A 922,746-nucleotide genomic window follows, 5' to 3' on the forward strand; every position below is an offset into this window, starting at 1 on the left:
AAGCCCAGCTGAAACAGGCGCATTGGAACGTGAAGGGGCGCGATTTCTTCCAGCTGCATGAGCTTTTCGACAAGCTGCATGGCGAAATCGAAGACCTTACCGATACCCTGGCCGAGCGCATCACCACCATTGGCGGCATTGCCGATGGCCGGGTGCAGACCACCTCTGCCAAAACCACGCTCTATGAATACCCGCTGCAGGCCAAAGGCGGCGCGGCGCATTTGAAGGCCGTCGCGGCGGCGCTGGCCGAATTCGGCAAGCATCTGCGCGCCGACATCGACAAGGCGGCCGCCATCGGCGATGCCGATACCGCGGACGTTTTCACCGAGGTCTCGCGCGCGGTGGACAAGCAGCTCTGGTTCGTGGAAGCGCATCTGGTCGAGGAATAATCACCCCGCCAGCATCTCCAGAAGTGTTTTTGCGTCCCGCATGTCACCGGTCCCCCACCCTTCGGTGAAAAGCCGGACGCGCTCTTCCAGGGCCGTCGCAGCCTCTTTGCGGCGGCCTTGGGCGAGCAGCAGCCGCGAAAGAGTAATCGCGGCTTTCAACTCCCAAGCCAGGGCGCCTTGTTTTCGCGCTAAAGCCATCGCCTCTTCCAGCAAGGCTTCGGCTGCAAGCGAATTGCCGAGTCCGGTCAAGACATCCGCCTTCATCCGCATCACTTCCGGCACGCACCACAGCTCGCCATTACCTTGAAGATCGGCACGCATGCCATCGAGCAGGCGTATCGCCTTGTCGCTCGCCCCCGCCCGGCCCATCGCCCAGCCATAAGACCACAACAACACCTTGTAGCGGGGATGCGCATTATTGGGCGGCAGATTCCCCATCGCCTGCTCATAGGCGGCGAAGCCTTCCGGTGTGAAATTCTTGTGCAAGCCCAGCAGCGCTTCAAAGGCCAGCGCCCAGCGCCGCCACACCTCCAGCCCGTGACTGTCTGTCTGCTCCAAGAGCAGCGCGGTATAGCGCAACGCCGCATCGAGATTGCCAGTGAACAATCCCAAGGGACAAGCGTAATGGGCGAGCAGATTACACAGCGTGAAGGCATGCGGCTCGGCCAATGCGCTTTCCATGGCCTTGCGGATCAATTCCCAAGAGCGATCCGCTTGTCCACATAACCACTGCACCGAGGCGAGCGCCCCCTGGCTCAACAGTTTCTGATCCAAAAGGAAGCGTACATTGGCGCCGGGCACTGCAGGCTTGTCGTAATAGGTCAGCGAGCGTTCCAGATGCGCCAAGGCTTTGGTCTGGTCGCCCAATACATGCAGCACCGTGCCCACCATGCGGTCGGCGACGCATTCATCGGCATCCGAGCCGGTCTGGACACGGAAGCGTTCCGCCGTCACCAGCGCCTCTTGATAATTGGCGGTATAGCACTGCGTCGCCCATAGCCCGACCAGGCTGCGCACTTGGTTTTCGCGATCGCCGAGTTGCTCGGCAATGCCATAGGCCTCACGCCACCAGGATTCGACCTCGCGCCCCACCCCCAGCGTGGCCGGAACCGTCTGCCCCAAGGCTTGCAGCAGGATCATCCGCGGGCGCGCGTTGCGCGCATCCCCCGCAGGCACGCGCTGCAAGGCAAGTTCGACGTAACGGCGGCAATCTTCCAACAGCGACAGCCGGTGCCACAGCGCCAGAACCTTCAGCGTCATCGCGACACCGAGCTCCGCCGCCGTCGCCTCCGTCAGCGCCCATTGCAGCGCAGCGTGGATATTGTCGAGCACATGCCCATGCGCCCGCGTCCACTGCACCGGCGTCAGCCCATCACGCTGAGCCAGAATGCTATCCAATAAACTGGCATAATACTCGGCATGGCGCCGCGCGATGGTGGGATAGACCTCCGCCGCCTCCAGCTTTTCGCGGGCATAGGCGCGCGTCGTCTCCAACAGCCGATAAGTGACGCGTTCCTCGCCCATACTGATCGCGACCAGGGATTTGTCGATCAAACAGGCAAGGTCATCGAGTACATTGGCGCTGCGTCCGCACAGCGCTACCGCACGCACATCCGCGGCCTCAAATGGTCCGGCAAAGATCGCTAGTTCCAACAGCAGCGCCTGCTCTTGCGGCGGAAGATTTTCGAAACTCCAATCAAGGGTTTCCAGCAAGGTGCGATGACGCGGCAGGGCGCGGCGCTTATCGCGCATGACCAGCGCGAATTTTTCTTCCAGCAGTGCCGCGAGCCCACGCACGCCAAACACTTCCACCTGCCCCGCCGCCAGTTCGATGGCGAGCGGAATGCCATCCAGGCGGCGGCAAATCTCAGCAATCAGCGGCAGATCGCTGCTTTCGACCTGCGCACGCTCATTGGCGCGTTCGATGAAAAGCTCCACCGCAGCGTAAACAGAGAGATCCGCGTCCTTGGCGCCTTCTAGCGGCGGCATCGCCAAAGGCTGAAGCCGGAACACCCGCTCTCCCTCAATGCGTAATGGCTCGCGGCTGGTGACCAGAAGCCCGGTTTGTGGCGCACCGTTAAACAGTGCCAGCGCCAGCTCGCCCGCCGCGTCGCGCAGATGCTCGCAATTATCAAGGATGAGCAGCATGCGCTTGGGCCTCAGCACCGCGATGATCGCGGCAATCGTTTTTTCGCCGGCCCCACTCACGCCCAGGGCGGAAAGCACGGCCCCTGGCACAGCCTCGACATCCGTCAGCGCCGCAAAATCGATAAACCGCACCCCATCGGGATAGGTTTGGAGCGCCGCGTCGGCCACCGCGAGTGCCACCGAAGTCTTGCCGATACCGCCTGAGCCCGTCACCGTGACCCAGCGGCGTTGTGCTAGCTCGCGTGTGAGGGCGGCCACGGTTTCGCCGCGCCCCACCAACCTGGTGCCGAGCCGCGGATAATCGCGCTGGCTCGGCAATTCGACGGCTTGCGCCGCACTCTCTGCAGGCATTTCCGTTACGGATACCCGCGGCATGAAGCGATAACCGCGCCCTGGCACATTGGCGATGTAATGGGACACCGGCCCCGTGCCGCCGAGCAGACGGCGCAAGGCTGTAATGTGCACACGCAGATTCGCTTCCTCAACAAAAATGCCCGGCCAGACCTTGGCCATCAGGTCATTTTTGGAAACGACGTCTCCGGATCGTTCCACCAGCACCGCCAGAATGGCCAGCGCGCGCGATCCCACAGCGACCGGTACATCGCCTTCATAAAGGCGATCCTGCGACGGGATGAGGCGAAAATTCTCAAACCTATAAACGCGGATAGATCCGGCTGCAGCGTGCTGCAATTCCCCTGTCCTCAAATCCAGCAAAAGCAATTTACAACTATTAACACGCGTTACTCTGTCCCGTCAGGCAACATGTGCGTGTTCTTCGATACGGGCAAATATGGGCGCGCTTACGGCTGAACTCTGTAATTCTGCATTAGAAGAAGGCACGCGCACGTCTGCCGTTACGGCAATCAGCTATCCTGAGCAGCATTGGGATGGCCTTACCGTTCAAGTGGATTTACTCCAGGGACCTGGGCGCCACCTCGCGCAAAAATGCGCCGAATGCCCGTGGCTCGCGGTTTGTCTGGAGACTCGCGGCGGCCAAGTCGAAATGCAGAGCCAACCGCATGGCGCCAAAGCAAGGCCTCGGCGTGGCAATGCCGAGCTTTACCTTGTTCCGGCAGGAAAGCCGGTATGGGAGAGTGCGGACCATATCGCTTTTGCCCGCCGCATCTTCATCTTTTTCGATGCCGCCAAATTGCAGCGAGCCGGGCACAACATGGCCGCGTTACAAGAGATATCGCAGCTCGCGACGTTTTCCGATCCGGTCGTCCGCCAGCTTGCCGCCATGCTGGCCGACGAAACCCAGCAAGGCGGACCTAACGGGCGAATGTACGGCGAAAGCCTCGCGCATGCCCTGACCGCGGCATTGCTTGCCATCACCGAGCGGGCGCAGAAGCCGGCCAAAGGCGGCCTTGCCCCGCGCGCCTTGCAACGTGTGATCGCCTATCTGGAAGAGCATTGGCGCGAACAGCTTTTCCTCGCCGATCTCGCGCGCCTCGCCGGAATTTCGCAATCCCATTTCGGCCGTGCGTTCAAGACCTCTACCGGCGTGGCCCCCTCACGCTGGCATATGAACATCCGCATCCGCCGGGCCCAGGAAATGCTGCTCGCAGACACCCAGAGCCTTGCCGATATCGCGCTTTACGCTGGCTTCTCTGATCAGAGCCATTTCACCCGCGCCTTCCGCCAAGTCGCGGGGCTCACGCCGGGCGCCTGGCGCAAAGCGCAGCAGGCCTGATCGCCTCAAATCTTTTCCGCGCGCAGGAACAGAAGCCCCGCCGCGAAAAACGGCGGCAAGGCATATCCCCACATGCCGCCGAAATGGATCACCAGCGCCGCAAGCCCGCAGCCAAACGCAAAAGATAAAATGCTGACGCCAAGCTTCTGAAGCCGCGCGCTGATGACACCGCGCTCCTCGCCCGCGTTACCCACGATCAGATCGGCAACATCGAGCATGGCTTGCGTGGTTGAGCCCGTCATCAGCGTGGAAGGCGGCAACTTTGGCAGATGCACCCGCTGCGCCCCGTTCTGGATTGCCATGGCAGAAACCAGCACCATACCTGTCACCAGCGCCATCCAGCTATCGCCACTCGTAAATGGCCCAAAGGCAAAGGCCAGCGCGGTCGCACCCGCGAACAATACCACCATGACACCAAACATGATGGGCAGCGGCGCACGCCCCGCCTTGGCCAGACGATGCCCCAGCAGGCGCGACAGCACGATCATCAGGCAGAACATCGGCAATGCCAGAAGCTTGGCCGTAATACCCGAACGGCTCAGCACCAGCGCCGCTCCCAAGGTGACGAAATTGCCCGTGACATGGGCCGCGAAGAGGCCCTGCAAGGTGAGAAAGCTCAGCGTATCGACATAGCCGCCCAAAATGCTGAGAAGGATTGCGATGCGCGTGGCCATAATAGTCTCCTCACCAGCCGGATTTGAATTCAACACCGATATAATTGGAAGGCCGCCCGCCCGCCTGCCGTATCGCCTCGCCTGCGGAAAACCGCACCGCCTCGACCGCGGCGGAAAGCTGACCGGAAATCTGCCAATCCATCCGCGCTTGGTAATAGGTTCCGGTATAGGCCGAGCCCCGCCCCGCCGTACCCGCCACCGGGTTCATCGGCTGGGTATAGACCGCATCGGCGGTGGTCTGGCGCCACTGCATCGCGCCCGCCAGCATCAGCGAGACATCACTGCGGGGTTTCAAAGTCAGCGACGGCTTGAGATGGATGAAATTGGTATAGCCGGTATAGCCCGCCAAGGCGACGTAATAGCCATTCGGAAAAAGCGGATTAAAGCTGCCGATCTTGCCGTCATTGGGGTTCTTATCGCCCGACGCCGCATCGGCTTGCAGACCTAAGCGCGGCTGCCAGACGGCCTTACTGAAGCGATAGCCCGCGCGGCTGCCAATCGCCCAGGCGTTAATCGGATGCTCCGCCAAATGGCCGCTTTGCAGCATGCCTTCCACATCCCAATCCCAGCCCGACACCGCACCCGCCGAACGTAAGTCCCAGATATTGCGCCGCTCGCTGCCTTTGAGGCTGCCCAGCACCGCGCCATCGCGGCGGTATTGCGAATAATAGAGCGCCACACTGCCCGGCCCGAATTCATATTCGCCGCGCAAGCCGCCATAGCTCAAATGCGCATTGCTGCTATCGTCAAAGGCGGCGCTATCGCGGTTCTGCACCGGATGGCTGAAGAAGCTGATGAAGCGCCAGCTCCCGATTTCGTAATTGGCCCACAGCGCATCATAGGATTGGCGCACATTCGGCCCATCACGCAACGACACGAAACGCTGCAAGTCGAAGGCAAATTGTTGCCGCCCCGCCCGAAGCCGCAGCGTACCCGCGCCCACAGGCTCCACCAGCGCGACAAAACCTTGCTCCAGATCCAGCCGGTTCTGATCCACCGGCGTCATGCGCGCTTTGCCGGGCGCGAAAGCACTGTCGAGCTGCACAAAAACCTGCACGCCTTGGCTGAGGCGCAGGTCGGCATGCGCTTCGAGGCGCGAGATCACATAGGATTGCGAGCGCGTATCGCCGACGCCGAAATTGGGCGCGTCATTGCTTTCATAGCGCAGCCGCAGCCCCGCCCCGAGCGAGAGATAAGTTTTGGCATCACCAAGCGGAATATATTTCAGCGTATCGAGCGACTGGCGCGGCACGGAAGGATCGGCCAGCACCGACCAATCCTCCTGCCAGCGGTTCATCAAGATCGAAGGGCGCTCCGCCGCGGCAGTGTCTGGGCTGAAAAGACATGCAGCCACAGCCGCCGGAAAGAGCGCCCGTTTCATCACGGCACGAGCGCGTGGATTTCAGCGATATAGCCGCCGGGAAACTGCACCATCGCGGCGCGGCGGCCATCGGAGTTGACGGGTTCGCTGATCACGCTCGCACCAGCCGCTTTCGCTTTGGTCAGCGTGGCATCGAGATCGGCGACTTCATAGCCGGTCAGCTCGCGCCCATAAGGCCACGGTAATTGCCCGTCGGTCACCAGCACCACCATCTTGCCATAGCCGGATTCGATGCGAATGCGATGATAGCTCGTGCCCGGCTTGCCGATTTCCGCACCCGGGGCCTTGGCCGTATCCGAGGTCACTTTGCCATGTGCGAAAGCGACAAAGCCTTTCACGAAAGCCTTGGCGGCATCGGGGGAAACATAGACGCGGTTCTCCGGCACGGTGGCAAGGGCGGGATAATTCGGCGGCGTCGTATGCCAATAAAGCTGCATGTTCACCCCACCCGGCCAAGTGATCACGGCGTCCTTGCCAATTGGATCAGGGAAAGTCGACACCATCACCGTCGCACCCGCCTTCTTGGCGGCCTTCACAGCGGCATCGATGTCCGTCACGAGATAGCCGGTGCGTTCGGCGCCAAACGGATATGGGATCGGTGTCTTGAAGCCGAAAGTGGAGATCGTGCCCGCCGGTGTCAGTGCGATTTGCGACATGGTCTGGCTCGGCGTCGGCGTCACCTGGAACACGCCCTGCTTGGAAAGCGTGCCGCCAAAGGTCGCCACGAAACTCGCCATGAAGCGATCATAGTCCTCCGGCGCGACATAGACATGGGTGGTGTCGTATTGCGGCCCCACCGAGAAATCTTTCGCGGCGGCATCTTTCGCACCCGCAGGCAGCGCCAGAAGAGCAATGAAGGCCGAAGCCAGAAAGGCCTGTGAGAGACGCATGGAATACTCCTTCCCGTCGTTAGCGCTGACGCTTGGCATGTTCGGCGATGAGCGCCGCCATGACGAGCCCCGCGATCAAGCCGATATGTTCGAAGAAACTGTTCAGCGCCATGAAATGCGCTTCACCCGTCTTATTCCAGAAATCATTGGCGAGAAGGCTGGCGATGAAGGTGAGCACACCCAACGCCCCCGCGGCGAGCCAGACAAAGCGGCCCCACACGATCAGCACCGGCGCCACAAGCTCGCACACCACCGCGACGCCAGCCCATAGAACGGCGGGCTGCATGCCGAAATGCGCCTGCTCCGCCACCGCGGCTGGAAAATCCAGCGCCTTATTCACCCCGCCAATGAAATACGCGCTGGTGAGGCCCACACGTGCCAACAGCCATGTCCAGCGCCATTCCAGAATGGCATCCACCCAACCGGGGTCGCGTTCCGTCCAGCTCTGCATCACACAGCCCAGCAGGCGCAACCGAGCACACCCCAGAAGGATTTAAGATCATCCGTAGGCAGATCGGCGCTCCAGGCGCTGGCATGGTTGTGGCCATGCACATTGCAGGAATGGGCGCAGCCGCAAGCAGAGGCCATTTGGGCAACGGTCTTTTCGCTATCGCCCCAGCCGCCATAGCCGCCGAAGCTTTTTACGGGCGACCAATCGGGCACCGGCGTCGGCAGCGCAGGCGCGTCATGGCTCACGAAATCGCCCGCCGCAAAAACGATTTTCCCGCCCACCATGGTGAGATCGGAGGTAAGCCCGGAAATCTCCGATTCCGGCACCGAGAAGTAATCTGCCGAGGGAATGATGAGATCGGCGAACAGCCCTTCCGCGATACGCCCCTTCTTGCCTTCCTCATTGGAAAACCAGGTGACGTTCTCGGTCCACATCCGAAGCGCGGTTTCGCGATCCAGGCAATTGTGACTCGGATAGAGCGACAGCCCGCCCACCGTCTTGCCCGTCACCAGCCAGGAGAGCGACACCCAGGGATTATAGGAGGCAACGCGCGTCGCATCGGTGCCCGCCGAAACCCGCGCGCCTTTTTCCAGCATACGTGCCACCGGCGGGGTTGCCTGAGCGGCCTTGGGCCCATAGCGCTCGACGAAGTACTCGCCTTGATAAGCCATGCGGTGCTGCACCGCCACGCCGCCGCCCAGCGCCGCGATACGGTCGATGGAGCGTTCTGAAATCGTCTCGGCGTGATCGAAGAACCAGTGAATCCCGTCCAGCGGAATATCGCGGTTCACCTTTTCGAACACATCCAGCGCACGGGTGATGGTTTCGTCATAGGTCGCGTGCATGCGCCAAGGCCAGCGGTTCTCGGCCAGAATGCGCACCACCTCTTCAAGCTCGCCTTCCATTTCCGGCCCCATATCGGGGCGCGGCTGGCGGAAGTCCTCGAAATCGGCGGCGGAGAAAACAAGCATCTCGCCCGCCCCATTATGGCGGAAATAATCCGTCCCCTGCTTGTATTTGGAGTTCTGCGTCCAGCGCAGGAAATCCTCTTTCTCACCCTTGGCCTTCTGGGTGAAGAGATTATAGGCGAGGCGGATGGTGAGCTGATCCTCATCAGCCAGCTTCTGGATGACCTGATAGTCTTCGGGATAATTCTGAAAGCCGCCGCCCGCATCCAGCGCGCCGGTCACGCCGAGGCGGTTCAGCTCGCGCAGGAAATAGCGGGTGGAATTGACCTGATAATCGAAAGGCAGCTTGGGTCCGCGCGCCAAAGTCGCGTAAAGCAGCCCGGCATTGGGTTTGGCGAGTAGGAGCCCGGTGGGATTGCCCGCCGCATCGCGCACAATCTCGCCGCCCGGCGGGTTGGGCGTATCCTTGGTATAGCCGACAGCGCGCAAAGCCGCGCCATTCAGCAGCGCACGATCATAGAGATGCAAGATGAAGACCGGGGTTTCCGGCGCCACCGCATTCAGCTCTTCAATCGTGGGAAGCCGTTTCTCGGCGAACTGATGCTCGGTGAAACCGCCCACCACGCGCACCCATTGCGGCGGCGGGGTGATCGCCACTTGCCGCTTCAGCATGCCCATGGCATCGGCGAGGCTCTTCACCCCATCCCAGCGCAGCTCCATATTGAAATTGAGCCCGCCACGAATGATGTGCAGATGGTTGTCGATCAGCCCCGGCAACACAAGGCGGCCCTTGAGGTCGATCTTTTTGGTTTTGGGGCCAGCCAGCGCAAGAATTTCTTTATCGCTGCCGACCGCCGTGAAAATTCCACCCGAAATCGCCACCGCTTCTGCTTCGGGATTGCTCCGATCCAGCGTGGTGACACGGCCATGATGAAGAATGAGATCCGGCACAAGCATCACACCGTCTCCTTCTTCTTTTCCGGTGCCTTGGCGGGATGGCCCGGCAGCATGCCGAAGAGATGCGCGCTAGTGATGGTTTCGGTGCAGGCCGTCTTGAGGCGTTCCCCCGCCAGAAGCTGTTTCCCAAGTGGGATGATCTGCTCGCCCACCAGAATGCCCAAAAGCCCCAGCAATGCGATCAGCGGCGGCGCCGGAGAGCGCACCTGCAACAGGCTATAGACAATCCCCACCAAAAGACCGGCGGCCAGAGAGGCAAGATAGATTTTCATGGTTCATCCCGCGGGAAAAAGCTTCGGACGGCGAAAGCTAGGGCGTGGCCCTAGCCGCCATGGGCGCCGAACATGGCGCGGGCGTAGATGATGCCTAGGCCATAGGCGCCGCCGACCTCTTTGGCGATGCCCGTGGTCATGTCATAGGTCTCAGCCCGCGCCCAATCGCGCTGCAACTCGAGCAGATACTGCAAGCTGGTCATCGGGCGGGCGCCCGCCTGCACCATGCGCTGCACCGCACGCTCATGCGCTTCCTCGGAAATGTCGCCGCAAGCATCGGTGATGACATAGACCTCGAAACCCTGGCTGATCGCCGACAGCGCCGGGCCGACGATGCAGACCGAAGTCCACAGCCCCGCCAGCACGATACGGCTTTTGCCGATGCGGTTCACATCGGCGATCACGGCTTCATCTTCCCAGGCATTCATCGAGGTGCGGTCGAGAAGCTCCTGCTTGGGAAAGGGCGCGGTGATTTCTTCATACATCGGGCCGGAGAAGGTCTTTTCCGCCACCGTGGTCAGAATCGCGGGCACGCCGAACCCGGCGGCAGCTTTGGAAATCAACGAAGCGTTGCTGCGCAGCAGCACCGGGTCGATCGACTTTGTCGCGAAGGACATCTGGGATTGGAAATCGATCAGCACCAGGGTGTGATCATTCGGCTTCAAAAGACCAGCACCCGGCTCGGCCTTGGCAGTCACGCCCATTGCAGCGCTCCTTCAGCGTTAAATTCGCCGCGGAGTGTGCAAAACGGGCCCGAGGGCTTCTTGAACGAAGCCGCCATGCTTGAATGCAATGGCCGTGAAAGCGCGCGAAGTCCTTCGCCAGAAACGAGAGCTTCGCGCGGCAAACAACGTTATTTCGGCTTCACCTCAAGCGCGTGGCGCATAACTTGATACAAATAGGTCGACTCGAAGCTGCCCGACACCAGATAGGCCTGCGGACCTTGGGCATAAACCGGCACATCCTCGCCCGCATGCGCGGCGCTGTTCATCGGAACCAGCGCGGGCTGCTTGAAAGCTGGGTCGGTGGCTGTCTTTTGATCCAGCATGGGGTGTTCGTCTCCGCCGCCCTCGCCCGGCCCGGTGGCATAGGTCAAAGCGGGATAGGTGTTGCCCTGCCGGTCGCGCTTAGGTTGGCCGTCGCTCTGGGCAAGCCCCATTACCGGAGCCCCAATCGCCAAGCCGCCGGAAAGCGTCAGGCCATGGCTGTGGTCGGCAGTGAGGATGATCAGCGTATCCTTATCGCTGGTCATCTCGGCGGCAGCCGCCACCGCATTCGACAATTCATCCACGTCGGTCAGCGCCCGATAAGCGTTGTTGCGATGATGCCATTTGTCGATAGAGGCGGACTCCACCATCAAAATGAAGCCGTTCTTGTTTTTCTTCAGCACCTCGATGGCCTTGCGGGTCATGGCGGCGAGATCAGGCACGTTCTTATGGTAATCCTTATCCACCGGCGACGGCAGATCGCCATCCGCAAACAAGCCCAGCAGATGATCCGTCTTGGCCGCATCCACCGCCGCGAGATCTTCGGCGTTCGCCACATAAGCGGCCTTGGCGCTTTGCTTCTTCCACGTTTCAATCAGGTTGCGCCCATCCTGGCGCGCACCAGCCACCTCCCCGCCCGCAGGCAGAAAGTCCAGCCGATCGCCGCCCAGCGCCACATCCATGCGGATGGCGGCGGGAGCATCCACCAATTGCCACGCCAGATCGGTGCAGCCCGCCGCCGCCGCCTCTTTCGGCAGATCGGCATCGGAGCGCCAGCCGCGCGTCGAGGTATGGCCATAAGCGCCTGCGGGCGTCGCATCGGTGATACCCGAGGTCGTCACCACACCTGCCGCAAGCCCGCGCTTCTTGGCGTCTTCGAACAAGGTCGGAATGCTAGCCTTGGCGACGCCCGCGCAGCTTTCGGATTTCACATTGGCATCCACACCGATGGCGCCATTGATCGTCTTCACGCCCGTGGTGATGGCGCTGATGCCATTGGCGGAGTCGGTGACATATTGATCCGCCGAATGGGTGCGGGAGAAGCCGGAATAGGGAAATTTCTCGAAAGCAAGATCATAGGCGATGCCATCGCCGCCGCGCTGCTGGCTGGCGAAGATGCGCCCCGCCGTAACGCTGTTGATGCCCATGCCGTCGCCGATGAAGAGAATAATGTTCTTGGGCTTATGGGTATCGGGCACGCGCTTCAGCGCGGTGGCAAGCCGGGCCGCGTCCGCTGCCGTCCCTTGCGGCTCACCTGCCACGGAAGCAGCCATCATGCAGCCGAAAGCCAGTACACTCTTCATCCAAATGCGCATCGCGGGTTTCTCCCCAGAAAAGACGGCACCCCGCCGGCTACAACCGGCAGGGTGCGTAACACTCACATATTAGCCGGCAAACTTCACGGCTCTGCGACAGTTCTGAAACCCAGCCATCACAATTCCGCGCGCAGGCCCAAGCTGATCCGGCGGCCCGAGAACTCATACATGGTCGGGTAGGACGGATCGATGGTGTAGCCCTTGGTCGGGGTATCGCTCATATTGATACCCTTGAGCTCGATCTGGAAATGCTCGTCGATGCGATAGCTCGCCGAGATATCGAGCTGACCATAAGCGCTGCGGTAGATCGGATACATTTCATAGCCGATGCTTTCTACATAGCGGTCCTTATAATTGTAGGAGGCGCGCGCCTCGAAGGGACCGTTTTCGTAATAGAGCGTCAAGTTGAAGGTGTTCTTGGCCAAGCCCACCGGCGGGGTCGGAATGTTAATGATCGACTGCCCCGTCAGCGAACTATCAAGCAGCGTATAGTTCGCGTTGATGCCGAAGCCTTCCAGCCAGGGATGGATCATGCCAAAAGGCACCACCGCGGCAATCTCGAAGCCGTTGACGTCATAGGAGCCATCGGCATTGACCGGCTGATAGACGTCGAAATCATAGACGCCGTCGACCGAGCCATTGGCATTGTACTTGGTCACGTTCTTGACCGTCCCCGTCAACGCGCTGCGCACCACGCCCGCTACACGCTTGAAGAAGTAGGAGCCGGAGACCAGCGCGCCATTATCGAAGTATTTTTCCAGGCCCACTTCCCATTGATCGGCATAGGTGGGCTTCAGGCCCGGATTACCATCAGTAAAACGGAAGGAGTTCCAACTCGCGGTGCGCTTATAGGCAAGATCGGTCAGCGCCGGACGCATCAAGGTCTGCGAGGCGGCGGCGCGCAGCACCAAGCCATCCCAAAGATCGGCATGGGCGTTAAATGACGGCAGGAATTCCTTATAGCTGCCCTCGCTCGAAACCGGCGCAGAGGTGTAGCCGGTGCCGCCATTCGAGGTTTGAATCTGGTGATAGCCAGCCGACGTCACGGTCGTGTCAACATAGCGCCCGCCCGCATTCACCGAGACCGGCACGCTCGCGATATGGAAATCGAAATTGGCCATGCCGTAGAAGCTAAAGATCTCTTCCTGCACCTTATAATAGCCATCCGGTGCGAAGGGGCTGACAAATCCTGCTGGGCGGAAGGTGGCGCGGGCATAGTCGTTCGGAATCTGCGCCCAGGAGATATCGCGCACCGAATAGGCACCGCCGCCAACAATATCGGAGGCTTTCACCAGCGTGGAATCCGCCAGAGTGCGCACATTCAGCCACGCCGTGCTGCCACGCGTCGGACCCTGGATCTTTTCTTCGCCGTAATTACGTTCCTTGGCGGTATTGGTGTAACGCATGCCAAGATCAACGCTCGACAGTGCCGGGAAGAAATCCAGGTTGAAAGCGCGGTTAACCTGAGCCTGAGCGGCGTATTTGTCATCCGCTACTTCTTCATAAGTCGTCTCATAGGCTTCGAAGAGATAGGCTTTGGGCGTATTGTACATGTCGAAGGTGTTGGGATCGGCGCTCGGAATGGTCTCGCCGCCCTTCTCCGTCCAGCGCGTGCGCGTCGGCTTATAGGCGACGTGCTTGGTGTTGCCGTAATCATGGCTGGAATTGGCGCCGGAATAGCCCGCCAGCGCGCTGATCTTCCAAGCGCCCGTCTGCCAATCCATATCGAGTCCAAATTGGCGGTAATCAGTCTTGTTGACATATTCGGTGCTGAGGAATTCGTGCTGGGTCGCGGTATAGGAGACGTCGCGCAGCACCACCATCCCGTATTCGGAAAGGGTCTTGTTATCGAAAGCATGGATGGTTTGTAGCGTGGATTTGCTCGAGGCGGAATAAGCCGCCGCGTCATAGGTATCCTGATGCGGCTTATACCCGCCGAACAAGGCATCGAACGAAACGCTGAAACTGTCGGACGGCTTATATTGCAGCGAGGTCGAGACACCCCATTTGTGCTGCTTGTCGAGATAGATGCGATCACCGACCTTGTCCTGGAAAATGATGCGTCCAGTTTCGTTGCGATCCTTCATATTCTTGACCACGACGCCGGCATCGCGCGCCAGCACGGCGGCGGCTTGCGTATTACGTGGCGCCGAGGCTTCCAGGAAGCGGAACATCGGGCGGAAATTGATGCCCGAGTTGGAATCCGTGCGGTTGGTGCGATCGCCCATCGAGGCGGAGACCAGCACACCCCAGGCCCCCCAGGTATTGGAAGCCAGCACGGAATATTTGGGATCAAGCGCTTCGGAAATCGAGTTGTAGGCGCCTTCCGCGGAGCCCACCAGCTTCAAGCCGGTGAAGTCGAAAGGGCGCGCGGTACGGATGGCGATAGAACCCGCGATACCGCCCTCTTCATCCGCGGCGGTCGGCGATTTGTGCACCGTGATACGCTGCATCAACTCGGAGGCGAACATATCGAAATCCACCGCACGGCCGCCATTACCGGAAGCCGTCGCGAGATTGTTGATCGTCACCTGGGTGAATTCGGTGGGAAGGCCGCGTACCGCCGCGCGGGTACCAAGACCTCTGGTACGCTCGATCGTAACGCCCGGCAAACGCTGCAGCGCTTCGGCGAGGTTCTGTTCCGGGAAATCGGCGATATCGGTGGCGATAATGCTATCGGAGAAACCGATGGTTTCGCGCTTGATGTCGACAGCCTTTTCCAGGCTCTGGCGATAGCCAGAGACGACAACCGTCTCGGTGTCGCCCATCATTTCGGCGTGCGACGGCATGACAAACGCGAGCACGCTCATGGAAGCGGCGCTCAGCGCGGCGGCGCGATGACGACAAAAAACCTTCATAAAATCCCCCACGGAGAGTTGAACATGGGCTTGCGCCCAGCCGGTTCTCACGTTCCGACATGGAGGAGACAGGAAGCCCTGGTGCAGCTTTCAGCGCGCGCGCTGATTTCACGAGAACTTCACAAAAGGAATGGAAACAACCTCAAAACCGTCCGCGTACGCCAATGTTGAAGCTGCGGCCATAGTCATGAATCTGATACAGACGTGCCGCGCGTCCCAGATAGGCCGTCTGATGCTGATTGGCGATGTTCACGCCTTCCGCGAAAATCTCAAGGCTTTCTCCCAGCCGCAAGGCCGCGCCGAAATCAAGCGTGCCGAAACCAGCAGCAATCGCGGTTTCATTGGGGTCGGTCTCCACCGTGCTCGCAATGGTGACATTAGCGTTGGAGTCGAATTTGCTGCGATAGGTATAGCTGAGATAGGCGTCGAATATTCCGCAATCGAAAAATGGCGTAATCGAATATGCGGTGCGCGAGACGCCTTGCAGACTGCCGCTCTTGGATGTGCCATCAGCAAGATGGAGCCGCACGGCATAGGAGGTGAGCATCGCGCTCAGCGCCAGACCAAAGCCGTTTTGAAGCCGGCCCGAATAGCCAAGCTCCAGCCCTGCCAAGGATGCATCGCCGATATTTTGTGGCCGGTTGACGGCGATGTCCAAATTCAGGCTACCGCCACTGCGCATATCGAAAGGCATTTGTTCGTGGCTGACATCGCCTGCGATAAAATTCGACATGCGCTTATAGAAAGCGGAAATCGTCACCGCACCGAATGATTCGAAATAGCGCTCCAGTGCGGCATCGCCATTCCAGGAGGTGATCGGCGCGAGTTTTGGGTTGCCGCCTACCGCCGTGATATCGAGGTCTGGATTTGTCAGTGCGGCCGCACCACGCTCGAAAATATCGGACGTCGTGGCGCTGCTTGGCACCGTGGCATCGCGCAAGCTCGCAAGCGATGGCCGCGTCATGGAGCGTGAACCCGCCAATCGCAACGCGAGATTCTCCGCCAAATTCGACTTTAGATTCAGGCTGGGCAGGAATTCGCTATAGGCGCTTTGCGTCACACGCGGCTCGCTCGCCATCTCCATCCCGCCTTGGGCGTTGGCGACGGCAAAAACACGGCTGCCGAAAACCTTGGTATCGGTATGCACAAACCGCAGCCCCACATTGCCGCTGAGTGGAATCCCGTCATCTCTCGCGAAATCGAGCCTCGCATAAAACGCCCGCACCTCTTCTTCCACGCGGTAGGATTGGCGAAGATCGGCAGCATTGGGCACAAGATCGCGTGCTTGCGGGGCTACCCCGTCATATTCCCCCGCCACCACAAAGGCCCGCGCGAATTTCTCGAAATTCGGTCCAACCCAAGTGGAGCGAGCGCCCCGGATGATATGCTCCATCGCGCTTTGCGGCACCCTGCCGGTGAAAAAGCTTGCATCCACCACCGCGCCCTGGCGCGGCGTGAGCATGCGGTCGCGCCGCTGGTAATCGCGATAGCGGCTCGTCCACTGCCCGCCCAGGCGTAACTCGGTGAAGGTTACCCCAGCCACAGACACATCCAGCGGACGCGCGAGATTGAAAAGCGCGGTGGCATCCTGATCCTGCGAATTTGTCGGCCGAATGCGATAGCGCTTGAACTGCGTCGCGGCGGGGTCGTTCAAATCCAACTTTGTATGCAGGGATTGGATATATCCCGCTCCTGCCGGATAACGCCCCAGATCGAAGCTGTACTCCAACCCTGCCAGATCGCCCGTCTGCGATTCAATCCGCTGCAGCGGGGTTTTGAGCTTGGAGTTGGCGCCGGACAGGCTGAGCGTTGAGGACAGTACAAATCCCCCCACAGCCCAATCCGCCCCAACGCTGAGCGCGAGATTGTCATGCACTTGTGCGGAGAATTCGGCATTGCGGTCGATGCGCCCGCCACGGATTTCCCCCGCATAAAGCACGCCATCCTTGATCCGCGCGGACCCCGGCAGCAGCGCGGCCGAGGCGTAGCTGCCCAGCCCATAGCTGACGCGGTTTTCCGCGATCTCGTTATTAAAGCGCGAATACAGCATATCCGTGCGCAGATCGAAACCGGCAGTGGGCCGCCATTGCGCGCCAAGGGAAAGGCTGAAGCGCTCGCGCTTCTCCTCTTCCACCGTCGTGCTCCAATCATCGGGCACTTGCACGCCGTCGATGCCGTCAACCTTGCGCGCTGCATAGCCGAAATTCTGGAAGCGATCGAACTTGGCCTCGCGGCGCTGCAGTGAAAGCCCGCCGGTCACGCCAAACCGCGCATCCGGCGACTTCCAACAGGCCGACACCGAGCCATTCGGCAAGACGCTGCCGACGCGCTCATCGCTGCTCGCATAGGCGCGGAATGACAAAAACGGCTCGCATTGCAGCGGGCGCAGCGTCCTGATGTCGATATTGGCGCCGATGCCGCCATCGATCAGATCCGCCGTAGGAGCCTTGGTTACGACAATCGCGCCAATCAGATCGGCGGGTAGCACGCGGAAGCGGAACTGCCGCCCGGATTGATCCGAATTGCGCACATTCTCATTCACCGCCAGCGGCACGCCATTAAAGGTGACCGATTGAAAATTCGGCCCCAGCCCGCGCACACCAATGAATTCGCCCTCGCCCGCCTCCCGCGAGATCGTCACGCCCACCAGATGCTGCAAGGCTTCGGCGGCATTCACCGCGGGCAATTTACCGATATCGGCGGCAACCAGCGCATCGGCAATACTGGCCGCGTTCTGTTTTATATCTAACGAGCGCGCCAACCCGCCCGAGATAGTACCATAGACGGTCACGATCTCTCCTGCCACCTCCAGCGGAGCCTCTTTGGCAGCGAGCGCATGCGTGATGATGAAGGCGCCGCTCGCATCAAGCCGCGCCGAAAGCCCCGCGCCTGTCAGCATTTGATCCAACGCGGCAGCGGCGCTCAATCGGCCTTGGACTGGGCTGGAACGCTTGTCATGCACTAACCCCGCGGGCGCCAGGATCGGCACATTGGCCTGTTCGGAAAGCGCCGCGATGGCATCGGCGAGCGGCAACGCGGGAATGTTGAAATCTTCGGCGCGCGCGCCCGCGGCCAAGGCGAAAACCGCCGAGACCACAGCGAAAACCGTCCCCGGCACCGCGCACTTCAAAACAAACTACCCCGCCGTAATCTGCGCGCACCACCCGCGCGCAACACCTTGAAACGGCAGGTATACAGGCGGATTCCATCGCTTTCTTAACACTCGCCAACCTAAGCCAGCCGGATCGCGCTTAGTTCTTGGCGCGCAAAATCACGCCACCCTGACTTTTTTCGAGGCGAATGGGCTGGCTGGCGGCAAGCCCGGCTAGAACTTGCTCACTCTGATCGGCCCGGAAGGCCGCCGTCACCCTGAGCGCCCCCGCTTTGGGGTCGAGGATTTTGACCGGCAGCGCGCGATAGCGGTTCATGTCGGCCACCACATCGGCCAGTGCCGCATCACGATAGACAAGCCGCCCCTGACGCCACGCCAAAAGGTCTTTCTCCGCGAAAGCGGCGATTTTCGTCAGGCTGCCATCTTCATGGATCACGATCTGCTCGCCCGCGCCCAGGCTCGCGACATAGGCCGGCGCCGCGTTTACGCCCACCGCCACACGCCCGCGCGTTACCGAAAGCCGCACCCCACTCGGCCCTTTCCAGACCTCAAAAGCGGTGCCGAGCACATGCAGGCTGGCATTACCCGCTGTCACCGTCAGTGGACGCGCGGCATCATGGGCGATATCGAAATAAGCCCGGCCATGGTCCAGCGTAATCGCGCGCGCGGTCTTGCTGAAGTTGGCCGCCATCGCGCTATCGGCACCCAGCGCCACCGTACTGCCGTCCGGCAGGTTCACCGTACGGAGTTTTCCGATTTCAGAGGCATAAGCGAGCCCGGCCTCGTTCCCGGTCGTAGAGGCCTTCCACGCCACGCCCAGCCCCAGGCACAGCAGCAGGCTCGCCGCCAAAGCCGCGGGCACGAACCAGCGCTGCCGCGCCCCCACTTTGCGGCGTATCTCCACATCCAGCGCCTCGGATAAGGGCAGATCGCGCCACGCCTGCTCCAACTGGCGATAGGCGCGCGCATGCGCGCTCGATGCCGAAAGCCAAGCATGAAAGCCCGCCTGATCGGCCTTGCCCGCATAGACCGCCATCAGCCAGTCCCGGGCTTCCGCCTCGATTTGGCGTTTGGCGCTTAAGCTTTGATCCTGCTCTGCCATAGCTCTTCTAGGTTATTCCTCTCCCGAAGCCATCGCCTGCTGCAAAACGGCCAGCGCGGCGTTGAGCTGACGACTGATATCAGCTTGGCTCCATCCTGTTTCTTCCCCGATTTGGGCATAGGTCTCGCCCCGAAACCGGCTGCGCACCAGGATTTCCTTTTGCTTGTCTGTCAGGCGCGACATGGCTTTTTCCACAATCGCCATGCGCTCCCGTATGGAATAGACATCTTCGGGCGTGTTTTCTTCCACCACCGGCTCGCAGGCTTCCACCAACTCGCGCTCGACAAAGCGCCGCGCGGTGCGGATGCGGTCAATGGCGTTGAGCCCAAGATTGGTCGCGATACGGATCAGAAAGGCGCGCGGATGCAAAATGCGCTCGTGATCCTCAAGCTGGGCGAATTTTTCGAAGGCGGCTTGGGCCAGATCTTCCGGCTCCGGCGGGCCATTACCGTAAATCCGGCGCAAGCTGCGGCAGATATCGCGCCAATGCGCGCGATAAAGCCGTTCAATCACCACCGGCGGCGCGGAGGAACGGGAAGCAACGACAGGCTTCGCCTCGCCGTCTTCGCTCTCCTCCGCCAACGCCATCGTAACCCGCACGAGCTGCCGCGCGATCCCTGCTGACCGCCGCCGCAGCAGCTATGGGGTGCAGAGGGAGCTTATGCAAGATGTTCACAATACTGTCATATCAAAGCGCGCGCGAGGAATGGCTGGGTTTCGGCTATGTCGCTGCATAACGAAGGTCCCGCCAATCTGGCCGTTCCCACACACAATTTGGCGATAAAAAGCTCTTGGTGACTCCGAGCCCGACGACACAGTACACCTAGATAGCTTTTCTTGCTCCCGTCAATTTCCACCATCAGCAGCCTCGCTGGCGGAGGCCGCAGCGACTGCAAGCCGTGCCAACGCTGGAAGCGATTTCACACCCGTCTTCTTCATGATCGCAGCGCGATGATTTTCCACTGTGCGCTGGCTGACGCCGAGGTCCGCGGCGATATTCTTGCTGGGGTGGCCAGCAAGAACCATCTCCATAACTTGGCGTTGGCGCGGAGTAAGCCCCTCCAGGTGATGGGCCGCCTCCTCTCGCCACTCCGAAAGCTTTGATGTGTCCTTCCACTGCTCCAGGGCGCGCCGGACACTGACAACGAGATCGACGGCGCTGACCGGCTTTTCGAGAAAGTCCAGCGCACCCGCCTTCATGGCTTTCACCGCAATCGGTACATCGCTGTGGCCGGTAATCATGATCGCGGGAAGCCGATGCCCCACGCGATGCAGCCTGTCCAGCAACTCAAGCCCGCTGAGCCCAGGAAGATAGGCATCGATGAGAAGACAGCCTTCGCGGGCGGGGCGATAGGTGCCAAGAAACTCCTCCGCGTCAGCATAATCCTCAACCGCCAAGCCCTCCCCTTCGAAGGTTGTGCGAACCCCATCGCGAATGTCGGCGTCATCATCGATAACATAGACGACCGGCTTTTCAGGCGCACTCGGCACCGCCGTCTCTTGCACACCAAGGGGATGCGCCTCAGCCGCGGGCAAAAGCCGCCGGATGGCCGCCATCAATTCTTTGAGCTTCACCGGCTTATTGAGGTGCAGGCAGTTGCGTTCTGCGATATCGCGCAATGCGCCCGTCGACGTGTCGCCCGTGAGAATGATAACAGGAACTTCGCGCCGCAGCTTCTCGCGCAATTTCGCGGACGCTTGAAGCCCGTTCAAGCGGTTGGGAAGATTGAAATCGGCCAGGACGAGGTCAGGCTTGACCACACCGCGCTCAACAAGATCAAGCGCAGCGGCCCCGTCGCAAACTGCAGCCGTGACGAAACCCTCGTCCTGAATCGTCAGATCGAGCAGCTCACGAACCTCAGGATCGTCTTCAATCACCAAGACCGTACCGGAACGACCTCTGCCGTCGGCGATTGGACTGTCCATCGCAGGCCAAGCAAGATGGGGTTGCGCGATCTTCTCGACACCTGGAAGATCGAGTTCGATGCAGAACACAGAGCCCCTGCCTGGCCGGGATTGAACGCGCACCCGGTGACCCAGCAAGGCCGCCAGCCGCTGCACGATGGATAAGCCAAGCCCCAGGCCACGGCTGCGTTCGCGCGCATCGTTGTCCAGTTGATGATATTCCACAAAGATCGCTTGAAGCTCTTCTTGAGGAATACCAATTCCGGTATCCCAAATCTGGATACTGAGCTTGCCCCGCTGCCGTCTGCAGCCGAGCAGAATCTTGCCGCGTGCCGTGAATTTCATCGCGTTCGCCAGCAGGTTACGGATCATCTGCTCGAGGAGGCGCGGATCGGTGTAGATCGACAGATCACAGGGAATAACACGCAGCGTTAATCCCTTGGCCTGCGCGTGATAGGAAAATTCGTCCCGCAGACGCTCGAACAGATCGTTGACCTTAAATGTGCTCGGCTCTGCCTGAACCGTTCCGGCATCAATCTGGTTGATATCGAGCAATGTGTTCAGCATGTCCGACATTGCCGTCAGCGTGTCGTCGAAGCGATCAATCAGCTTTTGTGCTTTGGGTCCATCCACCGCTTTAGCCAAAAGCCCCTGAAGCAAAGCGAGCGTCTGAAGCGGCTGGCGCAAATCATGGCTGGCAACCGCGAGGAAGCGGGACTTGGCGATACTGGCCTGCTCTGCTTGGGCTTTGGCTGCCAACAACGCCTCCGCCACCTGGCGGCGCTCGGTCGAGTCGACAAAGGTGATGATGACACCTTCCACCACATCGTCCTTGGTGCGGTACGGCAGCACACGGCGAACATACCAGGCGCCGCTCTGCGCTTCGATCTCGCGTTCGATCGGCTCGAAGGTCTTCAGCACGGTTTGCGCATCGCTTATGAGCGCGCTATCGACTGCCACCGAACTCAAATCGGCGAGCGGCCGCCCGACATCGCCGGGAAGAACGCGGAACAGAAGCTTGGTGGCCGGCGTGAAGAAACGAATGGCGAGCTCGGTGTCGAGGAATAGCGTTGCGACATTGGTGCTGTAGAGGACGTTCTGCAGGTCGTCCGAGGTACGCCGCTGAAGTTCCAACGTTTCTTGAAGCTGGGTATTGAGGGCCGTCAGCTCCTCATTGAGCGATTGCAGCTCCTCCTTGGAGGCCAGCAACTCCTCATTTGTCGATTGGAATTCCTCGTTGACCGACAAGGCTTCTTCGTTGATGGCGTTCTGTTCCTGAACCGAAAGCTCCAGGTTTCGAACGGCGCCCTCGAGCTCCTTTCGCGCCGCCCGAAGCTCACTCTCCAGCTCTGCAACCCGCGAAGCATCCTTGGCCGCAACCCGTGCCCCCGGCTTGCGCGTCTCCTTGGGTTCATCAACGAAACAGATCAGCAGCAGCTTTTCGGCCTCGTAGGTAATCGGGCGCACAACGATATTAAAAGCGGGTAGCCCGGCGCGCAGCCCTCCTCCGGCGACCATAATCAGGGTGTTTTCCTGAAAGGCCTGCTTGACGGCAGACCGCAGCTTGGCGCGCAAGTCGGCACGCGTCATGGCGAAGAGATCGAGGGTCGGAAACCCCGGCGCCATCTGCATGTACCTGTCAACAGGTCCAAGCGAATAGAGGCATTCGAATTTTTCGTTGATCAACACAGCCGCCGGTGCATAGGCGTCCATCACCGCCCGCCGGCATAATTCGGCGATCGCGACTTGACGCGACACGACAGGTTTATGCCAAGGCGTCACAGACAGGCGCGTGTGGTAATCGAAGGTCCGATCCGCAGGAGACGCTTCCGGCTGGCTTCGACCGATATGCCTGTAAACGCGCTCCGCCTCGGAGACGATTGTGTAGTAGCCACTCTCGGTGGCAGCGGATTCCGACCCACCGAGCAGAAGAATGCCGCCATCGCGCAGGGCGAAATGGAACCGCGCCAAGGCTCGCTTCTGGGCATCCGGCCCCAGATAGATGAGAAGGTTGCGGCACGAAACCATGTCCAGGCGCGAAAACGGCGGGTCGGAAAGCACGTCCTGCACAGTGAAAACAACAGCCGCGCGCAGATCAGGCGATACACGATAGCCGCGCCCCTCCTTCACAAAAAAGCGGGAGAGACGTTCCGGTGAAATTTCGGCGCTAATGGTGCCTGGATAGAGCGCATCGCGCGCGGTGGTGATCGCGTCGGGATCGATATCGGATGCAAAGATCTGAAGCCGGATCTCCCGCTTTGCCGCGGTGATCTGCTCGCAAAACAGAATAGCGAGCGAATAGGCTTCTTCGCCCGAACTGCATCCCGCAACCCAGACACGCAAAGGCCGGTCTACTGGATGATTTTTGATCAGGTCAGGAATGATTTTTTCCGCCAGCAGATCGAATACCTTGGGATCACGGAAGAAACTCGTGACGTTGATCAGCAAGTCCTTGGCAAGAAGGTCCAGCTCTTTGATGTCCCTGCGCAGCAGATCGACATAGCGGCCAATCTCGCCGCTACCGCCAACCGTCATTCCCATACGGCGATCAATGCGCCGCCGCAATGTGCCGGGCTTATATAGCGAGAAATCATGCGCGGTCTTGGTGCGCAAAAGCTCGATGATCTCCGGCAACCTGTCGTCGGTGTCTTCCTGCGCGGCGGCCTGCGCCTGCGGGCGTGCCCCAAGCCCCTTCGCATATCTGATGAGCGCGCCAGGGATTCTCTCCACGGCAAGCACGACGTTCACGTCCCCCGTGGCAATGGCATTGGTTGGCATTCCGTCATAGCCAGCATCGCCGGGGTCTTGCGCTATCACGTATCCGCCATTTTCCCGGATCGACCTCAATCCAAGGCTGCCGTCAGAACCCGTTCCCGACAGAACCACGCACATAGCGCGCCTGCCGCAATCGCGCGCCAGAGAGTGCAGAAGGTAATCGAAAGGCAGCCTTGCGCCTTGCCGCGGCTTAGGTTGCGTGAGCTGCAAGCTACCGTTGGCAACCGCGAGATATGTACCGGGGGGAATGACATAAACATGATCACGCTCGATCGGCATCCCATCCACCGCCTGCTGAATGGTCATGGCGGTGTTGCCGACCAACAGATCCACGATCATGCTTTCGTGGGTGGGGTCGAGGTGCTGCACAAGAATAAAAGCCATGCCGGTGTCAACCGGCAGCGCGCCGAGGAATTTTCGGAAAGCTTCGAGCCCCCCCGCCGACGCGCCGATCGCCGCCACCGGAAAATCGCCGGAAGTGGGACGCACAGGTCTTATTGGGCGAGGTTTCGATCGCGCACTGGCCTGTTTGGCCTTTTGCGGACGACTCTTAGGCATCAGGTATGTCTCGAAAAGCTGCTTCCAAAAACGAAGCGATGTCTAACGTTATCAGGTCTTTGCGGCCACCGCGATGCTAGCGGGCGATCTAAGCCGCCACTCTGAGTAGATTCCGAACCTTTCAGCTCTTTACCATGGCGTGCAGCCTGTCAACACCTGTGCTGAACGGATCGCATCGCTTTGCCGTTGCGGCACTTTCGCCGGGCTGAGGGAGGAAGTCATTGTTCAGAGCAAATTTCGAAAGTGCCGCAGAACGGGCCTGGAAGCATCATTTCGCACAGACCCTTTTCGAGGCATTTTGCGCAAGCGGGATGGAACGGGCCTTGGCGATTGAAGATGCCTACGCCCATGCCGATGCCCAGTATTTGGTCCGCGGATTAAAAAGCCCCGAAGATGAGGCAAGATCATCATTGCTCTGGATACGGGACGAAGAAGCGGGATTGCACGCGACCGGCACGGACACCACCACACAATCCCAAAGTAATGGCACGCACCCAAAGTAATGGCACGCATCATATCGACGCCTGGAAGCGAATCCGACGGATTTACGGACCAGATGAGTGTGCCTAAAGCGATTGGTAACATAATGATACGCCCCACGCGTAACACCCTTTCTGAGAACATTCGAACACAGTCCGTCGACCTCTTAAACAAGCATCTCGCGGCAGTGATCGACCTTCAGTCTCAAGCAAAGCAAGCCCATTGGAATGTGCAGGGCCCGAACTTCATTGCCATTCACAACTTGTTCGACACCGTCTCTGGGGAGGCTGGAAACTACGCAGATCTGATCGCGGAGCGGACACGGGGGCTGGGTGGCATAGCGGAAGGAACCATCCATTTGGCCGTAAGGCGGTCATTCCTCGTGCCGTATGGCCTCGATATCTCGGACGAGCAGGAACATGTCTGCGGGATTTCGGCAGCGCTCGCCGCCTTCGGCCAGTCTGTACGCGAAGCCAGCGATCAGTCAGCTGATTTCGGCGACACCTCCACGGCAGATCTGTTCACCGAGATTTCACGCGGCATCGACCATCAACTATGGCTCGTCGAGTCTCACGCTGAGCCGGGATATATTACTCCCCACAGGCTGAGTAGATTCCGATCCTGAGCAGCGCAGCCCAACTGGGCTAGGTTCGCGATCAGTTGGAAGGCCGCCCCGCTCGCGGCCCCATACTGCTAAAACAGGATCAAAGAAATGATGAACTTCCGAACAGCCCTACTTGCCACATCGCTCGCCACGGCGTCATTGATGACGGTAGGCATGACAGCTCCCGCCTCCGCGGCGTCGGAAGCCAATCTCAACTCAGATTCCGCACAGGCGCTTCAGACGCTGTACAAACTGCACCCCTTAGCAGAACGGCTCTCCCACAGCGCCAAGGCCATCCTCATTTTTCCGAATGTCGTCAAGGCCGGATTGATCTTTGGCGGCGCCTATGGCGAAGGCGAGCTGCTGCGGGGATCCAAGGTGGAAGGCTATTACAACACCGTCACCGGCTCTTGGGGGCTTCAGGCAGGCGCCCAGTCCTATTCCTACGTCGTATTTCTGACCAGCAACAAGGCGCTGCGCTACATCCACCAATCGCGCGGCTGGGAAATCGGCGTCGGACCGACGGTAGTGGTTGTCGACGAAGGCCTTGCGAAAAATCTATCGAGTTCAACGCTGAAAGACGATGCCTATGCTTTCATTTTCGGCCAGCAAGGTTTGATGGCCGGCGTCAGCCTGGAAGGCACGAAAATCTCCCGCATCAAACAGAAGACGGCCGGAAATTAACCTCCGGCGAGGCCATCGGGTTCACCGCCTTGCGCGCCTGAACGCGGGCGGGTGCCGCCGATCATCGGTACTCCTTGCATTTGCGGACGAGCAACCACCGGCGAAGGTGCACTATGACCGAAATCACGCTAGCTGCTAAGATCCCTGGTAGCCGAACGGAATTCGCCACCTTCCTGTATGCGGACATCGGGACTGAAAAGAACGGATCCGTACTCACCGTGCTTTCCGCCATGGCACGGATGAACCTCGATCCCTGGCGAGAGGCCGCAACTCTTGCCGAATTACCTGCAAAGAAGGCGGTGAAAAGGCTCACCGACTTGATCGCTTCGCTGCCCGAAAATGCATCCCCAGCCGCCGAGCAGGAAGCGACTGCCGAACGCTTGGTCAAGCTTCTTCCCCGTCAAGGCCTTCTCGACACGCTGCCGGCGTCTCAAGGGCACACCAACATTCCGCCCTATCTGCAGGGCGTCGCCGAAATGTGGTCGTCAAAGGCCCCCGTTTATATTCTCATCCTGTTGATCGCTCTAACACTCGCAGCCGGATGGTTCGTAGCGGACACACCTGCGTCCATCCAGGTCCGCCCGACGGCATCCGAAACAGCCGCAAAGCCAACCCTGCCCGCCGCGACATCGAAAGACCAAAAACAATGAAAGCGCTTCTCTATCTGGGGCCGGGACGGAAATCCTTAGAAGAGCGCCCGAAGCCGGATGTCGTGGCGCCCACCGATGCCGTCGTAAAGATCACCAAGACGACCATTTGCGGCACGGATCTGCATATCCTGAAAGGCGATGTCGCCAGTTGCATGCCTGGCCGTATTCTGGGGCATGAAGGCGTCGGCATCGTCGATAAAATCGGACCAGGCGTCACCGGTTTCAAACCGGGCGATCACGTCCTGATTTCCTGCATCAGCGCCTGCGGGCGCTGTGTGTATTGCCGGAAGCAGATGTACTCGCATTGCATAAGCGGCGGCTGGATCCTCGGCAATACCATCGACGGCACCCAGGCCGAATTCGTCCGCATTCCGCATGCCGATACGAGCCTCTATCCCATTCCCGCGGGAGCAGACGAAGAAGCCTTGGTCATGCTGAGCGACATCCTGCCAACCGGCTTTGAATGCGGCGTGCTCAACGGCAAGATTCAACCCGGAAGCACCGTAGCCATCGTGGGCGCCGGACCGATCGGCCTTGCCACGCTGCTTACGGCACAATTCTATTCACCGGCCAAGCTGATCGTGATCGACCTCGATAGCAATCGTCTGGACGTCGCCAAGCGGCTGGGCGCGACCGACACCATCAACAGCTCTTTTGGAAAAGCCTCCGAAGCCGTCAAGGAGATGACGAGCGGTCTAGGGGTCGACACCGCCATTGAGGCGGTCGGCATTCCCGCGACCTTCGAGCTATGCCAGGAGATCATTGCCCCTGGCGGCACCATCGCTAATGTTGGTGTCCATGGAACGAAAGTCGATCTTCACCTGGAAACACTGTGGGATCGCAATATCACCATCACGACACGGCTGGTCGATACCATCAGCACGCCGATGCTGCTGAAGACCGTCGGGGCTCGTAAGATTGACCCCAAACGCCTCATCACCCACCGCTTCAAGTTCGATCATATTCTGGAGGCGTATGACACCTTCACGCATGCGGCCGATAACCGGGCCCTGAAAGTTATCATCGAGGCCTGACGTAGCGCCGCTCGCCTCCCCTCTGTGTACATTCCGAACCTGTCGGCAGTGAAGCGCGGCCTGTATATCTGGCGGCGCTAAAGATCTGTTGCGCAGATCTTGGGGAAGCTGCGCCCGACGCGCACATCATCCAAAGGAGAATGGATATGGGACCAGAAACCAGCAAGCAGGCAGAGACCGGAGCACGGGCCGAAGAAATGGCCCGATATGGCATAACCTGCATTCCAATCGATAATTTCTACTACCGGCAATTTCACTATACGAGCCTGAAAGACGCGGTTGCTCAGGCCATGCGTGACAAGGCGCAGGCGCAGCAATCGCCTGCCGATTGACGGCTCTTCCCTGCCGCGTCCGGCGCATCCTTTTGTGGAGGTCTTCGTGAGCTATACCATCACCTTTCGCCGTCCAGAATTGTGGCATGTGCTGACCACCATGACCGTTCCCTCGCAAGCGGATACTCTTGCCCAAATCCACCGCTTGGAAGATCTCGGCTACAAGATCATCACCGTGATCCCGCCACTTGACGTCCATCGCTCGCCGCAAGATCCGGGCTCACGCATGCCTGCATCCATCGGCCTGCGCGAAGCCAAAACCTCTATCCGGCACAGGATTGAGTAGTTTCCGATTCTGCCTAAAACTGCGCGATAGTGACATCCTTGGCTCCGCCTGATCGCCGCCCGGCCGCTATGGTTCGCGCGAGAAGGCCATCCGGTGTGCGGCGAAAGCACTGCCACCGCCTCCCAGAGAAAAGGAAACTCAGCCATGATGTCCGCAAGAGCTCTTATGTTTGCGCGTCCCCTCCCCGTCAGCTTCGCATTTTTCCTCTCGCTCGCCGCCCCCGCCGCCGCCCAGCCCGTTTCTACCCCCGCTGAACAAACGCAGACGCAGCAGCTCAATCAAAACATCACCGATGCCAACAGAGCCGCAGATGCGAAAAAAGCCGAGAACAATGCGCTCTATCAACAACAGCAGGCCCGCTATCAGGAGCAGCTTACGGTCTATAAAGCGGGCCAGAAGAACTATCAGGAACGTGCCGCGATCTATCTGGCGGCGCGCGATCGCTACATTGCTGGGCACGCCCAATATCAGCGGGCAACCTGGCCGGCGCGCTACCAGCAAAGCCTTATCGTCGATACCAACGATTTGTTGGGGGCACGAGTCCGCACGTCTAACGGCCGTACAGTCGGTCAGGTGGCGGAAATAGCCTTACTTGACGGTCGCGTCGACGCGCTGCGCGTCACACTCGACAATAGGCGTGGCGATGTATGGGTCGACTCCGGCGATCTGCGATTTGATGCAGACAAGAAGGTTGTCATGACGAACCTGAACCGCCGGGATTTGTATATCATGACGCAAGAGACTTACTAAACCAAGGGCCTGCCCACGCCGCTGACAAAGAAAAGCCGCCGACCTAAGGGGGCTTGGTGTCGGCGGCCGAGGGGAAGGCCCAACCGTTGTGCGTGTCAAAAAGACGGTGGCACATCGATCGTCTGATTGGTTACTGGGCCTTTTTGTATCCTAGCGGACGCATATTACGCCGGGGAGCTTCGGAAACTACTCATACGGCACCTTCGCGAAACTGCCGCGACATAACTCGAAAGTCCGCGCCCGAACTAGACTTTCGCTTTCTTTGGCTTGTGCCCAACCAACCCCAGGATAACGCCGGTCAGCGCACCAGCCCCAGCTGCCAGGGCGAGCGCCGCAATTGGTTGGGAGCGTATCGAGCTTCGTGCAGATTTGAGATTGCTGTCGGTCCAAGCTTCCACATCATTGGAAGCTTGCGTGGCTGTGTCTTCGGCATAACGGTAGGCCCGGCGAGCCACGTCTTCAGCCTTGTGCAAGGCATCGTGCACCCGAGCATCTGCAATGCCTTCAACATCTCCTGCTAAGGTCTTTATATCGGTCCCCAGCGTTTCGATTTCGGCGCGCAACGTGCTGAGATGGGCGCGCTCATTCTTCGTGCCGTTCGGGTTTGAATATTCTGCCATTTTAGTGGAGGCCTTTCATGCCGGCATAAAACGCCGTAGCTCAGGCATAATCGCATACCCCCCAACCCGGCGAGGAGCTTCGGAATATACTCAGCGATTTCTGCGTTCAGACCTCGATGAAGCGGAAACGATTGACGGTGGAAAGCATTGTCGCCTCATCCGCCCGCGCCTCATCCTCGCCCGCTTTGATCCCGTAACGGGAATCAAACTTGAGCACGATCGTACGTGCTTCCCGGCCGATCACCGTTGCCAAAAGCCATTGCCTGCGACCTGGGACCCAGGTGGCCCATTTCTGTCCAATCACAACATTTAAGGGCATACTCCGGCCTCTCCAAACACTGGCCCGCGCTCAGGATGAGGTGGTGCCTGCCGCGCGATGCGCATAGATTTCATCCCACGTCGCCTCTTTCGGCAGCCCCTCCTTTGCGGCACATTCCTCGCGAACATCTTCGGAAGCGCAGAAGGCGCGAAGCTCGTGCCTGATCTGGACCGTTGACGGGATCGGAAGGCGCCTGCCAAAGCGGATAATCTTGTTCATCTGAGCCTCTCGCTTTCACCGCCTTTAGCGGATCAGCACCACATATTGAAAACCCATCAATCCGACGAGTACCGCTGCGACAGCAAATACGCGCCAATTGAGACCGCGGAGAAACTCCGGCATAAACCAACCTCACTTCGACGCATTTTTGCACATCACATTGCCGGCCGGGATTAGAGCCGTTCAGCTACCTATGGCTTTTGCGAAACCTTCCATCCAGCGGGAGCGTTCGGGTTCGGCGCCGTAGGGATTGAGCGCAGCCATGCTGTCCTTTTTTAAGCCCGCGGTTTGTTCTTCCGACAATAATTGCGCCTTGTTCCAGCCTTCGGCGTAGATCCGGCTCAGACGATAGTTGGCCATATCCATGAGCATACTCCTTGAAAAGCAGAAGCGACGGGGAGATTTCTCTCCATCGCTGATGTTTCGTTAGGCGGGCTGAATGTTGACGGCTTTGGGGCCTCTGACATCGGATTCAACCTCGTAGGAAACGCGCTGACCTTCAGCCAGAACGCGCATGCCAGATGTTGCCAGCGCGCTCGAGTGAACGAACACGTCCTTACCGCCACCTTCAGGTGCGATAAAGCCAAAGCCCTTGCTCGCGTTGAAGAACTTCACGATGCCGATGGTCATGATTTATCCAGATACGTCGAGTTGCACTCAAGCCATTGCTTGAGCGGCGAGAAACGAAGCAATCAGCCTGAAAGTTCTTCTGTTTCTGCCGGATTTGCGCGGTGCAAGCCGGGAGCACGAAAGTGCGATTCATCTGACGGGGACGCCGCCGCCTATCGGATGTAGGCTTGCAATACGCCTATTACAAGGCAGCAATACCTGGAGCCTTGGGGGATTAACTGACGACTAGCCACTAAGTTTGTCTTAGCCCGCATCCTGTAGGGGCAACAAGTATAAGAAATAAACAAAATTCCATTCGACGGATAATAAGGTGCTATAGTCCGTTTAACAGATCTCGCTGTATTCCCGGGCTACTCAGAGCTTGGCGACGAGAAGATCATTCCGAGAAGCTTAAGGTGAAACGTGGAGCCCCTTTCGGGCGATCCATGCCTGCATACTCGGTGGAAAGGCTAAATTGCACTTGTCGTCCCAGATTTTTTTTCGACCCTCCTCGAAAATATCCCCTTGGAATACGGAAGAGTCTATCCGCGAGGAGCTCTTCAGTATTGACCGACTGGAACAACACGCAGAGAGCCTTGCAGCCGCTCAGCCCGTCACCCCATCACCGCTATCACGCCGCTCCTTGAGCGCGCGTCTGAAAGACAATGAGGCGGTTCTGCTGATGGCCTATCGCGATATCGGGCGAACAACGCGCAATGGCCAGCCCGCGACGCCCGCCGCCGAATGGTTACTCGACAACTTTCACCTCGTCGAGGAGCAAATTCGTGAAGTGCGGGACGACCTGCCGCCGCGCTATTACCGCCAGTTGCCCAAATTGGCGGACGGCCCTTTTGCCGGCTATCCCCGCATATTTGGTATTGCCTGGGCCTTCGTCGCCCACACCGACAGCCGCTTTGATCCCGATATGCTGTGCCGTTTCGTGCACGCCTATCAGCGGGTGCAGCCGCTAACCATCAGCGAACTTTGGGCGCTCGCCATTACCCTGCGTATTGTGCTTGTCGAGAATCTGCGGCGGGCGGCCAAACGCATTGTCAGAAGCCGCGCCGAACGCCAAGAAGCCGATGACGTTGCCGATCGTCTCCTGGGGGTGAACGGGCGTACCGCCGAGCCCATAGACTCCGTGCTTCGCGATTACGAAGGCGCCACACTGCCCAAGACCTTTACTGTCCAGCTCGTTCGCCGGTTACGCGATCAGGACCCGCGAGTGACACCGGCCATCGTTTGGCTGGAGGCCCGCCTTTCGGCGGAAGGCACAACGGCTGACGAACTCGTGCATCAAGAACATCAGCGTCAAGGCGCGGCCAGCGTGACGGTGCGCAATATCATCACCAGCATGCGCATGGCATCGGGCGTGGATTGGGCGGAGATGTTCGAAACCATCAGCCTGGTCGATGCGGCGCTGCGCTCGGGCAGCGATTTCGCGGCGATGGATTTTTCAACCCGCAATCTTTACCGCAACGCCATCGAAGAGCTGGCACGCGGCTCAACCCTGACGGAATTGGAGATTGCGCACGCCGCCCTTACCGCCGCGGCTGGCCAGGAGAATGAGCGCGCGCGCGATCCGGGCTATCACCTTATCTCGGGCGGACGCCGCGACTTCGAAAAGCGCATCGGATTTCATGCGCCGATACGAAGCTGGCTGGCGCGCTGTAACATGCGGATCGGTATCGCGGGTTATATCAGCGCTGTTGGCGCCGTTGCCACGCTGGTGCTGCTCCTCCCGCTGCTGGCAGTTCATACCGGCGGCTTCGCCCTCGGGCTGTTGCTGCTTTTCGGCGTCTTCCCCGCAACCGATTTGGCCGTGGCGCTGATCAACCGTCTGGTCATGGCCATATTCCCTGCGGCGCCCCTGCCCGGCTTGGCGCTCCGCGACGGCATACCGCCCCATCTGCGCACCCTTGTTGCCGTTCCGACGCTGCTCACAACGCGCGAAGCTATTGAGGAACAGATCGAGCGGCTGGAAGTCCATTATCTTGCTAGCGTCGAAGGCGACCTGCATTTCGCGCTGCTCACCGATTGGACCGACTCCGCCTTGGAACACAGCGCGGACGACCAAGCCCTTCTCGATGAAGCAGCAAAAGGCATCGACCGCCTCAACGCCCAATATGGCCCGGCTCCCGGTGGCGAACGCTTTTTATTGCTCCATCGCAGGCGCATGTGGAACCAAGGACAGCAAAGCTGGATCGGCTGGGAGCGAAAGCGCGGCAAGCTCCATGAATTGAACAGGCTGTTGCGGGGGACGACCGATACAAGCTTCATCCCTGCTGCGGGCCGCCCGGTCACCGTCCCGCCGGGTATCGCCTATGTCATAACCCTCGATGCCGATACCCGCCTGCCCCGGGAAACCGTCCGGAAGCTGGTGGGCAAGATGGCGCATCCCCTCAACCAGCCGCTCTTCGATGCTGCGGCCGGATGGGTGGTCGAAGGCTATGCGCTGCTGCAGCCGCGCGTGACCCCGTCATTACCTGTAGGACGTGAAGGATCGCTGTTTCAGCGCATCGTCTCCAGCATGAACGGCATCGATCCCTATGCGTCCGCCGTTTCAGATGTGTACCAGGATCTGTTCGGCGAAGGCTCATTCGCTGGAAAAGGGATATACAATGTGGACGTGTTCGAAGCGGCGCTGAAGGATCGCGTGCCGGAGAACACGCTTCTCAGCCACGATCTCTTCGAAGGCACATTCGCGCGCGCTGGTTTGGCCTCCGACATCGAAGTCATTGAGGAATATCCCGCGCGCTTCGACGTCGCCATGGCGCGGCAACATCGCTGGGCCCGTGGCGACTGGCAGTTGCTGCCCTGGATTTTCGGCCGCCGCGATGCGTCACGCACCGCAAAGCTTCCCCTCATCGGGCGCTGGAAGATGCTCGATAATCTGCGCCGGACTTTATCGGCGCCTGCGAGCATCGCGGCACTGCTGGTCGCCTGGACGCTGCCGGAATTCGACGCCGCCCTGTGGACTTGCTTCGTTCTGGTAACCATCGCCCTCCCAACAATGCTGCCCGTATTTGCCGATATCGTGCCGCGCCGGGCCCGGACCGCACGCAGTTATCTCGACACGCTCGCTGACGATTTCGGCACAGCCCTGACCCAAACCGCCTTGACCATGACCTTGCTGGCGCAACAGGCATGTTCAATGTGCGATGCCATTGGCCGCACCCTATTCCGCCTCTTTATCAGCCATCGCAATCTGCTCGAATGGGTGACAGCGGCACATGCGAATTTGAGCCCGCGGCTGGATCTTGCAGGCGCCTATCGCAAGATGACCCACGGCGTCATAATCGCGGGCGTTTCGGTACTGGTTCTTTTGCTTGCCGGCGGCAGTGCCTGGCCGATTGCCCTTCCTTTCATTCTCTTGTGGCTTGCCGCCCCTGCCATTGCGCGGTGGATGAGCATTTCCCCGTTGGTCGCGGGCCGCGTTGCGGTATCGCAGACAGACGCTCAAAGCTTACGTCTCGTTGCCCGCCGCACTTGGCGCTACTTCGAGACCTTCGTCACGGCAACGGACCACATGCTGCCGCCGGATAATTTCCAGGAAGACCCGAAACCGGTTCTGGCGCGGCGAACCTCGCCTACCAATATGGGGCTCTATCTTCTATCGGTGGTCAGCGCGCGCGACTTCGGCTGGGTAGGCACGAGCGAAGCGGTAGACCGTTTGGAAGCGACGTTTGCGACAATGGCGGGTCTGCAACGCTACCGTGGGCATTTCTTGAATTGGTACGACACCTGCGACTTACATCCGCTTGAGCCGCGCTATGTCTCCACCGTGGATAGCGGCAATTTAGCAGGGCATCTGATCGCGGTCGCCAACGCAGCAAGAGAATGGATTGGCGCTCCCGCGGCCTACGCTCAGCTTAAGGCTGGCATCGACGACGCCGCTCAACTGGCCCAAGCGGCGCTCGAAAGCCTTCCCCCCACCTTACAAACAGAGTTCGTTTCACGCCACCAACTCGAGACCGCCCTGATTGCCCTCGCGACAGGCAGCGGCCCCAAGGCGAATGGGTTACCAGAGCATCTTCACAGACTCGCGCAACACGCAGAGACTGTGGTGGATATGGCGCAGGCGCTCGCCAGCAGTGATCAAGCCAGCATCGAAGTCCTCTTCTGGGCACGCGCGATCCAGCGCTCGATCGACAGCCATCTGCGCGATATATGTCAAACCGTAGAACAAAGACGATTGCTCGACCTTCGCCTTCTCGCCCTCGAAACAAGCGCGCGGGCAATGGCGGAGGCGATGGAGTTCGGCTTCCTTCTGGATCCGCGCCGCGAGCTCTTCGCGATCGGCTACCTCATTGCTGAAGGACGACTCGACGAGAGCTGCTACGATTTGCTGGCATCCGAAGCGCGCCTCGCGAGCTTTTTTGCCATTGCCAAAGGCGATGTGGCAACCCGGCACTGGTTCCGGCTGGGGCGCGCCGTCACCCCGATCAATCACGGCGCCGCGCTAGTGTCTTGGTCGGGCTCGATGTTCGAATACCTAATGCCGTCACTGGTCATGCGGGCACCTGCGGGGAGCCTGCTGGAAGAGACCAGCCATCTCGTCGTACGCCGGCAGATCGCCTATGGCGCCGAACGCAAACTCCCCTGGGGAATTTCGGAATCGGCCTACAACGCACGCGATCTGGAGTTCACTTATCAGTACTCCAATTTCGGTGTGCCAGGGCTTGGATTAAAGCGTGGCCTGGGCGAAAGCGCCGTACTCGCGCCTTACGCGACCGCGCTCGCTACGATGGTGGAACCTGCTGCAGCAACACGCAATTTTGCCCGGCTCACGGCAGAAGGCGCTCTCGGCCGCTTTGGCTTCTACGAAGCGCTGGACTACACACGCGCCCGTTTGCCCGAAGACACGGACCACGCCGTCATTCGCGCGTTTATGGCGCATCACCAAGGAATGACCATCGTCGCCATTGCCAACACCCTTCTCGACGGGCAGATGCGCGCGCGCTTCCACGCTGAACCTTCCATCCAAGCCACCGAGCTCCTGCTGCAAGAACGCACACCGCGTGACGTGACCGCGGTTCGCCCTTGGGCACATGACGCCAGCACCAGCGTGACCGTTGCGGTACCGGACCGCCCCAAAGTACGCCGCATTGGCTCACCACATGGCCAAACACCCGAGCTCCACCTCTTATCGAACGGACGCTATAATGTGATGCTGACGGCTGCCGGTTCCGGCTACAGCCGCTGGCGCGATATCGCCGTCACCCGCTGGCGCGAAGACACGACCCGCGACGACTGGGGATCCTATATTTTCCTGCGCGACGTCAAAAGCGGCGATGTCTGGTCGGCGGGGTATCAGCCCTGCGCTATCGAACCGGCCAGTTATGAAGCCAATTTCAGCGAGGACAAGGCCGAGATTTCGAGGCGAGACGGCGCCATCACCACAACTCTGGAAGTCGTCGTCTCATCTGAAAGCGATGCTGAAGCCCGCCGCGTGACCGTCTCCAATGCCAGCTTGCGTCCACGCGAAATCGACATTACCTCTTTTGCAGAGCTGGTGCTGACACAGCCTGCCGCCGATACGGCGCATCCCGCTTTCTCAAAACTCTTCGTTCAAACCGAATTCGACGCCAAGTCTGGCGCACTGCTGGCAACGCGGCGACGCCGCTCCCCTACCGAACCCGAAATCTGGGCGGCGCACATTGCCGTGGTTGAGGGCGAAACCATCGGTGATCTTGAATTCGAAACCGACCGCGCCAAGTTTATCGGCCGCGGCCACGAGGCAAGGTCACCGGTGGATATCGCGGAAAATCGCGCCCTGTCCGGCAGCGTCGGCACCGTGCTCGATCCCGTTTTTGCTTTGCGCCGGCGCGTGAGGGTACAGCCTGGCGGGACCGCGCGCATCGCGTTCTGGACCATCATCGCCCCCTCGCGCGCAGAAGTGATGGATTTGGTCGACAAGCACCAGGATACCAACGCGTTTGACCGAGCCACCACACTGGCCTGGACGCAAGCACAGGTGCAATTGCGCCACCTTGCGATCGATGCAGAAGAGGCGACGCTCTTTCAGCGCCTCGCCGGCCATGTGGTTTATGCCAGCCCCGCCATGCGCCCCTCCAGCGAGGTGATCCGCCGAAGCAGCGGCGGACCGACAGGCCTCTGGTCCCAGAGCATTTCCGGCGATCTTCCCATCGTGCTGGTACGGATCGATGCGATTGAGGACATCGCGGTGATCGGACAATTGCTGCGTGCGCATGAATACTGGCGCATGAAAGGAATGGCGGTCGATCTCGTCATCCTGAATGAACGCTCGTCCTCTTATGTGCAGGATCTACATGTCGCCATCGAGACCATGGTGCGCAAAAGCCAGTCCCATCCCTTGCCGGGTGTGGGGGCCACGCGCGGCCGGGTTTTCGTGCTGCGCACCGACCTCATCTCACAGGAAACGCGTGCGTTGCTGCCTGCGGTGGCTCGAGTGGTTCTTGCCGCGCGCCAGGGAACGCTCGCTCATCAACTTGACCGGCTGCGCAAGGCGAGCATCTCCATCCCGCCGCCGCCAAGGCACCAAAAACCCGCCGCGCCCCCGCAAGCCGACCATTCCGCGACCTATGGGCTTGAGTTCTTCAACGGGCTTGGCGGCTTTGCCGCGGATGGCCGCGAATACATGACCATCCTCAACGGCGGACAGGTAACGCCCGCGCCTTGGATCAATGTGATCGCGAATGAGGCGTTCGGCTTCCAGGTCTCCACGGAGGGCACCGGCTATACATGGTGTGGCAACAGCCGGGAAAACCAATTGACGCCGTGGTCAAACGATCCCGTGTCGGATCGTCCAGGCGAAGTTCTTTACCTGCGGGACGAAGACAGCGGCATTGTCTGGGGCCCCGCCGCCCACCCCATCCGCGACGAGGACGCGCCCTATATCATTCGCCACGGTCAGGGGTATAGCCGCTTCGAACACGAGGCGCATGGGATTAAGCTTGATCTTCTTCAATTCGTGCCGCTCCATGATCCGATCAAGATCTCACGGCTTAAGCTGCGCAACACCTCGCCCCGCACGCGACGGCTTTCGGTCACCGCCTATGTCGAATGGGTGCTAGGGACCTCACGGTCCGCATCAGCCCCCTTCATCGCAACCGAAGCAGACTCGGCAACGGGCGCCATCTTCGCCCGCAATCCCTGGAGCCAGGCATTTGGTGGACGGGTTGCATTCATCGATCTATTGGGCCGCCAAACAGCCTGGACCGCTGACCGGCGCGAATTCATCGGACGCAATGGTGCGCTCGACAGTCCCGCAGCGCTTGCCTCCGATGCGCCGTCCCTCTCCGGCCGCACCGGCGCGGGTCTCGATCCTTGCGGCGCGCTGCAAACCTCATTGACGCTCGCCCCCGGTGAAAGCACTGAAATAGTGGTCTTGCTGGGCCAGTCCGCCAGCGCGGCCGATGCGCAATTCCTCATCGCTCATTATCGCGAGACCGACCTCGATGGCGTCTTTCGCGAGATGACCGAACACTGGGATGGATTGCTGGGCGCCGTCAGCGTGAAAACACCGGACCGCGCGATGGACGTCATGCTCAATCGCTGGCTGCTCTATCAAACGGTCGTCTGCCGCTTGTGGGCGCGCTCGGCCTTCTATCAGTCGAGCGGGGCTTACGGATTCCGCGACCAGCTTCAGGACGGCATGGCGCTTGCTCTGACGCGGCCCTCTATGACGCGCGAGCATCTCTTGCGTGCCGCGGCCCGGCAATTCGTCGAAGGCGATGTTCAGCATTGGTGGCTGCCGCCCTTCGGCCAAGGCGTGCGCACCCACATTTCGGATGATCGGGTTTGGCTCGCCTATGCTGTGGCGCAGTATGTGGAAACATCGGGGGACGTTTCCGTTCTCGACGAGCAAATCCCGTTCTTGGAAGGACAATCGCTGCAGCCAGATGAACATGATGCCTTTTTCCAGCCGATCGTATCCGAACACAGCGCCTCGCTATACGAACACTGCGCCCGCGGGCTCGACCAAAGCCTCTCGGTCGGCATGCACGGGCTGCCGCTGATCGGCACCGGCGATTGGAATGACGGCTTCACACGGGTTGGCGATCAAGGCAAAGGCGAAAGCATCTGGCTGGGCTGGTTCCTCTATGCAACCCTTGCCGCCTTCAGGCCGCTGGCCAAAGCGCGCGGGGATACGTCTCACGCTACCCGCTGGCAAAACCATGCGGATGATGTGCAAGCCGCTCTGGAACAGGATGGCTGGGACGGAAGCTGGTATCGTCGCGCCTATTTCGACGATGGAACACCGCTCGGCGCCTCGGCCAATAGCGAATGCCGTATCGACTCTATCGCGCAATCCTGGGCGGTGATCTCCGGCGCTGCCGCCCCCGCCCGCGCCGCACAAGCGATGGCTTCCGCAGACGAACAACTTATCCGGCATGATTTTGGGATAGAGCATCTCTTCACGCCTCCCTTCAACCATTCGCCGCTCGATCCCGGCTATATCAAGGGCTATCCGCCGGGCATTCGCGAGAACGGCGGGCAATATACCCACGCCGCAACCTGGTCGATCATCGCCCATGCCTCGCTCGGCCATGGTGACAAGGCGGCAGAGCTGTTTTCGCTGCTCAATCCCATCAACCACGCCAAAAACCGCTCCGGCGTGCAGCGCTATAAGGTTGAGCCTTATGTTATTGCCGCGGATGTCTACTCCGAACCACCGCATACCGGGCGCGGCGGCTGGACCTGGTATACGGGTTCATCCGGCTGGATGTATCGCGCGGGTATCGAGTCCATTCTCGGCTTGCGGCGGCGCGGGGCGTTCCTGATCCTCGATCCCTGCATTCCCTGCCATTGGCCGCGCTATGAAATCACCTACCGCCACGGCGCGACCAGCTATGACATCGTGGTCGAAAATCCGAGCCGCATCTGCAGCGGCGTAGCCACCATGGAATTGGACGGGCAATTGCTCACGCAAAAACAGGTGCCGCTCGCCGAAGACGGGCTACCCCATCAACTCCGCGTCGTTCTTGGCTGACCGCTTTGGCCGGGCAAAGGGAATGCTGAGAAGCGCCGCGGGGGTCAACATCGCCACCACGAAGCTGAGGCGAGCGCAGCCACAATCCGGCCAGCCATACCGCATGCATCGCAACAATGAGGGGATAATGCCCCGGCGCGACTTCCGTGGCACTAGGCTCGATGAGGCGGGCCGTATTTACGCTTTGCCCGTAAAAGCTCCGCCAGCCGCTCTAGCGCGACGGAGCCAGGAAGGACGATAGACCCAATCAAGCGGCCCTCTTCAGCGCAACGCAGCTCGCACTAAATCCGGGGCCCATAGCCGTCATCACCGAGCGCGGCGGCAATCCGGCCCGCAAGGCACGGTCCAGCACAAACAGCACTGTGGGCGCGGACATATTTCCATACTCGCGCAGCACCGCGCGTTCATGGTCCAGTCCGCCTTGGGGGATTTTCAAGGCTCGCTCTAGTGCCGCGAGGACCTTCGTGCCGCCGGGGTGACAAACGAAGCGGTCAACCTCATCCATCCGTATCTGGGCGCGATCAAGAATTCTCGCCACCGCCGGTCCCATATTGGCTTCGGCAAAGGAAGGGATCGCCTGGGCAAAAATCACTTCGAAGCCCTGCCCGTCGAGATCCCAGCCCATGATATCGAGCGTATTAGGCCAAGTGTGCTCGCCTGCGACTTCCACCTCGGCAATACCACCTTCTCCCGCCCGCAGGACACAGGCTGCCGCGCCATCTCCAAAGAGAGCGCAGGCGACGATACCGGCCTTTGAGAGCTGATCCATGCGAAAGGCCAGCGTGCAAAGCTCCACGACAACCAGCAGAACATTCGTCCCTGGCTCGGCTTTGGCAAGGCGCGCAGCTATGGCGAAGCCGGAAACACCTCCTGCACACCCCAAACCGAAAACCGGTACTCGCTGAATATTGGTGCGAAATCCCATCGCTTGGGCGGCCCGGGCTTCTAGGCTCGGCGTGGCGATACCGGTGGAGGACACCGTGACCACGACATCCACCTCGGCCGCCGTGATCCGGGCCTCATCCAAGGCTTTGTTCGCGGCATCCACAAAAAGGCCCTGGGCAACCTCAAGATAGGCCGCGGTTCTTTCTTTCCATCCACGTGGTTTGGAATACCAGTCGATCGCGCGCGCGGCATGGCGTTTGCGGATTCCAGCCGTGAGGAATACCGGAGCCATACGATCGAATGCCTCATATCGCTTACCAAACATCTCGCGCGCGGCGGCTGCGACATCCTCCTGATGCAGGATGTGCTCCGGAACCGCGGTTGCAAGCGAAATCAACTTTGCAGTTTTCCTCAATGAACAGCCTCGCATGGGTACCTAACCACTGCCAGCTGGAACATCTGCCAGCGCGCCGGTGCATAAAAATTGCGCCTTCCGCGTGCGGCGTGAAGCTTCGGAATCTACCCATGCATGACTGCGGCGTGCAGCCTAAGATATGGTCACCTTTGCGCCGCCGCAGTCGCTGCCAGATCCGGGTCTCCCCTATATCTAGCGTAAGCCTAAACCTCCAGATGGCGAGGGACGGGCCCCTCCATCACCGACCATCCTCTTCGTCCTCATCCTCATCGTCCGTCAACTCCATGTCGCCGGTATAGCGGTCAAACTCTTCGGCATAGCGGTTTGTCATGAGTTCCTGGTCGGCAGGCGTGGCATTCTTCTTCAGCGCCAAAAACCAATCGCTCTCTTCTTCGTACATATGATGAAGAAGCGCACCTTTGACGGCCTCCAGCTTGTCCTCGAATTCCTCGCTTAAGGGATCCAGTTGCTCCAGCACCGCCATTTCAATTTTCACGGCAGCCTGCTCTGAATATGCCATATTCGCATGGCCTGCTTCAGAATGGGCCGCCAGAGCGGGGTAAATCACCCCTTCTTCCGCGATCGCATGCCCCACCAGAAAAATGGAAAACTCCTTGAAGGCGTCACGCCGTTCGCCTGGCGTGGACAATTCTTCAATGGCGGCCAAGGCATCTTCAAGCTCCAGATGGTGATTGAGCACAAGCGAGAGCCAATCGCCCGGTTCGGCGGCGGCAAACGCCTTGGCACGGGCATCTGCGCGGTCCTTCTCGCTTTCCATCGGCGTAACTGCGGCGATGAATTTATCGACGATAAGCATGTGCTCTCTCCTTGACGGATGGGGAATGCATGGCGGGCAGCGCCCACCCACATCAACATAGGGGCCGGCGAAAGCCCGCGTGGTTAGGTTCGCGTGACTTCCCGCTCGCGCCGCGCTTGGTCGGGGCCATAAGCGGGGGCGCTTGGATCATACCCCTTCCACCCCTCGGCGCGATAAGTGGACGCCCGCTGGGTCATGTCGACCGCCGAACGATCGAGAATGGCGGCGTATTTTGCTTCCTCATCCGTCGGCACTTTCGCTGTGACGATGGATCCGCCGCGCCTCAGGGCTTCGGCATAGAGCTCCGCATTCTCTTTGCTAGTGCCTGATTGAACAAGGGCACCGATGATGCCGCCGCCTGCACCGCCTGCGATAGCGCCAGCCGCAAGCGTGGCGAGCCATCCCATAGCGACGACGGGCCCGATGCCCGGAATGGCCAGCATGCCCAGCCCAGCCGCAACACCAGCCGCACCGCCAGCAATGGCCCCTATGCCGCCACCGGCAGCAGCACCTTCCGTGCGATCATCTTTGCCGTCGCGGTCTTTATCGTGCTTAGGATCTACTTCGCTACTGCCGGGCTTGTGCCAGCCATCCGCATTGGAAGCGACGATAGCGATGTGGCTGTCGCTCAACCCGGCCGTTTTAAGATCTTGGACAGCTGCGTTGGCCGTCGAATAGTCATTGAATACGCGCGTGAGTGTTTTTGTCATAGAAACTCCTGAACCATGTAGCAAATGGAGGGTGGGGCGCATGTGATCAGTTCACATTGCCCTGGTAATCGACACTGACGGGACCAGCCGAACCGTCCTTCGTCGCTGTGCCCCGCCATACCCCCTGGTTGTCCTTCTTCAATTTGACAACATGGGTATAGCCCTTGGCTTCGATCGCCGATTTCGCTTGGGCCTTTGTGAAGCTGTTGGCGCCCTGAACAGGCGTCGCCGAGTTGTTCTCGTGCATCGATTTGACGGCGGGATTTTGAGGCCCGTTTTCGGCCGGCATCGTTTGGGCGATTGCAGCGGACGATAAAAGAGCACACGCAGCGACTGCCGCGAGGAAATGGCGCATAGACGATCTCCGGGGTTTGGGACTTACAGGAACGTCCCCCCGCCCGCCTCGTTCCGCAGTTGTGCTAATAATAAAGTCAGATCGCACCCTGCGAAGGCAGAGCCGCAGAACGGGTGAGAACCATTTGAACCCCGGCACGTTAGTATGTGGCTTTTACGCGCGCAGACTCTGCGTGGACGCCAGACGCGGCAAAAGCTATCTGCGCCAACACCGAGCGAGCCGAAATGAGCCATGTCGAGAATGCACGCGCAACCATTCACACGCTCCACAGCACGCATAAAGAATCGGCAACCGCACTGGAGCGCTGGGTTGATCGGGGAACAGCGATCCTAGGACGCCCTCTCGCACTCATATTCCTGGTCGCAGCCGTTATCGTATGGATAGGCGCCAACATTCTCGCAGGACCCGAAGCCTTCGATCCGCTCCCTTTCCCGGAGCTCGGATTGGTCATCTCTACTGCCGCTTTGGCAATCGCGGTCTTGATCCTGGCCAGTCAGCAGCGCGCGGATCGATTGGCAGATGCGCGCGAAAAAATGACTCTGGAACTCGCTCTGCAGAGTGCTCAGATGGTTTCGAAAATCATCGCATTGCTTGAAGAGTTGCGGCGCGATACCCCTTCGGTACCAAATCGCATCGACAGCGAAGCCGTCGACATGGCGGATCGCCGGGCAGAAACGGAAATCGTCACGCCTTCGGGTTCAAAGCAATGCGTCCAGCAGCACCCCTGAGGCACTCTTCGCCCAAACGCCTCCGCTATGCATCGCCAAAGCAAACAAGGCGGCCCAGCTCTTCATCCCACAGCGTCAGTCTGCTGGCGTGGAGCGCACGCGCTAGCGTCAGAGGCGTTGCGGGGCGGAGGATGGCATCGCTGCTGTGGCATTCCGCGAGCCGGTAATTGGGAACATGCTGCGAAAGATGATGGATATGGTGATATCCGATATTGCCCGTTAGCCAATGAAGCACCGGCGGGAGAGCCAGAAAGGACGAGCCTTCTAAAGCCGCTTCAGAGAACTTCCATTGATCTTTGCGTCGCCATTGCGCGCCTTCAAAGCGGTGTTGGACGGAGAACAGCCACACACCCAATATTGTCGTTGTCACCACAATGGGCAGATGCACGAGAAGCACAGCAATTGGTCCGAACAGGACAGCCAAGGCTCCAAAAAGAATAACGATGGCCAGATCGGTCATCCAAACGCTGCGGCGCTCCCGGCTCCAGCTCTTGGGCGTATCGAAGGGAACCCGGTAGAGCAAAAGAAATACTAAGGGCGGGAAAAGCACATTCGCCATCAACGGATGTCGCCAAAGTCGGTAAAAGAAGCGCTGGCGCGGAGACAGCGCGCGATACTCCGCAACCGTCAAGCACACCGAATAAATATCAGCGCCGGACTCCCGCCGGTCGAGATTGTTCCAATTGGCGTGATGTCCCGCGTGTTGGCGCCGCCAATGGGCGTAAGGCGCCAAGGTCAGAACACCGCAGATCGCCCCCAAAACGGCGTTGGCGCGCTTGGACGCAAAGAACGAGCCGTGCCCGCAATCATGTTGAACAATAAAGGTACGCACCAGGAAGGCGGCGGCCGGAAAAGCCAGAAGAAAGGTCAAAAGATAGGAGACGGATAAGGACCAATACATCAGCGCCACCGTAGCGACATAAAACCCAATCGAGGTCGCAATTTGAACTGTGGCGCGGATCGGATTGGATTTTTCAAACGGCGCCACCGCGGCGCGCAACGCTATCCTTTCGCTATGAAGCCGGTCATCACGGAACATGATTTTCAGTGCTCGTCTCTTGCATAAATCATCTCGAGACTGAAGGCGCTACAACATCAAATGAACGCTGACGGAGATAACGCCCCAACCCGCGCCATGTATCGCCAGCCTAGGTGCCAATCACCAAATCGGCCATTTCGGAATCTACCCTGCCCCATTCGTATGTATCGCCACAGTTTGGCGCCATAGCCCTGAGTACATTCCGAACCTGTTGCGCTCACCTGCGTGCGCCTATCTCTCCTTCTTCGTGAGCATCGGCCAAAGACCCGCCAGATCGCGCAGGCTTACCGTCGGGAAGATCGTCTCTTCCTATCGGTTCCAGAAAGATAGAAAACACAGATGAGAATTCGTACCCTCGCGCTAGCGGGCGCAGCACTGCTTGGCTTGGCAAATTCAGCGACAGCTAAGGATACCGGCTGGTATGTGGGAATTGGCGGTGCTTACAGCATGCCTGAAGCCGTCAAGCTCCCCACCACGGCTTTGATCACCGCCAATGGACAGTCCGTTCTTGCTGATCAGGCGCAGCCTAAGAACACATGGCGCGCCATCGGCACGATGGGGTATGCCTGGAGCAATCACTTCCGCTTCGAAGCCGAAGGCGGTTACACCGATCCAGATATTGGAGCGCTGAAACTGTCTGGCGTGAAGTTGCCGCTTTCCAACGCCAATGTCCGCCAATTCACGGCGATGGGAAATCTCTTATACGATATCCCGATTTCCAGCCGGTGGTATCTCACCTTGGGCGGCGGCGGCGGCTGGAGCTGGACCAAGCTCGACCTTGGCCGCAGTGGGATAAAATCCGAAGGTCTCACCTGGCAAGGCATCGGCGGCATCACCTACAAGCTGACCAATGCCTTAAACCTGCAGGCGGATTATCGCTATATCACCACCAGCGGATTGGAGAATTTTGATCCTGGGCACAGGGTGAATATGGCCTCCCACAATGCGATGCTGAGTTTGCGCTGGTATATTGATCAGCGCACGGCTGCTCCGCCGCCCCCACCACCGCCGCCGCCGCCTCCTCCTCCTCCGCCACCACCGATGCCGGCTGCACCGCCGCCTGTCACGGCGTATATCGTGTTCTTCGACTTCAATAAGGCTGACCTTACAGAATCCGCCCGCAACGTCGTCGCCGATGCGGTCAAGACAGCCAAGAACAACGGCTTTGTGAAGGTTCAAATTGTCGGCCACACCGATACGGTGGGTTCCAACAAATACAACATGGCGTTGTCGTTGCAGCGGGCGCAATCGGTGAAGGATGAAATGGTGCGCGAAGGTCTGGACGGAACAGCCATCTCCCTTAGCGGCCGCGGCTTCGCCGACCCGCTCGTTCCAACGGCGCCGGGCGTAAGAGAACCGCAAAACCGGCGTGCGGTCATCGATCTAGGCCGCTAACTCCGGTCCGCGCCCGACCCGCGAATATAGACGCGAGATCCGTGCCCTTGGCATGGATCTCGGCGGGCGTGGAAACATCCTCGCGCGGAAGACGTTGTAGCCAGCGAGCACCCGTAGAAACTTTGCAAGAGCGGTATTGATCCGATGCGCATTTTGGAAATTGCCGCGGCGTTGATCGTCGCGCTGCTGGCTTTTGCCATCATCAAGCTGATCGGATTTGTGCTGCAAATCGCGCTGGTCGGCGCGGTGATGGGTTTGGTGATCGGCTTTCTTCTTGCCCGCCTGCTGCGCCGAAGCTGAGCCGCACTATGTGCGCGCGCCTTTAGCGCCGAAAGCCCCAAGAGTTTAGTATTCTGAGCGGCTGCCCCGGTTGGGTGGTTTACAAAAACCCTCACCGCTTGACGCCGCCGCCTTTCCTGAAAAAGATGGTTTGGGAAGAGAAAGGGCGGCAAAAAAAACGCCCGAGCCTGGTGAGAAGCAGAAGGCCAGCTTGACCACACAGGCGCAAAAACGGACGCTCAGCACATGCGAAGCGATGCGCGATGGTGGGATGGTCCCTGGCCCTGGCTGGCCTATCTCGTTACCTACGGCATCCCTTGGCTGTGGCTGCCTCCCAGCGGCGAACAACTCCTGCTGTCTGCTGTCGCGCTCGGCATATTCCTGACGGTGTATTTTCGCTCCTTTCATCTGACCGGCAAGGCGCAGGCCGGATCGGTTGCCCTTATGGTTGTGATTGGTGTTGCACTGGTGCCGGTGGGTGGGGGATGGAGCGGCCTCGCGGTTTATCCCGCCATGCAAGCCGCCCGCCTTCGTCCGCGGCGCGTCGCCATATGGGCGATCCCGCTCTGCATGGCCGCCTTTCTTGTCGCAGGGCTCCTCTCCAGGCAACCGCTGATCTGGTGGCTGCCAAGCCTGATATTGCCGGCCTGGATCGGCGGAGCGGCATTGTCACGCGAAGCCTTCTACGATCGCACGCGCGCGCTACTGGCTACACAGGAAGAAGTCAGGCGGCTCGCAGGCTTAGCCGAACACGAGCGCATGGCACGTGACCTCCACGACGTGATCGGCCGCACACTGACGCTGATCGCGCTGAAAGCTGATCTTGTCGAGCGCTTGGCTGTGAAGGATGGGGATGCGGCCGCGCAGGAAGCCCGAAGCATCGGCGAGCAGGCACGCGCCGGTTTCGCCGAGATACGGGCCGCGCTCGACGGTAAGGCCGGAGGAAGCCTCGCTGGCGAGATAACCGCGTCGATCGCGGCGCTCAAAGCCGCAAGCATTCAGGTGGAGGTCCGCGGTGACCAAACAGCAATCCCGCCCGACGCCGGGGCGATCCTCGCCATGACCCTGCGCGAAGCAGTGACGAACGTCATTCGCCATGCGGGCGCGGGCCGATGCGAGATCGAGTTGGCGCGTCAGGCCCGGGAATGGACTCTGATCGTTATCGATGACGGCTCGGGAACAGCGATCGTCGAAGGGAACGGCTTGACCGGAATGCGGCAGCGGCTGGTGGCGGCGGGAGGCGCGTTGGTCATCCAGTCGGAATCCGGCACGACCCTGGTCGCAAGTGTGCCGGCATGAGCGCGCAGATCCGCATCGTCATCGCCGAAGACCAAACGCTGGTGCTTGGAGCCATCGCCGCCCTGCTCGGACTTGAAGACGATCTCCATGTCGTTGGCCGGGCATGTAACGGCGAAGACACGTTGACGATGGTGCGCGCGTTGCGACCCGACATTTTGCTGACCGATGTGGAGATGCCGGGTCTTTCCTGCATTGAGCTCGCCCATGCCATTGAGGCGGAGAAGCTGCCGGTACGGGTCATCGTTGTCACGACCTATGCGCGGCCCGGATACCTCACGCGGGCGCGGGCGGCGAAGGTGTCCGGCTACCGTCGGCGGCAAGGCCGGCATGCCCGACACACCTTCAAGCATAGCGAGGCCGGAGGCGGCGGAGCCCAGCATGTCGAATCCGCCGCGGTCGAACCACGGTCCATCCCAGCCATAACAGCGCACGCTGACAACGATAATTCCTGGGCGGAGCGCTGCCAGTTCCGCAGGCGACAAACCGAATTCCGCCATCTTGCGTCCGCGATAGCTGTCCACAAACACATCTGCGGTCTGCGCGAGAGCTTTGCAGGTTCTGTTCTGCTCAGGGTCATTGAGATCGAGAAAGGTCGAGCGTGCGCCGACATTGGCATCGTCATAGACCCACGCATGCTCAAAATCGTTGGGACGATTGACACAAAGCACGTCGGCGCCCTGTTCGGCGAGAGTGCGACCGACGACCGGCCCGGCAATGGCATGCGTCAGACTCAGCACGCGGATACCCTCAAGCGGGCGCTTCGCCGGGGCGAGAGGCACAAGCGGGCCTTCGCCGATTTTTCTGACAACGATCACCGGCTCGTTCGCGAGATATCTCCCCTGCGGATGCGCTAACCACTCTTCGGCAGACCGCGCAATGCACAGGGTATGGCCTTTGGCGTTTGCAGTATCTTCCAGCTCTGCTGCGTTCCATTTTGCAATCGCCGCGGCGATGTTCGCGTGGCTCAGCCCGCAATTGAAGAAATTGCTCCATGCAAAATGCTGATGCGGGTAGACACCTGAAGGATAGACCCAACGCCCGTCCGCCGTGCGAAAAGGAAATACGCCGAACGGGTGCATGTTTCCCATCCAGTTCGGATAAGAGTGCCCGTTGATTGTGGGGTGGAACGTGAATTCCGGCACAATGCTGTGCGCGGCCTGCCGAATGTCGACGCAGAGATTCTGCCCTTCTCCAGTCCTTTCCCTCCAAATCGCGGCGGCTCCCACTGCCTGTGCCATCGCGGCAATGGAAAATGCTTCGCCCAGTCGAACCGCGCTGGGAAATAGCGGATCCGCGCCGAATATTTCGATACAGCCTCCGGTATCAGCAACGCTCAATCCCAACGGCTCGATCAGCTCGCTCAACGCATGAAGAACTCGGGTGTTGGATTGCTTGGCTTCCATGGAAGGCTCCTGTGACGGATACAGCGCGAAGCAGGGAGTAAGTCTCGGCAGATACCGCGGCCTGTGGCGGCCATCCGGGAGCGTTCCCTTACAATCAGGAGCGTATTCGCATACATTGTGCGTTGCTATGTATACATAGAGGCATTCTTAGGTGCGCGCTCGCGTTTCAGAGGACATCCGCAGGCAAATCGAGAAAGACATCGCCGACGGCCGGTTGGTGCCGGGGGATAAAGTCGACGAGCAGTATCTCTCGAAGCGTTTTTCTGTTTCGCGGACTCCTGCGCGTGAGGCCCTGTTTGCCCTGGCCGCCGACGGCTTGATTGTATTCAGGTCGAGAAAGGGCACGGAGGTTTCCGGCGTCAGTCCGCAGGAAGCAATTGGAATGGTCGAGGTCCTGACCGCCCTTGAAGCGGAAGCGGCAGGATTGTCGTCCCGACGCATGACGGAGAGTGATCGGTCCTCCTTAAGGAATCTGCACCTGCAGGCTGAGACCGCCGTGCGTTCAGGCGACACGGCAACGTATGCAAAGTACAATGCGGATTTTCATGCGGCCATTTATGCCGGAGCACGCAACGAATATTTGACCAGAGAGATCACCGGGCGTTTGCGGACACGCGTGTACCGCCAGATCAGTCTCTCGCGTCGCGCTTCGCTCTCTGCATCATGGTTGGAGCACGCGGCAATCGTTGAAGCGATCATGATTTGTGACGAAGCGTCTGCTCGCCAAACGATGCGCACACACATCAGCGCCGGCGGAACCCTCTTTGCCGACATGGTGTCATCGATCACTTCACATCATCGCGCAGACAGGCCTTGAAATTTGGACGCGCCGGATACCTGGAATTTTCTAGCCTGCCGCGGTCCCAAAAGCGGGGAGCTGGTCAAAACCCGATAGGGTTAGGAAACTGACCCTTATGTCGCTCGATAACCAAAAGGTCGAACCCGGCAGCATGAGTGTCGAAGAATTTGGTGAGGATGGCGCATCACATACCCACCCCATCCATTTCTTCTTTCCGGCTCTTGCGGGCGAACAGCCGCGAGACCACGACGAAGAACATCGGCACGTAGAAGATCGCGAGGATCGTCGCCGTCAGCATGCCGCCGACCACCGCCGTTCCGAGCGCGATACGACTCTGAGCGCCCGCCCCTGTGGCGATCGCCAGCGGAATGACACCAGCGACGAAGGCCAGCGAGGTCATGATGATCGGCCGGAGCCGCACACGCGCGGCCTCAAGCGCGGACGCCAGCAGGTCTTTGCCCTCCCGGTGCGCCGCTTCTGCGAATTCGACGATCAGGATGGCGTTTTTCGCTGCCAAACCCACAGTCACAAGCAAACCGACCTGGAAGTAGATGTTGTTTTCGAGGCCGCGCACGGTCACCGCCAGCACCGCCCCGATCACCCCCAGAGGGATGACCATCAGCACCGCGAGCGGGATCGACCAGCTCTCGTAGAGCGCGGCCAGCGCCAGGAAGACGACCAGCACAGACACAGCGTACAGCAGGGGCGCGCGCCCGCTGCTCAATTGCTCCTGATACGACAAGCCGCTCCAGGCGACACTGGTGCCCGGCGCAACCTCCTTCTGGAGTTCGCTCATCCGCTGCATGGCCGCGCCGGAGCTTTGCCCTGCCGCCGCCGAACCTTGGATTTCATAGGACGAAACACCGTTGAACCGGCTGAGAGAGGTCGGGCCTTTTGTCCAGGTCGCGGTAGCGAAGGCGGAGAATGGTGTCATTGTGCCGTTTGAGCCGCGCACGAACAGAGTGTCGAGGTCGCTGGGCAGGGCGCGGTATTGCGCGTCGACCTGCATATAGACCTTTTTCACCCGGCCGCGATCGACGAAGTCATTAATGTAGGTCCCACCCCAGGCTGAACTGAGGGTGGTGGTGACGTCGGACTCCGAGAGGCCGAGCACCGCCAGCTTCGCTTCATCAAGTTCGACGTGGAGCTGCGGTGTGTCTTCCAGTGCCGAGGCGCGAACAGATGACAGCTTGGGGTCTTTGTTGGCGGCCGCGATCAGGGCATCGCGGGCTTGCAAGAACTTCTCGCTGCTCAGGCCGCCGGTGTTGAGCAGCTCCATGGTGAAGCCATCGCTCTGGCCGAGGCCGGAGATGGCAGGAGGGGTCAAGGCGAAGACCATGGCGTCTCGAATGGCAGATAAGCTCATGGTGGCCCGGCGGGCGATCATGCCTGCCTCGTTGGCCGAACCTTTGCGATCATCCCATGGGGCCAAACTGAGAAAGGCCATGCCCGCATTTTGACCTGAACCGGAGAAGCCGAAGCCCTCGATGCTCATCATGGCCGCGACGTTCTTGGCCTCGGTGCCAAGGAAATGGTTCTCGATCCGGCGGGCGACGGCGGCGGTCCGCTCGGAGGTCGCCCCGGCCGGCAAGGTGTACTGAACGATAGCCTCTCCCTGATCTTCCACCGGCAGGAAGCCAGTCGGAAGCCGCACGAACAGTACCGCCAACAGGGCCATGATTGCCGCGAAGACCCCGAGATGGATCAGTCGGCGCGCCACCACGGATTCGACGGTGCCGACATAGCGGCGGGTGGCGTCGTCGACGAAGCGATTGAACCGGCCCAGCACGCCCTTGCCGCTGTCGTGATGCGCGCCGGGCTTTAGCAGAGTGGCGCAGAGCGCCGGCGTCAGTATCAGGGCGACCAGCACCGAAAGGGTCATGGAGGCGACAATGGTGACCGAGAATTGGCGATAGATCACTCCGGTCGAGCCGCCGAAGAACGCCATGGGCAGGAGCACAGCGCTCAGCACCACGCCGATGCCGAGCAGGGCGCCGCTAATCTCACCCATTGACTTGATAGTCGCCTCGCGGGCCGAGAGCCCCTCCTCGGCCATGATCCGCTCGACATTCTCGACCACGACGATGGCGTCGTCGACCAACAGGCCGATGGACAGAACCATGCCGAAGAGCGTGAGGGTGTTGATCGAGTAGTTGAACAGAGCCAGGACCCCGAAGGTGCCCAGCAGCACCACGGGCACGGCGATTGCCGGCACGAGGGTTGCGCGCCAGCTCTGCAGGAAGACGAACATGACCAAGACAACGAGGACGATAGCCTCGATCAGAGTCTTCACCACTTCTTCGACTGAAAGCTTGATGAAGTCGGTGGTGTCGCGCGGGTAGGCGATCGCGTAGCCAGCCGGCAGGTCCTTCGACAGCTCTGCCACTCGCGCCTTCACCGCTTCAGCGGTCTTTAGAGCGTCGGCGCCCGGCGCCAACTGCAGGGCAATGCCCGAAGCCGGGTGGCGATTCAACCGCGCCGTCGAGGCGTAGGAGTCGTTGCCAAGTTCAACGCGCGCCACGTCCGACAACCGCACGATGGCGCCGTCCGTCGTGGTCTTCAGGATAATGTTGCGGAACTGCTCGGGCGTCTGCAGGCGTGACTTGGTCGTTACCGTAGCGTTGAGCCGCTGGCCCTTCACCGAGGGATTCTCGCCCAGCTGCCCGGCCGAAACCTCGGCGTTCTGAGCCCGCACTGCCGCGGAGACATCCGAGGGCATCAGGCCTACGGCCGCCAGCTTCATTGGGTCGAGCCACAGGCGCATGGCGTATTGCGAGCCGAACACCTGGCTTTGACCGACCCCGTCCACACGGGCCAGATCGTCCTGGAAATGGTTGACAAGGAAGTCGGCGATATCGGTCACGGTCGCCTTGTCGGTCGTGTCGTACAGCGCCAAGATCATCAGGAAGTCGCTCTGCGACTTGGTGACCGTGACGCCCTGCGACTGCACTGCCTGCGGCAAGCGCGTCATCGCCTGCTGCACCTTGTTCTGCACCTGTACTTGAGCCGTGTCCGGGTCCGTGCCCTTCTCGAACGTCACGGTGATGGTGGCCGAGCCGTCGGCGCTGCTGCTCGACGAAAAATATATCAGGCCGTCTAGCCCGGTGAGCTGCTGCTCGATGATCTGGGTGACGCTGGTCTGCAGGGTTTCGGCAGAGGCGCCAGGATATGTCGCGCTGATACGCACTTCCGGCGGCGCAATATTCGGGTACTGCGCGACCGGCAGCGATAGGATCGAGGCGACGCCCGTCAGCATGACGACGATGGCCAGCACCCAGGCGAAGATCGGGCGGGTGATGAAGAAGCGGCTGAACATGCGATCAGCGCCCCGTCGACAGCGACACGACCGTCGCCTTCACAACCGCGCCGGGCTGGGCCTTAGATACCCCTTCGACGATCAACCGGTCACCGGCCGCCAGGCCAGAGGTAATCAACCACCGATCACCGACGGCGCGTTCGGCAGTGACTGTCTTCAGCACCACCTTGTTGTCGGCACTAAGCACGAGCGCGGTCGCCGCGCCCTTGGCGTCGCGGGTGATGCCCTGTTGGGGCGCGAGGATCGCCTTGGGCACAACAGCCTCAGGCATGATTGCCCGCACGAACATGCCCGGGAGAAGCACGCCGTCGGGATTGGGGAAGCGGGCACGGATCGTCACCGTTCCGGTCGCCTCGTCGACCGTCTGCTCGGCGAACTGCACCACACCGGCCAGCGGATAGTCCGTGCCGTTCTCGAGCTTCAGCCGCACCTGGGTGCTGGCCGGTAAAACCCCGCCAGATGCGAGAGATTGGCGTAACTCCAGCATCTTGCTGCTCGACTGGGTAATGTCGACGAAGATCGGATCCAGTTGCTGGATGGTGGCCAGCGCGCTGGTCTGGCTGGCGGTGACCAGTGCGCCCTGGGTGACGGTCGAACGGCCGATGCGACCGCTGATCGGAGCGGTGATCCGGGTGTATGCCAGGTTGATCTCGGCGGTGCGCAAGCTTGCCTGAGCCTGCGTCACCGAGGCCTGCGCCTGCCGCTCGGCGGCCAAGGCGTCGTCGGCATCCTGACGGCTGATCGCATCGCTTTCACGCAGCGCGCGATAGCGGCGCGCCTTGGCCTGAGCCGTGGCGAGGCTGGCCTGAGCACTGGCAAGTGAGCCCTGCGCCTGGTCTCGCGCGGCCCGCATCAGCGAAGGGTCGATCTGGTAGAGCGGCTGACCTGCCTGCACCAAAGCCCCCTCCTCGAACAGCCTCTCCTTGATGATGCCGGAGACTTGCGGCCGGACCTCCGACGTCCGATAGGCGTTCGTTCGCCCCACCAGTTCCGCGGTCAGCGACACCGGCTCCGTCTTCAGCACGACAAAGCCGACCTCTGCGGTCGGCGGCCCGGGAGGCGCAGACTTGCCACATCCGGCGAGGGTCAAGACCAGGGGGGCCGAGAGCACAAGGCCGAGCAGCGACGTGCGCTTGGAAGCAATAAAGTTAATGGGCCACATGGTCGTCTCGATCTCCTCGACGATTGGCCGAGGCCCATCGCAAGAGAATAAATGGCCAGGATATGGCCGCTGCGGTAGGACCAGTTGGTGTCCGATCGCAGCGTTTCGTTACGCCCCGCATCGCCGTCTTTCGGTGTGTAGCGGTTTGTATCGGTCTGTAGGGGCAAGGCCTTCAGGGAAGACGGCGGCGCCCTTGAATGCTAATGTTCCCGGTTATGAAAACTGCGCTCCCCGCTTCCATTCTGGTCGTCGACGATGACGCCGACATCCGCGAGATGATCGTACGCCAGCTGAAGCAAGCGACCTTCGACGCGACCGGCGCAGGCGATATCGCCGAGATGCGCGCCGCTCTCCAGGATCGGCCGGTCGATCTCGTTGTGCTCGATCTCAACCTGCCCGACGGCGATGGCCTGGCTGTCTGCCGCGAACTGCGCGCCGACGGTTTTGCAGCCGCGGTGATCATGGTCACGGCCCGCGACAGCGCCATTGATCGCGTGCTGGGCCTGGAGCTGGGTGCTGACGACTACCTGACCAAGCCCTTCGAGCCGCGCGAACTGCTGGCCCGCATTCGCAACCTGTTGCGCCGCATGCAGGCGCCCGAGACCGCCAAGCGGGTGGCTAACACAGTGAAGTTCGGCCCCTGGCGGCTCAATCGCCTAAATCGCCGCCTCATCGGACCCGACGAGGGTATTGTGATGCTGTCATCCAGCGAGTACCGGCTCCTCGACCGCTTTGTCGAGTCGCCCAATACGGTTCTCTCCCGCGAGGAACTGCTGCCTGAACGCCGGCAGACAGTCGCCTATGACCGCTCCATCGATTTGCAGATCAGCCGACTGCGCCAGAAGCTCGCCTTGGCGCCCGGCGGCGAGGACCTTATTCTGACGGTGCGCAGCCAAGGCTATCTGCTCGCTGCTTCGGTTGACGCGGAATGAAGAATATTGGCGAGCAGTTTCGCCGCCGTCACGACACATTGGCGGCGCGCATCTTTCTCCTGATCGCCCTCGGCATGGTCACCGCTGTGATCATTTCGCTTCTGGCGGCGGACCATGCCCGCAGGCAGGATTTTGCCCGCATAACGTTGGAACGCGTGGTCGCGAGCACCGAAGACATTATCAGCCGCTTTCAGCGCGCCCCGGTCGAGACCCAGATGATGCTCGCCGAAGGCCGCATCATTGGCGCGCATGCATCGCCGGCCGGCGCTAGGCCGACCGCAACCGATCAAGCTCTGACAGCCCTGCTCGCCAAACGCCTCGGTGCAAGTTTCCACCCTACCGCTGGCCAAGCGCCGGTTGAGGCGTGCTGGGACAAAGAGCAAAATGCTTCAGGAGCCGTAGCAGCGGGCCTCAACGGCGCACTGCGCCCCCAATGCTGGATCGTGACATTCACCGACCCTAACGGCGTGCGGCGCGCTTTGGCCATCGACCTTCCGTCGCTAACGCTTCCCCGAAGCGCCGCCTTGTCCCCTATTTTCCTATTGATCATCGTCGCAGCCGGGGCTGTCCTTGCCCTGCTCGCCGCGCGCTTAGCCGCCGCGCCAATCGCCCACCTATCACGCGCCGCTCAGTCCTTCTCGCTCTCTTCCGACCCAGAACCTCTGCCGGAACATGGCCCAGAGGAGGTACGCGCGGCCCTATCGACCTTCAATCTGATGCAGAGCCGCATCCGTGAGGGCTTCCGCGAGCGCACCCAGTTGCTGGCCGCCATTAGCCACGACCTTCAGACACCCCTCACCCGCCTGCGGCTGCGGCTCGAGCAGGTCGAGGATGAAGCTCTACGCGAACGCCTAATCTCCGACCTGGCGGCCACCCAGAAATTGGTACGCGAAGGTCTTGATCTGGCGCGCAGCACCGAAAGCGAAGAGGACCCGTCGACTGTTTACCTCGACCCTCTGCTGCAAAGCGTGGCCGAGGACGCCAGCGAGTTCGGCGATCGGGTGACTTTCGCCGATGGCTGCGGAGCCAGCGTACGGGTCAAACCCAACGCCTTGCTGAGATGCCTCGGCAACCTGATCGACAACGCCGTGAAATACGGCGGCGATGCCGAACTGCGCTGCTTCCGCGAGGAAGGGCAGTTCGTTATCACAGTGCGCGATCATGGTCCCGGCGTGCCTCCAGATGCGCTGGAGACGCTGTTCAAGCCCTTCGTGCGCGGAGAGACCAGCCGGTCCCGAACCACCGGCGGCACCGGCATCGGCCTGACCATCGCCCGAGCCCAGGCCCGGACCTTCGGTGGGACCGTCACTCTGGAAAACCATCTGCAAGGCGGCTTAGTCGCACGGGTGACGATACCTGCTTAACGGGCTTTCGATTTGAGGTCGCGCCTCGATGCAGCGCACATTTTAGGGCCTGTCTGAGACTCGACCTGTGCGTGCTACGGCAGCCGCTCACTTAAACTGATACGCCGTTGCCGCTTTGATCGCCAAGAAAGCCAAAACGGCTTCCGCAAAAACCACCAACAATCTTCTCATCTCGTTGCGCCGTCTCGTTGAGCGGGCAAGGTCATTTATGGCGAAGGGCTGATCTTCAAAGGCGGCTCGCATGCCAGCGAACAAGCAAGTTATCGGCAATGCAAAGGCCGCGGCCCTGCTTGCAGGCACCCAGCCACGCAAGGAATGGGAAACCTATTACAAGCTTTGAACTCGATAGCTGCCATGGCCGGGAGACCGGCAATGGCAGAACCCGCTGTATATACCCGCTAAATCTTTTGCCGATTACGTCCTGGCATCGTCCAGAGATTAGCGAGAGTTCTTTAAAACCGGTTCGACCAGATCCACGCCATATCCTTCAAGATGGATGGCTTTGCGATATTTCGCACCCGTCAGGATGCCATTCTGAGGGCTGTCGATCAGAATATCCTTCGCCTCGGTGGTCGTATTGACATAAAGCGTACGACCATCGACTACGCGCGCATAGACCCCGACGGGCGTCTCCGGCCCGCGCTTGATCCCGAGCTTGGCGTATAGGGAATGCAGAAGCGGCCCCATGACCGCTTCCTGAGAGGCCGTCGCGACATAGATCGCCTGACCTTTGCCATAGGTATTGACCGTGATCGCGACCGGCTTATCAGGCATGTTGGCCAGCCAAGCCAGCGGCTTCGCCGTATCGAGATGCAGGATTTCGTAGTAATTGTCCGTCAGCGGAACAATCTTACCCTCGAACATCATTTCAAGCCGCTTGTCGGCGCGTTCGAAAACACTTGTGTGCAGGCCGAAGACATCGCTCAACCGTCCGGGCAGCGGCGTCTCAAACCATCTCGAATGCTCGTCCGCCTTGGCGGAATAGCTGGTCATCACGACAGTCCCGCCGCTCTTCACATAAGCGCGCAGCGCAGCGGCGCTCGCCTCGTCCATGATGTAATCGGCGGGCACAACAACCACCTTGTAAGCGGACAAATCCTCATGCCCGAGGCCAATCACATCCGCATCGATGTTGTCGTTATAGAATGGCGCAAAAGCTGCTTGAGCCTGCTCCGCATAGGGAAGCTTGATGTAGTCCTTCACCATACTGCCATAGGGCGGCGCAGAGGCTACCGCGCTGTCAAAGGAATATGCGATCGCCACATCGGCCTTTTCCATCCGGGGAAAACCGAGAGATTGGAGTTTCTTGAATTCGGTGGCGATCTGGGTGAACTCGTCCATTTTCCAAAGCGACGTCCCATCATGATCCAGAAGACCAAACAGCGCCTGCTCTTCGCCGCCCCGATGGGTGTTGAAGGTCCAGGCCAGCAATGCCTGGCTTCCGTCGATCAACCCCATGTAGGCCCACATCCGGCTGCGACCGCGCGTGCCGTAGCGCGCTCCATCTCCCATGACGGTGAACTCGTTAAACCATAGCGGCGTATCGAGGCCGGCCTTCATGCGGCGCACGTCAAACGCAGAGCTCACCGGCGTACCGGGATAGAAACCCCACGCACCGTATGAGACGTATTTGCGATAGCTCGAAAGATAGTCGAAGCCCTTGCGCGGGCTCGTATCCCACAGGTTGGAAAGCGCGGGTTTATCCGGCGCATTCTTCTGACGCACCGCTTCAAGATCTTCCAGCGTTGCAATGATCTGATCCGACCAGAACTTATGCAGGTCGAGATAACGCTCCGGCGGACCGCCCGGATCGTTCTTGTAAGGAAGCGCTACCTGATCCCAGCTGGATACGCGCCGCGACCAGTTCTGGCTCAGCCAAGCGGCATTCAGCGCTTCTAGGGTGCCATATTTCTTCTTCAGCCATTCCACGAAGCGGGCCCGTGTCGCAGGCGACCAGGACATATAGCTATTGCCGATTTCGTTATCGTAGCCGATCGCAAAAAGCGCGGGGTGATGCGCGTAACGTTTGAGTAGATGTTCGGCGAGTTCCTTCGCCTTGCGCCGGTAATCGGGGTCCGAGATGTCCTGCATATACCGGTCGGAAGGATAAAGCGTGGCGCCTTCCTGATTGATGATGTTCACGCCAGGATATTTCTGATGCAGCCACAACGGGGCCGGCAACCCAGGAATATCCAGGATCACCTTGATGCCAGCAGCTTGCATCTGATCCATGATCGCGTCGAACCATGCGAAACTATAACTTCCGTCTGCCGGTTCGAAGGAATCCCAGGACAGATCGCCCATCCGCACGACCGTGAAACCCGCCTTCTTCATGATGGCGATGTCGGATTTTATCTGCTCCGGCGTGCGCTCAATCGGTTGATAGCAGGTGCCGACAAAGAGCTGTCCCTTGCCCGGCCAATCGGGATGGCCCGCAGCCGATTGTGCGAAGGCTGGAAACACAGCCCATCCCAGAAGTGCTGCCGCCGCAGCGGCGCGGCCCAATGAACGCCACTTGGCTAGTTCTTTTCTCATCGTCCAACTTCTCGTCATGCCAGAAAGAAACTAGCGGAGTGGTGCCATGTAAGGCGGTGCCAAATTTTCAGTATCAACGCACTGCCAGACGCCGCTTGGCCGGTTTCACCCGAACCGAAATGGCAGCTGGCGTTAGTGTTCCGTCTTCTGAAGCCGCCGCGATGTGGATGATACCCGGCTGATTTGTGGCCTGGACGATAATCTGCGCCAAGCCGTTGAAGAGCGAACGCCTCGGGTCCTTGTCGCTTTCCAGGCAGTTGGGGTCGCCATTGCCGACACCGATCAACCTGCCCGAACCTGAAACCCGGAAGGCTAGCTTGTTGCCCGCCGTCGGCACCGGACGGCCATGACTGTCGAAGGCCTCAACCCTGACCAGCACCACATCTTCGCCGTCTGCATTGATCTCTTTGCGATCCGTGGAGAGACGAAGCCGCGCTGCGCCTCCACTGGTTTCACGCTTTTCCACCAGCACGATGGTGTCGCCTTTATACCCGCGCGCCTCGATAACGCCCGGCTGATACGCCACCTTCCACTGAACATGCCCGAGATGCGGCACGTTCTGGCGCCCAAGGCTTCTGCCATTCAGGAAAAGCTCGACGGACTCAAGGTTGGTATAGACCCAGACGGCAACATCTTGGCCTTCCTTGCCTTGCCAATTCCAGTGCGGGAAGAGGTGCAAGGACGGCTCCTTCCGCCACCACGCTTTGTAATAGTAGAAGTAGTCCTTCGGAAATCCGCACATATCGACGATGCCGAATTGCGAGCTGATGGAAGGCCAGCCATAAGGCGTCGGCTCACCACGATAATCGAAGCCGGTCCAGGCAAATCCCCCAGCCAGCCAGTCGCGCGTGCCGTAGAAATTCCACCAGGCTTCAGGCGTCTTTCCCCAATCGGCCGCGCCGTCATAGCTGTTCACGGTATTGCGCTTTGGATCGGTAATGTACTCGCCGCGCGTGGAAAGTGCGCTCGAGGTCTCCGAGCCCACCACGGGGCGCTTGGGATGGCTGGCGTGGAATTTGTCGGGCCATTTCTCTTCGTTGTAGTTGAACCCGATCACATCGACCGCCTCAGACACGCCTTTCTCGTTATCCCCATTCACAGCGGTGGTCACCTGCCGGGTCGGGTCCAACTCATGGCAGCGGCGCACCATCGTGGCGGCGATCTTCTCGCCCTGCTCGGCCATTTTATCCTGCAGCAGCCACTCTTCATTGCCTATGGACCAGATGATGATCGACGGCGCATTGCGGTAGCGCTTGATCATGGCCTCAAGTTGGGCCATGCCTTCCGGGTTCGAATTCATCAGCCGCGTTTCGCACATCATCATGACACCCGAGTGGTCACAGGCCTCCACCCATTCTGGCGCAGGCATATTGTGCGAAGTGCGCACGGCATTGCAGCCCATCTCGCGCAGCACCGACAGGCGGAAGTTTTGCAGCGCATCCGGTAAGGCGGCGCCAACACCGGCGTGATCTTGGTGATTGCAGGTGCCCTGGATTTTCACCACCTCGCCATTAAGCAGAAAGCCCTTATTCGCATCAAACTCCGCCGTGCGAATACCGAAGGAAACAATCTCCCCATCACGCTGCTTGCCGCCAGTCGAAACCGTTACGGCTGCCGTGTAGAGATTAGGGGTCTGCGGCGACCACAGAAGCGGATGGGGGACTGGCGCCGAGGCCGAGAATTCCGCCAATCCATCCGCTGGGACATCTTGCTCCGGGCTTTGCACCGTTGCGACCGTGGTGCCCGCCGCATCGCGGATCACCCATGTCACTTTCGCCCGCGTGGCCACGGCTTCGCGGTTCTCCACAATCGCGGTCAGCGCAAGGCTGGCAGTGTCGCCGTTCAAGGTTGACCGTACAACGCTTTCCCAGCGGCCCAGATGAACCGCATCGCTCTTAGTCAACCAAACATGGCGATAAATACCGGCGCCTTCGTAAAACCAGCCATCGCCGAAACTCGCATCAACCCGGATCGCGATAACATTCTTGCCGCCATACACGAGAAAATCGCTGAGGTCGAATTGGAACGGCGCATAGCCATTGGTGTTGCGGCCGATGAAGCAGCCATTGACGAAAACGAGCACGTCGCGGAAAGCACCATCGAACGCGATCACAATCCGGCGCCCAAGCTCTGCCGCCGCGATGTCGAATTCGCGGCGATACCAGCCGACGCTGGTCTCAGGATAGCGCCGTCCAAGCGGCTTATAGCCATGGGATCTGAGCTGGCTGTCGCCTTTTGCGGTATCGTCTTTGACAAAGGGCAGTTCCACGGCCCAGTCGTGCGGCAAATCGAGCGGCCGCCACGCGGAGTCGTCAAACCCCAATTTTGCGAAAGAAAATTCGCCGGTCTTGGCAAAATCGCCCTGCCCCATACCGAAGCCGAGATCCTTCGCCGGATCGCTGCCGTGACCAAAAGTGAATTTCCAGCCGACATCGAACAGAAGCTGTTCACGGGGCGCGATTGCGTTTTCTGCTGCTGCGGGCATGGACGCGTTGGCGGCAGCGAGCGCTTGCCTTCCCAGCAGCGCCGGGGCCGACAAGGCGACACCGGTCGCGACGAGATCGCGGCGCGTGATCTGAACCATCAAAACCTCCCTAAAATTTATTTGGCCGGATCAGACGGCAAAACGCTGATTTCGGCAATGCCCGCAACTTGGCCTTTAGCTAACTTCAGCGCGGTAAAACGGAAGTAGCGCGCCGTAACGGGCGCAAACGTGACCTCCTGAAGTGCCGGATCATTCGCAATATTACCGAAGCGATCATTGGCAATAACGGTTGTCCAGTTTCGCCCGTCGGTGCTGGTTTCGAGGCTATAGCTATCCACGGCGCCAGACGCATCACTGCTCGGCAGATAGGAGAAGCCTCCAATCCGAAGCGCCCGCCCCATATCGACTGTCATGGACGCCGGCAGGGTTCCATTCTTTGCGTGCCACACGGTCGCCGAATTGCTGTCGATAGCGGCATTATCCTGGCTGCTGCCAACCAGCTTCCACCCTTTTGGCCTGAAGCCCGCGAAGCGACGGGAGGCGAGCATTCCAAGACGGCCGTCCTCCGCCACACACGCAGCACTCACCGTTCCACCCTGTTCCAAGGCAAGCGGGCCGCTATAGACGGGCGATTGCAACGTCGGCACCGATCCATCCGTCGTGTAGACGATCTTGAGGCCGTTGGAACTGTTGAGCGTGACCACACCATCCAGGCTGCGTTCGGATATGACCGGCGGCTGCACAATTTCGGCCTGCTTGAAGAGACCGATCTCGGCCAGCGAGGGTTCCAGCCGCGAGCTGGTAATACGAATGCGTATCCGATCGCTCGTCACAGGCTCATTCCAACGCAGCAGGCGCTTGTGGCCGATGGTGGTCTGCGCGTCCATCTGCTTCCAAGCGGAACCATCCCAAATATCGACGGCAAAGGCTTCGATCCGCTGCCCGCGATGATCCACGGCTTCCTGCAGCGAAACTACATCAAATGTTTTCGCCTTTGGGAGCGTCAGGATGAGCGTGACCTGTTTATGGCCCGGCGCGGCTGCCCACCAGCTGTCGAGATTTCCGTCAATTGCGCTTCCAGGTTCGTGTCCCTTGGCCGATGTATCGGCAGAGAGCGTCGCACCGGCTGCAAGGTTGTTGGCGAAGGTTTCGCGAATGACCTGTGCCATCAGCCGCAAAGAAGCGAGTTGATTTTCGGGAATGAGCCCACGCGTATCCGGCGGCAGATTGAGCAGATAATTGCCGTTGCGGCCAACCGATTGGTAATAGAAGTCGATCAAATCCGATGCGGTCTTGACCCGCTTTTTCGGATGCCAGAACCAGCCATAGAGGATGGAGGTATTTACCTCCGCCGGGTACCACCACAAATGCGATCCAGGCACCAGCTTGGCCCGACTGCCCAAATCCTCGTCCTGCATATCGGGCCAATTGAAATTCTGCGGCGCAGTCGGCAAAGGAATAACGCTCCATTCCGTCTTCCGCCCTACGCCGCTTTCATTGCCAACCCAGCGTGCATCCGGGCCCTTCCCAAAAATGATAGCGCCAGGCTGAAGCTTGCGGATGAGATCGTACCATGCGGTATAATCATAGGCTTCCTGTACGCTTGGATCCGGATTGGCGCCATCGAACCACACTTCCTGGACCGGTCCATATTCGGTGAGCAGCTCATAAAGCTGGTTGAGGAAATAGCGGTTGTAATCGTCGACCGTATAGCTATAGCGCGCGAAGCCCGGTGTCGCGGCACGCCCCTGCGAGGGATCGGATTGGAACCGCGCGGGGTCGGTCGGAATCACCGAGGGGCGCTTGGTGCTGCCATTGCCATATAACGGATTAGGGTTCTTGGGATTGGTCTTGAGCTGCCATAGATCGGCAGGCGAGAGATAGATGCCGAGCTTGAGACCATATTTGCGCGCCGCATCGGCGACTTCACGGACCAGATTTCCCTTGCCGCCGCGCCACGGACTCGCCGCCACCGAATGCTCGGAATAACGTGTCGGCCACAAATTCAGGCCATCATGATGCTTGGCGACCAGAATGATCATCCGCCCGCCCGCCTCTTTCATCGAGCGTACCCACTGTTCGGCATCGAGCGCCGTCGGATTGAAGATGGCGGGGTCTTCGCGGCCGTCGCCCCACTCCAGGCCACGGAAGGTGTTCGGCCCAAAATGCAGGAAGAACGTGTTCTCCAGCCGCATCCAAGCCTTCTGGTTTTCCCGCGGCAATACCTTGGCGGCCTTTTCCGCGATGACGGCATCGGAATCACCTGCTGCGATCACCTGGGTATCGCCATAGGCTAGCGGGGGCGTGCTTTTCGCACTCGCAAGCTGCCCGGCTGCCAAACATAACGCCGCAAATCCCACGGCAAGTCGCGTTGTTGAAGGCTTCATTTCAAAGGTCCAGAGCGGGAGTAAACACGAAATGGCGTGAACTCGCCCCCATTAACGCGGGGCCTTTTCCAACCTGACGAGCACAACATCATTCTGCCGAAGCGCGATCGTGCGATGGAAGGTTCCATCTGCGCCAACCGTCACCGTCTCGCTGCGCTCCGGACTGTCGGCGGAGAGCCGCTGCAATTCGGCAACCTGATCCGCCGAGAGATCCTTGGGCATGCCCCACTTCAGATATTGTGTGTAAGCGTCATTAGCCGCGTATCCCGTGCGGTACACCGAAAGCCGGTAAGAACCCGGCGAAAGATTGGAGATATTCAGCTCGGCGGGCGCGACTGCCACAGACGGCCTGATTTTGCGGAAGAAGGGACGGTTGCTCTCCTTCTGGTCCGGCATTGTGTAATCCCAGATGAGACCGGCGAAGCCGTTCTCGGTCTTGGTCAGAACCGATCGTGTATCGGCGCCAATCAGGGCCTGAGCTCCGAGTTGGTTGAGGTATTTGTACGCGAAAAATGCCGCCTTGCGGATGCCCTCGCGATTGACCAGACCGAAGCCGCCATGGAATGACGAAGGCGGCGGACCAGCCTCCTCGAACAGATCGGTATAGGTCCAGTAGCTCATCGACTGGGCCCCACCTTCGGTCTTCTTCAGCTTGTCGAGGATGAAGGCCGCGCTCAGATAATCGTCGTGAATTGGGTCGCGCGGATTATAACTCGTGCTCCACTCCGTGAAATAGAGCGGCAGGCCGGGCGCATCAGCCTGAATCTCGCGGCGTACATTCCAAACATCATTGCTGATCGACCCCGGCTGCGGCGCCAGCTTATTGTCGCCCTCGCCTTTTTCGTCGAGAAAACCCCCATTAACACCGTAAGCATGGGTAGTAATAAAATCGACGGCGGCACCAGATTCTTTTGTGTGGGCGAGAAATTCTGGAACCCAGGCTGCGCCAGCCGTCGAGGGGCCGCCGATCAGCAATGCCGGATCGACCGCTTTAATCGCCTTCGCAGTCACATCATAGAGTTTGAAATAGGTCTGCTGATTACCGTCGGTCCAGAAACCGTCCAGGTTCGGTTCGTTCCACACCTCGAACCGCCATGAGCGCACCTCGGCCACACCGAAGCGAGTTTCCAGATGGCGCGCGAAGGCCGTCATAAAGTCCGACCACTTGCCCCAATCTTTGGGCGGCGAACCATTGCCCTGCCAATAGAAGATCGTTTTGGTTCCACTGGCCAAATCATGCGGCATAAAACCAATCTCGACAAACGGCTTCATGCCCGTCTTCAGGATCGCATCGTAGACCGCATCGATCTTGTCGAAATTATAGACAGGCTTGCCGTTCACTTCATGATAGGCATCCATATCGTCGTGCAGGATGCCGTGGAAACGAATGAACTTGAACCCGATTTCATCATGCACCAGCTTCAGCTGGGCGAGATTATCGGGCCGCAGCAGAATACCGGGATGATCGGCACCAACACAGTCCTGCCAAGCCATGTCGCGCTGCCCGGCCACCATGTTCATATCTAAAGAAAACTGGCGCGCGGGCGGCTGCGCCATGAGAGGCAGCGTCATGAAGGCAGCTGCGGCCAGGCCTAAAAGCGTACGACTAGAATAGATCACCCGTTCCCTCCCGCACTCTTCGAGAGACGTTCAGACAAGACTTCCCGCTAAAGCCGACCGGACGCATGCGCGGCCAGCAAGCACTCTATGGCAAGTCTTCGGTGGCCATGACCCAGCCACATCCGAAATCTCTTCCCTTTGCGCCGTACTTCGGTCGGTCGGCGCATTTATATGACATCTACTATAGAGCTCGCGCGATGACCTCTGGAAAATGTTCCGGGGTGGATTTGGGATATGCAGAGAGGACTGGGCCTGACATGAACCGGACCACCTAAGTTGCAGGCACGCCTTACAAAGACTGGCCTAGACGCTTTTCAACTTCTGCCCGAAAATTCCTGCTCAATGTCAAACGCGTTCCATCGCGCAACAAAACCTCGAACTCCCCGTGAGAGATGGGCTCAAGATGCGTAATCGCCCTGATATTAACGACACTCGACCGATGTATGCGCACAAAGCGCATTGGATCGAGGCGCTTCGTGACGGCGGCCAGTGACGAGCGGTAGACGCACTCCTTGCCCTGGAAATGCAAATTGACATACACCCCCGCCGCCTCGATCCAATCGATCTCGGAGGCCATGAGCAGCTTGGTCACACCACCCGTTTTGATCACCAGCCAGTCCCATAATACACCCGACGCTTCGCGCTTGGACACAAGCCCCATGACATTCGGGCCAATGCTTTTGCAGTCCGAATTGCGAAGACGGGCCTTCGCGCGCGCCACGGCTTGATGGAAACGCTTGTCGCCGAAAGGCTTCAAGAGATAGTCCACCGCATCTGCCTCAAACGCCTTAAGCGCATACTGGTCATAGGCGGTGACGAAGATCGTCAAAGGCATGAGATCGCTGCCGATGGCGTCGATTACGCCAAAGCCGTCGACCTCCGGCATTTGCACATCCAGGAATATGATATCGGGCTTTTCACTTTCGATCGCCGCGACGGCAGCCAAGCCGTTCTCGGCTTCGGAAATAGTGCTGATTTCAGGATCGTCAGAGAGCAAATCATGCAGGCGCCGGCGAGCTGGCGCCTCATCATCTACAAGAAGAACTCTGAACGCCTTAAGCCGCTGCTGTTCCATCATCCCCTGCTCCAGAAAATCGCAACGGCACGCGCATAACAACGGCTACGCCACCAACATCACGGCTCCCGATCCAGAAGGAGTGTCTTGTTCCGGGATAAAGCCCGGCAAGACGCTCGCGAGTTGCCCGAATCCCGAGCCCCTTGGCATTTTCGAGATTGCAGCCGTTCGACAGCCCCACTCCGTCGTCCACCACCACAATTTGCAGTATGCCGCCTTCCCGCATCGCGGATATGTTCACACAGCCTCCCTGCGCACGTTTTCCAAGGCCATGACGTATAGAGTTTTCGACAATCGGCTGAAGCAACATGCAGGGCACCATCGCTTCCATCAACTCTGGCGGAATGTCCATACCGGTCTGAATACGGTCTCCGAACCGCACCCTCTGAATCGCCAGATAATGTTCAAGCAGGATGATCTCCTGTGCCAGCGATATTTCCTGGTTATCTTTGTAGTCAAGCGAGAGACGAAGCAGAGCCCCGAGATCCTCGATCATATCCCGCGCCAGCTCCGGGTTTGAGATCACTTCAGAAGATATCGTATTCAGGGCATTGAACAGGAAGTGCGGCTCGAGCTGCATCCGCAGCGTGTTGAGATGCGATTCCAAAAGCCGCCTCTCAACGCGCTCCAGTTCGATCTGCCCTTGCATGAAGCTGCGGTGATATCGAAGCGCCTCCAACATTCCGATAATGGCGAAGCTCATCAGCCAGCCGCCGAGGAAATAGTAGGTGACGAACTCCGGCGTTCGAAGCGGGTTCCACCAAATCTGGGGGTCGGCATACAGCAAAAAAGCCGTCAAATAGACGTGAACGAAACTGAAAGGACCACTCAACAGCAGGAAAATGGCAACGCGCAGCACTGGCCTGCCGTCATAACGCGAAAGTACACGATCCACATACAGAAACAGGGGAGTTAGCAACGCCCATGCCCAATACTCAATCAGCTTGTTGATGACATTCGGCCAATCAAACTTTGCGACAGCATGCGGTACAGCCATCAGCAAGCCGATGAATGTCCACCCAAGAAAGACCAGCAGTACCTTTTGCCAGCGCGACAGGCGCCCCACAGCAACTCCCCCGGTTGAAGCTATTGGCTTTGCCGCTCCCAGTCTTACGCTTCCGGTCAGGTCCATTTCGAGTAACCGCCCGTACAATCGTTCGCCCTAACCGTAACCCAGCCAATTATCGACGCTAATCTCCCTTTCGTCGCAGCCCAAGCAGGTCCGGCAAGCACCCAACCTATTTCAACCTTCACGGAGCGCATTCCTCAGCGGCTCGAGAAAAGGCTGATAAGGTGCGGCCCGCCCCACCGCGCGGGCATAGAGCGGCTCGCGTACCTGAGCAGCGCTCAATGTGTGGACCACACGATCTGTACGATAGAAATCGAGACAATCGGGATTCCACTCAAGCCCGACATGGGCGACGATGCGGCGGGCCTCAGTTTCGAAGTCTGCGACCAGCCTTTCATAGGAGACATCGAGGATGGTTCCGGGCGGCAACACGCGGTGCCAATGTTCCATCAATACCGCATAACCGCGATAATACCTGCCCAACTCGCCAAGATCGTAACTGTAGTCGATCTGCTGCGAGAACAGATTGGCAAAGCAGGAAAAGCAGGTATCCAGCGGATCGCGTTTGACGTGCAGTATCCTCGCCCTGGGCAGCACAAGATGGATAAGGCCCGCGAGAACAAAATTCGTCGGCAACTTGTCGACGATGCGCGCAGCCTCTGGCGCATGCGTTTTCAGCCGTGTGGCGTAAGTGCCCCCAAAACGGCGTAAATCCGCAGGCTTTAGCGCGGCAAGCGAATGAGGAAAATCTGCACCCAGAAGGCCCTGCCCCAAGAATTGATGCAGATAAAGTGGCTCACCGGCACCAAACACCTTGGGGTGGCTGGCGAGAATCTGCTCCACCAGCGTCGTGCCGGAACGTGGCATTCCAATCACAAAGATGGGCACATCAGATGGGTCACCCACGCCATGAAACGCGGCAATAGCCTCGGGCGTGAAGACGTCCTGCATGGCCTGAAACAGCCCCAGCCACATCGCCTCGTCATACTGGATTTGGGCGCGGCGCAAGAGGTTTCCCGCGGCGAAATGGTGAAAAGCCTCTTCAACACGACCAAGATCGTCATAGGCTTTACCCAACGCGAAATGCAGCTCGATTTTTTCGACATCGCTTAGCCGGTAGATGTTCTTCGCCAGCATTTCTAACTTGTCGAGATAGAAATCACCCGGCCGAAACCGCACGAGGCGCGAAAGGCCATAATAATGGTGCACCGCGGCCGGGGCGAGCGCTATCGCCTCCTCGAAAGCACGCCGCGCCTCGTCAATTCGGCCAAGCTGCTCTAAGGATTGCGCTGCCAAGTGGTAATATTCCGGCCTTTTACCATGGTGTCGCCGCGCCTTTTCGCAGACCTCAAGCGCATCCGCCGCCCGCCCCATCGCATTGAGGGTGATCACCATTGCTCGCATGGCATCATACTGGTTGGGAGCCTGGGCGAGAATTCTCTCGAAGCAAATCAGCGCTGCATCGTACCGGCCGACATCAAAGAAGCGTTTGCCGGTCAGAAGGTCGTCTGCGAGACTCATGATGGCTCCCGGATACGCGCGTGACGACGGTATATCCAAAAAAACGCCCCCTGGAGTTACTGCCAAGGGGGCGCACGGCATTCAAGTCATAAAATCAGAAGAGGGAACGGAACACGAGTGAGAACCTGCGGTCGGCTTCCACCCAGTTACGCTGGGGGTGATAGTCGGAGGTACCGTTGTCCGCGTAATATTTGGCGCCCGTGATGTTGGTGATCTGGACGCCAACTTTGTAATGCTCCCAGAAGCTATACAAAATGGACCCATCGAGCTGGCCATAGTTCTCCACCCAAGCGGGCTGCTTGCTGTCCGCGTCCGAAGTCGCTGACAGGTATTTGGAGCGCCAGTTCCATGCGAAACGCGCGTCGATGTCGTACTTGGAGTACAAAAGCGCAAGATTGTAGGTGTCGTTCGACATGCCTTCAATCGGAAGCTTCGAGCTTTGGGCGAAGGCGGTGGCGGACGTATTGCTGATATCGCCCGAGCCGTTCACGCCACCCGAATTGTAGATCTTGGTGTAGTTCGCCTCGACACCAAGCCCGCCAAAGATGCCAGGCAGTTGATCATAGAATTGCTGGTACCCGAGTTCGAAACCCTCGATCTTGCCCTTTTTGCCGTTGATGGTGGTGGTGTAATTGAAGCTCATCGCCTGGCCAGACGTCGGATGGACGATGGTTTCTTTCACCGTCGCCGAATGGAAGTAATCCGACAGGTCCTTGTGGAACACCGAGAAGGTCAGCGACCCTGTCGGTGCGAAGTACCATTCGATGCTGGCATCGTAGTTGTTGGCCCGCATCGGCTTCAGGCTCGGGTTCCCGCCCGAACCCGACGGATCCGCGTTCCAGATGCCCTTTTGATAAGTGTTCGCGTCATAGAAATTGAAGTTCAGCGACGCGCTGGAGTTCATAGAGGCGAAGTCCGGACGGACGATGGTCTGAGAATACGCCAGTCGCGCTTGCAGCTTGTCGTTCAAATGCGCGATCAAATTGAAGCTCGGCGTGATATCTGTATAGCCGTTGGACATGGCCGGGCGGGCAATCGTGGCGCCTTGTCCGGCGATACCGCCAAGGAATTGCACTGCTTTGTTGTAGTCGGCGCACGTCGTGACCGTCTTTTTGTCGTTTGGAACTTCGCCCACTGTGCAGGTGCGGTTCAGGTAAGGCATGACCAGCAAGCCGCCACCGACCTGATCTTCGGTGCGGATGATGCGCACGCCGATATTACCGTCGATCGGGATGTCAGCCCCAAAGAGCGAGTCGACCGCATAGTTGAACTGAGCGTAGCCTGCGTAGGTCTGTTCCTTGATTGTGCTGCTGCGGTTACCGGAGCTATTGCTGCCTTTGGCGTTCTGATAGGCATTGAGGCAGGTCACATCGGCGCCGGTACATCCGGCTACCGCCGCAAACGGAATCCAGCGCTGCCAGTTCTGGTCGTTGCCGTTGGCGGCCAACTCGACCGAGGAAAGAAGCTTATAAGAGTCGAGTGTATTCATCCTTGCGAAGGACGTGCTGGGGAGCCACAGGCTCGGCATGGAATTGCCCAGGATCTGCGCGTAATTGAAATACTCCGCCTGCTCGTTGACCTTGGCCATGGTGCCGGTAGCGGTAGTATAGGTCACGCCGTCAGCCGCCGCGAAGGAACAATTGCTGCCGGCTTTGCAGCCGATGGTGCCATCGAGATAGGCCAGACCATCGCCTTGCCATGTTTGGGTCAGAGCACCCCAGTTATAGCCCGCTTGCCGAGTGACCGAGAGTTTCTGCTCGGTGCGGAAACCAGTATCGACGCTCTTGATGATGCCAAACAGGCCATTGCCGGGCAGCTTGTAACTGGCATCGAGACGGGCGTTGAAAGCGTGGGCCGAGTCGTACTCAAGGTGGTCCATCGCTGCGCTCCAGTAGTAATTACTCCTCTTGGAGAGAGTACTGGGGCTTGTGTAGGTGATTTTCGGATCGCCACTCGAGACATCGATTGTATAGGTCGGCTTGTCCTTTGCCGTCGTATACAAAGTCATACCTGTTTGGGTCGAATCCGATTCCACAAACTGCACGTCGGCCGTGATTTCCAAGGAATCGGTCGGATTGTATTTGGCGTTGAGGCTGAAATCACTGGAGCGGTTATGGCCATAGCCGGCGCCCGTATCGAAATCGTTTAGGCTTGACTGGCTGCTATACCAGTTCCCAGCACTGTCGAACTTTCCAGCCTTGAACTGATCGCCACTGATATTCACGGATACATAATGTTCGAGATTTTGGTGATTGGCTAAGGAGTTCAAGCCGCTAAGTGTGAACTCCAGCTTATCGCTCGGACGCCATTGCAGCACGAGATCGGCGGCGAGGCGCTGCTGATGATAATCGAGCTGGCGATAGTCCCATCCCTTCGGTCCCATCAACCGGCCAGCGGTAGCGCTGACAGGCTCCGCCATGCAGGTGTCATAGCCGGTATCGGTCAGGCTCTTTCGATCCAAGCTGGCGCTTGACATGTCCCAACAGTCATAGGTGGCGAGCCGGATGCCTGTGGTGCGGGTACGTTGATCCTGCCAGTCGACGGAGGCCAGAATGCCAATTTCGCCGATCCCCGTGTTCCAGCGATTGCTATACAATCCGTTGACGGAAGGCACCATGCGGTCGGACAGATTGCCATAGGTGAGGTCGCCCGAGACGGCGATCATCTGGCCATCCTGGTCAAAAGGCTTGCGGGTCTTCAGATCGATCACGCCGCCAACGCCACCTTCAATCATTTTGGCGGTCGGGCTCTTATAAACATCAACACCGGACAACAGATCAGCCGACACGTCCGAGAAGTTCAAGGAACGGCCATTGATAGCGGTGAATTCATCATGCCCGTTGACCAGCGATTTCACCCACGCAAGGCCGCGGATCATAATCGAAGTATTGATAGAGCCCATCGCGACGAGATTGTTTCCTGCATCGTTGCGGGTAAGCGTCACACCGGGAACACGCTGCAATGCTTCGGAAACGTTACGATCCGGAAGTGCGCCAATGTCGACGGCAGAGATCGAATCCACAACTTGATCAGAGTTCTGTTTGATGGCTTGCGCCGACTGCAAACTGGCACGGATGCCTGTCACCGTCACGGTTTCGACCTGCTGCGCCAATACAGGGCTAGCGGCCATAATTGCCAAAATACTGGCGGACAGCCAAAGACTGCCACGGATTGACGTAGATGATTGAGTCATTGTTTTCCTCCCAGCTCGGCGACTGCTGCCGCCCGCATTTTTCTGACTCTTTGACTGCACCGGCGCTCGCAAATCGCCACGAGCGACGCCTTCCAGTTTCAAGTTGAGTTAACCGGCGATCCTCATTTGGCTGTTTTGAACCAGCCACGAATGTCTGTTGCGGCTAGCAGAAGCACCGAAATTTCTGCTCGGCCTGAGCTGCACGGTTCCCATGTCTATCGACACCTCGCTACATCCCTATCCCCTCCAATGTCCCAAGCACGCGAAATGCGTAAGCGCTGTCAGCCGCGTGCGCGCCATTCTTTCAGATGCAAGCAGTCCCTCTTCGTCCGTCCCGCGTGCGCCGTGTCTTAAGGCTTCATGGCGCGTTTTCTTTGGTATGATAATTGTGCCGCCCAGTTGCCTGCGCCGAAAAATGTTCCAGGGCGGACTAGTGCTTTGCAGGGCGGTTTTTTGTTGGTGCGAAGCGGCAGACGTGATTTGAACGCCCACCCAAAATGGCAAATAAGGCTAAAACCAGCATGAAATGCGTCCTGCTTGTAGGTTAGCCAAACGAATAGGCGTGAAGGCAGACCGCTGCGGAATCTGTGAAAAAAAATGGGCCCTCGGGAATACCGAGAGCCCAGTCGCGCAAACGGGAGGGCATTAACCACCTGCTTGCGAAAGCTCGTTTGCATTTAGCCGATCAGCGACCGCATCCCTCTCCCGCCCCGCGCAGGGAAAGATCGATCCCCTTGAAATCGCCCGCGCGATAGTAGGGATTTTAAGGGCGGTTGCGATAAATGTTGCAGACAGGACCACGCACTTGCAAAGCGGCTCAGGTGAGTGTTGAAACGGATTTTCGAAGCCCCATAGGGCTCGATACTCATTCAAGTGGCTGAAGAAACCATATTCTGTACTCTGCCAGCCCAGCTGCCTACGCAAGCCGTTGCACCCATGATGTCCACGCTCGATCTTGAATCGCATCGAGCATGGTGTGACCGTGCTCCTACCCCGTGAATGCAAGTGTCGCGAAAACGAGGCGCATCTTCGCCAAATGGTGCGACCGGCAGCGCCTTAGGTCCGGCAGTTACCTGTGACCAGAGCCCCTGAACTACCTCCAAATTTTTGTAGAGTCTGGCACCTTCTTCAAGTGGAAGGCCAAGTACGGCGGGATGGATGTCTCGGATGCCAAGAAGCTAAAGGCTTTGGAGGAAGAGAACCGCAAGCTGAAGACACTGTTGGCCGAGACTATGCTCGACGTTGCGATGTTAAAGGACCTCAATTCAAAAAATGTATGGCCCGCCCGTCCGTGCAAGGGTCGTGGCAGTGCTAACGGGGACAGTCTGCATAAATGTATCCGGCCTCTGGCGAGTGGACCGCTGTTGCGGCCAGGCCATGATGAGATTCGCACGCATCGTTCTCAGATACATGGTTCGGGTAAGCACCCGCTTTTTTGAACAGAGCTTACGATGCGTTGATCAACTGTTTCGCCATCATCTTCTCGAACCTCGCAGTCAGGCGAGCGGCACTCCGTCAATTTTATCGAGGGGCGGAGTTGATGAATTGGCCCCAGCGCACAAAATGGCAACGCAAAAAGCGGCCTGAGGCCGCTTCGCGAAATGCCAAATTTTCTTTGAAAATCAGAGACTTGGTGCCCAGAAGAGGACTCGAACCTCCACGCCTTGCAGCGCTAGTACCTGAAACTAGTGCGTCTACCAATTCCGCCATCTGGGCACGGGCTTGGGAGCGGGGTGTTTATTGCCCTCGGGGGGCCAAGTCAACGCGGCGCGCGCGCTTAAAGGGGTGTTTGGGCAACTTTTTTTGGCTTTGCGGCGCGGCGTAGGCGCGCTCCCCTTAAAATCCTCGCCCCCACCCCGAAAATCCCAACACTGCACCTCGAAATCGCGCCACCGCCTCCGAACCCCCTGTCCAGGCCAGCAAATTTCCGTCCCCCTCTCAGAATCGCGGCACCTGCCCTGCCGTCCGCCCGAAAATTTGCGCCGTACCCCACAAAAACTTCCCTGCCGCCCCGTCACGCCCGCCTTTTGCCCCCTATATTATGTCTTATGGGTGCTTCGCCCGCCCGCTGCGGGCGGGTCGGGTCAGGGAGGTAAAACATGCTGGTTGCAACCACGGAATCGGTGCCGGGCTTTCGCCGGGCCAAGACATTAGGCCAAGTATTTGGCGTGGTGGTGCGCTCGCGCGGGCTGGGCGGCAATATCATTGCCAGCTTGCGCTCGCTCTTCGGCGGCGAAATCCATGAATACACCCAGCTTCTGGAAGAAGCGCGCCGCCAGGCGGTAGACCGGCTCGTCGCCAACGCCACCGCCATGGGCGCCAATGCGGTGGTGATGATGCGTTTTGATTCCTCCGAGATCGGCGAGAACATGAGCGAGATCGTCGCTTACGGCACCGCGGTCGTGCTGGAGGAAGAGCATGCTGCGTAACATCCTCCTCACCCTGGGCGGCGCCCTTCTGGTCACCGGCGCCATGGCGGGTATTTCCGGTCATTGGCAGGCCGCCGCCTTCATGCTCGTTTGGGGTGCAATCCTGGTTTTCGGCATCCTTTACGAGCGGGTGGCCTATAAGAAAATCCTGGATCAGGCGCCCACCGGCTCTGGCTGGCAGCGCACGGCGGAGCGCTTTGTCGATCCCAAAAGCGGCAAGCTGGTCACGGTTTATGTCAAGCCGCTCACGGGCGAACGGGCCTATGTGGCGGAGGGCAGCGCCGCTTAGCATGGCGGCGCCTAAAGCCCCTAAAGTGATGACATAACCGGCCCTTCGTGCCATAGAACGAGTCTAAACCGTTTAGGACCTCGTCATGCAGAACGATCTGGTCGTCGTGTTCGGCGCTTCGGGATTTTTGGGCCGCCATGCCGTGCGCGCCCTGGCCAAGGAAGGCTATCGCATCCGCGCGGTGACGCGCCGGCCCAACCTCGCCAATTTCCTCTTGCCGGCCGGCCAAGTCGGCCAGATTCAGATCGTGAAAGGCAACATCAACCGCGAGGAAGATATTGCGAAAGCCGTGGCGGGCGCCGCCATCGTGGTCAATTGCACCGGCGTTCTCTATGGCCATGGCAAGCAGGGCTTTGAGTCGATCAATTGCGACGCGCCCGGCCGCATCGCCCGAGCTGCGCTGGCGGCTGGCGTGACCAGCTTGGTGCATGTCTCGGCGCTCGGCGCCGATACTGAATCCGATTCCGGCTATGCCCGCTCTAAGGGGCTGGGCGAGCGCAACATGCGCGAGGCTTTCCCGCGCGTGACCATCTTGCGCCCATCGCTGGTCTTCGGGCCGGAGGACAGCTTCTTCAACCGCTTCGCCCAGATGGCGCGCTTTCTGCCTGCCCTGCCCCTGATTGGCGGCGGCCAGACGAAGTTCCAGCCGGTCTATGTCGCGGACGTGGCCGCGGCCATTCTCAAAGCGGTGCAGGATGTGCGCACCGCAGGCCGCACCTATCAGCTTGGCGGCCCCAAGACCTACAGCTTCAAGGAGCTGTTGCAGTTCATCCTGGCCGAGACCGGCCGCAAGCGCCTGCTCCTGCCCCTGCCCAGCTTCATCGCTTCGGTGATGGGCTTTGTCGCGGAGCTGCCGAGCTTCCTTCTGCCCATCCGCCCGGTTCTGACCGTGGATCAGGTGCGTCTCTTGAAGGCCGATAATGTGGTGCAGCCGGGCGCCTTCACGCTTGATGATTTGGGCATCACGCCGGCCAGCGTGGAATCGATCGTGCCGGGATACCTCTGGCGCTTCCATCCGAAGGGCCAGTTCAAGGATCAGGTCGCGATCAGCGCGCGGTAAGAAACAGCTTCTGCATACCTGTAATAGCGTCATGGCCGGGCATTGACCCGGCCATTTTCGTTTAGGCGATGCGGTGATCAAGCATTCCTGTCATCCCGGACGCGCCTCGGCGATTTCTTCGCCAGGCACTATGGCGCGATCCGGGACCCACTCAGAAATCTGAATGGTGTTGGAGTGGGTCCCGGGTCTCTCAGCCGACGCTTCGCATCGCCTGCTCGCCCGGGATGACATTCCCCGTTACCCCAAATACAGCCATGCCAGCAGCGCCACGCCGGAGGCGATGCGGTACCAGCCGAAAGGCTTGAGGCCGTATTTGCCGACAAAGCCGATAAAGCCCTTCACCACCACATAAGCGACGATGAAGCTGACCACGAAGCCAATGGCGATGTTAGTGGTGTCGGAGCCGGAGAAGTTGTGCCACTCCTTATAGAGGTCATAGACCGTCGCCCCCAGCATGGTCGGCACCGCGAGATAAAAGGTGAAGGCCGCGCCCGCCTTGCGGTCGACGCCTAAAAGCTCACCGCCCAGGATGGTCGCACCCGAACGCGAAACACCTGGGATCAGCGCCGCACATTGGCAAAGCCCGATCTGAAACGCCTTCGCCAGCGGCAGCGCATCGCCATCGGTATAGCGCGGCTTGGGCGCGGCGCGCTCCAAGATGAGGATCAGGATACCGCCCAAGACCCAGCAGGCGCCGATCACCGGCATGGCAAGGCTCGGCTGCAGCAAATACTCCTTGAGGAATTTGAACACCGTCGCGCCAAGCACCGCGGCTGGCAGGAAGGCGACAAGGACATTGAGGGTGAACTGACGCGCTTCGGGCTTAGAAGGCAGCCCGATCAGCACATCCCAGAACTTCTTCCAATAGACAGCGACCACCGAGAGGATGGCGCCGAACTGAATGATGATGGTGAAGGATTCCCATTTATTGTCGGGCAAGCCCAACAGCCGCTCACCCACCAAGAGATGTCCGGTGGACGACACTGGCAGAAACTCCGTCAGCCCTTCGAGAATGCCCAGAAGAATGGCATTGATAATATCGTGCATAAAACCCCGCAAACGCGACCCACATCTGATTTTGACCTATCACAGCCGCGCATAGCTAGCCATGCCGGTGCACCACCTTGATAAATTGTAACCGATACCCACCTCATTCCTGCCCCGTGTGGGCTTAGGTCTAGGAGGGACTTCATGAAATCGTTGTTGTTCGCAGCCTTTACGGCAGTGGGGGTCGCGGTTTCATCCGTTGCCCTCGCAGCAGGGGACATACCGCTGATCGAGCGCCAAAAGTTGTTTGGCAATCCAAGCCGCAGCCAGGGCAGGATCAGCCCGGACGGCAAATGGCTTTCCTATTTGGCGCCGCGTGACGGGGTGATGAATATCTGGGTCGCGCCGGTGAGCGATCCCTCCGCGGCCAAAGCGCTGACCTCGGAAAAGAAACGTCCGATCCGCGGCTATTTCTGGGCTCCGGATTCCGCCACCATCCTCTTTATCAACGACAAGGGCGGTGACGAGAACTTCCTGCTCTATAGCGTGAACGTCTCGAGCGGCGAGCAGAAGACACTGACGCCTTTTGAGAAGACGCGCGTCGAGGTGATTGGCGTTTCACCAGAAGTCAAAGATCGCATTTTGATCGGCCTCAACAATCGCGATCCGCACTGGCACGACGTCTACAGCCTGTCGCTTAAGGACGGCGCGTTGACCAAGGTGCTGCAGAATGACGGCAATTACGCGGGCTTTCTCGCCGATGCGCATTTGACCTTGCGCGGCGCGGTACGCTCCCGCCCCGATGGCGGCAGCGACTATTTCAAGGTTATCGATAACAAAGTGGAGACCAAACCCTTCGCGGATGTGGGGCTCGACGACTCCATGACCACGGGGCCGGCCGGTTTCACCACCGATGGCAAGACGCTGTACTGGGTGGATTCCCGTGGCCGCGATAAGGCGGCCCTCATCGCCGAAGATGTGGCGAACGGCAAAAAGACGGTGATTGCCGAAAGCGATAAAGCCGATATCGGCGAAACGCTCGCCAATCCCAAAACCGGCAAGGTGGAAGCCTATGCGGTCGATTATCTGAAGACGGAATGGACCGCGGTTGATCCGTCCGTCAAAGGCGATCTCGATTTCCTGCAAAAGAGCTTGAAGGGCGAAATCGCCATCACCTCGCGCAGCTATCAGGACGATCTTTGGACCGTCTCGGTGGATGCGGTAACCGCCCCGCCGGCGGTTTATCTCTATGACCGCAAAGCCAAGAGCCTGAAGCAGCTCTACGTCTCGCGTCCCGAGCTTACCGGTCTTCCGCTGGCCGCGATGCATCCGGTGGAGATCAAGACCCGCGACGGGCTGACGGAAGTCTCCTATCTCAGCTTGCCGCCGGGCAGCGATGCCAACGGCGATGGCGTTCCCGATAAGGCCTTGCCGATGGTGCTGTTCGTGCATGGCGGACCTTGGGGCCGCGATAGCTATGGCTATAACAGCGTGCATCAATGGCTGACCAATCGCGGCTATGCCGTGCTCAGCGTGAACTATCGCGCCTCCACCGGCTTCGGCAAATCCTACATCTCTGCGGGCAATCTGCAGTGGGGTTTGAAGATGCACGACGACCTGATCGATGCCGTCGATTGGGCCATCAAGAAAGGCGTCACCACCAAGGATAAGGTCGCCATCATGGGCGGTTCTTATGGCGGCTATGCCACCCTGGCGGGGTTGACCTTCACGCCCGACACCTTCGTTGCCGGTGTCGATATCGTGGGCCCCTCCAATCTTGCCACCTTGCTGAAAACCATTCCGCCCTATTGGGAAGCGGGCAAGGTGCAGTTCTATAAGCGCATGGGCGATCCCACTACGCCCGAAGGCCAGAAGATCCTGCACGACGCCTCACCGCTCTTCAAAGCGGACAAGATCAAGAAGCCGCTGCTGATCGGCCAAGGCGCCAACGATCCGCGCGTCAACCAGGCTGAATCCGATCAGATCGTGAAGGCGATGCGGGAGAAGAACATTCCGGTCACCTATGTTCTGTTCCCGGATGAAGGCCATGGCTTTGCCCGGCCGGAAAACTCCATCGCCTTCTGGTCCGTGACCGAGCAGTTCCTGGCTAAGAATCTGGGTGGCCGCGCCGAGCCCATCGGCGATGCCCTGAAGGCATCCACCGCGCAGGTTCCCAACGGGATCGAGTTCGTGCCGGGCCTGAAAGAGGCGCTGAAATAGACCTACGCACTATCTATTTTGAAGAGAGCCGCTCGCGAGAGCGGCTCTTTGTATTTGTACTCGATGTCATCCCCGGCCGAGTGCAGCGAACGAAAGTGAGCGGAGCGAGGGGAAGGGGACCCAGGTAGCAAAACCTGCTACGATGCAAAAAGCATCGATCATATAGTGAAATGGGGGGAGCTAATGATCATAGCCTGCATTGGATGGGGCTCATTAATATGGGACCCAAGAGGTCTGCCAATTCAGCGTCAATGGTTCAATGACGGTCCATTCGTGAAGGTCGAGTTCGCACGACAGTCGACGGACAACAGGATCACCCTCGTGATTCAGGATACTGCCAAGCCCGTTCGTGCGTTATGGGCGATAATGGACTGCAGTGATTTGAATACCGCTCGCCAAGCCCTAAAGCTCCGCGAGGGCATAGGCGATAAAAACTTCGAAAAAGATATTGGCCACTGGAAAGACGGCGACGCTGAGCCGAGCACGATTCAAAACCTACCGGAATGGGCGAAAGTACATAGCCTTGATGCTGTCGTGTGGACTGCGCTGCCGCCTAAGTTCAAAGGCCCTCCCAAAATGGAGAACCCAACGGTTGAACAGGTCATTGCTCATTTACGCAGTCTTGATGGCAATCAACGCGAAAACGCCGAGCGCTATGTCCGCCTCGCCCCTCGCCAAATCGACACGCCATATCGCCGACGCATAGAAGCCGAGCTTGGCTGGACGCCCAAAGAAATTTGGCCTGCCTAGCCTATTGCGGCCCTGCGAGCCGTTCCACCTGGGTCCCCTTCCCTCGCGCTTCGCGCTCGCCGGGGATGACACGAAGGGGAATACCCCAATCCGACCAGAGGCCGTCCGAGAGGGCGGCCTTTTGCTTTACGCGCGCCCCGATTCGCGGCGCGCCCGTCATTTATGACAGCATTTTTTACTTATAGCGCAATCCATCCAGCCCACACTTCTGCGCCTCGCAAAATCTCGCATTTTTCTAGACAGCATTGCTGTCTTTCTTATGAGAATCCGCTGGATTCTTGCCTGCGACTGCCTTACGCACCCGTCATGGTCGAGAAGATGCTGAAATTCGTGAGCCTGGGTCGCGCGATGCCAGGCAAGCGCCCGCCGGAAGACCGCGCCCGCGACTTCCACGAGATTTATGCTGAGTTCGCCGCCGAGAAGGCCGCCGAGCAGGCCTCGCGCTGTAGCCAGTGCGGCGTGCCCTTCTGCCAGCAGCATTGCCCGCTCTCGAACAACATCCCGGATTGGCTGAAGCTGACCGCCGAGGGCCGCCTGCAAGAGGCCCATGAGCTCTCCCAGGCCACCAACAACTTTCCTGAAATCTGCGGCCGCATCTGCCCGCAAGACCGGCTCTGCGAAGGCAATTGCGTTATCGAGCAGTCCGGCCATGGCACCGTGACCATCGGCGCTATCGAGAAATACATCAACGACACCGCCTGGGAACAAGGCTGGGTCAAGCCCCTCGCCCCTACCCGCACGCGCGCGGGAAGCATCGGCATCATCGGCGCGGGCCCGGCGGGCCTCGCCTGTGCCGAAGAGTTGCGCAAGAAAGGCTATAGCGTCACCGTCTATGACCGCCACGACCGCGCGGGCGGGCTCCTCACCTATGGCATCCCCGGCTTCAAGCTGGAGAAGGATGTCGTGATGCGCCGCGTCAAGCGCCTGGAAGATGGCGGCATTGCCTTCAAGCTCAATTTCGAGGTTGGCCGCGACGCAACCCTCGCCGACATTCGCGCCTCTCATGATGCGGTCTTCGTCGCCACCGGCGTCTATAAGCCCCGCGAAATCGATGCCCCAGGCGTCGGCCTTCGCGCTATCGTGCCCGCGCTCGAATTCCTCACCGCCTCCAATAAGACCGGCTTCGGCGATACCATCACCGATGGTGAAAAGCTCAACGCCGCGGGCAAGAATGTCGCCGTGATCGGCGGCGGCGATACCGCCATGGACTGCGTGCGCACCGCGCTCCGCCAAGGGGCGAAATCCGTCACCTGCCTTTATCGCCGTGACCGCGAGAACATGCCCGGCTCCTTGCGCGAAGTGACCAATGCCGAGGAAGAAGGCGTCGATTTCCAATGGCTGACCCTGCCCAAGGGCTTCCTTGGCGATGCCGCCGTCGAAGGCGTGCGCATCTCGCGCATGCGCCTCGGCCTGCCCGATGCCACGGGCCGTAAATCGCCGGAAGAGATCAAAGGCGCCGATTACACGCTTCAAGCCGATCTCGTCATCAAGGCGCTCGGCTTTGATCCCGAGCCGCTGCCGGAACTCTTCAAGGAGCCGACGCTCGGCGTTTCCAAATGGGGCACGTTGCGCGTGAAGCCCTCCACCATGATGACCAATATCGAGGGCGTCTTTGCGGGCGGCGATATCGTGCGCGGTGCTTCTCTGGTGGTTTGGGCCGTGCGCGATGGGCGCGATGCCGCCACCGCCATCCATACCTATCTCGAAAACAAAGCGGCCCAGCCGCAAGCCGCGGAGTAGTTCCGATGACCGAGTATAACGGCGAGCAGGAAATCCAACGCTTCATCGCCAACGCCAAGAAATTGGAAGAGGCCCACGCCTACTCTCCCGATCAGGAGCACGATGCTTGCGGCGTCGGCCTCATTGCGGCGGTGGATGGCAAGCCCCGGCGCGAAGTCGTCACCCGCGCGATTGAAGCCCTTAAGGCGGTTTGGCATCGCGGCGCGGTGGATGCGGATGGCAAGACCGGCGACGGCGCTGGCATTCACATCCAGGTGCCGCAGGAATTCTTCCGCGCCCAGGTCAAGCAGACCGGCCATGCCCAGCGCTCGGGCCGCATCGCGGTTGGCCAGATCTTCCTGCCGCGCACCGATTACAACGCGCAGGAAACCTGCCGCACCATCGTGGAATCCGAAATCCTGCGCTCCGGCTTTTATCTTTATGGCTGGCGCCAGGTGCCGGTGAACATCTCCATCATCGGTGAGAAGGCCAATGCCACCCGCCCCGAGATCGAACAGGTGATGTTCGACACCGGCACCGACGACAATCTCGAAGAGCTCGACCGCAAGCTCTATCTCTGCCGCCGCCGCATCGAGCAGGCGGTGCGCGCCGCCCATATCGCCGATTTCTATGTCTGCTCGCTGTCCACGCGCTCGCTCATCTATAAGGGCATGTTCCTGGCCGAGCAGCTCGACAATTTCTATCCCGACCTCACCGACGAGCGCTTTGTTTCGGCTTTCGCCATCTTCCATCAGCGCTATTCGACCAACACCTTCCCCACTTGGCGCTTGGCGCAACCCTTCCGCATGCTCGCCCATAATGGCGAGATCAACACCGTCAAGGGCAACATCAACTGGATGAAGAACCACGAGGTCAAAATGGCCTCCGACCTCTTCGGCAGCGCGGGCGAGGACATCAAGCCGATCATTCAGCCGGGTTCCTCCGACTCCGCCGCGCTGGACGCGGTGTTCGAGACGCTGGTGCGCGCGGGCCGTCATGCCCCGCTCGCCAAGACCTTGCTGGTGCCGGAAGCCTGGAACAAGCAAGCCTCCACCATGCCGGAAGCCCACCGCGCCATGTATGCCTATGCCAATGCGGTGATGGAGCCGTGGGACGGCCCTGCCGCCCTCGCCGCCACCGATGGCCGCTGGGTGATCGCCGGCATGGACCGTAACGGCCTGCGTCCGCTGCGCTACGCCCTCACCGATGACGGGCTTCTCGTGGTCGGCTCCGAGACCGGCATGAACGCGCTCGACGACAATCACGTTACCCGCAAGGGCCGCGTCGGCCCCGGCCAGATGATCGCGCTCGATTTGCAGGAAGGCGAATTCTACGAAGACCGCAAGATCAAGGACAGCCTCGCCGCCCAGTACCCGTATGAAGAATGGACCAAGCGCATTGTGGCTCTGGACCCCATCATCGGGCCCGGCGATGAACCCTTGATGTTCGACGCCGAAACCCGCCGCGCCCGCCAGATCGCGGCGGGCTACACCATGGAAGACATGGAAACGGTGCTGCAGCCGATGGTCGAAGACGCCAAGGAGCCGATTGGCTCCATGGGCGATGACACCCCGCTGGCTGTGCTGTCAGAGAAATACCGCCCCCTCTCGCATTATTTCCGCCAGAACTTCTCTCAGGTCACCAATCCGCCGATCGATCCCTTGCGCGAAGAGCGGGTGATGAGCCTGAAAACCCGCTTCCAGAATCTCGGCAATGTGCTCGAGCAGGATGGCAAGCAGGCCGAGGTTTTTGTGCTGGAAAGCCCGGTCATCTCCACCGGCATGTTCCTGCGCATGAAGGAGCATCTTGAAGGCCGCTTCTTCGAGATCGACTGCACCTTTGCCACCGCCGAAGGCGGCGAAGGGCTGCAACAAGCCATTGACCGCGTGCGCACCGAAGCGGAAGAGGCCGTGCTGCAAGGCTATAACCACCTCATCCTCACCGATGAGAAGATCACCGAAGCGCGCGCCGCGCTGCCGATGATTTTGGCGACCGGCGCGGTGCATTCCCACCTCGTCCGCCGGGGCCTTCGCACCTATACCTCGATCAATGTGCGCGCCGCCGAATGCCTCGATACCCATTACTTCGCGGTCTTGATCGGCGTCGGTGCCACCACGGTCAATGCCTATCTCGCGCAGGAATGCATCGCCGACCGCCATGCGCGCGGGCTTTACGGCAATCAGCCGCTCGGCCAATGCGTGAAGAAATATCTCGACGCGATCAGCGCCGGGCTGCTCAAGATCATCTCCAAGATGGGCATCTCGGTGATCTCGTCTTATCGCGGCGCCTATAATTTCGAGGCCGTGGGCCTGTCGCGCTCCATGGTCGCCGACATCTTCCCCGGCATGCCCAGCCGCATTTCCGGCATCGGCATGACCGGCATCGCCAAGAAAATCGCCCGCCTGCACGCCCGCGCTTTTGATGGCGAGGCAGCCACCCTTCCCATCGGCGGCTTCTATAAGGCGCGCGCTGCGGGGGAAACCCATGCCCATAAGGGCGATCTCATTCATCTCTTGCAGACCGCCGTCGCGACCGAAAGCTACTCCACCTATAAGCGCTTCTCGGATGGCGTGCGCGCCATGCCGCCGGTCTCCTTGCGCCATCTGATGGATTTTCGCGAAACCGGCCAGCGCGTGCCGCTGGAGGAAGTGGAATCCATCACCGAAATCAGAAAACGCTTCGTCACCCCCGGCATGAGCCTGGGCGCCTTGTCGCCCGAAGCCCATGAAGCCCTCAACATCGCCATGAACCGCATCGGCGCCAAATCCGATAGCGGCGAAGGCGGTGAAGACCCGGTGCGCTTCAAGCCCAAATCCAATGGCGACAACGCCAATTCCGCGATCAAACAGGTCGCCTCAGGCCGTTTCGGCGTCACCGCGGAATATCTCAACCAATGCCGCGAGCTGGAAATCAAAGTCGCCCAAGGGGCCAAGCCCGGCGAAGGCGGCCAGCTTCCCGGCTTCAAAGTCACCGAGATGATCGCGCGCCTGCGCCATTCCACGCCCGGCGTGACGCTGATCTCGCCGCCGCCACATCACGACATCTATTCCATCGAAGACCTCGCCCAGCTCATCTATGACCTCAAGCAGATCAATCCGATTGCGCGGGTTTGCGTGAAGCTGGTCGCGGCCACCGGCATCGGCACGATTGCTGCGGGCGTGGCGAAAGCCAAAGCGGATGTGATCCTGATCTCGGGCCATAATGGCGGCACCGGCGCTTCTCCTCTCACCTCCATCAAATATGCGGGTGCGCCGTGGGAGATGGGCCTGACCGAAGCCAATCAGATCCTGACGCTGAACAATCTTCGCCACCGCGTCACGCTCAGAACCGATGGCGGGCTGCGCACCGGCCGCGATATCGTCATGGCGGCGATGATGGGGGCCGAGGAATATGGCATCGGCACCGCCTCGCTGGTCGCGATGGGCTGCATCATGGTGCGCCAATGCCAGTCCAACACCTGCCCCGTCGGCGTCTGCACCCAGAATGAAAAGCTGCGCGAGAAATTCACCGGCACGCCCGACAAGGTGATCAACCTCTTCAGCTTCATCGCCGAGGAAGTGCGCGAAATCCTGGCCTCCCTTGGTTTCCGCAAACTCGAAGACGTCATCGGCCGCACCGATCTTCTCACTCAGATCAGCCGCGGCGCCGAAGAACTCGACGATCTCGACTTGAATCCGCTGCTGGTGCAGGCCGACCCCGGCACCCATGCGCGCTATTCGACGCAAAAGGGCCGCAACGAAGTGCCCGACACCCTCGATGCGCAAATCGAGAAAGACGCCTGGGCGCTGCTGGATCACGGCGAGAAGATGCAGCTCACCTATACGGTGCGTAACACCATGCGCTCCATCGGTGCCCGCACCTCGTCACATATCGTCAAGAAATACGGCATGACCGGCCTGCCGCCGGGCCATCTCACCTTGAAGCTGCGCGGCTCTTGCGGCCAATCGCTGGGCGCCTTCGCGGTACAAGGCCTGAAAATCGAAGTCTTTGGCGACAGCAACGATTATGTCGGCAAAGGGCTTTCGGGCGCCACCATCGCCATCCGCCCACCGGTTTCGGCGAAGTTCATCGCGCGCGATAACACCATCATCGGCAATACCGTTCTCTACGGTGCCACGGCGGGTAAGCTCTTCGCCGCGGGCCAGGCGGGAGAGCGTTTCGCGGTGAGAAACTCTGGCGCCACCGCCGTCATCGAAGGCTGCGGCTCCAATGGCTGCGAATACATGACCGGCGGCCTGGTCGCGATCCTCGGCCGCGTTGGCGACAACTTCGCCGCGGGCATGACCGGCGGTATGGCGTTCGTCTATGATGCGGACGAACGTTTCACCGATCACGTCAACCCCGATAGCGTCATCTATCAGCGCGTCTCCACCGTGCATTGGGAAAATGTGCTGCGTAGCCTGATCGAGGAACACAAAACCGAAACGGCCTCGGCCTGGGCGGCGGAACTCCTCACCAATTGGGATGTGGAACTCGCCCATTTCTGGCAGGTAGTGCCGAAGGAAATGGTCTCTCGCCTCTCCCACCCGCTCGCGGACAAGGTGGAAGCGGCAGAATAATACATCTTTCACCTCCCCCTTGCGGGGAGGTGCTTTTGCGAACCCATATTGTCATCCCGGACGCGCCCGCGAAGATCACGACATCTGGCACAAGGGCGCGATCCGGGACCTACTCAGAAATATGAACATTGTTGAAGTGGGTCCCGGCTCTGCGCGCTCCCTGCTCTCGCAGCGAACGCTTGGCCGGGATGACAGATTGGTCAATTCCCCCCAAAAGACCTCCCCGCAAGGGGGAGGTAAAACGCATATTGCGCATCGTTGCCGCGCGGCATCCCTGTGCCTTAACCACGGTAGCGCGCTCAGGCATTTTGGGGAGCAATCTTCCAAAAGCCTGAGACTTCCTTGGCCAGCAAACGCATCTTTCTTCTGGATGGGCATCCCGATCCCTCGCCGGAGCGCCTTTGCGCCGGGCTGACAGATGCCTATGCGGCAGGCGCTTTGCGCTCAGGCCATGAGGTGCGGCGTTTCGACCTCGGCACCATGACCGTGCCTTTGATGCGCACCAAGGGCCAATTCGAAACCGGTATGGCGCGTGGAGACGCGGCGCATGTGCAGGATGCCATCGTCTGGGCCGATCATGTCGTGATCATTCACCCGTTATGGATGGGCAATGTTCCGGCCATGTTGAAAGCGCTGATGGAACAGGTCTTCCGCAACGATTTCGTGCTCACCGATCCCGCCGACAAGACCTCGCCCAAAAAGCTGAAGGGCAAAACGGCCCATCTCGCCGTCACCATGGGCATGCCGAGCCTTCTCTATCGCTGGTATTACAGCGCCTGCGCCGTGCGCGCGGTGGAAAACAACCTCCTCGCCTTCTCCGGCATCCGCCCGATCAAGCGCACCCTGATTGGCGGCGTCGAGACCATGAGCGACGAGGATTGCCAGCACTGGTTCGCGAAAATGCAACAAGCCGGCGCGCGGGCGCGGTAGCAACATTTTCGTCATGGCCGGGCTCCGACCCGGCCATGACGGTTAGGTTTAGGATCACTTCTTCCCCCGCACCTTCCTTTTCAGCCTTGGCATTTTCCTGCGCTCCGGCATCACCTCGTTGGCGAGCTTCCTCACCTTCAGATACCGTTCGACAAGATCGAGCTTGGCCAGGAACGCCGCTCTCGGATCGGGGCGCCTGCAGCTTTCCTCAAACGCCGTCAGTTCCTCTTCGAACAACAACAGCATGCGCTGATTGAGCGAATCCATCCAATCATTGGTGAAATCATAAGCGCCTTCGGGACGCGGCAGCTTTTTCACCATGCTCTGATCCAGCGGGTTCATGTACGCCCCTCCTTTGCCTCTTCCTCGAAATGGGAAGGCGGGCTCGGCGGGTCAAGACTATATTCCGTACACGTACCAAAAAACCGCTCTATCCCCCTCGTTAAACATTTCCAAAGAGCGGCCTAACCGTTTGCCTTGCTGCCCATTTCGCCTCATGCACCAGGGCGCAAAAAATAAATCTATCCCCCTCTTTCAGACCGGCCTTACACTTCCCCGCGTTACAGCTCAAAAGAGGGGGCGAACCGGTCGTCCGATTTGCGAGCTGTGATCGGCGCCCTGCGAAGCTTGGACTAACGAACCAAGCGAAGCAGGGGGTGTGCTCGGTCGCCCCGCCTGCTCACCAATGGAGACGCTCCAGAGAGCAGATGCGCGCGAGACGTCGCTGGTCGGAAGATGTGAACATCTTTCGGGTGATAGCGCGACCGATGTCACGTCATAGAACGCCGGGTGCGGAACGCCGGAAGGCGGATATACGCGAAAGGCTTCAAGTTACCATGCTTGAAGCGAACAACCTGTGCTGCACGCCGCCTCCGGCGCCCGCACCGCCCCTCTACTCTCCGCGCGCAAGCGGCGGAGCGCGTTGCCGTGCCATTCACCTCCCCCTTCCCCTCTTCGCCTCCCGGTGCTATACCCCTCCCCGGTATATACCCCCCAGGGGTACAAGAGAGGCGCCGTGACTAAGGCCGATCCCAAACTTCTTTCCCGCCTCGCCCGTATCGAGGGCCAAGTGCGCGGTGTCATCCGCATGGTGGAGGAAGAGCGCTATTGCATCGACGTCTTGAACCAGACCCAGGCGATCAAGGCCGCGTTGAGTAAGGTCGAGGCCGAGGTTTTGAAGGGCCATGCCGCGCACTGCGTCGCCCATGCCATCAAATCCGGCAATGCGCGCGATCAGAAGCAGAAATTCGACGAGCTTGTGGAGTTGTTCAGCCGCTATGGAAAATGAAACGCTGAATCTCAAAGACCCCGTTTGCGGCATGACGCCGGCCCCGGAAAAAGCCATCGCCAAGGGCAACACCTCGGTGCGGGACGGCGTGCGCTACATCTTCTGCTGCGCTGGCTGCAAAACAAAATTCGATGCCGAGCCTACACGCTATGTGGTGTCATCGCCCGCGACTGCGGGCGACCCAGGTGGAGTTGCTGAGCCCTCAACGCCGATACATCGGTCTATTCTAAAGCCTGCTGAGCCGCGAGACCTGGATGGCCCGCAGTCGCGGGCCAAGACACATGGGGGCACGTGCTGCGAACATCACCACCACACCGCGCCAAAACCGCCGCCCGCCAACGCCAAGAACATCCTCTACACCTGCCCGATGCACCCTGAGGTGAAGCAGATGGGCCCGGGCGATTGCCCGCTGTGCGGCATGGCACTGGAACCGGCTGATCCCACAGCCGCGCAGGATGACAGCGAACTCAAGGATATGAGCTTCCGCTTCAAGGTTTCGCTGGCACTCACCTTGCCGGTTTTCCTTCTCGCTATGGCGGGCGATGCGATCCCGCTCTCGCACCAGATCAAGGCCATCATCGAAGCGGTGCTCGCCGCCCCCGTGGTGGCCTGGCTGGGCTGGCCGTTTTTTGTGCGCGGCTGGAAAGGCGCTATCAGCGGTCACGCCAATATGTTCACCCTGATCGGCTTGGGCGTGGCGGTGTCCTATCTCTACAGCCTCGCGGTGTTGATCGCGCCCGGCATTGTGCCCATGGCGGTGCATGGCAAAATGGGACCGCCGGTCTATTTCGAAGCCGCCGCGGTCATCATCACTTTGGTGCTGCTCGGCCAGGTCTTGGAGTTGAAAGCCCGCGCGGGCACAGGCGCCGCCTTGCGCGCCCTTCTTGATCTGTCGCCCAAAACCGCTTTGCGCCGCACGGCAAATGGAACGGAGACCATCGCCCAGGCCGATATTCAGCTCGGCGATGAATTGATCGTCCGTCCCGGCGAGGCCGTGCCCACTGATGGCGAGGTGATCGAAGGGATGAGCGCCATCGATGAATCCCTTCTCACCGGTGAATCCATGCCCGTCGCCAAACACACCGGCGATGCCGTCACCGGCGGCACGCTGAATGGACAAGGCGCGCTCACCATCCGCGCCACCCGCATCGGCGCTGATACCATGCTGGCGAAAATCGTCGCTCTGGTGGCCGAAGCGCAAAGAAGCCGCGCCCCGACGCAAAGCCTCGCCGATGCGGTTTCGGCCTGGTTCGTGCCGATTGTCACCGGCGTGGCGATCCTTGCTTTCATCGCTTGGCTCGCGGCCGGATACAACTTCGATTATGCGCTGCTGGCAGCCGTCTCAGTGCTGATCATCGCCTGCCCTTGTGCGCTGGGTCTCGCCACACCGATGTCGGTGATGGTGGCGGTCGGTAAAGGCGCCCATTCCGGTGTGCTGGTGAAAAACGCCGCCGCGTTGGAGAAATTCGCCGCCGCCGATGTGCTGGTACTGGATAAGACCGGCACCATCACCGAAGGCCGTCCCAGCCTCACGGCCATCTATGCGCCGCAAGGCGAGAACGAACTTCTCACCCTCGCCGCCGCGCTGGAAGTCAAAAGCGCCCATCCCTTGGCGAAGGCGGTACTGGAAGCTGCCAAAGATCTCACCTTACCCGCGGTCGAAAATTTCGAAAGCATCACCGGGCAAGGCCTCAAGGGCCGCATCGAGGGCGCCGAGATCCGCATCGGCAATGCCGCGTTCATGGCGGGGATCGACCTCTCGGCCCTTGAAGCCGAAACCACGCGCCACGCAGGCGCTACACTCCTCTATGTCGCGCGCAACACTGAGGCGCTGGGCTTCCTCGCCGTGCAAGACAAGCTGAAGCCGGATGCCGCCGTGCTGCTCAAGAGCCTCGATCTGAAAATCGTGCTCGCCACCGGCGACAGCGAAGAGGCCGCCGCCGCCATCGCAGCCGAAGCAGGCATCAGCGAACCTCATGCCCGGCTTATGCCCGAAGGCAAGGCCGAGCTTGTCCGCAACCTGCAAGGCCAAGGCCATACCGTCGCCTTCGCGGGCGATGGCGTGAATGACGCCCCGGCGCTCGCCGCCGCCGATGTCGCCATTGCCATGGGAGGGGGCTCTGATGCCGCCATTGAGACGGCGGGGCTGGTGCTGTTGAAGGGCGATCTTTCAGCCCTCCTCAAGGCCCGCCACCTCGCCCGCGCCGCCCGCACCAATATGAAACAGAATCTCGCCTTCGCCTTTTTCTACAACGCGCTGGGCGTGCCTTTGGCGGCGGGGGTGCTCTATCCCTTCACCGGCTGGCTGCTCTCGCCCATGATCGCGGCTGCGGCGATGAGTTTCAGTTCGGTCTCGGTGATCGCCAATGCGTTGCGCCTGAAGGGGGCTAGGCTTTAAACTCCGGCGCGACAAGAGGGGGCGCCGGTGGTTAAACGGGTGTGGAGTAAGAGCAAGCGGCCGTCATGGCTCCGCCGGATCCTGTGGGCCGTGTTCGCCCTCCTGGTGCCGCTGCCACTCGCCTATCTGGTGATCTTCCGCTTTGTCCCCATCCCCATCACCCCCCAGATGATTGGCGATTACGTCACGCTGCAAGAGGTGCATCAGAGCTGGCGCTCGATCGATGATATGTCCCCCGCGCTGCGCCACGCCGTCATCGGCTCGGAGGATCAGCTTTTCTGCACCCATCACGGTTTTGATTGGGATGATATCCAGCTCGCCTTGAAGCAGCATGATGAGAAGCCCGGCAAAAAGCTGCGTGGCGCATCCACCATTTCCCAGCAGGTCGCCCGCACCCTGTTCCTCGCCCCGGTCCGCAGTTGGGTCCGCAAGGGGCTCGAGGCTTACCTGACCGTGCTGGTGGAATTCACCTGGCCGAAAAAGCGAATTTTAGAGGCCTATCTTAACCTCGTGGATTGGGGGCATGGGAACTATGGCGCCGAGGCTGCCGCCCAGGCCTATTTCCACAAAAGCGCTGCCAAGCTGACGGCTTCCGAGGCGGCACGGCTGGCCTCCATCCTGCCTAACCCAGACAAATGGAAGGCGCAAAAGGCTGGTAAAGCCCGGATGAGCCGCGCCATGGCCCGCGAGCATGAAGCTTCGCGCGATGATCTCGATCGCTGTGTGAGGTAGTACTAGGAGTATCGAGGCAGTTTTATTACACTACCCGGATGCGCCGTTTGACCCACCTCGTATTTCAACCCGCCTCCCGGCTGGTCCGCCTCGTCCTTGGGGAGAAGCGGCTGGTTGTTGACCTGCAACCTGGGGAGGATTTCCACGCCCAGCTCCCGGTCTTCGAGGATGAGGACGAGACGCGCTGCGTCGGGCTATGGGCCATTCTGGATCACGTCGAAGGCAACTACCCCGACGCCCCGCTGATCCCCGAAGATGCCGCCGAACGCGGCGAGGCGTTGCGCTGGCTCGATTGGACTGCCACCGTCTTTACCGACCAAGTGACCCGTCGCGTGGTGTTCGAGAAAGCCAATCCGCGCTTCACCGGCAACCCCTCCCGCTCCACCCCCGACATGAACGTGATCCGCGCCGGGCGCGATGCCTTGCGCGACATGATCCCCATGCTCGCCGCCACCATGGATGAGCGCGGCAATCTTGTCAGCCGGGCTTGCACCATCGCCGATCTGGCGCTCGCTGCGCATATCTCCTCGCTGGATTATTTTGGCGAGATTGCCTGGGACCAGAGCGCCCCCTTGAAGGAGTGGTATATGCGGATGAAGTCGCGCCCTTCTTTCCGCTCGCTTCTGGCCGATCGCGTGCCCGGCCAGCCGCCGATCAAATATTATGCCGATCTCGATTTCTGAGCTTTCCGAGGCCGTCCGCCAGCGGGCGAAAGAGGAAGGCTTTGATGTGGTGCGGCTCGCAAAAGCCGTCGCCCCGCCCCATGCCACGGAACGCCTCAGCGAGTTCTTGGAGGCCGGTCGCCACGGCGAAATGGAATGGCTCGCCAAGAATGCTGAGAAGCGCGCCGATCCTTCCGTTCTATGGCCGGAAGCAAAAAGCATCATCGTGCTGGGTGTGAATTACGGTCCTGATCACGATCCGCGCGATGATCTTGGCGATAAGACACGCGGGGCGATTTCGGTTTATGCCCGCGGCGATGATTATCACGATGTCATCAAGAAAAAGCTCAAGAGCTTCGCAGGTCATCTATGCGCAACCTATGGCGGCGATGCCAAGGTGTTTGTCGATACCGCGCCGGTCTTGGAAAAAGCCATCGCCGAACAATCGGGCATGGGCTGGCAAGGCAAGCATACAAACCTCGTCAGCCGCGACTATGGCTCCTGGCTATTTCTAGGTTCGGTCTTCACCACCCTTGAACTCGAAGCAGACGAACCCCATCTCACTCATTGCGGCCAATGCCGGGCCTGTTTGGATGCCTGCCCGACCGAGGCCTTCCTGTCGCCCTTCCGCATGGATGCGCGGCGCTGCGTGTCTTACCTCACCATCGAGAATAAGGGCCCCATCCCCGCCGAGTTTCGTATCGCGATTGGCAATCGCATTTATGGCTGTGATGACTGCCTGTCGGCCTGCCCATGGAACAAATTCGCGCAAACCTCGCAGGAAGCCCAATTCGCCGCGTGCGCGATCACGCAGCAGCCGAAGCTCGCCGACCTCGCCCGCCTCGACGACGCCGAATTTCGCACCCTCTTCCGCGCTTCGCCGATCAAACGCATTGGCCGCGACCGCTTTATCCGGAATGTGCTGATCGCGATTGGCAATTCAGGCGATCAGACCCTCGCCGCCGAAGCCGAACGACTTCTCACCGATGCCTCGCCCTTGGTACGCGGCATGGCAGTCTGGGCGCTTTCCCGCCTCAGGTCCAATTTCGAAAGTTTGCGCGCGCGCCATCGCCCGAGCGAAACCGATCCGGCGGTGCTGGAGGAATGGGATCGCGTTTAGCGCGGCAGGCTCGAAAGATAGCGCTTGGCGTCCGCCGCGGTTTCGCCTTGCCCCGAACTCGCCGCCTTCTGCCAATCCTTGCGCGCGCCCACATTGTCGCCAGCGGAGAATTTCATCTTGCCGCGTTCCAGAAGAGCTGGCGGATAATCGGGATAGACCTCCAAGGCGCGCACAATATCGCTGGCGGCATCGGCCTTTTTGTCCTGCGCCCAACGCGCCGAAGCGCGCAGGACCAGAAGATCGGCGCGATTACTATCCTGCCCCAGAACGACGGAAAGATCGGCTTCGGCACCCTTCCAATCCTTCATCAGCCCGCGTGCCCTGGCGCGGTCCGCGTAGGTGGCCATATCATTCGGCAAATCCGACAGCGCCGAGGAATAAGACGCCACCGCATCGCGCGGCTTATTGGAAAGCATCCAGGCGGCGCCTGCCTGCTGAAACAGCGCGGCGCGTTCGCCCTTGGGCACATCGCGGTTACGGCCGAGAGCATCGAGTACCCGCGCAGCCTCGTCGTAACGCTTCAAGGCATAAAGCGCGAGGGCGTGGCAATGCATCGCCGCGCCACCACCGCCATGGGTTTGCCATTCCGCGGCTTTGCGCTCCGCCGTCTGAGGGCTCCTATCCACCATGGAAACACAACCGCTGTAATCGATATCTTCGGCAAAAGCGGGCGTGGCTACGACCATCAAACCCAACAACGCGGCGCGCTTCAGCATGCGTCCATCTCCTTCAGCAGTGCTTCCAGCGTGATCTCGATCAGCTTCAAATTGGTGGGGGAGGAGATGCGATGATCCGCGCCTTTGACCAAAGTGAAGGTCACATCGCCCTCGATCTGGTCCACCAGCTTGAAGCCTTGTTGCCAAGGCACGTCGGTGTCCGCGGTGCCATGCAGGATGCGCACAGGCCACTTGGCCCGCAGAATTTTATTCAGCACCAGATTGTTGCGACCGTCTTCCAGCAGCGTCCGCGTGATAGGATAACCGCCCTCCGCATAATTCCAGACGCCTTTTTCCTGCACCACCGCCTGCACTTCCGGCGGCATGCGCGACCAGATGAGGTCTTCGGTGAAATCCGGCGCCGGAGCAATCAGAAGCATTCCAGCGACACGCTCCGGCCGCGCATGGGCCAGAAGCGTAGAAATCCAGCCGCCCATACTGGAGCCGACCAACATCTGCGGCCCTTCGGTCAGTTCATCAAGCACGGCCAAAGCATCATCGCGCCAGCGCGAGATGGTTCCGGCGGCAAAATCGCCCGAAGACTCGCCATGGCCGAAATAGTCGAAGCGCAAGAAGGCGCGGTCATTCTTCTCGGCCCAATCGGACAAAGCTTGCGCCTTGGAGCCGGACATGTCGGAATGGAAGCCGCCAAGCCAGAGAATCCCGGGCCCGCGCCCGGCTATGCGGCGATAGGCAATCGTCTCGCCACCATCGCGCGCAAAAGTGAAAGGATCGGCCATTGCAACTTCCCGGAAAATCCCACAATGCGTCAAAGCACGTCCGGCCTCAAAGCACCAGCCGGAAGCTGTTCATGAAACATGTGTTAGGCCTGGGGAGGTCCGCATGAGGTTCAAGGTTCTTTTCCTTTTGGCGGCCTTCCTGTTCGGGATGGCGGCCCCCGCCTCTGCCCAAGCCGTGCCTCTGCGCGCACCGACCTCGCATATTGAAGTGGGCACCCTGCCCCCCGCCGGGGTCTCAAGCTTCGACCCCGTGAAGGCGACCGATGCTTATCTCGCCCAAGTTCCTGCTGCCAAGCGTGCCAAGACCGACGCCTATTTCGAAGGCGGCTATGTGCTGCAAGTGGTCGATCTGATCTATGGCTTGGTGATCGCGGGCGTCCTGTTATGGGGAAAATTCTCCAGCCGCATGCGCGAGTTCGCGGAAGGCGTCACACGCCATCGCTTCTGGCAGGCACCGATCTACATTGCCCAGTATGTGGTGGTGACGACGGTGCTAATGCTGCCGCTTGCGGTCTATGAGGGCTTTTTTCGCGAGCATAAATACGGCCTCTCCAATCAGACCCTCGGCCAATGGGCAGGCGAGTTCGGTATTGGGTTTGTGATTCAGCTCATCGGCATGACGGTTCTGTTGACCCTCATCTACGCCGCTGCGCGCGCGGCGCGCCGGGCCTGGTGGATATGGGGCGCGGGCATCACCATCGCCGGCATGGTGTTCATGATGCTGATCGCGCCGATCGTTGTCGAACCGCTGTTCAACAAATATACCCCGCTGCCGGATAGCGGCATGAAGAACGCCATCCTCTCCATGGCGCGCGCCAATGGCATTCCCGCCAAGAATGTCTATGTCGTGGATGCGTCCAAACAGACCAAGAAGGTTTCGGCCAATGTCGCAGGCCTGTTCGGCACGACCCGCATCGCGCTGAACGACAACCTTCTGAACCGCGGTACCCCCAGCGAGGTTCTCTCCGTTCTTGGCCATGAGATGGGTCATTACGTGATGAACCATGTCGGCAATTTCGTCGTCTGGATGGGTCTTCTGATCCTGTTCGGTTTCTGGTTCGTGGATAAGGCGTTCTATGGGCTCGCCGGTATCTTCGGCGGCAATTGGGATGCGCGCAGCATTGACGACCCTGCGGGCCTGCCCGCGGTAATGGCGCTGATTTCAGTGTTCTTCTTTTTCGCCACACCCGTGACCAACACCATGATCCGCACCCAGGAAATCGAGGCGGATATCTATGGCCTCAACGCGGTGCGCCAGCCCGATGCCTTTGCGAAGGTGGCCCTGATGGCCGGCGAATACAGGAAGCTGGAACCCGGCAAGCTCGAAGAAACCGTCTTCTTCGATCACCCATCGGGGCGCAATCGCATCCTGATGGCGATGCGCTGGAAGGCGGAGCATCTGAACGACCCGGACATCATGGCCGGGCCGATCTCCCCGCAGTAACTATTTAAGGCTTACGCCCAGCGGCACCAAAAACGCCGCTGCGGCGCTTCTCTGCTCCGCCGACCATTCGGCCATCAGGCTTTGGGCGAGCGTCGCCTGGCTTTTCAAGATCACCCCGTCATCCAGGATTTTCAGGCCATTGGCCTTGAGCGTCGAGCCGGTGGTGGTGATGTCGACGATGGCTTCCGCGGTGCCCGCAGTGGGAGCACCTTCGGTGGCCCCGGCACTCGGCACAATGCGGTAATCCGAAATACCGGCGCTGGCGAAATAGCTGCGCGTCAACTGCGTGTACTTCGTCGCGATGCGCAAGCGCTTCTTGTGACGGGTCGCGTAGGCGGCACAGATGTCATCGAGGTCCGCCATGGTGGAGACATCGATCCAGCTTGCGGGCACGGCAACCACCACATCGGCAAAGCCAAAGCCGAGCGGCTGCAACAGCGCGATGCGGCGGTCGAGTTCCGGCGCAGCCTCGCGAATAAGGTCTTCGCCCGTAACGCCGAGATGCACATCGCCATTGGCGAGCGATGCGGCGATTTCGGAGGACGACAACAGCATCACATCGATGCCGGGATGGCCTTCCACGGTCGCGCGATAGCCGCGCGCACCCGCAGTTTGCTTCAAGGCAATGCCAGCGGTGCCAAGATAGGCATCGAACTGTTCTTTCAAGCGTCCCTTGGAAGGAACGGCAAGAGTCACCATATCTGTCATTGTGCCGCTCTCGCTGCGATGAGGCGCTCAGTGCGGATGGCACAGCCCACCGCGGTGGTGCCACGCGGCGCGCCCAGCGTTTCCATGAGCGTATCATAACGCCCGCCACCAGCGACCTCGCCGCTATGGGTCCAGAATTCGAAGACGAAGCCGGTGTAGTATTCAAGATTGCGCCCGAAATGGGCGACGAAGCGCACGCGGGCAGGATCGATATCCATCGACTTCAAGGCATGCAGGCGATCCGCCATAGCCGAAAGCGGCTTCAGCATTTTGACCGCCACAGGCTTGGTCAGGGCCCGCAACCGCTCGAGCGCCTCCTCGCAAGGCCCACTCACCTTCAAGAATTCACTGATGAGATCGGCGACATCGGCATCAAGGCGCACGCTTTCGCCTTCGCAAGCCTGCAACGTCAGACGCTCAATGATTTCATCGCGCGTGCGGCCGCCGAGCGGGGCATCGCCAGCCGCGTCGATCATATTCTCGATGGTGGGCTTCAGCTCCATCAACTTGAGACCCGCGAGCTTATCCACGGTGCGCTCTGCATCGCTGCCCTCGCCCGCCACCATGCGCGCCAAGAGTTTTTCGAAATAGCCCGTGCGCCAGACATGACGCTTCAGCCGTCCGCGCCATTGGGCGGGTACATCGAGGGCATCGATCAGGGTGTTGAAGAGGCCGAGATCGCCCACGATCATGGAGAAATTGTTTACACCGCCCGCGCGCACCGCCTCGGCGGCAAGGCCCATCATTTCGGCATCGCCCGCGGCACGATCCGGCAAGCCGAGCAACTCAGCGCCCGCTTGCCAAAACTGGCCTGCACCAGGCTGATGGCGGAAGGCAGGACCGTGATAGCAAAGCCGCGCCGGATAAGGATTTCCGCTCTCCACCTGCCACTTACAGGTCGGGATGGTGAGGTCGGGGCGCAGACACAACTCCTGGCCCGACGGATCAGTCAGCTCGAAAGTGCGGCGGCGGATATCCTCGCCCGAACGGTCAACGAAAAGGTGCGCGGGCTGAAGGATCGCAGGCTCGTGCCGCGTATAGCCTTTAGCGCCAAAAACGCCGAGCACCGCATTGGCGACACCATCCAGCGCCGCAATCTCGTCAGGACCATAGGTGGGAAAGGACGGCATTTATTGCCCCAGCATGGAAAGCACCTTGGCCACCATGTCTTCGCGTTTGACGGTTTCTTGCGCAGCCCGCGCGCCGACCCATTCGGCCCGACTTTCGACCGATTTGGAAAGCTCCGCACCGAGCTTCAGGTCTTTGATGGTGACGACACCTTGAGCGCGTTCGTCATCGCCTTCCATCACCACCAGCGCCGCGTCGCGCTTATCGGCATATTTGAGCTGGTCTGGGATTTTCTTAGTGCCGACATAGGTCTCCGCACGAATACCCGCGGCGCGCAGTTCTTTGGCGAGGCGGAAGGAAGAAACCGTATCGCCCATGGCGAGCACGATCACCAGGGGCTTCACCTCGCCCACCAGCCCGCGCGAAGTCAGCGCGGCAAGAAGACGGGAAACACCAATGGAAATGCCGGTAGCCGGAACCTGCTGGCCGGTGAAACGCGCGACGAGATCATCATAACGCCCACCGCCCGCGACCGAACCGAACACGACCTCCTGGCCGTCTTCGTTTTTCACTTTGAAGGTGAGCTGGGCTTCGAATACCGGGCCGGTGTAATAGTCCAGACCGCGAATGATCGAGGTATCGGGCGCGATCTGATCTTCGCCATAGCCATTCTCACGGCAGAAACGCACTATCTCGAAAAGCTGATCGATGGCGGCGTTAGCCTTGGCATCTTCGCCAACAATCTCACGCAGCACGGGGCGGAAGTCGCCCTGCACACCGCCAATTTCCAGGAAACGCAGGATTTTGGCAGCAGCCTCATCCGAAAGTTGCGCGCCCTTGGTGTAGTCGCCGGATTCGTCCTTGCGACCTTCGCCGAGCAGCGCGTTCACACCATGGACACCCAAACGGTCGAGCTTATCAATCGCCCGCATGGCAATGCCGCGGCGCTCGCGCTCTTCCACCGGCAGACCGACCGCATCAAGTACGCCATCAAGAATGCCGCGGCTGTTGATCTTCACGACATATTCGCCGCGCTTGAGGCCCAGCGCCTCCAAGGCATCGCAGACCATCATCAGAAGCTCGGCGTCGGCGGCGGGGGAATTGGACCCCACCGTGTCGGCATCGAACTGGGTGAATTCGCGATAGCGGCCCGGGCCGGGCTTCTCATTGCGATAGACTAGGCCCGTCTGATAGCGGCGGAAGGGCTTGGGCAGGTTCTGGAAATTCTCGGCGACATAGCGGGCGAGCGGCGCCGTCAGGTCATAGCGCAGGCTCATCCACTGCTCATCATCGTCCTTGAGCGAGAACACCCCCTCATTGGGACGGTCCACATCGGGGAGGAACTTTCCGAGGGCGTCGGTATACTCAAAGGTCGGGGTTTCGAGCGGCAGGAAGCCGTAAGACTCGTAAACACCCCGGATGGTCTCGATCAGGCGGCGCTCGGCGGCGATCTCAGCACCCGACCGGTCACGAAACCCGCGCGGCAGGCGCGCCTTGGGCTTGGACCCTTTCTGAGCAATTTTCTTGTCGGATGCCATGATCTGCTTTCGTAAAACGCTGCCCAATTCAGTTGGGGGCCTTGTAGCGGGTGGAACCAGGAGCGGCAAGAAAAAGGGCAGAGACAGAACGGCATAGGCCGTCTTGCCCTCCGGGCAAAAGCCCGACACGGCGATAAAATCCCAAGACGATACACGCTAGGCGGGCGCCAGGTTAAGGGCTTGGTTAAACCAAGCGTTTATCATCTTCGGCAAAGGATTGCCTTCATGCCGGACTACGAAAACTGGGCCACGAGCCCCCGGGCGATCACCTGGGACGAAAGCCTCGCCTTTGAATCCCCCCTGCTGGCGCAAGCCTACCAGACCTGGGCGGAACTGGGCGCAGGCGCTATCCCAGCCCGCAGCCGGTTCACGCCCCGTGCGGTGAAGGCCTTTGTGGGCCATCTGACCATTTTCGAAAAGATGGCCGATGGAGGTTATCTCATTCGGCTGATGGGCACACGCATCGCGGCTACTCTCGGCGAGATGCAAGGCAAGCGGCTGGAAGAGGCTCTGCCCGCCCTCGTCGCCACCCGCTGGTCCACGGCCCTCACGCGCGCACTGGACGAGAAAAAACCGCTCCGCATCGTCACCGTCGTCAGTCTCAACGACCTGCATTTCCTGGAGGCGGAGATTTTTATCGCGCCGCTCAGCGATGATGCAGGCGCGCTCAATATGGTGTTCACGACCACGGTGTTCCGCGCCGGGGTCGCCAAATCCACTGCCGTCGCCGATCTGGTGGGCCAGAAATAATTACGCCGAACAAACAAGACCAATAAAATTGGTGTGGGAGTAAACATGGTGCCGCGTAGACATCTCATCGGATTTTTCTGCGACACCCCGATGGTGGGTTCGGGCTACCTCGCCATGTTGCAGATCGGACTGATGGCTGGTTGCCGCAAATGGGATAGCGCACTTCTGATCAAATCCTTCGAGTTCGCGGAAAAGGATATTCCCGACCAAGTGCGGCACGTGATCTTGCGCAATCCCCTAGACGGCGTCGTCCTGCCCGAGCCGATGTGCGATATGGAAGACGTGCTGGATGTACTTTTTGCAGCGGGCATTCCCGTGGTGCGGATCACACCGCATTCCCCCAACAGCCGCACGCTTGATATTTGCATCGATAATTTTCAGGCGGGATATGACCTCACGACCTATCTGATTGGGCTTGGGCACAAGCGCATCGGTTTCGTCCGGGGTCCGTCCGATCATCGCGACGCACAGGTGCGCTATGACGGCTTCTGTCAGGCAATGGGCGATGCAGGCCTTCCCATTACCGAAGCGTATTGCCCAGCGGGCAATTTCGAATTCAGTTCCGGCCTGCAATCGGCGGAAAAGCTCTTAAGCCTCGCCGAACCGCCCAGCGCGATATTCGCCTGCAATGACGAGATCGCCGCGGCGGTGTTGGCGGTCTGCCATAGCCGCGGCATCAACGTGCCAGAGGACCTTTCGCTGGCGGGCTTCGACGATGCGCCGATTGCCCGCGTGGTCTGGCCACCGCTCACCACCTGTCGCCAGAAGATGGAACTCACTGGCTACATGGCCGTGGACTTCCTCATCGAGCCGCCTCATAGCGCCGAGATGCGCCGCCGCCCGCAGCAGCATGAGCTGGTTATCCGCAAATCGACCAGTCGCCCAAAAGGCTGACCCGCGATTTCAAAACGTGAAAACAAACCCGCAAAAATCCTCCTAAGAGACTTATAATACTTGATTTTCGCCTTTCTGGCGGGACCACCACCAAGCACCATGAAGCCTGTGCTTGACACACTATATGCCACACAGTATGTGTAGCACAGGATGTGCAACACAGCTTGTTGGCAGGTATGGGCGAGACAGCATCGATTTTTGAAAATCTCCGCATGGAGCTGCGCCGGGGCAGTTTGATCCTGGCGGTGCTGGGGGCCCTGCAGGCCGAGCAATACGGCTACACCTTACGCAAAACGCTGGAGGACTGCGGCCTGCCGGTGGACGAAGGCACGCTTTACCCGCTGCTGCGCCGTCTGGAGTCGCAAGGCCTGCTCGAAAGCCAATGGCGCGAGGAGGACAAGCGCAAGAAGCGCTTCTACCGCCTCAGCACCCAAGGCGCCGAAATCTACACCCGCCTGTTGGCGGAGTGGAAAGGCATCGGCGAGGCCATCGCCGAACTCAATCGCACCACCTAACGATTAATTGGGCAAACTGGGGAATTCGATCATGGAGCTTGTCGACCGCTATATCGCCGCTGTGAAGTTCTGGCTGCCGTCGGATATTGAAGACGACATCGCCGCCGAACTCGCCGAGGACATCCGCTCGGAAATCGAAGAGGCCGAAGCCGAAAAGGGGCGGAAACTCACCGATGATGAAATCTCGGCACTCTTGAAGGAGCGCGGTGCGCCCTTGACGGTTGCCCGCCGCTACCTGCCACAAAGAAGTCTGATCGGGCCTGAGCTTTTCCCGGTCTACATACTGGTCTTGAAAATCGCGGGCGCGGTGGTTGTCGGCCTTTGGTTGATCGGCAATATCGCCTCAGGCGCGATGCATGGACGCTGGGGCTCGTTCAATGTCGATTTCAATGGGCTTTTGATGGCCTTCGCGGTGGTGACCATCATCTTCGCCATCATCGAGCGCAATGACGTCTTGGCGGCTAAGACGAAGGAGTTCAATCCGAAAACCCTGCCGCCGGTGGTCGATAAGAACCGCCTGCGCCGTTCGGATCTAATCGGGGAAATCGCCGGCAATCTCGTCTTCGTCTGGCTGTTCTTCGCAGGCTATCTCTCGCGCAGCGAATACTGGCTGTTCAACATGCACATCGTGCTGAGCCCGGAATGGGTGGGCTTTTGCCAGATATCGCTAGCGCTGGCACTGGCCGAAATTGCCCTAACCGGCTTTCAGCTCTTCCGCCCGAGCTGGAACTGGCCGACCATTCTCTTCCGCCTGCTTTTCGACCTCGCCAAGACCTTTGTACTGGGCTGGTTCCTTTCCAGCCACGCCATCCGCCTGATCGAGAGCCCTGGCATCAAACCGCATGTCGTCGAGAAGATCGTCTTCTATTCAGACATGCTGGCTCAATACGCCATCCCGTTCTGCGCCCTCATCGCCTTCGGCATTCTGATAGCCGCCACCGTCCGCTTCGTCCGGCTGCGCTGGAAGGGGTTTTAGAGACGCCAATGTCCGCACCGCCTGTCAGTCCAGGGCGGCGGAAGGCCGGATTTTTTAGGGGAAGAAGGGTGGTACAGGCGACTGGGGTTGAACCAGTGACCTCCGGATCCACAATCCGGCGCTCTAACCAACTGAGCTACGCCTGCACGCTTCGGGGGGCGGAAACTAGTGAGGCGGGGGCGCAAAAGCAAGCGCCCAAATACCCAGAATTTGCGGAAAAAACCGCCGCAGGCCACCTCCGCCCCTCCTATCCCCAGCCACATCTCGCCCTTTTGGCCGAAACCGCCCTGCGGCACCCTGGCGCCGTCACATCAGCCGGTTATGATCCCACCCCATTGGGACGGTTCAGGGGGAGCTTGTCATGAGCAAAATATGGCGCCGTATTCTCATCGCCGTGGGGGTGCTTGCCGCTCTCGCCGTGCTCGTCCTGGCGATTCCCTTCCTGGTGCCGATGGATGCCTATCGCGGCCAGATCGAGACCGCAGGCGCCACTGCCACCGGGCGAACGATGAAGATCGAGGGGCCTGTCCGGCTCACCCTCTATCCCCATCTGGGGCTCAAGGCTCAGCAGGTCACGCTCGCCAATGTGAAGGGCGGCAAGGCCTCGGTGATGGTGGATGTCGGCGATATCAACCTGTCGCTGCAACTCTGGCCGCTGCTGCATGGCGCCATCGCCCTCGACAAGATCGTGCTAGTCAAACCGGTGATTGCCCTCGAGGTCGATAACGACGGCAACCCCAATTGGCAGTTCGGCAAAAAGACCGACAAAAGCGAAAAGAAGGGCACGCTCACCCTGCCCTCGGGCACACGCTTCAACGGTATCGAGATCAGCGATGGCATGGTCACCTATGACAATGCCAAAACCAAAACCCACCGCGCGGTCGAGCATGTCAATCTCGTGGTCGGCATCACCGAGATCGACCAGCCGGTTTCCTTGACCGGCGATCTTTTCATCGAGACGCGCAAGCTCGGTTTCCAGGGGCGGCTCGCCACGCTGAAAAGCTTCCTCTCCTCGGGCACCACGAATTTTGCCTTGGCGCTCGACTCCGAGCTTTTGAAAGCTGATTTCAATGGCCAGATGCTGCCCGATGGCACCACGGATGGGCGCTTCCAAATGACGAGCCCCTCCTTGCGCGAGCTTTCTGGATGGCTGGGCCAGAAGCTTCCGGCAGGCGGGCTTGGCGCACTGAACCTCAAGAGCCGGATCATCAATAAGGAAAAGGTCACCCATCTCGAGGCGCTGAAAGTGAGTCTCGACGGGCAGAACATGACCGGCGACCTCACCATCGATGCAAGCAACACGGTGCCGGTGTTGGGCGGTACGCTAAATGCAGATCGCTTGAATCTGACGCCCTATCTGGAAGGCGGAAAGACGCGGGCCGCGCCGCGCCCCAATGAAGCCTGGAGCCGGGAACCAATCAGCTTTGCCTTGTTGAAGGAGTTCAATGGCAAGCTCGCCTTCTCGACGGGGTCGTTGACGGCGCAGAGCCTGCACCTCGGCCGTGCCAGCCTCCATCTCACGGTCGATAATGGCTTGGCCAATATCGTGCTGGATCAGGTCTCGCTCTATGGCGGCTCGGGCCAAGGCGATATGACGATTGATGCGCGCGGAAAGGTGCCGCAATTTTTGAGCCGCAGCACCTTGCACAATGTCGAGCTGCAGCCGCTCTTGAAGGACATGCTGCAAGTCGATGCCATCAGCGGCGTCGGCGCCTTGACGCTGGACCTGCGTTTCGCGGGAAGCTCGCCCAACGCGATCCTGCATAGCCTTTCCGGCAAAGGCAGCCTCTCGGCGCAGAATGGGCGCGTCAAAGGTGTCGATCTCGGGCGTGTCGCCAAGACGGTTTCCATCGTTCTGGGCGGCGATGCGACAGGTGATGTCGCCAGCACCGATTTTCATGATCTCGGCGCGAGCTTTGTTCTGGCCCAAGGCGTGATGTCCACTAACGACTTCCGGCTCGCAGGCCCCGTGGTCGAGATGACGGGTCACGGCGGCATCGATATCGGCAATAAGACCATCGATTTCCGCGTTAAGCCGGGCGCGCATGTAGCAGGTTATGGGCTCGCGGTGCCCTTCCGTATCAGCGGAAGCTGGTCCAAACTGCACTACGCACCCGATGTGGGGGCAATTATGGAAGGTGCGTCAGATAGCCTGAAAAATGGGGCTGCGGCGATTGGAGCACTCTTCGGCGGCGGTCAAAAAAACGGCCAAAAGCCGGAGGACAAGAAGAAAAACACTGGAAACGCGTTGAAAGACCTGTTCGGCATACATTGAGGACATGATGAAGACATGGAGAGTGGTGGCGGCGAGCGCTGCCGGATTCGTCGTCCTTGCGAGTGTGTTCGGATATCTCTTCATGACGCGGCCCAAGCCCGAATTGCGGGTTGCGACCTGGCCGGGCAGCTATGGTCATGCGCAGGCGAGCGCGCAGCTCGTCCCCTTCGGCAATGCCAGCGGCACCAATGTGCTGCTCGCCATCTATGACGGCGGCACCAGCGATCTCGCCCGCCAAGTCGCCTCCAAACAGTACAAATGGGATGTTATTGATTTCGAATATCCCGACGTGGTTTCGGCCTGCGCGCAAGGCCTGCTCGAGCCCATTAATGCGGACGATCTGCCCGCGGGCGCCAATGGCCGCCCGGCCCGGCTCGATTTCGTGCCCGGCGCCATCGGGCCATGCTGGGTGGCGAGCGTGGTCTATTCCCAGGTGATCGCCTATACGCCCACCGTGGCCCAGCCTCAGAAAGCCGCGGATTTCTTTGACGTAGCGCATTTTCCCGGCAAGCGCGCCCTTTCGGCGACGAGCGGCAAATACGCACTCGAGCTTGCGCTGCTCGCCGATGGCGTCGCACCCAAGGATGTCTACCCCACGCTGGCGACGCCAAGCGGCTTAAAGCGCGCCATTGCCAAGCTGCAGAGCCTGAAAGGTGATCTTGTCTGGTACAAAGGCGCAGCGGATGCCGCCGCGATGCTCTCGGACGGGCGCGCAGCCATGGCGCTGATGCCCAACTGGGCGGTGTTCGACGCCGACAATTCCCCCGACGCGCATGGCAAGCTCGCCATTCTCTGGGATCGACAGCTCTATGAAATGGAAGCTTTCGGCATTCCGAAGGGGAGCCCCAAGACGAAGGCGGCGAATGACTTCCTACGCTTTGCTACGCGCTCGGAAAATCTCGGCCGCATGGCGAGCTGGATTCCCTATGGCCCCGCTCGCCGCAGCGGATTGGCCTTTGTGGTGACCAATCCGGACCTCAAAATCGCGATGCAGCCCTACCTGCCGACCGCGCACATGGACACCGCCTTCGCCGTCGATGCGGGGTGGTGGCGGAGCCATGGCAGCGAGGTCGCTGCTGCCTGGCAGGGTTTCGCCGCGCCGTAGCGCTTATTTCACTCGGCGGACTTTGAAGAGCGTCATCTCACGGCCCTCAAACACAAGGTTGTAGCTGCCCAAAAGCCCATGCGAAATCACCACCGTGTCGCCCTGTTTGCTGAAACGGGCGCGGCCGGTGTCGGATTCAATCTGGCGCCAGACCTGGCCGTTATCGAGGGTAACGGTGAACTTGCCGGTCTTGCCTAAATCGACCGCCGTGACTTTGCCACGCACCTCCTGAACTTCCTGCGGTTCCTTGGCGGCCTCTTCGCGGGTCTGAGTCTTGCGGATGGTTTCGGCACCGAATTCATCCACCTTGCTGGGACTACGCGAAACCGGCGCGGCAGACGGGACTGCGACGGGCGCAGGCACCACGGACGGAGCGGCGGCAGGAGCAGCGGCCACTGGCGCAGCGCCCTGGTTTGGCAGGGTCACGAAGGGCTGAGCCTCGGGCGGCTTCGGGGCCGCCACGGGAGCGACGGGTTGTGTGCGCGCGGCACGGGCGGCCAAACCGTCGAAACAAGCCAGACGGGCACGATCATCACTCACCCCGGCGCAGATATTCACATTGGCCGGCAAATCTTCCGCAGCAGCGGAGACAGCGCAAAACCCTAAAGTCGCGATCGCGAGAATATTCTTCATGGGAAGTAGTTTACCCCTCATTCACTAGCCGAGCTCGGCTCCGGCGATGTTCCATAGCATGCGCTAGTCCGAAAGTGTGCCAAGCCAGCCCCTAAGTCCACTATTTCGGCCAAAAACCTGAGCCCCCACCACGCCGCCAAAATCAATTTATAAGCGTACGAGCGTTGCGCACAAATCAAAATGCCCCGCCCGGACCACACGTGAAAGTAGCCTGTGCGGCTTTTTCCGCCTCAAGCCCAAGAAAAGATACGAATGCCCTTCCGCCACGCATGAAATAAAGCTGAAATCATGGGCAGTGCGTTGCGAGTGGGGAGATCATCATGGGCAGGCAGTCAAACGGGAATGGCAATGGCGGCCCCGCGCCGTTCGACGGCAGCCAACGCCCCCTGGCGCGCAGCCCGCTCGACGACCCTCGCCTGCTTAGCGGGCCCTTCTGGGGGGAGCTTCGGGTCTTTCTCGCCGTCGCCAAGGCCAAGTCCTTTAATCGCGCGGCGCGCCAGCTTGGCATGTCGCAGCCAACGGTGAGTCGGCAGGTCCGTCGCTTGCAGGATGTGATTGGCTCACAGCTTGTCGTCTCCTCGGCTAACGACATCACCCTGACCGATAAGGGGCTGGAGCTAGCCCAGGCGCTGATTTCGCTCGACGAAAAGCTGTTCGAAATCGCCCATGAACTCAAAGCCGAAAGCCGCGACGCCGAAGGGCTGGTGCGCGTCTCCGTTACGGAGGCGCTGGCGGGGCTGTTCCTCGCCCCTAACCTCGCCGCCTTCAGCGAGCGCTATCCCAAAATCCAGCTTCACATCCGCAACCCGGCCAACCTCGCCGCCTTCCGCGACAACCAGACCGACATCATGATCAGTTTTCAGCCGGGCACCGGCAGTGTGGTGTCGCAACGCTGCGGCGTGGTCCACCTTATCCCCCAGGCAAGTCGCGATTATGTGCAGCGCTTCGGCATGCCGACGCGCTCCAACCTGGAATCTCATTTCTTTCTCGATACAGAGTATTACTCGGCCAAGACCGGGGTCTGGGATGGCTGGCAGAAGGCGGTCGCGCGCGGCGAGGTCTCGCATTACTGCGACAACTCCTTCGCCTACGCGCTGATGGCCAAGTCCGGCCTCGGCATCGCGCTTTTGGGCTCCTACACCCTCGCCGATCCGATCTCGATACCGCTCGACATCGACGTGCATGTGCCGCTGCCGATTTTCGTTCTTGCCATGGGTGAGCGGCTGCAAGCCAAGCCCATCAAGCTGGTGTTCGATTGGCTCTGCGAAATCTTCGCGCCCACGACGCCCTGGTTCTCGCCTCAGCTCAACCTCACCAATATCCCCCGCGCGATCGGGGCGACGCTGGACCGCGCCGCCGTCATCCCACCCTCAGGCGATCCATCCGAAGACTGACCCCTCTATTGTTCGTGCTTGGCAGGGATTTCCCACTTGCCTTCGGTGCGGAAGAGCACCGCAACATCGCTGGCAAGCGAAATCGCATCGCTCGGCGGGACAAGATCGCGGATGAGCTCAACATGGGGCTCTCCGTGATAAATCGCAGGCGCCTTGCCCTCGACCTCGCGAAAGCCGAGCACGGCGCGCCAGAGCCGTGCATATTCCGGCGAGGCATGGGTGATGACCTTGGTGTAGCCCTTGCGCGCGATGTGGTCGAAAATGAACTCGGCGCACATTTTCAGATAGCGCGGATGACGATGTGATTTGCGGAAGGCCGACCGCTCGATCTTGGCGAAATCCGAGAACCAGCGCACCCTTAGCGCTCCTACGGGCTCGTCATTCAAATAGGCCACCGCGTGAGTCGCCTGCAGATCATTGCCATCAAAGGCATGATCGACCGGCAGCCCCGTCTCTTCCATGAAACAGATCGCTCGCACTGAATAGGCGTGCTGCAACTGCTCCATGGTCGTGACGATCTCCGCCCGAAAAGAGTTGTGCCCCTCACCCGCCATTAACGCCTCCCGTTTACATTCCCAACGCACGACGGGTAGAATTGCGCGGCTAAGCGGTTTTGCGGAGCCGGGGTAATTTTGAGCATCTCTTCAAATAAGCTGTGCATCGAATGAACACAAAACCGGAAATCGCTGGTGTGAGCCTTGCGCAACTGGTGGCCGCTTGGTCGGCCGAGGCGGTGGCTGCTTTCGGGCAGGATTGGCCAAAAATCACGGCGCATATCAGTGCCCGCTTCGAGGCCTTGCCGATGGAGTTGCGCTTGCGGCTGCAGGCCGAAGCGGCCCACACTATTGCTGCCGACAGGTTGGGTGCCGCCGCGCTTCGCCATTGATTTTCGCGACGAAAACAGCGATTTCCCTTTTGCTTGCAGTTTTGGGCGCCATGGTCTGTTCTAGGCGCCGCCGGTACGCGACCCCGTAGCTCAGGTGGATAGAGCATCAGTTTCCTAAACTGAGGGCCACAGGTTCGAATCCTGTCGGGGTCGCCAGCCGGATATCTCTCCGGCCCCCTCCTGAGAATCTGGAACCATGTGCGGGAAGTTCACCCAGATGCTCCGCTGGAGCGAGCTTTGCGAGTTTGCCGATTTGCAGGAGAGTATGGGGGGGGGCCCGGAAGAGACCGCCACTCCAATACGCCTGGTAAGCGTGATCGCCATCGGTGCGGATGGCAAACGCAAGGCGGTGCGCATGCGCTGGGGCCTTGTGCCGCCGGGCGCAAAAGACCCCACCGCCGTCAAACCACATATTCACGCGCGCGCGGAAACCATCGACACCAAGCCCACTTTTCGCGAGGCCTTCGCCAAACGGCGCGGGCTGGTGGTGGTGAATAGCTTCAATGAAGGGCTCGAAATCACCCCCACCAAGACCGAGCAATATGTGCTGACACCAAAGGATGGCGCACCCATCGCCATCGCGGTGGTGTGGGAGCACTGGCGGGAGCCCCTAGGCGGCTCGCTCCTCTCTTTCGCGATGGTGACGGTGCCGCCGAATGCGCTGATCGCGACGATCACCGACCGCATGCCTGCGCTGATCGAGCCGAAGGACTGGCCGCTCTGGCTTGGCGAAACCAAAGCCGATCTCGCCGACGCCAAAGCGCTGCTGAAATCCTCGGCGCGGGATCTCGACATGCAACGCGCCAAGAAGCCGCCAAGCCGGACCCAGCCGGATTTGTTTTAGTCCTGCCCTGCTTTTGCACTGAGGCGGGGCTTACGCCCGGCTGCCTTTTTCTTCTTGGCGGCGGCGGCAACCAAAAGCTCCAGCTCATCATCGCCGAGCCCGAATACCCGCGCCAAAAGATCAAGACGTGCGATGGCGAGCATCTCGGCAGTCTCAGGATAGCCCGCCGTCTGGACCTTCTCGATACACGAGGTCAGAAGCGCGACTAGATCCTCGCCCGATCGCCGGCTTGGGCGCACATCCGGACGGACCGCAGACGGCCTCGCCGGCCGAACCCTGGCTTTTGCCCTCGCGGGCACGATTCGCGAATACGACTTCACCCCAGCCACCCCTGGAAACCTTAGCCGATCATCCCAGCGCGCGGGAGCACGGCATATGTGATCAAAGGTTACTCGGATTCAGCGAGCGTGCGAATATAGGTCAAGGCGCTCTTACGTTTCTGCGGGTCCTTGATTTTCATGAAGGTCGTCAAGAGCTGACGCCCCATCAGAACAGCTTCACCATCGCTATGACCTTCAGGGTCATGTCCAGTTTCGAAGAAACTCGAAACCGGAATGTTGAGAATCTCTGCGATCTCCATGAGGCGACCAGCGCCCACACGATTTACACCTGTCTCATACTTCTGGACCTGCTGGTAGGCGATGCCGAGACGGTCCGCCAAACCTTGCAAGGTCATCTTCGCGCTCTTGCGGTGCTGGCGGATGGACTGGCCGACTTCGGCATCAAGGACACGAGAACGCTTTCTTCTATCGGTAGAGGATCCCGAACCCTGAGCGGACTTCATTGTGTTCTCATTCTTCTGTGTGCTGTTCATTCTTCTTCTCGGACAGGATAGGCCTTGGTGTTCAGGCGGTAATGAAAACCCAGAAACGGACACCACCCTTTACGAGACGCGAGGCAGCAAATCGGTTTCGCATCTCATTCAAGAGAAAGCCAAGAACCGCAACAAGCTGCAAGAGTCGTGATGACATTTTCCCTTATACGGTGTAGATGTATTTCACTTACATGTTTTCCGGGACTTTGAAGCCTTTGAAGCGGACCCACAAGAGTAGGACGCGAAAACCTCGATGAGGCAAGACTTCGGGTGGTCCGTCGCCCAAATTGTCGTGCGTCAGGACAATCTGAAGCACCACACTGGGTTATGTCGGCTCAAGTGAAAGTGATCACTACGTCAAGCAAGCCCGCAGCTTGCTCCGTCTACGGAAAGCCTGGCGTGAGAAGGATTTCGCGTTTTTCGCGGGACGCTTTTTCTGCCAAGGCTAGCAATTTCATAACCAGGAAGCCTTCGCGAGCAGGAACAGCGAGCGGTGCTATCCCCTTCAAACAATCGCGCAGGTTTTCGTAAAACGCCCTGTAGTCGCCCTTTTCCGCGATCACTGGAACTTCGCGGCCATCAGGCAGAACGAGATATCCCGGGTTCGGATCCACACCAAAACCCACATCGCCGATGGAGCTCCCCCCCACAAGCATCGTCTGCTGCGGATCAAGCCCGCGCTTGATGTAGCTAGCCCTACTGCCATGGACGATCCAGCGCTGATCGCTGCGCGCGAGATAATTTCCAACCAGCATGACGCGTTGCTGACCATATTTGAGCACTACACGGAAGTAATCGGTCGTCGTTCCACCATCCCGCAGGATGCTGAGGTCCGCCGCGATGGCATCTGGTATACCAAACAGATTCAGAGCTTGGTCCAAGAGATGCGAACCAAGATCGTACCAAGCACCCGCAGACGGCCCGGGCGTTTCGCGCCAACGCGTTGAAACATTTGGGCGATAAAGATCGAAATGAGATTCGACATAGGTCAAATCGCCGAGCACGCCTTCACGCAGAAGACGTTTGAGGGTCAGGAAATCCCCGTCCCAACGGCGGTTATGAAAGACGGTTAGTATACGATCTTTCGTTTCAGCCTTCGCCAGTTCCATCAGCGCATGGGCGTCTTCCACTGTCTCAGCGAAGGGCTTGTCGATCACGACATGCTTGCCCGCCTTCAGCGCGACCGTGGCCAAAGCGGCATGGCTAGCATTCGGCGTCGATATGACGACAACATCGATTCCTGGATCAGCCCAAATAAGAGCAGGATCGTTATAGACGGGAAGCCCGGGATAGGCTTGTGCGATCTCCTCCTTACGGCTTGAGACAATGGCCGCCAAGCGGAGCCCCTCCACCGCACTGACATAGGGGGCATGGAACACACGCCCGCCAAGCCCATAGCCGATCACCGCGACATTAAAAGGCATCACAGCGCGATCTCCCGCTTTTCGGCCGCGCTTCTCTCGCCCGCTTCCAGAAGGTCCATCACCGCGATGGCCTCATCCAGCGCCACGGGACTTTGTGTACCTCCCAGAATGGCGTCGCGCATGGCGATATAGAAGGCGCGCCCATCGGCGGTATCGTGCGGCGCCTCTTTCTCAAGGCCATCCGAGAACACCAGCCTGCCCGGCCAGCGGTCCGGGCCTTCGCGGGTATCGATGCCCTTCTTGAAGAAACTCGCCTTGGAACCATGCACAATGAAGCGGATTTCCTGTTCTGGGGCGAGGAAACAGCTTGTCAGGATCACACGCAATTTCTCATAGCGAAGCAGAGCGTGAAAATAATCGGTGGCCCCTGAAGCCGAACGCTGCACAGCGAAGTCGGCATAGATCGCTTGCGGCATGCCAAACAACTGCAGCACTTGATCAAGCAAATGCGGCGCCAAATCCCACCAGGTTCCCGCGCCGGGGCCTGGCCTCTCGCGCCAGGCATCGGGCACGTTCGGCGCATAGCGATCAAAATGGCTTTCGAAGCTCACGATCTCGCCCAGCGTACCGTCTGCAATAAGACGCTTGAGAGTGAGAAAATCGCTGTAATAGCGAAAATTGTGAAAAACTGTGAGAAGCTTGCCCGCCTTCTCGGCCCGCTGTTTCAGCTCGCGCGCTTCCGCGCTGGTCACCGTAAAGGGCTTGTCGACCACGACATGTTTGCCCGCTTCGAGCGCGGCTGCGGCAAGTGGAAAATGTGCCGTGTTAGGCGTAGAGATCGCAACCAGTGAAATGGACGGATCAGCAAACACCTCTTCGGGATGAGCGATTGCCTTGGTACCGGGATGGGCTTTTTCGATTTCGTCTTTGCGCGAAGAGACAATCGCGGCGAGCTTAAGCCCTTCGGTGCGCGAAATCGGATCGGCGTGGAACACCCGCCCGCCAAAACCATAGCCGATCACAGCGGCATGCAAAGGCTCACTCATCCAAAAAAGCTCCGCGATGTTTTATTGAAGAGGAAGACATAATTCACGCTCAGCCAAAGCAGCGAAAGCAAAAAGCGCGTGAAGGCAGCTTGCACGAAAGCCCCCTCGTAGCCGGTCTGGACTGACCACAAGAGCACCGCCGTGCTTTGCACCACTACCAATCCAAGAAACAGGCTGAGAAGCGCCAGAAGCGCGGTGCGCCCGAGTTTATAGCCGAACCATGCGGCGTGGGCGGCGAGGGAGATGCCAAAGCCGCAGATACCGCTGATGGCGGCCTGCCATGGCTCAAAGCCGCGCGTTTGCGCGATCAGGCTGGCTGCGATCAAAAAAACCGCGAGTAAGCCATTACCCAGACACAAGACCCAAACCGCAAGCGGTCGCTTCACCATTTTCCCCTCCCCAACTGCACCCCATCATAAGTCAGGGCGCGTCCCTCGGGGAGGCTGCGACATTTGTGATTTTTATGGGACTTATATCCGGCGATAAGCGCCATGCGACTCGGCACGGACGATCTGGAACACCCGTGCCAGGGTAGCGTCGGCCAGCGCCTCTGCCGGCGGGCCTTCCGTGTCGAGGCGGCCGCCGGACATCACCAGCACCCGGTCGCAATGGCTGCCCGCCAGGGCCAGATCGTGCAAGGTCAGGATCACCGCCGTGCCCCGCGCCGCCTCTTCCCGCAGCAGATCCATCAGACGGAGCTGGTGGGAGGGATCAAGATAGGCGGCAGGCTCATCGGCGATCAGGATATCGGCCCCGGTCGCCAGCGCGCGGGCGAAGAGCACGCGGGCGCGCTCGCCAGCCGAAAGCTGGTCCATGCGGCGGGCGACGAATTCGGCGGCGTCGGCACGGGCCAGTGCATGGGCAACAGCCAGCTCGTCAGAGGCAGCCGATCGCTGGAATGGCGCGCGATGCGGCAGGCGGCCGAGCATCACCACCTCGCTCGCCAGCATGGGCCAGCGCGCATCCCCGCCTTGCGGCAGATAGGCCATATGGCGGGCCAGAGCTGTGCGATCCCAATCGGCGAGCGGACGACCGAGGATACGGATATTGCCGCGCGTGAGTTTCTGAAAGCCCAGCACAGAGCGCAGCAGCGTCGTCTTGCCCGCGCCATTAGGGCCGACAATGCCGGTCACCTCGCCCGCATTGATGGCCACCGAAACAGCGGAGACTGCATTGCGGCCCGCAAAGGCGACCGAGACGTTTTCAAGCTCAAGGGCGCTCATACGTCTCTCCTAAGCTTCAGGATCAGCCAGAGGAAGAAAGGCGCGCCAAACATAGCCGTGACGACGCCGAGAAGGAGCTGCCCATCGGGCGCGATCAGGCGCAAGGCGACATCCGCCCCTGCCACAAGTGCGGCGCCACCAAGCGCGGATGGCAGAATGAGGCGGGAGGGCTGGTGGCCATAGAAGGGGCGCAAAAGATGGGGCACGACGAGGCCAACAAAGCTTACCGCGCCCGCCACCGCCGTGGCCGCGCCCGTCGCCAGCGCCACACCAATTACCACCCGGCCCCGGATCGAGCTCACACGCACGCCAAGGCTCTCAGCGGTTTCCTCACCTAGCGTGAGGGCATCAAGGCCGCGCCCCGTCGAGACCAGAAGCGCGAGCCCAAGGGCCGCGAGCGGCACGGCATAAGCGAGATCGTGAAGGGTGCGGTCTTTCAAGGAGCCCAGCATCCACAGCACCATCTCGCTCATGGCGTAGGGATTGGCGGACATGGAGAGCGCAAGCGCGGTGAGCGCGGTGGCGAAACTGGAAATCGCGACACCGGCCAAAACCAACGCCACCGGCCCTGCTCCGCTTTTGGAGAGTGCGAAAAGCAGACCTGCGGAGACCAGCGCCCCCAGGATCGCAAACAGCGGTAAGGCTAAGGGATGAGTGGCGACAAGGCCGAAATAGAGCGCCACCACAGCGCCGAGTCCAGCGGTGGAGGTGACGCCTGTGACGCCAGGCTCTGCCAGAGGATTGGCAAAGAGGCCCTGCAGCGCGGCGCCGCTCGCCCCCAACGCCGCGCCGACCACTAGCGCGAGGGCCGCGCGCGGCAGACGGATTTCCTGCGCCACGATGCCAGCCGTGCCATGACCATCGATGAGGCCTTGCAACAGCGCCATGGGGGAAAGGCCGGTCGGGCCCAACAAGAAAGACCACGCCCCGAAGAGAAGCGCGGTCAAAAGCAGAAGCAGCGTGAGGCGGGCGTCTCTGCTGACGCTTTTGCCTCGCACCGAGGAAATCACTGTCGCGTCCATCGCGGCCTTTCTGTCGCCGCGGCCGTGAAAACGGCTATCCCCCGGCACACCCCGGCCGGATGATGGACGACACGCGCCGGCAGGTTTCCTGGCTTTGCGGCTCGATATGCGGGGCCTTCCCAGTCAAAGACCAGTGGCCGACCGCGCGAGGCGCCGCTGACAGTTGCGGGGGCAGCCACGGGATTTCCACCCGCGTTCCCTTTCCGGTGCGCTGGGGTCGAATCTAAGCCATCACGGCTCAGCCGCCAACCCCAGGGCTAGTCCCTAGAGGTGCGCGCCCGCTTGGCGAGGCCGAGAAGTGGGGCGGCGCTCTGAACCGACCAGGGGCCGGGGCACATCAAGGGTGTGAGGGTGAGGAATTCCATATGGGTCCGCCCCTCCAGCGCCTTAAACGCCGGGTGGTGCAGGACGGCATAGGCCCGGGCGGAGCCGCTTTTCTCCTCCCCCCCCAGGATGAGAAGCTCGGGCGCGGTGGCTATCACCGCCTCGACCGGCAGTTGCCCGGCCCGGGTCAAGGCATTGGGCGGGGCGGCATTAACGATCCCGGCAAGGCGCAGAACCTCGTCGGTCACCCCCTGCACCTGGGCATAGCCTTGCGGCTCGTAAAGAATGGCCGAGACTGGGGGATGGGGCGCGGCTGCCTTAGCCCGCGCCACCCTCACATCCATTTCTGCCACCAGCGCCTTGGCCTTTCCGGGGGCGCCGAGTTCATCGCCCAGCATCAGGGTGATCTGACGGATTTCGGTAAGGCTGTTGGCCCAAGGCACGTCCAGGATCTGCACCCCGAGCCGCTGCAAATTCTGATGCAGGCGCGGATTGGTCCCCGCATACATCACGACGAGATCAGGGTTTTTCGCCATCACCGTTTCAGTGGAGGGGCGGATGACCGGCAGGCCAAGGGCCGCATCGGCGATGGTTGAGACGACCGGGTGGCGGTCCACCGCTTCATAGGAGAGCGCGGCAATGCGCTCCTTCGGCAAAAGCCGGAAGACATACTCGTCGGTGCAGAGGAAGGTGGAGACCACGCGCTGGGGCGCCGCCTCGGCATTACAAGTGAGGAAGCTCGTAAAAAAACAGGCAAGAACGGCAATGGTCCTATGATGGCTACGCATATTGTCGTTTCCTGATCCCGTTCCTACATCCTGGCGATCCAGAGGGGATAGCACATGAAATCGAAGATTGCCGCACTCGCGTTCTTAACCGCGACCAGCATGGCCGCGCTTGCCGCGGGCGCACCAGATGAAATCTTGAAGGCCAATAAAACAGCCATGGGTGGCGTGGCCTGGGATAGCAAAGCCACGCTGAAAACCGAAGCCAGTTATGACGGTCAGGGCTTGAAGGGCATCACCCACAGCCTTTCCGATCTGAAGGACGGGCGCACCATTAGCGATTTCGATCTTGGCCCCTTCAAAGGCGCCGAAGGCTTTGACGGAACCGCACCATGGGAGCGCGATAGCTCGGGAGACATTTCCGAGAAAAAAGGTGGCGACGCGCTGGTAGTGGCGGTGAACGATGCCTATCGCACTTCCAACAAATGGTGGCTTGCCGATCATGGCGGCGCCAGCATCGAAGGCAAAGGCGAAATCGCCGATGCGAACGGGCGCTATGACGTGCTTATCATCACACCCAAAGGCGGCAAGGCTTTCGAAGCCTGGTTCGATGTGAAGACGCATCTGCTTGCGAAAATCGTTGAACAGCGGGGCTCGCAGAAAATCATTACCCAGATTTCCGATTACCGCCCCGAAAGCGGCGTGCAGGTGCCGCATAAGATCGTCATCGATCAGGGAGCCGGCGAAAAATATCTGCAGACCCTGATGACGACAAAGGTCGAGTTCTTAGGCCCGCAGCCCGCCAGCGCCTATGCCAAGCCGGTATTCGCGATCAACGACTTCGGTATCGAGGGCGGCGCGTCCTCTGCCACAATGCCGATCAAGATCATCAACAACCATATCTATGGCGAAGCGAAGGTGAACGGCAAAGGTCCTTACACCTTCATCTTCGATACCGGCGGGCGCAACATCATCACCCCTGCCGTCGCCAAGGAAATCGGACTGAAGGTGGAAGGCAGCCTGCCCGGCCAAGGCGCGGGCGAAGGCGTGATGGAAGGCGGTTTCTCGAACGGGCTTAATCTTTCGGTCGGCAAGGCTTTTGTGAAAAACCAGCTCGCGATCGTCTTCCCACTCGATAAGCTCGGCGATATTGAAGGCATTCCCATGCCCGGCATGGTGGGCTATGAAACCTTTCGCCGCTTCGTTACTCGCATTGATTACGGCGCAGAGACCTTGACCTTGATCGATCCCGCCAAGTTCGATCCCAAGGACGCGGGCACACCAATCAAATTCGAGCTCAACGATCACATACCGGAAGTGACGGGCACCTTCGAGGGTATTCCGGCCAAGTTCGATATTGATACGGGTTCGCGCTCTGAAATCACGATCACCAAAGGCTTTTCTGAGCAGCATGGCCTGCGCGCCAAACATCCCAAGGGTGTCGATGCGGTGGATGGCTGGGGAGTCGGCGGGCCGTCAACGGGCTATATCACGCGCGGCGCCGAGCTGACCCTTGGCAGCGTGAAGGTTGGCCCGGTTGTCGCCGGACTCTCCGATCAAGGCAAGGGAGCGTTTTCGGGCAATGACTTCTCCGGCAATGTCGGCGGCGGCGTTCTGAAGCGCTTCATCGTCACCTTCGATTATCATAATCAGGTGATGTATCTGAAGCCGCGTACCGACAAGATCGAAGACACCGGCACCTATGATCGCGCCGGGCTTTGGATGAATGTCGGCGAAGGCGGCTACAAGGTCGTTGCCGTAACCAAGGGCGCGCCGGCCGAAGAGGCCGGGCTGAAGGCAGGCGATATCATTCAATCTGTCGACGGAAAACCTGTAACCGGCGTTAGAGTCGGCGATTTGCGTAAACGCCTGCGCAACGATAAGCCCGGAACCGTCGTGATTTTCGGCATCAAGCGCGGCGAGGCTACGTCCGAGGTGAAGGTCACCTTGCGTGATCTGATCTGACGGAACCTATAGCGAGACGATCACAGAGGCCTGGGAAGGTGATCTTCCCAGGCCATACCCTTACCAGATTATACGCCCCCTATACCGACGTCTGATCTTGCGCGCACGGCCCTTGAACCGGCGCCAGCTTGGGCCCATCTATGGCGTCACAGGTTCTGAACCCACAATAAGGGGATAGCTTCGATGACTGCGCAAAAATCCGGCACTTTCAAAATTGGCGGCGAATTAGAAGTCCACCGCCTCGGCTTCGGCGCGATGCGCATTACCGGCCCCGGTATCTGGGGCGATCCCACCGATGCCGAGGAAGCCAAGCGCACACTGCGCCGCGTGCCGGAACTCGGCATCAATCTTATCGATACGGCGGATTCTTATGGCCCGACCGTTTCCGAGGAACTCATTCGCGAAGTCTTACATCCCTATAACGGCCCGCATGGCAAGATCGTCATCGCCACCAAAGGCGGTCTCGTCCGCCCTGGCCCGGATGTTTGGGTTCCCTTCGGCCGCCCCGATTACCTCATTCAGGAAGCCCATGTCAGCCGCCGCCGCTTAGGCGTTGAAAGCATCGATCTTTGGCAGCTTCATCGCATTGACCCGAAAGTGCCGCGCGACGAGCAATTCAGCGCTATCAAGCAGCTTCTGGACGAAGGCGTGATCCGCTACGCTGGGCTTTCCGAAGTGGGCGTGGACGATATCGAAGCGGCGCGCAAAGTCTTCCCCGTGGCGACGGTGCAGAACCGCTATAACCTCGTCGATCGCGGCAGCGAGGATGTGCTGAAATACTGCGAGGCCAATGGTATCGGCTTCATCCCATGGTATCCCCTCGCCGCCGGATCGCTGGCCCGTGAAGGTTCGGTGCTCGATGTTATCGCCAAGAAGCATCACGCGGCGCCGAGCCAGGTCGCGCTGGCCTGGGTGTTGAAGCGCAGCCCCGTGATGCTGCCCATCCCCGGCACTGGCAAAGTCAGCCACCTCGAAGAAAATGTGGCGGCCACGGAAATCGAATTGTCCGACGAAGAATTCTGGCGTCTCGACAATCGCGAAGCTTAAAAAGGAAAAGCGGGTGGAGATCCCACCCGCTTCCCTGCCAGATTATTTGCCGCCGAGATAGTCAAGCTTACCGAGTTCCACGCCCATATGGCGCAGGATCGCGTAAGTGGCGGTGATATGAAAATAGAAATTCGGCAGCGCGAAAGTGGTCAGATAAGCCTCGCCCGTGAAGGTGAGTTCGCGCTGCCCTGCCTTCAAAGTGATCGTCTTATCGTCGGAGCCCTCGATGCTGGCAGGCTCAACACTTTGGATATATTCCAGCGTCTTGGCGATACGCGCCTGAAGCTCGGGAAAGCTCGTTTCAGTGTCGGGAAAACTCGGCACCTCGGAGCCCGAAAGACGGGCCGCGACGCCCTTAGCGGAATCGCAGGCAATCTGAACCTGGCGGGTGAGCGGGAACATGTCCGGCGACAAACGCCCGGTGGTAAACACCGAGGGGTCGATCTTCTTGGCCTCGGCGTGCTGGGCGGCCTTGCCCAGGATAGCCGAAAGGTTGGTGAGGAACTGCACAAAAACCGGGATCGAAGCCCGGTACATCGAAATCGCCATACTTCTCCCCGGAATTGGTTTGATCTGCCTTAGCTACGCGCGCCTGGGGGCGGCTGCAAGCCTGCCTGCGGCCGGAAAGCCTTCTCCACACATCCTGCGCAAACCGTGAAACTATTGTCATATGCGATAGGCTAAAGTCCGGCGCCTTTTGCATGAGTCTCGGAGATTAACCCATGAAACTACGCGCCAGTCTTTGCGCCGCCGCGTTCGGGCTGATGACGGCTGCCGCCAGCGCCGCGCCCGTTCTGATGATTTCTCTCGATGGGCTGCGCCCCGCCGATGTGATCGAGGCCAAGAAGAAGGGTCTCAACCTGCCGCATTTGACCGCGTTCATGAAGGAAGCGGCTTATGCGACAGGCGTGAAGAATGTGCTCCCGACCGTGACCTACCCCGACCACACCACGCTGATCACCGGCGTCTGGCCCGACAAGCACGGCATCGCCAATAACGAAACTTTCGACCCCTACAATAAAAATCTCGGCGGCTGGTATTGGTATTCGAGCGATATCAAGGTGCCGACCCTGTGGGACGCGGTGCATGACAAAAAAGGCATCGTCGCCTCCATCGGCTGGCCGGTGAGCGTGGGCTCATTGTCGATTGACTATAATCTGCCGGAATATTGGCGCGCGTTGACCGCGGACGACGTCAAACTCATCGTCGCCCTCTCGACGGACGGGCTTGTGCCGCGCCTTGCCAAGGAAACGGGACTGCCGCCTTATGCCCTTTTCGGCGAAGATCCCAAACATGATGTCGGCCGCACACGCTATGCCCAGAAAATGCTGGAATTCACCTTTCCCGAATTCATGACTGTGCATCTCGTCAGCCTGGACCATTACCAGCACACCTATGGGCCGGATTCCGCGGAAGCCAAACAGGCGCTGGAACAGCTCGATACGGATGTCGGCGATCTTGTTGCTACGGCGCGCCGGATTGAGCCCAATGTGACAATCGCCATTGTCTCCGATCACGGCTTTGCCCCGGTGGTGCACCCGGAAATCAACTACACCAAGTATTTCGTGGAAGCGGGCCTCATCACCCTCGACCCCAAATCGCATAAGGTCGTGTCCTGGGATGCCGCGCCTTGGGCGGCAGGTGGTTCGGTGGCCGTAGTGCTCAACAAGCCCGACGACCAATCCGTGAAGGATCGCGTCGTGGCGTTGCTCAACAAGCTGCAAGCCGATCCTAATGCGGGCGTGGCGCGCTGGATCGATAAGGCAGGCATTGTCGAACGCGGCGGGGCGCGCAATGCCTCGTTCTGGTTCGACCTCAAGCAGGGCTATTCGGCCAACTCCAACTTCACCGCGCAGATGCCCGCCGTGTTGAGAGGCACGCATGGCTTCTTCCCGGACGACAAGGAAATGCGCGCGACCTTCATGATCGCGGGCCCCGGCATCAAACCGAAGAAGCTCGGCGAAATCGACATGCGCGATATCGCCCCTACCCTGGCAAAAATCCTCGACGTGCCGCTACCCAAGGCCGACGGCAAGCCGCTATTCTAGTTTTTTTCACCTGAAACACGAAAGGCCGGGTTCGCCCCGGCCTTTTTGTTACGCCACCAGCTTTACCAGCGCGGTGAGCACGCCCTGCACGCCTTTGAGGCGCTGTTCGGGGGTTTCCCAAACCCTGGAAATGACGATCTTCTGATCGGGGCGGACCTTCACGGAGGTCGGGCTTTCGCTGATCAGCTTCACCAGCCCCAAAGGATTGGCGAACTGGTTGTTGCGGAAGCCGATGACGCCGCCCTTCGGTCCCGCATCGATCTTGTCCACGCCCGCCTTCTTCGCCATCTGCTTGATCTGCACGATCTCGAAGAGATGCTTTACCTCTTCCGGCAGCGGCCCGAAGCGGTCGATCAATTCGGCGGCAAAGCGATCCATATCGGCGCGCGTCTCAATGGTGGAAAGACGGCGGTAAAGCGCCATGCGGACATTGAGGTCCGGCACATAGGCTTCCGGGATCAAGACGGCCGCGCCGATATTGATATTGGGCGACCACTGCTCCGTAGCTTCCTTCTCAGGATCGCCGCCTTCCTTGAGCGAGGCCACCGCCTCTTCCAGCATCTCCTGGTAAAGCTCGATGCCGACTTCCTTGACGTGGCCGGATTGCTCTTCGCCCAGAAGATTGCCGGCGCCACGGATATCCATGTCGTGGCTGGCCACGGTAAAGCCCGCGCCCAGCTGATCGAGGGATTGCAGCACTTCCAGGCGCCGCTCGGCCGTCTCGGTCGGCTTATGATCGGCGGGCGTCGTCAGATAGGCATAAGCGCGCTGCTTGGAGCGGCCGATGCGCCCGCGGATCTGATAGAGCTGCGACAGGCCGAACATATCGGCGCGATGCACGATCATGGTGTTGGCATTCGGCACATCGAGGCCGGATTCCACGATATTGGTGGAAATCAGAACGTCGATCTTGCGGTCATAAAAGGCCGTCATGATCTCTTCGAGGGCGGTCGCCGCCATCTGGCCATGCGCCACCGCTGCCTTCACCTCCGGCACATTCTCTTTCAGGAATTCGTCAGCCTCGCGCAGATCGGAAATGCGCGGGCAGACATAGAAGCTTTGGCCGCCGCGATAATGCTCCCGCAGCAAAGCTTCGCGGATCACCATGGGATCGAAGGGTGTCACATAAGTGCGCACCGCGAGGCGGTCGATCGGCGGGGTGGTGATGAGCGAGAGATCGCGCACACCCGAGAGCGCCAATTGCAACGTGCGCGGGATCGGCGTCGCCGTCAGGGTCAAGACATGCACATCGGCCTTGAGGTTCTTCAAGCGCTCCTTATGCGAGACGCCGAAATGCTGTTCTTCGTCGACAATGACGAGACCAAGCCTGGTGAACTCAATGTTCTTGGCGAGCAAGGCATGGGTGCCAATGACGATATCGATATCGCCGGATTTGAGCCCTTCCTTGGTCTCGCGCGCCTCTTTGGCATCCACGAAACGGGAAAGCTGGCGCACCTTCACCGGGAAGCCCGCAAAACGCTGCGCGAAAGAGCGGTAATGCTGGCGGGCCAGAAGCGTGGTCGGTACCACCACCGCCACCTGGCTGCCGCTCATCGCCGCGACAAAAGCGGTGCGCAAAGCGACTTCGGTTTTGCCAAAGCCTACGTCACCGCAAACGAGGCGATCCATCGGGCGGCCCTTGGCGAGGTCTTCCACCGCATCGGCGATGGCTTTTTCCTGATCCTCGGTCTCTTGATAGGGAAAGCGGGCGCAGAATTCGTCCCACAGCCCTTGCGGCTTTTCGATTTCGGGCAAGGTCTTGAGTTCGCGCGCCGCGGCAATGCGGATGAGTTCGCCCGCGATTTCACGCACGCGTTCGCGCGCTTTGGCCTTGCGCGATTGCCAAGCGGTGCCGCCAAGCTTATCGAGCACCGCATTGCTGTCGTCGCCGCCATAACGGGTCAGAAGCTCGATGTTTTCCACCGGCAGAAACAGCTTGCCGCCATCATATTGCAGCTCGAGGCAATCATGCGGCGCACCGGTGACATCGATGGTCTTAAGCCCGAGATAGCGCCCTACTCCATGTTCGATATGGGTGACGAGATCGCCCGGCGCCAGCCCCGCTGCTTCGGTGAGGAAGTTCTGGGCTTTGCGGGCGCGCTTATGGCTGACCATGCGGTCGCCGAGAATGTCCTGCTCGGCGATGACCACGAAATCGGGCGCTTCAAAGCCATGCTCGATGCCGAGCACGGCAAGGCCGATGGCACTCGGCGCCATCTTGGCGGCGTCATGCCAATCAGCGACGGGGCGCAGCGCCTTCACACCGTGATCGGAAAGAACTCCGCCCATGCGCTCGGAGGAGCCTTCCGTCCAAGCGGCAATAATGACCCGCTTCTTTTCTTTCTGGACCTCGACGATGTGCTCGGCAGTGAGTTGGAAGACGTTGACATTGCCTTGCGCGCGTTCGGGAGCGAAATCGCGGCCAAGCTTGCCATGGGCATCGACGGATTTCATCGATTCCGGCGCCTGGAAGGGCGTCAACTCGCGCACCGGGAAAGCCTTCAGCATCGCCTCCCACTCCTCATGTGTGAGGTAGAGGGTTTCGGGCTTGAGCGGCTTATAGGGCGGGGCTTTCAACGCGCCTTTCTTATTGGCGTCGCTGTCGAGAAACTCACGGCGGGTTTGATAGTAATCGGTGACCAGCTCCAGTCGTGCCTTGCGGGCTTCCTCGCTGTGATGGCTGAGCATCACGAGGCTGCGCGGCGCGTAATCGAAGAGGGTTTCAAGCTTTTCGTAGAAGAGCGGCAGCCAATGCTCCATGCCCGGCGCTTTGCGGGCGGCGCTGACGCTTTCATACAAGGGATCGTCAATCGCAGGACCGAAAGCGGCGACATAGCCGCGGCGGAAACGCGACACGCCCGCTTCATCCAGCGGCACTTCGGAGGCAGGCAACAAATCGATGTTCTGCACCTCGCCGGAGGAAAGCTGGGTCTCGGCATCGAAGGTGCGAATGGCATCGAGACGATCACCGAAAAAATCGAGACGCAAGGGATCAAGCCCCGGCGGCCAGAGATCGACAATACCGCCCCGCACCGCGAAATCGCCCGGCTCACGCACTGTAGAAGCGCGGGCATAGCCATTGGCGGCGAGAAAGCGCGCCAGATCCTCATGGGAAACCGTATCCCCGATCTTGGCGGCGAAGCTGGCAGTCTTGATGACATCGCGCGGCGGCACGCGCTGCAACACGGCATTGATGGTCGTCACCACCACCGCAGCACCGCTGTCTTTACCCCGGCGGGCCAAGGTGGCGAGGGTGGCGAGACGCTGACTTTCGATGTCAGGGCTCGGGCTCATGCGGTCGTAAGGCAAGCAGTCCCAAGACGGAAAGGTCAGAAGCTGCACTTGCGGCGCGAAGAAACGAATTGTCTCCACCGCGCTCGCCGCCTTGACGCCATCCTGCGCCACAAACAGCACTACGCCCTTGCGGCTTTCGGCGGCATGGGCCGCGAGCCACGCATCATAACCTTCCGGCGCGCCGGAGACCGTGAGGCGGCCTTCCTGGCGGGCGATATAATTTACACGGTCCAAGTCGGGTCCTTGCGGGAACAGAGCGCTTGCAGGCGCCGGAAAGTTGACGTGTCGAATGCGGGCGGCACGGCCACCTCGCCTTTCAGCCAAGTGAAGACGTCCTGATCCGGCGCTTTCAAAAGCGCATCGAGGTCATCGAGTTCCTGTTCGCCGAGCGTATCGATCTGGTGCGCGGCAAAGGTCCCGAAGATCAGATCGACCTCCTTGAAGCCACGGCGCTGGCAACGGAACAAAAGTTGTTTGCGGCGGACCCCGAGGGACCCTCCGTTTTCGTCATTCGTCATGGGGTGGATATAGCGCCGGACCGGGCGGTCTGAAAGGGCTAGACGCCGGTTTCCTGCACCAGATCGTAAGGGTTTGGCGTTGTACCGCCGCCGAGGCGCACGCGTGCCTGGATTTGTTTCAGGGGCTCGCCGCTGAGGTAATAGCGTCCGCGTTTTTCGCCCACCGCCTCCAAAAGCCCCAGATCGCAAAGGCGGCGCAAGTCCCGGCTGGCGACGACATCGGAAACGCCATTCTCGCTCTGATAGCGCCCGGCCCGCAGCATGTATCCAAAGACTGCATCGAGCAGCGCCGGTTGCATGCGGTCGTGGAGATCATGGGTGCGGGAAAGGTGCATCACCTCTTCCGCCGCGCGGGCCACCGCCTGACTGCGCTGAGCCAGTTGCGCGGTCTGTTCGTATTGGGCGCGCAGAATGAATTTCAGCCAAGCGCCGGGGCCGTTTTCCGTGATGCACTGCTGGACGTAATCGTCCTTATGGCGGGCGAGCCATTCATCGAGAGCGCAAAAGACGGGGCTGAGCGCACTGCCGCAAGAAGCGATCAAAACATAGGCGAGCCGCGCCAGACGCGCATTGGCGCGCCGAAAGGGACGGATTTCGAGGAACTTCAGATGCACCAGAGCGGCGCGAACCAAGGGATCGCCGGTATCTTCGCGTAAATAGTCCATCACCTCGCCCATCAGCTTCGGCAGATCGGCGGCATCGGGTTCCGAGCCACCGCCGAGGCTGGCACCGGAGCGGTATTGGCCTGGAGCGGCGGGCATCTCTTCACTGGTGAGGAGAAAATGCAGGCTTTTGAAAAGCTGCGCGTTCCATTCGAGATAGGGATCGGTTTGGGCCTGCGAAATGAAGCGTAACGCATTGCGAGTGCCACTCAGCGCGCGATAGGCTGGATCTGTCAGCGATTCGGGCTTCTCCCCGTCCACCACGGCAAGCGCCTCGGCGGGTGAGGCTTTGATCCCGGCAAGGCTGGCCGAGCCGTGCAAGGTCCTGGCAAAGGCGTTGCGCTGCAGGAAACCCGGCCAAAGGCCCGGCAGTTGCGCCGCGCGGTACAGAAGCTGGTCCTGCTGGGCACGGATCAGTGCCAAAACCGCCAAATCGGCCCCATCCAACGCAAAAGACGGATAAATCATGTCGAGAATATAAAATTTCTCGTGCTAAAAGTCAATTAATAATTATACTTCGGACGGATATATACCGTCCAACTCCGGGCCAAGACGGCCTGCCCAAGAAGGCCTATTTTTCTCTCCATGCGCCCGTCGATTCTGTTCCCCCTTTTCGCGGATACCAGGAGCCTGCCCGGGGTTGGGCCGAGGCTGGAAAAGCTCATCAGCCAGGTCGCCGGGACGCGACTGAAGGACCTGATTTTCCACCTGCCGACCGGGGTGATCGACCGCTCCTACCGCCCCAAGCTGATCGCAGCAGAGGCCGGGCGCATCGTGACGGCGAGCGTGAATGTGCTCGACCACTTGCCTCCGCGCGACAAGCGCCAACCCTTCAAAGTGCGCTGCAGTGATGACACCGCCACCATTGAGCTGGTGTTCTTTCACGCCCATCAAGACTGGCTGAACAAATCCCTGCCCGTCGGCAGCCAGCGGGTAATTTCGGGCAAGGTGGAGCGGTTCAACAACCGCCTTTCCATGCCGCATCCCGATTTCATCGCAGCACCGGGCGAAGAGATGCCCTTGCATGAGCCCGTCTATGCCCTGACCGAAGGGCTTTCGGGCAAGGTGCTTTCCAAGGCCATCCGCGGGGCGCTGGAAAAAGTCTCACCCCTGCCGGAATGGCTGGACCCGGCATATCAGAAAAAGATGAAATGGCCGGCCTTTCATGAGGCGATCAAAGCCGCGCATAGCCCGGTGAAGGAAGCTGACCTCGCGCCCGAAACGCCGGAGCGCCAGCGCCTGGCCTATGACGAGCTTCTCTCCAACCAGCTCGCGCTGATGCTGGTGCGCAAGCAGATGCGCGAAGTGAATAAAGGCCGCGTGCTGAAGGCCGAAGGCCGCCTGAAGGCAAAAGCCCTTGCCGCGCTGCATTTCACCCTGACCGAGGCACAACAACAGGCCATTGCGGAAATCGAAGCCGATATGGCCTCACCCCAGCGCATGTTGCGGCTTCTGCAAGGCGATGTGGGTGCGGGTAAAACCGTGGTCGCCTTCATGGCGCTTTTGGATGCGGTGGAAGCCGGCACCCAAGGCGCGCTGATGGCGCCGACGGAAATCCTTTCGCGCCAGCATATGGCGGGGCTGGAAAAACTCGCCGAGGCCTCGGGCGTGAAAATGGCGCTGCTGACTGGCCGCGAAAAAGGCGCACCGCGCGCCGCTTTGCTGAAAGCCTTGGCCGAAGGCGAAATCGATATTCTCATCGGCACCCACGCCCTCTTCTCCGACGATGTGGTGTTCAAGGATTTGGGGCTGGTGGTGGTGGATGAGCAGCACCGTTTCGGGGTGCATCAACGCATGACCCTGCAAGGCAAGGGCGAGCACGTCACCGATGTGCTGGTGATGACCGCGACGCCGATCCCGCGCACCCTCGCCCTCACCGCTTATGGCGATATGGAGGTTTCGCGCCTCTTCGGCCGCCCGCCGGGGCGCCAGCCCATCGAAACCCGCGTACTGCCGGTCTCGCGTCTTGAAGACGTGGTGGAGCATTTGAGGAAGGCGCTGGCGGCTGGCACGCGCGCCTATTGGGTTTGCCCGCTGGTGGAAGAATCCGAGAAGATCGATCTTGCCGCTGCCGAGGACCGCGCCCGCGAGCTCAGCGCCACGCTGGGCCCCAAGGTTGGCCTCGTGCATGGCAAAATGAAAGCGGCCGAACGCGATGCGGCGATGGCGAAATTCAAGGCGGGGGAGCTGCAGCTTCTGGTCGCCACCACGGTAATCGAAGTGGGCGTGGACGTGCCGGAAGCCACCATCATGGTGGTGGAACACGCCGAGCGCTTCGGCCTTGCCCAGCTGCATCAGCTGCGCGGACGTGTCGGGCGCGGTTCGGGCAAATCGAGCTGCCTGCTGGTTTATGCCCCGCCCTTAGGCGAAACCGCCAAGGCGCGCCTCTCCACCTTGCGCGATACCGATGATGGCTTTGTCATCGCCGAAGAGGATTTGAAGCTGCGCGGTCCGGGCGAGCTTTTGGGCACGCGGCAAAGCGGGCAGCTTGAATTCCGCCTTGCCGATATTTCCGCACACGGAGAGCTTCTGGCCTGCGCGCGCGACGATGCCGCCTTGATCCTCAGCCGCGACCCCGATCTCAAATCAGACCGGGGCGTGGCGTTGCGCGTGCTACTCTACCTCTTTGGACAAGACGAAGCGGTGAAGTATCTGCGAGCAGGCTAAAGCCTATTTGCGGTAGTCAGGCACGGTATAGAAATACGCGCCCTCGCCACGATCGCCATTGGCCTTGTCGAGCCCGGTGATGCGCACCTCCACCGTTCCCTCGATAGGCTTGGCGGGCTGAAAGTGGACGAGATATGATACCATTGTCGGGCCTTTGCCAAAATATTCCTGCACACGTTCGACAGTATCGATCACAGCAGGCGCGCCGTTCACCGCAACCTTTAAATCCAGCTCATTTGGCAAGGGCGCGATATCCGGGTCCTTCTTCGTGTCCTTGGAGAGTGCCCGCGTCAGACTCATGGGCCGGAAATAAGCAAAATAGCCAGGCCCCGCACCCTGCACCTTGAAGACATTGACGCCGTAAATCTCGAGCCGGTGATAGCGCACATCGATGTTCATGTCGGACGCGACCGGCACATTCCAGGCCCAGAATTCAAGCCGCGACTTGCCGTAATCGGCCGTGGTGATGGATTCGAGCGCCATATAGCGCCCATCTTCCACAATCATGCGGTAGTGGCCATCACCATCGGATTTGACCGTGTACAGATCATTGAAGGCAGACGATTTCAGGACCACCTCGGCACCGGCTACCGGTTTGCCGTCAAAATCGCGCACCGTGCCGCTGATCACATGTTGGCCCGCCTGCGCCGCCCCAAAGCTCAGCATCGCAAAAGCGGCCATCATCCATTTTGCCATATCAATCCCCCTAAGAAAGATATGGGCTTAAGACTCTGCTGGCCGCATGACAATGCGCGATTGCGGCCACACAAAAATGCACACGCGACATGGACTGAAACTAGTGTTCAGGCTTTTCTCTCGTTGAGCGCAATCTGCGTGATGGCCACGATCCAAGCCACCATTGCTTCGGCCCAGGAAGCTGCGGGCGACATCCAGGTGGGATCGGTGTGCAGCGGCAAGAACAGCGCCCGTCCAGTGCCGTATTGTAGCCCGCCGATAATCGACGGCAGGAGTAAATAGAGCAGCAGCAACACTGCGAGCGCTAAAAGATCGCCGCCACGGCGTCGCGCCAGCATGTTCATCAACACGACGATGCCAAGGTCGCGAACGAGAAAGCCGAGAATTGAGGTGACAAGGGCTGCATCCGCCGGAAAGCCCGGCTCCATTGTATTGGAGAGAATGAGATGCGCGACAAGAACCCCACCCAGGATCAAAGTGGCGAAGACCGACATCATCCAGCATTGCAGCCGCGACAAAGCCGAGCCGATGCGGAAATGGCCGATCTCCGATCCGAACCAGCGGAAGGCGACACGATCCTTAGCTTCCAGGAAAATGTTGATATAAGTGAGCCCCGCACAGACCAGGACGACGAGATAGAGACGGCGCGAGTCCGCATCGGCGATCGGCAATTGCTTCGAGACCCAGGCGTCGAACCCGCCGACATAGCCCGCCACGAAAGTCAGAAAGGCGAGCCACACTAAGGGGCCGTTGACCTGTTTCAGCTCGCGCCGCATCAGCCGATAAGAGCCGAGCAAAATCCAGCCCGCGAAAACGGCTAGCGAGACGAGAAGAAAGACTTCCGTCGGCAGGCTGGCGTTCCACCATGCAATATGATCTGAGCGCAGAAAACCGCCTAAGACAGGCCCGTTCGGATCGGCGATCGCCCATACCGCCAGTCCAACAGCCAGTCCGACGATCTGATAGATGAAGACCTCATATTGGGCGCGACCGTGACGGCGCACCACCCCGATAAGACTCGCCAGCAAGGCGGCGGCTTGGGCAATCACGCCGAGTGCGATGAAATAGAAAAGATCGGCCACTGCCACAGCCGGGCCGGAGCGGTTGAAGGCATCCGCCACAATCACGACCAAGCAAATCGCCCCGCCCACCCAATTGAAGATAGTCGAGCCGAAGAGCTTGCCCCACATCAAGGTGGAGGCGCTCAGCGAAGAGAGGCGCTGGAAATCCCAGGTGCGATCGCGAATTTCACCCACCACGCTGCGCGCCGCGTTACGCGCGCCCCAGAACACCACAACGATGTAGTAGAGCCAGCGTGCCGCGGTGCCAGGGCCATTCATGCCATCGGTCACCGCTGCCGCGAAAAACGCGAGCGAGAGCAGCGCCACCAGGACCACCAAACGGAGCGGTGTCAGTTCCAGCCAAACATTGCGCCGAAATTCCGGGTTCATCGCCCCTGCCCCACTTGGCTGAAATAGGCATCTTCCAGAGCCCGTGTGGACTCAGCAAAGCTCGACACCTCGAACCCCGCACCGAGGAGTTCGCGGATCAACCGAGCCCGCGAGGCCGCGCTGCGCGGATGGGTGATCAGCGCGTGGTATTCATCGGCCTCGATCACGTCCACCCCGGCGCGCGCATCGAGAAAATCGCGCAAATCAGCCCGGGCGGTGGCGATTTCGACAATGTAGCGGGGCCGCGCCACATCTTTGACCTTGATGGCATTGCCGCCGACGATCATCCCCTCTTCGATGATGATCATTTCCGAACAGTAATCTTCGAGCTCCGCGAGAATATGGGAGGACACAACCAGGGTCATGCCGCCGTCTTTAAGGGAGACCATAAGCGCGGAAAGATCGCGCCGGGCCTGAGGGTCGAGACCGGCCGCAGGTTCGTCCAGAAGCAGGACCTTGGGTTCGTGGACGATGGCCTGAGCAATGGCGAGGCGCTGGCGCAAGCCGCGGGACAAATCCCCAGCCCGCTGATCGAGCCGATCAGCCAACCCCACCCGGCTGGCCGCCTTATCCACCGCGGCGGAGGCCAAATCCGAGCCGATGCCGCGCGACCGCGCTGTATAGGTGAGAATGCGCCGCACGCTGAGGGTATCATATAGGCCAAAGAAATCGGGCAAATAGCCGAGCATGGCGTGGATGCCGCGCGGGTCGGTGCGGGTATCCAATCCCCCGACCGTAACGGAACCCGAATAGGGGTCATCCAGCGCGGCCAAGCAGCGCAAAAGCGTAGTTTTGCCCGCGCCGTTAGGGCCGACAAGCGCCGTTATGGTCTGGGCGGGTACCGTTAGGGACACGCCTTTCAGCGCCCGAACGGAGGGGTACTCGTAAACGAGATCGCGTACGTCGATCATGGCTGCTTCGTTGGTGAACCGAAGGATGGTAGCCTGAAATTGTCAAAGATTGATAATATTCGTGACCAAAGGGGTAAATTTTCCCGCCCGGATCACATTGCCTCCCGCGGGCGATCTTGCCACAAGCTAGGGCATTATTTTGAGGGATGAACCATGCGCATCGTGATGATCGGTTCGGGCTATGTGGGCCTTGTCTCCGGCGCCTGCCTTTCCGAGTTCGGCCATCATGTGACCTGCGTGGACACCGACAAGGCCAAGATCGAGGGGCTGATCAACGGCGTAATCCCCATCTATGAACCCGGCCTGGATGAGGTGGTCGCCGCCAACGTCAAGGCGGGGCGGCTTTCCTTCACCACCGATCTTGCCTCTGCCATGCCGAGCGCCGATGCCGTCTTCATCGCGGTGGGTACGCCCAGCCGCCGTGGTGATGGCCATGCCGATCTCTCCTATGTCTATGCGGCGGCAGAGGAGATCGCCAAATATCTCGACCGCTATATGGTGGTGGTCACCAAGTCGACAGTACCAGTCGGCACCAATTCCAAGGTCGCCGAAATTATCCGCAGGGTGCGGCCAGACGCGGATTTCGACGTCGCCTCCAATCCCGAGTTTCTGCGCGAAGGCTCTGCCATCGAGGATTTCCGCCGCCCCGACCGCGTGGTGGTGGGCTGCACCAGCGAGAAGGCGCGCGGCGTGATGCGCGAAGTCTATCGCCCGCTCTATCTCAACGAGACGCCGATCGTCTTCACTAGCCTCGAAAGCGCGGAGATCATCAAATACGCTGCCAATGCTTTTCTCGCGGCCAAAATCACCTTCATCAATGAGATGGCCAATCTCTGCGAAGTGGTCGGCGCCAATGTGCAGGATGTGGCGCGCGGCATGGGGCTGGACGGCCGTATCGGCGGCAAGTTCCTGCATGCCGGTCCCGGCTTCGGTGGCTCCTGCTTTCCGAAAGACACGCTGGCACTTCTGAAGACCACCCAGGAGTTCGGCGTTACGACCAAGATCATCGAAGCGGTGGTTGAGGTGAATGATGCCCGCAAGGTTCAGATGGGCGAGAAGATCGAGAAGGCTTTCGGCGGCGTCGCCGGCAAGACCATCGCGGTCTTGGGCCTCACCTTCAAGCCGAACACCGACGATATGCGCGATGCGCCGAGCCTCGTGATTGTGCCTTACCTCAAAAACAAGGGCGCCAAGATCAAAGCCTTCGATCCCGAAGGCATGAAGGAAGCCAAGAAGCATTTCGACGTCGAGTTCTGCAGCGAAACCTATGAAACGCTGAAGGATGCCGATGGCGTGGTGATCCTGACCGAATGGAACGAGTTCCGCGCCCTTGATCTGGCCCACGTGAAAGAGCTGCTGAAAAAGCCCCTGATGGTCGATCTGCGCAACATCTACAAAGCCGATCTCATGGAAAATGCTGGCTTTTCCTATGTCAGCGTGGGCCGCCCGCCAGTTCTTTAAGGCTTTAAACCCGGACGAATTCTTCTGCTCGGTCGCGGACGCTTCCGATTGTCGCAGAGTTTAGGTAGGCTCCGCCCCGGCTAGGCCAATGGGGGTTGGGGATGGGCACACTTTGGGTGGTTGCACCGCTCGTCGTCGCGGGGCTGGGATTCATCGGATTTCTTTTCGGCGCCGGGCATTTGGTACGCGGCCGTTTCATGCGGGCGGGCGCCGGTCTTGGCGGCGGCGGCCTGATCACCATCGCGGGTCTCGCGGTGGGGCTGATCGGTCTCAATCTGCAATCCTATCAGCGCCTCACCTATGAGGTGCCGCTCGCTCAGGTGAGCGTGCATGTGGTCAATCCGGCCTTAAAAATCTACACCGTGGCCGTGACCCGTCTCGACGGCACCAACCGGGTGCAGAACTGCACGCTACAAGGCGATTCCTGGGAAGTTGGCGGGCGGTTCCAGAAATGGAAGCCCTGGGCCAATGAGATCGGTCTTGATGCCACCTACACGCTCGATCAGATCACCAACCGCTATAATTCGGCGGCTGAAGGCAACGGCAAGCGCATCACAGCCTGTGATCTGCAAAGCCAACCCTCGGAAGTGAGCAAAGTGCTGCCTCGCGTGGTAAGCAATTGGATTCTTGCTCATATGATGGTGAAGCAGCGCGAGTTCGGTTCCGCGAGCTACATGCCGCTGGTGGATGGCGCTAAATATACTGTCATTGCCACCCAATTCGGCTTTAACGCTGAACCGGCAAATGCCATCGCCAACCGCGCCAACGAACGGGTTGGTTTCTAAATTCGGCTACTACATAAAAAACGGAAAGGGCGGGGTTTCCCCCGCCCTCTTGCTTATTTCTTGACCGCACCAGACTTCTTATCGCTGAGACCGCGATAATAGAGATACGGTCCGATATCGGGATCCTTGCCATAGAAGGCGCGGAACATCTCGCCGTAATCCATCGTATGCCCCTTGGAGAGGATCATATCGCGGAAACGCTGGCCGTTTTCACGCGTCAGCCCGCCATGATCCTCGAACCAGGAATAGGCGTCGTGATCGAGCATCTCGGCCCATTGATAGGCGTAATAGCCGGCCGAATAGCCCTGGCTCCAGATATGGGTGAAGTAGCTGGAACGATAGCGCGGCGGCACTTCGGAAAGCGCAAGGCCCGCACTTTTCAGAGCATCCGCTTCAAAGGCATCGACATCGATCTTCGGCGCGCCGGGCCCGCGGAAGTGCCATTTCAGGTCGAGTTCCGACGAAGCCACCGCTTCGGTCAAGGCATAGCCCTGATTGAAACCCTGCGCCTTCTTGATCTTGGCAACCAGCGCATCCGGGATCGGCTCATGGGTCTTATAGTGCTTGGCGTAGTTCTTCAGCACTTCGGGATAAAGCGCCCAATGCTCGTTGAACTGGCTGGGGAACTCCACCACATCGCGCGCCACCGCCGTCCCGGAGGTGGTGGGATATTTCTGGCTGGCGAAAAGCCCATGCAAGGCATGGCCGAATTCGTGGAAGGCCGTGCGCACATCATCAAAGCTCATCAGCGCCGGATCACCCGCCGCAGGCTTGGTGAAGTTGCAGACGTTGAACACGACGGGCTTGGTACCGAGCAGCTTGGATTGATCGACAAAGGTGTCCATCCAGGCGCCGCCCGCCTTGTTGTCGCGCTTGAACCAATCGAAATACATCAGGCCGAGGGTTGAGCCATCCTTATCGAAGACTTCGAAAACGCGCACATCAGCCTGATAAACCGGGATGTCCTTGCGCTCTTTAAACGTGATGCCATAGAGCTTGTTGGCCGCGTAGAAGACACCATCTTCCAACACCGCCTTCATCTCGAAATAGGGCTTCACTTCCGCGTCATTCAGATTGTACTTCGCCTTGCGCACTTCTTCGGCGTAATGCTGCCAATCCCAAGGCTCGAGCTTGAAAGAACCGCCGCTCTTCTTGATCGCGGCCTGGATGTCCTTGGCTTCGGCGAGTGCCTTTTTCTTGGCGGCAGGCGCGAGTTTGCCGAGGAAGGCGAGCGCGGCTTCCGGCGTCTTCGCCATCTGGTCTTGCAGCTTATAAGCCGCCCAATTGGGATAGCCGAGCAAAGCGGCCTTCTCGGCGCGAAGATCGGCGATTTCCGCGATAGTGGCGCGGGTGTCGTTGGCATCACCCTTTTCGGCGCGGGTCCAGGATTTCTCGAAGAAGGCCTGGCGCACCTCTCGATCGTTTAAGGACTGCAGCGCGGGCTGCTGGGTGGTGTTGCGCAAGGGGAGCATCCACTTGCCGGTAAGGCCGCGATCTTCGGCGGCTTTCTGCGCAGCGGCGATCTCGCCATCGCTGAGGCCTGCGAGCTTGGCTTTATCGTCCACCACCAAAGCACCAGCCTTGGTTGCCGCCAGGAGCTTGTCGTCATAGACGGTTTCGAGGCTGGAGAGTTTCTGGTTGATCTCCATCAGCTTGACCTTGTTAGCCGGGCTGAGCTGGGCGCCCGACTGCACAAAGCCGAGATAATCAACATCCAGAAGCGTCGCATCCTCGGCATCGAGGTGCAGGCTGGCGCGCTGGTCATAGATCGCCTTCACGCGCGCGAAGAGCTTGTCATTCAAGAAAATCGCATCGTGATGGGCGGCAAGCTTCGGGGCAACAGCCCCCTTCACCTTCTGCAATTCCGGGTTCGTGTTGGACTGCGCCAGGGCAAAGAAAATCTTCGAGGCGCGGGTCAGCATGGCGCCTGATTTCTCGATCGCCACAATAGTGTTTTCAAGGGTCGGCGCCGCCGGGTTATTGGCGATCGCCTCGATTTCTGCGAGCTGGATCTTCATGCCCTGTTCGATCGCGGGCTGGAAATCGCTGTCCTTGATGCGGCCAAAATCCGGCGCCTGCAGCGGCAGCGAGGAGACTTCGGCAAAAGGATTAGGCGGGGGTGGCGGCGGTGCGGACGGCGCGACAGGCGCTGTGGAACAAGCCGTCAAGGTGAGCACGGCAGCAGCGCCGAGCAGCGCAGGGCGAATATTAAGCATAGAGAAACTCCGGACAGCGGCGCCAAGTGGCGCTTTCAGATCACCTTCACTTTAGCCTGCCGGTTCGCGCCCTGTCTTTACGATGACGATAACTTGAAAGTGGAGGACTTCAGCGCCCCTTCTTTCAACCCTGGGTAATGTTCGCGATTCTTGACGGGCCACGCTCCGCCCAGCTCTGGCGCGCACATAGGCGGCGACAAAACGAGGCTCCTTTATAAGAAAAGACGTGAAGACAATTACTTAGCACGGGTTGACCCAACGCGTCCGAGCCCATATGTTCCGGCCTCCCGAAATTGCGTCGAGCCCGTAGCTCAGGGGTAGAGCATCTGACTTTTAATCAGAGGGCCCTGGGTTCGAACCCCAGCGGGCTCACCATTTCCGGGAAAAGAAAAAAGCCGCGCGATCTGCGCGGCTTTTTTTTCAGGTCAGGCGGTGGAGGCCATAGGCCGGCATGCCGGCCTATGCTCCCCAATATCCGCTATTGCTTGGACAGCACCGCGAGCGAAGCGGCGGTGACCGCGAGCTGGCTCACTACACTCACAATATCCACGATGCTCTGGTGCAGATCGACGCCGCTCAAGTCACGGGCGACATAGATCGTGCTGCCCGGCGGCACCGTTTCGGAGGAGAAATTGAACCAGGAACTCTCGACCCGCCGCGCGGTACCATCCGGCAGAACCAGCACGGTCTGGCTCTTTTCGGCGAACTGCGAATAGCCGCCAGCCGCATCAATGTAATCCTTCGCCGACATATCCGGTCGGAACGGAATGCTGGTGGGCTGGAGAACCTCGCCAAGCACAGCGACCGAATAGGGACGCGCGGGGATGTAAATGACGTCGTTGGGCTCCAAAATCGGATCCGCAGTGGGATTGGCGGCAAGAAGTGCGGGATCAGCAATTACCGTCATGCGCCCCAGCGGCTTCTGGTTGCGTACCTCTTCGACATAAGTCTGCAATGACGAGAAAGAATCCGGCGCCATCTTCGAACCCGCATCACGACGGCTCATGGCCATGACGAGTTGGGTCTGAATCTCTGCCGCCTGACGGCGGAAAGATTCCTGCTCCTTCAACGCCGCCGAACGGCGCAGGAAGACGGTGCCATAGGGATAGGCCGAATCCGTCAGCCCGCCCGCCCGCGCAAGAAGCTCCGAGAGCCGTTCCCCACGCACGATCTGGAAGGTGCCCGTCCGGCGCACCTGCCCTTGTACGGTCACGGAGCCAATACCGGCATTCGAGAAGACCTCGCCTACCCGCAGCTCATCGCGAGGAGCGAGAATGAAACTCGACCCGGCGGGGTCCGCCAACGAAAGCACGCGCCGTTCAGTACTTGAGCGCCCCGCGGTGGGGTCCACCGTGGTGGTGAGAATCTCGATGTTGGTCCGGTCAGCCCAGCGCGCCAAGCCGCCCGCAGCCAGCAGAACCGACTGCACATCCGCATCCGGCCCGATCAGATACAGACCAGGTCCCTGCACCGCGCCATCAACATTGATCGCACGATCATTGAGGAAATTGATCAGCACCAGATCGTCAACGCGCAGCTGCTTAGCCAGATCATTCAAGCGCCGCATTTCCTTGGAGACGGAAACCAGATTGAGACCTGGAAGCTGATTCTCCGCATCCTGCGCGGGCGCAAAACTTTGCCCGGGCAGGTTCTGCGTCTGCGGGAACGTTTGGTTTGCGTCACCCGTCTGCGGATAGGACTGCTGCGGGTAATTTTGCTGCTGATAGTTCTGCTGCTGGTAGTTCTGCTGCGAATAATTCTGCTGCGGATAGGCCTGCTGGCCATAGGCCGAGCTAGCATCCGTCTGCATATCCATCCCGCTATTGTTGAAGCGCGGATCGACACCGTCCGCCGACTGCGGCACAGGCATCTGCTGACGGGCATCCGGGTTAGAGGGATCGACAGGCTGACGCAGGTTTTTGCGCTGGCCCGTCCCGCTTTGATCGGTTTGGTTCTGCAAGGAACCAAACTGTGCTGCGGGTTCCGTCGAAGAACCACCCAAAGTGGATTGCGGATTGATCGCTCGTTCCTGTTCCGCCGACCTGCGCAAGCGATATTGTTTGACCACAGCGAACAGACGCCGCGCTTCCGCAGCTGTGAAGACGCGCACGATATCATCGCTCTGCAGTGTCATATCCTCGACACCGTTCAAGACAGCCACCGGCGTAAAGGGAATGAGGGTGCGCAGTTTGGTAACCGGATCGCGATGCGAGATGGCGCCAAAAAGCGTATAGGGCTCCGTTCCGAGCGCACCCGGCGCTTTCAAGACCTGCGAGAGCTTGGTGCCATTGGCAGCATATTGGCCGGCCATGGGCGTGTTGCCGGACAGCGTCGCCACGCTGCGGCTTTCATTCGCTGCCGGCTGCACGAACAGGATATCGCCGTCGTTCAAGGTCGAACGCTCGTTTTCGATCTGGGTCATGTTTCCACGACCGTCGGCACCGACGCGCAACACCGACATGCGGTAGTTTCCGCGCACTTCCGTGCCGCCCGCCAGATTGATGAATTCGCGCACGCCGATGCCGCCGCGACCCACGGGCAACTCGTAGACACCTTGCTTACGTACCCAACCAGCGATCGCCACCGTCTTGCCGAGCGGGGAGACAACGATCCGGTCGCCATCGGCGAGCGCCGCCGTGCTGGCGTGCGCCTGACCGGTCAAGACGCTGTAAAGATCTACTGTGATCTCGCGGCTGCCGCGCAGAATTTTCACATTGCGCAAGCTGCCCGTCTTCTTCACGCCCCCAGAGACCAAAATGGCGTCCACAGTGGTGGACAAGCCCGTCAGGGTACGAACACCAGGGCTGCGCACTTCGCCGCTCACCAACACGCTGATCTGACGGACGCGGCCGATGGAGACGAAGCCCTGAGTTGAGACGTAAGCGCGCTGGATCGCAGCGACCACGTCCTGACGGAACTGGCCGAGGCTGCGGCCAGCAGCGGAAACGGGGTTCAAGCGCGGCAAGACGATCTGGCCGTCGCGGTCCACCGTGGCGCGATATTCGTTGTTTTCCTGGCCACGCAGTGTGACTACAACTTCATCGCCAGGCCCCAGGATGTAGCTATCCTGCATAGCCCCCATTTGCGGGATATTCACCGACCGGCCGATGCCAAGCTGGTCATAGCCGAAAAGCTGCAGCCGCATCCCGGCCCGCTCCGACATGATCTGCTCAAGGCGAGACGGCGGCTCGCGATTGGCCTGCATCGGCGCAGGGGCCATTTGCGGCTCGATTACCGTGGTCTGGGGATAAACACCCGGCTGAAGGTTGGTTACCGGATTGCCGCGGTTTTGCTGAAGCTGCTGGAGCTGATCGGCGGAGATGCCGGGTAAAGACTGCGCATTGGCCGCGACCACGCAGCACCCTACAGCTGCCACCGCAAGCCCTCTGGCCATAACCCAACGTGCCGTACCCGCAGCACAGCGAATCCGGCGCGACATCCAGCCGTCAAAATGCATCCCAACTACCTCGAACTGCCCAGTGAAAAAGGCCGAGGCAACCCCCTAGGCCCTAGCTAAAGGTTGTCTAGCACGGCCAATTCGCGATTTGAAGCTGCGTCATGACCGGGGGCATGGCGTTAAATAGTTGCAATATCGAGGAAAGCCCGCCCCATTTGCCAGTTAACACCTGCCACCCGGGGCTATGGGACGTAGCCCCCTCTGCGCAGGAAATCCAGAATCCGGCTCGCCTCGGCCGCGGGATCCGCGGCGACGGTGGTCAAGGTCAATTCCGGCTGCTCCGGACGCTCATAGGGGCTATCGATGCCGGTGAAATTCTTGATCTGCCCAGCCTTGGCTTTGGCGTAGAGCCCTTTGACGTCGCGCTGCATGCAGACCTCCAGGGGGGTGTCGACAAAGACCTCGATAAACTCCCCTGGGCCCAGGAGCTCCCGCGCCATACGCCGCTCCGATTTGAAGGGCGAGATGAAGGACACCAAGACGATCAGTCCGGCCTCCACAAAGAGCTTGGCCGCCTCCGCCACACGCCGGATGTTCTCCACACGGTCGGCATCTGTGAAGCCCAGGTCACGATTGAGGCCATGACGGACGTTGTCACCGTCCAGGATGTAGGTATGGCGGCCCTCGGCATGGAGCTGGCGTTCCACCAGATTGGCGATCGTCGATTTGCCCGATCCCGACAGGCCTGTGAACCAGAGCACGGCCGGTTTCTGATGCTTGAGCCCGGCGCGGGCATCCTTATTCACGTCCAGGGCTTGCCAATGCACATTGGTGGCGCGGCGCAGACCGAAATCAATCATCCCCGCCCCGACAGTCGCGTTGCTGAAGCGGTCGATCAGGATAAAGCCGCCCATATCGCGGCTCTCGCTATAAGGATCGAAGGCCAATGGCTGGGCCAGCGAGACATTCACATAGCCGATCTCGTTCAGCCCCAAGGTCTTGGCCGCCGAATGACCGAGCGTGTTGACGTCTACCTTGTGTTTCAGGGCGGTGATCTGGGCCGGAACGGTAGAAGTGGCAAGCTTGAGCAAATACTGGCGACCTGGAAGTAGCGCCTCCTCCGCCATCCAGATGAGATGGGCGGCGAATTGGTCGGACACTTCGGGCCGGGCTTGCGCGGCGACCAGCACATCTCCTCGTGAAATATCGATTTCATCCGCCAGTGTCAGCGTGACCGCCTCCCCCGCACCCGCAGCAGGAAGATCGCCATCCTGGGTCACAATACGTTTCACAGTCGAAGTGCGGCCCGAGCCCGCCACGGCAATCGTATCCCCGGGTGCCACGCGCCCAGCCACGATCGTGCCCGAGAAGCCGCGGAAATCGAGATTGGGTCGGTTCACCCATTGCACCGGCAGGCGGAAGGGTTTCTCCGTCAGGGCCGTATCCACATCCACCGTTTCGAGATGCTCGAGCAGCGAGACACCCTTGTACCACGGCGTGTTCTGGCTTCGCGCCATGACGTTGTCACCAAAGCGCGCCGACATGGGAATAGGCGTGAGGCTAGCGAAGCCAAGCGGCGCGGCGAATTTGCCGAATTCCGCCACGATGGTGTCGAAGACGGATTGCTGGAAACCGACGAGATCGATCTTGTTCACCGCCAGCACCACATGGCGGATGCCGAGCAGCGAGGCGATATAGGCGTGGCGGCGCGTCTGGGTCAAAACGCCCTTGCGCGCATCGATCAAGATTACCGCGAGATCGGAATTGGAGGCACCAGTCGCCATGTTGCGGGTGTATTGCTCATGGCCGGGCGTATCGGCGACGATGAATTTGCGCTTATCGGTGGTGAAGAAGCGATAGGCAACATCGATGGTGATGCCCTGCTCGCGCTCGGCCTCAAGCCCGTCGACCAGAAGCGCGAAATCCATATCGCCGCCAGTGGTGCCGTGCTGCTTGGAATCCTTTTCCAGCGTGGAGAGCTGGTCGTCAAAGAGCAGCTTGGTATCGTAGAGCAGCCGCCCAATCAGCGTGGATTTGCCGTCATCGACGCTGCCGCACGTCAAAAAGCGCAAGAAGGACTTGTTTTCCTGCTGCGCGAGGTATTCGCGCAATTCAGAGGGCGCCTGCATCAGAAATATCCCTCTTTCTTTTTCTTCTCCATGGAAGATTTTTCGTCGCTGTCGATGAGCCTGCCCTGGCGCTCAGAGGTGCGTGCGGTCAGCATTTCAGAGACGATGGCTTCCAGCGTATCGGCCTCACTCTCAATGGCGCCGGTCAAAGGATAGCAGCCCAGCGTGCGGAAGCGCACCAGGCGCTCCTCAATCTTCTCGCCAGGCAGAAGCTTCATGCGCTCGTCATCGACCATGATGAGCGTTCCGGAGCGTTCCACCACGGGGCGTTTTTTGGCGAAATAGAGCGGCACGATCGGGATGTCCTCCGCCATGATGTATTGCCAGATATCGAGCTCAGTCCAGTTGGAGAGCGGGAAGACACGGATGCTTTCGCCCTTATTCACGCGGGTGTTGTAGACGCGCCAAAGCTCCGGACGCTGATTTTTCGGGTCCCAGCCGTGGGACGCGTTGCGAAATGAGAAGATGCGTTCCTTGGCGCGCGACTTTTCCTCGTCGCGGCGCGCGCCGCCGAATGCAGCATCGAAGCCGTATTTATCGAGCGCCTGCTTCAAGCCTTCGGTCTTCATTACCTGGGTATGCAAGGCCGAGCCGGAATCAAAGGGGTTGACGCCACGACGCACGCCATCCTCGTTGATATGCACCAACAGATCGATGCCGAGCTTTTTCGCCATCGCATCGCGGAAGCTGATCATCTCCCGGAATTTCCAGGTCGTGTCGACATGGAGCAGCGGGAACGGCGGCTTGGAGGGGTAAAACGCCTTCATCGCCAGATGCAGCATCACCGCCGAATCCTTGCCGATCGAGTAGAGCATCACCGGCTTCTCAAAGGAGGCCGCAACCTCCCGCATGATGTGGATGCTCTCCGCCTCGAGGCGCTTCAAATGAGAAACAACAGCTAATTTAGTGTCCAATTTAACGAACCCCGATGTTGTTCAGTGAAATACACCCGGGCAGCCCGATATACAAGCCAGACAAAACCCCGGCTGGCGAAAGACAATTGAGAAAGGCTGAGCAGCGGCCTAGGCGCGGGACCGGCACAAGGCCATGGTCCAAGGGAGCGGCCGGCGAACTTCCATCACCGTATAACGAGAAGACAGGAAATCCAGGAACCCCGTGGCACTCCAATGCTGGATGTGCCCAGGCGTATTACCCCAATCTGACCAATAAGCGCCTCGGAGCATATTCAAAACCCGCCAAACGGGTTCCCGAGGTACACTGAAGAGGGCAAAAGGCGCCGCTTTCGAGAGCTTATCGAGCGCATCGCCCGGCTGCTCGACATGCTCCAGCACCTCGCAGCACAAAAGCAGATCGGCTGGCGGAACCGCTACTTCGTGGATATCCGCGCTAAAAAATGTGGTCGTCGCGCCTGCCCGCGCAGCCCGTTCCTTGGCGATCGCAATGACATCGGGAGAAACATCGAACCCGGTCGTCTGCCAGCCCCGCAGCGCCAAGCGCCGGATCAACTCGCCCTCACCACAGCCGACTTCTACCGCAGCCCCAACTGGCACCTTAGCGGTGAGCTGATCAAAGGACTGCAGGAAGCCCCGCATCAGATAAGCTGCTACGGGATTACGCGCGTTGTATTTGTCGTAGAGGTTCCCGCCCAAACCGCCCCCCCTGCTCTGGCTGTGAGAAAGAGGTTATAGGGCCATTCGAAGAACCAGCAAAGAAAACCTGCATCAGCAGCGCTGGCCGACATACCACTCATATGCGGCTTTGATGCCGTCTTCGAAGCGGGTCTGCGCCGTCCACCCCAAGGCGGTCATGCGGGACACATCCATCACCTTGCGCGGCATGCCGTCGGGCTTGGTGGTGTCGTAGACGAACCGGCCTTCCCACCCCGCGGCCTTGGCGATGGCTTCGGCGAGCTGGCGGATGGTGTGCTCCACCCCGGTGCCGAGATTGACATGGGGTGCGCCGGAATAATGCTTCATCAAGTAGACTAGGCCATCAGCGAGATCTTCCGTGTAAAGAAACTCTCGCAGCGGCGTGCCGGTGCCCCAGAGCACGACTTCCTTGTTACCCGCCTTCTTGGCGGCGTGGATTTTCATGATCAGCGCGGCGACGACATGGCCATGTTCGAGATCATAGCGGTCTCCGGGACCATAAAGATTGGTCGGCATCGCCGAAATGAAATCCGCGCCGTATTGTTTGCGGTAGGTTTCGCAGAGCTTGATGCCTGCGATTTTTGCGAGCGCATAAGCGTCGTTGGTCGGCTCCAGAGGTCCCGTCAACAGCGCCTCTTCCTTGATCGGCTGGGCTGCACCGCGCGGATAAATGCAGGACGAGCCCAGGAACAGAAGTTTTTTGACGCCGGCCTTATAGGCGTTGTGAATGACATTGGCCTCGATGATGAGGTTGTCATAAAGAAACTCAGCAGGCCTGGTGCTGTTGGCATGAATGCCGCCCACCTTGGCTGCCGCCAGGAATATCGCGTCAGGCTTGATCGCCGCCAGCCAATCCTCGACCTCGGCTTGGCGAGACATGTCGACCTCCTCGCGATCGGCGGTGAGGATGGCGCAATTCTCCCGCTCAAGCCGCCGGACGACCGAGGATCCCGCCATACCCTTGTGGCCCGCCACCAGGACGCGTTTGCCCGCCAGCGGAAAAAGCACAGGCGCGGTCATTCGACGTGCCCGCATTTGCGCGCGATGGAGGCCATATCCGACCGCATCATTTCAGCAACCAAATCCTGAAAACTCGTCGCTGGGGTCCAGCCAAGCTGGTTTCGGGCTTTCGACGCATCCCCGCAGAGATATTCAACCTCTGTTGGACGAAAATAGCGCGGATCGATTTCGACAAGCACGCGACCGGATTTGGCATCCACCCCGCGTTCCTCAACACCCTTGCCTTCCCAGCAGAGCGTTGTGCCGACATGGGCAAAGCACAGTTCTATGAACTCGCGCACGGAATGGGTTTGCCCCGTCGCCAGCACATAATCGGACGGATTGTCCTGCTGCACCATCCGCCACATGCCTTCGACATAATCGCGGGCATGGCCCCAGTCGCGCACGGAATCGATATTGCCCATATAAAGCTTGTCCTGAAGCCCTTCATGGATCGCGGCAACCCCGCGACTGATCTTTCGGGTGACGAAGGTTTCACCGCGCAACGGGCTTTCATGATTAAAGAGAATGCCGTTAGACGCGTGAATGCCATAAGCCTCGCGGTAGTTCACGGTAATCCAATAGGCATAGAGCTTGGCAACGGCATAAGGGCTGCGTGGATAAAAGGGCGTGGTCTCGCGCTGTGGCCGCTCCTGCGCCAAACCATAAAGTTCCGAGGTAGAGGCTTGGTAATATCGTGTCGTCTTGGTCAGCCCCAAAAGGCGGATGGCTTCCAAAATGCGCAGCGCGCCGACGCCATCGGCATTCGCCGTATATTCGGCGGTATCGAAGCTCACCTGAACATGACTTTGAGCCGCGAGATTATAAATCTCGTCCGGCTGCACTTCCTGCACCAGACGGATCAGATTGGTGGAATCCGTCATATCGCCGAAATGCAGGACAAAGCCGATCTCCGGCTCATGAGGGTCTTGGTAAAGGTGGTCGACCCTGCCCGTGTTAAAGGAGGACGAGCGGCGCTTTACGCCATGGACCTCATAGCCTTGCTTCAACAGAAAGGCCGCCAGATACGCCCCGTCCTGCCCCGTTACGCCGGTGATAAGAGCACGCTTTCTCATAACAAACCCCGTCCGCCGTACTCACAGTACACCGGACAGGGCCTAACTGGAACACGCGCTGGGGCGGCTACGGCTTGCCGTAATAATCCTCGAGACGGTCAATGTCGTCGCAACCAAGATAGGGTCCCGACTGCACTTCGATCAGGCGAACAGGTTCCCGCCCAGGGTTTTCAAGGGTGTGCTTTTCGCCGATCGGGATGAAGGTAGAGGCGTTTTCGTGCAGGAGGCTGACCCTTTCGCCACACGTCACCTTGGCGGTTCCCTGCACTACGACCCAATGCTCCGCCCGATGATGATGTGCGTGCAAGGAGATGCGCCCGCCGGGCTTGATCATGATGTGATTGACGAGAAAGTTCTCGCCACGATCCACCACTTCATAGCTGCCCCAAGGCCGAAAGATCGTGGTGTGCTCCATCCGCTCGACGCGATCCGCGGCCTTGAGCTGATCGACAATATGCTTGACGTCTTGCGAATGCGACTTGTCGGCTACCAGCACCGCGTCCTTGGTCGCAATCACCACAAGATCTTTGACGCCCACCAGCGCCGTCAGGGTCTTACCACTCAGGACCAGCGAGTCGCGCGTGTCATGCGCGAACACATCGCCTTGAAATACGTTTCCGGCCTCATCCTGCGCGCGCACTTCCCAAAGAGACGACCAGGCGCCGACATCATTCCAGCCGATGGAACAAGGCACCAGGACAGCCTTGTTGGTCTTTTCCATGATGGCGTAGTCGATGGAGATGTTCGGGGCGGTGGAAAAGCTGTCCTTGTCCAGCCGCACGAAATCGAGGTCGTGCGCAGCCTTGTTAAGCGCCTCTCGTACCGGGGGCAGAATATCGGGCGCCAAACGCTCGATTTCTTCGATCATTGTCTTCGCCTTGAAGACGAACATGCCGCCGTTCCAGAAATATCCACCATCCGCAAGGTATTCAGCCGCTACATCTGCGTTGGGCTTTTCCTTGAAGGCATTCACGCGGAAGGCGCCCGGAACAGCTTCAACCGGCGCACCACGCTGAATATATCCATAGCCTGTCTCGGGCGCGGTGGGAGACATGCCGAAGGTCACGATATATCCGGCTTCAGCAGCACGAATAGCGACGTCCAGCGCAGCTCGGAACGCAGCCTCGTCAGAGACCACATGATCGGACGGCAGCAGCGCGATCACGGCCTCGGGATCGTGTTCATGCGCCACCAGTGCGGCAACCGCCGCCGCAGGCGCCGTGTTGCGCCCAACCGGCTCAAGCACGATCGCGGTGGGCTTAACCCCAACCTCCTGCATCTGTTCGGCGACAAGAAAGCGATGACTGTCATTGCACAGAAGAATGGGCGCCGAAGCGCCCGGCACCTGCGCCCGCAGTACCGTTTCCTGGATCATCGTTTGCTGGCCATGGAGCGCCAGCAATTGCTTGGGCAGTGAATTGCGCGAAAGCGGCCAAAGGCGAGTTCCGGACCCCCCGGATAAAATGACGGGAACGAGAGCCATAGCTGATATCCTACAAGCGAAGCGCCAGCGCGGTTTGACCTGACGCTGCGGGAATTTGACGGTTCAAAGGCCGATACGCAAGGCCGCCTCTGCAGTGGCCATTGATCCCCGGTTTGGCCGGGGCTGATCATCTTGAAACCGTCCTTCCAGATCCAGACGCACGTTCTGGCCCGTAAAGCGCAGCGGCAAACTGAAGCGAGCCTGCCCCAGATTGTAGGATACAGGGGATGTCGTCACCACGTTGCCGGACGAGTTCAGCGGGTCAGAGATCCTCACCCGGCTATACGTTAAGGTAAAACTGCGCTGCGCCGCATCCGTGAGAGAGGCTTGAACCGTCATCAATCTCGAATCGCTGTCGAGGCTGAAACCAAGCGTCCGGCCGCGATAGCGCATTCCATCAATGTAGCTGTAATTGTTGTACACCGCGCCGTGCCAAGCGCTTCCGCCAAACATGTTCATGGACGCGGTGCTGTCGGCATATTCGACGGTGAGGCGGCCAATGACATCGTCAAATCCATGCCACACGCTCGCGCCGTAAAGGTGCGCCGTGCCGGAGTGAACAAAGGGATTGGTGTCTTCGTTCAAAAGCTGTGTGTAGACGGAATAATTGAGACCTTTGAACGCGCCGGTATAGCGAATATCAATCGAGCCCTCGTCGTTGACGATGTCCGTATGCGAGGGATCGTTGCGAGGATCGAAGTATCCCGCGATAGGCTTACAGGGATGGCCCGAGCCGCACATCATATCCGTGCGCGATACCCCGATTTCGAGACCGGGCAGCGGATTAAACGCGAACCGCAAGCCATCATATATCGTGTTGTGCGCGACGCGGGGGCCATCCAATACGCCCACAAAAAACTCGAAATGCCATGGCCCCAGCCAGCTCAGCCATGGGCTTTCGAAAGCCTCAGTAGAGACGCGGGATATCCCGATTTGCGGTATGGGGCGCGCATTGGTTGAGAGAGGCAGCGCCGAGATCCAGCCCGGCCCCCACCAATGCTGCAGATAACCCGCATAGATGTATGTATCCCCCAAGCGCTGCGCGATATAGCTGCCGTCCGGCACAAAAACTTGATGGTCGAATTTGTTTACGCTTTGCGCCCCGAGGCTGAGGTGCACGGTCGTATCACGCCACATGTACTCCATCGAGACCTGGCTTTGCAGTGTTGCACGGCCGAGCGCGCCATAGCCGCGAACCACTGCGGGTGACCCCGTTGCGTCCCAGAAAAGCTCCGTTCGCAAATGATCACGCTGGGTCGCGGATGCCGATTGCTGCAAAACCCTGTCGGCCACGTTTTGGATATAGCCGGGCTGTGTGCCAAGCCCACCCGCCGTCTCCAGACTGTCTTTGAGACCCTGCCATGGCAGCGGCCAGTGCATGGCGATGTTGTCGATCAAGCCCGCGCTTGCCAAGAGCTCGATATCGGAGCGAAGCTGAGCATCTTGGATGTCGGTCCAGTTTCCTGCGAACGCCGCCCCGGCCAAACCAGCCCATGTTCCGAGCGATGCCACAAATCGCAAAGCACGCACTATACTCACCTCAACACTCTGGAATTCGACAACGAAAATGGGCCCAATGGGGCCCTCCCGGTCCATAAAGACACACCATTGCACCGGAATTTTGACTATCGCGGGGCCGGCGGCCTTCGCATTGCGATAATAACAGTTCTTGCCGGTACATCCACCCGCAGGGCGGTGATCACCGCCCCCCAAATGCCTCCTCTGCCCGACTGCCACACTTCCAATCGCGAATACGTGAATTCCATCGGGAGGTGAGCGCCGAGGCTCGGAGCCCAAGAGAATCGCTAGCCAATGGCTCGCGCGAGATCCAGCATGCGGGAACGGCAAAGTTCCTTATCAAGATATCTCCACGAAATCGCCAGTAGCTGGCACTCAAGTTGCGCGCCCTTAGGGCAGGCCATGCACAAAAGCGAAGACGCCGTACGGTCGTTTCGCCGACAAAATCGCGAGTAGACGGAAACGACCTTAATGTGCGAATAAAGAGTTGAAACAAAACCAACTTAGCCACAGGTCCCTATGGTCAATCCGAAGCCTGTTCGCAAGGCCGTACTCCCCGTCGCAGGACTTGGAACCCGCTTTCTTCCCGCCACCAAGGCCATCCCGAAAGAGATGCTTCCGGTAGTCGACAAACCGGTTGTGCAATATGCGGTGGAGGAAGCACGTGAGGCGGGCATCGAGCAATTCGTGTTCGTGACGGGACGTGGCAAGACGGTTATTTCGGACCACTTCGATCACGCCTACGAGCTGGAATCTCAGCTCGCAGCGCGCGAGAAGAACGACATCCTGAACAGCTTGTTAGAAATGCTGCCGCCAACCGGCTCCGTCGGCTTCGTGCGTCAGCAAAATCCTCTCGGACTTGGCCATGCGGTTTGGTGTGCGCGCCACTTCATCGGCAACGATCCTTTTGCCGTACTGCTGCCCGACGATCTCATGGTGGGAAAGCCCGGCAGCATCGCCCAGATGGTCGAAGCGTATAATCAGGTCGGCGGTGGCTGCATTGTCGCAGCCGAGCAGAAGACCCGCGAAGAGACCAAGCGCTATGGCGTCGTCGATCCAGGGGCGAAGACGGGCAATGCCACGGAGGTGAAGGCGCTGGTCGAAAAGCCTGAGCCGGAGAATGCGCCGTCTACCCTCTGCATTATTGGCCGTTACATTCTGCAGCCTGAGATTTTTGCCATCTTGGACCGCCAGGAACGCGGCGCCGGGAACGAAATTCAGCTCACCGACGCGATGGCTCAGCTCATCGGCACCATGCCGTTCCATGCCGTCGAAACCAACTGCGCGCGCTTCGATTGCGGCGATAAGGTCGGCTTTCTGCATGCCAACATTGCCGTCGGATTACAGCGCCCCGACATCGCCCCTGCCTTGAAAGCCATCCTTAAGTCCTTGGAGGTCTGACCTCCCACCCGCTCGCTTGGTTGTGTCGAACTAACTTCCTGACTAGCCTTGAAAATGCTAGACAGTTGAGCTTTGTTGCGCACATTCGTTGGCGGGGAAATTGGGGGCGATTATTCCTATTCTGGGCGATAACAGCGGCGTTCTGTGCCAGAACTCCCCCTCCTATTCAGGTGGTTTCAGGTTGAAGTTCCGGGCGCTACTGGCGAGCACCGCTATTTTTGCTGGGCTGACGGGATCTGCTGCGGCGCAATCATTATCGCCCTCCCCGCCATTGCTGCGGACCACCTATGGCGATGTCGGCCTGTTCGACATGCCTTCGGCGCGCATGGCCCCGGATGGGCAGCTCTCGTTCACCGCGTCCGCCCTCTCCATATCCGAACGCTTCACCCTGTCCTTCCAGGCGACACCGTGGCTCGAAGGGTCGTTTCGGTATGCCCGCGTCGGCCATTGGGGCGATGACGCCCATTATTACGATCGCAGCTTCGGGGTGAAGGTCCGGCTTCTGCAAGAGTACGGCCTTCTGCCATCCGTCTCTGTGGGCTCACGCGACTTTGTCGGCAGCGGCGGCTATGGCTCAGAATATGTTGTTGCCTCCAAGCAAGTTGGCGATTTCGATTTTACAGCGGGTTTGGGCTGGGGACGTTTGGCTGACACACAGGCCATTGCGAACCCCCTCGGAGAGCTTGTCTCCTCCTTTAACGACCGATCTGCTCCCAATAACCGCCCAGCAGGTGAGCTTGGCTTCAACTCGCTATTCCATGGCTCAAAGGCTGGTGCTTTCGGGGGCTTGACTTGGCGCACCCCGATCGAAGGTCTGACCCTGATCGGGGAATACAGTTCCGACAAATACGTTGGCGAACGATCCGCCGGCGGATTGAAAGTTCGGTCACCCACCAATGTGGGCCTTGCCTACAGGCCAGCCGACAGCCTCATGATCTCTGCAGGCTGGATGTATGGGACCACCTATGGCCTCACCATAGCCATCAGCAGTGATCCTACCCAGAACTATCCATCGGCTGTACGCATCGGCCCGGCACCGACTGAACCGGTCATACGAACCGAGAGCGAGCGCCAAGCCGCCCTTTCCGCATTGCAGCGCCGCTCGTCGGGTGCGGAGGCGGCGAAGAATGGCGGCGTGTGGGTGTCCGTCCCCGCCCCTCGCGCACAAATCCGCAATGAACTGCTGCAGAACTTCCGCTCCGGCTCCTCCGATATCCGAGACATCACACTCGAGGGTCAGTCCTTGCTGATCGATGCGCGGCTCCACTCCGATACGCACGAGCAGTGCAATCGGTACGCGCGGATCGCAGCCGCCAGTTCCGCCAATATCCGCTGGCTTGCCATATCCGACCTTCAGAATACGACCGGGCAAACCGTCATGTGCTCGACCGAGATAAATCGAACGCAATTTGCCAGCGCCGTTTCTGTTGGCCAATCGCTGGCCGCGAAAGATGCCGATACCGCCGCAGGGCTGCGCGAGGCACTCGCCGAGCAGGATATTACGTTCGAAATGGTAAAGCCCGCCGAGAGCGAGTGGATCATTTATTACGAGAATAACCGGTACAACCGTTCAACCGAAGCCGCGGGCCGCGTGACCCGCGTTCTTATGGCGAAGGCGCCGGCGCAGATTGAAATATTCCGGCTTATCGAAACGCGTCTCGGGATGCCTGTCCGCGAATACCGAATTCTGAGGAGCGCGATGGAGCGGGGATTGTCCGATGTTTCTGGACAGTTCTTGGCGCAGGAAGCGGTGAAGCTGCGTCTGCCATCCATGGAAACGACACCGCTCATCACACAGGATTTTGTAAATTATCCCACCCTAAGCTTCACGCTCGACCCCAAGCTGACGCAACATGTATTCGACCCCGCAGCGCCAATCCAATTCCTTGTCTATGGGGATGCGACGGGGCTTTTACAGATCGCACCTGGGCTTGCCATTGAGGCGGAAGCCACGGCGACGTTGTGGACGAATTACACGTTCACGCGTGATCCAGGCAGCGACCTGCCACACGTCCGCACGGACATCTTGCAGTATCTGGACCACGGAAAATACGGGATCGCGGCACTCGCCGCGGTATATCGTGCGCGGCTAACGCCGACGGTTTTCACCCAGGTTCGCGCCGGTATGCTGGAAGACATGTACACTGGCGGCGGCCTTGAAATGGTCTGGCGACCCGAGGAAAGCAGATTCGTTCTTACGGGCGACATCTACAAGGTCTGGCAGCGCGATTATCAACGGCTCTTCAATCTGCGCAATTATAGCGTTGTGACCGGGCATGTGGCTTTGCACTACAATTCGCCCTGGTACGGAATGCATTTTGCGGTTCGCGCGGGCCAATATCTGGCGGGAGACCGCGGTGTGACCTTTGAGATGTCACGGCGGTTTGCGTCGGGTATCGAGGTAGGTGCCTGGGCTACCTTCACCAATGTCCCCTATGCCAAATTCGGCGAAGGCAGCTTCGACAAAGGCATCATGATTCATATCCCATTTGAATGGGGTCTGCCGATCTGGAGTCAGTCGTCCTACAATTTGTGGCTTTCTCCGCTTACCCGTGACGGTGGCCAGCGCCTTGGAGGTGATGATTCGCTGTACGAAGCCACGGAGCGCACATCCTATGGGACGATTTCGGAGCACATTGATGATGTCACGAATCCGTAAGCTGGCTCCTCTCGTTGGCACGATCTGCATCACGGCGCTGAGTGGTGGATGCGGCGCGATTTCGCAGCAAAGCGACGCAGTTTCGCTGATCGACTATATGCGGCAGTCCTACGGTAAGCGGAGCGAGGTCACGCTGCAGGAAGCAGCCTCCGTTCCATATGCATCAATCGGTGTGCGCGTTGGCGATAGCAACCAAGTGATTCTGGTTCTCGGCACCCAGGAACAAGATACGCTGCTATGGACTTCCGCTGCGCGGATTTCGCTTATTACCAAGAATGGGCGCATTGTTCGGACCGGTGGGCTCTCGCCCGATCTGACGTATTATCGCAATATGGGCGAAAGCCGCGACAAAAATGGTCGTCTTATAACCCGCTGGAGCGCTGACTTTCGCGAGTTGGGCCTCTACGGAATCGTCATCGCCTGCGCCGAGCAACAGCCTGAGGGCGAAACCATCAGCATTCTGGGCAAAGAGATTCAGACGTTGCGTGTAGAAGAGCGCTGCAAAAGCCAGGATTCGCAACTGGACTGGTCATTCAAGAATATCTTTTGGCGGGATGCTCAAACCCAAATGGTGTGGCGCTCGCTTCAGCACGTCTCACCAAAGCTTGACGCCATATCGGTTGATATCCTTCGCCCGCTAGCGGCTGATTGATTTCTCTCCACCCCAAAAAGCCTCGCGTGAGGCCTAGCGGCGCCCGCATAAAAGCACCAACCGGAGACAACATTCCGGCGCAAAAATCCGATGCCTCTAGATGCGTATAAAGCCACTTAGGACGGCGAATCGTCCAACCCAGCTAATAGGCCAATCTCACTGGCACACCACACCACGGCGCCCGCGCCGATGAGGTCGCAACAAAAAGAAACGGCCCCGAAGGGCCGCCAACTAACGCAGGAGAGAACTCCTGCATTTACAACAGAAACAACGCCAAACCGTCGACGACGCCTCACCTCCAAGCGAAAGTTTGGTCATCGTCGGCACCGGCGCCCCCACCTTAAGCCCCCCCCCACCAACAGCAGAGGGCAGGTCACCCTGCCCTCTATGGGTGCGAGAAGATTGCCTCCAGAAGAGGCATCCCAATATTAATGGGTCGTGGTGGTCGTCGTCTTCTTGGTCGTCGTAGTCGTGGTCGGCTTCGTGGTCGTAGTCGACGAAGTCGTTGTGGTCGACGTGCAGCCATTCAGCACGCAGCCAGAAACCGACCCGTTGCTCTGCCCAGTCGCGACCAGAACGATGCCACCAACAACGGCGCCACCACCGGCCAACCAAAGAAGATTGTTTTTGCTGTGAAACCACTGAGCCTTTTCGACACCAGCCGCCCCACCCGACGGAAGGGCTCCCTGCGCGCTATCAGCCGCACTGGCCGCTTGAAGCGCTCCCAGAGCAAGACCTAAGCCCGCGAAAACCACCCACCTTAACGACATAAATCCCTCCACTCGCAACAGATGTTGATTAAGTTACCACACGCGTAAAGAGCCAGTCAACCTAGTCGGTAGCAGTAAAAGAGCAACGATTACAACGAGAACTGAAATCAAAACGCCCTGATACGGACGGAATCCTGGCGAAGCGGACAAAACAATTACACGAGATTCGTGACACCTGCATTATTCAGACATGCATCACTGAATGCGATCTCGCCTGAACGGACAGATAGTATCATTGAACCTACCTGTGGCTAGACTGACCTTGACACACCACCTCACGGACAGTTTAGAACGTTCGTGTTGAGGGGGATAGTGCCATCGTCGGCGGAGTAAACCAATGGCGCTCAAGCCGCTTTATAGCCGCAGCAGCAGCCCCTCCACTGAACAGGAGTTAAGATGGCATTTCGGACGTTCCGCTCAGGCTTTAATGAGCGCTTTCCCCGTTTAGCAGCCATCGCAATGCCCTGGCTGGACGAACTCGGTCAGAACAAAAGTTTACAAACTGCGTCTACTGAGATGACGATAGGAGAAATCGCTGCCGTCCTCGGGCGCCGTTGGCGAACGCTTCTGATATTCGGTATTGCAGGCTACCTTGCTACACTGTTGTTCATATTAGCTGCCCCCCCCCTTTACTCAGCCTCCGTTTTAATCACAGCGGCAGAGGATAACGCCAATAGCAGCCAGAGCAGTTCTACGGTGAGCTCTTTTCTTCGTTTAGGAGGCATCGGGGGGCAAGAAGATAAGCGTTTCCAAAACTTTCTTATCCAAATGTACTCTGTACAGACAGCTGAGCGTCTCGACAAAGACTTCGGCCTGCTTCGGAAACAGAATGCAAAAATTTGGGATCCGGAACACAACACATGGAAGCGCCCAGAGGGGGCATTCTTCGCGTTCAAGCAGTTCATCCACAAAACGTTGAAGACGGCGCTGTGGTCGCCTCCAGATGCCTCAGACGTTGTCAATTATCTTAAAGAAAACTTGGACACCTCTCAGACGAAAACTCCAAACGTCTATATGGTAACTCTGCGCAATCCCGACCCCAAACTGGTCGGGCCCCTTCTCGAAGGTGTCCTGCGCGAAACAAACGCGATTATCCGCGATGTTGATCGTAAGCGAGCGCAAGAGGCAGAAGCTTACCTTGTATCTAAGTTATCATCTGGAACCGTCACCTCGGTCGACCAACGCCAAGCACTTGCTCAATTGCTTGCGACCGAAGAACAGAGATTACTATTGGTCAATTTACGCCCGAATTACGCGAGCGAGCCGCTGGACGTGATTACCGTTTCAAAAGGCCCCGTGTGGCCGATGACGGGGTTATTTCTAAAGATCGGGCCTATCTTCGGGATTTTTGTTGGTGTGCTCTTCGTCGTGCTCCGCGCCACCATGGGAAACCGCGCGAAGGATGAACGGATAAGCGTCGTATGACCCCCCCCCAAAAAAAAGGAGTGGCAGCGTGAGACGGCCCGTCTTGCTACAATTGGCGGCTCAACGCGCACTCCTCTGGATGGTCTTCATTCACCTGACCCTTGGCAATCTGCCCCGGTTCATTCCTTCAGGCATCCGCAACACAAATGCACTGCTCACCGAACCGGTGCTCTATCTGATCACGATTATCTATTTGTCGGCCAATCTACGCCGGTTAAAGCTTCCCGGCGAGAACAGCGTGATCATCGTCATAACCCTCATGTCCGCTCTCTACGGGACATTTCTACTCGGGCTCAATTTAAATTTTGTGGCCTACTCCATTCGCTTCGTAATGATGCTACTGACCTGCGCAGCGACTGGGCACGCCCTTTATTGTGCGTTCCAGGCTGACATATACCGAGCTCTGCGAGCGTATGTCGTCTACCCTATAGTGGGTAGTACGGTTATAGGGTGGATACTTTACTTCGTTTTTCCAAAGGCGGAAATGCTCTACATGGCCTTGCGCCTCATGGGCATTGAATTCGCAGGCGACCCTCATATCCGCCGTCTAATTTCTTCGTACTTCGATCCAAATCTATACTGTGCGATACTTGGGCTACCGCTGATCATCAGTATATCTTCATACAAAAGATACCACGATACTAAATCGGCTCTGTTGATAGTGTTTATTTTAGTGTCGGCGCTATTCACGGTTTCCCGTTCCGGCATTGCCAGCCTTATTTTGATTCTCGGAATTTATGGTTCCATTCGCTTGTTCACGATCCGTCTGAACCGAGCGGCGATCATTGGCTCCGTTGCTGCCGCTGTTGCCGTGGTTGCGAGCTATCCGCTCTATAGCACTGCGTTTGATCGCATGGTGTCACGCTTCGGCACAAACATGTCTACCGATGCGTCATCGCTAAACCGGATTTATCAAGCTGAATCGGCATTCAAGCTAATTAACGCACATCCGTTGTTCGGCGTCGGCTACAACTATGTTCAAGCAGTGGACATTGACCATTATTCCTACGACCAATCGCTTCTATCTCTTATCGCGATGTTAGGTTTTGTTGGGGGCCTCATCTTTTTTTCGTTGCATTTCCTTTTTGCGTTTAGATCTCTTTCATCTCTCACGAGGCTGAACGCGATTTTGAGCGCGAAGGGTGACGACCTCGTACTTTTGCTCACGATCTATATACTTGTGTCAGTTGTCTTCGCCTCATTGTTCAACAATCTTCTTTTTTATCAGTTCTGGTACATCCCAGTTTTCGTTGCAATTTTCTATTTTTATTATGCTTTTACGTTTGAATATGAAAAGACATCCGAGGGCAAATAACTGGACCCGCAATGGAAGCCATTCTGACAATCCTGATCCCGACCTATGATCGTCCGGATAAGGTCAAAGCGCTCGTAAATCAGCTCCTGCCGCAGCGATCTGGGCAATGGAAGCTTGTGATCTTTGACAATCACTCCCCGACCCCAGTGCGCGACCTCGTGCCAGAGGATGTGGAGGTGGTGCGGCACTCTGCGAATATCGGATCAGGTGGAAACTTTCCGCGTTGTTTCGAATATGCGCAGACCGAATGGGTTTGGTTGATTGGTGACGATGATACGATCGATCCGGACGGCGTGCAGCGCGCCCTTGATGCCATTGCAATGTACCCCGACGCGGCAGTGATAAATTTCGGCGCACCGGGTTTTACTGATTCGCGTACAACACCCGTTATCTGCCACGGAATGGACGAATACCTCGCACGCTGCGACTCCCCAACGCATATGGTTTGGATGTCGGCTAACATTTACGCGCGGAAACATTATCTAGCCAATCTGCGCTATGGCTACCGCTTCGGCAACACCATGAGCTGCCAATATGTATTGCTCTTGCTTGCCCTCCTTGATGGCAAGGAGGTGGTGTTGCTTCCTGATGTCGTGACCCGTCCGCCCGCAGAGGCGCCGCCGGATGCGGGCAATCATGGCGAACGCGTGCTGAGCCAGGTCGCGCTGTTGGATTTGCCCTTCACCGCAAGGCAGCGCAAAGCCTTTGCGCAAATGCTGCACAAGAGCTTTGCCAAGCTCATCAGTGACGCGATCCACACCTGCTATTTAGTTGATAGCGGCATAGAACGCAGCGAAACGCTCTACCTGTTTTCCTTGCGTTGGTCCCATATGGTGATCGCTGAGCGCTCTTTCGTAGTTGGCGCTGCTGCGCTCGCATGCCGGATTATGCTTGGCAATAAGCTGGGGCGTTTTTTGTTGAGGTCCCTCGCCTATGCCAAAGGCAAGCTGACCGGAAAAAAATTCGTTGCAGAGGCCGCCCGCCCCCGCTTTTTCCGCGCGTAACGCAGCTTCGTTGCGGTGCGCATATTCGGCGTGCCGCCATGCCTGCGGCTCCACGGAAACAAAGGTTAAAGCTTCTTATGTCGATGCCCGCGTTGAGTTTTCAGCGGATTAGCAAAGCGGCACTCTCCGTGCTCGACCCGGCCACGGCTTGGTTCATTGCTACGCGCCTATTTGGAATTGTCATGTCGCCATTGACCCTAGCGATCGTGGCGGCCTTCCTGTCCCCTATAGAGCAAGGCTATTTTTATACGATTTTCAGCATCCTTAGCCTGATCGTTTTCTTCGAACTCGGCTTGGGCGGCGTCGTGATCTTCATCGTCGGCCACCGGGGTGCAGAAATAAGCTGGGGTAAAATGAAGCAGCTTACGGGCACCCCCGATATCCTAAGCTGGATAGGGGCCGTCTATCGCAAGATTGCAGCTTGGTACGGAGTAATGGCGGTCGCCTTTTTTGTCGTGGTCGCTCCAATCGGATGCCTGCTCTTGTCGAGTAAAACTGCTCTTCCGCCTGCGACTTACTTGGTACCCTTCATCTTCGTGGTTCTACTGTTCTCGGTGAACATCTTTCAGGATGGGACCGCCGCCTTCCTAGAGGGCACTGGACGCATTAAGGAAGTAAAACGCGCTCAGTTTATGAGCGGAGCTGCAGGTTCACTGGCGCTGCTGCTCGCGCTGCTCCTCCATTCCCGCCTCTGGTCCATTGTGATCTCAGAAATCGCCACGGTGACGGTGCTTGGCGTATGGCTCTACTCCTATCGCAGCGCGCTCTTTGGCCTTCTAAAATCCGTCTCCAGCGACACGTCCGCTGTAAGCTGGAGGGACGAAATCCTGCCGCTGCAATGGCGCATAGCGCTGACTTGGCTGAGCGGATATTTCATCAACATGGCCTTTGTGCCGATACTGTTCGCCTTGAGAGGTCCTATCGAAGCCGGACAAATGGGCATGGCGCTCAAGATCAGCGGCGCCCTTTACACCCTAAGTATCGGCTTGGTTAGCGCTAAAAGCGCCAAGCTCAGCGCCATGGCCGCAAGCGATTATCCGGGATTTCTGCGCCTCTTGCGTCATAGCGCGCTTGCCGCAGCCGGGCTCAGCGCGGCGGGCGCACTGGCCGTATTGGTGGCGATGATAGTTCTGAAATTTGTCTGGCCCGCATTCCTGGACCGCCTACTGCCCATGGGGCCCATGATGGCCATCATGGGCGTTCCGGTTATTGGAGCGATAGCAACTTCGATGCAGATCTATGCGCGCACCCAGAAACAGGATCCATTCGTCTGGGCCAACATGATCACCGCAGTCTGCGTTACATCTGTGACTCTGTTTACGGCCTACAAAATGGATGCATCAGCTATGGCATACGGTTACTTCGCCGTGCTGGCGCTCATTTCCATACCACTACATATTTATTCACTACGCCATGTGAAGCGACTGCCCCGAGCCTAATAAGCTGAGCATCCCTCCCATAACTGCTCATCATGCAGGCCGGGGAACCCCCGTCCATTGAGATTTCAGATTGAGTGCAAACCGCACAACAGCACGCGCAGCCCGGATTCCTGCCGAGGGAATGAATGTAATTGCTACGAGGCAGTAATAGTCCAACGCTGACTTTAAGGGTATTTGCCGCATTGCGGCACGCATCTCCCGGGCAGTCTCAGCAGTTGGCTGGGAAAGCTTCCACATTGCCAAATTCCGAGACAAGTCACGCCAAGCCCCGCGTGTCAGCACTTCCTTGGCTATATTCTGTGAACACGCCAAGGAAAAGACGCGGTTAACCTCATGAATCTCGTTCATCAGCCGCCGATGGACGGAGCCGAAATACGCTACTTGGTCGCCGAAACTTGCACTGCGATAGAAAAACATCGGACGATCGTCGCGATACCACACCGGCTCCGACTGGCCGAACGCGATTTTAACTACGAGGTAAAAGTGGATATAGCCGCCGCCGATGCAGCTTTCCCATTTGCCATCAGCAAGAGCGTTCTCAACGCAATCACGCCGGAATATCTGACGCGAGAGAAATCCGAAATCCGGGCTAGCGCGGAACAACGGCTTGCCCCGCAATTCCTTCGCAGCACTCCCAGTGGTCTGCAGATGGTCTGGAACGACCGGGACCGACGTCTTGAACCCGAGATAACCGACCAGCATTCCCGTTGGCTTGGTCGCATGTAGATCAGCAAGTATGCGCGCAATGCCCCCTGGAGCAATGAGATCGTCGCTCCCGAAGAGCCAGCAATAGTCCTGCGTCGCTATTTCAACGACTTTCAGCAGGTTGCGATCGTATCCGACATTTTCCGGCCACTCATGGAAAACAACGCGTCCTAACTTGGGGCCCCATTCCGCAACCAGTTCTCGCGTGCCGTCATTGGAGGCGTTGTCGGAAATACAAATCTCCACCTCCGACAGGTCTTCGCCCGCCAAACTCGCGAGCAACTCCCGCAGCGTGTCCTTGCGCCTATAGGTCGGAATACAAATGGATAACATCTACGCCCCCGGGGCGAACAAACGATTAAGCAACAAACACTAGGCCTTGTTCCCAACCAAAGTACCGATCTGCTCGGCCACATAATCGATATGCGCTTTACCCAGCGCCGGGAAGACGCCGACCCAGAAGGTTGACGTCGTCACCTTGTCGGAATTGGTGAGATCACCCACCACGCGATAATTTCGTCCCTTCATGTAGGGCTGGCGCAAGAGATTGCCGCCGAACAGCAGCCTGGTGTGAACTTTGTTCAGATTGAGGTACTGCACCAGCTCGTCGCGCGTGAAGGGCGCGCCATCGCGCACCGTGATGGGATAACCAAACCAGGACGGATTCGATTTCGGCGTCGCTTGCGGCAGGATGAGGAAGTCCTCGAACGGCTTCAGCACTTCGGTGAGATAAGCAAAGTTGGCCCGACGTGCCGCAATGAACCCTTCCAGGCGATCCATCTGGGAAAGACCGACAGCAGCCTGCATGTCTGTGATCTTCAGATTATAGCCGATATTGGAATAGGTATATTTGTGGTCATAGCCTTTCGGCAGATCACCCAGCGTCCACTGATAGCGCTTCTTGCAGGTGTCGTCCTTGCCCGGGGCGCAATAGCAATCGCGGCCCCAATCGCGCATCGATTCCAGCGCCCGCTTGATGATGCCATCATGCGTAAAGACGGCACCGCCCTCCCCCATGGTGATGTGATGGGCGGGATAGAAGCTCAATGTACCGACATGACCGAAGGTGCCGACCAGCTTATCGTTATAGGTCGCGCCAAGCGCGTCGCAACAATCCTCGATCACCCAAAGATCGTGTTTCTTGGCGACCGCCATAACTGTATCGAGATCGAAGGGGTTGCCCAGCGTATGGGCTACCATGATCGCGCGGGTCTTTTCCGAAATCGCGGCCTCGATCATTTCCGACTTGATGTTGTAGGTCGGAATGTCGACATCGACGAACACCGGCACCAGACCGTGCTGAATTGACGGGTTGACGGTGGTGGGAAAGCCCGTGGCGCAGGTGATGACTTCGTCGCCTGGCTTCAAATGCTTCTTGCCGACCATGGGAGACGTCAGACCGCTCAACGCCACAAGATTGGCGGAGGATCCAGAATTCACGGTCAGGGCAAACCGGCGCCCGAGGAAAGCGGCAAGCTTGGCTTCGAAAGCATCATTGAAGCGGCCGGTAGTCAGCCAGAAATCGAGTGCAGAATCGACCAAAGTGCGCATCTCTTCAGCGCCATAGACTTTTCCCGACACAAGCACCGGCGACTGGCCAGGCACGAATTCCTTGGGAGCATGGGCAAGCTTGGCATAACGCTCGGTCAGTTCCAGAATCTGCTCACGCAGAAGCTCGGCCTCGCTTTTGGGCGTTGCAGATGAATCACTCATTTCATGCTCCCATCGCGGGCTATACTCGTGGCAAAATACTACAAGCTGATTTTCTCAGCCGGACTAAGAGCTCACAGATCAGTTCAACTTCCGAACCAAAAATCTGCCGATCCGCGCCTTAGCCCAGCCAAAATCTACGACATCCGACGCCGCATCTATCATCTCTGCCCCGAGAGATTTCGCCAAGACCGGCACACTTTTCATCCCAAACATATTCAGGTGTTCATGCAACAATAGCGGATTGTCTATCAACCGAGCTTCAAATGCATGAAGCCATTCGTCGGTTAGATCAACTGGAATTTCAACATACATGAGACCTCCGGTCCGCAGGGAGGTAAACGCGTCAGCCAAAAAAGCCCTCGGATTACCGACGTGTTCCAGCACATGCATACAAGCAACAAAATCGTACGCATTATCCTTGACGGAGGAAACTTTCGAAACCAGCGTGCGATCTATGGAAGGGTGAAGTGGGGCCTCAGACGGGTCAAAGATATGGAGGCTGCTGTATCGCTCGTAAATGATAGGAGGCAGAAAACGCCCATCACTGCCTCCGAAATCTAACATCGAAGTGCCTGCCAAATAGTCGACGTTCTTACGCAAGAAAGCTTCGACAGATGAATTACGATTGACAATTTCTGAGGGGTGGTTGCCAACATCTTTAACAATCGCGGCGTAAGATGGCTCCACCGAAATGCGGTCACGATTATATGTTGCGGAGCGGTAATCGTGATACAAGCCTCGCAAGTCCTCAAATGGCCACTCGTGAGCAGGGAGAACACTCTGACAGGCATCGCAGTATTCAAGTAGCGTCCTAAATGTCCAGGGCCTATCGTCCTTGGCAGAACCAAAGATTTTTCCCAGCCGCTTTAACACTTTGGAGAAAACGGAAATTTCGGGTCCACCGAGCAGCGGTGCTCTAGAATAGAGCAAATACTTGTCATTCCGGATATTGACCCTCAGACGAAAGAACGGCGCATAGGCCCCGAGTGGTAGCGCTTGAACATCCTTGTTCCCGCAGACACGACACACCATTGAGTGGCTGTTGGTCATAGCTTACCTCAGATATGTGAGTTCAAATCCGCCATAATCCTGATCAAGTTGTGCAGTGTGTCCTAATCGGGGATATCCCTTCAGCTACTACTTCGAATGCCCCCGCTCATAGGCCGCGATCTGCTGCAAAGTTACTTCACGCATATCCGCGCCATCTTTAAAGGCGCGATACCACTCCACCGTGCGAGCAATACACGCCTCGAAATCCCATCGCGGGCGCCAGTGCAAATGCACCTTGGCCTTGGTGGAATCGAGCTTCAAAAGTCCCGCTTCATGCACGGCGTTGGGATCAGGCTGAATTTTCAGCGCACCCGGATTGCCCCACAATTGACAGGTCAATTCGGCGAACTGCGCCACCGTGCGGTTACTGTCTTCCTCCGGCCCGAAATTCCAGCCTTCCCATGCGAGCGGACCGGCCACGCAAAGATGCTCCGCGACTTCGAGATAGCCGGAGAGCGGCTCTAAAACATGTTGCCAGGGGCGCACAGAATGGGGACGGCGGATGATCACATCCTCACCGGCCATCAGCCCGCGCATGAGATCGGCCATCAGGCGATCCTTGGCCCAATCACCGCCACCGATGACATTACCCGCGCGCACCGAGGAGACCGAGCCCTTGCCCATTTCCGGCGAGAAATAAGAACGCCCATAGGCGGCCGTGACGATTTCCGCAGCACCTTTGCTGGAGGAATAGGGATCATGGCCGCCCATCGCATCGTATTCACGATAAGGCCAGATTACCTCGCGGTTCTCGTAGCATTTATCCGATGTGATGATCACGGTGGCGCGCACCGAAGGCGTGCCGCGCACGGCCTCCAGAAGGTTCACAGTGCCCATCACATTGGTCTCGTAGGTTTCGACCGGGATGGCATAGGATTCGCGCACAATCGGTTGGGCCGCGAGATGAAAAACGACATCCGGCGCGAAAGCCTTCAACGCGGCAGACATAGCCGCGAGATCGCGAATATCGCCGATCTGATGCGACATGGCCTTTCCCACCTGCGCGATGGAAAAGAGATTCGGCGTGGTAGGCGGCTCAAGCGAATAGCCATGAACCTCCGCGCCCATGCGCTGAAGCCAAAGCGCCAGCCATCCACCTTTGAAACCTGTATGGCCAGTGAGGAATACGCGCTTACCGGCCCAGAATGAAGGGTTCATCGGGATTTCTCGCCCCAAACCCTCCAGGGCGCCTCGCCAGAGGCCCAGAGCGATTCCAGATGTTGCTTGTCACGCAAAGTATCCATCGCCTGCCAGAAACCGCCGTGTTCGAAAGCAGCCATCTGCCGCTCACTGACAAGTTTCTCCATGGGATCACGCTCCCACACAGTCAGATCGTCAGCAATGTAATCAATAACTTTGGGCGACAGCACAAAAAAGCCACCATTGATGTACCCACCCTCGGTGACAGGCTTCTCTTCAAAGCGATGAACAACGCCATCTGCTCCGTAAACCAGAGCACCGAAACGAGCCAGAGGGCGGACCGCAGTTACGGTTGCGAGCTTGCCATGGGATTTATGGAACGCGACGAGCTTGTCGACTGGAACATCCGAGACCCCATCGCCATAAGTGAAACAGAAGGCCTCTTCGTCCTTCACGTATTCGCGAACGCGCCTTAGCCGCCCACCCGTCATCGAACCTTCGCCAGTCTCAACCAACGTCACGCGCCAAGGCTCAGCTTTTGAAGAGTGAACGACGATCTCGTCCCTGGCCATGTCGAAGGTCAGATCGGAAAACTGCATCCTGTAGTGGAAAAAGTATTCTTTGATCTTCGCGCCCTTATACCCAAGGCACACGACAAAGTCGTTGATCCCATAATACGAATAGATCTTCATGATGTGCCAAAGTATCGGGCGCCCCCCGACTTCAACCATTGGCTTCGGCTTACTCTCTGTTTCCTCGCTCAGGCGAGACCCCAGTCCGCCAGCAAGAATAACCGCTTTCATCATCCCCCCCAAATACTTAACGAGGCAATTTACAAGTATAGGCAATTCTACTGCCACCAATACTCTATGGGAGTGATTTTGCCAAACGTTATGCGTTAGTTACGGGCGCGCGGTTCGGCGCAGACCAGCGCAGAAAGGCCGGAAAGGGCGGAAAATCGCCCCCACTCGGAACCAGCTCTGCCTCGAGCAGGACAGCCCCTCCGAGAACCTGAGCACACGAGTCAAGCGTTCCGCAGTATCACAGCAGCTTACAAATAGCCGGACACAGCTCATCAAAATGCTCAATCATGGCTCCACGAGGAATATCCTCGATCTCACCCAGTGGGTAACCGAAGTTCACCAGAATAAAAGGTAAGCCCGTGGCAGCAGCGGTTTCAGCATCAACTTCGCTATCGCCAACAAAAGCGGCGCGGTCCGGCTTTACCGGAAGTCGGGACATCGTAAGTTCAACGATGGACGGATCGGGCTTCAGCAGCCGCCCAACAGCTCCGCCGACAATTGCATCAAGATGGGGCGCGATCCCCAAACCCGAGGCCAGCGGAACCGCAATATTCTCACGTTTATTGGTACAGATAGCCGTATAGAGACCATTTTCTTTCAGGGTCTTCAAGGCATCAATAACACCAGGAAACAAATCGGACGGGTCAGCCTTCTGCCCTCGCAGTATCTCTCGCAGCGTATCGAGTTCCTGCTCCAAATTAGCGATGTCCTCGCCAAATGTCCCACGCAGCATATTCTCGCCGCCAAGGCTCACCCATTTGCGCACCTCCGTAACGGCCACTTCCGGCACGCCGCGCTCGCGCGCCATTTGGTTTAACGCCCGTGTTAAAGACGGTGCGCTATCTACCAATGTGCCGTCGAGATCAAATAGAACGGCCGCACCGCTCAGCGAAGACAAACCACTCACCGGCGCACTACCTATCAATTCGGGTCATCTATGCTGGTACGGCATAGCAAATCATATCGAAGAAGTCCCGCTCGTGCGCACGGAGATAAAAGCGGTAGTCCGACGCGATGGCGTTGATTTGCAACGGAATCCTCCAGAGATGGTTCTGGATATGATAGGCCGATATCGCCAGCTTTGGCCGGCACCGTTTAATCGTCTTCTCCAACCCCGCAATAGCTTCTGGCTCGTATCCTTCGATATCCATTTTGACTAGTGAGACGGCTTCCCCGCCGAGCACATCGTCAAGTGCAATGCAAGGCAAGGTCGTATCACCCACGCCGGTGACCGAGTTGTCGTTGCCGAACGACGAAAATTTGACGATACCTTTTTCCCGGCCGACGCAGGCCTGATAAGTAAACACCCGACCAGAATCGGCTATAGGTTTGACGCTATCATTCAAGCGCGCAAAATTGGTCGGATCCGGCTCAAACGCATAGATCGCACCGAATTTACCGCCGGTTTCCGACAGGAAGGCCTGTACAGAATCTCCGTCATACGCGCCGCAATCCACAAACACCTCGTCAGACCGAAGCTTATAGATATCTTTTGGGAAATATATGGGTTGTGCCTCGCGGTCCCCCATATCGAAATCCATAAATAGGCGCCAGCGAACTTGGGCAAGGTATTCCGCACGCGATCGATCATCAGCCCATAGCTTGTCAGCCGCAAGGACTTGGCTTGCTTCATCATGCACATACTGCGGTAGGTCAGCCGGGAAATAGGGCAGAAGCGTTTCCGAAAATTTCCAGTAGAGCGACCCCAACGGCAAGACAACCCTACAGCCAAGAGCGCGATAGCGCTCGATCCGGTCACTTAGTTTGTCAGCCGGTGTCGATTTCCACATCGTGAAAACAAACACAGCATTATCGCCAAAAGTCTTCGCGCCCTCTTCGGCGGAGTAGACAGGAACACCTTCAACGGTATTGCCCCATAGCTTCGCGTTGCCATCGCAAAATGCGATAGGCTCGATTCCGGCCTTACGAAGCCCCGCCAATGTGCGACGGCCAAGACCACCAGCACCGCAAAGCACGATGCGCGAACCGAGCGGGCCGCTCAGGCGATCAAATTCAGTCTGGGCACGTCTCACGGCCGCATCACGACCTTCAGCAAAAAGCTGTTCAAGCGTATCCATTAGCCCCTCCAAAATGATCGACGACTATGAACTCGACCTTGGCCACCCCTAGTCAATCGAGCTGAATGCGCCATATCAGGCTTTGGCTGCATTCTTCGATTGTTCAATTAGCTGCGGGGGCAAATTTTCGGATGCCGGATCCAGCGGTACAATCATGTTCGCCTTGAACTCATCGCGCGGCAAAAGCGGCGACATGTCCTCCAGCGGCATGGACCGCATGGTGCCATCCGCCTGCGGCAGCGCCATCGATTTCGGCCAAAGGGATTCGTCAGTGATGATTCGCACATCGACGATCAATGGCCCCTTATGGGCAAGCGCATAACGGACACCGTCAGTCAGTTCGGCAGCATCTTCGATACGTATGGCATCAATGCCGTGTGCTCGGGCCACGGTCACGAAATCGGGAAGCCCCAGATTCCCCTCCGGTCCAGTCGCCACATAGCGTCCTTTGAAGTAGTTGCGCTGCGTGTTGCGAATAGATGCGTAACCGTGATTGTCGAAGAGGAAGATCTTGATCGGCAAATCAAGGTTTTTCAGAGTCGCCAATTCCTGCAGGTTCATCATGAAGCTGCCATCGCTCTCGACGGCGACATAGGGTTTGCGGCCGTTGGCGATACCGCAGCCAATCATGGTCGGGAGACCGTACCCCATCGCCCCAAGACCGGTATTGATGAAAATCCGCTGCCCTGGTTTATTGGAAAAACCGGTGTAGAAAACCTCGATGGATAGCCCAGAAGTGCCGGTAGAGACCAGAATGTCTTCCGGGAACTCGTCCATCAACACCTTGGTGAGATGATAGGAAGAGATGGGGCCTGATTGCGGGAATGGCTTGCCGTCGTTAATCGGATAACGCGCCTTCCAATCCTGGCAACGCTTCACCCAGGCGGACCGATCTACACCGCCAACCTTTCCTTTTTGCGCCAACAACGCCTTCAGGAAATCCTTCGCATCCGCGGTCACCCCCTTAGCGATGTTCATCGCCGGGGAGAACTTCTTGAGTTCGTTAGGGTCGATATCCACGAAGATTTTTGCCGCGTGTCGCCCGAACTTCTCAGGGTTATAGGCTGTGGTGAGATTTTCCAGCCGCGCGCCGAGCACAAGAATAAGATCGGAATTCTGGACAGCAAAATTCGGCCCGCGCAGCGCCACCACGCCAGGCTTGCCGACGGCAAGCGGGTGGTTAGACGGGATAAGGTCCATCGCATTCCAAGTCGTCAGCACCGGAACGCCGAGCGCCTCGTAGAACTCACGAAATTCCCTTTCGGCGCCGGCGAGCCGCACACCATGCCCTGCAAGGACGATCGGACGCTCGGCTTTATTGAGCAGGCCGATGACATCGGCGGCGTCGCCAACATAGTCCGGTTTAACCGTGACTGACGCCTCATATCCACGCAGACTATCGTAATCTACCAAGGTGGCTTGGACATCGAGAGGGATGTCGACCCAAACCGGACCTTTACGGCCCGACAAAGCGATGTGTGCCGCCTTTTCGAGCTCGTAGCGAATATCCGCCGGGTCCATGACCATTACCGAGTACTTGGTGATAGGCTTGACTACAGAGACGATGTCAACTTCCTGCACCCCCATCTGGCGCACACCGCGGCCGCCCACAAGATCGGCGCGCTTAGCCTGCCCGGAAATGATCATCAGCGGAATAGATTCAATCCAAGATCCTGCGACTGCCGTTACGGCGTTCGTACCGCCCGGCCCAGTGGTCACCAGAGCTACGCCAAGACCGCCTCGCGTGCGCGCATAGGCTTCGGCGGCAACGGCCGCAGCCTGCTCATGGTGATGAGCGACAAACTCGATGTCGGGGTTCTGCCCCAAGGCATCGACCAGAAACATCGCGCCGCCGCCAGGAACCAAAAAGACAGCGTCCACGCCCTGTTTGGTCACAAAATCAAATACGTAGTCCGCGACCCTCTTACGATCCGACATTTCCTGCTCTTTGCTAAAGCGATGCGCGCGAAGGCACTGCCCTCGCGCGCTCATTACCCCGACAATTCATAACCGCAGTGGAGGATAGAGGCAATTGCACTGTCATTGCCCCATAAATACCACTACCCCAGCCAGTGGGTCAGGAAGGTCTTGCGACCCTCGTACTTGCCGATGGCTGGATCGGTATAGAAGGTGTCTTCTTTAGCATAGTTGGAGGAGATTTCCTCAATCACAGCGCCACCCTTAGAGGTGAAACCATGTCGCACCTCGCGCTCCACAGTGACAACTTCGCCGACCTGGACCTCTTCAGCCTGGCCGTTCAGCGTCACAGTCAGATCACCATATAGCACATGGAAGCTCTCTTCCTTGACCTTGTGCCATTGCTCGGGATGGGTTTGGCCCGGGAGCACAACGATCAGGCGCTTGCAATAGGCCCGATTCACGACGGTGATAACAGTGATGCCGTGTTCGTCGAACTTGTCGAGCCCATAATGGTGCGAGATCTCCAAGTCGACCTCGCCCGGCACCGGGATAGCGGCGCGGTTCAACAGGGATTTGACCCGTTGCACGATGGAATATACCTTCTCACGCACTTCCACGCGACGTGAATTATCCTGCAGCACCGGCTCTTTCGCCTTGAGATCGGTCGTGGCGTAGAAATGGGTGTACTTTGACCAATCGTGGGCAGTGATATGCCCCTTCTGGGTCGGAATAGCGAAGAACACATCTTCGTTGGTGAGCTTTTCACCAGCTTTGACGTCACGCTTTACAAACACACCGCGAGCCAGATCTCCCAACGTAGCCCGTTCGCCGTCAGTGGCCCTAGAACGCTCGGTGAGAGCGCCATTGATGATGCGTGCCTGACGTGCCGCCTCCAGCCAAGCGCGAGCCTGCTGCGGATTGGCAGAATAGCCGTTGAGCTTGATAGTATCGGTCGGAACACCAACGTGCTTTTCGAATACCTGCGCGCCCTTCGTGATCGCGAGCGACACCGGAAGCAATTCGTTAGGATCTTCATGCGTCGAGAAGCCGATGCGCACGCCGGGATAACGCTGCTTCAAGAATTCGATTTGGCCGAGCTGCAGCTTTTCATTCGTGGTCGGATATTCGCCGACGCAATGCATCAGGACGAAGTCCTTCTTGCGGTGCTTCAGGAAAGCGACGACGTTATCAAGACCTTCCAGATTGGCACCGGCGCAAGAAACAACGATCGGCAGATTGGTCTGACCAATCTTTTCCAACAGCGGCCAGTCGGTGAACGCACAGCTCGGAATCTTCAAGATGTCGTAGCCATCAGCAACGATGTCATCGACCGACTTCTCATCGAACGGCGTACACATCGAAATGAAGCCATACTGCTTGATGGCACCGAGCAGAGCAGAGCGCTGCTCTTGAGAGAGGTTTGTTTCCGAAAACCGTTTGACGAACTTAAGATCAAAACGGTCCTGATAATCCGGATGCACGAAGGTTTTGATATCGCGATACTGCAGCTTGAAGGAGAACTTGAATTCAGGGAAGTCCTTCGCGACATCGGCGAATTCACGAATAATACGAATACCGTGCTCAACATCTCCCATATGATTGTTCGCCATTTCGAAGATGAACAGCCAATCTGGAATCTGTGACTCCGCCACGCCTACCGGGGCCTTCGCCTCATGCAACATCTGGTTCTCCGTGGATTATCAAGTATTAAACTGATGATACACTAGATCAAACTAGAACCACAACCAGATCGGCGGCGAAAACCACTTCCCGCGACATGGGATCGTTACCAGCTTAAATCCGGTTCTGCGCAAAGCGCTGCTTCAAGTCTGACACCGTATCGAGGATAGCGCACTGCAGAGGCTTTAAAGCGATCCCAAGCGAATCCGCATGTCGGACAAATGCCGCACGGTCGCCAACATAGTAATCGATCGGTTCCGCTTTCATCTCCGGCCGCTCGATCGGATACCCCGAAAGCCCCATCGCATCCGTGATGCGCCTTGCCAATACACCAACCTCTACAACTTCTTCCCCCGCAGTATCAAACACAGCGGGAACACCCCAACTATCCGACATCAGCCCAGAAAGAACCATCTCGATAAGATCGACGATATGGACATATGAGCGGTAAACTGGCGCAATTGCGCGCAGTGTAACTGGTTTATCCTTTAAAATATCCGAGATAATCGAACTCAAGGCGAAAGCGGGAACGTTATTAACGCAAGGCCCGGCCACATTGAACACTCTGATCGGCATCAATGCGCAACCGATCTCTTTGCACATTGTGCGAAACCTTGCCTCGTCCTCCAGCTTCATAAAACCGTAAGGGTTCTCGGCAAGGACGGTGTGCACCCCGCCCTCCTTGCGATAAACGGCACCGGATGAGGGAAGGAACAAGCCCCGCGCTCCAACACGCCGGGCAGCCCCCTCGGTGAGGTCCGCGATCTCTGCGTTGAGACGAACAAATTCCTGAAGCGAATGCTCGCCGACATGTCCCTTTGTGATGAAAGCGTAGTGCAGGAAAATATATTCTCCCTGCGGAAGGTTCTCGATGCTGGACAGTGCAGCGCTCTCGATAATCCGCCCAGAGGAAAGGGACAGGCTACGCGCCTGGCTGCCAAAGACAGCTACCCGGTCCGGGAGCTGATCTCCGAACGCGTTCTCGAGCACCAACAGAGACGCCTGGCCAAGCCAGCTGCCGCCACCCGTAATCACAAACCGCAAGTTGCTCTGCTGTAATTGGCGCGCCAATACCGGCGAAAACATAAAGCCCCCTCATTTACAGCGTCGCGTTTCCTACAAAGACCTATCTTTGGTGTCAAACAAAACCGGGCCAAGGGCTTTCTTGCCATCGGCGCGCACCAGAACTGTCACAGAGGAGCGCAGAACATGCGGGCTTGCTGCTGGGGGCCGTTCTTACTATGACGGGTTCAAGGGGCGAAGGGGGAAATTCCGTGTCCGACAATCGAGGTCAAAAGCGCTTACGCGTGGTGGATCGGTACGCAGGCCCGCCGCTTTTGAAGGTGGTAAGTTTATTGCGGCGCAAGCGCAGCGTGCCAGATCCCGCCTCGGTGCGTTCCATTGCCATCATGGTCCTGGCGGCCATCGGCGACACCGTGATTGCCACAGCCCTGATCGCGCCGTTGCGGCGCCGCTTCCCCAATGCCTCGATCATCGCTGTCACCACATCTGCCAATCGCGGCATCGCGGAACTTTCAGATTTCGATTCCGTAGTGACTATTCCGGTCGTCCAGCCAAGCAAAGCCATCAAGTTATTGCGCGAGTTGCAGCTCGATATTGCCATTGATTGCGGCCAGTGGGCTCGACTGAGTGCGATTTTAACCTACGCCTCAAAGGCACGTTTCACCGTCGGATTTCGCACAGAGGGGCAGGCACGCCATTTTGCCTTCGATGCGGCCCCGCCCCATCTGGCCACCCGCCACGAGCTCGACAATTTCCTAGCCCTGATCGCCCCGCTCGGCGCCGAAACGAATGGACGCCCGAGCCTTAATCCACCGGCCAATCCGCCTCTTCTGACGCCCGAGCGCCAGTGGATCGCTTTTCACCCCTGGGCTGCGGGCGTGCGCTGCGAATTGCGCGAATGGGCCAGGGAGCGCTGGATTTCACTAGGCAAAGCCCTGGTGTCCAGAGGCTACGACATTGTGATCACAGGCGGCCCTGCAGACGCCGTGGCCTCGACAGAGCTCGTCAACGCCATCGATCCGGAGCACGCGCGGACCATCGCTGGGCGTTCCTCCTTGCGTGATTCACTGGCAGTCCTGGGCGATGTCAAAGCGGTGGTTTCGGTCAATACCGGCTTGATGCACATGGCCGCTGCGGTGGGCGTGCCGCTGGTAGCGCTGCATGGCCCGACAAATCCGCTGCGCTGGGGGCCGGTGAGCGATCGCGCCATTGTTTTGGGGCCTGGGCCGGGTGGCGGCTACCTCAACCTTGGCAACGAATACCCGGAAAACCCGCCCGATACGATGGCCGAGATCAGCGTTGAGGACGTCGAAAACGCTCTTCTGCGCCTCCTAGCCTCTCCCTGAAGCCTTCTGGGCGTTGATGCGGCCAATCGTCTTCGTGGTACTTACGCCATCTACTAGATCGCATAAGGCAACCCTGCCGCCGCGCGCCAGGACGATATCGGCTCCAACGACCTTATCGACCGTATAGTCCGCGCCTTTGACCAGCACATCGGGCTCCAGGGCCTTGATCAGTTCGAAGGGCGTATCTTCGTCGAAGGCCACTACCGCATCGACATTGGCAAGCGAGGCAAGCACCGTCGCACGCACGCCTTCGCCCTGCACCGGCCGGTCAGGGCCCTTCAAACGGCGCACCGAATCGTCAGAGTTGAGACCCATCACCAGGCGATCGCATTGGCTGCGGGCAAATTCGATCAGGCGTACATGGCCGGTGTGCAAAAGATCGAAACAGCCATTCGCAAAGCCCACTTTCAGGCCCTGCGCACGCCATTTCTTCACGCGGTCCGCCGCCATGCTTGTCGACAAAACCTTGGCTGTAGCCGATGTGGAATCCACGTCATGCAAGGCGTGCAGAAGTTCCTCGGGATGGACGACGGCCGTGCCCACTTTTTCCACCACGATCCCGGCAGCAACGTTCGATAAGTGGACCGCCCCGAGCGGCGGCAACCCGGCGGCAAGACCGAGCGCCAACGTCGCCACCACTGTATCCCCCGCCCCCGATACATCGAAAACTTCACGCGCTTTGGCGGGAAGATGCGCAGGGGTCCCTTCAGCCGGGATAAGGCTCATCCCTTCCTCGCTTCGTGTCACCAAAACCGCACCAAACCCAAAACGGGCGATCAGACTGCGCGCGGCCAGCTCGATTTGCGCATCATCGCCAACCGGCATGCCGCTGGCCTCGGCCAGTTCCTTGCGATTGGGCGTGATGATCCCCGCCCCGCTGTAACGCGCATAATCGCGCCCTTTCGGGTCCACGATCACGAAGGCACCTGCCTCTTTGGCCATCACCAGGGCCATGCCGCAGAATTCCGCATCCAGAAATCCTTTGCCGTAGTCGGAAAGGATCAGAATCTTGGCGTTGGCGAGAGCGTGGCGCAGCGCATCGCCGAACTGCTCCCGGCTGGCGGCCAAATGGCAAAAGCTTTTCTCTTCATCGACGCGCAGCATTTGCTGATCGCCGGCGATGAAGCGCGTCTTCACGATGGTCGGCCAACCGGAAACCTTGGGCAGGCCCTCATCCAGCTTCAAAAGATGGCTGAGCTCCGCACCATTGGCGTCGCTGCCAACGGGCCCGACAAGATCAGCCTGCCCGCCTAGCGCCCGAATATTCCACAACACATTGCCCGCACCGCCAGGCGTCGTCACCACCCGCGACTGGCGCAGCACTGGCACAGGAGCTTCCGGAGAAATGCGGTCAACCGAGCCATAAATAAAGCGATCAAGCATCACATCGCCGACAACGACGATAGGGCAGCGCGAGAACGCTTCGATGGCTCCCCGCAGAAGATCATTGGAAGGCAGCATGGGCCGGATACTCAAAAAGTTGCGTTCAGTCGAATGCCTCATCGATCATGGCGCACCATAAATGGCCCACCGCGATGTGCATTTCCTGGATGTTGTTGGTGACAGCGGACGGCACGCAAATGCAAAGATCACAGGCGGTTTTCATTTTGCCCCCCGCCGCGCCCGTTAATCCGATCGTGCGGATACCAACGGTTTTGGCAACATCAATCGCCCGCAAGACATTCGCGCTATTCCCGCTGGTGGAGATGCAAATGGCGACATCGCCCGGACGGCCCAATGCGGCGAGTTGGCGGGAAAAGACCTGCTCATAGCCGTAGTCATTGCCAATCGCGGTGAGAGCCGAGGTATCCACGGTCAGGGCGATGCCCGGAAGCGCCACACGCTCCTTTACGTAGCGACCGGTGAGTTCAGCGGCGATATGCTGGGCGTCGGCAGCCGACCCGCCATTGCCCATGAGAAGGACCTTATTGCCCTCTTTGAGCACCCCAACCAGAAGGTCTCCGGCCTCGCGAATCTGATCCGCCTGCTCGCGCAATGCGAGGAAATTCTCCGCAATTGTCTCCAATGCGCCGCGCACTGCGTTTGCGTTAAGCTCAAGCCCTTTCATGCTCTGCCCCTGTGCTTGCTCACGACGCCCCCTAACCACGCATCCGCCTGTTGTCTATGGCATATCATCGCGCCCATCCCCTGCAAACGCAACCATCAGGCCCGCGTCTGTGCGGGCGGCGATTTCTGCGCCAGAACCCGATCGATCACGGCCAAATTACCGGAGCAATACCGTCCCCAGGAAAATTGCCTCGCATAGCTCTCACAGGCACTGCGATCGGGCAATTTTGTCCGGCCACTGAAGATGTCGACCAGAGCGTCCGCCAGGGCGCGCGCAGTGGCCTGCGGCACCACGCATTGCGGCGCGATGGCAGCGACAAGATCGGAATGACCGCCGCCACTGGTGGCCAGAACTGGTACGCCACAGGACATAGCCTCGATCACCGGTAGCCCAAATCCTTCCACCGCTAAGGAGGGCATCACGAAAAGATCGGCAGCGGAATAAAAATCCGGTAATTCCGCATCAGGCACGAAGCCTGCAAACGCAAGCTCATTGCTCGATAAGCCACGTTCATAAGCGAAACGTTCGAGATAGTCGCGTTGGCTGCCTTTGCCCACGATGACAAGCTTAACCTTTTTTTCCGAGCGCTGCCGCAGGTCCGCATAAGCCTCAATCAAACAGTCCAAGCCCATGCGCTCTTCCAGCCGCCGCACCGAAATGATCATACTGGTATCGTCGTCCACACCGAACCGCGCGCGGATACGCGCACGCCCCTCGGCGGAATGGCTGAAATGCTGCGTGTCACAACCGCCTGGGACCACGACAATGCGATCATCCTTTACCCCCAGATCGTCAATAAGCTGGCGGCGGGTGTAATTGCTCAATACCACGACGGGAAACCGACCATGTCCCAGCACCCAGCGTTCGACGGGGATCATCATGGCCCCGTAAAGCGCCCCAAGCAGATCGGACACTTTCAGGCTGCGCTTGAACCTCGGCCAAAGCTGGGTCCACATCTCGCGCGCATAGGAGCCATGATAGACATAGTAAAATGGGGGGAGTTTCGGCACGTTCCAGATCAATCCAAGAAGCGACGGAAACATCTGTACCGATAGGCAAGCGACAGGCTCCCCGCCCTTTTCACGCAGAATGGCGCCGATAATACGGGCGGGTTCGGTGATAAACCCTAGCGCCTTGGCAAGGCTGTTTTCGGAGCGCCGGTAGGTCGAAAGATAAAAACCACCCGGCTCTTGCACGCGCGCAACGGCGGCCTCGTTGGCCGTCACACAAACAACATCGTGACCGAGCGCGGACAGCTCACGGCACTGCTCGAAAACACAGCGATGACTTCCCCCCATGGTGAGGGGATAAACCGAGTCATTGACGACGATGATTTTCATGTGCGCGCGAGCAGTTCGAGTGATCGGTTTGCGGCCTTGGGCCTGTCAAGCACCCCATGTGCCGCCGGATAACGCAGGAAAACTCTTCTTTAACAGAGACATAGCCTCAACGAGATCATCTGCAGGAAGAACCGGGAATTCCGGCGTGGCGACTTTTAGCGCCCGCGCGCGGTGCTCCCCACCATGGCCGGTGAGCAGGTGAATTGCCCCCGCCAGCCCTCCCTGCCGGGCCGCCTCCATATCACTGTCTTTGTCACCTATAGCCCATGAAGAGGCCAGATCGAGGTTTAACTTTTCAGCCGCGAGCACATACATCGCCGCACCCGGCTTGCGCCAGTTCGCGTGCCGCTCGGAGTAACCAGGGGTGTATCCAGGATGAAACGGCGCCACAAATGTGGCATCCAGGCTACAACCCGACTGCGCGAGCTGGCGGGCGATTTCGGCTTCCACATCGAAATAATCGTCCCAATCCATCAAACCGCGTGCCAAGCCGGACTGGTTGGACAAAACTATGCTTGGTACGCCGTTTGTGCGGGCCATTTTCAGGATATCCACGGCCCCAGCCGCAAGCCGCACGTCTTCGGGGCGTCGTAGATATCCGACCTCCTCCACCAGCACACCATCACGGTCCAGCAGCAAGGCCGGCCTGGCGGCGCTAAAGCGCGCGGCATCGAGCGACACCCATACGCCCTCTTCGACAAAGCCACGTTCAGCCATAATACATCTCGAATTCCAAAACCCAGGTATTTCCGAACGGCCATCTATGCGTCTGGTGTCGACAACTGCTCCACACTAGAGTACGGCGCGTGCCGCTACCTATCAGAAGGCGAATCCCCCTTGCCAGCGTTTTCCAGTACTGCCGACGCGGAAAATCCGGCGCCAGCGTGGACCGTTGGCCTCGCCACTTTTGCCCTCTGGATCCTGTTCTTGCAGTTCACGGATGAATGGCCATTCCACGGCTTCTATCTGCAAACGGGCCTGATGTTGGTCGCCGTAATGCTCATCAGCCGATTACCGGGAAGCGCTGCAGCGCTGCGCCCCTTTTTGGTGTTTATTTCTGTTTTGGTATGCCTCGGCACTATCCAATGGGTGATCATGAAAGGGGGCGTATTTTCCCCTCCCGGCCTCCTGGTCGACGGATTGACCCTCCCGCAACTCTTCATCCAAGTTCCTGTGAAATATGCGCTATTCGCTATATCCCTACTTGGCATGAGCCATTTGTATGAGAATATGGTGGGGGGAAGGGTCAGCGCTCTGCTGCTGCATAAGCGTGATGCGCTACCTCCCCAACCTAACACTCTGCCGCGATAAGATTTCATCATGAGCACAGCTTTGCATTTGGCCGTCGACGCCCGCATGATCGCTCACACTGGCATTGGCACCTATTTGCGCAATGTGCTCACCCGGCTTGTGGCCACCCACCCGGATTGGAGATTTCATCTCGTCGGTGATCCAGCTAAACTGGGAATCTTCGCCGAATGCGAACAGGTGAAAATCCATCCCTGTACTGTTCCCATCTACGGCATCCACGAACAATTGTGGTGGGCCAAGGCGCGCATAAAGGCCGACCTTTTGTGGGTGCCGCATTACAACGTTCCGCTGGCATGGCGCGGCAGGTTGGCCGCCACAGTTCATGACATGGCGCATCTGCGCTTGGCGGAAATCACCGCCAGCCTGCCGCGAAGACTGTATGCGAAGACGCTGATGCATGCGGTTAAAACGAAAACGGCAGGACTGATCTTTGTCTCGAAATTCACTGCAGGTGAATTTCGAGAACTGGTCGGAGAGCCGCGAGCCGGATATCGCATCATTGCCGAAGGCGTCGATGAAGAATGGTATTCGCCGATCGAGAAGACCCAGCAGAGTGACGGTTATGTCGTGTTCGTCGGCAATGCCAAGCAGAGTAAGAATCTCACACGCTTGCTGAAGGCTTTCGCCCGTATCCAGGACCAAATATCCCAGAAGCTGTTGATTATTGGGCAGCGTGGCGGCTTTCTGACTGGGGCAACAGAGGTCGACACCTTAGCCACACAGCTTGGGGCGCGCATTGAGTTCGCCGGTAGGGTGGACGATCCTGCCTTGCGAAAATTCGTGGCAAACGCAGATTTACTCGTTATGCCCTCCCTGTATGAGGGCTTTGGCTTGCCTGTGGTGGAAGCAATGGCTTGCGGCTGCCCTGTTTTGTCCTCCTCGGCCGCCTCTTTGCCGGAGGTAGGGGGTGAAGCCGTAATTTATTGCGATCCCATGTCCGAGGATGATATTGCCGCGAAACTGCTTGCTGTGCTGAAAGATAGCGAGCTGCGGGCAATCCTGTCTCGGAAAGGTCTCGCTAGAGCCGCCCAATTCGACTGGAACAAGGTGGCCGCCGAGACCGGCGCGTATTTTGCCGAAATTTGTGCCTGAACCAGCGTGGAGAATTCAAAGTGTCAGAAAACGGGGTTCAAATCATCACCGGCGGGGCAGGCTTCATCGGGCGCTGCCTGACCAAAAGATTGCTCGGCCGTAATTTACGGGTCGCCGGTCTGGATAATTTTTGCCGCGGCAACGCCAGAAATATTGCCGAATTCGCAGACAACCCCAATTTCTCGATGCGCCGGGTGGATGCCGCGGATGGCACGGCTCTTGAGGGTGCCATGTGTGAAGCCCTTGCTGGCGATGATCCTGCCTCGGCGACGGTTTGGCATTTGGCGGCCAATTCGGATATTCCCGCCGGTGTCAGCGACGCTGGCATTGATCTGCGCGACACGTTCATGACGACCTTCAATGTCCTGCAGACCATGCGCAAGCTGGGGATGAAAAAGCTCGCCTTTGCTTCGACTTCGGCAGTCTACGGAGCATTGGACACGACCCTGCACGAGGATCTGGGACCGCTTTTTCCTATTTCCAACTATGGCGCGATGAAGCTCGCCTCTGAGGCGGCTATTTCGGCGGGCGTCGAATCTTTCTTGTCACAGGCTTGGCTCTATCGCTTTCCCAACGTCATTGGCGGTTATGCCACCCACGGCGTGATTTACGATTTTGCCCGCAGGCTGCGCGACAATCCGGCCCGTTTGGAGGTTCTCGGCGACGGCACCCAGCAGAAGGCCTATCTGTTGGTGGACGAACTTGTCGATGCCATGCTCTTTATCCGCGACAAGGCTACCTCCCCCCTCAACTACTACAACATCGGCCCGATCGACGACGGCGTGACGGTGAAGTTCATTGCCGAAGAGACCGTGCGCGTAGCCTCTCCTTCCGCCGCCATCCAGTACGGGAAGAGCAAAAAGGGCTGGGTCGGCGATGTGCCGAAATTCGTCTACTCAACCCGCAAGTTGAACACATTGGGTTGGACACCAAAAGTCAGCTCCGCCGAAGCGATCCGCACAGCCATTCCTCTGATTTGGCAGGAGAGCGCGTGAGCACGGTAAAGCAGGCTGTCATTTTAGCCGGCGGCCGGGGTACGCGCCTGAAATCCGTCACGGGTGATCTTCCAAAACCTCTGGTGGATGTCGACGGAAAACCGCTGCTTGTGCACCAGTTCGAATTGCTGCGTGCGCAAGGCATTGAGGATGTCCTGCTTCTCACAGGCTATCGCTCGGACGCCATTCGCGAGGTAGCTGGAGACGGTCGCGCATTCGGCCTGAATATTTCATATCAGGACGAGAGCGAAGAAGATCCACTGGGCACCGCCGGTGCGCTTCTGGCGTGCTTTGACCGGCTCAAAGAGCGCGCCATCGTTGCCTATGGCGATTGTATGTTGAATGTCGATCTGGGCCGCTTGAGCGCATGGCACGAGGCCAAGGGCGCCGCCGTGACCCTGTTGGTTCATCCCAATAGCCATCCAGAAGATTCCGATCTGGTGGAGCTTGACGGCCAATGCCGCGTCAAGAGGTTCCATCCCTACCCACATGAGCAAGGGCGTTATCTCGCCAACCTCGTCAATGCCGCGCTTTATGTCGTGAACAAGGCCGCGCTCGCGCCTTACCGTAATTGGGACGGACGCCCGAAGCCCGATATCGCAAAGCATCTCTTTCCGCGCATGGTGGCCGATGGCGTGGCGTTGTTCGGATATCGCAGCCCAGAATATATCAAGGATATTGGTACGCCCGCGCGTCATGCCACGATTTTGCGGGACCTGCGCAGTGGCCGTATCGCCCGCTCCAGCCTGAACCATCCTCAAAAGGCGATTTTCCTGGATCGCGATGGCACCCTGAACGTCGAAGTCAACCGCGTCTCCAGGGTTGAAGATTTCGAGATGATCAGCGGGGTGCCTGCGGCCATCAAGAAAATAAACGAAAGCGAATTTCGCGCGATTGTCGTCACCAACCAGCCGGTGCTGGCGCGGGGCGATTGCGATGAGGCCACGCTTGATCACATCCATGCCAAGCTCGATACATTGCTGGGCCATGACGGCGCGTATCTCGACGCGCTCTATTATTGCCCACACCACCCTCACAAGGGATATGAAGGGGAAGTCGTGGCTTTGAAATTCGACTGCGAATGTCGCAAGCCAAAACCAGGCCTGCTGCTGCAGGCACAACAGGATTTCAATATTAATCTGGCGCAATCCTGGATGATCGGCGACACGACGGTGGACATTCGTACGGCGAATACCCTTGGCATTCGCTCCATACTAGTTGGCACTGGTAAAGCCGGCCAAGACGGGCAATATCCAGATGAGCCGACCTATCGCTTCGCCACACTCGCCGAAGCCGTCGATTTCATTCTGAGCCAACCTGATTAGGTAAGGCGAGCAACGCATGGGGCGATTGCCCAGTTGCAGGGAACAGGATGACACGACAAGTCGCAGGATGATAACGCAACCACGTACCATCTGCCGGTGCCGTCAGGCGACATTCAGATTGTATTCTCTACCCGCTCGGAATATGTAGAAGGAGGGTCGACAGACCGGTTTCCCACGCAGTTGGAAAGCGGACAACTCCTTGACGAGATGGGATAATTCGGCTTGCGGAAATCGGCTTGATGTCTGACAAAATCGGACATCTATAGGGGGACTTCGTGATTATTTCCCGGACACCTTGCCGGATGAGCTTTGCTGGCGGCGGGACCGACCTGCCTGCACATTACCTGCGCCATGGCGGCGCCGTGGTCAGCACCTCGGTCGATAAATACATCAACATTTGCGTCAATGCGCGCTTCAACAAGCAACTGCGCGCGAGCTATTCGATCACCGAGATTTGTGACCACCTGGAACAGCTGAAGCACCCGCTGGTCCGCGAATGCCTCCGCCTTGTCGGCATTACCGAAGGTATCGAGGTGGTTTCGTTGGCCGACATCCCAGCCAACGGCACGGGACTTGGTTCATCAAGCTCTTTCACTGTCGGCCTGCTCCACGCGCTCTATGCCTATCTTGGCCATCGCCCGACTAAGCATCAGCTTGGCTGCGAAAGCTGCCGGATCGAACTCGACATTTGCAAGGAGCCGATCGGCAAGCAGGATCAGTACGCAGCGGCTTTCGGCGGGATGAATTTCATCAAATTCAACATAGACAACACGGTTGAGGTCGAGCCGCTAGATTTTCACGAACACATCCGTGACCGCATCGAAAGTTGCATCCTTCCCTTCTATACTGGGATTACACGCTCTGCCTCTCGACTGCTGAAAGCGCAGAACGAAGTCATTGAAACCGGTAGCCGCACCAATGTCCTTTGCCAGATGACCGAGCAGGCCTACGAGTTGCGCGATGAGCTGCGCCGGGGCAATGCCGATGCCATTGGCACGATCATGCATAAGGGCTGGCAGCTCAAGAAAAGCATCGCCAAAGAAATCTCGAGTTCGGTGATCGACGACTGGTACCAGAAAGGGCTCGATGCCGGCGCTCTTGGCGGCAAGCTTCTTGGCGCGGGTGCAGGAGGTTTCCTGTTGTTCTATGCAGCACCCGAGCGTCACGACGGCATCAAGAAAGCCCTTTCTGAGCTGAGCTTTGTTCCCTTCCGCCTGGACCGCGAGGGCAGCAAGATCGTTTTTCGGGAATAATGTTTTCCACGCAAAGAGGCGGTTGATGTTTCCGGACAAAAAGTACGATCACGCGGGCACCTATGCGGGCGACTATTTTGGCGAGCTGAGCCGAGCCGCTGCGCAGATCAATGGCCAGGCGGTGGAAAGAGCTGCCGCAATCGTGCTTGCAGCGGTCCAGGCCGACCGGACCGTTTATGCCTGCGGCAATGGCGGCTCGGCAGCCATCTGCAATCATCTGCTTTGCGACTTCGCCAAGGGCATGCAGTCCGATACCACCTTGAAGCCCAAAGTGGTGAGCTTGAGTTCCCCGGTGGAGCTGATCACCGCGATCGCCAATGACATCAGCTACGACGAAGTTTTTGCCTTTCAGATGAAAACGGCCGCCCGCCCTGCCGATGTGCTGATCACGGTCAGTTCATCCGGAAATTCGGAGAACATTGTGCGCGCCGTACAGTGGGCCCGAAACAACGGCGTCCGAACCATCGCGTTCACCGGCTTTGAAGGCGGGCGCAGCGCCGAGCTGGCGGAGGTGAATGTCCACGTGCCGTCCGGCAATTACGGGATAGTGGAAGACTTGCACCAGGCCGCTATGCACATCATGGCGCAGTATATGCGCATGCAGAACATGGATGCCGGCTTGATCGGCCAACGAAAATTCTAGGGTAAGCAGGAAGGCGCTCCCGGCTGCGTCGCGCATGACATCAATCCTGGCTGCCGGATGTTGCGTGAGCTTGGACCCGCAAGGGCTCAACCCTCCACCTTGGATTGTAAGCCATCTAGCGCGACACTCACGGTTTCGTGATACACATATATACAATTCTGGATGAGCTTGGGTAGCAGGGATCGCCTCCAACCAACCCTCGAAGCGGATAACGTCGTGCGACATGCTTGATATCTTCACGAACCGGGTCAGAGGTAATGGCCCTATTCAGGCCGTGCCCCACACCCGTGTTGCGCGAGAAGAAGCTCGCGTTTCAGCTCGAGAACGCCTTGCGGCCGCTGTAGCCCTCTTCCTCGTACTGATCACGGTCATTTTTATAGTTGGGCCCGAATATGCCCAGGCTAGGCTTTATGCCGATGCCCTCAACTACTGGATCATGGCCGAAGCCATTGTGAGATCTGGCTCTCCTAACGTCTCTCTTTTGGATGGCGTCCCACCCGAAGTATATGCGCCCGTGGTATCCTATCTCAGGGCTCCAATTTTCTGGCTCACACAGGATACGGCTATCCGGCTCGCGGCCATCCAGCTTCAGAACGCATTTTTCCTGACGTTATTCGCCACTCTGAGCTCGATCTATTTGCAATGGCGGGGCACCAGCCGCAAATGGCTTATTTTTTCGCCATTTCTGTTTTGCGCCATCGCGACACCCTGGCCGCAGAACGTGCTTTTTCTGCTCTCCGACACGACTTTTGCTTGTCTCACGATGGCTGCGCTCGTTCTCTACATGCGCAGTTGGCGCCAGCGGCGGTTCGCCGCGCTCACGGTCTGCGGTTTTGTGATCTGTCTGATCCTGGCGATCCTCGCGAAGTTCACCGCCATCGCGGTCTTGGCGTATGCCCTGGTCGATTTGGCGCTGCGCCCGAAAGGCCAGCTACGCCGCCAATGGGTTGTATTGCTTGGCGCGTTAGGGGCCGCCGCTGTTCTCGTTGTTTTCGGCACGCCATATGCCGCGCATTATGTTGCTTCGGGGCTGCATAAAATAAGCCCCCACGCCCCTCTCTGGACGCTCGCAACAGCCAGCCTGAACTTCATTAGCTCGACGATTCCGAGCCTGATCGTTCCCAACTACATTTTTGTGTATTTGCACAATGACATTGCCAATGTGGCAACCCCAGAACTCCTGCATCGCAAGGAGGTCGTTTGGCTCCTGATCGGCACGCTTATCTCGGCGCTTATCCTGCGGGGGGCCATTCGCCTGCGCCGCGAGGCCTTGCCTGAAGTCGCCGCGCTTCTGGTCTGCAGCCCCGTTTTCGCGCTGATTTTCGGAAGCGCGCTTCGGTACACGGCGGTCTTTCAGGCATTCTTCATCCGCTTCTTCGAGAACGGCATTGGGGATTTACTGGAAAGCGCCGAGGCAAAAAAAATCATCCCAGTTCTTCGTTTTTTGGGGGGCCTCAGTATTGCGATTTTTGTACTCGGCTCGGCCTGGCAAATTTCGCGGCTATGGCAAGCCTCGCGGCAAGCCAATACGATATACGCCGCCGAGGAGCGGGTTTTGCGCGCAATCGCCAAGCAGAATGACCCCGTATTCGTTCCATATGCCTATTCCGCGCGCTGGGTGGCGCTGCTGAAGCTGCATGGCGTGACCACGTCCCGGGCCGCGGATATGCTTGCGGCGGGCAAGCGTGCCTATGTGATCGAGGATTGCGAAAGGCAGTACTGCGCGGGCGTGGCAGCTTTCCGCAAGACCTTTAGTAGCGAGATGAAAGCCCGCTGCGGGAAAATCGATCTAGTGCCAGTTGCCCAGCTTGCCGGGGGACACATGCACGCCCTCATTCAAGAGGTGAAATCCGCCGGCCCCTGCACCTCCAAACACGCCAGGTGACGGGTACAGACGGAAAAATGGCGGAACTAGGGTTAATTCATCGCAGACTGGTACAGCTTAGACATACCGCGCCCCTGGCGCGCGTGCGTCGATGCACCAGCGGTAGTATATAGGATTTCGGTGTCCACGAAAGTTGTGGTGATATACTGCTGTAACAAAGCGTGGGCGCAATCGTCGCTGGCAATTAACGCTGGTTTCAACGGCGTAAATCCCATAATCGTGTGTACTTCGGTATTGGAGGGGGCGGTGAGTAATCCTGTGGACTCGATTCAAGCGAACTCTGAATGGGCATCGCCGTCCAACCGTTCGTTGTTACGCGGTGGACGTATCTGGATCAGCATCGCCGTTCTGGCCACCGCCGACATTTTGGCCTTCGTGTTCGCCAGCATCCTGTTCCGAGTTGGCAGGCCTGTTCCCGAAGTCATCTTCCTGAATAAGTTCAGTTCCCAGCGCGCGGTAGATCTTCTCATCTTTCTCGCGGTGATCTTCCTGATCGTGCGATATATCAGCGGTGACTACAGCCGCCGCCGCCTTTTCTGGGAAAGCACCCGAGTTACGGTCCTCGCGGTCTTGGTGACCTCCTTGCCCTTCTTTTTGGTGGTCGCAGCCTTCCCCAACCAATATTCACTTTGGGCCGAAGTCGGCACCTGGGCCAGTCTCGCGGTAACCATTCCACTCTTTCGCCAGGCCGGGCGCAAGCTGATGTCGATGGCTGGCCTGTGGCAACTGCCGACGATCCTCATCACCTCGCCTGAACGACTTCACTCCATTGGCAGCGCTCTGCGCCAAACACTTTCGCTGGGCTACGACGTCAAATGGCTGGCGGTCGAAGGCGACAAGGACGTTGCCGTAGAAGATCTGACAGGCGTTAAGCGGGTCTCCATCTCCGATCCGGTCGAACTCTTCGCACAACTTGCCGAGGAAGGCTGCGATCAGGCCGTGGTGGCAACGGAAGATGCGCAGTCGCCGGAAATCATCAGCATGATGCAGCGGCTGATGGAATTCGGCATTACGGTATCTCTAAGCCCCTCTGTGAGCCGGTTGCCGCTGGTGAACGCGACGACGAGCTTCTTCTTCGGCCGGGACATCTTCCTCTTCCAGATGCGCTCTAGCCTTCAGCGCTTCCCCCATCGCGTTATCAAGCGCGTGTTCGATGTGGTGATGTCAGCCGTGGCATTGCTGATGTTCTCGCCTGTTTTCGCCGCGATCGCGGCCATCATCAAGTTGCGCTATCCCGGCACGCCGGTGTTTTTCGGACAGAAGGTGGTGGGTCGCTATGGCCAGCCCTTCTTGATGTGGAAATTCTCCACAATGCGCAAAGACGCCCATCTCGTGCTTGAAGAAGTCCTCGCCAAAAGGCCCGATCTGCGCCGCGAATGGGAAGAGACATTCAAGCTCAAAGAGGATCCGCGCGTCCTACCGGGCATTGGCGATTTCCTGCGCCGTACCAGCCTTAACGAACTGCCCCAGCTTCTGAACGTGCTGACCGGAGAAATGTCCCTCGTAGGCCCCCGGCCTGTGAAGAACGCAGAGCTCATTCAGTTCTATGGCCCGGCGGCACGCCTCTACAAACGCGTTCGTCCCGGCATCACCGGTCTGTGGCAGGTGAGCGGGCGCAGCGACACCAGCTATGACGAGCGTATCGTTTATGACGAATGGTACATCCTGAATTGGTCGTTCTGGTATGACATGGTGATTGTGCTGCAGACTGTTTCGGCGGTGTTGTTGCGCAAAGGCGCGTATTGAGGTCCGGGCGTTCCGGTTTACCTCGCGGGGGTGCGGGATGAAGCTGAATACTAACCATACCTGCCCCTCAGCCCGGACGTCCGGGACGTTTGTGGCATGAAAAAGCTTATCATCCAGATTCCGTGCTTGAATGAAGCGGAGACCTTGCCGCAAACGCTTGCAGATCTACCGCGTGAGGTGGATGGCTTCGACCGCGTTGAATTTCTCGTCATTGATGATGGCAGTACTGACCAGACGGTAGCGGTGGCACGCGCCCAAGGCGTTGATCACATTCTGTCACTTGGCCATCGCCATGGCCTGGCAACAGCCTTCTCCGAAGGCATCATGCACTGTTTGCGGCACGGTGCGGACGTTATCATCAACACAGATGGCGACAATCAATACCAAGGGGGCTGCGTCGCCACTCTGGCCGCTCCCATCCTGGCCAACCAAGCCGATATCGTCATCGGTGCCCGCCCAATTTCTGATATCGAGCATTTCAGCTTGCCGAAGAAAATACTTCAGAATTTCGGTAGCTGGATCGTTCGCATCATCAGCCACGCCGAGGTTCCGGATGCCCCCAGTGGCTTTCGCGCCTTCAGCCGCGAGGCCGCGATCCAGCTTAAGGTCTTCGGGTCCTATACCTACACTCTGGAGACCATCATCCAGAGTGGGCTCAGGAATATCCGGATTGTATCCGTTCCCATCCAGGTGAACCCGAAAACACGTCCTTCACGCCTGATCGGCAGTACCGCATCCTATATCCTGCGCTCCACCATCACGATCCTGCGTGTATTCGCCATTTATGCGCCGTTGCGCTTTTTCATGCTACTTGCGGCAACCGCGTTCGTTCCGGCGGTTGCCATTTGGCTGCGCTTTGGCATGGAGTATCTAAATGGCGGCGGCCACGGCCATGTTCAATCGCTGATCCTCTCCAGTGTCTTGTTCGGATTGTCCGGCGTGCTGGCACTGGCCGGCATTGTGGGCGATATCATGTCAGCCAACCGGCGCCTCTTGGAAGATGTCCGCGTCATGCTCATCCGCCGCGAACTTGACAGTACACATACGTCTCGAGAGGACGAACCTGAGCTTCACGTCGTGAAGAAATGGCCGGAGCATCGGGGCGATATCACTTCGGCCCGCTATTAGGCTCACCGTCTGCAGGCTCGTGCGCGGCTGCAATAAACGGCAGCCCAGCCGCATATTCCTTTAGCCGCCCTTCCGCTATCGCCCCGCGCAGCCCCGCCATCAGGTCCTGATAGAAGGTCAGATTGTGCCAGGTGAGCAGCATAGAGGCGATGATCTCCTGGGCCTTCACCGTGTGGTGCAGATAGGCGCGGGAGAATTTACGGCAGGCCGGGCAGCGGCAGTTTTCGTCGATCGGACCCGGATCTTCAGCATGGCGTGCGTTACGCAGGTTCAGCGTACCGTTCCAGGTGAAGGCCTGGGCATTGCGGCCTGAACGGGTCGGCAGCACGCAATCGAACATGTCGATGCCGCGCAGCACCGCGCCCACGATATCGGAGGGTTTGCCGACACCCATCAGATAGCGCGGACGGTCGGCGGGCAGATGTGGCACCGTGAAATCGAGGGTCTCGAACATCATCTCTTGTGGTTCACCCACCGCGAGGCCGCCGACCGCATAACCATCAAAGCCGATCTCTTTCAGCCCCAGCGCCGAACGCTCGCGCAAATGCGCAAAAGTGCCCCCCTGTACGATGCCGAAACAGCCCCGGCCCGGCTGCTCGCCGAAGGCTTCCTTAGAGCGCTTGGCCCAGCGCAGCGTCATGGCGAGGGATTTCTCGATCACCGCTTCGGTGCCGCCGAATGCCGGGCATTCATCCAGCACCATCTGGATGTCGGAGCCGAGCAGGCGCTGGATCTCCATCGAGCGTTCCGGCGACATGAAGAAGGTCGCGCCATCGACATGGCTTTGGAAGCGCACGCCCTCCTCGGTGATCTTGCGCAGCTTGGCCAGACTCATCACCTGAAAGCCGCCGCTATCGGTCAGGATCGGTCGTTCCCAGCCCGCGAATTTGTGCAGCCCGCCGAGCTTGGCGACGCGTTCGGCACCGGGGCGCAGCATCAGGTGATAGGTATTGCCGAGGATGATGTCAGCGCCGGTCTCGCGCACGCTTTCGGGCATCATCGCCTTGACCGTGGCGGCGGTGCCGACGGGCATAAAAGCGGGGGTGCGGATGTCGCCGCGGCCAGTGTGCAGAACGCCGGTGCGAGCAGCGCCGTCCGTGGCATGAAGATCGAAATGAAAGTCAGTCATAGGCGGCGGAATAGCAGACAGGCATCGCCATAGCTATAGAAGCGGTAGCCGAGCCGGATCGCCTCGGCATAGGCGTGGCGCATCACCTCCAGCCCCGAAAAGGCCGAGACCAGCATAAAAAGGGTCGAACGCGGCAGGTGAAAATTGGTCAAGAGCACCTCTGCCGTGCGGAAGCGGTAACCCGGGGTGATGAAAATCCCGGTTTCTTCCGAGAAAGGCCGCACGGCGCCATCCTCCCCCGCCGCGCTTTCCAAGGTGCGCAGGCTGGTGGTGCCAACCGCCACAATCCGCCCGCCCGCCACTCTCAAGCCATTCAGCCGCGCCGCCGTCTCCGGGGTCACCAGGGCCATTTCGGCATGCATCTTATGGGCGGCGGTATCTTCCACCGAAACGGGCAGAAAGGTGCCCGGCCCGACATGCAGGGTCACGGTTTCGCGGGAAATCCCCGCGGCGGCCAAGCGGTCCAGCAGGGCTGGCGTGAAATGCAGCCCGGCGGTGGGGGCGGCCACTGATCCCGCCTCGCGGGCGAAGACGGTCTGATAATCGGCCAAATCGCGGGCGTCAGCGGGGCGCTTACCCGCGATATAGGGCGGCAGCGGGGTCTCCCCCTCCGCGGCGATGGCGGCGTCCAGCTCGGCCCCAGAGAGCGAGAAGGTGATCGCCACCTCCCCCGCCTCGCCGCGCGAATCCACCCGCGCCTGCAGATGGGCGCCAAGATGGAGCGCATCCCCCGTCATGAGCTTGCGGGCGGGGCGGGCGAAACCCTCAAAACTGGCCGGGCCGGTGCGGCGGTAGATCAAAATCTCGATTTTGGCTTCGAGCGGACCATCTGGCCCCCCTGCCCGCTGGCGAAGGCCTCTGAGCCTTGCGTTGATCACTTTGGTGTCGTTGACCACCAGCCCGTCGCCGGATTTGAGGAATTCCGGCAGGTCCGAAACCCTGGCATGGGTGAGCTGGCCATCCTCATGCACCACCAAAAGCCGGGCGGAATCGCGCGGTTCGGCCGGGCGCAATGCGATGCGTTCCTCGGGCAGGTCAAAATCGAACAGGCCAACATCCATAAGCAAAAGGGTCCAGCGTGATACCGCCGGACCCTATAGCGGCCCGAATGGCCGCCCGCCACCCATTCGTTCAGGCTATTGAATAACCACCCGAGTGCCTTCGAAATCGAAGTTAAAGCGCACTTCCTTCAGGCCCGAGCCCAGCATGGCCCGGCGCAACCGCGGCTTGTCATTGGTTTGGAACAGCAAGAAGCCGCCGCCGCCCGCGCCTAAAAGCTTGCCGCCCGTCGCTCCGTTGAGCATGCCGAGCTCGTACCACTCATCGATTTTGGCGTTGGTGATGTGCTTGGAGCGGGTGCGCTTGCGCTGCCAATGCTGGTCCATCAGCTTGCCGAATTCGGAGAGATAGCCGCCTTCCAGCGCCTCCAGACTGCGCAGGCCCAGATCCTTCACGAAGTGCAGATTGGCGATCATCTCCTCGTCGGAGCGCAAGGTACGCTCATTCTGCTCCTGGCCGATCTCCAGCGATTTGGCGGGCATGCCGGTATAGAACAGCGCAAGACTGTCCTCGAGATTGGCCCGCGTCTCGTCGCTCATCGTGATGGGCCAGCTTTCCACCCGGTTGTCACGGCAGAAGCGGAAAGCCCGAAGCCCGCCCAGCGCCGAAATATACTGATCTTGCGCGCCAATCGGCTCCTTCAGCTTTTCGAGCTGGATGTCGCTCGCCATCTTGGCGATTTCGGCGGTGCGAATGCTGCGTTTTGCGTAAACATGCAAGGCCCGCAACAGCGCCGTCGTGAAGGCCGAAGAGGCGCCAAGTTGGTTGCGCGACGGCACGTCGAGCATCACGTTGATTTCGAGACCGCGCCAGTTGATATCCATGGTTTTCAGGACTTCGCGGAAAACCGGATGCTCGATTTCGTCGAGCGATTTCACGCGTTCCACCTTGGAGTATTTGATCAAGAGATCGTCGCCGAACCCCTGGTGCAGGGTGACATAGACATATTTATTGATGGCCGCCGAGATCAGAAAGCCTTCATATTCGCGGAAATAGGAGGGGTGATCGGTTCCCCCGCCGCCCAGGGTGATACGCAAGGGGCTTCGCACAATTATCATATCAATCTCCGCTGTGCTTCGCGTGACCGGCACGCGAGCGTGAATGTACCGGGAACATGACACCAATGTCCACGCAAGGTACGGATATTAAAGATAAAATGTCGCCCCTCTGTTGAGAAACACTCCAATGATAGCGTTCTCAAAGACCTCTCGCATCGGCTGCCATCGCGCGCGCCGCGACGTCTTGCGCGCTGGGACATTTTAAGGCCCGGGAAGATTTACGCAGGGGCTTCGCCGCTTCGCCCGTTTCATGACGGATCGTCATCTTTGTATGCGGCACTTACGGACTTTCCTGCGCTGTTCTGTCTTTGTAATTCTGCTTAATGAAGATCAAGACAGGTGATGCGTTGGACGAGCAGGTGTTTGCCGATGGCATTGCTGCGATCTCTGTGATCCAGGGAACGGTGCGCATCGATTTCATCGCCTATTCCCCCACCAAAAGTGACGCCTCCGGCCAGCCACTGCCGGAATTTCGCCAGCGGATCATCATGAGCGCGGAAGCCTTCCTCGCGACAGCGGAAAAATTTCAGGAAGCCGCGCAGCGCTTGAAAGATAAGCGCCCCCCCGCAGAGGCCCCCGCGGAACGGCCCGCGGCAAAACTTGAGACCGACATAGAACCGCGCCGCTTTCGCCCGCCCTTCCCATGAGCTCACCCGCCATGACTGACACCCCCGATTTTCCTAAGGCCGATGCAACCGCACAAACCGGCCTGAAGGGCTTGGTTTCCATCGCGCGCCATCTTCAGCTCGATTGGAGCCTGGAACGGCTCACCCATCTTTATGGAAAAGAGGAAGAACCCTCGGCCGAAGATCTTGCCCGCCATGCCAAGGCCGAAGGGTTGCACGCGGCGGTACATCGCCTCGATTTTGCGCGGTTGCAGCGTTTCAAGAAGCTGACGCCGTTTCTGGCGCGCCTCACCAATGGCGCATATGTCGTGGTGCTGCAAACCGAGGTGCCGCAGCAGGCCGGGCAGAAGGAAGTGCCGCCGCCCGAAGGCTGCATCATCGTATTTAATCCGCGCGTGCCAGAAGCAAGCCTGTTTCCCATTCCCAATAGCGAATTCCAGGCGCATTGGACGGGCGAAATCATTCTTCTGAAGCGCCCTTACACGCTCGACGACAAACCCCGCCGCTTCGATCTTTCCTGGTTCCTGCCCGAATTCTGGCGCCAGCGCGATCTCTTGCGCAATGTGGTGATCGCAGCCCTCGCCATGCATGTCTTGGCGCTCGCGGTGCCGATTTTCTTCCAGATCGTGATCGACCGGGTGCTGACCTATCTCAGCGTCTCCACCCTCATCGTGGTTTGCATCGGCGTAGTGATCGCCATCAGCTTCGACGCGGCACTCTCCTGGCTGCGCGGCTATTTCATCCTCAACACCGCGAGCCGCATCGACATCCGCGTCGCCAAAAAGACCTTCGATCATCTTCTGCATTTGCCGATTGGTTTTTTCGAAGCCTCGCTCGCAGGTGTCATCACCAAGCATATGCAGCAAGGCGCGCAGATCCGTGAATTTCTCACCGGACGGCTTCTAACCACCCTGCTCGATCTGCCCGCGCTGATCGTCTTTTTGCCGCTGATGGCCTGGTATTCGGGCTGGCTGACCGGCGTGGTGCTGCTCGTCACCCTGCTTCTGGCGGGCGTCATCGCGGCCATGATCGGCCCCTATCGCCGCCGCTTGCGCAAGCTCTACGCCGCCGAGGCGCAGCGCCAGTCCCTGCTGGTGGAATCTGTACACGGCATGCGCACGGTGAAGTCCTTAAACCTCGAGCCTCGCCGCCAAGAGGCTTGGGAAAATGCTGCCGCAGACGCGGTGCGCACTTATATGCAGGTCGGCAAAATTTCGCTCGCCGCCAATACGCTGTCGCAATTCATCGAGCGCGGCCTGACCATCATCATCGTCACCGTCGGCGCATTCCTTGTCTTTGGCCATGATCTGACGGTTGGCGGGCTGGTCGCCTTCAACATGCTGGCGGGGCGCGTGGTGAGCCCCGTGCTGCAACTCATCGGCCTTCTCAACAACTACCAGGAAGTCTTGATGAGTGTTGAAATGCTCGGAGAGGTGATGAACCGCCCCACCGAGGGCGCGCGCCGTGGCCTGACCCCGCCGCTCAATGGCGAGATTGTGCTCGACCGCGTGACTTTCCGTTATCCCAACACCGACAGGCCCGCGCTGCGAGAGCTTTCCTTGCGCATTCCGGCGGGCAGCATGCTCGGCATTGTCGGGCGTTCCGGCTCCGGTAAAACCACCCTCTCCGCCTTGCTGCAAGGGCTTTATGGGGCAAGCGAAGGCGCCATCCGTATCGATGGGCATGATATTCGCGATCTCGACCTTGCCTATCTGCGTGCCCAATCGGGTGTGGTACCGCAGGAGCCGTTTCTCTTCCGTGGCAGCATCAAAGACAATATCCGCATGGGCCAGCCCTCGGCGAGTTTCGAGGATATCGTGGATGCGGCAAGGCAAGCGGGCGCGGATGAATTCATCCAGCAACTGCCGCATCGCTATGACACGCTGCTTGAGGAAGGGGCAGTCAACCTTTCCGGCGGACAGAAGCAGCGCCTTTCCATTGCCCGCGCACTGCTGCGCCGCCCGCGCATGATCATCTTTGACGAGGCGACCAGCGCGCTCGATCCCGAAAGCGAGGCCGTAGTGGTGCAAAACCTTGCCGCCATCGCCAAGGGACGCACAACCATCGTCATCTCTCACCGCTTGCAGACCATCTGCGAAGCCGACGCCATTCTGGTGCTGGATAACGGTGAGCTTTCCGATCTCGGCACGCACAGCCAGCTACTGCAACGCTCCCCCGTCTACCGCCAGCTCTGGTCGCAGCAAATGTCGAGGGCCGCATGACCATTTTCAGCCCCCACACACGCGAGAATTTCGGCAAGCTGCGCTATGCCGCCGAGGACCATCTGAAAGCCTCTTGGGCCAAGCTTGATCACTGGATCGAAGAGCGGTTCGAGGATGGCGATGTCGCCCAAGCCTTCAAGCCCGATGCCACCGCCATCGAGGAAGCGCCCATCCCCGTCTCCGCCCATGCCGCGCTTTACGCCGTGGTGGCGTTGTTGGCGATCTTCATTTTGTGGTCGGTTCTGGGTTCGGTGGATCGCATCGTGGTGGCGCCAGGTAAAATCGCGACCCGCACCCCCATGGTGGTGATGCAGACCTTCACCACCTCGCGCATACTTTCCATTCCGGTCCGCCCTGGCGATCACGTTCGAAAAGGCCAAGTTCTGGTCTCGTTTGATCCAGCTTTCGCAGAAGCCGATGTCGCCTCGCTGGAACACAAGGTGAGGAGTTTGTCGGCGCAGACCGAGCGCCTGGAAGCCGAACTCGCAAACACGCCCTTCACCGCCCTTCCAACAGACAGCCGCGAACGGCGCACCCAAGGCGATATCTATGCCCAAGAGATGGCAAGCTATAGCGCCGAACTGACACAGCGTGATAGTCGTCTTGCGGCTTTGGACTCGCAGCTTAAGGCCAATTACGCGGCCATCTCGGGGCTGAAACAGCAGCAGGAGATGTCGACAAAAGTCGTGGGCATTTATCAGCGCTTGGTAGATCAGAAAGCGGGCGCGCCGCTGGACGTGATGAAGGCGCAATCCAATGCCGTCGATGTCGGCATGAAGCTGACCACCACCATCGGCGACACCCGCAAACTCACCGAGCAGCGCACCGAAGCGCAAGCCGAACGCCAGGGCTTTCTCGACAAATGGCGCAGCGACCATAACCAGCAGCTCGTGCAATCGCGCCAGGATCTGGCGGAGGCGAGCGAGACCCTCACCAAGGCGCAGCGCATGAAGGAATTCACGGCCTTGCGGGCGCCTGCCAGCGGTACCGTGCTGCAGATCGCCGACCGCTCTATGGGCTCCGTGCTGCGCGAAGCTGAGACCGCGGTCACGCTGGTGCCTGATGGTGCCGATCTTTACGTAGAGGCGAATGTACCCTCGCGCGATATCAGCTATTTGAAGGTGGGGCAGGAGGTGCGCGTCAAACTCGAGGCCTATCCCTTCCAGCGCTACGGAACCTTGAACGGCACATTGATGGTACTCGCCCCGGATTCCATTCCGCTTAAGGAAGGCGATGAATCCAAGCTTGTCTATCGCGCCCAGGTGCGGTTATCGGAGAATGCGGCAGAACTCGCAAAAAAGGGCCTGCATCTGCGCCCGGGCCTTGTCGCTTCCGCCGAAATCAAGACTGGCAAGCGCTCCATCGCCTCTTATGTGCTGAACCCGATCCTGCGCACAGCGGATGAGGGAATGCGCGAACCTTAAACCATCACCCAAAGACAGGTTTGGACGAACAGGGCTTCCCCGCGTGCTACGTCCAAGCCGTGACAAATGCAATGTGGCGGCGACAAGCGATTGCCGCCGGCACCCACTCCCGCCTAAACACATCCGTCATTGTACGCATCCAATACAAGATCATCCGGAGGCGGGATTTGCGGGGACGGATTCTGGTAACGGGCGGGGCTGGCTATATAGGCAGCCACATGAGCTACGCACTTCTGGATCGTGGCGAAGAAGTTGTCGTGCTCGACAACCTTATGACCGGCGTGTCATCACTCGTCAGCCCGGACGCGGAGTTTATCGAGGGCGACATCGGCGATCTGGCGCTGGTGCGCGCGCTTTTGCGCTCCCGCAAGATCGACACCATCATGCATTTCGCGGGCTCTGTGGTGGTGCCGGAATCTGTTTCCGACCCCATGAAATACTACGCCAACAACACCGCGGCGACGCGTAGCCTGATCGAGGCGGCGGTCCGCGAAGATGTCCCCCACATTGTGTTTTCATCCACCGCCGCCGTCTATGGCATGCCGCCCGTCCCGGTCATGGCCGAAGATACGCCGCCCCGGCCTATCAACCCCTATGGCCGTTCCAAACTGATGACAGAGTGGATGCTGGCCGATGCCGCAACGGCCCATAATCTCAGCTATATTGCGCTACGTTATTTCAATGTCGCGGGCGCCGATCCCTTGGGACGTACCGGCCAATCCACACCCAACGCCACCCATCTCATCAAACGCGCCTGCCAGGCCGCGCTTGGCCGGGTCAGTCATCTCGACATCTACGGCACCGATTTCGACACGCCAGATGGCACGGGCGTGCGCGACTACATCCATGTCACCGATCTGGTTGAAGCCCATTTGGCGGCGCTGGATGCTTTGCGGCGCGGGACAGAGTCGGGAATCTACAATTGCGGTTATGGCCACGGCATGAGCGTGCGCCAGGTCATCTCTGCGGTGGAAAAGGCGAGCGGTCGGCGCGTTCCCCTACGCGAAGCACCACGGCGCGCGGGCGACCCAGCAATGGTGATTGCCGATGCCACCAAGCTCAGGCGTAATCTGGATTGGAGCCCCCGCTATGACGATATCGATGTCATCGTCAGCGCCGCCTTGCGCTGGGAGCAGCGCCTTAATCATTAGGCGCGGCGGCGATCCCTTGCTGGCGATGAATATGCTCATACCATACTTCTCCCGCCAAAAGTCCGGCGGAGATGCCCAGGAAGCTTCCCGCGATCACGTCGCTCACGAAGTGCCAAACGCCCGCGACTAGAAGCGTGGCGGCCAGCAGCATAAAGATGCCGAGCGGCACCACGCTGGAGCGATAAAGGCGGAAAAACACGCCGCAAAACGCACCGGCAAGAGCCATATGCCCTGAGGGAAAACTGCTGTTACCGGTTCCTTTCAGGAAGTGTATGCCGTGATGTGCCCCGCTCCAGACTTCCCAAGGCGCGGGCACGCCGAACGCCACCTTCAGAACGGTGCTATTGACAGCATAAGCGCAAACCGAAGCGAGCGTGGCCAGAGCGAGAGTTCTGCCAAACGGGCGAAGCGATCCCACGACCACCCGCGTGATGGACAAGTACAAGAGCAGCAGCGCCTCGATGGAGAGCAGAATAGCGCTCCCCAGCCCCTCCCCCAAAGGCGCCAAATGCGTCGCCCAAGGGCGCATGCGCAACGCAATGGCGAGATCGAGATGACGAAACACCAGCGGCACGAAAATCGCGCACAGCAGCAGCGACAGCAGCCAGAGTTTTGCTCCGGCGGGAAGTTGCGCCCTTGTCATTGGCGAAATTACGACGCCTCCACGCTTTCCAACACAGCCGAAATTACCGTGTCTTGGGTGCTGCGGTCCATATAAGGATGCATCGGCAAGGCGACGACATGCTTGGCGATCTTCTCAGACACCGGCGTCGGCGCGCTCGGATAATGGGCATAACCCTTCTGCAGCGAGAGCGGGATCGGATAATAAACCGCCGTCGGCACGCCTTTTGCCTTCAGATCAGCCTGCAGCTTGTCGCGATTGGGCACCTGGATCACATATTGTGCCCAGACCGACTGGCAGCCATCGATCACCAGCGGCACGGCGATTTTGTCGGAGGCGACGAGGCCTGCATTATAGCGGCGCGCCACCAATTCGCGCTTTTCGATTTCATCGGCGAAGATTTTCAGCTTCTCCGACAAGATCACCGCCTGAATGGTGTCGAGGCGGGAATTAAGGCCGATGCGTACGTTTTCATAGCGATCCGAGCCTTGGCCATGCATGCGGATAGACTTCAGAAGCTCGGCGGTTTCGTCGTCATTGGTGAAGCACGCCCCGCCATCGCCATAGCAGCCAAGCGGCTTGGCTGGGAAAAAGCTAGTGGCGGCGGCATCACCAATCGAGCCCGTCACCTTACCCTTATAGGTCGCACCAAAGCCCTGCGCGGTATCGCAGAGCAATTTCAGCCCTTCGCGCGCGGCAATCGGGGCAATCGCGTCGTAATCGGCAGGCTGGCCAAAAAGATCGACCGGGATGATCGCCTTGGGCTTCAGCTTGCCCTCTTTCTTCACCATGGCGATCGCAGCTTCCAGCGAGGCCGGATCGATATTGTAGGTGTCTTCCAGCACATCCACGAAAACCGGGGTAGCGCCCACCAGCGGCATCACCTCACCGGTGGCGCAGAAAGTGAAGGCCGGGCAGAAGACGGCATCGCCGGGTCCGATGCCCCAGGCCATCAGGATCAACTGCAGCGCGTCCGTGCCATTAGCGCAGGCCACGGCATGTTTCACACCTGCGAAATGGGCGAGTTCCTCTTCCAGCTTCGTCACCTGCGGCCCCAGGATCCACTGTCCACTGGCCACCGCAGCGAGGATTGCCTGGTTCAAGGGTTCGCCAAGACGGGCGCGTTGGGCTTGCAGATCAATGAAGGGGATGGCCAAGGATACTCTCCCACAAAAAAGGACGGGAAGACTTTTAGGCGCGCCGCCCGCCTCTGCCAACCGAGCCCGCGACACATTATGTTGCCGAATGCGTCAAGGGCGGGAGATTTAGCGTGAGAACGGCCATCAGTTTGATGCTCGCGGGGGCCCTTCTGGCGGTTGTGGCCCTGCTGATGCTGCGCCCGAACGATATCGCACAGCCAGCGGACATCTTGGTCGGAAAACCCGCGCCCCACCTGCCCGAAACGCTGCGCGGCCGCGTAGTGGTAGTGAATTTCTTCGCCTCCTGGTGTCTTCCCTGCAAAGCGGAGCATCCCCTGCTGAAAAAGCTCGCCCAAAACAGCGGAGCGGTGGTGGGGATTGCTTTCAAGGATAGCGGCACCGCTCAGTATCTGGCAGAGAACGGTAATCCTTACAAATTGGTCATTGCCGATCGGGATGGGCGCATCGCACGTGCTTATGGCGTCGCGGGCGTGCCGGACAGTTTCATCATAGACAAAAGCGGCACCATCCGATTGCGCATCGCCGGTCCATTGACCGAGACAACACTGCAAAAGGATGTAATGCCGCTTCTGGAAAAACTGCAGAAAAACTAGCGGGGCAAAACCACCCCGCCGTTCATCAGCCCGCTTCGACCCGCATGGAGATGATCTTGTCAGGCTCGCCGGAGATGGCGCCGTTGTTGTGCTCGCCGCCCTTCTTGATGGCGTCGACATGTTCCATGCCTTCGATCACCTTGCCCCAGACGGTGTACTGCTTGTCGAGCCAGGGGGCGTCGGCAAAGCAGATGAAGAACTGGCTGTTGGCGCTGTTGGGATTGGCCGAGCGAGCCATCGAGCAAGTGCCTCGCACATGACGCTCAGGGGAGAATTCCGCCTTCAGATCGGGCTTGTCCGAACCGCCCATGCCTGTGCCGGTGGGATCGCCGGTCTGGGCCATGAAGCCCGGAATGACGCGATGGAAAACGATCCCATCATAGAAGCCGCTATTGGCCAGCTCCGTGATGCGGGACACATGGTTTGGCGCGAGGTCGGGGCGAAGCTCAATCACCACCTTCCCCGCTTTCAATTCCATGATCAGCCGGTCTTGGCTCATTTTGTGGCTCCCAAATGTTTGGCACGTTGTTTCAAGAGGTCGGCGACATGGGGGCTGGTGAAAGCCGAAACATCTCCGCCCAATAAAGCGATTTCCTTGACCAGCCGCGAGGCGATGGCCTGGTGATGCGGATCGGCCATCAGGAACACGGTTTCTATATCGTTCCTGAGGCGCTGGTTCATGCCCACCATCTGGAACTCGTATTCGAAATCAGACACCGCGCGCAAGCCGCGCACGATCATCTTGGCCCCCACGGTCTGGGCAAAATCAATCAAAAGGCCCTTGAAACTCTTGACCTCGATCGTGGCATGGCCGTTTCCCGAGAGTTTCTCGACGTCATGGCGGATCATGCCGACCCGCTCGTCGAGGTTGAACATCGGGGTCTTGGCCGAATTGTTCGCCACCCCGATGACGAGATGATCCACCAGTTTCACGGCCCGGCTGATGATGTCGTAATGCCCCAGCGTCAGGGGATCAAAAGTCCCCGGATAAAGAGCGATGCGTCGTTGCGGCGCCTTGGTCATGCGGAGTCGTCCGTTCCTTCCGAGACAATCCGTTCCACCGACACCACGCGTTCGGCGCCTTCCATTCGGAACACGACCACGCCTTGCGCCGAGCGGCCCTGCACGCTGATGCCGCTCACCGGCACGCGGATGGTCTGCCCCGTATTGCTGACCAGCATCAGATCATCGCTTTGTTCAACTGGGAATGCGGCAATGATGGCGCTGTTTTTGCGGCCCATGCCCATGGCGACAATGCCCGAGCCGCCACGCCCCGTAACGCGGTATTCGAAGGACGAGCTGCGCTTGCCAAAACCGTTTTCCGACATGGTGAGCACGAACTGTTCGGAGGCGCCGAGTTCCGCATAGCGTTCCGGCGTCAGCGTCGCCTCTTCGGCACCCGCATCATCGGCCTCATCCGGTGCAACATCCTCACCACCGACTTCTTCGCCGGAGGCTCTTCGGGCAGCGCTCGCCTGCTTGAGATAAGAGCGGGCTTCCGGTGAGGTAGCGTCGGAATGGTTCAGCAGCGTCAAGCTCACCACTTCATCATCCTTGGCGAGCTTGATGCCACGCACACCGGTGGATTCACGACCCTTGAAGACGCGCACATCGGCGAGCGGGAAGCGGATACATTTGCCCAGCTTGGTGGTGAGCAACACGTCATCGCGATCGGTGCAAACCGCTACGCCGACAATGCCATCCCCCTCTTCCAGCTTCATGGCGATCTTGCCGGATTTGTTTATCGAGACGAAATCCGAAAGCTCGTTACGGCGCACATTGCCGTTCTTGGTGGCAAAAACGACGTTGAGCTTTTCCCATTGGGCTTCATCTTCCGGCAGCGCCAGAATGGTGGCGATACGCTCGCCTTCCGACAGCGGCAGGATGTTCACCATGGCCTTGCCGCGGCCGGTGATCGGGGCATCGGGAAGACGCCAGACCTTCAGCTTATAAGCCATGCCGGTGGAGGAGAAGAACACCAGCGGGGCATGGGTAGAGGCGGCGAAGATCGAGGTGACAAAATCCTCGTCCTTGGTCGCCATGCCGGAGCGCCCCTTTCCGCCACGGCCCTGCACCCGGTATTCGGCAATGGCGGTGCGCTTGATATAGCCACCATGGGTGACGGTGATGGCGACGTCCTCACGCTCAATGAGGGCTTCGTCCTCGATCTCGACATCGGCATCGATAAGCTCGGTCTTGCGCGGGGTGGCGTATTCATCGCGCACCAGCGTGAGCTCTTCCTTGATGATGGCGAGAACGCGCGCGCGCGAGGACAGGATATCAAGATAGTCCTGAATGGCGGCAGAAAGCTTTTGCACTTCGTCGCCGATTTCATCGCGCCCCAGCGCGGTCAAGCGCTGTAGACGCAGATCGAGAATGGCCCGGGCCTGTTCCTCGGAAAGATAGATGGTGCCGTCTTCCGAAAGCTTGTGACGCGGATCGGCGATCAGCGCGATCAAGGGCGCCATATCCTTGGCGGGCCAGGCTTTACCCATCAAGCGGATACGCGCTTCGCCAGCATCGGCGGAGGTGCGGATCATCATGATCACCTCGTCGATATTGGCCACCGCGACGGCGAGACCGGCCAGGATATGGCCGCGATCGCGCGCCTTGTTGAGCTCGAAGCGGGTACGCTTGGTCACCACCTCTTCACGGAAGCCCACAAAGGCCTGGATCAGGCTTTTCAGGTTCAAGAGCTGCGGGCGACCATCATTCAGCGCCAGCATGTTGACGCCGAAGCTCGTCTGCAGATCGCTGAAGCGGTAAAGCTGGTTCAGCACCACTTCGGCGCTGGCGTCACGCTTCAATTCGATCACCACGCGCATGCCATGGCGGTCGCTCTCGTCGCGAATGTCGGAAATGCCTTCGACGCGCTTATCGCGCACCAGCTCAGCCATGCGTTCCTGCATGCGGGCCTTGTTCACCTGATAGGGGATTTCGTGCACGATAATGGCGTCGCGATCCTTGCGGATTTCCTCCACCGTGCAGCGCGCCCGCATCAGGATCGAACCGCGGCCGCGGGCCAGCGCTGCACGCGCTGCCGCCTTGCCGATAATGAGACCGCCGGTCGGAAAATCCGGGCCCGGTACGATCTCGGTCAACTGATCCATGGTGATGGAAGGATCTTCGATATAGGCGAGGCACGCATCGATCACTTCGCCGAGGTTATGCGGCGGGATATTGGTCGCCATGCCGACGGCGATGCCCGAAGCGCCATTGACCAAGAGGTTCGGAAAGCGCGCCGGCAGCACCACCGGCTCTTTTTCCGAGCCGTCATAGTTGTCGCGGAAATCGACCGTTTCCTTGTCGATATCCTCGGTCAGGGAATGGGCGATCTTGGCGCGGCGGGCTTCGGTGTAACGCATGGCCGCGGGCGGATCGCCGTCGACGGAGCCGAAGTTACCCTGGCCATCGACCAGCGGCACGCGCATGGAAAATTCCTGCGCCATACGCACCAAGGCATCATAGATGGATTGGTCGCCATGGGGATGGTACTTGCCCATCACGTCGCCGACGATCAGCGCGGATTTGCGATAGGGCTTATTCCAGTCGCGCCCGTTCTCATGCATCGAGAACAGAATGCGCCGGTGCACCGGCTTCAGCCCATCGCGCGCATCGGGCAGCGCGCGGCTGACGATCACACTCATCGCGTAATCGAGATAGGAGCGTTTCAGCTCGTCTTCGATTGCGGTGGGGTTCACGCTCGAGCCCGAAGGGGGCGTGGGTGAAGGCGTATCGCTCAAAACGTAAGTCCTCTGACGCGCTAATGGCGGGCGGTGTCTGGCCGCATAAGACCCGGGAACAGGCTACCGAACGGGGGGCAAAACCAAGCCGGAATCACGGCCGCGGCCGCCCCGCAAATCGACCCGATTTCGTAGCATTTTCGTGACCGATTCTGCCAGCAAAAGATGACCTTGGGATGGGTCGGAAGGCCTAGTTTTTTCAACCGCTTCCGCTCCGGCGGGAAGGCTTTGGCCGGGGGCGCGTTTCAAACCCTGGCGACACCTCCTAAATGCCTCTTTCCGAACCGCTTTGGGATGTGATTAGCTCCACTTCAACGGGGGCTTGAGAAGGACCGCTTCGCGTATGTTCGCTCAGCAACAGAAGAGCCCTGATAAAGGCGGTCCCGATCCGGTGACCTCGCGTCTCGGGCGTGGCTTGAAAGTCACGGGCACCATCGACATGCAAGGGGACATTACGGTCGAAGGCAGTGTTACAGGCCGCATCAATGCCGAACGTGTCGTTTTGGGAACCGAGAGCCACGTCGAAGGCGATGTGGTCGCGCGCGAAGTCCATGTCGAGGGGCGCTTCTCGGGGCGCATTTTTGCGCTCAATGTGACCGTGGAAAGCTCCGCGAATGTCACGGGACGAATTTTCCATAACACGTTATCGGTGGCCAAGGGCGCACGGATCGATGGCAGAATGCCGTGGCGGCCTCCGAATTACTTCGAAACCCTGACCCAACTCCCGGAGACACGGCCATGAGCAGCATGTTCACGCGCAACGATCCGCCTAAGCCAGACGTCAAACCACCTGCACCTGCCCCCGAGATCAAGCAACCCGAGCCTCCCCCGGCGCCGGATTCGGTACGCCGCGCACAGGTGGCCGCAGCACAGCCCTTGACCCCGCCCTCTCAAATGAGCGGCAAAGGCGTCTCGGTGATTTCGCGGGCACTTCGGATCACAGGCCAGCTCGAAAGCTCCGAGGACATTGAGATTTTGGGCGAAGTGGAAGGCGATGTGCGCGCCGCCACCGTGCGGGTGGGCACTGGCGCCAAGGTGCGCGGTACGGTTTCCGGTGAGGAAGTAGAGCTCGCCGGCTCCGTGGAAGGCAAGATCGAAGCCCGCAAAGTGGTGCTCACCAACACCGCCCATATGGCGGGCGATATCATTCATCAGGATGTCGCCATCCAGTCGGGCGCCTATATCAACGGCCATCTGAAGCCCGAATATGGCAAGGGCAATGTGCAGCAGCTAAAGGCCAAGGCGGAGTAATTACTTCGCCTGGATTTTCTTCAGCTCTTCACGGACCCGGTCCATGGGATAGGCATAGAGAAGGCGCGTGCCATTATCGAGGTCGCGATAGCCGAATAATATGCCGATAAGTTTGCCGCTATCCACCTCGATGACGGGCCCGCCGCTATAACCGGGCCCGGCATTGCCCTCGAAGACAAAGGCCTTCTGCTCGACGCAGCCCTCGCAGAAAGGCAAGACAAGCGCATTGAGCGCAGTAATTTTACCCTCCGCCTTGTAAAGCACGGGGCCGTAATGGGCATAGGCCACCACTTTGGCGCCAAGCCGGGGTTCGGCTTGGGCGAGAGCCGCCTTATCGCGATCCGTATGAAAGAAAGCCAGATCGTATTCGTGGGCGCTACCGATCAGCAACGCGACGGGAAGCATGTGGGCGGCATGGGCGGCGGTAACCGCGACGCCGTCCCCAAGAACCACCGCCCCCGCATCATTCTCAGGCAGAAGCGTCGAGGGGCGCTTCAGGGGGATGTAGGCATAATCGACATCGGGCGGCAGCGCGCCCTCAAGCGGCACGCCCGATTTACCGACGCAACCCGTTAAGCCGAGAAGCAGAAGGAGGCCAAGTACGGCCCCTCCCTGCTTAGAACGGGATTTCGTCATCCAATTCGCCGCGATCGAAGCTGGCCGGGGCATCCGAGCCGCCGGAAACACGACCCTGACCGCCACCGTAGCTGCTGCCGCCGCCGAAGCTCTGGCCGCCGCCAGCGCCTTCACCACGCCCATCCAGGAGCACCAACTCACCGCGGAAGCGGTTCAGCACCACTTCGGTCGAGTATTTCTCCTGCCCGTCCTTATCGGTCCATTTGCGGGTGGCAAGCTGGCCTTCGAGATAGATCTTGGAGCCCTTGCGCAGATACTGCTCGGCGACTTTGGCGAGGTTTTCGTTGAAGATCACCACGCGATGCCACTCGGTCTTTTCCTTGCGCTCGCCTGAGGCCTTGTCCCGCCAGGATTCCGAGGTGGCGACCGACAGGTTGACGATCGGCTCACCGCTGGTCATGCGGCGCACTTCCGGGTCACGCCCCAGATTACCGACCAAAATCACCTTATTCACGCTGCCTGCCATGATGACACCCTTTAACGGACAAGAGGGAGGACATTAGCGTCTGGCGCCCCGTTCCTCTCCTGGGAACTTAGCGTCTGTTCTTATTATGTTCTCATTGCCGGAGTCAATCCCCAGCATTTTGGCCCCAACAGTCGGCACATGCTACTGCCCTTCCGTCAGACGCGTCTCCTTGCGGTGCGCGACCCATTTTTCCGCGATGCGTGCCAGAACCAACAGGCCGAGGGTCAACACCGCGCCAATGGTCAAAACCGGCCAAGCCGCGAGACCCGCGCCCGCCCCCAACACAGCAGCGATCCATACCGCCGCCGCGGTGGTCAGGCCTTTGACGTGATCCTCATGGCGCAGGATCACCCCGCCGCCGAGAAAACCAATCCCGGTGACGAGGCCTTGCAGCACACGCGAATCCGCTGCCCCGTCGCGCGCGGGCAGCACCATCACCGCCATCGCGGCGCCAAGGGACACCAGCGCGATCGTACGCACCCCCGCCGATTTATGATGCAGCTCCCGGTCAAGCCCGATGGCAAAGCCGATCAGCGCCGCCACACCAAGCCGCAACAACACTTCCTGCCAAGCCATCGCTCATCCTGGCCAAATCACGAGGAAAGAATACGCCATTCTGTTGCGTGCGCGACGAGAAAGAACTCTCTCCTTGCGCTACTTGGGATTCTGAGAAATGCTCTCATTCATGAGCGACCAGACCTTCCCCGCCGCCGCCAAGGCGATGACCTTCATCGTCACCAGCGACCGTGAAGCCGCCAAAACCTTCTATGGCGATATCCTGGGCTTTAAAGAGATCGGCGAAGACGATTACGCCGTGGTCTTCGATCTCAACGGCATCATGCTGCGGGTCTCGACCGTGAAGCAGCACGAGGCAGCAGAACACACAGTACTTGGCTGGGAAGTGCCCGACATCACCAGCGCCGTGAAAACCCTCACGGACAAGGGCGTGGTCTTCAATCGCTATCCCTATTTCGAGCAGGATGAACTCGGCATCTGGACCGCGCCAGGCTCTACCAATCGCGTTGCCTGGTTCAAAGACCCTGATGGCAACGTCCTCAGCCTGGCGCAATTCTAGCCCTACATCTTCTTCACATCGGCTTTTACGCTGCCCTCGGCAGACATCATCGCGACAAAGCCGTCGCGGCTCCAGGTCAGCGTCACCGGCCCGAAGGATTGCACCGCGCCGGAGATCATGACGCCCTCACCTTGCGGACGGGAAAGCGAGGCGCGCACGCTATCCTGCACGCCTTTGATTTGGCCCGAGACGTTGAATTGCAGCGCCTTTTCCATCGCCTTGGCGAGATCGCCGCCCGCGAGGCCACGCATCACCGACAGCATCCAGTTCTGGGTCAAGACGTCGTAATGGACATTGACGATGCGGATGGTTTGGCTCGCGGTATCAAATTGCGGCACGCCGCGCAGATACCCGCTGCCGCAGCCGGAAAAGGTGTCGGTCGGGTCCCATTTCTCAGCGATACAAAAGCCCGCTTCGATCACCACATCCTGGCCGGAGGGCATGATTTTCAGCGCATTGATCTGCAAGAGATGGCTGCCGACGCGCGGCGGGTTCTTCTTCAAGGCATCGAGCGCCAGCTTGGCCGCTTCGTCATAGGGCAGTACCGCGGGCACGCTGACCGCGAAGCGATTGGCGGGGCCATTCACCAGCGCGGGCGGCGGCAGCGGCGTGGGCACAAGATTGGGCCGCGCATCGGACACAGCAAGCCGCGCCCGCACATCAACCCCTAATCCCATGGTGAGGGTATCGTTCTGCACGCGCGGTGTGCCGACACGAATACGTTCCGGTTGCAATACCAGCCAAGTGGTGGGCTTGGTGTTGAGCTTGATGGGCGTGAACACACCGGCCCAAATCTGCGCCACTGTCTTTTGCTGCGCCAGTGCGGGCGCCATTTGCGCTTCGATCTGGCTTAAGAGCGGGCGCGACAGAAGCTCCGCATTGGCATTCCAGAGAGTTGCGAAATCGGTGTCGAGCGGACCCGTCTTCAGCCGCCCATTCTGGAACTGCACCGAGCCCGAGGTGTTAGGCCGGATAGACCAGTCGGGGCCAAGGCTGACCGCCGTCACTGCATTCAGCTGGCCCGCCGTATTCACACCAGCATTGACCACCGACAAAAGCCCCGGCAGCGCGATATTGGCCGAGACCGCGAAAGGCACGCTGATCGCCAAGGCACCATTGCGGTTGGTGAAAGTGATGGGACCGGTGCGCGAGGCCGAGAGCGACGTCGTGCAACTGCCAATCACGCATTTCAGTTTCTGGTTTTGAATATCGGCGAAGCGCTGCGGCACCTTCTCATTGACGAGGCGCTGCAAATCGGAAAGCGGAATGGAAAGCGTCGCGCTGACGCTCGAAACCGGCGGCAAAGGTTGCGCGGGCGGCGGGGTCAAGGCAGGCGGCGGGGCACTTGTCTCGGAAACACCGCCGCAACCGGCCAAAACCAAAAGAGCTGCGCTTACCGCGCCCACACGCAACATATTCATGAGAAAATCCGAAACGCAAAATCGCGCGGGACCATAGGCGCGTGTTTCCGCTTGGGCAACGCGCCTGTGATGGCAAAATCTAAACTTTGCGAAACTTAATCCAACGCCGACAAAATGCTGACCGAAAGCGGGCCATCGACCTTGCCTGCCACGCCAGCGACCAGTGCTTTGAAATGCGGCTCTTGCTCATGCGCGGCCAAGGCTTCGCGGCTGGCCCAGCGCTCGACAAACACATATCGGCCCGGTTCATTCACATCGCGATGCGCAACATAAGAGATATTGCCAGCTTCCTTGCGCGAGGCTTCCACGCAGGGGCGGATTACCGCTTCAAGCGCGGCTTCCATGCCAGGGGCAGCCTTCAGCGCGGCAACGACGGAAATTTCAGTTTTCATGATGAACTCCAATATGCGCTAGGAAAGCTTGAACAAGGGATCGATGGCCTTGTCGAGCAAGGGCTCAAGCTTCTTGGCGCCGTAATCGCTCAAGTGATGCTCATCCTTATAGAGCGGAATGCCTTCCTTGCGCACAGCGCAACGTCCGCTCTTGCAAAGATAATCATGGGGAAACACCGCAGAAACCCCTTGCTGTTCCGCCATAGCGTGGAAGAGCGGCAGCACTTCGGCCTCGCGCTCATAGAATTTCTTCGCAGGCGGAGAGACGACCACATGCTCGCGATGTTCTTGGGCGAGCCGAGCCAGGACTTGCGGCACCGTCCAGCCGATTTCCGGCACAGGCCCAACCAGCAGCACCTGCTTGCCGCCGGCGCGCAAGGCGTCCACCGTGCGCTTCAGCCCGCGGGCAAAAATCGGCGCATTCTCGGCAGGTGCCTGGGCGTGGGCCTCGTCATCGCCGATGGCGACAAAACCGTTGCCTTCATTGCCATAAGCGGTGCCTTGCGCGGCCTTGCCCCAGCGCGCCATCAAAATGACGGTAGTGATTTCCTTATGCCGCAAGATCATCGCCAGCACGCGATCATTGAAAGCGCGGCAGGCGGGCACGTCATAGCGATCCACCCCCACCAGCGGCACGCAAGAGGGCGAGCCCGCGAACAGCCCGCGGCGATTATGCCGCTTGGCGATATCGGCGATGGCGGGCTCAATCGCCTCGGCATGGCTATCACCCCAGAGAACGAAGCTCGCGGGCTGGCGCTCTTCACCGATGCCGCAGAGGCGATGCACCGAGACATCCTCAGGCTTGATGCCGAAACAGTGATCCCGCACCGCGTCGCGCGGGGCCTGCTGCGCAGCGATGGCGACGATCTTGCTATCGAAACGCCCCGGCAATCCGTTGGTGGTGATGCCCACGCCCGCGAAAATACACAACAGCGCCATCGCGGCGGCGGCCATGGCGAAAAGCGGCTTGCGGGAGACAGCATCCTTGGCGCGGAAAGGCTGTTCGATGAAGCGCCAGGACAGCACCGAGGCAGCGAGGGTCAGCGCCACCAGGCCGGCGGTTTCGAGCGGCGTCGGCGCGCGTGCCAGAAGGTGATTGGCAAAAACCCAGATCGGCCAATGCCAAAGATAGAGCGAATAGGAAATCAGCCCGATAAAGGCGATGGGCCGCCAGGACAGCGCGCGCGAGACGCTATTCTCCGGCCCCGCCGCGATCAGCAGCGCCGCACCAAGACAAGGCAGCACCGCGCCAAGCCCCGGAAAATTCGCACCCGGCGTCAAGGTGAGCGCGGCCACAACGATCATCACGAGACCGGCCAACGCCGCGGCGTCGCTCCAGCCCTTAAGGCGCGCAAACACGTCCGGTGCAATCGCGAGCCCCGCCCCGATCAGAAACTCCCAGAAGCGATAGGGCGCGAGATAGAAGGCCCCGGTCGGATCGGCCTTCACCGCCCAAACACTGGCAACGAAAGACGCTACGCCCAACACGCCCAGAACCGCAGCCCGCCGCGAAAGGCTCCACTTGCGGATCGCGAACAACACCAGCGGGAAGACGAGGTAGAACTGCTCTTCCACCGCCAGCGACCAAGTGTGCAGCAAAGGTTTGGAACTTGCTGCCACATCCCAATAGCCTGCGGTGGCGTTGAAGAAGATGTTCGACCAGAACAGCGCCGCCGCGCCCACGCTTTCGGCGAAGCGCTGAAAATCGGCTGGAAACAGCCAGAGGCTCGCGGCCACCGCACTCGCGCCCAACACCGCGAACAGCGCCGGAAAAATGCGCCGCACCCGCCGCTCATAAAAGCGCGTCAGGCTGAAACGGCCTTCGGCCAATTCGCGATCAAGGATGCCGCCGATCAAAAAACCCGAAATGACAAAGAAGATGTCGACGCCAACAAAGCCACCGGAAAGCTGCGACAGCCCGAAATGGTAGGCGATGACCAGCAGCACCGCGATGGCGCGCAACGCATCGATGTCGTGACGGTGAGAGGAAGACCGCATGCCGAACCAAGCCCGCTAAGCCAAAAGTGAGTCTTTGCCCAACCCAGCTAGCCTCACTATTGTTCCCCTTGCCTAGCCAGCCAATGCGCCTAAATAACGGCATGGACGACGGCTTACGTTCCCTATATGTTCCAAAGCCAATCTGTCCAGGACATAGCGGGGTTGCGTTCCGGGCTCTAGCAGACCCGGGCGGGTTGGGCCCAGTTGCGGAAGGGATTTGCGGGTTTAGGCATGCAAAAGAACATCGTTATTCGCGGCGCGCGGGAACACAACCTCAAGAATGTGGATGTGGAGATTCCGCGCGATAAGCTGACCGTCATGACCGGCCTGTCGGGCTCGGGCAAATCCTCCCTCGCCTTCGACACCATCTATGCCGAAGGCCAGCGCCGCTATGTAGAATCGCTTTCCGCCTATGCCCGCCAGTTCCTTGAGCTGATGCAGAAACCCGATGTGGATCACATCGAGGGTCTTTCGCCTGCCATCTCGATTGAACAAAAGACCACCTCGAAGAACCCGCGCTCGACGGTCGGCACCGTCACCGAGATTTACGACTATCTACGCCTGCTCTTTGCCCGCGTCGGCGTGCCTTATTCGCCCGCCACCGGCCTTCCCATCGAAAGCCAGACCGTCTCCCAAATGGCGGACCGCATTCTAGCCCTGCCCGCGGGCACACGCCTCTATCTCAACGCCCCGATCGTGCGCGGCCGCAAGGGTGAATACCGCAAGGAATTTGCCGAGCTGCAGAAGAAGGGCTTTCAGCGCGTCAAAGTGGACGGCAAATATGTCGATATCACCAATGTGCCCGCCCTCGACAAGAAGCTGAAACACGACATCGAAGTGGTGGTGGACCGCGTCGCGGTGAAGCCCGATATGGGCAATCGCCTGCCGGACTCCATTGAAACCGCGCTGGGACTTTCCGACGGCCTGCTCGTGGTGGAATTCGCCGATGAAAAGGAGAAGGACGGCAAGCCCAAGCAGATGCTGCTGTCTTCGAAATTCGCTTGCCCGGTTTCAGGCTTCACGATTCCCGAAATCGAGCCCAGGCTTTTCTCCTTCAACAATCCCCATGGCGCTTGCCCGGCCTGCGATGGCCTCGGCACCCAGCTTTATTTCGATCCCGCCTTGGTCGTGCCCGATGAAAGCCTGACGCTGAAGAACGGCGCGCTGGCGCCCTGGCACAAATCCTCATCGCCCTATTATCTGCAGACCCTGGAAGCGCTCGCCAAGCACTACAAATTCTCGCTGAACCTGGCCTGGGAAGACCTGCCCAAGAAGGTGAAGGACGTGCTCCTTTATGGCTCGGGCGAGGACGAGATCAAATTCATCTATGACGACGGCATGCGCCGCTACGAGACCAAGAAAACCTTCGAAGGCGTCATCCCGAATATGGAGCGCCGCTTCAAGGAAACCGATAGCGCCTGGATTCGCGAGGAGCTCGAACGCTTTCAGGATGCGAGCCCCTGCGAGGTCTGCAAAGGCTATCGCTTGAAGCCGGAAGCCCTCGCGGTGAAGATCGGCGGGCTGCATGTCGGCGAAGTCTGCGAAAAATCGATCAAGCTGGCCGATCAATGGTTCCGCGACATCGACAAGACACTCAACAAACAGCAGAAGGAAATCGCTGCCCGCATCCTCAAGGAAATCCGCGACCGGCTGAAATTTCTGGTCAATGTCGGCCTCGAATATCTCTCGCTGTCGCGTTCCTCGGGCACCTTGTCCGGCGGCGAAAGCCAGCGCATCCGGCTTGCTTCCCAGATCGGTTCGGGCCTCACCGGCGTCTTGTATGTGTTGGATGAGCCCTCCATCGGCTTGCATCAGCGCGACAATGTCAAGCTCCTGGAAGCCCTGCAAGGCTTGCGCGATCTCGGCAATACGGTCGTGGTGGTGGAACATGATGAGGAAGCCATCCGCACCGCCGATCATGTCATCGATATGGGGCCTGGCGCCGGTGTGCATGGCGGCGAGATCATTGCCGAAGGCACGCCCGAAGAGATCATGGCCAATCCGCGCTCGCTGACCGGCAAATATCTGGTCGGCCTCGAACAGATTGCTGTGCCGAAGAAACGCCGCCCGGCCTACCAGGATCGCTGGCTGAAAATCGTCGGTGCCAAGGGCAACAACCTGAAAAACGTCACCGCCGAAATCCCGCTCGGTACGCTCACCTGCATCACGGGCGCCTCGGGCGGCGGCAAATCCACCCTCACCATCGAGACGCTGTTCAAAGCGGCTTCGCGCAAGCTCTCCCAAGGCCGCGAGCATCCCGCCCCGCATGACCGCATCGAGGGGCTCGAATTCCTCGACAAGGTGATCGATATCGACCAATCGCCCATCGGGCGCACGCCGCGGTCGAATCCCGCGACCTATACCGGCGCCTTCACCCCGATCCGCGATTGGTTTGCCGAGCTGCCGGAAGCCAAGGCGCGCGGTTATGCGCCGGGGCGCTTCTCCTTCAATGTGAAGGGCGGGCGCTGCGAGGCTTGCCAGGGCGATGGCGTCATCAAGATCGAGATGCACTTTTTGCCCGACGTTTACGTGCAATGCGATGTCTGCAAAGGCAAACGCTACAATCGCGAAACCCTGGACGTGAAATTCCGCGATTACTCGATTGCCGATGTCCTCGATATGACGGTGGAAGCCGGCGCCGAGCTGTTCCGCGCCGTCCCCGCCATTCGCGAAAAGCTCGATACCCTGGCGCGCGTCGGCCTCGGCTATGTCAAAATCGGCCAGCAGGCGACGACGCTTTCCGGCGGCGAGGCCCAGCGCGTGAAGCTTTCCAAGGAGCTCTCACGTCGCGCCACCGGCCGCACCCTCTACATCCTCGACGAACCCACCACCGGCCTGCACTTTCATGACGTGAAGAAGTTGCTCGAGGTGCTGCAGGAGCTGGTCGACAATGGCAATACCGTGGTGGTGATCGAGCATAATCTCGAAGTCGTCAAAACGGCCGACTGGATCGTGGACCTCGGTCCCGAAGGCGGCGATGGCGGCGGCGAAATCGTCGCCCAAGGCACGCCCGAAGAGGTGGTGAAGGTCGCCCGCAGCTATACCGGTCAATACTTAAAACCGCTGCTCAAAGGCGTAGCCCCCGGCAAGATCGCTGCGAGCGGAAAGAAGAAATAGCACACCATAGATAAGGTGCCGCATTGCCCAGAAATCAATCCATGGTAGCATTCTAATAATTTAATCATAGACGGAGAGGAATAGTGCAAACCAAAGGCGCACTTACTCTGCACACTCAATTGCTGTTTCCATTACTTCCTTTTGTAGTGGATACCTTTGCACGCGCTCTTTTCCTTTTCGGCAAAGTATCCTGGTTTGAAATACCCGACCTAGTTACGTGGCTTGCCACATATGCGTTCTTCTGCTTTGGAGTCATGTTTTCAATCACCCCAACAAGCTTGCCCTCAGATAAAGAGAAAAACATAAATACCGAATTGGTCCGCCAAAAGTTACTCGCAATTGCCATTCTCTCCATAACGTTCGCAGGCGGGATTTCCTTCATGCGCGCTATCGCGGAGACTTATCCGTCTTTAAAAATTGTCGAAGACAAATCAGGAATTTTGCTCGCCTGTACAATTGCGTTCTGCGGCACCACTTTTTACAAAATTCACGCTAACTACATTGACTACGTAAACCGGATTTGAGGCCCGCACATGGAAACCGTGCATTCATTTTTAAAGGCCTCACTTGAAGCGCTTTCTAATAACAGCAACTTCTTAGCTGCGCTCGCGATTGCAGTGCTGATTGCACAGTCTCTGTCGTTATTAACTGCACGTCTCCGGCTTAGAAGCCAGATACCTATATCTCATAAAATCGCAGTCATAGGCTTCCCGGGAGCGGGAAAAACCACATTGATTACTGCACTCTTCGAATTAATTCAGCGCGGACAGCACCTACCTCCGGTCAAGCTGCACGGCTACAATACGATCAAGCGAGTCAATCAATACATTGCTAAATTAACTTCCGGCGATAACGTCGGCCCAACGACCGAACAAGATACTTTTATATATCGCTTTTCCTATTCGAAATCATTTTTTTGGGGTGCCACTACTTATGATGTAGAGCTCGCAGATTTTCCTGGGCAGTACACTGACAAGATCGCAAAGGAAGATGGGAACGAAGAAGCCCAGCGGGAACATGGTTTCGAACTAGACGAAGCATTATTCGATAGAGAATTTTTCTCTTGGATCGCGTCTGCTCGTGAGTACTTGTTCGTCATCGATCTCGCTGAGATATATTCTAATCAAGATGTGATACGCAGAATTGCCGATACAACGGCAAGAATGCGGACATCCTGGCACGTAATAGAAGACGCAGTGAGCGAGCGCGGTGTATCGGATCCGCGGAGAAGGAATGTCCATATAATCTTTACAAAGCTAGACGCCTTACTGGCAGTTCCGATGACACAAGTTGATTTCTCAAAGCTCTGTACCACGGACTACGGTGAAGATACGGAAGAATTCAAAAAGATTGAGAATGCTAAAATTGCGATTGGAACAGTAGGTCATTGCGGGGTCGACGTCTGGAAACTGCCGTTCGGCGACCTACCCGATCTTGCCCCTCTTCAGAAAGAGAACGAAGAAAATTTCCGAGATCTGATTCAGTTCTTCCAAACCCGTACAAAATTCGACGGTTGCATTTACTCGAGCGTCAAGTTGCGGGGCGTGGATGGAGAAAGAATGGGAACCTCTGCAATACTTAGTGCAGTCTTACCTTGACCTGATGGGCGAAGCGCAGAAAACGTAATGGAGGCTGAATTTCTGCGGTGAGCCTGCCTATGCTCTTGGGGTTTTGCGCTACGAGAAGCGATGAGCGCCGGATGCCCCATGGCCGCTAGAGTTGAGCACTAACGGGCTAACTTCGATTGTATCTTTCCTTCGCGACCGCCCGCTTTCTCACAAACTCTCCATCCGCCTCACTGATCCGTGACGACGGAAGCCTGCGTTCCCGCGTGCAATCTGGGACGCCCGCCGGGAAGACCGTCATGGATTCGAGCCTTCTCTTACGCCTCAGCCTGCTGTTTCAGATGGGCCCACTGCTTCTCAAGGACCGCGAATTCGTGATCGCGCTTCTCAAAGGCATGTGGCTCTAACCCACAAAATGACGAGGGTTTAAGGAGGCCGCCCGACGGACCGCGTCGATCTCTCCCCTTTAATAGCTGCACAAATCGAGAGGTGGAGCCTCATGAAACGTATTCTCACAGCGGCGCTGCTGGCACTTTCCGCTTTGGCGTTCCCCGCAATGGCCGAGGAGACGCCCGCGCCCGGCGTCATCACCTGCTGGTATAACGATAATGGCAAGCTGACCGGCGTCACGCCCGCCAGCACATCCGAACACGTCAATTATCTCTATAATACCGGGCGTGGCGGCGATCAGGCTTGGGCCTATGCGGTGCATGGCGCCAAGACCGAGGATTGCCCCGCGCGCCGTCCACCGGTGCGTTAAGCGAGCTTATTTTTCAGCCAGAGCAGACCGATCAAGGTCTTGCCGTCGTAGATTTCGCCGCTCTCGACCATCGCGAAAGCCTCTGCGAAAGGAAGTTCGACGATCTCGATATCCTCGTTCTCTTCGGCAAGGCCGCCGCCTGCTTCCACCGGCTCGGCGCCATCGGTTTCGCCATAAAAGAGGATACCGCGTTCCGAGGTAATCCCCGGCGAGGGATAAAAAGTAAAAAGCCGTTGCAGCGGACCTACCTTATATCCCGCCTCTTCCAGGATTTCGCGGCGGATGGCGTCTTCGGCGGGCTCGCCGTCATCGATCAGCCCCGCCACCAATTCCAAGGGCCAGGCTTGGCCCCGCGAGAGCGCGGCATAGCGGAACTGGCGCACCAGCACCACCGTGCCCTTATGCTGGTTGACGATCAGAGCACAGACCGCATCGTCGCGCTTCAGATCGAGACGGCGCACCGTCTTGCTCATCTCGCCATCCTTCTTTTCGAAGGCGACATAGGCTTCTTCCAGCTTAAAGAAATCATCCACCAACAGGCGGGTCTTTTCGATTTTCGTTTTCTTGGTCATTGCGGCATCCACCCGTCGAGCACCAGCTTCGCATCGTAGGCTTTGGCTTGCTCTGCCGACAAGATGCGGCGGCGCGGCGAAGCAGGTCTCGCCCCGGGCCCGGTCGAGCCGAATTCGAAAAGCCGCGCCTCTTCCGGCATCAGTTCCGTGCGGGTGCCGTCTTTCTTGCTGTAGCCCATCGGATACCAGCCTTCGGGCACGATGTGATCATCCATCCAGCAATTGATATAGACCGTGGCGCCCACCGCTTCCGGATCGCCATATTTGCCATCGGGGAAGGTGCCCGTGCGCCGCCAGGCGCGACCGAGCGCGACCGTATGCGCAGCCACGCCCGCCTGCTTCATCAGCTTGCAGTTCACCAGCACGAAGCCATAAGGCTGATAGACATTGGTGTCTGGCGCCACGACAAAGCCGTTGAAGTCCTGGTTTGGGCGCAGTAGCGAAACGATTTCGCAGGCGTCGAACACCGCGCGCCCGGCGCCGAAGATGAAATCGACATTGCCTTCGATGCGGCAGCCACGGAACACACTGCGCCCCGTATTGACGAAGAGCGTATCCTGATTGCCGGTAAGCCGCACATCTTCGAGATAGACGCGGTCCGCCTTGTCCTGAATCGCGAGTGCCACGGCTTGCGAGCCGGAGGCACCAGTTTTGTCGTCCGGCACGGGCTTGGGCAGATGGCCGGCATAGTCGAAATCATTGGAGATGGTGAGATGGCGCGCGGTGAAATCGGGCGCCTTCACATAAATGGTCGGCGTGCCGAAAGTGCCGATAGGCTTGCCATTCTCGCCCTTATCGCCCGCCGACGCATTGGAGACGATCACCGTCTTGTCGCGGCCTTCGCCAATTAACTCAACGAAAGGCTTTTCCACGTTGACGCGCTCGCGCCATTCGCCTGCGGTGACCAGTATGCGAAACGGCTTATCGCCCGGCGCCGCGGCAAGCGCCGCGGTGATGCTTGCGAATTCGCCTTTGCCAGGCGTTTTGCGCACCACCGCATCAAAACGGGAAGACGCCGCGCGGACCGGCGAAAAAAGCGCCGCGCTTGTCATGGCAGCAAGGAAAGCGCGGCGTCTCATCATTAAAGCCCTTCAGGAAGACGCTGAAACTCAGCCGGTGTCAAAGCACGCCGGGTGAAATAGAGCGAATGCACGGCGCCCTTGAACGGGGTGGCTTTATTGATGCGCATGCCAATCGCGGTGCGCCCGGCGGCTTGCGGCACATAGGCGATCTCGGCTTCGGCTTGCAGTACGCCATCAACATAGGAGCGGTAGATCTTGCCATCAAAGCTCTGCTGCACCGTATACCAGCGGCCGAGCGGAAAGACATTTTCCGGCACGATCAGCGCCTTGTTGTAGCCCGGCCCGGTGGTGAAAGCATCGGAATACCAGCCACCTTCCACGACCCGCAGTTCAAAGAGGGTGCGGGGCGTTTGCGCGTCGCCGTTCACCGGATCGGCCTCGGCCAAATGCAGCCAGCGCTGCTCGAAAGCGCCGCCATCGGGGCGAAAAACGGCTTCAATGGTCCAGGTTTCGGCGCCTGCGAGCGGATGATCTGCGACATAGACAATGTCCTCAACGCCATCAAAAGCCACGGCTTTGCCAGCAGGCGTATCGATCAGCTTGGGCGAGCCTTCCTGGCTCACCGCATGTCCCCCGATCTTCTCGAGGGAATCCAAAGTCCAAATCGTCTTTTCCACGGCTGTTTCCATTTTGTTGTTTGATGCTACGGGACTGATTTCAATTCAGCCCTTGCGGCATGGCTTCAAATGCATCCGGCGAGAGCGCGTACGGCGTAAAGCGCAGCTTCAAAATCGCGCCGTGGTAATAATTTACCCGGTTCATGCGCACGCCAATCGAACTATGTCCCTGGCCTTGCGGTTTGAAGGCGAGCGGGCTTTCGGCTTGCTCCACGCCATCGACATAGCTCTTGAAGCTCTTGCCGTCATAGCTCATGGCGACGCGATACCAGCGCCCCAGTGCGAAAGTCTTGGAAGGATCGATCAGCGTCACCTTATAGCCTTCGCCGGTAGTGAAGGCGTCAAGATACCAGCGATCATCCTTCACCCGAATTTCAAAAAGAAACCGCGTGGCGCTGTCCTGCCCGGTTTTGGGATCGATCTCGGCAAGATGCAGCCAGCGCTGTTCGAAAGCCCCGCCATCGGGACGGATCACTGCCTCGATAGTCCAAGTCTCGGCCCCCGCCAAAGGATGGGTATCGACAAATAGCGCATCTTTCGCGCCATCGAACTGCACAGCCTTGCCTGCCGGCGTATCGATCTGCTTTGGCGCCCCCTCCACACGCGCAGAGACGCCACCAATCTTATCCAGCCGGTCGAAATTCCACAGCGCAGAAGGCGCGGCGCAGCCCTGGGTAACAAGAAGCAACCCAACGGAGAAAAGCGCAGGAACTAACCGCATGACAGGTCCCGGATTCGCGATGCCGCCAAGTCTTAGCACACCAGCGCGAAAGCCTCGACGCGGCAATCACACCCGGTAATAGCTGCGATACCAATCGGCGAATTTGCGCACGCCTTCACGCATGGGGGTCTTGGGCGAGAAGTCCAGCGCGGCCCGTGTCGCCTCGATATCGGCATAGGTCGAAACCACATCGCCCGGCTGGATCGGCTCGAACACCTTCTCAGCTTTCACCCCCAGCGCGTCTTCCAGCGCCGCGATGAAATCGGTCAACTTCTCGGAATTGTTATTGCCGAGGTTATAGACCGCATGCGGCGGCGTAGCTTCGGGGGGCGCGTCCATCGCGCTCAGCACGCCCGCAACGATGTCGTCGATAAAAGTGAAATCGCGCCACATCTCGCCGTCATTGAAGACCTTGATGGGATCACCCGCGAGCATTGCCTTGGCGAACAGCATCGGCGCCATATCCGGTCGGCCCCAAGGCCCATAGACGGTGAAGAAGCGCAGGCCCACCAGCGGAATATGATAGAGGTGGGCATAGGTATGGCTGATCAACTCGTCAGCCCGCTTGGTCGCCGCATAGAGCGAGACGGGATGATCCACCGCATCGCCGACCGCGAAAGGCAGTTTGGTATTGCCGCCATAGACCGAGGAGGAACTGGCATAGACCATGGTCTTCAGCCCCTTGAGGCGGCGCGCCAGCTCCAGCATCACCACCTGCCCCATCACATTGGCGGTGACATAGCTATAGGGATTTACAAGCGAATAGCGCACGCCGGCTTGTGCGCCGAGATGCACGATATGCGTGATATCCTCATCGGCGAGCGCCAGCATGGCGTCCTTGTCGGAGAAATCGCCTTTGATGAAGCGGAAACCGGGTTGGCCTTCAAGCTGCGCCAGCCGCGCTTCTTTCAACCCCACATCGTAATAATCGTTGAGGTTATCAATCCCAATAACGGCCTCGCCCCTGGCCAAGAGAGCCTTGGTGGTGTGGAAGCCGATGAAGCCAGCGGCGCCGGTGACAAGCGCGGTCATGTGCAAATCCAAAACAGAAGACAAAGCCGAAAAACGGCGTAGCCATAGCCGAAAGCGGGGCCTCTGCCTATCTCGCCCCCCGCATTTTCAACCCAGCCCGCCTTTCCGGCCTAATCCTCGCGTTCGGACAGGAATTTGAAGGCAAATGCCGGAGCGGAAAACACCAGACCGTAGAAGAAAGGCGCCAAGAGAAACTCGATCCCCTTCAGCAGGGGCAGATGCGCCGCCATTTGACGCGCCTGCTCCACAGCCGCACGGTCGATAGCTGCCTTGTTGTTCCACAACTCCAAATGGGGATTAAGCGTCTCCGGCCCCAGCACGAACACATTGGCCAATTGGCCGATCAGAAGCGGGGGAAGCCCGACGGCAAGGCTGATCGCAATAATGCGCAGCACATTGCCCTTGGTGAGGGTCCAGCTCGCCTCGAGGCCGAATTTGCTGTCCGAAAGCACCGCCGGAAAAATGAAATAGCTAAGCCGGGCCAGGATCGGAACAAGAACCGGCAACGCAACCATGAAAATGAACACGGCGAGCCGGATCGCCGCCTGATCGCCGCCGCCCTTGCCCAGCGCGCCCGCCAGGAGCAGCCCCGCAATGACCACCACCACCGAAACCAGCACCACGAAGAGATAGACGCCGATAAGCCCGCCCGCGGCGCGCAATTCGGTCATGCCTAGGGAAAAGCGAAAAAAACTGGGGCGCTGCTCCATCGGGCTCAAAATCTCGCGCGTAATGGCAATGCCAATGACGCACAGGAGCACCAGCTCAAGCACAGCGAAGCCGAATTGCGCCGCAACAACCGGCTGCATACCGGCGCTATCGCCGCTTTCTATGGCGAAGGCCCGGCCGGACAGCATGGCACCGGAGGTGAAATAATCCCCGATCGTGATCACAATCATGGGCAGCCAGATCAGCGCGATCACCTTCTCGAGCCCCGCGAAAGTGAAGCGATAGGCCGCCGCAATGGTCCGCCCAACCGGAATCTTCTTCATTCTTTGTCCTTCTGTGCCCATGGAACCTTATATAGGGGGTTCCGGCGCCCCCCGCCATCGCTCCGGGCGAGTTAATCATGTGCGGGACGCCCCCAAGCTCCGCGCAAGAGTTAGGGCTTGCGCTGACGGTCCGCCAAGGCTCTAACCCCGCCTGAAAGGGTAGGTTTCATGACGGATAGCATCCACATCATCGGCGGGGGATTGGCGGGGAGCGAGGCGGCCTGGCAGGCGGCGAGCGCTGGTAAACGCGTCGTGCTCCACGAGATGCGCCCGGTCAGGAATACCGACGCCCATGAGAGCGAGGGCCTCGCAGAGCTGGTCTGCTCCAATTCTCTGCGCTCAGATGATTTCGAGAATAACGCCGTCGGCCTCCTGCATGAAGAGATGCGCCGCGCGGGCTCGATCATCTTAAAATGCGCCGATGCCCATCGTCTGCCTGCGGGCGGCGCTTTGGCGGTAGATCGCCATGGCTTTTCGGCTGGCGTGACCGAGGCCCTTGCCTCCCATCCCAATATCGAAATCCGCCGCGAGGAAATTACCGCGCCGCCCGCCGACTGGCAGAATGTCGTAGTGGCGACCGGCCCCCTCACCTCGCCTTCCCTCGCCGATTTCGTGCGCCAACTGACCGGCGCGGAATCCCTCTCCTTCTTCGACGCCATCGCACCCATCGTCCATCGCGAGAGCATCGACATGGATAAGGCCTGGATGCAGTCGCGCTATGACAAGGGCGAAGGCAAGGACTACATCAACTGCGCCATGGACAAGGAGCAGTACGCAGCCTTCATCGAGGCACTGCTGACCGGCGAGAAAACCGAATTCAAGGAATGGGAAAAGTCGACGCCCTATTTCGAGGGCTGCCTGCCCATCGAGGTGATGGCGAGCCGTGGTATCGACACGCTGCGCTATGGCCCGATGAAACCGGTGGGCCTCAAGGATCCGCGCGCCGAGAAGCGCCCCTATGCGGTGGTGCAGCTTCGTCAGGATAATGCACTCGGTAATCTTTGGAACATGGTCGGCTTCCAGACCAAGCTGAAACATGCCGAGCAGGTGCGCATCTTCCGCATGATCCCGGGCTTGGAGAATGCGCAATTCGCCCGCTTGGGCGGTTTGCACCGCAATACCTTCCTCAATTCGCCGACGCTTCTGGATGGCGAGTTGCGGCTGAAGGCGCGACCCTCTTTGCGCTTTGCGGGCCAGGTGACGGGCGTGGAAGGCTATGTCGAGAGCGCCGCGATCGGGCTTTTGGCGGGACGTTTCGCGGCTGGCAAATCCGCTCCGCCGCCGCCGACCACCGCGCTTGGCGCGCTGCTCGCCCATATCACCGTGGGCGCGGAGGCCGAGACCTTTCAGCCGATGAACGTCAATTTTGGCCTCTTCCCGGAACTGCCCGCAGGCCCGCGCGGCCGCGATCGCAAGAAGGCGCACAGCGCCCGCGCGCTCGCCGATCTGGCGGGATGGTTGAACCAATAACAGTCATCCCGGACGCGCCACGGCGATCACTTCATCTGGCACGAAGGCGCGATCCGGGACCTACTTAGCAATCTGAGCTGACGTAAAAGTGGGTCCCGGCTCTGCGCTTAGGCGCGGTGCGCCACGCTCCGGCCGGGATGACAACTCTATATCTTTCCCGTCACCGCACATCGTAAATACGCGATCTGCTTGCGCCAGAGCGGCGGGTCGGCGCGTTTGAGATAAAGCGGCGTCAGGCTGGCGGGCATCACGACCGGCAGCACCGCTTTCGGGATGCGCTTTTTGCGCGCCACATTGTAATGGGTTTGCGCCAACGCCGCATGTTCGCTCTGGCCAGCAAGGCCATAAGCGATGGCAGCATCGCGGCAGTCGATGTCCGGCACACCACACACCATTGCCCCAAGCCGCATCAAGGCGCCGATACGCGCCTCGGCATTGGCGACGGCTTCGTCTGGCGCGAGGTCTTGCAGCGCGTTCCAGCCTTCGATCAGCGTGTCGAAAAGCGCTTGCGGCAGATCGTGTTCAGCAAAGGTTTGGGCAAGCGCCTTGGCGACGACATGCTCGCGTGGCTTACCCGCCCGCGCGCCTTCCACTGTCTCGCGCCACCAGGCAAAGCGGATGGCGCCGATCATCGGCTCGCGCACGCTCGCGCTGACATGGGCAAGCTCGTAGTAAAGCGCGGCGAGGACAAAAAGGTGGCGGCGCTGCGCCTCGGGGGCAAACAGCGCCGCGAAATACCGGTCGGGATCGTGCCTGCGAACGGTCTGTTCGCAAGCATCGAAAAAATCCTCGGCCATTCAGATGATCAGCTTCTTCGGCTTGAAGGCATTGAGCCAGCCAATGATGATCATGCGGGTCAGCACCACCGAGGTGAAGAAGGAGGTGATGATACCGACGCCGAGGGTAACGGCGAAGCCGCGCACCGGGCCGGAGCCAAGTTCGAACAGGATCAAGGCCGCGATCAAGTGGGTGGCGTTGGCGTCCATGATGGTCGCCTTGGCACGCTCTTCGCCCTGGTCGATGGCGCCAAGCATGGAGCGGCCATTGCGGGCCTCTTCACGCATACGCTCGAAGATCAAGACGTTGGCGTCCACCGCCATACCGAGGGTGAGCACGATACCGGCGATACCCGGCAGGGTCAGGGTGGCGCCGAAGAGCGTCATCGCCGCGAGCAGGAGCACAAGGTTGATCGCCATGGCGACGTCGGCGAAGAAGCCGAAGAGGCCGTAGCGCAGCACCATGAAGAAGGCGACAAGCGCAAGGCCCGCAACGGTTGCGATCTTACCCTTCTCGATGGAGTCCTTGCCGAGCTCCGGACCGACCGTCATCTGCTGGATCGGCTTCAAGGGCGCGGGCAAGGCGCCAGCGCGCAGCAGCACCGAAAGATCGGTCGCCGTCTGCGTGGTGAAGTTGCCGGTGATCTGGCCCGAGCCGCCCAGGATCGGTTCCTGGATAGTGGGATAGGTCAGCACCTTCTTGTCGAGCACGATGGCGAAACGCTTACCGACATTCTCTTTGGTGATTTCGGCAAACTCTTTGGCGCCGACACCATCAAAGCGGAAGCTGACGGCCACGCGGCCCGTATTCTGGTCGGTGGTGACACCGGCGTCCTTCAAACGGTCGCCCGCGATGAGAACGCGCTTTTCCACCAGCACCGGAAGCTGCTGCTGACCGGCGCGATCCTTTTCGACTTCCAAAAGCTCGTCGTTCGGGGGAATGCGGCGCTGGGTGATCGCGGCCATGACATCGGCCGATTCATCGACCATCTGGAAGGTCATCTTCGCGGTGGTCTGCAGGATGGAGAGCAGATGCGAGGGATCTGCAAGGCCGGGGACCTGCACCACAATGCGGTCGGTGCCCTGCTGCTCGATGGCCGGTTCCTTGGTGCCGAGTTCGTCGATGCGCTTACGCACGACTTCGATCGAGCGGCCCACCACGTCACGCTGGAGTTGCTTGGCGTAGGCTTCGCTCATCTTGAGCGCGATGGTGTTATTGCCCGGCTCAGTGATGTCGTATTGGCGCTGGCCGATCAGGGCCGCGTTGGTGAGCGCGGGGTTGAGACCTTTGATGGTATCAAAGGCGCTGCGGTAATCCGCGGCGTCCTTGACCTTGACCACAATAGTGCCTTCGGGGCGCTGGAACTCATAGCCGATATGGGCTTTGCGCAGGCCGCGACGGATGTCGCTGACCATGAAATCGAGCTGGTCTTTGACGACCTGATCAAGCTGCACCTGCAAGAGCACCGAAGAACCGCCCTGCAAGTCGAGGCCGAGGCTGACCGTATCCTTCGGCGCCCAGCTTGGAAGGTGGCTGCGCGTCGATTCAGGCAGCACGTTGGGAAGCGCAAAAGCGAACCCGAAGATGAGGACGAGTCCGACCAGAACGCGGACCCAGCGTGATACCTGCAGCATGATCTTGGACCTGGATTACTTGTTGTCGGTCTTGGCTTCGACCGGCTGGTTCTTGGCGCGGACTTCGCCCACGGCGGCGCGTAGCACGCGCACGGTGACGTTGTCGGCGATCTCGACCGAGATTTCCGGATCGTCCTTGGCCGGGACCTTGGCGATCTTGCCGACGATGCCGGAATTCAAAATCACCGTATCGCCACGGCGCAGGCCTTCCACGGCCTCACGCAGCTTTTTGACCTGCTGCTGTTGCGGCCGCCAGACGATGAAGTAGAAGATTCCGAGGATACCGATCATCGGAATAAGCATGTTGAACATGGGATCTTGCATGATCGGAAACCTGTCTTGGCGCGAGGCGCGGACTATAGCTTTGTGTCCCACCTTTGCAACTGTGTAAAATCAAAGGATTAGCGGTGAAATTTACCTGTGAGGCCCGCTTTTTCCACTCCGTCATGGCCGGGCCCGCCCCGGCCATCCAGAAACCGGGAATGATTAACTTGCCTCGCAGTGCCTGGATGACCGCCTCAGGGGCGGTCATGACGGTATAAGATTTAGGTGAGAGCCATGGCCCCAAAATCCAAGTCCCCAGCCCGGCGGCGCAACGCCGCGCCCAAATCACAGCGCAAATCCAAAGCCTCCTCGGGCACCCCGGCGGATGCTTTCGTGTGGGAGGCGAATCCCGGAAAACTCCATCCGGTTCATCATATCGCCCGTTTGCCGCTGCCGCTTCTCAAAGGCATCGATTCGGCGCGTGATACGCTGATCGAGAACACGCGCAGGTTTGCCGATGGGCTGCCCGCCAATAACGCCCTGTTGTGGGGCGCGCGCGGCATGGGCAAATCCTCCCTGGTCAAAGCCATTCACGGTGCTGTGAATGAGGGGCGCAAGGCTTCCGCGCGGCTGGTGCTGATCGAAATCCATCGCGAGGACATCGCCACACTGCCCTTGCTTCTGCGCCGTTTGCGCAACGAAAAACGCCAATTCCTGCTCTTTTGCGATGATCTCTCCTTCGACAAGGACGATACCAGCTACAAGTCCCTGAAAGCGGCGCTGGAAGGCGGCATCGAGGGCCGGCCGGAAAACGTGCTTTTCTACGCCACCTCCAACCGGCGCCACCTTCTGGCGCGCGAGATGGTGGAGAACGAGCGCTCCACCGCCATCAGCCCCTCCGAAGCGGTGGAAGAGAAAATTTCGCTTTCGGACCGGTTCGGGCTCTGGCTCGGTTTTCACAATTGCGGCCAGGATGAATACCTCGCCATGGTGGAAGGCTATGCCGCCCATTTCAGCCTAAAGCTTTCCAAAGAGGAGCTGCACAAGAAGGCGCTCGCCTGGTCAATGGCACGTGGGGCCCGCTCGGGGCGCGTCGCTTGGCAGTTCACCCAGGATTTGGCGGGCGAGCTGGGGCAGAAGCTGGTATGAGCGAAACAAAAACTTGAAAACAAATCCCGCGATTTTCGCGTAACATTTTGTTTTTTAAACAAAAAATACCGTCTCACCCGAAGGCGGTCAAGAGTTCTCTACCCGGTCAAAGAACACCAAATAGACGTGGGTATTGCCACGCTTCCGCGCAAGGGGGCTGTGACAGAAGCGTGAGACGACAGCGCTTTCCATTCTTGCTAGAGTCAAAGAAAATTACCCTCCCTCAAGGGGAGGGTTAGAAGAGAGCTATCTCTGCTATGCCCCGCCCCCTGATTGCCGCCCGCTGGTCGACCTTTGTCATGTATCTGGTGAATGGCTTCGGCTTTGGCGCCTGGACCACGGCCATAGCCCCCTTAAAGGCGGAGCTTGGGCTTTCTTCCGCCCAGCTTAGCCTTGCCCTGCTCTCCACCACCATTGGCGGCATCGCGGCGCTGCAGCCGGCCAGCCATCTCATCCAAAAGCTCGGCGGAACGGGACGCGCCACCTACGTGATGAGCTTTGCCTGGGTGCTCGCCTTGGCGGTGCTGGTGCTGCCGCCCAACCTGCCGCTTCTCATGGTCACCTGCGCCTTTTTCGGGGCGACGATCTGTTTGATGGATGTGGCGATGAACGCCCACGCCTCGCGGGTGGAAATCGAGTGGGGCGCGGCGATCATGTCGAGCTTCCATGCCGGGTTCAGTTTAGGCGGGCTGTTGGGTACCGGCTTTGGCGCGCTGATGCTGATGCTGCATGTGCCGACGCATCTTCTGACCGTTCCTGCCTCGCTGGTGGTGGCGGCACTGAGCCTGGTGGCGGTGCCCTATCTTGGCCCTGGCGATACCACCAAGCATGAGAGCGGGCCGATTTTCCGCCTGCCCGAAAAGAGCATTGCGCTTTTGGCCGTGATCCTCAGCCTCTGCTTTCTGAGCGAAGGCGCGATGGCCGATTGGAGCGGGATTTATCTCACCAGCCTGGGCGAGACCCCGGCCCGGGCAGCGGCGGGCTATGCCGCCTTCTCCGCCACCATGGTGATGGGGCGGCTGGTCGGCGATCTCATCGTGCGGCGGCTAGGACGAACATTGGTGATCAGTGCGGGGGCGGCCTTTGCAGCGGTCGGATTGGTGCTAGCGACCGCTTTTCCGGTGTTTTGGGTGATTGTCGGCGGTTTTGCTTTGGTCGGGGCCGGGCTTTCCAATGTGGTGCCTTGCGTTTTCTCGGCAGCCGCTGCGCGCGCCTCCTCGCCCGCGGCCGGAATCGCGGAAGTCTCCTCCGCAGGCGCGGGCGGGTTCCTCAGCGGGCCGCCGTTGATCGGCGCCGTCGCCGCCCGCCATGGCATGCAGGCCGGAATTGGGGTCATCGCCGTCGCCGCAACCCTGGCCGCGCTGGCAGCGACAAGGCTGAAGGGGGAAGCGAAGGCCTAGCCTGGGCCCCTTCTTTCTTTATCGTCATGGCCGGCCTCCGAGCCGGCCATCCAGAACTTCCCTCGCTTTGCCATGGATGGCCGGGTCAGGCCCGGCCATGACGATTAATAGATGAGAATTTCAAAATGTTGCGGTGCATTCACGATTTCGCAACTGCAGCATTCTATATTGACAGCGCTGTCAAAGCCCCTATATTTGTCTCAGCCTTAGAACCGTTCGAGAAATGACCAAGACTCTCACCACTGCCCGTTGGGCTACCTTCGCAATGTTCCTGGCCAATGGCTTCGGCTTTGGCATCTGGGCGACCGGGCTTGCTCCGCTCAAGACCCTGCTGTCTCTTTCCGCTGGGGAACTTTCCATCGCCCTTCTCGCCATGTCGATTGGCGGCTTGATCGCGATGCAGCCCGCGAGCCATCTGACCCAGAAGGTCGGCGGCACGGGCCGGGCGATGCGGCTGGCGGGTTTCGGATTCGCAGGCGCACTCACCCTGCCCTTCATGGCGCCGCATCTGGGCTTTCTCATCGCCGCCTGTGCGCTGCTCGGCGCGGCGGGCTGCTTGATGGGCGTGTCGATGAATGCGCATGCCTCCAAGCTCGAACGCGATTTCGGCAAGCCGATCATGTCCTCTTTCCATGCCGGGTTCAGCCTGGGCGGGCTTCTGGGCACCGGTTTTGGCGCCCTGCTGCTCACCCTGCATATGCCGACGCAATTCCTGATGCTGCCGGGCGCCTTCACGGTGCTGATGATCGTGGCATCCGTTGCGGGACTGCTCGGCCCTGGCGACACTGAAAAGCATGAAGGCCAGCCGATCTTCCGCCTGCCGGAAAAAAGCATTCTCGGCCTCGCCGCGATCCTGACCCTTTCCTATCTCAGCGAAGGCGCCATGGCCGATTGGAGCGGCATCTATCTCACCAGCCTGGGCGAGAGCCCGGCCAAGGCGGCTGCGGGTTATGCTGCCTTCTCTGCCACCATGGTCTTGGGCCGCTTTACCGGCGATCAGATTGTGCACCACTTCGGGCGCAGCCTGGTGATTGGCCTTGGCTCGGCGCTCGCTGCCAGCGGTCTTCTCATCGCCACCATGCTCCCGAGCTTTGCCGCGGTGATCTTCGGTTTCGCATTGGTGGGTGTTGGTTTCTCGAATGTCGTGCCGTGCATCTTCTCGCTGGCGGCGCAGCGCGCCTCTTCGCCTGCGGCTGGCATCGCGGCGGTTTCCACCGCTGGCTTCGGCGGCTTCCTCTCCGGCCCGCCGCTGATCGGTGCGGTCGCCGCCCATCACGGCATGCGCGCGGGTATCGGCGTGATCGCCGTGGCGGCGACGATTGCAGCGCTGCTGTCACTCAGGGTGAAGGTGAGCTCCACGTCTGAAGCTGCAGCCCCTGCGCCGACGCATTAAGGCACGAACTCAACCCTCCCCTTGAGGGAGGGTCGAAATTTACAGCGCGCAGCGATGTGAATTTCGGGGAGGGGTCTGTCGCGGAGGGAACGGCGTGCCGCATTGATAGCGCCACGACATACCCCTCCCCGAAAAATGCTCCCGCATTTTTCGACCCTCCCTCAAGGGGAGGGTTACATCAGATTACCGCGTCGCTACCCGCGTGGGTGAGAGATAGGGCAGCGGATTGACCGGCGTCTCGCCGCGGCTGCCTTTGCGCAGTTCGAAATGAAGCTGCGGACGCGAAACGTCACCGGTCTGGCCAACGATGCCGATCATCTGGCCCCGGGTCACGCGATCGCCCTTGTTCACGACAAAGTAGTCGGCATGGGCGTAAGCCGTGACATATCCATTGTCATGGCGCACCAGCATCAGATTGCCGTAGTTGCGCAGCTCATTGCCGGAATAGCTGACGGTGCCATCGCCCGCCGCATAGATCGGCGTGCCTGCGGCGGCTTCGATATTGATGCCATCATTGCGCTCGCCGCCTTGGCGGGAGCCGAAATCGGTGATCACCCTGCCCTTCACGGGCCAGAGGAAATTCGCATCGGCCTGGGCCGGCGGATTGGACGGGCGCTGCTGCTGATACCAAGCCGGACGGCTCTGCGGCACCGGCGTCACATCGCACGGACAGCGCTTGGGTTCCGCATAGGCATATTGCTGCGGACGGGGTTTCGGCTTCACGGCGACGCGCGCCTTGACCGGGCCGCTATGGACGTCCCAATCAAGCTCCGGCTTGGGCGTAGAGCAGCCGGTCGCAACCATCGGCAGCACCAAAGCGACCGCTAAGGTTAACCGCCGGGGCTCAAACTTTCTTGTCCGAACCTTCATGGGATCTCACTGTTCCTGGGGAACGCCCGGTAACATGGGGACGAACAGCACAGGGATCAGCGCCTCTTTCTTCAGACCTGTCTCAGTTCGGATCATCTTCGTTAATAGTTGATAATTGCTTTCCAAGCCACCGGAGGGGACATCGCCTGGACGACTATACGGTTGTTCGCCTATCGGGGCGACCAGAATACCGCCAAGCTTAAGCTGTTCCACCAGCGCGGCGGGAACTTCCGGGACCGCCGCTGTCAACAAAATGCGGTCGAAGGGTGCCTGTTCCGGCCAGCCCTTAAAGCCGTCCCCCAGCTTGGTGGCGATATTCTCGATTTTCAGCGCCTTGAAGCGCCGCTCGGCCTCCAGATGCAGGGCGCGATGGCGCTCCACCGAATAGACCCGGCGGCACAGCCGGGCCAAAACCGCTGCCTGATAGCCGGAGCCGGTGCCGATCTCGAGCACGCGGTGGGTGGGGGAAAGCTCCAGCGCCAGGGTCGACATCGCCACCACATAGGGCTGGCTGATGGTCTGGCCGCAGGCGATCGGCAGAGCAGAATTGTCGTAAGCGGCATGTTCGAAAGCCTCGCCGACAAAGACTTCGCGGGGCGTTACCTCAACAGCCGAGAGCACGCGCGCATCGGTGATCCCCTGCTTGCGCAGCGCCATGACCAGAGCGATGAGGCGTGGGTCCGTCATGGCGTCAGGGGGTGCGTTCCTTGGCGGGGATCAAGGCACCGGTGGTGTCCTCGGTCGGCACCGCGGGCGCGCCGAAATCGGTATCGACACCGTGCTTCAGCCCCTGCATCACCTTCCAATCGGTGAGATTCATCTGCAGCGGCGTGACGGAGATTTTCTTCACCGCCAAGGCACCCAGATCCGTGCCGGGCTTGGCGACGATGCGCTCGCGGCGAAAACCAATCCAGAAATAGGGATTGTCGCGCATGTCGATGCGGCGCTCGATCACCACTTCCTGCCATTCGCGCACGCCTTGCGCGACGACCTCGATGCCCGAGACTTCTTCCGGCGGACAATCGGGGAAGTTCACATTCATCAGCACGTCTTTGGGCCAGCCGTTTTCGAGCAGCTTTTTCACCACCGTCGCGCCATGCGCAGCCGCGGTTTCCCAATGGATGTCGCGCCGGTCCTGATGGTTATAGGTCTGGCTCAAAGCGATGGAGGGAATGCCGAGCGCACAGCCTTCCATGGCGCCCGCAATGGTGCCCGAATAGGTCACGTCATCGGCGGCGTTGATGCCGCGATTGACGCCCGAAAGCACCAGGGTCGGGGGATTGTCTTTCAGAAGATGGGCGGCGGCCATCATCACGCAATCGGTGGGCGTGCCCGTGACGGCGAAGTGGCGCTCATCGATCTGGCGCAGGCGCAGCGGCACGGTCAGGGTCAAGGAATGCGAAGCGCCGGATTGTTCGCTGTCAGGCGCCACCACCCAGACATCGTCGGAGAGCGAACGGGCGATCTGTTCCAGGATTTCGATACCCTTGGCCCGGATGCCATCGTCATTGATGACCAGGATACGAAGCTTCTTCTCGCTCATTACCACGCTACCACCACTCTCCGTCATGCCCCCTCTTCGTCATGGCCGCCCACCGAGGCGGCCATCCAGTGGATGGCCGGGTCAAGCCCAGCCATGACGGTTAGGGTTTGGAAATCTTCGTAACCCCGCCCATATAGGGCAGCAACGCGTCAGGCACGCGAATGGAGCCATCGGCTTCCTGATAGTTCTCCATCACCGCGATCAGCGTGCGCCCGACCGCGAGGCCGGACCCGTTCAGCGTGTGCAGGAAGCGCGTGCCTTTGCCATCCTTGGGGCGATAGCGCGCATTCATGCGGCGAGCCTGGAACTCACCGCAATTGGAGCAGGAGGAAATCTCGCGATAGCGATCCTGCCCCGGCAGCCAGACTTCGATGTCATAGGTCTTTTGCGCCGAGAAGCCCATGTCGCCGGTGCAAAGCGTGACGACGCGATGGGGCAGCTCCAGGCGCTTCAAGATATCCTGGGCGCAATCGGTCATGCGCTCATGCTCGGCTTCGGATTGTTCCGGCGTGGTGATCGAAACCAGCTCCACCTTGGAGAATTGATGCTGGCGGATCATGCCGCGCGTGTCGCGGCCAGCGGCCCCTGCTTCAGCGCGGAAGCATGGCGTCCAGGCGGTGACGCGCATCGGCAGCGCGCCCTCTTCCAGAATATCCTCGCGCACCAGATTGGTAAGCGGCACTTCGGCAGTAGGGATGAGGAAGAACGGCGCTTCCATATTCTCGTCCACCGTCTCACCGGCCTGGGCCTGCGCGATCGTGGTCTTCACGGTCGTCACAGCCGAACCGCTGGCGGCAACAAAAAGGTCTTCCTTGAATTTCGGCAGCTGGCTGGTGCCATACATCGCGTGTTCGCGCACCAGCAGCGGCGTCGTTACTTCGGTGTACCCATTGGAGGTCTGCACATCGAGCATGAACATGCCGAGCGCGCGTTCGAGCCGCGCCAGACCGGCCTTCAGATACACAAAACGCGCGCCGGAGACTTTGCCCGCGCGTTCGAAATCCATCATGCCGAGCGCTTCGCCAAGCTCGAAATGCTCTTTGGCCTTGAACGGCAGGCGGGTGGCCGAGCCATAACGGCGGGCGGCAACTTCCACATTGTCGTTCTCGCTGGCGCCCGAGGGCACATCGGCGGCGGGAAGGTTCGGCAGCACGGCGAGCTTGGCCCGAAGCTGCTCGTCATATTGGCGCTCATGCTCTTGATCGGCCTGGATGGCGGCTTTCAGGCTCGCGACCTCATCCAGCAGCGCCTTGGCGCCCGCCTCGTCCTTTTTGGCCTTGGCCTGGCCGATGGCACGCGAGGCCTCGTTCTGGCGGGCCCGGTGCTGTTCGAAGGAGGTCTTGGCCTCGCGCCATTTTGTGTCGAGCTCGAGGATTTCGGCGGCGGATTTGGCTGCCTCTTCGGCATAGGCCGGACGGCGGGCCAAAGCGGCCACGAAGAGGTCGCGGTTGTCGCGGATCAGTTTGATGTCGTGCATGAGAGTCTCCCGGCGGGGAGGTAATGGCACGGACGGGGGCCAAATCCAAGATTTAACCGCCCCAACCCCTTTTACCTCCCCCTGGCCAGGAGGTCGGGGAATTGGAGCGAAGCGGAAATTCTCCGGGTGGGGGGCTTACCTCAACCGCTTACCCCCACCCGAAATTTGCGACGGCAAATTTCGACCTCCCCGCAAGGGGGAGGTAAAAGAAGATTACCCCTCTTCCGCTTGCCGCTCGGCGTATTCTTCGGCGAGCTTCAGAACTCCGCCCAATCCTCACCGCTGGAGACCGGCAAGGATCGCCCGCCCCCGGCTGCAACCGCTTTGGCCACCGGTCGCGCGGCGGGCCGTCTCGGCCTCACCGCCGCAGGGGCTGGACGGCTCGCCCGTACGGGACGCGAAATCTCACCGACGGAGAAGAAGCCGACCAAGTCGGTGAGCACTTTGGTCTCGCCCGCCATGTTGCGCGCGGCGGCGGTCGACTGCTCGACCATCGCGGCATTCTGCTGGGTGACCTGATCCATCTGCGCCACGGCGGCGTTGACTTCTTCGATCCCGGTGGATTGCTGTTCGGCGGCAGACGCCATTTCATTCACCAGCGTATTGATCTGCAGCACTTGCTCGATGATGCGCTTCAAGGCCGAGCCGGTCTCGCCGACGAATTTCACGCCGCTGGAAACGTGCTCGCTCGAGGTGTTGATCAGCGCCTTGATTTCCTTGGCCGCTTCTGAGGAACGCTGTGCCAGCCCTCGCACTTCAGAGGCCACAACCGCGAAGCCCTTGCCTGCATCACCCGCGCGGGCCGCTTCCACACCGGCGTTGAGCGCCAGAAGATTGGTCTGGAACGCGATCTCGTCGATCACCCCGATAATGTCGGTGATCTGCTTGGACGAGGCGGCAATGGCATCCATCGCCTTGATCGCGGTTTCGACGATACTGCCGCCATTCTCCGCGGCATTTTTTGCGCCAGCTACGCTCTGCGAGGCTTCCTTGGCGTTGGCGGCCGTCTTCTTGACCGTCGCAGTGATTTCCTCGAGGGCGGCAGCGGTTTCCTCAAGGCTGGCCGCCTGCTGTTCGGTGCGGCGGGACAAATCATCGGAGGCGGTGCCGATTTCATCCGCCGCATTGGCAATGCTGTGCGAGCTCGCAGCCACGCTGCCGAGCGCTTGTTGCAGCGATTCCGCAGCTTTGTTGAAATCGGTGCGGATTTTCTCGAGGTCGCCCGGGAAGGTGTCGTTGATGCGCTGATCGAGAGTGCCTTCGGCCATCGCGGCCAAAGCATCGCCCACGGCATTCACGGCATTGACACGCGCGGTGATATCGGTCGCGACTTTCACGACTTTTTCGATGCGGCCATCATTCCCGCGCACCGGATTATAGGTCGCCTGAATCCAGACCCGCCGCCCGCCTTTGCCGATGCGTAAATACTGCTGCGCATCGAATTCGCCCCGCCGCAGCTTTTCCCAGAAAGCGCGATATTCATCGCTTTGGGCATAGGCGGGCTCGACAAACATGCGATGATGCTGTCCGACGATTTCCGACGAAGCGTAGCCCAGCGCATTGCAGAAATTGGCGTTGGCGCGAAGGATGGTTCCTTCAGGCGTGAACTCGATGACGGCCAGGGAATTATCGAGCGCATCGAGAACATTCTGCGCTGTGTTTTGCTGCCGCTTAAAAAACATGCTCTCTCCCGGGGCGCGGCGGCGCCATTTATTGTTATGGGTGCTGACACCGCTGGGCAGATACCTGCCTTAGGGCACACCGATAAGGAGAGTTTGTGCGCTTTTGGAATTTACAATTCCTATAAATATAGACTGAAAACCCGACCAAACGGCTAGGTGTTTCTCGCAAATATGCTCAGCTGCAACCCCTGAGTAGGCGCAGTTAATACGCTCAACACATGGGTGTGCCTTGGGTCGCAACTCAGAAGCGGCGCTGCAGACGGCGTGCCTATTCTTCCGCTTCGCGCTCGGCGTATTCCTGGTCGCGCTTCTTTTCGATGCCGCGGACGATCCAGATCGAGACTTCGTAGAGGATCACCAGCGGCACGATGAGGCTGATCATCGAGAAGATGTCGGGCGGGGTAAAGATGGCGGCAAGCGCGGTGATGCCGACAATGGCGTAGCGGCGCGAGGAGCGCAGCATGGCAGACGACACGATGCCGACGCGGCCGAGCAGCGCCAGCGCCACCGGCAGCTGGAAGGTCAGGCCGAAGGCAAAAATCAGCGAAGTGACGAAATCAAAATAATCGCTGACCTTAGCCATCATCTCGATGGGAAGCGCATCCTTGCCGCCCTTGGTCTCGAAACCGAGGAAGAACTTCAGCGCGTAAGGCAGCATCACGTAATAGACGAAAGCTGCACCGGCGATAAACAGCGCGGGGCTGGCGAGAAGGAAGGGCAGAAAGGCCTTCCTCTCATGGCGGTAAAGGCCGGGCGCCACAAACATCCAGACCTGAGCGGCGATCACCGGGAAAGCCAGGCACAGGCCAGCGAAAAGACCCACCTTGGCGTTGGTGAAGAACTTCTCATAGACCTGGGTATAGATCAGATGCCGCCCCGGCTGACCCGCCATGGCATGGGCGAGCGGTGCGGTGAGGAAGTTGTAGATCGGGTCGGCGAAGGTAAAGCAGATGACGAAGCCGCCCAGCAACGCCAGAAGCGAATAGACGATACGCTTGCGCAGCTCGATCAGATGTTCCAGCAGCGGGGCCTTGGAGGCCTCAATCTCGGCTTCGTCTTTATCGGAAATCTGGGTCATGGGGCTGGCGGGTGCAGATCACCCTGCTTGAGGGGTTCGGCGGGCGCCATAGCTTGGGGCGCGGGCTCGCTGTGATCGATCACCGGCTCTGCAGCGACGGGGGCCAAAACCTGCCCTTCGACCGCAGCGGGCTCTGGAGCGGGGACTGGCGCGGCCGCATCGGCAGGGGCTGCAGGCTTATCGTCCAGGCTGACGATGGGATCGTTGAGGGCCTTGGACATGGCCTGATCGATCCCGGCCAAGGGGCGCTGATTGCGCAGCTCGTCCAGCTCCTTGCGCAGCTCATCAAGCTCGCTTTGGCGGGCCATTTCATCGAAGCTGCGGCGGAACTGATCGGCCATGCCTCGGGCTTTCGAGGTCCATTGGCCGATTTTCCGCATCAGTTTAGGCAGGTCCTTGGGGCCCACGACAACGAGGGCGACGATCAGGACCAGGAGCATATGGCTCCAACTGAGATCGGGGAACATGCAGGATCAGCGCGTGATGAGGGCCCTCTTCAGTGCGAAGAGGGGTCCTTGGTTTCGACCTGCTGCGCGGCTTTGGCCTTGGCCTCGTCTTCTTCCGAGAGACCCTTCTTGAAGCTCTTAATGCCTTTGGCGAAATCGCCCATGATGTCAGAGAGCTTACCCTTGCCGCCGAACAGCACCAGGACGACCACGGCCACCAGCAAAAGGTGCCAAATGCTCAATCCGCCCATGTTTCTTCTCCTTATTGTCCGTCGCCAGTGTCCGCCGCCCATCAAAGAGCATTTCCGGGAACCGGAAAGGGACGGAAGCCCCTTGTTAAAGAGCGCTTTTTCAGCGGATGCAAGCGGGGGAGCCCCGCTTCTGCGGTCACGCCCGCGTTAACCGCTCAAAACCTGGATTTCGGCATTGCGGTCGAACGCCCCGCCCAAGGCGCCCAGCCGCTTACCAACGGCATCATCGGCGATCGCACCGCGACGCTTGGGAATCTCCAGGATCACTTTGGAGGGCGTCAACCTGAGGCGGTAATGGCCGAGTTCCCCCGCCGAAGAGGCGGAAAGGTCGAAGGCCAGCCTTGCCGCGAGCCCGATCCTCAGCACGCGCTTTTCCTCCGCCTTGTCCAGCATGCCGGTCAGGCGCAGATCCTCAGGCATTTCGTCATCCCCGGCATAGCGGTGATAGACGCAGGCCGCGATGAAGCAGCGCGCCTTATGATCGACCCCGCCAAAGGGCATGTGCAGCACTTCGGAATAGGTGCCGCGGGTGCGGAAATCGGGGTGGCGCCGCCAGCCCAAATCGGAGAGCAGCGAGGCGGCAAGGCGCAACCGGCGGTAATAGGCGTTTTCGTCGGCGAAAAGCGGCGTCGCCCAGTTGAACATCTCCATCGCATGGAGCGGCGAGCGGCTGGCGCGCGCATTCTCGATGGTAGCGTAATCGATCAACGGATCCTTGCCGCGTTCTTCGGCGGGCAGGCGCGAATAGACGAGGCCTTCGCGCACGCCATTGGCCGAGACCACCACATCCTTGAACTTGGCCGCGAGCAGCAAGCGCTGCAAGACAATGGCGCCATAGGGCAGAAGCTCCATACGGCGCTTGGAAACGGCGGCGAGATTCTCGAGCGATTTCTTGCCCTGCTTGGCGAGCACGCTCGCCAGCTCCACCGCCCGGTTATAGGGGATGGTATAGCTTTGCAGGATTTGTAAGGGGTACTCCTCGCGCAGCATGTCCACGCGTGCCACGCTGCGCCAAATGCCGCCGACGAGATAGAGCGTCTTGTTGTCGAGGCTGCGCAACGGCAGCCATTTGGAGAGTTCGTAATCGACAAGCTGGCGCGTCTTATCAAGATCGCCCTTGGAAAGATCGATCAGCCGCAAGGGGCCGAAAGGCATCGACACCGCCTCGCCCGTCTGGCCGTTTTTCACCACCACCATATCGAGGCTGCCGCCGCCAAGATCGGCAGTAAGGCCATCGGCATCAGGAATGGCGGCAATGACGCCCTCGCCTGCGAGCTTTGCTTCCTCGGTGCCGGAGAGCACGCGCACCGTGCCACCCCAGGCGCTTTCGGCGCGGCGAACGAAATCAGCGCCATTGGAGGCATCGCGTGCCGCCGCCGTCGCCACCGCCTCGCGCACTTTCACGCCCAGCCGTTCGGCCAAAAGGCGATAGCGGCGCAAGGCTTCGAGGGCCTGATCCACGCCCTCTTTGTAGAGCATACCGGTGGCGCCGAGATCGCGCCCGATGGAACAGATGATCTTTTCGTTGTGCACGGTATGAGCGGAACGGGCGAGCGCGTCGAAAACCACAAAACGCACGGAGTTGGAGCCGATATCGACAATGCCGATACGCTCTTTGCCGAGGCTTTCCGCGCGCGCCGAAAACTCGTCGCCAATGTCCACGGGCAGGATAGACGGAGCCATCATATTCACTCGGGCTTGGTCGGAATGGCGGTCTGAATCACGATCGGTTTGGGCTGCTTGATGCGCAAGGCACGGCCACGGCCGGAAAGGCTTGGGTTGGTCATGAAATAGGTGTGGGACGAGAAGGCCGCGTCGGTACCGGCCGCTTCATCGCGGCTGTAGCTGCCATCCGCTTTCATATGCCAGGTCTGCGCCGTGTCCTTGATCTGGGCGACCAGGATCTGATCCAGCACCTGCTGATGCACGGTGGGATTATCGATCGGCACCAAGGCTTCGACGCGGCGGTCGAGGTTGCGCGGCATCCAGTCGGCGGAGGAAATATAGACCTTGGCCTTGGGATGCGGCAGGCCATGGCCCTGACCGAAAGCGACGATACGGCCATGCTCCAAAAAGCGGCCGACGATGGACTTCACCCGGATATTGTCGGAAAGCCCCGGCACGCCCGGCTTCAGGCAGCAGATACCGCGGGCGATGATGTCGATCTTCACGCCCGCCTGGCTCGCCTTATAAAGCTCATCGATCATGTCGGGATCGACCAGCGAATTCAGCTTCAGCCAGATCTGCGCCTTGCGGCCTGCCTTGGCGTGTTCGATTTCTTCATCGATATGGCGCAGCAGGGTTTCGCGCAAATTCAGCGGCGAGACCGCAATCTTCTCGAGCCCCGACGGCTCGGCATAGCCCGTGACGTAGTTGAAAAGCTGGGCGGCATCGCGGCCCAAAGCGGGATCGGCGCTGAAGAGCGAAAGGTCGGTATACACCTTCGCGGTGATCGGATGGTAATTGCCGGTGCCGAAATGGACATAGGTGTGCAGCTGGCCGCTCTCGCGGCGCACCACCAAGCTCACCTTGGCGTGGGTTTTCAGCTCGATGAAGCCATAGACCACCTGCACGCCCGCGCGTTCGAGGTCGCGCGCCCATTTGATATTGGCCGCCTCGTCGAAACGGGCTTTCAGCTCCACCAGCGCCGTGACCGACTTGCCGCTTTCCGCCGCCTCGATCAGGGCACTGACAATCGGAGAATTCGACGAGGTGCGATAGAGCGTCTGCTTGATCGCCACCACATCGGGGTCGGCCGCGGCCTGGCGCAGGAACTGCACCACCACATCGAAACTCTCGAAGGGATGGTGGACGATGATGTCCTTGGCGCGGATGGCCGCAAAGCAATCGCCGCCGTGATCGCGGATACGTTCCGGGAAGCGCGCCACGAAGGGCTTGAAGAGCAGATCGGCCCGCTCTTTCAGAATCAGCTGCGAAAGATCGGCCAGGCCCAGCATCTGCTCCACCCGCACCACTTCCTCATCCTTGAGGTCGAGGTGATCGGCGATGAACTGGCGCAGATCATCCGGCATGGTGGCGGTGCAGGTCATCAAGATCACCGAGCCGCGGCGCCGCCGCTTGAGCAGCGACTCGAACATCAGCACCAGATCTTCGGCTTCTTCTTCGACTTCCACGTCGCTGTCGCGGATGACGCGGAAAAGCCCCGAGCCCTTCACGGCATGGCCGGGGAAAAGGCGGTCGAGATAAAGCTCGATGACATCTTCCAGCGGAATGAAGCGCACCGATTTGCCCCGCCCCGGCAGGCGGATGAAGCGCTGCAGCTGGCTCGGCACCGGCAGAAGCGCCATCACCACGCGGCCATCGCGGGCGCGGTTGAGCTTGAGCGCGAGGGTGAAGCCGAGATTGGGGATGAAGGGGAATGGATGGGCCGGATCGATGGCGAGCGGCGTCAGGACCGGGAAAATCTGCTCATGGAAATGCGCATCCAGCCAGGCGCGATCACCCTCCTTCAGCTGCTTGGCGCTGATCACGGCGATGCCATTCTCGGTCAGCTCTTTGCGCAAGCCACCCCAGACCTTTTGCTGGTCGGTCATCAGCTTGTTGGAGAATTCGGTGATCTGGGAAAGCTGCTGGATCGGGCTCAGACCATCATCCGAAAGTGTCGCTACGCCTTCCTTCACCATGCCCCACAGGCCCGCAACGCGGACCATGAAAAACTCCGAGAGGTTGGAGGAGGAAATCGAGAGAAACCGCACCCGCTCCAGAAGCGGATGACGCTTGTTCTGCGCCTCTTGCAGGACGCGGCCATTGAAGGCCAGCCAGGAGGTCTCGCGATTGATGAAGCGCTCCGGCGAGGTCGGCGCAATCGCGGGTTTCACCGCTTCGCTAGCCGTCATTACCGTTTTGAGGGCGGACTCTGCATCCACCGGCGCGTCTATGACGTTATCTTTTTCCATCAACCACTTACCGCGGATTCTTTGATCAAGGTAAAGCAAAAGTCAGGCCGTGTCATGCGCACGCACCCGGTGGAGGCGTCATATATAGGCTGACTTGGTTGCTGAGGTGTTTTTATCGAGATCCAGAAGGTGAGACTGGGTCCCATCAACCCTGCTTGAGGCCGTATTCATTTTTGATTATATTGAATACAACCGTTTAGGGAGGCCGGATATGGCCGAAACCACCACCATGACGGTGCGCCTTTCCGGCGTGCTCAGCGAGTTCGTCGCCGAGAATGTCGGCGAGCACGGCGCCTATGAGAATGTCAGCGAATACATCCGCGACCTTATCCGGCGCGACAAGGAACGGGTGGAGCGCGAAGCTTTCGACCGGCTGAAGGCGGAACTGACCCGCGCCTTCGCGGCGCCGGAAGACAGCTACAAGCCGCTCACCGCGGCTGAGGTCATTGCTCGCAACAAGGCTTGAAGATGCGCGCCATCCGTATTCAGGAGGCGGCGTCTCATCGCCTGGATGAGATTTATCGCTTTACCCGTGAGCGCTGGGGCCAGAAACAGGCCGAGCGCTATATCACCGGCCTTTTTGCGGCTTTCGAGAAGATCGAAACGCACGGCGTCACCTCAAAACCCATCCCAGCCGAATTCGGCGTGGACGGGTTCTTCTTCCGATATGAGCGGCACATCGTCTATTGGCGGCGGCTGTCGACGGGCGACATCGGCATCGTCACCATTTTGCATGTGCGCATGCATCAGGTGGGACGTTTGCGCGAAGTGTTTGGAGATTAGTGCGGCGAATATCCGAACGAGATCACCCTCCCCTTGAGGGAGGGTCGAAATTTATCGCGAGCGGCAGCGAGCGGAAATTTCGGGGAGGGGTCTGTCGTGGCGCTTAAAAAAGAGCAGAAATGGGGACACCGAACGGGCCTAATCATCTTCACGTGCTGAATTGGCTACGACATACCCCTCCCCCGAAAAGCGCTCTCGCGCTTTTCGACCCTCCCTCACGGGGAGGATTGAAATGCCTCCATCTGAAAGCCGACGCCTTAATCTTTCGCCAAAAGGCTGCGGATGAGACCCAATGTGACGGGCTTCTTCTCCGCCAATGCCGCCTCGTCCGCCTTGGCCACAAAATCGCGCACCGCGGCGGGGGAGCGCTCCAGGGCGCGGATCATCTGGGCGATAACACTGTCAGGCACCTGCAATTGGCGATCAGCGAAGAGCTTCTTGGCGAGGCCTTGCAAGAGCGCGTCGTCCGGCTCCCAAAGCGGAAAAGCCAAGAGCGCATCGAAGCGCGAGCGCAGGTCGGGAATGGTGTTTTTCCAGGCCGATGGCGGGGTGTGGGCCGTCAGGATCAAGCTGTGTCCGCGTTCCAGGAAAGCGAAAAGCACCTGCTCGATCTCCGGCGACGGCAGAACCTCGTCCACCCCCTCGATCACCAGCGGCATGGGAGCCGTCAGCGTTTCGGGCACAAGGTCGGAGGCATAGAGGATGACGGCGCCGGATTTCTCCGCCCAGACACCCGCCAGATGCGATTTTCCCGAGCCCGAGGGGCCATAAAGCACCGCCGCGGGGGCGGGCCAAGCGGGCCAGGTATCGATCAAGGCAACAGCGGCCGCATTGCCGGGTCCCGTGATGAACTCCGAACGGCCAAGCCGGGCCCGCGCGGGCAAAGGAAGAGGAATCTGGAACGACATTCAGACTGCGCCATCGCCTTGCGGGGCCAGCGCCGCTTTGAGCCACACCAGGGCATAAGCGAGAAATGACCAGACCGCCAGCACCGTCACGCTGACCTCGCCGATTTTCTCGGCCATGGGCGGGGGCTCATGCAGGGTCAGAAGCAGCAACACCAGGGCGATATAGACCACCTGGATGACGGTGGAGGCCTTGCCGACATAAAGCGGGCGCACTTCCAGCGGGATCGAAAGCAGCCGCGCCAGCGCAACACCCGCCACGATGGCAAGATCGCGCCCTATCACCAGCGCCGTCAGCCAGACCGGAACCGCGCCCACGGCGGCCAGCGAAAGGAAGCTCGCCAGCATGAGAAGCTTATCGGCGGCGGGATCGAGAATGGCGCCAAAGCGCGAGGCGAGCCCAAAACGTTTGGCGAGATAGCCGTCGGCGGCATCCGAAAGCCCCGCGAAGACAAACACCATCAGCGCCGCCATGTCATAGGCGTTGAGGATCAGCCACGCGGCCACGGGCGCGGCCACCAAGCGCAAGCCGGAAAGGATATTAGGGGCCTGACGGAGCACAGCGCTCATGGGGTTGCCAGTGCCGTCCCGGCGGAGAGCTGCCATGCCCCGCCCCGTTGGCTAAGCACCAGACCAGCCTGGCTCAAGGCCGCCTTCAACTGCTCCGGCGAGCCAAGATAGGAAATGACGAGCCGCGCTTGGCCGATATCCATCGCCGCGACGTTCACGTTGGACACATTCGGCACCGCAGAAAGAGTGCTTTCCACCGCCGCGAATTGGGCGAGCGAGGCAACACGCAGATCGGCGATCAGTTTGCCCTTCTGGCTATAGTCGACCACCTTCTGGTTCTTCGACATGTCATCGACGACGCGCATCACCGCATCGGCGGCGCCGGGATAGGTCGCCACAACATTTTGCAGCAAGGGCACTTCCACCACCTGCTTGACCGGCAACTCCCCTGCCCCAACGCGCTTGACCGAGAGGATCAGCTTGTTGCCGAAGGCTTGCGCCAAGACCAGCACGGCTTCGCTCGCCTTCAGCTTGGCCGCGACGGGAGCGAGGTGATCCCAGGTGGCGGTATCGATGTTGAGGCCGTTGAGGGCGGCGGCGTCAGCAGCATCCCCCGGCGGCAGGCCGAATGGCACCGCGGCCATGGCAAAACGCGGCGAGGCAAAAGCCTGGGTCCAGGCCGAATTGCGGGCATAGCCGGGCGCAAGCGGCACCAGAAGGATGCGCTTAGCCGCGACCGAGGTGTAAGGAATGTTGGCGGCCTGCAGCACGCGCGCGACCGCTTCCGGATTGAAGGTGTAGGTCACGTCCGCGACATAGCGGGTGGTGGAGCGGCGCTCGTTGATCGGGAAATAGCCGATCACCATCTTTTGCATCTGCGCGGGATCGATCACCGGCTGGCGGGTCCAATCGGCCTGACGGGTCAAGCGGCGGAACAGCGTCGCCCAGGCCACCGGGCGCCCGGCCGCGATGGCCGATATCCTGGCTTCCTCGACGGATTTGCCGGAGGCATCGACATGGATATTGGCCACCTCGAAGGTATTCTCGGCCCAAGCGGCAGGGGCCAAGGCCCAAGCCCCCACAACCGCCACAACCAATGCCAAACCCCGAAAAAAGCCACGCATTCTCTAGACCCGCTCTGAACGGCGCGGACTATACCGGCCCCCGTCGCGCTATGAAAGCCACCATCACTGGGCGGTCTGCCTGGGACAAATGCGTTCAACCAAACGTCATCAAACTCTCTACATAAAAAAAGCGGGCCGCGAAGGGCCCGCCAAGTTCGGGGAGACTACTCGGGAGAAAACATCACGGCACGCTGAGACCTTCGAACAAGGCCGTCGAGAGATAGCGTTCCGCAAAATCAGGAACGATCACCACGATGGTCTTGCCCGCATTCTCGGGGCGCTGCCCCACTTCAAACGCGACAGAAACCGCCGCACCGGAAGAGATACCCACCGGCAGGCCTTCCAGCCGTGCCAGTTTGCGCGCTGTGGACAGCGCGGATTCATTCGACACCGTGACCACCTCATCGATGATGCTGCGGTCGAGCACCGCAGGCACAAAGCCCGGGCCGATACCTTGGATCTTGTGCGGGCCTGGGGCGCCACCTGAGAGCACCGGGGAATCTTCCGGCTCCACCGCGACCACCTTCAAGGGCTTGCGCTTCTTCAAGACCGAGCCGATGCCGGTGATGGTGCCGCCCGTGCCCGAGCCTGCGACCAGGATGTCGATATCACCCTTGGTATCATTCCAGATTTCTTCCGCCGTGGTGCGGCGATGGATTTCGGGATTGGCCGGGTTCTCGAACTGACGCGGGCTGACCGCATCGGGAATGGTGTTGAGGAGTTCCTGCGCTTTGCCGATGGCGCCTTTCATGCCGCCTGCAGCCGGTGTCAAGACGAGTTCGGCACCGAGGAGGGTCAGCATCTTGCGCCGCTCGATGGAAAAAGATTCCGGCATCACCAGGATCAAGCGATAACCGCGCGCCGCCGCCGTGAAGGCGAGCGCAATGCCGGTATTGCCACTGGTCGGCTCCACAAGCGTGGTCTTGCCCGGCGCGATCTTACCCTCGCGCTCCAAAGCATCGATCATGGCGACACCGATGCGATCCTTCACTGAAGCGATGGGATTAAAGAATTCCAACTTCAAGAGGATGTTCGCCTTCACGCCTTCCTGCTGGGGCAGACGCGCCAGACGCACCAGCGGCGTGTCACCAATCGTGTCGGTGACGGAATTATAAATGCGTCCGCGCCCGGGAACGCGAAAGACCGGCCTTTCAGCAAACGCGACGGACATGAGCTTCTCCTTCTGGTCGCGGACTCGCTTGGCGAGCAATGTTGAAGCGAAGCTAGCGCGGACCGCGCTTAATGTCCAGTAGTTCGATAGAGATTATAGAATACAACAGTGGGGAGGGTGTGGATTGGAACAGTGCGTGATTGGTGCCTAACCTCCCCGAGAGGGCCAAGACTATCGCACTTGGGTTTGCGAGCCCTGTATTGTCATCCCGGACGCGCCCGCGAAGATCGCGTCATCTGACACGAGGGCGCGATCCGGGACCCACCCAGACATCTGAACATTGTCGAAGTGGGTCCCGGCTCTACGTGCGGTTCGCTTACGCTTCCCGCACTCCGGCCGGGATGACAGTTTGGGTTAATTCACCCAAAAACGATAGCCCTGGCCCTGCGCGGCCTCGACTTATCCCACCGAAGCTCCAGCGAAGGCGGAAGCACGCACTACGCCACCAGCCCCTTGATCGGCTTCACGGTGCCGCTGTCGGGGAAAACCGAACCATTCAGCGCGGCACGCGACACACCCATATGTTCGGCGAGAACGCTTTTGAACAGCGAACGCAAATCACTTCGCGCAGGCAGATCGCGGCCGTCTTTCAAGGCATCGGGCTTGAGCCCCACCCATTCGGCGTGGATAGCGCCGCCGGAAACCGCGCCGCCCAGCACAAAAGCCGCGCCGCCGGTGCCGTGATCGGTGCCGAGCGAGCCATTGACCTTCACGGTACGGCCAAATTCGGTAGCAACCACAACAACCGTCTGTTTCCAGGCCGGTCCCAGCGCGATCTTCATCGCATCAATGGCGCTGTCCAGCGTCGAAAGCCGCCGCGCCAATTGCCCATCGCCCGCGCCTTCATTGACATGGGTGTCCCAGCCAGAAGGATCGAGCACCGCGATACGCGGACCATCTTGCATGGCGAGCAAGCGGCCAGCACCTTGGAAAAGCGGCATGAGATCAGCCTTGGGCTTGTTCTTGTTGGAGGGATCATCCATGGCGGATTTCGATTGCGCCCGCAGCGCCATCGCACTTTGAAGCGACGGGCCCAGAAGTTTGTCATTGCCATAAAGCGCCGCGACGCGGGTGAAATAGGCATCATCGGGTTCCGGCAATGTATCCGGCATCCAACTTGAAGCGCGGGCCTTGCCACTTAGGACCAAAGGCGGCGTCGGCGCCACCGCAAGCGCTTCCACGCCCTTCTTGCCGCCCATCGCGACCAAAGCGCGATTGAGCCAGCCATCATGCATCATATTCGGCGTGAGCCCGCCGCCCTCGAGTACATTCTGGCCGTCGAAATGCGAGCGGTCGCGATAGGGCGTGCAGACGTTGTGAAACACCGCAAGCTGTTTGGCATCGTAATAGGCTTTGAAATTGACCAGTGCCGGATGCAGACCAAAGAAGCCATCAAGATCGAGCAGCGCATTGGCGCCCGTTTTCGACAGTGCAAGGCTGCCGCGTAAGCTCGCGTAATCGGGATCGCCATAAGCAGGCACGGCGGCGAGCCCATCCAAGGCGCCGCGCAAGATCACCACCACAAGGCGGCGATCCCCTGGCACCGCAGCGAAGGCGGCGTTGGTGGTCAGCGTGGAAGTCAGGCCCAAAGCGGCCATGGAAGAGAGAAGACTGCGGCGGTCGATCATGACGTTCACCTTCTCTGAAATTCGGGGCTGGCAATAAGCAAGGCGACTGCCTCGGCCTTAGAGGAGGCGCGCAAAATGCCGGTGGAAGTCATCTCGCTCATCAAGGGTCCAAGACCTTGGGCAGCAAGCGCCACGACATCGGCGGCGGGGGGAATGCGCTGGCCGATCTGACGCGCCCATTCGATGCGGGTGAGCACCGCATCCGGCCCCGACCAGGCATCGCTTTCGAGCGGCCAGCCTTTGGGCGATGGCGCCGACATGGGAAACTCGCCCATCAGCCGCGTTACGCCCATGGCGCTGCGCACCAAGCCCGTGGCTTGATCCGGCTTCATTCCAGCTTTCGGAATATCGAGCAAACGATACGCGGCAGTGACGTATTCGACGGGGCTGCGCACTTTCACGAGGCCGGGCGCAAAGGCATGTGGATCGCTGATCGCAGTTTCGGCCAGCGCGCGCAGATCGCCGCCGGTCTGTTTGAAATTCTCCTCCAGCCTTCTGATCATGCCCGGCGTTGGCTTATCGGAAAGAAAGGCGGTGGCGAATTTCACCGCGATATGATGGGCAGTGGAAGGATCGCGCGCCAGATCGGTGATGGCGGCAATGGTGCCCTCTTCGCCGGATTTATAAGTCTTGCCGCGCAACACCACATCGCTCGGCTCATGGCGATTGGCATAGAAACGGAAGCCGTCATCGCTGATCGGATGCGTATCGTTGCCATCATTATCAACACCGAAGCCAGTCAGAAGCTTCGCCATGGCGATGACATCGCTTTGCGTATAGCCACCATCGACCCCGAGGGTGAAAAGCTCCATCAGCTCGCGGCCAAGATTTTCGTTGAGACCCCGCTTGCTGCGCAGGCCCACTGGCGAATTCGGCCCGATGGATTGGACGTTGTTGAGATAATAGAGCATGGCGGGATGGCGCATGGCCGCGACCACCATGGTCTCGAACTTGCCTGCTATATTGGGGCGGATCACCTCGCGTTCAAAAGAACCGAGATAAGGCGTGCAATCGCCATTGGCGCTCGAGACGCCAAAATGATTGGTCCAGAACCAAACCAGCCGTTCCGCAAAAGGCCGCTCGGTCTTGAAACCAAGCGCAAAGCGGGCCGCGAGTTCGCCTTGAATCTTGTCGTAGCGGGTTTTGTTGAGCGCCTTCAGCGCCTCGTCATCCACCTGCCCGTTTTTGCGCTGCGCCCGCAGCAGCTTTTCCTGCGCGTGGAATTCCCGCTCATCGGCTACCACCTGCCCCGTGCGCAAAAGCGCGCTGCCAGGCAAAACAGGGGTGGGCTGATCGGCGGGGCCAAGCTGGGCCAAGAGCCAGGCTTTGGGATCGTTGGAGGCGGACGCGATTTCACCCGCGCGCGCGCCTAGTCCGAATCGATGAACTGCAAGAGCACCTTCAAGAGACATGGGGTTCGCCTCGGTGGCTGCTGGAAGAATTAACGCCCCACGCTTGTGCCTCCGTCGAGACAACACTGCGTCAAATTCTTAAATAATCGCCACAGTTAGGATATTATACCCACCTTTACGATGTCCCACCACCTCAGGAATCTGTGCGCGCGGTGCCTCGCCTGCTTGCCCCACCGGCCCAGGGGTCTTAAAGGGTGCGTGATCCCAAAAGAGCACCCGTTAATGGCCGACGAGACCAAACCCATCACCTATAAGGATGCAGGCGTCGATATCGATGCCGGCGAAGCGCTGGTGGAGCGCATTGGTCCGGCCGCCAAGGCCACGCGCCGTCCGGGTGCGGATGCGGAGCTCGGCGGGTTCGGCGGGCTTTTCGATCTGAAGGCCGCGGGCTTCAAGGACCCGGTGCTGGTCGCCTCCACCGACGGTGTCGGCACCAAGCTGAAAATCGCCATCGAAACGGGCATTTACGAGAATATCGGCCAGGATCTCGTGGCCATGTGCGTCAACGACCTCGTGGTCCAGGGCGCAGAGCCGTTGTTTTTCCTCGACTATTACGCGACCGGCAAGCTCAAGGTCGATGCCGCCGCCAAGGTGGTGGAAGGCATCGCGCGCGCTTGCAAGGAGTCCGGCTGCGCCCTGATCGGCGGCGAAACGGCGGAAATGCCCGGCCTCTACGCCCCTAATGATTTCGACCTCGCAGGCTTTTCGGTCGGCGCGGCGGAGCGCGGCACCATCCTGCCGAAGAAGGCGGAGATGGCGGCGGGCGATGTGATCATTGGCGTTGCCTCCACCGGCGTGCATTCCAACGGCTTCTCGCTGGTGCGCCGGGTGGTGGAGCGGCTTGGCCTCTCCTACGATTCCTGCGCCACCTTCGAAAATCCCAAGACCCTGGGCGAGGCTCTTCTCACCCCCACCGCGCTCTATGTGAAGGGCGCGCTGGCCGCGATGAAGGCGGGCACGGTGAAGGGCTTTGCCCATATCACCGGCGGCGGCATCACCGAGAATGTGCCGCGCTGCCTGCCCGATGGCCTTGATGCTGAAATCGATCTTTCAAGCTGGACGCCGAAGCCGGTCTTCGGCTGGCTCGCCCGCGCGGCGGCCCTTGGCGATGCCGAGATGCTGCGCACCTTCAATTGCGGCATCGGCCTGATCGCCGTGGTGACGCCTTCCGATGCGCAAGCCGTGGTGGACGCCTTCGCCAGCGTCGGCCAGAGCGCTTCGGTGATCGGCAAGCTCATCTCCGGGTCTGGCGAAGGCAAGGTCGTTCCAGTCGGAAAGCTGAAACTATGAAGAAGCGCGTCGCCATCCTCATTTCAGGCCGCGGCTCGAATATGCGCTCCCTGATTGCGGCGGCGGCGGCACCGGATTCTCCGGTCGAGATCGCGCTGGTGGTCTCCAATATCGGCTCGGCAGCGGGCATTCAGTTCGCGGCGGAAGCGGGCATCGCCACCGAAATCGTGCCCCATAAGGCATTCAATAGCCGCGAGGCCTTCGATCGCGCCGTCAGCGCGCATTTGGAAGAAACCCGCATCGATATCGTCTGCCTGGCGGGCTTCATGCGCATTCTGTCGGATTGGTTCGCCACCCGCTGGATGGGCAAACTGATCAATATCCACCCTTCGCTTCTGCCGCTCTTCAAAGGCACGCATGTGCATGAGCAGGCTCTGCAGGCGGGCGTGCGCGTGTCGGGCTGCACGGTGCATTTCGTGGTGCCCGAACTCGATGCCGGGCCGATCATCGCGCAGGCGGTCGTGCCGGTCGAAACCGGCGACACCCCCGACACCCTCGCCGCCCGCGTGCTGGTCGAGGAGCACAAGCTTTATCCCGCAGCCTTACGCATGCTCGCTGAAGGCAAAGTACGCCTCGAAGCCGATCGCGCGGTGTTTGGGTAAAACCGCTCTCACCTCCCCTTGAGGGCAGGGCTATCGCACGTGGGTTTTCGAGCCCCATATTGTCATCCCGGACGCGCCCGCGAAGATCGCGTTATCTGGCACTTGGGCGCGATCCGGGACCCACTCAGAAATCTGAAAAGCGTCGAAGTGGGTCCCGGCTCTGCGCGCGCACTGCTTCGCAATGCGCACTGCGGCCGGGATGACAGCTTGGGTTAACTCCTCTAGAAGCGATTGCCCTTGAGGGAGGTGGAAGCATCACACCAGCGCTTCAGCGTCCAGCTCTTTGCGCCAATGGCCTTCGCGTTCTTTCAGAAGCTGCGGCAGGAGAAGCTCGTTCTCGTCGCGCACCTCTTCCAGCTCCACAAAAGCAAACGCCGCTTCGCCATGCGCACTGAACGCGGCTTGCAAGCTTTTGCCCGGAAAGCCGCCCATGCCGAGCTGAAACCACAGCCCCGCCTTGCGCTTATCAAGATCGGTACATTTGGCGACCCAGACCGTGCCGGTCACACCACAGCGCACCGCGAAAATTCCCTGGCGCGGTGTGGCTTCCTTAGCAGCGCGGATAAGCTCCTTCCTGCGCATATTATCCATGGGCAATTCTCTCCGATATCTCCCACAGCCGCTTTGCATCGGCTTCGTTTTGTGCGGCTTTGCGGGGCTTTGACGGTTTGCATTTAGCCCAATAGCTGCCGCTCAGATTTTCAATGCCGGGCGTGGTCACCAGATGCACAATCGTCTTGGCGCCCTCTTCCGGCGTGATCGCAATCCACTTTTTCAGGAACTGAAAAAATTTCGCAAAACCGCTGTCATTGTTATCGGCGAAACGCGTGTTGACGAAGCCCGGATGCAGAGCGAACGCGGCAACACCTAAACCTTCCAGCTTCTTGGCCAGCTCCAGCGTGAAAAGGATATTCATCAGCTTGGTGTTGGAATAGACGGTGAAACCCTTATACGCCGTCGTGGATTGCAGATCGTCCCAATCGATCTTGGCCATACGATGCGCATCCGACGCGGTGGAGATGATCCGAGCACCGGGTTTGAAATTCAGGAAGAGCCCCGCCGTTAAAACAAAATAAGCCATATGATTGACGGCAAACGTGCGTTCCAGCCCATCCACCGTCACTTGCCGCGTATCGAAATAGCCGCCCGCATTGTTGATCAGCACATCAATGCTTTCATGCGCAGAGCGGATTTCACTGGCGAGATGTTTTACTGATGCAAGAGAAGAAAGATCGGCGAGATGATAGCTGTGGCCCTCGCCTTTCAGCTTGGCGAGTGTCGCGAGCGCACGCGATTCCTCCCGCGCCACCAGCACGAGTTTAGCGCCCATTTCAGAAAGGCGGATCGCAGCCACCTCGCCAATGCCCGAGGTGCCGCCCGTGATCACTACCGTCTTGCCGTTCATCGCGCGCGCACCTGTGAGTCGATTTAGCGGCGAAGTTTAGCAATCAGGAGGTGATAAAACAAAACCGGCCCAGGTTGACCCAGGGCCGGCTGTCAGAAAATCGCGCGAGCTGGAATTAGCCGACGATTTCGAGATCGGAGAAGAAGAACTTGATCTCGTTGGCGGCGTTCTCGGCGCTGTCCGAACCATGGACGGAGTTCGCTTCGATCGACTCGGCGAAATCCTTGCGGATGGTGCCAGCGGCGGCGTTGGCCGGGTTGGTGGCGCCCATGACTTCACGGTTCTTGGCAACGGCGTTTTCGCCTTCCAGGACCTGCACGACCACCGGGCCGGAGATCATGAACTTGACGAGATCGTTGTAGAAGGGGCGCTCGGCGTGGACGGCGTAGAAGGCCTTCGCCTGGGCTTCGGAGAGCTGGATGCGGCGGGAGGCCACAACGCGCAGACCGGCTTCCTCGAAGCGGGCGACGATCTTGCCCGTCAGGTTGCGGCGGGTCGCGTCCGGCTTGATGATGGAAAGCGTGCGTTCGGTGGCCATGTGATGCTCCGTGGGTGAATTTCGGGGGGCTTATACAGGTGGCCTTTGCACCGGCGCAAGGCGTGCTAAAAGCCCCCCATGCTGGTTATCGATAATGTGACGGTCCGTATCGCGGGCCGGGTGATCCTGAATGGCGCAACCGCCACCCTGCCCGCCGGGCGCCGCATCGGCCTGGTGGGGCGCAATGGCGCGGGCAAATCCACGCTTTTGAAGGTCATCCAGGGCTTTTTGCACCCCGATGACGGGGAAACCTCCATTCCGAAGGATTGGCGGCTGGGGGCCTTGGCCCAGGAAGCCCCCTCGGGCCCGATGTCGCTGATCGATACCGTGCTGGCCGCCGACAAAGAGCGCGCTGACCTCCTCACCCGGGCCGAGACGGAAAAAGATCCGCACGCCATTGCCGATATCCATGCCCGGCTTCACACGATTGACGCATATTCCGCCCCGGCCCGGGCTGCCGAAATTCTGGCGGGCCTCGGCTTCGGCCCGGAAGAGCAGCTTCGCCCCTGTTCGGAATTTTCCGGTGGCTGGCGCATGCGCGTGGCTCTCGCGGCCGTCTTGTTCTCTGCCCCGGACCTCCTCCTCCTCGACGAGCCGACCAACTACCTCGATTTGGAAGGCGTGTTGTGGCTGGAAGACTTCTTGAAGCGCTATCGCGGCACCGTTCTGATCGTCAGCCATGACCGCGATCTTTTGAACAGCGCTGCCGAATTCATCCTGCATCTCGAGGCTGGCAAGCTGACGCTGTACACCGGCGGCTATGACACTTTCCAAGAAACCCGCGCCATGAAGCGGGCCTTGGATGAAGCCACCGCCAAGAAGGTGGATGCTCAGCGCGCGCATTTGCAAAGCTTTGTTGATCGCTTCCGCGCCAAGGCCAGCAAAGCCACGCAAGCGCAAAGCCGCCTCAAAATGCTGGAGCGTTTGCAGAAGATCGATCTGCCGGTGGACGAGCATGTGGCGCCGATCCGCCTGCCCGCTGCGACCGAAGCTTCGCCGCCGCTGGTGGTGCTCGACAATGCCGCGGTCGGTTATGACGGGCGCCAGATTTTGGGCGGCATCAATCTGCGCTTCGATCCCGAAGACCGCATCGCGCTTTTAGGCAAGAACGGCAACGGCAAATCCACCCTCGCAAAATTGCTGGCGGGGCGGCTGCAGCCCATGCGTGGCGAAGTGATTTCCGCCAAGAAGCTGGTGCCCGGCTATTTCGCGCAGCATCAGCTGGAAGAACTGGACGGCAATCTGACGCCGGTGGAGACACTCGCGGAACTACGCCGCCAATGGACGCCGCAACAGGTGCGCACTCAGCTTGGCAGTTTCGGCTTCTCCGCCGACAAGGCACTGACCAAAGTCGCCTCGCTCTCCGGCGGTGAGCGGGCGCGGCTGATGCTGGCGCTTGTGACGCTCGATAGCCCGAACCTGCTCATCCTCGACGAACCGACCAACCATCTGGATATCGACGCGCGCAACGAGCTTCTGAAAGCGCTGAACGACTTCAACGGCGCAGTGGTGCTGGTCAGCCATGACCGCCGCTTGTTAGAGGCCACCGCCGACCGTTTGCTGCTGGTGGCCGATGGCAAGGTGACGCCGTTCGAGGGCGATCTTGATGATTATCGCAAATTCCTCTTAACGCCCGATGCGCCGGTCAAAGAAGCGCAAACCGAAGAGGCACCCAAGCTGACCAAGGAAGAGGCCCGCAAGGAAGCCGCCGAACGCCGCCGCCGCTTCAAGCCGCTGAAGGACAAGGTGGACGCCGCCGAGCATCAGATCGCCGATCTCACCAAAGAGATTGCCAAACTCGACAAGGCCCTCGCCGATCCGCTGCTGTTTGTGCAGGACCCCAAGAAAGGCCAAGCCGTCTCCAAACAACGCGCCGACGCCGCGCGCAAACTCGAAGCCGCCGAAGAACGCTGGCTGGTCTTAAGCGAGGAATATCAGGAAGCCATGGGGGAATAGACAGGCCCTCTCCCCTCGTGGGAGAGGAAGAAAAATCACGGGGTTAGTGTTGCGCCACAAAAGTGCCTGGCTTGGCACGAAAGGCGCGACGCTAACCCCGATGATTTTTCAGGTGAGGGGGCATGGTGCGCGTTCCCCCTCACCCGCAAAATCTAGCACTTAGCGGCGAAGGGTGCGGAACCGATATATCTTGCACGCCGCTAAGCGCAAGATTTTGCGCCCTCTCCCACGAGGGGAGAGGGGTTTCACGCAAGAGGGCAGCGGTCTCATGCCCCCGCCACCAGTTTTGCGGCGATGCCCCACATCACCAGTGTGATGCTGCCGTCGAGGGCGCGCCAGGCGCTGGCTTTGGCGAAGACCGGCTGCAACAGGATCGCGCCATAGCCGAGGGCGAAGAAAAACAGGAATGAGCCCGTCACCGCCCCCGCCGCGAAACTGACCTCGGCACCCTTGAAGCCGGTTGAGATCGTGCCGAGCAGCACCACCGTATCAAGATAGACATGCGGGTTGAGCCAGGTGATGGCGAGGCAGGCGATGAGCGTCTTCTTCAGCCCCTCATCTTCGCCTTGCGCCGCCATCAGCGCGGCATTGGAGCGGAGCGCTGCGCGCAGGCTTTTGAAGCCATACCAGAAGAGAAAGGCGCCGCCGATATAATGCATGGCGGGACTGACCCAAGGCAGCAGCGCCGCGATTTTGCCGAAGCTCGTCACCCCGGCGATGATCAGCACCAGATCGGAAAGCGCGCAGGTAAGGCAAACCCAGAAAACATGGCGATTGCGCAGGCCCTGGCGCAGCACAAAGGCGTTTTGCGCCCCAATGGCCACGATCAGGCTCAGCCCCATCAAAAGCCCCGAGAAAAAGACCGCCATGTTCATGTCAACGCCTACAGCACTATTACCGGAGAGGTCCTAGTGCCGCGCGCGGCAATAGGCTATTTAATTCTCCTAATCCAGATTAAGCGCAGCTAATCCATGATCGATTATCCCGCCGCCCGCGCCGTCGCCATGGTGGCCCAGACCGGAAGTTTCGAAGCCGCTGCCAAGGCGCTGGCGGTGACGCCGTCGGCCATCTCCCAGCGCATCAAACAGCTTGAGGACCGCTTGGGTGTGGTCCTGATCGCGCGCGGCACGCCTTGCACCGCCACTCGCAAAGGCGCCGCGCTCTGCCGCCATATCGAACAGGTTGGCCTTCTGGAAAAAGAACTCGCCGCCGAACTGCCCGCGCTGGAACTCAACCAGGATCGCGTCACCCTGTCGGTCGCCACCAATGCCGATAGCCTCGCGACCTGGTTCCTCAAAGCCGTGGCGCCGTTTGGAGAAAAAAGCGATGTTCTCTTCAACATCGCGCTGGACGATCAGGAGCACACCGCCGATTGGCTGGCGCGCGGCCGCGTGGTGGCGGCGGTCACCTCGTTCAAAAATCCGGTGCCGGGCTGCCGTGTCATCCCGCTGGGCAAGCTGCGCTATCACGCCACCGCCAGCCCCGCCTTTGTGAAGCGCTATTTCGCCAAAGGCGTCACCGCGAAAACCTTGAGCGAGGCGCCGGGGCTGATCTTCAATCAGAAAGACCGGCTGCAACATCGCTGGATTCGCCAGGTGCTGGGGCGCGCAGTCGCTTTTCCCGCCCATTGGTTGCCCGCAACGCAAAGTTTTGTCGATGCGGCGCTGCTCGGCATGGGCTGGGGCATGAATCCCGCACTGCTTATCCGTGAGCATCTGGCCACGCGGCGACTAGTCGAACTGGCGCCCGGCGCCGTGCTGGATGTTCCGCTCTATTGGCAGGTGAGCCGGGTGGCCGCCGACCGCCTCAGCGCGCTCACCCAAAACGTCGTCACCACAGCGCGAAAGGAATTGCTGGCCTAGCCCGCTTTCCTGAGCTTCATCGAGGCGGCATGCCGTGCCATGCCGCTGACGTGGAAAAAAGCGATTTCCTGATCGAGTTGCAGCGTTTCATGCGCCAAGTTCTTCGCAGCCGCAGAAGCCTCTTCATACATGGCGGCATTCTGCTGGGTCATCTGATCCATCTGTGCGACGGCGGAGTTGACCTCGCCGACGCCGCCCGCCTGCTCTTCCGCCGCTTTCGCCATGCCTTGCGCTAAAGTGGCGATGCTTTGCACCTGCCCCACGATACGCCGCAGCGCCTGACCGGATTCGCCCACCAGCTCCACACCATCCGCAACAAACGCACTGGAAGCCTGGATCAGGGTTTTGATCTCCTTGGCGGCCTCGCCGGAACGCTGAGCCAAACCACGCACTTCGCTTGCCACCACGGCAAAGCCTTTGCCCGCCTCGCCCGCGCGCGCCGCTTCTACTCCGGCATTCAGCGCCAGAAGATTGGTCTGGAAAGCGATCTCGTCGATAACGCCGATGATGTCGGTGATCTTCTTGGAGGATTGCGAAATCGAATCCATAGCCTTGATGGCGCTATCGACCACGCGTCCCCCCTCTGCCGCATCTGCCGATGCCGCGGCGATGGATTTATCGACATCGCGCGAGCTTGCGGCGGTGCGCTTCACCGTGGTGGTGATCTCTTCCATCGCGGCCGCGGTTTCTTCCAGGCTCGCGGCCTGACGCTCCGTGCGCAGCGACAGGGCGTCGGTGGCCGAGGATATTTCGCCCGCGCCGCTGGAGATTTCGCGGGAGTGTGCGGAAATGCGCTGCAAGGTTTCTTCCAGTCGCCCCACAGCCGTGTTGAAATCGCTCTTCAGCTTGGCGAAGGGCCCGCTCAGGGCAACATCAATGCGATGTGTGAGATCACCCTTGGCGAGATGTTCCAGCCCCATGCCAACACTGGCGACGATGAGCTGGGTCTGTTCTTCCTTGGCCCGTTCAGCCGCATTCAGCTGATTGCGGAACTCGGCCATGGCATCGGCCAGCGCGCCCACTTCGTCCTTGCCGCCTGCATAAGGAATTTCCGTATTCATCCGTCCACGCGTCAACTCCTGCATCACACCAGATAGAGTGGTGAGCGGCTGGGATACGCTGCGGCTCAAGACCCAACCCGCGATCAACGCGAGCAGGCTTGCGAAAGCCATCGCTACATAATTTCCGATATCGGCGAAGCCATAGGCGTCGTGGCTTTTCTTGGCGATCACACCCGCTTGGGTCTTGTAGAAATCCAGCCCGGCGGTCACTTCGTTGCGTAAGGTGTCAAACTCGGCCTGCAAGGGGCCGTCGTAATAAGCCGCAGCGGCCTTAGCGCCCTGGGTGGATTCGATCTCCTGCAGTTTTTCAAGGCTTGGATTGTAAACGCCCCAGGCTTGCGCGATACGCCCGGCGATGGCGCGTTCCGCATCGTTTTCGGCCGCGGCAGTGGCACCTTTGGTCAAGCCGTTCACCGTAGCGCGGACGTCCTTCAAGCGTGTTAGTGCGGCGGAACGCTGCTCGGGGGTGCTGGCCAGCAGCATTGCGCCTTGGATCGCGCGAAAGCGCGTGGAGTTATAGCGCAGCCCCGCAAGCTGCTGCGTTTTCGGCACGTTCTTGAAGCCGAGCTCCTGTGCCGCATCGTTCACGGCAGCGGTGCAGAAATGCGAAAAGACGCCAAAGCCGATCATCGCTGCGAGAATGCAGCCGAAGGCAACTATAACTTTGGTGTTCACCGAATAATCGCTGAGGCGCATCCTATCGTCCTTGGCCCGTCAGCCGCGAGGCGGCAGCAGATTGCGACCCAAGATTGCGAGAGCGATTGCAAAGAACTCCTAAACCGGAGCGGGATACGGCCTCTGGAATTGTACGTAATACAGCACATCAGTTGGTGGAAATGGCGCGCGCCACACACCCCATAAAGTAGTGGATCAGAAGGCGCTGGCTCAGCGCCGCTTCCACCAGCGCTCGCGGCTTACGCCATAGCCACAAGCCGCATAAAATTCGCGCGCCTCGCCGTTGAAGGACCAGAAATCCACCTCCACGAAATCGAAGCCATCGGCCGCCAAATCCACCGCCGCCATCAGCACCCGGCCAATGCCTTTGCGCCGGTGCACCTCGTCCACGCTTAAGTGGTGGATGAAGAGACTGCGGTTCGCCTTGGTGAGGAGCGAGGCTGGCCGCTCCCGCGCTTCATAGAAGAGATAGCCCGCAGCCTCCTCATCCCAAAAAGCCATAAGAATCGTGTGGGTGGGGTTTGCGATCACGCTCGCGAAATAGGCCTCGAGAGCGGCGTCTTCAGTTTCCGCCTTAAAAAGCCAGTCCTGGGCGTCATGGTGCAGCGCCTGAACCGGGCGGTTGAGGCGGACCAATGTTTTCACGTCCTGCGGCCCCGCTTTTCGTATTGTCAGCGCCATGCCCGCCCCCTAAAAAACAGGGGTGCGTCGCGCCGCTTTTCCCCGGTTAGAATGTATATAGTTCTTGACGTCGGCTCCCAGACACCACAATATGTAGCCGCTTCGGTCCGCTAGGTACAATATCTAGTGGCTAAGAGGGAAGCCATATGGCGCTGCCCCCGCAACTGTAAGCGGCGAGCTTGTTGACCGCCACTGGCCTGAAAAGGCTGGGAAGGCGATGCAGAGCTTTGACCCGCGAGCCAGGAGACCTGCCGAGAGCAAACGACCCTGGGCGGGGTGCACCAATTGGGCCGCGGGAAGGTCAAGAACATGGTTCTTGGCATCCTTCGGCGTCCCGCTCACGAATGACCGCCGTGATGGAGACCGAAGTATGACTGTGCATCCCCGCCGATTTGATGGTCCCTTGCTGCGCACCCCGCCCAATCCGGCGGAGATTATTCTCGATCACAGCCGCGATGCGCTGATCACCGATTTCGGCAAAGCCACCCTCGCCGACCGCTATCAATTGCCGGGCGAAAGCATCCAGGCGATGTTCGCGCGCGTGGCTTGCGCTTATGCCGACGACACCGCCCATGCCCAGCGGCTTTATGATGCCATCTCCAAGCTGTGGTTCATGCCGGCCACGCCGATTCTTTCCAATGGCGGCACCACCCGCGGGCTTCCCATCTCCTGCTTCCTCAATGCCGTGCCCGATACGCTGGATGGCATTGTCGATACCTGGAACGAGAATGTGAAACTCGCCTCCAATGGCGGCGGCATCGGCACCTATTGGGGCGGCGTGCGCTCCATCGGCGAAACCGTGCGCGGCTGCGGCGAAACCTCGGGCATCATCCCCTTCATCCGCGTGATGGACAGCCTGACCCTGGCGATTTCCCAAGGCTCGCTGCGCCGTGGTTCCGCGGCCTGCTATCTCGATGTGCATCACCCGGAAATCGAAGAGTTCCTGGAAATCCGCAAACCCTCGGGCGATTTCAATCGCAAGAGCCTGAACCTGCATCATGGCATCGCCATCACCGACGAATTCATGGAAGCGGTGAAGGAAGACAAGATGTTCGGCCTGAAAAGCCCCAAGACGGGCGAAGTGCTGCGCGAGATTTCCGCCCGCCAGCTCTGGCAGAAGATTCTCGAAATCCGCTTGCAGACCGGTGAGCCCTATCTGCTCTTCATCGACACGGTGAACAAGGCGCTGGCGCCGCATCAAAAAGAGCTGGGGCTGAAGGTGCGCACCTCCAACCTCTGCGCCGAGATCACGCTGCCTTCCGGCGAGGATCACCTTGGAGAGATGCGCACCGCCGTATGCTGCCTCTCCTCGGTCAATATCGAGACCTGGGAAGAATGGAGCGTGGCGCCGGGCTTTGTCGAAGACGTGCTGCGCTTCCTGGATAACGTGCTGACCGCCTTTATCGATGGCGCGCCGAAGGGCATGGAACACGCTGCCTATGGCGCGTTGCGCGAACGCTCGGTCGGGCTGGGCGTGATGGGCTTTCACTCCTTCCTGCAGAGCCGCGGCATTCCCTTTGAAAGCGCGCTCGCCAAATCCTGGAACATGCGCATCTTCAAGAAGCTGCGCGAAGAGGCCGACAAGGTCTCCAAGATCCTCGCCGAAGAGCGCGGCGCCTGCCCGGATGCCGCCGAACGCCATATGATGGAGCGCTTTTCGCACAAGCTCGCGATCGCGCCGACGGCCTCCATCTCGATCATCTGCGGCGGCACAAGCGCTTGCGTGGAGCCGATCCCGGCCAATGTCTATACCCACAAAACGCTCTCGGGCTCCTTCTCAGTGCGCAATCCGCATCTGAAAAAGCTGCTGGCCGAGCGTGGCGCCGATACGCCGGAAACCTGGCAGTCGATCATTGCCGCCGAAGGCTCGGTGCAGCACCTCGCCTGCCTCAATGACGACGAGAAAGCCGTCTTCCGCACCGCCTTTGAGCTCGATCAACGCTGGATCGTGGATTTGGCCGCCGACCGCGCGCCCTATATCTGCCAGAGCCAGTCGATCAACCTCTTCCTGCCGGGCGATGTTTCGAAGTGGGATCTGCACATGCTGCATTGGACGGCGTGGGAGAAAGGGCTGAAGAGCCTTTACTACTGCCGCTCCAAGTCGGTGCAGCGCGCCGCCTTCGCGGGCGACAAGCACGAGACGGCCGCGATGGAAGCTGCCGCCCCCACCAATTACGACGAATGCCTCGCCTGCCAGTAAGTTCGCCAGTGAGCACCCATATGGAAATCTCGCATCTCAATCCGCTCGAGCTGATCGGCAAAAGCGGCATCGGCCTTCTCACCTCTTCCGGCACCTATAATGTCGAGCGCTATCCCTGGGCTTACGAGTACTGGAAGCGCCAGCAGCAGGTCCATTGGATGGGCGAGGAAGTGCCGCTGGGCGAAGACGTGAAGGATTGGGCCTCGGATCGCGTCAGCGACAACGAGCGCAACCTCCTCACCCAGATTTTCCGCTTCTTCACGCAGTCGGACGTCGAAGTCGCCGACAACTACATGAAGCGCTATCTGCCGATTTTCCAGCCTTTGGAAATCCAGATGATGATGGCCGCCTTCACCAATATGGAGACGGTGCATATCGACGCTTACGCGCTGCTGCTGAAAACCCTCGGCATGCCGCAGGTCGAATTCGAAGCCTTCCGCGATTACGCCGCGATGCGCGACAAGGCCGATTACATGCACACTTTCGGCGTCGGCACGGTGGCGGACGTTTCGCGCACGCTTGCCATGTTCGGCGCCTTCACCGAAGGCATGGCCCTCTTCGCCAGCTTCGCGATGCTGCTGAACTTCCCGCGCTACAACAAGATGAAAGGCATGGGCCAGATCGTGACCTGGTCGGTGCGCGATGAGAGCTTGCATTGCGATGCCATGATCCAGCTCTTCCATGCCTGGAATGCGGAGACCGGCGCCCTCTCCAAATCCGTGAAGGACGACATCATGGATGTCGCCAAGACCATGGTGGGCCTCGAAGAGCGTTTCGTGGAACTCGCCTTCGAGCTTGGCAGCGTGCAGGGCATGAAGGCCGAGGATATCAAGGCCTATGTCCGCTACATCGCCGATTGGCGCCTGACGCAGCTGAAGCTGCCGGTGCTGTTCGGCCATTTCGAGAAGAACGAAGCGGGCTATAAGCAGATCAAGGCCCATCCCCTGCCCTGGCTGGTGGAAGTGTTGAACGGCGTCGAGCATGCCAATTTCTTCGAACAGCGCGCCACCGAATATTCCAAAGCCTCCAGCCTTGGCGCCTGGGACGGCGTAGACGGCGTCTGGGCCATGTTCGACAAACGGGCGGGATAAGTTTTTCCCAGATAGACGAAAAGGCCGGGATCGCTCCCGGCCTTTTTTGTTTCACCCCACCGGGATGGGATTATCGATCAGGCTTTGGTTGAAGGCGTTGATCAGCGCGTGTTCATTCACGCCCGGATTATCGCGGATCGCCGCAATCGCATCGACATAGATTTCGTCCGCTTCGGTGCCGAGCTTTGCCATGGTTTCGGCGATGAAAGCGTCGAGCGGCATGGCGCGCGGATCACCGCTCTTATAGATGAGATCGGTATCGACCCATGGCGGGGCGATTTCGAGCACCTTCACGCCGGTCTCGCGCAAGGCAAAGCGCTGGGTGAGCGTGTAGCTGTGCAGCGCTGCCTTGGTCGCCGAATAGACCGCATTGGCCGCCAGCGGCAGATAGGCCACCACCGAGGTGTTATGGATCACCGCCGCGCGCGGCTTGGATTTCAAATGCGCGATCAGGGCCGAGGTCATGCGGATGGGACCCAAGAGGTTGGTATTGATGATCGCGGTCGCCACGCGGTCGTCGATTTCCTCCGCCGGATCGTCGAACGGCATGATGCCGGCATTGTTGATCAGCACATTGAGGTCCGGGTAATCGCGGATCAGCGTCTCAGCGGTCGCAGCAATGCTGTTCGGATCGGTGATGTCGAGTTCGAGCGCAGCCATACCGGGATTGGCTTTGCTCACCTCTTCCAGCGCAGCCTTGCGGCGGCCCGCGATGATGACCTTGTTGCCGAGCTTGTGAAAGGCTTCGGCAAGGCCGCGGCCAATGCCCGAACCGCCGCCCGTGATAAAAATGGTGTTGCCGGTGAGATGCATGGGAAGTCTCCAAAGAAAACGGATCAGGCGGCCAGGATTTCAGTTTTGGGGAAATCGAGCGTGGTGCCGACAATGTTGTTGATGGCGTTGGTGAGCTGGCTGATGGAGACATGGGCGGCGGTTTCCAGAATCTCTGCATCGCTGAGGCCCGCCACGCGCGCCGTCTCGACCGCATCCTCGGCGCCTTTGCCATGGGTGGCGTTGATCACCCGCGCCAAATCCAGAATGGCCTGCGTTTTAGCATCCGACACCGTGCCGAACTGTGCCGCGGCGCGATCTTCCGCACTCACGCCCACCGCCCGCGCCGCGCCGGTATGGGCCGAGAGGCAATATTCACAGCCATTGGCGGCGGCGACCGTGATGGCGATCTGTTCCTGTACCTTGGGGCTCAAGACGCCTTTGGAGAGCGCGCCTTTGGTGTCGAGATAGACATCGAGCACCGACGGGGCATGCGCCATGACACGCAAGAGGTTCGGCACCTTGCCCATCGCGGCTTTGGCTTGCGCGAAACGTGCAGCCACTTCGGGCGAAACTTCGGCATCGGTCAGCGCAGTGATCTTAGACATGGAGATGTTCCTTTCAGAGAGGTGGTTCAGGCGTTTGTCTTCACGCCAAAGCGCGGGGCGGGATGCTGGCTGGAGAGATGTGGCTTCAGCGCGTTGCGCGCGGCTTCATAGGCCTGCCACAAGGTCACGTCGTTCAACGCGGGGATGGTGACGCGCTCGCCGGCATCGAAAGCAGCCAAAGCGGCATCGACCATTTCGCTGGCGGGCATGACGATTTCGCTGGGCAAATTTTCCACCGGCAAGCCGCCCAATTCCCAGAAATCGGTGCGGGTGGCACCGGGCAAAACCGCCTGCACGCGGATGCCCTTATCGGCAAGCTCGTGGTTCAGCGAGGTAGAGAAAGCGAGCACGAAGGCTTTGCTGCCGCCATAAACGCCATTCAAAAGCTCCGGCGCGATGGCGACGATGGAGGCGGTGTTGATGATCGCGCCTTTGCCCCGCGCCACCATGCCGGGCACGATGGCATAGGTCAGCCGCGTCGGCGCCAGCACATTGAGGCGCACCATCTTGTCCATGCGCTCGACATCGCTATCGAGCAGTGTGGAATGCGTGCCGATGCCAGCGTTGTTCACCAGAAGCGTGATGCTGGCGTCCTGGCGCAGCTGCGCTTCCACGCGGCGAAGGTCGGCATCGTCGGAAAGATCGGCGGCGAGCACTTCCACCGCGCGCCCGGTTTCATCGCTGAGGCGGCGGGCGAGCGCGTCCAACTTGTCTTTGCCGCGGGCGACAAGAATGAGGTCATAGCCGCGGCGGGCCAAGCGATCGGCATAGATGGCACCGATCCCGGTCGAAGCCCCGGTGACGACGGCGGTTCCAAGATAAGGGGTGTTGGTCATAGCGGGCTCCTGTTGGCCGGTTGATACCGAGGAATATGGGGCCGCTTGCTCATGTCTCAAATGACGTATAAGCTACGTTTTTAGGACATCCCGAATTCGGACCCCAAATGCCTCATGTCGCCATGCTTGTTTCCCCCGGTTTCCAGGTTATGGCGCTGGGGGTGCAGACCGCCTTCGAACTCGCCAATATCGTGACGGAAGAAGCGTTTTATACCGTCCACCTCGTCTCGCTGACGGGCGGGATGGTGGAGACCTCGTTGGGTTTCAAGGTGGAGACCAAGCCGCTCGCCGCCCTCAAGAACATAGACACGCTGATGCTGCTCGCCGGCACGCTGCCGCCCGATGATCTGCCGCCCGACACTATCAAAACCCTGAAGACCACGATGAAGCGGGCGCGGCGCGTGGCGGGGCTTTGCACCGGCGGTTTCCTGATGGCGCAAACCGGCGTCTTGAACGGCAAGCGCGCCACCACCCATTGGCTCTATGCGAAGGAGATGCGCGCGCGCTTTCCCGAGATCACGGTGGAAGACGACCGCATCTTCATCAATGAAGGGCCTTATTGGACCTCGGCCGGGCTGACGGCGGGGCTCGATCTTGCGGTGGGCTTGGTCGAAAAGGATTTGGGCGCGGAGGTGGCGCGTTCGGTCGCGCATAAGCTTGTGATGCATCACCGCCGCGCGGGCGGGCAAAGCCAGCATAGCGAGCTTTTGGAACTCGCGCCCAAGACCGACCGCATTCAGAACGCGCTGATCTATGCGAGGAAGCATTTGAAGAACGCGCTTTCGGTGGAGGAATTGGCGGAAGTTGCGCGCCTCAGCCCGCGCCAGTTCAGCCGCGCCTTTCGCATCGAAACCGGCCAAAGCCCCGCCAAGGCGGTGGAGCAGCTCCGCCTCGAACAAGCGCGCATCCTGCTCGAAGAAACCACGCACCCCTTAGAGACGGTGGCGCAGGAAACCGGCTTTCAGGACCTCCGCCGTATGCGCGAGACCTTCATGCGCCGCTACGGCCAGCCCCCGCAGACGATACGGCGGAGTGCAAGAATGGCGGTGTGAGAGGACGGGAAGCACGTTCCATTTCTGCCCCCGTCCTTCACGGGGGAAGTGGCGCGCAGCGCCGAAGGGAGGCCTTCGCCGCAATCGCGAAACACCAGTGCGGTCAAACAGCTCACATAATGTGGGAAGCTGACGGGATTGGTTTCAAGATGATAGCGGAGCGATATTAGCTGCAACTGGATTCGCCACGGCGGGGTCGGAATATGGCGAAAGGCGAGGAAGACGAATGCGCTTATGATGCATTCCTGTGCGCACGCGTCGAACTAGGCCGCACCGAGATGCGGGCGGGACTAGACCGCATCAATGAAGAGGTGGAGGCGGACGCTGCAATATGGCGGAACGAAATTCTCTAAGGTATTAGGGAGCAGAAGCCATGAGTGGAAAACATACGAAATTTACTTTGATGACAAATACTAAGGCTCACGATGTTCGCTGAATTACTCAAAACCCTACTAGAACTCGGTCATGCGACATCCCAAAATCTGGAATTCGCGCATCAGGAAGACGTGCATGTGAGCTATGGCGAAGAAACGATAACCGAAACTAATTTGCTGGAGCTAAGGCGGCGAAATCCCGAAATTATACGCCTGAAGACTTTTACCAAGAAAAAAGAGTCACTGATTGGTGCCGACTGGGAGTGGCACATAATTGGTCGTCACCGCATATTTCGGATGAGGATTCAAGCCAAGCGCCTTCAGAAGAACGGGATTCTAAGGATACCGCATAAAATTAGATCATCAGAAGAAGAACAGATTGACCTCTTAATTCGTGGGGTAAAAGCTGCACCAGACGAACCTATGCCAGTCTATTGCTTCTACACATCGAACAATCAGAATAACATTTGGAAGGTGCCCCCACAGCAAAACGGAATTATTCCTTTTGAATATGGGTGTTTGCTGGCGCCCGCCGAAGTGGTTAAGCTTACGATGCCCAAACAGCTTTCCGACATAGAACAGCAGTGCATTCCATGGCATTACTTGTTGAAGCCCGAAAGGTATGAATTCGCGAAAAATGTGCTTATGTCTGAAAGACTAGAGTTCATAAGGGCTAAATCTAGTTTGGCGCCTACCGCTGCCACCGCCGGTGAAGTCACACGTCAAATCATCCGCCAATTTCCAACCATTGACGAACTCAACACCATTCCCCCTCCCGACAGGCAACTTCAGGGCCTCAAAGATCGCACGCCTTTCGCCCAAGCGCCTTTCGGCGAAAAGGCTGAGCGGCACTCAGAGGAATTTGGCGTAAGCAAACTCCTTCAAACATACGTCGGAGATTTTTAGGCTCCCGACGACCTAATCAAGTCTATGAGCCTAAATCCGCAGAAGGCTTACCCCTCACCCGGATTGCCTGAGGACTTACTGCGTAAGCCCAAGGCAATCGCCCCTCTCCCTCAAGGGGGCGAGGGAAAGAAGCTTCGCATCCCCGTCATGCACAGTCTCGCCCAGCCGCCCCCCTTCGCCCCTGCGGGGCACTTCCCCCCGTGAAAAAACGGGGGGCAGAAAAGTGGGGAGCGAATCTGCACGCTGCAGCTCGCCCCTCACCGACGTCTCCATCACATCCCCGTTAGCCCCGCCTTTGCCGCAGTCGCTGAAATTGACACCGGTGGACAGAATGGGGCTAGGTGCGGGGACGCCGGGGCCGTAGCCTGGCGCACAAAAGAATATCCTGACGCACAAAAGAATATCTGGAGGAGCCATGACCAGCCGCCGTTCGGCTTTGCAAGCTTTGGGGTTAGGCCCGCTCGCGCTTGGGGCGCTGGGATTGGGCGCGCGCGCGGAAGCTAAAGCCGCCGACACGAAGACCTCAGCGAAGGGCGCGCCCGCCGCCACCCCCGCCTATGCCACCAGCTTCGATGGTCAGCGCAAGGCCGATCTCGGCAATGGCTTCTTTCTCAACCCGATCATGGCGGGCGATCATCCCGATCCGGCGATCCTGAAGGATGGCGCGGATTACTACATGACCTTCTCGTCCTTCGAGGCTTATCCCGGCTGCACCATCTGGCATTCGCGCGACCTCGTGAACTGGAAGCCGATCACCGCGGCGCTGAAGAAGAACATCGGTTCGGTCTGGGCGGTGAGCCTGGAGAAGGCGAACGGCAAATATTATCTCTACATCCCGACCAAGGCGACCTCGCCCGGCACCAAGACCTCCATCTATGTCATCTGGGCGGACAAGATCACCGGACCATGGTCGGAGCCCATCGATCTCGGCCTCACCACCCATATCGATCCTTGCCATTTTCAGGATACGGACGGTTCGCGCTGGCTGTTTCTTTCCGGCGGCGACCGGGTGCGATTGTCCGAGGACGGATTATCCTGCGTCGGCGCGCCCGAGCATATCTATGACCCCTGGCATTATCCCGAAGATTGGGATGTGGAGGGTTTCTCGCCGGAAGGCCCCAAGGTCTATAAGCACGGCAAATACTATTACATCGTCACTGCGGTGGGCGGCACGGCGGGCCCGCCAACCGGCCATATGGTGATCGCGGCGCGCTCCGAAAAGCTCGGCGGGCCGTATGAAAACCATCCCGGCAATCCTTTGGTGCGCACGGTGTCCACCGCCGAAAAATGGTGGTCGCGCGGCCATGCCTCGCTGATCGAAGGGCCGGGCGGGGATTGGTGGAGCATCTATCACGGCTATGAGAATGGCTACTGGACGCTCGGTCGTCAGGCTTTGCTCGCACCGGTGACCTGGACCAAGGATGGCTGGTTCGAGATCGGCGGCGGCGATTTATCGAAGCCGATTGCCAAGCCCAAAGGCACGGCGGGTCTCGCGCAACCGCATGGCCTGCCGCTCTCGGATGATTTTTCCACCGACCGCACCGGCACGGTGTGGAATTTCTTCCGCCCCGCGCCCACGGAAATGCAGCGCGTATCGCGCGATGGCGATGGGCTGGTGCTGCAAGCCGCAGGCACCACGCCGAAGGATTCCTCGCCCCTTTTGATGGTGGTGGGCGATCAGGCCTATGAAGTGCAATGCGATATCGAGGTGACGGGCGGCGCGCGCGCAGGGCTGGTGCTCTTCTATGACGACAGGCTTTATTGCGGCCTCTCCTTCGACGCCAAAAACTTCCAAGTGCATCAATATGGGCAGGATCGCTCTCGCCCGGCGAATCCGCATGGCGCGCGGCTTCTGATGAAGATCAGGAACGACCGCCATATCGTCTCCATTTTCACCTCTGGCGATGGCGGCAAAACCTGGAAGCGTTATGACCGGGGCATGGAGGTTTCGGGCTATCACCACAATGTCCGCAACGGCTTCTTGATGCTGAAACCGGGGCTGTTCGCGTCCGTGGCGGGGGCGGCGCGCTTCCGCAACTTCCAATACCGGGCGCTGCCGTAAAAATCAGCACACCGAGTTTTGCACAGGCGCGATGCAGATTTTCCTTCTGTGTCGCGCCTGTCTTGTTATGGTTGGGCTTCACAGGTGCCGGATGGGGCAGCGCATTCCCATTCGTCATGGCCGCCCTTGAGGCGGCCATCCAGTCTCTCGCCCGCCGAGAAGAAAGATGGATGGCCGGGTCGGGCCCGGCCATGACGGAAGAAGAGTGAGGCGGGTCGGTCCGGTTTTAGGGGGCCCTATGCGCAAGATTCTCGCGATTACCGCGTTTCTCCTCTCCACCACCGCCGCGATTGCCGAGCCAGGGCTTCCTGAGAAACTCGACGCCTCCATCAGCCCCACCGAGATGGGCCAATGGATGAAATTCCTCACCAACGAGCCGAGCCAGGTGAGCTCCCCCTTCAACAAGACCATCGCGGACTGGACGCTGGCGAAGTTCAAATCCTTTGGCTGGGATGCGCATATCGAAAAATACGACGTGCTTTATCCGACGCCGATTTCCGAAAGCGTCGAGCTGATTTCGGCCAAGAAAGTCTTCAAGGCGACGCTGAACGAGCCCTGGACCAAAGAAACACCCAAGCCGAAAGACAAATGGCTGCCCGCTTATGTCGCCTATCAAGGCGATGGCGATGTCACCGCGCCGCTGGTCTATGTCAATTACGGCATGAAGGATGATTACGAGGCGCTGGCCCGCATGGGCATCAGCGTCAAGGGCAAGATCGTGATCGCGCGCTATGGCCAGGGCTGGCGCGGCCTCAAGCCCCGTCTCGCGCAAGAGCATGGTGCCATCGGCTGCCTGATCTATTCCGATCCACGCGATGATGGCTATAGCGTCGATAGCGTCTATCCCAAGGGCCCGGCGCGGCCCGCTGGCGGTTTCCAGCGCGGCTCGGTACAGGACATTACGATTTCTTCCGGTGATCCGTTGACGCCGGGGTTTGTCGCTGGTCCCAGCAAGCCGCGGCTGACGCGCGAGACCGCACCGAACATCTTGAAAATCCCCACTTTGCCGATTTCCTATGGCGATGCGAAGGTGCTGCTCGCGAGCCTCAACGGCCAAGTGGTGCCGCCCAATTGGCGCGGCGGGCTGCCGATCACCTATCGCGTCGGCCCTTCCACCGCCACCGTGCATCTGGCGGTGAAATCGGATTGGAGTCTGAAAACCGTCTATGACGTGATCGCAAAAATCGACGGCTCGACTTATCCCGATCAATGGGTAATCCGCGGCAATCACCATGATGGCTGGGTCTTCGGCGCCACCGATCCGCAAGCCGGTCACATCGCCGTGCTGGCGGAAGCCAAAGCAATTGGCGAGCTGGTGAAGTCCGGCTGGAAACCCAAGCGCACCATCATCTATACGAGCTGGGATGGCGAAGAGCCGGGGCTTTTGGGCTCCACCGAATGGGCCGAGGATCATGCCGACGAACTGAAAGCCAAGACCGTCCTCTACATCAACTCCGACACCAATGCGCGCGGCTTCCTCGAAGCTGCAGGCAGCCAGGATTTCTCGGCCTTTGTCGGCGCAGCGGCGGCCAGCGTCACCGATCCCGAAACCAAGGTCTCTGTGGATGCGCGTCTGCGGGCCAAGCTCCGGCTTGGCGAAGGGCGCGACAAGGAAGAAGCCAAGCTCGCCGCCAAAGCCGCTGCCGATCCCAAAGCGGTAGTGCCGATCGAAGCGCTGGGCACGGGATCGGATTACACCGGCTTCCTGCAGCATCTCGGCATTCCCGCCCTCGATCTTGGCTATGGCGGCGAAGCGATCTGGGGCGGCATCTACCACTCCATCTACGATTCCTATGACCACCACGCCCGCTTTGTCGATCCTGGCTTTGTCTATGACGCACTTCTGGCCAAGACCGCGGGCCGCATGGTGCTCGCTGCCGCCGATAGCGATCTGCCTTTGCAGCGGCCCAAGGCTTTCGCGGATTCCGTCGCGCTTTATGTGAAACAGGTGAAGCATCTCGCAAACGAGAAGCGTGAGGCGGCTGAACATCAGGCGGGCCTTTTGAAAGATGGCGTCTTTGCCCTTACCGCCGATCCCACCAAGCCGAGTGCGCCGCCCCGCGCCCTGGCGCCGGTGCCGGAGATCGATTTCGCCCCGCTGGATGCGGCGAGCGATAAGCTTACGGTGTCTGCCAAAGCTTATGAAGCAGCGCTGGATAAAGCGGGCGCCAGCCTCTCCCAGGCCAAGCGCGAAAAGCTGTTCGGAGTGATGCTCACCATCGATCAGACTCTGGCCCCCGAGGACGGATTGCCGGGGCGGCCCTGGTACAAGCATCTCATTTACGCGCCGGGGCGCCAGACAGGCTATGGCGTCAAAACCCTTCCCGCCGTGCGCGAAGGCATCGAAGAGGAAAACTGGGCCGAGACCAAAACCTATATCCCCGTAACGGCGCGCGCGCTTTTAGCTTATGCGACGCGGCTCGACGCGGCGACGGCGCTGCTGTCAGAGCCTTAAAAGGGGCGTATAAATTCTGACGCGCAGGCCGTGTAAGGGTCTGCAAGCAGTAACGGTCTTGGGGCGTGACAATGGCGGCGAAGATTCTGATCCTGGGCGGAACCGGCATGACCGGGCGGCTGATCGTGCGCCACCTTCTGGAACGCTCCGACGCCATCATCACCATCGCCAGCCGTCGCCTGGAAAAGGCGCAGGAACTCGCCGCTGATCTGGGCCGCGATCAACCCGAGCGGCTTCTCGCCGTGCGCGCGGTGGCAGGCGATGCGGAGTCGTTAAAAGCGGCGATGCCGGGCCATCAGATTGTCGTCGTCGCCTCGCCCACCACCCAATATACCGAGATGGTGGCGCGCCACGCTTTGCTCTTCGGGCTTGATTATCTCGACATCCAGTTGGGGGCGCAGAAACTCGCCACTCTTCGCACCCTCGAATATGAAATCGCCAAGGCCGGGCGCTGTTTCATCACCGAGGCAGGCTTTCATCCCGGCCTGCCCTCGCTTTTGGTGCGCTATGCTGCCGAGCAGTTCGACCGGATCGAAACGGCAATCACGGCCTGCTACCTCTCCATCGACAAGGACATTCCGTATACGGATTCCGTCGACGAGCTGGTGGAGGTCTTCCGCAATTACCAGCCGCAGATTTACACCCACAAGCATTGGACCATACCGGGCGTCTTCAACATGAAGAAGATCGCCTTCGGCGGCGATATCGGCACCCGCGACAGCTATTCGATGTTCTTTGAGGAGCTGCACCCGCTGCCGGAAATGTATCCCTCGCTAAAGGAGACCGGCTTCTTCATGGCGGGCGGCCATTGGTTCACCGACTGGGTGGTCTATCCCACCGCCATTGCGGCGCTGAAAATGGCGCCTGCCGCGCGCCGACCTATCGGGCGCTATCTGTGGTGGGGCATGCGCCGTTTTCAGAAGGCACCTTATCGCACCGAACTGATCGTGCAGGCGAGCGGGCTGCATGCCGGCCAGCCGACCCATTTCGAAGCCGCCGTTTCACATCGCGATGCTTATGAGCTGACCGCCATTCCGGTCACCGCCATGCTGCTGCAATATCTCGAAGGCATGGGACGGCGCGCCGGGCTGTGGATGATGGGCCATATCGCCGAACCCCGCCGCCTTCTCACCGATATGAAGCGCATGGGCGTGAAGGTACGCAGCACGACGCATTAAGCCGTCACAAACACCGTACGCTGGCTGCTGTCCTTGGCGGACCAGGCTTGCGCGATATCCGCCAGAGCCACCTTACGCGCCACGACCTGAAAATTGCTGGGCACAGCGGCGTTCAAGACATCGCCGATACTGGCAATAAGCTTCTCGCGCGGAACGCTGCCAAGCCCGCTTCCCATCATCAGGATGGACGAGGAACGCAACACGGCTGCAGGCAGAGCAATTTCATCGCCCGCCATCGAACCGACCTGCACGAAGCGAACCGGCACCCGCTCAGGGCCGGATTTCGCCGCAGCGATCAAGAGACTGCGCGCACTCTCCCCCCAAAGATAATCGATCACCACATCGACGCGCTCGGTGAACACCTCCCGAAAGCGATCTTCCAGCGCTTTTTCATCTTCCACCAGCGGAACGGTGATGTCGGCGCCAAGCGCGCTCAAGGCTTCGAGATTGCGGCCCGTGGCGATCACCTTCGCGGCACCGAGATGTTTGGCGATCTGAATTGCGAGGCGCCCAGAAATGCCCGTTGCGCCGTTGATGAGGACGGTTTCGCCTTGCTTAAGCCCCGCCCTTTCGCGCAAGGCCGCCCAGGAGGACATTCCAGGATTGGCCATCGCGGCGGCCAATACATCGTCCAGCCCATCCGGCAACGGCAGATACTGGCCTTCGGGCACGACGGTGTATTCAGCCATGGAACCGAAGGGCGCGCGCGGCAGCATGAAATAGACCCGTTGGCCGCTCTCGAGGCGCCCTACCCCATCCACGCCGGGAACAAAGGGAAAGCGCGCTTCGGAACTATAATGGGTGCCAGAGGCCCGCCCGAACGCCAAATGGCTGAGCGCGGCTGCCGCGACATGGATGCGGACCTCGCCTTCCACCGGCACAGGATCAGCGAAATCAGCATAAACGGGGGCTTGTCCGGCGGCTTGGATGATCGCGGCTTTCATGGCGGTGCCTTTCGTCCGGTCGTGATATGTGTATATTGCACATATATGGAGAGAGCGGATGGCGTCAAGGAAAAGCGTGCAAAATACACATATGCGGGAAAAAATCCGCCTGCTGCACGGCGCCCTGCTCGATATCGTAGCAGCCATAAACCGCCCACAGCGCGATGAAATCATGATCCAGAAGGCCGGAATTTCCCTGGAAAGAGGGCTTTTCCCGCTTTTGGTCTGCATCGAGCGTTTCGGGCCGATTGGGGTGGTGGAGCTTGCGGACAGGGTGGGGCGCGATCACACCACGGTCAGCCGGCAAGTGGCGAAGCTGGAAAGCCTCGGCTTGGCGAAACGCGTGAAAAATGCCGCTGATGGCAGGCTGCGCCAAGCCGTGATCACCGCCAAAGGCAAGGCGATGACCGACCGCATCGATCTGGCGCGCGATCAGTTGGTCGGGGCCATTTTCGAGAACTGGCCCAGCCATGAGATTGATGCCCTGGCACAGCTGACCCGGAAATTCGCGGACAGCTTCTCCGCGCAGGATGGAACGCCAGTTAAGGCGCCGTCTTCGCCAGCGCGATGATCGTCTCTCGCAGCCAGCGTTGCGCGGGATGGCTGTGACCCCGTTCATGCCAGACCATGCCGACGGAGAATCCTGCCACCGGCAAAGGCGGCTCAAGCACACGGAACTCAGAGGCGCGGCCCTTTACCAACCGTTCCGGCACCAGCGCCGCGAAATCGGTGCGCGCCACGATATCGAACAGGATCAGGAAAGACGCGACCGACAGCACCACGGAGCGTTTCAGCCCCTGCGCAGCAAGGCTTTGATCCACCGCCGTCGCAAATTGCCCGCCGCTGGGCGACACCATCACATGCTCCAGCGCGAGATAGTCCTTCAGGCTTAGCTTCGCCTTGGGGTGGGCTTTGCGCAGGATAAGTACATAGCGTTCTTCGAACAGGGTGCGATAGCGCAAGCCTTGCGGTGCGAGTTCCGGCGTCATCAAGGCCAGGTCGGCCTCGCCACGCGCCAGATGCTCTTCAATGCGCGCTGGGTCCAGCGCCCGTAATGACAAGCGCAGATGCGGCGCGATTTTGCGCAAGCGCAAGACCAGCGGCACCCCAACCACGCTTTGGGTGTAATCCGAACAGGCAAGCGAGAACGTCGCCCGCGCCTTGGCGGGATCGAAATTCTGCTGGGCGAGCGTGCCGCGCACCTGATCCAGCGCGGGGCGCAACTCTTCCAACAGCTCCAGCGCTTTTGCGGTCGGCGTCATGCCGCGATGTGCCGGGATCAGTAAGGGATCACCGAAAAGATCACGCAGGCGCTTTAGTTGCGCGCTAACGGCGGGTTGGCTGAGCTTTAACCGCGCGGCGGCGCGGGTGACGTTACGTTCCGCAAGCAGCGCTTCCAGCGTCACCAGCAGATTCAGGTCTAGCCGAGAACTATCCATGAGATGAATAGTAGATCAAAACGAAGACAATTTCACAAATACATTCCAGGCGCCCAATTCTAGCTTCGTGAAGCCACCCCGGAGCCCGCCATGTCCAAGACCGTGCATATCGTCTTCGCCCATCCCGATCCCAATTCGCTGACCCGCCAGATGGCAGACACCGCGAAGGAAGCGCTGGAGGCCGAAGGCCATAGGGTGCTCACCTCAGATCTTTACGGTATGGGCTGGAAAGCGGTCTATGGGCCGGAGGATTTCCCCGAGCGGCTTAATCCCGAACGCCTTAGCTTCCCGCGCGAATCCGGCCATGCGCGCGAGAGCGGCACCCAGCCCGCCGACATCGCCGCCGAGCAAGAAAAACTTTTGGCGGCCGACGCGCTGATTTTGCAGTTTCCGCTGTGGTGGTTCTCCATGCCTGCCATCCTGAAAGGCTGGATCGATCGCGTCTGGGCTTATGGCCTCGCCTATGGCTATCAGAATGCGGGCAACACCCATCGCTATGGCGAAGGCGGCTTTGCCGGGCGGCGCGCGCTTGTTTCCGTCACCACCGGCGGGCCTGAAGCCGATTACGGCCCGCGCGGCATCAATGGCCCGCTGGATCAACTGCTCTTCCCGCTCACCCATGGCGCGCTATTTTACCCGGGCATGGAGGTACTGCCGCTCCAGGCTGTCTATGGCAGCTCACGCCTGACGGAAGAGAGCGTAGAGGCCGCAAAGGCAGCGATGCGCGCGCGGATGAAAACACTTTTCACCGAAACGCCCATCGCCTATCGCAAGCAGAATGGCGGCGACTTCCCCGACCGCCACACCATGGCCGATCACATCCCTCCCGGCCTTACCGGCATCACGGCACATATCGCATAAGTCACCCTGCGGCGGATTTACGCTGGCGGCGCGGCAGAGATGAAGGTTCCAAACGGAATCCCTCTGCCGCGCAAAGATTTACAGCCCCTGCCCGGGCTATACGCAAAAGCCTCGCAATCACGCAAAAAATGCGTCCGCCGTTTAATTTCTATTTTTCCTGTAGACATTATCGGCGCAAAGTACATGACGATCTGTTGTTGAGGGGAAAATCCATGACACGCTTGTATTATCGAGTGCTTGCGGTTTTTGCGGCATTCTTCGCGTTCACCACGGCTGCTACGGCAGAGCCTTATGAGGCGGGAACAATCCTCTTGCGCTTGCGCGCGGTGGAGGTCGTGCCGGATGTCTCATCGACCGTCAGCATTGGCGGCAAGGTCTCCATCACCGATACCGTCATTCCCGAAGCGGACATCACCTACTTCTTCACGCCCCATTGGTCGGTGGAGGCCATCGCGGGCACCAACAAGCACGCCATCTATTATAATGGCTCGACCAAGCTTGCGAATGTCTGGCTCCTGCCGCCGACGGTGACACTGCAATATCACTTCGATCAAATCGGCGCTTTCAAGCCCTATCTCGGCGCGGGCCCCAATTTCACGCTCTTTTATGACCGCTCCACCGGCCCGCTCGGCAAGCTGCGCACCACCGATAATTGGGGCTTTGCGCTGCAGGCGGGCACCGACATCGCACTGGATAAAGACGAGCGTTATTTCCTCAACATCGATGTGAAGCGGCTGTGGCTTTCGACGCAAGCCTCCTTCACCGGCGCGCCGGTGACCGCGAGCGTCAACATCAATCCCTGGCTGATCGGCACCGGCATCGGTGTGCGCTTCTAGGCGCGGAGAGGACATCCATCATGGTCTTCGGTCTTTTCCGCAAAAAATCACAACCAAGCAAAGGCCCGAAAGGCTTCGCTGACGACGACACTTCTCACACAGGAGCATCACACGTGTCTGAACCCGGATTTTCGACCAAGAGCGTTCACGCAGGCGCCAAGCCAGATCCCACCACCCACGCGCGGGTGACGCCGATCTATCAGACGACGTCCTATGTCTTCGACAACACCGATCACGCCGCCAATCTGTTCGGTCTCAAGGAATTCGGGAACATCTATTCGCGCATCATGAACCCGACCAATGATGTCTTGGAACAGCGCGTGGCAGCGCTGGAAGGCGGAGCGGCAGCGCTTGCGGTTGGCTCAGGCCATGCCGCGCAGCATCTTGCGCTCTACACGCTGCTCAATCCCGGTGATGAGGTGGTGGCGGCGCGCCAGCTTTACGGCGGCACGGTCAATCAGTTCAACCACGCCTTCAAGAAATATGGCTGGGGTGTGCAGTGGGCCGACGGCACCAAGCCGGAGAGTTTCAAGCCGCTGATCACGGATAAGACCAAAGCGATCTATGTCGAAAGCATCGCCAATCCCGGGGGCGTGATCACCGATCTCGAGCCCATCGCGAAAATCGCCCATGACGCGGGCGTACCCTTGATTGTCGATAACACGCTGGCGACGCCTTATCTCATCCGGCCGATCGAATGGGGCGCGGATATCGTCTTGCATTCGGCGACGAAATTCCTCGGCGGGCATGGCAATTCCATCGCCGGAGTGATCGTGGATGCGGGCAAGTTCAATTGGGGCAATGGCAAATTCCCCACCCTCACCGAACCGAACGGCTCCTATCACGGCCTGAAAATCTGGGAGACCTTTGGTCCCATTTCTTTCATTTTGGCGACACGCGTCTTGGGCCTGCGCGATCTTGGACCAGCGCTTTCGCCCTTCAACGCCTTTCTGGTGCTGACAGGCATCGAAACCCTGCCCTTGCGCATCGCTCAGCATAACAAGAATGCGCAAGAGGTCGCCAAATGGCTCTCGGTCAATCGCGCGGTCGAATGGGTGAATTACGCAGGCCTGCCGGAGAACGCAGGCTACGAGCTCCACCGCAAATACAGCCCCAAAGGCGCGGGCAGCGTCTTCACCTTTGGTCTCAAGGGCGGCTTCGAAGCCGGCAAGAAGCTCGTCAACTCCGTCAAGCTCTTCAGCCATCTCGCCAATATCGGCGATACAAGGAGTCTCATTATTCACCCCGCCTCCACCACCCATAGCCAGCTTTCGGCGGAAGAGCTGATCAAGGCGGGTGCCTCGCCGGAAACCGTGCGCGTCTCGATTGGCATTGAAGACGCCGCCGATATCATCGCCGATCTCGAACAGGCATTGGCGTAAACAGGCGGCCGGAAAGGCGGGCTGGGGCGCCCGCCTTTCCTGTTACAAACTCTGTTACAATTAAGCCATGGAACTTTCAGGCGTCGCGCGTTTTTATGACGCGTAGAGTTTCACGGTGATGCCATGTCCGTCATGCTCCGGGCCACCCTTATTGCCGCCGCGGTTACCACTGCCGCGCTCGCTACCCCTCAACGCGATCCTATGGCCAGCTTCTACGGCAATACCTTGGTGTGTTTAGATAAAGGCATAATCAGCCACTTCTATTACAAGCCCGATCACACCTTCACGGGTAAGGTTCCCAGCTATGCCATGGAATTCAAAGGCACCTGGGAGCGCAAAGCCGATGGCACGATTTGCCGGAATTTCGATCCGCCGCTACCCACGATGAAGAATCCCGATTGCGGGCCGATGTCGGTCAGCAAGGTAGGCGATCGCGTGAAGAACGCCGATGGCCATGGCGAAAAGCTGGTTGCCGGGATTCAGTAAAATCAGATCACCTGAAATTCAGGCCAATTGCTGCCGGGCGATTTGGACCCATTCACGCTGGCGCGAGCGGTAATAGCCGGGCGCGTGCTTAACGGAAGCCACGATCTCGCGGAACAGCGCCTGGGCGCGATCGGTCTGGCCGATCTGCTGCAACAGCAGCGCATAGCGGCAGCGCGCTTCCTCGCCGGGGTAACGCGGCACCACGCATTCATATTGGCGCAAGGCTTCGTCGGTGCGCCCCACCAGCGCCAGCGCGCGCGCGTAATCAAGCTCGGTATCGGCATCGAACGCGGCGCGGTCGAGGTCCTTCAGCTTCTCGAAGGCGTCCGCGGCGCCCTTGCCGTCGCCCGCGAGCAGCTTGGCGCGCGCAAGGCCCTTCAAGAGCACCGGATCGCTCTCGCCTATCGGGCCCTGCATGGCGCCCTGATAAAGCTCCACCGCGTCCTGGAAGAGGCCGCGCTTGATGCATTCCTCCGCCAGCGCCCGCTTGGCATCGGCGGAGCCGACACGCTCCACCTCGCGCAGCTTCTCGCGATAGCCGCGGCCGGGATCGGCCATCGCGGCAACGTTATCGGCAAAACGGCGGGCAGAGGTGCTCGCGAACATGTCGGGCACGATGGCGAAGATGATGTAAGCGGCCCAGCCGATGGGGCCCAGCATGCCGATCACGAGCAGCCACCACCATGGGCGGCCACTGCGAATGCAGTGATATGCAAACGCTAGCGAGATCAGTAATACGCCAAAGCCGGTGCCGAACAGCATGAGTATGACCTGTGTTTCCTCGTCCCCGTTTTCAATAGGTCTTTTCTGACGGGGTGTGGGCAGATAGGCAGGCGAATCCTGCCAAATCAACCCCTTGTTATTACCAGCTTTTGAGACGCGGCTTTAGGCCTGTTTTTCCCACCGGCCGCTGGGACTTTCTTTCCAATATGTAACCTCATGCCCGCCCGCCTTGGCCGCTTTCCAGGCCGCGCGTGCGCCCGCAAGCGCCTCCTCATCGCGGCCATCGAACAGAAGCACGATGCGGGTGAGTTCGCTCGCCATCGCACCGCACCAATCGGGCGGAACAGCCCCCCCGGTCAGGAACAGGATGGCGGCGGCGTTGGGGTTGCCCTCTTCCACCGTGATCAGCACCGGCTGGCGGCTCGCCGTACCATCGCCGAGCTGCGCATGGGGCAGGAAGCCGTCATTGAAGGTCCAGAGCAGGGTATCGAGCGCATCGGCACGGTCGGCGGATTCGCATTTGATCAGTACCTTCCAGCCCCGCTCAAGGCTCTTCTCGACCAGGCCGGGAAGCACATCTTCGAGCGAACGGCGCTCCAGGTGATAAAACAGGGTTTCAGCCATAGCGGTGTCCGGCGCCCGCTAGATTGGCGCAGGCATTACGATTTGCTATGGTATGTCAAAGCTTTGAGCCGTCAAAGCGGTAAGAGAGGCGCCAGCATGACCGCCACCATCCAGCTCACCCCGGAAGAAGAAGAATTTGCCCGCGCTTGCGTGGAATCAGGCCGGTACGAAACGGTCGGCGATGTCCTGCGCTCCGGCCTCGCGCTGCTGCAAGAGCAAATCGAGCGTCGCAAAGCCTTCGACAAGATGATCGCGGAAGTACGCGAGGAAGGCGAACGCGAAGGCTATTTCACCCTCGATGAAGTCCTCGCGGAGATGGACGCTGTCATTGCTGGCGAAAAGGAATGAAACCCGCAATCCTCGAGCCCCGGGCGCGCAAAGACCTGCTCGAGGCCGTACGATGGATTGCAAAGGACAACCCGAAAGCAGCTGCGGAATTACGCAAGGCAGTTGCCGCCGCAGCGGGACGCATCGGCACCCACCCAGGACTTGGCGTCGAAAGGCCTGATATTACCGAAGAGCCGATTAGGTTCCTTATCCTGACCGGTTATCCCTACATCATCGCCTATGATCCATTTCATGCGCCGCCATTGATCCTACGTGTCCTGCATGGCGCGCGCGACATTCCCCATCTGATGGGCCGTTAGCCCCCGGCATCGTGTTCGGTGCTAGGTTTGGAATCGCCTGCTTTCCAATTGGCGGAATCGGTCAGCACCTTGGCGAGCGAACCTGGGCCGGGCGTCCATTTCTCCGCTTCCTTCTCGGCAGCCCGCGCCTCTTCCACGCTGAGCAGATGCGCGATGGAATAGCGGGTCTCGTTGAGCCGGGAGATGAGCTGGTATTGGGTTGGCGGAATGCGTTGCTGCGCGGCAGAGATCAGGATCATCGCCTGATGCAGATCCTTCGGCAGGCCATCGCCATTCATATAGCTCTTGGCAAGGTTGGAGAGCGCGACAGCGATGCCCTGCTCCGCCGCCTTCACCGTCCAAGCGATGGCTTCCTTCTTGTCGGTTTTCACGCCGCGTCCGGCAAAATAGAGATAGCCCAGCATCGTCTGCGCCCGCGCATCGCCTGCCTTGGCAGCGCGTTTGATCCACATCGCGCCATCTTCTTCATCGACATTGCCACCCTTGCCGTAGATCAGCGCCTGACCGAGAAGAAACTGCGCCGGGACATCCTGCTTGGCCGCGGCTTTACGCAACCACGACAAGGCCCCCTTCTTGTCGGTGGGCATGTTGCAGCCCTCGCGCAGCAGGAGCTGGCCCAATTCGCGCTGGGCTTCGACATTGCCGTCCTCCGCCAGCGGGCGCAGATGCGCCGCGGCGCGCTGGACATGGTTCAGGCGCAGCTCCTCGCGCGCGGCAAAAAGATTTGGGATGATTTTCGGCGACGACGGGTCGTCACCCTTCACCGCAGGACAGCGCGGTGCGGTGGTGGTCATCCCGCTCGCCACCGGCGGGCTGTTCTCATCGGCAAAAGCCGCGGCTCCCGTCACGAGACCCGCGGCCAGCCCCACTAGAATGAAATTCCGTACACGCATGACACACCCCCGCTTAGAAACGGCGAACCGTTCAATCGAGGGTACAGGCTAGTCCTCGTATTTATCAGCCACAAGACGGTCAAGAACGCGCACGCCCCAGCCGGTGCCCCAGCTCGGGATCAGCGGCTTCTGCTCGCCGTCCTGCCAAGCCACGCCCGCGATATCGAGATGCGCCCAAGGGGTCTTCTCTTTCACGAAGCGCTGCAGGAACTGGGCGGCGGTGATCGATCCGGCATGCTGGCCGCCGATGTTCTTCATATCGGCGATCTTGGAGCGGATAAGTTTGTCATAGCCCTTGGCCAGCGGCATGCGCCACACCGGTTCGCCCACGGCCTTACCGGCTTCGGCGATCTGGCCCGCCAGCGCGTCATCGTTTGAGAACAGGCCCGCATGTTCGGCACCGAGCGAGATGAGGATCGCGCCGGTGAGGGTGGCGAGATCGATGACGAATTTGGGGGCGAATTTGTCCTGGGTGAACCACAGCGCGTCGGCGAGCACGAGGCGGCCTTCGGCATCGGTGTTGAGGACTTCGATGGTCTGGCCCGACATGGATTTCACCACATCGTCGGGGCGCTGGGCCTTGCCATCCGGCATGTTTTCCACGAGGCCGATGACGCCCACGGCATTCACCTTGGCCTTGCGGGTGGCGAGCGCCTTCATGGTGCCGATCACGGCCGCGGCCCCGCCCATATCGCCCTTCATGCCCATCATGCCCGCGCCGGGCTTAAGGCTGAGGCCGCCCGAGTCGAAGCAGACGCCCTTGCCGACGAAGGCGATAGGGGCGGCGGTTTTCTTGCGAGAACCTTTCCATTCCATGACCACAAGCTGACTTTCGCGCTCGCTGCCCTGGCCGACGCCCAGAAGTGCATTCATGCCGAGGCGCTTCATCTGTGCCTCACCGAGCACGCTCACCTTCACGCCGAGCTTGGTCAGCTCCTTGGCGCGGCGGCCAAATTCCACCGGCGAGAGCACATTTGGCGGCTCGTTAACGAGATCGCGGGCCAGGAACACGCCGGACGCCACCGCATCGAGGCGAGCGAAAGCCTTGCGGGCGGCGGCGACATCACCTGTTACCACCGTCATCTTGCCGAGTTTCGGGCCTTCTTCCTTGTCCTTGGTGCGGTAATGCTCGAAGGAATAGCTCTTGAGCTGAGCCCCCAGGGCGATATGGGCAGCAAGCTCCGCGCCCGAGACTTTGGCGCCCTTCAGCCCTTCAAAATCGACCGTGACGGCGGTATCAGCACCGCCCTTCAACTTGGCGACCACCGCCGCGCCTGCAAGCTCCGCCGCCGCGCCGTCGAATTCCTCGGCCTTTCCCAGACCCAGAACGATCAGCCGGGTCACGGAAAGCCCCGCCGGGGCCAAGATATCCACAAGCTGGCCGGATTTTCCCGTGAAGCGGGAGGCGGCAAGCGCTTTCTGAACCGCGCCCTTGCTGGCTTTATCGGCTTTTGCGGCGGCTCCGAGCAGAGCCGGGCCTTCGCTCGCCCCTACAACCAGCGTGCCCTGTGTGGCAGCGGTGACTGCGGCAAAGGTAAAATGCATGGAAAACTCTCCTGAATTTCGGTCCGGTTGCGCGATAGCCGCAAGGGGATGCTAAAGAAGGGATAGCTAATCTAAGTCGAATCGCCCCGGGGGCAAGCGGGCGCATCTGGGATGTCCATGCCGAAGCTGTCCACCTATGTCCTGAAACAGTTGCTCGGGCCCGTGGCGCTCTTCGCCTTCCTGATGACCGCGGTCATCTGGCTGACCCAGGCGCTGAGCCTTCTGGACAAGGTCATTAACCGTGGTCAGTCGGCCACGACCTTCGCCTATCTCACCCTTTTGGTGATCCCGAGCCTTTTGATCATCATCCTGCCGCTCGCCTTCTTCTTTGGCGGGCTTTACGCCCTGTCGCGGCTGCAATCGGATAGCGAGCTCGTGGTGATGGCCTCGGCAGGCTTCTCGCGGGCCCAAATGACGGTGCCAGTGCTGGTGGCGGCGGGGATCATCATGGTGGCGACCTATGCCTGCGGCCTCTATCTGATGCCGGCCGGCCAGCGCGCCATGAACGACAAGCTCTTCGACATCCGCGCCAATATCGGCGCCTCGCTGCTCAACGAAGGCACCTTCAACACCCAGACCAAGGGGCTGACGGTCTTCATCCGCGAGATCGACGATCATGGCGGGATTTACGGCGTCCTGGTGCATGACAACCGCAACCCGAAGGCGCCCGTCACCTATCTCGCCGAGAGCGGCCAGCTCTTGCAGACCCCGGCAGGCGCCCGGCTCTTGATGCAGAACGGCACCATTCAGTGGGCCCGTAAAAACGGCGCACGTCTGGAAGTCGCAAAATTCGAAAGCTATCCCTTCGATCTCGATCAGTTCGTCAACAAGAACCAGGCGATCGAGCGCAAGACCAGCGAGCTCTACCTGAACGAGCTGCTATCGCCGGATCCCAAGCTCAAGCCCAAGACACGCAAGGCCTATATCGCCGAGGCACATAACCGCCTCTCGGTGCCGCTCTATTGCATTCCCTTCGCGCTGATCGCGCTCGCCGCGGTGGTGCGGGGAAGCCGCGCGCGCGGAGCACATGTGCTGCGCCTGACGGCGGCGTGTTTTGCGGCGGTGGGCTTGCGTATCGCAGGCTATGGCGTGCAAGGCATGGTCGCCTCGAACAACAGCCTCGTCTTCCTGTTTTATGTCCTGCCGCTTCTGGGAAGTGTCGCAGCAATCCTGCTCTTGCGCGGCCTCCATCCCAAGCCTGCGCTGGCGGCGGAGGCGGCATGAGCTGGTCCTGGACTCTCTACCGCTATCTGGCGCGCCATTTCGCGGGCGGTATCGCCACGGTCTATGCCGGCTTCCTGCTGCTCGCCTTCTCCATCGATATGGTGAACCTGCTCAATCGCACCTCGGAGAACAACGTCTCCACCAGCCTGATCGCGGCCATGGCGCTGCTGCATCTGCCCGTGCTCGGCATCAAGATGCTGCCCTTCGCCGTGCTTCTGGGCGGGGTGTTCTGCTTTGTGCGTCTGTCGCGAAATCAGGAATTGGTCGCAACCCGCGCGGCGGGCGTCTCGGCCTGGGATTTCCTCTTGCCCCCCTTGGCGGTGGCGGTGGCGCTGGGCGTGGCGGTGGTGCTGGCCGCCACTCCAGTCTCCTCGGTGATGCTCAACCAGTTCGCGGCTCTGGAGGCCAAATACGTCAAGGGACAGGCCTCGCAATTGTCGGTCTCGGCCAATGGGCTGTGGCTGCGCCAAGGCACCAAACAAGCCCAATCGGTGATTCACGCCCTTTCGGTCTCCGACCAGGGGGTACATCTGGAAGATGTTATCGTCTTCAATTATGGCGCCAAGGACCACCTGGAAGGGCGGATCGATGCCAAAAGCGCGCAGCTCGGCAATGGCGCCTGGATGCTGAAAGACGCCTGGGTCTCCGGCCCGGACGGCATTCCGAAGCATTACGATCTCTATCCCCAGAAAACCACGCTCACCCCGACTCAGATTCAAGAAAGCTTCGCCTCGCCGGACACACTCTCCTTCTGGGCCCTGCCGCAGTTCATCCAGGCCGCGGAAAACGCAGGTTTCTCGGCGATCCGCTACCGGCTTTACCTCTATTCCCTCCTTACCCTGCCGGTGCTATTGGCGGCGATGGTCTTCATGGCCGCGAGCTTTTCGCTCAAACTTTCCCGCGCCGGAGGGCTCGGACGCGTGGTATTGATCAGTGCCCTTTCGGGCTTCGGCGTATATTTCTTCACGGATTTGACGCGCGCGCTCGGTCAGACCGCCATTCTGCCCGCCTGGCTTGCGGCCACGGCACCGGCATTGGCGGCCATTCTGATCGGCATGACGCTCGTCTTCCACCAGGAGGACGGATGACACCGCCCTTAAAAACCTTGTTGCGACGGATTCTGCTTGGCGGCGCGGCGATCACTGCCCTCACCCTTTCGGCGGCGGCGGCGGAAGAACGCGCACCTGCGAAAGACATGCTCCTGCAGGCCGATAAGGCCGATTACGATTCCAAGGCCAAGCGAGTCATCGCCTCCGGCCACGTCGAGATCGATTACGACGGCAGCATCCTCATCGCCGATAAGGTCAGCTACGACCAGAACACCGATGTCGTCACCGCCGATGGCAATGTCACGGTGATGGATAAGACCGGCAATGTCGCCTTCGCCAAGCATGTCGTCTTGAAAGACAAGCTGCGCGAGGGCGCGCTGACAGGCTTCGGCGCGCTGCTCGGCAGCCATGGGCGCCTCGTGGCGGCAAGCGCCGAGCGCAAGGAAGGCGGGCGCATCACCATCGCCAACCATGTCGCTTATACGCCGTGCAAAATCTGCCAGCAGGACGGCAGCAAAACCCCGGTGTGGCAGATCAAGGCTGTGCGGGTGGTGCATGACAACGAAAAGCACCGGGTCAAATTCACCGATGCCACGCTGGCCGTTTTTGGCATTCCGATCTTCTACACCCCGATCCTGACCGAACCCGATCCGACCGTGCATCACTCCTCCGGCTTCCTCCTGCCGGACGTCGGCAATTCGAGCGCCAACGGTTATTTCATCTCGATCCCTTATTACTGGTCGATCTCGCCCAGCCGCGACGCCACCTTGCAATCCACCTTCACCACCAAGGGCGGACAGGTGCTGGAAGGCGAATATCGCGAGCGCTGGAACGACGGCGGCATGTGGTTGCAAGGCTCCGTGGCGCATACGCCGAACGGCGGCACCAGCCAGGATCAGACCCAATACTATTCGCATTTGTTCGGCTCGGGCCGCGCCAAGATTGCCGAGAACTGGACCCTCGGCTACGACGCGCAGCTCACCTCCAATGACACTTATCTCAAGCGCTACAACATCTCCCAGCTTGACCGCTTGGTGTCGGATCTCTTTGTCAGCGGCGAACAAGGCCAAAGCCGCTTTGCCCTTTCGAGCTATTTCTTCCAGGGCTTGCGCGCTTCGGACGACAATCACAGCTTCGCCATTCCGCTGCCGCTTATCGAATACACCTACATTCCGATGCAGAAGCTGGCGGGTGGCCGCTTCCGCCTGGATGTGAATTCGGTTTCGCTCTATCGCCAATCGGGCGCCAACAATCAGCGTGTCACCGCCGAAGCAAGCTGGCGCTTTCCGCTGGTCACGCAAATGGGCCAGCTCTGGACCTTCCAGATCAATGCGCGTGGCGATGTCTATCACACCGATACGCCGCTGGATGGCGACAGCAGCCATTATGCGACGCGTGCCATTCCCTATATGGCGCTCGATTGGCGCTGGCCTTTCATCGCCAATCGCGGCGGGGGCCATTCCATCCTGCTCGAACCTATCGCCCAGGTCATCGCGCAGCCTTATGGCGGCAATTTCTCCAACGTCCAGAACGAAGACAGCCTGAACGTCGAGCTCGACGAGAACAATCTGCTCTCCTTCGATCAGGTGCCTGGCTATGATCTCGTCGTCTCCGGGCCGCGCGCCAACTTCGGCTTGCGCGCAGAGATGCGTTTCGATTCCGGATATGCCGAGGCGCTGATCGGCCAAGCCTATCGCCTGCACAAGGATCCGGGCCTGTCGGATATCTCCGGCTCGGGCTTCACCGACAAGCATTCCGACTTGGTGGGCCGTTTCAGCCTGAAATTCCCGCCTTACCTGGACCTTACCAATCGTCTCGACATAGATGAACAGACCGGTAATGTTTCGCGAGATGAAGTTTATGTCACCGGCACGCTGGGGCGCAGTTCGGTACGCGTTTCCTATGTGCAGTTGTCGGCGATGCGCGGCGTGCCCAACTTCGTGGAACCGGACGGCCAATTGCTCCCGGCCCGCCAGGAAATTACCGCCCAGATGGACGTGAATTTCTATCGTAACTGGCAGGCTTTTGCGGCCATCCGCCGCGATTTGAAGGCCGAACAGACGCTCGATAACGAATTCGGGCTTGGTTACGAGGATGAATGCCTGGGGATTTCCCTCGGCTACCGCCGCAAATACACGACCGACCGGGATTTGCGCCCCTCGACCAGCTATATTTTGCGGATAAAGCTTAAGACGACCGAGACGACGATCCAGCCGTTCAGCCTGTTTCCGCAAGATGTCTTCTCCTATGGGCGTCCTTGATCCGAATGCGGATTTGCTTATCCTCCGGCCCCTGTTAAAGGTTGGCCTTCATTGGGAAAAAACGTCCGGCCATGGCCCTGAAATCGCGTACCTTGCAAATTCGCAGCCTCGCCCCGGTTCTAGCGGCGCTGGCCGTTCTGGTGCCAGGCGTTATCGCCCCTCTGGGCGCCGCACCCTTGCAGCGCGAAGCGCGCGTGGACCCGGCCGCGGCGACCACGCCCGGTGCTGCCCCCGAAAAGGGCGAAGCCAAGGTGCCAGCCAAACCCAAGAAGCCGCATTTTCAGAACGGCATTGTTGCGCTGGTTAACGACACGCCGATTACCTCTTACGAATTGCAGCAGCGCATGGCGCTGGTGATGACCACCTCCAATATTCCGCGCACGCCGGAAATGGAGAAGAAGGTCCGCGATCAGGTGCTGGAGCAGCTCGAGACCGAGGTCTTGCAGCGCGCGGAAGCCAATAAGAACGACATCACCGTCTCTGCGGTCGAAGTCGACAAGTACATGCAGGAGATCATCAGCGAAAATCACATGTCGCTGGATCAGCTCAAGGAGATCCTGGCGCGCGGCAATGTTCAGCTCGCCACTTTCCGCGCTCAACTCGCAGCGCAAATTCAGTGGCAGAAGGCCGTGAACGAACACTTCCAAGGCCGTGTCACCATTTCGCCGGAAGCGGTCGATGCCGAAATGGCGCGTATCAAGGAAGGTGACAACAAGGCCCATTTCGCGGTCTCCGAAATCTTCCTCGCGGTGGAAAATCCCGATCAGGACGAGAAGGTGCGCAAGGATGCCGAAGGGCTCGTGACGCAGCTTAAATCCGGCGGCCAGTTCACCTCCATCGCGCGCCAGTTCTCGCAGAGCCCCTCGGCGGCGCAGGGCGGCGATATCGGCGTGGTGTTCGATGGCCAGCTTGCGCCCGAATTGAACAAGGTGCTCGCCACCATGAAGACCGGTGATATGTCGGAGCCGGTCCGTTCCACGGGCGGCTATTACATCCTGGTGCTGCGCCAGCGCTTCGAGCCGGAAGGCACCAAGATCGAAGACAAGAAGCCGACCGAAGCCGGCCTGCCCGCCACCCTGCCGCTTGGCCGCGTGCTTCTGCGCCTGCCGCCGAAGGCGCCGCAGGATTACGTCACCAAGGTGCTGGAAATCGGCAAGACGATCCAGAACGCGATCACCTCTTGCGACATGGCCGAGAAGACCATTCCGAAATCGGTGCCGGGCTCGCTCTATTTCGCCCTCGGCAATGTCCGCATGGCCGATCTCAACGAGAAGACCCGCGAAGTGCTGGGCAAGACGGAATCGGGCGGCGTTGCCGATCCCTTCCTTTCCGACGCCGGTATCGAAATCTTCGTGCGTTGCGATAAGCGCGAGATCAAGCAGGTCGCTTGGCAGAAGCCCACGCGCGAGCAGATCGAGCAGCAGCTTTTCAACGAGCAGATTTCGGCCCTGGCCCGCCGCTATAACCGGGACCTGCGCCGCAATGCCAATATCGAGACCCGCTGAGCCACTTCTTCTTTCCATGGGAGAACCGGCCGGCATTGGGCCGGAAGTGGCCGCCGCCGCCTTTCATGCGCTGGGCGGGGCCATTGGCGCGCGGGCGCTGAAGATTGTCGGCGATCCTGATGTCTTCGAAGGGCTCGACCTTCCCGCCAGCGCATTCATTGCGACCACCGCAAAAGCCAAGCGCCAGCCCGGCAAGCCCTCTCCGGATAACGCCGCCGCTACGGTGGAAGCGATTTCTCTGGCGGTATCGCTCTGCCAAAAAGGCGAGGCCGGCGGGCTCGTCACCGCGCCCATCAACAAGCATGTCCTGATGCAGACGGGCTTTGCCTATCCCGGTCATACCGATTACCTGCAGCATCTGACGGGCGCCAAGCGCGCCGTGATGATGCTGGCGAGCAAAGCTTTGCGCGTGGTGCCGATGACGGTGCATGTGCCGCTCGCATCCGTGCCGGGGCTGGTCACGCGCGAGGCCATCATCGAGACCGCCGAGATCACTCTTGCCGCCCTCCAGAAGGATTTCGGTATCGCGGCCCCCCGCCTTGCCATTGCCGGGCTGAACCCGCATGCGGGCGAGAATGGCGCCCTCGGCGGCGAAGAAGATGCGGTGATCGCGCCCGCTATTTCCGAACTTCGCGCGCATGGCCATCACGTGATAGGGCCCCTGCCCTCCGACACCATGTTCCACGAGGAAGCGCGCAAAGCCTATGACGCGGCGCTGTGCATGTATCACGATCAGGCGCTGATCCCGATCAAGACGCTGTCCTTCTGGGATGGCGTCAACGTCACGCTCGGCCTTCCCATTGTGCGCACCTCTCCCGATCACGGCACCGCCTTCGAGATCGCGGGACAAGGCAAAGCCGATCATAGAAGCATGCTCGCCGCCATCGCCATGGCTGGGGAGATGGCGGACGCACGGAACCAGCAAAAATGACCGATACCCTGCCGCCGCTGCGCGAGGTGATTTCAGCCCATGGGCTGATCGCCAAAAAATCGCTTGGTCAGAACTTCCTTCTGGACCTCAACCTCACCCGCCGTATAGCGCGCGCCGCCGATTGCGAAGGCGCCATCGTCTATGAAGTGGGGCCGGGACCGGGCGGGCTGACACGCGGGCTTCTCGATGAAGGCGCCAAACATGTCATCGCGGTGGAGCGCGACGAGCGCTGCATCGAAGCCCTCACCGAAGTGGCCCTCGCCTATCCCGGACGGCTGACGGTGGTGTCAGGCGATGCCATGAAGGTGGACGAAGCCGCGCGCCTTGCTGAACTCGGCATCGGCGAGAAAGTACGCATCGCCGCCAATCTGCCCTACAACATCGGCACCGCGCTTCTCATTAAATGGCTCACGGTGCCGGTCTGGCCGCCCTTCTTCGCAAGCTTGACCTTGATGTTCCAGCGCGAGGTCGGCCTTCGCATTGTCGCTCCTCCGGGCACGGAGCATTACGGGCGGCTTTCGGTGCTGGCCCAGTGGCGATGCGCCCCGAAACTTCTCTTTGATGTGGCCCGCACCGCCTTTGTGCCGCCGCCCAAGATCACCTCCACGATTGTGCGCCTCGATCCTTTGCAGGAACCAGTCGCAGAAGCGGAGCTGCCCATGCTGGAGGCCGTCACCGCCGCCGCCTTCGGCCAGCGCCGCAAAATGCTCCGCCAGAGCCTTAAAAGCCTGATGCCGCAGCCAGAAACCCTCCTGGAAGCGGCCGGAATCGCCCCTACGGAGCGCCCGGAGCATTTAACGGTTGCGCAATTTGCCGCTCTCGCGCGACAATTGGCAGGTGTGCGGTTGTAAGAGGTACAACGTATACGTACATCTCCGAGTTGCTGACGCCGCTACACGTCTGGCTATAGTTTCCTAGACGTTAATCGCAGCGAAAGCAGTTCCGGGGTTATATGCCTGCTAAGAGCCAAACCCGCTTGATCTGCACCATGGAACAGCTTCAGTCCTTATTGGCGCTGTCACCCGAGCCGATGCTGGTACTCGAGGCCGATGGCGTGATCGCCGCCGCGAACGACGCGGCCCTGCTGCTGCTTGGCTATATACAATCCGATCTTCTCGGCAAGCCTCTCGATACCATCGTGCCCTCATTCCGGCGCGGGCGTGAAAGCCTGTTCGCCAACCGCACCAGTGGCATGCAGGCTGGCGCGCTCGATCGTCTTGGTAAGGACGTTCCCGTCGAGCTCAGCTTCAACAGCATAACCCAGAACGGCACGGAGCGGGTTGTTTGCATCCTTCACGATATGCGCAAACACGCCGCCGTGACCGATCACCTGCGCAACACCAATGAGGATCTAGAGCGTCGCCTGCGCGCCGCCGACATCGACCTCAAGCGCGCCAACGAACATTTCAAGCTGTTCCTGAAACATGCGCCCGCCGCGATTGCCTTGCTCGACCGGCAGATGCGCTATCTCATCGTCTCCGACCGCTGGCTCACCGACTACGGTTTCACCTCGCGCGATTTGCATGGGCTTAGCCATTACGATGTCTTCCACGACATGCCGGAGCGCTGGCGCGAAACCCATAAGCGTTGCCTCGCGGGTGAGACCATCCGTTCCGACGAAGACAGTTTCACGCGCCGCGACGGCACCACCGAATGGCTGCGCTGGGAGCTGCAGCCCTGGTATGCCAGCGACGGCAAGATCGGCGGCATGCTGATCTATAGCGAGCTGATCACCGCGCGCAAACGCGCCGAACAGGCCTTACTGCAAAGCTATCAGGAACTTGAGCTGCGCGTCAGCGAACGCACCGCCGCCTTACAGGAATTGAAGAACGAAGCCGACCGTGCCAACGCCCAGAAATCCTGGTTCGTCGCCGCCGCAAGCCACGATCTGCGCCAGCCCTTGCAGGCCTCGCTCGCCTATCTTTCCGTGCTGGCCCGCAAGAGCGCGCATTACGACGATGAAGACCTCGCCGACCGGGCCCGCCAGCCCTTGAAAGCGATGAGCGACATACTCGATGTGCTGCTCGATATCTCCGATCTCGAAAGCGGCCATGTGAAGCCCCGGCGCGAGGATTTCTCCATCGCCGAGCTGATCGGACGCGTCGTCGCCAATACCCAGATGCAGGCGATGGAAAAGGGCCTGCGCCTTTCCTATATCCCTGACGATTTCATCGTGCACAGCGATCCCAAGCTCTTGGAACGCATCATCGCCAATTTCGTCATCAATGCCATCCGCTATACCGCCAAGGGACTGATCGGCATTTATTGCGAACAGGTCGGCGACAAGATTTGCGTCTCGGTGACCGATACCGGCATCGGCATTCCCGCCGAAGCCATCGAAGCGATTTTCGAAGACCATGTGCAGCTCGCCAATCCCGCGCGCGACCGCCGCAAGGGCTTGGGTCTCGGTCTCTCCATTGCGAAGCGCATTGCTGACAGCCTTGGCCACCGCATCTCGGTGCATTCCGAGCTTGGTTCCGGCTCGTCTTTCTCCATCGAGCTTCCTGCCGCGGAAAGCCAGTATGTGCCCGTCCCGGCCAAGGCGGAGTCGCCCGCCAGCACGCCGCGCACCAGCGAATATCCTGTGGTGCTTCTGATCGATGATGATCAGGACGTCGCCGAAGCGATGCAGATGCTGCTGCAATCCTATGATTGCGAGACCTATATGGCGGGCACACCCGATGCCGCGCTGGCGATGCTGGAATCCGGTCTGACCCCGGGCCTGATCCTGTGCGACTATCGCTTGCCTGGCGCCAATGGGCTTGATGTCATCCGCACCATTCGCCGCCGCCTCAACAGCAATGTCGCCGCTGTGTTAATGACCGGCGACACAGGTTTGAAGGCGATGCCGGAAGACATGACCAATTGCGCGCTTCTGCATAAGCCGATGGAAGTGGAAGCCTTCTTTGCCGCGATCGCAGGCCTTGATACCCGCGCGAACCGCTTTGCCGAGGCGTCTTGAAGCGTTAAGCTCGCGTTGAGATGAGCGTGTCACGCTCATGCGTCATTCGCGAAAGGCCATTACGATGGGCCACCCCAAATTGGGCGGAGAAGTGTTGCGTAACGCGCAAGAGCGCGCGCAATTGGAACGGCATTGGGAAATCCTCGGCGACGCCAAGCCGCCCAAGCCGCCGCATGGCAAGCACTATCACTATGTTGATGAACTCGCCCGGCTGCAATTCGAGCTTTTGAAGATGCAGGAATGGGTCCGCCTGCAAGGCCTGAAGGTGGTGGTCATTTTCGAAGGGCGCGATGCGGCGGGTAAAGGCGGCGTCATCAAGCGTATTACGGAGTGCCTTAATCCGCGCTCCTGCCGGGTCGTGGCGCTCGCCACCCCGACCGAAAAAGAACGCGGGCAATGGTATTTCCAGCGCTATGTCGAACAGCTTCCGTCCAAGGGTGAGATCGTGCTCTTCGACCGCTCCTGGTATAACCGCGCGGGCGTCGAGCATGTCATGGGCTTCTGCTCCAAGGACGAATACAAGGAGTTTTTGCGCGCCTGCCCGCTCTTCGAAGAGATGCTGGTGCGGTCCGGCATTATCCTGCTCAAATACTGGTTCAGCGTAAATGACGAGGAGCAGGAGAAACGCTTCCTCGAGCGGATGAAGAATCCGATCAAGCGCTGGAAGCTCTCGCCGATGGATATCGAAAGCCGCGAGCGCTGGGTGGAATATTCCAAGGCCAAGGATGTGATGCTGAAGCACACCGACACCAAACTCGCGCCTTGGTATATCGTCGATGCGGATAACAAGAAGCGGGCGCGGCTCAACTGCATCGCCCATTTCCTGCGGCAAATTCCGTATAAGGATCTAAAGCCGATCCAATTCGAACTGCCCGCGCGCCAGCCCGACAACAGCTATAAGCGCCCGAAAAAATCCGATCAGCATTGGGTGCCGGAGCGGTATTGAGAAAACTCCACCCTCCCTTTGAGGGTGGACTATCGCTTTGGGTTTACGAGCGCATGTTGTCATCCCGGACGCGCCCGCCAAGATCGTGTCATCTGGTACAAGGGCGCGATCCGGGACCCACTCAGAAATCTGAACATTGTCGAAGTGGATCCCGGCTCTACGTGCTCTCTGCTTCGCAGCGCGCACTGCGGCCGGGATGACAGTTTGAGTTGATCTCCAAAAGCCCTCAGCCGCCCTTCACCAGCCCATCGACAAAGCTCAAAAGGCCCGGCTGGCGGGTGCGCTTTAAGCGTTCGGCGGCGAGAATGGCCGTCACCTGGGTTTGCGCCACCGCGACATCATCGTTGACCACCACATAATCGTATTCCGACCAGCGGCTGATCTCGTTGGAGGCTTTGGCCATACGCTGGGCGATGACTTCGGGCGTATCCTCGGCGCGGCCACGCAAACGGCGCTCCAGTTCGGCGCGCGACGGCGGCAGAATGAAAACGCTGACCATGTCATCACCGGCGAGCGCCCGCAGCTGCTGCGCGCCCTGCCAATCGATATCGAACAGCACGTCCTGGCCGCTGGCGAGGGCCTCCATCACCGGCTCTTTCGGCGTGCCGTAGTGATTGCCGAAGACTTCGGCGTGTTCGAGGAATTCCTTGTCCTGCACCATGCGCTGAAATTCGCCCAAGCCCACGAAGTAATATTCGCGGCCATGGGTTTCGCCGGGGCGCGGAGAGCGCGTCGTCGCCGAAACGCTCATGGTGAGGTTGGGTTCGGATTTCAAGAGCCCGCGCGACAGGGTGGATTTGCCCGCCCCCGAAGGCGAGGACAACACAAACATCAAGCCACGGCGTTTGATTTCAACGGTCATTTACTACCACCTAATCGTCATGGCTTGACGGGCCATTTTCTTCTTCGTCATGGCCGGGCCTGACCCGGCCATCCATCTTATTACCAGCACCGCCCGGATGGCCGCCTCAAGGGCGGCCATGACGGTCACTCCACATTCTGCAACTGCTCGCGGAACTGATCGATCGCAGCTTTAAGGTCAAGGCCGATACGTGTCAGCGCGATGTCGGTAGACTTCGAGCACAGCGTATTGGCTTCGCGATTGAATTCCTGCGCCAGAAAATCGAGACGGCGGCCCACCGCATCACCCGCGGCGAGCAAACGGCGCGCTTCGGCGACATGGGCATTCAGCCGGTCGATTTCCTCGCGGATATCGGCGCGGGTCGCCAGCATCGCAATTTCCTGTTCCAGGCGCTCGCCCGACACCGTGCCCGGCGTCACAAGATCAGCAAGCTGCTGCTTCAAGCGCTCACGAATGGCGGCGGGCTGGGTGGCGGCGGCCTCACCGGCTTCTGTCGTCAGTCGCGCGATCTCTTCGATCTGGCCGTTCAGAATGGTGGCGAGCTTGGCACCTTCGCTGGCGCGCGCCTTGGCGAGGGCATCAAAGCACTGCGCCAGGGTTTCGAGAATAGCGGCATCGCGTTTCGCAAGTTCCTCGGCATCGGCGAGGATGCCTTCATCCTGCACCAAGACGCCTTTCAGCGCCAAAAGCCCATCGATACGCGCGGGCGGCAGGCCGGTTTCATTCGCCACTTCTTTGGCAATCTTGACGGCGGCAGCAAGCGCGGCAGCATCGACGCGAAGCCCGCGCGCCCCGAGCCCGGCATCGAAATTCAGCGAGGCCTGGATATTGCCGCGCTTGAAACGGCTGTTGGCGAGGGCGCGCGCGCCCGGCTCGATGCTTTCGAAACCGGGTGGCAGACGCAACCGCAGTTCCAGCCCGCGGCCATTGACGCTACGCGCTTCCCAGCGCCAGCGCGCCGTCTCACGCCCGCCGAGCCCTTCGGCAAAACCAGTCATACTGACGAGCGGCATAGAAAGCTCCCTTGATTTGGCCGGAACTTACAGCCTGGCCTCACTAGACAAAAGCCCTACCCTCCCCTTGAGGGAGGGTCGAATTTGCGAAAGCAAATTCGGGGAGGGGTATGTCGCGCCACCAAAGAATATGAGGAGGAACGGGCCGTTTTGGGATGCCATGCTAGTTCCAACACGGAGCTAAGCTTAGCAGACCTCGGCATACCCCTCCCCGAAAAATGCTCTCGCATTTTTCGACCCTCCCTCAAGGGGAGGGTTGAAATCCCGCTTACTTCCCCTGCCCGATATGGATCTTGCGCCAGGCGGCGACGTGGATGTTTTGCTGTTCCACGGTCTCGGCGAAGACATGCCCGCCGGTGCCATCGGCGACGAAGTAAAGGTCCTTCGACTCGATCGGATTAAGCACGGCGGCGATGGCATCCTTGCCGGGATTGCAGATCGGATGCGGCGGCAGGCCCGCGATGACATAGGTGTTGTAGGGCGTCGCCGCTTCGATCTCGGAACGGTTGATACGCCGCCCCAAAGGATAGCCCTTGGTGATGCCGTAAATGATGGTCGGGTCCGATTGCAGGCGCATGCCGATCTTGAGCCGGTTCATGAACACCGAGGCGATATGCGGGCGCTCCGACGGAATGCCGGTTTCCTTCTCCACGATGGAGGCGAGGATCAAGGCTTCCTGTTTGGTCTTGATGGGCAGGTTCGGCGCGCGATTTTCCCACAGCCGATCCAGCACCTCCTTCTGCGCCTTCTTCATCTTGGCGAGGAGGTCTTTGCGGGTTTCGCCGCGCTGGAAAAGATAGGTCTCGGGCAACAGACTGCCTTCCGCCGGCACCGCGCCCGCTTCGCCCAAAAGCACCGGATCATCCTTCACCAGATCATAGGCCATCTGGCTCGTCAGCCCTTCGGCGACGGTGAGCTTATGCTGGATGGATTTGCCTGCGATCAGGATATCCATGATCGCCTTCATCGAGGCGCGGTCGGGGATAGCGTATTCGCCCGCCTTCAGCGCCTTGTTGCGGCCGGTGGCATAAGCGGCAATCGCAAAAACTTCGGGATGATCAGTAACGCCCGCGTCCTTCAAGCTGTCGGCGATCGCCTTGGTGCCGATGCCGGGCTTGATCACGACGATGGTTTCCTTGCCCTCTTTGGCGACAGGTCCCGGCGCAGTGAAAGCGGCATAGCCCCATTCGATGATGCCCGCGATGAGCACACCGACAACGACAACAAACGCGATGAAGTTCTTCATAGGCGCCCCCCACTACGACTTACGGGCGCGCCTCGGCCTATTACGGACGCGCCAGAATCAAGCATGCATTCGTGCCGCCGAAGCCGAAGGAGTTCGACATCACGACATTCACCTCGCGCTTGATGGCTTCGTGCGGCACCAGGTTCAACTTGGTGTCGACGGCCGGATTGTCGAGGTTGATGGTCGGCGGAATAATGCCATCGCGCATGGCGAGAATGCAGAAGATCGCTTCCACAGACCCGGCCGCGCCCAAAAGATGGCCGATGGCCGATTTGGTCGAGCTCATGGGCTTGCCGATCGCGGCATCGCCCAGGAAGCGTTCCACAGCACCGGCTTCGATGCCGTCCGCCATGGTCGATGTGCCATGGGCATTGATGTAATCGATATCCGCAGCCGAAAAGCCCGACTTCTTCAGCGCCATCTTCATGGCACGGAAACCGCCATCGCCGTCTTCGGCCGGCGCGGTGATGTGATAGGCGTCGCCCGAGAGGCCATAGCCCTTCACTTCCGCGTAAATCTTGGCGCCGCGCGCCTTGGCATGCTCGTACTCTTCCAGCATCACCACCCCCGCGCCCTCGCCCATCACAAAGCCGTCGCGGTCCTTATCGTAGGGACGCGAGGCCTTTTCAGGCGTGTCGTTATAGGCGGTGGAAAGCGCACGGCAGGCGTTGAAGCCCGCGATGCCGATTTTGCAGACAGCCGCTTCCGCGCCGCCCGCCAGCATCAGATCCGCATCGTCCAGCGCGATCATGCGGGCCGCATCGCCGATGGCGTGGGCGCCGGTGGCGCAAGCCGTCACCACAGCGTGGTTGGGGCCTTTGAAACCGAAACGGATAGAGGCGTAACCCGAGACCAGATTGATGAGGCGGCCCGGAATGAAGAACGGAGACACGCGCCTTGGGCCTTTTTCGGCCATCAGCAACGTGGTCTCCGCAATTCCTTCGAGCCCGCCGATGCCCGAGCCGATCAGAACGCCTGTGCGCTCTTTCTCTTCCTCGGTCTTCGGCTCCCAACCGGAGTCGGCAACCGCCTGCGCCGCGGCAGCCATGCCGTAGACGATGAACTCGTCCACCTTGCGCTGCTCTTTGGGGTCCATGCCGGAATCAGGATTGAACGTTCCGTTCGTTCCATCACCTTTGGGGACCATGCAGGCGATCTTCGTCGCCAGATCGTCGGTATTGAACTTCTCGATGCGCCGGGCGCCAGACTTGCCCTGGATAAGGCGCGACCATGAGTTTTCCACGTCGCCCGCAAGCGGCGTGACCAACCCTAGCCCCGTCACGACTACTCTACGCATGAGTACCGACTATCTTTTGTTATTTGCCGCTCTGCGCATCGATGAAGGCGACCGCGTCCTTCACGGTGACGATCTGCTCAGCAGCGTCATCGGGAATTTCGATGCCAAATTCTTCTTCGAAGGCCATAACCAATTCGACCGTGTCCAGGCTGTCAGCGCCGAGATCGTCGATGAACGACGCGCCTTCGACGACCTTGTCGGGCTCCACGTTCAGGTGCTCGACGACAATCTTCTTCACGCGTTCGGCAGTATCGCTCATTGGTAGTCCTAAGCCTTTCCTTTGCTCTTCACACCGCGCTTGCATTCGCCTTGGCCTGCGGCACGGGCCCTCACAACACATTTACCGGTGGGGGTCAGCCGTTTCGTAACACAAAGCCTTACGTCCCGCCACAGGCATTAAACTATTGAAAACCCTGTCAGATCATCGCCATGCCGCCATTGACATGGAGAGTCTGGCCGGTCACGTAGGCCGCTTCCTCGCTGGCGAGATAGGCGACCGCACCCGCAATTTCGGCCGGAGACCCCATTCTTTGGGCCGGAATACGCGCCGAAATGGCTTCTTTTTGCTGCTCGTTGAGCACATCCGTCATCGCCGTGGCGATGAAACCGGGGGCGACGCAGTTCACGGTGATTCCACGGGTCGCGACCTCATAGGCCAGCGATTTGGACATGGCCGTGAGACCGCCCTTGGCCGCGGCATAATTACACTGACCGGGGTTGCCGATCGCGCCGACGATGGAAGTCACAGAGATGATCCGCCCCCAGCGCTTTTTCATCATGTTCCGCGTAACGGCGCGGGAAAGACGGAAGGCCGCGGTGAGATCGACCGCGATGACCTGATCCCATTCCTCATCCTTCATGCGCATGGAGAGATTGTCTTTGGTCACGCCGGCATTGTTGACCAGGATATCGATCGGCGCACCGGCAGCGGCTTCCGCCGTCTTGGGCAGCGCTTCGACCGACGCGGGGTCGGAAAGATTGCAGGTGGCGACAAAGGCGCGTTCCCCAAGCTCCGCCTTCAAGGCTTCGAGAGCCTCGGCGCGGGTGCCGGAAAGAACAACGCTCGCGCCCTGCGCATGCAGCGCCTTGGCGATGGCGTTACCGATCCCGCCGGAAGCGCCAGTGATCAGCGCGACCTTGCCGGTCAAATCAAACATTAAAGGGTCCTCGCGAAGGCTTCGATGTCTGCGGGGGTGTCGAGGCTGACGGTCAGAAGATCCTTGTCGATCCGCTTGACCATGCCGGTAAGCACCTTGTTGCCGCCGAATTCGACCGTGGTTTCGACGCCAAAAGAGCGCAAAGCGGCGATGCTTTCGCGCCAGCGCACGCGGCCCGTGACCTGTTCGACCAGAAGGCGGCGCACCGCTTCGGGCTCATTGGTTTCGGCGGCGATCACATTGGCGACAACCGGCGCCTTCAAGGGCGCGATGGTCACGGCGGCGAGCGCTTCGGCCATGGCTTCCGCGGCGGGCTGCATCATCGGGCAATGGAAGGGCGCGGAAACAGCCAGCGCCAGGGCGCGCTTCACGCCCTTCGCCTTGGCAAGTTCGCCTGCGCGATCCACCGTCGCCTTGCGGCCAGAGATCACCACCTGGCCCGGCGCATTGTCATTGGCGACGACGCAGACGGGATCAGATTCGGTCGCGGCCGCGACGGCTTCTTTGGCCACCTCTTCGGCGAGCGCAATATCGGCGCCGATCAAGGCATACATCCCGCCCTCGCCCACCGGCACGGCGGCCTGCATGGCGCGGCCACGGATTTTAAGGAGCTTCGCGGTATCGGCCAACGTAAAGGCCCCCGCGGCGCAAAGCGCGGAATATTCGCCGAGCGAATGGCCAGCCACGAGGCGGGCATGCTTGGCAACGTCAAGACCGCCTTCTTTCTCCAGCACGCGCAGAACCGCGATGGAGGCGGCCATGATGGCCGGCTGAGCGTTCTCGGTCAGAACCAGATCGGATTCGGGGCCTTCCCACATCAGCTTGGAAAGGTGCTGCGACAGCGCTTCGTCGACCTCTTGGAAGACCTCGCGCGCAGGCGCGAAAGCCTCGGCCAGCGCCTTGCCCATGCCGACAGCCTGGCTGCCCTGTCCCGGAAAAATGAAAGCCCGCGTCATACGCGTCCTTAAGATTTGCAGCCGCAAGCGAAGCGGCGAATGGGGGCGACACAAATCAAGGGCTGGAAGCTAAGTCAAGCGCGTCCAGAGGGTTGAAAGCTGAACTTGGCTAACGCGGACCAGAAATCCGGGCTTCATGACGCAGAATCATCCCTGCGCGCGGCCTGGGAGAGGGTGTCATTGCCATAAGCGGCCAGAAATACCCCCGTGATCCGCTTGGCTTCCCGTTCCAACGCCTCCGGTGCAACCTTTTCGACGGCATTCCACAACCTTTGAGTGTGAAGATTGCCCGCGGCGAGATCCAGGAAGCTTTCGGCGGCTTCTACTGGATCGCACAGACGCAACGTCCCATGCGCCATAGCCTCGGCGAAATAATGGGCGAGTCTCTCCGCCCCGCGCCGCACCGAGAGCTCATAGGTCTGTTTGCCCATCTCCGGGAATCGCCCCGCCTCGGCGATGATCAGGCGGTAGCCCGCGATGATGGTGTCGGACAAAAGCCCGTGGAGACAGCGGCGCACGAAATCCTGAAACGCGGCGGCGGTCGGCTCGAAAGAGAGCTGTGTCTTGAAAATCTCGTCATAAAGCTGCTGCGTCTCGCGATCGGTCACCGCGATGAAGAGCTCTTTCTTCGATGGAAAGTAGCTGTAGAGCGTGGCTTTCGATCCACCGACCTCGGCTGCGATGCGCGACATCGAGGTGCCCGAATAGCCATCCTGCAAGAAGGCTTCGCGGGCGATATCGAGAATGGCCGCGCGCCGTTCGTCGGGCGTCAGCTTGCGGCTTTCGGAAAGAGTGGGCTTGCGCCCTTCGACCATAACCATGACAGCCTTTTAACGGGCAAAGCCATCCTTGCGGTAGCCCTGCGGCACGCCGTTGCATTGACTTTGGCGCCGCAGATGATGTACTGTACCGTACAGTTGAAGGTTTGAATAGCTTTTGGAACGAACCTTCCTACGAGATACCGGCTCCAACAAGCCGGTCATTGCAAGGGCGGCGGCGATATTATCCCGCCATGGCACGTTTCCCCCAAAAAAACTGGCCTAGCCGCCCTTGCGATTTCTTTCGAACGCTCCCCCCTTTCCCGATTTGTCATGGCCCGCGACTGCGGGCCACCCAGGTCTCGCGGCTTTGCCCTTCCAGGAAAGGCCTGATTTTTCAGTGACTGGAATTGGGCAACACAATCTGGATGGCCCGCAGTCGCGGGCCATGACAATTGGGGCATAGAAGCCTCCTCATAGGGGGAGAGGTTTTACGCCCTCGCCGCCCTGCTCAGCGCATCATTGCCAAAGGCCGCGAGGAAGGTGTTCGCGATGCGCCCCGCCTCGGCAAGGATCATCGCCTCAGGCACCATGGTCACCACATTCCACACCCGCTTATCGCGCAGGAGCCCGCTTGCGAGCGCGATGAAATGCTCGGCGGCATGGGCGGCGTTGCAGCGGCGCAAATACCCCTCATCTATCGCGCGCGCGAAATAGGCGGTGAAGCGCACCACGCCCCGCTCCAGCGCCATAGCGTAAGCGGTATGACCGATTTCCGGAAAGCGGCCCGATTCGGCGACGATCAGGCGATAGGATTCCACCATCTCATCCTCCAGCATGGCGCCCAGCATCCGGCGCGCCAGATCGATGATGCGGGTTTTGAAATCGGCCCCAGCCGCCTCGGTTCCGAACACCGCATCAAGCAGCCGCGCCGTCTCGCGATCCGTGACCGCGACGAAGAGATCTTTCTTGGAGGGGAAGTGGTTATAGAGCGTGGTCTTGGAGCCGCCGAGTTCGCCCGCAATGCGCGACATCGAGGTGCCCGCATAGCCATCGCGGATGAAAAGGCGATGCGCCACATCGAGGATGAGGTCATGGCGCGCCTCCGAGCTGAGTTTCTCGCCGTCTTTCCCTGTAAACATGCCGCTGCCTTACCCGACGAGAATTTCTTGACTCTCGCGCGTTCCTGGTATTCGTACCGTACTGTATCGTACACAATCCGAGGTCTCCATGTCACGGGCGAAGTCTTCGGTACTCCAGGCGATTCTCGTCGGCTCGAGTCTGACGCTGACGGCTTGTGTGCCCGATCTTGGCCCCCGCCCCGAACTTGCCACCCCTGCGAAATTCGACAGCGCGCAAAGCCTCTCCGCTGAGACCGCGGCCTGGCCAGAAAACGCGTGGTGGAAATCCTTTGGCGATGCCGCGCTCGATCAGTTGATCGCCGACGCGCTGAAAGACTCGCCCGATCTGAAAATGGCCGCCGCGCGCGTCAAAGCCTCCGAAGGCGTGGCCGATGTTTATGGCTCGCTGTTGTGGCCGACGGTGGAAGGCAATGCCACCTTCATGGAGACCGAGATCACGCAGAACATCGGCTTTCCCGCGATGTTCCAGCCCTATCTGCCCAAGGGCTTTCATAACGCCGCGCTTTTGACGCTCGGCATGCAGTACCAGCTCGATCTTTTCGGGAAGAACCGCGCCAATTTCGCCGCCGCCCTCTCCACCGCCGAAGCCGCCAAAGCGGAGCAAGAAGAAGCGCGCCTGCAAATCTCGGCGGGCGTTGCCGCGCTTTATGCCGCCCTGACCCAGATTGAAGCCGATGGCGCCACCGCCGATGAGGCCATCCGCATACGGAGCGAAAGCCTGACGCTCGTGGAAAAACGTTTCGCGGCGGGACTGGAAAACGAAGCCAGCCGCTCGCAGGCCCGCGCTCTTGTGGAAGCTGCCAAGGTGCAGAAGGAAGCGGTGAATGCCGCCAATGCCCGCGTGCGCCATGCCATCGCCGCGTTGATTGGCAAGGGCCCCGATTACGGGCTTCAAATCAAAGTCATGCGCGCCCATCCCTTGCGCTCGTCGGGCCTGCCGCAAAAACTGAGCCTTGATCTTATCGGACGCCGCCCAGATCTCGTCGCCGCGCGCGCTTATGCTGAAGCCGCCGCCAAAGGCATCGATGCGGCAGAGGCCAATTTCTATCCCAATATCGATCTCACCGGGCTTTATGGCTTTGGCACGCTGGATGCGAAATCGCTGCTGAAATCCTCCTCCGAGATGGCAGGCATAGGCCCGGCCTTGCGGCTTCCCATTTTCGATTATGGCCGCAACACCGGCATCTATCGCGCGGCGGGCGCCAAATACGAGGCCGCGGTGGCGCTCTATGACAAGACGCTCGGCAATGCTTTGCGCGATGTCGCGGACGCCTATTCCAACCGCAAGGCGCTGGAAGGCGAACTCAGCCACGCCCGCAACGCCCTATCGGAAAGCGAGAACGCCTATCGCGTCATCCGCACCCGCTATCAGGCGGGCATGGCGCGCTACCTCGATGTCCTCGCGGTGGAAGACCGCCTCTTGGTGCAGCGCATGGCCGTGGCCGATTTCGAAGCGCAAGCCTTTGCCTATGACATTGCCCTGATCCGCGCCCTTGGTGGCGGATATAGCGCGAAGATGTGAGACCCATCATGGCCGACCAAAATCTTTCCGGCGCCCGCAAAACCTATTTCGCCTGGTTCGGTATCGGCATTGCCGTGCTGGCGGTAATCGCGATCGGCTATTGGTGGCTGGTGGCGAGCAATTACGTCTCCACCGAAGACGCTTACGTGCAGGTCTCCTCCGCGCAGGTGACGCCTCTTACCAATGGCCGGGTACAAGAGGTGCGGGTGCATGACAGTGAGGAGGTGCACCAAGGCGATGTGCTGGTGGTGATCGATCCCGCCGACGCCAAGCTCACGCTTGCGCAAGCTGAAGCCGCGTACGGCGCGATGACCCGCAAGGTGGAAACCTATTTCGCGGCGGCTGAAGCACGCCGGGCCGATTATCTGCGCACCAAGCTTGATTACGAACGCCGCCTGAAAATCCAGGGCACCGGCGCGATGTCGAATGAAGAATTCACTTCCGTCCGCGCCGCTTATGAAGCCGCCAAGGCCGCATTGGGCGCTGCCGAGGCCTTAACCCGCAACACCGATGTCGCCCATCACCCCGAAGTGCTGGCGGCGGCAGCGCAGCGCGATACCGCAAAACTCAATCTGGAGCGTACCGTGATCCGCGCGCCCGTCACCGGCATCGTGGCGCAGAGGAATATCCAGGTCGGCCAGATGGCGGCGGCGGGCCGCCCGGTGATGACGGTCGTTCCTGTCGCCGATGTTTATGTCGAAGCCAATTTCAAGGAAGACCAGCTCGCCCATGTGAAGAAAGGCCAGCCGGTCACGCTGATCAGCGATCTTTATGGCTCCAGCGCGAAGTTCCACGGCACTGTTGCCGGGCTTGGCGGCGGCACTGGCGCGGCCTTCGCGATCATTCCGGCCCAGAACGCCACCGGCAATTGGATCAAGGTGGTGCAGCGCATTCCGGTCCGCATCACGCTCGACCGCGATGAGCTGAAGGCGCATCCCTTGCGCGTCGGCCTCTCCATGAAAGCCACCATCGACGTGTCGAACTGAGGCCATGAGCGCGGGCGGCAAAAAAGAACCTTCGGGGTTTGTCCTCGTCGCCATTGTGCTGGTGCTGGCGATGGCGAACTTCCTCGCCATTCTCGACATCACCATCGTCAATGTGCTGGTGCCGCAGATCGCGGGCGGCCTCGCGGTCTCTTCCGCCGACGGGACTTGGGTGATCACCGCCTATGCCGTCGCCGAAGCAATCATGGTGCCGCTGACCGGCTGGCTCGCCGAGCGTTTTGGCCCCGTCAGGGTGTTTGTCACCGGCATTTTCGGTTTCGGCATTGTCTCGGTGTTGTGCGGCCTTGCCACCAGCCTGCCGATGCTGATCGTCTTCCGCATCCTGCTCGGCATGTGCGGCGGGCCGCTGATCCCGCTCTCGCAAACCCTCCTCCTGAAAGTCGTGCCGCAGAAGCATGAGGTCGCCGCCCTCGCCGTCTGGTCCATGACCACCATTCTCGCCCCTGTCGCGGGGCCAGCGCTGGGCGGCATCATCGCCGATCAATGGAGCTGGCCTTGGGCCTTCCATTTCAAGCTGCCGCTGGCTTTGCCGCTCGCCGCGCTCGCCTGGTATGTGCTCAAGGACCATGAAATGCCCACGATGAAATCCCGCGTCGACTTCGTCGGCCTTGGCCTGTTGGTGCTCTGGGTCGGCGCATTGCAGATCATGCTCGGCAATGGCCAGAACATGGATTGGTTCAATTCCGATTTCATTGTCGCGCTGCTGGTCACCACCATTCTCGGCTTCATCGCCTTTGTGATCTGGGAGATGACCGATACCAATCCCATCGTGAATTTACGCGTCTTCGCCAACCGCTCCTTCTCAGTCTCGATGGTGGTGATCGCGCTCGCCTACGGCGCCATGTTCGGCGCGGTGGTGCTGGTGCCGCTCTGGCTCCAGAACATTCAGGGCTACACCGCCACCCTTGCCGGCTATAACACCGCCTTCGCAGGCATCTTCTCGGTGATCCTGGCACCCATCACCACCAAGCTGATGACCAAATTCGATCACCGCCTGCTCATCATGGTGGGGCTGCTCTTCTGCGCCGGCTCATCCTTGATGCGCATCTTCTTCAATGGCGAGATGACCTTCGAGATGCTGCTCTGGCCGCAAGTGCTGCAAGGTCTTTCTTTCCCGCTGATCATCATTCCCTTGATGGACATGTCGGTCAGTTCCCTGCCGCCGAAGGATACTGCCGCCGGCGCGGGCCAGTTCAATTTCATCCGGACCCTGTCGGGCGCCATCGCCACCGCTGTGGTGGTCGCCGCCTGGGAGAACGCCATCAAATGGAACAAGGCGGTTTTGGTCAGCCGCGTTCGGCACGGCCAGGACATGATGGCGGCTTTACAGGCAGGTGGCTTCACTGAACAAAAAGCGCGCAGCCTCTTTGACCTGGGCGTGCTGCAACAAGCCGCGCAGCTAGGCACCAACCAGACCTTCCTCGCCATCGGCGTGGTGTTATTGTTCACCGCAGCCGCTGTCTGGATCGCGCCCAAGCCGCCACGTCATGCGAATGGGAAACCTCCAGTGGGGCATTAGTCCGCACACTGGGGGACGTATGTACGACATCCTGAAGGACTTCCTGGAGCGCCCCGAACCGTTTTCGGTCTATACGGCCGAAGATTTGTGGACGGATGAGCATATCTCCGAGCGCATGCTGCATCACCACTTGGATCCCGCGACCGATCTAGCCTCGCGCCGCCCGGAAAGCATCGACCGGCTGGTGCGCTGGATCGAATCCCGCCTCGGCCTTGCGGGGCAGCGCATTTGCGACCTTGGCTGCGGGCCTGGGCTTTATACCGAGCGGATGGCGATGTATGGGGCGAGTGCCTGCGGGGTGGATTTCTCCGAACGCTCGCTTAATCACGCCCGCTGGTCGGCGGCGGCCAAGCGGCTGAAGATCACCTATCACAAGGCAAATTACTTGAACGACGCGCTGCCCGGCTCCCAGCATGTCGTGACCTTGATCTATGGCGATTATTGCGCCCTCTCGCCGGGGCAGCGTCGCCATCTTTTGAAGCGTGTGCACGACATGCTTTTGCCGGGCGGGCATTTCGTCTTCGATGTCTTCTCGCGCGCCCAATTCGGACCTGTGGAAGAAGAATTTGTCTGCGAGCGAAATCTGATGAACAGCTTCTGGGCCGAGGGCGATTACATCGGCTTCAAGGTCACCCACCGCTATAACGAGATATATCTAGGCCTCGACCGCTATCTCATTGTCGAGCCGGGGCGCCAGCGCCAGATCTATAACTGGATGCAATATCTCTCGCCGCATCAGGTCGAGCTTGAGCTGAAACAAGCCGGGCTCACGCCGGTCGAGATTTTTGATCTCAACACCGGCGCCGGCTGGATCGAAAAAGCCCTGCCGTTCGGGGTGCTGGCAAAGCGGGGCTGATCCTAATCTCGTCATGGCCGGGCTCCGACCCGGCCATCCATATAGAAGCCACTCCAGCACATTTAATGTGCCAGATTTCCACGCTGTCTGGATGGCCGGGCCGGAGCCCGGCCATGACGAATAAGAAGATGCGCCCTTAAACCGCCACCGCGTGCACGGCTTTGCTTTTGGCGAGGTAGCTGTCGAACACGGACGCCACCAGGCGCACGGCGGCGCGGGCGGTTTGCGGCACCTTGAGCACCGCGCCATCGACCACCACAAAGCCTTCCTGGATCAGCGGGGCAAGTGCCTCCATCTCAGCCGGGAAATCGCCCGTAGACTTGCCGAAAGCGCTGAGATCGACCTCTAGGAAACACATCAGCTTTTCGATGATGCCACGGCGGAGCTTGTCGTCTTCCGACAGCGCGATACCGCGCGCCACCGGCAATTCGCCCGCTTCCACATCCTTGCGCCATTCGGGCACTTCGGGCTTGTTCTGCACATAGCCTTGCGGCAGCGCGGAGATGGAGGACGCCCCCAGCCCGATCAGCGCCGGCGCGTCATCGCTGGTATAGCCCTGGAAATTACGTTGCAGGCTGCCGTCCTTCATGGCGATGGCCATGGAATCTTCCGGCACCGCGAAGTGATCGAGCCCGACCGCGACATAGCCCGCCGATGACAGCAGCGAATGGGCGAGCTCGAACTGCTCGAAACGCTCTTCGGCCTGGGGCAACGCGTCTTCCGGGATGAGCTGCATGTGCTTCTTGAAATGGGGCACATGGGCATAGCCGAACACCGCGAAACGCTGCGGCTTCAAAGTGAGCGCAAGTTCAATGGTGCGCGCGACATTCGCGTTGGTCTGATGCGGCAAGCCATAGATGAGATCGATGTTGAGCGAAGCAACGCCCGCCGCGCGCAAGGCATCCACCACCGCCTTGGTCTCATCATAAGGCTGAATGCGGTTGATCGCCTTCTGCACTTTGGGGTCGAAATCCTGCACCCCGATGGAGGCGCGGTTCAGCCCGCATTCAGCGAGCGCCGTGATCATCTCCTGTTTCATGCCGCGCGGATCGATCTCCACCGCGAATTCCGCATCAGGGGCGAAATCGAAAGCCTCGTCGAGGGCCTTCTTCACCTTGCGCACATCATCGGGCGCCAGCATGGTCGGCGAACCGCCGCCCCAATGCAGATGCGTGACCTTGTGGCCCTTCACGAGAGGACCCATCGTGGCGATCTCGGCGAGCAGGTTCTGCAAATAGGACTGCACCGGCGAATAACGGTTCACCACCGTCGTATGGCAGCCGCAGAACCAGCACAGCGTGTCGCAGAACGGAATGTGCAGATAAAGCGAGAGCGGCAGGCCTTCAGGCAGATTGGCCAGCCACTCGCGCATGGTTGCACTCGTCACACCGGGATGGAAATGCGGCGCGGTGGGATAAGAGGTGTAACGCGGCACGCGTGCAGAGAAGAGATCGACTCGAGTGTTCATCATCAGGCCATTACGAAGCTGAGGTTTATTGATATCACGCACTGCGTCTGAACGTATAAGACATAGCGCGTAGGCGGCGTTTTTCTTGACTTTTGCCGTAGATAGTGCATACTAATACTCACCTAGCTCGCCGGTTCCCGGCGACGCAAAAGGTGCAAAGGACGGGCCCGCCCGCCGGGCCGGTCGACCCATTTGGCTGCGAGCCGGGGTCTTGATAGGGCGCTGCCTTTCGCGACAGCGCCCGCACCTTTTGTAGGGGTATAGAAATCATTCCGACAGCTTAGCGCAGACGACACCGGGATTCCTATCCCTGGTTTCGCGTGTGATGCGCAAGATGGAGTTGGGATGTGCACGCGGCTTTCCTCCCCCGCGTTGCGAGGGCGACAGAACTGGGAAATTGCGGAGAAAGCGGGGGCGGAAAGACGAGTGGCTTACGCCGCCGCGATGGCCGCTTCGGTCAGCATGGGCAGGTAGATGGTGAAGACCGTTCCCTGCCCCGCCAGCGAGCGGACATGGCAGCAACCCTGGTGGGAATCGACCACGCCATGCACCACAACAAGCCCCAGGCCGGAACCTTTGCGCCGTCCTTTGGTGGTGAAGAAGGGCTCGAAGATGCGATCCATCACTTCGGCGGGAATGCCATGGCCGTTATCGGAGACCCGCACATAGCAATAGCGCCGCGTGGGATCGATGGAGCCCAAAATCCGCTCCTCCGGCGGCAGCGCATGGGCTTTCAACACCATGAGCTCGTTGTGCTCGGCCAGCCCCGCCGAAATCACGATACGGCCCGCTTCGCCTTCACAGGCATGTATGGCGTTAACGGCAAGGTTCTGCACAAGCTGCAAAAGCTGGGCGGCATTGCCATCCACCGGCAGGGCATCCTTGGGCAGCGCCAGCGATACCGTGGCGGGCGTCTCGCTGTCGCTCGGCACGACATCAAGGCTGGTGGAGAGAAGCTGGGTCAGATCCAGCGGCGTGCGCTCCACCGAGGCGGTCCGGGCAAAGCCAAGAATTTCATCGGTCAGCGACTTGCCGCGCTTGCACACGCCCAGAATGCGCTCGGTGAGGTTGCGCTCCATGGCGTTGTCCGGCTCGGAGACGGCCGCTTTCTTTTCCAGAAGCCGCGCTTGGTTCTGAGCGAGCCCCAGGATCGCGCCGAGGATATTGTTGAAGTCATGCGCGATGCCCGCCGCCATCTGTCCCATGGCTTGCAGCTTGGCGCTTTCCTTTACCTGCTCTTCCAGGCGTTTGGCCTCCGCCAAAGCGGCGTTGCGGGCGGTGACATCTTCCACCCGCACCAGCACTTCACCGCCGGGCAAGCGGGCGCGATAAAGCTCGTAATCATGGCCCGCCAGGGTGATGGCACGATCATCCTTCTCGGCATGCAGAGGCTCGAGCACAAAAGGCAGAAGCGGCACATCACCGGTGCTTTGGGGCGAAATCGCGCGCGCCGCCGCATTGGCATATTCCACCGCACCATCCTGGCCGAGCACGAAAATGCCCTGGCTGACGCGATCCAGCCGCTCCAGCGTGCGCTGATTATAATCGAGGGCGAAGATCAGAGCGACAACCTGGGCCACCGATTTGGCGAAGGTAATCTCGCGCTCGCTCCAGGCATGGGGCGTGGGCGAGGAAATGATCAGCGAGGCCACCACATCGCCGCGATAGGCCGCCGCCACATGCAGCACGGCGCGGATATTGTAGCGCGCGAAATACTCCCGCCCGGGCTGAAAATCCGGCGCGGTCATGACATCCTCGGCAACGGAAACAAGGTCATTGCCGAGAAGGCTCGGATAGACATTCTCGATACAAGGGGGCGGTTCGGTGCCCTTGAGGTGACGGTTCACGCGCTGGTCATAGATATCGTGGAAGCGAAATCCCTGCCCGCCCTCTTCGATACGCCCTACGCAAGCCCTGGGATGGCCCATAACCCCGGCGGTCCATTCGGTAATGATCTCCAGCCGCTGGTCCAGGGATTTGTCGGAGGAGAGCGCCAGCCTGGTGATCTTGCGCAGCGCCTCCTGATGGGCGGCAAGCTCGCGATCGCTGGCGGCAATTTCAGAGCGGGTCCCCAACATGCGCTGCAGCATGGCGGCGACCACCACGATCACCACCAGCCCGAACACGCGCGACGAAATGATTTCGGGCAGGGGCCTTTGCGCCTCCCCCCCCAGGAAAGGCGCCAGAATGGTGAGTGCGGCGCCAAGCCCAGCACTCCACCACATTGGGCGGGCACCAAACGCCGCCGCGGCGGCGATCACCAGCCCATAGGAAGCGCCATCGGCAGCGCCTCTCAGAGGCGTCATGTCGAGGAGGAATATGAAGCCAGAGGAGAGCAGGATTCCCACCCCCACTAACCGGCTTTTGGTCTCGTTCTGCGGCCGCCACATTGCTTTGGTCCCGGCCCCCAACATGGAGATATTCTAGCATTACTGCCGGTAAAGTTGAAATTATTCTTAGTCGGTATCATGGTTTTTCAAATACCATTATTACAAGAAATTGCCGCGACTGCCCCGACTTGGGGCATTTGGAGCCATCGCTTGCCCCCGGGGGCCCTTTCGGCTATACGCCCGCCCTTCGTGGCTTCGGTCGCGGGAGGGCCATCAGTTTCCTAAACTGAGGGCCATGCCGGATGGTCCGGTTTCCTGCGAGCCAATGCACTTTCGGGCTTAACCCGGCCCTGGTGCACCGCAGCCCTACAAGGGAACGCGAGAATGGCTCTTTATGAGCATCTCCTGATCGCGCGCCAGGACATCAGCGCGCAGGCGGTTGACGCCCTTGCTACCCACCTCAAAACCATCGTCGAAGGCGAAGGCGGCAAGGTCGAGAAGCAGGAATATTGGGGTCTTCGTGGCCTCGCTTACCGCATCAAGAAGAACCGCAAGGGGCATTATGTGCTCCTCAACATCAACGCCCCTGCCAAGGCCGTGATCGAGCTGGAACGTCAGCTCAAGATCAACGAAGACGTCCTGCGCTTCCTGACCGTGAAGGTCGAAGCGTTCGAAGTGTCTTCGAACAAGGCGCGTCGTGACGACCGCGCCGACAAGCCGGAAGCCGAAAACACTGAGGAGCTGGTCTGATGAGCTTTGGTGGACAAGGCGGCGGCGAGCGCCGCGAACGTAGTGGTGGCGATCGCGAAGGCGGTCACGGCGGAGCCGGCGGTCAGCGCCGTCCCTTCTTCCGTCGTAAGAAGACCTGCCCCTTCTCGGGCGCGAATGCCCCGAAGATCGACTATAAGGACGTGAAGCTGCTGCAGCGCTTCATTTCCGAGCGCGGCAAGATTGTGCCGTCGCGCATCACGGCGGTCTCCGCCAAGAAGCAGCGCCTGCTCGCCAATGCGATCAAGCGCGCCCGCTTCATGGCGCTGCTCCCCTATGTGATCGACTGAGGGAGACACGACCAATGCAAGTGATCCTGCTCGAACGCGTCGAAAAGCTCGGCCAGATCGGCGACGAAGTGAAGGTGAAGGACGGCTTTGCCCGTAATTACCTGCTTCCGCAGAAGAAGGCCCTGCGCGCGACCAAGGCGAACCGTGAATACTTCGCCACCCAGAAGGCGCAGATCGAGGCCAACAACCTCGAGCGCAAGAAGGATGCCGAAGCCGTTGCCGTGAAGCTGAAGGACCAGGTGTTCGTCCTTCTGCGTCAGGCCGGCGACCGTGGCCAGCTCTATGGCTCGGTCTCCCCGCGCGATATCTCCGACATCATCACCAATGGCGGCTTCACCGTCGCCCGCACCCAGGTCCCGCTGGATAAGCCGATCAAGACCATCGGCCTGTTCCCGCTGACCGTCGTGCTGCATCCCGAAGTGCGCGTGAGCGTGACGATCAACGTCGCCCGCACCGAGGAAGAAGCCGAACGTCAGGCCCAGGGTGAGGACGTGCTGGCCGAGAAGACCGATGCCGAGGAAGCTGTGGCTGCCGCGGAAGAAGTCTTCGAAGAAGGCGCCGGCCTCAACGACGAAGAAGCGGTGGAAGAGTAAACTTCCCTCCGTCATGGCCGGGCTTGACCCGGCCATCCAGAATAGAAAAGGCCCGGAGCAATCCGGGCCTTTTTGTTTACATATATCCCTACACTCCCCTTGAGGGAGGGTCGAAATTTATCGCGAGCGGTAGCGAGCGGAAATTTCGGGGAGGGGTATGCCGAGGCGCACCCACGCACACCACCTCTCAGAACAATTCCGAACGCACCGCCTGCCTGCAGCCTCCTGTAAACGGCACGACATACCCCTCCCCGAAATTTGCTTTCACAAATTTCGACCCTCCCTCAAGGGGAGGGTAAAATCAGGCTACTTCCCCGCCCTCGTCTTCGCACGCGTTTCGAAAAAGCGTTCGCCGGGGGCGACGGTTTGGGCGGAGGTCTCTAGCGTCTGCGCGGGCGAATAGGCGGGGTAATCGACATAGCCTTTGGCGCCACCGGTATAGAAGGTGGCGCGATCCGCTGCCGCCAGCGGCGCATGGCTTTCGAAGCGCGCAACGAGATCGGGATTGGCGATATAGGCGCGCCCAAACGCCACCAGATCGGCATAGCCTTCTTCCAGCGCGCGATTGGCGCTTTCCTGGCTGTAATCGACGCCCGCGATGATGGTGCCGTGATAGAGCGGGCGGAAATAGGCCGCCACCGAAGGCGCAAAGAGCTCTTTGGGCAGATGCTCATGCGCATTGGTCGGCTCGGTGATGTGCAGATAGCCAATCGGCGAAGCATTGATGCGCGCCACGATATGGCGATAGACGGCCAAGGTCTCGTCATCGAACAGCACACCCGCAAAACCATCCGCAGCCGGATTAAGCTTCAGCCCGATACGGTCGGCGGGAAATTCCTGGCGCACCGCTTCGATCACCTCGAACAAAAAGCGGGTGCGGTTTTCGATCGAGCCGCCATACCGGTCTGTGCGCTTATTGGTGCTGGCCGATAAGAACTGCTGGATGAGATAAGCATTGGCGCCATGCAGCTCCACGCCATCAAAGCCCGCCGCCGCAGCGCGCGCCGCAGCCAGACGAAAATCCTGCACGATGGCGGCAACCTCTTCGGTTTCCAGCGCCCGCGGCGTCACGGTCGGCTTGAAGCCGTCCTGTGTGTAAGCCTTGGTTTCGGGATTGATTGCCGAGGGCGCCACCGGCAATGCGCCACCGAGCAGATCAGGATGCGAGATCGCGCCGACATGCCAAAGCTGGGCGAAGATGCGCCCGCCCGCGGCATGGATCGCGGTCGTCACCTGTTTCCAGGCCTCAGCCTGCTCGGCCGTATACATCCCCGGCACATTGATAAAGCCGATACCCTGTGTACTGACGAAGGTGCCTTCGGAGATGATCAGCCCCGCCGTGGCGCGCTGGGCATAGTATTGCGCGGTCAACCCCGTGGGCAGATTGCCGGGATTGTCGGCGCGGTTGCGCGTCATCGGCGCCATCACCACGCGGTTGGGAAGTTCGAGGGAACCAAGTTTGTAGGGGGACAGAAGCGCTTGAGACATGGGACTCTCCTTCAAGAGATGAATGGGTTCAGACGGAAGCAACGCGGCGGCGGGGCGTGGCTTCGACCACAGCCGCCAAAGCGGTGAGTGCGAGGGCGAAAGCGGCGACACCGCCCCAGCCCGCGGCGCTGTACGCTGCACCAGCCGCGGCCGAGCCGAGTGCGCCGCCGAGAAACATGCCGCTCATGAAAAGCGTGTTGAGGCGGGCGCGGGCTTCGGGCCGCAAGGCGTAGATGATGTGCTGGTTGGAGATCAGCGCGCCTTGCACGCCGAAGTTCAAAAGCGCGACGGCGAGAACCAGACCGGCGATGGAGTTCCAGAAAGCCAGCACCGCCCAAGCGACCGCCGCGAAAGCAATGCCGAGCACCACCAAGGTTTTGGGGCCGCGTGTATCGGCCATGCGTCCGGCCAAAGGCGCTGCGGCCACGCCGACAATACCAACCAGACCGAACAGGCCCGCCGCATCGGCGCCGAGGCCAAAGCGCGGCTCTTGCAGATGCAGTGCCAGCGTCGCCCAAAGCGAAGAGAAGGCCGCGAACAGGCTCGCCTGCACCAGCGTGGCTTTACGCAAAGCGGGTTCCTCGCGCCAGATATGGCCGAGCGAGGCGATCACGCTCTTATAGCGCTGACGGCTCGCGGCATGATCCTTCGGCAGCATCAGCGCCATCAACAACGTGCCCAGCAGCGTCACCGGCACGCCCAGCCAGAACATCAGCCGCCAGCCGCCATGGGCGCCTACCAGCCCCGCCAAGGTCTGGCTGAGGAGGATGCCGCCCAGAAGCCCGGCCATCACGCTGCCGACGGTCTTGCCGCGCGTATGCGGGCTCGAAAGATGCGCCGCCAAAGGAATGATGTGCTGCGCGCCGGTGGCGCCGATCCCGACCAAGAGGCTCGCCGCGATCAGCCACCCCGCGGAGGGCGCCAAAGCGGCAGCAGCCAGCGCGACCGCCAAAAGCAGGAATTGGCCCAGGATCAGTTTGCGCCGGTCCTGCAGATCGCCCAGCGGCACCAGAAGGAAAAGCCCCGCCGCATAACCCAGCTGGGTCACGGTCGGCACCAGCTTGATCAGCGGGCTATGAAAACTCGCCCCCAACAGGCCCAGCATCGGCTGATTGTAATAGATCCCGGCCACCGAGATGCCGCTGGCGAGCGCCATGGCGAAGGTCAGGCGGGGCGTAATCTGCGAAGGTTGCTGCATGGCGGGCGGCCTCTGGTTTTTGACGATCCAGAGCTACCACCCTATCGGTTTCTGCAATATACATGCGAAACGCAGTGCCAGTGTAACGGATTACGCAATAATGAACACGGAAGACGTGGCGGTGCTGGTGGCGGCGGTGGCGGCAGGCAGTCTGGCGGCGGCCGCGCGGCGCCTCGGCATCACCCCCATGGTGGCGACACGGCGGCTCGCCGCGCTGGAACGCGAGCTGGGTGTCCGGCTGATGCAGCGCACCACCCGCTCGCTGTCGCTGACGCCCGAAGGCGAAAGCTTCCTGCCCTTCGCCCAGTCGCTGGTGGAGAATGACGAGGCGGGCCGTGCGGTGCTGCGCAGCTCCACCTTGGGCGCTTCGGGGCTGTTGCGCGTCACCACCTCGCTCGCCTTTGGCCGCAAAGTTCTGGCGCCGATGATCCCGCGCCTCCTCGCCGCGCATCCCCATCTTCGCGTCGATCTCGAAATGACCGATCACCAAGTCGATATCGTCGCCTCGGGCACTGATCTTGCCATCCGCATCGCGCGGCTGAGAGATTCCAGTCTGATCGCGCGCCGCATTGCGCCTTCGGCCCGCATCTTATGCGCCGCGCCCTCTTACATCGCCGCGCGTGGACGCCCCAGCCGCTTGGAGGAATTGCTCGGCCATGATTGCCTCGCCCAAACCGGCACCACCCATTGGACCTTTCGCCAGGATGGCCGCGAACAGCGTGCCCGCGTGATGGGCCGCTTCACCTCCAACGCCATCGAGGGGCTGCATGCGGCCTGCCTGGGCGGCGCCGGCATCGCGCTCCTCTCCGAATGGAATGTGCGCGAGGATATGCGCGACGGTCGCCTCATCGAGATCACCCTTGCCGATGCCGTACCCGACGATCTTTCCATCTGGGCCGTCTACCCCACCACCAAACAAGTCCTGCCCAAACTGCGCATTTTCGTGGCGGCGCTCGAAGCGGAATTGGCGACCGCCTCCGCAAAATGAAAAGGCCCAGAAAAACCGGGCCTTTTTTTTCAACCAAATCACCAGCTGAAGCCAACGCCGACACGACCCTCAGCATATCGGCTTTGTGACGTGCTTATCGCAACACCGGCGTTCACATCCCAGCCGCCCGACACATGCGCGTAATTCAACCCCATCGCACTCTGTCCCTGCACCGTAGCCATATTGATGCCAAGCCTATTGGTCTTGCCTTCGGCCGGCGCTACAGCCACAAGCGCCGAGGCCAATGCCGACCCGATCCAGGCGTGCTTTTCGGTTTCCCGCTGGGCCACCACCAAACTCGCGACTTGATTGCTGATAATCGCCAGATCTTTGGTGACGGCAGCCATTTGCGCATTTAACGCAGTATTCTGTCCCTGCAGGTTCAAGATGGCCTGGCCCTGATTTCCGACAGTATCTTGCAGAGAAACGAGCGATTTGCCTTGCGATCCCACAAGAGCCTGCAAAGAAGCAAGCGACCCGCCCTGCGCCCCGAGCAAACTCTGCAAATTGGCAACAGAATTAGCTGAAGCGAACCGATTTAGGGAAACAAGACCAACCCCCGTCGCAAGTGCGCTTCCGGTGGGGCTGGATGATGTCGGCATCATGCCCGCTATGGCTATGTAAGCATTATTCAGATCAAGCGCAGAGCCCGACGGAGCTGGTGTGGAATCAGAGCAGTAGAGCATGCAAATACGCGCTACCTCCCCCGCACCAATATCGTAATTCGTGCCGCTCCAAGAATCTGCGTCAGCAGCTCCAAGACCAGCAACGACAGAAAAAACAGCACTGATAACGAAACGCAATCGCATGTTATCCCCACATTGAACATTGTTGAAACGTTAGAATATTCGCTACTACCGCGAAAATGAGAGGCGAGCGCTCAAAAAAGATATGAACGTAATAAAAACTTCCGTTCCTTTTGGTCGTACATGCGACATCGGGCTTGCGATACCTCTCGCGCAGAAATGAAAAAGGCCCGGATATCTCCGGGCCCTTTATCCTACCAGATGCGCACCCGGTCCTCGGGCGGCACATAGAGTTTTTCGCCGGGTTTGACGCCGAAGGCCTGATACCAATCATCGAGATTGCGCACCACGCCATCGACGCGGAAGCGGCGCGGGGAATGAGGGTCACTCGCCACCTGCCGCTTGATCGCATCATCGCGCAGCTTGCCGCGCCAGGCCTGCGCCCAGCCGAGGAAGACGCGTTGATCGCCCGTGAGCCCGTCGATCACTGGCGCGGGCTTGCCGCCCAGCGAAGCGCGATAGGCCGCCAGCGCCAGCGTCAGCCCGCCAAGATCGGCGATGTTTTCGCCCAGCGTCAGATCGCCATTGATATGCACGTCCGGCAAAGGTTCGAAAGCGGAGTATTGCGCCGCGAGCTTCTTGGCGCGCGCGACGAATTTGGCGTCGTCCTCCGCCGTCCACCAATCGCGCAGCGCACCCGCCGCATCGATCTTGCGACCCTCATCATCAAAGCCATGCGTGAGTTCATGCCCGATGATCGCGCCCGCCGCGCCGTAGTTGATCGCAGGATCGGCCTCGGCATCGAAGATCGGCGGCTGCAAAATACCGGCCGGAAAGACGATATCGCGCAAGGAGCCGTTATAGGCGTCATTGGTCTGTGGCGTCATCAACCAGTCACTACGATCCACCGGCCCATTGAGCCGCTTCACGTAAAAAGCCCAAGCATGCGCAGCGGTGCGGCGCACATTGCCGATGAGATCATCGTCGCGAATGATGAGCGCCGAATAATCGCGCGGCGTATCGGGATAGCCGACCTTGATGGTATAGGTATCGAGCTTCTTCAGCGCCTCCACCTTGGTGGCCGGGCTCATCCAATCTAGATTTTGGAGGCGGGTGCGATAGGCCGCCTTCACATGCGTGACCAGATCTTCGATTTTCTCCTTGGCGCTCGCGGGGAAATATTTCGCCGCATACATCTGACCGACGCCCCAGCCCATGCTGCCGAAATAATCGAACCGGTCGCCTGCCCCGTAATCGCCACCACTCACCGCATGCACGCCGCGTTTCCAGCGGACGGTTTCAACCTCCTGCCCCGACAGCGTCTTGTCATGCATCTCAAAGAACGCATCGGCGAAAGGCTTGGAGAGATAGGGCGAGGCATTGGCGGCGATATTGAAGGCCGCCCAGGCGCGTAAGGTGGAGAGCGGCGTCTCGCCATAGATCGCGGCGAGTTTCGGAAAGGCTGATTTTTCCGCCACCACCACACGCGAAATATCCTTCACGCCTACCTCGGCGAAAAAGCGATCCCAGGCAAAGCCCGGCGCGAAAGCTTTCAGCTCTGCGGGGCTCATCGGGTTATAGACGGCGTTGAGATCACGCTGCTGCACCTTGGTCCAGCTCGCCTCGGCGATCCTTGTTTCGAGCGCCACAACCGCCTTGGCTTCCGTCTCCGCATCAGGCCAGTTCAGCAGCGTGAGGAGCTTGAGCACAAAGGCTTCATATTGCGCCTTCTGCTTGGCAAAGCCCGCTTGCAGATAATAGTCGCGATCCGGCAACCACAGCCCGGCCTGACCGACATAGAGGGCATAGCGCGACGGGTCTTTCAGATCGGCATCGATATTGACGCCGAATAGCGAGCCTTCGAAATCGGCATTGTTGCGCCCCATCAGAGCGGCAAGATCGTCGCGCGATTTGGCGGCGCGCACCTCATCGAGAAGCGGCTTGAGCGGCGCGGCGCCAGCCTTTTCCACCGCCGCTTCCGCCATGAAGGATTTATAGAAAGCCCCGAGCTTGCCTTCGAGATCGCTGGGCGCGTGCCCGGCATGGGCGGCGGCCTCTTCCAGCAGGGCACGCTGGCGCTGCTCGGTCAAATCCGTCATCGCGATACGCAGCGTGTACATCGCCTTGTCCGCGGGGATGGCGGTTTTGTCGAGCCAGCTGCCATTGGCGTAGCGGAAAAAACTATCACCCGGCTTGGTAGCAGGATCAACACCAGCGGCATCGAAACCCCAGCTTCCATATTTCAGTTTCAAATCCTCGGCCGATCCGGCCGCGGAAACGGCCATCAGAACGGCGCCGAGGGCAACCCCGGTAAGAGCTTTGCGCAACATATCCATCACCCCAATTGCGCTCTAATTCTTCACCGATGCGAGATACGCCGCAAGCGCAATGCGATCCTTGGCGTTCAGATGCGCCACTACGGGCTGCATCTGCGCTACGGCGGGGCCTTTTCTGAAGCCGTATTGGATATTGTAGAGCTGGCGATAGAGGTAGCTCGGCGAACGGCCTGCGAGCGGCGGCGCGCTGCCAGCACCTTTCAAATCCGCGCCATGGCAGGCCGCGCAGGCCATCACGCCCGCCCCGCCCCGCGCCAGCGTCTTGCCGCGCGCGATACTGCCCGGCGGCACATAAACGGTAACCGGCAAACGCCAATCGCCCATTAGATAGCGGTTGAGGTCAGCGGGCATTTCCAGAACGCGCGCGCCAATCGGTTCAAGCCCCGCGCCTTTCACCGGCATATAGGCGAACCACACCAGCTCGGCTTTCGGCACCATGGCGGCTTCCTGCACCACCATGCGGGAGCGGTAAGGCTGGCGCGCGAAATAGGCCGCGGCCTCACGCAGATCGGCAGGCGAGAGCGCGGCAGCGATGCCAGCCATCTCCTTGGCGCAATCGCCCGCGCAGGCCCTGCGGCCCGAACGGAATTCCTCGACCTGGGCCACGATATAATCGGCGGAGAGCCCCGCCAGCGGCGCGCTATCAGGCCCGCCCGCGCCCGTCGCCAGATGACACAGCGCGCAAGGCTGAAGCTTCTTTTCTTTGCGTCCCTGCCCCACCACAGCAGGCATAGGGGTGTGATCGGCGGGAAACCAATCAGCGATGAACGCACTGTCGGCGAATTTTCCACCCGGCACTTTCAGCGTCGAGCCCGGCGCGGAGAAGAGCTTGTCTTTGGCAAGCTCAGGGCCGGGTTTCATGCCGGCAAAAGCCCATTTGGGCGGCGGATCACTCGGCGCAGCAGCACCACCGCACAGCACAAACATCGCGGCTAAAGCCGCAGCCTTCAAAACTCGCACCAAATTCCCCTGCCCCGCATACGCACCGCGATCCTAAAGGCAGAAGACTTGCCGCATCTACGTACAAATTGAACGCCTGCCGCAAAGGAGGGATCACGCCCGTTCCAGCACTGCCACATCCACCTCGGCGCGGATTGCAAAACCGAGGCTTTCATACAGCCTGATGGCGGCGCTGTTGCTGGCCCAGGCATGCAGAAAAGGCGTCTCGCCGCGCGCCGCAATCTTTGCCGCCACCACCGCCGAGAGTTTATGCGCCAAGCCATGCCCTCGAAAATCAGGATGGGTGCAGACCCCGCTCACCTCGGTAAAGCCGGGAAAGCGGAAGCGTTCGCCCGCCATCGCCGCGAGACGGCCATCGATGCGGATACCCAGAAACGCGCCCATCAGATGCGTGCGCTGAAGAAAAGGCCCAGGCTCGGTAAGCAGCGCCAATTCCAGCATCTCCGCCGCATCGTCTTCGCCCAGCGCAACAATATCCGTCTGCGGAATATTTTCGAGATCCCGCGCGGCCACCATCTGAACGCCACGCGCCCGCTTGGCCTCAACCAGTCCCTCTGGAACAACAATCTCGGGCACTTGCAGCAAATAAACTTGGCGCCCCGCCGCCACCAACTCAGCCAAGGCGGCAAGGGCCTCGGGGCTTTCATCCACCGCGCCTGCGAAAACATTCACGTCCGGCACATAGCACTTGGCGCGCGCCCCGCCTTCGGAAAAACCGGCATGAGTGGTGGTAAGGCTATTCCAAATCGGGCGATCCAGCGGATGCATCGCTTATTCCGCCGCGATCTGGCTCGGCAGACTGCCGATGCGCGCCATGTATTTTGTGCCCCATTGGCAGAGCGGCTCCAGCGTGTGGGCAAGCTCTATCCCGAAGGGCGAAAGGCTATATTCCACCCTTGGGGGCACTTCGCCGAAATCCTTGCGGGAGACGATGCCGTCCAGCTGCAGTTCCTTCAGCTCCTGGATCAGCATCTTTTCGCTGATGCCGTGAATGCTGCGGCGAAGTTCGCTGAAACGCTGCGTCTTATTGTTGGCCAGCGCCCAGAGGATCATGAATTTCCATTTGCCGCTGATGATCGCCAAAACCGCTTCCATGCCGCAAGAATATGTCTTCTTCCGTTTGCGCATAGCTGACCCTCGAAAAATCGTGGCACGAACCAAAAGGTAAGTACTGGCAGACCTCCCAAGTACACCCCAACTCTCTGGCTACGCAACACGGAACCAGAGAGAAAGATCATGACCGGCAAATTGGAAGGAAAGGTGGCACTTGTCACCGGCGGCACGACCGGCATCGGCCTTGCCATCGCCCAGGAATTTGTGAACCAGGGCGCTTATGTCTTTATTACCGGCCGGCGTGAAGCCGAACTTGCCAAAGCCAAGGAAACCATCGGACGCAACGTCACCGCCGTGCAAGGCGATGTCGCCAAGCTCGAAGACCTCGACAAGCTTTATGACGTCGTAGGGCGCGAAAAGGGCAAGCTCGATATCGTGGTCGCCAATGCCGGCATCGGCAAGCTTGCCTCGACCGCGGAAACAACGCCGGCTGATTTCGATGCCGTTTTCAACGTCAATGTCCGCGGCGTGTTTTTCACGGTGCAGAAAGCGCTCAAGCTTTTGCAGGATGGCGGCTCGGTCGTCGTGGTGGCCTCCAACGCGCAATATCTCGGCATTCCGGGCTTCGCGCCTTATTCGGCGACCAAGGCGGCGGTGCGTACCTTCGTGCGAAGCTGGGCGGCCGAATTCAAGGATCGCGGCATTCGCTTTAACACCTTGAGCCCCGGCCCGATCGACACGCCGATTTTCAACACCGTCATCCCTGATCCTGAAGCCGCCGAGGCCGCCAAGAAAGGCTTTACCGCGCAGGTTCCGCTTGGCCGCATCGGCCGCCCGGAAGAAATGGGCAAGGCGGCGCTGTTCCTGGCTTCTGATGATTCCAGTTTCTCCACGGGTATCGATCTCGTCGCGGATGGCGGCATGAGCCAAATCTAACGCCGCAAGATCTGATCAGCCTTCCCTCTCCCCCCAAGGGCAAGGCTTGTGGAGACGAATGGCCGGGTCCCCCTCCCCCGGCCATTCGCTTTTTATGTTCCTGGCCTCAGCTCGTGTTTGCCGAAGGTCACGACATGGGTGACTTCACCGTCGGCGCCCAGCGGCAGCACCACGGCTTCGCGCTGGATGAATTTGGTGACCCCGCCATCCAGGCCCGAGGTGACGCGATAGCCATGCGGTAACCCATCAAGGGCGGTCCGGCGATAACGCTCCATCCAGCCCGGAAAGACGGTCGGCGCCTCCAGAATAATATCGCTCAACAAACGATGATTGAGGGGCACGTCATAGGCGCGCTGCACCTCGTCCCCCACAATGGACATCATGAAATCGGCGGCCCCATCGATGACCTGGATCAGGACAAGGTGGCGCAGAATGTCCCGGATCGGCTGGGGGCGCATGTCCGAGCGGGTCGGATAAGGCCGCGCGCCGCACAGGCTAAGCCAATAGCGATACCCCGCCACCACGGGCTTGGCTTCCATCTGCTCGACGGGGATTTCTTCGAAGGACGATTTGGCGGGCACGTAAAGCACCATCGCACAGCCCCTTTTGACCGAACTACCGCGTAGCGGCAGGACCTTCAAAACGAAGTTAAACGAGTAGCTAAAATACGTATTCGCTACGATCCGCCGCAGTGTACGGACGTATTATCCCGCCACCGCCACCCCGATCAGCTTGCCGATGGCAAAGGTTAAGGCCGCCGCACCAAAGCCAAAGCCAAGCGAGCGCAGGGCCAGCTTGAACGCCGATCCGCCGGTGAACAGGGCGGTCGCTGCGCCAATGCCCATCAGCGCGAGGCCGCTGACGAAAAGGCTGCCGGCTACCGCCGCTAGGCCGCTAAAGCCAAAAAGATAGGGTAAAATCGGGAAAATCGCCCCCGCCGCGAAAAGGCCGAAAGAGGTGCCCGCCGCGGCCCAGGGCGAGCCACCAAGCTCGGCCGGATCGATGCCCAGCTCCTCGCGCGCCAGGGTGTCGAGGGCGCTTTCCTTGTTGGAAATAAGCTGCGCTGCCATAGTGCGGGCGGTGTCCTCTGGAATGCCCTTGGCCTGATAGATCAGGGCGAGCTCTTCCTGCTCTTCCTCCGGAACTTGGGCCAATTCCTCGGCCTCGGCGGCGATCTGGCGTTCATAGCTTTCGCGCGCGGTGGCAACAGACAGCCATTCCCCCATCGCCATCGAACAAGCCCCAGCCGCGAGACCTGCGAGCCCGGTCATTAGCACCACATGGCTGGAGAGCGCCGCGCCCGCGACCCCCATCACCAGGCTAAGATTGGAAACCAGCCCGTCATTGGCGCCCAGCACCGCCGCCCGCAAGGCATTGCCACCCAGGCCGCGATGGCGCCCTTCCAGCCGCGCGAGGCTACCCACCTCCGCCACCGTATTCCCGCCGCCCGCCAGCGCGTTGATGATACGGGCATGGCTGCGTTCGGCTTGCGGCAGGCCTCCCGCGACCGCTTCCGTCTGCTTGTCATATTGGCCGCTATCGATCTGCTCCAGCGTGTTTACCGTGGGCAGCACCATGCCCGGCCCGAAACGCCGCGCCAGGAATGACAAAAGCCGCGAGCGGAGGCTGGGCCTTAGCGACGGCACGCGATGTCCCGCCTTTTCCAGCTCGCGCGCCCAGAAGGCGGCATGCTCCTCCTCCACGGCGGCGAGTTTGACATAGATCTGGGCAAGCTGCGGGTTGGCCTCGGCCTCCGAAAGCGCGCGATAAAGGGCGGCGCTATCGATTTCGCCTTGGATATTGGCGGTGAAGCGGGAGCGATCGCTTTGTGGCTCGGCCATGGAGTGTCCCCTGTTTGGGCGAGGTTAACCCTATCCTGGTCCGCGCGAAACCGTGGTGTCCCGGATACGTTGCCTTGGGATGAAAAATGCTAGACTGCGCCGATGCAATACCGCTTCGCAGCTCTGGCCTTAGCCCTCCTCCTCGCCGCCGCGCCCGCGGTTGCCAAGTCGCATAAGCACGCCGAGGAAAGCAAAGCCCCGGCCCTTTCCATGGCGGGCGAGGCCTGCACCAGAGAGGGCGCCTTTGGCCGTCTCTTCCCGCGCGGTTATAGCGGCCATATCGACGCCACCGTCTCCGAGGAATGGGAGCCTTTCGGCAAGCTCACTGGCGAGCGCGGGCGGATCGTCGCTATCGCATCGTTCCGTGGAGCGGGCGACAGTTTCGAAGAAGACAGCGCCAAGGCTGCCGCTTTCCTCAAAGCCTTCGACCATGCGGTGAAAGCGGCGGGGCATTTCCCGGATCGCAAAAGCCACGAGGATGGCGTCGAGTATCACAGCAGCCATGAGCCGGACACCGGCCTTGCATTCCTGATCCGCCAAGACGACGAGATCATCACCGCGAGCTGTATCGCGCTTGAACGCTAAGATGCGCCGCGCGCTATTTCTCTCACCGCTGTTTTTCGCGGTTGCGGCCTCAGCGAGTTCGCCGGAACCTGATCGCGCGGCCATCGCTGCCGTTGCGGAGACCTGCAATTCTGAAGGCGCTTTCGGCTACCATTTCGGCGAGAAGAATGCACAGCCGCGCGACACCGGCATTTCGCCTTTCGAGATTGAAGGTCTCAACACGCAACGCGATGGGCTGTTCGAAGTATCGGCGGCGGCCTGGTTCGGCAAAGCCCCGATGTCCGATGAGGATCGTCGCGCGCTTACCACCTGGGTCTATCATGCCATCGAAACCCAAGTGACCGCCCGCCGCCACTTCGCCATTCGGGCCCAGCATAAGGATGGCGTCACCTATTATTCCGATCCTGACATCAAAAAAGGCTTTGCGCTCGATCTCTCCCGCGATCCCTTGCGGGTCAGGATCGTCTGCAGCGATCAGAGCCTGAAACGCAAAGCCTGGAAACAGGTCAAAGGCGTGGACGGAGCCAGCACAGACACCCCCACGCCCTGACTGCGCAGCGTCGGGTTTTGTGCTATACTCGCGCCCATGAACGAAAGCCGCCCCGTCAAGCTGACCCGCGTCGGTGATGACCAGATCGTGGAAATCCCCGCCGAATTCGCCCTCCCGGGCGAAGAAGCCATCCTGCGCAAGGAGGGGGATAAGCTGATCATCGAAACGCCCCGGCGGAAAGGGTCGCTGAAAGAATGGCTTTCCACCCTGGAGCCGATTGAGGAAGAGTGGCCGGACATCCCTGACCTGCCAGCAGAGCCGGTTGATCTGTGATGTACCTGCTCGACACGAATATCGTCTCTGACATTTTACGAAATCCCCGCGGCCGCGCAGCGGCAAAGGTTCGAAGCCTCGCCGAAGGTGAAGCCGCTGTCAGCATTATCGTCGCAAGTGAGCTGAGATTTGGCGTTCAGAAAAAAGGAGCGCCCGCATTAGAGAGCTTGGTCGAAGGCTTTCTCCTGCGCGTTCCGGTATTGCCGCTCGCGATGCCTGCCGACAGGCTTTATGCCAAGTTGAGATGCGATCTTGAAATCGCCGGCACGCCGATCAGCGCCAATGACATGTTGATCGCTGCCCATGCACTCGCACTCGACGCAACACTGGTCACCGATAATGAACGCGAATTCTCGCGCGTCGAAGGCCTGAAGCTCGAGAACTGGCTGCACTAAATGAAACAGCCGCGCCCGGTGAAGAGCGCGGCCGTCAAACGCATCTAGATCACGCCTTACTTCGGCTGGAAGGCGATGGAAGTCAGGCCATTGACCGGCAGCTGCGGGTTCCTGAGATTGAGCGGGCCATTGCGGTCGTATTCGACCAGCGAATTGCCTTCGCCCAGATGCCAGGCCAGACGCACCATGAAGCCGCTGCTGTTCAGCGACCGGCCAAGCGCGTTGATGTTCGACTGGGTGTAGGCAGCCGACACCGAGACCGGCAATTCGTTTGAGATCAGATACTCCGGCCCGATCTCAAAATTCGACCAATGCAGGCTCGACACCGTGCTGTAGGACGCATCGGCATTCAAGGCGAGGTTCGGCGTCACGTAATAGCTCGCGCCGCCGCCATAATAACCGCCGTCGCCGCCGAGCGGGCCGACATTACCGCTGATGCCGCCGCCGCGCAGGCGCAAGGTCAGATCCGGCATGGCATAGAACTCACCGATCAAACCGTAATTGCCATAACCGGCATTCACGCCCAGCGCGCGCGAGGAATTGTAGCCGCCCGCGAAACCGAGCGCATAATTATAATCGCGCAAGGTCAGCGCGCCGCCGGAAGCCCAGGTATCAACCGGGATGCTCTTGGAGCGGTTTTCCGAATAATCGGCATAACCCTGCACGTTCAAACGCGCGCCATACATGTTCAAGTCAGGGAACGCGTAGTTGGCTGCGCCGCCGAAGTCATAGGCGTGGTTCGACGCGCCCTTCACATCGGAATAGTTGTAGCCCCCCGTAACCGTCCCGCTGAACCCAGTCCAGTCCGTCGCGTTCGCGGACGTGGCAACAATGGCAGCGGCCCCCAGCATAAGCATCGTAAAGCGCATGATGTACTCCATACTTGTGATACGCGTGAAGCTCGTCACGCGGTAACGACAGAAATGGGAAGTACGATCCGCGTTCGCAAGCTTTAAGGGCGCGTCTCTGCAATACATCGTCGCGAACGCGATCTTTTGACAACACATTTGACTGTGTGAAACCGCAAAGCACGTGATGCTTGCAGTTTATTGCAGTGTCGTCATTACAACATCGTCACTACACGGAGTGTTGCTGAATGAGATCCCAGCGATTGCCATAAAGGTCTTCAAAAACCGCAACGCTGCCATACGTTTCATGCCGAGGCGATTCGATAAAATGAACGCCGCGTTCCACAAAAGCCGCATAATCACGTGTGAAATCGTCTGTCTCTAAAAACAGGAACACGCGTCCGCCACCTTGCTGACCGATGCATGCAATTTGTTCCGGCGTCACAGCTTTGCCCAAAAGAAGTCGCACGGATTCCTCTTTCGGCCCTATACGCACCCAGCGCTTGCCCTTGCCAAGATCAGTGTCTTCCACCACGACAAAGCCAAGCTTCTCAGTGAACCACGCGATGGCTTCATCGTAATCACGCACGAGATAGGTGAAGTGGGGAATGCGAAGAGACATGCGGAACACCTTTGATGAAGTGATGTGAACACTCACCCTCCCCTTGAGGGAGGGCTATCGCTTTTAGGTTTATCAGCCACCTGTTGTCATCCCGGACGCGCCCGCGAAGATCGCGTTATCTGGCACAAGGGCGGGATCCGGGACCCACTCAGAAATCTGAACATTGTCGAAGTGGGTCCCGGCTCTACGCGCGCTCTGCTTCGCAATGCGCACTGCGGCCGGGATGACAGCTTGGGTTAATTCTTCCAAAGGCGAAAGTATTGCCTAGGGGCGGGTGCAGCCCCGCGCACACCACACCACCTCAACAGGAATTTTCTCCCACACCCCAAGCGGCAAACCGCCCGCTCCACTGCCCTCGTTCTGCCCCAGCCTTCATCGTATAGTGCCCGCCTTCACTTTGGAGCCATTCCAATGTCCGCACAGGTCCAGTCCAAGCGCATCTCGGTGCCCCAGATCCGCGCCCGCAAGGGTGGCGAGCCCATCGTCTGCCTGACCTGCTACCACGCCCATACCGCGCGCCTCCTCGACGAGCATGTCGATCTGATGCTGGTGGGCGACAGCCTGGGCATGGTGATCCATGGGCTGGAGACCACGCTCGGCGTCACCATGGAAATGATGATCCTGCACGGCCAGGCGGTGATGCGCGGCGCCAAGAAGGCGCTGGTGGTGGTGGACATGCCCTTCGGCTCCTATGAAGAATCGCCGCAGCTCGCCTTCAAGAACGCCGCCCGGATTCTGGCCGAGACCGGCTGCCAGGCGGTGAAGCTGGAAGGCGGTGTCGCCATGGCCGAGACGGTTGCTTATCTGACCAGCCGCGGCATTCCGGTGATGGGCCATATCGGCCTCACCCCCCAGCGCATCCAGATTTTCGGCGGCTTCAAGACGCAGGGCCGCACCGAAGCCGAATGGCCCGCCATCGAAGCCGATGCCAAGGCGATTGCCGAGGCGGGCGCCTTCGCCCTCACTTTGGAAGGCATGGCCGAGCCGCTGGCCGCCAAAATCACTAAGGAAATCACCATTCCCACCATCGGAATCGGCGCCTCGCCGCTCTGCGACGGGCAAATCCTGGTGATGGAAGACATGCTGGGACTCAACCCGACCCCGCCCAAATTCGTGCGCCAATATGCTGAGATGGGCGCCGATATCGAGGCGGCGGTGAAGGCCTATGCGGCGGATGTCCGCGCCCGCACCTTCCCGGGCAAGGAAAACGTCTATCCGATGAAAAAAGCCGGGTAACGCTGGCCTCGAGAATCCGCTAGAACCGTCTCAAGCCGTAACCCTGTTGGCCGATTGGGCTTTCCGGGGCGGGTAAAATATCGTCAAGTTGCGCTTGGCCGCCGGGCCGGGTTATTACCCTGCCCGGTCAAGGTCTTGTCCTCCCGAAAGGAATTTCCCGTGTCCGATATTTTCCATGAAGTCGAGGAGGAGGTCCGCCAGGAGCGGCTCCGGCTATGGTGGAAAAAATACGGCGATTACGTCATCGCTGGCGTTTCCGTCGTGGTGATCGGCATTGCCGGCTACAAGCTGTGGCAGACCTGGGACCAGCGCGAGCGCCTCAAGGCCTCCGCCAATTTCCAATCCGCGATTCAGATGTCGCAAGCCGGGCAGAGCGACCTTGCCGCCCAGGCCTATGGCAATATCGCCAAGAAGGCGCCGGGTGGTTACGCCCTGATCGCCCAGCTCGCTCAGGCCGATGAATTGCAGGCTTCGGGCCGCATCAACGACGCGGTGGCGATCTATATGAAGCTCGCCGATACCACGAAGGGCGGTCTTGGTGATGTCGCGCGCATGCGCGCCGCCTGGGCCCAGGCCGATACCGCCTCGACCCAGAAGCTGAAAGACCTTCTCGCTCCGCTCAACGATGGCAAATCGCAGTGGCGCTTCATGGCGCAAGAACTGATCGCCTATCGCGCCATGCATGACGACAAGGCCAAAGAGGCGCTCACGATCTATAAGAGCCTCGCCGCCGATACCAATGCCCCGGGCTCCATCCGCCAGCGCGCGGGCGCCCTTGCCAGCATGATCGAGACCTCCGGCGGCAAAGATTTCGGCAGCGTTCCGGAAGCGGCCAAACCGGCTCTTCCGGCTCTCCCCCAAGCGGAAGCCCACTAATGATGAAAGCGCGTACATTCGGCGCCGTATCCCTGGTGCTTGGCCTTTCGCTCGTGGTGAGCGGCTGCGCCATCACCGATCAGGTGGGCAAATGGTTCTCCTCGCCGCACAAATCCAAAATCCGCGGCGAGCGCATCTCGATCCTGACCAATGATGAATCGGTCAAACCCGATGCCACGCTGAAGGACATCAAGGTCCAGCTTCCGGCGCCTTATAAGAACACCGAATGGCCCCAGCCCGGCGGCTTCGCGGCCAATGTGATGCATCACCTCTCGGCCCCTGGCCCGCTCAAGGTCTTGTGGGAAGCCGATGCAGGCGCGGGCTCGGCCACGCGCTCGCGCCTCACCGCCTCGCCGGTGGTGGCGGGCAACATGATCTATACGCTCGATGCCAAGGCCCGCGTCTATGCCATCAACGCCACGAATGGCGAAGAAGCCTGGCACAGCTTTGTCGGCCCCAAGGGCGAGCAGGATTGGGTGAACTTCCTCACCCTTGGCATGTTCGGCAAGGACACCCGCATTGATCCCTCCAAGGGCGCGGGCGGCGGTATCGCCTATGACAATGGCCGCATCTTCGCGACCTCGGGCTTTGGCGATGTCGTGGCGCTGGATGCCAAGACCGGCAAGGAAATCTGGCGTGCCAGCTTCGGCGTGCCAATCTCCAATGCCCCGGTGGTCAGCGGCGGACGCGTCTTCGTCTCCTCCATCGACAACCACATGCATGCGCTGGCCACGACCAATGGCCGCGAGTTGTGGGACCAGCAGGGCATCAGCGAATCCGCAGGGATCATGGTGTCCACCAGCGCTGCCGTGTATGGCGAATTCGTCATCGCCCCCTACTCCTCGGGCGAGGTTTATGCCTTGCGCGTGCAGAACGGGCGTCCGGCCTGGAACGACATGCTGACCCGCAGCCATGGCGTCACCGCGCTCTCGGAAATCGACGACATTGCCGGGAAGCCAGTGGTCGACCGCGGCCTTGTCTTCGCCATCTCCCATTCGGGCGTGATGGCGGCGATCCAGCTTGAAAGCGGCGACCGCCAGTGGTCGCGCGATCTTGGCGGCATCCAGACCCCTTGGGTGGCGGGCGATTACGTTTATATCGTCACCCTGGAAAACCAGCTGATGTGCCTCACCCGCAAGGAAGGCAAGGTGAAGTGGATTCACCAGCTGCCGCGCTGGACCGATCCGGAAGACACCTCTTCCGACCCGATCGTCTGGTCCGGCCCGGTTCTGGCCTCCGACCGGCTGATCGTGGTGTCCTCTGATGGCTATGCCGAAGCGGTCTCGCCCTATACGGGGCAGCTGATCGGGCGCATGGAAATCCCGGAAAAGGCGTTTATCGCCCCGGTTGTCGCCAACGACACGCTCTATCTCTACACCAACGACGGCACCCTGGTGGCGTTGAAGTAAATTCCCCTCCCCTTGAGGGCGGGTTTTCGGGAGGGGTCGCGCCAGGCGCTGCCCCTCCTTCCTTTTTGAACCCTCTGGCCTTTTTGAATCGCCCCAGGGCCGTGCTAGGAAGTGGTATGTCTCTTACCGTTGCCATCGTCGGACGCGCCAATGTCGGCAAATCCACCCTTTTCAATAAGCTGGTGGGCCGCAAACTCGCGCTTGTGCACGACACCCCCGGCGTCACCCGCGACCGCCGCGAGGCGCCCGCCACGCTCGGCCCCCTCACCTTCACCGTGATCGATACCGCCGGTATCGAGGCGGGCGGCAAGGATAGTCTCGAACTGCGCATGGCGGCGCAAAGCTATGCCGCCGTCGCCGATGCCGATGTCTGCCTCTTCGTCTTCGATGCCCGCGAAGGCATTGTCACCGCCGATCAGATCGTGGCGCAGTATTTGCGCAAAGCCGGTAAGCCCGTGGTGCTGGTGGCCAACAAATGCGAGGCGCGCTTCAGCTCCGCCTCCGAGGCGTGGTCGCTGGGCTTTGGCGAGCCTTTGCAGATTTCCGCCGAGCACAATATCGGCTTTGCCGACATCCTTGAGGCCTTGATGCCTTTCGCCGAACAGGCGGACGCCGACGACAAAGCCGCCGAGGATGAAGCCAACAAGCCCTTGCGCCTTGCCATTGTCGGGCGCCCGAATGTCGGCAAATCCTCGCTCTTCAATCTTTTACTCGGCAGCGAGCGCGCTCTCACCGGCCCCGAAGCGGGCATTACGCGTGACGCCATCGCCGCCCATTGGCAGGCTGAGGGCCGCGATATCCTGCTCCACGATACCGCAGGCCTGCGCAAGAAAGCCCGCGTCGCCGGTCATACCCTGGAAGAGATGAGCGTCGGCTCCACGCTGGATGCCGTGCGCTTTGCCGATTGCGTGGTGGTGGTGATCGATGCCACCCAGCCCTTCGAGAAGCAGGATCTCATCATCGCCGATCTGATCGAACGCGAAGGCCGCGCCATCCTCTTCGCAGTCAACAAATTCGATCTTCTGGAAAACAAGGCGGGCGCGATTTCCAAGCTGCGCGACAAGCTCGACGCCAGCCTGCCGCAAGTGGCCGGCGCGCCCTTGATCGCCACCTCAGCCACCACTGGCGAAGGCCTCGACCGTCTCTTGCCTGCCGTGCTGGCCGCCGATCGCGCCTGGAATGCCCGCGTGCCCACCGCGACCCTTAATCGCTTCCTGGAAGACGCGCTGGAGCGCCACGCTCCGCCTGCCGTCTCTGGCCGCCGGGTGAAAATCCGCTACATGACCCAGCCCAAGAGCCGCCCGCCGACCTTTGCCCTCTTCGGCAATCAGCTCGACGCCCTGCCGGACGCCTATATCCGCTATCTGACGAATGGCCTGCGCGATACCTTCCACCTCGAAGGCACGCCCTTACGCTTCCTCCTGCGCAGCACAAAGAATCCGTACGCGGATAAGAAGTCGGATAAGAAGTAGGGGGCACTTGCCCTAGCTGTCATCCCGGCCAAGCGCTGCGGCACGATCTTCTACAGTGTGCCACGCCGATTGGCGCAGCGCGCAGAGCCGGGACCCACTCCAACACCGATCAGATTTAAAAGTGGCTCCCGGGTCTCACATCCGCCGCGCTGCGCCGGATGATCGCCCGGGATGACAGATTGGTTTGAAGATGCGGCCAGCGGCCGTATCACCCCTCCGCCTTGCGCAAAGCCGCTGCCCGCCGCCTGACAAACCGTGCTTTGACCTCATCGTTCGGAAGCGCCGGACGCATATCCTCAAGAGCCTCGCGGACCTTGGCCTTAAACCAAGCATCGTGAGCAGTCTTGTCGTGGATCAGCTCGAAAGGCAGCGCCCCTTCCTTGGCGGTGCGCGTCAGAAGAATGCGAACCGCATCGGAGATGGTCAGGCCGACGCCTTCCAGCACCGCCGCCGCCTGCTCTTTCACTTCGGGATCAATGCGCGCCTGGATCAGAGAGTTGCTGCTGCTCATGGGGGCTCCTTTGGCAGCAGTGTGATTCATTTGAATGACAATGTCATTTCCACCTTTTCTACCCGCAAAGAGCAGAGCGAGAGAAATCATGGCGTCAACTCTCGGCATTAATTGGCGAACACCAATGCCCCACTACTAGCTAGTTTCTTGGGACGAGTGGAAAAACCATAAGAGTTTACCTACTTGATTGCTCTATTATAATTGCAGCCCATGAGCGATTCCGAATCTTACCTCCCCTTCTCTCAACGCGCTGGACTTGAACCGATCCCTCCGCAGCTAAAACTGGGAGATGTGTCTCCTCAGTTGCGCCGCCTCATTCACTACTGCGTGGCCCTTGAAATCGATCGAGGAACTAGCTCAAGCTACGAGTCTGTCTACTTCAAACAAAATTGGAAACGGGTAGCAACGGACCTGCATGTTTTCTATTTTGGACAGCTAATTGATAGCTTCGACTACAACGTACGCAGATTCCACCAACATCTTAATGAAATCATTCTTCGCGCTAGTATTGGTAAGCTGTTCGACTTGATCGAGTTTCTCGTCAGGCATTCGGGCTGCAGCGCCCAATTAAAGGGCGAGCTTGCTGCCGCGTTTATTGAGGCACGTGCTGCGTACCGGATATTTGATAATCAATACATCGTGGCTATTGGTACTGAAGAGCAAGCGGCAGCGTTCGAGCGCGCCATTGCAGATGCAGAGGCCAAGAACGCGACCGCTGCACGAAAACAACTCATCGCCGCCGGCGCGGCCCTTCGCAACTCGGATTGGGCCGGCTGCGTGCGAGAAAGCATTCACGCAGTAGAAGCGATGGCCGTACGTCTAGCGCCTGGTACGACAACGCTGGGAGCTGCTCTCAGAGTTTTGGAGCAGGAAGGCCATTTGCATGGAGGGCTTAAGTCAGCCTTTAGCTCACTCTATGGTTATTCAAGTGACGAAGAAGGCATTCGACACGCACTTGTATTCAGTGATGAAGCCCAGGTCGACGAAGCAGATGGATTGTTCATGCTGGGAGCCTGCGCATCATTTGTGTCCTATCTGCTAGCTCGCAGCAAGTAACTACCCCTTCACCCACTCCCTGTATTTCACTACCGCGCCCTGCTCCGTCCACTCCGGAGTCAGCATCTTCGCTGCGAGCGCGGCTACGGCTTCGGCAGACGGCAGCGTGGATGGGTCCTCTCCCGGCATGGCTTTGGCGCGCATCGCGGTCGCGGTGGCGCCGGGGTTCAGCACATTGACCTTCACAGGCGTTGCTTCGCATTCGGCGGCATAGGTCAGGGCCAGGCTTTCGAGCGCGGCCTTGGTCATGGCGTAACCGCCCCAGAAGGCGCGCGGCTTCTGCGCTACGCTCGAACTCACAAACACCACCCTGCCCGCCTCAGCGCGTTTCAGCAGCGGATCAAGCGAGCGGATCAGCCGCCAATTGGCGGTGACATTCACGGCCAGAAGCTCGTCATAAAGCTTCACATCGAGATGAGAGAGCGGCGTCAGCGCGCCGAGCACACCGGCATTGCCGAGGAAGCCGTCCAGCTTTCCCCAGCGCTCGAAAATGGAGGCGCCAAGCCGGTCGAGGCCATCGCCATCGCGCAAATCCAGCGGCACCAGTGTGGCCGAGCCACCCGCAGCCTTCACCGCATCATCGGTTTCTTCAAGCCCGCCCACCGAGCGCGCCACCAGCACAAGATGGCAACCCTCGCCCGCCAAAGCCACCGCGGCGGCCCGGCCAATGCCGCGCGAAGCCCCGGTGATCAGCACCAGGCGCGGCGCAGACATCAGGCTTCGACGAGGAAGGAGAGCTGGCTCTCCTTGGCGTCGGCATCCACGATGCGGATGGGATAATCGCCGGAGAAACAGGCATCGCAGAATTGCGGCGCGGCGGGATTGCGGCGCTCCTCGCCCACGGCGCGGTAAAGCCCGTCGGTCGAGATGAAGGCGAGGCTATCGACGCCGATGAACTTGGCCATTTCTTCCAGGTTCATCTCATGCGCCAGCAGGGCATGCTCGTTCGGCGTGTCGACGCCATAGAAGCAGGAATGCTTGGTCGGCGGGCTGGCGACGCGGAAATGCACCTCGGCGGCGCCCGCATCGCGCACCATCTGCACGATCTTCTTGGAGGTGGTGCCGCGCACGATGGAATCGTCGATCAAGACCACGCGCTTGCCGTTCAGCGTGGCGCGGTTGGGATTGTGTTTGCGGCGCACGCCGAGATGGCGAATGCCATCGGTCGGCTCGATGAAGGTACGCCCGACATAGTGATTGCGGATGATGCCAAGCTCGAAGGGAATGCCGCTGGCTTGCGAGAAGCCGAGCGCGGCGGGCACGCCGGAATCGGGCACCGGAATGACAAGATCGGCCTCCGCCGGGGCTTCGCGCGCCAGCTCTTCGCCGATGTTCTTGCGCACCTGATAGACGTTCTGCCCTTCCATCATGGAATCGGGGCGGGCGAAATAGATGTACTCGAAGACGCAGAAACGCGGCTTCACCTTCTGGAAGGGGTGATAGCTTTCCATCTCGCCCTTGGTGAAGACGACCACTTCGCCCGGTTCCACATCGCGCACATATTCGGCGCCGATAATGTCGAGCGCGCAGGTTTCGGACGCCAGAATCGGGGCGCCATCGAGCTTGCCGATGACGAGCGGGCGCACGCCAAAGGGATCGCGCACGCCGATCATCTTCTTGGAGGTCAGCGCCACCAGCGAATAGGCGCCTTCGACCTGCTTTAAGGCATCGATCAGCTTGTCGACGACCTGCGTCTTGGAGCTGCGTGCGGTGAGGTGGATGATCACCTCGGTATCCGAGGTCGATTGGAAGATCGCGCCTTCCTGCACCAGCTTGGAGCGCAAGGCATAGGCGTTGGTGAGGTTGCCGTTATGGGCGATGGTGATGCCGCCGCCGGTCAGATCCGCGAACAAGGGCTGGATGTTGCGCACCGCCGAGCCGCCCGCCGTGGAATAGCGGTTGTGGCCGATGGCGTAATCGCCCTTGAGGTTGGCGGCATAGCCGGAATTCTTGCCGAAGATATCGCCGACAAGGCCCGGATGGCGCTCGGCGATGAACTGGCCCTGATCATAAGAGACCACGCCCGCCGCTTCCTGGCCCCGGTGCTGCAAGGCATGCAGGCCAAGGATGGTCAGCGCGCCTGCGCCGTGATGGCCGAAGATTCCGAAAACGCCGCACTCTTCATGCAAGCTGTCGGCGCCCTCAATGTCATAGGGGCCGCTCAACCCATTATTCATGGCTTGCCGCTTTCGTCGCCGTGGCTGGTTTCGATCAGCCTGTCTAGCGCGTGGCGGTCCTTGGCGCCATAGGTCTTCTTGGAAACTTGCCCCTGTTTCGATGCCGCGGCTTTACCCTCGCCAGCCTCCGCCGCATTTTGGTCTTTATCTGCGGGCGCTTTCTTGGCGGTATGGGGTTTTGTTGGGGATTTTACGCTTTTAGCCTTTTCCTTGTGGGGGCTTTCGGCGGCGGGCTGCTCGGCCTGTGGCGGGGTGGCGCTCGTGTCATCGCCCGCTTTTTCGCTGTGCTGCTTCTCGCTGGCGGAGGCTTTATCCTCGCGCTCCTGCTTGGCGCGGCCGAAAGGCTGGTCCTGCAAAAGGTCCTTGATGCTGGCGGGCTTCTTGCGCGCAGGCTCTTCGGGCACCGCCTCCTGCTTGTGGCCGGGCTTGCCATCCACCTTGGGGTTTTCCAGCGGGGTGACCGAGACCACGATTTCGGCGGCGGCATAGATCACCGGATAAAGTCGCGCATTGGTGATCCAGCTCGGCGGGCGGCCCGGAAAGACCATCATGAAGACAAGAAACGCGATGCCCACCACGGCCAGCCCGCGCAACACGCCATAGCCGGTCCCAAGCACGCTATCCAAAGTTCCCACTTCGGAACGCTTCACATTGGCGGTGATGCGCGAGGCCGCGAAATGCATCGGGATAAGCACGACCAGGAAGACGAGCACAAAGCCCACCGCTTCCCCCAGCCAGGCCGGTTCGATCATGCTGCGCATCCAGCCCGCGCAATAAGGGCCGATATAGAGCGCGGCATAGGCGGCGGCCAGCCAGCCGAAAATCGACAGCGATTCGGAGACGAGACCGCGATAGGTCGCATAGATCGCCGAGATCAGGATGACCGCGACCACGAGAATATCGACGAACTGAAACGCCAAGCTCATAGCCCCATCCTAAAGCATCGACGGTTTAAATAAAATCTCGGGCCAGAGACGCTTTGAAATCCTAATATTCCGTCATGGCCGGGCTCCGACCCGGCCATAACGATGAGAGAATTACCTCACCGCTCCCCTGCCCCGCAAAAGGCAATCAGATCGCCGACATCCTTGACCGGCTTCAGGGTCATGCCCGCGACCTCGGTCTTAGTGTCCTTCGGGACGACGGCGGTGGTAAAGCCGAGTTTGACCGCCTCTTTCAGGCGCAATTCGGGCTGGGGCGCCGGGCGGATATCGCCGGTCAGGCTGATTTCCCCGAAAAACACCGTGTCCTTGGGCAGCGCGATTCCGGCGAAGGAGGAAATCAGCGCCGCCGCCGAGGCGAGATCGGCTGCGGGCTCGCCCACCTTCAACCCGCCCGCGATATTGAGATAGACGTCCTGGGCGCTCACCCCCACCCCGCCGCGCGAATCGAGCACGGCCAGAATCATGGCGAGTCGCCCGGTGTCCCAGCCCACCACAGCCCGTCTTGGTGTGCCATAGCCCGGCTGCGCGACGAGGGCCTGCACCTCCACCAGCAAAGGCCGCGTGCCTTCGATGCCTGCAAACACTGCCGTGCCCGGGGAGGCCGAATTGCGGTCGCCGAGGAACAGCGCCGAGGGGTTGGCGACTTCGGCCAGGCCCTTGCCGGTCATCTCGAAGACGCCGATTTCGTCGGTCGGCCCGAAACGATTTTTCACCGCGCGCAAGATGCGGAACTGATGGCCGCGCTCACCTTCGAAATAGAGCACGGCATCGACCAAATGCTCCACCGCCTTCGGCCCTGCAATCTGCCCATCCTTGGTGACATGGCCGACCAGGATCAGCGAGGAGCCGGACGACTTCGCAAAGCGCACCAGATCAAACGATGAGGTTCTGACCTGCGCCACCGTGCCGGGGGCGGCTTCCAAGGCGCCGGTCCACAGCGTTTGAATGGAGTCGATGGCGATCACGCTGGGGGACTTGGCTTTCTCCAGAGTCGCCAGAATATCTTCCACACAAGTCGCCGAGCCCAGCGCCACCGGACTATCGGAAAGCCCCATGCGGGAAGCGCGCGAGCGCACCTGGGCCATGGATTCTTCGCCCGAGATATAGATCGCGCTGCCGCCAGCCCGCGCGAAGCTGGCGAGAGCCTGCAAGATGATGGTGGATTTGCCCACGCCGGGATCGCCGCCCACGAGCAGCGCGCAGCCGGGCACCAAACCGCCGCCGCAGACGCGATCAAATTCATGAATGCCGGTGATGCGCCGCGCGGGCTCCTTGTCTTCGGTCTTCAAATCCTCCAGCGCGAAAACCCGCCCCTTCTGCCGCTTCAAGGCATTGGAGCCGAGCGGCGCGGGCGCAGCCTCTTCGCTGATGGTGTTCCAGCCGCCGCAAGCATCACACTTGCCGCTCCACTTGGAATGCACCGCACCGCAGGACTGACAAACAAAAGAGGTCTTGGCCATCTATATTTCTCTCATACCCTCCCCTTGAGGGAGGGTAAAAGCAGCGGCACATCAGTGTCTTTTAACATGAAAGCGCTGCATCTCGCCCCCTCTTTGCCACCCTCCCTTTGGGGGAGGGTCGGAAATGCCAGCGGCATTTCCGGGGAGGGGTATGTCGTGTTCTTCGAGGTGATGCAGGATGGCGTCAATAACCATCTGCCGGTTCCGTAACACAGCACCATTTGCAAAACGCAGCACAGAATAGCCTTGCTGCCTTAGCCATTCGGTCCGCACCGCGTCGTAGCGCATCGCCTGATCGGCCCCGTGCTGATCCCCGTCCAGTTCCACAACCAGCCGCGCCCGGGAGCACAAGAAATCGACCACATACGGCCCAATCGGCCGCTGGCGGCGGAACCGCAGCCCCCGCAATCTGTTTTGCGCGAAGTGCCGCCCATAAGCACCGCTCCGCGTCAGTCATGTCTTCGCGCAGGTGGCAGGCAAACCCGGTTTTCAGGTTCTGCCGCCGAAGCCTCCCCGCAAACGCCACGACATACCCCTCCCCGAATTTGCCTTCGCAAATTCGACCCTCCCTCAAGGGGAGGGTGAATAGCTGCGGTCAATCGGGAGATAACACAGATGAGAACAAAAAGGCAACACCTCCAAATTCTCCGCAACACCTCGACGGGAGATGGGGACATCTGGTCGAGTGGTGACCCAAGCCCAATCTTACGCGTGGAGCCCTAGCCTGCATGTCCACCCTCACCCTCTTCGGTCTCTTCGCAGTGACGGCGATGCTCGTCACCTACGCGCTGGAAAAGAAGAGCCCCTGGTTCATTCTCGCCTTCGCGTTTTCCTGCTGGCTCGGCTCCGCTTACGGCTTCCTGCAAGGCGCCTGGCCTTTCGGCGTGGTGGAAGCGATCTGGGGCGTGGTGGCGGCGAAGCGCTGGTGGGAAATGCGGGGGTGACCGAATTCGCCCGACGAAAAAGTAAAGCAGGACGACTTCCCGCCGGCACGCTGCCCCTATACCGTCCCTCTTCGCTTCAACACGTTACAGTGGGGCCTTCAAACATGAACGCAGCATGGCCTCTGATAACGCGAGCCCGAACGCTCCTGGCGTCCTGTGCGATACCTCTATTGCTTGCGGCGGCAACGCCTGCGGTGGCTGCAAGTGATCGCGCGCTTGATAGCGTCCTTGCCGGTTTTGATAAGGATGAGCACCCCGATTTAAAGGGCGTGGTCGTGCTACGCGATGGGAAGATCGTAGCCGAGCGCTATTTCAACGGGGAGACCCCCGAGACGCTGCACGATATCCGTTCAGCGGGGAAGAGCATCACAGCCCTACTGATGGGCATTGCGATGGATCAGCGTCATATCAGGAGTGTCGGCGATCCCGTCGCGCGGTATTGGCCTGAGGCGCAAGGCAGCGCGATCGGGGATGTGCCGTTACGAGATGTGCTGACGATGCGCTCAGGTCTTGCCGCCTTTGATGAAGACCCCGCCTCGCCCGGCAACGAAGACAAGATGGATGAAGCCGCCGACCCGCTGGCCTTTGTGCTCTCCTTGCCGCGGGCCGATCCGCCCGGCACGCGCTATCGGTATAATTCGGTGACGGCCTATGTCGCGGGCGCAGTGGTCGCCAAAGCCACAGGACAGACACTGGCCGCCTTTGCGGGCGCCAATTTGTTCGCACCGCTCGGCATCAAAGACTGGCAGTGGAGCGCCGACCAGGCTGGCTACACCAAAGGGCAAGGAAACCTCTCGCTCACGACGCGCAGCCTCGCCAAGATTGGAGAACTGGTCCGTAAGGACGGAGAATATCATGGACGGCGCATCGTCGCCGCTACGTGGCTGCACGAGGCGCTCGCGCCCAAGGTCATGATTTCTGCCAGCGATCCCTTCGCCGATGGTTACGGCTATTTCTGGTATTCCAAGCTTCACGAGATCAATGGCAAGCCAGTCCAGGTATCCTTCGCCTCAGGCAATGGCGGCAACAAAATATACGTTGTGCCCAGCCGTCATCTGGTGGTGGCGATTACCTCGAGCGCCTATGGCCGCGGATATGGGCAACGGCGGTCGGAGGCCATCTTGAAAGCGATTCTTTCTGCCTCCGACAAATAGAGCAATGTCTGCCCCTGCTGGCGCAAGTTTACTGCTTACGCCGGAAGCGTCTTCATGAAACGCAGCACCGAGCGGGCGAAGCCGTCGGCTTCTTCGGCATGGACGAAATGACTGCTCTCCTCGAAGACCTCGAGCTTACGCCGAGGCCCCTTTAAATACGCCTCCACTTGCTCCGGCGGGGTGGCGAGATCGTAGCGCCCGCGGATCATCAAGGCCGGAGCGGTGATCTGCGGCATCAGGGGGCGCAAATCTTCCAGCAAGGCATCGTCCTTGATCAGCGCGTCGTAATGGGCGCCTTCCTGCCGCCATCGGGCGCCAAGCCCAGAGGCCGCCACCAGCTTGGGGAAAAAGTCGAGCATCGCTTCCTGATGCACATAAAGGCGTTGGCGGTCGGCACCCAGCTTCATGCTCAAGCGCGAATAGCTGAGGAGACGCTCGCGCGTGGAAACGGGCGCGTCGATCAGTGCCAGCGCGGCGTCACGCTCGGCCGTGAAGCCTTTCTGATCCAGCAGCGCCGCGCAAGCCCGCAGCATGTGTTTCATCGAACCATCGGGATCAAGGGTGATGTTCTCATAGACCAGCCCCGCCACCGCCGACGGGTAGCGCAAGGCATATTTGGTGGCGTAATAGCCGCCGAAAGAATGGCCCCACAGCACCCAGCGCCGAATGCCGAGTGCTTGGCGCACCCCTTCCAGATCCTCGATGATGTCATTCACCGTGACGGCGGTTTCGGGGTCAGAGCGAAGCACCCCGCGCTGATCGAGGCAGATCAACTGCGCCCCCGCGGAAAGGCGCGCGCCTTGATAAAGACCGGCATCATAGCTGCCCGATCCCGGCCCGCCATGCACATAGACGATGGGCATCGCCTTCTTATTGCCGAAGCGTTCGACATAAAGGCGTGTGCCACGCACCGCGACGAGATTGTTTGGCTCCGCGCGCGCGGCGGAGAGGACGGCGAAGGCGGTAGTTGAACAGAGCACAGTGCGTCGGTTAAGCATGGCATTCCTCCGGGATCGCGGCGTGATAATCCGTACACGTTGTTTTCGCCCGATCTTTTGGATAAAGTCCTATTCCCGCCGCACGGCGGCGGCAATCTTTCGCGACCATGCGAGCAGCGCTGATCCCCCCAACCATCCACGCACCGCAAATTAGTAGTGCGTCGCCAAAGCGCGCCATGTCACGCGGATGTGAGTTTGCGCCATTCTCCGGCGGCTCGATTGATGCTACGGCTATGCCTCGCCTGAAAACGAGAGCGCCATGAGACAGAGTGCCAAGCTTTCTATCGCCGCATCGCTCCTGCTGATGGCAAGTGCCAGTGCCGCTGATTACACCCCAGTGCATTGCGCCGAGCGCCAGGCTTACGCCGGCCGGCCGTTGCATGAAGCTATCCCCATGCCCGCGCCTGCTTCCGTGCCCGACGTTGCGCTCAATCCAGCGCGGTCCGCTCGCCTTGATGCCGCGCTGGCGACGATCATGGCAAAGACGGACGCCTCCGCCATCACCGCAGCAGTCGGTATCGAGGGTGAAGGGCTGTGGACGGCAAACTCCGGCACAGCGCTTCCCTTGTTCTGGGCCAGTGTCGGCAAAACCTTCACCGCCGCGGTCGTGTTGCAGCTCGTGCAAGAGGGCAAGATTTCGCTCGACGATAAGGTGTCGCGCTGGGTGAAAGATGTGCCCAATGGCGATGTCGTCACGCTGCGCGATCTTCTGGCCCATACCAGCGGGCTCTTCAGCGCGAACGAGGATCTGAAGGTGCATGCCGAGCCGCGCTATCGCAGCCCCGCCGAAACCCTCGCCATCGCACGCCGCCACGGGGCCATGTTCTGTCCGAGCGCGGATTGGCATTATTCCAATACCGGCTACGACCTCCTTGGCGAGATTGTTGAGCGCGTCGATCACCGCCCGATAGACCAGGCGATCACGGCGCGGATCATCACCCCGCTGGGGCTGAAATCGCTGCGCGCGCTGCCGCCGGGCGGCGGGTCGGAGGGTGTGGCGCCGCTCGTCTCCAAACAGGAAAAGCCGATTGATCCAAGCTGGGCGGGCGCTGCAGGTCCGATTGTTGGCAATGCGGCCGATATGGTCCGCTTCTGGTCGGCGCTCTTTGATGGCCGTGTGATCGCGCCCGCGCTGACGGCGAAGATGACCTCCACGCTTTATCCCATGTTCGATCCCGGCACCTTTTACGGTCTTGGCGTCATGGTGTTCGACGTGTCCGATGGCAATAAGCGGCTGTTGTGGATTGGTCATGCCGGCGGCACACCGGGCGCCAGCGCGCTCGCCGTCTATTCCCCCGCCGATCACGCCTTCGTCGCGGTCGCCCTCACCGGCGATAGCTCCGCGGTCGCTTCAGCCAATTTCCTGCTGAAAGCGCTTGCAAACTAGGTGGTATGAAGTGCGGGCTATCGCGCCCCTCATACCAAGATTGTCATCCCCGGCTGAGCAGAGCGAGCGTGAACGAGCATTGCGAGGGAAAGGGGATCCAGGTTGGGACGGCAAGAGGATTTCAAAAACGCGCGAAATTCGCGGCTATTCTGAAACGCACAGACAGGCTTCAACACCTGGGTTCCTCCCGCATCACAGGATTTCGCTGTTCTCGAAAATAGCCTCGACAGGCATTTCAAATAGCTTTGCGATACGAAAGGCGAGCGTCAGGGATGGATCGAATTTTCCGGTCTCCACCGCATTGATGCTTTGCCGCGCCACGCCGAGCTTTTGCGCAAGCTCGGCTTGGCTCCAGTCTCTCTCGGCGCGCAGCACGCGAAGACGATTTTTCACAGCTTAGCCTGCGAAAAATATTGAATGGCCCGCACCACCGCGAAGCCCGCGCATTCCAAAACGATGACCAAAACTCCGCCCTGCACAAAATAGGCGGCGTGCGTGTCTTGGGCGGAGGGGACCACCAAGGGCACGCTCAGAAGATGCCAATTGGCGAATATTGCGATCGGCGCAAAAAGAACCGCCCCCGCCAGCGCCCCCCAGAACCACGCCGTTTTATCAGTTTGGAAAATGATCTCATCAGCAAAGCGATAGGCGTAAAGCGCAAATGCGCAACCAGCCAGGATAAGCGCAGCGATGAGGCTTGCGGCCCCCAGCGATGGCCCCGGCATAAGATGATTGATCGCAGCCACGCCCAACAGCATCGCGGCTACAGCGGTGGCCTGAACACCCCAGAAGCGGGAGACGGAAAAGCGCATGTCTACTTTCCTTGTCTAAAAGACAAGTAAACATGACATTCTAACCCTGTACATGTCAAGTCAACTTGACTAAGCCGACAGCCTATCCCCCTCATTAACCCTGAGAGGATTTTTTTCCTCAATCCCTCTTGAAACCCAGACGTGTGCGCCCACCTCTTTTTGATGGAAAACGAGAGCGCCCTCGCCGCGGGCCAAGGCGGCACAGCGAACGCGTCTTCGACGCAACATCCAACGGAGCAAGCGGTTATGGCACCGCTTTCCCCGGCCTCGCGCGATGAGCAACGCCGCCACGACGCGGCGGACTCGCTCATCGTCTATCTCTCTGAAGGCCGAAAACTTCTGGAGTTCTGCAAGGCCGTCATCAACGCGGAAGAGGAAGGCGACCAGATCGGCCCCGTCTTGGCGGCTGCGAAAGTGATGAATGCCGGGGCCAATATCGCCAAGTCGCTCGGGCCGATCACTTTGGTGGAGCGGCGAAGCAGGACGATTGTCGAGGTCATTCAACCACCTGAGAGCAAAACCCAGGATTTGAATTCAAGATTTTCAAAATGGGGACCCAAGCAGGAGGAAGAGGTCCGCAAGGTCGGCGAGATCGAGCGGCGCCTCGCCGCGATCGTCAACGCGCGGCTGGAGCAGGATGAGGCTGAGGCGCGCGCGAAGAGCAAAGACGGTCCGCCATGAGGAAGCGAAAGCTTATCCCGCCAGCCCTGCGCAGGCGCGCGCCAAAGCGGCCTCGCGGCGCGCCGCGCGGCAATCGCAACGCCTTCAAGCATGGCAAATATACGCAGCTCCGCCGCGCGCTTTATGCCGCCGTCCGCGCCCATGTCGCGCGCGGCAAAGCGTTGATCGCGGAATATGCGGACTTACGCCTTCACTTCCATCTTGATCGGGCCTTCGGCGCGGCCGTGGATGAACTGATCGACATAGGGGTTCCCGCTGTTGTCGATATCCTTGGTCGGGCCCTGCCAGATGATCTTACCCTTATAGAGCATGGCGATCTGGTCGGCGATCTTGCGCGCGCTGGCAAGATCATGGGTGATGGAGAGCGAGGTGGTGCCGCTCTGGCGCGTCGCCACGATGAGGTCGTTGATGACATCGGACATGATGGGATCAAGCCCGGTGGTCGGCTCATCGAAGAAGATGATCTCGGGGTCCGCCGCGATGGCACGCGCCAGGCCCACGCGCTTCTGCATGCCGCCGGAAAGCTCGGAGGGGAAAAGCTCGCCGACATCGGCGGGAAGCCCCACGCGGGCCAGCTTGTCGAAAGCGATCTCGCGCGCCTGCTTCTTCTTCACGCCGCGGCCCTGGATCAGCCCGAAGGCCACATTCTCCCACACCTTCATGGAGTCGAAGAGGGCGGCGCCCTGAAACAGCATACCGAATTTGCGCAAGTAATGATCGCGCGCGGTGCCGGAGATTTTGGTCACCTCCTCGCCATCGACAAAAATCTCGCCCGCATCGGGCTTCAGAATGCCGAGCACACATTTGATCATCACCGATTTGCCCGTGCCCGAGCCGCCGATCACGACCAGCGATTGGCCGCTGGGGATGGTGAGGTTCAGCCCATCGAGCACCACTTTGGGCCCGAAGCGCTTCTTGACGTTCTTGAGTTCGACTTTAGCCGGAGAGGCTGCGCTGCTCATGAGAAGCCTCTAAATGCCGAAGAAGTTGAAGATATTGGTGAGGACGTAATTGGCCGCCAGGATCAGGATCGAGGAGGCCACGACGGCATTGGTGGTGGCCGCGCCCACGCCTTGCGCGCCGCCCTTGGAATTGAAGCCGTTATAACAGCCCATCAGTGCGATCAGGAAACCGAACACCACCGCCTTGATCAGGCCGGAGATGATGTCATTGGAATTGAGCGCCTGCATGGTCGTGGAAAGATAGATCGAACCGGTGAAGCCGAGGCTCTTCGTCGCCGCGATATAGCCGCCGAACACGCCGATGGAATCGGCGATGGCCACCAGGATCGGCACCGAGATCAGCGCCGCCATCAGCCGCGGCACCACGAGATATTTGATCGGCCGTGTCGCCAGCGTGGTCAGCGCATCGATCTGTTCGGTCACCCGCATGGTGCCAAGCTCAGCGGCGATCGCCGCGGCCACACGCCCCGCCACCATCAGACCCGCGATCACCGGTCCGAGTTCGCGCAGGATACCGATCAACACCACCGTCGGCACGAATTGCTCGGCGCCATAGCGCGCCGTGCCGATATAGATCTGCAAGGCCAGCACCGCGCCGGTGAAGAAAGCCGTCAAGCCTACCACCGGCAGCGAAAAATAGCCGATCTGCATGATCTGGCGCAGCATCAGCGACCAATAGATCGGCGGGCGCACAAAGCTCGTCACGGAATCCAGGGTGAAGACCGACAAGCGTCCCACTTCGCGGAACAACCCAAGCGTGGCGCGACCGACAGAAGCAAAGAAGTTCATGAGGCGTCTTCCTCGTATGTGCGCCGCGCGCGGCGCGAGAGCGAGGTCAGGATTTCATAGGGAATGGTGTGGGCGGCAGAAGCGACATCATCGAGGCTCTGGGTGGGGCCGATCAGCTCCACTTGATCGCCCGCATGCACGGGCCCTTCGACATCGGTGAGATCGAAGGTGAGAAGATCCATCGAGATGCGGCCCAAAATCGGCACGCGCTTGCCCTGCACGGCCACGAACCCGACATTGGAGAGCGCGCGCAGAATACCATCGGCATAGCCGAGCGCGGCAGTGCCCAGAATGGAATTGCGCGTCAAACGATGGCTGGCGCTATAGCCCACCGTCTCGCCCTTCTCGGCTTGGCGCACCTGCATGATCGTCGCCGACAAGCTGACCACCGGCTGGAACGGGCTGGCGGGACCGCCTTGCGGATTGGCGCCATAAAGGCAAAGCCCGGGGCGAACCATGTCGAAGTGATAGTCCTTGCCGAGCAGGATACCGCCAGATGCCGAAAGCGAAGCCGGGCCTTCCGGCAGCATGGCGAGCGCGGTCTTGAAGCGATCAAGCTGCAGCCGGTTCATTTTGTGCTCCGGCTCATCGGCGCAGGCCAGATGGCTCATCCACAAGACCACGCGCAGGCCCGAGAGGCGGCGCGCATGTTCGCCCGCCAGGATCGACAACTCGCCCGCCGAAAGTCCCAGCCGGTTCATGCCGGTATCGAGATGCACGGCGGCATCGAGAGTCTGGTGCGTGGCGGCAGCCGCCGCAGACCAGGCCGCAATCTCGGCCAGAGAGTTCAGCACCGGTGTCAGGCGATGGCAGATCAGCGCCGGCACCATGTCCGGCTGCGCGCCATCGAGAACGAAAATCTGCGCTTCGGGCACCAGCTTGCGCAGCGCCACGCCTTCCGAAAGCCGCGCGACAAAGAAGGTATCACAGCCTGCGCGTGCCAGGGTTTTGACGACTGGCGTAAGCCCTATTCCATAGGCATCGGCCTTGACCACGCCCGCCACGACCGCGGGGCTTGCGAGCCTCTGCGCGGTACGAAAATTCTCTGCCACAGCGGACAAGCGCACAGACAAGCGCGCCGCTTCGAAGTCACTGACGATACCGTCATCTACCCGATCCATGGGCGGACAATGCCGCCCGGAGCGCCCCTCGTCAAAGACAGATATGGGGTGCGGCGAACATGACGGTTCTGCGTCTGCGTTCTGCACCATCAGCGCCGTCCCCCGATGATATCGGCGACGCAAGGCGCGTTGGGGTCGATATTCTGCGGACAGCGCGGCGCGGTATTGCGTTCCTTGGCCTGCACATCGCTGGGACGAAGGGTTTCCTCGCGTTCCTGGGGCGTGCGCCCCTGCGGATCCAGAATGATATTGCCATAGCGGTCATAGACGAACTGCCAAGGCTTGTGTTTGCACTCGGAACGCATCTTGCTGTTCAGATACTCGAAGCTATTGGCGCCACAGGCCAAAGAGCGGCCCAAGGCCAGGCCCAGATCGGTGATGGCGTTGTTCTCTTCCTCCTTGGGCCTGATGATTTTGGGCACCAGGAGCGGATTCACCGCGGAATCGGATTTTTGGTCCTTCTTGGGGGCGGGCAGCACCTTGGGGGCCTGAGACGGCAACTCCAGATTGAGCCATGTCAGTCGTTCCAACTTGGGCTTGGGGACCACCTCCAAAACCCCGTACTGGGCGAGAATCAGCAGCCAGACGAAGAGGATATGCAGGCAAATCACGGCGCCGATGGCGAAGCTGCGGCGGCGGGCACGATGGGCCGACGCGTCAGCCGCATGGATCCGGGCAGTAAGCTCGGCCATGAGGGCGGCGGACTCTCCTACCAAAGACGACTGTGCCACCCGAATGCCTACTGGAGTGAAGGGAACGACGGAGGGGCAGTTTATGCCATTTGCCCCGCCACGGCGACTATAGCGTTGGATGTAATGATCTTTCGGGGAAGCTCAATCCCAAACAACAGGGATTTGCAGCACCCCGCGCGCCCTTTCAACCCTCTTCGAGCGCCAAAGCGCCAGCGCAGCCTGCCATTTACCCTCCCAGCCCGGTTGCCGCCGCCCCAGAAGCGGGGTTCCTTCCTGGGAATGCTGCGACAAAGCGCGGCGCACCGCCTCGGGGGCGAGCGGGCGGTTCAGAAAGGCGGCGAGCGCGGCAGCGGCCTCGCTTGGGGCCGAGACCCAATCCTCAAAGCGCATCAGATGGCAGTCGCTGGTCTGGCAGAGGGTCTCGTAGCATTTGAGGGCGGTCAGATATTTCCGCACCGCTTTCTCGGGCCCAGCCCCGAATACCTGCGCGGTGGAGCGGGCCCAGGCCTCGAAGCCGCGGAAGAGGACAATGGTCTTCGCCTTGGGGTTGCGAACAAAGAGCTCGGGCGCGCGGGCGCATTCGGCCCGAAGCTTGATCACGGGGCTCGCCCCCAAAGCCGCGCTGAGGTCCCCGCTCAAATTCCACATCGCGGCGCGAAAGGGTCTGGCCAGCGGATTTCTCCGCAGCAGGGGATGGACGAGCTGGCTGTAGAAATCCGGCTCCGACACCGAAGGCACACCGGCTTCGGCGAGGACGCGCGCGATCAGGGTCGAGCCGACACGGCCCGGCGAAAAAAGAAATACAGGGTCTGCATATTTTTTGGCCGCAGGCAGCAACGGGCCGTGTTCGAGCGGAACCGAAACGATGCGTCCCGCCGTGCGGCGCAAATGCAGATAGTAGAACGGCGCCGCCTTCACCGCCTCGACATCATCGCTGCGCACATAAAGCGCACGGCGATGCATGAAATCGAAGCAGTATGGAAAAGCTGTCCCCGCACCCGGCACAGATCTTTCACCGCAAACGAAATCAGCGGCAGACGCTACAGAGATGCGCGAGTCATTGCGCCGTCTTTGTACAGAAGATTCAAATATCACGCGGTTATCGGCCATTTCCGTCACGTCGCAAAATCTATCAACTGTCGGAACGGCGCTCTCCGTCGACAGCATTTGTATTTTTTTGTCCCAACGAGGTCACCACGCACGCCTTCCAACACCTCTAAGAACGGAGATCGAAAAAATATGCGTTCATGACACGGAGCCAATGTGAGTACGGACGCGAATGAAGCTTTTTGTGATCAATCTCGCAAGACGAAATGATCGTTTGGCTCAGATGACGCGAGAGCTTCAACGCCTTCGCCTCTCTTTTGAAACCATCACGGCTATTGATGCCGAAGATGTGAGCAATGCATTCTTGGCGCAGCATTTCACGCCTTCGGGGCCGCTTGGAAAATTGCCTAAGGGCGATCAGTGCTGTTCCATCAGCCACAAGAAGTGCTGGGCGGCCTTTATCGGCAGCGGCGCGCCTTACGCGACGATATTGGAAGATGATGTGCGCCTTGATCCCGCCGCGGCGAGCCTGCTCGGTGATCTTCGTTGGCTGCCGCAAGGCATAGATCTTTTAAAGCTTGAGCATTTTGGGCCCGAGAGCCAGCGCGTGCTGATCGGTGCGCGTCAGGAGATCGGCCGCGGGCGAAGCATCGCTCCCATTCTGTCGCGCCATACGGGCGCGGCGGCCTATATCCTTTCACGCCGCGCTGCACTGGAGCTTCTGACCATGGACCGCTGGAACGTGCCGGTGGATCACCTGCTCTTCAACGCCAATGTCTCGCCCGTGGCTGAGAAGCTGAAGCCATTTCAGCTTCTGCCTGCCATCGCGCGGCAGGAACAGCGCGCGACATCGGACATCAAGCATTGGCGTGTTGCGGATCGCGGACTTAGCCCTGCCCTCATTCGCCGCGAGATCGTGCGCGCCTATTATGAGACGCGCCTCTTGCCGCGCCAGATCGCGGCGGTGCTCAAAGGCACCGCGCATCTTGCCAAAGTCGCCAATGCCGAGCTTGCGCCAGAGAACGCGGCGCCCGCCTTCTACCCCGAAGCACAGGTGCTGCTCCGTCAAAGGCGTCTGGCTTAAGCCTGATCTTCGGCGAGGTTCGAGAAGCGCGTATAGGCGGATTCGAACACGAGCTGGATGTTGTTGGTCGAGCCGTGACGGTGTTTTTCGACCAGAATTTCGGCGCGACCAAAGACGCGTTCGCACTTTTCCAGCCATTTGGCATGTTCGGGCGTGCCCGGCTCCGGCTCGCGGGATTTCAGATAGTATTCCTCGCGGAACACGAACATCACCACGTCGGCGTCCTGTTCAATCGAGCCGGATTCGCGAAGGTCTGACAGCACCGGGCGCTTGTCGTCACGGGCATCGACACCACGCGAGAGCTGAGACAGCGCCACCACCGGCACGTTCAGCTCTTTGGCGAGGGTCTTCAGGCCCTTGGTGATCTCGGTGATTTCCTGCACGCGGTTTTCCGCCCGCTTGGAGGGCGTGATGAGCTGCAGATAGTCGATCATGATGACGCCGATATTCTTTTCGCGCTTCATGCGGCGCGCGCGCGCCACGAGCTGGGCGATGGAGATACCGCCAGTGTCATCGATGTAGAAGGGAACGCTGGAAAGCTCCTGCATGGTGAGCACGAACTTGTTCCATTCGTCTTCGTTGAACTTGCCTGAGCGGATTTTCCACATCTCGATTTCGGCGCGCTCGGAAAGCACGCGGCCTGCCAATTGCTGGGCGGCCATTTCGAGGGAGAAGAACAGCACCGGCGCACCGCGCGGCAGCTCCACGCCTGCGGCCATATCCTGGGCATAGGCGAAAGCGGCGTTGAAGCCCGCATTCACCGCGAAGGCGGTTTTACCCATACCTGGGCGGCCGGCAATGATGAGCAGGTCGGAAGGCTGGAAACCGCCGATCAGCTTGTCGAGTTCATAGAAGCCCGTGGTAACACCGGAAATCTTGCCGCCGCGAAGCTGCGCCTTTTCGGCCAGCTCCACCGCCATGCGCAAGCTCTGGCCGAAATCGATCGGGCCTTCGCCATAGCGCGCGCTGTCGGAGACACGATAGAGCGCTTTTTCCGCTTCTTCGATCTGCTCCTGCGGCGGCTTATCGAGCGGAGCTTCATAGGCGGTGTTGACGATCTCCTCGCCGATATGGATCAGGGTACGGCGGATGGCGAGATCGTAGAGGATTTTCGCCAAATCTTTGAGGTTCGGCAGCGCGGGCGCCGCCGCCGCGAGGCCTGCAAGATAGGCATGTCCGCCCACTTCGGCGAGGCCCGGATCGGCCTTCAGCGCAGCGTGCAACGTGAGCGGCGTGATGATGGTGCCGTGTTTTTCAATCGAAATCTGCATCGCCTCATAAAGGCGCTGATGCAGCGGATCGTAGAAATGCTCGGTCTTCAGGACAGCCGATACCGCCTCCAGGGCGCGATTGTCCACCAGGATGGCGCCAAGCACGGCCTGCTCGACTTCGATGTCGTAGGGAATATGTCGATAAGCTTCCTGTTCCATCCCGTACCCGGCGCAACAATGTTAGGAGAGGCGAGCTGAGTCGCGAAACGAAGGGCTGGCAAAAAGCAGACAGCGGGCCATCAACGCAAGCGGTTTATTGGTTTGGTCACAGATAAATGCCATTCCGCGTCCGCGTGCCACCCCCAGCCCGGTCTGCGCCTCCCAGATTAGTGTTGATAACTCGCCCCTGCCGCGTAGGCACAGCTTTTTAGCTATTGCATCGCAAGGCTTTCGCGTTCCTCGCGTTTTGCCCGCCAGCCGGATTGAAAGCCATTCGCTCTTGGCTTTCCTAAGCCGGTTTGGGGCGAGCGCCCTTGAACTTCCGAGGGTAAGGATTACATTTTAATAATCGCGGCGTTTCTGTGCGACGGCGATTATTCAGCCCAAGGGGATGGGTTTGATGCAGGTGCCGGGTTTCGTTGTTAGCAGCGTGGCTTTCGCGATTGTCTTTCCGCTACTCAGTTGGCTTTTCAATCGCAAGCACTTCAATTGGCGCAATATTGCCCTCGCCATTGCGATATTCACGCTCATCACGTGGCTGAATAGTGTGACTGGCTTCATGAAGCCGCTGACGGATGCAGTGAATGCCGCTTTGGGTTTGAAATAACCCGCAGCACCTTGGCAGTGATCGCACTCCTATGCTTTGCTGACGAAATGTGGCGGAGCATCCTGGCTTATGGTGTGGCGCTGGCGGCGGCGGCCTTTCTGCTCGATTGGCTTGAGCTGAAGTTCGCCATGCGTCTTCTGTCGCCCTCGCTTTATGCCTTTGTCATCGCGCTGCTGTTCGCTGGCCTCGGGATTTGGACCGGCTACGCGCTGACGCTGCGGAAAGTTATGCCTATCTTCGAACGCAACAACGCGGCCATCGCAAGCCTTGGTCTTTCCCCGCGGGAGATCGGCATTCTGGAGCTTTTGGCGGCGGGAAAATCCAACAAGGAAATTGCCCAAAGCCTCGCCATCTCGCCCAACACGGTGAAGACCCATGTCGCGAACCTTTACGCCAAGCTGGACGCGGGACGGCGCACCGAAGCCATCCATAAAGCCCGCGAACTGGCGATCCTGCCTTAGAAAAAAGGCTGAAAACGGCCAAATCACCCTTTCGGGCGATGGCGAGGCTTGGGTTTCCATGCTCCGCTAGGCACGATCTGAAGCTGGGGAGATTTGTATGATCCGCATCATTTTAGTGTTTGGCGCGCTTTCCGGGCTGGTGCTCATCGCCTCGCTCGGCCTCACCATGTTCCTGCATGACCATGCCGTGAAATTCCCCGAATGGATGGGCTATGTCATCATGCTCGCGGCGTTGAGCCTGATCTTTGTCGGCGTGAAGCGCTATCGCGATCAGGTCAAAGGCGGTGTCATGCGCTTTGTCGACGGCGCAAAAGTGGGGCTTGGCATCGCCGCCATCGCCAGCATCACCTATGTTCTGGCCTGGGAAGTCTATCTCTGGCTAACCGATTACCGCTTCTTTCCCAATTACATGCAGAGCGTGATCGCCGCGAAAAAAGCCGCCGGGATTTCGGCCGCTGACCTCGCCAAGCTGACCGCGAGCCTGCAAGCGATGGCAGAGTCCTACACCCATCCCTTAAGCCGGATGGCGATCACCCTGACCGAGATCGCCCCGCTCGCACTTATTGTGGCGCTGATCTCCGCCGCGGTGCTGAGGTTTCACCGCATCCTTCCGGCACGCGGTTAGCCGAAGATTTCTTCATAGCGCTCGGGCTTGAAACCGGCTTCGGTAACGGAGCCGGTTTCCACAATCGGGCGCTTGATCATGGAGGGATTGCCCATCATCAGCGTGATGGCTTTGGCTTGGGTGAGGTCTTGCTTATCTTCATCCGGCAGCTTGCGAAAGGTCGGACCGGCGCGGTTGATCACCTTTTCCCAACCCAGCGCCTTGCACCATTCGGTGAGCTTGGCCTTGGTCACGCCGGACTTCTTGTAGTCATGGAAGTCATACGCGACGCCGTTGGCTTCCAGCCAGGTGAAAGCCTTTTTCATCGTGTCGCAATTCTTGATGCCGTAGATCGTGACAGACATTCGGGGAATCCTTTCGCCCGCGATCTTATGGACAGGCGTTTTACAGGCAAGAGCGATTGAGCGGCCAGCGGCGCAGGATCTGGAACTCGCCCAATGGATCGCCCCGCAGCAGCGCAAGACCGGTGATCGACATCCCATAAGGCTCGATAGCGGTGAGTGGTATCTGGCCAACGCCCGTGGCGAGCGCGATATGCGGCACGCCCTCGTCTGCCCGAAGCCCATGTTTCTGCACCGCTTCGGCGAGCTTTTCATGCAGCGCAGCGAGCTTAGGATCGCTGCTGGTCAAGGCGAGTACGCGCTTCGTCCGCCCGAGGCTGGAAAGAACATCAAAGCGCAAGGAAAGCCCAGCCGCCGCCACCGATTGCCCTACGAGCTTGGCGGCATAGAGCATGGCGTCCGTGGGCTCGCCCAGACGCTGCAAAGCGATGTGCAGCCGCGTGGGCTTGATCGGCGTGCCATCCATCTCTTCTTCGGCGAGGAAGCGCTCGGCAAAGCGCGACAGCTTGAGGGCATGCGCCTCATCCGGCATGGCCGCGAAGAACAGCCGCTCGGCCTTCTTGGCGCGTGGCGGCGCGGGACGGAGAAATTCGAACCCAGCTTGAACCGGCCCCGATTTGAGCTTCACCGCACCACGCTGCATGCAAAAACCACCTCTCACGCAGACTCAGATATAGAACAAAGCAGGAACTTATGACAAGATGGCGGACGCGAGGAGGAAGATGGTTCGCGCGCCATTTCAGCATTGCGAACGCCACATTTTTAGCAATGGAGCGCGCCTAAGCCCCGTGCCCGCGCCACTTCGTACTGTTTGGGGTGGGGTGCTTGATTGTCGCTGCCAAGCCCTTTAGCTCGCGCGGGACAAAGACAGATTGGAGGCCAAATTGGCCGAGACCAGCGCGCATCAAGCTCGCCCGCATACGCTGATCGACGATGCCTATGCCTTTTACACCGGCACCGCACTGATCGCGGTTGGCGTGATGCTTTTGAAAGCGGCGGGGCTGGTGACAGCCGGCGTCGCAGGCATCGCGCTGGTGCTCTCCTATCTCTTTAAGCTCCCTGTGGGCGTGCTTTTCACCCTCGTCAACCTGCCCTTCTTTGCCTTTGGCGCGCTGACCATGGGGCGCACCTTCATCGTGAAATCGGTGATTGCCTCCACAGCGGTATCGCTTGGAATGATTGTGGCGGCGGCGGGGATGCATATCGGCCCGATCAACACGGCTTTCGCAGCCATCGCAGGCGGCACGATCATCGGTGTCGGCATTCTCGCCATCGCACGGCATGGCTCGGGCGTCGGCGGCACGCTGATCGTGTCCTTATGGTTCTATCGCTCCCGCGGCATCAATGTCGGCGTAACCGCGCTGGTGATCGATCTGATGATCCTGACGGCCGCTGCCTTTACGGTGAATGCCGTCACGCTGTTCTGGTCGGTCTTGAGCGCGGTCGCCATTCATCTGACGCTGTTCGCCTGGCATCGCCCGGGGCGCTATATCGGCTACTAAAGCGGGAATAGATGTAGGCCACATGCGGCAATCTTCCGGCCCTTACAAAAAGGTCGGCACCTGGAAATGCCGCGCGAAGGGCCTAGATTGAGGCTGTAGCCGCCGGGCTTTCTTCCGGCGCAGCAAAGGAGCCCTGCCGATGAAAGCCATTCAAGCCCTGGAGCCGTTTGGTCTTGACCAGTTAAAGCCGGTCGAGCTTGCCGATCCGGGCCAGCCAGGCGCGGGGCAAATCCGCGTGCGCGTGCATGCCTCCTCGCTCAATTATCATGATTTGAGCGTCGTCAGCGGCATCATGAAAACCCCGAGCGGGCGCATTCCGATGTCGGATGGCGCGGGCGTGGTGGAAGCGGTCGGCGATGGCGTGACGGCGTTCAAGGCAGGCGACCATGTCGTCTCCACTTTCTTTCCCTTCTGGCTGAATGGCCCCGTGCCGATTGGCGATTTCTCCACCACGCCCGGTGATGGCGTCGACGGTTATGCGCGCGAAGTGGTGGTGGGCCCTGCGCAGGGTTTCACCCTCGCCCCCAAGGGCTATAGCCACGCAGAAGCGGCAACCCTGACAACCGCGGGCCTGACCGCTTGGCGCGCACTGGTGGTGAATGGTCAACTGAAAGCTGGCGAGACGGTGCTGCTGCTCGGCACCGGCGGGGTGTCGATTTTCGCGCTGCAATTTGCCAAGGCGATGGGCGCGGAAGTGATCATCACCTCATCCTCGGATGAGAAACTCGCGCGGGCGAAAGCCTTGGGCGCCGATCATCTGATCAACTATCGCAGCAACGAGAAATGGGCCAAGGCGGTGGTGGATGTCACCGGCGGGCGCGGCGCCGATCATGTGGTGGAAGTGGGCGGCGCAGGCACGCTCTCCCAATCCATCCGTGCGGTGAAAGTCGGCGGACATATCTCGCTGATCGGCGTTTTGACCGGCGTGCAAGGCCCGGTGCCGACCGCCGCCCTGATGGCGAAACAAGCCCGTCTTGAAGGCCTGATCGTCGGCAGCCGCCAACATCAGATCGAGATGGTGCGCGCCATCGAGACGATTGGCCTGAAGCCGGTGATCGATAAGAGCTTCGCCCTGAACGATATCTCCGCCGCCTTCGAGCTGATGCAGAAAGGCGGTCACTTCGGCAAGATCGCGCTGGAGTTCTGAGAAAAAAAGAAAGGCGAAGCGGACCAGCTTCGCCTTTTTCATTTATGCGACCGCCAAATTGGCGAGATCTTCCAGAAGCCCCGGTCCCACCGGGTTCCAGCCGAGTTTCGCGCGGGTCTGGGCGCTGGAGGCGAGCATGTCGAGACCTGCGAACCGTGAAAGCCAGCCGAAATATTGCGGCGCCTCTTCCTGGGTGATGGATTTGGCAGGAAGGTTCAGCCGCGCCGCGATGGTTTCCGCGATCACGCGCATCGCAACGCCCTCCTCCGCCACGGCATGATATTTCGCATTGGGCTCGGCGCGTTCGACAGCAAGGCGATAGAGCCGGGCGACATCGCGGTAATAGGCAGCAGGCCAGCGGCTCGCGCCATCGCCGAGATAAAAGCAAACACCTTTCTCGCGATACATCTGAATCAATGGCGTGATGAGGCCTTGGTGCGCGGTGTCATGCACTTGGGGCAAACGCACCACGCCAATATTGACGCCGTTTTTCAAAGCCACGGCGGCAGCCTCTTCCGTCGCCGCACGCGGATGATGATCAGAGCTTGCTGTGGGATTACCCTCTTTCGCGGCCTCGCCAGGGATGGTGTTGGCGATGGGCGTGCCGGAGGTTACGAGAAGCGGGCGATCAGAGCCTTTTAGCCCAGTGGCAAGCGCGGCGACCACACGGCGGTCGTCTTCGCAATTCTGTTTGAAGCGCGTGAAATCGTGATTGAAGGCAAGATGGATGACGCTGTCGCATTGCGATGCGCCACGGATGAGCGCATCATCATCCTGCATATCGGCATGAAGCACTTCGGCGCCAATTGCAGCTAGGGCGGGGGCCTTTAACCTCGAGCGGCACAGGCCCAAAACGCTATGCCCCCCGGCGATCAAATCCTCCGCGACCGCCATGCCGATGAAACCGCTTGCACCCGTTACAAACACACGCATGCGTCTTCTCCACTGTTTGATGGAGACAAGATTTAGGGCGAGGTATATCCTGGTAAAGTAGTGACTTTATCATGGTATAATGACTACCAGCCTCCAAGACGAAAACCGCCTCGGCGCTTATCTGAAGGACCGGCGCCAGAAGCTTGACCCGAACGCGTTGGGCTTTCCCGCCACGCGTCGACGCACCACTGGCTTGCGCCGCGAAGAGGTGGCGCAGCGGGCTCATATCAGCCCGACTTGGTACACCTGGCTGGAACAGGGCCGCGGCGGCGCACCATCAGCCGATGTGCTGAACCGGCTGGCGCGGGCACTGCTGCTGACCGAGGTGGAACGCGAGCATCTGTTTCTCATCGCGCTCGGTCGCCCACCCGAGGCGCGCTATCAGAAATACGACGAAGTCACACCGCGATTGCAGCGGGTTTTGGATGCGCTGAACCCTACGCCTGCTTTGATCCGCAGCGCGGTTTGGGATGTGCTGGCCTGGAACCGCGCCTCCTCGGCGATGCTGATCGATTACGGATCGCTGCCGCCCAGCGAGCGCAACATCCTGCGCTACATCTTCCTCGATCCACGGGCCCGCGCGGTGCAGTATGATTGGCAAGCCGTGGCGCGCTTTGCCCTGAGCGCCTTTCGTGCGGAGACAGCCCGCGCAGGCGCGGCGGCGATGATCGAGCCACTGGTGAAAGACCTTTGCCGCTTGAGCCCGGAATTCGCGTCCATGTGGGAAGAGAACGAAGTCCATCCCGGCCATAGCGAGGCGATCAAGCATATTCGCCATCCGATTGCAGGTGAGCTTGCCTTCGAATATTCGACCTTTGCGGTGGATGGGCGGACGGATTTGAGCCTCGTCATTTATAATCCCGTCACACCGGAAGATGTGGCCAAGGTCGCGACGCTCTTGCAGGCATGAAAGCGTCATCGCAAAGTGGCATAGAGTTGGGCCAAGGATCGGCGGAGGGATTTATGCGCGGGATGAAACAGGCAGGGCTGGCGGCGGGGCTTTGCGCGCTGGTGTGCCTGCCTGCAAATGCCGAGTTTGCCATTCCCGGCTTCGAGCTGGTGCATACGCTGCCAGTGGGCGCGGGGCTCAATCCGCTGGATGTGCGCGATGCGGCGACCGTCTGGTGCGAGATGATCGATCACGCCAAGACATCCATCGACTTGGAGCAGTTCTATGCCACCTCCGAGCCCGGCAGCGCGCTCGATAAGGTGATCTCTCGACTGGAAGCTGCCGCGGCGCGCGGCGTGAAAATCCGCTTTCTGATGGAGAACGTCGGCAACCGCATGTCGGATACCACCACGCTGGCAAGGCTCAAAGCCATCAAGGGCATCGAGTTTCGCGAACTCGCTTTTGCCGATGTTTCGGGCGACGGCATCATTCACGCCAAGTTCTTCGTGGTGGATGGCAAAAGCGCTTTCGTCGGCAGCCACAATTTCGATTGGCGCGCACTCGAACATATCGACGAGACCGGCCTGAAAATTGACGACAAGACGATGGTGAGCGAGCTTGCCGCCATCTTCGTGCGCGATTGGGAAGATCAGGCCCGCATCGCGGCGGGAAAGCCGGTGCAATCGGCGACGGACGCAAAGGCGGCCATAATTGGCGACGGGCAAGCTGTTCTGGTGGCGAGCCCGGCCGATCATAATCCGGCAGGGGTGGCGGATTCACAGGCGATGCTGGTCGACCTCATCGCTCATGCCAAGAAGAACATCCGCATCACGGTGATGGAATATTCGCCACTGGGGCAGAAGCGGCAGTATTACCCGGTGATCGACACCGCCTTGCGCGCCGCATCCCAGCGCGGCGTTAAGATCGAGCTCTTGGTCGCCAATTGGAACCTGTCGCGCTTCAAGCAGCCTTATCTGAAGAGTCTCGCGGTGCTGCCCAATGTGGATTTGCGCGTCGTCACCATTCCCGAGGCGCAAAGCGGCTTCATTCCTTTCGCCCGCGTGGTCCATACCAAGACCATGACCATCGACGACGAGATCGCCTGGGTCGGCACCAGCAATTGGGAAGGCGGCTATTTCGACCATTCGCGCAATATCGAGATCGTGCTGAAAAATCCCGCGATGGCGGCGAAGCTGAACGCGCTGCATGATCAGCTCTGGCAGGCGCCCTTCACCAAGCCGCTGGAGATCACGCGCGATTATCCCGCGCCGCATCCGGGCACGCCTTAAGCGGCGGGAAAAAGCCTGCCGCGGATCGCAAGATACGCGGTGCGCACTGCCAGCGTGCCGATGAAGAGATTGGCGGCGAGGAAAATCACCGGCGCGAGAATTTGCGCCGCGCTGATGCCTGAAATCGCAAGCTTCAAAGTGGCGACCGTGGTGGAGGCGATGCCGAAAGTATAGGCCCAATAGGACGGCGCGAAGCTCTGCTCGCCGAGCCAGAACCATAAGCGCAAGCCCAAGAGCAGCTGGAACAGGCCGTAGCCGAGCAGCATCAAAAGCCAATGATCGGTGGAGCCCGGCGCCAGCATCAGCCAAGCCATAGCGCAGACGACAGGCGGGGCGAATTGGATGCCCAGCAAAGGGCGCTGCGACGCGGGCAATGGTTCTGGCTGCCACAAACGCTGCACAATGGAAGATTCCAGCGCCAGCCAGGAAAAGACGCCCGCGCCTAAGAACAGCCAGCCCCAATCGGCGTGACCAAGCGCACCAAGCGCTGCCGCGCTGGTGAAATTGCCCGCTACGGTCGGAAGGTACAGGCTCGGCACACTATCCTTCGCGGCCCGCCCGCCCTGCCACATGGCTCCGGTTTGATAGAGCGCGAAGCCCATGTGCCAGGTGACACCAACCGCGGCCAAAATCCAGGCGGCAATGAGGTTGTAGCGCACCACTGCCATCACCATCAAAAGCGTGGAGATGCCGATGAGCGCGGGCATGGCGCCTTGCACCGGATGGCGGATTTCAGCGAGCGCGATTTTAGGTGCACGAATAGCTTGAACAAGGTACAGTAGAAGTAGACTGGCCCAAACCGCCCCCGCAACCCCTAAGATAATTTCTCCGATCAGGGGTGGGGTCTGCCAGAGCTTAGCAGCCAACCGCCAGGATTGGCCGATCCCGGAAAGACCCAAGACCATGCCGAAAAACGCGGCGGGGACGAGCTTCATTTTTTAAGATGCTTTTATTTTACATCTTTTCTTGTGCCGCGCCGCCAACCCCAGGTCAATGCGACCTAGGGTAGCCTAATTCGGATATCCGCTTATTTCACCACCGGCAAAAGCACTGCGCTGGAACCTTCTGGGGCGGCGCGCAAGATCGAGATGGTTGCGGGTTTGAAATCCGCGGGCTTCGCAAACAAAATGTTCGGCACAAAGCTTTGCGGGTTGCGGTCATAAAGTGGAAACAGGCTCGACTGCACCTGCACCATAATGCGATGGCCCGGCTTGAAAACGTAATTCATCGTCGGTAAGCGAAACTTGATCTCCGCTGTCTTGCCCGGCTCGAAAGCTTCCGGTTTTTCGAAGCTGTTGCGGTAACGACCACGGAAAATATCCAGACTGATGGGCAGTTGATAGCCGCCAAGTTCGGGTTGTTCGGCATAGCTCGGCGGATAAACGTCGATGATCTTCACCACGAAATCGCCATCGCTGCCATTGGTCTTGATAAAGAGATCAGCGATCGGCGCGCCCTGCACGCGCACCTCTTCCGTCAAAACCGGGCTTTGATAGGAGAGCACATCGGTGCGGGTAGAAATATTGCGCTGATCCTGCACCAGCCAGGTCGTCCATCGGTCGTGATCGGCGCCATCGACTGGCGGCGTGAGGAAGGGCACGGGCTTGGCCGGATCGGAGACATATTTGTCCTCGCCCGCTTTCGGTTTCTCAAAACCGAGCGCGAAATCCTGCTGGAGGTAGAGCGGCTTTAACACCTGCTTTTCGGCGATGGGCCAATCGGAAAAACTCTCCCAGCGCTTATCGGCGGCATTGAAGATCATCGCTTCCGGCAAAGGCTGTGCAGGCTTCCTGTCCTTCAAATAGGTGTTGAAGAAGGGAAGCATCACGTCATGGCGGAAATCGGCGGCGGTATCGCCCTTCCATTTCAAAGGACCAAGATTTTCGGCCGCACGGTTGATCTGGCTGTGATACCAGGGGCCCATGACGAGGTGATTATTGGCGCCGTGTCCAGAGGCTTTCAATGCTTCCCAGGTGTGGATCGCGCCATACATATCTTCCTGATCCCACAGGCCTTGCAACCACATGGTCGGCACGTCCGAAGGATGCTGCGGCACAATCCTGTCCAGCGCCTGCAACTGCCAGAAGGCATCATAATCGGGATGCGCCGCGAAGCGTTTCCACCATGGCAATTGGTCGAAGCCATAGCGCTCCGCATAAGCGCCCGCTGAACCTAGCTCGAGGAAGTTCTGGTAATCGTCCGCACCGGGACGAGGAATCCTGGGGCCACTTCCGGTGCGCGCCATCTGGCCGGAGAAATAATCCATGCCAAGCTGGCGGAAGGCACCGTAATGATACCAATCATCGCCCATCCAGCCGTCAATCATCGGGCTTTCGGGAACCGCCGCCTTCAACGCCGGATGCGGGCCCAGCAGCGCCATGGCCACCGCCCAGCCATCATAAGACGAGCCGACCATGCCGACCCGGCCGTTGGTGCCCGGCACGTTTTTCACCAGCCACGCAATGGTGTCATAGGCGTCGGTGGTGTCGTCGGTTTTCGTGGGATTTAAGGGGCCGCGCGGCGGGCGCGTCATCACATAGGCCCCTTCGGAGCGATGCTTGCCGCGAACATCCTGGTTCACGATGATATAACCGTCGTCCACGAATTCGCGCTTGGAGGGGCGCAGAGCATCGCGCAGATGCGGCTTGTCATCGTCAAACCCGCCAGCGTTATAGGGCGTGCGTTCGAGCAGGATCGGCAGGCCAGAGGCACCTTTGGGGATCAGGATGACGGTGAAGAGCTTCACCCCGTCGCGCATCGGGATCATCACCTCGCGGCGTTCGTAATCATAGCCGGGATGGGTGTCTTTCCATTTCGCGGCGATGTCGGAGCCTCTTTGCACCATGTCCGCAGTGACTGGGCCTGCAAAAATGGGCGCAGCCATAAGAAGCGCGGTAAGCGCGGCGGCAACAGAAAAACGCATCAAATCCCCCAAATAAGAAAGCTATTTCACACCGCAAAACGCCTATTGCGCAAGCTTCGTCTTGCGCCGTGCGCCTTCGGAGCGACCATGCGCCCGGCCCGGCAAAAGTTCGATGAAAGGCAATTCTTCGCCTGCATGCCCAGCGGATGTCTGGGTCGTCTTCACCATGTCGATCAGTGCGCGCAAGGCGGGCGGCACCTGACGCTTGCCGGGATAATATAGATACATACCTTCGAAGGCGGGCGACCAGCCTTCCAAAACAGGCACCACATGACCAGAGCGGATGAAGAGTTCGGCCGAAGTTTCGAGCGTATAAGCAAGCCCGACCCCGTCGACGGCAGCACGCAAAGCAATATCGATATCATCCACGATGATATTACCAGTTACAGGCACCACGCCCGCCTTGCCAATCAAGGACCTTGTAGGCGTCTGCCCTGATCTTTGGCTGGTGCGCTTGGAGATGAAGGTCCATGGAAGCAAGGCCTGGCTCGCCCGGAGGCGGTTCTGAATGCAGTTATGCTGCAGTAAATCTTGCGGCGTTTTCGGCATGGGATGGCGCGCAAAATAAGATGGCGAGCCAACCACTACCGTCTGCAATGTCGGCGTGACGCGCACAGCGGTCATATCGAGGGCCACGAATTCGCGCGGTCCGATGCCCGCATCATAGCCATGCGCCACAATGTCGATCATCTCTTGCGTACCGCCAATCTCGAGCTGCACATCAGGATAGAGCTGCAGATATTTGCGCCAAATCGGTGCGATGACGATTTCCGTGATCATCGGCACGGAATGGATGGTGAGCTTGCCCGCAGGCTGGCTGCGCACATGCTGCAGGCTGTCCACCGCGCCGGAAATCTGCTCGAGCGCGGGCGCGAGCTGCTCCAGCAATTTACGGCCGGCATCCGTCGGGGACACGCTGCGCGTGGTGCGATTGAGCAGACGCACGCCTAGCGTTTGTTCGAGCTGGCGCAAACGGTGGCTTAAAGCCGAGGGCGTAACGGCCAGCTTATCGGCGGCAGCGCGAAAGCTAAGATGCTCAGCTACCAGAACAAAAGCTGCGAGATCGGTCAGTTCACTGTTGCGCATATTTCCTCGCCCAGAGGGTCAAACCGTCGGCCGTAGTGATTACCGCATTATTAAGACAGGCCGAAGCGATTGTTGAGCTCTATTCAGCAGTCCAATTAGCAGAACGGTGGTTCACTTTCAAAGCTGGCGCCGTAAATTGCTGAACATACCGCCGCAAACAATGGCAGCCCTTTAAAGCCTGAACCAGCCGCGCAACACAGCTTGCGGGGAACGGGAAAGCTTTGTCCAAAAGGCTCTCAGCGAAGAGGCGGCAGACCTTCTCTGGGACGATTCCTCGCACCATGACCGCCGAAACCCAATCCCCTCCTTTTCCGCCGCGCAGCGCTAAATTCCTGAAAGGCACGGTATGTGCCCTGGCTTTAGTGGCTCTGGCCGGCTGCGCACCGGATCTCGGCCCGATGGCCGCGCCCGACGATTCCTCCACCCTCGAGACCAGCAAAAGCTTCGCCGCGCCCACTATCGCCTGGCCGAGCGAAGACTGGTGGACCGCCTATAACGATCCCCAGCTGAACACGCTGGTGAACGACGCTTTGCAGGGCTCGCCCGATCTGAAGATCGCGGCCGCGCGCCTGAAACAAGCCGCCGCCATGGGCGATGTCGCGGAGGCGGATCTTTATCCGACCATCTCTGCAGATGCTTCGGCCAAAGAGACCGAGCAATCCAAGAACCAGGGCTTTCCCAAAAGCTTTAAGCCGTTGATGCCGAGCGGCTGGCACCATTCGGGTTCGGTGACCGCGAGCATTTCTTATGAACTCGATTTCTTCGGTAAGAACCGGGCGAATTTCGCCGCGGCGCTTTCCGATGTGCAGGCCGCAAAGGCCGATGAAGCCGCAGCGCGCTTAAGCCTCTCCACGGGCGTGGTGCAGGCCTATGCCCAGCTGATGCAGCTTTTCGCGGATAAGAAAACCGCCGAGCGCGCGCTGCAAATTCGCGAGCAGAGCGCAAGCCTTGTCGAGCAGCGCTGGAAGGCACAGCTCGATGATGAATCCTCCTATTCCCAGGCTCAGGCGCAGCTGAAAAATGCGCGTCTGCAGGTGAAGGAAATGGACCGGCTGATCGCGCTGACCCGCAATCAGATCGCCGCCCTTCTGGGGAAGGGCCCGGATCGCGGTCTTTCTATTCAGCCCACGGACAAAGCCTATCTCGGCAGCGTAGGCCTGCCGGAAAAACTCTCTGCAGATCTGATCGGACGCCGGCCTGATATCGTGGCGGCACGCTATAATGTCGAGGCCAAGAGCTCGCGGATCGATGCGGCCAACGCCAATTTCTATCCCGATATCAATCTTGTCGGCACCTATGGGCTGCAGACCTTCGATCTGAAATATCTCGCGCAAGCTTCATCCGAGATGGGATCTTTCGGCCCCGCCATTCATCTGCCGATCTTCGATTACGGCCGCAATACCGGCATCTATCGCGGCGCCCGCGCCCAATACGATGAAGCGGTCGCGCTCTATGACAAGACGCTGGTCACCGCCTTGCGCGATGTTGCCGACGCCTATGGCAATCGCAAATCGCTGGACGGCGAGCTTGCCGATGCACGCGGCGCGGAGAAAGACGCCGCCAATTCCTATCGCCTGGTGAAGGCGCGCTATACCAGCGGCCTGGTGCGCTACATCGATGTTCTCACGGTCGAGAACCAGCTTCTGCAAGCGCAGCGCGCGGTCACTGACCTCGATTCCCAAGCCTTCATCTATGACGTCGCGCTGGTGCGCGCTTTGGGCGGCGGTTACGCCGCAAAACGTTAACAGCCAGCCCCAGTCCACGAACGAAATTCGGAGTACAAGATGCAAAATTCGATTGAAGACGAGACGGTCGCGGCCCCGGCCCGCCGCAAGAAACTGTTCCTCCTCCTCGGGACCGCGGTTGCGGCGGTGGCCTTGGGCGCAGGCGGATATTGGTATTTCGTCGCCTCCCATTATGTCTCGACCGACAATGCCTATGTCCAAGTCTCCTCGGCGCAGGTCACCCCGCTGACCACCGGCCGCGTGATGGATGTGCGCGTGCATGATGCCGAAGCAGTCAAGAAGGGCGACATCCTGGTAGTGATCGATCCTGAAGACGCCAAGCTGCAGCTGGATCAGGCCCAGGCGGCCTATGCGCTCACCCTGCGCAAAGTGAAGACATATTTCGCCACCGCCGACGCGCGCCGCGCCGACTACGAACGCGCCAAGCTCGATTACGACCGCCGCGCCAAGATCCAAAAGAGCGGCGCGGTTTCAGGCGAAGAGCTTTCCACCATGAAGACCGGCCTCGAGACGGCAACCGCCGCCTTGGAATCCGCCGAAGCCATGACCCAAGGCACCTCGGTCGAAAAACACCCCGAAGTTCTGGCAGCGAAAGCGGCGCTTGATACCGCGCAGCTGAATTACGAGCGCACCATCATTCGCGCGCCCGTTTCCGGCATTGTCGCCCAGCGCAATGTCCAGATCGGCCAGATGATCCAGGCGGGGCGCCCGGTGATGACCGTGGTGCCCGTCGCCGATGTCTATGTCGATGCCAATTACAAGGAAGACCAGCTCGCCAAAGTGCGCCCCGGTCAGAATGCAGAATTGGAATCCGACATTTATGGCTCGTCGGTGAAATTCCGCGGCACGGTGATCGGCCTTGGCGGCGGCACGGGCGCGGCCTTCTCCCTCATTCCTGCACAGAACGCCACCGGCAACTGGATCAAGGTCGTGCAACGCGTGCCGGTGCGCATCGCGCTCGATCCCGAAGACCTCAAGGCGCATCCGCTGCGGGTCGGACTTTCCATGCAAGCCACCATCGACGTCTCCAAGTAATAGGTATTGTCGTGAGCAGTGCGGCTATCGCTATCGGGACACCTAAGCGCGAACTCAGCGGCATGGAAGTTGCCGCCATCGTGCTTGTCCTTTCCATGGGCAACTTCCTGGCGGTGCTGGACACCACCATTGCCAACGTTCTGGTGCCCGATATCGCGGGCAGCCTTGCGGTTTCCTCGAGCAACGGCACCTGGGTGACGACCGCCTATGCCGTTGCCGAAGCCATCATGGTGCCGCTGACCGGCTGGCTGGCAGGCCGTTTCGGACCGGTGAAGGTGTTCGTGGCCGGGATTTTCGGCTTCGGCATCTTCTCGCTTCTCTGCGGCCTTGCCACCTCGCTCGGCATGCTGATCGCCTTCCGCGTGGCGCTGGGCATTTGCGGCGGGCCGCTGATCCCGATTTCGCAGACCCTGCTGTTGAAGATCGTTCCCGAAAAAAATCGTGTCGCCGCGCTGGCGGCCTGGTCGATGGGCACCGTGCTGGCACCAGTGGCCGGCCCGGTTCTCGGCGGGTTGATCTCGGATCATTGGGGCTGGCAGTGGGCCTTCCACTTCAAGCTGCCGCTCGCCTTCCTGATCGGCTTTGTGGCGTGGCGCGTGCTTTCCCAACACGAGCAGGCGACGGAAAAAGCGAAAGTGGATTATGTCGGTCTTGGCTTCCTGGTGCTGTGGGTTGGCGCCTTGCAAATCATGCTGGGCAACGGCCAGGACCAGGACTGGTTCAACTCCTCCATGATCGTGGAACTGCTCATTGTCACGGTGATCGGCTTCCTCGCCTTCGTGATCTGGGAGACCACCGATAAGCGCCCAGTCGTGGCCCTTAACGTCTTCTCCAACCGCATCTTCTCGGTGACCATGATGGTGACGGCGCTGGCCTTCGGCGCGATGTTCGGCACCATTGTGCTGGTGCCGCTGTGGCTGCAAACCGCGATGGGCTATACCGCCACCTGGGCCGGGTATAACGCCGCCCTGTCGGGTGTCACCATGGTGGGCTTTGCACCTATCGCCACCAATCTTATGACCAAGATCGGCCCACGCGCCGTGGCCTGTATTGGCCTTCTTATCACCGCCGTTTCGTCCACGATGCGCGTCAGCTACAACGACCAGATCACCTTCTGGCAGCTGATGTGGCCACAGCTCGTCTTCGGCGCTGGCATGATCATGACCATGATCCCCTTGATGGACATGTCCACCATCGCGCTGAAGGAGAAAGACATCGCCTCGGGTGCCGGACAGTTCAACTTCATCCGAACCCTTTCGGGTGCGATTGCGACCGCTGCCGTGGTGGCGCTGTGGAACAACCTGATCCCCTCAAGCCATGCCAATCTCTCCGCAGTGCTGCACAATCCGCAAGGCTTCATGGATATGGCCGAGAACGCGGGAATGGGCACGGAGACCGCACGCGGCGTCCTTAACCAGATCGTCAATGGACAAAGCGTGATGCAGGCCACCAACAACACCTTCCTGATGCTGGCCGGGCTCAATCTTCTCGCGGCGGCCGCCGTATGGCTGGCGCCCAAACCACCGGAACGTACTGGCGAAAAGCCGATGATGCACTGAAGACTAGAACAAGGAATAGGAATATGCCCCAGGAACAATCGACGCTGATGGTCAATCTGAGCTGCAACGGTGACGACGCCGATCTGCTGGCGATTACCGGCGCGCTGGCGCTGCAGATGAATGCCGCAGTAATCGGTGCGGCGGTCTATGAGCTGGCAACCGATGTCGCGGTGACTGTCGCCGGGATGGGCGGCCTTTCCAGCCCGCAACAGCTCATCGACGATGAGCGCGAGCACGCCGAGAAGCGCATCGCCAAGGCCAAGGCCGCGTTCTTTGAGGCGCTCAACGGCAAGGCCGATCCCTTGGAGTGGCGTTCCAAGGTGACCCACGCCTCTGCCACCGACTGGCTGGCAAAGAACGCCCGCGCGGCAGATATCGTCATCACCCACCCCTTCGCGGATGGTTCCTATGCCAGCATGTATCGCCGCGCCAACCCGGGCGATCTGATCATGAATTTGGGGCGCCCGGAATTGCTTCTGCCGCGCGGACTCAAATCGCTCGATCTTAGTACGGTGCTGGTGGCTTGGCGGGACAGCCGCGAAAGCCGCCTAGCCATTTCATCGGCCCTGCCTCTTCTGAGGCTCGCCGGACGCGTGATCGTCGCCGAGATTGTTCCGCCTGGTGCCGCGCCAAAGGCGCAAAGCAATGTCGATGATGTGTGCCAGTGGCTACGCCGCAAAGCCATCAAAGCTGAAGGCCATGTCGAAATCGCCAACGCCACAGACGCACAGGAGATAGCCGCCCTGATCGGCAGCTCAGCCTGCGGACTTATCGTGGCAGGCGCTTATGGCCACTCGCGCATGCGGGAATGGACGCTGGGCGGTGTCACCCACGATCTTCTTCTGCATCCTCGCTGTGCCACGCTGATCGCGCATTAACTCTTCTAGATTCGAGGCTCCCATGACCATGCAAATCCTTCCCACCACCTCCACCATTCCCATGCCTGCCGAAACTGCTCCGCAGCAGAAATGGCGCCGCCGCAAACACGCCCGCCCGGAGGAAATCTCCAAGGCAGCGCTGACCATCTTCGCGCAAAAAGGCTATGCCGCCGCCACCATGGCCGATATTGCCGCGCTGGCCGGCATCACCAAGGGCACGATCTATCTTTACTTCCGCAACAAGGAAGATCTCTTCAACGCGCTGGTGCGTGAGCATATCGCCGACAAGCTCGCCGAAAAATTCAATAGCCTTGAAGACGATGGCGATGATGTCGTGCGAGCCATCACCCACTGCTTTGATGTGGTGACCGAGATGGTATTGACCGATGAAGCGCTCGCCCTCGGGCGCATCATTACCGCTGAAGCGCGCAACTTCCCCGAATTGGCGCAGTTCTGGCGTACAGAGGTGATCGACCGGCTCTTGTCGCGCATCACCACGCTGATGCAGCGCGGGGCCGAGGCGGGCGTGATTACGGCGGTTCAGCCGGAAGCAGCTGCCCTGCTCTGCCTAGCACCAGCCCTGCAGTCGCTGATATGGCGTTCGACTTTCGATTTTGCAGAACGCGAATGCCCGGATCCCCGAAGCCTGATGGGCCAGCAGCGCGCCATTATCCTGCAAGGGCTGCAAGGCGGCGGACGTGCCTGACAGAAGCTGAATGAAAATGGGGGCGGCCTTTTGAGCCGCCCCTTTTTTATTGGCTTAGAACTGATTGATGATCGTCAAGCCGAAGGTCGTTCCGAGGTTCGGATAGATCGACGCGCCATAAATGCCCTGGTGGATATTGTTGCCGCGGGTCGGCGGCAGGGTATTGAAGATGTTGTCGACATTGAAGCGGATATCGAGGTCGCTGGAATAGGCGTAGTCCAGCGAGATATCGTTGAACACCTTGGCACCCGTATTCGGCATGTCATAGGCGTCCGGCGGCGGCGGGGCCGCGCTGGACATGCTGCCTTCGATGAAGGTGCTGCCGATGAAATGCGCGCGCCAGGTGAAGGAGAAATTGTCGAGTGTATAGGTCGCGCTGCCGAGCATATTCCACTTCGGCACGCCCAAGGTCCCTTCGAGCTTAAGCTCGGTGGCGGGGTTCTTGGCATCGGTAAGCTGACGCAGCTTATCGAGATAGGTCGCCGTCAGGCCCAAAGACAGACGGCCCGGCGCCGACGAGTAGATATCGGCCAGATCGAAATTATAGTTGGCATTGAAGTCAAAGCCGCTGGTGGAGAGACGGCCGACATTAAGCTGGGTCGCCGCAACATTGGTGATGGTGTGGTTCGCGGCGCGGGTGATCTGGGCACAATAGACATTGCCCGTAACCGGTCCCGGAAGATCGACGCAGTTATTAAGCAGCGACTGGATCGGGATGGTGCCAATGGCATCGCTGATCTTGATGTTGAAATAGTCCAGCGTAGCGGTGAAACCGGGCAGGAAATCCGGCGTGAAGGCCGCGCCCAAAGTCCAGGTGTTGGAAGTTTCCGGCTTCAGCGCAGGATTGCCGCCCACGGTGCCCGGAAGCGTCGCGCCATTCTGCGGCGAGACGTAACCGGCCGGAACGCCCAGCGCGGCGCAATTGGCCGCGCGATTGGCCGATTGGTTGATCACGCTGGTATCGCAAGGATCCTGCGCGAAGGTGAAGTTCTGATTCACCGGCGAGAAAAGCTCGGTGATATTTGGCGCACGCACCGAGAGCGAACGCATAGCGCGGAAGCGCAAGGAGGAAATCGGGCTATACGTACCGCCCGCATTCCACGACAGATGCCCGCCGTTATTATTGTAGCTGGAATAGCGGATGGCGCCCTGCACCGTCAGGTCGTTAACCAGGAACAGGTCTTTGACGATCGGCACGCGCACTTCACCATAGCCTTCGGACACGCCGACATGGCCGGACACCGGGCTTTCGCGCGGATAGTTAATGTCGGTAGTCTGCAGTGTCCAGGATGGCTGGGTGCGCCCGCTATCCTGACGGAACTCGACACCGATGGCAGTATCCACCGTGCCCGCAGGCAGGGTGAAGAGCGAGCCCGTCAAGCTCGCGCCCGCATCGAGCTGGCGAGTCGAGGATTGATAGATGTCGTTTGCGCGAACCCAATCGACGGCTGCGGGGTTGGCATTGCCGACGCCGAATTCATTGAGCGGCAAACAACCCGCGGCACGCGCGGTGGCGCTGCGGCAAGCGGGTGCGCCATTCAGCATCACCACATCAATGGCCTGATTATAGCGCGTGAAATCGCGACCATTGAGCAGGCGGGTGGATTGGATGTTATCGCCGTATGAGCCGTAAAGCTGATAGGACCAGTCCGAGAAGACTTTGCCTTCGATGCCGAAGGTATAGCTCTGCATATTGCGATCGGCCTTGGAGGTACGCTGGCCGAAATTATCGTCATTGGTCCAGAACTGGGTGCTGGTCACGCCCGCGTTGGTCATCAGCGAGACGACCGAGGCCGGCAGATAGGGATTGTCGATGGAGAAGACCGGATTGGCCCCGCCCGCGAACGGGCTTTCCGGAGGCTGCCAGGACGAGGTCACCTTGGTTTTGACATAGCGGCCCGAGAAGAAGAAATCGACGTTATCGGCGACGTGATAGGTGAATTTCGACATCAGCGCGAAACGTTCGAGTGGCAGAGAGAGATTGTCGTACTGCTCGTAGAAGCCGCCATCGCCGCCGATCGAGCGGCCGTTCATATTGCCGATGGCGCCATTGTTATAAGGCGTAACGCCTTTGGCATCGCCGGTGAAATTATAACAGCTGGAAAGGCAGAAATAGCCATTCGCCGACGCGCCATTGAAGCGGATGTTGGGGCGCTGGATGTTGTTCGGAATGCCGTCATTATTACCGGTGTTGGCGGGGTTGCGGATATAATTGAAGCCGCTGACACCATAATCGCGCGCCGTGGCCTTGACGCCATTGGTGCGGTCGTAAAGGAAATCCATCACCAAATTGCCGCGGTTCTGCGCGACATTAGTGCCCATAGTCACTTCCGCGCCCAAGGTGGCGCCATCGCCATAAGCGGTGATGCCGCTATGCAGACGGGCTTGGAAACCTTCGAAGTCCTTTTTCAGGATGACGTTGACCACGCCGCTGACCGCATCGGCGCCATAGACCGCCGAGGTGCCGCCGGTGACGATTTCAACGCGATCCACCAGCGCCGCCGGAATGGTGTTCAAATCGATAGCAGCCGAGCCCGGGGTCGCCGCGACCTGGCGATGCCCATCAACCAGGGTGAGCGTGCGGTTGACGCCAAGATTGCGCAAGCTGATAAGATTAAGGCCGACATTGGTGGCCTGGCCTTGACTGTTGGAGCCGTTGAGGCCGTTACCGATGACCGGCATCTGACGCAGGAGCGAGGAGATGTTCTCGACACCCGCCGCTTCGATATCGGTCGAGATCACGCTCGACACTGGGACCGGCGAAGACAAATTCGTCTGCACCAGGCGCGAGCCGGTGATGACCACACTCTCCACCTGGCTCGATGTATCGGCCGTGTTGGCGACCGCGCTGCCCATAGAGACAAGCACCATAAGGCCAGTTGTGGAAAGCAATCGTGTTCTATACTGCATATTATTCCCCCGTAGAGTACGAGTTTCCGTACCTGGCCGAGGTGCATACCGCACCGCCGGACAGTTCTGAGCCGCGCGCCATCAGGCAATACGGCACCGGTGCCCTCCGATGATGGAGAGCCTGATTTCGTTATCTTGACCGCAGACGTGCTGCGCGAAGGTTCAGGGTTTTCTGTTTGCCATATGCGCCTTTCTTCCTGAGCTATCGCTCATTGGGGCGCCTCATCTGTCTTTTTGCCTGAGAGTATGACCCCGTCGGCGGACCCCAAAAGGCTTGCACCCGGGATCTCTTTCCAGATTGTACTAAACCTGTACGGTTCTTTTGCCTGAGAGTTTCCGAGGCGGTTGCTCCTTCGGCGCTGGCGAACCAATCTCTCCCATACAGGTCAAATTTGGTAAGCCAACTGCACCATCGCTGAAAGATGCTGTCAACGGAGCGAGCGCGCGAGCAATGGTGATGCTTCGTGCAGTTCTGCAGCTGCACCTGCACACGCAAAAGGCATGCACGAATTCATCTCAGCCGAATACAGTATTTACGGCGAGGGCTGTGCCTGAAGGAGATGCAGTGATCTGTCTCAGCGATGTGAAAAAATTTTCTTACATGCATGTGACTGCATTCGATTTCTGCAGGGATAAGTTGATGCGCACGCAAAGCTCCTCTTCCGGTAGGAAGCCTGGCGCAGCAACGCACCATCATCACCGCATGCGCGATTTGTATGTACTGCGTCTATTTCAGGAAACCACTAGCCGAAAATGGCCGCAATGGCTGCGAGGCTATCGTGCCCGAGACGCATCGCGCCTTCATGCGACCAGCACGGCGCAGCAGCGGGGATCTCCTCCGCATCCTTGAAGGGCATCTCCAGCGTGAGCCCGACCGCATCAAAACGCCTGCCTATGGCTCTGGCGCACATACCCGGCGCGCCACTTCCCGCATAACTCGCATCATACCCAACAGCAACCTGGAAGGCCGGATTCTCCTTCAGCAGCGCGGCGTTGAAACGCGCGAGGCCCGCACTGCGTTCAGGCGAGGCTTCAGGATCACCATCGGTGAAGATATGAGGAATGGTTTCGTCGCCATGCACATCGACCAACGCCGCGCAACCCATCTCCTCCATCGCGCGCAGAATGGCGGCAATCTCCGGCGCCAGGACCGGATCGGGCTGCGCCCATTGCCGGTTGAGGTCGAGCCCAGACGCGCTGCCGCGCAGATGCCCGCGCACCGCCCCGTCGATATTCGCGAGCGGCACGATATGGAAGCTCATTTCGCGCAGGAGTTTTTGCGCCAAAGGATCGGCGGAAACGAGGCGGCGCAGGAAACCCTCCACCCACCAACTCGCCATGGTTTCGCCCGGGTGCTGGCGGGCGACGATCCATACCGGTGTTTCGCCCTGCCCGAGGCTGACGCAATGGATCGGCCGGTCTTCATGGGATTTGCCGAGAACACGCAACGATGCGCCTGCCCCGCGTGCATCTTCCAGCAACGCCTCCAGGCGCGCCACTGTATAGGGGACAAAATAGGCAAACCAAAGAGTTTCGCTTTGCGCGGTGTAACGGATGACGAGCGCGCCGTCTTCATAGCGCGTGGTGGCGCGTAGCCAGGCCTCGCCATCCTCACTGACAAAAGCGCGATAGCCCGGCCAGCCTTCAGAATAGGTCGTCGCATGCGCGTTGCGGATGGTGAGTACCCGTTCCTGCCCCGCACCGCCGGTGAGCTTCACATAGAACCATTGCGACCAGGGCGCGTCCTTGTCTTTGGCAATCTCGATCTCGGCCCCGTTGGGCGTGAGGGCGATGAGCTTGCCATTACCGCCTTCGAAATCGCTGGAGAGGTGAAGCGCTTGCATATCGGGCGATCCTTACGGCTTAGGCGGAACAGGTTTGGGCGGCTGCAGCGTGCCGGGATGACCTTTGATGCGGGACTGCAAATCCTTCACCGCGGTTTCGAGCTGCGCGTCACGGCCATCCATCAGATAGGGCTGGTCGTTATCGACTTCGATATCCGGCGAGACGCCCTCGCCTTCCACGATCCATTCGCCATTGGGACCGGCGAGCGCATATTGCGGCACATAGATGGTGCCGCCATCAATTAGCGAGCCGGTATCGCCAATGCCGATCACCCCGCCCCAGGTGCGCTTACCGATCAAGCGGCCACGCCCGGTCTGCTTGAAGGTCCAGGACATGGTATCGCCATCGGACATGGTGGTTTCATTGGCGAGCATATCGATCTCGCCCGTGAAGGCCTGGGTATAGCCGCCCCAAGGATAGGTCTGCGGGATTTGCAGGCCCATGATGTAGCCGCGCGTATAGGCCTGGCGGATCAGACGCTCCAACACGATACGCGAGACCTGACCGCCCTGATTGCCGCGAATATCGACAATGATGCCGTCTTTGCGGATCTGGCCGAACCAATCCTTGACGAATTCGCGAAGCCCGGTCGGCCCCATATCGGCAAGATGCACATAGCCGATGGTGCCGCCCGAAAGCTTATCCACCGTGCGCCGCGCGATGGCACTGCGCTCAAACCGCATCAGCGCCGCTTCATTGGAAAGCGTTTTAATGCGGATTTTCCTGGTTTTTCCGGCCGCATCACCGACCAGGATCTCCACCGTGCGTTCGGCCTTGCCTGCCAACAAGGTGTAAGGATTGACCTCCGCACCAACCGGCTGACCATCAATGGCGAGAAGGGCTTCGCGAGCCTTCACCTCTGTGCCAAACGCCGTGAGCGGCGAGCGATAGGTCGGATCGGCGTTATCGCCTTCCAGAATATGAGTAAAGACCCATTGTTGCCGGGTCTCGTCAAACGCAAAGCGCGCGCCAAGCAGTCCGGTTCTGGGCCTGTCCGGCGTGTCCTCTGCACCGCCGGTGACATAGGCATGGCCCACGCCCAGCTCCGCAATCATCTCGCCAATGAGATAATTCAGATCCATCCGGTTGCCGATGCCGGGCAGCTGGGCGCGATAATGGGCGCCAATCGCGGCCCAATCGCGGCCGTGCATTTTGGGATCGTAGAAGAACTCGCGATAGCGCCGCCAAGCTTCTTCATAAGCCTCCGCCCATTCCTGGCGCGGATAGACCAGCGCCGAAAGCGACGAGATATCGATCTTATCGGGATCGCCATTCAGGTGAACCACCGAATAGACCCGCTTGTCATCGCGCACCAGGAAGTCGGTATTGGTGAGGTTCGCCGAATAGAAACTGGCGCCCTCCTTCAGCTTCTTCGCCTTCTTCGTACTCAGATCATAGCTGTAGAGCGTGCCGTTGGCATCCCAATTGCCGAAATAGACCTCGTCGGTGACGCGATAGAACAGCTGACCCTTGCCAACGGAGAGATCGGTATAATTGTCTGGCTCCAACGGGGCGCGGATCAGACGCTGGGCGAGCCCCTTGAACTCGATCGGCGCGGCTTTGGCTTGCTTATCCTTTTGTGCCTCTTCGTTGCCGCTGGGCGCGGAAAAGAGCGGCGGCGCGTTCTCCTGCAGGGCCAAGGCAAACACACGCGTCTGCTTGTTGGCCGCGAAATTCCATTCCGTCTCGGCGATCTGCAGATTGACGTCGCGCACCGAGAGGAACCAGAGATAATTGCCATCCGGCGACCAGGCGGGCTGGAAAGAGCTATATTGCGGATCGGTGACGAGCTCGGTCTTGTTGCTGGACGAATCCCAAATCTGGATCGCCATCATGTCGCTGGGCTGAATCTGCGCATAAGCGAGATAGCGGCTATCCGGCGACCATTCATATTGGCGCGCATACCAGGCCTTGGTAGTACCGATGACGGTTTTGGCACCGCTGGCGCGATCCACCATCACGAGATTGCCGCGATCATCCATCACCGCGAGTTTGCGCCCATCGGGCGACCATTTTGGCTCGTAATAGCGGGTTTTTCTGCCATGGGTGAGCTGGTGCGCAGGCGCAGTTCCGCTTGCATCCACCGTCCAGATTTCTTCCTCGCCGCTGGCATCCGAGACGAACGCAATCGAGTTGCCATCGGGCGACCAGGCAGCCTCGCGCTCATGCGCGTTGGAGCTGTGGGTCAGGTTCAACACCGCGCCGTCTTCCGCGGTTGTTTTGACAAAGATATCGCCGCGCGCGACGAACAGCACGCGCTGGCCCTTCGGCGACAGCGCCGATTGCTCGATCTGGCGCGAAACATTGACCACATGCGGGCGGACCAGCGTATCTTCGGCAGGCACGTCAATATTCAGCGCAGTTTCCGTGCCGGTGGTCGCGTCATAAAGATGGATGGCCCCTTCGAGCTCGAAGACGATCTTTCCGGCCGCGTCGCCGCTGGCAAATTTCGCATCGGCGTCGGTAAAGTGCGTTACAGCGGTGGCGGCTGAGGTAGCGGGATCGTAGCGATAGAGGTTCGCCCTTCCATCGCGTTCTGACAGGAAGAAGATACCGCGGCTGTTCCAGACACCATCGGTATCGGAGCGCTTGTTGTTCTGAAGCTGGGTCAGCTTCTTGGTGCCGAAATCCAGGATGTACTGATGCTGGACGAGCCCGCCTTCGTAATGCTTCCAGGTACGAAAATCGGTGGAGAGCGTCGAGAACAAGAGGCTCTTTCCATCCGGCGCATAGACACCCTTGCCCGCGCGATACATCGGCAGCGCGATGACTTTGCCATCGCTGAGCGCAACGGTGTAAAGCCGCCCGTCAATCGGCCCGGGCTGATCGCGCAAGGACCGGAAGAGCACCGATTTTCCATCCGGCGTCCAGCCATTGACGCGGTTGTCATAGCCTTGGCGCGGATCGAGCGGCCCCATGGAAGGCTGGAAAGTCAACTGACGCGGCGCGCCGCCTTCTGCCGGAATGACATAGACCTGCTCATCACCGCCATATTGGCCGGTGAAAGCGATCCATTTTCCATCCGGCGAGAATTTCGCGAAAAGCTCGGCGCCAGCGCCTGAGGTGAGACGCACCGCCTTGCCGCCCTTGGTACTCGAGAGCCAAAGATCACCAGCATAAGAAAAGACGACCTTGTCGCCATACACATCCGGGAAATGCAGGTATTTCGGCGCGGCGGCATTGGCGGTGCCAGTGACGGACAAAAGAGCCAAGAGGGAAAGCATTCGGCGCATGGCGTGTCTTTCGATAAATGTCGTTGGCACAATGTTCGGATCGGCAATATTCGCGAAAACGCCTCTAAATCAGCACTCCACGACGTTGACGGCGAGACCGCCAAGGCTGGTCTCTTTATATTTCGAGCGCATGTCGTTACCGGTCTGGCGCATAGTTTCGATCACCGCATCCAGAGAGACGATGTGCTTGCCATCGCCTTGCAATGCCAAATAGGCCGCGTTGATCGCTTTCACCGCCCCCATGGTGTTGCGCTCGATACAAGGAATTTGCACCAGCCCGCCAATCGGATCGCAAGTCAGGCCGAGATTATGTTCCATGCCGATTTCGGCGGCGTTTTCGATCTGCTCATTCGTTCCGCCAAGTGCCGCGGCAAGCCCAGCGGCCGCCATGGAACAGGCCACCCCAACCTCACCCTGACAGCCCATCTCGGCGGCGGAAATGGAGGCGCGCGAGCGATAGAGAAAGCCGATGGCGGACGCAGCCATTAGAAAAGTGCGCGAGCCTTCCGCCGTCGCGGTGCCGATGAAGGTCTCATAATATTTGAGCACGGCGGGCAGAATACCGGCTGCCCCATTGGTTGGCGCAGTGACCACACGCCCGCCCGCCGCGTTCTCTTCGTTCACGCAAAGCGCATAGAGGCTGACCCATTCGAATACCTGCGACGGCTCGGTGCGTGGCCCGCGCGCCAGAAGCTTCAAATGCAGCGCCTTGGCGCGGCGGCGCACTTTCAAGCCGCCCGGCAGCTCGCCTTCCGCGCGGCAGCCTGCATCGATAGAGGCCATCATCGCGGCACGCACGGAATCGATGAACTCCACCGTCTCGCTTTTGGCGCGCCAGGTTTCCTCATTCGCCCACACGATGTCGGCGATCGAAAGCAAATGCTCACGCCCGATGGCGAGCAGCTCGGCGCCTGAGGTGAAGGGATATTTCACGGTGGCATTGGACACCACCGGCGCCTGCCCCTTAGCGAGGATCGCTCCCCCGCCGATAGAGAAGTAGGTCTGCGCAACCTCGGAACGATCAGCATAGCGCGCGGTGAAGCGCACCGCATTGGCATGACCCGGTAAAAACTTGCCTTTGTGAAACTTGATATCCTTGGAAGGATCGAAAGCGATCTCGGCCTTACCGCCCAAAAGCAGCGTGTTTACTTCCCTTATATGCGCGATCATCTGCGGCGTGGCGGCGGGATCCACTTTTTCCGGCAGCCAGCCACCGAGCCCCAGCATCACCGCGATATCGGTGCCATGGCCTTTTCCGGTGAGGGCGAGCGAGCCATAAAGCTCACAGAGAATGCCGGTCGGCGTGCCTTTTTCCAGCGCCATCACCGCGAAAGCACAAGCCGCACGCATCGGACCAACGGTATGGGAACTTGATGGCCCTATGCCGATGGTGAACAGATCCACCACACTGAGCGGCGGGCACAGTTTCGGATCGGCCGGTACAACACTCATATGCACGCCCCTTTGCTGATGATCAGCATGTCGTGCCCCTTCTGTCTGTTTGCCTGAGATCGTTATCCCGTCGGCGGACGCTGAGGCGCCACTTTTCAGAAGTCTCTTTGCTGCGTGGTCCTTTTGCCTGAGAGTTTCCGGGGCGGTTGCTCCTTCGGCGCCGGGCTTACACCGGTCTCTCCCACGTCAGCGGTCGCGATATTGCCGTGCTTGTATTTTTTGTCAATCGGTGGTGCAACGCAAGGACGCTCTGTTTTTCATCACGCCTATAAAAGGATCGTGAGTTGATGACGCTTCGCCAGATCGCCAGCGTGGCCGTTTATGTGAGCTTAAGCATCTTTGGCGCGCGGGCCGCAGAAGCAGCAATGAATACCGACGCCCTGGTGACCGAAGGGCGCATCCAAGACATTCAACACGCCATCGCCGAAAAGCGCACAACTTGCGTGCGTGTAGTTAAAGCGTACCTGCGCAGAATTGAGGCATATGACAAGCCGCTTAAGCTGAACACCATCGCCCTGATCAATCAGGCTGCTTTGGAGGATGCGCGCAAGCTGGATGAAGAGCCGCAAAGCTTGCGCAATACGAAGCCGCTCTTCTGCGTACCGCTTCTGGTCAAAGACAATATCGATACGGTCGGCTTTCCCACCAGCGCCGGATCAAAAGCGCTGCTCGATAATTTTCCGGCCCAGGATGCAGCGATCATTCAGCGCCTGAAAGCGGCCGGCGCAATCATTCTTGCCAAGACCAATATGGCCGAATGGGCCTTCAGCCCGCGCAATACGGTGAGTTCGTCCTATGGCGTTACCGCCAACGCCTATGACCGCGCGCGTACGCCCGCAGGTTCATCAGGGGGAACGGCCAGCGGTATAGCGGCGAGCTTCGGCTTGGCAGGGCTTGGCACCGACACCGGAAATTCCGTACGCGGACCATCATCCTTTACGAGCCTGGTTGGCATGCGCCCAAGCCTCGGCCTTGTCAGCCGCAGCGGTATCATCCCCTTGGAGCTTGATCGCGATACCGCAGGCCCCATGACCCGCAGCGTGGAAGACAATGCCCGCATTCTGAGCATCATCAGCGGTGAAGATGGCGCGGATTCGATCACCCAAAATCCAGCTGCCCGCGCCAAGGTTGAGTACATAAAATTCCTCAAACGGGACGCCTTGAAGAGCGCGCGGATCGGTGTGTTGCGCGCCCTGGCGCCGGTGGAGGACACCGATCCCAAAGTGCTGGCCACCTTCAACCGCGCCATCGAAGAGCTTAAAGCCGCAGGGGCCACGATTGTCGAAGCGGTGGAAATTCCCAATCTCAAGATTCATCTCAACGACGGGTATTATTGTTCGCGCTTCGCGTTTGACGTGAACACCACACTCGCCAAGGCGCATTCCCCCTCCAAGGTAAAGGACGTGGAAAGCGTGTATCAGGCTGGGCTTTACGCGCCGCAAAACGAATACGACTTCAAACGCTTTCTGAAGAATTCCAAATCCGACCCCGGCACGACCTGCCCCTATATGCTGGATCATCCAGGCCGAGCTGCTTTCCTGAAGGATGTGGAAGCGGCGATGGATGGCGCCGAACTCGACGCGCTGATCTATCCCACCTGGCGTTTCCCACCGCCAGCGCAGGAAAACGCCACCAGCCAATACAAAGGCGATAACTCGCAGCTGATCTCGCCCGCCACCGGCATGCCCGCGATCACCGTACCCGCAGGGTTCACGGATGGCCTGCCGGTAGGTTTGCAAATGCTTGGACGGCGCTTCGACGAGGGCCGCCTCTATGGCCTTGCGTATAGCTATGAGCAGCACACCCATTGGCGCAAACCGCCGTATGGGCTCGACCCGCTCGAAGCCGCCCCCGGCACGGATAAGTAGAAACGCCATCCAATCAGCCAGCCATTGGCAAAGCCCGGCGATCCGTGCATAAGCCGTCGCGTCCGTTATGACGATACGGGAGAGACCGGGACACCGGCGCCGAAGGAGCAACCGCCCCGGAAACTCTCAGGCAAAAGGACCGTATCGCCAGGACGATCTGAAGAGCGATGCGGAAAGGCATCCACCGAAGGGGTAGTCCGTGCGCGGACGAAACTCTCAGGTTCCATGACAGGTGGGGCGCCGCGGAATTGCGGGTGCCAAAACGCTTGCCATGAGGACCTTATAAATGGATCAAATCTTCGCCTTTTCTCGCGCAGGCGCCGCCCTTCCCTGGCTTGGAAGCGCCAAAGGCGTACTGATGGCGCTCGACTATGCGGGGGTGGCTGTTTTCGCTATGACCGGGGCACTTGCCGCCGCAAGGAACCGCCACGACTTCATCGCATTCGCGGTTTTCGCTCTTGTCACCGGCATTGGAGGCGGCACGCTGCGCGATATTATCATAGGTGCACCGGTATTCTGGATCCACACGAGCGGATATTTGCTGGTGTGCATCATCGGAGCCACACTGGTTTGGCTATTGGGCCATCGCTTGTGGCGCTCCAGCGCGCTTATCTGGCTGGATGCAGTGGGGCTCGCCGGATATGCGGTGCTGGGCGCATGGAAAGCGTTGGATGCGGGCGTGGCCCCACTCGTCGCTGTAGCTATGGGCGCAATCACCGCTGCCTTTGGCGGCATCTTGCGTGATATCTTCGCGGAGACCCCTTCCGCACTGTTGCAGCGGGAAGTCTATATCACCGCCGCTCTTGCCACCGCCGCGACATTCGTGATCTTGCGAGCGACCGCGCTGGATCCCATTTTATGCGGCATCATCGCTTTTGGCGCTGGATTTGGGCTGCGCGCGGGGGCCATTACTTGGCAATGGAAGCTTCCAGGCTTCCAGCGCACGCCTTGAGCGTTGTGCGGTAGTCTACGCCCAATCTTGAGTTGTTCGAATATGGAGGTATAGTCGAGACCTCGTGCAAGCAGGCTGTGGCCATCTCGATCTCTTCGCTGCGCCGTGGCATGCACCAGAGGCAGCCATCAAGTACTGAAGCCATGAGTGATCTGGTTCTGATTGCGGAAGACGATAAAGAAATCGGCGAGATTCTATCCGCCTATTTCGAACGCGAGGGATTTCGAACGGTCAATGCCGCCGACGGCAAGATCGCCCTCGACCTGCATCTCGCTCTGAAGCCCGATATCGTGCTCCTGGACGTGAAGATGCCCCAAATGGACGGATGGGAGGTGATCGCGGAAATCCGCCGGCGTGGAAATACGCCCGTGATAATGATCACCGCGCTCGATAAGGATATAGATCGCTTGCAGGGCCTGCGGATCGGCGCCGACGATTACGTGGTCAAACCGTTCAACCCCATCGAAGTGGTAGCCCGTGCTAAGGCGGTGCTTAGGCGCGCGAGCGCTGCAAGGTTCGGCGGTCTGCTACGGGTGGGGCCCGTCACCATCGATCTTGATAGCTATGTGGTACAGGTCAATCAGGGCAGCGACACCTCCACGTTGCAGCTAACGCTGACGGAATTTCGCATTCTGGCGCATATGGCGCGCATGCCCAGCAAAGTCTTTTCGCGCGGCGAGCTAGTGGATGCATGTCTTCCCGGCGGCGATGCGTTGGACCGGACCGTCGACAGCCATGTCAGCAATTTGCGCAAGAAGCTTGATGCCGCCGGAGCCGCGAACATGCTCTCCGGCGTGCGCGGGGTTGGGTATCGTCTCATTTCGGGGTGACTATGTGGCGCAAAGGCCTAAGCCGGCAGATATTGGTGTCGATGACGACTGTCAGCGTCCTCGTCGCCATGATCGTGTTTTGGGGCGGGTACGCGACCTACGTCATTATATTTTCGTATTTCCCGCAGCTCATAAATATGGACGACCCGCTGCCCGATGTAACCGATCTGGCAACACTTGCCATGTTGGTAGCAATCGCGCTGGGCATTTCATTCCTGGTCTCGCTGAAGCTCGCGGTTCGGATATTGGTGCCGCTCAATTCACTTGCGGAAAGCGCCCGGCGCATCACTGCAGGCGATTTGACAGCGCGCGCGGAGCCAGGTGACCATTCCCTCGGCGAGACCGCCAATCTGGTGGCCGACTTCAACACCATGGCGCAGAAGCTTCAGGACATGACCGCCGACATGACGGCGTGGAATGCCGCCATCGCGCATGAACTTCGCACACCACTGACGATCTTGCGGGGACGGTTACAAGGCATCCACGATGGCGTTTTCGCACCCGATGAAAAAACCATACGAAATCTGCTCCATCAGGTGGATGGCCTTTCGCGACTTGTGGACGATCTCAGGCTGGTGACACTCGCCGCTAGCGGCCGCATGGAATTGCAAATCGAGCAAGTCGCGCTTGCGGAGCAAATCAGGATCGTGGCCGATCTGGTGCAACCCAATTTGGTGGAAGCAGGTTTTACCCTCTCGCTAGATCTTTCCGAGATGGCCGTAGCGCTAGACCCAGTACGGACTCGGCAGGCCTTGCTCGCACTACTCGACAACGTGCGGCGCTACGCCAATCCTGGCACAGTGGTGATCGCCATGTCCAAGCTTGGCTCCTATGCGACCATCCGGGTCGAAGATAGCGGGCCAGGGCTGCCGCCGGAATTTGCCAAACAGGCTTTCACCCCCTTTGCCCGCGCGGACGGCTCGCGCTCGCGCAGCTTTGGCGGCTCAGGCCTTGGCCTCTCGGTGGTCGATGCCATCGCCAAAGCGCATGGCGGCAAGGCAAGGTATCGCACCTCGGAACGCGGCGGCGCTGTGTTCGAGATGCTGTTCCCCATAAAGGCCTAGCGTTCAGCTATTACCGCGGTGCGGAACGATGCGGATTTCGACGCGACGATTGCGCGGTTCGTTCACGTTATCGCCCGTGGGAACCGCAAGCTCCGTCTCGCCAAAGCCGCGCGGAGAAATGCGCGCCGAGGCCACGCCGTTATCGGCCAGAACCCTGGCGACCGTCACCGCGCGGCTGCGCGACAACCCCATATTATAGTCGTAGCTGCCGGTCGTATCGGTAAAGCCGTCCACATCGATCAGCGTCTTGTCGTAATGGCGCAGCACCTCGGCCACGGCGGCGATGGTGTGAATGGCATCGGGATCAAGATCACTGGAATTGACGTCGAAAAGAATGTCGTTGCGCATGACCAGCACGATATCATCGCCATCACGGCGCACGCTGACCCCGCTGGCACGCAAGCGCTGGCGCAGCTCCGTTTCCTGATCGTCCATATATTTGCCGACAAGACCGCCCGCCAGCGCGCCCACGGCACCGCCGATCAACGCGGTCTGGCTGGTTTTGCCCCCGGTATTGGCGAGCGCCCCGATGAGCGCCCCGGCGACCCCGCCGATGACCGCCCCCTTAGTGCTGTTCGAGGTCTGCTCCTCATCCGTATAGGCGTTCTGCGTTTGGCACCCGGCCAGAAAGAGCGAGCTTGCGGCCAGGAGAAGGGCGAATTTCTTCATCAGAACATCTCCAATCAGCAACTTAATGTGTGATGCGCCGCGGCGGGTTTCAAGCCGGGTTTTAAAAACGCGAGACGTTCACTTTCGCGAAACTTTGAAGCGTCCCAGCACGAAGACAAAGAATACCGGCACGAAGAATATAGCCAGGGCCGTGGCGCTGACCATCCCGCCGAAGACACCCGTTCCAATCGCATGCTGGGTTTCAGCGCTCGCCCCGGATGCAAAGACCAGCGGCAGCACCCCCAAGGCAAAGGCCAGAGAGGTCATCAAGATCGGGCGCAGGCGCAGCCGTGCTGCATTAATCGCGGCCTCGGCAAGGCTTTGGCCCTGCTGCCAGAGCTGGCGGGCAAACTCCACGATCAAGATCGCATTCTTGGCAGACAAGCCGATGATGGTGATCATGCCGACCTTGAAGAAGACGTCATTGGGCATGCCGCGCAACAGCACCGCCGATACAGCACCCACCAGGCCCAACGGCACTACCAGCATCACGGAAAGCGGAATGGACCAGCTTTCATAGAGGGCGGCCAGCACCAGAAACACCACCAGAATAGACAGCGCCATCAAAAGCGGCGCTTGCGCCACCGATTGACGCTCTTCAAAGGATTGCCCTGTCCAGGCCAGCGAGAAACCGGGCGGCAATTGCGTTGAGAGCTTCTCCAGCTCTGCCATGGCCGCGCCGCTGGATATCCAGGGATAGGCAAATCCGGAAATATGCATGGCGGGCAGACCCTGGTAGTGCTGCAGCTGCCGCGGCATAGAGGTGTGCACCGGGCTGACGACCTCGCGCAAGGCCACCATGCCGCCCGCGTTGTTGCGGACATAAAGCTTCAGCACATCATCGATCTGCATACGCGACCCCGTATCGGCCTGCACAATGACCTGTTGCATGCGGCCGTTATTGGGGAAGTCGTTGACATAGAGCGAACCCATGGCAATGGACAGCGTATCGCTGATCGCAGCGAAGGGAACACCCAAAGCTTCGGCCTTCTGCCGGTCAATGGTCAGGTGAATGCTGCTGCCAGGGGCGAGACTGTCGCCATAGACATAAGCAAGCTTGCTGTTACCTGCGGTGAGTTCCAGAAGCTTGTCCTGCACCGCTTTGAGCGCAGCATAGCCATGATTGCCGCGATCTTGCAGATAAACACTGAAGCCCGACGAGGTGCCGAGTTCATCGATCGCCGGCGGTAAAAGACTCATGATTTCGCCTTCCGTCGCGTTGGACATGGCAGCGGTGGCCGCGGCTACTTCCTTTTGCGCGGTTGCGCCGTGGCGCTCGCCCCAATCCTTCAAGGTGGTGAAGATCATGGCCGTGTTGGGGCCGGAGCCGGAGAAGGAAAAGCCGAGAATCGAAATGGTGGTGCCAACGCCCGGGCGGGTGGCGGCGTGTTTTTCATAAGCCTTCACCGTTTCCAGGGTGCGCTGCTGAGTTGCCTCGGCAGGAAGCTGAATGGAGGTCATGAAGTAGCCCTGATCCTCATCCGGCAAGAAGGATGACGGCAGAAAGTAGAGCGCAACACCCAAGAGCGCGGAAATCGCGGCAAAAATCGTCATCATCCGCGCGGATTTCTTAATCACGGCGGCGGTGCGCTTTTGATAGCCCTGGGTGAGCAAATCGAATTTATGATTGAACCAGCGGAAGAAGGCATTCTTGCCATGCCCGCCATGGCTGACCGGCTTCAGCAGCGTAGCGCAAAGCGCTGGCGACAGGCTGAGCGCCAGGAAGGCCGAAAACAGGATGGACACCACCATGGCCAGCGCGAATTGCTGATAGATGATCCCGACCGTTCCGGTCGCCAGCGCCATCGGAATAAACACGGCGGTCAGAACCAGGGTGATGCCGATGATGGCACCGGAGATTTCCTGCATCGCCTTGATGGTCGCCTCTTTGGGCGAAAGGCCTTCCTGTGCCATCAGGCGCTCGACATTTTCCACCACCACAATGGCATCGTCGACAATAATGCCGATTGCCAGCACCATGCCGAACATGGTGAGTACATTGATGGAAAATCCTGCCGCAAGCATGACCGCGAATGTGCCAAGCAGCGCGATGGGCACCACGATGGCAGGGATGAGGGTATAGCGCACATCCTGCAAGAACAGGTACATCACCAGGAACACCAGCACCATCGCCTCAAGTAGCGTGTGCAGCACCTTCTCGATGGAGATCTTGACGAAGGGCGCGGTGTTATAGCTGATCGCGTATTTCATGCCCGGAGGAATGGACGGGGCAAGTTCAGCCAAGCGCTTTTCCAACGCCTCCGCCGTTTTCACGGCATTGGCGCCCGGGGAGAGCTGCACTGCGGCGGAGGTGGACGGTTTGCCATTCTCGCGCGTGACAAAGCCATAGGATTGCGAACCAAGCTCCACCCGCGCGACATCGCCCAGCACCACCTTCGAACCGTTTGCATTGGCGCGCAGCACGATGGCCGCAAACTGTTCAGGCTTGGAGAGCTGGCCCTGCACCGTCAAAGGCACACTCACCCGCTGACCTTTGCGGGCCGGCTCATCACCGATCCGTCCAGGCGCGATCAGGATATTCTGCTGGCTGATGGCGGCGGTGAGATCGCTCATCGACAAGCCAAAAGAGACGAGCTTGATCGGGTCGACCCAAATGCGCATCGCCTGCTCTGAACCGAAAAGCTGAACGCGCCCGACGCCGTCCACACGGCGCAGCTCCTCAAGCAGGTTGCGCGCCATGTAATCGCTCAAGGCGACTTCGTCATACCGGCCATCCTGAGAGATAAGATCGACCATCAGCAAAAAGCTGGAACTGGCCGATTCCACCTGCAAGCCATTCTGGCGCACGGTTTGCGGCAGGCGCGCTTCCACCGCCTTGAGGCGGTTCTGGACATCAACCTGCGCCATCTGAGGATCAGTGCCGGGCTTGAACGTGGCCGTGATAGAGGCCGAGCCCGATGTATCCGCGGAGGAGGAGAAGTAGAGTAGATTTTTGACGCCTGATAATTCGCGCTCGATCAAGCTCACCACGGAGTCGTTCATGGTTTGCGGCGAGGCGCCAGGGTAGCTGGCCGTAATGCTCACGCTGGGCGGCGCCACGGAGGGGTAGCGCGCAATGGGCAATTGCGGGATGGCGATCAGCCCCGCCAGCACAATAAAGATGGCAACCACCCAAGCGAAAACCGGGCGTTCGATGAAAAACCGCGACACGGGCGATACCTCTTGAAATTCAGTGCTGAGCAGACGCCGTTTTCACGGCCCAGATCTGCGGCACCACCGCGAGACCATCGCTGAGGCGTTCACCGCCCTCGACCACCACTTTGTCCCCCGGCTTGAGACCGGAGACGATGCGATAACTATTGTCCGCCAGCTCGCCGATACGCACGCTGAGCTGATGGGCGCTGTTCTTGGCATCGATCACCCAGACAAAAGTCTTGCCGCTCGTGAAGGTGACTGCTTGCTGGGGCACCAGCAAGGCGTTGGCGTAACTTGCCACAGGCAGCCGCGCCCGCACGAACATGCCCGGCAAAAAGGCATGATCCTTGTTGTCCGCAAGAATGCGCAGGAGAACATCGCCCGTTCCCGCATCCACGCTGATGCCCGAAAATAGAATCTGCCCGGAAATGGGATAGGGCTCGCCATTGTCACGCAGAATGGCGGCAGCGGCGCCACCGGCCTTGCCATCCGTGGTCGTGCGCCGCAAGGCTTGCGCCGAAGAGGTGGGCACGCGGATATCGACATAAACTTTGTCGATCTGCTGAATGCGCGCCATCGGCGTTGCATCGGACGGCCCGACCAGCGCGCCCTCAGTAATCATGGCCTGATCAATGCGGCCATCGATCGGCGCATCTACGGTGGCGAATTTAAGATCGAGCTGACGGCGCTGCAGGGTGGCCCGCGTTTGCGCGACATCGGCGAGCGCCTGCTTGCGGGCGGCCACCGCCTCGTCATGAGCCTGTGCGCTGATGGCATTGGCCTGAAGCAGCCTTTCCATGCGCGCAGCTTGGTCAGCGGCCTTGGAGAGCTCCGCTTCTGCGCGCTTTAGGGCGGCTGAGGCGACATCGGCATCGGCCCGGAACGGCGCCGCGTTGATCTGATAGAGCGGCTGGTTGGCTTTCACCTCTGCGCCCTGCTCGAAAAGACGGCGCTGAACAATACCACCGACCTGGGCGCGGATTTCCGCGACGCGCACAGCATTCACGCGGCCCGGAAAATCCTCCGTGACCTCCACCTTTTGCGGCTTCAGCACGACGACCGCAACTTGGGGCGGCGGCGTTTGAGTATCGCTGCCACACCCCATCACGGTGAAGGCGAGGACAAAAGTGGCCAAGCCCACGCCGATCTTTAACTTTGCCGGTACACGCAGCATAGCGGCTCCTTAACTTGCGAGCCTGCTATCTCGGGTACGCGTGTCGGGCGACTGCCAAGGCTATGTGGAGGATTGGTGGATGAGACCAGCTTTCTGACCCAGCCACCTCGATTTTGGTAAACTAGCTCTTAATGACCGGGGTGCAGCCCTGGCGCTTCCTGGCCGGTGCGGGCAACATATTCGGTATAACCACCATTATATTGATGGATGCCTTCCGGCGTCAGCTCCAGCACGCGGTTGGACAGCTTTGCCAAAAAGTGGCGATCATGCGAGACGAAAAGCATGGTGCCTTCAAATTCAGCCAGCGCCGCTACCAGCATCTCCTTGGTCGCCATATCGAGATGGTTGGTCGGTTCGTCAAGCACCAGAAAGTTCGGCGGATCAAACAGCATTTTCGCCATCACGAGACGTGCCTTCTCGCCGCCCGACAAAACGCGGCAGGGCTTTTCGACGTCATCACCTGAGAAGCCGAAACAACCCGCGAGATTGCGCAGCACGCCCTGCCCCGCAGTAGGAAAGCTTTCTTCCAGAGATTCAAACACGGTGTCGTCACCGTCCAAGAGGTCCATGGCGTGCTGGGCAAAATAGCCCATCTTCACAGAGCTGCCGATGGTGACGCTGCCTTGATCCGGCGTGATGGCACCAGCGGCGAGTTTCAACAGCGTGGACTTGCCCGCACCGTTTGCCCCCAAAATGCACCAGCGCTCCTTGCGGCGGACCATGAAATCGAGCCCAGTATAGATGGACTGGCTGCCATAGGATTTGTGTACGCCCTTGAAGCTCGCCACATCATCACCGGAGCGCGGCGGACTCTTGAATTCGAATTGTACGGCCTGACGGCGACGAGGCGGCTCCACCCGTTCGATCTTATCAAGCTTCTTCACCCGGCTTTGCACTTGTGCAGCATGAGAGGCACGCGCCTTGAAGCGCTCGATAAACTTGATTTCCTTGGCGAGCATGGCCTGCTGGCGTTCGAATTGCGCCTGACGCTGCTCTTCGGAGAGGGCGCGCTGCTGCTCATAGAAATCGTAATTGCCCGAGTAGGTAGTGAGCGTACCGCCATCGATTTCGACAATCTTACTGACGATGCGGTTCATGAAAGCACGGTCATGCGAGGTCATCAGCAGCGCGCCTTCGTAATTCTTAAGGAAATCTTCCAGCCAGATCAGGCTTTCAAGATCCAAGTGGTTGGAGGGTTCGTCTAGCAGCATGGCGCTGGGGCGCATCAGGAGAATACGGGCAAGCGCCACGCGCATTTTCCAGCCGCCTGAAAGCGCGCCGACATCGCCGTCCATGCGCTCCTGGCTGAAGCTCAAACCCGCCAGCACTTCGCGCGCACGTGCTTCCAGCGCGTAGCCGTCCAGCTCTTCGAAGCGGTGCTGCACCTCGCCATAGCGCTCGATCAAGGCTTCCATCTCGTCCATGCGATCAGGATCGACCATAGCGGCCTCGAGCTCGGCCATTTCGGCGGCGAGCGCGCTGACCGGACCGACACCATCCATCACGGCAGCAACCGCGGTTTGGCCTTTCATCTCACCGACATCCTGACTGAAATAGCCAATGGTCGTGCCGGGATCGATCGAGACTTGGCCGTCGTCAGGGCGGTTCTCGCCCGCGATCATGCGGAAGAGCGTCGTCTTACCGGCGCCATTCGGCCCGACGAGGCCCACCTTCTCGCCCTTCTGAATGCCCATCGAGGCTTCGATGAAGAGGATCTGGTGGCCGTTCTGCTTGGAGATGTTATCGAGGCGAATCATAGGGTCCGTGCAACTCAAAAAGGGTAGAAATCATTCCCACTCGACCCACCTTTTGAAATTACTCAGAAATTTCAAATACATAGTTGCGAGCTCTAGTGCTCCAGGTAACATGAACGATAGGGGGAAGCAAGATTTCGGCGGCTTGGCGCTACCGCGAAAGGAAAATGGCGAGCACCGCGAACACGGCACTCGCCACCTCATACCTGTGTTGCGGTTCTGGCCCTATCAGGCCGTCTTGATACGCAACACCGTCATGGAGCGGGGCTCGAGGCGCACATCGACGGAGTTCCCGCTCGCCGTGACCGCAGCATGGCGCGGCACAACCGCATTAGGCTCCTCGAAGCTGTTGTGCACCGCCAAGTTCTCGCCCGACAGCACGATGGTGCTCGCCAGAACTGCTGAAGCGCCATTCAGGGCAATGGTGGTGAACTCGACGGTTTCTCCGGGATGCACGATCTTCACGATCACATCTCCACTCTTGGTCTCGCGCACCGCGCTGGCAAAAACACGGCCATCTCCGGCGTCGCTTAGCTTGGTGGGCAGCACCACATCACCGCGATTGGTGCTGAAAAGTTGCTGGACATAATAGTTCGGCGTCCGCACTAGACTGAGGTTGTCCACCCAGATGAGATCGGGCGACCATTGCCAAGCCTCGCGATGCGCAAACAAGGGTGCATAGGCCGCCATCGCCACGACATCGGCGTTACGCTCAAGACCTGTCATGAACGCGGCTTCAGCCAGCGCGCATTCGAGATCGTTCACATTGTTGGGGCTAACCGGCTTTTCGCTTTGCGCGGCATATTCGCCGAACAATACCTTCGGCCCTTTCCGATCATAGTTGTCAAAGCGGTGAGCGTTCTCAAAGAACCATGGCGGACGCGCATAGCAATGCTCATCGACGATATCGACCCCAAGGGCGCTAAGCTTTGGCCAGAGGTATTTGAAGCGCTCGTCCGCCGGTTCCGGGCCGGTGGAAGCAATCAAACGGATCTTGGGATATTTGGCCCGGAACGCCTTCAAGAAAACCGTCAGGCGCTCGATATATTGCGGGCCCCACTGCTCGTTGCCAATCCCCATCATGGTCAGGTTGAAGGGCGCGGGATGGCCCATCGCAGCGCGCTTGCCACCCCATTCGGTCTCTACAGGACCATTGGCGAACTCTACGAGATCGAGCGCGTCTTGGACGTAACGGTCGATTTCATTCATCGGGGCCAGTTCGCCCGAATTGAACTGGCAAGCCATGCCGCAATTTATGATCGGCAGTGGCGCCGCGCCGATATCCTCGCAGAGCAGGAAATACTCATAAAATCCAAGGCCAAAGGACTGGTAATAGTCTGGGGCCGGGCGGTGCAGGAATTCGTAGTTCCAGCGATTGATCAGCAGCGGGCGCTCCAGCACCGGCGCGATGGTCGCCTTCCAAGGATAACGCTTGTCGAGCTCGCTACCTTCCACAATGCAGCCGCCCGGAAAGCGTAAGAAACCCGGCTTGATGTCGGCCAGAGCCTGCACCATGTCGGCCCGAAGACCACCGGGACGGCCCTTCCAGGTATTTTGCGGAAAGAGCGAGACCAGATCTATATCGATCGTGCCGACGCCATCCACCAGGATGTAAAGCTTCGACTTTGCATCGGTTGCTGTGGGACGAAGAACGGCTTTGCGCTCTTCCCACGCCGACGGCAGCTTTTCCAGCTTAATCTGTTCCAACAACAAGCCGTTCTCGCCATAGAGCGCAACCCGCAAGGCCGGCGTTCCGGAGGTGCAGCGCAAACGCAGGGTGAGGTCATAGGCCTCGCCAGCCTTCACGCCGATGCCGCGAAAGCCTTCATTGGCAACGCCGAAAACATCGCCCCCTTGCGAGGTGAGGCGCAGAAAATGGGGATGCACTGCCGAGAAGGGCTCGTGGTTCATAACCGAACATTCGCCGCGCGCCTTGCTGGGCGAAATTTTCTCCCAACCGGTCATCGGTTTTGGAAAAGAGAAGCAGCGGTTCTTGACGAGTTCTGCATAGAGCCCGCCGTCAGCACCGAAATTGATATCTTCGAAGAACAGCCCCCACATTTCGTGGCTAATCGCGGCGCCGGGCTTGTCCGCATGGATGGTGATGGTTCTTGTCATGACATTTCCTGGCTGGGCGTTTCTTGGCTGACTTGGTGGCGGACGTTGGTGTTGTAGTAGCTGTCTGTGATGAAATAGCGGAACATCAAAAGCCCCATGCCGAGGTGAAATACACCGGGAATGACCGTTAGCATAAGCGCGATTCCGTTCAGCGTAGCGGCACTTTGCACCACATCAGGCTGATAATGATAGTAGGTCAGAAGCAGGCCGACCATACCCGCCGCGAGGCTCATACCCATCTTTTGGCAGAAGGAAATCCCGCCAAAAGCCAACCCGGCTACCCGTTTGCCTTGCTTCACTTGCCCGTAATCAACGCTCTCCGAAATTAGCGACCAGAATACCGGTGCCTGGAAATCGACGATGAAGTTGATCAGGAAATACATCACAAAGGCCGGGACCACCGCCCCAGGCCCAACCATCAGATACATCGCGATACTTAACGCGAAGGTGATGATCTGAGACCAGCGGAAGACCTGAACCTTGCACACAGCCTTGGTCAGCCAAGTGGACGCCACCATGGCAAGGATATTGCCGATAATACCGACCGTGATGAACGCGGCTTGGAGCTTGGCATCGCCACCGAGAAAATATTTAGCGTAATAGAGCCCGACCGAGCCGCGGATGACATAACCAATCGTGCCAGTGACACAGGCCCCGGCGAGACACAGCCATTGGCTGTTGCTGGCGAGTAGCCTCAACTGCTCGCCGAGAGGCTTGCGCTCGCTTTTGTGTACCACGCGCTCGGTGGTGGTAAAGAAGCAGAAAAAGAACATCAGGGTTGCCGCCGCAGCCATGATCGCCATCGCGACCTGATAGCCTTGGGCAAGATGGGCTTCTCCCCAGCGCGCTGCAAAAACCGGTACGAAGGTGTTGACCAGGAGAGACGCGCCCTTGGCAAAGAACAGGCGATAGCCATTGGCCGAGAGCCGTTGCTGCGGATCATCGGTCAGCACCGCGGGCAGCGATATATATGGAATAGTGATGCAGGTGAAAACGAGCATCATCAAAATGTAGGTGGCATAGGCCCAGATCAATTTGCCGGTGTAGGAAAAATCCGGCGTGGTGAAGACCAGCATGATCGAGACGCCGAAGGGCACAGCGAAAGCAAAAAGATAGGGGCGGTAGCGACCCCAGCGCGTCGTGCGCCCGTCGGTGAAGATACCCATAGCCACATCGGCGAAGGCATCGATCAACCGCGGCAGGAGGCCCAACAAGGCGATATGGGCAACGTTGAGACGATATACGTCGGTGTAAAAGAAGGTGATGATGATGGCGAGCGATGACCAGACGATGTTCACCGCCGCATCGCCGGCACCGAAACCGACTTTCTCAACCAAGGAGAGTTTGGAGCTTTTCATGGGGGTCAATTCTTGAGCGTGGTGTGAAAGCGATCTAGGGCGGCCCCATCGACCGCTGGCCAGCCGGTGGCATCCCAGGAAATGGGAAGTATCTTCAGGCGATGAAAGTTGTTGTCGGCCGCCTCATAGGCATGCATCACAACAACATCCTTTCCATCCAGGTTATAGACGCCCTGCCCGCCCCATCCGGCCCATTTGGGATTTTCGGAGAGAAGCGGTGTGCCGCCACCCTTGACCATGTCGACGCCATCCTTATCGAGATAAGGCCCGGTGATTGTTTTGGAGCGCCCGACAGCGACACGATAGGTCGAGGCCTTGCCGCGGCAGCAATATCCGGTCGAGACAAAAAGGTAGTAGAAATCGCCCTTGCGATAGAGAAACGGGCCTTCCACGGCACCATCGCCCGGCGCTCTCGCATCAGCACCACCGCGCGGCCGCGCCGCGATGCTGTGCCATTCCTGGGGCTCGGCTACGTGTATGCGATCGGGATTGAGCTTCACAAGCTTGATGCCGGACCAGAAGGAGCCAAACGCCATCCAAGGCGTGCCGCTTGCATCGTCGATGACATTGGCATCAATCGCATTCCAGTCATCGCGACCGGCAACAGAGCGCAGGACGATGCCTTTATCTTCCCATCTGTAATCCGGCGACGCAGGGTCGAGCGTCTTATTGACTGCTACGCCAATGGCGGAGTCATTTTTTCCAAAGCCGGAAACCGTATAATAGAGGTAGTATTTGCCGCCCGCATAGCTGACATCAGGGGCCCAGACATGACCGTTGAACGAGGCGGAAACACTGCGCGCCCAAACCGGCTCGCCAGCAAAGACCCGCCCCTGCCCGCTCCAATGGACACGATCATTTGAGCTGTAAAACGTAATGCCAGGCCCCGTGCTGTAAAGATAAAGACGTTTGCCATCCTTGATGAGCGCGGGATCGTGAATATCGACCTCGGGCAAGGCCGCTGCGGAGGAAATGCCGCCCAGAAACATCACAACGATGATGGCGAGGGTGTTGTTTACGCTCATGACTGTCATCCGACACATCGATGAATGTTCGACCTGCCTCGGAGCAGATCTTCGTGAAAAAATGGGCGACAACCGGTCGATTTCAGTCGGACCGAATTGCCGCCTTAAGCGGGACACCTAAGCTCCCATGATCGGGGCTGCGCACAGGGAGGACTGCTTCAGCCGCGTCCGCCATGACCCGACGGAAAAAAGAGCCCGGCCGCGTTACGCAGCCGGGCTAGCCATCAGTTCGTCGAATAGCGAAGCCCGATCGCGAAAGTCCGGCTGAAGAGCGCAGTGCCGAAGTTCGTCACTTCGGGATCGCCCTGACCGGCGCCATGATAGTATTGCTTCTGCTTGCCATTTAGCAGATTGGTACCATCGAAGGTGACCATCACGCCGTCCCAGGCCTTATAGCTGATCTGGAAATCCAGGCTGGATTCCGCCCGGCGCCAAATACCCAACGGATTAGCGAAGGACGCGGCCTCGTTGGAGTAGTGGAATTTCGAACGCCAGACATAGGATAGGCGGGCGCCGACATCATCTCTCTCGTAGATGGCCGTAAGATTGTAGGAAAGCGGTGACACGCCCCACATCGGCTCAACAAGATAAGAGGTGATGTTGCCGGTGGTGGAGTCCGTCACAGGTGTGTTCTGCGACGAGCTAAGGATAGTCATGCTGCCCTGCGCGCCAAAACCTTCCAGGAAGGACGGCAGGAAGTCGGGGAAGTAAACAGCCCCGAGTTCAACACCCTTGAGGTTGCCCTTGGAGGCGTTCATCGGCTCGACGATGATGAAGTTGTTGGTGTTGTACTGCTTCTTGATGGCATCGCCCGCGAACACTTTCGCGACATTCTGCGTCACAATGATGTTGTCGAGGTCACGCCGGAACACCGTTCCGTAAATGGCGCTCGACGGCGCGAAGTACCATTCGGCGGTCAGGTCGATGTTCTTGGCATGCACCGGCTTCAAATCTGGGTTACCGCGCGAACCTGTGGCGTATCCAACCTTGGTCACATCCGCATTCAGGATATAAGTGGGGTTGAGATCGGTGAAGCCAGGACGGCGCAGGGTTTCGCCGTAATTGGCCCTGATCTTGATGTCGTCGGTCGGTTCATAGGCCAGCGCGACGCTCGGCAGCCATTTGGCCGCATAGTTGCTTCCCTCGGTCGCGTTATGGGTGCCATTGGCGATGAAGTCGGTGTGGTCATAGAAGGTCATGTTGTCCTTGACCTGGACCCAACGCATACCGGCATTCATGGTCAGCGGACGACCAAAGACATCTTGCTGAAGATCCGTTTCCAGATACACCGCGGTGTTCATTTCGGTGATCTTAAAGGTCTGGAACATCTCATGCAGACGCGCATTCGTCAGATCGTTGCCATATTGGGTGCGCAGCTTGCCGATATTGTCATAGACCCAGCGGCCATCGACATTGATCCATGAATGAGGCACATCCGCCACATCATCAAAGAAGCCGCTGTTGTAGTGATAGGCCGCCTTATCCACGGAGGTGAACGGCTGATTTAAGTAGCCGCTGGCCTGACGGTAGGACTCCGCGGCGTTGCGGTTATCATGCCGGAAGCCAAACTTGATGTCTTTGACGATGCCGAGAATCCCTTTGGTATCGTATTTGCCGTCGAAGGACAGCGTATAGGCCTCACCCTTAGTATGATTGGCATTGTCGTAGAGCTGTGCGGTATTCCAGAAGCTCGGATCTGTCAGACGATTTTGGGTCGAGCCGAAATTGAACGCCATAATGCCGCCACCGGAGTTGAAATCGACATTGATTTCCGGCGCAGTACGCTCGATTCGCATCGCGGTGAAAACGGTATTATACTGGCTTGCTTGATAAGAGATATCGCCGGTCGCGCTTAAGCGATCCGTCAGCTCCCATTTTCCGTTGAGGCCGTAGACATAGCTGTTGGTCTTGGAAACCGTCAGATCGCCGCTGTTGAAATCGTAGACGTTACCGACATGGCGCGTCTTCATGACGTTGGTACCGCTGAACAGCGTGACGCTGCTGGCGGGCGGAATTGCCGGCTTTGCCCCCGCGAAATCGCCCCACCAGTCTACGAAACTAAACAGCAGGTTATTGTAGGTCTCATTGCGGAAGCCATTGTACATGACTTCGAGCGTGTAGGTGGAATGCTCGCTCGGCGCCCACTGAATAGCTAGATTGGCGTTCGGGCGCGTGCGTTTGCCGGTGAAGTCGCTCTGGAAAACGGCATCGCGAGCCAGGTAATAAGGGACCGCCGCGCCGTTTATCATCAAAGTCGAGCCGGGCTTCTCAGAAAGCCCGCCCGGGAGGCCGGGCTGCCACAACGTCTGGCCAGGAGCACGGCAGTCGCCATTAAAAATTCGTTCGAGCGGAGTCCAGCCGTTGGGATTTGAATGCTCAATTGGTGGCTTGACGCTATTGTCGACGCAAGTGTTGGCTGGTCCGCTGCCTGGAGCCAAGCTGCTGGCAGGACCTTCTACGGAGAATGGCACCAAGGCGCCAGGCGTGGAGCTCTCATCGCGGAACCGCACCACCGACCAGCTCACATTGGCGAGAACACCGACATCGCCAATCGAGGTCTTCCAGCGATTGCTCACCAACAGGCCAAGATTGGGGTCAAAGGCACCGCGCTTTTCCTCATAGGTTCCAGTGGCGGCACCCGTGAGCTTAAAGCCCTCGAAGTCGAAAGGCCGATAGGATGAGACATTGAGCTGACCAGCGATACCGCTTTCGATCTGGTTCGATTCACGGGTCTTATAGACATCCAATCCGCGCACCAAGGTCGCGGGCATATCCTGCATCGAGAAATACTGGCCCGATGACGTGAAAAGCTTGCGCCCGTTCCAGGTGGTTTCAATATCGCCAAGACCACGAATGTAGATGGAGCCGACCTGACCACCGCCGCGGTTGGTCACCTGAACGCCGGATAAGCGCTGCAACGCCTCGACAATGTTGTTGTCAGGCAGTTTGCCGATATCTTCCGCGATCACCGATTCAACGACCTGCGTCGACTCGCGCTTCACATCCAGACCTTGGGCAATTGTCGCCCGGATGCCGGTGACGACGATGGTTTCCATCTGCTCGGACTGCGCCATCGCAGCGCCTGACATCAGCGCCACTGCGGAAACCGAACAAACCAGAAGTTTCTTCCCGAGCATATTCCCTCCCTGCTCATATTTTTTCTGTCTGAATGAATACTCAGACAATATATGTGCGCCCACTTTCTGACGCGTTCGGCGCAAATGCAACGAGAGTTTCTTGCTGCGCTGCACGATCAAGCGCCGCAAACGACCGCTTATCGATTACATCGACCGCTTATCGAAAATGCTCTCGCAAGGTTTACTGAAAGTCGAGAACTGTTGTCTCAACGCATCACCGCGCATAATCTCAAATCATTCGAGAGCCAATTGGTGCAGCCCATTGCCCACTTCTCGCCGCCAGCAAAGAAGACGATAATGGTAGCGTTACCGGTTTAAGCGACAGCATTGAGCTTCCACGAAACAGCACCCGGCTAGGAAAATTACGCCGGAGAAAACGTGACCATGCACCAGACAGGTTCGTCCGATTTGAACAAACACAATCTGCGCCTGATGATCACGGTGATTGTCGCCGCTTATCTCTTAATTGCAGTCTCAAACGGCATCGATTGGATAAGCCGTGCACCTGCTGCACAGGCATTAGACATTGCTGCCTGGGAATTTCTTTATAACGGCAGCGCCTGCATCACCAATATCGCGATATGCTTGATCTACGCGCGGCTCTTCGGAAGAGCTGCAAAGCCCTGGCTGTATATCGCGCCACCGATATTATGCTTTGTCGGCGGGGCACTCTGGATCACCATCGCGCATTTCGTCATCAAGCTGCTCGGCTTGCCACATTGGATTGGAGTGCCGATGAGCTGGATCTCGCTAACATTCCAGGGCGGGCTGGCAAGTGGAACGACGCTATTTCTCGTTTCCTGCGTCGCTTTCGGCCTAGATTATTGGCGCCAAGCAGCTCTGGAACGCGAGAACGCACGAGAGGCTAAGAGCCTGGCGCACCAAGCACAGCTTCGTATGCTGCGCTATCAGCTCAACCCGCATTTTCTATTCAATACCCTCAACGCGATCCGCGGATTGATATTGGAAGATCCACAGCGCTCACGCCGCATGGTCTCAGAACTCGCCGACTTCCTTCGCTATTCTCTCGATGGTCGTGCCAGCGAAGGCACTGTGGGAGATGAACTCGAGGCGATCGAAAACTATCTCGCCATCCAGCGGACGCGTTTTGAGCATCAACTCGATGCAGAAATGCAGGCGGATCCTTCCGCCCTCTCCGTCGCGCTGCCCAGCTTTCTCATCCATCCGCTGGTCGAGAACGCGGTCAAGCATGGCATGAAGACCGGGGTCATGCCGCTTAAGCTCAGGATCGAGATCACCCGGAGAGATCAGACGCTGAATATCCGAGTTTCAAATTCCGGCCAGCTCGTACCCAAGCATGACCATTCATATGAAGACACCGGCATAGGACTTAAGAACATCACCGAGCGACTCGAACTTGCCTTCCCCGCCCGGCATAACTTCCGATTGGAAGAAAAGGATGGATGGGTCACTGCCGAAATTGAACTTCTGCTGACAGCGACAGAGACACAGGCATGACACGCCATACCGCCTTGATCGTTGATGACGAACGCATCGCGCGCAACGAACTCGAATACCTTTTACGTGATCACCCCCAAATCGACATCGTGGGACAAGCGGCTTCGGTAGATGAAGCCGTCGAGCGCATACAGGCATCGCGGCCAGAACTCATCTTTCTAGATGTCCAGATGTCCGGTGCGTCCGGCTTCGAGTTGTTTGAGCGTATTCCTGTCGAGGCTTGGGTTGTTTTCGTCACGGCGTATGAGGAATTCGCGCTGAGAGCCTTTGAAGTGAACGCACTGGACTATTTGACCAAGCCAGTTCGCCCTCAGCGCCTTGCAGCGGCACTCGATCGCTTCCTGCATCGCATTCGGCTTGAAGCACCCGCAGTAGGTCTGAAGATGTCGGACTCGATTCTTCTTACGGTCGGCCGTCAGGCTCGCTTCGTCAAAATCGCCACCATCGACTACATCCACGCCGAGGGCGATTACACCAGAGTTGTGGTGGATGGCGGTTCAATCGGGATTGTTCTGAAATCGATGAAAGAATGGGAGCAGGAATTGCCGCCCGACAGCTTCTATCGCATCCAGCGCTCAGCCATCGTCAATTGCGAACATGTCGAACGGCTGGAAAAGCACGAGTCCGGCGGGTTTGCCGTGTATCTGAGAAACATTGAAGCCCCTTTGCTGATGAGCCGCCGCAGTGCGCGCCAGTTCCGCGAGCGTTTCATGGCCTAGGCTACAGCCTGCATTCCCGGAAAAGAGCGGCATAAACTCTCAGTTGCAAGACCACATCCGTCACAAGATTGAAGTAAATCCTTGATCTAAGCGAGGCCCACGCGAACTAGGTTCTGTTGGGAATGCCGTGACCGAAGTCCGATGCATGAATGAGTTGGGGTGGGATGGGAGCGAATGGCGCAATCTGGTGCGCCGCGTTGCCAGATTATCCAATCGCAGCGATGCCGAGGATCTTCTGCACTCCGCCTATATCCGCTATCGCGATCGCAAGCCCGACACTAAAATCGGCAATATCAATGCCTTCCTGATCCGCACCGCCGTCAATCTCGGTATAGACGAGCACCGGCGCGAGCAGCGAAGGCGTCTGGAATGCCTGGACACCATCTCGGACGAGCGCAGCTGCGAGAAATCCCCGGCACAAGATGAGGCCATCGCTCATCGCCAATCACTATTTCGCATATCCTCGGAATTGAACCGCTTGAACCCGCGCACCAGCGAAATCCTGATGATGCACCGGTTCGAGGGGCTGACCTACTCCGAGATCGCAGCAAAATTGAAGATCACCCCAAGCGCAGTCGAAAAGCATATCGCAAAGGCCATGGCGGTGCTGACACAGGCCATGGAATGACATCTGCCCACACTGATAAACAACTCCGGCTTGAAGCTTCAGAATGGTTTGCCCGCCTGCGCGCCAGCGCGGTGAGCCCTGAGATTGAGGCGGAGTTCTTCCGCTGGGCGGCACAGAGCCCGCGCCACGCCGCGGCCTATGAAGCTGTGTGTGCGGCCTGGGATGTGCTGGGTATGGTACCGGCGAAGCGCAGGCCGCGCCATGCGATGATCGGGCGGCGCGAGTTTGCCGGGGGCGCGATTGCGGCGAGTCTGGCGGCCTATTTCCTTTTGCGCGCAGAGCCCGCGGAAGCCAAGGTTTTCAAGACCGCGATCGGTGAACAGAAGCGCTTCACCCTGCCCGACGGTTCAGCCCTCTTGCTCGACACGGCGAGCGAGGTCTCTGCCAGCTGCGATAAGATCTCGCGCACCGCCAGCCTTGGCTGCGGCCGGGCGCATTTCGATGTGACAAACGCGCGCGAAAGCGCGCTGGTGGTGCGGATCGGCGACATTTCCGTTACCTCGCATCGCGGCCATTTCGATGTCTTCCGCGGGGAGGACGCGATCTTCGTCTATCTGCAGCAGAACGATGCTGCCGTGCAAACCGCCAATGGCGACAACGTGAAGTTGCGCCCAGGTGATTATCTGCGCGCGCCTATGCCTTATGGAAAGCTCGTCATCGACCGGCCCGCGCAAGAGGCGATAACCGCTTGGCAGCGAGGCATTTTGGTTTTCGATCAAACAACGCTCAGCGACGCCGTGCGGGAGATGAACCGCTATAGCCCTGTCAAGCTCACGATCAGTGATGCGAAAGCGGCACAATTAAAAATCAGCGGCGCGTACGGGGCGGGCAAGGCCGCAGAATTCTTACACACACTTACGCTACTCCTTCCCGTGCGTGCGCAAGCCCGCGGGGACGGCTTCGAAATTACCTCTACGCTCTGAATTCCAGCGCAGTGCGTCGAGAAAAGGGGAGTGTATGCGCGGCCGGATCAGACAATTTCCTGCGCTGATCGTGGCCGTGGCCGGGTTGAGCGCGTTCTGCGCCGCGGCCGACGCACAAACCGTATCGTTACAGATTCCGGCCGCGTCGCTGGGCGCTGCCTTGACAGAGGTCGCGCGCCTGACAGGGCGCGGCGTTCTCTTTACGCCCGATACCGTGGAAGGGCTGAAAGCGCCCGCCATTCAGGGCAATCTCACAGCCGAGCAAGCGGTATCCCAGTTGATTGCGCAAACCCCGCTGGAGGTGGTGGCGGATACGGCAGGAAACTTGGTCGTCCGCCGCCCGCCGAAAGCCAAACCAGTCGTCCCCGCAGTAACTTTGCATGAGGCCTTAGAGCCGGTCGAAATCGTGCGCGTGGTTGCTACGCGGGAAAGCGCCGACGCGCTGCAATTCAAGGCCATCGCGCCGGTCAGCGCGCTTTCGACTGCCGATCTCGAACATACTGCGGTTCACAATGCGGCGGAGGCCTTGCAGCTTCTGCCAGGCATCAATGTCACCAATACCGGCAATTCCTTTTTCGGCGGCATCGATGGCGCCTCGCGCGGGGAAGGCATGTTCGCCCAGGTGCGTGGCATGAATTCTGAATACACGCTGAACATGATCAACGGCGTGGATGTGGCGCAAGGCATGCCCTATAGCCGCGAGGTGCAGCTTTCACTGCTGCCGCCCTTCGGGCTTCAGACCATCGTCGTTTCCAAAACCGCGCAAGCCGATATGCAATCGGATTTCATCGGCGGCGCAGTTGATTTTCGCACTCCCACCGCCTTTGACTTTGCGGGCGATCACAGTTTCTCGATGACCTTGGGCGGACGGCTCGAAACCCGCGCGGTGGATTACGGCGAAAACGGGATTGGCAGTGTGGCCTCCGCCGAAGCCTCGCAAAAATTCGGCGCGGAAAGCCAATTCGGCATCTATGTCAGCGGCTATTACGATATTCGCCAATTCGCCAATAGCGAAATGGGCGCGCTGATGGAGCTGACCGGCGACAAAGCCTGGGCCTTTGCGGCGGGCGATCGGGCCGGAAAAAATCCCGCCGGATATAATGCCGAGCGCAATCTGCAATCCACGGGGTTCAATGTCGGCATTTCCAGCGGCTATACCGCCCGCTATGGCACCAGCGCGTCTCTGGTTTGGAATGCCAGTGCAGTTACCAGCTTTTATACGCGCGTGACCTATGCCTATGCGCATACCGAGCAGAACTCCACCCTCAGCCAAATACTGGGTGCGGACATCACCACGGGGGTGAATGGCATTATCACGAGCGACGGGTTCTACCGACCTAAAATCGGCAAGGTCTCGACCCGGTTGTGGTATGAGACCAATCCAGAAATGGCCGACCTCGGCACGGCGCAGATCGGCGGCCAAAGTGCACTCGGGCGTGCCACGGTATTCGGCAAGTTCTATTACAGCTGGGGCAATAATGACCGGCCCAATCACATCGAGATTTCGGCGCGCCCCGACAATGATTTTATTTATGGCGGATCCTCCCTCGCGACATTCGATGCGGATGGTTTTCCGGTTCCCACCCTGACGCCAGCGATGTTCGACCGGCTCGGCCATGTGGGTGACAATCTTGTCCGGCGCGGCGGACAGCTGACCATTCAGCATTCAGGACAGGATAAGTTCGGCAGCATGCTGGATGCGCAAATCGCGCTCGGCGAAAGCGGCTGGATCAAGCTCGGCGGCAAGCATGTGGAGAGCTGGCGCAGCACCGACAACACCGATTTCACCAACGCCATCTATACCGATGGCACCAAGTTCTCGACACTCGGCCTTTACACGGAAAATTGGAGAGAGGTCTATCCAGGAAAATATGGCTGGTCGGTGCCCAAGATCGATCAAGACGCGCTGTTCAAGCTTTTCCATGCCCGGGTGACAGCCGCAAGCTCCGACAGCTGCGCCATCCCCGCCCTGCTCGGCATCTGCAATACACAAAAGGGGCGCGAGGCGGTTTCGGCCACGTATGTGATGGGCAACCTGCAGCTCGACACCCTGGAAATTCAGCCCGGGCTGCGGTTCGAACACACAGAGATCAAGAATGTCTTCTGGCAGGATGCCTATGACAAAGCGGGACATTGGAGCAGCGGCAGCTTCGCCTCCAGCCGTACGGTGTATGATGAGCTTCTGCCGAGCCTGTTTGTGAATTGGCGGCCAAACGAGGCGGGCTCTTATCGCGCCTTGATCTGGACGAGCTATACCAAGCCGGCCTTTGTGCAATTGGCGAGCGCCGAAACCATCACCCGCAATGACAGCGGCACCAGCATCCTTGCAGGCAATCCCGATTTGAAGCCGATCAAAGCCCTTAACGGCGATGTTTCGGCCCAGTGGAGCCTGGCCGATGGCACCTATATCCAGACATCGTTTTTTGCCAAGGCGTTGAGAAACTATCTCTACAATTCCGGTTCAACGCTGGTCAATCCTGCTTTGGGCGATGAGACCCAACGGGTGCAGCCGCAGAACGGCGGTGACGGCCATGTCTATGGGCTGGAGATCGAATTCCGTCGCGAGTTTCCCGAATTCAAGGGCTGGCTTTCAGGCCTGGGCGTGGGCGCGAACTTCACCCGCCTTTGGACCCAAGTCGATCTCGGCTCAAATACGGCCCTGCATCACGAGCGCATTCAAAACGCGCCGAGTGGGATGGCGAATGTGCAGCTCTTCTATGAGCGTGACGGCATTCAGTTCGATATGCTGTGGCATTATTCCAGCGCTTACGTCTCGCGCTATGACATTCTGCATCAGAACGCATCCTGGGATCATGAATGGATCCAGCCAATGCAGCGCGTGGATCTTCATCTTGGATATGCACTAAGCAATGGGCTGCGCGTGGACGGTTCTATTTCCAATCTGCTGGATGATTTCACATATTGGTCACATGTAGGCCAACACACGACGACGATTTCCGATATTGCCGAAACGGGTCGCACGGCCATTCTCACCTTTAAATACGCGCTTTAAACGCCATCTCGCGGCGCGCGAGACGTCACAAATATTTCGCAACATTCTTGCTGAGGTGTTTGACACCCCACATCGTCCCTTAAGCGCTGCTGTCCTGGCAGCTTGCGCTTAAATGGGGAAGATATGTTAAACCGAAGCACAACTCTGCGTTCACTTCTTATGGCGAGTAGCGCGGCGGCGCTGTTTGTGCTGCCGTCCATGGCCGAGACCGCGGATACGAGCAGCGAGACCATCGAAACCGTGCGCGTGGTGGGCACGCGCCAGAGCGCCGATGCGCTGCAGCTGCGTGCGGATTCCACGATCAGCGTGCTGTCATCGCAAGATCTCGAACATACCGCGGTGCATAACGTCGCCGAAGCGCTGCAGCTTCTGCCCGGCATCAACGTCACCAACACCGGCAATTCCTTCTTTGGCGGCATCGACGGCGCCTCGCGCGGCGAAGGCATGTTCGCCCAGGTACGCGGCATGAACTCCGAGTTCACGCTCAACCTGATCAATGGCGTCGACGTCGCCCAGGGTATGCCCTATAGCCGCGAAGTACAGCTTTCGCTGTTGCCGCCCTCTGGCCTGCAGACCATCGTCGTCAACAAGACCGGTGGCGCCGATCAGGAACTCGACTTTATCGGCGGCTCGATTGATTTCCGCACGCCCACCGCGTTTGACTTCTCGGCTGACCAGACCTTCAGCGCTACGCTGGGTGGCCGCGCCGAAACCCGCGCCTTCGACTATAAAGCCGATGGCATGGGCTATTCCGCTTCGGTCGATGGCTCCAAGAAATTCGGCGCCGCCAATCAATTCGGCCTTTATGCCAGCGCCTATTTCGATCAGCGCCATTTCGTGAACAGCGAGCTGGCGGGCAAGACCGAAGCGGGCAGCGACGGCCAGTGGGCTTTCGTGGTTTCCGACGCGGATGGCAATAGCCCCGCAGGCATGAACCCGGCGAAGAACCTCACCTCGATCGGCTTTGGCGTCGGCATCTCTTCCGGCTACACCGTGCGCTGGGGCGGAAATGTTGCGGCCGATTGGAACGTCAACAGCAATGTGCATGTCTATGGCAAGGCGTCTTATGCCTTCGCCCATACCCGCCAGGACACCACCTTCAGCCAGATTCTGGCGACCAATGTGAAGCGCGGCTCCAGCGGCGTGCGGATCGGGACCACCGATCTTTATCAACCGCTGATCAACGACGTTTCGACCCGCTTTTGGTATGAAACCAACCCGGAAAACGCCAATCTCGGCACGGCGCAGCTCGGGACTGATGTCAGCCTGGGCAAGTTGAGCCTCGACGGCAAGGTCTATTACACGTGGGGCAAAAACGACCGCCCGAACCACGTCGAAATCTCCAACCGCCCATTGAATGAAGATGGGGGCGGCAACGGCTTTGCTTACGGCGGCACGAGTCTGATCAGCTATGATTCCGACGCCTTCCCCTATGCCACACTGACCCCGGCGATGGCGGCACGCCTCGGCAATCTCGGCGCCAACCCCGCCCGCCGCGCTGGTGATATGAGCTTCCAGCACTCCGGCCAGGAAAAGGCGGGCGTCATTCTGGATGGCAGCTATGCGGTGGATGACGAATGGCTGCAGTCGGTCAAGTTTGGCTTTAAGGAATCGACCAGCTGGCGCCATGTCGACGCGCTCTATACCGAAACGCCGAACTTCGGGAATACGCCGCAGCTCTCTACGGTGATGTTCTCCGATCTCGGTATCTATGACAGCATGTGGTCGCAGGCTTATCCCGGCAAGTACACGTGGTCAGTGCCGAAGATCAATCAGGCCAAGCTGATCGGGCTTTATCAATCCAAGCCGACGGTGATCGATAGCTGCGATGGCCGCAATTATGCCGGTTATGGCTACGGTGCGTGCGATACGCAGAATGGCCGTGAGACGGTTACCTCTGCCTACGCGATGGCGACGCTAAAATTCGGCGACGTCGAGGCCATTCCGGGCCTGCGCTATGAGCATAGCGAAATCCACAACGTCTTCTGGAAGGACAATTTTGTCACCGACAAGACCACCAAGAAGACGAATTGGGTAAGCGGCGGTTTCACCTCCAACAACACGTCCTATGATGAAGTGCTCCCGAGCCTCTTCCTCAACTGGCGCCCAGCAGATGGCGCCGTCTATCGCGCCTCGGTGTGGACGAGCTATACACGCCCCGCCTTCATTCAGCTGGCTGCGAACAACAGAACGCAGACCAACGCGGACGGCTCGACCAGCATCACGGAAGGCAATCCCGACCTGAAGCCGATCGAATCCGTCAACTACGAGCTCTCCGGCCAGTGGTCGAGTGAGCATGGCGGCTATCTTCAGGCCTCGGCCTTCGCCAAGCAGCTGTCGAACTACATCTATAACAGCGGCACTAACTTCGTGAACGGCACCAGCATCACAACGGGTAATACAGCCGATACGTCAGTGACCTTCACCAAGCCGATGAATGGCGGCTCGGGCCACATCTATGGCATCGAGCTGGAATTCCGTCAGAAGCTGGATGAGGTCTCGGGGTGGCTGGGCGGCTTTGGCCTGGGCGGCAACTTCACCCACAACTGGACCAAGGTGGACCTCGGCGCCAAGACGGGCCTGAACAGCGAACCAGTCCAGAACGCGCCGGATAACGTTGCGAACATGCAGCTCTTCTATGAAAAGGACGGCCTGCAGTTCGACCTTCTGTGGCACTACACCGGCTCTTATGTCGCCAGCTATGATTATCTCGGCAAAGGCGCCAGCTGGGATCATGTCTGGGTGCAGCCGACGCAGCGCGTCGATCTGCATGTCGGCTATGAGATCAGCGATGCCCTGCGCGGTGACGTCTCGGTCTCCAACCTGATGGATACCGAATCCTATCGCGCCCAGGTCGGCCAGTATTCTTCGGCCCTGTCGGATGTGGTCGATACCGGCCGCACCATCCTCTTCACGATCAAGTACAAGAACTGATTTTCCGTACCCCTCTTAGAACTTGGGCGGGATTCACATCCCGCCCTTTTTTTGTGTACCCCAGACCGCCAGTCCCCAGATCAATCAGATAGGGTCGTAGCTGCTATTACCCGAATTTGGGCTTTGCAGATGAGATGCGAATTTTAAACACTATAACGTGTACATGTGTGATAAACGCGCAAAGCGCGATATAATTAACCAATAATGCGTCTCATTAACACCTTTTAGTTGCAAGCCGATTTATACCACTACCCTGATATTCTTAAGGGGAATGTGATGGCCCAGGCCGCTCGCCAATCAAAGGTAATCTCGGCAACAAAAGTTCTTCTTCTGGCATCTGCCTCATTTGCCACTATCTCGGCGCTTAGCCCAGCATGGGCCACACCATCGGGCTTCTTAGATTTTACCACGAGCGGCAGCCTCAGCGGCTGGACCACATATGGCACCGTCAGCACGAAGAACGCCACAGACTCCCTTACGCTCGGAACCAAGCCATTCCAGCTGACGCCCGCAACGGGCGAATATATGGCGAAGATATCCCCCCTTAACTCCGCTACCCAATGCGCTGGCCCCAACTCTTGCTCGGCGATCGACAGCATTATGGGCCTAACCAGTGGCCAACTTTCCACGGTCTTCAACACTTTGCCGCTCACAAACACAAGAAGGGCGACCAATTTCGGCATCATGACGGAAACAGCTTCGCTCGCGGCGGGCAGCTATACTTTTTATTGGTCCTATGCGGCGGGCGACTACAAACCTTACAATGATGGCGTGCTGTTCGCGATATCGGGTGGGGGCACTGAAACAGTGTCCGTTCTTGCCAATAATGGCGACGGTTCAAATGGCGGTACGGGCGGCGGCGCACAAGCGGGAACGGTGGTCGTTGGCGATTACGGCGCTACGCAATGGGCCGCGTATACCTTCACCGTCGCCACAAGCAGCACATATCAGCTGAGCTTTGCCGCTTATAACTGGGGCGACACAGACAATTCCTACGTCCCGACTCTCTATATTGGAGCTTCGGCGGGTACTGTGACGGGCGGCTCGACATCCCCCATCGACACCAACCATACCTACTATCTCGCCTCCAATCTGGGCTCCTCGGTTGCGCCTGATTTCAAAGGCGGGACATTGCGTCTGAATGCTTCCGGAACCATCAGCAACGCATTCGCGGTGGAAAACTATACCGGCAACACAATCGATGCTTACGGCAATACCGGAAACTTCTCCGGTGTTATGAGCGGCGCCGGTGGCCTTACCATCAAAGACGGGATTGGCGGCGGCAAGGTGATTTTTACCGGCGCGAACACCTATACAGGCGGTACGACGATAAATTCGGGAGCAGTCCTGCAAATCGGCATCGGCGGGACAACAGGATCGATCGCTGGCAACGTCAATGACCTCGGCACGCTGATCTTTAACCGCAATGATGCCATTACCTATGCCAATGTAATTTCCGGCACCGGTGGCCTGATCCAGGCCGGTAGCGGCACGCTGACTCTGACCGGCACGAATACCTATACCGGCGGCACGACCATTGGCGCAGGCACACTGCAAATCGGCGATGGTAACACCTCCGGATCGATCGCAGGCGATATCGTCAACAATGCGGCTCTCGCCTTTAATCGCAGCGATGCGATCACTTTTGCTGGAGCGATTTCCGGCACCGGTGCCCTTACCCAAGCAGGCAGCGGCACCCTCGTTCTGACAGGTGCCAACACCTATACAGGCGGCACGACCATTGGCGCAGGGACATTGCAAATCGGCGATGGCAACGCCTCCGGATCGATCGCAGGCGATATCGTCAACAATGCGGCCCTCGCCTTTAATCGCAGCGATGCGATCACTTTTGCTGGTGCGATTTCCGGCACCGGCACCCTTACCCAAGCAGGCAGCGGCACCCTAGTTCTGACAGGTGCCAATACCTATACAGGCGGCACGACCATCTCCGCTGGCACGCTGCAAATCGGTGACGGCAACACATCCGGCTCAATTGCGGGTGACATCACCAATAACGCCGCGTTGATCTTCAACCGTAGCGATGCGATCACCTATGCCAATGTGATCTCCGGAACCGGTAAACTGACTCAAGCCGGTAGCGGCACACTGATCTTAACGGGAACGAACACCTATAGCGACGGCACAACGGTTTCAGCAGGCACGCTGCAAATCGGCAATGGCAGCACATCGGGCGCGATCACGGGAAACGTCGTCAACAACGCGACGCTCGCCTTCAACCGCAGCGACAGCATCACCTACGGCGGTATCATCTCTGGAACCGGCGGCGTGAGCGTGAGCGGCGGTGGAACAGTCATCGTGACGGGAAACAACACCTATACCGGTCAGACCTCCATCGCTGCTGGATCCACCCTGCAGATCGGCAATGGCGGCACCACGGGCGCCATCGTTAGCGATGTCATCAATCAGGGTATTCTGGCCTTCAATCGCAGCGACAATGTCACCTTCAATGGCAATGTCACTGGAAGTGGCACGCTGGTGCAGAACGGCACCGGCAAAGTCATCGTAACGACCAATTACACCGGAAAGACCATTGTCAACTCCGGCACGCTGCAAATCGGCAATGGCAGCACATCCGGCACCGTGGCGGGCAATATCGTCAACAACGCCACGGTGGTTTACGGCCAAGCTGCAACGACAACCTATAGCGGCGTCATTTCCGGCGCAGGCAGTTTGGCTGTCAGTGGCGGCGGCATTGTCATCCTCAACGGCTCGAACACCTATACCGGGCCGACGACCGTTACAGCGGGATCGCTGATCATCGGCGACAGCACCCACCAATCGGCGACGGTTCTGAGCGGTGTCACGGTGAGTAACAATGCCATTATTGGCGGCTATGGCCTGATCGGCGGCAATCTCTTGGCTAGCGGAGGCACCGTAAGCCCCGGCAACTCGATCGGCACGCTCACTGTTTCGGGCAACTATTCCCAGAGCTCCGCTTCAACGCTCAAGATCGAAGTCACACCCACCGCAAGCGACAAGCTGCTGGTCAAAGGAAAGGCGCAGCTTGATGGCACGCTAGCGATATCCCTGCTGCCCGGCACATACGGCACGACCCTGTATCCGGTGCTGACCGCGAGCAGTATTAGCGGCACCTTCGCCACGGTTACCTACACAGGCGGCGATGCGAACATGGCCTATGGCGTCATGTATGGCGCGCAGGAGGTCGATCTCGCCGTGACTCCGAAAGCCTCGGGTCAGATCTATGGAGATATTGTTAGCCAGAGCCTCGATACGGCGGTGGAGTTGAACAACACCACCCTTGAGCGGTTGAACAGCTCGACGGCCACCGGCTGGAGCGCGTGGAGCAAGACACTGGCTGGCGCGAGCCATACCAGCGGCGATATGAGTGTCGGAAGCTTCAATGCGCAGCTTTGGGGCGTGATCAGCGGTGCCGATTACCAGTTCAGTGGCGGGACCAAGCTGTCGGGCGTCTTCTCCTACACGCATAACCAGATCGGCGTGCATGACCAGAATGACAAGGCGTCCGTCGAAGGCTATTTCTTCGCCCTGGCAAGCCACATTCCCGCCAATGCCTTTACCTTTGATGTTTCGGCATTCCTGCAGAACAACGTCGTCGATACGCTGCGCCGCAAGGGCGGGATCGGCGATGCCGCGGGCTCAACTAACAATCTTGTCGGTGGCGGCTCGCTGCAGGCCAAGTATTCCGGTGGCAATGGCGATCTTCAGCCCTTTGCTCGCCTCACCGTGGCAAGCATTGGCACAGAGTCTTTCACGGAGGCCGGAACACTGGGCTTCGCAGTGGCATCGCAAACACGCATTTCGGTCCGCGGCAGTCTGGGCCTGGAAGCCAGCCATACCTTCCTGACTGAAAACGGCACGCGTATCCTGCCGCGCTTGCAGATCGGCATGGAAAACGAGTTCGGCGAGGTCAACCGGGAAACAGCGATCACCTTCGCTTCCACGAACTTCCTTGCCCCCGCCCCCTCGCCTTCACGCTTCGGCGCCTTGGTTGGCGCTGGGGTGACGGCAGCGTTGCAAAACAGGCTGGAGCTGTCGCTCGATACGCGCGGCCGGATCAGTGCCAACCAAATAGACGGTATTGTGAGCTTCGGTGCGAAGTACAAGTTCTAATATCTGCAATAATCAGGGCCTCCGCTACACCGGCGGGGGCCTAAGTCTCATAGGCTATTCCGAAGGTGAAGGTTCGCCCGCTGCGGGTGACGACTTCGAGACGTTTCGCAGTAGCGTCGGTATATTGAATGATCGGCTGGTCGGTCATGTTGATGCCTTCCAGCGTTGCCTTCAGATGATCGCCGATGCGGTAGTGCAGCGCGAAATCGACATTGCTGGTCGCCGCATAGTAATCGCCGACATTGCCGTTAGCCCCCGGCCCGCCGCGATAGCCGCCGCGATAGGCCTGAGACACCCGAACACTGAAGCGATCCCCTTCATAATAGAGCGTGGCATTATAGGAGAACTTGGAAAGATTGAGCAGCGGTAGAGAAACCGCTCGGCCGTTGAAAATCACCCGACTGTTGCCATCGACATAAGTGAAGTTTCCGGTCACACCAAAGCGATCAAACGGCGCTGGAAGGAATTTGAAATCATGCTGGATGGCCACTTCCATGCCAGCAAAGTCCGCGCCCTTGCCGTTGACCGGAGCAGTGTAGTTATAGAGCACATCGGGATTCTGATGCGGCAGCAGGAAAGACAGGGGAAAGCCGGTTTGGCTGTAGGGCATCACCGTGGTGGCGGTGGTGATGAAGTCTTCCATGTTCTTATAAAAAACGCCAAGCGATGCATAGCTCGAGCCCCGATCATAATATTCGAGCGAAGCCTCCACGGAATCGGCAAAGAAGGGCCTGAGATACGGGTTTCCGGTCGAGACCGTGCCGCCAAAGGGCGCAGTGGTGAGCGTGCCGGCGGCGGCAAGATCAGACAGTGCCGGACGCGAGATATTGCGGTTTGCACTGAAGCGGGTGAGAAGATTATCTGCAAGACTGATGACGAGGTTGGCGGCGGGAAGGACGTCATCATAGCGATAGGATATCGCCACCGGCGCGAGCGAAGAGCCATTGTTCAGGGTACCGCGCGAGGAAATCCAGGTCGAGAAATAGCGAAACCCGATATTACCGCGCAGAGGAAAGCCGAACAGCGAGGCCTCGCCATCGAGCTTCACATAACCCGCGAGCGTATCCTCACCGAGGCTGTAATCGGAACCGGGCACAGTATAGGCGACGGTTAGCGCCCTGGCTTGGCCGATGGTGTTATAGGTCGCATCAACAGCGCCGACCACATAAGGCGCGACCGTGCTTTGCGTGAGAACAAACTTATCGTCTGCGAGAAGCGGCCGATCCGCGGGATCGTTATAGAAAACCTTGTTGCTGCGGTTCCAGCCACCATTGCTGAAGCTTTTATACTCCATACCAGAGGAAAGCCGCACACCATCAAAGACGCGCCATTCCAGATCAAGCTTGGCGTTGAAATAGCGGCTGGTGATCGCCTCTTCCTGGCTGTCGAGCCGCATTAGATTCCACTCGCCCGGCTCAGTCAGTGTTCCGCCATAACCATTGATGGGTCGATTAGGTGTGGTGTAGTCGAATTGAAAATTCCGGTTCTGCGTTTCCAGAAACACCTTGTCGAAAACCGGCAGGCCGTAAGCTGAGCGCGAAACACCGACCAAGGCATGCAAGGTGAGACTCTCGTTGACCTCCATCCTTCCCGTCAGCGCGGCCTGATAGAAATCGGTCGCGTCTTTCATCTCATTGGCTTCGCTGCGCAGATCGACATGCGAGAAACCGGCCTTTAGAAGGCTGTTCTGCGTGATGAAAGCGTCGTCGAGGCGCTGGGTACCGGTGATGTCCACCGTGAGCCCATTGGTGCCCGCCGCCGCAAGGGCATAATCTTTTCGGTTATTGGAAAGGTGGCCGAACATCACATCCAGATCAAAATCGAGATGGTCCGACGGGCGGTATTGCAGCGCGGCGGTGGCACCGATGCGGGTACGGTGATTGAACCAGGAAGAGTATGTTTCGGCGATAGGAAGATATATCTTCCCGGCCAGCAGGGTTTGCGCGTCGGCTTGGGAGATATTCACGCCGATATTGGCGCTGCCGAAAACTGCCTGATGCCAGCCCCAATTGCGATAGCCATATTCCACCGAATTGGCGGTGGAGGCCGCGATAGCGACGAGCGCCCCGAAATTTCCCCAACGGTTGGAGACAAGCGCGGCCAGATGCGGCGTCGGTGTGGCGCTGGAGGTGTTCACCATCGCCTTGCCGGAGACGGCCATCTTGAAGCCGGGGAAATCGAACGGCTTCGGCGTGCGCAGCTTTGCCGTGCCCGCGATGCCGCCCTCGTCCTGATCGGCGGCATAGGATTTCTCTATGGTCACGCTGGAAAAGAGTTCGGAGGAAAAGAGACTGAAATCGAAACTGCGGGTGCGGCTGACAAGGCCACGGTTATCCATGCCGGAGGCCGTATTACCCAGCACTTCCATGCCATTAATCTGGGTGCGGGCGAAATCCGGCCCCAGGCTGCGGATGGTGATCTGCCGCCCCTCCCCTGAGTCGCGCGTGATCGCAACACCCGGAATGCGCTGCATGGATTCAGCGAGGTTGATATCGGGGAAGGCCGCGATATCGTCGGCGACGATGCTGTCCTGGGAAATCACCGCTGCAAATTTCAGATCGATGGCGCGTTGTAGACTGCCGCGATACCCGGTGATGACGACTTCCTCCGGCGCCACCTCCTCCATGACATTCACCGGCTCCGGCGCGGCGTGCTTCAGCACATACCCTCCCGCCACATATTCGGCCTTGATGGGCAGGCCTGAGAGCAGCCGGGCTAGCGCCTCGCTGGCGCGCATCATGCCATGCACAGGCGGCGTCTTGAGACGGGCGGTGTTGACCGCCGTCATGATCTGCACATCGCCCTGGAGCGATAATGCCTGGATGGCGCTGGTGAGATTACCCGCCTCGATGGCGAAGTCATGGGCCAGCGGTTCCGCCAAAAGCGCGGACGAAATGGCGGCCGCACCGGCGCCAAGGCCGATTACCCAACCTGCCACCCTCCGACGTCCCACAATACGCACTCGGCTTATCCCAAGGGACATTAGCCAAGCCGCATGTCACAAATGTTATGGGTTCAGCGCAAGGCGAGTGTCAGATCGGGCTGGCGGCCATAACCTTTCAAGGCGATGTGATCTGCATAAAAGGCGAGCACGGCGTAAGCGGTCTCCTCGGTATCGAGCATGCCTTTGAGATTCACGCAATGAATACCCGAAACCACGCCATAATTGCCGTCATGGTTGTGCCCATTCAGCCAAAGCTTCACGCAAGGATGCGGCGAGATAAGCGAGATAACGTCTTTGGCATTCCAGAGGTTGTGCGGATTTTCCGGGAAAATCGGAAAATGGCAAAGCAAGGCAACTCTTTTTCCCGCGCGGTCCGCGGCGGCGAGAATACCCTCCAGCCAGGCAAGCTGTGCCGCTCCTAAGCCCCCATCCCAATTGGGCGCATCTGGATATCTCTCAGCCTTAAGCTTGCGGCTCGCCACATCCTCTGCGCTGCCATGCGGCCAGCCATAGGTGGAAAGATCGTTGCCATCGAGCACGACAAATATCCAGTCCTTATGTTCGAAGCTGTAATAGCGGGTCGGCATGCCGAGACGCGCGGCTATGCTGGGCTTCAAATCCTCGGCTACCGCAAAATCGTGATTGCCGAGCACAGAATGCAAGGGACAGGTGAATTTCGCCGTGAGCGGCAGAACGGTATCGAAGTTTTTCGCATCGCCATCGATGAAATCGCCCAGATGTACGGCGAAATCGATGCCGGCATGGTTCAGCGTTTCGACGGCTTCTGCAATCTTTGCGGGCGCACGGCGATAGAGCCGCGGCGGTTCATCGTCTTTATCGGCATATTGGGCATCAGCGATCACCCCAATCCTGAACATGGCCGCCTCCGCCTTGGCTTGGCGGGACGCCAAGAAGGCCAATCCAGCCGACAAACCCATCACCCGCCGTCTATCCATGGCCTCGCATTTCTGTGCAGAAACAGTCCCGGTGGGGAAACCGGGACTGTTCCACCTAAACGTGACAGTCTCATCGACTGTCACGGGGAAAACTAGAATTCGTAGGTCGCACCGAAGGTGAAGGTCACACCCGATTTGGTGCGCACTTCAAGACGGTCGGCATACTTATCCGCATATTGCGTGATCGGCTGATTGGTGAGGTTGATACCTTCTACCACCAATTTGAGCTGATCGTTGACATTGTAATGCGCAGCGAAGTCCACATTGTTGGTCGGCTTCATGCCTTCACCGAGATTGCCGTTGCCGCCCGCGCCAACAAGATATTTGGAGCGATAGGCGGTGGAGAGACGCGCGCCCCACTCCGCGGTTTCATAATAGAGGGTGGCATTGGCCGAGAACTTCGACAGGTTCATCATCGGCATGCTGACGGCCGTGCCCGAATAGGTGATCGGGTTGTTGCCATCGGCATAGGTCACGTTGCCGGTGAAGCCGAAACCATCGAAAGGATGAGGCAGGAAGTCGAAATCCTTCTGCACCGCCGCTTCGAAGCCCGCGATATGGGCTCCGCGACCGTTGATGGGTGTCGAATAGTTATAAGGCACATCAGGCTTTGTCGGATCGAACAGCCAGGAGATCGGGAAGCCCAGCGTGTTATAGGGCACCGTCTTGGTGGCCGAGGTAATCATGTTCTCCATATTCTTGTAGAACACGCCAAAAGAGGCATAGCCGGTCTTGCCTTCGTAGTAATCGATCGACCAGTCGATGCTATCCGCCATCCAGGGCTTCAGCCCCGGATTACCAACGCTGATGGAGCCACCGAAGGGCGCTGTGGAAAGCGTCGCCGCCGTGGCAAGATCGCCCAGCGCCGGACGCGACAGGTTGCGACTGATAGAGAAGCGGGTGACGAACTGATCCGAAAGGTCGAGTGCGATATTCGCCGCCGGCAGGAAGCTGTTGTAATGATGCGGCACCGCGATGTGCAGTTGCACGGTCTGGGTGGTTTTGTCGGGGTTGGTGATGGTCTGGGTTACGACACCCGAGGAGACCAGATCGCTCGAGAAGTAGCGAACGCCCGCATTGGCGCGCAGCCCCATGCCGAACAGGGTAGTGTTAACGTCGTATTGCAGATAGCCCGTCAGGGTATTCTCGGTGACGTTGAAGTTCGAGCCGGGCACGTCATAGGCCGGGGTCAGATCGCGAATCTGGCCGATATAGGCATAGACCGGATCCATATCGCCAACGACATACTTGCCGATCGACTTGTACGGCACCACGATCTTCAGGGTATCGGGGATCACCGTGTCAACATTGCCCGCGTTCCGATTGACTTTGTTGGTACGGGTCCAGCCGGAGTTGAGGAAGCGCTTGTACTCAAAACCCGCTTCGATGGCGTTTTCACTGTTGAGCTTGTAATCGGCATCGAACTTGGCGGTGACGTACTCGCTGGTGATGGCGCTTTCCTGCGTATCCATGCGCATGAGCTGCCATTTGGTTACGTCGGTCAGGCCACCATCATAGGTGTTGACCGGCATCTTGCCCGTATAATCCCACGCAACGTTGTGGTTCTTGGACTCCATGAACACCTTGTCGAATTCCGGCAGTGCATATTCCGAGCGCGAGGCGCCGAACATGCCGTGCACCGTCAAGGCATCGACCGGCGTCCAGGTAACGTTGGTGACACCCTGATAATACTTGGTCGTATCGCGCATTTCGTTGTTTTCGCTGCGCAGATCGATGTGGCTGTAATTGGCCGCGACCATGGTACCGAAACTGTCTAGCGTCACGGAGTTGAGTACTTGGGGACCGGAGACATTACCTGTCAAACCGCCCGGCGAACCGGCGCTGGCCAGCGCATAGTCGTTGCGATGATTGGTGAGGCGGCCATAGAGCAGATCGACATCGACCGACAACGCCTCTGACGGGTGATATTGCAGGGCCGAGGTGATGCCGAGGCGTTCACGGTGATCAAACCAGGTCGAATAGGTCTGGGCCTGCGGCGACCACACATTGGCCCCGCTAGTGCCGAGCAGACGCGCCGAATCCGATGCCGAAACACCCGCGCCAATATTGGCGGGCGACTTCAGCGTGATCTGACCCCAGTTCCAGTTGCGATAGCCATATTCGTTGGAATCATTGGTCGAGTAAGCAACCGAGAGCAGCGCGCCGAAAGCGCCCCAGCGATCGGAAATCAAGCCGACGACGCGCGGGGTCACGCCCGAGACATTGGTATTGTGAATGCCCTTCGCGGTAAGCACCGCTTTGAAGCCATCATAATCGAAGGGCTTCGCGGTGGTGAGCTGCACCGTGCCCGCGATGCCGCCTTCATCCTGATTGGCTTCCCAGCTCTTCTGCACTGTGACACGGTTGAAAAGTTCGGAGGCGAACATCGAAAAATCGAAGGCGCGCGAGCGGCTGACAAGGCCGCGATTGTCCATGCCCGACGCGGTGTTGGCGAGCGTCTCCATACCATTGAGCTGAGTGCGCGTGAAATCCGGGCCCAGGCCGCGCAAGGTGATCTGACGGCCTTCGCCGGAGTCACGCGTGATGGCGACGCCGGGAATGCGCTGCATGGATTCGGCCAAATTCAGATCCGGGAAGGCCGCGATATCATCAGCAACGATGGTATCGGAATTGCCGACCGTCTGATGTTTCAGATCGATGGCAGCGTGCAAGCTGCCGCGATAGCCGGACACCACGATGGTTTCCAGCGTGCTGGCATCCTCAGCTGCGGCACCGAACAGCGGCGTCAGACAGACGGCCAAAGCCGTTGACATCATCAATACGGACTTACTCATGATCACCCCTCGTTACACGCGGCACGTTGGCCGCTCGGGAAGGGGGAGCTTTCTAAGCCGTCAATGGGGACGCCAGAATGCCGTGAATTTTTCACGACACTAACGCGACTGATTTATGTCGTCCCGCGCGCTTATGGCTGGGGCTTAGGCATGAGCACGACGCTGTGCCCATGCTTGACGACCTCTACATCCAGAATCGCAGCGATCTGCTTGAGTGTGTCATCGGTACGATCCAGCCGGAAACGCCCATTGAGCCCGATTTCGCCTAGCCTCGCATCAGAGAGGACAATCTTATCCTCCGTGTAGCGATTAAGCCGGGTAATGACATAGGACAGCGGCATGCGATCAGCCTCAAGCCAGCCCTTTTGCCAAGTCTCATATTGGGCGGGGGAGAAATGGCCGGACCGGACACCGCGCTGAGGATCGACGACCAGCCACTCGCCATGCGTGACCGCCAGCCCCGCCACGCCTTTGCCCTCAACCTTCACCGTGCCCTCATAGACGCGCACTTCCACAGCATCGCCAACGCGATCAACCCCAAAGCGCGTGCCAACCGCCGTGACCACGGCCGTGCCCGTGATCACCCGGAAGGGGCGAGCCTTATCCTTGGACACCAGGAAGATGGCCTCCCCCCGCGCGAGCTGCAACCGGCGCTCATGATCCGTATAGCGCACCGAAACTTGCGTGGCGGCGTTGAGATAGACCATCGACTTGTCCGTCAAGGCGACGTTGGTGCGCTGACCGGTGGCGGTTGCCAGAATTTGCTCGGTGGGCGCGCCCGGCACCTGAACCGGCGCTTTCGGCCAGAAGACGATCACGGCGCAGAAAGTCGCAGCAGCACCGACGAGAACACCGTAGGTCGCCTTGGCTTCGAAGGCGCCGCGAACCCATTCGCGCCAGGAAAACTTCGTCGCCGCCTTCCCGGGTGCCACGACATCGAGCAAGGCTACATCCAGCATAACGCGGCGTATCTGATCGAAGGCGCGCGCATGGGCAGGATCAGCCGCAAGCCAGGCTCGAAAGGCCACCCGCTCGCTATGCGAAAGCGTCCCCTGGCGGTCACACCAATCGGCTGCCGCCTCCATCACATCCCCGGTTATCGCGCTATTCGTCATGGCTTGAACTCTCAGCCCCATGCTCCATGGGGCGTTCCAGCGCGTCATTGAGGCTGGCGAGTTCCGCCATAGCGCGCAACAGGTGCTTTTTCACGGCTTCCAGGCTGAGGCCGGTCTCTTCTGCAATCTCGCCGCGAGATTTGCCTTCCAGATGCCGTTTGACAAAAACCGTGCGGCGCATCGGCGGCATCGCCAGCAAGGCCGTCCGGAACATGGCCGCGCGCTGCTTGTATTCGAGCACCTGCTCACCCAGCGGGGCCTCGCATTCAAAATCCATATCGCCCAGTTCGGTTTCACGCTTGCGCTGGCGTGCCCGGGCAAAAATCACGGTATCGGCGATGCGGAATGCGTAGGCCATGGGGTCCAGAATAGCTTTCTTGCGGCTTTGCTCGAGCAGGCGCAGAAGCGTCTCCTGCAGAATGTCCTCTGATGCAGCAGGGTTGCGGTCACGGCGGGAGATGTACGCCAGCAGCCTTCGCCGAACCTCCTCAGACCGAAAGATGCCGTCGCTCATTCCTAACCGAACCCAGCCGCCTATATGAAGATGCCCGAAAGGCCTCAATGGGGACACCGGACTGGTACGAAGAGCAAATATGTAACAACCATGTGACAGGCCGGTGTTCATCACACGGTTATAGAGTGTTACAGCTGCCCACGAAGCCCGACCGGAAGGAGCCAAGGATGATTCAGCAAGGGGAAATCGACGCGAAGTTCTCCGCTTTTTCGGAGCATTGGCGGCCTAAGGTCATTGCCAGCCTGAACGGACAGGAGATGAAGGTGGTAAAGGTTCAGGGTGTATTTCCCTGGCACGTCCACGACGCTTGTGAGGAAATGTTCCTGGTATGGAAGGGCCGCTTCCGGGTGGAGTTTCGCGATCGGATCGTGGAGATGGGGCCAGGGGAATATGTGGTCGTGCCGCGCGGCGTGGAGCATCGCACCGCCGCCGATACGGAAGCCGAGGTCATCATCTTTGAGCCTGCGGAAACCCGAAACACCGGCAATGTCGTCGACGAAACCTTCACCGCGCCGCAAGGGGTAAAGATCTAACTGCGGAACAGGGCGTTACCCTCGACAATAGGGCACATCGTCAAGTGCGGTGGACCGTTGGCGTGGGCCAGCCTATTCTGCGCTCACGCGTACGGTCGATTGATCGTCGTTATCTCCGAAGAAACCAACGTAGTAGCCAAGGCAGGCATAGCCGTTGGCCTTTGATCCCGTATCTTTGGCGATGGAGTTGACCCAATCAGCCTCCTGCATCAACTCGCGCCGCACCCAGTTGCAGATACTGATGGAGATGCCGTGCCGCTGCGCGGTATCCCGGATCAGTGCGAGCTTTTCGATACAAATTGACTTCTCCGGCGCCATACGGGACCGCTGCTTGAGATGGGTCTGGTTCTCCTGCATGAGATAGGATTGGAAGAACTCAGCCAGCCGGTCTGGATCATAATAATTGATGTACTGAGCAATAAGAGAAAGGTTCGCCAGTTCCGCGGTGAGAAATTCCGGCTTGATATTGATGACACCCGCGCCCGCCAAATCCGAAATATAGTCTTCGACACATTCGGGCGTGAGGTAAGGCAGGATCAGCGGCTGGCACAAAACGGAGTTCGACACCAAGCCCATCTCCTGGCAGTGCTGCATCACTTCCAGCCGATCAGCGATTGTCCCGGCATGCGGCTCCAAAATATTACGAAGATAACTTGGCATAATTCCGATCGAGCCGTTCCACTGCGCCCTTCCGGCCAACTGCCCCGCCAGCGACAAGATGGTATCGCCGCGATGAGCGACGCTGACATGCTTCATTCCCGCCTTTGAACAAATGAAGAGGCGAATGCGGGTATCGGGATGGCGATGATTATGCTCGATGAACGTCCGCAAGATGTCGTGAGAAATGCCCGAGAACAGCAGCGGCTCGCTAAAGGCATCGGTCTTGGGCGAGAAATAGTAGAAGACGTTCTTGTCCTTGTTCCGCTCCAGCGAGGCTCTCAGCTTCTCGGTATAATTGGTGTAGACCGTGATTGGCTTGCACTGATTGCCGTCCGTTACCAGACAATATTGGCACGAAATGGAGCACGATCCCGAGGACGGCGTGATCTCAAAGACATTGGTCGGACAGATGTTGGTATAATTGTGAACTTCGAGCTCCTGATCAACGACCACCTTTTCTTCCAAATAGGTCGAGCTGGGTTGAAGCGCGTTGTTATCAAAAAGCATCTTGTAGCGCTGAGAGCCTGTAGCGAGCGCAGCGCGAACCTCAGCCGAAACTAGATATGGAAGACCAAGGGACTCGATCAGCGCATCATCCACCAACAAAGGCTTGAATCCCGGCAGACAATGCGCGTCGCCATGCGTTTCCAGATCAGTGTAGGTTGGCATACCGATATCCTCGATGCTCTGGCCTTAAGCCATTCTGTGTCCAACACCCTCGCCCTGGCACTCTACCCAGGCCGTAAGTTCATCGCCACGCAGGGCTCGCATGTCGACCGCACCCTCTCTCTCATCCCAAGCCAAAGCCAAGATGTGGCCGGGCGTAGGCCGGGACCACCACAGCTTCCATCGCAGCGATAGCCCCTGCGCGTGATCGTGGTGAACCTCTATTTCGGAAAATTGGAGGGAAAAGCCCTTGCCTTCAGCTTTTGCTACAGCCTCCTTGGCTGTCCAAAGCACGAGAAATGTGTTTTCTAGATCGGCCGCATAGGTGAGCGCCGCACTTTCGGCGGCGCTCAGAATAGAACGCATCGCATCTTTATGCGGAATTGGTGACCCCAGCGCCTCTACATCAACTCCCAAATCCGTTTGCGACGACAGGGCGAGCGCAACCAATCCATTCGTGTGAGACAAGCTGAAGGGCACTCTATCCTGTTCTGCCAGGAAAGGTTTGCCGTATGGATCAACGTCGAACTGAAGCGCTTTCGCGTCTCTTCCAGGGAGAGCTTGCGCCAGCGCTACCCGCTTCAAAGTGTGTGCAGCAATAAAAGCCAAGCGATCTCTAGCCTTAAAAAAACGGTCGGCGCGCGCACGTTCGACTTTATCAAGCAAGCCAAGCCACCCCGGCGTTGCATATTCCAGTCCGGCCAGATCGACAGTGTAAACCTGTGGCATGGGTCACGACGAAGCTTGGGAGGCACTATCTTGGCTCGTCGCCTTCCTGGCATCCGATGCCAAGAGGATGATAACCCCGACGATTGGGGTGAGCGCCAAGGAACAGAAAAAATACCCCCAGAAGCCAAACTTTCGGTCACGACCAAACCAGCCGACGACCAGACTCGCCACGGCACACAGAAGAAATGCTTCCAAGACAGCCCCTCCATACCGGAAACAATGAACTTCGTATAACACGCGTGCACAAGCATTTCCGAACCGCTACGGCCGGGAGCTCAATACATCGTCTCAGAAAATCAAGCCGCCTTAGCCGGCAGCCTCTTTTTTCCCACTAAGGTTGGCCGCCACCCGCTTCCCAGAGCAGAACTCTTCAAGGAAGACCTTTTTCATTTTGGCCGCATCGAAGTCCAGAATCGTACCGCCAGCCTCATAATGCTGGGCAAACACCTTGCCGACAGCATAGGTGGAAGCACCAAACACCACAGGCATCATTGCCACACTGAAGGTCGATCCAACCAGCGGAACGAACTTCAACAGACTAGCGATAGCCTCTCCCGCGGCCATGGGCGCGATCCCGCCCAGAAGCGACGTCAAAATGGCTTTGCCGCGCTCTTCTTTGAACTCCAGATCATATTCAGCAGAGAGTCTCTTGATCAGGTCGAGCTGAATCGCCATCGCACCAAGGATATCCACCACAGGAAGCGGGACCAGTGAGACGCCCATCGCCATGAGAATGTGATTCCTTGACAGCGTCTCAACACGCGCCGCACGAGCAGCCGGATCAACTGAAGACTCTTTCGCGGAATCAGAGGGCTTTTTGCTTATTTTTTCGGACATTGCCGCGGCCTCTTATGTTTCGAAAAACGAGATGACACTTACAAGCAACGTTTCGCACACAGGCAAGCACTACAACTGACGGAATATGAATACCACACAGCACAATCACATGATATGCTTTGCTGATAAAATGTGAACAAGACATGCATCGTGGATCAGCTCGCCCACATCTTCGATCATCAATCTCAATCGCGCGAGCCGACGTTTAATATTGATATTCGTTATCCCGGCACTGATCAGCGAATGCCATGGTAGCCACACCCCCACCCCCCAATATTGTTTGCGAGACTGATTATGGTCCGCACAGGTATTGGCCACCGAAACGCTTTCACGAGAGTTTCGAAGCGATAGCAGATCGCAACCCGCGCGCGACTGCGCTCATTTCCGACACATCCGTTCTGACCTATTGGGAAATCGAGGTCTGGGCTAATGCGCTCGCCCGCGCCTTGATCAAGAACGGGGTAACGCGGGAGCAGCCTGTAGGTGTTTTCACTGAACGGTCTGGCATGCTCGCCGTCAGCCTGCTTGCGATCTTTAAGGCGGGAGGTGTGTATGTCCCGATGGGTGCTGATCTTCCGGCCGACCGCCTCGTCAGTATGATCCAGCAATCGAAGATGCACTGCTTGATCGCATTGGAGGGGTTGGAGCCACCCGCAGACGTGCTGCATGGACTTCGAAAGAACATCACCTCAGGAGAGTGTGCTCCCATTCTGCGCCCCGAGGAGATTGGACCAGATCTTATCGCCCGCAATGGAGCGCGCCTTAAGACTTTGGGTAAGCCGTCCGACCTTGCCGCTATCCTCTTTACGTCTGGATCGACTGGCCGCCCTAAGGGCGTGCAAATACAGCATGACGCGGTCTTGAATATGGCCCTTGGGCATATCGAGGCACAGGAGATCACAGCACAAGACCGCGTTCTGCTCGCCACCGCGCCTGGCTTCATTCTAGGCTTTCGCGAGCTTTGCGTTCCCCTCTTGGCCGGGGCTGCGCTTGTTCCAGCCTCGCGTGCACTTCTCGATCAGCCTTTGAAACTTCTAGACTTAATGTCTCGCCACCACGTCAGCGTGGCATTTTTTACGCCCTCCTATCTGCGTTTGTTCAATGGCGTCGTTCCAGACGGTCTGCGCTGCCTGATCACCGCGGGCGAACACCCGAATCCCGAAGATGCAAAGACCTACGCAAAATCGGTCGAGGTTTGGAACGTCCATGGCGCAACAGAAATGTGCGGCACCATCTGCATGATGCGGGTGGCCCCGGACGATGAAGGCCCCATACCGAGCGGACGGCCTTTTTTCAACACATCGGTTCACGTGCTGGATGAAGAAGGGCAGCCCGTTCGCGCGGGGGAGAGGGGCGAAATCTATGTCACGGGAAAAGGCATCGCGCGAGGCTATCTTGACCAGCCCGACCTGACAGCGGCAAGTTTTGTACACACACGCCATGGCCTTCTCTATCGCACACGAGACTTGGGGCGGTGGACGCCAAATGGATATCTCCTCACACTCGGCCGTATCAATGATATGGTCAAAATCTCTGGCCAAGCGGTTTCTCTGGGCGAAATCGAACAAGCTCTGCTACGCTATCCCGGAGTCAAGCATGCTTTCGTGGTTCAACATCACGGCCGCCTTATCGCTTTTGTGGATGGCGCACCACTCCCCTCGCGGATTGAAGACTGGCATGCGTTCCTATGCAAAACCCTGCCCTCCTATATGCTGCCCGCAGACGTCGAAATACTTGCCGAGATGCCCATTAACGCGGCGGGCAAAAGTGATCGCCAAGCCCTGTTGGCCATGGCGGAAGCATTGCAAGCCAACAGTAATGACACGCGAGGCCTACTTCCCCAGGGAAAAGTAGAAAAAGACATCGCAGGTGTGTGGGAGGAAGTTCTTGATACGAGCCCAATATTTCGCGAAGACAATTACTTCGCCTTAGGCGGTACAAGCCTTCTGGCGATCAGCATCAGCCAAAAACTGCAAGCCCTAGGCATGACTGTGGCGGCGCGTGCGATCCTGACCGCCCCAACGATTGCCGCCTTGGCTGAAAAAATCGTCAAAGTTCCCACAGGCGCCACATCACGCAGTGAACAGCAGCACGGCATCGCCACCAAGGGACAGGAAGATTTCTGGGTTGCGACAAGCCTGGGCCTTGCCACTGCTGATGCCCAGATTACGCGGATTTTGAGCATCAATGGACGAATTCCGGCGCCCGAGCAATGGCAGGCAGCATGGTCCAGTCTTATCGCGCGTCACGCAGCTTTGCGCACGGCATTCCTTGCCGGGGCCGATGACGCAGTCCTATGGCGCACGCTAAAGCCCGAGGGCCTTACACCTGGTACTGGCTTTTACATCGATACCTGCACCAGCAAGTACGAGGCCCAGCGACTAATCGTTGCTCGGGTTGCCGCTCCGCTCTCCTTGACAGAGCCCCCCTTGGCGCGAGCGGGCGTGGTGCGTTTGGGTGGTGGAGAGATGCTGTTCTGGTTCACGCTCCATCACGCGGTAGCTGATGGTGTTTCTGCACGCATCCTGCAAGAAGAGATGCATGGCATTCTGCTCGACCACCTGCTGCCGGAGAGCCTCTGTGGCCCTGCTATTGCGAGCGATGCGGAGCAAAACTACCTCACCTCTCTGCAGGCCCAACGCGATCGCCATTATTGGCGCGATCTGCTAGATCGCTTTGCGCGGGACACGAACAACTCCGTCTTTAGCGAGTTTCCGACCGATCATAGCCGTCCACCTTATCCCAGCGGGAAGTCCAGCCTCCGCTTGACCGAACAGATCGACGCGCAGACGGTCGCAGCCCTGATCCGCTTGGCACAAGCCCAGAAAGTGAGCCTTCACACACTTCTACTGAGCCTGTTGGCCGTGGAAGCGAGGCGTCGCAGCGGGCGATCAACGATACTCATCGGTACCAGCGTGTCGGTGCGCCCGGCTTGGGCCGAAGCGGCTGTGGGCTATTTCGTCAATCTGCCGCCGCTCATATTGCCCAGCGGGGACGCCCAGTCTCTTGTGGCCGATCTTCGCACCACCCAGACCGCTTTTACTGAAGCCTTGGAGCATGCCGCCTATCCCTCTGGCGAGATCTATCGCGAATTCCGCCAGTGCCATCCCCAAGCAAGAGCGCAGGCACGCACATCGCTGTTTGACATATCCCTTACCGCCAATCCATCGCGAAACTGCGGTGATGCCGAAAGTGACTTTTCCCTTTCGCCCTGCATTCTGCCGGGTGAGTTCACTGCCCCCGCGGCCGGGATAGACCTTGCCTTCAGCCACGAGCCATTGAAGGACGGCGGCTTGGAACTGGCGCTAGTATGGAATCCCGATGTCTATCGCCAGGATACCGCCGAAGCTTGGCTCCGCTCTTTCGCGGCCTGGGCGCGCTGGCTTGCAGAGGATAGCGTGCGGATCGAAGCGCCAGCCCCAGCGCTACTGCCCGACGAAATCGCGACTCTTAGCCAATGGGAAAATGGCCCGTCCGTTGTGCGCCCCGCAAAGCGCCTTCATGAGCTAATTGAAGAGGTCGCTGAGGCCTATCCCGACAGGCTCGCCGTCGTCTCCGATGGCGGTGGACAAAGCTTTTCAGCATTGGATAAAGAAGCGAACCGCATCGCCCAGCATCTTCTAAGCCATGGTGTTTCGTCGGGGGATGTGGTGGGCGTTCTGACGGAATGCTCCATCACACTCCCAGCCGCCATCCTCGGCGTATGGAAGGCCGGGGCTATCTATTTGCCACTCTCCGTCGAACTGCCGCCCGAGCGCCTCGCCTTCATCATCAAAGATGCGGGTGCAAAGATCGTGCTGGCGCTGGATGGCCTTGCACTGCCAGCCACACTTTCTCAGATAGAGATAATCCGCCCAGATAAGTCGCCGCAAATATCCACCGAACACTCAAAGCCGCGCGGAAGCCCACAAGACCCCGCCTTTATTATCTATACCTCGGGAACGACAGGTGAGCCCAAAGGCGTTGTCCTGCCGCATGCGGGGGTCGTTAACGTCGCCTACGCCACAGCAGAGGCGACCGGCCTGACCGAAGAGGATCGGATTGCCTTTGTCGCCACACCCGGCTTCGACGCATCGATATGGGAATTTGCAACAGGGCTAGTGAACGGCATGGCGATTGTGCCTGTGTCGCGCGCCTTGCGTGATGATCCCTGGGAATTGAAGCGAACCTATACCGCGCGCGGCGTCACAATCGCCTTTCACACACCATCCTATCTGCGCATTTCGCGCACGATACCTTTTGTGGGCATGCGGGTTCTGTTGTGCGGCGGCGAAGCCCCAAGCCATCAAGATGCCCGCGATCATCATTATCTCGAGTTCTGGAATCCCTACGGCCCAACCGAGACGACGATCATTGTCAGCCTTGGCAAGGTGGCGAAAGACCCGATGGATGCGCCTCCCCTTACGGCCGGCCGCCCCATTCCCAACACCCGCATATCCATCCGCCGGGAAGGCGGCACCCCCGTTCCGCCCGGAATGATTGGAGAGGTTTGGCTGAGCGGCGTCGGGCTCGCGCCGGGCTATCTCAACAAGCCGGAATTGACCGCCAAACACTTTGTCGAAACGGCTGAGGGGCGTTTCTACCGGACTGGCGATTGGGGCCGCTGGACCAAAGATGGCCAGCTGGAATTGCACGGCCGCATCGACACACAGGTGAAGCTGCATGGCCAGCGCATCGAACTTGGCGAAATAGAGCGAGTGCTGCAATGCCACCCTGCCATCGCGGACGCCGAGGTATTGATGATGCCGGCAGTGAACGACACCAAAATCCTGCATGGGTTTGTCCGGCTACACCCGGGCGCGGCAATGCCAGAGGAAAGCGCGTGGCGGGCACACCTCTCAACCCATCTTCCTCAGTACATGATTCCGGCTTCCATCACGCCGGTAGCATCGTTTCCCCTGATGATGAATGGGAAACGCGACCAGAGCGCACTTCTGGCGATGCTGAAAGCCCCAAAAACACAGGACGGGAAAGCTCCGCCCCGAGAAGGACTGGAACAACGCATCGCTACCATATGGTACGAACTTCTGGGCGAAACAGTCGCCCGCGAAGACAATTTCTTCGCCCTTGGCGGAAACAGTTTGCTTGCAGTGACATTAGCGCACCGGATTTCCCAAGACTTACAATGCCCAATAGCGCCGCGCGATTTGTTTGCAGCGCCGAGCTTGGCAGGTTTTTCCAAGCGCGTGGCTGATAGCATGCGATGCGAGATCGCTCGTGAGGGAGCGGTCTCGCATAGAAGCGATCTTGCCTCCGAAGGCCAACGCGAGTTCTGGGTCGCCGAAGCCACAGGGCTCGACACACGCGCCTTTACGATGCCGCTAATCCGCATCGTCGATACCTATCCCCTCGAAAGCTGGCGCGCAGCCTGGGCTGCATTAGTGACAAGGCATGAGAGTTTGCGCACCACGTTTGCCCTGGATGCGGATGGAACCCTCCGCCGTGCTATCGCGCCCCTAGAAGCCGACGCGGCCGCGTTTGAATCTTGTAACCAGCCCGACAGAAGCTCTGCCATCGCCTATATCCGGCAGCGTCAAGAAGCGCCTTTTACAATGGCAACTGCGCCTCTGTGGCGCATTGGCCTAGTCGCAGTTGGAGAGAATGGCGAACAGCTTTTCTGGCTCGCCTTGCATCATTCAGTAGGCGATGGGCAATCCCTCGGCGTTCTGATGCAAGAATTAGAGATGCTGCTGCATGGCAACGCCCTGCCGGAGATGACGGGTGATTTTTCGCGAACAGCCGCGCGTGAACAAGCATATTTCGCGGGCCCCGAATACGAGGAAGATGCGCGCTATTGGGAAGATCTTCTAACCGCCACACCCAAGACCGCGTTTGACGAGGCGCCGCTAGATAGCGCGAGATCCGCGACGGCCCATGCGGGCATGCATCGGTTTGAAACCACAATCGATGCGACAACAGCCCATGCCTTAAAGGCTTTGGCGCGCGCTAATAACACCAGCTTGCATGCGGTGATGTTGAGCCTTCTAGCCGTTGAGGCGTGCAGGCGCGTGGGACACAGCGACATAATCATCGGCACTACGGTTTCCACGCGCGAAACGGCCCAAGAGGCACGGGTCGTTGGCTATTACGTCAACATGCTGCCCGTGCCCATCCATCTCAAACGGGGAGCTTCGTTCACAGATGTGCTTGGCGAGACAGGTGCTCGTCTTGCAAAAACCTTGGCGCACGCCCGTTATCCTTTTGCGCGCATATATCAAAACCATCGTAACCAGCATGAGCACGCACGCCATCCCACACGTTACCCGTTGTTCGACATCGCCGTCACAGAAAACCCCACCACCAATGTGCGCTACATGCGGCACCGCGGGGCCGAATATGAATATTGGGAGACCTCGCCGGGCGAGGATATGGTGCTGAGCCATGAAATGACGCCTGACGGACAATGCCTGCTGCAGTGGCATGTTAATGCGGCGGTCTATAACCGCGATACGGCGGAGTACTGGTTGAAGGCGTTGACAGGCTGGGCGCAGTGGCTGGCGGAAGACAGCGACAGGGCGCTAGTACCACTGCCAAAGCTTTTGCCACCGGAAATAGACCAGCTCCAAAGGTGGGAATATGGAGCGCTGGCGGAGCGACCGGCGTTGCGCTTCCATGAGGTATTCGAGCAACGCCTTGCCGAAAGGGGTGCGCATCCCGCGGTCTTAACGCAAACCTCTATACGGAGTTATGCCGAGCTCGAGCACGACGCGAATATTCTAGCGCAGGCATTAATCTGTGCTGGGGTTGTGCGGGGCTGTACAGTGGGAGTTTTGACGGGGCGATCCGCTGCCCTTCCCGCTGCACTTCTGGGCATCTGGAAAGCGGGCGCGATCTATCTACCTCTGTCCGCCGATCTACCGCCAGAACGCTTGGCCTTCATGGCGGAAGACGGAGGACTTTCGGCTCTGATCGCGTTGGATGGGCTGGTGGTGCCGCCTGAACTTTCTGCGGTGACACCCCATATTCTGCGACCCGAGATGCTAGAGCTGGGCGGGATTGAAGACCGCCCGCTTGTGGCGGGGTCCCCGGACGACATCGCTTACATACTCTATACCTCAGGTTCAACCGGACGGCCCAAAGGAGCTCGGATAACTCATCGTGCCTATGTCAATCTGGTTCTGAGCGCGGGCGAAATCTATGGCCTGACGCCGGATGATCGCAGCTTGATGTTTGCGTCCCCGTCTTTCGACGTCTCGTTATCAGATATCGGCTTACCTCTGGCTTTCGGCTCAACGCTTTGCCCGCTTCCTTATGAGGTTCTAAGCTCGCCCACGGCGTTTCAGGATTTCTTGCGAACGCTCAAGATCACGCTCGCAGATGTCACGCCGTCTTATCTGAGGTTGTTCGAAGGCGCCGATCTGCCGAGCTTACGCATTCTCGTCACCGGCGGCGAAGCGCCCGCGAAGGCTGACATTCAGACCTATGCGTCCCGTCTTCGCTATTACAATGCCTATGGCCCCACCGAAAACACCATCAGCAGCACGATGGCGCTGCTATCGGCCGATACGCCATTTCTGTCGGCTGGCCGTCCGCTGCCCAATACCAGCATTCACATTTGCGATGCGGAGGGACAATCGCTTCCGCCAGGCGTAATCGGTGAGGTGTGGCTTGGCGGCCGCGGGTTGGCGCAGGACTATATCGGGCGGCCCGATCTGACGGCCACAGCTTTTGTAATGACGAGAGAGGGCCGCCGCTATCGCTCTGGTGATCTCGGGCGCTGGCGAGCCAATGGCGAGCTAGAGATTATCGGTCGCGCAGACGATCAGGTGAAGATCAACGGCATCCGTGTGGAGCTGGGCGAAATTGAAGCCGCCCTCAGAGCACATCCCGACGTGGCGCAAGCCGTAGTCCTTCTGGAGGGGAGTGGCATAGATCATAGCCTATGGGCATTCATTCTTCCCCGCCCGAACAGCGAGGTGCCCCTAGAAGACGCTTGGAGGAGCTATCTTGCGACACGGATTCCGGCGTACATGATACCTGCCGCGGTCATCGCTATCGATGCCATTCCACTCACCGAGTCCGGAAAAGTCGATAAAGGCTCGTTGAAGAACTTGCTACGTGGGCGATCCTGCAGCCCCAAGGAAACCCTTCAAGACGAGCTGGAAAACAATATTGCCCACATCTGGAAAGATCTTCTGGGTGTGCAAGAGCTTCAGCGCGACGACAACTTCTTTGCTCTGGGCGGGCACAGCCTGTTGGCGATTGCATTGGCGCATCGTCTGGAAAAACTTCTAGGCCATCCGGTTCCAGCTCGAGAGCTTTTCGTCGAACCAACGTTGCAGGGCTTCGCCGCCCGCATACGTCATTGCGCAGCAGCGACCATAAATGCGGCGGCCTCTGCGCGGGCAACTGAAGGTCAGCGCGAATTCTGGGTATCCGAGCAGGCCGGGCTCGACACAAGCGGCTTCGTCATTCCCTTAAGCCTGATCGCGCGCAATGCTGAAAGTGTTTCGGAAGCGCAGTGGCGAAATGCATGGCGCAGAGTAGTCGCCCGCCACGAAGCGCTACGCACGGGATTTCGAAGCGACGAAAACGGCATTCTTGGGCGCTTCATCGATGAATCCGCCCCCCCCGACCTCGAGTTTTGCCACTACCCCGACCTCGCCGCAGCCCAGAACCATTGCCAAGCGCGTCAGAGCGAACCCATCAGCATGGCAACGCTGCCCTTATGGCGCGCAGGGATCGTGCAAATCGCCGAACCCCGGAAAACCTTGTTCTGGATGGCATTGCATCACGCGGTGGGTGACGGTGTTTCTCTTGGTGTTCTAGCGGAAGATCTGGCTCGCATCCTGAGCGGAGAGGCTTTGCCGCCACTGCGTGCGTCACTCGATCTCGCAGCGGGACGGGAAGAGGCTTATCTCGCCAGTACCGCATGCCAACATGACGCGTGCTATTGGGCAAAAATGCTGGCTGACATCAGCGCGGGGCCCGGCGATGCCTTTGACGAATGGCCCTTGGATTTCCCACGTCCCAGCGGACGCACGGCGCAGAATATCAAAGGTGCCCATATTTTCCGCGCCAGCCTGGATGAGGCGACAGCCCGGGGGCTGCGCACTTTCGCTCACCAGCATGGCGCAAGCCTTCACACCCTGCTCTTGACCATTTTAGCACTGGAAATTTTCCGCCGTACAGCGCGCTCGGAATTTCTCATCGGAACGGCGGCCTCGACCCGTGAGACAGCCGATGAGGCAGATCTTGTCGGCTACTTCGTTAACATGCTGCCGCTTGCCTGCCGGATCAGCAGAGAGACGACGATTGAAGAAGCATTGCGGAACATGCAGGCCGCCCTGGCGGAGGGATTGCAGCATGCGCGCTATCCCTTCGCACGCATCTATCAGGATTTGCGCCGCTTCCAGACGACTTCACCGCATCCGGCGCGCTTCCCTGTGTTCGATTTTGCCGTGGCGGAAAATCCCGGTAATTCAGACGAAAAAAGCGAGTTCCATTTCGAAGCTTTACGCTCAGACGAACCATATCGCTTGCGCCCCAATACACCAGCGCAGGACATGGTTCTAGTCCATGAAGGGTGCGCTGATGGCGGCTTGATCCTACAATGGTATGCAAATGCCGCCCTATATGAAAAAGAAACGGCGGCGGCGTGGATGGAAGCGCTGGTCGCGAGGTCGAAATTGCTCGCATCCGGAAATCGGTCAGTGCAAATTCCCAACTTGCTGCCAGCAGAAGAGGCTTTGCTAAAAGCTTGGGAATATGGCCCGCGCATTGAGCCTCCCACCCCGAGCTTCCCTGCCTATTTCGAACAATGGTGCGCTGAGCACCCCCATCGCCCGGCCCTCGTGAGCGATGAGCAAGTTCGAAGCTATTTCAATCTTAACCTTCGCGCCGAGGCTCTGGCTCAGCACCTCATCGAACACGGATGCGCGCCGCAAGAGCCGATTGGCGTTTACACCAGCCGCTCCACAGCCTTGCCGGAAACGGTTCTCGCCATTTGGAAGGCGGGCGGGTGCTATGTCCCTCTGGCGAATGATCTTCCTGATGAACGTTTGAAATTCATCATTGAAGACGCAGGGATAAAGCGGCTTGTCCTTCTCGATGGGTGCTCACTTCCGGCGGCACTGGCCGAAACTGGCTGCGTGATGACGCGCCCCGAAGCATTGCCGCTGGAACGCGGTGATCAAACACCACACCGCGCATGCTCCGGCCCAGCTTATATTATCTACACCTCCGGCTCGACCGGCGTTCCTAAGGGCGTGGTTCTTTCGCATGAGGGGCTGAATAATCTTGGCGTCTCGCTTAGCCGCGCCTTGGAGATTACTGCAGAAGATCGCGTGCTCTTGATGGCCTCGCCAGCCTTTGATGCCTGGATTTCCGATCTTGCCATGGCTTGGGCGGCTGGGGCTGCAGTGGTCCCAATAACGCGCGGCGAGATGAATGATATTGCCGGAATGCGTGCCAAGTTAGCGCGGCTGGGCGTTACCGTGGCGACCATGCCGCCATCCTATCTGCGCTTGTTCGCCCAAGCCGATTTTCCGACGCTGCGTATTTTGATGACGGTTGGTGAGCCCCCCATCACAGCCGATGCCCTGCATTACGCAACACGCCTTCGCTATATCAATGGCTACGGACCGACGGAGAATACCGCCGCGGCGACGGTTGGGGCGATCATCCCGGGCGCGCCGCGGCTGACGGCGGGAAAGCCACTCGCCAATATCACCGTGCATATTCGTGACAAGCAGGGCGCTCCTGTACCTCCGGGATCCGTCGGCGCGATCTGGCTTGGCGGGAGAGGATTAGCCACGGGGTATCTCAATCGCCCCGACCTCACCGCGAAAAGTTTTATCGAAACGAGCTCCGGCCGGCTTTATGACACTGGCGATCTAGGACGCTGGACGCCGCACGGCGATCTGCAAATTCTTGGCCGCTCCGATGCTCAGGTAAAACTCCGGGGTCAGCGGATCGAGCTTGGCGAAATCGAACATCTGCTCAGCGCGCATCCGCTGGTGCATCAGTGCGTGGTTCTGGTCGGCCCCAACCCCGATGGCAGCCAAACACTGTGGGGCTTTGTGCACCTTGAGCCCGGCGCTGACGAGCCGAGCCAAGAGGCTTGGCACGCCTATCTATCCGCCAAACTTCCGTCCTATATGCTCCCAACGGCGGTCATTCGGGTTGCAGAAATTCCCCTGACCCATGGAGGAAAGATCGACAAGGGCGCGCTCATCACCCTGACACACAACGGCGGCCTTGCGTTGGACGGACGTTCACGCACCCCGCCGAGCACTGAAATCGAGCAGCGCATCGCTCAAACATGGGCTGAGCATCTGGAACGAAGCTTCGTTGCCCGCGAAGATAATTTCTTTGATCTGGGCGGCGATAGCCTGAGAGCTATCGCGGCAGTCAATCATCTGCGCCGGACCTTCCGCTGTGCCATTACCGATCTTTACGAACACCCTCGCCTCGCCGATTTTGCAGCGATTTGCCAGTATCACCCGGAGCATCTTCACACCCTGATCCGCTCCGCCAAAATGCATTGGCAAGCCTACCAGGAAACACGCGCCGCTTATGAAGCGGAACGCGCCGAAGCCCTTGCTCCCCAATGGCGGGCATATGCGGTCAGGAACGCCGCCTATCGGAATATCGCCGTAGAAGAGCGCCGCGATTACGCCAATACCCTTTTGACCGGGGCGACAGGGTATCTCGGCAGCTATACGTTGCGCGAGCTCTTGAGCAATCCCCAGCGCCGGGTCACAGCCTTGGTGCGCGCTGCCGACGATACCGCCGCCCGCCAGCGCCTGGGCGAAGTCTTGCAGCATTATTTTGGCGAATCGCAAAGAAAGGCGCTACTGGAAACCGAGCGCCTTACCGTGCTCGCGTCGGATTTGCGCTGCGACAGACTTGGCCTTACGTCCAAGGCATATGACAAAATCGCGCGGGAGATTCAGGCGGTCTATCACTGCGCTGCCAACGTCAAGCATTTCGGCCATTACAGAGATTTCGAAGCCGATAATGTGGCTGCCACCGCAAGGCTCATAAAACTCGCCGCACATCGCGGGGCCGATTTTCATTTTGCTTCGACCATATCGGCGGCCGGGAAAGCACCCGAAGACGAATTCCTGCTCTTTACCGAATATGACGCCGTGCCGGACATCGCGGACGAAAACTATTATGTCCGTAGCAAGCAGGATGCCGAAAGGCTCCTAGTCGCCGCCCGCCAATATTTACCCAATGCCTCAATCCATCGCGTCGGCAATCTTGTCTACGCAGCGGACGGCAATGCGCTACAACGCGACATCAAAGAGAATGCCTATTTCCGCCAATTAGCGGCCTTCCTGAAGCTAGGCGTGGTGCCGAACGATTCTCATACATGGCTCTGCCATGTTGATGTGGTGGCGCGCGGATTGGTACGCCTGGCCGAGAGCAGAGCCTTGACCAATGAAACGCACCACTTGGAAAGCAGCCGCAAGCGCACACTCGCCAGATTCATCGCCGAGGCAGCCCCGATCCGCGTAACCGGTTTCGACAGCTTCCTCGACCGCCTAGAGGCCGCCCTCGACGAGCCGGACACTGATGCGGCACTGACGGAAACACTCGAGAATATGGGTATCTATCGCGGTATCGCTCCGCAGCCCCGATCGAGGCGGCTGGAAATCACCTCCGCAAGAACCCAAATGCTTCTGATCCATCTGGGTCTCGCCTGGCCAAATACTCCCGGAGAAGGACGAAAGGCCACGCTCGCCCAGGCAACACAGCTCTTTGCTCCAACAAAACTGGCGGCCCCATGAATATTCCGTCACGCATCGGCATACTCGAATTTCTTCAGCAGGAAACACACGCGCTCAACAAGAAGCTGTTCCTGCTAACCGCCGTATCCGGCGTCGCCAATGCTATGAATCTCGCCGTCATCAACGCATCGGTCGATGCCTTGAAAACCGGCGGGCCATCCTGGCAGCACTTTCTATGGTTCGGGCTCTCCATCGCGCTGTTCGTTTATTCCCTGCGCTATGTGCTTTATGAATCCAGCCGGATCGCCGAAAATGCGATTTGCAGCGTACGGGTGCGGCTGGCCGACAAGATCCGCCGATCCGACCTCCTCGCCCTGGAAAGCATCGGCGCGACCGATATTCATGCCCGCATCAGCCGGGACACAGCAGCCATAGCGCAATCCGCGCGGCCGCTGTTTTCGGCAGCGCAATCAGCCGTTATGATCGCATTCACGCTTGGTTATATCGCGACGGTTTCGCCGCTTGCCATGTTCTTGTGCATTGGCCTTATCGCAGGCGGCGCCGCGATCTACCTGAAGGACCGCAAGAAATACGAAGAAGGGCTAAATACCTCCTCCGAAGAGGAAGACCGGCTTTTCACGTCGCTCACCGGGCTACTGGCGGGGTTTAAGGAGATTCGCATCAACCGTGCGAAGAGCGATGATGTTTTCGGCGATTTTGCGGAAACCGCAGGCCGCGTGCGTGACGTGCGCACCCGTGTCATGATCCTGTTCTCGAATAACATTGTTATTATCGAGATGTTCCTGGTGTTGCTTCTGGGGGCAATGGTTTTTGTACTGCCGATTCTGTCGGGCTCCTTCACCGGCTCGGCGACCAAGATTGTAGCCGCGATTTTGTTTTTCTTTGGCCCCCTCGGCAACGTCGTGACCATGATTCCGGTCGTTTCACAGGTCAATGTCACCATCGCCAATCTTCAGCGCCTGGAAGCGAGACTAGACGACACGCTGGAAAAATTAACCAGCTTCGAAAACTCGCCCATTATCGACATGCGCGGCTTCAAATCGATCCGCTTCGATGGGCTACACTTCGCCTATCGCGACCCGGACGGGAATGCGGCATTCCAAGTCGGCCCTATCGATTTCACCTTGCGTCATGGCGAAATGCTGTTTCTGGTTGGTGGCAACGGCAGTGGCAAGACTACTTTACTGAAACTGTTCACGGCGCTTTATCAGCCGCAGCAGGGCGTCATCCGTGTCGACGACGAGCAGATCGGCCCAGCCAACATCCAATCCTACCGCGACCTGTTTTCCGCCATTTTCTCGGACTTCCACCTATTCGACAAATTGCATGGTTTGCGCGATGCCGCCCCGGAGCGCATCAATGAGCTTCTGAAGTTGATGGAGATTTCCCACAAGACGACCTTTGTCGACGGTTATTTCTCCAATACCCATCTTTCCACCGGACAGCGCAAGCGACTGGCGCTGGTAGTCTCCTATCTCGAAGACAAGGCGGTTTATGTTTTCGATGAGGTAGCAGCGGATCAAGACCCGCATTTCCGCCGCTATTTCTACGAGACCCTCCTTCCAGACCTAAAAAGAGCTGGCAAGACAGTCGTCGTCGTAACTCATGACGACCGCTATCACCATATCGCCGATCGAGTTCTGCAAATGGACTACGGCACCCTCCGCGAGGTTCCCCGTTCCTTAGACCCCGATGCTCCCAAGCTTCATTTTTCAGCCGGACGCAGTGCGCCCCCTAAGGAGGGCAGCGAATGAAAACGCTCTTGGAAAAAATCCAGCAGTGGCTTGCCGAGGCACGCATAGAATTCAAGGCGCATCTGCGGCGTCAAAAACCATATTGGATTCTTGGCGGCTTTCTCTTCGTCTTCGGCGCCGTTTTCTTCCATGACACCTACCTGGTTTCGATTCATTCTGGGCAATTGGGAATATTATGGCGGCGTCTTGGTGGCGGCACAGTTATCGACACGGTGTATGGCGAAGGTGTTCACCTGATCCTGCCCTTCAACAAGATGTATGTCTACAACGTCCGCACCCAGCAGTTCCGAGACACGATAGATGCGTTGACCGTGGACGGATTGAATGTCCGCGTGCGCTATTCTGTTCGCTATTTCCTACCGGCGGAAACCCTGCCCCTGTTGCACCAGCGCGTGGGCCCCGACTACGCCGACGTGGTGATCAGGCCGGAAATGCGTTCGGTCGTTAGGGCCGTGTTCGGGCAATATAAGCCGGAGGAAATCTACACCACCCAGAAGGCCATTCAGGAGCGGGTCAGCGAGCTGGCGAAAATCCGCCTGGAAGCGCGCTTCATCGACCTCGACGATGTGCCGCTCGAGACCATCACCCTGCCGCCGCGGATATCGCAAGCCATCGAAAGCAAGATGGCTTATCAGCAACTCGAGGGCGAATACATCTACAAGCTGTCGATTGCGGAAAAGGAGGCTCAGCGCCGCCGCATCGAGTCCAACGGATTGAAGCAGTATAATGATACGGTCAATAAAAGCCTCACGCCGTCTGTTTTGAGCTGGTACGGCATCCAGGCGACGCAAGAGCTCGCCAAATCGCCCAACGCGAAGACCGTCGTCATTGGATCTGGAAAATCTGGCCTGCCGATCATTCTCGGAAAGGACTGACGGCATGAAAAAGCTTCTATTCTGGGCGGTGGGGCTTGGAGCTTTGCTACTACTTTTGACGCCACAATGGCAGTCGCCCGCAAAAATGGGCGAGCATCGCTTCGCCTATCTCGAAAAGCACCACGATGTATTGGTGGTGGGCGTAAGCTGGCCCATAGCCGAGGAAGGACCAGGCTTGATCAATGGCCTGGAGCTGGCACGCGACGAGCTTAACGCCCGCAGGCTGCCAGGACATCCGCCAATTCGCTTGATTATCCGCGACGACAAGAATGACTGGAAGATTGCGCGCAAAATCGCCCTCGAATTTGCCAACACGCCCGAGATGAGCGCTGTTATAGGCTATTATGAGGACGGCATAGGAATACGCGCTTCGGAAATACTGGAGGCTAGCCGCCTCCTGCATTTCGTGGTGAACGCCAATAACAGAGCCATGACCTCGCACGGCTATAAATATATCGTCCGCACGGTTCAGGCGACCGATCAGATTTCCCGCTTTCTCGCCATATCATCGCCCATGGGCCGCAAGCCCCAGAAATACGCGATGGTTTGGGAAGGTGACGCATATGGACAAGACATCGCCTATCAATACCGTATCGCACAGGACGCTCTCGGCAGTGAGATGGTCTACCAAGCCCCTTATCCGGCCGGTCGCCCCGACTTCCGCGTCGCGGTTAATCAACTGAAGGGGATCAAGGCCGACGTCATCATGTTCTCGTCCGGTAATGATGCGAATACGGCGGCGTTTTTGCGCAAGGCGCGCGCAGTCGGAATCACCACGCCAATCCTGGTCGCCTGCGATCGCAGCTCGGATTTTTCCGACATCCCCGAAGCGGCCTTGCAGAACACGACATTTATCAGGCTCTATAATGTCGCTGCTGGCACGCCACCAAACCGCAAATTCGTTTCCACCTACCGGGCGCGCTATGGCTATGACCCCGACACTTCCGCAGCTCAGGGCTATGATGCGCTCCAAATCCTGGCGGAGGCGGTTCGGGTTTCGGGAACATTGAACCCGCTCGATCTTGCCTTCACCGTTCGCTACAAGCCCGTCTGGGTTGTTGCCAACGGCGAATATCGCTTCGACAGCAATGGCGAATTGAAGGAAAAGCCGCTTTTCATGGAGAGGCACGAGGGCGGGCGAGTTCTGGTCGATACTGTCAAATAGCGCCTCCCGCGAAACCATAAAAATAGGCTTTCCGCTTCTATCTGCTGTCGGTTCGCCCCCCCCCGATTTCATATGTACTAATTTTACGGCTATTTCCCCTTCTGATGTCTAGCGTGATCAAATAGCGATATTTCGTAATACAAACAGCACCAGAAACCCGCGGCGACGGTATTCATCTGATTATCTCTGGCGAAACTCTATACGAAGACCTGGGCCGCTCTTATTCCTTGGATGATGATGGCGCGCTGCAACTCCATCATGCTTCTGGGATCAGAGTGTTCGCGATCCCCGACATTAAAGGACGGGTGCCATATAAGCTCTTGCAGAACAAGTGCCAGGCAAAGCCGGGCGGCCGCTTCCGGATTAACCGCACCAAGGGTGCCCTGCGCGCCACCGCGTCGCAGCAAAGCCGTGACGAGATCCAAAAGACTATCGATGACTTCAGCACCCCAGAACTGGGCTATAGCTGGAAAATTGCGGGCCTCTGCGGTGATGACGCGCCCTAGCACAAGCACTTCCTCTGTCAGAGCCATATCGCTCACCACGTCAAAACAATGGTTGATGGCAGAGATGACGTCCTCGCTATTTTCCATCCCCGAAAAATGTGCAGCGAGCCTATCGACTATATGTTCGCGCACTAATGCATTGAAGAGATCTTCTTTGTTCTTGAAATATAGATAGATCGTTCCTTTGGTGATGCCGGCAAGCTTGGCGATATCGGCCATGGTCGCCGCGGCATACCCTTTTTGCGCGAAGGCGATCAACGCGGCCTTGGAAATTTCATCCGGGCGCGCTTGCTTGCGGCGATGCCATTTCCGCGGCGATGCGGAAGTGCTGTTTTCAATTTCCATGAGCTGTCTCCATTTTTTGCCGGCGCAATCCCGGCTGCGCAAGGCGGACCGTATTCACGACCGCATCGCCTTGGTCGTTTCGAGATTTGTGGGGATGATTTCGACGGTTGCCGTCATCCCTGCCGCCAATTCGATGCCAGACGGCACCCGATCGATATGAATGCGTACCGGTATGCGCTGGGCAAGGCGGACCCAGGAAAAGGTTGCTTCGACATTCGGCAGCCCCAAAGGCCCCGGCGCGTCGTTGCTGTTCTCGATGCCGCGTCCAATGCTTTCGACATGACCAAGCGCTGGTTGATCGAAGCCCATCAGCCTGATCTTGACGGAGTTTCCAGCCCGGATTTGCCGCAACTTCGTCTCCTCGAAATAGCCGGTGATCCAGAAACTCGACGCGTCGAGAACGGCGATATTTGTCACGCCCGCCGTTGCATAGTCGCCAGGGCGAAGCCTCAGATTAGTGACATATCCATCGATCGGCGAACGAATGATCGAACGGGCGAGATTGAGTTTGGCCAGATCCAACGTCGCCAAGGCCGCCTGATAGGCCGCAACGGCTACGGCGGCCGCCCCGCGTGTTTGATCAACGGTTTCCTGTGAAACGACGTCTTTGAGTTGGAGGCGCCGCCGCGCCGTGGCTTCAAGTACGCTCATATCGTGGCGTTTGGCCTCGACATCAGCCTTTGCCAAAGCTACCGCCAGCCGAAGCCGCTCCGGATCGATCTCGTAGAGAATATCGCCCCGCTTGACGTGCTGATTATCGCCGACTGGAACAGAGCGAACGGTGCCAGAGACTTCCGGTGCGATCCGTATCACATCGACGCCAACGCGCCCGTCGCGCGTCCAAGGCGTTCGCTCATAGTGGCGCCACGCCTGCATGGCGACAAAAGCGGATACAGCCACCACGCAAAGGGTCAAGACATAGCGGCTGATGAGGCAGAGGAGTTGTTTCACGACAATAATCCAATCAGCGGCAAACACTGCACAAGCAGGCCATAGATGATGAGGAAGGTGGCGATTTCGGCCAGCGGCCGGCACGCGAATAAGCGCGAAATACCGGTAATGGCGAGAACGCGCAGTATGACCATTGCGGCGAACAGCGCGATCAACGCGAAAATCACCAGACCGGGGATGAAGACGCCCGATATACTAAGATCAACGATCATCAGGACGCTCCCCTCGGGGTTCCACGGGAGCCGAAGGCGAAGCGAAGATCGATGAGCAGATCGACTATTCGTGACCCATTTTTTTGAGAATTTTCCGCCATCAGTGTGATCAAGGAGTCGATGCGCTGTTCGAGATCGACAATAGCAGCTTGTGTTGGCGCACTCCTGCCGCCAAAACCTGTGGCGACGTCAAAAAGAAGCTCGACAAGCGCAGCACCGGCTTCGCGCCCCGCATACGGTGCCCTCTTGCGAAGCTCGCCGGCGGCATAACCGATGCGAAGATAGCGCAGCATATCGTCCAGAAGATCTGGGCTGGCTTTCCCGGACGCTTTTAGCTTTGGCAGGAGCAGCGCCGTGCGGTCTATCATGAGGCCCATCCAGTGCGCTTCGTTTGGCGCGTCCCCCAGTGCGCGGCGACAGACATCACGCCGGCTAAAGCGCAGCAGCCGATTGATCGCAATATCGCTGGGAAACGTCTGGAATAAAGACATGCTGGCCGCCCCAAACCCGACCGATACAAAGAGCGCAACCACGGTGTTGAGGGAGACCGCAAAGTCCCCCGTGTAATGGGTGCCCAGCCCGCAGAGGATAGGAATGGTGAGGGTGATGCCCATCGCCATGAAGGTTGTCGGCGGTCTGGCCTGAAGTGAACCAGCAAACAGGAATGCCGGGGCAAGAACCGCAACAAGACCCGCGAAGTTGGTGACTTGAGGCAGGATGGCGAAGCTGTAGACGAGACTGGTCAGAACACCGAAGACCGTGCCGACGATATATTTGACGACAAACGGTGCGGGCGCGTCGAAGTTTCCGAATAAGGTGCAGCAGACGCCGAGAATGGAGACCGCCATCCCCCCTTCCGGCCAGGCCGACCAAATCCAGAAGGCGCAGCCGCAGAGGATGCCGATGATAGCGCCCATTGCAGCGCGGGCCGCCATCCAGGGATCGCGGTGATAGACATAGCCCTTTGCCCGAGCCGATCCGTGAAGCGATATCGCGGTTTGTGGACGCCGCCCGGAGTTGGCACATTGCCCGAGCCGGGCACAGTCCGCCAGCAGGCCAATCATTTCAGCCAGATGACCGGCGAGATTTGCCTCAACTCTTTCGTCTGATGTTGCCGGGTTTGAGCCCAGATATTTTTGGAGTGATCGCGCCCAAGCGATCAACTGTGCCGCCGCCTCGTCTTCCGCCGCACCGGCTGCGATCCAGGCCTGTACCTCTCCAACCAATGCGGTTAATTCGTTGGTCGCATCGCCCTCGCCTATTCGCAGAAAATTTATCCGGTCTTGGATTTCGGCCGTGAGGGGAAGGAGCCGCGCCAAACGATCATGCATCAGGTTCAAGGCTTCGCGCGGTGGCGTCACCGCTGCGGGGTCGTAAGGCAGATGTGTAGCAAGCCCGCGCAGTGCCAGGAGATCCGCTGAGAGCTGGTGGCGATCATAACGGTTTTCCTCCGGTGTGCCCGCCAGCGCATCGCGCGCAAGCCGGCGAGCGTCCTGCAATATCGCCAAGAGCTTGCCGGTAAACTGTCCCGTCATCGGCTTCGGAAATACGTAACGATGGACAAGAACGGTGCAGAGAATTCCGATGGATATTTCCTGAACGCGCAGGGATGCCGTATCGAAAACGGCGCCAGGATCAGCCACACTCGGAAATCCGATCAGGCTTGTCGTGTAGCCAGCAAGGACGAAGGCATATGCGCGTGGCGTGCGATCAAGCAGCGAGAAGAACAAGCACAAGCCAATCCAGCTCGCGAGTACGACGCTGCACAGAAGCGGGTCATTCACGAAACTCGGAACGATCGCTACGGTCGCTATTGCGCCGACGAACGTCCCCATAAAGCGATACACACCACGGCTGAGGGACGCGCCGGCGGAGGTTTGCGAAACGATGTAGACCGTAACAATGGCCCAAAACGGTTTGGGCAGCCCTATGCGCAACGAGATGTAATAAGCCAGCATCGCGGCCGCGAAACTCTTCGCCGAAAAAAGGATCGCATCCCGATCCACCTTCATCGCGGGCGTGCGAACCCGCAGCGCTGCGGCGAAGGGTGTGGTCAGGCCGAAAGAGACGGGCGGCGTCGTGTTCATGCCACCAGTTGTGAACTGTTTGCAAAAACGAATAAATTCAGTATTATGACATAAAATATCTAAAAACAGCCATTCCCATGTTGCGCTCTGCCGTTTCCGTTTTTGACCCCGACCTGACGGATTTGCCTGCGGTTGCTCATAAGCTCGATTTCTCGGAGCATCAGGCGGAAGTACCTTCCCATGTGCACCGCAAGGGGCAGCTGATCTTGGCGCTGCACGGCGCCGTCACCTGCACGGCGAATAACGAAATCTGGATCGTCCCACCCAATTGCGGAGTATGGATTCCGGGTGGTGTGCCGCATAGCGCCCGCGCCACCGCAAATGCGCGGCTCACCTATCTCTTTGTGGAGCCCGAAGCGGCGAAACTGCCTGAAACCAGTTGTACGCTTTCGATTTCAGCCATGATCCGGGAGATGATTGAGCGATTAGCGCGTGAGCGTGCGGATTATAGGGCGGAGGGCCATGTCGCCCGGATTGCGCGCGTGTTACTGGATGAACTTGCGCAAATGCCGCGCGAGCAATTCAATCTACCGATTTCCTCTAATCCCAAAATCCGCGCGATTGCGGATGCCCTGACCGCCGATCCATCGGACCGCAGCACGTTGAACGATTGGGCGAAGCGGGTCGCGATGAGTGAAAGATCATTGGCGCGTCTCTTGATCCGCGAGACCGGGCTGACCTTCGGACGCTGGCGACAGCAGCTCCATCTCGTAGTCGCCCTTCGCGATCTGGCGAGTGGCGATGCGGTGCAGAATGTTGCAGCCGGGCTCGGCTATGAATCGGTCAACGCCTTTATCACGATGTTCAAAAAAGCGCTGGGGAGCACGCCCGCTCAGTACTTCGCAAAGCGCGATGTGCGATCTCTCTGATGTCCTCAGCAAGGGACTGGGCGATCAATTTAACGCGTCGTCATTTTAAATTCGGCTTTGGGCGCTTCAAGCGGATGCACAACACTATCGACACGACATTTCAGCCTGAAAAAACTGCGATAGCCGTTACTCCACTCGATGGTGTTCTGACAGCCTCCTCTTTCGTCGCCGTAAGTTGGAATCAATAACCGTCGCAATACCACGAAGAATACCATGGCAGGTTTTCACCTGTTGCGGGATAGAAGTGGAACGATGAACTCGCCCATTTGCCATTCCACTGCCCAGGCGTGCTACAGCAACAAAAACGCCCACTGCTCATCTCCCGAATTCACCCATAAATAATTGTGTTCTGAATATTGGCCTAAGAGGGCAAGCCAGCGTAGGCGAATTCAATTAGGCGAGCAGGGACATCGCGGCACAGGTTAATCAGCAATACCAACCCTGCTCTCGCAGGTCTCGCTGCCGCGCAACGTGTCAAACAACTCCGCCTTGCTGGCATAGTAGAGATAGATCGTTCCCTTGGTAACGCCAGCTCGCTTTGCGATGAGCTCCATTCTCACCTCACCGAAGCTCTTTTCGGAGAATTCAATCAGCGCCGCGGCGCGGATTTCGTCAGGGCGTTCCCGTTTTCGGCGCCGCCATGTCTTTCCAGCCGTCGTCATGGTACGGTCTCCCTATTCGTAACGCAGCGCCTTGATGGGATTGGCGCGTGCCACGGCAATCGCGTGCCCCGCAATCGTTACCCAGGCGATCACTAGCGCCACCAGCCCAGCACCGATGAAGTAGAACGGGTTCAGCGAAATGCGATAGGCGTAGCTTTCGAGCCAACCTTGCAGATAGTACCAAGCCAGCGGCCAGGCGATGGCATTGGCGATCAAGACCGGGATAGAGAACTGCCACAGCAGCAATAAGATGACATTGCGCGTCTGCGCCCCGAACACCTTGCGGATACCGATTTCCTTGGTACGCCGTCCGGCGGTGAAAGCGGCAAGCCCGAACAACCCCAGGCAGGCGATCAAGATTGCAAGCCCGACAAAAGCGGCGAACATGATGCCTTGACGTTCATCCGCGGCATAGAATTTAGCATAGCTTGCATCCAGGAAGTCTCTATCGATCGAGACCGACGGGGAAAAGAAACGCCATGTCTTGTCTATGAAAGCCAGTGTTTGAGGAACCATGTCTGGCCGCAGCCGCGCATGCAACTGCATCCAGTCGGTCGGGATATACATATAAGCGCTAGGCTGAACCGGCTGACGTGCACCTTGAACCTTGGCATCCGCCAGGACACCGACGATACGCACGGGAGATTTGTTGTAGAGCACCGTCTTTCCGATTGCTTCTTGAGGCGAGAATCCGAGGCGGCGCGCCCCCGCTACGTTGAGAAGAATATTCTTTCCCGCGTTCTGCGGATCGGTCTCGCCGCCAAGACTATGGAGGCGGTCATCGGCGCGCGATTCTGAGAAGGCCCGCCCTGCCACAACCTTTATGCCATAGACTCTCGGGAAATCGGGATCGATCCGGATGCCGTTGAGGGTTGCGGAAGTTGATTGCCCCGGCACCTGAAACAGCGTGAGGTTTTGGCCAAGCTGGAAAGGAACGCGATCGGACTCGCCCACGCTGACGATGCCAGGATAACTCCTCAACGCCCGGACGAAGGCCTCGCGTTGCTCATTGGTCATCCGGCCCGTACCCATCGTCACCACATTATCGTGACGAAAGCCAAGATCGATATTGCGGGCATAGTTGATCTGGCCGAACACCACCGCGGCCGAAATCCCCAATCCGATAGAGACCGCGAACTGAAGCACCACCAAGACATTCCGCAGCAAGCCCGAACCAACCTGTCCAGCGCTGTTGGTTCTGAGCGTGGTAGCGGGACGGAAGCCGGAAAGAACCAGCGCCGGATAGAAGCCACTGATCAATCCCGCCACAACCGCCAACCCGATCAGCGAGAGGAACAGCGGCCAATCGTGCGCATAATCGAAGCCGATAGGCCGCTGCAGGAAGCCACCGAACGCCGGCAAAAGAATTTCCACCATTGCAAAGGCCAGTACCAGCGCCAGAAGTGCCATCAGAACGGCCTCTCCCAGGAACTGCGCCATCACCTGCCGAAGGGCGGCACCCATAGTTTTGCGCAAGGCGATCTCGCGCGCCCTGAGCGCCGCACGCGCCGTGGAAAGGTTCATGAAGTTGAAGCAAGCCACCAGAAGGATGAGGAGCCCGATGGCAGCAACGCCATACACGGTCGTCCAGCTTCCTGGAGGTGTCTGATTGAACGAGTATTTTGCCCCATCAAGATGAACGCGATCAAAGCGCGTCATATGCATCTTGTAGACCGCGCTACCCGAGATTCCAGAGACCCCGAATTTCTTCAGCTCTGGCGTTACATAGCGATCAAGGATCGGGTTGATGCGGGCCATCACGCTGTCGGGTGTAACACCGGGAGCCAAACGTATGAACCCCCAGCCATTATTCGCCAGCCACATGTGCTTGATCTCTTGCCCCATCGTGTCCACGATCGATGTGTTGGGCAAGAATATGTCGCCGGAAAGCTGGGTGTTGTGCGGCAGATCGCGAATGACGCCGGTAACAGTGAGAGAAATCATTGTGTGCTGACATACCGTATCGGTCTGGGCGCAATTTGATCTGACGGTTTGAAGCACGCGACCCATCGGATTGGCATCGCCGAAATACTTGCGCGCCGCCGATTGCGTCAGTACCAGAGATTGCGGATTGCGGAAGACCGTCGCGGGATCGCCCATGACGAACGGCAAACGGATCAGCGTGAAGAAACCGGGATCAACCACGTCAACGTACTCGGAGAACTGCCGATCTCCCGCCGATAAAGTCATACCCTCCATATGGAGACGGGTTTGCCCAGAGATTCCGGGGATTTCATCACGCATGGTTTCCGGCACCATGTAGGGCACCATTGCCATGGCCATCGGCGCACGATCAGGAACGAGGATCGTGAGTTCGAGGCGGTAGAGATTCTCGGTGTCTGAAATCCATTTGTCGTAAGACAGCTCGTCGCGCACGAACAGGATCACGAAGATGACGCAAGCTAAACCTACAGCGAGCCCCGCGATATTGATGAAGCTGTACAGCTTGTGGCGGATGATATTGCGCAGGGCGACAGTCAGATAATTGCGAAACATGACGGCTCCTACAGGACCTGACGGATGCTTTCGGTGACCACGGCGCCGTCTAGAAGATTGACGATGCGATGGGCGTATTCGGCGTGGCTGTGCGAATGGGTGACCATCACGATGGTGGTGCCCTCGTCGTTGAGCTGGGTGAGCAACTGCATCACCTCTTCGCCATTGGCGGAATCGAGATTGCCGGTCGGTTCGTCGGCCAGGATCAGCTTGGGATGGGCTACCACCGCGCGCGCGATGGCGACACGCTGCTGCTGACCGCCGGAGAGCTGGGCCGGGCGATGCTTGGCACGGTGGCCGATCTTCATCCGCTCCAAAGCCTCTTTGGCGCGCTTGCGGCGCTCGCCCGCCGAAATGTCGGTGTGATAGAGCAATGCGAGCTCAACATTCTCCAGAACATTGAGTTCGTCGATCAGATTGAAGCTCTGGAACACGAAGCCGATCGCGCTTTTGCGCAGCTTGGTGAGTTTGGCTTCGGAATAATGAGAGATGTTCTGGCCGTCGAACCAGTATTCGCCGGAGGACGGGCGATCGAGCATCCCAACAAGGTTGAGGAAAGTGGATTTTCCGCAACCTGACGGCCCCATGACGGCGATGAACTCGCCATTGCGCACCTCGAGATCCATGTCGCGCAAGGCCGTCGTTTCGACCTCCGTCGTGCGATAGACCTTGGTCAGTTTCTTGAGCGTTATCATCTTCGAATCCTAAAGGTTGTCGCTTTTGGAATTGGTGAGGTCCAGACGATCCATCTTGAGATAGGCTTCATAGCCAGAGACGATCACCTTCTCGCCGGGTTTGAGACCATCCAGCACTTCGACATGATCGGGATTGCGCCGGCCCAGCCGGACACTGCGGCGTACTGCGGATTTGCCATCAGAGGCGACTACGAAAACCCAACTGCCGCCGGTGTCCTGATAGAAGGGGCCGCTCGGCAACATAAGCGCGCGGGAGGCGCCGCCAAGCTCGACCTTCATGTCCATTTCCTGGCCAACATGGGTATCTTGCGGAGCGGCACCATCGAAATAGAAGTCGACTTTGAAGGTGCCGTTGGTGACCTGCGGATAGACCTTCGCCACCTTGGCCCGGTAATCGCGGCCGCTCACGGAGAACAGCGTCTCCTGACCGTTGGAAACCCGGTTCAGGTAAAATTGGTCGACGTCGGCCACCAGCTTGAAATGATCAGCCGAATTGACTTGCCCCAGCACGGCGCCCACCACTTTCGACTGCCCCACTTCAGCGTCGAGATCCGTGAGCTGACCATCCATTGGAGCGCGAATGGTGAGTGCTTCCACGGCAGCGTTGGAAATATCGATATTACCTTTGCCGTCCGAGGACTGGCCGATCAAAGGCGCGGCAAGGACGCGCTGCTGGACGTCGCGCGAGGCTACGGTCGTGGCACGAAGCTTGAGGTAGTAATTGTAATCGTCCTGTTCCTGCTTGTACGTGCTGGGCGCTATGGCGTTGGCATCGAGCAACATCTTATCACGTGTCAGATTATTCCTGAGCTGGCTGAGTTTGTGCTCAATGTCGAGCAGGTCCTGCTGATACTTGTATCGGGTCTGCTCGAACTGGAGCTGCTGCGAGGCGACTTGAAGCTGCAAGGCAGGATTGGAGAGGACCAGCAGCGCCTGACCTTTTTTGACAATCGCTCCATCCTCGACCAACACCTGCTTGACGGTCCCGCCCTGGTCGGTGGTGAGGTGAGCGACCATAAAGGGCGCGATCCTGCCACGCACGGCGATGTAATCTTCAAACGGGCCTTCCGTGACTGTGCCAATGGTGAGCTGATTGGTCGAGACCCGCAACGTGTTGCCGCCAGTGCCGCTCATCAGCCAAATGGCGAGCGCACCAGCGAGCACAGCAATGCCGGCCAGCGAGCCGTAAAGAGGCCAACGCGATTTTCGGGCAATGATCTGGTCCATTCCAGATCCGGGTAGCGAGTCTTCTTGATCCGTCTCTGACCGCATTCTCATCAGCATCGTGCAGGCCTCACGTTTTCCGGGCGATCCGCTTGTTTGGTTAGCAAGGCCCGGGCCAGAATTTTTTTCGCGCAAATTCAAGCAGTTGTCGAAAAGGCTTGGCGAAGGACTGTCCGCAGGCGTACACATGAGCGGACACCTGTGCGAATGCGTACACATGCCCGAAGGCCGAATCCTGATCGTCGATGACGACGAAGATGTCCTGCAAGCCGCCCGTCTGCTGTTGAAACGGCACTTCGGCGTGATCCAAACCGTGAGCGATCCTGCACAAGTCGCGACGCTGATCCGCAAGAACAGCTTCGACGTGCTGGTGCTGGACATGAACTTCACACTGGGTGCCGATACCGGCGCTGAAGGATTGGCGACGCTTTCTCAGGTGCTCGAACTCGATCCCCAGGCCGTGGTGGTTTTGCTCACGGCCTACAGCGATGTCGAGTTGGCGGTGAAAGCCATGAAAAAAGGCGCCGCCGATTTCGTCACCAAGCCTTGGGATAACGACCGCATGGTGGCCACCTTGACTGCCGCGTTAAATCTGCGGCGATCGCGCCTTGAAACAGCCGAACTGCGCGAGCGCAATCGCGGCTTGGCGGCTGCCACCCATACCAGTAGCGACATGATCGGCACCTCGCCCGCCATGTTGAAGGTGTTCGATGCTATCCGTCGCGCGGCGCCAACGGACGCCAACATCCTCATCTTAGGTGAAAACGGTACCGGCAAGGAATTGGTGGCTCGCGAGATCCATCGCCAATCGCAGCGGCCAGGAGAGGTTTTCCTGCGTGTCGACATGGGCGCGATCTCACCACAGCTGTTCGAGAGTGAGTTGTTCGGCCATTGCCGCGGTGCCTTCACAGATGCCAAGCAGAACCGCACCGGGTATTTCCGCGCCGCCACGGCCGGCACGCTATTTCTCGATGAGATCGGCAATGTCCCGCTTTATCTGCAGAGCAAACTTCTAACGGCGCTGGAGCGGCGTGAAGTCGTACCGGTGGGAACCGAAAAGCCCGAGCCGATGGATGTCCGCCTGATCTGTGCTACCAACCTGTCGCCCGCCCAGCTCAACGACGAAAGCCGCTTCCGCCAGGATCTGCTCTACCGCATCAATACGGTGGAAATCCGCTTGCCACCGCTGCGCGACCGCAAAGACGACATTCCACCCCTGCTGGAGCACTACACCACGGCCTATTGCCGCAAATACAATTTTCCCACCAAACGCCTGGCACCAGCATTGATCGCACGGCTGATGGAATGGACATGGCCGGGCAATGTGCGCGAGCTGCGCCATGCGGTCGAACGCGCGGTTGTTCTGAGTGAGGGAGAAGTGCTGACCACCTCAGATTTCCCGCTTGAAAAAGCCGAGCCACGCAAGGAAGCGATGCGAGACGCTTCTCGCCTCGACGACATCGAAAAAGCGGCAATCGAGCGGGCCTTGGAGCGCCACAAAAACAATGTCAGCAAGGCCGCCGAGGCGCTTGGCCTGACCCGCACCTCGCTCTACCGCCGGATGGAGAAATATGGCCTCTAGCCGCTTCGAAACCCATATTGCCCTGCGCGTCGGCGCGCTTGCTACCACGATGGCATTGCTGGCTTGGGCCGCGGCCAACACGCATTGGTACGTCGCCATGGCCCTCATCGCAGCCACCATCGTATTCCAGATCGTGGAGATCGTTAAATTTGCCACCCATTCCGGGCAGGAGATCGCACGCTTCCTGGATGCGGTCGCTTTCGACGATACCAGCGCGAGCTTCTCGGCATTTTCCAGTGACGCAAGTTTCGCGGAGCTGGGCGCCGCCATGGGCCGCGTGCTCGAGCAGCTGCGCAAAGGCCGATTGGAACGCGAAGAGCAGACCTCTTACTTCCAGTCGCTGATCGCGCACGTGCCCGTGGCACTTATATCCGTGGACGAGAATGGTGCGGTCGAGATGCTCAATCTAGCGGCGCGCCGGCTGTTTGAAGGACCATGTCCCAAATCCGCGCAGTTCGTCGGGTACGGGGAACCGTTCGCTGCCGGGCTCGAAACCCTCAAACCGGGAGAAACGGCGATCTTGCGCATGGCGCGATCATCCGGAACCCTTCAGCTGAAGGCGGCCGCAACAGACGTGCGCGTCGGCGGCCTGCGCCGTCGACTGATTTCGCTTCAGAATATCGAGACGGAATTGTCGGCACAGGAACTCGCCGCATGGCAAGCCGTGATCCGGGTGATGACTCATGAGGTCATGAACTCGCTGACGCCGATCTCTTCGCTCGCATCTACCGCTCGCAGCCTTACTGACGACGTCTTGGCTAAGCTCCCCCATACCGACGCCAATCGCGCCACGCTCACGGATATCAGCGAAGCGCTGGAAACCCTGGCCAGACGCAGCGAGGGCTTGCTGCATTTCGTCCAGAATCATCGCCGGCTGACCAAGCCGCTTCTCGCGCGCATAGAAATCGTCCCGATGTGGCGTGTTTTCGCCCGTTTGCAGCGTCTTCTGGCGGACGAACTCACCATCCGTGGTATCGCGCTCGATACCGCTGTCATGCCAGAGACGCTGGAGATATCTGCCGACCCGGAACTGCTCGACCAAGCACTGATCAATCTGCTGCGCAATGCCGTCGAAGCCTTACGCGACGGGCAGCAGGGCCGGATCGCTCTGAAGGCGGTGCAGGACAGTGGCGGCAGAGTCATTATCTCCGTTACAGATAACGGTCCCGGCATCAGCACCGAGATGCGGGAGAAGGTATTCATCCCCTTCTACACGACCAAGCGGCAAGGCAGTGGTGTGGGCCTGACCTTGGTGCGCCAAATCGCAACCCTGCATGGGGCCACAGTGCGCATCTCCGACACAGCGGGCGGCGGCACCACGATCAGCCTGTACTTCTGATCACGGGATCGCGTGATCAGCGCGGCCTTGCCTCACTCCCAAATTCGAGCCATGTTCACATCAACAGCCGAACTTATCGAGTTTATTGACGCACCAAAATTATGTCCATCACCGGTGAAGACCATGATGGAGAACTAGCGAACTATCAGCAGGAGCCACTTAGGGATTGAGGACAAACCGTAGCCACACAGCTTCCAGATGGGGGCACTAGCTTATAGCGCGGTAGCTTTTTTAAAGTGAGCCTGCACTGTGGCGCCGCTGAGCGCACCATTATAGAGCGCGACTTCGTCAATGCGTCCCTTATAGAAGAAGCCCAACACGGGGGCTGGATGCGGTTTTTCATCAAACCCAACACCCAACCGCGTCAGTGATGTTTGATTTCCCTGCAGCACGACAGGCTTGCCCGGCATCGACGCTATCGTCGCGACAGGCTTTCCATCTTTGCAATTGACGTAAGCCGATAAGGTCGAAATAGACCCATCGTAAACGACCACAATGTGGCGCCATTTATCGAAATCGAGACCATCACCATAATCGAAGGCCAAGGCGACAGGCGCGGCCACGTTATTTGTACCGAGCCGGATACGGAATTTCGGCGGCGTTCCGGGAATGTGGTCGAGCACATATCCATGCAGGAGCTTACCGGTGCCATCCAGCTCATAAGCCCCAGCAATGACATGTCGCGCGATGGGGTTGTCTGGCGGGCGCACCCATAATTCCAGGCTGAAGTAAACTTGCGGATTTATGAGCGGATCGAACGGAATTTCGACATAGCCCTGAGTGCCATCAAATTCAGCCGCAAGGTCGCCCGCATCGGGGCCGAGCGACAAGGCGCCGAGAACGCTACGCGTCACCCCGACGGGATTCTTGTATTCCCCATCCTTCTTATTGGGGCCGCTGTCTTTGGCCACGACATCCGCGACGGCACCCTCGCTAAGCCGCCAATACGCAACAAGGTTGGGCGTGGCGGAGATCATCTCTGGATAGGTTTTGGGTGTCGGGGCCGGCGTTGGTGTTGGGGGCACGGGTGGCTCAGCCGTCGAGAAAGGAGTACAGCCGACGAATCCGAACGCCGCCACGATGGGCAGAACCGCCAGCGGGGCAAGCCACAAGAACGGATCAAACACGACGCCCCTCCTCTTCGGTCAGCGGACCGTAATCGATGGCGCGGAGGATTCCGCTTTTGTCGAGGCTGAAAGTGGTCGGCCAGACCGAGATACCCATTCGGTCTGTGATGGCGCCACCTGGATCGGGCAATACCGGCAGACCGACCTCTTCGCTGAAATGCGCAGCTTTATGCGCGTCCGCGCCTTCAAGAATGAGCGCAACGAGCGGTCCCGTTTCATGGCCGTATTCCGCTTTCAGCCGCCGCACATGCGCCCGCGAGGCCGCGGAGTCTTGGCGCACAAAACTCACCAGCGATCCTGCGGCTTTCGCAAGCCGGTTGAAGGGCGGCGGCGGACAATGCGCCAGGCGGATCGGCCATGCCCCGCGGAACGCCCCCTGCCCAAAGCGTGCGCCGATGGCCAGTTTTGGCTCAACCGGACGCAGCGATGGCGCCTGTGACGGCAACAGGCAGTGCGTCAGGGCCTTGCTCAGCTCATCTGCTGATATAGCCCCCGTAAGCGCCCAACTGATGCCGCCCTCTGGTGTAATAAGCCGCCACACACTGTCGCGGCATGTTTGCGGCACCGCAAGATTGGTAGCCCAGCTTGCATCAACGTCTTCCTGCACCAGGGTTACAAGGCCGAGCGCTCGCCCCATCTCCTGAAACTGCCGCGCAAGATGCTCGCCCTTGCCCGCTTCGCCCTCTGAAAACAGCGCCAGCAACATCAAGCCCGCGTCGTGACGGTGCGTGGCTTCAAGCGCATGGTACAAGGCACGCGTGGCTTCCTCGTCCCAATCGGGCCCCACATAGGCGACCAAGGCATTACTCGCAGCCCCTTCACCCAAGGAGGTCAGCGCCAATTCGGGATGTGGAATATGCGGCTTGGTCTGAGCTACCTCGCGCGACAAAGGCCGTATCACTGCCCCATTGGCAAGCGGGCGAATAGCGAAGCCATAGCGATGGCATATGCGCGTGCTTTCAACGTGGACCCAATCGCCCGTGACCGCATCAATCTGCGCCCCCGAAATACGAAGACAGAGCGTGCCGGAGCCATCGAGCCCCGGGAGGGGATCGGTAAGGTTGAAGGTTGTGCCCCATTTTCCAGGCTTAGGATGTGGCCGGCGCAGAAGAAAGCGGTCGGAAAGCGTGGTAGCTTTGGTGCTGTTATCAGGCCAAGTCCAGCTCCATTCGAACTTGTCGATGCGCCCGCCGGGGAACCAACTCGCAAGCGCGCTGTAGCCATCCTTGGCTTGCGTGAGCTCGAAGGCGGGCTTGCCCGCATGACGGCTCGAGACCGTAATGCGGCCACGCAGCACAATGCCATCAGGCTCGAAAGACGCGTTGGTAAACCGCGCCCCGGCCCCGCCATCCAAGCCGCGCAGTTGGTCGATCAGTTCTTGCTTGCGCGCGATCATAGCATCGAGCTGGCTCCGCGCGCCCGTACATGCCGCTTCGGCGAAGGCTTTCACTACCGCATCGACTGCGCCGCTCACGCCGTCGGAAATGGCGCCGGAGCCCAACCCGCTTGCATTGGCCGTTACACTGCGCGAGCCGACTGAAAGCCATAAGGTCTCGTCCCCCGCGTTGAAATTGACGAAAATATCCTGGTCCACGGTGAAGCTCGCATCAGCCAACACCGAACCGGTATGCAGATGCCCCCTCGCATGGATGTGGATCACCGCGAAACTGCCATGCGGCTGCCAGGAGACGGAAATAGGGTCAAGGCTGCCGTTATAGTCGGTGTCAATGTCGGGGGCGGGCCAAGGTGTGCTGATATGCACATGCACGCTCGGCTTATAGTCCTGAATTGCCGCAATGCTGGGTGCGAGAAGCGCCATCAACAGATCCTCGCGGAGCGCAAACGCAAAATCCTCGCCTGCGAGGAAGAGATTGGCGATGCTCGTGATCGCGCCCGACGGGTTGCCGGTAATTCCCAAAGGCAAGGCCAGCCCGGATTCACCTGGACCAGCGAGGCTAATCAGCGATCCGTTGCGAAAGCGTTTGGAGACGGGGTGCGGGGTGGCCTCGAATGGACCTGCAAGCGCCGCTGCAATCTGGCGCACGAAAAGTTCGTGCCTTGCAGCTTCGGCACCCGGATCAGGTAGCATAAGCATCAAATTGGTATCGTCACTGAGCCCGCCTTCAAACGTGACGCTTTCGGGAACAACCCGTATCCAAAGGTAATCGGCCGCACGCGATGCCCAGCCGAGACATTTCTGATCGATATCGGTGAGACGATATTCAGCCCGAAAGGCGCCCTTAATAAAGGCGGGAAAAGGCGTTGTGCCGGGATCAGCCTGAAACCAAGCGCGGATCGCAGCGGAGAGAAAGAAGCGATCAGTCGATGCGTTGACGAGTTCAATTTGCGGTGTGCAGATCTCAGCCTGCAGAGTACCGCGCACGCCATCCACCATACCGTCATCTCCCATGCGCAGCCAAAGGCTGTGTGGAAAACTCGGCGTGTCAGGATTTCCCCCCGCATTCTGGTGCATGCTTGCGGCAAGGCGGTTGAGCGTTTTGCCGCTCACCTGGAGTACGGCCTCGAAATCTCCGGTGAAGACATTACCCATCCCGAGACCTCGCAATCACATCGCCATGCAGACTGGTATTGTTTACATACAGATGCAAGTGGCTTGAAAGATCAACGCCCGGTCGCGATTACAAAGATGACGCTAGCTCCAATGAAACAGACAGCCGAGATTACGCGATGGAGGGATATATTTCCGATCCGGTCCTGCTCTTCGCGAAATCCTTCGAGAACGAAACGCACAGCCCCGTAAGCGGCGAGAATAAATAGAAATATCGCACCACCAAAGGGGACCTCATTCCAAACCAGGAGGACTATGCCGAGCAGCACAAGACCTGCCCCGGCCTCGAACAGCTGGACCGGGATCCGCCGCTCACGCACCCCTTTGTAGTTAGTCAGGGTGAGGGCGATAAAGCTGCGGGAAACCCGCCCGCCACAGCAGCCATTCAATAAACAGCCAAGACGCGTCAAAGCGAGCGCCACCAGTATGATAAGACTTGCTGTATCCCAATAGCTGCCGAAGGGAAGCCGCAAAATCATAAGCAGCGGTAGCGACATCGGCACCATCAAGATCAGCCCGCCATAGAGCGCTGCCCCACCTTCCGTGCCACGCCAGATGCGCTTCGGGTTTGCCTTAAATGCCCGCCAGTGCAGCAAGATAAAGAGAAGGCGCGCCCCCAAGAGCGCAGGAATGAGCAGGAGCAGGCTGGCGATCATGACGGTCCGCCCATCCAATCCTCTCTCGGCTGAGCCCCATTGCTGCGCGCATAGGCCCGTCACGATCCCAAGCGCAAGCATTGCCGGATAACTGTGAATGACCAACTTTCCAAAGCGAAAGAGGATTGGATGCATGGCTATATCAACGTTATGGACGCGAGTACCGTACCCGTCACGATGGCGGCATCTGCGATGTTGAAAACCGGCCAGACTTTCAGATCAATAAAATCGAGGACGCCGCCATGGCGGATTTGATCGACGCCATTGCCCACCGCCCCAGCGGCAGCAAGACCAAGCGCCACCTGCAGCGCAGGTGAAGAAATGAAGGATGCCGCAAAAGCTAAGCTCACGTCGAGGATAATGAGCGCCGCTGTGAGCCCAGGTGGAAACTTCCCCAAAGGATGACGAAAACAGCGCCTCCCCAGCTTGGGCATATATCCAGCCATGACCAGCGCTTTGGTACTCCAATCGAGCGCGACAGCGAAAACCAGCGTGGCAGCGAAAGGCAGCATGATCTATCCCTGCCCGCCGCGAACCTTTTGTCAATCGCCGAGTGTCATTCGGCCGAGGTCTCTATCCCTAATGATGGCTCCGGCAGTCTCTGAAAGAGTTATGCCGATGGGTTCTCCACGCCACCGCTCCGGCAACTTGAAGTAACTGCCTGGTAGTTCACCAAGATGCGCGGGAACTTTTAGGCAAAACGCGTGTTGAAAAGCGCGCCTCATCTAATTGAGGTCCGCCACTCTTCGCTGAAAAGTCGGGGACAATATATGCATATAGAGCTTCTTGTCGGATCCGCCGCGGCGCTGATGTCAACCGTGAGCTTTGTACCACAAGCTATCAAGGTTATCCGCCTGAAGCAGACTCAAGACATATCGCTATGGATGTATGTGCTGACGGTGTGCGGCTTTGCCTTGTGGACAAGCTATGGGCTGATGACCACGCAATGGGCGCTGATCGCATCCAATACGATCTGCCTGTTTCTCTCCGGCTTCATCCTCGCAGCGAAGCTGTTGCCAGCCGTGGCACGTCCGTTTGCAAAGCAGCCACCACCGACAAGTTCGATAGGTAAAAGCGCGGATGAATAGGGACGGGACGATGCTCGCATATCCATACGGGTGCGTGCCCAATTAAATGGCGGCGTATTCGCTGTGGAAAGTCGATCAGCATTTCAGGGCTATTGTGCTGATCCTGGTGCGCTCTGTCCGCAAAGATGCAGAACGCCTACGAATAGCACGCTTGGCGCCGCTATCCGTTGCCAGTGCCAACCGCAATTCCAGTTTCAGGATGCAAACACCGTGATAGAAGCTCACCACAAGCGCCCCCTGGCAAGCAGATCTGCCGAAGCTATCGCCCGTCCATCCAGACCATCCGACCTCGAAATCTGCTTTGAAGGCGTCGAGCTTAGCTTGAAGCGTCATGGCGTATCTCGTCCATTGGGTTAACGGACAGAAGATGCGCCGCCCCAAGGCGATGGGGCAGTTATCTCACGCTACTATCCATCATTCCACGCCGGAATAGCCAGCGGATACCAATCACTACTAAGCCGGCCTGGCTCCAACTCGACCGCAAGCAATGACAAGTTCGCTTATAAATTCACGCACCTATCGGGCACCTATCCTTCAAAGCCATGAACAATACCACACAGAGAGTTACGGATTATGTGTTACCTGATGCACCAGGCTCTGACACCTTCGCGCTTGAGAAAGCGTTCGGCCTTCTTGCCTTGCAAAATGGCGATGGTCGAGGTCATGCCAGCTTCCAGACAGGTGGCGGCAGCGACCGTGACGGAGCGCGGCGCGTCTTCGACAGGCCAGCCGGTTTTGGGATTCAGGATGTGTCCGTAGCGCACCCCATCTTTCAAGAGAAAGCGCCGGGCGTCTCCGCTGGTGGTCAGTGCGCCTTGGGCGATTTCCACCAGCCCTTCCATACCACCAGATTTATCGACAGATTCGATGGCGACCTTCCAGCGCGCGCCGTCCTGGCGTGGCCCCGAAACGCGCAGATCGCCACCAAAATTGATCAGCATCGGCGCTGGCGTGATTTGCGTTGCCATAGCTAAAGCGCGATCAACGGCATATTCCTTGGCCACACCGCCAAAATCGATCTCCATGCCGGGCCGCAAGGTGATGGCTTGCTTTTCCCAAACTACTTTTTTCCAGCCAACATAAGCTAGAACCGCGGAGACATCTGCCTTGCTTGGTAACCGGTCTGAACCATCGAATTTCCACACCCGACGCAAGATACCCGAGGTGATGTCAAACAGGCGATCCGACAGCGCATAACATTGGGCCGAGAAATCGAGCAGCATCGCAGTCTCTGGATCGACCGGAGTAGCCTCACCTGCCGCCGCGTTGATTCGGCTGATGACACTGTCCGCGCGATAGCGGCTGTATTTCTGCTCTATCCGCCGCGTTTCGGCTTCCACAGCCTCGAATACGCCGCTGGCGAGCGCCTCATCGCTGGTTTCCAGCCGCACCTCACAAGGCGTCGCCATGGCTTTGAAGATACAGAGGATATCGCGCCCGCTCCGGACAATGCCGGACAATTCTTCAGCCGCGTTATCCTCTAAGGCCATGGCGAACCCCATTCAGTGGAAGTTCCAAGTATAGCCGATAAAGGCGAACATGGCTTTAGTACCGCCAAAGAGATCCTGACCCTGCAACTGCCCGATGGCGTCGGCGGGATGACCGTTGCCGGTCTGCACATAATAGCCGCCACGGACATAGAGCTCAGTGCGGCCCGACAAGGCATAGCCGAGCTTGGCACCATAGGTGATCGAGGTGAATTTGCCCAGACGCGTATCGGATGAGGCGTAGGCAGGCAGCGCCTGGCCGCTCACCAGATAGTAATGGAAGAAATCCGCCGCTGTTTGATGATAATAGCGCAAACTAGGCTCGACAAAGAAGCGCGAGGTGAGATCGACGCGCTCGGAAACCTCGCCGGTGACCGACTTAATGCCCCAGCTATCGGTGAAATAGCGCGCCGAAATCTCGGTGAGCGTCGGGCCTAGACTGATCTTATTGTCCCAGAACACGCTCTGGCTGCTGCGCTTGGCGGGCCGGCTCTCATAGACATATCGCAGCGGCTCGCCGCTGGCGGAATCGACCTCGGAGAGGATGCGATAAGGATCGCTTTGATAACCGTTCTGGCGGTCGTAAGCATAGTTGAGCTGCATTAGCCAGTTTCTGGTCATGACCTGGGTCAAGCCCAACACGAAACCGAGCTGCGTCTTGCTGCGTGACTTTTCTGAACGCCAGGCACCGTCTGCCAAGGCGAAGGCACCAGGCACGCCGCCATAAGGCGATGAGGTGTCATATTCGGTATTCAGCGAGAGACTGAGGGTCGTGTTGTTGCTGTTGAAGGTCTTGGCGGCATGCACATCGCCGGTCGCGGAACTGTAATCGGACTCCATCGAATAGCCGATACCCGCGCCGAATTGCGTGAGCCATCCCCAAGGCTGAGAATAGCCGAGATTGAAGGCGCCGCGGTGATCCTCGAAGCCTTTGTCCATCGGCAACTGCCCGGCCGCCACGGTGTATTGCCGGATATAAGTGTTTCCAGCGACATGCACGATGGTCGAACCGCCGGAAGCACCGCTGACAGAATAGGAAGAGTCAGGGGTTCTTGCCGGTGTCGAGAATGTTTGTGCGACATTGGCCCGTACCGCGCCGTTCGGCGTGGCGCCGGATACCGCATCGGCTGTGAGTTCCAAAGTCAGAAGCTGATCCTTGGCGCCATGAACGGTCAAAGCTGCGGTCGGCTCAATCGCAGTGATGCGCCCGTTTTGTTCGAAATACACCAGCAGTGCGGCATCAATCTGGCTGTAAGCGATGCCCGGGCCGAAATCGTCGTTACGGGTGACTGTGTTGTAATATTCCGAGCCGTAAGCCTGCGCATCCGCCTGCTCGACATGCGCCGCCACGGTCGCGGCGATCAGACTGGCTGAGAGCGTCGAGAGCTTCGCGCGAATCTTGCCTTGCCTCTTCTTCAATTGCATCCGCAGCCCCCGCCGGCAAATCCGCGGCCACCGCTGGAAGCCTCTTTGCTGAAGAAAATGTGATCGGCCGCGGCCTTCTCGAAAGCATAGGCATCGATCTGCATCGGTTTTTTTGCCATCAAGTCCTTTTCCCAGGGCTCCGGACCGAAGGTGGTGCAGCTCGTCAGTGAGGTCGCCGCCACGAGGCAGGCGGCAATCCGCAGGCCAGTGCGTTTAGCGAAATTGCTCATGCAGCAACTCCTCGATATGGGCCGAATAGGCGCTGGTCTGATTTGGGAAAAAGCCGGCATGGGTGAAGCGCACATGCCCGCTGCGGTCGATCACGAAAGAGGTGGGCATTTCCCTGACCCCATACTTCCTGGCGATGTCGCCGCTTGGGTCATAAACGACCTTGAATTGCGGGGCGAAGCGCTTGAGGAATTCGTCGGCCAGCGCCTTGTCGTGATCGACATTAACGGCGATCACCACCAGTCCGCGCGTTTCATTGGAGCGCTGAAGTTCGTTCAACCATGGAAAAGATAGGCGGCACGGAGTGCACCACGAGGCCCAGAAATCGAGATAGACAACCTTGCCCTTATAAGCGCTGAGATCGAGATCGGCCGCGTTAGCCGGCATCATAACCAGCGTCATTGCTGCCATCAGGCACAGCAGCAGCCGCTGCATGGAGCGGTAGCCCATGTTCCGTCCGTTTCGTTTGATAGTTAAAGGCGTTTTTTGATGTTCCTGATGTCTAGCAAGCGCAGGCTAAGGCGACATTGCCGGAACTCGTCTTTTTTGTCGTATTTGGGAAAATGCGACCGGTGTCGTCGCAAGCTGCATCAATCGCTGTAGATCGGCAGCCGCAATGTTACATTCAATCCCGGCTTGTTATCGCATACCGTGATCTGCGCGCCATGAAGCTGTGTCACAGCCGACACAATCGAAAGCCCCAGGCCATTGCCTGCAGAACTGCGGCTGCGCTCCAGGCGGAAGAAACGCTTGAAGATACGCTCGCGATCTGCCTCTGGGACGCCTGGCCCATTATCGGATACCGAGAGACAAGCCTGGCCTTCGCATAGCTCGAGGCTGATCGTAATGGCCGTCTCGCGAGGCGTATGCAGGACAGCGTTCTCGAGGAGATTGATCAAGGCTTGGCTCAGAAGCTCGGCGTCCCCCTGCACAACAACATCCGGTGCTACGGCGATCCGAAGCGACTTTCCTGCTTCGGCAATGGCGTCCTCGAAACTGTCACCGATATCGTTCACCAAGGCGCTGAGCGAAAGCGGTTTGAACCCCGCGCGGCGGCTGCCGCTTTCGATTTGCGCGATGCGCAGGATCGCGCTGAAGGTGGTAAGCAGCCCATCAACTTCCGCAATCGCCCGTTCGGTGGTTACGCGGAATTCGTCCGGAGTGGCCGCAGTGGCTTTCGCGTCTTCGAGCTGGTTGCGCAGGCGGCCCAAGGGCGTGCGCAGATCATGCGCGATGTCGCTGGTGACATGACGCAAGCTCTCCATCAGCTCGGTAGTGCGGTCGAGCATGCGGTTGAGCGTGGCAGCCAAGCGGTCGAGGTCATCAGGAGCGGCCCGGCGCGGAATGCGCTGGCGGATATCGCCTTCGATGATCGCTTCCGCAGTGCGGTTGATAGCATCGATGCGCTTGAGAAAACGCGAGGACAGGAAAATTCCACCCGCTACGGCCAGTGTTAGGGAAACCAGGATCACCCAGCCGAAGGTGCGCAGAATAAGCGAACCAAAACCACTCACCTTGCCGAAATCGTCGCCGATCATCAGGCAATAGCCCTGCGGCAGCGGCGTCACCAGCACAGCGAGATTTTCCAGCTGCCCTGCAGGCTCGTCGCCGTCCGGCGGGCCATAGATGGTTTTCCAGCCGGCATCGCATGAGCCGGGCGGCAAAGCACCGGCCAAACGCCGACCTTGTGCGTCGATCACCGTATAATCCAAGCCGCCCGCAAGCCGGTTGCGTAGCCTCTCGCTGATGGCATGGAGAAGACTCGGCGCCCCGCCAGAAGCATACTCTCCCGACAGCATATGGGTCTCTGCTTCGATATGGGTGCGGAAATCCGCTTCCAGGCGCGAGACGGCGAGCAAATAGGTGAGCCCTGCCAGAACGCCCACCGAAACGGTGAAGAGACCGACATAGGCGGCCGAGAGCTTGAAGCTAGCCGACCTAAGCGTCTGTGCGAGGCGCATGGATCATATATCCCGAACCGCGGACAGTCTGGATCATATCGCTGCCGATGCGGGCGCGCAGGCGGCTGATATGGGTTTCGACAATGTTGGTCTTGGGGTCGAAGTGATAGCCCCAGACCCCTTCCAACAGCATCGTCCGCGTCACCACCTGATTGGCATGGCGCATGAGATATTCGAGCAAAGTGAACTCTCGCGGCTTGAGGTCGATGTCCTGTCCACAGCGCTTTACTTCTCGTTTGACGAGATGGACTTCAAGCTCACCAAGCCGCAACACAATCTGCTCCACAGAAACGGCAGGACGGCGCAACAACGCATTCACCCTCGCCAGGAGCTCGCTGAAGCCGAAAGGCTTGGGCAGATAATCATCGCCGCCCGCATTCAGCCCCAGCACACGATCATCCAACTCACCAAGATTGCTTAAGAACAAGACGGGGACGGCGCATTGCTTGGCCCGCAATGCCTTGACGAGGCTAAGCCCATCCAGCCCTGGCAGCATGCGGTCAACAATCAGCGCGTCATAACGGCAGCGCAAGGCGCGCTCGAGCCCCACATCCCCTCGCGCGGCATGATCGACCGAATGGCCTTCTTTGGTCAGCCCTCGGATGACAAAATCGGCAAGGTTCTGTTCGTCTTCGATCAGGAAAATGTCGCTCATGTATCGATACCCAAATCACGAGGACAATATCATCCACTGGAGACAAGCTGCCTAGCACGACGCGTCAGACGGGCCTCACTCCCACTCGATGGTTCCCGGGGGCTTGGAGGTGATGTCGTAAACGACGCGGTTGATGCCTTTCACCTCATTGACGATGCGGGTCGAGACGCGGGCGAGGAAGCTGTGCTCGAAGGGGTAGTAATCCGCCGTCATGCCATCGCTGGAGGTCACAGCGCGCAAGGCGCAGACGTGATCGTAGGTGCGGCCATCACCCATCACGCCGACCGTCTTGACGGGGAGCAGCACCGCGAAAGCCTGCCAGATCTTGTCGTAAAGACCGGCTTTGCGGATTTCTTCGAGATAGATGGTGTCGGCTTTGCGCAAGATTTCGAGCTTCTCGCCCGTGATCTCGCCGGGTAAGCGGATCGCAAGGCCCGGCCCCGGGAAGGGATGACGGCCGACAAAGCTTTCCGGCAAGCCGAGCTCGCGGCCCAGCGCGCGCACTTCATCCTTGAAGAGTTCGCGCAAGGGCTCGACCAGCTTCATCTTCATATGCGCCGGAAGACCGCCGACATTGTGATGGCTTTTGATGGTGACCGAGGGACCGCCCGTGGCCGAGACGCTTTCGATCACGTCAGGGTACAACGTGCCTTGGGCGAGGAACTCGGCGCCGCCGACCTTGGCCGCTTCATAATCGAAGACATCGATAAAGGCCTTGCCGATGATCTTGCGCTTCTTTTCGGGATCGGAAACGCCCTCCAACTCGCCGAGAAAGAGATCTGCAGCTTCGGCATGGAGCAGCGGGATGTTGTAGTGGTTGCGGAAAAGGTTCACCACCTCGTCCGCCTCGCCCGCGCGCATCAAGCCTGTATCGACAAAGATGCAGGTGAGCTGATCGCCAATCGCTTCATGGATCAGCACCGCAGCGACAGAGGAATCCACACCACCCGAAAGCCCGCAAATCACGCGGCCCGTGCCGACCTGCTCGCGGATGCGGGCGATGGCGCGCTCCTTGAACGCATGCATGTTCCAGGTGGGCTCGATGCCGGCGATCTTGGTGACGAAGTTCTTCAGGAGCTGACTCCCGCGCGGGGTATGGACCACCTCGGGATGAAACTGCACGCCATAGAAGCGCTTTTCTTCATTTGCGATGACGGCGTTTGGCGAGTGCTCGGACGACGCCACAACGACAAAGCCCGGCGGAATGGCGACGATCTTATCGCCATGACTCATCCACACCGGCTCGCGACCGAGATCATCACCCAACCCTTCCAAGAGCGGAGAGGATTTCTGCAACAGGATGTCGGCGCGGCCAAATTCGCGGGCATGACCGCCTTCCACCTTGCCGCCAAGCTGTTCGCACATCGTCATCTCGCCATAGCAGATGCCGAGCACCGGCACGCCCGCTTCGAACACCGCTTGCGGGGCGCGGGGGCTGCCATCCTCATGCACGCTGCACGGGCCGCCCGAGAGAATGATGGCACGCGGCTTTTCCGCCAGCGCGGCATCCGCCTTGTTATAGGGCACGATCTCGCAATAGACGCCCGCTTCGCGCACGCGCCGTGCGATCAGCTGCGTGACCTGGGAACCAAAGTCGAGGACGAGGACGGGTGCGGACATGAGCGTTCTCTTTCAGGCGTGGTTCAAAACAGCGGTGAAGAAGCCATCGGTTTGGGACCGATGCGGCGTGGCGTGGAAGAAGGGCGTTGCCGTGAAGGCCGGATGCGCGGCGAGGAAGCGCGCGATCTGCTCTTCATTTTCGCGCGGCAGCACCGAGCAGGTGGCGTAAACGAGCTTGCCGCCCGGCTTCACGAAGCTCGCGGCCTTTACGAGCAGCTCGGCTTGCAGCGCTGCTAGCTCGGCAAGGCGTTCGAGCGTTAAGCGGACGCGCAGCTCGGGCTGACGGCGCCAGGTTCCGGTGCCGCTGCAGGGCGCATCGAGCAACACGACATCGAAAAGGCCGGACGGCTTGTTGGTGCTGGTCTTGGCGATAGTGACACCTGCCCGCTCGGCGCGGGGCGGCAGCATGGCGAGACGCGCGGCGGAGATATCATGGGCGATGATCTCGCCCTTGTTCTGCATCAGAGCTGCGAGCGAGAGAGTCTTGCCGCCACCGCCCGCGGCATAATCCAGCACGCGCTGGCCGGGTTTGACGGCGCAAAGCTCGGCGCAGACTTGCGCGGCTTCATCCTGAAATTCGAAATGGCCTTCGAGAAAGAGCTTTGACGCGGAAAGTTTTGCGGTGGTCGCGCCGGATAAGCGCAGGCCGGAAGGTGAGCGCGGCGTGGGCTGGGCTTCGAAGCCCTCTTCGGCCAAAGCGGCGGCGAGGTTTTCGCGGCTTGTCTTCAGCGTGTTGGCGCGGATGTCGATGGAGGCGCGAGCCCCCATCGCCGACATTTCGGCAAGGAGGCTTTCACCGAATGCGGCGGTGAGTTCCGGCTCCAGCCATGCGGGGAATTCGCCCTGCACATGCTTGGGCGCATCGCCAGGCGTGGCACCAATGGCGGCAAGCTCGCCCGCATCGAGGGCTTCCGGTGCATATTGGCCGCCGGTGAAGAGCGCCGCAGGATCGGCCCCTTCGGCCAGCAGCGAGGCGAGCACCAAGCGGCGCGGCCAGCTACTCTGCATACGGAAGGAATAGGAATAATAATGGCGCAGCACGTCGTAGACGCGCTCGGCCACTGCCGCGCGATCCTTCGAACCCGCATAACGGCGGGCGCGAAAGAAATCGCGCAAGGCTTTATCCGCGGGTTCCGCCGTCTGTTCGAGGGCGGCGAGCACCTCGATGGCGGCTTGAAGGCGCGCGGCTGGTGTCAATTAATGCACTCCCGGATAGTTCGGGCTTTCGCGCGTGACCATCACATCATGGACATGGCTTTCGGAAAGGCCCGCGCCGGTGATGCGCACGAATTTGGCCTTCTCGTGGAAGTCTTTGACCGTCGGGCAGCCGGTGTAGCCCATGGCCGCGCGCAGGCCGCCGATGATCTGATGGATGACGCCCGAGACCGGGCCCTTATACGGCACCTGGCCTTCAACGCCTTCCGGCACCAGCTTCAGATTGTCTTTCACTTCCGATTGGAAATAGCGATCCGCCGAGCCGCGGGCCATGGCGCCCAAGGAGCCCATGCCGCGATAGCCTTTGTAGGAACGGCCTTGGAAGAGGAAAACCTCGCCCGGCGCTTCTTCGGTGCCCGCGAGCAGCGAGCCCACCATGGCAACCGAGGCGCCCGCGGCAATCGCTTTGGCGAGATCGCCGGAATATTTGATGCCGCCATCGGCAACCACCGGAACGCCGTGTTTATTGGCCTCGCCAACCGCATCCATGATGGCGGTGAGCTGGGGCACGCCAACGCCCGCGACGATGCGGGTGGTGCAGATCGAGCCCGGGCCGATGCCGACCTTGATCGCATCCGCGCCCGCTTCGATCAGCGCCCGCGCGCCTTCCGCGGTGGCGACATTGCCGCCCAGAACCTGCGTGTAATTGGATTCTTTCTTGATCGCTTCGATGGTCTGCAACACGCCCTTGGAATGGCCATGCGCGGTATCGACGACCACGACATCGACTTCCGCTTCGATCAGCGCCATGGCGCGCTTGATGCCATCCGGCCCCGTGGAAGTGGCGGCGGCAACGCGCAGGCGGCCACGCTCGTCCTTGCAGGCGTTGGGGAATTTCTGTGCCTTCTCGATATCCTTCACGGTGATGAGGCCGATGCAGCGATACTCTTCATCGACCACCAGAAGCTTTTCGATGCGGCGTTCGTGCAGGAACTTGCGCGCCCGGCCCATGGAGACGCCGGGTTCAACCGTACACAGATTATCTTTGGTCATCAGCTCGGAAACCGGCTGATTGGGATCGATGGCAAAGCGCACATCGCGATGGGTGAGAATGCCGACGAGCTTGCCCGGCTGGCCCGCGCTTGCGCCCACCACCACCGGTACGCCGGAAATGTTGTGGCGTTCCATCAGGGTCAGCGCGTCGGAGAGCGGCGCATCCGGCGAAATCGTGAGCGGGTTCACCACCATGCCGCTTTCATAGCGCTTCACGCGGCGCACATGCTCGGCCTGCTCTTCGATGGAAAGGTTCTTGTGAATGACGCCCATGCCGCCGGACTGGGCCATGGCGATGGCAAGCGGCGATTCCGTCACCGTATCCATCGCGGCGGAGAGCAGCGGAATGCCAAGCTCGATGCTCTTGGTGAGGCGGGTGCGGGTATCGACCGCGGCCGGCAGGACATCCGACGCCGCCGGCACCAGCAGCACATCGTCAAAAGTGAGAGCTTGCCGGATCTCGGTCATGGCGCACGCGTCCTTTCGTTCGGAGCGCGCCCCCTTCGAAGGGTTTCGGCGGGCCGGCGCGCCCTGCCTTTTATCTCTGTGGCGCCCGAAGACGCCGGAACTCTTGATGTGCGCAAACGCCGCCGGGTGGGGCCGGTCGGTGCGAGCAACATCGTGTTTGGAGCCATGAGCCTGTAGCAGCGAGTCGGGGCGGAAGCAAGGCGCAGGAGCAGACTTGGCGCCCGCGCGGCGAAAAAGCAGGGCAACGCGAAAACAAAAAACGTGAAAACAAATCGGCGATTTTTCCGGTAACTCGATGAATAATAAGAAAAAACGCCTTATTAGGAGGGCGTCGCGAAACGCCCTGGGCAGTATCGGGACACCTGCGGCGGCGGCCTCACCTTCCATTTTCAAAGAGCAATTTTCTCGCGCTACTTTTGCGCGATTCTTTTACATGGGTGGCGCGCCGCGCGCTTTCAAGCCTGCTTAACCATTTTGGCGAACCAAGGATTTACCACCCGCCCTGTAGCTTGGGCCATCAGCCGCCCGAAGAAGCGGCCCGCATCGCAGAAGCGGCGGCGGAGCGTAGCGTATGGTACCGGGGATGGCTGGGTTCGGGTTTCTGATCTTCTTCGCATCGATGGCGTATCTGATCGCCGGCAAATGGGGCGTTCTCATCGCCGTAATGCTGTTCGCTGCCAGCACGCTTGGCAAGCTGGCGTGAGGGGGATCTTGAAACTCTTCTGAATACTCAGGAAGCGAAATATACTTTCGGTTGATTCCCGTAATTGATCGACCGAGTTCTTTATATGAATAAAAGATATCAGGTATTCGTAAGCTCGACTTATGCAGACCTTAAAGATGAGCGTCACAAAGTCATCCAGACGCTCATGGAGATGGATTGCATTCCCGCCGGAATGGAGCTGTTTCCAGCTTCAGATGATGAACAATGGGATTTCATCAAAAAGGTTATCGATGATTGCGATTATTATGTTCTAATCCTCGGCGGGCGATATGGCTCGATTTCCGCAAGCGGCATGAGCTTCACGGAGCGAGAATTTGACTATGCAGTTTCGAAGCCTCTAAAAATTCTCGCGTTTGTTCATGGCTCGCCCGAAAAACTGAGCATAGAACACTCAGAGCTTGGCGAAGATTTGCGCCATAGACTTAGCGAATTTCGAAAAAAGGTCTGCAGTAATCGCCTAGTCAAATTCTGGAATTCCGCTTCCGAATTGCCGGGCTTAGTTGCCCTAGCCCTCACAAAAATGATTAAGACCTATCCGGCCGAAGGTTGGGTACGTGCAAATCAGATCGCTACGAGCGCAGCCCTTAGCGACATCAACGCTCTAGCCAAGGAAAACCGCTTTTTAAAAGGCGAAATCAAAGCCCTTGAAGACAGGATAGACGCACAAATCAAAAAGAACGAAGCCGCCACGGAGCGCTTGGCAGATATGGATGAAGCGTTCGATTTCGTTTTGTATTCAGAGGGTGACGAATACGAAGTGTCCGAGAACTGGTCGAACTTATTCAGGATAATCGCACCGCGCATAGCGGAAAATGCATGGGAATCATGGTTGCGGAAGCAACTGTGTTCAAACCTTGCAGCAGGACAATTCGGGACATTCTACTTACCTGACGAAACGTTTGATACTATTCGAGCACAGTTCACAGCTTATGGATTTATCGAAACTAGATATTGGGATAGCGAGAAAGATCGATTGTGGGGGCTCACCGAAGCAGGTGACAGAGCCATGCTTAACGCAATGACCGTCAAATCGACAAAGAAACCCAAATTGCAGACAAAGAAACGCTCAAAGTAACCCCAGCCCGATAAACCGCCGTGTGCGGTGCGCTGAAGTGACGGATTTTGTCACCCTCTAACCCTCCCCTTGAGGGAGGGTCGAAATTATTGCCGCGCAGCGGCGGGAATTTCGGGGAGGGGTTAGTCGCTGCAGAGACGGCGTGTCACGCTGATAGCGCCTCGACATACCCCTCCCCGAAAAATGCTTTCGCATTTTTCGACCCTCCCTCAAGGGGAGGGTTAAAGGCTGATCTCAAAACCCATGCAGCACGGCCACCAGCACCACGACCGCTAAGATCATTCCCAGCATCACCATGCCGAAGCAGCCGCCGAGGATGCTGGTGATGAGGCGGAAGATGCCGCCGATGAAGGCGGCGATGAGGGCGAAGAAGGCCGTGATGATGCCGAACATGGCTGCTCCTGAAAGCTGGCCTTCAGCTTAGCAAACCCGTTGGCCCGCGCGCACTAGCGCTGAGCTATGCATTTGGTGCAAAATCAGCGGAGATGGAACGCAGGGCTCGCACGGGGGCGGCCCCGGCTCGGTCCCCACCCATTTCACAATCCGGGGAGCGCTGTTCGTCTTCTGTAGGGCGGGCCTTCATATGCGTTGAGCCCCTCGCCTTCTCAACACCCGGCCCGAACCCTAAGCTTGAGACGCTGGTGCAATGGGGGCGGGCGGCTATGGCAGAAGCAATCAGTCTTGATGATTTTCGCGGAGATACCGGCGTGGAAGCCCGCCGCGCGGCGCATCTGAAACATTTATATGCGCTTTTGCCGGAGATGATCCAGCGCATGTATTGGCCTCGCGGCGAGCTGGACCTGCATCGCACCCAGGCCTTTCGTGACATGCTCGCCCATGCCAAGACCCATTCGCCCTGGTGGAAGGACCGGCTTGCCCATATTGACGCCGAGACCGCGACCCTTGACGACCTGAAACGCATTCCGGTGATGACCAAGAACGATCTGATGGAGAATTGGGACTCCATCCTTACCATCCCCGGAGCCAGCCGCGCCGAGGCGGAGGCCGCGCTTCGCACCCATCGTGACCAATTCTATATCTGGGAGGACCATGTTCTGATGTCCTCCGGCGGGACCGGCGGGCGGCCCGGCATCTTTGTCTATGATTTCGATTCCCTGGCGCGGCTTTGGGCGAGCATGGCGCGCGGCTTCTTCGCCTCTATGCTGCCGCTCGCCCAACAGGGCATCTCTATTCCCGATGGGGTGAAGGTGGTGTCGGTCGGCGGCGAGGCCTCCAATCATGGCTCGTTCATTCTGGGGCGGATTTTCTCCAATCCCAAAAATCCCACCACGCTCTTATCGGGCTGGCGCTCGCTGCCGGATAATCTCGATAAGCTGAACGCGCTGCAGCCGCATTTCGTCTTCGCCTATCCAAGCCTGGTGGCCGAGCTGGCGGAAGCCCAGCGGCATGGGCGGATCAACATCGCCCCGCGCGCCTTCTATTTCGGCGGCGAACAGCTTCATCCCGGCATCGCGGCGCTGGCGCAAGAGACCTGGCCCGAGGCCGATATCCTGACCTGCTGGGGCACGACCGAAGGCGGCGGGACCTTTGCCTGCCGCTTTGGCGGCTATCATGTCTGCGAGGATCTGGTCGCCATCGAGCCAGTGAACGCGGCGGGTGAACCAGTGGCGCCAGGTGAGCTTTCGGCGGGCATCTATTTCAGCAATTTCTACAACAAGGCGCTGCCGATCCTGCGCTATCAGATCGACGACGTGTTCGAATTCGCCACCGAGCCCTGCCCTTGCGGGTCTGTGCATGCCAAGGTGGTGCAGGTGCATGGGCGCACCGCCGACCGCTTCGTCTATAAGGATGTCGCGATACTGCCCGCGACGCTCGAGCTTTCGGTGCTGGAGCAGCCCGATATCCTGGAATACCAATTCCGCCAGACCGAAAACGGCGCCCATCTTCTCTATCGCGCCGACAGACCCGTCGACGAAGCGCGGCTGCTGCGCCGCATGGAAGAGGCCTTGCGCGGTTATGGCCTTGAAGCCCCCGAGGTCTCTGTGGAGAAAATCGACACCCTCGCCCGCAGTGCCGCCGGCAAGCTGAAACATTACCTGCCGCTGGCGCGGTGAAAAGAGTCAGCAAATTTGTCATCCCGGCCAAGCGTTCTCTGCGAGAGCAGAGGGCGCGCGGAGCCGGGACCTACTCCAACATTGTTCAGATTTCCTAGTGGGTCCCGGCTTGCGCCCAAGTGCAAGACGACGCGATCTTTGCGGGCGCGTCCGGGATGACAGGCAGATTGTAAAGTGCTCTGTTGCTGGCTCATGCAGGAGTCGGCGATGAAGACCGAAGAAGAGAAGATGCTGGCGGGCGAGCCCTTTGATGCGCATGGGCCCGAGCTGATCGCGGTACGCAAGAAGGTCAAGAAGATCCTGCACCGGCTGAACGTGACCGAATATCATTCGGACAATATGCAGGCGGTCATCAACGAGCTTTGCCCGAACTCCGCCAAGGATCTTTACCTCGAGCCGCCGTTCCACTGCGATTATGGCGTCTATATCAAGGCCGGCGAGCATGTCTTTGTGAATTTCGGCTGCGTCTTCCTGGACGGCGGCACCATCACCATCGGGGCGCACACGCTGATCGCGCCGGGCGTGCACATCTACACGGCTCGCCACCCCTTGGGCGTGGAGGAACGCGCGCAATGGGAAGACGTGGCCCCCGTGGTGATCGGCGAGCGCTGCTGGATCGGCGGCCATGTCACCATCTGCCCCGGCGTGACGATTGGCGATCGCAGCGTGATCGGCGCGGGCGCGGTGGTGACCAAGGACATCCCGCCGGACAGCCTGGCGGTGGGCAACCCTGCCGTGGTGGTCAAGAAGCTCAATGGAGCCAAGTAATGGCGCATTCCACCCGCGCGACACAATTTCTGAAATCCCAAGGCGTCGAATTCGCGTTACGCGAATATGACTATGACCCCGCAGCCGATCGCATCGGGCTCGCCGCCGCTGAGGCAATCGGGGTAGAGCCACACCGGGTGTTGAAGACCTTGATGCTGATCCTGGACGGCAAACCGGTCTGCGCCGTGCTTGCCTCGGACCGCGAAGTCAGCATGAAGAAACTCGCCGCCGCCCTCAAAGGCAAATCCGCCGCGATGATGAAGCCCGAAGAGGCCGAGCGACTCACCGGCTATCATGTCGGCGGCATCTCACCCTTCGGCCAGAAGAAACGCGTACCGGTAGTGCTAGACGCGGCGGCGCTGAATGAGACGCGGGTGTTTCTGAATGGCGGACAAAGAGGGCTGCAGGTGGAAATGGTGCCCGGCGACATTGTTCGTATACTGAATGCCGTGACCGCGGACATTGCCGCGTGACAGTTCCATCTACTGGCGAAAACATCATCCGCGCGGGCGCTTAGGAGCCCTTTTTGCGGTCTTTGCCGCCTCGTGGACGAGATCGAGCGGCACCTCGCTCGCCGAAATCCCGGCAGCCCTCAGCATCAGATCAATCCGTGCCAGCCGTAGCATCGCAGCGGTTTCGACATGGCCAGCGGCACGCGTACTCTTGATTGCCGTATCGATTTCAGCCAAGAGCGATTTCAGCGCTTTGGGTTTTCGTGTCATGGCGTCCCCCGGCGCCTTCCTTCACGCCCACACCATGGCTATGGGCGATCCGCTAATTCGGGAAGAGTGCATATTCGTGAATTTTCGTGAATCTCCGCCCCCGAACGCGCCTCCCGCTATGATCGTCGGTACACGCATCAGAAGGCTGCGCGAAGCCAAGGGCATTTCGCGGGCCGTACTCGCACGCAAAATCGGCGTCGACGTCTCCTCCATCGCGGGATGGGAAAGCGGCAAGCGGCTGCCGCGCGACACGGTGCGCACAAAGCTGGCGAAGGCCCTGGATTTCGACCTTGCCGCGCTGATGTCGCCGGAGGAAGAAGTGTTCGCCCCGGCCCGCGTGGCGGTGCTGGATGTGGCCGAAGATTTTCCCGCTGTGCTGGCCGACTGCGCCCGCCGCGCCAAGAAGATGATCCGCAGCGCAAGGCTGGGCTCACCCTATTCCACCACCTGCAATGTGCAGCGCGAGGCACGCGCGGTGATGGGCGAGCGTTTGCGAAAGGGCGAGATCTCCGTTGAGCGCGCCGAGATTTTCTACACGCTCGACCGGCTGAAAGAGGTGCTGCACAACATCCTCATTTATGACGGGCGGCCCTATTACGCCAAAGCCTATTGTATCGGGCTTCAAGAGATTGGTCCGTTCTTAGGAGCCTGGTGCTTCGATGAGGATGAAGTGTTCCTGGGCGCCTATTGGCGCGGTTTTCCAGTAACAGGACGGCCATTACTGCGGCTCTCCGGCTCTTCGGTGAAAACCTTTTTCAATGCCTATTGGAAAGAGATCTGGGAAAGCGGCACGCTCTTGAACAGCCATGGCGCACGCGATCTCACCCAAATCCGCGATCTGGCGGTGAAGATGGGACTGAATCCGCGTCGCTGGAAAAGCTATGTCGAAGAGGCGCGGGCGCTCGAAATCGGCGACGGCGCCCCGCCGTTTCTGTGAGCCCTACACCAGCTTTTTTGCGAAAATAAAATCGGTGAAGTCGTAATCGCCCATGCGCACCTTCACCGTGTCAGCATGGGAAAAACCCTGGCGCACGTAAAAGCCTTGCGCGGAAGTGTTGCCGCCATTGACATAAAGGCGGGCCTCTTCGCCCGGCGAGAACCCGTCGATCGCCGCCTGCAGCAAGAGCTTCCCAACGCCAGTACCTTGTGCCTCTGGCAGGACATAGAGCTTCTTGATCCAGATCACCGCCCCTTTGCGATAGCCCGAGGCAAAACCAAGCGCCGCCGCGCCCATGAACGCGCCCCAGAAGCGGTGACCATCGCCAAGTTCCTGGGCAAGGTTGGCGGGATTATAGATTTTCGAGAGGATGTTCTCGATCTGCTCGGGCGAGAGAATCCCGTCATAGGCGCTCGGCCAAATGCGGCAGGCGAGCGTTTCAATCAGCGAGAAATCGTCGGAACCGAGAGGTTTTACGGCGGCGAGCATAGCCGCTTCCTAACATAAGCGTCACGGGGGGAACAACGCCTCTACCGGTCCGTTGCTTGGGTGATACCCCGGAGATTTTGATATGGAACGACCGTTCGCGATTGTGACCGGTGCCTCTTCTGGCATCGGCTTCGAGCTTGCCAAGCGCTGCGCCGATGAAGGCTTTGATCTTTTGATCGCCGCTAATGAACCTGAAATCGAGGAAGCCGCACGGATACTCGGCGAAGGCGGGCGCGTGGTGCAGGCGGTGGAAGCGGATCTCGCCACCTTGGAAGGCGTCGACAAGCTGGTGGATGCGGTGCGCGGGCGGCGCGTGGATGCGCTTCTTGCCAATGCGGGGCGCGGGCTGGGCCACAGCTTTCTGGAACAGAATTTCGCGGACGTGCGCTATGTGATCGAGACCAATGTCACCGGCACGCTCTATCTTATCCATCAGATCGGACGGCAGATGGCAGCCAAAGGCCATGGGCGCATTCTGATCACCGGCTCCATCGCAGGGTTCATGCCCGGCAGTTTCCAGGCGGTCTATAACGCCTCCAAGGCGTTCCTGGATTCTTTCGCCGCCGCATTGCGCAACGAGCTGAAAGATAGCGGTGTGAGCGTGACCTGTTTGATGCCTGGGGCGACGGATACCAAATTCTTCGAGCGCGCCGGTCTCACCGACACCAAGCTTGGTACCGACAAAAAGATGTCGCCCGAAGAAGTGGCACACCAAGGCTATGAAGCGATGATGTCGGGCGATAGCGGCGTCATCACGGGCCTGATGAATAAGGTGCAAGTCGCCATGACGCGCGTGATGCCCGCCTCGGTCCTGGCCGAACAGCACCGCGCCCAAACAGAACCCGGCAGCGCGGAAAAGCCGAGCGAGAACAAGGTTGCACCTCTTTAGAGGGAACGGGAGGGTGTTTGGCGCAGTTGTGTGCAGGCACCACCACGGAGAGGTCCATGCGCGCGCTAGTCTGGCACGGCCGAAACGACGTTCGTTGCGATACGGTTCCCGATCCCATCATCGAGGAACCGCGCGACGCAATTGTGAAAGTCACCTCCACCGCCATCTGCGGTTCGGATTTGCACCTGTATGACGGCTATATCCCGGCCATGATGAGTGGCGACATTTTGGGCCATGAATTCATGGGCGAGGTGGTCGAGGTCGGCTCTGGAAATTCCAAGCTCAAGGTCGGCGACAGGGTGATCGTGCCCTTCACCATTTGCTGCGGCGAATGCTTCTTCTGCCAGAAAGGCCTGTGGAGCTGCTGCGAACGCACCAATCGCGACAGCGACAAGGCGGCCGAAATGTTCGGCCATCAATGTGGCGGGCTTTTCGGCTATTCCCATCTTACCGGCCATTACCCCGGCGGACAGGCCGAATATGTGCGCGTGCCTTTCGCCGATGTCGCGCCCACCAAAGTTCCAGAGGGTTTCACAGACGAACAATTACTATTCCTGACGGACATTCTGCCGACCGGCTATCAAGGCGCGACCTATGCGCAGATCGAGCCGGGCGAGACGGTGGCGATCTGGGGCGCGGGGCCGGTTGGCCAAATGGCGCTGCGCTCTGCCCAGATGCTGGGTGCCGGGCATGTCGTCGTCATTGATCGCGTGCCGGAGCGCCTTACCATGGCGGCAGCGGCAGGTGCCGAGGCGATCAACTTCGAACAGGAAGATGTTTATGACCGCCTCAACGCGATCACCAAGGGGCGCGGACCTGACAGGGTGATTGAAGCGGTGGGCATGGAAGCCCATGGAACCGGAAGCTGGGATGCATTCGGGGACCGCGCGCTTGCCGCCACGGGTCTTGGCACCGACCGCATCCACGCCTTGCGCGACTGCATCCGCAATGTGCGGGCGGGCGGCACGGTCTCGGTTTCGGGTGTTTTCGGTGGTTATCTCAACGGCTTTCCTTTCGGGGCGGCGGTGCAGAAGGGTCTCACCATCAAAGCGGGGCAATGCAACGTGCTCAATTATTTGCCCACGCTGATCCGTGCCATCCAGGAAGGCAAAATCGATCCGTCTTTTGTCATCACCCACCGCTGCGGCCTCGAAGATGGCCCGGAAATGTACAAGACCTTCCGTGACAAGAAGGATGGCTGCATCAAAGTGGTGATGCGCCCGCACGGTTAGGAACAGGCCAACGGGAAACGACGTTTTTCCTCGCAAGCGGCACAAGCCCCTCAGAAAAAATCAGCCGCCAAGGGGAACCAGGCCAAGAAAATTGGCCAAAGAAGATTGGAAGGAGAGTTCCATGAAACTCAAGCATCACCTCTTAACGGGTATCGCAGTTCTCAGCTTGGCCGTAATGACGCCACTGGCGGCAGCGCAATCGACCGGTACGAGCCCATCCTCCACCGGTTCCTCGCCCGGCAGTTCGTCGACCACGGGCTATCAGAGCGGCGGAGGCCAGTACAACAACAACCAAAACACGCAAAGCAATGGTACCCGCAGCAATCCCGGCCAGACCGGCTCGAGTGATTCCATGAGCAGCGATCCTTCAAGCTCTGGCGGCTCCAGCGATAATTCGATGAGCCACGCGAGCAAAAAGAAGGCTAAGAAGCATCACAAGAGCAACATGTCCTCTCAGGAAAGTTCGCGTACGGATGACCTGAACCGCCAGCAGCTCGGCCAATCGGGCTCGACCAGCGGCAGCTATGGCACATCGAATTCCGTGACGGGGCCAGGCAGTACCGGTTCTTCCACCAGCGGCTATTCGGCGGGCCAGCGTTCGCCCACCGGCGCGCCTGGCTCGAGCGGAACAAACGCCACGGGCACCAACAGCGGCAGCACCATGGGCGCGCCGGGCAGCACGTATCAAACCCCGCCGACCACCAATCCGAACACACCCAATTCGGACACGACACGCGCGCCCAACGATCCCCGTATGGGACCGAACGGGCCCTCGAGCACGAACAATCCGAACGGCAACAGCACGACGACGGGACCCAATACGCCGCAATAGCACCAAAACAAGAAGGGCCGGTGCGTTCTACCGGCCCTTTTCTGTTTCACGCCTGCCGGGGAGCGTTCCATGGCCGACAAAGAGGCCGAGTATCTGCCGCAAGGCGAAGACAACAACAGCCGCGAGCTCAACAGCCACAGCGCCCGCCAAGCGCAAACTTTGGGGCGGATGCGCTATGTCTTGGGTATTGGCTTGGTGCTGGTGATCCTGATGTTTGCGATCATCTATATGGCGGGGCCGTGATTACTCGAGTTCCGGGTACGGCCCTTTGCCGCCACCGGCAATGAATTTGGAAACCTGCCATTCAAGGACTGGAAGCGGCACAGAGCCAGTCGCCAGCACCGCGTCATGGAAGGCGCGTATGTTGAATTTCGGGCCGAGTTCCTTTTCCGCCTTGGCCCGGGCCGCGCGGATCGCCATCTCACCGAGATAGTAAGACGTCGCCTGCCCCGGCCAAGCTATGTAGCGATCAATCTCGGTTTCAATTTCATGCTCGGGCAGCGCGGTGTTCTCGCGGAAGTACGCAATCGCCTGTTCGCGCGTCCAGCCCTTGGAATGAATGCCGGTATCGACCACCAGACGCGCCGCGCGCCAGATTTGATAGCCGAGCATGCCGAAGCGATCATAGGGCGTGTGATACATGCCCATTTCCTGCCCCAGCCATTCGCTGTAAAGCGCCCAGCCCTCACCATAGGCCGAGATATAAGAGTGGCGACGGAAATCCGGCAGGGAGGTATCTTCCGCCGCGAGCGGCATCTGGAAAGCATGTCCCGGCGCGCTTTCATGCAAGGTCAGCGCCGTGAGGTTATAAAGCGGGCGCTGCGGCAGATTATAGGTATTGACGAGATAGACGCCTGGCCCGCCACGGCCTGAGGTATAGAACGGCGCGATGTCGTCCGGCACGGGGCGAATGGCAAAACGCCCGCGCGGCAAAAGCCCGAACCAGAGATTGGCCTTGCCATCGAACTCTTTCGCGATCCAGGCGGCGCGATCCAGCAGCTCTTGCGGGGTCTTAGCGTAGAATTTCGGATCGGTGCGCAGCATCCGCTGGAATTCGGCGAAAGAGCCTTTGAAGCCGGTCTCTTTCATCACCTTTTCCATCTCGCCGCGCAGCTTGGCGACTTCGGAGAGGCCCAGACGGTGAATTTCCTCCGGCGGGGTGGTGACGGTGGCGTAGTTCAAAATCTGCGCGCGGTAATAGGCTTTGCCATCCGGCAGATCCTCGGCGGCAAGGGTTTTGCGCGTGTGCGGCAGATATTCATTGCGCCAGAATGTATCGAGATCGCGATAAGCCGGCTGGACCGTGCCCATGATCAGCTTCAGCGCTTTCGCCTTCAACGCGGCCTGCTCAGATGCAGGGATGTTCGGCGGCATATCCTTGAAAGGCTCAAAAAAGGCAGTGTCTTCGGGCTTGGCCGACGCGGTTTTGGTGATGGCATCGCCGCGCCCCTGTAAGGTCACTTGCGGCGGGGTGAAGCCGCGCTTCAAACCGGCGCGCATATTGGCGATGTTTTCGCCAAAATAGCGCGGCAGCTCGCTGAGCTGGGAAAGCCAGTTGCGATAATCCTGTTCGGTGCGGAAGGGCCTGCGCGCCCGATCGTTGAACTCGCCCCAGAAGGAGGAATCCGAATTGGCGGGCATCTCATAATCGCGGAATTTTTCTGATGCGATCATGCTTTGAAGCTGCACGCGATAAACTTGCGCATTCACCTGCTCTTTGGGTGAAAGCTCGGTCGGGGAAATCTTCTCCAGCGCGGCGAGCGTTTCCTGCCAACGGGCAAGGCGCTTTTCCTGGCTCACCGTATCGACATGGGGAAGATGGGCCGGGACCGGACGGGTGTTGTCCTCATCATCCTGGAACTCTGCAATGCGCCAGCCCCATTCCGAGGTGTAGAGCGTCTTTAATTGCGCATCCGCGGTGGCGGCATGCATCGCGGGAAAAACGGTGGCCAGCGCGAAAGCGGCGGCAAAACAGGTTTTCATGACATCCCCTCTTCTGCGCATAAGCTATCGCGCGGGGCGCAAAGCTGTCGAGCGGCAAAACAAAACCCCGGCAGGGATGCTGCCGGGGTCTTCACACTACAGGCTTTCAGGAGACTTAGTGCTTGTAGGCCTTGCGGTAGATGAACCAGTAGACGCCGCCGACGAAGATGCCGCCGCCGACGATATTGCCCAGCGTGGCCGGGATGAGATTGTGCACGATGGCCGGGATGGTCACGACCGAGACATCGAGACCAGCCGGAGCATGGCCAGCCGCGACGAGCACATAAGCGAGCGGCAGAAGATACATATTGGCGATGCAGTGCTCGAAGCCCGCAGCGATGAAGGCTGCGACCGGAAGCACAAGGCCCGCCATCTTGTCGGCGACGGAGCGGCCCGCATAGCTCATCCACATGCCGAGGCAAACCAGGATGTTGCAGAGCACGGCCTTGAAGAAGATCGTGACGGCATCCGGCGTCAGCTTGGAGATCGCGAGCGTGATCACCGCTTTGGCGATGCCGCCGTTATTCATCGCATAGTGATGCGACATGTAAACGAGAAACACGAGGGTGAGCGCGCCGATGAAATTGCCGACCCAGATGATCACCCAGTTCTTGCCCAGCTCCCAGCTTTTGATCTGGCCCTGAAACCACGCCATGGTGAGAAGGCAATTGCCGGTGAAGAGTTCGGCGCCCGCGATCGCGACCAGGCCAAGGCCGAGCGCGAAGACAAGACCGCCCAGAAGGCGCTGTGCGGCAAAGCCGAGCGTGGCATCAGCCAGCACGATGCAGAAGAACAACCCGCCGAAGCCGATATACATGCCGGCGAGGAACGCCTGACCAAGGCTCGCCATGATCGGCGAATGGGCCTTTTTCACGCCGAGCTTTTCAACAAAGGCTTCGATTTCCTGCGGTGACAAGCAATCAGAGCCGAAGGATTGGGATGAGACCGGTTCAACGCCCATACGAGATCACGCTCTTGAATTCGCCCGCGTCTTTAGTTGCGGGAAAAGGCCAACAGAAGGCACATAAGCGCGGCCAAAGCGCGCAATACATTCGTGGGAAATGCTTATTGGGAAGCCATTTACCCTCCCCTTGAGGGAGGGTCGAACGAGAGAGCGCAGCGAAATCGTTCGGGGAGGGGTCTGTCGCGCCCCGTGTCTCGATTTACCCCTCCCCGAAAAATCTCAGCAATGCTGCGATTTTTCCGGTCGCACGCTGCCGCTACTCCACCCTCAAGGGGAGGGTGAGATCACGCACTATTCCTTCCGCCCCTTGAACCCCAGCGCGACGAGGTAGAGTTCCACCGACTCCTTGCGGCTCGCCGGCGGTTTGACGTGTTTGACGTCGGAGAAGTGCTTTTTCACCGTATTCAGCACATCGCCTGTCGCCCCGCCCTGAAACACCTTGCCGACAAAACCGCCGCCGGGGCGCAGGACCTCGATGGCGAGATCGAGCGCGGCTTCGAACAGCGCCAGGGTGCGGATGTGATCGGTGGCGCGATGGCCCGTGGTGGGCGCGGCCATATCGGTGAGAACAAGATCGGCTTCGCCGCCCAGCGCCGCCTTGATCAGGCCAGGGGCTTCTTCGGCGAGCATATCGAGATGGAGGAACTCCACGCCCGGGATCGGCTCCATCTCCAAAATATCGGCGCCAACCACCTTGCCGTCATCGCCGACGCGTTCGCGCGCAACCTGGCTCCAGCCGCCGGGGGCTGCACCCAAATCTAGAATGCGTCCGCCGCGGCGCAGGAGCCGGAATTTTTCATCCAGCTCTTTCAGCTTGAACGCGGCGCGCGAGCGATAGCCCTTTTGCTTGGCCTGCGCGACGTAGGGATCGTTGAGCTGACGTTCCAGCCAGCGCTTGGACGACACGGTGCGCCCGCGGGTGTTCTTCACCCGTTTCTCATTATTCATCGGCGTGCCTCTGCCATCAATTCCCGTAAAATGCCTTCGCGCAGGCCCCGGTCAGCGACACGCAGGCGGGCGCAAGGCCAGACGTCATGAATGGCGCTAAATATCGCACATCCCGGCACGATCAAGTCTGCTCTTTCATTGCCGACGCAGCCCTGTGCCGCACGCGCGGGCCGATCCATGGCGGCAAGCTCTTCCACCACGCCTTGAATGGCATTGCAATCATGCCAGGAGGCATCGACACGCGAGCGCAGATAGCGTTGCAGCTTCAGCGCGACACCGGCGAGCGTCGTCACCGTGCCGGAGGTGCCGAGAAGATGATGGCGGGTGGTATCGAAAAAGCCGCCCTTCAAATCCATATCGCGCTTCACCGCCTCGAAGCGGTTGCGCATATCGCGGCGCATGGTTTGGTAGTCCATCGGCGTGCCGGCCATCGCGGCGCCTTCCGACAGGGTCATCACCCCCAAGGGTACGGAATCGAAATGGATAATCAGCGGCTTTCCGTGATCGCGCCCAAGCCAGATGGTTTCCGTGGAGCCGCCGCCGATATCGAAGACCAGCGCGCCTTCGTAATGGGCCCCGATCAAGGGCGCGCAGCCAAGCGCGGCGAGCCTTGCCTCTTCCGCAGCCGAGATCACCGAAAGGGTGATCCCTGCCTCTTTCGCCGCCCGCTCCACCAGCACCCCGGCGTTGGACGCCGCCCGGCAAGCCTCTGTCGCCACTGCCCGGACAAAGCGGGCGCCATGGCGTTCGATCCGCTGGGCGCAGACCTTGAGCGCGGCAATGGTGCGATCCATCGCGGCTTCGGAAAGCTGGCCGGAATGGGCCACCCCCTCCCCCAGCTTCACGATGCGGGAAAAGGAATCGATGATGCGAAAGCTGCCCTCACGCCCCGGCGAGGCAATCAACAGACGGCAATTGTTGGTGCCCAGATCCAAAGCCGCCAGCACCGGCGGGGCTTTGCGGCCCAAATGCCGCCGCCGCCTTTGCTTTTTCACCGGTTGGTCCATGGGGCTGAAGGTGTCCTAACGAAAATGTGAAGCAGCAGAGGCAAACTAGCACGCAGGGGTGGTGCCGCGAGGTTTTCTTTACAGGTAAGCGACAGCCAGCGGTCAGTTTAGAGAAATTCCATGGTGTTGCGAGCGGGCCTACGATTTTTCTGCCGCAACACCGGTGGGGTGAGGTTGAGGCGGAGCCCTGCGCCATTGCGCCGCAATTCCTGATAGCAAATACCGCCGAAGAGCTTTGCCGTGGCCCGCCATTGACTTACCGCGCGTCACAAGCCCGAGAGTTGCATCTCTGCTGGGATTCTACCGGGGTAGAGTATGAAGATCGGCCTTGAAAAAGCGATTTCAGCGGCGATCTCACCGGGCTTTGCACAAGCCCTCAAAGGTCTGCGCGCCGAACTTGGGCTAGCCTATCGCCATCACCGCGGGGTGAAGCGCGCGGCGCGCTACAGCGGGCGCCATGGCTGCAAGATAAATTTCGGCTCCGGCCTCGCCGCCAAGCCGGGCTGGATCAATGTCGATCTCAACAAGGCGGCCGATCTGGCGCTGGATCTTCGCCGCCCGCTCCCCTTCGACTCCGCATCCTGCGCGATGGTCTATTCGGAGCATTTTCTGGAGCACCTGCAATATCCCGGTGAGGCGCTGCAGTTCTTGCAGGAATGCGCGAGAATTCTCGAACCCGAGGGCGTCCTCAGCTTAGGGGTGCCCGATACCGAATGGTACATGCTGGATTATTGTGGCGTGGCCAATCCGAGCCGGACGCGCGCGGGCTTTGCCGAGGAAGACGTCTTCGCGATCGCCAAACGGCTGTGGCATCCCAAATGGTGCCAGACCCGCATGGAGCATCTGCACCATCACACCCGCCAAGCCGGCGAGCATCAATTCGCCTATGATTTCGAGACCCTGGAAAAGCTGTTGCACGAGGCCGGTTTTACCGCCGTCGAACGCCGGGATTTCGATCCGGCTCTGGATTCAAAGCAGCGCGCCCTCAACACACTGTATGTGAACGCCCGGCACTAGGCGCGCGGCCACGAAGACGCTGTGGCGGGGCGATGCGGCGCGCTCACCACAGCCGCTTATTCGCGAAAGCCTTGCCGGAACCGGATTTTAGGTAGTGCTCGAAGGCGCGGGCGCGGGGTTCGGTTTTGAAGGCGAAATAGGCGGCCAATTCCCAGGGACGGTATTTGGCGGTGTGGGTGGAGCGGCCAGCATTATGTGCTTTGAGGCGCTCCTTCAAATCCGTTGAGAACCCGGTGTAGCGCTGTGCCGGATCAGCCAGACTCTGCAGTAAATAGACGTAGAACATTGCTGCCCCCACCGCATTGTTGGCAGACCTTAACCTAAAGTAGAATTGGGGAGAGAGGGGTATGTGCCAGACGTCACCCGTCCTCCTACGCCAAGGCTTCGGAGGACAGCCACCCTTCGCTCGCTTCGCATTTCGAGGATTTTGCAGGGCGTCAGCCATCCGTAGCTTGCGAAGCAAGCGAAGGATGGCTGGGGGACTAGGATTCGAACCTAGACAGGCAGAGTCAGAGTCTGCAGTCCTACCGTTAGACGATCCCCCAACGGAGGCGGCGCTTCTAGCCTCTTTTGCCTTTCGATTTCAAGGACTCTGTGGGCGCGCATTGTCGTCGCGGGGCGCTAAATGTGGATAGATCGCATTTAGCTGCCCAAGGACATCACCTTAAGCCACGGGGTCATCAAGTAAAAGTTGCACTATTCGTGTAAACTATATTTGTAGTTGCATTCCGGCAGATATGGGACTTATGGTTGCCCTCACCAGAACTCAACTGGAGGGAGAACATCATGAAGTATCTGCTTCTCGCGGGCGCAGCCGCCTTTTTGCTGGCCCCGATGGCCTTCGCTGACACCCTGAACATCACCTCGACCACCGACACGGTGCAGCCGGCGGGCAAAATCAGCTCGAAGAGCGGCACCGCCTTCAACCCCGGCACCAACAAGATCATCTTCAAGGCGCTGGGAAAGACCTGCACCTTGAACAGTTCGGGCAACCCTTGGAACGCTGGCGCAGGCGCGGGTTGCAATTATGAAGTCACGATCGACAACAGCGCCCAGACCATCAACCTGACCTCGAACGGTAAGGGCTGCACCGTGGCCGCCGACGTTCCGGCCGCCTGCAAGTAACCCCTGGCGCAATGGTGAATCCCCTGCGCCCCCAACCTGGGGATTCACCGCACTGCCGCGCGCGATAAATGATAGACAGCATCTATCATAACGGTGGAAACAATCCATTTCACAAATGACGCCCAGCCCGGCATCGTCTGCCCAGATTTTGGGAAGGACGAGCAATGACTAAGACCCTCACCACCGCATCGGGAGCCCCCGTCGGCGATAATCAAAACAGCCTGACCGCAGGCCCGCGCGGGCCTTTGCTGGCGCAGGACTGGCAGCTCTTTGAGAAGCACGCCCATTTCAACCGCGAGCGCATCCCCGAGCGCGTGGTGCATGCCAAGGGCTCGGCTGCGTATGGCACGCTGACCATCACCGGCGATATCTCGCGCTTCACCAAGGCCAAGGCGCTGCAGAAGGGCGCCGCCAGCGAATGCTTGCTGCGCTTCTCGACCGTGGCCGGGGAAAAAGGCGCCGCTGATGCCGAGCGCGATGTGCGCGGCTTCGCCCTCAAGGTCTATACTGAGGAAGGCAATTGGGATCTGGTCGGCAACAACACGCCGGTCTTCTTTGTGCGCGATCCGTACAAATTCCCCGACTTCATCCATACCCAGAAGCGCGATCCCAAGACCAATATGCGCAGCGCCACCGCGATGTGGGATTTCTGGTCGCACAGCCCGGAAAGCCTGCACCAACTGACGATTTTGATGTCGGACCGTGGCCTGCCCAAATCCTATCGCCATGTGAATGGCTATGGCTCGCACACCTATAGCTTCATCAACGAGGCTGGCGAGCGTTTCTGGGTGAAGTTCCACTTCAAGACCATGCAGGGCATTCAGACCATTACAGGCGAGGAAGCGGCCAAGCTGATCGGCGAGGACCGCGAAAGCCATCAGCGCGATCTCTTCGACAGCATCGAGAAAGGCGATTTCCCGCGCTGGAGATTCTGCGTGCAGGTGATGCCGGAAGCCGATGCCGACAAGACCTCGTACAACCCCTTCGACCTCACCAAGGTGTGGCCGCATGCGGAGTATCCCTTGATCGAGGTCGGCGTCTTGGAGCTGAACCGCAACCCGGAAAACTATTTCGCGGAAGTGGAACAGGCCGCCTTCTCGCCTGGCAATGTCGTGCCCGGTATCGGCCACAGCCCCGACAAGATGCTGCAGTTCCGCCTCCTCTCTTACGCGGATGCGCAGCGCTATCGCGTCGGCACCAATCACGAGGCCCTGCCGGTGAACCGCCCGCGCTGCCCGGTGCATCACTATTACCGCGATGGCTCCATGCGCTTTGACGGCAATAGCGGCGGGTCGGTGAATTACGAGCCGAATTCCTATGACGGGCCGAAGGAGGATCCGCGTTTCAAGGAACCGCCGCTGAAAATCTCCGGCGAGGCGGATCGCTATAACCATCGCGATGGCAATGACGATTATGGCCAAGCAGGCGCCCTTTTCCGTCTGATGCCCAAGGACGAACAGGAACGGCTGATGAATACCATCGCGGGCGCCATGAAAGGCGTGCCGGAAGCGATTGTGATGCGCCAGCTCTGCCATTTCTTCCGCGCCGATCCCCAATACGGCGCAGGCGTGGCGCGGCGTCTGGGCGTGAAGATCGATCAGCATAAGCCGGCATAGCCCTTCCCCCCTCGTCGGCTAAAGCGCCCTGGTCTTCTCCCCCCAAGGAGACCGGGGCGTTTGTTTATTCCCTCCATGCCTGTTCCCCCGAGGAGCTATGCGCGGGACGAACAGCCCCCTCCCCTCTGATGTGCTAGACAGCTATGCTCGTCTCATTGAGCCTCGCTTCACACATCCCATGTCCCCGCCCGTACGAAAAATCATCCATATCGATATGGACGCCTTCTATGCGTCGGTGGAGCAGCGCGACCGGGAGGAGCTACGGGGCAAGCCGGTGGCGGTGGGCAGCCCCAATTTGCGCGGCGTGGTGGCGGCGGCGAGCTATGAGGCGCGCAAATTCGGCGTGCGCTCGGCCATGCCCTCCACCACCGCGCTGAAAAAATGCCCGGAGCTGATTTTCGTGTGGCCGCGCTTCGAGGTCTATCGCGCCGTGTCGCGGCAGATCCGCTCCATCTTCCTGGAATACACGCCGCTGGTGGAACCGCTCTCGCTGGATGAGGCCTATCTCGATGTGACGCGCAATTTGCGCGGCGTACCGACGGCTTCGGAAACGGCGAAAGAAATCCGGGCCCGGATATTCGAGTGGACGGGGCTGACCGCCTCGGCAGGCATTTCCTATAACAAATTCCTCGCCAAGCTGGCGTCGGATTACAAGAAACCGAATGGCCAATTCGTGGTGCGCCCCGATATGGGCGCGGCGTTTGTCGAAGCCTTGCGGATCGAGAAATTTCATGGCGTGGGCAAAGTCACCGCCGAGAAGATGAACCGGCTGGGGATATTCACCGGCGCGGATCTGAAGGCCAAGCCGCTCGAATTCCTGGTCAAGCATTTCGGCAAGATCGGGCCCTGGTATTACGCCATCGCGCGCGGCGAGGATGACCGCCCGGTGGAGCCCGACCGGCCACGCAAATCCTCTGGCTCAGAGATCACGCTCCTCACCGATTTGCGTGAGCCCGCCGAGATCGAAAAGGCGATGCTGGAGCAGGCGCAGGAAGTTTGGGCGTGGTGCGAAAAGGCCCAGATGTTCGGCCAGAGCGTGACGGTGAAAATAAAATATGCCGATTTTCATCAGGTGACCCGCTCGCGCACGCTCGGCCATCTGGTGCAGTCGCGCGAGGAGTTGTTTGAGATTTCGCTGGCGCTAACCCGCAGCATTTTCCCGGTGGAGAATGGAGTCAGGCTGGTGGGCGTGACGGTCTCCCACTTCCCGGAGGAAGAAACCGCCGCGCCCAATCAACTCGATTTTGATTTTGGCTAGCCTTACTTCTTCTCGAACGGCGCGGAGATGGTGAGTTCCACCTCGTCGCCGACGAGCGGCACGTATTTGCCGACGCCGAAATCGGAGCGCTTCAAGACGCCCTTCACTTCAAAGCCGACCGTGACGGCCTTGCTCATCGGGTTGGTGCCCGAGGCGAGGAAGGCGGCATGCAGCGTGACCGGCTTGGAGACGCCGTGGAAGGTGAGCGTGCCGGTAACATCGGCGGTCGCCTTGCCGGTGAGGCTCACCTTGGTCGACTTGAAGGTGATGGTGGGGAATTTCTGGACGTCGAACCAATCGGCGCTTTTCAGCTCGCCATTGAGCTTGTCGTTCGGGGTCAGGACCGAAGCGGTCGGGATCGAAATCTCAAGGCTGGCGGCGGCCGGATTCTTAGTGTCGAGGCTGAGGTTGCCCGTGGCGCCATAGAAATCGCCATACCAGGTGGAGAAGCCCATATGGTTCACGGCGAAAAGCACGCGAGCATGGCTCGATTCAAGCTGATACTGGCCGGGCACGACATTGGCCGGATCGGTGTTGGGCGCGGCTTGCGCGAAAGCAGCCGTGGCGGTGAGCACGGCGAAAGCAAAACTTGCGGCAAAGCGGCGGTATTGGGACATGGTCACGTTTCCGGTGATGTTTCGCTGACAAAATGACGCAGGTGTCCCGGATTTGAAAGTCACGTTTGCGGCAATGCTGGGTTTCCAAAAGCGTTCCTTCCGCCTGGACACCATCAGCGCGCAGTAGTGCTTGTTTTCGCCACCAGGCTTTGGGCATCGAAGGGGGCGCGGACCTTGGCATCGTTATCGAAGTAAACGAAGACCTCGCGCTTCTTCTTCGCGCCAGGCTTGCCGACCCGCGGGCCTTCGGCGATGCCAGCTTCTGTCCACGCCTTAACCCGCGTAGCCCAGAGATCGAGCGCCTCTTCGGTATAGCCGCTGACATAGAGCTGTTCGGAGCCATGCAGGCGGCAATAGACGAAATCAGACGTTTCATCGAGAAGCAGCGGCCACTCCACCGTATCGGCCACCACCAGGGCGATATCGTATGTCTTCAAAAGCTTGATGAAAGCGGGATCGCGAAAAGATTCATGACGGATTTCCAGCGCGTGACGCAGGGGCCGGTCTTCTTGGATCTTGGTAAGGCTACGCCCCTCCATTTTTGCATCGCGGCGGCGGGCGAGTTTGGCAGCCTCTTTGGTGCTGTGCGGAAGCCCCGCAAAAAATGTTTCGAGATGTTCGGGATCGAAGCGGTAGCTTGGCGGCACTTGCCACAGGATGGGGCCGAGCTTTTCCTCCAGCGCCAACACGCCGGAAGCGAGGAAGTTCGCCACGGCTTGCTCGGCCTCTTTGAGGCGCAGGATATGGGTGATGTAGCGCGGCGCCTTCACCGAGAAGACGAAATCCTCGGGCGTCGCCGCATACCAAGCCGCGAAATTTTCCGGCCGCTGCAAGGCATAGAAGGTGCCGTTGATCTCCAGCGATTTGAACACCGAGGCGGCGAAGGAAAGCTCGTCCTTCTGGCGCAAACCCTTGGGGTAGAAGACGCCCCGCCAGGGTTTATAGCGCCAGCCTGAAATCCCGATCCGAATTCTGGGGTTTTTCATCACGGGATTTTGAAAATTTAACCCCCGGCCCGCCAGTGACATTCGCTGTGCCCGGGGCGGGCATTCTTTGCGGGCGGGGGCGAGGCGTGATACCTCTTAAAGCCTCCAGGAAGGTTCCCATGCAGTATAGACTCAACGTCAACGGCGCCGATCACAACGTGGAGGTCGATCCCGACACCCCGCTGCTGTGGGTGCTGCGCGATGCAATGAATCTGAAGGGCACGAAATACGGTTGCGGCTCGGGCCTCTGCGGCGCCTGCACGGTGCATGTGGATGGGGCGCCGGTGCGCGCCTGCATGACGGAGATTTCCTCGCTCGGCACCAAGAAGGTGACCACCATCGAGGGCATCGGCACCACCGCGGTGGGCAAGCGGGTGCAGGAAGCCTGGTTGAAGATCGATGTGATGCAATGCGGCTATTGCCAGCCGGGGCAGATCATGGAAGCGACTGCGCTTCTGGCCAAAACGCCCAAGCCGAGCGATGCCGAGATCACCGATGCGATGGGAAGCCATCTGTGCCGCTGCGGGACCTACACCCGCATTCGCGCGGCGATCAAACTGGCCGCGGAGGGCTGAACCATGCTGCCGAGCCAATTGCAGGATGTGATCGAAAGCACGAAGACCGGTGCGAGCCGCCGCTTTTTCCTGAAAGCTGGCGCGGCCACGGGCGGCGTCTTGATGCTGGGGCTTTATGGCTGCGCCCAAGGAGAGGCGCGCAAGAATGGCGAACTCAATGCCTTTGTGAAGATCACGCCGGATAACAGCATCACCATCATGGCGAAGAATCCGGAGATCGGCCAAGGCGCGAAAACGCTGCTCGCCATGCTGATCGCCGAGGAACTCGATGCCGATTGGAGCCATGTGAAGATCGAGCAAGCCGACCTCAACACCGACACCTATAAAGGCCAGTATGCGGGCGGCAGCATGATGGTGACGGAAAACTATACGCCGATGCGTCAGGTGGGCGCGGCCACCCGCGCCATGCTGATCAAAGCCGCGGCCAAGCAATGGAATGTGCCGGAAGGCGAATGCACCACGGCGCAGAGCACGATCACGCACAAGGCGAGCGGCAAGAAGGCGAGCTATGGTTCGCTGGCGGCAGCGGCTTCCGGCCTGGAAGTGCCAGAGCTGAAAAGTGTGGTGCTGAAGGATGCGAAGAATTTCACCCTGATCGGCAAGCCGACGGTGGGGATCGACTCCCCGCGTTTGGTGAAGGGCGCGCCCCTATACGGCATCGATGTCGAAGTGCCGGGAATGCTTTATGCTGTGTTCCAGAAATGCCCGGTTTTCGGGGGCAAAGTAAAATCGGCCAATCTTGACGAGATCAAGAAGCTGCCCGGCGTGGTAGATGCCTTCGTCGTGAAGGGCGGCAGCACGCAAGTGTTCGAAGCCGAAGGCGGCACCGCCTCCACAGGGCTTTTGCCGGGTGTGGCCATTGTCGGCAAGAGCTGGTGGCAGGCTAACAAGGCGCGCAAGAGCCTGAAGGTGGAATGGGACGAAGGCCCCTATGCCAACCAATCGAGCGAGGGGTTTGCCGCCACGGCGAAGAAGATGTTCGCCGCCGCGCCCACTTTGCCGTTGCGCAAGGATGGCGATGCGGATGCGGCGCTGAAGAGCGCGGCGAAAACCGTGTCGCTCAGCTTCGATTATCCCTTCCTCGCCCATGTCACGCTGGAACCGCAGAATTGCACCGCCCATGTCGCGGACGGCAAATGCGAGATCTGGGCGCCGACGCAATTGCCGGAAGCGGCCCGCGGGCTGGTGGCGACGACGCTCGGCATGGAGCTGAAGAACATCACCATTCATATGACGCGCTGTGGCGGTGGTTTCGGGCGCAGGCTGATGAATGATTATGTGGTGGAAGCCGCCTGGATTTCACGCGCTGTGGGCAAGCCGGTGAAGCTGCTGTGGACGCGTGAAGACGATATCCATCACGATTTCTATCGCCCCGGCGGCTGGCACAAAATCGAGGCCGGGATCGATGCCAGCGGAAAGCCGGTAGCTTGGAAGCATCATTTCGTCAGCTTCGGCAAGGCGAACAAATTCGCGAGCTGCGCGGGCATGCCGCCGGACAGCTATCCGGCTGGCCGCGTGCCCAACCTCACCTTCGGCGCCTCGCTGATCGAAACCGGTGTGCCGATGGGGCCGTTGCGGGCCCCGAGCGAAAACGCGCTGAACTGGGTGTTTCAATCGACCATCGATGAGCTGGCGCATGAAGCAGGCAAAGACCCGCTTGCCTATCAGCTTGAGCTTCTGGCCACGGCGGAAAAGCAGCCGGGACGGCTTTCGGCATCGCGTTCGCGCGGGGTGCTGGAAAAGGTGGCGCAGATGAGCGGCTGGGGCCGCGCGGTACCGCCGCGCACTGGCCTCGGCATCGCCTTCGCCTTCTGCCATCTGGGCTATGCCGCGCTGGTGGTGGAAGCCGCTGTCGCCAAAGACGGCGCCATCACCATCAACAAGGTGTGGGCCGCGGTGGATGTGGGCCGCCAGATCGTCAACCCGATGGGGGCGGAAAACCAGTGCCAAGGGGGCATCATTGACGGCCTCAGCCATGCGCTGAACGAAAAGATCACCTTCGCCAAGGGCCGCACGGTGGAGAGCAATTTCGACGGCCATCCGCCGCTGATGCTCGCCCAAGTGCCGCCGATCGAGGTGCAATTCGTGCTGACGGACAACCGCCCCACCGGGCTTGGCGAGCCGCCCATGCCGGTGATCATTCCGGCGTTGACCAATGCCATCTTCGCGGCGACGGGAAAGCGGGTAGCCTCGCTACCGATTGATCCCAAGCTTTTGGCGGTGTGAGACCGGCTAAAATCATCATGGCCGGGTCGAGCCCGGCCATGGCCGTGAATGTTTAGAGCCGCGTCGGTGTTGGCGATCCCGGCGTGGCGCGATTGCCCCAGCTCCAGGCTGGCAGGGTACCGCGCTGACGATCCCGCCCGCCTTCGACGGCGGAATACCACGCCACCGCCGCGCCGAGCAAAAGCCCCGCCGCGATCATGAAAGCCTGCAACACGGCGGCAACGCGGGCGCGATGCAGCTCCTGTTGCGAGGCGACAATCACCCGATCCACCCGCGACATGGCAAGATCGGCCGGCATGCCGGTGCGATTGGCCACCACATTGGCCAAATGATTGCGCTCATCAATGGTGACGCCGTTATGCCCATTGCTCTTCAAGAGAATGCGGGCGGCTTCCGAGCGCTGATAGGTGATGGCGGTATCGTTGGTGTTGCGAGCGCTGCGGAACAATTCATCGAGTTCCGAGGCGATGATGTTTTCACCTGAGGTAGAGGCCGCAGGGCCTTGGCCGCCGCCGCCCGGTGCCATCATGGGGGTGATCGCCGCCGCCCCTGCAAGGCCGAGCATCGCGGTGACGAGGATGGCGAGGCCCCAAGTGGCAAGCCCATGCACCCCATCACGAAATTCGCCCTCGCCGACGCTCGGCGAGCGAAAGGCCGAACGCATGCGGCCGGCGATATACCCACCCAAGCCGAAGGCCGAAAGCGCCACCAGGATGAGGAAGAGGCCGGACAGAATCCAAAGCCAGGCGGAGGAATCCCGCCATGTCGGCGCGGTGGATGCCACCGAAAGCCCGATCCCGGCCCCAAAAGCGAGCAAGGTGAAGGAAACGCCGGAGGCGGCAATCGCGCCCGCGATTACCGACGACCATTGCACATGCGGCACCGTGCCTTCAGGCAAGGGTGTCGAAGTTTGCGGAACGGCGCCCATCGTTAGCGCAGTCCGAAGAAGGACAGAATGGCGACGATGACGACAACAAGGCCAACCAGATAAATGATCCCGTTCATGTGAATTCTCCCGCTTGTCCCGGGAGGAACGGCTTCAGGGCTGGGTGGTTCCAGTGGCGACTTCAGGGAATGTGCTCAGTCACGCCCAATACGGCTTCAGCGTTTTCACGACGCGCGCGGATTTGATGGCAGCGCGCATTGAGGCGGCAAACTTGACGCCTTCATGCCCGGTGACAATGCCGATGGCATAGGATTTTTGGGCATTACGCTTTCCGACAATTTCGCCCGCAAGTTTTTTATGGGTGGAGAAATCATTGAGACGGCCGAGCGTGTCCTGCAGCTTTTCCAGCGCCGCCGCCATCTTCTTTTTTCCGGTAAAGAGCGCGGCGAAGAACTCCCCCGCGTAGCGCTGTTTCTTGATGGCGATGCGCAGCTTATGGCGCTGGAGGGTATCCAAGGTTTTCAGAGCTTTTGCATTTTTTACAATCTTCTTGTGACGCGCCGTCAGGACTTCGCGCGCGAAAGAAAGAACCGGCCGGTCACGCCGTGCGGCCTGCAAGAGATCGCCATCGCGGCGCCACGCCCCGCCTTCCAGCCAAAGCGCGCTGTCCAGTATGAGGCGGCGATAACGCTCACTCGCCAGCGCCGCCTTAGCGCGAGAAAAACCGCTATCGCGGCGCTGTTCCATATCCTTTTTAAGCAGAGTCATCTCGCGCGCGCTTTCTTCCAGCGGGGTGACGCTTTCGCGGACAAAGACGTCGAGATCGCGCGCCGGGCCAAGCTCACCGGTGAGCCATTTCAATTCCGCCTTCACTGCCTGGCTCTGCGGATCGGCGAGCATTTCCTTGAAGAGCGAAAAAGCGGCGCGCAACCGGCGCAGCCCCACGCGCATCTGATGCACCCCCTCGGATTGGCCAAGACGCACCGCATCCTCATTGGCAGTGATGTGGCGCAGCGTCTCCTTGCCGAGAACGCGAAAAGCGGCGGCGCAGCTCATCTCTTCATCAAGGGCGATGTCGTTGGCGCCCACCGGTCCGGGCTTTTCACCCGCGGCAAGCGCATATCCGCGCGAAGATTTCGCGCGCATCTCGAAAGCGGCAGGAACTGCATCGGCCAACCGCTTTGCTGCCGCGATCAGCTTCTCAACGCTGCCGCTTTTTAGTTCCAGCTCGATCTCGCAAATGGGCGCGCGCCGCCGACCGGCTTTCAGCGTGCCGTGATCGAGGGCGAGTTCTATCTCGCTGCCATCGAGGTTCAGAAGGAAGATGCTGCGCGTGACCACCGTCTCAAACACCGCTTTGAGCTTGGCGTCTTTAAGTTTCTTCAGCGGTGGCAGCGCGGTGATATCGGGCCTGTCGCTAGCGATCTCGCATTCCCATTCCCGGCGGGTGAAGACACCCTCGCCTTCCGCTTTCACGGTTTGGAGGCGCTTCTTACCGCTATGGCGCACGCGCAAAGTGAGCCCCTTACCCTGCAGGGTCAGCTTCGGCGTATCGAAATAGACCGAACGCAGCGTTTTACGCTTTGGCCGCGTGTTTTTCAGCCAATCCAGCCTCGTGACGGCTTTCAGCGCCTCGGGCGGAACGGCAAGCTTGATTTCGATCTCATCAGCCATGATGGATCATGTTACGCCGGGTACGCGCACAAAGCACGCTTTAGGGCATTCGGTGCCCACGCGCGGCTTCGATGATATCGTACCACTCGCGGCTCGAAAGCTGCACCGTCAGCCCCGCCAACATCTCGGTCAGGCGCTGGGGCTTTTGGGTGCCGATGATCGGGGTGATGCAAGCCGGATGCTTCAAGAGGAACGCCATGGCGATGGCCGAAGGCGCCACCCCATGATGCGCCGCAATGCGCACGAGCACCTGGCGCACCGCCTGCAACTCGACCGGGCCATCGGCACCGAGGCGTCCACCAGCCAACGGCGACCAAGCCGCAATCGCGATATTCTCGCGCATCGCCTGATCCAGCGTGCCGTCAAAGATAGGCTCAATATGCCCTGGCGAAAGCTGGAGCTGATGCGCCACCAGCGGCGCCTTCAAATAGCGTTTCAAGGCATCGACCTGGCCAACGGTGAAGTTGGACGCGCCGACCGCCGCGATTTTGCCTGCCGCAACAAAGCCATCGAGGGTGGCGGCGAGTTCCGCCGGATGGGTGAGGATATCGGGGCGGTGGATGTAGAAAAGATCGATCCGCGCCACGCCGAGACGCGACAAACTGCCGTCGACACATTCCTGCAGATAGGCCTGCGACGAGCAATAGGGCGACTTCACATCAATGCCGCCCTTGGTGGCGATGAAGGCGCCATCGAACAGCTTGGGCGCCTGTTTGCGCAAGGTTCCGAGCAGGCGCTCCGCCCCACCATAGCCGCTGACCCCGCCATAAACGTCTGCCGTGTCGAGATGGTCGATGCCAGCTTCGCGCGCGGCGGAAACCATGGCGAGCGCCTCTTCGACCTGGCCTTCGTGGTAGCGCCAAAACCCGTAGGCGAGCCGTTTCTTGCCGCGTTCCGTCAAGGCGATCATCGCGTATCCTCTCGTCGCTGTAAGCGTTGTCTGGCGGGGCTCGTATAGCTAAACTTCGTCCATAGAACAAACCTTGGGAAGGGGCGCGCCATGCGGCTTTCGGCCATTCTGATTGCTGCGGGCTTGACGGCTTTTTCTGCCCTGCCCGCGATCGGCGGAGCCAAGGACCTCGCCCTCGACATCAAGGGCAAGCGCGCGGCGATTATATCCTATCTCGCCGACCTTCCCAGCCAGAGGAAGACGCTCTCGGGCACCCAGGTGAATGAGTACGAAGTGTATATCGACTGCACCTCGGCCGACCGGCTGAAGGAGATTTCGGGCAGGCGCCCGGCGGTGCTTGGCCTGGAAATGATGAATGCCATCGCCTACCCGCCTTATTCGAACTATCTCATTGATCGTGCCTTAACCCAAACCCAGGCAGGCGGGTTGGTCACCATATCCTGGCATGCACGTAACCCGGTGGAAGTGTGCCAGCGCGGCGAATATTTCGAATGCTCGCAAAAAGCGATGAGCGCAGAGACGCTGCGTGCGGTGCTTACGCCGGGCACGCGCGAGTACCAGCTTTGGGCCGATGACGTGCACGCCATGGCCAAAACCCTGCATGCCTTGCGCGACAAGGGCGTGGTGGTCCTCTTCCGCCCCTATCACGAGATGAATGGCGGCTGGTTCTGGTGGGGAAAGCAAGACGCCATGGGGGAACTTTGGGATGCGCTTTATGAAGAGCTGACGGTGAAGGAAAAGCTCGACAATCTGATCTGGGTCTTTTCCATCGATCGCGAGGCGCCGGATGCCGCCAAATACTTCCCCAAGAAGCATAAGCCGGACATTGTCGGCACCGATATGTATGAGCCGGATGCGGCGAGCTGGAAATTCCCTGCTGCCAAAACCAATCTCGCCAAGCTCGCACCCAATACGCCTTTCGTGATCAGCGAAACCGGGCTCGCCCCGACGCAAAAGGTGCTGGACGATTTGAACCCATCCTATGTGCTGCTCTGGGGCGACATGCTGAATATCGGCTGGAGCAAGGATGGCAATTGCCAGTTCTGCAACAAGCCCGAAGCGGTCGCCGCCTTCATGAAGTTGCCGCGCGTTCTTTCCTTGGGCGAGTTACCGCCCGCTTTCCGTGCCGCGGTCTCGGCCCATGTCACCAATCCCGCACCGCTGCATAAACCGAACCCGATCTGCCCCTCCAAACTGCACTGAGCCAAAAAGCACAGAGACAAGCACCATGTTTTCATCGGACGAAAGTTTCGCCACGCGCCTGGCCCAGCTCACCGCGCAACATGACGCGCTGTTGATGCGGCCAAACCGCCCCCTTCTCAACCATAACGGAATTTTCCGCCGCTGGGAGAATCCGGTGGTGACCGCGGAGCATGCGCCGCTGTTCTGGCGCTATGACATCGACCCTCACACCAACCCCTTCCTGATGGAGCGGCTTGGCATCAATGCCACCTTCAATGCCGGTGCGATCTTCAAGGACGGCAAATACCTCGTGGTGGTGCGGGTGGAAGGCTGGGACCGCAAATCCTTTTTCGCGGTGGCCGAAAGCCCCACCGGTGTCGATCAGTTCCGCTTCTGGGATTATCCCATCGACCTTCCCGAGACCGATGAGCCGGACACCAATGTCTATGACATGCGCTTGACCGAGCATGAAGACGGCTGGATTTATGGGCTTTTCTGCACCGAGCGCAAAGACCATAGCCAGCCCAACGACGCCTCGGCAGCCACCGCGCAATGCGGCATCGCACGGACCAAGGATTTGATCGATTGGGAGCGTCTGCCCGATCTCGTCACCCATTCCGGCCAGCAGAGGAATGTGGTGCTGCATCCCGAATTCGTGGACGGTCAATACGCGCTTTATACCCGCCCGCAGGATGGCTTTATCTCGGTCGGCTCGGGCGGTGGCATCGGCTGGGGTCTCTGCAAAGACATGACCAAGGCCGAGATCGAAAGCGAAACCGTGATCGATAAGAAAGTCTATCACACCATCAAAGAGGTGAAGAACGGCCAGGGCCCTGCCCCGATCAAGACGGAAAAGGGCTGGCTCAATCTTGCCCATGGCGTGCGCAACACCGCGGCGGGCCTGCGCTATGTGCTCTACATGTTCATGACCGATCTGAATGAGCCGTGGAAGCTGACCCACGCCCCCAGCGGCTATTTCATCGCGCCGGAAGGCGATGAGCGCGTCGGGGATGTTTCGAACGTCGCTTTCGCCAATGGCTGGATCGTGAATGATGCGGGTGAGGTCTTCATCTATTACGCCTCTTCCGACACGCGCCTGCATGTCGCGACATCGACGGTGGAGCGGCTGGTGGATTACGTCACCAACACGCCATCCGATCCTTTGACCTCGGCAGCTTGCGTGCAGCAGAGGAGCGCGCTGATCGCGAAAAACCTGGAGCGGCTGGGATAAACGCTGCGCCGACCCAACTTGCGTGATGTAATAAAAAGGCGGCCGGGGAAGCCGGCCGCCAAGTTGTCTTTCGAGAGGGTAGAAGAACCGGCTTGCGGGCTTAGAAGCTGGCCCGCACGCCGAAGAAGTAACGCGTGCCCGAATTGTCGTAGGTGAACGGCTGGTTCGGGAACTGCATGTAGGTGTGATAGGCCTCTTCGGTCAGGTTCTGCGCCGAAACGTAGATCTGATAATGATCGAAGAAGTCGTAGGACACTTGCGCATCGAGCTGGCCATAGGGCGCGGAGTAGATGCCATAGGTCTTCGAATTGCCGGTAGCAGAGACGACCGGCGAGAAGGTCGAGCCGCCGATACCGCCGTTGACCGCCTTGGAGCGCCAGGAATACGACATGCGCGCATCAAGACCGAACTTGGAATAGAAGACCGTGGCGGTAGCCGAATGGTCCGACACGTCCGGGATCGGCAGGTGCTTCGCGAAGTCGGTGTACATCGCCGACGACGACTGGGTGTAGGTGTAGTTCGCCGCCAGGCCGAGACCGATATCCGTCACATACTGGCCAGCCAATTCCAGGCCGTAAATCGAACCATGGCCGGCATTCACCGCCATCGAGACCGGGCCAGCCGAGCCGCCGAAGTCATCCACCACCGTGGTGTTCACGGGCTGGTTCACTTCGAAGCTCTCAATCTGCTTGTAGAAGATGCCGGCCGAAATCATGGCTTCGGGGGCGAAGTAGTCTTCCCAAGACAGGTTGAACTGGTTGGCGCGATAGGGATCGAGCTGCGGATTGCCCGAAGAGCCGTTCGCGAAGCGATAGCCGTCCTTCGTACCATAAGACGGGCTCGTCTTGTTGGTGTTCACGCGGCCACCGGTTTCACGCGTGAAGTTGTAGGACTGCCCCAGGCCGAGGTTGAACAGATCGGCTGGGGATACAACGCGCGCCGCGCTCAAGCGGATGATCTGCTCGTCCGTGGGATAGAGGGTGAGGTTGAAGGACGGCAGGATATCGACCGAGTGTTTGACCTGGGTGAACGGTATGTTGTTGGAGTTCACGCCGTTCCAAGTGGCCGTGCCGGCAGAGTAGACCGTCGCCGCCGAGGTGGCGCCGGTGACCGACTGGCTCGTCAGCACCACGCGGACGCCGCCATTGATGTGGAAGCCCTTATCCTTCGTGCCGATGTCGCCCATGACATAGAAGGATTGGGTGGATTCGTGCACCTTGAAGGAGCTCAAGGTATCCGTATAGAGCGCTTCCGAATTGTTCGGCACTTTGGTCTTGGCCGGAACTGCGCAAGCGGCAGGCGCCGGCGTAGCGGTGCAAGCCGTGACCGTGGTGCCATTCACGATCGCAGCCGGCGTGTTGGTCGGCACATTCGCCGCCTGATTCCAGATCGTGTTGAGGAAGGTCTCGGGGCTGCCCATGCCGCCCGTGGTCGGGTTCTTCACGATCATATTGCCGAAGGCAAAGCTGTTGACCGTGAGCGCCAGGCTCGGGTTGGAGACGGCGGTGTCGTACGGGATCGCCGCATAGCCGGGGTCTTGATAATAGAGGCCCGGACCATTGCCAGCAGCGTAGCAGCAGTTGTTGATGTAGTTGCCGTTGACGTCGCGGCCGTCGATCAGATAGCGGCCGAAATTCTGCCAGACATTGCGCTGCGCGACGCGGAAGCCCGCCGTCAGGAAGCCATCAACCGATTTGAGGAAGCCGGGCTTATAAACGGCTTCGGCGCGGATCGCGTCTTGTTCCTGCTTGCTCTGGTTGGCCCAGGCCCAAGCGGATTTGAACAGGACATAAGCCGGGTTGGAGAGCGCATCGGCATATTTTCCGACATAGGTCGCGCTCGGCAGGCCTGAATCGCCACCGTTATTCCAATCCAGCAGGATCGGCGGGTTGCCGTTGGTGCAAGCCGGCGAGAAGTTGTTACAGCCCGGCGCCGTGGGAGCCGCAGAGGTGGTGCCGCCCTGGGCGGTGTAGAAGCCATGCTCAATATCCTGCTGCGCAGCGCGCAACTTGGCATGCGCCACAGCATAAGAGACATCGAGCGAGAACGTCAGCGGGCCGCCATCATCAAAGCTCGTATGCCATTGCAGGTTATGCGCGTCGGAATTCTGGCGCTGCAACAGGGTCGCCGTCTCGGCACCTTGCAGATAGAACTGCGCGGTATCGATCACGCCATTGCCGTCGATACTATAGGGCTTGTCGGCGTTGATGCCGGGCATGCCGCTGCCGGGCGTGTTGGAGCTTGCACCCGAACCGTTGAAGCCGACCTTGTTGGAGAAGTTGGTCTGCTTATCGGAGATGTGCGAATAGAAATAGTTCAGCGTGGTCTGAACTGAGCTGGTGACGTTCCAGGCTGCGCCAAGCGTTCCACCGATCGTGCGGTTCTGGCTGTAGATATCACTGAAATAGCCGTATTGCGGGCTGATATAAGACTGCGAGATGTTGGTCTCGCCATTCGTGTCATTCAGCGGGCCCGTTCCGCTGTAGCCCTTCACCGCGGTGGTGGAGATGTTCCAGGGCGCGCGGTTATAAGCTTCATATTCACGCGTGCGTGTGTCGGTGTTGTCGTAAGAGACGCTGCCGGTGATCGCGAAGGTGTTGTTGGGCTTGTACGAGGCCACAAGAGTCGCGTTCGGCGACAGGCGCGCAAGCGAGGAATAGCTCGTCGAGGTGCCACGCAGCGCGGCGGTGACGGAAAACTCATCCTTGGCCGCGAAGGGATCGCGGGTTTTCAAGTTGATGATGCCGCCCATGCCGCCTTCGGTAAGAGCTGCGGTCGGCGTCTTATAGACATCGATACCGCCGATTTCTTCGCTCGGGATACCTTCCATCGACGCGTATTGAGCATTGGCGCCGGCGCCGCCGTTGGCTGCCTCACCGGAGACATAGAATTCCTTGCCGGTGAGGAAAATGTCGCCGTTCAAGGTGGTGAGGTTCTGGCGCAGGCCGTTGATGAGAACGCGCGTGCCCTTGCCCTGGTCGCGGGCGATCTGGATGCCCGGCAGGCGCTGCAAGGATTCCGTCACGTTCTGATCGGGCATCTTACCGATATCTTCGGCGGCGACCGATTCCATCACGAGGCTGGAATTTTGTTTCGCGTTCAACGCACTGGCGAGAGCGGCGCGATAACCCGTGACGGTTACGGTTTCGACCGGCTCATTGGACTGGGCAACTGCCGCGCCCGTCATCCCGACGAGCAGGGCAATGGCTGCCGTCTGGGTACTAAAACGCAATCTGGATTTCATTGGACGTCCCCTTCTGCAGAATCTGTGTTCTTTTTGGACGGCGCCGGTTTTCCCGTGTCACCGCAGATGGGATACGTTAGCCCGTCGTGTAAGCGCTTTCTATTGGGCCATCACAGTTCTGCCCAAAAAACGCCCCTGGTGTGCCCAGAAAAGCACTCACGGGTTGATTGTGAGCGTTACCTTACTGCATTTTCAACCGGTTGAATGCGCGATTTAGAGAAGGTCTAATGTTAACGATATTCAGGTAAGCGCTTTCAATTCAGACCGCCGACATAGGCACGGGCGCGGGCATTCCGGTTGTACGTTTTTACAAACGGCCTCAATAATTTACACGGATTTGGGTAGGCATTAAGCGACGCTACCACAGCGTGTGCACAGAGCCCAGCGAGTGAGGCGCTTGCAGTGCTTCTAAAATACAAAAGGGAGGGCCCGCGTCATCACGACACAAGCCCTCCCCCTTTACGAGCAGTTCAGTCCAACGCGAGCGCGGGACGAATGGTGTGCGAAGACAGACTCACCTGATCCTCAGCGGTCATGGTGAGCTTGAGGTTCGGCGCCACGATGATCACCTCGCCCGGCGCAAGCGTGACGTCGCTGCCCTGGCTCTCGCCCGGCGCGGTGAGCGTGACGCGGCAATGCCCGCCCAGACAGAACAGGCTGCGGGCGCGATCACCATCAGCGGGAAGCGAAAGCGAAGCCGACGGCGCGATCTCAAAACGCTCCGCGAGGAATTCGCCGGTGTCTGCGAGCACGATTTCTTTGGTGCCGGAGCCCGTCTTGGTGGGCAGCGGCGCCGGGGCGTCGGAAAGGCTCTTCCAGCAATTGGAGGGCAAGGGACGCGGCAGCTCGGAGAGCCAGCGCGCCACGGTTTCGGGCTTTTCCATCGGCACATCGCCGCGCGCCGCCTCGTTCTGATCATGCAGGCGGTCCACCATGTCGGTGGAAACGGTGGCAAATTCCTCGATCACGCAGCCCAGCACCGAATGCACCGTGTCGAGTTCGGTGACGAGATAGACATCGCCTGGCGAGGGGCGGCGCGAATAGGCCTGATAGCCCGCATTTTCTTCCCCCGAGAGCCAGCGGTTGAAAGCGTCCTTCTCGTAGACCGCATCCCATTCCTTGGAAGTGGAAAGATAGATCTGGCCGCGGTCAAGAATATCCAGCATGTGAAACAATTCGGTCTTGCGGGTTCTGTGGCGCTGGAAAGAGAAACCCATGCCCGGGTGCAAAAAGAAGATCGAATAGCCAAGCGCGGTGGCGCATTTGATGCCGTAGGGCTTGAATTTGGAGACGAACCCCGCCGTCTTGCTCGCCTCTGCGACGAAAGCGGCATCGGCGCCCGAGAGCCCCGCAGCAAAGCTGGATTTCAAATACCGCTTAAAAACAGCCTCGATTTCCTCGGCTCTTTCGATCTTCATCGGCCGCTTGAGCGCTGCGGCCACGCGCGGCAGCGCCTCCCGCCATGACAGGCTGTCCCAATCGAAGCCCGTCACCGGTTCGCCTCCGGCCAAGGCATCGAGATAAGAATCGAGCGCTGCAACATTGGACATGGACGGCCACTCCTCGGGCAAAAGACCTGTCGAAAACAACATCTCCGTTCCTAGCAAGTCCCGCCAGCAAAGGGCAAATCGGAAAACCGTAACAGCCGAGACAACAGGCGCTTTGACCTTGCGGCCGTAAGGGGGCTAAGGTTTTCCCTCGTTCAGGACAGGGCTCAGGGACGCAAGGTAAGCGGGGCCATCGTCGCCAAAGGCGCCGATCATGCGGTGGGACAATGCGCACAACTAAGCGGCGGGAGACAGAGAAGGACTCTAGCGAGCCGCGTCTGGACGACATCATCGATCGCAAGCACGGTCTTTCCAGGCTCAACGCCACGATCGATTGGCGGCTGCTCGAAGGACGTCTTGGCGGCGGCGCGGCGACGGCCTCCCCACAGGGGCGTCCCTCTCAATCGCGCCTCTTCATCGGGCTGGCGCTGTTGCGCGATCTTTACGAATTGACCGATGATGCCTTGCTCACGCGCTGGATCGAAAACCCCTATTTCCAGCTCATTTGCGGCGAATCCCGTTTCCAGCATGCGCTGCCGGCCGAACGCAGTGTTCTGACCGCCGCCTTGCGCCGCCTGACCGCTGAGAAGCTGAAGACCTTGCTGCGCGCCGGGCTCGGTAATGCCGCCAGCTTCGATCTTGCGATGCTGCCGGAATTGGAACGGCTGGGCATCTTGCGCAAGGCCGCATCCGCAGCGCCCGTGAAACGTCGCGACGGCGACAAGCCGGTGAGCATCTATGATGTCGCCAAGCGGGCCGGCGTTTCGATCAAAACCGTGTCGCTGGTGATCAACCGCCAGCCCAATGTCAGCCTCGCGACTCGCACCGCGGTGCTCGCCGCCATCGAGGCGCTTGCCTATAAGCCCAATGTCTTCGCCCGCGGCCTCGCCAGCGAGCGCTCCTATCTCATCGGCCTTCTGCACGACGTGGCGCCGGGTTCCTATATCGCCGATCTGCAGCTTGGCGCGCTCGCCCGCTGCCGCGATGAGGGCTATCATCTGGTGGTCGAACTGCTCAATCCGCTGCAGGATCACGACGTCGCCCAGCGCGTGCGCAGCCTGGTCAGCGAGTCGGTGCTGCATGGCGTTATCCTGACCCCGCCCTTGTGCGACGACGTCACCATCATGGAAGAACTCGCGGCGGCCAGAACCCCCTTTGTGCGGGTCGCCCCGGGCAATCGCATTCCCGGCACGACCTACGTGAACATCGATGAATACAAGGCCGCCTATGAGATGACGGCCTATCTCATTGGGCTCGGCCATCGCCGCATCGGCTTTGTCAAAGGCAAACCCGATCATGGCGCCGCGCGGCTGCGCTTCGACGGCTATCGCAAGGCTCTCACCGACGGCGGACTTTCCGTGACGGAAGAGTATTGCGCCCAAGGCTACTTCACCTATCAATCAGGGCTTGAGGCCGGTGAGAAATTGCTGGCGCTGAAGAACCGCCCCACCGCGATCTTCGCAGGCAATGACGATATGGCGGCGGGTGTGCTCTCGGCCTCCTATCGCTTCAATCTTGCCGTCCCGACCGATCTTTCCATCGCGGGCTTCGACGATTCCATCGTCGCCCAGGTGGTGTGGCCGCGCCTGACCACCTGCCGCCAGCCGATCAAGGATATGGCCGCCGCCGCCGTCTCGATTCTTGCCCAGCGCCGGGACAAGCCCTTGGAACGCCAGCTTGCTCATGAAGTGGTGGTGCGAGAATCAACGGCCCCGCCGCCGGGCTGAAAGCTGCTTAAACCAACCGCGTTTTGGTTCCACCCTGCCCATCGGCCGCGCAATTGTTGTGGATGCTGTTTCCCGCGCGCCACAGCCGGACGAGCCCCTTCGCACCGGCGCGATTTTGTAAGCTCTTCAAGCTTGCCAAAGGCTTAGGCCGGATAGCGTCATCTACTTGCCTTGAGCACTGCCCACATCCCGCAGCCTGTAAACGCAAATTCCTGCTGTTCGTTTTGTAAAACAACGGAATCCTCGTGGCGCCGAACACCGTAAAATGTTAGGGATAATGTAAATAAATCCACAACCTAGTCGATTTGGGGATGGTCAGGTTGATCGGGGTTCGACACACCGGGGGCAGAAAGCGCCCGGAAATCCGGCACGAGGGCAAGGCCCCTAAGAGCGCCGGAGGCGCGCGCAGAATGCGCTGGCTGGCATTGGCATTCACGGCCACGGCCGGACTTTGCGTATTTGCCACTTCCAACATGCAAGCCCTGGCCGATTACGCGGACGGTGTTCGCACCGAACAGGCCATGACGTTGCCCGATGCCGTGAAGGTGTGGCGCAAGGAAGCCTGGCAGCGCGACGATTTTCTCTCCCAGATCCGGCTCGGCGATCTTTATTCGACCAATCAATCGATCGGCCCCGGCGAATCCAAGAACGCCAGCTTCTACGATCCGGTGGAAGCCTATGTCTGGTACTTCCTGGCGCTGCGCGCAGGCCATGAGTATCGCGCCGATGACAATGGCAGCGCCTATGACACGGTTTATGGCGTGCGCGGCAATGCGCTGAACAATGCCGAGCAGATTTATAACAGCCTGACCTTTGAGCAGCGTTTGGATGCGCGCGCGCGCATTCTCTACATCCTGTCGAGCCGCGGCGGCGAAGGCTTCCTTGCGCTCGGCCGGATCCATTCCACGGGCTGGTATGGCGGCTCCAGCGTGCAGAGCCAAAAACAGTATGTGATGCTGTGCATGCGCTCGAGTTGGGATCACTGGTACAGTTCCTGGCTGTGGTGGATCGTCTCCAGCCTGACCGGCAAGATCTATCCGCATCTGCCGGTGTGGAAATGGGTCGATAACAACACCAGCAATTGGAACGCGCGCCTGCCCGATTACATGTGCACCGGCGCCGATATGCCGCCCGAGCCGAAAGACAATTTCGCGCTCAGCCAAGCGAGCAGCGGCGCACCGGGCAGCGGCCCGGCGGGCACCGTCACGCTGACCGGCTCGACACCGGCTGGGCCGATGAGCCAGATGAGTGCGGGCCAAATGTCTTCCGGCCAGATGAGCACCGCGCAAGGCCCAGCCACGGCGGGACCTTCGCAGGATTCCTCGGGCATGCTCACCGTCTCAGGTGGTGGCCAAACCGGCATGGCGCAAAGCGCAATGTCTTCGGGCGGCTATGGGGCTTCTTCCAGCAGCTATGGGCCCTCCAGCGGCAGCTATGGCGGATATGGCGGCGGGTATGGCGGAAGCTATGGCGGCTATCGCAGCGTGCCATCTGTTTTCGAGCCAAACGATCCCGAAGCGCTGACCTATTTCCAGATCGCCTCCTTCCTTGGCCATCCGCTCGCCAATGCCTATGTCCAAGCCGAGCGCGGCACCATCCGCTATTATAGTGCCGACGCAGCGCGGATCATCGCCGATGCCGAACGTCGCGCCCGCTATTGGACCGCGCCTTACGAGTATTATCCGGGCATCACTGCCAAGGGTAAGCTGCATAGCGACGAAAGCCTGCCGACGCTGGATGAGCGCCTCGCTTTGAAGCGGATGCGTGATTTACCCTTACCCTCGATCCTGGAAGCGCTCGATTTCCGCGGCTATTCCATCCGGGGACGGGTGTGCGGACCGCCGCCGCTCTGCCTGCGCAAAGCCATCGAGCAATATCAGGGCGCGATGGATTTCGAGGTGACTGGCTTCCTCACACCGGATCAGACCGTGCGCCTGATCCAGATGGCGGCGGTGGATGGCGATGCTATCGCGCAAGACCGCTTGGGTATCATGTATGCCAAGGGTATCGGCGTGCCGCAGAATTTCGTGCGGGCTGAGAAGTGGTTCATCAAAGCCGCCAATCAGCGCTATCCCGATGCCTTGTTCAATCTCTCAGTTCTTTATCGCGTCGGCCCCAATGGGGTGGAGCCGGACGAGGCCAAATCGGGCAGCTATGCCGCACAGGCCATGGCCGCAGGCTATCAGATGGCGCGATGCGAATTGCTCGACCTGCTCCGGCAGGCCGATGCGGCCGGACATGACCACCCCGTAGGGGCGAGGAGATGATCATGAACAATCCGTCCCGGCGTTCCACTGCGGGCCTTTTGGGGATTGGCGTTCTGGCGCTCGCCTCTGTTGCGGCGACGGCCACGCGGGCAAGCGCGGACCCGTATGACAACCTGCCGACCTATGGCTATCCCAGCGAAGCTGCGCAGCAGCTAAACCCCTATGACCCGGTGCCGGAAATCGATCCGCGGTGGTGCCGCTGGGGCTATTGCCCTAAGCCGCCGGTGCATCGCGAAGGCGGACAGAGGCCGCAAAGGCTGCCAGAGCTTTTGGGCCATGACACGCTTCTGGTCGATTGCGGCAAGGCACGCCCATCCCGCGAAAGCCGCCGAGGCGGACGCGGCCCGCGCGGCGTCTTCACCTCCATTGATGCGGCCGCCGAAGTCGCCCCGCCCAACGCCACCATCCTGATCATTCCGCCCGGCGAGGGCATGACCTGCGTCGAGAGCGTGCACGTGCGCGGTCCTTTGACCATCGCCACCTATGGCGGTTCGGGCAAAGCCGTGATCCAGGCCCCCGCAGGCCAACCCTGTTTGACCGCGCATATTCCGCTGGGAGACTCCCTGGTGCTGGATGGGGTGAAGTTCATCTCGCGCTCGCGCGAGGCGCCTTGCGTGAAAGTGGAAGCGGGCAAGGTCACGCTGCGCAACGCCGAAGTGGATTCGCGCGGCACCAACTTTGCCTTCGACGTCGAGGAATCCGGCGAGCTGGCGCTGGAACAGAGCAAAATCGAAACCGATTTCTCCGGCGTGCATGCCCGGCGCGGCACCGTGCGGCTGAAGAATGTCGATATCGATATCGCGGGCCGCAATGGCGCCGCCTTCCTCAATCTCGGCCGCACCGATTGCATCGATCGCGCGGGCGGCACCATCCACGGCTCCGTGGGGCTGGCGCTCGAATGCAGCGAAGGCTCGGTGGAGAACGTCAATATCGTCGGCGCGGCGGTTGGCGTGCTGGCGTCGGCGGGCACGCGGGGCCTGCGCCTCACCGATGTGAAGCTGCAAAAGCCGGATACCGGAATTCTGTTGCTCCCCGGTCAGCTCGGCATGGTCACGGTGGAACGCGCCATCATCTCCAAGGCGCGCGATGGCATCATCGTGGCGCCGGGCGCGGAGAGCCAGATCAGCGGCAGCGTCATCACCGATAGCCGCGATACCGGCATCACGACCTTCGGTGCGGGCGCGCTGATCGTCAGCAACAAGATTGTTGGCGCCGAATACGGTATCCGCATGCTGGCGGCCCAAGCCTTCCCACCGCCGATGTTCCCGGAATTTGCTGCCGTTCCGATGTTTGAAGGCGATGATGGCGGACCGGTGGTGGAAAACAATCTCGTCGCCAATAGCCGCCGCGCGGCGGTGCGCATTGACGGGCGCTTCGGCGGTGCCCAGCACCGGCTCAACGGCAAGCTGATGGGCAATACGCTCTATGCCGACAAATCCAGCCAATGCATCGACGATACCTACAACGACGATCCGGTGCGGGTGAAAGCCAACACCTGTACCCGGGACCGCCTGCCCTGGCCGTTCTAGCCGGGTACCCGATGAGGTTTGCAAGGGGCGCTTTCGGGCGCCCCTTTTTGTTTGGAGCCACTGCGGGCGGATATAACGTATACGGACGTTCTCCGCGGGGATGTGCCCCCAAACACCGCCCCCCCCAAACCACCAACCGCCAGGGCGGGGTGGCCCGCCCCTCCTCCGCTTGCGCTGCCAGGCGGCCCCAAACCCGGCCGGAACTGGCCCGTTCCGAGGCGGCCCGGCAGGGAGAGTGCGCCAAGGGCCGATTATTTTTTTACATCGCGATGGGCTCTTAAAATCACTGAACGCGGTGTTCAACCGCCGAGCAGGCCTGAAATAACAACAAAATTAGGCGTTCAGCCCCCTCGGAAGACCCGCCTCGCCCCTTGGTCAGGGTGCCCTGCCCTAACGTCGTGACGCGGGCAGACCCGCTTGCGGATTCGCGTTGACATTAGGCATGATGCAAGTTGACGCACTGGTCCGCCCGCCGGACGGCCCCGTGCGGTCTTGGATTATTTCCGGCTGGTGCGGCATCGGCATAGACATGGCGAACTACAACACGCAAGACCCGCGGTCCCTCGCGCAAGCATCGGTGAAGGGCACGGTCAAATGGTTCAATGCAACCAAAGGATATGGCTTCATCACTCTTGAGAATGGCGGGGATGCCTTCTGTCATGCGTCCGCCTTGGCCGCGCTCGGCACGCCCAACCTGCCTCAAGGCGCAACGATCGTCTGCGATCTTCAGGAATCGCCGCGCGGTCTTCAGGTCGTGACCGTCCACGAGGTCGATACCTCGACGGCCGATCCCAATGGCGGTGGCGGCTTCGGCGGCGGTGACCGCTTCGGCGGCGGCGACCGGTTTGGCGGCGGCGACCGCTTCGGTGGCGGCGGCGGCTTCGGCGGTGGCCGTGGCGGCCCGCGTCCGCGCCGGGATGATTCCCGCGGCGGCTTCGGCGGCGGCGGGTATCGCGATGCCGGTCCCTCCGGCCCGATGGTCGAAGGCAAGGTGAAGTTCTTCAACGATCAAAAAGGCTTTGGCTTCGTCATGCCCGATAGCGGCAGCGGCGATGTCTATGTTCATGCCAGCGCGCTGCGCCGGTCGGGCCTCTCGGTGCTCGAACCCGAACAGCGGGTCCGCTTCTCGACCCGTCAGGGCATGAAGGGCGTCGAGGTTGATCGCGTCGAAGTGATTTAACCGGACGGCAATTCTCGCCCTCCGGCCAAAGGCGCTAAGCCTTCGGAAAATGGACTATTTTTGAGGCCCGTGCGCTGCGCGGGCCTCTTTTGCTTGCGGCGTCTGGCTGCGCCCGCTTGCATGCCCGCAATTTGTCCATATCTACCGTTCATTACTGTTTTTAGGGCCGAAGCAGGCCCAGGCATGAAGGCCGAGTGTGGTGGGGCGCGTTTCAATCATTACCGTGATCATGCGATCACGAATGCTTCCAATAAGCTCCTTCAAAGCAAAAACCGGCCTGGCGAGGGAAACGTGAACGATTTTTGGGGCTTTGTCGGCAGAACTTATGAACGCGCGATGCCAGATTTCTGGCTGCGCATGAATCCAAAATACCAATGGGCCTTTGGTATTGCCCTGTTGATCTGCCTGTGGCTCGCCACGGGGCTGTTCCGGCAGGGGGCGCATGCCGACACTGCTGCCACCAAGACAGCCGAAACGCCGACCGTGCGGGTGGCCCGGCTGGTCGCCACGCCGCATGAGGCCCTCATCCCTGTGCGCGGCCGCACCGAAGCGCTGCACCAGGTCGATGTGCGGGCGGAAGTTGATGGCGTCGTCTCGGCCATCCATTTCGAAAAAGGCGACCGGGTTAAAGCCGGACAGGTGCTCTGTGAGCTGAAGGTCAACGACCGCGGCGCGCGCGCCACCCAGGCCGAGGCGCAAATGGCACAGGCGCAAAAGGAACTGGAAGTCGCCAAGGAACTCTACAAGGAAGGCTTCCGCTCCAAGACCCAGATGGCGCAGTCGCAAGCGACCTATGAAGCCGCCAAGGCTGGCGCAGCCACCATGAACATCCAGCTCGCCAATACCAAGATCAAAGCGCCCTTCGCCGGCATCGTGGACGAGCGTTATGCTAATCTTGGCGATTACCTTCAGGTCGGCAACAAATGCGCCATGGTGGTCGCCCCTGAGCCTTTCCTGGCGGTCGGCACATTGTCTGAGGACGTCGTTGGCCAAGTGCATCCCGGCAACAAGGCGCGGGTGAAGCTTGTGACCGGTGAGATGGTGGATGGCACGGTGCGCTTTGTCGCCGAGCATGCCGATCCCAACACCCGCACCTTCCGCGTCGAAATCGAGCTCCCCAATCCCAAGGCGCTTCTGAAGAGCGGCGTCTCGGCCGATATCGGCATTGTCCCGAGCAAGATGCTGCCTGCCCATAAGATATCGCCCGGTATCCTGGTGCTGGAAGATTCCGGCGTCGTCGGTGTGCGTGTGGTGCAGAAGAACATCGCCCGCTTTATCCCGGTGAAGGTCATTTCGGATGGGCCAGACGGCATGTGGATCGCAGGCCTGCCACCAACGGCTGACGTGATCGTGGTCGGTCAGGAATTCGTCGGTAATGGCGAGAAGGTGAAAGCCGTCTTTGAGCGTGCGGGCAAGGCGTCATGACCAAAATTGTCGAATGGGCGGTCGCCAATACCAAACTGATTGGCGCCCTGATCCTGATGGTGATCATTGGCGGCATCTACGCCATCACCACCATCCCGAAGGAATCCGATCCCGACGTTCCGATCCCCTATATCGGCGTCTATGTCTCCTATCCCGGTGTCAGCCCTGAGGACAGCGAGCGGCTGATCCTGCGCCCGCTGGAAACGGCGCTGCGTTCGGTGCAGGGCATTCGCCATGTGAATGCCTGGGCCTATCAAGGCGGCGTGAGCATCAATATCGAGTTTCAGGCCGACACCAAGATGGCTAAGGCCTTGGCCGATGTGCGCGCGCAGGTCGATTCCACCCGCTCACGCCTGCCTAAGGAAGCCGATCCGCCGGTCATCAGCGAAGCCTCGACCAGCGATAATCCGGTGATCACCGTGGCGCTGTCGGGCAATCTGCCGGAACGCGCGCTGTTGCACATCACCCGTGCGCTGCGCGACGAAATCCGCATGATCCCCTCTGTGCTGGAAGCCGAGATCAACGGCGCCCGCAACGAGCTTCTGGAAATCACCATCGATCCGGCAAAGCTCGAGACCTATGGCATCACCCAGACCGAGATCTATAACGCCGTCACCAGCAACAATACGCTGATCGCGGCGGGCACGATCGAGACCGGCAAGGGCAGCTTCCAGGTCAAGGTGCCGGGCGTCATCGCCACGGCGCAGGACGTCTTGAACCTGCCGATCCGCGCCACCGCGGATTCGACCATCCGGCTGCAGGACGTCGCCCAGGTGCATCGCACCTTCGTCGATCCCAACAGCTATGCGCGCATGAATGGCCAGCCCACCATGGGCATCGAGGTCAAGAAGCGCGTCGGCACCAACCTGATCGAAACCAACGCGAAGGTGAAGGAGATCGTCGAGAAGGCCCAAAAGACCTGGCCGGCCGGCGTGCACGCCACCTTCATGTTCGACCAATCCACCTTCATCGCCGAGCAGCTTGGCTCGCTCTTCGATTCCATCCTGCTCGCCATCATTCTTGTGATGGTGATCATCGTGGCGGCGCTGGGCGTGCGGTCTGGCCTGCTCGTCGGCATCGCCATTCCGACCTCGTTCCTGATGGCGTTCCTGGTGCTGAATGGTGTCGGCTACACTCTCAACTTCATGATCATGTTTGCCATGCTGCTCGCCGTGGGCATTCTGGTGGACGGCGCGATCATCGTTGTCGAATACGCCGACCGCAAAATGACCGAGGGCCATCCGCCGAAACAGGCCTTCGCCGAAGCGGCGGTGCGCATGTTCTGGCCGGTGGTGAGTGCCACCGCCACCATGATCGGCGCCTTCGTGCCGATGCTGTTGTGGCCGGGTATCGTCGGCTCTTTCATGAGCTACTTCCCGATCACGCTGATCGCGGTCCTGACCTCTTCCATGATCGTGGCGCTGATCTTCCTGCCTGTGATGGGCGGCTGGTTCGGCAAGCCCCCGGCACATGATGAGGAGCACGAGAAGGCCATCGCGGCGAGCGAGCATGGCGATTGGCACGACATCCCCGGCATCACCGGCTGGTATGCCCATTTGGCTGAAAAGCTGACCCATCATCCGGGGCGTGTGATGCTCGGCGCGGCGGGTATCGTGATCGCTGTGCTGGTGTCCTTCGTATTTTTCAACAAGGGTATCGAGTTCTTCGTCACCACCGACCCCGACATGGCGAGCATCTATGTCTCGGCACGCGGCAATCTTTCGGCGGCGGAAAAACGCGATCTCTTGATGCAAGTCGAAAACCGCATCGAGGGCGTGGAGGGCATCAAATATTTCTATGCCCGCACCGGCAGCGGCGGCAACAATGCGCCTGTGGACGTCATCGGCCGCATTACTGTCGAAATGAAGCCGATGGAAGAGCGCACGCGGACGGGTAAGGCCATCCTCGAAGAAGTGCGCAAACGCACGACGGGCATGGCAGGCATCCGCGTGGAGGTGCGCGAGCCGCAATCGGGCCCCTCCAACTCCAAGGATGTCGTGGTCGACGTGACCAGCGAGGATTTCGGTTCGCTGCTGCAAGTCGTCGACGCGGTGCGCCGCCATATGGATGCCAGCCCCGAACTGCGCGATATCGAAGATACCCGCGCGCTTCCCGGAATCGAATGGAACATGCAGATCGACCGCGAACTGGCGAGCCGCTTCGGCGTCAACACCTATGAGGTTGGCACGGCAGTCCAGCTCGTCACCAACGGCATCTATGTGGCGCGCTATCGCCCGGACGATACCGACGAAGAAGTCGATATCCGCGTGCGGTATCCCTCGCTCGATCGCGGCGTGCATGCGCTCGACGATTTGCGTATCCCCACCAACAACGGTGTGGTGCCGATGTCGAGCTTCGTGAAAGTGGTGCCCGGTCCCAAAACCAACACCATCGAGCATGCCGACAGCCGGCGCGTCTATCACATCCGTGCCAATATGAAGCCCAACACCATTCTGCCCAATGCCGAGATGGCCAAGATCAAGGAATGGATCGGAAAGCAGAACTTCCCTTCCAATGTCCACGTGGCCTTCAAAGGCTCGACCGAGGACCAGGATGAATCCATGGCCTTCCTCAGCATCGCGGGGATCATGGCGCTGGGTATCATCGCGGTGGTGCTGCTCGCCATGTTCAACAGCATCTATCACACCTCGCTGATCCTGGTGGCGGTGATCCTTGCCATGATCGGGGCCCTCCTCGGCATGGTGGTGATGGGGCAGACCTTCTCGGTCATCATGACGGGGACAGGCCTTCTTGCGCTGGCGGGCGTGGTGGTGAACCACAACATCGTCTTGATCGACACCTTCCACCGCCATCTGAAGGACGGCATGGAACCGATCGAGGCGGTGATCCGCTCCAGCGCCCAACGTCTGCGGCCGGTGTTTCTGACCACCATCACGGCTATCGGTGGCCTTCTGCCGATGATGTATGCGGTCGAGATCGACTTCTGGCAGCGCTCGGTCACCATCGGCAGCGTCAATGCGATGATGTGGATTCAGATCTCCACCGCCATCGTCTTCGGCCTCGCCTTCTCCAAGATGATCACCTTGGGCCTGATCCCGGCCATGCTGGCCCTGCCCTATCGCATGAAGGAAAAGCGTGCGGCCCGGCGGGCGGCGAAGGAAGCCCACGAGCTCCGGCTAGCCGCGGAATAAACTTCCTGTGATCGATTCTAAAAAAGGGCTCGCTTCCGCGGGCCCTTTTGCGTTTTGGTCGCAATGGAGGCGCGGAGCCGCAGCACCCGGCATTGGTGGGCGGGCGTGAAGTTGCTAACCTCGCGTCAGGCACCATAGGGCTGGAATCATGAACTTTAAGTTGCGCCGCGCGGCACTGGCCGTTGCTTTGGCCAGTGGTTTTTTGTGGAGCGCGGGCGACGCCGCCAAGGTCACCCTGACCCAGCAGACTCAATGGGTCAAAACCGATGTGCCGCAAGACCCCAGCGTCACCACCGGCACCCTGCCCAATGGCATGCGCTATGTGATCCAGCACAACGCCCACCCCGAACACGCCGTCTCGTTCAGCCTGCGGGTGGCGACCGGCTCCTTCGATGAGAATCCCAAACAGGCCGGGCTTTCCCATTTTATCGAGCATCTAGGTTTTCGCGGCACCACCCACATCCCCGATGGCGAGGTGGTAAAGATGCTTCAAAGCGTGGGCCTGGTCTTCGGTTCGGATTCCAACGCCTATACCAGCGCGGACGCGACGGTCTATTTCTTCGACTTCCCCAAGAACGACCAGAAATCGCTCGATACCGGCTTCCTTCTCACCCGCGAGATCGTGAGCGAAATGCGCTTCGATGCCAAGGTGGTCGATTCCGAACGCCAGGTGGTGCTCTCTGAATATCGCCTGCGGGACACGCCGCAACGGCGCATGGGCAAGGCCTATCAGACCACCCTTTATGGCGCAGAGCTGGGAACGCAATTCGAAGCCATCGGCACGGAGGCAACGGTCGGCGCGGCCACGGCGGAAGATTTGAAGGCCTATTATCAGGCGCAATACCGCCCCGAGCGCACCGTGCTGATCGTGGTGGGCGATATCGATCCCAAAGCTATCGAGGCCGAGATCAAGGCCCGCTTTTCAGATTGGAAAGCTTCGACGCCCAAGCCCAAGGCCCCAACCTTCTCCTATCCTGATCCGCGCGAGAAAGCCGCCGTCACCCTGTTCGTGGAAAACGGTGCCAATGCGGGCGTGCAATTCGCCTGGGTGAAGCCCTATGACGGCACCCCCGAAACCAAAGCGCGTGACGCCAGAAATACAGAGCGTGAGATCGCCTTGCGCGTGCTCAACGCCCGCTATCGCGAGCTCGCCACCTCGGCAGATCCGCCCTTCCTGGGCGCGGGCGCGGGCGCGGCCAATACCATGCGTGTGGCCTATACGGTCGGGCTCGGTGCCAATTTCGGCACGGGCGATCCATCGCGCGCCATCAAGGCGCTGCGCCAGACGCTGCTTACCACCTTGCGCGATGGCGTGAACCAGGATGAGGTCGACCGCGCCATCGCGCAGCAGCGCACCGCGCTTAAAGCCGCGATCACCGCCGCCCCCAGCCGCAAGAACAATCAGCTCACCGGGCATTATGTGAGCAGCGTGGCCGGGCCAGAGGTGATGGATGCGCCGGACAACTGGCTTGTCATGTTCGAAGGCGGCGCACAGGGCCTGACGGCGGCACGCGTCAACGCCGTGCTGAAAGAGCTCTTCACCGGTGCTGAACCGATGATTTTCGTCACCAGCCCCAAGCCGATTGAAGGCGGGGAAGCGGCGCTCGCCGCGGCCTATGAAGAGGGCGGCAAGCTGCCCGAAGCTGTGGCCGAGAAGACCGCGCCGGTCGCTTGGCCCTATACCGATTTCGGGCCGGCAGGCACTGTGGCAAGCCAAACCAAGATCGAAGATCTCGGCACGACCTTTGTCACCTTTGCCAATGGCGTGCGTGCCACCATCAAGCCGACCAAATATCAGGCGGGGCAGATTCAGCTCTCGCTGCATTTCGGCCATGGCCGTTTCGGCTTGCCCAAGGGCCACGCTGTGCCCGCTTGGGCTATTGGCGGCGCGCTGGGGGGCGGCGGCCTTGCAAAGCTCAGCAATGCCGATCTGCCCAAGGCGCTGGCTGGCAAGCAGGTGGGCGCACAGCCCGAGATGGGCGAATCCGCCTTCCTGATCCAAGGCCAAACCCGCCCGGAAGATCTTCTGGCGCAGCTACAATTGATGACCGCGATGCTGACCGATCCCGCCTGGCGGCCGGAAGGGCTGAAGCAGAGCCGCTCGCAGATGGAAACCGCCCTGGCGCAGGTGAAGACCACGCCACAAGGCGTGTTCAACCTCAATTTCTGGGCCATCCATCATAATAACGATGCACGCTGGCAGCCGCCCGCGCCCGAAGCGGTAACCGCGGTCGAGCTTGAGGCGGTGAAGGCCTTGATCGAGCCCGCGCGCAAAACCGGCCCGGTGGAAATCATCATCGTGGGAGACGTTTCGGTGGAGGACGCTATCGCGGCGCTGAAGCCGACGCTGGGCGCCATCGCCAAACGCGAGGTCGAAACCAAGCTCTTTCCCGGTCATGAAGAAATGCCCAAGGCTGGCGGTGCCCCCTTCGTGCTGCGCTATTCTGGCAAAAGCCAGGAAGCCATGGCGATGATCACCTGGAAAACCACCGGCATGTTCACCGATCTGCAGATGCCGCGCACCCTGGTGGTGCTGGAACATGTCATGCGCCAGCGCCTGTTCGACGAGCTGCGCACCAAGGAAGGCATCACCTATAGTCCCGGCACGCATGCCGCCAACTCCTGGACCACCAAGGATTGGGGCATCCTCTCGGTGATGGCGACGGTGCCCTCACCCAAGCTCGCCGATTTCTATGCGGCGGTGGACAAGGTGGCGAGCGATCTGCGCGACCACGAACTCACGCCCGAGGAATTTGAACGCGCCCGCGGACCGCTGGTGAATGAGGCCACGCATTCGGAAGAGAATAATGGCTGGTGGCTGGGATCGCTTTCGGGCGCACAGATCGAACCCAAAGTGCTGGATATGATCCGCCAGCACATCCCGGCCTATAAGAATGTCACCGCTGCCGATGTGCAGAAAGCGGCCAAGATGTTCCTCACCAATGACCGCGCCTATCGCGTGATCGCAGCGCCGGAAGGTTTCGCGGTGCCGGAGAAACTGCCGTAGTTCCCAAAACGATCATGGCCGGGTTTGAATCCCGGCCGTGATTGTATGGACTAGCTTACCTCCGCCACATGCGCGGCGGCGGGGTTCACATCGGGGTCGGCTTCGATTTCCTTGATCTTCTCACGAGCCTCTTGCGCGGCGCGCTGCTTATCCCACATCGCGGCGTAAGCGCCCTTTTTCGCGATCAGGTCGTCATGACGGCCACGCTCGACGATCTCGCCCTTTTCCAAGACCAGAATCTCATCGGCATCGACCACGGTCGAAAGACGGTGCGCGATAACCAGGGTGGTGCGGTTCTTGGACACCTCATTGAGGGCGCTTTGGATTTCGCGTTCGGTATGGGTATCGAGCGCGCTGGTGGCTTCATCCAGAAGCAGGATCGGCGGGTTCTTCAAAATCGTGCGCGCGATGGCGACACGCTGCTTCTCGCCACCCGATAGCTTCAGCCCACGCTCGCCCACCTGCGCCTGATAGCCATTGGGCAAATCGCGGATGAATTTGTCGATCTGGGCCAGCCGCGCGGCCTCTTCGATCTCATCATCCGAGGCGCCGATGCGGCCATACCCGATGTTGTAACGCACGGTGTCGTTAAACAGCACGGTATCCTGCGGAACGATGCCGATAGAGGCGCGCAAAGAGGCCTGCGCCACCTCGCGGATATCCTGACCATCGATCACCACCCGGCCGGAAGAGATATCGTAGAAGCGATAAAGAATGCGGCTGATGGTGGACTTGCCCGCGCCCGAGGGGCCGACAATGGCGACCGTCTTGCCCGCCGGTACGGTGAAGCTGATGCCTTTCAGGATGGTGCGGCTGGGCTCATACGAGAACACCACGTTTTCAAAACGGATTTCCCCGCCCGAAACCGCGAGCGCCGGGGCGCCGGGCTGATCGGTCACCTCTTGTGGCCGGTTGAGCAGACGGAACATGGAATCCATATCCACCAGCGCCTGGGTGATTTCGCGATAGACTGTGCCGAGCAGATTCAGCGGCACATAGAGCTGCAGCAGGATGGCATTGGCGGTGGCGAAATCACCGACCGTGTAGTGCCCCTTCTGGATGCCCATCGCCACCAGCACCATAACGAGGCCCATGCCGACCGCGATGATCGCCGCCTGCCCGGTGTTGAGGATGGAGAGCGAAGTCTGCGACTGGATGGAGGCGTTGGCGTATTTCTCCATCGAGCGGTCGAAGCGCACCGTCTCGTGCTTTTCGGCGTTGAAATACTTCACCGTCTCGTAATTGAGAAGGCTGTCGACAGCTTTGGTGTTCGCGTCCTGATCCGAAAGGTTCATGTCGCGGCGAAACTGGATGCGCCAGCGCGTGATCGCGAAGGTGAACCAGACATAGAGCCCGACCATCGCCAACGTCACCACCATGATGGAGAAGCTAAGCGTCAGGAACATTTCCACGCTGAAGACGATGAGGAGGAACAGCGTCGGGAAGATCGAGAAAATCGCGAAGGAGAGCAGCGTATCGATGCCCTTGGTGCCGCGTTCGATGACTCGACTAAGCCCGCCGGTCTTGCGTTCAAGATGGAAGCGCAAGGAAAGCGAATGCAAATGGGCGAAGGTCTTCACGCCCACCTCCCGCAAGGCGTGATACTGCACCTTGGCAAAAATGCCGTCGCGCAGCTGCGCCATGGCCTGCATCAGGATGCGCGCCACGACATAAGCGCCGATCCAGCCAAAGGCGATGCCCAATGCAATGGTGGCGGGCGGCTGCTCAGCCAGCAGATTGGTGACGCGGCCCATGAAGAGCGGGAACGCACCGGTCGCGGCAATCGCCGCCACAAGGCAGACCATCGCCACCACCACGCGGGCGCGCAGATCGGGCCGCCCCTTGGGCCAGAGATAGGGCATCAGCATCCAGAGCGGACGCAGGGAGGGTACGCCTTCACCCTCTTCGAGTAGGGACCTTGCCATCTCTCATCCTTTTCGGGCGGTGCGCCCCTTTGGTAGGACGCGCGCACCGTTGCTGCAACTATTCCGCGCGGGCTTTTTTGCGGAAACTGACCCGGCCATCCAGCGCCACCAGCACCAAGGCCAGCCAGACACAGCCAAAAGTCGCCGCGTCAGTCACGGTGAACCTCTCGCCCAAGACCAGCACCGCAATCGCGAGCGTGATGGAAGGCGAGAGATATTGCAGAAAGCCGAGCGTAGACAGGCGCACGCGGCGCGCGCCCGCGGCAAAGAGGGTCAGTGGCAGCGCGGTGAGTGGCCCGCCAAACAAGAGCAAAGCATCGCGGGTGATATGCGTAGAGGTGAACGCACCCGTACCTTGCGCGCCCCAAAAGAGGAGCGCGCCCGCGGTAACCGGAAAAAGAATAAGGGTTTCGACGGTGAGCCCATCAAAGGCGGCAATCGGGGTCTGCTTGCGCACATAACCATAAAAGCCGAAGGACACCGCGAGGGTCAGCGCGATCCAGGGAAAATGCCCCAACCCCGCCGCCTTGAACGCCACGGCGAGGGTGGCAAGCGCAATGGCGGCGATACGCATGGCGGATAGCTTTTCGCCCAACAGCACCACACCCAAAGCAATCGAGAGCAGCGGGTTGATGTAATAGCCGAGAGAGGCTTCCACCAACTCATGGCTTGCGACAGCGTAGATATAGACCGTCCAATTGATGGCGATGAGAATGCTTGAAACTGTCAGCGCAAGGATCACTTTGCGCGTCTTGAACACCGAGAGGATGATGGGCAGCCGCCCCATCGCGGCGCAAACGATGACGCCGAAGAGCGCGCACCACACCATGCGGTGGAAGGAAAGTTCAAGCGGGGGAACATCACCCAGAAGGTGCCAATAGAGCGGCAGCACACCCCACAGCCCATAGGCCGAGGCGGCATAGAAAATGCCCGTGCTCTCCTCAGATTTCCCGCTCATAAACTCTATGTAAGGCAAAATGCCCGCACGACACCCCTCAATTTCGCGTGCGGGCTATGCGTTGCGCGGGAAGCCTTACGGCTTTGCCCCATCACGCAATAATTTCAGATAGATGGCATCGATCAGCGCCTCGAAGGAGGCATCGACGATGTTCTCCGACACGCCCACGGTGGAAAAGCGCGTGCCCTTGCCATCTTTGGATTCCACCATGACGCGGGTGATGGCTTCCGTGCCCGCGGTGAGGATACGGACCTTATAATCGGTCAGCGAAAGATCGGCGAGCAGGCCCGAATATTTGCCGAGGTCCTTGCGCAGCGCGTTGGAGAGCGCATCCACCGGGCCGTGGCCGACATCGACATTGTAAAGGGTTTCGCCATCGACACGCACCCGCACCGTGGCTTCCGACACCGTGGTGAGTTCGCCCATCGCATTGTGGCGCTTTTCCACGATGACGCGGAAGCTATCGACTTCGAAAAACTCCGGCACTTCTCCCAGCGCGCGCCGCGCCAAAAGCTCGAAAGAGGCTTCGGCGCCATCGAAAGTGTAGCCAAGGTGCTCGCGCTGCTTCACGTCATCGAGCAGCTTGGTGAGACGCGGGTCTTTGGCATCGACATCAATCCCCGCCGCCGCAAGCCGCGCCAGAAGATTGGATTTTCCCGCCTGATCGGAGACCAGAATTTTGCGCGCATTGCCGACGCTTTCAGGCGGCACATGTTCATAGGTACGCGTGTCCTTCAGCATGGCCGAAGAATGAAGCCCGCCCTTATGCGCAAAGGCCGAGGGGCCGACATAAGCGGCATGGCGCGCCGGCGCGCGGTTGAGGATTTCATCCAGCATGCGGCTGGCGCGGGTGAGGGTTTTGAGCTGCTCGGCGCTGATGGAGGTTTCCACCAGCGAGGCAAAAGGCTCTTTCAAGATCAGCGTCGGGAGGATGGCGCAGAGATTGGCATTGCCGCAGCGCTCACCCAAACCATTCAGCGTGCCTTGCACCTGGCGCACGCCCGCGCGCACCGCTTCCAGGCTGACGGCGACGGCTTGTTCAGTGTCGTTATGGGCGTGAATGCCAAGCCGCATCTCGGGGAACCGCGCCTTCACCTCGGAGACGATGCGATAAACATCGGCGGGCATGGAGCCGCCATTGGTATCGCAGAGCACGACCCAATCCGCTCCGCCATCCGCGGCGGCTTTCAAACACGAAAGCGCATAGGCCGGATCGGCCTTATAACCATCGAAGAAATGCTCGGCATCGAAGAGCGCTTCGCGGCCTTTTTCCTTCACCGCTGCGATGGAGCCGGTGATGCTTTCGAGGTTTTCGGAAAGCGGAATACCGAGCGCGACTTCGACCTGAAAATCCCAGCTTTTGCCGACCAACGTAACCGTATCGGCGTTGGCATTGACCACCGCGCCGAAGCCCGGATCGTTGGAAATGCTGCGCCCGGCGCGCTTGGTCATACCGAAAGCGGCGAGCCGCGCATGGCCGAAGACGGGGCGGGTTTCGAAGAATTCGGTATCGCCGGGATTTGCGCCCGGCCAGCCGCCTTCGATGGTGTCGATGCCGAGCGCATCGAGCGCTAGCGCAATCTCGCGCTTATCGCCGACCGAGAAATCGACCCCCTGGGTTTGGGCACCATCGCGCAGGGTGACATCGTAGAGATAGAGATGGTCGCGGCTCATCGCTTCACCTCCCAGGTGGTGCCTTGCGGGCCGTCTTTCAGCACGATGCCTTTGGATAAAAGCTCGTCGCGAATGCGGTCGCTTTCGGCGAAGTTTTTCGCTTTGCGGGCTGCGGTGCGGGCTGCGATCTGCTCGCCAATCCAAGCCTCATCGAAGCGGGCACGGCCAACCGCCTCGAAACGGTAAGGATCAATGCCGAGGAAAATGCAGTCGGTCAGAAGCTGCGTTGCGGTCTGCACCGTATCGATGCCCGCCCGCAGCGTGTTGGCAAGTTCGTGCAGCCGGGCAATGGCGGCGGGCGTATTCAGATCGTCGCTCAAAGCCTCCATCAACGCAGCACTGGGCGCGAGGCCCGCATTGGCGACATAGGCCGCGATATCGGCATCGTTTCCAAGGCCCAACACCATCTCACCGATATTCTGGAACTGGTGCAGCGTATGCGCCGCCACCGACAGTGCATTGGCCGTCCAATCAATTGGCTGGCGGTAATGCGTGGAGAGCATGGCGAGCCGCAGCGCATCCCCCGGCCATGGCTGACCCGCGAATTTGTCGGTATCGAGAAGCTCGCGAATAGTGATGAAGTTGCCCAGGCTTTTGGACATCTTCTCGCCTTCGACCTGCAAGAAGCCGTTATGCATCCAGACTTGCGCCAAGGGGGCGCCGTGGTGGCAGCCTTCGGATTGGGCGATTTCGTTTTCATGATGCGGGAACATCAGATCGACGCCGCCGCCATGAATATCAAAGGTCTTGCCCAAGAGCGCGCCGCCCATCACCGAGCATTCGATATGCCAACCCGGACGGCCGCGGCCCCAAGGCGATTCCCAGCCGGGCACGCCCTCGTCGGACGGCTTCCACAGCACGAAATCCATCGGGTTCTTCTTATAGGGTGCCACTTCCACGCGGGCGCCCGCCATCATCTCATCCAGCGAGCGACGCGAAAGCTTGCCGTAATCGGGTTTGGACGAGACGTCGTAGAGCACATGACCTTCGGCAGCATAAGCATGGCCGGACGCGATCAGCGCCTCGCACATCTGGATCATGCCCTCGACATATTCGGTGGCGCGCGGCGTGTGGTTGGGGAGCAAGCAGCCCAGCGCGGCGACATCATCGAGATATTGCTTGGCGGTGCGGTTGGTGACCTCTACCCGCGCCTCTTCCACACTGACACCCTTGGAAGCCGCGATCTCAGCAGCGCGCGCGTTGATCTTGTCGTCGATGTCCGTGATGTTGCGGACATAGGTGACGTGCTCGGCGCCATACGTGTGGCGCAGCAGCCGGTAGAGCACATCAAACACGATGGCCGGGCGCGCATTGCCGATATGGGCATAGTCGTAGACCGTCGGTCCGCAGACATACATCCGCACATTGCCGGGATCGATCGGCGTAAACTCTTCCTTCTGGCGGGTGAGCGTGTTGTGGAGGCGGATGGACATGGTGATCACTTTGCGAGGCTGAATTTCAGGTCACTGCGTCTTGTCATGGCCCGCAACTGCGGGCCATCCAGGTGGCGCCGCACAGTCCTACCCTAAAAAGGCGCTGTCTTGCAGCTCTTCGGGCGGAGCAACCCAAACTGGGTGGCCCGCAGTTGCGGGCCATGACATTTTGGGATGTGGGCGGGCAAAAGGGGATCGTAGCGGCGTTAGCCGCAAATTCGGCAGGTGATGATGGCCGAAAATTTCACGCCGTTTCCCCGTTCAATCGGGCGAGTGCCCGCGTCCGTCCCATCAGGGGTAGCAGCTTTTTCAGCTCCGGTCCATGCTCCAGGCCGGTCAAGGCCAAGCGGAGGGGGTGGAAAAGGTCCTTGCCCTTCCGGCCCGTGGCGGCCTGAACCGCCTTGGTGAAGACGCCCCAACTGGTCTCATCGAAGGGTTCGGGCGGCAGAACCGCAGCCGCGGCGGCGGCAAAGCCCGCATCCTCGATCACCGGCGTCACCGGCCCTACCACCAGCGGCCACAGCGTGGTGACATCGGCAATGCGGGTGAGATTGGCTTTCACCGCCTCCCAGAACGCCTCCCCGCCCACACCAGCCGCTTCCAGCCGGGGTGCAACCGCAGTGTAGGGCAAAAGGTGGAGCAGCTTGGCGTTGAGATTGGTCAGCTCCGCCGGATCGAAATGGGCGGGCGCACGGGCGATTTTTTCCATGGCGAAACCGGCGACGAGCTCATCCATGGAGGCAAAGGCCGCGATGGGGTCGGAGGTGCCGGTCTTGGCGAGGTAGCTCGCCAGCGCCATCGGCTCCAGCCCGTCATCGCGCAGCATGGCGAGGGAGAGCGAACCCAGACGCTTGGAGAGAGCCTCGCCGCCCGCGCCGATGAGCAGCGGGTGATGCGCGAAGGCCGGGGCTTTGCCCTTACCTGCCAGGGCCTCGAAAATCTCGATCTGCACGGCTGTGTTGGTGACGTGATCCTCGCCGCGAATGATATGGGTGATGTTGAAATCGACATCATCGACCACAGACGGCAGGGTGTAGAGGAAGCGGCCATCCTCGCGGATCAGGACGGGGTCCGACAAATGCGCAGTGTCGATCTCGACCTCGCCACGGATGAGATCGGTCCACTTCACCTTGGTCTGTGAGAGCTTGAAGCGCCAATGAGCGCGGCGGCCCGAGGCTTCCAGCGCTTCACGCTCTTCGGCGGTGAGCTTCAGCGCGGCGCGGTCATAGACCGGCGGCTTGCCGGACGCGATCTGGCGCTGGCGTCGGCGGTCCAGCTCCATCGCGGTTTCATAGCAAGGATAAAGCAGCCCAGCCGCTTTCAGCTTGTCGGCAGCCGCCTGATGGGCGGGCGAACGTTCGGACTGGCGGGCGAAAAGATCATGTTTGATGCCGAGCCAGCGGAGAACATCGATGATCGCGTCCTCATATTCCTGCTTGGAACGCTCCGTATCCGTATCATCGATGCGCAGCAGGAATTGGCCGCCTGTCTTGCGCGCGAAGAGATAGTTCACAATGGCCGTGCGGGCATTGCCGACATGCAGCAAACCAGTGGGCGACGGGGCAAAACGGACTACAGTGCTCATCGAGCATCCCGGAAAGCATTGGTGATGGGATAACGCCGGTCGCGGCCGAAATTGCGAGGGCCGATTTTCACGCCCGGCGGGGCTTGGCGACGCTTGTATTCGGAAATGTATAAGAGATGCTCGACACGCTTCACCGTGGCGGGCTCATAGCCGAGCGCAACGATCTCTTCGAAGGCCATTTCCTTTTCGACCAAGCAAAGAAGGATGGCATCGAGGATTTCATACGGCGGCAGGCTGTCTTCGTCTTTCTGGTTTTCGCGCAGTTCAGCGGACGGCGGTTTGGTGATGATGCGCTCCGGAATGACGAGCCCTTGCGGGCCGAAACCGCCAGACGGCAAATGCGCATTGCGCCAATGGCAGAGCGCGAAGACATCCATCTTGTAGATGTCTTTCAGCACATTATAGCCGCCGCACATATCGCCATAGAGGGTGGCATACCCGACGCTCATCTCGCTCTTATTGCCGGTGGTGAGCACCATCGGGCCGAATTTGTTCGAGATCGCCATCAGGATCAGGCCACGAATGCGCGACTGAATGTTTTCTTCGGTGGTGTCGGCTTTCTTCCCCGCGAATACCGGCGAAAGGGTCAGGCCGAACGCTTCCACGGCTTTCTCAATCGAAATACTCTCATAAGCCACGCCCAACAGCTCGGCACAGGCTTTGGCGTCATCGAGGCTATCCCGCGAAGTATAGCGCGACGGCATCATCACGCAGCGCACGCGATCTTTGCCCAGCGCATCCACGGCGACCGCGGCAGACAAGGCGCTGTCGATACCGCCGGACATGCCCAGCACCACACCAGGGAAACGGTTCTTGTTGACGTAATCCCTGAGGCCCAAAACCATCGCCTGATACATCGACTGCAAGCGATCTTCGGACGGCGCCTTCTCACCAGGGGCACACACCCAAATACCGTTTTCCTTGCGCCAATGGGTGAGAACCGTTTCTTCGCGCCAGGCCGGCAGCGCCCAAGCCACCGATTTGTCGGCATTCACCACCAGCGAGGCGCCATCGAAGACAAGCTCGTCTTGCCCGCCGACCTGATTCAGATAGACGAGCGGCAAGCCGCTTTCGACCACACGCTCCGTGATGAGGTTGAGGCGGACATCTTCCTTGCCGACCTCATAGGGCGAGCCATTTGGCACCAGCAAAATTTCGGCGCCCGTCTCGGCCATGCATTCGACCACTTCGGGCGTCCAGATGTCTTCGCAGATCGGCACGCCAATGCGCACACCGCGCACTGACAATGGCCCGGTGAGGGGCCCCGACGAGAAAACGCGCTTCTCGTCGAAGACGCCGTAATTGGGCAGATCGTGCTTCAAGGTGCGGGCGGCGATACGGCCCTCTTCCAGAAGCGCGACGGCGTTATAGAGCATGCCCTCTTCGCGCCAGGGCATGCCCATCAGCACGGCGGGCCCGCCATCCTTGGTATCGGCAGCGAGGGTTTCCACGGCCTCACGCGCGTCATCCTGAAGGGCGCGCTTTAAAACGAGATCTTCTTGCGGATAGCCGGTGATGAACATCTCAGCGAAGAGGATGACATCAGCCTCGGGCACAGAGGCGCGCGCGGCGCGGGCCTTGGCGAGGTTGCCGGATAAATCGCCCATGATCGGGTTGAGCTGGGCGAGCGCGATGCGAAGTTTGTCGGTCACGGGACGTGTTTAGCGCGGGTGGGCGAGAAGGGAAAGCTCGCCGTCTCTCTATCGTCATGGCCGGCCACCGAGCCGGCCATCCAACTTGGCTCGCGCACATGGATGGCCGGGTCAAGCCCGGCCATGACGGGATAATACAGGCAGACTCTTAGCGCGCGGCGGCGACCACGAAATCGCGGCGGCTGCGGCTTTTGATGGTCCGCTCGGCAGCTTCGTCGATCAGTAGCGCGGTGTTGAGGGCGTTGCGGGCCTCTTCCGGGCGCACCAGCGGCTCGCTGCCGGTTTGGACGGCGCGCACGAAGGACGACACCGACTCGCCCAGCGGGTCCGCCAGATCGATCGAATTCAGCGGGCGCGGGGTGGTGTTCTTCACCGTGCGGGCGAGGAAATCGACTTCGACCACGCCATCGGTATAGACCGCGCGCATACCGCGACTACGGGCTTCGGCAATACGGCTGGTTTCGAGGCGGGCGACAGAGCCATTCTCGAACAGAAGCGCGGCGTTGACCTCATCGCAGAGGAGCGATTGCTCGGAACGGCCGCGCGCTTGCACGCTGCGCACCTCGCCCGGAATGAGCTGATGCACCAAATCCAGATCGTGGATCATAAGATCCAGCACGACGGAAACATCGGCGCCCCGGCCCGTCCAGGGGCCCTTACGCCAGCAGGAAACTTCCAACGGGGTCTCGGTCTGGCCGAGAAGGCCGAAATGCGAGAAGACGAAGCGTTCCTGATGGCCGACCGTCAACACCCGGCCCGTGGAGCGGGCCAACGCGACGAGGTCGTCAGCTTCTTCAATTTCGGTCGCAATCGGTTTTTCCACCAGCACATGCGCCCCAGCATTGAGGAAGGCGCGGACGATGGAAGAATGGGTCACGGCAGGCGTGCAAACGCTGACGAGGTCGACCTTGCCGAGCAGCTCACGCCAATCGGCAACGCAGGGCGCGCCGTAATTAGCCATGGCAGTTCGGCGGACCTCTTGCGACGGATCGGCGATGGCAACCAGCTCGACGCCGTTAAGCGTCTTGTACTTGCCAGCATGGTGACGCCCAAAGGCGCCCGCTCCGATCACGGCGGCTTTCAAGGTTCCATCCTCACGCAAAACACGAATGGGCGACACAGGAATTCCCCCGTTGCGACAGGTACATAAATGCTCCTGCCGCCGTCAGGCGCGAGTCATAATATGTTTCGTGATGTTACACCGGCACCTACGAGGCGTGGCCGAAGCCGCGACTGATCCTCAACAATTAGGTTAAATCATTGCCCAAAAAGGACAATCTGCGCTGCCCCACAACCCTTGCGGCTGTCTGCGCTGTCACAGCTATTGCGACGGGTTGATACAAATCCTGACGCAGGGCTACTTCATCAGATAGGGCGAGCCGCTGCCGGAGCTTCCCGCGATGCTGAGAGTCGTCTGCGGCGCGATCGTCCAGGTGCTGGAATTGACGATCAGCGAGTCGACTACCACCGTGACGTGATCGGAGCTGACCGTCGCGCCCGAGTTCATCACTAACTGCCGGCTGGGCAAATAGATCAGCCCATCGAGGTTGTGGCCTTTGGAGTCATCGAACAGGAACTGGCTCGAGGAGAGGCCGGGCGCCTCATACATCAGGATGCCGGCATAGCTGCCCGAGCTTGGCGCAGACAGGCTGGCGCTGACCCCGCTGTTGAATTGGATCTTGGAGCTATCCGCGAAATAGAAGGTGACGCCTGTGCCGCTCCAGGTGCCGCCATTGACGTTCCAGCCGCCGCCTTTGATGACATAGACGCCGGGCTGGAAGCTCACGCTTGGGGCGTTGTTGAAATTGTACCAGCCGCAATAGACCCCAGGGCTCAACACCACCGGACCGCCATTGTAATTGCCGCCATTGCAATCCGGCGCCGAGGTGGACGGCACCGGCAGCTTGCCCGCGAAAGGATCAGGCTGCACCGCGCATTTGGTGGACAGGTTGGGATGCGTGCCGCCATTATCGAGAATGCTGGAGCTGGCGATGCAGGTCTTCTTGGTGTTGAGGGTGGAGCCCCCATTGAAGATCGCAGCCGGCGAGGCGGTGCTGGCGACATCGACCTCGCATTGACTGGCTTCGATATCGGCGCCGGAATTCATCAGCAGGGTCTGGGAATTGTTCTTGTTGAGGATCAGCACGCAAACCGATGTGGAAGCCCCCATCTTGGCCGTGGCGCTGGCGCTCACGCTCATGCTTTTGATCCCCGCCATCGGCAGGAAATTCGTGGCCACGGTCGCGGTGACCTTGCCCGTGAAACTGCCATCGCCATTGGTTGAGAAGACGGGCGCACTGATCGCGGCGAAGCTGCTCTTGGGCTCTGCGGCGAAAACATTGGCGGCGGCGGAGGCATTGTTGCTGGCTGCAGCCCCCGCCAGCGTTGCCGCGTCGATGGCATTCTGCAGTTCAGTCTTGGCGTTCAGCGCCGAGATGAAATCGACCGCAGCGCCCGCCGCCACCATCGCCGGCACTAAAGACAGCGCATAGATCACGGCGACGTTGCCGCTCATCTCGCGATGAAAGCGCTTACAGCATTGAACGAGTTTTATGAGCGACATGGGGCATATAGCAATTTGCAGGACACCCCATGCTGCGCGTTACGGTGGTAACAACCGGTAAACTTGCCGGGCGAAAAATCCCGTAATAGGGGTAGCTACGGATCAGTTAACACCTTTGGACTTGAGGTGCGGCGCGTATTTCTGGTCAGAGCCGAGAATATGGCTCGTCAGCCAGTCCTTGAGGAAGTTCATCACCTGAATGGTGAGGACGCTCGGCCCCTTTTGATCATAGACCTGCTGGATTTCCTTCACCCGGCGCACCAGGTCTTCATGCTCTTTCTTATGCGCGGCAGCATCGCCATAGCCGGTGCGCGCAAAGAGATCCTCTTCAAATTTGAAATGGGTGGCCGTGTAGTCGATCAGCCCCTTCAACACCGGGCCGACCACCTCTTTGCCTTTGCCCGCTATCATGCCGTCATGAAGCTGGTTGACCAGCGTGACAAGCTTCTTGTGCTGATCATCGATACTTCTGATACCGACGCTCAGCTTCTCACTCCAAGCCACAAGGGCCATGTTTTAACTCCCGCCAAAAAAGCGCGTCCCCACCGCGCCTATCCGGGAGACATAAGGGAGAACCCCTAACTGCGAGGTTAAACCACCACAATTTGTAGGGAATAAAAACAAGCAGAGAGGGTGCGACTTAACGCTTCAGCCACACTTATTCTTTGCTGCCGGAGCCGCTGGCAAGAAGATTGGCGAGCGAGGCATAGACGATATAGCCGAGCAGCAAAGGACCGAGCCCGATCAGGAGCCCGCCCGAAATCCCGGTGAAGGCCGCGCAAGGCAGAAGCGCCAGCACCGAGCCGACAAACAGGCATTGGATGCCGAGAATGGCGACAACGCCCAGTGTGGCGGCCAAGGCGGTGAGGCTTAAGCCATGCGGATGCAAAGCGCGGTCGAGGCGGATGGCTTCGGCAGCCTGGCGCAAGCGGGACACCGCAGAGGCTGCGAAAATCATCGCCAGCAGCCAAGACACCGCCGAGGCCAAGATGCGCCCCTCTTCCGGTCCGCAGGTGCCGATCCGGCCCGCGATAACCGCCTGCCCCGGCACGACATAAGCGATGGCCCGGGCAAGGCCTTCGCCAAACTCCCCCGCCAGATGCGCGGGTGCGAGCCAGACCTGTGTGGCAAAGATCAGCGCGGCGAAAACAAACAACACCACATCATCGAAGCCCGGCAGCGCCACGGCGAGCTTCTTTTCCTTGATGGTGGCGGTGTGGTGATGAAAGCCATCAGAAGAGGCGCCATAGCCGCCCACAAACAACAGCCCCATCGCCGCAAAAAGGCTGACCGCAATCAAAACCTGCGGCAGCACGATTTGAAGATTACCGCCCGAAAGAAGGGCCTGGCGCAGCGCATGTGCACCGGCAAAGAAGCAGACAAGCACCCAGCCCTTTGCCAACAAACGCGCTGCACCCATAGACATCCCCACGAGGCCCGATTTCAGGCCGTTAGTGTTCAGGCGGCGAACCCGGCATCCTTCATGCGTTCGGCGCGAATGCTCTCTGCCATCAGGAAGGCCAGTTCGATCGCCTGGCTGGCATTGAGGCGCGGATCGCAATGGGTGTGGTAACGCTTCTGCAAATCCTCTTCGCCGATGGCCTGAGCGCCGCCCAGGCATTCGGTGACGTTCTGACCGGTCATTTCGAAATGCACGCCGCCCGCATGGGTGCCTTCGGCGCGATGCACCTCGAAGAAGGCTTTGACCTCTTTCAGGATGCGATCGACAGGGCGCGTCTTGTAGCCAGTGCCGGATTTGATGGTGTTGCCATGCATAGGATCGCAGGACCACACCACGCTTGCCCCTTCCCGCTTCACGGTGCGGATAAGGCGCGGCAGATTCTCGGCCACCTTATCGGCGCCGAAGCGGCAGATCAGGGTTAAACGGCCAGGCTTGTTCTCGGGATTGAGAGTCTCGCAAAGCCGCGCCAGATCGTCATTGGTCATCGACGGGCCGCATTTGAGGCCGACAGGGTTCTTGATGCCGCGCATGAACTCGACATGCGCACCTCCGGGTTGACGGGTGCGATCGCCGATCCAGAGCATATGCGCGCTCGTGTCGTACCAATCGCCCGAGGTGGAATCGACGCGGGTGAGCGATTGCTCGAAGCCGAGGAAAAGCGCCTCGTGGCTGGTGTAGAAATCGGTGGTGCGAAGCTGGGGCACGGTTTCCGGCGTGATGCCGCAAGCGCGCATGAAGTCCAGCGTTTCGGTCACACGTTGCGCGAGGCTTCTGAATTGTTCGCCGGCCGGCGACCCCGCGATGAAGCCCAACATCCATTGATGGACATTGTGCAGATCGGCATACCCGCCATTGGTGAAGGCGCGCAGCAGGTTCAGCGTCGCCGCCGACTGGGCATAGCCCTCCAACAGGCGCTGCGGATCAGGGATGCGCGCCTGCGGGGTGAAATCGATACCGTTGATATTGTCGCCACGATAGGACGGCAGGGAGACGCCATCGCGGGTCTCGAAATCATCCGAGCGGGGCTTGGCGAACTGGCCCGCGATACGGCCCACCTTTACCACCGGAACGCCCGCGGCAAAGGTCAGCACAATCGCCATCTGCAACAACACGCGCAGCGTGTCGCGGATGTTGTTGGGGTGGAATTCGGCAAAGCTCTCGGCGCAATCGCCGCCTTGGAGCAGGAAAGCCTTGCCCTCGGCCACCTGGCCCAGCGACGACATAAGATTGCGCGCCTCGCCCGCAAAAACCAGCGGCGGGTGGGTTTGCAGACGTTTTTCTACAGCCGCAAGCGCCGCCGTATCCGGGTAGGCGGGGACTTGGACAATCGGCTTTTCGCGCCAGGACGACGGGGACCAGACCACAACAATCTCCTTCAAGGGGATCGGGTATAGGGGAAAGGTCAGAGCTTTTCCAGAACAGCGTCACGTGACGGCAAAAGGGCGGACCATGCCGCACCCGAACGTGACCGGCGCGCGGTGGACGGCGCCCCTATCCTCAGCGATTATGTCAGGCAAATAAGGACTTGGCCGGAGCACCGGCCCTCCAGGGGAAATAATCATGCGCCATCCATTGCTGGCCGGAGCTGCGCTCCTTCTTGCCGCTTGCACGACACCACCGCCGGCCCCGCCGCCGCCACCTGTGGAGAAGCCCGCGCCAGCGACCGCTCAGTTTTCCAATTTCCGCTATGAGGGCCATGACGCGGTCTATGACCAATTGAAGGCGGGGCCGAAGCAATATCTGAACCCGATCCAGCCGGGCTATTACCCCGACCCCTCGATCCTGCGCGTGGGCAAAGATTATTACCTCGTCAATTCGAGCTTCACCCATTTCCCCGGCCTGCCGATCTGGCATTCGACCGATCTCACCCATTGGACGCAGATCGCCAATGCGGTGGACCGCACCTCCCAAGTGAAGTTCGAGGGGCTGGAGAATTCGCGCGGGCTTTATGCGCCCGCCATCAACTATCACGACGGCACGTTCTATATCGTGAACACCTGTGTCGATTGCGGCGGCAATTTCATCATCACCGCGAAAGATCCCAAGGGCCCGTGGTCCGATCCCATCTGGCTGCCCTTTGAAGGCATCGATCCGTCCATCACCTTCACCGAGGATGGCAAGGCCTATATCGTCAACAATGGCGCGCCCGAAGGCGAGCCGCTCTACAATGGCCATCGCGCCATCTGGATGCAGGAATACGACCTTGCCACGCAGAAGATGGTCGGCCCGCGCAAGGTGGTGGTGAATGGCGGCGTCGATATTTCCAAGAAGCCCGTTTGGATCGAAGGCCCGCATCTCTATCACATCAAGGGCTGGTACTATCTGATGTGCGCGGAAGGCGGCACGGCGGAACAGCATTCCGAAGTGATCTTCCGCTCCAAGACGCTGTGGGGCCCCTTCGTGCCCTATAAGGCCAATCCCATTCTCACCCAGCGCGATCTTTATCCGGGCCGCGAATTCCCCGTGACCTCTACCGGCCATGCGGATTTGGTTCAAACCGATAAGGGCGAATGGTTCGCGGTGTTCCTGGGCACCCGCCCCTATTCTGGCGATCTCTACAATATCGGCCGCGAAACCTTCATGCTGCCGGTGACCTGGAAAAACGGCTGGCCGATCATTCTGAAGAAAGGCGAGCATGTGCCCTTCGCGGTGACGCGCGCCAAACTGCCGGAGGGCGAAGGCACCATCCAAACCGGCAATATCACGCGCGATATCGCCTTCGATGGACCGAAGCTCAGCCAGGAATGGGTGATGATCCGCACGCCCTCCGAAGACTGGTATAGCGTTGGTGGCGGCGCACTGACTTTGAAGGCGCGCACCGCCGCCATTGGCGGCAAGAGCAATCCGAGCTTCATGGCGCTGCGCCAGCGCCATAGCGATGCCAGTGTGACAACGACGCTGTCCTTCGCGCCGAAAATCGATGGCGAACGTGCTGGATTAGTCGCCTTCCAGAACAGCAACTTCTTCTATTTCTTCGGGCTGGTGCGGGATAAAGGCGCGCTTTCAGTCTGCGTCAGCGCCAAATCCGAAAAGAGCGACAGTGCCCATGGCACCACACTCGCCTGTGCGCCCGCGAAAGACGGCAAAGTGGTCTTGAAGATCGCCATCAGCGGCGGCAAGGCGGATTTCCTCTATGGCCCTTCCGCCGATCAGCTTACCGCCCTGGTGAAGGACGGTGATGCCACCATCCTCTCCACCCACAAGGCAGGCGGCTTTGTCGGCACAGTGATCGGGCCTTACGCCTTCACGCCCTGACGCCGCCTGAGCGCGGCTAAGCCAACAAGAAAGACTGCAAGCGTGGGGGCCTCGGGAACGGGGTCCCCATTTTGTTTTTCACCTTGCGCATCCAGGCTGATGTAAATCTGGAAATCCGCAGCGGCCTCAGCATTCGCGGCGAGCGGGCCGAGCGAAAATTCGCTCTCGCTGGCATCGGGAGATGAGACGCCACAAGACATGCGCTGGCGCACGGTAGGAGTGGGAATGCCGCTCGACATATTGCAGCCTTGCAGATCGAACAGTGCGGGCCCGCGCACCACACTGAAAAACGAGGCGTATTCGCGCCCACCATGATCAACCGAGGCGCCCACATTCGGCCCACCGGGATTGAAGGCGCTGTAGCTGGTCGCGAAAACAAACCGACCGTCAAAATTGCGCGGACCGTTATTCACCAGCACAAGGCTGGACAGCGCATCAATCTCTGCACGGTGCAGGGTGCCATCATCGCTCATCACCGATGCGCTTTGGCGATCCGCGCAACCGAGCCCATTCGCAACGGCACTGCCGGTACACATCAGCGAAACACCGGCGGGCAGACTGGCGTGGCGGCCCTGCCCATCCAGATAATATGAGAAGTTCGCCTGCCAAAAGGCTTCCCGAACAGAAGCGATGGCAGTCGCTCGCGCGGGAGCCGCCAGCAGCAGCACCGCACCTATCGCGCAAAAGAGCTTAGTCTTCCCCATAAGCGGAGAATGCACAGAGCAAAGAACTATGACAAGCGCGACGTTTCGCCTTTTACAACCAAGCCAATTGTTTGCAGAACTTACAACGACTTAATTAGATGGCCGGGGCGAAATCCGGATTTCGATGCGCCGGTTCCGCGCCGCATTGGGATCGGTGCCGCGCGGATTTGTGGCACCAAGCCCTTCCGCCTTCAGCCGGGAGCCCGCGATACCATAGCCGCGGAACGCATCCGCCAGACTCTTGGCCCGCTTCTGGCTGAGGGCGAGATTATCGGCTTCCGCGCCCTTGGCATCGGTATAGCAAGCGATGTCGAGCGCGGTGCGGTCGAAATGGGCCGTGACCTGCGCCACCGCGCGGGCGAAGGAATCGCCCCAATCGCTCAAGGCTTGCCCGGCAAACAAGCGGTCGGTCAGAACGGTCAGCACAATCTCATTGCCACGCCGCGCCACCGGCACGCCCTGCCCGCGCAAATAGCTGCGCAAATCGGCTTCCTGGGCATCCATGTAAACTTCCACCCCCGCCTGGGTGAGCGGCCCCGCTGACACAACGGGCGGCATAGGCGGTTTGGGGTGCTGCTGCGGCAAGGGCTGGCTTGGCGCAGGGCCGGGCGGCTCCATGGAGGGCATCACATTGGGCCTGGGTTCGCAGGCACTCAAAAGCAAAACAGGTCCCGCCAACAATAAAGCCGTCCTAACCCGTTTCATCGCGCACCTCATCTGTACCCTTCCGCAACGAACTCGACGCAGAGGGCCAACGCGCCTAAAGTGATAACAAACCGGGGGACGCAATGAAACCGAGCCAACTCTTGGCGGCCACGCTGATTTTTTCGGGTATGGCCATGGCCGAAGATTGCAGCAAGGCCCAAACCCAAAGTGAGATGCTTATCTGCGCCGATAAAGACTCACGCGCGACGGATAAGGCGCTGAACACGCTTTATGGCGAGCTCTTGCGCCGCTACGAGCCGAAATACCAGGTCCTGCTGAAAGACGCCGAACGGCGCTGGATTGCGTATCGAGATGCCGAATGCCGGTTTGAGACCGCAGCGACCGAGGACGGCTCGATCCACCCCATGGCCTATGCCCAATGCATTACGGCAAAAACCAAAGCCCGTATCACAGAGCTGACCGCCCAGCGCGACTGCGCGGAAGGCGACTTTTCCTGCAACAAGCCTCAATAGCACATCACGAAGATGTCGAAGCTTCACCGCAAGACTCAAAAAAAGCGAAAGTAGAAATTGCGCTACCCCGCATTTCTGTAATTGCTTCAAATTATCCGTAGACAGCGCGTTTCCATGCCGCAGCCCGCCCTATCTTCTCGTCCCGCACCGCGCATTTTACAGTGATGCTGCCGTCACGGCATTTCGCCAGCGGCAGCCACGCGGGGACTACCCGCGGGATAGACTGGGGGTTTTGAAATGCTCGGATTGAAAACACTGGCGCAACCAGCGCTTGCATGCGCCGTCATGCTATCTCTTACCGCTTGCGCCTCAAGCGGACCTACCTTCAAGGAAATGCAATCCAAATTGCCGGCCGTCGCCGCCGATGCCGGACGCATTTTCTTCTATCGTCCCACCGCATTCCTGGGCGCGGGTTCGGCGGTGCAGCCGCTGGTCCGCATTGATGGCGTGGAGGTTGGCCGCTCGGTGCCTAACGGCTTCTTCTATGTGGATCACGCGCCGGGCGCACTGAAGATCGCCACCTCGACCGAGGTGACCGAAGAAACCACACTCAAGCTTGGCGCAGGTGAAACCCGCTATGTCCGTACCGACATCAGCATGGGGCTTTTGGTTGGTCGCATCACGCCGAGCGTGATTGATCCCGATCAGGCGCTGAAAGATATCCAGGACCTGCATTATACCGGCAAGTAAGCCGTAAAACGAAGAAAGGGCGGGAAGCTTCAACCTCCCGCCCTTTTTTATTTAGAGCCCCAGAACCTTTTCCGCCGGTTCGAAGGCGAGCTTCTGGGCTGCCGCGACCGCGCCATAGGTCAGCGTGCCGCGATAGACGTTGAGGCCATGGCGCAGATGCGCATTGGCCTTCATCGCCGCCTCTGCGCCCTGTTCGGCGAGCGCGATGGTAAAGGGCAGCGTCGCGTTGTTGAGCGCGAAGGTCGAGGTGCGCGCGACGCCGCCCGGCATGTTCGCCACCGCGTAATGCACGACATCGTGCACGCGATAGGTCGGATCGGCATGGGTGGTGGCATGGCTGGTTTCGGCGCAGCCGCCCTGATCGATGGCGACGTCGACGATGACCGAGCCTTTCTTCATCTGGCGCACCATGGCTTCGGTGATCAGCTTGGGCGCCGCCGCCCCCGGAAGCAGCACACCGCCAATGACGAGATCCGCGCTCGCCACCTGTTCTTCGATGGCATCCATAGTGGAATAAAGCGTGTGCAGGCGCGAGCCGAACTGCTCATCCAGCTCCTTCAAGCGATTGAGCGAGACGTCCAGCACGATGACATGGGCTTCGAGCCCCATCGCCATGCGCGCCGCATTGGTGCCGACCACACCGCCGCCCAGAACGACCACCTTCGCCGCCGGAACACCCGGCACGCCGCCGAGCAGCACACCACGACCGCCCTGCGCCTTTTCCAGGCAATGGGCGCCAGCCTGGATCGACATACGGCCCGCCACTTCGCTCATCGGCGCAAGAAGAGGCAGCCCGCCGCGATTGTCGGTGACGGTTTCATAGGCAATGCAAACCGCACCGGAAGCGAGCAGGCCCTTTGTCTGTTCCGGATCGGGCGCCAGATGCAGATAGGTGAAAAGCGTCTGGCCTTTTTTCAGGCGCGCGATTTCAACCGGCTGCGGCTCCTTCACCTTCACGATCATATCGGCGACACCAAAGACTTCTTCCGCGGTGGGAAGGATCTTGGCGCCAGCCTTGGCGTAAAGCTCATCGGTGAGGTCGATGCCGTCACCAGCCTTGGTCTCCACGAAGACCTCGTGCCCGCGGGCGGTCAACTCGCGGACGGCGGCAGGCGTCATGCCTACACGGTATTCGTGATTCTTGATTTCCTTTGGAACACCGATGCGCATGAAGGCCTCTTGGAGCAAATGACGGCGCAGAAGCTAACAGCGCGCAACAAGCGGTCAACATAGGCTTTGCGCATCGCAGCTTCGCGCCTTTTGCGGGTGCCGCACGAGCCTTGCGAAAAGCATGCGACGCAAGACTGATTATATCTGAAAAAGAAAAGGGCCCGACTTCTTTTTGCCGGACCCTTGGTTGCTTAAGCGTTGTGCAGCTTAGTCCTGTTTTTGTTGCGGCCGCATCGGCTCCGCGGCGCGCTCCCTGCGACCATCGAAATTGTTTGGTGCACCGCGCTGCGGACCCGGAGGCTGGGCATTTTGGGGGCCGCTTTGCTGCGACGGGACCGGTGCGGGGCTGGGCTCCCAGCGGCGGCCAGGCTGATTAGGCTGGCCTTGCGGAGGCTGCATGCCCGGCAAAGCGCCTTGATTACCCTGCCAGCCCGGACGGTTACCCTGCGGGGGAGTAGGTGCCGGGCTTGGCTGCGGGTTGTTGGTATTGCCCTGCCAGCCCGGACGGCCGCCTTGGCCGTTATTGCCGCCCTGCCAGTTATTGCCCCGATCATCACGACGGTCGTCGCGGCGATCCCAACGGTTATCACGGCGATCGTCACGGCGATCCCAACGGTCGTCGCGCCTGTCATCACGGCGGTCCCAGCGATCATCGCGGCGATCCCAGCCGCCACCATTCCAGCCGCCGCCGCGCCAATCATGATCACGCCAATCGCGGCCATGCTCGCGATACCAGCGCCGGCGCCAATCATCGCGAATACGGAAGCCATTGCGCTCATAGAAATCGAAGCCGAGCGCGGGGCGGTAGCGTTCCACACAATAGCCGCCGGGGCGCGCGCCGCGCCATTCATCCAAGCGCCAATCGCCATGCAGCCAGTACCACACGCGCCCATGATAGCGCCGGTAATAGACGGGCCCGCGATACCACGACCCGCCCCAATAGACCGGGCAGTCATAGATCGGCATATCCCAATAGCCATCCGGGCAGCCGAAGCGATCACAATAACCGCCGCTCTCATAGGAGAAGCCGACACCGCCATCGCTGTTGAAACTGAAGCCGAATGAATCGGCTTTCGCGGGCACCGCCAGCATGGCGGTCGCCATCGCCACAGCGGTAACAGCCGCCTTCCAGACTTTCCTCATTGCCTTAGCCCCTTTCGGCTTTATCCGTTTACAAGTTGCGTTCAGTGGCCGTGATGATCGCCGCCCCGGCCTCCACCGCCAGGACCTCCACCGCCAGGACCACGTCCACCCCAGCCGCCGCCGGACTGGCCACCACCGCGACCACCCCAGCTACCGCCAGGCTGGCCTCCACTAAATTGGGCACGACCACCCCAACCGCCTTGTCCACCATTGGGCTGGGCGCCACGATTCCAATTACCGCGATTCCAGTCACCACGGTCAGCGCCGCGATCCCAGTTGCCGCGTTCTCGATTCCAATCGCCCCCGCGGTTCCAATCACCACGGTTCCAGGCATTGCGATCGCCGCCGCGATTCCAATCACCGCGATCCCAATTGCCTCGGCCCCAGCTTCCCCGGTCATCGTGACGGAAGTCACCCCAGCCACGATTATTCCAGTCGCGACGGGCATGCCAGCCGCCACGATCCGTCCAGCGGATGGAGGGACGCGCGCCACGCCATTCATCCCGCCGCCAGCCGCCATTCAGCCAGTAAAGCCGGTCGCCGCCATACCAGCGATAATAGATCGGACCGCGATACCAGGAGCCGCCGAAATAGACCGGCTCAGAATAGACCGGATATTCGCAATAATCCGGCGGCAGGCCCCAGGGCGGCGCGACGTCATAGTAGTCGTAGTAATCGCAAGGGTCAGAGAAGTACCCGCCATCATATCCAAACGAAAACCCGATCGCGAATTCGGCCTTGGCCGGCGCCGCGGTCAGACCCGCAGTGCCCATCAGCAACATCGCCGCAAAGACCGCTTTACCGAAGACTTTCATGGCTGATCTCTCCAATGAGACGCCTATAAACGCAGGCCCTTAACCGAACCGTTGGCCTGAACACTGGTCTTCAGCGGCTGAACCGTACATGAACGGTCACATCAGAAAAGCAAAAGCCTCGGTTTTTCCATAATCGCAAAAGGAGAGCGACCGCGTCCCAGTGCAGACTTGCTGATGCGGGTCTTCGCGCGCTATGCCAGCACCTTACGGCAGCCACGGTAGCATGCCGCTGAAAGGATTTGAGGCGGAATGAAAACCTTCTATTCCCCGGCCCATCTGGAGCACGATCCCCAGGTGCAGTTCGAAGCCGGTCAGCTCTTGCCTGCCGTGGAAGTTCCGATGCGTGCCGAAACCGTGCGTGTGGCCATCGAAGAGCACAAGCTCGGGCCGATCCTGCCGCCTACACCTTTTTCCGATGAACACATTCTGGCCGTGCATGATGCGGGGCTGGTGAGTTTCCTGGGCGTGGCCTGGCATGATTGGACCGAGCGGTACGGCAAGAACGCCCCGGTCGCCATCCCTTCCGCCTGGCCCGCCAAAGGCCTTCCGGAAAAACGCAAAGGCGATATCGAAGCCCGCCTCGGCACCTATGCCTTCAGTGCCGATGCCCCCATCATGGGCGGCACCTGGCCCGCGGCGCGCGAGGCGGTCAATGTTGCGCTCTCGGCGGCCGAAGTGATCCGCCAGGGCGAGAAATCCGCCTTCGCGCTGACCCGCCCGCCCGGCCATCACGCCGCGAGCGATGTCTTTGGCGGCTTCTGCTATCTCAACAATGCGGCCATTGCCGCGCAGTATCTCATAAAGGCCGGGATCAGGCCCGCCGTGCTGGATGTCGATTATCATCATGGTAACGGCACGCAATCGATCTTCTATCAGCGCTCGGATGTGTTCTTCTGCTCCATCCATGCTGACCCGAACTTCGCCTATCCCCATTTCCTGGGCTTTGCCGATGAGCGCGGCGAAGGCGATGGCGAAGGCTATAACCTCAACATGCCGCTGCCCAACGGCACCGATTGGGAGCGCTATGACGAGTCCATGAAATTCGCAATGGGCGCCATCAAGCATATGGGGCCGGATGTGCTCATCCTCTCCATGGGGCTCGACACCTATATCGAAGACCCCATCGCGGGCTTCCGCCTGAAATGTGATGACTACCTCAAAATGGGCCAGCGTATCGCCAGCCTCGGCAAGCCCGTGCTCTTCATGTTCGAAGGCGGGTATTGCTTTGGCGCGCTCGGCCAATTGGCGGTGAATGTGCTGGAAGGCTTCCACAACGCTTGAGGAAAACCGCGGGAAACACGGTTACCGCATCTTGCATTCTGCCCGCTGGCGGCGATTTACGGCCAGCCCTCAACCCACTACAATCCTTGCGGGGACAGCGCCAGAAAGGCGTTAGGGGGTACTATGCAGGGGTTGATCAGGTGCGCCTTGGGCGCGGCTGTGTGTGGGATGGTGCTTGCCGGAGCGCCCATCGCAAAAGCGCAAGAACAGAAGCAGCGGCCTGCCGCCAGCATCGAGGCGCTGAACTCCGACATCAAAGTCACCCGTGATGGCGCGTATGTGCAAACCCTGCATGTCGAGCTGAAAGCCGCCAATGAAGCGGGCGCGATGCAAATCTCGCGGGTCAATATGCCCTTCAGCGCGGGGCTGCAAACCATCGAGGTCGTAGAGGCCTATACCGAAAAAAGCGATGGGCGAAAGGTGCCGGTCGATCTTTCAACGGTCTTCGAACAGCTTCCCCAGCAAGCCGCGCAATCGGGCATGATCACCGATCAGCGCATCAAGGTGATCTTCTTTCCGCAATTTTCCGCAGGCGACAAAGCGGTCTACACCATCAAAATCGCCTCGCCGCATCCGCTCTTTCCCGGCGAGTTCTTTCTTGGCCAGGCCTTCCCGCGCGCCATCGCCTATAAAGACGTGCGCCAATCCATTACCGCGCCAAAAGCCATGGAGCTCAAGGTCGAGAGCCACGACATTGAGTTTTCCAAAAGCGAAGATGGCGAGAACCTGATCTATCGCTGGCATTATGCGCAGCCAGTGCCGCGCAAAACGGGGCCGGTCTTTGTTTCACCGCTGGATCACGAGCCGCGCTTCTTCGTGTCCACCTTCAAGGATTACACGGCGCTCGGCAAAGCCTATGCCGAACTCTCGGCGCCGAAGAAAATCGTCACCGCCAAGGCGCAGGCCCTCGCCGACAAGATCGCGGCAAGCGGCAGCCATAAGGAACAGGCGCAGAAACTCTATGAATGGGTGGTGCACAATATCCGCTATGTCGCCATTGAGCTTGGCCAGGGCTCATTCGTGCCCCATGATGTGGATGACATCCTCACCAAAGGCTATGGCGACTGCAAGGATCATGATCTGCTGCTGCAGGTCCTCTTGAAAGCCAAGGGCATCGAGTCCGAGAGCATTCTGATCAATGCCTCCAATGCCTATACGCTGACGGAGGCACCGACCTTCGCCCAACTCGACCATGTCATCACACATGTGCCGGAACTTTCCATCTATCTCGACGCCTCGGTGCCGGTGGCACAGTTCGGCGTGCTCCCGCTGACCGAATACGGCAAGCCGATGGTGCGCGCGACGCTGAAAACCGCAGGCGCGGGCACTATGCCGGTTATGCCCTTCGGGCTTTCCTCGATGCGCACTGTGACCGTGCAAAAGCTCGGGACCGACGGCACCATCAGCGGCACCACCACCTCCACAGCAACAGGCGCTTATGCCTTATCGCTGCGGCTGGTGGGTTTTGTGATACAGGCGGTCGGCTCTGAAAAAGCTGCGCAAATCCAGCTTGCCGCACGTGGTTTCAAGGATGGCAAAGGCAAGCTCAACGAAGATCCGCCGCTGGCGCTCTCCAATAGCTACAAAATCAACGGCGAATTCACGGTCAAAGGCTGGGAAGACGTGCTGAAAGGCATGGGCACGATCATGCCCGGGGGCTTGCGCGTTTTGCCGGCGACGGGCGACGAGATCATGGGCCCGATGTACAACACCGAAGAGACCGAGGCCGAACCAACCGCTTGCTTCAGCGCGAGCGCCGAAGAGGACGTCAGCCTGGAAGTGCCGCAAGGCTTTGTCTTCCCCTTTGTGCCGCCTAACAGCGATGTCGTGACGCCGCATCTGAAATATGCCGCGCATTGGACCAAAGCAGGCAACCGCATCAGCGTGCATCGGAGTTTCGCGAGTCATATCGACACCGCGCTTTGCAGCGGCGCGGTGCGCAAGGAAGTGGCCGAGGCGATGAAGAAGATCGCCGCAAGCTATGACACCAATATCCGCACCCTTCCGGCCAGCGCTGTAACGATTTCGAAGACGGAGCCCGCACCGCAAGCGGCGCCTTCCGCACCCATCACTCAGCTCGCCGCCGCAACACCCGATCTTGCCGCGGTGAGCAAAGGCCTCAAACATCTCGATGGCGGGGAATGGGTTGAAGCCGCCACCGCCTTCGAAAAAGCGAGCCGTTCGGGCGTCGCTGATGCGTCGGTGTTGCCTTATTGGTGCAAAGCCTTGTCACGCACCGAGCACGCCAGCGAGGCAAGCGATCTGTGCTCGCGCGCCATAAAGCTTTCGGGCGGCAATACCGAAGTTTTGGAAGCGCGTGGCATCGCCCTTTTCAAACAAGGCAAATATGCCGATGCGGTCGGTGATTTCGAGCAGGCCGTGAAATTAAAACCGCGCAACGCACGCTACATTTACGAACTCGGCGCGGCGAAAAGCAGGGCGGGCGATGCTGAAGGCGGCAAAAGCGACATCCTGAAAGCGCTGGGAATCAACGACGAGGTCGCCAAATTCGTGCCGCGCGCACTGCGCCTTTGAACCGAAGCTGCGTGAACCTGAAGTAGGGATGCATCACAGACGGAAAAGCAGCAGTAGTAATTCCACATTGTGGAAAAGGCAGTATTGCTGAAGATGTGTGCAAGGTTTGTCGGCTGACACAGTTTTTTACTACAGTATATCGTCCAGACGTCAAACTTCGGTCGCGCAAACATCTCCCCCTCGCATTAAAGTTGACGCTGCATCTCCGGAGCGTTTCCCTTGGCCGTGCTGTCTCGTACACCCGACCGGCTGCGTATTCGCAGCCTTGGCCGCCGAAGTGTCTTTGCGACCTTCGACAGGGCGAAACGGGAAGCCCGCATCTGGACGTTCGGCGTCTCCAATCCCCTTCGCTACGCCAAAATGGCCTTCTCCGAAATCGAAGAAGTCATCATCGGCAAGCGCGAGAACACGCGCGAAGAAGCCAGCTATCGGCTGGTACTGCGCCACATCAAATCGCGCAACGTGTATATATCCACCCGCTCGCGCAACGAGGCGCTCGAGATATTGCAGCAATTGCGCGGATTTCTGGAACTCTGACGAGAATTCGCGAATAGCTGCTCTGCAGCGGCGAGGGGTATTTCCGCCCCGTGCGCGTGCTAGGCTTTCTTCATGAGCGATCTAGCCTCCCGCCAGTTCAGCCCGCGCGCTGCCGCCTATGTCTCAAGTGCCGTCCACGCTGCGGGCGCCGATCTTGAGGCGCTGAAAAGCTTCGTGACCGCGCAGGGCTTCGCGCGCGTGCTTGATCTTGGCTGCGGCGGCGGGCATGTCAGCTTCACCATGGCGCCGCATGCAGGCGCTGTGGTGGCCTATGATCTGTCGCAAGCCATGCTTGCGGTCGTGGCACAGGAAGCGCAGAGCAGAGGCCTTACGAACATCTCGACGGTGCAAGGCGCAGCTGAAACCCTGCCCTTCGCCAATGCCAGTTTCGATTTCGTCGCGACGCGCTATTCGGCCCATCACTGGCTGGATGTCCCCGCCGCTTTGCATGAGGTCCATCGCGTCTTGAAGCCGGGCGGTGCGCTGATGGTGATGGATGGCGTGGCCCCCGAAGATCCCGCGAGCGACACCTTTCTGCAAACCATCGAGATGCTGCGCGACCCCAGCCATGTGCGGGACTATTCCGTCCGCGAGTGGGAAGCGATGCTGCGAGAGGCTGGCTTCACGCCGGAGCCCCCTGTTCGCGCCCGGCTGCGGCTAGAGTTTAAAAGCTGGATCGCCCGCATGCAGACCCCAGCCGTTCTCTCCACCGCCATCACAGCCTTGCAGGCGACCGCACAGGATAGCGTGCGTGCCCGCCTCGGCCTGGAGCCGGACGGCTCTTTCCAGCTCGATACGGCTAGCATTCTGGCGCGGCGCTAAACCCTGCCTGCGAGCACCTTTTCGGGGCGCGGCAGGGTGCGGCATTCCGTCCTTTTCCTTGACCTTTTCGGGACTCGGGCCTATATCCCCCGCGACGGTTAGCACTCAAACCATGAGAGTGCTGCCATTTTTGGCCAGCCCGGCCAAAGTTAAAGTAAGCAACTGATATCATTCACTTTATTAGGAGGCAGTTCCCAATGGCATTCCGTCCGTTAGGTGACCGCGTGGTCGTTCGCCGCGTTAAGGAAGATCAGAAGACCGCTGGCGGCATCATCATCCCCGAAACCGCTCAGGAAAAGCCGCAGGAAGGCGAAGTCATCGCCGTTGGCCCTGGCGCCCTCGACGACAGCGGCAAGCGCGTCGCCCCCGAAGTGAAGGTCGGCGACTTCGTGCTCTTCGGCAAGTGGAGCGGCACGGAAGTGAAGATCGACGGTGACGAGCTCCTCATCATGAAGGAGTCGGACATCATGGGCATCGTCGAAGGCCGCAAGGCGAAGAAATAAGCCTAGCCGTTAAGCAACAGAATTCAGGAGTTAAGCACTATGGCTGCTAAAGACGTAAAGTTCGGCGCCGATGCGCGCGAGAAGATGCTGCGCGGCGTGGACATTCTGGCCGATGCCGTTCAGGTGACCCTGGGCCCCAAGGGCCGCAACGTCGTGATCGACAAGTCCTTCGGCGCTCCGCGCACCACCAAGGACGGCGTGTCGGTCGCCAAGGAAATCGAACTGGCCGACAAGTTCGAAAACATGGGCGCCCAGCTCGTCCGTGAAGTCGCCTCCAAGACCAACGACGCCGCCGGCGACGGCACCACGACCGCCACGGTTCTGGCCCGCGCCATCGTGCGTGAAGGCGCCAAGTCGGTTGCCGCCGGCCTGAACCCGATGGACCTGAAGCGCGGTATCGACAAGGCTGTTGAAGCCATCGTCGCCGACCTCAAGAAGCGCTCCAAGAAGGTCAAGTCGAACGACGAAATCGCCCAGGTTGGCACGATCTCTGCCAATGGCGACGAAACCGTCGGCAAGATGATCGCCGAAGCGATGGCCAAGGTTGGCAACGAAGGCGTGATCACCGTCGAAGAAGCCAAGAGCCAGGACACCGAGCTCGAAGTCGTCGAAGGCATGCAGTTCGACCGCGGCTACATCTCCCCCTACTTCGTCACCAATGCCGATAAGATGGTGGCCGAGCTGGATGAGCCCTACATCCTCATCCACGAGAAGAAGCTGGGCTCCTTGAAGGACCTGCTGCCGATCCTCGAATCCATCGTGCAGTCGGGCCGTCCGCTCCTCATCATTGCCGAGGAAGTCGAAGGCGAAGCCCTCGCCACCCTCGTCGTCAACAAGCTGCGTGGCGGCCTCAAGGTTGCTGCCGTGAAGGCTCCGGGCTTCGGCGACCGCCGCAAGGCCATGCTGGAAGACATCGCCATCGTCACCGGCGGCCAGGTCATCTCCGAAGACCTCGGCATCAAGCTGGAAAACGTGAAGCTGAACATGCTCGGCACCGCCAAGAAGGTTCGCATTACGAAGGACGACACCACCATCATCGACGGTTCGGGCCAGAAGAAGGACATCACCGCGCGTGTTGCCCAGATCAAGGCGCAGATCGAAGAGACCTCCTCCGACTACGACCGTGAGAAGCTCCAGGAACGTCTGGCGAAGCTCGCGGGCGGCGTGGCCGTGATCCGCATCGGTGGCGCCACCGAAGTGGAAGTGAAGGAGAAGAAGGACCGCGTCGATGACGCCCTCAACGCGACCAAGGCCGCGGTTGAAGAAGGCATCGTCCCCGGCGGCGGCACTGCCCTCCTTTATGCGACGAAGGCCCTTGCCAACGTGACCGGCGACAACGAAGACCAGAATGTCGGCGTTGCCATCATCAAGAAGGCGATCCAGGCCCCGATCCGTCAGATCGTCGAGAACACCGGCGTGGAAGCCTCCATCGTCGTCGGCAAGCTGCTTGAGCAGAAGTCCTCGACCTATGGCTACAACGCCCAGGCCGAACAGTATGTCGACCTGATCGAAGCCGGCATCGTCGACCCGACGAAGGTCGTGCGCGTTGCTCTGCAGAACGCCGCTTCGGTTGCCTCGCTGATGATCACGACGGAAGCCATGATCACCGACCGTCCGAAGAAAGACGCAGCCCCGTCGATGCCCGGCGGTGGCGGCATGGGCGGCATGGGCGATATGGATTTCTAATCCATCCGTTCATACGGAATGCGGAAAGCCCCGGAGGAAACTCCGGGGCTTTTTGTTTGGCCCCCTGCCGTGGCGGTTCAACACACCCTATACAACATCGCGGTTTCACCGCACGGCGTTGACTGGCCTCTACGAAGTACGGCGTTCAGATCCGAAAAGCGCCAAGGTCAATGATGGCCGAATGTCTCTCGCAAAGATCACATTTGCACTATCATCCGGATGCGTTAACTGACTTCATATTTCGAGCAGCGTATGAGACCCTACCGCAAGCGGGTGTGGAGGGAATGTGGAAGCGCTGATCATTGGGGAAGATACGGCTTGGCCGATTCCCGCGCTGCTCGCCCGGGCCGGATTTGCCGTGGACGCGCTGATGACCACGCCAGCCATCCAGAACAGCCGCTTTGTCCGCAACGTCCATATCACCAGCGGCACGCGTCTGCCCGACCAAGCAGATCAATTGATCCGTACTCGCGGCAAACCCTATGACCTCACGGTGGCGAGCGAAGATTTTACTCTGTGGCGCATTGCCGAATGGGAACGGCACCGCGGCCGTGTCTCTCACTGCCTGCCACTGGTCCCGGGCGCGGATCGGCGCGTTATCCACTCCAAGATCGGTCTCTCTCATGCGCTGACGGATGCCGGCGTGCCAACACCGCCCTTCGCGCTTGCGCAAGATTGGGAGGGCGCCCAGCGCGCCGCACGGCGCCTCGGCTACCCTGTGCTTTTGAAGAAAGACTGTTCGGAGGGAGGGCGCGGCACTTTCTTATGTCGCAACGACGAGGATGTACTGCGAAATCGCGCCCGTTTCACCGAAACGCTGCTAGTCCAGAAATATATCACCGGCGATGAGATCGATCTCTCCGCGATCTTTTTGCAGGGTGACCTTGTGCATTTCTCGTATTCGCGTTTTGAAAAGAGAATCTCGACCTTCGGCCCTTCCTCGGTGCGCAGCTTCCTGCCCTCCAACGCGGCGCCGCGGCATGTATTTCAGACTCTTTCCACTATCGGTCGCGCTTTGGGCATTCACGGCCTGACGAACATCACCGCGATCGCACCAGCCGACGGCTCTGATTTTCAATATTTCGAAGTCGATTTACGGCCCAATGTCTGGGCGGATCATTCGCGCTATTTGGGCGAAGACGCCGCCGAGCGCATTGCCGCGTGGTACAAGGAAAGGCGCGTGCTCGCACCTGCCGCAGATGCGCAAGCCACCGCCTATAAACCGGTGCGGCTGGCAAATATTGCACGCTTGTCTCTTTTGGAAATAGCGCTGAACCGGCACCAGGCCCGCCGCCATTGGCGCGATCCCGATGCCAAATTGCTGCACAGCATCCTGTTGGGCAAAGCGGTGAATTTCTTCGCCCCGCTGGGTCGTCTCTGCGTGCCGCTCAACATGCGCCCCGGAGTCCGGCGCCACCTTATTGCCGCCCGTCTGCTGCCGCACTGAAGCACTTCCTTCAAAAAAAACCCGGCCCATCAGGACCGGGTTTCTTCAATTGCGGTGAAGCAGGCGAACTTATTTCTTGGCGACCGCAGCGAGCGCGGGCGTGCCGACGGACTTGACGGCTTCGGCCAAAGCCTTCACGCGGCATTCTTCAACGCGGGTGGTGAGCAGCGCGGAGTTGCCGCCGTCATTGGAGGCGCAGAGCTTGCCTGCGACCAAGTTGAGGCGCTGATAAAGGTTGGCGGCGCCTTGCGGATCAGTGGCGTCGAGATCGTCGAAACGCACCACGACCTTCTTCTGCACGGCCGCGCCGCCCAAGGTCGGGGTGAAACCGGTGACTTCCACCGAACCCGCCGCGAAGGCAGGCGTCGCCGCAAGGGCTGCGGCGCAAAGAAGGAAGGCACTGTGGCGGGTGATACGTGACATGGGAAATCCTCCAGACTAAGCCGGCCCGTGTTATGGATCGAAGCGGGGGCCGATACCGCGTCGTTTATCTGAACTTGTGCCGATGAAGGCTTTAACAAGGTGTTGCGCGCCACGTTTTTGGCAATCGGCCGCAGCGGCGCGAGCACCCTTATTTCGAGATAGCGATCAATTCGGCGGCGCCGATATCTTTCGCGGCTTGGACAACTGTTTCAGAACGGCACTTCTCCACCTTTTCGGCGAGCAGCGAGCCCTTGCCGCCCGGATTGGACGAGCACAAGGCCGTGGCCACGAGGTTGAGGCGGGTGAAAAGAGCCTGCGCGCCCTGCTTGTCGTTCGGATTGAGATCATCATATTTCACAACCACGAGCTTCTTCACTTTATCCCCACCGAGGGTGGGCGTGAGGCCGCTCACTTCAACGCTGGTGCCTGCCGCGAAAGCAGTCCCGGCCAAAGCGGCCAAGGCCAGACCTGCCGCGATCATAGAACGATGCATAGAACTCAACTCCACCATAGATACCGGTATCAAAGCCGGCACAATACGCCGACTACGTAAAAATATACCTCAATGAGGTCCATTTCCGGCAGGGGGTGAGACGATTTGCTATCGGTGTTGCTACCTATTGGCTCATATTGAGCGAATTGTATCAATATGTGAGAGCTTCACCTTATCTTGCGCGATCAGCCCATGCCACCACCGTGATACAAAGGCCGATCAGCACAAGCGAAAATAGGGCAACACCGTCGCTTGCAGCCACGGGCGGTGCGCCGAAGGCGCCTTCGAAGGTGAATGCACCAGCCAGAAGAAGCAATGCACCGACCACGAGCTTTCGGCCCAAGCGAACCGAACAGCGCGCCGCGTAAGCTGCATAGGCCAGGGCCGCGAGGGCGAGCTCCAGGATGATCGCGGCGGGCTGAAGCGCCCAAAGGCCGAAGCCAAGCATCGCGCCGCCAGGCATCACCGGCATATCGCTTTGATGCACCAGCACATCGAGAAGCCAATGCGATAAGACCGTCGCGGCGATCAGCGCGATGCCGTCCCAATAAACGCCGCTGCGCCGCGCTCGCCGTCCACCCCACACCGCCCAGACGGTCGAGACGATCACCGCTAGCAGCAAAATGCTGATAAGACTGTGGGAGTAGGGAAAATCGAAGCTGACCAGCCCGCGCGGAGCATTCGGCAAGCGCACCTGTTCCAGGCCGAAAAGTACCAGGAACCAGAACAGGATGTCGGCGGCAAAGGCAGCGGCGACCAACGTGCCGAGCTTCATGCGCGGCTCAATCGCCTTGGCCAGAAGCCCAGCCCCAAGATGTCCGACGAGCATCCGATCCCCCACCCCGCCGCGATGGATGGTATCGCGGAGGACGGGAATTTCGCTGAGTTACCCAGCCGCGGTCAATCACCGACGATGGGGAAATGCCGAAATTACTCGGACGTCGGTGCGTCCGCCGCGGGGGCTTCAGGGCTGCGCAAATAGGGTTCAACTGCACCCTTGAGCTTGATGGTCATGGGGTTGCCATGGCGGTCCACGCTCTTGCCGGCGACCACGCGCACCCAGCCCTCGCTGACGCAGTACTCCTCGACATTGGTCTTTTCCTGGCCATTGAAGCGGATGCCGACCCCAGCTTCGAGCAATTCCTCGTTATAAAACGGGCTCTTGGGGTTGGCGCTCAGACGGTCGGGAAGGCTGGTCATGGCAAGCTCTGAAAATAACTCCAGCGCGGGGTGATAGGCTATTCCTCGGGGGAGCGCAAAGCCGGGGGCAGAAAATCCCGCCCACCCGGCAAGCTAAGTCAGGGATAATCCTGGCGCGTCGGGCGGATCACGATATCGCCGACATGGACATGCGCCGGGCGGGTGACGATGTAGTGGAGTGCATCGGCCACGTCCTCGCCCACCAGGAGCGGGCCAAGGCGGGTCTTGAAACCTTCCACCATCTCCTCGCTATAGCCCGCGCCATCCTGAAAGCCGCTGAGGACAAAGCCCGGCTCGACCAGCGTGACACGTACGCCCTTGGGCCCGATCTCACGGCGCAGGGCTTCGGTGAGCGAATGCACCGCATGCTTGGTCGAGCCATAAAGCGCGCTGAAGGGCGAGATGTTACGCCCCACCACGGAGCCGATCACGATGATGTCTTGCGCGGTCTTGGGATAATTCTGCTCCTGGCGCGGGACCATGCGCGTGGCAGCCGCCCGCATCAGCGCCAAAGCGCCGAGCACGTTGAGCTGGAAGATTTCGGCAAGCCGGGAGGTGTCCCCCGCCGTCACACTGCCGCCAAGACCACGCCCGGCGTTTACCACCACAATATCGGCAGGACCAAACGCGGCTTCGGCAGAGGCGAACATTTCCTCGATCACGCTTTCTTGACCGGCATCGCCTTCGACACCGCGAAACATCGGCCAGAGATCTTTTTCAAGCGCCACCAGCTTTTCCTTGGTGCGGCCATTGCCGACCACCGCGATGCCTTCGGCTGCAAAACGGCGAACGGTCGCCTCGCCAATGCCCGAGGTCGCCCCCGTCACAATGGCAATACGTGAAAATCTGGCAGTCATGACCGCTTCTCCCGCAAGGACGTCGGTTGGGTTTATCGCCGAGCCCCATGCTTGGCTACAGGTTTTGCGGGCTGCTCATGAGCATCTTTTGCGCCTTGACCGTCTGCGGAGCTTTTCGGCCCTATCGCAACTTGCCATTGTGGCGTGCCTCGCCGAAAATGAACGAAGCGGCGCGTTCTGTGCCGTCTTGGGGAAATTCCGGAGGAGAGCATGAGAATTGTGGCGTCGGCGCTTGGAGCCGTTGTCATGGCCGTGGCGTTTGCCGTGCCAGCCGCAGCCGATTATGTGCGGCTGGGCGGTGTTGATGTGGGCTTTCGCAACGATAGCGACACCGTCTATTCGCGGTTTGGGGGGCGCCTGGAGAGCCTTCGCCTGATCGCTGGGCGCAGCGATATTTTCTGCCGTTCGGTGGTGGTGCAATTCGAAAACGGCGATACGCAGAACGTATTCTCTGGAAGGCTCGATGAACGCCAGCCGGTGGAGGTGGATCTGCGCGGTCGGGCACGCCGGGTCGACACGATCCGCTTCAACTGCCGCTCCGACGAATTCCGCGGCGGACGCATTTTTGTGGAAGGCGAAGTCGGGCGTTATCGCGACGAGTGGCGCCGCGACCGCGATTGGGATCGTAGCTGGGCGCCGCTGTTCGGCGGCGGGCCCGACCGCATGGGTGGACCGGATCGCATGGGCGGACCGATGGGTGGACCAGACCGCATGGGTGGCCCGGACCGGATGGGCGGGCCGGGCCGCTGGGATCGGGATCGCGATCGCGATTGGATCGTGCTGGGCGTTCAATCCTTCGAAGGGCGCAATGATAAGGAAAGCACCTTCACGGATTGGAAGGGACGCCATGTGGACCGCATCGCGCTGCGAGCCCTCGAAGCCGATGCGCAGTGCATGAGCATCGTGGTGACCTATGATGGCGGGCGCAAAGTCAAACTCGCCGATGGGCGTACGCTCGAACGCGGCCGACCGACGGTCTATGACCTGCCCGGCTATGATCGCGACATTAGCAAAGTCTATCTGCGCTGCCGCGCCACCAACGGCTATCGCGTGAGCATTGAAATCCTAGCCAAGCGCTGATCTGTGTTTTGACGAAAGAGCCCTGGCCAAATCCGGGGCTCTTTTTTGGCCCCACATGTAAAGCAACCTTGACATCACAAATGCCAAGTCTTATGTAAAGCATGCTTTACAGGAGCAGTGAGCATGCCCCCCGTCGCAGAAGCACCCAAACGCTATTTCATCGAATTCAATGCGGTGATGGTTCTCTATGCCGCTACCGTGATCGGCAGAAAATACGTAGTGCAAAATATCGACAATTCAATTCTGCGGGACCTGATTGTCGCCTCGCCCGTTCTGCCCGTCATCCTTACAGCGCTTGTCGTGTACCGCTTCTACTGCCGCATGGACGAATATCATAAGCGCCAATTGCTGGAGGCCTTAGCGATGAGCGCCGGCGTGACCGCCGTCTTCGTCGCGAGCTGGGGCTTTCTGGAAGATATTGGCGCACCCAAGCTGGGCCTTATGAGCGCCTGGATCGTGATCGCTGTAAGCTGGGCTGGCGCGGCTCTTGTGATCGGCTTCAAAGACAAGGCCATTGACGGCGCGCATAAAGCCATTAGGCGGTCGCTGACAACCCTGGCGGTGGTTGTAGGCGGCACCGCAAGCTTTGCCGGCATAGGCATCGCCGCCGGATTTGCGACACCGTTCTGGGAACTCGCATTGATCGCCATTGCGCTTCTGATTGTGCGGATAGGATCGGCCGTCTTTTCGAAATCCGGCACATGCTGAACATCATCCGCCAATTGCGCAGCGAACAGGGCTGGAGCCAGGCAGAGCTGGCGGAAAAGCTCAACGTCTCGCGGCAGACCGTGAATGCCATTGAAACCGGGCGATACGATCCGAGCCTGCCGCTCGCCTTCACCATCGCCCGCCTATTCAAACGCAGCATCGAGGAAATTTTTGAAGGATAGCTGGGGGCCAGCATACGGGATCAGAGCGGTTTCTTCAGCGAGAGCTGCAGCATCGGGCCGCTTTTATCCTGCACACTGGTACGCGCCACATCGGATTCGCCACGCAGGCCTTTATAGAAAGCATCGCGCGTGGCACCGCCTGCCAGGCCTTGCAGATTAAGGTCAATTTCGTAAGACCCGGGCTTATACGCGACGAAGGCGCCGAGCGTTCCGCTTTCACCCGTCGTCGATAATTCGCTCACCTGATAAGCGGTCGAGCTGCCTGTAAATTGGCCGGTCAAACCGAAGCTGAGCTTCTGAGCGGGAAGATTATGAGAGAGCTTCAGCGAGACGGTTTGCGGCGTCTCACCAGACGCGGAGCGCGACTGCTGCGTCACAGGATCGATCACCCGCGATGTATTCCAGCGGGCTTCGGAGGAAAGGTTCGTATGCGGCAGGCCGACCTCGGCCAGCGGCATGGACACCGCTACCGCGAGGCTTTTGCGATCGACCAGCGGGGTGGTCGCGGGCGCTTGCACACCGCCCACCACAGCAAATTCCGTTACCGTACCTTTGCTCGCGGCGGTGTACGTCGCCGAGAGATTGGCGGGACCAATGGTCTGCTGCAGCCGGGCTTCCATTTGCCAAGCATGATCAGGCTGGAAAGAGGAGGCATCCGCCTTGCCATCGGCCTGGCTATAGGTGGCAAAAGCACCTGCGTCATAAGGCGAGACGACATGTTCCACCTTGGCGCTGATCTGCGTATCGCGGAAAGGCGACATGCTCAGGCTGACATGCGGATCAACCGACTGGAAGGTGGCGGTATGCGCCGACTTATCCTGCCAGGAAATATTCGCCACGCGCGCGCTTGCGCCGCCTTCGACATCAACACCCGGAAGGGGTGACCACTCGGCGCGGGCATAGAGCTTATGATCGGCGGTGCGCACGGAAGCCGAATTCGTCGTCGTCTTATCGCGCGAGGTATCTTCGGTATTGGCGCCGACACTTTCGCCGCCAAGCCCCACCTTCACCGGATTGAGCGGAATGGTGAGATCGATTCGGCCGGTGCGGTTTTCCGAGCGCACCACATGCACCCCGGAATCGGCTGAACCGATGCTTTCAGCAGCGCGGTAATTGAGCGAGAGGGCGTTTTCGCCCGTGACCGAGAGCGCAGCTCCCTTGGGGCCGGCGATATCGGCGCGGACTTGGGCGCTGTCGCGATGCCAGAAGGCGTTCCAATTACCATCATCCTTACCCACCGCGGCCTTGGCCTCGGCTTTCACCGCACCTGCAGGCAGGCTGAGATTGAGGCTCGCCTTGGACGAGAGATCACTGGTGGGCTGGGGCGTGGACAAATCCAGAGCCACCGCCCCCTGCTTTAAAGTGATGGGGCCGTCATTCGAGCTGTCGCGCTGCGCCGTCTTGGGCTTGGCCTTGGCCTTTTTCTTCGGCTGCGGGTCCGGCGTTACTACCGTCGAGGGCGGCGCAATAGTCAGGTCGGGCGCGGGCTGCTCTGCGGCTGCAGCCGCCTGGAGGGCGGTCAAATCCAGCGTCGCTGGATCGACGGTCTGCTGCGCCACGGGATCCTGCCCAAACGCTGCAGAAGCGCTGAGGAGGTATGCCAGGGCGGCAAGACGCCGCGGTGTACTCAACCTACGCACTATACCTTCCAACACCTTCTCTTCGTGCCTGACAATATCTTGTCGCCCGGCAAAAACTTGACTTCCGCCAGCCCGGTGACGGATGGTCCCCCTTCTTTTTAAGGAGCATACCCCGTGTCCGCGCCAGCTTCCTCCGATCATATCGTCATTACCCTGCCGGATGGCAAGACGCTGTCCTACCCCAAGGGTGTGACGGGAACGGAGATCGCGGCATCTATTGGCCCGGGGCTGGCTAAGGCGGCCTTAATCCTGACCGTCGACGGCAAGGAATATGATCTCTTCCGGCCCATCGAGCAGGACGCTCATATCCGCATCATCACTAAAAAAGACCCGGAATCCCTCGAATTAATCCGCCACGACGCCTCGCATGTGCTCGCCATGGCGGTGCAGGAACTTTTTCCGGGTACCCAGGTCACCATTGGCCCGGCCATCGAGGACGGCTTCTATTACGATTTCGCCAGAGATACCCCCTTCACCCCCGAGGATCTGGCGAAAATTGAAGCCAAGATGCACGAAATTGTGAAGGCCGATCTGCCGACCCGCCGCGAGGTCTGGCCGCGTGATAAGGCCATCCAGCACTTCAAGGACATCGGCGAGACCTACAAGGCCGAGCTGATCGAGAGCATTCCGGCGGGCGAAGACGTTTCGCTCTATTGGCATGGCGATTGGCATGACCTCTGCCGCGGCCCGCACTTTGCCTCCACCGGCAAGATCGGCGATGCCTTCAAGCTGACCAAGATCGCGGGCGCCTATTGGCGCGGCGACGCCAAGAACGCGCAGTTGCAGCGCATCTATGGCACCGCCTGGCGCGACCAGAAGGAAATGGCCGAGTATTTCCACCGTCTGGAAGAAGCCGAAAAGCGCGACCATCGCCGCCTCGGCCGCGAGATGGATCTGTTCCATCAGCAGGAAGAAGCCACCGGCCAAGTCTTCTGGCATGACCGCGGCTACACCCTGTGGCGCACGCTGGAAAACTTCGTCCGCCGCAAGATTTCCGCGGCTGGTTATATCGAGGTGAAGACTCCGCAGCTGATCGACCGCAAGCTGTGGGAAGCCTCCGGCCATTGGGAAAACTATCGCGCCAATATGTTCATCGCCGAGGTCGAGGACGAAGACAAAATCCTCGCCGTCAAGCCGATGAACTGCCCGGCGCATATCCAGATCTTCAAGGACGGGCTCAAATCCTATCGCGAGCTGCCGCTGCGCATGGCCGAATTCGGTTCCTGCCATCGCTATGAGCCCTCGGGCGCCTTGCATGGCATCATGCGCGTGCGCGCCTTCGTGCAGGACGACGCCCATATCTTCTGCACAGAAGACCAGATCACCAGCGAATCCGCTTCCTTCTGCAAGCTGCTTCTGGAGATGTATAGCGATCTCGGCTTCACCGATGTGCGGGTGAAACTCTCCACAAGGCCGGAGGCCCGCATCGGCTCCGACGAGCTGTGGGATAAGGCGGAAAATGCTCTGGCTGATGCCATGAAGGCGGCCGAGCTGGAATACACCATCAATCCCGGCGAAGGAGCGTTCTACGGCCCGAAGCTGGAATTCGTGCTGCGCGACTGCATCGGCCGCGATTGGCAATGCGGCACCTTGCAGGTCGACTTCAACATGACCGCCCGGCTCGGCGCGAGCTATGTCGCCGAGGACGGCAGCCGTAAAACCCCGGTCATGCTGCACCGCGCGATTCTGGGCTCGCTGGAACGCTTCATCGGCATTCTGATCGAGCATTACGCCGGTAAATTCCCGACCTGGCTGGCCCCGGTTCAGGCCCGCATCATTCCGATCAGCGATAAGGTCACCGACTACGCCCTCGAGGTGCAGAAGAAGATCAAAGGGACCGTGGTCAGCAACGGCACGGCCGATTTGCGTGTGGATGTCGATTTCGCGGCCGAACGCATGCAAAAGAAGATTCGTGACGCCCAGCTCCAGAAAATTCCCTACATGCTGGTGGTTGGCGAGCGCGAAGCCGCGGAAGGCAAGGTCGCCGTCCGCCTGCGTTCCGGCAAGGATCTGGGCGCCATGCCGATCGAGGAATTCGTCAACCGGATCAAGACTGAAGCCGAGACCCGCAAGGATTTTGCGGAATAATTGCTGAAGGTAGGGCGCTCTCGCAGACCGGGAGCGCCTCTCCCATCCCCAGAAAATCCCCTTAAATCGGCGCCGCCGCGCGTGTCTATCCCGCGACAACATCGCGAAATTGCGGCTTAACCCTTGCGAAACGGTTTGGCATTCCTATTCTGTGCCCCGTAAAGCGGCTCAACGGCCGACTTTCGGAGGAAACCCTTGCGCGCATAAGACGAAACAACGTTTGGCGAGGCAGGCAAACCCTCACCAAGCGAAAGCGGCGCGCGGCGTAATGAAGGAGAGAGAGTCATAGCCCCCCCAAGACGGTTTTCACCGCAGGATCGTGCTCCTGCCAAAGACGGTCCCCGCATCAACGAAGAGATTTTCGCGCGGACCATGCTGCTGATCGGCGACGATGGCCATAAGTATGGCGAGATCGGCACCGACGAGGCGCGCGCCATCGCCGAAGAAAAAGGCCTGGATCTGGTGGAAGTCTCCCCGGATAACGCCCCTCCCGTGGTCAAGCTGATGGACTACGGCAAGTTCAAATACGAACAGCAGAAGAAGGCCGCCGAAGCCCGTAAGAAGCAGAAGGTCATCGAGATCAAAGAGATCAAGATGCGCCCCACCATCGACGATCACGATTACGACGTGAAGATGAAGGCGATGCGCCGCTTCTTCGATGACGGCGATAAGGTGAAGGTCACGCTGCGCTTCCGCGGCCGTGAAATGGCTCACCAGAACCTCGGCATGGAGCTGATGAACCGCATCCAGAAGGACACTGAAACCTTCGCAAAGATGGAACAGTGGCCGAAACTGGAAGGCCGTCAGATGATGATGGTCTTGGCGCCGCGCTAAGCTCACCCAAGCTTTCAAGACGACAAAACCCTCGAGCCGAGCTCGAGGGTTTTGCTTTTCTGCCCCCTTGAAGACAGCCCCCAACTAGAAGAATCGCGACGCCGTTTTGGTCACCGAATTGCCGATATCCTGCAGCGGGCCGAGCGGGCTGATCTGATCGTGCATTTCGTCAATGCGCGGACGCCCGCTCATCAGCTTATAGGCCACGCGGCCATCCTGCATCAGCAGCACCACTTCCGCCGCCCAGCCGCTATCGACCGTGCGCCGCTCAAAGCCCAGAAGGTCGAGGAAGAAGTTGCCCGTCCGCCTTGTCTCGACATGCTGGGGATGGAACACGAAAGCCGAGCAGCGGTCCTGCGCCTCGATGCAGGCCTGCACCTGCGGCGCCAGACGGTCATAAGACATAGTATTGCGCGGCATGAACCGCTCGATCACCCCGAGATAGCTGAGGATTTCCACATTCGGGGTGGTCGCGGTGTCGAAGCCCAGCTTGGGCAGATCGGTCAATCGGGTGTTGCCCGGCGTGACATCGGCATAAGCCGCCTGGACCTGCTCGTAGCTTTGGAAGCTGTTCGAAGATACCTTAGATTCATGCGGAAGAAGACCTAAGCCGCCGCACCCCACCAGCGAAAACATGAAAACCGCGCTGACAAAAATCTTCAGCCCACGGCTCGTGCCGCTTACGACCCCGTTGTCCATAATCCCCACCACGCCCAGACATTAAGGTTTTATTTACGATTGAGCGTATCGAACTTTGTTCAGATTGGGAAGATGAATGGCGAAATCGAGGCAAATTTCGCACAAATGTCGTTAATCTGAAGCAGGGCTATGCCCCAGCCGGGGTGTTGACAGCTATGGTATTCTTTCCTGTCCCCTCCCGAGATCAGCACATGCGCGCCCGCGCCCTTTCCCTAAGCCTTTTCGCCATCGCCCATTTTCTCTGCCCAGCCGAGGCCGCGCCCAAGGTGTTGGCGACCTTGAAGCCGGTGCATTCTCTGGTGGCGGGCGTGATGGCGGGCGCGGGTACGCCGGAGCTTCTGGTTGGCGGGGCGCTGTCGGAGCATTCCTATGCCTTAAAGCCCTCTGACGCCCGCAAGATCGCCGAGGCTGATCTCGTGTTCGAGATCGGGCCGGATATGGAGACCTATCTTTCCGGGGCGCTGAGCGGGGCAGGCAGCAGGCTGGTCGTCTTAGAGAAGGCTCCGGGCGTGAAGCTTCTTGCGGCACGTAAAGGCGGGCTTTGGGGCGAGGATGAGGACCGTCATGCCGGTCATATGGGAGGACACAGCGAGCTGGCCGATCCCCATCTCTGGCTCGATCCGCAAAACGCCATCGCCATGACCCGCACCATTGCCGGAGCGCTCGCCAAGGCCGACCCCGCCCATGCCGGGCTTTACCGCGCCAATGCCGATAAACGAGTCGCCGAACTGACACGGCTGGACCAGGAGATTCGGGCGCAGCTCTCGCCCTTGAAAGCGGTGCCCTATCTCGTCTTCCACGACGCTTATCACTATTTCGAGGCGCGGTATGGGCTTTCCCCAGCGGGCGCCATTACGGTCGCCCCGGATCGTCCGGTGGGCGCGCGGCGGCTTTCGGATTTGCGCGCCATGGTGGCGGGCGGCAAGGCGGTCTGCATTTTCCGCGAGCCCCAATTTCCCCCCAAGCTGATCGACACCCTGGACGCTGGCACCAAGGCCAAGATTGGCGTCCTCGACCCCCTGGGCGCGGAGCTTACCCCAGGCCCAACCCTCTACCCGAGCCTGATGCGCCAGCTCGCCGCCTCGCTCAGTTCCTGCCTCAGCAAAAACCGTTAGCCTTGACCACAAGGCAAGGGTATTGGTTCTGACGCGCCGGTCCTGCCGTCTCTAGCCATCCCGTTCCGCCCAATGCTGAAGACCTATATGCCGCTGCATGGCGGCCTCAGAATTGTTCCCGATGCTGACAGCACGGCGGTACCGCCGGAGTCGCTGTGGATTGACCTGTTCGATCCCTCGCCAGAGGAACGCCAGGCGGTGAACAATGCGCTGGGCGTGGACCTTCCGACCCGCGCCGACATGGAAGAGATCGAGGTCTCTTCGCGGCTTTATGCCGAGAACGGCGCCATCTATATGACCGCGCTGGTGCTGGCCAATTCGGGCACGGAAAATCCCGTCGCGGGTGTGGTGACCTTCGCCCTGGTCCGCAACACGCTGATCACCATCCGCTATACCGAGCCGCAGCCCTTCCGCACCTTCGAGGCGCGCTGCCGCCGCGGCACCGTGCCTGCGAGCAAGGCGGAGAATGTTCTCCTCGATCTTCTCGACGTCATCATCGACCGCCTCGCCGATATTCAAGAGCGGGCCTCGGCCGAGATCGAACGCATCAGCCGCGATATCTTCGATCCCGACAATTCCGCCCATCCCATCAGCAGCCACGAATTCCAGGAAGTGCTGCGGGCGCTGGGCCGCAAGCATGATCTCGCCGGGAAAATCCGCGAGAGCCTTCTGACGCTGGCCCGCATGCTCGCCTTCCTGCAGCAGGCGATGGACAACAAGGACAACAAGGACGTTCTTCCGCATGTGAAGACGCTGACCCGCGACGTGAACTCGTTGCAGGATCATCTCAACTATCTCACCAGCCGCCTTTCTTACCTGTTGGACGCGACGCTGGGCCTGATCAACATCGACCAGAATAACATCATCAAAATCATGTCGGTGGCGGCGATGGTGTTCCTGCCGCCGACCCTCTTCGCCTCGATCTGGGGCATGAACTTCCAGGAAATGCCGGAGCTGCATTCCCATTTCGGCTATCCCATCGCCTGGATCGTCATGATCGTGTCGGCCATCGTCCCCTATATCTGGTTCAAGCGTAAAGGCTGGCTTTGAAAAACCCTCCTCTGGCGATTGCGCTGAAACTGGCGCAGACGCTGTTCTTTTCGCTCATGTATGCCTCGATCAAGCTTGCCGGCCCCGCGCCTTTAGGCGAGGTCGTGTTCTTTCGCGGCTTCTTCGCACTGGTGCCGCTGCTTGCCTGGACCTTCTATACGGTGGGCCCGCGCGCGGCGATCAAGACGCAGCGCCCGCTTTATCATGTGGTGCGCGGCACGGTGGGCGTTGCCGCCATGTTCCTGAACTTCGCCGCCCTGGCGCTTCTGCCGCTCGCCACCGTGACCGCCTTTTCCTTCATGCAGCCGATCTTCGCCGTGATCCTGGCGGCGCTGTTCCTGAAGGAGATTGTCGGGCCTTGGCGCTGGGGCGCGGTGGCGGCGGGCTTCATCGGTGTACTGATGATGATCGAGCCCCATGGCGGGCTCATGGCGGTGCTGCAATTGCAGCTTTCCGCTGGCGTGGTCTATGCCCTGCTCTTCTCGTTCCTCTCCGCCGTGGTGGTGGTGTGGATCCGCCAGATGAGCACGACGGAAAGAAGCGAAGCCATCGTCTTCTATTTCATGAGCGCTTGCGCGGTGATCGGCATCATCACCATGGCCTTCCAGCACAATGTCTTCACCTTCCACACCTGCCTGTGGCTCGTTCTGTGCGGCCTCTTCGGCGGCGTGGGCCAAACGCTGATGACCTACTCCTATCGCTATGGCGAACCATCGCTGCTAGCGCCCTTCGATTACGTCTCCATGGTCTGGGCGATGATCCTGGGCTGGTTCCTGTTCGGGGAAATGCCCGAGAACCTGGTGCTGTGGGGCGCAGGCGTGGTGATCGTCTCCGGTCTCTTCATCGCTTGGCGCGAACATCGCCATCGCATCGAAGTGCCGCGCGAGACGGTGAGCTGAACCTTGCCGGTATCTAGCTAAAACATTTCCGCTTACTATCACTGAGCTTACAGAGGGCTCGATTTCACGGCCTCAGCGCAAAACAAAAAACGTGAAAACAAACCCGGCATTTTTCCCGTAAGCTTTTGGCGAGGCGGAATTTTCGCCTTGCTAGGCGCAGCGGCTCCACGAGCATGAACAGCGCCAGTATTTTGAAAAAATTTTTCGCCTCCATTCAGCTAACAACTTTAGATGGGGGCGACAGAGCGGATGTTCAAGCGGCTGCGCCAAACAGTCCGGCGATAGCGCGCGCCCGCTCTTTGGCAACGGCGAGGAGAATACGCGGATTGCGTCGCAAGACGCCGATGGCATTGGGCACGAAGCCAGGGCCATACGGCACATAGACCCGCACGGGAACGCCTCCCGCCTTGGCCCAGGCGAGTAAAGGTTTCGCGGGCATACCGAGCAGGATTTCGATTTCGCAAGAAACGCGCGCAGCTTTCAGCCGCTTGATCGAGGCGCGGGCCAATTCCAGATCATGGGTGGCAACAGCGACATGGCGCGCGCCTTGGGCAAGGCGATCGATCACAGCAAGATACCCCGACGCGATATCGCGATGGGGATCGGCGGGATCGGGCCATTGGCCTTTGACCACACGCACGGCCAAATTCTTTGACATCGCCCAATCGGCATCGCCAAGCGAGCGCTGCCAGCGCCCCGGCAAGGTTGTGCTGACATTTTCGGGCGGCAGAACACCCAGTAAGGCTTCGGTGAAGGCGTTGGAGCGATCGGCCACTTCGACGCCATGGGAGTCGCTGTGAAGGCGCAAACCGGCAGGAGCGACCTCGCGCGCGAGGGTGTGGGCAAGCTCAGGCGAGAAGCGCAAGGCTGGCGGCTTCAGCGAGATGTAGCTTTCGAACGGCACATCGCGAAGCGCGGTGATAGCGGCGCGATAGGGCGCGAGAATGTCGGCTTCTTCGCCCGCGTCCCAAAAACCAAGCGTAGTGGCATGGCCTTCATGAGCGAGGCGCGTGGCAACCGCGAGCGCATCGGTGATGGTTTCGCCCCCGGCATAAGGGGCGGCAGCTTTCTTGATCAGCGGCATTAAGAGCGCCGAAGTTTTGACAATGGCGACGTGTTTCAGGCGCTGCTTCAACGGCACGGGCGGCGGCGCGGTATCGAAGAGGGCGGTATCGGCCATTACGACCTCACCTCTGCAAGAGCGCGGCGCTGGCGCAGCGCTGCCTTCAGGCCTTTGATTTTTTGGAGCAGCGCGGGGCTGAGGGCGTAGATATTTTCCTTGGCGAAACGCACCAGGCGGCGTTTCAAGGGCGCACGCCCGATATCGCCCAGAAGGCGGGCATGGCTGGCGTATAGGAGCTTGTAGTCTTCATTGCCTTCGGAGAAATCGAACTCGCGATGGCCAAGGGCGTAGCTCTCTTCCAGCATGCGGCCGACAAGCTGATGTCCCGCAGCATATTTCTTATAGGCCGGATCATAGGTGAAGACCCAGCCGGACCAGACGCGATCATGGATGAAGCCTATCCAGACGGAGGCGAGTTTTCCGCCCGCGCGTAAAGTGGAAACGGTGAGCGCGCCTTGGCGGCGCAAGGCTTGGAAGAAGGCGAGTGTTTCGGGACGGGCGAAGTAATTGTCATGGCCGGTGGCGATGAGCTGCTGGCTTTTCCAATGCTGCGCGAAGGGCAGCACATCTTCCGCCGTATCATCGCGGGTGAAGGTGATTTCGCCCTGCTGTGACGCAAGGCTGCGCCCGCGGCGTTCCAGATCGCGCATGCGGCTGCGATGACGATTGAGCTGCCAATCTTTATAAGCGGCGAAAGAGGAAAACAGCGACCAATCCACGAAAGGCGCCAGCATGATATTGGGATCGGCTGGATATTCGGATTGGAGCGGCAGAATCTCGCGCACGACCTGACGCGCGAAGCCACCTTTTTGCGGTGTGCCTGAGATTTCGTGGGACGCGAGCGGTTGATGCACATCAAGGAATGGCAAGCGTGTGATCGGTTTGCCATCGATGACAAGCAGGCGCAGCACCTCTTCACCGAAGGCGACGTTCTCTATACGCGCAGCGCGGCCCGGGAAGAAGGCCTCCGCCGCAGCGTTGAGAAAGGTGTCTGTCGCGTAGAAATTCATTTCGTGCCTGCCCCCGCAGGATGAAGTGTGCGGGAACGGGACGCGATCTGCCACGCTTTCGCAGCACCAGGGTGAACGAAGCGTTAGCGTTAGGAAGACGTTAACGCGGCGCTGTGCCGGAATGGGAAAGCTACCGCATCGCTTCCCGCACCAGCCCTTCCACCAGATCGGCGTAGGAAAGACCCGCGTGATGGGCGGCGGCGACGAGGCCGGAATCGGGAGCGATGCCGGGATTGGGATTGATCTCCAGGATTTGCGGCACGCCATCTGCGCCGACGCGAAAATCGATGCGGGCGGCACCCCGGCACTGGAAAAGATGCCAGGCATCTTCGCATAACAGCGTGAGATGACCGGCTAGTGCTGGGTCTTCTTCTTCAAGGCCGAAACGGCGGAGCATGAGCTGGCCCGCAGGCGAGGCTTCATCCCATTTGGCGTCATAACCGACAATGCGCGGGCGTTCGACGGGCCAGGATTCGAACACCATTTCGGCCAGCGGCAGGATGTGCGGTTTACCATCCCGTTCCAGGATGGTGATGTTGAATTCGCGCCCGTCCACGAAACGCTCGGCAAACCAGCGCCCGCCAAAACGTTCCGCACACAGATCGGCGCGGGCGGAAACCTCAGGCGCCTCGACCACGGCATCGTCATCAAGACCGAGCGAGGCATCTTCCTCGGCGCATTTGACGATCCAGCGCCCCGGCTCGAGCCCATGCCAATGCGGCGGCTCGCACCAATCGGGCGTCGGAAGCCCCGCATCGCGCAAGAGCTGCTTGGAGCGCGGCTTATCGGAGGTGAGGATCAAGCCGTCCGGCCTCATGCCGGTGTAAGCCATGCCGATCTGTTCCAGAAGCCGCGGCGCGATATGGGCGAGATGGCCCTTGCCGTTGATCCCTTCCACCAGATTGAACACAAGATCGGGCTTTTCGGTTTCCAGAAGCGCGCGCAAGCGGACGGCGAAAAACGGCGCCTGCACGGTTTCATAGCCGCGCGATGTAAGTGCGGAAGCGACGGCATCGGCGGCGATGAGGGTGTCCATTTCATCCGGCGGGGCACCAGGCGGCACATCGGAATGGAGCACCAGAATTTTCATCGCGCGGGCCTCAATTCGGGGTGGCGGCGGAAGAAAGAGGCCATGATGCGCGCGATCAGATCGTTATAGGTGATCCCGGCAAAGCCAGCGATGAGGCAGAGATCGGAATGCTCAGGCCGCAAGCCCGCCAACGGATTGACCTCGATGAAATGCGCATCCCCCATGGCATTACAACGAATGTCGACGCGGCCTCCGTCGCGGCAGCGCAGGATTTTCCAGGCGGCCAGCGCGACGGCGCCGGCTTTGGCGGCTTCATCCTTGGGCGCAGGCTCGATGGTGACTCGCTCCTCCCAGCCTTCGGATTTATTGGCATAGCCATAACCCGCGCCGACAAAACCGGAGAGCGGCACGATCTCGCTGACACCCAGAACTTCGGCCTCGGCGCCGGTGCCCGTAATACCAACCGTGAATTCGCGCCCCGGCAGGAAACGCTCCACCAGCACGGGCTGGCGGAAACGGGTGAGAAGCTCGGCGGCGGCCTCTTTCAATTGGGCGAGATTTTCGACTTTGGATTTGGCACCGACACCTTTGCCGGAGCCCTCCGCCACCGGTTTCACGAACAACGGATAGGGCAAGGTGATAGCATCGGCATCGGCGAGGCTTTCGAGCACGGCAAAATCGGGCGTCGGCACCCCGCCATCGCGCACGACGCGCTTGCACATTGCTTTGTCGAGGCTGAGCGCCATGGTGAGGGTGTCGGAGAAGACGAAGGGAATGTCATAGGTTTCGAGGAGCGCCGGAACCTGCGCCTCTCGGCCAAGACCTTTCACGCCTTCGCAGAAATTGAACACCGCATCGAAACGCTCGCCCGCCACAAGGCGCGCGGCCAGAGCCTTCACATTGCCGACGCGGACGGGTTCGAGATTTAGGGCCGCGAGCGCATGGGCGATGGCATCGATAGTGACCATGGAATCGAATTCCGCCGCCTCCTCCGCGCTCCAGCCTTGGGCGAGGTAATCATCCTTCAGGTCATAAGCGATGGCGATGCGCATGATGCTTTATATTTTCTTCTCTGCGCCGACGCTGCCGCCGGGATCGGGGTAGCGATAGACCTTGCCTTCGAAATTGCGCAAGAGAAGATCGTCGCCATCGCGCCCGACAATGCAATCGGGAGCAAGCTGGATTTTGCCGCCGCCATCGGGCGCATCGATGGAAAAGACCGGCGTGCAATAGCCCGAAGTGTGGCCGCGCAAGGCTTCGATGATCTGAAGCCCCTTCTCGACATTGGTGCGGAAATGGGCGGTGCCGCGAATGGGATCGCACATGAAGAGGTAATAAGGCTTCACGCGATGGCGCAAAAGGCCCTGCATCAGATGGACCATCAAGGCGGGATCGTCATTGACGCCTTTCAACACGACGGTCTGCGAGCCCAAAGGAATGCCCGCATCGGCAAGGCGGGAGGTGGATTCCATCACCTCCTCGGTCAGTTCCTTGGGATGGGTGACATGCAGGGACATAAAGAGCGGGTGATGTTTTTTCAGCATCTTGGCGAAATCCTTGGTGATGCGCTGGGGCAGAACCAGCGGGATTTTCGTGCCGATGCGGATGAATTCGATGTGCTTGAGGGCGCGAAGCCGGGTGAGCAGCCAATCGAGCTTATCATCCCCGATGGTGAGAGGATCGCCGCCCGAGAGCAGCACATCGCGCACCTCGGTATGGACTTCGAGATAGGCAAGCGCCTTTTCCCATTGGCTGGTGGAGAACTGATATTCGCCACCGGGATTTCCGACCACACGGGCCCGCGTGCAATAGCGGCAATAGGTCGAGCAGGTGCCGGTGGTGAGAAACAGCACGCGATCGGGATAGCGATGCACGATGCCGGGAACTTTGGTGTCGTGATCCTCGCCCAAGGGATCGTCATTCTCGCCATAGCTTACTACGAATTCACCCGAGCTCATGACATGGGTGCGGCGCAAGGGCTCGGCTGGGTCTTCCAGCCCCATCAGGCTGGCGTAATAAGGCGTGATGCCGACTGGCAGCGGACCTTGGTGGCGCTCCACCGCGGAGCGTTCGTCTTCGGAGAGTTTGAAGATACGTGAGAGTTCGCCAAGAGAGCGGATGCGGGCGCGCATCTGCCAGCGCCAATCGTTCCACTCCGCGGTGGAGGTGCCGGGAAAAAAGCGGCGGTAAAAGGCTTTGGTGTCGGCGTTGACGGGAAAGCGAAGAAAAACCCGGGCGGGTTTCTTTTCAGCGGAAGGTTTCGGCTGAACGGGTTGCAAGGGAGGCTTTAACGCATGCCCCCGCAAAGCTGGGAGACTCATCGACGTCCCACGACGCTAACCGTTAAGCCCACGCGAAAGCCCCAGTGGCATCCCATCACCAGGCTCAACGAACCTCGCGATGATTAGGGCGATTGCGCGAGCCGTCAAGTGAAAGCGCGAACATCTCGCGCTCACACACCAAGATGGACAGAGATCACATCGCTTTTCTGTCCCCACCTATTCAGCAGGTGGGGGAGGTATCTCGGAGACAGGTTCCAACCGATAGATGCGGATATGCACCTTGCGGCCGCGCGAATAATTGAAGCCATCCAGCGCGCCGACTTCAGCGGCGGTCGCTTCAAGCTCTCCCAGACGGGCTTTGAACGCCGCCCCTTCGTGGTCTTCCACCAAAGCGAGGCCACCTTCCGCCGCGCCCGCTTCGGCTGCGCCGCGCCCATCTGTCTGACGCGTTTTGGTCCCGAGGAAGAAGACCAGGCTGGGTTCCAGATAGCCCGCCAGCTTGGGCGGGGAATCGCCGGGGCGCGAGAGGCGGGCGACTTCAGCGGCGGCGCGCGGGCTCACCCAAAGCTGCGAAAGGTTCGGGCCCGCGAAGCCCGTCAGCGTGGGATAGAGTAGAAGCGGCGCGGCCAAAGCCAGAAGCGCGGCGTTACGGGTGTTCTCGCGGAAATACTGAATCAATGCGCCGATTGTTATAGCCGCAAACAAAAGCGCGGGCAGAACCAGCCAATAGATCGGCCCGGTGCCGTATTTGATGGGGAGATACACAAGACCGATAGCCAGCGCGATGGCGCCAAGCGCAAACTGCACCGGCGCGGCATAGATGGCGATGCGGCCCCAGATGCCGCCCTCTGCCCGCGGCGCCTCGGCCCACAGCGCGGCCATGATGGCGAGCGCGGGATAGGTCGGCAGGACGTAATGGGGCAGCTTGGTCGGCACCAGTTCAAAGGCGATCCAGGTGGCGGTCCAAGCGAGGAGGAAGCGCATCACCGGCTGGCGATGATAGCGGATCGCCATCACGAAACCGGGCAGAAGGAACAGGATCGCGGGCCAGAAGCTGGGCGTGAGGGCGATAAGGAAATAGCCGGGAGGGGCGCCATGACTCTCCTGCCCGCCTTGCAGCTTGGTGGCGAAGTCCTGCCCGAGGGATTGCTGGAAAAAGGCGCCGTGGCTTTTGAAGGTGATCGCCAGAAGCCAGGGCAGCACCATCACCAGCACCAAAGCGATGCCGCTGAGGGGATTGGTCGCCTTCAGCCAGCGCCCGTTTTTGTCCCAGAGGCTGAGGCCTGCGGCGATGGCGAGCGGCACAAAAACCGGCGGGCCTTTGACCAGGATGATGACGCCGAGGCTGAACCAGCCCGCCAGGATGATCCAGCGGGACGGCATCACTGCCTCACCTTTCGATGCCAGATAGACCCGCATCAGCACTGCCACAGAACCCAAAGTGGCGGCGAGCAGCACTGCATCGGTGGTGGCAATCGTCGCCTCTGCGGTCAAAAGCAGGGTGGAGCCCAAGAAGCCCGCCGCCAGCATGGCGGTTTCCACCCCGGCAAAGGCGCGGGCGCACCAGAAGGTGAGGAAGACCGCGATCAGCGCGCCAAAGAGCGAGGGCAGGCGGTAGGTCCAGATATGGGTGCGTTCACCCAGCCCCGCAATGGCTGTGGAGGCCGATTGCATCCAATAAATCCCCACCGGCTTCTTGTAGCGCGGCACCGCCCCGAAGCGGATGTCGATCAGGTCGCCCGTCTCCAGCATTTGTTTGGAGGCCTGGGCGAAGCGGCTCTCGTCCCGGTCGAGCGGGGGCAGGCTGAACACGCCCGGCGCCCAGAGAAGCAGGCAGAACAGGGTCAGAAACAGCCGCGGGCGCAGTTTCAACGCCGCCAAAATCCGCTCTGCCGTCATCGGGATTCCCCCTGTTCCACCCCTCCGGCTTAGCGCATTTTTCCGGCTGTGGCAGGTGTTATTGGAAGGCGCGGCACGAGGGTTCCGGCACAGCCCTATATCGGGGCGGATTAGCCCTGTATAAGGCCCCCGCCGCAGCCCGAAATCCCGCGGCCAGACAAGGTTAGAGCAGGCAATGGCGTTAAGATATTCCGTGGTGGTGCCGGTCAAGGATGAGGCGGGCAATATCGCCCCCCTGGCCCGTGAGATCGCCGCGGCGATGGCGGGACTTGGCGATTACGAGATGATTTTCGTGGATGACGGCTCGACCGATTCCACGCCCGATGAGCTTTTGGCCCTGAAGGGCGAAATCCGCACCCTGCGCGTCATCCGCCATGCCACCAATCTGGGCCAGAGCCGGGGGGTGCGCACTGGCGTGCGCGCCGCCAAGGGCGAGATCATCGTCACGCTCGATGGCGACGGGCAGAACGACCCCGCCGACATCCCCAAGCTCCTCGCCGAATTCACCGCCGCCAAAGCGCGCGGGGACGAGAGCCTGGGTCTGGTCGGGGGCGTGCGCGCCAAACGCAAGGACACCGCCTCGCGCCGCCTCGCCTCTCGCCTTGCCAACAAAATCCGCGATGCGCTGCTGAACGATGGCGCCAAGGATTCAGGCTGCGGCCTGAAAGCCTTTAAGCGCGAGGCTTTCCTTGCCCTGCCCTATTTCGATCACCTGCACCGCTTTCTCATCACCATGATGATCCGCGAGGGCTTTACGGTGGGCTTTGTCGATGTGAACCATCGCCCCCGCCTGCATGGCCAATCCAAATACACCAATTTCCACCGCATGCTGGTGGGCATCGACGATTTGATGGGTGTGCGCTGGCTGCAGCGGCGCATGCGCAAAAAGACCGAAGCGAAGGAACTCTAATGCTGGATCAGTTTGCCCAATTCTTCGGGCTCCATTCAGGCGCGGATGTCCTCTGGCTGACCATCGGCTTCGGCGGGCAATTCCTGTTCGCCTCGCGCTTCTTTGTGCAGCTTTTCTATAGCGAGCGCGCCGGCAAGAGCGTGATGCCGATCGCCTTTTGGTATTTCAGCCTGGGCGGCGGGCTGATCACCACCATCTATGCCTTGCATCTGGGCCATTCGGGCCTGCCCTTTTTGATGGGGCAAGTGGGCGGCCTTGTCGTTTATGTGCGCAATCTGATGCTGATCTTTAAGGAAAAGGCCCGGGCGAAAGCGGAAATCCCGCCAGCGGCGTAAACCGGCGCTTCCTGTAAAGGCTGTCGCGGCTTCGCGATTGACAATGTTAACGCTCGTGCAGACACTCGCGCCCCTGGGGACCTCGCGGGGAGACGGTCATGTCCGAACACCAACACACTGATGTGAATCTGCAAGTAGGCCGTAAGCGCAGCATGCTGCAGTTCCTGCCCTACTTCCTGCCGATTCTGATTCTTTACGTCCTTTTGGAGACGGTGGGGATCGATCTGAAGAAGGTTTACGGCCAGGGCGGCTATACCGTGACTTGGGGCGAAATCCTGCTGATCCTCTCGGCCGTGATGGCGCTGGCCGAGCAGCTCAAGGTCTCCAATCCGGGCATCGACAATACACTCGAAGCCCTCACCATGGTGGGGATGGGGGTGCTGCAGCTCGTGCTGTTCGTGCTGGGCGCGGCCGGGGTTGTGTATTTCGGCATGTTCGCCAAATCGGACTTCCTGGTGCAAACCTTTATCAGCCTGTCGGCCTCCATCGTGGCCGTGCTGATCAACGCCCGCACCCTGCGCCGCTCGATTGATTTCGCCGGCAATTAGCCGGACGGCGATTTCGCCGGAAACGGAGCCCTAGCCGCGCCAGAAGGCGGGAAATTCAGCCCGCCTTGTGGCCCCCAAGACGCCCGGATCAGGGGCTGCGCCCTCGTGCCAGCCCCGAGAGTGGGGAAATTGCCTTTGGGCGTCTTGCTTTATCGGGCAAATGCGATAAACCCCTGCCCCCGGACTGGACGTGGCGGTACCCCTGCCCCGACCTATGCCGAAGACGGACAGGTGGCCGAGCGGTTGAAGGCGCACGCCTGGAAAGTGTGTAAACGTTAATAGCGTTTCGAGGGTTCGAATCCCTCCCTGTCCGCCAGCACTCCCCCTCCAGATTGCGCGGTAAGCCTTCGGTGGCGCTTAGAGCGTCAGTACGATCTTGCCGAAGCCGCCACCCTTTTCCATCCGGCGATGCGCCTCTGCGGCTTGGGCCAGCGGGAAGGCGTGATCGAGGAGCGGGCGCAGCTTTCCCGCCGCAAAGAGCGGTAAGGCGCGCTCCGCGAAACGCTGCACCATGGCCCGCTTCTCTTGAGGCGTACGCGACTTCATCACCGTGCCGACGAGGCGCAGGTGGTTGTGCAGCACCAGATTGAGCGGAATGACGGCGTCATTTTCACCGCTCAGGATGCCCACCTGCACCAGAACACCGCCCGGCTTCAGGCTGCGCAAGTTACGGGCGAGATAATCGCCACCGACAAAATCGACGATCGCATCCACACCGGCACCGTTAGTCAGCGCGGCAATCTCGGCTTCAAAATCACTGGTCCGGTAATCGATGACCGCGTCGGCGCCAAGACCGAGAACATCTTCGTGGCGGGCCGCAGAGGCGGTGGCGTAAACCACCGCGCCCAAGCTGTGCGCGAGCTGCACCGCCGCCGAGCCGATGCCGCCTGCCGCGCTATGGATCAGCACGGACTGACCGGCCTTGACCCCAGCCAAATGCGAGACCGCTTCGACGGCGGTGACAAAGGACTCCATCACCGCGGCGGCTTGGTGAAAGCTCATGCTATCCGGAATGGGCACGGCCATGGCGCGATCCACCCGGGCAAAAGCGCCATAACCGCCACCGCCCACAATCGCCATCACCCGCGCGCCAACCTCTATGTCTGTCACCGCATCCCCGATGGCGATCACCTCGCCCGCCACTTCCAGACCGAGCAGCGGGCTCTCGCCGAACTGCTGCGCACCATAGAAGCCGTTGCGCTGCAACAGATCGGCGCGATTGACACCCGCAGCACCAACCTTGACTAAGAGATCGCTGGGCCGGATTTGCGGAACAGGAACCTCGGCCAGATGCAGAACCTCTGCCGGACCGAATTCTTCATAGACGATGGCGCGCATGGCTGACCTCAATAGCGGTTGGCAAGCGCGCGCCGGGCGATGCTGGCGGCAAACATAGGCGTTTCGCGGCGGTTATGATCGCCACCCGCATCCTGGCGCGCCTTGGCGGCATCCTCATAGGAAAGGCCGTGTTCATCGAGGAACGCCATGAACACATCGGTGGGATGGGCGGTGACGCGATTGGTGTAGCGGGTACGCCCGCCCTCGATGGCTTCGGCGATCAGCTCCCACACCACATTGACCTGCGTGCGGCCATTGGCGGTGAAGACATCGGAAATCGAATTCATCCGGCAATAGGTCTTCTCGGCGACCTCGGCGACATAATGCTGGACGACCAAGCCAGAACCGATTTGCTCGACATTGATGGACATGCGGCGGCCATCATCGGTGGTGGTAACCCCGGCTGCGATATGATCGGGCATGCAGCAGCGCTGGTATTCGGCTTCCGGCAGGGTGAACAGCCAATCGGCAATATCGATCTTTTCCAGCGGGACATCGATCTCGGCACTATAGGCGGATTGCGACAGGATACGGTCTTTAAGAACGACAACCATGTGTTTCTCCTTCGGCTTTGGGGAGGCCGAAACGACCCGCCCGACGCGAGAAAACATGCGATGCTGGTGCGCCGATGATAATGTCCGTCGTCTTTCAAACCGTTTTGCGCTGGACGCACAAATGACCGATCCCCGTTTCGCCGAGCAGATGGCCATTTTTGTTGATGTCGTCCGCGGCGGCAGCTTTTCCAGCGCAGCACGGCGCCGGGCGGTGACACCATCCGCCATCATGCGCCAGATCGGAGCTATGGAGGAAAGCTTGGGCGTGCCGCTTCTGATCCGCTCCACCCGCGCCTTAGCCCTGACCGATGCCGGTCAAAGGCTGTTCGAGCGGGCGCAGCATCTTCTCGACGCGCTGGCCGATACGCGCGCCGAAATCGCCGCCTTTGACGGCACGGTAGCAGGGGTGGTGCGAACAGCCTGCTTTCCCACCTTTGGCAAACGCTATGTCATTCCGGCGCTGGGCGGGTTGATGGCAAAACACCCCGGCCTCACGGCGGAGATCGACCTTACCGAAAAACTCGCCGATCCGGTTGCGGACCGTTTCGATGCCGTGATCCGCATCGGCGAGTTATCCGACAGTAGCTTGATCGCCACCAAGCTTGCCGACCAGAAACGCTTATTGGTCGCCAGCCCTTCCTATCTGGATAGCAAAGGCACGCCTGCGGACGGGCCCGCGCTCTCAAAGCACGCGCTCATCGACAAACTGCATGGCGCCGATCTTCTTGGCTGGAGCGATGTGCTGGGCCGCCCCGCGGGAAACGACGCACAGGACAAGGTTGCTTTTCGCTCCGATGATTTTGAGGCCATGCGCTTAGCTGTGCTCGCGGGCATGGGTATTGGCCTGTTGCCGGATTGGGTGGTGGGACCAGATGTGCGCAGCGGCGCGCTGATCCGCCTTGGCCTTGGCGGCGAGATTTGGAACAGGCGGCCCGCCGGGATTTACCTCTTGCGCGCCCTCGCCAAACCCTCCGCCAAGCTCAGCGCCTTCATGACAGCTTTGCGCGAACAGATCGGAACGCCGCCGAACTGGGAGCCGTAATATAGTTCAGCGCCCTTTTGCGCCATTTCATCCCCTCACACACTGAAACTGATCCAGCATGCCGTCGGGGCGGCGGTGGAGGGCGCAGAGGCGTTCGCCACGCTGGAATTCGACGGCGTAAATGCTGGAATGCTGATCGCTATAGACGGGCGTTTGCAGCGGTTTCTGCCAGCCGATTTTTGCGGCCCGATCGCGTGATAGGTCATTTCGAGCGTGCCGCTCTGGCGGCGGATTTGGACAAGGCGCTCATACGGGGGAAACCGCCAGATGCCGGGCAGCACGTTTCGGGCATCGACAGAGACGTGCTCAAGCTCTGCGCCAGGCGCGGGCTCACCCGCCAGGGCAGGCACAAGCGACAAGAGCAAAGCAGCTGCTGCGAACTGCACGAAACCCTCGGCCCGGCGATAGAAGGCAAGGATATCATCCAGACAGGGCCGGGCCCCAACGCACTACTTCAGATTGTCCACCTCGGGACGGCCGAAGAGCATGGCGGGTTGCAAAACCACACACTCCCACCGCTTTTCACAGCCCAGTGCGGCAAACTGGCCTGCGCTGGGTGGCATTGGTTCCTAATATCTATTATTGTTCCAAAAAATGACGTGGCGGTGGGGGGAACGCGTGCCAGGATGGGCATTCGGTTTGTTGTTTTCGGGCGGTTTTGCTGCCGGACTTTGTGAATGGACATGAATTACAGCCCTCCCTGGCCAGAACAGGAACTTTCCCCCGACAGCCTGTTCGGGGCCCTGATGCGCACCGCCGTCGACGGCATCATGGTGATCGACGAGACCGGTCTGATCCAAGCCTATAACGCAGCCTGCGTGCGCCTCTTCCAGTATAACGAGAATGAGGTTTTGGGGCATAACGTCCGTATGCTGATGCCCGAGCCCTATCGCAAGCAGCACGACAGCTATATCAGCAATTACAAACGTACCGGACAGGCGCGCATCCTGGGGATAGGGCGCGAGGTTTCCGGCCAGCGCCGCGATGGCAGCGTGTTTCCGATGTATCTCTCCGTCGGCGAAGGCCTGCTCTATGGCAAGCGCGTCTTTGTCGGCATCGTGCACGATCTTTCCGCGCTTTATGGCGAGCGCGAGGCCTATGAGGCGCGCCTGCTCTCCTTGCGCGAGGAGCTGGTGCACGTGGCCCGCGTCAGCGAGCTTGGACAGGTCTCCGCAGGCATCGCCCATGAGCTTAACCAGCCGCTCGCCGCGATGCTGAACTATGCCAATGCCGCCAAGCGCTTTGCCGCCGCTGGCAAGCCTGAGGACATGGAGAAGGTCCACGGCGTGCTCACCAAAGTCGCCGAGCAAGCCGAGCGCGCTGGCCAGATCGTCCGGCGGATGCGCGACTTCCTGGAAAAGCGCGCTGCCACGCGTGGCTTCGAAGACGTGGTGGTGATCGCCGAAGACGCCATGGCGCTGGGGCTGATAGGGGCGCGCGCCGCCAACGTAACAGCGCATTTCAAAGCCGAGCCAGCCCTGCCGCCGGTGATGGTGGACCGGGTGCAAATCCAGCAGGTGCTAGTGAACCTTTTGCGCAATGCCGTGGAAGCGATGAGCCAGAGCGAGAAACGCGAGCTGACGCTGGCGGTGACGCGGCTTGCCAATGGGCGGGTGGAAGTCACGGTCAAGGACAGCGGGCACGGCATCGCCGACGACATCGCGCGGCAGCTTTTCAAGCCTTTTGTCACCACCAAGGAACATGGCATGGGCATTGGGCTCGCGATCTCCAAATCGATCATCGAAGCCCATGGCGGCGAGCTGACAGCGGAGCCCAATCCCGGCGGCGGCACCATCTTCCGCTTCAGCGTGCCGACGGTGGAATAGGCCTATAATACCTGCCCCGCCTCATAAGCTGTTCCCGTCCAGCTCATCGGGGTGACGGTGAAGGCGGGGCCGGTGACATCGATCAGGTTATAACCGGCAGCGCCGGCGCGCTCGCGATCGGAGAGCGCGGTGTTGGCGCATAATTCGCACACAGATGATCCCGCCGCCGCGAGACAGGTTTTAGAGGTGCGATGCAGATGGCCATGCAGAAGCAGGCTCATACCTGCGGCCGCAAGACTCTTGAAGGCTTCCGGGCCATGGCTGGTGGCGGAGCGCTGCGGGTCCAGCGCATGCGGGCGCAGGGGATGATGGGCGGCGACGATGCCGAGCTTTCCCGCGGGTTTCTGCTTTAATAAGGCTTCCACCGGTTCGAGGCGCGCGCGCGGCGCGGTGCCAAGGGACCAATCGCCGAAGCGGAAAGCCGCCACGGTGTTGAGCCCCACCACCAGCACATCCTCCGTCTCGATAAAGAGCGGCTGACCGGCAAGGTACTCGGCGAAACGGGCAAAGGGGCGCGCGAAGGTATCGGCCACCGGCACATCGTGATTGCCCGGCACCACCAAGCGCCGCGCGGGCATGGCCGAGAGAAGCTCCAAGGCGGCGCGATATTCGCGGTTGCGCCCCCTTCTGGTCAGATCCCCCGTAACAATGAGAAGATCGGGTTTGGCCGCGTTCACGCTGGCAGCCAAAGCCTCGGCCTGCCCTGGTGTTTTGGCCGGGCAATGCAGATCGGAAAGATGCGCGATACGGGTCGGCAAAACGCCCCCTTAGGAAAAGTTCAGCGCGAAGGCTTCCTCGCGCGTTGTGCAGAAGGAATAGTAGCAAGACTTCGCTGAGGGCACATGGTTCCTGAACGCATAGATTTGAAAGCCGCCAAAATCGGCGCCGTGGTCAACCGCTCCTCCGGCAGCGCGGATATGGCCGCTGGAGCCACCATGCTGGCGATTTTGGACGAGGCCGGGATCAAGCCCGCCGCCATGGAAGCCGTGCATGGCAGCGAGGTCGATGCGGCGCTGACCAAGTTGGCGGCGAGCGATCTCGACGTGCTGATCGTGCTGGGCGGGGACGGCACCATCCGCACCGCGGCGGAAAAATGTTCCAAATCCGGGATGGGCTTCATCGCATTGCCTGGCGGCACCATGAATATGTTGCCACGCGCGCTTTACGGCGAGCAAAGCTGGCCGGATGCCTTGCGCGAAACCGTGGCGGCGCCTGCTATTGCCCATATCGGGGCCGGCGAGGTGGAAGGTCACCGCTTTTTCTGCGCTGGAATTTTCGGGCCGCCCGCCCATTGGGCCGAAGCGCGAGAAGCCTTGCGGGAGAGCCGCGTATCGGAAGCCTTCCGGCGCGCCATCAATGCCTGGCGGCGCAGTTTTTCAGGACGCATCCGCTATAGTTTCAGCCTGGGCAAATTGCATAAGGCCACCGCCGTGTCGGTGATCTGCCCCTTGATCTCCAAGGTGATGCCTTCGGATGCGCCCGCGCTGGAAGCCGCGGCGCTCACCACTCGCGATCTTGGCGAAGCGTTTTCACTGGCGCTGTCGGGACTCTTCGCCGATTGGCGGCTGGCGGCACAGGTGAGGGCGGTAGCGACGCGCGAGCTTCTCTTGACGGCGCGACGGCCCATTCCGGCCTTGCTCGATGGCGAGCGCGTGACCCTGCCCCGCACCACCGAAGTGCGCTTTGTGCCCAACGCTTTCAAGGCGCTGGTGCCGCAAACCTCGCCCGTTCTGGCCGCGCGGCATGAGGAGGCGGTGTAACGTCTGGATGGCCGGGTCAAGCCCGGCCATGACGATGGAAAACTATTTCGGCATCGGCGCTTTCAACACCCAGGGCACGAGATCGGCGGCGAGCCCCGAAAAAGCTTCGGTATGGGCGGCGACGACGGCATCGACCGTATTGGCTGAGGCGCGCACTTCCTTCGCGAAAACCGCGGTGCCGACAATACGGCGCCCCCTTGTTTCCATCAGGCGGACGGCCAGCCTGATCACCGCGAGCGGCGCGCCCTCGCCTTGATCATAACGCGCCTCGAAATCGCGAAGATCGGTGTTGAGGAGGTAATCGGCGCGAATGCCGTCGCTGTCGCGCGCCACCTGCGCGATGCGGCCGGAAGCTTCGAAAGCTTCCACCAGCGCCGTCTGGATGAGGTTCGGCGTGCGATCCGACCAGGCGGTGTTGGCATAAAAATCAAGGCCGGAGGGCGGGCGCGTGAGCACGAGGCGCTCGGTCTCGAAAGAGCCAGCGGTTTCCGGGCGCAGCACCGAAAGCGCCCAAGGCACGGAGGGCCCAGGCACGGCAGCAAAGCGCGGCGAGAGGCGGTAGAGCTTGGGCGGCTCTGGCGGGCCGACAATATCAGCGCAGCCGGCAAGGCCCGCCGTGGCGAGCGACGACAGAATGAGGGCGCGGCGATCCAGGATCATTGCGGTGTATACCCCTTACGGCGATCTCCGAAGATCAGTTTGGTCGGCTGACGGTCGAGCTCGTCGGTGAGACGGTTGAGGCTTGAGACCGCGCGCCGTGTGTCTGCGATAAGGCCGGACAATTCGGCCAAACCATCGCCCTTCACAAAGTCATCGGCGTCATCGGCGAGCTTGCCGACTTTTTTCAGGCTTTGATTGGCGGTGGCGATGGTGCCGGGAAGCTCTTTGGAGGCCGCGGCGAGGTTGGCGAGCGTGGTGTCGATATCGCCCGAACGCGCGGCCAAGGCAGAGGTGGTCTTGTCCAGGCTCGCCAGGGTGTTGGTGAGGTGTTTCTGGTTCTCGTCCGAGACCACCGCCATCAAGCGATCCGCAATGTTATTCAGCTTGGCGAGCAGTTCCGGCGCACCTTGGGTGAGCTTCTGCAAGGCCGAAGGCGAGGATTTGATCTCGGCCACGCTTTCACCCGGCGGGGGCTGCAAAAGGGCCGCGTTCTTGGTGCCACCGGAAATTTCGACATAAGAGCCACCGGTGAGGCCTTGCGGCTCAATCGAAGTGGTGGAGTCGGTGCGGATATTGAGGCCGGGCTGCACTTGCAGGGTCGCGACCACGATCTGCGGATCATTGGGATCGAATTGCAGATTATCGACACGGCCGACATCAATGCCATTGTAGCGCACCGCCGTACCCTTGCCGAGGCCGGTGACAGGGCCGTGGAAATAGGTCCGGTAATAGACATATTCATGGCTGTACTGGAACCCGGCCAGCCACAAGACGGTGATGACCAAGGCCACGAGGCAGGCCATCACGAAAGCCCCGACGGCGACGTAATTAGCTTTGGTTTCCATCGCTCACCTTCATTGCCGCACGGCCACGCGGGCCGGAGAAATATTCCTGAATCCAGGGATCGTTATCGCGCATCACCTCTTCGATGGTGCCGACTTTGAGCGTCTTATTGACCAAGACCGCCACCCGGTCGGCGATGGAGCGCAAGGTATCGAGGTCATGCGTCACCATGAAAACGGTGAGGCCCAAGCTCTGCTGCAGATTGCGGATCAGCATGTCGAACGCATTGGCGGCGATGGGATCCAGCCCCGCCGTCGGCTCATCAAGAAAGACGATTTCGGGATCGAGCACGAGCGCACGGGCGAGGCCCGCACGCTTTCGCATGCCACCGGAAAGCTCGGAGGGATATTTGCTGCCCGCGTCTTCAGAAAGACCGACCATATGGAGTTTGACGCCCGCGATCTCGTCCATCAGTTGTTGCGGCAGCTTGGCGTATTCACGCAAAGGTACCTGGATATTTTCGGCCACGGTCTGAGAGGAATAGAGCGCGCCATCCTGGAACAGCACACCCCAGCGCCGTTGCAGGCGGCGCAGCCCGCCGGAATCCAGCCCCGCCGCATTCTCACCGAAGACCTCGATATGCCCGTCATGGGGCGTCAAAAGGCCAATGATGGTGCGCAGCAGAACCGATTTTCCCGAGCCGGAACCGCCGACAATGGCAATCACTTCGCCGCGGCGGACATCGAGATCGACATGATCATGGATCAGCCGCCCGCCAAGCTGGGTAACAAGCCCGCGCACGCTGATGATGGTATCATTCGCCGGCTCCATCATACCCCCAAAACCGAGAAGATGACGGAGAAACCGGCATCGAGCACGATGACGAGAAAGACCGACTCCACCACCGAGCGTGTCGTCAAGCGGCCCACCGAAGCGGCGTTGCGTTCCACATTGAGGCCTTCGTAACAGCCCACCATGCCGATGACGTAAGCAAAGACCGGTGCCTTGATCATGCCGACGAGGAAGGTGTTGATGTTCACCGCCTCATGCAATTGGCGCACGAACATCGGCACCGTGATGCCAAGCTGAAAGTAACACATGATGGCGCCGCCGATCAGGGCCACGATATCGCCATAGAAGGTGAGAAACGGCAGCGCGATGATAAGGCCGGCGACGCGCGGCAGGATCAAGACGTCATCGATATTGAGGCCCATCGTCTGCATCGCATCGATTTCCTCATTCACCTTCATGGTGCCGATCTGGGCGGTGAAGGCCGAGCCCGAACGGCCCGCGATGATGATCGCCGTGATGAGCACGCCCAGCTCGCGCAAGACGCCGACGCCGAGCGCATTGACGGTGAAGATATCGAGCCCGAAGCGCGAAAGCTGATCGGCGCCCTGATAGGCAAGCACGATCCCGACCAGGAACATCAATAGCCCGACGATGGGCAGCGCATTGATGCCGACTTCTTCAATCTGATGGGTGAGCGCGGTAATGCGCACATGGCGCTGCGGAGCCACGACCAGTCTGAACCAATCGACAGTGATGCGACCGAGATAGCCCAATATGCCAGCCGCGTTGCCAGCCACCTCATAAGCGGACCGCCCTACCCGATCGAGAAACCCGACCAGGGTCTCGCGTGTCTCTACCTTGGGGCAATCAAGCGACTCGGTATCGATTACCGCCAGCAGCGGGCGATAATGCTCGGGTACATCAAAGCGGGCGACTTTCAGCCCGGCCTGTTTCAGCTGAATCTTGGTGCGCAGCAAGAGCCAGGCGCCGGTGGTATCTAGGCTTTCGATTCCGGTCGCATCGATTTCCGCAACGCGCGCGTTCTCGCGCGCAAGGGCACGCAAGCCCGCATCGACCGCGCCAGCCCCAAAGACTGTCCATGGACCGCCTGCTGAAATCCGTAACTTGTCCCCATCGCGGTTTGCTTCAAACCAGGGGCTCGCTGCATCCATCTTATCGCCCATCCCCATGGACATTACCGGGCCAAATCCGGCCCGACTAGGCCGCCGGTGACGGGAACGTCCATTTCCCGCGGAATGTTGCGCGTAAATGCAAAAAGGGCTCGCTGTTTCCAGCGAGCCCGTTCAGCAAGGCGTTATTGAACGCCTAATTTGTAAGCGACCAAGCTTAGAAGGGAAGTCCGATCGGCAAATCGGTGAAATCGGGAACCGGGATGAAGGTGTTGCGCAGCGGCTTATCCTCATCCTGCTTCACGTCCCAGCCACCGCCAAGCGCGCGATAGAGACCGACGCCAGCCTGCAAACGCGCCAGCTTGATCTGGATCAGCGTGTCTTGCGCCGAGAACAGAGTCTGCTGGGCCTGCAGCACGGTCAACAGATCGACCACGCCTTCGCGATATTGCAGTTCGGAGATGCGGAAGGCTTCCTGCGCGTTCTTCACCTGCTCGGTGGTGAGGCGCTCCTGCTCGCTATAAGAGGTGACCGAACCGAGTTGGGTTTCGGTGTCGTTCAAAGCACTGAGCACCGCCGCCTTGTAACTGGCGACAAGCTCGTTCTCGCGGCCCTTATAGTAATCGCGCTGCGAGGTCAGGCGGCCACCGTCAAAGATCGACTGCACCACGCTCGCCCCGATATTCCAGGCGAGGTTCTGCGGCGAGATCAGGCCGTTCATCACCGTGTTGGACCAGCCACCACCCGCCGACAGGCTGACGCCCGGCAGGAAGGCCGCGCGGGCCGCATCAAGATTGGCATGGGCGGACAGAAGGCTCGCTTCAGCCTGCGCCACGTCCGGGCGGCGGGTCAGCAAGGTCGCCGGGATACCGGACTTAACGGCCGGAACGGTGAGGCCTTCGACACTCGCCGCTTCCACCTTCAAAGCGCCGGGCATGCGGCCGACGAGAATGGCCAGCGCATTGCGCTGCTCACGTTCCAGCTCTTCCAAGCGCGGGATATTGGCTTCCACGCCCAAAACCGTGGAGGTCTGCTGCGCCAGCTCCAGATTAGAGAGGACGCCGTTCTGAACCTTGGCTTGGGTGATGGCCAGAATGCGCTTAGCGGCTTCCACGTTGCGGCGGGCGATGTCGATACGCTCGCGCAGCGCCAGAACCGCGAAGTAGGAATTGGCGACGCTCGCATCCGTCGAGAGGCGCACCGATTCGTGATAATAGATCGCGGCGCGCGAGGAATCGCGGGCGGCACGGACGGAATTGACGTTACCGCCGAAGATGTCGAGCTCGTAGCTCGCAGCCCCGGTCAGGCCGAAGCTGTTGGACGCCTTTGCGGGATTTAAGGGGCTCGTCTTGTCGACGCCCTGACGCTTGGCCGAATAGGTCGCGTTCAGGGACGGGAACAAGGTGGCTGTGGCCGTGCCGGCCTGCGCCTGGGCCTGCTCGACACGCGCTGCCGCCGTCGCCAAATCCAGATTGCCAGTATGGGCTTCCTCGATCAGGGCCGTCAGCTCGGGCGTGGACAGGCTTTTCCACCATTCGGCGGTCACTTCCTGATCAGCCACCGGAACGGGGGCCTCATAGGCTTTCGGCATGTCCTCGGCCTTAATTGGCTCGGGAGGGGTCGTGGCGCAGGCAGTAAGGGCAAAGGCCAGCACGACAACGGATACGCTGTTGAATAGAATCTTCATGAGTTCGCTCGCTCGAGGCCGGGGAACATGGGCCGCCGAACGCCAATATGGGTATCAGGCGTCATTCGACAACATGTTTCTCTGACTGGAATACCGAAGAGGACAGATTTCCTTTTAACGGACATATCCATCATTTCCGGCGAATATACAGCAAAATGATCGAGGGTGTGCGGATATGGGGTGGACGGCCGGACCTTCAAGGTCTTGGGGGCACCCAAAAGCCCAGCCGCCCAGTGACTGTGCCACGGTGGTGGAGCGCCGGAGGAGCACAGCCGCGATGCCAAACCCTGTCCAAAAACGAGATCCGGCAACGTTTATGGCTGCTTCGCAAAGCAGCTTAGAACGACTGTGAAACTTCGCGGCTTCGTGCGAAAGTGCAATATAATCAGATTTGTAACCAGGTGTCGCATCGCGCCCGCCCCGCATTCTCTGGCGACCACTTCGCGGGAAAAGCCATGTGTTCATCGAAAACTTAATGAGGGTCTCATGACTTGGCCGGCGTTGGCCCCCATCATTTTGCTGCTCTGCTCAAACGTGTTCATGACCTTTGCTTGGTACGGCCAGCTCAAATTTCCTGGCACGTCCTTATGGCTAGTCATTCCTATTAGCTGGGGCATCGCCTTTTTCGAATATTGCCTCGCCGTCCCAGCGAACCGGATCGGCTACACGGTCTATTCGGCGGCCCAGCTCAAGACCATGCAGGAAGTGATTACCCTGGCGGTCTTCGCGGTGTTCTCGACGCTCTATCTGGGTGAGGCGCTGAAATGGAATCACCTTGTCGCCTTCGCCCTCCTGGGTCTGGCGGCGTTTTTCGCGTTTCACGAGTTCTGAGGGGGCCTTACGGCAGCCAGGGATCTTCGCCGAAGTTCTTCACCGGCGTCATCGGGATGCGGATGGCGTGCGACATCCCAAAATAGAACACAACCTTCATTTCCTGCTTGGAGGCGTCCCATTCCATCTGCGGCGCCACCCCACCCTGTTTGCGGAAGACGTGGCCGTCAAAATCGTATTGCCGCAGCTTTACCTCGCTCCAGCCCTCGGAAAGGTCATAGGCCAGACGCTTATGCATCTCGCGACGCTGCTCGTCGGTGGGATCGCCCACATCGAGAAAATCGGGGGCGCTGACGCGGATATCGCCTGATGGAAGAATCTCAAGCCAGGCCACAACCATAACGGATGACGATTCGTAATGGCCTATCCAACGCCCCACCGGCGGGGTGTGGCGCTGAGAACAGCCTGCGAGCAGCAGGCCGGCAAGGATCAGGATGGCAAACCGACGCATGACAGCCATTCCTCCATAGGTTGGACTATAAAGGCGAGAATCTTGAAAAACAGTAATTCAGGGTAATCATTCTCACCCGCTCTCTTGCGGGGAGGAACTCTGGGCGGCAGGGTGCCGCCCCCAAACACTCAAGAGGACGCTATGGCCGCGCTGCCCCCAGGATTTTTGAGCGAATCGCTCGGACGGATTCAACCTTCGCAGACCATCGCGGTAACGCAAAAGGCCCGCGAACTGAAAGCGGCGGGGCGCGACGTCATTGGCCTGGGTGCGGGTGAGCCCGATTTCGACACGCCCGACAATGTGAAGGAAGCGGCCATCGCCGCCATCCGCCGAGGCGAGACCAAATACACCAATGTCGAAGGCATCCCGGAGCTCCGCAAAGCCATCGCCGCCAAGTTCAAGCGCGAGAACGGGCTCGACTATGCCACCTCGCAGATCTTCGTCGGCGCGGGCGGCAAGGCCGTGATCTATAACGCGCTGCTCGCCACACTGAACCCCGGCGACGAAGTGGTCTGCGTTGCCCCTTATTGGGTTTCCTATCCCGATATCGTGGCGCTGGCCGGAGCCACCCCGGTGGTTGTCGAAGCCAAGTTCGAAAACGGCTTCCGCCTGACGCCGGAACAGCTCGACGCGGCGATTACGCCCAAGACCAAATGGGTGATCCTGAACCAGCCCTCCAACCCGACCGGCGCCTGCTACACCGCCGACCAATTGAAGGCTCTGGCCGATGTCCTGGTGCGCCACCCCCATGTCTGGGTGCTGAGCGACGACATTTATGAGCACCTCGTCTATGGCGATTTCAAATTCGCCACCATCGCCGCTGTTGAGCCCAAGCTTTATGAGCGCACCATGACGATGAATGGTGTTTCCAAGGCTTATGCCATGACCGGCTGGCGTATCGGCTTCTGCGGCTGCCCCGAGCCGCTAGTCAAAGCGATGGCGAAACTGCAGAGCCAATCGGTGAGCCACGCCACCTCGATCTCGCAATGGGCGAGCGTGGAAGCCTTGAACGGCACGCAGCATTTCATCCCCGAGCGCAAGAAGATCTTCGAAGAACGCCGCGATCTCGTCGTCTCCATGCTCAATCAGGCGACCGGCATCGAATGCCCCAAGCCGGACGGCGCGTTCTACGTCTATCCGTCGATCCGTGGACTGATTGGTAAGACCGCGCCTTCGGGCAAGGTGATCAAGACCGACGAAGACTTCGCCAGCGAACTTCTGGAATTCGAAGGCGTGGCTGTGGTGCATGGCGCCGCATTCGGTCTTTCGCCCTTCTTCCGCGTTTCTTATGCGACTTCGAACCAGGCGCTTGAAGCCGCCTGCACGCGTATCCAGCGCTTTGCCGCCGCGCTGAAATAATCACTGCCCTCGAGCAGCATGTTCATCGGTCACGCCGCTGTGAACATGCTGCCTCGACGGAATTCCCCAAATGCGCGCGTTGGTCCCTCAAAGAGGAGACGACGCCATGCAGGAATTCCTTCGCCGCTATGCCACGCCGCTGAGCCTTGTTACTGGGCTCTCCCTGGCGATCACTGGAATTATGATGTTTTTCGGCATTCGCGGAGAAATCGGCGAGGTGCATGAATGGCTCGGCTGGGCCTTTGTCGCAGCCTTGTTGATGCATATCGTGCGCAATTGGCGCGGTGTTCTCGGCATGATGCGTTCCTGGAGCAGCAAAGCGATTGTCGGCGTGCTCGGCGCGGCCATGGCGGTGCTGATCATCGCACAACTGCCGAATGGAGAAGCGCGCGGACATGCGGGCGGCCCCTGGCTGGTGGCGCGCCGCGTGGCCGATGTTCCCATCGCAACCTCCGCACCCGCCTTGGGCATGAGCGCGGATCAAGTCATCGAGAAACTGAAAACGCGCGGCCTTACGGTGGAAACCTCGCAACAATCGCTTTCAGAGGTTGCCGAGAAAAATGACGTGCGGCTGCCGCATTTATTCGGCGCGCTGCTCAATGATGCTTAAGAGAAATTACCCTTAGTGATACGCATGCCTGCGTATACGGGCGCACACGGATAGAAGCCGGCTCTCCGAATGGTAGGCTCTCCTCACCGGATAACCGGATGGGAGAGCCGCCATGGAAGTCCACACTGTTCGCGCCGATAACGTGCTGCAACTCGCACAAAGCTTCCGTGACCGCGTCACCAAGACCGGCGATGCGCGCTACAACCACATCATGCTGCTCACCGCCATCGAGCTCGAAGTTTTGGCGGAACGCCTTCTGCGCCGCCGCTGCACCGAGCCCGAGCCTTGCGATTACGTGAGCTGAGTGTGTCCTACACAGTGACCGCTTCGGCTTTGCCGTCGAGGTCCATGAGGTAGAACTCGACACCGAGATCGGGGTGCTTCTTGGCGAGGGTTTTCTTGAATTCGGCCATCACCTCTTTGTGCTGCGCCGTCTCGCCTGCCCTTTCACCGACGAATTTCTCGCCATACGCCACTTTATAGGCGCCGCAGTCGCGATGATCGACCACGATCACCTTTTTGATGGCGTGCAGCTTCTTGGCGATATCGACATGATCCCAAAGCGCCGCATTTGAGGACGGAAACTTAGGCGACACCGCCGCCAGCGAGGCGCCTGCAAGACTCACCTGATCATATTCATTTGTAAGATGGTGGCTGTCGAAGAAATGCACCGCGTCATCGACAAGACGATAATCGATGCAGGTGAGGACCAGCGCTTCGGCATGCCCCGCGAAAGCCGTGCCAGGCAAAAGCGCGATCCCGCCAGCCACAAACACGGCGCCGCTCAACACGGTGCGGCGACCGATATGATTACAGCAATTATGCTTCATAGGTATCCCAGCCCTAAAGGTTGCGCCGGGATAATATGCTTCACGTCCTAAACGCGCGATTATGACGCGTCTAAGGACTTCTGCTTATAGAAGCGCCGTGTTGCGATTGCGAAGAGCACAAACAGCACGGTTCCCGCGACCGGGATCAGGGCGTCTGCGAGCAGCATGCCTTTGGCGCCCCAATGGTCATGCGCCTTGCCATCCAGGATCGAGAGGTAAATGATCGGCACATTGGCGAGGCTGGCGAGAAGATTGTACTTCGTCGCCGCGGCGCCCTGCCCGATCGCTTCCAGAACCACCGCGCCAAAGGCGGCATAGCAGAAGCCAGTCAGGATCATATACAGACAGACGAATATGATGAAGTTGGTCTCGGTCTTGGCCGCAAGCGCCATAACGAGGGCACATGCGGCTGTGGCGATGCTGAAAAGGTTCAGCGCCGTCATGCGGTCCATCTTATCGCAGAGCCAGCCACCCGCGATGCAGCCAACCATGGAAAGAACCCCGCCGAGCGCGCCGTTGACCAGCGCCACCCAATTGGCCGAAGCATGCCAATCGGCAGCCACGCCCGACCAGAGCTGGGTCATTGCGCCAACGCCGACCGGCAGCGCGAAAACCACCACGGCGAGCAAGCCCTTGCGCGAGCAAACCAGCGCCCAAGCATCCTTGCCGACATTGATGATGCTCTCGCCAAAGCTTTCGGCGCGGTGATGGCCTTCGGGCTCATGCACAAAGAAAAGACCGAGACAGGAGAGAAGGCAGACGAGCCCGACCGCGATGCCCGCGAAAGCCCCGGCGCTGACATGCTGACCGAACCAAAGGCCGAGATCAGCGAAAGCGTGAAGACCGGTGTGCGCGGTAAGCCAATCGCCAACCCCCGCCGTGCCCGAAGGCGTCGCGTTCTGGGAAAGCCAAAGACCCAAACCGCCGCCGAGCCCTGAACCGCCAAGATTACCCGCCTGGCTCCAGCCGCCCGCGCGGCCCTTTTCCTCGGGCACGGTGGCATAGGCCATGATCGAATCCGCCGCCAAGGCGTTGAAAGCAGCGGCGGTGGAAAACAAAAATGCCAGGACGGCGATCAGATTGTAATTGGCGGCGGAAGGCGCGATCAGCGAGGCCGCGATCATCAAAATGCCCGTCGCAATCGCCGAGCCGACAAACCACGTCTTGTTGGAGAGGGTAGTATCGACCAAGGGGCCGCCCAGAACCTTCCAGGTCTGCGGCAAGAGGCTCCAGGCCCCCAGCGCCGCCACCCCAACTGCCCCTACCCCGGCCGTGGCCAGGAGATAGGCCAGGGTCACCACCACATAACCGTTGGAGATCCCCATAGGGATGAACATGACGAGAAACCAGACCGGATGGGTCTTCGACGCAGTGGACAAACGCAATCCCCGGGGAAAATGACGGGCGGAACTTACGACCTTTCGCGGGTGCAGCAAAGCAATTCAGAGGCGAGACCTCTTGCCAGCGGACGCATTCGGCGCGAGGCTTTGACCACCAAAAGAGGGGCGCGTGACGCGGCCCGATGAACCGGGACCGCCGCCCGCCGCGCCCCCGGACCCCGACACAACGGGGCCCGAAGGAGGCAAACGATGTCCGGCAATGCCAATCCTGTAAATGGAGGAAAAGGGCCACGCACCGTGGCCTTGGTAGGACCCTATGGTTCGGGCAAGACGAGCTTGCTTGAAGCCGTGCTGTTCTCCAACGGTACCATCCTGCGCAAAGGCTCTGTGGCCCAGAACAATACGGTCGGCGATGCGGTGCCCGAAGCCCGCGCCCGCCAGATGAGCGTTGAAGTAAATTGCGCCACCACGAATTATCTCGATCAGTCTTTCACCTTCCTAGATTGCCCCGGTTCCATCGAATTTCTGCAAGACACGATTTTCACCCTGCACGGCATTGACGCGGCGGTGGTGGTGATCGAGCCCGAACCCTCCAAGGTGCAGATGCTGCGCCCCTATCTGAAGCGGCTCGAGGATTTGCAGATTCCGCACATCCTGTTCGTCAATAAGATCGAAAAGGCGAGCGGGTCCTTGCGCGCCATTCTCTCAACCTTGCAGGCGGCAAGCACGACGCCGTTATTACTTCGCCAGATTCCGATCTGGGACAATGAGCAGGTAACGGGCTTTGTCGATCTAGCATTGGAACGCGCTTTTGCCTATCGCGACGGCCAGCATTCCGAAGCCATCGCCATCAACGATGTCGATCGTGAAAAGCAGGCCCGCTATCAGATGCTGGAACGGCTTGCCGATTACGACGAACGGCTGATGGAAGAATTGCTTTCCGATCAGGAGCCCGCGCGTGAGGAAGTGTTTGGCGATCTTAGGCGTGAATTCGCCGAAGGGCTGGTGGTGCCCGTGCTGATCGGTTCAGCCGAACGCGGCCAGGGCATCACGCGACTGATGAAGGCGCTGCGCCATGAATGCCCCGATGTGAATTTGGCCGCGGCGCGGCTTTCCATTCCGGTTTCGAGCGATGTCTATGCGCAAGTCTTGAAGACCAGCTACACCAATCACGGCGGCAAGGTTTCCATCGCCCGGGTGATGCAAGGGGTGTTGAAGGACGGCGCGGTGCTCAAAACCGCCGATGGGACAGAAGCACGGGTGAGCGGCATCTTCTCGCTGGTCGGCCAAACCCAGACCAAACTCACCGAAGCAGGCCCCGGGCAGACCGTGGCGCTGGCGCGGCTGGAAGGCGTACCAACAGGTGCAACGCTGACCAGCGGCAAAGCCGCACCACCGAAAAAAGCGATCGAGCTTTTGACGCCGGTATTTAAACTCGCGGTCCAAGCAGCCGACCGCAAGGATGAAGTGAAGCTTACCGCGGCACTGGCCAAGCTGATCGAGGAAGACCCTTCGTTGAAGTTCGAGCAGGATGGCGAGCTGCATGAGATGACGCTCTCCGGCCAGGGCGAAATTCATCTCAGAGTCGCCACCGAAAAGCTGATCAGCAAATACGGGCTGAAGCTTCTGACCAAGCCGGCCAGCGTTCCTTACAAGGAGACCATCCGCAAATCGGTCAGCCAGCGCGGGCGCCATAAACGGCAATCAGGCGGGCACGGACAATTCGGCGATGTCGAACTCGTCATCCGTCCGCAGGAACGCGGCGCGGGCTTCCTCTTCGTCGATCAGATCGTCGGCGGGGTGGTGCCGCGCCAGTGGATTCCCTCGGTCGAAAAAGGCGTGATCGAATATTTGAAGGAAGGCCCCCTGGGTTTCCCGGTGGTGGATATCTCCGTCACGCTTTGCGATGGCTCGTATCACACCGTGGATTCCTCCGATGCCGCCTTCCAGACCGCCGCCCGTATCGGCATGCAGGATGGCATGCCGCAATGCGCGCCGGTACTGCTGGAACCGATCATGAAAGTGAAAATCCACGTACCGAACGAATCCACCTCCAAGATCAATGCGGTGGTGTCGGGACGGCGCGGTTCGCTGCTCGGTTATGATGCCCGCGAAGGCTGGAACAACTGGGATACGGTGGAAGCCGAAATGCCGCAAAGCGAAATCGGCAATCTTATCGTCGATCTGCGCTCGCTGACCCAAGGCGTGGCGACCTTCGAGATGGAATTCGATCACCTCGCCGAGCTTTCCGGCAAGATCGCAGACCAAGTGGTAGCCGCGCGCAAAGCCGCCAAGGAGGAGGCCAAGGCGGGATAACCTTCACATAATGGGTGTTTCATGGCGGTGCGAAGAGGTCCCTCTTCGCACCGTTTCTTTTGCGGGCCTAACCCAGCGCCTTTTCAATCGCCAGAGCGATTTTCACGGGCGTCTTGGTGGGGGCGAAGCGGCGCAAGGGCACACCATCGCGGCCGATGAGAAATTTCGTGAAATTCCAGCGGATGGACGAGCCGAACAGACCGGGCTTGGCTTTCTTCAAGAACTGAAACAGCGGGTGGGCGCCGGGACCGTTCACCTCAACCTTGGCGAACATCGGAAACGAGACGCCGTAATTGGCCTGACAGAAGGAGGCGATCTCATAGGCGTTCCCCGGCTCCTGGGCGCCGAACTGGTTGCAAGGAAAGCCGAGCACGGTGAAGCCGTGGAACTGATAAGCCTTATAGACCGCCTCAAGCCCTTCATATTGCGGGGTGAAGCCGCATTTGCTGGCCGTATTAACCACCAGCACAACACGCCCCTGATAGGCCGACAAGGACACCTCTTCTCCGCTGAGCTTGGTGGCTTGAAAATCATACAGCGTGGTCATGGACGTGCCCTTTCACCTTCGCGAGGGAAATTAGGGGCAGGCCTGAAAATGTGCACGCGGTTTTTCTCTACCTCACCAGATCTTCATGCAGAGTCCTTAGAAAGTCCTTCGAACCTCGACATAGAGGCGGGCCTGGGAGTGCACTTGGTAATCCGTCCATTGCACCGCAGGCGAGGAGCCGCGCAAGCCCGAATAGAAGGTGTTCTGATCATCGTAGTTGAACTGGCCCACATTCTTGGCCGCAACCGCGATCATCCATTGCGGCGTCGGCTTGTAGTCCCATTCCAGCTCGACATAGAGCGGCGGCAGGTTGCGATCGCGGAACCGGTCCGGGCGGTAGCTGTTCTCGTGCCAGCCCGTGTAGAAAAAGGCGCTCCAGGTGGATTTCAGGCTGTCGATATCCTGGCTGAAAGTGAATTTGTAGCTGCGCGGGCGGACACCGGAGATGGCGCGGGTCTCACCCGTAGCCGGATCGCGCACGCCGGTGAGCTTCCACGCGATGGTGGTTTTTAAACGCCCGTTCGGTAAGCCGAGAAAATCCAGCGGCAGCATGCTGGAAATGTCGACAAGGTTCTTATGGCCGCCGCCGATATTGCCGGGCGCATTGAAAAAGCCCGACCCACTCGGCACCGGAATGTAATCGAGCACACCCGAAATATCTTCATGGGTGAGAGACAGCGAAACCGCGCCGCGCTCCCAGAAATGGCGTTCGAAAGCGATCTGGTATTGCCAATGCCGGTCGGGGGCAAGATGGGCATTGCCCGCGCTGACACCCGTAGAGGTGAGACTGGCCGAAGCAATGAAGTTGGTGAAATCGAGCTGGCCCAAAACGCGCTCGGCCTTCATACGAATCTGCGTATTGGGTTCTGGCGTGTAGGAGAGGAGCACGCGCGGTTTGGGATAAAAGAACTCGCGCGAAATCCCGCCCTGCTCGGCAATCACCGAATATTCGAAGCGCGACCCGGCCTCTAGCTTCCATTTCGGCGAAAAACTCCACATGGCTTGTGCAAAGACTTCGCCGCGGCGTTCTTCCACCCGCGCGTTCGCGTTTGGCAGCGGCACGATGGTGCCATTGATGGTATAGACCGAGCCGCCATCAAGCTCGTTATAGGCGCCCTCTGCACCGCCTTCGAGGGTCAGATCGGCATTGGGGCGATAGCGCAGCGTGGCGCGCAGAATGCTCTCCACCGTGCGCGTGCGCTGGGCAAAGGTTTCAATATCGCCAATCGCATCCTGGATCTGATTGTCGGTATCGCGGCCGAAACGCTGCAGCGCGAGGGTTTCAAGTTCGGTATCGCCGACCGGTCCCACCCAGTGAAGCCCGATCTCGCCGCGCTTCTGTGCCCAGCTATCGATATTCGAGAAGCTGTCATTGGCGCCCGTAAACGCCTCGGTCGAGCTTTGCGGGCTGTCTTGATAGGTGAAATTGGCTTTGAACTGCCCGCCCCACAGCGGCACCGTGGCCGCGCCAGTCGTCATCCAGCCGATACCCCAGCTCTTATAGCGCAGGCCGTAATTGCGGGTGGTCCCGTTCGTCAAATCCTTGATGTTATAAAAGCCATGGCCGACGGAATCGTCGTAGCTGGTCGAGGTTTCGAGCGCGAATTCATAGGTGGACTGGCCGACGCGGCGCGTGAGCTGCAACGAGGCCGAGGGCACCATATGGCCATCGGTCCAGATGTCGTTGGAAATGTCAGCCACGAGCTGGGTGGATTCGACAGTCTTGCGCACGATGTTTGCGACCACCGCCTGGCCATGCATATCTATGCCTTGGGCGCCGCCACGAATAAGCTCGATATGATCGACGTCGTTCGCTGGAATCCGGTTCAAGATCGATTGCAGATCGTTGGTCTTGGCGGTGGGGCGCTGGCCGTCGATCAGAACGTTGCCCGCGGTGCCTGCAAAGCCACGCGCCGATTGGCCGTCATCGAAAACAAAGCCCGGTAAGCGGGTGATCATGTCATAGGCGGTGGAGGGGCGGGCATCGGCAAAAAAGCTGATCGGATATTGCAGTACGCTACCCTGATCATCCGCGGCCAGAGCAGACCCGCTTAACAGGGCTGCTGCCAAAACTGCCGCTCCACAACTCTTCATAGGTAAAACTTCCCCCCGGTTTGCAAGGATATTGCCTCTCATAACGGGGAAAGTGGGGAGTCCCTACTATTGGCGGCAAGAATGTCAATTCGCATAGCCGCTATGCGGGGCTGATGGCAATTCAAACTAGCGTGGGTCAGCGCCGCGCCATTTTGGAGGCTGCGGATGGGTCAGAATACGTGCCTCACGTAAAGGCAAACCGGCACTATCGACGCTGTACGGGGGCGTTCACGGCCACTCTACTCAAAACAGGATGCGGGGGCCGTGCCCATATTCCCGCCGACATAGCAAGGTGCGCCTAACATGCGATCAAGCGCGGGACGCAGGATCATGAGATGGCTCGCACCGAACACGACCAGAAGGTTTTCGCCCTCGCCCAAATGATCGGCGATGGTCCCGAGGAGAAAAGCATCTCGCGCACGCCCAACGGCCGCTGCCAATTTGTTGGTGCTGAAGTCGCCGTCCACCAGCGGGCCAACTTCCTCAAGCTGGAATTTGGAGCCAAAGGCTTGACCATTCGTCCGTTCGTACCACTGCGCCCACGCCGTGTAGTCCGGAAGCAGAGCCTCCTTGAGCCCAAGCCGGCTTCTATTGCGGATCAACTCGCTTTCAACCAGATCCTTAACGCGAGGATCTCCGCCATCGGCTATTCTCTTCTCTCTGATCCATTGAGGAACGGATCGGAGCGTATAGAACCCCAACAGATCGACGTCCGAAATGCCCTCGGCGAGAAGGCGATCGCGAATAACGCTATCGCCGGGCTCGCCGCCCCAGATATGCGCATGCTGTTGAACCGCGCCGCGTAGAGCTGGAACGCTTTCGCCGCCCATCACAAAGCCGTCGGTTTCGGTTTGAGATTGAAGCCATTGCAAAGTACGGGGGGCGTCTGGGCCTGCCGCGTATGAGAAGCCTTCGGCAATCAGGGTATCAAATCTTTTGCGCGCATAGACATCCGCGATGAGCTTGAATGTTGGGCTATCGGAGCGGGTTGAATGGCTCGCGCCCACGAAGACCAAACTATGCCCTCGCCAGCGATAGACAGCCGCGAAAGCCTCTTCAGGCTGCCGGTCGCGCAGCTCCCGTGTCCATGGCGCGAGTTGCGTAACATCAGGCTGGGGTGTGCTGGAACAACCCGCCAACAGCGTTCCACAGAGAAACAAGATTAGGCTTGGGTTGCGCACGCGGCTCTCCCGTCATCACGCGGAAAGTGCGAAGACCCACCTATTAGCGGCAAGAATGCCAATTCGCATAGCCGCTATGCGAGGCCAATGGCGATTCAAACTAGCGCGCTGGCGGAAGGGGGCGCGTCGCCTAGCCCCCATTCACACGCTCAGGCTGGAGGATAATACGGCTCCAGCACTTTGGCACAGGCGGTAATCGCCTTGGGTAAAGCCTCGCCTGCCCGGCCCGCTTTGGCCTCGGCAAGGAATTCCTTGATGATCGCATCCCAGGTGCCTTGCGGAATGTGCAGATCGACATCGCGGTCGGTCACCACTTCCACATAGTGCTCGCCAAAGGAGACGAAGAAGAGGATGCCGGTCTTGCGCTCATTCTGCGCCAGGATGCGCGAGGCAAAGGCGCGATGTGCGAGTTCCCAGGCTTCCCAGTTCTTGGCATGGCGCGGGATCAAGGCCAACCGCAGGGGAAGAAATTCGCTCGCCAGCGCGACAACGGCCGCCGCCGCCGCGGTGAACAGGAACGCCTCGCGCAGATGCATATGGGGCACCAAGGCCGCGAGCACGGTGAAAACCAGCATCGCCGTGACGCCGGTATAGATGAGCGGATAGAGCTTATAGTGATCGCTTACCGGCACGGTGAGGACAGCGATGCGGGCCGAGGTGCGTTTGGCCGCCTCATCCTGCGCCGCGCGCAAGGCCTTGCGCTGGTCATCCGAGAGTTTCTGCATCTTACCAATTCCCCGATGCACCGCCGCCCCCGAAGGAGCCGCCACCGCCCGAAAAGCCGCCGCCGCCGGAACCCCAGCCACCGCCGCCACCATCGCCCCAGCCGCCGCGTCCACCGCCGCCCAAACCACCGAGCAAGAACAGCGGCCAGAGATGACGCCCGAACACGGCCCAGAAGATCACGAGCAAGATGAGGAAGGGAATACCGCCGAGGGGATTGCCGCCGCCCTTATGCTTGCGCGGCTCGGGAATACCCTCGGCACCGGTGGGATTGCCGCCTAATGTGCGCAGCACATTGACCGTGCCAGCCATCACGCCGCCGTCGTAATCGCCTTTGCGAAAATGCGGCAGCATGGAGTTTTCGATGATCAGCTTGGACTGGGCATCGGTGAGATCGCCTTCCAGCTTATAGCCGACATCGATACGGGTCTGGCGCTGGTTCGGCGCGATCTCGATGAGAACGCCGTTATCCTTGCCCTTTTGCCCGATGCCCCAGGCGCGGCCGAGCTGATAGCCGTAATCGGCGATATCGGTGCCGCCAAGGTCTTTCAGAGTGACGACCACGACCTGATTGCCGGTCTGCTGCTCATGTTCGGCAAGATAGGCGGTGAGTTTTTCCTTGGCCTCGGGCGAGAGGATGCCCGCCTCGTCCACCACCCGGCCTGTGAGCGCGGGAAACTGCAGCGCAGCCTCAGCGGGAATAACGGTGAACAGAACAAACAAGGCAGCAAAAAACGCCAGCAGCGGAAGCCGAGCGCGCTTAAGAAGAGAGGGCATGAGATGAACCCTCCTTAGCCGTCATGGCCGCCGAGGTGGCAGCCATGACGATAAGGGATGGACAATTAGAATTGCACCGACGGAGCGTTCTGGTTCTTCTCGGTGGTCGTGAAGGCCGGATAGGGCTTCAGCTCCGGATAAAACCAGGACGCGGTCCAGCGCGTCGGAATGGTGCGCAGGGTGGTGTTGAATTCCTGAACCTTGCCGATGTAATCGCGGCGGGCCACCGTGATGCGGTTTTCCGTGCCCTCAAGCTGGGCCTGAAGCGCGATGAAGTTCTGATTGGATTTCAGCTCGGGGTAATTCTCCGAGACCGCGAGAAGACGGCCGAGCGCGCCGGAGAGACGGGCCTGGCTCTGCTCATATTGCTTGAAGGCCTCCGGATCGGTCGCGATCTTTTCCGGCAGCACGGTCTGCGTGGCTTTGGCGCGCGCTTCGGTGACCGCAGTCAGAACCGAGGATTCCTGCTTGGCATAGCCTTTCACAGTCGCAACCAGGTTCGGCACGAGATCGGCGCGGCGCTGATATTGGTTCTGCACTTCGGCCCAAGCGGCTTTCACCTCTTCGTCCTGCTTCGGAATCTGGTTAACCCCGCAGCCGGCGAGGGTTGCACCCAGAACCGCCACCGCGGCGATGCGGCCAAGATTTTTCCAAAACGACATCGAATGTTCTCCCAAAAGCCCCGTGTCAGTGACCTTAGGAAAGATGGGGCTCCCATAAAATGAAAAAATTGCCGGAGCGGGGGTGCGCTCCGGCAATCAGCTTGGGATCTCCCGCGCGGTTGGGGCGCAGGGCAGAGCCGGGGCGGCGGATCATCGCCGCCCAAGGCTCACGCGGCTGGGGGCAGCCGCCGGCGGGGTCGTGGGGGGACGATGCCGCCGTACCATTCTAGATAAGAGGCATTTTCCGCTTTTCAAGGATGCGAAAGCGGCGGCTTTTCGCGTTTTCGCCGCATCCGGCATTACTTCTTAGTAACGCCAATCCTTGGATTCGCGCACCAGGAAATCACGGAAAGCGGCAACGCGTTTGGACTGGCGCAAAGCATCAGCATAGACCAGATGCACATCGAAGCTGGGGCCCGGCACATCAGGCATGACGCGGATCAGTTCGGGATGCTGCGCCGCGACGTAATCGGGCACAGAGGCAATGCCAAGACCGGTCAGACAGGCGTTCAGTACGCCCGTCACGTTATTGATGCGCACGATGCGCCCGCGCGGATTGGGTGCATGACAACGCTTGAACAGATCGCAGAGCCAATTGACCTCACGCACTTCCGGCGGCGCGGTTTCGCCATAACCGATCACGGTGTGGTCGGGCAGATCCTCGGCCTTCAACGGCGTGCCATGGGCATCGAGATAGGCCTGGGTCGCGTAGACGTGATAATGAACGGTGAAGAGCTTTCTCTGAATGAGATCGGCCTGCACCGGCGCGCGCATGCGGATGGCGACGTCAGCCTCGCGCTGGGAAAGATCGAGCTCGCGATCCTCCATCACGAGATGGATTTCCAGCTCCGGGCATTCGGTCAAAAGCCCCGACAGGCGTGGTACCAGCCAATAGGTGCCTATGCCATGGGTGGAGGTGACCTTTAACGAGCCGCGCGGCGCGTCGTGCACATTCTTGAGCGCTTCTTCGGCCTGGGCGAGACGAGCCAGCACATCGCTCACCGCCGCATACAGCATCTCGCCTTCATCGGTGAGGGTGAGGCCACGGGCATAGCGCTGAAAGAGCGGTGTGTTGATCTCTTCTTCCAGCGCGCTGATCTGACGGCTGACTGCGGACTGGCTGAGGGTCAGCATCTGCCCGGCATGGGTGAAGCTTCCTGCGGACGCCACGGCGTGAAAAATACGCAGCTTGTCCCAGTCCATGCGATCCCCTCAATCCACCTTCATCAGCGCCGGTCCAAACCGACAAATATTAGGCCCTACCAGGAGGGCTCAAAATGCGCCCCCGCCAGGAAGCGCTCGGCCTCTAGCGCCGCCATGCACCCCATCCCCGCCGCGGTGACGGCCTGACGGAAGACGCGATCTTTGACGTCGCCCGCCGCGAAGACACCGGCCACACTGGTATGCGTGGAATCGGGTGCAGTCTTGATATAACCGAATTCGTCCATCTCCACCTGCCCCTTGAACAAAGAGGTTGCGGGAGAGTGGCCGATGGCAATGAAAAGTCCGTCCACGTCGATTTCGGTGACGGTGCCGGTGATGCAGTTGCGCAGAGCCACACCTGTCACTCCTTTAGGCGCCTCGCTGCCCAAAACCTCGGCAACCTCGTGGTCATAGAGGACTTCGATCTTCGGATTGGCCTCCAAACGCTTCATATTGGTCGCATCGCAGCGCAGTTTATCGCGGCGATGGATGAGCGTGACCTTCTCGGCGAAGTTGGTCAGGAACAGTGCTTCCTCCGCCGCGGTGTTGCCGCCACCGACCACCGCGACCTTTTTTCCGCGATAGAAGAACCCATCGCAGGTGGCGCAGGCCGAAACGCCCGAGCCCTGGAAGTGATTCTCAGAATCCAGCCCCAGCCAATTGGCCTGGGCGCCGGTGGCGATCACCACCGTGTCGGCGGTGTAGCGCTGGCCCGAATCCCCGATCAGGGTGAAAGGGCGGCGGGCGAAATCGACCGAAGCGATCAGGTCGGTGACGAAGCGGGTGCCCAGATTCTTGGCCTGCTCTTCCATCTGTTGCATCAGCCAAGGGCCTTGAATCGCCTCAGCAAAACCCGGGAAATTCTCAATCTCGGTGGTGATGGTGAGCTGCCCGCCCGGCTGCATCCCGGAAATCAGGATCGGCTCCAGCATGGCGCGGGCGGCGTAAATCGCCGCGGTGCAACCCGCAGGGCCGCTGCCCAGGATGATGACCTTGGAATGGATGGGGTCATTGGTGGAGTCGGACACGGGCGTACACTTTCGTTAGGGCGGGTGCGGGGCTGATATCGGGAGCCGGACCCAAAAGGTCAAGCCAGAGAGGTTCCCCATCAACAGTCTTGGCGACAGGCATGGGCCCAGCTTGGCCCGGTTCGGGCAAGAAAACCATGGATTGGGCTGCACCTTGGGGGCATTTGCAGCCCCGGACGCACTCCGCCCTGCGACCGGGTGTTTATCGAAATATAATTGCGCTTAATTCCCCTCCAGGGTAAAAAGTGACCCGAAAGATTATTTCGGGGAACACCCTTGGAGCACCATAAGCTCGATTCTATCGACGTGAAGATCCTCGCCGAACTGCAGGCGGACGGACGCATCACCAATGTCGAACTCTCCCGCCGGGCGAAAATCACCGCCCCGCCCTGCCTGCGCCGCATGCGGGCGCTGGAAAAAGCCGGGTTCATTCAGGGCTATCACGCCGTTCTTGACGCCAAATCGCTCGGCTTCGAAGTGACGGGCTTTGCCTTTGTCGGCCTTGCCAGCCAGCACGACCAAGATCTGAAAAGCTTTGAGGAGCATGTGCGATCCTGGCCGAATGTGCGCGAATGCTACATGCTTTCAGGTGAAGTCGACTTCATCCTGAAAATCGTCGCCAAGGACCTTTCGAGCTTCCAGAGCTTCATCACCGAAGTTCTGACCGCCGAGAAGAATGTCGCGAGCGTCAAGACAGCCCTTTCCATCCACGCCTCGAAGAATGCGCCGGGCGTGCCGATCGAAAGCAAGCTGTAAGCAATTTACTTCGCCAGACGTGATTTGCGGACGCTATAGGCCAGATAAACAACAAGGCCGATCGCGTTCCAAATCACGAAGCGGATCTGGGTATCGAGCGGCAGGCTGGCGAAAAGATAGAGACAGCCAACAATCGCACCCGTTCCCACCAGCCCCCAAAGCGGGGTTTTGAACACGCGTTTGCGCGCCGGGTCCCTGACGCGAAAGATCATCATCGACAGGGCCACCGCGATGAAGGCGCAGAGCGTGCCGGAATTGGCAAGCTGGGCGATCTCGCTGAGGGGCGCGAGGCCCGAAATCACCGCCGAGACAACACCCGTGAAGATCGTGACTGCGATGGGCGTGCCCGTGCGCGAATTCACCTTGGCAAGACTGCCGGGCAAGAGCCGGTCGCGCGCCATGACGAAAAAGATGCGGCTCTGGCCATACATGAAGACCATGATCACCGTCGGAAAAGCGATGATCGCAGCAAGGCCGATCATGGCGGACCAATTTTCCTGATGAATGGTGCGCAGGATCAGCGCCAAAGGTTCGGCGCTGGGCGCGAAAACCGCCACGGGCACCGCGCCAATCGCCGCCAGCGCCACCGCGATATAAATCACCGTACAGAGCAGCATCGAGCCAACAATGCCGACGGAAAGATCGCGGCCCGGACGCTTGGCCTCTTCGGCGGCGGTAGAAATCGTATCGAAGCCATAAAAGGCAAAGAAGATCAGCGAGGCTGCGGGCAACACGCCGAGCTTCACACCTGCCGCGGTCATCGAGGACCAGCCATAAGGCAGGAAGGGTGTGAAATGGGCGCTGTTGAAGGCGGGCAAGGCCAGCGCCACGAAAGCGGCCAAAGCGGCGAGCTTGAGGATCACCAGCACGAAATTCACGGTGGCGCTTTCGCGTGTGCCGGCTGCGAGCAATCCCGCCACCGCCAGACAAATACCCACGGCAGGAAGATTGATGATCCCGCCCGCACTCGGCCCCTTCAGCAATTCCGGGACGATGGGCAGATTGAGCCAAGCCATGAAACCGGCCGCATAAGCAGACCAGCCCACAGCAACCGCGGCACAGACCACGGTATATTCAAGGATCAGACTCCAGCCGACCAGCCAGGCAATCGGCTCGCCCATCACGACATAGCTATAGGTATAGGCACTGCCGGCGGCGGGCATCATGGTCGCCATCTCAGCATAAGCGAGCGCGGCACAGGCGCTGACGAGGCCAGCGATGATGAAAGAGACGATCATGCCGGGACCGGCAAGCCCCGCCGCCTGCCCGATCAGGGTATAGATGCCGGTGCCGACAATGCCGCCCACGCCAAGGGCGACGAGATGATGCCAGGAAAGGGTGGGAACAAGTTTTTCGGTGCCGGGATTATCGTGCACGCTTTCGATGGGTTTCAGCCGCCTGAAGACCGCTGCGAAATTGCGCATTCTTCCCGCCCCTTTGAGTCGGCCTCTATTTGACGAGCGTTAAGGGCCTCTGTCCAGCGCTCCAGAAGAGCATCGAGATGGCCAATGCCATCTTTGAGAAAGGCTTTGGCTTGTTCTCGCACGAAAATCTGATCGGAGGGGGCGGTCAGATATTCGACCGGCGATTTGCCGTCGATCCGCGCCAAAAGCAGCACGGATAAAAGCCCACTTACGCGCCGTTCCAACCCCGCGCGGTGTTCCCAGCTCGCACCCTTGAAATACGCCCGTGCAAGGCTTGTAAACGTGGCGGCGTAAGCTGCGGCATGCGCGGGATGCCAAACGCTTTTCAGCAAAAGATGATTGAGACAGAAGGCCAGATCGAAAGCGGGATCGCCATAGGAGCAGGTTTCGGCATCGAGAAAGACCGGCCCTTGCGGCCCCATCAGAATATTCTTGGGGCTGATATCGCCATGCATCAGCGCGATATGCGCAGCGGAAAGGTTGCGCGCCATCCCCTTTATTATGGGCGCGACATCTGCATGTTTGGCGGCGGTATGGAGGAGATAGGCATCCACCCGCAAGGCGTGGAAATGAACCCCATTGCGAAAATCGCGCGCGATATCCTCGCGGCCCGCCGTCTCGCTATGAATGCGCGCGAGGCGATCGCCCAGCTCCGCCGCAAAGGCTGGATCGGCATGGCCCGCGGCGAGTTCGGCCTTCCAATTCCTATGCGTCTCGGGTGGTAAGTACTCCATCGCAAAAATGTGATGAGCGCGGTCCTCGCCTAGCACCATCGGCACCCAATCCGGATCGATGCCGCCAACGAGCTTCATCCAGGCGACTTCGGCATGGCTGCGGTCAGCCGGAGCGCGCCAATCGGCGGCGACGCGCAGCTTCGGCAAAGCCGCTTTCACGCAATAAGAACGGCCCCTTACGGTGACGAGATAGACATCACAGGAGATGCCGCCCGCGAGCGGCTCGGCGGTAAAGCTTTCCCCAGGCGCCAGCAAACCCATAACGCGAAGGGACGGTTCGAGCGCGGTCAAGCACATGGGGTGAGCCTAAAGCGAGCTGAAAGCCATCATGCCATGAGCGGAGCGCGAGCGCATCAGGCTTTACGGTGGATGCTTTGCCAAAAAGCCCGTGCCATAGTCCGCGCCGCAAAAGGAAGATTTGGGGAGACGACATGAAAAAAATGCTTTCGGCCGTCCTTTTATCCGGCGCGGTTTTGTCGATGGCGGCGCTGGCGGCCAAGCCTGCCGCGATCACCACCGCGCTTAGCGACACTGCGCGTCCCGCAGACGATGTGAAACGCGATGGCGACCGCAAGCCCGCCGAGATGCTGGAATTTTCCAAAATCAAGCCGGGCGCCAAGGTGATGGATCTGGTTCCGGGCGGCGGCTATTTCACCAGAATCTTCGCCAAGGCCGTAGGGCCGGAGGGCTGGGTCTATGCCTACCAGCCGAGCGAACTCGACAGCTTCTCGAAGGGCAAATCGCCCAAGATCCTGGCGGTGGCCAAGGAATACCCGAACGTCAGCGTCATCCATGCCCCTATTAACGATCTCAGCGCGCCCGAAGCCCTCGATGTGGTTTTCACAGCCCAGAACTACCACGACATGAAGGACGATTTTTTCAAGCCGGCGGACACCGACAAGGTCAACAAAGCGGTGTTTAAGGCTTTGAAACCAGGCGGGCTTTATATCGTGATCGATCATGCCGCGGAAAAGGGCTCGGGCCTCCGGGATACCAATACGCTGCATCGCATCGACGAAGCGGCGGTGAAACAGGAAATAACTGCGGCCGGGTTCGAATTTGCAGGCGAGTCCAAGGTTCTGCGCAATACCAAGGACCCCAAGACCGCCAACGTTTTCGATCCCTCCATCCGCGGTAAAACCGACCAATTCGTCTATAAGTTCAGAAAGCCCCTGAAGGCCAAATAGGCCTTCCGGCGACAGACGACGGAGTAGGATCATGCGCGCGGCGGTTTGGATTGTGACGGCGGTGCTTTCGCTTATGCCTGCGCTCGCCCAAACCGCCCCGGCAACGGCATCCAGCACGGCGCCGCAGCGTATCAAAGGCAGCATCGTGGGCTTCGCCGCCCCGACCCTGACGGTGAAGACCACCAAGGGCGAGACTATCGCCCTTAGCCTTGCGCCCAATGCAAGGGTGATCGCGACGGAGAAAGCCGATTTCGCCGCGCTGAAACCTGGGGATTTCATCGCCTCCACCTCTTCGGCCGGAAAGGACGGGCGGCTTCTGGCGAGCGAGCTGCGCCTCTTTCCTGAACCGCTTCGGGGGCTGGGTGAAGGTCAATACCCCTCCAGTGATCAGAAAAGCCTGATCAACGCCACGGTTTCCACCATTACCCCCGCCGCCAAAGGCAAAGGCGGGAGTTTGAAACTGACCTTCCACGGCTCCATTCCCGGCCCTAACGGCATGTGCAGCGGCCATGCCCCTGCCCCCGGCCAAGGGCCTTGCGCTAGCGACAACGAAATCGTGGTCGGACCCAAAACCATGATCACACGTTGGGTGCTTGGCGATACGAGCTGGCTGGAACCAGGCAAGGCTGTATCGCTTTTTGCGGTGACGGATGCGGGCGGAAAACTCTCCACCTATGGCGTCCTGGTGGAACATAACGGAGTAAAACCGCTGCCATGAGCACAACCGAACCCAAACCCGCCAAGAAAATCGGTGCCGTCGCGGCATTGCCTATCGGAATCTCGCCGGTGGGCCTGGCCCTTTTAGGGGCCGGGATGCTGGGGGCGATTTCCATTGGCGCGCTCGCTATCGCGCGGCTCGCTATCGGGCGCATCGGGGTCGGTCATTTGCACCTGAAATCGGCGGAAATCGACTCCCTGACGGTGCGCCATCTCAACGTCGTGGACCGGGCGCATCACTAGCGAAAAACCGCCTCTAAAGCGCGGGTCACAACCACAATTCCGTTGCGGCGGAGCAAAAGCCCTGTGCTAGCCTTCCCCCTATAATAGGGGTGGGTAATGCGGGCCTATGCGTGGTGGGCTGTGACGGCTATAGCCGTTATCGCCGCCGGGATGTGGATTGTACCCGCGCCGCCGGTGCAGGGCCTTTCTATGGCTGTCTGCCGCGGCGGCGAAGGCATCGCGTTTTACCAGCAAGTCGCCGCCTGCTCTGACCTCATCCTGGATCCGAGCCTTTCGGCGAAAAAACGCGCCGTGATGCTGACCCGCCGTGCCGCCGCCTATTCGGGCGAAGGCGATTATGCCACCGCGATCAACGATCTGAGCGAGGCGGTGAAAATCGCTCCAGGCGATGAAGAAGCCTGGCTCGCCCGCGCCGACGCGCGTGACAATGCCGATGACGATACGGGCGCGCTGCGCGATTACGCCCGCGCCTTGGCGCTGAAGGAAGATGACGACCGCGCCTATAACAATCGCGGCTGGGCCTATGTGCGCCTTGGCAAGCTCGACAAGGCCATGGCCGATTACAATACAGCGATTTCCTTGATGCCGGGCATCGCGCTCTATTACGAGAACCGCGGCAATCTCTGGCGCAAACTCGATCAGGCCGACAAAGCCACCGCCGATTACAGCCAGGCCATCGCCATTTTTCCCGGCTATACGCGCGCTTATCGCGACCGCGCCGATACTTTCGCGGACACCGATGAAACCGATAAAGCGATTGCCGATTACCGTGCTGCCTTAAAGCACAACGCCCAAGACGCGCTGGCCTGGAATGGGCTTGGCTGCATGATGGACCGCAAGGAAGATACCGCGGCGGCGATCAAGGCTTTCGATAACGCCATCAAATACGCGCCGAAATTCGCCATCGCCTATGATAATCGCGGCCTGATGCGCCAAAAGAAAGACGATGCCAAAGGTGCGCTCAGTGATTTCAGCAAGGCGATCAGCCTTGATCCGAAAAACCTCGACATGCTGCGCCACCATGCGGAGGCGCTGGCGGCGCTCGACCAGAACGACAAGGCGCTGAAAGAGTATGCACGCATCCTGAAACAGACGCCGGAGGATTATGCGAGCCTCAACCGGCGTGGAAATATCTATAACCGCAATGGGCAATATGATCTGGCCATCGCCGATTATGCGGCGGCTCTCAAACTTTTGCCCGGCAACGAAGTGCTGCTGACCAATCGCGCCGACGCCTTGCAAGCCAGCGGCAAGCCGGAGGCCGCGCTGAAGGACATTTCCGCCGCGCTGGAAAAAGCGCCAAGCTCCGACCGCTATCGCCGCCGGGGCGATGTCTATGCCGATCTGCACCGTTCAGAAGCGGCAGCCGCCGATTACGGGCGGGCGCTGAAACTCGATCCCGATAATTGGGTCGCCTACTACAATCGCGGGGTGCTGCTCAATAACGCGGGCGAGACCGAGACGGCGCTGAAGGATTTCAATGCCGCCGTGGCGCGCAGCTTAGGCGAAGATAAATCCATCGCGCTGTCCGGCCGGGCGGAAGCCTTCTTCGCCCTGAAGCAGGACAAGAAGGTACTCGCCGATTGCGCCGAGGCCGAGAAACTCGATTCCCAGAACGCCCTGCCCTTTTACTGGCGCGGCAAAGTTCATGCGCGGGCCGGAGAGGACAAGCTGGCGCTCGCCGATTTCGATGCCGCGATTAAGCGTGACGATGGCCTGGGCGAAGCCTGGTATCAGCGCGGGCTCATCAAGCGGCGGCTGGGCGATAAGCCGGGCGGAGACGCCGATATCGCGCGTTCCAAAGCCTTGGCCAAAGCTTCCGCGTAACAGAAGTGTGATCGCCTAAATTTTAGACCTGCATCTTTCCGAGGCGGTTTCACCTCGCTATCGTCCCAGCCGTTCACGAGTCCGAAAAGGGGGCAGTCGGTGCGAAGGGTAGATCGGTTGTGCATGGCGGGGGTGACCCTCCTGCTGCTATCGGGGTGTGCCGCAATGGGCGGCGACGGGGCAAAACCCGTGGCTGCGAAGGCATTGCCCAAAGGGCTTGATGCCTCGGCCAATCCTGATCCTTTCCCCTCCACCTATAAGCCCCTGCCGGGCAAGACCGTCGCCATTGTGGGCGCCAACATCCTGACCGCGACCGGCAAGGAGATTGATGGCGGCGTGGTGGTGCTGGAGGGCGGCAAGATCACCGCCGTGGGCGCGGCAGGCACCGCGGTACCGCAAGGCGCCGAAATCATCGACGGCAAAGGCAAATGGGTGACACCCGGCGTGATCGATGCCCATAGCCATTTGGGTGTTTATCCCACCCCGGCGGTGCAAGCCCATTCCGATGGCAATGAAGCGACCGATCCCAATACCGCGCAGGTCTGGGCGGAACATTCGATCTGGCCGCAAGACCCCGGCTTCAATCGCGCCCGCGCGGGCGGCGTGACCACGCTGGAAATCCTGCCCGGCTCGGCGAATTTGTTCGGCGGACGCGCGGCCATCGTCAAGAACGTACCTTCGGTCACCTATCAAGGTATGAAGTTTCCCGGCGCGCCTTATGGCCTGAAAATGGCCTGCGGTGAGAATCCCAAGCGCGTCTATGGCAGCAAGGGCCGTTCGCCTTCCACCGCCATGGGTAATGTTGCGGGCTACCGCAAAGCCTGGATCGATGCCGCCGAATACATGCGCAAATGGGACGAGTATCACGCCAAGGTCGGGCGCGGTGAGAAAGCCGATCCGCCCAAGCGCGATCTGCAGCTCGACACGCTGGCGGGCGTGATCCGCGGCGAGATCCTGGTGCAGAACCACTGCTATCGCGCCGACGAAATGGCGACCATGATCGATATCAGCCATGAATTCGGCTTCCATGTCGCCATGTTCCACCATGCCAGCGAGGCCTATAAGGCAGCCGATATTCTCGCCAAGGAAAACGTCTGCATCGCCACCTGGGCCGATTGGGCCAACTTCAAGATGGAATCTCTCGACGGCATCGAAGCCAATGCCGCCATCGCCCATAAGAAGGGCGTCTGCGTGGTGATCCATTCCGATGACGAGACCATCACTCAGCATCTGAACCAGGAAGCGGCCATCGCCATGACGGCGGGCAACCGTATCGGGCTCAACATCTCCAAGGCCGACGCCATTTCCTGGATCACCGCCAATCCGGCCAAGGCCATCGGCATTCTCGACAAGACCGGCACGTTAGAGACCGGCAAGGCAGGCGATTTGGTGGTATGGAGCACCGATCCCTTCTCGGTCTATGCCAAGGCGGACAAGGTGTTCATCGACGGCGCCCTCGTCTACGACCGCTTCGATCCCGCCAAAAAAGCCAAATCCGATTTCGAACTCGGCCAGCCGGGCGCAGGAGAATTCCAATGAGCCGTATCGCTTCTCTTTTGCTGGCGGCTTCGGCTTTCGCACTGAGTGCCAATGCCGAGACCATCGCTATCACCCATGCCAAGATCGAAACCGCGAGCGCGGCGGGAACCATCGAAGATGGCACGCTGGTGATCAAGGACGGCAAGATCGCTGCTGTCGGCGCGCATGTAGCCGTGCCTTCGGGCGCGCGCGTGATCGACGCCAAAGGCGGCGTGGTGACACCAGGCCTGTTCGCGGCCTCGACCGATCTCACCGCTGTGGAAGTGGGCGGGGTGCGCAGCACGCATGAAGAAAGCGCCAAGCTGGGCGCAGCCTTCGATGTGCAGTACGGCATCAACCCTGCCTCCACCCTGGTGCCGCTGGCGCGCCAGACGGGGCTGACCCGCGTGATGGTGACGCCGGTTTCGCCGCGCGGCTTTGGCGGCGATCAGGACGAGAATGTCGGTGAGGAGTTCACCGCGGGCACCGATAGCGAAGGCGTCGCCGCCTCCAGCCTGTTCGGCGGACGGGCGGCAGGCGTGGTGCTGAAGGCAGGCGATACCGATCCGGTCTTCGCACCCAAAGCAGCTGTGGCAGTTGATCTGGGCGATGCGGGCGCACGGGTGGCGGGCTCGCATGGCGCGGCGCTGCAGCTTTTGAAAACCGCCCTCGAGGACGCGCGCTCTTACGGCAAGCGGCGGGCGGCTTATGAGAATGGCCAGACCCGCGCCTATTCCCTGAGCCACGAGGAGCTGGAAGCCTTACAGCCGGTGCTCGCCGGAAAAGCGCCCTTGCTCGCGCGCGTGCATAGCGCCGGTGACATCCGCCAGCTTTTAAAGCTTGCCAAGGAACAGCACATCAAGCTGGTGCTGGAAGGCGCCGAAGAGGCTTGGCTGGTGGCCGATGCTTTGGCGGCAACGAAAACGCCGGTGATCATCGACACCGAACAGGACCTGCCGCAGCAATTCGAAAGCCTGGGGGCGCGGCTCGACAATGCCGCGCGGCTGGAGAAGGCGGGCGTGCTCTTTGCCATCTCGGGCAGCCGCAGCTTCAACGAACTGCGCCAGGCGCGCTTCAATGCGGGCACAGCCGTTGCCAATGGGCTTTCCTATGCGGCGGCCATAAAGGCAGTGACGGTCAACCCGGCGCGCATCTGGGGGCTGGAGGCAAAGCTCGGCACGCTGGCGCCGGGCAAGGAAGCCGATGTGGTGCTGTGGAATGGAGATCCCTTGGAGACCACCACATGGCCGGTGACGGTCATTATCGCCGGCGTGGAACAGCCCCAAGGCTCACGCGGCTTCGAACTGCGCGACCGTTACCTGCATGTCAATGACGGCATGCCGTCCGCCTATCACTGAGGCGTGCGCTATCGAAACCTGCGAGAGGCCGGGCGAAAGTCCGGCCTTTTGTTTTAGGAGAAAGGGAAGTGGCGGACAGGGGGAGATTCGAACTCCCGATACGGTTACCCGTATGCCGCATTTCGAGTGCGGTGCATTCAACCGCTCTGCCACCTGTCCGCACGGCAAGGGCGCTCCAATATCGAAGCCTGCCCGGGAGCGCAAGCGGCATAGCGGCACTCTTGGGGCCTAATTTGCGGAAAAACGCGTTTAAGGTCGGCTCATTCCGCCGCAAGGGGGATAAAATCGGCTTCAGCGGCCAAAAGAGGCAGGATCGGCGCCAGGGCAGCCCTCATATCCTCCTCGAACTGCCAGGGCGGGTTAACGATCAAGAGCCCTGCCGAAGCGAGCTTGCCATCGGGCGCCGCGGTGAGGCGGATGTCGAGCCGCAAGAGCTTCTTCACCCCTGAGGCCAGGACCTCGCCACAGAACAGATCCGCCTCGGCCGGGGATTTGACGGGAAACCACAATAAATACACCCCAGTGGCAAAGCGCCGGTAGGCGGCGGCGAAGGCCTTCGCGGCAGACTGGAACTCGTCGGGCGCCTCGAAGGGCGGATCGATCAAGATGAGGCCGCGGCGCTCGGGCGGCGGGGTGAGCGCAGCAAGGCGGCGATAGCCATCCCCCTCCTCCACCCGCGCCTTGAGGAAGGGTGCCAGTATGGAGCGCAGCGCAACCACGTCCTCAGGGTGTTTCTCAATCGCGACGAGGCGATCCTGCGGGCGCAAGAGACGCGCCGCAAAAAGTGGTGAGCCGGGATAGAGCGGGCCGGATAAGGCGTGCGATAGATACGCCTGCAAGGCCCCGGGCAGATTTTTACCCGCAAGAGTTTTGAGCCTGCCAATACCAGCTTCAGCTTCGCCCGTACGGCGCGCTGTATCATCAGATAAATCATAGCCGCCGCGCCCGGCATGGGTGTCGATCACCGCCAAAGCGCTAGGCTTCTTTTGCAGATGTATAAGCGCAGTCAGTAAAGCGAGATGCTTGGCAACATCAGCAAAGTTTCCGGCGTGGAAGGCGTGGCGGTAATTCATCACTGCGTCTTATCAAGCACAGGGTAGCCACGGCAACGCCTAACCTGTTGACAACCATTACTGTGAGATACAGCCCGCGCTCAATTGCGGGTCGAAGCGGGGGCGTTATGATCCGGGACCGCGAATCGCGAGCATGTCAGCCGGGGGCTCTAGAACATGCATCTGCGCCTATTCGACATTGTGATCATCATCATCTACGCCATCCTGGTACTGACGGTGGCGCGGCTGTTTCATCGTCAGCATACGGATCAAGATGATTTCGAGGATCGCGCCCCGGCGCAGCGCCCGCTGCCCTGGTGGGCAATCGGCACATCGCTGATTGCAGCCAATATCTCCGCCGAACAGATCATCGGCATGTCGGCTTCGGCTTTCGCCCTGGGGCTTGGCATCGCAGGCTATGAATGGCTGGCTGCCGTTGCCATGCTGGTGGCGGGAAAATACTTCCTGCCGGTGTTCCTGAAACATCGCATCACCACCATGCCGCAATTCCTGCGCCTGCGCTATGGCGCCAAGACGCAGGTGACCATGGCGGTGTTCTGGATCCTGCTCTACACCTTTGTCAGCTTGACCGCGATCATGTGGCTTGGCGCCAATGCGGTGCACACCATCACCGGACTTTCGCTGACCATGAGCGTGGTTCTTCTGGGCCTCGTCGCGGGAAATTATGCACTCTATGTCGGGCTCAAGGCGACGCATTTCACCGATGTGGTGCAGGTAAGCGCGCTGGTGCTGGGCGGACTTGTCATGAGCATCTATGCGCTGGAGAGCATCGGCACCGGCAAAGGGCTGTGGGCAGGCTTCGTGACGCTGCAGGCGAGCATGCCGGATCATTTCCATATGATCCTGAAACCTGACGATCCCTATTACAAATACCTGCCCGGCCTTGCCTCTGTGGGGCTTGCCATGTGGGTGCTGCATTTTTCCTATTGGGGCTTCAACCAAGGCATCGTGCAACGCGCGCTCGCCGCCACCAATGTGCGCGAAGTGCAAAAGGGCATCGTGCTCGCCGCGTTCCTGAAACTCTTGATGCCGCTGATCGTGGTGCTTCCGGGCCTCGCCGCAGCGTATCTCATCGAAGGCATGCCAACCCGCGCCGACGAAGCCTATCCGCTTCTGATGACCATGCTGCCTTCGGGGCTTTTAGGCTTTGTCTTCGTGGCGCTGATGGCGGCGATCATTTCCTCCACCGGCTCGACCTTGAGTTCCATCGCCAAGATCTTCACCAGTGATGTGGTGCAAGTCGTCTATCCGCAAGCGAGCAAGCGGCTGTCGGTGATCCTTGGCCCCTTTACCGCAATCGCGGCGCTGATGATCGCGATGGCGGTCGCCACGCCCCTGCTGGACCGCAGCGATCAGGCTTTCCAATACATCCAGGAATTCACCGGCTTTGTTTCCCCCGGCGTGGTGGTGATCTTCATGATGGGCCTGTTCTGGCCCCGCGCCAATGAAACCGGCGCCCTTTTGGCGGCAGGCACATCGGTTTTCGGCTCAGCCTTTTACGCACTCATCTGGCCCGGCGTCCCGTTCCTGACGCGCATGGCAGACATTTTCCTGATCTGCATGGTGGTAGCGGCCGCAGGATCGCTTTTGACCAGGCCCGCCCCGGAAAAGCGGCTGGATTTGAAGGGCGTCGATTTCACCACGGCGCGACGCTACAACCTCGCCTCCGCCCTTATCGCCATGATCCTGATCGGGCTTTACTGGTACTTCTGGTAAGCTCAGGCACCATTACGCGCCATCATCAGCGCGGCGAGATCGAAGCGGATTTCCTTCACGCCGTAATCAATCGACACCCGCGCGAACTGGCGCAAGAAGTTCATGCCGATCAGCATGGCGGGCTCGTTCGCCAGACCCCAGACATTGAAGATGTCCATATCCGCGATCGCGATCACCGCATCAGTGAAGGAAATACCGTGCAACTGAATGCGACCGACACGGATCACCTTGGCCATGATCATCCCACCTGTAACACCGGTGATAGGAATAGCGCCGATCAGGGCGATATCGGTGTTTTGCGCCGCCAGCGCGCGCAAGAGATGCACATTCCCGCAGGAAACCTGCGCGCCCGTATCGATAAAGCAGGTAGTGGAGACATTCTCCACGCTGCTGTTCATGGCGCGCAGATGCCCCATCGAGCCACGTACAGGAATGGCAATTTGCTGCCAACGATTTCTCGCCGTGTAAAAGGATGCGCGCGAACGCTCGATCTGCAAAAGGTGATCCTTGAAATCGAGAACCACCCGGGTGCCATCCACCGCGTCGAGACCGAGATAGCCATCCGCCCTAAGATAGTTTCGCGGCAAAACCGGTAGCGAGAGATTACGCCGCTCCACGGTTCCAAAATGCAGATCGGCCACGGCGACGAAGCGCGAATTGTAGCTGCGCACCACCCCCTGCACGGTGACGTTATTGCCGCGAATGAGCCCAAGCGCGACGGCGAGATCATCGGCGATCACCGAACGGTCCGCTCCGGTATCGACGACAAAGCGGAACGGCCCCTTATTGCCGAGCATCACCGGAATGGTCAGGTGCTCGGCGCCATCGTCTTCGGCAGCGATACGCGCTGCATCATCAGGGGGGGCGCCGGGAGGAGCTGGCGCAATGGACTGTGCGAAAGTGCTCGGCGAAAGAGCGAGCGCCGCGCCGCCAGCGGTGATGAGACCACGGCGAGAAAGCAAATCCCTCAGCATGTACGCCTCCCGGGATGACGGCCGTTCTTTTTATATGGCGACCGTAGACGGCGATCTTATCAGAAATCGCCCCGTGGAGATATCATGCTCCTTTGCCCTGCACGCGCGGTAGAGCAGGCCCAGAAGGCCCCTATCACAACCCCGTGACCACTGGCTTCATCGCCAGCTTAAGAGCGAGGGCTTTAATGGTGTTTGCGGCGGCTCTTCTTAGACGTCTTATTATCCGCAGACGAACTGTTAGCGCTACGCTTCTTGCGTACATGCGTCTCGCCAGACTTCTTCTTCCCGCTATGGGCCGAGCCGACATAGAAATCGCGGCGGCTGCCCGCCGGAACGGCCGCGGCGGCGGTCACAGGCGGGACGGAGGCACACGTCAAAGCCTCACTTTCGCGCGAAATCCGCACCTGGGAGACACGCACGGAGAAGTTCCCGGAGGTGGTAAGCGCGAAAGGCGTGGTGACGTTCGTAAGATCAGCACCAGCCGATTTAAGGCAGGCGAGCGGGACATTGATCGTCGCCGCAGGGCGGCCTGCAGCGTCTTTCATGAGGGCGGAAACATCGAGCTTACCGCCGCATAAGGGACCACAGCCCATGGCGAGCACGACCGGCGCGGTGGGGGCTTTATCGACATCGATCGAGAATGACAGGCTCATGCCACGATCCGCTTCACGGGTAAGATCGATGGGGGCGCCGGTAACCGTGAGGCTGACCGGAACATGGCTCGCCCAATTGGCGGAAAGACCGTTCTCGGAACGCTGGGCGGTGAGACCCTGCACCGAAGATTTAACGGCGACACGCTGGCCACCCGCCGTCACCGTCCAGCCGCTCGTCACATCCCCGTTTTCGAACAAGGGGCGGCGGTCCAGCACCGGACCTAGCGGCGCCGAAGCGGGCGTGGATGGCGCGGTGGCAACCGTGGTCGCCGCCGCGCGTACCAGCGGACGAACAGCAGAGGCTTCCGCCAGACGCCCGATATTCTGCGGCGCGCCATAGGTGAGGCCATAGCCAAAAGCGAAGAGCGGGAAATAGGGCTCCTGGCCGATGTTGAGATCATACTGGTCGGGCGAACGCGGCCAGGAGAAGCTTAGACGGCCGCGGAAATCGAAGGCCACCGAACCATCGGCGTTGGCGAACAGCATGTCGGAGACGCCCTCGCCTTCCGAACCCGGCTGCCAGGCGGCGACAAAGGCGTTGGAAGCATTTATCTCGGGCGTGACATAGAGCGGACGGCCCGACAGGAACACCGCCACCACCGGAATGCCCTGAGCCTGCAGCTTCTGCAGAAGCTTCAGATCGCGCTTGTCATTGGGGGAATATTCGAGGGTCTGGATATCGCCCTTACCCTCGGCATAGGCGTCTTCGCCAAAAACCACGATGGCGACATCGGGACGCTCGCGGAACGATCCATCCTCGCTGAGCTGGGCGGTGCCACCCGAGGCCTCGACATTGGCTTTGATGCCGTCATAGATCGTAGAGGCATGGGGGAAATCGGCACGGCTGGTGGCTGTGCCCTGCCACGTGATAGTCCAGCCGCCGGTCTGCTTGGACATGTTATTGGCGCCATCGCCCGCGACCAGAACATGGCTGCGCGGCGACAGGGGCAAGAGCCCACCATCATTCTTCAAGAGCACAAGAGACTCGCGCACGGCGCGGCGCGCGATATCGCGATGCTCGTGCGAGCCTAAGAGGTCATAACGGCCTGCGAAGGGACGCGAGGACGGCTTACCCGCACTCATCAAGCCCATCTGAAGCTTCACACGCAGGATGCGCGACACCGCTTCATCGATCCGGGCCTGAGGGATGGTGCCGTCGCGCACTTCCTTCAAAAGGTTGTTGTAGAGACCTTTCCAGTCATTGGCGGTCATGAACATGTCGATGCCGGCATTGGCGGCTTGCGGACAATCGGAGACGGTGCAGCCCGCGACGCGATCAATCGCCTGATAATCGCTGATCACAAAGCCCGGAAAGCCCATGCGCCCAACTAGCACATCGGAGACAAGCTCCTTCTGCACATGCATCTTGAGGCCGCGCCAGCCCGAATAGGAGATCATGATGTTTTGCGCGCCGGCCTTGATCGCGGCGGCGTAGGGCGGCGCAAAAATATCGCGCAGCGCGGTCTCGCTATAGGTGGTGTTGCCTTCATTGATGCCGTGATCGGTGGCGCCATCGCCAATGAAATGCTTCACCGAAGCGAGCACATGGCCATTGCGCAGATAATCCGGCGTGCCGGGTTTGCCTTGAAGCCCTTCCACCATCGCAGCAGCGTTTTTGGCAACCAGACCCGGATCTTCCGAATAGCCCTCGTAGGTGCGGCCCCAGCGGTCGTCGCGCACCACCGCGACGGTCGGGGCGAAGGTCCATTCCTGCCCGGTGACACGGATTTCCTGAGCCGTGATCTCGCCAATGCGGCGGACGAGATCGGGATCGCGCATCGCACCAAGGGCGATGTTATGCGGGAACAAGGTCGCGCCGATGATATGGCCGTGGCCATGCACGGCATCGATGCCCCACATGGTGGGGATCACCGGGCGGCCCGGCGCCACCGCGACGGAAGCGTTGTAATAGAGATCAGCGGCGGCGAGCCAATCCTGGGCGGGGGCGCGCAGATCTCCATGCGGACCCGCGCTGCCGCCATTCAGGATCGAGCCCAAATGATACTGGCTGATATCGGCGGGCGTGATCGCCTTGATGTCGGGCTGCATCATCTGCCCGATCTTCTCTTCCAACGTCATCTGCGAAAGAAGGCGCTGCACCTCGGCCTCGATGGCGGAATTCTTCGCCGGCGGCGGGGTCAGCGGCCAGAGCTCTGGATGAATGACGGTGGAGGTCGCAAGATCAACAGCCGGCGCCGAAGCGGGCGCGGCGGGAGCTGCCGGGGTGGGGGCTACCGGGGTGGGGGCGGAATCGACCGGCTTCTGCGCGCTCGGCTGATCACTCGAAAAGAGGTCACCGATATCGCCGATCCCCAAATCCGTCGAACAGCCCATCAGTGCGAAAGCGCAGACACTGAGAACAAGCGCATTGCGCTTCGCCGGAGTTACGGGAATCGCTTTCATGCGACAGCCTCTTCGCAGAATGGTCGGGGCAGTTTAGCCGTTAGAGCAGGCGATATGCCAAGCCCTAAAGTTTGCGCACGGAAATATGCATTTCCATGGAGACGGTCTGGCCCGGCTCGAGCACGCCTGCACCCGTCTCACCCGCTGATTCGGGGCGATTGAGCGCATTGGGCATGGCCGTGGTCGGTTCAGCACAGAAATAGTCCTCACCTTCCGGGATGAAGACATGGAAAAAACCGCAATTGGCCGAGGCTTTCAGCATGATCTCAAGCCCAAGCTCGGGCTGTTCGATGCGTGCCGGGCCCTGCCAGCCGGTAAAGGTATTATCGACGAAGGGGGCCTTGGAGACGATCTGGCCCGCGTTCAGATCGATGAGATCAGTCGCAGCGACAAGCTCGGTCGGGATCATGGTGGAATCAGCGCGCCACATGCCATCGACCTTGGCGGTCACTTTGGAGCCGGGGCGGCGCGGGAAATAGGGATGCAGGCCGAGGCTATAGGGCATCGGCTTGTCGTCCTGGCTGCGCAGCGTCAGGACCATCGAGACCGCATCATCGGTCATCGAGAAGACCTGTTCGGCGCTATAGGCCCAGGGCCAGGCATCGCGAGCATGGTCATAGGCAATGGCGACCTTATCGCGCGAGACCGTTTCCACCCGCCAGGCGGTCTGCCAGCCATGGCCATGCAGCGCATGCGGGTGGTCCGCGAAATTCAGGGGAAGGCGATATTCCTTGCCCCCAAACTTGAACACGCCGTTCTCGATCCGGTTGGCTACCGGCACGAGCGGGAAACAGGAGGCGTCCAGGACCTTGAGCCCACCATGGCGCAAGACCGGAACATCACCACAGTCCAACCGCGTAACCGCCCCCCCAATTTCGGGAGAAATGTCGATCTCGAGAGCGCCGCGTCCAAGTGTGATCATGCCCGTCAAGCCTTCTTGCGATGCCAGACCTGTTCCATCTCTTCCAGGGACCGGCCTTTGGTTTCGGGCACGTAGCGCAGGACGAACCAGGCTGCAAGCGCCGAAGCGACGCCATAAATCCAATAGGCGAAACCGTGGTTGAAATTCTGGTTGAGAACCGTCGAGCCGTCCATCATCGGGAAGGTCTGCGAGACGATAAAGTTGGCGATCCACTGGGCCGCAACCGCAATGGACATGGCCTGCCCCTTGATCGAATTGGGGAAGATTTCAGCCAGAAGCACCCAGACGATCGGGCCCCAGGAGAAGGAGAAACCCACAATGTAGAGGACAACCGCCGCAATCGCCAGAACAGAGGACCCGCCAGCCGCGGCGCCCGAGGCTCCCGTGGCGCTGACGAGGTGCAGGTGGAAGAGGAAGCCCAAGGTAACCATGGCGACGGCCATCACCACCGCACCCCAGAAGAGCAGCGGCTTGCGGCCGAATTTCTCGACCGTGAAGGTGGCAACCAGCGTGAAGAGGGTCATGGAGACACCCACGAACCAGGCCGATTGCAGATAGGCTTCGTTCGGCGTCGAGCCCATATTCTCGAACATATGCGGGGCGAAATAGAGCACCGCGTTAATGCCGACGGCCTGCTGGAACACCGACAGAAGAATGCCAACCACCAGAATGAGCACGCCGTAGGAAAACAGCGGGCGGGTGTGTTCGACCAGCGTAGCCTTGATTTCGGCGTGAGTCTTTTCGGCTTCTTCGGCGCTGCCGAAAAGGCGCTTGAGAAGCGCTTTGGCTTCGTCGTGGCGATCCTTTAGCACCAGGAAGCGCGGCGTTTCCGGCACCAAGCACATGAAGACGATCAACAGCGTCGCCGGGATCGCGGCAGAGGCCAGCATGAAGCGCCAGCCTTCCCGCATCAGGAAATCATGGCTGCGGCCCGATTGGATGAAGAAGTTCACGAAGTACACGAGATTGATGCCCACCACGATGGCGATCTGCTCGAAGGTGAGGAGCATGCCGCGAATATTGGTCGGCGCCATTTCGGAGATGTACATCGGGGCCAGCATGGAGGCCATGCCGATCGCGACCCCGCCCATTACGCGATAGAAGATGAAGGCCGGCAGAGCTTTCTCACCCACCGCGCCAAACGCGCTCCAGATGAATTCGGGGTAACCCGCGCCCACGCTGGAGAGGAAGAACAAAACACCCGCAATCAGAAGGCCCCATTTGCGGCCGATACGGGTGGAGATGGGACCGGCGGCAAGCGCGCCAAGCACGCAGCCCAAAAGTGCGCAGGAAACCGCGAAGCCATGCAGGAAATTGGCGGTGCCTTCGTCCAGATGCCGGGGATCAACGAAATTCACCTTGATCGCATCCGTCGCCCCCGAGATGACGGCCGTGTCATACCCGAACAACAGGCCGCCCAACGTAGCTGCGACCGTCAATCCTGTAATCAGTGCGTAATTGGTCTTCGCCATGGTTACCCCTCTCGCGGACTATCGTCCCGTTCTCCCCGCCAGCAGGCTCTTAACGGCCTGCCGGGTTCTTCTGTTCGCCGCATTCGGCGGGCCACCCTAGCGGTAGCGCTACCAAGATGCGAGCGGCAATTCAGCCGCTCAAGGCTTGTTTATCGGCCACCTTAGCGCGGCCTTTTGCGGCCGCATAATGGGGATGCCGCTCAAAACGCGTCAATGATTATGCCGGGGCGTCTTCTTGGCGATGCCGCGATACTTGACCGCAAGCTCCATCACCGCGCCCGAATCTAATTGCCCCACCCCGGCACGATAGATTTCCTGCCAGGGGCTTTGGCTTTCCGGAACTGCTGGCGGCTTGTCCTTCTTGCGCCGTGCAATCTCCTCCTCATCGACAAGGGCATCACAACGCCCGGTCGTCAGATCGATGCGGATGATATCGCCCGTCACAAGCCAGGAGAGCCCGCCGCCCACCGCGCTTTCGGGTGCCGCGTTGAGAATGGAAGGACTATCCGCCGTGCCCGATTGACGCCCATCGCCGATGGTCGGCAGAGAGGTGATGCCTTTCCTCAGAAGCGCATCGGGCGGCTGCATGTTGACCACTTCCGCCGAACCCGGCCAGCCGATGGGGCCTGAACCGCGGATGACGAGGATGGAACGCTCATCGATATTGAGCGCGGGATCGTTGATGCGCGCGTGATAATCATCCGAGCCATCAAAGACCACGGCTTTGCCTTCGAAGATGCCTTCGCGACCAGGCTCGCACAAATAGCGGCGGCGGAACTCTTCCGAAATCACGCTGGTTTTCATGATCGCGAAATCGAAGAGATTGCCCATCATCACCATGAAGCCCGCATGTTCCTGCAAAGGCTTGTCGTAAGCGGTGATCATCTCGCGGTCGGTGGAATGGGCGCCTTTGACATTCTCCGCGAGGGCTTTGCCGGTGCAGGTGATGACCGAACCATCGATACGGCCAGCACCAAGGAGTTCACACAGTACCGCAGGCACGCCGCCCGCACGATGGAAGCGCTCGCCGAGATATTTGCCCGCAGGCATCATATTGACGATAAGCGGGATATCATGCGCCGCCATCCAATCTTCCGGCGTGATCTCCACACCGGCATGGCGCGCCATGGCGTGAATATGGGGCTGGGCATTGGTGGAGCCGCCGATCGCCGCGATCACCGCAATGGCATTCAAGAACGCTTGGCGGGTGAGGATTCTCGAGGGCGTCAGCTCTTCATATGCCATCGCCACAATGCGCTTGCCGGTCTCGTAAGCGATCTGGCCACGCTCGCGATAAGGCGCGGGAATTGCCGCACAGCCAGGCAGCGAAAGACCAAGCGCTTCAGCCACCGCATTCATGGTGGAGGCCGTACCCATGGTGTTGCAATGACCGAGCGAGGGCGCCGATTTAGCCGCGGCGGCGATGAACTCTTCTTCAGTGATTTCGCCCGCGCCCAAACGTTTGCGGTTGCGCCAAATCACCGTGCCGGAACCGGCAAGTTCACCATCGGCATAGGAATCCAGCATCGGCCCGCCCGAAAGAACGATGGCGGGAATATCGACCGTGGATGCGGCCATGACCGAAGACGGCGTGGTCTTATCGCAGCCCGTGGTGAGCACCACGGCATCGATCGGATAGCCGTGCATGATCTCGACCAAGGAAAGATAGGCAAGGTTTCGATCCAGCGCGGCGGTGGGGCGGCGGCAGTTCTCGAACAAGGGATGGGTCGGAAATTCGAGCGCGATGCCGCCCGCATCCCGCACGCCATCCTTGATGCGCTGGGCCAGCGTCAGATGCACGAGGTTGCATGGATTGAGCTCGTTGCCGCTTTGGGCAATGCCGATAATGGGGCGGCCATCGCGGAATTCTTCCGGCGTGAAACCAGAATTCATCCAGCGCTCGAGATAAAGGCCGACCATATCCATGCGATGGGGATCATCAAACCAATCGCGAGAGCGGAAGCGTTTCTTCGGCCTTTGCATGGTCGCTCGCTTACTCGGCAGGCTTTTGCACGATGCCCTTTGGGGCACCCGCCGAGCCGCGCTTGATCAAGGTGTAGGTGACAAGATGATCGACTGGTTTTGACTCGCCGCCATTACGCTTCACCGTGCGGATCGCCTGGACAATGAGATCAATGGCGATCTCGGCCATCGAGGTGACCGGCTGGCGGATGGTGGTCAGCTCCGGCCAGATATTGGTGGCGATGGCGGTATCGTCGAAGCCCACAACGGATAAATCGCCCGGAATATCGAGACCCTTGCGATGCGCGACCGAAACGGCAGCCGCGGCCATATCGTCATTGCTGGCGAAAATCGCGGTCGGCAATTGCTTGGCCGAGAGCAAGGTTTCAGCGGCATCAAGACCTGAGCGGTAGCTGAAATAGCCCTGCACCATCAGCGCCGGATCGGCTTTGATCCCGGCTTCGGAAAGCGCAGTGAGATAGCCTTTCTCACGCTCCTGACTGGCGGTCTGGTTGGGATGACCCTTGATGAAGCCGATGCGCCGGTGCCCCAAAGCCAGAAGGTAATTGGTCATCTCGCGCGCGGCAGCGGTATCATTGATGTGGACGCAAGAGGCTTCCTTGCCCGAATGCCCGGTCGCCACTGCGACGGTAGGCAGGCCAGTGATGCGCAGCTCGTCCAGCACATCATGGGATTCGCACAAAGGCGGCGGCAGGATGACCCCTGCGGCCCCGGATGCCACGAGCTTTCGCACCGCCGCGCGTTCCGCCGCCGAGGTGGCCTCGCATTTCTCGAGCATGATCTGCACCGAAGTCCGGCTCGCCTCGTCCAGGGCGCCGACCAGAAACTCGGTGAGATAGGCCGCTGAGGGGTTGGAATAGATCAGGCCGATACGGGCAGCCTCGGCCCCCGCCAGCGATCGGGCCGCCGGATTGGGCGAATAATTCAACGCCTTGACCGCGGCCAGCACCGCAGTGCGTGTAGCCGGGCGGACATTCTTTTCGCCATTCACCACCCGGCTGACGGTCATGGGCGAAACGCCCGCACGTCTTGCCACGTCCAAAATGGTGGTCGCACCACGCTGCTTACGGGAGGAAGGCTTCTTAGTATCCAATGCTTGGGCCCGCGCACTAGGACCGGGCCCGGAAAAGCGGGCCCGCTTCCGATTCTTTACGTTTGCCCATCTTTAGTCCATGCGGATGCGTTTGTCGAAACCGACCAATGGACTAGTCCTGGGTGCTTGCCTTGTGGCCAGGTCAGGCGACAGCCGCGACACCGTCGGTCAAAAGCCGACGCATGCGTGTGGCTTTGCCCGGGGTCTGCGCGACGTCGGCGAGGCTGGTGCGGTCCAAAACCTCTAGAAATGCCGCCATGGCCTCGTCCAGGGGCTTCCTAAGCCCGCAAGCCGGTGTGATCACGCAAGTGTTACGGCGCTTGTCGAAGCATTCGACGAGATGGAAACCATCTTCCGTCGCCCGCACCACGGCCCCCACCCGGATCGCCGCCGGGTCCATGCCCAGCCGCAAGCCGCCATGCCGTCCGCGCACACTGGCAACGAAGCCCGCCTGAATAAGGGTCTGCGCCACTTTCATCAGGTGATTGCGTGAAATCCTGTAGCGCTGGGCTACACTGGCGATTGTATGTAATTCTTCTGGTTCAAGCGCGAGCAGCATCAGCATGCGCAGCGCATAGTCTGTGTGCAGAGTAAGTCGCACGGCATTTTCTCCCAAGACCGCTATTTTTTTGGCATGCGGTTCCTGGGTGGATGATACTCCATGACAGGGGGGATAAGTATTTGCGTTACTCCTTTGACCTATGACATCCTGACGCGGTTCGTCACGGGGCTGTGGCTTGAGCCCACCCCCGCTAGGCGCGATGGTCAGACCCCGCAAATCCCCAGGGAAGCACATGCAAAGACGTACATTTCTGCTAGCCTCAGCAGCCGTAACCGCATTGTCGACGATTGAGCCCATGGCCGCCGCCGCCCCCACCAATCCTCTGCTCGCCCCCTGGACCGGCCCCTATGGCGGGGTACCCGACTTTTCCAAGGTTAACCTGGCCGACTTCATGCCTGCCCTCAAAGCGGGTATCGAAGAGAACCGTGCCGATATCGCCAAGATCGCCAATAACAAGGCGCCGGCGACCTTCGAGAACACCATCGCCGCCCTGGAAGATGCCGGCCGCCCGCTTGGCCGCGCCGCCTCGATCTTCAACATCTACACCTCGACGATGAACTCGAAAGAGATGCAGGCCATCGAAAAGGAAGCGACCCCGATCTTCGCTGCCTTCGGTGACGAGGTGGTGCAGAACCCCGCCCTCTTCGCGCGCATCAAGGCCGTCTACGACAAGCGCGACAGCCTGAACCTGACGCCGGAACAGAAGCGCCTGGTCTGGGTGACCTATCGCCGTTTCGCCCAGCAGGGCGCGGCCCTTTCCCCGACCGATAAGAAGCGCCTCGCGGACGTCAATCTGCAGCTCGCCTCGCTCTATACCGAATTCAGCCAGAACGAGCTCGCGGACGAGGAAGATCATTTCCTCACCCTCGAAAAAGCCGATCTCGCAGGCCTGCCGGATTGGCTGGTATCGGCGGCAGCCAGCGCTGCAACCGAAAAGAAGCTCGACGGCAAATACGTCTTCGCCAATACCCGCTCGGCAATGGAGCCGCTGCTCACCTATTCCACACGCCGCGACATTCGCGAAAAAGCCTTCCGCATGTGGACCTCGCGCGGCGACAACAACGACGCGCATGACAACAACAAGATCATCGCCAAGATCCTGAAGCTGCGCGCCGAAAAGGCCAAACTGCTCGGCTATCCGACCTTTGCCCATTGGATCACCGATTATCAGATGGCCAAGACACCCGAAGCGGTGATGGACCTTCTGATGAAGGTGTGGAAGCCGGCGGTGGCGCGCGTCCACGAAGAAGTGGCCGATATGCAGAAGATCGCCGATGCCGAAAAAGCCGGGGTCAAAATCGCGCCCTGGGACTATCGCTTCTATGCCGAGAAGGTGCGCAAGGCGAAATACGACCTCGATGAATCCACCATCAAGCCGTATCTGCAGCTCGAGAAAATCCGCGAAGGCATGTTCTGGGCCGCCAACCAAGTCCATGGGCTGGAATTCAAGGAAGTCAAAGGCCTTCCCACCGTGCGCCCCGATGTGCGCGTGTTCGAAGTCACCCGCGGCGGCAAGCATCTGGCGCTGTGGTACTTCGACCCCTATGCCCGCGCCGGCAAGAGTTCGGGCGCCTGGATGAACGAATACCGCACCCAGGAGCGCTTCAAAGGCGACATTTCTCCGATCGTCTCCAACAACTGCAACTTCATCCCGACCTCGGATGGCAAGCCGATCCTGATCTCGTGGGACGACGCCTCGACCATGTTCCATGAATTCGGCCATGCCTTGCATGGGATGAATTCGAACGTGACCTACCCGTCACTCGCGGGCACCAATGTGGTGCGTGATTTCGTGGAGTTCCCGAGCCAGCTCAACGAGCATTGGCTGCCGACCCATGAAGTGCTGTCGCGCTTTGCCCTGCATGTCGAAACCGGCAAGCCCATGCCGGAAGAACTGGTGAAGAAGCTGAAAGCCGCGAAGACCTTCAATCAGGGTTTTGCCACGGTCGAATATCTCTCCTCGGCCATCGTGGATTTCAAAATCCATCTGGCGGGCAATGCCGATATCGATGCCAAAGTGTTCGAGAAGGAGACCCTCGCCGCCCTTGGCATGCCGAGCGAAATCGTCATGCGCCATCGCCTGCCCCATTTCGGGCATATCTTCTCCGGCGAGGGCTATGCCTCGGGCTATTACAACTACATGTGGGCCGATGTGCTGGTGGCCGATGCGGCGGAAGCCTTCCAGGAAGCCCCTGGCGGCTTCTACGACAAGGCGCTCTGCAAGAAGCTGCATGACGACATCATCAGCGTCGGCAATACGGTGGAAGCGGCAGATGCCTATCGCGCCTTCCGCGGCCGCGATGCCACGGTGGATGCACTGATGCGCGATCGCGGCTTTCCGGTCGCCTGATCGCTTTTTAGAAACGTAAAGGAAACGCCGTCCCATCAAAGGGGCGGCGTTTTTCTTTGGCTCGAGGCGACCATTTCAAATGGCTTACACGCGTACCTTAATTCTTGCTTAGGCCGTTAACGCTAAGGTTGATTTGCAACCTTCGCACGTATTGCCATGCCGTCCCGCGGCCGGACCTCGCTTCTTTCCCGCTACACCCTCGATATGGGGCAGTGCGTCTCGCGCCAGCGCGGGGAGCAGGCGCTGAAGGCTGCCGCCATGGACCAAGCCTTGGCCAATCGCGCCAAAAACGAGTTCCTCGCCAATATGAGCCATGAGCTGCGCACGCCGCTCAATGCCATCATCGGATTTTCCGATCTGATCACCGGACCAAAGCCGATGGCGCTCGAAAAGATCGTGGAATATGCCGGGCTCATCAATGGCGCCGGACGCCATCTTCTGGAAATCATCACCGACATTCTCGATGTTGCCAAGATCGAGAGCGGTACCTTCGAACTCGACCGCGACAGCCACGATTTGCGGGAGCTTTTGATCCATGCCGCCGCGCTGGTCGAACCGCGCATGCTCGACAAGCGCCAAAAACTCTCGGTGATGCTGCCCCAAAAGCTGCCGCGCGTGATCGGCGATGCACGGCGCCTGAAACAGGTTCTGATCAACCTTCTCAGCAATGCCAACAAATTCACGCCACAAGGCGGATCGATTACCTTGGCCGCCGTGGCCGTGGACGCGCACACCGTTGCCGTCTCTATCCGCGACACCGGATGTGGCATGAGCGCGGCTGGGCTGCAGCTCGCGCTTCGGCCTTTCGGGCAAGTACGCGGCGGTCATACCCGCGCCCATGAAGGCACAGGCCTCGGCCTTCCCATCGCCAAGGCGCTTATCGAGCTACACGGCGGCAAGCTTCACATCGACAGTTTTGAAGGCCGCGGCACCACCGTCGCCTTCACGATTCCCGCCGAGGAGAGTCAGCCATGAACTCCACAGCAGAACATAAGCCGGGCCAGCGTGCCCAGCCCGCCTTGCGCGTCGGCCATATCGTTTCGGTAACAGGCGCACAGGCCGTTGCCATCATGGAGCGCAGCGCCGGACAATCGTCTCGGGTTGAGATTGGCGCGGCGCTGGTCATTCCCACGCCGCATGCGCTGGTGGTGGGTCTCGTCTCAGCCTTGAGCGTGCCGATGCCGGATGCCACATCGGGCGAGGAAGTGCATCTCATCGAACTGAACCTTGCCGGAGAAATCATCCTTGACCCGATCAAGGGGCAGGTCTTCCGCCGCGGCGTCACCAGCCTGCCGACACTGGGCGATACGGTGCAGATTGCCGACCGCGAGGTGCTGTCGCTGGTCTATACGCGCCCTGACATCTCCACCATCGAAATCGGCAACCTTTATCTGCACCCCGACGTGCCCGCGCGGCTCTTGGTGGATGACCTCTTCGGCAAGCATTTCATGATCGTGGGCACCACCGGCAGCGGCAAATCCACCGCGCTGATCTGCATCCTGAAAGGCATTCTGCCGGAATACCGCCAGGCGCGCGTGGTGGTTCTCGACGTACACGGAGAATATGCCGCCGCCTTCGGCAAGGAAGCCGAGCTGGTCGATCCCTCCACCTTGAACCTGCCCTTCTGGCTCTTGAATTTCCAGGAATTGTCGGTCGCATTCACCACACCGGATGAACAGCGCGACGCCCAGATCGAAATCCTTTCCGACGCCGTGGTCTGGGCCAAAAGGCGCTATTCGGATGCCTATGCGGGCCGCGTGCGCCGTCCCGATTCCACCGTTATCACGGTGGACACGCCGGTGCCGTTCCGCCTTGCCGATCTTATCGCCTATATCGATGAGCAGCTTGGCCGATTGGATCGCACGCTCAATACCCTGCCCTTCAAACGGCTGAAGAGCCGTGTGGAAGCCTTGGTCAGCGATGCGCGCTATAGCTTCATGTTCGGCAGCGTGATGATCGAAGATACCATGACGGATGTCCTGGGCCGACTCTTCCGTGTGCCCGTGGATGGCAAGCCGATCACCGTGCTGGACCTTTCCACTGTGCCCGGAGAAATCCTGGATGTGGTGATCTCGGTGATGAGCCGCCTTGCTTTCGATCTAGCAAGCTGGAGCGAGGCGCGGCTGCCGGTGCTGATCGTCTGCGAAGAGGCGCATCGCTATGCCCCCGCCGATGGCGGCAGCAAATTTTTGCCCACACGCCAAGCGCTCGCCCGCATCGCCAAGGAAGGGCGCAAATACGGTGTCTCCTTGGCGCTGATTACACAGCGCCCCTCAGAGCTCGATCAGACAATACTTTCACAATGTTCGACCGTGATCGCCATGCGGCTTTCGACCGAGCGCGATCAGGCGGTGATCCGCGCCAATACCCATGAAGGCGCCATCGACATGCTGGATTTCCTGCCGCTGCTCGGCGACCGCGAGGCCATTGTGCTCGGCCAAGGCTCGGTGATGCCGATGCGCATCCGCTTCAAGGAGCTACGCCAAGCCCGCGCCGCGCACACGCCCAGCAAGAGCTTTTCGGCGGCGTGGCGCAGCACCGATATCAGCCGCGAAGAACTTTCCCAGATCGTCCGCCGCTGGCGTGCGCCTGCGAAGGCGAAGCCGGGTTAGAGGCGGGCAGTTTCCTTTTACACTACCACCAGCAGCCGCCCATGCTTTTGCCTTGCCGCATGCCGAGCGCGCCCCAGCGTCCGTCGTTTCTGTAGGTGGTGAAGCTCTGCTGAATTTTAGCCCTTTGCTGAGGGGCCAGCGCCTTCCACTTTGCCGTAAGATCTTGCGCAAAATGCATGCGTTCGGCAGGCGTCATCGCCTTTACATGGTTGCGCAGGTCCGAGCGGAAGCTGCGCATATCATTGGGAGAGAGGTTGGCGACCGCGTCCTGCACCTCGGCATAATGCATCATGCGTTGCTCTTGGCTGAGCGAGCCCATCACGCCGGTACCATAATCCTCGCCGCAATAGGGCGCCTGAGCTTGCGCCGCGGCGAAGACGAACGAGGCTGCCGCCAGTGCAGGCATCCAGACGTAAGTGCGTGACACAGCAGATTTCCTTCGCGCAGTGAACCAGAAAGCCGGATGAGGTTCCCATTCCGCCCGCACAGATTCCACTCCGTAGTTTCTCGCACACAAACGTTCGCCAAAGGCAACCGTTTTAGGGCAGACCTGAGCGCAATGCGGGCTGAACCCACCCTAGAGCGCGCATCACAAAATCCACAAGGGATTGATTCTGGTTTTTCGCTTTTGGCCAGTTCTGGAAGCCCAATTACGGGCTGGTTCCGATTGCTGATGGCACGGATTTTCTGGCTTATGACGCGGAGGATAGCGCCAAGCTTGTGCTTGCCTTCGCGGCCCATCGCACTCCGGACGGACAAACCCGGCTTGTCACCGAAACACGCGTGCACTGCGCGAACCGCTCGGCCCGTCTGAGGTTCACGCCCTATTGGCTGCTCATTCGCCCCGTCAGCGGCCTTCTGCGTCAGCGCACGCTCTCTGCCATCAAGAAGGCTGCGTTGCGGCGGCGCTGAGGAAAGCGGCGCGTTGCGCTTTGATGGCTTGTATCTGCGCATAAAGCGGGTCTTGCTTCATTGCTTCAAGATTGATTTGGGGCCGCAGTTTTTCCTGATCAATCGGGTTGGCGTTGAATTGCGATTGGGTGATGGCGGTGAGCGATGAAACCACTTTGCCACCCAAGGCCTGAGCGATTTTGTCCGCACGGGCCTTCGCCAAATCCGGGCCATTGGTCCCATTCACGTCATTAGGCACAAGGTTTTTCAGCTTTTCATAGATCTCGTCAGAGGTGCTCATCACGCCCTGGTTATCGATGGTCGCCACCACCTTGCCGCCCACCTGGACCGTCGCATAGGGTTTCATGGCGGGGTGGTTGGCGAGATAGGACGTATCGGGCGCGATCATGTTCTCTTCGCTCATAGCGGAGGCTTCCAACCCGCGCTCCATGCCGCGGATCGCTTCCTGATACTGATCTTCTGGCAGTTCGGCGATTGGCTTCGCCTTGAAGTCGCTCAGCCGCACGATGCTGCCATACACGTCGCGCCTGCCTTGAACCGCAATGTGGGGTTCCACGACGGGCGACGCGGAGGTAGAAGGATCGATCTCCTGTAAACCTAAGAGCGCGGCAGTAGTTTCCCCGCTCAAGGTGTTGGGAATGTTTTGCCCGGCAAGCGAAGGCGTTGCCGTGGTGTTCGAAGCGCTCGCCGGCGCTGAAGGCTGCGATGAAATATCCGCAAAATCCGCCTGTTTTGTTGGAGCCGCAGTCCGGTTCGCCGGGAAAAAGGGATTTGAGATGGTGGCGCTGATGGTCATGACGCTCTCTGGACAAATGTAAACGTACAGAGACATAAGCAACAATCACACCAAACGGTGGCGGCGGTCAGGCGTAACTAGCGTCACACACCGTATTCGATGAAGCCTGCGATTTGGCTATCCTGAAGCTTGCGGAATTTGGTTTCGAAAACGCCGACGCCGTTACGGTCATTAGGTTTGCCGCTGGAATTGCCTTCCACCACGGTCAGATGCGGGCCGTCGCAATCGGTGACGATGCCGGTATGGCCAAGGCCGCCACCGTGATCGAGGATGAGAAGCTGGCCGGGACGCACCAGCGCCGGATTGCTTCTCGCCTGATCGGCGGGGATGGCGCGCACACCGGGGCGATTTTGGCAGGCGTGCCATTGGCCGAGCACGCTGGCGCTTTTGGGAAGCGGATTTGGCATGGCTTTCTGCGTAGCCGCCGTATTGACGCAGAAATACGCGAAGGCCATGCACCAGAAGCGATCATTAGGCGTGCCATGCGTTGGGTCGATGCCGACGCTTCTGAGATAGTCATCCACGCGCGGGCCGCGATTGGCCCCGGCCGGGCTTTCCTGCGTGCCGATTTCGCCTTGGGCTATGGCAACAGCCGCCGCCATCACCTCAGGAACTGTTGCCGAAGGGATTTGCGGTGCCTGGGTATAGATCGCGCCCCAGCTGAGCGGCCCGATAATGCCGTCGGCATCAAGCGGCCGCGCCTTCGCATCGACATGCTGAGACTGGAAGAGTTTCACCACCGCAGTCATGGCCGCATCGAAAACGCCATCGGCAAAGGGGCCATAGCCATGGGCCTGCAAGGCCGCTTGCAGGCTTTTGACCAGCGCAACTTCCGGCTCGCCTTCTTTTATCGCGTGACCGGGATAGGCCTCGACCGGAGCGGGGATGGATAAGCTCACCTACAACCCCAACAAGATTTTATACTCGCCGCATCTATAGCACGAATTTAGAAGAATTAAATGCAGATCAGTTGCAAATGCGAAAAGCGTTGCGCGACTGAGGGGGGATTGAGGGCTTCGCTTAAGCCTAGCGCGCACACTGCGCTGCTTTTGGTGCCCCTGGCCGGACTTGAACCAGCACGCCCGTAAAGGCGACAGATTTTGAGTCTGCTGCGTCTACCATTCCGCCACAGGGGCATCCTGCGAAAAAAGCGAATGGAGGCCGGGGACTATACTGATCAAGACGCCCCGGTCAACGCTAGACGCCGCTGCCGCCACGACTTTTTGGCTGCGGCAAGAGCGGCGATGGGGCTAATCCGTGACCGCGGCGGCGGTCTTGTCGCTTTCCCGGAAGATGGCGGAGGCGACGGGGGCGAAATCCATGTCTTGGGGATTACGCGGCAGGGTCACGACCTCAAATTCGGGCAGGAAACGGTGCAGGCTCGCCGCCGTATCGGCCAAGGGAATCGCAGGCGCGTCCGGCCCGGCGCCCGCCTCATTCACCACTACCGTCACCGTGGTCAACCCCGCCGCTTTCAGCGCGACAGCCGCGGTGAGGGTGTGGCTGAGGCTGCCGAGATACGAGCCCGCCACCAGCACCACCGGCAGACGCAGGAGCGCCATCAGATCAAGCACCGTATGCTCAGTATCAAGCGGCACCATCACACCGCCGACGCCCTCGATCAGCACCGTGCCGGAGCGCGACGCCGCCTGATGGCAGAACTGCGTGAGGGCGGAAAAATCGATGCAGCGATTCTCGGCGAGCGCCGCCATATCGGGCGAAAGCGGCGCCTTGAAACGGAAGGCCGAGATTTCGGCCACGGCATCATCCGTCGGCATTTTGCCCATAGCTTCGAGGAGCGAGGCGGCATCGCTGCCCGCAGGACCTTCATAGCCGCTCATCACCGGCTTGAAGCCTTCTGCTGGGCGGCCATTCGCGTTCAAATAGCGCAATAGCCCCGAAGTGATAAAGGTTTTGCCGATACCCGTTCCGGTAGCCGTAATGAAAATACCGCTCATTTTGGGAAGTTCTCTTGCTTAACCGAGGTCAACGAGAAGGCGCCAAGGCGGGTTCCCGTTGCATCCAAGGGATGGCCACTATAATCGGGGGCCGTCAACTGAATATCGCAACTGTTCAAGGCAGGCTATGAGCGAACATTCCGAGATCCGGCACAATTGGACGCGCGCAGAACTGGCAGCGATCTATGCAAAGCCTTTCGCCGATCTTCTGTTCGAAGCGCAAAGCGTGCACCGGAAGTATTTCCCCGCCAATGAAGTGCAGATTTCCACCCTGCTCTCAATCAAGACCGGCGGCTGCCCGGAAGATTGCGGCTATTGCTCGCAAAGCGCCTATCACAAATCGGGCGTGAAGGCCGAAAAGCTGATGGATGTCTGCGCCGTTTTGGCCGAAGCCAAGAAGGCAAAAGAAGCAGGCGCGACACGCTTTTGCATGGGCGCTGCCTGGCGCGCGCCGAAGGATCGCGATCTCGACGCGGTGTGCGAGATGGTTTCGGAAGTCAAAGCCTTGGGCCTTGAAACTTGCGCCACGCTGGGCATGCTTTCCTGTGGCCAGGCCGACAAGCTGAAAAGCGCTGGCCTCGACTATTACAATCACAACATCGATACCTCGCCGGAATATTACGGCGACGTCATCACCACGCGCACCTATCAGGATCGCCTGGATACGCTGGGCGCAGTGCGCCAGGCGGGCATCAATGTCTGCTGCGGCGGCATTGTCGGCATGGGCGAAGATCAATCCGACCGTATCGGCATGGTCCACACCCTGGCGACACTGGAAAAACATCCCGAGAGCGTGCCGATCAATCTGCTGATGAAGGTGGAAGGCACCAAGCTCGGCGAGAGTGCACCGCTGGATGTATTCGATTTCATCCGCACCATCGCCCTGGCCCGCATCACCATGCCGAAATCTTTCGTGCGGCTTTCCGCAGGGCGCGAATATATGAGCGAGGAAGCACAGGCGTTATGTTTCCTTGCCGGCGCGAATTCGATTTTCTATGGCGAGAAGCTGCTGACGACGCCCAATCCCGAAGCACAAAAGGATATGGGGCTGTTTGCCAAACTCGGTATCTCGCCCATGGCACTGAACAAGGCGTAAGGCGTTATCAGGGCATGAGCGACTGGGTGGAAACAGGAATGAACGCCATCTGGATGCCTTATCGCCAGATGAAAACGGCTGCCCCGCCGCTGGCCGTCGCCATGACCGATGGCAGCCGCATTTTCCTGAAAGACGGCCGCGTGCTGATCGACGGCATCGCGAGCTGGTGGACGGCGGTGCATGGCTATAACCATGCCCATATCGAAGCAGCGCTGATCCATCAGGCTAAGACCATGCCCCACATTATGCTGGGCGGGCTTCTGCATGAACAGGCAGCGAAGCTGGCGACACGGCTGGCGGCGTTGTTGCCGGGCGATTTGAACCGCGTGTTCTTTTCGGAATCGGGCTCGGTGGCGGTGGAAGTCGCCATGAAAATGGCGGTGCAATACTGGCTGAATCAGGGCGTTCGTAAGCGCACCAAATTCATTGCCTTCAAGGGCGGCTATCACGGCGATACCTTCGCCACCATGGCGGTGTGCGATCCCGAAGAAGGTATGCATAGCCTCTTTTCCGGCACGCTGGCCGAACAGTTCATCTGCGAGCTGCCGCGCGATGGCGAAAGCGAAGATGCGCTGGACCGTTTCCTGGGCGATTATGCAGGCGAGATCGCGGGCATCATTGTGGAGCCATTGGTACAAGGCGCGGGCGGGATGCTGTTCCATGATGAGCAGACGCTGCAGCGCTTGCGGAAACTGGCCGACAAGCATGACCTCTTGTTGATCTTTGATGAGATTTTCACCGGCTTCGGGCGCACCGGCGTGATGTTCGCGAGCCAAGCGGCGGAAGTCGTTCCCGACATCATGACCATCGGCAAGGCGCTGAGCGGCGGGGTGCTGCCGCTCGCGGCCACCGTTGCCAGCGAAAAAGTCTTCGCCGCCTTCTGGTCGGATGATCCTCTTCATGCGCTGATGCATGGGCCCACCTTCATGGGCAATGCTATGGCCTGCGCCGCCGCCAATGCCAGCCTGGACCTGTTCGAAACAGAGAATCGCGTCCTCGCCGCCAATGAAATTGGCAAACAGATGAGCCAGGAGTTGGGCCGCTGCCTGTCGCTTCCCGGTGTGGTGGACGTGCGGGTACGCGGCGCCATCGGCGTAGTGGAATTAGAAAAGATCGCCGATCTGGAAGGCTTGCGGCAGCGATTCGTCGCCGAAGGGGTGTGGATTCGCCCCTTGCGCAATGTGGTTTACCTGACCCCCGCCCTCACCATCGCCGAAAACGACCTTTCCCGGCTGACCGAAGCGGTGGAAAAGGTGCTGAAATCCGGCGTTGCCTGAGAGTTTCCTGGGTTTTTCCTTCCCCTCTTCGCCCAAGCGCAGTATCAGAACCGCGGACGCCCCTAACCTGTGCGAGTTGCCATGACGATTGCCCGCGCGCTGCTTTCCGTTTCCGACAAAACCGGCCTGGTCGAGTTTGCGCAAGGCCTCGCCAAACATGGGGTGGAGCTGATTTCCACCGGCGGCACCGCCAAGGCGCTGCGCGATGCGGGCCTTGCCGTGAAGGACGTTTCCGAGATCACTGGCTTCCCTGAGATGATGGACGGCCGCGTGAAGACGCTGCACCCGATCGTGCATGGCGGTCTTCTGGGGCTGCGCGACAAGCATGCCGACGCCATGAAAGAGCACGGCATCAAGGGCATCGATTTGTTGGTGTGCAATCTTTATCCCTTCGAAGCCACGGTTGCCAAAGGCGCCGAGTTCGATGAGGTGATCGAGAATATCGATATCGGTGGCCCGGCGATGACGCGCTCCGCTGCCAAAAACCACGAATTCGTCACCGTGGTGGTGGATGTGGAAGATTACGCTGTGGTGCTGGCCGAGATGGACGCCAACAAAGGCGACACGACGCTCAGCTTACGCCGCCGCCTCGCCCAGACCGCCTATGCGCGCACCGCGGCTTATGACGCCGCCGTCTCCAATTGGTTTGCGACCCAGCTTGATACGAAAGAGCCACCGCGCCGCCGTGCGTTTGCAGGCGCGCTGCGCCAGTCGCTGCGCTATGGCGAGAACCCGCATCAGGACGCCGCTTTCTATGTCACCGGCGAGAAGCGCCCGGGCGTTGCCAATGCCGAGCAGGTGCAGGGCAAGGAACTCTCCTATAACAACATCAACGACACCGACGCGGCCTATGAGCTGGTGGCGGAGTTCGATCCGGCGGAGCGCGCCGCTTGCGCCATCATCAAGCACGCCAATCCTTGCGGCGTGGCGCTGGGCACCAGCCTGAAGGATGCCTATGAGAAGGCGCTGGCTTGCGATCCGGTTTCGGCCTTTGGCGGCATTGTCGCCTTCAACCGCAAGCTCGATGGTGAAACGGCGGAGCTGATTTCGCACCTCTTCACCGAAGTGATCATCGTGCCGGATGCCGATGAAGATGCGCGCAAAATTCTGGCGGCGAAGAAGAACCTGCGCCTTCTGATCGCGGGCGGCCTGCCTGATCCGATGAAGCCGGGCCTGACCTATAAGTCCGTTTCCGGCGGCATGCTGGTGCAGACCCGCGATAATGGCCGCGTCACCAAGGCGGAGCTGAAATTCGTCACCAAGCGGGTGCCGAGCGAAGCGGAAATCGCCGACATGCTGTTTGCCTTCACCGTAGGCAAGCATGTGAAATCCAACACCATCGTTTATGCCAAGGACCTTGCCACCGCAGGTATCGGCGCGGGCCAGATGAGCCGTGTCGACTCGGCCCGCATCGCCGCCGAGAAGGCCCGGCAGGCCGCCAAGACCGCGGGCTGGCCCGAGCCCAAGACCAAGGGATCCGCAGCGGCCTCTGACGCGTTCTTCCCCTTTGCCGACGGGTTGATCGAGATCGCCGAAGCGGGCGCTTCTTGCGTGATCCAGCCGGGTGGTTCGATCCGCGACAATGAAGTGATCGCAGCCGCCGATGAGGCGGGGCTTTCGATGGCTTTCACCGGCATGCGGCATTTCCGGCACTGACGCGGGTCCTGCAAGCGGCGGTATAGCTGGACCGGTAGTGGAGAAAGTCTTGGTCCTGTGAAGATCGTGGTTTTGGGTGCAGGCGTGGTTGGCACTGCCGCCGCGTGGTATCTCGCCGAGAGCGGCCATGATGTGACTGTGGTCGAGCGCCAGCCCGGCGCGGGGTTGGAGACGAGCTTTGCCAATGGCGGGCAAGTCTCACCCTGCCATGCCGAGCCCTGGGCCAATCCCGAGACTCCTTTCAAGGCGCTGGAATGGCTGGGCCGCCGCGATGCGCCGCTGGTGTTCAAATGGTGGCGCTATGATCCCGCGCTTTGGGCCTGGCTGGTGCGCTTTCTGATCAACTGCACGCCGGGGCGCACCAAGATCAATACCGACCGCACCTTGCGGGTCGCGATCTATTCACGGGCGTGTCTGCAGGCTTTGCGGCAATATACCGGCGTCTCTTACGACGCGGAGACCCGCGGCATTCTGCATGTCTATCGTGACACACGCGCGCTGGAGCATGCGCTGAAGACCTCCGAGATGATGAATGCCTTGGGGCTGAAGCGCGAGACCAAGAGCGTGGCTGAAGCCTTGGCGATTGAGCCTGCGTTGAGCGATGCGGCGCCGGAGCTGAAAGGCGCGATCTTCACGCCTGATGATGAATCCGGCGATGCGCATAAATTCACCGTGGAACTGGCGGCAAAGGCCGAAAAGCTCGGCGTACTGTTTTGCTATGGCACCAGCGTGATGGGTTTCGCGCGCGAGGGCGACCGCATTGAGGCGGTGATCACTGATAAAGGGCCGATCAAGGCCGATGCCTTTGTGCTCGCCATGGGAAGCTGGAGCAAACCGCTCGCCGCCTCGCTGGGGCTGAACCTGCCGCTCTATCCCGCCAAAGGCTATTCGGCGACGCTGGATGTGCGCGAGCCCGCGCATACGCCGCGGGTGAGCATCACCGATGATGAGCACAAGCTCGTCTTCAGCCGCTTAGGCGAGCGCTTGCGTTGTGCGGGCACGGCGGAACTTTCGGGCTGGAGCGATGCCATGGATGAGGTGCGCGCTCAAGCGATCATTCGCGGTGCCAAGGCGCTGTTCCCGCGCGCGGGCGATTACGAACACGCGGCGCTGTGGGCGGGGCTGAGGCCGACCACGCCCGATTCCGTGCCCATCATCGGCAAGACGCCGATCCAGAACCTTTATCTCGACACCGGCCATGGCACGCTCGGCTGGACCATGGCCTGCGGCTCCGGCAAGGCGCTCGCCGATGTGATTTCGGGCCGCGAACCCGAGATCGATATGAGCGGGCTCGGGCTCGACAGGTTCGGCTAAGCGTCAGGATTCCTACTCCCCAATTTTCCGTCATGGCCGGGCTCCGACCCGGCCATCCATGCCTTCACCATGCTGCGCTTTGCCAGATTCTCTCGCCCTCTGGATGGCCGGGTCGGAGCCCGGCCATGACGATAAGGGTTATAGCGAATACGCCGCGCCTTTCGTGGGCATGTCGATTTTTGTGCCGTGCAGGGCTTGCGCGAAAGACTGCATGCTCGCCTCTTCGCCATGGACGAGGAAGGTGCGGGCGGCGCCGGTGTGCGCGTGCCACGCCAGAAGATCGCCGCGCCCGGCATGAGCGGAGAAACCGTTGATGGTGTGCACCGAGGCTTTCACCGGAATGCGCTCGCCGAAAATGCCGATTTCCTTGGCGCCATCGATGATGCGCCGCGCGGGCGTGCCGCCAGCCGCATAGCCGACAAACACCACCGCCGATTCCGGGCGCGCGAGATTGGTGAAAAGGTGGTGACGCACGCGCCCGCCGGTCGCCATGCCCGAACCCGCCATGATGATGGCACCGCTTTTCACCTCATTGATCGCTTGGGAGTGCTTGCGCTCGCGGGTGAAGGAGAGGCCTTCGAAATGGAAGGGATCGTGCCCCTTGCGGATCGCCTTGGCGATATCGGGCTGCAAGAGGGCGAGGTTGCGCTCCATGATCTCGGTGACGGAAATCGCCATGGGGGAATCGAGATAGACGCGTGTGTGGCGCGGCAGAAGATTTTGTTCGAGGCCCTTGGCGATGACAAAGAGCAGTTCCTGCGCACGCTCCAGCGCGAAGGTCGGCACCACCACATTGCCGCCGCGCTGAAAGGCCGAGGCCACGGCCGCGTAGAACTCACCAATGGAAGGATCGAGGGATCTGTGATCGCGGTCGCCATAGGTGGTTTCCATCACCACCGCATCGGCGCGCGGCGGCTGAGACGGCCCCGCCAGCAAGAGATTTTCCCGCTTGCCAAGATCGCCGGAGAAGAGAACCGACGCCCCGCCCTTCTGCTGCAACAAAATACTGGCGGAGCCGAGGATATGACCGGCATCGCTGAAGGTTGCGGTGAGGCCAGGTGCAAGCTCGACATGCTGACCATAGCGCGCGGGCCGCGAGAAGAGCGAGGTCGCGTTCAAGGCATCGAGGATGGTATAAAGCGGCGGCCGGGCCTCGTGATGACGACGCTTTTTGGCGGCGAAACGCGCATCTTCCTCCTGCAGATGGGCGCTATCGACCATCACTAACCGGGCGAGTTCTGCCGTCGCGGCGGTGGAGATGATCTCGCCCGAAAAGCCGCGCTTCACCAGCAGCGGCAAGCGCCCGCAATGATCGAGATGCGCATGGGTGAGCAGCACCATGTCGATCTCGCGCGGATCAAAGCCGAAATCTGCCGTATTCTCTTCATCGAGTTCGCGCGAGCCCTGGAACAGGCCGCAATCGATCAGGATGCGTTTGCCGGAGGCTTCCACCATATGGCAGGAGCCCGTGACATCACGGTTTGCTCCATGAAAAGACAGCTTCATCCGCCCCTCCCATGTCAGTAGGCGCTTAAGGGTTTGCCGCTCTTATCGTACCAATGCAGGATGCCGTTCCAGATCTCTTCCGCCGTTTCAGCATACCAGAAGAGGTTCTTGTCTTCCGGCGCGATGACGCCTTCGGCGGCGAGGAAATCAATATTCACCGCGGCTTTCCAATAGGCCTCGCCCACCAGCACGATCGGGATCGGCTTGATCTTGCGAGTTTGCACCAAGGTCAGCGCTTCGAAAAGCTCATCGAAAGTGCCGAAGCCACCAGGGCATGCCACCAGCGCGCGGGCACGCTTCATGAAATGCAGCTTGCGCATGGCGAAGTAGTGAAAATTGAAGCAGAGGCCGGGCGTGATGTAAGGGTTGGGATATTGCTCATGCGGCAGCGAGATGTTGAGACCGACTGAATTTTCGCCTGCATCGAAAGCGCCGCGATTGGCCGCCTCCATGATGCCGGGGCCGCCGCCGGTGACGACCGTGCAGTGCGGGCCTTCGGGCTTTTTGTTGGTCTCGCTGACCAAGCGTCCGAACTCGCGCGCCACATCGTAATAGCGCGAGTTTTCCAGAATGCGTTCGGCCACAGAAAGGCGGCGCTTGAGGTCTTCGTCGCCAGGTTCGTCTTCGAGAGCGGCCTTCAGAGTGGTCACGGTGCGGCGGGCTGCGGAAGGTTCACAGAGCCGTGTAGAGCCGAACACCACGATGGAATTATTGATGCCCGCATCGGTGAGGCACAATTCCGGTTTCAGATAATCGAGCTGCAAACGCAGGCCCCGCAAAGGCGCCGAGGCAATGAAATCCAGATCCAGATCGGCACGCCGGGCCGAAGCGCTGTTGAGGATCGCCTTGATGCGCTGCGGCGCCAAAGGGTCCTCCGCAGGGGGCTTAGGATGCTGCGAGGGCAGCGGCTCCTCACGCTCAGTCGGATGGGCGACAGGGGGAACTTTCTTATCGGGATGTCGGGACATGCGGGAAACCGTAATGGAGGGTGAGAAGCTATAGCACGCAGGATCGCGGCGCGGGCGGAGCATTTCTGAACGCGGTCGTCTTAAAGTTTGGCAAGGGGCACGCAAATCCCGGAGCTTAAGAGGCAACGCGATACCTTTATGTTGGCGCTGCCCGGTCGCAATACAAGAGACAATCGCGCGCAGGCCGCGCAACAGCTGAGCGATTCCCGCGTTGTGCCCCGGTATCTGAATGGAGGCGCGATATGGACAGGCAGATGGGAACCCTGGTTTCGGCGGTGCTGGTGGACCCGCGCGAGAAATATCCCAAGCCGCCCTATAAGCGCCAGACACAGGAATGGCCTGGGCTCGCCTCCAAGATGGAGCCGAAGCCGGATCACGGCGAAACAAGTTACAAAGGTTCGGGACGCTTGATCGGGCGCAAGGCACTGATCACCGGCGGCGATAGCGGCATCGGTCGCGCCGCCATCGCCTATGCCCGCGAAGGCGCTGATGTGGCGATCAATTATTACCCCAGCGAAGAAGACGACGCGCGCGAGGTGATCGGGCTGATCCAAAATGAAGGACGCAAGGCCGCCGGCATACCCGGCGATCTGCGCGACGAGGCATTTTGCAAAGCGCTGGTGAATCAGGCCGTGTCGGTGCTGGGCGGGCTTGATATCATTATCTCCAATGCCGGGCGGCAGCAGACCGCGGCCTCGCTGGAAGAGGTTTCGACCGAAGAATTCGACGCCACCATGAAGACGAATATCTACGCGCCCTTCTGGATCATCAAAGCGGCGCTGCCCCATTTGCAGCCAGGATCGGTAATTATCGCCACCACCTCCGAACAGGCCTATGATCCGTCCCCGGATCTTTATGCCTATGCCCAGACCAAGGCGGCGACGATGAATTTCGTCAAATCGCTGGGCAAGATGTTGGGCGAGAAAGGCATCCGCGTGAATGGCGTGGCGCCAGGGCCGGTGTGGACACCACTTCAAATCTCCGGCGGCTCGCCGATGGAGCGAGTGGAGAATTTCGGCAGCAAGACCCCGCTTGGCCGCGCAGGCCAGCCAGCCGAACTCGCCTCCATCTATGTGCAGTTGGCCGCCGAAGATGCCAGCTATGCCAACGGACAGATCTACGGCTCGTCCGGCGGCGCCGGGCAGCCTTAACTATTTCAGCTCCGGGATATCGATGCTGGCGATGATGTCACGCAGGGTGGCGGCGGATTTGTGCAAGGCGGCGGCTTCTTCTTCGGGCAGGTCGACTTGTAGCACCGTGTCCACGCCGCGCCAGCTCATCAGCGAGGGCACCCCAAGCGCAACGCCATGCTCGCCATATTCGCCATCGAGCACGGCGGAGACGGTGAGCACGCTGTGGTGGTTGCGCAGAATCGAGGTGGAAATATCGGCGAGCGCGAGCGCCACTGCGAACCATGTGGCGCCCTTATAGCCGATGACGTGATAGGCGGAATTGCGCACCTCAGCGACGATCTCATCGCGCCCCAGGCGGGGCTCGGGGCATTTCTCGCACGTCTCGCAGTAATGATCGATCGGCATGCCCGCCATATTGGTGATGGACCAGGCCGCGAACTCGCTATCGCCATGCTCGCCCATGATATGGGCGTGGACGTTGTGCACGTCGACATTGCAGCGCTGGGCCAAGAGATGCCGAAAGCGCGCACTATCGAGCACGGTGCCCGAACCAATCACCCGCCCACGCGGCCAGCCTGAAACCTTGTGCGCGACATAGGTGAGAATATCAACCGGGTTGGACACGATCAGCACCACGGCTTCGGATTTCGCGGCCACGATCTCATCCATGCAGGATTTGATGATGATGGCGTTGCGCTGGACAAGGCTGAGACGGGTTTCGCCCGGCTGCTGCTTGGCACCCGCGGTGATCACGATGAGGGCCGCATCGGTGTAATCGGCCGGGCCGCCCTCGCGGATCTGGATCGACGGAAAGAAGGCCTGGCCATGCATCATATCTAGCGCTTGGCCCTTGGCGAAATCGCGATTGGCATCGATCAACACGATCTCATCGGCGAGCCCCCGCAGCGCCAGGGTAAAGGCATAGGTCGAGCCGACATTGCCGGCCCCGACGATAACCACCTTGCGCGGCTTCCAATGATGCTGGTTCACGGGCTTTCTCCAATGCTCTGACCCTATGAAGATGGGTACTCGGCCAGATGGCCGCAATGGGAAAGACTAGCGCACACAGGCCGTGGTGTCTTTTTACGAACTGGGGACAGTGACAGGCGCCTAGATCGCGAAAAGACGGCAGCCCGCTATTGCGTCACAGGCAGTTCGTAGACCACCGCGTTCCAGAAGCGGACGCGGTGGCTGCCTTTTTTGGTGAAGCCGCGGCGCGCGAGTTCCCGCCCAATAATAGCATTGAAATAACCATGGGCGACGAGGACGGCGGTGCCATCTTCCTTGGCCTTGGCCGTGAGCAGATCGGCGGCCTTTTTGGCGCGCGATTTTGAGCGGCGGTAATTCTCGATTTCGGGGTGGTAGCCCGCATGCCAGAGGATGCGGCTCATCACCGCCCAGGCCGGGACGCCAAGCTTGATCAGCGGCAGAGGCGGGCTCGCCAGCGGGGCTTCCTCGAACAGCGTGTCGGACAACAGCTCGGCATGGGGCGCGATCGCCTTGGCGCTCTCCTGCGAACGCGGGCGGTGCGAGGTGTAAACGGCACCGATGCCCTTGGCGAGATCCTGCAGCTCTTCCGGCGGGGCGCTTTGCGGATCCAGCCCGGCCGCCTCATAGGCATCGATATAGCGCGCGAAACCGCGATGGCCGGTTCTGTGATCGGTCGAGATCGCAGGCTTGCCATGGCGCACCAAGACAATGCGGAGCAGCTTCACCTCTGTATCCGCGAGAAGCTGGCGGTGGCGGCGCACCCGGCGGACAAGGCGCATGCGGGCCCGCGCAAAAACGGAAGGTTTAGCGCTAATGGGGGCTCCTTGCGGCGTCATCGGCACAAATCATCGCAAATGTCAGGGTGCCTTTGCATCGCACGGCCAGCAAGACTTTCGTGGATGCCGTGATGAACGAGCGCCATCACAAAGGCAAGACCGTAAGTGCTGCTGCGGCCCCACCACGCCGCAAACTTCATCGCGCCGTCAAAATCTCCCAGAAAAGCTGAACCAGGAGGAGAATCCCGCCCCATTCCGGCACAAACATTCCCGTATTTGGGGTGTGTTCAGGTCCCTTTGGCAGGGGGAGCTTGCCGCGAAATTGGGCGCCGATTGCTCACATTCTCGTCACACCCCTGTGGCGTAAGGACAACGACCTGCCAAATCCATCCGCAGGGCTGGTTTTTGGGCAGTTTTCTTACGCCTTTTATATTGCCAGGGGTAGGTCCGTTTCCGTCATGTAGGCATCACGCACGTGGCAAGCGTGCGCGTGAGAACAATTTCGAGGGCGATGACATGAAATCTTTTGGCCTGAAAGCTTCCTTTGCCGCTATGGCCTTGGCCGCTGCTGCGACGCCGGCACTGGCTGCCGATGCGGTCGATTACGGCAAACTCTCGGCCTATGTCGCGGTGGAAAGCGATTATCGCTATCGCGGCATCAGCCAGAACAGCAAGGAAGTCACCCCGGAAGCTTCGGTCAACTGGACCGGCCCCTATGGCTTCTATGCTGGCACTTGGCTGGCCAAAACAAATTGGGGCGGCAACAACCCTTCTTATGAATTGGACCTCTTCGGCGGCAAGCATTTCGATCTCGGCGGCACGGATCTGAACGTCGAGGCCTATTACTATTCCTATCCCGACTACAATGCCGGCACCGGCCCCAAAGCCTCCTATTTCGAAATGCAGGGCTATCTCTCGCACACCTTCGATAAGCTGACGCTGACGGCCACCGGCGCCTATTCGCCGACCTGGAGCCTTAATGGCGGCACCGGCTGGTATGGCGCGGGCACGGCGGCTTATGCGCTTACCGATTGGCTCTCGATCAGCGGCACGGTCGGCCATCAGTGGGTGGAAAAGGCCCCGACCGACTATACCCATTACGATTTCGGCGCGACCTTCACCTATAAGTCCTGGACGCTCGACGTGCGCTATGTCGGCAACGACATCAAGTCTGCCGACTGCACAGCCTTCTGGATGGCCACGAAGAATGCCTGCGATGACACGGTCAAGGCGAACCTGACCTACAACATCTCCGACCTGTTCGGCTGATAGTCTTACCTCTGCGAATACGAAAAGCCCCGGTGGGTTCTCCCTCCGGGGCTTTTTGCTGTCTACTCGTAGTGTTTAAGGCGTGGCCAGATTTTCTGCAGATCATGCTTGAAGCCGCGCTCGATCCAGATCGGCTGGTTGGTTTCATAGGGCATCGCGTAAGGATCATCGAGAAAGCCCGCCTGTTCGACGGAGGCAAAATCGCGCAAATGCTCTTCGCGCGTGCCGCCAATCTCGATCACCACCGGCGCACTATCGGGGCCCGGACCCCAGAGCCAGTAATTGTTGTGCCCGCTGCGGGCGGGCGGAAGGCCTTTCGCCAAAACATCCACGGCGGCAGCTTCACCATAATTATCGCCATAGAAAATCGCATGTTTGCGCTCTTCGGGCGTGAGCCTTGCGAAGGCCGCCGAGATTTTCGCCGCCATTTCAGGCCAGCCATGCATATCAGCGAAATGCTGCGGCAGACGGGAGAGTTTCAGATTCTCGCCCGCTGTCGCCTTGGGCGAAATACCGAGCGCATCAGCATAAGCGATGTAGCTTTCCTCGGGCAGGACGGGCATGGCGAGCGGCGCCAGAAGAATACCGGAAAGTGCCACCAGCCCCGCCACCAGCCCGCGCGCCCAAACTGGTTTCAGCAGCTCTTCCCAGAACAGCGCCCCGCCCGCGAAGAGGATGGGATAGATGGGCATCATGTAGCCAGCCTTGCCATGCTGGGTGATGAAGAACACGGCCAGCACTAGATAAGCCACGGGAAAAGCGCGCCAAGACTCATGCCTTGCCATGCGCCACAGACCCGCGATCCAAACCAGCGCGAGCAGCGGGCCGATAATAAGAAGCTGCTGGCCAAAAAAGGCGGCAGACGAGAGAACGCGGTTTTTGCCATGCACGCCTGCGGAGCCAAGCTCCAGGAATGGCCAATGATGGTTTGCCTGCCAGAGGATGTTCGGCAGCACAAGCAACAAAGCCAGCGCGGCCGCGAGATAGATATAGGGCTTGGCGAAAGACTTGCGCAGCGGCGTCAGGAGAAGGCCGGGTATCAGGCCGACGATGAAAAAGATAATGGCGTACTTGCTCCAAAGGCTGAACGCGGCGATCAGCGCGATCGCGAGCCACCAGCGCTGGTCCTTCGTCTGATCCAGGCGCACGAGCGCATAACCGAGGCCAAGCCAGGTGATGGGCTGGAATAGATCGGTGGTGAGGAAGACGCCTTGTGCCAGCAAAGACGGACAGCAAAGCGCACAAAGCCCGGCAAGCGACTGGGCAAATCTTCCGCCGCCAAGAACACGGGCAAAATCGGCAGTGAGCGCCACCGTAGCGGCGAGCACCAGCGCAGGTAAAAAGCGAAAACCCGTCAGCCAATCGCCAGAAAACGCATAGGACCAAGCCGCGATCAGCGGCACCAGCGGGGGCTGATCGACATAGCCCCAATCTAGCCGCCGACCACAGACGATGAAATAAAGCTCGTCACGGAAAATGCCATAGCCGCCATTGACGAGAAGATGGATGGCGAAAGTGACAAGCGCCAGGACAAACCAAGGTGCTGTCAGGCTTTGTTTGCGCAAGATCATGACCGGCCCCCGATGGTGATGTTGCGCAGTTAACAGCTAAACTGCGCGCTGGGCCAGAAGCACGCCCTAAACGGCCCGGGTGATCCAATCCCTCAGGGCGGCTTCGGTATTGCGGGCGATGTCTGTCAGCGCGGCGGACAGGGTTTGTGCGGCCGCGCCATCCCCGGCTTTCGCCGCTTTTTCCAAACGGCGGGCGGCGGCACTCATTTCGCGCGCGCCAAAAGTGCCTGCCATGCTGATCAGCGCATGGGCGCAGCGCGAGACGGTTTCAAGATCACCAGCCCCCATCGCGGTATCGATCTGGGCCAAGCGCTCCGCGGCATCGGACAGAAACACGCTGACGAACTCTACCGTCTTTTCAAGTTCGACGGCCTCATTGAGGTCTTCTAGATTGGCTTCATCGAGCAAGGGCTCGCCGTCTTGGGCCGAAACCTCTTCCGGCAGCAGCGCGCCATAACCTTCAAGCTTCTTGAGCAGCGCCTTGGGCTGAATGGGCTTGGCGATGTAGTCATCCATGCCGGCGGCAAGATATTCCTCGCGCGCCCCTTCCATGGCGTTGGCGGTCATGGCGATCACCGGCACCTCGGACAAGGGCGGCGGCAAGGCGCGGATCTGGCGCACCGCTTCAATGCCATCGAGTTCAGGCATCTGCACATCCATCAGCACCGCGTCGTAGTGATTGCGGCGTACGGCCTCCACCGCTTTCCTTCCGTTCTCGACGATATCAACCCGATGCCCGGCGCGGGCGAGAATAGCCTGGGCGACGTCCTGATTGACGCGATTATCCTCGGCGAGAAGGATGTAGAGCCCTTCCTCACGCGGGTCATGCGATGGCGCCCGGCGGGCCGCAGGAGATTTGGGAGCGGGGGCGGCGGGAGCCAAGAGCGCCCGCAAGACACGACCGAGTTCCTCGCCCGAAAACGGCTTTTCCAAAACCGCATCGAGCGCCTCTGGCATCTCTACCGTATCGCGGCCAGACGCGGTGAGAAGAATGATCCGCGCCTCTGTGCCTGCGGCACGCATGCGCGCCGCCAAACGATCGCCCGTCAAATCCGGCATGCGATGATCGAGCAGCGCAAAGGCGAAACCCCGCCCCGCTTTGCGCGCCACCTCAATCGCCGACAAGGCGGCGAGCGCATCCGGCGCGGTGGTGACGGAAAGACCAAAAGCCTGGAGCTGGCGTGCCAGACAGGCGGCCATCAAAGGCACCTCATCGACCACCAGCGCAGAAAGCCCTTCGGGAAGCGACGCCGCGGCAGGCGCCGGAGCGCAGCGCTGCAGCGGCAGCTCGAACCAGAACACCGAGCCTTCGCCTGGCGCGCTCTTCACCCCGAGTGCGCCTCCCATCAACTCCACAAGCTGTTTGCAGATGGCAAGGCCAAGCCCCGTGCCGCCGTAACGGCGGGTAACGGAGCTGTCGATCTGGCTGAACTTCTGGAACAGGCGCTGGCGGCGATCCTCGGCGATGCCGATGCCGGTGTCGATCACCGAAAAGCGCAAGCCCATCTGACAAGGCGTGATGTCGAGCACCACCGCCCCCTTCTCTGTGAACTTCACCGCATTGCCGATGAGGTTGAGCAGAATCTGGCGCAGCCTTGTGGGATCGCCCTCGAACAGGCCTTCGGCGTCCGGCATCAGGAAGACACCCATATCGATGCCTTTCTGCCGCGCCTTGGGCAGGAGCAACTGCGCCGCCTTGCCCGCAACATCACTGAGATTGAAGACGATGTTCTCGAGCTCGAAGCGGCCGGATTCGAGTTTAGAGATATCGAGAATGTCGTTGACGATGGCGATCAGCGCATCGCCGGATTCACACATGGTTTCGGCATAGCGCCGCTGCTCGTCATCAAGCTTGGTTTCCAGCAGCAGGCCCGCCATGCCGACAATCCCGTTCATCGGCGTGCGAATTTCGTGACTCATATTGGCGAGGAACTCGCTCTTGGTGCGGTTGGCCGCCTCGGCGGCATCACGCGCGGCGGCGAGTTCCTGCGCTTGTTGGGCAAGCTCGCGCGCCTGATTGGCAAGGCGGAGCTCGGAGGCGCGCAAGCGCTGCTCTGCCTCGTGGCGGCGCGTTTCATGCAAGATCAGGGTGCCCAGGATGGTGATGCCAAGAATATGCGCAATGAGCGTGGGTGCGAGCGAGCTCAAGGCTGGCGCGGGGCCTTGAAAATGATACTGCACCGAAAGCTCGAGCGCGGCGGAGAGCATGCCCAGGATCGGCAAATGCCAATAGGCGGTATCGTCGCGCTTTGAGACGCGGTTCAGCACCAGCCGCAGGATCGTGCCAGCGGCAGCGGCAGCAAAAAGGCCAGAAACCGCGAAACCATCGAGACCGGCGCCTTGAAAGAGGGGCATAAGCTCGACCAGCATGGCAATCGCGGTAGCCAGCAGCGCCGCAAAGGGGCCCGCCAGAAGACCGGCGAGCGCGATCAAAATCGTCTGGCTGCCGGTGGGCGCTCCGCCCGAAAGATGGATCGGCAAGACCAGCGCGATCGCAGTAGCGATGCCGAAAAGAATGCCGGTGGCCGCGCCTTGAGGAACAGGCGTGCGGGCGCGCAACATCGCCATTACGATATTGAGCGGACCATAAGCGATCACCGCCGCGGCGAAGATAGCAAGGTTGAGGAGGGCCTCTACCAGCGTGATCTGCCAGAAAAGATCGTCCTCACCCATCATGCTCAGCCTTGCAAAGACAGCGTGAGGAAGAACTGCCGCTCGACATTCGGGCCGGAGGTCTGCTGCTGCACATCATCGAACAGGTTCTGGCCTGACAGCGCCAGAGAGATGTGATCGGTCAAACGATAGGCGATCCGTGCATCCAGTGCGGTAAAGGCGCCCACCGGCACCAACACACGCTTGGTTCCGACTCTGCGCATCCCGCCCGACTGCGACTGGAAATTCATGTAGAGATCGGTACTGATCCGCTCGAAATCCCATCCCAAACCGGCCTTCAGGACATGCTGTGGCGTGGTGTTCTGATAGCTGACGACATCGGTGCGGCCGAGCGTACGCACATATCTGTCTTTGATGGTTTCGAAGCGATAGCTGACTTGCCAGCGCCAGGCTTCATTGAGCCTCCCATTCAATTCCATCTCCAAGCCATCGGCATGGGAGGAGCCTATATTGGCTGGTGCCGTGCCTGTGCCGGGCGCATCGAAAGTGCCGCTGCCGATCGACAGCACATCATACGTATCCTGATGGAAGATCGCCGTCTGAAGCCGCGCATCCAGCATCTCGAAACGGTGGTTCCACAAAATCTCAAAATTATTGACGGTAGATGGCACCAAACCCAAGGGCGGCTTGCCGACCCCGCCAGGCCCCTTACCTACCGCCGCATCCCAGACCTGCACGAGATTGGGAAGCTGCACGCCGCGCGCCGCCAGAAACCGCACGGTATCAGCATTGTCCACGTTCCATACCAGGCCGGTATTGAAATTCCATTCGTTGACATGCAGCGAGGGGCCCACCCGGCTCGGCGCCGTTTTGGCGAGAACGTTATCATAGGCAATGCTGTCGAAGCGCAGCGCAACTGTGGACGAAAGATTCGAGAGAATCTGCCAATTCCACATCGCCGACGCCGAGCCCGCATCGAACGCAATCCAGCCTTCGCCGCGATCACGAGTGCGGATCTCGTTATGGCGATATTCACCAGCGAGACGAATGGTGTGATCGGCGGCCAGCGAGAATAGATCCTCGATCTGGAAAACCGAGACGGTGTTGGAGAGCTTCGGCGAAATATTCACCGGCCCCACAGCCCGCGACCAGTCGAACCAATTGGTATAAGCGGTAGCCTTGAAAAGACCGAGCGATGTGTCAGCGCTGATCCGCCCCAGAAGCGATGCGGTGGAATATTGACTGGTCTGAAGACTGTACCCGCCCGAGACCTCCGTCTGCTTGGCATCGCTATGGCTGGCGTTGATTTCGAGTTCGATATCCCGCGGCAGCGCGAATACCGCATCGCCGTTGAAGGCGGTGCGCTCGTTACTTCGATTGGGCGAGCCATCCACCGGCAAAGGGTTGGCCGTGCCAAAAGGCTTGTCGCTGCGATGGCCCGCGGAAAGGCGCAGATAGCTCTGATCACCAATCGCAAAGCTTGTGGCAATAGAGCCTTCCCGCAGGCTTTGGCTGCCATAGCGGCCGACGAGTGAATAGTATTTTCCGTAGCGCGGATTTTTGGTGATGATGTTGATTACCCCCGAGACGGCATTGAAACCGAAAAGTGCCGCATTAGGGCCTTTGACGATCTCGATCTGGGAAATCGTGCTGAGTTCGACGGGCAGCGCGCTCCACGGCGTGAAGCCGAAAGAATCGGCATAGACCTGCCGCCCATCGACCAGAACCAGTGTCCGCGCAGAATAGGCCTGATTATACCCGCGACCGGATACGTCGTAATCGTCATTCGCCCATTGCAGCACATCCACCCCGCCGACATGGCGCAGCACCCCCGGAATATCGCGCGCACCCGAGCGGCGAATTTCATCTGCGGTAACGATCACCATATTGGCTGGCACATCGGTGGCACGTTGTGGTGAGCCCGTGGCGCTGGCGGTGCCCGGTTCCCCGAAAAGCTGCGCGATGGCGCCGTAATCCATCGACTGGGCCTGCGCGGCGCCAGCAAGGAGCAAAGTCATCAAAGGCAGCGTCAGCTTTTTCATCATCTGCGCTTCACCATCATCGTAAACACGGTGGAGAACCTCGCTCCCGCGGCCTGCGCCAGCGCAGTATCGAGAACGATGGTCATTGTCGGTCGGGTCTGCACATAGAGTACGCAGGCACTCATCTCGAGACAGGCCGGGTCCGGCGAAATCGAAACCACGCCCTGACGCTTGACGGCGTCTGAGATTACCTTGCCGCTGTCGTAAGGAAGTGGCAGCAGGTATAGCGCGTCGACATGCTGAGACGATTGCGCCGCTTCTTGCACACTTAAGACGCTCACTTGCACGCTGGCGGAGCCCGGCCCGGAAAGCTTGCCCAGCATCGCCGCCACCCGCTGGGCTTGCGACTTCGCTTCAGGATCGTTGGACGAATACACCACGCCCAATTGAATGGCGGAGCGCTTCTCCAGCGCCGTCAAAAATCCGAGCGAGCGCAAGGCGGCCTGCAGATCGGCTTGGCTTACCTCGCCTGAAAAGGCAGACGCCGCCGCGATGGGCTCAACCATGAGCGCGAGCGCCAGTACAGCCGCGCAAACCCGCGCGACCGCTCCCTTCGCCCCTCTGTGCTCATTGACCCGCACGCGTATCGCTTTCGCCCCGGCTTGATCCAGCCGTGCCGCACCCAAAGCAGCCTAGCGGCAAGCTTCCCTGCCCACCCTAAAGCCGCAAGCCCGGATGGGACAGATTTTGACATCTGTGAGTGCTTTATTGACGTGGATCGGGCCAAAGCGCAAAGGCGGGCAAGCAGAAACCCCGACCGCTTTCGCGGCCGAGGGGTTCTGAACCAGTGCTTCTGAAGAAAAATGGTCGGAGAGAGAGGATTCGAACCTCCGGCCCCCACGTCCCGAACGTGGTGCTCTACCAGGCTGAGCTACTCTCCGGCCGATGCCCTTCGGCACGTAGCGCCGCGGCAAGGGGGCGGGTTATAGCGGGGGAGTCTCAGGGCTGCAAGCGCCTGATTTCCTACAAATTCGCGCACCCTGGGGATGTTTTCGCCAAATGCGCAAAAAAGGGGCCGCATGGGAGGCTGCCCCTTCCTTTTCAAGCGCGAAAGCCCCGTTATCGCGGGACTATCGCGGCAAAGCGGCTCAGAACGCCTCGCCCACCATGGCCTCGCTCAAGGCCCAAAGGGCTTTGGCGTGTTCGCCATCGAGGGCATAAGGGCGTACGCCAGAGCGAATGCCGGGCGAGTTCTCGAAATGCGCGACGTGGCAATCCTCGCAATATTTGCCGCCGACGAGATCTGCGGGCGCCTTCACCCCGGCCCAAACCGAGGTCGCGGCGCCTTGCGGGATAGTTTTGAGCACGAAAGGCGGCTCGTCCGGCGCGCGGCTGGCATTCAGCTCCTGAATCAGCGATTCTAGACGGCCCGGCGGCATATGGCGCGACAGCTCGGTCATGATGCCGCCCGGATGCACGGCGGCGGCACGGATGCCCTTATCCTTATGGCGGCGGTCGAACTCCACCGCGAAAAGGGCATTGGCGGTCTTGGAGCGGCCATAAGCGCCGAACTCGGTATATTCGCTGTGCTCGAAATTGGGGTCTTCGAGATTCACATCCGAATAGCGATGCCCCGCCGAAGACAGGTTGATCAGCCGCGATCCCGGATTGAACAAGGCGGCGATGCGGTTGACGAAGACGAAATGGCCCAGATGGTTGGTGCCGAATTGGGTTTCAAAACCATCCTCCGTGAAGCTTTTCGGGCAGGCCATGACGCCCGCATTGGCGATGACGAGATCGAATTTCTCACCGCGGGCGACCAGCGCATCTGCCGCCGCGCGCACGCTTTTCAAGGAGGCAAGGTCCATCTGGACCACCTCATAGCTGCCGTTCTTTTCGGCCCTGATAGGGGCGGCTGCCCGCTCTGCTTTCTCGAGATCGCGCGCCGTGCCGACAACATGAGCGCCATGGGCCTTCAAGGTGCGGGCAGTTTCCACGCCCAACCCGGCCGAGGTGCCGGTGACAAGCACGCGCTTGGCCGTAAGATCGATCCCGGAAAGGACCTCGTCGGTGGTCGATGTGGCGCCGAATTGCTGTTCCATACTCTTCTCCCAAAGTTCCGCCGGTCTCTCCGGCCGCATAGGGAAAATGGGTCGGAACAGGGCAAAACCGGCGCCTGATCGCCTCGAATTCTTGCCTAATCCTCTCACGGGCTTGCACGAGGGGGTGGCGAGGCCAATCTTAGGGGCATGACAGATCGAACCGATGCCCTCGCCCCTTTACGGCAGATTGCCCTGCGGTTCCCAAGCGGCGTGACCTCCGAAACCGCTCTGCCGAGGGTCGGGGTCGTGCGCCATGACGCGCCGACGGAACCCATGAGCGGGGTCTTCCGCCCGATGATGTGCATGGTCCTGCAAGGTGCCAAGGAAGCCAGCATCGGAGGCAAAACCGTCCACTATGACGAGGCCTGTTATTTGGTGGCGACGATGGAGCTGGCTGGCAGGGGCCGGGTGATCCGGGCGAGCCTGGAGCGGCCTTATCTCTGTGTGGCGCTCTCGATAGACCTCGAAGGCTTGGCAAGTTTGTTGCCAGCCGTGCCGGTGAAAGAGGAGGGTCAGCAGCCAGCCTTTGCCGTGAATCCTGTCACCGACGATCTGATTGCGGCCTGGGGACGGCTTTTGGGTCTGCTCGATACGCCAGAGGATATTCCCGTTCTGGCGCCGCTCATCGAGCGCGAAATCCTCTATCGCTTGCTGCAAGGCCCGCAAGGCGCGGTGCTGCGCCAAGCCGCTTTCGCGGGCAGCCATCACGCGCAGGTGCGCCGCGCCATGCTGTGGCTGAAAGAGCATTATGCCGAGCCGATGCGGATCGACGATCTTGCCGAAATGGCAGGGATGAGCCCGGCAAGCTTCCACCGCCATTTCAAGGCCGCCGCCGCGATGAGCCCGCTGCAATATCAAAAGGCGCTGCGCTTGCAGGAGGCGCGGCGGCTTCTGGCCAGCAATGCGGATGCGGCGCGCACCGCTTTCGCAGTGGGCTATGAAAGCCCCTCGCAGTTCAGCCGCGAATACGCCCGCGCCTTCGGCCTTCCCCCGGCGCGCGACGCGCAAAGGCTGAAGGGGGTGCGGATGGAAGACGCGGTGTAGGGCGTAAGCCAGCCGAAGCGAGCTTGTGTTGCTCAGTCCGCCTTCGCCAAGGCTCCGGAGGACAGCCTCCGCTCGCTATCGCTCGCGGCGGCTGGCTGGGGCGCCAGGATTCGAACCTGGGAATGCCGGAATCAAAATCCGGTGCCTTACCACTTGGCGACGCCCCAACGAGGGGGCGGACCATACTGGGTGACCTTGCCGCTTTCAACCGGAGGAATGACGCAAAATGCGCCCAAGTTCACAGCCTTAGCGCGATTTTACACCGGATCAGTGGGGCCAGGCGGGGGCGGCGGCGGCGGGACATCGGGCAAGGGGATAAATTCGCTTCTATCGGAGGGCGGCAGGGGCAGCCGACCCGCCTTCCAATCCGCTTTGGCGGCCTCGATTCGGTCGAGGCTTGAGGAGACGAAATTCCACCAGATATGGCGCTCTCCCACCGGTTCGCCGCCCAGAAGCATCAGCCGCGCGGGGCCCTCCTCCGCGATCAGATCAGCGCCGCCCGGGGTGAGGACCGCGAGATGGCCGGTTTCAAGGCGGGTATCGCCAAGGCGCACCGCGCCCTGAGCGACATAGGCGGCGCGCTCGGAATACCCCGTCGGCAAGGCGAAGCGGGCGCCAGGCCTAAGCTCAAGATGCACATAGAATAAGGGCGAATGGCCCTTCACGCCTGAAAGCCCATAGACCTCGCCCGCGATCACCGTGCCAGACGCCCCGCCCTCTTCAAAGCGCGGCAGATCGGCCGAACCGATATGGGCGAAGGCCGGATCGGTTTCCTCCGCCTCATTCGGCAGAGCCACCCAAGCCTGAATGCCATCGAGGCGGTAGCCATGGGCGCGGGTCTCCGCCCTTGTGCGCTCCGAATGCACGATGCCGTGCCCGGCGGTCATCCAGTTGACCTCACCCGGGACAATGGTCTGCACCGTGCCGAGGCTGTCGTGGTGATGCAGCTCGCCATCGAAGAGATAGGAGATGGTGGAAAGCCCGATATGGGGGTGCGGGCGGACATCGACGCCATCGCCGGGCGAAAAATCCGCCGGCCCCATGTGATCGAGAAACACGAAAGGCCCCACCATCCGCCGCTTCGCAAAAGGCAGGATGCGGCCGACTTTGAGGCCGCCGCCAAGGTCTTTGCTGCGCGCGGGGATGATGAGGTCAATCATACTCAGGCGGTCTCGCTATGGCGGGTGGTTTCGAAAAGGAACCAGGCGCGCCGTTCGGTTTCGTCAATCCAGTTTTCGAGAAGGCTGGTAGATGCCACGTCATTTGCCTCGTCACACAGCTCGTGCGTCTCGCGCATGATATCGGCGAGACGGCGATTGTCATCGGCAAGCTCGGCCAGCATGTCGAGCGGGGTGACGAAATCGGCATCGTTATCATCAAGGCGCTGCATACGCGCGATATGGCCAATGGATTTCAGCGTGGTGCCGCCCACCTTGCGCACGCGCTCCGCGATCGGGTCGGTCATGGCGAAGATCTGGTCCGACTGCTCATCGAGCAGAAGATGGTAATCGCGGAAATGCGCACCCGACATGTGCCAATGAAAATTCTTGGTCTTCAGATAGAGCGTGAAGACATCGGCGAGCAGCGCGTTCAGCGCGGCGGAAACATCTTTGGTGGCATTGGCGCCGAGTGAGGTCGGGGTGGAAAGCGCGGGGCGGGTCTTGTGGTCGGACATCGAAAATCCTTTGCTTGAAAGCGGGGGCAAAAGGATTTCAGCGGGTTTTCGTGACAGCTGCAAAGCATATTCTGCACGACGGTAGGGAACCTAAACGAAGGTATTGGTAGCTTACGCAGCGCGTTTCAAGAAAAACGCGTTTCGAGCCGCGCTAAAATTTCTTCGGTGGTAAAGCCCAAAGCTTCCAGACGCCCGGCGCGCGAGAGCAGTGCGAGGCCAGTCAAGGTAGCGGCGACAAGCAAGACATCGCATTGCGACTCGCGACTGTCGGAGGTTTGCCCCGAAACCTCGGAGAGAACCTTCAGCGCGGCAATGAGACGGCCATTGAACAAGCGCTCCGCCTCGCCCGTGCCTGCGTTGGCAGGAAGCGCAGCCGAGCCCGCCGCGATGGTTTCGGTATTGCGCAAAAGATCGAGCGCGGCAGAGGCGGCGGCGGCGAGTTTGCCGGGGCCTTCGCAATCGGCGGCAGCGCCGCGCATGGCACGGGCCACGCCCGAGAGATCCTCGGCCGCCAGCGCCAAAAGCAATTCGTCTTTTCCGGAGAAATAGGAATAGAGGGCAGCAGGTGCGAAACCCGCTTCGGCAGCAACCCCGCGCAAAGACAGGTCACGGGCCCCATCGCGCGCGGCGACACGGCGGGCTGCTTCCAGAATGGCTGCGCGCGTCGCGCTATATTCGCGGGCACGCCGCTCACTGCGTTTCGACGCCATATCAGGCCGGCTCATCCCGCCATGATAGGTGATTCGAGCCGCCCCGTCCCCCTTACCCTCTGGGACCAATTTTGGCCCCAGGGGGGAGGCGCCAAAGATTATTTCGGCTTGGCGCAACCGGCCAGGCCGTCGCCCATCTTGCAATAGGCGGTGTGCAGATTGGAGTAATCGGTGACAACCTGGGTCTCAGTGTCGACCGTCTTGTCGTAAGCCGTCTGAATCGTGGCGATCTGATCGGTGGCCGCCTTCTTTTCCTTGTCGTCCTTTGCGGCAGCCTGCGCAGCCTTGGCCGCGTTGGTCTGCGTCACCAGGCATTCGCGGTAGGTGCTGAGCGAGCCCTGATAGCCCTTCACGCCCTTGAGGGCGGCGAGCACCAGATTGTGGGCGTCATCGGTTGACTTGCCCGAAAGATCGGCGGCGCCGGTGATCGCCGGGGCGACCGGGGGCGTGCCGCAGGCGTTCTGGGCAAGCGCAGGGCTTGCAACCATCAGAGCGGCGCCAATCAGACAAACGCGTTTAAACATGTTCCTGAAACTCCCCTATCGTCTTGAAGGCGGGCATTTCCAACCGGGTTCCGGCCCAACCGGCGGGGAGATAAGCATAGTTTCTCGGAGGCCACAAAGCGGGAAGCCGCGGCACGTTACCAGAGGGTCCAAAAGTGTAATCCCGGCTCACACCGGCGGAGCGGGGTCATATTGCATGGCTTTTTTCACAATCCGCGCGAAATCAACGCCGCAAATTTCAGCGACCAGCCACAGTGCCATGTCGATTCCGGCCGAAACCCCAGCGGCGGTCACCAGATTCCCGTCCCGCACATAGCGCTCGCCCGACACAACCTCGCGCGCCTCGCCCCGCGCCGACAGCTGCTCCACAAAGGCCCAATGGGTGGTGACCCGTTTACCCTGGGCTGGACCCGCCGCGGTGAGGAGCAATGCCCCGGTGCAGACCGAGGTGACCCATTCGGCCCGCGATGAAATCCTCGTGATGAAGGCGGTGAGCGCCGGATTATCCACCTCGCGCCGCGTGCCCTGGCCGCCGGGGACGAGAAGGACATCCAAATGCTCCACCCCGGCCAAGATCTTATCGGGCAGTACCCGCATCCCTTTGGCACATCGCACGGGCGTATCCTTCTCGGCGATCAGCCGGACTTCGAAGGGCAGCTCCAGGCTTTGGAGCTGGGCCACTTCATTGGCCATGGTGAAGACTTCCCATGGCCCGACGAAATCGAGTTCCTCCACATCATCGAAAATGAGGATGCCGATACTGCGCATGGGATACCTTCTCGGTCAGGACCTCACCAAGGCTACGGCGAAACCAGGCACCGGAACATGTGCTTCCTGACGCGGCACGCATTGCATTAGGCCTGCCACGGAAAATCCGTGACGCGCCGCCATCTCTTTCAAATAGGCTTCCGAATGACGCCAGCGGCGCTTAGGGCCAAGCTCGAAACCCTCGCCCTCTTTGGCTTCGGTGGTGAAGAGGAAATAGCCCTCGGAGCGAAGCGCCTCTGCCACCGCCGCGAAAGTGGTTTCAAGGTCACCGATATAGACAAGTGTGTCGGCGGCAAGGACGAGATCATACGCCGCCTCACCCAACCCGCTTTCGATATCGCTGACCATAAGATCGTCATAAACACCGCGGGCGCGGGCTTTCTCGATCATGGCGGGGGAAAGATCGAGACCGGTCATATGGGAGGCGCGATCCTTGAAGGCGGCGCCCGAAAGCCCGGTGCCGCAGCCAAGATCGAGAATGGCAAGATCGGTGAGGCCCGGCATCACGAGCTGCGCGAGCTCACGCAAAGCTTGCGGCGCCTGATAGGCAAGTTGACCCAGCATGCGCTGATCGTAATCGGTTGAGAATTGATCGAAGAGATGGCGCACATAGCCCGCATCAGAACGCTGCTGCGCCTGCATGGCTTCAGCTTGCGCGATACGTTCGGAGAGACCCGGCATCTCTTCGGGTGCAAGAAATGCGAATGCGGCGAGGGCCTTTTCCGCCTCGCCCGCCTCCAGCCAAGCGCAACCCAAAAGATAGCGCGCCTCAGCTTCTTCGGGATCAAGGCGCAGCGCGCGCTGCAATTCGCCAATCGCATCGGGAAGATTTTCAGAGGCGAGCAGCATGGCGCCATGGGCGAGCGCGGCCTCGGCCACATCGGGATAAAGCTTTGCAGTTTCATCCGCGCTTGAGAGCGCTTCCTCCAGCCGGTCTGAGGCTTCCAGGGCGCGTGCCAGAAGCAATCGCGCGGTCAAACCGCCACGGGTTTGTGACACAAGCCCGGTCAGCAAGCTGGCAGCTTCCGCAGCGCGCCCCTCCTCGATCAGCGTGGCGGCTGTATCCAGCGGATTCTCGTCATAAGACTCTTGCATGCGTGAAAAACTGCGTGGGTTTTCGGAGCCCCCACCATAGGACGGCGCGCACCCTTGCGGCAATCGCGGCAACGCGCTTAGGCTTCGCGCAACGCACGCCGTGCTGAGAGGGAATGATGGATTCGTATGCCGAAGAGCAACAGCAGCGCCGTCCCAATCGCAGCTGCCTGTGGGGGTGCCTTGGGAGCATGGCGGCGGTCGCCATCGTGCTGACGGCGGTGTTCTGTTACAGCGCCTGGTATTTCTATAAAGGCTTTTCAAGCGACGCGCGGATCAAGACGGTGATCGCCACCCTGTCGCATGATGCCCAAGCTGCCGAAGTGCTGGGTGAGAACATCAAGGTGATGGAAATCGAGCTCAGCACCTTCAATTATTCCGCCGACACAGACCAGGGCAAGCGGAGCGGCAATGCGCGCTATGTGCTGAAAGTGGCGGGCTCGCGCGGTTCGGGTGAGGTGAAAGCCGATCTCGATGTCAGCGGACACGAGCCCAAGATCACGTTGATGATCCTGACCGATCGCGAGGGGCGGACGTATTACCTTATCGGAACACCCCCGCCCAATCCGATGCTGCAGAATAGTATTTAGCGCTTCACCACCGCCGGGCCGTCGCTCCAGCGATCCGTAAGCGGCAGGCCATGGCGGTCGATCATGGCGCGGGCGTGGTCATAGCCTTCGGCGATGGCGCGATCGAAGCTTTTCCAATCCAAGGGATTGATGCCGGCGAGCGGCGGCTCAAAAAGAAAATCGGCTTCATCGCGCACCAGGCGGCGCTGCGCTTCCGAGCCCATCGTACCGGTGCGCATCAGAATATCGAAAATCGACGGCATGCCGCGCATGCGCTGCCAGATGAGTTTTAAGGAATGATGTTCGCCATAGCGCGTATCACGCACGGAGAAGTCATTTTCCCCCGTCACATCGCTGGCGAGCAATGGCCCGATACGGCGGCGGCGCATTACATCCACCGGCAGGTTATTCATCACCCCGCCATCGACCAGAAGATGGCCTCGCGAGGTCACAGGCGGCACGATGCCCGGCAGCGCGGCGCTGGAGCGCAAGGCACGCCAGAGTGGCCCCTGCAGATGTTCATGCACATGACCTGTGGTGAGATCAGCGGAGATGCAGAAAAAGGGCTTCGGCAAATCCTCAATACGGACGCGGCCGAAATGGCGGGTGAGAAGCTTGGACATGCGCCGCCCCTTCACCAACGAGATCAGCGGCAAGGTGTAATCGGATAGGGGATTGCGCCGGACAAAGGATTCGCGCAGGCGCACGGTCAATTCCTCGATGCTCCATTCGGCTGCAAGACCGGCAGCGATGATCGCGCCCATCGAGACTCCACCGAGGTAATCGAACGGCACACCGGCTTCGGCGAGCGCTTTGACCACCCCGATATGGCCAAAGCCGCGCGCCCCACCGCCGCCCAGAACCAGCCCCACGGCCCGCCCGGAGATGCAGCGCGCCAGCCGCCTGATGTCATCGGGGCGATTCTCCCGGATGTGATGGTGGGTCTCGACTCGCTCTCCGAGGATCACCGCATCGCGCGGCACCCCCGAGGGATGGAGCAGAATCAGTTCGGGAAGGCCGCAAACACGCTCCTTGCCTCCTAAAAGCGGCTTGCGCGGCAAAGGCCGATCCACCGTGGCGATAACGAGGACACGATCCGCCTGGCGGATGCAGAGGCGCGTCCAAGCACTATCGGGAACATCACCGCGATAGAAAACCGCATCATGCGCGCTTTCGAAATTGGCGAACCATTCGGCCTGACGCCCCGCCGCAGAGGCATCCACCACCCCGGTAAGCGCCCCCATATCGTCCAGCGCCATCGCTAGACGCTCGGCAATAGGATGCGCACTAAGTCCTTCCTGCAACGGCACCAGCGCAAAGGTTTTGGGGCGGCTGCGGACCGGTTTGGCGGCACCGCGCGCAGCGGTTTCCTTCATCACCTCGAGAAACAAACGCGGTTTTTTCACCGCCAAAATCTCCAAGGCAGCGGGCGTCAGCTCAATCAGCTCGCTATCGCGCAAGGCGATGAGATCGACACTGCGGTCAAAGGCGGGATCGGCTACGACAGCACCTGGTGAAAGCTCGGCGGCAAGGCGCCGCTTCTCCTCCCCGACATCACGAAAAATGCCAATCGTGCCGGTGAGAACCATTAAGAGCGCCCCCTCCTCCCCACCTTGACGGCAAAGCCGAGACCCGCCCGGCAGGCCGAACCAGACTACAAAGGGGGCGAGCCTTCTGAGCGCGGAAATGGAGAGGCCATCGAACAGCGGAAAACCGCTGAGCTTTTCCGCCAGGAACCGGTCGAGCAAGGACTCCGAAAGGCGCAAGGCGGAGAGAAAGGGGAGCATCCGCTGGTCCCTTCGGCTTCAACTTCACCATGGCGCTCACCCTTAACGCGGGCAAGGGCCGATCCTGGGTGGCGGGCGCCCCGGGACGCGCGTGCAAGTTTGCCCAGAAAGGTCACAACGTTGGGGAAAAATCCAATTCTTCCCGACTGTTACCTGGCGGCTTCGGGGCGCCCGACCCACTCGCCCGCAGCTAAGCAGAAATACTGTGCGGCGCTGCCACGCATGGTTAAAATCGTGTCGTTGGGCACCCTGCGGCAACCAGAGCCAACATTTCCCATTTTGGCGACTTCGACGCAGGGGTTCGCCATAATAAAGTTGCATAGTATGCGAAGATGCGCGATGCGGGCTCCCAACGCGGTGCATCGCGTGACAGCTAGGTGAGGATTCCATGAACAAGAGTGTTTTGCGGGCTGCTGCGATCGCCTGCCTTCCGTTCGCCGCGATGGCGCTTGCAGTAACCTCGGCCCAGGCCGAAGAAAAAAAGGCCGAGGCCCCGAAGGTTTCCAAGGCCGTCAGCAAATTCCTGGTCGAATGCAAAAAGGGCGTCGACACGAAGGATTGGAAGCTGGCTCTCGACAATTGCCATCAGGCCGAAGCCGTGGCCGAAGCCACCGATTACGACAAGTATTTGACCCAGCGCCTCCTCGCAGTGGCCTATCTCAACACCAATGACCATGCCAAAGCCGGTCAGTCCTTCGTCTCGGTGGTGAAGAACCCGGCCACGCCGCCCGAAGATCGCGACACCCTGATCGCGCCGGCCATTCAGCTTGCCAATGAAGCCAACAACAACGCGATGGTGATCGAACTCGGTCAGCTTGCGGTGAAGTATAATGTGAAGTCGCCGGAAGTCTGGAACGCGATGGCCGCGGCCTATTACCAGAGCAACGACAGCGCCAACGCCCTGACCTTCGCGCAGAAGGGCATCGATGCCGCCAATGCCGCTGGCAAGATCCCGCCCTATGGCCTCTATCAGATCATCGCCTTCACCTATGACAAGGCGAAGGATCGCGCCAACGAAGTGAAGGCCTTCGAATTGATGGCCCGCGACTATGGTAAGCCTGATGACTGGCGTTACCTGCTCGATTTCTCCATGGAAATCCTGCCGCCCGGCAACAAGAAGATCGCCGCCCTCAACCTCTACCGCCTGCGCATTCAGTCGGGTGCGACCTGGGTCGGCCAGAACTTCCTGGAAGCTGAAGACTCCGCGCACGCGATCCGTAGCTGGGGTGATTCCCGCACCTTCCTGCAGATGGGCGTGCAGCAGGGCGCGCTGATCGCTGCCAAGGTTGCTCCGGTGATGAAGCAGATCAACGACGATGCCAAGAAGGACGAACCCATTCTTGCGACCGTCGAAAAGTCGGCGAAGAGCTCCAAGGATCTTGCCAACGTTGCGGAAGCCTATTTTGGTTATGCGCGTTATGCGGAAGCCGCGCGCGCCGCTCAGAAGGCGATCGACGCGGGTGGCGCTGGCGTGGGTGAAGCCCAGCTCGTGCTCGCCATGAGCCAGGTCAAGCAGGGCGATGAAGCCGCCGCCAAGGCGACTCTGGCCAAATTCTCAGGCGACGCCGCCCTTGGCCGCGCTGCCCAGCTTTGGAACCTCTATCTCGACCGCCGCTATGGCAAGACCGCCGCTGCGGCTGCCCCGGCTCCGGCGAAATAAGCCTGTCCAAGCTTACACTTGTCTTTATCGGCCGGGTGCTCCAAAAGGCACCCGGCTTTTTTTTGCCCAACTCTTACCCTGAGAGCGCCCGTGCTCGCTTTCCTGCCGTCTGCGATCCTGTTCGTGGTGGCGCCGCTCTCCGTCAGTCTGGCGCTGTGGCTCGGCTTTGCCGCGGCTTTCGCCGTGGGCCTTAGCTATTTCGGCCCCACCGGGAAAATTCGCGTTTTCGATGGTGCGGGCCTGGTGCTGTTCGGGGCGATGGCGCTGTATGAGGGCTTCATCCGCCCGGGCAGTAGCCAAGCGGAGATCGGCCTCATCATTGAGGGCGGACTTTTCCTCGCCATTCTCTATTCCATGGCCACCCGCCGCCCCTTCACCAGCCAATATGTCTGGCTGAAGACCGAACAGGAACCAGAGCTTCTGGTGCGGGCCCACACACTCCTTACCGCAATTTGGGCCAGTGCTTTCGCCGCTCTTTGCGGCATTGACGCCTTGTGCAGCGTCAATCACAGCCTTTCTCCCGGCTGGGCGAGCGCCGGTGACCTTGTACTCTTCGGGGCAGCACTTACCTTTACATGGCAAATGGGGGTCTATATCGACACCGGGCGTGCCCCTATCCTCCTCTTTCTCAAAAGGCGCTGAACACAGATGCTTTTGGTCAAGGCCGTGCTTCCCATCCTCCGGGACCTTTTGGCCACGTTCGTGTTTGTCGCCTTGTTCTGGACGGTGGGCGTTTACCCCGCCACGGCGGTGGGCATCAGCCTGATCGTCGCGCAGACGCTCTATATGCATTTTCGCGGGCACAAGATCGGCGCGCTGCATTGGTTGAGCCTTGTCCTCATCGCGACCTTCGGTGGCCTGACCATTCTTTTCCATCGCCCGCATTTCATCATGATCAAGCCGAGCCTGTTGTGGTTCGCCCTTGGCGTGGTGATGTTGCGTCGAGATTGGATGGAGCCTTATCTGCCGCCTTTCGTGGTGGCGCATCTTGAAGAGCGCCAGATCGCCAAAGCGGGTTATGCCTATGCGGCGCTGATGTTCGTGCTCGCCGTTGCCAATGTCGTGGTGGTCAAGCTTTTCAGCCCGAATTTCTGGGCCGCTTATGCCCTGCTCGGACCGACGCTCGCCCAAGCCGTTCTGTTCGGAATCTTCTATCTCTGCTTTCATAAGCAGATCGCAGCCGGCATGCGCGCGGAGAAGCAGAAAGCCGCCGCTTAAGCCTCTACCGTGGGAAGGCGGCAGACTTTCTGGCCGATATGGCCGAGCTGTTGCGACAAGCTGAAATCGGCCCAAAGCCGATAGCCCGCCGCGCGCGCCATATCGCAGAAGACATAATCCTCGCCCAAGAGCCCGCCATTCTCCTCATCCACGAGGAAGCGGAACCAGGGCCTCGGTAAAACATCGAACACGCTCATCTTGATCAGAAGACAGCCCGTGGGCAGGCGCAGCATTTCGACCAGCCCTTCGGGGGTGGGCGCGGCAGCATCCGGCAACATCGTGCCTAAAAGATCATAAGGCGCTACGCGCTTGGTATAGACCGCGCCAACAATATCTCTTTGGTGCACCAGAAGCTGGTAGAGCGTGGTCTGGGGAAAGATCATGTCGCTATCGAGGAAGAGCAAATAATCGGCTCCCGCCTCGCGCGCGTTTTCCACCGCCATGTTGCGCGCCTCGGCCACGATCGAGCTTTTGGTGTTGATGATCGTGACATCGAGCGGATGCACCGAAAGGCACATGCCCGCCAAAGCCAGCGCGAAATCCGCATGCACCATATCGCCGGAAGGATAGGCGACCGCGATTTTGGGAAGCTCGGCCATGCTCAGCGCTTTCGCGAATACCTCCCCGCCATACGAGGCCAATATGGTTTCCAACCGGTTACCGCAGGAAGGAGTTTGTCACGAGATGTGGCGGAGGGGCTTGCGTATATTTCGCTAATTTCCTAAATTACGAATAATGGAGACTGGCCATGAAAATCGCGATCGCCTTGACGATGCTTTTGAGCCTCAGCGGGGCGGCGAGCGCCGCCGAGCAAGAGGTGAGCTTGGGGCCGCTAAAAGGTACGTTAGAAACGCCGGAGCATCTCAAGGATGGCCCCGCGGTGCTGATCATCGCAGGCTCCGGCCCGACCGACCGCGACGGCAATTCCTCCATCGGCGGCGTGACGCCCGCAACCTATAAGCTTCTGGCACAAGGGCTGGCGGCAGAGGGCATCCCCTCCTTGCGCTATGACAAGCGCGGTATTGGTGCGAGCAAAGCCGCGCTGACGCGCGAAGAGGATTTGCGTTTTTCAAATTACGTCGATGACGCCGCGGGCTTTGCCGAATTGCTCAGGAGCCAGCCGCATGTGACCTGCGTGGTGCTGTTCGGTCATTCCGAAGGCGCGCTGATCGCAGCGCTCGCGGCTGCCAAGACAAAAGTCTGCGGCGTGATCTCGGTGGCGGGTGCAGGCTTTCCCGCCGATGAAATCATGCTGAAACAGTTCGCCGGAATGGGCCTTCCCGCGGCAGCTTTGGAGCAAGCCAAGGGTTATTTCGCCACACTGAAAAAAGGCGAGATGATCGGCGATGTCCCGCATGGCTGGGCGGCAATTTTCCGCCCCTCGATCCAACCTTATATGGCCTCCTGGATCAGCGTCGATCCTGCCCAAGCGCTGGGCGCGGTGAAGGCGCCGGTTCTTATTCTGCAAGGGCGCAATGACATCCAAGTGCCGGTGGAAAATGTCGAACGCCTCGCCCAAGGCGCCCCCAAAGCCAAGCTGGTACTGCTCGACGGCACAAACCATGTCTTGAAGTCTGCGCCTGCCGAGCGCGCCGCCAATGTCGCGACCTATGCCGATCCCGCACTGCCGCTCGCGCCGGGCGTGGTGCAGAATGTGGTGGATTTCGTGAAAGGCCTGAAATGAGCGACGTTTTCGATGCCCTCGCCCATCCTGTCCGGCGCGAAATCCTCAAACTCTTGCGCGAAGGCGCGATGAGCGCAGGTGACATCGCTACCCATTTCGATCTCGCCAAGCCGACCCTTTCAGGCCATTTCACGGTCTTGAAAACCGCGGGCCTTGTCACCACCGAGCGGCGCGGCACCACCATTCTCTACCGCTTGAATATGAGCGTGATGGAAGAAGCCTTGGCGGCAATGCTGTCGCTGATGGGCGAAGGAGATAAGGCATGGAAACCCGCGCGCCGCTGATTTTGAGCCTCGCTCTGATCCTTGGCATGATCGCCATCAGCCTGTGGGCTTGGCCGCATCTTTCTCCCAATGGCCTGATCGCCATTCATTTCGGCCAGCACGGCCAAGCCAATGGCTTTGCCAGACGCGAGGTGGCACTCTTCTGGGCACCTCTTTTGGCCCTGGGCCTGACCATCGTCTTTGCCCTTTACGCTCATTCCCAATCGAACCACCAGACCGCCTACCAAGGCGCTTTCATCACGGCTTGGCTCGGGGCCGTGACAGCGGTGTTTGTCGGCCATTGTATAGTGGTTTTCGCCGCGCGCGGTTTTCATCCGGCCATCGCCGGAACCGGCGTGCTGGTGCCTGCGCTGCTTCTGACGGTGCTTGGCAACAGCCTTGGCAAAACGCGGCCAAATCCCTTGATCGGCGTGCGCACGCCATGGACCAAGAAAAGCGATCTTGCATGGGATAAAACCAACCGGTTGGCGGGACGGCTTTGTGTGGCGACGGGCCTTGCGAGCCTTGCCGCGTTGGCCGCCGGCGGGCCACTGATCGGCCATGGCGTGCTGTTGAGCGGCGTCGTCATTATGACAGCCCTATGTATCCCCCTTTCACGCCATTATTGGCGCCGCGATCCCAACCGGCGGATGTAGGCCGGAGGACAAGGTTGCCGCGCATACACCATGACAGGCGCTGACTGTGCCCTGAAAACGGCGCACGGAAGGAAATCCCGCAGCTACGACCCCAAAACCATTTCCAATTGTCCGCCATGTGATATGTCGAAAGGAGCATCGTTTCTTTCGGATTGGGAGCAGAGGGCTATTCGTAAAGCTCCTGCATTCATGTGATTTTGAACAAGCGGACGTTGAGCAAAGAGCCCGCGGGCAAGAAGATTTCGCGTATCGCCGCGTTGGCCCTTGCAGGGCTGGCTCTCGCTGGATGCGCCGGGATTTTCGAGCCAGAAAAACCGCTGCCCGCCGAACAGATGCCGCTTTTGGAAAAACGCATTATCGCCCTCGTCGCAGAACGGCGCGCCAAGACCGATCCCAAGGCCCGTATCATGCTCGTGGACCCAGCCTTATCGGTCATCGCCAAGAAGCGCAGCGATGAGATGGCGCGCACCAATTCCTTTTCCTCCGGGGAGGACCCCCATGTCTCGGCCACCATGCTGATGAATGCCGATGCCAAGTTTCAGGGCCTTGTCGGCGAGAACGTCGCCGCGCAGCGCTTCACGGCCAAGGACGGCATCGATGTGGAGGTCTTCGCCAAGCGCTTTGTCGATGGCTGGACCGCCTCCAAGCCACATCTGGAGAACCTCTCCTTTGCCGAATACGACCGCACCGGGGTGGGCGCCTCGGTGAATGCCGACACCGTTTATGTGGCGCAGATCTTCACCAGCGATCTTGGCATCACCGACAAGCCGGGCAACGCCCCGGACGTTCAGACCGTGCCCTTGCCCAAAGACGGCGCGAACGACAACAAAGCCCCCCTGATGCTGCGCGGCGCCATCGGCGGGGGACCTTCCCAGTAGGATAATCCCCCACCCCAAGCCCAAAACGCCCGGAAACCGGGCCGTTGCCTGCCCCCAAACCTTAAAGGTTTGTTTGCGATAACGGTCTCTTAATTTCTTAGGGCGAATTTTAGGACTATGGGCGAAACACGAGCCTTGGCTCCTGAAATACAGCACGTTCCTTTACACCACATCTTGGCACCGGTACTTTATGTGGGGGAGGATGCGTCACGAGAGACGAGATGCGGCCAGATTTGCCATGGAATGTCGCGGGAATCTCAGCAGAGGCCCGCGAAGCAGCCCGCGCGGCAGCGCGCCGGGAAGGCTTGTCTGTGGGCGAATGGCTCACCCGCCGGATCGTCTCTGGCCTTACCGAGCCGGGGTATATCGCCATGAACGACGCCCGTTCCGAATGGCCCGCCCGGGAATACCGGGCAGAACCTGACAGCCATGCCGACCGCCAGCGCCGCGAAAGCGATGCCATGCTGGACCGGGTCTCCAAAAGCGAGGCCGAGACCGCCGACGTTTACCGCCGTATCGAAGATCAGATGCGCACCATGGCGCGGCGGCTGGATGCCTCCGAACGCAGCCAGAGCGAAAGCAACCGGGTGATCTCCAAAGCCGCGGTGGAGATGAACATCACCGCCCGCGAGCAATCCCAAGCTTTCGAACAGCTCGGCAGCCAGCTCACCATGCTCGCCGAAAGGCTGGGGCGGGTGGAAGGCCGCGAGAGCGGCGAAGGCATGCGCGAAGCCGTGAAGGCTCTGCATCAAGGCCTTTCGCGTCTTGCCGATCAGATCAGCGAGACCGCCAATCAATCGGCGCAGCAGATTTCCAACCTCGCCAATAATCTTGAGACCGTAGCCGGCCGGGTGAGCCAGACGCGCCAGGACGCGCTTGCGGCCACACAGGCGATGGCCGAAAGCCTGACCCAATCGATGGAATCGCGGCTTGCCGTTCTCGATGAGCGCGTCAAATCGCTGGAAACCACAAGCCAAGCCACCTCGGCATCGCTGTCTCGCGCCCTCGACGCAGTTGACGCCCAAAAGCGCCTGCCCTCCCCCATGGAGGCTATCGAGCGCTTGGAAGACAGCGTGCGCCGGCTGGAAGAAAACCACCAGGACCCGGCGCTCGACCGCCGCCTCTCGGGCCTGGAACGCAATCTCGCCGATGTCACCGATCGCCTCGAAGACGGCTTGGACGACAAGCAGACGCTTTCCGGCGTTGAGGATCATCTGAAAAAGCTGGTCGCCCGGCTGGACGCCCTCGAAGAAACCCAGCGGGATGCGGCCAGCGAATGGCGCGCCTTTGCCGAACGTGACAAACCCCGCGAAGAGCTGCCGCCGCAGATCGAGCCGGTAGCGCCGCCGCCTTTCACCCCGCCGCCGATGGCGACCGCCGCCTTCACGCCGCCGCCTCTGGCCTCTGCAAGCGTGGCTACGGCGAGCTTCACCCCGCCGCCAGCCGCAGCTTTTGGGCCGCTGCCGGGATATGAAGTCCCGCCGCCTGTGGCCGAGCCTCCGCTTGCGCCGCCGCCGACCTTCACCGATCCGCTGCCGAATTACGAAATTCCGGCGGAAGCCTTTGTGCCGCCGCAGAGCGATGTGCCGCCGACGGTGGAATCCTATCTCGCCGCCGCCCGCCGTTCGGCCCGCGCTGCCGCCGCCCAGGAAGCTGAGCGAAGCGGCAATCTGCGCTGGGGCTCTACCGCGAAGGCAAAGCCCGAAAAAACGCAGAAAACCCGCCCGCTAGTGGTGTTCCTGGTCGCCCTGATTGCAATTTTCGTGATCGCGGGCGCCATTCTATCTCGCCAGAACACCAAGCTGATGGCGCCGCCGCAGCCTGTGGCTCAGAAAGCCCTGACGCCCGCGCCCGATCTGCACGCTTCGGCAGAAGGCGAGGCTAAACCTGGGGCGGACGCCTCTGCCCCGGCTCATACGGGCCCGGCCAATGCCACGACAACCGCGCCGGCAAACACGGCGCCTGCCAATCCAAAGCAGGTGAATGCTGCTGCGCCAGAACCTTCCAAACCCGCGTCTCAGCTCGCCGCCCTGCCGCCGCAAAATCAGCTGAATGCGCGCGCGCCGCTCGACCGGCTGACTCAGGCGGCCAATGGCGGCAACGCCAAAGCCCAGCTTATCGTGGGGCTGAAATATCTCGAACATGACGGCGTGCCGGAAAACTTCGCCGAAGCCGCCAAATGGCTGGGCAAAGCGGCCGAAGCTGGAGAGCCGGTGGCGCAATACCGCCTCGGCACCATGTTCGAGCGCGGCCGCGGTGTTCCCGCCGATGCCGCCAAGGCGATCCGCTGGTATCAAGCCGCCGCCAATCAAGGCAATCGCAAGGCGATGCATAACCTCGCGGTCGCCTTCACCGATGGCCCATCCAAGAACTACACCGAAGCTTCGCGCTGGTTCCTGAAGGCAGCCAATCTCGGCCTCTCCGACAGCCAGTTCAATCTGGCCGTGCTCTATGAGCGCGGCCTTGGCGTGCCGCAGAACCTGGTCGATGCTTATAAATGGTATGCTATCGCAGCGGCGCAGGGGGACGGCGAATCCAAGTCGCGCCTGAACGCCATCGCCAGCCAGCTCGACAGTGAAGCGCGTGCGGCAGCCCAGCATGCTGCTGACGTTTTCCGGCCCGGCCAGCTCGACGCCAGGGCCAACGTCGCCCCCACTGTGGGTGACGTGACGCGCGGCTGATTGCAAAGGGCGGCCCTCTACGCGGCCGCCCTGATTTGTTTCAGCTCTTGGATAGGTTATTGCCCTGTTGCGGTTGACCCGCCAGGGATGAGGACGCAAAGTCGCTCAGGCCCAATTACCAAGGCTTTGCAACAACTCGAAATTTTCCCGGATGGAAATCTACCTGCCCATCGCCCAGATGTCGGTCCACTGGCTGATTGTGCTGGGGCTTGGCTTCGGGGTGGGATTTCTCTCCGGCGTGTTCGGTATTGGCGGCGGCTTTCTTCTGACGCCTGTCTTGATCTTCTACGGCATTCCGCCCGGCGTGGCCGTCGCCACTACCGCTAGCCAGATCGCAGGCGTGACCTTTTCCGGCGTACTCACCCATTGGAAGCGCGGCACAGTCGACTTCAAAATGGGTCTCGTCATGGTCATCGCGGGCCTGGTGGGATCGGCGGCAGGGGTGTGGATTTTCGCCGTGTTACGCCGCATGGGCCAAGTCGAATTCGGCGTGCAAGCGAGCTATGTGATCCTTCTGGGCTCGGTCGGCGCGATGATGCTGAACGAAAGCATCCGTACTTGGCGCGCCCGTAAGGAAGGCCGCCCCAGTCACGGGCGCAGCTCCGGCCAGCATCATTGGATTCACGGCCTGCCGCTCAAAATGCGCTTCCGCCAGTCGAGGCTCTACATCAGCGCCATTCCGCCGGTCGTCTTGGGCTTTATCGTGGGCGTGCTGTCTGCCGTCCTTGGGGTGGGCGGCGCGTTTTTGATGGTGCCCGCCATGATCTATATGCTGCGGATGCCGACCAATGTGGTGGTGGGAACATCGATGTTCCAGGTGCTGTTCGTCAGCGCCTCCACGACCATTTTGCACGCCGTCGACAATTTCACCGTGGATGTCGTACTCGGCATGATTCTGATCCTGGGCGGCGTATTCGGGGTGCAGTTCGGGGTGCGCTGGGGCGCCAAGCTGCGTGGCGAGGAGCTGCGTTTCCTGATGGCGCTTCTGGTGCTTGCAGTGGGCATCGGCATGGCGCTGCAATTCGTGCTGCGGCCTGAGGATGTTTACAGCCTGTCGGGGCTCTCATGAGAACGCTGGCGCTGGCATGTTTGTTGTTCTTCGCCCCCGCTTTCGCCGAGCAGGGTCTGACCTCGATGCTGTCGCAGGATTACCTGCAGATCTATTCCAATTTCCAGGGCTCGGAGATTACCGTTTTCGGGGCGCTGGAAAACTCCAGCGATGTGGGACCGGACAGTTTGAAGGGCCAGATCGTGGTGGTGGTGCGTGGGCCTGACGCGCTGCAGACCGTGCGCAAGAAAGAGCGCGTGGCGGGCATCTGGATCAATCGCGCCCGCGCCAAGATGTGGCTGCCTTCCTATTATTTCGTCGCCAGCACGGCGCCGCTCGCGAATATCGCCTCGGGCGAAACCCTGCGCCGCTATGAGCTTGGGCTCAACAATCTGCAGGCCGAGGTCGTGGCGAGCGACGGCAGTGCACGCCCTTATCAGGCCGCCCTGGTCCGCGCCCAACAAAAAAGCGGGCTTTATCGCGAGAACCCCGCCGGGGTGGAACAGCAAAGCACGGCTTTCCGGGTGCATGTGCCGGTGCCAGCCTCTGTGCCGCGCGGGTCTTATACGGTGGAAGTTTATCTTTTCCGCGATGGCAATGTGATCGCGGCGCAATCGACGCCCTTCTATGTCGACCAGGCGGGCTTTGAACGGCGGCTGTTCGAATTCGCCCATCAAAAACCGCTCTATTACGGCGTGGCGACGGTCTTGATGGGGATATTACTCGGCTGGGGCTCGACGTTTTTCTTCAAGAGAAGCTAGGTTCACGCGGAGACGCGGAGGCGCGGAGCGAACCGCAATAATTCTTTGGCACCGGCTCAGTGTTGGGGTGAGGAAAACTTTCTCTGCGGCTCCGCGTCTCCGCGTGAAAATTTTTGGCTGCGCCGCTAACCTGTGAGCGCAGCCATCGTGCCGCCGATGAAATAGACCTTTTCCTTGCCGAGCGCATAAATCCCAAAGCCGTTCTGGAAAAGGCAGCACACGGCTTCATCGCGCACATCCAGCCCGCCGGTATAGGCACCGAAGGCAGGCAGGATGAGGCGGCTGCCATCCGACACAAAACAGCGCTTGCGCAGCCGCATCCCACCGCGCGAAAGAGTGGCGGCAGGATGAAGATGGCCTGCAATCTCGCCCATGCGATTGCCCTCAGCCGGAATATGCCGGAAGACCAGCGCGCCGATCACCATTTCTGCAACCACACGCCCGCCGAGCCATGCGGGCGGATTGGGATCGTGATTTCCTTCCACCCAGATGAATTCGAGGAGCTTGGTGAGAGACGATAGCGCGCTGCGTTCTTCAAGATCGAGCCGGGCGCCCGCGCCATCATCATGAAAGGAATCCCCCAGCGCGATCACCCTTTCGGCGCCCAGCCGGACGATCACGCTTTGGAGTTTGCGCAAAGTTGCGCGTGTATCATAAGGCGGCAGGAACTGGCCCGAGCGCGCATAGGACGAGCCCTTCTCAAAATGCAAATCGGCGACGACCAGCGTTTTCTCCGCCGGCCACCACAGCGCGCCGGAGGGTTCCAGCACGAGGTCTTCACCAGCGACAAGGATGCGGCAGGGATCGCGAGTCATGGTGTGAGACTAATCCATCCGCATCGCATCGGCGACGAGAGACTCTTCGGTTTCGCGCAAGATTTCTTCCTGCGCTTCGCCCGCCACCATCTCCTTGGCGATTTCAAGAAGCGCGGGTACGGCAAGCGGCGAGACACGCTCGAGATTGCGGCTGATGATGCGGCCCTTGACGCGTTTCAGCATGTCACCGAGGCGCGCGACATCAAGAAGCCCGGTGGCCGCGTCCTGATAGGTGGCTTGCAGCAGAATGTGATCAGGCTCATGCTCGCGCAGCACGTCATAGATGAGATCGGTGGAAAAGGTGACCTGCCGCCCGGTCTTTTCCTTGCCCGGCGAGCGGCGCTCAATCAGGCCAGCGATCACCGCGCAATTGCGAAAGGTGCGCTTGAAGAGATTGGATTCAGCGAGCCAAGCATCAAGATCATCGCCGAGCATGTCTTCATCGAATAGCGCGCCGAGATCGACGCCGGACATGTCGCGCCGCCCCCATACCGCGAGCGCATATTCATTGGCACAAAAACCGGTGGGCTGGAGGCGCAAACGCTCTAGGCGGCGCGTCACCAGCATGCCTAAGGTCTGATGCGCGAGGCGGCCTTCGAAGGGGTAGCAGACGAGATAGAACTTGTTTCCGCGCGGAAACGTCTCGACCAGCAATTGACCGGCCTGCGGGATGACGCTGCGCCATTCCTGAATCTTCAGCCATTCCTGCACCGGGTCCGGCAAGAGGTGCCAGCTCTTGGGATTTGACACCATCTCGCGCACGCGCTGTGCGAGGAAAGTGGAAAGCGGAAACTTGCCGCCGTTGTAGGAGGGAATTTCGGCTTCCGGATCATTGGTGCGTGAAACATAAGCGGCGTCTTCGTGAATGCCGTGGAAGGAGAGCACTTCGCCCGCGAAAACGAAAGTATCGCCCGGCGCGAGCTGCTCGACAAAGTATTCTTCCATCTGACCCAGCGTGCGCCCGCCAACACCGACGGGCTTACCTTTGGATTGCAGACGGATGTCGATCATCGGGTCTTCGACAATCGTGCCCGCGTTGAGACGATAAGTCTGGGCGAGATTGGGATGAGCAAGCCGCCACTTTTCTGTCGAAGAGGGGCCGTCAGTCATTTTGCGCAGCTTGGCATAGCGGTCATAACGTTTCAGGGCATAACCGCCGGTCGCCACGAAATCGACCACCCGCGAAAAATCCTCGCGCGGCAGACCGTGATAGGGCGAGGCGGAAACCACCTCGCGATAAAGCTCATCTTCCGAAAACGGCGCCGAGCAGGCCATGCCAAGAACATGCTGAGCGAGTACGTCGAGACTGCCGCGCTTCAAGCGGTCACCGTCAAGCTCGCCCGCGATCACCGCCTCGCGCGCCGCTTCGCATTCGAGCACCTCGAACCGATTGGCGGGCACGAGCAAAGCCTGGCTCGGCTCATCGAGACGGTGATTTGCGCGGCCGATACGCTGCACCAGACGCGCGGCGCCCTTGGGCGCACCGATGCAGACGACATTATCGACCGCACCCCAATCGATGCCGAGATCAAGGGTGGAGGTGCAGACCACCGCTTTCAAGCGGCCTTGCGCCATCGCCGCTTCCACCTTGCGCCGTTGCTCGGGCGCAAGCGAACCGTGATGCAAGGCGATGGGCAGATTTTCTTCGTTGATGCGCCAGAGATCCTGGAAGGTAAGCTCGGCCTGACGGCGGGTGTTGACGAAGACGAGTGTCGTCTTGGCTTTTTTGATCGCCGTCATCACATCCTGCATGGCGTGACGCGCCAGGTGCCCGGCCCAGGGCACGTATTCTTCCGAGGCCAGAATGCCGATCTTGGGCACCGCACCAACGCCACCGCGCACGAGCTCCGATAACACCTCGCCGCCTTCCGGCTGAGGCATCAAATAGCGCTGCAAGGGTTTTGGATCAGCAACCGTCGCCGAGAGGCCAACGCGACGAAGACCGGGCGCGAGCGTGGAAAGCCGCGCGAGGCAGAGGGCGAGAAGATCACCGCGCTTGGAATTGTGGATAGCGTGGAGTTCATCCAACACCACGGTTTTCAGACTCGCAAAAAGGCGCGGCGCGCCGGAATGGGCGAGGAGCAGCGTCAATTGTTCGGGCGTAGTCAGAAGAATATCAGGCGGGGAATAGCGCTGACGCTGGCGGCGGCTTGCAGGCGTATCGCCGGTGCGGGTTTCCACCTTGATGGGCAAACCCATTTCCGCGATGGGGGTTTCAAGATTGCGCGCTACATCCACCGCCAGTGCCTTCAAGGGCGAGATGTAGAGCGTGTGCAGAGCGCTGGATTTACGTTTCTGTTCCAGCGCGATGAGGCTGGGCAGGAATCCCGCGAGAGTCTTGCCGCCGCCGGTGGGCGCCACGAGCAGAACGGAATTGCCGCGCGCCGCCTCTTCCACCAGGGCCAATTGATGCGCCCGCGGGCTCCAGCCACGGGAGGCGAACCAGCGGGCAAATGTATCCGGCAATAACGGAAAAGCAGGCGCGAGCATTTGGGTGAGGATAACATCAAATCCGTTTCAGCGTCTCCGGATCTTCCTCGCCATTGCACAACCGGTCCAATGCCTCGCTAAACAAAGGATCATCCGCGGCGCGGGCAAAAAGGGTCATGGACGAGCGGAATTTGAGGTCGTCAGGGGTGCCGAAAATCTCCGCAAGCGACCTTGCCTTGATCGCCAGCACCAGGCGGACGCATTCATGCAGGCGGGGCCCAAGGACCGGATGGGCGAGAAAGGCGCGCGCTTCCTCCAACCCGGCAAGGGCATAACGCTGAGCGGTGGCGCTGTGGCCAAGACCCTTGATCTGGGGAAAGACAAACCACATCCAATGGCTCAGCTTTCGCCCGGCGGTGAGTTCCTTGCGCACCTCGGCCATGACCCGGTTCTGGGCATCGACAAAACGCTGCAAATCGCCGTTCATGGCCATCTCCGCGAGAGAGGACGGAACGCTAGAACCCAAAAATCGATCAGCGGGCGAATAATACCGGACCACAAGCCTATGGCATCGGACTGGTAAATGCGACCGGGGCCGGAACACCCTTGCGGCGAAAAGCCCTGCCCCGCACGTAAAAACTGGGGATTTCCCGGATTTCGGGGCGGTAAAATGCACGGCGGCACCATCTTTGCCGCATATTGCCAAACTAAAGCCGCGTGAGTCGGGCAAAGGCCGCGCGGTTTTCGCGATCCTTCGCGCCCCGCCTGAAGCCCTTGCGGCCAAGGCAGGCGCCTAAATGTTTAGGGCACAGCGCATGTTCGGTTGGTTTCAAATACTTATGCCCCAAGAAAACAGGTTCTTCGACCTGTTCAACCGCCACGCGCGCACCATCCTGGATGGCGCCGAGGCCCTGCGGGCAGTGCTGAACAACCGCATGGATATCGCCGAAGGCTGCGCCAAGGTGTTCGAGCGCGAGAGCCAGGCCGATATCATCACCCAGGACGTGCTCAACCTGACGCGGCGCTCCTTCATCACCCCCTTCGACCGCGGCGATATCAAGACGCTGATCACGGCGCTGGACGATTCCATCGACCAGATGAAGAAGACCTGCACCGCGATCCTGCTTTACGAGGTCAAGGAATTCGAACCCCATATGGCGCAGATGGGCGATCTCATCGTCGATGCCGCCAAGCTCACCATCGAGGCGGTCGCGCTTCTGGGGGCGCTGCGCCAGGATACGGCACGGGTGAATGCGGTGACCGAAGCGATCATGCGGCTGGAAGATGCCGCGGACGAACTCAATCACCTCGGCCTCAAAGCCCTTTTCGCGAAACACCGCCAAGGCAACGCGATGGATTTCATCGTCGGCGCGGAAGTCTATGACCATCTTGAAAAGGTCATGGACCGCTTCGAAGACGTCGCCAATGGCATCAGCGGCATCGCCATCGAGCAAGCATGAGCGACTTTCTGCTTATCGGCTTGATCGTCACCGCCCTCGCGTTCGATTTCTTGAACGGGTTGCATGACGCGGCCAATTCCATCGCCACCATCGTTTCCACCCGGGTTTTAAGCCCGCGCTGGGCGGTGTTGTGGGCGGCCTTCTTCAACTTCGTCGCCTTCCTTGTGTTCGGGATTTCGGTGGCCAAGACCATCGGCACCGGCATCGTGGCCCCAGGCGTGATCACTGATCAGGTGGTATTCGGCGCGCTGATTGGCGCGATCTGCTGGAACATCATCACTTGGCTGGCGGGCATCCCCTCCTCCTCCTCGCATGCGCTGGTGGGCGGACTTCTGGGCGCGGGCGTCGCCCATGCTGGCACCAAAGTCATCATGTGGCAGGGGCTCTCCAAAACGGTGGGCGCGATTTTCCTTTCCCCCGCGATCGGCCTTCTGTTGGCGCTGATCCTGGTGGCGATTTTCTCCTGGTTCTTCGCCCGCTCCAATCCGACCCGCGTCGACGGGCTGTTCCGTAAGGTGCAGTTCTTCTCGGCCTCGATGTATTCGCTCGGCCATGGCGGCAATGATGCGCAGAAGACGATGGGCATCATCACCGCCCTGCTCTTCGCCCACGGCGCGCTCAAGGGCGGTTTTCATGTGCCGCTCTGGGTCGTGTTAAGCTGCCAGACGGCGATGGCCGCGGGAACACTTTGCGGCGGCTGGCGTATCGTCAAAACGATGGGTTCACGCATTACCCGGCTGACACCCTTCCAAGGGGTGTGCGCCGAAACGGCAGGCTCGATCACCTTGTTCCTGGCAACCGGCCTTGGCATCCCCGTCTCGACCACCCACACCATCACCGGTGCGATTATCGGCGTGGGCGCAGCAAAACGCGCCTCGGCGGTGCGCTGGAACGTGGCCAAGGACATCGTGGTGGCCTGGTTCGTCACCATGCCCGCAGCCGCCCTGATCGGTGCCATAGCCTATCACGTGTACGGATGGCTCTAATGGCGGGCGGCAAGCTTAAGCTCGCCCCCACCAAAACGACTGGCATTCAATATGGCGCCCTGCCCTGGCGCCTGCGCGGTGACGAAGTGCAAATCCTGCTCGTCACCTCGCGCCGCACCCGCCGTTGGATCATTCCCAAAGGCTGGCCGATGGACGGCTTGAAGCCCCAAGACGCCGCCGCCCGCGAGGCGCAGGAAGAGGCAGGCGTTTTCGGTGAGATCAGCGCCCGCGCCATCGGCCAATACCGCTACGCCAAGACCATGCGCAACGGGCACCAGATTTCCTGCCGCGTGGAAGTGTTTCCGCTTAAAGTCGCTCTGGAAGAGCACGATTGGGCCGAGATGGACGCGCGCGAGCGGCGCTGGGTATCGGTGCCGGACGCCATCGCCTCGGTGCATGAGAGCCAGCTCAAGGCCCTGATCCGCCGCTTTGCTAGCCGCATCAACAGCCAAATGAGACGTAAATAACCCATGGTCGCCTTAAGGCTTGAAGACGAAGGTCTGGACTACATCTCCGCCAAGCTCGACGAGGCGGGCGGACTGGCGAGCACCTTCCGTAAAGAAGCGATCTGGGAGCCGGTGGTGTTCGTGCCCGATTTCGCCGATCCCCTCACATTGCCCGATCTCGACAGCGGCGGGGTAGTAAGCCAGGAGGGCGCCAATGCAGAATTCGTCGCCTATCTGCACTTCCTGAAACAGCGAAACGCCAAGCTGCAAAGCCTGATCCTGGCCGACCCCTTCGCGCAGGTCAGCGACCTTGATTACGTCGGCGAACTGCCCGAGGAGCTGGTGACCATCTTCGGCAGCCTGAATTACGTTTATGACATTTCGACCGTCTCGCCTGCGCTAATCTGGGATTATCGCGCTTTCGTGGTCAGTTATTTGAAGCTCGCATATGTCAGTGAAATGCCGCCGGAGAAAATCCGTGCGCTAGCCGAAGACGAGCCGGATGATCTTTTTGCCCGGCTTTCACGCGGCATTCGTCATATCGCGGTCAATTGCTACGATGACGAAAGCTGGCTGGTCGTACGTCACGAAGATAAATAACCGACGCTTTTTGTTGCGCGATCGGCACCAAGGCCCCATTCTCTTCACGTAAGAGGAGAGAGAATGGCATCAGCATCAACCGATATCGCCAGTTATAGCGACGCTCTTGTTGTGCTCGGCACAGCCGCCGTGATCGTGCCTTTGGTGCGAAAATCGGGCGTTTCACCGGTGCTCGGGTATCTTTTAGCCGGCGCGATATTGGGCCCCCTGGGGCTTGGTGCCTTTATTCATCAGATTCCGGCGCTTTATTGGTTCACGGTCGTAGATCAGAGCCATGTCTCGGGCATCGCCGAACTCGGTATCGTTTTCCTGCTTTTCATGATCGGGCTGGAGCTTTCGTTCCAGCGTCTCAGAACCATGCGCCGCCTCATCTTGGGCCTGGGCGGCATGCAGGTGGTTTTGACCTCTATCGTGGTGGCGGCCATCGCCATGGCCATGGAGGTTCCCTCGACCGTCGCCCTTGTCATCGGCATGAGCGTGTCGCTCTCCTCGACCGCCATCGTGCTGGAACTTCTCTCCTCGGCGGGCAGGATGGCAACGAGTGTGGGCCGCGCAAGCTTCGCGGTACTGCTCGCCCAGGATATCGCCGTGGTGCCGATCCTGATGTTCATCGCCATCGCGGGCGGTGGCGGCGACGGACCGGTGTGGATGACCCTTGCCCGCGCCCTTCTGCAAGCGGCGGCGGCCATCACGGTGATCATCGTGCTCGGCCGGGTGGCGGCAAAGCCGCTGTTCCGCCTGGTCGGTTCCACCCGCTCTACGGAGATCTTCATCGCCGCGGTGCTGTTTGTGATCGTCTTCTCTGGCGTGATCGCACATGCGGCCGGGCTTTCCATGGCGCTGGGCGCTTTCGTGGCAGGCATCCTGCTGGCGGAAACCGAATACGGCAAATCTATCGAGGCGACCATCGAGCCCTTCAAGGGCCTGCTCCTCGGCATCTTTTTCTTCACCGTGGGCATGTCGATCGATTTTCGCGAAATGCTGCGCGAGCCCCTGCTGCTCGTCGCCTGCGTGGTCGGGCTGATCGTTACCAAAGCTATCGTTTTGACCTTGCTGGGGCGGCTTTATCGCCTCTCCTGGCATTCAGCGATCGAAACCGGGCTTCTCTTGGGACCCGGCGGCGAATTCGCCTTCGTGGGCCTTGGCATGGCGGCAGGGCTGCATTTGATCAATCCGCGCGTAACCGGCTTCATCCTGGCGGCGGTGGCGATCACCATGGCGCTGACCCCTCTTCTGGCGGCTGCGGGCCGAAAGATCGCAACCAAGCTGCACGATGAAACCGTCACCGACCCCAAGCTCGCCATCAAGCCGCCGGAGGATGAAGCCCATGCCATCATCGTCGGCTATGGCCGCGTCGGACAGGTGGTGAGTTCGCTGTTCAAGGAACTGGACGTTCCCTTCGTCGCCACCGATTACGATCCCCATGTGGTGACCCGCGCGCGGCGGGCCGGCGATACGGTCTATTTCGGCGACGCCGCCGATCCCGATTACTTGCGTTTATGCGGCCTGGATAAGGCCACCGGCGTGATCATCACCATCAATGCGCGCGAAAGCATTGATGCGATTGTCGCCGAAGTGCGGGCGCAGCGTCCTGACGTGCTGATCGTTTCCCGCGCCAAGGACGCACTGCATGCGAGCCATCTTTATTCGGTGGGCGCGAGCGATGCGGTGCCCGAAACCATCGAAGCCTCGCTGCAGCTTTCCGAAGCGGCGCTGGTGGGACTGGGCGTGCCGACCGGGCTTGCCATTGCCGCCATCCATGAACAGCGCGACGTCTTCCGCGGCGCCCTGCAGAAGGCCGCGCGCGAGGCCGGCCGCAGCGAAAGCTACGCCATCCGCCGCAAGCACGGCCGGGTAACTTAAAGGAAGCGGAACCACCGCACATCTCCATCCGTTTTTTTGCTGGAGCATGAGACGGAGGAGACAATGCGCAAAAATCTGCTTTTAGCTCTGACTTTCCTGAGCGGCACGGCACTTTACGGCGCCTATGCCGAGACCCAGAGCTTGGCCCCAGAAGAAGCGCGAACCGATCAGCTCAACCGGAGCGTGGCCGCGGGCAATGCCAAAGCGGACGCCGAGTATCAGGCGGCGCAGGATCGCTATAACCAGCAGCAAGCCCATTATCAGCAGCAGCAAGCGGCCTATGACCAGGACGCGATACGCTACCTCGCCGCCAAGGACCGCTATGCGGCGGAGCGCGCCCGGTATCAGCGCGGCGAATGGCCCAAGCGCTATGAGAAACTCAGCTTCGTCGATAGCGACAGCGTGATGGGCGCGCCGGTGGAAACCTCAAGCGGCACGCGGGTCGGTCACGTGGAAGGTCTGGCGCGCACCGATGGGCGCATTCAGGCTGTGCGGGTCGCGATGGACGGCGGCAGCAAGCATGTCTGGATCGAGCGCGGCGATCTGAAATTCGATACCGAGGATCGTCTTTTGGTAACGGACTTCGCGCATCACGATTTGGTTAGCATGTCCGCTGAGCAATACTAAGCCACACGAGAGACTGACAGGTACGCCAGTTTTCCTAGAAAAACGGGCTTTTGATACCGGTATCCTCAACATCGGTGAAGAGCGGCTCTAAATATTTGTAGCTATCGAGTGCTCGCGCGCGTGTGCATCATTGCCCTCATCTAGGGGAGCACATCATGCTGATTACGGAAACGCCTATCCGTTCGGAGCCGAAGAGCCTCGACGCGTATCGCCAGTATATACACCAAGTAATGGAAATCCAAAGTGAAACTGTTCGCCGCTTGGCGGACACCGAAGCCATGCCGCCGATCGAGATGGCGGCGCTGTTGGAAGATGTCGCCAATACCTTCCTCGACCTCTCTGACGAAATCAGAGACTTCGCGCTGGGCCGCCCGAAAGGCGAAGGCCGGGGGCTTTAAGCCCCGTCACGGTTTGGGAGGTTTAGACGCGGCCGAACGCGTGCGAATAGACCTCCTCCGCCGCGCACCTCAGGCGGCAAAGAAATCCAATACCGCGCGCTTATAGCCAGGATCACCGACCGCAGTCATATGATCCTTGTTGGGCAGTACCACCGCCCGTCCATGCGCAAAATGCGCGGCGAGGCTGAAGGGTGATTTGACGAGCGTATCTGTCTCGCCCGCCACCACCAGCACCGGAACCGCAATCTTTTTCAGTTCGTCCGGGGTGGAGCGCGGCCGGTTCGCTGTCATGCAGGCAGCGAGCGCCACGCGGTCTTTGCCTTTTTGCCCCCCGAAAATGCGAAATTTGCGCGCTTCGTCATCCTCGATCTGTTGTGGATCGTCTGTGAGAAGACCTTTGGCAACCTTGAGGCCCCAATCGGCGGCCTCGCCGAAATAATTCTCGCCAATCCCCGCCGCCACGACTTTTTCCACGCGTTCTGGGTGCAGCACGGCTAGGCGGATCGACAGGATCGCCCCCATCGAATAGCCCATCACCTTGGCCTTGGAGATGCCAGCGGCATCCATCACAGCGACGATATCGCCGACCAGATTTTCGCCATAGGCCGCGGGATCATGCGGCTTGTCGCTTTTGCCATGGCCACGGCAGTCAAAGCTGACGACGCGATAACCGGCGGTCACCAGACGATCAATCCAACCCGTTGAGCCCCAGTTCTGATCGCGGGAAGAGGCAAAACCGTGCACCAAAACAACCGGATCGCCCGCCCCTACGCTGGACCAGGCAAGATGGACCCCATCGGGGGCGATAGCAGTTTGATCGGGGGCGTGGCTCGTCATGGGTCTAGCAAATAGAGTCTTCCCCAAAAGGGGGCAAGAGCGGCTATGATAGACGCGTGGTCCGCCTGAGCATTAAGCTTTCGATGTCCATCGACTCTTTGCGCCGCGATGTGATTTCCGCCATCGACGCCTTGAAAGGCGAGTTGATCGGCATTTCGCACGCCATTCATAGCGAGCCCGAAATCTCGCTGCAGGAATTCAAGGCCAGCGCGCGCCTCGCCGATGCCGCAAGCGAGCATGGCATGGCGGTGACGCGCGAGGCCTATGGCATGCCCACCGCGTTCGCCACGGAGTTTGGCAAAGCGGATGGACCAACCATCGCCATCCTCTCCGAATACGACGCCCTGCCCGGTATCGGCCATGCCTGCGGCCATAATGTGATTGCGGCGATTGGCTATGGCGCGGCGGTGGCGCTCTCGAAGATCGGGCTGCCGGGCAAGGTCCGTTATCTCGGCACGCCCGCGGAAGAAGCGCATGGCGGCAAGGAATTGATGGCGCGTCATGGCGCGTTCGATGGCGTGGATGCGGCGATGATGATCCATCCCGCCAATATGAATTTGATGACCATGCCAACAATTGCCGTGGCTGATGTCGAAGCCATTTATCACGGCAAAGCGGCGCATGCTTCGGCGATGCCGTTTCGCGGGCTGAATGCGCTAGATGCAGTGATAACAGCCTATTCGTCTATCGCGCAGCTCCGCCAGCATATCCGCAACAGCGAGCGCATTCACGGCATCATCACTGATGGCGGTATGGCCCCGAATATCGTGCCAGAGCGCGCCGCCTGCCGCTTCTTCATCCGCGCGCCGGATGTGCATGATCTGACGGTATTGAAGAAACGCGTGGTCGCCTGCTTCGAAGCGGGTGCGCTCGCCACCGGCTGCCGCTTGGAACTGAAATGGACCGGGGCGGATTATCTCGACCTCAAAACCAACTGGCCCCTGGCGGAGGAATTCCAGAAACATGCCGAGGCGCTGGGGCGCCAGTTCTTCAAGATGGAAGATATTCCGCAAGGCTTCGCGGGCTCGACCGATATGGGTAATGTCAGCCATCGCGTACCCTCCATTCATCCCATGCTGGCCGTGGCGCCATCGGATGTGATCATCCATCACCCAGACTTCGCCCATTGGGCGGCAGCGGATGCGGGCGATCAGGCCGTGCTCGACGGGGCCAAGGCGCTGGCGCTCACCGCCCTCGATATGATGGCCGATACCCACCTTCTGGTGCGGGTGAAATCGGATTTCGCGGCTTCAGCGGAACTTTCCCGCCTGGCGGTGCAGGAGGTTTCGCATCAGCATCATCATGGGGGCTGCGGGTGCTGTTGAGCGCAAGACGCTGGCTGGCAATCGCCGCCGCGAATGGATTTATCGGCGTGGCGGCGGGTGCTTTCGCCGCCCATGCCTTGAAGCAGAGCCTCTCCAGCGACCTGCTGGAGGTCTTCAAGACTGGCGCGCAATATCAACTCATTCATGCCCTCGCCTTGGGCTTGGCGGCGCTGACACCCGAGAATAAGCCCATTCGCCTAGCGCGCTGGCTGTTTCTCGGCGGTATCGTGCTCTTTTCGGGCTCGCTTTATGCCCTTGCCCTTTCAGGCATGCACAAGCTTGGCATTATTACACCCTTTGGCGGGGTTGCCTTCCTGGCCGGTTGGGCAATGCTGGCGGCGGGAGCTTTGAAGCGCGGGGAATGATCCATGGTTGAGATGGTGGGGGCCGACGCCTTCTCCTATGCGGATCCCAACGATCCGCCCTTCAAGAAGTTCCTCATCCACACGATCGAGCACCTTACGGGCCAGCCATACCTCTTATGGCTTTATCAGAACTTCACGCTGCGTGAAGGCGAGACCTTTTGGGACGCAGCGGTGCGCTTATTAGAGATGAAAGTCTCTTACGACGCTGAAAAACTGGCGCGCTGGCCGAAGACGGGGCCATTGGTGGTGGTGTGCAATCATCCTTATGGCGTGCTCGATGGGATTGTCTCTTGCGCCATCACTGGACGGGCCCGGCCCGATTTCAAGGTGCTCACCAACGCGGTGATCTGTAAGGCCGAGCCTCTGCGCCCCTATCTGCTGCCGATCGATTTCAACGAGACCGAAGAGGCGGTACGCACCAATCTCAAATCGCGCAATGAAGCCCTGGCGCATCTGAAAGACGGTGGCTGTATTTTGATTTTTCCTGCCGGCGCGGTTTCGACCACGCCCAAATGGTGGCATTCGCGCGCTGTCGACTCCGAGTGGAAAACCTTCACCGCCAAGCTGATCGCCACCGGCAAAGCGCCGGTCGCGCCGCTTTATTTCGCGGGCCAGAACTCGCGCCTCTTCCAGCTTGTCAGCCACATCTCGCTCACCTTGCGCCTGTCGCTGCTCTTTCACGAAGTGCACAACAAACTTGGCAGCGAAGTGCGCGCGGCGGTGGGAGATGTTATCCCGTATGAAACACTCGCTGCGATCAAGGATCGAAAGACACTGATGGAATTTTTGCGCGAGGAGACCTATCGCGCCGGGGCGCATCTTGAAGACCCGCCCAAGACGCGCGAACGCCGCCCCAAAAGCGCACCACCACCAGGAACGCTTGTGCCAGGCCTCAGCTAAATTTTAGCGGAAGTTTTCGGCCCCAACTTTGTCACTCAGGCCCCCGGATAGTCACGGGCGGCCCTAGAGGCGCGGTGCCATCCTCGCTCCCCGAACAAGCGAGCAAGGGAGTAACCATGCGCTTTGTGAAATTGGCTTCGATGGCGGCGGTGATCGCAATGGGCACGTTGCTCAGCGGCTGTGCCACGAAGGAATCCGTCGAACATGCCCAGTCCACCGCAGATCTTGCGGACAGCGATGCCAAAGCGGCGCGCGGCGCGGCGGATCGCGCGCAATCGACCGCCGATGGCGCGGCCAAACAGGCTGGCGATGCCATGACGCTCGCCCAACAGGCCAATGACAAGATCGACAAATACATCTCCGATCAGGAGATGAAGAAAAAACAACGCTCGGCCATGCGGCGCCATCATCGCCGTCATGTCGCGGCAGCCACGCCACCGGCCAACGAGAATTGCCCGACGCCGCAGCAGAAAACCGAGCTGCGCCATGACAAGAAACAGGCGTCGGCTCAGAAGTTGCCCATCAAGACCGCTTCGAAGTGAGGCATAGCCTCGTCGATTTGATCCTGGGTGACGATAAGCGGCGGCATGATGCGCAGCGTATGGCTATGGGTCTCTTTGCAGAGAATGCCGCGGTTAGCCAACGCTTCGCAGTGCCGCCGCGCGCCACCCGCTTCCGGGTGAAGCTCTACCGCAATCATCAGCCCACGCCCGCGCACTTCTTTGATCCAATCCGAACGGATGGCTTTTAGGCGCTCCATCAGATAAACGCCCATGCGCGCGGCGTTTCCAATCATGTCTTCTTCCACCAGTACACGGATCGCGGCGCGCGCCACCGCACAGGCGAGCGGATTGCCGCCGAAAGTCGAGCCATGCTGGCCGGGCTTGATCACCGACATCACTTCCGCATTCGAAAGCACAGCAGAGACGGGATAAAAGCCGCCCGATAAGGCTTTGCCAATGAGGGTGAGATCGGCTTCCACGCCCTCATGCTCTTCGGCGAGAAGTTTTCCCGTGCGCCCCATGCCGGTCTGGATTTCATCGAGAATCAGAAGCACGTTGTTCTCAGTGCACAGCGCGCGGACGGCCTTGAGATAGCCTTCGGACGGGATGATTACGCCAGCCTCGCCCTGGATAGGCTCAATCAGAACCGCGGCGGTATTTTTGGTGATCGCCGCTTTAAGCGCTTCAGCATTGCCAAAAGGCACCGTGACAAAGCCTGGCGCAAAGGGGCCGAAATGATCGCGCGAGCAGGGGTCAGAGGAGAAGCCGACAATTGCGAGCGTACGGCCATGGAAGTTTTCCGACGCGACGATGATTTCCGCGCGATTCTCAGGGATAGACTTGGCCTCATAGCCCCATTTGCGCGCGAGCTTTAAGGCCGTCTCCACCGCCTCGGCGCCGGAATTCATTGGCAGCACTTTGTGGGAACGGGTCAGCGTGCAAAGCTCTTCATAGAAGAGGCCAAGCTGATCATTGCGGAAGGCACGTGAGGTGATGGTGAGACGCTGGGCCTGCTCCATCATCGCAGCGAAGATTTTCGGATGGCAATGGCCTTGATTGACCGCCGAATAGGAAGAGAGGCAGTCTAGATATCGCCGTCCCTCCACATCCCAGACGTAGACACCCTCGCCACGGCTTAAGACGACATCGAGGGGCTTGTAATTGGAGGCTCCGTAGGTGTTCTCACGCGCGATGAAGCTCATCGTCGCTTCTGCTTGCCGCGTTGTCAGCCTATCCATAAACGCCTCCTTTTACTTACTCCGCAGCCTCCTCAAGGGCCATGGCCGCACTCTGCCGGTTGAGCCGCAAGGTCATGCAATAGGCCCCGCCGCCCGAAAGAATGAAGGGATCAAGATCGACCGCGTGGACGCGATAACCGCGCTCTTCCAGCTCCGCCTTCAGACGCTGAGGCGGGCGGGCCATGATGATCTCGCGGCCGAAATTCACTGCGTTGACGCAGAAGCCAGCGGCATCCTCATCACGCGCTTCGAGCACATTCTCGCGGCCAGCAACGGCAGCGATGGTCTGGTGCCCCTCGTCGGAGAAGGCAGGCGGGTAATAGAGCACTTCACCACCGGAGAGGACGAGGAAGCAGGTGTCGAGGTGATAGAAGCGCGGGCTAACCAGCTCGAGCGGCACCAGCGGCACATCGAAGAAATTTTCGGTGATCTTGAGCGAAGCCTTCACGGTGCGCTGACCATAGCCTGCCCAGAAATGCTGACGGGTGTCGTCCCAGATCGCATCGCCCGCGCCTTCCTGGAAAACGCCTTCGGGATATTGGGTCACTTCATCGATCAACCCGCGCGCCTTGAAATCCTGGAAGGCCTTGAGAAAATGAGCTTCCTCGCCGCGGCGCTCCGCACAGGCAAAACGGGCGACAATGGCGCGGCGGTTGAGCACCACAGCCGCATTTGCCGGAAAGACCATATCGGGCAGGCCGGGCGCGCCAGGGATGCTGAGGACATCGGCCCCGGCCTCGGTCAGCGCCTGTTTCAGAGTGGCGGAGGCGGCGGCGGCTTCGCGCAGATGCCGCGCCGGGTCTTCATGCCAGGCCCCAGGCTGCATCCAGGGGTTAATGACATAGGAGACCTCGTAATGGGTCGGCTCCACCATGAACAAGGTCGGCTTCAAGTCGGGCATCCCGTATTCCCCAAGCAAAAGACTTGGAAATGATGCCCGCGGCGGGTGCTAACAGAAAGACAGCAAGTCGCCCAATTTTGTGCTAATATCTGACAGAACGTCAGTCTATTTTAGCAAATCGCCAGAACCATGGATGATACCGACCGCCACCTCGTCGCTCTCCTGCGCGGCAATGCCCGCCTGCCAGTGGCCAGCCTTGCCAAGGCGCTGGGCGTGTCGCGGGGGACGGTGCAGAACCGAATCGACCGGCTGATCGCGGCGGGGACTATCCAGGGCTTCACCATCAAGGCCGAAGCGGAGGCCGAAGCCAGCCGCATCCGCGCCGTCATGCTGATTGGTGTGGAGGGCGAGCGCTCCGACCACATCCTCTCGGTGCTGAAGGGCTATCCCGAAGTCAGCGCGGTGCACACCACCAATGGCCGCTGGGACATGGTGATCGAGCTTTCAACCGAAAACCTGCAGAGCTTCGACCGTGTGCTGCATCGCATTCGCCAGATCAATGGCGTGGCGGCTTCGGAGACGAGCCTGTTGCTCTCGTCCTATTACCTTTAGCTGCCGATCGTCTTAGCCGAACGCCGTATCGCGAAGCTGGACGATATCGCAGAGATTCTGCAATTCAGCCTCGAACTCCTCGGCATCGACGAGATGTGTACTGGGGCGCGGATAGAGATAGAGCAAATAGCTCGTCACCTGATCGAACAGCACCACATTCATGCCAACGCCGGAGATGTTCTCCGCCATGTTGCGTAAGGACTCCGTGAGTTCACTGGCCTGCGATCCATTCAGGATCACATCAACGACCCGCCTCAGCGCGCCTTGAATATAACCGGTCGAGCCTTCGTGGAGCTTGTAGAGATTGCGCGCCAGCTCGCGTTTCAAATCCTCGATGTGCTGCATCATCATCATGGTCGGGCGACTTTTGGTGACCGTTCCCTGCAACACCTGCAAGACCCGCTGCAAACGGTCAGCGGTGCCACGCGAGACCAGATCGTAATAAATAAGCGCCTTCCAGGCGAAGATCACATTGCCCCATTCAGCCCGCGGTATCTGCAAGGCTTCAAGAAACAGGTTGCTGGTGGATGAGGCCGAGACATTCCAGACCTGATCGACAAAGCGGTTCATCTCTTCGGGCGAGGCACTCTTGCCAAGCGCCTTTTGCACCAAGGGCTTGAAGACCTGAAAAACCTCCGCCGAGGTCTTGGCCGCCAGGGAATAGCTTTCGCAAAAAAAAGTCGGCTCGACCTTCAGCCCTTCGGAGCGCAAGAACTCGGTGACGATGAAAGCATCCAGGGTGGGCGAGCGACTCAATGCCTCTAAAATTTTGACGTCATGCAGGACATGCGGATCGCCAAGAGTGGGATCCATGTGCAGCAGATCGCGTAAATGATCCTTGAAAAGAAACTCCTCGATGAAAAAGGAGCGCCCGCCGATTTCCAAACGCCGCGGATCAAAGGGAATGAAGATCTTGGTCGCGACCAAGAGGTTGCGCGCGAATAATTCACGCTCGTTGTCACGAATGTTGTGCTTGGTCAGGATCGCGTAGTTAAGGGCATTACTATGGAAGAGCCTCGACACGCCCGCGGGTTTGGGTCCGGAATTGAGCGTTGTCGCCGCATCGCTCAGCGCAATGAGATTAAGAACCCGGCCAGAATTGGTCCGCCGCAGCTTATGAAAGCTGCGCACTTCCTTGCGCTCCCGAAAGGCCGCCGCACCACGCATAACAATCACCCCAATCTTGTGAACCCAATGTGGGGCGAAGGTCTTTCTGGAAAGTCAAAACCGGGAATTTGCGTCCAACAGTACGGAATGGAGTCAACGAATTGTAAATTCCAGACCGGGCCTTAACCCTTGCCCCCGGGGTCGGCTTTGCCGGCACGTCTATCAGAAGACGTAGATTCCGCGCCCTACCCCCTTAAAGTTCTGGCGGGCGTCACCTATCTTCCTTAGCGGAGTATGCCCGGAGGGGGGATTGTGAACGATTTTTCTGGGGGGGCCTTCGGGGGTCCGCAGGCCGGTAACCGCAACAGCCAAGCCAAGAAAAGGCCATGGGTCCTGCGCCATTGGGGTTGGTCTCTCGCAGGGCTGATCGTCCTCGCGATTATCTTATTTGTGGCGTTCGGGCCTCGCCCACACCCCAATTATACCTTTCAGCCGGTGACGCGCGGCGGCCTGACCATGGTCGTGAGCGCAACGGGCACACTCGCCCCACGGGTGCAAGTGGATGTCGGTGCTGAAGTCTCCGGCCGCATCGACGAGCTTTATGTTGATTACAATGACCATGTAACCAAGGGTCAGAAGCTGGCGCAGATCAACACCGACCAAATCCAGGCTCAACTGGATCAATCGCGCGCCACCCTCAACCAGCTTCAGGCGACCTTGATTCAGGCCGAAGCTAAGGCCAAGCGCTTTTCCAGCCTGATCAAGACCAACAACGTTTCCCAGCAAGATTACGACACCGCCAGAGCCGACTATCTGCGCGCCAAGGCGGGCGTCGATCTTGGCTCCGCCCAGGTCAAGCAATACGAGACCAGCCTCGCCAAAGCCGCGATCTATGCGCCCATCGACGGCGTGGTGCTCGACCGGAAGGTCTCCAAGGGTCAGACCGTGGCCGCCTCTTTCAGCACGCCGGTGCTCTTCACCCTGGCGAGCGATCTTCGCCAAATGGAGCTCGACGTCGATATCGACGAAGCCGATGTCGGCACGGTGCGCAGCGGACAAACGGCAAGCTTCACGGTGGGCGCCTATCCCGACCGCAAATTCGACGCCAAGCTGATCCTGGTGCGCAGCGCCTCGCAGACGGTGCAGAATGTCGTGACCTATAAGGGCGTGATGGTGGTGGATAACAGCCAGCTTCTGCTCCGCCCCGGTATGACCGCGACTGCGGAAATCGCCACCGGACATCTGCCTTCCTCGGTGCTGGTGCCGAACGCGGCGCTGCGCTTTGTCCCGCCGGCCAGCGAAGTGAAGGGCGTCGCGGCAGCGCCGGGCGGCCCGGGCATGGGACGGGTCTGGACGCTCGAAAGCAACAAGCTCAAGCCGCATGACATCAAGCTGGGCGGTTCGGATGGCCACGCGACCCAAGTCGTGAAAGGTGACCTCAAACCCGGCGATCAGGTTGTCACCGACGCCAAGATGCCCGGCCAGCCATGAGCGCGCCTCTGATCGAGCTGCGACAGGTGACGAAGATCTATGGCGAAGGCGAAGCTCGGGTAGCCGCGCTCGCCGGGGTCGATCTCGTCATCCAGGAGCACGAATTCGTTGCGGTGATGGGGCCTTCGGGCTCCGGCAAATCCACCGCGATGAATATTCTGGGCTGCCTCGATACGCCTACGGGCGGGCAGTATCTTTTCCAAGGCAAGGACGCGGGCGCGCTGTCGCGCGATGAGCGGGCATTGCTGCGCCGCTATCAGATTGGTTTTATTTTCCAGGGCTTCAATCTCTTGAAGCGCACCACCGCGACGGAGAACCTGGAATTACCGCTGGTTTATCGCGGCGTCGGTCGCAAGGAGCGCAAAGAGCGCGCCCTCGCTGCCTTGAAGCAGGTTGGACTTGGCGGCCGTGCCAACCACACCGCCGCGCAGCTTTCCGGCGGCCAGCAACAACGTGTCGCCATCGCCCGCGCGCTGGTGAGCGAGCCCGCCGTGGTCTTCGCCGATGAACCTACCGGCAATCTCGACAGTTCCATGAGTCATGAAATCATGACCTTGCTGCGCACCCTGAATGACGAGCGCGGCATCACCATCGTGCTTGTGACCCATGAAGAGGACATTGCCGCCTATGCCAAGCGGCAGGTGCGCTTCCGCGACGGGCAAATCCATTCCGATACGGCCACTGGAGGCGCGGCATGATTGGGAACGCCCTCATTCTGGCCTTGCGCGAAATCCGCAACAATCTGATGCGCGCGGCGCTGACAACGCTTGGCATCATCATCGGTGTGGGCGCGGTGATCGCGCTGGTGACCCTCGGCAATGGCGCCACCGCCTCGGTGACGGATTCGATCTACTCCATCGGCAACAATCTGCTCTTCCTCGTGCCCGGCACGCCTGGCAATGGTGGGGTGATGGTGCCCGCGCCTGCCTTTCAGCTTGCCGACGCCGAGATATTGCGGCGTGAAGTGGTGAACTTGTCGCATGTCGTGCCGATTACCCAGACCTCGGCCTCGGTGATCCTGGGCAACAAGAGCCATCTGACCACCGTGACGGGCGCGACCTCGGAATATTTCCAGACCCGCAATTGGAAGATCGTCTCTGGCCGCGCCTTCAATGTGAGCGAGGATCGCAGCGGTAAGTCGGTCTGCGTGATCGGCGAAACCATCCGCAAGGAGGTTTTCGGGGCACAGGATCCGGTGGGCCAGCGCATCCGGCTTAATAAGATCACCTGCGAGGTGGTGGGGCTTTTGGAGACCAAGGGCTTCAATACCTTCGGCCAGGACCAGGACGATTATGTGCTGATGCCCATCCGCACCGTGCAGCGCCGCCTGACCGGCAATAATGACGCTTCGGCAATCATGCTGGCGGTGCAGAACGAGGCCGGTATTGCGAAGGCCAAAGACGAAATCTTCACCATCATGCGGGCGCGCCGCCATCTGGCCGCCAATCAGGTCAACAATTTCGATATCCGCGACCAGCGCGAATTCGCCAAAGTGCTTTCCACCATCACCGGGGTTCTGACCCTGTTCCTGGCGGCCATTGCGGCGGTGAGCCTTCTGGTCGGCGGCATCGGCATCATGAATGTGATGCTGGTCTCGGTGACCGAGCGTACCCGCGAGATCGGCATCCGCCTTGCCATTGGGGCACGGGAGCGGGACGTGCTCTTGCAGTTCCTGATCGAGGCGGTGGTTTTGAGCGCCTTGGGTGGGGTGATGGGAATCGCTTTGGGGCTGGCGGGGGCCTTCGCGGCCACTGCAGCCCTGAAATTGCCTTTCATTGTCAGCCCCTCAATCGTGGTTATTGCCGTTTTGTTCTCCGCCACAGTAGGTGTTGCTTTCGGCTTTTTCCCAGCTAGGCGGGCTGCCCGGCTCGACCCCATCGAGGCCCTGCGGCACGAATAACTGAACGGGTTCAATTTTTGGGGGAGGCCAGATAGGCCTTGAGTTGCGACGATAGTGCGCTTAAACGCCTGACAAACGGGCGGAGACAGCGCTGTCTTAATGCTATTGTCCGCCGCAGACCTAGACTGCCGTAGCCTCTACAGCGTTCCAGAGAGAGACGTCCGTGAAGAAAACTCCGAAGACTTGCCTCGTCGGCGACATCGGCGGAACCAATGTCCGCCTCGCCATCGCCGATCTGACAGACACCGCGCCAAAGATTTCCGCCCCCCAGAGCCTGCCCCGGGCCAATCATGCCACCTTTGAAGAGGTGGTGGATGGCTATCTGAAGGCCGCGGGTGGCCCCGTTCCTGATTGCGTCGTGGTCGCAGTTGCTGGGCCGATCAGTAATGGCGTGGTGAAACTCACCAATGGCCAATGGGTGATCAGCGAGGCCGTTCTGAAGGAGCGTGGCTTTGGTGAGGCACTTCTCATCAACGACTATGCGGCGCTTGGCTATGCCGTGGAGCATCTGAGCGGCGACGATCTTGCCGATATTGGAGGTCCCTTCCCCAATAGCCCCCGCGAGACCGTGGGCGTGGTCGGAGCCGGTACCGGCCTCGGCGTTGCCGCCCTGGTGCGGGACAGCTTCTCCAGCGCCGTGATGGTGACCGAGGGCGGCCATACTGCCTTCGCGCCTGTCGACGAGACGGAATATGCCATCCTGGCCGTCCTGAAGGAGCGCTATGGCCGCGTGTCGACCGAACGCGTCCTGTCGGGCCCGGGCCTTTCCAACATCCATTGGGCGCTGGCGCGGCTGAAAGGCCTCGATATCGCCCCGCTTGATCCGGCGGAAGTCTCCAAGCGCGCCCAGTCGGGCACCGACCCGCTCTCGGCCAAGGCCTTCGATGTTTTCCTGGGCATCTACGGTCGCTTTGCCGGTGACATGGCGCTCGCCTTTGGCGCCCGTGGCGGCATCTATCTTGGCGGCGGCATCGCCCCGCGCTTCCTCAAGGAGCTCAACAACGGCACCTTCCGCCGTGGCTTTGAGGAAAAGGGCCGCTTCGTGGGCTATGTCAGCCCCATCCCGACCAAGGTTATCGTCCATCCCTATGCCGCCCTTCTGGGCTCGGCAGAGGCAGCGATCCGCGCCTTCGTGAAGCGCTAGAAGCCTTTAAATTCACCCTTAAAAGCGCGCAGCTCGAACCAACGGGCTGCGCGTTTTTCTTTGCCTAAGGCGGAATTCGTTCGCGGCACAAACGTTCTCGCACTTCCATCAGGTCTCCCACTGGGTCGTGCCGTTTCCGGTTCAACCTTGGAGCGGTTTTTTGCTTTCACGCGCTTTCCACAGGCTGTCCGAGAGTTGATGCGCTCGCTTCCGTGATCGGCATCGCGATTATTGGCAGCCGTTCATGATCAACCGCGAATTCACCTCGGATTTTAAAACGCGCTCACGCTGGCGCCGCTGGGTCATCGCTTTGAGCGAAAAGCTCACTGGGCGACGAGGACGCACAGCCACCCGCATGGCATCGCTGCTGAATGAAGGCCAGGTGCCTCTCCTCAACAATCTAGAGAGGCCCGCCTGTACGGATCGGTTATTTACGTTGTGCGACAAGGCACCCCGCGAGGGTGTTGCGCTGATGGCAGACATTGCCTAAGCCACCCTCTGACGCTGGAGGGGGTAGAGCCTTGACGCAATCTGAAGCTGTGACCGTTATCCCGGTCGAGAGCAAAGCCGATTGGCGCGCCTTTCATCGCTTGCCCCATAAGCTCTACCGCGATGATCCCAATTGGGTGCCGCCGCTCTTTATCGAGCGGGAGTTTCATTTCAAGCCCGGCCACAACGCTTTCTTCAAACACGCCAAGGCGGCTTTTTTCCTGGCGCTGAAAAACGGCGAGCCGGTGGGGCGAATCACGGCCCAGATCGACTCTTTGCATCTTGAGCAGCATCACGATGCCACCGGGCATTTCGGCTATCTGGAAGCCATCGATGATATCGAAGTGTTTCGTGCACTTCTTTCCACCGCGGAAAACTGGCTGAAGGCGCAAGGCATGCAGCGCGTGCTGGGGCCGGTGAGCTTTCAGATGTGGGATGAGCCCGGCCTTTTGGTGGAAGGCTTCGACACCCCGCCCAAAGTGCTGATGGGCCATCACCTGCCCTATTATCAGCACCGCATCGCCGACGCCGGATACGAGAAGGCTGAGGATGTGCTGGCTTATGAATACCCCCTGCAGGAGCCATTTGCACCCGATCTTCAGCGCATTCTGAAAAGGACGGAACGCAAGGCCGATCTCGTCTTCCGGCCCATTCGCATGGACAAGGCCAATTTCCCCAAGGACGTGGCGATGATCCGTGACATCATCAATGACGCCTGGGCCGAGAATTGGGGTTTTGTACCGATGACGGAAGCCGAGGTCGAAGAGATCGCAACCCTGTTCAAGGTTTTTCTCAAGCCGGACGCGTTAGTCTTCGGCGAGCATAATGGCGAAGCTATTGGTGTCGGCCTGATGCTGCCTAACATCAACGAAGCCATCCACGACCTGAAAGGCAAGCTCTTTCCCTTCGGCATCTTCAAGATGCTCTATCGTTTGAAGTTCAAGGGTGTGAAGGCGGGTCGTTTGGCGCTGATGGGAATCCGGCGCAAATATTGGGGCACGCCGGTTGGTGCCCTCGTCTCTATGCGCATGATCGAGAACTGCCAAAAGAGCGAACTCGTCCGCAACGCCGAGGTTGGCGAAGTTTCATGGATATTGGATTCCAACGAGCGCATCAAAGCGATGATCACCGCCTTCGGCTGCAAGCAGAACAAGCGCTATCGCATTTTCCAGAAGGTCCTCTGAGGCCTTCACCCCAGAAACGCCAAAGGCCCCGGACATCCGGGGCCTTTTGTATTTCAGCTATAAATCGTGATTAGGCCAGTTCCGGCGCAGGCGATTTGGAGAGCGACGCAGAGAAGCTGCGCAGCGTTTCAACCGTACGATCGATCTCTTCGAAGCTGTGGCGCGCCGAGATGAAGAAGCGAATGCGCGGCAGGCCCTTGGGTACGCCCACCTGCACGATTGGCGGCGCATAGATGCCGTTCTTGAGGAGATGATCCGACGCCATCATGGTCGTCTTCATGTCCGGGAAGTGGATCGGCACAATGGCATAGCCTTCGGCGGGGCCCGTCGAGAGACCGGCTTCCTTGGCCTTGGTGAGGAATCGGACCGCGTTGTCACGCAGCTTGCCGACACGCTGAGGCTCATCCTTGATGACCTGCAGCGCCGCACCAGCGGCCGCAGCGATCACAGGCGGCAGACCCACGGAATAGACAAAGCCCGGCAGGAGGAAACGCATCCACTCCAGGACTGGCTTCTGGGCGCAGATAAAGCCGCCGCAGGAGACGAAGGTCTTGGACAAGGTGCCGATGATCAGATCGATACGGCTCGGATCCTCACCGAAATGCTCGCAGATGCCGCGACCGGTCTTGCCGAGCACGCCGATGGAATGGGCTTCGTCCACCAAAAGCCAGGACTGGAATTCGTCTTTAAGCTTCAGGATTTCCGGAAGGTTGGCGATGTCGCCATCCATCGAATAGAGGCTTTCCACCACGATCAGGCAGTTGCGATGATTGGCGCGCTGCTCGCTCAAGACGTGGCGCAGATGCTCCATGTCGTTATGGCGGAATTCTACCGAGGTGGCCTTGCAGGAGCCGACGCCCGCCATAATCGAGTTATGGCTGAGCTCGTCATAGATAATCAGGTCGCGCTTGCCGAGCAGGTGCGAAATCGTGGTGAGGTTGGTCAGATAACCCGACACCAGAGTGAGCGCGGATTCGGAGCCGACGAACTCCGCCAGGGCCTTTTCGAAGGTGCCATGAATGAGGCGCTCACCACCCACTAGACGTGAACCCAGCGCACCAACGCCAACGCGGTCCAGCGCTTGATGCGCGGCGTCGCGAATCGCTGCGTGATCCGAAATCCCGAGATAGTCGTAGTTCGCGAAACTGGTGAACGGACCACCGTCACGCTTGGCTTCAGCTTGCAGACGATCCAGCGGCGCGAAGAAGGGGTTGCCATTCTCCAAAACCGAACTTCCGGCCAACCGCGCCCGCCGGACGATATGGCCCGCCAATGAGAAATCAGATGCCATTACGCGTCCCAACCCCAAGTCTGTTCAATATGATAACCCAAGGAAACGAAAGCAAGTCCCGGCCAACCGCCATTTCCTTCTGCGAACCGGTAAAGCGGGCGAAGCCGTCCATAAAGGGGCTCCGGGCGCCGTGTCTCTGCCGATTTCGGAACTGTGACAACTGGCTCAAATGTCCTCGCAGGGTCTCTTTCGAAGATGAACACGGTCTGAGTTAGACTCTCATAAGCGTTAATGTCAGGTCCCAAGGGCGCAGAGTAAGCGGACTTGCGAACCAACCGGTATGGGAGCCTCCCCGAGAACAGTGCACCAAAGTAGTTTCGCGCGTCCACGTCAAGTTGGGTCGCCCGGCCAACCTTTGGCACAATACGCCCCGTCCGGGGAAGCGTTAGATTGGATTCTAGGTAATCGCCGACCCAAAAGCCTGGAACCACCAAATAGCGCGGGTTGCGCGCCGCCACCAGCCCATATGCCTCTTTGATCTCTCTAACATGCGGCAAGGGATTGCGCGACTTCAAAGGCTTAGGCCCAACCCGGGTGAGCTGAACCCCCGCAGGAAAGCGCGGCAAATAAGCGTTCAAGCCATAGATTTCCACCCGATCACCGGCGCGAAAATGTGCCGCCATAAAGCGCTCCGCATCATAGCGCGGATCAGCGAGAAATGCCGCCGATATCCCGGCACAGGCGAAAAGCGCAATCCCAGCCGCCAGCCCCGCGACAGCCTGAACCGCGTGCTGCGTCCATTTTGGGCGTGATTTCAATAGCATCTCTAAGCCCAGCCCGATGTAGACCGCGAGAAAAACCGACTGAGGCAGAAAAAAACGAGGCTCGCTGCGCAGCGCGACGAAATTAAATGTCAGCGTGAAAGAAAGTATCGCGAGGAACGGCAGCAAGGCTGCAGCGCGGCCCTCCTTGCGGCTGACAGCAGAAAAAAGCCCAAACACAGCCAAGGCGGTGGCGAGAAGAGGGTAGTAGCGGCTGCTGAAACGCATCCCATCGCCCAAAAGCGCCAACCAACCAACCGGCCCGGATTGATAGAGCTCATAATCGCGGCTGGCGGGACCGGTGAGAAACGCAATGCGTTCAGCAAAACCGTGCGGGTTGGTGAGCGCGCCATCAATCAACAAAAGCGCGAATAATGCGACCCCACCCCATTTTGCGAGCATCGCAAGAATAGGGCGGGCAAAGCGGCGCGCCCAGGCATCGCTCGCGAACCACAAGGCCAAACCAGCCGGAATGGATAAGAGAAACAGCGCATAGGTTTGGTCTTTGGTCGCCACCGCCGCCATGGCCGAGAGGGCCGCGCCGCGGACCACCGCGAGCTCATGCAACGCCATCAGCCGGATGAAAAAATAAAGGCTGAGCGAAGCCCAGAACAGCGAGGGACCATCAAGGTTGGTGGCGACACCGTAATAGACCAGCGCCGCATTCAGCGCCAAAGCCGCGGAGGCAAAGAGCCCTGCCCGCTTGCCTGCCAGAACTTCCGCGATCTTACCCACCACCACGATGGTGCCGAGGGAAAAAGCGATCGAGAAGAGCCGCGCCACGACCGCGAAATAGGTCATGTACGGCACCTGGGTGATGGTGGCGATCACGTCCTGGGGGTGCAGGCTGGGAGCATGCGCGATGGCATAGATGGCGACCGGCAGGCTCGGCAGCGCAAGCAAGAACATATGCAACGGGGGATAGGTGAAGTGGTGACCAGGGGTATAGGTCTCTGCCAGGCCGGTCAGAAAATTGCGTGGCGCCACGCCGTCATCATCCCAGCCATCGGCACCCGGCAGCCCCCAGAACAGACCCGCGGCCCGCAGAAGCGCTGCGCCTAGAAGAATCCAGAACAGCGGCGAGCGCAGCCAAACGCGCAGGGATTTAGAAAGAGAGATCATGGCGCGACTGCACGGCGGCGCTGCGGCAATTGCTGCCACAGCCAGGGCCCGCCAACCACTACGATATCCTGCAGGCGATCAATCAAGGTCATGATCACCAGCACCGCCGCCACTTTCGGCGCGGAGATGTTCATTAAGCCCGCAGCAGCAACGCCCACGCCGACAAAAATCAGTTCCTTGTTGGGCACCAGCGGCAGGCGGGTGACGAGCAGACGCAAAGCCACGAATTTCAGGCAATCACCAGATGTGGGCAACGCGCCGGAAAGCCACCAGCAGACATATTCGAGCCACATCACCGTCAGCGCACGGACGAAGTGCAAGGCGAAGGTGATCACCATGTCGCGGCGCGAGGTCTGGGTGAGTTTCTTATGGCCGAGAAACAGGGCCACGGCGAAAACCAGCGGCAGCGTGCCGGCCGCGACAATCCACCAAGTCCCGCGTGACACCACCGGAATTTTCACCACCCCCGCAAGGAGCAGAACCAGCAGCATCACCCATAACACGATGAGGCCAGCCGAAGCCGACAAGACACTGGAATCCTTCACCGCGTGCAGCAGCGTGGAATCCTTCACCTTCAAATTCTTCCGTGCCCAGAGGAAGAAATACACCTCGCCCGAATAATCGAGCATGATGGAGTTAAGGCAGCGCTTGCGCAGAAAAATCCATAAGGGCAATTGCCGCCCGACACCCAAGAGATTGCGATAAATGAACAGGTCGGCGATAGGCTGCACAAAAAACGGCACCAGCAGCACCAAATAGAATGGCAGCGATCCCGGCCGGGAACGATAGATGTTCTCCCAGCCCACCTTGGTGAGCCACACCCCCACGATCACCAGAAGCAGCGCCGGCACACCCCAATTGACAACGCGGCGCGCCTGTTTGCCCCAACGCGCATGGGCCGCCACGGCGGCAGCCTTCATAGACTTCGCATGCGCGCCGAATTTGGATGTGAACGCGTTGGACAGAAGAGCCCCCGAAACAACAAGCCCGAATCAGCCGGGCGGGAATGTGCCAAATCGAATGCGTAGCCGCATAGGCGACGCGCCGGGACACTACAATGTCCGCCCCGGCAAGACCAAGCCTGCAAAGGCTCGTTAGAACACTGACAGGATTGCCCGCACAACAGCGCGTGGAACCAGCTTGGACAAGCCCAAAATCATGGAAAATTGCCAAGGAAGGACGATATGCCTGCGCCCTTTCGCCAATCTTCGCGCGATAATTGCTGCCGCCTGATCCGCACTGATCAAGAACGGACGCGGTTCATTAAGCGATTGGCTCATCGGCGTATCGATAAAACCCGGCGCAACAAGCGTTACGGCAACACCGTGGCGGCGAAGCCGCAGTGACAGTGCTTGCGCAAACATCTCAAGCCCCGCCTTAGAGCCTGAATAAAGCGGCGCCATGGGCAAGGGAAATGCGGCAGCTACTGAACCGACGAGAACGATGTGGCCCTTTTTGCGCGCCGCCATGGGCCCGGCGACGACATTGGCGCCGATACAGGGCGCAGTGAAATTCACCCCCGCCATCAGCTCGGCATGGCGCGCATCTTGGCCCACTCGGTCCTTAGGAAGGCTGCCGCCAAGACCGGCATTGAAGATGGCAAGATCCAAAGGATGGGCCGCATCCGCCTCTTCGAGCGCGATCACAAATTTGGAATATTCTGTAACATCAAACGCGCGCGTGACCACAGTCGCGCCGCGCGCGCGACATTCTTCGGCCACAGCGGCGAGGCGATCGCCATCGCGACCCCAGAGATTCAGGATTTTTCCGGGGGCTGCGTAATGGCGGGCAAGCGCCGCACCGATGCCGCTGGAGGCGCCCGTGATGAGAATGGAAGCGAAAGTCATGACCCGAAGCGGTTAACGGTTCCGCGTGTTGTGGTTGACAAAGCCATGGCCCCGACCTCTTGTAAAGCCCGGGTGGACCCCAGAACTGAAATCATCGATCGAATATCACGCGTGAACGCCTTAGAGAAATTCACCTTCAGCGCAAACCACCGCGCGGCCGATGGGCCTTTGCGCGTGGTGATCATTGCGACCTCTTACAATTACATTCGCGACGGCGTGGCGCTGACGCTGAACCGGCTGGTCAGCTATCTCGAGCGTCACGGCGTGGAGGTGCTGATCTTCGCCCCCGTGGCCAAGACTCCCGCTCTCAAACATGCCGGCACGCTGATCCCCGTCCCCTCGATCCCGGCGCCTGGCCGCCCCGAATATCGCTGCGCCGCGCCCTTGCCGAAATCGGCACGCGAGAAGATTGCCGCCTTCAAGCCGCATCTGATGCATATCGCCATGGCGCCCGACCTCCTTGGGTATAGCGCGATCAAGTTAGCCAAGAAGCTCGGTATTCCTTTGGTCGCGTCTTATCACACGCGCTACGAAACCTATCTCAAGCATTATCCCGGCTCGAGCATTATCGAAGGCCTGTTGAAGTCCTATCTGAAATTCGCCTATGGCTCGGCGCAGGAAGTCTATGTGCCCAGCCCCTCCATGGTGGATATTCTGCGGGCGGACGGTTTGCGCGATAATTTCAAGCTCTGGCCGCGCGGCGTCGATACAGACCTGTTCCATCCGAACAAGCGCAATAGCGGCTTCCGTGAACGCCATGGCTTTGGGACTGACGATTTCGTCGTCAGCTTCGTCTCCCGGCTTGTGCGCGAGAAGGAACTCGACAGCGTAATCGCCACAGCCAAGGCGCTGGAAGAAAAAGCGGTCCCCCATGAGATGCTGATCGTCGGCGACGGACCTGATCGCGAGATGATGCAAAGCGCGCTGCCGAACGCCATCTTCACCGGCCAGCTCCATGGCGAAGCCCTGGCGGAAGCCTATGCGGCGGGCGATGCCTTCCTTTTCCCGAGCGAGACAGAAACCTTTGGCAATGTCACGCTGGAAGCCATGGCCTCGGGCCTGCCTGCCCTTTGCGCCGATGCCAGCGGCAGCCGCTCGCTGGTACTTGATGGCGAAACGGGCTATCTCGTTGCGCCGCGCGACGTTGAAGGTTTCGCGGACCGGCTTGGCGGGCTTGCCGCCGACACTTCGCTGCGCACAAAAATGGGACGGGCTGCGCGCGCAAGAGCACAGAATTTTTCCTGGGATGATTGCATGGGACGTATGCTGAGCTATTACCAGGCGATTGCCGGTGAGAGGCAGGCATGAAAATCGTCGACATCTCCGAATTCTACTCCCCAACCGGGGGCGGCGTGCGCCAGTATGTCGATCAGAAATTCGCCGCAGCTTCGCGCCATGGCCATAGCCTTTCGGTGATCGCTCCGGGCACGGAAGATCGCATCGAAACGCGCGCAGGCGGCAAGATCATCTGGATCAAGACCCCGCAGCTTCCGCTCGATCCCAATTACCGCATGTTCTGGGGCAAGGAGGCGGTGTTCGCCGCCATCGACGCGGAAAAGCCCGACATCCTGGAAGGCTCCTCGCCCTGGCGCGGCGGCTGGCTGGCGGCCAAATGGCCCGGCAATGCGGTGAAGATGCTGTTCATGCATGCTGACCCGGTGGCGGTCTATCCCCAAACGCTTTTGGCCGGAAAGCTCAGCCCGAAGAACATCGACATGCTGTTCGGCTGGTATTGGGCTTATTTGCGCAATCTCAACAGCCATTTCGATGGCTGCGTGGTGGCGGGTTCCTGGCTCGCCAAACGCTTCCAGCGCTACGGCCTGAAGAACCTGCATGTGGCTCCGTTTGGCGTGGAGACCAGCCGCTTTCATCCAGGCCTGCGCGATGAGGCCTTGCGCACCGAGATGCTGGCACAATGTGGCCTTGGCCCTGACGCCGCGCTGGTGCTGAATGTTGGCCGCCATCACCCCGAGAAGCGCGTTCCCACCCTGATCGAGATCGTGAAGCTGGCGCAAAAGGACCACAAAATCGGGTTCTTCGTGGTCGGCGACGGCTTCATTCACAACACGATCAAAGCAAAGGCCGATACGGTACCGAATGTGCATCTGGCCGGCTGGGTGAAGGATCGAGAGCTTGTCGCCCGCATGCTGGCCAGCGCAGATGTCATCCTGCATGGCTCCAGCGCGGAGACCTATGGTTTTGCGGTGGCCGAAGGGTTGTGCTGCGGCACGCCGGTGGTGGTGCCCGATAGCGGCGGCGCTGCTGATCTTGCCGCGCCTGCCTATGCCGAAACCTATACGCCGGGCGAAGCCGAAGATGGCGCACGGGCGCTTTCAAAAATTCTGATCCGAGACCGTGCTGTGCTCTCGCGCGCGGCAGTGACTGCCGCCCAGGAGCGGATCGGTGATTTGGATGGCCATTTCGACAAGCTGTTTGCCCTGTTCGAAAGCCAGCTCACCAAACCTATTCGCCTGCGTGAACCCGTGATTTGCGAGGATGCGTATGTTTCCCCGGAACATGTTTAAGTCTCTTGCGCTCGCCCTTCTTCTCGCCGTGCCCGCGATGGCCGCGACCAGCAAAAGCGAGGTCAAGGAACTCGACAAGATTCCGCGGCTGCATCCCGAATATCCCCTGCCCGCAGAGCCGAATCAGGTTTTCTACATCGAGCGCTCATCCAACTCGAACACGGTGATTTATGCTGCCAATCTCGACAAGGACGGCAAGCTTCAGAAGGATGAGCCGATCACCGCTTTCTGGCGCTGGTACAATGTCGATGGGCACAAGAAATCGCTGAACTTCGTCGAGCGCATGATGGCCTATGGAATCAAATCGGTGAAGCATGATGGGCCGAACGGCAGCTATAGCTTCAAGGTAGCCGCCATGCCCGAGCGCACGCTCTATATCGGGCTCGATGCCAAGGGGACGCCGGAAGTGTTCACCAAATTCGGCAATCGCTGGGCGACGATTTCCTATATCTACCTGGAAGTCGTCGATAAGGGCCTGATGCCCGATGTGCCCTCACTAGACCTTTTCGGCATCGATCGCGAAAACGGTAAGGCCTTGCACGAGCACATCACCCGGCAGTGATCCGTTTGCGCTGGCGCTCGCAGACATAGAGCACAATACCCGTCGCGGTGAACAAGATCACCGGCACGGTGAAGCCTGCAAAGAGCGGCGGGATGAAGCCGTTCTGGCCCATGATCAGGCAAGCCTTGATGGCGAAATGGGCCATATAGCCACCGAAGACAATACCGATGAGCTGCGGCGCCGAAGTGCCATAAGCGAGGAACAGCATCGCCAGGGAGGCCGCAAGCAAGGCCATGCCCATGGGCAATAGCGCCCCCGCCAAGACCACATAAAGCCGTGTTTCGTATTGGCCATGCGCATCCGGCACTGCATCGGAGGCCGCAAGCTTGGCCAGGACCGGCAGCGGGATATATTGCGGCACCAGATTGTACCAGCTGAGCCATAACGGATCGAGATTGAGCGCGACGACGCGCTCATCGAATGGCTGCATCACCTGACGCCCGGAAATACCAAAACGCGGTCCGCCATTGCTGCCGGCCTGCCAAAACTGACCGTTCAGAAGATGCCAGCGACCGTTTTCATACTGCGCTACGGGTGCGGTGTAGACCTCTAGAATGCGCCCTTCGAGATCGCGCCTGAACAGCGCCACATCATGCAGCACTGGCGGCGGGCCGTATTGAATCTGGGCTTTCAACAAGCCTTCCGGCAAAGCGATCCAAGCGGGTTTGGAGAGCGTGTTACGGTCCAACGTTTCGCCATCACGGCCCAAACGCTCGCGCATCTGAATGCCCATCGAGGCGGGACCGAGCGCTGCATCCATAGTGAAATCGGTGGCCCCCAAAAGCAGACCCAGAAACAGCGCCGGCGCAAGGCATTGAATAGGAGAACGGCCGCTATTCCAGATCAGCATACGCTCGCCCGATTGGGTATGGGCGACCTCGGCCCACAACACACCGATAAAAGTCGCGAAGGGCACCAGCGGCGAGATGATGCCCGGCGTGCGCAACAGCGCGAAACGGGCAATGGCGAGCGTTGCTGAAAACGCATCCGAGCCGGTGGCGGCGATCTGCTGGAATTGCGGCCACAGATCGATGGTCAGCCCGATGGCGAGCAGGATCGACGTGACCGTCAGCACATTGCGGATATAGCTGTTCAGCATATACCAGGTGTGACGGCCAAAGGGCGCCAGCACGATGCGCGCGCTCTTGGTTTTGTTCGCCGTCGGGCTTGTGGTCATGTCTGTGATCATGGGCGGGCCAATTGCGGCTGGGCGAGCTTGGCCTGCTCGCGGTAAATCTCGGCCAGAAGCAACGCGGCCAGAACCGCAGTCACAATCGCAGGTGTACGCAAGGCTCCCCAGGGATCAAGTGGCACAATCACCTTGACCAGCCAAACCGACGTGACGTTCAGACTCATCAGCGCCATGCAGGCGAGCGGCAGCGCAAAATAATTGGTCTTGCGGTTGGTCATGCACACGCAGGCAAGCGCGATGAACGGCGCCAGAAGACAGAGGAAGCTGCGCGACAGGCGCTCACCCAGGAGGCGCATATCCTCGCGATGGCGGGCGTTATCGACATACTGACCTTGCGCGAACTGATCGAAGATCGACATCTCCTCGGCATGGCTGCCACGCGGTTCGAAGGTGAGAAGCTGGTCAGCCATCATCGCTTGGGTCACGTCACCCGACAAAAGCCCCATATGGGAGGTCTTGCCGCCCTCGGCATTCGCGTTTTCACCCGGTGTGGCAGCCGCGAAGCTCTGCGAGGTGAAGCCACCGAGCTTCAAGACGATACTGCCTTGCGCATCCGGACCTTCAAGTCGCGCGTGATCGGCCGTGACGACGCGGAATTTTCCGGGCGCGATGTCCTCATACACAAAGAGCCCGCGCGTCTGATAGGCGTTTGGCCCAGCATTCTTGGCGGCACGATGGGCAGGCGCAAAAGCGACGCGGCCCGGAAACTCATAGAACTGGCCGGTATTGATGCCGGTGCGCAGCGCGCGGAACTCTGCATTGAACAGCAATTGGCGTTCAGCAAAACGCGCGGCGGGATCGAGCACGCCTGAGACCGTAATCGAACCGATCAGCGCCAGCACCGCCACCATCAAGACCAGATTAACGATGTGAAAGGGGCCCGTGCCCGCCGCCACCAATACCAGAAGCTCGCGATTTTCGCGCAGGCGCAGCGTGGTCCAATAGACGCCGACCAGGACCGCAATAGCGAGCGCGAGATCGACCACCTGGGTCGAATTCCACATCAAGAGCACAAAAGACGCGGTGGGGTCTGCGTGATGCTGATAGACGGCGCGGAACACCATCGGAAAGCGCTCGGCCAGGAACACCGCCTCGAACAGCACCATCACCACAAAAACCAGCAAGGCCACACCGCCAAAAAAGCGGCGCGCATAAAGCTGGGCAAAGGGTCCCGCCACGAAACGCAAAACCGAGAGCGCCGCCGAAAGAATCGTGCCCAGGATACCGCTGGCCTTCATATGCGGAACTCCTCACCCAGATAAACCCGGCGCACATCGGGATTATCGACCAGCTCCTCGGGTGTGCCATGGGCAAGAACGCGGCCACTCTCGATCACATAAGAACGGTTCACCATGTGCAGCAGCTCACGCGCATTATGATCGGTGATCAAGACCCCGATGTTGCGGCTGGTGAGCTGGCGGATGAGGGCGGCAATTTCCTCGATCGCTTGCGGATCGACACGGGCGAAGGGCTCGTCCAGCAGCGCGAAGGATGGCTCGCAGGCGAGCGTGATGGCAATCTCGCAGCGGCGGCGCTGCCCGCCAGAAAGCGAACCCACCGCCTGGCGGCGCAAATCGGTAAGATGAAAAAGTTCGAGCAGTTCTTCTGCAATAGCACGGCGGCGTTTGGCCGAAGGTTCACGCACTTCCAGCACGATATTTAGATTGGTCTCCACCGAGAGCGTGCGAGGCACGAAGGTATCTTGCGGCAGATAGGCAATGCCGCGACGCGCCCGTTCGTAAAATGGAGCAAATGTAATCTCGGCTCCATCCAGGCTGATCTTGCCAGCGTCCGGGATGATGAGCCCGGTCAGCATCTTGAAGCTGGTGCTTTTGCCAGCGCCATTGCGGCCCAAAAGACCAACAATCTCGCCGCGCCCCACCTCTAGCGTCACGTCTTCGATGATGCGGCGGCCGCCCAGCGACTTCCTGAGGTGCTGTACGCAAAGCATATCGTGAAGCCGGGCCCTGTAAGAAAGGATTGCGGGATACGGCGTTTAGCAGAACACCGTCGGAACGTCACCCAGGCCGATGGTTTTGATGCCATGCCGCCCGGCAAAATCCAAAAGCCCGGCGAGGCGGTTCAGTATGGCATCCGCCTCGTCTCTGGTGGCGGCATAGGGGCTCAAACCCTCCACGACTTCCACATTATGGAACATGCAGTTGAGGATAATCGGACGCCCCTTGCCCGAATTTACCTCGATTTCCTCCAAAGCGAGGCTTTCCAGCGCCTTCACGCTGGCTTTGGTGGGACGCAGCCAGCGTGGCTCGATCCGCTGCCCAATACCCGGCAACCAGGAGAAAGCCCGCCCCAAAGCTCCGGGGCGGATGGTGACCGGAACCTCCAAAAGCCGAGATGAATTCGGCGAAACCTCTGCCGGGCGTTCGTAAACCGGCCAATAAGGCTGGGTGGAAGCACCGTAAAAACTAACCTCTGGTGCGCCCGCGACCGCCCAATCCTTGAAGGGCGTTACGCTGGAATCGACGCTGTAACCAAGGTCGGCCAGAAAGCCGAGCGAATGAGCCCCGATGCCGAAGCGCCCCGCCCGGAAGGAGCGTGGATTGCTTTTAAACGCGGCGTTGAAAAGCCCTGTTAGCTCGCGCAGCTTTTCGCGCTCCAGCGCAGGCGCGTCATGACACTGAAAAGCGGCCGTCACCTCTGGCACATGGGCGTCCGGACCGACAAACTCCGCATGCAGATGGGTTCCAAGCTCGCACTCGCTTTCGATCACGGCCAAGGCCGACACCGACGCCTCGTCCCGCATCACTTCAGGCGAAAGAAGATAGGTCGGCTTGGCGCCATAGCGGCGAAAGAGCGGGTGCAGACGCTGGATGATGCCGTCGGAGACGGAGGCAAAGGAAAGCGGTTTTTGGGTTTTCCAGCCCGGCCCCTTGTCACATTCGCAATCGATAGAAACGCAAAGAAAGACCTGTTCAGAACCAACGGACATGCTCATGCACCAGCGAAATCTCAGTATGGCTGAAAGCATACTTGAATTCCGCGATGCTGGCACGTTTTGGATCCGGGTCGCCTTCCATGGGAATGCCGCCCATGTCGAAGGTTGTGGCGCCCACCGATTTCGCCCACAAAATCGCATGGGCCATCGGGAGCATCATCTTGTTGAACTTGAAATTCTTGCCCGTAGACGCCCCCAGCGCATAGGTCGCGATACCGCCATGGCGGGTGATGAGAATCACCGAGATGGGCTCATCCTCGAACTCGCTGACAAAAGCGGCGCCGCGTGTGTCGGACGCGAAAAAGTACTCGGCCAGCGCGTCGTACCAGCCTTGCTGCGGCAGGGCTTTGCCTGAAAGGCTCTGCAATTCCTCATGCATGCGGCGGAAAGCGGCCAAATCGGCAGGCACAGCCTTACGGGCCGTGGCGCCAGCACGTTCGGCGCGCTTCACGCCCTGGCGGACCTTGGCAAGGCCCGGTGCGGCGAAAGGATCGGCAGGATCGATGCTGGTCAGGTCGAGCCGCAAGGAACGGGCATGGCGACCCGCGAAACTCTGATGATCCGTAAATCCGAGCGCAGCAAGTTTTTGGCCGACCTCGGCGGGCGCCGTATGCCAATAAGGCATCACCGACAGGCGGGCAATGCCGTGGCGCAAAGTGGCCGATTTCAATGCCTCAAGCACTTCGGGCAGGTCCTCGATGCGATCCACCACAGGCCCGCGTTCGACCTGCGCCAGCGGCAGCGGCACACCTGCGATCTTGGCGCGCAGCACCAGAGCGGCCCCGATCACCCGGCCATTCTTCCTGAGGAGAAAATAATAGGGCGAAACTGGCTTTGCCGCCTCGGCCACGGAGGCCCAGGCACGCGACTGCGAATAATGACCCGCACGGGCCTTAGTGACGAACTCGTCGTAATCGCGCGCATCCATAGGGGAAAGCGCCGCCGCAAAACTCGCCTCAACCGCGCTTTCGCGTCCCCTTAGGCCAATCCTGGAGAGATCTAAAGTGGTATCCATTGGGCAGGCCCTGTGATGCGTGTTGAAACGCACACTGCCGCCCAGCCGTCGCAGCTTTTTGTAAGTACGGGGCCGAATTGTCCTAACTTGTGTTAGATCGGTCAGGCTGGGATGATTTAATGTTCCCTTGGTGTTCCGCTGCTGTCGCGCGTACAAAGCCTGGCCAAGCTGCCGCAACCCTTAGGACATTGTTGACCGCAGGCCGTAATCTCGCCCATTACCCGGCTGCGCTTTCGGGCCGGAACTCGGTTTAGGACTAAATGCTTATGAGTGCCTTATGGCAACGTTAGTGACGGGCGGTTGCGGCTATATCGGCTGCCACATGGTTTTGGCGCTGCGCGACCGCGGGCTTCCCACCGTTGTGATCGATAACCTCGCCACCGGCTTTGCCTGGGCTATTCCCGCAGAGGTTCCCTTTATACAGGGCGACGTGGGCGACGGGGCGTTGCTGGACCAGATCATCCGCGAACATCAGATCGAGGCTATCATCCACTTCGCGGCCTCCAGCGTGGTGCCCGACAGCGTGGCCGACCCGCTTGGCTATTATCTCAACAACACCGTCAAATCCCAGGCGCTGATCGCGGCAGCCGTGCGGGGTGGCGTGAAGACTTTCGTGTTCTCCTCGACCGCCGCCGTTTATGGCAATCCGGAAATCGTGCCCATCCCGGAAGACGCGCCCTTAAAGCCGCTCTCACCCTATGGCGCTTCCAAGGCCATGACCGAGCAGATGCTGGCCGATACCGCCAAGGTGCATGATTTCCATTATGCGGCCTTGCGCTATTTCAACGTCGCGGGCGCAGATCCGCAGGGGCGTGTTGGCCAATCCACGTTGAAGGCTTCGCATCTCATCAAAGCGGCCTGCGAAACCGCGCTGGGCCAGCGTGAGGAAATGAAGGTCTTCGGCACAGACTTCGACACACCGGACGGCACAGGCGTGCGCGATTACATCCATGTTTCGGATTTGGTCGAAGCCCATCTCGATGTGCTGGAATATCTGCGTGCGAATAAAACAAATCTGATCGCCAATTGCGGCTATGGCCGGGGGTTTTCGGTGCTGGAAGTATTGGCTGCGGTAGAGCGCGCGACAGGGAACAAGTTTCCTGTTCGCTATGCGCCACGGCGCGCAGGCGATCCGGCCATGGCCGTAGCAGCATCCGACCATTTGCGCGCGACCACCGGCTGGACGCCGCGCTGGAACGATATCGACGCCATCGTCGCCCATGCGCTGGCTTGGGAACGCAAGCTCAAGGACAAACGCTGAGCATGGCGCGCCTGAAAATCCTGCATGTGGTGGTGGCAGGCGCTGTGGGCGGCGCCGAACGCTTCCTCGTCAATCTCGCCACGCGGCCAGAGGTGTCCAAGGCCGATCACGCCATCGCGTTGATGACGCCAAACCCAAAACTGCGCGTGCTTTTTGTGGATGCAGGCATCAAAGTGTTTGACCGCGGCGCGGTACGGGAAAATCCTTTAGCCACGCTCTGGCGCAGCTTTGGTCCCGCCGACCTTGCCTGGCTGAGCGCAATTGTGACCAAGCACAAGCCGGATGTGCTCCATTGCCATACCTATGGCTCGCATATGCTCTCAGCGCGAGCGGGACTTCGCTGCGGGGTTCCGGTTCTGCGCACCGAACATGGCACACGCCATTATCGCGATCCCACCTGCGGGATTTACCGGCATTGGGCGATAGAGCACACCACGGCGATTGCGGCGGTAAGCGCCTATGTGGCCGGGTTCGTGGCGGAAGCCGCGCCCGAAGCCAAAGACAAAATCCGCGTTGTCCTCAACGGTATTGATATGGCCCGGTTTCAGCCGGTACCGCCGCCGCAACAAGGCCCCTTCACCTTCGCAGCGATCGGACGGCTTGATCCGGTAAAGCGGCTTCAGATCGCCATCGCCGCCATGGCGCATGTGCCGGAGGCTCATCTCATTCTGGCCGGAGATGGTGGCGAGCGTGCCAAGCTTGAAGCGCAAGTGCGGAGTTTGGGCCTGGAAAGTCGCGTACGCTTCCTCGGCCATTTATCGGACCCGCGCTCGGCGATCACCGCTTGCGATGCCCTGATCAACACCACACGCGCTGAAGGCCTGCCCTTGGCAGTGCTCGAAGGCGCCGCCATGACACGGCCGACGCTTGGTTTTGCGGGCGGCGGCATGCCGGAAGTGGTGCAGCCTAATGAGACCGGCTGGCTGGTGCGAGATGATACGCCAGAGGCCTGGGCCTCTGGCTTTCGTGAAGCTGCGCAAAGCCGCGAGATCGCCGCGAAATTCGGTGCCGCGGCGCGGCGCTTTGTGGAAAACCGCTTTGACCTCGAGCTTATGTGTTCCCGCTATGGCGCCCTTTACCGGGACTTGACGCCAGCGTCCCATTCTTTCCAACCCGCGTGATCTTGATGACTGAAATGACTTCCTCGCCCGCGACCGCTGAAAAATTGCGTGTCCTCTTCATCAATGACACCTCGCGCAATGGCGGGCCGGGACGCACCATTCTTTACATCACCAAATTCCTCGACCCCGCTCGCGTGCATCGCAGCATCCTGATCCCGCGCGAGGGCATCGTCTCCAAGCGGCTGATCGCCAACAACGCTGGCGAAGTGGTATTTCATGAGCCCGGGCTGATCGAGCATCCCTTCGAGCCCTTATCGCGCAATATGGAGCGCGAGGATTTCGACGCACCGCTGCCGATGAAAATTGCACGTACGATTGGCAATGTCGGACGCGCGATTACTGGCTTTGGCCGCTTAGTGCGCCGCATCAAGCGCGAGAAATATGATCTCATTTTCTGCAACGGCACCTCTGCTGGATTTCTGGGCGGTGCGCTTGCGGCCGTAACGGGTGTACCCGCCATCTGGCATGTGCTTTATCCCAACGTGCCCAAGCCGGTGCGCCGTTTGCATCAGCGCCTTGCCGCCAGCAAACATGTGAAGTTGATCATCTGCGTTTCCAAACCTTGCGAGACGCAATTCGATCATTGCCGCGAAAAAGTGGCCGCGATCCAGACCGCGCTCGATATAGAGGAATTCGATAGTGCAGGCGTGGAACCGGCGTTGCGCAAAGAGCTGAAACTATCCGACGACATCGTGATTTTCGGCAGCCATGGCCGCATCGTGCCGCGCAAGGGCTATATGGAGATGATCCGCGCCGCCAAGATCATGCACGACCAGCTTTCAGACGAAGAACGCGCGCGCTGCCGCTTCATCGTTCTTGGCGATACCCCGCAGGATATCTGGCCCGATCATCTTTCCGAATGCCGCGCCCTGGTGACCGAGCTCGGCCTCGACGGATTCTTCGACTTTATCGGCTTCCGTGCCGATCCCCGCGCCTATGTTGCTGATCTCGATGTCGCCGTGGTTCCGAGCGTGTACCCTGATCCCCTGCCCCGCGCGGTGATGGAATCCATGGCGATGGGCAAAGCCATTGCCGCCTTCGCGATGGGCGGCATCGCCGAAATGATCAATGACGGCGTGGAGGGGCGCCTCTTCAGCGGCGAACCGGCGGATGTTGCAGGCTTGGCAGGCGCGTTCCTGGAGTATTTCCGCAGCCCCGAAATGCGCAAGGCTCATGGCGCAGCGGCGCGGGCGCGCATCGAGAAGGATTTCGATTCCCGCAAACACGCGCTGAAACTCCAGGCCGAGATGTTCCGGGTGGCGGGCCGTTAAGCCCGCCATTCGAGGTTAGACCGGAAGCTTTTCTTCGGTGGTGAAGGCCGCAGCGAAAGCATGGATGGCGAAGGCCAGATCCTCCGCACCCGCCATTTCACGCGCCGAATGCATGGCGAGCATGGGCGAGCCGACATCAATGCCGGTGATGCCCAGCACGGTGGTCATGATCGGGCCAATGGAGCTGCCGCGGCCATGATCGCAGCGATAGCGGAAGCGCTGCAGCGGCACGCCCGCTTTTTTGCAGGTGAGCGAGAACCATGCCTCGGCACCCGGCGCGATGGCGTAATTACCCATGGCACCACTCTTCAGCGCGAGGCCCTTGTTCAGCTCGGGCACGGTGACGGGATCGGTGGCAGACACAAACGCCGGATGCTCGCTATGGGCCATGTCGGCGCTGATCACCACTGAGCGGGCCTTGGCGCGCCAGATGTCTTCTTCCGCCGTGCCGGAGGCCGCCACGATGCGATGCAGGATACCGTCCATGGTGTTGGATTGCGCGCCGGTATGGGTTCGGCTGCCGATCTCTTCGGAATCATAGAGCGCGATGGCGTTGGTCCAAGACGTAGGCGCGGGGTTTTCAATCAGCGCCGTCAGGGCGGTGTAGCAGGAGAACAGATTATCGAGGCGCTGGGCGCTGATGAGGCGACCGTTCTCGCCCACCAGCTTGGGCTTATCGGTGGTGTTCAGTTCAAGATCGAAGCTCAGGATGGGACCGGGATCGCGACCCAGCTTTTGCGTGACCGCGTTGTGGATGAGATCAAGACCCGCGGTTTCGCCATCACCCACGACAATCGCAAAATCTTTCTCGCGCTCGAAAGTATAGGTGTCGCTGCCCTTATCCTGGCGCAGATGAATGGCGAGAGAGACCGCACGGACCGGCAATTCGTCCAAATCGACCAGCACACGTTCGATGGCGGTCTCGCCGCAATAGAGCGCGCCGGTGAGTTTCAGATCGCGGTCGAGCCAGGTGTAAAGCAGCGGACCGCCATAAATCTCGGTCGTAAGGCAGCGCAAGTTTCGCGACTTCATATCCGGGCGGGGACGAACCTTTAGGACCGGGCTATCGGTATGGGCGACAATGATGCGCACACCCTCTTCCGCCGCGCTGGCAAGGCCCTGACGCCATGCCAGGATCGCCTTGCCGCCACGCACCACGAAATAGCCCTTGCCCGGCTCAAGCTGCCAGCGCGCACTCTCGGCGAGTTCGGTGAAGCCTGCCGCTGTTAACTGCGCCGCGCACTCGGCAACGGCGTGGTAAGGCGAGGCAGATTTTTCGAGGAAAGCAAGAAAGCGTTCAGGATACACGCTGGGCCTATCATGAAATGACGGGCCAGTTTTACTCCAAGCCCGCCACGGTTCAAGGCTCGGTGAAAAAGGTGCCTCCCGGCAGATGCCGGGAGGCGAGGAGGATTACTCTTCGAATTTCAGGTTTTTCGAGAAAAACGGCAGAACATGGTTCTGCATCCGGTCAGCCACGTTGGAGACGTGATCGCCGCTGTAAATTTCGAAGCTGTTGGCAATGCCATAGCTATCGAGGATGCGGTGATATTCCTCCGCATCGGTCTTAAGCCCGTCCTGATCGCCAACATCGATCGCCATGGCTTTGTACTTGCGCAAGTTCGCGGCGTTCTGATCGATCAAGGCGAGCGGAGAATTGGCCGCCATGCGCGCCAGAACCGAAGGCACAGGCACGCCATCCTTGGTGGGGAGATCGAGATAGAAGGGCGGGTCTTTTGGATTGGGCGCCCAAGCGGCAGCCGTCGCGAAAGAGGCCTGGGTCATGAAATCGAGACCCTCGGTTTTGCCCGCAGCCTTAGCTGCTTCGAGCTTCTTGGCCATTTCCGTCGGAGGGGCCGCGCGCATGGAAAGGCAGCACGGGCTCATCGCATAAAAGGCCGCATAAAGATCGGGATGGCGCATGGCAATTCGGAGGGTGCCATAGCCACCCATCGAATGGCCCGCAATGCCGCGGCTTTCGCGTTTGGCAATGGTGCGATAATGGCCGTCGATATAGCTGACCAGATCTTTGGTCATAAAGTCTTCCCAGAAGCCGGTGGTGACCGATTGGGAATACATCGAACCATTATGCACGGTATGCGCACTGGCGATGACGATAATCATCTCATGAGTGCCGGTAGCGAATGCCCCTTCAATGGTTTGCGGGGTCTTGATTTCGCCCGTCCAGCGTTCCGCGGTCAGGGTATAGCCATGCAAGGCGTAAAGCACAGGATAGTGCTTGTTCGGATTCTTGGCATAGCTCGGCGGCAGATAGACGATGACATCGCGGTCAGGTGAATTGCCTTCGAGATTTCCTTCCAGCGACACCCCATGCACCTTGATGCGCTCGACGGTAACCGGCGCAGCCCCTGGCACTGGCGGAGGCACCACCAGCGGCGGCTTTTGCGCCGGTTGTGCCAGGCTCTGCGGGGCCAATCCGGCGCCGAGCACAAAGCTCAGCGCCGCAATGGTTAGAAAACGCATGAATCAAATCCTTTCGCTTAGCCGACCAGCGGGAAATGATAGAGCGCGAGGGCCAAAGGCGCGATATCGAAGCGCTTCTTGGTGGCATCGAAGCTGTCTTCAACGATCGTAACTTCCGGCGCCTTGCCGACCTTGTTCGCGGCCGTGAGGCTTTTGCCGACGAGGCGATAGACGCGGCCCTGTGCGGCGGACTTCACATTCTCCAGCGCCAGATCGAGCTTCTGGCTCTGCTCCGTGGCGTTGACCACGGCAACGACCAGAGTCTTGCGATCCGCGGTGAGCGCAGCCGAGACATCCAGCGGCCAGGTGGCGGAGCCGGTATTGACCTTGGGCTGATCGCCGCCAGCGGGATATTTCGGCGGAGGAACCGGTGAGTTACCCGACACAGCCACCGGAATCTTGCCGTAATGCTTGATGTAGAGCTGGAAGACGCGGCCCGAGCCCGAAATGACGGAGTCGGTACGGTTATAATCCAGCCAGGACATGCCCATGGTGTAAGCCGCCATATCGATATAATCCGAGCGGCGGAAGAATTCATGGAAGGTGCGCGCGATAGCGAGGCAGCCTTTGTAGTCCTGGCCGAAGTGATAGGCCCACTCATCGAAGAAGACCTTGACCTTGCCTTCATTCAGCTTGGGGAAACGCTTTTTATATTCGTCCCAGCAATCGCCCATCGTGGCAACGCGATTGGCGGGTGCCTGCGCCCATTCCACCAGGCTCTGAGTGATGTCTTCATTCTTGCCGGTGGTGAAATTGAAATGCTTGTTTTCCGGCGGATACGCATGGGTGGCGAGCGCATCGAACTTGCCCCAGCTTTTCGCCAGCATGCCGCCAGCCCAATCGCGCTCGGAGCCATATTCGACCAGGCGGCTGCCGGAATCGATCATCATGCCTTGGCCCGTCGTCATTTCATCGATGAAGCCGCCCGGCACCACGATGTAAATGGTGGGATCGACCTTACGCATCGCATCGGCGAAAAGGTTGTGCTTGATGGTGTAGTGTTCCAGCGACATATGGCCGAGCTGCCAATGGCCATACATCTCGTTGCCGACATTCCAGTAATGCACCTTGTACGGCGCGGCATGGCCGTTAGCGGCTCGCTTGGCACCCCATTCGGTGGTGGCGGCACCGTTGACATATTCCACCAGCTCGGCGCCGGAGCGTGGCTCACCAAAGCCGGTATTGATGCACCAATAAGGTTCGACACCCAGAATGTCCTGGCACATCTGGATCAGCTCATCGACACCGACATCGTTGGGCTGAGCAAAGTTCCACTGCGGATCAATGACCGGCGGGCGCTTATCGGGATCGCCGATAGTATCCTTCCAGTCATAGCCGGAGATGAAGTTGCCGCCAGGCATGCGGATGATCTTGCAATCGAGCTCTTTCATCAGCGCCATGGTGTCAGCACGGAAGCCTTTGATATTATCGGCTGGCATCAGCGAGACAGCACCAACCTTGAAGGTGCCCGAGCCTTTGCCGGTAATTTCAAGACGGCCTTGGGTGGTCGCGGCTTTGACCGTGAATTTTAGCGGGACTTTGGTCCATTCCTTGCCCGCGGTCAGCGGGATGGTTTCCTTGCCGCCCTTCCAGCTTAAGGTCGCCGAGAGTTCCACCCCCGGATCCGCCGCTATCACCACGCGACCGACATATCCCTTTTTGGCGAGCGCCAGACCAGCCTGCGCAATACCGCGCGGCGACGTTCCGGCCAAATGCACGACCGGGCTATGGGCGCCAACATAAGGCGCGGTGGTGTCCATCGTCACATCAGCATCAGGACCGACCGGCACCCACTTATTGGCCGGCGGCATACGCATGGCGCGGCCTTCTGGCTTGGGCTGCGGCTTGGAGTCGACAGGGGCGAAGAATTTGCGATCGTCGAGCACCTCACTCCAGAAGCTGTAATTAATGAGGTTGCCGATATGCTCGATGAAGCCGCCATACATGTAATCGGCGATCGGATGGCCAGTCTTGGCCGTATCGATGATAGCCGAAAGCACCGGGGCATCGGCTGCCCGCAACGGCATCGCCGAGATGAGACCAAGTGCAAGTCCGCTCTCCAGCGCATGGCGCCGGGAAATTTTTGTATTCACTGTCACTCCTCCCTGTTGAACGGCAAGCCAACCCCGGCTGTGCCGCCTCGCTGCAAAGTCCTCTTGGTGGGCCCTGTCAGCGAATCCTTTTTAGTCTGGTATCTTCACCGCCGTAGTCGCCGTGAAGGCCCCAGATTGATGTGGAATGCCGGCTGCGGGCTGCGCCGAGCCGACATCGATTTTGTATTGCCCAGGTACGATCTGGCGCACGCCATCGGCGGTAACAAAGGACAGATCGCGCGGGTTCAGCTTGAACTGCACTGTCTTGTGTTCGCCGGGCTTGAGGCTGACACGGCTAAAGCCGCGCAAGGCAAGGCGTGGCGCCCCTTCGAATGCCGGCGGGGTGAGATAAAGCTCAGCCACCTCATCGCCCTCGCGCGCGCCGGTATTGCTGACATCCGTTGTAACCGTGAGGCCTTTTTCGGGAGAGCCCTCAATGGCGAGCGGCGCATAAGCAAAGCTCGTATAGCTGAGACCATAGCCGAAGCTATAGACCGGCGTACCGGTAAAATAGCGATAGGTGCGGCCCTTCATGGAGTAATCCTCAAAGGGCGGGAGATCTCTCACCGAGGCATAAAAGGTGAGCGGCAAACGCCCGGCGGGATTGGTTTTACCGGAAAGCACATTGGCGACCGCCTCGCCACCTTTCTCACCCGAATACCAAGCCTCGACAATCGCGGCGGCATTGTCCTTCGCCCATGAGAGCGCGATCGGGCTGCCGTTCATGGCGACGACAATGACCTTCTTGCCGGTCGCCTTGGCCTTTTCGAGCAACGCGCGCTGATCGGCAGGGATATCGAGTGAGGTCTTATCGCCGCCCGAGAAGCCTTCGATCTGCACCGGCATCTCCTCGCCTTCGAGGCTGGAGGTAAGGCCTACCACCGCCACGATCACATCGGCGCCTGCGGCCGCTTTCGCCAACTCTGCATCGGCGTTTTCGCTGACGCGCTGCCAGAGCATATCGATGCTGGAAAGGCCATGCGCCTCGGTCATCACCTCAATGGGGTATTTCTTGCCCTTCTCCAAAGTGACATTGACGAAAGTCGGCAAGCCGCCCCAAACGGGCTTGTCAAGCTTGACGAGTTCCTTGCCCTCGAGCTTCAGCGATCCCATGAAGCCGGTGAGCGCCATACGATAGGTGCCACTTTCCGGTGGAACCAGGAAGCCGGTCCACACCACGCGATGATGCTGGGCAACTTTTCCGAGCGCATTGCCGCGCGCCGCAATGTTGGGCTCGATCCGCGAAACCGAAGGCTTTTTGGCGAAACTCATCGCGGCCATCTGCTTCATCATCTCGGGATAAGGAAGATCGCCCGCCGGTGGCTTGCTGGTCGCATCATAATACTGCGCCAGAAGACCGGGCTTGCCATCGGGCGTTTGCAGCGCGGATTCCGGCACGGAATCGCCATCGGTATAAGACGGCGTGAACGGCACATGAGTTATGGACGCACCCGGCAGCGCCTGACGTAAGCCCGAAAGCACCGAAACAGGTGTGCCTGTTTGCTGCGCCGAGTAATTGCCGCGCAAGACACGGGTGGAATCAGCAAGCGGCCCCACCACCGCGATCTTCACATCAGATTTGAGCGGTAGAATGCCGTCATTCTTCAGGAGCACCAGGCTTTTTTCCGCGGCGGTCAACGCGAGCGCGGTATGCTCCGGCGTGATCAGCGGAATGCGGGCGGGACGCTCATTGGGACGTTCAAGCCCTTTCAAATCGCCGTTACGGAAGCGGGCCGCAAAGAGGCGCACCAAGGCCTGATCGATATCGGCCTGTGAAATATACCCCTTTGCCAAAGCCTCTTTATAGCGTGCGGCAACTGCAGGACCGCCACCCGAAAGGGTATCGTTATTACATTCGTTATCGACGCCCGCTTTCAACCCTGCCGCCACGGCAGCAGCTTGATCGGGTGCGTATTTGTGGTTGGCCGCGATGTCCTTCACCGCATCGCAATCGGACACGACATAGCCTTTGAAGCCCCAAGCGTCGCGCAGCTTATCTTTCATAAGAAGATCACTGGCGCAGGCGGGCTGACCATCGACGCGGTTATAGGCACACATGATCGAGCCGGCTTTGCCTTCCACAATCGCAGCGCGGAAGGCCGGCAGATAGGTGTCTTCCAGATCATGCGGGGAGACAAAGACATTGGCGTGATGGCGAGTCGATTCCGGCCCGGAATGCACCGCGAAATGCTTCGGCGTGGCGATGATGTCCGGGAAATCGGGATTTGGCCCTTGCATGCCTTGCACAAAAGCGACGCCCATGCGCGCCGTCAGAAACGGATCCTCGCCATAGGTCTCCTGGCCACGGCCCCAGCGCGGATCGCGATAGAGATTGATATTGGGCGACCAGGTATCGAGGCCGGTTCCGATGGTGCCAAGGCGACCGGTTTGGCGCGCTAAGGCATGAAGGCCCCGATTTTCCTCGCTGACGACGGCGGCAACTTTATGCACCAGCGCATCATCGAAAGTGGCGGCAAGCCCAATAGGCTCGGGGAAATTCGTGGCAGGCAGGGCGCCGATGGCGCCATGTAGGGATTCCGTCCACCAATTATAGGCGGGGATGTTCAGCCGCGGGATGGCGGGCGCGACATTGACAAGCTGGCCGACCTTCTCATCCAGCGTGAGCTGGGAAACGATCTTTGCCGCCTTCTCTTCCGATTGTGCGACGGGGGATTCGGCGAACGCCTGGCCTGCAAAATACGCAGTCAAAACAACCGTCAACGCGGATGTCACCAGGGCGGATCGTTGGACTGGCTTCCTCATTTCCATCTCTTCTTTTTATGCAATGCCGGGCGGAAATTTTGTCAGACGATAACGCTACCATGCGCAAAGGAAAACTCCCTTGCGATGCGGTTTCACCTAGTTGTGAGATAAAAAAAGGGCCGCCGGGATGAGCGGCGGCCCGAAAGGGAGGGGGAGGGTTACAGCTTGTAGTGCAGGCCGAGCGTGAAGCTACGACCGGTCGACACCACGTCGAGAACTTGATCAGCGAAGCGGCCACGCGTTGAGTAGCCGACATCCATGATGTTGTTCGCCTCAAAGTACAGGTTCAGATTTTCGGTGAGGTCGTAGCTCGTGTTGGCGTCGAGAGTCCACACGCCGTTGACGAACACCGGTTCCGAACCGAACTGCGTGCCAGAGCTCTGGCCCTGACCGAAGTTGTTGAGGTAGCTGTCACGCCAGTTAGCGGCGAAGCGGATCTGGAAGCCATCCTTGTCATAGAAGGCAACAAAGTTCGCCGAGTCCGCCAGACCGGTGATGGCAAAGGCGCCGGTGGTCAGGTTGTTCGGGTTATACGGCTTGTCGGACTGCACGATCGTGCCGTTCATCTGATAGCCAAAGCCCGAGTCGCCGAACATATGCTGCCACGCCACTTCCAAGCCGTAGACATTGGCTTTCGGTCCGTTGACAGGTTGCGTCAGGGTGAACACGGCATAGGTTCCCGTGTTCGGATCGATCACGCTGGCCCGGCCTTCCTTGCCGTCCGTGATGTAGGTGGACGTGCCGGTGACCACATAGTTGGAGATGCTCTTCAGGTAGGTGCTAGCCGCCAAGTAGGAATTCGGCGCATAGAACCATTCAGCCCCGAAGTCGAGGTTGTCGGAGACGAAGGGCAATTCACCCGGGTTGCCGCCGCTAACGCCGAGCGAACCCTTACGACCGCCCCAACCGCTCTTGTTCGGCTTCAGATCGCCGAGGTTCGGACGTGTCAGAGTACGCGACGCGTCGAAGCGCAGCTGGAAGTCGTCGGTGGCTTGCAGGACCAAATCCACGTTCGGCAGAAGATATTGGTAGGAACTCTTCTCCGACATATTTGTGGAGGGGCCAAATGTGGTGTCATACGCTGTCGCATCACCCACGGTGATATTCAACCCAGTCAGAGGCCTGTCGATGCCCCGTGTATCAACCTGGGTGTATTCGTAACGAACACCCACATTGACCTTGAGCGGCATGCCGGCGAACTTGGTCTCCGTCGCCACGCTCGCGAACAAGGCAGAGGTATCTTCGAAGATCACCTGATGGCTGCCCGCGGAGAAGGTGTTGATGCCCGCAGGAGTTATGCCTTCATACGGCGCGCTTTTACCGGTGCCGTTGAAGCCAGGCGTAGTGGTCGGCAAGCTGTTGAGGTATGACCATACATCGGCCGCATTGACCTTAAGCAGATAGGGAATTGCGTTGGACGCATCCCAACCTGGCATGGTCGGCAGATTGACTTTGCCTTGGAAAAGGCTCGAGGGCAGATGAACGCCGGTGGGGTTGTTGGAATCCGGACCATAGCCCGACCACCACTGCCAGCGGCTCGATTCCCACGGACCCCAGTAGTCCATGTGGTAATGGTCAGCGACGTAGTTGCCGCCGAATTTCAACGTCAGACCTTCCTCTTTCCAATCGCCTTCGAGCTTGAGCTGATTGACGAAGTTACGATTGCGTTGGGCCGATGTGGTCGTCACATGCGAGCCCATGATCGAGGTGTCCGCAAAGCGGGACGCGTCGCCATTCGGACCGTAGTTCCGATAATAGGGTAGCGTCTTGCCGCCGGGCTGGACCACTTCGAAGGTCGTGCCATTGGTGCCGTTTGGCGACGAGGGACCATAGCCGTAGTCAGTGCTATAGCCACCCCAATGATCATTGCCGGGGTTAAGCGAAGACTGCGCCTGGTCGAAATCCAGCGTCACTGAGAATTTATTGTTGACGTTGTATTTGACGTTGAGGCCGACGTCATAGGTCTGCTGGATACCCATGCTGACGTTGGTATCAAAATCGGTCGGCGCGTAACGCTGGAAGCTGACGATCGTCCCGTTGGACGACGTCTTGATGTTGCGCATGTCGTCGCTGTTGTTCCAGATGGCGAAGGCATACTGGTTCTGGTAAACGAAATCTCGCGAGTAGTTGCCATCCAACGTGACCAGCAACTTTTCCGTCGGCTGGAATTGGACCGAGACGCGGGCGTTCTTGCGCTCTTCCTGAACCTGATTGTAGTCGTAGCTTAAATCCTGGGTGAACCAGGTGTTCTTGTTAATCGGTACCGCGTTGATATCGTATTTGGGATTGGGCGTTACACCGTCCTTAAGAAACTTATCGGCCGAAATCGCCGAGCAATCGGGCCCGGTATACCCGGAGAGCTGACACGGCCTCAGGGTTTTGTGGCCAATCCAGCCCCAGTTCGAAACCATGAATTGCGTGGTGGAAAGCTTGGTATAGGCACCCGCAACCAACAGCCCGACCTTGCCGCCAAAGAAGGTGTCGCTGAACAGGAAGTTGCCGTTTGGCTGGAAGCGGCCGTCATTCGGCTGATACTTGGTGGAGACCGATGCGGCCAGCGTCAGACCATTCTTATCAAAAGGATTGGGGTATTTGACGTTGATCGTCGCGCCGATGGCGCCAGCCGACAGGGTGGCGTCCGGAGACTTATAGACCTCAAGGGCCGACACCATGTCGGCAGAGAGACCCGAGAAGTCGAAGGCGCGGCCGCCGGTCGCCGACGGAATGCGGCGGCCGTTGAACAGCGTTTCGTTGAACGACGGGCCCATGCCGCGAACCGTGACTTCGGTCGCTTCACCGGTGGTCGTCGCACCCATGTTCGGGGCCCCAGCCCGGGTAACCGTCACGCCCGGAATACGCATCAGAGCGGCGGCGAGGTTCGAATCCGGGAACTTGCCGATGTCTTCCATGGAAATCGCATCAACGACACCCATCGATTCGCGTTTGATGTCCAAGCTGCGCTGCAGAGACCCGCGAATACCGGTGACGATGACCGTTTCCATCGCCTGATCGGATTGTGCTTGGGCTGCGGTGCATGTGATGGCCGCCGCGCATGCGCCGCCCAACAAGATGGCCCGCTTTGAAAAATATGCCATTAAAGTCCTCCCTGTTACTGTGCCTTTTGTCCGGCACGCTTGTTCGGATTACGTACTGACGGCGCTGTTCTTTCTCGCGCTTACCTCCCAACCAGCCGGGTCATGACTGATCCAGACGCCAGCATTTCGCATCAGAAGTTGAAGAGGGCGGCGGGTTCGAAACGACATGAACCGGTTGCGGTCACGTCAGGGCCCCCGCAGCCCCGCACCCCAAATGTGAACGTTATCAGTAATGCCATAGTTGACTGACAAATGCCCGCCTCCGTTACGCCACAAATGCCAATTGTGGTGTGATGTTGGCATAAAAGTCACAATTACGTTATGGGTATTATTGAGTGATTTACAAGGATATAGAGCATAACATATTGATTTGGCTTGCATCACATTCTTACGTATGGAGTTTGACAGTATTTTCTCTCCCAGAATTGATGCCTCACATCTGCCTGATTTCAGAAGTCAAAACTCGGACAATTAATTAGAAGAATTACAAAGTGCATGTTGTGCCAGGGGCGTGCGTTAAAGCTCTCTCAAGGCGGTTCATCCGCCTGTGCGACTTGCTCAAGCCGCATCCATAACCCCTGAAAGAGGGCCCCATAGCCCCACGCAGGTGTGACAGGGAGCGCATGAAATCCATCGCGCTCTTGCGTATAAACGAGGCGCGCTCTCGCCAAGAAAGGGCGCGATCATCGGGGAGATTCATCGTGAAATTGCGTGTCTTGTCGGTTGCCGCGCTTATTGCGGCCGTGCCAGCTTCTGCGGCTGGGCTTATCAATCCCGTTTTCCAGGACCACGCGGTCCTGCAGCGCGATCAGCCGATCCGGATTTGGGGGACCGCCTCACCCAACGCCCGCATCACAGCCACATTGGGCACAAACACCGCCGAAGCGGTCGCCGATGCGCAGGGCCGTTGGCACAGCGAACTATCGGCAATGACAGCAGGCGGGCCCTATACGCTCAAACTGACCAGCAGCGATGGCACGAGCCAAACCCTGAGTGATCTTCTGATTGGCGATGTCTATCTCTGCTCCGGCCAATCCAACATGGCTTTTCGCGCGATGGAGGCAATCGACGCGGGACCGGATATCCAGGTCTCCGCCAATGACGCCATCCGGTTAATGAGCGTTGCCAATATCACCAAGGCTACACCGCAAACCGAGCTACCCAAGCCTGGCACATGGGGCGCAGCCGAACCCAAGACGGTCGTGAATTTCTCCGCCGCCTGTTATTTCTTCGGCCGTGAGCTGCAAAAATCCGCACACGTTCCACTAGGGCTAATCCAGTCGGCCTGGAGCGGCGCCAATATCACCTCCTTCATGAGCGCAGAGGTGCTGAAACGTGCGGGCGGAAACGATATGCGCCTTGATGCACTCGCGATCTATGCGCACGATCCCAAAGAAGGCGTGAAGCATTGGGGCGAGATCGCGGAAAGCTATTGGACCAAGAAACTCGGCTATGCCTTGTGGAAAGCGCCGGAGAAGAGCGCGACCTGGGCCGTAGCACCGAAAGACCTCGGCATCTGGACGGAATGGGGCGTGCCAGCACTGGCCCATTACGCCGGGCATGTGTGGTTCCGCACCTCGGTGAGCTTGACGGAAGAGCAGGCCAAACAGGCAGCGACGCTCTCGCTCGGCACCATCACCGAAGAAGATCAGACCTGGGTCAATGGCGCATTCATCGCCTCCACCTTTGGCTATGGCGAGCCGCGTAAATACGAACTCAAGGCGAACACGCTGCATGCAGGCGACAATGACATTCTGATCGACGTCTATTGCGGCTGGCGCGGCTGCGGCATGTTTGGCGCCCCTGAGGCACGCGCGATCACCCTGGCGGACGGCAGTTCGGTGAAGCTGAACGGCAGCTGGCGCTATCTCATGGATGCTACCGCCTCCACGCCACGCATTCCCTGGGGTGCAACCGCAGGCATCACCATGGCCTATAACGGCATGATCGCCCCGCTTGGCGATCTGGGGCTGAAGGGCGTGCTTTGGTATCAGGGCGAATCCAATAGCAGCGAACCGGAAGCCTATCGCGGGCTTCTAAAGGAATGGATGGCCGATTGGCGCCAGCAATTCAAAGCACCAAACCTACCCTTCCTGATCGTGCAGCTACCTGATTATGGCTTGCCGCCGTTCAAGCCCGAGGAATCCGATTGGGCACGCCTTCGCGAATCCCAGCGCCTTGCGGTGAATGAAGATGGTCATGCCGGGCTCGCGGTTACCATCGATATCGGTGACCATATGGGGCTGCACCCTTCCAATAAGCAGGAAGTCGGCCGCCGCTTGGCGCAAGTGGCAAAGCGCGTCGTCTATGGTGATGCCAACGCCAAGAGTGGCCCCGCACCGCAAAGCGTGACCCGCAAAGGCGGTGTGGTGACGGTGCGGTTTAGCGGTATCAATGGCAAGCTCGCGGCGGTGAATGCGGCCGATCCCATCGGTTTCGAGCTCTGCGATAGCAAAGCCTGCCAATTCACCCCGGCGCATATCCAAGGCGAAACGGTTACAATCGCTGTGCCCAAGGGCTTGACGCCGACCAAGCTGCGCTATTGCTGGGGTGACGGGCCTGTTTGCACCCTCTACGATTCTAGCCGCCTTCCGGCCGTTCCCTTTGAAAGCAAGATCACGCCATGACGACGCCAATCACCAGCCGCCGGGCGGTTTTTGCGGCTATGACCGGGGCGGCGGCGATGGCCAGTATACCGGCGCGTGCAGAAGACGGGGCGCCCGGCCTCGTCTTCGCCTTGGCAGCGACAGTGAAGATCGGGCCGTCACAAATGCCCGGGCCCACACCCTTTGGGACGCGCAATCGCATCCCCATTCTGGGTGGCACTTTCGAAGGCCCGAATATCAAAGGCACCGTGCTGCCGGGCGGCGCCGACTGGCAGCTCATCCGCCCGGATGGCGCGGTGACCCTCGACGCAGATTACATGATCCAAGCCGATGATGGTGCGCTGATCCACGTCCACAACCGCGCCATCCTCACTGGCACACCGGGAAAATCTGATTTTTATCTGCGCTGCACGCCTGTTTTCGAGGCACCCATTGGCAAGCATGATTGGCTCAATAAGGCTGTCTTCGCGGGCGCGGTGGATGTGCTGGGGCCGGAGGGCGTGCGGGTGAGGGTTTATAAGATCGCTTGATGGACGATTGTTAAGCGAAACGGGCATTTAAACCACATAAATCCACAAGGCAGCATTTTCCCGAACTTGAGCATTTATCGGCGTGCTTCATAATCTGCTTCGGTAATTATGAGGCGGCCGCCACGAATACGATCGCGCATCAAGCAGGGGTCATCATCTACCGGGTCGAGAACGCCCGCGTGGAAGTGCTCTTGATCACCTCGCGCGAGACCAAGCGCTGGATCATTCCCAAAGGGAATATCGGCAAGGGTAAGACGGCGCTGCAAGCAGCAGAACAGGAAGCCTGGGAAGAGACCGGTGTGCGCGGCCATTTCCATAGTGATGTGCCGCTCGGCTTCTACATGTATTTCAAGGTCCGCGAAGACCACAGCCAAACGCCGATGAGCGTGGAAGTCTATATGCTGCACGCCGAGAGCCAGGCCAAGAAATGGCCCGAAAAAGGCGAACGCAAGCTGCGTTGGTTGCCGGTGGCTGACGCAATCAAGAAGATCGAAGAGCCCGGCGTTGAGCCGCTCTTGAAGCGCGTCGCCGAGATGGAAGACGTGCTGGCGCGCGCCGCCGTCGTTTAGATCAGCCGGCTATACATCGCCCAATCTTCCGCCGCAGAGATGCTGACGGCGGAGGCCAGCGCCTCGATATCCTGCTTGGGCGGCAGATGCGGCCCCACCTTGCGCAGCTTTCCGCCTGCAAATGCCGTGGAGAGGCGTGCCAGTCTTTCAAGACCAGCCTCTTCCACCAAGGCGGCACAAAGCCCCGCCACCATGGCATCGCCCGCGCCGACCGAGGACAACGCCCCCACCTTCAGCGGCGCAGCGTAAAGCGCGCCTTCGGAGGAAACGAACACCGCCCCTTCGCTGCCGAGCGAGACCACCACCAAGGGAATGCCCTTGGCGTGCAAGGCACGGGCTTGGCGCAGCAGCGCGGCATCATCCTCAATGGGGCCCATGACGGCGGCGAGCTCATCGCGGTTCGGCTTGACGGCGAAAGGCAGAATGGGACGGCTCAAGGCTTCCATCAGGGGCTCGCCGGATACGTCGAGCACGACGCGGGTGCCGCGCCCTTCCCAATCGGTGGCGAGATCCGCCCAGACCGTGGAAGGCAGGCCCACAGGCAGGCTGCCGGAGAGGACGATCAGCGTGGGCGATAGCGCCAAGAGGCGATCGTTGAGGCGCGTCAGCAAGGCTGGATCAAAGGAGAGGCCCGGCAGGTTGATATCCGTGGTGCGCCCGCCCGGCTCAGCCAGCTTCACATTGGTGCGGGTCTCGCCCTGCAAGCGCAGAAAGCCGTCATTGACGTTCTTAGCCCGGAACAGCGCCTCGAAGGCATCGGCATTGCTGGCGCCGAGAAAGCCCGACGCGGTGACATCCAGCCCCCAATCGGCCAGGCACGCCGCCACATTCACACCCTTGCCGCCCGCATGGGTCACAGCGGAGCGGGCACGATGCACCTGCCCCGGCTCGAACGCGTCGAGGCCCACCGTCATGTCGATGGCAGGGTTGAGGGTCACGGTGACAATACGCTCGGGCATGCGGGGCACTTCCTTCTCGCTGCCTAGCTAGCAAGCAGGACTGCCCAAGCGCAATGCGACCGCTCAGGCGGCAAGATTAAGACGTACAGCCGCAGCGGCGGCAAAAGGCGACAACGCCACGACAAACACCGAAAAGGCAGACAAAAGCGGCAGCGCGCCGTTGGAAAGACCGTCCAAGACGATGAGCACGGCGCTGGAGCCGAAGATCACCGCAGGCGACAGTAGTGGCAGCACGATCAGCGGTAGGATCAGCCCGCCCCGGCGCAAGGATAGCGTGAGCCCTGCCCCGATACCGCCAATGGCGCTGATAGCTGGCGTGCCGATCAGCAGCGAGAGGCACAGCACGCCCACGGCGGCGGGCGAGAGGGCGAAGAAGATCGACATCACGCCGGCGAGCAAGGTGAGCGGCAAGCCGGTGACCAGCCAATGCGCCATCATCTTGGCGAGTGACATCATCTCGAGGCTGAGGGTGGAAAGCGCGAGCTGATCGAGCCCGCCATCTTCGTAATCGGCCTGGAAGAGACGATCCAAAGCGAGGAGCGCGGCGAGCACAGCGGAGACCCACAGAATACCAGCGCCGACACGCGAGAGGAGTTTCAGATCCGGGCCGATGCCGAGCGGCACCAAAGTCACCACCGCCGCGAAGAAGCCGAGCGCCAGAGCCGCGCCACCGCCGGTGCGCACAGCAAGCTGCACATCCCGTTTCAGGAGGGCCATAAACGCGCTCATGCCGCCCCCAAAACCAAACGTTCGCACTCCAGCCCGAGAGGTTCGTGCGTGGCGGCAATCACCATTCCGCCCTTGGCGGCATGATCGGCCAGCGCCTCGGCGACCAGCGCCTTGCCCGCAGTATCGAGCGCGGCGAGCGGCTCATCAAGCAGCCAGAGCGGACGGCCCACCAGCGACAGGCGCGCCAGCGCCAAGCGCCGCTTTTGCCCTGCCGATAAAATCGCGCCGCGCGCTTCTGCAAGATGTGCGATGCCGAAACGCTTCAAGGCGGGCATGATCTCGGCCTTGCTGCCAAACATCGCCGCCCAAAACGCGACCTGCTCGCGCACAGTGAGCTGGGCCTTGATGCCATCCTGATGACCCAGCCAGCCGATGAAATCGGAGCGGTCCTCAGGATCGCTGACGGCGCGGCCATCTTCAGTGATGGTGATGCGGCCCGCAAAAGGTGGCAACAGGCCCGCAATCGCGCGCAGCAGCGAGGTCTTGCCGGAACCGTTGGGGCCTTCCAGCGCCAGAACGCGCCCGCCAGTGAGCGAGAGCGAAAGCCCCTTCAGCACCGCACGGCCGCCGCGCAGCAAAAGAAGATTATCGATGTCGAGCGCGATGGTCATGCTGATCGGTGCGATGCGCGAAAGCCTAAGCTCAGACGCCGCCGCCGCCTTCCCCCCAACGCCCGCTGCGCTTCAAGGCATCGACCACTTCCGGCGGCATGTATTTCTCATCATGCTTGGCCAAAACCTGATCGGCTTTGAAGACACCCTGCTCGTTCAAGCGGCCAATCGCGACCACGCCCTGACCTTCGCGAAAGAGCGAGGGAACGTCGCCGCTATATTCAACCGGAACCGTGTGGGCGCCATCGGAGACCACGAATTTCATCATCATGCCCGAGCCCTTTTTCACGCTCTTAGGCTCGACCAGGCCGCCAACGCGGAACGCGGTGCCAGCACTGACATGCTTATTCACGACATCGGAGGGGCTGTAGAAATAAAGGACGTTATCCTGCAGCGCGCTGATCACCAGCACGGCGGCACCCGCCCCGCCCAAAAGCAGCGCGGCAACGAAAGCGATACGACGGCGTTTGCGCGCGTTCACGGTGTTTCGTCCTTGGTTAGAGCTTCAAGACGCTCTTTGGCGGTAGTGTAGCTCGTAGCGGCCCAGAACACCAAAGCGGCGATCGTGACCGCGCTGAGGCCGTAGGACCACCAGATGTAAAAGCCGTAGCCGCCTTGGGAGAGAAACTCGCTCATTGGGCCTCCACCATGCTGCGCATGCGACGGTTCAAAATCTCTGTGCGGATGCGCACCATCCAGAGCACGAAGAAGAGAAAGGTATAAGCAATCGCCATCAGAAACAGCGGCCAGAGAAAGACCGGCGAGATCGAGGGGCCATCCTTGCGCAGGATGCTCTCGCCCTGATGCAGCGTCGTCCACCACTGCACCGAGAACTCGATGATCGGCAGGTTGACCGCGCCGACAATGGCGAAGATCGCCGAGACGCGCGCGGCGCGCTGCTCATTCTCGATGGCGTCGTTGAGCGCGATATAGGCGAGATAGATCAGCAGCAGCAGCAGAAACGAGGTCAGACGGCCATCCCACACCCACCAGGCGCCCCACATGGGCTTGCCCCAAAGCGAACCGGTGACAAGGCCGAGCGCGGTAAACGCCGCCCCGATGGGCGCTGCGGTTTTCGCGGCGATGTCGGCAAGCGGGTGGCGGTTCACCAGACCGAAGATGGAGGCGACCGCCATGGAGCCATAGGCCATCATCGCCACCCAGGCGGCGGGCACATGGATGAACATAATGCGGACGGTATAGCCCTGCTGATAATCGGGCGGCGTGGAAAAGCCGAGGAACAAACCAACGCCGGCGCAAATCACCACGACGGCGATAAACCAGGGCAGAAGCGCGCCGCTCAAATCCATGAACTTCTTTGGATTGGCGAATTCGAAAATCGAAAACTTCACGGCGTATCCCCGAGGCCTGTTGGTTATCGGCGGCTTACCAAGTCTTCGCTGGCTTACCAAGTCCCGCCAAAAAAGTGCATAGGTAAAGCACCTTACCGGTTCGCGCTTTTAAAGCCTGCGTCACTCGGCGCCAAGAGAACAAGTTGTGGAAGGGTGTTTTGCGGTCGGGTTACGCGAAAATGACGGATACCCGAAAAAGGACATATACCCGAAAAGGATACGCCAAAGCGGGCCCTCATTGCTGAATGCCCGCTCGCACCGGATCGCAGAGGCTGGCGGAGACCATTGGGGAATGGATCAGCACCTTGGCCCGGCCTCCACGAGGTTGAAGCGAAAACGATTCTGCATCTGGCCTTCATCGGCGGCCCCGCTCTGACCTGGGGCGATGGCTCGATCATTGTCGCCTGGACTTACGGAAAGGAAGCCCAGCACCTCTGTATGAGTCTCCGTGACTTTGCCCTGTGCCCAGCCGCGACCGTCGCCGCGCACTATTCCCGGCGGTTGCTCCCTGCAAACCCATAAGAACAAAATGGGAACTTGTAGCGGGATTTCAAGGGGTGGGGGGGGCTCATTTTGGCGAGGGTTCTCATGTCCGTTTTAGAATAGGCTATTGCCATTAGCCCTTGCTTAGACAAGTGCCCAAAGCCCTCATTCTCAGCGCATAGAACCCAATCGCACGCAGTTGAATTGTTGCTGACCAGCCCATTAACCGCTCCAACCTGCATGGCGATCATTATCGTAGCAATTTTAGCACCGGTGCGAATCGCTCTCACGCAATGCGGTATTGGCGTGGCTCAAGACTCGTGAGAGGAATCGAAAATGGTTGACGAAACGACACCTTCATTCGGACGCTCAGTCCTCGGGAAAGCCTTCTCAGATACCAAGCTATTCTTCCGATATACTATGCGCGACGCGATCCTCGCCATTACCACGCTCGCGTTAGGTGTTTGGTTTGCCTACACCTTCATAGGGAAAACCGACACCGTTAAAGAAATCGCTTTCATGGCTGCGTTTACATTTGCGCCCCTCTTCATTGTAGCTCTAACCATTTTCATTTGGCATCTGTGGCTCGCACCTGCTGCAATAACATATGAGGCCATGAAGTCAGTTCAACAGGCTATTGACGGTGCAAATATTGCGTCCGCGGCAAAGGAACACTCGATAAATTGGGCACCTTGGAAATACCGGTCTAAATTTACGATTTATGAATTTGCCAAGATTCTTGCCAAGACGGATCCAGCCTCGCAAGCGATGAGTATGGAGGGATCAGCATTTGCCCGGTTGATCCTTGAGGATGTCAACAACAGAGCACTTCCTTACATTCAGGAATACGATGCTGGCTATGGTGGTACAAAGTACCGTGTCAAAACTAGTTACGACACATCGGTGAAACGAGAGGATGCCCTCCAGTGGGCCGCCGCCAAAGACTTCTCAACTGAGCACATTCGCTAAATCTTCTTGGTCATTCGCGAGTTCGTGCCATTTGGCTGTGGCCGGAGGTGACCCGGCCATGGGCAGTGAAGGTGTGATTAGCGCGGCGGAGCGGGATTGCAACTTTCCTCCCCCGCGCTGCGATAGCGCTTAGGCAGATAAATTCTCGACAAAGCGGGGGAGGTGCTGATCGAGCGGTAGCGAGAGAAGCGGAGGGGGGGACCGCTCCGCTGCTGGAACGATCCCCCCTCCGATTGCTTCGCAATCACCTCCCCCGCTATTCAGCCAAAGTGCGGCGGCTGGAGCTGCGCACCGCGGGGGAGGAAAGACTGTTCTTACTTCTTCCCGTCCAACTCCTTCAGGCGGGATTTGAGTTCGCCTTCCATGGGATCGCCCGGCTTGGCGGTGGAAAGCGCTTTGGTCCAAAGGGCTTTGGCTTGGTCGTTGCGGCCAGCCTTGGCTTCGGCGAGGCCGACGACATAGAGCGCGTGGCCGTTATTGGGATCGAGCTTTAAGACCTGGCGCATGGTGCCGACGAAATCCATCGGCAGCTCTTCATTGGGCGACGCGGCGCGCTGGGCTTCGGCGAGGCTGAGCTGCACGCTGATATCATCGGGCTTCAAACGCACCGCGCGCTTGGCCGCTTCTTTTGCCTTGGCCGGTTCGCCGATCACGACATAGGCATGGGCGAGACGCTGCCAGCCCGCGACGTCGGACGGCGATTTCTCCATCCGGTCGGCAAGGCGCTTCACCATCTCGATCACCATCGGATCATGCGCAGGTGAGGTGGCGGGGCTGCCCATGCCGGAAGCGACACCAGAGGACGCAGCACCAGACGCCGGAGCAGCTGGGGCGGCGGGCGTGGTGGCAAGCTTCGGCGCATTCGTGGCTGGCGCCATCTGCATCGCCTTGTTCATGGCCGAAAGGGCCGCGCCCATCGCCTTCACATCCGGCGGGCTGGCCGGAACGCTGGCGGGATCGAAACCACCCTGCTTGGCAAACGCCGCGATATGCTCGCGCAGCATCGGCAACCAGGGGGCGGAGGGATCGCTCGACTTCTCAAGATCTTTCCAGATGCCGACAGCTTCGCGCGTGTTGCCGATCTGCGCTTCGGCAAGACCAAGATAGAAGCGCGAACGCTCGCTCTTGGGCTCCAGCGACACGGCTTTGGCGAAAGCGAGCATGGCTTCCGGCACCACGGCACCGCCATTGACCATCACCACCGCCTCGCCGAATTCGGACATGGCGACAGCATCATTGGCGCCAAGCTCGATGGCTTTGCGATAGGCGGCGGCGGCCTGCTCATATTCGCGGGCGGCAAAATAGGTGCGGCCAAGCTGGGCATAGCCATCGGCGCTGGGCGTGGCCGCAACCATGGCGGCGAGCTTGTCGGCGGTGGAAGCGGTGGCGAATTCCGGATCGTTATGGATACGCCACATATAAGGCTTGCCCGGCAAGTTGGGCGAACCGATCTTGGCATAGAAAGCAAAAGCGCCCGCCGGGATCAGAATGGCGATGGCGATGGCCGCACCAATGCGGGTGTAACGATTGCCGGCGCTGAAAAAGCCAAGCGGCTGGCTGAGTTCTGCATCTTCGGCCGCAAGCATGCGGCGATGCACTTCGGCGCGCGCGGCATCAGCCTGTTCCGCAGAGAGCAGACCTTCTTCGACTTCGCTGTCGATCTCGGCGAGCTGGTTACGATAAACCACGATGTCGTATTCGACGCGCGGGCGGGCATCCATATTGCCCTTCAACACGGGCACAATCAGGATCGCCAAAACGGCCAGACAAAGAAGTGCAAAGAGGGCCCAGAGCATCGTTAGTCTTCCTTGCGCTTGCCGTCGTCCAAGAGAGCGGCGAGACGTTGGGCTTCATCAGTGGAGAGCGGGGCTGCCGGAACGGATTTGTTCACGCCGCGGATATAGAGGACGGCAATGCCGCCCGCGCATAAGAGCAAAAAGAACGGGCCGAACCAGAGCAGATAGGTTTCCGGATCGAAAGGCGGCTTCAAGAGCACGTAATTGCCATAACGCGCCACGAGATAGGCTTTGACCTGCTCGTCCGTATCGCCCGCCATGATGCGTTGGCGCACGATCACGCGCAAATCATGGGCGATGTCGGCGTTGGAATCGTCGATCGATTCATTCTGACAGACGACGCAGCGCAGCTCTTTCGAGATCGCGCGGGCGCGCGCCTCGAGCTTGGGATCGGCGAGCAGCTCTTCAGGGCGGATGGCATAGGCCGTGCTCGCAAAGAGCGAAGCCGCAAGAAGCGTTCCGGTGAAGAATTTGGCGAAGGGTTTCGTCATTTCTGCGATCCTTCCTTGGACAGTTTCTGCGCCAAGGGAATGATCTTGTCCCGGATAACATCCGGGGTGAGCGGGCCGGTCTGCTTGAAGCGGATGACGCCGTTCTTGTCGATCAGATAGGATTCCGGCACGCCATAGACGCCGAAATCAATGCCGGTGCGGCCATACACATCCGCGCCGATCACGGTGTAGGGATTGCCGAGCTCGGCCAGCCAGCTGCGCGCATCGGCCGGGCGGTCCTTATACGAAATACCCATCAAGCGGATGCCAGCCTGGGTCACCAGCGGCAGATAGGGATGCTCTTCGCGGCAGGGAATGCACCAGGAGGCGAAGAAGCTGACCAGCGTGACTTTGCCCTTGAAATCGGCGGAAGCGACATTGGCCTGACCATCCATCAGCGGCGGCAGGTCGAATTCCGGCGCAGGCTTGTTGACCATCACCGAGGGGATGAGATTGGGCGTGATGCCCTCTTCCACCAGATGCAGGCGCCAGGCGAAGAAGCCGCCCAGCACAATGAAGCCCGCCAGCGGGATGAGCGAAACAAGACGCGCTGTGGCGGCAGGCTTGGCGGGCTGTGCCGTGGCGGCGGCAACAGGCGCCGCAGCAACCGGCGCGGCGGCTTGCGGCACGGCAAGCGGCTTCACGCGGCGCAGCGGTGCGCCGACACGATGATGACGGTCGGTGAGCGAAACCACGCCGCCCAAGACCATGATGATGGCGCCAAAGAAGATCCACGGCACCAGCGGGTTGAAGAAGATGTGCACCACCGAGGCGCCATGGCCCGCATCATCACCCAACACCGCATAAAGGTCGTTGATGAAGTTGGTGTGGATCGACACAGTCGACAGCGGCTGCTGCGGATTGTTGTACATGCGCCGTTCGGGATGCAGATCGGCGATGAGGCGGCCATTTTTGATGGCGATGAAATTGCCGCGCGTGGCGGTGTAGTTCGGGCCCTGCACATTGTCTTCAGCGCCAAGGAACTTGACCTGATAGCCCGCGATATTGGCGGTGTCGCCCGGGCGCATGATCTCAAGATATTCGCTCTTGAAAGCCTGCGAGCCGGAAATGCCGATCAGGATGAAGGCAAGCCCCAGATGGCCGAGCGTCATGCCATAGGCCGAACGCGGCAGATGCTTCATGCGGCGCAGCTTATCGGAAACCGAGCCCTGGAACAGGCGCACGCGCGCGGCCCATTCCGAAAGGCTGCCGAAGAGGAGCCAGATCGCAAGGCCAAAGCCGAGCGCGGCCAGGATGGAGCGCTGCGAGATGCCTGCGGCGAGCAAAGTCGCCACGATGGTCACGCCCGTCGCCGCCAGGGTGAAGCGCAGGCGCTTCATGGCGCCGCCAAGATCACCGCGCTTCCAGGCCAGGAACGGCCCGATCGCCATCAACAGGATCATCGGCGTCATCAACGGCACCATGACGATGTTGTAGTAAGGCGGACCGACGGAGACCTTGCCGAGATTCAGGGATTCCATGAACAGCGGATAAAGCGTGCCGAGCAGCACCGTGCCTGCCGCTGTGGAGAGCACGACGTTGTTGAAGAGCAAGCCGCCTTCACGCGAGACTGGGGCGAACAGACCGCCGCCCTTCAGGGCCGGGGCGCGCAAGGCATAGAGGAAAAGCGAGCCGCCGATCACGATGGCGAGCAGCGCCAGGATGAACCGGCCGCGTGCCGGATCGTTGGCAAAGGCATGCACGCTGGTCAGCACGCCCGAACGCACGATGAAGGTGCCGAGCAGCGAGAAGGAGAAAGCCAGGATCGCAAGGAAGATGGTCCAGGATTTCAGCGTGTCGCGCTTCTCGGCCACAATCGCCGAATGGAGCAGCGCGGTGCCTGCGAGCCAGGGCATCAGCGAGGCGTTTTCCACCGGGTCCCAAGCCCAATAGCCACCCCAGCCGAGGGTGTAATAGGACCACCAGGAACCCATCGCGACACCGAGCGTCAGCGAGCACCAGGCGACCAGCGTCCAGGGGCGTACCCAGCGCGCCCAAGCAGCGTCGACGCGGCCTTCGATCAGCGCGGCGATGGCAAAAGAGAAGGCCATCGAGAAGCCGACATAGCCGAGATAAAGGAAGGGGGGATGGAAGGCGAGACCGGGGTCCTGCAGCAGCGGATTAAGCCCCTCACCGTTCAAGGGCGCGGGATCGGCACGCAGGAAAGGATTGGAGGTCAACAAAATGAACAGCAGGAAGGCAAAGCCGATCATGCCCTGAATGGACAGGGCGCGGGCGCGCAGACCAGGCGGCAGGTTGCGGCCGAAGATCGACACCGCGAGGCCATAGAGCACCAGGATCAGCGTCCACAGCATCATGGAGCCTTCGTGATTGCCCCAGACGCCGGTGATTTTATAGAGCAGCGGCTTATCGGTATGGCTCGACTGCACCACATTGAGCACGGTGAAGTCGCTCGTGACGTGGAGATAGACAAGGCAGCCAAAGGAGAAGGCGACCAGTGCAAACTGGGCAAAGGCCGCGGGCCTATCCACCGCCATCCAGGCCGTGTCGCCGCGGGCGGCGCCAATTTGCGGAATGACCGCCTGAACCGCAGCGACGAACAGCGCCAGGATCAACGCAAAAAGCCCGAGTTCGGCAATCATTCTTGAATGTCCGCCATATCTTGTTGTCTGGGCCGGAGTTTTCGGTCCCCGGGGGCGATTTGTCGAGGCCCCCCTGATAGGCATTTATACGCAAACACCAGTATTCAACAAAGAAGCGCGTCAACAACAAAGAACCGGGCGCCAGCAGTGCCGACGCCCGGTCCAATCACGCCTTAGTGAGCATTACGCCCGCTGAAGGTTATTTGCTCTGGTCGACCATGTACTGGACGGCCGCCTTGACATCGGCATCCGACAGATTGGCGTGGCCGCCCTTCGGGGGCATCATGCCCTTGCCTTTAATGGTGTTAGCCGTGAGGGAATCGATGCCGTCCTTGATCAGCGGCGCCCAGGCGGCCTTATCGCCCGTCTTCGGCTTCATCATCTTGTGGCAGGCGGCGCAATTGGCGTCGTAGACGGCCTTGCCGTCAGCAAGCGCTGCGCTGCCCGACATAATAACCGCACCGGCCAGAAGGAATCCGTAAACCGACAGTTTCATTGTGCTCTCCCAAATTGGTCTTTTGGCACCGCGTCCAAGACCTAAGCTTAGCAGCTTAGCCTTAGAGTTTCACCCGCAGCGTCATACCGACCGTCGAAACATTGTAATTCGGCGCACCATAGCCGGCGTTGACGATGCTGATCGCACTACCACCGTTGGTCGTAGGAATAACCGGCAACGGAACGTTCTGCCAATCGTTGTTGTTGAACATCGAATAGCGATAGAGCAGCGCCCCTTCGATATTGTCGGTGAACTGGTAGGCCGCGGTGACCCGGATATCGTCCATCCGCGAATCGATATCAGGATAGTTGGTCACGTTCTGGTAAGTTCCCGTGACGTTCGCCACCGAGACGCCATTGAACTGGCCGAACAGCACCGAGCCAACCGACAGGTTGTATTCGGAGGAAAGTTTCAGCTTTTCGCTGATCTTCCAATCGCCGCTAAAGCCCGCCGAATGCATGTGGGTGGTGTACTTGTTGACGAAGTAGCCGACCGTGCCCGCGCAGGTCGCCGCCGCGTTGCTTTCCGAGCAGGCGCCGTTACCGCGGTTGTCGAAATAGATGCGCTGATAGCTGTAATAGCCGTGCAGCGTCAGGCTTTCGGTCGGGCGGTAGTTGATGTCCGGGCCCATGGTAACGGTGGTAGAATTGGTGATGCCCTGACCTTGGCCGGCGAGGCTCCAATTACCCGCATTGCTGGGATTGGCGATCGCCACCGCTTCGACTTCCGGGTAATGGAAGCGATTGTCGGCATAGCGAATGAACACGCCGCCGGAGAGATCGCCAATCGGGGCGTAATCCGCACGCAAAGTGACCGAATCGGAGACCATCGGAGCCTGGTAATAGGCGCCGGAGGGCGTGCCCTCCTCTTCCGGAGCACCGGTTTCGAGATTACCCCAGGCGGTGCCGTAATGCATCGAGCCAGCACGGTTGGAATGGCCGTAAGAGAGACGGGTCAGGATATCCTTGCCCAGCATCGAGGAGATGTTGAGGTCGAAGCTGTTGGTCTCGCTATGCTCCACCTGCGCATTGGTGCGGTTGGTGTTGTTGAACGCATAGCTCGCGGTCACGCGGGTGCTTGATTCCGGCAGGATGAGATAGGAGAGCTCGGCCGTGCCGGTCTGCTTCACCCAGTTCTGCGGCACGACATAATCGGCGCGGTTATTGTTCTGATCGGGGTTACCAGAGTTCCAGACCTTGAATTCGCTGACTCGGACGTCACGCCCATCCAGCGAATAGTTGATCTTGCCTTCGAGATGTTCGGCGAGCTCGGTCGAGAAGGTGACATTGGCCTGATAGACATAGGCCTGCGCATCGAGCGAGGTGCCGCGGGTGCCCTGATTGGACGAATTGAGGTTGCCGAACCAATTATAGGTCGGGTTGCCCATCGTCGGGGTCAGGCCAGGGTTGGCGCTGTTGGCCGCGAAAGTATCGTCCTGCAATTCCAAGCCGACGCGACCGTTGAAGACCACGCGGGTCTTGGGCGCGAGCTTATCCGACAGCATTACGGTCAGATAATGGGCCGAGTTGCTCGGCGGGGTCGAATAGAGCGACTGCTGCGCATAGGGACCAGACGTGGCCGAAAGCGAAGTTTGGGAAACCGCATAAGGCAGACGCACGCCGGTCATATTGTCGGTGAAGCGCGAGTAGCTGTACTGAATCACCGCCTGATAATCGGGATCGACATAGCTCGCCGAAATATCGAAGCGATCGGTGTCGTAGTCCACCGGCAGGGTGAAGGCCATGCCGCCCCAAGTCTGGCGGATGGATTCTTCCAGGCTGCCCTGCTTGTGTTCGTGGCTGATGTTGGTCGCCAGAACCCAGGTGTCGAGTTCGAGCTTGCCGCCGAGTTCAACCTTATCGCGGCGAGTGCCGGTCTGAACCTGATTGAAATAGGGCGTCAGCGTCGTGGGGTTAAAGTTCGTGTTGAGAACCGTGCCCTTGGTCAGCGGGACATTCGAAGCCCCGCCAAACGGCTTCAATCCGTTATTCAGCGTGCCCTGATCGCCATTCACGGTCCACAGCGAAGAAATGATGTTGCCGGTATAGGTGAGCGCGCTGTAGCTCGCGGTCACGCCCCATTCGCCCTGGCGCCCAAAAGCGAGGTTGATATCGGCCTCGGGGCCGAAATGAATGGTGGTGTCGCTGTTATAGGCGCCGTCGCGGAAGCCCTTGGCGGTCTTATTGCCGGGCTGGAAGGTGAGATTTGAGCCGGAAAACTCGTAATAGTAGGTGTCGCCCGAATTCCAGGCGGGCCGGCGGATCTGAGTGAAGCCCAGATCGACATTGATGCCCGAGGTGGTCAAGCCGTTATAGCGGCCATACTGCCCGGTGTTGTGACCGCCCTGATACTGCACCCCGAGGGTGATCTCGTTGATCACGATCGGCTTGTTCAGTTCAGCCGGAATGTCTTGCGCGAGCGCGGCCGGGGCGACGAGAGCCGTCGTCGAAAGGGCGAGGGCCGCGATGGTGAGCTTGTTCTTCATAACTATCCCCTTGATCCTTGCGACCGTCATCAGCGGAAGAAGAAGGTGCCGCCAGGGTTATTCGAACCGTGGACCTGCGAGTGGCAGTTCAAGCAGGTGCGGTTGTTCGCGAGCGCCGACGAGAAGGTGGCAGAACCCTGCAGGTTGCCGACCAGTGCATGCGCACCGCCGAAGGCACCGCCCGAGTTGTTGCCAGTCGCGCTGTGGCAGGTCGAGCACATGAAGTTCATGCGTTCTTTCATCAGGCGCGCTTCATTGGAGCCGTGCGGCGTGTGGCAGTTCAGGCAGTTCTCGCGAACCGGCTGATGTTCCCACAGCATGGGGCCGCGCTTGTCGGCATGGCAGGTGTAGCAGGTCTGGTTGACCGTGAATTCCTTGAGCAGCTTGGGACCAGCCGAACCATGCGGGTTGTGGCAGTCGGCGCAGATCACTTTGCCTTCGCGCATCGGATGGTGCGAGAACTGGAAGCTCTCGGCGCGCTGCTGGGCGTGGCAGGTGAAGCACTTGGCCGCTTGCGTTGTGCGGACCATCACCGGGTCCTTGGCCGCATGCAGGGTGTGGCAGCTCACGCAAGCAAGGTTCGCATTCTTATGCTGGCTGTCATGCCAGTTCATGCGCTTGGCATCCTGGTGGCAGGTAAGGCAGGCGCCGTTGCGCACTTCGATGGGCGAAGCATTCGGGCCATTGAACACCACCGCGGGAAGCGCGGGCTTACCAGCGGCAAAGCCGGCAGCATGCGAGTTGGACGGACCATGGCAGCTTTCGCAGCCCTTCTGGCCGCCGGGGGCATGCGCATCGCCCTTCATGGCGTGCGGTGTCTTCAAGATATCCGTGGCGGGCGCCTCGTTATGGCACTGGACGCAAGTCGCGGTGCCCTTTTCCGAATAAAGCCCATCGCCAGCGGCCGGAGCAGCCGCAGCAAAAGCCGACGACCCAAAGCCGATCCCCATCGCGCAGATAAGGAGCGCGAAAGCGTAGCTGATGATCCGGTTTGCCGACATTCTTTGACCCCGCATGAAAATTCTCGAGATAGCGAGTTGTTTGCGAGGCTGAATGAACCCGACGTAATCTGTATAGAACAGTACCAGTCGCCGGAGATTTGATGGTACCAGTCCGATTTTGCTGCATATGTCGCAGTCATGGTACTACTTTGGCTCAACCCGCCTAAGTAGTTGCCCGGATTAATCTAAGTAGTTCCCCGCACTTGCTTGTGATGCGTTGCTTTCGCGCGCGAATCAGGCGTGTGGGGGCGCACTTTGAAGTTCGCCAATACGCGCCGCCAGCGCGTCCACTTCATTCCAATCGGTGAACTCTACCGTCAGGCTTGGATCAGTGGGGCCTTTGGTCAAAAACATGATGAACCGAATCATCTGTTTGTCGAACCAGCGGTAGCGGGGATAATCGAGCATACCTGCTATAGCACGCGCCAGAACCGGCTTGAGCGCATGCTTGGCGATCGTCTTCTTTAAATATGTGCTGCCTTCGGCGGACTTCTTCTCCGGCTTGCGCGCGGTGAGATTCACTGAGAGCAGAACCAGCGGCGGCTTTGGCTCCGACACATCATATATAGAGAGAAATTTGTCGGTCAGCGGAAGATGCTTGCCGTAGCGCACGGCGGCGACAAGCACGACTAGCCCGGTCAATTCTCCCGGCGCGGGTAAAGCGACAGACGAATCGCGCGCGATGACTTGGATGCCCTTCTCGCCCAGACGCGCCGCGATGCGCTCCGCGATTTTGCGGGCCTGGCCGTCATGAGAGACATAATAAAGGTGCATGGGCATCCGCGCGGCAAATCACTGGACGATGGTAACGAGCCCCGACCTTCCGCACTAGTCAGCAGCGGCGAGGATCAATTCATTCATTTCACTGTCAAGGCCGGGCGCCGACCCGGCCATCCAGACCAATGTCGACAGGGCGCAAACCCAAATGACGTGCGGCACAAAAATCGATGGCCGGGTCGGCGCCCGACCATGACGAAACAAGATAGAGCCTAAATCTACGCCGCAGCTTTCGCCTTATTTTTTATGCTGCGGCTTTCGCCGCGAGGGCGCAGAGAAGGCCGAAACTTTCCGGCAGGACCCAGCCGCGCGCTTCCACGAGCTTGCCGCTGGCGGCATCTTTAGCGGCGAGGTCTGCGAAAGTGCTGTGCTGCAGCTTGGTCCGAAGCGCGGCGGCGACGGCTGTAGCCTCGAAATCGGGCTTCACCGCAAGCACAGCCTCACCGATCTGGGCTGCACCATCGCGATCGTTCAAAGCCACGAGAAGATCGTCATAGGGGCTCGGCGCATAGCGCTTGCGCAGGAATTTGCTGGCACCCACGCCAGCAGCGCCCAGCACCACGACGCCACCGGCGCCCACGATCAGATTGCGGCGGGAAACGAGGGGCTTCATTTCAGCTTCCCCTTGAGATGATCGGCCAGACGCAGGGCCATGGCGACGATGCTGAGGGTCGGATTGACGGCGCCGTAGGTCGTGTAGACCGAGCTGCCCGCCAGGAAGAGATTGGCGATGCCATGCACCTTAAGATCGGCGTCCACAACGCCCTTCTTGGGATCGACATGCGCGCGAGCTGTGCCCATATGGTGATTGCCCCAATCGATGCCGTTCAGCCACTGGCTGCGCTCTTTCATATTGAGGCGGACCATGCCGACGCGCGAGACCAGGAGCTGACGCCCGAGCTCTTTCAGCGTTTCGCGGAAGTGGTTGAGGTCGGAATCAGAAAGCTTCATCGACAGCTTGATGCGCGGCATGCCCAAGGGATCGCGCGCCGTATCGAGGGTGATGCGGCAGTCAGGATCCGGCGTCACCTCGCAGCCGCCGCCCAGCGTGAAGGCCATGGCGTGAGAGGACTCAACCCCCAGCGCCTTGGCAGTCTGCGCCACCGCGGCCTTGCCGAGATCATCGAGCTTGGTCGGGGTTTCCACGGTGATGGAGGAATCCAGGCGTCCGGCGCTGCGCCGGTATTTTTCGCTCGGGAAAAGCCCGGTGCGCAGAATGGCGCCATGCATCTCCTGCGGGTTCAAATAATAGGGCGCGAGCTTGCCGTCGAAGAGCACCATGGTCGCGATATCGCGCGGGATTGGGTGATCGGCGAAATAGCGTCCCACAACGTCATTCTCGTTGCCGACGCCGGCCTTGTTCACATCGTTGGAGGCGAGCATCAGGCGCGCGGTTTCGATGGCGCCCGTCGCCAGCACCGCTGCTTTCGGCTTCACCTTGAAATGGCGGCCCGTGAGGGTGGCGACATCGATCTCGTCGATCTTGGCGCCATTGGAGGCGAGCCCCAGCCGGGTGACGTTAGCGTGCAGATAGGTGGTGAGATTGCGGACCTTTTTGAGGTCTTCGGCATAGCGTTCGCCGAAATGGGTGGGCAGAACGCTGCCGCGCATACGCGAGAACTCGAACCAGCGATTGGCGACGCCGCCTTCCCCTAATGTCAGGGTCGGCATTTCGCTCTGGGACCAGTTTTCGGCCTTCTCATAAAGCCATTCCCCGGCCTCGCAGAGCACTTGGGCGCGCGGGTAATAGGGCTTGATCGCCTCAAGGCCGAAGGGCCAGCCGGAATGGGGCATCCAGGCGCGTTCTTCGAACTCGATGGGGTCCATCGGACGGCTCCAGCCACCCCAGATATTGGTGCCGCCACCGAGAAAGCGCATGCGCGAGGCTTGGAGGCCAAGATAGGTGACGCCCTCTTTCTTGCCGTTATAGAGGTCTTGGGTCGGCGCCTCGAAAGACATGCCGCCGCTTTCCAGGAGCACAACCTTGAGGTTGGTATTTGCCAGCGCCAGCGCGATGGAAATGCCAGCCGGACCACCGCCGATGATCACAAGATCAGGGGTTAAGACCGTGCCTTCGGGGACAGTGCGGGCGTCGATGAAAGCGCTCACGGGCGCGGCCCTTTCAGTTAGGCTGAGAACGCGGCTTTGCGGCCGCCTGGGCGCATTTCTTGGCGCCTTTCAGCGCCCCCGGACAAGCCAAAATTTGTCGCAGTAGAAAGGACTTGACGGATTTTCACGCAGTCAGAGGTCAATCGTTCGACAGATACGAAGATAAAGCCTCGATCTGGCGGTCGGAGAGGTTTTTGGCGACCACGCTCATGACATCACTTTTGCGTTGCCCGGAGCGGAAAGCGCCCATCACCATGCGGAAATAGGCCGAGTGCTGACCGGCGATGCGCGGCATCACCCCTGCGCCCTCGCCCGCCTTGCCATGGCATTGCTGGCAGGGGTTGATGCCCTTGGAAGGATCGCCGCTCTGATAAAGCTGCGCCCCTTCGGCGGCGAGCGCCCCGCCGGTCTGCGCGCCAGTCGGCTTTTGCTGGGCGAAATACTGGGCGATCTGCGCGATGGTCTTATCGTCCAAAACCCGGGCGTTACCCCACATATAACCGCGGGCATGGGTGTCATCGCGCTTGTGATCGCGGAAATTCTTGAGCTGTGCGCTCATATATTCAGCCTGCTGGCCATTGAGGCGGGGAAACATCGGCGAAACGCTATCGCCCCCTTGGCCATGGCATTTCTGGCAGCCCGCAATGAATTTCGGATCCAATTGCTGGGCGCAGGCCAGCGAGGAGATCAGACCAAGAGCCATAGAGGCCGCGGCGGCGAACCGGACAGTCTTCACCTGACATCCTCCCGTGTTTGATGCGGGCGATTCTAACACGCAATGCCTTGACGCCAAACGGCTTTCACCAGGCGGCTGCTCCGCCCAAGGGGAAGCTAAGAGCAGCCCATTCCAGAACAGCCTTAGTGTTCTTTCAGATTGGTGGCGCGCAGAGTGACCACGGCGGCGCAGTACACGCCGACATCCTCCAGCGCCGAAGCGCCCGGCTTTCTATATTTAAGCGAAATTTCCTGCCGGGATTTGTCGATGCAGAGCTCGCTCACCGGCGGCTGGCCCGCCTCGGCATTGCCAACCACCGTTCCGCACACCACCGTCTCCGAGTCGGAGGTTTGAGTCAGGCGGGCGGCCTGGAAATAATCCTTGGCGGTCCGAAGGTAGAGATAGCCCGCGCCTTTGACGGTCTGGACATACTGAACGTTCTTGCCGTCTGTGCAGGTGGCAACCCAGGTGGTCGCGTTCGCGGCCGTTCCCGTCAGCGCGGCCAAAGCCGCGACGAGCATGATCTTACGCATGGTGTTTCCCCGGTTCGGCATTGTCGTATGCACGGAGGCCGTGCCGACTCCGGCCACCCGATCGCTTGGGTATAGTCTACACCCTGCGATGCCTCGTTTCCGCGCTACACTATGCCGCGAGAGGGGCGGCCGCGGTGGATTGGTAGTTTATACGTATAAAACACCAAGCATTAGCCTTGACGCGCACCTTGCCGCTCCGTAGTTCGTCTGCGAAAGTCATTTGCATAAGGTTCGAAGGGGTTTGGCCGTATATTCGGCGCCGTGCATCGCAAGCGCACCCTTTCTGACCGGCGGAGGCAGAACCATGACAGCCAAACGCAATTTCTTCACCTGGCTGAAAGATGTCGTGCTGTTCTTCGCGGCACCGGCCATTGCATTGGCCTATCTCGCCCTCTTCCCCTTCATCGGGATCATGCTCTTGAACCAGCATCTGAAGGCGAAGCGTGAGCAAAAAGCCCAAGGCTAAAGCGGGCGGGATTTAACGACGGGCGCACCATCATGGCCTCATTCTTTTCCAAAGACCGCCTCCAGCGGCATTTTCCGGGCAGCGTGATCCTTGGAGCCGTCGCGGCCCTGATGCTGTTCGCGGCCCCGTCTTTCGGCATGGGGCCGGATGACGAGAAGTGCCTCGCCTGCCATAAGAACGCGATGGAAAAGCCGCTCGCCAATGGCGAGACGCTTTCGCTTCAGATTCACGACCAGAAATTCGGCAGCTCGGTCCACGCCATGTTCGGCTGCGCGGCCTGTCACAGCGATATCGATGCGAGCAAGCATCCGAGCGCGGTGATGCCGATCGAAAGCAAGCGCGCTTTCTCGGTGGAGCGCTCCAAGGTCTGCGCCACCTGCCATACCGATCAGGCCACCCAATGGAGCCATGGCGTGCACGCGGCGCTCGTCAAGGCGGGCAATCCTATCGCGCCGGTCTGCACCAGCTGTCACAAACCGCATGAAGTGACCAAGGGCGCCGCCCAGGCCATGGACACGGTGCCGTGCAAGACCTGCCACAGCGAAATTTTCGACGCCTATTCCAAGAGCGTGCACGGCGTCTTGCGCGGTGCTGGCCTCACCCAGGCGCCGCTCTGCTTCTCCTGCCATGGCGCCCATGACGTGAAGGTGCCGACCGAAGGCGCTGGCCTGAAGAACACCTGCTTCGGTTGCCATAAGGATGCGGAAGCAAAGCACGCTACCTGGCTGCCAAACTCGCAGCTCCACTTCAAAGTGGTAGCCTGCGTGGCCTGCCACTCGCCCAAGGCCCATCGCAAAGTCGATCTCGTGCTCTATCAGGGCAACGATAAGGATGGCACCAGCCGCCCCTTAGGCGTGCCGGCATTCGAAGGCAGCCATGATTCGACGAAGACCGGCCCCGCTGGCCTCGACGCCATGACGCTGTTCAATGTGCTCGCCTCGCTGAATAAGCCCGGTGTGGAGCACAAGACCGCCATTCGTGGCCGACTGACGGTTGCAAGCGGCGTGGAAGCCCATCAGCTCACCACTGCCGATCAGGCGATCTCCAATTGCGCCACCTGCCATAAGGCTGGCGCGGAAGCCTTCCAGAGCGTCTCCATCTCGGTGGCGGGCCCTGGCGGCATCCCGGAACATTATGATGTGAGCAAAGACGCGCTGCGTTCGGTGCTGTCGCTCAATTCCATCGGCGGCTTCTATGCCATTGGCGGCACGCGCGTCACCCTGCTCGATGCCTTGCTGGTCCTGATGCTGATGGTCGGCTTTGGCCTGCCCGCGCTGCATCTTATCATCCGCTTCCTCGCCGCCCGCCCGGGCGACAAGCAAAACCAGACGCCGAAGGAGAAGTAAGACATGTTGCGCAAGGTCTTAATTCATCCCCTTCCGCTGCGCATTTGGCACTGGACCAACGCGCTTGGCATGATCCTCTTGGCGCTGACCGGCATTCAGATCCGCTATGTCGATCTGATCAATATCGTCAGCTACAAGAACGCGGTGATGATCCACAACTACACCGGCTTTGTGGTCATCGCGAATTTCTTCGTTTGGCTCGCCTTCCACCTCATCACAGCGGAATCGCGCAACTATCACGCCGAGCTCAACCCGGTGAAGATGTTCAAGGGCTGCCTCAACCAGCTCGTCTATTACGGCTATGGCATGTTCCAGGGCTGGAAGAATCCCTTCCACATCGCCAAGTACAAGAAGTTCAACCCGCTGCAGGGCCTGACCTATCAGATCGTGATGTTCGTCTTTGTGCCCTTACAGATCCTTACCGGACTGATGCTGTGGGACGTGACGCGTTTCTCCAAGATCGTCGATTTCCTGGGCGGCGTGCGCGTGGTTGACACGGTGCATGTGATCATCTTCACCATCATCGCCTGCTACATCCCCTTCCATGCCTATCTCGCCACGCTCGGCCGCACCCCGGGCGAGCACATCCACGCGATGATCACGGGCTATGAAGAGGTTGAGGAAGAAGACGAAGAGAAAAAGGCGGAGTAATCACCCCGCATTCGTCATGGCCGGGCTCCGACCCGGCCATCCATGCCATCGCCGCAGATATCTTTCAAAGTTGCCAAGTTTCACGTTCGTCTGGGTGGCCGGGTCAAGCCCGGCCATGACGGCGTTGGAGTTTCACACCCTCAACCCGCCCAGCGCCTCAGAGAGGAGCGCAATGCCTTCGCGCATGCGCGGCAGGTTCAAGCCGCCATAGCCGAAGATCAGCGCGCGCTCGTAAAATTTGCAGTCCTGCGCGCCAGGATCGGTAACGCCGGTGATGCGCACACCCCGTTCGCGCGCCGCCGTGATGATCGCAGAAGCTTGCGGAAAATGCTCGGGCAGGAGCCAGGTGAGCTGTGTGCCCGATTCAGTCCCTAAAAGTTTCACCTCGCCAAAATGCCCTCGCAACGTGCCAATCAAACTATCGCGCTGATCAAGGCAGAGTTTGCGCAACCGGCGCAGGTGGTGATCATATTCGCCGCTCGCCAGAAGATTAGCGATGACCATCTGCTCGAAAGATTGGCCGCCCTCGGTGCCCATGGATTTGATGGCGACAATGCCTTCGGCAAATTCGGGCGGCACCAGAAGATAACCCAGGCAAAGCCCCGCGCCCAAGCTCTTGGTGAAGGAGCCGATGTAGAACACCAGCCCATAAGGATCGATGGTGGCGAGCGGCGGCTGGGCCACGCCCTGATAGCGCAGATCGCTGTCACTATCGTCTTCGATGATATAGGCGCCAGAACTGCGGGCCCATTCGATCAGCTCGGCGCGGCGGGCTTGCGGCAGCGATCCGCCCACCGGGTTCTGCCGCGCTGGCGTGACATAGGCCAGAGAGGCCGGGCCATCCGGCAGGGCTTCGGTGACGAGACCGGTCTCATCCACCGGCACGCCATAGACCTGCGCCCCGCGGGTGCGGAAGAAGGTGGTGATGTCGTCATCGCCGGGCGCTTCCAGGACAACACGATCACTGTGGCGTTGGAAAAGATGCGCCACCAGACTGCAGGCATGACGCCGCCCGGAGACCACAATGATCTGTTCCGGCGAGGCGAGTATGCCCCGCGTGGCCGCGAGATAATTGGCAATGACGTAGCGCAAGGTTTCCACACCTGCCGCAGGCCCGGGCTTTCCGAAAATCGCAGCATCAGCGAGCAGCACTTCGCGCATCCAGCGCAGCCAGACCTTTTGTGGCAGCTGCATGCTGGGATCGAGCACGGTGGGCGAAAAATCGATTCCGCCATCGGCGGGCGCAGCAGCAGGCTTTGCCGCGTAGCGCAGGCTTGGCGGATAAAGCACGCCTTGGCGTGGCGTATCGAGCGGCGCTGTGCTGGAGGTCACCGGCTTATGCTGGCGCGGCGGCGTGGGCGAGACGAATGTCCCTATTGCGGGGCGGGTTTCAAGATAGCCTTCCGCGATCAACCGCTCATAGGCGAATAATACCGTACGGCGAGAAACCCCGACTTGTTCAGCAAGAAAGCGGGTGGCGATGACGCGCGTGTTCGGTTTCAGCTTGCCCGAGAGGATGAGCTCGCGAAGCTGTTCGAATAATTGGTCCTGCAGCGGCACCGGCGCAGTGCGGTCCAGTTGAAGCGGCAGGTTCATGGCCGTTCTTGTACCAAACTAATCTCGATCCGCTCGCTATCCCCACTTTGGGGACCCCATTCTCAGGGGCTCCATTCCTAAGGGACCGCACAGCCCTGTCAATTGCGGACAACCGTTATACGACTCCGCCGACGCAGACGCCGGGAAGCTAGGCCGATTCAGCTTGGATGGCGAGGGAGCGTTATACCCGGCCTGCCTTCAGGGCGGCGAACACCCCCTCCGCTTCAGGGCCGATAATCAGATGCAGGCTTTGCGCGCCCCTGGCCAAGCTGCGGATTCCCGCCCGGCGCAGAACACCCGCATCGCTGAGACGGCTATCGGCGAGCTCCACAACAATGCGGCTGGCACAAAGCGTCAGCGCCTTCACATTGCCTGCCCCGCCGAGCCCGGCGAGAACCGCGCCGACCGGTAAGCTTGTGGAAACAACACTAGGCGATGGTTTCTCAAGCGGGATGGATGCGAGCGGCTTGCCGATAGCGGCTTTGATCTCTGAGGCGATCTGATCGGCTTCAGGGCCAATCACCACCTGCAAGGCGGTGGGCGACGGCCGCACGAAGCCCTTAGCCCCCAGCGCACGCAAAGAGGCTTCATCAATACCCGTATTAGACTTCACGGAGAGGCGCAGACGCGTGGTGCAAGCATCCACCGCGGTAAGATTGTCCGCGCCACCCAGCGCGGTGAGATAGGCCGCACCGCGATCCGTGGCGGCAGCCTGTAGCGTGGTTGCGGGGGCATCGTCCCGGCCCAGCGTTTTCAGATTGAAGCGCTGAATAGCGAAACGAAAGACGCTGTAATAGAGCGCGAAATACACAAGCCCAACCGGCAGCAGCAGCCAAGCCTTCTGTGCCTTGGTGTAATTGATGACGTAGTCGAACAAACCCGCCGAAAAGCCGAAGCCGAGATGCACGCCCAAAATATTCATCAGCACCATGGAGAAGCCGGTCAGCAACGCATGCAGCACATAAAGCGGGGGGGCAAGGAACATGAAGCTGAATTCGATGGGTTCCGTGACGCCGGTGAGAAAGGCGGTCAGTGCCATCGACGCCAGCATGCCGCCAACCTCCTTGCGACGCTCGGGCCGCGCGGTGTGATACATGGCAAGGCACGCCGCGGGCAGACCAAACATCATCACCGGGAAAAAACCGCTCATGAAAGCGCCCGCCGAGGGATCGCCAGCAAAGAAACGATTCAGATCGCCGGTGACACCGTGATAACTGCCGAGATTGAACCAGGCGAGGTTGTTGAGGATGTGGTGCAGGCCGGTGACGATCAATAACCGGTTCAGAGTGCCATAGATGAACAGCCCGACACTGCCAAGGCTTAGCACCGCATGGCTGGCGCTATCCATGGCTTGCGAAATTGAAGGCCAGAGGGTGCCGATAATGAAGGCCGGGATGAGCGCGAGAAACCCCGCTGCAATCGGCACAAAGCGGCGCCCCGCGAAGAAAGCGAGATATTCCGGCAAGCGGATGGTGTGAAAGCGGTTATAGAGCCAGCCTGCGACAAAGCCTGACAAGATTCCGGTGGGCACGCCGAGCTTGGCAAGCTGGCTATCTTTGAAATGCTCTGCAGCCAGCGATAGTGCCGTACCCGAAAGCCCCGTGAGTTCCGAGGGCGGCACCAGCATCAAGGCTTTGGCGCCGGTGGTGGCGACGAGGAAAAACACGGCCCCAGCCAATGCCGCCGCGCCATGATTTTCCTTGGCAAGGCCGACCGCGATGCCGAGCGCGAAGAGCAGACCGAGATTTTGGAAAATGGCCGCGCCCGCCGAGGCGATGAAGGCGATATTCAGCAGATCAGGCTGGCCGATGCGCAAAAGTATGCCAGCCGCCGGGAGCACCGCGATGGGCAGCATCAAGGCGCGACCCAATTGCTGGATGTTTTCGAATTTCACGAGAGGTGCTCCTTTTGAAGGAGGGCGCGGACGGCTTCGGCGCTGTCGCAGGCAAGTGCCTCGGCGGCGAGCGCGCGGCAGGTTTCGATGTGCAGGGCGCGGATCAAGGCCTTCACCCGCGGAATGGCCGGTGCGGGCATGGAAAGCTCTTTGACGCCAAGCCCTATCAGCACCGGCACGGCAGCAGGATCAGCGGCTAGTCCGCCACAAATCGCTGCGATCTTTCCGGCCGCATTAGCGGCTTCCGCCGTTTTGGCGATCAAGCGCAGCACGGCGGGATGCAGCGCATCGAGCTGTTTGGAAAGCGTCGCATGGGTGCGGTCGATGGCGAGGGTGTATTGCGTGAGATCATTGGTGCCGATGGAGAGAAAATCGGCTTCCGCAATCAATTGATCAGCCAAGAGCGCCGAGGACGGGGTTTCGATCATCACACCCAGCGGCGGGATGGGTAGATTGGCATCGGCACAGATCTGGCTGAGCAGCGCACGGATCGCGCGCAGTTCCGGCAGCGCGGTGATCATGGGCAGAAGAATGCGGCAGCAGCCAAAAGGCGTGACGGAGGCAGCGGCTTTCAATTGCGTGGTCAGAAGCTGCGGCCACTCAAGCCCCGCACGAATGCCGCGCAAGCCCAGCTGGGGATTATCCTCCGGCGGGAAGGAAAGATAAGCGACCGGCTTATCTGCACCGATATCGAAGGTTCGTAGGATGAAGGGGCGATGCTGCAGCGCCTCGGCAATGGCTTGATAGGCGGCGCGCTGTTCGTCTTCGCTGGGTGGGGTCTCGCGCTCCATGAAAAGAAATTCGGTGCGCAAGAGGCCACAGCCTTCGGCGCCGAAAGCGACAGCCGAAGCGGCTTCTTCTGCACCCTTGCCGAGATTGGCGAAGACCTCGATGCGCGCACCGTCAGTAGTGTAGGTGATCTCCTGTGCTTCGGCTTTTTCACGGGAGGCGCGGGCCGCCGAAAGCGCGGCATCTTCTTTGGCCTGTGAGATGGTGGCGGCATCCGGCGCGGCATCGACAAAGCCACCCGAAGCATCGAGCAGGATTTCGCTGCCTTCGGCAATGCCAAGCACTTCTTCGCCCGCGCCCACCAAAGCCGGAATGTTCATCGCGGCGGCGAGAATGGCGACATGCGAGGTCGGCCCGCCGCGCGCGGATAGAATACCTGCGATGGAAGATGCGTCAGAAAGATGCGAGGGTAGGATTTCATCCGCGATCAGGATGGCATTGGGCGGATAGGTGGTGCGGACCTCAACCCCAATAAGCCGCGCGAGCATCTGATGTTCGAGATCGAGAAGATCGGCGGCGCGTTCGCGCAGACGCGGGTCCTGAAGACTGCGAAACACCTTCGCAAAGCGGCGGGTCGCGGCTTTCCAGGCGAAAGCGGCACTTTTGTTTTCTGCAATGAGGGCAGAGGCGGCCGCATGCAGTTCGAGGTCCGACAATAATTCCATATGCGCCGCGAGGATTTCGCGTTGCGCACCCTTCGCGCGCCCTGCCGCCTGCGCGATGTCGGCCCGCAAGCCAGAGAGCGCCTCCTGCAAGGCAGCTGTTTCAGTGGCGAGTCCGCAGCCCTCTTCCGGCACCGCGATTTCGGCGAGGCCCAAAGGGGCCGCGATGCCCACAACACGCCCCGGCGCAGCGGTGACGCCAAATATCTTGCTGCCCGCATTGGCGCGCTTCGATGCAACAATGGCGGGGGCGGAAGGTTTTTCTTCTTTATGCGGTTGATCGAGCAGCGCGGCGAGTTTGGCGAGGGTCTCTTCGGCGTGTTCGCCTGTCGCTCTGAGAAGGACCTCATCCAGGTAGCGAATGCCCAAAGCCATCACAGCGATGGCGCTTTTGGCATTGGCGCTGCGGCCCTGACAGGTGATGGACACCTCGCCTGCGAAAGCTTTCGCCGCTGCGGCCAGCACCGCGGCGGGACGGGCATGCAAACCATGCTCAGACGCGATGATCACGCGGCGCGTGGCGGTTTCGCCTTTGGCGTTTTGCGCGGTAGCTTGCACGCGGGGTTCAACGGAAAAGAGCGCTTCGCCTGCCGCGATTTCGCGGCCAGTCATCAGAGATGTGAGCGTGAAGCCTTCGCCATTAGCAAGGATGATGGGCGTGATCAGGCTTTTGGCTTTCTGCGCGAGAAGATCGAGATCGAAGGCGAGCAGCGGATCACCTGCCTTCACCTTGGCACCCTGTTCGGTGAGCGGTGTGAAGCCCTCGCCTTTGAGCGCCACGGTTTCAAGGCCGACATGAATGATGATCTCTGCGCCGTTTTCCGCGCGAAGTGTGACGGCGTGTTTGGCAAGCCCGATGACCTCGCCATCACAAGGCGCGCAAACGCGGCCCTCACTCGGGTCAATCGCGACACCATCGCCCAAGATGCGTTCGGCGAAGACCGCATCGGGCACTTCCTCCAGCGGCGCAACCCAGCCCGAACAAGGTGCAACAATCGTGAGGGCCATGGTTACTCCTGCACCAGCGGCTGCACCCAATCGATTGCCCAAACGGGATCGACCTTGCGCCGCGCGAAAACAAAACAAAGATCCTGCGCGCCTTTTTGCGGCGTGATCTTCACAGAAAGATGAGAGGTATTGGCCTTCAGCGGCACAACTGCCAGCTTTTCGCCTTTGCAATCGCCTAAGCGGATTTCGAGCTGGCCATGGGGTGCGGCTTTGGCATCGAGCGGGATATGCTTGATGTCATCGCCGATCTGGAAATTGAAGGGCAGATGGGTGACGGCAATGTCGAAGCCGCGCACAGACGAAAGATCGATCCCCTTATAAAACCAGCAGGGGTTCATCACATCGACCATCACCACCGCACCGCTATGGCCCTTCTGCGCCAGAGGAATGCCGTTACCGCAAAGCTCCAGCGTGTAGGAATTACGGCGCAGGATAGATTGTGCAGTGAGGCTCTCACTCCGGGGCGGGGCAATGGGCTTGCCCTCTGCAAAGGTCGTCGCGGTGATAGTGGCGGGCAGCTTGGTGTCGAAAGGCGCGCTATAGAGGGGGGATTGCGGTGTGGGTGCGGAACCGTCCAGCGTGTAATGGATCACGCCGTAGCCGGATTGGTTGGAGAGCGTCACGCTGGCGCCACTTTGCGCGGGCTTCGCCGCGACATTCACCGAAAAAGCGGCGTCGGAATAGCGGATGCCGAGCGCCTGATAGCGGCGCATCTGATCCGGCAGGCGGGAAAGAAAATCCGGCCAATTATGCTTTTCGCGCGGCGTCCAGGCGATTTCGGCAACAGCGGCAAGGCGCGGGAAACCGGCATAGAACACCGCATTCATCGTCGGCAGATGCTCGGTCCAGATATTGGCCTGCATGCCGATGAGATGTTTTGCCAGCGCGCCTTTGGGCTCGGGATCGAAGGCATAGACATCCTTCAATGTCGACTGCACGCCGCGGCAAGTCGGCTCTCCCTCGCGCGCGATCTGGCAGTAGTCGAGATAGAGTTGCGGCGCGGGCGAGAACACCACATCATGGCCTTTCTCGGCCGCTTCGATGGCACTCTCGGGCGTGCGCCAGCTGGTGATCGCGGCATTGGCGGGCGGACCGCCTTCCAGAATCTCGTCCCAGCCGATCAGCCGCCGCCCATGCGCGTCCAGATATTTGCCGATGCGGGCGGTGAAATAGCCTTGCAGTTCTTTCGTATTCGGCACGCCCAAGGCTTTCATCTGCGCTTGGATTTTGGGCGAAGCATCCCATTGGCCCTTGGGGGCTTCATCGCCGCCAACATGAATATAAGGGCTCGGGAAAAGCGTCATCACTTCCGAAAGCACGTCTTCCAGGAATGCGAAGGTCGCATCATCGACATTATAAAGGTTGGGGAAGATGCCCCAATCGCCGGAAACCTTGCGCGACGGATGCTTGATGGACGCAAGTTTCGGATAAGCCGCCAGGGCGGCAGAGGCATGGCCCGGCATCTCGATTTCCGGCACCACGGTGATGTGGCGCGCGGCAGCATAAGCAACCACGTCACGCACCTGATCCTGGGTATAGAAACCACCATGACGGCCTTCGCGGCTGTTCTTGCGCCAGGCGGCTATCTTGGTGAGGAGCGGATATTTCTTGATCTCGATGCGCCAGCCCTGGTCATCGGTCAAATGCCATTGCAACACATTGAGCTTATGGATCGCCATCGCATCAATGAAGCGCTTGACCTCGTCCACCGTCTGAAAATGGCGCACGGAATCCAAGAGCACGCCGCGCCAGGAAAACCGCGGCGCATCGGTGATGTTTTGCGCCGGGATGGTGGAATTTTCGGAAGCGAGCTGCCAGAGCGTAATCGTGCCGTAGAAAAGGCCCGCCTCACCTGTTGCGGCGATCTCCACCCCTTTGGGCGTAATTTGCAAGCGATAGGCTTCCGGCGCGAGACCCTCGACATGACGCAGCATCACTGCACCCTCGCCGCCTGTATCCGGCAGCGAGGTCTTTTGTAGAAGTCCCGAAAGATAAGCCTTGGTCGCGGCGCAACCTGCCGCATCGGCGCAGCTTATCGCCGTGGCGCGGGAGAGCGCGAAGGTGCCGTCGCTCTTTTGGATATCGGCCGCAAGCGGAATCATGGCCTCTGAATTTGCACCCAAACAGAGAAAAAGAAAGGCCAGAGCGGCAGACGTGCGGAAGATGGATGCCATGTTGCGTGCCTATGAAGGTGGCGGAAAAAATCTATGCGGTGCGGGCCTCCGCGGGAAGCGAAAAGCACGCGTAAACGCGGTATAGTGGCCGGAACGGTTCTGGGATGCGTAATGACCGAGGCGATATTCGAGACAGCCCTGAAGCTGCATGGCGCGGGACGCCTTGCCCAAGCTGAAGGGCAATACCGCGCTCTGTTGCAGCGCGCGCCACACCATGCCCCCGCGCGTCACCGGCTTGGGCTGCTGTTGATCCAGACGGGGCGCCTGGCCGAGGCACTGAAGGAATTGCAAAGGGCGGTTGGCGATACGCCGCAGGATGCGCAGCTGCGCCAACATTTTGCGCTCTTGCTGCACCGGCTCGGCCATACGGCAGAAGCGGTGCGCGAAGCCGAAGACGCGGTGGCGCTCAAACCCGATTTCGCTGCGGCTTGGAGCACGCTGGGTGCGGCGTTGCTCGCACAAAACCAGCCGGAGAATGCGCTTGCCGCCTTGCAGCGCGCCGTGATGCTGGCGCCGAACGATGCAGAGGCGTGGAAGACGATTGGGCAAACGCGACTGGCGTTGGACGCCTATGATGCGGCGCGAGAGGCATTCGAGCAGGCGCTGCGCCTTGCGCCGCGGGCGATTACCGCACAGCTTGGGCTGTGTGAAGCCTTGGGCAGCTTGGGCCGGCAGGAAGAAGCGCTGACCTGCGCCGAACGCGCTTTGGCGGTTGATCCCGGCTATGCCCCCGCGCATTTGGCGCGTGGCACGGTGCTGAAACAGCTTGGCCGGTTCGACATGGCCGCAGAGAGTTTTCAGCGCGCCACGGAACTGGCGCCCGATACTGCCGCCTTCCATCGCGCCTTGGGCGAGACGCGGCGCTATGGGGCCGATGATCCGCGCCTTCAGCCATTGGAAGCTCTTTTGGGGCGGGAGCTGCCCGCCACGCAAAAGGTGGAACTCCATTTCGCCCTGTTCAAAGCCTATGACGATCTTAGGCGGCACGACGAAGCCTTCGCGCAGCTGGAGGCCGGCAATCGCTTGTACCGGGCAAGCCTGCCCTATGACGAAGCGGTGGTGTTCGCGTTTTTCGATGCGATGAAGCGCAGCTTTGATGCGGATGCTGTTCGGGATGTGAGCCGCAACGATTCGGAGCTTGCGGTGTTTATCGTCGGCATGCCGCGCTCGGGCACCAGCCTGGTGGAACAGATTCTCGCCAGTCACCCCGACATATATGGCGCGGGCGAGCGGCAATGGATCGCCAGCTTGGCGCGCGAAATCCTGCCGGGGTATCCTGCCGGTGTGACGGCCGCGGCGGCGCAAGAGCTGGGGCGTCGCTATGAAGAAAAGCTGCGCGCGCTGTCTCCCCATGCGAAGCGGATCACCGACAAGCTGCCCGCCAATTTTCGCCATTTGGGGCTTATTCATAGAGCCCTGCCGCAGGCGCGCATCATTTATCTTCGCCGCGATCCGCGCGACACCTGCTTTTCCTGCTATTCCAAACTTTTCCGCAGCGGGCTGAACTTCGCTTACGACCTGGGCGAGCTTGGCCGCTATTACCGGCGCTATGAGGATTTGATGGCGCATTGGCGCCACGTGCTGCCGCCGGAATGCCTGCTTGAAATCGAATACGAGACCCTGGTCGAGAACTTCGAAGCCGAGGCGCGGCGGCTGGTAGCATTCTGCGGTCTTGAATTCGATCCTGCCTGCCTGCGCTTTTACGAGACCAAGCGCGCGGTGCGTACGCTTTCCGAATTCCAGGTGCGCCGCCCACTTTTCTCGGATTCTATCGGACGCTGGCGTGCTTACGAGCCCTTCCTTGCCCCGCTGATCGCGGCGCTGTCCTGACTTAAAAAAAGAGGCAGAGCGGAAAGCTCCACTCTGCGCTTCTAAGTTGGTTCGAGGGCAAGTGTGCATGTGCTTTAAGGGCCCGGCTAGGCACGACGCCCAGCCGGGTCGAAGAAGGGATCAATATTTGAAGCGCACACCGGCATAGAGCTGGCTGCCGTTGGAATAGAGCGCGCGCGGCATCGTGGCGTTGTTGGCGTAGTATTTCAGCGTCTGGTTGGTGAGGTTGAGGCCGTTGAAGGTCAAGGTGAGGTTATCGGTCACCGTGACGTTCACTGAGGCATCAAGCTTGCCATAGGCGTTCTGATATTCCGCCGCCGAGCGATCCATGCCCACCAGCGAGGATGAAACATAGCCGTAAGCGAGGCGCGCCGAGAGCCATTCGTTTTCGAAATAGGCCGAGGCGTTGACGGTGTTTTTGGTGTTGCCGACCAAAGAACCGCCGCCCGTCTCCGCACCGCTGGTATAGGCATAATTGGCGATGATGCCGAAGCCGCCCCAGATCGGCTGGGTCCAGGCGATTTCATAGCCTTCGTCATGACCCGAAGTGTTGAACGGCGCGGTGATGTCATAGACCGAGTAGACTGGCGCGCCCTGGCCCGTCTTCAACATGTCGAGATAAGTGCCCTTGGTGATGCCCTTGGTCACATAAGACGACAGGTCCATATAGAAGACGCTGACCGAGATCATCGATTGCGGGCCGTAATACCATTCCCACGAAACATCGTAATTGGCCGACTTGACGGGCTTCAGATTGGGATTACCGCCCGAACCTACATGGGTGAGATCGGTGAGATTGACCGCCCCGCCAAGCGCGGAATAATCGGGCCGCGCCATGGTTTCAGCCGCTGCGAAACGCAGCACCTGATCCTCAGTGACATTGATCGAAATATTGGCGCTGGGCAGAACGTCCCAATATTCCTTATCGATCTTGTTGAGGTGGTAACAGCCGAAATCGCTGTAGATATCGCCGGTCACAGGGCAGGTAGAGCCCACCGCCGCCGTGCCATTGACCGGCTGATAGATCGTCTCCTGCGTATTGACGATGCGCACGCCGATATTGCCCTTCCAGCGATCGCCGCCGAGATTGGCCATCACGTAGCCAGCCACGTCCTGCTCGCCCACATCGGTGGCACCCGACCACATATAGCGCGAGGCGCGGCCGTTAATGTCGGCGGCCGATTGTGTATAGCTGCGCCAGCTTTTCTGCGTGCTCAGCACATCCACGATCTTGGCAACATCGCCTTGCGGCACATTGGTCAGCATGCCGGCGATCTTGAAGGCATCGGCGAAATCCGAGGGGTAATTGCTGGTCGAGACCGCATCGCCGGTGTAGCCCGGGCCAGGTCCGTAAGAGACGCCGCCATCCCAGATATCGGATTTGTGGTGATGGTCAGCATAGCGGAAACCCGCCTTCACCGATTGGATCGGACCTGCATCCAGCTTCTGCTCGGCATCGAACTCGAAATAATACTCGCGGTCATAGGCTTTGGAGACCGCGCCCCAGGCCCAGTCATTAGTGAGCGTGCCAGGCTTGGAAAGATCAAGCCCCGTCACCGACACCGCCGCAACACCGCTGGAGAAGTCATAAGAGGCCGGCGCGGGTGCCGTCATGCCTTCCCAGGCTGCTTGCTCCGGTGTGGTGCCAGCACCACGGGTGTAGCCCGCCTTCACCTTGATGGTGAGATCATCGGTCGGGTTATAGGTGACGTCGCCATTGAAGTAATAGGCATCGCTCATCGAATGCGGGCGCATGATGAAGTCCGCCACGATGGGCGAGATGCCAGCCATTTGCGGCAGGCTGGCGGAGACCAGCGTGTTGTTCACGACCTTATAGCTGCTAGGCACATTGGCGGTGGCGCCGCCAAACTCTTTGGAGCCCCAGAACATGTAGTTGTTGTTCTTATTCGACGCGCCCATATGGGAATAGAAGGCGTCGAAGGTGATTTCGAGGGCATTGCTGGGGCGGAACTGTGCTGCGAAGGAGCCGCCCTGGCGGATGCGTTCCTGTTCGAAATAAGCCGAACCGATCAAGGTGGGATAATAAACACCGGCGAGATCGGGATGGCTCACCGCCGCCGCATCTGTAGGATCGAATTTCGCATAGCCAAGGAATTCCTGACCGTCGCGGCGGATGTTGCGCTGTTCATAGAAACCCTGCAGCATTACGCCGAAAGAATTGGTATCGTTCTTCCAGGCAAGCAGGCCGTTGAATTGCGGCGTGGTATCGCCGCGCAGCGTGGTGTAGGCGGCTTCCGCACTGACTTCCACAGTGAAGGTCTTATCGAAATCGAGCGGCTTGCGGGTGATGATGTCCACCGCGCCAGCGACACCACCTTCCACCAGATCGGCCTGCTGACTCTTATAGACCTTCACGCTGGAGACGATTTCCGCCGGGAAGAGCGAATAAGACACCGAGCGGCCGATATCCTGATACTGATCAAGAATGAACCAGTCGCCGGTGGAGACCGCATGGCCGTTCACCAAGGTCTGGGTGAGGCTGGGGCTGGTGCCGCGAATCGAAACGCGGTCATTTTCGTCAAAACCGCCCTCGCCCGAGGCCGCAGATACCGTGTTCACGCCCGGCACGCGCTGCAAAGCATCGGCGACGTTCTTATCGGGGAATTTGCCGATATCTTCGGCTGAAACCGCATCCACAATGGCGGTGGTATCCCGCTTGATGTCCATGGCGCGCTGCAGCGAGGCGCGCATGCCGGTTACAACCACGGTTTCCATGGCTTCCTGGGCAAGCGCCGGAGCCACAAGGCTCGCAAGCGCCAGAACGCTCGCCGAACCCGCAAATACTGCCCGTAACTTCATGGCTAAAATCCTCTCTCTTTGGTCGACAGGACGCGCCGAACTGCCCTCCGCCCGCCCCTCACAAAACCGGTTCCAGCCCCTGTCCGAAATCACCGGTTCATATCCAATACAATACCATTCTTAAATTGGGCCGCCCTGTCAAGGCGAAAGTGCGGCAAAAATGTGCACTAAAATTCGTCAGACATGCCTGTTTTCCTGCATCATTTTTGGGTTGACTTAGGACCGCCACTTTATGGTACTGCATTGGTACTAAGTTTGCTCCCGGATAAACCCGCCAGCACAGACCAATTCACGGAGGGATCAGTGCCGTCTCTTTCGGCGATCATCGGGCGCCTCAATGAGGAGCAAAACCTGCCGCTCTATCAGCAACTTCAGCGAGGGCTTCGGCGTGCCATCGAGATGAAATTGCTCAATCCGGAAGACGCGCTGCCGCCGGAACGCGATCTCGCTGAGGAGTTCAATGTCTCGCGCATCACCGTGCGCAAGGCACTCGATGGCCTCGTCAGCGAAGGGCTTTTGATGCGCCGCCAAGGCTCAGGCACCTTCGTCGCGAGCCGGGTGGAGAAGAGTTTTTCCAAGCTTTCGAGCTTCACCGAAGATATGACCTCACGCGGTAAGACGCCGCGTTCGGTGTGGCTGAGGAAATCCCAAGGCGTGGTCTCGCCGGAAGAAGCCATGTCCACCGGCTTTGCGCCGGGTACGCCGGTCTATCGCTTCAATCGCTTGCGCTATGCCGACGACACGCCGATGGCGCTGGAATTTTGCACCGTGCCGGCCTTTGCGCTGCCGTCGTTAGAGGCGGTGCAGTCGTCACTCTATGACGCGCTGGAAAAGGCTGGAAATCGGCCGCGGCGCGCCTTGCAGCGTTTGCGCGCCGTGCTGCTCACGGCGCCTCAGACCGAGCTTCTGCATGGAAAAGAAGGCGATGCCGGGCTTCTGGTGGAACGCCGCGGCTTTCTGCAGGACGGGCGCACGGTCGAATTCTCGCAATCCTATTATTGCGGCGACACCTATGACTTCGTCGCCGAACTGACCACTTCGGAGTAACGCGTGCAGACCTTGATGTTCCGTGAAGCCGCCGAGGCCGCATCTGTGGTGGCAAAGCAGTTTTCCGATACGGCGGGCGAGGTTTCCGCATTGGCCGCCAAGCTGAAAGCGATGAAGCCGCGCGCGGTGATCACGCTGGCGCGTGGCAGCTCGGATAATGCGGCGACTTTTGCGAAATATCTGATCGAGACGCGGCTCGGCATTCTCACCTCTTCCGCTGCGCCGTCGATTTCCTCGGTCTATAGCGCCAAGGCGGATTTGAAAGAGACGGTGCTGATCGCGACCTCGCAATCCGGCAAAAGCCCCGACATTGTGACGGCGTTGCAAGCCGCGAAAGAAGCGGGCGCCTTCACCATCGCGCTGGTGAACGTGATCGACTCACCTTTGGCCCAAAGCGCCGATATCGCCCTGCCGCTTTGTGCGGGCCCGGAAAAAAGCGTGGCGGCGACAAAGTCGTATTTGGCGACGGTGGCCGGTATCGCGCGGCTGGTGGCGGCTTGGAGCGAAGATCACGCGCTGGCCACGGCGCTGGATGGCTTGCCGGATTTGCTCGCGAAAGCCTGGGGTTTGGATTGGAGCGCGGCGGTGGAAAAGCTGCTGCCGGCGAAGAATCTCTATGTGATTGGGCGCGGTGTCGGTTTCGGCGGCGCGCAGGAAGCGGCGCTGAAATTCAAGGAAACCTGCGCCATCCATGCAGAGGCCTTCAGTTCGGCGGAAGTGCGCCATGGACCGATGGCGCTGGCAAAAGACGGCTTTCCGGCGCTGGTGCTGTCACAAAATGACGAAACCCGCGCCGGTATGCTAGAATTGATGGAGGCGCTATCCCAAAGCGGCGCGGAGATTCTTCTGTCCGGCTTTGCCGATCCGCGCGCAACGGTTCTGCCATCGCTGGAGGCGCATCCTGTGTTGCAGCCCATTCTTTTCCTGCAAAGCTTTTATCGCCTCGCCGAAGCGCTTTCGCGCGCCAAGGGGCTGAACCCCGATTCGCCGCCGCTGCTGAACAAGGTCACTGAGACGCTATGATCACCGCATTTTCGAACGGGCGCATTGTTGCCGGGGATCGCCTGCTTACGGGGCAAAGCGTCCTTTGCGAAAATGGCGTGATCACGGCGCTGGTCGCGGATGAAGCTGTGCCGCAGGACGCAAAACGGGTTGATCTTGCGGGCGGGATTTTGCTGCCGGGCTATCTCGATGTGCAGGTCAATGGCGGCGGTGGCGTGCTGTTCAATACCGCGCCCAACGTGGAAGGACTTGAAGCCATCGCCGAGGCCCATGCAAAATTCGGCACCACCGGGCTGATGCCCACCATCATTTCCTCCGATCTTGCCACCCTCGCCAATGCTATTGCAGCCGTGGATGCGGCCATCGCGAAAGGCCTGCCGGGCATTCTGGGCATTCACATCGAAGGCCCGTTCTTAAGCCCCAAGCGGCGCGGCATTCATAACCCGCCCGCCTTTCCCGAACTCAACGACGAAGCGGTGGCGGTGCTTTCTTCCTTGAAGCGCGGCAAAACCATGGTGACTTTGGCACCGGATGCAGTGCCGGTTGCGGCGGTGGAAAAGCTGGTGGCGGCGGGCGTGATCGTGTGCATCGGCCATTCCGACGCCAGCTATGATCAGACTGTTGCCGTGCTGAAAGCGGGCGCACGCGGCTTCACCCACCTCTTCAACGCCATGGCCCCGCTGACGACGCGCGAGCCGGGTGTGGTCGGCGCGGCGCTGGACGACCGAAGCGCCTGGTGCGGGATCATCACCGATGGCCATCATGTCCATCCGGCGACGGCACGCGTGGCCTATGCCTGCCGCGGCGCCGAAAAGCTGATGCTGGTGACCGACGCCATGCCGCCCGTGGGCAGCGACGAGAACAGCTTCATGTTGCAAGGCCGCTTGATCCGTGCGGAAAATGGCCTCTGCCTCGGGCCGGATGGAACACTCGCCGGAAGCGCCACCGATATGGCGACGGTGGTGGAGAAAGCCATGGCGATGTTCGGCGAGACCGACGCGGTGAAAGCGGCGAAACTCTCCAGCGGCAACGCGGCGGCCTTCTTAGGCTATAAGGATCGCGGCGTGATCGCGCCGGGCGCCCGCGCCGATTTCGTGGCTGTCGACGACGCGTTCCGGCTGAAGCAGACCTTTATGGCTGGGGCCAATCTTTAAAGAGCAGTGCCCGCACCTCTTGGATTGAGAGCGGCGATTTCCAGCGAATGGCTTGATCGGTATGGCGCGCACCCGGGCCGGTTGATCCGGATTCCGCAAAGCGCGAATCCTCGGGGCGGAAGATTGCCGTTTTGGTGCCATCCCGTGCCGTGCCCGCCATCACATCCCAATGCTGGGATTTGATGTGCGCATCCATGAAGCAATCGATGAAGGAGGCGTAGCCCACCGCATTGGGATCGGCATAGCGCCCATCGGGAAAATGCGAGGTGGGATGCCAGGGCCGCGCCAAGGCAATGGTGTTATCTGGAACACCGTCATCCCGCGTCAACCGCGAGCGATAGACCACAATACCGATGGCTTGCGAGAGCTGGGTTGAGGGCGCGAGAAGGAAGGACTGGGTTTCGCCTGCGGCCATCTTGGCGCCGCGCTTGCGGGTGCGCAGCTCGCTATCCTGAATCAGAAGCTGGCCGTTGCCGAAGATGAAATCGACATTGCCCGCGATCAGACTCTTGTCGATAAAAGCGCGGGCGCCATTGGCAAAGAGGGTGTCCTGATAACCGAGCAAAGCCGCATCACGGATGCTGACGCGATCACTGTGAATGTCGAGCAGCAACGCGGCGGCTTGGGAATTCCCGATCTTCTTGGGATCGTTATCGGGCAAGGCATCATTGGAAAGATAATCGAAGGTGTTTTCCACGGTGAGCGCCTCGACCTTCACCTCATCCGCATCAATGGTGAGCGTGGCGGAGCCCGGCGTGCCCCAATTGGCGCGGTGATACTTGCCCGCAGTCTGCGCCACCGCGTCGAAATAAAGCCGCGTGCGGCCGACGCCCTCACCTTTCAGCGTGGTTTTGGGACGGGTGATATTGACCTTCTCATAGAAATCCCCAGCGCCAAGCTTGATCGTGACCCAGCCAGTCTCGGTGCCCGCCGCGTTGAGTGCTGCTTGAACGGAAGCGTAGCAGTGCTCCACCCCGGTGCAGGATTTCTCCACGCGATAGGCATAGGAGGGGGCAGCCTCTGCCGTGCCGCAGAAAATCACCAAGGCGAGAAAGAGCGAACGAGAGATCATTTGCCGTGTTTCTTCTTTGCGCTGGAGTCGCGAGGAGAGAGGAAGCTGTCCATCGCCTGAACGATCTGATTGAGATAAGGATCGAACAGCCAGAAGGTGTGCGGCACATGCGTCAATTCCAGATAGGTATTGCGGATGTGAAGGCGATCCAGATCGGCCATCACCGCTTCGCGCCCGGCGGTGAAACGCGCCATGCCGCTACCGATGATCAGCGTCGGCGGGGATTGCACATCGACATAATTGGACGCGCTGGCTTCACGCCATTTTTCGCCTGCCGTTTCATAGGCGCCGCCAAGCCATAGCGCAGCGGGCGATTTCGCCCCTGCCGCGTTTTCGTTCTTCAGAGCAAGGGGCGTGGTGAAATCGAACAGCCCATCAAGATTGATGAGCGCATTGACCCGCGTATCTTGGCCCGGCGCGCTCTTGAAGAGGCCCTTATCGGCGGAATAGGCGAGCAAGGCCGCCATCTGGCCGCCAGAGGAACCGCCACTGATGGCAATCTTATCCGGCGCGAAACCAAATTCCTTGGCTTGCGACTTTGCCCAGACGATCGCGTCATTGAGATCGATCAGCCCTGCGGGATAGCCCGCTTCCGGTGCGAGGCGGTAATCGGGGATCAGCACCACATAGCCACGCTGCGCCAGAAGATTGGCGATGGCATAGAAATTCGATTTGCGCCCGCTGCGCCATGCCCCACCATGCACAAACAGGACCGCCTGATGGCGCGCCTTTTGGGGCTTGGGCAAAAACACATCACAATAGAGCGCGCGACCACCAGCCTTCTTATAAAGCCGGTCAGCTAAGATCTTCTGGCCCGTCTGAAGATTCAGTACCGGCAGTTCGATCTCGGGAAAATCTATTTTATAGGCATTGTAGCGCTGCGCGGTCGTGTAGCTGTCATCGACCGGGATGAGGTCTTGAGCATTCGCCGGAAGCAGCAAGAACAAGGCTGCCGCAAAAAGACGTTTCATCGCGCACCACTTTCTCATTTTGCCTTCACGCGGGGCCACCCATTCCGGGAGGGGAGGAGCGACCCCGCGATCCGGCATTCCGAAAGGCCGCGCACCGTCAGCGCGGCCCCTCGGGTAAGGCTTAATAGCGATACCGCACACCCAGGAACCATTCAGCACCAGTTTTGCTGAATTCGCGGGTCGTGTTCATCGTGCCATCGCCCGTGTCGTAGATCCGCTCGAGTTCGTTGGTGATGTTGATGCCCTCGAGGCGGAGGGTCAGATGGTCGGTGAGGTTATAGAAAGCGGCCAAATCCATGTGGGTCGGGCCGTATTTGTATTCCTGCGCATTGCCGTTACCACCCGGCTCGCTCAGGAGATAGTTGTCGCGCTTATTGACCGAGAGGCGAACGCCGTAATCACCGGAATCGTAATAGAAGGTGAAGTTATAGGAGTTCGGCGAAAGACCGGTCGAATCCTGCGCGGAGACATAGGTGTAGTTGGAGGCAACACCGAAATTGCTCACCCAACCCGGCAGCGACGGCACCCAATCGGTCAGGAAGGTGAAGGGCTGGTTGAAGATCACCTCAACACCCTGAACATGATTGCCGCCTTCGCGATTGACCGGAATGGTGAAGGTATAAGGCACCTTCGCCGGGTCGGCGTTGAAGGAAGGATCATATTGCGGATCGGCATACATGGCGGGCCAATAGGCCGGGTCCACCATCTTCTGCACGACCTGCGTGGTCAGTGAGGAGACCATCTCCTTGTTGAACAGGCCGACCGCGAAGAGGCCGCCCTTGCCCATATACCATTCGACGCTGAGGTCGATATCGTTGGATTCATAAGGCTTCAGATCGGGGTTGCCGATATTGCCCACAGAGCGTGTGGTGTAGCCGAACGTCGGTCCCGCGATGTTCAACGAGTTCAGACCCGGGCGCGCCATGCTGCGCGCGAAGGCGAAGCGGGCGACGACATCGTCGGTGACATCAAGGGCAAGGTTCATCGACGGCAGATAGCTGTCATAGCTGTGGGAAACCGTGACCGGCGTCCCAGCCAGAACCGCGCTCGACTTCACATTGGTCTGGACATAGCGCATGCCGGTATCGGTACGAAGACGCATGCCGCCGATTTCGAACTCATTGGCGATTTCGATGAAGCCCGCCAAGGTGCGCTCATCAACCGTCCAGCCCTTATCGATGCTGGGCGTGTAGACATTGGTGTAGATGCCATCGCGGTACAGCGCGTCGAAATCCGCTACCGCCCAGGTCCAGAGCTTGGCCCCGCCCGGCATATCATCGCCAAAGCCCTTGATCGGGAAAGCCTTGGTGTATTTGGACGGATTGAAGGCCGCGCTGTTGCCCTGCCCTTCGGCATAACGCACTTCGCGGTCGTTGTAATCGAAGCCCGCCTGGATAGTGAGGGTGTCGGTCTTGTAGGTCACGTCCTGCTTGGCCGTGAAGTTCTCTTTGCCGACGTTGTTGTTGCGATGCGCACCCGTGATGGCGTCGATGTAGTTGCTGCCCCTATTCGGGTCGTAGCTGCCGTAGCTGACCGCCGGAACATAGGAGTTATTCGTGAAGTCGAAGGAGAAAGGATGCGGGATGGAGCGGTAATAGGGCCGCAATTCGGTGCGGTTGGCGTTATCCGTGGCAAGACCGATCAAGGATTCGAAGGTGACCTTGTCCGTCGCGTTCCACTTTGCGTTCATCACATATTGGTTGAACTGCGAGACCGAGGTCTGCAAGCGGCTTTCATACCAAGACGTAACATTGTCAAAGCTGGCGGCCTGAAGCTGCTTGCCGTTCGGGTCGATGGTGAATGACAGCGGTGTCTGACCGGTAAAATTACCCGCCGGACCATGCGTCAACAACCATTCCATGGAGTTGTAGTTCTGGCGGTCGTTATCCAGCTCGGAATGTAAGGCATCGAAGCTGATTTCGACGCTCTCCACGGGGCGATATTGCACCGAGGCGGTGAGGCCGAGGCGCTTCTGCTTATTGCCGAAGAAGTCAGCGCGCGGAAGATTGGGGGAATAGACGCAATTAAGTGCATCCTTGGCACCGCAATAAGTGCTGGGCGTGCCGGTCACTTTGGTCTTGGCATCATCCCAGCTATCGCCATTGGCGAAGGGCGAGGTCCAGCGCACGCTGCCCCAGCCTTCCTGATGCACGGTGCGCCGGGAAACCGCAGCAGAGAGCAGGATACCGAGCTTGTCGTGGAAGAAGGTATCGCTGACCATCACCGTGAGGCGCGGATCGGCGATCCCCGTCATGGTGTTGTAGCCTTCTTCGGCAGAGATCGAGGCCGCAGTGCCGCTGAAATCGAAGGGCTTGGCCGAGTAAAGATCGACCGTGCCGGCCATACCGCCTTCTTCCATCGAGGCGCGCTGGGTCTTCTGCACATCCACACGATTGAAGAGTTCGGCCGCAAAGACGTGGAAGTCGAAGGTACGGCCTGCATTCACGGTAACGCCCCCCGAATCCAAACCGTCGGAGCTCGCAGGTACTTCCATGCCGTTCAAGGTGGTGCGGGTGAAGTCCGGGCTGAAACCGCGCAGGGTGATGTTGCGCCCTTCGCCGCCTTCACGCGTCATCGCGACGCCTGGCAGGCGCTGGATGGATTCGGCGAGATTGAGGTCAGGCATTTTGCCGATGTCCTCGGCGACGATGCTTTCCACCTCGTTGACCGCTTTGCGCTTGATATCGCGCGCTTCCTGCAAGGTGGCACGAAAGCCGGTGACCGTGACGGTCTCCAAGGTTTCGTTATCCTGGGCGTGCGCTGGCGCACCGGCAATAATACCCAACACCAGCGCAAGCGCCGAAGTTGAGTTTCTCAGACCGTGTGACATTCCTTCCTGATCCTCTCGTCTGTTTGTTTCCAACGGCGAGATCATCAAGACCCCATCCGCTGTGCGACTGACGGTTAGGCCAGTCCCCTTCAACATCAGTTCGAGAGCAGCAATGGCTTCGTAATTGCCTTGAACGGCAGGTGTCACGACACTGCGAAGAAGATCGCCTCGAGCCATGACGGAGACTTCTGCTTGGCGCGCAAGCTCGGGTATCGAGACTCCTGCATTTCCGGCAGGAATATCGAATGCCTTCACTTGAGCGGTGCACGGTGAGCAGCTTAAGACCCAGACGAATGCTATACACCCGCTGGCTGCTGCCCAGTGTCCCCTGGTTCTCACGCCTCCCCGCTTAGCCCGCTATCCTGCGGTTTCTTATTGCCCTCTCCTGATGTTGCACCAGGAGACGGCGAGCTTCGCGAATTCCCTAACGTGTCGCTGTCGTGCGACGAAAAATTTTTACTTCCTGTCCGTTTACATCTACCTGCAGATCCAACGCCGAGGCGGCACTCTTGGCAAATCCCACCGGGTCATTGGACACAAACGACCCGGTAATGGTCATATTGGCCACAGCCGGGTCAACCACGATCTGAATATCGCTGTAGCGCGCATACTCCTTTGCCGCGTCTTCGAGAGTTTCGTCATCAAAGGCGAGGCGGCCATATTCCCACGCCAGATTGCGCGCCAAGCGGGCTTGCGCCACAGGTGTGGCCGTGATCGGGGCATTCTTTGGCGCAAGCGCCAGCGTGTTAGCGCTAACGCGTACCGGCGCAGAAGATGCCACGTCGGCGCGCTTAAGCTCCACCACGCCTTCTTTCACCAGGACGCGTACAGGCCTTTCGGGCAGCGCGGAAACCGTGAAGCTGGTGCCCACCGCGCGCACCAAGGTTCCGTTTGCTTCCACAACAAAGGGGCGTTTCTTGTTTTTGGCGACATCGAACAGCGCTTCGCCACGCAGGAGTTTGATCTTGCGCAATTCGGGCGTGTATTCGATGGCGACCTTGGAATTGGTATTGAGCTTCACCACCGAGCCGTCGGCGAGAAGAACCTGGCGGATTTCGCCCTTGCCCGTGGCAATGGTGGTATCGCGCAAGGCATTCCAGACGCCCGCACCAATCACGCCGACAGCGGCAATACCCGCAGCGGCGCTGCCGGTCATGAGAATGCGGCGGCGCGTCCAGACAGGGGTCTCAACCGGCTTGATGGTATTGGTGATCTCGCGCGCCCAGCCATGCGCCCGCTCCACGCGGATCAGCGCACCTTCGGCCCGGGCATATGCGCCCAGATGGCGCCTATCGGCTTTGAGCCAGCGCTCAAACTCGACCTCTTGCGCAGACGTCAGGCCTAAGTCGCGCAGGGCAGCCCATTTCGCGGCTTGATCATCAACCTGTTGGCTTGTCGACGACATTTTTCTCACCAGTGTCCAGCGGAATATCAGACGTATGACCCCTGGATTTCCCCCCTTTTCCGAACAGCCTTATCAGGTGTTTGACGCTATCCGTCATATGTTTTTCGACCATTTTCTCGCTGATGCCGAGGCGCCGCGCCACCTCTTTCTGAGGCAAGCCCTCGACCCGGCGGAGCAGCAGGGTCAGGCGGCACTTCTCGGGCAGTTTGGCGAGCGCGGCTTCCACCGCGGCGATTTCTTCCTGAAACTCCATCCGTTCTTCGGCATTGGCCTCGTTCTCGGGCACATCCAGGGTGTCGGATTTGCCCGCCGAGATCAGCGATACCACCCGGGAATGGCGGATATGATCGATCACAATCGCCTTGGCCGTGCGGATCGCATATTGCCGGGGATGGCGGATGGTTTCCAGCGAGGCAACCGACAACATCCGCGTGTAGGTCTCCTGGATGACATCCTCAATGTCGAGATTATAGACGCGCAGACCATGCAGCTTCGACCGTATCAGCGCCTCATGCGGTAATACGTTGATCGCAAGCCAGCGGGACCGGTCGCTCAGGTCGCTTGTCATACTGAACAGGAAAGCACGGTTTGCGACAATTGCAAGAGAACCGAGCCCAGGAAACAGGCAGTTTGCCCGCCGAGCGGCATTTGGCGCAGGACGCGAAAAATCTTTTAGGGAAATCCGAAGCTCGACCGTCTTCTTGTATCTTGCCCTAATCTGCGGCGACCGGGCCAGAGTTGCCAACGGTGCGCTCTGCCATCCAGACGAGTGCGATGGCGACCACGCTCAGCCAGCCGGAAATCCAGAACACATCGATCGAGGACAGAAGATAGCTTTGCTTCACCATGGTGCCAGTGATGGCGCCATAGGCCTGATGCTGGCCCATGCCCGCAGCATGCATATGCTCGACGGCATGGCGCATCACCGGATTGGAGAGGCTGGTATATTCGGCAAGGCGGCTTTGATGCAGCGCCTCGCGCCGGTCCCATAGCGTGGTGACAATAGCCGCCGCGAAGCCGCCCGCTGTGATACGCGCGAAGTTGGAAATGCCCGAGGCGTTGGGAATGTTCTGCGGCTCCACCCCATGCAGCGAGATCGCGATCATGGAAACAAAGAAGGTGCCCATGGCGATGCCTTGCACCAGAAGCGGCATAACGAAGTTCCAAAAGCCCGCATCGGCGGTGTAGCCGGAGCGCATGAAGAAGGAGGCGGAGAAAGCCACAAAGGCAACGGTCGCCACCCAGCGCGCATCCACTTTCGACAATAGCCGCGCCACGAAAGGCGTGACCACCACTGCGACAAGACCCGAAGGCGCGGCGACAAGGCCCGCCCAAGTAGCGGTGTAGCCAATATTGGTCTGCAGCCAGAGCGGCAGAAGAAGAATGTTAGCGAAGAAGACCGCATAACCAAGACAAAGCGCCGCCGTACCGAGCGCGAAGTTGCGCTTCTTGAACAAGGACAGATTCACGATCGGCGTCTTGTCCGTCATCTCCCAGATAATGAAGGCGACAAAGCTCACGGCGGCGACGATGCACATCACCACAATACGCGTGGAGGAGAACCAATCGGCGTCCTTGCCGGTATCGAGCATGATCTGCAAGGCACCCACCCAGAGCACGAGCAGGAACAGGCCAGTGCGATCGATGGGCAATTTGCGCGTCGGCGTCTCGCGTTTGGAAAGATTGACCCAGCAGAGCCCCGCCGCGATCAGCCCGACCGGGATGTTGATCAGGAAAATCCAGCTCCAATGATAATTATCGGAGATGTAGCCGCCGAGGATCGGCCCGACGATGGGGGCTACCAGCGTGGTCATGGACCAAATGCCGAGCGCGGTGGCACGTTTGGTTTCAGGAAAGATGGCGATCAGAAGCGCTTGCGAGCCGGGGATCATCGGTCCTGACACGGCACCTTGCAGCACGCGAAACAGGATCAGCGAGTTGAGATCCCAGGCGATGCCGCAAAGAAATGAGGCGATGGTGAAAGCGACCACAGAGAAGACGAAGGTGCGCACCACCCCGAAGCGGCCCATCAGCCAACCCGTCAGCGGCACCGAGACACCGTTGGCCACCGAAAAAGAGGTGATGACCCAGGTGCCTTGATCGGTGGAGGAGCCGAGATTGCCAGCAATGGTCGGCAGCGACACATTGGCGATAGTGGAATCGAGCACCTGCATGAAGGTGCCGAGCGCCAAGGCCAAGGAGGTGATCGCAAGCTGCGATCCCTTCATGCAGCCGAAATGTGCCGCGCCCTGCCCGCTCATGTGCGGCTGTTCTCTTTGACGATGGTCTGGATCATCCGATCAGCTTCCGCCGTGCCGCCGTCATCGGCGACGGTGCGCATCGCGGCAGGCCCGGCGACCGGCGCCTTGCCCTCATGATCGGACACATCCACGCTGACATCGACCGAGAGGCCGACCCGCAATGGATTTTGGCGCAGCTCGGCGGGATCAAGCGCCACACGTACCGGCACGCGCTGCACGATCTTGATCCAATTGCCGGAGGCGTTCTGCGGCGGCAGCAAGGCAAAGGCGCTGCCCGTGCCCGCGCCCAGGCCCACGACGTGGCCGTGATAGGTCACGCTGGAGCCATAGAGATCTGCCTTCACCGTAACCGGCTGGCCGACGCGGATGTCGCTCAATTCGCTTTCCTTGAAATTGGCATCAACCCAGAGCGAATCCAGCGGCACCACCGTCATCAGCGGCGTTCCCGGCGCGACCTGCTCCCCAAGCTGCACCGTGCGCTGCGCGACCTGACCCGCCACCGGCGCAACCAGGCGCATATGCGAAAACACGACCATGGCTTGGCGCAGGCGTGCTTCAGCCGCCATCACATCGGGATTGTTTTCAATCGCCGTGCCCGACACCGCCGCATAAGCCTGATCGAGCGTACCCTGCGTGGCGGTGAGATTGGCCTTCGCCACCGCCAGGGCATCGCGGGCATGCGCGAGTTCTTCATGCGAGATAGATGCGCCCGCCGCGGCCCGGCGCTTATAGTCATCAGCAGCTTGCATATAGGCAGTGCGGGCCGCCACGACCTGAGCGCGGAGCTGATCCACTTTCGAGAAGGCGGAGCGCACACCACGCACCGTACGGGCGAGATCGGCGGCGGCGGCATCCACCGCAACCTTGGCCTTCACTGGATCAAGCTCGACCAGGACCTGCCCTTGGCGCACGGCTTGCGTATCATCGGCATGCAGGGCCAGAACCGTGCCTTGCTCGCGTGCCGTGATCGACACCGTGTTGCCCGCCACATAGGCGTCATTGGTGGAGACATAGAAGCGGGCGTAAAGAAGCCAATAAAGCGCATATATCAGCAGCCCCGCCGCCACCACGGCGCCAAGGATGATGAGCATGCGGCGGCGCGAACCGTTGCCATTCTGAGCGGGGGCTGCGGTGTCACTCATGGGATTCACTCTTGTTGGATTGGGTGGCATCGAAGCCGCCGCCGAGCGCGATGACGAGGGCCACGCGGACGGATGCTTTTTCGGCTTGTAGAAGGGCGGATTGCCGGCGCGCCTGGATCAGCGTGTCTTCCACGCTGAGAAGCGAGAGTTCTGACGCGAGGCCATTCTTGTAGCGCGAGACGGTGAGATTGTAGCTCTCGGTGGCATCGGCCAGGGCCTGGACCTGCTCCGTGGCTTGCGCATCGACAGAGCGAAGCCCCGTGATCGCATCGGCGGTTTGGCGCACTGCGGTGAGGAGAGACTGATTGTAATCGGCCACCGCCTCATCCAGCCGCGCAGTGGCGCCGGCATAATTGGCACGCAACACGCCTGCATCAAAGATCGGCAAATGAATGGCCGCGCCGCCGCCATATTGCAGCGAGGAGGAGGTGAAGAGCGTGGTCATGCCCAACGCCGAAAATCCTGCGGTGCCGAGGAGATTAATATCGGGATAGAAGGCCTGATGAGCTGCTTGACGGCCCGCGAGCGCGGCAGTAACCCGCGCCTTGGAGGCTGCGATGTCGGCGCGCCGCGCCAGAAGATCAGCAGAGAGAGTTTGCGGAAGCGAAAGAGCGGTTTCGTTCAATCGCGGACGCGCAATGGCGTAACCGTCAATGCCCTTACCGGTGAGCGCGGCGAGCATATGCACGGCGGCATCGCGCTGCGCCTCATCACGGAGCAGCTCTTCGCGGGCAAGCGCAAGCTGGGCCGAGGATTGCTTGGCAGTCGCTGGGTTATCGAGCCCCGCTTTGAAGCGCTGCGAGACGAGTTGATGCACTTCCTCGCGTTGGCGCACGGTGTCCTTTGCCGCGTCGATCAATGCATAGGCCTGCGCGAGTTGGACATAAGCATTGGTGACCGCACCCGCGAGGGCGAGCCTTGCCGCTTCCGCATCAAGGGCTGCAGCCTCCGCGGTGGCTTTGGCGCGATCCACTTGGGCTGCTTCCTTGCCGAAGAGATCCAGCGACCAGGAGAGATTGGCGGCGGCGGTGCCGACCCATTGCCAGGAGCCCGCATAAGGCGGCGGGATGACGTAATTCTTGCTCAAGCGCTCGCGGATGGACCGCGCATCGCCATTGATTTGCGGAAGGGTGGCAGCGCTTGTCGTGGCGAGTTGGGATTGGGCTTCACGCAAACGTGCCATGGCGGCGGCGAGCGAGGGATTTCCCTTCAACGCCTCATCGACCAAGCGATTGAGTTCAGGATCACCAAACGCCTTCCACCATGCCGGTGCGATGGCGGGCGAGGACTCAATGGCGAGGCCGACTTTCTCGGCCGTCAGCTTGGTGAGTTGCGGCTCGGTCGGCGGGGCGGAGACGCAACCGGCCAAAAAAAGCGCCGATGCGCCGATCAGGAACGCCTTCTTCATTTCGAGCCCTTGGTCTTATCGGATGCGCCGAATTGCTCATCACCTTCAAGTCGCGCCAGCAACCGCTCCAGTAATCCTAACATCGTCGAAATTTCTGTATGGGAGAAATCCCGCGTTATTTCATTCCAGAAATCAACCACACGCGGGGTCAACATTTTCGCCATCGCACGACCCTTTGCCGTCAGGGTCAACTTCGAAACGCGGCGATCTTCCTGGCTGCGATGCCGCTCGATCAGCCCGCGCGTTTCGAGGGTGTCGAGCAGACGCGTCGTGGCACCACTATCATGATTGAGATTACGGCAGATCTCAGCGCCGGTGCTGGCTATGCCTTCACGCAGCTGCATCAAGACGATCCATTGGGTGAAGGTCAGCTCCTCAAGGGAAACAATCTCCTCCGCGCGCCGCAGCATAGCGTTGTGCACCCGGCGTAGGAGATAGCCCGGCGAACTGCAGGCCGCGAAATCTTCGAGCTGAAAGTATGGCTTCTTCATAACTGCCCAAGAAGATACTGCTCAGGCAATATCTGCTTAGGCAGGCATTATTTCAAGAGGCGCCGGCCATGCATGTTTGCCAGATCTGCCATGCGGACGCCGGAAGAGGCACGCGCTGCACATTTGAGCGCGCTAAAGCAAGCAGGCGAAGGAGATTTCAGCGTACCGCACGCAGGCGTTAAGCCACGAGGCATCCCGGGCTATTTGGCATAGCCCTGCAGCGATATCTGGCGCGGAAGGAGGAATGGTGGGTGATGTAGGAATCGAACCTACGACCCGCTGATTAAGAGTCAGCTGCTCTACCGACTGAGCTAATCACCCGTAAGGAGGCGGGCGTATAGCAGCCCCTGGGGGTCCTGTCTACGATTGTGTGTGCGTCTATTCGTGCCTAAGGCAACTTTCTGGGCCTAAAGCTGGGGATAAACCGCCGCGCCTGCGCATGCGCTGTAACGCACTGAAAATACTATGGAATTTTGAAGCCCAGATCAGATGATGCCGGTGGAGTGGCGCGGTATCTCCACCTGACGGTGTATGTGTACCGACAAGAGGATGCCAAAACCGAACATCACCGCCAACAAAGCGGTACCGCCGTACGAAATCAGCGGCATGGGAATACCCACAACGGGAATCAGTCCCATCACCATCATGCCGTTGATCATGATGTAGAAGAAGAAATTGAGGGTGATGCCCATCGCCACCAAGCGGCCGAACTGGCTCCGCGCCTGGATAGCGGTCTGCACGCCATAGCCGATCACGGTGCCAAACAGGATCAGAAGCGCGATACAGCCGACAAAGCCGAATTCCTCGGCGAAGTTGGTAATGATGAAGTCGGTCTGTTTTTCCGGCAGGAAGTTCAGCCGACTCTGGGTGCCTTGCAAGAAGCCCTTGCCCGCCGCCCCGCCGGAGCCCACCGCGATCTTGGCCTGGGTGATATTCCAGCCCGCCCCCAGCGCGTCGGATTCGGGGTTCATGAAGGTCATGACGCGGGCCTTCTGGTAGTCATGCAGCACAAAGCGCCAGGCCACCGGAATGGCTGCGGCAACACCGGTGATCACTGGCGCAATCCACCACCAGGAGAGGCCGGCCAGGAAGAGCAGCGAGCAGCCATCCAAAACCAGGATAATGGTGGTGCCGAGATTGGGCTGCATGGCGACCAGTGCCGCGGGCATGGCGATCATGGCGAGGGGAACCATCAAGCGCAGCGGCTTGGAGATGTCCTCCACGCTCTGGCCATGCATGAATTTGGCGAGCGCCAGGATCAGCGCGATCTTCATCGGCTCTGAGGGCTGCAATTCCAGAGGGCCAAGCGTGATCCAGCGCTGGGCACCCAAATGGGCCATGCCCATCAGCTCCACGCCCAGGAGCAGGAGCAGCGAGGCCGCATAAAAGGGATAGGCGATGTTCATCCAGACGCGGATGTCCACCATCGCCACCACGATCATCATAAAGAAGCCCAGGACGAGCTTGATCGCCTGGCTGGAGGCCCAAGGGCTCCAGGAGCCACCCGCCACCGAATAGAGCATGGCAATGCCGATGGAGGCGATGATCGCGATGAGGAGCACCAGGCCCCAGTTCAGCTCATAAAGCTTGTCGGCAATCGAGAGATGACGGCGCGCGGCCGCATAAGGGCGAAGCATCAGGTGCCCTCCCCGTCAGTGCGGTTCTGCGCGGCGCGGATAGGGTAAGCCACCGGCATTTTCACCGGGTCGCGCTGCTGGGCAAAGCGCAGGATATCGCGCGTGGCGGCGACCTGGGGATGGGGGGCTGCATTGTGTTCGACGATACAGGCACAGGCGTAACGCGGATTTTCCACCGGCGCGAAACCGACAAAGAGGCCATTATCACGCAGGTTAAAGGGAAGCTGAGCATCGGTCTTCACCCCGCTCTGGCGTTCGGCCTTGGTGATGACGCGGACCTGCGCGGTGCCGGTCTTGCCCGCCATCTCCATCCCCGGCTCGGTAATGCGCCAGGCATTCGCGGTACCGCCCGGCTCGCAAACCGCCTGCATGCCCTTGCGCACCGCCTCCATCGCTTCGGGCGAGAAGGGCAGATCCGCCGGGATGACGCGCGGCTGCACCACATTGCCGACCTGATGCACTAGGCGCGGGGTCAAAGCCTTGCCGCTGGCAATACGCGCCACCATCTGGGCAAGCTGGATCGGGGTAGTGAGCACATAGCCCTGACCGATACCGGCGGAAAGGCTGTCGCCTTGCTGCCATGGCACGCCATACCGGGCGAGCTTCCAGGCGGCGCTCGGCATGCAGCCATTCACCTCGCCGGGCATTTCAATGCCGGTGGGGGCGCCAAGACCAAGACCACGCGCCACCGCTTCGATCTTATCGATGCCGAGGCGGCGGGCCACTTCGTAGAAGAAGATATCGCAAGAGACCGCCAGCGCCCGGTGGATATCCACCCCGCCATGGCCGCCCTTTTTCCAGGCCCAGCAATGGAACTCATGATTGCCGAGCGTCATCGAGCCGGTGCAGTTGCACTGCAAATCGCCAAGCCCGTTTTCCATCGCCGCGATCACCATTGCGGTCTTGAAGGTCGAGCCCGGCGGATAGGCGCCGGATAGAACCTTGTTCATCAGCGGCTTGTGGTCGTTGTGCAGAAGATCCTGCCAGACCGCATTGGAGATGCCGACATTGAAATGATTGGGGTCGTAGCCAGGGGTCGACACCAAGGCGAGGACATCGCCGTTGGAAGCATCCATCACCACGCAAGCCGCGCTTTCGCCCGCGAGACGCTCCTCAGCGTAACGCTGCAGCTGGCAATCGATGGTAAGCCAGACATCCTGGCCCGGCTTACCCGGAATATTGGCAAGCTCACGGATGACACGGCCATAGGCGTTCACTTCAACGCGGCTGCGCCCCGCATCGCCGCGCATCTGGCCATCGAATTGGCGCTCTATCCCGCGCTTGCCGACGCGAAAGCCCGGCTGGGCCAGCAAGGGATCGGGATCGTTCTCCTGGTCCTTTTGGCTCGCCTGAGCGACATAGCCCAGAAGATGGCTCATCTCGTCGCCGAAGGGATAGGCGCGGGTCTCGCCGACGTCAGGCTGCACCCCCGGCAGATAAGGCAGATGCTGGTTGATGCGCGCGAATTCCTCCCAGGTGAGGTTTTCGGCGATCGGAACCTGTGCAAATCTTTTGTTCTGGCTGATGTCGTGCAGGATCTTCTCGCGCCGAAGCGGATCGATCTCGATGATTTTGCTGACCGCATCCAGCGCGGCTTCCACGCCTTCGCTTGCCTGTTCGGCGACGATCACGACGCGGTAATTGCGCCGGTTGGTAGCAAGCTCCACTCCGAAACGATCGATGATCCGGCCGCGCGGGGGAAAAACGAAACGCTGGCTGATGCGGTTGTTTTCAGCGTCGATACGGTATTCGTCGCCCTTCATAATCTGGAGCTGATAGAAGCGGCCGCCAAGCACGGCCAGAACACCGCCCATCGCCCCGGTCATCACCAGCGCGCGACGGGTGAAGGTGTTGTAGCGGCTCTTATCCTTGCGGTCGAAAAGCGGCATCAGAACTCACTCCTGAGCGGCCCGACAAAACGACGATGCACAGAGGCGAGCACAACCACCACCGGGATGTAAAGGATCGAGGTGACGGCAAATTCCTTAATTTCATTGGTGACCGGCAGAAACTGCCAGCGGTAAAAGCAGTAGATCACGTAATGCGAGGCGCAGGTAACCAGCGCCGCCGTGGCAAAGCCCAAAATAGCGCCAAAACCCGAAAGCCCTGCGAAAGCATCGCGCTGCTTGTCGATCACGGCATAGGTGGCGACAAAAGCGGCAGCCCAGATGCCGGGCGGCTCGCCCGAAATCATGTCATGGGCGATGCCGATCAGAAACGCCCAGACCGGGCTCATCAGATCGGGGCGCACCAGGCACCAATAGTAGATCGGCATCAGCGCATACATCGGCGCGGGTACAATGCCGCTCAACACCGAGAATGGCAGGTTGGTGAGGACCACCCCCAGGAGCCCGAACAGCACGGGAATGATGCTCGCCATGAGCTTGCCATTGCCAAAGCCGCCCAACCGTTCCACCGCCGCCCTCACTGGTCGCCCGGATCGGCATTCGCCGCGGGTTGGGCTGGCGTAGCTGCAGGCGCCACGGGCGTAGCTGGCTTCTGGCCCGGCGGCACATAGACCGGCGGCGGCGGCTTCACCACTTGATTGCGATCGTTGAGGGGCGCGGTCGCAGCGGGCGCCAAACCGGCAGCCGTCACCGGCAATTCCTGCTTTATTACAGCCGGGGGATATTCCGGCTTGTGCTTGAAATCGACAATCTCGACATCCTGCGCCGTGGTCTGATCCGCAAAGAGCGCGACGCGGTAATGACCGCCTTCTTTGACGATCACCCCGATGGGAAGCCCTGCCGGGAGAATGTCGCCATCACCTGAGGTGACGACCTGCGCGTCGGCTTTGAGTTCTACACCACGCGCCAAGGTCTCGATCAGCGGCATCGGCGAGTTATCGCCCGTCATGATGGCCTGATCGGTGTTGGGCTCGATGGACACCGGGATGCGGCTGTTCAGATCGGTGAGCAAAATCACCCAGGAGGTGTGCTCGCCTGTCAGATAGACCCGCCCAATCATACCGCGCTGGTCCACTACCGCTTGGCCAGGTTTGACGCCATTGGCCTTGCCCGCGTCGATGATCATGGTGGAGAGGAAGGGATGGTTGGAGCGGCCAATCACCCGCGCCACAACGCTCGACAGCGCCGGGTCGGGAACCGCATTCAGAAGAAGCTGATAGCGCTTCAGCCGCTCGTTCAGGACCTGGGCCGTGTTGTGCCACTGCTTAAGGCGCGCATTCTCCTCCTTGAGGCGGAGATTTTCCTGGTAGAGCCAGAAAACGCTGCCGATGGAGCCGAGCCAGCGATCCATGGTTTCGATAGGCGCGCGAGTCGCCACCAAAGCGGGCCGCATCCAATCGACGAGGCCGGTGCGGGCGCGGTCGAAGAGGGTCGATTGGGCCTTGCCGAAGAGGATGACGATCACGGCGAGCGCGCCAACGACGGCTAGCGGCAGATGGGCTCTGCCGCGCGCTCGCGAAATCCTCCAAGTGCCGTTGCCCATACGAACTCCGACGCACGGCCCCTTTTGGGTTTAGAAGGCCGTCGAAAGAACGTGCCGCATACTTTTGCTATTTTCCAGTACCCGGCCAGTGCCGAGCGCCACGCAGGACAGTGGATCATCCGCGATCGAGATGGGAAGCCCCGTCTCTTCGCGCAAGACCTGGTCCAGATTGGCCAGCAAAGACCCGCCCCCCGTCAAGACGATACCCTTATCAACGATATCGGCCGCAAGTTCCGGCGGCGTCGCCTCGAGGGCAACCTTCACCGCTTCGACGATCTGCCCGACCGGCTCGGCCAAGGCATCAGCGATGTGGCGCTGGGTGATGGTGATTTCCTTCGGCACGCCGTTGAGAAGGTCGCGGCCCTTAATTTCGAGGGTCACGCCGGCGCCATCCATCGGCGGGGCGGCAGAGCCGATCTCTTTCTTGATACGTTCGGAAGAGGCTTCGCCGATGAGCAGGTTCTGGTGACGGCGGATATAGGCGATGATCGCCTCATCCATCTTGTCGCCGCCCACGCGCACCGAGCGCGAATAGACGATGCCACCCAACGACAGCACGGCCACTTCGGTAGTGCCGCCACCGATATCGACCACCATGGAGCCGGTCGGCTCGGACACCGGAAGACCCGCACCGATCGCAGCCGCCATCGGCTCTTCGATCAGGAAAACGCGGCGGGCGCCGGCCGAAAGGGCCGATTCCTGAATCGCGCGCCGTTCCACCGCGGTGGAGCCCGAAGGCACGCAGACGATGATCATCGGATTGGCGAAGGACCGGCGGTTATGCACCTTGCGGATGAAGTGTTTGATCATCTCTTCCGCAACTTCGAAATCCGCGATCACGCCATCGCGCATCGGACGGATCGCCTCGATATTGCCCGGGGTACGCCCCAGCATCATCTTGGCGTCGTTACCGACCGCGCGGACCTGTTTCTTACCCCCTCGATTGATGGTGGCGACGACGGAAGGTTCGTTCAAAACGATGCCGCGGCCCTTCACATAAACCAGGGTATTCGCGGTTCCGAGATCAATCGCCATATCGCTCGACAGCGCGCCGAGAAGACTGCCGAACATGCTTAACCTGCCATTCCTTTCTCAAACAGACGCTTAGAACCTTGCAACGAGCGTACCGGCCTCAGGATCACCCCTAAGGCCGGACAGTCTCATTTTGCGACGTTCAAGGCTTCCGGCGCCTGCTTCCTTCGTTTGACCAAGAGTTTGTTCAGAGCATTAACATAGGCGTAGGCAGAAGCCACCAATGTATCGGTGTCTGCACCGCGGCCTGTGACCGTGCGCCCATCTTCTTCCAGACGAACGCTGACATGGGCTTGGGCGTCCGTACCTTCGGTCACCGCCTTCACCTGATAGAGCTGCAGATTAACGCTGTGGGGGTAGAGTTCCCGGATGACGTTAAAGATGGCGTCCACCGCCCCGTCGCCCGTCACTTCCGCCTTTTTCTCCTCGCCTTCAACGATGAGGGTCATTTCGGCGGAGGGGGGGATGCCCACCCCGGTCATCACCTTCAGGGATTTGACCACGATAATGTCCTGGGCGCGGATGATCTCGTCATCCACCAGCGCCACGATATCATCGTCAAACACAGATTTCTTCTTATCTGCCAATGCCTTAAAGCGGCGGAAGGCATCCTCGAAGGCAGCATCGGCCAGCTCATAGCCGAGCTGGGAGAGCTTGTCCTTGAAGGCGTGACGGCCGGAGAGCTTGCCCAAAATCAGCGAGGTCGCCGAGACACCCACATCTTCGGGGCGGATGATCTCGTAAGTTTCGACGTTCTTCAGCATGCCATCCTGGTGGATGCCGCTTTCATGACTGAAGGCGTTCTTGCCGACGATGGCCTTGTTGTACTGAACCGGGAAGCCGGTAACGTTCGAAACCAGCTTGGAGGCTTTTGAGAGCAGTTTGGCATCGATTCCCGTCTCGAAGGGCATACGGTCGCGGCGCACGCGCAGCGCCATGACGATTTCCTCAAGCGCGGCATTGCCTGCCCGCTCGCCGATGCCGTTGATCGTGCATTCCACCTGACGCGCACCCGCCAGAACACCTGCCAAGGAATTTGCCACGGCGAGGCCCAGGTCATTGTGACAATGGGTGGCAATCACAGCCTTATCGATATTGGGCACGCGATTGAACAGCATCGCGATCAGTTCGAAGAATTCCTGCGGCGTGGCATAGCCGACGGTGTCGGGAATATTGATGGTCGTGGCGCCGGAACGAATCGCCAGTTCCACACAGCGGCAGAGAAAATCATGCTCGGTGCGGGTAGCGTCTTCGGCGCTCCACTGCACCTCTTCCACGAGGTTGCGGGCATGGGACACCGAGGCCCCAACCGCATCCAGCACCGCATTCGCCCCCATATTGAGCTTATGCTTCATATGAACGGGGCTGGTGGAAATGAAGGTGTGAATCCGCGGGCGCTTGGCATTGCGGACGGCTTCGCCGGCCCGGTCGATATCCTTGAACCCCGCACGGGCGAGGCCGCAAACGCTGGCGTTTTTCACCCGGCGCGCGATCTCGCTCACCGCCTCGAAATCGCCGACGGAGGCGATGGGAAAGCCTGCTTCGATGACGTCCACACCCAAATTATCGAGCAAATCGGCGACTTCGAGCTTTTCCTCAAAGGTCATCGCGGCGCCCGGCGACTGCTCGCCATCGCGCAAGGTGGTGTCGAAAATCCGTACCCGGTTATTCTGTCCAGCGTTATTCGTGGTCATGGCCATAGGTTCCTTCCGTTTGCCGCCTGGCGGCCTCGATCTCTCCTTTCATCCACCCCCTAAACACCCGGCGCGGGATGACCCACGCCCGCCGGCGCCTAGGGGCACCTAAGGAGGAGAAGCACGCTCTGCAGCAAACCGAGGGAAGGACGGGTCATGAGCGACACACGCGCGCCAACGCCAGCGGAGAATCCGCTTTCTGCGCCAAGCTCGATCGCGTCTCGTATCATCACCGGATCGCCGTTCCGCCCGCCGGGTTGTTCATCGCTAAAACGTTTAACGAATGGCCCTTAAATGCCCGTGAACAGGCAGGACTATCGCCAGTTCCGCGTATTTACGCCGGATCATGTGACGTTCGCAAGTCAAAGCCCTGTTTGTGTAGAGAAAATTAAGTCACTTCGCGGGCCGGAAATCGCCTTGCGCGTAAATGCCAAATTCGCCGGAAATTCACTTTGCGCCCGCACCCTGTGCATGGTTTACGTGGCCCACAATTTCCTCGAGTGCGCCGGCCATGAAGCTTTTTCCACCTGTCTCTGTGGAGACACGCCGGTTCCTGCCCCGGTCATGGGACCTGCTTGCCGGGATTTTTGTCCTGGGCGCGATCATCTTTTTTGCCGAAGCCAGCCGCGAGGTGATTCAGCCGCTGACATCGCTCGCCCACAACCCGATCTCTCTCGACCCGGCGAACCTGCCCAATTATGCCTTCCGCACGGCCCTGCGCATGCTCGCGGCGATGGTGTTTTCTCTCTTATTTACATTCACTTACGCGACATGGGCGGCGAAGAGCCAGCGCGCCAGCGTGCTCCTCGTGCCCCTGCTCGACATCCTGCAATCGGTGCCGATTCTGGGCTTCATTTCGGTGACGGTGGTGTTTTTCCTCTCGCTCGCCCCCGGCAAGGTGCTGGGCGCGGAAATCGCTGCCGTTTTCGCCATTTTCACGAGCCAAGCCTGGAATATGGCCTTCAGCTTCTACCAATCCTTGCGCACCGTGCCGGTGGAGCTGACCGAGGCGGGCAAGATGTTCGGCCTGACGGGCTGGGGCCGATTCTGGCGGATCGAAGCCCCCTTCGCCATGCCGCCGCTGGTCTGGAACATGATGATGAGCATGTCTGGCGGCTGGTTCTTCGTGGTCGCCGCGGAGGCGATTTCGGTCGGCCATACCTCCATCGTGCTGCCCGGCATCGGCTCCTATATCGCGGCGGCGATTGAGGCCAAGAGCCTGATCGCCATCACCTATGCCATCGGCGCCATGCTGGTGGTGATCGTCATTTTCGACCAGCTTTTGTTCCGCCCTTTGGTCGCCTGGGCTGACCGCTTCCGCATCGATTCGGAGCCGAGCGATGAAGAGCCCGAAAGCTGGGCGCTCACCATGTTCCGCCGCTCGCAGATTTTCGATTGGCTGGGCCGCCCCTTCGATCTCGCGATGCGCTGGAGCTGGCGGATCAGGCCGCTCTCTTTTGGCCGCAAGACCGAAAGCCGCCCCTCGCCGCTGATGGACGCCTTTTTCTATGCCGTGCTGATCGGCTTAAGCGGCTACATCCTTTGGCAGATGGCGGGCTTTGCCGGGGCCGCCTTCAATGCCCATGATTTGACCGATGCCGCCCTTAAAGGGCTCGCCACCTTTGCCCGGGTGGTGATCCTGATCGCGCTGGCGAGCCTGATCTGGACGCCTATCGGCATTTATGTCGGCTTGCGCCCGCATCTGGCCCAAGTGATCCAGCCGATCGCGCAATTTCTGGCGGCGTTCCCGGCCAATCTGGTGTTCCCGGTGGCGGTATCGCTGATCGTCTTCTGGAACCTCAATCCCGACATCTGGCTGTCGCCGCTGATGGTCTTGGGCACGCAGTGGTACATCCTGTTCAATGTGATCGCGGGCGCTTCCGCCCTGCCGCGCGAGCTGAAAGATGCCGCGAGCAATTTCCAGGTGCGCGGCTGGCTGTGGTGGAAGAAGGTCGGTATTCCCGCCGTCATGCCCTATTACGTGACGGGCGCGATTACGGCTTCTGGCGGCTCGTGGAACGCGGCCATCGTGGCCGAGGTGGTGAGCTGGGGCAGCAAGACCCTGCATGCCTATGGCCTCGGCGCCTATATCGCGGACGCCACCAGCGCAGGTGATTTCCACCGCATCGTGGTGGGTGTTTGTGTCATGAGCTTTTATGTCGTGGTGCTGAACCGGTTGTTCTGGCGCCCGCTCTATTGGTACGCGGAACGCAAGTTCCGCATGACGTGAGGAGGCGCGAAGATGGATACCCTGCTGAAAGCCACCAATGTGCGCCGCTCCTTTCCGCGTGCGGGCGGTGAAGAACTTCTGGTGCTGGATGGCGTCAATCTCACCTTGAAAGAGGGCGAGATCGTCGGCCTCTTGGGCCGTTCGGGCTCAGGCAAATCAACCTTCCTGCGCCTCATCGCAGGGCTGGCGCGACCGCAAGGCGGCGAGCTTGATTACCTCGGTACTGAGATCACCGGGCCGGTGAGCGGCATCGCCATGGTGTTTCAGAGTTTTGCGCTATTCCCTTGGCTGACGGTTTTAGAAAACGTGCAATTGGGCCTGGAAGCCCTGGCCTTGCCGGAAAAGGAAATCCGCACCCGCGCGCTGGAAGCCATCGACCTTATCGGCCTCGACGGGTACGAAAGCGCCTATCCGCGCGAACTTTCCGGCGGCATGCGCCAGCGTGTCGGCTTTGCCCGCGCCCTGGTGGTGCATCCCAATATTCTTTTGATGGACGAGCCTTTCTCGGCGCTTGACGTGCTGACGGCGGAAAACCTGCGCACGGACTTGATCGAGCTGTGGCAGAACAAGAAACTGCCGATCAAATCCATCCTCCTCGTGACCCATAACATCGAAGAGGCGGTGCAGATGTGCGACCGCGCCCTGCTCTTCTCCTCCAATCCGGGGCGGGTGACGACGGAAATCGCCATCGATATGCCGCATCCGCGCGACCGCGCTGATCCGAAATTTGAGGATTATGTCGACCGCATCTATGTCGAAATGACTGCCCGCAAGATCGAGCGCCTGCGCACGGTGCAGACCATGGATGTGATCCCCGATGCGCCGATAGTGCCGGTGTCCTCTAACTCCCTTTCGGGCTTGGTGGAGGCGGTCGCCAATCCGCAATATGGCGGCAAAGCCGACTTGCCGGATCTGGCCAGCGACCTGCAGCTTGAGATCGACGAGCTCTTTCCGATTGCCGAAGCACTGCACATGCTGCGCCTGGCCGATCTCGAAGGCGGCGACTTGAAGCTGACCCATATGGGCAAGCGCTTCAACGATGCCGAAACCAACGAGCGCAAGGAAATCATCTCGCGCGCCCTGATGAGCAATGTGCCCTTTGCGGCGCATATCCGCCGCGTGCTGGACGAACGCGCCAATCACATCGCGCCGCGCCGCCGGTTCATCGACGAGCTTGAAGACAAGATGACGGAAGACGCCGCCGAAGAAACCCTGCGCGCCATCATCAGCTGGGCCCGTTACGCCGAGCTCTTCTCCTATGACGACGAAAGCGAAACGCTGAGCCTGGAGAACCCGACTTAGGGCCAATTTCTTATTTTCGTCATGGCCGGGTTCCGACCCGGCCATGCGATGAGGGTGTTACCCCTTCTCATGCGGCTCCAGCGCGTGGATATCGAGCGCCCAGGGGAGCGCGGAGCGGGTCCAGATTTGTTTCTTGGGTTCCAGCTCGCGGCGCTGATCGAGCGTGCCGGTGCGCAGCGTCACGACATCGAGATTGCCATCGGGCGCACCCGCATAAATCGGCGAACCGCAATCGGGACAGAAGGCATGGGCGCGCTTGTTGCCGCTTTCCGCCGTCTTGATCCAGACTTTGGGCGTGCCGGTCAAAATCTTGAAAACCGTGGCGCGCGCCACCACGCGATAAGGCGAGCCCGTGATCTCCTGACAATCGGTGCAGTGACACACCGTGGCGGTCGCCGGATCAGCCTCCGCTTCGAAGGTGATCTTGCGGCAATAACAATGACCGGTGACGTGCATGAAAGACCTTTCGCAAGATTTGCGCGCCTATTTTAGGCTTCTTATTTCTTGGTACCACCGCGGAAATCGATATCGCTGTCGGCCATGAGGTAAATGACGCTGGCCCAGGCGGCGACATTCTGTGCCAGCTCATCGGGATGCACCACCGCCAGCGTGTCGTCGGCGCTGTGGTGGATGTCGAAATAGCGCGTGGCATCATTGGCGAAATGGATCATCGGCACGCCCGCCTCTTGCAGCCCTTCGGTATCCGACCCGCCATGGGTGGAAGGCTGGCGCGAGACAATGATGCGCAGCGGCGAGAGCAGCCCCGGCAAAAGCGATGCTTCCGGCGTACCCAGCGCGCCCTTGGGCAGATCGAGCTTGAAGACATTATCGGCGCCAAGATCGCTTTCGCCCGCGAGCACGATTTTGGGCAGCTCGTCCTTATGCGCGGCGAGATAGGCTTCCGAGGAACCGCCATTTTCTTCCGAGCCCCAGAACACCACACGAATGCTGCGCTTGGGATGCTTGGGCAATTGGTCGATCAGATGCGCTGCGGCGGTGGTGATGGCAATGCCCGCGCCATCGTCAATCGCGCCCGTGCCCGGGTCCCAGCTATCGAGATGGCCGCCGATGACAATCACCTCATCCGGCTTCTCGCTGCCTTTGATCTCGCCGGAGATGTTGAAGAGGGTGGATTTGGCTTTGGTGGTCGATTGCATATTCAAGCGGATGCGCACCGGCCCGCGCGCCGCCATATTCTCCAGAAGATCGGCATCGGGCACGCCCAGCGCCGCTGCGGGAATGCGAAGGCCCGGCCCACCACTGGTGCCAGTATGAGGAGCACGCGACTGGCTAGTCGAAATCGAGCGCACGAGATAGGCGACCGCGCCGCGCTTTGCAGCTTCGCCATCGCCATTGCGCGCGGGAACGGCGGCGCCATAGCCCGAACCATCCTGGGTGCGGGTCATGGGTTCATTCACCACCACGATCTTGCCTTTGAAGGTGCCTTCGGGCGCGGCCAGAAGCGCGGCATAGGATTTCAGCACCACGACTTCCGCCTCGATGCCCTTCTTCGGCGTCGGCATGGAGCGGCCCAGACCGATGATGGTGAGGGGCTGCGGATAAGGCCCGACGATTTCGGCGCTTTCGGCGCCGCGCTGCCAGGTATCCTGCAAGAACGTCTCGGTACGGATATTCGTGAAGCCCAGCTCCTTCAGCTTGGCTTCGGCCCAGACTTTCGAGCGCTCATAAGCGGGGCTACCAATCGGACGGCCGCCAATCTCGGTGGTGAGAGATTCCAGAACCTTCCAGGCGGTCTGGTCGCCAAGCGCCTTATCGCGCAACTGGGTGGCGGTGGAGATGTCGGCCGCGTTGAGAGCTGAGGCAAAAACAAGCGCAGCGGCTGAGGCTGAAACGGCGAATTTCATAAATCGCGATCCGGGAAATGCAGCGCGAAAGATGGCCTTGAATCGCGCGATCTGTCGATCACTTTCTGTTGAATTCAGACTGCACTTATTTTGCTCAATTGCAGCCAAGCGCGGGCAGCATGCGGCACATAAGAGCCGCGCCGCCACACCATCGCGATATGATAGTCTGTCTGCGGCTCGGCGAGCGTAATCGCACGCACCAAAGCATGGTCGCGCTGGTCTGCGATCATCCGCGGCAGAAAGGCGATGCCCATTCCTGCGGCAACCAGCTCGACGATGAAATCCACCTGCCCGCTCTGCACCGAGACATTGGGCTCGAATCCGTTGCGCTTACAGGCATCCAGAATCACGCGGTTGAGCGCAAAACCCGATTGGAAGAGGATGAAGGGAAGCTCTTTCACATCGACAAGTTTGAGCGAAGGCCGCTCCACCAAGGGATTGCTCTCCGGCAGCAGCACCACCAAGGGCTCGCGGCGCAGCTCCTGCCAATCGAATTCCTGCGACACCGGCAGAAGCGAGGCGATGAGGTCTAGCTCGCCCGCGCGCAACAGATCTTCCAGCATGCCCGAACCATGCTCGACGAGATTTATCTCGATCTGGGGATAGCGGCTGCGATAGGCCGCGAAGACCGGCGCGAAGAGGGTGGCAGTGCCAAGCGGCGGCAATCCCAAACGCAAGACGCCGCGTTTCACACCGCGCAGATCATCGAGTTCTGAGAGCAGCGCATCGCGCTCCGCCAGAATGCGCCGGGCGCGGACATAGACGATCTCGCCCGCCGCGGTGAGGCTCGACTTATGTCCCTGGCGGTTGAGCAGCGGCACCCCGAGTTCATCTTCCAACTGCTTGATGGCTTTGGAGACAGCGGACTGGGTGGCGAAGATGGTTTCGGCCGCGCGGGAAAATCCGCCTTGGCGCACGACTTCGACAAAGGCCCTAAGTGTCCGGATTTCCATGACTATTCCATATCAGAATGGACCTCATTCCAACAAGTCGTTTTTGTCATGATACGTTTTGAGGAATAATCGCTCGCAAGAGTTGGCCGGGGGGCCGCGTGAGAGTGAAGTAAAGTGTCCTATAGCCTGACCCTGGAAAGCCCCTGGACCACCCGTTTCGCCCGCTGGCTGCAGACGCGCTCCTTTGCCTTTGAAATCGAGCGCTTAGGCGTTGCCGAAGGGCTGCGCGCCGCGACCGCGGTGGCCGGTATGGTCTGGGTCAGCCAGATTGCCCATGAGCCGCTTTTCGCCTGGGGCGCCTTTGCCGCCTTCTGGACCTGCCTCGCCGATCCGGGCGGCTCCAACCGCTTGCGCCTGCAGGTGATGGTGGCCTTCGCGGCTGTCGGCGCGGTGGTGGCGGCCTCCATCTCCACCCTGGCCGGGATTGGCGTCAGCGTGGCGGCGCCCGTTCTCTTCGCCGTAGTGCTGGTGTGCATGCAGGCGCGCGTTTTCGGCTCGCATTTCGGCTTGGCTGGCGTTCTCGCCGCCGTGGTCGCGGTGGTGGCTGTGGACTATCCCAACCCGCCGGGCAATGCGTTGAAGCTTGCCTCCATCTTCTTGATCGGCTGCCTTTGGGCCATGGCGCTGTGCCTTGTTTTGTGGCGGGTGCATCCCCATCGCCCGGCGCGGCGCGCCATCGCGGCAGTCTATCGCGACCTTGGCTATATGATCGCGGACTTAGAAGCGGTCTGCCGCGGCGAGGCGCATGCCAATGACCATCGCCATGCCGAACATCGCCGCGCCTTGCGCGCGACCATCGAGCGGGCGCGTTCCACCATCGGCCATATCGCGGCGGGGCATAGGAATGGCGCCGCGCGGCGCGGCCTCACCGCCTGGATCGATGGCGGCGACCGTTTGTTCGCAGGCCTGATCGCGCTCGAATATGAGGTCGAAGAGCGCCCCGATCAGAACGATTTTCCGGTGATGGCGGATTTGCTCGCCCCTCTGCCCGCGCTGATCAATGAACTGGCGCATCAGGCGCAGAGCAAGAATCCCGATTGGAGCCTGATCGAAGACGGCGTGCGCCAGCTTCGCAGCTTTGCTGGCAAGACCGAGGGGCTTTATGGCCGCGTCGCGACCTATTGGGCCGAGGCGTTGCAGGATGTGATGGCGGGCTGGCAGAACCGCACCGCCTGGGATGACGAAAAAGGTGCTGCCGCGAAGTTCCGCTTGCAGCAGCCCGCGGCCACCGCGCGCCATGCCTTGCGCGTCGCCGTGGCGGTGATCATCGCTTATGGCCTCAGCGTCGTGTTGCGCCTGCCCTATTCTTACTGGGCGACCATGGCGGTGGTGGTGGTGATGCAGCCTTCGGCGACAACCACATGGCCGCGCATGCTGGAACGCGTGCTCGGCTCGATCTTCGGTGGCGTGCTGGCGGCTGCGCTATGGCTGTTGGCGCCGAGCCCGGCCGTGCTGGCGCTGGTGGTGTTCCCCTTGGCTGCTGGCTGCATTGCCTTTCGCTCAGTGAACTACACCCTGCATGTTTTGTTTTTGACACCGCTCTTTGTGCTGGTGGCCGATCTGATCGACCCCGGCCATGGCACCGGCATTGCGATGTCGCGCGCCCTCAACAATGTGCTCGGCAGTGTGCTGGGTTTCGTGGCTTGCCTCGCCTTCTGGCCGGAACAGGAAAAGCAGCCCTTCGCCGCCAAGCTGGCCGAAGCGGTGGAGGCCAATTTCGCTTATGCCGCGCTTGCCGCTGATCCCTTAGCTGAAACCGAAGCTCTGGAAGCGGCCCGGCGCAAGGCCGGTATCGCCACCAGCGCCGCCGAAATCATCCGTGAACGGATGGTGCTGGAAGGCCGCCGTGGTCAGGGCCGCTTGAACGAAGCCGCGGGGCTTCTCTCGGCGCTGCGCCGCCTGGCTGGTGCCAGCACCGCCGCCTGGCTGTCGCAAGACCCGAGCCGGGGCGGCGCGCCGCGCTATCGCGCGCTGCAGCAGGATCTGGTCTTCATGGTGCGCGATCCCTCCGCGCCCGTGCCGCGCTCTTTGTGGGACGGATTTCGCACCGGCAGCCAGCTCGAGAAAGCCACCTTGGCAACTATCCGCGCCAGCTTCGCTTATGCCCTTGCGCGGGCAAGAATGGTGGAAGCGAAAGCGGCATAATACCCAAAACAAAAAGGCGGCCCCGAAGAGCCGCCTTTAAACCTCACTGTCATCCCGGCCAAGCGATCTTTGCGAAGCGAAGAGAGCGCAGAGCCGGGACCTACTTCAACACCGACCAGGTTTCAGAGTGGGTCCCGGATCGCGCCCATGTGCCAGATTCGATGACCTTGCAGGGCGCGTCCAGGATGACAATTTTTAGCCTTCGCCGCCGGTCTTATCTTTATCCACCAGCTTGTTCTTGCCGATCCAGGGCATCATGCCGCGCAGCTTGGCGCCGACTTCTTCGATGGGATGCGCGTTGTTGATGGCGCGCGTCGCCTTGAAGGAAGGCTGGCCCGCCTTGTTCTCCAGCACCCAATCGCGGGCGAATTTGCCGGACTGGATGAAGGTGAGGGCTTCCTTCATCGCCTTCTTGGTCTCGGGCGTGACGATCTTCGGGCCGGTGACGTATTCGCCATACTCGGCAGTGTTGGAGATCGAGTAGTTCATGTTGGCGATGCCGCCTTCGTAGATCAGATCCACGATCAGCTTCACTTCATGCAGGCATTCGAAATAGGCCATTTCCGGCGCGTAGCCAGCTTCGACCAGGGTTTCGAAACCGCCGCGGATGAGTTCGACCAGACCGCCGCAAAGCACAACCTGCTCGCCGAAGAGATCGGTTTCGGTTTCTTCGCGGAAGGTGGTCTCGATGATGCCCGAACGGCCGCCGCCGATGGCGGAGGCATAAGAGAGGCCGAGTTCCTGCGCATTACCCGTGGCGTTCTGCGCGATGGCGATGAGGCAGGGCACGCCGCCGCCCTTCAGATACTCACCGCGCACGGTGTGGCCGGGGCCTTTGGGCGCGACCATCAGAATGTCGAGGTCCTTGCGCGCTTCGATGAGGCGGAAATGGATGTTGAAGCCATGCGCGAAGAGCAGCGCCGCGCCCTGCTTCATGTTGGCATGCAGGTCGTCCTTATAGATGTCGGCCTGGAGCTCGTCCGGCGTCGTCATCATCATGACGTCGGCCCATTTGGCGGCGTCGGCATTGGTCATCACCTTGAACCCGGCGGCTTCCGCCTTGTTCCAGGAGGCACCCGGACGCGCCGCGATGACGATATCCTTCACGCCGCTATCGCGCATGTTCTGCGCATGGGCATGACCCTGGGAGCCGAAACCGATGACGGCAACCTTCTTGTTCTTGATCAGATTTAAATCGGCATCCCGATCGTAATAGACGCGCATGGCAGGCTCCTGAATTACAGCGATATGGCGTTTTCCACCAAGTTTAAGGCCGGGTCCCCTCTACGCCTTCGGCTTCGACGGGGCAAGCAAACCCGGAGGGGCGAAATTTTCTTACCTCCCCCTCGCGGGGAGGTCGGAGAGCGAAGCGATCCGGGTGGGGGGCTTTCGTTGCCAGCCACCCCCGCCCGAAATTTCCGCGCACTCCATCATTCAACACATCCGGCAACGCCAAGCGCGGCGCGGAAATTTCGACCTCCCCGCAAGGGGGAGGTTAAAAGTGGTTACATCGGGTCCGGTCCCCGCGAAATCGCGGCGACGCCGGTGCGGGAGACTTCCACCAGGCCCAAAGGCCGCATCAGATCGACGAAATTGTTGATCTTGTCGGGATTACCCGTGATCTCGAAAACGAAAGAGCTGTGCGTCGTATCGACGGGCCGCGCGCGAAAAGCATCGGCAATGCGCAAGGCTTCGACGCGCTTCTCGCCCGTGCCCGCCACCTTTACCAGCGCCATTTCGCGCGCGATGGAGGGCTTATCGACCGACCAATCGACGACGCGCTGCACCGGCACCAGGCGGCCGATCTGGGCGCGTATCTGTTCGAGGATTTCCGGCGTGCCCGAGGTGACGATGGTGATGCGCGAAGTGTGCACCGCGGAATCAACTTCGGCCACCGTCAGGCTTTCGATATTGTAGCCGCGCCCCGAAAACAGGCCCACGACGCGCGCCAGAACACCCGCTTCGTTATCGACCAGCACCGCAAAAGTGTGGCGTTCGATTCTTTGTCCGTTACCGTTTGTCATTCTTCGTGGACTTTCAAATTTGACACGAGGGCGTTCCCCCTCACCCGGTTTTCCTAAGACTTACTGCGTAAGCCTAAGGAAAACCGCCCTCTCCCCCGGAGGGGAGAGGGGAGTTGTTTCTTCAAACCAGCATCTTGCCAGCGTCGGAGACCTCGTGGTCTTCCGCATCGCAGAGCAGCATTTCGTTATGGGCGGCGCCCGAGGGGATCATGGGATAGCAATTTTCCTTTTGATCCACGACGCAATCGAACAGCACCGGACGCTTCACATCGATCATCTTCAGGATCGCGGCATCAAGCTCGTCAGGATGCTGAGCGCGGATACCGACGCAGTTAAAGGCTTCGGCCAGCTTGACGAAATCCGGTAGCGTCTCGGAATAGGAATGCGAATAGCGTCCGCCATGTAAGAGCTGCTGCCATTGGCGCACCATGCCGAGATAGCGATTGTTCAGGATGAAAATCTTGATCGGCAAATTGTACTGCACCGCCGTCGCCATTTCCTGCATGGTCATCTGCACGCTGCCTTCGCCCGCGATGTCGATCACGAGGCTGTCGGGATGGGCCATCTGCACGCCCATGGCAGCGGGGAGGCCATAGCCCATGGTGCCGAGACCGCCGGAGGTCATCCAGCGATTGGGCTGTTCGAATTTGAAGCGCTGGGCCGCCCACATCTGATGCTGGCCGACTTCGGTGGTGATGTAAGTGTCGCGATTCTTGGTCAGCTCATAAAGCCGGTCGATAGCGTATTGCGGCTTGATCAGCTTGTCGGAGTTCTTGAAGTTCAGGCACTTCACGGCACGCCAGCGCTCGATCTGCTCCCACCATTCGCCGAGCGCCTTCTTATCGGCTTTGCAGTGGCGCTCTTTCCAGAGATTGACCATCGCGGAAATCGCGGCATCGGCATCGGCCACGATCGGCAGATCGACGCGGATGTTCTTGTTGATCTGCGAGGGATCGATATCGAGATGGATCTTCTTGGAGCCGGGCGAGAAGGCATCGATGCGGCCCGTGACGCGATCATCGAAGCGCACGCCAAGCCCGATCATCAGATCGCAATCATGCATGGCGTTATTGGCTTCGACAGTACCGTGCATGCCGAGCATGCCGAGCCATTTGTCGCCCGAGGCCGGATAAGCGCCCAGGCCCATCAGGGTGGAGGTGACGGGAAAGCCGGTGAGTTCGACCAGCTCGCGCAGGGCTTCGGAGGCTTTGGGGCCAGCGTTGATGACGCCGCCGCCGGTATAAAAAATCGGCCGCTTGGCGGCTGCCATCATCGCCACGGCTTGCGCAATGGCGGTGGGATCGGGCGCATAAGCCGGGCGGTAGGTCCGATGCACCACGGTATCCGGGCCGATGTAAGAGCCTTTTTTGAACTGGATGTCTTTGGGGATATCGATCACCACCGGGCCGGGGCGACCGGTCGTGGCGATCTGGAAAGCCTCATGCATGATGCGCGGCAGATCGGCGATGTCCTTCACCAGCCAGTTATGCTTGGTGCAGGGACGTGTGATGCCAACAGTATCGCATTCCTGAAAAGCATCGGTGCCGATGAGATGAGTGGCGACCTGCCCCGTCAACACGACGAGCGGAATGGAATCGAGCAGCGCATCGGCGAGGCCGGTGACGGCATTGGTGGCGCCGGGGCCTGAGGTGACGAGCGCCACGCCGCATTTGCCGGTGGAGCGGGCATAGCCTTCGGCGGCGTGGATGGCGCCCTGCTCATGACGGACGAGGACGTGAATAAGATCGTTGGCCGCGAATAGCGCATCGTAAATCGGAAGCACCGCCCCGCCGGGATAGCCGAAAATATGCTCGACACCATGATCCTTGAGCGCCTGGATGACCATTTCGGCGCCGGTCATAGTCTGGGTTTCGTGGCTCATCGTCTTGTCCATATCTTTTACGGGTATTCAGCTAGCGAGACGGTAGAAAAGCGAAAGGGGCGTTGCCGCCCCTTCAGGTAAAAGCCGCTGTCCGGATTGGGTCATTCCCAACCGGGTCGCGGCTTCCGAATAAGTACGAGCACGTTCTTCAAGGCAGATTCCTCGTTTAGTGGGCGGCAAAATATGGGTGTACGGGGCCGTCGTCAAGCAATTTTAGGCGAGTACTTGTCGCACGCTTGACATAATATTACTCATGCTTGTGGGCGGCACCCAATCCCAATCAGCCATACGGTGCCGAAACCAGGTCACCTGCCGCTTGGCAAATTGGCGGGTGGCGGTGACCGCCAGGGTGATCGCATCTTCGCGCGGCAGTTCACCGGTTTGAAGGGCCCAGAGCTCACGAAGCCCTAAGACTTTCGCGGCAGGAAGCGTCGGATCGAGGCCTTTGAGCCGTGCCGCCTCCTCTAGCGCGCCGGTTTCGAGCATGTGCAGGAAGCGGATGCGGATACGCTCGCGCAACTCGAAACGCTCGATATCAAGGACGAAACGGGCGAGCCGCGCCCCCGCAAGAACGGGTTTTCCTGCCTCTTTCTGCCAGCCCGAAAGCGGTCGCCCGGTGGCTTCCAAGACTTCCCAAGCGCGCAATACCCGCTGGGGATCGGTGGGGCGAAGGCCGGCGGCGGTTTCGGGGTCCTTGGCCATCAGCTCGGCATGCAGCCCCGCAACGCCTAATGCCTGAAGCCGGTCGCGTGCCGCCTCGCGGATATCGGCGGGAACCGCGGGGATCTCGGCAAGGCCATCGGTCAGGGCCGCGAAATAAAGCCCGGTACCACCAACAAAGATGGGAAGCTGTCCGGCCGCGCGTGCTTCGTTCAGCGCTCTGGTGGCATCGATCTGATAACGCCCCACCGAATAGCGCTCCTCCGCGCCGACATGGCCGTACAGCGTGTGAGGAACGCGCGCCTCGTCCGCAGCGCTGGGGCGCGCCGAGAGGACCGACAACTCAGAATAGACCTGCATGGAATCGGCATTGATAACGACGCCGCCCAATTCCTCAGCCAGTGCCAGCGCCAGCGCCGACTTGCCGCTGGCGGTGGGGCCTGCAATAAGCACGGCATCGAAGGGATCACCCAATGCAAGACTCCTTTGTCCTGAACGTTATTGCACAGGATGGTGGCCGCGTGGCGGCAAAACTCGCCTTTCTGGGCAAGCCCAAATGGCTATCGCCAGGACATGCCTTCGATATCTCGATTCCGGGAGAAGGAGTGGTGTCGCTCTCGTCCGTGCGCGCGGCGGCGGGTGATGGCGCCGACATCAATCTAGTGCCTGTCGCGGGGCGCAAGAAGAAGCTCCTCATCTCGGATATGGAATCCACCATCATCTCCTGCGAGTGCCTGGACGAGCTCGCCGAGATTGCAGGGATCAAGCCGAAGATCGCATCCATCACTGAACGCGCCATGCGGGGCGAGATCGCCTTTGAAGGGGCTTTGCGCGAACGCGTCGGGCTCTTGAAAGGGCTGAGGAAAGCGGACCTGGATCAGGTCTATCGCGAGAAGGCCACGCTGATCGACGGGGCGAAAGAATTTGTCGCCACCATGAAGAAGCACGGCGCCCATACCATGCTGGTCTCGGGCGGCTTCACCTATTACACCGCGAAAATCGCCGAACTTGTGGGTTTCGACGAACACCAGGCCAATACGCTGAACCTCGACGGCGAGACACTGGCGGGCACGGTGGGTGAACCCATTCTGGGCCGCGAAGCCAAGCTCGAAGCACTCGAGCGCGGTGTGAAGGCGTTCGGCTTGGACGCATCAGAGGCGCTCGCCATCGGCGATGGCGCCAATGATCTTGCCATGATCCAGCGCGCCGGAATGGGAGTCGCGTTCCACGCCAAGCCGGTGGTCGCCGCCGCGGCGGGCTTTGCCATCACCAACGGCAATTTGCGCGACGTCCTGTACCTGCAGGGGTACACGGACGAAGAGATTGTCAGCCAGTAAACACTGTTGTCATCCCGGCCGAAGCATGGCGCAGCGCGCCACTGCGCAGAGCCGGGACCCACTCCAACACCATTCAGGCTTCGAAGTGGATCCCGGATCGCGCCCATGTACCAAACCAAAGCGGCGTCGCGGGCGCGTCCGGGATGACAGGCTTCGTTAAATCTGCACGCCCCAATCCATGCAGTAGCCACCGAAGGGCTTGATCACGTCGCTGATCTTCGCCTGGGTCTCGGTGACGAATTCATAGGTGAGGACCGCCTCGATCCGCACCACAAGGGCGGGCACGTCTTCCTCGTCTTCGTCCATCAGCATGACTTCTTCATAGGCTGCCGAAAGCGCGGCGACGGCTTCGTCGCTGGGCGGCCATTCGGCGAAATCCACGAAGAAATCCACCGGATAGGATTTCGTCAAATCGATGCCATCCGCCTCGAGGCTGCGGAAGACGTCTCCGTCGGGGTCTTTGGGCCAATCCGTCATCAGAACCTCAGAGCTACATAGGTCAACGCACCAGCGCGATTGACCAGAAGGACTTCTACTTTACGTCCAGAGCGCAGATCGGCATCGATCCGGCGCTGCACATCTTCGGGGGTGCGCACCATCTGGTCCTGCACGGCCACGATCACATCGCCCGCGCGCAGGTTTTTCTCCTCGGCAGGGCTGTCGGGCATGACATCGGTAACGACCACGCCCTGGATCGAACCCGGCAAGCGAAAGGTCGCGCGGGTGGAGCCATTCAGCGGCGACAGGCTGAGGCCAAGCTGGCTGGTCTTGCGCGGTTTGGCGGGCGGGCCCTGACGCTGCGGTTTGGCGGGCGGATCAGCCAGACGCTGCACGGTGAGGCGCACGCTCATGGGGCGGCGATTGCGCATGATGTCGACCGTCACCGTCTTGCCGATGGGTGTGCCCGCAGCCGTGCGCGACAGAGTGCGCGCATCGGGGATTTTCTTGCCGTCAAAGGCCGTGATGACGTCGCCGGTGCGAATGCCCGCGCGCGCGGCCGGACCATTGGGCGTGACGTTGCCGATCAGCGCACCGACCGGGCCCGGCAGGCCAAGCCCTTCGGCGAGGTCTGCGGTGACGGGCTGAATATTCACGCCCACCCAGCCACGGCGAACCTGACCGAACTGGCGCAGCTGATTGATGACGTCGCGCGCCAGATTGGAAGGAATGGCAAAGCCGATACCGACAGAGCCGCCGGTGGGCGAGAAGATCGCCGAGTTGATCCCCACCACATTGCCGCCCATGTCGAACAAGGGACCACCGGAATTGCCGCGATTGATCGGCGCGTCGGTCTGGATGAATTCATCATAAGGCCCGGCATCGATATTGCGGTTACGCGCGGAGACGATGCCGGCGGTGACGGTGGAGCCAAGACCGAAAGGATTGCCGATAGCGATCACCCAATCGCCAATCCGCGCCCGGTCCGAATCACCGAAATGGGCCGAGGGAATCGGGCGGCGGGGGTTGATCTTCAAAAGGGCGAGGTCGGTCTTGTCGTCACGCCCGACGAGCTTGGCCGGCAGCGAGGAACCGTCGTTCAGCATCACCGTGATCTGATCAGCATCCTCGATGACGTGGTTGTTGGTGACGATATAGCCCGACGGATCGATCACGAAACCGGAGCCGAGCGAGGTGACGTGGCGCGGCAGGTTGGATTTGGGGCCGGAGAAATTCTTGAACAGCTCTTCCAAAGGTGAGCCGGGCGCCACTTGCGGCAGTTCCACATTGCGCTGGCTGGGCTTCAGGGTCTGGCTGGTCGAGATGTTGACGACGGTCGGCAGCAATTGCTGGGAGAGATCAGCAAAGCTCTCAGGCGCACCACGAGCAACCGCCGGAGCGGCCACCAGAAATGCCGCAAAAACCGCGATGACCGAAAAACGCGCCCGCATGGCCGTGCACCTGCAAAATCGAATGGCTTTGCCTAGCGCGAAGCGGCGCGCACCGAAAGAGCAAGCTTGAAAAAATGGCCAAGCGGGGCGCGGCTGCATCAAAGAAGGGGGAGGATATTATTCCTTTTTAGCAAGGGGGGCCGGGCATTCAGTTCGAACTACCCTCCCTTTGAGGGAGGGTCGAAAAATTGGAGCGGAGCAGAAATTTTTCGGGGAGGGGTCTGTCGTAGCGATTGGGATGAAGTCTCCGCGCCGAGCACTCCTAAACCGTAATTCCTCTCAGGCCGCGACATACCCCTCCCCGAAATTTGCTTTCGCAAATTTCGACCCTCCCTCAAAGGGAGGGTGTAAGCATTTTATTCCCCTCACACCCTAACTCCAATCATCACTCGCCGTGACCCAGTAGCGGGCGAGCGCCTCAACGCCTTTGATGTCCTCTTCATCAAAGCGGGCGAGGACGGGGCTATCGAGGTCAATCACGCCGACGATGGTGCCGAAGCGGTGAAGCGGAACCACCAGCTCGGAATTGGAGGCTTCATCACAAGCGACATGGCCGGGGAATTTGTGCACGTCCGGAACGACAATGACCTTTTCCTGCGCGACGGCCGTGCCGCAGACGCCGAGGCCGACCTGCAGCCTTGTGCAGGCGGGCTTGCCCATGAAGGGCCCCAAGACCAGCCAGCGTCCTTTGCGGAAATAGAACCCCGCCCAATTTATATCCGGCAGGAAGTGGAACATCAGCGCGGAGAAATTGGCCGCATTGGCGATGGGATTACGCTCCCCCGCCGCGCGTACCCGCGCCTCATCTTCTAATTTGCGATACAGCTCGGCCTTGCTCATGGCGCCCCGCGCGGCTGCGATACGCAAGAAGGCTATACCCGTTTGCGTTGCGTACAGGCGTGGCACCACGTCTCATGCGGGCATCAACATGCTTTATTTCCGCTTACCTGCGGCGCCTGGACCTTCACCGAAATATTTCAGGAAGTCGCTCTTGGGCGAAATGATCAGGGTCGTGTTGGAACCCTGCATGCTGTCCTGATAGGCCTGCATCGAGCGCCAGAAGGCATAAAAGGACGGGTCCTGGTTAAAGGCTGCCGCGGTGATCTTGGTCTTCTGGGCATCGCCCTCGCCCCGGATGATCGCCGCCTGGCTCATCGCTTCGGCTTTGATCACAATCGCTTCGCGATCGGCGCGGGCCTTGATGAGCTGGGCCACGGCATCGCCTTCCGCGCGGTATTGCGTGGCTTGGCGCTCACGCTCCTTGTTCATACGCTGATAAATCGCGTCGCTGTTCTCGCCCGGCAAATCGGCTCGGCGGATCCGCACATCCACCACTGTGATGCCCCACTGCTTAGTGTCGGCGTTCATGCGATCACGGATCTGGCGCATGAGCTGGCTGCGCTTGCCCGAGAGCATGGCGGTGAAATTCTCAGACCCCAAGACCTCGCGGATATTCGAGGAGAGGATCGCTTTGAGCGAATCCACCGCGCGGTCGAATTCGGGCTGGGCCTGATTGAAGAGCAAGGGATCGGCGATGCGCCAGCGGGCATAGGCATCCACCACGATGCGCTTCCTATCGAGCGTGATCACCTCTTCGGACTGGGCATCGAGATTGAGCAGGCGCCGGTCGAAGAAATAGGCCCGCTGCAACGGCGATTTGAAATGCAGCCCCGGATCGGAAACGATCCCTACCGGCGCGCCGAATTGGACGAGCAGCACCTGCTGGGTCTGCGACACGGTGTAGACGCAGGAAATGAAGACGCCCAAGAGAAGCAGGACGCCCACCGCCATCACCAAAGACAGAGCGCGGTTCATTGGATGTCTGCCTTTTCTGCCGCCTTGGGGGCTTCATCCTGCTTCGGTGCCATTTTCGACGGCATCGGCGGGAGTTGCAGATAGGGCATCACGCCCTTGGCGGCGTCGTCGACAATCACCTTGTTCATCGAGCCCATGACCTGGGACATCGTTTCGATATAGATGCGGCGGCGGGTGACTTCCGGCGCCTTCTTGTATTCCTGATAGACGGCGTTGAAGCGCTGCGCCTCGCCGGTCGCCAGCGCCACGACCTGCGCCTTATAGCCTTCGGCTTCCTGGATGATATGGGCCGCCGCGCCTTTGGCTTCGGGGATCACCGAATTCCTATAGGCCTCGGCCTCGCTGCGCTTCCTGTCCTGATCGGCGAGTGCCTTTTGCACATCGAGATAGGCGGCGCGCACCTGGGTGGGCGTCTCGGCCTTCTGCATCTTCACGCCCACGATCTCGACACCGGCATTATAGGAATCGAGCATCTGCTGCATCAGGCGCTGGACGCGGAGCTGAATCTCCTCGCGATGCGAGGTCATGATGAGATCGATACGGTCCTGGCCGACAGCCTCGCGCATCGCGCTTTCGGCCACTGCTTTCACCGTGTCGCCATTCTTGGCGCCGAGATCAACATTGAAGAGCCAGGCATTGGCGTCTTTGATGCGCCAGTTCACCGTGAACTGCATATCGACGATATTCTCGTCGCCGGTGAGCATATAGCTCTCGTCGGTGATGTCTTCGGACTGCTTGTCGGAGATCTGCTTGAAGCCGACATCGACCTGATTGATCTTTTTGACGTTCGGCGTGTAGGCGGTCTCGATCGGCCAGGGCAGATGATAATGCGTGCCCGGTCCGGTGTGCTTGATGAAGGCGCCGAAGCGCAAGACCACACCCTGCTCTTGCGGGTTGACGGTGTAGACGCCGGAGACAAGCCAGAGCCCGACCGCCAGTGCAGCCATGGCGCTGAGGCCGTTGCGGCCAAGCGCCCCGGGGGGGACATGGCGGCGCAGCTCTTCCCACCATTTGGAGAGCAAGGTCTCGAAATCTGGCGGACGCAAGCCCGAGGGTTCGTCCTGCGGCGGACGTTTAGCAGGCTTGGTGGGCTGGCCCCAAGGGCCTTTCACCTGGCTCCCGCCAGGGTTGGCCTCGCCCGCAGGCTTGGAGCCGTCATTTGGGCCGTTCTCCTGGCCACCCGTCTGGTTCGTCCAAGGCACGGGCCTTGTTTCCTTGTTTTCGCCGTCGGCGCGGTTATATGAGCATCCTTCGAAAGGCGCAAACCATGGCTACGCGTGACGACATTCTTCGGGCGCTCGACGGCGTGATTGATCCCGTTTCGGGGCGCAGCATCGTGCATGAGGACATGATCCAGGGCCTGGTCTTGCGCGACGGGCATGTGGGTTTTGCCGTGGAGGTGGCCCCGAGCCGCGGCGCCAGCGCTGAGCCATTGCGCCGCGCCTGCCAGGAGGCGGTCGAAAAGCTTGCCGGCATCCTTTCGGTCACCGCCGTTTTGACCGCGCATAGCGAGCCGCAGGCTGCGCATAGCCATAAGCATGATCATGGTCATGGCAATAAGCCGCGCCAGACTCCGCCCCCGGCGCAAGGCATCGAAGGCGTGACCTCCGTCATCGCGGTGGCGAGCGGCAAGGGCGGCGTCGGCAAATCCACGGTCGCGGTCAATCTGGCGCTGGCCCTCGCGGCGAAGGGACTGAAGGTCGGTCTTCTGGATGCGGATATTTATGGCCCGAGCGTGCCGCGCCTTTTAGACATTAAGGAGCGCCCGCAAGGCATCGATGGCAAATTCGTGCCGATCGAGAAATACGGCATCAAGGCGATCTCCATCGGCCTCTTCCTGGAAGAGGATCAGGCCACCATCTGGCGCGGCCCGATGGTGCAAAGCGCCCTTGTGCAGATGATCAATGACGGGCTTTGGGCGCCGCTCGACGTCCTGGTGATCGACATGCCGCCCGGCACGGGGGACGTGCAGCTTACCATCGCACAACGCCTGCCCCTCAAAGGTGCGGTGATCGTGTCGACGCCGCAGGATATCGCGCTGATCGATGCGCGGCGCGGCATCGCCATGTTCCATAAGACGCAGGTGCCCATTCTCGGCATTGTGGAGAATATGAGCACCTACATCTGTCCCAATTGCGGACATGAAAGCCATATTTTCGGCCATGGCGGCGCCAGAGAGACCGCAAAGACACTCGGCGAAGCTTTCCTGGGTGAAATTCCATTAAATACGGCCATAAGGCTGACTTCCGACGGCGGAAAGCCTATCGTCGCAGCAGCGCCGGACAGTCCGGAGGCCCGTGCTTTTCTGTTGATTGCCGATCAGGTGGCGGCGAAACTCTCGAAGGGCGAGCGCGCCCAGCCTAAAATCGTGATCGAGTAGCGGGGCTAACCGCTTCGCACCAAACGCCTCGCCAACGAAACTTTTGCCAATTTGGGGTTCTCTTTTTATCCATGGTCGCTCCTAAGCCGCAAATCCGCAGCATGTTCGCGACGCCTGTGTGCGTGCATTACCTGCCGGTCGCACAGGAGTTCAATGCTGAGCTCCGCCCCCTGATTCTTGACCGCCAGCAGAAAGAGCCGCTGCATACTGGCCCAGCCCAGAACGGTTCACATCAGGGCTGGCGTTCTTCCCCGGATTTGGAAAGCTGGGGCGGTTCACAGATTCAAACCCTGTTCCGGGTGGCGCGCGAGCAAGCAGATAATTTGACGGCCAACCGCAATGGCTCGCGCGTTGTGCTGGATTGGAAAGTTCAGGCCTGGGCCGCAGTGCGCAGCAAGGGCGAATATCTCGAACGCAACGCCCGGCCCGGCTGGTATTGGTCCGGCATCTATTATGTCGACGACGGCTATAACAAGCAGGATGACGAGGCGCTGGGCGGCGAAGCCGAACTCGCCGATCCGCGTGGCGTTTTGCCGGCGATGCTCGCCCCGCAATATGGCTTTCGCGTTCCGAACGGGCTGACGGCCGGACAAGTCGAACTCATCCGGCCGCAGACGGGTATGATTATCCTGCACCCCTCCTGGCTGCCACGCGGCGAACACCGCTTCGATGGCGCAGGCCAAAGGGTCACGATCGAGTTCGACCTGACCTTGCCCTGAAAAGACCCAGGAGCAGCAGCGATGCGCTCAGCACCGGCAGCGATGCCGGCGCTGGCACCCCCCAAGACCCGAAGCTCACACAGGCACCGCTGTCAAAGCAGGGCAAGGTTTCGTCGCTGCCCGCCAGAATATAATAAGGCGTCACTTGGTAGCTGTTGGCGTTCAGCGCATCGACATAGAACATCGTGAGATTGTCGCCGGAGACGCTGATGTTCCAAAAGGGAAGCCCAAAATTGCAGGCTGATGAATCGGCGCAGGCCGGAACAAGATCCGCCAAAGTGACTGCCGGCATGTTGGGCGCATCAATTTCCAAGCTTAAGAGCCCGCCAAAATTGGCCGGGTCGTCGGATGAGTTCGCAACGACAGGGGCGGAGCCATCCACCCAGCTATAATGGCCGTGGATATAAAGACCCGGCGTGCTCATCGAGCTTTGCTGCCAGTAATAGGTCGTGACCGATGCGCTTGCCGCTGCTGCGAGCCAAGCGAACATCAGCCCCAGTAAGAGCACTCGTTTCATCTTGTCCTCCTTAGCCGCGCTGCGGCTCGGGAAGCCAAAAGCAAGCTACGCGCCAAAGACGCAAACTCAAGAAAATCAAAACGATAGCGCCCGTGGTGGCGGCAACACGCAGCGCCGCTGTAAGGTCTTTTTACACACATCAAAAATAGTCTCGCGCTCTAAGACGCGCGAGACGGCTTTGGCGCCTATTTCACGATGCCTTGGACGAGTTCGAATTTGCGCCCGTTCATCGTCCACTTCTCGCCGACGGCGTGCTTCTCAACCTTGTCGCATTCCGGATTGGGATGCATCGGCGGGGTCTTGTCGAAATAGAGGCAGATTTTTCCGTCCTCTATCTTCCACTTGCCGCTGACATCGAGAATCCAGTTGCCGCCTGAGAAGGTGTGGTCCTGCTTGTAATAGATATGCGAGGTACCAAGCGTTTCGTGCACCAGCGTGGTGTTGCCATAGCGGCTGGCCATAATCTCGTCATCGCTGGCATTGTCGGCGAAAGCGGCCATTGGCGCCAAAGCCAGCGCCGCGAAAGCAAAGCTACGAATGCGCATGTGTTTCCCCCAGATGATATTGTTATGGGGAAATACTAGACCAATGCGCCCCGGCGCTGCAAAAGCACGTAACTATGCGATGGGGCTGGCATTTCCCGCGTCCCCTCGGCCCACAGAGCGGGATCGAAGCCGGGCATCACGACATCGCCTTCAGGCGCGCCATGCACTTCGGTGAGATAGACGGCGGTGGCCAGCGGCAAGGCAGCGGCGAATATATCGGCCCCGCCAATGATCATGATCTCGGAGGGATTTTCCGCTTCCGCAAAAGTGATTGCCGCCGCGAGGCTTTCGACCACGCGCGCGCCCTCGGCCTGATAGGCGGGATTTCGCGTGATCACGATATTGCTGCGGCCCGGCAAAGGCTTCTTAGGCAGGCTTTCCCAGGTCTTGCGCCCCATGATGCAGGGCTTGCCGAGGGTGAGCTCTTTGAAGTGTTTGAGGTCTCCGGGCAGATGCCAGGGCAAGCCGCCGCCCGCGCCAATGACGCCATTCTCGGCCCGCGCGACGATGAGCGCGATGGGCGCCGCCATCAGCCCTGCTGCCCGAGCTTTTGCAGCGCCTCACCGGAGACGCGATAGACCGTCCAGCCTTCCACCGGACGCGCGCCAAGCCCTTCATAAAAGGCGATGGCATCGACATTCCAATCGAGCACCGACCATTCCAGGCGGCCGCAATCTTCCTTCACCGCGCGCGCCGCCAAAGCCATCAGCAGCGATTTGCCGATCCCCTTGGCGCGGAATTCCGGCTTCACGAAGAGGTCTTCGACATAGATGCCATGACGGGCCAGGAAGGTGGAGTAATTATAGAACCACACGGCAAAACCGGCGGGCTCGCCGTTCCATTCCGCGATCTGGCAGAACAGGCGCGGATTCTCGCTGAATAACGCCTCGCGCACCGTGTCTTCCGTCGCCACGACGCGATCGAGCAAGTGCTCGTATTCGGCCAAGGCACGAATGAAGGACAGGACCAGGGCTTCGTCGCCGGGTTCGGCGGGGCGGATCGCGAGCATGTGAACTTCCTTTAAGACTGCGCTATAAGATGCTTCAGGTCCTCAGGCAAGGCACCGCGGAACGCAGCGGCAGCCTCAGCCGTTTCGCTTCAAGGAGCGAACATGCGAAAGATCCAGACAGCTTTGATTTTAGCGACCGTGCTGAGCGCCGCCCCCTCTTTTGCTCAAATGGCGGGCAGCGTGCCCAAGCCCACCCCGCCCGACACCGACCGCCCGTTTAATATGGATCATCCGCGCAATCTGCCGGACACGCCCACGCATCAGACCGCGCCCTATCAGGTAGAGCGCCCGCTCAACTTGCCGCATGATCCCGTGACGGAGCAGCGCGAGGAACGCTTTCGCCAGGATGTACGAAACGACGAGCGCGATCGCGCCCATCAGGCCGCCGAGCAAAAGCGCGAATTCATCACCGATTTCGGCCGCTTTGGCCTTTCCCCGCCGCCGCCCAATGCGATGTGGCTGCGCGAGGGCAGTGATGCCGTGCTGCTCGACCAGAAAACCGGGAAGGTGCTGGCAAAGCGCCATGCCGTCTTTAAGAACGGCACAACAACACGCCCCCTCAACACCCTGCCGCAGTAGCTAAACTGCCACCGGCGCTTTGATGTGCGGGTGGGACTGGTAATTCTCCAGAGTGAAATCCTCGAAGCGGAATTGGAAAATGTCCGTCACCTCGGGATTGATGCGCATCGCTGGCAAAGGATACGGCTCGCGCGAGAGCTGCTCTTTGGCCTGCTCTAGATGATTTAAATAGAGATGGGCATCGCCGAGGGCATGCACGAACTCACCGGGCTTGAGCCCTGTCACCTGCGCCACCATGAGCGTGAGCAGCGCATAAGAAGCGATGTTGAAAGGCACGCCTAAGAAGATATCCGCCGAGCGCTGGTAAAGCTGGCAGGAGAGTTTGCCGTCGGCCACGTAGAACTGAAACAGGCAGTGGCAGGGCGGCAGGGCCTGACGCGGAATATCGGCCGGATTCCACGCCGTCACCAAGAGGCGGCGCGAATCGGGGTTCTTCTTGATCTCGTTCACCACCCAGGAAATCTGATCGATGGTGCCGGAATGATCGCGTGGCCAGGCGCGCCATTGATGGCCATAAACAGGCCCAAGCTCGCCATTGGCATCGGCCCATTCATCCCAGATCGTGACCCCGTGCTGCTGCAGCCATTTCACATTGGTATCGCCGCGCAAGAACCACAAAAGCTCATAGATGATCGATTTGAGATGCAGTTTCTTGGTGGTGACCAGCGGGAAGCCTTCACCCAGGTCAAAACGCATCTGATGGCCGAAAACCGAGCGGGTGCCGGTGCCGGTGCGGTCATGCTTTTCCGCGCCCGTCTCCAGCACGCGTTGCAACAATTCATGATACTGGCGCATTGCGCTAGCTTACCGGGCCGCAACGGGCCCCGGCAAGCACCGCCTCACGCATCCGCTGTGAGGAAAATCGTGCGCTCAGCCACGCGGCGGTTGTGCAGGCCCGCAATGACCACATGCTGGCCGTCCACCGTCGCCTTGTCCCAGAGAAGAAAGGCATCGGCTGCCCCCGGAATGTCGCCGAGATTGAATTTCTTGAGCACGCTCGAGGTCTGAAAGCCCGCCGTGCCGATATTGTAGGCCAGGCTCAGCATGGCCGCCGCCTGATGAAGGGTCGCGGTTTTTTGAAGCATCGGCGCGATGATCTTCGATTTCAGCGCCATCTGAGCGGCGAGAAAACCGGTGGCTTGGCTTTCCGTGATGGCGGCATCGGCCATCGTGACGGACTTTCCGTTGGGATAAAGGATGGTGCCATACCCAATGGTCGGGATCCCTGCCGAATCCTTATAGGGCGCCGTGCGGAAGCCCTCGAATTGCTTGATCAGCGGCAGGGTGAGCGGGAAAACGTCGGAATCGCCAGGCCAGTTCGCCATAGGGTGCCCCAGTCTTTGGAGTTGCGGCCGCAAGTATCGGTTGATTTTTCTTCTGGAGGATAGGCGCAGCCCCCGAACATTCCTGTCCCCCGCAAGCTAATGCCTTGATCCGGTTCCTCTTCCAACCAGAAAATATTTTCCTTCATGGGGCAAAAGTTGTGGGGAGAGGGGGCCTTAGGCCATCTAACGACTTCAAAAGCCCCGCGTTGATCCCTATATAGGTCTTGTCCGGGGCAACCCGGTCTATGGCGATAAACGGCTTCGTAATAAGCGGACTGGACCCGGGGGCGGTACCCGGCGCCTCCACCAACCTCCCTCTAGAAGCGGGAGCCCTTTTCGAAGGGGCATGTGGGGGCGAAACAGGATCGACAGACGTGTAAAGGTTGACCTTTCGCCCGGTATGGTATCCGCCGTTATCGGGCTACTCGTACAGGTGCCAACGATAATGAAATGGCCCTCGCTGCCTAACTTCTAGTTAGACAAGCGCGGCTTTGGGACGTGCGCCGGGCAACAGAAGCACGTCCCGCTAATATTCCACTTTAAACCCCACATCCCTGAACAGACGTACATGTTGAGGGGCAAGATGAGAGCTTGTCCCATCGCGGTGCAGAAAAAGACGCCACCCGCCAGCATTGACTCGTGAGCAATGCGGGCTAGTCTGCCGCCTTCTTTCCCGGAAAGTGTGATGGCAAAGGATTATATCGGATATCAGGCATTGCTGGACGCGGCGCTGCGCGGCGTCGTGCGCGATGCGTTGCAGCGCATCGAGAAGCAAGGGCTGATCGGGTCGCATCATTTCTATCTCACCTTCAAAACCGGGCATGAAGGCGTCGACATTCCGAGCTTCCTGTCGGAACAATATCCCGATGAGATGACCATTATTCTCCAGCATCAGTTCTGGGGTCTGAAGGTGCGCGAGGATGAGTTCGAGGTCGCCCTCACCTTCAAGAAGCTTCCAGCCACGCTGGTCATTCCTTTTGCCGCGCTGACCAAATTTTTCGATCCCGGCGTGCCCTTTGGCCTCGAGTTCAAGACTCAGGATGCCCCGCCCCCGAAGCAGGCGCCCAAGCCCGTGACCGGCGGCGCCACCGAAGCCACGCCCATGCCGCAAAAGGCCGAGGTCGAGCCTGAGGAATCCGAGGAAAAGCCCGCCGCCGAAAAAACCGCCGGTGCGGCAGAAGTCGTCAGTTTGGACTCGTTCCGAAAGAAGTAGTGGCTTAATAGTCCCGGGCCCGCGCGGATTGGCGCGATTCATTGCCTGGGACATTCGCCATGACCAAAACCCGTACCGAATCCGATACTTTCGGCCCGATCGAGGTCGATGCTTCCGTTTATTGGGGCGCGCAGGCTGAGCGCAGCCGCAACAATTTCAAGATCGGCTGGGAGAAGCAGCCCGCCCCGGTGATCCGGGCGCTGGGCATCATCAAACGCGCCGCGGCCGAGACCAATATGGCGCTGGGCAAGCTCGATCCCAAGGTCGGCAACGCGATCATCGCGGCGGCCAATGAGGTGCTGGAAGGCAAGCTCGATTCGCATTTCCCGCTGGTGGTCTGGCAGACCGGTTCGGGCACGCAATCCAACATGAATGCCAATGAGGTGATCTCGAATCGCGCCATCGAGATGCTGGGCGGCGAGATGGGCTCCAAAAAGCCGGTCCATCCCAATGACCACGTCAATATGAGTCAGTCCTCGAACGATACTTATCCGACCGCCATGCATGTCGCCGCCGCTGAAGAGATCGTGCATCGGCTGATCCCCGCCCTGCAGAAGCTGCGCAATGCGCTGAACGACAAGGCTGAGGCGTGGAAAGGCATCGTCAAGATCGGGCGCACCCATACCCAGGACGCAACGCCCTTGACCCTGGGCCAGGAATTCTCCGGCTATACCAAGCAAGTTGAGAACGGCATTTTCCGCATCGAGCAGACCCTGCCCTTGCTGATGCAGCTTGCCCAGGGCGGCACGGCGGTCGGCACTGGCCTCAACGCACCGGTGGGCTTTGCCGAAATGGTGGCCGATAAGATCGCCGCGATCACCGGCCTCGCCTTCACCTCTGCCCCCAACAAATTCGAAGCGCTCGCCGCCCATGACGCGATGGTGATGAGCCATGGCGCCATCAACACGGTCGCTGCCTCGCTCTTCAAGATCGCCAATGACATACGCCTTTTGGGCTCGGGCCCGCGCTCGGGCCTCGGCGAGCTGTCGCTGCCGGAAAACGAGCCTGGCTCCTCGATCATGCCGGGCAAGGTCAATCCCACCCAATGCGAGGCGCTGACCCAGGTTTGCGTGCAGATCTTCGGCAATAACGCGGCGCTGACTTTTGCGGGCAGCCAGGGCCATTTCGAACTCAACGTCTATAATCCGGTGATGGCCTATAACTTCCTGCAAAGCGTGCGGCTGATGGCCGATGCCGCGGTGAGCTTCACCGAGCATTGCGTGGTTGGCATTGAGCCGCGCCACGACAACATCAAGGCGGGCCTCGACCGTTCGCTGATGCTGGTGACCGCCTTGGCGCCCAAGATCGGCTATGATGCCGCGGCCAAAATCGCCAAAACCGCGCATAAGAACGGCACCACGCTGAAGGAAGAGGCGCTTTTGACCGGGCTTGTGACGGCAGAGGAATTTGACGCGATCGTCAGGCCGGAGGATATGATCGCGCCGAAATAATCACGGTCGAATCATTCCCGCCCATGCCCAAGAAGCAAAACCTAGCCCCCGCCGCCGACCATGGAATGGTCATCGAATACCACAACGCGACGGGGAGCGTTTCCTTCTGGGAGAAGAGCGACAACCACAGTGTCGCCGATAAGCATGGCGTCTCCACGGTCGACTACATCCACGCGATGTATGACTTTTTGCGCCAATCCCAAGCCAAACATGTGCTGATGATCGGCTGCGGCGGCGGCACACTCGCCACCATGCTGCATCGGGCAGGCGTGAAGGTGACCATCGCCGATATCGACGCGCGCAATTACGAGATCGCCCGCACCTATTTCCATATGCCCGACGAGGTGGAATGCCATGTCGCCGATGGCGCCGCCTTCCTGAAAAAGGAAACGCGCAAATTCGATGCCGTGGTGCTGGATGCCTATGCCGATAACGACATCCCACGCCATTTCAAGAAGGTCGCCTTCTTCAATTTGATGAAATCGCGGATGAAGGCGCGCGGGGCGATTGTTCTGGCCAATCTCATCGTGTCGAGCGCCACCGATAAAAGCCCGGATCGCATCGCGAAATTGATGGGGCGGACCTGGAAAAACGTCCGCCTGCTGGATTCCATCACTTACGAAACCCGCAATGCGATTGCCGTGGCGGGCGCGGTGAAGGATCTGGCCAAGCCCAAGCTGACCATGCGGCCAAGCCGCGGGGCCAAGTCCCTGGCGCGCGAGATCGCGGAATTTGATTTCCGCCCCTTGCGGGTCTGAGCCCCTTACACCTATCCACCGCGCTTTTCATATCAGCCATGCAGCGGGACGGCTGGCGCAATTGCCGCGACACCGCAAGGATCGGGCTGCGCGAGCCCGCCGGTCTGGCACTATCGCGCGCCAATTTTTCAGGAGCCGTCATGGCCGGTCATAGTATGGGACGTCTGGAATGGGCGCTGTTTCTGGCGCTTTCCGTGTTCTGGGGCGCCTCGTTCTTTTTCTACAAGGTGCTGGTGACGACATTCGGCCCCTTCACCATCGTGCTCGGCCGCATGGGCATTGCCGCGCTGGTGCTGAACCTGATCTTGGCCGCGCGGGGCGAAAGGCTGCCGCCGCCAAAGGAGTGGGGCGCCTATTTCCTGATGGCGCTCCTCTCCAATGTGATCCCCTTCAGCCTGTTTGCCTTTGGTGAGCAGACGATTTCTTCCAGCCTCGCCTCGATCATCAATGCCATGACGCCGATCTTCACGGTGATCGTCGCCCATTTCTGGACCCATAACGAGAAACTCGCCTGGAATAAGGCTTTGGGCGTGGGCTTCGGTTTCGCAGGCGTCGCCATTTTGATGGGGCCGAGCGCCCTGCACGGCGACAACAATCTTATCGGCGAACTCGCCTGCCTGGGATCGACGATCTCCTATGGCTTTGGCGGCGTCTATGGCAAACGCTTTGCGGGACGCCCGCTGTTGACGGTCGTTACCGCACAGATGACGGCGGCGACGCTGCTGGTGGCACCGCTCTCTCTCGCCATCGAGCATCCCTGGACGCTTTCCATGCCGGGCCTGCCCGCCTGGGCGGCGCTTGGCGGCATCGCGCTGATCTCGACGGTGCTGGCCTATCTCATCTTCTTCCACATCCTCGCCAAGGCAGGCGCAACCTATATTTCGCTTGTCACCTTCCTGATCCCGGTGAGCGGGTTGTTTCTGGGCGCGGTTCTTCTCAATGAGCGCATCGGCGCTTCGGATATCTGCGGCATGGCGGTGATCTCGCTCGGCCTCGCCGCCATCGACGGGCGCCCCCTGAGCTGGCTTAAACAGCGAGCAGGCCTGCGCTCCTTGGGGTGATGGGGATAACGGGTAATGGCGGGCTGCACAAAAAAAGTGCCCCCTTGCGCAGGATTGCTGTAAGTTGGCCCGTCTCCCTATTTTTCTGGCGCCATGCTGAAAAAGCGCTCTTTTTCCCTCTCCGGCCATCGCACCTCGATCGCGCTGGAACCCGAATTCTGGACAGTGCTTGAAAAGGCTGCCGAGGCGCGAAGCCTGAGCCTTTCAGCGCTGGTGATCGAGATCGACTCCAAACGAGCTATGCGTCCACTGGCGAGCGCGCTGCGCATTTATGCGCTAGCTGCGGCAGGCGCGCCCGGTTAGCCTGCCGGGGATATGACGAGGGGAATGACCATGCTGACGCTGTTTCATAAACCGAAAACCCGTTCCAACAGCATCATGTGGCTCTTGGAGGAACTCGGCGTTCCTTACGAAACCAAGGAAGTAACCATTCGCAGTATGGATGGATCGGGCGCGATCGATCCGGCTAATCCCCACCCCCATGGCAAGGTCCCGGCCCTGGAACATGACGGCAATCGCGTGTTTGAGACCGGCGCCATTGCGCTGTATCTCACCGACCTGTTTCCCGAAAAAAAGCTCGGGCCCGTGCCCGGCGAGGCACTGCGCGGCGAATATCTGTCCTGGCTGTTTTATCGCTCGGGCGTGCTCGAGCCCGCGCTGATGATGCGCCGTTTGGGCGTGAAGCATATGCAAGGCGCCATGGGCTGGGCGGAAGCGAGCGAAGTCGAAACCGTTCTGAACGAAACCCTCGCCCTGCGCCCCTATATTCTCGGCGACAGCTTTTCGGCGGCGGATATCGTGACGGGCGGCGGCATCGTCTATTTGCTGCGCTTCAAGATGCTGGCCGAAACGCCGGTGCTGACCGAATATGCGCAGCGCCTCACCTCGCGCCCGGCCTTCATCAAGGTGATGGGCGACCATACATGAGCAACATCGTCAATCTGCGCCAGGCGCGCAAACAAAAGGCCCGTGCCGAGAAAGAGGTGGTCGCAGATGCCAACCGCCTCAAGCACGGCATCGCCAAATCCGCGCATAAAAAAGCCAAAGCCGTCGCCGAGCAGGAAAAGAAGCGCGTCGATGCCCATAAACTTGACGGGGAATAACGCATAGGTTGCAGCGATTGCGACCTCTAAGATGAGAACAACACGTGAACTTTGGCGCGGGCGCTGCTAAGGTCCCGGAATCATGACCGGACATTATGAAGACCCGCTCGACTCCGCGTTTGGAGAGGATCACGAACCCGCGCCCGTAGTGCAGCGCGATCCGCCCTATTTGCAGGGTCTCAACAAGGAACAGCGCGAAGCGGTGGAAGCCACCGACGGCCCTGTGCTGGTACTAGCTGGCGCAGGCACCGGCAAAACGCGCGTGCTCACCACCCGCCTCGCCCATATCCTCTCCAGCCGCAAAGCCTGGCCGAGTCAGCTTCTCTGCGTCACCTTCACCAACAAGGCCGCGCGCGAGATGAAAGAGCGCATCGGCGCACTGATCGGCGGCGTGGTGGAAGGCATGCAATGGCTGGGCACCTTCCACTCCATCGGGGCGCGCATGCTGCGCCACCATGCCGAGCTGGTGGGGCGCAAATCCAATTTCACCATCATCGATACCGACGACCAGCTGCGCCTGATGAAGCAGCTGCTTGAGGCCGAGAATATCGACGAGAAGCGCTGGCCTGCCCGCACGCTGGCCTCCATGATCGATGGCTGGAAGAACCGTGGGCTTAAGCCCGCCGATGTGCCCGATGGCGAGGCGCATGGTTTCGCCAATGGCAAAGGCAAGAAGCTTTACCACCTCTATCAGGAACGGCTGAAGGCGCTGAACGCCTGCGATTTCGGTGATCTTCTGCTCGATGTCTTGAGCATCCTGCGCGAACATCCCGATGTGCTCGCCGATTATCGCGAGCGCTTCCGCTATATCCTGGTGGACGAGTATCAAGACACCAACACGGTGCAATATCTCTGGCTGAAGCTTTTGGCTGGTGGTGGCACGGGTGCACGCGGCAATGTCTGCGTGGTGGGTGACGACGATCAGTCCATTTACGGCTGGCGCGGCGCGGAGGTGGAAAACATCCTGCGTTTCGAACGCGATTTTCCCGGCGCCAAGGTGATCCGCCTGGAACGCAATTACCGCTCCACGCCCGCCATTCTTGCGGCGGCTTCCGGCCTTATCGCCGCCAACAAAGGCCGCCTGGGCAAGACCTTGTGGACCGAAGGCGATACCGGCGAAAAGCTGCAGGTCAAAGGCGTGTGGGACGCCGAGGAAGAAGCGCGCAATGTGGCAAGCGAGATCGAAAATCTGCGCCGCAAGGGCCACCCATATTCGCAGATGGCGATATTGGTGCGCGCCTCTTTCCAGATGCGCGAATTTGAAGATCGCTTCGTCTCACTGGGGCTTCCTTACAAAGTGATTGGCGGCCCGCGCTTTTATGAGCGCGCCGAAATTCGCGATGCCATGGCTTATTTGCGGCTTGTGGCGCAGGGCGATGACGATCTGGCGTTCGAGCGCATCGTCAATAAGCCCAAGCGCGGTATCGGCGATGCCAGCGTACAGGTGCTGCACCAGTTCGCCCGCATGCGGCAGATGCCGCTGCTGGCCGCGGCGCGCGAGATCGTGGAGACCGACGAGCTGCCGCCCAAAGCCAAGAAGGCGCTCACCGAGCTGACACAAAGCTTTTACCGCTGGACCGAAGTCTCGCGGCAGATTCCGCATACGGAGCTTGCCGAGATGATCCTGGATGAAAGCGGCTATACCGATATGCTAAAGGCCGATAAATCCGCCGAAGCGCCGGGGCGGCTCGATAACTTGAAAGAACTCGTACGCTCCATGGACGGGTTCGAGAGTCTGGCCGCCTTCCTCGAACACATCGCGCTGGTGATGGATGTCGAGCAGAACGACTCGGAAGATCGCATCAACCTGATGACGCTGCATGCCGCCAAGGGGCTGGAGTTCGACACGGTGTTTCTGCCGGGCTGGGAAGAAGGCTTGTTCCCCAGCCAGCGCACCATGGACGAAAACGGTCTTGCGGGATTGGAAGAAGAGCGCCGCCTCGCCTATGTCGGCATTACGCGGGCCAAGAAGCGCGCCTTTTTATCCTTTGCCGCCAATCGCCGGGTGCATGGCTCCTGGCAAAGCGCCCTGCCCAGCCGCTTCATCAGCGAACTGCCGGAAGAGCATGTCGAAACCGCGGTGGATGAAGGTTTTTACGGCGGCAATGCGGGCTTCCGCGATAATCTTTCGGGCTTCGCCTCCACCTATGACAGCCCCGGCTGGAAGCGTGCCCAAGCCAATAAGGCGCAAGGCTATACCCGCGCCAAACCGCCGCTGATCGAAGCCCAAGCCTGGAGCGTCTCAACCAGCGACCCCACCGCCTCGCTCTATCAACGCGGCGACCGCGTCTTCCACCAGAAATTCGGCTACGGCCGCGTCAAGGCCGTGGAAGGCAACAAGCTGACAGTCGATTTCGACAAGGCTGGCGAGAAGAAGGTGATTGATCAGTTTGTAAGTAGGGGGTGAGGGATGACCGGGCTAATTGAATGGGCTGCAGGGCAAATCGCGTCAGAACTTGTGTCAAAAGTGCTGGATTTGAGCCTGGGCGCGATATGGGAACAAAAGAAAAAAATCGCAGCAGAAATTTTACTCTCTGAACTGGCGCGAGGAGAAGCTCCCATCCAGGAGGTTGCACGTGTTGACGAAGCTGCATCCATGATCTTCGAATATGGGTTTGCGGCGCAACGTGGCGCTGCGAGAAGAAACCTTCGTTTGCTTGCGCAAGTGTTTGCCGGGCTGCTGAAGCAGACCCCACCCTTACACGCTGACGAATTTCTACGGTGGTCTGGCGTTCTCGCCGATTTATCCCGCGAAGAAATCATCTTGCTAGCGACGCTTCATAAGCATTGGCAGGTGAATAGGGATGAACCAAATGCCGATGTGCCATTTAACGCGGCGAAAGAGGAACTGGTCGGAAACTGCAAAACATTTTCTACTGACGAGGAAATGCATTTCACGGCAACGGCCCTTATCCGAACAGGATTCCTCGTTTTACTTCCAGGATTTGAAGCATATCCCAAGACTACTCTTAAGCTCGAACACCTTCTGAACATGGCACGCATCGAGGATGTGTTGGCGGAAGATGGGCTTTAATTTCGCCCTCTCTGGCGGGTTAGTCCATCGCATGTGGGCGAGCTTATACCTTACTGTCATTCCCGGCCGAGCGCATCGAGCAGCGCGAAGATGTGCGAGGGGAAGGGAACCCAGGTGGTGAAACCCGTGGGATGCCGTCAAAATAGGCCAAAATCCGTATCATTTTTTGAGATCGTCTTGCCGTCCCAACCTGGGTTCCCTTCCCTTCGCGGCGCTCGCAAAAGCTCGCTCTGCTCAGCCGGGAATGACAGTTTTGGGTTGACTGACGCTACATGCGTTAGCCCCGACAAGGAGGGGTAAAAGAAGGCCTTGATGCGATGACCAATAGGTCACAAAATAAAGCGTGATATCTGGCTGATAACGCATGGATTGCCGCATGTGGTCTGTTCAGGACGCCAAGAGCCGATTTAGCGAAATGCTCGATGCGGCAGAACACGCGCCGCAATTCATCATCAAGCAAGGCAGGCGCGCTGTGGTCGCGCTGGCGGCGGAAGAATACGACCGTCTGAAAGCATTGGAGCAGCGCCAGAATTCCAGCTTCAAAGAACAGCTTCTGAACATGCCCAAAGATGATGGCGCCTTTGAACGCCTCCCCTCATCCTTACGCGAACCGAAATTCTGACGCCCCCTTCCTTGGTGAATCCCTCAGCCCGGCTCGAATACACGCCGGGCGAGATCACCCCGAGGTGCCGTTGCGCTTGCTCGCCAAGATATATACGTAATAGGTCTTCCCCATTGGTGGCCCCCCACCTGGATGGCCCGCCGTCGTGGGCCATGACATCTCGAGTTTAACGGGAAACCGTCCCCATGCCCACGCCCCCGCTCTGGAAAGCCTCTATCGTCCTCAACAAGAAAGACGCCCCCGATGTGGTGGCGGCTTTGGAGTTGATCCCCCCGCTGCCCCAAGCGGTGCTGACCGAGGAGGACCCGTTCCGCGATGATGGCGTGGTGGAAGCGCTTTACGACACCCCGCCCGATGGCGATCTGATCGCCAAGATCACGGGCCGTCAGGTGCATGTGCAGCTTCTGCCCGACGCCGATTGGATCCGCCTTTCCCAGCAGGGCCTGCCGCCGGTGCGCGCCGGGCGCTTCTTCGTCTTCGGCTCCCATGATGCGGGCCAGGTGCCGCATGGCGTCATCCCCATGCGCATCGAAGCGGGCATGGCTTTTGGCACCGGCCATCACGAGACCACGGCGCTGTGCCTGTCGGTGCTTTCCGACCTCGCCAAGACGCGCCGCTATGACAATGTGCTGGACCTCGGCACCGGCACGGGGCTTCTCGCCATCGGCGCGGCGAAGCTTTGGAAGAAGACAGTGCTGGCCTCCGACATCGACCCCATCGCGGTGGAAGTGACGCGCGAAAACGCAGTCGCCAATGAGGAAGGCCCGCGCGTGCGCGCCTTGATCGCCGACGGCCCGACCCATCCGACGCTGTTCGAAAAAGCGCCCTTCGATCTCATCCTCGCCAATATCCTGGCAGGTCCCTTGACGCATCTGGCGCCACAGATTTGCGCCGTTCTTGGCAAGCGCGGCACGCTGGTGCTCTCCGGCCTCTTACATTGGCAAGAGAATCTGGTGCTCAGCTTCTATCGCCCGCATGGCCTGACGGTGAAGGAAATCCGCCGCGACGGGAGCTGGAGCGCGCTGGTGCTTCAGAAGGCTTAAAACGGCGCAAATTACCGCAAGAAGGGTGGATTCCGGACGCCTGCCGCCCTAACCTTGCGGCTATGAAAAAGATCTACCAAAGCTTCGACGACCTTTCGGATAAATCCACCTGCGCGCCGCGCCTTCGCCTCTTGCGCGAAGAGCTTGCCAAACGCGGGGTGGATGGTTTCATCGTGCCGCGCGCCGATGAGCATCAGGGCGAATATGTGCCGAAGAAAGCCGAGCGGCTGGCCTGGTTGACGGCCTTCACGGGGTCCGCAGGCGCCGCGGTGGTGCTGGCCGATAAGGCGGCAGTCTTCGTCGACGGGCGCTACACCTTGCAGGTGCGCCAGCAGACCGACACGGCGTTGTTCGATCCGCGCGATTTGGTCAGCGAAGGTGTCGGCGGCTGGCTGGAAGCGAACGCGCCCAAGGGCGCCAAGATCGCCTATGATCCCTGGCTGCACACACCGGCGCAGATCGATGCCTTGAAGATTTCCGTGGCCCATGCAGGCGCGAGCCTGGTGGCGCTCGACAGCAACCCCATTGATGCAGTGTGGGACAATCAGCCCGCCGCGCCCACTGCCCGCGCCATTGTGCAGGGCATCGCGCGGTCCGGCGAGGCGTCGGAAACCAAGCGCACGCGGCTGGCCGAAGAGATCAAAGCCAAAGGCGCGGACGCCTTTGTGGTGACGCTGCCGGATTCGATCTGCTGGCTGCTTAACATCCGCGGCGCCGATGTTCCGCATACGCCCTTTGCCTTGAGCTTTGCCATTCTGAACAGCGATGGCGCCACCGATCTTTTCATCGATGAGGCCAAGACCACGCCGGAGCTGAAGCAGCACCTCGGCAATTCCGTGCGCCTGCGGGCGCCGGGCGAATTTGTCGGCGCGCTGAAAGACTATGCCGGAAAGACCGTGGCGCTGGACCCCAATTGGGCTGCTTCCGCCATCTCCGACACGCTGAGCGCTGCGGGCGCCACAGTGAAGCGGCTGGCCGATCCCTGCCAGCTCGCCAAGGCCTGCAAGAACCCGATCGAAATCGAAGGCATGCGCCAGGCCCATATCCGCGATGGCGCGGCGATGGTGAAGTTCCTCTCCTGGCTCGCCGCGGAAGCGCCCAAGGGCGGGCTCAGCGAAATCTCGGCGACGCAGCAGCTGGAGGCCATTCGCAGCGAGAGCGAGCTTCTGACCGATCTCTCTTTCGATTCCATTTCGGCCGCGGGTGAGCATGCCGCTCTGCCGCATTACCGCGTCACCAGCGCCTCCAACCTGCCCCTGAAGCTGAATGAGATCTATCTCATCGATTCCGGCGGGCAGTATTATGACGGCACCACCGACATCACCCGCACCATCATCGTGGGCTCGCCTTCGGACGAGATGAAGGACCGCTTCACCCGCGTGCTGAAAGGCCATATCGCGCTTGCCACTGCGAAATTCCCGGAAGGCACGAGCGGTTATGCGCTGGATTCCTTCGCGCGGCGGCCCTTATGGGATGCGGGGCTCGATTACGATCACGGCACCGGCCATGGCGTGGGCTCTTATCTTTCGGTGCATGAAGGCCCGCAGAACATTTCCAAGCGGCCGATCGTGCAGCCCTTGAAGCCGGGCATGATCCTTTCCAATGAGCCGGGCTATTACAAGCAGGGCGCCTACGGCATCCGCATCGAAAATCTTGTCGTGGTGCAGGAAGCGATTACCGATGGCGACCGCAAGCTTTTGGAATTTGAAACCATCACCCTGGCGCCGATTGATCTCAATCTGGTCGATCCCTTGCTTCTCAGCGCGGAAGAGACCAACTGGCTCAACGCCTATCATGAGCGCGTGCGCGAAACCTTGGAACCCTTGGTCGATGGTGAGGCGCGCGCCTGGCTCGCCCATGCCACACGGATGATCTGATGCAGAAGGACCTTTCAGCCCCGCGCGGCACGGTGCATGCACTCTGGCTTGAGAGTGCGGTGCTGAAAGGCAATCTTCTCGGCGATCCTTTCGAGCGGCGCATCGATGTCTATGTGCCTGCGGGTCATGACGGGCGCGGCCTGCCGCTGCTCGTCGATATGGCGGGCTTCACCGGCAGCGGGCTGGGCCATTCCAACTGGAAGAATTTCGGCGAGAATTTGCCGGAACGCCTCGACCGGCTGATCGCGTCGGGTGCGATGGCACCTTGCGTGGTGGCGATGCCCGATTGCTTCACCAAGCTCGGCGGCAATCAATATATCAACTCCTCCGCCATGGGCCGTTGGGAGGATTTCCTCATCGGCGAAGCCGTGCCTTTTGTGGAAGCTGAGTTCGCTTGCGGCGGGGCGGGACGGCGCGGCTGTTTCGGCAAATCCTCAGGCGGCTATGGCGCGCTGGTGCATGCCATGCTGCATGCTGATTTCTGGGCCGCAGCGGCGAGCCATTCCGGCGATGTCGGTTTCGATCTGATGTTCGCCAGCGACTTTGCCAATCTGTTGCGCGCGCTGGCGAAGGTTGATTACTCCGTGCAGCGCTGGCTGGAAAAATTCTTCGCCGCGCAAAAGGTGAAGGGCAGCGATATTCACACACTGATGATTTTGGCGATGTGCGCGACCTATGATCCGGCACCGGAGGAATATTGCGGCATCCGCCTGCCCGTCACCACCGACACCTGCGAGCTGATCCCCGAGCGCTGGGCGAATTTTCTCAAATGGGACCCGCTGACGCTGGTGGAAAAGAGTGCAGAGGCACTGAAAAGCTTAAAACTCTTCTATATCGATTGCGGCGATGTGGATCAGTACAATCTCGTCTATGGCGCGCGGCGGCTGCATAAGCGGCTCGAGGCGCTAGGCGTGGCGCATGTGTACGAGGAATTCCCCGACGATCATTCCTCCACCGACTACCGCATGGACATCAGCCTGCCGCTGCTGGCGAAAGCGCTGGGGTAGAGCGACGGCGCGGTGCCACCGGGCCCTTTGCTAAAACATCCGACGCTGGTAGCGTATCTCCCAACGGGGGAGATTTGAGATGGGCTTTTCCATTGCGTGGGTCGCCGTTCAGGGAAAACCCAAAGAAGATGTGTTAGCTTGGGCTCAACACACAGACACCGGCGAACCAGACGAGAGCAATGACGCGCCCGCATCGGGAAGCTCACTACCAAACAACTGGTACGTCGTCTTCTTAAACGACATCGAGCACCCACTCGCCACGGACGCAGCTCTGACGAGCCTATCTCAAAATTGCTTCGTTATCGCCTGCCATGTCGAAGAACATGTCATGTTCAGTTCCGCCAAAGCTTTTCGCAACGGCCACGAAGAGTGGGCGATAACACATGACGCGCAAGCGGGGATCTATGACATCCAGCCGAAAGGCTCGCCCCCGGCAGCATTCACCGCCATCTTTGCACAAGCTAAGGAACAACAAGATTCTGAGGGCGGCGCTCAAGCAGACGTGGACCACATCTTTGATGTTCCACTTCTCACCGCACAGAGCGTTTGCGGCTACAAGCATGACCTTTGGAGGTTTGATTGGGGCGAACCCAAATTCACCGCACTGAAGGATATTACCCTCCAATCAAATTCAGCCAGCCATCCTCGTCGATCACTTCTACGCCGAATTTTTGGGCCTCGGTGAGCTTCGAGCCTGCGCCGGGGCCGGCGATGAGGATGTCGGTTTTTTTGGAGACCGAGCTTGCCACCTTCGCGCCCAGGCTTTCGGCGCGCGCCTTGGCTTCCTGGCGGGTCATCTTTTCCAGCGTGCCGGTGAAGACCACCGTCTTGCCTGCCACCGGCGATTCCACCGCAGCAATCGCCACAGCCTCCTCCGGCGACACCTGCGCAAGAAGCCGATCCAGAAGCTCGCGGTTATGGGGCTCGTCAAAGAAATCCTTGATGCCTTCGGCCACCACCGCGCCGATGCCGTCGATGGCGGTGAGTTCGGCCATGGCGTTTTCGGATTGTGCCACGTCTGACAACGCCGCGAAGGTGTGGAAACGGCGGGCCAGAAGTTTCGCGGTGGTCTCACCGACATGACGAATGCCGAGCGCATTGATGAAGCGCTCCAGCGCGATGGAGCGGCGCGCCTCTATGGCTTCGAGAAGATTATCCACTTCCTTGAAGGTGCGCTTGCCGTCTTCGCGCTTGGCTTTGGTGTCCTTACCCGCTTTGGCGGCGCGCTCAGCCGATTGGCGCTTACGCTCCTCCAGAATGACGTCTTTCAGCGCCTCCACCCGATCCTTCAGAGTGAAAATATCGGCGGGATCTTTAATCAGGCCGGTATTGTAGAAAAGATCGACCTGCTTCTCGCCCAGCCCTTCGATATCGAAGGCATCGCGGCTGGCGAAATAGCGCAGACGTTCGACGGCTTGCGCGGGGCAGATGAGCCCGCCGGTGCAGCGGCGATCGACATCTTCCTTACCGGTCTTTTCATCGACCTCACGCACCGCATGGCTGCCGCAAACGGGACAGGTCTTGGGATAGTCAAACGGCGCGGCACCTTCGGGGCGCTTTTCGGTGACGACACGCACCACTTGCGGGATGACATCGCCCGCGCGCTGGATCACCACCGTATCGCCGATGCGCACATCCTTGCGCGCGATCTCGTCCTCATTATGCAGCGTGGCGTTGGAGACCACGACGCCGCCGACCGTGATCGGCTTCAGCTTGGCAACCGGGGTGAGCTTGCCGGTACGCCCGACCTGAATGTCGATATTCTCGACAATGGTTTCGGCCTGCTCGGCAGGGAATTTGTGCGCGATGGCCCAGCGGGGTGAGCGCGACACAAAGCCGAGGCGGTCCTGCAGGCTAAGGCTATCCACTTTATAGACGACGCCATCGATATCGTAAGGCAGGCTGGCGCGCGCAGCTCCGATATCGCGATAAAAGGCGAGAATCTCTTCGGCGCTAGTGCAGCGGCGCACCAAGGGATTCACCGCAAAACCGAAGCGCTTAAAGGCCTGAAGCATGCCCCATTGCGTATCGGCGGGCATCTCGCTGACCTCGCCCCAAGCATAGGCGAAGAATTTTAGCGCCCGGCTTTTGGTGATCGCAGGATCAAGCTGGCGCACAGAGCCCGCCGCGGAGTTGCGCGGATTGGCGTAAAGCGGTTTTCCTTCGACTTCCTGGCGCGCATTCAAAGCGGCGAAATCGGCATGGGTCATATAGACCTCGCCGCGCACTTCCAGCACGTCCGGCGCGTTCGGAATACGCAAAGGAATATCGGTGATGGTCTTGAGATTGGCGGTAATGTCCTCGCCTTCGCTGCCATCGCCGCGCGTCGCGCCTTGCACCAGCACGCCCTTTTCATAGCGCAACGAGGCCGATAGCCCATCGATCTTGGGCTCGCAGGTGAAAGCAAGCTCGGCGTCCTCAACCAACCCTAAAAAGCGGCGGATGCGGCCAACGAAATCGCTGACATCTTCATCTGCAAAGGCATTGTCGAGCGAGAGCATGGGCCGCACATGCAGCACCTTGGCGAATTTCTCAGAGGCCTTGGCACCGACGCGATGGCTTGGACTGTCGGGGCGGATGAGATCGGGAAAGCGCGCCTCGATGGCGGCATTGCGCTTGCGCAGCGCATCATAGTCTGCGTCGGAAATCGTCGGCGCATCTTCGCCATGATAGCGCCGGTCATGCTCGGCAATTTCCTTGGCGAGATGATCGAGCTCAGCAATAGCTTCGAAGGGCGTGAGCTTATCGACGGGCGTATTCATTCCTGCATTCCTAGGGGCATTTCCCCTTTTTGGAAATTCCCAAAGTGTCATCGCCCGCGACTGCGGGCGACCCAGGTGGTGTTGTACCGCAGCCATCGCTGGAATCTCGGTATTCCTACAATGATAGTACGGCGAGACCTGGATGGCCCGCAGTCGCGGGCCATGACAAGCTATCTAAAGGCAAAACCCATACCCCTCCCCGAAATCTGCTTCCGCAGATTTCGCCCCTCCCTCAAGGGGAGGGTGAAGGGCATGCTTAAGCCCGTTTGCGGGGCTTTTTCGGCACGGCTTGCGCCTCGGAAATCAAACGCTTTGCGGCGGCGCGGGCTTCTTCGGTGACGGCGGCGCCAGAGAGCATGCGCGCAACCTCTTCCAGACGCTCGTCATCCTCAAGCTGTTCCACCACGGTCTTATCGCCCTTGCGTTTGATGCGGAAATGGCGATCGGCGCGAGCGGCCACTTGTGGCGAGTGCGTCACCAACAAAACCTGGGTCGATTGCGAGAGCTTTTGCAGCCGCAACCCCACCGCATCGGCCACGGCCCCACCCACACCGCGGTCAACTTCGTCGAAGACCAGCGCGGCCGGCGGCGCGGCCTGGGCCAGCACCACCTTGATGGCAAGCGAGAAACGCGCCAGTTCGCCGCCCGAAGCGATCTTGGCGAGCGAACCATAGGCCGCCCCTTCCACCGTGGCGACTTCGAAGGCGACACGCTCAAGACCTTGGGCACTCGGCTCGGAGGCCACGAAAGACACGCGGAAGCGGGCGTGGCCAAGCTTCAACGGCGTCAGTTCAGCGGCGACGGCCTTTTCGAGATCAGCGGCGGCGGTTTTGCGCGCAGCGGAAAGCTTCTTCGCGGCGGTATTGAAAGCCACCAGCGCGGCGGCGGCTTCGGCTTCAAGCTGTTTCAGCTTGCCACCGCCCAGATCCAGCGCATCGAGCTTCTTGCGGAAGGCATCGAGCACGCCCGGCAGGCCGTCGCATTTGACGCTGTATTTGCGGGCGGCGGCACGCAGCGCGAAGAGGCGTTCTTCTTTACGCTCCAAGGCGCTGGAATCCACTTCCAGCCGCGACAGCAGCGCGTCCAGCTCGCGCCGGCCTTCCTCGGCCATAGCATAAGCTTGTTCCAGCGCAGCTTCGGCGGCGGCGGCGGCTTTGCGCGCTTCCTCACCCATGCGCGAGAGTTTCTTCAGCGCGCCTGCAAGCCCTGCTTCGGCGCCACGCTCACCGGAAAGAAGATCAGACGCAGCAGACACGTCCTCGGCAATGCGGGCGGCATTCATCAGCAGCGCGCGTTCGGCGGCGAGGGCTTCTTCCTCGCCCTCCTCCGCATCCAGGGCAGAAAGCTCGTCCACCGCCTGCTTCACATATTCCGCATCGGCCATGGCCGTGGCTTGCAGGCGCTTTAATTCCTCCGCGGCGATGCGGGCCGTGTCATAGGCGGCAAATTGCTTGGCGACCTCGGCCACCAGCGCCTCATGCCCGCCAAAGGCATCCAGCAAAGCGCGATGGGTGGCCGAATCGAACAAGCCCCGGTCATCGGATTGCCCGTGCACTTCCAACAGCGCCGAACCCAAATCCTTGAGCAGTCCCACGCCCACCGGCTCGTCATTCACGAAACCGCGGGTGCGCCCTTCCGAAGAAAGGGTCCGGCGCAGAACGATCTCGCCCTCTGCCGGGATAGACTGTTCGGCCAAGAGCATGCGCGCGGAATGTTTGGCAGGGGGATCGAACAGAGCCGTGGCCGAACCCTGGGCAGCGCCAGGGCGCACCGCCGCGCGGCCACGACCGCCGGTCGCCATACCCAAAGCGTCCAGCAAAATGGATTTGCCCGCCCCGGTCTCGCCAGTGAGCACATTGAGGCCTGGGGCGAACTCCAGGCTCGCCGCCTCGATCAACACGATATCGCGTACGCTCAATGCAGCGAGCATCGCACCCCGGGTCCGAATCTATGAGAACGAATGGTGATCAAGAACACCATCCGGTCAACCCCTAGATGGCATCCGTCACAAGATCTTATCGAAGGCGCGCGAAATCCAGGAGCCCTTATCCTCTTCCGGCTGCAGCTTTTTCTTCTGAAGGATCGCGTAAGCATCCTGGTACCAGGGGCTACCCGGATAGTTGTGGCCGAGCACGGCGGCGGCGGTCTGGGCTTCCTTGGTCAAGCCGAGCGAGAAATAGGCCTCGGTCAGGCGTTCCAGGGCTTCGGCGATCTGGGTGGTCTTCTGATACTGCTCGACCACGGTGCGGAAGCGGTTGATGGCGCCGATATAGTCGCCCTTGTTGAGGTAGTAGCGGCCGACTTCCATCTGCTTGCCGGCCAAATGGTCCAGCGTCAGGTCGATCTTGAGGGTTGCGTCGCGGGCATATTCGCTTTCCGGGAAGCGCTGCACCACGTCCTGCAGGGCCACAAGCGCGGCTTCGGTATTGGACTGGTCGCGCTCCACATCCACGATCTGCTCATAAAGCGAGACTGCCTTCAGATAGAAGGCATAGGCCACTTCCTTCGAGCCGGGATGGAGCGAAATGTAGTTATCCGCGGCCGACACGGCCTCGGTGTATTTGTTACCCTGATAGAAGCAATAGGCGCTCATCAGGCTCGCACGGCGGGCCCAGACCGAATAGGGGTGCTGGCGTTCCACTTCGGCAAACTGCTTGGCGGCATCGGCCCAATCGCCGTTATTCACCTTCTTCCAGGCATCCGAATAGATCTGATCGATCGGGCGTTCCTGATAGGTGGCGTCGCGTTCTTCCTTGCCCTTGGTCTGGCTTTCGAACCAGGAGCAGCCCGAAAGGCCAAGGGTGCATCCGACGACAAGCACAGCGGCTAGGCCGCGCGGCAACTGCAACATGGACAAGATTCCAACAGAACGCCCTTCCCGGGCAGGAGCAGCCTTATCGCATCTCTTCGGAAGGTTGGTCCAGAGGGCAAAAACACTCTTGTATGAACCGGTTAGCGGAGGGCGCAGGCTTACGGGGCCGTAATCAGCCGGTAATTGGCCGGATCGGCGAAAAGCGCCCGCAGCAGCTGGTTATTGAGGGCGTGACCCGACTTGATGCCCTCAAAACGGGCGATCAAGGGGGTGCCTGCGAGGGAGAGGTCGCCCACCGCGTCCAAAATCTTGTGGCGGACGAATTCATCGGGAAAACGTTGAATATCAGCGTTAAGCACCCGGTCGCCATCGATCGCCAAAGTGTTGTGGAGCGAGGCGCCATGGCCGCGATCCATCTTTTTCAGGGCGTCGAGCTGAGCGATGTCGCCAAAGGTGCGCGCCGGGGCGATTTCGGCCCGAAAGGCAGCGGGGGTGAAATCCACCGCATAGGCCTGATGCCCGATCGCGGCTGAGGCAAATTCAATCTCCACGGCATATTGGGGGAATTGCGCGGGAATCAGCGCTGCGCTGGCATCCTTATGGCTGACCTCCACCCGGCGCAGCACCTTGATCGCCTGCCGTTCCACATCGCTGTCTTTCGCCCCCGCGACATCCAGGAGTTCTAGAAAGGACAGCGCATCGCCGTCCAAGACCGGGGGTTCGGCGCCATCGATCTGGATGACGAGGTCATCGATCCCCGCCCCGGCCACGGCCGCCATGAGATGCTCGACCACCGCGATGGTCGCTTTTCCCTCCGCGAGCGTGGTGCCGAGCGTGGTTTCGGCCACGCGGTCATAGAGGGCGGGAATTTCGGCGCCATCCAGGTCCAAGCGGCGAAAAATGATCCCCGTGCCAGGAACGGCGGGCTCCAGCAGCATGCGCACCTGGGTTCCGGCATGGAGCGCGATGCCCTCGCAAGCAACCTCTTTGGCGATGGTTCGGCGAAAAGCCATGACGGGACCCTCTGAATGGGGAGGGATCATACAGGTGGTTCTGCGACCGTCACATCACGCTTCACAGCGGTAGATTACAACCGTCTGAAGTGAAGCCCGCGCAATTTGGGCGCCGAGATTAACACGGCGGCAATGTTGGACTGTTAGCGTTCAGGGGCAGCCCGGATGGGGTGGCAATATGATTGCCGAAAGCAATAAGGTTTTAGACGCTTCCAGCGACGACTGGCTGGCGCTCGACTTTGCCGAAACCCGCCCCGGCCGCACGCGCCTGCTGGCCTGGACAATCGCTCATCCGGTGAAAACCCTCATCATCGCCAACACGGTGCTGTGGTGCCCCGTCTTAAGCGCGATGATTTTCGGCTGACACCTATTCGGCGATAATCCGTGTACCGAAGGCCTCCAGGGTTTCAGGTTTCAGCCCGGCGCCTTCTATTCTTTGTGGCGTGTCCGTGAGATTCACCTCCACCGTCAGGCTCTTGCCCGCTTTCACCCGCTTGAAGGCGAAGATTTTCGGGTTGTGCGGATCGAGGATCTCCATGGAGCCGCCTTCCACGCCATTGGCGAGCGCAGGATGGCTATGCTTCAGCGCCATCAGATCGCGATAAAAGCCCTGAAGCGGATAATCGCGCCATTGAATGGGATCGCGCTTGAAGAATTCGAGCCGCTTATCGAGGCCGGCTTCCTGACCGCTATAGACCAGCGGCATGCCCGGTACCGTCGCCGCTAAGGTGGCGTAGACTTTGAAGCCCTTGCCATAAAGCTCCGCATCCGAACCATTCCAGGAATTCTCGTCATGGTCCGAGGTGAATTCCATGCGGTAGGACCCGGCGGGATATACGTGATGGGGATGGGTGAAGAACGCCGCGAGATCGCGCCCATCGGCTTTGCCTTGCGCCGCCTTGACCATGAGATGATAGAAATCCCAATCATAGCTCATGTCGAAAGCGTGCTCTTGCAGCTCCGGCTTATCGGATTCGGCCAGCATGAAAACCGGCTTGATCTTGTCGAGCGCGGGGCGGGCTTCGTTCCAGAAATCGGTCGGCACATTGCCCGCGACATCGCAGCGAAAGCCATCGATATCGGCTTCTTTCAGCCAGAATCCCATGGCGTCGAGCATGGCGGCGCGCAACCCCGGCACGCGGTAGTCGAGACCGACGACATCTTCCCAGACCGAAGCATCGGCACCCGAACCAAACCGCACAGGGCCGATTTTGCCACTCGCATCTTTCAGATACCACTCGGGATGATCCTTCACCCAAGGATGATCCCAAGCGGTGTGGTTCGGCACCCAATCGATGATCACCTTCATCCCCAGCGCATGCGCGTGACGCACCAGCGCCTTGAAATCAGACATGGAGCCGAACTCGGGATTGATCGCCTTATAATCCTTCACCGCGTAATAGCTGCCGAGCGGGCCTTTGCGCTTTTCTTGCCCGATCGGATTGATCGGCATGATCCAGAGAATGTCGACACCCATCTGTTTCAGCCGCGGCAATTGCTGATCCACACCGGCGAAGGTTCCTTCCGGCGAATACTGGCGGACATTGACCTCATAGATGGTCGCGTTCACCGACCAGGCGGGATGAACCACCTCCGCCACAGATGGCAAGGTGAAAGCAAAGAGCGAGGCCGCGAAAACGCCAGCGCGGAACAAGTTGTGTTTCATCTCCGCCTCACTTCGCGACAAAGCGAATGGCAGCCCCGCCGCCGCGCGCCAGATTGAGCGTGAGGGTTTCGCCCGGCTTCACGTCGCGCTTGGCGATATCGATGGCATGCGGGTTCAAATCCCAATCGGCATCCTTGCCATCGAGATAGGTCTCGGCCACCCAGTGATGTTTCTTATCGAGGAAATCGAGCTTCACCGTCAGGCTGCGTTTGGAGTTATCGCCCACCGCACCGAGATACCAATTGTTGGATTTGCGATCCTTGCGCGCCAGCGCCACATATTCGCCCGGCTCACCAGCAAGCACTTGGGTATCCTGCCAATCGGTCGGCACGTCTTTGATGAACTGGAAGGCGGCGGCGTATTTGGCGTAATTCTCCGGCAGATCGCAGGCCATTTCCACCGGACTATAGATCACGATGTAATCGGCGAGCTGATGCGCGATCGTGTTCTGGATTTTCTGCCCGCCTTTACCTGTTAAACTCAACGCACCCGGTGTGAAATCAAACGGGCCAGCCAGCATGCGGGTGAAGAACAACAGGCTTTCATGGTTGGGCGGATTCGGCGGATTGCCCCAGGCGTTATATTCCTGACCGCGCGCGCCTTCGCGCGAAACCCAATTGGGATAGGTGCGGCGCAGGCCGGTGTCCTTGATCGGCTCGTGATCGACCACCGCGATATGGCGCTTGGCCGCTTCGGTCACGACTTTCAGATGATGCACCGACGAGGCTTGGCCGTCATGGTATTCATAATAAAGCTTGTCGTCCGGGCCTTTGACGCGCAGGCCGCCCGCATCGGCGACATAGCCGGTCTTGATCGAGTCATAGCCAAGCGACGCCAGAAGATCGAGCGCGGCAGGAAGCTGGGCTTCGTAATTATCGATTTTACCAAAGGTCTCGTGATGGCCGATGATCTTCACGCCTTTGGATTTGGCGTAAGCGGCCACTTCTTTGATATCGAAATCGGGATAGGGCTTGGTGTAGCTGAGCTCATGGCCATTGGCGAACCAATCATCGTCCCAGCTATAATTCCAGCCCTCCACCAGCACTTCCTTGAAGCCATTCGCGGCGGCGAAATCGATATAGCGCTTGGTATTCTCGGTGGTGGCGCCGTGATGCGGGCCCGAGCCCCAAGTCTCCAGCCCCAAATGCATCGACCACCAGATGCCGACATATTTGTACGGCTTGACCCATTTCACATCGCCCAGCGCATTGGGTTCGTTCAGATTCAATTCCAGATGCGACATGTAGAGCGCGGGCGCGCTATCGGCGATGATCATGGTGCGCCAAGGCGTGTTGAAGGGCGCGAGCCGCGTCACCTTGGCGGCATGCTGCGAGGAGGGCGAGAGCACGCTTTTCAGCCGCTGACCATCGACGCGGCGCAACCACATCCCGGCGTAATCTACCAAAGCCGCTTCATGAAAGGCGATATACAGCCCTTTATCGGTTTTCACCGTCAGTGGCGTATGGGCCTGGGAGACCTGATCGAGGCGCGTATGCTGATAAAGCTGCTCGTAGCGGTTCCATTCCCCGCCCACTTCCCACCAGGCTTCGGCGGGATCGGCCACGGCAAATTCGGTCAGCTCTTCGCCGATATGCACATTCTTCAGCGCGGCCTGATCGGGAAATTCATAGCGGAAGCCGACGCCATCGTCATAGACGCGAAAAACGATATCGAGCTTGCGGCCGGGCGCGATCTTCTCCTTCAGATGCAGGCGCAGCTCGTTGTAGCTGTTGCGGATGAAGCGCCATTCCCCCCAAGGCTGCTCCCAGGTTTCGTCATGGGGCGTGACCTCGGAGGACGCGAGCGTCAGATTGCGCTCCAGCTTGGGCGCATCGGTGAGGAGAAAGCCGAGGCGGGACTCGGCGATCACGGGCTTGCCCTGCCGCGACACGCTGTAGGTCGGCCGCCCATCGCCATCGATGGAGATGGACACCGAAAGCACTTTTCCGGGCGAGGCGACTGACGCCACCGTCTCTGCACGCAGCGGCAGTATCAACGCCGCCATCGCAAGCGCCGCCAGCAAAGCCTTCATCATGTCCTCCCAAGAATCAGCCCTCTTTCGGGGCTGGTTTGAGGGGATTGTTACGTCTCCCGCCTATCGGATGCGAGCGGCTGAATACGTATTCGGTGGCAGCGCGGCATCACAAACCGCGTGAGGGGTGGTCTTTCCTCCCCTGCGGGGCCATGACGGGCGTGCCGCACGCTGGACGAATAGCGGGGGAGGTGGCGAGCACTTTGTGAGGCGGAGGGGGGAAACTTGGTGCGCTTGAGCAGTCCCCCCTCCGGTTCGCGATGCGAACCACCTCCCCCGCTTTTTAAAGATTTTTCGGCTCTAGCGTTGGTGCACCGCGGGGGAGGAAAGTAACCCGCGCGCTGCACGCACCGCCCTGTTAACGCTCCCGGAACGCCACCAGAGGCTGACGCTGACGGCCCTCCGCATCGAAGTTCTCGGGCGCGAGCCAGGCTTCCAGCGCGCGGCGCACGCCCGGCCATTCGCTATCGATGATGGAGAACCACGCGGTGTCGCGGTTCTCGCCTTTGACGATCATGTGGTTGCGGAAGACACCTTCAAAGCTGAAGCCCAGCCGCAAAGCCGCCGCGCGCGAGGCCGCATTGGCGTTGTGGCATTTCCATTCATAGCGGCGATACCCGAGCGCCTCGAAAACATGGCGGGCGAGGAGGTAATGCGCCTCCGTCACCAGGGCCGAGCGCTGCGCCCAGGGCGCGATCAGAACATAGCCGACTTCCAGACAGCGGTGTTCCGGCGCGATGCGCATATAGGAGATGGTTCCCGCAGCCCGCCCAGTATCCTTTTCTTCGACCACAAACTGCAACGTGCCGGGATGGCTCTGCCATTCAGCCATATGCGCCGCGAAGGCGGCAGCATCGCCGGGCGCCTCGGTCGGCAGATAGCGATAAAGCCGGTCGCTCTCCGAGAGCTCCGCAAACAGCTTTGGCCCGTCCCGCTCCGGCAAAAGCGGGTGGAGGCGGACGCGGTCGCCTTCAAGCACAACGGGCTGCGGTGCGGAACCAGGTTCGAGCAAGGTCATGCGGTGCGTCTTAGCATAAAACGGAGGGTAAGAGACGAGCCGACGCTGGATGTCCGCTCGGCATTTGCTCACCCATAGCTGCAGCCCCCAAAAAAATTCATAGGGAAGCTGAATAAATGTAGTTTTGCGCAAGTCTCGTACGCGGGTACCCTGCCTCGATTGTGCAGGTACAACCTAATGAGCAGAGCCATTTTGGCCTTTCGTGCCATATCGCATGGGCTTGCGGCGGGCCTGGTTATCCTCGCCACAGGGCTTTGGGCTGTCATATTTACAGACCTTGCTCATGCTCAACCGGCTCCAGGAATAGAAGGCGTGGACCACGTGCCAGTCGCCGTCGGCGACCTTGAACAAGCGCGCGCTGATTTTGAGAAACTTGGGTTTGTCCTGAAACCAGGCAGACCGCACACAGACAGTATCCGTAATGTCCACGTGAAATTCCGTGACGGCACTGAAATAGAGTTGATTACCGCCAGTGCTCCTTTGGACGCTTTATCGGCGGAGTATATCGATTGGCTGAAAGCTGGGGACGGTCCAGCTTTCTGGAGTCTGTATAATCCTGATCTCCAAGATTTAACTGAGCGCCTCTCAAAGATGGGATTGTCGCCCAACAATGAGGGGCACGTCGTTACATTTCCCCAATCCGTGTTCGCCCACCGTCTGTTCTTTGCAGAAAGGTTGTGGTCGCCGACGGATCAGCCGGAGTATTTCGCCCACCCCAATACGGCTTACCGGCTTGAAGCCGTCTGGTTGGCTGGGGCGGCGAAGGAGCGAGACCTCGTTCTTTCCCTCGGCGGAGACCGAAGGACGGCTTTCACTTGTGCACCATTTTCGCCGCACGTAGAGGTGCTAACGAGCCCTAATGGCGACGAGATCATGTTTATCTCCGAGCAAAGCGGCAAATCGCCGGAACGCTCGATCCTCGGGGTAACGGTCATGGTGAGAAGTCTTGACGCCGTGCATATGATTTTGGCCAAGAACAACATCCACGATACAAAAGTTGATGGTTGTTCGCGTAATAGCATTTGGGTTGAACCAGCCGACGCCCACGGCCTATGGATCGAGTTCCGCCGATGAAATTTGAAAAATATTGCCGTCTAGCGGCGGCCATAGCCATGTTCTGCGGACTTTTCCTTGCCGGTTCCGCTGCTCGAGGCCAGTCCTCGGAGGAGCACCGCCTCTATGCACCGACGCCCGAACAAATCAAAGCAATTGACCGCGTTCGCGGCGCGAAGCTTTCGAATTTTTCGGCCCAGATTTTTCAATCGAGCCTCGGTCCAATCCCCTATCGTATGCTTTCGCCCACCGGCGCAACGGCGGCCCCGCTTGTCATCATCTTGCACGGCTCAGGACAGATAGGTTCGGACAATTTGGGGCAAATGGGCTTCTTTGCGAAGGCGTGGGGCGAGCCGTCGGTCGCCGAAGCGTTCCCGGCATACATCGCCGTTCCGCAAGTGCCAACGCGCTCGGCGGATTACGCCGCAGACAAAGACGGAAACCTCCATTCTTTTCCTAGCACGTCTTTCGCGAGCCTGCTCGAACTCATAGATCACCTGTGCAAAACTCTGCCGATCGATCAAAGGCGGGTTTATTTGGTAGGATTTTCGATGGGCGCTTCGACCGCGATGGATCTCTTGCTGGCGCGTCCGGATCGTTTCACCGCCGCAGTTGCTTTTTCGCCAGTTCCGCCATCGCTGGATCAGATCGCCCAGGTCGCGAATAAGCCTCTCCTACTGATCCATGGGTCAGCCGATGTAGAGAACCCTTACATTTCTGACCGTCTCTGGTTTGAGGCGCTGACCTCACGCGGCGGACATGCACATATGATTGTTTATGATGGAATGGACCACAGGCTTCCTCTCGATATGATGTTGGCAACCGACTGGAGAGCCTGGTTGTTCAGGCAAAAATCTTGACCACGCCGCCCTAGTCCGCTTCCGGCCCCAGACTCTCCACTCGGGATTGGTCCAGTTTAGGCAATGCGGGAAAGACCTGCCGCGTAAGCCTTTTCCGCGTGGTGCATAATTCTTGAATTTTGCACCAACCGAATGTCCCAAAAGGGATTAGCCGGTAGTTCGTTCGGCGTCGCGCGGACGTCCGGAAATGGCGCATTGCGGACATAACGGCCTGCCTCCGCATTGCGATAAAGACCGATCTGCAATCCTGTCTGACTTCTGTCTGAAGGCTGAAATCTTTGCGCCACGCTTGATGTGCGCAGGCGGGCTTCCCACATCGAAAGGGCTGTTTGACTTCGCTGGGAACGAAAGACCGTAAGATGCGCGCCGGGGGCGGCTGGGGCAGCAGATAAAACATGCACTCACCCTCCCCTTGAGGGAGGGTCGAAATTTTCGCGCGCGCGAGCGCGTGGGAATTTCGGGGAGGGGTATGTCGCGAAATTTTAGGAGAGTCTTGAAGTATCACAACAGCTTAAGCGCCCTGGATTACTGGAACAGACCGCGACATACCCCTCCCCGAAAAATGCTCTCGCATTTTTCGACCCTCCCTCAAGGGGAGGGTGGAAGGTGGGCGCTAGGAGCTCGACTAACGCGGCAAAGTTTTTGGCGAAAATTTCGCGCTATCAGCCACTTACAGCGAAAAACGCCGACTGGAACGTAAAAAAATGCATTTTCGCTATCAAAGGGGCCGTGGCTTCACCTGTTCTGTCAGCGCCCGCGACGGCCCAGGTGGTGTTGCTCGATTTCTGATGCTGAAGTCGCGAGACCTGGATGGCCCGCAGTCGCGGGCCATGACAATTCAGGTATCAGCGCCACACCCGCGGCAGCCCTCACTGAAAGACTCCCCCTCCCCCTTTTCCTCTAAACCCGACAGTCAATGATCAAGCATTTGTGGTTTTTGGAAAGCAGCACCCCACCGCTTGAACCGCGCACCCCAAACGAAAAGCGGGCCTGCAATTTCTTGCAAGCCCGCTGATCTGATCATCTGAAATCGTCAGACTAGTTGGTCTGGCGGCGCAGGAAGGCCGGGATTTCGAAATCATCCCGCTTATGCTCCGGGAAGAGATCGGAATCGCCCATCTGCGGGGCCGGGCGCTGCGGCTCGACATTGACCGTGGCGCGGGCCTGCGGCGCACGCTGCACCGGCTGGGTCTGCATCCGCGGCGCCGGCTCCATGCGCACTTCTTCCTTGGGCTTGCGGCCGCGGAAGAGACCCCAACCGGACTTCTTCTCCGGCTCGGGCACGCGCTGGACAGGCATTTCCTCACGCACAGTCTGACGCGGCAGCGGCGCCGGTTCCGGCTCGACATAGGTCATCGCCGGCTCGGAAATCTCGCGGCTGCCGAGAATGGCCGCTTCGGCCGCGCTGTGTTCGGCGAGATTGGATTCAATCTGCTCGATGTTGCGGCGGACCGGATTGGAAACCGGCGCGGGCTCCATCACGGGCTGCGGCGGCGGCACGACCGGGTTGTTGATCTTGGCGCGATGAAGGGCGGCAGCTTCCTGCAGCTTCTCGCGCGGCGACTTCTCAACCGGCATGGCTTTCAGGGCCGGGCGTCCGGGGAATTGCTCTACATTCTTGCCGACGCGCATTTCGGCGGCATCGATGCCGGTGGCGACCACCGAAACGCGGATGCGCCCTTCCATGTCTTCAAGAATGGTGTTGCCGAAGATGATGTTGGCGTCGGGATCGACCTCGGCGCGGATGCGGTTCGCGGCCGCTTCCACTTCGAACAGCATCAGGTCCGGACCGCCGGTGATGTTGATCAGCACGCCCTTGGCGCCCTTCATCGAGACATCGTCGAGCAGCGGGTTGGAAATGGCCATATCGGCGGCCTTCTGGGCGCGATCTTCGCCCTCGGCCTCGCCGGTGCCCATCATCGCCTTGCCCATCTCGGTGATCACCGACTTGATGTCGGCGAAGTCGAGGTTGATGAGGCCCGGGCAGACGATCAGATCGGTCACGCCGCGCACGCCCGCATGCAGCACATCGTCGGCCATGGCGAAGGCCTGGGCGAAGGTGGTGCGGTCGTTGGCGACGCGGAAGAGGTTCTGGTTCGGGATGACGATCAGGGTGTGGACGTATTGCTGCAGCTCGGCAATGCCCTTTTCGGCAATGCGCATGCGGCGGTCGCCTTCGAAGGCGAAGGGCTTGGTGACAACGCCGACGGTCAGGATGCCCGCTTCACGCACGGCCCGCGCGATGACCGGCGCCGCGCCCGTGCCGGTGCCGCCGCCCATGCCAGCGGTGATGAAGACCATATGGGCATCTTTAAGATGCTCCATGATCTCTTCGAGCGTCTCCTCAGCGGAAGCGCGGCCAATATCGGGCTGAGCGCCAGCGCCCTGGCCTTCGGTGACATGCGCGCCAAGCTGGACGCGGCGATCGGCTTTCGAGCCGGCCAGCGCCTGGGCGTCTGTATTGGCCACCAAGAACTCGACGCCTTCGAGCTTGGACGCGATCATGTTGTTGACCGCATTGCCACCAGCGCCGCCAACGCCCAGGACCGTGATCCGGGGGCGCAGCTCTTGCGGTTCGGGCGCTTTAAAACTGATCGCCATGTTCTTTCTCCTTGGCTTGTCGCGCTTTACTCGCCATTAGCCCAGCGAATCATCTTCTTATTGTTGAATCATCCGATGAGCCCTCCGGTCAACCGAGAGAGCCAACCTTTAGTGCCATTTTCTGCTTGTTGTGACTGAAGTTCCGGATTGAGGACCTCCGGAGGCATTGTTGCACCCGCCATCAAAAGCCCAACGGCGGTGGCATAATCTGGTCCTGCTGAAGATGCAGGCAATCCTGCTTGCGGACGCGGACGCCCGACACGCACTTGTTTATTCAACACGCGGCCCGCCAATTCGCGCGCACCGGCGAGCTGGCTGGCACCGCCGGTGAGCACGAGACGGCGGCCCGCCGCCACATCAAAACCGGACTCCCGCAAGCGCTTATGCACTTCGCTGAAGGTTTCTTCGAGGCGGGCTTGAATGATTCTGGTGAGCATGGAGCGGGGCACGCGCAGATCGCCCTCTTCATTCTCCTCGCCCATCTGCGGGATGGAGACGACATCGGCGCCTGACTCCAGGTCACCCAAAGCCGCGCCGTAGAGGACTTTGGCGCGTTCTGCCGCAGCCAAAGGCGCCGCCAGCATCACGGCGATATCGTTTGTCACAGCCTGGCCGCCAATCGGGACCATATCGGCATGCACCAGATGGCCCTCCATGAAGACGGCAATCGAGGTGCAGCCGCCGCCCATGTCGATGATGGTGGCGCCGAGCTGCTTTTCATCATCGGTAAGGACGGAAAGGCCCGAGGCATAAGGCGCGAAGAGCGAGGCGGCGACCTTTAAATGGCCACGCTCCACCGCGAGGCGGAGGTTGGAAAGCGGGGTCGGCTTTACCGCCACGCCATGCATGGTGACGCCGATGCGCTGGCCGACCATGCCGGAGGGATCGCGCACGCCAAAGGAGTCATCGACCACATAAGAGGTCGGCATGGACTGGATCACCACATGGCCTTCGAGCTGGCAGCGGGCCCGCCCCTCGGACAAAAGGTGGCGCAGAACCTCGTCATTGACCGCGACACCTTCCGGCAGGGGAATGGCGGTGCGAGAGGTCACCGTGGTGGGGCTGCCGCAATTGACCGAGATCAGTACGTTCTGCAGACGGGCATCGGCGAGATTTTCCGCCGCCGCCACGCAATCGCGGATGGATTCCTCCGCCGCGGTCATCTCCATCACCGTGCCGGAGCGCAAGCCCCGACTTTCGCGCAGGGCCGCGCCCAAGACCTTGATCGAGCCCGGCTCGCAGCGGGCGATCAGGCAGACGGTCTTGGTCGAGCCAATATCCAGCACCGCGACCAAGCCGGTGCGGTAGGCCGGAACGCTCTCGCCTGCTTTCAGGCGCACCGTTTCACCCATCAGATCGCACTCCCCGTTTCCGCCCGCTTCTCTCTCTGGGTCCCGCCATTACGCAGGAAGAAGTAGAGATAGGCCGCATTCCGCAAATCAATCTCCCGGATATCCTTTTCCAAGATGCCTTTGTCGAGAATCAAACGATCGAGCTCGGATAATTCTTTGTCCCAACCGGTTTCCGGGAATTTGACCACCACCCCGTCGTCGAGCAGCAGATTCCACCGCCGTCCCGATTGGTATTGATACGCCGTCACCCGCGAAAGAATGGAGCGGTGACGCGCCACCGCGTCGAGGAAAGGCCCGGCGTTTTCCGGTGCACCATCCCCCATGAGAAGCGGGAGTTTGGCGAATCTCGCCATTCCGTCTGCCGTGATGACATGGCCGTCGCGCGCCACCACGACGAGACTTTTGTCGTCTTGCCATCGGGCATAGGGCTCGCGCTCAATGATGTGGACCGAAACATCATCGGGATAACGACGGCGTACTTCGGCATCGGCCACCCAAGGCAGCGAAAGGAGGCGCGCCCGCGCCGCCTGCAAATCCAACGCGAAAATGGTCTGGCCGTTATGGAGGCGCAGGGCCGCCATGATATCGCTCGCCTTGGTGCGATGATTGCCGTCGAGGTGGAGTTTAGAGACAACAAAACCCGCGCGCGAGGCGACGCCACCAACCGCCGTGTCGGTGCGCGACATCGTGCGCTCGATCATATGGCCCGCAATAATGGCGGCCACGATGGCGCCAAAGACCAAGGTCACCGTCAAAAGCAGCATCGGGCGGCGGAATAGGCCAAGCATGACGGCGCTCAGCTTTCCACCAACACCTTGGCTGTCGTTACCACGGCGCGGCTGAGGCGACGAGCGCGAGACGCCGCGCGCCGGGCTGCGCCCGCTTTGCCCGCGCGGTTTTGGGGCTCGTCTTTCCTGGCTCACCGGTCGCAACTTGCATCCTCCACAATCCAGCGGCAGAGAGCGCGATAGCTCATGCCGTTATAAGCGGCCTGTTCAGGCACCAGGGAGGTGGGCGTCATGCCCGGCTGGGTATTGGTTTCGAGCAATACCAAACGATGCTTGCCGTCCGTATCGTCATAGCGGAAATCGGTGCGCGACACGCCACGGCAGCCAAGCGCCACATGGGCGCGCTCAGCGAGTTGTTTGGCTTCAGCAGCTACATGTTCAGGAATCGGCGCCGGCAACGTGTGCTTGGAACCGCCGGCTGCGTATTTGGCTTCGTAATCATAGAATTCGAGGCTGGTGGTGATCTCGGTGACTGCCAGCGCCTGGCTGCCCATCACGGCAACCGTCAGCTCGCGCCCCGGCACATATTCCTCAACCATCATGAGATCCGTGAGGTTCCATTTGTCGGAACCCAGCTCCGCGGGCGGACGATTGTCGCCCTTGCGGATGATGAAAACGCCCACCGAGGAGCCCTCATTGACCGGCTTCACCACATAGGGCGGCTCCATCAGATGCTCGGCGGCGGCGGCTTTGCGATCCACCACGATGGACTTCACGATCGGCAGGCCTGCGGCGGCATAGATATCCTTCGTGCGCTGCTTATGCATAGCGAGCGCCGAGGCGAGCACGCCGGAATGGGTGTAAGGAATACGCAAGAGCTCCAAGAGGCCCTGGACGCAGCCATCTTCGCCAAAGCGGCCATGCAGCGCGTTGAAGACGACATCGGGCTTGGCTAAAACTAGCGCGGCGGAAAGGTCACTGGCCGCCGGATCGATTTCAACGACGTCGAAACCTTCCTCTCGCAGGGCATTTGCGCAATTGGCGCCTGAGACCAGACTGACCTCGCGTTCGGAGGAACGCCCGCCCAACAGCACGGCTACTTTGGTCATGATTCCCCTCCGGCGACACCGACGCGCTTGATTTCCCATTCGAGGTCTATGCCCGACGTTTCTTTCACGCGGCGGCGCACTTCCTCGCCCAATGCTTCGATCTCGGCCGCGGTGGCGTTGCCGAGATTGATCAAGAAGTTGCAATGCACATCCGAGACCATGGCATCGCCGATTTTCAGCCCGCGGCAGCCCGCATCCTCGATCAGCTTCCAGGCATGGGCGCCGGGCGGATTCTTGAAGGTGGAACCGCCCGTCTTGGCCCCGATGGGCTGGGTGATTTCACGCCGGGCGAGCAGCTCTTCCATGCGCGTGCGCACGGCAGCGGGTTCATCACCATGACCTTCGAACACCGCTTCGACAAAGACGAAATCCTTGGGCACGCCGGATTTACGATAGACAAAGCCCATATCGGCAGCGGAAAGGACGTGCTTTTTACCCTGTCCGTCGATGGCGGTGGCTTCCACGAAGATGTCCTTCACCTCCGAGCCATAGCAGCCCGCATTCATGCGCAATGCGCCACCGATGGTACCCGGCACACCGCGCAGGAACTCGAACCCTGCGATCCCGGCATCCGCCGCTTTGCGGGCAACTGCGGAATCCAGCGCCGCCGCACCGGCGCGTACACGAAGCCCATCCACCTCCACCTTGCCGAACGCCGCCGGAAGGCGGATGACGACACCAGGGATGCCGCCGTCGCGCACCAGAAGATTGGAGCCGACGCCAATGATGGTGATGGGCACGCCCGCCGGTTTGCCTGCGAAGAAGGCGGCAAGATCATCGGCATCGGCCGGACGGAACAACACTTCCGCCACGCCGCCCGCGCGAAACCACACAAGGTCCTTCAGCGCTGCGCCGAATTGATAGGTACCGCGAACTTGAGGCAGCGGGGCCGACATTTATTTAAGCGCCTCCAGCGCGCCTTGCAGTTTGTGAGCCCAGGCCGAAATCGAACCAGCGCCAAGGCAGACCACCGCCCCACCCGGTTTCATATAAGGCGCGATTAGCGACGCCAGATCAGCCTCACCTTCGATGGTGAGGACATGGCGATGGCCATGGGCGCGCAAAGCATCCGCATATGAATCGCGGTCAAACCCTTCGATGGGCTTTTCCCCAGCCGCATAGACCGGGGCCACGATCGCGATATCGGCATCGTTCAGGCATTTGGAGAATTCTGCGAAAGTATCGCGCAGGCGGGTATAGCGGTGCGGCTGCACCACCGCGACCACCGGCCCCGTGTAAGCCTGGCGGGCGGCTTTCAAGGCTGCCGCGATCTTGAAGGGGTTATGGGCGTAATCATCAATGATCGCCGTGCCCTGGAATTCACCAACCTTGGTGAAACGGCGACCCACGCCACGGAAGGTTTCAAGTGCGTGACGAATGGTTTCGTCAGAGACGCCAAGCTGGCTCGCCACCGCGATGGCCGCGAGCGAGTTCTGCACATTGTGCTCACCTGGCATGGGGAGCTTGAGATTTTCCAAGCGGCGTTCCGTGCCCGCACGGCGGTCAGCCACGATGACATCGTAGCAAGAGGCGCCTTCGGCAAAGCGGATATTAACGGCGCGGATATCGGCCTGAGGGCTCATGCCATAGGTTATGATGCGCCGGTCGGTGATGCGCCCCACCATCGCCTGCACCTCGGGATGATCGATGCAAAGCACGGCGAAGCCATAGAACGGCACATTCTCGACAAAGCGCTGGAAGGCGTCGCGTAGATTGTCGAAATTCTTATAGTAATCGAGGTGATCGGGATCGGCATTGGTCACGACCGCGATGGTGGAGGGCAAGCGCAGGAAGGTGCCGTCGCTCTCATCGGCTTCCACCACCACCCACTCGCCCTGCCCCAGCCGCGCATTGGTGCCATAGGCATTGATGATGCCGCCATTGACCACGGTGGGATCGAGCGCACCCGCATCAAGTAGCGCAGCAACCATCGTCGTCGTCGTGGTCTTGCCGTTCGTGCCAGCAACCGCGATGCAGGATTTCAGCCGCATGATCTCGGCGAGCATCTCAGCGCGGCGCACCAGCGGCAGACCTTTGAGGCGCGCGGCATCGAATTCAGGATTGCCCGGCTTCACCGCTGAGGAATAAACCACGACATGGGCTTCAGCGAGATTTTCTGGCGAATGGCCGACATGCACGGGGATACCCATTGCCTTGAGGCGCTTCACATTGGCATTGTCCGCCGCGTCGGAGCCCTGCACGCGATAGCCAAGGTTATGCATGATTTCAGCGATGCCGCTCATGCCGATGCCGCCGATGCCAATGAAATGGATGGCGCCAATATCAAGCGGAACACGTGTGGCGCTCATCGCTTGCCTCCCAGTGTTTCGACAAGATCAGCCAAGGCTCTGGTCGCATCCGGCTTGGCGAGACTGCGCGCCGCCGCGGCTTTTTCCGCGAGCGCCACAGGGTCGGCAAAGGCCGCTTGCAGCATGGCTGAGATTTTCTCGGGCGTGAAATCGGTTTGCGGCACACGCCAGCCCCCGCCAACCTTCACCAGCGCTTCGGCGTTGGGGGTCTGGTTGTCATCGAGGGCATGCGGCAGCGGCACCAAGATCGCGGGCCGGCCAATACAGGCAAGCTCACTCACCGTGCCCGCGCCAGAGCGCGCGATGACGAGATGTGCTTCGGCGATGTGCTGCGGCATATTCTTGAAGAATGAAGCCAGCTCGGCACGAACACCCATCGCCGCATATTCGTTGCGGACGCTTTCAAGATCTTCCGGGCGGCATTGCTGGATGATGTTGAGTTTGGCGCGGAAAGCTTCCGGCAAAAGCTTGATCGCGGCGGGCATGCGTTCGGAGAAAACACGTGCGCCCTGGCTGCCGCCAAATACCAGCACACGATATTCATTGGTCGGCGATTCGTAAGGTGCAGCGGTGAGCGCAATCACCTCGGGACGCAGAGGATTGCCCGTGTAAACGATCTTTTTGCTGTTTTTGGGCAAAAAGCGCACCAGGGGCAGATTGGCCGCGATTATCCGCACATAATTCATAATCAAGCGATTGGCGCGACCGAGCAACGCATCCGGCGAAAGGATCGCTGTAGGCAATCCCGCAAAGCATGCCGCCAGCATCACCGGCACCGACGGATAGCCGCCAAAGCCCACCACAGCCGAGGGACGGATGCTTTTCAATTTTGCAAAAGAAACAACGATCCCAGCGATAATCTCGAAGGGCGCGGAAATGAGCCGAATAGTGGAGCGATCCGAAAAGGCGGCGGAGGGCACGATGGCAATCTCGGCGCCTGGAAACACATCACCATAACTCTTGCCGCGCTTGTCGGTCATGACGACGATCTTTTGGCCGCGTGCCTGCAATTCCTTGGCGAGCGCTTCTGCCGGGAAGAGGTGCCCGCCCGTACCGCCGGTGGCGAGAACTATGGTCATGCCCGCGCCCTCCCTGGATTCGCTATGTAGCCTGGCGTCAGCTTGGGCTTTTGCAATTCGACTTGCGGGCGCTGACGGCCGAGCGCCAGGGCAAAGCCCATCGTCAGGGCCACGGCGAACAGAGACGAGCCGCCCGCGGAGATGAAGGGCAATGTCATGCCCTTGGCGGGCAGCAGATTGACCGCCACCCCCATATTGATGAAGGCTTGTAGGGCGACGACGGTCGCAAGGCCCGCGCCCGAGAGCTGGGCAAAGCTATCCTTGGATTTCACCGCACGCAGCAAAAGGCGCACGGTAAGCGCGCAGAAGAGCAGCGCGATAATGGCGCAAAGCCAGAGGCCGAACTCCTCCCCCGCCACGGCGAAGATGAAGTCCGAATGCACGTCCGGCAGGCGATACTTCACCGTGCCGGCGCCCGGACCGACGCCGAGCAATCCGCCATGCGCGAAGGCTTTGAGCGACAGCCCTGTCTGATAGCCCTTCTCCGTCGGATGCATGAACTGCTGCACGCGATGCTGCACATGAGGGAACAGGAAATAGGCCATGGTGGCGAGCCCGGTCGCCCCGCCGGCGAAAACCCAAACCCATTTAAGGGCCATCCCTGCGAAGAACAGCAGCGAGCCCCAGAGGCCGAGCAGCAAAAAGGTCTGCCCCACATCCGGCTGCAAGAGAAGGAAGAATAGCGCCGGGCACAAAACCAGGAAGGTAATCGCCGGCTTGGGAATGGGCGCCTGCTTTTCGCTCGCCAGGATCGCACCAGCAAGAATGGCAAAAGAGGGCTTCAGAAATTCGGAGGGCTGAAGCGTGAAGACCTTGAGGTCTAGCCAGCGGCGCGCCCCGAGGGTTTCGGCCCCCAACACCAGCACCAGGGCCGAGCCGATGACAGCTACGACAAACACGATCGCCGCCACCTTGCGCAGATCATCGCGTTCCAGAAGCGATGTTCCGAAGAGAATAGCGATCGCGATGCAGGCGAACACCACCTGCTTAGCCGCGAAAATAAAATTGCCCGCTGTATGCGGACCGCCACTTGCCGCCGGACTTGCCGCAACCGCAAGCATCAGGCCGATGACGAGCAGCACAAGCACCATCATCGCAGCGGGACGATCTATCGTCCACCACCAATCGGCCAGGAAGTTGCGGCTGGCTCGGTTCATGCGGCCTCCGGCTTCAGCTTCAAAACTGCCGCACGGAAGGCTTCGCCACGCTCCTCGAAATCCTTGAACTGGTCGAAGGAAGCACACGCTGGAGACAAGAGTACCACCGGCGCTTCCGCCGCGAAATGCGCCGCATCCGATGCCGCCGCAACCACTGCCTTGGCCAGCGTGCCACAATGCTCGAACTCGACCTTGCCCTTCAGTGTGGCGGCAAATTCCTCTGCCGCATCGCCAATCAGATAGGCCTTGCGAATACGGTGGAAGTGCGGCTCCAGCGAGGTGATGCCGCCCGCCTTAGCGCGCCCGCCGATGATCCAGAAGATATCGTCGAAACATACCAGCGCGCGTTCCGCGGCATCCGCATTGGTGGCTTTAGAATCATTGATGAAACGCACCTTGCCCACACTGCCCACATCTTCGATGCGGTGGGTGAGGCCGGGGAAGGACACAATGGCGGCGGCAAGCGCGCGCGCATCGGTGACATAAGGCTTCACCGCGGCATAAGCGACGGCGGCATTCTGCCAATTATGCGTTCCTGGAAGGTGGGTGGCCGCCGAAAGCTCCATGACCTTTGTGGCGCGATCGTTCTGCGCATTATAAAGGGCACCATCGAGCACAAAGATGCCGCGCCCCAGAACCTTGCCGACCGAAACAGCGACACAAGGCGCGCCACCATTGGAGCTAAGCTGGGTGAAGATCGAGGCGGTGAAGTCATCATCGACGCCGACGATATTGAGACCGGATTTGCGGGTCTGCTGCAGCAGCTTCTTTTTGACCGCCGCATAGCCTTCGAGCGAACCATGCCGGTCGATATGATCCGGCGTGATATTGGTCAGCACCGAGACTTCTGGCGCAAGGCCGGGCGACAAATCGATCTGATAAGACGAGATTTCGATCACATAGATCGTGCGCGCCCCCGGCGGTTCAAGATCCAGCACCGGCTGGCCGATATTGCCACCAACCTGCGCATCAAAACCGGTCTCTTTCAGGATATGGCCTATCAGAGCGGTAGTGGTGGATTTGCCATTGGTGCCCGTGATGGCGATGAGCGGCACATCCGGCAAGGTGCGGGCGAAAAGCTCGATATCGCCGATCACGTCCACATCCCAATCGCGGGCCCGCAGCACAACGTCATGCGGTTTGGGGTGGGTCAGCGGCACGCCCGGAGACAAGATCACAGCCCCGAGACGGTCCCAGGGCCATTCCTCCCAGGAGACGATCTTGGCGCCAGCGGCGCGTGCAGCTTCGCGAAGCTCTTCCTTGGAGTCAAAAGCGTAGACGTCAGCGCCGCCCGCCTTCAGCGCGCGCACTGACGAAAGCCCCGAGCGTGCAAGCCCGAAGACACCGACCGATCTGCCATGGAATGCTTCGACCACGATCATTTCGTCACCTCAGCTTCAGGGTCGAAAGACCTATCAGTGCCAGCACTACCGCGATGATCCAGAAGCGGATCACGATGGTCGGCTCGCGCCAGCCCAATTGCTCGAAATGGTGATGGATGGGCGCCATACGGAAGACCCGCTTGCCCGTGAGCTTGAAGGAGACGACCTGCACGATCACCGAGACGGTTTCGAGCACGAAAAGTCCGCCGACAATGGCGAGCACGATTTCATGCTTGACCGAGACGGCGACCGCGCCGAGCGCACCACCCAGCGGCAGAGAGCCGGTATCCCCCATGAAGACCGAGGCCGGTGGCGCATTATACCAGAGAAAGCCCAGGCCCGCGCCGATCAAGGCGGCAAGAAAGACCGCAAGCTCGCCCGTGTCACGCACATAGATGAGCTGGAGATAGGTGGCGAAACGCTCGTTACCGACCATATAGGCGATGATCACGAAAGCCGCTGCCGCGATCATAACCGGCATGATGGCAAGGCCATCGAGCCCGTCGGTGAAATTCACCGCATTCGCTGAGCCAGCGATCACGACAGCACCGATGACCAGAAAGAACAAACCGAAGGGAATAAGGAGATTTTTGAAGAAGGGCACAGCGAGCGCGCCACTCTGGCCGGCCGGTTCCAACTGCATGATGGCGAAGGTCGCGATGAAAGCGACGCCGAATTCGACCAGAAGCCGAAGTTTGCCGCTCACGCCCGCCGTGTTGCGCTTGGAGACCTTCAGATAATCATCGGCGAAGCCTAAAAGCCCATAGGAAAGCGTGACGAACAGCACGATCCAAACATACCAGCTCGTCAAATCTGCCCAGAGAAGGGTCGAGACCATGACGGAGATGAGGATCAACAGCCCGCCCATGGTAGGCGTGCCCTTCTTCTCAAGGATATGGCGTTGCGGGCCGTCCTCGCGGATCGGCTGGCCTTTACCCTGCTTCACCTTCAACCAGGCGATCAGGCTCGGCCCAATCCAGAAGGCAATGAACAGCGCAGTGAGCACGGCGCCCGCCGAGCGAAAGCTCAAGTATTTGAACAGGCGCAGAAACGCCATCTGATCGGCATGGGGCAGGTAAAACAGGAAATGGAACATGGATCAGCCCCCGAACCTACTCTTGAGCGCATCGATCACAACCGTCATGCGGCTGCCGTTCGAGCCCTTCACAAGAACCGTATCGCCATCCCGCACGGCTTCGGTCACGAGGGGCGCGAGCTCAGCGGAATTGGCAGCATAGGACGCGCCGCTCAGCACATCGGCGAGCGACTTCATATTCGACCCCGCGAGAAACACGCGATCTGCAGCAGCAAGATGTGCGGCGAGGCCCGCATGTAAATCCGGCGATTGCGGACCAAGCTCCAGCATATCACCCAGCACAGCGACCTTGCGGCCAGGCGCCTTGCTCAGCAGCGCCAGAGCCGCGACCATTGATGCGGGGTTAGCGTTGTAGCTCTCGTCGATGATTTCGATATTGCCAGCCTTGATGCGGGCACCCCGGCCTTTCAGCGGCGCGAAATCGGCGAGCGTTGCGGCAGCCATTTCAGCATCACCACCCGCGACTGAAACGGCCAGCAAAGCCCCAAGTGTGTTGGACGCGATGTGCGCACCTGGCGCGCCAACCACCGCATCAATGGCTTTGCCCTGGATTTCAGCTTTGAGACGGATACCGCTCGCAGCTTCTTCGACACTGATGAGACGCGCATCGGCGCATTGAGCGGAGCCGAAGGTCAGGATATTCGTGACGCCAATCTGTTTGGCGCGGGCCCGCAGACGCTCGCAATACGGGCTATCAACCGGCAGTAAGGCAAAGCCGCCCGGCATGAGGCCTTCGAAAATCTCGGACTTGGCGTCAGCAATGGCTTCGCAATTGCCGAAGAATTCGAGATGTGCGGGCGCAATCGTCGTGACGAGCGCGATATGCGGACGCACGAAAGAGACAAGATTTCGAATCTCGCCAAAATGATTCATGCCGATTTCGAAAACACCGAAAGCGGCTTCTCGCGGAAAATTGGCGAGCGAGAACGGCACGCCCCAATGATTATTGAAAGACGCGCCCGATGCATAGGTTTGGCCCAGCGCTTCGAACGCGAGCTTCAGGATTTCCTTAGTGGTGGTTTTTCCCGCGCTACCGGTGACGCCAATGATCTTGGCAGCGCTACGCGCCCGCGCGGCCCGCGCGAGATCTTCCAACGCGCGCTGCGTATGAGCGACAGTGATGGTCGGACCACCTTCAACGGATTTCGACACCAACGCCGCGCCAGCCTTGTTTTCGAAGGCATTGGCGGTGAATTCATGCCCATCTTTATTTTCGCCCTTGATGGCGACATAGAGCTCACCTGGCTGAAGCTTGCGCGAGTCGATGGCAAGGCCAGTAACCGTGAACGGCGCAGAGGCGCGGCCGAGCGTGGCGCGCTCGATCTCCTCCGATGTCCACAGGGGAGAGATGTTGGGCGGGCTCATGGCAGATACTCCTGACCACCCAAGGCTATGGCGGCTTTGACCGCTTCGGCGCGATCCAAGAAAGGGTGGACCGTAGCGCCGACGATCTGTCCGCTCTCGTGACCTTTTCCAGCAATCACGAGAACATCGCCAGATGAAAGCTCGGAAATGCCCGTATGAATGGCTTGCGCGCGATCATCGATTTCGGCGGCACCCGGCGCAGCGGCGAGAATTTCGCTACGGATAGTCGCGGAATCCTCCGTACGCGGATTATCATCCGTGACAATGATCCGGTCGGCGAGCCGCGCGGCAATGGCGCCCATCAAGGGACGTTTTCCTTTATCGCGGTCTCCACCACAGCCAAAAACCACAACAAGCTTGCGCTCGGTATGCGGGCGAAGGGCGGTTAAAACCGTTTCAAGAGCATCAGGTGTGTGGGCGTAATCAACAAAAATGGGCGCGCCGGAAGCAGCGATGGCGACTTTTTCAAGACGCCCAGGCGCACCTTTCAGATGCTCGAGCGCCTTGAAGACAGAAGCCGGATCTTCGCCAAGGCCGATCGCCATGCCCGCGGCGACGAGCGCATTGGAAGCCTGAAAAGCACCCGCGAGCGGCAGCGCGATCGTATAAGTCTGGCCCGCGAATGCGATGTGCAGTTCTTGGCCGTCCAAGGAGGGTTTACGTGCAATAAGTTTGATTCCGCCACCGTGCGCGCCAACGGTGATAAGGCGGAGACCGCGTTGCGACGCCACGGCGACAAAGTGTTCGGAATATTCGGCATCTGCATTCACCACCGCCGCCGCACCGTCTTCAGCAAGCTCGCGGAACAGGCGGAGCTTGGCTTCGAGATAGGCTTCCAGACTGGCGTGGTAATCCAAATGATCGCGGGTGAGATTGGTGAAACCCACGGCAGAGATCTTCACGCCATCGAGGCGATATTGATCGAGCCCATGGCTGGAGGCTTCGAGTGCCAAATGCTCAACACCGTCTTTCTCCAGCGCGGCGAGAATCTCATGCACTTCCAGCGGCCCGGGAGTGGTGTTGTCGAGCTTGATCAAGCCAGTAGGTGTGACAACCCCAATCGTGCCCATGCTGGCAGCTTTCTTGCCGAGATGGGTCCAGATCTCGCGCAAGAAAACGGCGATGGAGGTTTTGCCATTGGTACCGGTCACCGCCGCAACCGTTTCGGGTTGAGCCCCAAAATACAGCGCCGCCGCCTCAGCCAGCGCAAGGCGGGGATTTTCTGCGGCGATGAATTGAGCGCCAGCCGCTTTCACTACACCGCCGATTTCAGGCCGGCCCAGCACCGCCACAGCACCGCGCGCGACCGCGTCGGCGACAAAGCTTGCGCCGTCACCCTTCGCACCAGAAATCGCCGCGAATAAATAGCCCGGCTTTATCCGCCGGCTGTCGCTGGAGATTCCGGTGAATTGCGTCACCGTTTCCAGTCCTGCCGCCACCGCTTTACCCGTACCCATCAGGTGTTCTCTTTAGTGGCGGTTATCGGATTGATCGGCACCCCGAGCAAGGGCGCGACACGCGAAATCACATGTCCGGCAAGCGGCGCTGCGGTGTGCCCGGCGAGCGCAAAACCACCGGTTGCTTTGGTCCCGTGTGGCTCATCCAGCAAAACAAAAACGAGATAGCGCGGGTTTTCTGCAGGAAAAACAGCACAAAATGATGTCATCAGTTTGTGCGCTTGATAGCCACGGCGGCCGGGTTTTTCCGCAGAACCGGTTTTGCCCCCGACATCATACCCAGGCACATCGGCTTTTTTTCCCGTGCCATTCGTCACGACATAGCGCAGCAGACCCCGCATAGCTTCGCTGGTCTTTTCAGAAATAACCTGTTCGCCACGGCCATCCTCAGGATGTTTCACAAAGGTCGGCTGAATCCGCCGCCCGCCATTAACGATGGATGCGGCAGCCGCGGCAAAAGACAGCGGGCTGACGGAAATCCCATGGCCAAAGCCAATGGTGGCCGTTTCGACGATGCCCCAGTTCGATGGGTAAAGCGGGCGCGCCCGCTCCGGCAATTCGCTTTTCAAGGGGGCCATCAGCCCAAGGCTGGTGAGAAATTCACGCTGGCGCACGCCGCCGGAACGCAGTGCGATCTGGGCCGAACCGATATTGGAGGACTGGCCCAGAACATCGCGCGCACCGAGATAAGCCGGCATATGCTCGGCTTCGTGAATGGTGAAGCGGCCAATCTTATACCCATTGCCAACCGGCAGGCTTTCGTCCAGGCGCAGCTTACGATCCTCGAGCCCCAGTGCGAAGGTGAAGATCTTGAACACGGAGCCAAGCTCGTAAATGTCCTGCGCCATGATGTTGCGCGCGGAGTCACCCTCTTCGAACTGGCGGGTATTGGGATCGAAATCGGGTAGCGATACCATCGCGAGCACTTCACCGGTGCGCACATCCAGCACCAAGCCGCCTGCCGCACGCGCGCGAAATTCGCTCATGGCCGCGGCAGTTTCATGGGCCAGAATGAACTGCACCCGCTTGTCGAGCGAGGTCGCAACAGGCTGATTGCTGTGCAGCTTCTGCTCAAGGCCGAGTTCCAACCCCGAAACGCCTTTGCCGTCGAGGTCGGTCACGCCTAGCACTTGGGCAAGGGTGCGGCCATCGGGATAAAAGCGCTTGGAATTGGGTAGATACTCAAGACCCGGCAGCTTTAGCGAGGCGACCTTTGCCTGCGCGGTGAGCGAGACCTGACGCGCGATCAGGGCAGAGGGGTATTTGTCCTTCAGCACCGCCGTCACGCGTGCCATGTCCGCGCCGGTGGCGTTGGAAAGTTCGACCGCAGCGCGATGCTTGTCCTTGATCATTTTCGGGCGAGCATAAAGATCGCCAGCCGGAAGATCACGTGCGATCAACTCGCCATTACGGTCCAACAAATCAGCCCGGCCCAGCATCAACACCGGCGGGCGCGTTTTCGGCGGCGGTGTATGCACAAAAGCCGTCACCAGCACCAGGCGCACGCCCACCGTCAGGAAGGCGAGCACGGAGATCACCATCCCGATCAGTATGCGTCGCTGAGTGACGGTTGGCGTCATGCGTTACATCCCGCTACGCGCCGAGATTTTGACGACGGGGTTCGGCACATTCATTGGTGCCTGTGCACTCGCCTGCTGCATTTCCTCGCCATTGAGCGCCTCACTGCGATGCGGCAGGAGCGTGACCGAGGCAAGCTGCACAGTGGTGGAGTTCTGCATACCAAGCGAGCTCTCCGCGAGCTTTTGAATCGTCTCGGGGTTTGCCGCCTTCTGCCACTGCACTTCCAGGACGCTGATCTGAGTCTGCTCGTCCTGAATCTGGCGCTGCGTGCGGCGCAGCTCCTGCTGCGCGATGCGGGTCTTCTCAAACGTGTCGTAGGACCAGATCATCGAGAACCCGAGCAATCCGACACAAAGCGTGCTGATGATGCGGATCATGTGACCCTCCTCAAGCCGCCAGCCGCACGGCCGCCCGCAACTTTGCGGAACGGGCACGCGGATTGGCAGCGATCTCCGCCTCGGAAGGACCGACAGGCTTTCCTCCCAAAAGGCGGTATTGCGGTTTGGCAGCGCGCGAGAGTTCCGGCGCATGCCGCGATGGTTGACGCACTTCCTTGCCGCGTTCGGTCAGGAAGCGTTTGACGATGCGATCTTCCAAAGAATGGAAGGACACGACGACGAGACGGCCTTCGGGCTTCAAAATCTCGGTCGCAGCATCGAGCGCGCGCGTGAGTTCGCCCAGCTCGTCATTCACATGGATGCGCAAGGCCTGGAAGGTGCGCGTCGCCGGATGGATAGGAAGGCGCTGCGCTGCAGGCCCCATCACCTCGGAAACAAGCTCCGCAAGCTCCATCGTGCGCGAGATGGGGCGTGCCTTGATGATCGCTTTGGCGATACGGCGGGATTGGCGCTCCTCGCCAAACTGCCAAAGCACATCGGCAATCTCGCGCTCGTCGGCAGTATTGAGAAAATCGGCGGCGCTCATGCCGTCGGCACTCATGCGCATATCGAGTGGCCCATCGGCGCGGAAGGAAAAGCCGCGCGCAGGCTCATCAAATTGGAAGGACGAAACACCCAGATCGAGCACGACACCATTGACGCCGTCTTCACCTGCTCCAGCCAAAAGCCGGTCCATCTCTGAGAACGGGCCATGCAAAAGGGTGAGACGGCCAGGATACGCCGCCATCAACGCTTCGCCGCGCTTGATCGCATCGGGATCGCGGTCGATGCCAAGCACGCGGCAATCGCAGGCTTCCAGAATGGCACGCGTATAGCCGCCACCTCCAAAAGTGCCATCGATGTAACGTTCGCCGGCGCGGGGACTTAAAGCCTCCAGCACTTCGGCGAGCAGGACAGGGATGTGGCTCATGGCGTCCCCGTCTCGGCTGCCGAGACTACCGGCGGAACTGGGAGGCTCTCGGCGGACTTGGCCACCGCTTCGAAGGAGGCGCGGGCTGCGCGGGCCGCTGCGAGACGGCGCGCCTTCACCGGCGCATAGGTGTCCGGATCCCAGATCTGGAATTTGCGGCCAAGACCAACAAAAACGACCTTATCCTTAAGCCCCGCAGCCGCAATGAAGTTTTCGGGCAGGCGCACACGACCATTCTCGTCGATCGGCAGCAGCATGCTCTCAGCCGAGATCTGCGAGGCGATGGCGTCATGCATTTCCGAGAGGAAGGGGTCCATGGCGTCGAGGCGCTGACACTCCGAATCCATCAGCACTTGGCCGAAGCCGTCCAGCGAACCGCCTTCAAGGGTGGGGCAAAGATAGACGCCGCCCGTTTCCTGCGCCGCGAGGATCGACCGCCAAGGCGCGGGGATGCAAACCCGACCCTTTCCGTCGAGTGTCCCAGCAAACGTAGAAATGAAGCGCTGGTTGGACACTGCTCCGCCCCGTAACTCCCTGGGGCGCTTGGATTTTCGTCGATTTTATCGCCGAAAACGCGGATTTCCGCGCCCTTACAGTCCCTGGGATAGCATGGGATAGCATGGGCGAAAGACGGGAGTCAATCGAAAAACCTAGGAAAATGAGGGACTTGAGTAGTCTTGCGTATCTACGGCTAGATGTCACCTTGCGTTAATCGCGCTAGCTGTTGCGAATCACAGAACAAACGAACAACACATTAAGAGCTTGGTAACAATCAACCCCAATGGGTAAATTTCTTCTTAACGTGAAACATTCGTTTTTATTTTGTTCTAGACGGGCGATATGGAGACCGCTTATGGACAGTATTCCTATTACTCCCATTGGCTATGTTCGCTGCGCACGAAGCATGCCCGAGGATGACAATTGGGATGCCTTTCCAGCCCACATCGAACTCGATCAAACACTGTTCGGGCCGGAGGCCCTGCTCGGCCTAGATGGCTTTTCCCATGTGGAGGTGCTGTTCCGTTTTCATGCCATAGCGCAGCCGCCCGAGACCGGTGCGCGTCGCCCGCGCGGACGTGCCGACTGGCCGAAAGTCGGCATCTTCGCCCAGCGCGGCAAAGACCGGCCCAATCATATCGGCGCCACTATCTGCAAAGTAGTGAAGGTGGATGGCACCACCCTGCACGTTACAGGACTTGATGCCATCGACGGCACGCCGGTATTGGACATCAAGCCAGTATGGAGCGGATTTCTGCCGCGCGGAGAGTTTCGCGAAGCGGACTGGGCCAAAGAGCTGATGGCACGGTATTGGCGAGAATAGATATTGCGTCAGACGGCCTATAAGCCGGGTTTTGTCCTTTGCCGAAGCAAAGGGATGACCATTCCTCTGGGACAGCCGTTACCGACTGCCTCACGCGACCTACCCGGACGGCGGCCCGGAAACGGGTCACTCTGCCATCCCTATTTGGTCTTGCTCCCGGTGGGGCTTGCCTTGCCAGTTCCGTTGCCGGACCTGCGGTGCGCTCTTACCGCACCATTTCAACCTTACCGCCCGGCGAACCGGGGTTGGCGGTTTCATTTCTGTGGCGCTATCCCTGGGGTCACCCCCGGCGGATGTTATCCGTCACCGTGTTTCCGTGGAGCCCGGACTTTCCTCCCGGCTGCGCACTATGCGCTTCAACGGGCAAGCCCGCCTCAGCACAGCCTCGCAATCGAGCGGCCATCCGGCCATCTGACGCAAAGAGCTTATAGGTGGGCAGGTGCCTCCAAGCCAAACGCTTTCTTGTGCGTCAGCTTGGTGAATTGCGGCAGCCAAGCCGCCAGCTTTTCGGCAACCGCGGCCTGCGAAGCCTCGTCCAGGTAACCACGCTCGCGACCGTCGGTGTCGATCTCGTTGTGCGAGATGGGCAGCACGATCTTGGTGGAGACGTATTTCTGGGCGTATTCAATCTGGGCGTGACGCTTGGGATCGCAAGTGATCTTCACATCCACATGCCAGGGCAGGAGAGCGAGCATATTGTCATTATCGTCCACGCCATTGATCAGCGGGCAAAACAATAGCGTCTGAGTCTGGGCCAGCATCTCGTCGGTGGAAACGATCACGCCGTATTTGATTTTCTCGGCCATGCCGAGGCTCTTCAAAATCGGACCGCCCAGACGAACCACTTTCCACGTCGTGCGCATATCGCGCTGATTGGCGGAGAGCTTTTTCTTCACACCGCCAAAAGGCCAAAAAAACGTCATTGAAAACACCCCCACAACCAGCAGCGCCGCCAGCATCCCCAAGCCAGGCATCCAGTGATTCATCGCCCCCGCCCCGTCTTGCGTTCAGAGTCTTTGAAAGACGCTCGAAACCTCGACCTTCTTTTCTTCTTTCTTGTCTTCTTTTTGCGGCGCGACTGTAAGCACCAACAACGAAGGCTGGGATTGCGCGGCTGGTTGCGCGGGTTGCGGCGGAGACTGCACCACCACCACCGGCGTCTGCCCTGGCATCACGACATAGCCGCTATTATTGGGCACAGGCGTCACGCCCGGCGCAGGCCCGCCCACCGGGGCGCCGTTCTGCGGTGGATAGATGACCTGCACGTCCAATGCAGGACGATCGAGACTGGTTTTATCCTGACTGGGCATCTCGCCCTCCGTACCCTTGACGGCGTTAATTTTAACACATTCTTTACCAACCGCATAAGGGAGCGGGGTGAAAAATCGAACAGTGTTATCCGGCCGCCGCGCCGCCTCTAGAAATATAGTTACGCGATCAGGCCCTTCCGGCCAGTGCGGAAAGCAAAACGAGGGTTTCGGCGTCCGCAATCCCGTCGATGCGGGAGGGTCGGAAATGGCGTTGGAAGGCGCTGAGAACCACCCCAAGGGAGGCATCAACCTCCGGCGCCAACCCATAGCCGAAACGCGCCAGCAATTCGGCGGGATCGTCTTGCGATGAGCCGGCTTGCGATAGTCCGGGCGGGACTTGCGGCCATAGACCGACCCCCTCGCCCGCCAACCGCGCCCAAGGAAAGAGCTCACCCGGATCGATTTTGCGCGCGGGGGCCACATCGGAATGGCCCAAAACCCGGTGTGGTGGGATGGGATGACGGGAGAGGATTTCCTTGGCGAGGCCGATCAGGGAGAGGATCTGCGGCTCCGGAAAAGGTTCATAGCCAAATTCATGGCCGGGATTGACGAGTTCAATACCGATAGACCGGCCATTGATGTTGCGCTCCCCCGCCCAATAAGACAGGCCCGCGTGCCAAGCGCGCCGCTCTTCGGGAACATGGGCATAAATGCGCCCCGTCCGGTCAATGGTATAGTGGGCCGAAACCTGGGCTTCGGGATCGCAGAGCCGGGCCAGCGCCGCGTCCGCAGTTTCCATCCCGGTATAATGCAACACCAAGATGTCGACCGGCACCCCGTCCGGGCGGGCGTCGTGATTGGGCGAGGGGCAATGAACCAAGCGCATCAGACGAAGATCTTGTAAGCGACCGTTTCTCCATTAGCGCGTTTTAGCGAAAACTCCGCGCCCTTTTCGTGCTCCTCGACCAACGCCTCGAACAAGCGCAAGGCATTGCGGATGACTTCGGCATAGGAGGCGGCCTCGGTACGGTCCTTGAGCCGCTGGAGACGGTCCATCGCCTGAGGCGGCAGCTCAAGCTGAACCCGGGTAGTCGCCCGGGGCTTTCCCTGCTCCGCGCCGTCCTCTTCCCCTAAGCCTTGCTCCATCGCATCAGCGGCTGCGCGCATGGCTTCCACGGTCATGCCCCGAAAGCGGCGGTGATGATGTCCACGCATAGCATCGGCCCCCTTAGCGCCGGGAATGAAGGGCAGAGAGGATCGCCGCCGCACCAATCAGCGCGAGACCGCCGATCAGCAGACCTTTGAGGTGATGGGCACGGATATGAGCCATCATATCCTCGGCATCGCCATGGTGATGGTGGAATGCATGACGGGCCGCCCGCAGCTCCCGCATTTTGTGCCGGAAATGACCCCAGCGTTCCCGCCCATGACGCCCATGCCGGCAATTTTCCTGATTGTTTTCAGATGTTTCGTTGACGTCTTCGGCGACCGGGAAATCCTCTCCGACTCCAACTCCGATTTTGCTCATACATACTCCTTAGTGTTTTGATGAGTTATTGATGATACATATATCATCAATAACTCATCAAAGTTCAAGGGCTGCGTCCCGAAATTTGTTGCGGAGCCTGTCACAGCCGAGCAAAGGTCAAGAAAATCAGGGGAGTATCCGGTGGAGCCGAAACCCGATCCTGTGGCGGTAGGGCGCAAAGCGAATGAATTATCTGCCAGCCACGGCCTTGGCGCGCGACGCCATGCCCGCGCGCGCGCGGAAGAGGCCGCGCAGAAGGGCAATGCCGAAGAACAGGCATTTTGGCTGGCTGTGGCTGACGAGCTTAATCCGCGCTGTTCGATCTAGGCACTAGTTGAGGCCGCGCTCGTAGAGGATCTTCTCGTAAGCGACATTGATGGCGGCAAGCTTGTCGGTCGCGATCTTGATGAACTCGCCAGGCACGCCGCGGGCGATCAGGCTGTCGGGATGATTTTCCCGCACCAGACGGTAATAGGTGCGCTTAATTTCATCTGCGCCTGCATCATAGCCGACACCCAAGACGACATAGGGATCAGCGGCGTCAGGCGGCACATGTGAGGCGCGGATGCGACGGAACTCGCCTGGCGAAAAGCCAAAAATCTCGCCGACCCGCTCCAGAAAAGCCTCCTCCGCCGGATGCATCACCCCATCGGCAGCGGCAATCTCGAAAAGACCGTCGAGAATATCTTCCAGCACCGCGGGCTGACCTGCATAAAGCCGTGCGATTTGCGCGGCATAGGCCTCGTATCCCGCCGTATCCTGACGGGCGAGATCGAAGAAGCGGCGCACCGTGCCAAGCTGTTCCGGGGGGACCCGGAATATCCGCTCGAAAGTTTCGATTTCCTCTTCGGTGACCACGCCATCGGCCTTGGCCATTTTGGCGGCAAGCGCAATCATCGCGATGGTGAAGGCAACACCAGGATCGCCATTGCTCATGTCCATACGGTCGAAAAGGTAATGACCGGCCACCACGCCGAGAGCCGCCCCCAAGGGACCGCCCACCAGCATGCCTGCTGCCGCACCACCGATTTTGCCCCATATGGACATGAGGTGAACCTAAACGGCAAACGCGCTAGAATTACAACTCTCCCTCGTGCCAGATAGGAAGGGTGAGACATGAAGACAGTGCTGATCACGGGCGCCAATCGCGGCATTGGCCTGGAATTCGCCAAGCAATACGACGCAGAGGGCGCAGAAGTGATCGCCTGCTGCCGCCACCCGGAAAAGGCCGAGGCGCTTGCCGCGCTCGACGTGAGGGTCGAACGGCTTGATGTTACGCATGACGAATCGATCGCGCGGCTGGCGGCAAGCCTGGGGGACGTGCCAATCGATATCGTGATCTCGAATGCTGGCGTTTATGGCCCCGAAGAGCAAAGCACAGAACGTATTTCGCCTGCGGCATTCCTCGACACAATGCGGGTCAATACCTTGGGGCCCCTCCGCCTCGCGCAAGCCCTGAAACCCAATCTTCTGGCGGGGCGAGAGAAAAAACTCGCTCTGCTCACCAGCAAAATGGGATCAATCAGCGATTCCAGCGGCGGCTTTGTCGCTTATCGCGCGTCAAAAGCTGCGCTGAATATGGTCGCGCATACGATCGCGCTGGAATGGAAAAAGGATGGCATCATGGTTGCCCTCCTGCATCCAGGTTGGGTCCGGACGGATATGGGCGGCCCAGGCGCTACCCTTTCACCTTTCGACAGTGTGAAAGGACTAAGGGTGCGCATCGCAGAATTAAGCCCAAAAACGAACGGGCACTTCGTCGACTATCTCGGTCGCGAAATCGGCTGGTAGCGCCGTTTCAACCAGAGAGCGCCATCCAGCAACGCAAAAGGCAGATAGCAAATCCCGATCGAAACAAGCGCGAGCAGTACCACGACGGGAATATACCAGGGCCAGGCGGGCATCAGGTCGTAAAGCGAGGCGTGACCCGGCTTGGCGCGCAGAAAGCCGTAATTCACCTTCAAGAGCCAGTCGGCAAGACCCGCCACCGCCATGTAGAGGAAGGACCAGGAGATCACACGCGGAATGGCGCGCGAATAGACGCGCATACCCTGGCCGAGGGTTAAAAACAGCACAGCCGCAATAATCCCGCCATGGAAAAACGAGAACTCGATGAATTGGAAATTGGGAAAATCGTAGCGGATATCGGGCGTGACGATGCCCTGCACGGTGCCCGCCATGGCCCAGAACCATGCTAGGTCATAAGCCTTCTGGCTCTTGGCCAGGAGGGCGATGATGGTGGCGATAGCCGCCCAGCTGCAAAGATCAAGCGGCAAGGCGTTGCCGAGATCGATCCAGCCCATCTTTGTGAACATCACATACCAGCAGAGCCAGCACCCGGCGATCACCGCCGCGAAACCATAGCGGATGGCTCTCGCGAGGCGAGCACTTGGCAAAAAGCGAACCAAGAGCGCTAAGGCGACCGGCAGCGCGACGATGAGAAACAGCACAAGTTTGTGAGAGGGACCGAAGACCTGAAAAGGAGCCGTTGCAATTCCCATTTTCCCCCTCCAAAAAGTCCACCGGTGTCAAATTTAGCCAGACTGTCGGCGCGCGAGACCAGATCACGGCTTCGCGAGCGTCAAAATAGCACATATTTCTCATGGGCTTAAGCGAATCTCCAGCAGCGGCATTCGCGACCTCGTGAGGATTAAACTGCTGTGCTATCGAATAGAACGGCAGTTGGACGGGGAAGACGGGCAAAGCCCGCGATCCGGGGTTCAAAGATACGGCGGCTAACCCCGCCCACAGGGAGAAGTGATGATGAGTAAGTCTGAAGGCGCTGTAGCACAAGCAGGGCCCACACCCGTGAAAGCCAGCGGTTGGTACCGCTGGGTGGTTTGCGGACTGATCTTTACCGCAACCAGCCTGCTCTATGTGGACCGGCTGACCATCGGGTATTTGCGGCCGTCGCTGACCGCCCAATACCACTGGACTGAGAACGACTATGCCAGCGTAGTCCAGTTCTTCATGTTCGCTTACGCCATCGGCTTCCTGCTCTTCGGCCAGATCATCGACAAACTCGGCGCCAAGCGCGGCTACATGATCGCCGTCACCGTTTGGACCCTGGCCCATGTCGGCTGCGCCCTCATCGGCTTTTTGCCTGTTCAGTACGTGCTGGTCAGCTTCATGCTCAGCCAGGCTGTGCTTGGCCTCGGCCAGGGCGGTAACTTCCCGGCGGCGCTGAAGGTTGTCGCCGAATGGTTCCCGCAACGCGAACGTTCGCTCGCCATTGGTTGGTTCAATGCAGGCTCGAATCTGGGCGCTATCCTGACTCCGCTGATCGTGCCTTTCGTCCTGCTTGCCTTCGGTTGGCAGTGGGCCTTCGTCGCGACGGGCTTGCTCTCGATCCTCTGGCTGCTGGTGTGGATTCCCTTTTATTCCAAGCCTGCCGAAAGCCGTTTCACGAGCAAGGAAGAACTTGCTTATATCGAAAGCGACCCCATCGTTCCGGTGAAGCAGCTGCCCTGGAGCCGCGTTCTCCTGAAGCGTGAGACCTGGGCCTATGGACTTGGCAAGCTTCTGACCGATCCGGTCTGGTTCTTCTATTCCTTCTGGCTGCCCTCTTATTTCACCAGTGCCTATCTCAAGGATTATGGGCTTTTCCTCGGCGTGCAGCTGCCCATTATCCTGATCTTCCTGATTTCCGACTTTGGTTCGGTCCTCGGCGGCTGGATGAGCTCGGCGATGATCAAATCGGGGCTCTCCGTGAATAAGGCCCGCAAGTTCAGCCTGCTGATCTGCGCCGCCTGCGTCTTGCCGGTCGGCTTCATGACCATGCTGAGCACCAACCTTTGGTTTACGATCACTGTCATTGGTATCGCGGCGGCGGCACATCAGGCCTTCTCGGCGAACTTGATGACCCTGACCACGGACCTGATGCCGAAAGAAGCGGTTGGCCGTTGCTCAGGTATCGGCGGGACCTCCGGCGCGATCGGCGGCATCATCATGGCCCATGGCGTGGCACGTGCCCTGTCGGGCCTCGGCGGCTACTCAGTGGTCTTCCTGGTTGCCGGCCTTATTTATGTCGTAGCGGTGCTGGTCATCCACACGCTTTCGCCGCGATTGAAACCCGCGCAATTCTAGAGCGCATAAATATTTGGCCATTCCCTTAGGGGAATAGTTCAAGCTAGATTGCCATTTGCCGCAGGCCGGGGAACACTCCCCGGCCTGTTTCTTTAGTGGGATACGTAATGGCCGACAAAAAAGTGATGGTTATCTTCGGTGCGACCGGTGATCTGGCGCTGAAGATGATTTTTCCCTCGCTGTTCTTTTTGGACAAAGAAGGACATTTAGAGCCAGAATTGATGATCCTCGGCGTTGCACGCGCGCGCCATGACGATGCCAGCTTCGCTGACGAAGTTCAGAAAATGATGCGCGAGAAGGCTGGCGCTGATTACGACGAGGCGACCTGGGCCCGTTTTGTGCAGCGGCTTTGCTATGTTGATGGGGATGCAACGCAAACCTCCACTTACGGAAAGATTTCGGAACGACTGAAAGGCTTCTCGATCGAGCTCTTTTATCTTTCCACTTCGCCGGACTTCTTTGGCGTGATCGCGCGAAACTTGCGCGACGCAGGCCTGGTGCAATCACAAACCCGCATCGCTATCGAAAAGCCCATTGGGCACGATCTTGCGAGCTCACAAGATATCGAAGCGGCCCTCGCCCAAGCCTTCCCCGAAGAGCGCATCCATCGCCTTGACCATTATCTTGGTAAAGACACGGTGCAGAATCTGATCTCGCTGCGCTTTGCCAACACGCTATTCGAGCCCGTCTGGAACAAAGACAATATCGAGCATGTGCAGATTACGGTCGCCGAAACGGTGGGCGTGGAACGGCGCTGGTCCTATTACGATTCCTATGGCGCCATGCGCGATGTCGTTCAGAACCATATGCTGCAGCTCCTTTGCCTGATCGCGATGGAGCCGCCCGCCGCGCTCGATGCGGATTCGGTGCGCACCGAGAAGGTGAAGGTGCTGCATTCGCTCCGCCCCATCGGCGCACGCGAAGTGGAACGCGAGACGGTCCGCGGTCAGTACCGCAAGGGCTATACCGAGCAAGGCGCGGTGCCCGGCTATAGCGAAGAAGCTGGTGGCGGTAATTCCGACACCGAGACCTTCGTTGCCATTGCCGCGCATATCGACAATTGGCGTTGGGCGGGCGTGCCCTTCTTCCTGCGCACCGGCAAACGCATGCCGGCGCGCACGACGCAAATCGTGGTGCAGTTCCGCCCCGTGCCGCATTCGATCTTCCACCGCACGGAAAACCTGCCCAACCGCCTGATCATTCGCCTGCAGCCTCAGGAAGAGATCGCGCTGCAGATCATGAACAAAACGCCCGAGCTGGAAGCGGTACGTTTGAAGCCGGTCACGCTCGACCTCAACCTCATCGAAGCTTTCCGCACCAAGCGGCGGCGTATCGCGTATGAACGCTTGATCTTTGATGCCTTAAAAGGCTCAACCTTCCTGTTCGTGCGCCGCGATGAGGTGGAAGCCGCATGGCGCTGGATCGACAGGATCGCCGCTGGCTGGAAAGAACGTGATATGAAGTGCCTGCCCTACTCGGCGGGCACCTGGGGCCCGTCCAGCGCTTTCGCGCTGACCGAGCGCCATGGCTTTTCCTGGGCCGAATAACACTTTAGCGCCGGAGCGCCACGGTGACGGGGCGCTCCTCATATAAATCTGGATAGAACCGCTGCAGCGCCGAGATTTTCGGCAGATCATTGATCACGATATAGCGGTCATTCGGATGCTTGATCAGATAATCCTGATGATAGGGCTCCGCAGGGTAAAAGCCGCGGAGCGCAGATACTTCCGTCACAATGGGGCGTGAGAAGGCGCGCGCCTGACTGAGCTGAGCGATGTAAGCTTCGGCAACGCGGCGCTGATTGTCATCGGCTGCAAATACCGCTGAGCGATACTGGCTTCCCTCGTCCGGGCCCTGATAATTGCGGGTGGTCGGGTCCATCACCGAAAAGAACACCTGCAACAACCGTCCAAACGAAACAACTTGGGGGTCGTAGAGAATGCGCACGGCTTCGGCGTGGCCGGTATTGCCCCAGCTTACCGCCTCATAACGCGCCGAATTTCCCGAGCCGCCGGAATAGCCCGCCAGCACTTCCTTGACACCTTTGACGTGCTGGAAAACGGCTTGCATGCCCCAAAAGCAGCCGCCCGCAAACACCGCCTGCTGTGGCGGGATAGGAGGAAGATCAAGCGCCGGGCGCGGTAAGGGGCGGCTGGTTTCTTCGGCCGAAACAGCGGAGAAAGCGGCGAGAAAGGCGAGAGCCAGATATTTTAACATGGTTCTTCTTCCTTTCAGGCGCGCGGTACGAAATGGAGCGCCACCGCATTCATGCAATAACGCAGGCCCGTGGGCCTTGGACCATCACCGAAAACATGGCCGAGATGAGCATCACAGCGCGCACAGGACACCGCCGTGCGAACCTCAAACAACGACGTATCGCGGGTTTCGCGCACATTCAGGCGGGAAATGGGGCGGTAGAAGCTCGGCCAGCCGGTGCCGGATTCGAACTTCGTGCGCGCGTCGAACAGAGCGGTTTCACAGCAAACGCAACGGTATAGGCCGTCGGAATGGTTGTTCCATCCCGGCCCGGTGAAGGCACGTTCGGTACCTTCATGTCGAGTCACATCGAAAGCCAGCGGAGAAAGCGCGGCGCGCCACTCCGCATCGGATTTGCGGATTTTGCCCAGGCCTCGGTGGCCGAGTGAGGCGCCGGACGCGGAAAACTCCTCGATTTCCACGAGGTCATCGGCGGAGACCGGATATATCCATCCGGTGAGTGCGGTTACTCCCGCTGTCGCAAAAAGGGCGCGTCGGTTCACGGCTCACCTTTCGTATGTGCATCAAACAGCAATACGAAGGCCGAGGCAAACCGGTTACAGAACAGCCCCGCTTAAAGGGTTACGTTTTTGAGAGCTTGCGGAGGGGAGCCGCTTTCTACCGTAAAGCCAACCCTGCCAATGAGGCGACCATCCACCGTGACGAAATCCACGCGCCAGCGGCCAGGCTCCGGCGCGGATTTGAAGGTGTAGCCGCGATACCCCTTGTCTCGTCCACCACGAAGCCCAAGTTCGAGCTTCTGCACCGTTTTCCACTCCTTTGCGGCCTCATCATAATGCTGCCAGAGATATTGCGCGGACGTGTTGAGATTGACCGGGGCGAAGATTGCACCGAAGACCACTACGGGCTTGCCCTCTTCGATGTGCACCGTGCGTGGAAAGCCAAGCCAGGTCATCCAGGACTGCGGCTCTTCCAGCGCGGCATAATAAACTTTGCCGACCCGCGGGGTCTCGGAAGCAGCGATCTCCCCAATGCAATGCGGCGCACCTTTGCGAGCGGGCACCTTGCAAATCGCCTGATAGACGCCGGATGTCTGCATCGCGAGCGGTAGCGGCGGCAGCACATTAAGGAAGTAAAGCCCGTTCAGCGCGAGATAGACGCAGAGCGCCGCCCCTGCGATTTTCCATTTCACCTCACCAAAACGCGCCTGGCTGAGTTTGCCCAACACCCAGAGAAAGCCCGCGAACAGAAGTGTGGCGGCGGCGCCCGACAGCATGAAGGTGATTTTGCCGATGGTATGAGTGAATACCGGCACCATGAAAACGGCATAGGAGATCAGGGCGAAATAGAGCAGCGTGGTCGTGAAGATCAACCGCGCGTAATATTTCGAGAACACCTCGTTGCCGATGAAGATGGCCGCAAGAACGATGAGAAATGGCCAGGACGCCGCGACGGTGCCGCTGCGGGCGTAAAAGACGAGGAAGGCGCTCCATAAGCTGCCAAGCACAAATTGGGTCAGCGCCGGCAAATAGGCGCGCAGATTGCGCACGACGAAGTGATCCCACTCATCATGCGCTTCAAGCCAATGCAGCAGACCGGTGGAGAGCGCAGCAACACCGAGATAGACAATCAGCAGGGTCTGGGTGACGGCGTGATCCACGCGGCCATAGGCGAAGCTATCGAAGGCAAAGCCGCCCAGCATCGCCGCGGCAGAGATGTGCCGCTCATAGGTCTTGAGCTTGCCCTTCCAGCGATCGATCGATTTCTTCAGCATGGCTCACATCCGCGACTGGGCGCTTTTAGCCCCGCCGCCCCCTCGCATAGGCGCTCTAATGGGTCCGCTTTACATTGCGATTCGCGCAAAAATGCGAAATTACGCCAATTTCACCATTTTCAGCCGCGGCGTCAGCCAGTGGATTGCCATCGCGGCAAAGAAATAGATGAAGCCAGCCACAATGAAAACAGGGGTGTAGTTGTGGGTGAGGCGCAAAGCCTCACGCACGCCGATGGTCATCAGAATGCCGCCGATGGCCCCCGCCGTGCCGCCAATACCGGCCACGGTGCCGACCGCTTCGGGCGGGAACGTATCGGAGGGGATGGTATAGAGATTGGCCGAAAACGCCTGATGCGCCGCGGTGGCGATTCCGATGATAATGGTGGTCGCCCAGAGATCGTGGATATAGAGCGTCGCGAAGGCCACGGGCAGCACGCAGCAGGCACAAATCAGCATAGTGAATTTGCGCGCCACATTCACGCTCGCCCCGCGCGCAATCATGCGCGAGGACACCCATCCCCCGGCGATCGAGCCGAGATCGGAGATCAAATAGATCACCACCATCGGCGCAGCGATGAACTGCACCTTGAGATGGTAGGTGTTCACAAAATAGGTGGGCAGCCAGAAGAGGTAGAACATCCAAACCGGGTCAGTGAGGAATTTTCCCGTCGCGAAGGCCCAGGTCTCCTTATATCCAAGCAAGGTCAGCCAGGATGCGGACTTCTGCGGCGCGCGAATACCACTCTCGATATAGGCGAGCTCGTCCTTGCTGACATATTTACTGCGCCGAGGATTGCGAAAGAAAACGATCCACACGGCGAGCCATACGACGCTGAGCGAAGCCGTCATCAGAAATGCCGCGCGCCAGCCGAAGCTCAACATGATCACGGGTACAAGAACTGGGGTGATGACAGCACCGATATTGGTGCCCGCGTTGAATACGCCATTCGCCAGCGCCCGCTCGCGTTGCGGGAACCACTCCGCCACGGCCTTCAGGGCGGCGGGAAAATTCCCCGATTGCCCGAAACCCAGCGCGGCTTGGGCACATTTGAACGCCCCAAGAGAGCCCACAAAGGCGCAGCTCAGCTGGGCACAGGTCCAAAGCCCGACGACCGCGGCATAGCCTAGCCTGGCGCCGACACGATCAATGATGCGCCCGAAAATGAAGTAGCCGACCGCATAGGCGATCATGAACCACATCACGGTGTCGGCATATTCCTCGGGCCGCCAGCCATATTGGGCGGCCATAACCGGCTGGAGAAACCCGATCGTCTGCCGGTCGATATAGTTGAGCACTGTAGCTGCGAATAGCAGGCCGCAGACGATCCAGCGGCACCATCCGGCCGGTTTGAGACCGGCCGGAGGCGTTGATATGTCTAATCCTGCGGGTTGGCGCTCCGCATTCGCCATTCGTCTCTACTCCCCGTCACAGCAGGGTCTCGAGGCCCTGCCTTATGAGCGAGCTTTCAGCGACGTGGCCACACACTGCACGGCGCCCAGCCCCTTGAATTCGACGCGCGCCAGCTCGCCGGGAACAACGTCATGAATGCCCGTGATCGCACCGGTGGTAATGATCATGCCCGCCTTCAGGGGGCGGCCCCGCTTGGCGCAGAGTTCAGCAATAAAGCGCAAAGGTTCGATCGGTCCGCCAGCGATATTGGCAGCCGCGCCCGTGCCCACGGATTTACCGTTGATGAAAGTCTCGCAGGTCAATTCCGACAACACTCGGTCGCGCCAATTAGGAACTTCAGGCCCAATGATAACGCCGTTGTTGTTACCAAAATCGGAAACAACCGCGAGCGGGCCGACGACATTGATGGTGGCAAGCGGGCTGCCGGCCGTTTCGATGCCGCAAATCATGCGCTTCACTAGCGCCATCGCATCCGCGGTCGTATAGCTCGTCTTGCCGACCGGCGCGTCTTCGGCAATTTCGAACATGTATTCGGCTTCAACGGCGGCAAAACCGCCGGAATACATGCCATACTCCACCGTTCCGCCGGGCGCCGCGTAGCGTACATCCTTGCGAAAAACTGGACCGCCTAACGTTTTTGCACCCAGAGCCTCACGCAACGACGGATGAATGCCGCCAATCTTCCAGCCCGCAATCTCGTCGGGGAAAATATCGATCGCGGCATCCTGAATGAGGTAAGCCGCATCGAGATCCTGCGGCAGCGTGCCGGGGAACTCCGGAAGAGCGGCCGCTTTCAATCGCGCCGAAACGAATTGCTCTGCGACGGCTGTATCCGCCTTCCGAATGGCCTCCATGACATGCTCCGCTTACCGAAACTTTGTTCGTGTGTTTGTTGTTTCTGCTCCGCCCCAATTAAGGGCCGAAGCAGGTTTAGAGGAAACCGGTGTCATATTCAACAAAACACCGCCGGACTGCGACCGTAAGAGCGGGCTAAAAGTCCTTTAGATGCTCCGTTAACCACTGCGCCGAGCCTCCCAGCAGGCCCCCCGCTAAAGAAAAAGCGCCGGGGGGATTCCCCCCGGCGCTGCTGTAGGAAGAGGACTGAGTTTAGAAGTCGTACTTGATCCCGAGATAGTAGTCGGTCCCGGTCATGTGGTTGACGTACATGTACTTGTTGCTGCTGTCGAAATAGCCCGTGTACTGCTTCTGATGCTGGTTGGTCAGGTTCAGGGCATCGAAGGTGACCATGATATGATCGTTGACCTTGTAGCTGGCCGACGCGTCGACATTGAACGTGTCGTCTGAAGCTTCGTAGTCATTGTACTGGGCTGGCAGCGACATGAAGTAGTGGCTGCGGTAAGAGGCCGAAACACGAGCCTGGAACACCGTATCATCGTAATACAGCGTGGTGTTGTAGCTGTTACGCGATTGGTTGTTCAGCGCACGATAGGTGCAGGACGTCCCAATGATGTAGCAGACGCTCGATTCCACCCAGGTCGCATTGGCCGTGGTGCCGAAATTGTTGAACGGCGCTGGCAGGAAGGAGAAAGGCTGCTGCCAGTTGACTTCCACGCCATCGAGCGAGCCGCCGGGCGTGTTGATCGATTCAGTCACGGACCAGGATGCGTTGGTGCAGCCAGCGGTGGCACCGCAAGCAGCTTGCAGGTTGGCCGCCGAGATCACCTTGTTCACGCCCGTAACGTAGGAAGGCAGCGTAAAGTTGATATTGCCCGAAGCGTCCGGCAGGAGGTTCGTCTTATAGGACGAAATGAAGGTGCCAAGCTTCTTGTAGAAGCCGGCTACCGACAGCATCGCGCCCTTGCCATAATACCATTCAAACGCCAGATCGACCGTGTTGGCGCGGAACGGCTTCAGGCTCGAATTGGCGATATTGACTGAACGCGACGACCCGGAGACCGACAGATAATCGCCAGCGAGGCTGCCGAGATCCGGGCGGCTCATGACCTGGGCCATATTCAAGCGCACGAGGAATTCCTCGCTCGGCTCCAACACTGCGTTAAAGGACGGCAGGAAGTCGTGATAGCCGGTAGAAGATTCCGTCGGCACGAAGGTGCCAGTCGGTGTCAGACCATAAGCAACCGCGCGGACCTGCGTGTTGACATACCGACCGCCAACATCGCCGCGCAGCGGCATGCCGTAAAGCTCGGTGGTCCAGGCAGCCTGGAACCAGCCGCCATAATCGTTCTCGCGAAGACTGCGGTTGTTGCCGAGGTCAGGACCAGGGCCGACAGACAGAAGATTCTGGTAGTTCCAGAGATCCTGCGCTTTGCCGAAATCTGCTACCAGCCAAGAAGTCGGCGTTGCGCCCGGCACCTTGTATGGCAAGTTCACCATGGTCGCGATGTCGGAAATCTTGGTGTGCTGGACCGCATAGGCGAAAGTGCCCGAGGTGGTTGCGCTGCCGTAATAGCCAGGGCTGGCGATGGTGCCATAGCCGTTCGAATAGGCTTCCTGGCTCGTGCCGGCAGAGGCTGTGCCTTCGCCGGTCGACATGCGCAACGACTGGGTACGGAAGCCGTAATTCTTGAAATCAAACCCGCCGGTCACAGTGAAGAAATTGGTGGCGGCATATTCGAAGTCCGTCGAGATCGACCGGAAGCTGTTGTAGTTGTACTGCGGACGACGGCGGAAGCTCGAGACATACCAGCAATTTGCGCCGGCGGTGCAGTTCGTGGTCTTGCCGCTAGTGATACCATCAGCAGGCGTCGTCGTAGGCAGGCTCGACACGTCAAACTGGGCCGTGCCGTAGGTGAGCGTCGGATTCCAGTTGCCGTAAGCGCCATTGGTGAAGTCGTAGGAATAGTTATTCACGCCCGCGAGATCGAGCATGATGTAATCCTGAAGCGGATTGCGGTGATGCGATTCCGACCAGCCGACATGCAGATTGGCTTTGAACTTATCAGTGAAGGAGTGGTTCGCTTCCAGGGTCACCTGCATGAAGCGAGTGTCGAGTTGATCCAGGCGGTGTTCCGTACGCAGAGCTGCGCCGTTGGACTTGAGCAGCGGCTGCCAATAGCGCGAACCGGCCGGGACATAGACCTGATCAGCGAATTTGGTCGGCGTGCCGTACTTCTGCGACTGGATTTCGAGCTGCGTTTCTTCGCGCTGCGAGGCAAAATCGGAGAACAAGGCCGACAGTGTCACCAGCGAAACGTCATCGGGCTGCCATTGCAGCGTCGAGGACATGCCCAAACGCTTTTCACCGCCACGATAGATTTCATAGCGCGGAATACGCGGCATAATCGGAGCCGCCTTTGTACCGGCGGAATCGACCTGCACCACGGTATTGGACGTGTTGGACGAGCGAACCGTCGACGCGCCTGATTCAATCGTGTGGCGCACCGTATAGGCCGCTGAGAACAGCGCACCGAAATGGCCGTTTCCGAACACATCGGAGATCAGGAAAGAACCGCGCGGGTTTCCGGAGCCGGAAAAATCGTTATAGCCCTGCTGGTAGGCCGCAGAGAGCACGAACTTGCTGTAATCGAACGGGCGGGCGGTGTGCATATCGACGGTGGCACCGAGCGAGCCTTCTTCCATCGAAGCCGAGGCGGATTTGGACACCGTCAGGCCACTGAACAATTCCGAACCGAACACGTTGAAGTCGAAGGAACGGCCGCGATTGGTGCCGCCCGACGCGTCAGCGCCGCCCGCGGTGGACATGGCTTCCATGCCGTTGATGCGAACGCGCGAGAACAGCGGGCCCAGGCCGCGCACGGTGATCTGACGGCCTTCGCCAGCGTCACGGGTAATGGCAACACCTGGAATGCGCTGGAGGGATTCCGACACGTTCATGTCGGGGAATTTGGCGATATCTTCAGCCAGGATGGAGTCAGATGAACCCAACGAATTCTTTTTGAGGTCGAGCGCCTTTTCGAGACTGGCGCGGAAGCCCGTCACAACGACGGTTTCCATGTCTTCTTGCGCAAAGGCGGCGCTGCCCGCGCCGACAACGGCCAGCAGGGCAACGGCCGAGGCACCGAGCTTAAAGCCAGCTATCCTATTGGAATATTTCAACACTAATCCCTCCCTACTGTTTCCAGTAATTGTCGCGGCGACGGTTTATTTTGCCGTTCTTTCCGCGTCTGTACGGTGTTTCCTCCGCGAGACGCGGACACCGGTGTCAGCTACATTTCTGACACCGGTGACCGAGCAATACTCTCGATGCCTTGGCGCAACAAGGGCAAGCGTGGCTGAATGATGGCAAAAGCAGGCCGTAAGATGCAAAAGCGCAACACCGTCAACCGCTTAGTGTTAGCGCTGTCGTTCGGGAAGAGATTGAATTTATTGGCTAAAATATCCTCACTCTGAGTTGAAGAGAGCCCCTGCTGCGACCTGTTGTTCCGCTGTTACCGCGCACCCCACGTATTTGTGACCACCCACTTGCGCGACCATTGGCATAGGAAGAAGGCTTGCGAGCCTTGGGCGCACTCAAACCCTCAGCATCCAGCCAACCCCTTGAAAATAATCAGGCGCTGAAATGACACCGGTGACTAACAGACGATCCCTTCTTTTGGCGGGCCTGACTGCGGGCGTACTCACCACAGGGGCGTCAGGAGCCCAAAGCCCGGTGGTGAAGACCTCTGCGGGCAAGGTCCAAGGCACGACCGAGCAGGGCATCCATGCCTTCAAAGGCATTCCTTACGGCGCCGATACACGTGCGACACGGTTTGAGGCGCCACAGCCGCCCAAGCCCTGGCGCGGCTTGCGCAAAGCCCTCGCCTATGGCCCCGCCTCGCCCCAGGCCACCAACGAGCCGAACCAAAGCGAAGACTGCCTTTATCTCAATGTCTGGACGCCGGAGATCGGCGGCAAGGCCAAGCGCGCGGTGATGTTCTACATCCATGGCGGCGCCTATTCTGGCGGTTCTGGCTCCGCCGCGATCTATGACGGCGTCAACCTCGCCAAGCGCGGCGATGTCGTGGTGGTCACGATCAACCACCGCCTCAACGCCTTTGGCTATCTCTATCTCGCCCATCTCGACAGCCGTTACGCTGATAGCGGCAATGTGGGACAACTCGACATCCTTCTGGCGCTGAAATGGGTGCAGGAGAATATTGCAGCGTTCGGCGGCGATGCTTCGCGCGTGATGGTGTTCGGCCAATCGGGCGGCGGGGCCAAAATCGCCACCATGATGGCCATGCCCGCCGCGAAAGGCCTTTTCCATCGTGCCGCCACGATGAGCGGACAACAAGTGACGGCATCAGGCCCCCTGCACGCCCAGGAACGCACAGAAGCATTCCTCAAAACGCTCGGCATCACGAAAGCCAATTTGGGCGAGCTTAAAACCCTACCCCAAGAGAAGCTGGTCGCGGCTCTCTCCACCAAGGACCCGATCATTGGCTCGGGCGGGGTCTATTTCGGGCCGGTGCTGGATATGAAGCACCTCTTGCGTCACCCATTCTATCCGGATGCGCCCGCTCAGAGCGCGAACATCCCGATGATGATCGGCAATACCCATGATGAGACACGCGCCTTCATCTCTGATCCGGGCGTCTACAAACTCACTTGGGAGGAATTGCCCGAGCGCCTCGCCAAAAACATGCGTGTGGACATTCTGCCGAGCGTGGTGATCGAGCAGTATAAGAGCTGGTTTACGGGCATCTCGCCGACCGATCTATTCTTCCTTGCTACCACCGCGAGCCGTTCTTGGCGTGCCGCGATTATCGAGGCGGAGGAACGCGCCAAGGCGGGCACACCCGCTTATGCCTATCAAGTCGATTGGGCGACACCGGACGAACGCCGCCGTGCCATGCACACGACCGATATTCCGCTGGTCTTCGACAACACCGACAAAGAAGGTGCTGCCACGGGCAATAGCGAGCACGCTCGCAAGATGGCGGCGATGATGAGCGAGACCTTCATCGCCTTCGCCAAGACCGGCAGTCCCAATAACCCGCTCATTCCATCCTGGACGCCCTATTCCATGGCGGAGCGCGAAACCATGGTCTTCGATCTGCCGCCGCATCTGGAAAAGGATCCGCGCGGGCGTGAGCGCAAGCTCTTTGAAAAAGTGCCGTTCATCCAGCAAGGAACCTGAGCGCACGCAGATAGGTATTTCACCGAGGGCGCCCGTTGCGGCGCCCTTTTTTTGCTCTCGCGGCTTTTCCTAAAATGCTCCGGCAAATCATGCCTTGCGAACTCGACAATGCCGGGCAGAAGCAGCCGGTCGGATATCTGGTAAGACTTTTTTAACACTGATTATCGAGGCGTTGCGCGGCGGATTGGATCGGCACGCTTCCTGCAAACACCTCCTTCGCATACCCCGCGATGGAGCTTTTCGATGTATATGGACGGATCTTACAGCCACGGCGAAAAGAGCCACAGCACCCCGCCCAAGGCCGCCATCGATTCCTCTGTGTTGCGGGCCATGGTGCGCGGCGAGTTGCCGGTGCATGAGCTTTCCGTCGCAAGCATTCGCATCGGCACGTTCGGCGCCAATACCGCAAACACCAAGCTTCTGTCCTTGCGAGTCTCGACCGCCGATCTCGCCGAAGGGCTCATGAATGTCAAAGACGACGAAGCCAAACTGACCGATTGGGCGAGCTTCATCCTGGTCGCCGCCGACCTCTTCGCCTTTGAAGACGAGAATGCCGATTGCGGCCATCGCCTGCTGGCTTGCATTTGGGACCTCGCCTTCGGTGCCCCCATCAGCCCTGCCGCCATGCGTCTTGCCGATGTCGCCCGCGGCCGCAAAGCCTGCTGAACAAGAAGAAAGACAGTTCCTGATGACCGCTGCCGTTCTCACTAAAGATATTCTCCCGGCCAATATTTCCCAGGCCGATCTTCATAAGATCATTGGCGATCACCAGCATTACGTCACCCACCGCCGAGGACTTCGCGCAAGGCTTCCTTCCGCCAAATTGGATGGACTTATGATGGCCGGGCGCGATCTCTCGGAAGCCGATCTTTCCTGCGCCTCGCTGCGCGGTGCCGATCTTCGCGGTGTCAACCTCGCCCATGCCAGCCTCTTCTGCGCCGATTTGCGCGACTGCGATCTGCGCAACGCCAGGCTCGATCACGCCGACCTTAGAGGGGCATCCTTCAAAGGGGCCAATCTTTCCCATGCCATCCTGGACCAGGCGGACCTTCGCCCGGCGAGCCTTCTCTATATGGGCGATACGGTGAAGTTTCAGGGCAACTCCCACAGCGAGTCCCCTTTCGGTGCGGTGGATTTCTCCCAAGCCATGCTGCGCTACACAAGCTTTCGCAACACCAAGCTTGATAATGCCAACTTCACTGATGCCTCGATCGAGGGTGCAGCCTTCCGCGGCTCGCGCTTGCGCAATGCCTGCTTTCGCAATGCGGTGATGACGGGCGTGCATCTCGACGATCTCAGCAGCCGCGCGCTGGAGCAGGCGCTGCGCCCGCCGAGCCCGGATGCGCTCGAACGCGCCAAACCCGTGCTGACCGCGCTGTGGGCCCATCATGAATGGTTTGTCTCCGGCGGCAAGAAAGGCCGCCCTGCAATGATTGATGGCGAAGACCTGCGCCCCTTGGCGAAGAGCCTGAAAGGGCTCTGCCTCGCCGGTCTTTCGGCCCGCCGCGTGATCGCGTACGGCGTCGATTTCTCCGGCTGCCAGTTGCAGGCCGCGCATTTGGATGGTGCCGATCTCAGAGTCGCCAATTTCGATGGCGCGGATCTTTCGGGCACGGATTTCTCCGGCGCAAAACTCTCCCATGCGAGTTTCAAGGATGCCAAGATTGGCGACCTGACACTCTGCAATGGCAAGGTCAAGCGTTTCTCGGCCGATACCGATGGGCACGCGCCCGCCCAATTGCAGCGCCATGCCAAGATGATCGCGCAGGCCGGGCTCTCGGCGCCGCTCGGCAGTTGCTGATTTCTTTTCGACACCCACCTCGCGAACTTCAGGCCGTGCTTGTCCCGGCCTTTCTTTTTGCGCGCGTTGGTCTTTGGCAAGAATTGTCACAAACGCGCGCGTGCGTCTGCGCCCCCTTGGCAATGTGTATGGGCCCGTGCTTCATCGGCGTTCTCCGCTCACACAGGAAGTGCCGATGCTGAAATCCTCATTGCTGGCCTCAGCAACCCTGATCTTGGCCACAGTTCCCGCCGCGGCCCAGGACGCGCGCCACGTGACGGAGCCAGTGATCCCGCCCGCCTGCACAACCTTGCAGGCCGGGCTCACCGCCGTGAAGGATGGCGCATATCAAAGCCTCACCCTCGCGGACGAGGCAAAGCCCGACACCTATCGCATTCAACGCGCGATCGATTCCTGTGACCGGGGCAAGGCAGTTGTCTTGAAAGCCGCGGGTGCGGCGAATGCGTTCTTGTCTGGTCCGCTGAAGCTGCGTAGCGGCGTGACTTTGGTGGTGGACAAAGGCACCACCGTTTTCGCCTCGCTGAATTTCAAAGACTTCGATGTGACGCCGGGAAGCTGCGGCATCGTCCGGCCCGGCATCAAGGCTGCCTGTAAACCCTTCATCAGTGTCGACGATGTTTCGGATGCGGGCATCATGGGTGACGGCGTGCTGGACGGACGCGCGGGCATTACCATTCCTGGCCTTGGCGTCAGCGCCTGGGATATCGCCCAGAAATATGAAGGTAAGGAGCGCGGGCTTTTCCGCATGGTGGTGGCTGACCGCGCCGACAACTTCACCCTTTATCGCATCACCATCAAAAACTCGCAGAACTTCAATGTCACCTATAATGGCGGCGACGGCTTCACGGTGTGGGGCGTGAAGGTGGAAGCGCCCAAGCGAGAGCCGAGGAGCGCCCGCCCTCTCTCGCACAACACCGACGGCATCGATCCCGGCAATGGCGCGCGGAATATCACCATCACCCGTTCTTATATCCGCACAGGCGACGACAATATCGCCATCAAAGGCTCTGGCCGTGGCGGCGTGACGAACATGACCGTGAGCCACAACCATTTCTATTGGGGCCATGGCATGTCCATCGGTTCGGAAACCTATGCAGGTGTCTCCAACATCCTGGTGACCGATCTGACGCTGGACGGAACCGATTCCGGCATTCGCATCAAATCCTCAGCCGATCGCGGGGGGCTTGTTGAGAATGTTCGTTATGAGGATGTCTGCATCCGCAATTCCCCGCGCCCGATTGAGCTGACCACCCATTACGCAGGCCGCTCCGGCGGGCGCCTTCCCACCTATCGCGCCCTCACCTTCAAGGATGTCACCATTTCCGGCGGCGGCGAAATCTCGTTTGACGGTTATGACAACGATCATCGCATCCAGCCGCTGCTGGATGGGGTTTTCCTGAGCGACGCCGAAACGGCGAAGTACAAATACATCGCCGCGCATACCGACATCACCTATGGCGCGGGCGGCAGCAATATCGCCCCGCCCACGGATAATGACGTGACACTGACAGGCGCGCCCGGCAAAGCCACCGGCTCGGCAAGCTGCGCGTCCCGCTTTGTGCCTTGGCCGGAGTGATAACCAGGTTCGAATAGGAAGACCTCAAACCATTCTTTCGCCCGGTCATTTGCGGGCTGATAGGCCGTGGCTGGGCGGCTCTGGCGGCGCGATGTCCGCGGCATTACGGCAAATTCGTTTAGCAAGTTTAAGTTGAGAACATTGCCGCAGCGGATGAAGCTGCGACTCATCTTGGGACGGCATTGGGGGGCTTATGGGTTGGTTTCGGCAGCTTTGCTGCGGTGGCTTGGCGCTGACATTTGCGGTTCCGGCATTAGCGGAAGAAACCGCGAAAGCCCCGACCAAATCAGAAAGCAAAAAAGAAACTGCAAAAGAACAGGCCAAAGAGACCGTCACCGTTGCGGGCACACGACCGAGTGTGCAGGTACTGGCGGATCGCACGGTCTATTCCCTCGACAAGAACATCCAAAGCTCGACCAGTTCCATCAGCGATATCTTGCGCAACCTGCCCTCGCTCGATGTCGATATCGACGGCAATGTTTCGCTGCGGGGCGATCAGAATGTCACGATCCTGATTGACGGCAAGAAATCGCCGCTACTTGCCGGGAACAAGGCCGATGCCTTGCAGCAGATTCCGGCCAGCATGATCGAACGCGTGGAAGTGATCACCAATCCTTCAGCGGAATTTCGCGCCGAAGGCTCGGCGGGCATCATCAACATCGTTTTGCGCAAAGACCGCGAGCTGGTTTCTTCCGGCATCGTGCGGGTGAATGTGGGTGACCGCGGGCGCCTAAACGCGTCGGCGACAGGCAATGTGAAGCTAGGACCAGTGCATCTCAACGGCGGCTATGGCGAGCGGCGCGACGGACGCCGCTCCGTTTCCTCCGTCGTGCGCACTGATGGCACCAACACCACTTCCTCCCAAGCCATGACCGGCAGATCGGCCTATTCCGGACGCTGGACCTATCTTGCCGCGACCGCCGATGCAGGCAAAGACGAGTTTCAACTTAGCGGTAATTACGGTGCCTGGGCCGGGCATTACGGTTCGACCGAGAACAATATCGCCGCGGGCAGTGATATGCTGCGCGACGGCTATTCCACCTGGGGCAGCGAGAACGCAGGCGGAGAAGCCGGCTACCGCCACAAATTCGCGGACAAAGACGAGAGCTTTCACCTCGACCTCTCCCATTACATATCGTGGAGCCGCAGCGGCTCTGATTACACAAATCTTGTTGGGGGTACGCCCGATTACTGGCAGCGCCGCCGCTCGAGAGGGCATGAGACCCATACCGGGCTTGAAGCCGATTACGAGCTACCGCTAGGCGAAAAGGGCAAGTTCAAAACCGGCTATGCTCTGCAAATCGACACCAACCTCACCGACGCGCTCGGCTTATGGCGCGATCCCACATTATCCGATTGGGCAAGCGATAACGGTTTCACCAATCTTTTCGCGCTCGATCGCAGCGTGCATGCCGGCTATCTCAGCTATGAGCAGAAATTCGGTGCCTTCGGCGTGAAGGCGGGTCTGCGGCTGGAGCAAGATTTTCTCCATACCGATCTCAAAACCACTGGCGAGGTGCACGACACAAAAGCCCTCGGCCTCTATCCCAGCCTGCATTTGAGCTATGCCCTGACCGACACCAATCTGGTGACGCTTTCCTACAGCCGCCGCCTGAACCGGCCGCAACTCGACTCCCTCAATCCGGCGCGCTATTCCAACGACGCGTTCAGTGTCTGGGCGGGAAATCCGCTGCTCCAAAACGAGGCGGTGGATGCCTATGAAACATCCTATCACCATATCGGTGAGACATCGGATGTGATGGTGACCGGCTTTTACCGGGCCACCTATCATGGCTTTGCCAATGTCTATCGCTACCTTTCCAGCACAGTGCTTCTGACGACGACGGATAATCTTGCCCATCGCATGGCGAGCGGGGTGGAAGCCAATGTCAATGCCACGCTGCTGCCGGGCCTTAACCTGAAAAGCTCCGGCGCATTGTCGTACAGCGAATTCAATCCCGGCGCCCAAGGGATTGGCACCAAGCAATCGGGTATGAATTGGAATATCAAAGGCGGCTTCGAATGGCAGCCGCTGCCGGAAGATAGCCTGCAGCTCAACATCAATTATGCGGGCAAGCAGCGTTTTTCCCAAGGCTATACAAACCCGACATTGTCCGGCGATCTGGGGCTGCGGCACCGTTTCGAGGGCGGCTTTGCGGCGGTGGTTTCGGTGAACAACCTGTTCGATTCATGGGACCGCGGCATGGTGCTGGATTCTCCGGGACTGCACCAAGTCAGCAACCGCAGCAATCCTGGCCGAGTCTTCTACTTCGGCCTCGTCTATACTTTCGGCGGCGCCAAGGATGTCGAGCCAGCCAGCGGTGGCGCGCAAGGCGGTATGGGACCGGGCGGGGGACAGTAAGTTCTCGAAACAAAACCCCTGCCCGTTGCCGGACAGGGGTGAAGGTAGAGAAACGGGAACGTTGGGACGTTTTAGAAACGTCCCGCACCAGGATCTGGATCAGCGCGCCAGCCAGCCGCCATCCACCGGGATGATGGCGCCGTTGACGTAATCGGAGGCCTTGGCCGAGAGGAACACCGCCGCACCGGCGAGATCGGAGGGCAGACCCCAGCGGCCAGCCGGGATGCGATCCAGAATCGCCTTGGAGCGTTCGGCGTCTTCGCGCAGCTGCTGGGTGTTGTCGGTCGACATATAGCCCGGCGCGATGGCGTTGACGTTGATGTTCTTGGACGCCCATTCATTGGCGAGCAGGCGCGTGATGCCGGCGATGCCGCTCTTGGAAGCGGTATAGCTCGGCACGCGGATGCCGCCCTGGAACGAGAGCATGGAGGCGATGTTGATGATCTTGCCGCCCGTGCCCTGCTTGATGAACTGCTTGCCAGCGGCCTGCGCCATGAAGAAGGCGGCCTTGATGTTCACGTTCATCACATCATCCCAGTCCTTTTCGGAGAACTCGGTCGAGTCGGCGCGGCGGATGAGGCCGGCGTTGTTGACCAGGATGTCGAGCTTGCCGAGACCGGCGACGGTCTCGTCGACGATGCGCTGCACCGGCTCGATGCTCATCAGGTTGGCGTTGATGTCGACGGTCTTGCGGCCGAGCTTCTTGATGATCTCAAGCGTTTCGGTCGGCGGCACGAAACCGGCGATGGCAACATCGGCACCCGCTTCGGCCAGCGCCACGGCGATGCCCTGACCAAGGCCAGTATTGGCGCCGGTAACGAGAGCAACTTTGCCTTCAAGGCTGAAAGGATTGGTCATTATGCTTTTCCCTGGATGTAATCTGTTGGCTTATTTGAGCTGGCAGATGTCGAGCACCTGCATGTCGGTGTAGTCGAGATTCTCGCCGCCCATGGCCCAGATGAAGGTGTAAGCAGCGGTGCCCGCGCCCATGTGGATCGACCACGGCGGCGACACGACGGCTTCTTCATTGTTGATGATGATGTGGCGGATCGCGTCGGGCTGGCCCATGAAATGGAAGACGCGGTCGTTCTCGGCGACATTGTAATAGAAATAGACTTCCGAGCGGCGCTCGTGGGTGTGCGGCGGCATGGTGTTCCAGACCGAGCCGGTCTTCAGCGTGGTGACGCCGAGGAGGAGCTGGCAGGACTTCGCCGTGGTCGGCACGATGTACTGGCGGATGGTGCGCTCATTGGAGGTCGCGAGGCTGCCGCGTTCCAGCGGAACGGCCTTCTCAACCGAGATGTGCACGGTTTCGAAGCGCTGATAGGCCGGGGTGGAGGCGAGATAGAACTTCGCGGGCTTGGCGGCATCGTTGGAGGCGAAGACCACTTCAGCCGTGCCCATCGGGATATAAAGGCCGTCTTCCGGGATGAGGTCGTACTTCACGCCATCGACCGTGACCGTGCCGGCGCCCTGGCCGACATTGACGACGCCGAGTTCGCGGCGTTCCAAGAACGGCTTGCCCGCGGCGGAGGCCGGTTCAGTCTGCAGGGGCAGCGCCACCGGCTTCGTCGCCGGGAAGGCACCGCCGATGATCATGCGCTCGACATGGGTGTAGGTGAGCGAGATTTCGTCAGCGACGAAAATGCCGTCGACCAGATAGCGGTCGCGGAGCTGGTCGTTGCTGGCGCCGACCATGCTGTCGGGGCTCGTTCCGTAAAGGGTCTTCTTGAAAATCGACATGGCGCTTCCTCTCGATGGCGCGCCACGCCATGGGGCCTCGGTCCCCAGAGCGTGGCTTTGGTAACCGGTGTCATAACGCTCCGGGCCGTCCGGCGCAATGCTTCTTACGCGCGCGGGTCCGGGGCAGCGGTGGATTCACGGGGGATGAGTTTGGGAAAAATTTCCGCCACATCGCCCGCACCCGGCCGCTTTTTCTCCTGCTTTCCGAACAGCTTATCGATCGCAAGCCGCCCCATATCGCGCACCGGCAGGCGCACGGAGGTGAGAGGCGGCCAGAGCTGGATTGCCGTGGTAGAGTCATCAAAACCAATCACGGAAAGATCTTTTGGGATCGAAATTGACAGTTCGTGAGCGACTTTATACACGCCCGCAGCCATCTCGTCATTACCGCAAAAGACGGCGGTTGGACGCGGGTTGAGCGCCAGAAGCTCCCGTGCGATCGCGATTCCGCCCTCGAAGGTATAATTGCCCTCCCGGTCCATGGCCGGATCAACCTTAAGCCCCCGCTCCGCCAAAGCCTCGCGAAAGCCGCGGCGCCGTTCATGCGCCGAGCGGAAGGAGGGCGGACCGGAAATATGGGCGATGCGGGTATGGCCAAGCCCGGCCAGATGATGGGCCGCTTCCGCCGCCCCGTTGGCGTCATGGGTCACCACCATGGTGCCCGGCTTATCCAGCACCACCGAGGCGACGCGGACATAAGGGCAATCAAATTCGCGCAGCATTTTTACGAGGCGCTCGTCCTCGGACACCGAGGGGGTCAAAATGACACCGAACAATTTCTGCCGCTCGATGAAGGAGCGCAAATCCGAAAGATAGGTCTGGCTGCCACGCTCGCAGGGGTGGACGAGCAACCCGTAAGAGGTGCCGCGCATACCATCGAGCAGGCCTTGCTGCATCGAGACGACATATTGCGGCGTCGGGTTGTCGTAGATCATTCCGATCAGGAACGAGCGGCGGAAAGCGAGACCACGCGCCTGCGGATCAGGCTCGAAGCCCACTTCGCGAATGATCGCATTCACTTTCAGCCGCGTCTCCTCCTTTACAAAGGGGGAGTCGTTGATCACGCGCGAAACGGTCTTTTTGGAAACGTTGGCGAGGCGGGCAATATCGTTGATGGTCGAACGTTTGCGGCCCTTTTCTGCGGGTTCGGGTGACGTTGTCCTGCTCCAGTATTTTCTCGGTTTGCGATGCGTTCAAAGCCGATAGGCGGACGACCGCAAGCCGATTTGTCCTGACGCACAATACAGGATTCTGTCCCCTCGCCAACGGCCCGGGACAAAATGGCTTAATCCTGGCCCAAAGGGAGCGTTCACAATTGTCTCGTTTTAATCTGATCTATCGGCGCCGATTAAGAAGTTTGACCAATGGTTTGGCAGCCTTGGCATAACCTTCCCAAGGCTTCGATTTGGCAAGCAAGGCAGGCACCGTGGCGATGGTGAACCGCGCGGGATCGAGTCCTTTTCTTACTTTTTGCCAATCCAGCGGCATCGACACTGTGGCACCCGGACGAGCTCTGGGCGAAAGCGGCGCGACCGCCGTCGCCATGCGGTCATTGCGCAAATAATCCAGGAAAATGCGGCCAGTCCTGTCTTTCTTGGCCATCTTGATGAGGTATTTCTTGGGACTGTCGGCGGCCATGGCGGCGCAAATCTCACGCGCCATGGTCTTAGCCGTGGGCCAATCAAGCCCTTCCCCATCAAAGGGCACCACCACATGCATGCCCTTACCGCCGGTGGTCTTGGCGAAGGGAATGAGACCTATTCCCTCCAGCCGCGCCTTCAACTCCAGCGCCGCAGCTATCACATCGTCGAAGGACAAATCCGGGGCCGGGTCAAGATCGAAGACAAAGCGCCCCGGCTCGGCGGGTTTTCCAGGGCGGGAATTCCAAGGATGGATTTCCAAAGCCGCAGTTTGGGCGAGCGCGGCCAAGGCTTCAGGCCGATCGATCTGCAGATAGGGCTTTTTGTCGCCAAACACCGCCACCGTCGACAACAGCGAAGATTGCCCCATCATGGCGTGGCGCTGAAAGAAGTGTACCCCATCGATTCCATCCGGCGCGCGGATGATGGAGGACGGGCGGCCCGCGATATGGGGCATCATCCAATCGGCGACGCTTTCGAAATAACGCGCGAGATCGAGTTTGGTGAAGCCTTCGGTCCAGAGCGGTTTATCGGGATGCGAGATCGGCACGCCCATCACCACACTGCTCTGCGATGCTTTTGCTTTGGCTGATTTGGGCTTCGTTTTCGCGGCGGGTTTGGCGAGCGGCGTTTTCGCGCTGGCGGGCTTTTCAGCCACCACCTCTTCGGCGGGTTTATCTTCCCGCAAGCCTTTGAAGGCGCCTTGGCGCACCATGCCATCACCCGTCCAGCCCGCGAATTCGATTTCCGCGACCAGCTCCGGCTTCAGCCAATGGATGCTTTTCTCCGCCCGCGGCGCATTCACCCCGGTGAAGGGATTTTCTTTCGCCGCCATCGCCTTCAGCTTGGGCATGAGGCGGGCCACCTTATCGCCGCCATAGCCGGTGCCGACGCGGCCCGCATAGATCAAATGTTCGCCATGGCGCACCCCGACCAGAAGCGAGCGGAACCGCCCGTTAGTGTCACTCCAGCCGCCGATTACCACCTCATGCCCGGCACGGCATTTGGCTTTGGTCCAGGCGCCATCGCGATCTGAACGATAGGGCGCGGAAAGCTTTTTGGAGACGATGCCTTCGAGCGACATGCGGCAGGCCGATTTAAGCACCGCGTCACCGCCGCTTTCGAAATGGGCGACGTAGCGCAAAGCACCTGTTTGCGGCAGCAAGGCTTCGAGGCGCGCTTTTCGTTCCGAGAGCGGCAGGGCGCGCAAATCCTCGCCGTTTTCAAACAGAAGATCGAAGACGAAATAGATGAGGTTCTCGCTCTTTCCATCCGAGAGCGCGGCTTGCAGCGCTGCGAAATCCGGCGCGCCATTATGATCGAGCGCCACCACTTCGCCATCCAGGATGCAATCGGGAAGCGTGGCGGCAGCTTTGGCGATGGCATTGAACCGCGCCGTCCAATCAAGCCCCTTGCGGGTGCGCAGAATACATTTGCCCTTCTCTATCCGCGCTTGGATCCGATAACCGTCGAACTTCACCTCATGTACATAGCCGGAAGATTCCGGCGGGTGATCCACCAGCTTGCACAGCATGGGCGAAATGAACCCCGGCATCGCGGTTTTCTTCGGCGGACTTGTTTTCGTAGCTGCCTTTTTGGGGACGGGCTTTTCTTCGGCTTTGCGCCCCACCGGATCGGAATGCTGCGCGTGGTTGGAGTGCCAAACCGCGTTCTTGGCAAAAGCGGCGCTCAACATGAAGGGCTTGGGCTTTTTGCCCTTGCCGGAAGCAATCTCCTCCATGCTGCGGCCAGAGGCGACGGAGTGATCTTCATCCAGCAGCGCGTCGGCATTTCCAGGCTGCTCGAATTCGTCGTGGTGCTTGATGAGCAGCCAATTCGGCCGCGCCCGGGATTTTCCGCGCGCGTATTTATCGTTCTTCATCCGCACCAGGACAAAGCCGCCCTTCAGCTTTTCGCCCATCAGCACGAATTTAAGATCGCCTTTCTTGAGGAGCTTTTCGGGATCGCCTTCGGGCTGCCAATAACCGCGATCCCACAGCATTACCGTGCCGCCTCCATATTGTCCTTTGGGAATGGTGCCTTCGAAATCGCCGTAATCGAGGGGATGATCCTCCACCTCCGCCGCGAGCCGCCGCACGCTGGCATCGACAGAGGGACCTTTGGCGATTGCCCAGGATTTGAACACTCCACCTATCTCCAAGCGGAAATCATAATGCAGATGGGATGCGGCGTGCTTCTGCACCACAAAACGCAAAGCCTTGGCTGGCAGGACCTTGGCCTTGCCACTCGGCTCTGCGGTGATGGTGAAATCACGCTTGGCTTGGTAATCAGCGAGTTTGACCATGCATCCCTCCGGCAGGAGGGAACGCGCCAAGGCGAAAATGGATGCGAACGGGCGCCGCAGCGCCCGCCCTTAAGAATTCACGCGACCTTGGTCGTTTTACCGGCGCCAGGGCCAGCCCCGAGATCGGCGCCGGTGATGACATCGGCGTCCGGGTCCGAACTCAAGCGCTCGGCCATGGCGTCGAGGGCAGTTTCTTCCTCTTCGGACAGGCTAACCGAAGCGGAGCCATCGCCGCCATCGACGGCGATCTGCAAGCCCGGCTCATCGATACGCTCCCATTGCGGACCGTCATTCCAAGGCCCGGTGAGATCGCCATCGATATCGCCATCGCCGCGCGAGAGATTATAGTATTTGTCGGCAAAGCTCGGATCAGCAGGAAGCTTGCCAGACGGGAAGTTGTTCTCGATGGAATAGAGCGCCTTCTCGAAGGATTTCTGATGCGCCACTTCACGCGTCATCAAGAAGCCGAGCGCATCCTTGACGCCGGCATCATCGGTAACGTTGATGAGCCGCTCGTAAATGACCTTGGCGCGGGATTCCGCGGCGATGTTGGAGCGCAAATCGCAGGTCGGATCGCCGATGGTGTCGATGTAAGCCGATGTCCACGGCACCGAGCCCGAATGCGTCAGCGCAGGACCACCGCCATAAAGCAGCGAGGTGGTGTGGCTGTCATTGCCCTGGCCCAGAGACACATAAAGGTCTGCTTCCGCCATGGCGCCTTCGGAGAGTTCGGCTTTGACGCCCTTGTTCAACATGGCGACGATCATGCCGATCACCTCGAGATGGGAAAGTTCCTCGGTGGCGATATCGATCAGCATGTCCTTGCGGCCCGGATCGTCTTCAGCGAGGTACTGGGTGAAGTAGCGCATGGCCGCGGCGAGTTCGCCCTGCGGGCCGCCGAATTGTTCCAGCATCAGATTGGCGAGCGCGGGATTGGTCTCGCCCACACGCACCGTATACATGAGCTTCTTGTTATGCATGAACATGAGAGGCTTGCCTTTCGCGGGATATCCACGAAGGCCAACGCCCCAAACAGAAGCCGGTGCCGCGCGCACCGGATGAGGCGCGTGCAAACAAAGCGGCTCCCCGGTGGGGAGGTTCACTTCTGATCTGAAGGGATTTTTCACTTGGAGCGGGCGAGGCGAATCGAACGCCCGACCCTAACCTTGGCAACGTGGATCCTTCTAGCGGAAATTGGCAGGATTTCTGGGATTCTGGCTGAGATCGGCGCCGAACGGAGCGCGAACTAACACAGAACATGCGAGAACGTAAACCCAAAGTTTTCTCAAGTCACCATGTTGGCAAAGCAGCTTCTCTATCAACTTCGAGGTTCGGTGCTGGTGATATCTCATTGCCGATACGCTGCCTCTGCAAAATCCGCGAAAGCAACGAGGGCGTCTTGCGAGGAGAGTGCGTGTGTCGAAGCGCTCACCTTTGCGTCAAGGAGTGAAAGACACCGCCCAGTCATCTGAGCAATCGCATCTATCTCACTCAGATTTCAACGAATTGGCTGTCGCACTGCCGTGCTCAATTCAACCTCATGTCACGAACGTGATGACGGAACTCAGGACCCCACATGATTGCAAGCGTCGATCGGAGAGTTCACACTGCCATGATCAAAATTTCAGCCCATATAGATGAGCGAGGACTTTCTCAATTGTCTTTCGGTAATTCACAATATCTGCGTCAAGTACGTCGAGCGTTGCACGTTCATGGATGAGCTTATTTCTCATCAGATAATAATGCTTCGCTTTCCCAATAAGCGTGTCCGGGATCTTGATCGGCAATTTCGCCTGCACCGTATTCATAACCTCTGTCCGGGACCTAAAGATACCCGCGATACGGCTGTCCGTGTATTCTCTTGCAGGAAATAGATCATCGCGGTGAACGATGAACTCCTTGAGAGCGATTTCGAAATTACTGTCTAGAATGATCAAAGCCAGTCGGTTCTTCGTTGCGTAGGTCTGACGTGAGACCAATTCTACCGCTGCCATCGCTTCGACAAGCCCTAGTGTCCACGGGTGATCGCCGAGGACTTTCTTGTTACGCAGCTTTAGCTTTTCGGCGCGAGATTTATTCCGCTTGGGCAGATCTGGCATATGAAGGAAGTGTCCCGCATCCACATCCTCGGGCCTCATAATCTCCATAGAGCCGGACTTGTGTCGGAAAACATTTCCATCCCAATCATCCTTTAGGCGCCGAGATAGTTTGCTGAAGTAGCTTGTTAGCTGGACGACCGTTGGCCTCACCCGCTGAAATGCGGGGTGACTAAAATTGATCCCGTTTTTGCTGCTGTTCCAAGGCATCAAGATTGCGGGTCCAGTTAGACGAACAATCACACGGCTGAGCGAAATGTCCCAATGAGGAACCCCCGCCTCAAGTGAGTTCAGATAGCCGACTTCCCTGCTCTTTAGCTCCTTAACAATCAGGCGATCGTTACAATAGAAATAGACACCGTAGTTGTCCTCCTCTGGATTGCGATCAACGATAAGACCGCCCGTAATATCTACTTGGATTACCCCATCGTCGCCAAAGCGTGAGGCAAAGACAGCTCTTCGTGGAACTTGGTTTGGTGGGTAGGACCAGTTTTCAAACGAGATCGCTTGAACAGGTGCCTCATTCAGCAAAATCAGACAGCCATCACCAATAAATCGGCAGTATGTTTGCCCAAGATGAATGGCGATCTCCTCTAGATCGTGCTGGATAAAGGGTTTTCTGAGGTGTGATATGTGAACTCGCGTTGTTCCCGAGGGAATATCTGGCACTTCATACCCACGCAAATGCCAGTCGTCGTGCCCTAGCCACGCTTTATCAATTTCAATTTGATGCGTGTTCTCGCCTCGATGGTGGGTCGTGATTTCAACTCTTTCGCCGAGCGCGATGCTGGCGCGTTTGCTACCCACTCCGAATATTCCGACGATCTCGGCATGAGGATCGTTTTTACTACCACCCGGGGCAAGCAGAAATCGGAGATCCTCTACCCCAACGCCGCCGGCATTATCGGAGACGTATATGAGTTGGCGTGCAACGTCGAGCACAACAGAAACAACAAGCTGCTTCCGCTTGCTACCCTGTCGCCAAATGTCGATAGCGTTGTCGACGAGTTCGCATAACGCGGTCTTCAGGTCATAGTCACTCATTATCGACCAGAACATCCGCTTGTCAGGAGTTCCGTCGATTAGGGCCACTTCTCTTTTTTCTGTGGTCATGGGACCGAAATCGAAAAGAGAAAAGATGTCTCGTTAGTAACTTATAGCTGAGTCCTTATCCTAGGGCCACACGCTGACGTTTGCGAGGCAATCGCAATTAGTCTCTTGTCCGATGGAGTGACTGTAGACACTACTCCTTTACGCCTTTGAGCCGGCAGATCTCGTATAGCCTACCTTGCTCGGCGTGCTGCCAAACACGACGTTGATCACTTCCTGCTGGTAATGAAGCTCGCCATTTGACTAAGCGACAGCTCCTGTGTCGAATTGGCGACACGAACATAAAAACGCTCCGCCGTATTCCCTCCTCGATCCGGCAGTTTAACAACCACACCCGTCGGCGACTTCTGGACATCAACCCTGCAGAGTGTCTTGCCTGCCAAAATCGGAAAGCTCAGTCGTAGGCGCGTAGCGTGAAAAGCGGGACCAAAATGTGAATTGATGAGGTGTGTCAAATGCAGCTCGAACTTGTCGCGATTTCCGCCGCTCAAAGTTGAGATGTCACTTTCGATACCCGTGATAATGCCGTCATCACGAACACCAATTAACAGGATTCCGCCAGCTTGGTTCGTAAAGCCCGCAATAGTCTTTATGACAACGTCTTCGAGTTTGCGGTTTACGGCATTCATCTCTACATCCCACCGCAACGTCTGCTTAAATTCGAGACGTTCGCTCTCGCCACTGTCAATCAGGGCATGTAACGCGTCTTGAGGTAGCGTTTGAGGAACTGGACGGTCGGCTGCTGGTCCCGCAACAAGAAGCTCATTCTGCACAACCAAATCCCTGCTCGAAATACCACGCGATATGGCGGCATCAATGACGGACTTTAGTTGAGCGCTAGTCGCCTTGAAGCCAAGGTTACGCGAGACAAATTGAATTACTTGGTCTGGTGTAGCTCCAAAGTTTGCCTGCACCACCTGAAGAATCGCAGCACGCAATTCTGTAGGTGGAAGCATCTCAGGCTTGCGCAATCCCAACGAGCGCACCTCAGCCCTATTCCGAACTGAGGGATCAGCTCCTGGCAACCACAAGAAATTGTCCTCGCGATACATATGCCCCTGCGCTGTTGAAGCAATTACCGCCCGCTCCACAGCCTCTCGAATACGCCCGCCAGCTCGTTCAATACCCCAAGCATCCCGTAGGCGAGCTATCACCTCGTCCACGTGCACGGGTCCTTCGCGAGAAACAACTTGTTCTGCGAGATAACTCAAAACACCGGTTGGTGTCAGATGGAGCTCCTCTGGTGCGGCAGGGGGTTTCCGAATGCAAGCCTCCTGATAGGGGCCATTAAATGGAGCGGCATCCTCCTCTAGCTCCGCCAAACCAACTTCGGTGACGTTCTCACGTTCGATCGTGACCACATCTACCGGCACCGCGCGCGGCGCAGTTTTACGTTGAGCATCACGCGTCCGAAGCTCCGCTTTTGCCTCTTCTATCTTAGCGATTAATCGCTCCAATTCTTCGCCAGGCCTCTGAAACCAATCCGCACTCCATATCCTATGGATGTACCAACCGTGATCTTCCAACACGGCTCGCCGAATACGGTCCCGATCTCGCGCTGATCGGGCTGCACGATAAGATGCCCCGTCACACTCCACACCGAGAATATAGCGCCCAGGTTGATCGGGATCGGCAACCGCCACATCAATGAAGAGACCTGCAATCCCCACATTACGATGAACCTGATATCCTTTATCCTGGAGTGCCCTAGCGATTTGGGCCTCCAACACCCCCTCGTGATCGCGGCCAGTCGCTTCTACATGTGAAAGACGCCCCGTTCTGGCAAAGTGCAAAAAGAGACGAAAAGCGAGGATACCCTTGCGAGTGGATGCAAAATCGGGGTCGATATCCTCGTCCGTGATGGATGAGAAAACCTCACAGCGACGCTTCGCCCGGCTGATCAAAACGTTGAGACGCCGGTCACCGCCGGTGGATCCCAACGGTCCAAACCTCATCGCTACCTTTCCACCAACAGCGCTAGCCGCGTAACCGACAGAGATGAAGATAACGTCGCGCTCGTCGCCCTGCACGTTCTCCAAATTCTTGATAAAGAACGGTTCGGCCGTTTGTTGCTGGAAGAACGCATCTTGTTCAGGTGCAAGTCCACGGCGCAACAATTCAAGTTGTTCAAGAACTGCGCGCCGCTGCTGAGACGAAAATGCGACGACGCCTAATGACTGATCTGCATTGGTGAGGGCATGCTCTATAATCGCCTTAGCAACAGCCTTTGCTTCAATGATATTAGTGCGCGTTTTTCCTGTATCGAATAAACCGTCCGCAACATGATGAAACCGCAATCCCATTCCAGCTTCGTTCGTATAAGGGCTAGGAACTATAAAAAGTTTATTTTCGTAGAACTGCGAGTTAGAAACAGCGATCAGTGATTGATGGCGGCTGCGATAATGCCAACGCAACATGCGCGTTGGCAGACCGCGTGCTGTGAATAATCCCAGAATACTTTCTATGTCTGCGACTTTAGCGGCATCTTCATCGTCGTCGTTGTCAGCGGCCGCCGTTGTCATCTTGCTGAAGAAAGTTGTGGGTGGCAATTGCTGGGGGTCACCAACGACAACTACCTGCTTGCAACGCGCCACAGCGCCAAACGCATCTACTGGCTGAATCTGACTGGCTTCGTCCATGACCAAAAGGTCGAACTCGATAGCCCCTGGCGGTAAAAATTGAGCCACAGATAACGGGCTTACCATTAATACCGGTTTTAGGGCCTGAATCGCTGGAGCCGCCTTCTCCATCAACTGTCGAATAGGCATGTGCCCGCGCTTCCTGGCGATCTCACCACGTAGAATTTTTAGAGGTCCCGCAGTTCCGCCTTGCGTAGGTGGAATACGCCGATGATGCGCACGGGCAACGTCCAACCTCGATTGCCGGATACGCATCTGATCGAGATCTGAGAATTCACTGACAAGCTTATTATGTAGGAAACCATTAAAGCGAGCGAGCTCGGGATCCAGGCGTATCATATCATTGAAGATTGCTTCAAATACGCTCAGTTCGAAAAGGGGGAGCACTTCTTCAGTGGCAATAGCCCCCTGCTCCAAACCTTCTACGAATTCACCTAAGCCATCTTTTTGGGCGGCATCTGCTCGGTCACGATATTCGATCCACTTCGGTAGAGCCTCGCCAGAAACCACCCAAGTGCCAAGGCGACGAGTTAGCCGCTCAAGATAGCAACTCGACGGTTCGGCATGCCCCAAGGCCAGCACTCGATCCAAGCGAATAGCATCACAAAACGCCTTAATACGTCGCACAAAAGTATCACGATCTTGACTTAGGACAGCGACGCGCTTTGCGATATCAATGCGGTCCGGAATTCTACTGGCTAAATGACGAATATCAGCATTTTCTTTGATCCAATGGGCTGCATTACCAAGCACCGTCCAATTTGAGTTCGCCCCTCCCCAAGCGCCAGCGAACGCTTCTTTCCCGAGTGCATCAGCAGAAACCAATCCGGCCAAGCACCTCTGCCCATCTCCTAGAGCATCAAGAATGCGGCGCCGTTCGGGTAATTGCGATGGCACGGATATGAAGATGGACTTACAAATGGCATCAGTCGCAGCCAATCGGGTGAGCCTTGGTAGCGCTGCCGCGAGATCAGCCTGAAGAATCGATTGGGCCCCTCCAAAAAATGGCTTAGCTGCGCGATCCAGTGCCAACCAAAGCCGATTCAGCTCCGATTTTAATTCGTTCAAATCTTTTGAGATTTTGGAGCTTAACTCCCGCAGACTATCCTGGTCAGGTTTGCGTGCGGCGATCAACCGTGGCTCAGCGCCCAAATCACCGAGACTGCGCATCCATGCAACGAGCGCCCGAAGTGGCGCTGGAGCAGAACGCTCTCCCCTCCAATGAGAGCCGAACGCTTTGCGTCCGAGATCATCCCCCTTCTGAATCTCTTCGAGAGCTGCTTGGCCCCGACATAGCGCATCCAGTAAAGGAAGTATCTCTTCAAGCTTAAGCTTGGGATCAGCAAGCACCGAGCGGACAAGTTTATTCGCCTTACGCCAATCACCGTTGAAGATACGGAACACACTGTTACCATGCGACGCTAAAGTGGCACGAGCGGCAGAGAAATCCTGCCTCCACGCCGCATCCACAAGCCGCTGTCCGATTACTAGTTTTGCCTCATCAAATTTAAATACAGCTTCCGCAAGATCCCCGGCCTGTTCTACTCCCGCGTTCCAAAGTTCCGCGGCAAATGCCTCCGGACTCGCAGATGGTGCGCAAGCAACGCGGTCTGCGATAAGAGTAAGGCGATCGATACTGCGCAGCGTGGAACAGGCAGTGGTGCCAAGTTCCTGAGAAAGCCTCTCCACATCACGAATAAGATCGGGCACGTGTTCAACAATGCGGGCGAGATCTGAAAAATCCTCCAATCGAAACTCATCAGGAAGATCGCTGAGGTCCAGGTTCAAACCGGTAGCGTCTGTAGCCCATCCTTCACTTGAAACGGTACCTGCCAAAGCCTCAGTGCACCGGGCATAAGATGCGCCGGCTGCAACGAGTGCATCAATCATATCAACCTGATTAATCCAGCACGCGGAGGCTAAAGCGCCTGGATCCAGATTCGGTGCACTGGCGATACGATCAGCCAATTCCTGAAGACGATTAAAATCGGCTAGCGTCACAGGGGAGGAAATTTCCAAGAGAACGGCAAGTTCGTCGCCGCGAGCTCGTAGCTGGCATAAGATCTCGGAAAGCTCAGGAAGCGGTTGAAGTATCCTGTCTCTATCCATTGGTGAGATAGGGCCTAGCTGCACGCCATGCCAGGGGTGCTCCAGAGGAGGACCGATCTCAGCTATCCGCTCTGTAAGCTCCTTGAGAAGCTCATAACGCAGCCGAAAGTCTTCTGTCGACCAACGAGCTGCCTGGGGAAGAAATATATCAGACGCCCTACGCTCATCATTTCTCAGACGCACAAGATGGCCAATTACTTGATAAGGAGTAAGCTCTGACGGCTTGTGAAGGCAGTGCATGCGGTCAGCATGATCATTAAGCCGGTCTCTAGCCTCCGTCAGCCGCCGAAGTAGTAAATCGGCTTCCTCTCCCTTTGGCGCACCGAGCTGCCAAGTGCGTTCCAATTCTCTAATAACATCGCGCTTTTTTGCTTTATGGCTATGTAACTCAAGGCAGGCATCACCCACACCAGTGCTATCAAGACGCCGTTTCACAACCTCTAAAGCCGCCATTTTTTCAGCAACAAATAGTACTGTTTTTCCGTCGGCGACTGCTGAAGCAATGATATTGGCGATCGTTTGTGACTTTCCAGTACCTGGAGGTCCCTGAATAACAAGGTTGCGCCCACGCCGAACTTCATGGACAGCGAGCGTCTGAGAACTATCGCTATCAACAATATGTAACATCTCAGAGGGCGCGATTTTCCGATCAATCACCTCATCTTCTGCGATCAGATTATCGTCGTTATCAAATCCATCCGTTAGCAGGGCTTTCACTAATGGAAGCTCGGTGATTTTGGATTTCGGCGGCCAAATATCGGGGTCTAGGTCCCGATACATGAGGAACTTGGCGAATGAAAAGAAGCCAAGAACTATATCGTTCGGCTGCACAGTCCAGCCAGGCTTTGCTGAAACCGCTTCTGAAACTGCAGCCGCATAGTCTGAGGGTTTGAAATCGTCTTCGGCCACAAATGCAGGAAGCCGAATACCGTGAAGACGATCTAGAAATGCTTCTAACGAGAGATTGGAAGCGACGTCTTCTTGGCGCCAGCGAAGTTTAAACTTTTCGGCAGCATTACCTCGTTCCAATGAGACAGGAACAAGCACAAGAGGAGCAAATCTCGTATTTTCCGCGTTTGTCGGATCAACCCACTTGAGCGTTCCCAGTGCGAGAAACAGGATGTTAACGCCCTGCTCTTCCTCAAGTGTCCGAGAGTCCGTATACAGGCTGAGAAGTCGTTTTTGGAGACCTGCTGGTGTCAGGCGCGTTTGAAGACGCGTATCAATATGTCTATTAGCGACCCCACGCTCATCAACGCCATCATCTTCGGGCTGAGCAAGCTCGTCGATCTCTTCATCGTCGGCGTCATCTGCTCCAACTGCGGACTTCCCAGCTAGAAAGGTGAACGGTCTTCCGCCCGTTACAAGTAGCCGAAACACTTCGTCCGGTAGTTCGTCGATGATTTCCAGTGTTTGCGCGCTCTTGGCCGACCGCGGCATGTTGAGTAATCGGTTTCTAGCTGAAAGGTCGAGAAGCTCTGTACGAGCGCGTTCGAGCTTGGTATCGGCTGGCAGACTGCTCTGAAGAATCGAGACAGCCTCCCCTTCCGTAGCTTCAACAACGTCTAGCATTCTTCGATAGCCCACCCCTGCAACCCGCACATGTATCTAGCACCGACTTCTAACGCAGGGGCAAGAGCTAAGGAGTTCGAGACGAACATGGATGAAAGGGTCATCAGCCAATAGAACGTCGGTTAGCCGCCTGACCGCCATCTGATAATGATAATAAATCCAATGATTTAGGGACCCGCTAGACTGCGGAGAAGATACGTTGCGAAGCAGTTTCCCGTAGACCGGCATGGTGGCGTGCCGAACAGTGAGATCAACCCGACACAGGACAGTTTTTGTGCGTAGGAATGCCCCAACGAAATCCGTGAACGAGGGCCGAAGCTCTCCAGTGGTTTTCTAAGCAATACCTTAGGCGGATGAGGTCAGTTGCCCTTTGGTGATTTCGACACGGTAACCGGATTATCAAATTCCATAAGCAGGTCCTGATAGGTCATCTCTATGGAGGCCGCTTCCTCATCGCTTAGCTGAGCAAACTCCTTCGTCCGAGCGCGTTGCGAGAAGTGGCCACTATTTTGCCGAAGAAATCCCATCATTAGATCGAATGTGGCATCCGGCATTTCGACGAAAGCCTCGATCTGTCGCCGTGCTTGGTCATAGCGGCGAAGATAATCGATCTCGCGCGGCAGCGTGCTGCGTATTGCTTCCACCACGCTTTCCGCGAGGAACTCGGCCTGCTTTGTGGCATCAAAAAAGCGATAGAGATCGCGGGTCGGATTGAGAACACGCACATTGAGCGATGGCGTTGTCTCCCAATGTGTCAGTGCAAGCCGCGGCAACGAATAGTGCTCCAACACTTCGCGATACCGCTGAATGTGTTCGAGAAAAACCGCTGAAACGGGAAAGACGACGCCGGGAGGATTGAACCCGCGGCGGGCTAGCACGTGGTGTACCAGCCAACGGTGTATGCGCCCATTGCCGTCTTCGAGCGGATGAATAAAGACAAACCCGAATGCGATCGCCGCAGCCGCTATCACCGCATTGAGATTATGGTGCTCGCTGCGCTCGGTATAAGCGATGAGGCCGTTGATAAGCCCCGCAACGTCGTCGGGCCGCGCGCTGATATGATCGGGCAGAGGTGCATTGGTTTCGCGATCTCGTGGACCGACAAAGCCACCTTCCGTGCGCCATCCGAGACGTGTGAAGCGTGCCGGGCCGATGACGAGACGCTGCAAATGCAATAACTCATCGACCGAAAGCGGCTGGCGGCCAGCCTCGCCAATGGCTTGCCCCCAACGCTGAATGCGGTCCTGAGGAGGACGCTCACCCTCGATGACATAGGATGCCTTTGAATCTTCCAGCAGTAGGAATGCTGCGGCACGCGTAACAAGATCGGGTGCTGTGCGCTGAATAGTGCTGCCGGCCTCCCCCACCAAGTCTTGGTCGAGCAGTGCCGTAAGGACTTCAGACCGCCGGATAAGAGGGCAGAAATCGGGAGTACCCGGCAGATTGTTGCGCACGCGATATCGGGTAACCGTTTCACCCTTTACGGCAAACTGCTGATCCTCATTCAGAACACTGGCATAAGGAGCGGGCGGCGCGCCCGGCAGATCGAGACGTACGCCATGCATCCACTCGTATAGAAACCAAACCCGACGGGCATAGCCGCTCGTTGGCTGCTCGCGGACCCATTCCTCGATGAAAGCCGGTGATGCCGCTTGAAACAAGGCGTTGAGAACGGCGAGATCTACGCCTTCGTGACGCAATGCAAATTCAAGCTGGCCGGCAATGGTGTCGGTGGGGCGATAACGTGGGGTGAGCACCCGCCAGCGCCCTTCGCGCCGCAAGGTGTGCTTGCTGCCGATAGCGAGCATTTCGTCGGGCGCCGGCACATGCAGGTCGAACGCCGCAATCAGCGCCGCATAACCCGCGGGTATCGCCTCCGCGGGAAAAGGCACTGTAGCTATGGCGGCAGCCTTTTGGAGTGGTTGTGGTAGTGGTAGTGGTAGTGGTAGTGGCTGCATGCTGAAAACCGTTTAACAGACCTGATTATCGCTATAAATAGGGATTAGCTGCGGAAAATCATTATCACGATAGGAGCTAAAAGTCGATAAACCGGTCTGAAAATCATTAAATACCCAGCAAATAAGCTGATATCTATTATTTCTACAGCCGTTTCCGCTATTTACCCGAATGCGCCGAGCCCTATTCCAATCTAGTCATGGCGCAACATCGCTTTACAGATACGCGTCCGGTTGACAAATTTATGAAACAGCCCACAATGGCGTTAACATATCGCCCTGAGGCCGCCATGACCAAGATCTTCCCATGGGACTATCATCCTGATCTGACTGAGGAGCGCCTCGTTGCCGTCGCCCGCCTTATCGCCGATGGCCGTCAGGTAGCGGTCGAACTGTTCGATGAGGAAGCCGGAGACAATGGCTGGACGCTTGGCTGCCGTGCCTTTCAATTCGCCCGCGCCCGCATTTTGCGGGCTGTTGATCACGACGCCTATAGCTGGTTAGGGGTTATTGACCATAGCTTACAGCTCATTTTCACGATCGGCGAGGTGCCCGTACGCATCTATCGCGGCGAGGCCGAGGAGCCGACTGATCGCACCCGGCGCCAGAGCCTCAACGAGCTGCGCCAACTCGCATTCTCGTTCGATGAGCGCGATGAGGGGCGCGATCTCGCCTACCGCTTCGCGGTCGAAACTGACATCGACGGCAGTGTGCTCGCCGTCAAGTTCGTCGGGCTGCAAGGCGAAACTGCAGTTCTCAACTGGGACGTCCCGCTCAACCTCAGCGCGGGCTCTGGCGGGATTGGCAAGCCGGCGACCGAAACGGTTGAACTTGATGCACCGAACATCGCCGTACGCGGCCGCAAGTCCAAGACTAGCGAGTAACGCCGTCACAGCGGCGAGGAAAGCAGATGGGCATTATCGCATTCCACGGCGAACGGCTGCGGCTCGCCCGGGTCGCGCTCGGCCTCACGCTCGACCAGCTCGGCGAACGGGTGAGCGCGACACGCCAGTTTCTGAATCAGCTTGAACAAGGTCTAAAGACACCCACTAAAGAGATGCAAGCCGCGCTCGCCGATGCGCTCGGCGTTGCCGGGCATTTCTTCGTACTGCCTGCGACCGCTGGCATTCGCCCCGAACAATGTCACTTCCGCAAGCAGCGCACGACGCCGGTCTCGATCGTAAGCCAGGTACTCGCGCGCGGCACGCTGCTCGACGGCTTCGTCAGTCGACTCGATCATGAGCTTGACCTGCCCCCGGTCACCTTCCCCGACATTGCCGCTGCGAGCGCAATCGAGATCGAGGAGGCAGCTGACAGCGCACGTACATATTGGCGCCTCGGCACAGGCCCAATTTCAAACATGATGCGCGTTGTTGAGAACGCTGGAGCGGTGGTCAGCTTCTTCCGCGGCGTCTCCGAGCGAGTCGACGCCCTCTCGATCGACTGTGCAAGACCAATGATCATTCGAAGTGAAGCCAAGCCAGCCGCCTGCCGTCTACGCTTCGACCTCGCCCACGAGACCGGGCATCTCATCATGCATCGCGGCGTCCAAACCGGCGACAAAACAACCGAAGATCAGGCCAATCGCTTCGCCAGCGCCTTCTTGCTACCGCGCTCGTCCTTCATCCATGAATTTCCGCGCGGTCGCTTTCTCGACTGGTCGGCCATCTATGCACTCAAGCTTCGTTGGAAAGTGTCGGCGGCGGCGATTCTGCGCCGTGCCTATGATTTGCATGTCATTTCCGCCGACCAATACCGCACAGGCTATATTCATTTAAGCAAGACCGGTCAAAAGCGCTTCGAACGTCGCGACGACGAGATTCCCTCCGAAACACCCGAACTTCTGCCCGCCGCCATGAAAGCGCTGGAAATGACCTATCCCGGGGCAGTCGGTCGCCTCATCGCGGAGAGTGGGCTGGGGCCGGACATGTTCGCGCATGTCTCTGGCCTAGAATTGCCTCCTGCCCGGGCCGATGGTGTGAATGTTGTGCCGCTCCGCTTCTACCAATAGCAGTTCGTTGTCGAGTATGCGGTGCGATCACCCGGACCGGCGCGAATTGTAGTACCATGAGTTTCGGCGGATACGTCGTTTAGCTCGCATGATGTAAATCGCGTACCTTAGAGCTCAGTTGCCTTTCAAATCGCTTTGTGGGTCGGTCAATGGTTGTTTACCGCTCATGGCGGTCGCGTCGGTTACAAATCCGATCTTAGCTAGTGCGTGGTCTTTTAATACGCCGGCTAATAATTCAGGTCCTTGTTTGAATGCACCGCTTCAGCAGTCTTCAGCACGCCCCCGGTGAAACCCGCGTCCTTCTTCGAGGAAGATACCGGCGCCATTTGCGCGTCTATCACGGCCCTATGCTCTGGCCTGATGGTGATCGCCTGCCGGACGAGTTGATGCTGCGGCTGCTGCGCGCGGTGGAGATCACCCACGACGCCGATATCGACGCTGCGCGGCGGACCTACGAAGCTGAGCGCCAAGAAACGGAGCCGAGTTTCGACACGCTCATAGCCGATGGCTGGCTTGCCGTGTCGTGGGGGCGCGTTTGGGCACCCCGGGACTATTTTCTGGCCCTGCGCAACACCAAGGACTTGCCGGCCTTGGCTGGCCTACTGACGCGCCGGCATAACCAAGCATTCTTGTTTCAAAATCCTACTGTCGGCGATCCCGATATAGGCTCTCTTGCCGCCGATATTGAGGCAGGCCGCAAGGACCTTCACCACCTGCTCTGTCGGTCGCCAAGCTGGGTCGCAGCCCGGTTATGGGATGGCCGAATGAAGGTCGAGCTCAGTCGAGATCTGAGGAATTGGACCGATCGCTGGCAACTCCTGGGAAGACCCGAGCTGGTATGCTGGCAGGCTTGGGACGAAACCGACGCTGAGGAATTCCGGTCCGGCGCCCTAGCTGTTGTGGCGAATGAGGCGGGGTTTTCCGTTTGGGCGAATTTCGAGGCGGCGGTTCTTCGCAGGCTCTCGCTGCCTCATAGGCAACGACCGGCCTCGTACACCAATTATGCTGGCAAGCTGCCCACTACCATGGTGGGCCGCGCGCTTTGGCTGCGCCAGCCTCGGCTGGAGGCGCTTGCCTATGAGATGTTGGCCGCAGACGCGCTAGGCCTGATCGGGCTACTATGGCTAGAGGTCGTCCACCAGGAACTTGGCACCGGTCCGGCCGCGCGGGCCGTCGTGCTATTGGAATTGGCGGTCAAACACCCAGAACTGCTGGTCTCCCTGTCCTTCCAGGTTCAGCAACACCCCCAGCTGCTGGCCGACGTTGCACTGTTTCCACCGACGACCGCACTGGCATGCCTCTGGATCGCGCAATGGCAAGCGCCATCCGGCGGATGGGACCGTTCGCTCAACGATGCCGACGACCAGCACGGCAAATCGGCGGCCTTCACGGATACGGTGTCGTTGCTCGGTGAATTTCTGGAGCAGGGAAAAGCCGATCCGGCCGAGGCCGCAGCGCTTCTGAAATGGTGTCACGACAACTCCGACGGCGGCTTTGTCGACGACGCGACCGGGTCCGACACCATCCTTGCGGCGCTACGCGATATCGTCGCCCGGCAGTCAGGCGAAATTGCTCGGACGATTTTGGCCGCTCTGGTTCACGATATTCCGACCAATCCGGCAATCGGCAGTGGGGCATTTGCCGCCGCACTCGATGTGATCAGCGTGTGCCACCTCGAAGACTGTGGCGATACTTCAGCATTGATCGCGGCCTATACCGCGTCATTCCGGGAGAATACCTATCGCCTTGATGCGCGGCGCATCGGATTATCATCGGCTGCGGCGCTGTACCGCCTGTCGGAGAAGGCAGCCGGTGGCGCGAATAGTTTTCTGTATCCCTTCGATGTCCCGTCTTGGCTGACCAGGGGCGCCGCCGAAAATACCAATCCTTACGCGCTAGTCGATGACATCGGGCGGGCGCTCCGCGCGCACATCCGAATTCTTTGTAGGGCAATTGCCGGGCTCGGTACCGAAATCCCCGGCGGCCTCGTTGATGCCCTAGTGCATGCCATTGCAGCCGGGGCCCTAGACGACAAGGTCAACGGCCGCGTCGATGCCTTTGCACCTCGTTTTGAAGTCTCGCCTTCCGGACGTACGGAGCGCGACCGCGCTCTCGCGGCGGATCTTGCCATGGTCCTCCCGCTGCTGCCAGAGCCGCAACGGCACAGCATGCTTCAAGCCGTGCTCGGGACCAACGAACCGTTGATCCTGGCCCAGCTATATCAAATGGTGTCTGTTCCGGACCAAAAGGCGGTCGCCGCACGGATCAGCCAGATTACCCCAGATACCGCAGCCGAAGTCCGCTCCTACGTAGAAGTCCAAGCACGCATCAATGCGCTCTTGAATGCCAATCTGGCCCAAGCCGCCGCCCGCTTCATAGACGCCGAGGCGGATGTGCGGACCTTTGGAAAGGTTGGCGGCCGCGAAGAGGAACAAGCGCGCTGGAAGCTTCGCTTGCTCTATACCAGCCAGGACTGGGATGCCATCCTGGCGACGCCCGATCCGCCCACCGAAGCTGGTGTCGACCCACGCGCAGCCCGCGACTCTGTCCGTTTCTTCAAAGCGATCGCTATCCTCAGCAAGCCGGCCGGCGACCCCGAAGCTGCCGCATCGATGTTTCGTGAGCTTTTCCAGCGAAACCACCTGTCGGCCTACGCCAGCAACGTCTTCGCATCGGAAGTGGCGGCTGTCCTCAAGCACAATTCGTTCGGCCAATTGACTGGCGCGCAAGAGCGACGCGCGCGTGATGCGCTGGTGGAAGTCGACACCATGATCGCGCAATGCCGCGCGGTCGGGCAAGACGAACAGGACACGATCGCCCTAAACAAGGCCCTTCTGTATTTGGGCCTGGAAGATCCAGATCAGGCGCTTGCGCTCCTTGATACCGTCAACAAGGCAGAGCGCAATGACAGGGTCGCTGCCTATCGCGCATTGGCGCTGGCGCAGCAGGCGCATGCGGGTGAAGCAAGCGCAGCCCTCGCGGAAGCCCGCGACGTTTTTGGCGACACCCCCATTCTTCGGGATGTGGAGGCATTTCTAGGAGCCGGCGTCCTACCCCACGGACCGACCGTTGCACTGAGCTTGGACGCCTCGACGCGCCAACAGATCAAAGCCGCCCTGTCCGATCTAATGAGGCTGGACCCGGCAGCCCAGGCCGAAATCCTGTCCCCCAAACCCGAACCGCTCGACGCAGTGATTATCGATGTGGTGCGAGACGCATGTGCGGCACTAACCGGGTTGATGCCGATGTTTCCTGATGCCAGTGAGAAGCAAGACGAAGACGATTATTCCGCGGTGCTGCGCGAGCTTATTCAGGTCCACGTCAACACTCTTCTGGGTTGGTCCACGCGGGACCAATCCAAGGCTGGCTACAGCGCCAAGGGCAATCCAGGCGAGCCGGATATTCTGCTGCAAAAGGGCGGATCGACCCTGGCGGCAATCGAAGCGGTGATTTGCGATCAGCCGGTGCACCGCGAGAGTGTACAGCAAGACCTGACCCGCCACTTCACAAAACTATTCACCTACAGCACAGGCACATTGTACTTCCACGTGACCTACGTGTTCGCGGACGATCTCGAGCCGATTTGCACCTATCTCTGCAGCTGCGCGCACGCCCCCCCGCCCGGTATAGCGTATGATCGGCAGGAGCGGTTGGCGATGTCGGGAACTTTGCCCTTAGGCTTTGTCGCGCGTTATCGCCGGGAGGCGGAAGAACTCAAAGTCGTCTTCCTGATCCTCAATATGGGCCAAACGCGTCAGAAGACGGCGGCCAAAACAGCTGGGGCGCCCAAGGCTAAGGGGCCAACAAAGAAGAAAAAGCCGCGTGGCTCCAAGGCGCCTCCTTCAACATCAACGACCCAGGAGTGACAATCGCACCGCTGCAAGGCTTCTTAGGCTCAGCAAAGGAAAGCTAACGAAGACTTCGCGGTCGGGCGGTAGGGCATGCCTGTCAAGTGACTACTCAGCAGTCGATAAGCGCGCGGCATTCTCACTTCGCCGATTCCAAACGACCCGCGCGCGCGTTTGGCCATCGGAGAAGAATACCGCCACCGGGATCGGTTCCGCCAACCCAGGACATTCGATTTCACCACTCAGAAAGTCCTGCGGGTCTTCGTCCTTGGTTTTGCGTGCCCACAAAGCCCCCAGATCGGCTGCACCGCTAAAAATGCGATAGGCGGGAGACTTTCGGCTTGTTTGGTTGTCATTCCGAGCGATGTGGATCTTCACCCATTGGGCTAACAAAAATATCGAGCCAGCCCAACCGCCATCACGCGTCTGTGTCAGTGTTCCTATTTCCGCCATTGCGTTCTCCTTGGCTGGTTGCTGAACCTCCCACCCCATTCTCCCCGCGACGTCTACGAGATCGCCGCATCGGCGCTTCTGATACCGCATTCAACTCACCGCTCTTCATCGCCTTCGCAAACGCACGGTCGCTGTCCAAGAAGGCTTCAATGATGAATGGGATGAGTTCATCGACGGGCTCGCCCTCGCCGCCATAGGTGGCGCGATAGCATTCGGCGTATTGCAGCAATCGGCGATGTAGGTCCGGCTTCAGCGTGATCTTGAGCGAGACCGGCATGCGATCTGGAAGTTTAGAAAGTTTCAGGTCCATGCGAGGTCACCCATTGTAAGGCTGGAGCAGCATGTCTTTATTCAGGATCACCCGAAGTGGCCAACCTGGGCGCACGGTAATCGTTGGCTGGATGTTGAGGTCCTTTTCGACGATGCGTTGGCCAGCTTGGCTCGTGTTCTCTTGTGCCGATTGCCGGATGGCCGCGACGAGATCGCTATTGTTTCCGCCAAACGTCATTTGGGTGCCGACGCCGAGCAGCGTTGACATGGCGATCCCTTTGAGCAGCGTCCAGGTGTGATAGTCGACTTTGTCCTCAAGGCCGGCATACCCCGCCGCATCCGTCGCGGGGAGGTTATCGATCTGGATTGAGGTGCCATTCGGCATGACGATCCGCTGCCAGACGACAAGCGCCCGCTTCTGCCCGAAGGCAATCACGCTGTCGCTCGCGCCGATAAGGCGGCTCCCTCGCGGCAGTAATAGATAGTGCCCTGCCGCAGAGTCATAGGTATCTTCAGTCACTTGCGCGACCACCGTACCCGGGAGATCGGAATTTAAGCCCGTAATCAAGCTGGCGGAGATGATCGTGCCGGCGAGAAGCTCATAGGGCGAAACCGGTGTTTGCAAAGCATGCGGATTGAGCGTGGTCTTGTCCGGCTTACCGCTCACCAGATCGAGCTTGCGGCCTTGGTTATTGGGATCGCGGGAAGGATCGAGATTCAGCCCGCCAGCGCTCGCTGCGATGCCAGATGCCTCACTCGGCAAAGTCGAAGGTGTTCCAGAAACCGCTGCATTCGCTGCAACGCCCGCGCCACGGTTCGATGTCTGGAACAAAACACCGGCTTCGTCTGCTTGACGGGCCTGTTGCGCTAAGCGGATGCGCTCAGCGCGCGCGGCGTCGTCCTCCGGATTGGGCTTAAAGCTATCACCGCCCGAATTGATCCCTACGCTCCTTTCGCGTGCGAGAACGGCTGGCCCCAAATCGCCCGGCAACGGCGGCCCGAGTTTCACTTTGTCGTAGCTGGGCGGAAGTGCTGCCACAGCATCGGGCATCTTCTTACGGCCGGTATTGTAGAGCTCCGGATCTTTCTGGTGATGGCTACCGCTTGCCCCGCGCAAGGCAAACCATGTCGCCGCAAAGATCGTAATAGCGCCGAAACCTGCGATCCCGATCAGCAGACCGCGCTTGAAGCGGACAACTCTGCGCGGCTGCGCTCGTAACACCAGGGTTTCGGGATCAGTCTTGGGCGGGACATCGGGAGGGGCTTGATCGCTCATGGTCAGTCCCCAAACAGAGAATGGCGCGTCTTCTTGCCATCGGTGCGGCTGATGCGGACAACTTGCTGCTTGTCCTGACCCAATCGCAGCTCCGCGGCGCCAAACAGGCGGTCGACGACATAGTAGTTGCCGCGCACCCGATAATTGACGAGTTCGTTGCCGCCGTCCTGCCCCACCACAAAGAGCGGCGGACTTTCGCCTTGGTCGATACGGTCCGGAAACTGGATGTAGACCTTGTGCCCATCATCGAAGGCCCGGACAGGCTTCCAGGGCGGGCTGTCGCCGGAGATCACATAGCGGAAGCTGAGATTCTCCAGTGCGAGGCCAGATTCTACGACCGCCGGAGCGGCTGGTGCAGGTGTATTGCTGCTCTTTTCGGTAACGAGGCCGCTGTCGGGATACCTGAAGGATACCGCCGCCATGGCGACGCGGTCAGTGCTCTGTAACGCGAAGTGATAGGTGCGCTTGTTGGTCAGGATGATGAGATTGGTCTTGAGATTTGGGGCAAAGGGCTTGACCAGCACATGGACCTGCTTGTCCGTCCCGGCGCCGCTGGCGGTATCGCCAACGGTCCAACGTACCGTATCACCCGAAGAGATTGCCGTGAGTGCTTCGCCGGGCTGAAGCGCGATGTCGCTGACCTGCTGTGGCGTGGCATAAAGGCGATAAAGGGCGTCCTGCGAATAGGGATACACCTGCACCGCATTGAGAAAACCACTTCTGGTAGGTTCATGGAGCGCGGCTTGATTGGCAGCCTCAACACGCTCTGTCGGCGGGGTAAGGTCGGGCTTCTCGACCGGCGTTCGCGGCAAGACTGGCCCCACTACGGCACCAACAGCGACCTGCGACACCACGGGCTTCGGAATCGGGGCACGCAACTCTTTGGCCGGTCTGTACGAGGCCTCATCGTAAGTGATAGCCGGTGGTGGTGTTCCATCGGCGCAAGCGCTGGCAGACAGAACCACAACGAGAAGAACGGGGACTCGCATGGAGCACTCCTTACAGTAGATCGTTGGGAGAGAGTTCGCGCGACCAGTTGATGCCGTTGACGTAAAGGCCGAGTGGATTCTTGCGCAGAACATCGGCGTTGGCCGGCGGTTTGGTAACGACCGATAGGATCGCCGTCCAATGCTCGGCTTTGGCGAGCACATCATGCTCGTAGGTCTGTTCTCGCCATTTCACTTGGAATGAGGTTTCCGAGACCCGGACCACGCTCGTCACCTGCACAGCAACGGTCCGCTCACCAACGTGGGTAAACGGGTTGGTGGCTTGGGCGAAGCCGTCCAGAAACACCGAGCCGTGGTCGGTGGCGAAATCATAGGCTTCCAGCCAGTTATTCCGTACCACCACGGGATCGATCGAAAGCCCACGGACATCAGTGATGAATCGCGCCAGGAAATAGGCGATCTGTGCATCGGTCGGCCGATAGCGCGCATCGGCCGGCGTGACAGCTTGGGGGGCGCCTAACCGATCGACCTCCACCACGTAAGGCACGACCCGGCTTTGCATGGAGAGCCAGATCATTCCGCCGGCGAGCAGTCCACAAACGCCTAAGGTGCCGAAGGCGGCCATTCGCCAGTTCTTTGCCTGCACACGGGCTGAGCCGATGCGCTCGTCCCAGATTTGGCCCGCCTTCTGGTAAGGCGTGACCGGTTCGGGTGTCTGGCCATAGCGCTGGATTGTGCGTTTGAACATCATTACTCCTGACCGAGATCGGGCGCGGCGCCGTGCATGGGACGATCGCCTTCCCGGATGGCGTGGTGGACAGCTTGAACATGGGCATGGCGCTGTTGGGCAGCACGCAGGCGGCGGGCCCAGGCGGGTGGCGTCGCGCTGGCCCCGCCGCCACTCCCGGCATTGCCGTCAGCAGGACCAGCTCCGCCGGAAGAAGATGGTGATGTGGCGGAGCCACCGGTGGCGCGAAACGCGCTGCGTGCGCCGGCTGTTGCACTGGCACCAAGGTCTCCAGTGACCCGCGATGCCGCTCCGCGCGCCGCTTGATAGGCAGCCCCCGCACCAGCTTTGGCAACACCAGCAAGCCCTGCCCCTACCCCGGCCATACCGGTTTGGCCCGAGGCTGCACTGCCAAGGCCATAGGCAGTCGCGGCACCAGACGCGAGCGATGTTCCCGCCCGAATGGCAGCAAGGCCCCCGCTACCCAGGGCACGCATCGCGCCAAAACCCGCAGCGCCCGTAAGCGCGGCCCCACCAACAAGGGCCGCACCGGTCCCAAGCACTGCGCCGGCGCCAAGCTGCGGTGCGCCGGATACCAAGCCGCTGGCGATGGCCGGTCCAAAAATCCCAAGGCCAAACAGAGCGAGCGCCGCCAGCACCAAGGTCATGGCATTGGCGAGAGTCGGATCGCCGGGGAGACTAGCAGTGAATGTGCCAAAGAAGCTCGACCCAATACCGATGATGACGGCGAGCACCATCACCTTCACACCGGAGCTGACGACATTGCCCAACACGCGTTCAGCCAGAAAGGACGTCTTATTCCATAAGGCGAACGGCACCAGGACAAACCCAGCCAAAGCCGTGAGCTTGAATTCCAGGATGGTGATGAAGAGTTGAACCGCCAGAATAAAGAAAGCGAGCACCACAATGAACCAGGCACCCACCAGCACCAGAATCGTGACAGCGTGGTTGAAGACGGTCGTGAAACCGACGAGCTTGCCCGCTTCGTGGAGCAAAGGCCATGCCGCCTCAAAGCCAGTGCCAGCGAGCTTGCCAGGGCGCAATAGGTCCGCCGCGGTCATGGCGCTATGACCGGCATGAAGACCGAGCTGCGAAAACGAATTGAAAACAATCATGGAAAGCGCCGAGAAATTATTGATGATGAAGGCAAAGGCGCCGACGTAAAGCACCTTCTTGATCAATCGAGCGAAGATGTTCTCCTCGCCATCGAGCAGCCAGAACAAAGCAGCCAACGTCACATCGATGCCGATCAGGATCGAGGCGAGGCTCGCCACATCGCCATTGAGCAGGCCAAAGCCGGAATCAATGTAGGTGATGAAGGTGTTCAGAAAGCTGTCAATGACGTTGAAGTCCGACATAAGCGCACCCTAATGCGATGTGTAGGCCCTGCTGCTGCCAAGAAAGGTCGAGAACTCCGACTGCGCAGCAGCTTCCGATTCCGCATTGCGCGCTGCTTCGAGCGCGGAGGCGCGATACTGAGCGGCCATCAGATTCTGGAGCTGAAGCTGTTGCTTGGTGGAAAGCGCCAAAAGCTGGTTGGTCGCCTGCGTCGCCTGCAAATTACCGACCGCACCTTGGGAGGCGTTGACCAAACTCGTGAGCGTGGTGGAGTCCGACTGCACGTTTTGAACAATTTGGGCCTGGACTTGGAGCGCTTGCTGAAACGCATCCATGGCCTGCTGCCAGCGGGACTGGGCATTGGTTGCGAATGTCGCCGTCGCCGTCCCGACCGGATAGCTTCCCGGGTACAGAGACTTCCATGCTGCGGTGGTGGCCTCCACGTTGAAGGCGATACCCCGCCCTTCATCCATGAGCGTCGAGATCCCAGTCAGCCCAGAGATCATCGTCGATAGCTCCGACGTGCTGAGTGAGGAAAGATCCTTTCCCATATTGAGGAGCATGTTCGCTTCGTTCTGCAGCGAAAGGATCTGGTTGTTTACCTGCTGCAGGGCGCGTGCGGCGGTTAGCAGATTCTGGGCATAGTTAGTGGGGTCAAAAACGATACCGCCCCCGAAGACCTGTGCCTGCGAAGGCACCGTGACAGCACCAATACCAACGGATGTGGCAAGCAGAATTGCGGCGAGTTTGCGCTTCATGGTGTGATCTCCACGTTTGGGGAATAATCGTCGAGCAGGGATGCGGCCCAACCAAGATCGCGGGCTTTGAGGAATTCAGCAGCAAATCGCTCGTCTCCATGTTCGGCGAGGAGATGGTCGATCAGCGTTTGGCTCGCGGAATCGGAGGCGCCACAGAAGGCAAGTGCGACGGGACCAAGACCCAACTCAAAAAGGCGGTTGCCTCGGCGCGATTGCAGGTAGTAGTGCCGCTTGGGCGTGGCACGGCCGATCAGTTCGATCTGGCGTTCATTGAGGCCAAAGCGCTCGTAAGCTTCCCTTGCCTGCGGCTCGACTGCCCGGTCATTGGCGAGGAATATCCGTTGCGGACAGGATTCGATGATAGCCGGCGCGATGGAACTACCGGCGATATCCGCCAACGACTGTGTGGCGAAGACCACCGACACGTTCTTCTTGCGAAGCGTCTTCAGCCATTCGCGGATACGAGCGGCAAACAGCGGGTCATCCAGAAAGACCCAGGCTTCATCGAGAATCAGAAGGCTGGGACGCCCGTCAAACCGTTCCTCCAGTCGGTGAAAGAGATAAGTGAGAACTGGCATGACCGCACCCGGCTCATGCATCAAACTCTCTGTCTCAAAACATTGGATGGCGCTGAGGACCAGTGTATCGAGATCGGCATCCAGGAGCCGCCCGAAGGGACCTTCCAGCGTGTATGGCATCAGCGCCGATTTGAGCGCATTGGATTGTAGGAGGACGCTGAGGCCCGTCATGGTTCGCTCGGTTTCAGGAGTGAACGCCAGATTGCTCAAAGCTGACCACAGGGTTTCTTTGATCTCCGGGGTAACTGCGAGGTTTTGGTGGGCCAGAAGCCCGGCCAGCCATTCGGCGGCCCAACTCTGTTCGGCGGGATCATCAATTCGCGCCAACGGCTGAAACGCCAAAGAGCCATCCGAGCCGAGATTGTGATGCGCTCCGCCCATCGCCAGCACTGCGGCGCGCGCCGAGCCGCCTTTATCGAAGATGGTGATCTGAGCGTCTGGATAGCGACGAAACTGCAGCGCCATGAGCGCAAGGAGGACAGATTTGCCAGCCCCGGTCGGGCCGACGATCAGTGTGTGACCGACATCGCCGACATGCAGCGCAAAGCGGAACGGCGTCGAGCCGACCGTCTCGCCCAGAAATAGTGGCGGGCCATTGAGGTGCTCGTCCCGCTCGGGGCCAGCCCAGACGGAAGAGAGCGGGACGAGATGGGAGAGATTGAGGGTATGAACCAGCGGCTGGCGCACATTGGCATAGACATGACCCGGTAAGGATCCGAGCCAAGCCTCCACACCGTTGATGCTCTCCCGAATGGTGGTGAAACCCGCACCGTGAATGACGCGTTCGACGGCCCGTAGCTTGTCGTCGGCTCGGCCGGCATCTTCGTCAAAGACCACCACGGTGGTGGTAAGGTGGCCGAAGCTGACATGATCGCCGCCCAAGGCTTGCAAGGCGAGATCGGCATCCACCACCTTATTGTCGGCATCGGAGTCGAGAAGCTGGACCGGCTCGTTGTAGAGCACCTCGCGCATTAGGGCGGTGATGGACTTACGTTTGTTGAACCATTGCTTGCGCAGCTTGGTGAGCGCCTTGGTCGCCTCGGTTTTGTCGAGCGCGATGAAGCGCGTCATCCAGCGATAAGGAAAATCCAGATGATTGAGGCCGTCGAGAAGTCCTGGCCGTGTCGCGTTCGGAAATCCAAGAATGCTGAGGGTGCGCAGGTGCAGGCTACCCAACATCGGCTCAAGGCCGCCGCTCAAGGGCTCGTCAGCCAGAATGGCGTCGAGGTAGATCGGGATTTCAGGGACAACGATTTTTTGGCGCTGGCCTGACACCGTGCCGTGCAGATAGGTCAAGGTTTCGGCGTCGCCGAGCGCGCGGACCTCGGGCATGATCCCTTTGAGGAGATCGAACACCCTGAGACATTCGGCGTCGAAGGTACTTAGTTCCTGGCGCCAATCACGAGGATTTCGCCCTTCCCGCTCCACCAGCGCGCGTTCGGCGCCAGCAGCCACATCGGCCGGCGGCATATATAATAGAGTGAGGACGTAGCCGTTCTCGTAATGATCCCGGAGGCGGAACCTCGGCAGAGGCCCTGCCTCCGGGCTTGTTCCCTGGAAGGCTTCCCGCCGTTCCTCATCCACGATCCATGTGGCGGCGTCGGGAAACTTCGAAAAAGGATAGTCCGGCGCGGCGAAGCGCTCGGACTCGAAGAACAAGGCCCAGCCCGAACCGAAACGGCGCAGCACATTGTTGAGGCGGGCACAGGCCGAGACGAGTTCGGCTTCCGTGGCGCTTTCGAGGTCTGGGCCGCGGAAGCGAAAGCTCTTCTGGAACGAACCGTCTTTATTGAGGACGATCCCTGGGGCAACCAGCAAGGCCCAAGGCAGATGGTCGGCCAGACGGTTGGGATGGGCACGGTATTCGGCAAGGTTCAGCATGAAAGCCATGCCTTCTGGCGAAGGTGCCTTGCCAATACGATCGCGAAATCCGGATCGCGCTTGGCAGCGAATACGGCGAGCGAATGGCCCGCTACCCAAATAAGAACACCGGCGAGCCACATCTGAAGTCCGAGCCCCAGCGCGGCGGCGACGGTGCCGTTGACGATGGCAAGGCCACGGGGCGCTCCGGCCAAAAGGATCGGCTCGGTTAGGGCGCGATGCAGCGGTACTTCAAAGCCTTCGATCGCGCCGCTCATGCAATGAGCGCTCCGCCGCCGAAGGAAAAGAACGAGAGGAAAAAGCTCGAGGCGGCAAAGGCGATGGAAAGGCCGAACACGATCTGGATCAGCTTACGAAAGCCGCCCGAGGTCTCGCCAAAGGCCAGCGTCAGGCCGGTGACGATGATGATGAGGACGGCGATGATCTTGGCGACGGGCCCCTGCACCGAGTCGAGGACATTCTGCAGCGGGGTTTCCCACGGCATGCCGGTACCGGCCGCCCAAGCGCAGGGCGCTGTCGCGGCTAAGGCAAGGATAGCGACGGAAGCTCTGATAGAGACGCAACGAATCTTCATGGGAAAATCTCCATTCATGACGGTTGATTGTTGAGGACGTAGTCGCTGTTGGAATCCAATCCATGCATCTCGGCGATGGTCTCGATCCGGCGGGCCATGCCCCTGCCCTCGATGAAAACGACGAGATCGATGGCTTCCGCGATCAGGCGCCTGGGAACGGTCACGACCGTTTCCTGGATCAATTGTTCGATGCGATAGAGCGCTGCCCGCGCAGAATTGGCATGCACCGTGGCGATGCCGCCCGGATGACCCGTGTTCCAGGCCTTCAGCATGTCGAGAGCTTCGGCCCCACGAACCTCGCCGACGATGATCCGATCAGGACGAAGGCGGAGCGTCGAGCGCACCAGGGTCGCCAGAGTGGCAATGCCCGGCTTGGTCCTTAAGGACACGCAATCAGGCGCGGCACATTGAAGTTCGCGCGTATCCTCCAGAATGATGATGCGCTCGTCGCACTTGGCCATTTCGGCAAGAAGGGCGTTGGCGAGCGTGGTCTTGCCGGAACTGGTGCCGCCGGCGACCAGAATATTGCGGCAATCCGAAATCGCCCGCCGCAGTATCGTAGCCTGGGACGGAAGCAGGATGCGATCGGCGACGTAATCATCGAGGCTATAGATCTTGGCGGCGGGCTTGCGGATCGAAAAGCACGGCGCGGTGGAGACCGGCGGCAGAATCCCTTCGAAACGCTCACCGCTTTCGGGAAGTTCGGCACTGACGATAGGACTTTCGGCATGAACTTCTTGCCGGATGTGAGACGCCACCAGTCGGATGATGCGTTCTACCTCTGCCGCACCCAAATGGGTATTGGTATCGACGCAGCCCTCGCCCAGCCGGTCGAGTCGCAGCGCCCCATCTGGATTGACCATCACTTCGACGACGGCGGGATCGGCCAAGGCAGCGGCTATCTCTGCGCCCATAGCGGTACGCAGCATGGTCCGGCGCCGCTCCAGCGATTGAGGATTAAATATGCTCATGGCCGCTTCTCTGGCTCATGACCAAAGAGTTCGTCAGCCACACCGCGTCCCGACACGCGGCGCCCCACCAGTTCGATGAAAGCCTGAAAGCGTTCCTGGGCGAGCGCCCGGGCTGCCGCCTGTTGTTGCTCAGGTACCGGCGGCAACACCGAAAAGTGAAACCGCACATAAGAGGCCAACGTCTCGATCAAGACACGCTGATTGCGCTCTATGCGGCCAAGCTGGGTCGTGATCTTGTCAAGCCGCTGACGGAAAGCCTCATCGACCGGCTTTGCCCCGCCATGCGCAAAGTGGGCTCTCAAGGCGTCGGCAACGATGGCGGATTTGGAGCTGCCCGGCTTTTTGGCTAGCCGGTCCAACTCTTCGGACAGTTTTGGTTCAAGATAGAGATTCTGCCGGGGCTTCATGATCAGAACTCCGGCATCAAATCGTGGGATGGGCGCGACTGCGGTTCGCCGTTGTTCATGCCATGCGCCTTAGTAACGGTGCTCATGGCATGGCTGTCGGAAGCTGGATCGTCGTCGTCGGTCAGCGTGGGTTCGACTGTGGGAATTTTCTTTGGGGTCGCTACCGCATCCCAAAGCTCGGGCTGGCGCTGCTGATCCGTCCCGCCGGCGGCCCCAAACTCCTTGTCGAGGGGCCGTGATAGCTCGACATGAACGGTACGGACCTGCCCGCTCCAGTCGTCACGTCGCGGGGGAGGACGATCGCGATAAGACTGGAGGGACAGGTCCGGCGTCGCTTCGACGCGGCGCAGAAAATTGCGGTCTTCGTAATAGCGAAGCTTCTTGGCTTTGATCGGCGCGAGGCCTGAGACCATCACCAGTTCGTCCGACGGCGGCAGCTGCATGACTTCGCCGGGCGTCAGGAGCGGGCGCGCCGTTTCTTGTCGGCTCACCATCACATGGCTCAGCCACGGCGCCAGCCGATGACCGGCATAGTTGCGCTGGGCGCGCAGTTCGGTGGCCGTCCCGAGGGAATCCGAAATCCGCTTGGCGGTGCGCTCGTCATTGCTGCTGAAAGCAATGCGAACATGACAGTTGTCGAGGATGGCGTTGTTCTCGCCATAGACCTTGCTGATCTGATTAAGGCTTTGGGCGATGAGATAGGCCCGGATGCCATAGCCCGCCATGAAGGCAAGCTCCGCCTCGAAGAAATCGAGCCGCCCCAGAGCTGGAAACTCATCCAGCATCATGAGGAGCTTGTGGCGAGGAGTCTTCCTCGGATCGCCCTCGAGCTTTTCGGTGAGATGGCGGCCGATCTGATTCAGAACCAGACGCACCAGCGGCTTGGTCCGCGAAATGTCGGATGGCGGCACGACCAAATAGAGCGACACCGGGTGTTTGGCATCGACGAGGTCGGCAATGCGCCAATCGCAGGCCGCGGTGGTCGTGGCCACCACCGGATCACGATAAAGCCCCAGGAATGACATCGCGGTCGATAGAACGCCGGAGCGCTCGTTCTCGCTCTTATTGAGAACTTCGCGGGCTGCGCTGGCCACCACTGGATGAACGACGGGCTTCTCTTTGGAGCCGAGATGATTGGTCTCCATCATCTTGCGCAAGGTGTGCTGGAAGGAGCGCTGCGGATCGGAAAGGAAGGTTGCGACGCGCGCGAGGGTCTTTTCCTCTTCCGCATAGAGGACGTGAAGAATTACGCCGACGAGAAGCGCGTGGGAGGTTTTCTCCCAATGGGTTCGCCGTTCCAAAGCCCCTTCCGGGTCGACCAGGATATCGGCGATGTTTTGGGCGTCACGGACCTCATTCGGGCCTTTGCGCACTTCGAGAAGCGGGTTGTAGCGGGCGGAACGGGGATCAGTCGGATTGAACAAGAGGCAGTGCGAGAATCGTGAGCGCCAGCCCGCGGTAAGCTGCCAATTCTCGCCCTTAATGTCGTGAACGACGGTGCTTTCGGTCCAGGATAAAAGCGTCGGAATGACAAGGCCCACGCCCTTACCGCTCCGGGTTGGGGCAAATGCCATCACGTGCTCTGGCCCGTCATGGCGGAGATAGCGTTCGTTCACTCTTCCCAGAAACACGCCGGAAGGGCGGAACAGGCCTGCGCGGGAAATCTCGTGGATGTTTGCCCAGCGAGAGGAACCGTACGTCGTGACGAGCTTGGTCTGCCGCGCCCGCCACAAAGAGCCGACCATCGCAACAGCGATCCCGAGGAAGCCGCCTGACGCGGCGATCACGCCGGCGTGGTTGAAGAGCTCGGGCGCGTAAGCCTCATAGGCATACCACCACTCGAACAAGCGCCAAGGGTAATAGACGGGAACACCGAGCAGAGGGAACCATGGCGAGCCAAGCCGCGGCTGGTAGCCAAGATGGAGTGCTGCCCATTGCGTGGCAAACCACAAACCGCCGATCACGACAGCAAAAACGATAACTATCTGGCCTGCGAGAAACTTGGTTGGCGTCATCGCCCGCTCGCGTGTTGGTGCGGGTCAATGAATCGTTCGAATGCGGTTTGGGCTCAATTGGCCGCGTTATTGCTCATTGTTGTTCTTGATGGCTCTCGTGAACCTACACCAACGTTCCGTACGCAATACATCTTTTTTGTGGTGCGGGATTCGATGATCGAGTAGAATCAACCATCCGCATTTCACATGCGCCATTTGCGATCACATTCGAGAATGCCAACCCGCAACTTGCCTTGTGGCTGAAGGAGGATTCGATGGGAATCGTCGGAATACTAGCCGGGCTCGGCCTGTTCTTCGTCCTTCTGTGGAACTTTGCCATCTATGCTCTGCCCGCCGCTATCGGGATCTCGGCCGGGTGGTGGTCCCTCAACCATGGCGCCGGCATCGGCTGCATTGCTGTGGGTATGGTCGCGGGTGTGGCAGTCTTCGTCGCGGGACGCGCGGCGCTTATGAGCCATAATCTTATTCTCCGCTGGCTGGTAATCGCGCTATTCGTGATTCCCGCAACCTGGGCTGGATATGGCATCGTGATGGAGTTGACAGGAACAGGAGTGATCCCCTCGCCAATCTGGCGCCATGTCTTTGCGATCGCAGGAGCTATCGTGGTAGCCGGCACTGCGGCCGCGCGGCTGATGGGACCGGTTGATCGCAGCCAATCGGCTTGACGCGCTTTATCGCGATCTGATTTGTTCGATGTTGTTCTTTTTCAACTTCGTCATATGCACTATCGTTGCATGATCCCGATTGAATGGGATGTCTCGAACGTCATGCCGCCCAGAAAGCTGTGCACCGTATTGGCAACAACCGTACAGGCGGTACAATGAGTTATTTAGCCTACTCCAACATCGACGCTAATAAAGATGACTATTGCTAGTGAGGATGGGGCCACGCTGGCCAGCAAGGATTTCGAGGCCGAATTCGGCGGCAAATATTCTGTGCTGCGCTACGCCAAGGGCGCTGTGGGTTGCGAAGAGCAATACTTCGGTCGCAAGGGTCGCTGTCGGTTCTGTGACCAGACTGATCCCAAAATGTTTCGGCAGGTTGCTCATCTAGTTCCTGAGGCATTGGGCAATACTTGGCTATTTTCAAATGACGAGTGCGATACCTGCAACGCCATCTTCTCCGAATATGAGGCAAACTTGGTTGATGCTATCCGTCCCATTCTGACAATCGGCGGCATGGCTGGAAAAACCAACAAGGTCCCTCAAACGGGCCGCTCCGCAGGCAAGTCAGTGATCAAGCATACTGTCAGTGAAGGCCGACGGGGGTTGGCCTTTATGGCGACGGCTGGCGAGCCCGATCTTGCTATCAATCCGCTGACTAGCACAATGACAATCGGCTTTCCGGTTCCACCAATCCCGTTCAAGCCACGACTGGCCTACAAAGCCCTGGCAAAGATGGCATATGCGCTATTGCCAGATGCAGAACTCGTTCATTTTACGAAGCTGCGCGCCTGGATCAGGGATAAATCCGACACGGTGGAGTTTCCCTGTCTCGAGACAGGCCTCGCATTCGGGAGCCTAGGTAATGCGCCGAAACTGGTCAGCGCGGTCCTGCTCCAGCGCGTAGATCAGACTGACAAAACGCCTTACATCATCTTTGTTCTTTGCGCGGGATCGGTGTGTTTAATGATTGATCTGATGTCAGACGACATGGAAGATCACCTTGATTGGGCCCCAATGGGATGCGTGAACATCAAATGGTCGGTCGAACTGGGCCCAAACAGTGAGGTGAGGATAGAGTACGATAGGTTTCGCCCTATGAATTGGGCCTCCGTTGAAAAGGCACCTCAGCCCGTGGAAAAGTTTGCGTTCCGGTTTAACCCTCGGACTTCCGAAGGTAGCTTCGAACCAATCATGCGCCAACAGTGGCGCTAGAGCTCGATTTGGTGAAGACACCCGACGCGAACTTCAAGGCTGGCCAACGGGTCCAGTCCTACCAGGTAAATTCTCAGACTTAGAAGTGGCGTCTACGACTAACAACGTGGCCCTAGCTACTAGAACGGGATTTCGTCGTCCATTTCCTCGACCGGTATGGACAGTTTCGTATGGACTTGTAACGCCTTGGTCTGTGGCATCGGTGGCGAATTTTTCCGCAAGAACTGCTCAATAACGAACTGGTTGACGGCTCCGGCCATATGCACTGCAAGTTCGCCATAAGCGCGAGAGGGGGTGACCACGTTCTGACCTTGACCATGGCCGCCCAATTCATTGCGCAAGATCACGACACCTTGCAGCGCCTTTGCAACTGCCTTAGCCTTATCGGCCGGAATATCATCCATATTTCCGTCTTTGATGAACTGCGCAACTAGTTGCGTCGCATCTCCGGTCGCCATTCCAGTGGCTGCCTTCAGCGTGCTTTCCACGCTATGCGAGGCGTAGCTGATCGCATCGCGAATTGCCCCGTCGGTCAGCTTGTCGCGCGCGGTATGGAACTCATCTGATGCGCCCTTAAACTGGGGCCCGCCCAAGAGTTGAACGGTACGTTCCAAGACTTCACCATCCAGAAACTCAGAATCGATTTTGAAAAAAGCGCCATCAGAGAGCCGCCATGGGCAGCCGAAATCTGTGAAGGCGTCATTAATCGCGCGCTGATAGAGCGAGAGGTGGTCATCATCCTGCTCAGCCTCCACGATCTCCAATAGGTCCAACACGTCCGGCCCAGGTCCTGCGATTACGACCTGCTGGAGATCCAATGGCTCGCGGAATCCATCCCGGTAGCTATCTTTGCCCAGCAACCGAGAATAAGACGCCTCTGCCTGCTCCAGGATAGTAGAATTATGCACCCAGTTCGGATTGTCGTCCGTACTATAATATACCGGCTCATTGAACGCCCTCAGAGTCGACCATAGCCGGTGCCGCAAATTTTCCGGAATGGCTGGGGGTGTCAGGCGGCCATCGGACAGCGATTTGGCGTGGCGCAGCGAAAATGGGCGAAGCGAAATCAGCGGTCGGTCAGACATGTAATGCTCAGGCAGTGTCCGTGGTAGCCCATTTTGAAGCTTCACGAGGGTTTCATAAGGCCAGTATACTCGGTTCCCATTTGGTTCCCAAGTGGCCCTATTTCTCTAGCCCCTTTGCGCTCTTGTGAGAGAAGACGCTTTTGCCAGTGAATTGCTGCCGCGATGTTTCGTCCGCTTCGCGGCTTATCGTTTCGCGGATCCCGAATCCGCTATAATGCGGCATCCGAATCCGTTCCGGTGCTATTTTGGCCGAAGTTCACCCAGACGTTTTGACACTGCTCTCCCCACTTCTGGAGGGTCCATAAGTCCACTTGGACTACGCGCCCTGGCGCGCATCCAAAGGGACGACGGATCCAATATCTTCGAAGACCAGGCTGAAGGTAAGCGAATAGTGCGTGACGACACCCCTCGTGGGCGGGGCCTGCGACAACTCGATTTGTTATATGAAGCGGTGACCGTAGCACTCAAGCGCGAGTTAGAGCTTTGTGAACGCCTTACTGGACTTGCCCAACACTTCAAAATCGACGCAATAGATGTAATCCCCGACACCATTGATGAGCGATCGCTTCCGCAAAGCGTTGACCATTTACTGGATCCCGAACGTAGGGCTGCGATTGCGGCGTTCTTGGAGGTTTGGCTACAGGCCTGGGACCTGACGCGCGAAGCGATGGGGGCTGAACTTGGCGACTAAACCCAAACCGATCAATGCGGCAATGAAGAAGGCTTTGCGAAAGGCAGCGACGCATTTGGCGATCAAGGCCCCTGGTCTCACAGCTGAGAGCAAAGCCTATGAGGTTTGGCTGGCCTTCGAAGCAGCTTTAGCCCTGCATAATGCTGGCGCTATTGTGCAGCCACGCAACCATCACGACAGCGCTACCAATATATTCTACGTTCGTGGTGGTCCGGGCAACATTCCTTATATTCACTTAGCTGCCTCGGACGCGCCATGCCATTTTCTAATCGTCTGGAAGGGCGGGCAGCTTGAGTTGCACATTTCACTTAATCATCAGCCAATACTGCGTAACAATCGCCATGAACTCGACGTGTCGATCGTGCAACGTGCATTCGCGCATGCAGCACGCCATGATCCCAAAACAAGACCGTACGGCGGCCCACGTTTCATTGGTGTCGAACTAAAAGCTTATCAAGCAGAGAAAACGTTGGATAAGAATATCGCGCGGTCGTTAATTGGCTTAGCGCTTGATCTAGACCCCGGCGCAGTGGCGCCTACGGTCGAATTCAAAACTCGATCGGGAGACATCCTAGTGAGCGGAGCATTCCGGTCGCCGCAATATTTTTTGCTAACGACTGCTCAATTACGACCCTCCTCCGAAAGGCTACTTGCAACGTACGGCATCAAACACGGTGCGGAAATCCATCCAAATTCTCCTGCAGCTCAAATAGCGATAAATGATATCGTTGCTGCAGTTGAGACCCGGCTGGAAACGACTTGAACTCTTACACTCGAAATCAATCAGCGATCGGTGCAGGGGCGCGCACAGCCCCCTGATGATACAAGCTTCAGTGGCTGATCTGGAGAAGAGCATGCATTTTATCACCATTGAGAGCACGATCTCACTATCGACTACATGCCATGCATCTCCGGCCCGCTGCGCTGGCGGCCGAGTGACCAGGAGATCGTGTTCTCCCGCGCAATTCCGGAGACGGATTTTCCGAGATTGCGTTCCAGCACGGGCCGCCAAGGAACGAGCGTAAAGTCCCGGCTCCGTTCAACAATAGCAAATCGCCCACTCACAAGATCAACGGAACGGCGATAAACACCTTCGATGTGGTCGCCAGCCTTGGTTTCGCTATAGGCCAGCCGCAACTCATCCGAAAGCTGACCAGCCGCGCGCGTCAGATCGCGCCGCCGCAAGAGAGACAAAAGATTAGCACGATAGAGGGTGCGCCCAGCCTCGTCTTCTCGCGCCAGATCTTCTTCGATCAGCCATTGGCGACGACGCACCAGAGCGTCATTGAGATCACGGCCAAAACCTGCCTCGTGGATGGCAATCTCATTGCGGGCCACAAGCGTGCGATCCAACCAAGTGGCACCATCAGCCGTGACTTGGCGGTCGAGCGTGTTCGTGGAAAGGATTTCGAGCTGCACCGGTGCTAGGCGGGCTAGTTTGCGCTCGAACGCAGCGGCATTCTCCAGATGGTCTCGGCCAATGACCCAGGTGCCGTCCCGATCCCGCTCGACGTTCCCCACCAAGCGGCGCATCGCCTCTAGCCGGCGCACATGGGTCTCGGCAAAATCTTGGGTCGCGCTCGGATCATAGCGCAAATGAAGATCGATACTGTAGCGCCCTTCATTGGCCGAGGCGATATCTGCAATGGTGCGATCTACGTCCCGCGCCCCGGCTGGCTTGGGCCGAACAGCAATGATCGAGCCCTCACGGGTCGGATTGCCGTCATCGGCTTTACCAATCTCGACATAATGGGCCCGTCCATCGGCCGCATCGACGACAAGATAGAACCGGTCATTGATCTCATCGGATAGCCCGCGCGCCACTACCCGCCCGATCAAAGGCTTGGCGTCCTGTTCCGCCGGATCGTAGATCGCATAATCCTGAGCACCGCGCATGATAGCATTGCCAGCCATCTCGCGATGCAGCCTGCGAATGATATCGCCCCGCTCGCCCATCTGGCGCAAGGTGTTTTCGAGATCAGGCGCCAAACGCCATTGCCCGGGGCGCTCTTCTTCAGCCAAACCAAGGCGCTTCAGCTTTTGCAGCCGCCCTGTGCACAAGGTCTGCTGGAAGGGATCGCGCGGACCGGTCGACCGAACCACCCCATCGTCACCGACATCCTTCAGCAATCGCCGGTCGAGACTAGTGAAACGCTCTTGCTCCACCTCGCGCCGCAACCGGTCTTCGATCTCCAAATCGGTGCGCGGACCCAGATCGAGGGTGACGATTTCCGCGGCGCGTTCGCGAATGCCGTGGGAGATGTATTCCCGAGCGATGACGAGATCCTCACCTTTGTCATCCTTGCCGCGCAGGACGATATGGGTGTGAGGGTGGCCGGTGTTGAAGTGGTTGGCCGCCACCCAATCAAGCTTTGTTCCAAGATCGGCTTCCATCTGGGCCATTAGGCGGCGGATGAAGGGCTTCAGATCCTCATATTGCTCGGCATCTTCCGCCGCGACGATAAAGCGGAATTGGTGGCGGTCGCCGTCGCAGCGTTCCAAAAACTCTTTTCCATCCACCCGATCCCGTTCGGCACTATAGAGCTGACCCGGCTCACCCTCGCGCGTCACCCCATCGCGCTGGATATAGCGCAGATGCGCTTTGGCAGCGCCCAGACCCTTGCCGGCAAGTTTGGTGAAGCGCGACTTGGTCACGACCCGGCGCTGACGATAAGCGCCGCAACGATCCCGCGCTGCGAGCACCCTGCCGATCCCGGCGCCGCGACCGATCCGGCTGCCGTGAAACGTCCCTTTCCCCTTCGCGCTGCGGCCCGCGAGATTGGCGGTGTGCAACACGCGCTGCAAATAGCTCCGCTCGCGCGGAGCCCGGCTGCCGATTTTTCCGAGATGGGGTTCGAATTCGTCGTCGCGCATAGAAACTCCTTCCACGCCATCAACGCGCCGATCCCCGCAAACCGCAATTGGTGCCAAGACCGTCTAGCAATCTCAGCAGGTTGGCTGCCAGTTGGTGCCATGCTTCTCAGGCCTGGTGCCAAAATTCTCGATGTGCAGGCAGGAAAACGGCGCCATTTGGTGCCGGAGCTTTTCTCTTGCCTTCGCGCTCTTATCACCGGCGTCCCACCCCACGGTGCATCATTGTGTATCTTAGAGATGAACTGGAAGGCGCGGCGATGGCGGAATGAGCCGCGGGGCGCGCAATCAGAAGCGTGACTAGACGCACTCAAAGGCACAAAAAAAGCCGTGCCACCAAACTCGGCGGCACGGCTTTCGAATGATATTAGGCGACTTGTTCCATCAATTTCTTGGCCTTGATTTCGAGGTCAAGACGGGCGTCTTGATGGGTTTTGTGACGAGCCAAAGCTGTGATGCCTTGCACAAAATCATAGATGCTTTCGGGCTTCTTGCCCTCTTCGTTGAGGACCATTTCCACGATTTTGGCGGTCTCCGGTTTGGAAAATCCCCGTTTGCGCAAGAAGCTCTCGCGGTCCTCGTCATTGCGAGCGACAATCTGTTCCCGTGCCGCCACGATGCCAGCAACGAAGCTCTGGGAACTGGAATTGGCAAAGCTCTCCAGCGCCGGTTCGGCTTCCAGGGCAAAACGATTGGCGGCGAATTTCGAATGCCGGATGCTGATTTCTTCGAACCTTTCGGTGCCCCAAAGATTGCGGTTCTGACACACCGCACGAAGATAGAAAGAAGCGAGACCGAGCGTTTTGCTGCCGACTTCGCTGTTCCAGGCGTAAAATCCCCGAAAGTAAAGATCAGGTGAGCCGTCCGCCAGACACCCCGCTTCAATGGGATGGGTGTCATCCACCAAAAACAGAAACACGTCGCGGTCGCTGGCGTAGAGCGTGGTGGTTTCCTTGCTCACATCGACAAACGGATTGTGTGTCATGGTTGCCCAATCAAGCACGCCGGGCACTTTCCAGCGGGTGTCGCCGGTGCCGTTGCCTGCAATTTTCTGCACCGCGGCAACCAATTCGTGGTCCCAGATGCGGCCGTAATCGGGACCGGTGAGGGCGCGAAGCTCTATTTTGCCGTCTTCGGCTTCCAAGGTTTTGATGAGTTCGGCGCGATGGCTGGAAAGCCCGTATTGCAGATTGATCCCCGCCAAAGGGGCGGGCAGTCCGCGCATATATGAGGATGGCGCACCGACAAGGCTGCACAATTGCCCAAAACTCCAATGGGTCGGGGAAACGGGTTCCTCGCGTCCCGGCAGAACAAGGGAAAGCCGTTCGCTATCATCGCGGGCGGCTTCAACCTGCACGTCCCGGCTTTCCACGGTGCGGGTGGTGGCGTGATCGGCGCGGGATTTCACGCGGTCATAAAGCTCCGACAAGCTCAAATAGCGCTCGTCATCAGGCCGGGAAAACCATTCGGACGAAACCCGTTCGATGCGTTGGCCGCGCGAAATATCCACGCGATAGCTGCCGGTGACAGAGTGTTCCTTGAGAGGATTGAGGGGTTCGATAGTCATTGGGTGATCTCCTTTGAAGGGCTGGGTTCGGCGCGAGCCGAAGCGCCGCGCTGAACCCCTGCCCGTCGGCGAGACCGGGTGTAGCAAGGGCAAGGGCGGGCGCGGCGGAGGGGGATCACCCACCCGAAGGGCCCCGCAGGGCCTCGCAGCGCGAAGCGCGAGAGGTGGGGAGACCGCCGCGCCCGTTCATCGAAGACCCTTGCCCGCGCGAGGGGCAGCGCCCCTTAGCATTCCAAGAAGAAACTCTGCCGTTCGGTCTTTTGATCAGCGCGGCGAGGAGGACAACGGCACGAACAGACCACCGGTATCGGTGTTAATGATACGCGATGGTTCATGTCTCATGTGGGGTGACGGACCGGATGCGATCCGCGCAAGATACGCCTCGGTCTCCACCGGAAGCGGCTTTGTTCCTGCCAAATAAGCGCGATAGCGTGTGGGTCCGGCATTGTAGGCTGCGAACATGCCTTCCGTGCCGAATTCCTCCCACAGCATTCGCAAATAGGCAGCGCCAGCGAGAATATTGTCGTGCGGATCGTAGGGATCATCGCCTAGCTTCAGGCGCTGTCGCATCACAAGCCAAGTCTCCGGCATGAGCTGCATCAAGCCCATCGCGCCTTTGGGCGACGTGATCGGATTGCCGTTCAACGTTAAACGGCCACCGCTTTCCGCCGCCATGACACGGGCGATCCAGTCTTCCGGGATTGCGAACCGCCGCGCCGCTTCGCCGATATAACTTTGCCAGGACGCAACCGCAGTATCCGCAAAAGCCGATTTGTTCGGCGGTGCCGGACAAGCGAAAGGCGGCGTAAAAAACAGCACGCAGGCCGCGGCGGCGCTCACCAAATCCATAGCGGCCTCAGTTTTCCAAGAACCGCATGGCGCGACACCGGCCCGAAATACCGCCCGTCGAAGGAGGACGGGACATCGGCCATCAACAAAAATACCTCATCGGGGCGCAGGATTTGGCAGCCGGACCAGTGGGGAAGCGGACGATGGCTTGCGTCCCGTTCCTGGCGTAGTGCCGCGATGTGACCATTGATGACGATGCGGTTGCCATCGGCGCAGATCTTGTCGCCCGCAAGAGCGGCAATACATTTGACCAGCGGCACATTAAACGGCAGGTAGCCGCGCTTTGCCGCCAACGGGCGCACCCAGTGTGGCGGTTTGGCGAGCACAAGATCGCCGCGGCCAAAATCACGGATGGGCAAAAGCCGATAGAGCCCGATAGGCGCGCTCGCGGTTGCGTTCCAGACAAGACGCGGTGCGTGCGGCGCGAACAAAGCCGCGGCGGCACCCCCGGCGACCAGGAGAATGGCGCCTCGCGGGCTCATGACCGCCGCCCCTCCGACCACGCATCGAGATCATCGATGTGATAGAAAATGTGGCGCCCATGACGGCGATAGCGCGGCCCGACCCCACGCATGCGCATGTGAATGAGCGTGTGAGGCTTAAGGCCGAGATAGAATGCCGCTTCTTTGGAACTGAGAAACGGGCTGCCGCTACGGGCCGCGGTAGCGCGGCGGTTAGCATCTTCATCATCGCTTTCAGGTGGCTTCGGCATCGTGTCGCCCTGTGGCTGGTCGTTGGCGATGCTGAAGCTAGGTGGCTCACGAAATGCGCGGCACCGGCAGATTGAGCCCCCTCGCAACTTGCCGGAAAAAAGAAAGCCCCCGCACCGGAGCGCGGGGGCGATGAGGCATCAGTTGGCCGGATTCCACAGAACCGCAAAGACGTTCGGATCGTCCTGACCGGCGGCGGGACCGAGATTGGCGTAGAGTTTCTTCGGCCCGAAGGCGGGATCGGCAAGGCTCAACGAGACGTAATCTTCGCCGGAATTCTTGCCGCGTTTGACCCAGCCTGCGCCGATTTCGGTGGCCTTTGAGAAGACCCGGTAGTCGGGCTGCTTGCTGCCGTTTTTGGCCGAATTGGGCAGGATATCGATGGGAGCGCGGAACGCGAGAGTGCGAAGTTCTCCGTGATAGGCGTCGTCCCGCTTCGTGACGTGACCGATGGCTGGCATGTTCGTCTCCAATGTGATCGCGGGAAGACCATTCTTCCTTGCGATGGCGGACCGGTAATGGGCGGAAGCCGGGCACCCGAACCTTAGGCCGCAGCGCAGCGAAGGACCGGAGCGGACGGGAAATTTGAAAGCGCAGGCGACCCGCGAGGAGCGCGCCTTGGCGCGCGGGGAAATTTCTAAGGCCCGCGATGGTTTCGGAAGGACCGCGCCCGCCCATAGGTCTGGCGCCGAGAACAAGGAAAGAAAGGTTTGAAACCCACGCGATGAGAGACGCGATCAGCCAGACGGGCACCCCGCAGACGGGATAGGCGCATCGGAGAAGGAACCTCGCCCGCCTTCACCCATGATCAGCACGATACTGGGCGGCAGCAGAATGAGGCCAATTCATCCGAGTAAAGGCACATAGAAGAAAGCGCGATTGCGTCTCCCGCTACACAACATATGCGACATGATACCATGAAAAATACCATGTTGGCTGGCTGCTGTTTCAGCGCTTGATATCGGTAATCTTGAGCACCGCTGCCGTCGCCGCTCTGGTTGCGCGTGTCGCCTTGGCGTCTTGCGTGAGATCGATGCCGTAGGTGGGGTAGATCTTTTTCAGTGCGGGCAGCCAATCCATCTCGGTCAGGCGACCGGCAAAGCACATTTGCAGCACATCAAAGGCAATGGCCGCGGCGGTCGACGCGCCCGGGGATGCTCCGAGCAAAGCGACGAGCGATTTGTCCGCGGCTGCAATCAACTCCGTGCCGAATTCGAGCCGACCACCGAGGTCGGCTTCATCCGGCTTGATAATCTGGACGCGTTGTCCCGCGACCGCCAGCTTCCAGTCGCCGCGCTTCGCCGTGGGAAAGAACTGGCGGAGCATTTCGAACTGGTGATGGTGACTCTGGAATACCTGGCCGATGAGATACTCCTCCAGGGCGACATTATCCTTGGCGACATCGATGAGCGGCAGGAGGTTGTTGGGCGTGATGGTTTCGAACAGATCGGCCAGCGAGCCGTGCTTGAGGAATTTGGTGGAAAATCCCGCATACGGCCCGAACAAAAGCGAGGTCTTTCCGCCAATAATGCGGGTATCGAGATGCGGCACCGACATCGGCGGCGAGCCGGTCGAGGCCTTGCCGTAGACCTTGGCGTGATGGCGCTGCGATACGGTATCAACATCGCACCTAAGCCAGATGCCGCTGACAGGAAAGCCACCGATGCCCTTGGCCTCCGGAATACCGGATTTCTGCAGAAGTTCGATCGCGGCGCCGCCTGCGCCTATAAAGACGAAGCCGGCCGACACGCTATGCCGCGTACCATCATTGTTGTTTTCGAACGTCACGGTCCAGCGGCCATCCCTGGCGCGTTCGATGGCAACGACCTCGCTTCGATAGCGCAAATCCAAGCCCTCCGCCGCAAGCCGGGCAACGAGCAGATGCGTGAGGGCGCCATAATCGACATCCGTGCCGGTTACTATCCGCGTGGCAGCCACCTTCGCGGCCGGATCGCGGCCTTCCATCACCAATGGCGCCCAGCTTGCAATTTCGGCGTGGTCCTCGCTGTATTCCATGCCGTGATAGCAGTGGTGCGCGCTCATGGCGGCATAGCGTGTCTTGAGGAAGGCGACATTCTCCGCTCCCCAGACAAAACTCATATGCGGACAAGGATGAAGAAAGGCGCGCGGATCGGGAATGGCGCCGCTCGTCACCAAATATGCCCAAAGCTGTCGCGAGACGTCGAATTCGGTATTGACCTTGAGCGCCTGGGAAATGTCGATGCTGCCGTCAGAGCGCTGGGGTGTATAGTTCAACTCGCAATTGGCGGCATGGCCGGTGCCGGCATTGTTCCAGCCCATGGAACTTTCCAGGCCGCAATCCTCGAGCCGCTCGATCATGGTAATCCGGAGCGATGGATCAAGCTCGTGCAACACCGTGCCGAGGGTCGCGCTCATGATGCCAGCTCCGATCAAGAGAATGTCGGGATTGTCCATCACAGAGCTCCTTTTTGGGGTTCGAAATGGAGATCGGCCCCGTCTTCATAAACGACATAAGCGCGGCGCCAGGGCTCCGAGCCGATCAAGCGCCAGCGATGGCCTGTTCCGCTGTTGTCCTGTGCGAGCAGTGCATCGCCGGGCCGGATCACGAAGGTGGCACCGGACTTGACTTCGAATTCGATCGTGCCCGACAGGGTCAGAACGAATTGCGGCTGGGGGTCCTGATGCCAATCGAAAGAGCCCGCCGAGGTCTCCTGAAAAGAAAGCTCATGAACAGCAATCGGCAAACCCGAGGCTTTACCGTGAAGGCCGGCCCCGATCACGAGTTGACCTTCCTCAAACAGTGAATTGCCGTCCGGACCGGTCCACAGTCTGACGCAGCGGATCATTTCAGTCTCTCCTTTTTACGCACCGGATAGGCCTTTGCCGACCATGGCGAGCGGGCGGATGGTTTGATCGAACAGATTCTCATCCACCAACCCAGAGGCGAGCGCGGCCTGTTTCAGCGTTAGGCCCTCGGCAATGGCTCTCTCGGCGATACGGGCGGCGTTCTGATACCCGATGACCGGCGAGAGCGCGGTCACCAGCATGACGCTGCCCTCCACATAGGATTTGATCCGCTCTGGGACAATTTCGGTCCCCACGACTGAGAATTCGCGGAACCGATCGCAGCCATCGGCGAGGATGCGGATTGAATGCAACACGGCGTTGATGATGATGGGGCGCATCGCATTCAACTCGAAATTTCCCTGGCTGCCCGCGAACGCCACCGCGCTGTCATTGCCGAGAACCTGAATGGCGATCATCACCATGGCCTCGCATTGGGTAGGATTAACCTTTCCAGGCATGATGGAGGAGCCAGGTTCATTGGCCGGAAGCTTCAACTCGCCTAGACCGCACCGCGGGCCAGATGCGAGCCAACGCATATCGTTGGCGATTTTCATCAGCGCGACAGCGAGACCGCGCAGTCCTGCGGATGCGCGCACCATGGCATCGAGCGAACCTTGTGCCGCAAACTTGTTCGGGGCCGTGACGAAAGGCCGACCGGTCAATTCGGCAACCTTGGCCGCGACGTCATTCGAAAAACCCGGCGGCGCATTCAGGCCCGTTCCGACCGCTGTGCCGCCAATTGCCAATTCGTGGAGCCCGGCGCGGCTCGCCTCCACCGCCACGATACAGGCGCGTATCTGCCCCGCCCAGCCATACCATTCCTGGCCTACGGTCAGAGGCACTGCATCTTCCAGATGCGTGCGACCGATTTTGACGACATCCATCCAGCCCTCGGCTTTGGCTTCGATCGTATCGGCGAGGTGCCGAACCGCGGGAAGGAGCTGGTCGTCGATGGCCATCACCGTGGCGATGTGCATCGCCGCAGGAAATGTGTCGTTCGACGACTGCCCCATATTCACGTCGTCATTGGGACCAATCGGATGCTGCGAACCGAGCGTCCCGCCGAGCAATTGGATCGCTCGATTCGACAACACCTCGTTGACGTTCATGTTCGATTGCGTGCCCGAGCCTGTCTGCCACACAAACAGAGGAAAATGATCATCCAGCTCGCCCGCGATCGCCTCGTCGGCGGCGCGCACGATCGCCTCGCACTTCCACCGCGGCAGCCGCCCCGCAGCCGCGTTCACCAAAGCGCAGGCTTTCTTGACGTAACCATAAGCACGATAAACGGCCTTCGGCATGCGGTCTCCGCCGATGTCGAAATGAAGCAGCGACCGCTCCGTCTGCGCTCCCCAATAGCGATCCGCCGGCACGGCGACTTTGCCCAAACTGTCGAATTCCTCACGGCTGCCCGTCGCATCAATGCCGATGGGAAGCAGCTTGAGCTCAGGAACATCCGTCAACTCAGACCTCCTCACGGGCGTTCGCTGGGATAGTCGGGTCTGATCTCACGCAGATATTGTCGGAAACGGGGAAAATTGAAGCCGATGCGCATAAAGACACCGGCAGCGCCCCGCACAGATTGCGGCCCGAAGAAATGCGCAGATTAAGACAATGGCGCTGGGATCCGCCAAGAATGCTTGCCGTTCCCGCTTTAGTGTCAATCCCGGTTTAGAGCAGGAGCAAAGCTAAGAGCTTGTTGTCCGCCCAGCCGACGGCCGTTCTTGTACATGGGCCGATGGCTCGAGTTGGCAGCGAGTCATTCCGCCTCTCTCGGGGAACCAAATCACAAAAATGCGGACCGTACCCGCTGACGTCTGAAGCAAAACCCTGTCGCCCTCGTTACCTCAATTTACAACGATTAACAAACGCATGCGTCGTACATCAGGCATTATGGGCCGTATTTCAACGGCTAAACCATGGGTCTGCAGGCATTTGAGACGAGCGAGATCAATTCGGCGGCACGAAATACCGTCG

The 922,746-nt window shown here is 59.8% G+C and carries 783 protein-coding genes, 11 tRNA genes, 2 other RNA genes, 4 pseudogenes and 7 riboswitches (2 of these 807 cut by a window edge); of the genes and pseudogenes, 330 read left to right on the forward strand and 470 right to left on the reverse strand.

From position 1 onward, the window contains the following. Positions 1 to 389: the 3' portion of a DNA starvation/stationary phase protection protein Dps gene (gene dps, locus FHS83_RS00475; RefSeq protein ID WP_167079797.1), read on the forward strand. The gene continues 109 nt to the left of window position 1, outside the view; the window shows 389 of its 498 coding nt (coding positions 110–498); its start codon lies beyond the left edge, outside the window; the stop codon is at positions 387 to 389. On the opposite strand, the gene FHS83_RS00480 is transcribed toward dps (FHS83_RS00475), so the two are convergent. Next, a complete protein-coding gene (locus FHS83_RS00480) occupies positions 390 to 3,227 on the reverse strand; it encodes an ATP-binding protein (RefSeq protein WP_167079799.1) in 2,838 nt (945 codons plus the stop codon). A 313-nt stretch (positions 3,228 to 3,540) separates the two neighbouring features. On the opposite strand from FHS83_RS00480, the gene FHS83_RS00485 reads away from it, so the two are divergent. Beyond that, positions 3,541 to 4,230 (forward strand): helix-turn-helix domain-containing protein, encoded by a 690-nt coding sequence (locus tag FHS83_RS00485; protein ID WP_167079801.1) that lies wholly within the window; start codon positions 3,541 to 3,543, stop codon positions 4,228 to 4,230. Positions 4,231 to 4,235: 5 nt separating this feature from the next. Here FHS83_RS00485 and FHS83_RS00490 read toward each other — a convergent pair whose 3' ends face one another. From FHS83_RS00490 to FHS83_RS00550, 13 genes are all read right to left on the reverse strand, one after another. Beyond that, entirely contained in the window at positions 4,236 to 4,904 is a 669-nt protein-coding gene (locus FHS83_RS00490) for a YoaK family protein (RefSeq protein WP_167079803.1), read from the reverse strand. 10 nt (positions 4,905 to 4,914) lie between these two features. Further along, the gene (locus FHS83_RS00495) at positions 4,915 to 6,201 is read right to left on the reverse strand and encodes an alginate export family protein (RefSeq protein WP_208414154.1); all 1,287 of its coding nucleotides are present in this window, start codon (positions 6,199 to 6,201) and stop codon (positions 4,915 to 4,917) included. A gap of 83 nt (positions 6,202 to 6,284) precedes the next feature. Then, positions 6,285 to 7,175 (reverse strand): VOC family protein, encoded by an 891-nt coding sequence (locus tag FHS83_RS00500; protein ID WP_167079807.1) that lies wholly within the window; start codon positions 7,173 to 7,175, stop codon positions 6,285 to 6,287. Positions 7,176 to 7,194: 19 nt separating this feature from the next. Then, positions 7,195 to 7,626 carry a DoxX family protein gene (locus tag FHS83_RS00505; protein ID WP_167079810.1) on the reverse strand — a complete coding sequence of 144 codons (432 nt, stop codon included), beginning with the start codon at positions 7,624 to 7,626 and terminating at the stop codon, positions 7,195 to 7,197. After that, positions 7,626 to 9,491, reverse strand: coding sequence for an amidohydrolase (locus FHS83_RS00510; RefSeq protein WP_167085157.1), 1,866 nt, complete (start codon positions 9,489 to 9,491; stop codon positions 7,626 to 7,628). Before FHS83_RS00510 ends, FHS83_RS00505 begins: the two co-directional genes overlap by 1 nt. Then, positions 9,491 to 9,763 (reverse strand): DUF1427 family protein, encoded by a 273-nt coding sequence (locus tag FHS83_RS00515; protein WP_167079812.1) that lies wholly within the window; start codon positions 9,761 to 9,763, stop codon positions 9,491 to 9,493. Before FHS83_RS00515 ends, FHS83_RS00510 begins: the two co-directional genes overlap by 1 nt. 50 nt (positions 9,764 to 9,813) lie before the next feature. Then, positions 9,814 to 10,467, reverse strand: a complete 654-nt coding sequence (locus FHS83_RS00520) for a hydrolase (protein ID WP_167079814.1) — start codon at positions 10,465 to 10,467, stop codon at positions 9,814 to 9,816. 149 nt (positions 10,468 to 10,616) lie between these two features. Next, the gene (locus FHS83_RS00525) at positions 10,617 to 12,065 is read right to left on the reverse strand and encodes an alkaline phosphatase (protein WP_208414156.1); all 1,449 of its coding nucleotides are present in this window, start codon (positions 12,063 to 12,065) and stop codon (positions 10,617 to 10,619) included. A gap of 116 nt (positions 12,066 to 12,181) precedes the next feature. Next, complete coding sequence (locus FHS83_RS00530; RefSeq protein ID WP_167079816.1) at positions 12,182 to 14,923, reverse strand: TonB-dependent receptor; 2,742 nt, start codon at positions 14,921 to 14,923, stop codon at positions 12,182 to 12,184. Positions 14,924 to 15,065: 142 nt separating this feature from the next. Then, positions 15,066 to 18,041 carry a TonB-dependent receptor gene (locus FHS83_RS00535; RefSeq protein ID WP_167079818.1) on the reverse strand — a complete coding sequence of 992 codons (2,976 nt, stop codon included), beginning with the start codon at positions 18,039 to 18,041 and terminating at the stop codon, positions 15,066 to 15,068. Between the two features lie 133 nt (positions 18,042 to 18,174). Continuing rightward, a complete protein-coding gene (locus tag FHS83_RS00540) occupies positions 18,175 to 19,137 on the reverse strand; it encodes a FecR family protein (RefSeq protein WP_167079820.1) in 963 nt (320 codons plus the stop codon). Positions 19,138 to 19,149: 12 nt separating this feature from the next. Continuing rightward, positions 19,150 to 19,725 carry an RNA polymerase sigma factor gene (locus FHS83_RS00545; RefSeq protein WP_167079822.1) on the reverse strand — a complete coding sequence of 192 codons (576 nt, stop codon included), beginning with the start codon at positions 19,723 to 19,725 and terminating at the stop codon, positions 19,150 to 19,152. Positions 19,726 to 19,983: 258 nt separating this feature from the next. Then, the gene (locus FHS83_RS00550) at positions 19,984 to 24,306 is read right to left on the reverse strand and encodes a chemotaxis protein CheB (protein ID WP_208414157.1); all 4,323 of its coding nucleotides are present in this window, start codon (positions 24,304 to 24,306) and stop codon (positions 19,984 to 19,986) included. A 290-nt stretch (positions 24,307 to 24,596) separates the two neighbouring features. Between FHS83_RS00550 and FHS83_RS00555 the strand changes: the two genes are divergently transcribed. The 8 genes from FHS83_RS00555 to FHS83_RS00590 all read left to right on the forward strand — a co-directional run bounded on the left by FHS83_RS00555 (position 24,597) and on the right by FHS83_RS00590 (position 29,195). Next, entirely contained in the window at positions 24,597 to 24,878 is a 282-nt protein-coding gene (locus FHS83_RS00555) for a hypothetical protein (protein ID WP_167079826.1), read from the forward strand. Next, entirely contained in the window at positions 24,878 to 25,480 is a 603-nt protein-coding gene (dps, locus tag FHS83_RS00560; RefSeq protein WP_208414158.1) for a DNA starvation/stationary phase protection protein Dps, read from the forward strand. The genes FHS83_RS00555 and dps (FHS83_RS00560) overlap by 1 nt, the downstream gene beginning before the upstream one ends. Before the next feature lie 87 nt (positions 25,481 to 25,567). Further along, on the forward strand, positions 25,568 to 26,143 hold the full coding sequence (locus FHS83_RS00565) for a lipid-binding SYLF domain-containing protein (protein ID WP_167079827.1): 576 nt from the start codon (positions 25,568 to 25,570) through the stop codon (positions 26,141 to 26,143). A 113-nt stretch (positions 26,144 to 26,256) separates the two neighbouring features. Then, positions 26,257 to 26,793, forward strand: a complete 537-nt coding sequence (locus FHS83_RS00570) for a hypothetical protein (RefSeq protein WP_167079829.1) — start codon at positions 26,257 to 26,259, stop codon at positions 26,791 to 26,793. Beyond that, positions 26,790 to 27,827 (forward strand): zinc-dependent alcohol dehydrogenase family protein, encoded by a 1,038-nt coding sequence (locus FHS83_RS00575; RefSeq protein ID WP_167079831.1) that lies wholly within the window; start codon positions 26,790 to 26,792, stop codon positions 27,825 to 27,827. Before FHS83_RS00570 ends, FHS83_RS00575 begins: the two co-directional genes overlap by 4 nt. A gap of 146 nt (positions 27,828 to 27,973) precedes the next feature. Then, positions 27,974 to 28,159 carry a hypothetical protein gene (locus FHS83_RS00580; protein WP_167079833.1) on the forward strand — a complete coding sequence of 62 codons (186 nt, stop codon included), beginning with the start codon at positions 27,974 to 27,976 and terminating at the stop codon, positions 28,157 to 28,159. 46 nt (positions 28,160 to 28,205) lie between these two features. Then, on the forward strand, positions 28,206 to 28,445 hold the full coding sequence (locus FHS83_RS00585; protein ID WP_167079835.1) for a hypothetical protein: 240 nt from the start codon (positions 28,206 to 28,208) through the stop codon (positions 28,443 to 28,445). A 165-nt stretch (positions 28,446 to 28,610) separates the two neighbouring features. Beyond that, positions 28,611 to 29,195: a PRC-barrel domain-containing protein gene (locus FHS83_RS00590; protein ID WP_167079837.1), complete on the forward strand. Its 585-nt coding sequence runs from the start codon at positions 28,611 to 28,613 to the stop codon at positions 29,193 to 29,195. Positions 29,196 to 29,440: 245 nt separating this feature from the next. Here the strand turns inward: FHS83_RS00590 and FHS83_RS00595 are convergent, their stop codons facing one another. The 5 genes from FHS83_RS00595 to FHS83_RS00615 form a co-directional block, all read right to left on the reverse strand. Next, the gene (locus FHS83_RS00595; RefSeq protein ID WP_167079838.1) at positions 29,441 to 29,815 is read right to left on the reverse strand and encodes a hypothetical protein; all 375 of its coding nucleotides are present in this window, start codon (positions 29,813 to 29,815) and stop codon (positions 29,441 to 29,443) included. Positions 29,816 to 29,921: 106 nt separating this feature from the next. Next, positions 29,922 to 30,068, reverse strand: coding sequence for a hypothetical protein (locus FHS83_RS00600; protein WP_167079840.1), 147 nt, complete (start codon positions 30,066 to 30,068; stop codon positions 29,922 to 29,924). Positions 30,069 to 30,164: 96 nt separating this feature from the next. Then, the gene (locus tag FHS83_RS00605; RefSeq protein ID WP_167079842.1) at positions 30,165 to 30,353 is read right to left on the reverse strand and encodes a hypothetical protein; all 189 of its coding nucleotides are present in this window, start codon (positions 30,351 to 30,353) and stop codon (positions 30,165 to 30,167) included. A gap of 183 nt (positions 30,354 to 30,536) precedes the next feature. Beyond that, the gene (locus FHS83_RS00610) at positions 30,537 to 30,719 is read right to left on the reverse strand and encodes a hypothetical protein (protein WP_167079843.1); all 183 of its coding nucleotides are present in this window, start codon (positions 30,717 to 30,719) and stop codon (positions 30,537 to 30,539) included. Positions 30,720 to 30,779: 60 nt separating this feature from the next. After that, on the reverse strand, positions 30,780 to 30,983 hold the full coding sequence (locus FHS83_RS00615) for a cold-shock protein (RefSeq protein ID WP_167079845.1): 204 nt from the start codon (positions 30,981 to 30,983) through the stop codon (positions 30,780 to 30,782). 622 nt (positions 30,984 to 31,605) lie between these two features. Here FHS83_RS00615 and FHS83_RS00620 point away from each other — a divergent pair. After that, positions 31,606 to 39,939, forward strand: a complete 8,334-nt coding sequence (locus FHS83_RS00620) for a GH36-type glycosyl hydrolase domain-containing protein (protein WP_208414159.1) — start codon at positions 31,606 to 31,608, stop codon at positions 39,937 to 39,939. A 247-nt stretch (positions 39,940 to 40,186) separates the two neighbouring features. Here the strand turns inward: FHS83_RS00620 and FHS83_RS00625 are convergent, their stop codons facing one another. The 4 genes from FHS83_RS00625 to FHS83_RS00640 all read right to left on the reverse strand — a co-directional run bounded on the left by FHS83_RS00625 (position 40,187) and on the right by FHS83_RS00640 (position 43,121). Continuing rightward, positions 40,187 to 41,239 (reverse strand): 3-oxoacyl-[acyl-carrier-protein] synthase III C-terminal domain-containing protein, encoded by a 1,053-nt coding sequence (locus tag FHS83_RS00625; protein ID WP_167079847.1) that lies wholly within the window; start codon positions 41,237 to 41,239, stop codon positions 40,187 to 40,189. 238 nt (positions 41,240 to 41,477) lie between these two features. Next, entirely contained in the window at positions 41,478 to 42,056 is a 579-nt protein-coding gene (locus tag FHS83_RS00630; RefSeq protein WP_167079849.1) for a hemerythrin domain-containing protein, read from the reverse strand. 83 nt (positions 42,057 to 42,139) lie between these two features. Further along, entirely contained in the window at positions 42,140 to 42,766 is a 627-nt protein-coding gene (locus tag FHS83_RS00635; protein WP_167079851.1) for a hypothetical protein, read from the reverse strand. Between the two features lie 46 nt (positions 42,767 to 42,812). After that, on the reverse strand, positions 42,813 to 43,121 hold the full coding sequence (locus FHS83_RS00640; protein ID WP_167079853.1) for a hypothetical protein: 309 nt from the start codon (positions 43,119 to 43,121) through the stop codon (positions 42,813 to 42,815). 224 nt (positions 43,122 to 43,345) lie between these two features. Between FHS83_RS00640 and FHS83_RS00645 the strand changes: the two genes are divergently transcribed. Then, the gene (locus FHS83_RS00645; protein WP_167079855.1) at positions 43,346 to 43,849 is read left to right on the forward strand and encodes a DUF1003 domain-containing protein; all 504 of its coding nucleotides are present in this window, start codon (positions 43,346 to 43,348) and stop codon (positions 43,847 to 43,849) included. 25 nt (positions 43,850 to 43,874) lie between these two features. Here the strand turns inward: FHS83_RS00645 and FHS83_RS00650 are convergent, their stop codons facing one another. Then, the gene (locus FHS83_RS00650; protein WP_167079857.1) at positions 43,875 to 44,888 is read right to left on the reverse strand and encodes a fatty acid desaturase family protein; all 1,014 of its coding nucleotides are present in this window, start codon (positions 44,886 to 44,888) and stop codon (positions 43,875 to 43,877) included. 339 nt (positions 44,889 to 45,227) lie between these two features. Between FHS83_RS00650 and FHS83_RS00655 the strand changes: the two genes are divergently transcribed. The 4 genes and pseudogenes from FHS83_RS00655 to FHS83_RS19865 all read left to right on the forward strand — a co-directional run. Next, positions 45,228 to 46,283 (forward strand): OmpA family protein, encoded by a 1,056-nt coding sequence (locus FHS83_RS00655; RefSeq protein WP_167079859.1) that lies wholly within the window; start codon positions 45,228 to 45,230, stop codon positions 46,281 to 46,283. A gap of 144 nt (positions 46,284 to 46,427) precedes the next feature. Then, a complete protein-coding gene (locus tag FHS83_RS00660; RefSeq protein WP_167079862.1) occupies positions 46,428 to 46,583 on the forward strand; it encodes a hypothetical protein in 156 nt (51 codons plus the stop codon). A gap of 225 nt (positions 46,584 to 46,808) precedes the next feature. Continuing rightward, entirely contained in the window at positions 46,809 to 47,861 is a 1,053-nt protein-coding gene (locus tag FHS83_RS00665; protein WP_208414161.1) for a sensor histidine kinase, read from the forward strand. Further along, a pseudogene (locus tag FHS83_RS19865) lies at positions 47,858 to 48,109 on the forward strand (response regulator); the annotation flags it as partial. The gene FHS83_RS00665 and the pseudogene FHS83_RS19865, both read left to right, overlap by 4 nt. An 87-nt stretch (positions 48,110 to 48,196) precedes the next feature. On the opposite strand, the pseudogene FHS83_RS19300 reads toward FHS83_RS19865, so the two are convergent. Then, positions 48,197 to 49,264 (reverse strand): annotated as a pseudogene (locus FHS83_RS19300) (CoA transferase); the annotation flags it as partial. A gap of 151 nt (positions 49,265 to 49,415) precedes the next feature. On the opposite strand from FHS83_RS19300, the gene FHS83_RS00675 reads away from it, so the two are divergent. After that, a complete protein-coding gene (locus tag FHS83_RS00675; RefSeq protein WP_167079865.1) occupies positions 49,416 to 50,081 on the forward strand; it encodes an FCD domain-containing protein in 666 nt (221 codons plus the stop codon). 166 nt (positions 50,082 to 50,247) lie between these two features. Here FHS83_RS00675 and FHS83_RS00680 read toward each other — a convergent pair whose 3' ends face one another. Both FHS83_RS00680 and FHS83_RS00685 read right to left on the reverse strand, forming a co-directional pair. Beyond that, positions 50,248 to 53,379, reverse strand: coding sequence for an efflux RND transporter permease subunit (locus FHS83_RS00680; protein ID WP_167079867.1), 3,132 nt, complete (start codon positions 53,377 to 53,379; stop codon positions 50,248 to 50,250). Between the two features lie 4 nt (positions 53,380 to 53,383). Next, positions 53,384 to 54,541 (reverse strand): efflux RND transporter periplasmic adaptor subunit, encoded by a 1,158-nt coding sequence (locus FHS83_RS00685; RefSeq protein WP_167079870.1) that lies wholly within the window; start codon positions 54,539 to 54,541, stop codon positions 53,384 to 53,386. A 215-nt stretch (positions 54,542 to 54,756) separates the two neighbouring features. Between FHS83_RS00685 and FHS83_RS00690 the strand changes: the two genes are divergently transcribed. Next, positions 54,757 to 55,473 carry a response regulator transcription factor gene (locus tag FHS83_RS00690; RefSeq protein ID WP_167079872.1) on the forward strand — a complete coding sequence of 239 codons (717 nt, stop codon included), beginning with the start codon at positions 54,757 to 54,759 and terminating at the stop codon, positions 55,471 to 55,473. Then, entirely contained in the window at positions 55,470 to 56,837 is a 1,368-nt protein-coding gene (locus tag FHS83_RS00695; protein WP_167079875.1) for an ATP-binding protein, read from the forward strand. The genes FHS83_RS00690 and FHS83_RS00695 overlap by 4 nt, the downstream gene beginning before the upstream one ends. Before the next feature lie 438 nt (positions 56,838 to 57,275). On the opposite strand, the gene FHS83_RS00700 is transcribed toward FHS83_RS00695, so the two are convergent. From FHS83_RS00700 to FHS83_RS00735, 8 genes are all read right to left on the reverse strand, one after another. Further along, entirely contained in the window at positions 57,276 to 59,372 is a 2,097-nt protein-coding gene (locus FHS83_RS00700; RefSeq protein WP_167079877.1) for a beta-galactosidase, read from the reverse strand. Positions 59,373 to 59,445: 73 nt separating this feature from the next. Next, the gene (gene galA / locus FHS83_RS00705; RefSeq protein WP_167079880.1) at positions 59,446 to 61,956 is read right to left on the reverse strand and encodes a beta-galactosidase GalA; all 2,511 of its coding nucleotides are present in this window, start codon (positions 61,954 to 61,956) and stop codon (positions 59,446 to 59,448) included. Between the two features lie 17 nt (positions 61,957 to 61,973). Beyond that, a complete protein-coding gene (locus tag FHS83_RS00710; protein ID WP_167079882.1) occupies positions 61,974 to 64,244 on the reverse strand; it encodes an alpha-L-fucosidase in 2,271 nt (756 codons plus the stop codon). 51 nt (positions 64,245 to 64,295) lie between these two features. Continuing rightward, positions 64,296 to 65,816, reverse strand: a complete 1,521-nt coding sequence (locus FHS83_RS00715) for a GH39 family glycosyl hydrolase (protein WP_167079884.1) — start codon at positions 65,814 to 65,816, stop codon at positions 64,296 to 64,298. Positions 65,817 to 66,153: 337 nt separating this feature from the next. Continuing rightward, a complete protein-coding gene (locus FHS83_RS00720; RefSeq protein WP_208414162.1) occupies positions 66,154 to 66,942 on the reverse strand; it encodes a LytR/AlgR family response regulator transcription factor in 789 nt (262 codons plus the stop codon). Beyond that, on the reverse strand, positions 66,920 to 68,071 hold the full coding sequence (locus FHS83_RS00725) for a sensor histidine kinase (RefSeq protein WP_167079886.1): 1,152 nt from the start codon (positions 68,069 to 68,071) through the stop codon (positions 66,920 to 66,922). Before FHS83_RS00725 ends, FHS83_RS00720 begins: the two co-directional genes overlap by 23 nt. A 111-nt stretch (positions 68,072 to 68,182) precedes the next feature. Next, positions 68,183 to 69,529 carry a tetratricopeptide repeat-containing sulfotransferase family protein gene (locus FHS83_RS00730; RefSeq protein WP_167079888.1) on the reverse strand — a complete coding sequence of 449 codons (1,347 nt, stop codon included), beginning with the start codon at positions 69,527 to 69,529 and terminating at the stop codon, positions 68,183 to 68,185. A gap of 94 nt (positions 69,530 to 69,623) precedes the next feature. After that, complete coding sequence (locus FHS83_RS00735) at positions 69,624 to 72,722, reverse strand: TonB-dependent receptor (protein ID WP_167079891.1); 3,099 nt, start codon at positions 72,720 to 72,722, stop codon at positions 69,624 to 69,626. Positions 72,723 to 73,843: 1,121 nt separating this feature from the next. Between FHS83_RS00735 and FHS83_RS00740 the strand changes: the two are divergent. Further along, positions 73,844 to 73,999, forward strand: a pseudogene (locus FHS83_RS00740) (transposase); the annotation flags it as partial. Positions 74,000 to 74,353: 354 nt separating this feature from the next. Here FHS83_RS00740 and FHS83_RS00745 read toward each other — a convergent pair. Then, positions 74,354 to 74,438 (reverse strand) — tRNA-Leu (locus tag FHS83_RS00745). Positions 74,439 to 74,821: 383 nt separating this feature from the next. Here FHS83_RS00745 and FHS83_RS00750 point away from each other — a divergent pair. The 3 genes from FHS83_RS00750 to FHS83_RS00760 all read left to right on the forward strand — a co-directional run bounded on the left by FHS83_RS00750 (position 74,822) and on the right by FHS83_RS00760 (position 76,500). Continuing rightward, positions 74,822 to 75,151 (forward strand): YbjQ family protein, encoded by a 330-nt coding sequence (locus FHS83_RS00750; RefSeq protein WP_167079893.1) that lies wholly within the window; start codon positions 74,822 to 74,824, stop codon positions 75,149 to 75,151. Further along, a complete protein-coding gene (locus FHS83_RS00755) occupies positions 75,141 to 75,440 on the forward strand; it encodes a hypothetical protein (RefSeq protein ID WP_167079894.1) in 300 nt (99 codons plus the stop codon). The genes FHS83_RS00750 and FHS83_RS00755 overlap by 11 nt, the downstream gene beginning before the upstream one ends. Before the next feature lie 85 nt (positions 75,441 to 75,525). Then, positions 75,526 to 76,500, forward strand: coding sequence for a complex I NDUFA9 subunit family protein (locus FHS83_RS00760; RefSeq protein WP_167079896.1), 975 nt, complete (start codon positions 75,526 to 75,528; stop codon positions 76,498 to 76,500). 237 nt (positions 76,501 to 76,737) lie between these two features. On the opposite strand, the gene FHS83_RS00765 is transcribed toward FHS83_RS00760, so the two are convergent. After that, entirely contained in the window at positions 76,738 to 77,547 is an 810-nt protein-coding gene (locus FHS83_RS00765) for an undecaprenyl-diphosphate phosphatase (RefSeq protein ID WP_167079898.1), read from the reverse strand. A gap of 144 nt (positions 77,548 to 77,691) precedes the next feature. Between FHS83_RS00765 and FHS83_RS00770 the strand changes: the two genes are divergently transcribed. From FHS83_RS00770 to FHS83_RS00790, 5 genes are all read left to right on the forward strand, one after another. Further along, positions 77,692 to 79,707, forward strand: a complete 2,016-nt coding sequence (locus FHS83_RS00770) for a S9 family peptidase (protein ID WP_167079900.1) — start codon at positions 77,692 to 77,694, stop codon at positions 79,705 to 79,707. Positions 79,708 to 79,890: 183 nt separating this feature from the next. Next, positions 79,891 to 80,457, forward strand: a complete 567-nt coding sequence (locus FHS83_RS00775) for a hypothetical protein (protein ID WP_167079902.1) — start codon at positions 79,891 to 79,893, stop codon at positions 80,455 to 80,457. Positions 80,458 to 80,763: 306 nt separating this feature from the next. Next, the gene (locus FHS83_RS00780; protein WP_167079904.1) at positions 80,764 to 82,197 is read left to right on the forward strand and encodes an NAD(P)-dependent oxidoreductase; all 1,434 of its coding nucleotides are present in this window, start codon (positions 80,764 to 80,766) and stop codon (positions 82,195 to 82,197) included. Between the two features lie 5 nt (positions 82,198 to 82,202). Beyond that, on the forward strand, positions 82,203 to 86,735 hold the full coding sequence (gltB, locus tag FHS83_RS00785) for a glutamate synthase large subunit (RefSeq protein ID WP_167079906.1): 4,533 nt from the start codon (positions 82,203 to 82,205) through the stop codon (positions 86,733 to 86,735). 342 nt (positions 86,736 to 87,077) lie between these two features. Beyond that, a complete protein-coding gene (locus tag FHS83_RS00790) occupies positions 87,078 to 87,665 on the forward strand; it encodes an NAD(P)H-dependent oxidoreductase (protein WP_167079908.1) in 588 nt (195 codons plus the stop codon). A gap of 54 nt (positions 87,666 to 87,719) precedes the next feature. On the opposite strand, the gene FHS83_RS00795 is transcribed toward FHS83_RS00790, so the two are convergent. Next, the gene (locus tag FHS83_RS00795; protein ID WP_167079910.1) at positions 87,720 to 88,007 is read right to left on the reverse strand and encodes a hypothetical protein; all 288 of its coding nucleotides are present in this window, start codon (positions 88,005 to 88,007) and stop codon (positions 87,720 to 87,722) included. 673 nt (positions 88,008 to 88,680) lie between these two features. Here FHS83_RS00795 and FHS83_RS19585 point away from each other — a divergent pair. Genes FHS83_RS19585 through queG form a run of 5 tightly spaced genes read left to right on the forward strand, consistent with a single transcriptional unit; the run spans position 88,681 to position 93,865 of the window. Continuing rightward, positions 88,681 to 88,953 (forward strand): metal-sensing transcriptional repressor, encoded by a 273-nt coding sequence (locus FHS83_RS19585; RefSeq protein ID WP_167079912.1) that lies wholly within the window; start codon positions 88,681 to 88,683, stop codon positions 88,951 to 88,953. Beyond that, positions 88,943 to 91,351, forward strand: coding sequence for a heavy metal translocating P-type ATPase (locus FHS83_RS00805; RefSeq protein ID WP_167079914.1), 2,409 nt, complete (start codon positions 88,943 to 88,945; stop codon positions 91,349 to 91,351). The genes FHS83_RS19585 and FHS83_RS00805 overlap by 11 nt, the downstream gene beginning before the upstream one ends. Before the next feature lie 27 nt (positions 91,352 to 91,378). Continuing rightward, a complete protein-coding gene (gene mtgA / locus FHS83_RS00810) occupies positions 91,379 to 92,083 on the forward strand; it encodes a monofunctional biosynthetic peptidoglycan transglycosylase (protein ID WP_208414163.1) in 705 nt (234 codons plus the stop codon). Between the two features lie 47 nt (positions 92,084 to 92,130). After that, a complete protein-coding gene (locus tag FHS83_RS00815; RefSeq protein ID WP_167079916.1) occupies positions 92,131 to 92,766 on the forward strand; it encodes a glutathione S-transferase family protein in 636 nt (211 codons plus the stop codon). Further along, on the forward strand, positions 92,747 to 93,865 hold the full coding sequence (queG, locus tag FHS83_RS00820) for a tRNA epoxyqueuosine(34) reductase QueG (RefSeq protein WP_167079918.1): 1,119 nt from the start codon (positions 92,747 to 92,749) through the stop codon (positions 93,863 to 93,865). Before FHS83_RS00815 ends, queG begins: the two co-directional genes overlap by 20 nt. Here the strand turns inward: queG and FHS83_RS00825 are convergent. Together FHS83_RS00825 and FHS83_RS00830 are read right to left on the reverse strand one after the other, a co-directional pair. After that, complete coding sequence (locus FHS83_RS00825; RefSeq protein WP_167079920.1) at positions 93,862 to 94,581, reverse strand: tetratricopeptide repeat protein; 720 nt, start codon at positions 94,579 to 94,581, stop codon at positions 93,862 to 93,864. The two genes, queG and FHS83_RS00825, sit on opposite strands and share 4 nt — an antisense overlap. Continuing rightward, positions 94,575 to 95,321 carry an alpha/beta hydrolase gene (locus FHS83_RS00830; protein ID WP_167079922.1) on the reverse strand — a complete coding sequence of 249 codons (747 nt, stop codon included), beginning with the start codon at positions 95,319 to 95,321 and terminating at the stop codon, positions 94,575 to 94,577. The genes FHS83_RS00825 and FHS83_RS00830 overlap by 7 nt, the downstream gene beginning before the upstream one ends. Positions 95,322 to 95,424: 103 nt before the next feature. On the opposite strand from FHS83_RS00830, the gene FHS83_RS00835 reads away from it, so the two are divergent. Continuing rightward, positions 95,425 to 96,765, forward strand: coding sequence for a M48 family metallopeptidase (locus tag FHS83_RS00835; RefSeq protein ID WP_167079924.1), 1,341 nt, complete (start codon positions 95,425 to 95,427; stop codon positions 96,763 to 96,765). Here the strand turns inward: FHS83_RS00835 and hisG are convergent, their stop codons facing one another. Genes hisG through hisS form a run of 3 tightly spaced genes read right to left on the reverse strand, consistent with a single transcriptional unit; the run spans position 96,766 to position 100,079 of the window. Beyond that, positions 96,766 to 97,473: an ATP phosphoribosyltransferase gene (hisG, locus tag FHS83_RS00840; protein ID WP_167079926.1), complete on the reverse strand. Its 708-nt coding sequence runs from the start codon at positions 97,471 to 97,473 to the stop codon at positions 96,766 to 96,768. Beyond that, on the reverse strand, positions 97,470 to 98,603 hold the full coding sequence (locus FHS83_RS00845) for an ATP phosphoribosyltransferase regulatory subunit (RefSeq protein ID WP_167079928.1): 1,134 nt from the start codon (positions 98,601 to 98,603) through the stop codon (positions 97,470 to 97,472). The genes hisG and FHS83_RS00845 overlap by 4 nt, the downstream gene beginning before the upstream one ends. Further along, positions 98,604 to 100,079 carry a histidine--tRNA ligase gene (gene hisS, locus FHS83_RS00850; protein ID WP_167079930.1) on the reverse strand — a complete coding sequence of 492 codons (1,476 nt, stop codon included), beginning with the start codon at positions 100,077 to 100,079 and terminating at the stop codon, positions 98,604 to 98,606. 225 nt (positions 100,080 to 100,304) lie between these two features. On the opposite strand from hisS, the gene FHS83_RS00855 reads away from it, so the two are divergent. From FHS83_RS00855 to FHS83_RS00870, 4 genes are all read left to right on the forward strand, one after another. Continuing rightward, positions 100,305 to 100,829, forward strand: a complete 525-nt coding sequence (locus FHS83_RS00855) for a PAS domain-containing protein (RefSeq protein WP_167079932.1) — start codon at positions 100,305 to 100,307, stop codon at positions 100,827 to 100,829. Between the two features lie 45 nt (positions 100,830 to 100,874). Next, positions 100,875 to 101,723: a substrate-binding domain-containing protein gene (locus FHS83_RS00860; protein WP_167079934.1), complete on the forward strand. Its 849-nt coding sequence runs from the start codon at positions 100,875 to 100,877 to the stop codon at positions 101,721 to 101,723. Positions 101,724 to 101,935: 212 nt separating this feature from the next. Continuing rightward, complete coding sequence (locus FHS83_RS00865) at positions 101,936 to 102,238, forward strand: PadR family transcriptional regulator (protein WP_208414164.1); 303 nt, start codon at positions 101,936 to 101,938, stop codon at positions 102,236 to 102,238. Positions 102,239 to 102,269: 31 nt separating this feature from the next. After that, on the forward strand, positions 102,270 to 103,214 hold the full coding sequence (locus tag FHS83_RS00870; protein ID WP_167079938.1) for a hypothetical protein: 945 nt from the start codon (positions 102,270 to 102,272) through the stop codon (positions 103,212 to 103,214). Between the two features lie 69 nt (positions 103,215 to 103,283). Here the strand turns inward: FHS83_RS00870 and FHS83_RS00875 are convergent. Further along, positions 103,284 to 103,360 (reverse strand) — tRNA-His (locus tag FHS83_RS00875). 215 nt (positions 103,361 to 103,575) lie between these two features. Between FHS83_RS00875 and FHS83_RS00880 the strand changes: the two genes are divergently transcribed. Beyond that, positions 103,576 to 105,489 (forward strand): AsmA family protein, encoded by a 1,914-nt coding sequence (locus FHS83_RS00880; protein ID WP_167079940.1) that lies wholly within the window; start codon positions 103,576 to 103,578, stop codon positions 105,487 to 105,489. Between the two features lie 4 nt (positions 105,490 to 105,493). Further along, positions 105,494 to 106,594 (forward strand): extracellular solute-binding protein, encoded by a 1,101-nt coding sequence (locus FHS83_RS00885; protein ID WP_167079942.1) that lies wholly within the window; start codon positions 105,494 to 105,496, stop codon positions 106,592 to 106,594. A 3-nt stretch (positions 106,595 to 106,597) separates the two neighbouring features. On the opposite strand, the gene FHS83_RS00890 is transcribed toward FHS83_RS00885, so the two are convergent. Beyond that, on the reverse strand, positions 106,598 to 107,227 hold the full coding sequence (locus FHS83_RS00890) for a hypothetical protein (RefSeq protein ID WP_167079944.1): 630 nt from the start codon (positions 107,225 to 107,227) through the stop codon (positions 106,598 to 106,600). 320 nt (positions 107,228 to 107,547) lie between these two features. On the opposite strand from FHS83_RS00890, the gene FHS83_RS00895 reads away from it, so the two are divergent. After that, positions 107,548 to 108,621, forward strand: coding sequence for a LysR family transcriptional regulator (locus FHS83_RS00895; RefSeq protein WP_167079946.1), 1,074 nt, complete (start codon positions 107,548 to 107,550; stop codon positions 108,619 to 108,621). 5 nt (positions 108,622 to 108,626) lie between these two features. Here FHS83_RS00895 and FHS83_RS00900 read toward each other — a convergent pair whose 3' ends face one another. After that, entirely contained in the window at positions 108,627 to 109,175 is a 549-nt protein-coding gene (locus FHS83_RS00900) for a GNAT family N-acetyltransferase (RefSeq protein WP_167079948.1), read from the reverse strand. 110 nt (positions 109,176 to 109,285) lie between these two features. Between FHS83_RS00900 and FHS83_RS00905 the strand changes: the two genes are divergently transcribed. The 3 genes from FHS83_RS00905 to FHS83_RS00915 all read left to right on the forward strand — a co-directional run bounded on the left by FHS83_RS00905 (position 109,286) and on the right by FHS83_RS00915 (position 110,351). After that, the gene (locus FHS83_RS00905; RefSeq protein ID WP_167079950.1) at positions 109,286 to 109,507 is read left to right on the forward strand and encodes a hypothetical protein; all 222 of its coding nucleotides are present in this window, start codon (positions 109,286 to 109,288) and stop codon (positions 109,505 to 109,507) included. Between the two features lie 79 nt (positions 109,508 to 109,586). After that, a tRNA-Arg gene (locus FHS83_RS00910) sits at positions 109,587 to 109,663 on the forward strand. Between the two features lie 40 nt (positions 109,664 to 109,703). Beyond that, entirely contained in the window at positions 109,704 to 110,351 is a 648-nt protein-coding gene (locus FHS83_RS00915) for an SOS response-associated peptidase (protein WP_279590083.1), read from the forward strand. Here FHS83_RS00915 and FHS83_RS00920 read toward each other — a convergent pair. The 8 genes from FHS83_RS00920 to FHS83_RS00955 all read right to left on the reverse strand — a co-directional run bounded on the left by FHS83_RS00920 (position 110,348) and on the right by FHS83_RS00955 (position 116,932). Continuing rightward, positions 110,348 to 110,590: a hypothetical protein gene (locus tag FHS83_RS00920; RefSeq protein ID WP_167079954.1), complete on the reverse strand. Its 243-nt coding sequence runs from the start codon at positions 110,588 to 110,590 to the stop codon at positions 110,348 to 110,350. The genes FHS83_RS00915 and FHS83_RS00920 overlap by 4 nt on opposite strands. Before the next feature lie 149 nt (positions 110,591 to 110,739). Then, positions 110,740 to 111,165 carry a helix-turn-helix domain-containing protein gene (locus FHS83_RS00925; protein WP_208414165.1) on the reverse strand — a complete coding sequence of 142 codons (426 nt, stop codon included), beginning with the start codon at positions 111,163 to 111,165 and terminating at the stop codon, positions 110,740 to 110,742. A 383-nt stretch (positions 111,166 to 111,548) separates the two neighbouring features. Next, positions 111,549 to 112,589, reverse strand: coding sequence for an oxidoreductase (locus tag FHS83_RS00930; RefSeq protein ID WP_167085174.1), 1,041 nt, complete (start codon positions 112,587 to 112,589; stop codon positions 111,549 to 111,551). Beyond that, positions 112,589 to 113,575: an oxidoreductase gene (locus tag FHS83_RS00935; RefSeq protein ID WP_167079956.1), complete on the reverse strand. Its 987-nt coding sequence runs from the start codon at positions 113,573 to 113,575 to the stop codon at positions 112,589 to 112,591. The genes FHS83_RS00930 and FHS83_RS00935 overlap by 1 nt, the downstream gene beginning before the upstream one ends. Beyond that, positions 113,572 to 113,964 (reverse strand): hypothetical protein, encoded by a 393-nt coding sequence (locus tag FHS83_RS00940; protein WP_167079958.1) that lies wholly within the window; start codon positions 113,962 to 113,964, stop codon positions 113,572 to 113,574. Before FHS83_RS00940 ends, FHS83_RS00935 begins: the two co-directional genes overlap by 4 nt. Before the next feature lie 81 nt (positions 113,965 to 114,045). After that, the gene (locus tag FHS83_RS00945; protein ID WP_167079960.1) at positions 114,046 to 114,798 is read right to left on the reverse strand and encodes an ABC transporter ATP-binding protein; all 753 of its coding nucleotides are present in this window, start codon (positions 114,796 to 114,798) and stop codon (positions 114,046 to 114,048) included. Then, positions 114,795 to 115,820, reverse strand: coding sequence for a FecCD family ABC transporter permease (locus tag FHS83_RS00950; RefSeq protein WP_167079961.1), 1,026 nt, complete (start codon positions 115,818 to 115,820; stop codon positions 114,795 to 114,797). The genes FHS83_RS00945 and FHS83_RS00950 overlap by 4 nt, the downstream gene beginning before the upstream one ends. A gap of 61 nt (positions 115,821 to 115,881) precedes the next feature. Then, positions 115,882 to 116,068: riboswitch (cobalamin riboswitch) on the reverse strand. A gap of 9 nt (positions 116,069 to 116,077) precedes the next feature. After that, on the reverse strand, positions 116,078 to 116,932 hold the full coding sequence (locus FHS83_RS00955; protein ID WP_167079963.1) for an ABC transporter substrate-binding protein: 855 nt from the start codon (positions 116,930 to 116,932) through the stop codon (positions 116,078 to 116,080). A gap of 54 nt (positions 116,933 to 116,986) precedes the next feature. Here FHS83_RS00955 and FHS83_RS00960 point away from each other — a divergent pair, with 54 nt between their 5' ends. Both FHS83_RS00960 and FHS83_RS00965 read left to right on the forward strand, forming a co-directional pair. Beyond that, positions 116,987 to 118,834 (forward strand): aspartyl protease family protein, encoded by a 1,848-nt coding sequence (locus FHS83_RS00960; RefSeq protein ID WP_167079965.1) that lies wholly within the window; start codon positions 116,987 to 116,989, stop codon positions 118,832 to 118,834. 183 nt (positions 118,835 to 119,017) lie between these two features. Continuing rightward, positions 119,018 to 119,881, forward strand: coding sequence for an aldo/keto reductase (locus tag FHS83_RS00965; RefSeq protein ID WP_208414167.1), 864 nt, complete (start codon positions 119,018 to 119,020; stop codon positions 119,879 to 119,881). 42 nt (positions 119,882 to 119,923) lie between these two features. On the opposite strand, the gene FHS83_RS00970 is transcribed toward FHS83_RS00965, so the two are convergent. Further along, positions 119,924 to 120,430, reverse strand: coding sequence for a DUF1993 domain-containing protein (locus FHS83_RS00970; RefSeq protein WP_167079967.1), 507 nt, complete (start codon positions 120,428 to 120,430; stop codon positions 119,924 to 119,926). Positions 120,431 to 120,603: 173 nt separating this feature from the next. Between FHS83_RS00970 and FHS83_RS00975 the strand changes: the two genes are divergently transcribed. Next, positions 120,604 to 121,929: an alkaline phosphatase family protein gene (locus FHS83_RS00975; protein WP_167079968.1), complete on the forward strand. Its 1,326-nt coding sequence runs from the start codon at positions 120,604 to 120,606 to the stop codon at positions 121,927 to 121,929. 48 nt (positions 121,930 to 121,977) lie between these two features. Here FHS83_RS00975 and mfd read toward each other — a convergent pair whose 3' ends face one another. From mfd to FHS83_RS00990, 3 genes are all read right to left on the reverse strand, one after another. Next, positions 121,978 to 125,457, reverse strand: coding sequence for a transcription-repair coupling factor (gene mfd / locus FHS83_RS00980; protein ID WP_167079970.1), 3,480 nt, complete (start codon positions 125,455 to 125,457; stop codon positions 121,978 to 121,980). Further along, positions 125,445 to 125,690: a succinate dehydrogenase assembly factor 2 gene (locus FHS83_RS00985; RefSeq protein WP_208414168.1), complete on the reverse strand. Its 246-nt coding sequence runs from the start codon at positions 125,688 to 125,690 to the stop codon at positions 125,445 to 125,447. The genes mfd and FHS83_RS00985 overlap by 13 nt, the downstream gene beginning before the upstream one ends. An 89-nt stretch (positions 125,691 to 125,779) precedes the next feature. After that, positions 125,780 to 126,871 carry a Fic family protein gene (locus FHS83_RS00990; RefSeq protein ID WP_167079974.1) on the reverse strand — a complete coding sequence of 364 codons (1,092 nt, stop codon included), beginning with the start codon at positions 126,869 to 126,871 and terminating at the stop codon, positions 125,780 to 125,782. Positions 126,872 to 126,988: 117 nt separating this feature from the next. Here FHS83_RS00990 and recG point away from each other — a divergent pair, with 117 nt between their 5' ends. Continuing rightward, on the forward strand, positions 126,989 to 129,070 hold the full coding sequence (gene recG, locus FHS83_RS00995) for an ATP-dependent DNA helicase RecG (RefSeq protein WP_167079976.1): 2,082 nt from the start codon (positions 126,989 to 126,991) through the stop codon (positions 129,068 to 129,070). Between the two features lie 3 nt (positions 129,071 to 129,073). Here recG and FHS83_RS01000 read toward each other — a convergent pair whose 3' ends face one another. From FHS83_RS01000 to FHS83_RS01010, 3 genes are all read right to left on the reverse strand, one after another. Further along, positions 129,074 to 129,766, reverse strand: coding sequence for a carboxypeptidase-like regulatory domain-containing protein (locus tag FHS83_RS01000; protein ID WP_167079978.1), 693 nt, complete (start codon positions 129,764 to 129,766; stop codon positions 129,074 to 129,076). 107 nt (positions 129,767 to 129,873) lie between these two features. Next, positions 129,874 to 131,217 carry an ABC transporter permease gene (locus FHS83_RS01005; RefSeq protein ID WP_167079980.1) on the reverse strand — a complete coding sequence of 448 codons (1,344 nt, stop codon included), beginning with the start codon at positions 131,215 to 131,217 and terminating at the stop codon, positions 129,874 to 129,876. Further along, positions 131,214 to 132,128 (reverse strand): ABC transporter ATP-binding protein, encoded by a 915-nt coding sequence (locus FHS83_RS01010; RefSeq protein WP_167079982.1) that lies wholly within the window; start codon positions 132,126 to 132,128, stop codon positions 131,214 to 131,216. The genes FHS83_RS01005 and FHS83_RS01010 overlap by 4 nt, the downstream gene beginning before the upstream one ends. 153 nt (positions 132,129 to 132,281) lie before the next feature. Here FHS83_RS01010 and FHS83_RS01015 point away from each other — a divergent pair, with 153 nt between their 5' ends. Beyond that, a complete protein-coding gene (locus FHS83_RS01015; protein ID WP_167079984.1) occupies positions 132,282 to 133,589 on the forward strand; it encodes a UDP-glucose dehydrogenase family protein in 1,308 nt (435 codons plus the stop codon). Between the two features lie 101 nt (positions 133,590 to 133,690). After that, complete coding sequence (locus FHS83_RS01020) at positions 133,691 to 134,374, forward strand: hypothetical protein (protein ID WP_167079986.1); 684 nt, start codon at positions 133,691 to 133,693, stop codon at positions 134,372 to 134,374. Between the two features lie 53 nt (positions 134,375 to 134,427). Here FHS83_RS01020 and FHS83_RS01025 read toward each other — a convergent pair whose 3' ends face one another. After that, the gene (locus tag FHS83_RS01025) at positions 134,428 to 136,590 is read right to left on the reverse strand and encodes a M3 family metallopeptidase (protein WP_167079988.1); all 2,163 of its coding nucleotides are present in this window, start codon (positions 136,588 to 136,590) and stop codon (positions 134,428 to 134,430) included. 300 nt (positions 136,591 to 136,890) lie between these two features. On the opposite strand from FHS83_RS01025, the gene FHS83_RS01030 reads away from it, so the two are divergent. Then, positions 136,891 to 136,965 (forward strand) — tRNA-Lys (locus FHS83_RS01030). A gap of 103 nt (positions 136,966 to 137,068) precedes the next feature. Here the strand turns inward: FHS83_RS01030 and FHS83_RS01035 are convergent. The 8 genes from FHS83_RS01035 to FHS83_RS01070 form a co-directional block, all read right to left on the reverse strand. Then, positions 137,069 to 139,966: an SLBB domain-containing protein gene (locus FHS83_RS01035; protein WP_167079990.1), complete on the reverse strand. Its 2,898-nt coding sequence runs from the start codon at positions 139,964 to 139,966 to the stop codon at positions 137,069 to 137,071. Positions 139,967 to 140,229: 263 nt separating this feature from the next. After that, on the reverse strand, positions 140,230 to 142,116 hold the full coding sequence (cysN, locus tag FHS83_RS01040) for a sulfate adenylyltransferase subunit CysN (RefSeq protein WP_167079992.1): 1,887 nt from the start codon (positions 142,114 to 142,116) through the stop codon (positions 140,230 to 140,232). After that, on the reverse strand, positions 142,116 to 143,030 hold the full coding sequence (gene cysD, locus FHS83_RS01045; RefSeq protein WP_167079993.1) for a sulfate adenylyltransferase subunit CysD: 915 nt from the start codon (positions 143,028 to 143,030) through the stop codon (positions 142,116 to 142,118). Before cysD ends, cysN begins: the two co-directional genes overlap by 1 nt. Positions 143,031 to 143,138: 108 nt before the next feature. Continuing rightward, positions 143,139 to 143,726, reverse strand: a complete 588-nt coding sequence (locus FHS83_RS01050) for a class I SAM-dependent methyltransferase (protein ID WP_167079995.1) — start codon at positions 143,724 to 143,726, stop codon at positions 143,139 to 143,141. Between the two features lie 72 nt (positions 143,727 to 143,798). Further along, positions 143,799 to 144,746: a GDP-L-fucose synthase family protein gene (locus tag FHS83_RS01055; protein ID WP_167079997.1), complete on the reverse strand. Its 948-nt coding sequence runs from the start codon at positions 144,744 to 144,746 to the stop codon at positions 143,799 to 143,801. Then, positions 144,743 to 145,801 carry a GDP-mannose 4,6-dehydratase gene (gmd, locus tag FHS83_RS01060; RefSeq protein WP_167079999.1) on the reverse strand — a complete coding sequence of 353 codons (1,059 nt, stop codon included), beginning with the start codon at positions 145,799 to 145,801 and terminating at the stop codon, positions 144,743 to 144,745. Before gmd ends, FHS83_RS01055 begins: the two co-directional genes overlap by 4 nt. A 67-nt stretch (positions 145,802 to 145,868) precedes the next feature. Further along, complete coding sequence (locus FHS83_RS01065) at positions 145,869 to 147,284, reverse strand: mannose-1-phosphate guanylyltransferase/mannose-6-phosphate isomerase (RefSeq protein WP_167080001.1); 1,416 nt, start codon at positions 147,282 to 147,284, stop codon at positions 145,869 to 145,871. A gap of 63 nt (positions 147,285 to 147,347) precedes the next feature. Next, positions 147,348 to 148,814: a capsule assembly Wzi family protein gene (locus FHS83_RS01070; protein ID WP_167080003.1), complete on the reverse strand. Its 1,467-nt coding sequence runs from the start codon at positions 148,812 to 148,814 to the stop codon at positions 147,348 to 147,350. A gap of 507 nt (positions 148,815 to 149,321) precedes the next feature. Between FHS83_RS01070 and galU the strand changes: the two genes are divergently transcribed. The 3 genes from galU (at position 149,322) to FHS83_RS01085 (ending at position 153,514) form a co-directional block, all read left to right on the forward strand. Next, positions 149,322 to 150,203, forward strand: coding sequence for a UTP--glucose-1-phosphate uridylyltransferase GalU (galU, locus tag FHS83_RS01075; RefSeq protein ID WP_167080005.1), 882 nt, complete (start codon positions 149,322 to 149,324; stop codon positions 150,201 to 150,203). Between the two features lie 100 nt (positions 150,204 to 150,303). Continuing rightward, on the forward strand, positions 150,304 to 152,862 hold the full coding sequence (locus FHS83_RS01080; protein ID WP_167080007.1) for a YjbH domain-containing protein: 2,559 nt from the start codon (positions 150,304 to 150,306) through the stop codon (positions 152,860 to 152,862). Next, positions 152,843 to 153,514, forward strand: coding sequence for a YjbF family lipoprotein (locus FHS83_RS01085; protein WP_167080009.1), 672 nt, complete (start codon positions 152,843 to 152,845; stop codon positions 153,512 to 153,514). Before FHS83_RS01080 ends, FHS83_RS01085 begins: the two co-directional genes overlap by 20 nt. A 428-nt stretch (positions 153,515 to 153,942) precedes the next feature. Here the strand turns inward: FHS83_RS01085 and FHS83_RS01090 are convergent, their stop codons facing one another. After that, complete coding sequence (locus tag FHS83_RS01090) at positions 153,943 to 154,284, reverse strand: hypothetical protein (protein ID WP_167079615.1); 342 nt, start codon at positions 154,282 to 154,284, stop codon at positions 153,943 to 153,945. Between the two features lie 396 nt (positions 154,285 to 154,680). On the opposite strand from FHS83_RS01090, the gene FHS83_RS01095 reads away from it, so the two are divergent. The 4 genes from FHS83_RS01095 (at position 154,681) to FHS83_RS01110 (ending at position 159,467) form a co-directional block, all read left to right on the forward strand. After that, positions 154,681 to 155,709 carry a Wzz/FepE/Etk N-terminal domain-containing protein gene (locus FHS83_RS01095; protein ID WP_167080011.1) on the forward strand — a complete coding sequence of 343 codons (1,029 nt, stop codon included), beginning with the start codon at positions 154,681 to 154,683 and terminating at the stop codon, positions 155,707 to 155,709. A gap of 28 nt (positions 155,710 to 155,737) precedes the next feature. Further along, a complete protein-coding gene (locus FHS83_RS19725; protein WP_167080013.1) occupies positions 155,738 to 157,024 on the forward strand; it encodes an O-antigen ligase family protein in 1,287 nt (428 codons plus the stop codon). A gap of 11 nt (positions 157,025 to 157,035) precedes the next feature. Continuing rightward, positions 157,036 to 158,028 (forward strand): glycosyltransferase family 2 protein, encoded by a 993-nt coding sequence (locus tag FHS83_RS01105; RefSeq protein ID WP_167080015.1) that lies wholly within the window; start codon positions 157,036 to 157,038, stop codon positions 158,026 to 158,028. Between the two features lie 77 nt (positions 158,029 to 158,105). Next, positions 158,106 to 159,467, forward strand: a complete 1,362-nt coding sequence (locus tag FHS83_RS01110) for a hypothetical protein (RefSeq protein ID WP_167080017.1) — start codon at positions 158,106 to 158,108, stop codon at positions 159,465 to 159,467. Positions 159,468 to 159,497: 30 nt separating this feature from the next. Here the strand turns inward: FHS83_RS01110 and FHS83_RS01115 are convergent, their stop codons facing one another. From FHS83_RS01115 to FHS83_RS01160, 10 genes are all read right to left on the reverse strand, one after another. After that, positions 159,498 to 160,505 (reverse strand): glycosyltransferase family 2 protein, encoded by a 1,008-nt coding sequence (locus FHS83_RS01115; protein ID WP_167080019.1) that lies wholly within the window; start codon positions 160,503 to 160,505, stop codon positions 159,498 to 159,500. 39 nt (positions 160,506 to 160,544) lie between these two features. Continuing rightward, entirely contained in the window at positions 160,545 to 161,885 is a 1,341-nt protein-coding gene (gene rfbH / locus FHS83_RS01120; RefSeq protein WP_167080021.1) for a lipopolysaccharide biosynthesis protein RfbH, read from the reverse strand. A 78-nt stretch (positions 161,886 to 161,963) separates the two neighbouring features. Beyond that, on the reverse strand, positions 161,964 to 162,935 hold the full coding sequence (locus FHS83_RS01125; RefSeq protein WP_167080023.1) for a class I SAM-dependent methyltransferase: 972 nt from the start codon (positions 162,933 to 162,935) through the stop codon (positions 161,964 to 161,966). Between the two features lie 87 nt (positions 162,936 to 163,022). Beyond that, the gene (gene rfbG / locus FHS83_RS01130; RefSeq protein WP_167080025.1) at positions 163,023 to 164,093 is read right to left on the reverse strand and encodes a CDP-glucose 4,6-dehydratase; all 1,071 of its coding nucleotides are present in this window, start codon (positions 164,091 to 164,093) and stop codon (positions 163,023 to 163,025) included. Further along, positions 164,090 to 164,878: a glucose-1-phosphate cytidylyltransferase gene (gene rfbF / locus FHS83_RS01135; protein WP_167085177.1), complete on the reverse strand. Its 789-nt coding sequence runs from the start codon at positions 164,876 to 164,878 to the stop codon at positions 164,090 to 164,092. Before rfbF ends, rfbG begins: the two co-directional genes overlap by 4 nt. 238 nt (positions 164,879 to 165,116) lie before the next feature. Next, the gene (locus tag FHS83_RS01140; RefSeq protein ID WP_167080027.1) at positions 165,117 to 165,776 is read right to left on the reverse strand and encodes an HAD family hydrolase; all 660 of its coding nucleotides are present in this window, start codon (positions 165,774 to 165,776) and stop codon (positions 165,117 to 165,119) included. A 37-nt stretch (positions 165,777 to 165,813) separates the two neighbouring features. Then, entirely contained in the window at positions 165,814 to 166,956 is a 1,143-nt protein-coding gene (locus FHS83_RS01145; protein WP_167080029.1) for an FkbM family methyltransferase, read from the reverse strand. 75 nt (positions 166,957 to 167,031) lie between these two features. Continuing rightward, positions 167,032 to 168,894: a thiamine pyrophosphate-binding protein gene (locus FHS83_RS01150; RefSeq protein WP_167080031.1), complete on the reverse strand. Its 1,863-nt coding sequence runs from the start codon at positions 168,892 to 168,894 to the stop codon at positions 167,032 to 167,034. A 122-nt stretch (positions 168,895 to 169,016) separates the two neighbouring features. Continuing rightward, complete coding sequence (locus FHS83_RS01155) at positions 169,017 to 170,558, reverse strand: N-acetylneuraminate synthase family protein (RefSeq protein WP_208414169.1); 1,542 nt, start codon at positions 170,556 to 170,558, stop codon at positions 169,017 to 169,019. 112 nt (positions 170,559 to 170,670) lie between these two features. Continuing rightward, positions 170,671 to 171,642, reverse strand: a complete 972-nt coding sequence (locus FHS83_RS01160) for an NAD-dependent epimerase/dehydratase family protein (RefSeq protein WP_167080033.1) — start codon at positions 171,640 to 171,642, stop codon at positions 170,671 to 170,673. Positions 171,643 to 171,830: 188 nt separating this feature from the next. Here FHS83_RS01160 and FHS83_RS01165 point away from each other — a divergent pair, with 188 nt between their 5' ends. Further along, entirely contained in the window at positions 171,831 to 172,925 is a 1,095-nt protein-coding gene (locus tag FHS83_RS01165; protein ID WP_167080035.1) for a glycosyltransferase family 9 protein, read from the forward strand. Here FHS83_RS01165 and rfaE1 read toward each other — a convergent pair. The 4 genes from rfaE1 to FHS83_RS01185 all read right to left on the reverse strand — a co-directional run bounded on the left by rfaE1 (position 172,911) and on the right by FHS83_RS01185 (position 177,050). Continuing rightward, the gene (rfaE1, locus tag FHS83_RS01170; protein ID WP_167080037.1) at positions 172,911 to 174,386 is read right to left on the reverse strand and encodes a D-glycero-beta-D-manno-heptose-7-phosphate kinase; all 1,476 of its coding nucleotides are present in this window, start codon (positions 174,384 to 174,386) and stop codon (positions 172,911 to 172,913) included. The genes FHS83_RS01165 and rfaE1 overlap by 15 nt on opposite strands. A gap of 25 nt (positions 174,387 to 174,411) precedes the next feature. Continuing rightward, positions 174,412 to 174,993, reverse strand: coding sequence for a D-sedoheptulose-7-phosphate isomerase (locus tag FHS83_RS01175; RefSeq protein WP_167080039.1), 582 nt, complete (start codon positions 174,991 to 174,993; stop codon positions 174,412 to 174,414). Between the two features lie 95 nt (positions 174,994 to 175,088). Continuing rightward, positions 175,089 to 176,333, reverse strand: a complete 1,245-nt coding sequence (locus tag FHS83_RS01180; protein WP_167080041.1) for a glycosyltransferase family 4 protein — start codon at positions 176,331 to 176,333, stop codon at positions 175,089 to 175,091. 45 nt (positions 176,334 to 176,378) lie between these two features. After that, on the reverse strand, positions 176,379 to 177,050 hold the full coding sequence (locus tag FHS83_RS01185) for a D-glycero-alpha-D-manno-heptose-1,7-bisphosphate 7-phosphatase (RefSeq protein ID WP_167080043.1): 672 nt from the start codon (positions 177,048 to 177,050) through the stop codon (positions 176,379 to 176,381). Positions 177,051 to 177,170: 120 nt separating this feature from the next. Here FHS83_RS01185 and FHS83_RS01190 point away from each other — a divergent pair, with 120 nt between their 5' ends. The 9 genes from FHS83_RS01190 (at position 177,171) to FHS83_RS01230 (ending at position 187,711) form a co-directional block, all read left to right on the forward strand. Beyond that, positions 177,171 to 177,644 (forward strand): hypothetical protein, encoded by a 474-nt coding sequence (locus tag FHS83_RS01190; RefSeq protein ID WP_167080045.1) that lies wholly within the window; start codon positions 177,171 to 177,173, stop codon positions 177,642 to 177,644. 9 nt (positions 177,645 to 177,653) lie between these two features. Continuing rightward, the gene (locus tag FHS83_RS01195) at positions 177,654 to 178,736 is read left to right on the forward strand and encodes a glycosyltransferase family 4 protein (RefSeq protein WP_167080047.1); all 1,083 of its coding nucleotides are present in this window, start codon (positions 177,654 to 177,656) and stop codon (positions 178,734 to 178,736) included. A 20-nt stretch (positions 178,737 to 178,756) separates the two neighbouring features. Beyond that, the gene (locus FHS83_RS01200) at positions 178,757 to 179,731 is read left to right on the forward strand and encodes an NAD-dependent epimerase/dehydratase family protein (RefSeq protein WP_208414170.1); all 975 of its coding nucleotides are present in this window, start codon (positions 178,757 to 178,759) and stop codon (positions 179,729 to 179,731) included. Next, a complete protein-coding gene (locus FHS83_RS01205) occupies positions 179,728 to 181,056 on the forward strand; it encodes an HAD-IIIA family hydrolase (RefSeq protein WP_167080049.1) in 1,329 nt (442 codons plus the stop codon). Before FHS83_RS01200 ends, FHS83_RS01205 begins: the two co-directional genes overlap by 4 nt. 275 nt (positions 181,057 to 181,331) lie before the next feature. Continuing rightward, complete coding sequence (locus tag FHS83_RS01210; protein WP_167080051.1) at positions 181,332 to 182,309, forward strand: GHMP family kinase ATP-binding protein; 978 nt, start codon at positions 181,332 to 181,334, stop codon at positions 182,307 to 182,309. 25 nt (positions 182,310 to 182,334) lie between these two features. Continuing rightward, complete coding sequence (locus tag FHS83_RS01215; protein WP_208414171.1) at positions 182,335 to 182,952, forward strand: D-sedoheptulose-7-phosphate isomerase; 618 nt, start codon at positions 182,335 to 182,337, stop codon at positions 182,950 to 182,952. Between the two features lie 223 nt (positions 182,953 to 183,175). Continuing rightward, on the forward strand, positions 183,176 to 184,837 hold the full coding sequence (locus FHS83_RS01220; RefSeq protein ID WP_167080055.1) for a hypothetical protein: 1,662 nt from the start codon (positions 183,176 to 183,178) through the stop codon (positions 184,835 to 184,837). A 246-nt stretch (positions 184,838 to 185,083) separates the two neighbouring features. Further along, positions 185,084 to 186,583, forward strand: a complete 1,500-nt coding sequence (locus FHS83_RS01225; RefSeq protein ID WP_167080057.1) for an exopolysaccharide biosynthesis polyprenyl glycosylphosphotransferase — start codon at positions 185,084 to 185,086, stop codon at positions 186,581 to 186,583. A gap of 96 nt (positions 186,584 to 186,679) precedes the next feature. Then, positions 186,680 to 187,711: a glycosyltransferase family 2 protein gene (locus tag FHS83_RS01230; RefSeq protein WP_167080059.1), complete on the forward strand. Its 1,032-nt coding sequence runs from the start codon at positions 186,680 to 186,682 to the stop codon at positions 187,709 to 187,711. Here the strand turns inward: FHS83_RS01230 and tgt are convergent. The 3 genes from tgt to FHS83_RS01245 all read right to left on the reverse strand — a co-directional run bounded on the left by tgt (position 187,692) and on the right by FHS83_RS01245 (position 190,957). Continuing rightward, entirely contained in the window at positions 187,692 to 188,840 is a 1,149-nt protein-coding gene (gene tgt / locus FHS83_RS01235; protein ID WP_167080061.1) for a tRNA guanosine(34) transglycosylase Tgt, read from the reverse strand. The two genes, FHS83_RS01230 and tgt, sit on opposite strands and share 20 nt — an antisense overlap. Beyond that, on the reverse strand, positions 188,837 to 189,901 hold the full coding sequence (gene queA / locus FHS83_RS01240; protein ID WP_167080063.1) for a tRNA preQ1(34) S-adenosylmethionine ribosyltransferase-isomerase QueA: 1,065 nt from the start codon (positions 189,899 to 189,901) through the stop codon (positions 188,837 to 188,839). Before queA ends, tgt begins: the two co-directional genes overlap by 4 nt. 75 nt (positions 189,902 to 189,976) lie before the next feature. Further along, positions 189,977 to 190,957, reverse strand: coding sequence for a GHMP family kinase ATP-binding protein (locus FHS83_RS01245; protein WP_167080065.1), 981 nt, complete (start codon positions 190,955 to 190,957; stop codon positions 189,977 to 189,979). Positions 190,958 to 191,280: 323 nt separating this feature from the next. On the opposite strand from FHS83_RS01245, the gene FHS83_RS01250 reads away from it, so the two are divergent. From FHS83_RS01250 to galE (FHS83_RS01265), 4 genes are all read left to right on the forward strand, one after another. After that, positions 191,281 to 191,604, forward strand: a complete 324-nt coding sequence (locus FHS83_RS01250) for a hypothetical protein (RefSeq protein WP_167080067.1) — start codon at positions 191,281 to 191,283, stop codon at positions 191,602 to 191,604. A gap of 11 nt (positions 191,605 to 191,615) precedes the next feature. Continuing rightward, the gene (locus FHS83_RS01255) at positions 191,616 to 193,805 is read left to right on the forward strand and encodes a peptidase domain-containing ABC transporter (protein ID WP_167080069.1); all 2,190 of its coding nucleotides are present in this window, start codon (positions 191,616 to 191,618) and stop codon (positions 193,803 to 193,805) included. Beyond that, positions 193,802 to 195,229 (forward strand): HlyD family type I secretion periplasmic adaptor subunit, encoded by a 1,428-nt coding sequence (locus FHS83_RS01260; RefSeq protein ID WP_167080070.1) that lies wholly within the window; start codon positions 193,802 to 193,804, stop codon positions 195,227 to 195,229. Before FHS83_RS01255 ends, FHS83_RS01260 begins: the two co-directional genes overlap by 4 nt. Before the next feature lie 149 nt (positions 195,230 to 195,378). After that, the gene (galE, locus tag FHS83_RS01265; RefSeq protein ID WP_425061521.1) at positions 195,379 to 196,380 is read left to right on the forward strand and encodes a UDP-glucose 4-epimerase GalE; all 1,002 of its coding nucleotides are present in this window, start codon (positions 195,379 to 195,381) and stop codon (positions 196,378 to 196,380) included. Here the strand turns inward: galE (FHS83_RS01265) and FHS83_RS01270 are convergent. Beyond that, positions 196,370 to 197,023: a phosphatase PAP2 family protein gene (locus tag FHS83_RS01270; RefSeq protein ID WP_167080075.1), complete on the reverse strand. Its 654-nt coding sequence runs from the start codon at positions 197,021 to 197,023 to the stop codon at positions 196,370 to 196,372. The two genes, galE (FHS83_RS01265) and FHS83_RS01270, sit on opposite strands and share 11 nt — an antisense overlap. 8 nt (positions 197,024 to 197,031) lie before the next feature. After that, positions 197,032 to 198,159, reverse strand: coding sequence for a DegT/DnrJ/EryC1/StrS family aminotransferase (locus FHS83_RS01275; RefSeq protein ID WP_167080077.1), 1,128 nt, complete (start codon positions 198,157 to 198,159; stop codon positions 197,032 to 197,034). Between the two features lie 113 nt (positions 198,160 to 198,272). Here FHS83_RS01275 and FHS83_RS01280 point away from each other — a divergent pair, with 113 nt between their 5' ends. Then, positions 198,273 to 198,755 carry a DsbE family thiol:disulfide interchange protein gene (locus tag FHS83_RS01280; RefSeq protein WP_167080079.1) on the forward strand — a complete coding sequence of 161 codons (483 nt, stop codon included), beginning with the start codon at positions 198,273 to 198,275 and terminating at the stop codon, positions 198,753 to 198,755. Between the two features lie 25 nt (positions 198,756 to 198,780). Here the strand turns inward: FHS83_RS01280 and FHS83_RS01285 are convergent, their stop codons facing one another. Genes FHS83_RS01285 through gyrA form a run of 3 tightly spaced genes read right to left on the reverse strand, consistent with a single transcriptional unit; the run spans position 198,781 to position 202,456 of the window. Continuing rightward, a complete protein-coding gene (locus FHS83_RS01285) occupies positions 198,781 to 199,254 on the reverse strand; it encodes a peptidylprolyl isomerase (RefSeq protein ID WP_167080081.1) in 474 nt (157 codons plus the stop codon). After that, complete coding sequence (gene coaD / locus FHS83_RS01290; protein WP_167080083.1) at positions 199,251 to 199,778, reverse strand: pantetheine-phosphate adenylyltransferase; 528 nt, start codon at positions 199,776 to 199,778, stop codon at positions 199,251 to 199,253. Before coaD ends, FHS83_RS01285 begins: the two co-directional genes overlap by 4 nt. Next, positions 199,775 to 202,456, reverse strand: coding sequence for a DNA gyrase subunit A (gene gyrA, locus FHS83_RS01295; protein ID WP_208414173.1), 2,682 nt, complete (start codon positions 202,454 to 202,456; stop codon positions 199,775 to 199,777). Before gyrA ends, coaD begins: the two co-directional genes overlap by 4 nt. Positions 202,457 to 202,841: 385 nt before the next feature. On the opposite strand from gyrA, the gene FHS83_RS01300 reads away from it, so the two are divergent. After that, positions 202,842 to 203,240, forward strand: a complete 399-nt coding sequence (locus FHS83_RS01300) for a bactofilin family protein (protein ID WP_167080087.1) — start codon at positions 202,842 to 202,844, stop codon at positions 203,238 to 203,240. Next, the gene (locus FHS83_RS01305) at positions 203,237 to 203,749 is read left to right on the forward strand and encodes a bactofilin family protein (RefSeq protein WP_167080089.1); all 513 of its coding nucleotides are present in this window, start codon (positions 203,237 to 203,239) and stop codon (positions 203,747 to 203,749) included. The genes FHS83_RS01300 and FHS83_RS01305 overlap by 4 nt, the downstream gene beginning before the upstream one ends. On the opposite strand, the gene FHS83_RS01310 is transcribed toward FHS83_RS01305, so the two are convergent. The 3 genes from FHS83_RS01310 to FHS83_RS01320 form a co-directional block, all read right to left on the reverse strand. Next, a complete protein-coding gene (locus tag FHS83_RS01310; RefSeq protein ID WP_167080091.1) occupies positions 203,750 to 204,385 on the reverse strand; it encodes a S1 family serine peptidase in 636 nt (211 codons plus the stop codon). Next, the gene (ssb, locus tag FHS83_RS01315) at positions 204,366 to 204,851 is read right to left on the reverse strand and encodes a single-stranded DNA-binding protein (protein ID WP_208414174.1); all 486 of its coding nucleotides are present in this window, start codon (positions 204,849 to 204,851) and stop codon (positions 204,366 to 204,368) included. Before ssb ends, FHS83_RS01310 begins: the two co-directional genes overlap by 20 nt. Before the next feature lie 141 nt (positions 204,852 to 204,992). Further along, positions 204,993 to 205,427: an MgtC/SapB family protein gene (locus FHS83_RS01320; RefSeq protein WP_167080093.1), complete on the reverse strand. Its 435-nt coding sequence runs from the start codon at positions 205,425 to 205,427 to the stop codon at positions 204,993 to 204,995. Between the two features lie 109 nt (positions 205,428 to 205,536). On the opposite strand from FHS83_RS01320, the gene FHS83_RS01325 reads away from it, so the two are divergent. After that, positions 205,537 to 205,926 carry a VOC family protein gene (locus FHS83_RS01325; protein WP_167080095.1) on the forward strand — a complete coding sequence of 130 codons (390 nt, stop codon included), beginning with the start codon at positions 205,537 to 205,539 and terminating at the stop codon, positions 205,924 to 205,926. A 2-nt stretch (positions 205,927 to 205,928) separates the two neighbouring features. Here FHS83_RS01325 and FHS83_RS01330 read toward each other — a convergent pair whose 3' ends face one another. The 3 genes from FHS83_RS01330 to FHS83_RS01340 all read right to left on the reverse strand — a co-directional run bounded on the left by FHS83_RS01330 (position 205,929) and on the right by FHS83_RS01340 (position 209,737). After that, positions 205,929 to 207,347 (reverse strand): DUF4403 family protein, encoded by a 1,419-nt coding sequence (locus FHS83_RS01330; RefSeq protein WP_167080097.1) that lies wholly within the window; start codon positions 207,345 to 207,347, stop codon positions 205,929 to 205,931. Between the two features lie 95 nt (positions 207,348 to 207,442). Then, on the reverse strand, positions 207,443 to 207,739 hold the full coding sequence (locus tag FHS83_RS01335) for a putative quinol monooxygenase (protein ID WP_167080099.1): 297 nt from the start codon (positions 207,737 to 207,739) through the stop codon (positions 207,443 to 207,445). 18 nt (positions 207,740 to 207,757) lie between these two features. Then, on the reverse strand, positions 207,758 to 209,737 hold the full coding sequence (locus FHS83_RS01340; protein ID WP_167080101.1) for an acyltransferase family protein: 1,980 nt from the start codon (positions 209,735 to 209,737) through the stop codon (positions 207,758 to 207,760). Positions 209,738 to 209,968: 231 nt separating this feature from the next. Between FHS83_RS01340 and uvrA the strand changes: the two genes are divergently transcribed. The 4 genes from uvrA to FHS83_RS01360 all read left to right on the forward strand — a co-directional run bounded on the left by uvrA (position 209,969) and on the right by FHS83_RS01360 (position 215,179). Continuing rightward, entirely contained in the window at positions 209,969 to 212,854 is a 2,886-nt protein-coding gene (gene uvrA / locus FHS83_RS01345) for an excinuclease ABC subunit UvrA (protein ID WP_167080103.1), read from the forward strand. Between the two features lie 83 nt (positions 212,855 to 212,937). Further along, positions 212,938 to 213,378 carry a hypothetical protein gene (locus FHS83_RS01350; RefSeq protein ID WP_167080105.1) on the forward strand — a complete coding sequence of 147 codons (441 nt, stop codon included), beginning with the start codon at positions 212,938 to 212,940 and terminating at the stop codon, positions 213,376 to 213,378. Between the two features lie 9 nt (positions 213,379 to 213,387). Continuing rightward, positions 213,388 to 214,452 carry a TRAFAC clade GTPase domain-containing protein gene (locus FHS83_RS01355; protein ID WP_167080107.1) on the forward strand — a complete coding sequence of 355 codons (1,065 nt, stop codon included), beginning with the start codon at positions 213,388 to 213,390 and terminating at the stop codon, positions 214,450 to 214,452. 466 nt (positions 214,453 to 214,918) lie between these two features. After that, a complete protein-coding gene (locus FHS83_RS01360; RefSeq protein ID WP_167080109.1) occupies positions 214,919 to 215,179 on the forward strand; it encodes a hypothetical protein in 261 nt (86 codons plus the stop codon). Here FHS83_RS01360 and FHS83_RS01365 read toward each other — a convergent pair. The 6 genes from FHS83_RS01365 to FHS83_RS01390 all read right to left on the reverse strand — a co-directional run bounded on the left by FHS83_RS01365 (position 215,176) and on the right by FHS83_RS01390 (position 220,195). Further along, positions 215,176 to 215,751 (reverse strand): NUDIX domain-containing protein, encoded by a 576-nt coding sequence (locus FHS83_RS01365; RefSeq protein WP_167080111.1) that lies wholly within the window; start codon positions 215,749 to 215,751, stop codon positions 215,176 to 215,178. The two genes, FHS83_RS01360 and FHS83_RS01365, sit on opposite strands and share 4 nt — an antisense overlap. Next, positions 215,748 to 216,833, reverse strand: a complete 1,086-nt coding sequence (locus FHS83_RS01370) for a pectinesterase family protein (RefSeq protein ID WP_167080113.1) — start codon at positions 216,831 to 216,833, stop codon at positions 215,748 to 215,750. The genes FHS83_RS01365 and FHS83_RS01370 overlap by 4 nt, the downstream gene beginning before the upstream one ends. Further along, entirely contained in the window at positions 216,833 to 217,450 is a 618-nt protein-coding gene (locus FHS83_RS01375) for a LamG domain-containing protein (protein WP_208414175.1), read from the reverse strand. The genes FHS83_RS01370 and FHS83_RS01375 overlap by 1 nt, the downstream gene beginning before the upstream one ends. 40 nt (positions 217,451 to 217,490) lie before the next feature. Next, entirely contained in the window at positions 217,491 to 218,171 is a 681-nt protein-coding gene (locus FHS83_RS01380; RefSeq protein ID WP_167080117.1) for a LamG domain-containing protein, read from the reverse strand. Between the two features lie 66 nt (positions 218,172 to 218,237). Further along, positions 218,238 to 219,203, reverse strand: coding sequence for an NAD-dependent epimerase/dehydratase family protein (locus tag FHS83_RS01385; protein WP_167080119.1), 966 nt, complete (start codon positions 219,201 to 219,203; stop codon positions 218,238 to 218,240). A 110-nt stretch (positions 219,204 to 219,313) separates the two neighbouring features. After that, entirely contained in the window at positions 219,314 to 220,195 is an 882-nt protein-coding gene (locus tag FHS83_RS01390; RefSeq protein WP_167080121.1) for a hypothetical protein, read from the reverse strand. Between the two features lie 168 nt (positions 220,196 to 220,363). On the opposite strand from FHS83_RS01390, the gene trmFO reads away from it, so the two are divergent. Beyond that, positions 220,364 to 221,665 (forward strand): methylenetetrahydrofolate--tRNA-(uracil(54)-C(5))-methyltransferase (FADH(2)-oxidizing) TrmFO, encoded by a 1,302-nt coding sequence (gene trmFO / locus FHS83_RS01395; RefSeq protein ID WP_167080123.1) that lies wholly within the window; start codon positions 220,364 to 220,366, stop codon positions 221,663 to 221,665. Between the two features lie 146 nt (positions 221,666 to 221,811). Here the strand turns inward: trmFO and FHS83_RS01400 are convergent, their stop codons facing one another. From FHS83_RS01400 to yajC, 3 genes are read right to left on the reverse strand one after another with little or no spacing between them, the layout of a single operon-like run. Beyond that, positions 221,812 to 222,462, reverse strand: coding sequence for a phytoene/squalene synthase family protein (locus tag FHS83_RS01400; protein WP_167080125.1), 651 nt, complete (start codon positions 222,460 to 222,462; stop codon positions 221,812 to 221,814). Continuing rightward, complete coding sequence (secD, locus tag FHS83_RS01405; RefSeq protein ID WP_167080127.1) at positions 222,463 to 224,076, reverse strand: protein translocase subunit SecD; 1,614 nt, start codon at positions 224,074 to 224,076, stop codon at positions 222,463 to 222,465. Between the two features lie 15 nt (positions 224,077 to 224,091). Then, positions 224,092 to 224,400, reverse strand: a complete 309-nt coding sequence (gene yajC, locus FHS83_RS01410) for a preprotein translocase subunit YajC (protein WP_208414176.1) — start codon at positions 224,398 to 224,400, stop codon at positions 224,092 to 224,094. A gap of 234 nt (positions 224,401 to 224,634) precedes the next feature. Here yajC and FHS83_RS01415 point away from each other — a divergent pair, with 234 nt between their 5' ends. The 3 genes from FHS83_RS01415 (at position 224,635) to FHS83_RS01425 (ending at position 228,282) form a co-directional block, all read left to right on the forward strand. Next, positions 224,635 to 225,489 (forward strand): ATP-binding protein, encoded by an 855-nt coding sequence (locus FHS83_RS01415; RefSeq protein ID WP_167080129.1) that lies wholly within the window; start codon positions 224,635 to 224,637, stop codon positions 225,487 to 225,489. A gap of 257 nt (positions 225,490 to 225,746) precedes the next feature. Beyond that, complete coding sequence (locus tag FHS83_RS01420; protein WP_167080131.1) at positions 225,747 to 226,889, forward strand: MFS transporter; 1,143 nt, start codon at positions 225,747 to 225,749, stop codon at positions 226,887 to 226,889. A 223-nt stretch (positions 226,890 to 227,112) separates the two neighbouring features. Beyond that, entirely contained in the window at positions 227,113 to 228,282 is a 1,170-nt protein-coding gene (locus tag FHS83_RS01425; protein WP_167080132.1) for an MFS transporter, read from the forward strand. Between the two features lie 183 nt (positions 228,283 to 228,465). On the opposite strand, the gene FHS83_RS01430 is transcribed toward FHS83_RS01425, so the two are convergent. The 10 genes from FHS83_RS01430 to FHS83_RS01475 form a co-directional block, all read right to left on the reverse strand. Next, positions 228,466 to 229,086 carry a murein hydrolase activator EnvC family protein gene (locus FHS83_RS01430; protein ID WP_208414177.1) on the reverse strand — a complete coding sequence of 207 codons (621 nt, stop codon included), beginning with the start codon at positions 229,084 to 229,086 and terminating at the stop codon, positions 228,466 to 228,468. Positions 229,087 to 229,158: 72 nt separating this feature from the next. Continuing rightward, on the reverse strand, positions 229,159 to 229,839 hold the full coding sequence (locus FHS83_RS01435; protein ID WP_167080136.1) for a protein-L-isoaspartate(D-aspartate) O-methyltransferase: 681 nt from the start codon (positions 229,837 to 229,839) through the stop codon (positions 229,159 to 229,161). A 4-nt stretch (positions 229,840 to 229,843) separates the two neighbouring features. Then, positions 229,844 to 230,695 (reverse strand): 5'/3'-nucleotidase SurE, encoded by an 852-nt coding sequence (gene surE, locus FHS83_RS01440; protein WP_167085187.1) that lies wholly within the window; start codon positions 230,693 to 230,695, stop codon positions 229,844 to 229,846. A 100-nt stretch (positions 230,696 to 230,795) separates the two neighbouring features. After that, entirely contained in the window at positions 230,796 to 232,172 is a 1,377-nt protein-coding gene (gene serS, locus FHS83_RS01445; RefSeq protein ID WP_167080138.1) for a serine--tRNA ligase, read from the reverse strand. A gap of 257 nt (positions 232,173 to 232,429) precedes the next feature. Continuing rightward, on the reverse strand, positions 232,430 to 233,854 hold the full coding sequence (locus tag FHS83_RS01450) for a methyl-accepting chemotaxis protein (RefSeq protein WP_167080139.1): 1,425 nt from the start codon (positions 233,852 to 233,854) through the stop codon (positions 232,430 to 232,432). A gap of 268 nt (positions 233,855 to 234,122) precedes the next feature. Next, entirely contained in the window at positions 234,123 to 234,932 is an 810-nt protein-coding gene (tatC, locus tag FHS83_RS01455; RefSeq protein WP_167080141.1) for a twin-arginine translocase subunit TatC, read from the reverse strand. Then, positions 234,929 to 235,399 carry a Sec-independent protein translocase protein TatB gene (tatB, locus tag FHS83_RS01460; RefSeq protein ID WP_167080143.1) on the reverse strand — a complete coding sequence of 157 codons (471 nt, stop codon included), beginning with the start codon at positions 235,397 to 235,399 and terminating at the stop codon, positions 234,929 to 234,931. Before tatB ends, tatC begins: the two co-directional genes overlap by 4 nt. 29 nt (positions 235,400 to 235,428) lie before the next feature. After that, a complete protein-coding gene (locus FHS83_RS01465) occupies positions 235,429 to 235,629 on the reverse strand; it encodes a twin-arginine translocase TatA/TatE family subunit (protein ID WP_167080145.1) in 201 nt (66 codons plus the stop codon). 147 nt (positions 235,630 to 235,776) lie between these two features. After that, positions 235,777 to 237,315, reverse strand: coding sequence for a Ppx/GppA family phosphatase (locus FHS83_RS01470; protein ID WP_167080147.1), 1,539 nt, complete (start codon positions 237,313 to 237,315; stop codon positions 235,777 to 235,779). A 2-nt stretch (positions 237,316 to 237,317) separates the two neighbouring features. Beyond that, a complete protein-coding gene (locus FHS83_RS01475; RefSeq protein WP_425061522.1) occupies positions 237,318 to 239,516 on the reverse strand; it encodes an RNA degradosome polyphosphate kinase in 2,199 nt (732 codons plus the stop codon). A gap of 241 nt (positions 239,517 to 239,757) precedes the next feature. On the opposite strand from FHS83_RS01475, the gene FHS83_RS01480 reads away from it, so the two are divergent. Beyond that, a complete protein-coding gene (locus tag FHS83_RS01480; RefSeq protein ID WP_167080151.1) occupies positions 239,758 to 240,012 on the forward strand; it encodes a ribbon-helix-helix domain-containing protein in 255 nt (84 codons plus the stop codon). Between the two features lie 2 nt (positions 240,013 to 240,014). Beyond that, complete coding sequence (locus FHS83_RS01485; RefSeq protein WP_167080153.1) at positions 240,015 to 240,329, forward strand: type II toxin-antitoxin system RelE/ParE family toxin; 315 nt, start codon at positions 240,015 to 240,017, stop codon at positions 240,327 to 240,329. Positions 240,330 to 240,586: 257 nt separating this feature from the next. Here the strand turns inward: FHS83_RS01485 and FHS83_RS01490 are convergent, their stop codons facing one another. From FHS83_RS01490 to FHS83_RS01515, 6 genes are all read right to left on the reverse strand, one after another. Beyond that, a complete protein-coding gene (locus FHS83_RS01490) occupies positions 240,587 to 241,237 on the reverse strand; it encodes a P-loop NTPase family protein (protein ID WP_167080154.1) in 651 nt (216 codons plus the stop codon). After that, on the reverse strand, positions 241,238 to 241,840 hold the full coding sequence (locus FHS83_RS01495) for a CDP-alcohol phosphatidyltransferase family protein (protein WP_167080156.1): 603 nt from the start codon (positions 241,838 to 241,840) through the stop codon (positions 241,238 to 241,240). Continuing rightward, positions 241,801 to 242,868, reverse strand: a complete 1,068-nt coding sequence (locus FHS83_RS01500; protein ID WP_167080158.1) for a DUF2066 domain-containing protein — start codon at positions 242,866 to 242,868, stop codon at positions 241,801 to 241,803. The genes FHS83_RS01495 and FHS83_RS01500 overlap by 40 nt, the downstream gene beginning before the upstream one ends. Positions 242,869 to 243,049: 181 nt before the next feature. Next, positions 243,050 to 244,039: a cysteine synthase A gene (gene cysK, locus FHS83_RS01505; protein WP_167080160.1), complete on the reverse strand. Its 990-nt coding sequence runs from the start codon at positions 244,037 to 244,039 to the stop codon at positions 243,050 to 243,052. Positions 244,040 to 244,476: 437 nt separating this feature from the next. Continuing rightward, positions 244,477 to 245,667: a DUF1501 domain-containing protein gene (locus tag FHS83_RS01510; protein WP_167080162.1), complete on the reverse strand. Its 1,191-nt coding sequence runs from the start codon at positions 245,665 to 245,667 to the stop codon at positions 244,477 to 244,479. Between the two features lie 5 nt (positions 245,668 to 245,672). After that, positions 245,673 to 247,079: a DUF1800 domain-containing protein gene (locus tag FHS83_RS01515; RefSeq protein ID WP_167080164.1), complete on the reverse strand. Its 1,407-nt coding sequence runs from the start codon at positions 247,077 to 247,079 to the stop codon at positions 245,673 to 245,675. A gap of 222 nt (positions 247,080 to 247,301) precedes the next feature. On the opposite strand from FHS83_RS01515, the gene purM reads away from it, so the two are divergent. Continuing rightward, a complete protein-coding gene (gene purM / locus FHS83_RS01520) occupies positions 247,302 to 248,369 on the forward strand; it encodes a phosphoribosylformylglycinamidine cyclo-ligase (RefSeq protein WP_167080166.1) in 1,068 nt (355 codons plus the stop codon). After that, on the forward strand, positions 248,366 to 248,971 hold the full coding sequence (gene purN / locus FHS83_RS01525) for a phosphoribosylglycinamide formyltransferase (protein WP_167080168.1): 606 nt from the start codon (positions 248,366 to 248,368) through the stop codon (positions 248,969 to 248,971). Before purM ends, purN begins: the two co-directional genes overlap by 4 nt. Before the next feature lie 255 nt (positions 248,972 to 249,226). On the opposite strand, the gene FHS83_RS01530 is transcribed toward purN, so the two are convergent. The 3 genes from FHS83_RS01530 to ndk all read right to left on the reverse strand — a co-directional run bounded on the left by FHS83_RS01530 (position 249,227) and on the right by ndk (position 250,914). After that, positions 249,227 to 249,562, reverse strand: coding sequence for a GIY-YIG nuclease family protein (locus FHS83_RS01530; protein ID WP_167080170.1), 336 nt, complete (start codon positions 249,560 to 249,562; stop codon positions 249,227 to 249,229). Further along, positions 249,555 to 250,376 (reverse strand): SDR family oxidoreductase, encoded by an 822-nt coding sequence (locus FHS83_RS01535; RefSeq protein WP_167080172.1) that lies wholly within the window; start codon positions 250,374 to 250,376, stop codon positions 249,555 to 249,557. Before FHS83_RS01535 ends, FHS83_RS01530 begins: the two co-directional genes overlap by 8 nt. 115 nt (positions 250,377 to 250,491) lie before the next feature. Continuing rightward, entirely contained in the window at positions 250,492 to 250,914 is a 423-nt protein-coding gene (gene ndk, locus FHS83_RS01540; RefSeq protein WP_167080174.1) for a nucleoside-diphosphate kinase, read from the reverse strand. 78 nt (positions 250,915 to 250,992) lie between these two features. Between ndk and FHS83_RS01545 the strand changes: the two genes are divergently transcribed. Then, complete coding sequence (locus tag FHS83_RS01545; protein ID WP_167080176.1) at positions 250,993 to 252,870, forward strand: ABC-F family ATP-binding cassette domain-containing protein; 1,878 nt, start codon at positions 250,993 to 250,995, stop codon at positions 252,868 to 252,870. A gap of 266 nt (positions 252,871 to 253,136) precedes the next feature. Here the strand turns inward: FHS83_RS01545 and FHS83_RS01550 are convergent, their stop codons facing one another. Further along, the gene (locus tag FHS83_RS01550) at positions 253,137 to 253,745 is read right to left on the reverse strand and encodes a LysE/ArgO family amino acid transporter (RefSeq protein WP_167080178.1); all 609 of its coding nucleotides are present in this window, start codon (positions 253,743 to 253,745) and stop codon (positions 253,137 to 253,139) included. A gap of 96 nt (positions 253,746 to 253,841) precedes the next feature. On the opposite strand from FHS83_RS01550, the gene FHS83_RS01555 reads away from it, so the two are divergent. Continuing rightward, positions 253,842 to 254,732: a LysR family transcriptional regulator ArgP gene (locus FHS83_RS01555; protein WP_167080182.1), complete on the forward strand. Its 891-nt coding sequence runs from the start codon at positions 253,842 to 253,844 to the stop codon at positions 254,730 to 254,732. On the opposite strand, the gene FHS83_RS01560 is transcribed toward FHS83_RS01555, so the two are convergent. Both FHS83_RS01560 and FHS83_RS01565 read right to left on the reverse strand, forming a co-directional pair. After that, entirely contained in the window at positions 254,729 to 256,489 is a 1,761-nt protein-coding gene (locus tag FHS83_RS01560) for a methyl-accepting chemotaxis protein (protein WP_167080185.1), read from the reverse strand. The two genes, FHS83_RS01555 and FHS83_RS01560, sit on opposite strands and share 4 nt — an antisense overlap. A gap of 189 nt (positions 256,490 to 256,678) precedes the next feature. Further along, positions 256,679 to 257,149 (reverse strand): GNAT family N-acetyltransferase, encoded by a 471-nt coding sequence (locus tag FHS83_RS01565; protein ID WP_167080188.1) that lies wholly within the window; start codon positions 257,147 to 257,149, stop codon positions 256,679 to 256,681. 86 nt (positions 257,150 to 257,235) lie between these two features. Further along, positions 257,236 to 257,419: riboswitch (cobalamin riboswitch) on the forward strand. Between the two features lie 100 nt (positions 257,420 to 257,519). Here FHS83_RS01565 and FHS83_RS01570 point away from each other — a divergent pair. Then, positions 257,520 to 259,349 carry a ribonucleoside-diphosphate reductase subunit alpha gene (locus FHS83_RS01570; protein ID WP_167080191.1) on the forward strand — a complete coding sequence of 610 codons (1,830 nt, stop codon included), beginning with the start codon at positions 257,520 to 257,522 and terminating at the stop codon, positions 259,347 to 259,349. A gap of 20 nt (positions 259,350 to 259,369) precedes the next feature. Beyond that, the gene (locus FHS83_RS01575; RefSeq protein ID WP_167080193.1) at positions 259,370 to 260,440 is read left to right on the forward strand and encodes a ribonucleotide-diphosphate reductase subunit beta; all 1,071 of its coding nucleotides are present in this window, start codon (positions 259,370 to 259,372) and stop codon (positions 260,438 to 260,440) included. Between the two features lie 51 nt (positions 260,441 to 260,491). Here FHS83_RS01575 and FHS83_RS01580 read toward each other — a convergent pair whose 3' ends face one another. The 3 genes from FHS83_RS01580 to FHS83_RS01590 are packed head-to-tail and all read right to left on the reverse strand — an operon-like array spanning position 260,492 to position 262,655. Continuing rightward, the gene (locus FHS83_RS01580; RefSeq protein ID WP_167080196.1) at positions 260,492 to 261,253 is read right to left on the reverse strand and encodes an SDR family oxidoreductase; all 762 of its coding nucleotides are present in this window, start codon (positions 261,251 to 261,253) and stop codon (positions 260,492 to 260,494) included. Positions 261,254 to 261,276: 23 nt separating this feature from the next. Then, a complete protein-coding gene (locus FHS83_RS01585) occupies positions 261,277 to 261,819 on the reverse strand; it encodes a carboxymuconolactone decarboxylase family protein (protein WP_167080199.1) in 543 nt (180 codons plus the stop codon). 26 nt (positions 261,820 to 261,845) lie between these two features. Then, positions 261,846 to 262,655: an SDR family NAD(P)-dependent oxidoreductase gene (locus FHS83_RS01590; protein WP_167080201.1), complete on the reverse strand. Its 810-nt coding sequence runs from the start codon at positions 262,653 to 262,655 to the stop codon at positions 261,846 to 261,848. Positions 262,656 to 262,762: 107 nt separating this feature from the next. Between FHS83_RS01590 and FHS83_RS01595 the strand changes: the two genes are divergently transcribed. The 5 genes from FHS83_RS01595 (at position 262,763) to FHS83_RS01615 (ending at position 270,682) form a co-directional block, all read left to right on the forward strand. Then, the gene (locus FHS83_RS01595; protein WP_167080204.1) at positions 262,763 to 263,707 is read left to right on the forward strand and encodes a GlxA family transcriptional regulator; all 945 of its coding nucleotides are present in this window, start codon (positions 262,763 to 262,765) and stop codon (positions 263,705 to 263,707) included. Between the two features lie 425 nt (positions 263,708 to 264,132). Beyond that, entirely contained in the window at positions 264,133 to 264,987 is an 855-nt protein-coding gene (locus tag FHS83_RS01600) for a DUF6615 family protein (protein ID WP_167080207.1), read from the forward strand. A gap of 415 nt (positions 264,988 to 265,402) precedes the next feature. Beyond that, positions 265,403 to 267,049: a family 43 glycosylhydrolase gene (locus FHS83_RS01605; protein WP_167080209.1), complete on the forward strand. Its 1,647-nt coding sequence runs from the start codon at positions 265,403 to 265,405 to the stop codon at positions 267,047 to 267,049. Between the two features lie 238 nt (positions 267,050 to 267,287). Continuing rightward, complete coding sequence (locus FHS83_RS01610) at positions 267,288 to 269,504, forward strand: transferrin receptor-like dimerization domain-containing protein (RefSeq protein WP_167080211.1); 2,217 nt, start codon at positions 267,288 to 267,290, stop codon at positions 269,502 to 269,504. Positions 269,505 to 269,575: 71 nt separating this feature from the next. Beyond that, entirely contained in the window at positions 269,576 to 270,682 is a 1,107-nt protein-coding gene (locus tag FHS83_RS01615) for a saccharopine dehydrogenase NADP-binding domain-containing protein (protein WP_167080213.1), read from the forward strand. Here FHS83_RS01615 and FHS83_RS01620 read toward each other — a convergent pair. Continuing rightward, on the reverse strand, positions 270,679 to 271,626 hold the full coding sequence (locus tag FHS83_RS01620) for a quinone oxidoreductase family protein (protein ID WP_167080215.1): 948 nt from the start codon (positions 271,624 to 271,626) through the stop codon (positions 270,679 to 270,681). The genes FHS83_RS01615 and FHS83_RS01620 overlap by 4 nt on opposite strands. Positions 271,627 to 271,684: 58 nt before the next feature. Between FHS83_RS01620 and FHS83_RS01625 the strand changes: the two genes are divergently transcribed. After that, positions 271,685 to 272,197, forward strand: coding sequence for a MarR family transcriptional regulator (locus FHS83_RS01625; RefSeq protein WP_167080217.1), 513 nt, complete (start codon positions 271,685 to 271,687; stop codon positions 272,195 to 272,197). Here the strand turns inward: FHS83_RS01625 and FHS83_RS01630 are convergent. After that, on the reverse strand, positions 272,169 to 273,065 hold the full coding sequence (locus FHS83_RS01630; RefSeq protein WP_167080219.1) for a LysR family transcriptional regulator: 897 nt from the start codon (positions 273,063 to 273,065) through the stop codon (positions 272,169 to 272,171). The genes FHS83_RS01625 and FHS83_RS01630 overlap by 29 nt on opposite strands. Positions 273,066 to 273,155: 90 nt before the next feature. Here FHS83_RS01630 and FHS83_RS01635 point away from each other — a divergent pair, with 90 nt between their 5' ends. The 4 genes from FHS83_RS01635 to FHS83_RS01650 all read left to right on the forward strand — a co-directional run bounded on the left by FHS83_RS01635 (position 273,156) and on the right by FHS83_RS01650 (position 276,630). Beyond that, complete coding sequence (locus FHS83_RS01635) at positions 273,156 to 273,926, forward strand: NAD(P)H-dependent oxidoreductase (protein ID WP_167080221.1); 771 nt, start codon at positions 273,156 to 273,158, stop codon at positions 273,924 to 273,926. Positions 273,927 to 274,138: 212 nt separating this feature from the next. Further along, positions 274,139 to 274,762 (forward strand): OmpW/AlkL family protein, encoded by a 624-nt coding sequence (locus FHS83_RS01640; protein WP_167080223.1) that lies wholly within the window; start codon positions 274,139 to 274,141, stop codon positions 274,760 to 274,762. Between the two features lie 113 nt (positions 274,763 to 274,875). Further along, complete coding sequence (locus tag FHS83_RS01645; RefSeq protein WP_341801517.1) at positions 274,876 to 276,144, forward strand: O-acetylhomoserine aminocarboxypropyltransferase; 1,269 nt, start codon at positions 274,876 to 274,878, stop codon at positions 276,142 to 276,144. Between the two features lie 123 nt (positions 276,145 to 276,267). After that, positions 276,268 to 276,630, forward strand: coding sequence for a hypothetical protein (locus FHS83_RS01650; protein ID WP_167080226.1), 363 nt, complete (start codon positions 276,268 to 276,270; stop codon positions 276,628 to 276,630). 18 nt (positions 276,631 to 276,648) lie between these two features. On the opposite strand, the gene FHS83_RS01655 is transcribed toward FHS83_RS01650, so the two are convergent. Then, positions 276,649 to 277,392 carry a hypothetical protein gene (locus tag FHS83_RS01655; protein WP_167080228.1) on the reverse strand — a complete coding sequence of 248 codons (744 nt, stop codon included), beginning with the start codon at positions 277,390 to 277,392 and terminating at the stop codon, positions 276,649 to 276,651. A 123-nt stretch (positions 277,393 to 277,515) separates the two neighbouring features. Further along, positions 277,516 to 277,977, reverse strand: coding sequence for a DNA polymerase III subunit chi (locus tag FHS83_RS01660; RefSeq protein ID WP_167080230.1), 462 nt, complete (start codon positions 277,975 to 277,977; stop codon positions 277,516 to 277,518). Positions 277,978 to 278,073: 96 nt separating this feature from the next. Here FHS83_RS01660 and FHS83_RS01665 point away from each other — a divergent pair, with 96 nt between their 5' ends. Together FHS83_RS01665 and FHS83_RS01670 are read left to right on the forward strand one after the other, a co-directional pair. Further along, positions 278,074 to 278,325, forward strand: a complete 252-nt coding sequence (locus FHS83_RS01665; protein ID WP_167080232.1) for a type II toxin-antitoxin system ParD family antitoxin — start codon at positions 278,074 to 278,076, stop codon at positions 278,323 to 278,325. Then, positions 278,322 to 278,624 carry a type II toxin-antitoxin system RelE/ParE family toxin gene (locus FHS83_RS01670; protein WP_167080234.1) on the forward strand — a complete coding sequence of 101 codons (303 nt, stop codon included), beginning with the start codon at positions 278,322 to 278,324 and terminating at the stop codon, positions 278,622 to 278,624. Before FHS83_RS01665 ends, FHS83_RS01670 begins: the two co-directional genes overlap by 4 nt. Here the strand turns inward: FHS83_RS01670 and FHS83_RS01675 are convergent. Next, the gene (locus FHS83_RS01675; protein WP_167080236.1) at positions 278,621 to 279,517 is read right to left on the reverse strand and encodes a tetratricopeptide repeat protein; all 897 of its coding nucleotides are present in this window, start codon (positions 279,515 to 279,517) and stop codon (positions 278,621 to 278,623) included. The genes FHS83_RS01670 and FHS83_RS01675 overlap by 4 nt on opposite strands. 48 nt (positions 279,518 to 279,565) lie before the next feature. Beyond that, positions 279,566 to 281,062, reverse strand: a complete 1,497-nt coding sequence (locus tag FHS83_RS01680; protein ID WP_167080238.1) for a leucyl aminopeptidase — start codon at positions 281,060 to 281,062, stop codon at positions 279,566 to 279,568. Positions 281,063 to 281,179: 117 nt separating this feature from the next. Between FHS83_RS01680 and lptF the strand changes: the two genes are divergently transcribed. From lptF to ppk2, 8 genes are all read left to right on the forward strand, one after another. Next, on the forward strand, positions 281,180 to 282,286 hold the full coding sequence (gene lptF, locus FHS83_RS01685; protein ID WP_167080240.1) for an LPS export ABC transporter permease LptF: 1,107 nt from the start codon (positions 281,180 to 281,182) through the stop codon (positions 282,284 to 282,286). After that, a complete protein-coding gene (lptG, locus tag FHS83_RS01690; RefSeq protein ID WP_167080242.1) occupies positions 282,283 to 283,374 on the forward strand; it encodes an LPS export ABC transporter permease LptG in 1,092 nt (363 codons plus the stop codon). Before lptF ends, lptG begins: the two co-directional genes overlap by 4 nt. Next, positions 283,371 to 285,596: an LPS-assembly protein LptD gene (locus FHS83_RS01695; protein ID WP_167080244.1), complete on the forward strand. Its 2,226-nt coding sequence runs from the start codon at positions 283,371 to 283,373 to the stop codon at positions 285,594 to 285,596. Before lptG ends, FHS83_RS01695 begins: the two co-directional genes overlap by 4 nt. 71 nt (positions 285,597 to 285,667) lie before the next feature. Then, positions 285,668 to 287,101 carry a peptidylprolyl isomerase gene (locus FHS83_RS01700; RefSeq protein ID WP_167080246.1) on the forward strand — a complete coding sequence of 478 codons (1,434 nt, stop codon included), beginning with the start codon at positions 285,668 to 285,670 and terminating at the stop codon, positions 287,099 to 287,101. A 16-nt stretch (positions 287,102 to 287,117) separates the two neighbouring features. Further along, entirely contained in the window at positions 287,118 to 288,032 is a 915-nt protein-coding gene (pdxA, locus tag FHS83_RS01705; RefSeq protein ID WP_208414180.1) for a 4-hydroxythreonine-4-phosphate dehydrogenase PdxA, read from the forward strand. Next, positions 288,029 to 288,883, forward strand: a complete 855-nt coding sequence (gene rsmA, locus FHS83_RS01710; RefSeq protein ID WP_167080250.1) for a 16S rRNA (adenine(1518)-N(6)/adenine(1519)-N(6))-dimethyltransferase RsmA — start codon at positions 288,029 to 288,031, stop codon at positions 288,881 to 288,883. The genes pdxA and rsmA overlap by 4 nt, the downstream gene beginning before the upstream one ends. Positions 288,884 to 288,984: 101 nt before the next feature. Then, positions 288,985 to 290,994: a hybrid sensor histidine kinase/response regulator gene (locus FHS83_RS01715; RefSeq protein ID WP_167080252.1), complete on the forward strand. Its 2,010-nt coding sequence runs from the start codon at positions 288,985 to 288,987 to the stop codon at positions 290,992 to 290,994. A 37-nt stretch (positions 290,995 to 291,031) separates the two neighbouring features. Continuing rightward, positions 291,032 to 291,940: a polyphosphate kinase 2 gene (gene ppk2, locus FHS83_RS01720; protein ID WP_167080254.1), complete on the forward strand. Its 909-nt coding sequence runs from the start codon at positions 291,032 to 291,034 to the stop codon at positions 291,938 to 291,940. A gap of 226 nt (positions 291,941 to 292,166) precedes the next feature. Here ppk2 and gmk read toward each other — a convergent pair whose 3' ends face one another. The 9 genes from gmk to FHS83_RS01765 form a co-directional block, all read right to left on the reverse strand. Next, positions 292,167 to 292,802: a guanylate kinase gene (gene gmk / locus FHS83_RS01725; protein WP_167080256.1), complete on the reverse strand. Its 636-nt coding sequence runs from the start codon at positions 292,800 to 292,802 to the stop codon at positions 292,167 to 292,169. Between the two features lie 125 nt (positions 292,803 to 292,927). Then, positions 292,928 to 293,815, reverse strand: a complete 888-nt coding sequence (locus FHS83_RS01730) for a YicC/YloC family endoribonuclease (RefSeq protein WP_167080258.1) — start codon at positions 293,813 to 293,815, stop codon at positions 292,928 to 292,930. Between the two features lie 268 nt (positions 293,816 to 294,083). Beyond that, on the reverse strand, positions 294,084 to 295,061 hold the full coding sequence (gene mltG / locus FHS83_RS01735) for an endolytic transglycosylase MltG (protein ID WP_167080260.1): 978 nt from the start codon (positions 295,059 to 295,061) through the stop codon (positions 294,084 to 294,086). A 40-nt stretch (positions 295,062 to 295,101) separates the two neighbouring features. Continuing rightward, positions 295,102 to 296,358, reverse strand: a complete 1,257-nt coding sequence (fabF, locus tag FHS83_RS01740) for a beta-ketoacyl-ACP synthase II (protein ID WP_167080262.1) — start codon at positions 296,356 to 296,358, stop codon at positions 295,102 to 295,104. 19 nt (positions 296,359 to 296,377) lie between these two features. After that, positions 296,378 to 296,617 carry an acyl carrier protein gene (locus FHS83_RS01745; RefSeq protein WP_167080263.1) on the reverse strand — a complete coding sequence of 80 codons (240 nt, stop codon included), beginning with the start codon at positions 296,615 to 296,617 and terminating at the stop codon, positions 296,378 to 296,380. A 157-nt stretch (positions 296,618 to 296,774) separates the two neighbouring features. Continuing rightward, positions 296,775 to 297,515: a 3-oxoacyl-[acyl-carrier-protein] reductase gene (gene fabG, locus FHS83_RS01750; protein WP_167080265.1), complete on the reverse strand. Its 741-nt coding sequence runs from the start codon at positions 297,513 to 297,515 to the stop codon at positions 296,775 to 296,777. Continuing rightward, positions 297,515 to 298,471, reverse strand: a complete 957-nt coding sequence (gene fabD, locus FHS83_RS01755; RefSeq protein ID WP_167080267.1) for an ACP S-malonyltransferase — start codon at positions 298,469 to 298,471, stop codon at positions 297,515 to 297,517. The genes fabG and fabD overlap by 1 nt, the downstream gene beginning before the upstream one ends. Before the next feature lie 134 nt (positions 298,472 to 298,605). After that, entirely contained in the window at positions 298,606 to 299,292 is a 687-nt protein-coding gene (locus FHS83_RS01760; RefSeq protein WP_167080269.1) for a TetR/AcrR family transcriptional regulator, read from the reverse strand. A 428-nt stretch (positions 299,293 to 299,720) separates the two neighbouring features. Next, positions 299,721 to 300,371 (reverse strand): TetR/AcrR family transcriptional regulator, encoded by a 651-nt coding sequence (locus FHS83_RS01765; RefSeq protein ID WP_167080271.1) that lies wholly within the window; start codon positions 300,369 to 300,371, stop codon positions 299,721 to 299,723. Positions 300,372 to 300,459: 88 nt separating this feature from the next. Here FHS83_RS01765 and FHS83_RS01770 point away from each other — a divergent pair, with 88 nt between their 5' ends. Genes FHS83_RS01770 through FHS83_RS01785 form a run of 4 tightly spaced genes read left to right on the forward strand, consistent with a single transcriptional unit; the run spans position 300,460 to position 305,272 of the window. Further along, complete coding sequence (locus tag FHS83_RS01770; protein WP_167080273.1) at positions 300,460 to 301,893, forward strand: efflux transporter outer membrane subunit; 1,434 nt, start codon at positions 300,460 to 300,462, stop codon at positions 301,891 to 301,893. 8 nt (positions 301,894 to 301,901) lie between these two features. Further along, positions 301,902 to 302,879, forward strand: coding sequence for an HlyD family secretion protein (locus FHS83_RS01775; protein ID WP_167080275.1), 978 nt, complete (start codon positions 301,902 to 301,904; stop codon positions 302,877 to 302,879). A gap of 4 nt (positions 302,880 to 302,883) precedes the next feature. After that, positions 302,884 to 304,416, forward strand: a complete 1,533-nt coding sequence (locus tag FHS83_RS01780) for a DHA2 family efflux MFS transporter permease subunit (RefSeq protein WP_167080277.1) — start codon at positions 302,884 to 302,886, stop codon at positions 304,414 to 304,416. Positions 304,417 to 304,435: 19 nt separating this feature from the next. Beyond that, the gene (locus tag FHS83_RS01785; RefSeq protein ID WP_167080279.1) at positions 304,436 to 305,272 is read left to right on the forward strand and encodes a class I SAM-dependent methyltransferase; all 837 of its coding nucleotides are present in this window, start codon (positions 304,436 to 304,438) and stop codon (positions 305,270 to 305,272) included. 136 nt (positions 305,273 to 305,408) lie between these two features. Here the strand turns inward: FHS83_RS01785 and hemN are convergent, their stop codons facing one another. Both hemN and FHS83_RS01795 read right to left on the reverse strand, forming a co-directional pair. After that, entirely contained in the window at positions 305,409 to 306,743 is a 1,335-nt protein-coding gene (gene hemN, locus FHS83_RS01790; RefSeq protein ID WP_167080281.1) for an oxygen-independent coproporphyrinogen III oxidase, read from the reverse strand. Positions 306,744 to 307,171: 428 nt separating this feature from the next. Next, on the reverse strand, positions 307,172 to 309,154 hold the full coding sequence (locus FHS83_RS01795; protein WP_167080283.1) for an ATP-binding protein: 1,983 nt from the start codon (positions 309,152 to 309,154) through the stop codon (positions 307,172 to 307,174). A 300-nt stretch (positions 309,155 to 309,454) separates the two neighbouring features. Here FHS83_RS01795 and rpsF point away from each other — a divergent pair, with 300 nt between their 5' ends. The 3 genes from rpsF to rplI are packed head-to-tail and all read left to right on the forward strand — an operon-like array spanning position 309,455 to position 310,721. Next, positions 309,455 to 309,820 (forward strand): 30S ribosomal protein S6, encoded by a 366-nt coding sequence (rpsF, locus tag FHS83_RS01800; protein WP_167080285.1) that lies wholly within the window; start codon positions 309,455 to 309,457, stop codon positions 309,818 to 309,820. Continuing rightward, positions 309,820 to 310,128, forward strand: a complete 309-nt coding sequence (gene rpsR, locus FHS83_RS01805) for a 30S ribosomal protein S18 (RefSeq protein ID WP_167080287.1) — start codon at positions 309,820 to 309,822, stop codon at positions 310,126 to 310,128. The genes rpsF and rpsR overlap by 1 nt, the downstream gene beginning before the upstream one ends. A 14-nt stretch (positions 310,129 to 310,142) precedes the next feature. Next, positions 310,143 to 310,721, forward strand: coding sequence for a 50S ribosomal protein L9 (gene rplI / locus FHS83_RS01810; protein WP_167080289.1), 579 nt, complete (start codon positions 310,143 to 310,145; stop codon positions 310,719 to 310,721). A gap of 306 nt (positions 310,722 to 311,027) precedes the next feature. On the opposite strand, the gene FHS83_RS01815 is transcribed toward rplI, so the two are convergent. Together FHS83_RS01815 and FHS83_RS01820 are read right to left on the reverse strand one after the other, a co-directional pair. Then, complete coding sequence (locus FHS83_RS01815) at positions 311,028 to 312,209, reverse strand: alkene reductase (protein WP_167080291.1); 1,182 nt, start codon at positions 312,207 to 312,209, stop codon at positions 311,028 to 311,030. A 28-nt stretch (positions 312,210 to 312,237) separates the two neighbouring features. Continuing rightward, entirely contained in the window at positions 312,238 to 313,407 is a 1,170-nt protein-coding gene (locus FHS83_RS01820) for an MFS transporter (protein ID WP_167080293.1), read from the reverse strand. A gap of 100 nt (positions 313,408 to 313,507) precedes the next feature. Between FHS83_RS01820 and FHS83_RS01825 the strand changes: the two genes are divergently transcribed. Next, on the forward strand, positions 313,508 to 314,395 hold the full coding sequence (locus tag FHS83_RS01825; protein ID WP_167080295.1) for a LysR family transcriptional regulator: 888 nt from the start codon (positions 313,508 to 313,510) through the stop codon (positions 314,393 to 314,395). 38 nt (positions 314,396 to 314,433) lie between these two features. Here the strand turns inward: FHS83_RS01825 and FHS83_RS01830 are convergent, their stop codons facing one another. The 5 genes from FHS83_RS01830 to FHS83_RS01850 all read right to left on the reverse strand — a co-directional run bounded on the left by FHS83_RS01830 (position 314,434) and on the right by FHS83_RS01850 (position 319,565). Continuing rightward, positions 314,434 to 315,204, reverse strand: a complete 771-nt coding sequence (locus FHS83_RS01830) for a YadA-like family protein (protein ID WP_167080296.1) — start codon at positions 315,202 to 315,204, stop codon at positions 314,434 to 314,436. 191 nt (positions 315,205 to 315,395) lie between these two features. Continuing rightward, complete coding sequence (locus FHS83_RS01835; protein ID WP_167080298.1) at positions 315,396 to 317,471, reverse strand: M13 family metallopeptidase; 2,076 nt, start codon at positions 317,469 to 317,471, stop codon at positions 315,396 to 315,398. 21 nt (positions 317,472 to 317,492) lie between these two features. Next, entirely contained in the window at positions 317,493 to 318,437 is a 945-nt protein-coding gene (locus tag FHS83_RS01840) for a c-type cytochrome (RefSeq protein ID WP_167080300.1), read from the reverse strand. A 93-nt stretch (positions 318,438 to 318,530) separates the two neighbouring features. Beyond that, positions 318,531 to 319,205 (reverse strand): GNAT family N-acetyltransferase, encoded by a 675-nt coding sequence (locus FHS83_RS01845; RefSeq protein ID WP_167080302.1) that lies wholly within the window; start codon positions 319,203 to 319,205, stop codon positions 318,531 to 318,533. Between the two features lie 3 nt (positions 319,206 to 319,208). After that, positions 319,209 to 319,565, reverse strand: a complete 357-nt coding sequence (locus FHS83_RS01850; RefSeq protein WP_167080304.1) for a winged helix-turn-helix transcriptional regulator — start codon at positions 319,563 to 319,565, stop codon at positions 319,209 to 319,211. A gap of 108 nt (positions 319,566 to 319,673) precedes the next feature. Between FHS83_RS01850 and FHS83_RS01855 the strand changes: the two genes are divergently transcribed. Next, on the forward strand, positions 319,674 to 320,426 hold the full coding sequence (locus tag FHS83_RS01855) for an SDR family NAD(P)-dependent oxidoreductase (protein WP_167080306.1): 753 nt from the start codon (positions 319,674 to 319,676) through the stop codon (positions 320,424 to 320,426). A gap of 92 nt (positions 320,427 to 320,518) precedes the next feature. On the opposite strand, the gene FHS83_RS01860 is transcribed toward FHS83_RS01855, so the two are convergent. Together FHS83_RS01860 and FHS83_RS01865 are read right to left on the reverse strand one after the other, a co-directional pair. Continuing rightward, on the reverse strand, positions 320,519 to 321,019 hold the full coding sequence (locus tag FHS83_RS01860) for a PAS domain-containing protein (protein WP_167080308.1): 501 nt from the start codon (positions 321,017 to 321,019) through the stop codon (positions 320,519 to 320,521). A gap of 111 nt (positions 321,020 to 321,130) precedes the next feature. Beyond that, complete coding sequence (locus tag FHS83_RS01865; protein ID WP_167080310.1) at positions 321,131 to 322,267, reverse strand: VIT1/CCC1 transporter family protein; 1,137 nt, start codon at positions 322,265 to 322,267, stop codon at positions 321,131 to 321,133. 102 nt (positions 322,268 to 322,369) lie between these two features. On the opposite strand from FHS83_RS01865, the gene FHS83_RS01870 reads away from it, so the two are divergent. The 4 genes from FHS83_RS01870 to FHS83_RS01885 are packed head-to-tail and all read left to right on the forward strand — an operon-like array spanning position 322,370 to position 324,049. After that, on the forward strand, positions 322,370 to 322,852 hold the full coding sequence (locus tag FHS83_RS01870; protein WP_167080312.1) for a hypothetical protein: 483 nt from the start codon (positions 322,370 to 322,372) through the stop codon (positions 322,850 to 322,852). Position 322,853: 1 nt separating this feature from the next. Continuing rightward, the gene (locus FHS83_RS01875; protein WP_167080314.1) at positions 322,854 to 323,381 is read left to right on the forward strand and encodes a hypothetical protein; all 528 of its coding nucleotides are present in this window, start codon (positions 322,854 to 322,856) and stop codon (positions 323,379 to 323,381) included. Between the two features lie 36 nt (positions 323,382 to 323,417). Next, the gene (locus FHS83_RS01880; RefSeq protein ID WP_167080316.1) at positions 323,418 to 323,654 is read left to right on the forward strand and encodes an antitoxin; all 237 of its coding nucleotides are present in this window, start codon (positions 323,418 to 323,420) and stop codon (positions 323,652 to 323,654) included. Next, complete coding sequence (locus FHS83_RS01885) at positions 323,654 to 324,049, forward strand: type II toxin-antitoxin system VapC family toxin (protein ID WP_167080318.1); 396 nt, start codon at positions 323,654 to 323,656, stop codon at positions 324,047 to 324,049. Before FHS83_RS01880 ends, FHS83_RS01885 begins: the two co-directional genes overlap by 1 nt. 56 nt (positions 324,050 to 324,105) lie before the next feature. Here the strand turns inward: FHS83_RS01885 and FHS83_RS01890 are convergent, their stop codons facing one another. Then, positions 324,106 to 324,918 carry a hypothetical protein gene (locus tag FHS83_RS01890; protein WP_167080320.1) on the reverse strand — a complete coding sequence of 271 codons (813 nt, stop codon included), beginning with the start codon at positions 324,916 to 324,918 and terminating at the stop codon, positions 324,106 to 324,108. A 208-nt stretch (positions 324,919 to 325,126) separates the two neighbouring features. After that, positions 325,127 to 325,519: a VOC family protein gene (locus FHS83_RS01895; RefSeq protein WP_167085189.1), complete on the reverse strand. Its 393-nt coding sequence runs from the start codon at positions 325,517 to 325,519 to the stop codon at positions 325,127 to 325,129. 411 nt (positions 325,520 to 325,930) lie between these two features. On the opposite strand from FHS83_RS01895, the gene panB reads away from it, so the two are divergent. From panB to der, 4 genes are all read left to right on the forward strand, one after another. Then, on the forward strand, positions 325,931 to 326,755 hold the full coding sequence (panB, locus tag FHS83_RS01900) for a 3-methyl-2-oxobutanoate hydroxymethyltransferase (protein WP_167080322.1): 825 nt from the start codon (positions 325,931 to 325,933) through the stop codon (positions 326,753 to 326,755). A 159-nt stretch (positions 326,756 to 326,914) separates the two neighbouring features. Then, entirely contained in the window at positions 326,915 to 327,631 is a 717-nt protein-coding gene (locus tag FHS83_RS01905) for a tetratricopeptide repeat protein (RefSeq protein ID WP_167080324.1), read from the forward strand. Beyond that, complete coding sequence (locus tag FHS83_RS01910; protein WP_167080326.1) at positions 327,631 to 329,040, forward strand: PQQ-binding-like beta-propeller repeat protein; 1,410 nt, start codon at positions 327,631 to 327,633, stop codon at positions 329,038 to 329,040. Before FHS83_RS01905 ends, FHS83_RS01910 begins: the two co-directional genes overlap by 1 nt. 116 nt (positions 329,041 to 329,156) lie before the next feature. After that, positions 329,157 to 330,512, forward strand: coding sequence for a ribosome biogenesis GTPase Der (gene der, locus FHS83_RS01915; RefSeq protein WP_167080328.1), 1,356 nt, complete (start codon positions 329,157 to 329,159; stop codon positions 330,510 to 330,512). Between the two features lie 208 nt (positions 330,513 to 330,720). On the opposite strand, the gene FHS83_RS01920 is transcribed toward der, so the two are convergent. Further along, positions 330,721 to 331,023 (reverse strand): type II toxin-antitoxin system RelB/DinJ family antitoxin, encoded by a 303-nt coding sequence (locus FHS83_RS01920; RefSeq protein WP_167080330.1) that lies wholly within the window; start codon positions 331,021 to 331,023, stop codon positions 330,721 to 330,723. Positions 331,024 to 331,233: 210 nt separating this feature from the next. On the opposite strand from FHS83_RS01920, the gene FHS83_RS01925 reads away from it, so the two are divergent. After that, a complete protein-coding gene (locus FHS83_RS01925; protein WP_167080332.1) occupies positions 331,234 to 332,079 on the forward strand; it encodes an AbiJ-NTD4 domain-containing protein in 846 nt (281 codons plus the stop codon). Here FHS83_RS01925 and FHS83_RS01930 read toward each other — a convergent pair whose 3' ends face one another. From FHS83_RS01930 to FHS83_RS19870, 5 genes are all read right to left on the reverse strand, one after another. Further along, on the reverse strand, positions 332,080 to 332,793 hold the full coding sequence (locus FHS83_RS01930) for an SDR family NAD(P)-dependent oxidoreductase (protein WP_167080334.1): 714 nt from the start codon (positions 332,791 to 332,793) through the stop codon (positions 332,080 to 332,082). After that, positions 332,793 to 334,256, reverse strand: a complete 1,464-nt coding sequence (gene purF, locus FHS83_RS01935) for an amidophosphoribosyltransferase (protein WP_167080336.1) — start codon at positions 334,254 to 334,256, stop codon at positions 332,793 to 332,795. The genes FHS83_RS01930 and purF overlap by 1 nt, the downstream gene beginning before the upstream one ends. Next, entirely contained in the window at positions 334,253 to 335,182 is a 930-nt protein-coding gene (locus FHS83_RS01940) for a CvpA family protein (protein ID WP_167080338.1), read from the reverse strand. Before FHS83_RS01940 ends, purF begins: the two co-directional genes overlap by 4 nt. Before the next feature lie 116 nt (positions 335,183 to 335,298). Continuing rightward, positions 335,299 to 336,660, reverse strand: a complete 1,362-nt coding sequence (gene radA / locus FHS83_RS01945; RefSeq protein WP_167080340.1) for a DNA repair protein RadA — start codon at positions 336,658 to 336,660, stop codon at positions 335,299 to 335,301. A 51-nt stretch (positions 336,661 to 336,711) separates the two neighbouring features. Then, entirely contained in the window at positions 336,712 to 337,068 is a 357-nt protein-coding gene (locus FHS83_RS19870) for an endonuclease domain-containing protein (RefSeq protein ID WP_167080342.1), read from the reverse strand. Positions 337,069 to 337,388: 320 nt separating this feature from the next. Here FHS83_RS19870 and FHS83_RS01955 point away from each other — a divergent pair, with 320 nt between their 5' ends. Both FHS83_RS01955 and FHS83_RS01960 read left to right on the forward strand, forming a co-directional pair. Beyond that, entirely contained in the window at positions 337,389 to 337,604 is a 216-nt protein-coding gene (locus FHS83_RS01955; protein ID WP_167080344.1) for a hypothetical protein, read from the forward strand. Positions 337,605 to 337,774: 170 nt separating this feature from the next. Beyond that, a complete protein-coding gene (locus tag FHS83_RS01960; RefSeq protein ID WP_208414182.1) occupies positions 337,775 to 338,758 on the forward strand; it encodes a serine hydrolase domain-containing protein in 984 nt (327 codons plus the stop codon). A gap of 35 nt (positions 338,759 to 338,793) precedes the next feature. On the opposite strand, the gene FHS83_RS01965 is transcribed toward FHS83_RS01960, so the two are convergent. Beyond that, complete coding sequence (locus FHS83_RS01965) at positions 338,794 to 339,756, reverse strand: alpha/beta fold hydrolase (protein ID WP_167080350.1); 963 nt, start codon at positions 339,754 to 339,756, stop codon at positions 338,794 to 338,796. Positions 339,757 to 340,015: 259 nt separating this feature from the next. On the opposite strand from FHS83_RS01965, the gene FHS83_RS01970 reads away from it, so the two are divergent. Next, positions 340,016 to 341,143, forward strand: coding sequence for a serine hydrolase domain-containing protein (locus FHS83_RS01970; RefSeq protein ID WP_167080353.1), 1,128 nt, complete (start codon positions 340,016 to 340,018; stop codon positions 341,141 to 341,143). Between the two features lie 192 nt (positions 341,144 to 341,335). Here the strand turns inward: FHS83_RS01970 and FHS83_RS01975 are convergent, their stop codons facing one another. Then, positions 341,336 to 341,536: a helix-turn-helix domain-containing protein gene (locus tag FHS83_RS01975; protein ID WP_167080356.1), complete on the reverse strand. Its 201-nt coding sequence runs from the start codon at positions 341,534 to 341,536 to the stop codon at positions 341,336 to 341,338. Then, entirely contained in the window at positions 341,533 to 341,955 is a 423-nt protein-coding gene (locus FHS83_RS01980; protein WP_167080359.1) for a hypothetical protein, read from the reverse strand. The genes FHS83_RS01975 and FHS83_RS01980 overlap by 4 nt, the downstream gene beginning before the upstream one ends. Positions 341,956 to 342,201: 246 nt before the next feature. On the opposite strand from FHS83_RS01980, the gene FHS83_RS01985 reads away from it, so the two are divergent. Then, a complete protein-coding gene (locus FHS83_RS01985; protein ID WP_167080362.1) occupies positions 342,202 to 342,636 on the forward strand; it encodes a hypothetical protein in 435 nt (144 codons plus the stop codon). 182 nt (positions 342,637 to 342,818) lie between these two features. On the opposite strand, the gene FHS83_RS01990 is transcribed toward FHS83_RS01985, so the two are convergent. The 5 genes from FHS83_RS01990 to FHS83_RS02010 form a co-directional block, all read right to left on the reverse strand. Continuing rightward, entirely contained in the window at positions 342,819 to 343,598 is a 780-nt protein-coding gene (locus tag FHS83_RS01990) for an ABC transporter ATP-binding protein (protein WP_167080364.1), read from the reverse strand. Positions 343,599 to 343,607: 9 nt separating this feature from the next. Beyond that, positions 343,608 to 344,387: an MlaE family ABC transporter permease gene (locus FHS83_RS01995; protein WP_167080368.1), complete on the reverse strand. Its 780-nt coding sequence runs from the start codon at positions 344,385 to 344,387 to the stop codon at positions 343,608 to 343,610. Then, positions 344,384 to 345,508, reverse strand: a complete 1,125-nt coding sequence (gene alr / locus FHS83_RS02000) for an alanine racemase (protein ID WP_167080371.1) — start codon at positions 345,506 to 345,508, stop codon at positions 344,384 to 344,386. Before alr ends, FHS83_RS01995 begins: the two co-directional genes overlap by 4 nt. Before the next feature lie 89 nt (positions 345,509 to 345,597). After that, positions 345,598 to 346,200, reverse strand: a complete 603-nt coding sequence (locus FHS83_RS02005; protein WP_167080374.1) for a hypothetical protein — start codon at positions 346,198 to 346,200, stop codon at positions 345,598 to 345,600. A gap of 141 nt (positions 346,201 to 346,341) precedes the next feature. Then, positions 346,342 to 347,163 (reverse strand): hypothetical protein, encoded by an 822-nt coding sequence (locus FHS83_RS02010; protein ID WP_167080376.1) that lies wholly within the window; start codon positions 347,161 to 347,163, stop codon positions 346,342 to 346,344. Between the two features lie 316 nt (positions 347,164 to 347,479). On the opposite strand from FHS83_RS02010, the gene FHS83_RS02015 reads away from it, so the two are divergent. Beyond that, positions 347,480 to 348,331, forward strand: a complete 852-nt coding sequence (locus FHS83_RS02015; RefSeq protein WP_167080378.1) for a glycosyltransferase family 25 protein — start codon at positions 347,480 to 347,482, stop codon at positions 348,329 to 348,331. Here FHS83_RS02015 and FHS83_RS02020 read toward each other — a convergent pair. Then, a complete protein-coding gene (locus tag FHS83_RS02020) occupies positions 348,328 to 349,761 on the reverse strand; it encodes a replicative DNA helicase (RefSeq protein ID WP_167080380.1) in 1,434 nt (477 codons plus the stop codon). The two genes, FHS83_RS02015 and FHS83_RS02020, sit on opposite strands and share 4 nt — an antisense overlap. Before the next feature lie 397 nt (positions 349,762 to 350,158). Here FHS83_RS02020 and FHS83_RS02025 point away from each other — a divergent pair, with 397 nt between their 5' ends. The 3 genes from FHS83_RS02025 (at position 350,159) to FHS83_RS02035 (ending at position 351,454) form a co-directional block, all read left to right on the forward strand. Continuing rightward, on the forward strand, positions 350,159 to 350,368 hold the full coding sequence (locus FHS83_RS02025) for a hypothetical protein (protein ID WP_167080382.1): 210 nt from the start codon (positions 350,159 to 350,161) through the stop codon (positions 350,366 to 350,368). A 47-nt stretch (positions 350,369 to 350,415) separates the two neighbouring features. After that, positions 350,416 to 350,829, forward strand: coding sequence for a response regulator transcription factor (locus FHS83_RS02030; protein ID WP_167080384.1), 414 nt, complete (start codon positions 350,416 to 350,418; stop codon positions 350,827 to 350,829). A 97-nt stretch (positions 350,830 to 350,926) separates the two neighbouring features. Then, positions 350,927 to 351,454: a DUF4199 domain-containing protein gene (locus tag FHS83_RS02035; protein ID WP_167080386.1), complete on the forward strand. Its 528-nt coding sequence runs from the start codon at positions 350,927 to 350,929 to the stop codon at positions 351,452 to 351,454. Here FHS83_RS02035 and FHS83_RS02040 read toward each other — a convergent pair. Both FHS83_RS02040 and FHS83_RS02045 read right to left on the reverse strand, forming a co-directional pair. After that, positions 351,451 to 351,798: an arsenate reductase gene (locus tag FHS83_RS02040; protein WP_167080388.1), complete on the reverse strand. Its 348-nt coding sequence runs from the start codon at positions 351,796 to 351,798 to the stop codon at positions 351,451 to 351,453. The genes FHS83_RS02035 and FHS83_RS02040 overlap by 4 nt on opposite strands. Positions 351,799 to 351,838: 40 nt before the next feature. Continuing rightward, positions 351,839 to 352,438 carry a 2'-5' RNA ligase family protein gene (locus FHS83_RS02045; RefSeq protein WP_167080390.1) on the reverse strand — a complete coding sequence of 200 codons (600 nt, stop codon included), beginning with the start codon at positions 352,436 to 352,438 and terminating at the stop codon, positions 351,839 to 351,841. A 241-nt stretch (positions 352,439 to 352,679) separates the two neighbouring features. On the opposite strand from FHS83_RS02045, the gene FHS83_RS02050 reads away from it, so the two are divergent. After that, on the forward strand, positions 352,680 to 353,297 hold the full coding sequence (locus tag FHS83_RS02050) for a YitT family protein (RefSeq protein WP_208414183.1): 618 nt from the start codon (positions 352,680 to 352,682) through the stop codon (positions 353,295 to 353,297). A gap of 139 nt (positions 353,298 to 353,436) precedes the next feature. After that, entirely contained in the window at positions 353,437 to 354,444 is a 1,008-nt protein-coding gene (locus FHS83_RS02055; RefSeq protein WP_167080392.1) for a zinc-dependent alcohol dehydrogenase family protein, read from the forward strand. A gap of 42 nt (positions 354,445 to 354,486) precedes the next feature. On the opposite strand, the gene FHS83_RS02060 is transcribed toward FHS83_RS02055, so the two are convergent. Then, positions 354,487 to 355,377, reverse strand: a complete 891-nt coding sequence (locus tag FHS83_RS02060) for an SDR family oxidoreductase (protein WP_167080394.1) — start codon at positions 355,375 to 355,377, stop codon at positions 354,487 to 354,489. Positions 355,378 to 355,456: 79 nt separating this feature from the next. Here FHS83_RS02060 and FHS83_RS02065 point away from each other — a divergent pair, with 79 nt between their 5' ends. Together FHS83_RS02065 and FHS83_RS02070 are read left to right on the forward strand one after the other, a co-directional pair. Further along, positions 355,457 to 356,287 (forward strand): helix-turn-helix transcriptional regulator, encoded by an 831-nt coding sequence (locus FHS83_RS02065; RefSeq protein WP_167080396.1) that lies wholly within the window; start codon positions 355,457 to 355,459, stop codon positions 356,285 to 356,287. A gap of 53 nt (positions 356,288 to 356,340) precedes the next feature. Continuing rightward, positions 356,341 to 357,555 (forward strand): phospholipase D-like domain-containing protein, encoded by a 1,215-nt coding sequence (locus FHS83_RS02070; protein ID WP_208414184.1) that lies wholly within the window; start codon positions 356,341 to 356,343, stop codon positions 357,553 to 357,555. Here FHS83_RS02070 and tehA read toward each other — a convergent pair. The 3 genes from tehA to FHS83_RS02085 all read right to left on the reverse strand — a co-directional run bounded on the left by tehA (position 357,552) and on the right by FHS83_RS02085 (position 361,564). After that, complete coding sequence (gene tehA / locus FHS83_RS02075) at positions 357,552 to 358,490, reverse strand: dicarboxylate transporter/tellurite-resistance protein TehA (RefSeq protein WP_167080398.1); 939 nt, start codon at positions 358,488 to 358,490, stop codon at positions 357,552 to 357,554. The genes FHS83_RS02070 and tehA overlap by 4 nt on opposite strands. Before the next feature lie 92 nt (positions 358,491 to 358,582). After that, entirely contained in the window at positions 358,583 to 360,478 is a 1,896-nt protein-coding gene (locus FHS83_RS02080; RefSeq protein WP_167080400.1) for a CocE/NonD family hydrolase, read from the reverse strand. A 42-nt stretch (positions 360,479 to 360,520) separates the two neighbouring features. After that, positions 360,521 to 361,564, reverse strand: coding sequence for a LysR family transcriptional regulator (locus tag FHS83_RS02085; protein ID WP_167080402.1), 1,044 nt, complete (start codon positions 361,562 to 361,564; stop codon positions 360,521 to 360,523). 281 nt (positions 361,565 to 361,845) lie between these two features. Here FHS83_RS02085 and FHS83_RS02090 point away from each other — a divergent pair, with 281 nt between their 5' ends. Genes FHS83_RS02090 through FHS83_RS02110 form a run of 5 tightly spaced genes read left to right on the forward strand, consistent with a single transcriptional unit; the run spans position 361,846 to position 367,487 of the window. Beyond that, positions 361,846 to 363,309: an efflux transporter outer membrane subunit gene (locus tag FHS83_RS02090; RefSeq protein WP_167080404.1), complete on the forward strand. Its 1,464-nt coding sequence runs from the start codon at positions 361,846 to 361,848 to the stop codon at positions 363,307 to 363,309. 39 nt (positions 363,310 to 363,348) lie between these two features. After that, positions 363,349 to 364,344, forward strand: a complete 996-nt coding sequence (locus tag FHS83_RS02095) for an HlyD family secretion protein (protein WP_167080406.1) — start codon at positions 363,349 to 363,351, stop codon at positions 364,342 to 364,344. A gap of 11 nt (positions 364,345 to 364,355) precedes the next feature. Further along, a complete protein-coding gene (locus FHS83_RS02100) occupies positions 364,356 to 365,903 on the forward strand; it encodes a DHA2 family efflux MFS transporter permease subunit (protein WP_208414185.1) in 1,548 nt (515 codons plus the stop codon). Positions 365,904 to 365,926: 23 nt separating this feature from the next. Beyond that, positions 365,927 to 366,781, forward strand: coding sequence for a universal stress protein (locus tag FHS83_RS02105; protein WP_167080408.1), 855 nt, complete (start codon positions 365,927 to 365,929; stop codon positions 366,779 to 366,781). 22 nt (positions 366,782 to 366,803) lie between these two features. Further along, entirely contained in the window at positions 366,804 to 367,487 is a 684-nt protein-coding gene (locus tag FHS83_RS02110) for a TetR/AcrR family transcriptional regulator (protein ID WP_167080410.1), read from the forward strand. Positions 367,488 to 367,541: 54 nt separating this feature from the next. On the opposite strand, the gene FHS83_RS02115 is transcribed toward FHS83_RS02110, so the two are convergent. The 4 genes from FHS83_RS02115 to FHS83_RS02130 form a co-directional block, all read right to left on the reverse strand. Then, positions 367,542 to 370,397 (reverse strand): TonB-dependent receptor domain-containing protein, encoded by a 2,856-nt coding sequence (locus FHS83_RS02115; RefSeq protein WP_167080412.1) that lies wholly within the window; start codon positions 370,395 to 370,397, stop codon positions 367,542 to 367,544. Between the two features lie 304 nt (positions 370,398 to 370,701). Beyond that, positions 370,702 to 370,787, reverse strand: a riboswitch (glycine riboswitch). A 353-nt stretch (positions 370,788 to 371,140) separates the two neighbouring features. Continuing rightward, entirely contained in the window at positions 371,141 to 372,241 is a 1,101-nt protein-coding gene (locus tag FHS83_RS02120; RefSeq protein ID WP_167080414.1) for a M14 family metallopeptidase, read from the reverse strand. A gap of 12 nt (positions 372,242 to 372,253) precedes the next feature. Next, entirely contained in the window at positions 372,254 to 375,475 is a 3,222-nt protein-coding gene (locus tag FHS83_RS02125; protein ID WP_167080416.1) for a S41 family peptidase, read from the reverse strand. 69 nt (positions 375,476 to 375,544) lie between these two features. Further along, positions 375,545 to 376,927 (reverse strand): L-serine ammonia-lyase, encoded by a 1,383-nt coding sequence (locus tag FHS83_RS02130; RefSeq protein WP_167080418.1) that lies wholly within the window; start codon positions 376,925 to 376,927, stop codon positions 375,545 to 375,547. A 31-nt stretch (positions 376,928 to 376,958) separates the two neighbouring features. Further along, a riboswitch (glycine riboswitch) is annotated at positions 376,959 to 377,032 on the reverse strand. Next, a riboswitch (glycine riboswitch) is annotated at positions 377,033 to 377,121 on the reverse strand. It abuts the riboswitch before it with no gap. 93 nt (positions 377,122 to 377,214) lie between these two features. On the opposite strand from FHS83_RS02130, the gene FHS83_RS02135 reads away from it, so the two are divergent. The 4 genes from FHS83_RS02135 to FHS83_RS02150 all read left to right on the forward strand — a co-directional run bounded on the left by FHS83_RS02135 (position 377,215) and on the right by FHS83_RS02150 (position 381,641). Then, complete coding sequence (locus FHS83_RS02135) at positions 377,215 to 378,795, forward strand: amidase (protein ID WP_167080420.1); 1,581 nt, start codon at positions 377,215 to 377,217, stop codon at positions 378,793 to 378,795. Positions 378,796 to 378,861: 66 nt separating this feature from the next. Next, a riboswitch (glycine riboswitch) is annotated at positions 378,862 to 378,947 on the forward strand. A gap of 3 nt (positions 378,948 to 378,950) precedes the next feature. After that, a riboswitch (glycine riboswitch) is annotated at positions 378,951 to 379,029 on the forward strand. 52 nt (positions 379,030 to 379,081) lie between these two features. Beyond that, complete coding sequence (locus FHS83_RS02140; RefSeq protein WP_167080422.1) at positions 379,082 to 379,747, forward strand: trimeric intracellular cation channel family protein; 666 nt, start codon at positions 379,082 to 379,084, stop codon at positions 379,745 to 379,747. 143 nt (positions 379,748 to 379,890) lie between these two features. Further along, on the forward strand, positions 379,891 to 380,577 hold the full coding sequence (locus FHS83_RS02145) for a response regulator (RefSeq protein ID WP_167080424.1): 687 nt from the start codon (positions 379,891 to 379,893) through the stop codon (positions 380,575 to 380,577). 2 nt (positions 380,578 to 380,579) lie between these two features. Continuing rightward, positions 380,580 to 381,641, forward strand: a complete 1,062-nt coding sequence (locus FHS83_RS02150; RefSeq protein WP_167080426.1) for an ATP-binding protein — start codon at positions 380,580 to 380,582, stop codon at positions 381,639 to 381,641. A 3-nt stretch (positions 381,642 to 381,644) separates the two neighbouring features. On the opposite strand, the gene FHS83_RS02155 is transcribed toward FHS83_RS02150, so the two are convergent. The 8 genes from FHS83_RS02155 to FHS83_RS02190 all read right to left on the reverse strand — a co-directional run bounded on the left by FHS83_RS02155 (position 381,645) and on the right by FHS83_RS02190 (position 396,032). Then, positions 381,645 to 382,310, reverse strand: a complete 666-nt coding sequence (locus FHS83_RS02155; protein WP_167080428.1) for a YiaD family glycine zipper/OmpA-like lipoprotein — start codon at positions 382,308 to 382,310, stop codon at positions 381,645 to 381,647. A 78-nt stretch (positions 382,311 to 382,388) separates the two neighbouring features. Next, the gene (locus FHS83_RS02160) at positions 382,389 to 385,481 is read right to left on the reverse strand and encodes a multidrug efflux RND transporter permease subunit (RefSeq protein WP_167080430.1); all 3,093 of its coding nucleotides are present in this window, start codon (positions 385,479 to 385,481) and stop codon (positions 382,389 to 382,391) included. A gap of 19 nt (positions 385,482 to 385,500) precedes the next feature. Continuing rightward, positions 385,501 to 386,640, reverse strand: coding sequence for an efflux RND transporter periplasmic adaptor subunit (locus FHS83_RS02165; protein WP_167080432.1), 1,140 nt, complete (start codon positions 386,638 to 386,640; stop codon positions 385,501 to 385,503). Positions 386,641 to 386,768: 128 nt separating this feature from the next. Next, a complete protein-coding gene (locus FHS83_RS02170) occupies positions 386,769 to 388,397 on the reverse strand; it encodes an ABC-F family ATP-binding cassette domain-containing protein (RefSeq protein WP_167080434.1) in 1,629 nt (542 codons plus the stop codon). A gap of 225 nt (positions 388,398 to 388,622) precedes the next feature. Beyond that, positions 388,623 to 390,512 (reverse strand): alpha-L-arabinofuranosidase C-terminal domain-containing protein, encoded by a 1,890-nt coding sequence (locus FHS83_RS02175; protein ID WP_167080435.1) that lies wholly within the window; start codon positions 390,510 to 390,512, stop codon positions 388,623 to 388,625. After that, positions 390,509 to 391,870 carry an MFS transporter gene (locus tag FHS83_RS02180; protein ID WP_167080437.1) on the reverse strand — a complete coding sequence of 454 codons (1,362 nt, stop codon included), beginning with the start codon at positions 391,868 to 391,870 and terminating at the stop codon, positions 390,509 to 390,511. Before FHS83_RS02180 ends, FHS83_RS02175 begins: the two co-directional genes overlap by 4 nt. Before the next feature lie 5 nt (positions 391,871 to 391,875). Then, positions 391,876 to 392,895 carry a family 43 glycosylhydrolase gene (locus FHS83_RS02185; protein WP_167080439.1) on the reverse strand — a complete coding sequence of 340 codons (1,020 nt, stop codon included), beginning with the start codon at positions 392,893 to 392,895 and terminating at the stop codon, positions 391,876 to 391,878. A 224-nt stretch (positions 392,896 to 393,119) separates the two neighbouring features. Beyond that, positions 393,120 to 396,032 (reverse strand): TonB-dependent receptor, encoded by a 2,913-nt coding sequence (locus FHS83_RS02190; RefSeq protein WP_167080441.1) that lies wholly within the window; start codon positions 396,030 to 396,032, stop codon positions 393,120 to 393,122. A gap of 384 nt (positions 396,033 to 396,416) precedes the next feature. Between FHS83_RS02190 and FHS83_RS02195 the strand changes: the two genes are divergently transcribed. From FHS83_RS02195 to FHS83_RS02220, 6 genes are all read left to right on the forward strand, one after another. Continuing rightward, the gene (locus tag FHS83_RS02195) at positions 396,417 to 397,511 is read left to right on the forward strand and encodes a sensor histidine kinase (RefSeq protein WP_243846248.1); all 1,095 of its coding nucleotides are present in this window, start codon (positions 396,417 to 396,419) and stop codon (positions 397,509 to 397,511) included. Next, positions 397,508 to 398,230 carry a LytR/AlgR family response regulator transcription factor gene (locus tag FHS83_RS02200; protein WP_167080444.1) on the forward strand — a complete coding sequence of 241 codons (723 nt, stop codon included), beginning with the start codon at positions 397,508 to 397,510 and terminating at the stop codon, positions 398,228 to 398,230. The genes FHS83_RS02195 and FHS83_RS02200 overlap by 4 nt, the downstream gene beginning before the upstream one ends. Positions 398,231 to 398,375: 145 nt before the next feature. Further along, on the forward strand, positions 398,376 to 398,858 hold the full coding sequence (locus FHS83_RS02205) for a sigma-70 family RNA polymerase sigma factor (RefSeq protein ID WP_167080446.1): 483 nt from the start codon (positions 398,376 to 398,378) through the stop codon (positions 398,856 to 398,858). After that, positions 398,855 to 399,781 carry a FecR family protein gene (locus FHS83_RS02210; RefSeq protein WP_167080447.1) on the forward strand — a complete coding sequence of 309 codons (927 nt, stop codon included), beginning with the start codon at positions 398,855 to 398,857 and terminating at the stop codon, positions 399,779 to 399,781. Before FHS83_RS02205 ends, FHS83_RS02210 begins: the two co-directional genes overlap by 4 nt. 34 nt (positions 399,782 to 399,815) lie before the next feature. Next, a complete protein-coding gene (locus FHS83_RS02215; RefSeq protein ID WP_167080449.1) occupies positions 399,816 to 402,794 on the forward strand; it encodes a TonB-dependent receptor in 2,979 nt (992 codons plus the stop codon). A 159-nt stretch (positions 402,795 to 402,953) separates the two neighbouring features. Then, positions 402,954 to 405,728 (forward strand): TonB-dependent receptor, encoded by a 2,775-nt coding sequence (locus FHS83_RS02220; protein WP_167080451.1) that lies wholly within the window; start codon positions 402,954 to 402,956, stop codon positions 405,726 to 405,728. A 248-nt stretch (positions 405,729 to 405,976) separates the two neighbouring features. Here FHS83_RS02220 and FHS83_RS02225 read toward each other — a convergent pair whose 3' ends face one another. Then, on the reverse strand, positions 405,977 to 406,414 hold the full coding sequence (locus tag FHS83_RS02225; protein WP_167080454.1) for a hypothetical protein: 438 nt from the start codon (positions 406,412 to 406,414) through the stop codon (positions 405,977 to 405,979). On the opposite strand from FHS83_RS02225, the gene FHS83_RS02230 reads away from it, so the two are divergent. Then, a complete protein-coding gene (locus FHS83_RS02230) occupies positions 406,413 to 409,841 on the forward strand; it encodes an autotransporter outer membrane beta-barrel domain-containing protein (RefSeq protein WP_167080456.1) in 3,429 nt (1,142 codons plus the stop codon). The genes FHS83_RS02225 and FHS83_RS02230 overlap by 2 nt on opposite strands. Before the next feature lie 40 nt (positions 409,842 to 409,881). Here FHS83_RS02230 and FHS83_RS02235 read toward each other — a convergent pair whose 3' ends face one another. The 5 genes from FHS83_RS02235 to FHS83_RS02255 all read right to left on the reverse strand — a co-directional run bounded on the left by FHS83_RS02235 (position 409,882) and on the right by FHS83_RS02255 (position 418,276). Then, positions 409,882 to 412,779, reverse strand: a complete 2,898-nt coding sequence (locus FHS83_RS02235; RefSeq protein ID WP_208414187.1) for a TonB-dependent receptor — start codon at positions 412,777 to 412,779, stop codon at positions 409,882 to 409,884. 77 nt (positions 412,780 to 412,856) lie between these two features. Next, positions 412,857 to 413,741, reverse strand: a complete 885-nt coding sequence (locus FHS83_RS02240; RefSeq protein ID WP_167080458.1) for a metallophosphoesterase — start codon at positions 413,739 to 413,741, stop codon at positions 412,857 to 412,859. Positions 413,742 to 413,833: 92 nt separating this feature from the next. Further along, on the reverse strand, positions 413,834 to 416,536 hold the full coding sequence (locus FHS83_RS02245; RefSeq protein ID WP_167080460.1) for a TonB-dependent receptor: 2,703 nt from the start codon (positions 416,534 to 416,536) through the stop codon (positions 413,834 to 413,836). Between the two features lie 131 nt (positions 416,537 to 416,667). After that, complete coding sequence (locus FHS83_RS02250; protein WP_167080462.1) at positions 416,668 to 417,651, reverse strand: FecR family protein; 984 nt, start codon at positions 417,649 to 417,651, stop codon at positions 416,668 to 416,670. Continuing rightward, positions 417,641 to 418,276 carry an RNA polymerase sigma factor gene (locus FHS83_RS02255; protein ID WP_208414188.1) on the reverse strand — a complete coding sequence of 212 codons (636 nt, stop codon included), beginning with the start codon at positions 418,274 to 418,276 and terminating at the stop codon, positions 417,641 to 417,643. The genes FHS83_RS02250 and FHS83_RS02255 overlap by 11 nt, the downstream gene beginning before the upstream one ends. A 56-nt stretch (positions 418,277 to 418,332) precedes the next feature. Here FHS83_RS02255 and FHS83_RS02260 point away from each other — a divergent pair, with 56 nt between their 5' ends. Beyond that, positions 418,333 to 418,698: a cupin domain-containing protein gene (locus tag FHS83_RS02260; protein ID WP_208414189.1), complete on the forward strand. Its 366-nt coding sequence runs from the start codon at positions 418,333 to 418,335 to the stop codon at positions 418,696 to 418,698. Between the two features lie 72 nt (positions 418,699 to 418,770). Here FHS83_RS02260 and FHS83_RS02265 read toward each other — a convergent pair whose 3' ends face one another. The 3 genes from FHS83_RS02265 to FHS83_RS02275 form a co-directional block, all read right to left on the reverse strand. Beyond that, on the reverse strand, positions 418,771 to 420,027 hold the full coding sequence (locus FHS83_RS02265) for a radical SAM family protein (protein ID WP_167080464.1): 1,257 nt from the start codon (positions 420,025 to 420,027) through the stop codon (positions 418,771 to 418,773). 24 nt (positions 420,028 to 420,051) lie between these two features. After that, on the reverse strand, positions 420,052 to 420,753 hold the full coding sequence (locus FHS83_RS02270) for a 4'-phosphopantetheinyl transferase family protein (protein WP_167080466.1): 702 nt from the start codon (positions 420,751 to 420,753) through the stop codon (positions 420,052 to 420,054). A gap of 306 nt (positions 420,754 to 421,059) precedes the next feature. Then, positions 421,060 to 421,590 (reverse strand): YcjF family protein, encoded by a 531-nt coding sequence (locus FHS83_RS02275; RefSeq protein ID WP_167080468.1) that lies wholly within the window; start codon positions 421,588 to 421,590, stop codon positions 421,060 to 421,062. Between the two features lie 248 nt (positions 421,591 to 421,838). On the opposite strand from FHS83_RS02275, the gene FHS83_RS02280 reads away from it, so the two are divergent. Genes FHS83_RS02280 through FHS83_RS02295 form a run of 4 tightly spaced genes read left to right on the forward strand, consistent with a single transcriptional unit; the run spans position 421,839 to position 438,082 of the window. Continuing rightward, the gene (locus FHS83_RS02280) at positions 421,839 to 434,327 is read left to right on the forward strand and encodes a non-ribosomal peptide synthetase (RefSeq protein WP_167080470.1); all 12,489 of its coding nucleotides are present in this window, start codon (positions 421,839 to 421,841) and stop codon (positions 434,325 to 434,327) included. Then, on the forward strand, positions 434,324 to 436,042 hold the full coding sequence (locus tag FHS83_RS02285) for a cyclic peptide export ABC transporter (protein ID WP_167080472.1): 1,719 nt from the start codon (positions 434,324 to 434,326) through the stop codon (positions 436,040 to 436,042). The genes FHS83_RS02280 and FHS83_RS02285 overlap by 4 nt, the downstream gene beginning before the upstream one ends. An 8-nt stretch (positions 436,043 to 436,050) precedes the next feature. Next, complete coding sequence (locus tag FHS83_RS02290) at positions 436,051 to 436,917, forward strand: prohibitin family protein (protein ID WP_208414190.1); 867 nt, start codon at positions 436,051 to 436,053, stop codon at positions 436,915 to 436,917. A gap of 4 nt (positions 436,918 to 436,921) precedes the next feature. Further along, positions 436,922 to 438,082, forward strand: coding sequence for an ABC transporter substrate-binding protein (locus FHS83_RS02295; RefSeq protein WP_167080476.1), 1,161 nt, complete (start codon positions 436,922 to 436,924; stop codon positions 438,080 to 438,082). Positions 438,083 to 438,279: 197 nt separating this feature from the next. Here FHS83_RS02295 and FHS83_RS02300 read toward each other — a convergent pair whose 3' ends face one another. From FHS83_RS02300 to FHS83_RS02315, 4 genes are read right to left on the reverse strand one after another with little or no spacing between them, the layout of a single operon-like run. Beyond that, on the reverse strand, positions 438,280 to 438,933 hold the full coding sequence (locus FHS83_RS02300) for a TetR/AcrR family transcriptional regulator (RefSeq protein ID WP_167080478.1): 654 nt from the start codon (positions 438,931 to 438,933) through the stop codon (positions 438,280 to 438,282). Between the two features lie 54 nt (positions 438,934 to 438,987). Beyond that, the gene (locus FHS83_RS02305; RefSeq protein WP_208414191.1) at positions 438,988 to 439,884 is read right to left on the reverse strand and encodes an efflux RND transporter periplasmic adaptor subunit; all 897 of its coding nucleotides are present in this window, start codon (positions 439,882 to 439,884) and stop codon (positions 438,988 to 438,990) included. Then, positions 439,881 to 440,096, reverse strand: a complete 216-nt coding sequence (locus FHS83_RS02310) for a DUF1656 domain-containing protein (RefSeq protein WP_167080479.1) — start codon at positions 440,094 to 440,096, stop codon at positions 439,881 to 439,883. Before FHS83_RS02310 ends, FHS83_RS02305 begins: the two co-directional genes overlap by 4 nt. Beyond that, complete coding sequence (locus FHS83_RS02315) at positions 440,096 to 442,183, reverse strand: FUSC family protein (RefSeq protein WP_167080481.1); 2,088 nt, start codon at positions 442,181 to 442,183, stop codon at positions 440,096 to 440,098. The genes FHS83_RS02310 and FHS83_RS02315 overlap by 1 nt, the downstream gene beginning before the upstream one ends. 71 nt (positions 442,184 to 442,254) lie before the next feature. Between FHS83_RS02315 and FHS83_RS02320 the strand changes: the two genes are divergently transcribed. Continuing rightward, the gene (locus tag FHS83_RS02320; protein ID WP_344100980.1) at positions 442,255 to 443,052 is read left to right on the forward strand and encodes an AraC family transcriptional regulator; all 798 of its coding nucleotides are present in this window, start codon (positions 442,255 to 442,257) and stop codon (positions 443,050 to 443,052) included. Between the two features lie 422 nt (positions 443,053 to 443,474). Here the strand turns inward: FHS83_RS02320 and FHS83_RS02325 are convergent, their stop codons facing one another. From FHS83_RS02325 to FHS83_RS02340, 4 genes are read right to left on the reverse strand one after another with little or no spacing between them, the layout of a single operon-like run. Further along, positions 443,475 to 443,714 carry a TetR/AcrR family transcriptional regulator gene (locus FHS83_RS02325; RefSeq protein WP_167080484.1) on the reverse strand — a complete coding sequence of 80 codons (240 nt, stop codon included), beginning with the start codon at positions 443,712 to 443,714 and terminating at the stop codon, positions 443,475 to 443,477. Between the two features lie 12 nt (positions 443,715 to 443,726). Beyond that, positions 443,727 to 446,210, reverse strand: coding sequence for an ABC transporter permease (locus tag FHS83_RS02330; protein ID WP_167080486.1), 2,484 nt, complete (start codon positions 446,208 to 446,210; stop codon positions 443,727 to 443,729). An 8-nt stretch (positions 446,211 to 446,218) separates the two neighbouring features. After that, positions 446,219 to 446,905: an ABC transporter ATP-binding protein gene (locus tag FHS83_RS02335; RefSeq protein WP_167080488.1), complete on the reverse strand. Its 687-nt coding sequence runs from the start codon at positions 446,903 to 446,905 to the stop codon at positions 446,219 to 446,221. A gap of 9 nt (positions 446,906 to 446,914) precedes the next feature. Then, positions 446,915 to 448,132, reverse strand: a complete 1,218-nt coding sequence (locus FHS83_RS02340; RefSeq protein WP_167080490.1) for an efflux RND transporter periplasmic adaptor subunit — start codon at positions 448,130 to 448,132, stop codon at positions 446,915 to 446,917. A gap of 214 nt (positions 448,133 to 448,346) precedes the next feature. Here FHS83_RS02340 and FHS83_RS02345 point away from each other — a divergent pair, with 214 nt between their 5' ends. Together FHS83_RS02345 and FHS83_RS02350 are read left to right on the forward strand one after the other, a co-directional pair. Next, on the forward strand, positions 448,347 to 449,711 hold the full coding sequence (locus FHS83_RS02345; protein ID WP_167080492.1) for a sigma-54-dependent transcriptional regulator: 1,365 nt from the start codon (positions 448,347 to 448,349) through the stop codon (positions 449,709 to 449,711). Then, positions 449,701 to 451,050, forward strand: coding sequence for a sensor histidine kinase (locus FHS83_RS02350; RefSeq protein WP_167080494.1), 1,350 nt, complete (start codon positions 449,701 to 449,703; stop codon positions 451,048 to 451,050). Before FHS83_RS02345 ends, FHS83_RS02350 begins: the two co-directional genes overlap by 11 nt. Positions 451,051 to 451,262: 212 nt before the next feature. On the opposite strand, the gene FHS83_RS02355 is transcribed toward FHS83_RS02350, so the two are convergent. From FHS83_RS02355 to FHS83_RS02370, 4 genes are all read right to left on the reverse strand, one after another. Further along, positions 451,263 to 452,177: a LamG-like jellyroll fold domain-containing protein gene (locus FHS83_RS02355; RefSeq protein WP_167080496.1), complete on the reverse strand. Its 915-nt coding sequence runs from the start codon at positions 452,175 to 452,177 to the stop codon at positions 451,263 to 451,265. Then, complete coding sequence (locus tag FHS83_RS02360) at positions 452,170 to 454,728, reverse strand: thioredoxin domain-containing protein (RefSeq protein WP_167080498.1); 2,559 nt, start codon at positions 454,726 to 454,728, stop codon at positions 452,170 to 452,172. The genes FHS83_RS02355 and FHS83_RS02360 overlap by 8 nt, the downstream gene beginning before the upstream one ends. Positions 454,729 to 454,799: 71 nt before the next feature. Continuing rightward, entirely contained in the window at positions 454,800 to 455,537 is a 738-nt protein-coding gene (locus FHS83_RS02365; RefSeq protein WP_167080500.1) for a prolipoprotein diacylglyceryl transferase, read from the reverse strand. Positions 455,538 to 455,539: 2 nt separating this feature from the next. Continuing rightward, positions 455,540 to 455,914 carry a signal peptidase II gene (locus tag FHS83_RS02370; RefSeq protein ID WP_167080502.1) on the reverse strand — a complete coding sequence of 125 codons (375 nt, stop codon included), beginning with the start codon at positions 455,912 to 455,914 and terminating at the stop codon, positions 455,540 to 455,542. Positions 455,915 to 456,172: 258 nt separating this feature from the next. On the opposite strand from FHS83_RS02370, the gene FHS83_RS02375 reads away from it, so the two are divergent. After that, positions 456,173 to 456,490, forward strand: coding sequence for a SemiSWEET family sugar transporter (locus FHS83_RS02375; protein ID WP_167080504.1), 318 nt, complete (start codon positions 456,173 to 456,175; stop codon positions 456,488 to 456,490). 75 nt (positions 456,491 to 456,565) lie between these two features. On the opposite strand, the gene FHS83_RS02380 is transcribed toward FHS83_RS02375, so the two are convergent. The 10 genes from FHS83_RS02380 to guaB form a co-directional block, all read right to left on the reverse strand. Continuing rightward, complete coding sequence (locus tag FHS83_RS02380; RefSeq protein WP_167080506.1) at positions 456,566 to 456,823, reverse strand: hypothetical protein; 258 nt, start codon at positions 456,821 to 456,823, stop codon at positions 456,566 to 456,568. A gap of 245 nt (positions 456,824 to 457,068) precedes the next feature. Then, complete coding sequence (locus FHS83_RS02385; protein ID WP_167080508.1) at positions 457,069 to 457,980, reverse strand: FAD:protein FMN transferase; 912 nt, start codon at positions 457,978 to 457,980, stop codon at positions 457,069 to 457,071. A gap of 12 nt (positions 457,981 to 457,992) precedes the next feature. Beyond that, the gene (locus FHS83_RS02390) at positions 457,993 to 459,402 is read right to left on the reverse strand and encodes a DUF3570 domain-containing protein (protein WP_167080511.1); all 1,410 of its coding nucleotides are present in this window, start codon (positions 459,400 to 459,402) and stop codon (positions 457,993 to 457,995) included. Continuing rightward, positions 459,393 to 459,632 carry a DUF4266 domain-containing protein gene (locus FHS83_RS02395; RefSeq protein ID WP_167080513.1) on the reverse strand — a complete coding sequence of 80 codons (240 nt, stop codon included), beginning with the start codon at positions 459,630 to 459,632 and terminating at the stop codon, positions 459,393 to 459,395. The genes FHS83_RS02390 and FHS83_RS02395 overlap by 10 nt, the downstream gene beginning before the upstream one ends. After that, complete coding sequence (locus FHS83_RS02400) at positions 459,616 to 460,065, reverse strand: TlpA disulfide reductase family protein (protein ID WP_208414192.1); 450 nt, start codon at positions 460,063 to 460,065, stop codon at positions 459,616 to 459,618. Before FHS83_RS02400 ends, FHS83_RS02395 begins: the two co-directional genes overlap by 17 nt. Positions 460,066 to 460,220: 155 nt before the next feature. Next, the gene (locus FHS83_RS02405; protein WP_167080517.1) at positions 460,221 to 461,591 is read right to left on the reverse strand and encodes a sensor histidine kinase; all 1,371 of its coding nucleotides are present in this window, start codon (positions 461,589 to 461,591) and stop codon (positions 460,221 to 460,223) included. After that, on the reverse strand, positions 461,569 to 462,246 hold the full coding sequence (locus FHS83_RS02410; RefSeq protein WP_167080519.1) for a response regulator transcription factor: 678 nt from the start codon (positions 462,244 to 462,246) through the stop codon (positions 461,569 to 461,571). The genes FHS83_RS02405 and FHS83_RS02410 overlap by 23 nt, the downstream gene beginning before the upstream one ends. Positions 462,247 to 462,321: 75 nt before the next feature. Continuing rightward, the gene (gene guaA, locus FHS83_RS02415) at positions 462,322 to 463,866 is read right to left on the reverse strand and encodes a glutamine-hydrolyzing GMP synthase (RefSeq protein WP_167080521.1); all 1,545 of its coding nucleotides are present in this window, start codon (positions 463,864 to 463,866) and stop codon (positions 462,322 to 462,324) included. Between the two features lie 12 nt (positions 463,867 to 463,878). After that, a complete protein-coding gene (locus FHS83_RS02420) occupies positions 463,879 to 465,063 on the reverse strand; it encodes an RsmB/NOP family class I SAM-dependent RNA methyltransferase (RefSeq protein WP_167080522.1) in 1,185 nt (394 codons plus the stop codon). Continuing rightward, entirely contained in the window at positions 465,064 to 466,542 is a 1,479-nt protein-coding gene (gene guaB / locus FHS83_RS02425; protein WP_167080524.1) for an IMP dehydrogenase, read from the reverse strand. It lies immediately after the preceding gene. Between the two features lie 788 nt (positions 466,543 to 467,330). Between guaB and FHS83_RS02430 the strand changes: the two genes are divergently transcribed. Next, entirely contained in the window at positions 467,331 to 468,341 is a 1,011-nt protein-coding gene (locus FHS83_RS02430) for a DUF4062 domain-containing protein (RefSeq protein WP_167080526.1), read from the forward strand. Between the two features lie 234 nt (positions 468,342 to 468,575). Here FHS83_RS02430 and FHS83_RS02435 read toward each other — a convergent pair whose 3' ends face one another. After that, entirely contained in the window at positions 468,576 to 468,734 is a 159-nt protein-coding gene (locus tag FHS83_RS02435; RefSeq protein WP_167080528.1) for a hypothetical protein, read from the reverse strand. Between the two features lie 269 nt (positions 468,735 to 469,003). Between FHS83_RS02435 and FHS83_RS02440 the strand changes: the two genes are divergently transcribed. The 3 genes from FHS83_RS02440 (at position 469,004) to ybaK (ending at position 471,657) form a co-directional block, all read left to right on the forward strand. Then, positions 469,004 to 470,416, forward strand: coding sequence for a phenylacetate--CoA ligase family protein (locus FHS83_RS02440; protein WP_167080530.1), 1,413 nt, complete (start codon positions 469,004 to 469,006; stop codon positions 470,414 to 470,416). A gap of 207 nt (positions 470,417 to 470,623) precedes the next feature. Then, the gene (locus tag FHS83_RS19590) at positions 470,624 to 471,184 is read left to right on the forward strand and encodes a sugar O-acetyltransferase (protein WP_167080532.1); all 561 of its coding nucleotides are present in this window, start codon (positions 470,624 to 470,626) and stop codon (positions 471,182 to 471,184) included. After that, positions 471,184 to 471,657, forward strand: a complete 474-nt coding sequence (gene ybaK, locus FHS83_RS02450) for a Cys-tRNA(Pro) deacylase (protein WP_167080534.1) — start codon at positions 471,184 to 471,186, stop codon at positions 471,655 to 471,657. The genes FHS83_RS19590 and ybaK overlap by 1 nt, the downstream gene beginning before the upstream one ends. Positions 471,658 to 471,681: 24 nt before the next feature. On the opposite strand, the gene FHS83_RS02455 is transcribed toward ybaK, so the two are convergent. After that, positions 471,682 to 471,906 (reverse strand): hypothetical protein, encoded by a 225-nt coding sequence (locus FHS83_RS02455; RefSeq protein WP_167080538.1) that lies wholly within the window; start codon positions 471,904 to 471,906, stop codon positions 471,682 to 471,684. Positions 471,907 to 472,024: 118 nt separating this feature from the next. On the opposite strand from FHS83_RS02455, the gene FHS83_RS02460 reads away from it, so the two are divergent. Continuing rightward, complete coding sequence (locus FHS83_RS02460) at positions 472,025 to 472,843, forward strand: helix-turn-helix domain-containing protein (protein ID WP_167080541.1); 819 nt, start codon at positions 472,025 to 472,027, stop codon at positions 472,841 to 472,843. 3 nt (positions 472,844 to 472,846) lie between these two features. Here the strand turns inward: FHS83_RS02460 and FHS83_RS02465 are convergent, their stop codons facing one another. Further along, positions 472,847 to 473,332, reverse strand: coding sequence for a GNAT family N-acetyltransferase (locus tag FHS83_RS02465; RefSeq protein WP_167080544.1), 486 nt, complete (start codon positions 473,330 to 473,332; stop codon positions 472,847 to 472,849). Positions 473,333 to 473,414: 82 nt separating this feature from the next. Here FHS83_RS02465 and FHS83_RS02470 point away from each other — a divergent pair, with 82 nt between their 5' ends. The 4 genes from FHS83_RS02470 to FHS83_RS02485 all read left to right on the forward strand — a co-directional run bounded on the left by FHS83_RS02470 (position 473,415) and on the right by FHS83_RS02485 (position 476,528). After that, positions 473,415 to 474,221 carry an SDR family NAD(P)-dependent oxidoreductase gene (locus tag FHS83_RS02470; protein ID WP_167080548.1) on the forward strand — a complete coding sequence of 269 codons (807 nt, stop codon included), beginning with the start codon at positions 473,415 to 473,417 and terminating at the stop codon, positions 474,219 to 474,221. A gap of 56 nt (positions 474,222 to 474,277) precedes the next feature. Next, positions 474,278 to 475,453 (forward strand): zinc-dependent alcohol dehydrogenase, encoded by a 1,176-nt coding sequence (locus FHS83_RS02475; protein WP_167080552.1) that lies wholly within the window; start codon positions 474,278 to 474,280, stop codon positions 475,451 to 475,453. Positions 475,454 to 475,574: 121 nt separating this feature from the next. Further along, positions 475,575 to 476,285 (forward strand): hypothetical protein, encoded by a 711-nt coding sequence (locus FHS83_RS02480; protein WP_167080554.1) that lies wholly within the window; start codon positions 475,575 to 475,577, stop codon positions 476,283 to 476,285. Between the two features lie 69 nt (positions 476,286 to 476,354). Then, positions 476,355 to 476,528, forward strand: coding sequence for a hypothetical protein (locus tag FHS83_RS02485; protein WP_167080557.1), 174 nt, complete (start codon positions 476,355 to 476,357; stop codon positions 476,526 to 476,528). On the opposite strand, the gene FHS83_RS02490 is transcribed toward FHS83_RS02485, so the two are convergent. From FHS83_RS02490 to FHS83_RS02505, 4 genes are all read right to left on the reverse strand, one after another. Beyond that, positions 476,529 to 478,268, reverse strand: a complete 1,740-nt coding sequence (locus tag FHS83_RS02490; protein ID WP_167080559.1) for a DUF885 domain-containing protein — start codon at positions 478,266 to 478,268, stop codon at positions 476,529 to 476,531. A gap of 115 nt (positions 478,269 to 478,383) precedes the next feature. Beyond that, complete coding sequence (locus tag FHS83_RS02495) at positions 478,384 to 479,229, reverse strand: formate/nitrite transporter family protein (RefSeq protein ID WP_167080562.1); 846 nt, start codon at positions 479,227 to 479,229, stop codon at positions 478,384 to 478,386. A gap of 294 nt (positions 479,230 to 479,523) precedes the next feature. Continuing rightward, positions 479,524 to 480,180 (reverse strand): RlmE family RNA methyltransferase, encoded by a 657-nt coding sequence (locus FHS83_RS02500; RefSeq protein WP_167080564.1) that lies wholly within the window; start codon positions 480,178 to 480,180, stop codon positions 479,524 to 479,526. After that, on the reverse strand, positions 480,177 to 481,187 hold the full coding sequence (locus FHS83_RS02505) for a Ppx/GppA phosphatase family protein (RefSeq protein WP_167080566.1): 1,011 nt from the start codon (positions 481,185 to 481,187) through the stop codon (positions 480,177 to 480,179). The genes FHS83_RS02500 and FHS83_RS02505 overlap by 4 nt, the downstream gene beginning before the upstream one ends. A 315-nt stretch (positions 481,188 to 481,502) precedes the next feature. On the opposite strand from FHS83_RS02505, the gene FHS83_RS02510 reads away from it, so the two are divergent. After that, positions 481,503 to 482,204, forward strand: coding sequence for a class I SAM-dependent methyltransferase (locus FHS83_RS02510; RefSeq protein ID WP_167080568.1), 702 nt, complete (start codon positions 481,503 to 481,505; stop codon positions 482,202 to 482,204). 43 nt (positions 482,205 to 482,247) lie between these two features. Here FHS83_RS02510 and FHS83_RS02515 read toward each other — a convergent pair whose 3' ends face one another. Both FHS83_RS02515 and FHS83_RS02520 read right to left on the reverse strand, forming a co-directional pair. Beyond that, positions 482,248 to 482,490: a GIY-YIG nuclease family protein gene (locus tag FHS83_RS02515; protein ID WP_167080569.1), complete on the reverse strand. Its 243-nt coding sequence runs from the start codon at positions 482,488 to 482,490 to the stop codon at positions 482,248 to 482,250. A gap of 185 nt (positions 482,491 to 482,675) precedes the next feature. After that, positions 482,676 to 482,749: transfer RNA gene (locus tag FHS83_RS02520), tRNA-Gln, on the reverse strand. Between the two features lie 241 nt (positions 482,750 to 482,990). Here FHS83_RS02520 and FHS83_RS02525 point away from each other — a divergent pair. From FHS83_RS02525 to dinB, 3 genes are all read left to right on the forward strand, one after another. After that, entirely contained in the window at positions 482,991 to 483,329 is a 339-nt protein-coding gene (locus FHS83_RS02525) for a hypothetical protein (protein WP_167080571.1), read from the forward strand. Positions 483,330 to 483,493: 164 nt separating this feature from the next. Next, positions 483,494 to 484,945 (forward strand): catalase, encoded by a 1,452-nt coding sequence (locus FHS83_RS02530; protein WP_167080573.1) that lies wholly within the window; start codon positions 483,494 to 483,496, stop codon positions 484,943 to 484,945. Positions 484,946 to 485,123: 178 nt separating this feature from the next. Next, the gene (gene dinB, locus FHS83_RS02535) at positions 485,124 to 486,203 is read left to right on the forward strand and encodes a DNA polymerase IV (RefSeq protein WP_167080575.1); all 1,080 of its coding nucleotides are present in this window, start codon (positions 485,124 to 485,126) and stop codon (positions 486,201 to 486,203) included. 2 nt (positions 486,204 to 486,205) lie between these two features. Here dinB and FHS83_RS02540 read toward each other — a convergent pair whose 3' ends face one another. Further along, positions 486,206 to 486,820, reverse strand: coding sequence for a YceI family protein (locus FHS83_RS02540; protein WP_167080577.1), 615 nt, complete (start codon positions 486,818 to 486,820; stop codon positions 486,206 to 486,208). A gap of 113 nt (positions 486,821 to 486,933) precedes the next feature. After that, positions 486,934 to 487,806 carry a DUF72 domain-containing protein gene (locus tag FHS83_RS02545; RefSeq protein WP_167080579.1) on the reverse strand — a complete coding sequence of 291 codons (873 nt, stop codon included), beginning with the start codon at positions 487,804 to 487,806 and terminating at the stop codon, positions 486,934 to 486,936. A gap of 119 nt (positions 487,807 to 487,925) precedes the next feature. On the opposite strand from FHS83_RS02545, the gene FHS83_RS02550 reads away from it, so the two are divergent. Both FHS83_RS02550 and FHS83_RS02555 read left to right on the forward strand, forming a co-directional pair. Beyond that, positions 487,926 to 488,381 carry a (2Fe-2S)-binding protein gene (locus FHS83_RS02550; RefSeq protein ID WP_167080581.1) on the forward strand — a complete coding sequence of 152 codons (456 nt, stop codon included), beginning with the start codon at positions 487,926 to 487,928 and terminating at the stop codon, positions 488,379 to 488,381. 3 nt (positions 488,382 to 488,384) lie between these two features. Then, entirely contained in the window at positions 488,385 to 490,607 is a 2,223-nt protein-coding gene (locus tag FHS83_RS02555; protein WP_167080583.1) for a xanthine dehydrogenase family protein molybdopterin-binding subunit, read from the forward strand. 52 nt (positions 490,608 to 490,659) lie between these two features. Here FHS83_RS02555 and FHS83_RS02560 read toward each other — a convergent pair whose 3' ends face one another. The 3 genes from FHS83_RS02560 to FHS83_RS02570 form a co-directional block, all read right to left on the reverse strand. Continuing rightward, positions 490,660 to 491,535, reverse strand: a complete 876-nt coding sequence (locus FHS83_RS02560) for a hypothetical protein (protein ID WP_167080585.1) — start codon at positions 491,533 to 491,535, stop codon at positions 490,660 to 490,662. 156 nt (positions 491,536 to 491,691) lie between these two features. Next, positions 491,692 to 493,167: a CYTH and CHAD domain-containing protein gene (locus tag FHS83_RS02565; RefSeq protein ID WP_167080587.1), complete on the reverse strand. Its 1,476-nt coding sequence runs from the start codon at positions 493,165 to 493,167 to the stop codon at positions 491,692 to 491,694. Positions 493,168 to 493,207: 40 nt separating this feature from the next. Then, a complete protein-coding gene (locus FHS83_RS02570; protein WP_167080589.1) occupies positions 493,208 to 494,077 on the reverse strand; it encodes an aldo/keto reductase in 870 nt (289 codons plus the stop codon). 90 nt (positions 494,078 to 494,167) lie between these two features. Here FHS83_RS02570 and FHS83_RS02575 point away from each other — a divergent pair, with 90 nt between their 5' ends. Continuing rightward, positions 494,168 to 495,280, forward strand: a complete 1,113-nt coding sequence (locus tag FHS83_RS02575) for a glycosyl hydrolase (RefSeq protein ID WP_167080591.1) — start codon at positions 494,168 to 494,170, stop codon at positions 495,278 to 495,280. A 25-nt stretch (positions 495,281 to 495,305) separates the two neighbouring features. Continuing rightward, complete coding sequence (locus FHS83_RS02580) at positions 495,306 to 496,490, forward strand: glycoside hydrolase family 130 protein (RefSeq protein ID WP_167080593.1); 1,185 nt, start codon at positions 495,306 to 495,308, stop codon at positions 496,488 to 496,490. A 100-nt stretch (positions 496,491 to 496,590) separates the two neighbouring features. Here the strand turns inward: FHS83_RS02580 and FHS83_RS02585 are convergent, their stop codons facing one another. Both FHS83_RS02585 and FHS83_RS02590 read right to left on the reverse strand, forming a co-directional pair. Beyond that, positions 496,591 to 499,734, reverse strand: a complete 3,144-nt coding sequence (locus FHS83_RS02585; protein ID WP_167080595.1) for a TonB-dependent receptor — start codon at positions 499,732 to 499,734, stop codon at positions 496,591 to 496,593. 470 nt (positions 499,735 to 500,204) lie between these two features. Continuing rightward, positions 500,205 to 501,284 (reverse strand): hypothetical protein, encoded by a 1,080-nt coding sequence (locus tag FHS83_RS02590; RefSeq protein WP_167080597.1) that lies wholly within the window; start codon positions 501,282 to 501,284, stop codon positions 500,205 to 500,207. Between the two features lie 224 nt (positions 501,285 to 501,508). Between FHS83_RS02590 and FHS83_RS02595 the strand changes: the two genes are divergently transcribed. The 7 genes from FHS83_RS02595 (at position 501,509) to FHS83_RS02625 (ending at position 515,568) form a co-directional block, all read left to right on the forward strand. Further along, on the forward strand, positions 501,509 to 503,008 hold the full coding sequence (locus FHS83_RS02595; RefSeq protein WP_208414193.1) for a substrate-binding domain-containing protein: 1,500 nt from the start codon (positions 501,509 to 501,511) through the stop codon (positions 503,006 to 503,008). A gap of 410 nt (positions 503,009 to 503,418) precedes the next feature. After that, complete coding sequence (locus tag FHS83_RS02600) at positions 503,419 to 505,275, forward strand: tetratricopeptide repeat protein (RefSeq protein ID WP_167080599.1); 1,857 nt, start codon at positions 503,419 to 503,421, stop codon at positions 505,273 to 505,275. 2 nt (positions 505,276 to 505,277) lie between these two features. After that, on the forward strand, positions 505,278 to 506,804 hold the full coding sequence (locus tag FHS83_RS02605; protein ID WP_167080601.1) for a right-handed parallel beta-helix repeat-containing protein: 1,527 nt from the start codon (positions 505,278 to 505,280) through the stop codon (positions 506,802 to 506,804). Positions 506,805 to 507,288: 484 nt separating this feature from the next. Beyond that, entirely contained in the window at positions 507,289 to 507,984 is a 696-nt protein-coding gene (locus FHS83_RS19875) for a cold-shock protein (protein ID WP_344099738.1), read from the forward strand. A gap of 291 nt (positions 507,985 to 508,275) precedes the next feature. Next, positions 508,276 to 509,409, forward strand: a complete 1,134-nt coding sequence (locus FHS83_RS02615; RefSeq protein WP_167080603.1) for an efflux RND transporter periplasmic adaptor subunit — start codon at positions 508,276 to 508,278, stop codon at positions 509,407 to 509,409. Beyond that, the gene (locus FHS83_RS02620; protein WP_167080605.1) at positions 509,406 to 512,561 is read left to right on the forward strand and encodes an efflux RND transporter permease subunit; all 3,156 of its coding nucleotides are present in this window, start codon (positions 509,406 to 509,408) and stop codon (positions 512,559 to 512,561) included. The genes FHS83_RS02615 and FHS83_RS02620 overlap by 4 nt, the downstream gene beginning before the upstream one ends. Before the next feature lie 148 nt (positions 512,562 to 512,709). After that, on the forward strand, positions 512,710 to 515,568 hold the full coding sequence (locus FHS83_RS02625) for a M16 family metallopeptidase (RefSeq protein WP_167080607.1): 2,859 nt from the start codon (positions 512,710 to 512,712) through the stop codon (positions 515,566 to 515,568). Positions 515,569 to 515,618: 50 nt separating this feature from the next. Here FHS83_RS02625 and FHS83_RS02630 read toward each other — a convergent pair whose 3' ends face one another. The 11 genes from FHS83_RS02630 to FHS83_RS02680 form a co-directional block, all read right to left on the reverse strand. Further along, on the reverse strand, positions 515,619 to 517,493 hold the full coding sequence (locus FHS83_RS02630; protein ID WP_167080609.1) for an ABCB family ABC transporter ATP-binding protein/permease: 1,875 nt from the start codon (positions 517,491 to 517,493) through the stop codon (positions 515,619 to 515,621). Positions 517,494 to 517,551: 58 nt separating this feature from the next. Beyond that, positions 517,552 to 518,451: an EamA family transporter RarD gene (gene rarD / locus FHS83_RS02635; RefSeq protein ID WP_167080611.1), complete on the reverse strand. Its 900-nt coding sequence runs from the start codon at positions 518,449 to 518,451 to the stop codon at positions 517,552 to 517,554. Between the two features lie 75 nt (positions 518,452 to 518,526). Beyond that, entirely contained in the window at positions 518,527 to 520,125 is a 1,599-nt protein-coding gene (gene cimA / locus FHS83_RS02640) for a citramalate synthase (RefSeq protein ID WP_167080613.1), read from the reverse strand. Next, a complete protein-coding gene (gene cysS, locus FHS83_RS02645) occupies positions 520,122 to 521,558 on the reverse strand; it encodes a cysteine--tRNA ligase (protein WP_167080615.1) in 1,437 nt (478 codons plus the stop codon). Before cysS ends, cimA begins: the two co-directional genes overlap by 4 nt. A 244-nt stretch (positions 521,559 to 521,802) precedes the next feature. Next, positions 521,803 to 523,143 (reverse strand): glutamate--tRNA ligase, encoded by a 1,341-nt coding sequence (gene gltX / locus FHS83_RS02650; RefSeq protein WP_167080617.1) that lies wholly within the window; start codon positions 523,141 to 523,143, stop codon positions 521,803 to 521,805. Next, positions 523,140 to 524,795 (reverse strand): NAD+ synthase, encoded by a 1,656-nt coding sequence (locus tag FHS83_RS02655; protein ID WP_167080619.1) that lies wholly within the window; start codon positions 524,793 to 524,795, stop codon positions 523,140 to 523,142. Before FHS83_RS02655 ends, gltX begins: the two co-directional genes overlap by 4 nt. A gap of 148 nt (positions 524,796 to 524,943) precedes the next feature. Next, positions 524,944 to 525,915 carry a Gfo/Idh/MocA family oxidoreductase gene (locus tag FHS83_RS02660; protein ID WP_167080621.1) on the reverse strand — a complete coding sequence of 324 codons (972 nt, stop codon included), beginning with the start codon at positions 525,913 to 525,915 and terminating at the stop codon, positions 524,944 to 524,946. Between the two features lie 237 nt (positions 525,916 to 526,152). Then, positions 526,153 to 527,310 (reverse strand): Tad domain-containing protein, encoded by a 1,158-nt coding sequence (locus FHS83_RS02665; protein WP_167080623.1) that lies wholly within the window; start codon positions 527,308 to 527,310, stop codon positions 526,153 to 526,155. 150 nt (positions 527,311 to 527,460) lie between these two features. Further along, entirely contained in the window at positions 527,461 to 527,871 is a 411-nt protein-coding gene (locus tag FHS83_RS02670; protein ID WP_167080625.1) for a bacteriohemerythrin, read from the reverse strand. Between the two features lie 145 nt (positions 527,872 to 528,016). Then, positions 528,017 to 528,778, reverse strand: coding sequence for a hypothetical protein (locus FHS83_RS02675; protein WP_167080627.1), 762 nt, complete (start codon positions 528,776 to 528,778; stop codon positions 528,017 to 528,019). A 38-nt stretch (positions 528,779 to 528,816) separates the two neighbouring features. Then, positions 528,817 to 530,190 carry a class II 3-deoxy-7-phosphoheptulonate synthase gene (locus FHS83_RS02680; RefSeq protein WP_167085208.1) on the reverse strand — a complete coding sequence of 458 codons (1,374 nt, stop codon included), beginning with the start codon at positions 530,188 to 530,190 and terminating at the stop codon, positions 528,817 to 528,819. A 190-nt stretch (positions 530,191 to 530,380) separates the two neighbouring features. Here FHS83_RS02680 and FHS83_RS02685 point away from each other — a divergent pair, with 190 nt between their 5' ends. Next, positions 530,381 to 532,075, forward strand: coding sequence for a glycoside hydrolase family 43 protein (locus FHS83_RS02685; protein WP_167080629.1), 1,695 nt, complete (start codon positions 530,381 to 530,383; stop codon positions 532,073 to 532,075). On the opposite strand, the gene FHS83_RS02690 is transcribed toward FHS83_RS02685, so the two are convergent. Further along, positions 532,057 to 532,779: a hypothetical protein gene (locus FHS83_RS02690; RefSeq protein WP_167080630.1), complete on the reverse strand. Its 723-nt coding sequence runs from the start codon at positions 532,777 to 532,779 to the stop codon at positions 532,057 to 532,059. The two genes, FHS83_RS02685 and FHS83_RS02690, sit on opposite strands and share 19 nt — an antisense overlap. 90 nt (positions 532,780 to 532,869) lie before the next feature. Beyond that, the gene (locus FHS83_RS02695) at positions 532,870 to 533,397 is read right to left on the reverse strand and encodes an OmpA family protein (RefSeq protein ID WP_167080632.1); all 528 of its coding nucleotides are present in this window, start codon (positions 533,395 to 533,397) and stop codon (positions 532,870 to 532,872) included. 170 nt (positions 533,398 to 533,567) lie between these two features. Between FHS83_RS02695 and FHS83_RS02700 the strand changes: the two genes are divergently transcribed. Both FHS83_RS02700 and FHS83_RS02705 read left to right on the forward strand, forming a co-directional pair. Beyond that, entirely contained in the window at positions 533,568 to 533,957 is a 390-nt protein-coding gene (locus FHS83_RS02700) for a lysozyme inhibitor LprI family protein (RefSeq protein WP_167080635.1), read from the forward strand. Positions 533,958 to 534,290: 333 nt separating this feature from the next. Then, on the forward strand, positions 534,291 to 534,647 hold the full coding sequence (locus tag FHS83_RS02705; RefSeq protein WP_167080637.1) for a DUF2846 domain-containing protein: 357 nt from the start codon (positions 534,291 to 534,293) through the stop codon (positions 534,645 to 534,647). Positions 534,648 to 534,698: 51 nt separating this feature from the next. Here FHS83_RS02705 and ald read toward each other — a convergent pair whose 3' ends face one another. The 3 genes from ald to FHS83_RS02720 form a co-directional block, all read right to left on the reverse strand. Next, complete coding sequence (gene ald / locus FHS83_RS02710; protein WP_167080639.1) at positions 534,699 to 535,817, reverse strand: alanine dehydrogenase; 1,119 nt, start codon at positions 535,815 to 535,817, stop codon at positions 534,699 to 534,701. A 207-nt stretch (positions 535,818 to 536,024) separates the two neighbouring features. Then, positions 536,025 to 536,960, reverse strand: a complete 936-nt coding sequence (locus FHS83_RS02715) for a hypothetical protein (RefSeq protein WP_167079617.1) — start codon at positions 536,958 to 536,960, stop codon at positions 536,025 to 536,027. A 41-nt stretch (positions 536,961 to 537,001) separates the two neighbouring features. Beyond that, positions 537,002 to 537,775, reverse strand: a complete 774-nt coding sequence (locus FHS83_RS02720; RefSeq protein ID WP_167080641.1) for a hypothetical protein — start codon at positions 537,773 to 537,775, stop codon at positions 537,002 to 537,004. Between the two features lie 249 nt (positions 537,776 to 538,024). Here FHS83_RS02720 and FHS83_RS02725 point away from each other — a divergent pair, with 249 nt between their 5' ends. The 7 genes from FHS83_RS02725 to FHS83_RS02755 all read left to right on the forward strand — a co-directional run bounded on the left by FHS83_RS02725 (position 538,025) and on the right by FHS83_RS02755 (position 546,586). Then, positions 538,025 to 539,056, forward strand: coding sequence for a histone deacetylase family protein (locus FHS83_RS02725; RefSeq protein ID WP_167080643.1), 1,032 nt, complete (start codon positions 538,025 to 538,027; stop codon positions 539,054 to 539,056). A gap of 123 nt (positions 539,057 to 539,179) precedes the next feature. Further along, the gene (locus FHS83_RS02730) at positions 539,180 to 541,591 is read left to right on the forward strand and encodes a DUF3857 domain-containing protein (RefSeq protein WP_167080645.1); all 2,412 of its coding nucleotides are present in this window, start codon (positions 539,180 to 539,182) and stop codon (positions 541,589 to 541,591) included. 219 nt (positions 541,592 to 541,810) lie between these two features. Continuing rightward, positions 541,811 to 542,128: a hypothetical protein gene (locus tag FHS83_RS02735; protein WP_167080647.1), complete on the forward strand. Its 318-nt coding sequence runs from the start codon at positions 541,811 to 541,813 to the stop codon at positions 542,126 to 542,128. A gap of 72 nt (positions 542,129 to 542,200) precedes the next feature. Next, complete coding sequence (locus FHS83_RS02740) at positions 542,201 to 542,950, forward strand: class I SAM-dependent methyltransferase (protein ID WP_167080649.1); 750 nt, start codon at positions 542,201 to 542,203, stop codon at positions 542,948 to 542,950. 197 nt (positions 542,951 to 543,147) lie between these two features. Next, positions 543,148 to 543,453: a co-chaperone GroES gene (gene groES / locus FHS83_RS02745; RefSeq protein WP_167080651.1), complete on the forward strand. Its 306-nt coding sequence runs from the start codon at positions 543,148 to 543,150 to the stop codon at positions 543,451 to 543,453. Between the two features lie 39 nt (positions 543,454 to 543,492). Further along, positions 543,493 to 545,139, forward strand: coding sequence for a chaperonin GroEL (gene groL / locus FHS83_RS02750; protein WP_167080653.1), 1,647 nt, complete (start codon positions 543,493 to 543,495; stop codon positions 545,137 to 545,139). 286 nt (positions 545,140 to 545,425) lie between these two features. After that, on the forward strand, positions 545,426 to 546,586 hold the full coding sequence (locus FHS83_RS02755; RefSeq protein ID WP_167080655.1) for an ATP-binding protein: 1,161 nt from the start codon (positions 545,426 to 545,428) through the stop codon (positions 546,584 to 546,586). A 69-nt stretch (positions 546,587 to 546,655) separates the two neighbouring features. Here FHS83_RS02755 and FHS83_RS02760 read toward each other — a convergent pair whose 3' ends face one another. From FHS83_RS02760 to FHS83_RS02780, 5 genes are all read right to left on the reverse strand, one after another. After that, positions 546,656 to 547,009, reverse strand: coding sequence for a UrcA family protein (locus FHS83_RS02760; protein ID WP_167080657.1), 354 nt, complete (start codon positions 547,007 to 547,009; stop codon positions 546,656 to 546,658). A gap of 148 nt (positions 547,010 to 547,157) precedes the next feature. Beyond that, on the reverse strand, positions 547,158 to 547,502 hold the full coding sequence (locus FHS83_RS02765; protein WP_167080659.1) for a UrcA family protein: 345 nt from the start codon (positions 547,500 to 547,502) through the stop codon (positions 547,158 to 547,160). A gap of 172 nt (positions 547,503 to 547,674) precedes the next feature. Then, a complete protein-coding gene (locus tag FHS83_RS02770; protein WP_167080661.1) occupies positions 547,675 to 548,331 on the reverse strand; it encodes a hypothetical protein in 657 nt (218 codons plus the stop codon). A gap of 101 nt (positions 548,332 to 548,432) precedes the next feature. Then, a complete protein-coding gene (locus tag FHS83_RS02775) occupies positions 548,433 to 548,702 on the reverse strand; it encodes a DUF3297 family protein (RefSeq protein WP_167080663.1) in 270 nt (89 codons plus the stop codon). Between the two features lie 98 nt (positions 548,703 to 548,800). Next, positions 548,801 to 549,559, reverse strand: coding sequence for an SDR family oxidoreductase (locus tag FHS83_RS02780; RefSeq protein WP_167080665.1), 759 nt, complete (start codon positions 549,557 to 549,559; stop codon positions 548,801 to 548,803). A gap of 210 nt (positions 549,560 to 549,769) precedes the next feature. Here FHS83_RS02780 and FHS83_RS02785 point away from each other — a divergent pair, with 210 nt between their 5' ends. The 3 genes from FHS83_RS02785 (at position 549,770) to FHS83_RS02795 (ending at position 551,529) form a co-directional block, all read left to right on the forward strand. Continuing rightward, entirely contained in the window at positions 549,770 to 550,639 is an 870-nt protein-coding gene (locus FHS83_RS02785) for a hypothetical protein (RefSeq protein ID WP_167079619.1), read from the forward strand. A 123-nt stretch (positions 550,640 to 550,762) separates the two neighbouring features. Beyond that, positions 550,763 to 551,347 (forward strand): hypothetical protein, encoded by a 585-nt coding sequence (locus tag FHS83_RS02790; RefSeq protein ID WP_167080667.1) that lies wholly within the window; start codon positions 550,763 to 550,765, stop codon positions 551,345 to 551,347. Next, entirely contained in the window at positions 551,341 to 551,529 is a 189-nt protein-coding gene (locus FHS83_RS02795) for a helix-turn-helix transcriptional regulator (protein WP_167080669.1), read from the forward strand. The genes FHS83_RS02790 and FHS83_RS02795 overlap by 7 nt, the downstream gene beginning before the upstream one ends. A 20-nt stretch (positions 551,530 to 551,549) precedes the next feature. Here FHS83_RS02795 and FHS83_RS02800 read toward each other — a convergent pair whose 3' ends face one another. Then, positions 551,550 to 553,088, reverse strand: a complete 1,539-nt coding sequence (locus FHS83_RS02800; protein ID WP_167080671.1) for a TonB-dependent receptor — start codon at positions 553,086 to 553,088, stop codon at positions 551,550 to 551,552. A gap of 222 nt (positions 553,089 to 553,310) precedes the next feature. Here FHS83_RS02800 and thrS point away from each other — a divergent pair, with 222 nt between their 5' ends. Both thrS and infC read left to right on the forward strand, forming a co-directional pair. Continuing rightward, the gene (gene thrS, locus FHS83_RS02805; protein WP_167085210.1) at positions 553,311 to 555,257 is read left to right on the forward strand and encodes a threonine--tRNA ligase; all 1,947 of its coding nucleotides are present in this window, start codon (positions 553,311 to 553,313) and stop codon (positions 555,255 to 555,257) included. Between the two features lie 285 nt (positions 555,258 to 555,542). Then, positions 555,543 to 556,091, forward strand: a complete 549-nt coding sequence (gene infC / locus FHS83_RS02810) for a translation initiation factor IF-3 (protein WP_167085212.1) — start codon at positions 555,543 to 555,545, stop codon at positions 556,089 to 556,091. An 84-nt stretch (positions 556,092 to 556,175) separates the two neighbouring features. Here infC and FHS83_RS02815 read toward each other — a convergent pair whose 3' ends face one another. Then, positions 556,176 to 556,790 (reverse strand): hypothetical protein, encoded by a 615-nt coding sequence (locus tag FHS83_RS02815; RefSeq protein WP_167080673.1) that lies wholly within the window; start codon positions 556,788 to 556,790, stop codon positions 556,176 to 556,178. A gap of 191 nt (positions 556,791 to 556,981) precedes the next feature. Here FHS83_RS02815 and FHS83_RS02820 point away from each other — a divergent pair, with 191 nt between their 5' ends. The 3 genes from FHS83_RS02820 to FHS83_RS02830 all read left to right on the forward strand — a co-directional run bounded on the left by FHS83_RS02820 (position 556,982) and on the right by FHS83_RS02830 (position 559,854). After that, positions 556,982 to 557,905: a zinc ABC transporter substrate-binding protein gene (locus FHS83_RS02820; protein WP_167080675.1), complete on the forward strand. Its 924-nt coding sequence runs from the start codon at positions 556,982 to 556,984 to the stop codon at positions 557,903 to 557,905. A gap of 72 nt (positions 557,906 to 557,977) precedes the next feature. Next, positions 557,978 to 558,955, forward strand: a complete 978-nt coding sequence (locus tag FHS83_RS02825) for a magnesium transporter CorA family protein (RefSeq protein ID WP_167080677.1) — start codon at positions 557,978 to 557,980, stop codon at positions 558,953 to 558,955. Then, complete coding sequence (locus FHS83_RS02830) at positions 558,952 to 559,854, forward strand: DMT family transporter (RefSeq protein WP_167080679.1); 903 nt, start codon at positions 558,952 to 558,954, stop codon at positions 559,852 to 559,854. Before FHS83_RS02825 ends, FHS83_RS02830 begins: the two co-directional genes overlap by 4 nt. Before the next feature lie 253 nt (positions 559,855 to 560,107). On the opposite strand, the gene FHS83_RS02835 is transcribed toward FHS83_RS02830, so the two are convergent. The 6 genes from FHS83_RS02835 to FHS83_RS02860 form a co-directional block, all read right to left on the reverse strand. Further along, entirely contained in the window at positions 560,108 to 561,034 is a 927-nt protein-coding gene (locus FHS83_RS02835; protein WP_167080681.1) for a hypothetical protein, read from the reverse strand. Then, complete coding sequence (locus FHS83_RS02840) at positions 561,034 to 561,987, reverse strand: GNAT family N-acetyltransferase (RefSeq protein WP_167080683.1); 954 nt, start codon at positions 561,985 to 561,987, stop codon at positions 561,034 to 561,036. Before FHS83_RS02840 ends, FHS83_RS02835 begins: the two co-directional genes overlap by 1 nt. Before the next feature lie 130 nt (positions 561,988 to 562,117). Beyond that, positions 562,118 to 563,077: a D-alanine--D-alanine ligase family protein gene (locus FHS83_RS02845; RefSeq protein WP_167080685.1), complete on the reverse strand. Its 960-nt coding sequence runs from the start codon at positions 563,075 to 563,077 to the stop codon at positions 562,118 to 562,120. Further along, a complete protein-coding gene (locus tag FHS83_RS02850) occupies positions 563,074 to 564,069 on the reverse strand; it encodes a D-alanine--D-alanine ligase family protein (protein WP_167080687.1) in 996 nt (331 codons plus the stop codon). Before FHS83_RS02850 ends, FHS83_RS02845 begins: the two co-directional genes overlap by 4 nt. Before the next feature lie 6 nt (positions 564,070 to 564,075). Then, entirely contained in the window at positions 564,076 to 565,338 is a 1,263-nt protein-coding gene (locus tag FHS83_RS02855; RefSeq protein WP_167080689.1) for a KamA family radical SAM protein, read from the reverse strand. A 177-nt stretch (positions 565,339 to 565,515) separates the two neighbouring features. Then, positions 565,516 to 567,198 carry an ArnT family glycosyltransferase gene (locus FHS83_RS02860; protein WP_167080691.1) on the reverse strand — a complete coding sequence of 561 codons (1,683 nt, stop codon included), beginning with the start codon at positions 567,196 to 567,198 and terminating at the stop codon, positions 565,516 to 565,518. A 175-nt stretch (positions 567,199 to 567,373) separates the two neighbouring features. Here FHS83_RS02860 and FHS83_RS02865 point away from each other — a divergent pair, with 175 nt between their 5' ends. The 4 genes from FHS83_RS02865 (at position 567,374) to FHS83_RS02880 (ending at position 569,307) form a co-directional block, all read left to right on the forward strand. Continuing rightward, positions 567,374 to 568,108, forward strand: coding sequence for a glycosyltransferase family 2 protein (locus FHS83_RS02865; protein WP_167080693.1), 735 nt, complete (start codon positions 567,374 to 567,376; stop codon positions 568,106 to 568,108). Beyond that, positions 568,108 to 568,443 carry a lipid-A-disaccharide synthase N-terminal domain-containing protein gene (locus FHS83_RS02870; protein WP_167080695.1) on the forward strand — a complete coding sequence of 112 codons (336 nt, stop codon included), beginning with the start codon at positions 568,108 to 568,110 and terminating at the stop codon, positions 568,441 to 568,443. The genes FHS83_RS02865 and FHS83_RS02870 overlap by 1 nt, the downstream gene beginning before the upstream one ends. 98 nt (positions 568,444 to 568,541) lie before the next feature. Then, positions 568,542 to 568,991 (forward strand): hypothetical protein, encoded by a 450-nt coding sequence (locus FHS83_RS02875; protein ID WP_167080697.1) that lies wholly within the window; start codon positions 568,542 to 568,544, stop codon positions 568,989 to 568,991. 225 nt (positions 568,992 to 569,216) lie between these two features. Next, positions 569,217 to 569,307 (forward strand) — tRNA-Ser (locus FHS83_RS02880). 41 nt (positions 569,308 to 569,348) lie between these two features. Here FHS83_RS02880 and FHS83_RS02885 read toward each other — a convergent pair. Continuing rightward, positions 569,349 to 570,329, reverse strand: coding sequence for an NAD(P)H-quinone oxidoreductase (locus FHS83_RS02885; RefSeq protein WP_167080699.1), 981 nt, complete (start codon positions 570,327 to 570,329; stop codon positions 569,349 to 569,351). Positions 570,330 to 570,337: 8 nt separating this feature from the next. Then, positions 570,338 to 570,883: a hypothetical protein gene (locus FHS83_RS02890; protein ID WP_167080701.1), complete on the reverse strand. Its 546-nt coding sequence runs from the start codon at positions 570,881 to 570,883 to the stop codon at positions 570,338 to 570,340. Positions 570,884 to 571,004: 121 nt separating this feature from the next. Between FHS83_RS02890 and FHS83_RS02895 the strand changes: the two genes are divergently transcribed. Next, entirely contained in the window at positions 571,005 to 571,925 is a 921-nt protein-coding gene (locus FHS83_RS02895; RefSeq protein WP_167080703.1) for a LysR family transcriptional regulator, read from the forward strand. A 35-nt stretch (positions 571,926 to 571,960) separates the two neighbouring features. Here FHS83_RS02895 and FHS83_RS02900 read toward each other — a convergent pair whose 3' ends face one another. Further along, positions 571,961 to 572,311: a hypothetical protein gene (locus FHS83_RS02900; protein ID WP_167080705.1), complete on the reverse strand. Its 351-nt coding sequence runs from the start codon at positions 572,309 to 572,311 to the stop codon at positions 571,961 to 571,963. Between the two features lie 297 nt (positions 572,312 to 572,608). Here FHS83_RS02900 and FHS83_RS02905 point away from each other — a divergent pair, with 297 nt between their 5' ends. Then, positions 572,609 to 573,751, forward strand: coding sequence for a sensor histidine kinase (locus FHS83_RS02905; protein ID WP_208414195.1), 1,143 nt, complete (start codon positions 572,609 to 572,611; stop codon positions 573,749 to 573,751). Between the two features lie 2 nt (positions 573,752 to 573,753). Here the strand turns inward: FHS83_RS02905 and FHS83_RS02910 are convergent, their stop codons facing one another. Further along, positions 573,754 to 574,509 (reverse strand): metallophosphoesterase family protein, encoded by a 756-nt coding sequence (locus FHS83_RS02910; RefSeq protein ID WP_167080709.1) that lies wholly within the window; start codon positions 574,507 to 574,509, stop codon positions 573,754 to 573,756. A gap of 84 nt (positions 574,510 to 574,593) precedes the next feature. Here FHS83_RS02910 and FHS83_RS02915 point away from each other — a divergent pair, with 84 nt between their 5' ends. After that, positions 574,594 to 575,511 carry a diacylglycerol/lipid kinase family protein gene (locus FHS83_RS02915; protein ID WP_167080711.1) on the forward strand — a complete coding sequence of 306 codons (918 nt, stop codon included), beginning with the start codon at positions 574,594 to 574,596 and terminating at the stop codon, positions 575,509 to 575,511. 42 nt (positions 575,512 to 575,553) lie between these two features. On the opposite strand, the gene FHS83_RS02920 is transcribed toward FHS83_RS02915, so the two are convergent. The 5 genes from FHS83_RS02920 to FHS83_RS02940 form a co-directional block, all read right to left on the reverse strand. After that, on the reverse strand, positions 575,554 to 576,171 hold the full coding sequence (locus FHS83_RS02920) for an ABC-type transport auxiliary lipoprotein family protein (protein WP_167080713.1): 618 nt from the start codon (positions 576,169 to 576,171) through the stop codon (positions 575,554 to 575,556). Then, positions 576,168 to 577,016, reverse strand: coding sequence for an MlaD family protein (locus FHS83_RS02925; RefSeq protein WP_167080715.1), 849 nt, complete (start codon positions 577,014 to 577,016; stop codon positions 576,168 to 576,170). Before FHS83_RS02925 ends, FHS83_RS02920 begins: the two co-directional genes overlap by 4 nt. After that, complete coding sequence (locus tag FHS83_RS02930; protein ID WP_167085214.1) at positions 577,000 to 577,785, reverse strand: ATP-binding cassette domain-containing protein; 786 nt, start codon at positions 577,783 to 577,785, stop codon at positions 577,000 to 577,002. Before FHS83_RS02930 ends, FHS83_RS02925 begins: the two co-directional genes overlap by 17 nt. Beyond that, complete coding sequence (locus tag FHS83_RS02935; protein ID WP_208414197.1) at positions 577,785 to 578,942, reverse strand: ABC transporter permease; 1,158 nt, start codon at positions 578,940 to 578,942, stop codon at positions 577,785 to 577,787. Before FHS83_RS02935 ends, FHS83_RS02930 begins: the two co-directional genes overlap by 1 nt. A 151-nt stretch (positions 578,943 to 579,093) precedes the next feature. After that, positions 579,094 to 580,563: an efflux transporter outer membrane subunit gene (locus tag FHS83_RS02940; protein ID WP_167080717.1), complete on the reverse strand. Its 1,470-nt coding sequence runs from the start codon at positions 580,561 to 580,563 to the stop codon at positions 579,094 to 579,096. Between the two features lie 486 nt (positions 580,564 to 581,049). On the opposite strand from FHS83_RS02940, the gene FHS83_RS02945 reads away from it, so the two are divergent. Further along, a complete protein-coding gene (locus FHS83_RS02945) occupies positions 581,050 to 581,394 on the forward strand; it encodes a DMT family protein (protein WP_167080719.1) in 345 nt (114 codons plus the stop codon). A 7-nt stretch (positions 581,395 to 581,401) separates the two neighbouring features. Here FHS83_RS02945 and FHS83_RS02950 read toward each other — a convergent pair whose 3' ends face one another. After that, entirely contained in the window at positions 581,402 to 581,845 is a 444-nt protein-coding gene (locus FHS83_RS02950) for a hypothetical protein (protein ID WP_167080721.1), read from the reverse strand. Between the two features lie 141 nt (positions 581,846 to 581,986). On the opposite strand from FHS83_RS02950, the gene FHS83_RS02955 reads away from it, so the two are divergent. The 3 genes from FHS83_RS02955 to FHS83_RS02965 all read left to right on the forward strand — a co-directional run bounded on the left by FHS83_RS02955 (position 581,987) and on the right by FHS83_RS02965 (position 584,118). After that, entirely contained in the window at positions 581,987 to 583,204 is a 1,218-nt protein-coding gene (locus FHS83_RS02955) for a pyridoxal phosphate-dependent aminotransferase (protein WP_167080723.1), read from the forward strand. Positions 583,205 to 583,310: 106 nt separating this feature from the next. Further along, on the forward strand, positions 583,311 to 583,814 hold the full coding sequence (locus FHS83_RS02960) for a DUF4405 domain-containing protein (protein WP_167080725.1): 504 nt from the start codon (positions 583,311 to 583,313) through the stop codon (positions 583,812 to 583,814). 112 nt (positions 583,815 to 583,926) lie between these two features. Next, positions 583,927 to 584,118, forward strand: a complete 192-nt coding sequence (locus tag FHS83_RS02965; RefSeq protein ID WP_167080727.1) for a hypothetical protein — start codon at positions 583,927 to 583,929, stop codon at positions 584,116 to 584,118. 7 nt (positions 584,119 to 584,125) lie between these two features. Here FHS83_RS02965 and FHS83_RS02970 read toward each other — a convergent pair whose 3' ends face one another. Both FHS83_RS02970 and FHS83_RS02975 read right to left on the reverse strand, forming a co-directional pair. Next, entirely contained in the window at positions 584,126 to 584,644 is a 519-nt protein-coding gene (locus tag FHS83_RS02970) for a carbonic anhydrase (protein WP_167080729.1), read from the reverse strand. Between the two features lie 59 nt (positions 584,645 to 584,703). Further along, entirely contained in the window at positions 584,704 to 586,023 is a 1,320-nt protein-coding gene (locus FHS83_RS02975) for an MFS transporter (protein WP_167080731.1), read from the reverse strand. A 210-nt stretch (positions 586,024 to 586,233) separates the two neighbouring features. Here FHS83_RS02975 and FHS83_RS02980 point away from each other — a divergent pair, with 210 nt between their 5' ends. Next, positions 586,234 to 588,300, forward strand: coding sequence for an elongation factor G (locus tag FHS83_RS02980; protein ID WP_167080732.1), 2,067 nt, complete (start codon positions 586,234 to 586,236; stop codon positions 588,298 to 588,300). Between the two features lie 67 nt (positions 588,301 to 588,367). On the opposite strand, the gene FHS83_RS02985 is transcribed toward FHS83_RS02980, so the two are convergent. The 8 genes from FHS83_RS02985 to trxB all read right to left on the reverse strand — a co-directional run bounded on the left by FHS83_RS02985 (position 588,368) and on the right by trxB (position 596,515). Beyond that, a complete protein-coding gene (locus FHS83_RS02985; RefSeq protein ID WP_167080734.1) occupies positions 588,368 to 588,847 on the reverse strand; it encodes a glutathione peroxidase in 480 nt (159 codons plus the stop codon). A 96-nt stretch (positions 588,848 to 588,943) separates the two neighbouring features. Beyond that, positions 588,944 to 590,917, reverse strand: a complete 1,974-nt coding sequence (locus FHS83_RS02990; RefSeq protein ID WP_167080736.1) for a TonB-dependent receptor plug domain-containing protein — start codon at positions 590,915 to 590,917, stop codon at positions 588,944 to 588,946. A 263-nt stretch (positions 590,918 to 591,180) separates the two neighbouring features. Beyond that, entirely contained in the window at positions 591,181 to 592,122 is a 942-nt protein-coding gene (locus tag FHS83_RS02995) for a hypothetical protein (protein WP_167080738.1), read from the reverse strand. Between the two features lie 149 nt (positions 592,123 to 592,271). Then, a complete protein-coding gene (locus FHS83_RS03000) occupies positions 592,272 to 592,847 on the reverse strand; it encodes a TPM domain-containing protein (RefSeq protein WP_167080740.1) in 576 nt (191 codons plus the stop codon). A 1-nt stretch (position 592,848) separates the two neighbouring features. Beyond that, a complete protein-coding gene (locus FHS83_RS03005; RefSeq protein ID WP_167080744.1) occupies positions 592,849 to 593,622 on the reverse strand; it encodes a TPM domain-containing protein in 774 nt (257 codons plus the stop codon). A gap of 65 nt (positions 593,623 to 593,687) precedes the next feature. Next, entirely contained in the window at positions 593,688 to 594,284 is a 597-nt protein-coding gene (locus FHS83_RS03010) for a LemA family protein (protein WP_167080747.1), read from the reverse strand. Between the two features lie 306 nt (positions 594,285 to 594,590). Next, positions 594,591 to 595,487 carry a LysR family transcriptional regulator gene (locus tag FHS83_RS03015; protein ID WP_167080751.1) on the reverse strand — a complete coding sequence of 299 codons (897 nt, stop codon included), beginning with the start codon at positions 595,485 to 595,487 and terminating at the stop codon, positions 594,591 to 594,593. Between the two features lie 56 nt (positions 595,488 to 595,543). Then, the gene (trxB, locus tag FHS83_RS03020; protein ID WP_167080753.1) at positions 595,544 to 596,515 is read right to left on the reverse strand and encodes a thioredoxin-disulfide reductase; all 972 of its coding nucleotides are present in this window, start codon (positions 596,513 to 596,515) and stop codon (positions 595,544 to 595,546) included. 276 nt (positions 596,516 to 596,791) lie between these two features. Here trxB and FHS83_RS03025 point away from each other — a divergent pair, with 276 nt between their 5' ends. After that, the gene (locus FHS83_RS03025; RefSeq protein WP_167080756.1) at positions 596,792 to 597,271 is read left to right on the forward strand and encodes an Lrp/AsnC family transcriptional regulator; all 480 of its coding nucleotides are present in this window, start codon (positions 596,792 to 596,794) and stop codon (positions 597,269 to 597,271) included. A 5-nt stretch (positions 597,272 to 597,276) separates the two neighbouring features. Here FHS83_RS03025 and FHS83_RS03030 read toward each other — a convergent pair whose 3' ends face one another. Together FHS83_RS03030 and FHS83_RS03035 are read right to left on the reverse strand one after the other, a co-directional pair. After that, positions 597,277 to 598,695, reverse strand: coding sequence for an amino acid permease (locus FHS83_RS03030; RefSeq protein ID WP_167080759.1), 1,419 nt, complete (start codon positions 598,693 to 598,695; stop codon positions 597,277 to 597,279). After that, complete coding sequence (locus FHS83_RS03035) at positions 598,662 to 599,726, reverse strand: phosphotransferase family protein (RefSeq protein ID WP_167080762.1); 1,065 nt, start codon at positions 599,724 to 599,726, stop codon at positions 598,662 to 598,664. The genes FHS83_RS03030 and FHS83_RS03035 overlap by 34 nt, the downstream gene beginning before the upstream one ends. A 134-nt stretch (positions 599,727 to 599,860) precedes the next feature. Here FHS83_RS03035 and FHS83_RS03040 point away from each other — a divergent pair, with 134 nt between their 5' ends. The 6 genes from FHS83_RS03040 to FHS83_RS03065 all read left to right on the forward strand — a co-directional run bounded on the left by FHS83_RS03040 (position 599,861) and on the right by FHS83_RS03065 (position 606,279). Continuing rightward, positions 599,861 to 600,616, forward strand: a complete 756-nt coding sequence (locus FHS83_RS03040; protein WP_167080765.1) for a class I SAM-dependent methyltransferase — start codon at positions 599,861 to 599,863, stop codon at positions 600,614 to 600,616. Between the two features lie 31 nt (positions 600,617 to 600,647). Further along, positions 600,648 to 601,334, forward strand: coding sequence for a hypothetical protein (locus tag FHS83_RS03045; protein ID WP_167080768.1), 687 nt, complete (start codon positions 600,648 to 600,650; stop codon positions 601,332 to 601,334). Further along, positions 601,331 to 601,576 carry a hypothetical protein gene (locus FHS83_RS03050; protein ID WP_167080770.1) on the forward strand — a complete coding sequence of 82 codons (246 nt, stop codon included), beginning with the start codon at positions 601,331 to 601,333 and terminating at the stop codon, positions 601,574 to 601,576. Before FHS83_RS03045 ends, FHS83_RS03050 begins: the two co-directional genes overlap by 4 nt. 96 nt (positions 601,577 to 601,672) lie before the next feature. Then, positions 601,673 to 603,403 (forward strand): tetratricopeptide repeat protein, encoded by a 1,731-nt coding sequence (locus FHS83_RS03055; protein WP_167080772.1) that lies wholly within the window; start codon positions 601,673 to 601,675, stop codon positions 603,401 to 603,403. A 123-nt stretch (positions 603,404 to 603,526) separates the two neighbouring features. After that, entirely contained in the window at positions 603,527 to 604,942 is a 1,416-nt protein-coding gene (locus tag FHS83_RS03060) for an amidohydrolase (protein WP_167080774.1), read from the forward strand. Then, positions 604,939 to 606,279 (forward strand): amidohydrolase family protein, encoded by a 1,341-nt coding sequence (locus FHS83_RS03065; RefSeq protein ID WP_167080776.1) that lies wholly within the window; start codon positions 604,939 to 604,941, stop codon positions 606,277 to 606,279. Before FHS83_RS03060 ends, FHS83_RS03065 begins: the two co-directional genes overlap by 4 nt. Before the next feature lie 69 nt (positions 606,280 to 606,348). On the opposite strand, the gene FHS83_RS03070 is transcribed toward FHS83_RS03065, so the two are convergent. After that, positions 606,349 to 606,438: transfer RNA gene (locus tag FHS83_RS03070), tRNA-Ser, on the reverse strand. Positions 606,439 to 606,539: 101 nt separating this feature from the next. Next, positions 606,540 to 607,352, reverse strand: a complete 813-nt coding sequence (locus FHS83_RS03075) for a 23S rRNA (adenine(2030)-N(6))-methyltransferase RlmJ (protein WP_167080778.1) — start codon at positions 607,350 to 607,352, stop codon at positions 606,540 to 606,542. 156 nt (positions 607,353 to 607,508) lie between these two features. On the opposite strand from FHS83_RS03075, the gene FHS83_RS03080 reads away from it, so the two are divergent. Next, entirely contained in the window at positions 607,509 to 609,068 is a 1,560-nt protein-coding gene (locus tag FHS83_RS03080; RefSeq protein ID WP_167080780.1) for a sodium:solute symporter family transporter, read from the forward strand. Positions 609,069 to 609,070: 2 nt separating this feature from the next. Here FHS83_RS03080 and FHS83_RS03085 read toward each other — a convergent pair whose 3' ends face one another. From FHS83_RS03085 to FHS83_RS19595, 7 genes are all read right to left on the reverse strand, one after another. Next, complete coding sequence (locus FHS83_RS03085; RefSeq protein WP_167080782.1) at positions 609,071 to 610,042, reverse strand: aspartyl protease family protein; 972 nt, start codon at positions 610,040 to 610,042, stop codon at positions 609,071 to 609,073. Between the two features lie 182 nt (positions 610,043 to 610,224). After that, positions 610,225 to 613,098 (reverse strand): glycoside hydrolase family 3 protein, encoded by a 2,874-nt coding sequence (locus FHS83_RS03090; RefSeq protein ID WP_167080784.1) that lies wholly within the window; start codon positions 613,096 to 613,098, stop codon positions 610,225 to 610,227. Positions 613,099 to 613,162: 64 nt separating this feature from the next. After that, positions 613,163 to 614,020, reverse strand: a complete 858-nt coding sequence (locus FHS83_RS03095; protein WP_167080786.1) for an aldose 1-epimerase — start codon at positions 614,018 to 614,020, stop codon at positions 613,163 to 613,165. A gap of 5 nt (positions 614,021 to 614,025) precedes the next feature. After that, the gene (locus FHS83_RS03100) at positions 614,026 to 615,492 is read right to left on the reverse strand and encodes a sugar porter family MFS transporter (protein WP_167080788.1); all 1,467 of its coding nucleotides are present in this window, start codon (positions 615,490 to 615,492) and stop codon (positions 614,026 to 614,028) included. Positions 615,493 to 615,702: 210 nt separating this feature from the next. Further along, positions 615,703 to 617,475, reverse strand: coding sequence for an IlvD/Edd family dehydratase (locus tag FHS83_RS03105; protein ID WP_167080790.1), 1,773 nt, complete (start codon positions 617,473 to 617,475; stop codon positions 615,703 to 615,705). 10 nt (positions 617,476 to 617,485) lie between these two features. Continuing rightward, positions 617,486 to 618,568, reverse strand: a complete 1,083-nt coding sequence (locus FHS83_RS03110) for a LacI family DNA-binding transcriptional regulator (RefSeq protein WP_344099831.1) — start codon at positions 618,566 to 618,568, stop codon at positions 617,486 to 617,488. Between the two features lie 142 nt (positions 618,569 to 618,710). Next, entirely contained in the window at positions 618,711 to 619,169 is a 459-nt protein-coding gene (locus tag FHS83_RS19595) for an Rrf2 family transcriptional regulator (protein WP_167080794.1), read from the reverse strand. A gap of 193 nt (positions 619,170 to 619,362) precedes the next feature. Here FHS83_RS19595 and FHS83_RS03120 point away from each other — a divergent pair, with 193 nt between their 5' ends. The 3 genes from FHS83_RS03120 (at position 619,363) to FHS83_RS03130 (ending at position 624,092) form a co-directional block, all read left to right on the forward strand. After that, a complete protein-coding gene (locus FHS83_RS03120) occupies positions 619,363 to 621,480 on the forward strand; it encodes a M3 family metallopeptidase (protein WP_167080796.1) in 2,118 nt (705 codons plus the stop codon). 156 nt (positions 621,481 to 621,636) lie between these two features. Then, a complete protein-coding gene (locus FHS83_RS03125; protein ID WP_167080798.1) occupies positions 621,637 to 622,455 on the forward strand; it encodes a sensor histidine kinase in 819 nt (272 codons plus the stop codon). Further along, a complete protein-coding gene (locus FHS83_RS03130; protein WP_167080800.1) occupies positions 622,452 to 624,092 on the forward strand; it encodes an ATP-binding protein in 1,641 nt (546 codons plus the stop codon). The genes FHS83_RS03125 and FHS83_RS03130 overlap by 4 nt, the downstream gene beginning before the upstream one ends. Before the next feature lie 22 nt (positions 624,093 to 624,114). On the opposite strand, the gene FHS83_RS03135 is transcribed toward FHS83_RS03130, so the two are convergent. Together FHS83_RS03135 and FHS83_RS03140 are read right to left on the reverse strand one after the other, a co-directional pair. Further along, the gene (locus FHS83_RS03135) at positions 624,115 to 624,519 is read right to left on the reverse strand and encodes a DUF3106 domain-containing protein (protein ID WP_167080802.1); all 405 of its coding nucleotides are present in this window, start codon (positions 624,517 to 624,519) and stop codon (positions 624,115 to 624,117) included. 456 nt (positions 624,520 to 624,975) lie between these two features. Then, positions 624,976 to 625,524, reverse strand: coding sequence for a hypothetical protein (locus tag FHS83_RS03140; RefSeq protein ID WP_167080804.1), 549 nt, complete (start codon positions 625,522 to 625,524; stop codon positions 624,976 to 624,978). 118 nt (positions 625,525 to 625,642) lie between these two features. On the opposite strand from FHS83_RS03140, the gene FHS83_RS03145 reads away from it, so the two are divergent. Then, a complete protein-coding gene (locus tag FHS83_RS03145; protein WP_167080814.1) occupies positions 625,643 to 625,822 on the forward strand; it encodes a hypothetical protein in 180 nt (59 codons plus the stop codon). A gap of 61 nt (positions 625,823 to 625,883) precedes the next feature. Here FHS83_RS03145 and FHS83_RS03150 read toward each other — a convergent pair whose 3' ends face one another. The 3 genes from FHS83_RS03150 to bioD form a co-directional block, all read right to left on the reverse strand. Next, positions 625,884 to 626,699, reverse strand: coding sequence for a CHAP domain-containing protein (locus FHS83_RS03150; protein ID WP_167080822.1), 816 nt, complete (start codon positions 626,697 to 626,699; stop codon positions 625,884 to 625,886). A 151-nt stretch (positions 626,700 to 626,850) separates the two neighbouring features. Continuing rightward, positions 626,851 to 626,936: transfer RNA gene (locus FHS83_RS03155), tRNA-Leu, on the reverse strand. A 114-nt stretch (positions 626,937 to 627,050) separates the two neighbouring features. Further along, positions 627,051 to 627,758 (reverse strand): dethiobiotin synthase, encoded by a 708-nt coding sequence (bioD, locus tag FHS83_RS03160; RefSeq protein ID WP_167080824.1) that lies wholly within the window; start codon positions 627,756 to 627,758, stop codon positions 627,051 to 627,053. A gap of 127 nt (positions 627,759 to 627,885) precedes the next feature. Here bioD and bioB point away from each other — a divergent pair, with 127 nt between their 5' ends. The 4 genes from bioB to FHS83_RS03180 all read left to right on the forward strand — a co-directional run bounded on the left by bioB (position 627,886) and on the right by FHS83_RS03180 (position 633,101). Further along, positions 627,886 to 628,854: a biotin synthase BioB gene (bioB, locus tag FHS83_RS03165; protein ID WP_167080826.1), complete on the forward strand. Its 969-nt coding sequence runs from the start codon at positions 627,886 to 627,888 to the stop codon at positions 628,852 to 628,854. 14 nt (positions 628,855 to 628,868) lie between these two features. Next, positions 628,869 to 630,131, forward strand: coding sequence for an adenosylmethionine--8-amino-7-oxononanoate transaminase (locus FHS83_RS03170; protein ID WP_167080828.1), 1,263 nt, complete (start codon positions 628,869 to 628,871; stop codon positions 630,129 to 630,131). A gap of 81 nt (positions 630,132 to 630,212) precedes the next feature. Beyond that, complete coding sequence (gene purH / locus FHS83_RS03175; RefSeq protein WP_167080830.1) at positions 630,213 to 631,787, forward strand: bifunctional phosphoribosylaminoimidazolecarboxamide formyltransferase/IMP cyclohydrolase; 1,575 nt, start codon at positions 630,213 to 630,215, stop codon at positions 631,785 to 631,787. Positions 631,788 to 631,844: 57 nt separating this feature from the next. After that, positions 631,845 to 633,101, forward strand: a complete 1,257-nt coding sequence (locus FHS83_RS03180; RefSeq protein WP_167080832.1) for a D-amino acid dehydrogenase — start codon at positions 631,845 to 631,847, stop codon at positions 633,099 to 633,101. 138 nt (positions 633,102 to 633,239) lie between these two features. Here the strand turns inward: FHS83_RS03180 and FHS83_RS03185 are convergent, their stop codons facing one another. Further along, on the reverse strand, positions 633,240 to 634,607 hold the full coding sequence (locus FHS83_RS03185) for an MBL fold metallo-hydrolase RNA specificity domain-containing protein (protein WP_167080834.1): 1,368 nt from the start codon (positions 634,605 to 634,607) through the stop codon (positions 633,240 to 633,242). A 14-nt stretch (positions 634,608 to 634,621) separates the two neighbouring features. Then, on the reverse strand, positions 634,622 to 635,575 hold the full coding sequence (locus FHS83_RS03190; protein WP_167080836.1) for an LOG family protein: 954 nt from the start codon (positions 635,573 to 635,575) through the stop codon (positions 634,622 to 634,624). Positions 635,576 to 635,817: 242 nt separating this feature from the next. Between FHS83_RS03190 and FHS83_RS03195 the strand changes: the two genes are divergently transcribed. After that, entirely contained in the window at positions 635,818 to 636,726 is a 909-nt protein-coding gene (locus FHS83_RS03195; RefSeq protein WP_167080838.1) for an SDR family oxidoreductase, read from the forward strand. Here FHS83_RS03195 and FHS83_RS03200 read toward each other — a convergent pair whose 3' ends face one another. Together FHS83_RS03200 and FHS83_RS03205 are read right to left on the reverse strand one after the other, a co-directional pair. Then, positions 636,727 to 637,698: an L-lactate dehydrogenase gene (locus FHS83_RS03200; protein WP_167080840.1), complete on the reverse strand. Its 972-nt coding sequence runs from the start codon at positions 637,696 to 637,698 to the stop codon at positions 636,727 to 636,729. A gap of 146 nt (positions 637,699 to 637,844) precedes the next feature. Continuing rightward, positions 637,845 to 638,477, reverse strand: a complete 633-nt coding sequence (locus FHS83_RS03205) for a histidine phosphatase family protein (RefSeq protein ID WP_167080842.1) — start codon at positions 638,475 to 638,477, stop codon at positions 637,845 to 637,847. A 513-nt stretch (positions 638,478 to 638,990) separates the two neighbouring features. On the opposite strand from FHS83_RS03205, the gene FHS83_RS03210 reads away from it, so the two are divergent. Further along, on the forward strand, positions 638,991 to 639,743 hold the full coding sequence (locus FHS83_RS03210; protein WP_167080844.1) for a TorF family putative porin: 753 nt from the start codon (positions 638,991 to 638,993) through the stop codon (positions 639,741 to 639,743). A gap of 62 nt (positions 639,744 to 639,805) precedes the next feature. Here the strand turns inward: FHS83_RS03210 and FHS83_RS03215 are convergent, their stop codons facing one another. From FHS83_RS03215 to FHS83_RS03240, 6 genes are all read right to left on the reverse strand, one after another. Next, on the reverse strand, positions 639,806 to 641,314 hold the full coding sequence (locus FHS83_RS03215; RefSeq protein WP_167080846.1) for an ArnT family glycosyltransferase: 1,509 nt from the start codon (positions 641,312 to 641,314) through the stop codon (positions 639,806 to 639,808). A gap of 66 nt (positions 641,315 to 641,380) precedes the next feature. Then, positions 641,381 to 643,990: a hybrid sensor histidine kinase/response regulator gene (locus FHS83_RS03220; RefSeq protein WP_167080848.1), complete on the reverse strand. Its 2,610-nt coding sequence runs from the start codon at positions 643,988 to 643,990 to the stop codon at positions 641,381 to 641,383. Between the two features lie 2 nt (positions 643,991 to 643,992). Further along, the gene (locus FHS83_RS03225) at positions 643,993 to 645,972 is read right to left on the reverse strand and encodes a TonB-dependent receptor plug domain-containing protein (RefSeq protein ID WP_167080850.1); all 1,980 of its coding nucleotides are present in this window, start codon (positions 645,970 to 645,972) and stop codon (positions 643,993 to 643,995) included. Continuing rightward, the gene (locus FHS83_RS03230; RefSeq protein ID WP_167080852.1) at positions 645,969 to 646,475 is read right to left on the reverse strand and encodes a hypothetical protein; all 507 of its coding nucleotides are present in this window, start codon (positions 646,473 to 646,475) and stop codon (positions 645,969 to 645,971) included. The genes FHS83_RS03225 and FHS83_RS03230 overlap by 4 nt, the downstream gene beginning before the upstream one ends. Positions 646,476 to 646,773: 298 nt before the next feature. Further along, positions 646,774 to 646,850: transfer RNA gene (locus FHS83_RS03235), tRNA-Pro, on the reverse strand. A gap of 207 nt (positions 646,851 to 647,057) precedes the next feature. After that, positions 647,058 to 648,011, reverse strand: coding sequence for an SDR family NAD(P)-dependent oxidoreductase (locus FHS83_RS03240; protein ID WP_167080854.1), 954 nt, complete (start codon positions 648,009 to 648,011; stop codon positions 647,058 to 647,060). Between the two features lie 147 nt (positions 648,012 to 648,158). Here FHS83_RS03240 and FHS83_RS03245 point away from each other — a divergent pair, with 147 nt between their 5' ends. Then, positions 648,159 to 649,055: an AraC family transcriptional regulator gene (locus FHS83_RS03245; RefSeq protein WP_167080855.1), complete on the forward strand. Its 897-nt coding sequence runs from the start codon at positions 648,159 to 648,161 to the stop codon at positions 649,053 to 649,055. 92 nt (positions 649,056 to 649,147) lie between these two features. On the opposite strand, the gene FHS83_RS03250 is transcribed toward FHS83_RS03245, so the two are convergent. The 7 genes from FHS83_RS03250 to FHS83_RS03280 all read right to left on the reverse strand — a co-directional run bounded on the left by FHS83_RS03250 (position 649,148) and on the right by FHS83_RS03280 (position 653,806). After that, positions 649,148 to 649,222: transfer RNA gene (locus tag FHS83_RS03250), tRNA-Gln, on the reverse strand. A gap of 90 nt (positions 649,223 to 649,312) precedes the next feature. Continuing rightward, positions 649,313 to 650,215, reverse strand: coding sequence for a pirin family protein (locus FHS83_RS03255; protein WP_167080857.1), 903 nt, complete (start codon positions 650,213 to 650,215; stop codon positions 649,313 to 649,315). Positions 650,216 to 650,217: 2 nt separating this feature from the next. Next, positions 650,218 to 650,730, reverse strand: a complete 513-nt coding sequence (locus tag FHS83_RS03260; protein WP_167080859.1) for a Dps family protein — start codon at positions 650,728 to 650,730, stop codon at positions 650,218 to 650,220. Between the two features lie 125 nt (positions 650,731 to 650,855). Continuing rightward, a complete protein-coding gene (locus tag FHS83_RS03265) occupies positions 650,856 to 651,440 on the reverse strand; it encodes a TetR family transcriptional regulator (protein ID WP_167080861.1) in 585 nt (194 codons plus the stop codon). A 98-nt stretch (positions 651,441 to 651,538) separates the two neighbouring features. Then, positions 651,539 to 651,964: a hypothetical protein gene (locus FHS83_RS03270; RefSeq protein WP_167080863.1), complete on the reverse strand. Its 426-nt coding sequence runs from the start codon at positions 651,962 to 651,964 to the stop codon at positions 651,539 to 651,541. A gap of 147 nt (positions 651,965 to 652,111) precedes the next feature. Beyond that, positions 652,112 to 652,711 (reverse strand): DJ-1/PfpI family protein, encoded by a 600-nt coding sequence (locus FHS83_RS03275; RefSeq protein WP_167080865.1) that lies wholly within the window; start codon positions 652,709 to 652,711, stop codon positions 652,112 to 652,114. A 15-nt stretch (positions 652,712 to 652,726) separates the two neighbouring features. Then, entirely contained in the window at positions 652,727 to 653,806 is a 1,080-nt protein-coding gene (locus FHS83_RS03280) for a class I SAM-dependent DNA methyltransferase (protein ID WP_167080867.1), read from the reverse strand. Positions 653,807 to 653,919: 113 nt separating this feature from the next. Between FHS83_RS03280 and FHS83_RS03285 the strand changes: the two genes are divergently transcribed. After that, positions 653,920 to 654,393 carry a cytochrome c oxidase assembly factor Coa1 family protein gene (locus tag FHS83_RS03285; RefSeq protein WP_167080870.1) on the forward strand — a complete coding sequence of 158 codons (474 nt, stop codon included), beginning with the start codon at positions 653,920 to 653,922 and terminating at the stop codon, positions 654,391 to 654,393. On the opposite strand, the gene FHS83_RS03290 is transcribed toward FHS83_RS03285, so the two are convergent. Then, positions 654,390 to 656,159 (reverse strand): patatin-like phospholipase family protein, encoded by a 1,770-nt coding sequence (locus FHS83_RS03290; RefSeq protein ID WP_167080872.1) that lies wholly within the window; start codon positions 656,157 to 656,159, stop codon positions 654,390 to 654,392. The genes FHS83_RS03285 and FHS83_RS03290 overlap by 4 nt on opposite strands. Before the next feature lie 388 nt (positions 656,160 to 656,547). Between FHS83_RS03290 and FHS83_RS03295 the strand changes: the two genes are divergently transcribed. The 3 genes from FHS83_RS03295 to FHS83_RS03305 all read left to right on the forward strand — a co-directional run bounded on the left by FHS83_RS03295 (position 656,548) and on the right by FHS83_RS03305 (position 659,037). Beyond that, positions 656,548 to 657,819 (forward strand): hypothetical protein, encoded by a 1,272-nt coding sequence (locus FHS83_RS03295; protein ID WP_167080874.1) that lies wholly within the window; start codon positions 656,548 to 656,550, stop codon positions 657,817 to 657,819. A gap of 90 nt (positions 657,820 to 657,909) precedes the next feature. Beyond that, complete coding sequence (locus FHS83_RS03300; protein WP_167080876.1) at positions 657,910 to 658,461, forward strand: hypothetical protein; 552 nt, start codon at positions 657,910 to 657,912, stop codon at positions 658,459 to 658,461. A gap of 6 nt (positions 658,462 to 658,467) precedes the next feature. Continuing rightward, positions 658,468 to 659,037: a septation protein IspZ gene (locus FHS83_RS03305; protein ID WP_167080878.1), complete on the forward strand. Its 570-nt coding sequence runs from the start codon at positions 658,468 to 658,470 to the stop codon at positions 659,035 to 659,037. Here the strand turns inward: FHS83_RS03305 and FHS83_RS03310 are convergent. Next, positions 659,034 to 659,636 carry a glycosyltransferase family protein gene (locus FHS83_RS03310; RefSeq protein ID WP_243846183.1) on the reverse strand — a complete coding sequence of 201 codons (603 nt, stop codon included), beginning with the start codon at positions 659,634 to 659,636 and terminating at the stop codon, positions 659,034 to 659,036. The two genes, FHS83_RS03305 and FHS83_RS03310, sit on opposite strands and share 4 nt — an antisense overlap. Before the next feature lie 149 nt (positions 659,637 to 659,785). On the opposite strand from FHS83_RS03310, the gene FHS83_RS03315 reads away from it, so the two are divergent. The 7 genes from FHS83_RS03315 (at position 659,786) to FHS83_RS03345 (ending at position 667,008) form a co-directional block, all read left to right on the forward strand. Further along, complete coding sequence (locus tag FHS83_RS03315) at positions 659,786 to 660,721, forward strand: alpha/beta hydrolase (RefSeq protein WP_167080880.1); 936 nt, start codon at positions 659,786 to 659,788, stop codon at positions 660,719 to 660,721. Continuing rightward, positions 660,718 to 661,005 carry an autorepressor SdpR family transcription factor gene (locus FHS83_RS03320; protein ID WP_167080882.1) on the forward strand — a complete coding sequence of 96 codons (288 nt, stop codon included), beginning with the start codon at positions 660,718 to 660,720 and terminating at the stop codon, positions 661,003 to 661,005. Before FHS83_RS03315 ends, FHS83_RS03320 begins: the two co-directional genes overlap by 4 nt. Continuing rightward, positions 660,984 to 661,640, forward strand: coding sequence for an SdpI family protein (locus FHS83_RS03325; RefSeq protein WP_167080884.1), 657 nt, complete (start codon positions 660,984 to 660,986; stop codon positions 661,638 to 661,640). The genes FHS83_RS03320 and FHS83_RS03325 overlap by 22 nt, the downstream gene beginning before the upstream one ends. 212 nt (positions 661,641 to 661,852) lie before the next feature. Continuing rightward, positions 661,853 to 662,518 carry a CAP domain-containing protein gene (locus FHS83_RS03330; RefSeq protein WP_167080886.1) on the forward strand — a complete coding sequence of 222 codons (666 nt, stop codon included), beginning with the start codon at positions 661,853 to 661,855 and terminating at the stop codon, positions 662,516 to 662,518. Between the two features lie 221 nt (positions 662,519 to 662,739). Next, entirely contained in the window at positions 662,740 to 665,199 is a 2,460-nt protein-coding gene (locus FHS83_RS03335) for an SEL1-like repeat protein (protein WP_167080888.1), read from the forward strand. 151 nt (positions 665,200 to 665,350) lie between these two features. Next, positions 665,351 to 666,268 (forward strand): sulfite exporter TauE/SafE family protein, encoded by a 918-nt coding sequence (locus tag FHS83_RS03340; RefSeq protein ID WP_167080890.1) that lies wholly within the window; start codon positions 665,351 to 665,353, stop codon positions 666,266 to 666,268. Next, a complete protein-coding gene (locus FHS83_RS03345) occupies positions 666,265 to 667,008 on the forward strand; it encodes a TIGR02186 family protein (RefSeq protein ID WP_167080892.1) in 744 nt (247 codons plus the stop codon). The genes FHS83_RS03340 and FHS83_RS03345 overlap by 4 nt, the downstream gene beginning before the upstream one ends. A 125-nt stretch (positions 667,009 to 667,133) precedes the next feature. On the opposite strand, the gene pdeM is transcribed toward FHS83_RS03345, so the two are convergent. From pdeM to FHS83_RS03360, 3 genes are read right to left on the reverse strand one after another with little or no spacing between them, the layout of a single operon-like run. Continuing rightward, the gene (pdeM, locus tag FHS83_RS03350; protein ID WP_167080895.1) at positions 667,134 to 667,823 is read right to left on the reverse strand and encodes a ligase-associated DNA damage response endonuclease PdeM; all 690 of its coding nucleotides are present in this window, start codon (positions 667,821 to 667,823) and stop codon (positions 667,134 to 667,136) included. 9 nt (positions 667,824 to 667,832) lie between these two features. Then, positions 667,833 to 670,313: a ligase-associated DNA damage response DEXH box helicase gene (locus tag FHS83_RS03355; RefSeq protein WP_167080897.1), complete on the reverse strand. Its 2,481-nt coding sequence runs from the start codon at positions 670,311 to 670,313 to the stop codon at positions 667,833 to 667,835. A 16-nt stretch (positions 670,314 to 670,329) separates the two neighbouring features. After that, the gene (locus FHS83_RS03360; protein ID WP_243846184.1) at positions 670,330 to 670,740 is read right to left on the reverse strand and encodes a DUF1810 domain-containing protein; all 411 of its coding nucleotides are present in this window, start codon (positions 670,738 to 670,740) and stop codon (positions 670,330 to 670,332) included. Between the two features lie 328 nt (positions 670,741 to 671,068). Between FHS83_RS03360 and FHS83_RS03365 the strand changes: the two genes are divergently transcribed. The 7 genes from FHS83_RS03365 to FHS83_RS03395 all read left to right on the forward strand — a co-directional run bounded on the left by FHS83_RS03365 (position 671,069) and on the right by FHS83_RS03395 (position 676,633). Next, positions 671,069 to 671,713 (forward strand): DUF47 domain-containing protein, encoded by a 645-nt coding sequence (locus FHS83_RS03365; protein WP_167080899.1) that lies wholly within the window; start codon positions 671,069 to 671,071, stop codon positions 671,711 to 671,713. Continuing rightward, entirely contained in the window at positions 671,710 to 672,699 is a 990-nt protein-coding gene (locus FHS83_RS03370) for an inorganic phosphate transporter (protein WP_167080901.1), read from the forward strand. Before FHS83_RS03365 ends, FHS83_RS03370 begins: the two co-directional genes overlap by 4 nt. Then, the gene (locus FHS83_RS03375; protein WP_167080903.1) at positions 672,699 to 673,166 is read left to right on the forward strand and encodes an NUDIX hydrolase; all 468 of its coding nucleotides are present in this window, start codon (positions 672,699 to 672,701) and stop codon (positions 673,164 to 673,166) included. Before FHS83_RS03370 ends, FHS83_RS03375 begins: the two co-directional genes overlap by 1 nt. 3 nt (positions 673,167 to 673,169) lie before the next feature. Beyond that, complete coding sequence (locus tag FHS83_RS03380; protein ID WP_167080904.1) at positions 673,170 to 673,745, forward strand: hypothetical protein; 576 nt, start codon at positions 673,170 to 673,172, stop codon at positions 673,743 to 673,745. A 63-nt stretch (positions 673,746 to 673,808) separates the two neighbouring features. Beyond that, complete coding sequence (locus FHS83_RS03385) at positions 673,809 to 675,608, forward strand: cation:proton antiporter domain-containing protein (protein WP_167080905.1); 1,800 nt, start codon at positions 673,809 to 673,811, stop codon at positions 675,606 to 675,608. Between the two features lie 63 nt (positions 675,609 to 675,671). Beyond that, the gene (locus FHS83_RS03390) at positions 675,672 to 676,235 is read left to right on the forward strand and encodes a PRC-barrel domain containing protein (protein WP_167080906.1); all 564 of its coding nucleotides are present in this window, start codon (positions 675,672 to 675,674) and stop codon (positions 676,233 to 676,235) included. A gap of 155 nt (positions 676,236 to 676,390) precedes the next feature. Further along, the gene (locus FHS83_RS03395) at positions 676,391 to 676,633 is read left to right on the forward strand and encodes a hypothetical protein (protein WP_167080907.1); all 243 of its coding nucleotides are present in this window, start codon (positions 676,391 to 676,393) and stop codon (positions 676,631 to 676,633) included. Positions 676,634 to 676,702: 69 nt separating this feature from the next. Here the strand turns inward: FHS83_RS03395 and FHS83_RS03400 are convergent, their stop codons facing one another. Further along, positions 676,703 to 677,470: an alpha/beta fold hydrolase gene (locus FHS83_RS03400; RefSeq protein ID WP_167080908.1), complete on the reverse strand. Its 768-nt coding sequence runs from the start codon at positions 677,468 to 677,470 to the stop codon at positions 676,703 to 676,705. Positions 677,471 to 677,553: 83 nt separating this feature from the next. On the opposite strand from FHS83_RS03400, the gene FHS83_RS03405 reads away from it, so the two are divergent. The 4 genes from FHS83_RS03405 (at position 677,554) to FHS83_RS03420 (ending at position 680,602) form a co-directional block, all read left to right on the forward strand. After that, the gene (locus FHS83_RS03405; RefSeq protein WP_167080909.1) at positions 677,554 to 678,795 is read left to right on the forward strand and encodes a M20 family metallopeptidase; all 1,242 of its coding nucleotides are present in this window, start codon (positions 677,554 to 677,556) and stop codon (positions 678,793 to 678,795) included. Then, entirely contained in the window at positions 678,792 to 679,160 is a 369-nt protein-coding gene (locus FHS83_RS03410; protein ID WP_167080911.1) for a DUF423 domain-containing protein, read from the forward strand. Before FHS83_RS03405 ends, FHS83_RS03410 begins: the two co-directional genes overlap by 4 nt. A gap of 3 nt (positions 679,161 to 679,163) precedes the next feature. Beyond that, positions 679,164 to 680,060, forward strand: a complete 897-nt coding sequence (locus FHS83_RS03415) for a lysophospholipid acyltransferase family protein (RefSeq protein WP_167080913.1) — start codon at positions 679,164 to 679,166, stop codon at positions 680,058 to 680,060. Positions 680,061 to 680,176: 116 nt separating this feature from the next. Further along, on the forward strand, positions 680,177 to 680,602 hold the full coding sequence (locus tag FHS83_RS03420) for an alanine-zipper protein (protein ID WP_208414203.1): 426 nt from the start codon (positions 680,177 to 680,179) through the stop codon (positions 680,600 to 680,602). Here FHS83_RS03420 and rocD read toward each other — a convergent pair. Together rocD and FHS83_RS03430 are read right to left on the reverse strand one after the other, a co-directional pair. Next, on the reverse strand, positions 680,569 to 681,801 hold the full coding sequence (gene rocD / locus FHS83_RS03425) for an ornithine--oxo-acid transaminase (protein ID WP_243846185.1): 1,233 nt from the start codon (positions 681,799 to 681,801) through the stop codon (positions 680,569 to 680,571). The two genes, FHS83_RS03420 and rocD, sit on opposite strands and share 34 nt — an antisense overlap. 16 nt (positions 681,802 to 681,817) lie before the next feature. Further along, entirely contained in the window at positions 681,818 to 682,702 is an 885-nt protein-coding gene (locus tag FHS83_RS03430) for a dimethylarginine dimethylaminohydrolase family protein (protein WP_167080915.1), read from the reverse strand. Positions 682,703 to 682,831: 129 nt separating this feature from the next. Here FHS83_RS03430 and FHS83_RS03435 point away from each other — a divergent pair, with 129 nt between their 5' ends. After that, on the forward strand, positions 682,832 to 683,254 hold the full coding sequence (locus tag FHS83_RS03435) for an Lrp/AsnC family transcriptional regulator (protein WP_167080917.1): 423 nt from the start codon (positions 682,832 to 682,834) through the stop codon (positions 683,252 to 683,254). A gap of 12 nt (positions 683,255 to 683,266) precedes the next feature. On the opposite strand, the gene FHS83_RS03440 is transcribed toward FHS83_RS03435, so the two are convergent. Further along, complete coding sequence (locus FHS83_RS03440; RefSeq protein ID WP_167080919.1) at positions 683,267 to 684,421, reverse strand: hypothetical protein; 1,155 nt, start codon at positions 684,419 to 684,421, stop codon at positions 683,267 to 683,269. Between the two features lie 252 nt (positions 684,422 to 684,673). Here FHS83_RS03440 and FHS83_RS03445 point away from each other — a divergent pair, with 252 nt between their 5' ends. From FHS83_RS03445 to FHS83_RS03470, 6 genes are all read left to right on the forward strand, one after another. Beyond that, positions 684,674 to 685,852: an efflux RND transporter periplasmic adaptor subunit gene (locus FHS83_RS03445; RefSeq protein ID WP_167080921.1), complete on the forward strand. Its 1,179-nt coding sequence runs from the start codon at positions 684,674 to 684,676 to the stop codon at positions 685,850 to 685,852. Then, positions 685,849 to 686,550, forward strand: a complete 702-nt coding sequence (locus FHS83_RS03450; protein ID WP_167080923.1) for an ABC transporter ATP-binding protein — start codon at positions 685,849 to 685,851, stop codon at positions 686,548 to 686,550. The genes FHS83_RS03445 and FHS83_RS03450 overlap by 4 nt, the downstream gene beginning before the upstream one ends. Next, positions 686,547 to 687,752 (forward strand): ABC transporter permease, encoded by a 1,206-nt coding sequence (locus FHS83_RS03455; RefSeq protein ID WP_167080925.1) that lies wholly within the window; start codon positions 686,547 to 686,549, stop codon positions 687,750 to 687,752. Before FHS83_RS03450 ends, FHS83_RS03455 begins: the two co-directional genes overlap by 4 nt. 163 nt (positions 687,753 to 687,915) lie before the next feature. Beyond that, positions 687,916 to 688,896 carry a glucokinase gene (gene glk / locus FHS83_RS03460; protein ID WP_167080927.1) on the forward strand — a complete coding sequence of 327 codons (981 nt, stop codon included), beginning with the start codon at positions 687,916 to 687,918 and terminating at the stop codon, positions 688,894 to 688,896. A gap of 244 nt (positions 688,897 to 689,140) precedes the next feature. Next, complete coding sequence (locus FHS83_RS03465; RefSeq protein ID WP_167080929.1) at positions 689,141 to 689,386, forward strand: hypothetical protein; 246 nt, start codon at positions 689,141 to 689,143, stop codon at positions 689,384 to 689,386. Between the two features lie 31 nt (positions 689,387 to 689,417). After that, complete coding sequence (locus FHS83_RS03470; protein WP_167080931.1) at positions 689,418 to 690,569, forward strand: hypothetical protein; 1,152 nt, start codon at positions 689,418 to 689,420, stop codon at positions 690,567 to 690,569. Between the two features lie 70 nt (positions 690,570 to 690,639). Here FHS83_RS03470 and FHS83_RS03475 read toward each other — a convergent pair whose 3' ends face one another. The 4 genes from FHS83_RS03475 to FHS83_RS03490 form a co-directional block, all read right to left on the reverse strand. Continuing rightward, entirely contained in the window at positions 690,640 to 691,860 is a 1,221-nt protein-coding gene (locus FHS83_RS03475; protein ID WP_167080933.1) for an aminotransferase class I/II-fold pyridoxal phosphate-dependent enzyme, read from the reverse strand. Beyond that, positions 691,860 to 693,743 (reverse strand): hypothetical protein, encoded by a 1,884-nt coding sequence (locus FHS83_RS03480; RefSeq protein ID WP_167080935.1) that lies wholly within the window; start codon positions 693,741 to 693,743, stop codon positions 691,860 to 691,862. Before FHS83_RS03480 ends, FHS83_RS03475 begins: the two co-directional genes overlap by 1 nt. Beyond that, positions 693,740 to 694,663: a hypothetical protein gene (locus tag FHS83_RS03485; protein WP_167080937.1), complete on the reverse strand. Its 924-nt coding sequence runs from the start codon at positions 694,661 to 694,663 to the stop codon at positions 693,740 to 693,742. The genes FHS83_RS03480 and FHS83_RS03485 overlap by 4 nt, the downstream gene beginning before the upstream one ends. A 174-nt stretch (positions 694,664 to 694,837) precedes the next feature. After that, the gene (locus FHS83_RS03490) at positions 694,838 to 695,590 is read right to left on the reverse strand and encodes an SDR family NAD(P)-dependent oxidoreductase (RefSeq protein WP_167080939.1); all 753 of its coding nucleotides are present in this window, start codon (positions 695,588 to 695,590) and stop codon (positions 694,838 to 694,840) included. A gap of 111 nt (positions 695,591 to 695,701) precedes the next feature. Here FHS83_RS03490 and FHS83_RS03495 point away from each other — a divergent pair, with 111 nt between their 5' ends. From FHS83_RS03495 to FHS83_RS03505, 3 genes are read left to right on the forward strand one after another with little or no spacing between them, the layout of a single operon-like run. After that, positions 695,702 to 696,898, forward strand: coding sequence for a glycosyltransferase (locus FHS83_RS03495; protein WP_208414204.1), 1,197 nt, complete (start codon positions 695,702 to 695,704; stop codon positions 696,896 to 696,898). Further along, a complete protein-coding gene (locus FHS83_RS03500; RefSeq protein ID WP_167080943.1) occupies positions 696,895 to 698,115 on the forward strand; it encodes a glycosyltransferase in 1,221 nt (406 codons plus the stop codon). Before FHS83_RS03495 ends, FHS83_RS03500 begins: the two co-directional genes overlap by 4 nt. Beyond that, entirely contained in the window at positions 698,108 to 698,677 is a 570-nt protein-coding gene (locus FHS83_RS03505; protein ID WP_167080945.1) for a DUF4833 domain-containing protein, read from the forward strand. The genes FHS83_RS03500 and FHS83_RS03505 overlap by 8 nt, the downstream gene beginning before the upstream one ends. On the opposite strand, the gene FHS83_RS03510 is transcribed toward FHS83_RS03505, so the two are convergent. From FHS83_RS03510 to FHS83_RS03530, 5 genes are read right to left on the reverse strand one after another with little or no spacing between them, the layout of a single operon-like run. Continuing rightward, on the reverse strand, positions 698,664 to 699,854 hold the full coding sequence (locus FHS83_RS03510) for an LptF/LptG family permease (protein ID WP_167080949.1): 1,191 nt from the start codon (positions 699,852 to 699,854) through the stop codon (positions 698,664 to 698,666). The two genes, FHS83_RS03505 and FHS83_RS03510, sit on opposite strands and share 14 nt — an antisense overlap. Before the next feature lie 8 nt (positions 699,855 to 699,862). Beyond that, positions 699,863 to 701,107 (reverse strand): LptF/LptG family permease, encoded by a 1,245-nt coding sequence (locus tag FHS83_RS03515; protein ID WP_167080953.1) that lies wholly within the window; start codon positions 701,105 to 701,107, stop codon positions 699,863 to 699,865. Continuing rightward, on the reverse strand, positions 701,104 to 701,820 hold the full coding sequence (gene lptB, locus FHS83_RS03520) for an LPS export ABC transporter ATP-binding protein (protein WP_167080956.1): 717 nt from the start codon (positions 701,818 to 701,820) through the stop codon (positions 701,104 to 701,106). Before lptB ends, FHS83_RS03515 begins: the two co-directional genes overlap by 4 nt. A gap of 45 nt (positions 701,821 to 701,865) precedes the next feature. After that, a complete protein-coding gene (locus FHS83_RS03525; protein WP_167080960.1) occupies positions 701,866 to 702,819 on the reverse strand; it encodes a polysaccharide deacetylase family protein in 954 nt (317 codons plus the stop codon). Continuing rightward, the gene (locus tag FHS83_RS03530) at positions 702,803 to 703,840 is read right to left on the reverse strand and encodes a lipid II:glycine glycyltransferase FemX (protein WP_167080962.1); all 1,038 of its coding nucleotides are present in this window, start codon (positions 703,838 to 703,840) and stop codon (positions 702,803 to 702,805) included. The genes FHS83_RS03525 and FHS83_RS03530 overlap by 17 nt, the downstream gene beginning before the upstream one ends. Positions 703,841 to 704,117: 277 nt before the next feature. Here FHS83_RS03530 and galE (FHS83_RS03535) point away from each other — a divergent pair, with 277 nt between their 5' ends. Genes galE (FHS83_RS03535) through FHS83_RS03545 form a run of 3 tightly spaced genes read left to right on the forward strand, consistent with a single transcriptional unit; the run spans position 704,118 to position 707,493 of the window. Next, complete coding sequence (galE, locus tag FHS83_RS03535) at positions 704,118 to 705,101, forward strand: UDP-glucose 4-epimerase GalE (protein ID WP_167080965.1); 984 nt, start codon at positions 704,118 to 704,120, stop codon at positions 705,099 to 705,101. 2 nt (positions 705,102 to 705,103) lie between these two features. After that, positions 705,104 to 706,222: a glycosyltransferase family 4 protein gene (locus FHS83_RS03540; protein ID WP_167080968.1), complete on the forward strand. Its 1,119-nt coding sequence runs from the start codon at positions 705,104 to 705,106 to the stop codon at positions 706,220 to 706,222. 5 nt (positions 706,223 to 706,227) lie between these two features. After that, complete coding sequence (locus tag FHS83_RS03545; protein WP_167080971.1) at positions 706,228 to 707,493, forward strand: glycosyltransferase; 1,266 nt, start codon at positions 706,228 to 706,230, stop codon at positions 707,491 to 707,493. A 15-nt stretch (positions 707,494 to 707,508) separates the two neighbouring features. Here the strand turns inward: FHS83_RS03545 and FHS83_RS03550 are convergent, their stop codons facing one another. From FHS83_RS03550 to FHS83_RS03570, 5 genes are all read right to left on the reverse strand, one after another. After that, on the reverse strand, positions 707,509 to 708,801 hold the full coding sequence (locus FHS83_RS03550; RefSeq protein WP_167080974.1) for a M18 family aminopeptidase: 1,293 nt from the start codon (positions 708,799 to 708,801) through the stop codon (positions 707,509 to 707,511). Positions 708,802 to 708,906: 105 nt separating this feature from the next. Continuing rightward, positions 708,907 to 709,977, reverse strand: a complete 1,071-nt coding sequence (locus tag FHS83_RS03555) for an alpha/beta hydrolase (RefSeq protein WP_167080976.1) — start codon at positions 709,975 to 709,977, stop codon at positions 708,907 to 708,909. A gap of 17 nt (positions 709,978 to 709,994) precedes the next feature. After that, entirely contained in the window at positions 709,995 to 712,070 is a 2,076-nt protein-coding gene (locus FHS83_RS03560) for a hypothetical protein (protein WP_208414205.1), read from the reverse strand. A 90-nt stretch (positions 712,071 to 712,160) separates the two neighbouring features. Beyond that, the gene (locus FHS83_RS03565; protein ID WP_167080979.1) at positions 712,161 to 714,833 is read right to left on the reverse strand and encodes a glycoside hydrolase family 3 C-terminal domain-containing protein; all 2,673 of its coding nucleotides are present in this window, start codon (positions 714,831 to 714,833) and stop codon (positions 712,161 to 712,163) included. A gap of 158 nt (positions 714,834 to 714,991) precedes the next feature. Next, on the reverse strand, positions 714,992 to 717,928 hold the full coding sequence (locus tag FHS83_RS03570; protein ID WP_167080980.1) for a TonB-dependent receptor: 2,937 nt from the start codon (positions 717,926 to 717,928) through the stop codon (positions 714,992 to 714,994). A gap of 701 nt (positions 717,929 to 718,629) precedes the next feature. On the opposite strand from FHS83_RS03570, the gene FHS83_RS03575 reads away from it, so the two are divergent. The 3 genes from FHS83_RS03575 (at position 718,630) to FHS83_RS03585 (ending at position 721,633) form a co-directional block, all read left to right on the forward strand. Beyond that, the gene (locus tag FHS83_RS03575) at positions 718,630 to 720,555 is read left to right on the forward strand and encodes a sialate O-acetylesterase (protein ID WP_167080981.1); all 1,926 of its coding nucleotides are present in this window, start codon (positions 718,630 to 718,632) and stop codon (positions 720,553 to 720,555) included. Further along, on the forward strand, positions 720,552 to 721,064 hold the full coding sequence (locus FHS83_RS03580; RefSeq protein WP_167080982.1) for a DUF3237 domain-containing protein: 513 nt from the start codon (positions 720,552 to 720,554) through the stop codon (positions 721,062 to 721,064). The genes FHS83_RS03575 and FHS83_RS03580 overlap by 4 nt, the downstream gene beginning before the upstream one ends. 131 nt (positions 721,065 to 721,195) lie before the next feature. Next, a complete protein-coding gene (locus FHS83_RS03585; protein WP_341801593.1) occupies positions 721,196 to 721,633 on the forward strand; it encodes an NUDIX hydrolase in 438 nt (145 codons plus the stop codon). Here FHS83_RS03585 and pfkB read toward each other — a convergent pair. From pfkB to ccmC, 6 genes are all read right to left on the reverse strand, one after another. Continuing rightward, positions 721,630 to 722,592: a 1-phosphofructokinase gene (gene pfkB, locus FHS83_RS03590; RefSeq protein WP_167080983.1), complete on the reverse strand. Its 963-nt coding sequence runs from the start codon at positions 722,590 to 722,592 to the stop codon at positions 721,630 to 721,632. The genes FHS83_RS03585 and pfkB overlap by 4 nt on opposite strands. Positions 722,593 to 722,655: 63 nt before the next feature. After that, entirely contained in the window at positions 722,656 to 723,321 is a 666-nt protein-coding gene (ccmB, locus tag FHS83_RS03595; protein ID WP_167080984.1) for a heme exporter protein CcmB, read from the reverse strand. Further along, on the reverse strand, positions 723,318 to 723,932 hold the full coding sequence (gene ccmA / locus FHS83_RS03600) for a heme ABC exporter ATP-binding protein CcmA (RefSeq protein ID WP_167080985.1): 615 nt from the start codon (positions 723,930 to 723,932) through the stop codon (positions 723,318 to 723,320). The genes ccmB and ccmA overlap by 4 nt, the downstream gene beginning before the upstream one ends. Positions 723,933 to 723,963: 31 nt before the next feature. After that, positions 723,964 to 724,413, reverse strand: coding sequence for a cytochrome c maturation protein CcmE (ccmE, locus tag FHS83_RS03605; RefSeq protein ID WP_167080986.1), 450 nt, complete (start codon positions 724,411 to 724,413; stop codon positions 723,964 to 723,966). Further along, the gene (gene ccmD, locus FHS83_RS03610; RefSeq protein ID WP_167080987.1) at positions 724,410 to 724,568 is read right to left on the reverse strand and encodes a heme exporter protein CcmD; all 159 of its coding nucleotides are present in this window, start codon (positions 724,566 to 724,568) and stop codon (positions 724,410 to 724,412) included. Before ccmD ends, ccmE begins: the two co-directional genes overlap by 4 nt. Continuing rightward, entirely contained in the window at positions 724,565 to 725,242 is a 678-nt protein-coding gene (gene ccmC / locus FHS83_RS03615) for a heme ABC transporter permease CcmC (protein ID WP_167085235.1), read from the reverse strand. The genes ccmD and ccmC overlap by 4 nt, the downstream gene beginning before the upstream one ends. Positions 725,243 to 726,103: 861 nt before the next feature. Between ccmC and FHS83_RS03620 the strand changes: the two genes are divergently transcribed. Continuing rightward, positions 726,104 to 726,736, forward strand: a complete 633-nt coding sequence (locus tag FHS83_RS03620; protein ID WP_167080988.1) for a hypothetical protein — start codon at positions 726,104 to 726,106, stop codon at positions 726,734 to 726,736. A 314-nt stretch (positions 726,737 to 727,050) separates the two neighbouring features. On the opposite strand, the gene ccmI is transcribed toward FHS83_RS03620, so the two are convergent. The 12 genes and pseudogenes from ccmI to FHS83_RS03680 all read right to left on the reverse strand — a co-directional run bounded on the left by ccmI (position 727,051) and on the right by FHS83_RS03680 (position 739,742). Then, positions 727,051 to 728,532 (reverse strand): c-type cytochrome biogenesis protein CcmI, encoded by a 1,482-nt coding sequence (ccmI, locus tag FHS83_RS03625; RefSeq protein ID WP_167080989.1) that lies wholly within the window; start codon positions 728,530 to 728,532, stop codon positions 727,051 to 727,053. Between the two features lie 2 nt (positions 728,533 to 728,534). Then, complete coding sequence (locus tag FHS83_RS03630) at positions 728,535 to 729,023, reverse strand: cytochrome c-type biogenesis protein (protein ID WP_167080990.1); 489 nt, start codon at positions 729,021 to 729,023, stop codon at positions 728,535 to 728,537. Next, a complete protein-coding gene (locus tag FHS83_RS19880) occupies positions 729,020 to 729,667 on the reverse strand; it encodes a DsbE family thiol:disulfide interchange protein (protein ID WP_425061523.1) in 648 nt (215 codons plus the stop codon). Before FHS83_RS19880 ends, FHS83_RS03630 begins: the two co-directional genes overlap by 4 nt. Beyond that, positions 729,668 to 731,626: pseudogene (locus FHS83_RS03640) on the reverse strand (heme lyase CcmF/NrfE family subunit); the annotation flags it as partial. 199 nt (positions 731,627 to 731,825) lie between these two features. Further along, complete coding sequence (locus FHS83_RS03645; protein WP_167080991.1) at positions 731,826 to 732,122, reverse strand: c-type cytochrome; 297 nt, start codon at positions 732,120 to 732,122, stop codon at positions 731,826 to 731,828. A gap of 61 nt (positions 732,123 to 732,183) precedes the next feature. Then, positions 732,184 to 734,607, reverse strand: a complete 2,424-nt coding sequence (locus FHS83_RS03650) for an MtrB/PioB family outer membrane beta-barrel protein (protein WP_167080992.1) — start codon at positions 734,605 to 734,607, stop codon at positions 732,184 to 732,186. Between the two features lie 29 nt (positions 734,608 to 734,636). After that, a complete protein-coding gene (locus FHS83_RS03655) occupies positions 734,637 to 735,608 on the reverse strand; it encodes a DmsE family decaheme c-type cytochrome (protein ID WP_167080993.1) in 972 nt (323 codons plus the stop codon). 234 nt (positions 735,609 to 735,842) lie between these two features. After that, complete coding sequence (locus FHS83_RS03660) at positions 735,843 to 736,382, reverse strand: flavodoxin domain-containing protein (RefSeq protein WP_167080995.1); 540 nt, start codon at positions 736,380 to 736,382, stop codon at positions 735,843 to 735,845. Between the two features lie 247 nt (positions 736,383 to 736,629). After that, positions 736,630 to 736,998, reverse strand: coding sequence for a hypothetical protein (locus FHS83_RS03665; protein WP_167080997.1), 369 nt, complete (start codon positions 736,996 to 736,998; stop codon positions 736,630 to 736,632). Next, on the reverse strand, positions 736,995 to 738,494 hold the full coding sequence (locus FHS83_RS19735) for a GMC oxidoreductase (RefSeq protein WP_167080999.1): 1,500 nt from the start codon (positions 738,492 to 738,494) through the stop codon (positions 736,995 to 736,997). The genes FHS83_RS03665 and FHS83_RS19735 overlap by 4 nt, the downstream gene beginning before the upstream one ends. Positions 738,495 to 738,633: 139 nt before the next feature. Next, positions 738,634 to 739,230: a c-type cytochrome gene (locus FHS83_RS03675; protein WP_167081002.1), complete on the reverse strand. Its 597-nt coding sequence runs from the start codon at positions 739,228 to 739,230 to the stop codon at positions 738,634 to 738,636. 122 nt (positions 739,231 to 739,352) lie between these two features. Beyond that, complete coding sequence (locus FHS83_RS03680; protein ID WP_167081004.1) at positions 739,353 to 739,742, reverse strand: hypothetical protein; 390 nt, start codon at positions 739,740 to 739,742, stop codon at positions 739,353 to 739,355. Between the two features lie 304 nt (positions 739,743 to 740,046). On the opposite strand from FHS83_RS03680, the gene FHS83_RS03685 reads away from it, so the two are divergent. Genes FHS83_RS03685 through FHS83_RS03695 form a run of 3 tightly spaced genes read left to right on the forward strand, consistent with a single transcriptional unit; the run spans position 740,047 to position 742,205 of the window. Further along, entirely contained in the window at positions 740,047 to 740,208 is a 162-nt protein-coding gene (locus tag FHS83_RS03685) for a hypothetical protein (protein WP_167081005.1), read from the forward strand. A gap of 32 nt (positions 740,209 to 740,240) precedes the next feature. Beyond that, positions 740,241 to 741,554, forward strand: a complete 1,314-nt coding sequence (locus FHS83_RS03690; RefSeq protein WP_167081007.1) for a hypothetical protein — start codon at positions 740,241 to 740,243, stop codon at positions 741,552 to 741,554. A gap of 3 nt (positions 741,555 to 741,557) precedes the next feature. Beyond that, on the forward strand, positions 741,558 to 742,205 hold the full coding sequence (locus tag FHS83_RS03695; protein ID WP_208414208.1) for a cytochrome b/b6 domain-containing protein: 648 nt from the start codon (positions 741,558 to 741,560) through the stop codon (positions 742,203 to 742,205). Between the two features lie 132 nt (positions 742,206 to 742,337). Here FHS83_RS03695 and pdxR read toward each other — a convergent pair whose 3' ends face one another. The 4 genes from pdxR to FHS83_RS03715 all read right to left on the reverse strand — a co-directional run bounded on the left by pdxR (position 742,338) and on the right by FHS83_RS03715 (position 750,328). Next, the gene (pdxR, locus tag FHS83_RS03700) at positions 742,338 to 743,801 is read right to left on the reverse strand and encodes a MocR-like pyridoxine biosynthesis transcription factor PdxR (RefSeq protein ID WP_167081009.1); all 1,464 of its coding nucleotides are present in this window, start codon (positions 743,799 to 743,801) and stop codon (positions 742,338 to 742,340) included. Positions 743,802 to 743,982: 181 nt separating this feature from the next. Beyond that, positions 743,983 to 745,695: an N-acetylglucosamine-specific PTS transporter subunit IIBC gene (gene nagE / locus FHS83_RS03705; RefSeq protein ID WP_208414209.1), complete on the reverse strand. Its 1,713-nt coding sequence runs from the start codon at positions 745,693 to 745,695 to the stop codon at positions 743,983 to 743,985. Then, complete coding sequence (ptsP, locus tag FHS83_RS03710; protein ID WP_167081011.1) at positions 745,692 to 748,154, reverse strand: phosphoenolpyruvate--protein phosphotransferase; 2,463 nt, start codon at positions 748,152 to 748,154, stop codon at positions 745,692 to 745,694. Before ptsP ends, nagE begins: the two co-directional genes overlap by 4 nt. Positions 748,155 to 748,156: 2 nt before the next feature. After that, on the reverse strand, positions 748,157 to 750,328 hold the full coding sequence (locus FHS83_RS03715; RefSeq protein WP_167081013.1) for a family 20 glycosylhydrolase: 2,172 nt from the start codon (positions 750,326 to 750,328) through the stop codon (positions 748,157 to 748,159). A 111-nt stretch (positions 750,329 to 750,439) separates the two neighbouring features. Here FHS83_RS03715 and FHS83_RS03720 point away from each other — a divergent pair, with 111 nt between their 5' ends. Continuing rightward, positions 750,440 to 752,158, forward strand: a complete 1,719-nt coding sequence (locus FHS83_RS03720) for a tetratricopeptide repeat-containing sulfotransferase family protein (RefSeq protein ID WP_167081015.1) — start codon at positions 750,440 to 750,442, stop codon at positions 752,156 to 752,158. A 120-nt stretch (positions 752,159 to 752,278) separates the two neighbouring features. Here the strand turns inward: FHS83_RS03720 and FHS83_RS03725 are convergent, their stop codons facing one another. Continuing rightward, a complete protein-coding gene (locus FHS83_RS03725; RefSeq protein ID WP_167081017.1) occupies positions 752,279 to 754,978 on the reverse strand; it encodes a TonB-dependent receptor in 2,700 nt (899 codons plus the stop codon). 303 nt (positions 754,979 to 755,281) lie between these two features. On the opposite strand from FHS83_RS03725, the gene FHS83_RS03730 reads away from it, so the two are divergent. From FHS83_RS03730 to nagA, 3 genes are read left to right on the forward strand one after another with little or no spacing between them, the layout of a single operon-like run. After that, complete coding sequence (locus tag FHS83_RS03730; RefSeq protein ID WP_208414210.1) at positions 755,282 to 756,025, forward strand: UTRA domain-containing protein; 744 nt, start codon at positions 755,282 to 755,284, stop codon at positions 756,023 to 756,025. A gap of 15 nt (positions 756,026 to 756,040) precedes the next feature. Continuing rightward, complete coding sequence (locus tag FHS83_RS03735) at positions 756,041 to 757,048, forward strand: SIS domain-containing protein (RefSeq protein WP_167085243.1); 1,008 nt, start codon at positions 756,041 to 756,043, stop codon at positions 757,046 to 757,048. After that, positions 757,045 to 758,181 carry an N-acetylglucosamine-6-phosphate deacetylase gene (gene nagA, locus FHS83_RS03740; RefSeq protein ID WP_167081021.1) on the forward strand — a complete coding sequence of 379 codons (1,137 nt, stop codon included), beginning with the start codon at positions 757,045 to 757,047 and terminating at the stop codon, positions 758,179 to 758,181. Before FHS83_RS03735 ends, nagA begins: the two co-directional genes overlap by 4 nt. Here nagA and FHS83_RS03745 read toward each other — a convergent pair. The 16 genes from FHS83_RS03745 to FHS83_RS03820 all read right to left on the reverse strand — a co-directional run bounded on the left by FHS83_RS03745 (position 758,159) and on the right by FHS83_RS03820 (position 777,574). Beyond that, the gene (locus tag FHS83_RS03745) at positions 758,159 to 759,253 is read right to left on the reverse strand and encodes a pectinesterase family protein (RefSeq protein WP_167081023.1); all 1,095 of its coding nucleotides are present in this window, start codon (positions 759,251 to 759,253) and stop codon (positions 758,159 to 758,161) included. The genes nagA and FHS83_RS03745 overlap by 23 nt on opposite strands. Next, a complete protein-coding gene (locus tag FHS83_RS03750) occupies positions 759,250 to 760,224 on the reverse strand; it encodes an alpha/beta hydrolase (RefSeq protein ID WP_167081025.1) in 975 nt (324 codons plus the stop codon). The genes FHS83_RS03745 and FHS83_RS03750 overlap by 4 nt, the downstream gene beginning before the upstream one ends. Positions 760,225 to 760,345: 121 nt before the next feature. Further along, entirely contained in the window at positions 760,346 to 763,231 is a 2,886-nt protein-coding gene (locus FHS83_RS03755; RefSeq protein ID WP_167081027.1) for a TonB-dependent receptor, read from the reverse strand. A gap of 247 nt (positions 763,232 to 763,478) precedes the next feature. Further along, a complete protein-coding gene (locus FHS83_RS03760; RefSeq protein ID WP_167081029.1) occupies positions 763,479 to 764,459 on the reverse strand; it encodes a FecR family protein in 981 nt (326 codons plus the stop codon). Next, a complete protein-coding gene (locus FHS83_RS03765; RefSeq protein WP_167081031.1) occupies positions 764,434 to 765,204 on the reverse strand; it encodes an RNA polymerase sigma factor in 771 nt (256 codons plus the stop codon). The genes FHS83_RS03760 and FHS83_RS03765 overlap by 26 nt, the downstream gene beginning before the upstream one ends. Then, positions 765,173 to 766,720, reverse strand: a complete 1,548-nt coding sequence (locus FHS83_RS03770) for a DHA2 family efflux MFS transporter permease subunit (RefSeq protein ID WP_167081033.1) — start codon at positions 766,718 to 766,720, stop codon at positions 765,173 to 765,175. The genes FHS83_RS03765 and FHS83_RS03770 overlap by 32 nt, the downstream gene beginning before the upstream one ends. Next, positions 766,717 to 767,862 (reverse strand): HlyD/EmrA/EmrK family protein, encoded by a 1,146-nt coding sequence (locus tag FHS83_RS03775; protein WP_167081035.1) that lies wholly within the window; start codon positions 767,860 to 767,862, stop codon positions 766,717 to 766,719. The genes FHS83_RS03770 and FHS83_RS03775 overlap by 4 nt, the downstream gene beginning before the upstream one ends. Then, positions 767,855 to 769,270, reverse strand: coding sequence for an efflux transporter outer membrane subunit (locus FHS83_RS03780; protein ID WP_167081037.1), 1,416 nt, complete (start codon positions 769,268 to 769,270; stop codon positions 767,855 to 767,857). The genes FHS83_RS03775 and FHS83_RS03780 overlap by 8 nt, the downstream gene beginning before the upstream one ends. Continuing rightward, on the reverse strand, positions 769,267 to 769,761 hold the full coding sequence (locus FHS83_RS03785) for a MarR family winged helix-turn-helix transcriptional regulator (RefSeq protein ID WP_167081039.1): 495 nt from the start codon (positions 769,759 to 769,761) through the stop codon (positions 769,267 to 769,269). The genes FHS83_RS03780 and FHS83_RS03785 overlap by 4 nt, the downstream gene beginning before the upstream one ends. A gap of 245 nt (positions 769,762 to 770,006) precedes the next feature. Further along, positions 770,007 to 770,082: transfer RNA gene (locus FHS83_RS03790), tRNA-Lys, on the reverse strand. A 164-nt stretch (positions 770,083 to 770,246) separates the two neighbouring features. Beyond that, entirely contained in the window at positions 770,247 to 771,398 is a 1,152-nt protein-coding gene (rodA, locus tag FHS83_RS03795; RefSeq protein ID WP_167081041.1) for a rod shape-determining protein RodA, read from the reverse strand. Then, positions 771,398 to 773,287, reverse strand: a complete 1,890-nt coding sequence (mrdA, locus tag FHS83_RS03800) for a penicillin-binding protein 2 (RefSeq protein WP_167081043.1) — start codon at positions 773,285 to 773,287, stop codon at positions 771,398 to 771,400. Before mrdA ends, rodA begins: the two co-directional genes overlap by 1 nt. Next, a complete protein-coding gene (gene mreD / locus FHS83_RS03805) occupies positions 773,287 to 773,814 on the reverse strand; it encodes a rod shape-determining protein MreD (protein ID WP_167081047.1) in 528 nt (175 codons plus the stop codon). Before mreD ends, mrdA begins: the two co-directional genes overlap by 1 nt. A gap of 8 nt (positions 773,815 to 773,822) precedes the next feature. After that, positions 773,823 to 774,848: a rod shape-determining protein MreC gene (gene mreC, locus FHS83_RS03810; protein WP_167081050.1), complete on the reverse strand. Its 1,026-nt coding sequence runs from the start codon at positions 774,846 to 774,848 to the stop codon at positions 773,823 to 773,825. 30 nt (positions 774,849 to 774,878) lie between these two features. Then, the gene (locus FHS83_RS03815) at positions 774,879 to 775,919 is read right to left on the reverse strand and encodes a rod shape-determining protein (RefSeq protein WP_167081052.1); all 1,041 of its coding nucleotides are present in this window, start codon (positions 775,917 to 775,919) and stop codon (positions 774,879 to 774,881) included. 89 nt (positions 775,920 to 776,008) lie between these two features. Continuing rightward, positions 776,009 to 777,574: a 2-isopropylmalate synthase gene (locus tag FHS83_RS03820; RefSeq protein ID WP_167081056.1), complete on the reverse strand. Its 1,566-nt coding sequence runs from the start codon at positions 777,572 to 777,574 to the stop codon at positions 776,009 to 776,011. A 511-nt stretch (positions 777,575 to 778,085) separates the two neighbouring features. Here FHS83_RS03820 and FHS83_RS03825 point away from each other — a divergent pair. After that, on the forward strand, positions 778,086 to 779,804 hold the full coding sequence (locus FHS83_RS03825) for an ABC transporter permease (protein ID WP_167081068.1): 1,719 nt from the start codon (positions 778,086 to 778,088) through the stop codon (positions 779,802 to 779,804). A gap of 12 nt (positions 779,805 to 779,816) precedes the next feature. Next, positions 779,817 to 781,106, forward strand: coding sequence for an ABC transporter ATP-binding protein (locus tag FHS83_RS03830; protein ID WP_167081070.1), 1,290 nt, complete (start codon positions 779,817 to 779,819; stop codon positions 781,104 to 781,106). Positions 781,107 to 781,163: 57 nt separating this feature from the next. On the opposite strand, the gene FHS83_RS03835 is transcribed toward FHS83_RS03830, so the two are convergent. From FHS83_RS03835 to FHS83_RS03845, 3 genes are all read right to left on the reverse strand, one after another. Continuing rightward, positions 781,164 to 781,562 (reverse strand): GFA family protein, encoded by a 399-nt coding sequence (locus FHS83_RS03835; RefSeq protein WP_167081073.1) that lies wholly within the window; start codon positions 781,560 to 781,562, stop codon positions 781,164 to 781,166. A 41-nt stretch (positions 781,563 to 781,603) separates the two neighbouring features. Continuing rightward, positions 781,604 to 782,971: a M20/M25/M40 family metallo-hydrolase gene (locus tag FHS83_RS03840; RefSeq protein WP_167081076.1), complete on the reverse strand. Its 1,368-nt coding sequence runs from the start codon at positions 782,969 to 782,971 to the stop codon at positions 781,604 to 781,606. 74 nt (positions 782,972 to 783,045) lie between these two features. Further along, positions 783,046 to 783,924, reverse strand: coding sequence for a LysR family transcriptional regulator (locus FHS83_RS03845; RefSeq protein WP_167081078.1), 879 nt, complete (start codon positions 783,922 to 783,924; stop codon positions 783,046 to 783,048). A gap of 114 nt (positions 783,925 to 784,038) precedes the next feature. On the opposite strand from FHS83_RS03845, the gene FHS83_RS03850 reads away from it, so the two are divergent. Continuing rightward, on the forward strand, positions 784,039 to 786,069 hold the full coding sequence (locus FHS83_RS03850) for an FUSC family protein (RefSeq protein ID WP_167081082.1): 2,031 nt from the start codon (positions 784,039 to 784,041) through the stop codon (positions 786,067 to 786,069). 195 nt (positions 786,070 to 786,264) lie between these two features. On the opposite strand, the gene ilvC is transcribed toward FHS83_RS03850, so the two are convergent. From ilvC to miaA, 4 genes are all read right to left on the reverse strand, one after another. Next, a complete protein-coding gene (gene ilvC / locus FHS83_RS03855) occupies positions 786,265 to 787,293 on the reverse strand; it encodes a ketol-acid reductoisomerase (RefSeq protein WP_167081094.1) in 1,029 nt (342 codons plus the stop codon). A gap of 281 nt (positions 787,294 to 787,574) precedes the next feature. Further along, on the reverse strand, positions 787,575 to 788,093 hold the full coding sequence (ilvN, locus tag FHS83_RS03860) for an acetolactate synthase small subunit (protein WP_167081105.1): 519 nt from the start codon (positions 788,091 to 788,093) through the stop codon (positions 787,575 to 787,577). A gap of 121 nt (positions 788,094 to 788,214) precedes the next feature. Then, positions 788,215 to 789,975, reverse strand: coding sequence for an acetolactate synthase 3 large subunit (locus FHS83_RS03865; protein WP_167081107.1), 1,761 nt, complete (start codon positions 789,973 to 789,975; stop codon positions 788,215 to 788,217). Positions 789,976 to 790,188: 213 nt separating this feature from the next. Beyond that, positions 790,189 to 791,109 (reverse strand): tRNA (adenosine(37)-N6)-dimethylallyltransferase MiaA, encoded by a 921-nt coding sequence (gene miaA, locus FHS83_RS03870; RefSeq protein ID WP_167081109.1) that lies wholly within the window; start codon positions 791,107 to 791,109, stop codon positions 790,189 to 790,191. Here miaA and serB point away from each other — a divergent pair. After that, positions 791,109 to 791,972: a phosphoserine phosphatase SerB gene (gene serB, locus FHS83_RS03875; protein ID WP_167081111.1), complete on the forward strand. Its 864-nt coding sequence runs from the start codon at positions 791,109 to 791,111 to the stop codon at positions 791,970 to 791,972. The two genes, miaA and serB, sit on opposite strands and share 1 nt — an antisense overlap. 156 nt (positions 791,973 to 792,128) lie before the next feature. Here serB and FHS83_RS03880 read toward each other — a convergent pair whose 3' ends face one another. The 5 genes from FHS83_RS03880 to hflK form a co-directional block, all read right to left on the reverse strand. After that, the gene (locus FHS83_RS03880; RefSeq protein ID WP_167081113.1) at positions 792,129 to 792,449 is read right to left on the reverse strand and encodes a ribonuclease E inhibitor RraB; all 321 of its coding nucleotides are present in this window, start codon (positions 792,447 to 792,449) and stop codon (positions 792,129 to 792,131) included. Beyond that, a complete protein-coding gene (locus tag FHS83_RS03885; RefSeq protein WP_167081115.1) occupies positions 792,449 to 793,861 on the reverse strand; it encodes a DegQ family serine endoprotease in 1,413 nt (470 codons plus the stop codon). Before FHS83_RS03885 ends, FHS83_RS03880 begins: the two co-directional genes overlap by 1 nt. Before the next feature lie 372 nt (positions 793,862 to 794,233). Then, the gene (locus FHS83_RS03890; RefSeq protein ID WP_167085245.1) at positions 794,234 to 794,701 is read right to left on the reverse strand and encodes a GAF domain-containing protein; all 468 of its coding nucleotides are present in this window, start codon (positions 794,699 to 794,701) and stop codon (positions 794,234 to 794,236) included. A 93-nt stretch (positions 794,702 to 794,794) separates the two neighbouring features. Next, positions 794,795 to 795,676 (reverse strand): protease modulator HflC, encoded by an 882-nt coding sequence (gene hflC / locus FHS83_RS03895; RefSeq protein ID WP_208414213.1) that lies wholly within the window; start codon positions 795,674 to 795,676, stop codon positions 794,795 to 794,797. Next, on the reverse strand, positions 795,673 to 796,878 hold the full coding sequence (gene hflK, locus FHS83_RS03900; protein WP_167081117.1) for an FtsH protease activity modulator HflK: 1,206 nt from the start codon (positions 796,876 to 796,878) through the stop codon (positions 795,673 to 795,675). The genes hflC and hflK overlap by 4 nt, the downstream gene beginning before the upstream one ends. Positions 796,879 to 796,943: 65 nt before the next feature. On the opposite strand from hflK, the gene apbC reads away from it, so the two are divergent. Together apbC and FHS83_RS03910 are read left to right on the forward strand one after the other, a co-directional pair. Continuing rightward, entirely contained in the window at positions 796,944 to 798,056 is a 1,113-nt protein-coding gene (apbC, locus tag FHS83_RS03905) for an iron-sulfur cluster carrier protein ApbC (RefSeq protein WP_167081119.1), read from the forward strand. Positions 798,057 to 798,127: 71 nt separating this feature from the next. Beyond that, positions 798,128 to 798,775, forward strand: a complete 648-nt coding sequence (locus FHS83_RS03910; RefSeq protein ID WP_167081121.1) for a putative 2OG-Fe(II) oxygenase — start codon at positions 798,128 to 798,130, stop codon at positions 798,773 to 798,775. Here FHS83_RS03910 and FHS83_RS03915 read toward each other — a convergent pair. The 4 genes from FHS83_RS03915 to FHS83_RS03930 all read right to left on the reverse strand — a co-directional run bounded on the left by FHS83_RS03915 (position 798,744) and on the right by FHS83_RS03930 (position 800,846). After that, positions 798,744 to 799,292 carry a hypothetical protein gene (locus FHS83_RS03915; RefSeq protein ID WP_167081123.1) on the reverse strand — a complete coding sequence of 183 codons (549 nt, stop codon included), beginning with the start codon at positions 799,290 to 799,292 and terminating at the stop codon, positions 798,744 to 798,746. The genes FHS83_RS03910 and FHS83_RS03915 overlap by 32 nt on opposite strands. A 185-nt stretch (positions 799,293 to 799,477) precedes the next feature. Continuing rightward, positions 799,478 to 799,837: a hypothetical protein gene (locus tag FHS83_RS03920; protein ID WP_167081125.1), complete on the reverse strand. Its 360-nt coding sequence runs from the start codon at positions 799,835 to 799,837 to the stop codon at positions 799,478 to 799,480. Between the two features lie 35 nt (positions 799,838 to 799,872). Continuing rightward, positions 799,873 to 800,367 carry a dihydrofolate reductase gene (locus FHS83_RS03925; protein ID WP_167081127.1) on the reverse strand — a complete coding sequence of 165 codons (495 nt, stop codon included), beginning with the start codon at positions 800,365 to 800,367 and terminating at the stop codon, positions 799,873 to 799,875. Continuing rightward, positions 800,367 to 800,846 (reverse strand): GNAT family N-acetyltransferase, encoded by a 480-nt coding sequence (locus tag FHS83_RS03930; protein ID WP_167081129.1) that lies wholly within the window; start codon positions 800,844 to 800,846, stop codon positions 800,367 to 800,369. The genes FHS83_RS03925 and FHS83_RS03930 overlap by 1 nt, the downstream gene beginning before the upstream one ends. Before the next feature lie 102 nt (positions 800,847 to 800,948). Between FHS83_RS03930 and FHS83_RS03935 the strand changes: the two genes are divergently transcribed. Further along, positions 800,949 to 801,425 carry an RcnB family protein gene (locus FHS83_RS03935; RefSeq protein ID WP_167081131.1) on the forward strand — a complete coding sequence of 159 codons (477 nt, stop codon included), beginning with the start codon at positions 800,949 to 800,951 and terminating at the stop codon, positions 801,423 to 801,425. Here FHS83_RS03935 and FHS83_RS03940 read toward each other — a convergent pair whose 3' ends face one another. Both FHS83_RS03940 and FHS83_RS03945 read right to left on the reverse strand, forming a co-directional pair. Next, positions 801,426 to 802,220, reverse strand: coding sequence for a thymidylate synthase (locus FHS83_RS03940; RefSeq protein ID WP_167081133.1), 795 nt, complete (start codon positions 802,218 to 802,220; stop codon positions 801,426 to 801,428). A gap of 44 nt (positions 802,221 to 802,264) precedes the next feature. Further along, complete coding sequence (locus FHS83_RS03945; protein ID WP_167081135.1) at positions 802,265 to 802,750, reverse strand: lysozyme; 486 nt, start codon at positions 802,748 to 802,750, stop codon at positions 802,265 to 802,267. 187 nt (positions 802,751 to 802,937) lie between these two features. Between FHS83_RS03945 and ssrA the strand changes: the two genes are divergently transcribed. The 15 genes from ssrA (at position 802,938) to FHS83_RS04020 (ending at position 816,604) form a co-directional block, all read left to right on the forward strand. Then, positions 802,938 to 803,275: a transfer-messenger RNA gene (gene ssrA, locus FHS83_RS03950) on the forward strand. 160 nt (positions 803,276 to 803,435) lie between these two features. Continuing rightward, entirely contained in the window at positions 803,436 to 803,963 is a 528-nt protein-coding gene (locus FHS83_RS03955; protein ID WP_167081137.1) for an SspB family protein, read from the forward strand. A 59-nt stretch (positions 803,964 to 804,022) separates the two neighbouring features. Beyond that, positions 804,023 to 805,414 (forward strand): class II fumarate hydratase, encoded by a 1,392-nt coding sequence (gene fumC / locus FHS83_RS03960; protein ID WP_167081139.1) that lies wholly within the window; start codon positions 804,023 to 804,025, stop codon positions 805,412 to 805,414. Positions 805,415 to 805,437: 23 nt separating this feature from the next. Further along, positions 805,438 to 806,172, forward strand: coding sequence for a spermidine synthase (locus tag FHS83_RS03965; RefSeq protein ID WP_167081141.1), 735 nt, complete (start codon positions 805,438 to 805,440; stop codon positions 806,170 to 806,172). A gap of 140 nt (positions 806,173 to 806,312) precedes the next feature. Further along, positions 806,313 to 807,233, forward strand: a complete 921-nt coding sequence (locus FHS83_RS03970; RefSeq protein WP_208414214.1) for a DMT family transporter — start codon at positions 806,313 to 806,315, stop codon at positions 807,231 to 807,233. A 93-nt stretch (positions 807,234 to 807,326) separates the two neighbouring features. After that, positions 807,327 to 807,536, forward strand: coding sequence for a ribbon-helix-helix domain-containing protein (locus FHS83_RS03975; protein ID WP_167081143.1), 210 nt, complete (start codon positions 807,327 to 807,329; stop codon positions 807,534 to 807,536). A 30-nt stretch (positions 807,537 to 807,566) separates the two neighbouring features. Further along, positions 807,567 to 808,160: a glutathione S-transferase family protein gene (locus FHS83_RS03980; protein WP_167081145.1), complete on the forward strand. Its 594-nt coding sequence runs from the start codon at positions 807,567 to 807,569 to the stop codon at positions 808,158 to 808,160. After that, on the forward strand, positions 808,157 to 808,336 hold the full coding sequence (locus tag FHS83_RS03985; RefSeq protein WP_167081146.1) for a DUF4169 family protein: 180 nt from the start codon (positions 808,157 to 808,159) through the stop codon (positions 808,334 to 808,336). Before FHS83_RS03980 ends, FHS83_RS03985 begins: the two co-directional genes overlap by 4 nt. An 82-nt stretch (positions 808,337 to 808,418) precedes the next feature. Beyond that, positions 808,419 to 810,743: an ATP-dependent helicase gene (locus FHS83_RS03990; protein WP_167081148.1), complete on the forward strand. Its 2,325-nt coding sequence runs from the start codon at positions 808,419 to 808,421 to the stop codon at positions 810,741 to 810,743. Between the two features lie 3 nt (positions 810,744 to 810,746). Further along, complete coding sequence (locus tag FHS83_RS03995; protein ID WP_167081150.1) at positions 810,747 to 811,370, forward strand: hypothetical protein; 624 nt, start codon at positions 810,747 to 810,749, stop codon at positions 811,368 to 811,370. Positions 811,371 to 811,746: 376 nt separating this feature from the next. Further along, entirely contained in the window at positions 811,747 to 811,992 is a 246-nt protein-coding gene (locus FHS83_RS04000; RefSeq protein WP_208414215.1) for a type II toxin-antitoxin system Phd/YefM family antitoxin, read from the forward strand. A 185-nt stretch (positions 811,993 to 812,177) separates the two neighbouring features. Then, positions 812,178 to 813,035 (forward strand): 50S ribosomal protein L11 methyltransferase, encoded by an 858-nt coding sequence (locus tag FHS83_RS04005; RefSeq protein ID WP_167081154.1) that lies wholly within the window; start codon positions 812,178 to 812,180, stop codon positions 813,033 to 813,035. A 62-nt stretch (positions 813,036 to 813,097) separates the two neighbouring features. After that, positions 813,098 to 814,912, forward strand: coding sequence for an aminopeptidase P family protein (locus FHS83_RS04010; RefSeq protein WP_208414216.1), 1,815 nt, complete (start codon positions 813,098 to 813,100; stop codon positions 814,910 to 814,912). Next, positions 814,912 to 815,919 (forward strand): alpha/beta hydrolase, encoded by a 1,008-nt coding sequence (locus tag FHS83_RS04015; protein ID WP_167081156.1) that lies wholly within the window; start codon positions 814,912 to 814,914, stop codon positions 815,917 to 815,919. The genes FHS83_RS04010 and FHS83_RS04015 overlap by 1 nt, the downstream gene beginning before the upstream one ends. A 79-nt stretch (positions 815,920 to 815,998) precedes the next feature. After that, entirely contained in the window at positions 815,999 to 816,604 is a 606-nt protein-coding gene (locus tag FHS83_RS04020) for a hypothetical protein (protein WP_167081158.1), read from the forward strand. On the opposite strand, the gene ligA is transcribed toward FHS83_RS04020, so the two are convergent. The 4 genes from ligA to lpxC all read right to left on the reverse strand — a co-directional run bounded on the left by ligA (position 816,534) and on the right by lpxC (position 822,506). Further along, complete coding sequence (gene ligA, locus FHS83_RS04025) at positions 816,534 to 818,681, reverse strand: NAD-dependent DNA ligase LigA (protein WP_167081160.1); 2,148 nt, start codon at positions 818,679 to 818,681, stop codon at positions 816,534 to 816,536. The genes FHS83_RS04020 and ligA overlap by 71 nt on opposite strands. 256 nt (positions 818,682 to 818,937) lie before the next feature. Then, positions 818,938 to 820,611 (reverse strand): DNA repair protein RecN, encoded by a 1,674-nt coding sequence (recN, locus tag FHS83_RS04030; RefSeq protein ID WP_167081162.1) that lies wholly within the window; start codon positions 820,609 to 820,611, stop codon positions 818,938 to 818,940. A 75-nt stretch (positions 820,612 to 820,686) separates the two neighbouring features. Continuing rightward, a complete protein-coding gene (locus tag FHS83_RS04035; RefSeq protein WP_167081164.1) occupies positions 820,687 to 821,532 on the reverse strand; it encodes an outer membrane protein assembly factor BamD in 846 nt (281 codons plus the stop codon). Between the two features lie 119 nt (positions 821,533 to 821,651). Further along, a complete protein-coding gene (gene lpxC, locus FHS83_RS04040; RefSeq protein ID WP_167081166.1) occupies positions 821,652 to 822,506 on the reverse strand; it encodes a UDP-3-O-acyl-N-acetylglucosamine deacetylase in 855 nt (284 codons plus the stop codon). Positions 822,507 to 822,684: 178 nt separating this feature from the next. Here lpxC and FHS83_RS04045 point away from each other — a divergent pair, with 178 nt between their 5' ends. Beyond that, positions 822,685 to 822,870: a hypothetical protein gene (locus FHS83_RS04045; protein ID WP_167081168.1), complete on the forward strand. Its 186-nt coding sequence runs from the start codon at positions 822,685 to 822,687 to the stop codon at positions 822,868 to 822,870. Between the two features lie 3 nt (positions 822,871 to 822,873). Here FHS83_RS04045 and FHS83_RS04050 read toward each other — a convergent pair whose 3' ends face one another. From FHS83_RS04050 to FHS83_RS04060, 3 genes are all read right to left on the reverse strand, one after another. Next, positions 822,874 to 824,172, reverse strand: a complete 1,299-nt coding sequence (locus FHS83_RS04050) for an alpha-amylase family glycosyl hydrolase (protein ID WP_167081170.1) — start codon at positions 824,170 to 824,172, stop codon at positions 822,874 to 822,876. Positions 824,173 to 824,179: 7 nt separating this feature from the next. Next, positions 824,180 to 826,252: a glycoside hydrolase family 97 protein gene (locus tag FHS83_RS04055; RefSeq protein WP_425061524.1), complete on the reverse strand. Its 2,073-nt coding sequence runs from the start codon at positions 826,250 to 826,252 to the stop codon at positions 824,180 to 824,182. Positions 826,253 to 826,562: 310 nt separating this feature from the next. Continuing rightward, positions 826,563 to 827,222 carry a GNAT family N-acetyltransferase gene (locus tag FHS83_RS04060; protein WP_167081174.1) on the reverse strand — a complete coding sequence of 220 codons (660 nt, stop codon included), beginning with the start codon at positions 827,220 to 827,222 and terminating at the stop codon, positions 826,563 to 826,565. Positions 827,223 to 827,534: 312 nt separating this feature from the next. Between FHS83_RS04060 and FHS83_RS04065 the strand changes: the two genes are divergently transcribed. After that, complete coding sequence (locus tag FHS83_RS04065; RefSeq protein WP_167081176.1) at positions 827,535 to 828,296, forward strand: VOC family protein; 762 nt, start codon at positions 827,535 to 827,537, stop codon at positions 828,294 to 828,296. Beyond that, positions 828,293 to 829,135 (forward strand): carboxylesterase family protein, encoded by an 843-nt coding sequence (locus FHS83_RS04070; protein WP_167081177.1) that lies wholly within the window; start codon positions 828,293 to 828,295, stop codon positions 829,133 to 829,135. The genes FHS83_RS04065 and FHS83_RS04070 overlap by 4 nt, the downstream gene beginning before the upstream one ends. 1,038 nt (positions 829,136 to 830,173) lie before the next feature. Here FHS83_RS04070 and ftsZ read toward each other — a convergent pair. From ftsZ to FHS83_RS19740, 16 genes are all read right to left on the reverse strand, one after another. Beyond that, entirely contained in the window at positions 830,174 to 831,736 is a 1,563-nt protein-coding gene (ftsZ, locus tag FHS83_RS04075; RefSeq protein ID WP_167081179.1) for a cell division protein FtsZ, read from the reverse strand. 68 nt (positions 831,737 to 831,804) lie between these two features. Continuing rightward, positions 831,805 to 833,088 carry a cell division protein FtsA gene (gene ftsA / locus FHS83_RS04080; RefSeq protein ID WP_167081181.1) on the reverse strand — a complete coding sequence of 428 codons (1,284 nt, stop codon included), beginning with the start codon at positions 833,086 to 833,088 and terminating at the stop codon, positions 831,805 to 831,807. Further along, entirely contained in the window at positions 833,088 to 833,876 is a 789-nt protein-coding gene (locus FHS83_RS04085) for a cell division protein FtsQ/DivIB (protein WP_167081183.1), read from the reverse strand. The genes ftsA and FHS83_RS04085 overlap by 1 nt, the downstream gene beginning before the upstream one ends. 131 nt (positions 833,877 to 834,007) lie before the next feature. Then, positions 834,008 to 834,925 (reverse strand): D-alanine--D-alanine ligase, encoded by a 918-nt coding sequence (locus FHS83_RS04090; RefSeq protein ID WP_167081185.1) that lies wholly within the window; start codon positions 834,923 to 834,925, stop codon positions 834,008 to 834,010. Continuing rightward, positions 834,922 to 835,821 (reverse strand): UDP-N-acetylmuramate dehydrogenase, encoded by a 900-nt coding sequence (murB, locus tag FHS83_RS04095; RefSeq protein ID WP_167081187.1) that lies wholly within the window; start codon positions 835,819 to 835,821, stop codon positions 834,922 to 834,924. The genes FHS83_RS04090 and murB overlap by 4 nt, the downstream gene beginning before the upstream one ends. Then, the gene (murC, locus tag FHS83_RS04100) at positions 835,822 to 837,234 is read right to left on the reverse strand and encodes a UDP-N-acetylmuramate--L-alanine ligase (RefSeq protein WP_167081189.1); all 1,413 of its coding nucleotides are present in this window, start codon (positions 837,232 to 837,234) and stop codon (positions 835,822 to 835,824) included. It lies immediately after the preceding gene. Then, the gene (gene murG / locus FHS83_RS04105; protein ID WP_167081191.1) at positions 837,231 to 838,313 is read right to left on the reverse strand and encodes an undecaprenyldiphospho-muramoylpentapeptide beta-N-acetylglucosaminyltransferase; all 1,083 of its coding nucleotides are present in this window, start codon (positions 838,311 to 838,313) and stop codon (positions 837,231 to 837,233) included. The genes murC and murG overlap by 4 nt, the downstream gene beginning before the upstream one ends. Next, positions 838,310 to 839,470, reverse strand: a complete 1,161-nt coding sequence (locus tag FHS83_RS04110; protein WP_167081193.1) for an FtsW/RodA/SpoVE family cell cycle protein — start codon at positions 839,468 to 839,470, stop codon at positions 838,310 to 838,312. The genes murG and FHS83_RS04110 overlap by 4 nt, the downstream gene beginning before the upstream one ends. After that, positions 839,467 to 840,852, reverse strand: coding sequence for a UDP-N-acetylmuramoyl-L-alanine--D-glutamate ligase (gene murD / locus FHS83_RS04115; protein ID WP_167081195.1), 1,386 nt, complete (start codon positions 840,850 to 840,852; stop codon positions 839,467 to 839,469). The genes FHS83_RS04110 and murD overlap by 4 nt, the downstream gene beginning before the upstream one ends. 4 nt (positions 840,853 to 840,856) lie before the next feature. Continuing rightward, complete coding sequence (gene mraY / locus FHS83_RS04120) at positions 840,857 to 841,948, reverse strand: phospho-N-acetylmuramoyl-pentapeptide-transferase (RefSeq protein ID WP_167081197.1); 1,092 nt, start codon at positions 841,946 to 841,948, stop codon at positions 840,857 to 840,859. 3 nt (positions 841,949 to 841,951) lie between these two features. Further along, on the reverse strand, positions 841,952 to 843,313 hold the full coding sequence (locus FHS83_RS04125; RefSeq protein ID WP_167081199.1) for a UDP-N-acetylmuramoyl-tripeptide--D-alanyl-D-alanine ligase: 1,362 nt from the start codon (positions 843,311 to 843,313) through the stop codon (positions 841,952 to 841,954). Further along, positions 843,310 to 844,770, reverse strand: a complete 1,461-nt coding sequence (locus FHS83_RS04130) for a UDP-N-acetylmuramoyl-L-alanyl-D-glutamate--2,6-diaminopimelate ligase (RefSeq protein WP_167081201.1) — start codon at positions 844,768 to 844,770, stop codon at positions 843,310 to 843,312. The genes FHS83_RS04125 and FHS83_RS04130 overlap by 4 nt, the downstream gene beginning before the upstream one ends. After that, entirely contained in the window at positions 844,770 to 846,350 is a 1,581-nt protein-coding gene (locus FHS83_RS04135) for a peptidoglycan D,D-transpeptidase FtsI family protein (protein ID WP_167081203.1), read from the reverse strand. Before FHS83_RS04135 ends, FHS83_RS04130 begins: the two co-directional genes overlap by 1 nt. 3 nt (positions 846,351 to 846,353) lie before the next feature. Further along, positions 846,354 to 846,728, reverse strand: a complete 375-nt coding sequence (gene ftsL / locus FHS83_RS04140; protein WP_167081205.1) for a cell division protein FtsL — start codon at positions 846,726 to 846,728, stop codon at positions 846,354 to 846,356. A gap of 10 nt (positions 846,729 to 846,738) precedes the next feature. Further along, on the reverse strand, positions 846,739 to 847,659 hold the full coding sequence (rsmH, locus tag FHS83_RS04145; protein ID WP_167081207.1) for a 16S rRNA (cytosine(1402)-N(4))-methyltransferase RsmH: 921 nt from the start codon (positions 847,657 to 847,659) through the stop codon (positions 846,739 to 846,741). Further along, positions 847,656 to 848,174, reverse strand: coding sequence for a division/cell wall cluster transcriptional repressor MraZ (locus FHS83_RS19740; RefSeq protein ID WP_167081209.1), 519 nt, complete (start codon positions 848,172 to 848,174; stop codon positions 847,656 to 847,658). Before FHS83_RS19740 ends, rsmH begins: the two co-directional genes overlap by 4 nt. Positions 848,175 to 848,512: 338 nt before the next feature. On the opposite strand from FHS83_RS19740, the gene FHS83_RS04155 reads away from it, so the two are divergent. Continuing rightward, positions 848,513 to 848,980: an SAM-dependent methyltransferase gene (locus FHS83_RS04155; protein WP_167081211.1), complete on the forward strand. Its 468-nt coding sequence runs from the start codon at positions 848,513 to 848,515 to the stop codon at positions 848,978 to 848,980. Between the two features lie 4 nt (positions 848,981 to 848,984). Here FHS83_RS04155 and rnpB read toward each other — a convergent pair. The 5 genes from rnpB to FHS83_RS04180 form a co-directional block, all read right to left on the reverse strand. Beyond that, an RNA gene (rnpB, locus tag FHS83_RS04160) (RNase P RNA component class A) lies at positions 848,985 to 849,395 on the reverse strand. Between the two features lie 10 nt (positions 849,396 to 849,405). Continuing rightward, positions 849,406 to 849,903, reverse strand: coding sequence for a hypothetical protein (locus FHS83_RS04165; RefSeq protein WP_167081213.1), 498 nt, complete (start codon positions 849,901 to 849,903; stop codon positions 849,406 to 849,408). 84 nt (positions 849,904 to 849,987) lie between these two features. Beyond that, positions 849,988 to 850,290, reverse strand: coding sequence for a hypothetical protein (locus tag FHS83_RS04170; RefSeq protein WP_167081215.1), 303 nt, complete (start codon positions 850,288 to 850,290; stop codon positions 849,988 to 849,990). Between the two features lie 127 nt (positions 850,291 to 850,417). After that, on the reverse strand, positions 850,418 to 851,116 hold the full coding sequence (locus FHS83_RS04175) for an N-acetylmuramoyl-L-alanine amidase (RefSeq protein ID WP_167081217.1): 699 nt from the start codon (positions 851,114 to 851,116) through the stop codon (positions 850,418 to 850,420). Further along, complete coding sequence (locus FHS83_RS04180) at positions 851,116 to 851,445, reverse strand: ribbon-helix-helix protein, CopG family (protein ID WP_208414218.1); 330 nt, start codon at positions 851,443 to 851,445, stop codon at positions 851,116 to 851,118. The genes FHS83_RS04175 and FHS83_RS04180 overlap by 1 nt, the downstream gene beginning before the upstream one ends. A gap of 25 nt (positions 851,446 to 851,470) precedes the next feature. Between FHS83_RS04180 and FHS83_RS04185 the strand changes: the two genes are divergently transcribed. After that, positions 851,471 to 851,779, forward strand: a complete 309-nt coding sequence (locus tag FHS83_RS04185; protein ID WP_167081219.1) for a hypothetical protein — start codon at positions 851,471 to 851,473, stop codon at positions 851,777 to 851,779. A 120-nt stretch (positions 851,780 to 851,899) separates the two neighbouring features. After that, a complete protein-coding gene (locus FHS83_RS04190; protein WP_167081220.1) occupies positions 851,900 to 852,085 on the forward strand; it encodes a hypothetical protein in 186 nt (61 codons plus the stop codon). 3 nt (positions 852,086 to 852,088) lie between these two features. Here FHS83_RS04190 and FHS83_RS04195 read toward each other — a convergent pair whose 3' ends face one another. Then, complete coding sequence (locus FHS83_RS04195; protein WP_167081221.1) at positions 852,089 to 852,805, reverse strand: TerB family tellurite resistance protein; 717 nt, start codon at positions 852,803 to 852,805, stop codon at positions 852,089 to 852,091. 69 nt (positions 852,806 to 852,874) lie between these two features. Between FHS83_RS04195 and FHS83_RS04200 the strand changes: the two genes are divergently transcribed. After that, positions 852,875 to 853,549, forward strand: coding sequence for an SDR family oxidoreductase (locus FHS83_RS04200; RefSeq protein ID WP_167081222.1), 675 nt, complete (start codon positions 852,875 to 852,877; stop codon positions 853,547 to 853,549). On the opposite strand, the gene FHS83_RS04205 is transcribed toward FHS83_RS04200, so the two are convergent. Continuing rightward, positions 853,522 to 854,259, reverse strand: a complete 738-nt coding sequence (locus FHS83_RS04205) for a YwaF family protein (protein WP_167081223.1) — start codon at positions 854,257 to 854,259, stop codon at positions 853,522 to 853,524. The two genes, FHS83_RS04200 and FHS83_RS04205, sit on opposite strands and share 28 nt — an antisense overlap. A 259-nt stretch (positions 854,260 to 854,518) precedes the next feature. Here FHS83_RS04205 and FHS83_RS04210 point away from each other — a divergent pair, with 259 nt between their 5' ends. Beyond that, positions 854,519 to 855,844: an MFS transporter gene (locus FHS83_RS04210; protein WP_208414219.1), complete on the forward strand. Its 1,326-nt coding sequence runs from the start codon at positions 854,519 to 854,521 to the stop codon at positions 855,842 to 855,844. A 107-nt stretch (positions 855,845 to 855,951) separates the two neighbouring features. Further along, entirely contained in the window at positions 855,952 to 857,391 is a 1,440-nt protein-coding gene (zwf, locus tag FHS83_RS04215) for a glucose-6-phosphate dehydrogenase (protein WP_167081224.1), read from the forward strand. A gap of 4 nt (positions 857,392 to 857,395) precedes the next feature. Here the strand turns inward: zwf and msrA are convergent, their stop codons facing one another. The 6 genes from msrA to FHS83_RS04245 all read right to left on the reverse strand — a co-directional run bounded on the left by msrA (position 857,396) and on the right by FHS83_RS04245 (position 865,287). After that, a complete protein-coding gene (gene msrA / locus FHS83_RS04220; RefSeq protein ID WP_167081225.1) occupies positions 857,396 to 858,061 on the reverse strand; it encodes a peptide-methionine (S)-S-oxide reductase MsrA in 666 nt (221 codons plus the stop codon). Between the two features lie 14 nt (positions 858,062 to 858,075). Next, the gene (gene msrB / locus FHS83_RS04225; RefSeq protein ID WP_167081226.1) at positions 858,076 to 858,603 is read right to left on the reverse strand and encodes a peptide-methionine (R)-S-oxide reductase MsrB; all 528 of its coding nucleotides are present in this window, start codon (positions 858,601 to 858,603) and stop codon (positions 858,076 to 858,078) included. Positions 858,604 to 858,674: 71 nt separating this feature from the next. After that, the gene (locus FHS83_RS04230) at positions 858,675 to 859,835 is read right to left on the reverse strand and encodes a DUF2914 domain-containing protein (RefSeq protein ID WP_167081227.1); all 1,161 of its coding nucleotides are present in this window, start codon (positions 859,833 to 859,835) and stop codon (positions 858,675 to 858,677) included. Positions 859,836 to 859,934: 99 nt separating this feature from the next. Then, the gene (locus FHS83_RS04235) at positions 859,935 to 861,245 is read right to left on the reverse strand and encodes an MFS transporter (protein WP_167081229.1); all 1,311 of its coding nucleotides are present in this window, start codon (positions 861,243 to 861,245) and stop codon (positions 859,935 to 859,937) included. A 42-nt stretch (positions 861,246 to 861,287) separates the two neighbouring features. After that, a complete protein-coding gene (locus FHS83_RS04240; protein ID WP_167081230.1) occupies positions 861,288 to 862,100 on the reverse strand; it encodes a 2-keto-4-pentenoate hydratase in 813 nt (270 codons plus the stop codon). A 253-nt stretch (positions 862,101 to 862,353) separates the two neighbouring features. After that, positions 862,354 to 865,287 carry a TonB-dependent receptor gene (locus FHS83_RS04245; RefSeq protein ID WP_167081232.1) on the reverse strand — a complete coding sequence of 978 codons (2,934 nt, stop codon included), beginning with the start codon at positions 865,285 to 865,287 and terminating at the stop codon, positions 862,354 to 862,356. A gap of 460 nt (positions 865,288 to 865,747) precedes the next feature. Between FHS83_RS04245 and FHS83_RS04250 the strand changes: the two genes are divergently transcribed. The 5 genes from FHS83_RS04250 (at position 865,748) to FHS83_RS04270 (ending at position 873,046) form a co-directional block, all read left to right on the forward strand. Next, positions 865,748 to 867,307 (forward strand): carboxylesterase/lipase family protein, encoded by a 1,560-nt coding sequence (locus FHS83_RS04250; RefSeq protein ID WP_167081234.1) that lies wholly within the window; start codon positions 865,748 to 865,750, stop codon positions 867,305 to 867,307. Between the two features lie 243 nt (positions 867,308 to 867,550). Next, positions 867,551 to 867,973 carry a hypothetical protein gene (locus tag FHS83_RS04255; RefSeq protein WP_167081236.1) on the forward strand — a complete coding sequence of 141 codons (423 nt, stop codon included), beginning with the start codon at positions 867,551 to 867,553 and terminating at the stop codon, positions 867,971 to 867,973. Between the two features lie 22 nt (positions 867,974 to 867,995). Beyond that, positions 867,996 to 869,108 (forward strand): pentapeptide repeat-containing protein, encoded by a 1,113-nt coding sequence (locus FHS83_RS04260; RefSeq protein ID WP_167081238.1) that lies wholly within the window; start codon positions 867,996 to 867,998, stop codon positions 869,106 to 869,108. Positions 869,109 to 869,283: 175 nt separating this feature from the next. Then, positions 869,284 to 870,684, forward strand: coding sequence for a glycoside hydrolase family 28 protein (locus FHS83_RS04265; protein ID WP_167081240.1), 1,401 nt, complete (start codon positions 869,284 to 869,286; stop codon positions 870,682 to 870,684). Positions 870,685 to 870,877: 193 nt separating this feature from the next. Beyond that, on the forward strand, positions 870,878 to 873,046 hold the full coding sequence (locus FHS83_RS04270; RefSeq protein WP_167081242.1) for an outer membrane beta-barrel family protein: 2,169 nt from the start codon (positions 870,878 to 870,880) through the stop codon (positions 873,044 to 873,046). A gap of 99 nt (positions 873,047 to 873,145) precedes the next feature. On the opposite strand, the gene kduD is transcribed toward FHS83_RS04270, so the two are convergent. The 8 genes from kduD to FHS83_RS04310 all read right to left on the reverse strand — a co-directional run bounded on the left by kduD (position 873,146) and on the right by FHS83_RS04310 (position 890,152). Then, positions 873,146 to 873,904: a 2-dehydro-3-deoxy-D-gluconate 5-dehydrogenase KduD gene (gene kduD / locus FHS83_RS04275; protein WP_167081244.1), complete on the reverse strand. Its 759-nt coding sequence runs from the start codon at positions 873,902 to 873,904 to the stop codon at positions 873,146 to 873,148. Positions 873,905 to 873,934: 30 nt separating this feature from the next. Beyond that, positions 873,935 to 874,789, reverse strand: coding sequence for a 5-dehydro-4-deoxy-D-glucuronate isomerase (kduI, locus tag FHS83_RS04280; protein WP_167081246.1), 855 nt, complete (start codon positions 874,787 to 874,789; stop codon positions 873,935 to 873,937). Between the two features lie 104 nt (positions 874,790 to 874,893). Further along, entirely contained in the window at positions 874,894 to 875,904 is a 1,011-nt protein-coding gene (locus FHS83_RS04285; protein ID WP_167085257.1) for a substrate-binding domain-containing protein, read from the reverse strand. Positions 875,905 to 876,124: 220 nt separating this feature from the next. After that, positions 876,125 to 878,734 carry a DNA ligase D gene (ligD, locus tag FHS83_RS04290; RefSeq protein ID WP_167081248.1) on the reverse strand — a complete coding sequence of 870 codons (2,610 nt, stop codon included), beginning with the start codon at positions 878,732 to 878,734 and terminating at the stop codon, positions 876,125 to 876,127. A gap of 77 nt (positions 878,735 to 878,811) precedes the next feature. Further along, the gene (locus tag FHS83_RS04295; RefSeq protein ID WP_167081250.1) at positions 878,812 to 879,720 is read right to left on the reverse strand and encodes a manganese catalase family protein; all 909 of its coding nucleotides are present in this window, start codon (positions 879,718 to 879,720) and stop codon (positions 878,812 to 878,814) included. A gap of 630 nt (positions 879,721 to 880,350) precedes the next feature. Beyond that, positions 880,351 to 881,943, reverse strand: a complete 1,593-nt coding sequence (locus FHS83_RS04300) for an ATP-binding protein (RefSeq protein WP_167081252.1) — start codon at positions 881,941 to 881,943, stop codon at positions 880,351 to 880,353. 206 nt (positions 881,944 to 882,149) lie between these two features. Further along, positions 882,150 to 888,260, reverse strand: coding sequence for a DUF3320 domain-containing protein (locus tag FHS83_RS04305; protein WP_167081254.1), 6,111 nt, complete (start codon positions 888,258 to 888,260; stop codon positions 882,150 to 882,152). Between the two features lie 359 nt (positions 888,261 to 888,619). Then, positions 888,620 to 890,152, reverse strand: coding sequence for a Fic family protein (locus tag FHS83_RS04310; RefSeq protein WP_208414221.1), 1,533 nt, complete (start codon positions 890,150 to 890,152; stop codon positions 888,620 to 888,622). A gap of 353 nt (positions 890,153 to 890,505) precedes the next feature. Here FHS83_RS04310 and FHS83_RS04315 point away from each other — a divergent pair, with 353 nt between their 5' ends. From FHS83_RS04315 to FHS83_RS04325, 3 genes are all read left to right on the forward strand, one after another. Next, a complete protein-coding gene (locus tag FHS83_RS04315) occupies positions 890,506 to 891,099 on the forward strand; it encodes a hypothetical protein (RefSeq protein ID WP_167081259.1) in 594 nt (197 codons plus the stop codon). A gap of 26 nt (positions 891,100 to 891,125) precedes the next feature. Continuing rightward, complete coding sequence (locus tag FHS83_RS04320; protein ID WP_167081261.1) at positions 891,126 to 892,226, forward strand: helix-turn-helix domain-containing protein; 1,101 nt, start codon at positions 891,126 to 891,128, stop codon at positions 892,224 to 892,226. A 326-nt stretch (positions 892,227 to 892,552) separates the two neighbouring features. Beyond that, on the forward strand, positions 892,553 to 896,092 hold the full coding sequence (locus tag FHS83_RS04325; protein ID WP_167081263.1) for a hypothetical protein: 3,540 nt from the start codon (positions 892,553 to 892,555) through the stop codon (positions 896,090 to 896,092). 90 nt (positions 896,093 to 896,182) lie between these two features. Here the strand turns inward: FHS83_RS04325 and FHS83_RS04330 are convergent, their stop codons facing one another. From FHS83_RS04330 to FHS83_RS04390, 13 genes are read right to left on the reverse strand one after another with little or no spacing between them, the layout of a single operon-like run. Then, positions 896,183 to 896,527, reverse strand: a complete 345-nt coding sequence (locus FHS83_RS04330; RefSeq protein WP_167081265.1) for a DUF736 domain-containing protein — start codon at positions 896,525 to 896,527, stop codon at positions 896,183 to 896,185. Then, complete coding sequence (locus tag FHS83_RS04335; RefSeq protein ID WP_167081267.1) at positions 896,493 to 896,837, reverse strand: DUF2274 domain-containing protein; 345 nt, start codon at positions 896,835 to 896,837, stop codon at positions 896,493 to 896,495. Before FHS83_RS04335 ends, FHS83_RS04330 begins: the two co-directional genes overlap by 35 nt. Before the next feature lie 6 nt (positions 896,838 to 896,843). Then, positions 896,844 to 898,073 (reverse strand): TraB/TrbI/VirB10 family type IV secretion system protein, encoded by a 1,230-nt coding sequence (locus FHS83_RS04340; RefSeq protein WP_167081269.1) that lies wholly within the window; start codon positions 898,071 to 898,073, stop codon positions 896,844 to 896,846. A gap of 2 nt (positions 898,074 to 898,075) precedes the next feature. Next, positions 898,076 to 899,062, reverse strand: a complete 987-nt coding sequence (gene trbG / locus FHS83_RS04345; RefSeq protein ID WP_167081271.1) for a P-type conjugative transfer protein TrbG — start codon at positions 899,060 to 899,062, stop codon at positions 898,076 to 898,078. A 10-nt stretch (positions 899,063 to 899,072) separates the two neighbouring features. Continuing rightward, positions 899,073 to 899,771, reverse strand: a complete 699-nt coding sequence (trbF, locus tag FHS83_RS04350) for a conjugal transfer protein TrbF (protein WP_167081273.1) — start codon at positions 899,769 to 899,771, stop codon at positions 899,073 to 899,075. Beyond that, positions 899,771 to 901,126, reverse strand: a complete 1,356-nt coding sequence (gene trbL / locus FHS83_RS04355) for a P-type conjugative transfer protein TrbL (protein WP_167081275.1) — start codon at positions 901,124 to 901,126, stop codon at positions 899,771 to 899,773. Before trbL ends, trbF begins: the two co-directional genes overlap by 1 nt. 9 nt (positions 901,127 to 901,135) lie before the next feature. After that, entirely contained in the window at positions 901,136 to 901,864 is a 729-nt protein-coding gene (trbJ, locus tag FHS83_RS04360; RefSeq protein WP_167081277.1) for a P-type conjugative transfer protein TrbJ, read from the reverse strand. Next, positions 901,861 to 904,323: a conjugal transfer protein TrbE gene (trbE, locus tag FHS83_RS04365; RefSeq protein ID WP_167085259.1), complete on the reverse strand. Its 2,463-nt coding sequence runs from the start codon at positions 904,321 to 904,323 to the stop codon at positions 901,861 to 901,863. The genes trbJ and trbE overlap by 4 nt, the downstream gene beginning before the upstream one ends. After that, positions 904,317 to 904,580 (reverse strand): VirB3 family type IV secretion system protein, encoded by a 264-nt coding sequence (locus FHS83_RS04370; protein WP_167081279.1) that lies wholly within the window; start codon positions 904,578 to 904,580, stop codon positions 904,317 to 904,319. The genes trbE and FHS83_RS04370 overlap by 7 nt, the downstream gene beginning before the upstream one ends. Further along, complete coding sequence (locus FHS83_RS04375) at positions 904,577 to 904,897, reverse strand: TrbC/VirB2 family type IV secretion system protein (RefSeq protein ID WP_243846187.1); 321 nt, start codon at positions 904,895 to 904,897, stop codon at positions 904,577 to 904,579. The genes FHS83_RS04370 and FHS83_RS04375 overlap by 4 nt, the downstream gene beginning before the upstream one ends. Positions 904,898 to 904,911: 14 nt before the next feature. After that, a complete protein-coding gene (gene trbB / locus FHS83_RS04380) occupies positions 904,912 to 905,868 on the reverse strand; it encodes a P-type conjugative transfer ATPase TrbB (protein ID WP_167081283.1) in 957 nt (318 codons plus the stop codon). Continuing rightward, positions 905,865 to 906,275, reverse strand: a complete 411-nt coding sequence (locus tag FHS83_RS04385; RefSeq protein ID WP_167081285.1) for a ribbon-helix-helix domain-containing protein — start codon at positions 906,273 to 906,275, stop codon at positions 905,865 to 905,867. Before FHS83_RS04385 ends, trbB begins: the two co-directional genes overlap by 4 nt. Positions 906,276 to 906,277: 2 nt before the next feature. Further along, the gene (locus tag FHS83_RS04390; protein ID WP_167081287.1) at positions 906,278 to 908,290 is read right to left on the reverse strand and encodes a conjugal transfer protein TraG; all 2,013 of its coding nucleotides are present in this window, start codon (positions 908,288 to 908,290) and stop codon (positions 906,278 to 906,280) included. A gap of 254 nt (positions 908,291 to 908,544) precedes the next feature. Here FHS83_RS04390 and FHS83_RS04395 point away from each other — a divergent pair, with 254 nt between their 5' ends. Beyond that, a complete protein-coding gene (locus tag FHS83_RS04395) occupies positions 908,545 to 908,955 on the forward strand; it encodes a hypothetical protein (RefSeq protein ID WP_167081289.1) in 411 nt (136 codons plus the stop codon). 195 nt (positions 908,956 to 909,150) lie between these two features. Then, positions 909,151 to 910,167, forward strand: coding sequence for an HNH endonuclease (locus FHS83_RS04400; protein WP_167081291.1), 1,017 nt, complete (start codon positions 909,151 to 909,153; stop codon positions 910,165 to 910,167). Positions 910,168 to 910,286: 119 nt separating this feature from the next. On the opposite strand, the gene FHS83_RS04405 is transcribed toward FHS83_RS04400, so the two are convergent. Continuing rightward, entirely contained in the window at positions 910,287 to 911,252 is a 966-nt protein-coding gene (locus FHS83_RS04405) for an abortive infection family protein (RefSeq protein WP_167081293.1), read from the reverse strand. Between the two features lie 391 nt (positions 911,253 to 911,643). Between FHS83_RS04405 and FHS83_RS04410 the strand changes: the two genes are divergently transcribed. Together FHS83_RS04410 and FHS83_RS04415 are read left to right on the forward strand one after the other, a co-directional pair. Then, on the forward strand, positions 911,644 to 911,943 hold the full coding sequence (locus FHS83_RS04410; protein ID WP_167081295.1) for a hypothetical protein: 300 nt from the start codon (positions 911,644 to 911,646) through the stop codon (positions 911,941 to 911,943). Further along, positions 911,933 to 912,706 (forward strand): hypothetical protein, encoded by a 774-nt coding sequence (locus FHS83_RS04415; protein ID WP_167081297.1) that lies wholly within the window; start codon positions 911,933 to 911,935, stop codon positions 912,704 to 912,706. Before FHS83_RS04410 ends, FHS83_RS04415 begins: the two co-directional genes overlap by 11 nt. A 131-nt stretch (positions 912,707 to 912,837) precedes the next feature. Here FHS83_RS04415 and rlxS read toward each other — a convergent pair whose 3' ends face one another. From rlxS to fumC (FHS83_RS04460), 9 genes are all read right to left on the reverse strand, one after another. Next, positions 912,838 to 914,817 carry a relaxase/mobilization nuclease RlxS gene (rlxS, locus tag FHS83_RS04420; protein ID WP_167081299.1) on the reverse strand — a complete coding sequence of 660 codons (1,980 nt, stop codon included), beginning with the start codon at positions 914,815 to 914,817 and terminating at the stop codon, positions 912,838 to 912,840. Positions 914,818 to 915,181: 364 nt separating this feature from the next. Continuing rightward, positions 915,182 to 916,381: a DUF932 domain-containing protein gene (locus tag FHS83_RS04425; protein WP_167081301.1), complete on the reverse strand. Its 1,200-nt coding sequence runs from the start codon at positions 916,379 to 916,381 to the stop codon at positions 915,182 to 915,184. 264 nt (positions 916,382 to 916,645) lie between these two features. Then, entirely contained in the window at positions 916,646 to 917,230 is a 585-nt protein-coding gene (locus tag FHS83_RS04430) for a lytic transglycosylase domain-containing protein (RefSeq protein WP_167081303.1), read from the reverse strand. Continuing rightward, positions 917,218 to 917,712, reverse strand: a complete 495-nt coding sequence (locus FHS83_RS04435; protein ID WP_167081305.1) for a S26 family signal peptidase — start codon at positions 917,710 to 917,712, stop codon at positions 917,218 to 917,220. The genes FHS83_RS04430 and FHS83_RS04435 overlap by 13 nt, the downstream gene beginning before the upstream one ends. Next, positions 917,709 to 917,942: a helix-turn-helix domain-containing protein gene (locus FHS83_RS04440; protein WP_167081307.1), complete on the reverse strand. Its 234-nt coding sequence runs from the start codon at positions 917,940 to 917,942 to the stop codon at positions 917,709 to 917,711. Before FHS83_RS04440 ends, FHS83_RS04435 begins: the two co-directional genes overlap by 4 nt. A 138-nt stretch (positions 917,943 to 918,080) precedes the next feature. Further along, a complete protein-coding gene (locus FHS83_RS04445) occupies positions 918,081 to 918,401 on the reverse strand; it encodes a DUF736 domain-containing protein (RefSeq protein ID WP_167081309.1) in 321 nt (106 codons plus the stop codon). Between the two features lie 487 nt (positions 918,402 to 918,888). Further along, on the reverse strand, positions 918,889 to 920,376 hold the full coding sequence (gene mqo, locus FHS83_RS04450; RefSeq protein WP_167081311.1) for a malate dehydrogenase (quinone): 1,488 nt from the start codon (positions 920,374 to 920,376) through the stop codon (positions 918,889 to 918,891). Continuing rightward, the gene (locus FHS83_RS04455) at positions 920,376 to 920,768 is read right to left on the reverse strand and encodes a cupin domain-containing protein (RefSeq protein WP_167081313.1); all 393 of its coding nucleotides are present in this window, start codon (positions 920,766 to 920,768) and stop codon (positions 920,376 to 920,378) included. The genes mqo and FHS83_RS04455 overlap by 1 nt, the downstream gene beginning before the upstream one ends. A gap of 15 nt (positions 920,769 to 920,783) precedes the next feature. After that, on the reverse strand, positions 920,784 to 922,232 hold the full coding sequence (gene fumC, locus FHS83_RS04460) for a class II fumarate hydratase (protein ID WP_167081315.1): 1,449 nt from the start codon (positions 922,230 to 922,232) through the stop codon (positions 920,784 to 920,786). Positions 922,233 to 922,688: 456 nt separating this feature from the next. Here fumC (FHS83_RS04460) and FHS83_RS04465 point away from each other — a divergent pair, with 456 nt between their 5' ends. Continuing rightward, positions 922,689 to 922,746 carry the 5' end (the start) of an AraC family transcriptional regulator gene (locus FHS83_RS04465; protein ID WP_167081317.1) on the forward strand. Its footprint extends 851 nt past the window's final position, so the window shows 58 of its 909 coding nt (coding positions 1–58); it begins with the start codon at positions 922,689 to 922,691; its stop codon lies beyond the right edge, outside the window.

The sequence above is a fragment of the Rhizomicrobium palustre genome (assembly GCF_011761565.1).
GTDB lineage: Bacteria > Pseudomonadota > Alphaproteobacteria > Micropepsales > Micropepsaceae > Rhizomicrobium > Rhizomicrobium palustre.

Coding starts and splice junctions, on each gene's coding strand:
- FHS83_RS00485 (WP_167079801.1), top strand. CDS start 3,541: ATGCAGAGCCAACCGCATGGCGCCAAAGCAAGGCCTCGGCGTGGCAAT.
- FHS83_RS00490 (WP_167079803.1), bottom strand. CDS start 4,904: ATGGCCACGCGCATCGCAATCCTTCTCAGCATTTTGGGCGGCTATGTC.
- FHS83_RS00495 (WP_208414154.1), bottom strand. CDS start 6,201: ATGAACCGCTGGCAGGAGGATTGGTCGGTGCTGGCCGATCCTTCCGTG.
- FHS83_RS00500 (WP_167079807.1), bottom strand. CDS start 7,175: ATGCGTCTCTCACAGGCCTTTCTGGCTTCGGCCTTCATTGCTCTTCTG.
- FHS83_RS00505 (WP_167079810.1), bottom strand. CDS start 7,626: ATGCAGAGCTGGACGGAACGCGACCCCGGTTGGGTGGATGCCATTCTG.
- FHS83_RS00510 (WP_167085157.1), bottom strand. CDS start 9,491: ATGCTTGTGCCGGATCTCATTCTTCATCATGGCCGTGTCACCACGCTG.
- FHS83_RS00515 (WP_167079812.1), bottom strand. CDS start 9,763: ATGAAAATCTATCTTGCCTCTCTGGCCGCCGGTCTTTTGGTGGGGATT.
- FHS83_RS00520 (WP_167079814.1), bottom strand. CDS start 10,467: ATGGGCGTGACTGCCAAGGCCGAGCCGGGTGCTGGTCTTTTGAAGCCG.
- FHS83_RS00525 (WP_208414156.1), bottom strand. CDS start 12,065: ATGCGCATTTGGATGAAGAGTGTACTGGCTTTCGGCTGCATGATGGCT.
- FHS83_RS00530 (WP_167079816.1), bottom strand. CDS start 14,923: ATGAAGGTTTTTTGTCGTCATCGCGCCGCCGCGCTGAGCGCCGCTTCC.
- FHS83_RS00540 (WP_167079820.1), bottom strand. CDS start 19,137: ATGGCAGAGCAGGATCAAAGCTTAAGCGCCAAACGCCAAATCGAGGCG.
- FHS83_RS00545 (WP_167079822.1), bottom strand. CDS start 19,725: ATGGCGTTGGCGGAGGAGAGCGAAGACGGCGAGGCGAAGCCTGTCGTT.
- dps (WP_208414158.1), top strand. CDS start 24,878: ATGGCACGCATCATATCGACGCCTGGAAGCGAATCCGACGGATTTACG.
- FHS83_RS00565 (WP_167079827.1), top strand. CDS start 25,568: ATGATGAACTTCCGAACAGCCCTACTTGCCACATCGCTCGCCACGGCG.
- FHS83_RS00570 (WP_167079829.1), top strand. CDS start 26,257: ATGACCGAAATCACGCTAGCTGCTAAGATCCCTGGTAGCCGAACGGAA.
- FHS83_RS00575 (WP_167079831.1), top strand. CDS start 26,790: ATGAAAGCGCTTCTCTATCTGGGGCCGGGACGGAAATCCTTAGAAGAG.
- FHS83_RS00580 (WP_167079833.1), top strand. CDS start 27,974: ATGGGACCAGAAACCAGCAAGCAGGCAGAGACCGGAGCACGGGCCGAA.
- FHS83_RS00590 (WP_167079837.1), top strand. CDS start 28,611: ATGTTTGCGCGTCCCCTCCCCGTCAGCTTCGCATTTTTCCTCTCGCTC.
- FHS83_RS00595 (WP_167079838.1), bottom strand. CDS start 29,815: ATGGCAGAATATTCAAACCCGAACGGCACGAAGAATGAGCGCGCCCAT.
- FHS83_RS00605 (WP_167079842.1), bottom strand. CDS start 30,353: ATGAACAAGATTATCCGCTTTGGCAGGCGCCTTCCGATCCCGTCAACG.
- FHS83_RS00610 (WP_167079843.1), bottom strand. CDS start 30,719: ATGGATATGGCCAACTATCGTCTGAGCCGGATCTACGCCGAAGGCTGG.
- FHS83_RS00615 (WP_167079845.1), bottom strand. CDS start 30,983: ATGACCATCGGCATCGTGAAGTTCTTCAACGCGAGCAAGGGCTTTGGC.
- FHS83_RS00630 (WP_167079849.1), bottom strand. CDS start 42,056: ATGCTTATCGTCGATAAATTCATCGCCGCAGTTACGCCGATGGAAAGC.
- FHS83_RS00635 (WP_167079851.1), bottom strand. CDS start 42,766: ATGACAAAAACACTCACGCGCGTATTCAATGACTATTCGACGGCCAAC.
- FHS83_RS00640 (WP_167079853.1), bottom strand. CDS start 43,121: ATGCGCCATTTCCTCGCGGCAGTCGCTGCGTGTGCTCTTTTATCGTCC.
- FHS83_RS00645 (WP_167079855.1), top strand. CDS start 43,346: ATGAGCCATGTCGAGAATGCACGCGCAACCATTCACACGCTCCACAGC.
- FHS83_RS00650 (WP_167079857.1), bottom strand. CDS start 44,888: ATGTTCCGTGATGACCGGCTTCATAGCGAAAGGATAGCGTTGCGCGCC.
- FHS83_RS00655 (WP_167079859.1), top strand. CDS start 45,228: ATGAGAATTCGTACCCTCGCGCTAGCGGGCGCAGCACTGCTTGGCTTG.
- FHS83_RS00660 (WP_167079862.1), top strand. CDS start 46,428: ATGCGCATTTTGGAAATTGCCGCGGCGTTGATCGTCGCGCTGCTGGCT.
- FHS83_RS00665 (WP_208414161.1), top strand. CDS start 46,809: ATGCGAAGCGATGCGCGATGGTGGGATGGTCCCTGGCCCTGGCTGGCC.
- FHS83_RS00680 (WP_167079867.1), bottom strand. CDS start 53,379: ATGTTCAGCCGCTTCTTCATCACCCGCCCGATCTTCGCCTGGGTGCTG.
- FHS83_RS00685 (WP_167079870.1), bottom strand. CDS start 54,541: ATGTGGCCCATTAACTTTATTGCTTCCAAGCGCACGTCGCTGCTCGGC.
- FHS83_RS00690 (WP_167079872.1), top strand. CDS start 54,757: ATGAAAACTGCGCTCCCCGCTTCCATTCTGGTCGTCGACGATGACGCC.
- FHS83_RS00695 (WP_167079875.1), top strand. CDS start 55,470: ATGAAGAATATTGGCGAGCAGTTTCGCCGCCGTCACGACACATTGGCG.
- FHS83_RS00700 (WP_167079877.1), bottom strand. CDS start 59,372: ATGAGAAAAGAACTAGCCAAGTGGCGTTCATTGGGCCGCGCCGCTGCG.
- galA (WP_167079880.1), bottom strand. CDS start 61,956: ATGGTTCAGATCACGCGCCGCGATCTCGTCGCGACCGGTGTCGCCTTG.
- FHS83_RS00710 (WP_167079882.1), bottom strand. CDS start 64,244: ATGAAGCCTTCAACAACGCGACTTGCCGTGGGATTTGCGGCGTTATGT.
- FHS83_RS00715 (WP_167079884.1), bottom strand. CDS start 65,816: ATGACGCTGCCTCTCATGGCGCAGCCGCCCGCGCGCCAGTTTTCTTTA.
- FHS83_RS00720 (WP_208414162.1), bottom strand. CDS start 66,942: ATGATGGAACAGCAGCGGCTTAAGGCGTTCAGAGTTCTTCTTGTAGAT.
- FHS83_RS00725 (WP_167079886.1), bottom strand. CDS start 68,071: ATGGACCTGACCGGAAGCGTAAGACTGGGAGCGGCAAAGCCAATAGCT.
- FHS83_RS00730 (WP_167079888.1), bottom strand. CDS start 69,529: ATGAGTCTCGCAGACGACCTTCTGACCGGCAAACGCTTCTTTGATGTC.
- FHS83_RS00735 (WP_167079891.1), bottom strand. CDS start 72,722: ATGACTCAATCATCTACGTCAATCCGTGGCAGTCTTTGGCTGTCCGCC.
- FHS83_RS00750 (WP_167079893.1), top strand. CDS start 74,822: ATGCTGGTTGCAACCACGGAATCGGTGCCGGGCTTTCGCCGGGCCAAG.
- FHS83_RS00755 (WP_167079894.1), top strand. CDS start 75,141: ATGCTGCGTAACATCCTCCTCACCCTGGGCGGCGCCCTTCTGGTCACC.
- FHS83_RS00760 (WP_167079896.1), top strand. CDS start 75,526: ATGCAGAACGATCTGGTCGTCGTGTTCGGCGCTTCGGGATTTTTGGGC.
- FHS83_RS00765 (WP_167079898.1), bottom strand. CDS start 77,547: ATGCACGATATTATCAATGCCATTCTTCTGGGCATTCTCGAAGGGCTG.
- FHS83_RS00770 (WP_167079900.1), top strand. CDS start 77,692: ATGAAATCGTTGTTGTTCGCAGCCTTTACGGCAGTGGGGGTCGCGGTT.
- FHS83_RS00775 (WP_167079902.1), top strand. CDS start 79,891: ATGATCATAGCCTGCATTGGATGGGGCTCATTAATATGGGACCCAAGA.
- FHS83_RS00780 (WP_167079904.1), top strand. CDS start 80,764: ATGGTCGAGAAGATGCTGAAATTCGTGAGCCTGGGTCGCGCGATGCCA.
- gltB (WP_167079906.1), top strand. CDS start 82,203: ATGACCGAGTATAACGGCGAGCAGGAAATCCAACGCTTCATCGCCAAC.
- FHS83_RS00795 (WP_167079910.1), bottom strand. CDS start 88,007: ATGAACCCGCTGGATCAGAGCATGGTGAAAAAGCTGCCGCGTCCCGAA.
- FHS83_RS00805 (WP_167079914.1), top strand. CDS start 88,943: ATGGAAAATGAAACGCTGAATCTCAAAGACCCCGTTTGCGGCATGACG.
- queG (WP_167079918.1), top strand. CDS start 92,747: ATGCCGATCTCGATTTCTGAGCTTTCCGAGGCCGTCCGCCAGCGGGCG.
- FHS83_RS00825 (WP_167079920.1), bottom strand. CDS start 94,581: ATGCTGAAGCGCGCCGCGTTGTTGGGTTTGATGGTCGTAGCCACGCCC.
- FHS83_RS00830 (WP_167079922.1), bottom strand. CDS start 95,321: ATGGCCGATCCTTTCACTTTTGCGCGCGATGGTGGCGAGACGATTGCC.
- FHS83_RS00835 (WP_167079924.1), top strand. CDS start 95,425: ATGAGGTTCAAGGTTCTTTTCCTTTTGGCGGCCTTCCTGTTCGGGATG.
- hisG (WP_167079926.1), bottom strand. CDS start 97,473: ATGACAGATATGGTGACTCTTGCCGTTCCTTCCAAGGGACGCTTGAAA.
- FHS83_RS00845 (WP_167079928.1), bottom strand. CDS start 98,603: ATGCCGTCCTTTCCCACCTATGGTCCTGACGAGATTGCGGCGCTGGAT.
- hisS (WP_167079930.1), bottom strand. CDS start 100,079: ATGGCATCCGACAAGAAAATTGCTCAGAAAGGGTCCAAGCCCAAGGCG.
- FHS83_RS00855 (WP_167079932.1), top strand. CDS start 100,305: ATGCCGGACTACGAAAACTGGGCCACGAGCCCCCGGGCGATCACCTGG.
- FHS83_RS00860 (WP_167079934.1), top strand. CDS start 100,875: ATGGTGCCGCGTAGACATCTCATCGGATTTTTCTGCGACACCCCGATG.
- FHS83_RS00865 (WP_208414164.1), top strand. CDS start 101,936: ATGGAGCTGCGCCGGGGCAGTTTGATCCTGGCGGTGCTGGGGGCCCTG.
- FHS83_RS00870 (WP_167079938.1), top strand. CDS start 102,270: ATGGAGCTTGTCGACCGCTATATCGCCGCTGTGAAGTTCTGGCTGCCG.
- FHS83_RS00880 (WP_167079940.1), top strand. CDS start 103,576: ATGAGCAAAATATGGCGCCGTATTCTCATCGCCGTGGGGGTGCTTGCC.
- FHS83_RS00885 (WP_167079942.1), top strand. CDS start 105,494: ATGATGAAGACATGGAGAGTGGTGGCGGCGAGCGCTGCCGGATTCGTC.
- FHS83_RS00890 (WP_167079944.1), bottom strand. CDS start 107,227: ATGAAGAATATTCTCGCGATCGCGACTTTAGGGTTTTGCGCTGTCTCC.
- FHS83_RS00895 (WP_167079946.1), top strand. CDS start 107,548: ATGGGCAGGCAGTCAAACGGGAATGGCAATGGCGGCCCCGCGCCGTTC.
- FHS83_RS00900 (WP_167079948.1), bottom strand. CDS start 109,175: ATGGCGGGTGAGGGGCACAACTCTTTTCGGGCGGAGATCGTCACGACC.
- FHS83_RS00905 (WP_167079950.1), top strand. CDS start 109,286: ATGAACACAAAACCGGAAATCGCTGGTGTGAGCCTTGCGCAACTGGTG.
- FHS83_RS00915 (WP_279590083.1), top strand. CDS start 109,704: ATGTGCGGGAAGTTCACCCAGATGCTCCGCTGGAGCGAGCTTTGCGAG.
- FHS83_RS00925 (WP_208414165.1), bottom strand. CDS start 111,165: ATGAACAGCACACAGAAGAATGAGAACACAATGAAGTCCGCTCAGGGT.
- FHS83_RS00930 (WP_167085174.1), bottom strand. CDS start 112,589: ATGCCTTTTAATGTCGCGGTGATCGGCTATGGGCTTGGCGGGCGTGTG.
- FHS83_RS00935 (WP_167079956.1), bottom strand. CDS start 113,575: ATGAGTGAGCCTTTGCATGCCGCTGTGATCGGCTATGGTTTTGGCGGG.
- FHS83_RS00940 (WP_167079958.1), bottom strand. CDS start 113,964: ATGGTGAAGCGACCGCTTGCGGTTTGGGTCTTGTGTCTGGGTAATGGC.
- FHS83_RS00945 (WP_167079960.1), bottom strand. CDS start 114,798: ATGAGCGCCCTTGAGCTTGAAAACGTCTCGGTCGCCTTTGCGGGCCGC.
- FHS83_RS00950 (WP_167079961.1), bottom strand. CDS start 115,820: ATGGACGCGACAGTGATTTCCTCGGTGCGAGGCAAAAGCGTCAGCAGA.
- FHS83_RS00955 (WP_167079963.1), bottom strand. CDS start 116,932: ATGCGTAGCCATCATAGGACCATTGCCGTTCTTGCCTGTTTTTTTACG.
- FHS83_RS00960 (WP_167079965.1), top strand. CDS start 116,987: ATGAAATCGAAGATTGCCGCACTCGCGTTCTTAACCGCGACCAGCATG.
- FHS83_RS00965 (WP_208414167.1), top strand. CDS start 119,018: ATGACTGCGCAAAAATCCGGCACTTTCAAAATTGGCGGCGAATTAGAA.
- FHS83_RS00970 (WP_167079967.1), bottom strand. CDS start 120,430: ATGGCGATTTCGATGTACCGGGCTTCGATCCCGGTTTTTGTGCAGTTC.
- FHS83_RS00975 (WP_167079968.1), top strand. CDS start 120,604: ATGAAACTACGCGCCAGTCTTTGCGCCGCCGCGTTCGGGCTGATGACG.
- FHS83_RS00990 (WP_167079974.1), bottom strand. CDS start 126,871: ATGATTTATCCGTCTTTTGCGTTGGATGGGGCCGATTTGGCGGTTTTG.
- recG (WP_167079976.1), top strand. CDS start 126,989: ATGCGCCCGTCGATTCTGTTCCCCCTTTTCGCGGATACCAGGAGCCTG.
- FHS83_RS01000 (WP_167079978.1), bottom strand. CDS start 129,766: ATGGCAAAATGGATGATGGCCGCTTTTGCGATGCTGAGCTTTGGGGCG.
- FHS83_RS01005 (WP_167079980.1), bottom strand. CDS start 131,217: ATGAACCCGGAATTTCGGCGCAATGTTTGGCTGGAACTGACACCGCTC.
- FHS83_RS01010 (WP_167079982.1), bottom strand. CDS start 132,128: ATGATCGACGTACGCGATCTCGTTTACGAGTACCCCTCCGTTCGGGCG.
- FHS83_RS01015 (WP_167079984.1), top strand. CDS start 132,282: ATGCGCATCGTGATGATCGGTTCGGGCTATGTGGGCCTTGTCTCCGGC.
- FHS83_RS01020 (WP_167079986.1), top strand. CDS start 133,691: ATGGGCACACTTTGGGTGGTTGCACCGCTCGTCGTCGCGGGGCTGGGA.
- FHS83_RS01025 (WP_167079988.1), bottom strand. CDS start 136,590: ATGCTTAATATTCGCCCTGCGCTGCTCGGCGCTGCTGCCGTGCTCACC.
- cysN (WP_167079992.1), bottom strand. CDS start 142,116: ATGCAGGCGCCCTCTGAATTGCGCGAATACCTCGCGCAGCAGGAAAAC.
- FHS83_RS01055 (WP_167079997.1), bottom strand. CDS start 144,746: ATGACCGCGCCTGTGCTTTTTCCGCTGGCGGGCAAACGCGTCCTGGTG.
- gmd (WP_167079999.1), bottom strand. CDS start 145,801: ATGAGAAAGCGTGCTCTTATCACCGGCGTAACGGGGCAGGACGGGGCG.
- FHS83_RS01065 (WP_167080001.1), bottom strand. CDS start 147,284: ATGGCTCTCGTTCCCGTCATTTTATCCGGGGGGTCCGGAACTCGCCTT.
- galU (WP_167080005.1), top strand. CDS start 149,322: ATGGTCAATCCGAAGCCTGTTCGCAAGGCCGTACTCCCCGTCGCAGGA.
- FHS83_RS01085 (WP_167080009.1), top strand. CDS start 152,843: ATGATGTCACGAATCCGTAAGCTGGCTCCTCTCGTTGGCACGATCTGC.
- FHS83_RS01090 (WP_167079615.1), bottom strand. CDS start 154,284: ATGTCGTTAAGGTGGGTGGTTTTCGCGGGCTTAGGTCTTGCTCTGGGA.
- FHS83_RS01095 (WP_167080011.1), top strand. CDS start 154,681: ATGGCATTTCGGACGTTCCGCTCAGGCTTTAATGAGCGCTTTCCCCGT.
- FHS83_RS01105 (WP_167080015.1), top strand. CDS start 157,036: ATGGAAGCCATTCTGACAATCCTGATCCCGACCTATGATCGTCCGGAT.
- FHS83_RS01110 (WP_167080017.1), top strand. CDS start 158,106: ATGTCGATGCCCGCGTTGAGTTTTCAGCGGATTAGCAAAGCGGCACTC.
- FHS83_RS01115 (WP_167080019.1), bottom strand. CDS start 160,505: ATGTTATCCATTTGTATTCCGACCTATAGGCGCAAGGACACGCTGCGG.
- rfbH (WP_167080021.1), bottom strand. CDS start 161,885: ATGAGTGATTCATCTGCAACGCCCAAAAGCGAGGCCGAGCTTCTGCGT.
- FHS83_RS01125 (WP_167080023.1), bottom strand. CDS start 162,935: ATGACCAACAGCCACTCAATGGTGTGTCGTGTCTGCGGGAACAAGGAT.
- rfbG (WP_167080025.1), bottom strand. CDS start 164,093: ATGAACCCTTCATTCTGGGCCGGTAAGCGCGTATTCCTCACTGGCCAT.
- rfbF (WP_167085177.1), bottom strand. CDS start 164,878: ATGAAAGCGGTTATTCTTGCTGGCGGACTGGGGTCTCGCCTGAGCGAG.
- FHS83_RS01145 (WP_167080029.1), bottom strand. CDS start 166,956: ATGGATACGCTTGAACAGCTTTTTGCTGAAGGTCGTGATGCGGCCGTG.
- FHS83_RS01150 (WP_167080031.1), bottom strand. CDS start 168,894: ATGTCGGATCGTAAGAGGGTCGCGGACTACGTATTTGATTTTGTGACC.
- FHS83_RS01155 (WP_208414169.1), bottom strand. CDS start 170,558: ATGTTGCATGAGGCGAAGGCCCCGGTAGGCGTGGCGGAGTCACAGATT.
- FHS83_RS01160 (WP_167080033.1), bottom strand. CDS start 171,642: ATGTTTTCGCCGGTATTGGCGCGCCAATTACAGCAGAGCAACTTGCGG.
- rfaE1 (WP_167080037.1), bottom strand. CDS start 174,386: ATGCTGCCTTCCAATGATCTTCTGCGGGGAGCCATCGAAGCGTTCTCG.
- FHS83_RS01175 (WP_167080039.1), bottom strand. CDS start 174,993: ATGAAAGGGCTTGAGCTTAACGCAAACGCAGTGCGCGGCGCATTGGAG.
- FHS83_RS01180 (WP_167080041.1), bottom strand. CDS start 176,333: ATGAAAATCATCGTCGTCAATGACTCGGTTTATCCCCTCACCATGGGG.
- FHS83_RS01185 (WP_167080043.1), bottom strand. CDS start 177,050: ATGGCTGAACGTGGCTTTGTCGAAGAGGGCGTATGGGTGTCGCTCGAT.
- FHS83_RS01195 (WP_167080047.1), top strand. CDS start 177,654: ATGAGCACAGCTTTGCATTTGGCCGTCGACGCCCGCATGATCGCTCAC.
- FHS83_RS01215 (WP_208414171.1), top strand. CDS start 182,335: ATGTTTCCGGACAAAAAGTACGATCACGCGGGCACCTATGCGGGCGAC.
- FHS83_RS01220 (WP_167080055.1), top strand. CDS start 183,176: ATGCTTGATATCTTCACGAACCGGGTCAGAGGTAATGGCCCTATTCAG.
- FHS83_RS01230 (WP_167080059.1), top strand. CDS start 186,680: ATGAAAAAGCTTATCATCCAGATTCCGTGCTTGAATGAAGCGGAGACC.
- tgt (WP_167080061.1), bottom strand. CDS start 188,840: ATGACTGACTTTCATTTCGATCTTCATGCCACGGACGGCGCTGCTCGC.
- queA (WP_167080063.1), bottom strand. CDS start 189,901: ATGGATGTTGGCCTGTTCGATTTTGACCTGCCCGAGGAACGCATCGCA.
- FHS83_RS01245 (WP_167080065.1), bottom strand. CDS start 190,957: ATGATAATTGTGCGAAGCCCCTTGCGTATCACCCTGGGCGGCGGGGGA.
- FHS83_RS01250 (WP_167080067.1), top strand. CDS start 191,281: ATGAAGATCAAGACAGGTGATGCGTTGGACGAGCAGGTGTTTGCCGAT.
- FHS83_RS01255 (WP_167080069.1), top strand. CDS start 191,616: ATGACTGACACCCCCGATTTTCCTAAGGCCGATGCAACCGCACAAACC.
- FHS83_RS01260 (WP_167080070.1), top strand. CDS start 193,802: ATGACCATTTTCAGCCCCCACACACGCGAGAATTTCGGCAAGCTGCGC.
- FHS83_RS01270 (WP_167080075.1), bottom strand. CDS start 197,023: ATGACAAGGGCGCAACTTCCCGCCGGAGCAAAACTCTGGCTGCTGTCG.
- FHS83_RS01285 (WP_167080081.1), bottom strand. CDS start 199,254: ATGAGCCAAGACCGGCTGATCATGGAATTGAAAGCGGGGAAGGTGGTG.
- coaD (WP_167080083.1), bottom strand. CDS start 199,778: ATGACCAAGGCGCCGCAACGACGCATCGCTCTTTATCCGGGGACTTTT.
- FHS83_RS01300 (WP_167080087.1), top strand. CDS start 202,842: ATGTTCGCTCAGCAACAGAAGAGCCCTGATAAAGGCGGTCCCGATCCG.
- FHS83_RS01305 (WP_167080089.1), top strand. CDS start 203,237: ATGAGCAGCATGTTCACGCGCAACGATCCGCCTAAGCCAGACGTCAAA.
- FHS83_RS01310 (WP_167080091.1), bottom strand. CDS start 204,385: ATGACGAAATCCCGTTCTAAGCAGGGAGGGGCCGTACTTGGCCTCCTT.
- ssb (WP_208414174.1), bottom strand. CDS start 204,851: ATGGCAGGCAGCGTGAATAAGGTGATTTTGGTCGGTAATCTGGGGCGT.
- FHS83_RS01320 (WP_167080093.1), bottom strand. CDS start 205,427: ATGGCTTGGCAGGAAGTGTTGTTGCGGCTTGGTGTGGCGGCGCTGATC.
- FHS83_RS01325 (WP_167080095.1), top strand. CDS start 205,537: ATGAGCGACCAGACCTTCCCCGCCGCCGCCAAGGCGATGACCTTCATC.
- FHS83_RS01330 (WP_167080097.1), bottom strand. CDS start 207,347: ATGAATATGTTGCGTGTGGGCGCGGTAAGCGCAGCTCTTTTGGTTTTG.
- FHS83_RS01335 (WP_167080099.1), bottom strand. CDS start 207,739: ATGAAAACTGAAATTTCCGTCGTTGCCGCGCTGAAGGCTGCCCCTGGC.
- FHS83_RS01340 (WP_167080101.1), bottom strand. CDS start 209,737: ATGCGGTCTTCCTCTCACCGTCACGACATCGATGCGTTGCGCGCCATC.
- uvrA (WP_167080103.1), top strand. CDS start 209,969: ATGCAAAAGAACATCGTTATTCGCGGCGCGCGGGAACACAACCTCAAG.
- FHS83_RS01355 (WP_167080107.1), top strand. CDS start 213,388: ATGGAAACCGTGCATTCATTTTTAAAGGCCTCACTTGAAGCGCTTTCT.
- FHS83_RS01360 (WP_167080109.1), top strand. CDS start 214,919: ATGAAACGTATTCTCACAGCGGCGCTGCTGGCACTTTCCGCTTTGGCG.
- FHS83_RS01365 (WP_167080111.1), bottom strand. CDS start 215,751: ATGACCAAGAAAACGAAAATCGAAAAGACCCGCCTGTTGGTGGATGAT.
- FHS83_RS01370 (WP_167080113.1), bottom strand. CDS start 216,833: ATGATGAGACGCCGCGCTTTCCTTGCTGCCATGACAAGCGCGGCGCTT.
- FHS83_RS01380 (WP_167080117.1), bottom strand. CDS start 218,171: ATGCGGTTAGTTCCTGCGCTTTTCTCCGTTGGGTTGCTTCTTGTTACC.
- FHS83_RS01385 (WP_167080119.1), bottom strand. CDS start 219,203: ATGACCGCGCTTGTCACCGGCGCCGCTGGCTTCATCGGCTTCCACACC.
- FHS83_RS01390 (WP_167080121.1), bottom strand. CDS start 220,195: ATGAAGAAGATTCCGGTTGGGCGGACCATTGCGGCGGCCTATCGCTTC.
- trmFO (WP_167080123.1), top strand. CDS start 220,364: ATGACGGATAGCATCCACATCATCGGCGGGGGATTGGCGGGGAGCGAG.
- FHS83_RS01400 (WP_167080125.1), bottom strand. CDS start 222,462: ATGGCCGAGGATTTTTTCGATGCTTGCGAACAGACCGTTCGCAGGCAC.
- secD (WP_167080127.1), bottom strand. CDS start 224,076: ATGCTGCAGGTATCACGCTGGGTCCGCGTTCTGGTCGGACTCGTCCTC.
- yajC (WP_208414176.1), bottom strand. CDS start 224,400: ATGCAAGATCCCATGTTCAACATGCTTATTCCGATGATCGGTATCCTC.
- FHS83_RS01415 (WP_167080129.1), top strand. CDS start 224,635: ATGGCCCCAAAATCCAAGTCCCCAGCCCGGCGGCGCAACGCCGCGCCC.
- FHS83_RS01420 (WP_167080131.1), top strand. CDS start 225,747: ATGCCCCGCCCCCTGATTGCCGCCCGCTGGTCGACCTTTGTCATGTAT.
- FHS83_RS01425 (WP_167080132.1), top strand. CDS start 227,113: ATGACCAAGACTCTCACCACTGCCCGTTGGGCTACCTTCGCAATGTTC.
- FHS83_RS01430 (WP_208414177.1), bottom strand. CDS start 229,086: ATGGTTGCGACCGGCTGCTCTACGCCCAAGCCGGAGCTTGATTGGGAC.
- FHS83_RS01435 (WP_167080136.1), bottom strand. CDS start 229,839: ATGACGGACCCACGCCTCATCGCTCTGGTCATGGCGCTGCGCAAGCAG.
- surE (WP_167085187.1), bottom strand. CDS start 230,695: ATGAGCGAGAAGAAGCTTCGTATCCTGGTCATCAATGACGATGGCATC.
- serS (WP_167080138.1), bottom strand. CDS start 232,172: ATGCACGACATCAAACTGATCCGCGACAACCGCGACCTCTTCGTGGCC.
- FHS83_RS01450 (WP_167080139.1), bottom strand. CDS start 233,854: ATGTTTTTTAAGCGGCAGCAAAACACAGCGCAGAATGTTCTCGATGCG.
- tatC (WP_167080141.1), bottom strand. CDS start 234,932: ATGACCCAGATTTCCGATAAAGACGAAGCCGAGATTGAGGCCTCCAAG.
- tatB (WP_167080143.1), bottom strand. CDS start 235,399: ATGTTCCCCGATCTCAGTTGGAGCCATATGCTCCTGGTCCTGATCGTC.
- FHS83_RS01465 (WP_167080145.1), bottom strand. CDS start 235,629: ATGGGCGGATTGAGCATTTGGCACCTTTTGCTGGTGGCCGTGGTCGTC.
- FHS83_RS01470 (WP_167080147.1), bottom strand. CDS start 237,315: ATGATGGCTCCGTCTATCCTGCCCGTGGACATTGGCGACGAGTTTTCG.
- FHS83_RS01480 (WP_167080151.1), top strand. CDS start 239,758: ATGGCCGAAACCACCACCATGACGGTGCGCCTTTCCGGCGTGCTCAGC.
- FHS83_RS01485 (WP_167080153.1), top strand. CDS start 240,015: ATGCGCGCCATCCGTATTCAGGAGGCGGCGTCTCATCGCCTGGATGAG.
- FHS83_RS01490 (WP_167080154.1), bottom strand. CDS start 241,237: ATGTCGTTCCAGATTCCTCTTCCTTTGCCCGCGCGGGCCCGGCTTGGC.
- FHS83_RS01495 (WP_167080156.1), bottom strand. CDS start 241,840: ATGGCAGCTCTCCGCCGGGACGGCACTGGCAACCCCATGAGCGCTGTG.
- FHS83_RS01500 (WP_167080158.1), bottom strand. CDS start 242,868: ATGCGTGGCTTTTTTCGGGGTTTGGCATTGGTTGTGGCGGTTGTGGGG.
- cysK (WP_167080160.1), bottom strand. CDS start 244,039: ATGTCCGTCGCGTTTGCTGAAAGGCCGGTCTTTCGCGTTCCCGGGCGC.
- FHS83_RS01510 (WP_167080162.1), bottom strand. CDS start 245,667: ATGATCGACCGCCGCAGTCTTCTCTCTTCCATGGCCGCTTTGGGCCTG.
- FHS83_RS01515 (WP_167080164.1), bottom strand. CDS start 247,079: ATGTCTCTTGAAGGTGCTCTTGCAGTTCATCGATTCGGACTAGGCGCG.
- purM (WP_167080166.1), top strand. CDS start 247,302: ATGGCCGACGAGACCAAACCCATCACCTATAAGGATGCAGGCGTCGAT.
- purN (WP_167080168.1), top strand. CDS start 248,366: ATGAAGAAGCGCGTCGCCATCCTCATTTCAGGCCGCGGCTCGAATATG.
- FHS83_RS01530 (WP_167080170.1), bottom strand. CDS start 249,562: ATGGATAATATGCGCAGGAAGGAGCTTATCCGCGCTGCTAAGGAAGCC.
- FHS83_RS01535 (WP_167080172.1), bottom strand. CDS start 250,376: ATGAACGGCAAGACGGTAGTGATCACGGGCGGCACCTCGGGCATTGGC.
- ndk (WP_167080174.1), bottom strand. CDS start 250,914: ATGGCCACCGAACGCACGCTTTCCATCATCAAGCCGGACGCGACCCGC.
- FHS83_RS01545 (WP_167080176.1), top strand. CDS start 250,993: ATGCTGGTTATCGATAATGTGACGGTCCGTATCGCGGGCCGGGTGATC.
- FHS83_RS01550 (WP_167080178.1), bottom strand. CDS start 253,745: ATGAACATGGCGGTCTTTTTCTCGGGGCTTTTGATGGGGCTGAGCCTG.
- FHS83_RS01555 (WP_167080182.1), top strand. CDS start 253,842: ATGATCGATTATCCCGCCGCCCGCGCCGTCGCCATGGTGGCCCAGACC.
- FHS83_RS01560 (WP_167080185.1), bottom strand. CDS start 256,489: ATGCGCCTCAGCGATTATTCGGTGAACACCAAAGTTATAGTTGCCTTC.
- FHS83_RS01565 (WP_167080188.1), bottom strand. CDS start 257,149: ATGGCGCTGACAATACGAAAAGCGGGGCCGCAGGACGTGAAAACATTG.
- FHS83_RS01570 (WP_167080191.1), top strand. CDS start 257,520: ATGACTGTGCATCCCCGCCGATTTGATGGTCCCTTGCTGCGCACCCCG.
- FHS83_RS01575 (WP_167080193.1), top strand. CDS start 259,370: ATGGAAATCTCGCATCTCAATCCGCTCGAGCTGATCGGCAAAAGCGGC.
- FHS83_RS01580 (WP_167080196.1), bottom strand. CDS start 261,253: ATGCATCTCACCGGCAACACCATTTTTATCACGGGCGGCGGTTCGGGC.
- FHS83_RS01585 (WP_167080199.1), bottom strand. CDS start 261,819: ATGTCTAAGATCACTGCGCTGACCGATGCCGAAGTTTCGCCCGAAGTG.
- FHS83_RS01590 (WP_167080201.1), bottom strand. CDS start 262,655: ATGACCAACACCCCTTATCTTGGAACCGCCGTCGTCACCGGGGCTTCG.
- FHS83_RS01595 (WP_167080204.1), top strand. CDS start 262,763: ATGCCTCATGTCGCCATGCTTGTTTCCCCCGGTTTCCAGGTTATGGCG.
- FHS83_RS01600 (WP_167080207.1), top strand. CDS start 264,133: ATGTTCGCTGAATTACTCAAAACCCTACTAGAACTCGGTCATGCGACA.
- FHS83_RS01605 (WP_167080209.1), top strand. CDS start 265,403: ATGACCAGCCGCCGTTCGGCTTTGCAAGCTTTGGGGTTAGGCCCGCTC.
- FHS83_RS01610 (WP_167080211.1), top strand. CDS start 267,288: ATGCGCAAGATTCTCGCGATTACCGCGTTTCTCCTCTCCACCACCGCC.
- FHS83_RS01615 (WP_167080213.1), top strand. CDS start 269,576: ATGGCGGCGAAGATTCTGATCCTGGGCGGAACCGGCATGACCGGGCGG.
- FHS83_RS01620 (WP_167080215.1), bottom strand. CDS start 271,626: ATGAAAGCCGCGATCATCCAAGCCGCCGGACAAGCCCCCGTTTATGCT.
- FHS83_RS01625 (WP_167080217.1), top strand. CDS start 271,685: ATGGCGTCAAGGAAAAGCGTGCAAAATACACATATGCGGGAAAAAATC.
- FHS83_RS01630 (WP_167080219.1), bottom strand. CDS start 273,065: ATGGATAGTTCTCGGCTAGACCTGAATCTGCTGGTGACGCTGGAAGCG.
- FHS83_RS01635 (WP_167080221.1), top strand. CDS start 273,156: ATGTCCAAGACCGTGCATATCGTCTTCGCCCATCCCGATCCCAATTCG.
- FHS83_RS01640 (WP_167080223.1), top strand. CDS start 274,139: ATGACACGCTTGTATTATCGAGTGCTTGCGGTTTTTGCGGCATTCTTC.
- FHS83_RS01650 (WP_167080226.1), top strand. CDS start 276,268: ATGTCCGTCATGCTCCGGGCCACCCTTATTGCCGCCGCGGTTACCACT.
- FHS83_RS01655 (WP_167080228.1), bottom strand. CDS start 277,392: ATGCTGTTCGGCACCGGCTTTGGCGTATTACTGATCTCGCTAGCGTTT.
- FHS83_RS01660 (WP_167080230.1), bottom strand. CDS start 277,977: ATGGCTGAAACCCTGTTTTATCACCTGGAGCGCCGTTCGCTCGAAGAT.
- FHS83_RS01665 (WP_167080232.1), top strand. CDS start 278,074: ATGACCGCCACCATCCAGCTCACCCCGGAAGAAGAAGAATTTGCCCGC.
- FHS83_RS01670 (WP_167080234.1), top strand. CDS start 278,322: ATGAAACCCGCAATCCTCGAGCCCCGGGCGCGCAAAGACCTGCTCGAG.
- FHS83_RS01675 (WP_167080236.1), bottom strand. CDS start 279,517: ATGCGTGTACGGAATTTCATTCTAGTGGGGCTGGCCGCGGGTCTCGTG.
- FHS83_RS01680 (WP_167080238.1), bottom strand. CDS start 281,062: ATGCATTTTACCTTTGCCGCAGTCACCGCTGCCACACAGGGCACGCTG.
- lptF (WP_167080240.1), top strand. CDS start 281,180: ATGCCGAAGCTGTCCACCTATGTCCTGAAACAGTTGCTCGGGCCCGTG.
- lptG (WP_167080242.1), top strand. CDS start 282,283: ATGAGCTGGTCCTGGACTCTCTACCGCTATCTGGCGCGCCATTTCGCG.
- FHS83_RS01695 (WP_167080244.1), top strand. CDS start 283,371: ATGACACCGCCCTTAAAAACCTTGTTGCGACGGATTCTGCTTGGCGGC.
- FHS83_RS01700 (WP_167080246.1), top strand. CDS start 285,668: ATGGCCCTGAAATCGCGTACCTTGCAAATTCGCAGCCTCGCCCCGGTT.
- pdxA (WP_208414180.1), top strand. CDS start 287,118: ATGGGAGAACCGGCCGGCATTGGGCCGGAAGTGGCCGCCGCCGCCTTT.
- rsmA (WP_167080250.1), top strand. CDS start 288,029: ATGACCGATACCCTGCCGCCGCTGCGCGAGGTGATTTCAGCCCATGGG.
- FHS83_RS01715 (WP_167080252.1), top strand. CDS start 288,985: ATGCCTGCTAAGAGCCAAACCCGCTTGATCTGCACCATGGAACAGCTT.
- ppk2 (WP_167080254.1), top strand. CDS start 291,032: ATGCGTCATTCGCGAAAGGCCATTACGATGGGCCACCCCAAATTGGGC.
- gmk (WP_167080256.1), bottom strand. CDS start 292,802: ATGACCGTTGAAATCAAACGCCGTGGCTTGATGTTTGTGTTGTCCTCG.
- FHS83_RS01730 (WP_167080258.1), bottom strand. CDS start 293,815: ATGCCGCTCGTCAGTATGACTGGTTTTGCCGAAGGGCTCGGCGGGCGT.
- mltG (WP_167080260.1), bottom strand. CDS start 295,061: ATGAAGAACTTCATCGCGTTTGTTGTCGTTGTCGGTGTGCTCATCGCG.
- fabF (WP_167080262.1), bottom strand. CDS start 296,358: ATGCGTAGAGTAGTCGTGACGGGGCTAGGGTTGGTCACGCCGCTTGCG.
- FHS83_RS01745 (WP_167080263.1), bottom strand. CDS start 296,617: ATGAGCGATACTGCCGAACGCGTGAAGAAGATTGTCGTCGAGCACCTG.
- fabG (WP_167080265.1), bottom strand. CDS start 297,515: ATGTTTGATTTGACCGGCAAGGTCGCGCTGATCACTGGCGCTTCCGGC.
- fabD (WP_167080267.1), bottom strand. CDS start 298,471: ATGACGCGGGCTTTCATTTTTCCGGGACAGGGCAGCCAGGCTGTCGGC.
- FHS83_RS01760 (WP_167080269.1), bottom strand. CDS start 299,292: ATGGTTATGGTCGAAGGGCGCAAGCCCACTCTTTCCGAAAGCCGCAAG.
- FHS83_RS01765 (WP_167080271.1), bottom strand. CDS start 300,371: ATGTTTACAGGGAAAGACGGCGAGAAACTCAGCTCGGAGGCGCGCCAT.
- FHS83_RS01770 (WP_167080273.1), top strand. CDS start 300,460: ATGTCACGGGCGAAGTCTTCGGTACTCCAGGCGATTCTCGTCGGCTCG.
- FHS83_RS01775 (WP_167080275.1), top strand. CDS start 301,902: ATGGCCGACCAAAATCTTTCCGGCGCCCGCAAAACCTATTTCGCCTGG.
- FHS83_RS01780 (WP_167080277.1), top strand. CDS start 302,884: ATGAGCGCGGGCGGCAAAAAAGAACCTTCGGGGTTTGTCCTCGTCGCC.
- FHS83_RS01785 (WP_167080279.1), top strand. CDS start 304,436: ATGTACGACATCCTGAAGGACTTCCTGGAGCGCCCCGAACCGTTTTCG.
- hemN (WP_167080281.1), bottom strand. CDS start 306,743: ATGATGAACACTCGAGTCGATCTCTTCTCTGCACGCGTGCCGCGTTAC.
- FHS83_RS01795 (WP_167080283.1), bottom strand. CDS start 309,154: ATGTTGGGGGCCGGGACCAAAGCAATGTGGCGGCCGCAGAACGAGACC.
- rpsF (WP_167080285.1), top strand. CDS start 309,455: ATGGCTCTTTATGAGCATCTCCTGATCGCGCGCCAGGACATCAGCGCG.
- rpsR (WP_167080287.1), top strand. CDS start 309,820: ATGAGCTTTGGTGGACAAGGCGGCGGCGAGCGCCGCGAACGTAGTGGT.
- rplI (WP_167080289.1), top strand. CDS start 310,143: ATGCAAGTGATCCTGCTCGAACGCGTCGAAAAGCTCGGCCAGATCGGC.
- FHS83_RS01815 (WP_167080291.1), bottom strand. CDS start 312,209: ATGTCTCAAGCGCTTCTGTCCCCCTACAAACTTGGTTCCCTCGAACTT.
- FHS83_RS01820 (WP_167080293.1), bottom strand. CDS start 313,407: ATGCAGCAACCTTCGCAGATTACGCCCCGCCTGACCTTCGCCATGGCG.
- FHS83_RS01825 (WP_167080295.1), top strand. CDS start 313,508: ATGAACACGGAAGACGTGGCGGTGCTGGTGGCGGCGGTGGCGGCAGGC.
- FHS83_RS01830 (WP_167080296.1), bottom strand. CDS start 315,204: ATGCGATTGCGTTTCGTTATCAGTGCTGTTTTTTCTGTCGTTGCTGGT.
- FHS83_RS01835 (WP_167080298.1), bottom strand. CDS start 317,471: ATGTTGCGCAAAGCTCTTACCGGGGTTGCCCTCGGCGCCGTTCTGATG.
- FHS83_RS01845 (WP_167080302.1), bottom strand. CDS start 319,205: ATGCATCCGCTGGATCGCCCGATTTGGAATAGCCTTACCACCACTCAT.
- FHS83_RS01850 (WP_167080304.1), bottom strand. CDS start 319,565: ATGCGCAAACGGAAGAAGACATATTCTTGCGGCATGGAAGCGGTTTTG.
- FHS83_RS01855 (WP_167080306.1), top strand. CDS start 319,674: ATGACCGGCAAATTGGAAGGAAAGGTGGCACTTGTCACCGGCGGCACG.
- FHS83_RS01860 (WP_167080308.1), bottom strand. CDS start 321,019: ATGGTGCTTTACGTGCCCGCCAAATCGTCCTTCGAAGAAATCCCCGTC.
- FHS83_RS01865 (WP_167080310.1), bottom strand. CDS start 322,267: ATGGCCGAGCCACAAAGCGATCGCTCCCGCTTCACCGCCAATATCCAA.
- FHS83_RS01870 (WP_167080312.1), top strand. CDS start 322,370: ATGCAATACCGCTTCGCAGCTCTGGCCTTAGCCCTCCTCCTCGCCGCC.
- FHS83_RS01875 (WP_167080314.1), top strand. CDS start 322,854: ATGCGCCGCGCGCTATTTCTCTCACCGCTGTTTTTCGCGGTTGCGGCC.
- FHS83_RS01880 (WP_167080316.1), top strand. CDS start 323,418: ATGAACGAAAGCCGCCCCGTCAAGCTGACCCGCGTCGGTGATGACCAG.
- FHS83_RS01885 (WP_167080318.1), top strand. CDS start 323,654: ATGTACCTGCTCGACACGAATATCGTCTCTGACATTTTACGAAATCCC.
- FHS83_RS01890 (WP_167080320.1), bottom strand. CDS start 324,918: ATGCGCTTTACGATGCTTATGCTGGGGGCCGCTGCCATTGTTGCCACG.
- FHS83_RS01895 (WP_167085189.1), bottom strand. CDS start 325,519: ATGTCTCTTCGCATTCCCCACTTCACCTATCTCGTGCGTGATTACGAT.
- panB (WP_167080322.1), top strand. CDS start 325,931: ATGTCCGCACAGGTCCAGTCCAAGCGCATCTCGGTGCCCCAGATCCGC.
- FHS83_RS01910 (WP_167080326.1), top strand. CDS start 327,631: ATGATGAAAGCGCGTACATTCGGCGCCGTATCCCTGGTGCTTGGCCTT.
- der (WP_167080328.1), top strand. CDS start 329,157: ATGTCTCTTACCGTTGCCATCGTCGGACGCGCCAATGTCGGCAAATCC.
- FHS83_RS01920 (WP_167080330.1), bottom strand. CDS start 331,023: ATGAGCAGCAGCAACTCTCTGATCCAGGCGCGCATTGATCCCGAAGTG.
- FHS83_RS01925 (WP_167080332.1), top strand. CDS start 331,234: ATGAGCGATTCCGAATCTTACCTCCCCTTCTCTCAACGCGCTGGACTT.
- FHS83_RS01930 (WP_167080334.1), bottom strand. CDS start 332,793: ATGTCTGCGCCGCGCCTGGTGCTGATCACCGGGGCTTCGCGCGGCATT.
- purF (WP_167080336.1), bottom strand. CDS start 334,256: ATGAATAATGGGTTGAGCGGCCCCTATGACATTGAGGGCGCCGACAGC.
- FHS83_RS01940 (WP_167080338.1), bottom strand. CDS start 335,182: ATGAGCTTGGCGTTTCAGTTCGTCGATATTCTCGTGGTCGCGGTCATC.
- radA (WP_167080340.1), bottom strand. CDS start 336,660: ATGGCCAAGACCTCTTTTGTTTGTCAGTCCTGCGGTGCGGTGCATTCC.
- FHS83_RS01955 (WP_167080344.1), top strand. CDS start 337,389: ATGTCCACCCTCACCCTCTTCGGTCTCTTCGCAGTGACGGCGATGCTC.
- FHS83_RS01965 (WP_167080350.1), bottom strand. CDS start 339,756: ATGCTTAACCGACGCACTGTGCTCTGTTCAACTACCGCCTTCGCCGTC.
- FHS83_RS01970 (WP_167080353.1), top strand. CDS start 340,016: ATGAGACAGAGTGCCAAGCTTTCTATCGCCGCATCGCTCCTGCTGATG.
- FHS83_RS01980 (WP_167080359.1), bottom strand. CDS start 341,955: ATGCGCTTTTCCGTCTCCCGCTTCTGGGGTGTTCAGGCCACCGCTGTA.
- FHS83_RS01985 (WP_167080362.1), top strand. CDS start 342,202: ATGGCACCGCTTTCCCCGGCCTCGCGCGATGAGCAACGCCGCCACGAC.
- FHS83_RS01990 (WP_167080364.1), bottom strand. CDS start 343,598: ATGAGCAGCGCAGCCTCTCCGGCTAAAGTCGAACTCAAGAACGTCAAG.
- FHS83_RS01995 (WP_167080368.1), bottom strand. CDS start 344,387: ATGAACTTCTTTGCTTCTGTCGGTCGCGCCACGCTTGGGTTGTTCCGC.
- alr (WP_167080371.1), bottom strand. CDS start 345,508: ATGGATCGGGTAGATGACGGTATCGTCAGTGACTTCGAAGCGGCGCGC.
- FHS83_RS02005 (WP_167080374.1), bottom strand. CDS start 346,200: ATGGCCGAGCTTACTGCCCGGATCCATGCGGCTGACGCGTCGGCCCAT.
- FHS83_RS02010 (WP_167080376.1), bottom strand. CDS start 347,163: ATGCATCGCCGTGCGCTTTATGTGCGCAGCGATGATGTCGAGGCGGTG.
- FHS83_RS02015 (WP_167080378.1), top strand. CDS start 347,480: ATGAAGCTTTTTGTGATCAATCTCGCAAGACGAAATGATCGTTTGGCT.
- FHS83_RS02020 (WP_167080380.1), bottom strand. CDS start 349,761: ATGGAACAGGAAGCTTATCGACATATTCCCTACGACATCGAAGTCGAG.
- FHS83_RS02030 (WP_167080384.1), top strand. CDS start 350,416: ATGTGGCGGAGCATCCTGGCTTATGGTGTGGCGCTGGCGGCGGCGGCC.
- FHS83_RS02035 (WP_167080386.1), top strand. CDS start 350,927: ATGATCCGCATCATTTTAGTGTTTGGCGCGCTTTCCGGGCTGGTGCTC.
- FHS83_RS02040 (WP_167080388.1), bottom strand. CDS start 351,798: ATGTCTGTCACGATCTACGGCATCAAGAATTGCGACACGATGAAAAAG.
- FHS83_RS02045 (WP_167080390.1), bottom strand. CDS start 352,438: ATGCAGCGTGGTGCGGTGAAGCTCAAATCGGGGCCGGTTCAAGCTGGG.
- FHS83_RS02055 (WP_167080392.1), top strand. CDS start 353,437: ATGAAAGCCATTCAAGCCCTGGAGCCGTTTGGTCTTGACCAGTTAAAG.
- FHS83_RS02060 (WP_167080394.1), bottom strand. CDS start 355,377: ATGCGTGTGTTTGTAACGGGTGCAAGCGGTTTCATCGGCATGGCGGTC.
- FHS83_RS02065 (WP_167080396.1), top strand. CDS start 355,457: ATGACTACCAGCCTCCAAGACGAAAACCGCCTCGGCGCTTATCTGAAG.
- FHS83_RS02070 (WP_208414184.1), top strand. CDS start 356,341: ATGCGCGGGATGAAACAGGCAGGGCTGGCGGCGGGGCTTTGCGCGCTG.
- tehA (WP_167080398.1), bottom strand. CDS start 358,490: ATGAAGCTCGTCCCCGCCGCGTTTTTCGGCATGGTCTTGGGTCTTTCC.
- FHS83_RS02080 (WP_167080400.1), bottom strand. CDS start 360,478: ATGCGTTTTTCTGTTGCCGCCGCGCTTACCGCGCTTCTTATGGCTGCG.
- FHS83_RS02085 (WP_167080402.1), bottom strand. CDS start 361,564: ATGCGCAACAGTGAACTGACCGATCTCGCAGCTTTTGTTCTGGTAGCT.
- FHS83_RS02090 (WP_167080404.1), top strand. CDS start 361,846: ATGACCGCCGAAACCCAATCCCCTCCTTTTCCGCCGCGCAGCGCTAAA.
- FHS83_RS02095 (WP_167080406.1), top strand. CDS start 363,349: ATGCAAAATTCGATTGAAGACGAGACGGTCGCGGCCCCGGCCCGCCGC.
- FHS83_RS02105 (WP_167080408.1), top strand. CDS start 365,927: ATGCCCCAGGAACAATCGACGCTGATGGTCAATCTGAGCTGCAACGGT.
- FHS83_RS02110 (WP_167080410.1), top strand. CDS start 366,804: ATGACCATGCAAATCCTTCCCACCACCTCCACCATTCCCATGCCTGCC.
- FHS83_RS02115 (WP_167080412.1), bottom strand. CDS start 370,397: ATGCAGTATAGAACACGATTGCTTTCCACAACTGGCCTTATGGTGCTT.
- FHS83_RS02120 (WP_167080414.1), bottom strand. CDS start 372,241: ATGCAAGCGCTTCACCTCTCCAGCGATTTCGAAGGCGGTAATGGCAAG.
- FHS83_RS02125 (WP_167080416.1), bottom strand. CDS start 375,475: ATGCGCCGAATGCTTTCCCTCTTGGCTCTTTTGTCCGTCACTGGCACC.
- FHS83_RS02130 (WP_167080418.1), bottom strand. CDS start 376,927: ATGAGTGTTGTACCGGCCGATCCGAAACTGTGCCCGCCGCTCAGTGTG.
- FHS83_RS02135 (WP_167080420.1), top strand. CDS start 377,215: ATGACGCTTCGCCAGATCGCCAGCGTGGCCGTTTATGTGAGCTTAAGC.
- FHS83_RS02140 (WP_167080422.1), top strand. CDS start 379,082: ATGGATCAAATCTTCGCCTTTTCTCGCGCAGGCGCCGCCCTTCCCTGG.
- FHS83_RS02145 (WP_167080424.1), top strand. CDS start 379,891: ATGAGTGATCTGGTTCTGATTGCGGAAGACGATAAAGAAATCGGCGAG.
- FHS83_RS02150 (WP_167080426.1), top strand. CDS start 380,580: ATGTGGCGCAAAGGCCTAAGCCGGCAGATATTGGTGTCGATGACGACT.
- FHS83_RS02155 (WP_167080428.1), bottom strand. CDS start 382,310: ATGAAGAAATTCGCCCTTCTCCTGGCCGCAAGCTCGCTCTTTCTGGCC.
- FHS83_RS02165 (WP_167080432.1), bottom strand. CDS start 386,640: ATGCTGCGTGTACCGGCAAAGTTAAAGATCGGCGTGGGCTTGGCCACT.
- FHS83_RS02170 (WP_167080434.1), bottom strand. CDS start 388,397: ATGATTCGCCTCGATAACATCTCCAAGCAGAACGGCCACCAGATCCTC.
- FHS83_RS02175 (WP_167080435.1), bottom strand. CDS start 390,512: ATGACAAGAACCATCACCATCCATGCGGACAAGCCCGGCGCCGCGATT.
- FHS83_RS02180 (WP_167080437.1), bottom strand. CDS start 391,870: ATGAAAAGCTCCAAACTCTCCTTGGTTGAGAAAGTCGGTTTCGGTGCC.
- FHS83_RS02185 (WP_167080439.1), bottom strand. CDS start 392,895: ATGAGCGTAAACAACACCCTCGCCATCATCGTTGTGATGTTTCTGGGC.
- FHS83_RS02190 (WP_167080441.1), bottom strand. CDS start 396,032: ATGCTCGGGAAGAAACTTCTGGTTTGTTCGGTTTCCGCAGTGGCGCTG.
- FHS83_RS02195 (WP_243846248.1), top strand. CDS start 396,417: ATGCACCAGACAGGTTCGTCCGATTTGAACAAACACAATCTGCGCCTG.
- FHS83_RS02200 (WP_167080444.1), top strand. CDS start 397,508: ATGACACGCCATACCGCCTTGATCGTTGATGACGAACGCATCGCGCGC.
- FHS83_RS02205 (WP_167080446.1), top strand. CDS start 398,376: ATGAATGAGTTGGGGTGGGATGGGAGCGAATGGCGCAATCTGGTGCGC.
- FHS83_RS02210 (WP_167080447.1), top strand. CDS start 398,855: ATGACATCTGCCCACACTGATAAACAACTCCGGCTTGAAGCTTCAGAA.
- FHS83_RS02215 (WP_167080449.1), top strand. CDS start 399,816: ATGCGCGGCCGGATCAGACAATTTCCTGCGCTGATCGTGGCCGTGGCC.
- FHS83_RS02220 (WP_167080451.1), top strand. CDS start 402,954: ATGGCGAGTAGCGCGGCGGCGCTGTTTGTGCTGCCGTCCATGGCCGAG.
- FHS83_RS02230 (WP_167080456.1), top strand. CDS start 406,413: ATGACGGAAACAGCTTCGCTCGCGGCGGGCAGCTATACTTTTTATTGG.
- FHS83_RS02225 (WP_167080454.1), bottom strand. CDS start 406,414: ATGATGCCGAAATTGGTCGCCCTTCTTGTGTTTGTGAGCGGCAAAGTG.
- FHS83_RS02240 (WP_167080458.1), bottom strand. CDS start 413,741: ATGGATAGACGGCGGGTGATGGGTTTGTCGGCTGGATTGGCCTTCTTG.
- FHS83_RS02245 (WP_167080460.1), bottom strand. CDS start 416,536: ATGAGTAAGTCCGTATTGATGATGTCAACGGCTTTGGCCGTCTGTCTG.
- FHS83_RS02250 (WP_167080462.1), bottom strand. CDS start 417,651: ATGACGAATAGCGCGATAACCGGGGATGTGATGGAGGCGGCAGCCGAT.
- FHS83_RS02255 (WP_208414188.1), bottom strand. CDS start 418,276: ATGAACACCGGCCTGTCACATGGTTGTTACATATTTGCTCTTCGTACC.
- FHS83_RS02260 (WP_208414189.1), top strand. CDS start 418,333: ATGATTCAGCAAGGGGAAATCGACGCGAAGTTCTCCGCTTTTTCGGAG.
- FHS83_RS02265 (WP_167080464.1), bottom strand. CDS start 420,027: ATGCCAACCTACACTGATCTGGAAACGCATGGCGACGCGCATTGTCTG.
- FHS83_RS02270 (WP_167080466.1), bottom strand. CDS start 420,753: ATGCCACAGGTTTACACTGTCGATCTGGCCGGACTGGAATATGCAACG.
- FHS83_RS02275 (WP_167080468.1), bottom strand. CDS start 421,590: ATGTCCGAAAAAATAAGCAAAAAGCCCTCTGATTCCGCGAAAGAGTCT.
- FHS83_RS02280 (WP_167080470.1), top strand. CDS start 421,839: ATGGTAGCCACACCCCCACCCCCCAATATTGTTTGCGAGACTGATTAT.
- FHS83_RS02285 (WP_167080472.1), top strand. CDS start 434,324: ATGAATATTCCGTCACGCATCGGCATACTCGAATTTCTTCAGCAGGAA.
- FHS83_RS02295 (WP_167080476.1), top strand. CDS start 436,922: ATGAAAAAGCTTCTATTCTGGGCGGTGGGGCTTGGAGCTTTGCTACTA.
- FHS83_RS02300 (WP_167080478.1), bottom strand. CDS start 438,933: ATGGAAATTGAAAACAGCACTTCCGCATCGCCGCGGAAATGGCATCGC.
- FHS83_RS02310 (WP_167080479.1), bottom strand. CDS start 440,096: ATGATCGTTGATCTTAGTATATCGGGCGTCTTCATCCCCGGTCTGGTG.
- FHS83_RS02315 (WP_167080481.1), bottom strand. CDS start 442,183: ATGAACACGACGCCGCCCGTCTCTTTCGGCCTGACCACACCCTTCGCC.
- FHS83_RS02325 (WP_167080484.1), bottom strand. CDS start 443,714: ATGACGACGGCTGGAAAGACATGGCGGCGCCGAAAACGGGAACGCCCT.
- FHS83_RS02330 (WP_167080486.1), bottom strand. CDS start 446,210: ATGTTTCGCAATTATCTGACTGTCGCCCTGCGCAATATCATCCGCCAC.
- FHS83_RS02335 (WP_167080488.1), bottom strand. CDS start 446,905: ATGATAACGCTCAAGAAACTGACCAAGGTCTATCGCACGACGGAGGTC.
- FHS83_RS02340 (WP_167080490.1), bottom strand. CDS start 448,132: ATGGACCAGATCATTGCCCGAAAATCGCGTTGGCCTCTTTACGGCTCG.
- FHS83_RS02345 (WP_167080492.1), top strand. CDS start 448,347: ATGCCCGAAGGCCGAATCCTGATCGTCGATGACGACGAAGATGTCCTG.
- FHS83_RS02350 (WP_167080494.1), top strand. CDS start 449,701: ATGGCCTCTAGCCGCTTCGAAACCCATATTGCCCTGCGCGTCGGCGCG.
- FHS83_RS02360 (WP_167080498.1), bottom strand. CDS start 454,728: ATGGGTAATGTCTTCACCGGAGATTTCGAGGCCGTACTCCAGGTGAGC.
- FHS83_RS02365 (WP_167080500.1), bottom strand. CDS start 455,537: ATGCATCCAATCCTCTTTCGCTTTGGAAAGTTGGTCATTCACAGTTAT.
- FHS83_RS02370 (WP_167080502.1), bottom strand. CDS start 455,914: ATGCTGCCTTTCGCTGCCACGCTGGTTTTCGCTGTCGCGCTCGATTGG.
- FHS83_RS02375 (WP_167080504.1), top strand. CDS start 456,173: ATGCATATAGAGCTTCTTGTCGGATCCGCCGCGGCGCTGATGTCAACC.
- FHS83_RS02380 (WP_167080506.1), bottom strand. CDS start 456,823: ATGACGCTTCAAGCTAAGCTCGACGCCTTCAAAGCAGATTTCGAGGTC.
- FHS83_RS02385 (WP_167080508.1), bottom strand. CDS start 457,980: ATGGCCTTAGAGGATAACGCGGCTGAAGAATTGTCCGGCATTGTCCGG.
- FHS83_RS02390 (WP_167080511.1), bottom strand. CDS start 459,402: ATGCAATTGAAGAAGAGGCAAGGCAAGATTCGCGCGAAGCTCTCGACG.
- FHS83_RS02395 (WP_167080513.1), bottom strand. CDS start 459,632: ATGAGCAATTTCGCTAAACGCACTGGCCTGCGGATTGCCGCCTGCCTC.
- FHS83_RS02400 (WP_208414192.1), bottom strand. CDS start 460,065: ATGCAGCGGCTGCTGCTGTGCCTGATGGCAGCAATGACGCTGGTTATG.
- FHS83_RS02405 (WP_167080517.1), bottom strand. CDS start 461,591: ATGCGCCTCGCACAGACGCTTAGGTCGGCTAGCTTCAAGCTCTCGGCC.
- FHS83_RS02410 (WP_167080519.1), bottom strand. CDS start 462,246: ATGAGCGACATTTTCCTGATCGAAGACGAACAGAACCTTGCCGATTTT.
- guaA (WP_167080521.1), bottom strand. CDS start 463,866: ATGTCCGCACCCGTCCTCGTCCTCGACTTTGGTTCCCAGGTCACGCAG.
- guaB (WP_167080524.1), bottom strand. CDS start 466,542: ATGACCGAGATCCGGCAAGCTCTCACTTTTGACGATGTGCTGCTGGTG.
- FHS83_RS02430 (WP_167080526.1), top strand. CDS start 467,331: ATGAATAAAAGATATCAGGTATTCGTAAGCTCGACTTATGCAGACCTT.
- FHS83_RS02435 (WP_167080528.1), bottom strand. CDS start 468,734: ATGTTCGGCATCATCACGGCCTTCTTCGCCCTCATCGCCGCCTTCATC.
- FHS83_RS02440 (WP_167080530.1), top strand. CDS start 469,004: ATGGCAGAAGCAATCAGTCTTGATGATTTTCGCGGAGATACCGGCGTG.
- FHS83_RS19590 (WP_167080532.1), top strand. CDS start 470,624: ATGAAGACCGAAGAAGAGAAGATGCTGGCGGGCGAGCCCTTTGATGCG.
- ybaK (WP_167080534.1), top strand. CDS start 471,184: ATGGCGCATTCCACCCGCGCGACACAATTTCTGAAATCCCAAGGCGTC.
- FHS83_RS02455 (WP_167080538.1), bottom strand. CDS start 471,906: ATGACACGAAAACCCAAAGCGCTGAAATCGCTCTTGGCTGAAATCGAT.
- FHS83_RS02460 (WP_167080541.1), top strand. CDS start 472,025: ATGATCGTCGGTACACGCATCAGAAGGCTGCGCGAAGCCAAGGGCATT.
- FHS83_RS02465 (WP_167080544.1), bottom strand. CDS start 473,332: ATGCTCGCCGCCGTAAAACCTCTCGGTTCCGACGATTTCTCGCTGATT.
- FHS83_RS02470 (WP_167080548.1), top strand. CDS start 473,415: ATGGAACGACCGTTCGCGATTGTGACCGGTGCCTCTTCTGGCATCGGC.
- FHS83_RS02475 (WP_167080552.1), top strand. CDS start 474,278: ATGCGCGCGCTAGTCTGGCACGGCCGAAACGACGTTCGTTGCGATACG.
- FHS83_RS02480 (WP_167080554.1), top strand. CDS start 475,575: ATGAAACTCAAGCATCACCTCTTAACGGGTATCGCAGTTCTCAGCTTG.
- FHS83_RS02485 (WP_167080557.1), top strand. CDS start 476,355: ATGGCCGACAAAGAGGCCGAGTATCTGCCGCAAGGCGAAGACAACAAC.
- FHS83_RS02490 (WP_167080559.1), bottom strand. CDS start 478,268: ATGAAAACCTGTTTTGCCGCCGCTTTCGCGCTGGCCACCGTTTTTCCC.
- FHS83_RS02495 (WP_167080562.1), bottom strand. CDS start 479,229: ATGGGCGTTGAACCGGTCTCATCCCAATCCTTCGGCTCTGATTGCTTG.
- FHS83_RS02500 (WP_167080564.1), bottom strand. CDS start 480,180: ATGAATAATGAGAAACGGGTGAAGAACACCCGCGGGCGCACCGTGTCG.
- FHS83_RS02505 (WP_167080566.1), bottom strand. CDS start 481,187: ATGGACCAACCGGTGAAAAAGCAAAGGCGGCGGCGGCATTTGGGCCGC.
- FHS83_RS02510 (WP_167080568.1), top strand. CDS start 481,503: ATGAAGATCGGCCTTGAAAAAGCGATTTCAGCGGCGATCTCACCGGGC.
- FHS83_RS02515 (WP_167080569.1), bottom strand. CDS start 482,490: ATGTTCTACGTCTATTTACTGCAGAGTCTGGCTGATCCGGCACAGCGC.
- FHS83_RS02525 (WP_167080571.1), top strand. CDS start 482,991: ATGAAGTATCTGCTTCTCGCGGGCGCAGCCGCCTTTTTGCTGGCCCCG.
- FHS83_RS02530 (WP_167080573.1), top strand. CDS start 483,494: ATGACTAAGACCCTCACCACCGCATCGGGAGCCCCCGTCGGCGATAAT.
- dinB (WP_167080575.1), top strand. CDS start 485,124: ATGTCCCCGCCCGTACGAAAAATCATCCATATCGATATGGACGCCTTC.
- FHS83_RS02540 (WP_167080577.1), bottom strand. CDS start 486,820: ATGTCCCAATACCGCCGCTTTGCCGCAAGTTTTGCTTTCGCCGTGCTC.
- FHS83_RS02545 (WP_167080579.1), bottom strand. CDS start 487,806: ATGAAAAACCCCAGAATTCGGATCGGGATTTCAGGCTGGCGCTATAAA.
- FHS83_RS02550 (WP_167080581.1), top strand. CDS start 487,926: ATGCAGTATAGACTCAACGTCAACGGCGCCGATCACAACGTGGAGGTC.
- FHS83_RS02555 (WP_167080583.1), top strand. CDS start 488,385: ATGCTGCCGAGCCAATTGCAGGATGTGATCGAAAGCACGAAGACCGGT.
- FHS83_RS02560 (WP_167080585.1), bottom strand. CDS start 491,535: ATGGGCGCCGTTCCGCAAACTTCGACACCCTTGCCTGAAGGCACGGTG.
- FHS83_RS02565 (WP_167080587.1), bottom strand. CDS start 493,167: ATGGCTGATGAGATCGAAATCAAGCTTGCCGTTCCGCCCGAGGCGCTG.
- FHS83_RS02570 (WP_167080589.1), bottom strand. CDS start 494,077: ATGATCGCCTTGACGGAACGCGGCAAGAAACGGCTCGCCTACGGGTTT.
- FHS83_RS02575 (WP_167080591.1), top strand. CDS start 494,168: ATGCGGCTTTCGGCCATTCTGATTGCTGCGGGCTTGACGGCTTTTTCT.
- FHS83_RS02580 (WP_167080593.1), top strand. CDS start 495,306: ATGTTTTCATCGGACGAAAGTTTCGCCACGCGCCTGGCCCAGCTCACC.
- FHS83_RS02585 (WP_167080595.1), bottom strand. CDS start 499,734: ATGAAATCCAGATTGCGTTTTAGTACCCAGACGGCAGCCATTGCCCTG.
- FHS83_RS02590 (WP_167080597.1), bottom strand. CDS start 501,284: ATGTCCAATGTTGCAGCGCTCGATTCTTATCTCGATGCCTTGGCCGGA.
- FHS83_RS02595 (WP_208414193.1), top strand. CDS start 501,509: ATGCGCACAACTAAGCGGCGGGAGACAGAGAAGGACTCTAGCGAGCCG.
- FHS83_RS02600 (WP_167080599.1), top strand. CDS start 503,419: ATGCGCTGGCTGGCATTGGCATTCACGGCCACGGCCGGACTTTGCGTA.
- FHS83_RS02605 (WP_167080601.1), top strand. CDS start 505,278: ATGAACAATCCGTCCCGGCGTTCCACTGCGGGCCTTTTGGGGATTGGC.
- FHS83_RS02620 (WP_167080605.1), top strand. CDS start 509,406: ATGACCAAAATTGTCGAATGGGCGGTCGCCAATACCAAACTGATTGGC.
- FHS83_RS02625 (WP_167080607.1), top strand. CDS start 512,710: ATGAACTTTAAGTTGCGCCGCGCGGCACTGGCCGTTGCTTTGGCCAGT.
- FHS83_RS02630 (WP_167080609.1), bottom strand. CDS start 517,493: ATGGCAAGGTCCCTACTCGAAGAGGGTGAAGGCGTACCCTCCCTGCGT.
- rarD (WP_167080611.1), bottom strand. CDS start 518,451: ATGAGCGGGAAATCTGAGGAGAGCACGGGCATTTTCTATGCCGCCTCG.
- cimA (WP_167080613.1), bottom strand. CDS start 520,125: ATGAGCCGCGACCATCTCTATCTCTACGATGTCACCCTGCGCGATGGT.
- cysS (WP_167080615.1), bottom strand. CDS start 521,558: ATGTCCATCCGCCTCCACAACACGCTCACCCGCCAGAAGGAAGAGTTT.
- gltX (WP_167080617.1), bottom strand. CDS start 523,143: ATGAGCACTGTAGTCCGTTTTGCCCCGTCGCCCACTGGTTTGCTGCAT.
- FHS83_RS02665 (WP_167080623.1), bottom strand. CDS start 527,310: ATGAGCGGCAACGTCGCCGTGATCTATGCGCTGTCTTTAGTGCCGGCG.
- FHS83_RS02670 (WP_167080625.1), bottom strand. CDS start 527,871: ATGGCCCTTGTGGCTTGGAGTGAGAAGCTGAGCGTCGGTATCAGAAGT.
- FHS83_RS02675 (WP_167080627.1), bottom strand. CDS start 528,778: ATGGGTGCAGCGCGTTTGTTGGCAAAGGGCTGGGTGCTTGTCTGCTTC.
- FHS83_RS02685 (WP_167080629.1), top strand. CDS start 530,381: ATGCGCCATCCATTGCTGGCCGGAGCTGCGCTCCTTCTTGCCGCTTGC.
- FHS83_RS02690 (WP_167080630.1), bottom strand. CDS start 532,779: ATGGGGAAGACTAAGCTCTTTTGCGCGATAGGTGCGGTGCTGCTGCTG.
- FHS83_RS02695 (WP_167080632.1), bottom strand. CDS start 533,397: ATGGAGCCGCCCGGCCCTGCGCCAAGCCAGCCCTTGCCGCAGCAGCAC.
- FHS83_RS02700 (WP_167080635.1), top strand. CDS start 533,568: ATGAAACCGAGCCAACTCTTGGCGGCCACGCTGATTTTTTCGGGTATG.
- FHS83_RS02705 (WP_167080637.1), top strand. CDS start 534,291: ATGCAATCCAAATTGCCGGCCGTCGCCGCCGATGCCGGACGCATTTTC.
- ald (WP_167080639.1), bottom strand. CDS start 535,817: ATGCGCATCGGTGTTCCAAAGGAAATCAAGAATCACGAATACCGTGTA.
- FHS83_RS02715 (WP_167079617.1), bottom strand. CDS start 536,960: ATGAGGAAAGTCTGGAAGGCGGCTGTTACCGCTGTGGCGATGGCGACC.
- FHS83_RS02720 (WP_167080641.1), bottom strand. CDS start 537,775: ATGAAAGTCTTCGGTAAAGCGGTCTTTGCGGCGATGTTGCTGATGGGC.
- FHS83_RS02725 (WP_167080643.1), top strand. CDS start 538,025: ATGAAAACCTTCTATTCCCCGGCCCATCTGGAGCACGATCCCCAGGTG.
- FHS83_RS02730 (WP_167080645.1), top strand. CDS start 539,180: ATGCAGGGGTTGATCAGGTGCGCCTTGGGCGCGGCTGTGTGTGGGATG.
- FHS83_RS02740 (WP_167080649.1), top strand. CDS start 542,201: ATGAGCGATCTAGCCTCCCGCCAGTTCAGCCCGCGCGCTGCCGCCTAT.
- groES (WP_167080651.1), top strand. CDS start 543,148: ATGGCATTCCGTCCGTTAGGTGACCGCGTGGTCGTTCGCCGCGTTAAG.
- groL (WP_167080653.1), top strand. CDS start 543,493: ATGGCTGCTAAAGACGTAAAGTTCGGCGCCGATGCGCGCGAGAAGATG.
- FHS83_RS02760 (WP_167080657.1), bottom strand. CDS start 547,009: ATGTCACGTATCACCCGCCACAGTGCCTTCCTTCTTTGCGCCGCAGCC.
- FHS83_RS02765 (WP_167080659.1), bottom strand. CDS start 547,502: ATGCATCGTTCTATGATCGCGGCAGGTCTGGCCTTGGCCGCTTTGGCC.
- FHS83_RS02770 (WP_167080661.1), bottom strand. CDS start 548,331: ATGCTCGTCGGACATCTTGGGGCTGGGCTTCTGGCCAAGGCGATTGAG.
- FHS83_RS02775 (WP_167080663.1), bottom strand. CDS start 548,702: ATGACCAGCCTTCCCGACCGTCTGAGCGCCAACCCCAAGAGCCCGTTT.
- FHS83_RS02780 (WP_167080665.1), bottom strand. CDS start 549,559: ATGACTGCCAGATTTTCACGTATTGCCATTGTGACGGGGGCGACCTCG.
- FHS83_RS02785 (WP_167079619.1), top strand. CDS start 549,770: ATGAGAATTGTGGCGTCGGCGCTTGGAGCCGTTGTCATGGCCGTGGCG.
- FHS83_RS02790 (WP_167080667.1), top strand. CDS start 550,763: ATGCCCCCCGTCGCAGAAGCACCCAAACGCTATTTCATCGAATTCAAT.
- FHS83_RS02795 (WP_167080669.1), top strand. CDS start 551,341: ATGCTGAACATCATCCGCCAATTGCGCAGCGAACAGGGCTGGAGCCAG.
- FHS83_RS02815 (WP_167080673.1), bottom strand. CDS start 556,790: ATGGACAACGGGGTCGTAAGCGGCACGAGCCGTGGGCTGAAGATTTTT.
- FHS83_RS02820 (WP_167080675.1), top strand. CDS start 556,982: ATGCGCGCCCGCGCCCTTTCCCTAAGCCTTTTCGCCATCGCCCATTTT.
- FHS83_RS02825 (WP_167080677.1), top strand. CDS start 557,978: ATGCTGAAGACCTATATGCCGCTGCATGGCGGCCTCAGAATTGTTCCC.
- FHS83_RS02835 (WP_167080681.1), bottom strand. CDS start 561,034: ATGGCCGATACCGCCCTCTTCGATACCGCGCCGCCGCCCGTGCCGTTG.
- FHS83_RS02840 (WP_167080683.1), bottom strand. CDS start 561,987: ATGAATTTCTACGCGACAGACACCTTTCTCAACGCTGCGGCGGAGGCC.
- FHS83_RS02845 (WP_167080685.1), bottom strand. CDS start 563,077: ATGAAAATTCTGGTGCTCCATTCCGATGTGCCGCCTGGTGCCCCGCCG.
- FHS83_RS02850 (WP_167080687.1), bottom strand. CDS start 564,069: ATGCGCATCGCCATCGCTTATGACCTGAAGGATGATTACCTCGCCCAA.
- FHS83_RS02855 (WP_167080689.1), bottom strand. CDS start 565,338: ATGAGTCTCCCAGCTTTGCGGGGGCATGCGTTAAAGCCTCCCTTGCAA.
- FHS83_RS02860 (WP_167080691.1), bottom strand. CDS start 567,198: ATGACGGCAGAGCGGATTTTGGCGGCGTTGAAACTGCGCCCGCGGCTG.
- FHS83_RS02865 (WP_167080693.1), top strand. CDS start 567,374: ATGGCGTTAAGATATTCCGTGGTGGTGCCGGTCAAGGATGAGGCGGGC.
- FHS83_RS02870 (WP_167080695.1), top strand. CDS start 568,108: ATGCTGGATCAGTTTGCCCAATTCTTCGGGCTCCATTCAGGCGCGGAT.
- FHS83_RS02875 (WP_167080697.1), top strand. CDS start 568,542: ATGTCCGAACACCAACACACTGATGTGAATCTGCAAGTAGGCCGTAAG.
- FHS83_RS02885 (WP_167080699.1), bottom strand. CDS start 570,329: ATGCGCGCCATCGTCTATGAAGAATTCGGTCCGGCAGAGGTTCTGCAT.
- FHS83_RS02890 (WP_167080701.1), bottom strand. CDS start 570,883: ATGGTTGTCGTTCTTAAAGACCGTATCCTGTCGCAATCCGCCTATAGT.
- FHS83_RS02895 (WP_167080703.1), top strand. CDS start 571,005: ATGACCGATCCCCGTTTCGCCGAGCAGATGGCCATTTTTGTTGATGTC.
- FHS83_RS02905 (WP_208414195.1), top strand. CDS start 572,609: ATGAATTACAGCCCTCCCTGGCCAGAACAGGAACTTTCCCCCGACAGC.
- FHS83_RS02915 (WP_167080711.1), top strand. CDS start 574,594: ATGGTTCCTGAACGCATAGATTTGAAAGCCGCCAAAATCGGCGCCGTG.
- FHS83_RS02920 (WP_167080713.1), bottom strand. CDS start 576,171: ATGATCCTGGATCGCCGCGCCCTCATTCTGTCGTCGCTCGCCACGGCG.
- FHS83_RS02925 (WP_167080715.1), bottom strand. CDS start 577,016: ATGGAAACCAAAGCTAATTACGTCGCCGTCGGGGCTTTCGTGATGGCC.
- FHS83_RS02930 (WP_167085214.1), bottom strand. CDS start 577,785: ATGGAGCCGGCGAATGATACCATCATCAGCGTGCGCGGGCTTGTTACC.
- FHS83_RS02935 (WP_208414197.1), bottom strand. CDS start 578,942: ATGTCCATGGGGATGGGCGATAAGATGGATGCAGCGAGCCCCTGGTTT.
- FHS83_RS02940 (WP_167080717.1), bottom strand. CDS start 580,563: ATGAAGATTCTATTCAACAGCGTATCCGTTGTCGTGCTGGCCTTTGCC.
- FHS83_RS02945 (WP_167080719.1), top strand. CDS start 581,050: ATGACTTGGCCGGCGTTGGCCCCCATCATTTTGCTGCTCTGCTCAAAC.
- FHS83_RS02950 (WP_167080721.1), bottom strand. CDS start 581,845: ATGCGTCGGTTTGCCATCCTGATCCTTGCCGGCCTGCTGCTCGCAGGC.
- FHS83_RS02955 (WP_167080723.1), top strand. CDS start 581,987: ATGGCCGCGCTGCCCCCAGGATTTTTGAGCGAATCGCTCGGACGGATT.
- FHS83_RS02960 (WP_167080725.1), top strand. CDS start 583,311: ATGCAGGAATTCCTTCGCCGCTATGCCACGCCGCTGAGCCTTGTTACT.
- FHS83_RS02965 (WP_167080727.1), top strand. CDS start 583,927: ATGGAAGTCCACACTGTTCGCGCCGATAACGTGCTGCAACTCGCACAA.
- FHS83_RS02970 (WP_167080729.1), bottom strand. CDS start 584,644: ATGAAGCATAATTGCTGTAATCATATCGGTCGCCGCACCGTGTTGAGC.
- FHS83_RS02980 (WP_167080732.1), top strand. CDS start 586,234: ATGTCCGGCAATGCCAATCCTGTAAATGGAGGAAAAGGGCCACGCACC.
- FHS83_RS02985 (WP_167080734.1), bottom strand. CDS start 588,847: ATGACCACGCTGTATGATTTTCAAGCCACCAAGCTCAGCGGAGAAGAG.
- FHS83_RS03000 (WP_167080740.1), bottom strand. CDS start 592,847: ATGCAGAAACTCTCGGATGACCAGCGCAAGGCCTTGCGCGCGGCGCAG.
- FHS83_RS03005 (WP_167080744.1), bottom strand. CDS start 593,622: ATGCCCTCTCTTCTTAAGCGCGCTCGGCTTCCGCTGCTGGCGTTTTTT.
- FHS83_RS03010 (WP_167080747.1), bottom strand. CDS start 594,284: ATGTCGTTTTGGAAAAATCTTGGCCGCATCGCCGCGGTGGCGGTTCTG.
- FHS83_RS03015 (WP_167080751.1), bottom strand. CDS start 595,487: ATGGACTGGGACAAGCTGCGTATTTTTCACGCCGTGGCGTCCGCAGGA.
- FHS83_RS03030 (WP_167080759.1), bottom strand. CDS start 598,695: ATGCGCAATTTCGCAGCGGTCTTCAGGCGGCTGAAACCCATCGAAAGC.
- FHS83_RS03035 (WP_167080762.1), bottom strand. CDS start 599,726: ATGTGCTTGACCGCGCTCGAACCGTCCCTTCGCGTTATGGGTTTGCTG.
- FHS83_RS03040 (WP_167080765.1), top strand. CDS start 599,861: ATGAAAAAAATGCTTTCGGCCGTCCTTTTATCCGGCGCGGTTTTGTCG.
- FHS83_RS03045 (WP_167080768.1), top strand. CDS start 600,648: ATGCGCGCGGCGGTTTGGATTGTGACGGCGGTGCTTTCGCTTATGCCT.
- FHS83_RS03050 (WP_167080770.1), top strand. CDS start 601,331: ATGAGCACAACCGAACCCAAACCCGCCAAGAAAATCGGTGCCGTCGCG.
- FHS83_RS03055 (WP_167080772.1), top strand. CDS start 601,673: ATGCGGGCCTATGCGTGGTGGGCTGTGACGGCTATAGCCGTTATCGCC.
- FHS83_RS03060 (WP_167080774.1), top strand. CDS start 603,527: ATGGCGGGGGTGACCCTCCTGCTGCTATCGGGGTGTGCCGCAATGGGC.
- FHS83_RS03065 (WP_167080776.1), top strand. CDS start 604,939: ATGAGCCGTATCGCTTCTCTTTTGCTGGCGGCTTCGGCTTTCGCACTG.
- FHS83_RS03075 (WP_167080778.1), bottom strand. CDS start 607,352: ATGAATTACCGCCACGCCTTCCACGCCGGAAACTTTGCTGATGTTGCC.
- FHS83_RS03080 (WP_167080780.1), top strand. CDS start 607,509: ATGCATCTGCGCCTATTCGACATTGTGATCATCATCATCTACGCCATC.
- FHS83_RS03085 (WP_167080782.1), bottom strand. CDS start 610,042: ATGCTGAGGGATTTGCTTTCTCGCCGTGGTCTCATCACCGCTGGCGGC.
- FHS83_RS03090 (WP_167080784.1), bottom strand. CDS start 613,098: ATGAAAGCGATTCCCGTAACTCCGGCGAAGCGCAATGCGCTTGTTCTC.
- FHS83_RS03095 (WP_167080786.1), bottom strand. CDS start 614,020: ATGATCACACTTGGACGCGGCGCTCTCGAGATCGACATTTCTCCCGAA.
- FHS83_RS03100 (WP_167080788.1), bottom strand. CDS start 615,492: ATGGCGAAGACCAATTACGCACTGATTACAGGATTGACGGTCGCAGCT.
- FHS83_RS03105 (WP_167080790.1), bottom strand. CDS start 617,475: ATGCAAAGGCCGAAGAAACGCTTCCGCTCTCGCGATTGGTTTGATGAT.
- FHS83_RS03120 (WP_167080796.1), top strand. CDS start 619,363: ATGCAAAGACGTACATTTCTGCTAGCCTCAGCAGCCGTAACCGCATTG.
- FHS83_RS03125 (WP_167080798.1), top strand. CDS start 621,637: ATGCCGTCCCGCGGCCGGACCTCGCTTCTTTCCCGCTACACCCTCGAT.
- FHS83_RS03130 (WP_167080800.1), top strand. CDS start 622,452: ATGAACTCCACAGCAGAACATAAGCCGGGCCAGCGTGCCCAGCCCGCC.
- FHS83_RS03145 (WP_167080814.1), top strand. CDS start 625,643: ATGTTTTGCCCGGCAAGCGAAGGCGTTGCCGTGGTGTTCGAAGCGCTC.
- bioD (WP_167080824.1), bottom strand. CDS start 627,758: ATGAGCGGTATTTTCATTACGGCTACCGGAACGGGTATCGGCAAAACC.
- bioB (WP_167080826.1), top strand. CDS start 627,886: ATGAGCGAACATTCCGAGATCCGGCACAATTGGACGCGCGCAGAACTG.
- FHS83_RS03170 (WP_167080828.1), top strand. CDS start 628,869: ATGAGCGACTGGGTGGAAACAGGAATGAACGCCATCTGGATGCCTTAT.
- purH (WP_167080830.1), top strand. CDS start 630,213: ATGACGATTGCCCGCGCGCTGCTTTCCGTTTCCGACAAAACCGGCCTG.
- FHS83_RS03185 (WP_167080834.1), bottom strand. CDS start 634,607: ATGAAGCTGTCTTTTCATGGAGCAAACCGTGATGTCACGGGCTCCTGC.
- FHS83_RS03190 (WP_167080836.1), bottom strand. CDS start 635,575: ATGTCCCGACATCCCGATAAGAAAGTTCCCCCTGTCGCCCATCCGACT.
- FHS83_RS03195 (WP_167080838.1), top strand. CDS start 635,818: ATGGACAGGCAGATGGGAACCCTGGTTTCGGCGGTGCTGGTGGACCCG.
- FHS83_RS03205 (WP_167080842.1), bottom strand. CDS start 638,477: ATGCGCCTTGTCCGCCGGGTGCGCCGCCACCGCCAGCTTCTCGCGGAT.
- FHS83_RS03210 (WP_167080844.1), top strand. CDS start 638,991: ATGAAATCTTTTGGCCTGAAAGCTTCCTTTGCCGCTATGGCCTTGGCC.
- FHS83_RS03215 (WP_167080846.1), bottom strand. CDS start 641,314: ATGATCTTGCGCAAACAAAGCCTGACAGCACCTTGGTTTGTCCTGGCG.
- FHS83_RS03220 (WP_167080848.1), bottom strand. CDS start 643,990: ATGATGGGTGAGGACGATCTTTTCTGGCAGATCACGCTGGTAGAGGCC.
- FHS83_RS03225 (WP_167080850.1), bottom strand. CDS start 645,972: ATGATGAAAAAGCTGACGCTGCCTTTGATGACTTTGCTCCTTGCTGGC.
- FHS83_RS03230 (WP_167080852.1), bottom strand. CDS start 646,475: ATGGTTGAGCCCATCGCGGCGGCGTCTGCCTTTTCAGGCGAGGTAAGC.
- FHS83_RS03240 (WP_167080854.1), bottom strand. CDS start 648,011: ATGGAACAGCAATTCGGCGCCACATCGACCACCGACGAGGTCCTTTCC.
- FHS83_RS03245 (WP_167080855.1), top strand. CDS start 648,159: ATGACAGATCGAACCGATGCCCTCGCCCCTTTACGGCAGATTGCCCTG.
- FHS83_RS03255 (WP_167080857.1), bottom strand. CDS start 650,215: ATGATTGACCTCATCATCCCCGCGCGCAGCAAAGACCTTGGCGGCGGC.
- FHS83_RS03260 (WP_167080859.1), bottom strand. CDS start 650,730: ATGTCCGACCACAAGACCCGCCCCGCGCTTTCCACCCCGACCTCACTC.
- FHS83_RS03265 (WP_167080861.1), bottom strand. CDS start 651,440: ATGGCGTCGAAACGCAGTGAGCGGCGTGCCCGCGAATATAGCGCGACG.
- FHS83_RS03270 (WP_167080863.1), bottom strand. CDS start 651,964: ATGTTTAAACGCGTTTGTCTGATTGGCGCCGCTCTGATGGTTGCAAGC.
- FHS83_RS03275 (WP_167080865.1), bottom strand. CDS start 652,711: ATGCGCAGTATCGGCATCCTCATTTTCGATGATGTGGAGGAACTCGAT.
- FHS83_RS03280 (WP_167080867.1), bottom strand. CDS start 653,806: ATGCAAGAGTCTTATGACGAGAATCCGCTGGATACAGCCGCCACGCTG.
- FHS83_RS03285 (WP_167080870.1), top strand. CDS start 653,920: ATGATGGATTCGTATGCCGAAGAGCAACAGCAGCGCCGTCCCAATCGC.
- FHS83_RS03290 (WP_167080872.1), bottom strand. CDS start 656,159: ATGCTCCCCTTTCTCTCCGCCTTGCGCCTTTCGGAGTCCTTGCTCGAC.
- FHS83_RS03295 (WP_167080874.1), top strand. CDS start 656,548: ATGAACAAGAGTGTTTTGCGGGCTGCTGCGATCGCCTGCCTTCCGTTC.
- FHS83_RS03305 (WP_167080878.1), top strand. CDS start 658,468: ATGCTTTTGGTCAAGGCCGTGCTTCCCATCCTCCGGGACCTTTTGGCC.
- FHS83_RS03310 (WP_243846183.1), bottom strand. CDS start 659,636: ATGGCCGAGCTTCCCAAAATCGCGGTCGCCTATCCTTCCGGCGATATG.
- FHS83_RS03315 (WP_167080880.1), top strand. CDS start 659,786: ATGAAAATCGCGATCGCCTTGACGATGCTTTTGAGCCTCAGCGGGGCG.
- FHS83_RS03320 (WP_167080882.1), top strand. CDS start 660,718: ATGAGCGACGTTTTCGATGCCCTCGCCCATCCTGTCCGGCGCGAAATC.
- FHS83_RS03325 (WP_167080884.1), top strand. CDS start 660,984: ATGGAAACCCGCGCGCCGCTGATTTTGAGCCTCGCTCTGATCCTTGGC.
- FHS83_RS03335 (WP_167080888.1), top strand. CDS start 662,740: ATGCGGCCAGATTTGCCATGGAATGTCGCGGGAATCTCAGCAGAGGCC.
- FHS83_RS03340 (WP_167080890.1), top strand. CDS start 665,351: ATGGAAATCTACCTGCCCATCGCCCAGATGTCGGTCCACTGGCTGATT.
- FHS83_RS03345 (WP_167080892.1), top strand. CDS start 666,265: ATGAGAACGCTGGCGCTGGCATGTTTGTTGTTCTTCGCCCCCGCTTTC.
- pdeM (WP_167080895.1), bottom strand. CDS start 667,823: ATGACTCGCGATCCCTGCCGCATCCTTGTCGCTGGTGAAGACCTCGTG.
- FHS83_RS03355 (WP_167080897.1), bottom strand. CDS start 670,313: ATGCTCGCGCCTGCTTTTCCGTTATTGCCGGATACATTTGCCCGCTGG.
- FHS83_RS03360 (WP_243846184.1), bottom strand. CDS start 670,740: ATGAACGGCGATTTGCAGCGTTTTGTCGATGCCCAGAACCGGGTCATG.
- FHS83_RS03365 (WP_167080899.1), top strand. CDS start 671,069: ATGTTCGGTTGGTTTCAAATACTTATGCCCCAAGAAAACAGGTTCTTC.
- FHS83_RS03370 (WP_167080901.1), top strand. CDS start 671,710: ATGAGCGACTTTCTGCTTATCGGCTTGATCGTCACCGCCCTCGCGTTC.
- FHS83_RS03375 (WP_167080903.1), top strand. CDS start 672,699: ATGGCGGGCGGCAAGCTTAAGCTCGCCCCCACCAAAACGACTGGCATT.
- FHS83_RS03380 (WP_167080904.1), top strand. CDS start 673,170: ATGGTCGCCTTAAGGCTTGAAGACGAAGGTCTGGACTACATCTCCGCC.
- FHS83_RS03385 (WP_167080905.1), top strand. CDS start 673,809: ATGGCATCAGCATCAACCGATATCGCCAGTTATAGCGACGCTCTTGTT.
- FHS83_RS03390 (WP_167080906.1), top strand. CDS start 675,672: ATGCGCAAAAATCTGCTTTTAGCTCTGACTTTCCTGAGCGGCACGGCA.
- FHS83_RS03395 (WP_167080907.1), top strand. CDS start 676,391: ATGCTGATTACGGAAACGCCTATCCGTTCGGAGCCGAAGAGCCTCGAC.
- FHS83_RS03400 (WP_167080908.1), bottom strand. CDS start 677,470: ATGACGAGCCACGCCCCCGATCAAACTGCTATCGCCCCCGATGGGGTC.
- FHS83_RS03405 (WP_167080909.1), top strand. CDS start 677,554: ATGTCCATCGACTCTTTGCGCCGCGATGTGATTTCCGCCATCGACGCC.
- FHS83_RS03415 (WP_167080913.1), top strand. CDS start 679,164: ATGGTTGAGATGGTGGGGGCCGACGCCTTCTCCTATGCGGATCCCAAC.
- FHS83_RS03420 (WP_208414203.1), top strand. CDS start 680,177: ATGCGCTTTGTGAAATTGGCTTCGATGGCGGCGGTGATCGCAATGGGC.
- rocD (WP_243846185.1), bottom strand. CDS start 681,801: ATGGATAGGCTGACAACGCGGCAAGCAGAAGCGACGATGAGCTTCATC.
- FHS83_RS03430 (WP_167080915.1), bottom strand. CDS start 682,702: ATGCCCGACTTGAAGCCGACCTTGTTCATGGTGGAGCCGACCCATTAC.
- FHS83_RS03435 (WP_167080917.1), top strand. CDS start 682,832: ATGGATGATACCGACCGCCACCTCGTCGCTCTCCTGCGCGGCAATGCC.
- FHS83_RS03440 (WP_167080919.1), bottom strand. CDS start 684,421: ATGCGTGGTGCGGCGGCCTTTCGGGAGCGCAAGGAAGTGCGCAGCTTT.
- FHS83_RS03450 (WP_167080923.1), top strand. CDS start 685,849: ATGAGCGCGCCTCTGATCGAGCTGCGACAGGTGACGAAGATCTATGGC.
- FHS83_RS03455 (WP_167080925.1), top strand. CDS start 686,547: ATGATTGGGAACGCCCTCATTCTGGCCTTGCGCGAAATCCGCAACAAT.
- FHS83_RS03465 (WP_167080929.1), top strand. CDS start 689,141: ATGATCAACCGCGAATTCACCTCGGATTTTAAAACGCGCTCACGCTGG.
- FHS83_RS03475 (WP_167080933.1), bottom strand. CDS start 691,860: ATGGCATCTGATTTCTCATTGGCGGGCCATATCGTCCGGCGGGCGCGG.
- FHS83_RS03480 (WP_167080935.1), bottom strand. CDS start 693,743: ATGATCTCTCTTTCTAAATCCCTGCGCGTTTGGCTGCGCTCGCCGCTG.
- FHS83_RS03485 (WP_167080937.1), bottom strand. CDS start 694,663: ATGAAGGCTGCCGCCGTGGCGGCCCATGCGCGTTGGGGCAAACAGGCG.
- FHS83_RS03490 (WP_167080939.1), bottom strand. CDS start 695,590: ATGACTTTCGCTTCCATTCTCATCACGGGCGCCTCCAGCGGCATCGGT.
- FHS83_RS03500 (WP_167080943.1), top strand. CDS start 696,895: ATGAAAATCGTCGACATCTCCGAATTCTACTCCCCAACCGGGGGCGGC.
- FHS83_RS03505 (WP_167080945.1), top strand. CDS start 698,108: ATGTTTAAGTCTCTTGCGCTCGCCCTTCTTCTCGCCGTGCCCGCGATG.
- FHS83_RS03510 (WP_167080949.1), bottom strand. CDS start 699,854: ATGACCACAAGCCCGACGGCGAACAAAACCAAGAGCGCGCGCATCGTG.
- FHS83_RS03515 (WP_167080953.1), bottom strand. CDS start 701,107: ATGAAGGCCAGCGGTATCCTGGGCACGATTCTTTCGGCGGCGCTCTCG.
- lptB (WP_167080956.1), bottom strand. CDS start 701,820: ATGCTTTGCGTACAGCACCTCAGGAAGTCGCTGGGCGGCCGCCGCATC.
- FHS83_RS03525 (WP_167080960.1), bottom strand. CDS start 702,819: ATGTCCGTTGGTTCTGAACAGGTCTTTCTTTGCGTTTCTATCGATTGC.
- FHS83_RS03530 (WP_167080962.1), bottom strand. CDS start 703,840: ATGGATACCACTTTAGATCTCTCCAGGATTGGCCTAAGGGGACGCGAA.
- galE (WP_167080965.1), top strand. CDS start 704,118: ATGGCAACGTTAGTGACGGGCGGTTGCGGCTATATCGGCTGCCACATG.
- FHS83_RS03540 (WP_167080968.1), top strand. CDS start 705,104: ATGGCGCGCCTGAAAATCCTGCATGTGGTGGTGGCAGGCGCTGTGGGC.
- FHS83_RS03545 (WP_167080971.1), top strand. CDS start 706,228: ATGACTGAAATGACTTCCTCGCCCGCGACCGCTGAAAAATTGCGTGTC.
- FHS83_RS03555 (WP_167080976.1), bottom strand. CDS start 709,977: ATGCGTTTTCTAACCATTGCGGCGCTGAGCTTTGTGCTCGGCGCCGGA.
- FHS83_RS03565 (WP_167080979.1), bottom strand. CDS start 714,833: ATGAGGAAGCCAGTCCAACGATCCGCCCTGGTGACATCCGCGTTGACG.
- FHS83_RS03570 (WP_167080980.1), bottom strand. CDS start 717,928: ATGGCATATTTTTCAAAGCGGGCCATCTTGTTGGGCGGCGCATGCGCG.
- FHS83_RS03580 (WP_167080982.1), top strand. CDS start 720,552: ATGACGACGCCAATCACCAGCCGCCGGGCGGTTTTTGCGGCTATGACC.
- pfkB (WP_167080983.1), bottom strand. CDS start 722,592: ATGCCCGAGCGTATTGTCACCGTGACCCTCAACCCTGCCATCGACATG.
- ccmB (WP_167080984.1), bottom strand. CDS start 723,321: ATGAGCGCGTTTATGGCCCTCCTGAAACGGGATGTGCAGCTTGCTGTG.
- ccmA (WP_167080985.1), bottom strand. CDS start 723,932: ATGACCATCGCGCTCGACATCGATAATCTTCTTTTGCTGCGCGGCGGC.
- ccmD (WP_167080987.1), bottom strand. CDS start 724,568: ATGAGCGAGTTTCTCTCCCAAGGCGGCTACGGCTTTTACATCTGGTGG.
- ccmC (WP_167085235.1), bottom strand. CDS start 725,242: ATGGATTTGAGCGGCGCGCTTCTGCCCTGGTTTATCGCCGTCGTGGTG.
- FHS83_RS03620 (WP_167080988.1), top strand. CDS start 726,104: ATGGTTGACGAAACGACACCTTCATTCGGACGCTCAGTCCTCGGGAAA.
- ccmI (WP_167080989.1), bottom strand. CDS start 728,532: ATGCTCTGGGCCCTCTTTGCACTTCTTTGTCTGGCCGTTTTGGCGATC.
- FHS83_RS03630 (WP_167080990.1), bottom strand. CDS start 729,023: ATGACGAAACCCTTCGCCAAATTCTTCACCGGAACGCTTCTTGCGGCT.
- FHS83_RS03645 (WP_167080991.1), bottom strand. CDS start 732,122: ATGAAACTGTCGGTTTACGGATTCCTTCTGGCCGGTGCGGTTATTATG.
- FHS83_RS03650 (WP_167080992.1), bottom strand. CDS start 734,607: ATGAAGAACAAGCTCACCATCGCGGCCCTCGCCCTTTCGACGACGGCT.
- FHS83_RS03655 (WP_167080993.1), bottom strand. CDS start 735,608: ATGTCGGCAAACCGGATCATCAGCTACGCTTTCGCGCTCCTTATCTGC.
- FHS83_RS03660 (WP_167080995.1), bottom strand. CDS start 736,382: ATGCACCTTTATTATGTCTCTCATGACGGCCAGGCCCGCAAAATCGCG.
- FHS83_RS03665 (WP_167080997.1), bottom strand. CDS start 736,998: ATGAAGCCCCTCGTTTCCCGCCGCAATCTGATCGTGGGCGCCGGTGGC.
- FHS83_RS03680 (WP_167081004.1), bottom strand. CDS start 739,742: ATGCGTAAGATCATGCTCGTCGCGGCTTTGGCCGCGCTGACGGGAACG.
- FHS83_RS03685 (WP_167081005.1), top strand. CDS start 740,047: ATGACAGCCAAACGCAATTTCTTCACCTGGCTGAAAGATGTCGTGCTG.
- FHS83_RS03690 (WP_167081007.1), top strand. CDS start 740,241: ATGGCCTCATTCTTTTCCAAAGACCGCCTCCAGCGGCATTTTCCGGGC.
- FHS83_RS03695 (WP_208414208.1), top strand. CDS start 741,558: ATGTTGCGCAAGGTCTTAATTCATCCCCTTCCGCTGCGCATTTGGCAC.
- pdxR (WP_167081009.1), bottom strand. CDS start 743,801: ATGAACCTGCCGCTTCAACTGGACCGCACTGCGCCGGTGCCGCTGCAG.
- ptsP (WP_167081011.1), bottom strand. CDS start 748,154: ATGGCCCTCACGATTGTTGCACCTTGTTCGGGCTGGGTTGCGCCGCTG.
- FHS83_RS03715 (WP_167081013.1), bottom strand. CDS start 750,328: ATGGCATCCATCTTCCGCACGTCTGCCGCTCTGGCCTTTCTTTTTCTC.
- FHS83_RS03720 (WP_167081015.1), top strand. CDS start 750,440: ATGACCGAGGCGATATTCGAGACAGCCCTGAAGCTGCATGGCGCGGGA.
- FHS83_RS03725 (WP_167081017.1), bottom strand. CDS start 754,978: ATGAAGTTACGGGCAGTATTTGCGGGTTCGGCGAGCGTTCTGGCGCTT.
- FHS83_RS03735 (WP_167085243.1), top strand. CDS start 756,041: ATGTTCCGTGAAGCCGCCGAGGCCGCATCTGTGGTGGCAAAGCAGTTT.
- nagA (WP_167081021.1), top strand. CDS start 757,045: ATGATCACCGCATTTTCGAACGGGCGCATTGTTGCCGGGGATCGCCTG.
- FHS83_RS03745 (WP_167081023.1), bottom strand. CDS start 759,253: ATGATCTCTCGTTCGCTCTTTCTCGCCTTGGTGATTTTCTGCGGCACG.
- FHS83_RS03750 (WP_167081025.1), bottom strand. CDS start 760,224: ATGAAACGTCTTTTTGCGGCAGCCTTGTTCTTGCTGCTTCCGGCGAAT.
- FHS83_RS03755 (WP_167081027.1), bottom strand. CDS start 763,231: ATGGCTCGAGGCGATCTTCTTCGCAGTGTCGTGACACCTGCCGTTCAA.
- FHS83_RS03760 (WP_167081029.1), bottom strand. CDS start 764,459: ATGTCGTCGACAAGCCAACAGGTTGATGATCAAGCCGCGAAATGGGCT.
- FHS83_RS03770 (WP_167081033.1), bottom strand. CDS start 766,720: ATGAGCGGGCAGGGCGCGGCACATTTCGGCTGCATGAAGGGATCGCAG.
- FHS83_RS03775 (WP_167081035.1), bottom strand. CDS start 767,862: ATGAGTGACACCGCAGCCCCCGCTCAGAATGGCAACGGTTCGCGCCGC.
- FHS83_RS03780 (WP_167081037.1), bottom strand. CDS start 769,270: ATGAAGAAGGCGTTCCTGATCGGCGCATCGGCGCTTTTTTTGGCCGGT.
- FHS83_RS03785 (WP_167081039.1), bottom strand. CDS start 769,761: ATGAAGAAGCCATACTTTCAGCTCGAAGATTTCGCGGCCTGCAGTTCG.
- rodA (WP_167081041.1), bottom strand. CDS start 771,398: ATGCTTCGCCCTTATGCGGCCGCGCGCCGTCATCTCTCGATTGCCGAC.
- mrdA (WP_167081043.1), bottom strand. CDS start 773,287: ATGCCGCTTTTCGACCGCAAGGATAAGAGCCGCTACAACACCTTCACC.
- mreC (WP_167081050.1), bottom strand. CDS start 774,848: ATGGGCAACGGCACTTGGAGGATTTCGCGAGCGCGCGGCAGAGCCCAT.
- FHS83_RS03815 (WP_167081052.1), bottom strand. CDS start 775,919: ATGTTCGGCAGTCTTCTCGGCGCGCTGTCGAGCGATATGGCGATTGAT.
- FHS83_RS03820 (WP_167081056.1), bottom strand. CDS start 777,574: ATGACCACGAATAACGCTGGACAGAATAACCGGGTACGGATTTTCGAC.
- FHS83_RS03825 (WP_167081068.1), top strand. CDS start 778,086: ATGAAGCTTTTTCCACCTGTCTCTGTGGAGACACGCCGGTTCCTGCCC.
- FHS83_RS03830 (WP_167081070.1), top strand. CDS start 779,817: ATGGATACCCTGCTGAAAGCCACCAATGTGCGCCGCTCCTTTCCGCGT.
- FHS83_RS03835 (WP_167081073.1), bottom strand. CDS start 781,562: ATGCACGTCACCGGTCATTGTTATTGCCGCAAGATCACCTTCGAAGCG.
- FHS83_RS03840 (WP_167081076.1), bottom strand. CDS start 782,971: ATGAAATTCGCCGTTTCAGCCTCAGCCGCTGCGCTTGTTTTTGCCTCA.
- FHS83_RS03845 (WP_167081078.1), bottom strand. CDS start 783,924: ATGGAAATCCGGACACTTAGGGCCTTTGTCGAAGTCGTGCGCCAAGGC.
- ilvC (WP_167081094.1), bottom strand. CDS start 787,293: ATGCGCGTCTATTACGATCGGGATGCCGATTTAAATCTGATCAAGAAC.
- ilvN (WP_167081105.1), bottom strand. CDS start 788,093: ATGACAAACGGTAACGGACAAAGAATCGAACGCCACACTTTTGCGGTG.
- FHS83_RS03865 (WP_167081107.1), bottom strand. CDS start 789,975: ATGAGCCACGAAACCCAGACTATGACCGGCGCCGAAATGGTCATCCAG.
- serB (WP_167081111.1), top strand. CDS start 791,109: ATGCAAGACTCCTTTGTCCTGAACGTTATTGCACAGGATGGTGGCCGC.
- FHS83_RS03880 (WP_167081113.1), bottom strand. CDS start 792,449: ATGACGGATTGGCCCAAAGACCCCGACGGAGACGTCTTCCGCAGCCTC.
- FHS83_RS03885 (WP_167081115.1), bottom strand. CDS start 793,861: ATGCGGGCGCGTTTTTCGGTCATCGCGGTTTTTGCGGCATTTCTGGTG.
- FHS83_RS03890 (WP_167085245.1), bottom strand. CDS start 794,701: ATGAGCAAGGCCGAGCTGTATCGCAAATTAGAAGATGAGGCGCGGGTA.
- hflC (WP_208414213.1), bottom strand. CDS start 795,676: ATGAACCGCGCTCTGTCTTTGGTGATGGCGGTGGGCGTCCTGCTTCTC.
- apbC (WP_167081119.1), top strand. CDS start 796,944: ATGGCTACGCGTGACGACATTCTTCGGGCGCTCGACGGCGTGATTGAT.
- FHS83_RS03910 (WP_167081121.1), top strand. CDS start 798,128: ATGGTCGCTCCTAAGCCGCAAATCCGCAGCATGTTCGCGACGCCTGTG.
- FHS83_RS03915 (WP_167081123.1), bottom strand. CDS start 799,292: ATGAAACGAGTGCTCTTACTGGGGCTGATGTTCGCTTGGCTCGCAGCA.
- FHS83_RS03920 (WP_167081125.1), bottom strand. CDS start 799,837: ATGCGCATTCGTAGCTTTGCTTTCGCGGCGCTGGCTTTGGCGCCAATG.
- FHS83_RS03925 (WP_167081127.1), bottom strand. CDS start 800,367: ATGGCGGCGCCCATCGCGCTCATCGTCGCGCGGGCCGAGAATGGCGTC.
- FHS83_RS03930 (WP_167081129.1), bottom strand. CDS start 800,846: ATGCTCGCGATCCGCCCCGCCGAACCCGGCGACGAAGCCCTGGTCCTG.
- FHS83_RS03935 (WP_167081131.1), top strand. CDS start 800,949: ATGCGAAAGATCCAGACAGCTTTGATTTTAGCGACCGTGCTGAGCGCC.
- FHS83_RS03940 (WP_167081133.1), bottom strand. CDS start 802,220: ATGCGCCAGTATCATGAATTGTTGCAACGCGTGCTGGAGACGGGCGCG.
- FHS83_RS03945 (WP_167081135.1), bottom strand. CDS start 802,750: ATGGCGAACTGGCCTGGCGATTCCGACGTTTTCCCGCTCACCCTGCCG.
- FHS83_RS03955 (WP_167081137.1), top strand. CDS start 803,436: ATGGCAAAGGATTATATCGGATATCAGGCATTGCTGGACGCGGCGCTG.
- fumC (WP_167081139.1), top strand. CDS start 804,023: ATGACCAAAACCCGTACCGAATCCGATACTTTCGGCCCGATCGAGGTC.
- FHS83_RS03965 (WP_167081141.1), top strand. CDS start 805,438: ATGCCCAAGAAGCAAAACCTAGCCCCCGCCGCCGACCATGGAATGGTC.
- FHS83_RS03970 (WP_208414214.1), top strand. CDS start 806,313: ATGGCCGGTCATAGTATGGGACGTCTGGAATGGGCGCTGTTTCTGGCG.
- FHS83_RS03975 (WP_167081143.1), top strand. CDS start 807,327: ATGCTGAAAAAGCGCTCTTTTTCCCTCTCCGGCCATCGCACCTCGATC.
- FHS83_RS03980 (WP_167081145.1), top strand. CDS start 807,567: ATGCTGACGCTGTTTCATAAACCGAAAACCCGTTCCAACAGCATCATG.
- FHS83_RS03985 (WP_167081146.1), top strand. CDS start 808,157: ATGAGCAACATCGTCAATCTGCGCCAGGCGCGCAAACAAAAGGCCCGT.
- FHS83_RS03990 (WP_167081148.1), top strand. CDS start 808,419: ATGACCGGACATTATGAAGACCCGCTCGACTCCGCGTTTGGAGAGGAT.
- FHS83_RS03995 (WP_167081150.1), top strand. CDS start 810,747: ATGACCGGGCTAATTGAATGGGCTGCAGGGCAAATCGCGTCAGAACTT.
- FHS83_RS04000 (WP_208414215.1), top strand. CDS start 811,747: ATGTGGTCTGTTCAGGACGCCAAGAGCCGATTTAGCGAAATGCTCGAT.
- FHS83_RS04005 (WP_167081154.1), top strand. CDS start 812,178: ATGCCCACGCCCCCGCTCTGGAAAGCCTCTATCGTCCTCAACAAGAAA.
- FHS83_RS04010 (WP_208414216.1), top strand. CDS start 813,098: ATGAAAAAGATCTACCAAAGCTTCGACGACCTTTCGGATAAATCCACC.
- FHS83_RS04015 (WP_167081156.1), top strand. CDS start 814,912: ATGCAGAAGGACCTTTCAGCCCCGCGCGGCACGGTGCATGCACTCTGG.
- FHS83_RS04020 (WP_167081158.1), top strand. CDS start 815,999: ATGGGCTTTTCCATTGCGTGGGTCGCCGTTCAGGGAAAACCCAAAGAA.
- ligA (WP_167081160.1), bottom strand. CDS start 818,681: ATGAATACGCCCGTCGATAAGCTCACGCCCTTCGAAGCTATTGCTGAG.
- recN (WP_167081162.1), bottom strand. CDS start 820,611: ATGCTCGCTGCATTGAGCGTACGCGATATCGTGTTGATCGAGGCGGCG.
- FHS83_RS04035 (WP_167081164.1), bottom strand. CDS start 821,532: ATGTTGCAGTTGCCGCGCGGCCTAGCCGCTGTGCTTGTCGTCGGATGC.
- lpxC (WP_167081166.1), bottom strand. CDS start 822,506: ATGGCTTTTCGCCGAACCATCGCCAAAGAGGTTGCTTGCGAGGGCATC.
- FHS83_RS04045 (WP_167081168.1), top strand. CDS start 822,685: ATGATTGCCGAAAGCAATAAGGTTTTAGACGCTTCCAGCGACGACTGG.
- FHS83_RS04050 (WP_167081170.1), bottom strand. CDS start 824,172: ATGAAACACAACTTGTTCCGCGCTGGCGTTTTCGCGGCCTCGCTCTTT.
- FHS83_RS04060 (WP_167081174.1), bottom strand. CDS start 827,222: ATGACCTTGCTCGAACCTGGTTCCGCACCGCAGCCCGTTGTGCTTGAA.
- FHS83_RS04070 (WP_167081177.1), top strand. CDS start 828,293: ATGAAATTTGAAAAATATTGCCGTCTAGCGGCGGCCATAGCCATGTTC.
- ftsZ (WP_167081179.1), bottom strand. CDS start 831,736: ATGGCGATCAGTTTTAAAGCGCCCGAACCGCAAGAGCTGCGCCCCCGG.
- ftsA (WP_167081181.1), bottom strand. CDS start 833,088: ATGGGTGAAACGGTGCGCCTGAAAGCAGGCGAGAGCGTTCCGGCCTAC.
- FHS83_RS04085 (WP_167081183.1), bottom strand. CDS start 833,876: ATGCTTGGCCTATTCCGCCGCCCGATGCTGCTTTTGACGGTGACCTTG.
- FHS83_RS04090 (WP_167081185.1), bottom strand. CDS start 834,925: ATGACCAAAGTAGCCGTGCTGTTGGGCGGGCGTTCCTCCGAACGCGAG.
- murB (WP_167081187.1), bottom strand. CDS start 835,821: ATGTCGGCCCCGCTGCCTCAAGTTCGCGGTACCTATCAATTCGGCGCA.
- murC (WP_167081189.1), bottom strand. CDS start 837,234: ATGAGCGCCACACGTGTTCCGCTTGATATTGGCGCCATCCATTTCATT.
- murG (WP_167081191.1), bottom strand. CDS start 838,313: ATGACCATAGTTCTCGCCACCGGCGGTACGGGCGGGCACCTCTTCCCG.
- FHS83_RS04110 (WP_167081193.1), bottom strand. CDS start 839,470: ATGAACCGAGCCAGCCGCAACTTCCTGGCCGATTGGTGGTGGACGATA.
- murD (WP_167081195.1), bottom strand. CDS start 840,852: ATGATCGTGGTCGAAGCATTCCATGGCAGATCGGTCGGTGTCTTCGGG.
- mraY (WP_167081197.1), bottom strand. CDS start 841,948: ATGTTCCATTTCCTGTTTTACCTGCCCCATGCCGATCAGATGGCGTTT.
- FHS83_RS04125 (WP_167081199.1), bottom strand. CDS start 843,313: ATGAGCCCGCCCAACATCTCTCCCCTGTGGACATCGGAGGAGATCGAG.
- FHS83_RS04130 (WP_167081201.1), bottom strand. CDS start 844,770: ATGGGTACGGGTAAAGCGGTGGCGGCAGGACTGGAAACGGTGACGCAA.
- FHS83_RS04135 (WP_167081203.1), bottom strand. CDS start 846,350: ATGACGCCAACCGTCACTCAGCGACGCATACTGATCGGGATGGTGATC.
- ftsL (WP_167081205.1), bottom strand. CDS start 846,728: ATGATCCGCATCATCAGCACGCTTTGTGTCGGATTGCTCGGGTTCTCG.
- rsmH (WP_167081207.1), bottom strand. CDS start 847,659: ATGAGCCACATCCCTGTCCTGCTCGCCGAAGTGCTGGAGGCTTTAAGT.
- FHS83_RS04155 (WP_167081211.1), top strand. CDS start 848,513: ATGGACAGTATTCCTATTACTCCCATTGGCTATGTTCGCTGCGCACGA.
- FHS83_RS04165 (WP_167081213.1), bottom strand. CDS start 849,903: ATGACGTTTTTTTGGCCTTTTGGCGGTGTGAAGAAAAAGCTCTCCGCC.
- FHS83_RS04170 (WP_167081215.1), bottom strand. CDS start 850,290: ATGCCCAGTCAGGATAAAACCAGTCTCGATCGTCCTGCATTGGACGTG.
- FHS83_RS04175 (WP_167081217.1), bottom strand. CDS start 851,116: ATGCGCTTGGTTCATTGCCCCTCGCCCAATCACGACGCCCGCCCGGAC.
- FHS83_RS04180 (WP_208414218.1), bottom strand. CDS start 851,445: ATGCGTGGACATCATCACCGCCGCTTTCGGGGCATGACCGTGGAAGCC.
- FHS83_RS04185 (WP_167081219.1), top strand. CDS start 851,471: ATGAAGGGCAGAGAGGATCGCCGCCGCACCAATCAGCGCGAGACCGCC.
- FHS83_RS04195 (WP_167081221.1), bottom strand. CDS start 852,805: ATGTCCATATGGGGCAAAATCGGTGGTGCGGCAGCAGGCATGCTGGTG.
- FHS83_RS04200 (WP_167081222.1), top strand. CDS start 852,875: ATGAAGACAGTGCTGATCACGGGCGCCAATCGCGGCATTGGCCTGGAA.
- FHS83_RS04205 (WP_167081223.1), bottom strand. CDS start 854,259: ATGGGAATTGCAACGGCTCCTTTTCAGGTCTTCGGTCCCTCTCACAAA.
- FHS83_RS04210 (WP_208414219.1), top strand. CDS start 854,519: ATGATGAGTAAGTCTGAAGGCGCTGTAGCACAAGCAGGGCCCACACCC.
- zwf (WP_167081224.1), top strand. CDS start 855,952: ATGGCCGACAAAAAAGTGATGGTTATCTTCGGTGCGACCGGTGATCTG.
- msrA (WP_167081225.1), bottom strand. CDS start 858,061: ATGTTAAAATATCTGGCTCTCGCCTTTCTCGCCGCTTTCTCCGCTGTT.
- FHS83_RS04230 (WP_167081227.1), bottom strand. CDS start 859,835: ATGCTGAAGAAATCGATCGATCGCTGGAAGGGCAAGCTCAAGACCTAT.
- FHS83_RS04235 (WP_167081229.1), bottom strand. CDS start 861,245: ATGGCGAATGCGGAGCGCCAACCCGCAGGATTAGACATATCAACGCCT.
- FHS83_RS04240 (WP_167081230.1), bottom strand. CDS start 862,100: ATGGAGGCCATTCGGAAGGCGGATACAGCCGTCGCAGAGCAATTCGTT.
- FHS83_RS04250 (WP_167081234.1), top strand. CDS start 865,748: ATGACACCGGTGACTAACAGACGATCCCTTCTTTTGGCGGGCCTGACT.
- FHS83_RS04255 (WP_167081236.1), top strand. CDS start 867,551: ATGTATATGGACGGATCTTACAGCCACGGCGAAAAGAGCCACAGCACC.
- FHS83_RS04260 (WP_167081238.1), top strand. CDS start 867,996: ATGACCGCTGCCGTTCTCACTAAAGATATTCTCCCGGCCAATATTTCC.
- FHS83_RS04265 (WP_167081240.1), top strand. CDS start 869,284: ATGCTGAAATCCTCATTGCTGGCCTCAGCAACCCTGATCTTGGCCACA.
- FHS83_RS04270 (WP_167081242.1), top strand. CDS start 870,878: ATGGGTTGGTTTCGGCAGCTTTGCTGCGGTGGCTTGGCGCTGACATTT.
- kduD (WP_167081244.1), bottom strand. CDS start 873,904: ATGACCAATCCTTTCAGCCTTGAAGGCAAAGTTGCTCTCGTTACCGGC.
- kduI (WP_167081246.1), bottom strand. CDS start 874,789: ATGTCGATTTTCAAGAAGACCCTTTACGGAACGAGCCCCGACAGCATG.
- ligD (WP_167081248.1), bottom strand. CDS start 878,734: ATGGTCAAACTCGCTGATTACCAAGCCAAGCGTGATTTCACCATCACC.
- FHS83_RS04295 (WP_167081250.1), bottom strand. CDS start 879,720: ATGTTCATGCATAACAAGAAGCTCATGTATACGGTGCGTGTGGGCGAG.
- FHS83_RS04300 (WP_167081252.1), bottom strand. CDS start 881,943: ATGACCACAGAAAAAAGAGAAGTGGCCCTAATCGACGGAACTCCTGAC.
- FHS83_RS04305 (WP_167081254.1), bottom strand. CDS start 888,260: ATGCTAGACGTTGTTGAAGCTACGGAAGGGGAGGCTGTCTCGATTCTT.
- FHS83_RS04315 (WP_167081259.1), top strand. CDS start 890,506: ATGACCAAGATCTTCCCATGGGACTATCATCCTGATCTGACTGAGGAG.
- FHS83_RS04320 (WP_167081261.1), top strand. CDS start 891,126: ATGGGCATTATCGCATTCCACGGCGAACGGCTGCGGCTCGCCCGGGTC.
- FHS83_RS04330 (WP_167081265.1), bottom strand. CDS start 896,527: ATGGCGGAAATAGGAACACTGACACAGACGCGTGATGGCGGTTGGGCT.
- FHS83_RS04335 (WP_167081267.1), bottom strand. CDS start 896,837: ATGGACCTGAAACTTTCTAAACTTCCAGATCGCATGCCGGTCTCGCTC.
- FHS83_RS04340 (WP_167081269.1), bottom strand. CDS start 898,073: ATGAGCGATCAAGCCCCTCCCGATGTCCCGCCCAAGACTGATCCCGAA.
- trbG (WP_167081271.1), bottom strand. CDS start 899,062: ATGCGAGTCCCCGTTCTTCTCGTTGTGGTTCTGTCTGCCAGCGCTTGC.
- trbF (WP_167081273.1), bottom strand. CDS start 899,771: ATGATGTTCAAACGCACAATCCAGCGCTATGGCCAGACACCCGAACCG.
- trbL (WP_167081275.1), bottom strand. CDS start 901,126: ATGTCGGACTTCAACGTCATTGACAGCTTTCTGAACACCTTCATCACC.
- trbJ (WP_167081277.1), bottom strand. CDS start 901,864: ATGAAGCGCAAACTCGCCGCAATTCTGCTTGCCACATCCGTTGGTATT.
- trbE (WP_167085259.1), bottom strand. CDS start 904,323: ATGCTGAACCTTGCCGAATACCGTGCCCATCCCAACCGTCTGGCCGAC.
- FHS83_RS04370 (WP_167081279.1), bottom strand. CDS start 904,580: ATGAGCGGCGCGATCGAAGGCTTTGAAGTACCGCTGCATCGCGCCCTA.
- FHS83_RS04375 (WP_243846187.1), bottom strand. CDS start 904,897: ATGAAGATTCGTTGCGTCTCTATCAGAGCTTCCGTCGCTATCCTTGCC.
- trbB (WP_167081283.1), bottom strand. CDS start 905,868: ATGAGCATATTTAATCCTCAATCGCTGGAGCGGCGCCGGACCATGCTG.
- FHS83_RS04385 (WP_167081285.1), bottom strand. CDS start 906,275: ATGAAGCCCCGGCAGAATCTCTATCTTGAACCAAAACTGTCCGAAGAG.
- FHS83_RS04390 (WP_167081287.1), bottom strand. CDS start 908,290: ATGACGCCAACCAAGTTTCTCGCAGGCCAGATAGTTATCGTTTTTGCT.
- FHS83_RS04395 (WP_167081289.1), top strand. CDS start 908,545: ATGGGAATCGTCGGAATACTAGCCGGGCTCGGCCTGTTCTTCGTCCTT.
- FHS83_RS04400 (WP_167081291.1), top strand. CDS start 909,151: ATGACTATTGCTAGTGAGGATGGGGCCACGCTGGCCAGCAAGGATTTC.
- FHS83_RS04405 (WP_167081293.1), bottom strand. CDS start 911,252: ATGTCTGACCGACCGCTGATTTCGCTTCGCCCATTTTCGCTGCGCCAC.
- rlxS (WP_167081299.1), bottom strand. CDS start 914,817: ATGCGCGACGACGAATTCGAACCCCATCTCGGAAAAATCGGCAGCCGG.
- FHS83_RS04425 (WP_167081301.1), bottom strand. CDS start 916,381: ATGACTATCGAACCCCTCAATCCTCTCAAGGAACACTCTGTCACCGGC.
- FHS83_RS04430 (WP_167081303.1), bottom strand. CDS start 917,230: ATGGATTTGGTGAGCGCCGCCGCGGCCTGCGTGCTGTTTTTTACGCCG.
- FHS83_RS04435 (WP_167081305.1), bottom strand. CDS start 917,712: ATGAGCCCGCGAGGCGCCATTCTCCTGGTCGCCGGGGGTGCCGCCGCG.
- FHS83_RS04440 (WP_167081307.1), bottom strand. CDS start 917,942: ATGCCGAAGCCACCTGAAAGCGATGATGAAGATGCTAACCGCCGCGCT.
- FHS83_RS04445 (WP_167081309.1), bottom strand. CDS start 918,401: ATGCCAGCCATCGGTCACGTCACGAAGCGGGACGACGCCTATCACGGA.
- mqo (WP_167081311.1), bottom strand. CDS start 920,376: ATGGACAATCCCGACATTCTCTTGATCGGAGCTGGCATCATGAGCGCG.
- FHS83_RS04455 (WP_167081313.1), bottom strand. CDS start 920,768: ATGATCCGCTGCGTCAGACTGTGGACCGGTCCGGACGGCAATTCACTG.